827 protein-coding genes, 9 tRNA genes, 1 other RNA gene, 6 pseudogenes and 2 riboswitches (2 of these 845 only partly in view) are annotated in these 916578 nt (G+C 64.0%); of the genes and pseudogenes, 539 read left to right on the top strand and 304 right to left on the bottom strand.

The genetic code is table 11. The features are described 5' to 3' along the window. Together ACPFL9_RS17165 and ACPFL9_RS17160 are read right to left on the bottom strand one after the other, a co-directional pair. Positions 1 to 742 carry the 5' portion of an MFS transporter gene (locus ACPFL9_RS17165; protein ID WP_426004076.1) on the bottom strand. 608 nt of this gene lie to the left of the window's left edge, so only the first 742 of its 1350 coding nucleotides appear in the window; its start codon is at positions 740 to 742; its stop codon lies off the left edge, out of view. A gap of 48 nt (positions 743 to 790) precedes the next feature. Then, positions 791 to 1423 (bottom strand): RraA family protein, encoded by a 633-nt coding sequence (locus ACPFL9_RS17160; RefSeq protein ID WP_426004075.1) that lies wholly within the window; start codon positions 1421 to 1423, stop codon positions 791 to 793. A 315-nt stretch (positions 1424 to 1738) separates the two neighbouring features. Between ACPFL9_RS17160 and ACPFL9_RS17155 the strand changes: the two genes are divergently transcribed. Genes ACPFL9_RS17155 through ACPFL9_RS17135 form a run of 5 tightly spaced genes read left to right on the top strand, consistent with a single transcriptional unit; the run spans position 1739 to position 7787 of the window. Beyond that, the gene (locus tag ACPFL9_RS17155) at positions 1739 to 3322 is read left to right on the top strand and encodes an ABC transporter substrate-binding protein (RefSeq protein ID WP_426004074.1); all 1584 of its coding nucleotides are present in this window, start codon (positions 1739 to 1741) and stop codon (positions 3320 to 3322) included. A gap of 14 nt (positions 3323 to 3336) precedes the next feature. Next, complete coding sequence (locus ACPFL9_RS17150; protein WP_426004073.1) at positions 3337 to 4380, top strand: ABC transporter permease; 1044 nt, start codon at positions 3337 to 3339, stop codon at positions 4378 to 4380. Beyond that, positions 4373 to 6148, top strand: coding sequence for a dipeptide/oligopeptide/nickel ABC transporter permease/ATP-binding protein (locus tag ACPFL9_RS17145; RefSeq protein ID WP_426004072.1), 1776 nt, complete (start codon positions 4373 to 4375; stop codon positions 6146 to 6148). The genes ACPFL9_RS17150 and ACPFL9_RS17145 overlap by 8 nt, the downstream gene beginning before the upstream one ends. After that, positions 6145 to 6945, top strand: a complete 801-nt coding sequence (locus ACPFL9_RS17140) for an ATP-binding cassette domain-containing protein (RefSeq protein WP_426004070.1) — start codon at positions 6145 to 6147, stop codon at positions 6943 to 6945. The genes ACPFL9_RS17145 and ACPFL9_RS17140 overlap by 4 nt, the downstream gene beginning before the upstream one ends. Positions 6946 to 6989: 44 nt before the next feature. After that, positions 6990 to 7787, top strand: a complete 798-nt coding sequence (locus ACPFL9_RS17135) for an alpha/beta fold hydrolase (protein WP_426004069.1) — start codon at positions 6990 to 6992, stop codon at positions 7785 to 7787. On the opposite strand, the gene ACPFL9_RS17130 is transcribed toward ACPFL9_RS17135, so the two are convergent. From ACPFL9_RS17130 to ACPFL9_RS17120, 3 genes are all read right to left on the bottom strand, one after another. Then, entirely contained in the window at positions 7767 to 8051 is a 285-nt protein-coding gene (locus ACPFL9_RS17130; RefSeq protein WP_426004068.1) for a hypothetical protein, read from the bottom strand. The two genes, ACPFL9_RS17135 and ACPFL9_RS17130, sit on opposite strands and share 21 nt — an antisense overlap. Continuing rightward, the gene (locus tag ACPFL9_RS17125) at positions 8032 to 8562 is read right to left on the bottom strand and encodes a hypothetical protein (protein ID WP_426004067.1); all 531 of its coding nucleotides are present in this window, start codon (positions 8560 to 8562) and stop codon (positions 8032 to 8034) included. The genes ACPFL9_RS17130 and ACPFL9_RS17125 overlap by 20 nt, the downstream gene beginning before the upstream one ends. 238 nt (positions 8563 to 8800) lie before the next feature. Then, positions 8801 to 9274, bottom strand: coding sequence for an NUDIX domain-containing protein (locus ACPFL9_RS17120; protein ID WP_426007604.1), 474 nt, complete (start codon positions 9272 to 9274; stop codon positions 8801 to 8803). Between the two features lie 282 nt (positions 9275 to 9556). On the opposite strand from ACPFL9_RS17120, the gene ACPFL9_RS17115 reads away from it, so the two are divergent. Then, positions 9557 to 10882: a hypothetical protein gene (locus ACPFL9_RS17115; protein WP_426004066.1), complete on the top strand. Its 1326-nt coding sequence runs from the start codon at positions 9557 to 9559 to the stop codon at positions 10880 to 10882. A gap of 95 nt (positions 10883 to 10977) precedes the next feature. On the opposite strand, the gene ACPFL9_RS17110 is transcribed toward ACPFL9_RS17115, so the two are convergent. The 7 genes from ACPFL9_RS17110 to ACPFL9_RS17080 all read right to left on the bottom strand — a co-directional run bounded on the left by ACPFL9_RS17110 (position 10978) and on the right by ACPFL9_RS17080 (position 16785). After that, positions 10978 to 11154: a hypothetical protein gene (locus ACPFL9_RS17110; RefSeq protein ID WP_426004065.1), complete on the bottom strand. Its 177-nt coding sequence runs from the start codon at positions 11152 to 11154 to the stop codon at positions 10978 to 10980. Positions 11155 to 11161: 7 nt separating this feature from the next. Beyond that, the gene (locus ACPFL9_RS17105) at positions 11162 to 12292 is read right to left on the bottom strand and encodes a glycosyltransferase family 2 protein (RefSeq protein WP_426004064.1); all 1131 of its coding nucleotides are present in this window, start codon (positions 12290 to 12292) and stop codon (positions 11162 to 11164) included. A 310-nt stretch (positions 12293 to 12602) separates the two neighbouring features. Then, positions 12603 to 12773, bottom strand: coding sequence for a hypothetical protein (locus ACPFL9_RS17100; protein WP_426004062.1), 171 nt, complete (start codon positions 12771 to 12773; stop codon positions 12603 to 12605). 180 nt (positions 12774 to 12953) lie between these two features. Then, positions 12954 to 13784 carry an oxidoreductase gene (locus tag ACPFL9_RS17095; protein ID WP_426004061.1) on the bottom strand — a complete coding sequence of 277 codons (831 nt, stop codon included), beginning with the start codon at positions 13782 to 13784 and terminating at the stop codon, positions 12954 to 12956. A 96-nt stretch (positions 13785 to 13880) separates the two neighbouring features. Then, complete coding sequence (locus ACPFL9_RS17090) at positions 13881 to 14414, bottom strand: GNAT family N-acetyltransferase (protein ID WP_426004060.1); 534 nt, start codon at positions 14412 to 14414, stop codon at positions 13881 to 13883. A 38-nt stretch (positions 14415 to 14452) separates the two neighbouring features. After that, on the bottom strand, positions 14453 to 15829 hold the full coding sequence (locus ACPFL9_RS17085) for an LLM class flavin-dependent oxidoreductase (protein ID WP_426004058.1): 1377 nt from the start codon (positions 15827 to 15829) through the stop codon (positions 14453 to 14455). 71 nt (positions 15830 to 15900) lie between these two features. Further along, complete coding sequence (locus ACPFL9_RS17080) at positions 15901 to 16785, bottom strand: MetQ/NlpA family ABC transporter substrate-binding protein (protein ID WP_426004057.1); 885 nt, start codon at positions 16783 to 16785, stop codon at positions 15901 to 15903. A 231-nt stretch (positions 16786 to 17016) separates the two neighbouring features. Here ACPFL9_RS17080 and ACPFL9_RS17075 point away from each other — a divergent pair, with 231 nt between their 5' ends. From ACPFL9_RS17075 to ACPFL9_RS17060, 4 genes are all read left to right on the top strand, one after another. Continuing rightward, positions 17017 to 18132 carry a methionine ABC transporter ATP-binding protein gene (locus tag ACPFL9_RS17075; RefSeq protein ID WP_426004056.1) on the top strand — a complete coding sequence of 372 codons (1116 nt, stop codon included), beginning with the start codon at positions 17017 to 17019 and terminating at the stop codon, positions 18130 to 18132. After that, a complete protein-coding gene (locus ACPFL9_RS17070) occupies positions 18129 to 18791 on the top strand; it encodes a methionine ABC transporter permease (RefSeq protein ID WP_426004054.1) in 663 nt (220 codons plus the stop codon). The genes ACPFL9_RS17075 and ACPFL9_RS17070 overlap by 4 nt, the downstream gene beginning before the upstream one ends. 20 nt (positions 18792 to 18811) lie before the next feature. Beyond that, complete coding sequence (locus tag ACPFL9_RS17065) at positions 18812 to 19987, top strand: LLM class flavin-dependent oxidoreductase (protein ID WP_426004052.1); 1176 nt, start codon at positions 18812 to 18814, stop codon at positions 19985 to 19987. A gap of 321 nt (positions 19988 to 20308) precedes the next feature. Next, on the top strand, positions 20309 to 21850 hold the full coding sequence (locus tag ACPFL9_RS17060; RefSeq protein WP_426004050.1) for an MFS transporter: 1542 nt from the start codon (positions 20309 to 20311) through the stop codon (positions 21848 to 21850). Here ACPFL9_RS17060 and ACPFL9_RS17055 read toward each other — a convergent pair. The 3 genes from ACPFL9_RS17055 to ACPFL9_RS17045 all read right to left on the bottom strand — a co-directional run bounded on the left by ACPFL9_RS17055 (position 21847) and on the right by ACPFL9_RS17045 (position 24294). Continuing rightward, positions 21847 to 22242, bottom strand: a complete 396-nt coding sequence (locus tag ACPFL9_RS17055; protein ID WP_426004048.1) for a rhodanese-like domain-containing protein — start codon at positions 22240 to 22242, stop codon at positions 21847 to 21849. The genes ACPFL9_RS17060 and ACPFL9_RS17055 overlap by 4 nt on opposite strands. Before the next feature lie 28 nt (positions 22243 to 22270). Continuing rightward, positions 22271 to 23413: an LLM class flavin-dependent oxidoreductase gene (locus ACPFL9_RS17050; RefSeq protein ID WP_426004047.1), complete on the bottom strand. Its 1143-nt coding sequence runs from the start codon at positions 23411 to 23413 to the stop codon at positions 22271 to 22273. A gap of 125 nt (positions 23414 to 23538) precedes the next feature. Continuing rightward, on the bottom strand, positions 23539 to 24294 hold the full coding sequence (locus tag ACPFL9_RS17045; protein ID WP_426007603.1) for an SRPBCC family protein: 756 nt from the start codon (positions 24292 to 24294) through the stop codon (positions 23539 to 23541). 151 nt (positions 24295 to 24445) lie between these two features. Here ACPFL9_RS17045 and ACPFL9_RS17040 point away from each other — a divergent pair, with 151 nt between their 5' ends. The 4 genes from ACPFL9_RS17040 to merB all read left to right on the top strand — a co-directional run bounded on the left by ACPFL9_RS17040 (position 24446) and on the right by merB (position 26771). Beyond that, positions 24446 to 24799 carry an ArsR/SmtB family transcription factor gene (locus ACPFL9_RS17040; protein ID WP_426004046.1) on the top strand — a complete coding sequence of 118 codons (354 nt, stop codon included), beginning with the start codon at positions 24446 to 24448 and terminating at the stop codon, positions 24797 to 24799. Next, a complete protein-coding gene (locus ACPFL9_RS17035) occupies positions 24796 to 25293 on the top strand; it encodes an SRPBCC family protein (RefSeq protein WP_426004045.1) in 498 nt (165 codons plus the stop codon). Before ACPFL9_RS17040 ends, ACPFL9_RS17035 begins: the two co-directional genes overlap by 4 nt. Positions 25294 to 25412: 119 nt before the next feature. Next, positions 25413 to 26006 (top strand): adenylate kinase, encoded by a 594-nt coding sequence (locus tag ACPFL9_RS17030; RefSeq protein WP_426004044.1) that lies wholly within the window; start codon positions 25413 to 25415, stop codon positions 26004 to 26006. A gap of 84 nt (positions 26007 to 26090) precedes the next feature. Continuing rightward, positions 26091 to 26771, top strand: a complete 681-nt coding sequence (merB, locus tag ACPFL9_RS17025) for an organomercurial lyase (protein WP_426004043.1) — start codon at positions 26091 to 26093, stop codon at positions 26769 to 26771. A 3-nt stretch (positions 26772 to 26774) separates the two neighbouring features. On the opposite strand, the gene ACPFL9_RS17020 is transcribed toward merB, so the two are convergent. From ACPFL9_RS17020 to ACPFL9_RS17010, 3 genes are read right to left on the bottom strand one after another with little or no spacing between them, the layout of a single operon-like run. Then, positions 26775 to 27512, bottom strand: coding sequence for a glycosyltransferase (locus tag ACPFL9_RS17020; RefSeq protein WP_426004042.1), 738 nt, complete (start codon positions 27510 to 27512; stop codon positions 26775 to 26777). Further along, positions 27509 to 28873, bottom strand: coding sequence for a PIG-L family deacetylase (locus tag ACPFL9_RS17015; protein ID WP_426004041.1), 1365 nt, complete (start codon positions 28871 to 28873; stop codon positions 27509 to 27511). The genes ACPFL9_RS17020 and ACPFL9_RS17015 overlap by 4 nt, the downstream gene beginning before the upstream one ends. Continuing rightward, complete coding sequence (locus ACPFL9_RS17010) at positions 28867 to 29934, bottom strand: acyl-CoA dehydrogenase family protein (RefSeq protein WP_426004040.1); 1068 nt, start codon at positions 29932 to 29934, stop codon at positions 28867 to 28869. The genes ACPFL9_RS17015 and ACPFL9_RS17010 overlap by 7 nt, the downstream gene beginning before the upstream one ends. Before the next feature lie 303 nt (positions 29935 to 30237). Here ACPFL9_RS17010 and ACPFL9_RS17005 point away from each other — a divergent pair, with 303 nt between their 5' ends. Together ACPFL9_RS17005 and ACPFL9_RS17000 are read left to right on the top strand one after the other, a co-directional pair. Then, positions 30238 to 32511 (top strand): SulP family inorganic anion transporter, encoded by a 2274-nt coding sequence (locus ACPFL9_RS17005; RefSeq protein WP_426004039.1) that lies wholly within the window; start codon positions 30238 to 30240, stop codon positions 32509 to 32511. Positions 32512 to 32720: 209 nt separating this feature from the next. Continuing rightward, positions 32721 to 33323, top strand: a complete 603-nt coding sequence (locus ACPFL9_RS17000; protein WP_426004038.1) for a DUF1992 domain-containing protein — start codon at positions 32721 to 32723, stop codon at positions 33321 to 33323. Between the two features lie 64 nt (positions 33324 to 33387). On the opposite strand, the gene ACPFL9_RS16995 is transcribed toward ACPFL9_RS17000, so the two are convergent. Further along, complete coding sequence (locus ACPFL9_RS16995; RefSeq protein WP_426004037.1) at positions 33388 to 34668, bottom strand: ammonium transporter; 1281 nt, start codon at positions 34666 to 34668, stop codon at positions 33388 to 33390. 171 nt (positions 34669 to 34839) lie between these two features. Further along, positions 34840 to 36078: an MFS transporter gene (locus ACPFL9_RS16990; protein WP_426004036.1), complete on the bottom strand. Its 1239-nt coding sequence runs from the start codon at positions 36076 to 36078 to the stop codon at positions 34840 to 34842. A 154-nt stretch (positions 36079 to 36232) separates the two neighbouring features. Here ACPFL9_RS16990 and ACPFL9_RS16985 point away from each other — a divergent pair, with 154 nt between their 5' ends. After that, complete coding sequence (locus ACPFL9_RS16985; protein ID WP_426004035.1) at positions 36233 to 36967, top strand: glutamine amidotransferase; 735 nt, start codon at positions 36233 to 36235, stop codon at positions 36965 to 36967. Between the two features lie 24 nt (positions 36968 to 36991). Here ACPFL9_RS16985 and ACPFL9_RS16980 read toward each other — a convergent pair whose 3' ends face one another. From ACPFL9_RS16980 to ACPFL9_RS16925, 12 genes are all read right to left on the bottom strand, one after another. Then, positions 36992 to 37876 (bottom strand): helix-turn-helix transcriptional regulator, encoded by an 885-nt coding sequence (locus ACPFL9_RS16980; RefSeq protein WP_426004034.1) that lies wholly within the window; start codon positions 37874 to 37876, stop codon positions 36992 to 36994. Positions 37877 to 38022: 146 nt separating this feature from the next. Then, positions 38023 to 40218: a transglycosylase domain-containing protein gene (locus tag ACPFL9_RS16975; protein ID WP_426004033.1), complete on the bottom strand. Its 2196-nt coding sequence runs from the start codon at positions 40216 to 40218 to the stop codon at positions 38023 to 38025. A gap of 108 nt (positions 40219 to 40326) precedes the next feature. Then, the gene (locus tag ACPFL9_RS16970; RefSeq protein WP_426004032.1) at positions 40327 to 40800 is read right to left on the bottom strand and encodes a sensor histidine kinase; all 474 of its coding nucleotides are present in this window, start codon (positions 40798 to 40800) and stop codon (positions 40327 to 40329) included. Between the two features lie 200 nt (positions 40801 to 41000). Then, the gene (locus ACPFL9_RS16965; RefSeq protein ID WP_426004031.1) at positions 41001 to 41699 is read right to left on the bottom strand and encodes an aspartate/glutamate racemase family protein; all 699 of its coding nucleotides are present in this window, start codon (positions 41697 to 41699) and stop codon (positions 41001 to 41003) included. Next, positions 41689 to 43128 carry an MFS transporter gene (locus ACPFL9_RS16960; RefSeq protein ID WP_426004030.1) on the bottom strand — a complete coding sequence of 480 codons (1440 nt, stop codon included), beginning with the start codon at positions 43126 to 43128 and terminating at the stop codon, positions 41689 to 41691. The genes ACPFL9_RS16965 and ACPFL9_RS16960 overlap by 11 nt, the downstream gene beginning before the upstream one ends. A 198-nt stretch (positions 43129 to 43326) precedes the next feature. Further along, entirely contained in the window at positions 43327 to 44910 is a 1584-nt protein-coding gene (locus ACPFL9_RS16955; RefSeq protein WP_426004029.1) for a carbohydrate-binding domain-containing protein, read from the bottom strand. A 26-nt stretch (positions 44911 to 44936) separates the two neighbouring features. Continuing rightward, positions 44937 to 45725: a polyphosphate polymerase domain-containing protein gene (locus ACPFL9_RS16950; protein ID WP_426004028.1), complete on the bottom strand. Its 789-nt coding sequence runs from the start codon at positions 45723 to 45725 to the stop codon at positions 44937 to 44939. Beyond that, positions 45722 to 46384, bottom strand: a complete 663-nt coding sequence (locus tag ACPFL9_RS16945; RefSeq protein WP_426004027.1) for a DUF4956 domain-containing protein — start codon at positions 46382 to 46384, stop codon at positions 45722 to 45724. Before ACPFL9_RS16945 ends, ACPFL9_RS16950 begins: the two co-directional genes overlap by 4 nt. Beyond that, on the bottom strand, positions 46381 to 47547 hold the full coding sequence (locus ACPFL9_RS16940) for a GtrA family protein (protein ID WP_426004026.1): 1167 nt from the start codon (positions 47545 to 47547) through the stop codon (positions 46381 to 46383). Before ACPFL9_RS16940 ends, ACPFL9_RS16945 begins: the two co-directional genes overlap by 4 nt. A gap of 2 nt (positions 47548 to 47549) precedes the next feature. Beyond that, on the bottom strand, positions 47550 to 48512 hold the full coding sequence (locus tag ACPFL9_RS16935; RefSeq protein WP_426004025.1) for a phosphodiester glycosidase family protein: 963 nt from the start codon (positions 48510 to 48512) through the stop codon (positions 47550 to 47552). 65 nt (positions 48513 to 48577) lie between these two features. After that, positions 48578 to 49165 (bottom strand): DinB family protein, encoded by a 588-nt coding sequence (locus ACPFL9_RS16930; RefSeq protein ID WP_426004024.1) that lies wholly within the window; start codon positions 49163 to 49165, stop codon positions 48578 to 48580. 105 nt (positions 49166 to 49270) lie between these two features. Beyond that, the gene (locus ACPFL9_RS16925; protein ID WP_426004023.1) at positions 49271 to 49630 is read right to left on the bottom strand and encodes a VOC family protein; all 360 of its coding nucleotides are present in this window, start codon (positions 49628 to 49630) and stop codon (positions 49271 to 49273) included. 52 nt (positions 49631 to 49682) lie between these two features. Here ACPFL9_RS16925 and ACPFL9_RS16920 point away from each other — a divergent pair, with 52 nt between their 5' ends. Together ACPFL9_RS16920 and ACPFL9_RS16915 are read left to right on the top strand one after the other, a co-directional pair. After that, positions 49683 to 49988, top strand: coding sequence for an MmcQ/YjbR family DNA-binding protein (locus ACPFL9_RS16920; RefSeq protein WP_426004021.1), 306 nt, complete (start codon positions 49683 to 49685; stop codon positions 49986 to 49988). A 109-nt stretch (positions 49989 to 50097) separates the two neighbouring features. Next, positions 50098 to 50394, top strand: a complete 297-nt coding sequence (locus ACPFL9_RS16915) for a hypothetical protein (RefSeq protein WP_426004020.1) — start codon at positions 50098 to 50100, stop codon at positions 50392 to 50394. A 95-nt stretch (positions 50395 to 50489) separates the two neighbouring features. On the opposite strand, the gene ACPFL9_RS16910 is transcribed toward ACPFL9_RS16915, so the two are convergent. The 4 genes from ACPFL9_RS16910 to ACPFL9_RS16895 are packed head-to-tail and all read right to left on the bottom strand — an operon-like array spanning position 50490 to position 55608. Continuing rightward, positions 50490 to 51302 (bottom strand): bifunctional allantoicase/(S)-ureidoglycine aminohydrolase, encoded by an 813-nt coding sequence (locus ACPFL9_RS16910; protein WP_426004019.1) that lies wholly within the window; start codon positions 51300 to 51302, stop codon positions 50490 to 50492. A 14-nt stretch (positions 51303 to 51316) separates the two neighbouring features. Continuing rightward, positions 51317 to 52579: a DUF6986 family protein gene (locus ACPFL9_RS16905; protein WP_426004018.1), complete on the bottom strand. Its 1263-nt coding sequence runs from the start codon at positions 52577 to 52579 to the stop codon at positions 51317 to 51319. 1 nt (position 52580) lies between these two features. Next, positions 52581 to 54179 (bottom strand): malate synthase A, encoded by a 1599-nt coding sequence (aceB, locus tag ACPFL9_RS16900; protein ID WP_426004017.1) that lies wholly within the window; start codon positions 54177 to 54179, stop codon positions 52581 to 52583. Positions 54180 to 54213: 34 nt separating this feature from the next. Continuing rightward, positions 54214 to 55608, bottom strand: a complete 1395-nt coding sequence (locus tag ACPFL9_RS16895; protein ID WP_426004016.1) for an NAD-dependent malic enzyme — start codon at positions 55606 to 55608, stop codon at positions 54214 to 54216. Between the two features lie 220 nt (positions 55609 to 55828). On the opposite strand from ACPFL9_RS16895, the gene ACPFL9_RS16890 reads away from it, so the two are divergent. Continuing rightward, entirely contained in the window at positions 55829 to 56584 is a 756-nt protein-coding gene (locus tag ACPFL9_RS16890) for an IclR family transcriptional regulator (protein WP_426004014.1), read from the top strand. Between the two features lie 179 nt (positions 56585 to 56763). Here the strand turns inward: ACPFL9_RS16890 and ACPFL9_RS16885 are convergent, their stop codons facing one another. Continuing rightward, positions 56764 to 58263, bottom strand: coding sequence for a nucleobase:cation symporter-2 family protein (locus ACPFL9_RS16885; RefSeq protein WP_426004013.1), 1500 nt, complete (start codon positions 58261 to 58263; stop codon positions 56764 to 56766). A gap of 201 nt (positions 58264 to 58464) precedes the next feature. Beyond that, complete coding sequence (gene pucL / locus ACPFL9_RS16880; RefSeq protein ID WP_426004011.1) at positions 58465 to 59379, bottom strand: factor-independent urate hydroxylase; 915 nt, start codon at positions 59377 to 59379, stop codon at positions 58465 to 58467. A gap of 383 nt (positions 59380 to 59762) precedes the next feature. Between pucL and ACPFL9_RS16875 the strand changes: the two genes are divergently transcribed. Both ACPFL9_RS16875 and ACPFL9_RS16870 read left to right on the top strand, forming a co-directional pair. Further along, positions 59763 to 59939 carry a hypothetical protein gene (locus tag ACPFL9_RS16875; protein ID WP_400268482.1) on the top strand — a complete coding sequence of 59 codons (177 nt, stop codon included), beginning with the start codon at positions 59763 to 59765 and terminating at the stop codon, positions 59937 to 59939. Positions 59940 to 60443: 504 nt separating this feature from the next. After that, entirely contained in the window at positions 60444 to 61871 is a 1428-nt protein-coding gene (locus ACPFL9_RS16870; RefSeq protein WP_426004009.1) for a hypothetical protein, read from the top strand. 126 nt (positions 61872 to 61997) lie between these two features. On the opposite strand, the gene ACPFL9_RS16865 is transcribed toward ACPFL9_RS16870, so the two are convergent. Continuing rightward, entirely contained in the window at positions 61998 to 63338 is a 1341-nt protein-coding gene (locus ACPFL9_RS16865) for an 8-oxoguanine deaminase (RefSeq protein ID WP_426004008.1), read from the bottom strand. Between the two features lie 422 nt (positions 63339 to 63760). On the opposite strand from ACPFL9_RS16865, the gene ACPFL9_RS16860 reads away from it, so the two are divergent. The 5 genes from ACPFL9_RS16860 (at position 63761) to ACPFL9_RS16840 (ending at position 71206) form a co-directional block, all read left to right on the top strand. Further along, complete coding sequence (locus ACPFL9_RS16860) at positions 63761 to 64255, top strand: nucleoside deaminase (protein WP_426004007.1); 495 nt, start codon at positions 63761 to 63763, stop codon at positions 64253 to 64255. 6 nt (positions 64256 to 64261) lie between these two features. Then, positions 64262 to 65833, top strand: a complete 1572-nt coding sequence (locus ACPFL9_RS16855) for an NCS2 family permease (RefSeq protein WP_426004006.1) — start codon at positions 64262 to 64264, stop codon at positions 65831 to 65833. A gap of 333 nt (positions 65834 to 66166) precedes the next feature. Next, the gene (locus ACPFL9_RS16850; protein WP_426004005.1) at positions 66167 to 67423 is read left to right on the top strand and encodes an XdhC family protein; all 1257 of its coding nucleotides are present in this window, start codon (positions 66167 to 66169) and stop codon (positions 67421 to 67423) included. Then, positions 67414 to 68355, top strand: coding sequence for an FAD binding domain-containing protein (locus ACPFL9_RS16845; protein ID WP_426004004.1), 942 nt, complete (start codon positions 67414 to 67416; stop codon positions 68353 to 68355). Before ACPFL9_RS16850 ends, ACPFL9_RS16845 begins: the two co-directional genes overlap by 10 nt. Beyond that, complete coding sequence (locus ACPFL9_RS16840; RefSeq protein WP_426004003.1) at positions 68345 to 71206, top strand: molybdopterin-dependent oxidoreductase; 2862 nt, start codon at positions 68345 to 68347, stop codon at positions 71204 to 71206. The genes ACPFL9_RS16845 and ACPFL9_RS16840 overlap by 11 nt, the downstream gene beginning before the upstream one ends. Positions 71207 to 71287: 81 nt before the next feature. Here the strand turns inward: ACPFL9_RS16840 and ACPFL9_RS16835 are convergent, their stop codons facing one another. Both ACPFL9_RS16835 and nboR read right to left on the bottom strand, forming a co-directional pair. Next, positions 71288 to 71758 carry a GNAT family N-acetyltransferase gene (locus ACPFL9_RS16835; protein ID WP_426004002.1) on the bottom strand — a complete coding sequence of 157 codons (471 nt, stop codon included), beginning with the start codon at positions 71756 to 71758 and terminating at the stop codon, positions 71288 to 71290. 10 nt (positions 71759 to 71768) lie between these two features. Further along, complete coding sequence (gene nboR, locus ACPFL9_RS16830) at positions 71769 to 72380, bottom strand: nicotine blue oxidoreductase (RefSeq protein WP_426004001.1); 612 nt, start codon at positions 72378 to 72380, stop codon at positions 71769 to 71771. Positions 72381 to 72564: 184 nt separating this feature from the next. On the opposite strand from nboR, the gene ACPFL9_RS16825 reads away from it, so the two are divergent. Continuing rightward, positions 72565 to 72756, top strand: coding sequence for a YegP family protein (locus ACPFL9_RS16825; protein ID WP_426003999.1), 192 nt, complete (start codon positions 72565 to 72567; stop codon positions 72754 to 72756). A gap of 74 nt (positions 72757 to 72830) precedes the next feature. Here the strand turns inward: ACPFL9_RS16825 and aceE are convergent, their stop codons facing one another. Next, entirely contained in the window at positions 72831 to 75602 is a 2772-nt protein-coding gene (aceE, locus tag ACPFL9_RS16820; protein ID WP_426003998.1) for a pyruvate dehydrogenase (acetyl-transferring), homodimeric type, read from the bottom strand. 303 nt (positions 75603 to 75905) lie between these two features. Here aceE and ACPFL9_RS16815 point away from each other — a divergent pair, with 303 nt between their 5' ends. From ACPFL9_RS16815 to ACPFL9_RS16800, 4 genes are all read left to right on the top strand, one after another. After that, entirely contained in the window at positions 75906 to 77471 is a 1566-nt protein-coding gene (locus tag ACPFL9_RS16815) for an NCS1 family nucleobase:cation symporter-1 (RefSeq protein ID WP_426003997.1), read from the top strand. Positions 77472 to 77547: 76 nt separating this feature from the next. Further along, complete coding sequence (locus ACPFL9_RS16810) at positions 77548 to 78291, top strand: aspartate/glutamate racemase family protein (RefSeq protein WP_426003996.1); 744 nt, start codon at positions 77548 to 77550, stop codon at positions 78289 to 78291. A 24-nt stretch (positions 78292 to 78315) separates the two neighbouring features. Beyond that, a complete protein-coding gene (locus ACPFL9_RS16805; protein ID WP_426003995.1) occupies positions 78316 to 79083 on the top strand; it encodes an SDR family oxidoreductase in 768 nt (255 codons plus the stop codon). A gap of 289 nt (positions 79084 to 79372) precedes the next feature. Then, positions 79373 to 80860, top strand: a complete 1488-nt coding sequence (locus ACPFL9_RS16800; RefSeq protein ID WP_426003994.1) for a cation:dicarboxylate symporter family transporter — start codon at positions 79373 to 79375, stop codon at positions 80858 to 80860. A gap of 61 nt (positions 80861 to 80921) precedes the next feature. On the opposite strand, the gene ACPFL9_RS16795 is transcribed toward ACPFL9_RS16800, so the two are convergent. Further along, positions 80922 to 81317, bottom strand: coding sequence for a sterol carrier family protein (locus tag ACPFL9_RS16795; protein ID WP_426003993.1), 396 nt, complete (start codon positions 81315 to 81317; stop codon positions 80922 to 80924). Between the two features lie 26 nt (positions 81318 to 81343). Then, positions 81344 to 82360 (bottom strand): asparaginase, encoded by a 1017-nt coding sequence (locus ACPFL9_RS16790; protein ID WP_426003992.1) that lies wholly within the window; start codon positions 82358 to 82360, stop codon positions 81344 to 81346. A gap of 114 nt (positions 82361 to 82474) precedes the next feature. Here ACPFL9_RS16790 and purD point away from each other — a divergent pair, with 114 nt between their 5' ends. Together purD and ACPFL9_RS16780 are read left to right on the top strand one after the other, a co-directional pair. After that, positions 82475 to 83785, top strand: coding sequence for a phosphoribosylamine--glycine ligase (gene purD / locus ACPFL9_RS16785; protein ID WP_426007602.1), 1311 nt, complete (start codon positions 82475 to 82477; stop codon positions 83783 to 83785). A gap of 2 nt (positions 83786 to 83787) precedes the next feature. Further along, the gene (locus ACPFL9_RS16780; RefSeq protein WP_426003991.1) at positions 83788 to 84726 is read left to right on the top strand and encodes a phosphoribosylaminoimidazolesuccinocarboxamide synthase; all 939 of its coding nucleotides are present in this window, start codon (positions 83788 to 83790) and stop codon (positions 84724 to 84726) included. A 72-nt stretch (positions 84727 to 84798) separates the two neighbouring features. Here the strand turns inward: ACPFL9_RS16780 and ACPFL9_RS16775 are convergent, their stop codons facing one another. Next, positions 84799 to 86076: a helix-turn-helix domain-containing protein gene (locus tag ACPFL9_RS16775; protein ID WP_426003990.1), complete on the bottom strand. Its 1278-nt coding sequence runs from the start codon at positions 86074 to 86076 to the stop codon at positions 84799 to 84801. 124 nt (positions 86077 to 86200) lie between these two features. Here ACPFL9_RS16775 and ACPFL9_RS16770 point away from each other — a divergent pair, with 124 nt between their 5' ends. Continuing rightward, positions 86201 to 86425, top strand: a complete 225-nt coding sequence (locus ACPFL9_RS16770; protein ID WP_426003989.1) for a hypothetical protein — start codon at positions 86201 to 86203, stop codon at positions 86423 to 86425. Positions 86426 to 86621: 196 nt separating this feature from the next. Here the strand turns inward: ACPFL9_RS16770 and ACPFL9_RS16765 are convergent. From ACPFL9_RS16765 to ACPFL9_RS16745, 5 genes are all read right to left on the bottom strand, one after another. Continuing rightward, a tRNA-Pro gene (locus ACPFL9_RS16765) sits at positions 86622 to 86698 on the bottom strand. 104 nt (positions 86699 to 86802) lie between these two features. Beyond that, entirely contained in the window at positions 86803 to 88635 is a 1833-nt protein-coding gene (locus ACPFL9_RS16760; RefSeq protein WP_426003987.1) for an ABC transporter ATP-binding protein, read from the bottom strand. Continuing rightward, positions 88632 to 90431 carry an ABC transporter ATP-binding protein gene (locus ACPFL9_RS16755; RefSeq protein ID WP_426003986.1) on the bottom strand — a complete coding sequence of 600 codons (1800 nt, stop codon included), beginning with the start codon at positions 90429 to 90431 and terminating at the stop codon, positions 88632 to 88634. Before ACPFL9_RS16755 ends, ACPFL9_RS16760 begins: the two co-directional genes overlap by 4 nt. 151 nt (positions 90432 to 90582) lie before the next feature. Further along, positions 90583 to 91530, bottom strand: coding sequence for a metallophosphoesterase (locus tag ACPFL9_RS16750; protein ID WP_426003985.1), 948 nt, complete (start codon positions 91528 to 91530; stop codon positions 90583 to 90585). Positions 91531 to 91536: 6 nt separating this feature from the next. After that, complete coding sequence (locus tag ACPFL9_RS16745; protein ID WP_426003984.1) at positions 91537 to 93855, bottom strand: transglycosylase domain-containing protein; 2319 nt, start codon at positions 93853 to 93855, stop codon at positions 91537 to 91539. 37 nt (positions 93856 to 93892) lie between these two features. Here ACPFL9_RS16745 and ACPFL9_RS16740 point away from each other — a divergent pair, with 37 nt between their 5' ends. The 3 genes from ACPFL9_RS16740 to ACPFL9_RS16730 are packed head-to-tail and all read left to right on the top strand — an operon-like array spanning position 93893 to position 95516. Continuing rightward, a complete protein-coding gene (locus ACPFL9_RS16740) occupies positions 93893 to 94048 on the top strand; it encodes a DUF4177 domain-containing protein (RefSeq protein ID WP_011775990.1) in 156 nt (51 codons plus the stop codon). 2 nt (positions 94049 to 94050) lie between these two features. Next, entirely contained in the window at positions 94051 to 94587 is a 537-nt protein-coding gene (locus ACPFL9_RS16735) for a RidA family protein (protein ID WP_426003982.1), read from the top strand. A 17-nt stretch (positions 94588 to 94604) separates the two neighbouring features. Continuing rightward, complete coding sequence (locus ACPFL9_RS16730) at positions 94605 to 95516, top strand: NUDIX hydrolase (protein WP_426003981.1); 912 nt, start codon at positions 94605 to 94607, stop codon at positions 95514 to 95516. A gap of 110 nt (positions 95517 to 95626) precedes the next feature. On the opposite strand, the gene ACPFL9_RS16725 is transcribed toward ACPFL9_RS16730, so the two are convergent. After that, entirely contained in the window at positions 95627 to 96304 is a 678-nt protein-coding gene (locus ACPFL9_RS16725; protein ID WP_003797871.1) for a Crp/Fnr family transcriptional regulator, read from the bottom strand. Positions 96305 to 96527: 223 nt separating this feature from the next. Between ACPFL9_RS16725 and ACPFL9_RS16720 the strand changes: the two genes are divergently transcribed. Next, the gene (locus ACPFL9_RS16720; RefSeq protein ID WP_426003980.1) at positions 96528 to 97712 is read left to right on the top strand and encodes a MarP family serine protease; all 1185 of its coding nucleotides are present in this window, start codon (positions 96528 to 96530) and stop codon (positions 97710 to 97712) included. Positions 97713 to 97829: 117 nt separating this feature from the next. Then, the gene (gene aroQ, locus ACPFL9_RS16715) at positions 97830 to 98285 is read left to right on the top strand and encodes a type II 3-dehydroquinate dehydratase (RefSeq protein WP_426003979.1); all 456 of its coding nucleotides are present in this window, start codon (positions 97830 to 97832) and stop codon (positions 98283 to 98285) included. A gap of 120 nt (positions 98286 to 98405) precedes the next feature. Here the strand turns inward: aroQ and ACPFL9_RS16710 are convergent, their stop codons facing one another. From ACPFL9_RS16710 to ACPFL9_RS16695, 4 genes are all read right to left on the bottom strand, one after another. Further along, positions 98406 to 100577: an alpha-galactosidase gene (locus ACPFL9_RS16710; RefSeq protein WP_426003977.1), complete on the bottom strand. Its 2172-nt coding sequence runs from the start codon at positions 100575 to 100577 to the stop codon at positions 98406 to 98408. An 85-nt stretch (positions 100578 to 100662) separates the two neighbouring features. Further along, positions 100663 to 102003 carry an ABC transporter substrate-binding protein gene (locus ACPFL9_RS16705; RefSeq protein ID WP_426003976.1) on the bottom strand — a complete coding sequence of 447 codons (1341 nt, stop codon included), beginning with the start codon at positions 102001 to 102003 and terminating at the stop codon, positions 100663 to 100665. Positions 102004 to 102033: 30 nt separating this feature from the next. After that, entirely contained in the window at positions 102034 to 102948 is a 915-nt protein-coding gene (locus tag ACPFL9_RS16700) for a carbohydrate ABC transporter permease (protein WP_426003975.1), read from the bottom strand. Between the two features lie 28 nt (positions 102949 to 102976). After that, entirely contained in the window at positions 102977 to 103939 is a 963-nt protein-coding gene (locus ACPFL9_RS16695) for a carbohydrate ABC transporter permease (protein WP_426003974.1), read from the bottom strand. A 200-nt stretch (positions 103940 to 104139) separates the two neighbouring features. Here ACPFL9_RS16695 and ACPFL9_RS16690 point away from each other — a divergent pair, with 200 nt between their 5' ends. The 3 genes and pseudogenes from ACPFL9_RS16690 (at position 104140) to ACPFL9_RS16680 (ending at position 107889) form a co-directional block, all read left to right on the top strand. Beyond that, entirely contained in the window at positions 104140 to 105339 is a 1200-nt protein-coding gene (locus ACPFL9_RS16690; RefSeq protein WP_426003973.1) for a Gfo/Idh/MocA family protein, read from the top strand. 14 nt (positions 105340 to 105353) lie between these two features. Further along, positions 105354 to 106373: a LacI family DNA-binding transcriptional regulator gene (locus ACPFL9_RS16685; protein ID WP_426003971.1), complete on the top strand. Its 1020-nt coding sequence runs from the start codon at positions 105354 to 105356 to the stop codon at positions 106371 to 106373. Between the two features lie 251 nt (positions 106374 to 106624). Next, positions 106625 to 107889 (top strand): annotated as a pseudogene (locus ACPFL9_RS16680) (IS110 family transposase). Positions 107890 to 108080: 191 nt separating this feature from the next. Here the strand turns inward: ACPFL9_RS16680 and ACPFL9_RS16675 are convergent. The 4 genes from ACPFL9_RS16675 to acs form a co-directional block, all read right to left on the bottom strand. Further along, on the bottom strand, positions 108081 to 109445 hold the full coding sequence (locus ACPFL9_RS16675; RefSeq protein ID WP_426003970.1) for an FtsX-like permease family protein: 1365 nt from the start codon (positions 109443 to 109445) through the stop codon (positions 108081 to 108083). Next, positions 109438 to 110178 carry an ABC transporter ATP-binding protein gene (locus tag ACPFL9_RS16670; RefSeq protein ID WP_426003969.1) on the bottom strand — a complete coding sequence of 247 codons (741 nt, stop codon included), beginning with the start codon at positions 110176 to 110178 and terminating at the stop codon, positions 109438 to 109440. Before ACPFL9_RS16670 ends, ACPFL9_RS16675 begins: the two co-directional genes overlap by 8 nt. A gap of 142 nt (positions 110179 to 110320) precedes the next feature. Continuing rightward, a complete protein-coding gene (locus tag ACPFL9_RS16665) occupies positions 110321 to 111112 on the bottom strand; it encodes a DeoR/GlpR family DNA-binding transcription regulator (protein ID WP_426003968.1) in 792 nt (263 codons plus the stop codon). Positions 111113 to 111247: 135 nt separating this feature from the next. Beyond that, on the bottom strand, positions 111248 to 113290 hold the full coding sequence (gene acs, locus ACPFL9_RS16660; protein WP_426007601.1) for an acetate--CoA ligase: 2043 nt from the start codon (positions 113288 to 113290) through the stop codon (positions 111248 to 111250). Between the two features lie 469 nt (positions 113291 to 113759). On the opposite strand from acs, the gene ACPFL9_RS16655 reads away from it, so the two are divergent. The 3 genes from ACPFL9_RS16655 to ACPFL9_RS16645 are packed head-to-tail and all read left to right on the top strand — an operon-like array spanning position 113760 to position 116615. Continuing rightward, a complete protein-coding gene (locus ACPFL9_RS16655) occupies positions 113760 to 115136 on the top strand; it encodes a hypothetical protein (protein WP_426003967.1) in 1377 nt (458 codons plus the stop codon). A gap of 10 nt (positions 115137 to 115146) precedes the next feature. After that, positions 115147 to 115941, top strand: coding sequence for an endonuclease III (gene nth / locus ACPFL9_RS16650; protein ID WP_426003966.1), 795 nt, complete (start codon positions 115147 to 115149; stop codon positions 115939 to 115941). Further along, entirely contained in the window at positions 115938 to 116615 is a 678-nt protein-coding gene (locus ACPFL9_RS16645) for an NUDIX hydrolase (RefSeq protein WP_426003964.1), read from the top strand. Before nth ends, ACPFL9_RS16645 begins: the two co-directional genes overlap by 4 nt. Before the next feature lie 2 nt (positions 116616 to 116617). Here ACPFL9_RS16645 and ACPFL9_RS16640 read toward each other — a convergent pair whose 3' ends face one another. After that, positions 116618 to 117511 (bottom strand): CHAD domain-containing protein, encoded by an 894-nt coding sequence (locus tag ACPFL9_RS16640; RefSeq protein WP_426003963.1) that lies wholly within the window; start codon positions 117509 to 117511, stop codon positions 116618 to 116620. 54 nt (positions 117512 to 117565) lie between these two features. Continuing rightward, on the bottom strand, positions 117566 to 119254 hold the full coding sequence (locus tag ACPFL9_RS16635) for a bifunctional 3'-5' exonuclease/DNA polymerase (RefSeq protein WP_426003962.1): 1689 nt from the start codon (positions 119252 to 119254) through the stop codon (positions 117566 to 117568). A gap of 131 nt (positions 119255 to 119385) precedes the next feature. On the opposite strand from ACPFL9_RS16635, the gene ssd reads away from it, so the two are divergent. The 7 genes and pseudogenes from ssd (at position 119386) to ACPFL9_RS16600 (ending at position 124399) form a co-directional block, all read left to right on the top strand. After that, positions 119386 to 120504: a septum site-determining protein Ssd gene (ssd, locus tag ACPFL9_RS16630; protein WP_426003961.1), complete on the top strand. Its 1119-nt coding sequence runs from the start codon at positions 119386 to 119388 to the stop codon at positions 120502 to 120504. After that, positions 120501 to 121796, top strand: a complete 1296-nt coding sequence (locus ACPFL9_RS16625) for a TadA family conjugal transfer-associated ATPase (protein WP_426003960.1) — start codon at positions 120501 to 120503, stop codon at positions 121794 to 121796. Before ssd ends, ACPFL9_RS16625 begins: the two co-directional genes overlap by 4 nt. A 5-nt stretch (positions 121797 to 121801) precedes the next feature. Beyond that, on the top strand, positions 121802 to 122566 hold the full coding sequence (locus ACPFL9_RS16620; RefSeq protein ID WP_426007600.1) for a type II secretion system F family protein: 765 nt from the start codon (positions 121802 to 121804) through the stop codon (positions 122564 to 122566). After that, the gene (locus ACPFL9_RS16615; RefSeq protein ID WP_426003959.1) at positions 122563 to 123180 is read left to right on the top strand and encodes a type II secretion system F family protein; all 618 of its coding nucleotides are present in this window, start codon (positions 122563 to 122565) and stop codon (positions 123178 to 123180) included. Before ACPFL9_RS16620 ends, ACPFL9_RS16615 begins: the two co-directional genes overlap by 4 nt. Positions 123181 to 123444: 264 nt before the next feature. Continuing rightward, a pseudogene (locus ACPFL9_RS16610) lies at positions 123445 to 123594 on the top strand (DUF4244 domain-containing protein); the annotation flags it as partial. Beyond that, positions 123591 to 123989: a TadE family type IV pilus minor pilin gene (locus ACPFL9_RS16605; protein WP_426003958.1), complete on the top strand. Its 399-nt coding sequence runs from the start codon at positions 123591 to 123593 to the stop codon at positions 123987 to 123989. The pseudogene ACPFL9_RS16610 and the gene ACPFL9_RS16605, both read left to right, overlap by 4 nt. Further along, the gene (locus tag ACPFL9_RS16600) at positions 123986 to 124399 is read left to right on the top strand and encodes an Rv3654c family TadE-like protein (RefSeq protein WP_426003957.1); all 414 of its coding nucleotides are present in this window, start codon (positions 123986 to 123988) and stop codon (positions 124397 to 124399) included. The genes ACPFL9_RS16605 and ACPFL9_RS16600 overlap by 4 nt, the downstream gene beginning before the upstream one ends. Before the next feature lie 70 nt (positions 124400 to 124469). Here ACPFL9_RS16600 and ACPFL9_RS16595 read toward each other — a convergent pair whose 3' ends face one another. Both ACPFL9_RS16595 and ACPFL9_RS16590 read right to left on the bottom strand, forming a co-directional pair. Then, on the bottom strand, positions 124470 to 126812 hold the full coding sequence (locus ACPFL9_RS16595; RefSeq protein ID WP_426003956.1) for a DEAD/DEAH box helicase: 2343 nt from the start codon (positions 126810 to 126812) through the stop codon (positions 124470 to 124472). Positions 126813 to 126891: 79 nt separating this feature from the next. Continuing rightward, positions 126892 to 127587: a GNAT family N-acetyltransferase gene (locus ACPFL9_RS16590; RefSeq protein WP_426003955.1), complete on the bottom strand. Its 696-nt coding sequence runs from the start codon at positions 127585 to 127587 to the stop codon at positions 126892 to 126894. 149 nt (positions 127588 to 127736) lie between these two features. Here ACPFL9_RS16590 and ACPFL9_RS16585 point away from each other — a divergent pair, with 149 nt between their 5' ends. Continuing rightward, the gene (locus tag ACPFL9_RS16585; protein ID WP_426003954.1) at positions 127737 to 128633 is read left to right on the top strand and encodes a rhodanese-related sulfurtransferase; all 897 of its coding nucleotides are present in this window, start codon (positions 127737 to 127739) and stop codon (positions 128631 to 128633) included. Between the two features lie 57 nt (positions 128634 to 128690). Here ACPFL9_RS16585 and ACPFL9_RS16580 read toward each other — a convergent pair whose 3' ends face one another. After that, positions 128691 to 129224, bottom strand: coding sequence for a hypothetical protein (locus ACPFL9_RS16580; protein WP_426003953.1), 534 nt, complete (start codon positions 129222 to 129224; stop codon positions 128691 to 128693). A 44-nt stretch (positions 129225 to 129268) separates the two neighbouring features. Further along, a complete protein-coding gene (locus ACPFL9_RS16575) occupies positions 129269 to 129715 on the bottom strand; it encodes a hypothetical protein (RefSeq protein WP_426003952.1) in 447 nt (148 codons plus the stop codon). A 91-nt stretch (positions 129716 to 129806) separates the two neighbouring features. Here ACPFL9_RS16575 and ACPFL9_RS16570 point away from each other — a divergent pair, with 91 nt between their 5' ends. The 7 genes from ACPFL9_RS16570 (at position 129807) to proC (ending at position 138700) form a co-directional block, all read left to right on the top strand. Next, positions 129807 to 131453 carry a DUF7059 domain-containing protein gene (locus tag ACPFL9_RS16570; protein WP_426003951.1) on the top strand — a complete coding sequence of 549 codons (1647 nt, stop codon included), beginning with the start codon at positions 129807 to 129809 and terminating at the stop codon, positions 131451 to 131453. 68 nt (positions 131454 to 131521) lie between these two features. Then, complete coding sequence (locus ACPFL9_RS16565; protein ID WP_426003950.1) at positions 131522 to 132160, top strand: ArsR/SmtB family transcription factor; 639 nt, start codon at positions 131522 to 131524, stop codon at positions 132158 to 132160. A 99-nt stretch (positions 132161 to 132259) separates the two neighbouring features. Then, the gene (topA, locus tag ACPFL9_RS16560; RefSeq protein WP_426003949.1) at positions 132260 to 134983 is read left to right on the top strand and encodes a type I DNA topoisomerase; all 2724 of its coding nucleotides are present in this window, start codon (positions 132260 to 132262) and stop codon (positions 134981 to 134983) included. 86 nt (positions 134984 to 135069) lie between these two features. Further along, a complete protein-coding gene (locus tag ACPFL9_RS16555) occupies positions 135070 to 135504 on the top strand; it encodes an SseB family protein (protein WP_426003948.1) in 435 nt (144 codons plus the stop codon). Between the two features lie 89 nt (positions 135505 to 135593). Then, positions 135594 to 136736, top strand: coding sequence for a Ppx/GppA phosphatase family protein (locus tag ACPFL9_RS16550; RefSeq protein ID WP_426003947.1), 1143 nt, complete (start codon positions 135594 to 135596; stop codon positions 136734 to 136736). Between the two features lies 1 nt (position 136737). Beyond that, positions 136738 to 137571 carry a sugar phosphate isomerase/epimerase family protein gene (locus tag ACPFL9_RS16545; RefSeq protein WP_426003946.1) on the top strand — a complete coding sequence of 278 codons (834 nt, stop codon included), beginning with the start codon at positions 136738 to 136740 and terminating at the stop codon, positions 137569 to 137571. Between the two features lie 298 nt (positions 137572 to 137869). Next, a complete protein-coding gene (gene proC, locus ACPFL9_RS16540) occupies positions 137870 to 138700 on the top strand; it encodes a pyrroline-5-carboxylate reductase (RefSeq protein WP_426003945.1) in 831 nt (276 codons plus the stop codon). 12 nt (positions 138701 to 138712) lie between these two features. Here the strand turns inward: proC and ACPFL9_RS16535 are convergent, their stop codons facing one another. Genes ACPFL9_RS16535 through ACPFL9_RS16525 form a run of 3 tightly spaced genes read right to left on the bottom strand, consistent with a single transcriptional unit; the run spans position 138713 to position 141010 of the window. Then, positions 138713 to 139351: a potassium channel family protein gene (locus ACPFL9_RS16535; protein ID WP_364164415.1), complete on the bottom strand. Its 639-nt coding sequence runs from the start codon at positions 139349 to 139351 to the stop codon at positions 138713 to 138715. 43 nt (positions 139352 to 139394) lie between these two features. Continuing rightward, complete coding sequence (locus ACPFL9_RS16530; RefSeq protein WP_426003944.1) at positions 139395 to 140828, bottom strand: TrkH family potassium uptake protein; 1434 nt, start codon at positions 140826 to 140828, stop codon at positions 139395 to 139397. Positions 140829 to 140872: 44 nt separating this feature from the next. Continuing rightward, positions 140873 to 141010, bottom strand: coding sequence for a hypothetical protein (locus ACPFL9_RS16525; RefSeq protein ID WP_426007640.1), 138 nt, complete (start codon positions 141008 to 141010; stop codon positions 140873 to 140875). Here ACPFL9_RS16525 and ACPFL9_RS16520 point away from each other — a divergent pair. Continuing rightward, a complete protein-coding gene (locus ACPFL9_RS16520) occupies positions 140949 to 142157 on the top strand; it encodes an acetoin utilization protein AcuC (protein ID WP_426007599.1) in 1209 nt (402 codons plus the stop codon). The genes ACPFL9_RS16525 and ACPFL9_RS16520 overlap by 62 nt on opposite strands. A gap of 4 nt (positions 142158 to 142161) precedes the next feature. Here ACPFL9_RS16520 and ACPFL9_RS16515 read toward each other — a convergent pair whose 3' ends face one another. Continuing rightward, entirely contained in the window at positions 142162 to 142632 is a 471-nt protein-coding gene (locus ACPFL9_RS16515; RefSeq protein ID WP_426003943.1) for a hypothetical protein, read from the bottom strand. A 158-nt stretch (positions 142633 to 142790) separates the two neighbouring features. Between ACPFL9_RS16515 and ACPFL9_RS16510 the strand changes: the two genes are divergently transcribed. After that, entirely contained in the window at positions 142791 to 143339 is a 549-nt protein-coding gene (locus ACPFL9_RS16510) for an ArsR/SmtB family transcription factor (RefSeq protein WP_426003942.1), read from the top strand. Between the two features lie 203 nt (positions 143340 to 143542). Beyond that, positions 143543 to 144880 carry an NADP-specific glutamate dehydrogenase gene (gdhA, locus tag ACPFL9_RS16505; protein ID WP_426003941.1) on the top strand — a complete coding sequence of 446 codons (1338 nt, stop codon included), beginning with the start codon at positions 143543 to 143545 and terminating at the stop codon, positions 144878 to 144880. A 77-nt stretch (positions 144881 to 144957) separates the two neighbouring features. Here the strand turns inward: gdhA and ACPFL9_RS16500 are convergent, their stop codons facing one another. Further along, positions 144958 to 146289, bottom strand: coding sequence for an alpha-hydroxy acid oxidase (locus tag ACPFL9_RS16500; RefSeq protein ID WP_426003940.1), 1332 nt, complete (start codon positions 146287 to 146289; stop codon positions 144958 to 144960). 77 nt (positions 146290 to 146366) lie between these two features. Between ACPFL9_RS16500 and ACPFL9_RS16495 the strand changes: the two genes are divergently transcribed. Beyond that, complete coding sequence (locus tag ACPFL9_RS16495) at positions 146367 to 147065, top strand: FadR/GntR family transcriptional regulator (RefSeq protein ID WP_426003938.1); 699 nt, start codon at positions 146367 to 146369, stop codon at positions 147063 to 147065. A 55-nt stretch (positions 147066 to 147120) separates the two neighbouring features. Here ACPFL9_RS16495 and ACPFL9_RS16490 read toward each other — a convergent pair whose 3' ends face one another. Further along, a complete protein-coding gene (locus tag ACPFL9_RS16490; RefSeq protein WP_426003936.1) occupies positions 147121 to 148149 on the bottom strand; it encodes a LacI family DNA-binding transcriptional regulator in 1029 nt (342 codons plus the stop codon). Positions 148150 to 148329: 180 nt separating this feature from the next. Here ACPFL9_RS16490 and ACPFL9_RS16485 point away from each other — a divergent pair, with 180 nt between their 5' ends. From ACPFL9_RS16485 to ACPFL9_RS16465, 5 genes are read left to right on the top strand one after another with little or no spacing between them, the layout of a single operon-like run. After that, positions 148330 to 149739, top strand: coding sequence for a Gfo/Idh/MocA family protein (locus ACPFL9_RS16485; RefSeq protein WP_426003935.1), 1410 nt, complete (start codon positions 148330 to 148332; stop codon positions 149737 to 149739). Positions 149740 to 149768: 29 nt separating this feature from the next. After that, positions 149769 to 150755, top strand: coding sequence for an NAD-dependent epimerase/dehydratase family protein (locus tag ACPFL9_RS16480; protein ID WP_426003934.1), 987 nt, complete (start codon positions 149769 to 149771; stop codon positions 150753 to 150755). After that, positions 150752 to 151657 carry a 5-dehydro-4-deoxyglucarate dehydratase gene (locus ACPFL9_RS16475; protein ID WP_426003932.1) on the top strand — a complete coding sequence of 302 codons (906 nt, stop codon included), beginning with the start codon at positions 150752 to 150754 and terminating at the stop codon, positions 151655 to 151657. Before ACPFL9_RS16480 ends, ACPFL9_RS16475 begins: the two co-directional genes overlap by 4 nt. Further along, entirely contained in the window at positions 151657 to 152775 is a 1119-nt protein-coding gene (locus tag ACPFL9_RS16470) for a mandelate racemase/muconate lactonizing enzyme family protein (RefSeq protein ID WP_426003931.1), read from the top strand. Before ACPFL9_RS16475 ends, ACPFL9_RS16470 begins: the two co-directional genes overlap by 1 nt. After that, entirely contained in the window at positions 152756 to 154207 is a 1452-nt protein-coding gene (locus ACPFL9_RS16465) for an aldehyde dehydrogenase (NADP(+)) (RefSeq protein ID WP_426003930.1), read from the top strand. Before ACPFL9_RS16470 ends, ACPFL9_RS16465 begins: the two co-directional genes overlap by 20 nt. A gap of 150 nt (positions 154208 to 154357) precedes the next feature. On the opposite strand, the gene ACPFL9_RS16460 is transcribed toward ACPFL9_RS16465, so the two are convergent. Genes ACPFL9_RS16460 through ACPFL9_RS16450 form a run of 3 tightly spaced genes read right to left on the bottom strand, consistent with a single transcriptional unit; the run spans position 154358 to position 158717 of the window. Then, positions 154358 to 155473, bottom strand: coding sequence for a M24 family metallopeptidase (locus ACPFL9_RS16460; RefSeq protein WP_426003929.1), 1116 nt, complete (start codon positions 155471 to 155473; stop codon positions 154358 to 154360). Next, a complete protein-coding gene (locus ACPFL9_RS16455) occupies positions 155470 to 157500 on the bottom strand; it encodes a DUF6807 family protein (protein ID WP_426003928.1) in 2031 nt (676 codons plus the stop codon). Before ACPFL9_RS16455 ends, ACPFL9_RS16460 begins: the two co-directional genes overlap by 4 nt. Beyond that, positions 157497 to 158717 (bottom strand): acetylxylan esterase, encoded by a 1221-nt coding sequence (locus ACPFL9_RS16450; RefSeq protein ID WP_426003927.1) that lies wholly within the window; start codon positions 158715 to 158717, stop codon positions 157497 to 157499. The genes ACPFL9_RS16455 and ACPFL9_RS16450 overlap by 4 nt, the downstream gene beginning before the upstream one ends. A 349-nt stretch (positions 158718 to 159066) precedes the next feature. On the opposite strand from ACPFL9_RS16450, the gene ACPFL9_RS16445 reads away from it, so the two are divergent. The 3 genes from ACPFL9_RS16445 to ACPFL9_RS16435 all read left to right on the top strand — a co-directional run bounded on the left by ACPFL9_RS16445 (position 159067) and on the right by ACPFL9_RS16435 (position 162507). After that, positions 159067 to 160011 carry a carbohydrate ABC transporter permease gene (locus tag ACPFL9_RS16445; protein WP_426003926.1) on the top strand — a complete coding sequence of 315 codons (945 nt, stop codon included), beginning with the start codon at positions 159067 to 159069 and terminating at the stop codon, positions 160009 to 160011. Beyond that, positions 160004 to 160936 carry a carbohydrate ABC transporter permease gene (locus tag ACPFL9_RS16440; protein WP_426003925.1) on the top strand — a complete coding sequence of 311 codons (933 nt, stop codon included), beginning with the start codon at positions 160004 to 160006 and terminating at the stop codon, positions 160934 to 160936. Before ACPFL9_RS16445 ends, ACPFL9_RS16440 begins: the two co-directional genes overlap by 8 nt. A gap of 197 nt (positions 160937 to 161133) precedes the next feature. Continuing rightward, entirely contained in the window at positions 161134 to 162507 is a 1374-nt protein-coding gene (locus ACPFL9_RS16435) for an ABC transporter substrate-binding protein (protein WP_426003924.1), read from the top strand. A gap of 176 nt (positions 162508 to 162683) precedes the next feature. On the opposite strand, the gene ACPFL9_RS16430 is transcribed toward ACPFL9_RS16435, so the two are convergent. Beyond that, entirely contained in the window at positions 162684 to 164708 is a 2025-nt protein-coding gene (locus tag ACPFL9_RS16430; RefSeq protein WP_426003923.1) for a beta-galactosidase, read from the bottom strand. 206 nt (positions 164709 to 164914) lie between these two features. Here ACPFL9_RS16430 and ACPFL9_RS16425 point away from each other — a divergent pair, with 206 nt between their 5' ends. The 5 genes from ACPFL9_RS16425 to ACPFL9_RS16405 are packed head-to-tail and all read left to right on the top strand — an operon-like array spanning position 164915 to position 170097. Then, on the top strand, positions 164915 to 166201 hold the full coding sequence (locus ACPFL9_RS16425; protein WP_426003922.1) for an ABC transporter substrate-binding protein: 1287 nt from the start codon (positions 164915 to 164917) through the stop codon (positions 166199 to 166201). Between the two features lie 31 nt (positions 166202 to 166232). Continuing rightward, positions 166233 to 167186, top strand: coding sequence for a carbohydrate ABC transporter permease (locus tag ACPFL9_RS16420; protein WP_426003921.1), 954 nt, complete (start codon positions 166233 to 166235; stop codon positions 167184 to 167186). Further along, complete coding sequence (locus ACPFL9_RS16415) at positions 167183 to 168103, top strand: carbohydrate ABC transporter permease (protein ID WP_426003920.1); 921 nt, start codon at positions 167183 to 167185, stop codon at positions 168101 to 168103. The genes ACPFL9_RS16420 and ACPFL9_RS16415 overlap by 4 nt, the downstream gene beginning before the upstream one ends. 13 nt (positions 168104 to 168116) lie before the next feature. After that, on the top strand, positions 168117 to 168797 hold the full coding sequence (locus ACPFL9_RS16410; protein WP_426003919.1) for a Poxvirus protein I5: 681 nt from the start codon (positions 168117 to 168119) through the stop codon (positions 168795 to 168797). 13 nt (positions 168798 to 168810) lie between these two features. After that, complete coding sequence (locus tag ACPFL9_RS16405; RefSeq protein WP_426003918.1) at positions 168811 to 170097, top strand: MFS transporter; 1287 nt, start codon at positions 168811 to 168813, stop codon at positions 170095 to 170097. Between the two features lie 10 nt (positions 170098 to 170107). On the opposite strand, the gene ACPFL9_RS16400 is transcribed toward ACPFL9_RS16405, so the two are convergent. Further along, on the bottom strand, positions 170108 to 172225 hold the full coding sequence (locus ACPFL9_RS16400; protein WP_426003917.1) for a DUF6807 family protein: 2118 nt from the start codon (positions 172223 to 172225) through the stop codon (positions 170108 to 170110). A gap of 244 nt (positions 172226 to 172469) precedes the next feature. Here ACPFL9_RS16400 and ACPFL9_RS16395 point away from each other — a divergent pair, with 244 nt between their 5' ends. The 4 genes from ACPFL9_RS16395 (at position 172470) to ACPFL9_RS16380 (ending at position 175465) form a co-directional block, all read left to right on the top strand. Continuing rightward, the gene (locus tag ACPFL9_RS16395; protein WP_426003916.1) at positions 172470 to 173477 is read left to right on the top strand and encodes an acetylxylan esterase; all 1008 of its coding nucleotides are present in this window, start codon (positions 172470 to 172472) and stop codon (positions 173475 to 173477) included. A 220-nt stretch (positions 173478 to 173697) separates the two neighbouring features. After that, the gene (locus ACPFL9_RS16390; protein WP_426003914.1) at positions 173698 to 174828 is read left to right on the top strand and encodes a 3-deoxy-7-phosphoheptulonate synthase; all 1131 of its coding nucleotides are present in this window, start codon (positions 173698 to 173700) and stop codon (positions 174826 to 174828) included. A 152-nt stretch (positions 174829 to 174980) separates the two neighbouring features. Continuing rightward, on the top strand, positions 174981 to 175193 hold the full coding sequence (locus tag ACPFL9_RS16385) for a helix-turn-helix domain-containing protein (protein WP_426003913.1): 213 nt from the start codon (positions 174981 to 174983) through the stop codon (positions 175191 to 175193). A 173-nt stretch (positions 175194 to 175366) separates the two neighbouring features. Then, a complete protein-coding gene (locus tag ACPFL9_RS16380; protein ID WP_003792170.1) occupies positions 175367 to 175465 on the top strand; it encodes a 30S ribosomal protein bS22 in 99 nt (32 codons plus the stop codon). Positions 175466 to 175632: 167 nt separating this feature from the next. Here the strand turns inward: ACPFL9_RS16380 and ACPFL9_RS16375 are convergent, their stop codons facing one another. The 3 genes and pseudogenes from ACPFL9_RS16375 to ACPFL9_RS16365 form a co-directional block, all read right to left on the bottom strand. Further along, a complete protein-coding gene (locus tag ACPFL9_RS16375) occupies positions 175633 to 176610 on the bottom strand; it encodes a DUF559 domain-containing protein (protein ID WP_426003911.1) in 978 nt (325 codons plus the stop codon). Positions 176611 to 176771: 161 nt separating this feature from the next. Next, positions 176772 to 178036, bottom strand: a pseudogene (locus ACPFL9_RS16370) (IS110 family transposase). A gap of 217 nt (positions 178037 to 178253) precedes the next feature. Then, a complete protein-coding gene (locus tag ACPFL9_RS16365) occupies positions 178254 to 179069 on the bottom strand; it encodes an HAD family hydrolase (protein WP_426003910.1) in 816 nt (271 codons plus the stop codon). Between the two features lie 100 nt (positions 179070 to 179169). Between ACPFL9_RS16365 and ACPFL9_RS16360 the strand changes: the two genes are divergently transcribed. Together ACPFL9_RS16360 and ACPFL9_RS16355 are read left to right on the top strand one after the other, a co-directional pair. Beyond that, entirely contained in the window at positions 179170 to 179424 is a 255-nt protein-coding gene (locus ACPFL9_RS16360) for a glutaredoxin family protein (protein ID WP_426003909.1), read from the top strand. A 73-nt stretch (positions 179425 to 179497) separates the two neighbouring features. Further along, positions 179498 to 180205, top strand: a complete 708-nt coding sequence (locus tag ACPFL9_RS16355; RefSeq protein ID WP_426003908.1) for a redox-sensing transcriptional repressor Rex — start codon at positions 179498 to 179500, stop codon at positions 180203 to 180205. 32 nt (positions 180206 to 180237) lie between these two features. On the opposite strand, the gene ACPFL9_RS16350 is transcribed toward ACPFL9_RS16355, so the two are convergent. The 3 genes from ACPFL9_RS16350 to ACPFL9_RS16340 all read right to left on the bottom strand — a co-directional run bounded on the left by ACPFL9_RS16350 (position 180238) and on the right by ACPFL9_RS16340 (position 182780). Beyond that, the gene (locus ACPFL9_RS16350) at positions 180238 to 181050 is read right to left on the bottom strand and encodes a hypothetical protein (protein ID WP_426003907.1); all 813 of its coding nucleotides are present in this window, start codon (positions 181048 to 181050) and stop codon (positions 180238 to 180240) included. A gap of 284 nt (positions 181051 to 181334) precedes the next feature. Next, positions 181335 to 182048: a hypothetical protein gene (locus ACPFL9_RS16345; RefSeq protein ID WP_426003906.1), complete on the bottom strand. Its 714-nt coding sequence runs from the start codon at positions 182046 to 182048 to the stop codon at positions 181335 to 181337. Positions 182049 to 182228: 180 nt separating this feature from the next. After that, entirely contained in the window at positions 182229 to 182780 is a 552-nt protein-coding gene (locus ACPFL9_RS16340; RefSeq protein WP_426007598.1) for a YceI family protein, read from the bottom strand. Positions 182781 to 182979: 199 nt separating this feature from the next. Between ACPFL9_RS16340 and ACPFL9_RS16335 the strand changes: the two genes are divergently transcribed. The 10 genes from ACPFL9_RS16335 (at position 182980) to ACPFL9_RS16290 (ending at position 197059) form a co-directional block, all read left to right on the top strand. Further along, positions 182980 to 183645, top strand: coding sequence for a histidine phosphatase family protein (locus ACPFL9_RS16335; RefSeq protein WP_426003905.1), 666 nt, complete (start codon positions 182980 to 182982; stop codon positions 183643 to 183645). Between the two features lie 9 nt (positions 183646 to 183654). Next, the gene (locus tag ACPFL9_RS16330) at positions 183655 to 184260 is read left to right on the top strand and encodes a TlpA family protein disulfide reductase (protein WP_426003904.1); all 606 of its coding nucleotides are present in this window, start codon (positions 183655 to 183657) and stop codon (positions 184258 to 184260) included. A gap of 6 nt (positions 184261 to 184266) precedes the next feature. Continuing rightward, positions 184267 to 185022, top strand: a complete 756-nt coding sequence (locus tag ACPFL9_RS16325; protein WP_426003903.1) for a cytochrome c biogenesis CcdA family protein — start codon at positions 184267 to 184269, stop codon at positions 185020 to 185022. Continuing rightward, positions 185022 to 186731, top strand: a complete 1710-nt coding sequence (gene resB, locus ACPFL9_RS16320) for a cytochrome c biogenesis protein ResB (protein ID WP_426003902.1) — start codon at positions 185022 to 185024, stop codon at positions 186729 to 186731. The genes ACPFL9_RS16325 and resB overlap by 1 nt, the downstream gene beginning before the upstream one ends. Next, positions 186731 to 187798, top strand: a complete 1068-nt coding sequence (gene ccsB / locus ACPFL9_RS16315) for a c-type cytochrome biogenesis protein CcsB (RefSeq protein WP_426003901.1) — start codon at positions 186731 to 186733, stop codon at positions 187796 to 187798. Before resB ends, ccsB begins: the two co-directional genes overlap by 1 nt. A 157-nt stretch (positions 187799 to 187955) precedes the next feature. Beyond that, positions 187956 to 190085 (top strand): Hsp70 family protein, encoded by a 2130-nt coding sequence (locus ACPFL9_RS16310; protein WP_426003899.1) that lies wholly within the window; start codon positions 187956 to 187958, stop codon positions 190083 to 190085. Positions 190086 to 190087: 2 nt separating this feature from the next. Beyond that, positions 190088 to 192142 (top strand): LuxR C-terminal-related transcriptional regulator, encoded by a 2055-nt coding sequence (locus ACPFL9_RS16305; protein ID WP_426003897.1) that lies wholly within the window; start codon positions 190088 to 190090, stop codon positions 192140 to 192142. Between the two features lie 126 nt (positions 192143 to 192268). Continuing rightward, complete coding sequence (locus ACPFL9_RS16300) at positions 192269 to 193555, top strand: IniB N-terminal domain-containing protein (RefSeq protein ID WP_426003896.1); 1287 nt, start codon at positions 192269 to 192271, stop codon at positions 193553 to 193555. A gap of 148 nt (positions 193556 to 193703) precedes the next feature. Beyond that, the gene (locus ACPFL9_RS16295; protein ID WP_426007597.1) at positions 193704 to 195563 is read left to right on the top strand and encodes a dynamin family protein; all 1860 of its coding nucleotides are present in this window, start codon (positions 193704 to 193706) and stop codon (positions 195561 to 195563) included. Continuing rightward, entirely contained in the window at positions 195560 to 197059 is a 1500-nt protein-coding gene (locus ACPFL9_RS16290) for a dynamin family protein (protein ID WP_426003894.1), read from the top strand. Before ACPFL9_RS16295 ends, ACPFL9_RS16290 begins: the two co-directional genes overlap by 4 nt. A gap of 94 nt (positions 197060 to 197153) precedes the next feature. Here the strand turns inward: ACPFL9_RS16290 and ACPFL9_RS16285 are convergent, their stop codons facing one another. Together ACPFL9_RS16285 and ACPFL9_RS16280 are read right to left on the bottom strand one after the other, a co-directional pair. Further along, entirely contained in the window at positions 197154 to 197594 is a 441-nt protein-coding gene (locus ACPFL9_RS16285) for a hypothetical protein (protein ID WP_426003893.1), read from the bottom strand. A 168-nt stretch (positions 197595 to 197762) separates the two neighbouring features. Beyond that, positions 197763 to 198209 carry a PLD nuclease N-terminal domain-containing protein gene (locus tag ACPFL9_RS16280; RefSeq protein ID WP_426003892.1) on the bottom strand — a complete coding sequence of 149 codons (447 nt, stop codon included), beginning with the start codon at positions 198207 to 198209 and terminating at the stop codon, positions 197763 to 197765. An 87-nt stretch (positions 198210 to 198296) separates the two neighbouring features. Here ACPFL9_RS16280 and ACPFL9_RS16275 point away from each other — a divergent pair, with 87 nt between their 5' ends. Then, on the top strand, positions 198297 to 198608 hold the full coding sequence (locus tag ACPFL9_RS16275) for a DUF4229 domain-containing protein (RefSeq protein ID WP_426003891.1): 312 nt from the start codon (positions 198297 to 198299) through the stop codon (positions 198606 to 198608). Between the two features lie 29 nt (positions 198609 to 198637). On the opposite strand, the gene ACPFL9_RS16270 is transcribed toward ACPFL9_RS16275, so the two are convergent. The 5 genes from ACPFL9_RS16270 to ACPFL9_RS16250 form a co-directional block, all read right to left on the bottom strand. After that, entirely contained in the window at positions 198638 to 199519 is an 882-nt protein-coding gene (locus tag ACPFL9_RS16270; protein ID WP_426003889.1) for a 1,4-dihydroxy-2-naphthoate polyprenyltransferase, read from the bottom strand. 60 nt (positions 199520 to 199579) lie between these two features. Beyond that, positions 199580 to 200719, bottom strand: coding sequence for an AMP-binding protein (locus tag ACPFL9_RS16265; protein ID WP_426003887.1), 1140 nt, complete (start codon positions 200717 to 200719; stop codon positions 199580 to 199582). A 7-nt stretch (positions 200720 to 200726) separates the two neighbouring features. Beyond that, positions 200727 to 201686: a 1,4-dihydroxy-2-naphthoyl-CoA synthase gene (locus tag ACPFL9_RS16260; RefSeq protein WP_426003886.1), complete on the bottom strand. Its 960-nt coding sequence runs from the start codon at positions 201684 to 201686 to the stop codon at positions 200727 to 200729. A 21-nt stretch (positions 201687 to 201707) separates the two neighbouring features. Then, positions 201708 to 202145, bottom strand: coding sequence for a VOC family protein (locus tag ACPFL9_RS16255; RefSeq protein ID WP_426003885.1), 438 nt, complete (start codon positions 202143 to 202145; stop codon positions 201708 to 201710). Positions 202146 to 202268: 123 nt separating this feature from the next. Next, positions 202269 to 202997, bottom strand: a complete 729-nt coding sequence (locus ACPFL9_RS16250; RefSeq protein ID WP_426003884.1) for a CPBP family intramembrane glutamic endopeptidase — start codon at positions 202995 to 202997, stop codon at positions 202269 to 202271. A gap of 53 nt (positions 202998 to 203050) precedes the next feature. Between ACPFL9_RS16250 and ACPFL9_RS16245 the strand changes: the two genes are divergently transcribed. From ACPFL9_RS16245 to ACPFL9_RS16225, 5 genes are all read left to right on the top strand, one after another. Then, on the top strand, positions 203051 to 203995 hold the full coding sequence (locus ACPFL9_RS16245; RefSeq protein ID WP_426003883.1) for a metal ABC transporter substrate-binding protein: 945 nt from the start codon (positions 203051 to 203053) through the stop codon (positions 203993 to 203995). Next, on the top strand, positions 203992 to 204726 hold the full coding sequence (locus tag ACPFL9_RS16240; protein WP_426003882.1) for a metal ABC transporter ATP-binding protein: 735 nt from the start codon (positions 203992 to 203994) through the stop codon (positions 204724 to 204726). The genes ACPFL9_RS16245 and ACPFL9_RS16240 overlap by 4 nt, the downstream gene beginning before the upstream one ends. Position 204727: 1 nt before the next feature. Next, the gene (locus ACPFL9_RS16235) at positions 204728 to 205594 is read left to right on the top strand and encodes a metal ABC transporter permease (RefSeq protein ID WP_426003880.1); all 867 of its coding nucleotides are present in this window, start codon (positions 204728 to 204730) and stop codon (positions 205592 to 205594) included. Positions 205595 to 205717: 123 nt separating this feature from the next. After that, entirely contained in the window at positions 205718 to 207367 is a 1650-nt protein-coding gene (locus ACPFL9_RS16230) for an ABC-F family ATP-binding cassette domain-containing protein (protein ID WP_426003878.1), read from the top strand. 200 nt (positions 207368 to 207567) lie between these two features. Then, entirely contained in the window at positions 207568 to 209031 is a 1464-nt protein-coding gene (locus ACPFL9_RS16225) for an amino acid permease (RefSeq protein ID WP_426003877.1), read from the top strand. 56 nt (positions 209032 to 209087) lie between these two features. On the opposite strand, the gene ACPFL9_RS16220 is transcribed toward ACPFL9_RS16225, so the two are convergent. Beyond that, a complete protein-coding gene (locus ACPFL9_RS16220; RefSeq protein WP_426003875.1) occupies positions 209088 to 210065 on the bottom strand; it encodes an endonuclease domain-containing protein in 978 nt (325 codons plus the stop codon). 114 nt (positions 210066 to 210179) lie between these two features. Here ACPFL9_RS16220 and ACPFL9_RS16215 point away from each other — a divergent pair, with 114 nt between their 5' ends. The 11 genes from ACPFL9_RS16215 (at position 210180) to paaZ (ending at position 220627) form a co-directional block, all read left to right on the top strand. Beyond that, the gene (locus ACPFL9_RS16215; RefSeq protein WP_426003874.1) at positions 210180 to 210638 is read left to right on the top strand and encodes an SRPBCC family protein; all 459 of its coding nucleotides are present in this window, start codon (positions 210180 to 210182) and stop codon (positions 210636 to 210638) included. Next, positions 210638 to 211294, top strand: a complete 657-nt coding sequence (locus ACPFL9_RS16210; RefSeq protein ID WP_426003873.1) for a pentapeptide repeat-containing protein — start codon at positions 210638 to 210640, stop codon at positions 211292 to 211294. Before ACPFL9_RS16215 ends, ACPFL9_RS16210 begins: the two co-directional genes overlap by 1 nt. A 120-nt stretch (positions 211295 to 211414) precedes the next feature. Then, positions 211415 to 212641, top strand: coding sequence for a thiolase family protein (locus tag ACPFL9_RS16205; RefSeq protein WP_426003872.1), 1227 nt, complete (start codon positions 211415 to 211417; stop codon positions 212639 to 212641). Beyond that, entirely contained in the window at positions 212642 to 213448 is an 807-nt protein-coding gene (locus tag ACPFL9_RS16200) for an enoyl-CoA hydratase/isomerase family protein (protein WP_426003871.1), read from the top strand. Continuing rightward, on the top strand, positions 213445 to 214308 hold the full coding sequence (locus tag ACPFL9_RS16195; protein WP_426003870.1) for a 3-hydroxyacyl-CoA dehydrogenase family protein: 864 nt from the start codon (positions 213445 to 213447) through the stop codon (positions 214306 to 214308). The genes ACPFL9_RS16200 and ACPFL9_RS16195 overlap by 4 nt, the downstream gene beginning before the upstream one ends. 93 nt (positions 214309 to 214401) lie before the next feature. Further along, a complete protein-coding gene (locus ACPFL9_RS16190) occupies positions 214402 to 214998 on the top strand; it encodes a GNAT family N-acetyltransferase (RefSeq protein ID WP_426003869.1) in 597 nt (198 codons plus the stop codon). 1 nt (position 214999) lies between these two features. Further along, a complete protein-coding gene (locus ACPFL9_RS16185; protein ID WP_426003868.1) occupies positions 215000 to 215431 on the top strand; it encodes a hypothetical protein in 432 nt (143 codons plus the stop codon). A 161-nt stretch (positions 215432 to 215592) separates the two neighbouring features. Beyond that, on the top strand, positions 215593 to 216507 hold the full coding sequence (locus ACPFL9_RS16180) for an SGNH/GDSL hydrolase family protein (RefSeq protein WP_426003867.1): 915 nt from the start codon (positions 215593 to 215595) through the stop codon (positions 216505 to 216507). A 90-nt stretch (positions 216508 to 216597) separates the two neighbouring features. Further along, complete coding sequence (locus tag ACPFL9_RS16175; RefSeq protein ID WP_426003866.1) at positions 216598 to 217335, top strand: tyrosine-protein phosphatase; 738 nt, start codon at positions 216598 to 216600, stop codon at positions 217333 to 217335. Beyond that, complete coding sequence (locus ACPFL9_RS16170; RefSeq protein WP_426003865.1) at positions 217332 to 218348, top strand: glycosyltransferase family 2 protein; 1017 nt, start codon at positions 217332 to 217334, stop codon at positions 218346 to 218348. The genes ACPFL9_RS16175 and ACPFL9_RS16170 overlap by 4 nt, the downstream gene beginning before the upstream one ends. Positions 218349 to 218527: 179 nt before the next feature. Continuing rightward, positions 218528 to 220627, top strand: a complete 2100-nt coding sequence (gene paaZ, locus ACPFL9_RS16165) for a phenylacetic acid degradation bifunctional protein PaaZ (RefSeq protein ID WP_426003864.1) — start codon at positions 218528 to 218530, stop codon at positions 220625 to 220627. 189 nt (positions 220628 to 220816) lie between these two features. Here paaZ and ACPFL9_RS16160 read toward each other — a convergent pair whose 3' ends face one another. The 4 genes from ACPFL9_RS16160 to ACPFL9_RS16145 form a co-directional block, all read right to left on the bottom strand. After that, a complete protein-coding gene (locus ACPFL9_RS16160) occupies positions 220817 to 221032 on the bottom strand; it encodes a hypothetical protein (RefSeq protein WP_426003863.1) in 216 nt (71 codons plus the stop codon). Positions 221033 to 221183: 151 nt separating this feature from the next. After that, a complete protein-coding gene (locus ACPFL9_RS16155) occupies positions 221184 to 221786 on the bottom strand; it encodes a TetR/AcrR family transcriptional regulator (RefSeq protein WP_426003862.1) in 603 nt (200 codons plus the stop codon). 108 nt (positions 221787 to 221894) lie between these two features. Continuing rightward, complete coding sequence (gene paaK / locus ACPFL9_RS16150; RefSeq protein ID WP_426003861.1) at positions 221895 to 223226, bottom strand: phenylacetate--CoA ligase PaaK; 1332 nt, start codon at positions 223224 to 223226, stop codon at positions 221895 to 221897. Between the two features lie 7 nt (positions 223227 to 223233). Next, positions 223234 to 223695, bottom strand: coding sequence for a hotdog fold thioesterase (locus tag ACPFL9_RS16145; RefSeq protein ID WP_426003860.1), 462 nt, complete (start codon positions 223693 to 223695; stop codon positions 223234 to 223236). A gap of 108 nt (positions 223696 to 223803) precedes the next feature. Between ACPFL9_RS16145 and ACPFL9_RS16140 the strand changes: the two genes are divergently transcribed. After that, positions 223804 to 224367 carry a GNAT family N-acetyltransferase gene (locus ACPFL9_RS16140; protein ID WP_426003859.1) on the top strand — a complete coding sequence of 188 codons (564 nt, stop codon included), beginning with the start codon at positions 223804 to 223806 and terminating at the stop codon, positions 224365 to 224367. Here the strand turns inward: ACPFL9_RS16140 and ACPFL9_RS16135 are convergent. Continuing rightward, positions 224360 to 225913 (bottom strand): putative bifunctional diguanylate cyclase/phosphodiesterase, encoded by a 1554-nt coding sequence (locus ACPFL9_RS16135; RefSeq protein WP_426003858.1) that lies wholly within the window; start codon positions 225911 to 225913, stop codon positions 224360 to 224362. The genes ACPFL9_RS16140 and ACPFL9_RS16135 overlap by 8 nt on opposite strands. Positions 225914 to 225984: 71 nt before the next feature. Further along, entirely contained in the window at positions 225985 to 227049 is a 1065-nt protein-coding gene (locus ACPFL9_RS16130; RefSeq protein ID WP_426003857.1) for a hypothetical protein, read from the bottom strand. Positions 227050 to 227155: 106 nt separating this feature from the next. On the opposite strand from ACPFL9_RS16130, the gene ACPFL9_RS16125 reads away from it, so the two are divergent. Next, the gene (locus tag ACPFL9_RS16125; RefSeq protein ID WP_426003856.1) at positions 227156 to 227323 is read left to right on the top strand and encodes a hypothetical protein; all 168 of its coding nucleotides are present in this window, start codon (positions 227156 to 227158) and stop codon (positions 227321 to 227323) included. A gap of 149 nt (positions 227324 to 227472) precedes the next feature. Here the strand turns inward: ACPFL9_RS16125 and ACPFL9_RS16120 are convergent, their stop codons facing one another. Then, positions 227473 to 229116: an ATP-binding protein gene (locus tag ACPFL9_RS16120; RefSeq protein ID WP_426003855.1), complete on the bottom strand. Its 1644-nt coding sequence runs from the start codon at positions 229114 to 229116 to the stop codon at positions 227473 to 227475. Positions 229117 to 229330: 214 nt separating this feature from the next. On the opposite strand from ACPFL9_RS16120, the gene ACPFL9_RS16115 reads away from it, so the two are divergent. Together ACPFL9_RS16115 and ACPFL9_RS16110 are read left to right on the top strand one after the other, a co-directional pair. After that, complete coding sequence (locus ACPFL9_RS16115; protein WP_426003854.1) at positions 229331 to 229714, top strand: STAS/SEC14 domain-containing protein; 384 nt, start codon at positions 229331 to 229333, stop codon at positions 229712 to 229714. 19 nt (positions 229715 to 229733) lie between these two features. Then, the gene (locus tag ACPFL9_RS16110; RefSeq protein ID WP_426003853.1) at positions 229734 to 230537 is read left to right on the top strand and encodes a class I SAM-dependent methyltransferase; all 804 of its coding nucleotides are present in this window, start codon (positions 229734 to 229736) and stop codon (positions 230535 to 230537) included. Between the two features lie 77 nt (positions 230538 to 230614). Here the strand turns inward: ACPFL9_RS16110 and ACPFL9_RS16105 are convergent, their stop codons facing one another. From ACPFL9_RS16105 to ACPFL9_RS16090, 4 genes are all read right to left on the bottom strand, one after another. Further along, positions 230615 to 232834: a S9 family peptidase gene (locus tag ACPFL9_RS16105; RefSeq protein WP_426003852.1), complete on the bottom strand. Its 2220-nt coding sequence runs from the start codon at positions 232832 to 232834 to the stop codon at positions 230615 to 230617. Between the two features lie 72 nt (positions 232835 to 232906). Then, positions 232907 to 233827 (bottom strand): GGDEF domain-containing response regulator, encoded by a 921-nt coding sequence (locus ACPFL9_RS16100; protein ID WP_426003851.1) that lies wholly within the window; start codon positions 233825 to 233827, stop codon positions 232907 to 232909. Then, positions 233824 to 236949 (bottom strand): response regulator, encoded by a 3126-nt coding sequence (locus ACPFL9_RS16095; protein ID WP_426003850.1) that lies wholly within the window; start codon positions 236947 to 236949, stop codon positions 233824 to 233826. The genes ACPFL9_RS16100 and ACPFL9_RS16095 overlap by 4 nt, the downstream gene beginning before the upstream one ends. Positions 236950 to 237105: 156 nt before the next feature. Next, positions 237106 to 238770 (bottom strand): alkaline phosphatase D family protein, encoded by a 1665-nt coding sequence (locus ACPFL9_RS16090; RefSeq protein ID WP_426003849.1) that lies wholly within the window; start codon positions 238768 to 238770, stop codon positions 237106 to 237108. Positions 238771 to 238892: 122 nt separating this feature from the next. Between ACPFL9_RS16090 and paaA the strand changes: the two genes are divergently transcribed. From paaA to ACPFL9_RS16010, 16 genes are all read left to right on the top strand, one after another. Then, positions 238893 to 239888 carry a 1,2-phenylacetyl-CoA epoxidase subunit PaaA gene (paaA, locus tag ACPFL9_RS16085; protein WP_426003848.1) on the top strand — a complete coding sequence of 332 codons (996 nt, stop codon included), beginning with the start codon at positions 238893 to 238895 and terminating at the stop codon, positions 239886 to 239888. Beyond that, positions 239888 to 240316, top strand: coding sequence for a 1,2-phenylacetyl-CoA epoxidase subunit PaaB (paaB, locus tag ACPFL9_RS16080; protein ID WP_426003847.1), 429 nt, complete (start codon positions 239888 to 239890; stop codon positions 240314 to 240316). The genes paaA and paaB overlap by 1 nt, the downstream gene beginning before the upstream one ends. Further along, entirely contained in the window at positions 240313 to 241236 is a 924-nt protein-coding gene (gene paaC, locus ACPFL9_RS16075) for a 1,2-phenylacetyl-CoA epoxidase subunit PaaC (RefSeq protein WP_426003846.1), read from the top strand. Before paaB ends, paaC begins: the two co-directional genes overlap by 4 nt. 5 nt (positions 241237 to 241241) lie before the next feature. Beyond that, on the top strand, positions 241242 to 241787 hold the full coding sequence (paaD, locus tag ACPFL9_RS16070) for a 1,2-phenylacetyl-CoA epoxidase subunit PaaD (RefSeq protein ID WP_426003845.1): 546 nt from the start codon (positions 241242 to 241244) through the stop codon (positions 241785 to 241787). Between the two features lie 8 nt (positions 241788 to 241795). Next, positions 241796 to 243001 carry a 1,2-phenylacetyl-CoA epoxidase subunit PaaE gene (paaE, locus tag ACPFL9_RS16065; protein WP_426003844.1) on the top strand — a complete coding sequence of 402 codons (1206 nt, stop codon included), beginning with the start codon at positions 241796 to 241798 and terminating at the stop codon, positions 242999 to 243001. Between the two features lie 8 nt (positions 243002 to 243009). Further along, entirely contained in the window at positions 243010 to 243789 is a 780-nt protein-coding gene (locus ACPFL9_RS16060; RefSeq protein ID WP_426003843.1) for an enoyl-CoA hydratase/isomerase family protein, read from the top strand. Between the two features lie 230 nt (positions 243790 to 244019). Next, positions 244020 to 244418, top strand: a complete 399-nt coding sequence (locus ACPFL9_RS16055; protein ID WP_426003842.1) for a hypothetical protein — start codon at positions 244020 to 244022, stop codon at positions 244416 to 244418. 254 nt (positions 244419 to 244672) lie between these two features. Next, positions 244673 to 244918 carry a Flp family type IVb pilin gene (locus tag ACPFL9_RS16050; protein ID WP_426003841.1) on the top strand — a complete coding sequence of 82 codons (246 nt, stop codon included), beginning with the start codon at positions 244673 to 244675 and terminating at the stop codon, positions 244916 to 244918. Positions 244919 to 245014: 96 nt separating this feature from the next. Continuing rightward, on the top strand, positions 245015 to 245389 hold the full coding sequence (locus tag ACPFL9_RS16045; RefSeq protein ID WP_426003840.1) for a TadE/TadG family type IV pilus assembly protein: 375 nt from the start codon (positions 245015 to 245017) through the stop codon (positions 245387 to 245389). Then, positions 245377 to 246405, top strand: a complete 1029-nt coding sequence (locus ACPFL9_RS16040) for a pilus assembly protein TadG-related protein (protein WP_426003839.1) — start codon at positions 245377 to 245379, stop codon at positions 246403 to 246405. The genes ACPFL9_RS16045 and ACPFL9_RS16040 overlap by 13 nt, the downstream gene beginning before the upstream one ends. Before the next feature lie 31 nt (positions 246406 to 246436). Next, positions 246437 to 247207: a Flp pilus assembly protein CpaB gene (gene cpaB, locus ACPFL9_RS16035; protein ID WP_426003838.1), complete on the top strand. Its 771-nt coding sequence runs from the start codon at positions 246437 to 246439 to the stop codon at positions 247205 to 247207. Continuing rightward, the gene (locus ACPFL9_RS16030; protein ID WP_426003837.1) at positions 247204 to 248400 is read left to right on the top strand and encodes an AAA family ATPase; all 1197 of its coding nucleotides are present in this window, start codon (positions 247204 to 247206) and stop codon (positions 248398 to 248400) included. Before cpaB (ACPFL9_RS16035) ends, ACPFL9_RS16030 begins: the two co-directional genes overlap by 4 nt. A gap of 218 nt (positions 248401 to 248618) precedes the next feature. Next, complete coding sequence (locus ACPFL9_RS16025) at positions 248619 to 249908, top strand: CpaF family protein (protein WP_426007595.1); 1290 nt, start codon at positions 248619 to 248621, stop codon at positions 249906 to 249908. A 7-nt stretch (positions 249909 to 249915) separates the two neighbouring features. After that, a complete protein-coding gene (locus ACPFL9_RS16020; RefSeq protein ID WP_426003836.1) occupies positions 249916 to 250848 on the top strand; it encodes a type II secretion system F family protein in 933 nt (310 codons plus the stop codon). 8 nt (positions 250849 to 250856) lie between these two features. After that, positions 250857 to 251741, top strand: coding sequence for a type II secretion system F family protein (locus tag ACPFL9_RS16015; protein WP_426003835.1), 885 nt, complete (start codon positions 250857 to 250859; stop codon positions 251739 to 251741). Between the two features lie 117 nt (positions 251742 to 251858). Then, a complete protein-coding gene (locus ACPFL9_RS16010; protein ID WP_426003834.1) occupies positions 251859 to 252338 on the top strand; it encodes an Hpt domain-containing protein in 480 nt (159 codons plus the stop codon). On the opposite strand, the gene ACPFL9_RS16005 is transcribed toward ACPFL9_RS16010, so the two are convergent. Then, complete coding sequence (locus ACPFL9_RS16005; RefSeq protein ID WP_426003833.1) at positions 252335 to 253114, bottom strand: response regulator transcription factor; 780 nt, start codon at positions 253112 to 253114, stop codon at positions 252335 to 252337. The two genes, ACPFL9_RS16010 and ACPFL9_RS16005, sit on opposite strands and share 4 nt — an antisense overlap. Positions 253115 to 253345: 231 nt before the next feature. Here ACPFL9_RS16005 and ACPFL9_RS16000 point away from each other — a divergent pair, with 231 nt between their 5' ends. Both ACPFL9_RS16000 and ACPFL9_RS15995 read left to right on the top strand, forming a co-directional pair. After that, a complete protein-coding gene (locus ACPFL9_RS16000; RefSeq protein WP_426003832.1) occupies positions 253346 to 255019 on the top strand; it encodes an ATP-binding protein in 1674 nt (557 codons plus the stop codon). A 65-nt stretch (positions 255020 to 255084) separates the two neighbouring features. Further along, complete coding sequence (locus ACPFL9_RS15995; RefSeq protein WP_426003831.1) at positions 255085 to 256029, top strand: lipid kinase; 945 nt, start codon at positions 255085 to 255087, stop codon at positions 256027 to 256029. Positions 256030 to 256089: 60 nt separating this feature from the next. Here the strand turns inward: ACPFL9_RS15995 and ACPFL9_RS15990 are convergent, their stop codons facing one another. Continuing rightward, positions 256090 to 257898: an FG-GAP-like repeat-containing protein gene (locus ACPFL9_RS15990; protein WP_426003830.1), complete on the bottom strand. Its 1809-nt coding sequence runs from the start codon at positions 257896 to 257898 to the stop codon at positions 256090 to 256092. A 227-nt stretch (positions 257899 to 258125) separates the two neighbouring features. Here ACPFL9_RS15990 and ACPFL9_RS15985 point away from each other — a divergent pair, with 227 nt between their 5' ends. After that, complete coding sequence (locus ACPFL9_RS15985; RefSeq protein WP_426003829.1) at positions 258126 to 258575, top strand: VanZ family protein; 450 nt, start codon at positions 258126 to 258128, stop codon at positions 258573 to 258575. 28 nt (positions 258576 to 258603) lie between these two features. Next, entirely contained in the window at positions 258604 to 259557 is a 954-nt protein-coding gene (locus tag ACPFL9_RS15980) for an alpha/beta fold hydrolase (RefSeq protein ID WP_426003828.1), read from the top strand. A gap of 347 nt (positions 259558 to 259904) precedes the next feature. Here ACPFL9_RS15980 and ACPFL9_RS15975 read toward each other — a convergent pair whose 3' ends face one another. Further along, positions 259905 to 260984: an LCP family protein gene (locus ACPFL9_RS15975; protein ID WP_426003827.1), complete on the bottom strand. Its 1080-nt coding sequence runs from the start codon at positions 260982 to 260984 to the stop codon at positions 259905 to 259907. Between the two features lie 80 nt (positions 260985 to 261064). After that, positions 261065 to 262639, bottom strand: a complete 1575-nt coding sequence (locus tag ACPFL9_RS15970) for a DUF4434 domain-containing protein (RefSeq protein ID WP_426003826.1) — start codon at positions 262637 to 262639, stop codon at positions 261065 to 261067. A gap of 709 nt (positions 262640 to 263348) precedes the next feature. Here ACPFL9_RS15970 and ACPFL9_RS15965 point away from each other — a divergent pair. The 7 genes from ACPFL9_RS15965 (at position 263349) to wecC (ending at position 271653) form a co-directional block, all read left to right on the top strand. Continuing rightward, positions 263349 to 263648 (top strand): hypothetical protein, encoded by a 300-nt coding sequence (locus tag ACPFL9_RS15965; RefSeq protein WP_426003825.1) that lies wholly within the window; start codon positions 263349 to 263351, stop codon positions 263646 to 263648. A gap of 66 nt (positions 263649 to 263714) precedes the next feature. After that, positions 263715 to 264932: a glycosyltransferase family 4 protein gene (locus ACPFL9_RS15960; RefSeq protein ID WP_426003824.1), complete on the top strand. Its 1218-nt coding sequence runs from the start codon at positions 263715 to 263717 to the stop codon at positions 264930 to 264932. Positions 264933 to 265468: 536 nt separating this feature from the next. Then, complete coding sequence (locus ACPFL9_RS15955) at positions 265469 to 266680, top strand: glycosyltransferase family 4 protein (protein WP_426003823.1); 1212 nt, start codon at positions 265469 to 265471, stop codon at positions 266678 to 266680. Continuing rightward, complete coding sequence (locus tag ACPFL9_RS15950) at positions 266680 to 267567, top strand: ABC transporter permease (RefSeq protein WP_426003822.1); 888 nt, start codon at positions 266680 to 266682, stop codon at positions 267565 to 267567. Before ACPFL9_RS15955 ends, ACPFL9_RS15950 begins: the two co-directional genes overlap by 1 nt. Continuing rightward, a complete protein-coding gene (locus tag ACPFL9_RS15945; RefSeq protein WP_426003821.1) occupies positions 267554 to 268447 on the top strand; it encodes an ABC transporter ATP-binding protein in 894 nt (297 codons plus the stop codon). The genes ACPFL9_RS15950 and ACPFL9_RS15945 overlap by 14 nt, the downstream gene beginning before the upstream one ends. Before the next feature lie 217 nt (positions 268448 to 268664). Further along, positions 268665 to 270341: a glycosyltransferase family protein gene (locus ACPFL9_RS15940; protein ID WP_426003820.1), complete on the top strand. Its 1677-nt coding sequence runs from the start codon at positions 268665 to 268667 to the stop codon at positions 270339 to 270341. A 16-nt stretch (positions 270342 to 270357) separates the two neighbouring features. Continuing rightward, positions 270358 to 271653: a UDP-N-acetyl-D-mannosamine dehydrogenase gene (wecC, locus tag ACPFL9_RS15935; RefSeq protein WP_426003819.1), complete on the top strand. Its 1296-nt coding sequence runs from the start codon at positions 270358 to 270360 to the stop codon at positions 271651 to 271653. A gap of 45 nt (positions 271654 to 271698) precedes the next feature. On the opposite strand, the gene ACPFL9_RS15930 is transcribed toward wecC, so the two are convergent. After that, complete coding sequence (locus ACPFL9_RS15930; RefSeq protein WP_426003818.1) at positions 271699 to 271998, bottom strand: hypothetical protein; 300 nt, start codon at positions 271996 to 271998, stop codon at positions 271699 to 271701. 74 nt (positions 271999 to 272072) lie between these two features. Between ACPFL9_RS15930 and ACPFL9_RS15925 the strand changes: the two genes are divergently transcribed. Together ACPFL9_RS15925 and ACPFL9_RS15920 are read left to right on the top strand one after the other, a co-directional pair. After that, entirely contained in the window at positions 272073 to 274760 is a 2688-nt protein-coding gene (locus tag ACPFL9_RS15925) for a glycosyltransferase (protein ID WP_426003817.1), read from the top strand. Next, entirely contained in the window at positions 274757 to 277546 is a 2790-nt protein-coding gene (locus tag ACPFL9_RS15920) for a heparinase II/III domain-containing protein (protein WP_426003816.1), read from the top strand. The genes ACPFL9_RS15925 and ACPFL9_RS15920 overlap by 4 nt, the downstream gene beginning before the upstream one ends. A 180-nt stretch (positions 277547 to 277726) precedes the next feature. Here the strand turns inward: ACPFL9_RS15920 and ACPFL9_RS15915 are convergent, their stop codons facing one another. The 5 genes from ACPFL9_RS15915 to ACPFL9_RS15895 all read right to left on the bottom strand — a co-directional run bounded on the left by ACPFL9_RS15915 (position 277727) and on the right by ACPFL9_RS15895 (position 283872). Continuing rightward, positions 277727 to 279019, bottom strand: coding sequence for an ISL3 family transposase (locus ACPFL9_RS15915; protein WP_426003815.1), 1293 nt, complete (start codon positions 279017 to 279019; stop codon positions 277727 to 277729). Positions 279020 to 279154: 135 nt separating this feature from the next. Next, positions 279155 to 280294 carry a non-hydrolyzing UDP-N-acetylglucosamine 2-epimerase gene (gene wecB / locus ACPFL9_RS15910; RefSeq protein ID WP_426003814.1) on the bottom strand — a complete coding sequence of 380 codons (1140 nt, stop codon included), beginning with the start codon at positions 280292 to 280294 and terminating at the stop codon, positions 279155 to 279157. Between the two features lie 607 nt (positions 280295 to 280901). Further along, a complete protein-coding gene (locus ACPFL9_RS15905; RefSeq protein WP_426003813.1) occupies positions 280902 to 282548 on the bottom strand; it encodes a hypothetical protein in 1647 nt (548 codons plus the stop codon). Positions 282549 to 282778: 230 nt separating this feature from the next. Beyond that, positions 282779 to 283348 carry a YdcF family protein gene (locus ACPFL9_RS15900; protein ID WP_426003812.1) on the bottom strand — a complete coding sequence of 190 codons (570 nt, stop codon included), beginning with the start codon at positions 283346 to 283348 and terminating at the stop codon, positions 282779 to 282781. Positions 283349 to 283407: 59 nt separating this feature from the next. Next, positions 283408 to 283872, bottom strand: a complete 465-nt coding sequence (locus tag ACPFL9_RS15895) for an Lrp/AsnC family transcriptional regulator (RefSeq protein ID WP_426003811.1) — start codon at positions 283870 to 283872, stop codon at positions 283408 to 283410. A gap of 172 nt (positions 283873 to 284044) precedes the next feature. Here ACPFL9_RS15895 and pdhA point away from each other — a divergent pair, with 172 nt between their 5' ends. The 10 genes from pdhA (at position 284045) to ACPFL9_RS15845 (ending at position 299567) form a co-directional block, all read left to right on the top strand. Next, entirely contained in the window at positions 284045 to 285238 is a 1194-nt protein-coding gene (gene pdhA, locus ACPFL9_RS15890) for a pyruvate dehydrogenase (acetyl-transferring) E1 component subunit alpha (protein ID WP_426003810.1), read from the top strand. Continuing rightward, a complete protein-coding gene (locus ACPFL9_RS15885) occupies positions 285235 to 286323 on the top strand; it encodes an alpha-ketoacid dehydrogenase subunit beta (RefSeq protein ID WP_426003809.1) in 1089 nt (362 codons plus the stop codon). Before pdhA ends, ACPFL9_RS15885 begins: the two co-directional genes overlap by 4 nt. A gap of 2 nt (positions 286324 to 286325) precedes the next feature. Further along, on the top strand, positions 286326 to 287768 hold the full coding sequence (locus ACPFL9_RS15880; protein WP_426003808.1) for a dihydrolipoamide acetyltransferase family protein: 1443 nt from the start codon (positions 286326 to 286328) through the stop codon (positions 287766 to 287768). A 196-nt stretch (positions 287769 to 287964) separates the two neighbouring features. Then, positions 287965 to 290391: a S8 family serine peptidase gene (locus ACPFL9_RS15875; RefSeq protein WP_426003807.1), complete on the top strand. Its 2427-nt coding sequence runs from the start codon at positions 287965 to 287967 to the stop codon at positions 290389 to 290391. Positions 290392 to 291639: 1248 nt separating this feature from the next. Next, positions 291640 to 292332 carry a hypothetical protein gene (locus ACPFL9_RS15870; protein WP_426003806.1) on the top strand — a complete coding sequence of 231 codons (693 nt, stop codon included), beginning with the start codon at positions 291640 to 291642 and terminating at the stop codon, positions 292330 to 292332. Between the two features lie 791 nt (positions 292333 to 293123). Further along, entirely contained in the window at positions 293124 to 294011 is an 888-nt protein-coding gene (locus ACPFL9_RS15865; RefSeq protein WP_426003805.1) for an MBL fold metallo-hydrolase, read from the top strand. Positions 294012 to 294124: 113 nt separating this feature from the next. Next, positions 294125 to 295345, top strand: coding sequence for a hypothetical protein (locus ACPFL9_RS15860; protein WP_426003804.1), 1221 nt, complete (start codon positions 294125 to 294127; stop codon positions 295343 to 295345). Positions 295346 to 295443: 98 nt separating this feature from the next. Then, complete coding sequence (locus ACPFL9_RS15855) at positions 295444 to 297279, top strand: cell wall anchor protein (RefSeq protein WP_426003803.1); 1836 nt, start codon at positions 295444 to 295446, stop codon at positions 297277 to 297279. Positions 297280 to 297372: 93 nt separating this feature from the next. Continuing rightward, complete coding sequence (locus ACPFL9_RS15850) at positions 297373 to 298590, top strand: MFS transporter (RefSeq protein ID WP_426003802.1); 1218 nt, start codon at positions 297373 to 297375, stop codon at positions 298588 to 298590. A 50-nt stretch (positions 298591 to 298640) separates the two neighbouring features. Further along, a complete protein-coding gene (locus tag ACPFL9_RS15845; RefSeq protein WP_426003801.1) occupies positions 298641 to 299567 on the top strand; it encodes a YqiA/YcfP family alpha/beta fold hydrolase in 927 nt (308 codons plus the stop codon). A gap of 127 nt (positions 299568 to 299694) precedes the next feature. Here ACPFL9_RS15845 and ACPFL9_RS15840 read toward each other — a convergent pair whose 3' ends face one another. The 3 genes from ACPFL9_RS15840 to ACPFL9_RS15830 all read right to left on the bottom strand — a co-directional run bounded on the left by ACPFL9_RS15840 (position 299695) and on the right by ACPFL9_RS15830 (position 303759). Further along, positions 299695 to 301176 (bottom strand): M28 family peptidase, encoded by a 1482-nt coding sequence (locus tag ACPFL9_RS15840; protein WP_426003800.1) that lies wholly within the window; start codon positions 301174 to 301176, stop codon positions 299695 to 299697. A gap of 126 nt (positions 301177 to 301302) precedes the next feature. Further along, on the bottom strand, positions 301303 to 302637 hold the full coding sequence (locus ACPFL9_RS15835; RefSeq protein WP_426003799.1) for an acyltransferase family protein: 1335 nt from the start codon (positions 302635 to 302637) through the stop codon (positions 301303 to 301305). Positions 302638 to 302847: 210 nt separating this feature from the next. Next, positions 302848 to 303759 carry a phosphatase PAP2 family protein gene (locus ACPFL9_RS15830; RefSeq protein ID WP_426003798.1) on the bottom strand — a complete coding sequence of 304 codons (912 nt, stop codon included), beginning with the start codon at positions 303757 to 303759 and terminating at the stop codon, positions 302848 to 302850. Positions 303760 to 303913: 154 nt separating this feature from the next. Here ACPFL9_RS15830 and ACPFL9_RS15825 point away from each other — a divergent pair, with 154 nt between their 5' ends. Genes ACPFL9_RS15825 through ACPFL9_RS15810 form a run of 4 tightly spaced genes read left to right on the top strand, consistent with a single transcriptional unit; the run spans position 303914 to position 308571 of the window. Beyond that, the gene (locus ACPFL9_RS15825) at positions 303914 to 305332 is read left to right on the top strand and encodes an extracellular solute-binding protein (RefSeq protein WP_426003797.1); all 1419 of its coding nucleotides are present in this window, start codon (positions 303914 to 303916) and stop codon (positions 305330 to 305332) included. Continuing rightward, the gene (locus tag ACPFL9_RS15820; RefSeq protein ID WP_426003796.1) at positions 305329 to 306288 is read left to right on the top strand and encodes a carbohydrate ABC transporter permease; all 960 of its coding nucleotides are present in this window, start codon (positions 305329 to 305331) and stop codon (positions 306286 to 306288) included. The genes ACPFL9_RS15825 and ACPFL9_RS15820 overlap by 4 nt, the downstream gene beginning before the upstream one ends. An 8-nt stretch (positions 306289 to 306296) precedes the next feature. Then, positions 306297 to 307169 (top strand): carbohydrate ABC transporter permease, encoded by an 873-nt coding sequence (locus ACPFL9_RS15815; RefSeq protein WP_426003795.1) that lies wholly within the window; start codon positions 306297 to 306299, stop codon positions 307167 to 307169. A gap of 25 nt (positions 307170 to 307194) precedes the next feature. Then, positions 307195 to 308571 (top strand): glycoside hydrolase family 32 protein, encoded by a 1377-nt coding sequence (locus ACPFL9_RS15810; RefSeq protein ID WP_426003794.1) that lies wholly within the window; start codon positions 307195 to 307197, stop codon positions 308569 to 308571. An 82-nt stretch (positions 308572 to 308653) separates the two neighbouring features. Here the strand turns inward: ACPFL9_RS15810 and ACPFL9_RS15805 are convergent, their stop codons facing one another. Both ACPFL9_RS15805 and ACPFL9_RS15800 read right to left on the bottom strand, forming a co-directional pair. Then, on the bottom strand, positions 308654 to 309703 hold the full coding sequence (locus tag ACPFL9_RS15805; protein ID WP_426003793.1) for a LacI family DNA-binding transcriptional regulator: 1050 nt from the start codon (positions 309701 to 309703) through the stop codon (positions 308654 to 308656). Between the two features lie 70 nt (positions 309704 to 309773). Beyond that, complete coding sequence (locus ACPFL9_RS15800; protein ID WP_426003792.1) at positions 309774 to 310406, bottom strand: DUF2510 domain-containing protein; 633 nt, start codon at positions 310404 to 310406, stop codon at positions 309774 to 309776. 91 nt (positions 310407 to 310497) lie between these two features. Between ACPFL9_RS15800 and ACPFL9_RS15795 the strand changes: the two genes are divergently transcribed. The 4 genes from ACPFL9_RS15795 (at position 310498) to menD (ending at position 316207) form a co-directional block, all read left to right on the top strand. Further along, positions 310498 to 311097 carry a hypothetical protein gene (locus ACPFL9_RS15795; protein WP_426003791.1) on the top strand — a complete coding sequence of 200 codons (600 nt, stop codon included), beginning with the start codon at positions 310498 to 310500 and terminating at the stop codon, positions 311095 to 311097. Positions 311098 to 311158: 61 nt separating this feature from the next. Beyond that, positions 311159 to 312178 (top strand): o-succinylbenzoate synthase, encoded by a 1020-nt coding sequence (locus tag ACPFL9_RS15790; protein WP_426003790.1) that lies wholly within the window; start codon positions 311159 to 311161, stop codon positions 312176 to 312178. Positions 312179 to 312253: 75 nt separating this feature from the next. Beyond that, positions 312254 to 314344: a PhoX family protein gene (locus tag ACPFL9_RS15785; RefSeq protein ID WP_426003789.1), complete on the top strand. Its 2091-nt coding sequence runs from the start codon at positions 312254 to 312256 to the stop codon at positions 314342 to 314344. 159 nt (positions 314345 to 314503) lie between these two features. Further along, complete coding sequence (menD, locus tag ACPFL9_RS15780; RefSeq protein WP_426003788.1) at positions 314504 to 316207, top strand: 2-succinyl-5-enolpyruvyl-6-hydroxy-3-cyclohexene-1-carboxylic-acid synthase; 1704 nt, start codon at positions 314504 to 314506, stop codon at positions 316205 to 316207. Positions 316208 to 316270: 63 nt separating this feature from the next. On the opposite strand, the gene ACPFL9_RS15775 is transcribed toward menD, so the two are convergent. The 4 genes from ACPFL9_RS15775 to ACPFL9_RS15760 all read right to left on the bottom strand — a co-directional run bounded on the left by ACPFL9_RS15775 (position 316271) and on the right by ACPFL9_RS15760 (position 320275). Next, a complete protein-coding gene (locus tag ACPFL9_RS15775) occupies positions 316271 to 317053 on the bottom strand; it encodes an amino acid ABC transporter ATP-binding protein (protein WP_426003787.1) in 783 nt (260 codons plus the stop codon). Between the two features lie 11 nt (positions 317054 to 317064). After that, a complete protein-coding gene (locus tag ACPFL9_RS15770; protein WP_426003786.1) occupies positions 317065 to 317856 on the bottom strand; it encodes an amino acid ABC transporter permease in 792 nt (263 codons plus the stop codon). A gap of 107 nt (positions 317857 to 317963) precedes the next feature. Continuing rightward, on the bottom strand, positions 317964 to 318761 hold the full coding sequence (locus ACPFL9_RS15765; RefSeq protein ID WP_426003785.1) for an ABC transporter substrate-binding protein: 798 nt from the start codon (positions 318759 to 318761) through the stop codon (positions 317964 to 317966). A gap of 158 nt (positions 318762 to 318919) precedes the next feature. Continuing rightward, the gene (locus ACPFL9_RS15760; RefSeq protein ID WP_426003784.1) at positions 318920 to 320275 is read right to left on the bottom strand and encodes an isochorismate synthase; all 1356 of its coding nucleotides are present in this window, start codon (positions 320273 to 320275) and stop codon (positions 318920 to 318922) included. A gap of 90 nt (positions 320276 to 320365) precedes the next feature. Here ACPFL9_RS15760 and ACPFL9_RS15755 point away from each other — a divergent pair, with 90 nt between their 5' ends. The 4 genes from ACPFL9_RS15755 (at position 320366) to ACPFL9_RS15740 (ending at position 325057) form a co-directional block, all read left to right on the top strand. Next, positions 320366 to 321136 (top strand): demethylmenaquinone methyltransferase, encoded by a 771-nt coding sequence (locus ACPFL9_RS15755; protein ID WP_426003783.1) that lies wholly within the window; start codon positions 320366 to 320368, stop codon positions 321134 to 321136. Between the two features lie 11 nt (positions 321137 to 321147). Beyond that, positions 321148 to 322491, top strand: coding sequence for a geranylgeranyl reductase family protein (locus ACPFL9_RS15750; RefSeq protein WP_426003782.1), 1344 nt, complete (start codon positions 321148 to 321150; stop codon positions 322489 to 322491). A 9-nt stretch (positions 322492 to 322500) separates the two neighbouring features. Continuing rightward, on the top strand, positions 322501 to 323604 hold the full coding sequence (locus tag ACPFL9_RS15745) for a polyprenyl synthetase family protein (RefSeq protein ID WP_426003781.1): 1104 nt from the start codon (positions 322501 to 322503) through the stop codon (positions 323602 to 323604). A 586-nt stretch (positions 323605 to 324190) separates the two neighbouring features. After that, positions 324191 to 325057 carry a type IV toxin-antitoxin system AbiEi family antitoxin domain-containing protein gene (locus ACPFL9_RS15740; RefSeq protein ID WP_426003780.1) on the top strand — a complete coding sequence of 289 codons (867 nt, stop codon included), beginning with the start codon at positions 324191 to 324193 and terminating at the stop codon, positions 325055 to 325057. 193 nt (positions 325058 to 325250) lie between these two features. Here the strand turns inward: ACPFL9_RS15740 and ACPFL9_RS15735 are convergent, their stop codons facing one another. Beyond that, entirely contained in the window at positions 325251 to 325673 is a 423-nt protein-coding gene (locus tag ACPFL9_RS15735; protein WP_426003779.1) for a hypothetical protein, read from the bottom strand. 13 nt (positions 325674 to 325686) lie between these two features. Beyond that, complete coding sequence (locus ACPFL9_RS15730; RefSeq protein WP_426003778.1) at positions 325687 to 326346, bottom strand: trimeric intracellular cation channel family protein; 660 nt, start codon at positions 326344 to 326346, stop codon at positions 325687 to 325689. A gap of 62 nt (positions 326347 to 326408) precedes the next feature. On the opposite strand from ACPFL9_RS15730, the gene ACPFL9_RS15725 reads away from it, so the two are divergent. The 9 genes and pseudogenes from ACPFL9_RS15725 to ACPFL9_RS15685 all read left to right on the top strand — a co-directional run bounded on the left by ACPFL9_RS15725 (position 326409) and on the right by ACPFL9_RS15685 (position 336192). Continuing rightward, on the top strand, positions 326409 to 327107 hold the full coding sequence (locus ACPFL9_RS15725) for a sirohydrochlorin chelatase (protein WP_426003777.1): 699 nt from the start codon (positions 326409 to 326411) through the stop codon (positions 327105 to 327107). A 151-nt stretch (positions 327108 to 327258) separates the two neighbouring features. Further along, positions 327259 to 329001, top strand: a complete 1743-nt coding sequence (locus ACPFL9_RS15720) for a nitrite/sulfite reductase (RefSeq protein WP_426003776.1) — start codon at positions 327259 to 327261, stop codon at positions 328999 to 329001. Next, a complete protein-coding gene (locus ACPFL9_RS15715; protein ID WP_426003775.1) occupies positions 328998 to 329711 on the top strand; it encodes a phosphoadenylyl-sulfate reductase in 714 nt (237 codons plus the stop codon). The genes ACPFL9_RS15720 and ACPFL9_RS15715 overlap by 4 nt, the downstream gene beginning before the upstream one ends. Then, entirely contained in the window at positions 329708 to 330667 is a 960-nt protein-coding gene (gene cysD / locus ACPFL9_RS15710; protein WP_426003774.1) for a sulfate adenylyltransferase subunit CysD, read from the top strand. Before ACPFL9_RS15715 ends, cysD begins: the two co-directional genes overlap by 4 nt. A 1-nt stretch (position 330668) precedes the next feature. Beyond that, complete coding sequence (locus tag ACPFL9_RS15705) at positions 330669 to 332090, top strand: sulfate adenylyltransferase subunit 1 (protein ID WP_426003773.1); 1422 nt, start codon at positions 330669 to 330671, stop codon at positions 332088 to 332090. Between the two features lie 99 nt (positions 332091 to 332189). Then, a pseudogene (mmuM, locus tag ACPFL9_RS15700) lies at positions 332190 to 333142 on the top strand (homocysteine S-methyltransferase). Between the two features lie 152 nt (positions 333143 to 333294). Beyond that, positions 333295 to 334446 carry an aliphatic sulfonate ABC transporter substrate-binding protein gene (locus ACPFL9_RS15695; RefSeq protein ID WP_426003772.1) on the top strand — a complete coding sequence of 384 codons (1152 nt, stop codon included), beginning with the start codon at positions 333295 to 333297 and terminating at the stop codon, positions 334444 to 334446. A gap of 86 nt (positions 334447 to 334532) precedes the next feature. Next, positions 334533 to 335264: an ABC transporter ATP-binding protein gene (locus ACPFL9_RS15690; RefSeq protein WP_426003771.1), complete on the top strand. Its 732-nt coding sequence runs from the start codon at positions 334533 to 334535 to the stop codon at positions 335262 to 335264. Further along, positions 335254 to 336192 (top strand): ABC transporter permease, encoded by a 939-nt coding sequence (locus ACPFL9_RS15685; RefSeq protein WP_426003770.1) that lies wholly within the window; start codon positions 335254 to 335256, stop codon positions 336190 to 336192. Before ACPFL9_RS15690 ends, ACPFL9_RS15685 begins: the two co-directional genes overlap by 11 nt. Positions 336193 to 336603: 411 nt before the next feature. On the opposite strand, the gene ACPFL9_RS15680 is transcribed toward ACPFL9_RS15685, so the two are convergent. Beyond that, a complete protein-coding gene (locus ACPFL9_RS15680; RefSeq protein WP_426003769.1) occupies positions 336604 to 337161 on the bottom strand; it encodes a dihydrofolate reductase family protein in 558 nt (185 codons plus the stop codon). A 119-nt stretch (positions 337162 to 337280) separates the two neighbouring features. Here ACPFL9_RS15680 and ACPFL9_RS15675 point away from each other — a divergent pair, with 119 nt between their 5' ends. The 5 genes from ACPFL9_RS15675 to ACPFL9_RS15655 all read left to right on the top strand — a co-directional run bounded on the left by ACPFL9_RS15675 (position 337281) and on the right by ACPFL9_RS15655 (position 343801). Next, entirely contained in the window at positions 337281 to 338324 is a 1044-nt protein-coding gene (locus ACPFL9_RS15675; RefSeq protein WP_426007593.1) for an LLM class flavin-dependent oxidoreductase, read from the top strand. Between the two features lie 177 nt (positions 338325 to 338501). Further along, on the top strand, positions 338502 to 339413 hold the full coding sequence (locus ACPFL9_RS15670) for a glutaminase (protein WP_426003768.1): 912 nt from the start codon (positions 338502 to 338504) through the stop codon (positions 339411 to 339413). Between the two features lie 103 nt (positions 339414 to 339516). After that, positions 339517 to 340794, top strand: a complete 1278-nt coding sequence (cobA, locus tag ACPFL9_RS15665) for a uroporphyrinogen-III C-methyltransferase (protein WP_426003767.1) — start codon at positions 339517 to 339519, stop codon at positions 340792 to 340794. Positions 340795 to 340895: 101 nt separating this feature from the next. After that, positions 340896 to 342362, top strand: a complete 1467-nt coding sequence (locus ACPFL9_RS15660) for an FAD-dependent oxidoreductase (protein ID WP_426003766.1) — start codon at positions 340896 to 340898, stop codon at positions 342360 to 342362. Positions 342363 to 342424: 62 nt separating this feature from the next. Continuing rightward, entirely contained in the window at positions 342425 to 343801 is a 1377-nt protein-coding gene (locus ACPFL9_RS15655; protein WP_426003765.1) for an MBL fold metallo-hydrolase, read from the top strand. Between the two features lie 4 nt (positions 343802 to 343805). On the opposite strand, the gene ACPFL9_RS15650 is transcribed toward ACPFL9_RS15655, so the two are convergent. The 3 genes from ACPFL9_RS15650 to ACPFL9_RS15640 form a co-directional block, all read right to left on the bottom strand. Continuing rightward, positions 343806 to 344492 (bottom strand): FadR/GntR family transcriptional regulator, encoded by a 687-nt coding sequence (locus ACPFL9_RS15650; protein ID WP_426003764.1) that lies wholly within the window; start codon positions 344490 to 344492, stop codon positions 343806 to 343808. Next, the gene (locus ACPFL9_RS15645; RefSeq protein WP_426003763.1) at positions 344489 to 345757 is read right to left on the bottom strand and encodes an MFS transporter; all 1269 of its coding nucleotides are present in this window, start codon (positions 345755 to 345757) and stop codon (positions 344489 to 344491) included. Before ACPFL9_RS15645 ends, ACPFL9_RS15650 begins: the two co-directional genes overlap by 4 nt. Positions 345758 to 345853: 96 nt before the next feature. Then, on the bottom strand, positions 345854 to 347296 hold the full coding sequence (locus tag ACPFL9_RS15640; protein WP_426003762.1) for a PucR family transcriptional regulator: 1443 nt from the start codon (positions 347294 to 347296) through the stop codon (positions 345854 to 345856). Between the two features lie 144 nt (positions 347297 to 347440). On the opposite strand from ACPFL9_RS15640, the gene ACPFL9_RS15635 reads away from it, so the two are divergent. Continuing rightward, positions 347441 to 348871, top strand: coding sequence for an aminobutyraldehyde dehydrogenase (locus tag ACPFL9_RS15635; protein WP_426003761.1), 1431 nt, complete (start codon positions 347441 to 347443; stop codon positions 348869 to 348871). 47 nt (positions 348872 to 348918) lie between these two features. Then, positions 348919 to 350274: a 4-aminobutyrate--2-oxoglutarate transaminase gene (gene gabT / locus ACPFL9_RS15630; protein ID WP_426003760.1), complete on the top strand. Its 1356-nt coding sequence runs from the start codon at positions 348919 to 348921 to the stop codon at positions 350272 to 350274. A 184-nt stretch (positions 350275 to 350458) separates the two neighbouring features. Here gabT and ACPFL9_RS15625 read toward each other — a convergent pair whose 3' ends face one another. Further along, on the bottom strand, positions 350459 to 352867 hold the full coding sequence (locus tag ACPFL9_RS15625; RefSeq protein WP_426003759.1) for a polysaccharide lyase 8 family protein: 2409 nt from the start codon (positions 352865 to 352867) through the stop codon (positions 350459 to 350461). A gap of 305 nt (positions 352868 to 353172) precedes the next feature. Beyond that, a complete protein-coding gene (gene rarD / locus ACPFL9_RS15620; RefSeq protein ID WP_426003758.1) occupies positions 353173 to 354249 on the bottom strand; it encodes an EamA family transporter RarD in 1077 nt (358 codons plus the stop codon). Between the two features lie 129 nt (positions 354250 to 354378). On the opposite strand from rarD, the gene ACPFL9_RS15615 reads away from it, so the two are divergent. The 6 genes from ACPFL9_RS15615 to ACPFL9_RS15590 all read left to right on the top strand — a co-directional run bounded on the left by ACPFL9_RS15615 (position 354379) and on the right by ACPFL9_RS15590 (position 362251). Then, entirely contained in the window at positions 354379 to 355812 is a 1434-nt protein-coding gene (locus tag ACPFL9_RS15615; protein ID WP_426003757.1) for an FAD-dependent oxidoreductase, read from the top strand. A gap of 130 nt (positions 355813 to 355942) precedes the next feature. Further along, the gene (locus tag ACPFL9_RS15610) at positions 355943 to 357295 is read left to right on the top strand and encodes a GAF domain-containing protein (RefSeq protein ID WP_426003756.1); all 1353 of its coding nucleotides are present in this window, start codon (positions 355943 to 355945) and stop codon (positions 357293 to 357295) included. Between the two features lie 99 nt (positions 357296 to 357394). After that, the gene (gene exaC / locus ACPFL9_RS15605) at positions 357395 to 358918 is read left to right on the top strand and encodes an acetaldehyde dehydrogenase ExaC (protein ID WP_426003755.1); all 1524 of its coding nucleotides are present in this window, start codon (positions 357395 to 357397) and stop codon (positions 358916 to 358918) included. A 93-nt stretch (positions 358919 to 359011) separates the two neighbouring features. After that, positions 359012 to 360034, top strand: coding sequence for an alcohol dehydrogenase AdhP (gene adhP, locus ACPFL9_RS15600; RefSeq protein ID WP_426003754.1), 1023 nt, complete (start codon positions 359012 to 359014; stop codon positions 360032 to 360034). Next, positions 360034 to 360489 carry a DUF779 domain-containing protein gene (locus ACPFL9_RS15595; protein WP_426003753.1) on the top strand — a complete coding sequence of 152 codons (456 nt, stop codon included), beginning with the start codon at positions 360034 to 360036 and terminating at the stop codon, positions 360487 to 360489. The genes adhP and ACPFL9_RS15595 overlap by 1 nt, the downstream gene beginning before the upstream one ends. Positions 360490 to 360718: 229 nt before the next feature. Beyond that, positions 360719 to 362251, top strand: coding sequence for an amino acid permease (locus ACPFL9_RS15590; RefSeq protein ID WP_426003752.1), 1533 nt, complete (start codon positions 360719 to 360721; stop codon positions 362249 to 362251). A gap of 128 nt (positions 362252 to 362379) precedes the next feature. Here ACPFL9_RS15590 and ACPFL9_RS15585 read toward each other — a convergent pair whose 3' ends face one another. The 4 genes from ACPFL9_RS15585 to ACPFL9_RS15570 form a co-directional block, all read right to left on the bottom strand. Then, positions 362380 to 363015 (bottom strand): DUF2461 domain-containing protein, encoded by a 636-nt coding sequence (locus ACPFL9_RS15585; RefSeq protein ID WP_426003751.1) that lies wholly within the window; start codon positions 363013 to 363015, stop codon positions 362380 to 362382. A gap of 119 nt (positions 363016 to 363134) precedes the next feature. Beyond that, positions 363135 to 364616: a catalase gene (locus ACPFL9_RS15580; protein WP_426003750.1), complete on the bottom strand. Its 1482-nt coding sequence runs from the start codon at positions 364614 to 364616 to the stop codon at positions 363135 to 363137. Between the two features lie 7 nt (positions 364617 to 364623). Beyond that, positions 364624 to 365100, bottom strand: coding sequence for a Fur family transcriptional regulator (locus tag ACPFL9_RS15575; protein WP_426003749.1), 477 nt, complete (start codon positions 365098 to 365100; stop codon positions 364624 to 364626). A 30-nt stretch (positions 365101 to 365130) separates the two neighbouring features. Further along, positions 365131 to 365922, bottom strand: a complete 792-nt coding sequence (locus tag ACPFL9_RS15570; protein WP_426003748.1) for a hypothetical protein — start codon at positions 365920 to 365922, stop codon at positions 365131 to 365133. Between the two features lie 96 nt (positions 365923 to 366018). On the opposite strand from ACPFL9_RS15570, the gene ACPFL9_RS15565 reads away from it, so the two are divergent. Continuing rightward, entirely contained in the window at positions 366019 to 367290 is a 1272-nt protein-coding gene (locus ACPFL9_RS15565) for an MFS transporter (protein ID WP_426003747.1), read from the top strand. Positions 367291 to 367391: 101 nt separating this feature from the next. Beyond that, positions 367392 to 368261: a zinc metalloprotease HtpX gene (gene htpX, locus ACPFL9_RS15560; protein ID WP_426003746.1), complete on the top strand. Its 870-nt coding sequence runs from the start codon at positions 367392 to 367394 to the stop codon at positions 368259 to 368261. Positions 368262 to 368369: 108 nt separating this feature from the next. On the opposite strand, the gene ACPFL9_RS15555 is transcribed toward htpX, so the two are convergent. Beyond that, a complete protein-coding gene (locus ACPFL9_RS15555) occupies positions 368370 to 368861 on the bottom strand; it encodes a YajQ family cyclic di-GMP-binding protein (protein ID WP_426003745.1) in 492 nt (163 codons plus the stop codon). Positions 368862 to 369041: 180 nt separating this feature from the next. On the opposite strand from ACPFL9_RS15555, the gene ACPFL9_RS15550 reads away from it, so the two are divergent. Together ACPFL9_RS15550 and ACPFL9_RS15545 are read left to right on the top strand one after the other, a co-directional pair. Beyond that, the gene (locus tag ACPFL9_RS15550) at positions 369042 to 369308 is read left to right on the top strand and encodes a hypothetical protein (protein ID WP_426003744.1); all 267 of its coding nucleotides are present in this window, start codon (positions 369042 to 369044) and stop codon (positions 369306 to 369308) included. 129 nt (positions 369309 to 369437) lie between these two features. Continuing rightward, positions 369438 to 369522, top strand: a tRNA-Tyr gene (locus ACPFL9_RS15545). 100 nt (positions 369523 to 369622) lie between these two features. On the opposite strand, the gene ACPFL9_RS15540 is transcribed toward ACPFL9_RS15545, so the two are convergent. Then, entirely contained in the window at positions 369623 to 370390 is a 768-nt protein-coding gene (locus ACPFL9_RS15540; protein ID WP_426003743.1) for a potassium channel family protein, read from the bottom strand. 46 nt (positions 370391 to 370436) lie between these two features. Further along, positions 370437 to 370658, bottom strand: a complete 222-nt coding sequence (locus ACPFL9_RS15535; protein WP_426003742.1) for a hypothetical protein — start codon at positions 370656 to 370658, stop codon at positions 370437 to 370439. Positions 370659 to 370831: 173 nt separating this feature from the next. Between ACPFL9_RS15535 and ACPFL9_RS15530 the strand changes: the two genes are divergently transcribed. Further along, entirely contained in the window at positions 370832 to 371377 is a 546-nt protein-coding gene (locus ACPFL9_RS15530; protein WP_426003741.1) for an acyl-CoA thioesterase, read from the top strand. On the opposite strand, the gene ACPFL9_RS15525 is transcribed toward ACPFL9_RS15530, so the two are convergent. Next, on the bottom strand, positions 371374 to 371790 hold the full coding sequence (locus tag ACPFL9_RS15525) for a hypothetical protein (protein WP_426003740.1): 417 nt from the start codon (positions 371788 to 371790) through the stop codon (positions 371374 to 371376). The genes ACPFL9_RS15530 and ACPFL9_RS15525 overlap by 4 nt on opposite strands. 174 nt (positions 371791 to 371964) lie before the next feature. Between ACPFL9_RS15525 and ACPFL9_RS15520 the strand changes: the two genes are divergently transcribed. Next, complete coding sequence (locus tag ACPFL9_RS15520; RefSeq protein ID WP_426003739.1) at positions 371965 to 373830, top strand: GDSL-type esterase/lipase family protein; 1866 nt, start codon at positions 371965 to 371967, stop codon at positions 373828 to 373830. Between the two features lie 98 nt (positions 373831 to 373928). Further along, entirely contained in the window at positions 373929 to 374306 is a 378-nt protein-coding gene (gene trxA / locus ACPFL9_RS15515) for a thioredoxin (protein WP_426003738.1), read from the top strand. 95 nt (positions 374307 to 374401) lie between these two features. Here the strand turns inward: trxA and ACPFL9_RS15510 are convergent, their stop codons facing one another. The 4 genes from ACPFL9_RS15510 to ACPFL9_RS15495 form a co-directional block, all read right to left on the bottom strand. Continuing rightward, a complete protein-coding gene (locus tag ACPFL9_RS15510; protein WP_426003737.1) occupies positions 374402 to 374680 on the bottom strand; it encodes a putative quinol monooxygenase in 279 nt (92 codons plus the stop codon). Between the two features lie 91 nt (positions 374681 to 374771). After that, a complete protein-coding gene (locus tag ACPFL9_RS15505) occupies positions 374772 to 375587 on the bottom strand; it encodes an ABC transporter permease (RefSeq protein WP_426003736.1) in 816 nt (271 codons plus the stop codon). Beyond that, the gene (locus ACPFL9_RS15500) at positions 375587 to 376555 is read right to left on the bottom strand and encodes an ATP-binding cassette domain-containing protein (RefSeq protein WP_426003735.1); all 969 of its coding nucleotides are present in this window, start codon (positions 376553 to 376555) and stop codon (positions 375587 to 375589) included. Before ACPFL9_RS15500 ends, ACPFL9_RS15505 begins: the two co-directional genes overlap by 1 nt. A 118-nt stretch (positions 376556 to 376673) precedes the next feature. Further along, on the bottom strand, positions 376674 to 377648 hold the full coding sequence (locus ACPFL9_RS15495) for a DNA-3-methyladenine glycosylase family protein (RefSeq protein WP_426003734.1): 975 nt from the start codon (positions 377646 to 377648) through the stop codon (positions 376674 to 376676). A 131-nt stretch (positions 377649 to 377779) separates the two neighbouring features. Between ACPFL9_RS15495 and ACPFL9_RS15490 the strand changes: the two genes are divergently transcribed. From ACPFL9_RS15490 to ACPFL9_RS15475, 4 genes are read left to right on the top strand one after another with little or no spacing between them, the layout of a single operon-like run. Next, positions 377780 to 378172 (top strand): VOC family protein, encoded by a 393-nt coding sequence (locus tag ACPFL9_RS15490; RefSeq protein WP_426003733.1) that lies wholly within the window; start codon positions 377780 to 377782, stop codon positions 378170 to 378172. A 59-nt stretch (positions 378173 to 378231) separates the two neighbouring features. Next, a complete protein-coding gene (locus ACPFL9_RS15485; protein WP_426003732.1) occupies positions 378232 to 379617 on the top strand; it encodes a cystathionine beta-synthase in 1386 nt (461 codons plus the stop codon). 13 nt (positions 379618 to 379630) lie between these two features. After that, complete coding sequence (locus tag ACPFL9_RS15480) at positions 379631 to 380800, top strand: cystathionine gamma-synthase (protein ID WP_426003731.1); 1170 nt, start codon at positions 379631 to 379633, stop codon at positions 380798 to 380800. Between the two features lie 4 nt (positions 380801 to 380804). Continuing rightward, complete coding sequence (locus ACPFL9_RS15475) at positions 380805 to 382154, top strand: glycosyltransferase 87 family protein (protein WP_426003730.1); 1350 nt, start codon at positions 380805 to 380807, stop codon at positions 382152 to 382154. Here the strand turns inward: ACPFL9_RS15475 and ACPFL9_RS15470 are convergent. Further along, complete coding sequence (locus ACPFL9_RS15470) at positions 382151 to 384286, bottom strand: phosphocholine-specific phospholipase C (RefSeq protein WP_426003729.1); 2136 nt, start codon at positions 384284 to 384286, stop codon at positions 382151 to 382153. The two genes, ACPFL9_RS15475 and ACPFL9_RS15470, sit on opposite strands and share 4 nt — an antisense overlap. 147 nt (positions 384287 to 384433) lie before the next feature. Here ACPFL9_RS15470 and ACPFL9_RS15465 point away from each other — a divergent pair, with 147 nt between their 5' ends. Beyond that, the gene (locus ACPFL9_RS15465; RefSeq protein ID WP_426003728.1) at positions 384434 to 384964 is read left to right on the top strand and encodes a winged helix-turn-helix transcriptional regulator; all 531 of its coding nucleotides are present in this window, start codon (positions 384434 to 384436) and stop codon (positions 384962 to 384964) included. Continuing rightward, positions 384961 to 386307, top strand: a complete 1347-nt coding sequence (locus ACPFL9_RS15460) for an MFS transporter (protein ID WP_426003727.1) — start codon at positions 384961 to 384963, stop codon at positions 386305 to 386307. Before ACPFL9_RS15465 ends, ACPFL9_RS15460 begins: the two co-directional genes overlap by 4 nt. Positions 386308 to 386379: 72 nt before the next feature. Here ACPFL9_RS15460 and ACPFL9_RS15455 read toward each other — a convergent pair whose 3' ends face one another. From ACPFL9_RS15455 to ACPFL9_RS15440, 4 genes are read right to left on the bottom strand one after another with little or no spacing between them, the layout of a single operon-like run. Next, a complete protein-coding gene (locus ACPFL9_RS15455; RefSeq protein WP_426003726.1) occupies positions 386380 to 389478 on the bottom strand; it encodes a glycoside hydrolase family 2 TIM barrel-domain containing protein in 3099 nt (1032 codons plus the stop codon). Then, positions 389478 to 390398 carry a carbohydrate ABC transporter permease gene (locus ACPFL9_RS15450; RefSeq protein ID WP_426003725.1) on the bottom strand — a complete coding sequence of 307 codons (921 nt, stop codon included), beginning with the start codon at positions 390396 to 390398 and terminating at the stop codon, positions 389478 to 389480. The genes ACPFL9_RS15455 and ACPFL9_RS15450 overlap by 1 nt, the downstream gene beginning before the upstream one ends. Then, on the bottom strand, positions 390395 to 391342 hold the full coding sequence (locus ACPFL9_RS15445; RefSeq protein WP_426003724.1) for a carbohydrate ABC transporter permease: 948 nt from the start codon (positions 391340 to 391342) through the stop codon (positions 390395 to 390397). Before ACPFL9_RS15445 ends, ACPFL9_RS15450 begins: the two co-directional genes overlap by 4 nt. After that, on the bottom strand, positions 391339 to 392673 hold the full coding sequence (locus ACPFL9_RS15440) for an ABC transporter substrate-binding protein (protein WP_426003723.1): 1335 nt from the start codon (positions 392671 to 392673) through the stop codon (positions 391339 to 391341). The genes ACPFL9_RS15445 and ACPFL9_RS15440 overlap by 4 nt, the downstream gene beginning before the upstream one ends. Positions 392674 to 392815: 142 nt before the next feature. Between ACPFL9_RS15440 and ACPFL9_RS15435 the strand changes: the two genes are divergently transcribed. Continuing rightward, positions 392816 to 393424, top strand: a complete 609-nt coding sequence (locus ACPFL9_RS15435) for a TetR/AcrR family transcriptional regulator (RefSeq protein ID WP_426003722.1) — start codon at positions 392816 to 392818, stop codon at positions 393422 to 393424. Between the two features lie 76 nt (positions 393425 to 393500). Here ACPFL9_RS15435 and ACPFL9_RS15430 read toward each other — a convergent pair whose 3' ends face one another. From ACPFL9_RS15430 to ACPFL9_RS15415, 4 genes are read right to left on the bottom strand one after another with little or no spacing between them, the layout of a single operon-like run. Further along, positions 393501 to 394664 carry an acyl-CoA dehydrogenase family protein gene (locus tag ACPFL9_RS15430; RefSeq protein WP_426003721.1) on the bottom strand — a complete coding sequence of 388 codons (1164 nt, stop codon included), beginning with the start codon at positions 394662 to 394664 and terminating at the stop codon, positions 393501 to 393503. Between the two features lie 27 nt (positions 394665 to 394691). Beyond that, positions 394692 to 396212 (bottom strand): APC family permease, encoded by a 1521-nt coding sequence (locus ACPFL9_RS15425; RefSeq protein WP_426003720.1) that lies wholly within the window; start codon positions 396210 to 396212, stop codon positions 394692 to 394694. Further along, complete coding sequence (locus tag ACPFL9_RS15420) at positions 396209 to 397417, bottom strand: glutathionylspermidine synthase family protein (protein ID WP_426003719.1); 1209 nt, start codon at positions 397415 to 397417, stop codon at positions 396209 to 396211. The genes ACPFL9_RS15425 and ACPFL9_RS15420 overlap by 4 nt, the downstream gene beginning before the upstream one ends. A 2-nt stretch (positions 397418 to 397419) precedes the next feature. Then, positions 397420 to 398124, bottom strand: coding sequence for a Tat pathway signal protein (locus ACPFL9_RS15415; protein WP_426003718.1), 705 nt, complete (start codon positions 398122 to 398124; stop codon positions 397420 to 397422). Positions 398125 to 398276: 152 nt separating this feature from the next. On the opposite strand from ACPFL9_RS15415, the gene ACPFL9_RS15410 reads away from it, so the two are divergent. The 8 genes from ACPFL9_RS15410 to ACPFL9_RS15375 all read left to right on the top strand — a co-directional run bounded on the left by ACPFL9_RS15410 (position 398277) and on the right by ACPFL9_RS15375 (position 405586). Beyond that, a complete protein-coding gene (locus tag ACPFL9_RS15410; RefSeq protein WP_426003717.1) occupies positions 398277 to 399785 on the top strand; it encodes a sensor histidine kinase in 1509 nt (502 codons plus the stop codon). Then, a complete protein-coding gene (locus ACPFL9_RS15405; protein WP_426003716.1) occupies positions 399782 to 400456 on the top strand; it encodes a response regulator in 675 nt (224 codons plus the stop codon). The genes ACPFL9_RS15410 and ACPFL9_RS15405 overlap by 4 nt, the downstream gene beginning before the upstream one ends. Positions 400457 to 400840: 384 nt before the next feature. Further along, complete coding sequence (locus ACPFL9_RS15400) at positions 400841 to 401497, top strand: MOSC domain-containing protein (protein ID WP_426003715.1); 657 nt, start codon at positions 400841 to 400843, stop codon at positions 401495 to 401497. 425 nt (positions 401498 to 401922) lie between these two features. Further along, positions 401923 to 403980, top strand: a complete 2058-nt coding sequence (locus ACPFL9_RS15395) for a DEAD/DEAH box helicase (RefSeq protein ID WP_426003714.1) — start codon at positions 401923 to 401925, stop codon at positions 403978 to 403980. Between the two features lie 117 nt (positions 403981 to 404097). Beyond that, the gene (locus ACPFL9_RS15390) at positions 404098 to 404523 is read left to right on the top strand and encodes a LysM peptidoglycan-binding domain-containing protein (protein ID WP_426003713.1); all 426 of its coding nucleotides are present in this window, start codon (positions 404098 to 404100) and stop codon (positions 404521 to 404523) included. Positions 404524 to 404641: 118 nt separating this feature from the next. Beyond that, positions 404642 to 404713: transfer RNA gene (locus tag ACPFL9_RS15385), tRNA-Thr, on the top strand. A 60-nt stretch (positions 404714 to 404773) separates the two neighbouring features. Then, positions 404774 to 404847: transfer RNA gene (locus tag ACPFL9_RS15380), tRNA-Met, on the top strand. Between the two features lie 82 nt (positions 404848 to 404929). Then, entirely contained in the window at positions 404930 to 405586 is a 657-nt protein-coding gene (locus tag ACPFL9_RS15375) for an NAD(P)-binding oxidoreductase (protein ID WP_426003712.1), read from the top strand. Here ACPFL9_RS15375 and aqpZ read toward each other — a convergent pair. Together aqpZ and ACPFL9_RS15365 are read right to left on the bottom strand one after the other, a co-directional pair. Further along, positions 405540 to 406343 (bottom strand): aquaporin Z, encoded by an 804-nt coding sequence (aqpZ, locus tag ACPFL9_RS15370; protein ID WP_426003711.1) that lies wholly within the window; start codon positions 406341 to 406343, stop codon positions 405540 to 405542. The two genes, ACPFL9_RS15375 and aqpZ, sit on opposite strands and share 47 nt — an antisense overlap. Positions 406344 to 406400: 57 nt before the next feature. Then, the gene (locus tag ACPFL9_RS15365; RefSeq protein WP_426003710.1) at positions 406401 to 406628 is read right to left on the bottom strand and encodes an antitoxin; all 228 of its coding nucleotides are present in this window, start codon (positions 406626 to 406628) and stop codon (positions 406401 to 406403) included. A gap of 215 nt (positions 406629 to 406843) precedes the next feature. On the opposite strand from ACPFL9_RS15365, the gene ACPFL9_RS15360 reads away from it, so the two are divergent. After that, a complete protein-coding gene (locus ACPFL9_RS15360) occupies positions 406844 to 408415 on the top strand; it encodes a Na+/H+ antiporter (protein ID WP_426003709.1) in 1572 nt (523 codons plus the stop codon). An 8-nt stretch (positions 408416 to 408423) separates the two neighbouring features. On the opposite strand, the gene ACPFL9_RS15355 is transcribed toward ACPFL9_RS15360, so the two are convergent. Further along, positions 408424 to 409647: an ROK family protein gene (locus ACPFL9_RS15355; protein ID WP_426003708.1), complete on the bottom strand. Its 1224-nt coding sequence runs from the start codon at positions 409645 to 409647 to the stop codon at positions 408424 to 408426. Positions 409648 to 409883: 236 nt separating this feature from the next. Here ACPFL9_RS15355 and ACPFL9_RS15350 point away from each other — a divergent pair, with 236 nt between their 5' ends. The 5 genes from ACPFL9_RS15350 to ACPFL9_RS15330 all read left to right on the top strand — a co-directional run bounded on the left by ACPFL9_RS15350 (position 409884) and on the right by ACPFL9_RS15330 (position 415838). Next, positions 409884 to 411155 carry an ABC transporter substrate-binding protein gene (locus tag ACPFL9_RS15350; protein ID WP_426003707.1) on the top strand — a complete coding sequence of 424 codons (1272 nt, stop codon included), beginning with the start codon at positions 409884 to 409886 and terminating at the stop codon, positions 411153 to 411155. Between the two features lie 21 nt (positions 411156 to 411176). Continuing rightward, complete coding sequence (locus tag ACPFL9_RS15345) at positions 411177 to 412091, top strand: carbohydrate ABC transporter permease (RefSeq protein ID WP_426003706.1); 915 nt, start codon at positions 411177 to 411179, stop codon at positions 412089 to 412091. Further along, positions 412091 to 412999: a carbohydrate ABC transporter permease gene (locus ACPFL9_RS15340; protein ID WP_426003705.1), complete on the top strand. Its 909-nt coding sequence runs from the start codon at positions 412091 to 412093 to the stop codon at positions 412997 to 412999. The genes ACPFL9_RS15345 and ACPFL9_RS15340 overlap by 1 nt, the downstream gene beginning before the upstream one ends. A 103-nt stretch (positions 413000 to 413102) precedes the next feature. Then, on the top strand, positions 413103 to 414857 hold the full coding sequence (locus ACPFL9_RS15335; protein ID WP_426003704.1) for a glycoside hydrolase family 13 protein: 1755 nt from the start codon (positions 413103 to 413105) through the stop codon (positions 414855 to 414857). 21 nt (positions 414858 to 414878) lie between these two features. Next, positions 414879 to 415838 (top strand): aldo/keto reductase, encoded by a 960-nt coding sequence (locus tag ACPFL9_RS15330; RefSeq protein WP_426003703.1) that lies wholly within the window; start codon positions 414879 to 414881, stop codon positions 415836 to 415838. A gap of 75 nt (positions 415839 to 415913) precedes the next feature. On the opposite strand, the gene ACPFL9_RS15325 is transcribed toward ACPFL9_RS15330, so the two are convergent. Genes ACPFL9_RS15325 through ACPFL9_RS15310 form a run of 4 tightly spaced genes read right to left on the bottom strand, consistent with a single transcriptional unit; the run spans position 415914 to position 419739 of the window. Next, positions 415914 to 416837 carry a TauD/TfdA dioxygenase family protein gene (locus ACPFL9_RS15325; protein ID WP_426003702.1) on the bottom strand — a complete coding sequence of 308 codons (924 nt, stop codon included), beginning with the start codon at positions 416835 to 416837 and terminating at the stop codon, positions 415914 to 415916. A 42-nt stretch (positions 416838 to 416879) separates the two neighbouring features. Further along, positions 416880 to 417803 carry an ABC transporter permease gene (locus ACPFL9_RS15320; RefSeq protein WP_426003701.1) on the bottom strand — a complete coding sequence of 308 codons (924 nt, stop codon included), beginning with the start codon at positions 417801 to 417803 and terminating at the stop codon, positions 416880 to 416882. Further along, entirely contained in the window at positions 417803 to 418699 is an 897-nt protein-coding gene (locus ACPFL9_RS15315) for an ABC transporter ATP-binding protein (RefSeq protein ID WP_426003700.1), read from the bottom strand. Before ACPFL9_RS15315 ends, ACPFL9_RS15320 begins: the two co-directional genes overlap by 1 nt. Positions 418700 to 418701: 2 nt before the next feature. After that, positions 418702 to 419739: an ABC transporter substrate-binding protein gene (locus tag ACPFL9_RS15310; protein WP_426003699.1), complete on the bottom strand. Its 1038-nt coding sequence runs from the start codon at positions 419737 to 419739 to the stop codon at positions 418702 to 418704. A 362-nt stretch (positions 419740 to 420101) separates the two neighbouring features. On the opposite strand from ACPFL9_RS15310, the gene ACPFL9_RS15305 reads away from it, so the two are divergent. The 6 genes from ACPFL9_RS15305 (at position 420102) to ACPFL9_RS15280 (ending at position 424283) form a co-directional block, all read left to right on the top strand. After that, positions 420102 to 420965 (top strand): HpcH/HpaI aldolase/citrate lyase family protein, encoded by an 864-nt coding sequence (locus ACPFL9_RS15305; protein WP_426003698.1) that lies wholly within the window; start codon positions 420102 to 420104, stop codon positions 420963 to 420965. Continuing rightward, positions 420965 to 421885: a DUF2797 domain-containing protein gene (locus ACPFL9_RS15300; RefSeq protein WP_426003697.1), complete on the top strand. Its 921-nt coding sequence runs from the start codon at positions 420965 to 420967 to the stop codon at positions 421883 to 421885. The genes ACPFL9_RS15305 and ACPFL9_RS15300 overlap by 1 nt, the downstream gene beginning before the upstream one ends. A gap of 36 nt (positions 421886 to 421921) precedes the next feature. Beyond that, positions 421922 to 422152 (top strand): DUF3188 domain-containing protein, encoded by a 231-nt coding sequence (locus ACPFL9_RS15295; RefSeq protein WP_426003696.1) that lies wholly within the window; start codon positions 421922 to 421924, stop codon positions 422150 to 422152. A 45-nt stretch (positions 422153 to 422197) separates the two neighbouring features. Beyond that, positions 422198 to 422659, top strand: a complete 462-nt coding sequence (locus tag ACPFL9_RS15290) for an FAS1-like dehydratase domain-containing protein (protein ID WP_426003695.1) — start codon at positions 422198 to 422200, stop codon at positions 422657 to 422659. After that, positions 422659 to 423093 carry a MaoC family dehydratase gene (locus ACPFL9_RS15285; RefSeq protein ID WP_426003694.1) on the top strand — a complete coding sequence of 145 codons (435 nt, stop codon included), beginning with the start codon at positions 422659 to 422661 and terminating at the stop codon, positions 423091 to 423093. The genes ACPFL9_RS15290 and ACPFL9_RS15285 overlap by 1 nt, the downstream gene beginning before the upstream one ends. Before the next feature lie 122 nt (positions 423094 to 423215). After that, positions 423216 to 424283: a UDP-N-acetylmuramate dehydrogenase gene (locus ACPFL9_RS15280; RefSeq protein ID WP_426003693.1), complete on the top strand. Its 1068-nt coding sequence runs from the start codon at positions 423216 to 423218 to the stop codon at positions 424281 to 424283. An 11-nt stretch (positions 424284 to 424294) separates the two neighbouring features. Here ACPFL9_RS15280 and ACPFL9_RS15275 read toward each other — a convergent pair whose 3' ends face one another. Continuing rightward, complete coding sequence (locus tag ACPFL9_RS15275) at positions 424295 to 424774, bottom strand: hypothetical protein (protein WP_426003692.1); 480 nt, start codon at positions 424772 to 424774, stop codon at positions 424295 to 424297. A gap of 102 nt (positions 424775 to 424876) precedes the next feature. Between ACPFL9_RS15275 and ACPFL9_RS15270 the strand changes: the two genes are divergently transcribed. After that, positions 424877 to 425980 carry a winged helix DNA-binding domain-containing protein gene (locus tag ACPFL9_RS15270; protein WP_426003691.1) on the top strand — a complete coding sequence of 368 codons (1104 nt, stop codon included), beginning with the start codon at positions 424877 to 424879 and terminating at the stop codon, positions 425978 to 425980. A gap of 84 nt (positions 425981 to 426064) precedes the next feature. Here ACPFL9_RS15270 and asd read toward each other — a convergent pair whose 3' ends face one another. From asd to ACPFL9_RS15220, 10 genes are all read right to left on the bottom strand, one after another. Then, positions 426065 to 427219, bottom strand: coding sequence for an aspartate-semialdehyde dehydrogenase (gene asd, locus ACPFL9_RS15265; protein ID WP_426003690.1), 1155 nt, complete (start codon positions 427217 to 427219; stop codon positions 426065 to 426067). 105 nt (positions 427220 to 427324) lie between these two features. After that, positions 427325 to 427546 (bottom strand): NF038396 family protein, encoded by a 222-nt coding sequence (locus ACPFL9_RS15260; RefSeq protein WP_426003689.1) that lies wholly within the window; start codon positions 427544 to 427546, stop codon positions 427325 to 427327. Positions 427547 to 427566: 20 nt separating this feature from the next. After that, positions 427567 to 428166: a dihydrofolate reductase gene (locus ACPFL9_RS15255; RefSeq protein ID WP_426003688.1), complete on the bottom strand. Its 600-nt coding sequence runs from the start codon at positions 428164 to 428166 to the stop codon at positions 427567 to 427569. Further along, positions 428163 to 428966 (bottom strand): thymidylate synthase, encoded by an 804-nt coding sequence (locus tag ACPFL9_RS15250; protein WP_426003687.1) that lies wholly within the window; start codon positions 428964 to 428966, stop codon positions 428163 to 428165. The genes ACPFL9_RS15255 and ACPFL9_RS15250 overlap by 4 nt, the downstream gene beginning before the upstream one ends. Continuing rightward, a complete protein-coding gene (locus ACPFL9_RS15245) occupies positions 428963 to 429355 on the bottom strand; it encodes a GntR family transcriptional regulator (RefSeq protein ID WP_426003686.1) in 393 nt (130 codons plus the stop codon). The genes ACPFL9_RS15250 and ACPFL9_RS15245 overlap by 4 nt, the downstream gene beginning before the upstream one ends. Continuing rightward, a complete protein-coding gene (locus ACPFL9_RS15240; RefSeq protein WP_426003685.1) occupies positions 429352 to 430995 on the bottom strand; it encodes a hypothetical protein in 1644 nt (547 codons plus the stop codon). Before ACPFL9_RS15240 ends, ACPFL9_RS15245 begins: the two co-directional genes overlap by 4 nt. 73 nt (positions 430996 to 431068) lie before the next feature. Further along, positions 431069 to 432037, bottom strand: a complete 969-nt coding sequence (locus tag ACPFL9_RS15235) for an NUDIX hydrolase (protein WP_426003684.1) — start codon at positions 432035 to 432037, stop codon at positions 431069 to 431071. 9 nt (positions 432038 to 432046) lie between these two features. Beyond that, a complete protein-coding gene (locus ACPFL9_RS15230; RefSeq protein WP_426003683.1) occupies positions 432047 to 434296 on the bottom strand; it encodes an RNA degradosome polyphosphate kinase in 2250 nt (749 codons plus the stop codon). Between the two features lie 104 nt (positions 434297 to 434400). Further along, complete coding sequence (gene mshD / locus ACPFL9_RS15225) at positions 434401 to 435381, bottom strand: mycothiol synthase (RefSeq protein WP_426003682.1); 981 nt, start codon at positions 435379 to 435381, stop codon at positions 434401 to 434403. A gap of 221 nt (positions 435382 to 435602) precedes the next feature. Beyond that, on the bottom strand, positions 435603 to 436301 hold the full coding sequence (locus ACPFL9_RS15220; RefSeq protein WP_021472377.1) for a winged helix-turn-helix transcriptional regulator: 699 nt from the start codon (positions 436299 to 436301) through the stop codon (positions 435603 to 435605). Between the two features lie 263 nt (positions 436302 to 436564). On the opposite strand from ACPFL9_RS15220, the gene ACPFL9_RS15215 reads away from it, so the two are divergent. From ACPFL9_RS15215 to ACPFL9_RS15185, 7 genes are all read left to right on the top strand, one after another. Beyond that, positions 436565 to 437299 carry a permease gene (locus ACPFL9_RS15215; protein WP_426003681.1) on the top strand — a complete coding sequence of 245 codons (735 nt, stop codon included), beginning with the start codon at positions 436565 to 436567 and terminating at the stop codon, positions 437297 to 437299. Positions 437300 to 437464: 165 nt separating this feature from the next. Then, positions 437465 to 438064 (top strand): FABP family protein, encoded by a 600-nt coding sequence (locus ACPFL9_RS15210; RefSeq protein ID WP_426003680.1) that lies wholly within the window; start codon positions 437465 to 437467, stop codon positions 438062 to 438064. 69 nt (positions 438065 to 438133) lie between these two features. After that, positions 438134 to 438856, top strand: coding sequence for a flavodoxin family protein (locus tag ACPFL9_RS15205; protein ID WP_426003679.1), 723 nt, complete (start codon positions 438134 to 438136; stop codon positions 438854 to 438856). 52 nt (positions 438857 to 438908) lie between these two features. Continuing rightward, the gene (locus ACPFL9_RS15200) at positions 438909 to 439994 is read left to right on the top strand and encodes a YgfZ/GcvT domain-containing protein (RefSeq protein WP_426003678.1); all 1086 of its coding nucleotides are present in this window, start codon (positions 438909 to 438911) and stop codon (positions 439992 to 439994) included. Then, positions 439991 to 440401, top strand: a complete 411-nt coding sequence (locus tag ACPFL9_RS15195) for an ankyrin repeat domain-containing protein (RefSeq protein WP_426003677.1) — start codon at positions 439991 to 439993, stop codon at positions 440399 to 440401. Before ACPFL9_RS15200 ends, ACPFL9_RS15195 begins: the two co-directional genes overlap by 4 nt. A 119-nt stretch (positions 440402 to 440520) precedes the next feature. Further along, entirely contained in the window at positions 440521 to 441144 is a 624-nt protein-coding gene (locus ACPFL9_RS15190) for a PadR family transcriptional regulator (RefSeq protein ID WP_426003676.1), read from the top strand. Then, entirely contained in the window at positions 441128 to 442636 is a 1509-nt protein-coding gene (locus tag ACPFL9_RS15185; RefSeq protein WP_426003674.1) for a DHA2 family efflux MFS transporter permease subunit, read from the top strand. The genes ACPFL9_RS15190 and ACPFL9_RS15185 overlap by 17 nt, the downstream gene beginning before the upstream one ends. 4 nt (positions 442637 to 442640) lie before the next feature. On the opposite strand, the gene ACPFL9_RS15180 is transcribed toward ACPFL9_RS15185, so the two are convergent. The 5 genes from ACPFL9_RS15180 to ACPFL9_RS15160 form a co-directional block, all read right to left on the bottom strand. After that, complete coding sequence (locus ACPFL9_RS15180; RefSeq protein WP_426003672.1) at positions 442641 to 443390, bottom strand: GNAT family N-acetyltransferase; 750 nt, start codon at positions 443388 to 443390, stop codon at positions 442641 to 442643. A 17-nt stretch (positions 443391 to 443407) separates the two neighbouring features. Continuing rightward, a complete protein-coding gene (locus ACPFL9_RS15175) occupies positions 443408 to 444433 on the bottom strand; it encodes a 6-phosphofructokinase (RefSeq protein WP_426003671.1) in 1026 nt (341 codons plus the stop codon). Positions 444434 to 444645: 212 nt separating this feature from the next. Next, positions 444646 to 444894 (bottom strand): PspC domain-containing protein, encoded by a 249-nt coding sequence (locus tag ACPFL9_RS15170; RefSeq protein WP_426003670.1) that lies wholly within the window; start codon positions 444892 to 444894, stop codon positions 444646 to 444648. 31 nt (positions 444895 to 444925) lie between these two features. Beyond that, positions 444926 to 445300, bottom strand: a complete 375-nt coding sequence (locus ACPFL9_RS15165; RefSeq protein WP_426003668.1) for a hypothetical protein — start codon at positions 445298 to 445300, stop codon at positions 444926 to 444928. Position 445301: 1 nt separating this feature from the next. Then, complete coding sequence (locus ACPFL9_RS15160) at positions 445302 to 446879, bottom strand: PspC domain-containing protein (RefSeq protein ID WP_426003666.1); 1578 nt, start codon at positions 446877 to 446879, stop codon at positions 445302 to 445304. A gap of 125 nt (positions 446880 to 447004) precedes the next feature. Here ACPFL9_RS15160 and ACPFL9_RS15155 point away from each other — a divergent pair, with 125 nt between their 5' ends. After that, a complete protein-coding gene (locus tag ACPFL9_RS15155; protein ID WP_426003664.1) occupies positions 447005 to 448453 on the top strand; it encodes a PspC domain-containing protein in 1449 nt (482 codons plus the stop codon). Then, the gene (locus ACPFL9_RS15150; RefSeq protein WP_426003663.1) at positions 448453 to 449127 is read left to right on the top strand and encodes a LuxR C-terminal-related transcriptional regulator; all 675 of its coding nucleotides are present in this window, start codon (positions 448453 to 448455) and stop codon (positions 449125 to 449127) included. The genes ACPFL9_RS15155 and ACPFL9_RS15150 overlap by 1 nt, the downstream gene beginning before the upstream one ends. Before the next feature lie 118 nt (positions 449128 to 449245). Here the strand turns inward: ACPFL9_RS15150 and ACPFL9_RS15145 are convergent, their stop codons facing one another. Next, positions 449246 to 450475 (bottom strand): pyridoxal phosphate-dependent aminotransferase, encoded by a 1230-nt coding sequence (locus ACPFL9_RS15145; RefSeq protein ID WP_426003662.1) that lies wholly within the window; start codon positions 450473 to 450475, stop codon positions 449246 to 449248. A 255-nt stretch (positions 450476 to 450730) separates the two neighbouring features. Between ACPFL9_RS15145 and ACPFL9_RS15140 the strand changes: the two genes are divergently transcribed. From ACPFL9_RS15140 to rplL, 9 genes are all read left to right on the top strand, one after another. Further along, positions 450731 to 450803, top strand: a tRNA-Trp gene (locus ACPFL9_RS15140). A gap of 80 nt (positions 450804 to 450883) precedes the next feature. After that, positions 450884 to 451168: a preprotein translocase subunit SecE gene (secE, locus tag ACPFL9_RS15135; RefSeq protein ID WP_426003661.1), complete on the top strand. Its 285-nt coding sequence runs from the start codon at positions 450884 to 450886 to the stop codon at positions 451166 to 451168. Between the two features lie 114 nt (positions 451169 to 451282). Further along, positions 451283 to 452122 (top strand): transcription termination/antitermination protein NusG, encoded by an 840-nt coding sequence (gene nusG / locus ACPFL9_RS15130; protein ID WP_426003659.1) that lies wholly within the window; start codon positions 451283 to 451285, stop codon positions 452120 to 452122. Between the two features lie 129 nt (positions 452123 to 452251). Further along, positions 452252 to 452683: a 50S ribosomal protein L11 gene (gene rplK, locus ACPFL9_RS15125; protein ID WP_144659403.1), complete on the top strand. Its 432-nt coding sequence runs from the start codon at positions 452252 to 452254 to the stop codon at positions 452681 to 452683. A gap of 130 nt (positions 452684 to 452813) precedes the next feature. Then, positions 452814 to 453521, top strand: a complete 708-nt coding sequence (gene rplA / locus ACPFL9_RS15120) for a 50S ribosomal protein L1 (protein WP_347108088.1) — start codon at positions 452814 to 452816, stop codon at positions 453519 to 453521. A 112-nt stretch (positions 453522 to 453633) separates the two neighbouring features. Then, complete coding sequence (locus ACPFL9_RS15115; protein WP_426003658.1) at positions 453634 to 454746, top strand: GNAT family N-acetyltransferase; 1113 nt, start codon at positions 453634 to 453636, stop codon at positions 454744 to 454746. Beyond that, on the top strand, positions 454725 to 455897 hold the full coding sequence (locus ACPFL9_RS15110) for a GNAT family N-acetyltransferase (RefSeq protein WP_426003657.1): 1173 nt from the start codon (positions 454725 to 454727) through the stop codon (positions 455895 to 455897). Before ACPFL9_RS15115 ends, ACPFL9_RS15110 begins: the two co-directional genes overlap by 22 nt. 308 nt (positions 455898 to 456205) lie before the next feature. Further along, entirely contained in the window at positions 456206 to 456805 is a 600-nt protein-coding gene (rplJ, locus tag ACPFL9_RS15105; protein WP_426003656.1) for a 50S ribosomal protein L10, read from the top strand. A 76-nt stretch (positions 456806 to 456881) separates the two neighbouring features. Continuing rightward, positions 456882 to 457262 carry a 50S ribosomal protein L7/L12 gene (gene rplL / locus ACPFL9_RS15100; protein ID WP_426003655.1) on the top strand — a complete coding sequence of 127 codons (381 nt, stop codon included), beginning with the start codon at positions 456882 to 456884 and terminating at the stop codon, positions 457260 to 457262. Between the two features lie 117 nt (positions 457263 to 457379). Here rplL and ACPFL9_RS15095 read toward each other — a convergent pair whose 3' ends face one another. Both ACPFL9_RS15095 and ACPFL9_RS15090 read right to left on the bottom strand, forming a co-directional pair. Continuing rightward, positions 457380 to 457862 (bottom strand): aminoacyl-tRNA deacylase, encoded by a 483-nt coding sequence (locus tag ACPFL9_RS15095; protein ID WP_426003654.1) that lies wholly within the window; start codon positions 457860 to 457862, stop codon positions 457380 to 457382. A gap of 14 nt (positions 457863 to 457876) precedes the next feature. Further along, the gene (locus ACPFL9_RS15090; RefSeq protein WP_426003653.1) at positions 457877 to 459076 is read right to left on the bottom strand and encodes an acetyl-CoA C-acetyltransferase; all 1200 of its coding nucleotides are present in this window, start codon (positions 459074 to 459076) and stop codon (positions 457877 to 457879) included. A 392-nt stretch (positions 459077 to 459468) separates the two neighbouring features. On the opposite strand from ACPFL9_RS15090, the gene rpoB reads away from it, so the two are divergent. From rpoB to ACPFL9_RS15050, 8 genes are all read left to right on the top strand, one after another. After that, positions 459469 to 462975: a DNA-directed RNA polymerase subunit beta gene (rpoB, locus tag ACPFL9_RS15085; protein WP_426003651.1), complete on the top strand. Its 3507-nt coding sequence runs from the start codon at positions 459469 to 459471 to the stop codon at positions 462973 to 462975. A gap of 104 nt (positions 462976 to 463079) precedes the next feature. Further along, positions 463080 to 466979, top strand: coding sequence for a DNA-directed RNA polymerase subunit beta' (locus tag ACPFL9_RS15080; protein ID WP_426003649.1), 3900 nt, complete (start codon positions 463080 to 463082; stop codon positions 466977 to 466979). A 424-nt stretch (positions 466980 to 467403) separates the two neighbouring features. Next, positions 467404 to 467778, top strand: a complete 375-nt coding sequence (rpsL, locus tag ACPFL9_RS15075; protein ID WP_009358312.1) for a 30S ribosomal protein S12 — start codon at positions 467404 to 467406, stop codon at positions 467776 to 467778. Position 467779: 1 nt separating this feature from the next. Beyond that, positions 467780 to 468250: a 30S ribosomal protein S7 gene (gene rpsG / locus ACPFL9_RS15070; RefSeq protein ID WP_021472399.1), complete on the top strand. Its 471-nt coding sequence runs from the start codon at positions 467780 to 467782 to the stop codon at positions 468248 to 468250. Between the two features lie 69 nt (positions 468251 to 468319). Continuing rightward, positions 468320 to 470434, top strand: coding sequence for an elongation factor G (gene fusA, locus ACPFL9_RS15065; protein ID WP_166183604.1), 2115 nt, complete (start codon positions 468320 to 468322; stop codon positions 470432 to 470434). 231 nt (positions 470435 to 470665) lie between these two features. Beyond that, positions 470666 to 471856: an elongation factor Tu gene (tuf, locus tag ACPFL9_RS15060; protein WP_021472401.1), complete on the top strand. Its 1191-nt coding sequence runs from the start codon at positions 470666 to 470668 to the stop codon at positions 471854 to 471856. A 156-nt stretch (positions 471857 to 472012) separates the two neighbouring features. Further along, on the top strand, positions 472013 to 476254 hold the full coding sequence (locus ACPFL9_RS15055) for a hypothetical protein (protein ID WP_426003646.1): 4242 nt from the start codon (positions 472013 to 472015) through the stop codon (positions 476252 to 476254). A gap of 24 nt (positions 476255 to 476278) precedes the next feature. Continuing rightward, positions 476279 to 476404 (top strand): hypothetical protein, encoded by a 126-nt coding sequence (locus tag ACPFL9_RS15050; RefSeq protein ID WP_426003644.1) that lies wholly within the window; start codon positions 476279 to 476281, stop codon positions 476402 to 476404. A 24-nt stretch (positions 476405 to 476428) separates the two neighbouring features. Here ACPFL9_RS15050 and ACPFL9_RS15045 read toward each other — a convergent pair whose 3' ends face one another. After that, on the bottom strand, positions 476429 to 477862 hold the full coding sequence (locus tag ACPFL9_RS15045) for a GH1 family beta-glucosidase (RefSeq protein WP_426003643.1): 1434 nt from the start codon (positions 477860 to 477862) through the stop codon (positions 476429 to 476431). Positions 477863 to 478245: 383 nt separating this feature from the next. Here ACPFL9_RS15045 and rpsJ point away from each other — a divergent pair, with 383 nt between their 5' ends. The 28 genes from rpsJ to map all read left to right on the top strand — a co-directional run bounded on the left by rpsJ (position 478246) and on the right by map (position 496788). Beyond that, positions 478246 to 478554, top strand: a complete 309-nt coding sequence (gene rpsJ / locus ACPFL9_RS15040) for a 30S ribosomal protein S10 (RefSeq protein ID WP_003803825.1) — start codon at positions 478246 to 478248, stop codon at positions 478552 to 478554. A 17-nt stretch (positions 478555 to 478571) separates the two neighbouring features. Then, complete coding sequence (gene rplC, locus ACPFL9_RS15035) at positions 478572 to 479222, top strand: 50S ribosomal protein L3 (protein ID WP_426003641.1); 651 nt, start codon at positions 478572 to 478574, stop codon at positions 479220 to 479222. Between the two features lie 4 nt (positions 479223 to 479226). Then, the gene (gene rplD / locus ACPFL9_RS15030; protein ID WP_426003640.1) at positions 479227 to 479844 is read left to right on the top strand and encodes a 50S ribosomal protein L4; all 618 of its coding nucleotides are present in this window, start codon (positions 479227 to 479229) and stop codon (positions 479842 to 479844) included. After that, positions 479841 to 480146, top strand: a complete 306-nt coding sequence (gene rplW / locus ACPFL9_RS15025) for a 50S ribosomal protein L23 (protein ID WP_021472408.1) — start codon at positions 479841 to 479843, stop codon at positions 480144 to 480146. Before rplD ends, rplW begins: the two co-directional genes overlap by 4 nt. 29 nt (positions 480147 to 480175) lie before the next feature. Next, complete coding sequence (gene rplB / locus ACPFL9_RS15020; RefSeq protein WP_021472409.1) at positions 480176 to 481015, top strand: 50S ribosomal protein L2; 840 nt, start codon at positions 480176 to 480178, stop codon at positions 481013 to 481015. A gap of 12 nt (positions 481016 to 481027) precedes the next feature. Next, entirely contained in the window at positions 481028 to 481309 is a 282-nt protein-coding gene (gene rpsS / locus ACPFL9_RS15015; RefSeq protein WP_003803803.1) for a 30S ribosomal protein S19, read from the top strand. A 38-nt stretch (positions 481310 to 481347) separates the two neighbouring features. Further along, complete coding sequence (rplV, locus tag ACPFL9_RS15010) at positions 481348 to 481713, top strand: 50S ribosomal protein L22 (RefSeq protein WP_426003639.1); 366 nt, start codon at positions 481348 to 481350, stop codon at positions 481711 to 481713. Then, positions 481714 to 482535 (top strand): 30S ribosomal protein S3, encoded by an 822-nt coding sequence (rpsC, locus tag ACPFL9_RS15005; RefSeq protein ID WP_387435059.1) that lies wholly within the window; start codon positions 481714 to 481716, stop codon positions 482533 to 482535. After that, positions 482536 to 482952 (top strand): 50S ribosomal protein L16, encoded by a 417-nt coding sequence (rplP, locus tag ACPFL9_RS15000; RefSeq protein ID WP_021472412.1) that lies wholly within the window; start codon positions 482536 to 482538, stop codon positions 482950 to 482952. It begins immediately after the preceding gene. A gap of 2 nt (positions 482953 to 482954) precedes the next feature. Further along, complete coding sequence (gene rpmC / locus ACPFL9_RS14995; protein ID WP_021472413.1) at positions 482955 to 483275, top strand: 50S ribosomal protein L29; 321 nt, start codon at positions 482955 to 482957, stop codon at positions 483273 to 483275. Further along, positions 483272 to 483568, top strand: coding sequence for a 30S ribosomal protein S17 (gene rpsQ, locus ACPFL9_RS14990; protein WP_144659419.1), 297 nt, complete (start codon positions 483272 to 483274; stop codon positions 483566 to 483568). The genes rpmC and rpsQ overlap by 4 nt, the downstream gene beginning before the upstream one ends. Before the next feature lie 352 nt (positions 483569 to 483920). Continuing rightward, positions 483921 to 484289, top strand: coding sequence for a 50S ribosomal protein L14 (rplN, locus tag ACPFL9_RS14985; protein ID WP_003803789.1), 369 nt, complete (start codon positions 483921 to 483923; stop codon positions 484287 to 484289). Positions 484290 to 484292: 3 nt separating this feature from the next. After that, positions 484293 to 484652 (top strand): 50S ribosomal protein L24, encoded by a 360-nt coding sequence (gene rplX / locus ACPFL9_RS14980; protein WP_347108073.1) that lies wholly within the window; start codon positions 484293 to 484295, stop codon positions 484650 to 484652. After that, positions 484652 to 485230, top strand: coding sequence for a 50S ribosomal protein L5 (rplE, locus tag ACPFL9_RS14975; protein WP_426003637.1), 579 nt, complete (start codon positions 484652 to 484654; stop codon positions 485228 to 485230). Before rplX ends, rplE begins: the two co-directional genes overlap by 1 nt. Before the next feature lie 78 nt (positions 485231 to 485308). Next, a complete protein-coding gene (gene rpsH, locus ACPFL9_RS14970; protein WP_426003636.1) occupies positions 485309 to 485707 on the top strand; it encodes a 30S ribosomal protein S8 in 399 nt (132 codons plus the stop codon). 18 nt (positions 485708 to 485725) lie between these two features. Next, positions 485726 to 486262 carry a 50S ribosomal protein L6 gene (gene rplF / locus ACPFL9_RS14965; protein ID WP_426003635.1) on the top strand — a complete coding sequence of 179 codons (537 nt, stop codon included), beginning with the start codon at positions 485726 to 485728 and terminating at the stop codon, positions 486260 to 486262. 3 nt (positions 486263 to 486265) lie between these two features. After that, a complete protein-coding gene (rplR, locus tag ACPFL9_RS14960) occupies positions 486266 to 486649 on the top strand; it encodes a 50S ribosomal protein L18 (RefSeq protein WP_397325847.1) in 384 nt (127 codons plus the stop codon). Between the two features lie 29 nt (positions 486650 to 486678). Continuing rightward, positions 486679 to 487350 (top strand): 30S ribosomal protein S5, encoded by a 672-nt coding sequence (rpsE, locus tag ACPFL9_RS14955; RefSeq protein ID WP_426003633.1) that lies wholly within the window; start codon positions 486679 to 486681, stop codon positions 487348 to 487350. 2 nt (positions 487351 to 487352) lie between these two features. Next, the gene (gene rpmD / locus ACPFL9_RS14950) at positions 487353 to 487559 is read left to right on the top strand and encodes a 50S ribosomal protein L30 (RefSeq protein ID WP_115790334.1); all 207 of its coding nucleotides are present in this window, start codon (positions 487353 to 487355) and stop codon (positions 487557 to 487559) included. Beyond that, positions 487559 to 488029, top strand: coding sequence for a 50S ribosomal protein L15 (gene rplO, locus ACPFL9_RS14945; RefSeq protein ID WP_426003632.1), 471 nt, complete (start codon positions 487559 to 487561; stop codon positions 488027 to 488029). Before rpmD ends, rplO begins: the two co-directional genes overlap by 1 nt. 186 nt (positions 488030 to 488215) lie before the next feature. Further along, complete coding sequence (secY, locus tag ACPFL9_RS14940; RefSeq protein WP_426003631.1) at positions 488216 to 489526, top strand: preprotein translocase subunit SecY; 1311 nt, start codon at positions 488216 to 488218, stop codon at positions 489524 to 489526. Positions 489527 to 489531: 5 nt separating this feature from the next. Continuing rightward, entirely contained in the window at positions 489532 to 490101 is a 570-nt protein-coding gene (locus tag ACPFL9_RS14935; protein ID WP_426007591.1) for an adenylate kinase, read from the top strand. A 107-nt stretch (positions 490102 to 490208) separates the two neighbouring features. After that, positions 490209 to 491261: a 3-oxoacyl-ACP synthase III family protein gene (locus ACPFL9_RS14930; RefSeq protein ID WP_426003630.1), complete on the top strand. Its 1053-nt coding sequence runs from the start codon at positions 490209 to 490211 to the stop codon at positions 491259 to 491261. Continuing rightward, positions 491258 to 492055: a glycosyltransferase gene (locus ACPFL9_RS14925; protein WP_426003628.1), complete on the top strand. Its 798-nt coding sequence runs from the start codon at positions 491258 to 491260 to the stop codon at positions 492053 to 492055. The genes ACPFL9_RS14930 and ACPFL9_RS14925 overlap by 4 nt, the downstream gene beginning before the upstream one ends. Continuing rightward, entirely contained in the window at positions 492052 to 493227 is a 1176-nt protein-coding gene (locus tag ACPFL9_RS14920; protein ID WP_426003627.1) for a cytochrome P450, read from the top strand. Before ACPFL9_RS14925 ends, ACPFL9_RS14920 begins: the two co-directional genes overlap by 4 nt. Continuing rightward, on the top strand, positions 493217 to 495022 hold the full coding sequence (locus ACPFL9_RS14915; protein ID WP_426003625.1) for a class I adenylate-forming enzyme family protein: 1806 nt from the start codon (positions 493217 to 493219) through the stop codon (positions 495020 to 495022). The genes ACPFL9_RS14920 and ACPFL9_RS14915 overlap by 11 nt, the downstream gene beginning before the upstream one ends. After that, a complete protein-coding gene (locus ACPFL9_RS14910; protein ID WP_426003623.1) occupies positions 495019 to 495930 on the top strand; it encodes an NAD-dependent epimerase/dehydratase family protein in 912 nt (303 codons plus the stop codon). Before ACPFL9_RS14915 ends, ACPFL9_RS14910 begins: the two co-directional genes overlap by 4 nt. A 30-nt stretch (positions 495931 to 495960) precedes the next feature. Continuing rightward, positions 495961 to 496788: a type I methionyl aminopeptidase gene (gene map, locus ACPFL9_RS14905; RefSeq protein ID WP_426003622.1), complete on the top strand. Its 828-nt coding sequence runs from the start codon at positions 495961 to 495963 to the stop codon at positions 496786 to 496788. A gap of 78 nt (positions 496789 to 496866) precedes the next feature. On the opposite strand, the gene ACPFL9_RS14900 is transcribed toward map, so the two are convergent. From ACPFL9_RS14900 to ACPFL9_RS14890, 3 genes are read right to left on the bottom strand one after another with little or no spacing between them, the layout of a single operon-like run. Continuing rightward, positions 496867 to 498213 (bottom strand): ABC transporter substrate-binding protein, encoded by a 1347-nt coding sequence (locus ACPFL9_RS14900; protein ID WP_426003621.1) that lies wholly within the window; start codon positions 498211 to 498213, stop codon positions 496867 to 496869. Positions 498214 to 498267: 54 nt separating this feature from the next. Continuing rightward, positions 498268 to 499176 carry a carbohydrate ABC transporter permease gene (locus tag ACPFL9_RS14895; RefSeq protein WP_426003619.1) on the bottom strand — a complete coding sequence of 303 codons (909 nt, stop codon included), beginning with the start codon at positions 499174 to 499176 and terminating at the stop codon, positions 498268 to 498270. Then, the gene (locus ACPFL9_RS14890) at positions 499173 to 500150 is read right to left on the bottom strand and encodes a carbohydrate ABC transporter permease (protein ID WP_426003618.1); all 978 of its coding nucleotides are present in this window, start codon (positions 500148 to 500150) and stop codon (positions 499173 to 499175) included. The genes ACPFL9_RS14895 and ACPFL9_RS14890 overlap by 4 nt, the downstream gene beginning before the upstream one ends. A gap of 236 nt (positions 500151 to 500386) precedes the next feature. Between ACPFL9_RS14890 and ACPFL9_RS14885 the strand changes: the two genes are divergently transcribed. The 8 genes from ACPFL9_RS14885 (at position 500387) to ACPFL9_RS14850 (ending at position 505742) form a co-directional block, all read left to right on the top strand. Further along, a complete protein-coding gene (locus tag ACPFL9_RS14885) occupies positions 500387 to 501424 on the top strand; it encodes a P1 family peptidase (RefSeq protein WP_426003616.1) in 1038 nt (345 codons plus the stop codon). Between the two features lie 194 nt (positions 501425 to 501618). Next, complete coding sequence (gene infA, locus ACPFL9_RS14880; protein WP_009358723.1) at positions 501619 to 501840, top strand: translation initiation factor IF-1; 222 nt, start codon at positions 501619 to 501621, stop codon at positions 501838 to 501840. A gap of 69 nt (positions 501841 to 501909) precedes the next feature. Continuing rightward, positions 501910 to 502023: a 50S ribosomal protein L36 gene (gene rpmJ / locus ACPFL9_RS14875; protein WP_011775570.1), complete on the top strand. Its 114-nt coding sequence runs from the start codon at positions 501910 to 501912 to the stop codon at positions 502021 to 502023. 196 nt (positions 502024 to 502219) lie between these two features. Continuing rightward, positions 502220 to 502597: a 30S ribosomal protein S13 gene (gene rpsM, locus ACPFL9_RS14870; RefSeq protein WP_021472434.1), complete on the top strand. Its 378-nt coding sequence runs from the start codon at positions 502220 to 502222 to the stop codon at positions 502595 to 502597. A gap of 52 nt (positions 502598 to 502649) precedes the next feature. Further along, positions 502650 to 503051, top strand: coding sequence for a 30S ribosomal protein S11 (gene rpsK / locus ACPFL9_RS14865; RefSeq protein ID WP_021472435.1), 402 nt, complete (start codon positions 502650 to 502652; stop codon positions 503049 to 503051). Between the two features lie 147 nt (positions 503052 to 503198). Beyond that, positions 503199 to 504209, top strand: a complete 1011-nt coding sequence (locus ACPFL9_RS14860) for a DNA-directed RNA polymerase subunit alpha (protein WP_347108054.1) — start codon at positions 503199 to 503201, stop codon at positions 504207 to 504209. A 66-nt stretch (positions 504210 to 504275) separates the two neighbouring features. Further along, positions 504276 to 504833 (top strand): 50S ribosomal protein L17, encoded by a 558-nt coding sequence (gene rplQ / locus ACPFL9_RS14855; protein ID WP_426003613.1) that lies wholly within the window; start codon positions 504276 to 504278, stop codon positions 504831 to 504833. An 18-nt stretch (positions 504834 to 504851) separates the two neighbouring features. Then, positions 504852 to 505742, top strand: a complete 891-nt coding sequence (locus ACPFL9_RS14850; RefSeq protein ID WP_426003612.1) for a tRNA pseudouridine synthase A — start codon at positions 504852 to 504854, stop codon at positions 505740 to 505742. Between the two features lie 142 nt (positions 505743 to 505884). Here the strand turns inward: ACPFL9_RS14850 and ACPFL9_RS14845 are convergent, their stop codons facing one another. The 9 genes from ACPFL9_RS14845 to ACPFL9_RS14805 all read right to left on the bottom strand — a co-directional run bounded on the left by ACPFL9_RS14845 (position 505885) and on the right by ACPFL9_RS14805 (position 513884). Then, a complete protein-coding gene (locus ACPFL9_RS14845; RefSeq protein WP_426003610.1) occupies positions 505885 to 506763 on the bottom strand; it encodes a type II secretion system F family protein in 879 nt (292 codons plus the stop codon). A gap of 9 nt (positions 506764 to 506772) precedes the next feature. Next, entirely contained in the window at positions 506773 to 507714 is a 942-nt protein-coding gene (locus ACPFL9_RS14840; protein WP_426003609.1) for a type II secretion system F family protein, read from the bottom strand. A gap of 2 nt (positions 507715 to 507716) precedes the next feature. Next, the gene (locus tag ACPFL9_RS14835; RefSeq protein WP_426007589.1) at positions 507717 to 509036 is read right to left on the bottom strand and encodes a CpaF family protein; all 1320 of its coding nucleotides are present in this window, start codon (positions 509034 to 509036) and stop codon (positions 507717 to 507719) included. Between the two features lie 128 nt (positions 509037 to 509164). Continuing rightward, the gene (locus ACPFL9_RS14830; protein WP_426003607.1) at positions 509165 to 510364 is read right to left on the bottom strand and encodes an AAA family ATPase; all 1200 of its coding nucleotides are present in this window, start codon (positions 510362 to 510364) and stop codon (positions 509165 to 509167) included. Continuing rightward, positions 510361 to 511128, bottom strand: a complete 768-nt coding sequence (gene cpaB, locus ACPFL9_RS14825) for a Flp pilus assembly protein CpaB (RefSeq protein ID WP_426003605.1) — start codon at positions 511126 to 511128, stop codon at positions 510361 to 510363. Before cpaB (ACPFL9_RS14825) ends, ACPFL9_RS14830 begins: the two co-directional genes overlap by 4 nt. A gap of 49 nt (positions 511129 to 511177) precedes the next feature. Beyond that, complete coding sequence (locus tag ACPFL9_RS14820) at positions 511178 to 512218, bottom strand: pilus assembly protein TadG-related protein (RefSeq protein ID WP_426003604.1); 1041 nt, start codon at positions 512216 to 512218, stop codon at positions 511178 to 511180. Further along, on the bottom strand, positions 512206 to 512613 hold the full coding sequence (locus ACPFL9_RS14815; RefSeq protein WP_426003602.1) for a TadE/TadG family type IV pilus assembly protein: 408 nt from the start codon (positions 512611 to 512613) through the stop codon (positions 512206 to 512208). The genes ACPFL9_RS14820 and ACPFL9_RS14815 overlap by 13 nt, the downstream gene beginning before the upstream one ends. Positions 512614 to 512717: 104 nt before the next feature. Next, positions 512718 to 512912, bottom strand: coding sequence for a Flp family type IVb pilin (locus ACPFL9_RS14810; RefSeq protein ID WP_426003601.1), 195 nt, complete (start codon positions 512910 to 512912; stop codon positions 512718 to 512720). 327 nt (positions 512913 to 513239) lie between these two features. Further along, complete coding sequence (locus ACPFL9_RS14805; RefSeq protein WP_426003599.1) at positions 513240 to 513884, bottom strand: prepilin peptidase; 645 nt, start codon at positions 513882 to 513884, stop codon at positions 513240 to 513242. 285 nt (positions 513885 to 514169) lie between these two features. On the opposite strand from ACPFL9_RS14805, the gene rplM reads away from it, so the two are divergent. The 3 genes from rplM (at position 514170) to glmM (ending at position 516647) form a co-directional block, all read left to right on the top strand. Continuing rightward, positions 514170 to 514613 carry a 50S ribosomal protein L13 gene (rplM, locus tag ACPFL9_RS14800; protein ID WP_426003598.1) on the top strand — a complete coding sequence of 148 codons (444 nt, stop codon included), beginning with the start codon at positions 514170 to 514172 and terminating at the stop codon, positions 514611 to 514613. A gap of 37 nt (positions 514614 to 514650) precedes the next feature. After that, the gene (gene rpsI, locus ACPFL9_RS14795) at positions 514651 to 515157 is read left to right on the top strand and encodes a 30S ribosomal protein S9 (protein WP_021472449.1); all 507 of its coding nucleotides are present in this window, start codon (positions 514651 to 514653) and stop codon (positions 515155 to 515157) included. A 125-nt stretch (positions 515158 to 515282) separates the two neighbouring features. Continuing rightward, the gene (gene glmM, locus ACPFL9_RS14790) at positions 515283 to 516647 is read left to right on the top strand and encodes a phosphoglucosamine mutase (RefSeq protein ID WP_426003597.1); all 1365 of its coding nucleotides are present in this window, start codon (positions 515283 to 515285) and stop codon (positions 516645 to 516647) included. A gap of 64 nt (positions 516648 to 516711) precedes the next feature. Here glmM and ACPFL9_RS14785 read toward each other — a convergent pair whose 3' ends face one another. Together ACPFL9_RS14785 and coaA are read right to left on the bottom strand one after the other, a co-directional pair. Next, positions 516712 to 517548, bottom strand: a complete 837-nt coding sequence (locus tag ACPFL9_RS14785) for a M15 family metallopeptidase (protein ID WP_426003596.1) — start codon at positions 517546 to 517548, stop codon at positions 516712 to 516714. A gap of 4 nt (positions 517549 to 517552) precedes the next feature. After that, positions 517553 to 518518: a type I pantothenate kinase gene (coaA, locus tag ACPFL9_RS14780; RefSeq protein ID WP_426003595.1), complete on the bottom strand. Its 966-nt coding sequence runs from the start codon at positions 518516 to 518518 to the stop codon at positions 517553 to 517555. 145 nt (positions 518519 to 518663) lie between these two features. Here coaA and glmS point away from each other — a divergent pair, with 145 nt between their 5' ends. From glmS to ACPFL9_RS14740, 8 genes are all read left to right on the top strand, one after another. Continuing rightward, positions 518664 to 520547: a glutamine--fructose-6-phosphate transaminase (isomerizing) gene (gene glmS, locus ACPFL9_RS14775; protein ID WP_426003594.1), complete on the top strand. Its 1884-nt coding sequence runs from the start codon at positions 518664 to 518666 to the stop codon at positions 520545 to 520547. A gap of 4 nt (positions 520548 to 520551) precedes the next feature. Next, the gene (locus ACPFL9_RS14770; protein WP_018776647.1) at positions 520552 to 520899 is read left to right on the top strand and encodes a holo-ACP synthase; all 348 of its coding nucleotides are present in this window, start codon (positions 520552 to 520554) and stop codon (positions 520897 to 520899) included. Positions 520900 to 520917: 18 nt separating this feature from the next. After that, on the top strand, positions 520918 to 522495 hold the full coding sequence (locus ACPFL9_RS14765; protein WP_426003591.1) for an NAD(P)H-hydrate dehydratase: 1578 nt from the start codon (positions 520918 to 520920) through the stop codon (positions 522493 to 522495). Between the two features lie 70 nt (positions 522496 to 522565). Continuing rightward, positions 522566 to 524908, top strand: a complete 2343-nt coding sequence (glgX, locus tag ACPFL9_RS14760) for a glycogen debranching protein GlgX (RefSeq protein WP_426003590.1) — start codon at positions 522566 to 522568, stop codon at positions 524906 to 524908. Then, entirely contained in the window at positions 524905 to 527217 is a 2313-nt protein-coding gene (gene treY, locus ACPFL9_RS14755; protein ID WP_426003589.1) for a malto-oligosyltrehalose synthase, read from the top strand. Before glgX ends, treY begins: the two co-directional genes overlap by 4 nt. Positions 527218 to 527268: 51 nt before the next feature. Beyond that, positions 527269 to 529038, top strand: a complete 1770-nt coding sequence (gene treZ, locus ACPFL9_RS14750; protein ID WP_426003587.1) for a malto-oligosyltrehalose trehalohydrolase — start codon at positions 527269 to 527271, stop codon at positions 529036 to 529038. Between the two features lie 75 nt (positions 529039 to 529113). Next, positions 529114 to 530151: an L-glyceraldehyde 3-phosphate reductase gene (mgrA, locus tag ACPFL9_RS14745; RefSeq protein WP_426003586.1), complete on the top strand. Its 1038-nt coding sequence runs from the start codon at positions 529114 to 529116 to the stop codon at positions 530149 to 530151. A gap of 213 nt (positions 530152 to 530364) precedes the next feature. Next, positions 530365 to 531450, top strand: coding sequence for an inositol-3-phosphate synthase (locus ACPFL9_RS14740; protein ID WP_426003585.1), 1086 nt, complete (start codon positions 530365 to 530367; stop codon positions 531448 to 531450). A 171-nt stretch (positions 531451 to 531621) separates the two neighbouring features. On the opposite strand, the gene ACPFL9_RS14735 is transcribed toward ACPFL9_RS14740, so the two are convergent. Beyond that, positions 531622 to 533310, bottom strand: a complete 1689-nt coding sequence (locus ACPFL9_RS14735) for a formate--tetrahydrofolate ligase (protein WP_426003583.1) — start codon at positions 533308 to 533310, stop codon at positions 531622 to 531624. Positions 533311 to 533425: 115 nt separating this feature from the next. Next, positions 533426 to 534670, bottom strand: a complete 1245-nt coding sequence (gene mshA, locus ACPFL9_RS14730; protein WP_426003582.1) for a D-inositol-3-phosphate glycosyltransferase — start codon at positions 534668 to 534670, stop codon at positions 533426 to 533428. 104 nt (positions 534671 to 534774) lie between these two features. Between mshA and ACPFL9_RS14725 the strand changes: the two genes are divergently transcribed. Continuing rightward, complete coding sequence (locus tag ACPFL9_RS14725; protein ID WP_426003581.1) at positions 534775 to 535287, top strand: GNAT family N-acetyltransferase; 513 nt, start codon at positions 534775 to 534777, stop codon at positions 535285 to 535287. A 10-nt stretch (positions 535288 to 535297) separates the two neighbouring features. Here the strand turns inward: ACPFL9_RS14725 and ACPFL9_RS14720 are convergent, their stop codons facing one another. Next, positions 535298 to 536671 carry a 6-phospho-beta-glucosidase gene (locus tag ACPFL9_RS14720; RefSeq protein WP_426003580.1) on the bottom strand — a complete coding sequence of 458 codons (1374 nt, stop codon included), beginning with the start codon at positions 536669 to 536671 and terminating at the stop codon, positions 535298 to 535300. 46 nt (positions 536672 to 536717) lie between these two features. Between ACPFL9_RS14720 and ACPFL9_RS14715 the strand changes: the two genes are divergently transcribed. From ACPFL9_RS14715 to tsaD, 6 genes are read left to right on the top strand one after another with little or no spacing between them, the layout of a single operon-like run. After that, the gene (locus ACPFL9_RS14715) at positions 536718 to 537812 is read left to right on the top strand and encodes a carbohydrate kinase family protein (protein WP_426003579.1); all 1095 of its coding nucleotides are present in this window, start codon (positions 536718 to 536720) and stop codon (positions 537810 to 537812) included. Between the two features lie 58 nt (positions 537813 to 537870). Next, positions 537871 to 539112, top strand: coding sequence for an alanine racemase (alr, locus tag ACPFL9_RS14710; protein ID WP_426003577.1), 1242 nt, complete (start codon positions 537871 to 537873; stop codon positions 539110 to 539112). Then, positions 539109 to 539687, top strand: coding sequence for a tRNA (adenosine(37)-N6)-threonylcarbamoyltransferase complex ATPase subunit type 1 TsaE (gene tsaE, locus ACPFL9_RS14705; protein WP_426003576.1), 579 nt, complete (start codon positions 539109 to 539111; stop codon positions 539685 to 539687). Before alr ends, tsaE begins: the two co-directional genes overlap by 4 nt. After that, positions 539687 to 540358, top strand: a complete 672-nt coding sequence (gene tsaB, locus ACPFL9_RS14700) for a tRNA (adenosine(37)-N6)-threonylcarbamoyltransferase complex dimerization subunit type 1 TsaB (RefSeq protein WP_426003575.1) — start codon at positions 539687 to 539689, stop codon at positions 540356 to 540358. Before tsaE ends, tsaB begins: the two co-directional genes overlap by 1 nt. 10 nt (positions 540359 to 540368) lie before the next feature. Beyond that, complete coding sequence (gene rimI / locus ACPFL9_RS14695; RefSeq protein WP_426003574.1) at positions 540369 to 540872, top strand: ribosomal protein S18-alanine N-acetyltransferase; 504 nt, start codon at positions 540369 to 540371, stop codon at positions 540870 to 540872. Then, the gene (tsaD, locus tag ACPFL9_RS14690; RefSeq protein ID WP_426003572.1) at positions 540869 to 541987 is read left to right on the top strand and encodes a tRNA (adenosine(37)-N6)-threonylcarbamoyltransferase complex transferase subunit TsaD; all 1119 of its coding nucleotides are present in this window, start codon (positions 540869 to 540871) and stop codon (positions 541985 to 541987) included. Before rimI ends, tsaD begins: the two co-directional genes overlap by 4 nt. A 39-nt stretch (positions 541988 to 542026) precedes the next feature. On the opposite strand, the gene ACPFL9_RS14685 is transcribed toward tsaD, so the two are convergent. Further along, complete coding sequence (locus ACPFL9_RS14685; RefSeq protein WP_426003570.1) at positions 542027 to 543178, bottom strand: glutamate--cysteine ligase; 1152 nt, start codon at positions 543176 to 543178, stop codon at positions 542027 to 542029. Positions 543179 to 543353: 175 nt separating this feature from the next. Between ACPFL9_RS14685 and ACPFL9_RS14680 the strand changes: the two genes are divergently transcribed. Genes ACPFL9_RS14680 through ACPFL9_RS14670 form a run of 3 tightly spaced genes read left to right on the top strand, consistent with a single transcriptional unit; the run spans position 543354 to position 545520 of the window. Next, the gene (locus ACPFL9_RS14680; RefSeq protein ID WP_426003568.1) at positions 543354 to 544517 is read left to right on the top strand and encodes a GTP-binding protein; all 1164 of its coding nucleotides are present in this window, start codon (positions 543354 to 543356) and stop codon (positions 544515 to 544517) included. A gap of 25 nt (positions 544518 to 544542) precedes the next feature. Continuing rightward, positions 544543 to 544665, top strand: a complete 123-nt coding sequence (ykgO, locus tag ACPFL9_RS14675; RefSeq protein ID WP_011693081.1) for a type B 50S ribosomal protein L36 — start codon at positions 544543 to 544545, stop codon at positions 544663 to 544665. Positions 544666 to 544707: 42 nt separating this feature from the next. Continuing rightward, positions 544708 to 545520: a shikimate 5-dehydrogenase gene (locus tag ACPFL9_RS14670; protein WP_426003567.1), complete on the top strand. Its 813-nt coding sequence runs from the start codon at positions 544708 to 544710 to the stop codon at positions 545518 to 545520. On the opposite strand, the gene ACPFL9_RS14665 is transcribed toward ACPFL9_RS14670, so the two are convergent. Continuing rightward, the gene (locus ACPFL9_RS14665; protein ID WP_426003566.1) at positions 545517 to 546764 is read right to left on the bottom strand and encodes a THUMP-like domain-containing protein; all 1248 of its coding nucleotides are present in this window, start codon (positions 546762 to 546764) and stop codon (positions 545517 to 545519) included. The genes ACPFL9_RS14670 and ACPFL9_RS14665 overlap by 4 nt on opposite strands. Positions 546765 to 546832: 68 nt before the next feature. Here ACPFL9_RS14665 and ACPFL9_RS14660 point away from each other — a divergent pair, with 68 nt between their 5' ends. The 17 genes from ACPFL9_RS14660 (at position 546833) to ACPFL9_RS14580 (ending at position 572214) form a co-directional block, all read left to right on the top strand. Next, on the top strand, positions 546833 to 547255 hold the full coding sequence (locus tag ACPFL9_RS14660) for a hypothetical protein (protein ID WP_426003564.1): 423 nt from the start codon (positions 546833 to 546835) through the stop codon (positions 547253 to 547255). 193 nt (positions 547256 to 547448) lie between these two features. Continuing rightward, the gene (gene groES, locus ACPFL9_RS14655) at positions 547449 to 547745 is read left to right on the top strand and encodes a co-chaperone GroES (RefSeq protein WP_018776625.1); all 297 of its coding nucleotides are present in this window, start codon (positions 547449 to 547451) and stop codon (positions 547743 to 547745) included. Positions 547746 to 547829: 84 nt separating this feature from the next. Beyond that, the gene (gene groL / locus ACPFL9_RS14650; protein WP_426003562.1) at positions 547830 to 549443 is read left to right on the top strand and encodes a chaperonin GroEL; all 1614 of its coding nucleotides are present in this window, start codon (positions 547830 to 547832) and stop codon (positions 549441 to 549443) included. Between the two features lie 168 nt (positions 549444 to 549611). Further along, entirely contained in the window at positions 549612 to 551249 is a 1638-nt protein-coding gene (locus ACPFL9_RS14645) for a LuxR C-terminal-related transcriptional regulator (RefSeq protein ID WP_426003560.1), read from the top strand. Positions 551250 to 551351: 102 nt separating this feature from the next. Further along, positions 551352 to 551741 (top strand): hypothetical protein, encoded by a 390-nt coding sequence (locus ACPFL9_RS14640; protein WP_426003559.1) that lies wholly within the window; start codon positions 551352 to 551354, stop codon positions 551739 to 551741. Beyond that, entirely contained in the window at positions 551660 to 552793 is a 1134-nt protein-coding gene (locus ACPFL9_RS14635; RefSeq protein WP_426003558.1) for a flavin-containing monooxygenase, read from the top strand. The genes ACPFL9_RS14640 and ACPFL9_RS14635 overlap by 82 nt, the downstream gene beginning before the upstream one ends. Positions 552794 to 553109: 316 nt before the next feature. After that, positions 553110 to 555170: an acyltransferase family protein gene (locus tag ACPFL9_RS14630; RefSeq protein WP_426007587.1), complete on the top strand. Its 2061-nt coding sequence runs from the start codon at positions 553110 to 553112 to the stop codon at positions 555168 to 555170. Next, on the top strand, positions 555167 to 557200 hold the full coding sequence (locus tag ACPFL9_RS14625; RefSeq protein WP_426003557.1) for an acyltransferase family protein: 2034 nt from the start codon (positions 555167 to 555169) through the stop codon (positions 557198 to 557200). Before ACPFL9_RS14630 ends, ACPFL9_RS14625 begins: the two co-directional genes overlap by 4 nt. A gap of 222 nt (positions 557201 to 557422) precedes the next feature. Beyond that, a complete protein-coding gene (gene guaB / locus ACPFL9_RS14620; RefSeq protein ID WP_426003556.1) occupies positions 557423 to 558934 on the top strand; it encodes an IMP dehydrogenase in 1512 nt (503 codons plus the stop codon). A 114-nt stretch (positions 558935 to 559048) separates the two neighbouring features. After that, positions 559049 to 560926 carry an ABC transporter ATP-binding protein gene (locus tag ACPFL9_RS14615; RefSeq protein WP_426003555.1) on the top strand — a complete coding sequence of 626 codons (1878 nt, stop codon included), beginning with the start codon at positions 559049 to 559051 and terminating at the stop codon, positions 560924 to 560926. A 51-nt stretch (positions 560927 to 560977) separates the two neighbouring features. Beyond that, positions 560978 to 562114 (top strand): GuaB3 family IMP dehydrogenase-related protein, encoded by a 1137-nt coding sequence (locus tag ACPFL9_RS14610; protein WP_426003554.1) that lies wholly within the window; start codon positions 560978 to 560980, stop codon positions 562112 to 562114. A gap of 290 nt (positions 562115 to 562404) precedes the next feature. After that, positions 562405 to 564159 (top strand): glycerol-3-phosphate dehydrogenase/oxidase, encoded by a 1755-nt coding sequence (locus ACPFL9_RS14605; RefSeq protein ID WP_426003553.1) that lies wholly within the window; start codon positions 562405 to 562407, stop codon positions 564157 to 564159. 70 nt (positions 564160 to 564229) lie between these two features. Continuing rightward, a complete protein-coding gene (locus ACPFL9_RS14600; protein ID WP_426003551.1) occupies positions 564230 to 564718 on the top strand; it encodes a PTS sugar transporter subunit IIA in 489 nt (162 codons plus the stop codon). A 70-nt stretch (positions 564719 to 564788) separates the two neighbouring features. After that, a complete protein-coding gene (locus tag ACPFL9_RS14595) occupies positions 564789 to 565637 on the top strand; it encodes an SURF1 family protein (RefSeq protein ID WP_426003550.1) in 849 nt (282 codons plus the stop codon). Then, positions 565634 to 566134, top strand: coding sequence for a DUF3817 domain-containing protein (locus ACPFL9_RS14590; protein WP_426003549.1), 501 nt, complete (start codon positions 565634 to 565636; stop codon positions 566132 to 566134). The genes ACPFL9_RS14595 and ACPFL9_RS14590 overlap by 4 nt, the downstream gene beginning before the upstream one ends. Before the next feature lie 121 nt (positions 566135 to 566255). Then, a complete protein-coding gene (guaA, locus tag ACPFL9_RS14585) occupies positions 566256 to 567845 on the top strand; it encodes a glutamine-hydrolyzing GMP synthase (protein ID WP_426003548.1) in 1590 nt (529 codons plus the stop codon). Between the two features lie 127 nt (positions 567846 to 567972). Beyond that, entirely contained in the window at positions 567973 to 572214 is a 4242-nt protein-coding gene (locus ACPFL9_RS14580) for a DUF4011 domain-containing protein (protein ID WP_426003546.1), read from the top strand. 22 nt (positions 572215 to 572236) lie between these two features. On the opposite strand, the gene cpaB (ACPFL9_RS14575) is transcribed toward ACPFL9_RS14580, so the two are convergent. From cpaB (ACPFL9_RS14575) to ACPFL9_RS14565, 3 genes are all read right to left on the bottom strand, one after another. Continuing rightward, positions 572237 to 572989 (bottom strand): Flp pilus assembly protein CpaB, encoded by a 753-nt coding sequence (gene cpaB, locus ACPFL9_RS14575; protein ID WP_426003544.1) that lies wholly within the window; start codon positions 572987 to 572989, stop codon positions 572237 to 572239. Positions 572990 to 573055: 66 nt separating this feature from the next. Then, a complete protein-coding gene (locus tag ACPFL9_RS14570; protein WP_426003543.1) occupies positions 573056 to 573331 on the bottom strand; it encodes an FmdB family zinc ribbon protein in 276 nt (91 codons plus the stop codon). 133 nt (positions 573332 to 573464) lie between these two features. Beyond that, on the bottom strand, positions 573465 to 574079 hold the full coding sequence (locus ACPFL9_RS14565) for a 5-formyltetrahydrofolate cyclo-ligase (RefSeq protein ID WP_426003542.1): 615 nt from the start codon (positions 574077 to 574079) through the stop codon (positions 573465 to 573467). A 123-nt stretch (positions 574080 to 574202) separates the two neighbouring features. On the opposite strand from ACPFL9_RS14565, the gene galU reads away from it, so the two are divergent. The 12 genes from galU (at position 574203) to ACPFL9_RS14505 (ending at position 582545) form a co-directional block, all read left to right on the top strand. Further along, positions 574203 to 575108, top strand: a complete 906-nt coding sequence (gene galU, locus ACPFL9_RS14560) for a UTP--glucose-1-phosphate uridylyltransferase GalU (protein WP_426003540.1) — start codon at positions 574203 to 574205, stop codon at positions 575106 to 575108. A 6-nt stretch (positions 575109 to 575114) separates the two neighbouring features. Then, positions 575115 to 575741, top strand: a complete 627-nt coding sequence (locus ACPFL9_RS14555) for a GNAT family N-acetyltransferase (RefSeq protein WP_426003539.1) — start codon at positions 575115 to 575117, stop codon at positions 575739 to 575741. Positions 575742 to 575872: 131 nt separating this feature from the next. Continuing rightward, complete coding sequence (locus ACPFL9_RS14550; RefSeq protein WP_426007585.1) at positions 575873 to 576772, top strand: hypothetical protein; 900 nt, start codon at positions 575873 to 575875, stop codon at positions 576770 to 576772. A 1-nt stretch (position 576773) separates the two neighbouring features. Beyond that, the gene (locus ACPFL9_RS14545) at positions 576774 to 577574 is read left to right on the top strand and encodes an SDR family oxidoreductase (RefSeq protein ID WP_426003538.1); all 801 of its coding nucleotides are present in this window, start codon (positions 576774 to 576776) and stop codon (positions 577572 to 577574) included. A 37-nt stretch (positions 577575 to 577611) separates the two neighbouring features. Beyond that, positions 577612 to 577684: transfer RNA gene (locus ACPFL9_RS14540), tRNA-Ala, on the top strand. A gap of 105 nt (positions 577685 to 577789) precedes the next feature. Next, on the top strand, positions 577790 to 578230 hold the full coding sequence (locus ACPFL9_RS14535) for a VOC family protein (RefSeq protein WP_426003537.1): 441 nt from the start codon (positions 577790 to 577792) through the stop codon (positions 578228 to 578230). Positions 578231 to 578323: 93 nt separating this feature from the next. Beyond that, positions 578324 to 578860: a PadR family transcriptional regulator gene (locus ACPFL9_RS14530; protein ID WP_426003535.1), complete on the top strand. Its 537-nt coding sequence runs from the start codon at positions 578324 to 578326 to the stop codon at positions 578858 to 578860. Positions 578861 to 578864: 4 nt separating this feature from the next. Beyond that, a complete protein-coding gene (locus tag ACPFL9_RS14525; protein WP_426003533.1) occupies positions 578865 to 580571 on the top strand; it encodes an ABC1 kinase family protein in 1707 nt (568 codons plus the stop codon). Positions 580572 to 580599: 28 nt separating this feature from the next. Continuing rightward, positions 580600 to 581121 (top strand): universal stress protein, encoded by a 522-nt coding sequence (locus ACPFL9_RS14520; protein ID WP_426003532.1) that lies wholly within the window; start codon positions 580600 to 580602, stop codon positions 581119 to 581121. Further along, a complete protein-coding gene (locus ACPFL9_RS14515) occupies positions 581108 to 581581 on the top strand; it encodes a fluoride efflux transporter FluC (protein ID WP_426003530.1) in 474 nt (157 codons plus the stop codon). Before ACPFL9_RS14520 ends, ACPFL9_RS14515 begins: the two co-directional genes overlap by 14 nt. Beyond that, positions 581578 to 581949 carry a fluoride efflux transporter CrcB gene (crcB, locus tag ACPFL9_RS14510; protein WP_426003528.1) on the top strand — a complete coding sequence of 124 codons (372 nt, stop codon included), beginning with the start codon at positions 581578 to 581580 and terminating at the stop codon, positions 581947 to 581949. The genes ACPFL9_RS14515 and crcB overlap by 4 nt, the downstream gene beginning before the upstream one ends. A gap of 65 nt (positions 581950 to 582014) precedes the next feature. Further along, complete coding sequence (locus ACPFL9_RS14505; RefSeq protein WP_426003526.1) at positions 582015 to 582545, top strand: ferritin; 531 nt, start codon at positions 582015 to 582017, stop codon at positions 582543 to 582545. A 242-nt stretch (positions 582546 to 582787) separates the two neighbouring features. Here the strand turns inward: ACPFL9_RS14505 and ACPFL9_RS14500 are convergent, their stop codons facing one another. Next, the gene (locus ACPFL9_RS14500) at positions 582788 to 582964 is read right to left on the bottom strand and encodes a hypothetical protein (protein ID WP_426003525.1); all 177 of its coding nucleotides are present in this window, start codon (positions 582962 to 582964) and stop codon (positions 582788 to 582790) included. Continuing rightward, positions 582961 to 583065 (bottom strand): annotated as a pseudogene (locus ACPFL9_RS14495) (transcriptional regulator); the annotation flags it as partial. The pseudogene ACPFL9_RS14495 and the gene ACPFL9_RS14500, both read right to left, overlap by 4 nt. A gap of 110 nt (positions 583066 to 583175) precedes the next feature. Between ACPFL9_RS14495 and ACPFL9_RS14490 the strand changes: the two are divergent. From ACPFL9_RS14490 to ACPFL9_RS14465, 6 genes are all read left to right on the top strand, one after another. Then, positions 583176 to 584195: an extracellular solute-binding protein gene (locus tag ACPFL9_RS14490; protein WP_426003524.1), complete on the top strand. Its 1020-nt coding sequence runs from the start codon at positions 583176 to 583178 to the stop codon at positions 584193 to 584195. Positions 584196 to 584275: 80 nt separating this feature from the next. Next, complete coding sequence (locus tag ACPFL9_RS14485; protein WP_426003523.1) at positions 584276 to 585889, top strand: ABC transporter permease; 1614 nt, start codon at positions 584276 to 584278, stop codon at positions 585887 to 585889. After that, entirely contained in the window at positions 585886 to 587025 is a 1140-nt protein-coding gene (locus ACPFL9_RS14480) for an ABC transporter ATP-binding protein (protein ID WP_426003521.1), read from the top strand. The genes ACPFL9_RS14485 and ACPFL9_RS14480 overlap by 4 nt, the downstream gene beginning before the upstream one ends. Before the next feature lie 52 nt (positions 587026 to 587077). Then, a complete protein-coding gene (locus ACPFL9_RS14475) occupies positions 587078 to 589648 on the top strand; it encodes an AMP-binding protein (RefSeq protein ID WP_426003519.1) in 2571 nt (856 codons plus the stop codon). A gap of 235 nt (positions 589649 to 589883) precedes the next feature. Then, positions 589884 to 591116 carry a glycoside hydrolase family 26 protein gene (locus ACPFL9_RS14470; RefSeq protein WP_426003518.1) on the top strand — a complete coding sequence of 411 codons (1233 nt, stop codon included), beginning with the start codon at positions 589884 to 589886 and terminating at the stop codon, positions 591114 to 591116. A 136-nt stretch (positions 591117 to 591252) separates the two neighbouring features. After that, a complete protein-coding gene (locus tag ACPFL9_RS14465; RefSeq protein WP_426003516.1) occupies positions 591253 to 591720 on the top strand; it encodes an SRPBCC domain-containing protein in 468 nt (155 codons plus the stop codon). 32 nt (positions 591721 to 591752) lie between these two features. Here ACPFL9_RS14465 and corA read toward each other — a convergent pair whose 3' ends face one another. The 3 genes from corA to ACPFL9_RS14450 are packed head-to-tail and all read right to left on the bottom strand — an operon-like array spanning position 591753 to position 593721. Further along, complete coding sequence (corA, locus tag ACPFL9_RS14460; RefSeq protein WP_426003515.1) at positions 591753 to 592748, bottom strand: magnesium/cobalt transporter CorA; 996 nt, start codon at positions 592746 to 592748, stop codon at positions 591753 to 591755. Between the two features lie 9 nt (positions 592749 to 592757). Beyond that, complete coding sequence (locus ACPFL9_RS14455; protein ID WP_426003514.1) at positions 592758 to 593183, bottom strand: DUF1761 domain-containing protein; 426 nt, start codon at positions 593181 to 593183, stop codon at positions 592758 to 592760. 49 nt (positions 593184 to 593232) lie between these two features. Continuing rightward, positions 593233 to 593721 carry an Lrp/AsnC family transcriptional regulator gene (locus ACPFL9_RS14450; RefSeq protein ID WP_426003513.1) on the bottom strand — a complete coding sequence of 163 codons (489 nt, stop codon included), beginning with the start codon at positions 593719 to 593721 and terminating at the stop codon, positions 593233 to 593235. A 174-nt stretch (positions 593722 to 593895) separates the two neighbouring features. On the opposite strand from ACPFL9_RS14450, the gene ACPFL9_RS14445 reads away from it, so the two are divergent. Further along, on the top strand, positions 593896 to 595131 hold the full coding sequence (locus tag ACPFL9_RS14445; RefSeq protein ID WP_426003512.1) for an MFS transporter: 1236 nt from the start codon (positions 593896 to 593898) through the stop codon (positions 595129 to 595131). 22 nt (positions 595132 to 595153) lie between these two features. Here the strand turns inward: ACPFL9_RS14445 and ACPFL9_RS14440 are convergent, their stop codons facing one another. The 3 genes from ACPFL9_RS14440 to ACPFL9_RS14430 all read right to left on the bottom strand — a co-directional run bounded on the left by ACPFL9_RS14440 (position 595154) and on the right by ACPFL9_RS14430 (position 597658). Further along, positions 595154 to 595660: an Lrp/AsnC family transcriptional regulator gene (locus tag ACPFL9_RS14440; RefSeq protein WP_426003511.1), complete on the bottom strand. Its 507-nt coding sequence runs from the start codon at positions 595658 to 595660 to the stop codon at positions 595154 to 595156. A gap of 65 nt (positions 595661 to 595725) precedes the next feature. Then, positions 595726 to 596355, bottom strand: a complete 630-nt coding sequence (locus tag ACPFL9_RS14435) for a TMEM175 family protein (protein ID WP_426003510.1) — start codon at positions 596353 to 596355, stop codon at positions 595726 to 595728. A gap of 31 nt (positions 596356 to 596386) precedes the next feature. Further along, positions 596387 to 597658, bottom strand: a complete 1272-nt coding sequence (locus tag ACPFL9_RS14430; RefSeq protein ID WP_426003508.1) for an MFS transporter — start codon at positions 597656 to 597658, stop codon at positions 596387 to 596389. 57 nt (positions 597659 to 597715) lie between these two features. Here ACPFL9_RS14430 and ACPFL9_RS14425 point away from each other — a divergent pair, with 57 nt between their 5' ends. Further along, a complete protein-coding gene (locus ACPFL9_RS14425; RefSeq protein ID WP_426007584.1) occupies positions 597716 to 598690 on the top strand; it encodes a LysR substrate-binding domain-containing protein in 975 nt (324 codons plus the stop codon). Here the strand turns inward: ACPFL9_RS14425 and ACPFL9_RS14420 are convergent. Then, positions 598665 to 599705: a nitronate monooxygenase gene (locus ACPFL9_RS14420; protein WP_426003506.1), complete on the bottom strand. Its 1041-nt coding sequence runs from the start codon at positions 599703 to 599705 to the stop codon at positions 598665 to 598667. The genes ACPFL9_RS14425 and ACPFL9_RS14420 overlap by 26 nt on opposite strands. Positions 599706 to 599744: 39 nt before the next feature. On the opposite strand from ACPFL9_RS14420, the gene ACPFL9_RS14415 reads away from it, so the two are divergent. After that, positions 599745 to 600677: an N-acetylglucosamine kinase gene (locus ACPFL9_RS14415; protein ID WP_426003505.1), complete on the top strand. Its 933-nt coding sequence runs from the start codon at positions 599745 to 599747 to the stop codon at positions 600675 to 600677. Between the two features lies 1 nt (position 600678). On the opposite strand, the gene ACPFL9_RS14410 is transcribed toward ACPFL9_RS14415, so the two are convergent. Continuing rightward, the gene (locus tag ACPFL9_RS14410; protein ID WP_426003503.1) at positions 600679 to 601707 is read right to left on the bottom strand and encodes a pirin family protein; all 1029 of its coding nucleotides are present in this window, start codon (positions 601705 to 601707) and stop codon (positions 600679 to 600681) included. A 50-nt stretch (positions 601708 to 601757) separates the two neighbouring features. Here ACPFL9_RS14410 and ACPFL9_RS14405 point away from each other — a divergent pair, with 50 nt between their 5' ends. From ACPFL9_RS14405 to ACPFL9_RS14365, 9 genes are all read left to right on the top strand, one after another. Continuing rightward, complete coding sequence (locus ACPFL9_RS14405) at positions 601758 to 603554, top strand: glycoside hydrolase family 35 protein (protein WP_426003502.1); 1797 nt, start codon at positions 601758 to 601760, stop codon at positions 603552 to 603554. Between the two features lie 46 nt (positions 603555 to 603600). Further along, positions 603601 to 604065: an NUDIX hydrolase gene (locus ACPFL9_RS14400; RefSeq protein WP_426003501.1), complete on the top strand. Its 465-nt coding sequence runs from the start codon at positions 603601 to 603603 to the stop codon at positions 604063 to 604065. 210 nt (positions 604066 to 604275) lie between these two features. After that, a complete protein-coding gene (gene rsgA, locus ACPFL9_RS14395; RefSeq protein WP_426003500.1) occupies positions 604276 to 605433 on the top strand; it encodes a ribosome small subunit-dependent GTPase A in 1158 nt (385 codons plus the stop codon). Between the two features lie 170 nt (positions 605434 to 605603). Continuing rightward, complete coding sequence (locus tag ACPFL9_RS14390; protein ID WP_426003499.1) at positions 605604 to 606698, top strand: ABC transporter ATP-binding protein; 1095 nt, start codon at positions 605604 to 605606, stop codon at positions 606696 to 606698. Next, on the top strand, positions 606698 to 607441 hold the full coding sequence (locus tag ACPFL9_RS14385) for an ABC transporter permease (protein ID WP_426003498.1): 744 nt from the start codon (positions 606698 to 606700) through the stop codon (positions 607439 to 607441). Before ACPFL9_RS14390 ends, ACPFL9_RS14385 begins: the two co-directional genes overlap by 1 nt. Further along, positions 607438 to 608184, top strand: a complete 747-nt coding sequence (locus ACPFL9_RS14380; RefSeq protein WP_426003497.1) for an ABC transporter permease — start codon at positions 607438 to 607440, stop codon at positions 608182 to 608184. The genes ACPFL9_RS14385 and ACPFL9_RS14380 overlap by 4 nt, the downstream gene beginning before the upstream one ends. Beyond that, positions 608181 to 609140, top strand: coding sequence for an ABC transporter substrate-binding protein (locus tag ACPFL9_RS14375; protein ID WP_426003495.1), 960 nt, complete (start codon positions 608181 to 608183; stop codon positions 609138 to 609140). Before ACPFL9_RS14380 ends, ACPFL9_RS14375 begins: the two co-directional genes overlap by 4 nt. Before the next feature lie 120 nt (positions 609141 to 609260). Beyond that, complete coding sequence (locus ACPFL9_RS14370; RefSeq protein ID WP_426003494.1) at positions 609261 to 610481, top strand: pyridoxal phosphate-dependent aminotransferase; 1221 nt, start codon at positions 609261 to 609263, stop codon at positions 610479 to 610481. A gap of 51 nt (positions 610482 to 610532) precedes the next feature. Further along, positions 610533 to 611387, top strand: a complete 855-nt coding sequence (locus ACPFL9_RS14365) for a polyphosphate kinase 2 family protein (RefSeq protein ID WP_426003493.1) — start codon at positions 610533 to 610535, stop codon at positions 611385 to 611387. Positions 611388 to 611399: 12 nt separating this feature from the next. Here the strand turns inward: ACPFL9_RS14365 and ACPFL9_RS14360 are convergent, their stop codons facing one another. Continuing rightward, a complete protein-coding gene (locus ACPFL9_RS14360; protein ID WP_426003491.1) occupies positions 611400 to 611642 on the bottom strand; it encodes an exodeoxyribonuclease VII small subunit in 243 nt (80 codons plus the stop codon). 34 nt (positions 611643 to 611676) lie between these two features. After that, on the bottom strand, positions 611677 to 612954 hold the full coding sequence (xseA, locus tag ACPFL9_RS14355; RefSeq protein ID WP_426003490.1) for an exodeoxyribonuclease VII large subunit: 1278 nt from the start codon (positions 612952 to 612954) through the stop codon (positions 611677 to 611679). Positions 612955 to 613123: 169 nt separating this feature from the next. Here xseA and ACPFL9_RS14350 point away from each other — a divergent pair, with 169 nt between their 5' ends. Together ACPFL9_RS14350 and ACPFL9_RS14345 are read left to right on the top strand one after the other, a co-directional pair. Continuing rightward, entirely contained in the window at positions 613124 to 613996 is an 873-nt protein-coding gene (locus ACPFL9_RS14350; RefSeq protein WP_426003488.1) for a hypothetical protein, read from the top strand. A gap of 9 nt (positions 613997 to 614005) precedes the next feature. Continuing rightward, positions 614006 to 615091, top strand: a complete 1086-nt coding sequence (locus tag ACPFL9_RS14345) for a 4-hydroxy-3-methylbut-2-enyl diphosphate reductase (RefSeq protein ID WP_426003487.1) — start codon at positions 614006 to 614008, stop codon at positions 615089 to 615091. Between the two features lie 92 nt (positions 615092 to 615183). On the opposite strand, the gene ACPFL9_RS14340 is transcribed toward ACPFL9_RS14345, so the two are convergent. Then, positions 615184 to 616449 carry a DNA recombination protein RmuC gene (locus ACPFL9_RS14340; protein ID WP_426003486.1) on the bottom strand — a complete coding sequence of 422 codons (1266 nt, stop codon included), beginning with the start codon at positions 616447 to 616449 and terminating at the stop codon, positions 615184 to 615186. Between the two features lie 112 nt (positions 616450 to 616561). Between ACPFL9_RS14340 and ychF the strand changes: the two genes are divergently transcribed. Next, complete coding sequence (gene ychF, locus ACPFL9_RS14335) at positions 616562 to 617647, top strand: redox-regulated ATPase YchF (RefSeq protein WP_426003485.1); 1086 nt, start codon at positions 616562 to 616564, stop codon at positions 617645 to 617647. A gap of 118 nt (positions 617648 to 617765) precedes the next feature. On the opposite strand, the gene ACPFL9_RS14330 is transcribed toward ychF, so the two are convergent. Continuing rightward, on the bottom strand, positions 617766 to 617894 hold the full coding sequence (locus ACPFL9_RS14330; protein ID WP_426003484.1) for a hypothetical protein: 129 nt from the start codon (positions 617892 to 617894) through the stop codon (positions 617766 to 617768). A gap of 108 nt (positions 617895 to 618002) precedes the next feature. On the opposite strand from ACPFL9_RS14330, the gene ACPFL9_RS14325 reads away from it, so the two are divergent. The 8 genes from ACPFL9_RS14325 to ACPFL9_RS14290 all read left to right on the top strand — a co-directional run bounded on the left by ACPFL9_RS14325 (position 618003) and on the right by ACPFL9_RS14290 (position 625028). Further along, the gene (locus ACPFL9_RS14325; protein WP_426003482.1) at positions 618003 to 618515 is read left to right on the top strand and encodes a DUF1877 family protein; all 513 of its coding nucleotides are present in this window, start codon (positions 618003 to 618005) and stop codon (positions 618513 to 618515) included. 56 nt (positions 618516 to 618571) lie between these two features. Then, complete coding sequence (locus ACPFL9_RS14320) at positions 618572 to 618685, top strand: helix-turn-helix transcriptional regulator (protein ID WP_426003481.1); 114 nt, start codon at positions 618572 to 618574, stop codon at positions 618683 to 618685. Positions 618686 to 618700: 15 nt separating this feature from the next. Next, on the top strand, positions 618701 to 619015 hold the full coding sequence (locus tag ACPFL9_RS14315) for a nucleotidyltransferase family protein (RefSeq protein ID WP_426003479.1): 315 nt from the start codon (positions 618701 to 618703) through the stop codon (positions 619013 to 619015). A gap of 86 nt (positions 619016 to 619101) precedes the next feature. Next, positions 619102 to 619461, top strand: a complete 360-nt coding sequence (locus tag ACPFL9_RS14310; protein WP_426003477.1) for a DUF86 domain-containing protein — start codon at positions 619102 to 619104, stop codon at positions 619459 to 619461. A 172-nt stretch (positions 619462 to 619633) separates the two neighbouring features. Beyond that, a complete protein-coding gene (locus ACPFL9_RS14305; protein WP_426003476.1) occupies positions 619634 to 621316 on the top strand; it encodes a peptide ABC transporter substrate-binding protein in 1683 nt (560 codons plus the stop codon). A gap of 126 nt (positions 621317 to 621442) precedes the next feature. After that, positions 621443 to 622372 (top strand): ABC transporter permease, encoded by a 930-nt coding sequence (locus tag ACPFL9_RS14300; RefSeq protein ID WP_426003474.1) that lies wholly within the window; start codon positions 621443 to 621445, stop codon positions 622370 to 622372. Then, entirely contained in the window at positions 622362 to 623306 is a 945-nt protein-coding gene (locus tag ACPFL9_RS14295; protein WP_426003472.1) for an ABC transporter permease, read from the top strand. The genes ACPFL9_RS14300 and ACPFL9_RS14295 overlap by 11 nt, the downstream gene beginning before the upstream one ends. Positions 623307 to 623318: 12 nt before the next feature. Next, positions 623319 to 625028, top strand: a complete 1710-nt coding sequence (locus ACPFL9_RS14290; RefSeq protein ID WP_426003471.1) for a dipeptide ABC transporter ATP-binding protein — start codon at positions 623319 to 623321, stop codon at positions 625026 to 625028. Positions 625029 to 625174: 146 nt separating this feature from the next. Here the strand turns inward: ACPFL9_RS14290 and ACPFL9_RS14285 are convergent, their stop codons facing one another. Continuing rightward, positions 625175 to 626026, bottom strand: coding sequence for an SGNH/GDSL hydrolase family protein (locus tag ACPFL9_RS14285; RefSeq protein WP_426003469.1), 852 nt, complete (start codon positions 626024 to 626026; stop codon positions 625175 to 625177). A gap of 283 nt (positions 626027 to 626309) precedes the next feature. Here ACPFL9_RS14285 and typA point away from each other — a divergent pair, with 283 nt between their 5' ends. Both typA and ACPFL9_RS14275 read left to right on the top strand, forming a co-directional pair. Next, complete coding sequence (gene typA / locus ACPFL9_RS14280) at positions 626310 to 628226, top strand: translational GTPase TypA (RefSeq protein WP_426003467.1); 1917 nt, start codon at positions 626310 to 626312, stop codon at positions 628224 to 628226. 25 nt (positions 628227 to 628251) lie between these two features. Next, the gene (locus ACPFL9_RS14275) at positions 628252 to 628632 is read left to right on the top strand and encodes a hypothetical protein (RefSeq protein ID WP_426003466.1); all 381 of its coding nucleotides are present in this window, start codon (positions 628252 to 628254) and stop codon (positions 628630 to 628632) included. Here ACPFL9_RS14275 and ACPFL9_RS14270 read toward each other — a convergent pair. Next, positions 628629 to 628886, bottom strand: coding sequence for a hypothetical protein (locus tag ACPFL9_RS14270; protein ID WP_426003465.1), 258 nt, complete (start codon positions 628884 to 628886; stop codon positions 628629 to 628631). The two genes, ACPFL9_RS14275 and ACPFL9_RS14270, sit on opposite strands and share 4 nt — an antisense overlap. 134 nt (positions 628887 to 629020) lie before the next feature. Here ACPFL9_RS14270 and fdxA point away from each other — a divergent pair, with 134 nt between their 5' ends. The 3 genes from fdxA (at position 629021) to ACPFL9_RS14255 (ending at position 632025) form a co-directional block, all read left to right on the top strand. After that, positions 629021 to 629347 (top strand): ferredoxin, encoded by a 327-nt coding sequence (gene fdxA / locus ACPFL9_RS14265; RefSeq protein WP_018776555.1) that lies wholly within the window; start codon positions 629021 to 629023, stop codon positions 629345 to 629347. A 14-nt stretch (positions 629348 to 629361) separates the two neighbouring features. Then, positions 629362 to 630510 carry a succinyldiaminopimelate transaminase gene (gene dapC / locus ACPFL9_RS14260; protein ID WP_426003464.1) on the top strand — a complete coding sequence of 383 codons (1149 nt, stop codon included), beginning with the start codon at positions 629362 to 629364 and terminating at the stop codon, positions 630508 to 630510. A 231-nt stretch (positions 630511 to 630741) separates the two neighbouring features. Beyond that, the gene (locus ACPFL9_RS14255; RefSeq protein ID WP_426003462.1) at positions 630742 to 632025 is read left to right on the top strand and encodes a citrate synthase; all 1284 of its coding nucleotides are present in this window, start codon (positions 630742 to 630744) and stop codon (positions 632023 to 632025) included. Here the strand turns inward: ACPFL9_RS14255 and galE are convergent. Further along, positions 631946 to 632920, bottom strand: coding sequence for a UDP-glucose 4-epimerase GalE (galE, locus tag ACPFL9_RS14250; protein WP_426003460.1), 975 nt, complete (start codon positions 632918 to 632920; stop codon positions 631946 to 631948). The genes ACPFL9_RS14255 and galE overlap by 80 nt on opposite strands. A 79-nt stretch (positions 632921 to 632999) precedes the next feature. On the opposite strand from galE, the gene ACPFL9_RS14245 reads away from it, so the two are divergent. Both ACPFL9_RS14245 and ACPFL9_RS14240 read left to right on the top strand, forming a co-directional pair. Beyond that, positions 633000 to 633620, top strand: a complete 621-nt coding sequence (locus ACPFL9_RS14245; protein ID WP_426003459.1) for a TetR/AcrR family transcriptional regulator — start codon at positions 633000 to 633002, stop codon at positions 633618 to 633620. Between the two features lie 89 nt (positions 633621 to 633709). Then, positions 633710 to 634321 carry a hypothetical protein gene (locus ACPFL9_RS14240; RefSeq protein ID WP_426003458.1) on the top strand — a complete coding sequence of 204 codons (612 nt, stop codon included), beginning with the start codon at positions 633710 to 633712 and terminating at the stop codon, positions 634319 to 634321. A gap of 10 nt (positions 634322 to 634331) precedes the next feature. Here ACPFL9_RS14240 and ACPFL9_RS14235 read toward each other — a convergent pair whose 3' ends face one another. Together ACPFL9_RS14235 and dapD are read right to left on the bottom strand one after the other, a co-directional pair. Next, positions 634332 to 635174, bottom strand: coding sequence for a hypothetical protein (locus ACPFL9_RS14235; protein ID WP_426003456.1), 843 nt, complete (start codon positions 635172 to 635174; stop codon positions 634332 to 634334). A gap of 13 nt (positions 635175 to 635187) precedes the next feature. Then, a complete protein-coding gene (gene dapD, locus ACPFL9_RS14230; protein WP_426003454.1) occupies positions 635188 to 636213 on the bottom strand; it encodes a 2,3,4,5-tetrahydropyridine-2,6-dicarboxylate N-succinyltransferase in 1026 nt (341 codons plus the stop codon). Positions 636214 to 636318: 105 nt separating this feature from the next. On the opposite strand from dapD, the gene dapE reads away from it, so the two are divergent. Next, a complete protein-coding gene (dapE, locus tag ACPFL9_RS14225) occupies positions 636319 to 637443 on the top strand; it encodes a succinyl-diaminopimelate desuccinylase (RefSeq protein WP_426003452.1) in 1125 nt (374 codons plus the stop codon). 72 nt (positions 637444 to 637515) lie between these two features. Here the strand turns inward: dapE and ACPFL9_RS14220 are convergent, their stop codons facing one another. The 4 genes from ACPFL9_RS14220 to ACPFL9_RS14205 form a co-directional block, all read right to left on the bottom strand. After that, positions 637516 to 638409, bottom strand: a complete 894-nt coding sequence (locus ACPFL9_RS14220; RefSeq protein WP_426003450.1) for an amino acid ABC transporter permease — start codon at positions 638407 to 638409, stop codon at positions 637516 to 637518. Further along, positions 638406 to 639056, bottom strand: a complete 651-nt coding sequence (locus ACPFL9_RS14215; RefSeq protein WP_426003449.1) for an amino acid ABC transporter permease — start codon at positions 639054 to 639056, stop codon at positions 638406 to 638408. Before ACPFL9_RS14215 ends, ACPFL9_RS14220 begins: the two co-directional genes overlap by 4 nt. Positions 639057 to 639154: 98 nt before the next feature. Beyond that, the gene (locus ACPFL9_RS14210) at positions 639155 to 640033 is read right to left on the bottom strand and encodes a glutamate ABC transporter substrate-binding protein (protein WP_426003448.1); all 879 of its coding nucleotides are present in this window, start codon (positions 640031 to 640033) and stop codon (positions 639155 to 639157) included. Positions 640034 to 640127: 94 nt separating this feature from the next. Further along, positions 640128 to 640883, bottom strand: coding sequence for an amino acid ABC transporter ATP-binding protein (locus tag ACPFL9_RS14205; RefSeq protein ID WP_426003446.1), 756 nt, complete (start codon positions 640881 to 640883; stop codon positions 640128 to 640130). A 164-nt stretch (positions 640884 to 641047) separates the two neighbouring features. Here ACPFL9_RS14205 and ACPFL9_RS14200 point away from each other — a divergent pair, with 164 nt between their 5' ends. From ACPFL9_RS14200 to ACPFL9_RS14185, 4 genes are all read left to right on the top strand, one after another. Beyond that, positions 641048 to 641881, top strand: coding sequence for a TIGR00730 family Rossman fold protein (locus tag ACPFL9_RS14200; RefSeq protein ID WP_426003444.1), 834 nt, complete (start codon positions 641048 to 641050; stop codon positions 641879 to 641881). Between the two features lie 18 nt (positions 641882 to 641899). Continuing rightward, positions 641900 to 642259: a DivIVA domain-containing protein gene (locus ACPFL9_RS14195; RefSeq protein ID WP_426003443.1), complete on the top strand. Its 360-nt coding sequence runs from the start codon at positions 641900 to 641902 to the stop codon at positions 642257 to 642259. 80 nt (positions 642260 to 642339) lie between these two features. Further along, entirely contained in the window at positions 642340 to 643530 is a 1191-nt protein-coding gene (locus ACPFL9_RS14190; RefSeq protein ID WP_426007582.1) for a hypothetical protein, read from the top strand. Positions 643531 to 643727: 197 nt separating this feature from the next. Beyond that, positions 643728 to 643895 carry a DUF3117 domain-containing protein gene (locus tag ACPFL9_RS14185; protein WP_364159638.1) on the top strand — a complete coding sequence of 56 codons (168 nt, stop codon included), beginning with the start codon at positions 643728 to 643730 and terminating at the stop codon, positions 643893 to 643895. Between the two features lie 112 nt (positions 643896 to 644007). Here ACPFL9_RS14185 and ACPFL9_RS14180 read toward each other — a convergent pair whose 3' ends face one another. Next, positions 644008 to 644640, bottom strand: a complete 633-nt coding sequence (locus ACPFL9_RS14180) for an O-methyltransferase (protein ID WP_426003442.1) — start codon at positions 644638 to 644640, stop codon at positions 644008 to 644010. Between the two features lie 251 nt (positions 644641 to 644891). On the opposite strand from ACPFL9_RS14180, the gene sigE reads away from it, so the two are divergent. The 3 genes from sigE to ACPFL9_RS14165 are packed head-to-tail and all read left to right on the top strand — an operon-like array spanning position 644892 to position 646858. Continuing rightward, a complete protein-coding gene (gene sigE / locus ACPFL9_RS14175) occupies positions 644892 to 645515 on the top strand; it encodes an RNA polymerase sigma factor SigE (protein WP_426003440.1) in 624 nt (207 codons plus the stop codon). Positions 645516 to 645522: 7 nt separating this feature from the next. After that, the gene (locus ACPFL9_RS14170) at positions 645523 to 646428 is read left to right on the top strand and encodes a hypothetical protein (RefSeq protein ID WP_426003439.1); all 906 of its coding nucleotides are present in this window, start codon (positions 645523 to 645525) and stop codon (positions 646426 to 646428) included. Positions 646429 to 646459: 31 nt separating this feature from the next. Continuing rightward, positions 646460 to 646858, top strand: a complete 399-nt coding sequence (locus ACPFL9_RS14165; RefSeq protein ID WP_426003438.1) for a Sec-independent protein translocase TatB — start codon at positions 646460 to 646462, stop codon at positions 646856 to 646858. Between the two features lie 71 nt (positions 646859 to 646929). Here ACPFL9_RS14165 and ACPFL9_RS14160 read toward each other — a convergent pair whose 3' ends face one another. From ACPFL9_RS14160 to ACPFL9_RS14150, 3 genes are read right to left on the bottom strand one after another with little or no spacing between them, the layout of a single operon-like run. Then, positions 646930 to 648072: an Mrp/NBP35 family ATP-binding protein gene (locus ACPFL9_RS14160; RefSeq protein WP_426003437.1), complete on the bottom strand. Its 1143-nt coding sequence runs from the start codon at positions 648070 to 648072 to the stop codon at positions 646930 to 646932. A gap of 4 nt (positions 648073 to 648076) precedes the next feature. Further along, positions 648077 to 648796: a DUF1003 domain-containing protein gene (locus tag ACPFL9_RS14155; RefSeq protein WP_426003435.1), complete on the bottom strand. Its 720-nt coding sequence runs from the start codon at positions 648794 to 648796 to the stop codon at positions 648077 to 648079. Further along, positions 648789 to 650072 carry a magnesium transporter gene (locus ACPFL9_RS14150; protein WP_426003434.1) on the bottom strand — a complete coding sequence of 428 codons (1284 nt, stop codon included), beginning with the start codon at positions 650070 to 650072 and terminating at the stop codon, positions 648789 to 648791. The genes ACPFL9_RS14155 and ACPFL9_RS14150 overlap by 8 nt, the downstream gene beginning before the upstream one ends. A gap of 76 nt (positions 650073 to 650148) precedes the next feature. Between ACPFL9_RS14150 and ACPFL9_RS14145 the strand changes: the two genes are divergently transcribed. Further along, positions 650149 to 651003 (top strand): general stress protein, encoded by an 855-nt coding sequence (locus ACPFL9_RS14145; protein ID WP_426003433.1) that lies wholly within the window; start codon positions 650149 to 650151, stop codon positions 651001 to 651003. A 106-nt stretch (positions 651004 to 651109) separates the two neighbouring features. Here the strand turns inward: ACPFL9_RS14145 and ACPFL9_RS14140 are convergent, their stop codons facing one another. After that, positions 651110 to 652693: an aminopeptidase P family protein gene (locus tag ACPFL9_RS14140; protein WP_426007580.1), complete on the bottom strand. Its 1584-nt coding sequence runs from the start codon at positions 652691 to 652693 to the stop codon at positions 651110 to 651112. A gap of 80 nt (positions 652694 to 652773) precedes the next feature. On the opposite strand from ACPFL9_RS14140, the gene ACPFL9_RS14135 reads away from it, so the two are divergent. Beyond that, entirely contained in the window at positions 652774 to 653619 is an 846-nt protein-coding gene (locus ACPFL9_RS14135) for a PHP domain-containing protein (protein WP_426003431.1), read from the top strand. On the opposite strand, the gene ACPFL9_RS14130 is transcribed toward ACPFL9_RS14135, so the two are convergent. The 3 genes from ACPFL9_RS14130 to ACPFL9_RS14120 form a co-directional block, all read right to left on the bottom strand. Continuing rightward, the gene (locus tag ACPFL9_RS14130; protein WP_426003430.1) at positions 653616 to 654515 is read right to left on the bottom strand and encodes a DNA-methyltransferase; all 900 of its coding nucleotides are present in this window, start codon (positions 654513 to 654515) and stop codon (positions 653616 to 653618) included. The genes ACPFL9_RS14135 and ACPFL9_RS14130 overlap by 4 nt on opposite strands. Before the next feature lie 8 nt (positions 654516 to 654523). Continuing rightward, positions 654524 to 656194 carry a DEAD/DEAH box helicase gene (locus tag ACPFL9_RS14125; protein WP_426003429.1) on the bottom strand — a complete coding sequence of 557 codons (1671 nt, stop codon included), beginning with the start codon at positions 656192 to 656194 and terminating at the stop codon, positions 654524 to 654526. 291 nt (positions 656195 to 656485) lie between these two features. Further along, the gene (locus ACPFL9_RS14120) at positions 656486 to 657955 is read right to left on the bottom strand and encodes an RNB domain-containing ribonuclease (protein WP_426003427.1); all 1470 of its coding nucleotides are present in this window, start codon (positions 657953 to 657955) and stop codon (positions 656486 to 656488) included. Positions 657956 to 657996: 41 nt separating this feature from the next. Here ACPFL9_RS14120 and ACPFL9_RS14115 point away from each other — a divergent pair, with 41 nt between their 5' ends. Continuing rightward, positions 657997 to 658665 (top strand): ferritin-like fold-containing protein, encoded by a 669-nt coding sequence (locus tag ACPFL9_RS14115; RefSeq protein WP_426003425.1) that lies wholly within the window; start codon positions 657997 to 657999, stop codon positions 658663 to 658665. A 3-nt stretch (positions 658666 to 658668) separates the two neighbouring features. Here the strand turns inward: ACPFL9_RS14115 and thiE are convergent, their stop codons facing one another. Then, entirely contained in the window at positions 658669 to 659352 is a 684-nt protein-coding gene (thiE, locus tag ACPFL9_RS14110; RefSeq protein WP_426003422.1) for a thiamine phosphate synthase, read from the bottom strand. A 27-nt stretch (positions 659353 to 659379) separates the two neighbouring features. Further along, positions 659380 to 659497, top strand: a riboswitch (TPP riboswitch). Here thiE and thiO point away from each other — a divergent pair. From thiO to ACPFL9_RS14095, 3 genes are all read left to right on the top strand, one after another. Then, positions 659491 to 660768, top strand: coding sequence for a glycine oxidase ThiO (gene thiO, locus ACPFL9_RS14105; protein ID WP_426003421.1), 1278 nt, complete (start codon positions 659491 to 659493; stop codon positions 660766 to 660768). (Overlaps the previous riboswitch by 7 nt.) Beyond that, positions 660765 to 661001: a sulfur carrier protein ThiS gene (gene thiS / locus ACPFL9_RS14100; RefSeq protein WP_426003419.1), complete on the top strand. Its 237-nt coding sequence runs from the start codon at positions 660765 to 660767 to the stop codon at positions 660999 to 661001. Before thiO ends, thiS begins: the two co-directional genes overlap by 4 nt. Positions 661002 to 661005: 4 nt before the next feature. Beyond that, positions 661006 to 661818 (top strand): thiazole synthase, encoded by an 813-nt coding sequence (locus ACPFL9_RS14095; protein WP_426003417.1) that lies wholly within the window; start codon positions 661006 to 661008, stop codon positions 661816 to 661818. Between the two features lie 85 nt (positions 661819 to 661903). On the opposite strand, the gene ACPFL9_RS14090 is transcribed toward ACPFL9_RS14095, so the two are convergent. From ACPFL9_RS14090 to ACPFL9_RS14080, 3 genes are read right to left on the bottom strand one after another with little or no spacing between them, the layout of a single operon-like run. Next, positions 661904 to 662206, bottom strand: coding sequence for a hypothetical protein (locus tag ACPFL9_RS14090; RefSeq protein WP_426003416.1), 303 nt, complete (start codon positions 662204 to 662206; stop codon positions 661904 to 661906). Positions 662207 to 662241: 35 nt separating this feature from the next. Continuing rightward, the gene (locus ACPFL9_RS14085) at positions 662242 to 662466 is read right to left on the bottom strand and encodes a DUF3107 domain-containing protein (RefSeq protein WP_426003415.1); all 225 of its coding nucleotides are present in this window, start codon (positions 662464 to 662466) and stop codon (positions 662242 to 662244) included. A gap of 50 nt (positions 662467 to 662516) precedes the next feature. Continuing rightward, positions 662517 to 663251: a TetR/AcrR family transcriptional regulator gene (locus tag ACPFL9_RS14080; protein ID WP_426003413.1), complete on the bottom strand. Its 735-nt coding sequence runs from the start codon at positions 663249 to 663251 to the stop codon at positions 662517 to 662519. A 6-nt stretch (positions 663252 to 663257) separates the two neighbouring features. Between ACPFL9_RS14080 and moeB the strand changes: the two genes are divergently transcribed. Further along, positions 663258 to 664457: a molybdopterin-synthase adenylyltransferase MoeB gene (moeB, locus tag ACPFL9_RS14075; protein WP_426003411.1), complete on the top strand. Its 1200-nt coding sequence runs from the start codon at positions 663258 to 663260 to the stop codon at positions 664455 to 664457. Positions 664458 to 664550: 93 nt separating this feature from the next. Here the strand turns inward: moeB and ACPFL9_RS14070 are convergent, their stop codons facing one another. After that, complete coding sequence (locus tag ACPFL9_RS14070; RefSeq protein WP_426003410.1) at positions 664551 to 665873, bottom strand: glutamyl-tRNA reductase; 1323 nt, start codon at positions 665871 to 665873, stop codon at positions 664551 to 664553. Between the two features lie 159 nt (positions 665874 to 666032). Between ACPFL9_RS14070 and hemE the strand changes: the two genes are divergently transcribed. The 10 genes from hemE to ACPFL9_RS14020 all read left to right on the top strand — a co-directional run bounded on the left by hemE (position 666033) and on the right by ACPFL9_RS14020 (position 677284). Then, the gene (gene hemE, locus ACPFL9_RS14065; protein WP_426003409.1) at positions 666033 to 667148 is read left to right on the top strand and encodes a uroporphyrinogen decarboxylase; all 1116 of its coding nucleotides are present in this window, start codon (positions 666033 to 666035) and stop codon (positions 667146 to 667148) included. 5 nt (positions 667149 to 667153) lie between these two features. After that, on the top strand, positions 667154 to 668611 hold the full coding sequence (gene hemG / locus ACPFL9_RS14060) for a protoporphyrinogen oxidase (RefSeq protein WP_426003407.1): 1458 nt from the start codon (positions 667154 to 667156) through the stop codon (positions 668609 to 668611). 72 nt (positions 668612 to 668683) lie between these two features. Then, a complete protein-coding gene (gene hemQ / locus ACPFL9_RS14055; protein WP_426003405.1) occupies positions 668684 to 669385 on the top strand; it encodes a hydrogen peroxide-dependent heme synthase in 702 nt (233 codons plus the stop codon). Continuing rightward, positions 669382 to 670605, top strand: coding sequence for a ferrochelatase (locus ACPFL9_RS14050; RefSeq protein WP_426003404.1), 1224 nt, complete (start codon positions 669382 to 669384; stop codon positions 670603 to 670605). The genes hemQ and ACPFL9_RS14050 overlap by 4 nt, the downstream gene beginning before the upstream one ends. Then, positions 670602 to 671600 (top strand): hydroxymethylbilane synthase, encoded by a 999-nt coding sequence (gene hemC, locus ACPFL9_RS14045; RefSeq protein WP_426003403.1) that lies wholly within the window; start codon positions 670602 to 670604, stop codon positions 671598 to 671600. Before ACPFL9_RS14050 ends, hemC begins: the two co-directional genes overlap by 4 nt. Next, positions 671587 to 672474 (top strand): uroporphyrinogen-III synthase, encoded by an 888-nt coding sequence (locus ACPFL9_RS14040; protein WP_426003401.1) that lies wholly within the window; start codon positions 671587 to 671589, stop codon positions 672472 to 672474. The genes hemC and ACPFL9_RS14040 overlap by 14 nt, the downstream gene beginning before the upstream one ends. Continuing rightward, on the top strand, positions 672471 to 673451 hold the full coding sequence (hemB, locus tag ACPFL9_RS14035) for a porphobilinogen synthase (protein WP_426003400.1): 981 nt from the start codon (positions 672471 to 672473) through the stop codon (positions 673449 to 673451). The genes ACPFL9_RS14040 and hemB overlap by 4 nt, the downstream gene beginning before the upstream one ends. After that, positions 673451 to 674530 carry an LLM class flavin-dependent oxidoreductase gene (locus ACPFL9_RS14030; protein ID WP_426003398.1) on the top strand — a complete coding sequence of 360 codons (1080 nt, stop codon included), beginning with the start codon at positions 673451 to 673453 and terminating at the stop codon, positions 674528 to 674530. Before hemB ends, ACPFL9_RS14030 begins: the two co-directional genes overlap by 1 nt. A 61-nt stretch (positions 674531 to 674591) precedes the next feature. Beyond that, on the top strand, positions 674592 to 675911 hold the full coding sequence (gene hemL / locus ACPFL9_RS14025; protein ID WP_426003396.1) for a glutamate-1-semialdehyde 2,1-aminomutase: 1320 nt from the start codon (positions 674592 to 674594) through the stop codon (positions 675909 to 675911). A 107-nt stretch (positions 675912 to 676018) separates the two neighbouring features. After that, positions 676019 to 677284: a glycoside hydrolase family 3 N-terminal domain-containing protein gene (locus ACPFL9_RS14020; RefSeq protein ID WP_426003395.1), complete on the top strand. Its 1266-nt coding sequence runs from the start codon at positions 676019 to 676021 to the stop codon at positions 677282 to 677284. A gap of 87 nt (positions 677285 to 677371) precedes the next feature. On the opposite strand, the gene ACPFL9_RS14015 is transcribed toward ACPFL9_RS14020, so the two are convergent. From ACPFL9_RS14015 to ACPFL9_RS14000, 4 genes are all read right to left on the bottom strand, one after another. Next, positions 677372 to 678109 (bottom strand): amino acid ABC transporter ATP-binding protein, encoded by a 738-nt coding sequence (locus ACPFL9_RS14015; protein ID WP_426003394.1) that lies wholly within the window; start codon positions 678107 to 678109, stop codon positions 677372 to 677374. Continuing rightward, on the bottom strand, positions 678106 to 678870 hold the full coding sequence (locus tag ACPFL9_RS14010; RefSeq protein ID WP_426003392.1) for an amino acid ABC transporter permease: 765 nt from the start codon (positions 678868 to 678870) through the stop codon (positions 678106 to 678108). The genes ACPFL9_RS14015 and ACPFL9_RS14010 overlap by 4 nt, the downstream gene beginning before the upstream one ends. Positions 678871 to 678882: 12 nt before the next feature. Beyond that, complete coding sequence (locus ACPFL9_RS14005; RefSeq protein WP_426003390.1) at positions 678883 to 679833, bottom strand: ABC transporter substrate-binding protein; 951 nt, start codon at positions 679831 to 679833, stop codon at positions 678883 to 678885. Positions 679834 to 680150: 317 nt separating this feature from the next. Beyond that, positions 680151 to 680861 carry a 3'-5' exonuclease gene (locus ACPFL9_RS14000; RefSeq protein WP_426003389.1) on the bottom strand — a complete coding sequence of 237 codons (711 nt, stop codon included), beginning with the start codon at positions 680859 to 680861 and terminating at the stop codon, positions 680151 to 680153. 65 nt (positions 680862 to 680926) lie between these two features. Between ACPFL9_RS14000 and ACPFL9_RS13995 the strand changes: the two genes are divergently transcribed. Genes ACPFL9_RS13995 through ACPFL9_RS13985 form a run of 3 tightly spaced genes read left to right on the top strand, consistent with a single transcriptional unit; the run spans position 680927 to position 688286 of the window. Then, positions 680927 to 681343, top strand: coding sequence for an MGMT family protein (locus ACPFL9_RS13995; protein WP_426003387.1), 417 nt, complete (start codon positions 680927 to 680929; stop codon positions 681341 to 681343). Then, positions 681340 to 684744: an ATP-dependent helicase gene (locus ACPFL9_RS13990; protein ID WP_426003386.1), complete on the top strand. Its 3405-nt coding sequence runs from the start codon at positions 681340 to 681342 to the stop codon at positions 684742 to 684744. Before ACPFL9_RS13995 ends, ACPFL9_RS13990 begins: the two co-directional genes overlap by 4 nt. Beyond that, complete coding sequence (locus ACPFL9_RS13985) at positions 684741 to 688286, top strand: ATP-dependent helicase (RefSeq protein ID WP_426003384.1); 3546 nt, start codon at positions 684741 to 684743, stop codon at positions 688284 to 688286. Before ACPFL9_RS13990 ends, ACPFL9_RS13985 begins: the two co-directional genes overlap by 4 nt. Positions 688287 to 688292: 6 nt before the next feature. Here the strand turns inward: ACPFL9_RS13985 and ACPFL9_RS13980 are convergent, their stop codons facing one another. After that, a complete protein-coding gene (locus ACPFL9_RS13980) occupies positions 688293 to 689606 on the bottom strand; it encodes a phosphotransferase (RefSeq protein WP_426003382.1) in 1314 nt (437 codons plus the stop codon). Positions 689607 to 689777: 171 nt separating this feature from the next. Here ACPFL9_RS13980 and nudC point away from each other — a divergent pair, with 171 nt between their 5' ends. Genes nudC through ACPFL9_RS13965 form a run of 3 tightly spaced genes read left to right on the top strand, consistent with a single transcriptional unit; the run spans position 689778 to position 693525 of the window. Continuing rightward, positions 689778 to 690761, top strand: coding sequence for an NAD(+) diphosphatase (gene nudC, locus ACPFL9_RS13975; protein WP_426003381.1), 984 nt, complete (start codon positions 689778 to 689780; stop codon positions 690759 to 690761). Then, a complete protein-coding gene (locus tag ACPFL9_RS13970; protein WP_426003380.1) occupies positions 690758 to 692908 on the top strand; it encodes an ATP-dependent DNA helicase UvrD2 in 2151 nt (716 codons plus the stop codon). The genes nudC and ACPFL9_RS13970 overlap by 4 nt, the downstream gene beginning before the upstream one ends. After that, positions 692908 to 693525 (top strand): YgjP-like metallopeptidase domain-containing protein, encoded by a 618-nt coding sequence (locus tag ACPFL9_RS13965; RefSeq protein ID WP_426003379.1) that lies wholly within the window; start codon positions 692908 to 692910, stop codon positions 693523 to 693525. The genes ACPFL9_RS13970 and ACPFL9_RS13965 overlap by 1 nt, the downstream gene beginning before the upstream one ends. A 31-nt stretch (positions 693526 to 693556) precedes the next feature. Here ACPFL9_RS13965 and ACPFL9_RS13960 read toward each other — a convergent pair whose 3' ends face one another. Then, positions 693557 to 695002: a zinc-dependent metalloprotease gene (locus ACPFL9_RS13960; protein WP_426003378.1), complete on the bottom strand. Its 1446-nt coding sequence runs from the start codon at positions 695000 to 695002 to the stop codon at positions 693557 to 693559. A gap of 211 nt (positions 695003 to 695213) precedes the next feature. Here ACPFL9_RS13960 and ACPFL9_RS13955 point away from each other — a divergent pair, with 211 nt between their 5' ends. The 5 genes from ACPFL9_RS13955 to ACPFL9_RS13935 all read left to right on the top strand — a co-directional run bounded on the left by ACPFL9_RS13955 (position 695214) and on the right by ACPFL9_RS13935 (position 700851). After that, positions 695214 to 696350: a YlbL family protein gene (locus ACPFL9_RS13955; protein WP_426003377.1), complete on the top strand. Its 1137-nt coding sequence runs from the start codon at positions 695214 to 695216 to the stop codon at positions 696348 to 696350. A 129-nt stretch (positions 696351 to 696479) separates the two neighbouring features. Next, on the top strand, positions 696480 to 699464 hold the full coding sequence (locus tag ACPFL9_RS13950) for a UPF0182 family protein (RefSeq protein ID WP_426003376.1): 2985 nt from the start codon (positions 696480 to 696482) through the stop codon (positions 699462 to 699464). 132 nt (positions 699465 to 699596) lie between these two features. Beyond that, positions 699597 to 699670: transfer RNA gene (locus tag ACPFL9_RS13945), tRNA-Met, on the top strand. Positions 699671 to 699860: 190 nt separating this feature from the next. Next, positions 699861 to 699934, top strand: a tRNA-Met gene (locus tag ACPFL9_RS13940). 119 nt (positions 699935 to 700053) lie between these two features. Continuing rightward, on the top strand, positions 700054 to 700851 hold the full coding sequence (locus ACPFL9_RS13935) for a GntR family transcriptional regulator (RefSeq protein ID WP_426003374.1): 798 nt from the start codon (positions 700054 to 700056) through the stop codon (positions 700849 to 700851). A gap of 87 nt (positions 700852 to 700938) precedes the next feature. On the opposite strand, the gene ACPFL9_RS13930 is transcribed toward ACPFL9_RS13935, so the two are convergent. Beyond that, positions 700939 to 701727 (bottom strand): PspA/IM30 family protein, encoded by a 789-nt coding sequence (locus ACPFL9_RS13930; RefSeq protein ID WP_426003372.1) that lies wholly within the window; start codon positions 701725 to 701727, stop codon positions 700939 to 700941. 99 nt (positions 701728 to 701826) lie between these two features. After that, complete coding sequence (locus ACPFL9_RS13925) at positions 701827 to 703872, bottom strand: TPM domain-containing protein (protein ID WP_426003371.1); 2046 nt, start codon at positions 703870 to 703872, stop codon at positions 701827 to 701829. Between the two features lie 320 nt (positions 703873 to 704192). Between ACPFL9_RS13925 and ACPFL9_RS13920 the strand changes: the two genes are divergently transcribed. From ACPFL9_RS13920 to ACPFL9_RS13900, 5 genes are all read left to right on the top strand, one after another. Next, the gene (locus ACPFL9_RS13920; protein WP_426003369.1) at positions 704193 to 705884 is read left to right on the top strand and encodes a trypsin-like peptidase domain-containing protein; all 1692 of its coding nucleotides are present in this window, start codon (positions 704193 to 704195) and stop codon (positions 705882 to 705884) included. Positions 705885 to 706130: 246 nt separating this feature from the next. Next, positions 706131 to 706934, top strand: coding sequence for an electron transfer flavoprotein subunit beta/FixA family protein (locus ACPFL9_RS13915; RefSeq protein WP_426003368.1), 804 nt, complete (start codon positions 706131 to 706133; stop codon positions 706932 to 706934). A gap of 14 nt (positions 706935 to 706948) precedes the next feature. After that, positions 706949 to 707902: an electron transfer flavoprotein subunit alpha/FixB family protein gene (locus ACPFL9_RS13910; RefSeq protein ID WP_426003366.1), complete on the top strand. Its 954-nt coding sequence runs from the start codon at positions 706949 to 706951 to the stop codon at positions 707900 to 707902. Positions 707903 to 707906: 4 nt separating this feature from the next. Beyond that, entirely contained in the window at positions 707907 to 708686 is a 780-nt protein-coding gene (locus ACPFL9_RS13905) for a PIG-L deacetylase family protein (RefSeq protein WP_426003365.1), read from the top strand. A 73-nt stretch (positions 708687 to 708759) separates the two neighbouring features. After that, on the top strand, positions 708760 to 709305 hold the full coding sequence (locus ACPFL9_RS13900) for a gluconokinase (protein ID WP_426003364.1): 546 nt from the start codon (positions 708760 to 708762) through the stop codon (positions 709303 to 709305). A 95-nt stretch (positions 709306 to 709400) separates the two neighbouring features. On the opposite strand, the gene ACPFL9_RS13895 is transcribed toward ACPFL9_RS13900, so the two are convergent. The 4 genes from ACPFL9_RS13895 to ACPFL9_RS13880 form a co-directional block, all read right to left on the bottom strand. Next, positions 709401 to 710231 (bottom strand): anti-sigma factor domain-containing protein, encoded by an 831-nt coding sequence (locus ACPFL9_RS13895; protein WP_426003363.1) that lies wholly within the window; start codon positions 710229 to 710231, stop codon positions 709401 to 709403. Between the two features lie 37 nt (positions 710232 to 710268). After that, the gene (gene sigK, locus ACPFL9_RS13890) at positions 710269 to 710874 is read right to left on the bottom strand and encodes an ECF RNA polymerase sigma factor SigK (RefSeq protein WP_426007578.1); all 606 of its coding nucleotides are present in this window, start codon (positions 710872 to 710874) and stop codon (positions 710269 to 710271) included. 188 nt (positions 710875 to 711062) lie between these two features. Beyond that, on the bottom strand, positions 711063 to 711530 hold the full coding sequence (locus ACPFL9_RS13885; protein ID WP_426003361.1) for a tRNA (cytidine(34)-2'-O)-methyltransferase: 468 nt from the start codon (positions 711528 to 711530) through the stop codon (positions 711063 to 711065). Positions 711531 to 711574: 44 nt separating this feature from the next. After that, entirely contained in the window at positions 711575 to 712513 is a 939-nt protein-coding gene (locus tag ACPFL9_RS13880) for a J domain-containing protein (protein WP_426003360.1), read from the bottom strand. Between the two features lie 207 nt (positions 712514 to 712720). On the opposite strand from ACPFL9_RS13880, the gene ACPFL9_RS13875 reads away from it, so the two are divergent. Genes ACPFL9_RS13875 through ACPFL9_RS13865 form a run of 3 tightly spaced genes read left to right on the top strand, consistent with a single transcriptional unit; the run spans position 712721 to position 715421 of the window. Next, entirely contained in the window at positions 712721 to 713395 is a 675-nt protein-coding gene (locus ACPFL9_RS13875) for a hypothetical protein (protein ID WP_426003359.1), read from the top strand. Positions 713396 to 713446: 51 nt separating this feature from the next. After that, entirely contained in the window at positions 713447 to 714157 is a 711-nt protein-coding gene (locus ACPFL9_RS13870; protein ID WP_426003358.1) for a helix-turn-helix transcriptional regulator, read from the top strand. 31 nt (positions 714158 to 714188) lie between these two features. After that, positions 714189 to 715421, top strand: coding sequence for a cysteine desulfurase family protein (locus tag ACPFL9_RS13865; protein WP_426003357.1), 1233 nt, complete (start codon positions 714189 to 714191; stop codon positions 715419 to 715421). 14 nt (positions 715422 to 715435) lie between these two features. Here ACPFL9_RS13865 and ACPFL9_RS13860 read toward each other — a convergent pair whose 3' ends face one another. Continuing rightward, the gene (locus ACPFL9_RS13860) at positions 715436 to 716689 is read right to left on the bottom strand and encodes an NAD(P)/FAD-dependent oxidoreductase (RefSeq protein WP_426003356.1); all 1254 of its coding nucleotides are present in this window, start codon (positions 716687 to 716689) and stop codon (positions 715436 to 715438) included. A 194-nt stretch (positions 716690 to 716883) separates the two neighbouring features. On the opposite strand from ACPFL9_RS13860, the gene mnmA reads away from it, so the two are divergent. Next, positions 716884 to 718008: a tRNA 2-thiouridine(34) synthase MnmA gene (gene mnmA / locus ACPFL9_RS13855; protein ID WP_426007577.1), complete on the top strand. Its 1125-nt coding sequence runs from the start codon at positions 716884 to 716886 to the stop codon at positions 718006 to 718008. Between the two features lie 91 nt (positions 718009 to 718099). Continuing rightward, entirely contained in the window at positions 718100 to 719725 is a 1626-nt protein-coding gene (locus ACPFL9_RS13850; protein WP_426003355.1) for a hypothetical protein, read from the top strand. A gap of 57 nt (positions 719726 to 719782) precedes the next feature. On the opposite strand, the gene ACPFL9_RS13845 is transcribed toward ACPFL9_RS13850, so the two are convergent. Continuing rightward, positions 719783 to 720610 carry a caspase family protein gene (locus tag ACPFL9_RS13845; protein WP_426003354.1) on the bottom strand — a complete coding sequence of 276 codons (828 nt, stop codon included), beginning with the start codon at positions 720608 to 720610 and terminating at the stop codon, positions 719783 to 719785. A 217-nt stretch (positions 720611 to 720827) separates the two neighbouring features. On the opposite strand from ACPFL9_RS13845, the gene ACPFL9_RS13840 reads away from it, so the two are divergent. The 6 genes from ACPFL9_RS13840 (at position 720828) to ACPFL9_RS13815 (ending at position 727900) form a co-directional block, all read left to right on the top strand. Continuing rightward, positions 720828 to 722456: an ABC transporter substrate-binding protein gene (locus ACPFL9_RS13840; protein WP_426003353.1), complete on the top strand. Its 1629-nt coding sequence runs from the start codon at positions 720828 to 720830 to the stop codon at positions 722454 to 722456. Between the two features lie 114 nt (positions 722457 to 722570). Beyond that, complete coding sequence (locus tag ACPFL9_RS13835) at positions 722571 to 723662, top strand: ABC transporter permease (protein WP_426003351.1); 1092 nt, start codon at positions 722571 to 722573, stop codon at positions 723660 to 723662. Between the two features lie 2 nt (positions 723663 to 723664). Continuing rightward, complete coding sequence (locus ACPFL9_RS13830) at positions 723665 to 724642, top strand: ABC transporter permease (protein WP_426003350.1); 978 nt, start codon at positions 723665 to 723667, stop codon at positions 724640 to 724642. Further along, positions 724639 to 726342, top strand: a complete 1704-nt coding sequence (locus ACPFL9_RS13825) for a dipeptide ABC transporter ATP-binding protein (protein WP_426003349.1) — start codon at positions 724639 to 724641, stop codon at positions 726340 to 726342. The genes ACPFL9_RS13830 and ACPFL9_RS13825 overlap by 4 nt, the downstream gene beginning before the upstream one ends. Positions 726343 to 726451: 109 nt before the next feature. Further along, a complete protein-coding gene (locus ACPFL9_RS13820; RefSeq protein WP_426003347.1) occupies positions 726452 to 726841 on the top strand; it encodes a chorismate mutase in 390 nt (129 codons plus the stop codon). A 3-nt stretch (positions 726842 to 726844) separates the two neighbouring features. Continuing rightward, positions 726845 to 727900 (top strand): hypothetical protein, encoded by a 1056-nt coding sequence (locus ACPFL9_RS13815; protein WP_426003346.1) that lies wholly within the window; start codon positions 726845 to 726847, stop codon positions 727898 to 727900. Here ACPFL9_RS13815 and ACPFL9_RS13810 read toward each other — a convergent pair. The 6 genes from ACPFL9_RS13810 to ACPFL9_RS13785 are packed head-to-tail and all read right to left on the bottom strand — an operon-like array spanning position 727897 to position 734245. Beyond that, the gene (locus tag ACPFL9_RS13810) at positions 727897 to 728610 is read right to left on the bottom strand and encodes a DUF4166 domain-containing protein (RefSeq protein WP_426003344.1); all 714 of its coding nucleotides are present in this window, start codon (positions 728608 to 728610) and stop codon (positions 727897 to 727899) included. The two genes, ACPFL9_RS13815 and ACPFL9_RS13810, sit on opposite strands and share 4 nt — an antisense overlap. Positions 728611 to 728621: 11 nt before the next feature. Then, the gene (locus ACPFL9_RS13805; RefSeq protein WP_426003343.1) at positions 728622 to 729914 is read right to left on the bottom strand and encodes a DUF58 domain-containing protein; all 1293 of its coding nucleotides are present in this window, start codon (positions 729912 to 729914) and stop codon (positions 728622 to 728624) included. A gap of 35 nt (positions 729915 to 729949) precedes the next feature. Beyond that, on the bottom strand, positions 729950 to 731023 hold the full coding sequence (locus ACPFL9_RS13800) for an AAA family ATPase (RefSeq protein ID WP_426003342.1): 1074 nt from the start codon (positions 731021 to 731023) through the stop codon (positions 729950 to 729952). Next, a complete protein-coding gene (locus tag ACPFL9_RS13795; RefSeq protein ID WP_426003340.1) occupies positions 731020 to 732213 on the bottom strand; it encodes a DUF4350 domain-containing protein in 1194 nt (397 codons plus the stop codon). The genes ACPFL9_RS13800 and ACPFL9_RS13795 overlap by 4 nt, the downstream gene beginning before the upstream one ends. Beyond that, complete coding sequence (locus tag ACPFL9_RS13790; RefSeq protein WP_426003339.1) at positions 732210 to 732899, bottom strand: DUF4129 domain-containing protein; 690 nt, start codon at positions 732897 to 732899, stop codon at positions 732210 to 732212. The genes ACPFL9_RS13795 and ACPFL9_RS13790 overlap by 4 nt, the downstream gene beginning before the upstream one ends. Continuing rightward, a complete protein-coding gene (locus ACPFL9_RS13785) occupies positions 732896 to 734245 on the bottom strand; it encodes a hypothetical protein (protein ID WP_426003337.1) in 1350 nt (449 codons plus the stop codon). Before ACPFL9_RS13785 ends, ACPFL9_RS13790 begins: the two co-directional genes overlap by 4 nt. 257 nt (positions 734246 to 734502) lie before the next feature. Between ACPFL9_RS13785 and mtrA the strand changes: the two genes are divergently transcribed. The 7 genes from mtrA (at position 734503) to secA (ending at position 744846) form a co-directional block, all read left to right on the top strand. Then, positions 734503 to 735177, top strand: coding sequence for an MtrAB system response regulator MtrA (gene mtrA, locus ACPFL9_RS13780; protein ID WP_426003336.1), 675 nt, complete (start codon positions 734503 to 734505; stop codon positions 735175 to 735177). A 148-nt stretch (positions 735178 to 735325) separates the two neighbouring features. Further along, positions 735326 to 737107, top strand: coding sequence for an MtrAB system histidine kinase MtrB (gene mtrB / locus ACPFL9_RS13775; RefSeq protein WP_426007575.1), 1782 nt, complete (start codon positions 735326 to 735328; stop codon positions 737105 to 737107). Continuing rightward, positions 737104 to 738813: an LpqB family beta-propeller domain-containing protein gene (locus ACPFL9_RS13770; RefSeq protein WP_426003335.1), complete on the top strand. Its 1710-nt coding sequence runs from the start codon at positions 737104 to 737106 to the stop codon at positions 738811 to 738813. The genes mtrB and ACPFL9_RS13770 overlap by 4 nt, the downstream gene beginning before the upstream one ends. A 71-nt stretch (positions 738814 to 738884) precedes the next feature. Beyond that, positions 738885 to 739871, top strand: coding sequence for a ComF family protein (locus tag ACPFL9_RS13765; protein WP_426003334.1), 987 nt, complete (start codon positions 738885 to 738887; stop codon positions 739869 to 739871). A 143-nt stretch (positions 739872 to 740014) separates the two neighbouring features. Beyond that, the gene (gene hpf / locus ACPFL9_RS13760; protein ID WP_426003332.1) at positions 740015 to 740743 is read left to right on the top strand and encodes a ribosome hibernation-promoting factor, HPF/YfiA family; all 729 of its coding nucleotides are present in this window, start codon (positions 740015 to 740017) and stop codon (positions 740741 to 740743) included. Positions 740744 to 740772: 29 nt separating this feature from the next. Continuing rightward, positions 740773 to 742062 (top strand): winged helix-turn-helix domain-containing protein, encoded by a 1290-nt coding sequence (locus tag ACPFL9_RS13755; RefSeq protein ID WP_426003330.1) that lies wholly within the window; start codon positions 740773 to 740775, stop codon positions 742060 to 742062. 42 nt (positions 742063 to 742104) lie between these two features. Then, a complete protein-coding gene (secA, locus tag ACPFL9_RS13750) occupies positions 742105 to 744846 on the top strand; it encodes a preprotein translocase subunit SecA (RefSeq protein WP_426003329.1) in 2742 nt (913 codons plus the stop codon). Between the two features lie 56 nt (positions 744847 to 744902). Here the strand turns inward: secA and ACPFL9_RS13745 are convergent, their stop codons facing one another. Together ACPFL9_RS13745 and ACPFL9_RS13740 are read right to left on the bottom strand one after the other, a co-directional pair. Further along, positions 744903 to 745325, bottom strand: a complete 423-nt coding sequence (locus ACPFL9_RS13745; RefSeq protein ID WP_426003328.1) for an Rv3235 family protein — start codon at positions 745323 to 745325, stop codon at positions 744903 to 744905. Positions 745326 to 745477: 152 nt separating this feature from the next. After that, complete coding sequence (locus tag ACPFL9_RS13740; protein WP_426003326.1) at positions 745478 to 746251, bottom strand: LysM peptidoglycan-binding domain-containing protein; 774 nt, start codon at positions 746249 to 746251, stop codon at positions 745478 to 745480. Between the two features lie 140 nt (positions 746252 to 746391). Between ACPFL9_RS13740 and ACPFL9_RS13735 the strand changes: the two genes are divergently transcribed. Beyond that, entirely contained in the window at positions 746392 to 746952 is a 561-nt protein-coding gene (locus ACPFL9_RS13735; protein ID WP_426003325.1) for a hypothetical protein, read from the top strand. A gap of 10 nt (positions 746953 to 746962) precedes the next feature. On the opposite strand, the gene ACPFL9_RS13730 is transcribed toward ACPFL9_RS13735, so the two are convergent. Beyond that, entirely contained in the window at positions 746963 to 747190 is a 228-nt protein-coding gene (locus ACPFL9_RS13730; RefSeq protein ID WP_426003324.1) for a helix-turn-helix domain-containing protein, read from the bottom strand. Positions 747191 to 747331: 141 nt separating this feature from the next. Here ACPFL9_RS13730 and ACPFL9_RS13725 point away from each other — a divergent pair, with 141 nt between their 5' ends. Genes ACPFL9_RS13725 through ACPFL9_RS13710 form a run of 4 tightly spaced genes read left to right on the top strand, consistent with a single transcriptional unit; the run spans position 747332 to position 755704 of the window. Continuing rightward, entirely contained in the window at positions 747332 to 747976 is a 645-nt protein-coding gene (locus tag ACPFL9_RS13725; protein ID WP_426003323.1) for an SAF domain-containing protein, read from the top strand. Then, positions 747973 to 749289 (top strand): AAA family ATPase, encoded by a 1317-nt coding sequence (locus tag ACPFL9_RS13720; protein WP_426003322.1) that lies wholly within the window; start codon positions 747973 to 747975, stop codon positions 749287 to 749289. Before ACPFL9_RS13725 ends, ACPFL9_RS13720 begins: the two co-directional genes overlap by 4 nt. Before the next feature lie 58 nt (positions 749290 to 749347). Continuing rightward, positions 749348 to 754204 carry an NAD-glutamate dehydrogenase gene (locus tag ACPFL9_RS13715; RefSeq protein WP_426003321.1) on the top strand — a complete coding sequence of 1619 codons (4857 nt, stop codon included), beginning with the start codon at positions 749348 to 749350 and terminating at the stop codon, positions 754202 to 754204. A gap of 30 nt (positions 754205 to 754234) precedes the next feature. After that, positions 754235 to 755704, top strand: a complete 1470-nt coding sequence (locus ACPFL9_RS13710; protein ID WP_426003320.1) for a sensor histidine kinase — start codon at positions 754235 to 754237, stop codon at positions 755702 to 755704. Between the two features lie 82 nt (positions 755705 to 755786). Here ACPFL9_RS13710 and ACPFL9_RS13705 read toward each other — a convergent pair whose 3' ends face one another. Then, complete coding sequence (locus ACPFL9_RS13705) at positions 755787 to 756035, bottom strand: WhiB family transcriptional regulator (RefSeq protein ID WP_003804966.1); 249 nt, start codon at positions 756033 to 756035, stop codon at positions 755787 to 755789. Between the two features lie 239 nt (positions 756036 to 756274). Here ACPFL9_RS13705 and ACPFL9_RS13700 point away from each other — a divergent pair, with 239 nt between their 5' ends. Further along, positions 756275 to 756778 carry a hypothetical protein gene (locus tag ACPFL9_RS13700; RefSeq protein ID WP_426003319.1) on the top strand — a complete coding sequence of 168 codons (504 nt, stop codon included), beginning with the start codon at positions 756275 to 756277 and terminating at the stop codon, positions 756776 to 756778. A gap of 45 nt (positions 756779 to 756823) precedes the next feature. Here ACPFL9_RS13700 and ACPFL9_RS13695 read toward each other — a convergent pair whose 3' ends face one another. Then, positions 756824 to 761083, bottom strand: coding sequence for an FtsK/SpoIIIE domain-containing protein (locus tag ACPFL9_RS13695; protein WP_426003318.1), 4260 nt, complete (start codon positions 761081 to 761083; stop codon positions 756824 to 756826). Positions 761084 to 761245: 162 nt separating this feature from the next. Here ACPFL9_RS13695 and ACPFL9_RS13690 point away from each other — a divergent pair, with 162 nt between their 5' ends. The 10 genes from ACPFL9_RS13690 to ACPFL9_RS13645 all read left to right on the top strand — a co-directional run bounded on the left by ACPFL9_RS13690 (position 761246) and on the right by ACPFL9_RS13645 (position 772538). Beyond that, positions 761246 to 761863: an acyltransferase gene (locus ACPFL9_RS13690; protein ID WP_426003316.1), complete on the top strand. Its 618-nt coding sequence runs from the start codon at positions 761246 to 761248 to the stop codon at positions 761861 to 761863. After that, positions 761860 to 762951 (top strand): DegT/DnrJ/EryC1/StrS family aminotransferase, encoded by a 1092-nt coding sequence (locus ACPFL9_RS13685; protein WP_426003315.1) that lies wholly within the window; start codon positions 761860 to 761862, stop codon positions 762949 to 762951. The genes ACPFL9_RS13690 and ACPFL9_RS13685 overlap by 4 nt, the downstream gene beginning before the upstream one ends. Continuing rightward, positions 762951 to 763937 (top strand): Gfo/Idh/MocA family oxidoreductase, encoded by a 987-nt coding sequence (locus ACPFL9_RS13680; RefSeq protein ID WP_426003314.1) that lies wholly within the window; start codon positions 762951 to 762953, stop codon positions 763935 to 763937. The genes ACPFL9_RS13685 and ACPFL9_RS13680 overlap by 1 nt, the downstream gene beginning before the upstream one ends. 188 nt (positions 763938 to 764125) lie before the next feature. Next, positions 764126 to 765310 carry a UDP-galactopyranose mutase gene (glf, locus tag ACPFL9_RS13675; protein WP_426003313.1) on the top strand — a complete coding sequence of 395 codons (1185 nt, stop codon included), beginning with the start codon at positions 764126 to 764128 and terminating at the stop codon, positions 765308 to 765310. Further along, a complete protein-coding gene (locus ACPFL9_RS13670; protein ID WP_426003312.1) occupies positions 765307 to 767319 on the top strand; it encodes a glycosyltransferase in 2013 nt (670 codons plus the stop codon). The genes glf and ACPFL9_RS13670 overlap by 4 nt, the downstream gene beginning before the upstream one ends. 2 nt (positions 767320 to 767321) lie before the next feature. Beyond that, positions 767322 to 768179, top strand: coding sequence for an ABC transporter permease (locus ACPFL9_RS13665; RefSeq protein ID WP_426003311.1), 858 nt, complete (start codon positions 767322 to 767324; stop codon positions 768177 to 768179). After that, on the top strand, positions 768180 to 768911 hold the full coding sequence (locus tag ACPFL9_RS13660) for an ABC transporter ATP-binding protein (protein WP_426003309.1): 732 nt from the start codon (positions 768180 to 768182) through the stop codon (positions 768909 to 768911). Positions 768912 to 768981: 70 nt separating this feature from the next. Then, positions 768982 to 771090 (top strand): DUF6541 family protein, encoded by a 2109-nt coding sequence (locus tag ACPFL9_RS13655; RefSeq protein ID WP_426003308.1) that lies wholly within the window; start codon positions 768982 to 768984, stop codon positions 771088 to 771090. A gap of 2 nt (positions 771091 to 771092) precedes the next feature. Beyond that, positions 771093 to 771578, top strand: coding sequence for a GtrA family protein (locus ACPFL9_RS13650; RefSeq protein ID WP_426003306.1), 486 nt, complete (start codon positions 771093 to 771095; stop codon positions 771576 to 771578). Positions 771579 to 771581: 3 nt separating this feature from the next. Further along, on the top strand, positions 771582 to 772538 hold the full coding sequence (locus tag ACPFL9_RS13645) for a glycosyltransferase family 2 protein (protein WP_426003305.1): 957 nt from the start codon (positions 771582 to 771584) through the stop codon (positions 772536 to 772538). An 88-nt stretch (positions 772539 to 772626) separates the two neighbouring features. Here the strand turns inward: ACPFL9_RS13645 and ACPFL9_RS13640 are convergent, their stop codons facing one another. Continuing rightward, a complete protein-coding gene (locus ACPFL9_RS13640) occupies positions 772627 to 775956 on the bottom strand; it encodes a chitobiase/beta-hexosaminidase C-terminal domain-containing protein (RefSeq protein ID WP_426003304.1) in 3330 nt (1109 codons plus the stop codon). 318 nt (positions 775957 to 776274) lie between these two features. On the opposite strand from ACPFL9_RS13640, the gene ACPFL9_RS13635 reads away from it, so the two are divergent. Further along, positions 776275 to 777069: a hypothetical protein gene (locus ACPFL9_RS13635; protein ID WP_426003303.1), complete on the top strand. Its 795-nt coding sequence runs from the start codon at positions 776275 to 776277 to the stop codon at positions 777067 to 777069. A gap of 86 nt (positions 777070 to 777155) precedes the next feature. Further along, complete coding sequence (locus ACPFL9_RS13630) at positions 777156 to 777686, top strand: hypothetical protein (RefSeq protein ID WP_426003302.1); 531 nt, start codon at positions 777156 to 777158, stop codon at positions 777684 to 777686. 50 nt (positions 777687 to 777736) lie between these two features. Here the strand turns inward: ACPFL9_RS13630 and ACPFL9_RS13625 are convergent, their stop codons facing one another. Next, positions 777737 to 779083 carry a hypothetical protein gene (locus ACPFL9_RS13625; RefSeq protein WP_426003300.1) on the bottom strand — a complete coding sequence of 449 codons (1347 nt, stop codon included), beginning with the start codon at positions 779081 to 779083 and terminating at the stop codon, positions 777737 to 777739. A 237-nt stretch (positions 779084 to 779320) separates the two neighbouring features. Beyond that, complete coding sequence (locus ACPFL9_RS13620) at positions 779321 to 782059, bottom strand: GH25 family lysozyme (RefSeq protein ID WP_426003299.1); 2739 nt, start codon at positions 782057 to 782059, stop codon at positions 779321 to 779323. 286 nt (positions 782060 to 782345) lie between these two features. Here ACPFL9_RS13620 and ACPFL9_RS13615 point away from each other — a divergent pair, with 286 nt between their 5' ends. The 14 genes and pseudogenes from ACPFL9_RS13615 to ACPFL9_RS13550 all read left to right on the top strand — a co-directional run bounded on the left by ACPFL9_RS13615 (position 782346) and on the right by ACPFL9_RS13550 (position 793861). Beyond that, positions 782346 to 783569 (top strand): CpaF family protein, encoded by a 1224-nt coding sequence (locus ACPFL9_RS13615; RefSeq protein ID WP_426003297.1) that lies wholly within the window; start codon positions 782346 to 782348, stop codon positions 783567 to 783569. Then, positions 783569 to 784423: a type II secretion system F family protein gene (locus ACPFL9_RS13610; protein WP_426003295.1), complete on the top strand. Its 855-nt coding sequence runs from the start codon at positions 783569 to 783571 to the stop codon at positions 784421 to 784423. The genes ACPFL9_RS13615 and ACPFL9_RS13610 overlap by 1 nt, the downstream gene beginning before the upstream one ends. After that, entirely contained in the window at positions 784420 to 785364 is a 945-nt protein-coding gene (locus ACPFL9_RS13605) for a type II secretion system F family protein (protein ID WP_426003294.1), read from the top strand. The genes ACPFL9_RS13610 and ACPFL9_RS13605 overlap by 4 nt, the downstream gene beginning before the upstream one ends. A gap of 199 nt (positions 785365 to 785563) precedes the next feature. Next, positions 785564 to 785797, top strand: coding sequence for a hypothetical protein (locus ACPFL9_RS13600; RefSeq protein ID WP_426007639.1), 234 nt, complete (start codon positions 785564 to 785566; stop codon positions 785795 to 785797). Positions 785798 to 785910: 113 nt separating this feature from the next. Then, on the top strand, positions 785911 to 786258 hold the full coding sequence (locus tag ACPFL9_RS13595; RefSeq protein WP_426003292.1) for a TadE/TadG family type IV pilus assembly protein: 348 nt from the start codon (positions 785911 to 785913) through the stop codon (positions 786256 to 786258). Between the two features lie 43 nt (positions 786259 to 786301). Next, positions 786302 to 786694 carry a hypothetical protein gene (locus ACPFL9_RS13590; RefSeq protein WP_426003291.1) on the top strand — a complete coding sequence of 131 codons (393 nt, stop codon included), beginning with the start codon at positions 786302 to 786304 and terminating at the stop codon, positions 786692 to 786694. Then, positions 786691 to 787203, top strand: coding sequence for a pilus assembly protein TadG-related protein (locus tag ACPFL9_RS13585; RefSeq protein ID WP_426003289.1), 513 nt, complete (start codon positions 786691 to 786693; stop codon positions 787201 to 787203). Before ACPFL9_RS13590 ends, ACPFL9_RS13585 begins: the two co-directional genes overlap by 4 nt. Before the next feature lie 48 nt (positions 787204 to 787251). Then, positions 787252 to 788367 carry a peptide chain release factor 2 gene (gene prfB / locus ACPFL9_RS13580; RefSeq protein WP_426003287.1) on the top strand — a complete coding sequence of 372 codons (1116 nt, stop codon included), beginning with the start codon at positions 787252 to 787254 and terminating at the stop codon, positions 788365 to 788367. 155 nt (positions 788368 to 788522) lie between these two features. After that, entirely contained in the window at positions 788523 to 789287 is a 765-nt protein-coding gene (gene ftsE / locus ACPFL9_RS13575; RefSeq protein ID WP_426003286.1) for a cell division ATP-binding protein FtsE, read from the top strand. After that, on the top strand, positions 789284 to 790198 hold the full coding sequence (gene ftsX / locus ACPFL9_RS13570) for a permease-like cell division protein FtsX (protein ID WP_426003284.1): 915 nt from the start codon (positions 789284 to 789286) through the stop codon (positions 790196 to 790198). The genes ftsE and ftsX overlap by 4 nt, the downstream gene beginning before the upstream one ends. Positions 790199 to 790247: 49 nt before the next feature. Then, on the top strand, positions 790248 to 791660 hold the full coding sequence (locus ACPFL9_RS13565) for a peptidoglycan DD-metalloendopeptidase family protein (RefSeq protein WP_426007573.1): 1413 nt from the start codon (positions 790248 to 790250) through the stop codon (positions 791658 to 791660). A 76-nt stretch (positions 791661 to 791736) separates the two neighbouring features. Next, positions 791737 to 792207 (top strand): SsrA-binding protein SmpB, encoded by a 471-nt coding sequence (gene smpB, locus ACPFL9_RS13560; protein ID WP_426003282.1) that lies wholly within the window; start codon positions 791737 to 791739, stop codon positions 792205 to 792207. A 106-nt stretch (positions 792208 to 792313) separates the two neighbouring features. After that, positions 792314 to 792682, top strand: a transfer-messenger RNA (tmRNA) gene (ssrA, locus tag ACPFL9_RS13555). 160 nt (positions 792683 to 792842) lie between these two features. Continuing rightward, positions 792843 to 793861 (top strand): annotated as a pseudogene (locus ACPFL9_RS13550) (S1C family serine protease). Positions 793862 to 793871: 10 nt separating this feature from the next. Here the strand turns inward: ACPFL9_RS13550 and ACPFL9_RS13545 are convergent. Beyond that, on the bottom strand, positions 793872 to 794201 hold the full coding sequence (locus tag ACPFL9_RS13545) for a hypothetical protein (RefSeq protein WP_426007571.1): 330 nt from the start codon (positions 794199 to 794201) through the stop codon (positions 793872 to 793874). 75 nt (positions 794202 to 794276) lie between these two features. Between ACPFL9_RS13545 and ACPFL9_RS13540 the strand changes: the two genes are divergently transcribed. Then, positions 794277 to 795719, top strand: coding sequence for an MFS transporter (locus tag ACPFL9_RS13540; RefSeq protein ID WP_426003281.1), 1443 nt, complete (start codon positions 794277 to 794279; stop codon positions 795717 to 795719). 18 nt (positions 795720 to 795737) lie between these two features. Here the strand turns inward: ACPFL9_RS13540 and ACPFL9_RS13535 are convergent, their stop codons facing one another. The 7 genes from ACPFL9_RS13535 to ACPFL9_RS13505 all read right to left on the bottom strand — a co-directional run bounded on the left by ACPFL9_RS13535 (position 795738) and on the right by ACPFL9_RS13505 (position 803041). Then, complete coding sequence (locus ACPFL9_RS13535; protein ID WP_426003280.1) at positions 795738 to 796451, bottom strand: metal-dependent transcriptional regulator; 714 nt, start codon at positions 796449 to 796451, stop codon at positions 795738 to 795740. A gap of 9 nt (positions 796452 to 796460) precedes the next feature. Next, positions 796461 to 797264, bottom strand: coding sequence for a class I SAM-dependent methyltransferase (locus ACPFL9_RS13530; protein ID WP_426003278.1), 804 nt, complete (start codon positions 797262 to 797264; stop codon positions 796461 to 796463). Between the two features lie 174 nt (positions 797265 to 797438). Continuing rightward, positions 797439 to 798833 carry an aminotransferase class V-fold PLP-dependent enzyme gene (locus ACPFL9_RS13525; protein ID WP_426003277.1) on the bottom strand — a complete coding sequence of 465 codons (1395 nt, stop codon included), beginning with the start codon at positions 798831 to 798833 and terminating at the stop codon, positions 797439 to 797441. A gap of 30 nt (positions 798834 to 798863) precedes the next feature. Continuing rightward, positions 798864 to 798977, bottom strand: a riboswitch (SAM riboswitch). 183 nt (positions 798978 to 799160) lie between these two features. Continuing rightward, positions 799161 to 799973, bottom strand: a complete 813-nt coding sequence (gene hisN, locus ACPFL9_RS13520; protein WP_426003276.1) for a histidinol-phosphatase — start codon at positions 799971 to 799973, stop codon at positions 799161 to 799163. 54 nt (positions 799974 to 800027) lie between these two features. Then, positions 800028 to 801143 carry a ribosome small subunit-dependent GTPase A gene (rsgA, locus tag ACPFL9_RS13515; RefSeq protein WP_426003274.1) on the bottom strand — a complete coding sequence of 372 codons (1116 nt, stop codon included), beginning with the start codon at positions 801141 to 801143 and terminating at the stop codon, positions 800028 to 800030. A 2-nt stretch (positions 801144 to 801145) separates the two neighbouring features. Continuing rightward, on the bottom strand, positions 801146 to 802519 hold the full coding sequence (gene aroA, locus ACPFL9_RS13510) for a 3-phosphoshikimate 1-carboxyvinyltransferase (protein WP_426003272.1): 1374 nt from the start codon (positions 802517 to 802519) through the stop codon (positions 801146 to 801148). A gap of 6 nt (positions 802520 to 802525) precedes the next feature. Next, positions 802526 to 803041, bottom strand: coding sequence for a DoxX family protein (locus ACPFL9_RS13505; protein WP_426003271.1), 516 nt, complete (start codon positions 803039 to 803041; stop codon positions 802526 to 802528). Between the two features lie 164 nt (positions 803042 to 803205). On the opposite strand from ACPFL9_RS13505, the gene ACPFL9_RS13500 reads away from it, so the two are divergent. Beyond that, on the top strand, positions 803206 to 804003 hold the full coding sequence (locus ACPFL9_RS13500) for a sigma-70 family RNA polymerase sigma factor (RefSeq protein ID WP_426003270.1): 798 nt from the start codon (positions 803206 to 803208) through the stop codon (positions 804001 to 804003). Next, positions 804000 to 804260, top strand: coding sequence for a mycothiol system anti-sigma-R factor (gene rsrA, locus ACPFL9_RS13495; protein ID WP_426003269.1), 261 nt, complete (start codon positions 804000 to 804002; stop codon positions 804258 to 804260). Before ACPFL9_RS13500 ends, rsrA begins: the two co-directional genes overlap by 4 nt. An 82-nt stretch (positions 804261 to 804342) precedes the next feature. On the opposite strand, the gene ACPFL9_RS13490 is transcribed toward rsrA, so the two are convergent. The 5 genes from ACPFL9_RS13490 to ACPFL9_RS13470 form a co-directional block, all read right to left on the bottom strand. Continuing rightward, positions 804343 to 804417 (bottom strand): 50S ribosomal protein bL37, encoded by a 75-nt coding sequence (locus ACPFL9_RS13490; protein ID WP_369299106.1) that lies wholly within the window; start codon positions 804415 to 804417, stop codon positions 804343 to 804345. 101 nt (positions 804418 to 804518) lie between these two features. Further along, complete coding sequence (locus ACPFL9_RS13485; protein ID WP_426003267.1) at positions 804519 to 805133, bottom strand: PadR family transcriptional regulator; 615 nt, start codon at positions 805131 to 805133, stop codon at positions 804519 to 804521. Next, positions 805133 to 805984, bottom strand: a complete 852-nt coding sequence (locus ACPFL9_RS13480) for a DUF4097 family beta strand repeat-containing protein (protein ID WP_426003266.1) — start codon at positions 805982 to 805984, stop codon at positions 805133 to 805135. The genes ACPFL9_RS13485 and ACPFL9_RS13480 overlap by 1 nt, the downstream gene beginning before the upstream one ends. A 103-nt stretch (positions 805985 to 806087) precedes the next feature. Further along, positions 806088 to 806687 (bottom strand): GDSL-type esterase/lipase family protein, encoded by a 600-nt coding sequence (locus ACPFL9_RS13475; RefSeq protein ID WP_426003265.1) that lies wholly within the window; start codon positions 806685 to 806687, stop codon positions 806088 to 806090. A 138-nt stretch (positions 806688 to 806825) separates the two neighbouring features. Continuing rightward, complete coding sequence (locus ACPFL9_RS13470; protein WP_426003264.1) at positions 806826 to 810620, bottom strand: multifunctional oxoglutarate decarboxylase/oxoglutarate dehydrogenase thiamine pyrophosphate-binding subunit/dihydrolipoyllysine-residue succinyltransferase subunit; 3795 nt, start codon at positions 810618 to 810620, stop codon at positions 806826 to 806828. Positions 810621 to 811124: 504 nt separating this feature from the next. Here ACPFL9_RS13470 and ACPFL9_RS13465 point away from each other — a divergent pair. The 5 genes from ACPFL9_RS13465 to ACPFL9_RS13445 all read left to right on the top strand — a co-directional run bounded on the left by ACPFL9_RS13465 (position 811125) and on the right by ACPFL9_RS13445 (position 816594). Continuing rightward, positions 811125 to 812477, top strand: coding sequence for a hemolysin family protein (locus tag ACPFL9_RS13465; protein ID WP_426003263.1), 1353 nt, complete (start codon positions 811125 to 811127; stop codon positions 812475 to 812477). After that, the gene (locus ACPFL9_RS13460) at positions 812474 to 813544 is read left to right on the top strand and encodes a hemolysin family protein (RefSeq protein ID WP_426003262.1); all 1071 of its coding nucleotides are present in this window, start codon (positions 812474 to 812476) and stop codon (positions 813542 to 813544) included. The genes ACPFL9_RS13465 and ACPFL9_RS13460 overlap by 4 nt, the downstream gene beginning before the upstream one ends. Positions 813545 to 813683: 139 nt before the next feature. Next, entirely contained in the window at positions 813684 to 814694 is a 1011-nt protein-coding gene (locus tag ACPFL9_RS13455; protein ID WP_426003261.1) for a metal ABC transporter solute-binding protein, Zn/Mn family, read from the top strand. Positions 814695 to 814887: 193 nt separating this feature from the next. After that, positions 814888 to 815703, top strand: coding sequence for a metal ABC transporter ATP-binding protein (locus ACPFL9_RS13450; RefSeq protein ID WP_426003260.1), 816 nt, complete (start codon positions 814888 to 814890; stop codon positions 815701 to 815703). Continuing rightward, entirely contained in the window at positions 815704 to 816594 is an 891-nt protein-coding gene (locus ACPFL9_RS13445) for a metal ABC transporter permease (RefSeq protein ID WP_426003259.1), read from the top strand. A 22-nt stretch (positions 816595 to 816616) separates the two neighbouring features. Here ACPFL9_RS13445 and ACPFL9_RS13440 read toward each other — a convergent pair whose 3' ends face one another. Next, positions 816617 to 817084, bottom strand: a complete 468-nt coding sequence (locus ACPFL9_RS13440; protein WP_426003258.1) for a Fur family transcriptional regulator — start codon at positions 817082 to 817084, stop codon at positions 816617 to 816619. A gap of 94 nt (positions 817085 to 817178) precedes the next feature. On the opposite strand from ACPFL9_RS13440, the gene ACPFL9_RS13435 reads away from it, so the two are divergent. Then, entirely contained in the window at positions 817179 to 817859 is a 681-nt protein-coding gene (locus ACPFL9_RS13435) for an MBL fold metallo-hydrolase (RefSeq protein ID WP_426003257.1), read from the top strand. On the opposite strand, the gene ACPFL9_RS13430 is transcribed toward ACPFL9_RS13435, so the two are convergent. After that, the gene (locus tag ACPFL9_RS13430) at positions 817856 to 818947 is read right to left on the bottom strand and encodes a PLP-dependent cysteine synthase family protein (RefSeq protein ID WP_426003255.1); all 1092 of its coding nucleotides are present in this window, start codon (positions 818945 to 818947) and stop codon (positions 817856 to 817858) included. The two genes, ACPFL9_RS13435 and ACPFL9_RS13430, sit on opposite strands and share 4 nt — an antisense overlap. Before the next feature lie 135 nt (positions 818948 to 819082). Here ACPFL9_RS13430 and ACPFL9_RS13425 point away from each other — a divergent pair, with 135 nt between their 5' ends. From ACPFL9_RS13425 to ACPFL9_RS13415, 3 genes are read left to right on the top strand one after another with little or no spacing between them, the layout of a single operon-like run. After that, positions 819083 to 820000: a sulfurtransferase gene (locus ACPFL9_RS13425; RefSeq protein WP_426003253.1), complete on the top strand. Its 918-nt coding sequence runs from the start codon at positions 819083 to 819085 to the stop codon at positions 819998 to 820000. Continuing rightward, positions 819997 to 821145 carry an NAD(P)-dependent alcohol dehydrogenase gene (locus tag ACPFL9_RS13420; RefSeq protein WP_426003251.1) on the top strand — a complete coding sequence of 383 codons (1149 nt, stop codon included), beginning with the start codon at positions 819997 to 819999 and terminating at the stop codon, positions 821143 to 821145. Before ACPFL9_RS13425 ends, ACPFL9_RS13420 begins: the two co-directional genes overlap by 4 nt. Further along, positions 821142 to 821570: an HIT family protein gene (locus ACPFL9_RS13415; RefSeq protein ID WP_426003249.1), complete on the top strand. Its 429-nt coding sequence runs from the start codon at positions 821142 to 821144 to the stop codon at positions 821568 to 821570. Before ACPFL9_RS13420 ends, ACPFL9_RS13415 begins: the two co-directional genes overlap by 4 nt. Before the next feature lie 70 nt (positions 821571 to 821640). Here ACPFL9_RS13415 and hrpA read toward each other — a convergent pair whose 3' ends face one another. From hrpA to ACPFL9_RS13400, 3 genes are all read right to left on the bottom strand, one after another. Then, the gene (hrpA, locus tag ACPFL9_RS13410) at positions 821641 to 825657 is read right to left on the bottom strand and encodes an ATP-dependent RNA helicase HrpA (protein WP_426003247.1); all 4017 of its coding nucleotides are present in this window, start codon (positions 825655 to 825657) and stop codon (positions 821641 to 821643) included. Further along, complete coding sequence (locus tag ACPFL9_RS13405) at positions 825654 to 826655, bottom strand: helix-turn-helix transcriptional regulator (RefSeq protein WP_426003246.1); 1002 nt, start codon at positions 826653 to 826655, stop codon at positions 825654 to 825656. The genes hrpA and ACPFL9_RS13405 overlap by 4 nt, the downstream gene beginning before the upstream one ends. A gap of 72 nt (positions 826656 to 826727) precedes the next feature. Further along, the gene (locus ACPFL9_RS13400; protein WP_426003244.1) at positions 826728 to 826898 is read right to left on the bottom strand and encodes a hypothetical protein; all 171 of its coding nucleotides are present in this window, start codon (positions 826896 to 826898) and stop codon (positions 826728 to 826730) included. 81 nt (positions 826899 to 826979) lie between these two features. Here ACPFL9_RS13400 and ACPFL9_RS13395 point away from each other — a divergent pair, with 81 nt between their 5' ends. Then, positions 826980 to 827948, top strand: a complete 969-nt coding sequence (locus ACPFL9_RS13395; RefSeq protein ID WP_426003243.1) for a GlxA family transcriptional regulator — start codon at positions 826980 to 826982, stop codon at positions 827946 to 827948. Between the two features lie 52 nt (positions 827949 to 828000). On the opposite strand, the gene ACPFL9_RS13390 is transcribed toward ACPFL9_RS13395, so the two are convergent. From ACPFL9_RS13390 to ACPFL9_RS13365, 6 genes are all read right to left on the bottom strand, one after another. Beyond that, a complete protein-coding gene (locus ACPFL9_RS13390) occupies positions 828001 to 828303 on the bottom strand; it encodes a protealysin inhibitor emfourin (protein WP_426003241.1) in 303 nt (100 codons plus the stop codon). Between the two features lie 71 nt (positions 828304 to 828374). Next, positions 828375 to 829418 (bottom strand): M4 family metallopeptidase, encoded by a 1044-nt coding sequence (locus ACPFL9_RS13385; protein ID WP_426003240.1) that lies wholly within the window; start codon positions 829416 to 829418, stop codon positions 828375 to 828377. 185 nt (positions 829419 to 829603) lie between these two features. Then, positions 829604 to 829676 (bottom strand) — tRNA-Arg (locus ACPFL9_RS13380). A gap of 112 nt (positions 829677 to 829788) precedes the next feature. Next, positions 829789 to 831291 carry an FAD-dependent oxidoreductase gene (locus tag ACPFL9_RS13375; protein ID WP_426003239.1) on the bottom strand — a complete coding sequence of 501 codons (1503 nt, stop codon included), beginning with the start codon at positions 831289 to 831291 and terminating at the stop codon, positions 829789 to 829791. Next, on the bottom strand, positions 831288 to 832160 hold the full coding sequence (locus tag ACPFL9_RS13370) for an FAD:protein FMN transferase (RefSeq protein ID WP_426003238.1): 873 nt from the start codon (positions 832158 to 832160) through the stop codon (positions 831288 to 831290). Before ACPFL9_RS13370 ends, ACPFL9_RS13375 begins: the two co-directional genes overlap by 4 nt. A gap of 4 nt (positions 832161 to 832164) precedes the next feature. Next, complete coding sequence (locus ACPFL9_RS13365; RefSeq protein WP_426003237.1) at positions 832165 to 832647, bottom strand: FMN-binding protein; 483 nt, start codon at positions 832645 to 832647, stop codon at positions 832165 to 832167. Positions 832648 to 832878: 231 nt separating this feature from the next. Between ACPFL9_RS13365 and argS the strand changes: the two genes are divergently transcribed. The 25 genes from argS (at position 832879) to ACPFL9_RS13240 (ending at position 860301) form a co-directional block, all read left to right on the top strand. Beyond that, positions 832879 to 834543, top strand: coding sequence for an arginine--tRNA ligase (gene argS / locus ACPFL9_RS13360; protein ID WP_426003236.1), 1665 nt, complete (start codon positions 832879 to 832881; stop codon positions 834541 to 834543). Between the two features lie 2 nt (positions 834544 to 834545). Beyond that, positions 834546 to 836009, top strand: a complete 1464-nt coding sequence (gene lysA, locus ACPFL9_RS13355; protein WP_426003235.1) for a diaminopimelate decarboxylase — start codon at positions 834546 to 834548, stop codon at positions 836007 to 836009. Further along, positions 836002 to 837315 (top strand): homoserine dehydrogenase, encoded by a 1314-nt coding sequence (locus tag ACPFL9_RS13350; RefSeq protein ID WP_426003234.1) that lies wholly within the window; start codon positions 836002 to 836004, stop codon positions 837313 to 837315. The genes lysA and ACPFL9_RS13350 overlap by 8 nt, the downstream gene beginning before the upstream one ends. Next, positions 837316 to 838419 (top strand): threonine synthase, encoded by a 1104-nt coding sequence (thrC, locus tag ACPFL9_RS13345; protein ID WP_426003233.1) that lies wholly within the window; start codon positions 837316 to 837318, stop codon positions 838417 to 838419. It begins immediately after the preceding gene. 2 nt (positions 838420 to 838421) lie between these two features. Next, positions 838422 to 839396: a homoserine kinase gene (gene thrB, locus ACPFL9_RS13340; protein WP_426003232.1), complete on the top strand. Its 975-nt coding sequence runs from the start codon at positions 838422 to 838424 to the stop codon at positions 839394 to 839396. A gap of 306 nt (positions 839397 to 839702) precedes the next feature. Continuing rightward, complete coding sequence (rho, locus tag ACPFL9_RS13335; protein WP_426003230.1) at positions 839703 to 841826, top strand: transcription termination factor Rho; 2124 nt, start codon at positions 839703 to 839705, stop codon at positions 841824 to 841826. A 274-nt stretch (positions 841827 to 842100) separates the two neighbouring features. Further along, complete coding sequence (gene prfA / locus ACPFL9_RS13330; protein WP_426003228.1) at positions 842101 to 843174, top strand: peptide chain release factor 1; 1074 nt, start codon at positions 842101 to 842103, stop codon at positions 843172 to 843174. 19 nt (positions 843175 to 843193) lie between these two features. Continuing rightward, positions 843194 to 844066 carry a peptide chain release factor N(5)-glutamine methyltransferase gene (prmC, locus tag ACPFL9_RS13325; protein ID WP_426003227.1) on the top strand — a complete coding sequence of 291 codons (873 nt, stop codon included), beginning with the start codon at positions 843194 to 843196 and terminating at the stop codon, positions 844064 to 844066. Positions 844067 to 844078: 12 nt separating this feature from the next. Next, positions 844079 to 844870 carry an L-threonylcarbamoyladenylate synthase gene (locus ACPFL9_RS13320; RefSeq protein WP_426003226.1) on the top strand — a complete coding sequence of 264 codons (792 nt, stop codon included), beginning with the start codon at positions 844079 to 844081 and terminating at the stop codon, positions 844868 to 844870. Further along, on the top strand, positions 844867 to 845655 hold the full coding sequence (locus tag ACPFL9_RS13315; RefSeq protein WP_426003225.1) for a WecB/TagA/CpsF family glycosyltransferase: 789 nt from the start codon (positions 844867 to 844869) through the stop codon (positions 845653 to 845655). Before ACPFL9_RS13320 ends, ACPFL9_RS13315 begins: the two co-directional genes overlap by 4 nt. Next, a complete protein-coding gene (locus ACPFL9_RS13310) occupies positions 845652 to 846614 on the top strand; it encodes a glycosyltransferase (RefSeq protein WP_426003223.1) in 963 nt (320 codons plus the stop codon). Before ACPFL9_RS13315 ends, ACPFL9_RS13310 begins: the two co-directional genes overlap by 4 nt. 276 nt (positions 846615 to 846890) lie before the next feature. Further along, complete coding sequence (locus ACPFL9_RS13305; protein ID WP_426003221.1) at positions 846891 to 848003, top strand: MraY family glycosyltransferase; 1113 nt, start codon at positions 846891 to 846893, stop codon at positions 848001 to 848003. Positions 848004 to 848124: 121 nt separating this feature from the next. Further along, positions 848125 to 848616: a hypothetical protein gene (locus ACPFL9_RS13300; protein ID WP_426003220.1), complete on the top strand. Its 492-nt coding sequence runs from the start codon at positions 848125 to 848127 to the stop codon at positions 848614 to 848616. Then, positions 848603 to 848938: a hypothetical protein gene (locus tag ACPFL9_RS13295; protein WP_426003219.1), complete on the top strand. Its 336-nt coding sequence runs from the start codon at positions 848603 to 848605 to the stop codon at positions 848936 to 848938. The genes ACPFL9_RS13300 and ACPFL9_RS13295 overlap by 14 nt, the downstream gene beginning before the upstream one ends. 81 nt (positions 848939 to 849019) lie before the next feature. Then, the gene (gene atpB / locus ACPFL9_RS13290) at positions 849020 to 849820 is read left to right on the top strand and encodes a F0F1 ATP synthase subunit A (protein WP_426003217.1); all 801 of its coding nucleotides are present in this window, start codon (positions 849020 to 849022) and stop codon (positions 849818 to 849820) included. A gap of 83 nt (positions 849821 to 849903) precedes the next feature. Next, positions 849904 to 850122 (top strand): ATP synthase F0 subunit C, encoded by a 219-nt coding sequence (gene atpE, locus ACPFL9_RS13285; RefSeq protein ID WP_011775261.1) that lies wholly within the window; start codon positions 849904 to 849906, stop codon positions 850120 to 850122. Between the two features lie 50 nt (positions 850123 to 850172). Beyond that, complete coding sequence (locus tag ACPFL9_RS13280) at positions 850173 to 850727, top strand: F0F1 ATP synthase subunit B (RefSeq protein WP_426003216.1); 555 nt, start codon at positions 850173 to 850175, stop codon at positions 850725 to 850727. Then, a complete protein-coding gene (locus tag ACPFL9_RS13275; protein ID WP_426003215.1) occupies positions 850727 to 851554 on the top strand; it encodes a F0F1 ATP synthase subunit delta in 828 nt (275 codons plus the stop codon). Before ACPFL9_RS13280 ends, ACPFL9_RS13275 begins: the two co-directional genes overlap by 1 nt. 83 nt (positions 851555 to 851637) lie before the next feature. Beyond that, complete coding sequence (atpA, locus tag ACPFL9_RS13270) at positions 851638 to 853275, top strand: F0F1 ATP synthase subunit alpha (RefSeq protein ID WP_426007570.1); 1638 nt, start codon at positions 851638 to 851640, stop codon at positions 853273 to 853275. A 76-nt stretch (positions 853276 to 853351) separates the two neighbouring features. Next, positions 853352 to 854242 carry a F0F1 ATP synthase subunit gamma gene (locus tag ACPFL9_RS13265; protein WP_426003213.1) on the top strand — a complete coding sequence of 297 codons (891 nt, stop codon included), beginning with the start codon at positions 853352 to 853354 and terminating at the stop codon, positions 854240 to 854242. A gap of 77 nt (positions 854243 to 854319) precedes the next feature. After that, positions 854320 to 855771 carry a F0F1 ATP synthase subunit beta gene (atpD, locus tag ACPFL9_RS13260; RefSeq protein ID WP_426003212.1) on the top strand — a complete coding sequence of 484 codons (1452 nt, stop codon included), beginning with the start codon at positions 854320 to 854322 and terminating at the stop codon, positions 855769 to 855771. 1 nt (position 855772) lies between these two features. Continuing rightward, positions 855773 to 856057 carry a F0F1 ATP synthase subunit epsilon gene (locus ACPFL9_RS13255; RefSeq protein ID WP_364158459.1) on the top strand — a complete coding sequence of 95 codons (285 nt, stop codon included), beginning with the start codon at positions 855773 to 855775 and terminating at the stop codon, positions 856055 to 856057. Positions 856058 to 856067: 10 nt separating this feature from the next. After that, positions 856068 to 856499 carry a DUF2550 domain-containing protein gene (locus ACPFL9_RS13250; RefSeq protein ID WP_426003211.1) on the top strand — a complete coding sequence of 144 codons (432 nt, stop codon included), beginning with the start codon at positions 856068 to 856070 and terminating at the stop codon, positions 856497 to 856499. A gap of 5 nt (positions 856500 to 856504) precedes the next feature. After that, positions 856505 to 857803: an alpha/beta hydrolase gene (locus ACPFL9_RS13245; protein ID WP_426003209.1), complete on the top strand. Its 1299-nt coding sequence runs from the start codon at positions 856505 to 856507 to the stop codon at positions 857801 to 857803. Between the two features lie 32 nt (positions 857804 to 857835). Continuing rightward, the gene (locus ACPFL9_RS13240; RefSeq protein ID WP_426007569.1) at positions 857836 to 860301 is read left to right on the top strand and encodes a phosphatidylglycerol lysyltransferase domain-containing protein; all 2466 of its coding nucleotides are present in this window, start codon (positions 857836 to 857838) and stop codon (positions 860299 to 860301) included. 168 nt (positions 860302 to 860469) lie between these two features. Here the strand turns inward: ACPFL9_RS13240 and ACPFL9_RS13235 are convergent, their stop codons facing one another. From ACPFL9_RS13235 to nucS, 3 genes are all read right to left on the bottom strand, one after another. Beyond that, complete coding sequence (locus ACPFL9_RS13235) at positions 860470 to 860673, bottom strand: cold-shock protein (RefSeq protein ID WP_018776337.1); 204 nt, start codon at positions 860671 to 860673, stop codon at positions 860470 to 860472. Positions 860674 to 860942: 269 nt separating this feature from the next. Beyond that, positions 860943 to 862199 (bottom strand): N-acetylglucosamine-6-phosphate deacetylase, encoded by a 1257-nt coding sequence (locus ACPFL9_RS13230; RefSeq protein WP_426003207.1) that lies wholly within the window; start codon positions 862197 to 862199, stop codon positions 860943 to 860945. A 45-nt stretch (positions 862200 to 862244) separates the two neighbouring features. Then, positions 862245 to 862940 carry an endonuclease NucS gene (nucS, locus tag ACPFL9_RS13225; RefSeq protein ID WP_426003205.1) on the bottom strand — a complete coding sequence of 232 codons (696 nt, stop codon included), beginning with the start codon at positions 862938 to 862940 and terminating at the stop codon, positions 862245 to 862247. A gap of 49 nt (positions 862941 to 862989) precedes the next feature. Here nucS and ACPFL9_RS13220 point away from each other — a divergent pair, with 49 nt between their 5' ends. Both ACPFL9_RS13220 and ACPFL9_RS13215 read left to right on the top strand, forming a co-directional pair. Further along, positions 862990 to 863334 (top strand): ATP/GTP-binding protein, encoded by a 345-nt coding sequence (locus ACPFL9_RS13220; RefSeq protein WP_426003204.1) that lies wholly within the window; start codon positions 862990 to 862992, stop codon positions 863332 to 863334. Positions 863335 to 863353: 19 nt separating this feature from the next. Next, the gene (locus tag ACPFL9_RS13215; protein WP_426003203.1) at positions 863354 to 864148 is read left to right on the top strand and encodes an alpha/beta hydrolase; all 795 of its coding nucleotides are present in this window, start codon (positions 863354 to 863356) and stop codon (positions 864146 to 864148) included. On the opposite strand, the gene ACPFL9_RS13210 is transcribed toward ACPFL9_RS13215, so the two are convergent. Then, positions 864145 to 865437 (bottom strand): AI-2E family transporter, encoded by a 1293-nt coding sequence (locus tag ACPFL9_RS13210; RefSeq protein WP_426003202.1) that lies wholly within the window; start codon positions 865435 to 865437, stop codon positions 864145 to 864147. The genes ACPFL9_RS13215 and ACPFL9_RS13210 overlap by 4 nt on opposite strands. Before the next feature lie 201 nt (positions 865438 to 865638). Between ACPFL9_RS13210 and ACPFL9_RS13205 the strand changes: the two genes are divergently transcribed. From ACPFL9_RS13205 to ACPFL9_RS13170, 8 genes are all read left to right on the top strand, one after another. Next, positions 865639 to 867378 carry a hypothetical protein gene (locus ACPFL9_RS13205; RefSeq protein ID WP_426003200.1) on the top strand — a complete coding sequence of 580 codons (1740 nt, stop codon included), beginning with the start codon at positions 865639 to 865641 and terminating at the stop codon, positions 867376 to 867378. 38 nt (positions 867379 to 867416) lie between these two features. Next, the gene (locus ACPFL9_RS13200) at positions 867417 to 868400 is read left to right on the top strand and encodes a tetratricopeptide repeat protein (protein WP_426003198.1); all 984 of its coding nucleotides are present in this window, start codon (positions 867417 to 867419) and stop codon (positions 868398 to 868400) included. Then, positions 868400 to 869500 (top strand): NADH:flavin oxidoreductase/NADH oxidase, encoded by a 1101-nt coding sequence (locus ACPFL9_RS13195; protein ID WP_426003197.1) that lies wholly within the window; start codon positions 868400 to 868402, stop codon positions 869498 to 869500. The genes ACPFL9_RS13200 and ACPFL9_RS13195 overlap by 1 nt, the downstream gene beginning before the upstream one ends. 40 nt (positions 869501 to 869540) lie before the next feature. Beyond that, the gene (locus ACPFL9_RS13190) at positions 869541 to 870380 is read left to right on the top strand and encodes an ABC transporter ATP-binding protein (protein ID WP_426003195.1); all 840 of its coding nucleotides are present in this window, start codon (positions 869541 to 869543) and stop codon (positions 870378 to 870380) included. Further along, positions 870362 to 871933: a transporter gene (locus ACPFL9_RS13185; RefSeq protein WP_426003194.1), complete on the top strand. Its 1572-nt coding sequence runs from the start codon at positions 870362 to 870364 to the stop codon at positions 871931 to 871933. Before ACPFL9_RS13190 ends, ACPFL9_RS13185 begins: the two co-directional genes overlap by 19 nt. A gap of 77 nt (positions 871934 to 872010) precedes the next feature. Continuing rightward, positions 872011 to 872793: a glucosamine-6-phosphate deaminase gene (gene nagB, locus ACPFL9_RS13180; protein ID WP_426003192.1), complete on the top strand. Its 783-nt coding sequence runs from the start codon at positions 872011 to 872013 to the stop codon at positions 872791 to 872793. Positions 872794 to 872801: 8 nt separating this feature from the next. Further along, positions 872802 to 873137, top strand: coding sequence for a DUF3039 domain-containing protein (locus ACPFL9_RS13175; protein ID WP_426003190.1), 336 nt, complete (start codon positions 872802 to 872804; stop codon positions 873135 to 873137). A 112-nt stretch (positions 873138 to 873249) separates the two neighbouring features. After that, the gene (locus tag ACPFL9_RS13170) at positions 873250 to 875022 is read left to right on the top strand and encodes a DEAD/DEAH box helicase (protein ID WP_426003189.1); all 1773 of its coding nucleotides are present in this window, start codon (positions 873250 to 873252) and stop codon (positions 875020 to 875022) included. A gap of 66 nt (positions 875023 to 875088) precedes the next feature. Here the strand turns inward: ACPFL9_RS13170 and ACPFL9_RS13165 are convergent, their stop codons facing one another. Together ACPFL9_RS13165 and ACPFL9_RS13160 are read right to left on the bottom strand one after the other, a co-directional pair. Next, the gene (locus tag ACPFL9_RS13165) at positions 875089 to 875715 is read right to left on the bottom strand and encodes an isochorismatase family protein (RefSeq protein WP_426003187.1); all 627 of its coding nucleotides are present in this window, start codon (positions 875713 to 875715) and stop codon (positions 875089 to 875091) included. Continuing rightward, on the bottom strand, positions 875715 to 876977 hold the full coding sequence (locus ACPFL9_RS13160) for a nicotinate phosphoribosyltransferase (RefSeq protein WP_426007567.1): 1263 nt from the start codon (positions 876975 to 876977) through the stop codon (positions 875715 to 875717). The genes ACPFL9_RS13165 and ACPFL9_RS13160 overlap by 1 nt, the downstream gene beginning before the upstream one ends. Before the next feature lie 104 nt (positions 876978 to 877081). On the opposite strand from ACPFL9_RS13160, the gene clpS reads away from it, so the two are divergent. From clpS to rdgB, 6 genes are all read left to right on the top strand, one after another. Beyond that, complete coding sequence (clpS, locus tag ACPFL9_RS13155) at positions 877082 to 877444, top strand: ATP-dependent Clp protease adapter ClpS (RefSeq protein ID WP_426003185.1); 363 nt, start codon at positions 877082 to 877084, stop codon at positions 877442 to 877444. After that, positions 877437 to 878003: a DUF2017 domain-containing protein gene (locus ACPFL9_RS13150; protein WP_426003184.1), complete on the top strand. Its 567-nt coding sequence runs from the start codon at positions 877437 to 877439 to the stop codon at positions 878001 to 878003. The genes clpS and ACPFL9_RS13150 overlap by 8 nt, the downstream gene beginning before the upstream one ends. 212 nt (positions 878004 to 878215) lie before the next feature. Beyond that, entirely contained in the window at positions 878216 to 879169 is a 954-nt protein-coding gene (gene murI, locus ACPFL9_RS13145) for a glutamate racemase (protein ID WP_426007566.1), read from the top strand. Then, on the top strand, positions 879166 to 879963 hold the full coding sequence (locus ACPFL9_RS13140; protein ID WP_426003182.1) for an MBL fold metallo-hydrolase: 798 nt from the start codon (positions 879166 to 879168) through the stop codon (positions 879961 to 879963). The genes murI and ACPFL9_RS13140 overlap by 4 nt, the downstream gene beginning before the upstream one ends. 96 nt (positions 879964 to 880059) lie before the next feature. After that, complete coding sequence (rph, locus tag ACPFL9_RS13135) at positions 880060 to 880818, top strand: ribonuclease PH (protein WP_426003181.1); 759 nt, start codon at positions 880060 to 880062, stop codon at positions 880816 to 880818. Then, positions 880815 to 881477, top strand: a complete 663-nt coding sequence (rdgB, locus tag ACPFL9_RS13130) for an RdgB/HAM1 family non-canonical purine NTP pyrophosphatase (RefSeq protein ID WP_426003179.1) — start codon at positions 880815 to 880817, stop codon at positions 881475 to 881477. Before rph ends, rdgB begins: the two co-directional genes overlap by 4 nt. A 72-nt stretch (positions 881478 to 881549) precedes the next feature. Here rdgB and ACPFL9_RS13125 read toward each other — a convergent pair whose 3' ends face one another. Further along, on the bottom strand, positions 881550 to 882314 hold the full coding sequence (locus tag ACPFL9_RS13125) for a VTT domain-containing protein (protein WP_426007565.1): 765 nt from the start codon (positions 882312 to 882314) through the stop codon (positions 881550 to 881552). A gap of 142 nt (positions 882315 to 882456) precedes the next feature. Here ACPFL9_RS13125 and ACPFL9_RS13120 point away from each other — a divergent pair, with 142 nt between their 5' ends. The 5 genes from ACPFL9_RS13120 (at position 882457) to ACPFL9_RS13100 (ending at position 886214) form a co-directional block, all read left to right on the top strand. Further along, positions 882457 to 882855 carry a GntR family transcriptional regulator gene (locus tag ACPFL9_RS13120; protein ID WP_426007564.1) on the top strand — a complete coding sequence of 133 codons (399 nt, stop codon included), beginning with the start codon at positions 882457 to 882459 and terminating at the stop codon, positions 882853 to 882855. After that, on the top strand, positions 882852 to 883784 hold the full coding sequence (locus tag ACPFL9_RS13115; protein ID WP_426003178.1) for an ABC transporter ATP-binding protein: 933 nt from the start codon (positions 882852 to 882854) through the stop codon (positions 883782 to 883784). Before ACPFL9_RS13120 ends, ACPFL9_RS13115 begins: the two co-directional genes overlap by 4 nt. After that, a complete protein-coding gene (locus ACPFL9_RS13110; RefSeq protein ID WP_426003177.1) occupies positions 883781 to 884467 on the top strand; it encodes a hypothetical protein in 687 nt (228 codons plus the stop codon). The genes ACPFL9_RS13115 and ACPFL9_RS13110 overlap by 4 nt, the downstream gene beginning before the upstream one ends. 97 nt (positions 884468 to 884564) lie before the next feature. Further along, complete coding sequence (locus ACPFL9_RS13105; RefSeq protein WP_426003175.1) at positions 884565 to 885602, top strand: exonuclease domain-containing protein; 1038 nt, start codon at positions 884565 to 884567, stop codon at positions 885600 to 885602. A 66-nt stretch (positions 885603 to 885668) separates the two neighbouring features. Next, a complete protein-coding gene (locus ACPFL9_RS13100) occupies positions 885669 to 886214 on the top strand; it encodes a DUF4395 domain-containing protein (RefSeq protein WP_426003173.1) in 546 nt (181 codons plus the stop codon). 6 nt (positions 886215 to 886220) lie between these two features. On the opposite strand, the gene ACPFL9_RS13095 is transcribed toward ACPFL9_RS13100, so the two are convergent. Continuing rightward, positions 886221 to 887291: an ADP-ribosylglycohydrolase family protein gene (locus ACPFL9_RS13095; RefSeq protein ID WP_426003171.1), complete on the bottom strand. Its 1071-nt coding sequence runs from the start codon at positions 887289 to 887291 to the stop codon at positions 886221 to 886223. Between the two features lie 97 nt (positions 887292 to 887388). On the opposite strand from ACPFL9_RS13095, the gene ACPFL9_RS13090 reads away from it, so the two are divergent. From ACPFL9_RS13090 to ACPFL9_RS13065, 6 genes are all read left to right on the top strand, one after another. Continuing rightward, on the top strand, positions 887389 to 887745 hold the full coding sequence (locus ACPFL9_RS13090; RefSeq protein ID WP_426003169.1) for a YidH family protein: 357 nt from the start codon (positions 887389 to 887391) through the stop codon (positions 887743 to 887745). A gap of 2 nt (positions 887746 to 887747) precedes the next feature. After that, entirely contained in the window at positions 887748 to 888095 is a 348-nt protein-coding gene (locus ACPFL9_RS13085) for a DUF202 domain-containing protein (protein ID WP_426003167.1), read from the top strand. 100 nt (positions 888096 to 888195) lie between these two features. Further along, the gene (locus tag ACPFL9_RS13080; RefSeq protein WP_426003166.1) at positions 888196 to 889128 is read left to right on the top strand and encodes an MIP/aquaporin family protein; all 933 of its coding nucleotides are present in this window, start codon (positions 888196 to 888198) and stop codon (positions 889126 to 889128) included. Between the two features lie 72 nt (positions 889129 to 889200). Beyond that, complete coding sequence (locus tag ACPFL9_RS13075) at positions 889201 to 890370, top strand: metallophosphoesterase family protein (RefSeq protein ID WP_426003164.1); 1170 nt, start codon at positions 889201 to 889203, stop codon at positions 890368 to 890370. Further along, entirely contained in the window at positions 890367 to 893369 is a 3003-nt protein-coding gene (locus ACPFL9_RS13070; protein WP_426003163.1) for an AAA family ATPase, read from the top strand. The genes ACPFL9_RS13075 and ACPFL9_RS13070 overlap by 4 nt, the downstream gene beginning before the upstream one ends. A gap of 86 nt (positions 893370 to 893455) precedes the next feature. Next, on the top strand, positions 893456 to 894868 hold the full coding sequence (locus ACPFL9_RS13065; RefSeq protein WP_426003161.1) for an MFS transporter: 1413 nt from the start codon (positions 893456 to 893458) through the stop codon (positions 894866 to 894868). Between the two features lies 1 nt (position 894869). Here ACPFL9_RS13065 and ACPFL9_RS13060 read toward each other — a convergent pair whose 3' ends face one another. After that, positions 894870 to 895514 carry a TetR/AcrR family transcriptional regulator gene (locus ACPFL9_RS13060; RefSeq protein WP_426003160.1) on the bottom strand — a complete coding sequence of 215 codons (645 nt, stop codon included), beginning with the start codon at positions 895512 to 895514 and terminating at the stop codon, positions 894870 to 894872. 187 nt (positions 895515 to 895701) lie between these two features. On the opposite strand from ACPFL9_RS13060, the gene ACPFL9_RS13055 reads away from it, so the two are divergent. From ACPFL9_RS13055 to ACPFL9_RS13030, 6 genes are read left to right on the top strand one after another with little or no spacing between them, the layout of a single operon-like run. Then, on the top strand, positions 895702 to 897411 hold the full coding sequence (locus ACPFL9_RS13055; protein WP_426003158.1) for an amidohydrolase: 1710 nt from the start codon (positions 895702 to 895704) through the stop codon (positions 897409 to 897411). A 16-nt stretch (positions 897412 to 897427) separates the two neighbouring features. Next, positions 897428 to 898420 (top strand): ABC transporter substrate-binding protein, encoded by a 993-nt coding sequence (locus tag ACPFL9_RS13050; protein WP_426003157.1) that lies wholly within the window; start codon positions 897428 to 897430, stop codon positions 898418 to 898420. Between the two features lie 27 nt (positions 898421 to 898447). Further along, positions 898448 to 899221, top strand: coding sequence for an ABC transporter permease (locus tag ACPFL9_RS13045; protein ID WP_426003156.1), 774 nt, complete (start codon positions 898448 to 898450; stop codon positions 899219 to 899221). Next, positions 899221 to 900000, top strand: coding sequence for an ABC transporter permease (locus ACPFL9_RS13040; RefSeq protein ID WP_426003155.1), 780 nt, complete (start codon positions 899221 to 899223; stop codon positions 899998 to 900000). The genes ACPFL9_RS13045 and ACPFL9_RS13040 overlap by 1 nt, the downstream gene beginning before the upstream one ends. After that, positions 899997 to 900872, top strand: coding sequence for an ABC transporter ATP-binding protein (locus tag ACPFL9_RS13035; protein ID WP_426003153.1), 876 nt, complete (start codon positions 899997 to 899999; stop codon positions 900870 to 900872). The genes ACPFL9_RS13040 and ACPFL9_RS13035 overlap by 4 nt, the downstream gene beginning before the upstream one ends. Beyond that, the gene (locus ACPFL9_RS13030) at positions 900869 to 902476 is read left to right on the top strand and encodes a sulfatase family protein (RefSeq protein WP_426003151.1); all 1608 of its coding nucleotides are present in this window, start codon (positions 900869 to 900871) and stop codon (positions 902474 to 902476) included. The genes ACPFL9_RS13035 and ACPFL9_RS13030 overlap by 4 nt, the downstream gene beginning before the upstream one ends. Before the next feature lie 55 nt (positions 902477 to 902531). Here the strand turns inward: ACPFL9_RS13030 and ACPFL9_RS13025 are convergent, their stop codons facing one another. Then, positions 902532 to 903491 carry a helix-turn-helix domain-containing protein gene (locus ACPFL9_RS13025; RefSeq protein WP_426003150.1) on the bottom strand — a complete coding sequence of 320 codons (960 nt, stop codon included), beginning with the start codon at positions 903489 to 903491 and terminating at the stop codon, positions 902532 to 902534. Positions 903492 to 903748: 257 nt separating this feature from the next. Between ACPFL9_RS13025 and ACPFL9_RS13020 the strand changes: the two genes are divergently transcribed. Continuing rightward, complete coding sequence (locus ACPFL9_RS13020) at positions 903749 to 905221, top strand: APC family permease (RefSeq protein WP_426003148.1); 1473 nt, start codon at positions 903749 to 903751, stop codon at positions 905219 to 905221. A 63-nt stretch (positions 905222 to 905284) separates the two neighbouring features. Here ACPFL9_RS13020 and ACPFL9_RS13015 read toward each other — a convergent pair whose 3' ends face one another. Next, on the bottom strand, positions 905285 to 906079 hold the full coding sequence (locus ACPFL9_RS13015; RefSeq protein WP_426003147.1) for a MoaF C-terminal domain-containing protein: 795 nt from the start codon (positions 906077 to 906079) through the stop codon (positions 905285 to 905287). Between the two features lie 138 nt (positions 906080 to 906217). Then, entirely contained in the window at positions 906218 to 906964 is a 747-nt protein-coding gene (locus ACPFL9_RS13010) for an IclR family transcriptional regulator (protein WP_426003146.1), read from the bottom strand. A gap of 175 nt (positions 906965 to 907139) precedes the next feature. Here ACPFL9_RS13010 and ACPFL9_RS13005 point away from each other — a divergent pair, with 175 nt between their 5' ends. Further along, a complete protein-coding gene (locus tag ACPFL9_RS13005; protein WP_426003144.1) occupies positions 907140 to 908474 on the top strand; it encodes an MFS transporter in 1335 nt (444 codons plus the stop codon). Positions 908475 to 908519: 45 nt separating this feature from the next. On the opposite strand, the gene ACPFL9_RS13000 is transcribed toward ACPFL9_RS13005, so the two are convergent. Next, positions 908520 to 909170, bottom strand: a complete 651-nt coding sequence (locus tag ACPFL9_RS13000; RefSeq protein ID WP_426003142.1) for a phosphoribosyltransferase — start codon at positions 909168 to 909170, stop codon at positions 908520 to 908522. Positions 909171 to 909256: 86 nt separating this feature from the next. Between ACPFL9_RS13000 and ACPFL9_RS12995 the strand changes: the two genes are divergently transcribed. Beyond that, positions 909257 to 909670: a MarR family transcriptional regulator gene (locus ACPFL9_RS12995; protein WP_426003140.1), complete on the top strand. Its 414-nt coding sequence runs from the start codon at positions 909257 to 909259 to the stop codon at positions 909668 to 909670. Between the two features lie 23 nt (positions 909671 to 909693). On the opposite strand, the gene ACPFL9_RS12990 is transcribed toward ACPFL9_RS12995, so the two are convergent. The 5 genes from ACPFL9_RS12990 to ACPFL9_RS12970 all read right to left on the bottom strand — a co-directional run bounded on the left by ACPFL9_RS12990 (position 909694) and on the right by ACPFL9_RS12970 (position 914484). Beyond that, entirely contained in the window at positions 909694 to 910521 is an 828-nt protein-coding gene (locus tag ACPFL9_RS12990) for an alpha/beta fold hydrolase (RefSeq protein ID WP_426003138.1), read from the bottom strand. Position 910522: 1 nt separating this feature from the next. Further along, on the bottom strand, positions 910523 to 910852 hold the full coding sequence (locus ACPFL9_RS12985; RefSeq protein ID WP_426003137.1) for a biotin/lipoyl-containing protein: 330 nt from the start codon (positions 910850 to 910852) through the stop codon (positions 910523 to 910525). Next, complete coding sequence (locus ACPFL9_RS12980) at positions 910845 to 911915, bottom strand: alpha-ketoacid dehydrogenase subunit beta (RefSeq protein WP_426007563.1); 1071 nt, start codon at positions 911913 to 911915, stop codon at positions 910845 to 910847. Before ACPFL9_RS12980 ends, ACPFL9_RS12985 begins: the two co-directional genes overlap by 8 nt. Positions 911916 to 911919: 4 nt before the next feature. Continuing rightward, a complete protein-coding gene (locus ACPFL9_RS12975; protein WP_426003136.1) occupies positions 911920 to 912960 on the bottom strand; it encodes a thiamine pyrophosphate-dependent dehydrogenase E1 component subunit alpha in 1041 nt (346 codons plus the stop codon). 138 nt (positions 912961 to 913098) lie between these two features. Then, complete coding sequence (locus ACPFL9_RS12970) at positions 913099 to 914484, bottom strand: amino acid permease (RefSeq protein ID WP_426003134.1); 1386 nt, start codon at positions 914482 to 914484, stop codon at positions 913099 to 913101. Positions 914485 to 914661: 177 nt separating this feature from the next. On the opposite strand from ACPFL9_RS12970, the gene ACPFL9_RS12965 reads away from it, so the two are divergent. From ACPFL9_RS12965 to nadA, 3 genes are all read left to right on the top strand, one after another. Beyond that, positions 914662 to 915135, top strand: a complete 474-nt coding sequence (locus ACPFL9_RS12965) for an Lrp/AsnC family transcriptional regulator (protein ID WP_426003133.1) — start codon at positions 914662 to 914664, stop codon at positions 915133 to 915135. Between the two features lie 102 nt (positions 915136 to 915237). Beyond that, a complete protein-coding gene (locus tag ACPFL9_RS12960; protein ID WP_426003132.1) occupies positions 915238 to 915957 on the top strand; it encodes an NUDIX hydrolase in 720 nt (239 codons plus the stop codon). Then, positions 915954 to 916578 carry the beginning of a quinolinate synthase NadA gene (nadA, locus tag ACPFL9_RS12955; RefSeq protein WP_426003131.1) on the top strand. Its footprint extends 683 nt past the window's final position, so 625 of the gene's 1308 nt are visible here — the first part of the coding sequence; it begins with the start codon at positions 915954 to 915956; its stop codon lies off the right edge, out of view. The genes ACPFL9_RS12960 and nadA overlap by 4 nt, the downstream gene beginning before the upstream one ends.

Here is a 916578-nt window from a genome sequence, read left to right as displayed (position 1 = left end):
TGAAGACTGCGCACAGCGGGTTACGCTCCACCTCGTTCCGTTCACGCAGGGCCTCGAAGTGCGGGGTGTCTTCCATCTTGGAACGGATGTAGTAGCCCACGTAGCCCAGCGGCACGGCGAACAGGAACGGAATGCGCCATGCCCATGATTCCATGGTGGCGTCGCCCAGCGTGGTGATCAGGACCGCGGAGAAGGCGCTGCCGAAGAGCAGTGCGCAGAAGGAACCCACGGCGATGAAGCTCATGGACCAGTTGCGGTGCTTGTTGTGTGCGTACTCGCCTACGAACGCCATGGCACCGGCAACCTCGCCGCCGGCGGAGAAGCCCTGCAGGATGCGGAGCAGGATGAGCAGGGCCGGAGCGGCCCAGCCAATCACGGAGGAACTCGGGATGAGGCCGATGCATGCTGTGGCGCCGGAGATGAGGAGCAGGAGCATGGAGAGCAGGTTCTTGCGGCCCAGCTTGTCGCCCAGGTAGCCGCAGATGACACTGCCGAACGGGCGGGCCAGGAAGCTGACAAGGAAGCCTACGTTGGTCAGCAGCAGGGACCCGACGTCCTTGGAACCCATGATGTTAATGGCAAGGTACGTGGTCAGGAGCCCGTAGATGCCATAGTCGTACCACTCCACGAAGGAGCCCATGGTGCCGGCAATAGTAGCCTTGCGCACCATCTTGCCGTCAGCTGTGACGACCTTTACCTGTGCGGTGTTCAGATCCACTGATTCCGTCGATGAAGTAGACATTGGTGGTTCTCTCAGTTTAGGTCCCGCTGTTGGGGAGGGGAGAAGGGGTTAGCTGTATTCGCTGGTAATCTCGGCGGTCATTTCGGCCTCGTGGACCGCGACAGCCTTGACCAGCTCCAGGATTTCCGCGGCGCGGGCCTGGGGGATGATGACGACGCCGTCATCGTCTGCGGCGACGATGTCACCGGAGGAGCACACAATGCCGCCGATGGCTACCGGCTCGCCGATGACGCCCGGACCGTTCTTGAACGGGCCGGCGGGGGTGGTGCCACGTGCGAAGACCGGGAACTTGATCTCGGTGATGGTGGCGCGGTCACGGATGTAGCCGTCGATGATCGCCCCGGTTGCACCGGCGGCCTCGAAGCGCTGGGAGAGCTGCTCGCCGACGAGTGCGCGGTGCTCGTGGCCGAAGCCGTTGATCACCACAACATCGCCGGGCTCGATGTAGTTGAGGGACTCGATGACGGCTGCGTTGTCGCCTGCTGCACCCAGGACGGTGAGGGCTGATCCGACGCACTTGGCGCCGGTCCACACAGGGTTGATGTTGCCATCGACCAGGCCGAGGCGTTCCATGGCGTCGCCGATGTTGGCCACGGGGAAGGCTTCGAAGGCGCGGACCAGATCCCGCGGCGGACGGGTCCACTGTGCCTTGCGGACTGTGAGCTCAAGAGTCGTTGCCATGTGTTCCACCTTTGGGTTGGTCCGGGAGTCGGATGAGACGGCGATGCTGAGACGCCAATCACATATGAGAAAAGTTTCGCGTTTTTTTCCGAGTCCGTCAAGCCCTCGATGTTTCCGGCCTGTAAAACCTCGGCGTGGCGCACGTCTCCTGTGGGGGAACTCACAAGAAACCGTTGACTTCACCCGGTCAATGTGTGAATCTCTTCTCATTCGCGAAAGTTATCGCACTTCAAATCCTTTGGGAAGCAGCCGGCTGGGTTCGTTCGCATCCGCCCCGCCATGGTCTCCCGAAGGCGACCAGGAGGTTCACCCCTTATGCAAGGACGTTCCACGTTCATGGCCACTGCGGCCGCAATAACTGCCGCCGCGTTCCTCTTGACCGGTTGCACCACCGGAGGCCAGGGATCGGCGGGTGCAAGCACAGGCGGTGCCATGTCCACGGACACCATCCGGACCGCCCTCAACGCAGATCCCACTACTTTCAATGCTGCCAAGGCCAACGCCAAGGACGACTACGAGGTTGCCCGTTTCCTGTTTGACACCGTGGTCCGACGGGATGCCGACGGTAAGTTCATTGGCGGGCTCGCCAGCGAGTGGAAGTCCACTGCCACCGATGCCACGCTGACCATCCGTAAAGACGCGACGTGTGCGGACGGCACCCCCATCACTCCCACCATCGTGGCCAAGTCCCTCAGCTACTTCGCGGACCCTGCCACCAAGAACAACTTCGGCAAGCTGGTCTTTGGCCCGGGACAGCCCACCATTACCGGCGACGACGCAGCAGGCACGGTGGACATCAAACTCGCCCAGCCATGGTCCGAGCTCATCGGCGGCCTGACCCTCGCCCAGACCGGCATCATCTGCCCAGCCGGTCTTGCCGACCTGGAGGGCCTCGCGAAGGGCGCCGTCAAGGGTGCCTTTTCCGGTCCTTACACCCTGACCAAGGCAAGCCACGGCGTCAGCTACGACATGACGCTTCGCGAGGACTACAAGGCGTGGCCGCAGTACTCCAAGGCCTTGGAAGGTGTACCGGCCAAGACCGTCCGTTTCTTCCCCGGAGTCAACAAGACCACCGTGGCCAATCAACTCCTCACCGGCGAAATGGACGTCTCGGACATCGCCCCGGCCGATGTCCAGCGTTTCGAAGGCAACAAGGACTACACCGTCACATCTGTGCCCTTTGCCGGTATCTTCCTCTTGTTCAACCAGCGTGAAGGCAGCCCCTTCACCGACCCCGCACTCCGCAAGGCAGTTGCCCAGCTGATGAACCAGCAGGCGTTCAACTCAGCTGCCTACGCAGGCAAGGGCATCACCTACAACTCGATCGTGGCGCCGACCGTGCCATGCGTCCTCCCGGATAACTCCAGCCTCACCAAGGAAGACGCTGCCGCGGCCAAGGCAGTACTTTCGGGGAAGACCTTCAAGATGGTGGGAACCACCAGCATCGGTCCGAACGGCGCAGGCAGCACCTATGTCCAGGAAGCCCTCCGCGCTGCAGGGGCAACGGTGGAACTGCAGCTGGTAGACAACGGCACCTGGGCCACCATGACCCAGACCAAGCCCGAGACGTGGGACCTGACCGTACAGGGCGACGCCAACTTCGTTGGCACCGTGGCAGCCTCATTGACCCGTATTGCCGGTGTTCCCACGGAAAAGGGTGGCCGCAACATCGGTGGCGGCGAAAACGCCGACATCCTCGCAGAGATCGCCACCGCCCAGTCCGCCACTGATGAATCAGCCCGTTGCGACGCCTACACCAAGGCCCAGAAGAGCATCCTCAGCGACAACGACATTGTTCCGTTCGTCGGTGAACCGCAGATCGTCGCCCAGCGTTCCGGATTCTCCATCCAGGCTCCGTCCGGGATCGTCGACTACGCCACCATGCGCATCACCAAGTAGGCAAAGGCTCCACGATGACTGAACCAACCATGCTCTCCAAGGAAGTACAGATCCTCGAGAGCCAAACCCCGGGGGCCACAGGCCCCCGGGGCCGGGCCCTGAGCCTCTCACCCTGGGCCGATTATGCCCTTCGCCGCGCCGGCGGTGTCCTTCTCTCCGTCGCCCTGCTCGTCGTCGTGACCTTCTTCATGGTTCCGCTCATCCCGGGCGACCCGGCAGTGGCAGTGGCAGGAGCGGACGCCACCACCGAACAGATCGAAGCCATCCGCAACAGCCTTGGCCTCAACGATCCCCTCTACATCCAGTTCATCAACTACGTCGGCGGCCTCTTCACCGGCGATCTCGGTGAATCGTTCGCTTACAGCACGTCGGTGTCACAGATCATCGCCACCAAGCTGCCCTTCACCGCGGAGATCGCACTCTTGGGCATCATTCTGGTGCTGCTGGTCTCCGTGCCGGCCGGCATGATCGTGGGCATCCTGACCCGGGGTGGCCGGAAGAAGTGGCTGGACGTGTCCTTCGGGATGCTGACCGGTTTCTTCCAGGCCGTCCCGCAGTATGTTGTCTCCACCATGCTGGTGGTGGTCTTCGCCATCATCCTCAAGGTCCTCCCCGCAGCCGGAGCGGCATCACTGAGCTCGCTGATCCTGCCGGTGATCGGTCTCTCCATCGCGCCCATCTGCTCGATCGCCCGCGTGGTCCGTCGGGAGACTTCCACCGTGCTGGAACAGGACTACTTGCGCACCGGCCGCGGTTGGCGCCTGCCGGCACTGCGCCTCTATGCCCGCCACGCCCTGCCCAACCTGCTGACCACCGCACTCACCCTGGCCGGACTCATCCTGGCCGGCATGCTGGGCGGCGCGATCATCGTGGAAAACGTCTTCAACTGGCCGGGCCTGGGCCGCGAGATCGTCACTGCCATCGTGAACAAGGACTACCCGGTGATCCAAGGCATCATCCTGGTTCTTGGCTTCCTGGCCATCGTGCTCAACCTGCTGGTCGATGTCATCCTCGGCCTCATCGATCCCCGTACGCTCGGAGGAAAATCCAATGGCTGAGACAGCCCGTCCCCGCCGCCGGTTCCGTTGGACCACCGGCCTGATCGTCGGCATCGTTTTGATGTCTATCATGGTCCTCACAGCACTCATCGCGCCGATGTTCCTCACCGACGCTGCGGAGAAGCTCACTCCAAACGCCTCTCAGGGACCCAGCCCTGAGCACTGGCTCGGCACAGACGACTTCGGCCGGGACGTCCTTGCACGTTCCCTGGTCGCCGCTCGACTGACGTTGCTGATGACCGCGGCAACCACGGTGATCGCCGTCGTCGCCGGTATTGCCGTTGGTACTGCCGTATGGCTGGCACCGCGACGCATCCGTACGGCAGTGCTGCGGGTCATCGAAGCCGCAGTGGCCTACCCAAGCCTCATCTTCTCGCTGCTGATCGCGGCGATCCTGGGCCAGGGCACGTGGTCTGCCGTGCTTGCGATTTCCATCGCAAGCATTCCTGCCTTTGCGAGGTTGACGGCGAACATGGCTGCGTCGATCTCGCAGCGGAACTACGTTTCCACGGCCCGGCTGCTGGGCGTTCCCGGCCCGCACATCATCACCCGGCACCTGCTGCCGAACATGGCCGAACCTCTCCTGGTCCTCACGGCCACGGTGTTTGCCACCACCCTGATCGACCTCTCCAGCCTGTCCTTCATCGGCCTTGGCGTGCAGAACCCCGAGTATGACTTCGGCCGGCTCCTCAACGAGGCCCTGGTCAACATCTACTCGCAACCCCTGCAGGCCGTGATGCCGTCCATCATGATCACCATCACCGGGCTGTCCGCGATGCTCATCGGCGACGGACTCGCTGCCGCAACCGACCCCCGGGGTGGACGAAAGTTCGGCAGCCTCCGGAAGGCATCGGAGGTTCCTGCCTCTTTGCGTGCAGACGCCGAAGCGCTCGTTGAGGTGGACAACCTCACCGTCACCACGCCGTCGGGACTTCCCTTGGTGAAAGGAGTCTCGCTCAGCATCCATGCGGGCGAAGTGGTAGGGCTTGTGGGGGAGTCCGGGTCGGGGAAGTCGCTGACTGCCATGTCCATTGCCGGTCTCTTGCCCGAAGAACTCGGAGTGAACGCCAGGACCATGCGCCTGGGAGAGATGGACCTGCTCAAGAAGAACAACCCGCGCGAACTGGCAACCTCGATCGGGCTCGTGTACCAGGACCCCGGGACCAGCTTCAATCCGGCCCTGCGCATCGGCTCGCAGCTGACGGAAGTCAGCCGGGTCCACCTGGGTCAATCCGGCAAGACCGCGTTCGGCCGTATGGTCAAGGCCCTTGCCGATATCCGGATCACCCAACCGGAGAAGCGCATGAAACAGCACCCGCACGAGCTGTCCGGTGGCATGCTCCAGAGGGCAATGATCGCCTCCACTTTGGTCACGGATCCGCGCCTGATCATCGCGGACGAACCAACCACCGCCTTGGATGTAACTGTCCAGGCCGACGTGCTCCGGCAGTTCCGCACCATCAACCGCGAGATGGGCACCGCCATGCTGTTCATCTCGCATGACATTGGTGTGGTCCAGGCGCTGTGCGACAAGGTCATCGTCATGAACGGCGGCAAGATCCTCGAACGCCTTACGGGTGAGGAACTGGCTGCCGGGAAGGTCAAGCACCCGTACACCAAGGCACTCCTGGCAGCGACACCGTCCATTGCTGAGCGGCGGGCTGAGCTGGTCACGGTGCAGGCTTCGGACTTTTCCATGGATGAAGTTTTTGACGACGATTCGGCCGCCGACCGCGGTACGACCAAGACCGAGGAGACCGCGAAGTGACTGCCGTTCTTGAAGTGAACGATGTCCGTGTGACGTTTGGCTCCGGTCGATCCGCAGCCACCGTCCTGAAGGGCGTCAATGCGAGCATCCAGGCCGGGAAGACCTTGGGGATCGTGGGGGAGTCCGGGTCGGGGAAATCCACCATGGCCAAAGCCATCGTCGGCCTGGTCAAGCCCAGCAGCGGTGTGATTTCGTTTGAAGGCCGGGATGTCATGAAGATGTCCGGAGCCGAGCGCCGCCGCATGCGACGTCTCGTCCAGATGGTTCCGCAGGACCCGTATTCTTCATTGAATCCGCGGCGCACGATCGGCCAGACGCTCGCTGAGGCCATCGATCCCTCGCGGGCCAACCCCAGGGAACACCGGGAGAAGATCTCCTACTGGCTTTCGACCATCCGCCTGGACCCGGACGTTGCCGAGCGCTACCCGCACGAATTCTCCGGGGGGCAGCGGCAACGCATCGCCATCGCGCGTGCCCTGGCCGTCGAGCCGAAGCTCATCATCGCCGACGAGATCACCTCCGCCTTGGATCTCTCTGTCCAAGCGGAGATCCTTAACCTGATTGGCAGGCTGCGCAAGGAACTGGACTTGACCATGGCCTTCATTTCCCACGACCTCGACGTTGTGCACCACGTCAGCGATAACATCCTGGTGCTGTTCCATGGTGAGGTTGTTGAATCCGGAGACGTCGACGCCGTCTACGGCAACCCACAACACCCCTACACCCGTCGCCTGATTGACTCCGTCCCAGGTGGTCCCGGCTTCGACATCGGACCTCGGAGGGCAGTGCCGGTGTGACGCCTCTTTGCAGGACGGGGCTGCGGCGCAGGTACAGTGGCACGGTGAACTTTGCTGTGGCCCCGGACGGCACCGAACTGGCCTGGGTTGCCCAGGGAGCCGGCGAACCGCTGCTGCTCATCGCCGGGCAGGCCACGGCCATGGACGGTTGGGGCCCGACGGCGGAACTGCTGGCCCGCTTTTACCGCGTCATCCGCTTCGATCACCGGGGGATCGGCAGCAGTGGCCGGGGCCAGGCCAATCGCTACACGACGCGTCTACTGGCCGCAGACGCTGTTGCTGTCCTGGATGCCGCCGGTGTTTCCTCGGCTCACGTGTACGGGCATTCCATGGGCGGGCGGATTGGACAGTGGTTGGCGGTCGATTTTCCGGAAAAGGTCCGCACCCTGGTTCTGGCCGCGACAAGCGGTGGACGCTGCGACGACCCCGGGACGCACGCTGACGCGGCTGCGCTCGAAGCGCTGGTCAGCGGAGACTTGGAGCGCTTGATCCCGCTGTTCTTTGAGGAGGAGTGGGCGCGCCGCAATCCGGATGCCGTCCACACATTCTTCACGTCCCGTGCCTCGGCCTGGGCCAAGGCCCGGCACTTCCAGGCCAGCCGCGAGCATGATTCCTGGAGTGAACTCAGCTCCATCAAGGCCCCCACCCTGATTTTGCACGGTACGGACGATCCCCTGACACCGCTCCGGAACGGCATACTGCTTCGGCAGCACATTCCGGGCTCGGTACTGGTGCGGGTTCCCGGCGCGGGCCACGGCCTGCATCTGGACCGTCCGGAGACGATCGACTGGATCCGGGAGTTTATTGCGAGGAAGCGGCGCTTAGCTGGCCAGATGTCGTGAAGGCTTGGATTGCGTCTTCGCCGAGTAGTGGACCTTTCCGCTGGTGCGGGGCCTGCCAGCTTTGGTTGCGCCCACCCCGGGGACGTCAACGGGCCTGATGATGGCGGGCAGCTTCATCTCGGATAGTTTTTTGACGGTTGGCGACGTCGGGCGCTTCAGCTGCTCGTCAAGTGTCACCTTGAGTCGGGCAGCAAGGATTTCGCGTCGCAGTTTCCTGAACACCTGGTCCTTGTGTGCCTTGTCGCTAAACTTCTGCTGGTCCATCTGCCCCCTCCCGCTCGATCTTGGCTCCATTGTCTCCTGCTACAGGGTGCCCGTCCATGATGTAGAAACTGCGGACGACCCCTTCTTCTTCCTTGTCGAGGCCTCCAAGGTTGGCTGCCTCTTTGAGGAGTTCTTCAATGTTATCGTCTTGCATCCCGGTGTCCGTGACTTCCCACACAGCGTCGAGAAGTTCCTTATCTTTCACGTCGGCAAGTTCGCTCCTGGCCAACAGGTCAAGCATTCCGGCTCCGTATGAATTCAGTACATCGTTAGCGGAAGCAGTCGCTTCCAAGGCCCATTGTGTGCGGCGCCACCACTCGGCGCGCGCGTCTGCCTCGCGCTTCTGCTTGATGGTCCACCAGCCGATGAAAAATGCGACCACTGCGGCCGCCAGTGTTGCATATGAACCGAAGGCTCCCCAGACCTGCCAAGCCTGTGCTTCATGAGGTTTGAGGTCCTGCACTGCCTCAATGACCCTGCTCAGTAATTCCTGAAACTGCTGCTCATCCATGGGGCCGGCTAAGGGTTGTTTGCTTGCGGGTGGACCCGTGCGGGGCGTGGGTGACTGACATCAGTGGCTATCTCAGACCGAAGATCATTGTCGGTCACCTTTGCATCAACTCCGTAGTTTTAAACACGTAGGTGAAGGCTCACGCGCATCAAGGTGACACTAGCATCTGCCTTTACGCTTGCTTACGTGCGTCATGCCGTTATCCACAAGTACGGGGAACCACGACACCGGAACCTGGTCATCCGGCGCGCAAGTACCCCACCAACGCGTCAACAATGGACAGCTGCCCCTTCACGAGCTTGGTGCGGGCAACGGCTTCCGGGAACCAGCGCGCGTCGTCGATCTCCGGGAACTCCTGAATGGACCCTGAACCCTTGGGCCACTCCATGGGGAACGTGTTGCTCACCACCTGGGCAGGCTGGAATGTGCCGGCCTCTGCGGCGTAGGCCGTGATGAGCTTCCCGGAAGGCTGCCGGAACACGCCCAGCGGGTGGTACTCCACGTCGGGCGGTGGTGTGCCCATCTCTTCGGTGAATTCACGCTTGGCGGCGGCCAGGGGGTCCTCGTCCTCAAGATACTCACCCTTGGGGATGGACCAGGCGTGCAGGTCTTTCCGCGCCCAGAATGGCCCGCCCATGTGGGCAATCCACAGGTCAAGATCCCCGGAGGATTCCCGTCTGTAAAGGAGAATCCCTGCGCTGCGGATGGCGATGGTGACTCCTCGTGGCGGGTGACGCATGAACGTGGCTGACAAGGAACAGGCTACTCCCCGATGCGTCATCGTTATCCAATTGATGGCGGAACGTGCGAATTACATGCATGTTTTGGCTTCCGACAGCCTGCTGTCTATCTCATAATCAAGGAGTTGCAGGTTCCCTGTGGGGATGGGACCTGTTGCGGTCCCCGGTGTGCGCCGGGGACGTCTCTGGGCGCATCAAATGGAGGTACAGCTATGTCGTGGTCAAGGAGGCACCTTCCACACGGAAGAAGAATCATGGGGCTCGCCGTCGTCCTGGCGGTGGGCCTCTCAATGTTTGCAGGGGTAGGGCCGTCACAAGCGGCCAAGAAAGCGGCCGTGCTTGAAGATCCCGGACCCGTGGGAAGTTTTTTCTGGGAAGGGTTCAACTGGCAGAAGCGGTTTTGGGGCGGAGCCCCCATGTACAACGGCACGTGGGACCCCAATAACGTCAGTGGTCCGGACGCCAACGGCTACGTGAAGCTGTCCATCAGCAATCCCACCGGTTCAGCTCCCGTAGGGGCAGAGTTCCAGTCGACGCGTGAGGGCTTCGGCTACGGAACCTACAGCACCACGGTGGAGAAGGACGTCAGTGCACTCCAGAAGGAAGTGGTGTGGGGCTGCCTGTTCACCTACGACCCCAACGCCTACCCGGGATACACGGAGATCGATCTCTGTGAAGCGTCCGCCTGGGGTGGAGGAGCTGCCTACGGTGAGGACTGGCCGGTGGTGCAGGGCCACGGTTACTGGTTCGACGCCACCAAACCTCCGGGGCAGGGGAACAACACCATCAACTTCGACACCACCAATGCGCCGATCCTGACCCACCGTATGGTGTGGGAGCCCGGCAAGATCACGTTCGAAACATTTGCCGGGGTTAATGCAACGGGAACGCTGCTCAAACGAACGGTCCTGCAGGGGTCAACAGTGCCCGTGCCGGCCAAGGAGCAGATCCACTTCAACCTCTGGGTTACCGGCGGTGGCGGCGGAGATCCAGCCCATGTTGCTCCTGAATCGGTGACGATCCGCGACTTCTCCTTCGTTCCGGGAATCCCGCTGACCGCCCCCACACCGACCGTGACGGGCACAGCCGCTGTCGGTTCCACGTTGACGGCCAACCCGGGAACCTGGACCAGCGGAACGTCCTTGACGTACCAGTGGTTCCGGAACGGCGCCGCTATTGCGGGGGCAACAGCCTCCAAGTACGTCCTGGCAGCAGCTGACCAAGGCACACAGATCACGGTGAAGGTCACGGGAACCAAGAGCGGCTACGCCACAACCACCAAGGAATCGGCACCCACGGCAACGGTCGTGGCCGGCACTTTGGCAGGACCCACACCTACGGTCTCGGGAACCTTGGCTGTCGGCTCGGTCCTGACTGCCAACCCCGGTACCTGGACCTCCGGCACCACGTTGAGCTACCAGTGGTACCGTTCGGGCGTGGCGATCACCGCGGCAACGGCCAAAACGTACACCATAGTGGCCTTGGACCAGGGTGACACCCTGCGTGTCCGCGTGACGGGAACCAAGCCCGGCTACACCACCTTGGCCAAATTCTCGGCCAACACGGCGATAGTTCCCTAGGAACTGAAGAACAAACAACAGGCCCGCGGTGCGTCGCGTTGGGGGATGGTTTGACGCAACCGCGGGCCTGTTGGGCTTTGTGACCGGACCGTGGATCAGTCTTTCTGCGCCCGGACGGGTACGATCCGCTTGACGGCCATACCGAGGGCAAGCATTGCGAACGCTGCCAGCGCGAACCAGAAGAGGTCACCAGCTCCCGTCATGGCGAGGGCTCCGGAACCTGTGGCTCCTGCGAAAGCTCCGGCGGCGGGTGCTGCTGGGTTGTTGTACACGGGTGCTTTACCAAACTTTCTTTCGATTGAATGCTGCATCCAGGTAGGCCTTTGCATGAACGGCCTGCAGGAAGACGTCGATGACGGTTTCGTACATGGTGGCGGCCAGAAGCATGTACCTCCAGCCCCGGTAACGCACAGTAACGATGCGTTCCACAATGAAGATGCCGGTTACGGCGACCCAGAAGGGCTGCAGGTGCAGGCCCGTTCCGGAGGTGATGGAGTAGATGATCGAGCCGAGGTAGGCAACGGTTACCAGCACACCGATCATGGACAGGAACTGCCGTCCCCAATAGGCCCTGGTGACGCTGGTCCAGCCGTACTGCACGCAGTTTTCCACGGCACCGCGCTTCCAGCGGAGACGCTGCGCCCAGAGTTCACGCCACGTGGGCATGACCTCCGTGACCAGGGTGCAGTTGGCCGGGGAAGCGATGCGGTAGCCAAGAGTGAGCAGCGCGAAGGACAACTCGTTGTCTTCGGTCAGGACAGAGGTGTCATAGACGCCGCCGTTGCCGTTGCCGGGAGGCAGGGTTCCTTCCAAGCGGGCCGCTACGACATCGCGAAGCGTCTTCGCCCGGAACAGGGCCGCGGTGCCGGTAACCACCAGGCACCTCCCGTGGAGGCGCTTCACATCGCGGGCATAGCGGGCGTATTCGTTGCGTTGGAGGTGTCCAACGAATCCGCCGCCGGGACCGCCACTGAACACGCCGCCCACTGCCCCGAGCATGTCGTCCTTGAGCAGGTTGGCCGTTGCGTTCTCGATGAAGTCCAGGGCCAGCTGGGAGTCGGCGTCCTGAACCAGGATCAGGTCTTCGGGATCGGCATCCGGCAGGAGCGCGCTGAGCGCGAAGTTCAGCGCGCCTGCCTTCTTGTCCTTGTTCCCAACGGTCCGGATCACCTCGGCGCCCTGGGCAAGCGCGAGGATCTCCGTATCGTCGGTGCAGTTGTCAGCGACAACGATCACGCGGTCCGGCCGGCGGGTCTGGTTGTTGAGGGAAACCAGGGTGTCGGTGATACCTGCGGATTCGTTGTGTGCGGGTACCAGGACAGTGACCACTCCGCCGGCAGCCCGGTGGGCGGCGCGGCGGGTCTTGACGGAGGTGTCCGCTGCTGGTGGCTGCAGGGTTTGCGTGCTCATGGCGGTCCTTTCCGTGGTTGTCCCGGTGAGCTGACACGCTTAGATTTCCAAGGCCAACACAAGAAACGACCGCGCAAAGGATCAAGAAATCCTCAAGCTTTCCCGCAATTTTTCCCATTCCACGTCATGTTTTTTGGAAGCGGAACAATAGTGCCTCGCTGCGCCTTTAAACGTTCGACACGCCAGATTCCCATCGGATAACCCGCACCCTGATCCGGCGCCCCGGACCTCCGGTGATGGGCACTTAAAACAAGAGGACGACGCCGGGTGGTACCGGCGTCGTCCTCTTGTTGTGTTTGGTCCGGGCTGCTTAGCGGCTCAGGCTGACGGTGAAGGTTTTCGGTCCGCTCATGGTCACGGCGATTCCGCAGTTTTCTGCAGTTGCGCGGGGTGTGAGGTCACGGATGGCGGCATCGATGGTGTGGTCGATGGACGCCTGGTCCCAGATCTTCAGCGTGATGGAGTCAGTATGTGTCGTCATTGTCAGTACTTTCACTCAGGCTGTTTGACAGCCCCAAGCCTCTTCGCCCGGGGCCGCATCCTCGTCGGTGAGGTTGCTGATTCAGCTTGTATGGGAACGGATTCCCTCATTCATGGTTCATGCTGACAGCCCCGGATGACAAGCGAATCGGCGCAAGTGTGACCGATTACACGCTGCTCTTTACTCCGTGTAACCTGTGGCGGTGCTGATGCCCCGCCAACGGTCAACTTCAGACCGCACAGCTTGGTCCACCGCCTCGTACGCCCTGACGGCATCCGCTCCCAGGAGCAGGAATGACGGAGTGTCCGGGGCTTCGACGGCCTGGATGATCGCCTGGGCTGCCTTGCGGGGGTCACCTGGCTGGGTGCCGTGGACCGTGTCGTTCTCCTTGCGGCGTTTACCGGCCGTGTCCGCGTAATCGTCAATGGCTTGGGCTGACTGGGTCAGCGACCTTCCCGCGAAGTCGGTCCGGAAACCACCGGGTTCCACGGCAGTGACGGTGATCCCCAGCGGGGCCAGTTCCTTCTGCAACGACCCGGAGATGCCTTCCAGTGCAGCCTTGGTGGCCGAGTAATACCCCGAGCCTGGTGGGCAGATGCGGGCCCCGATCGAGGAGATGTTCACAATGGCGCCCGAGCGGCGGGAACGCATGCCGGGAAGGGCGGCCTTGATCAGGGCAACGGGACCAAACACGTTGGTGTCGAACAGTGCGCGGATGTCGGCGTCGTCGCCCTCCTCAATGGCGGCGCGGTAGCCGTAACCGGCATTGTTCACCAGCACATCCACGCCACCGAACCGTTCTTCGGCCTGCCTCACCGCATTCTCCACCTGGGCCGGTTCCGTGACGTCGAGCGCTAGGGCGAGTGCCGTCGTCGGGAATTCAGCGGTCAGGTCCTGCAAACTGCCGGTGTTGCGGGCGGTCACGACCGCGTTATGGCCCCTGCCGAGGACAGCCTGCGCCAGCGCGCGGCCAAGTCCGGTGGAGCAGCCAGTGATGAGCCAAGTGGTCATGATGTTCCTTTCATGGTTTGTCCCTTCAACTGAACGCTACCCGGCGGCGGAACGGGAGGGACCGCCTTTACAGGTACCGGCAGTGCTCCCCAACGCCTATCCGAGGTCCAGGGTATAGACCACCAGCTGCACCTTCGGTGCAGGGCGCGGCTTCTCCCGCTCGGGCCGCCGGACATAACCGAGCCGCCGGTACAGGCGCTGCGACGGTTCATTGTCGACGGCGGTGTCCAGCACCACGCGTTTGGCACCCTGGGCGGTGGCGATCCTCGCGGCTTCGTCCATCAACCGCTGGCCAAGGCCGGTGCGGCGGGTTTCGGGCAGGACTGCGAGGAGCCTGAGTTCCGCTTCGCCTTCTTCCGCCTGCCGGCTCAGGGAGGAACCGTAGGGCAACAGGCTGGCGGTACCCACCAGACGGCCGGTGTGCACATCCTCGGCAACCAGCAGCAGGCCTTCGTTGGCACGGGCCGCCGCGTCGAGCAGCAGGTTCAGGCGCTCGCCGTCGGGCTGATGGGCGCCGGGCAGGTGGTGGCCGAAGCCTTCGTACGTCAGCCGCCCCACGGCGTCGTACTCTTCGTGGCGGGCCTCGCGGATCAGGTAGGTGCCGGTGGCGGCGGTTGCTTGGGTGGTCATCTTGGTCCTTTCGACGACGGCGGTCCGCACGACGGCGGTCACCGCACCTCCGCTGGGACGCGGCTGGGCAGTGGTTCCAGGCCGAGGTGGGATTTGAGGGTGGTGCCGGCGTATTCGGTGCGGGCGAGGCCGCGTTCCTGGAGGATCGGAATGACACTCTTTGCGAAGCGTTCAAGGTCCTGGGGGAGGAGGGAAAACATCAGGTTGAAGCCGTCGGCAGCTCCCGCGGCATGCCATCTTTCCAAGGACTCCGCAACGTGCTCCGGAGTGCCGATGAAGTCGTTGTTCCGTTTATCGCCGGTGAGGATCGAGTAGAGGTCCTTGAGGGTCACCTCGTCCTCGCGGCCCCGGATTTGTTCGCCGGCAGAACGGAAATCCGAGCGGGGGTTGGTGATGCGGGGGATACCGGCCTGGGCCACCGTGGCATCCGCGCCCAGACGGGTGAAGTCGACCGTGCCTTCCTGGACGGGGGCCGCGAAATACTCCTGCAGGAAGTCCAGCACCTGCTGGTCGGTGATCAGGCCGTCCAGTTCGCGGATGCGCTCCAGGGCTTCCTCTTGGCTGTCCGCGACCACGGGGGAGATGGCCTGGTAGACGTACAGTTCGTCCGGGTTCCGGCCGAATGCCGCTGCCTGTGCCCTGACGGAGTCGCGGTATCGACGGGCCTGCGGGATGTCCGGGTGGCTGGCAAAGAGGGCGTTGGCAAACCGGGCGCCGAGCTGCTGGCCCGGACCTGATGTGCCGGCCTGTGCCAGCAAGGGGGAGTGCTGCGGTGAAGGAGCAATGTTCAGCGGTCCGGCGACTTGGAAGAATTCGCCGTCATGGTTGAGCCGGTTGAGTTTGTGGCGGTCGAAGAACGTCCCCTGTGCCTTGTCATAGACGAACGCGGTCTGGTCCCAGGAGTTCCAGAGCCCCTGGGTCACTGTGACGAATTCCTCGGCCCGCCGGTATCGCAGGCTGTGGTCGAGGTGCTCCTGCGCACCGTAGTTTCCCGCGGTGCTGTTGGTCAGGTCGCGGGTGGTGACGATGTTCCAGCCAACCCGCCCGCCGCTGATATGGTCCGCGGTGAGGGCAGCCCTCGCAAAGTTGTAGGGCTGGTCATAGGACGTTGAGGACGTCGCGATCAGGCCGATCCTGTCCGTCACCGCACCCAGGGCCGTGACCAGTCCGATGGGGTCGAAACGGTTGAGGATGCCCGGATTGCTGGTTTGGTCAATGGCCAGGGAATCGCCCAGGAAGATGGCATCGAACTTGGCATCCTCGGCAGTCCTGGCCAATTTCACTTGGTGGGCGAAATCGATGCTGGCCTGCGGGAACGCCGAATCGTGGCGCCACGACGCCAGATGGATGCCCGTCCCTACGAGGTAGGCGAAGAAATGGATCTGCCGGCGTTCGCGCGCGAGGTGCTGGTTCATTGGTGTTCCCGGGTGTTATGGAATGGCCGGGGGCGGTTGGCTGTGTGGCGCAGCGGACCGCCCCCAGACAGCTACTTGGTCTTCTTGATGGCTGCTTCTTCGGCAGTCAGGACTTCCTGCAGCTTGGCTGCCGTCCAGTCCGCCTTGAACTGCAGGTTGCCGTCGTTGAGCTTGGTCACCGAAGCTTCGACTTCCGGCGTGTGGTAGGCGTCCACGATCTTCTTCCAGGTGGGATCGTCCTTGCGGTCCGCCTTCACCACGAAGCCGTTGATGTACGGAGCCAGGGACTCCGAGTTCAGGTCTTCCTTGAAGATGATCTTGTCGTCGCCAAGTCCGCCCTTCTGGGCCTGGGTGTTGTTGACGACGGCGGCTTCCGTGGTGCCCTTGAGCGCGTTGACGGTCTGGTTGCTGTCCACGGGGACCACCTTGATCTTGCTGGAGGTGATTTCCGCCGGGGTGGAGAGCGAGTTGCCGCCATCCTTGAGCTCCAGCAGGCCGGCCGTCTGCAGGTTCAGGAGTGCCCGTGCCTGGTTGGTGGGGTTGTTGGGGATGGCTACCTCGGCGTCGGCGGGAAGTTCGCTCACGGACTTGTACTTTTCCGAGTAGAGCGCCAGCGGGTAGACCGCGGTGGCGCCAACGGGAACCAGCGTGCCGTTGCTGTTGACGTTGAACTGGGACAGGTACTTCAGGTGCTGGAACAGGTTGATGTCCACCTGGCCCTGCTGGGTGGCCGTGTTGATCTGTGCGCCGTCGGTGAAGTTCTTCACCTCCAGGTCGATGCCCTGGTCCTTGAGTTTGTTCTTCACGATGGTCCAGTGCTCCTCGGCACCGTCGTCCACACCGATCACCACCTTGGTGTTCCCTGAGTTTGAAGAGCCTCCCGCAGCACCCCCGCACGCTGACAAGGACAGGGCGGCGATAAGGCCGACGGCGGCAACTAACAGGCGGTTCTTCATGATGCTTCTCCGTACAAAGGTGTTGATGCGAATGACAGGTACGGGGTATCCCCCACGCCTCACGCTAGGCATCCCACGCGGTGAGGACGAACGCGTCCGCAACACTCCGAAACCCTCCGTCAAGGAACGAAACCCCAGGTCACAAGGGGTCATTGGGTTCGATCCGAGAGTGGTGCCGCTGTTGAAATGGGCACTCCGCAAAGCATCTACAACACCCCGAAGGAGGCTCCGGTGAGCGCCATCGTCTCCCTGCGCGGCGTCAGTAAGCAGTACCCCGTCCCAGGGCGCAGAAGTCCAGCCGCGGGCACGCAGCCGGTGCGCGCCGTCGACTCCGTCACCCTCGATATTGAGGAGGGAACCGTGGTGGGCATCGTGGGCTACTCCGGAGCAGGCAAATCCACTCTGGTCCGCCTGCTCAACGGCCTGGAACGTCCCACCGAGGGACAAGTGTTCGTCAAAGGACAGGACATCTCATCTCTGCCTGAGAGCCAGCTGCGCAAGGTCCGGTCCGGAATCGGCATGATCTTCCAGCAGTTCAACTTGCTGAAGTCCCGCACTGTGTTCGGCAACGTCGCCTACCCGTTGAAGGTTGCGGGATGGCCCAAGGAGAAGATCAAGCCCCGTGTCGAGGAGTTGCTCGAGTTCGTGGGAATCGCGGACAAAGCAGGTTCCTACCCGCGGCGGCTCTCGGGCGGGCAGCAGCAGCGCGTCGGAATCGCCCGTGCTTTGGCCAACGCGCCCGACATCCTGCTCGCTGATGAAGCCACCAGCGCCCTTGACCCGGAAACTACCCGGGACGTCCTCCGCCTGCTCCGACGCATCAACAAGGAACTCGGCACCACCGTGGTGGTCATTACCCACGAAATGAACGTAGTCCGGGAAATCTGCGACACCGTGGTGATGATGGAATCCGGGCGTGTGGTGGAAACCGGCCCCACATACTCGGTCTTCGCTGATCCCCGGACCAGCTCCACCCAGCGCTTTGTGTCCACCGCGGTCCACGGCACTCCTGAGCCGGATACCGTCAGCCGGCTCTCCGCCGCGCACCCGGGGCTGTTGGTGTCAATTGGAATCTCCGAAACCGCGCCCACGCCTTTGGTCGCAGCTGTCTTCGAACGCCACGGTGTCTCTTCCAGCGTCGTCTTCGGCGGGGTCACCGAAATCCAGAACCGTATCCTCGGCACGCTCACCTATGAGCTCACCGGTAGCGACGCATCCATTGACGCCGCGCTCGCCGAATTGGGCGACGTCACCGCCGTCGAACGCCAAACGGCCGGCGTCGAGCAACAGACCGCACCCGCCGAAAGTGCCGTGCCGAACCTGGCCACTCTTGGAGAGAAACCATGACCACCGACTGGACCACCCTCCTGCCCGTCCTGGGCGAATCGTTCCAGCAGACCATCTACATGGTGGTCATCACCGTGCTGCTCAGCGGCTTGGCCGGTTTGGCGCTGGGCGTCACGCTGTATGCCACGCGGCCCGGGAACCTGTTTGCCAACAAGGCCTTGTTCTCCGTGCTGAACTTCCTGGTGAACATCATCCGGCCCATCCCGTTCATCATCTTCATTACCGCCATTGCGCCGCTGACGTTGATCATCATGGGCACAACGATCGGGACCACCGCGGCGATCCTGCCCATGGCGCTGATGGCCGGCGTCGTGATCGGGCGGGTGGTGGAGCAGAACCTTGTGGCCTCCGACCCCGGCGTGGTGGAAGCTGCCCGGGCCATGGGCGACAGCCGATTGCACATCCTGTGGGCCGTGGTGATTCCCGAGTCCCTGGCGCCACTGATCCTCGGCTACACGTTCATGATCATCGCGATTGTGGACATGTCCGCCATGGCCGGTTACATCGGCGGCGGCGGGCTGGGCAACTTCGCGATCATGTACGGCTACCAGCAGTTCAACTGGGAGGTCACGCTGGTCACGGTGCTCATCATCATCGTGATGGTTCAGGCCGCGCAGTTGCTCGGCAACTTCCTGGCCCAGCGCATCCTCCGCCGCTAACGCCTTCTGGAGATTTTCTTATGCCTATCGAATTCCTCGGCATGGGCGCCGGCAACGATTCCACGGAGACCTCGCCGGCCACCACGCCCTTCTTCGACCCTTCCTATGCTGTGAAGATTGCGCGGATCCACGAGGACAACAACTGGGACCATGTGCTGTTTGCCTACAACTCGGCAACCCAGGACCCAGCCGTCCACGCCACGTGGGTTGCGGCCAACACGGAACGGATTCAGCTGCGGTTGGCACACCGGCCCAACGTTTCGCATCCCACCTTCGCGGCCCGGTCCTTCCTGACCCTCGACCACATTGCGCAGGGGCGCTTGACGGTGCACTTCATCACGGGCGGAAGCCAGGCGGACCAGGCACGGGAAGGTGATTTCCTGGTGAAGGATGCCCGCTATGGCCGGACGCAGGAGTACCTGCAGATTGTCCGACGGGCCTGGTCGGGCGATACCTTCAGCTGGGACGGACCGCATTACCGGTTCGAAGGGTTTGCCTCCGGGCTGGGCCCATTTGCCGGGAAGCGTCCTGGTATTTCCTTTGGCGGGTCATCCGAGGCCGCGTGGTCGGTGGGCGCCGCGGAGGCCGACATCTACGCACTGTTCGGAGAACCGTTGGCAGATGCGGCCTCGCAGCAGCAGCAGATACTTGCGCGGGCCGAAGCTTTGGGGCGCACGGAGCCGCTCCGGTGGCAAATCGCCTTCCGCCCCATCGTGGCCCCGACGGATGAGTTGGCGTGGGAGAAGGCGCGGTCCATTCTTGCTACGTTTGAATCGCGCCGGTCCGCCGGCGAAGTCATCGATCCTGTCCGGCACTACGCCGTGAAGCCGGAGGCTGCGGGAACCCAGCGGCTTCTTGCCGCTGCCGAACGCGGGGACCTTCACGACCGCGCTTTGTGGACGGCCCTCGCCAAAGCGGCTGGTGGCGGAGGAGGAAGCGCGACGGCGTTGGTCGGCAGCTACGACACCGTCACCCAGGCGATCCTCGACTACCACGACCTCGGCTTTGAGATCTTCGGCCTGCGTGGCTACGACTTTGTCCCGGACGCCATCGAGTTCGGCCGGCACGTGATCCCGCAGCTGAAGCAGGAGGTGGCGCACAGGGAGCGCGGTGTGGCTCCCGCAGCTCTCCGCGCCGCGCAGGCCGCCGCCCGCACCCGCCTGGCCCCCGCCCCCTCCGGATCCTCTCTCACCTAATGACGGTTTTTGCCGGTTCCTCTCTCACCTATCTACCGTTCCTACCGGTTCCTCTCTCACCTAATGACGGTTTTTGCCGGTTCCTCTCTCACCTAATGACGGTTTTTGCCGGTTCCTTCGACAGGAGGCGAACCTCCAAGCCGTCATGTCCAGCTCCCGCCAATGCTTCACTAAGAGAGGATGCGGCGGGAGGGGTGGTTTTGTGAGAGAGGATGCGGCCGGGAGTCACAGCAGGTCAACGTAAGTAACCCTGATTCACGCCCCTTAACCGGGTGACCCATGATGTCCGGCCGCCCACCACCTGAGCCTAGAGTCACCAGCATGGGTACAAACGCCAAACGGTCCGCACTGTGGCTTTGCCTGGGCGCCGGATTCATCACACTGTTGGATCAATCGGTGTTTGTCCTCGCAGTCCCGGCCATGTCCAGCTCACTCAATGCCGATTCGGGATCGGTCCAATGGATCCTCGCCGCCTACTCTCTGGCCTTCGGAGTGGCGTTGGTCCCGGCGGGCAGGCTCGGGGATATCGTCGGCCGCCGTACCCTCTTCATTGCCGGAATTTCCGTGTTCGGAGCATCGAGCCTGCTCGGCGGGCTTGCCACGGAACCATCCTGGGTCATCGTGGCCCGGCTGCTCCAAGGACTGGGAGCCGGAACGCTGAACCCCCAGGTCCTCGGGTTGCTGCAGGACGTGTACTCCGGGCACGAGCGCGCCAAGGCACTGGGTGCCTATGCTGCCGCAGGTGGTTCGGCAGCGGTCTGCGGCCCGCTCATCGGCGGACTGGTTCTTTCGCTGGGGGATCCGTCCATCGCGTGGCGCATCCTGTTCCTGGCCAACGTTCCGCTGGTCCTGGTCCTGGTGCCGCTTGCCTTCGCGCTGCTGCCGCGCCCCACAGCCCGCCAGGAACCCGGGAAAACGTCCGTAGACATCCTCGGCGCACTGCTCCTGGGCAGTGTGGTGGTGGCGTCCCTCATCCCTACGATCTATGGAGCAGGAATAGTGGCGGCGACTTCGCTGACCGTCGGCGCAGCCGCCCTCCTGGCGTTCGCGGGTTGGGAGGTGCTCTACCACCGCCGCGGCAAAACACCCTTGCTCAGCTCCGCCCTTGCTACGTCCAAGGGATACGCACTCGGAACCGTGGTTGCCCTATGCCAGTTCGGCGTCGGCGCGGGCATGGCGGCCGTGACCTCCTTCTATTTCCTTTCCGGCACGGGAATGGCACCCCTCGCGGCTGCAGCGATTCTCGCCCCACAGGCTGCCGGCATGCTCCTGGCATCCACCTTCAGCTGGCGGTACCTTGCCCGCTACAAACGCGCCGGAATCGTCGTCGCCCTTCTTGCGAGCCTGGCCACCCTGGCAGCCAAGGACCTGTTCGTCCAACACTTCGACGCCGCCACCGCGGCACTGGCGGTCGCCGCCGTCGGGCTCCTCCAAGGGATTGCGACAGGTCTGGTGGTGGCTCCCAACCAGACGCTGACTCTGGGTCACGCGCCCGCCGGAGCTGCCGGCGTGGCCGCCGGTTTCTACCAGCTCAGCCAGCGTTTTGCTGCCGCGCTCTGTTCAGCTGCGGCTGCAGGCATGTTCCTTCAGGCCCACGGAGCCGTCACCGGCCAAGCAGCCAAGGAAGCCTTCCATCAGGGCATTGTCCTGTGCTGCATCCTGTTGGGCGCCGCGTTGGTGGCCGGCGGACTCGACTGGCTCCGCGAGGCGCGCAGCCCCGGCAACGCAAGTGCCGCCGTCGTGGTTTCCATAACGGAAGTCACGACGGCGGCACTGGCACCTGCTGCGGTGGAACCGGTGGCAGAGGGCCCGACGGCGGGAGGAACCCGCCGCTCGGACGTCACCGAACCCGCGGACGCCTAGGCAGATTCAGCCGGAGGCGCGGTGGGTCCGGTGGTGGGGACGCCTGCGTCGCGGAGGGCCGGGAAGCCGCCGTCGACATGCACGGCGTTGCCGTAGCCCAGCGCCTTGAGCTTCTCCGCGACAGGCCGGGATCCGTTCACGGAACCGCAGAAGACCACGATCTTCTGATCGGTGCCGGTGACCTGTGCAAGGCGGTGCGGCGAGTGCGGCGCGAAGTCCTCTTCCACATGCTCGCGGTTTACTACTACGGCGCCGGGGACTGCGCCTGTGCTGGCACGGCCGCCTTCGCTGCGGACGTCGATCAACAGGACGCCGTCCTCGATCAGCGCAGCGGCTTCCTCTGCGGTGATGAGCTGGGCGTCTTCCTGGGTTTCCGTGCTTTGTACAGTCATGGTGCTCCTTGTTTGGCGATTGACAGGTTCAGAGGCCCCAGGCCTCGGCGAGCAGCTGGTAGGAGTTCTCGCGGTCGGCAGGGTCGTGGGCAATGGTGGTGATGAGCAGTTCCTGGGCCCCGGTGGCGCGCTGGAGGGTGCGTAATCCGTCGCTGACCTGATGCGGGTCGCCCACGAACCGGGTGTCCGGGCGGTCCTTGACCAAGTCGGCTGCTTCCGGGTCCAGTGCGAAGTCAGCGGCGTCCTCCGGTGCGGGGTAGGGGATGGCGCCCTGTCCGCTGCGGATGCCGTGGACCCATTGGGCATACCCGCGGCCAATGCGGCGGGCACTGTATTCGTCGGGCGCAACCAGGACATCGGCGGAGACAATCACGTGCGGTTCCTGCAGCGATTCCGAGGGTTTGAAGTGGGCGCGGTACTCGGCGATGGAGTCCAGCACCGTCGCGGGAGCCACGTGGTAGTTGGCACCGAACGGCAGGCCCAACTTCCCTGCGAGCCTCGCGCTGGGACCTGCCGTGGAGCCGTGGACCCAAAACTGCGGGGACTGGCCCAGGGCAGGGGTGGCGGTGACTTCCTCGCCGTGCCTGGTCCGATAGTCGCCCGTGAAGAAGCCGATGATGTCCTGGACGTCGTTCTCGAAATTGTCCGTGTCTCCGGGAAACCGGCCCAGGAGTTCACTTTGCAGCCGGAACTTCCGGGGAAGGACGGCGCCAAAGATCGGGCGGGGAGCGGGGACCACCAGCCCCTCCACGACGCGTTCCTCCGGCTCCTGGTCTACAGAAGGTGAGGGTTGGCCCGGGGCCGGTTCGCCCGGGGATTTGGGCGGCCCGGAACGGCCAAAGCCAAGATCCAGGCGGTCAGGGAACACCGCTGCCAGGGTGCCGATGCTCTCCGCGATCTGCAGTGGCCGGTAGTTGCCCAGGAGCGTGGCTGCCGTGCCAACCCGGATGGTCTTCGTTGCCGACGCCACGAGTCCTGCCAGCACATGCGGCGCCGATCCTGCCACACCGTCGTTGAGGTGGTGTTCGGCGAGCCAGTACCGCGAATAGCCCGCTGCCTCGGAGGCGACAGCCAAGGCGAGAGTGCTGCGCAGGGCATCGCCGGAGCTCTGGTTGGCGGAGACCGGGCTGAGGTCGAGGACTGACAAGGGGATCACGGGAGGCTTCGGCATGCCATGACACTACGGAGCGGCACGGCGGGGCCAAAGCCGGTTTGTCACCCGGCTCAACTGGACTCAACGCGGCTCAACCCGGCGCAACGGATCGTCACACGGTCGCGGCGTTCCCTTATGCGCGTCTAGGCCTGGCCGGGCAGGCCTCCGCTCATGGGCGGGATGTATCCGGGGCGGCCCTTTTCTTCTTCTTCGGTTCTTTCAGCCGCGCTGTGGGAGTCACTGGCTGCGGTTTCGTCCGAGTCGCCCTCCACATCCACCAGCCCGTTGGTCTGGTCGAACGGGTGGGTGACCGGATCCAGGGTGTCCTCGCTGGCGGCTCCTCCGCCCCCGGTCCCGCTGCCTCCGGTCGCGCCGGTTCCGGATGCCGCCGCTCCCGCCATTCCACCTGCCGCAGTACCCGCGACGGTGCCGTCGGCGTCCGTGATGCGTGCCGCCGTCGTGCCGTCCGCCGGGGTGGCTGTGCCATGCTTTTCCACGTATTCCTTAAACTTCTTCAAGTCCGACTCCGCCTGCCTTTCAACTACATGCAGTTTGTCGCCCAGGAATTCCAGAACCCCATGGGGTTCGTATTCCAGGGTCAGGTGCAGGGATGTCTGTCCGGGTCCGGCTTCCTTGAAGTCCACCCAGCCGGCGTTCTTGGCGCCTTCCACGGCAGCCCATGCCACGGCCCGGTCCAGATCCTGCTGCACGATTTTGGCTTCCCAGCGGCGGTGGACGCCGGCGATTTCCGCCACCCACTCGAGACGGTCGCTGCCGAGCCGCGTGACGCGTTCCACGCCGCCCATGAACTGGGGGAAGTCCTCGAACTGCGTCCAGTGCCTATAGGCCGTGCTCACCGGAACGTTGACCAGGATCGTCTTGTTTACCTTGGTGGTCACCATGTCCTCCTCTGACTCGCGACGGAATTGTCAGCATACTTACAGTATCGATCTTTCCGTGGCGGAGCCAGAGGTCCGGGTGTCGGAAGGCGCCTCGCTCGCCGTCGAAAGGTCTTGACGCTCCGGCAGGCCGGGAGTATCGTACAACCAAATGGTTGTAGATCAGCTCAGTAAAGACGCCGAATTGAACCGCTTGTTCCAGGCGTTGGCCGATGCCACCAGAAGGGACATCGTGGCGCGGGTGACGGCCGGGGAGTACTCGGTGTCCGGCTTGGCTGCCCTCTACGCCATGAGTTTCGCGGCCGTACAGAAACATGTTGCGGTCCTGGAACGTGCCTCCCTGGTGACCAAGGAGAAGCGTGGGAGGGAGCAGATCGTGCGGGGAAACCATGATGGACTGCAAAAAGCCCGGCATCTGTTGGATCAATTCGAAATGATCTGGCGGCAACGCGCCGACCGGATCGCGGACCTGCTCGCTGAAGATGATGAAAGGGATCTGCCATGACTGTAGTCAGTGTGGACAAGGATGTTGAGGCCCTGAGCCTCACTGTTGTCGCCGAGTTTGATGCCGACGTCAAGCGCGTCTGGAGAATCTGGGAGGACCCGCGGCAGCTCGAACGCTGGTGGGGGCCGCCTACCTGGCCGGCCACCTTCGAAGCCCACGATTTCACGCCCGGTGGCAAGGCTGCCTACTACATGACCGGCCCGGACGGCACCAAAGCCCGCGGCTGGTGGAAGTTCACGGAAGTCAACGCCCCCGACCACCTGGAGTTCGACGACGGCTTCGCCGATGAAAACGGCGACCCCGCCGACGAGTACGGCGTCACGCACGCCACCGTTCGCCTGGAGCCAGTGGGCGACCGCACCAGAATGACCATCGTCTCCAGCTTCGAATCCGCGGAGCAGCTTCAGCAGATGGTGGAGATGGGCATGGAGGAAGGCCTCCAGGAGGCCATTGGCCAGATCGACCAGCTCTTGGCGGAGCCGGCCAACGCCTAGCGGCGCATGTTCCGGCTTTAGGTGCCGGGCACCCAGGAATCAGCCGACGACGGCGGGACGTCCCGCCGTCGTCGGCGTATGGTTTAAGTCCCGGCCGCCTTTTGAAACGGACGTGAGCCATGGCGCGACTGATCATCATGGGGCCGCCAGGCTCCGGCAAAGGAACCCAGGCTGAGTTCCTGGCGCGGCATTTCGCGGTCCCGGCGATCTCCACGGGTGACCTTTTCCGGGCCCACGTGAGGGACGGAACCGCTTTGGGAACCGAGGCCGGCAGGTACATGGACCACGGCGAGTTCGTCCCGGACCACGTCACCACCGCCATGCTGCGCGAACGCTTGGAAGCCGACGATGCAGGAGCGGGCTTCCTGTTGGATGGCTACCCGCGTACCGTCGCGCAGATCCAGGCCCTGGATGACGTCCTGGGTTCACGGAACCAGGCAGTGGAGGTGGTCCTGGCGCTTGCGGTGTCCGACGACGAACTGTTGGAACGCATGCTGCAGCGGGCCCGTGAGCAGGGGCGCAGTGACGACACGGCACCTGTCATCCAGCGCCGCCTCGAGTTGTACCGGGAGCAGACGCAGCCGGTGATTGCGGCCTACACGCAGCGCGGGATTCTCCTGCGGATCGATGGTTCGGGCGATAAGGATGCCATTACTGCTACTGCGATCGCGGCCGTGGAGGAGGCCCTGGGCCGGCCGGCCCGCGGTGGCTGACAGGCTGCGGCCCCAACGATCCATTGCCCGCCGCAGCCTCCACGCCGACAATAGGTTGTGAGGGGCAGTAGAAGGAACAGGGCCATGAACACTCCTGAGTCCCGCCGGCTTCGGGACCTTGTCTACCAAACGCTGGCCGCGGAAGGGAGGGCGCCATCAGTCCGTGAGCTGGCCCGACAGACGGGCCGCCCGGTGGATGAAGTTCAGCGCGACCTGCACTTTTTGGCAGACCAGCACGCACTGGTCCTTACCCACGATGGCGACGCTGTGCGCATGGCACATCCGTTCTCGGCCGCGCCCATGGCCTTCGTGGTGACGCCGCAGGACGGCCGGGATGACCGGCGGTGGTGGGGCGGCTGCGCGTGGGATTCCTTTGGCATCAGTGCTGCCCTGCACTTGGACGTCCGGGTGGATACCGGTTGTCCCGAATGCGGGGCCCACGTGAGCTTCGACTGCGGGCCGGCCTCACCGCCGCCTTCCGGGCTGGCAGTCAGGTTCCAGCGGCCCGCAAGGGAGTGGTGGGACGACGTCGTTAAAACCTGCACCAACATCCGGATGTTCTGCGACCCAGGGCACGCAGAACAGTGGACGGAGGAGAACGCGCCGGGTTCGGGCTACATCACGGCCGCATCCACGGTCTGGGAGCTGGCGGCACCCTGGTATGGAGATCGACTGGCGCCGGACTTCCAGCCCCATTCCCGGGAGTACAACCAGCAACTCCTGGAAGAGTGCGGCCTGACCGGGGATTTCTGGCGATTGCCCTGATCCCTACAAAGCGGACGCCGCAGGCAGCTCCTGGCTCAGGGCATGCAGATACGCAGCGAATCCCTGGGGTGCCCGTGCATGCGTGCGTCCCGAGGTGATGATCCGCAGGGTGTCAGTGGCCCTGACCCGGTGGCCTTCCCTTCGGAGCAGCTCCGCCAGGACCCGGTCCTCGTGGGCGCGGAGACGGGGGAATCCTCCCACCGCCAGGTACGAGGACGCCCTGACGCCAAAGTTGGCTCCGTGAATGTGGGGATGGTCCTCGTGGAAGGGGTGCAGTTCCAGCCAACGGTGCAGGAGGGCAGGCTCCAGGTCCTGCGCGTTTGGTTCCACGGAGCCCAGAATGGCATCCACCCCGGAATCTGCCATCCTGACGTGCCCCACCAGCCAGTCTTCCGGAACGATCGAGTCCGCATCGGTGTTGGCCAGCCACACGGCAGCCCTTTCATGCCGCAGCGTTTCCAAAGCTGCCCCTATGCCTGCCGCGCGGCTTTCCCCGGTGCTGCGGACATCGACGGCAACCATCCCAAGCCGTGGGTCTGCCGCGGCGAATGCGGCTGCTATGGCCGCCGAGCCGTCAGTGCAACTGTCCAGGACGACGGTGATGGAGACGGTAACGTCCGGGCAGTGGTGAGGCAGCGCATCTGCTGCCCGTTGCAGGGCGGTGAGTGCCGGACCGAGGTGTTGTTCCTCATTGTGTGCCGGCAGCACCACGGCCGCATGCTCGATCGCACGCCCGGTCATGCCGGACCGCCGGGGGCCGTGAACACTTCCAGGATGAAGTCCTTCTCGCGATAGGTGCCATGTACTGGCCAACCAAGGTGGCCGCGCGCCATGGTGTGGACCGCTTCCCCGTCCAACTGCCATCCGACAATAGGGTGCCGCCAATGGCAAAGCAGCAAGGTGCCGCCCGGATCAAGGGATTCGCTGATCCTGTGGAACAGCCTGCCCAGTTCATCGGGTGCCAGGTAATAGCCGACCTCGGATACCACAACAAGGTCGAATGCTCCTTCCGGCCACTCTGCGGGGACGGTCATCTGCCTGGCTTCGGCTCCGTCCACAGCAGCAAGCCGATTCCTTGCCCGGGTTGCGGCGGTGCTGCTCGCATCCACGGCAGTCAGTTCCCGGCAGCGGCCGGTGAGTTCGACGCTGAGCGTCCCAATGGAGCAGCCGACCTCGAGCCCGCGCACGTACTCCTCACGGGGAAGCGCGGCGAGCGTCAGGGTGCGTTTGCGCCGCTCGTACCAGGAGGTGGTGCAGTTCCATGGATCGTCCGCCCGGGCATGGACTTCGTCGAAAATCCGCTCGGCGTCTGCTGCGGCATTGGTACCGGTCACCGGCGGGTGCCAGGCGAAGGTCTCCCACGGCCGGGAAAAGTGCTCCAGGAAGGTTGCGGACAGCAAGGTCCCGTCACCGGGTTCGGGTGACAGGGGGTGTGTTTGTGACACGTGGGCGCGCATGGCCTTGGCCTTGGCGGCTTGTTCGTCTTCCGTCAAGGGAACGCGCACCCAGGAGCACCAGGTACTGTCTTCCGGCGGTGCCCACAGCCAGTACCAGATGGGGTATTCGAGCAGCCCGTGCCCTCCCGCAGCGGCCACCTGTGCGGCTATGGATCCGAGCGCGTCATGGTCAGTGTGCCCGTCGGAACGGTACGGCGCCACGATCACCACATTCCCTGCAGGGGCTCCGGATTCGGTGATGGTCTCCTGCAAAGCCTTGGTCATCCGTTCACGGGACGCAGCCAGCCGCCCGTCGGGCAGTTCAAGGAACCGCCACGCCGCGCCGGGTGCCAACCCGGACACAGCCGTGTGGAACTCACTGAGCCGGACGGCGGCAAGCCGTTCCGGCGTCGTGGTTCTTGACTCAGGGTGCGATGCTTCGCCGGCGGTGCACAGCAGGAAGTGGACGGTCGCCCCGGCTGACTGGACCTTGGCCACCAAGCCGCCTGCGCCCAGCGATTCGTCGTCGGGGTGCGCGGCCAGCACCACGAACGTCATCGAGGCGAGTTCGTTGGCATCGAGGGGCAGTTCGGGAAGGGACGGCACGCCGGAGGCAGCCCACGCCGACTCCGGTGTGCCGGTGTCCGTGTGCGAAAACGTCACCACTCCCTGTCCCCTTTGAACGTCAGGGCGCCCAGCTGGGAGTCGTCGCGCATGCCATGGTGCTGGCGGATGTACAGGGACAGGTCCGCCATGCGCTTGCCGTAGGTATCGTTGAACGCCAGCGGGGCCGGGCCGAGGTTTTGGGTCACCACGGTTTGGATGCGCTCGACGGCGGCCGCCACAGTTCCGCGGACGCGCAGGGCTTCGCTCCAATGGCTGGAACCTGCCGGCTCGTCGGAATCCCAGGCGTCGATCCGCTCGGCGGCCCGGGCGAGGGTGGAGGCCACGGCGCCGATGAGCCGGTCCACTTCGCCCAGGTGGGCCAAGGCAAGCTGGTCAGGCTCACGGCCCCTCTCCGCAGCGGTTGTCAGTGAATCCGCGAAATCGCGGGCCAACGCCACCGCTCCGCCAAACCAGCAGGCAGCAACTCCCATGCCACCCCACGCAAAACCGGGTCGTTGGTGGTACCAGCCGGCGCTTTGTAATGGCGTTGCTGGAACCTGGTGGAAGTGGACCGTTCCGCTGGGGATTTCCTTGAGGCCCCGGCTGGTCCAGTCCGGGTCTTCGCAGGAAACGCCCGGGTGTTTGAGGTCGACGGCGAAAGCAGCCCTTCCCTGGCCGTCGGGGAGGTGGGCCGTCACCACGGCGCCGTCCAACACCGCCGCAAGTGAACACCATGGCTTGGAGCCGTCCAGGACAACGCCGTGGCCGGCCTCGGCGGCCAACTGCATTCCGGGTCCTTCAGCGGCGAAAACGCCCCAGGTCCCCGTGGGTGCCGGGAGGCCCGCCTGCGCATGGATGTGCAGGGCATCCAGGTGCGGCTCGAGGATCCGCGCCGCCGCCACATCAACCGCCGCCACGGATGCCAGGACTTCCCACAGTTGGGCAGTGTTGCCTTGCCCCGGGTGGGGTGCCGTGGATCCAACGTCCCCGGCGATGGCCAGCAAAGCCGGGACGTCGTCTACCGCATCCTGCACTCTCTGCAGCAGGGGATGGAGGGCCTGCAGTTGGGCGGGTTCGGAACTGATGCGTACTGCATGGACCTCGGCGACGGGTTTGCCCATGTACTGCCTCCAAACTGTGGATCGGTTTGGCACCAACCTACCCTAAGGAACCTTATCGTCGGGTTGCCTGAGGCACGCGAACGACGGCGGGTGGCCGCCCGCCGTCGTTCGGTTTCTGTTGGGGGGGCTGCCACTCATGGATGTGGGCCCACAACGCTCCGCACCCTCGCGAAAGTTCCCACTTGTCGTTCTGTGAAGCCGGATCTTCACAACTTTTGTCAAGCGTGTCACATCTTCTTGTCACCACGTATGACAAGTTTTCTAGGCTTGGGGGTGTCCACCTTCCCGAGCCAAGGAAACTCCATGCCGCAACCATCCAAGACCGACGCCCACAGCCCGCCCCGCACCGAAAAAACCAAGAGACCCAGCTTCCTGGGCAACCTCGGTGCCGACCTTCCGGCCTCTTTGGTCGTCTTCCTCGTGGCCCTGCCCCTCTCCCTCGGCATCGCCGCAGCATCGGGTGCCCCCGTCATGGCCGGGCTCATTGCCGCCGCCGTGGGCGGGATCGTTGCCGGAGCTCTGGGCGGTTCCGCGCTCCAGGTGAGCGGCCCCGCCGCCGGACTGACCGTCGTCGTCGCCGGTTTGGTAGCCGAGTTCGGCTGGCAGGTGACATGCGCGATTACGGCAGCGGCCGGCGTCGTGCAAGTGCTCCTTGGCCTGGGCCGCGCGGGACGGGCCGCCCTCGCAGTGTCGCCCGTAGTGGTCAAGGCCATGCTTGCCGGGATCGGCATCACCATCATCCTGCAGCAGCTCCACGTACTGCTGGGCGGGCAGGCGGCAGGTTCCGCCGTCGAGAACCTGACCGCGCTGCCGGCGGCCATCACCAACGTAGAGCTGCACTCCGCGCTGTTGGGCCTGGCCGTGGTCGCCATTCTGCTGGGTTGGAAATACCTGCCGGCCGCTGTCCGGAAAATTCCCGGTCCGCTGGCCGCCGTGGTTGCCGTAACCGCTCTGGCCGTCGCGGTCGCACCCGGAGTGGAACGCATCAGCTTCACCGGGTCGATCTTCGACGCTGTTGCCCTGCCCAGCCTGCCGGAGGGCAACTGGCGTGCCGCCGCCATGGCCGTCATCACCGTGGCCTTGATCGCGAGCATCGAATCGCTGCTCTCCGCCGTTGCCGTGGACAAGATGCACGGCGGCTCCAGGACCAACCTCAACCGTGAACTTGTGGGGCAAGGCTCCGCCAACATGGTCTCCGGCATGATCGGCGGCCTGCCTGTGACCGGCGTGATTGTCCGCAGCGCCACCAACGTCGAAGCCGGGGCCAAAAGCCGCACCTCCGCCATCCTGCACGGCGTATGGGTGCTGGTCTTCTCCGCCCTGTTTGCCGGCCTGATCCAGCTGATTCCTATGTCCGTGCTCGCAGGCCTGCTGCTGGTGATCGGCGCCAAGCTCATCAAGGTTGCCGACATCAAGACAAGCCTCCGTACCGGCGACCTCCTGGTCTACGCCGTCACGCTGCTGTGCGTCGTGTTCCTCAACCTGCTCGAAGGCGTCATCATCGGGCTGGCGCTCGCGGCCCTGTGCGTGCTGTGGCGTGTCCTCCGCGCCCGCATCAACGCGCACGCCCCGGTGGGTGACGGGCAGCCGTGGCGCGTGACCATCGAGGGTTCCTGCAGCTTCTTCGCCCTGCCGCGCCTGAACCGGGTGCTCCACACAGTTCCCGAAGGCAGCGACGCCGTGGTGGAACTCAACGCGGACTACCTGGACCACGCCTTCCGCGAAGCGCTGGTCGCGTGGCAAACGCAGCACCACAACACCGGTGGCACGGCCACCATCGAGGAACACGGAACCACGGTCTTCCGCGACGCCGCAGACAACACACCGCAACGGCAGGACCCGCGGGAATTCCCGCTGCCGCCGAGGACGTCCTGGCAGCCTGCGGAGCCAGCCGGCCAGGCAGAGGACGACGACGGCGGGCAGCCACCGCTGCGGTCAATCCTCCTGGGCATCGACAAATACCATAGGCGCCACGCAGACAAGGTCCGGCCCCTGGTCCAGGACCTCACGGACGGACAGAACCCGGACACACTGTTCGTGGCCTGCGTCGATTCGCGGGTGAACCCGAACCTCATCACCAGCAGCGGCCCCGGAGACCTGCTGACCCTGCGCAACATCGGCAACGTGGTCTGCAGCGATGACCATGATGCGTCCATCGACTCCGCCCTGACGTTTGCGGTGAAGGCGTTGTCCGTGGAGTCCATCGTGGTCTGCGGGCACTCCAACTGCGGAGCGATGAAGGCCGTGATGGCCGATGCCGAAGGCGCAGCACCAGCGTTGGGATCCGGGTTTGATGCCTGGCTGGACCATGCCCGGCCGAGCTACCGGTCCCTGGTGGAAGGCCATCCGGTAGCGCAGGCCGCTGCTGCCGAGGGATACAGCAGGCTGGACCAGTTGAGCATGGTCAATGTGGCCGTGCAGCTGCAGAAGCTGGCCGAACACCCCGTTACCGGGCCGGCACTTTCTTCCGGGCGCGTGCAGGCGACGGGTTTGTTCTACGACATCTGCACCGCGCGGGTGGTCCTGGTGACACCTGAGGGGATCGAACAGCTGGATCCGAGCATGGCTGTTCGATAGCCCGGACCGCCACCACCCACTTTGAGGGCGTGCCGCCACCACCCACTTTCACCACAGGAGCGCCCCGACACGCCGGCCCACACGGCGTGCCGGGGCTCTCGTCCATTCAAAGTGGGTGGTGGCGGCACACCTGTTTGGGCCTCCCGGCTTTGGGGAATACTGGAAAGAGACCCACGATTCCCCAAAACCCGGGAAAGGCGGTGCGGACCGTGGTCAATGAGGGCAATGCCAGACGTCGGTTGGAACGGGCTGCGGAGCTCAGGGCCGGCCGCACTGCGGGTGGCCAGGATGCGCGCGAGCGAGCCGAACTCGATGCCGATGACGCCCTGCGTGAGAAGCGCCGGAAGGTCAATGAAGCCGCCCGCGCCGACTACCTCGTGCGCGAAGCCATGTCCCAGGGAAAATTCGACAATCTCAAGTACGCGGGCAAGCCCATCCCCGGCCTCGGCAAGGGCTACGATCCCGACTGGTGGGTCAAGGGCCTCATCCAGCGCGAACAGATCAGCGGCCTCGGACCACCCGCCATCCTTCTTCGCACTGAGGATGCAGAGCTGGACGCCAAGCTCGATACATTCCTCATGGAGACGCAGGTCCGGGAAACCGTGGAGGATTTCAACAAGCGCGTGATCGAGGCCCGACGCCAGCTGCAGGGTGGTCCTCCGGTCATCACCAAGCTGCGTGACGTGGACCAAGAGGTTGCCCGGTGGAAGGAACGCCGGGCTGCAGCGGCCCCACCGGAACCGGAACCCGGACCGCCGTCGAAACGCACGTGGTGGCACCGCCTCTGGAACGGCCCGGACCCAACTAAGTAGCAGCAGATGCCGTTTTGAGCGTCCAAAACGGCATCTGCTGCGACCCAGTTGGGTTTGAGCCGGGCTATTGCTTGATGAGCGAGGCGAGGTGTTCCTGCTGCTGGCGGACGTGGCCGTTGGACACCAGGCCGAACTGGTAGGCGGACTCGGCGTGCTGGGTCAGGTCCACACCCGTTACCTCGTGCTCGTGGGCCACGCGGAAGCCGATGGTCTTGTGGATGGCCCGGCCAATCACCAGGGTGCCCAGGCCGGAGACCAGGATCGTGACCAGGACTGCGACGGTTTGGGCAATGAGCTGCTGCGGGCCGCCGCCGTAAAGGAGGCCACCGCCGACGCCGTCCACGGGCAAGGCGATGAAGCCCAGGGACATGGTGCCGATCACGCCGGCACCGAAGTGCACGCCCACTACGTCCAGGGAGTCGTCGAAGCCGAACTTGTACTTGAGGTCAACGAAGACCGCACACGCGGCACCAGCGACCAGGCCCAGGCCGACGGCGGCGAGCGGGCTGATGTTGGCGCACGACGGCGTGATGGCCACCAGGCCGGCGACGACACCGGATGCCGCACCCAGCGAGGTGGGGTGGCCGTGGCGGATCTTCTCTGTGACCAGCCAGCTGAGCATGGCAGCAGCGGGAGTCACCAAGGTGTTGATCCAGATGAGGCCGGCCTGCTCGGCAGTGGTTGCCGCGCCGCCGTTGAACCCGAACCAGCCGAACCACAGGATGGCGGCACCGATCATGATGAACGGAACGTTGTGCGGGCGGTGGTTGGGATCCTTGGCGAAGCCGTGACGCTTTCCCACGATCAGTGCGAGGACGAAAGCTGCGGTTCCCGAGCTGACCTCCACCACGGCACCCCCGGCGAAGTCGATCACCTGCCCGAAGATGTTGGTCAGGGCGCCGCCCGCGCTCATGAGGCCGCCGCCCCAGATCATGTAGGCAAGGGGGCAGTACACCACGGTCACCCAGATGGGCACGAAGACCGCCCAGGCTCCGAACTTGGCGCGGTCGGCGATGGCGCCGCTGATGAGTGCAACCGTGATGATCGCGAAGGTCGCGGCGAAGCCCACCTTGATCAGGTCGGCCGATCCCATGAGGTCCTGCAGGCCGAAGTGGGCGAAAGGGTTGCCGAACAGGCCCAGGAAGCCGTCACCGGTGGTCATGGAGTAGCCCCACAGGACCCACACGACGCCGACGATCCCCGCGGAGATGAAGCTCATCATGATCATGTTCAGGGCTGCCTTGGCGCGGGTCATGCCGCCATAGAACAGGCCGAGGCCCGGAGTCATGAATAGCACCATCGCCGATGACAACATCAGCCAGACGTGTTGCGCAGAGATCTCCATCTGCGTTCCCTTCTGAAAACCTGTCCGAAACGGGCCGTGGTAGTCCGGCCCTCACTAACCCCCGATCAATAGTCGGTGAGCTATGTTTCAGACTCAGAAGAGCCAAGTTGCGGAGAAGTTACAGAAAACGCGCTGACGTGAAGATCACGTGACTGTGATGTTTCGGGGATGTTACCGGCGCTTCTCCCGCGGTCCTGCGGGATAGCCTCCGCGCCGGGCAGCAACGATGATCGCCAGGGCTACCGCGGTGGGCAAGGCTGCCGCCAGCGGCACCAGTTGGGCACCGGCCGTGGTGAGGGCCAGGGCGCCATATCCAGCGCCCACCGCGATGCCCAGCTGGATGGTCACCACGGTGAGTCCGTTGGCGGCGTCCTTGTGCTCGCCCCCTGCCTGGAGGATCGCGGCCTGGTTGTAGATACCGATCGCCCCGAAGGCGATGCCCCACACTGTCATCAGCGCGAACGCGCCCACCCAGGTGCCGCCCAGCAGCGGCAGGAGGGCGAAAGCGAGCAGGAGGAGCCCGACGGCGGCAATCACCGAAAGCCTCGGCCGGGAGTCTGCCGTCAGACCCGCGATCCAGATGCCCACGAGGCTGGACACACCAACCACCGAGAGGGACAAACCTGTTGCCGCTTCGGGCAGCCCGGACGCCAGGAGGAACGGCGCAATGTAGGTAAACAGTGTGAAGTGAGCCAGCAACAGCAGCGGCCAGGCAGTGGCCACGGCGATGACGCCCGGTAGCTTGAGTGCCGCCCGCAGTGATGATGCTTTGCTGCTGGTGCCATCGGTGGCCGGAGGCAGCAGCCAGAAAGCCAGCAGGGCAAGGAGTGCGCTGACGCCGGCAAGGATCACAAAGGAAGCCCGCCAGGTCATGAAGGTGCCCATGAGCGTGCCGATCGGCGCCCCGACTGCCAAGGCAATGCTGTTGCCGCTGAAAACCACGGCCATGGACTTGCCCACCGAATGGGCTGGAACGATGCGCGCTACATAGGGTGGCATGCTGGACCACAGCATGCCGTGGGCAATGCCGCCCAGGAGCCGGGCTGCCACGGCAATTTCAAGGGTGGGGCTCAGTGCCAGCAGCACGTTGCTGAGGGCGAAGCTGAGCACGGTGGCCACGAGCAGGGTCTTGCGTGGGAACCGGCCCGCCAGGAAGCGCGAGAGCGGCAAGGCCGTGAAGACGATGACGGCTGCGTAGGCTGCGGTCAGCGAACCCACCGCCGACTCCTGCACACCAAGGTCGCGGCTGATCTGGGGGAGCAGGCCTGAGGGCAGGAGCTCCGTGGTCACAGCGGTGAAACCGGCGGCAGCCAGGACCAGGAGGCCCGGCCACGGGATCTTGGCGGGGTGGCGGGTTGCGCCGGAGTGCTGGGTCACGGAAGTTTCGACCACGGCAGGGTCCTGCTTCAAAAGAGCTCCTTTGGGGGTTTTGCCACACTGGGACGTTAGCGTGAACAATTCCTACGCTACGCAATAAGTGCCCTGTGGTGGGAGTGTCTGTCAGACACCCCCACCCCAGGCAACAAACGTGGACACGTTGCGCTTCCTCACGCACACTGGGCCTGTGAAACCCTTCCTGTTGCTGGCCACCCGCGCCGAGGACGCCGCAGCCGATGACGAATACCAGGCCTACTTGCGCTACTGCGGGCTGCGACCGGAGGAACTGGTGCGGGTCAGGCTGGAAGCAGGCCCCATGCCGGCAATCACCTTGGACGACTACTCAGGGGTGATCGTGGGTGGAAGTCCCTTCACCTCAAGCGATCCCATGGAAGAGAAGAGCCAGGCGCAGCGCCGCGTGGAGGCTGAGCTGTCAGTGCTCCTGGACAGGATTGTCGAAGAGGACTTCCCGTTCCTTGGCGCCTGTTACGGCGTGGGAACACTGGGTGTGCACCAGGGCGCCGTGATCGACCGCAGGTTCGGCGAACCCGTGGGCCCTACGGAAATCAGGCTGACACCCGACGGCGAACAGGACCCCCTGCTGAAAGGGGTGCCCTCCACGTTCGAGGCTTTCGTGGGTCACAAGGAAGCATGCAGCAAGCTGCCCGGCCACGCCGTACTGCTGGCCAGCTCGGCAGCCTGCCCGGTGCACATGTTCAGGATCAAGAACAACCTCTACGCCACACAGTTCCATCCGGAGCTGGACGTGGACGGCCTGGTCACCCGGATCGGCATCTATAAGGATGCCGGCTACTTCCCGCCGCACGCGGCAGACGAACTGATCGGGACGGCCCGCCGGTCTTCGGTGACGGAGCCCATGCGGGTGCTCAGGAACTTCGCGCAAAGGTACGCGCGCCGGTAGCGGACCGCCCACCGCAAGCCGTAGTCACTGGGCGCTCCCGGTCTGTGCGCTCTCCACGATGTTCTCCGTCGCGGCCCAGGAGGCCAGGAGTTTCAAGGCGTCCTCGGTGGGGCTGCCGGGAACTGCGGGGTAGACGGTCAGGGTGTAGCCGGGATCTTCTTCCAGGTCCAGCACCTGGTAGTTGAGCTCCAGCAGCCCCACCACCGGGTGCCTGAAAGTCTTGGCCCCCGTGTAGTGCCGCCGGACATTGTGGGCAGCCCAGCGGATGCGGAACTCCTCACTGCGCATGGACAGTTCACCCACCAGCCCGGCAATCCCCTTGTCGTGTGGGGCACGGCCGGCGTCCCGCCGAAGAATGGCGACGTTGCTGCTGGCCGCCCGTTCCCAATCCGTATAGAAGTCGTGTGACCGCGGATCCAGGAAGATGAACCGGGAATGGTTGGCCGGCCGCGCCGTGGTGCCCCGGTACATGTCGGAGTACAGGGCATATCCCAGCGTGTTTGCCGCCACGATGTCCATCCGGTTGTTGCCGATGAATGCCGGTGCCCCCGTGATGGCGTCGAGCAGGTGCTGCAGTACGGGACGGGCGGTCGCAGCCGATCCGGTGGCCCGCTTGCGTCCGGACTTGTTTGCCGCCCGGGCGAGGTCGTACAGGTGGTCGTGCTCGGCCCGGTCAAGGTTAAGGGCACCGGCAATCGCGTCCAGGACAGAGTCCGAGACGCCGTTCAGGTTCCCGCGTTCCAACCGGGTGTAGTAGTCCACGCTCACCCCGGCCAGGCGTGCCACTTCCTCGCGGCGCAGCCCGGTGACGCGGCGGCGGCCCCCATAGGTGTCAAGGCCCGCCTGTTCGGGGGTGATGCGTCCCCGGCGTGATGAGAGGAACTCCCGTACCTCGGTTCTGTTATCCATACCAGTACCGTACGTGGGAACAGGGCCACGGTGAGAGGGTCTGTCAGGGCCACCGTTGCATCGTCACGATGGGGGCAGAAGCGATCCGCTACGTTGACGTACGACGGCGGCAGTCGCCGTCGTACGTCATGTCACCTAAGGCGGGGCTACCGGAAAGTGAGCCGCTGCGACCCGGACGGGGACGGTGCCGGAGCCGGGGCGGGCGGGGCCGGCGGGGGAGTGAAGGCGCCGCTGGGGTAGAGGGCCGTGGCCTCCATCATGAAGTTGGCCCACTGGGGGCCGGCGATCATGTAGCCATCCAACGACTTATAGAACTTGCCGTTGATGTTCACGTTCTGCCCGGCCCGCTGCTGGCCCGCGGTAGTGTCCCCGAAGAACGACGCCGTAGCCAATGTGGTGGTGTACCCCGCAATCCAGGTGGCACCGTTGTTGTTGGACGTGCCTGTCTTGGCCGCCACCGGCACCCGGCTCTGCACTTTGGGCTCGATGTACACGCCGGAACCCACCTTGAGGACGTCCTGCAGGACAGCGTTGACTCCACGGGCTACCTCGGGCTTGACCGCGGCCCGGCACTCGGGAGTCTGGGCATCGTACTTCCGGCCCTGGGAATCGCTGATGTCCGTGATCGCGATCGGTTTGCAGTAGGTGCCGTCATTGGCGAACGTGGCGTAAGCGCTCGCCAGCACAACGGGGGCAACGCCGATGGAACCCAGGAGGTTGCCGATCTGGTGCATGTTCACGGGCGCGTTATCCAGTCCGCTGTGCAGGCCCACGGCATCCACCATTTTCTGGATGCCGCAGAAATCCAATTGGGCCGCCGTGGCGAACGTGGCGGTGTTGATCGAGTTATAGAGCCCATAGTTGATGGGCATCGGCCGGTAGTAACCCTCGTCGTTGTTCTGGAGGTCATCGTCCGCGCCCAGGTTCTGGGCTTTTTGGGCGGAGCTGTATCCGCCAAGGACCTTCCCGCAGCTTGAACGCCACGCGAAGCCCACCGGATAGACCCTCCGTGAGGCGTCAACCACAGCCGTGGGGGATTTGCCCTGGTTGAGCCACTCGGCAAAGATGAACGGTTTCATGGTGGACCCGGGTTGGAAGCCACCGGCCCCATTCAGGTCGTAGCCGTTCTCATCCTTCGCGTCCACGTTGAAATTCAGCTGCGTATCGAATTTTCCAGGGGTCGGGACGAACACAGTGTTCTGGGCCATGGCCAGGATCTTGCCGGTGCCGGGCTGGACCGTGGTCAGGGCGGCACCCCATTTGTCCGGATTCTCACCCGCCGATGCGTCCACCTGCGCCTGCGCGACGGCCTGAAGACGGCTGTCCAGGGTGGTGGTGATGGTGAGGCCACCCCGGTACAGGAGGCGCTCGCGGTCGTTGAGGGTGGCTCCGTAGGCCTCATTGTTAAGGATCAGGTGGGAAACGTAATCGCAGAAGTACGTGGCGATCGCGGCCCCGGCACAGCCCTGCATGGAGGGAGTGATCTTCAGCTCAACGGGTGAGGCCACGGCCGCGTCGTGGTCCACCTGCGTGATGTAGCCCTGCCCCAGCATCCTGTCCAGCACCAGGTTGCGGCGGTTGAACGCAGCGTTGGGGTCGGCGGTGGGGTCGTAGATGCTGGGACCGTTCACCAGGCCCGCCAGCAACGCCGCCTGCGGCAGGGACAGGTCCCTGGCCGTGGTGCTGAAGAAGTAGCGGGAGGCCGCTTCAATGCCGTAGGCATTGCGGTTGAAGAACACAATGTTCAGGTAGCCCTCAAGGATCTGGTCCTTGGTAAAGCGCTTCTCCAGCTCCAGGGCCAGTTTGATTTCGCGGAGTTTGTCGCCCATGGTCTTCTGGCCGCTGAGGACCACCTCCTCGGGCTTGCCCTCGGACAGCCGGGACTCATTGAGGACGTTGGTGACGTATTGCTGCGTCAGCGTCGACGCGCCTTGACGGGTTCCCTTGGTCAGGTTGGACGTCAGGGCGCGCATGATGCCTTGGGCATCCACGCCTGGGTGATCACGGAAACGGCTGTCTTCGATGGCCACAATGGCCTGCCGGATAAAGGGCGACATCTGGTCCAACGGAACCTTCACCCGGTTTTCGGCATAGAACGTGGCAATGTGCGCTCCGTCGGCGCTGACCACCGTGCTGCTGAGGGAAGGGGAGTCCACATTCAGCTGGCTGGGCAGGCTCTGGTAAAAACCGACCGAGCCCTTCACTGTGGTGTTGGTGAAGGCGATCACAGGTGCCAGGAACCCGCAGATCAACACACCGCACAGTGTGCTCACCAGGAAGAACCCGAAGATCCTCAGCAGGACCTTGCCCAAACCCAACCGTGGACCACTGCTCCGCGCCATTTTTCGTGCCATTCATTCGGGGATGCCGGCTGAAAAGTAGCTACAGAATACGTCTGCGGTGACCCTTGATCCATGGGTTGGGTGGCCGAAAAAGGTTCCAAATCGGACTCAATCCAGCGGCAGCGTGACCCTCACGGTCGTCCCCTGTCCGGGCTCCGATTCAATCTCAACTGTCCCGCCGGCGTCGTGTACTGCGATGGACATCAGCAGCAGCCCGAAGCCGTGCCGGCGGCCACTGGGAGCGGCGTGGATCTCGAATCCGTTGCCGTCATCGCTGATGGTCAATTGGATGCCGTGGTAGACGGCGTTCAACCGGACCGTGAGCTGACTGGCTTCGGCATAGTTCAGGGTGTTGCTGAACGTCTCCTGCGCCACGTGGTACAGCAGGCCCGCAGACTTGGAGGGTATCTCGATGCCGTGATGCGGCGTGTGCCATTGGACGGTCACGCCGGACCGGCGAAGCGGCGCCGAAAGCCTGTCGATGCATCCGGCCACCCCCAAAGCATAAAAATCCACAGGGAGTTGGTCCTGGATGATGCCCTTGACGGCGATCACCTCGGTTGCTGCTGGTGCCTGATCCATTTCTGATCCCCACATCGTTGTGCTTGCTGGATATTCGACGCCGCAACCCCTGTGTATTGGTGCTTCGCCTGGTTCCAGCGTGGCCCCGCAAAATCAAGGATCCTGTTCGTTTGCATCAATTTCGGCTCAAGTTTGGGGGCATGCAGACAGGGCCCGACGGCGGCAGGTGGGGACCGCCGTCGGGCCCTGTCAGCGTAGGGTCAAGCCGGTTGCGGCAGCCGTGCAAGCAGCAGGCGGCAGGCGCTGGGAATGGGCTGGATGATGTCGACGGCGGTCGCCTCGGCCAGTCGTCGGGCGGTGGCGCTGAGCGGCCCTCCGGCGATGATGACAGCCTGGGCACCGTCCGTTCCGGTGGCTGCCTGGACGGCGTCGGCCAACTCAAGGAATTGGCGTTCAGGATCCGCTGCCAGGTCCAGGGGCCCGGACCGGGTGAGCCGGACTCCGGTGAATTGGTCCAAGAACCCGTGGGCGGCCACCAGTCCGGCGAGGGCGTCCACCAGGAGCGGGGTGCTGGTGGCCATGGCGAACCTCCTGGGGCTGCCGTCCGAAGCGTAGGCCGCGGCGTAGATGGACCCCTGGCCGATGCCCACCACCGGAATGTCCAGCTCGTCGGCCAACTGCCTGCGCCCGGGATCACCAATCGCGGCCACCATCACGCCCGCAACCGTGCCGCCGTCGGGACCTGCAAGGAAGCGGTGAACCGCCTCCCTGACGTGTACCGCCGACGTTGCCAGGGCGTCCGGATCGATGATCATCGGCGGTCCGGCAGGTGCCGTAATCCCCACGACGTGGAGTCCGGCAGGATCCAGGGCTTCCTTGGCGAGTTCCACCATCATGGCGGTGGTGTTGTGGTTGGTGTTGGGATTTACCAGCAGGATCGTGCGGGCGTTAGTGGCCATGGATCGCAGCCTCCTGGTCGTCTCCGGCCTCCCCGTCTTCCTCCAGCGGCTTGCCGAACGTTTCCGGCGGGAACTGGACTGCGATGGCGAGAATGCAGAACAGCACGGCCAGGGTGGTGAACATGCCCGGCAGCCCGGCGGCATCGAACACTGCGCCGGAGATCAACGGGAAGAGTCCGCCGGAGAGCGAACCCGCAGCCAGGATGATGGACGTTCCAAAGCCACGTGTCCTTGTGGGGTAGAGCTCCGGCGCGAACAGCCAGATGGTGGTGTTCAGGATGATGACGGAGAAGTTGAACAGGACGCCGAAGATCACGATGAAGACGATGTCGTTGGCGAGGAAGGCCATGGACAGTCCGGACAGGCAGCCCAGGACTGCTGCTGCGGTCAGGACCTTCTTGCGGGGCAAACGGCTGGCGAGGTACGCCGCCGTAGCTGCACCCAGCAGGGAACCCGATTGCATGATGAGGGTGAACCACAGGCTGGTATTCACCGCGTAGCCGCGCGAGACCAGAATGGTGGGCATCAGGGTCAGCATGGAAATTTGGGCGGCGTAGGACATGCAGACCGCAATGCACAGCAGGACCGTCCGCTTGAGGAGTTTGCCGCGAAGGGCATCCTTCCAGTGGCCCGTGGATTGTGCCGGGCCCTGGTCCGGAACGGCCGTGATGTAGGTTTCCGGATCGGTGACCGGTCCTGACAACTTGTTGCGCGCCAGGCGGGTGATCACCAGGTTGGCCTGGTCGATCTTGCCCTGCGAAGCCAGGAAGCGCGGAGTTTCCGGCACGAACCGCCGGAAGAACATCACCAGGATGGCGGGGATGAACAGCAGGCCAAAAACCCAGCGCCATTTGTCCGGGCCGTCAAAGAGTGTGAAAACCAGGATGCCGAAGGCGGGGGCCAGCATGTTGCCGAGTCCCGCCGCAGTGACGTTGATGAGGCCGACGGCCGTGCCGCGGTGTTTGGCTGCGAAGAATTCGGCCATCATGATCACGGCTACGGCGATTTCGCCGCCCAGGCCGAAGCCCACAGTGAATCGTCCGGCCGCCAGGATGGGGTAGTTCGGGGCCACTGCACAGAGCAGGGAACCACCGGCGAAGATGATGAGGTTGATGACCAGCATGTGGCGTCGGCCGTATTTGTCAACGATCAGGCCTGTAGCAAGTCGGCCGAGCGCCGTTGCCGTGAACGTCATGGTGTTGAGCAGGCCGATTTCGGTGCCGCCCAGCCCCCAGGCTTCACGCAGGACCGGGCCGGTGATGCCGACGGCGTTTTGTTCGAGGGCGTCGAAGAAGACACCCAACAGGATCATGAAGACGATCTGGCGGTGTGCGCCGGTCACCCCGATCCGTTGGTATGCGCCTTCGATTTGTTGGGCCAGGGATCCGGTCCGCGTCGTTGCGGCCTCCCGGGCAAGATCTTTATCCACAGTGCGCTCCTATCCGAGCTCTGAAGGTTCATTCATTGCCACCTGAATGGTTTTCCGTTGTGTGGAAAGGTGATTCCACAGGAAGGAATGTGATCAATATTACACTTTGGAATACCAGATGGCCATTGATTGGTCATCTGACGGTTTGTGACCCTACTTTGGGATACCAGAACGCGGAAAGGGCGGTGGCCCGGGCCGCTACCGTCGGCCGCCCGGGCCCTGCGCCTGGGTGTACCCCCCGGCCGTGACGGTTCCCACCTGGTCTGCGCCGTCGATTGATCCCGTGGTGATCCCGGCCGCGGCATCGGCGCTGCCGCCCGTATAGACGGTGTACGTCCCGCCTTCGGTGATTGCGGCGGATGAGAAGACCAGCGAGGCGCTGGACTTGGTCGTGACGAACGTAGCCGCCACGGCGCCGGAAGCGTCAACGATGTGAATCGGTGTGCCTGCCGCAACCGCCGAGTTGAATGACACTTGGACCCCTGACTGCGTCGAGGAGGTGCCCGGCGTGACCACCATTCCGGCGCTGCCGGCTGCTGCAACGGTTCCGCCCGTGACAGCCAGTTCACCGTTCACATCCAGGGCACCGTTCCCGTTACTGGTAGGCCCGTTCACCACCACGGTGCCGCCGGAGATGGTGGCGCTTCCGTTGGAGTCCAGCCCATCACCCCCGGCGTTGATGGTCAGGGTTCCACCGGACACATCCACGCTGTAGTCACCGGCCGCCATTTCACCGCCACCCATTCCGCCACCCATGCCCCCACCCGGACCGCCCATGCCGGTATCACCGGAAGTGGAGGACGACCCGCCCGAGGCGTTCACGCCGTCGTCGTTGGACGTTACGGTGACATCACCGCCGGAAACCGAGATGTGCTGCGCCTCCAACCCCTCCTCGGACTGTGCCACTGTGATGTTTCCGCCCGAGACGGACAGCGTGTTGTAAGCCTTCACGCCGTCGTCGCCGGCGTTGACCGTGAGGGTGCCTCCGCTGACCAGGAGCCAGCCGCGGCCTTCGTCCGCGTCGTTGTCCGCCTTCACACCGTCCCCGCCTGCTGCCACCTGGTAGGCGCCGTCCAGGAGCACGGTGTAGTCCTTGCCGCGGATTCCATCGTCCTCGGCTTCCACCGTGACGCTGCCGGACGCCAACACCAGACCGTCCTTGGAAACGATGCCATCGTTGAACCTGCCGTTGACCGCCAGGCTTCCGGGTCCGGCAATCGTCAGGTCGGCCATCGAATACAGGGCTGCGTTGGGCGCGTCCTCGCCTTGATCCGCGTAGGTGGTTGCGTCGGTGAGGCTGTTGGTGCTGCCCTCTTCCAGGTAGATGATGGCCTCGTCGGCGCTTTGCACCACCACAGGAGAACCGGTCAAGTTCTCCAACTCCACGCCGTCCAGAATGATCCGCACTGTGTCCGACTCTCCGGCGGCAACAACAAGCCGGCCGTCACCCAGCGACCCCGTCAACCGGTACGTTCCGGCGGCGGTGATGGTCACCGTGCTGCCGTCCAGCGTGACACCCGCAGAGGACGACGACGTGACCTGGCTGCCGCCGTCGAACAGGCTGATTGCCACTTCGGACGCGCTGTCCCATGTGAGGTCGTCACTGTCGTAGTGGGTGTCTTCTTCGATGGTCGCTGCGGTGACCACCTGCTGCGTGGAGGAGACGGATGCGGACCCGGTGGAGGTGACGGATGCGGACCCGGTGGGCGAGGCCGAGCATCCTGCGAGGGAGAGGGCCAAGGCAGCAGCGGCCAGTGAAAGGGAGGTGCGGTAAGACGGCATGGTGTTTAGTTCCTTCGGTGTGGGGGTTAGCAGGCAGGGCGCAGGGGCATCCGGTGCCGCAGGGTCTGGTTCCATCGGTTGGCGGGAAGTCCGGGGTGGAGGGCGGCCATGCCCGTGGCGAACTTGGAGATACGGCAGGGGCGGACACCGTTGGCCCAGAGATGCCTGTCCAGCGGTCCGGGCGCGGATCCGGATTTGGTTTCCAGCACCACCGCTTCATCCAGCAGCCAGGGCCGGCCGCCGGGACGTTGCCAGGTGACATCGGTGTCGATGGTCGCCCGGCTGCCTGACCGGGGAAGGTACAGCGTGGTGCGGTTGTAGCGGGTGGACAGTACGGGTTCCAGTGGACCGTATTCTGCGTCGCCGATCGCTGCCGCGAGGGTCTCGTTGACGTAGGCGAGTCCTTCGTCGGTCAGCCTGTCGCGGTCGCCCGGCTCGTAGGGAATGCGTTCCTTGACGGTGGCTTCCCGTGCCCCCTCGGTCTTGACTTCAAGGAAGCTCACATTGCTGTCCACGTAGGTGCGGGTCCGGATTTTGAACCGCCTGCGCCTGCCATGGGCTGCCAGCATGTAGCTGTCCAGTGCGGGGGTGTCGAAGTAGACGGAGTCGTAGTTGAACATCCGTGTCCCGTCCATATCCAGCACCCGCGCTTCTGCGTGGAAAGTGCCCAGGAGCAGCCGTGCCGTGGCAGAGGGCACCAGGTACTTGCGGTCAACGCGTGTCAGCAGCGCGGCTTCTTGGGTGAGCTCGTCAAGCCCGACGGCGGGCAGTTGGTCAAGGTTCGGAATGATCGGGTCCTGCCCGGGGCGGTTCATGCGGCACCAGCTGTGGTGGTGGAGGAGTGCCGGGCACCGAGCAGTTCCTGAGGTGCCGGGGTGAGCGCGCCGGCCGGTTGGTCGAAACCGAGGGCTGTCCGGGGGAGCTCCGGAATCCTGCGCACTGCGTACCGGACATCCACGATTGTTTTGTCGTTGACGAGGTCCAGTTCCTGAACGGTTGCTGCATGGACGGTTCCGTTGAGGACTTCTTCAAGGCGGGCGGTGAGTTCCTGTTCGTCGCTGATGGCCCGGTCCAGGACTACGGTCTGGTGGCGGTAGGCCGGAAGGACCTTGGGGTTGTCTCCCACGAACATCACCAGCAGCACCAGGGCCATGAGCGACAACGTCAGCCACAGGGGTTCCACGCCGATGCCGGCGATCAGGCCCAGGGCCAGGGCGGAGAAGTAGTACGCCACCTCGTGCTGGGCCAGTTCCGTGGACCGGAGGCGAATGATCGACAAGACCCCGAACAGCCCCAGGCCGAGTCCCAGACCGGCAGCGGATCCGGACAGTGCGGTGGCAACTGCGAGGACTCCTGCGTTCATGCCGAGGTAGGACACCACCAGGTCGCGGCGGCGGTGCCTGCGGAGGTAAAGGGCGAGGGTCAGGACGGTGATGGCGGCCAGGTCGGCTGCAATAAGAATGATGGTGTTCATCGGAATCTCCGGAATCTGTTGGTCGGCTGGTTTCCACGATTCCCGGCCCGGCTGTGCTGAAACTGTGCCGGGGCCAAGGCTGGGATATGACTTTCGACGGCGGCCGGTTCAGTAACGTCCTTTGCGGCGGCCTCCACCGTGCGGGACCTGCCCGCAAAAAGGAACCGCTGCTGGACGGCGTAGCTCACGCCGAGGAGGGCCAACTCGGTGACGAGCTTGGCCGGCAGGTCCGGAACGGCCAAGGAGGTCAGGGACCACATGCTGGCGTAATTGGCAGTCAGAAGGACCAGCACCAGCGCCACGTAGCCGCTGGCAGCCGAGCGAAGTGACTTTTCCTTGCCATGCCCGAACACCAGGTTCCGGTTCACCATGAAATTCACGGCCGCGCTGATGGCTCTGGCACCAACCACCGCCAGCAGCAGGGAATCCGTGAGCGACGTCAGCACCAGGAACGCCACGGTGTCCACCAGGAACGCTGAGAGCGATGATCCCAGGAACTTCAGCAAGGGCGCGTAGATCCTGATCGAGTCCGCCACGGGCCTGAAATGTGATCCCGAGTTGTGGTCCAGGTACACGGTTGCGATCTCTACAGTGTCTATGCCGTAACCCGCATGTTTGGCTTCGAGCAGCAGGTTGAGCTCGTACTCGTAGCGTTGGCCGGGGACGGTCAGCAGCCACGGAATCATGTCCGCGCGGTAGCCACGAAGGCCGGTCTGCGTGTCCGGGAGTCCCTGTCCCGTTGCGAGCCTGAACAGCCAACGCGTCACAGTGTTGCCGAACCTGCTCCTCGCGGGGACATCACCGGTGAACGTCCGGCAACCCAGGACCATGGACGCGGTGACTCCGCGGAGCCGGCTTCCAACGGCAAGGATGTCGGCAACGGCGTGCTGGCCGTCGCTGTCGGCGCACACCACGTCATGGCCGGGGAACCGCTCAAGGATGAAGGAAAGTCCGCTCTTGAGGGCGTGGCCCTTCCCGCTGTTCACGGCGTAACTGAGCACATGGCACCCGAGCCGGGTGACGCCGTCGAACACGTCCTGGAAGGCGGGGCCGGAACCGTCGTCGACCACAATGATGGTGATCCACGGATCGGCGTCCCGGAGGTTGCGGACAAGGGAAATGAGCTCTTGGCCCGGCTCGTATGCCGGTATCAGGATGATCATGGCTACTGGGCGATGTAGAGGATGTCCGAAGTACCGCGCTCTTTGTTCCCGCCGAGCGGGTTGTTCACCAGTGATCCGTTGAAGTACATGGTGGACGAGCCGCCGCCGTCGATGTTGTACGCGGTGGTAGCGCCGAGGCCTTGCATGATTTCCGCCAGCTCCGTCATGGTGACGCCTGCGGAGTAGCCGGGGCTCCGGCCATCCACCACCACGAACACCAAGTGGTTTTGGTCGATCACCCCGACTGCCGTGCGCGGCTGCTCACCCTGGATGGAGTGGTTGCCGAAGTTCGTGTCCACTTCCACGTCTTCGATGCCCGAGGCGATCCAACCGTTCTCCAGCAGGGATGGTCCGAAGGAGAGCGTGTTCCAGACTCCGTCGGCGATGAGTTGGTCGGCCGTCGTGGTGGTCTCGTCATAGACCTTGACCGTGCCGTCTTTGTAGAAGGCGATACCCTGGCGCGCGCCCTCATCGCGGTACACCACTCCATTGCGGATCACGATGCCCGTGTCCCGGAAGCCGTAGTAGTCGCCGTTGATCGCGAAGATCGCGTTGTGGTCTTCGGCAATCGCGGAGGTTGTTTCCGTGATGTTCTCGCCGTAAGTGTCTTCGGCAAAGGCGGATTTCAGCGTGGTGGCGTCATTGAGGACGACGTCGGCGACGTAGTAGGTGACGGTGCTGTCACCGCTGCCGGTGGTCACCGTGGAAATGGTGACGCCGGTGTCGCCCTGGGTGTAGCTGGTGTCCGTGACGGTGGCGCTCGCCGAAGTGTTCGCCGTCGTGGTGGTTCCGGCCTGGTTTGCCTCATATTCAGTGACATTGGTGATCTGGGCATGCGGGATGACGAAGCGGTCCAAAGCCCATGCTGCGGCACCTCCCGCGGAGAGGCTGACCGCCAGGACGGCGGAAACGACGGCGCGCCGGGTCCGGCTGCCCTTACGGTGGTCTGTTGTTGGGGGAGTCATGCCTCATTTGTACGGAGGCAGGCTACGCCGGAGGTTTGCTGGACTTATGCGTGGGCTGTGAAGGTTTATGGGCGCAGGCGTTCGGCTTCCCGGGCCGCTTGCTCCAAGCGGTAGCGGTGGGCAGCCAACTCCTCGGAGTTCCGTACGGGGATGTTGGGATCGTTGGGCCGCTGCCCCGCTTGGCCGTCGATGAGCTCCCGGATGATGTCCGCGTGGCCTGCGTGCCGGGCTGTTTCGACGCACATGTGAACCAGGATTTGGTGCAGGGTCACGTGCTTCTTTTCCTCGGACCACCACGGCACCACACCGGGTGCGTCCAGCGGGAGTGCCTCGATGGTTTCGTCGCTGTGCTTCGCGGAGAAGTGGTGCAGTTCCATAATTTCCTCGCGGCTCTCGGTGGCCGGAACCCACATGTCCGCATCCGGCTCCGCTGTAAGTTCATACCAGGGCAAAGCGCGATCGCTTGGCCGCCCGAAGGTCTCCCCGAAATAGCCCAACTCCACACTGGCAACGTGTTTCACCAACCCCAGCAGGTTGGTTCCCGTGGGCGTCATGGGCCGGCGGGCATCGTATTCGCTGAGGCCCTCTACTTTCCCGAGCAGGTCCGCCCGGCGGGTCCGGAGATAGTTGAGCAACGTCGCTTTGTCATCCATGGGTGCACTCTACCGATTCACGCCTCCCAACTGGGTCGCATTTGTGCGCGTTATGAACGCTCAAAACGCGCACAAATGCTACGTAGTTGGGGCACGACGGCGGTGCTACCGCGGGCTTTTGTCGATGACGCAGAAGCGGTTGCCGTCCGGGTCTTCCAGAACCACGAAGTCCGGTTTTTCCGGGTACAGGTCCCAATCCACATGCGCTGCGCCGAGGCCGATGAGCCGCTCGATCTCGGCAGCCTGGTTGTCCGCGTAGAGGTCCAGGTGGATCCGGGGGTGTTCCTGGACCGGGGTTTCGCTGAACGACAAAGCGAGCTGGGCCCCCGGACCGGAGGCCGGAACAAGAATCACCCACGTGTCATCACCGGGTTCACGGGGCACATAGCCCAAGGCGGACTGCCAGAATTCCGTAGCGCGAGCGAGGTCGTTCACGCCCAGGACAATGCTGCCGATGCTCAACATGTGCCCAGCGTAGTCCCTTGTTGCGGCAGCGGACCGGGTGCAACAGTGGACCATGGCCACCGAAGAGGACGTTAGAAGGATCTGTCTGGGCCTGCCCGGCGTGACCGAACGCCTGAGCTGGGAGCAACCGGCCTGGTTCGCCAAGACCCTCATGGCCCGGATGTGGGAGGACGGGGTTGTCACCGTCAAGACCGATGAACGCGAGGCGCTCGCGGGTACTGAACCGGACACGTACTTCTGGACCCCGCACCACGATCGCTCCCCGAACCTGGTCCTCATCCGCCTGGACAGGATCGAAGTGGGAGAACTCGACGAGCTGCTCCAGGAGTCGTACCGCATCGCCGGAGCTCTCAAGTAGGCGTACGGCCCGCGTACCCCACCCAACTAAGTAGCAGCAGAGCGCGTTTTGAGCCCTCAAAACGCGCACAAATGCGACCCAGTTGGGTGCTCGGGCTAGACTCGGCCGCATGGGGGACAACGACACACTTGGGGAACACAACACACCGCAGCCTGCACGGAAACTGACCGCCGTCGTCGTGCCTTTATTGGGGCTGGTCGCTGTGCTGGTGGGGGTGGTGGTGGCGTGGACCAGCCTGAACGCGGAGGTGGGGTGGTTCGCCTACGCGCCCCTCAGCAATGAGGTGTTCGTGGGGAATAACGGGTCATTCCTGAGCAAGGAAACACAACTGGGCGTGGCCATATCAGTAGTTGGCCTGATCGTCCTCGCGTTTTGGGCCGGGCTCGCCGTGGGCCGTCGCCGGTAAGCGCCTCCGCCAAACCGCCGACTTCGCCGGAAAACGACGAAATCGCCGGAACGTTCCCTGCGAAAGGGCAGCGTTCCGGCGATTTCGCGCGAGAATCAGGTGAGCTTCACCTGGCGGTTCATGTCCTTGTACAGCAGGTACCGGAACTCGCCCGGCCCACCCGCGTAGCAAGCCTGCGGGCAGAACGCGCGCAACCACATGAAGTCGCCGGCCTCCACCTCAACCCAGTCGTTGTTGAGCAAGTACATGGCCTTGCCCTCCAGAACGTACAGGCCGTGCTCCATGACGTGGGTTTCCGGGAAGGGGATCACGCCACCGGGCTGGAATGTGACGATGTTGACCTGCATGTCGTGGGCGAGGTCGCTGGAGTCCGTGAACCGCGTGGTCTTCCAGACGTCGTTGGTGTCCGGCATGGACGTAGGCTCGATGTCCTTTTCGTTTGTCACGAAGGACTTTGCCTCGTAGCCCTCAAGCCGCTCGTAGGCCTTGCGGATCCAGTGGTAGGAGACGATGTCGTTGGAGACGTTCTCCACGCCCCACTCCGCACCGGCGGCGAGGTACGCGTAGCCGCCCTCTTCGAGGTGGTGCAGTTCGCCGTCGAGGGTCAGGTTGAGCTGGCCCTTGGTCACGAAGACAACGCCTTCGACGCCCGGCTCGAACTCCGCTTTTGGAGCACCGCCGCCCGGAGCGATCTCCACGATCAGCTGCGAGAACGTGGTGGCGAAGCCGGAGATCGGCCGCGCGATGATCCAGGAACGGGTGTTGGTGAAGCCCGGGAGGTTGCTGGTCACGATGTCCGTGAGGACGCCCTTGGGGATCACGGTGTAGGCCTCGGTAACGATGGCCCGCTCAGTGGTCAGGTGGGTCTGCGGCGGCAAGCCACCGGTCGGGTAGTAGTAGTTGCCCATCAAGGTGCTCCTAATCAGTGCGAAGTTGGTTGTGCGAGCCGCGGGTGCGCCAGTGCGGTCAGCTGTGAAAGTTCGACGCCGGCAAGCGCCTTGACCTCGTCGGTCCCCACTGCGCCGCACTGGACGCCGCGCAGGACGAATCCGGCCAAAGCGCGTGCGGTGGCGGGTTCGTCCATGACGCCGCCTTCGGTGCGTTCGACGTAGTTGCGCAGGCGCAGCGCCGCTGCCGGGAGGCCTTCGCGGTAGAAAGCGTACGACGCCGAGAAACGGCTGGGGAGCTGGGCGGCGTGGAGATCCCAGCCTTGGTAGTAGCCGTTCTCCAGGGAGCGGCGGACCAGTCGGCCGTGCAGCTTCCAGGCGTCTTCCACGGCGTCACCGACGGGGATGATGTTGGTGGAACCGTCGGAGAGGCGGATGCCCGTACCGGCAACGGCGAGCTGCATGACTTCCTTGGCGAAGTCGGCCACGGGGTGTTCCATGGACTGGTATTCCGCGGAGATGCCGAGGGAGGCGCTGTAGTCGTAGGTGCCGTAGTGCAGTGCGCTGATCCGGCCGGGCACCACGTGCGGCAGCTGTGCCACGGGAGAGGTTCCGTCCGCACCGAGGATGAGCTGCGGGGTTTCCACCTGCACCTCGAAGCGGAGCCGTCCGGCAGGGAGTCCGAGTACTTCCTCGAGGCGGGACACTGCGTAATCCATGGCCTGGACCTGGGCCACCGTGGTGACCTTGGGCAGGGTAAGGATCAATCCAGCGGGAAGCTCCCCGGCCTCAGCCAGTGTGGACACGAACAGGTCCAGGGTCTTCAGGCCACGGGCCCGGGTGGGGGCTTCGAAGCACTTGAATCGGATGCCGATGAAGGGCGGAGACGTTCCGGCCGCAACTGCAGCGGCAACGGCCTTGGCGGCAGCAACGACGTCGGCATCTTCTGCCTCGTCGCCCCGGTCGCCGTAACCGTCCTCGAAGTCCAAACGCAGGTCCTCGATGGGCTCGGAAGCGAGCTTGGCAGCAACCCGGGCCGCGACAGCGGCTGCGAGGTCGGGCTCCTGGCCCAGCAGCTGTCCCAGCTTTTCCAGGCCACCGTGAGCCTCCGCCGTCGCGAGTGCCTGGGCGCCCCAATCAGCCACAAAGGTGGGCGTAAAGCGGTCGGCCGGCACGTAGACGGTGTGGATTGGCTGGCGTGAGCCGTCGTCGCCGGGGTAGTTGCGGTCAAGCAGCTGGTCCGTGGCGGCGAGCTGTTTCTCGATGTGGGCCAGATCGGAAGGGGAGAAGGAACTCATCTCAGCCCACCAGCTCATACGCGGGCGTGGTGAGGAAGTCCGTGTACTCGTCGGAGAGGCAGATTTCCTCGATCAGCTTGGAAGCCGGCTCGTAGTACTTGGTGAAGTTCTCGTCGCCGAACTCGATGCGCAGGCGTTCGGTCTCTTCGCCGAGGATCCGGGTCACGAGTTCGCGGGTCACGGTGTTGCCCGTGTCCGCCAGGATGGACTTGTTGCGCAGCTGCTGCCACACCTGCGAGCGGGAGATTTCCGCCGTCGCAGCGTCCTCCATGAGGTTGTGGATGGCCACGGCGCCGCTGCCTGAGATCCAGACGCCGGTGTAGGCGACGGCGACGTAGAGGTTCAGGCGAAGCCCGGCCTCAGTGACGGTACCGCCGGCGGAGGCGACGTCGATCAACTGCTCGGCGGTGACGTTCACCTCGGGACGCTGCTTGTCGATCTGGTTCGGGCGGTCGCCGAGCACGGAGTCGAACACTTCGCGACAGGTGGAAACCAGGTCCGGGTGGGCAACCCAGGAACCGTCGAAGCCGTCGTTTGCTTCGCGGGTCTTGTCGGCGCGGACCTTGTCGAAAGCTGCGGCGGTGACGTCCGGCTGCTTGCGGTTGGGGATCACTGCGGCCATGCCACCCATGGCGAAGGCGCCGCGCTTGTGGCAGGTCTTGACCAGGAGCTCGGTGTAGGCGCGCATGAACGGGGCTGTCATGGCGACGGTGGCGCGGTCCGGGAGGACGAACTCCTCGCCCGCATCACGGAAGTACTTGATGATGCTGAACAGGTAGTCCCAGCGGCCGGCGTTGAGGCCTGAGGCGTGGTCGCGGAGTTCGTAGAGGATCTCGTCCATCTCAAAGGCGGCTGGAATGGTCTCGATCAGGACTGTGGCGCGGATGCTGCCTTGCGGGATACCGAGGTAGTCCTGGGCGAAGACGAACACGTCGTTCCAGAGCCGGGCCTCGAGGTGGCTCTCCATCTTCGGCAAGTAGTAGTACGGACCGTGGCCGTTGAGCAGGAGCTGCTTGGCGATGTGGAAGAAGTGCAGGCCGAAGTCCACCAGGCCGCCGACGGTGGGTTCGCCGTCGATCAGCAGGTGGCTCTCCTCCATGTGCCAGCCACGCGGGCGGGCCACAACAACGGCCAGGGGAGCATCCGTGCGGAGGCGGTATTCCTTGCCCTCGGGGGAGGTGTAGCTCAGGGTTCCCTGGGCTGCGTCGCGGAGGTTGAGGATGGCGTCGATGACGTTGGGCCATGTGGGGGTGGAGGCGTCTTCAAGGTCGGCGAGCCAGACTTTGGCGCCGGAGTTCAGGGCGTTGATGGCCATCTTGGCAGGGGTGGCCGGGCCGGTCATTTCCACGCGGCGGTCCTGCAAAGCTGCCGGTGCCTCGGCAACCTTCCAGTCGCCGTCGCGGATCTCCTGGGTTTCCGGGAGGAAGTCCAGGCGGCTGGTCTCGGCAACCTTCTGGCGCTTGGCCTTGCGGGCTTGGAGCAATTCGTTGCGGGTGCCGGCGAAGCGCTTATGCAGTTCCTCGATAAAGGCCAGGGCTTTGGGGGAGAGGATTTCCTCGGCGCGTTCGATCGGCCGGGGATCTGTGACTGTAATAGCCATGGGAGCGGATTCCTTTGTCTATAGTGCGCTGGTGCTAGCGAGCTGCGTTTGCGTGGGCGGCTGCAGCGACGGCGGCAGCTACCTCGGCGGCAACATGGGGATCGAAGACGCTGGGGATAATGTAGCTCGCGTTGAGCTCATCGTCAGCCACGCGGTTGGCGATTGCTTCGGCAGCTGCGACCAGCATGTTCGGAGTAATGTCCGATGCTCCGGCGTCCAGCAGGCCCCGGAAGAAGCCCGGGAAGGCCAGCACGTTGTTGATCTGGTTCGGGAAGTCGCTGCGTCCCGTTGCCACCACGGCTGCGTGCTTGGACGCGATGGTCGGGTCGATTTCCGGCGTTGGGTTGGCCATGGCGAACACAATGGCGTTCTCGGCCATGGAGGCAACCTGCTCTTCGCCGATCACGTGCGGCGCGCTGACGCCGATGAACACGTCCGCGCCCTTGAGTGCGTCGTGGAGGCTGCCGGAGAAGCCTTGCTCGTTGGTGTTCGCGGCAATCCAGATGCGGTGTTCGTCGTCGTACTTCTCGCCCGAGTGGATGGCGCCCGAGCGGCCGGCGGCGACGATGTGCTGCGCGCCCTGGGCCTTCAGGAGCTGGATGATGGCGGAGCCGGCAGCGCCGACGCCGGAGACCACGATCTTGACCTCGGACAGCTTCTTGTCCACCACGCGCAGCGCGTTGACCAAGGCTGCGAGCGTAACGATCGCGGTGCCGTGCTGGTCGTCGTGGAAGACCGGAATATCGAGTTCTTCGCGGAGGCGGTTCTCGATCTCGAAGCAGCGCGGGGCGGCGATGTCTTCGAGGTTGATGCCGCCGTACACGGGGGCCATGGCCTTGGCGATCTTGATGATCTCCTCGGTGTCCTGGGTGTCCAGGCAGACCGGCCAGGCGTCCACGTTGGCGAACTGCTTGAACAGCGCGGCCTTGCCCTCCATGACCGGAAGCGCTGCGGCGGGGCCGATGTTGCCCAGGCCCAGGACGGCGGAACCGTCGGTGAGGACGGCGATCGTGTTGCGCTTGACCGTCAGGTTGCGGGCAGCGGCCGGGTCTTCAGCGATCGCCAGGCAAACACGTGCGACGCCGGGAGTGTAGGCGCGCGAAAGATCGTCGCGGTTACGCAGGGCTACTTTGGGGACGACCTCGAGCTTGCCACCGAGGTGCATCAGGAAGGTGCGGTCGGAGACGTGCTGGACCGTCACGCCGTCGAGGGCGTTCAGGGCGTCCTTGACGCGGCCGGCATGGGCGTCGTCGGTGGTGTTGCAGGTGACGTCCACGACGATGGTCTCGTGGTGGGATTCCGTGACGTCCAGGGCGGTGATTGCGGCACCCGCCGCGCCAACGGCAGCTGCCAGTTCGCTGGTGGCAGTGAAGCTCGACGGCGCGGAGACGCGCAGGGTGATCGAGTTACCGGGGCTCGGATTCGCCATTGAAATTCCTCCTGTTAGGCCCGTTCCCGGGCCGCCGTTACAACCGAATGTTTTCGTATTATGGATATTATTATCTACAAAGTGGAAACACAACCCCTCGACCGGTCATGTTCGGTGTCGTCGCGGGCAGGCCGCGCGTGCTGTATCTTGGGTGTTCTAAGCAATTCTTTTCACGATGCGGATAAGAGTTGTCGGAATCTGAGTCATTGGAGACAAGGACATGGCTGAAAAAGCCTCCGGAGGCGTGCAGTCCGTTGAGCGCGTCTTTGAGCTGTTGGAACTGATCACGGAAGCAGGCGGAGACGTCACGCTGAGTGAACTGTCATCCTCTACGGACCTGCCCCTGCCCACCATCCACCGTCTGCTGCGGACCCTCGTGGCGCTCGGCTACATCCGCCAGTTGCCCAACCGCCGCTACGCCTTGGGCCCCCGGCTCATCCGGCTCGGGGAAGGCGCCAGCAAGCAACTTGGTGCCGTGGCGCGCCCGCAGCTGAAGACCCTCGTGGAACGGCTCGGCGAGACGTCCAACATGGCCGTACTCGACTCCGACATGGTCATCTACGTGGCCCAGGTCCCGTCCATGCACTCCATGCGCATGTTCACGGAGGTGGGCCGCCGCGCCCATACGCACGACACCGGCGTAGGAAAGGCCATCCTGGCCCAGCTCGACGACGAGCAGGTCCGCGGCATCGTGGCCCGTACCGGCATGCCCACCCCCACGGCCAAGAGCATCGGCGACATCGACTCCCTGCTCGCTGACCTCAAGGTGATCCGGGAACGCGGCTACTCCATCGACGAAGAAGAGCAGGAGCTTGGCGTCCGCTGCTTTGCCATGGCCGTGCCCAACGCCCCTACACCCACGGCAATCTCGGTTTCCGGGCCGATCACTCGTGTGGACAGCAGCTTCGGAGACCGGGCCGTACCCCTCCTCCGCGAAGCGGCCCAGGCGATCTCCGCCGAGCTCAACCAGAACTGATCCACGCCCTCCACCGCCAGCCCCGCCGAGATGGCACTTAATGACAGTGTTTACCGCAAACATTGTCATTAAGTGCCAACTCGACGGGGCTTTTTGGCGCATGCTGACCGGTCCCTTAAGCCGGCGAAAGACGGCAGTGCCCCCAAGGAAACACTGCCGTCTTGCTTGGTCGCCGTGAGTCAGTGCTCGGACGCCGAGGTGCTCTTGAGCGGGACCTCGTTACCGTCGGCGTCGATCAACTTGCCGTTCTCAAAGCGGTCACCGTGCTCCAGGCACTTGATGTCCTCGGACGTGACCACACGCTCCGTGCCGGCGACAAACACCGACTGGTTGTCCGAATTCCCGGCCTTGAAGTGGTTGAAGATGATGTTCAGGATGATCGCCATGACCGCCGCCGAGCTGATGCCCGAGTGGAAGATCGTGGAGAACCAGGAGGGGAACTGGTCGTAGAACTTGGGTGCCGCGATCGGGATCATGCCGAAGCCGATCGAGGCAGCCACGATGATCAGGTTCATGTTGTTCTTGTATTCGACCTTGGCGAGGGTGCGGATGCCGCTGGCGGCAACCGTGCCGAAAAGTACGACGCCGGCACCACCCAGGACGGGCGTCGGAACCGCTGCGACCACGCGGCCGAGGATCGGCAGGAGGCCCAGGACCACCAGGATCACGCCGCCGGCGCTGACCACGAAGCGGCTCTTGATGCCGGTGATGGCCACGAGTCCAACGTTCTGCGCAAAGGCGCTCTGCGTGAAGGAGTTGAACAGCGGGGAGATGGCGCTGGAAAGCATGTCTGCGCGGAGGCCGTCACCGATGCGGCGGGAGTCCACCTTGGTGTCCACGATCTCGCCCACAGCGATGATGTCCGCGGAGGTTTCTGTCAGTGTCACCAGGATGACGATCAGCATGGAGATGATGGCGGCGATTTCAAACGTCGGTGCACCGAAAGCGAACGGGGTGGGGAAGGCAACGATGTCGCCCTGGCCAACCTTGGAGAAGTCCGTCATGCCCGCGACGAAAGCGATGATGGTACCGATCACCATGGCCAGCAGGATGGACAGCCGGGAGATGGCTGCGTTGCCCACCTTGCTCAGGAGCAGCACGACACCCATGGTTGCGGCTGCGAGTCCGATGTTGGCCATGCTGCCGTAGTTCTCAGCCTTGGCGTTGCCACCCATGGCCCAGTTGGCGGCCACGGGCATCAACGTCAGGCCAATGGTGGTGATGACAGTGCCCGTCACCACCGGCGGGAAGAATTTGATGATCTTGGAGAACAGGGGAGTGATGGCCAGGCCGATCAGCGAGGCCACGATCACTGAGCCGAACACCGCCTGGATTCCGCCTCCGCCCTGCACGATCGCCACCATGGTGGACACGCCGGCGAAGGACACGCCCTGGACCAGGGGAAGCTGGGAACCGAAGAACCGGATGCCCACGGTCTGCAGGATGGTGGCGAGGCCGCCGACGAAAAGGCACGCGGCGATCAGGAGCCCGATGTCCTGGGACGACATGCCCGCGGCTGCGCCGATGATCAGGGGTGGAGCGATGATGCCGCCGTACATGGTGAGAACGTGCTGGAAGCCGTAGGCGAACGTGCTTCCGATCGAGAGCCGTTGGTCCTCGGGACGCTGTGGTTTCTGCACGCCCTGATTGGCGGGGCGGGACTTCTTCTTGGTGTTCATGGCAGACTTTCTGGGTTCATGGCAGACGTCTTCGTCTGGCTAACTGTGTCTGGCTAACAAAAGTGTGTAGTTTTTGGGGTCGGGTTTGTGTGCAGGTCCCGCTGTTGCGGGGCGGCCCTGGGGTGTCCTTGGGCGGAACCTGCACACAAACCCGGTGGCTTGGCGCGCGGCTTTGGTAGCGCGGCTTAAGCCCGGTGGTGCTTAGCAGAAGCCGGCGATGCCCATCCAGGCAAGCGGCGCGGCCGTGGTGTTGTCGCGCTGGACGGTTGCTTCAATGAGGCCGTACGGGCGGTCGGCGGCGTAGAAGACCTCGTTGGGGTTGTCCAGGCCGAACGGGCCAAGATCAACCAGGAAGTGGTGCTTGTTGGGCATGGAGAACTTGATCTCAGTGACTTCGCTGTGTGCCTCAAGGACCTTCTTGCCCATGTCGAAGAGGGTCTGCTGCAGTGCGTGCGAGTAGTTCTCCGTGAAGCCCTCGAGGAGGAGGGCCTTGATGTCCTCGTAGCTCTTGTTGAAGTCCGTGGCTGCTGCGTCCAGGTTGGTGTTGTAGCGCCAGCGGGCGGAGACATCCGTAGCCAGGATGCGGTCCGTGGTTTCCGGCAGGGTGGTGTACTTGTCGCGCGGGTAGCCGACGAAGCCGGACTGCGTGGTCTTCAGGACGGTCAGGTCCTTGAGGCCGGAGACGATGTGGGTGGTTGCGCCATCGCGGACGACGACGGCGGTACGCACCTCTTGTCCGTTGCGGACGAAGCTGTGGTCGTGTCCCTGGCCGTGTGCCTGGATGCGTTCCCAGGCGTAGGACTCAGCTTCCCAGCGGCCACCGGTAACCCAGGAGAACTCCCCGGTGAAGTGGTCCGCGAGGCGCAGCAGGAAGGCCTCAGGAGAGCCGACGCCTTCACGGGCGAACGCGTAGACGGTGTTCTTCTGGGTGTCGGTGGCTACCACGTGGCCGTTGTCGCCCTGGAGGTGGGCTGCCTCGAAATCGCCCCGGAGCTGCGAGGTGACGTTCAGGTCTTCGATCTGGTGGCGGTCGGTATCCCGGGTGACCTTGACGACGCGGACTTCTGCTTTGCCGTACTGGTTTTCGCCGAGGACGATGTTGTTGCTCATGGTCATATCCCAACTTCTGTGAGGTGGAACCTACGTTCCATCAATGAAATTAAGCGAGTGTTTCCACTGCGTTTCCGGTGGAGCCGACCCCAACAAAAAAGAGCCGGCATCCATGGATGCCAGCTCATTACGACCCTGCCTGCTGCTCTCAGGTTACGTGACCTACGCCACGAACTCATTCGAGAGTAGCTTACGAATTCGGCATGTGTATACGGGTTCGGGGTGATCGTTATGAACTATCCGAATGTGACCGGGGCAACTCAGTCACCCTCGAAGGGGGTCTTGACGCCCGCTTTCCCGTTCTCCTAGACTTTCCACATATCAATAAAAAGTTTCCGAATTACGGAACTCTTGAATTGGCAAACGAGCGCATGAAAGAGGAGGAACAGATGGACTCGAAGGATACGAACAACGTCGTGGAATTCCCGGCACCGGGCCAGGAGCTGTACCTGCCCTTTGGTGCGACAGATCCCGACTTTTACATTCCGGCCGACTGCGACCGCAAGGCCACCGGGTTCTCCCGCTGGCTGCGCGCACTCCCTGTCTTCGGCCGGCAGCGCCCCTGACCTGCAACAGGGGCGCGGACTCTGCGCAACAGAGCCAACGAGGCGGGCGGCACCTGGGGAGGTGCCGCCCGCTTTGCTGTGCCCGGCGCTCGAAGTCGCGGGAAGGCTGCCAAGACGCCGTAACCTTCCGCGCGAAATGGGCATCTTCCAGCTTTTTCGCGCGAGTGCAGGGCGGCGAGCAGGCCGGATTTGCGTCGCGTCACATTCGCGCGGGGTGTGGCGCGGATCACGTAAGCTGGGCAAACGGCCACCCTGTGGGTCTTGAAGGTCGTCGTGGCCCCCTTGTTTGGGCCGCACTTGCTGGCTCGATGGCATGCGGACAAATGTCCGTACGCGTCGCACTGCAGCAGGCCGAGCAATGGCTGGTGCTCGTCATCGAGCTGTGCCGGGACACTGATGCCCGGCTGATAATCCCTGCCTGGCAGGTGACAGAAAGAGCCGGAGCTGGGGGTCTGGCGCCGCAGCAGCATCATTCAGGCTGCTTCCCCAAAGGAATACAAAGTCATGAAACGCACCTTCGTCACGCTGGGGGCGGTGATCGTTGTGGCCCTTTCGGGTTGCACGGATCCCGGTACGCCGCCGCCTACAGAGAGCCCGAGTGCAACGTCGACGGCGGAACCGACGTCGACCCCCACGGATTCGACGGGATCTCCAACCGGCACACCCGAACCGACAGCTACGTCGACCGCCAGCCCCAGTCCGACGGCCAGCGAGGAGCCGACGCCGACAGCGTCACCAACCACGACGCCGACACCAACGCCCACCACGCCTCCGGGCCCGGGTAGCCTCGCCAACCTGGCCCGGATTCCGTGGGACGGCGGACCCGCCTATTGGGCCAAGTTTCCCGGCGCGGCGCAGCTCAATGATCCGAATCTGTTCCCCGTTGCCGTGTTCTTCGGTAAGCCCGGACACGCCGCAGCGTTGAAGGACATTGGCGTGAACGTGTTCCAGGATGCCGAACATGACGGATCGCCGATATCAACCATCACCAGCACGGGCATGCTTGTCATGGCCGGGCAGGAATGGACGCGGGCGGAGGTAGGAAACGACCCCAACGTGGTCGGCTGGACCACGTACGACGAGTGCGACATGGGACTCGGTTGCGGCGGTGCCAATACCGAAGAGAACCTGGCACGCATGCAGGCTCTGGTGGACAGGATCCGGAGCTACAACGACGGACGGTTCACGTTCGCGAATTACTCAAAAGGCATTCTTGGCACATGGTGGGCGTCGGGAACCATGGACGACTTCCTGGCCGTTGTGGACGCCGCGAGCGTTGACAACTACGCCTACACATCCCCGCCTGTTGGTGACGCCATCAGGCAGTCGCCGCATTGGCCGGCAGGCGCCAATCCAATGACGGCTGCAGCATATGGCTGGCAGATCGACCGCGCCCGGTCCTACCAGGCAACACCAGGGGTCCACCCCAACTGGATCTTCGTTGAGTCCGCCAGGCCTTATCTGTCGGAGTCCAACGCCAGGACCATCACTCCCGAGCAGATGGAAGGCGCCATGTGGTCCGGTATCATTCACGAGGCACGGGGAATTTCCATTTTTCAACACAACAACGATCCCCAGTTCGGGAATTACAGCCTGGTTGACATCCCTGCTGACCGGAAGGCCAGCATCAAGGCCGCACTGGCCAAAATCCAATCGCTGGCTCCGGTGTTGAACACGCAGAGTTATGCCTGGAATGCCGGCGCCACGGGTACCGACACCATGTTGAAGGCCAAGGATGGCAGCGCCTACCTGTTTGCCGGCATCGGCCTCAATGGCAACACGGGTTCCAAGACGTTTACCCTCCCCGCTGGAATTACGGGAACCCAGGTGGAGGTGGTGGGAGAGAACCGCACCATCCCCATCCAAAACGGCAAGTTCACGGACTCTTTCGCAAACGAGTACACGCACCACATCTACAAGGTCACGATCTAGCAGAGCCGCGTCGACGCTGGAGATTGACGCGACAGTGCAAGCAGCGAGACCGCCGGAAGCATGCGAAATCGCCGGAACGTTCCCCACGAAAGGGACGCGTTCCGGCGATTTCGTGCGTGCCGGACCCTATCCCGCCACGAGCTTCCGCGCCGCCGCAGAGTGCTCGGCGATCAACTGAGCAACGTCCAGATCGGGAAGTTCACCGTCAACCACGCGCCACGAACCGCCGACCATCACCCGGTCTGCCCGGTCTGCGCCGCACAGCAACAAAGCAGCAACGGGATCGTGGCTTCCCGAGAAGCGCAGGGAATCGAGCTTGAACAGTGCCAGGTCGGCCTGCAAGCCCGGAGCCAACTGCCCAATGTCGGAACGCCCAAGAACCGCAGCGGACCCACGTGTTGCCCAGCCCAGTGCGCGGGATACGGGAACCGAAGCGCCGTAACGCAGCCGCTGCAGGTACAGGGCCTGGCGTGCTTCGAGGATCATGTTGGACGCATCGTTGGACGCGGAGCCATCAACGCCGAGGCCCACAGGAACGCCGGCATCCTCAAGTTCCAGCACGCGTGCGGTACCGGAGGCCAGCCTCATGTTGGACGTTGGGCAATGCGCGACGGCGGTGCGCGCGGCTCCCAGCCTGGCGATCTCCTCGTCGTTGAAGTGGATGCCGTGGCCCAGCCAGGTCCGGGATCCGAGCCAGCCAACTGATTCCAGGTAGTCCACGGTCCGGAGGCCGAACATGGAACGGCAGAAGTCTTCCTCGTCGATGGTTTCGGCAAGGTGGGTGTGGAGCCGGACGTCGTATCGCTCTGCCATGACCGCGGATTCGGCCATGATTTCCTTGGTCACCGAGAAGGGCGAACAAGGAGCCAGCGCGATCTGCACAACAGCCCCCGGACCTGTCTCGTGATACTGGCGAATCAGCCGTTCGCTGTCCGCAAGAATCGCCTCGGGTGACTGGACCGTGGTCCGGGGCGGCAGCCCGCCGTCGTCCTCTCCGAGCGTCATGGACCCGCGCGTCAATGTTGCCCGCATGCCCATGGCGCGGACGGCGGCGACTTCAATGTCGATGGCGTCTTCCATGCCGTCCGGAAACAGATAGTGGTGGTCGGCGGCCGTGGTGCAGCCGGACAGCAGGAGTTCGGCCAGGGCAACCTGTACGGCGAGTTCCAGGCTTCGTGGGGTGAGCCGCGCCCACACGGGGTAAAGGTTCTGCAGCCAGGGGAAGAGGGGCACATTCGCCACTGGTCCCCAGGCGCGGGTGAGCGTTTGGTAGAAGTGGTGATGGGTGTTGATGAGACCGGGCAGAACCACGTGGGACGAAGCGTCGAACTCGGTGCAGGGCACGGAAGGTCGACCGCCGGAAGGCACGAGTTCAACGATCGTGCCGTCGTCGGAAATTACCAGTCCGTTGCGGGCGTCGAGTTCGTTTGCGGTGAAGATACCCAGGGGGTTTTTGATCCAAAGCATGGAGGGTTCCTTGTCTGGTCGGCATGTATGCGTTCCAGCTCAGTTCGGCCCTGTCTGCTGATCCAGGAACCGGCCGCCCAGAGAGGGGCCGGTCCAGAAAAGCGTAGAAGGCCCGACGGCGGCAGTCAACGCCCGCAGTAAGGCTCGCCGGTCACATTGGCGAATCAGGCGGCGACGGGGCACGCTGGAGAAGTAATTTCGCATGACGAAATTAAACTTTCAAAAAACTATGGCGCGGCTCACAAACGTGGTGCTACGCTCTTACTGCCAAAGGCGGGCACCCGGACCTCGGGAAGCTATCTACCAGGCGCAACTTAACCTTCATCGCACATGCTGAAGCCTGGTAACCAAGCAACTGGAGCTCCTCTTTGCGGCGCCCCCAACAGGTCACCCGGCTTCCAAGCACTAAAGGAAGTCGCAACATGAGTACAACCGTCACGGCCGAGCAATTCCTGGCCACCTCCATTGAGCTGGCAACGGCCAATGTCCTCAACAGCGGAGGGCCGTTCGGCGCCGTCGTTGTTACCGCGGACGGACAAGCCTTCCAAGGCGTCAACCGCGTTACCGCCTCGAACGATCCCACCGCCCACGCAGAAGTCACGGCCATCCGCAACGCCTGCCGCGAACTGGGAACCTTCGATTTGAGCGGTGCCACCCTCTACACCAGCTGCGAACCATGCCCCATGTGCCTGGCGTCCGCACTCTGGGCCCGCATCGACCGCGTGTTCTTCGCCGCGGACCGCCACGACGCCGCCTCGGTGGGCTTCGACGATGCTGTCTTCTACGAATACTTCGAGAACGACAACCGGGACGACCTGATGCCGGTAGCCAAGCTGGAACTGGGCGACCCCCAGGCCCCGCCGGTCATCCAGCCGTTCACCACGTGGAACACGCTTGATTCCAGGATTGATTACTAGGGCCCGGTGGCTGACATGGAAATCCTGGATACCGCAGAAATGCAAAAAGCAGCTGAGAAGCAGGCTGCGCTCTTCCCCAACGGAGGCGCAGAGCCCACAGCTGCAAACGTGAAACGCGCTGCAGGAGCGGCCGGCAACGGCAAGAAGCCCCCGAACTTCCTGGACAAGTTCTTCCAGATCACCCAGCGCGGCTCCACCTTGGCCCGCGAATTCCGCGGCGGCCTGGTGACGTTCTTCACCATGGCGTACATCGTCATCCTCAACCCGCTCATCCTCGGAGGCTTCTCGGCCGACAACGCCCCCACGGACGTTGCCGGCGGATGGCTCTCCGCAGCACAGGTTGGTGCCGTCACCGGCCTGACCGCTGGCGTCATGACCATCGTCTTCGGTTTGGTCGCCAACCTTCCCTTCGGGCTCGCGGCTGGCCTGGGCATCAATTCCTTCCTGGCAGTCGCCGTGATCCAGGAAGTCACCTGGCCTGAGGCCATGGGCCTGGTGGTCATCAACGGCATCCTGATCGTCATCTTCGGCGCCACGGGTGCCCGGACCGCGATCTTTAAGGCGGTACCCAAGGAACTCAAGGCTGCCATTACCGTTGGCATCGGCCTGTTCATCGCTTTTATTGGCTTCGTCGACTCCGGATTCGTCCGCCCCACCACGGGTGGTCCTCCGGTCCAGCTCGGCAATGGTGGATCCATCACCTCCATCCCCACCCTCGTTTTCATTGTCGGATTGCTGGTCATGGGTATCCTCGTGGCACGCAGGATCCAGGGCGGCCTGCTCATCGGCATCGTCGCTACGACCGTCCTCGCCGCTGTTGCCGAGGCCGTGTTCCGGATCGGTCCCGGCTCCGCAGACAACCCCGGTGGCTGGCACCTCAACACCCCGGTGCTTTCCGGCCAGCTGGTTTCCGTCCCGGACCTGAGCCTGGTGGGCCAGTTCGATCTCTTCGGTTCGTTCGCCAGGATCGGCGGGCTCGCTGCCACCATGCTGGTCTTTACCCTGGTGTTCACCAACTTCTTCGACGCCATGGGCACCATGACCGGCCTGGCCAAGAGTGCAGGCGTGGCCCACAAGGACGGTACGTTCCCCAAGCTCAAGTCGGCTTTCATTGTTGAAGGCATGGGCGCAGTGGTGGGTGGCGCAACCTCGGGTTCGTCCAACACTGTTTATATCGACTCGGCCGCAGGCATCGGCGAAGGCGCCCGCACCGGCCTGGCCTCCGTGGTCACCGGTGCCCTGTTCCTCGGATCGATGTTCTTCACCCCGCTGACCTCCGTGGTCCCGCTCGAGGTCGCAGCTGCGGCTTTGGTCGTGGTCGGCGCGATGATGATGGCCCAGATCCGCGAGATCAAGTTCACCAAGTTCGCGATCGCCCTCCCGGCCTTCCTGACCATCGTGACCATGCCGCTGACGTACTCCATCGCCAACGGGATCGGCGTCGGGTTCATCTCCTTCGCCGTGGTCAACGCGGCGTCTGGCAAGGCCAAAAAGGTCCACCCGCTCATGTGGGCGGTCACGGCGGGGTTCATCATCTACTTCGCCCGCGGTCCGATCAACGCCCTGATGGGTATCTAGCCGGAGCCGCACAACCCGGGCCGGCGGGTTCTCCGGCACTCCGATCGGCGGTCCTGACGGGACCCCACCGCACGAATAGGCGTCCGCCGTCGTGGTCCCCTGACAGAGGGGACGACGGCGGGCGGCGGCGGGGAGCCCAAAGGTTCCGCTTGGAGCGGACGCTCCAGGGAGCAGGGCAGGGAGATGAAGCCCTGCCCTGCTCCTCATAAACCCTCGAACTTACGCAGCGCGCACTACCCCTCAACAGCTTCACGGAATGAGAATATGAGGCAAGACAGCGCGCTGCACCGGCCGGGCCCCCGGCCGGGACACCTGGAAAAAGGACGTGTTGCCATGCTGGATCTGTTGCCTTCGCTGGGGAGCTGGCGGCCTGCGGTCTCAGGCCAACGATGCGCTGTGGCCACGATTGTGGGGACCGGCGGTTCGGTGCCGCGGCCCACAGGGACCTCCATGATGGTCTCCGAAACCGGCGAAATCCTGGGCAGCCTTTCAGGCGGCTGCGTGGAAGGCGCCGTGGTTGAAGCGGCCCTGGAAGCAATGCGCGACGGCGGCCCCCGCCTTGAGTCGTTCGGCTTCAGTGCCGAGGACGCTTTCGCGGCCGGGCTCACCTGTGGCGGGGAACTCGAAGTGCACATCCAGCCGCTCGGCGGGCCGGCTGAACTTGGGCTCCTGGCCAGCCAGCCGGAGGGCGCCACTGCCTTGGCACTGATCCGACGGCTGGACGCGGGAGGAGGTGCCGTCGTCGTCCATGATCCTGTGCGGTTCCGTGCCATGGAGTCGCAGGAACTGGCCGAGCTGGTGGGGGACCACCCCGCGACGCTCTTCGCGGCAGCTGCCCAAGTGGAGCCCCTGCTGCAGGGTGGCCGCACCGGACTGGTGAGGCTCGCGCCGCCGGAAGGTTGCATCGATGGTTGGGTCACCTTGGACCGGTGGGAAAATCCTCGTGAGGAACCTGAACCGCAGCCCATCACCCTGTTCGTCGAGAGCCGTTTGCCGGCCGCGCGCATGCTCATTTTCGGTGCCAATGATTTTGGTGCCGCGCTGCTCCCTGCCGGGCAGCTCCTGGGCTACGATGTCACGCTCTGCGACGCCAGGCCCGCCTTTGCCCAACAAGGGCGCTTCGCCGGGGCGGACCAAGTGGTCACGCAATGGCCGCACCAGTACCTGGAAGCCGAAGCCGCCGCAGGACGGATCGACCCCCGCACCGTGGTGTGCGTACTGACCCACGACCCTAAGTTCGATATTCCGCTGCTGGAAACGGCTCTCCGGCTCAAACTGGCCTACGTCGGTGCCATGGGCTCGCGCCGAAGCCATCGCCAACGGATCACGGCTCTGCTGGATACGGGCATGCCGGTGGGGATGCTGGAGCAACTGCACTCGCCGATCGGCCTTGATCTGGGAGCGGTGACCCCTGCGGAAGTTGCGGTATCCATCACGGCGGAGATCGTGGCAGGCCGGGGCACCCGGACCGCAGGCAGTACAGGATTTCCTTCACTCAAAGACACGTCCGGGCCGATCCACGCATCGCCCGCAGAAGCTGTGCCGGCCGGTCCGGCACCCCATTCCCTCCAGGAGGACCCATGGACATGAACACCATCGAGGCGGTGGTTCCTACCACCGACCCGTCGCAATGGCGCGAAGGGGATGCGTGGCTGGCAGGTGGGACCGTCCTGTTCTCCTACGGCAGCACCGTACTGAAGCGCCTTCTTGACCTGGGCGCCGCGGGGTGGCCTGCCATCACGGCCTCCGACCGCGGGATCGACCTCGCCGCCACGTGCACTGTGGCGGAGCTCTACGACCTCCCCGATTCTGCAGAAGCGGCGCACCGGGAATGGCCTGCCCTGGCGTTGGTGCGTCCCAGCTGCGATTCCTTTGTGGCGTCCTTCAAGATCTGGAACATGTCCACCGTGGGCGGCAACATCTGCACGTCGTTGCCGGCAGGACCCATGATCTCGCTGTGCGCGGGGTTGGACGGAATTGCCACCATCCTCAGTCCGGATGGCAGCAGCCGCGAGGTGCCGGTTGCCGACTTTGTCACCGGCGACATGGACAACGTGCTCTCACCCGGCGAACTGCTGCGGAGCATCCACCTTCCCGCCGAAGCCCTTTCAGCCCGCGTGGCCTTCCGCCGCTTGTCCTTGAGCAATCTCGGCCGCTCCGGTGTGCTGCTGATTGGCAGGCTGGACCCCGTCTTCGGCCTGGTCATCACGGTGACCGCCTCCACCAAGCGACCGGTTCAACTCAGGTTCGCCGCCGATCAGGTTCCTGACGCCGCCGGACTGGCTGCCGCCGTCGACGATTCCATTCCCTGGACGCTCTACCACGATGACATCCACGGACTTCGGGCGTGGCGCCGGGACATGACCCTCCGGCTCGCGGAGGAAATCCGGGCAGAGCTGCTGGATGAGGGGATGCGGGTCTCTGGTGATTTCTGGCCGCCGCACGACACCTCGCCCCAGCCGTCCACGCAACCCTCCAGCACCCCCGGCGACCCCCAGAAGGAGGCCACCCATGGCAATTGAGATCAACGGCGCTGCTTCGCAGGCCGCACCCCGTCCTGGCCAGTGCCTTCGCACTTTCCTGCGGGAACAGGGCAACTTCGGCGTCAAGAAGGGCTGCGACGGCGGCGACTGCGGAGCCTGCACCGTCCACGTCGACGGCACGCCGGTCCACAGCTGCATCTATCCGGCGGTCCGTGCCGAGGGCAAAGCAGTCACCACCATCGAAGGCCTCGCCACTGCCGAGGGCCTCCACCCTGTGCAGGAACAGTTCCTCGAAGCCCAGGGCTTCCAATGCGGCTTCTGCACCGCCGGCATGATGATGACCGCGGCCACGTTCGACGACGAACAACGCGCCAACCTGCCGCGGAACCTCAAAGGCAACCTGTGCCGCTGCACCGGCTACCGGTCCATTGCGGACGCGGTCTGCGGGGACTCCGGCCACGCGCACGCGCACGGGCCCGACGCCGGGGCGGGCGTTTCCGTGGCGCACGACGCCGGAACGCCCGACGCCGGAGCGGGCGTTTCCGGGGCGCAGGCACCGACCGCCGTTGAGGCCAAGAGCGGCCAGCTCGGTGACAACGTCCCCGCGCCCGCCGGCCAGGCTGTGGTCACGGGCACCGCCCGGTACACCCTGGATGTCCCGGCCGAACAGCTTCCCGGCTTGCTGCACCTGAAGCTCCTCCGTTCCCCGCACGCCCACGCGCGGATCGTGTCCATCGACAAGGCAGCAGCGTTGGCAGTTCCGGGTGTGGTGGCGGTGTTCACCCATGAGGACGCCCCGCAGCAGCTCTTCTCCACCGCCCAGCACGAGCAGTACACCGACGATCCCGATGACACCAGGGTGCTGGACAACGTGGTGAGGTTCATCGGGCAGCGGGTTGCCGCCGTCGTGGCCGAATCCGTTGGCGCAGCGGAGGCCGGCGCGCGGGCCTTGGAGGTGGAGTATGAGCTCCTGGAAGCTGTCTTCACTCCGCGGGACGCCATCCTCCCCGGCGCCCCGGCCATTCACGGCGAAAAGGACGCCGTCTCCACCCGGATTGCGCGGCCCATGGACAATGTGGTGGCCGAAGTGCACGCGGAACTGGGTAGTGTTGCCGACGGGTTCGCCGCCGCCGATTTTGTCCACGAACACACCTACCAGACCCAGCGCGTGCAGCACGTTGCCATGGAAACCCACTCGTCCATTGCGTGGGTGGACGAGGAAGGACGGCTGATGGTCCGTTCCTCCACCCAGGTTCCCTTCCTGGTCAAGCGGACCCTGGTCCGCCTGTTCAACCTGCCGCAGGAGTCCGTCCGGGTGGTTGCCGGACGGGTCGGTGGTGGCTTTGGTGGCAAGCAGGAAGTGCTCACCGAGGACCTGGTGGCGTTGGCAGCCCTTGCGTTGAAGCGGCCCGTGCAAGTGGAGTTCACCCGGACGGAGCAGTTCACGTCAACCACCACCAGGCACCCGTTCACGATCAAGCTCAAGGCAGGGGCCAACCGCGACGGCTACCTGACCGCCCTGCAACTGGATGTCCTCACCAATACCGGCGCTTACGGCAACCACGCGCCAGGTGTGATGTTCCACGGCTGCGGCGAATCCCTGGCGGTGTACAAATGCGCCAACAAGAAGGTGGATGCCCACGCCGTGTATACCAACACGGTTCCTGCCGGCGCCTTCCGCGGCTACGGCCTGAGCCAGATGATCTTTGCGATCGAATCGGCCATTGATGAGCTGGCTGTCGGGATCGGCATGGACCCGCTGGAGTTCCGGCTCAAGAACATGGTCCGGCCCGGTGACCACATGCTTTCCACTACGCCCGAACCCGAGGAAGACGTCCACTACGGCAGCTACGGCCTGGATCAGTGCGTGGCCTTGGTTCGCGACGCCTTGGACCGGGGCAAGGAACGGTACCGTGCCGCGGGCCTGGATGACCTCGGACCGGAGTGGGTCACCGGCGAAGGCGCGGCACTGTCCATGATCGACACCGTCCCGCCGCGTGGCCACTTCGCCCACACCCGGGTGAGCCTGGAAGCGGACGGCCGGTACGCCGTCGATGTCGGAACTGCGGAATTCGGGAACGGCACCACCACCGTCCATGCGCAGCTGGCTGCCACGGCTCTCAGCACTACCGCCTACAACATCCAGGTGCGGCAGTCCGACACGGACCTCGTGGAGCACGATACCGGCGCGTTCGGCTCAGCCGGAACAGTGGTGGCGGGCAAGGCGACGCTCGCTGCTGCGCTGGAGTTGGCTACCCGCATCCAGACGGTCGCTGCTTCGCTGACCGGTGTCCCCTTGGCGGATTGCCGTCTGGTGGACGGAGCGGTGGAGTGCGGCGACCGGACGGTGCCGTTGAAGGACATCTACGACGCCGGTACGCTGCAGGGCGTCCGTCTCGCCACTGACGGGAACTGGGGTGGTACGCCACGCTCGGTGGCGTTCAACGTCCATGGGTTCCGCGTTGCCGTGAACACCGGAACGGGGGAGTTGCGGATCCTGCAGAGCGTGCAGGCTGCCGATGCAGGTGTTGTGGTCAACCCCCGGCAATGCCGTGGTCAGATCGAGGGCGGCATTGCGCAGGCCTTGGGTGCCACGTTGTATGAGGAAGTGAAGGTGGACGGGGAAGGCCGGGTCACCACGGATATCCTGCGGCAGTACCACATCCCTTCCTTCGCGGATGTGCCCCGGAGCGAGGTCTACTTCGCTACGACCAACGATTCCACCGGCCCGTTGGGAGCCAAGTCCATGAGCGAGAGTCCGTTCAACCCCGTGGCACCTGCCCTGGCCAACGCGATCCGGAACGCAACGGGGGTCCGCTTCGGCGAGCTCCCCATCGCGCGGGACAAGATCTACCTGGCGTTAAGGGACCGCACCCTGATCCCGAACTAGCCGCACCCTGTTCCCCACCCCTCACCCAACTAGGTCGCATTTGTGCGCGTTTTGACCCGGCAAAACGCGCACAACTGCGACCTAGTTGGGTTCCAGGGGGAGTTCCATGAAGACGCTGTTCGGATCCAGGCTGTAACCGGCGAAGGGAGCGCATTCGGTGAAGCCGTGCTTGGCATACAGACTGCGGGCCGGAGCGAAGTACTCCTCGGTCCCCGTTTCCAAGGCCACCCGGTGGTAACCCCGGTTCCGTGCCTCGGCCAGAATGTGCTTCAACAGCAGCGTCGCCACGCCCCGGCCGCGTGCCTCCCCGGCAGTCCGCATGGACTTGAGTTCCGCCTGTCCGGGCACGCCCAGCACCTTCAGCGCTCCGCAGCCCAGGAGCACTCCATCCTCGCGGGCGGTCCAGAACGTGATCGATTCGTGGGACAACGCGGAATGATCCAGGGCATGCACGCTTTCCGCAGGGGACGTGGCGAACATGTCGGCCAGGTGCTCACTCAGGAGTGCGTGGACATCAGGGCGCGCGGGATCGTCAATGTCGATACGGATCATGCGGTCAAATCTACCCGTCCAGCAGATGCAGTTGGTCCTTGGTATCCAGGTCTTCACCGGAGCAGAGATCACTGCAATCCACCAGGTCGACCAAACCCGGGTGGGCTTTGAGGAACGAGCGCGCGCCCGTGTCACCGTGCGCTGCTTCCGCCGCTTGGGCGCGGAGCCCGACGTCGAAAATCACCGGGTGCCGACGCTTCAGGTGGCCGAACCCGTCAGGATAGGCGGCTGCAGTGACCCGGCCGGGACGGTGGCTGCCCAGCAACCTGCTGACCGCCGTCGGGGTTAATCCGGGCTGGTCCACCAGCGCCACCATGATGCTGTTCCCCGGCTCCGCCGCTCCGATGCCCAGACGGAAGGAACCCGACATCCCCTTGGCCCAGTGATCGTTCGCAACCACCCTGTACCGCGAGAGTTCCGTGGAACTGCGCACCCGGTCAGCCTCGGCTCCGAGGACCACCACCACCTCGCGGCAGCCACCGTCGAACAAGGTGTCGGCCAGGACTTCCACCAGGGTCCGGCCCCGGTAGGGGAGCAGGGCTTTGGGGCCGCGGCCCAATCGTGTCCCGGCGCCGGCGGCAAGCAGGACGCCCGTGGTGGGCGCCGTGCCGGATGCAGTCATATCCTCACCATACGCGCGGGGCCCTTTCCGGTCTGTAGCTCCTGCGTTGCTTTCCATGACATCTACCAATATCGGTTTCAAACTACTCCTCGGTAGGGCTGTTAGTGGCCACCGACGCCGATTATTCTCGGTAGGGAATTGTTCAAATCAGCTCTGATGCAATGACGCGTGGAGGTAGGGGAAGATGGCGGGCAGTTTCGAAATTCTCAGGGCGGGAAGCAACACTTTCCGGTTCCGGCTGACAGCCGATGACGGAACAGTGGTGGCCGTATCACCGCAGTTTCCCAGCCTGAAGGCAGTGGTGGCCGGCATCAACGCGGTCCGGGAAAACGCAGCCACAGGGTTCGTGGTGGACCGGAGGAACCTGGGGACGTAGATTCATTGCACTCTTAACGCAAGGGTGGCGGCGGTGTTCATGAACACCGCCGCCACCTTTTTTAGTGCAGTTTCCTAGGCGTCGCCGCCGGCGCCACCTGTGGTGCCTGCGTTGACGTCCAGCAGCTTGTACCGGTCAATCGCGTACGACGGCGCGCCCTCCTCGACCTCGCCCCTCGCCGCCAGCATCTGCAGGGTTTTGGTGACGATGGAGTGGGTGTCGTTTTTGAAGTAGCGGCGGGCGGCGGCGCGGGTGTCGGAGAAGCCGAAGCCGTCGGCGCCGAGGGTGGCGAAGTCGTTGGGGATGAATTGGCGGATTTGGTCGGGGATGGCTTTCATGTAGTCGGTGACGGCGATGACGGGTCCGGTGTGGCCGGCGAGTTGTTCGGTGATGAATGGTGTGGGTGCTGGTTGGCCGGGGTTGAGGAAGGCGTGTTCTTCGGCGGCGAGTCCGTCGCGTCGGAGTTCGTTCCAGGAGGTCACGGACCAGATGGTGGCGGCGACGTTCCAGTCTTCGGCGAGGATCCGTTGGGCTTCGAGGGCCCAGGGGACGGAGACGCCGGAGGCGAGGATGTTCGCGGTGGGCCGGTTGGGGTCGCCTTCGGGGGCGTCGGCGAGTTTGTAGATGCCTTTGAGGAGCCCGTTGATGTCGAGGTTTTCGGGTTCGGCGGGTTGGGTGATGGGTTCGTTGTAGACGGTGAGGTAGAACATTGTGTTCTTATCCGACGCTGTTCTTGTTCCTTGCGCGTCAGCGTCGCCGTACATGGTTTCGAGGCCGTGGCGGATGATGTGGCCGATTTCGTAGCCGTAGGCGGGGTCGTAGGTGCGCACGGCGGGGTTGGTGGAGGCGAGCAGGGGTGAGTGTCCGTCGGCGTGTTGGAGGCCTTCGCCGGTGAGGGTGGTTCGTCCTGCGGTGGCGCCGATGATGAAGCCGCGGGTCATTTGGTCGGCTGCGGCCCAGAAGGAATCGCCGGTGCGTTGGAAGCCGAACATGGAGTAGAACACGTAGATCGGGACCAGGGGTTCGCCGTGGGTGGCGTAGGAGGTTCCGGCGGCGGTGAACGCTGCGACGGCTCCGGCTTCGTTGATGCCGGGGTGGATCAGTTGCCCGGCGGGGGATTCTTTGTAGGCCAGGACGAGGTCGCGGTCCACGGAGAGGTAGTTCTGGCCTTTGGGGTTGTAGATTTTCGCGGTCGGGAAGAACGCGTCCATGCCGAAGGTGCGGGATTCGTCCGGGACGACCGGGACGAGGCGGTGGCCGAAGTTCTTGTCCCGCATGAGGTCCTTGAGCAAACGCACGAAGGCCATGGTGGTCGCGGCTTGTTGTTTCCCGGACCCGCGTTTGGCGACGTCGTAGGACTTGGCCTCGGGCAGGGTTACGGGGGTGTGGGTGCTGCGGCGTTCGGGTACGAACCCGCCCAGGGCGGCGCGGCGTTCCATGAGGTACTGGATTTCCGGGGCGTCCATGCCGGGGTGGTAGTACGGGGGCCGGTAGAGGTCCGCGTCGAGTTGTTCGTCCGTGATGGGGATGCGCAGGTGGTCACGGAAGGCTTTGAGGTCTTCCATGGTGAGTTTTTTCATCTGGTGGGTGGCGTTGCGGCCCTCGAAGTGCGGGCCCAGGCCGTAGCCCTTGACGGTTTTGGCCAGGATGACGGTGGGTTTGCCCTTGAACTCGGTGGCTGCCTTGTACGCGGCGTAGACCTTGCGGTAGTCATGGCCGCCGCGTTTGAGGTTCCAGATCTGCTCATCGCTCAGGTCCGCGACCATGTCCTTGGTCTGCGGGGACTTGCCGAAGAAGTGTTCCCGGACGAACCCGCCGGATTCGGCCTTGTAGGTCTGGTAATCGCCATCGGGGGTTTCGTTCATGATTTTCACCAACGCCCCGTCCTGGTCCGCTTCGAGCAGCGAGTCCCATTCCCGGCCCCAGACGACCTTGATCACGTTCCAGCCCGCGCCGCGGAAGAACGCCTCGAGTTCCTGCATGATCTTGCCGTTGCCGCGCACCGGCCCGTCCAGGCGCTGGAGGTTGCAGTTGATCACGAAGTTCAGGTTGTCCAGGTTCTCGTTCGCGGCCAGCTGCAACAGGCCACGGGACTCGGGCTCGTCCATTTCCCCGTCACCGAGGAACGCCCAGACCTGCTGATCACTGGTGTCCTTGATCCCGCGGTGGTGCAGGTACCGGTTGGACTGGGCCTGGTAGATCGCGTTCATCGGGCCGATACCCATCGACACGGTCGGGAACTCCCAGAACCCCGGCATCAGGCGCGGATGCGGATAGGACGAGAGGGCATGGCCTTCCCGGGACTTCTCCTGCCGGAACCCGTCCAAATCCTCCTCGGACAGGCGCCCTTCCATGAACGCCCGCGCGTACATGCCCGGAGACGCGTGGCCCTGGAAGAACACCTGGTCCCCGCCCGAAGGATGGTCCTTGCCACGGAAGAAATGATTGAACCCGACCTCGTACAACGTCGCCGCGCCCGCGTAGGTGGAAATATGCCCGCCCACCCCAATATCGGACCGCTGCGCACGATGAACCATCACCGCCGCGTTCCACCGCATATACGCCCGGTACCGGCGCTCGAACTCCTCGTTCCCCGGGAACTCAGCTTCCTGGTCCACCGGGATCGTGTTCACATAATCAGTGGTCGTCACCATCGGAACACCCACGCTCCGGGCACCGGCACGCTGCAACAACGAACGCATAATGAACTGCGCCCGCTCCGTACCCTGCTCCGCGATCAACGCATCCAGGGACTCAATCCACTCCGCCGTCTCTTCCGGATCACGATCAGGCAACTGGGCAGTCAACCCACTAAGGATGTGTGAGGTCTCTTCTCCTGCAGCCACGTCCAACCTCTCTTCATTGAATGTCTGGGCGCTTGCTCTGTGGGGGCGCTCAAGGGAATTTCGTATTGTGAGAATAAAATTCTGCTATTCGAGATTACGCACGCCGATCAGGCAGCGTCAACACGGAATGCGGGTTCAATACAGTCAACTCCCCGGCTTCGGTCCAAGCAACCAATTGTGACCCGTCCTACACCGGCGCCAGCCAAGCAACCCTTGACGCTCAGTGATCCACGTCATAAAGTGTTTTCACTATTCAATAACTTGTTTTCATAATATGGAAACAGTGCGAAGTGGAGATCCACGATGCAGACGACTTCATCAGTCGGCGTCACTGGGACTCCGGAAGACGCAGAATCCCACGGCTCTACTCCCGTGGCGGTAGGCAACACAGCCCTGTGCGACATCGCTTCCGAAGCCTCAGGCCGTACCATCAGCCCCAGCCTCTACAACATCGACCTCGCTCCCACCAAGGCCAAGGGCCGCAAGTGGACCAGCTACAGCATTTTCACCCTCTGGGCCAACGACGTCCACAGCCTGGGTAACTATGCCTTTGCGATTGGTCTGTTCTCCCTCGGGCTCGGCGGCTGGCAGATCCTGGTAGCCCTGGGCATTGGAGCAGTGCTGCTCTTCGCCCTTCTGAATTTCTCCGGGTTCATGGGACAGAAGACCGGCGTCCCGTTCCCCGTCATGAGCCGGATCAGCTTCGGCATCCGTGGTGCCCAAATCGCGAGCCTGGTCCGTGGCGCCGTAGCCATTGCCTGGTTCGGCATCCAGACCTACCTGGCATCCGTGGTCCTCAGGGTCATGCTGGTTGCCATGGCCCCGGGCCTGAAGGACCTGGACAGCAACTCGATCCTGGGCCTGTCCACCCTTGGCTGGATTGCGTTCGTCGGCCTCTGGATTGTCCAGTTGGTCATCGTGAGCTTCGGCATGGAGATGATCCGTAAATATGAGGCCTTCGCGGGTCCCGTGATCCTGGTGACCATGGCTGCCATTGCCGTGTGGGTCTTCGTCGAAGCCGGCGGCGCCATCCAGTGGTCGGGCATCAAGGGCCTTGAAGGTACGGAAATGTGGCTGACGATCTTCGCCGGCGGCGCCCTGTGGGTGTCGATTTACGGAACGTTCGTCCTGAACTTCTGCGACTTCACCCGCTCGTCCACCTCCAAGAAGTCGATCGTCCGCGGCAACTTCTGGGGCATCCCCATCAACATGCTCGTGTTCGGCGCCATCGTGGTGGTCATGGCCGGCGGGCAGTACAAGATCAACGGCACGGTCATCGAGAGCCCCTCGGACATTGTCCAGAGCATTCCCAACACCCTCCTGCTGGTCCTTGCCTGCCTGGCACTGCTGATCCTGACCATCGCCGTGAACCTGATGGCCAACTTCGTGGCCCCCGTCTATGCGCTGACCAACCTGCTCCCCAAGCACCTGAACTTCCGCCGGGCTGCATGGGTCAGCGGCACGATCGGCCTGGTCATCCTGCCGTGGAACCTCTACAACAACCCCATCGTCATTGTGTACTTCCTGGGCGGCCTGGGTGCCTTGCTCGGTCCGCTCTTCGGTGTGGTCATGGCTGACTACTGGCTGGTCCGCCGCGGCAAGGTCAACGTTCCTGAGCTCTACACGGAAGATCCCAAGGGCGCGTACTTCTACAAGCGCGGCGTCAACCCCAGGGCCATCATCGCGATGATCCCGGCCGCGGCACTGGCGATCGCCATCGCCTTCATTCCCGGCCTTGCGGCCGCTGCCCCGTTCGCTTGGTTTATCGGGGCGGGCGTCGCTGCCCTGACGTACTTTGCAGTAGCCGACAAGAAGCAGGCCTTCGACGACGTCTCCGGCGAACCCATCGCGGTTGCCAGCACCCACTAGAGCATTGCAGTAAGGCATGGCCCGTCCTCCCGGTCGTCAAACCGCAGGGCGGGCATTGCCATTGAAAGGAAAAACCATGCGCATCCTTGTCGCAAACGTGAACACCACCCAGTCCATGACCGATTCCATTGCCGCCCAAGCACGCGCGGCCGCAGCTCCCGGAACGGAAATCATCGGCATCACCCCACGGTTCGGTGCCGACTCCTGCGAGGGAAACTTCGAAAGCTACCTTGCGGCCATCGCAGTCATGGATGCCGTGGTGAACTATCCCGAGCCGTTCGACGCCGTGATCCAGGCAGGGTACGGTGAGCACGGCCGCGAGGGCCTGCAGGAACTCCTTGATGTTCCCGTGGTGGACATTACCGAGGCTGCCGCCAGCACGGCGATGTTCCTTGGCCACAAGTACTCCGTGGTCACCACGCTGGACCGTGCTGTGCCGCTGATCGAAGACCGCCTCAAGCTTGCCGGGCTTGACGCACGGTGCGCCTCGGTCCGGGCCAGCGGCATGGCCGTCCTGGAATTGGAGGAGCACCCCGACCGCGCTGTGGAAGCCATCGTGGGCCAGGCCCAAGAGGCTGTCACCCGCGATCACGCCGAAGTGATTGTGTTGGGGTGCGGCGGCATGGCGGGGCTGGACGACCGGATCCGGGAGCGCACCGGCGTGCCGGTAGTGGACGGGGTGGCCGCGGCCGTGACCATCGCCGAGTCCCTGGTGCGCCTGGGCCTCTCCACGTCCAAGGTCCGTACCTACGCCGCGCCCCGGCCCAAGACTGTCATAGGCTGGCCGATAACTGCCGCAGCCCAGACCGCTGCACGCTAGGCAACCCCGTCGAAAGGCAACCACATGAATGACTCACGCCCGCCCGCAGACCGGAGGGTCGCCGTCGTGACCGGGGCAGGTTCCGGTATCGGGAGGGCTGTCGCCCGGCTGATGCTGGCCGAGGGCTACCGCGTTGCGCTGGCCGGGCGCCGTGAGGCGCAGCTGCTGGAGACGGCGGATGGGCATCCGGAGTCCCTTGCGGTGCCGTGCGACGTGACAGTGCCCGACGACGTCACGCACCTTTTCGCGGAGGTGCGGCGGCGCTGGGGCCGGGTGGATGTGCTGTTCAACAATGCCGGAATTTTCGGGCCCGCGGGCGACGTGGGAGACATCGACATTGCGGAGTGGGAGGCCACCCTGCGCGTCAACGTGACCGGTTCAATGCTGTGTGCGGCGGAGGCTGTCCGGACCATGAAGGCCCAGGAACCCCAGGGCGGGCGCATCATCAACAACGGCTCCATTGCCGCGCACTCGCCCCGGCCGAGGTCTGTTGCTTACGCAGTCACCAAGCACGCCATGACCGGCCTCACCAAGAGCATTGAGCTGGACGGGCGCGGCTTCGGCATCACGTGCGGCCAGATTGATATTGGCAATACCCGCACCGAGATCATGGACACCATCGGTGTGGGCTCAGGCGCCCTGCAGGCCGATGGTTCCCGCAAGGTGGAGCCCATGTTCCCGGTGGAGGACGCAGCCAGGGCTGTGCTGATGATGGCCAACATGCCGGCGTCGGCCAGTGTGGGTTCCGTGGTTGTGACTGCCGCGGGCATGCCGTTCATCGGCCGGGGTTAGGACTTCCCAGCCCTCAGAACTGCTCTCCCCGGAGCCTGCCCGACCAAGGCCCGTACCGCCACCACCCACTTTCACGCAGCCCAGCCCGCGGCGCGCCCCTTTTCACGGCGTGTCGCGGGCTTTTTGGTGCCAAAGAAGGTGGTGGCGGTACGCAGGCGTGGCATACCAAACACATTATGACTTCCATAATATGGAAAAGGATTCTCCCCTTGCGGAATGGTGTGACCGGGATTACATTGAAGAAACCCCCTGAAAATCGGGGCTGATCCCAACTGATTGGTTCAGAACAATGAAAATCCCAGACTCTTCGGCGCTGAAGGCGAGTTCGGCGCCGCTGAAGAAGAAGCCCCTGTACAGGTCGCTCTTTTTTCAGATCCTGATCGCTGTCGTCGCAGGTGTACTCATCGGCCACTTCTGGCCGACCATCGGGTCCACCCTCCGGCCCTTGGGCGATGGATTCATTCAACTCATCAAGATGATCATCGCCCCGCTGATCTTCCTCGTGATTGTCACGGGAATCTCAGCAGTCGGCGACGTCAAAGCGGTCGGAAGGGTCGGGGTCAAAGCACTCGTCTACTTCACGGCAGCAACACTTTTCGCCTTGGTCTTCGGACTCATCGTGGGCAACATCGTCCAGCCAGGCGCCGGCCTGAACATCGATCCGGCAACACTGTCCCAGGAAGCACTTAACGCCAAGACCGGGAACGCGCCGCCCAAAGATGCTGCGGCGTTCATCCTGGATGTCATCCCCACCAGTGTGATCGGGGCCTTCGCCAACAACAGCCTGCTTCAGGTGCTCTTCTTCTCCGTCTTCTTCGGCGCAGCGATCGTGGTCATCGGCCGCGAACGGTGCATGCCGGTCATCAGCCTCATGGAAACCGTCCTGGAACTGATCTTCAAGATCATGTCCTGGATCATGAAGGTAGCCCCGATCGGCGCGTTCGGTGCCATGGCTTTCATCATCGGCCAGTACGGACTGGGCACGTTGGGAACGTACGCGCTGCTGATTGCCGCCTGCTACGGCGCCGCCATTGTCTTCATCGCGCTCCTGTTCCTGGTGGCCTGGGGCTTCGCACGGGTCCCGCTGTGGCACTTCCTCAAGTACACCCGCGAGGAATTCCTGCTGGCGCTGGGCACGGCCTCCACCGAGGCCGTCATGCCCCGCATCATGACCAAGCTGACCAACGCCGGTTGCTCCCGTGCAACCACCGGCCTGGTGGTCCCGACCGGATACTCCTTCAACCTGGACGGCGCTGCGATCTACCTGTCCATCTCGTTGCTGTTCCTGGCGCAGGCGTTCGGGCACAACCTGGACCTCGGACAGCAGCTGGCAGCCCTGGGCGTGCTGCTCCTGACCTCCAAGGGCATGGCAGGCGTGCCGGGCTCATCGTTCCTGGCCCTGTCGGCAACCGCCGCAGCCCTGGGGATCTTCCCGGTGGCCGGCGTCGCACTCCTCCTGGGGGCCGACCGCCTCATGGACTCCATGCGCGTGGTGGTGAACCTGCTCGGCAACTGCGTGGCCACGTTCGTCGTCGCCAAATGGGAGGGCCAGTTTGACCGCAGCGTGATGGTCCGCGCCTTCAAGGGCGAGATCACCAACGAGGACTCGGCCATCATGCTCGGCAAGGAAGACGTCTACGAGGAGCAGGAGCTCGAGCGCATCAGCGACGGGCAGACCCCGTCTCCCAAATTCCGTGGTGGCCCCACGGCGGACAACATTCCCCAGTTCGAAATGAGCAAGAAGGGGCAGGCAAGCAACCCGGTCTGCCCTGACTGAGCGGGCGGTTCCGTAACCGCTGATGCCTCCAGGACCCGCGTCCCGGGGGCATCAGCGGCACTTAAAGCGGAAGCAGGTGGGAAAGATCCGCGCGCAGCCCGGATGCTGCCACCCGGCCTGCCGCCACCGCATCCGCCCACGAAATCCGGCCGGTCACCATCTCAAGCCAGGTGCCGCCGTCGGTCTCTATGACGTTCGGGGGAGTCCCGCGCGTGTGCCGCGGCCCCTCCACACACTGGGTCACGCCGAACGGCGGCACCCGCACCTCCACGGAATTGCCGGGGGCGCGGGCGGTTACCTCCTCCAGGGAGTAGCGGACCGCCGTCGCGATCAAGGAGCGCGACGGCGGCGTCCCGGCTCCGGCGGTTTCGGTATCGGGATGCCCGACGGCGGTTTGCCAGGCCTCCAGCGCGACGCGGCCTTCCTGGATGTCTACGCGGCGACGTGCAACTGCCATGGTGTTGTTTCTCCTGTTAAGACGAACTAGCCGAGCATGGCGGACACTGCGTGGCCCAGGCGGATCCTGCCCACCTGGCGGCCTCCGCCGAGGACCGGCTCCACCACCCGTTCCAGCACGTTGGACACGGCGGGAACATCCACCGCACCGCTGACGGCCAGCAGGGTCAAGCCCACCAGGGTGGTGGCGCGCAGGTTCCCGTCCAGCATCTTGACGGCCACCGTGGCGCCGGTGGCAGTGGCAAGGACCAGCACGCCTTCGGCGCCGATCTTGGCCAGGATGTCCAGCTCTTCCATCACGATCGTATTGGACTCGCCCCGGCCCTGGACCGCCCAAGGGTAGTCCAGCATGGACGTGGCGATGGTTGCCGCGCGGGCGTTGGAGGTGGAGTCGCCGGGCGACTTGGCAAGGCGGGAGAATGCCCGGGCCAGTCCGGTGAGGGAAACGGCTGCCACGGGTGCGCCGCAACCGTCGATACCCAGGTGCGAGATGGCTTCGCCGCTGTACTCCTCGATGACGGAACGCACGCGTTGCTGCAGGGGGTGGTTTGGTTCAAGGTAGCTGCGCAGGTCCCAGCTGTTTTCGGAGCATGCCCAGAGGAACGCCGCGTGCTTGCCGGAGCAGTTGAAGGCGAGCCGGGACCGGCCCTTCTCCGCGCGGACCAACCAGTTGCGGGCCGTTTCATCCTCTGGCCACGTGGCGGGACACTGCAGGTGGTCTTCCTTCAGGCCTGCTGCCTTGAGCATGCCCGCCACCACGTCCATGTGATCCAGGGATCCGGTATGGCTTCCGCAGGCCACAGCCACCTGGGCGCCGCGGAGGGGCACTCCGGACTGCATGGCTGCCAGGGCCTGGAATGGTTTGAGGGTGGAACGGGCCATGACCGGCGCATCGATATCACCCAGGCGGGTGACTACCGAACCGTCTCCCGAGAGGACCACGGCGGCCCCGATGTGCCGGGACTCGATGAAGCCACTGCGTTCGATCACGGCCAGTTCGACGGCGGACTCAACGTTGAACGTTTCATGGGAACTCAGTGGCATGAGGCAAGTCTAGGTTGCCCGGACGCAGGGACGGGTCACGTTGCCCTGTCACGCTGAACGCTGTCGCCGCAACAGCTTAGGCCCCTCGCCGCACACAAAGTACCCTTGAAGACTGTGAAGGTACTCGTCATTGGCCCAGGCGGCCGCGAACACGCCATTGTCCGCTCTCTGCTTGAAGATCCCAACGTGTCCGAGGTCCACGCGGCTCCGGGCAACGCCGGCATCAGCAAACTCGTTCCCACCCACGCGATTGACGGGAACAACCCGGAAGCCGTGTCCGCCCTCGCCACCAAGCTGGGCGTGGACCTGGTTGTCGTCGGCCCGGAAGCTCCGCTCGCCGCGGGTGTCTCCGACGCTGTGCGTGAAGCCGGTATCCCCGTCTTCGGCCCTTCCAAGGAAGCTGCACAACTGGAAGCCTCCAAGGCCTTCGCCAAGCAGATCATGGCCGAAGCCGGTGTGCCCACCGCCATGGCACGGGTCGCTGAGAACGCCGAAGAAGCCGCAGACGCGCTGGACACCTTCGGTGCTCCCTACGTCGTCAAGGACGATGGCCTCGCCGCCGGCAAGGGCGTTGTGGTCACCCGTAACCGGGACGAGGCCCTGGCCCACGCCCAGGCATGCTTCGACGCCGGTGGAACCGTGGTGATCGAGGAGTTCCTGGACGGTCCCGAGGTTTCCCTGTTCGTCCTCTGCGACGGCCACACCACCGTGCCGCTGTCCCCGGCCCAGGACTTCAAGCGCATCTTCGACAACGACGAAGGCCCCAACACGGGCGGCATGGGCGCCTACACGCCGCTCGAGTGGGCCCCTGAAGGGCTCGTGCAGGAAGTCATCGACCGTGTGGCCCAGCCGACCGTGGACGAGATGGCCCGCCGCGGTACTCCTTTCGTCGGTGTGCTCTACTGCGGCCTGGCACTCACCTCCCGCGGAACGCGGGTCATCGAGTTCAACGCACGCTTCGGCGACCCCGAAACCCAGGCCGTCCTCGCCCGTCTCAAGACCCCGCTCGGCGCGCTGCTGCTGGCAGCTGCCAAGGGCGAACTGGACACGGCAGAAGAGCTGCGCTGGTCCAAGGACACGGCAGTCGCCGTCGTCGTTGCCGCCGAAAACTACCCGGACACGCCCCGTACCGGCGACCGCATCCGCGGCCTCAAGAAGGTTGACGAACTGGACGGCGTCCACGTCATCCACGCCGGCACCAAGCTGGACGAAGACGGCAAGGTTGTCTCTGCCGGTGGCCGCGTCCTTGCGGTGGTGGCGCTCGGTTCCGATCTGGTGGACGCGCGCGAAAAAGCGTACGACGGCGTGGAGCTGGTTCAGCTTGAAGGCTCCCAGTACCGTACGGATATCGCAGGCAAGGCAGCGCGCGGCGAAATCAAGGTTCCTTACGGCGCCACCGGCAGCATCCCGAAAGTGCAGGCGTGACCATGACCGATTCCTTGCCCTCCGGCGGGCTTGAAACCAACGCACTGCAGCTGCCCGGCTGGACGCACGTCTACTCCGGCAAAGTCCGCGACCTGTATGTCCCGGCCGACGAATCCATCACGGAGAAGGTCGGCCAGGAGTGCGTCCTGGTGGTGGCCAGTGACCGTATCAGCGCCTACGACCACGTCCTGAGCAGCGAGATCCCGGACAAAGGCCGCGTCCTGACCCAGCTGAGCCTGTGGTGGTTCGAGCAGCTGGATGTCGAGCACCATGTGCTGGCCTCCACGGTCGAGGGCGGTGTCCCCGCCGAGGTCGAAGGCCGGGCCATGATTTGCAAGAAGCTGGACATGTTCCCGGTGGAATGCATCGCCCGCGGCTACCTCACCGGATCAGGCCTGGCTGAATACAAGGAATCCGGTACGGTGTGCAGCATCCCGCTGCCCGGGGGCCTGGTGGATGGTTCCCGCCTGGAGAAGGCCCTGTTCACCCCCTCCGCCAAGGCCGAGGTGGGCGAGCACGACGAGAACATCACCTACGACGACGTCGTGGCGCTGGTGGGCGATGACATCGCGGCCCGGCTCAGCGAGCTGACTCTGAAGATCTACACCCGCGCCGAGGAGATCGCCCGCTCACGCGGCATCATCCTGGCCGACACCAAGGTGGAGTTCGGCATCGACGCAGGCACCGGCATCATCACGCTGGGCGACGAAGTCCTGACCCCGGACTCCTCGCGCTTCTGGGATGCGTCCACGTATGCACCGGGCAAGTCGCAGCCGTCCTACGACAAACAGTACGTCCGCGACTGGCTGACGTCGGATGAGTCGGGGTGGGACAAGTCCTCCGACACTCCGCCGCCGGCCCTCCCGACAGAGGTAGTGGAGCGCACTCGTGCCCGCTACGTCGAGGCGTACGAGAAACTGACGGGCCGCACCTTCGCCTAGCCCTCACCCAACTGGGTCGCAGTAGAGCGCGTTTTGAGCCGTCAAAACGCGCTCTACTGCTACTTAGATGGGCTAGCTGGCTTCTGAATGTGCTTCTGGGTGGGCGGCGGCGCGGCGTTCGGCCAGCCGGATCTCCAGCACCGCATCCATGGCCTGCTGGACCCTGTCCGAGGCTCCGGCGGCGCTGAAGTCGTGTTGCGCCTCTTCGAGGAAATGCAGGGCGTCGGAGGTTTCACCGGCGGCCTTGAGGGATTTGCCCAGCAACAACGACACTTCGCCGGCCGTGTGGCGGGCCAGGACTTTCCGGTCCTGGTAAATTTCACGGAGCTTCTGGACGGCGGCAGGAATGTCACCGGTCAAGTACAGCCAGCGGGCGCGGATGAAGGCGACCTCCAGCTGGTCCGTCTTGTTGCCGCCCACGATGGACAGTGCCAGTTCAGCCCGTTCAATGGCGGACAAAGTCTCAGGCTCCACGATGCCCGAGGACAGCCTCACCGCAGCGGAGGCCTTGTTGAACCGTGCCCACAGCTCGATGTCATTGGCAGGGGAGAGGAGCGAGGCAGCACGCTCGTGGTGCTTGATGCCTTCCGTGTAGTCGTGCCGCATGAACGCAACGTTGCCCACCACCCATGCGACCTCGCCGGCGAGCTGCGACATGGAGTGCTCATCCATGTGCTCGATCATCGCGAGGCAATACTCCCACGCCTCATCCAGTTTGCCGCTCTCCGCCAGCGCACCAATCAACGCGCGGTGCGCGCCAATGATCAGTGTGGATCCCTTGGGCAGCTCACCGCACAGCTCAACAGCCTTTTTGGCATGCTCGACGGCGGTGGCCAGCTGCCCTTGTCCGTGGCAGACAGCGGCAAGCATCTGCCAGGCACGAACACCGAGTCCGGCGGATTCGGTGGCCATGGGGTGCTCCAGCAGGTGCTCCACGATTTGCTGGCATTCCTTCAGCTGGCCCTGCTTCATGACGCATTCGGCCTGCATGTAGGTCATGTTCCACCAGGCGCTGTTGTTTTTCGCTTCCAACGCAATCTGGGCTGCGGTTGCAGCGTGGCTCGCAGCAAGCTGGTAGTCCCTGAGATCCCACGCCTGCCGGGCGTAGAGGCCGGCCAGGACGTATTCTGCGTCGCTGACGGACACAGGCTGGCTCCAGGCCTCCAGTGCTTTGGGGGCGAGTTCGAGCCGGCGGGCCAGTTCCTCGATCACTTCAGCCGTCGGTTCCCGGCGGCCGGTCTCCAGCAAGGAGATGTAGCTGGGGGAGTACAGGTTCTTGCCCAGCTCTGCCTGCGTCAACCCGCGTTCGAGCCGTTCGGCACGTAGCTTCTCGCCGAATCCGTTTCCCACGGGGCCCTCCTACACGTGTGATCGCACCAAAACCTTGACAGTCTCTGTGGAAAACATTTTACAATGTATGTCAACAGGGACCGCGCAATTTCCGTAACGAATCCGACTCGCATTGGGGAACATAATGTTCAAAAAACTCGCCGCTTCTGCGGCATTGGCAGGCGCTCTCGCTTTCACGGTTGCGGGCCCCGCAGTCGTCTCTGCAGCTCCCGCTGCGGACTCCAGCTCAACTGTCAGCGCCATTGGCAACTGGCCGGATCCGATGCGTGCATCGGTATCCGCCCCCACCAAGACGACAGAGACCACGTACAGCACGTCGTCCATTGGCAACTGGCCTGATCCGATGTAAACAGCACTTCCGAAGAAACCCCGGAGCATCACGAGCTGCTCCGGGGTTTCTTATTGCCTTCGTTGCTGGAGCCGCTCTGCGTTGGCAAAGCTTGGCCAGGGGCGCAAAGCGGGCCCGGCAATGCGAGGTCGCACAAAAGCAGTGTGATTCGAACAAACAAAAATGGCGCCGATTTCTCGACGCCATTTTCGTTTCTTGGTCGGGATGACAGGATTTGAACCTGCGACCTCTTCGTCCCGAACGAAGCGCGCTACCAAGCTGCGCTACATCCCGATCCGCTGCGAAAGCAACTGTTCAAGGATAGCTGAATCGGTGCAGGATGCGAAATCGAGGAGGCGGTGTCCCTGCTCACAAAGGCAGCCCAGCGGCGCATCATGTCAGACCAGCGAATCCTTCCATGCACCATGCAGGCGGGCGAACCGTCCGCCACCGGAAATCAACCCAGCAGGGGAGCCGTCCTCAACGATCCGCCCATCGTGCACCACCAGCACCCGGTCCGCCGTCTCCACCGTGGAAAGCCGATGGGCAATGATGATCGCAGTCCGCGGCGCGGCTCCGCCGGCGACGCCCTCCAGGAGATTGGCCAGCCCCTCCTGCACCATTCGCTCCGACGGGATGTCCAAGGAGGACGTTGCTTCGTCGAGAATCAGCACCGCGGGTGCTGCCAGGAACGCCCGGGCAAATCCGATGAGTTGTCGTTGACCGGAAGAGACCCGCCCGCCACGCTTATTGACGTCTGTGTCATAGCCGTCGGGCAGTCCGGCGATGAACTCGTGCGCGCCCACGGCCTTGGCAGCAGCTTCGATCTCCGCGCGCGAAGCTTCCGGCCGGCCCAGCGCGATGTTGTCGGCCACCGAGCCGCTGAACAGGAACGCCTCCTGGGTCACCATCACCACAGATCGGCGAAGATCGGTGGTGGAGAGGTCCCGCAGGTCAATGCCATCCAGGGTGATGGACCCAGAGGTGACGTCATAGAAACGGGCAATGAGCTTGGCCAGCGTTGATTTACCGGCACCTGTCTGTCCCACCAGGGCCACTGTCTGCCCCGCCGGAATGTGCAGATCGAGCGAAGGGACAACAGTCTTGCCTTCGCCGTATCCGAACTCCACGCCGTTGAAGTCGATTGCACCCCGTGGATTCTTCAACGCCACGGGATTTTTAGGTGGCCGGACCGTGGGAACCTCTTCCAGGAGCCCGGATACCTTTTCCAGGGCCGCCTGCGCGCTTTGGAAGGAGTTGTAGAACATGGCCATCTGGTCCACGGGCTGGAAGAACCGCTTCGTGGACAAGATCAGGGCCAGCAGGACACCAACTTCCAGGTCTCCGCCCAACACCCGGAAACCTCCGACCAACAAGACTACGGCTACGCACACGTTCCCGATCAGCACCAGGCCAGGCTGCAGCACCCCGTTGAGGAAGATCGATCGGACTGTGTTCTTCCGGTAAGCCTCGGCAACCTCGCCGTAGGTCCGGGCGTTTTCGCGTTCCTTGCGGAAGGCCTTGACGGCCCGGATACCGGTCATGGTCTCCACGAAGTGCACAATGAGCCGGGCAGAAACAACCCTGGACTCGCGGAAGGCGATCTGCGAGTGCTTCTGGTACCAGCGGGCCAGGAGGAACATGGGCACGCCGGCACCCAGCATGATCAAGCCGCTCCGCCAATCCAGGGCGAACACGGTAATGGCCGTAAAAACCATGAACAGCAGGCCGGAAGCCAAGGAGCTGACGCCCGAGTCCAAGAGTTCGCGGAGCGCCTCCAAGTCTGAAGTTTGCCGGGCAATGATGCGGCCGGACGTGTACTTCTCGTGGAACTCAAGGCTCAGCCGCTGGGTATGCCGGAAGACGCGTACCCGCAGGTCCAGCAACATGGCCTGGCTGAGCTTTGCCGTGGACGTGACGTAGAGCGACGTCAGCCCGGCCGTGGCGATGGCTGCGCCCAAGTAGAGGACTCCCACCAGCACCAGCGGCCCGTTGTTCCCGGCCTGCAGCGCGGGAAGCGCGTTGTCGATGCCGAAAGCTATCAGGGCGGGTCCCGCCACCCGGGCGAGCTGTGAAACAACCACCACCACGATCGTCAGCCAGAAACGCAAGCGAACGGGCCGGATCAGCGACCCAAGCAAGGTGAGCGACCGGCGTCGTACGGCTTTGCTGTCCGCTTTGCTGAGGTGGGTGTTGTCCTCGTTGGCCGTTCCAAAGGTTGTGGCGCTCACCGGCGGGCCTCCTCGGCTTCTTCGAGCTCGTCCAGTTCGGAGTCCAGGTCCTTCGGACCAGTGTCCAGGCTCGCGATGACGTAGCGGTAGTGGGCGTTGCCGGCCAGCAGTTCCGAATGGGTCCCGACGGCGGTGATGGTTCCGTTTTCGAGCAGGGCAACCCGGTCCGCCAATGCCACAGTGGACGGACGGTGGGCCACGATCAGCGTGGTGGTGTCGTGGAGAACATCACGCAGCCGCGCCTCCACCCGCTCTTCCGTGTTCACGTCCAGGGCAGAGAGGGGATCGTCCAGCACCAGGATTTTCGGCTTGGCGGCTATGGCCCGGGCCAAAGCGATTCTTTGCCTCTGACCGCCGGAGAGGCTCAGGCCTTCCTCACCGATCAGGGTGTCCACGCCATCCGGGAGCGAGTAGGCGAACTGCGCCTGGGCAACATCCAGGGCCTCGTCCAGGGCGGCGTCCGTTGGCTCAGGTGCTCCCAGCAACACGTTGTCCCGCACGGAGCTGGAGAACAGCGTGGTGTCCTCGAAGGCAACGGCCACGACCCGGCGAAGATCCTCCAGGTCCATGTCCCGGACATCCACACCATCGATCGTCACGGACCCCTCCGTTACCTCGTAGAGACGGGGGACCAACTGGAGGAGTGCGCTCTTGCCGCTGCCGGTGATGCCCACCAGGGCCATCGTCTCGCCGGGACGAATCTCCAGATTGATATCGCGCAGGAGGGTGCCGCCGTCGTCGTACCCGAAGCCCGCTTGCTCGAAGCGCAAGGCACCCTTGACAGCCGACGGTGTGGCGGGCTTGTCCGGCGAGGTGATGGTGTTGGGCGTATCCATGACCTCAAAATGGCGGTCCAACGCCGTCTTGGCGGTCAGGGCCATGGCCAGGAGCATGCCGGAGAATTCCACCGGCGTGGCAACCACGGCGGCCGTTGCGAAGAATGCCACCAGCGAGCCGATGCTCAGCTGGCCCGACGCCGCCAGCATGATTCCTACCACCAGTCCAACCCCCAGCGCGAGCTCCGGCAGGAGCGTCACCACCAGCGTGAAACCGGCCTGTTGCTTGGCTTTCGCGATTTCCGTCTGCCGCAGTTCCTCCGCCTGGCCATTGAAGTTCTCCAACGCTTCGCGGCTTCGTCCGAAGGCCTTCAGGACGCGGATGCCGTGGACGGACTCCTCCACGGTGGTGGCGAGGTCGCCGGCCTGGTCCTGGCTAAGCCTGGTGACCAGGCTGAAGCGCCGTCGGAAGCGGAACGAGTTGATCATGATGGGCACGGCGGCGGCGAGGAAAATCAGCGCCAGTTGCCAGCTCATGGTGAACATGACGCCCACGCCGATAATCACCGTCAGGGTGGTGACCACCAGCATAATCGCGCCGAACGCCATCCAGCGGCGCAGGAAGCTCAGGTCCGTCATGGCACGCGACAGCAACTGCCCGGAACCCCAACGATCGTGGAAAGAAACCGTCAGTTGCTGCAGGTGCCCGTACAGTGACACCCGCATCCTGGTCTCGACTGTCGTGGCCGGGTTGATGACGAACTGGCGTCGCAGCGCCACCAATCCTGCTTCCGCCACGCCCAACGCAAGGATGACGACGGCGGCAGTCCAGACAGCGCCCGGGTCACCGCCGGGTTGGAGCGAATTATTGACCAGGACCCGCAGGACCTGGGGGATGGACAGCGCCACGATGCTGGCCAGCAGGGCACAGAGCAGGCCCATGAACAACCGGGGAAGGATAGGCCGCACATGGGGGTACAGGCGGCCGACGGAGGTAAAGAATGACGTTTGCTTGGACATGCCCGCTTCTCAACAGCTGGATCTTCAGGTGGTGCGGAGGTAGTTTCCCGTAGCAACCACCCTATGCCATGCCGTGACTCGGTTCACAGGTCAGCGTGGGCGCGGTGAAATGTTTGACCAGTTATTGGAGTTTGTAATGCTGCCCTTGGTTTTAGTTGCGGGACGTCAGCGTCAGCAGCACCGCTTCCGGGCGGCAGGCGATGCGGACCGGAGCAAAGCGGGACGTGCCGATGCCGCCGGAGACGTTGACCGGCGTCGTGTAAATATCGTTCTGCCAATCGTGCAGGCCTTTGGCGCGCCACGTGGGGAGGTCGCAGTTGGAGACGAGCGCGCCGTAGCCGGGAATGCAGATCTGGCCGCCGTGGGTATGTCCGGCGAGAATCAGGTCCGCCTCGGCTTCCGTGAAATGGTCCAAAACACGTTGGTAGGGAGCATGGATGACCGCCACGCGGAGGTGTGGCCTGGCATCCTGGTTTACGGTGCCGCGGGGCCAACCTGCGTAGCGTTCGCGTTTGAGGTGCGGATCATCAACGCCGGAGAAATCGAAGCGTAAGCCGTTGAGGACGAGCGATTGCGCACGATTGGTCAGGTCTACCCAGCCCGCCATCCCGAAGGCGGAGCGCAGCCTGGGCCAGTCGAGTTTTACCGGGTCTGCCTTGTGCTTTGAGGGCCCTCGGAAGTAGCCCGCCGGGTTCTTGAGCCGGGGGGCGTAATAGTCGTTGGACCCCGGGACGAAAACACCCGGGAACTGCATCAGGGGCCTGAGTGCCTCGATGAGGGGATCAATGGCCTTGGCATGACTGAGGTTGTCGCCGGTATTGACCACGAGGTCCGGCTTGAGATCGGCCAGGGATTGCAGCCATTGTGCCTTTTTATCCTGACCTGGAACGAAGTGGATGTCGCTCAGGTGCAGTACCCGCAGCGGGCCAAAACCCTCCGGGAGAATGGGGAGGGTTTCGTTCCTGATACCGAATTGATCCTTCTCCCACCAACCGTAGGCAGCAGTTGCCGCCCCCGCGGTAGCCCCAAGAACTGTCGTAACGGCGAAACCGCGCCCAAGGGTGCGGACGCGGTTTGCCAGGGATTCAGGAAAAGGCACTATTGGTCAGTCCTTATCGTCGTTGCCATTACCGTTGCCGTTGCCATTTCCGTTATTGCCGCTGTTCCCGCCGGTATTGCCGCCGTTGGACGGGGCGTTGTTGTTCGGCGTGGAAGGCGCAGGGGTGGTGTTGCGCTGCGGTGCTCCGCCGCCAAGGAGGTTCGACGGAGGTGCAGGGAAAGGATTGGTTCCATACGCCGGAGCGACCGACAGCATGTAGTTGGTGAACTGCGGACCAGCGATCATGTAACCGTCGATCGCTTGGTAGTACTTGCCGTTGACGGTCATATTCCGACCGGGCCGGGATTGGTCGCCCAGCGGATCGCCGAACCAGGAAGCCGTTGCAAGGCCGCTGGTGTAACCCACCACCCAGGTGGAGCCGTTGGTGTCGTTGGTACCGGTCTTGGCTGCGACAGGGAAGTTGTTTCTTGTGGACAGAGACGGCCTGATCAGGGAGCCGGAACCAGCATTGAGGACTTCCTGCATAGCATAGGCCACACCACGGGCCACGTCCGGCTTGACGGCGTCCTTGCAGTTGGATGCCTGGGCGGGAAGCTCAGCACCCGCCTGGTCCTTGACCGAGGTGATGGCGATCGGCTCGCAGTACTTGCCGTCGGCAGCGAACGTGGCAAACGCAGCTGCCATGGTCAGGGGTGCGGTCTGGGTGGCACCGATCAGGTTCGAGAGCCGGGTCATCGGAACCTGCGGGTTGGGGTCCGTGATCTTGCCTTCCTTGTCGCGCATGGGGAGGCCGCCGTGGATACCTGTTGCGTCAACAATCTTCTGAATGCCACACAAATCCACCTGGGCTGCGGAAGCGAACGTTGCCGTGTTGATGGAGTTCATGAGGCCATACAGGACGGTCATGTTGCGGTAGTAACCCTGATCGGAGTTCTGCAAGTCGAAGCTGCCCGGAACGGTTGCGTCATAGAAACCATCCGTCGGGGTTGGGCAGGTGTTGCGCCAAGGGAAATTCACCCCATACCTACGCACCGACGCATTGACGTTCTGGTTCATCGACTTGCCCTCGTTCAGCCACTCGGCGAACGTAAACGGCTTCATCGTTGAGCCGGGCTGGAAGCCACCGATGCCGTTCAGGTCATTGCCGTTGGCGTCCAGGACGTCCACGTTGAAGTTCTGGGTCTGATCGAACTTGCCTTCTTGCGGCAGCCAAACAGTGTTCTGGGCCATGCTGACAATCTGGCCTGTGCCGGGCTGGACGGAGACGAGCGAGGCGCCCCACTTGTCCGGGTTGGCACCGGCAGTCGCATCCACCTGCTGCTGGGCAACTGTCTGGGCCGTCGGGTCCAGGGTGGTCTGGATGGTCAGGCCACCGCGCATGACACGCTTTTCGCGGTCATCCTGCGTTTCGCCGTAAGCGGGGTTGTTCAGGAGGAGGTGAAGCACGTAGTCGCAGAAGTACGGTGCCATGGTGGCGTAGGCACAACCTTGGCGTGCGGGAGTGACCTTGGTAGTCACGGGGGTGGCCACGGCCTCGTCGTATTCGGCCTGGGTGATCTTGTTCTGGTTGACCATGGCGGCCAGTACCAGGTCCCGGCGCTTCTTGGCGTTGTCCGGGTTGGCAATGGGATCAAAAGCGGACGGGCTGTTCACCAAGCCGGCCAGAAGGGCAGCCTGGGGAAGGGTCAGGTCCTTCGCCGAGGTGCTGAAGAAGAACTTGGATGCAGCTTCAATGCCGTAAGCATCACGGTTGAAGAACACGATGTTCAAGTAGCCCTCAAGGATCTGCTCCTTGGAGAACTTCTTCTCCAGAGCGATCGCCAGCTTCATTTCGCGGAGCTTGTCGCCCACGCCCTTGTTGTAGCCGTTGAGCTTGACGTCGTCTTCCTTGCCGGACGCCACCAGTGACTCGTTGATGACGTTGTTCACGTACTGCTGGGTGATGGTGGAAGCACCCTGCTTGTTGCCGCGGGCGGTGCTGACAAGGGCACGCATGATACCCGTGGTGTCGATACCGCCGTGGTCATAAAATCGGCTGTCCTCGATGGCTATGACAGCGTCCTTGATGAACGGGCTCATTTGGTCCAGCGGAACCTTGGTACGGTTCTCTGCGTAGATGGACGCAATGGGTGTACCGTCCTTGGCCAGGATCGTGGTGTTCTGGCTGGGCGGGTCGACCTGCAGTTCCGCGGGCAGCGTGTCAAAGAACTGGATGGAACCACTTGCGGCACTGCCTGAGACTGCGGCCGCGGGAACCAGAAGTCCAGCTACCAGCACGCCACAGATCGCACTCACGCCAAGGAAACCGAGAATCTTTCCGAGGGTGGTGGCAGTGTCGAATATGGGGTTCTTGCGAGTCACCATGTTTTCCACTTTACCGGCAAGGGCTAGGCTTTCTGTCATGACCAAATGGGAGTACGCCACGATTCCGCTCATTATCCATGCCACAAAGCAGATCCTGGACCAGTGGGGCGAGGACGGCTGGGAGCTTGTTCAGGTCGTCGGTGGACCCGATGGCAAAGGCCTTGTCGCATACCTTAAGAGGGAGAAGCAGTAACCATGACAACCCCCGCAGACACCACTACTCCCGCGGAATCCGGCACCCCCACATCCGCTGTGGAACAGCGACTGGCCGAGCTTGGCCTGACCCTTCCGGAGGTCGCCGCGCCGGTTGCCGCCTACGTGCCGGCCGTTGTGTCCGGCAACTACGTCTACACCTCGGGACAGTTGCCCTTTATTAACGGCAAACTCGAAGCTACGGGCAAGGTGTCCACCGGCGAACTCGGCGCTTCGGATGAGTCCACGGTGGATCCCCAGGACGCAAAGCGCTACGCAGGTGTATGCGCGATCAACGCCCTGGCAGCCGTCAAGAGCGTCATCGGCGACCTCGACCGGGTGACCCGCATCGTGAAGGTTGTGGGATTCGTCTCCTCCGACCCGAGCTTCACCGGCCAGCCCGGCGTCATTAACGGTGCGTCCGAACTCCTGGGCCAGGTCTTCGGTGACGCAGGCGTGCACGCACGTTCCGCCGTCGGCGTTTCTGTTCTGCCGCTCGACTCTCCGGTTGAGGTCGAGCTCATTGCTGAATTCAGCTAAGGAGCCGGTTCACTCAAGTGCCGCAACTTGCCCGACGCTCGTTCGTACTGCCTCCGGAACTTGAAGGCGCAGCACGCAACTGGCTTGAACTTGGCGAGCGGACACCCCGTGCCGCGCGCTATGCATCATCCGTTGTCCTTTTGCGGGACTCGCCCAACGGGTTGGAGACCTGGCTTGGTTACAGGCCAGGCTCTTCGCCGTTGGGCGTTGTCGCGTTCCCCGGCGGCTCGCTTCAACCCAGCGACGACGACCCCGTCGGTTGGGTTGGTCCCTCGCCCCAGTATTGGGCCGAGCAGATGGGAACGGACGACGTCGGACTCGCCCGCCGTCACGTGGTGGGAGCCATCCGTGAGCTCTTCGAAGAAACCGGCGTCCTGCTCGCAGGGCCGGATGCCTCGTCCACGATTGAAGCGAACTCGACCGCTGAGTGGATGAAGACCCGCGAAGCCGTGGCTTCCCAGGAGAAGTCCTTCACGGAGATGCTGACCAAGCGCGGCCTCTCCCTCCGGACGGACCTCTTGAAACCCTTGGTCAACTGGCTCAGTCCTGACTTTGCCCACACCCGTTTCAATACCCGGTACTTCGCGGCCACTGTCCCCGTGAACCAGCAGCCCGGCATTCTGGGCAGCAAGGGTGTGTGGGGCCGATGGGTCAGCGCTTCCGAAGCCATTGCCCTGCGCGACACCACGGCCTTGGGCGACGAAGTGGGCCAGGACAACACTGTCGGTCTTACTCTGGGGCAGCTCATGGTTCCGGGTTCAGAGATCATGCTGGAGAAAATGGCCCACGCCAACGGCTGTATCGCCTACCTGAGCTACAAGCGCAAGGCACATGTGTACCAGCCCAAACTTGTGGACGAGGGCGGGCAGCTGATGCTCGAAGTCGAAGCCGCCAGGACCTCCCCCGGAGACTCCCAGCGCGACCGCTGACCCCACCCCCGGATGCTCTCTCGCATCCCGGCGGTTTTCCGGCGTTCCTCCCGCACCAACAAAAAAGGCCGCCCCGGTTCCACGAACCGGTGCGGCCTTTCCCAACGCGTTTAGCGGGAGCGCTGGCGCAGTCGCTGCATGTCAAGAATGACCACCGCGCGGGCTTCCAAGCGAAGCCAACCGCGCTGGACGAACTCGGCCAGGGCCTTGTTGACGGTTTCGCGGGAAGCGCCCACCAGCTGGGCCAGTTCTTCCTGCGTGAGCTCGTGCGCCACCAGGACACCATCCGTGGCGGGACGGCCGAAGCGGTCGGCCAGGTCCAGGAGGGCCTTGGCGACACGGCCTGGTACGTCCGAGAAGACGAGGTCGGACAGCGAGTCGTTGGTGCGGCGCAGGCGGCGGGCAAGGGCCTGGAGCAGCTGGGCGGAAACCTCGGGGCGGGTCCGGAGCAACGAGTTGAGGCTCTCGTTCTTCAGGCCTGCCAGTCGCGTTTCGGACACAGCCGTTGCCGTTGCGGTACGGGGGCTCGGGTCGAAGAGAGCCATCTCGCCGAAGAGTTCGCCCGGGCCAAGGATGGCCAGGAGGGACTCACGTCCGTCGGGGGAAGTGCGGCCGAGCTTAACCTTGCCGGAAACGATGAAGTACAGCTGGTCACCCTGGTCGCCTTCGCGGAACACCGACGCTCCGCGGGAAAGGTCCACCTCGGTGAGCTCGTCCGTCAGCAGGCGGAAAGCGTCGTCGTCAAGGGTGGCGAAGAGGGGTGCGCGGCGCAATACCTCGATGTCCATGAAATCTCCTGAGTATAAGTTTCGGTCGTGGCGCTCCAGCCATTGTTTCAGAATTTTTGTGCTCTTGTGACGTACTTGGCACGCGAAACGCTGAAACGACGCGGTTTTCAGGCAGGCAGCCCCGGAAGTGACGGCGGGAAAGGTCCCGGATCGTGACCGGACTAACGGTTTCCTGTCAGGGTCCACCTCTAGAATTGGCGCTACCCGGCTGCAAGGAGCATTGGTGTTTGGCTTGACGATACTGGATCTGGCATTGATTCTGATGCTGCTTTCCTACCTGATCTATGGCCTGCGCAACGGGTTCCTGGTGACGCTCGGCGGTATTGCCGGCTTTATCGTCGGCGCCATCGCGGCGTTCATGGCGGTACCGCTGGTCAGTAACTGGGTGGGCGACAGCTCCTGGAGGCTGACCGCCACGGTGGGGGCCGCCGTCGTACTTATTGCGCTGGGGCATGGGCTGGGAACCATGATCGGGCGCAAGGTCCGCCACGCGGTCCGCATCAAACCGTTGCATGCAGCTGACCGGTTGATCGGCGGCGTGGTCAGTGTGGTGGTTGCGGCGTTGGTCATGTCCATGCTGGCCTTCAGCATCAGTTCCCTGGGCGTGCCGTTCGTGTCACAGCAACTGGCCCAGTCCCGTGTTATCCGGTACATCGATTCCCTGACGCCGAATCCCGTCAAAGCCACCATGGCCAAGCTGCGGTCAACCGTGATCGGCGACGGCATACCCAAGCTCATTGAAGGCATCGGCCCGGCCACGCCGGTGACCATTCCCAACGAGTCCACGGATACGCCCGCCCTCAACCGGGCAGCGGAATCGGTCTTGAGGATCGCGGGTACGGCTTTCGAATGCGGCCAGAACCAAACAGGTTCAGGATTCGTGGTGTCGCCCGGGCGTGTTGTCACCAACGCGCACGTGGTGGCCGGGGTGCCGCAACCTGTAGTGGAAGTGCCCGACGGCGGTGCGTTGCCGGGTCGGGTGGTCTACTTCGACTCCCAGCGGGATATAGCTGTTGTGGCCGTTGACGGACTGTCCGCCGAGCCGCTTCCCTTGAGCGCTGACCTTCCGCCCGGCAGCTCTGCGGCGTTTGCCGGGTACCCGCACGGTGGTCCGTTCCAGTCGAAGCCAGCCACGGTCCAGGGGATCTCGACCATTCTTGTGCCGGATATTTACGGCAACAACCCCTCGCCCGAGCTGGTCTACAAGTTGGCCGGCGATGTTCAACCGGGTAACTCCGGTGGACCGCTGCTGACCGTGCAGGGACAGGTTGCCGGATTGATCTTCGCCAAGACCACCACGGATGCTGCGCTGGGCTTTGCGTTGACCATGGCAGATGTCGAGCCGGTTGCTGCCCAGGCCCCGGCCCTCAGCCAACCCGTCTCGCCGGGGCAGTGCACCCGAAAGTAGGGTGACCCTGGTCGCGATTTCCGATCCACTCTCACATCATGAGCGTTTTCCGGCGATCCTCGCTCACGTTCCGGGCACAATTCACGGACGCTGACTCACGGCTATAGATTTGAAGCCATGAGTGAAGCCAACGACGCTGCCCGTGGAACCATCCTTGTCATCAATGGACCCAACCTGAACCTTCTGGGCACCCGTGAGCCGGAGAAATACGGGACGTCCACTTTGGCCGACGTTGAGCAGTTGGCGCTGTCTGCCGCTGAGTCACACGGCTTCACGGTGGACTGCGTCCAGTCGAACCACGAGGGCGACCTCCTGGACGCGATCCACGCAGCGCGAGGCACCGCCGTCGGTATCGTCATCAACGCCGGTGCCTTCACGCATACGTCCGTGGCACTCCGGGATGCCCTTGCAGCGGTCCAGCTTCCCGCCGTCGAGGTCCATATCACCAACGTCCACCAGCGCGAGGAGTTCCGCCACCACTCCTACCTGTCGGGGGTGTGCCAGGCGATCATCGTGGGCGCAGGAGTGCTGGGCTACAAGCTGGCTATTGATTACCTCGCGGACGCGCTCTGACGCTTGGCGTTTGGTGAGAGAGCGTCCGCCTAAAGCGTGCTTTTGGTGAGAGAGCGTCCGCCTAAAGCGTGCTTTTGGTGAGAGAGCGTCCGCCTAAAGCGTGCTTTTGGTGAGAGAGCGTCAGAGGGCTGTGACGCGGAGCAGGATGGCGTGTTCGGGCTGGAGGACAGGCATCGGCAGGCCGACCTCACCGAGGAACCGCCCGGACGCCCGGGCGCCGGAAGCCAGCCACGTCGCGGGCTGTGCTTCCATGAACGCGTGCCCGTAATCAGCATCCGCGGGACGGGGGAACAGCAACTCCACCCTGTAGTTCCGGCCAGCCTCGAGCCCGGGGATTGCCACCCTGCCCGGCATCTCCGCGAACCCCGTCCGGGTCCTGACCACAGCGAACAGCGCCGCCGTGGCACTATCCGCGGCACCGCCGTCGTGGTCTGCGGCAACGACGCCGTGCACCATCAGGGACTCATCGGGGACATCGGCCCGGACCATCCGTCCACTGTGGATGAGTTCCCGGTGTTCCTTGTACAGGGCAATGAAACGCTTGAGTTCCTGCCGTTCCGCCCCGGTTACCGTGCGGACATCCCACTCCATCCCGAAGTGCCCGAACAACGCAGTGATCGCCCGGAAGGACAGGTCATGGGTGCGGGCCGTGGTGTGGGACGTCGACGGACCGATGTGCGCGCCCACCAGCTCCGGAGGCACCACCATGCCCGTCCACCGCTGGATGGTCTGCCGTTCCAGGGCGTCGTTGCAGTCCGAGGCCCAGATGCGGTCCGTTCGTTGAAGGATGCCCAGGTCCACGCGGGCGCCGCCGGAGGAGCAGCTTTCAATTTCCACGGAGGGGTGGGCAGCCCGTAGCGCGTCGAACAGACGATAGGCGGCCAGGGTTTGCTGATGCACCGACGCGCGGCCGGCGTGGCCGTGCTCCAGCAGGTCCCTGTTTTGGTCCCACTTGAGGTAGCTGATGTTGTTGTCGCGGAGCAAAGCGTCCATACGGTCGAACACGTATTGCCAGGCGGCGGGGTTCACCAGATCGAGCACATGCTGGTGCCGCCACTCCAGGGGCAGCCGTCCGCCATCCTTGGGGGACCGGGCCGCGGGGCGCACGATCCATTCGGGGTGCTCCCGGGCGATGTCCGAGTCGAGGTTCACCATCTCCGGTTCCACCCACAGGCCAAACTCCATGCCGCGGGACGTTACCGCTTCGATGAGCGGAGTCAGGCCCCCAGGCCATAGTGTCCCGTCCACATACCAGTCACCCAGCCCGGCGTGGTCGTCACGTCGCCCGCGGAACCAGCCGTCGTCGAGCACGAAACGCTCAACCCCAAGATCCGCAGCGGACTCGGCCAGTTCGACCAACGTTTCCAGGTTGTGGTCGAAGTACACGGCTTCCCAGGTATTGAGGACCACCGGGCGGGGTCCGGAGACGTGATGAGGGCGGGAACGGAACCAGCTGTAGAACGCCTCGCTGATTCCGTCCAGTCCCCGGTCCGAGTAAGCGGCGAACAACGTGGGAGTCTGGTACGTTTCCCCGGGCTGCAGCACCACTTCCGCAGGACCCAGGAGCTCCGAACCGCCGAGCACGGTCCTGCCGTCGGCCAGTCGGTCGGCGAACTGCTCATGGTTTCCGCTCCAGGCCAGATGGGTCGCCCAGACCTTGCCGTGCCGGTTGCCGAAACCCGCAGTACCGGCGGCCAGCAACAGGGACGAATCGTGCCCCGTGCGGCCGTGACGCCCGGTGCGTACCCATGTTCCCTGCTGGATCGCCCGCCGCTGGGGGTGGCGCTCACGGCACCAGCGCCCGGTCAGGTCCAGGAGTTCGACCGCGTCCGGCGCCACCGGAAGCATGGTCGCCAACTCATCCACGTGGAAAGGCGACGTGCCGTGGTTGGTGAGTTCATGGCGCAGTTCCAGCAGCCCGCCGGGATGCAAGGTGAGGTTGCTCGCGACGGTGATACCGGCGTCGGGATCCGTTTGAATCACGACGGCGGTGCGTCCGTCCGCGTCAGCGCTCACCGCGCTCAGGCGGACAGAGAAGTCGAGGCCTGCCACACCGTCGGTGATCCGGTGCCCGCGAAGCCCGGGCCGCCCCTGCCATGCCGATGATGCCTGGGGGAGGAGCCCGGTGGGGACGTTGGCGTCGATCGAGGACGGCGGGATGGGCTCGTTCAGGAGGGACAGGTCCGGGAGGGTATCGCCCAGGTCGGCTCCCCAGTGGACAATCTCAGCCTCTCCACGGTGGGTGCTGATGACCAGGCTGGTGCCGGCGGAACGGAGGTGGAGCGGGTTCATGCGTGAAGTCTCATTTCCAAAAGTTGTGGGGCCCGCTCTCCGCGCACAGCGAGCGAAATAACGCGCAGAGCGGGCCCCGCAAGGATTACTTGAAGAGGTTGTTGACCTGGTTGTTGGCTTCCGTCAGCGAGGACGCGGGCTTCTTGCCGGAGAGCACGGCATCCATGGCCGGCTTCATGATGCCGTCAACCTTGGCGGCCTTGTCCGCGATCGGGAAGAGGAACGTGGTGCCGTCCTTCACGTGGGTGGTGAAGGCGGAGACGTCGGTGCCCTTGGCCTTGAACGCTTCTGCTGCCTTGTCGGATGAGGAACTGATGGCAGGGAAGACTACGGCCTTGCCGGCCACTACGTCCTGGCAGGCCGTGGAGCCCAGGTACTCAACCCATTTCACACTGGCGGCAGGATTCTTGGTACCGGCCCAGACGGAGTCGGCCAGGCCGTTGAACATGGACGCACGTTTGCCGTTGGGACCCTTGGGCGTGGGGGCGATTCCCGTGGTGATGCCCTGGTAGGTCTGGTACTGCCCAATCAGCCAGTCGCCGTTGGAGTTGATGGCGGACTTGCCGGCACCGAAGTTGTCCGTCACGCTCGCGCCGACCGTGGTCTCGAGCTTGGGCATGTAGCCCTTGTCGATCAGCCCGGCCCACCACGCGATGGTTTCCTGGAACCGGGGATCGTCGTAGTTGAACCTGCTGCCCCACGGGTTCTTGTCCGTGGCAGTCCAGCCGGTGGTCGCGGTGAGGAAGCTCCACTCAGTCTGGCCCTGGCCCGAACCGCTGCCGGAGAGGCCCAGCCCGTAGGTGGCGACGTTGTTCTTGTCGAAGCCGGGCTCGTCGCCGCGCTTGCCGTTCTTGTCTACCGTCAGCTTGGCAATGACCTTTTCATAGCTGCCGCCGTCCTGGGGGTTCCAGTCCAGGTTGGCCATCTGTTCGGCCGTGATTCCTGCGGCATCGGTCATCGCCTTGTTGTAGAACAGTCCAACGGTGTCCCAGTCCTTCGGGAGACCGTAGCGCTTGCCGTCCTGGCCCACCCAGAGCTCCGGGAGGCCCTTGGTGTACTGATCGAGCTTGATGCCGTCCTTCTCCACGGCCTCATCGAGGGGCAGCAGCTGCTTCTTGGCAGCGAACTCCGGGTACTTGGAGAGGTGGTTGGTGAAGACATCCGGAGCTGTTCCGGCGACAAACCCGTTGGTGAGGGTGGTCCAGTAGTCGTCCCAACCGCGTTGGGTGATCTTGACCTTGATGTCCGGGTTGGCTTTGGTGAAATCGTCGGCACACTGCTGGTACGCGGGGAGCTGGTTGGCGTCCCACAGCCAGTAGTTGATCTCGCCTTTGGCGTCGGAGGAACCCGCGCTGGACCCGCCGCAGGCGGACAGGGATAGTGCTATGGCCGCGGCAGCAGCGGCGACGCCGAGGGTTTTCTTCATGACGGACCTTTCAGTGTTCATACGGGGGAGTTATTTGATTCCGGAGAATCCGATGGAGTTCACAACCTTCTTGCCGAAGGCGATGAAGAGGATGAAGATCGGCAGCGCGGCCACCAGGGTTCCGGCCATGAGGCCCGACCAGTCGAGCGCGCCTTGCGGTGACTGGGATTTGAAGACACTCAAACCGACGGTGAGCACACGGACGCTCTCGTCCTGCCCCACCAGCAGAGGCCAGAAGTATTCGTTCCACTGACCGATAAAGGTGAGCAGCGCCAGCGTGGCGATGGGGGCTGCGGCGTTGGGAAGCACAATCTGGAAGAAGATCCTGAGGTGCTTGGCGCCGTCGAGCATTGCCGCTTCCTCCACCTCGCGGGACATGCCCAGGAAAAACTGCCGCAGGAAGAAGATGGCGAACGGGGTCATGAACAGGAACGGAAGCGTCATGCCGGCCATGGTGTTGAGGAGGCCCAGGTTCTTGATCATGAGGAAGTTGGGCAGCGCGGTGAAGATCGGCGGGACCATCATGGTGGTCAGGAACAGCCCGAAGACTTTGTTTCGCCCCGGCCAGCGCAGCCGTGCGAAGGCGTAGGCAGCCATCGCGCTGAAGAACACCTGGCCGGCCGTGGTGATGGTGGCGAAGATGACGGAGTTGCGAAGGTACAGCCAGAAATTGATCGCAGCACCGGATCCGCCTTCTGCAATGGCTTCTTCCGTGGTCTGCAGGCCGAGGACCCGCTTGAAGGCACCCCAGCTGAAGTCGGCGGGGAGAAGGTTGGCTGAGTTGGACGCCAGGGCGCCGTTGCTGGACAGTGCCGTACGCAGCATCCAGTAGAAGGGGGCAATGGTCACGGCGAGGGCGACGGCGACAATCACCCAGGCGCCGATGCGGCGCCAGTTGAGGGGCTTCCTGCGGGACGTTTCGCGGGGCAGGGTTGTAGTAGTCATGGTGGGGTTCCTTTGCTCCGGGTCCTTGCTAGTCCAGGTCCGATTCGTTGCCCTTGAGGAACTTCATCTGAAGGAAGGCGACCAAGGCGAGGATGACGAACAGGATCACGGACAGGGCGGAGGCGTAGCCGAAATCGGACTCGCCGAAGGCTTTCTGGTAGATGTACATCTGGATCACGCGTGATGCGTTGACGGGGCCGCCGTTGGTGGTGACGGCTACGGTGTCGAAGACCTGGAAGGAACCTATGACGGTAACCACCAGGACCAGGACCAGCACCGGGCGGAGCAGCGGCATGGTGACGCTCCAGAACGTCCTGGTGGGGGACGCGCCGTCGAGGTTTGCCACTTCGTAAAGGTTGTTCGGGATGGCTTGGAGACCGGCGAAGATCAGCAGGGCTGTGTATCCCATGTGGCGCCAGACGTTGACGAAAGCGATGGTGGGGATGGCCCATTGTTCGCTGCCGAAGAAGGCCACGCGGGGCAGCCCGATCCAGCTCATGACCTCGTTCACGATGCCCAGCTGGTAGTCCAGCATCCAAAACCAGACCAGGGCGACGATCACGTTTGCCACCAGGAAAGGAAGAAGCAGCGCGCCACGGATGAAGGTGGACTTGGCAACCCGGTGCATCAGGAGGGCCAGCCCAAGGGCGATCACTGTCTGGAAGCCGATGTTCAGTGCTACGTACTGGAGGGTGACGCCCATGGCGTTCCAGAACAGCTCGTCGCCGAAGATCGCGGTGTAGTTCTTGATCCCGATCCATGTGGGTTCGCCGAGGATGCTGTATTCGGTGAAGCTCAGGTAGATGCCGCGGATAGTGGGAATCAGGAAGAACGCCACGAAGCCGACGACGGCCGGGAGGATGAAGAGGATGGCGATCCTCAGGTCTCCCAGGCGGCTGGCCAGGCTGCGTTTGGCGGGTGCGCTGTTGGGCCCGTGGCTTCGCCGTGAGCGCTCTGATGCGCTGCCCGGCTGCTTGGTTAGCGTGGTCATCGTCGACTCTTTTCTTGCTGTGATGTGAATTACAACGAGCACGAATCTACACGAGTAGATTTCTGTTTGGCAAGACTTGCTGTTGGGAAATGTTCGGAATTGGTCTCTTTGTTGACTCGTGTAGATTCCGGTGCGAGACTTCCTTTGCACGTGGGAACCATCACAACCAAGCCGCGTGGGCGGCATCAGAAAGGTAAACAATGACGTTTTCGATTGGCGTGTTGGGCGCCGGACAGTTCGGCAGCCAGTTCGCGCATCTGTTCAAGCTGCACCCGGGCGTGAGTGAGGTTTACGCCGTCGACGAGCTGCCCGAACGCGCGGCGGCGGCGCAGGAGCGCTGGGGCCTGGACGGGGTGATGGCCGGCTTTGACGAACTCCTGGAGTCCGACGTCGATGCTGTCGCCATCTTCACGCAGCGGTGGACCCACGGTCCCCTGGTGGAACGCGCCCTCAGGGCAGGCAAGCACGTCTACTCGGCCGTGCCCATGGCCATCTCAGAGGAAGAAATTGCCCGCATCATCGAGGCCGTCAGGGAGACCAAACTCGTCTACATGATGGGCGAAACAAGCTACTACAACCCCGCCACCGTGTTTGCGCGCAAGCAGCAGGAAGCCGGTAAGTTCGGCCGCGTCTTCTACACCGAGGGCGACTATGTCCACGACATGGACCTCGGGTTCTACGACGCTTACCAGTACAGCGGGGGAGAGCGCTGGAAGGAAACCGCGAGCTACCCGCCCATGCTGTATCCGACCCATGCCATCGGTGGTGTCCTGGGAGCAGTTCCCGGCCACGCTGTCAGCGTCAGCTGCATCGGCGTCAAGGACCAGCGCAATGACGGCGTCTTCGACAAGAAGGTCAGCATGTTCGGCAACGACTTCTCGAATGCAACGGCACTGTTCGAAATGAACGACGGCGGTGCGATGCGCACCAATGAGATGCGCCGCGTGGGGTACCCCTCACATATCCGCGAATCACGCTTCCGCTTCTTCGGAACTGAGGCCAGCTTCGAGCAACTCGCCACCACCACCGTGTGGCAGGACAAGTCTTCTGTGCAGGACGTGTCAGGGCAGGTGGAAACCAAACCGACCATGTCGGCTGATGATCCCTCGTTGGCCGACGTTGCTCCGGAACTTCGTGATGCCTTCATCTCCGGGCTTGCCCCGGTTCACGACCAGGCACGGCTGCCGCAGGAATTCCTTGGAGCTCCCAACGGCCACGAGGGCAGTCACCAGTTCCTGGTGGACGACTTTGTCACCGCCGTCAACAAGAACTCACTCCCGCCGGTAAATGCCTGGGTTGCTGCCCGCTACACCCTCCCGGGGATCATCGCCCACGAATCGGCCCTCCGCGGCGGCGAACGCCTGCCCATCCGCGACTTCGGCGATGCCCCTGCGATGTAGCTAGCATTTACCCCATGACCACATCAGCTGTACAAACCCCGCGCGGACCGGTGACCCGAAAAGACGTGGCCCGGTACGCCGGGGTGAGTACCGCCGTCGTGAGTTATGTGGTGAACGGTGGGCCGAAGAACGTTGCCCCGGCGACGGAAGCCAAAGTGCGCGATGCCATCCGCATCCTCGGGTACCGTCCGAATGCTGCAGCCCGGGCCTTGAAACTGGGCTCCAGCGAAACGGTTGGCGTCATAGTCCCGGACAACACCAACCCCTTCTTCACCCAGTTGGCCCACGCCGTTGAGGATGCTGCCGCAGAACTGGGATACGGCACGGTCCTTGCCAACTCCGACGGAAGCCTCAGCAAGGAACGCCAAAACATCCGGAACCTGGCGGCACGGCAAGTGGACGGGGTGTTCCTGGCGAGTTGTGTGTTCGATCCCGATCTTGGTGATCTGGAAGCCTCGGAGATCCCGTCGGTGCTGTTGAACAACGCCGGATCCCCACCGGGCTTCACGAGCGTCGGGGTGGACCTGGAAGCCGGAGGGCGCGCAGCGGTGGAGCACCTGATTGGGCATGGGCACACCAACATTGGCCTGGCCATTGGAACCAACACCGGGAACCAGTTGGACGGCCGCGAAGTGGGCTGGCTCGGGGCCCTGCGCGATGCCGGACTGCCGGACGGACCCATGCTGCACAGCCCGTTCAGCCGTCCCGGCGGTTATGAGCTGGGCAAACGGTTCCTCGCCATGGCCAACCGGCCAACGGCGATCTTCGCTTCCAACGATATGCAGGCCATTGGCATCCTTCGTGCCCTCCACGAAGCCGGCGTGACGGTGCCCGAGGACATTGCCCTGGTGTCCTTTGACGGCTCGATCGATTCCGAGTACAGCTGGCCCGCACTGACCACGGTGGCCCAGCCGGTGAACGCCATGGCCGAGGCCGCTGTGCGTGCCCTGGTGGGGGAGGGTCGAGGGGGAGACCGCGAGCACCGCATCCTGCCCACGGAACTGATCATCCGTCAATCCTGCGGCTGCCCCTAGGACCCTCTCTCACCTATCGCCCATTTCTGCCGGATCCTCTCTCCCCTATCGCCCGTTTCTGCCGGATCCTCGTTACCTTTTTCGTAGCCCGTTTCCTGGTGCAGGATGTGGGTGTGCTGGCCTGCTGGTCCCGGCATGATTTCAATCCTCTGTCGATCGATGATCTTGAGAGTGTTGTCACCGGGATTGGCAGGTGCCGGGGAGATCGCTAATAGGGGCAGGACAGTTCGGGAACGTCGTGCGTAACGTGGATGCCGGGCCCTGACACCGCGGACAGGCCAGCACAGGCAGCTGACTACGACCGGAGGTGCCGAGGGTGATCGAGAATCATGAAATTGCTGACGTGTTCGTCGGGCTGGATGTTGGCAAAGGCGTCCATCACGCCGTTGCGTTGGACCAGGCCGGGAAGAAACTGCTGGATAAGGCCCTGCCCAATGACGAAGCAAAGATCCGGGAAATCCTTGCCGGGTTGGAGGGCAAGGGACGGGTCCTGTTGGTGGTGGACCAGCCCGCAACGATCGGGGCGTTGCCGGTAGCGGTTGCCCAGGCTGCCGGTGTCCTGATCGGGTATCTGCCGGGGCTGGCAATGCGGCGGATCGCGGACCTGCATCCCGGAGAAGCGAAGACCGACGCGCGGGACGCGTTCATTATCGCTGAGGCGGCCAGGACCATGCCTCACGCCCTGCGCTCGGTCCGGTTGGCCGATGAACAACTCGCGGAATTGAGCATGCTCTGCGGCTTCGATGATGATCTGGCCAAGCAGGCTACGGCTACTTCGAACCGGATCCGCGGGTTGTTGAACCAGATCCACCCTGCTCTGGAACGGGTGTTGGGACCCTACATGGCCCATCCTGCAGTGCTGGACCTGCTGCGGATCTGGCCGACCCCTGAAGCGCTCCGTCACGCCGGCCGGCGCCGGATCGGGAACCGGCTGACCAAACTCGCCCCACGGCTGGGCGAACGCCTGGCAGATGAGATCATCGATGCCCTGGACCAGCAAACAGTTGTTGTCGTGGGCACGAACGCTGCGACCATCGTCCTGCCGCAGCTCGCGGCGATGCTCTCCGGGCTTCATAAATCCCGGATGACCGTCTACGCCCAGGTTGAAGCCCTTGTGGAGGCCCACCCTCTTCACCGGGTCCTGATGTCGCTGCCGGCCGTGGGCATCAGGACCGCTGCACGAATCCTCACCGAAGTCGCCGGGAAAGATTTCCCTACCGCCGCGCACCTGGCCTCATACGCCGGTCTGGCACCGGTGACCTGGCGCTCGGGATCCTCCATCCGGGGCGAGCACGCTTCCAGAAAAGGCAACAAAGTCCTCAAACGCACTCTGTTCCTCTCCGCCTTCGCCGCCCTCCACGACCCATCCTCCCGGGCCTACTACGAACGCAAACGCGCCGAAGGCAAACGCCACAACCAGGCCATCATCGCCCTCGCACGACGACGCTGCGACACCCTCTACGCCATGCTCCGCGACAGCACCCTCTACCAACCAAAACACCCATCAACAGCTTGACGAAAAACATAGGGGCACTCTCACCTATCGCCCGTTTCTGCTGGATACTCTCTCCCTCTCCTCAGGAAAGTGAGAGAGCGTCGGAAAAATCGTGCGGTTACGTGAGAGAGCGTTGGAAAAATCGTGCCATTACGTGAGAGAGCGTTGGGGGAACAGGGGGTGGAAGTGAGCGAGCATCCGGGGTTGGCGGATCAGGAGTCCATGCCCGCGCAGCGTTCGGGGCGGGCCAGCACCTGACCGATCTGGCCTGTGCCTGCTGCGACCGCCAGCCGGACCAGTGCGAACCCGGCCGCAAAGACGCCGCCAATTGTCAGGAAGACAACCGGCTGCGTCAGGAGCACGGCGCCCGCGAGCGGCAGGACCAGCAGGGCCGCAGCAGCGGCGGAGATGCCCGCCACCAGGAACAGGGGCGACATCACAGCCCGCACACGGGCGGCGACCATAAGTTCGCGGGGCATGCCCATCCGGTCCAGGGCCACCAGCATGGATGCCCGGTCCAGAACTGCGGCCGCCTGGTTCACACCCGCCGAGCACGCCACCATCAGGAACGAGCCCAGCAACGTGATCATGACGCCGGTATTGATGTCGCGCACCAGCAGGGCGGTCTCATGGGCAGCATCGCCGCCCATGGTGTCCGCCACGGCCATGCCCACCCCCACAAAGACCCCCACAAAGCTGGTCATCGCAACGCCCCCTACCTGTCGCCACGACTCCTTCGGACTTTCGAGCACGGTCCGCGCGGCGAGCAATTGCTCGGGTCGCTTGGCTCGTTTCAGCTGCGACGACGCCCGCAACCGCAGGACCCACGGACCCATGAGGTTCAGTGCCAGCAGCGCCAACCCGAAGCAGCCTCCCAGCACGGAGAGGATCACAATAAACGTACCGAAACTGCTGAGCATGCCCATGGCTGCTACTCCGGCGAGCACCACCACCACTGCCACCAGCCCGCGGACCCAATGGGCGCCGTCGGGGGTCTGCCGGGTCCGCACCCCCAGCGGCGTCACCACCACTTTCCGCAGTCCCAGCGCCGCGCTGACAGCGGCCAGCGCGCAGACACCGGCGATGCACGCCGCCATGGCTGGCAAGGACAGCCAGGCATATGATCCGATCGCCTGTCCGCGGAACTGGATCAGGCCAAGGAATGGCGCGGCGCACGCGTAGAGGGCGGCGCCCGCAATGGCACCGATGGCTGCGAGGATTGTCGATTCAATGACTGTCAGCCAGACGACCGTTGCGCTGTTGGCACCCAGCAACCGCAGGGACGCCAACCGGGCATCACGACGGCGGGCGGCCAGCTGTGCGGCCGAGGCGCCAAGGGTCAACAAGGGAACGATGAGCAGGACGACGGCGACGACCGCCAGCGCCTGGTAAGTTCCGGCGATGTCGTCGGACCATGACCAAAAGACCTGGGAACCGCCGGCAACAGTAAGAAGCAGTGCGGTGACGGTGCCGAAGGCCACGATCGGCAGCCCGGCATCCTTGAGGCCGGATTCGCGGAGGCTTCGGCCCTTGGCGAGATAGGGAGTGAGACGGACGGCCGTGACCAGACTAGACATTGAACGCGCCTTTGAAGTTGTGGACAGGCTGGGGTGCCACAGGGACCGGCCCACCGCTGTCGGCCACAATCCGGCCGTCCCGCAGTTCCACCACCCGCCGGCAGCGGGTGGCGACGTTGGGGTCGTGGGTCACCACCAGCAGTGTCCTGCCGTTGGCCGACGCGGAACCCAGCAACACGTCGAGCACCTCCGAGGACGTCGCCGAGTCCAGGGCACCGGTTGGTTCGTCGGCGAAAACCACCCGGGCGCCGGTTACCTGGGCGCGGGCGATGGCCACCCGCTGGACCTGCCCGCCGGACAGCTCACCCAATCGTCGCTTTTCCATGCCTGCCAGCCCCAGAGCGGCCAGCCACTCGGCGGACCGGGACTCGGCGGTGCGGCGGTCGGTACCGTTGAGCATGAGGGCCAGGGCCACGTTTTCAAGGGCGGTGAGTTCGGGCAGGAGCATGCCTTGCTGGAAGACAAAGCCGAATTCCTCGCGGCGTAGACGGGAGAGGGCAGCGTCCGTCATGGCACCAAGGTTCAGAGGCCCGGCCGCCGAACCCAAGGTGACCGTACCGGCGTCGGGCTTCAAAATCCCGGCGAGGCAGTGCAGAAGGGTGGTTTTACCGGAACCTGACGGACCGATGATGGCGACCGATTCGCCGGCGTTCACGGCGAAGTCCACGTGGTCCAGTGCGACGCTGCCGGGGTAGTGCTTGGAAAGCTGCTGGGCTTGAAGAATGGCGTTCATATACCCAGCATCCCCGGACCCCGGGTGCCGGGGCGTCAGTCCGGTGGCTGAAGTCTGCGGCCCGGCCTCCACCCGCGGTATGAGACCCAACTGGGTGACATTTGTGCGCGTTTTGAGCCCTCAAAACGCGCACAAATGCGACTTAGTTGGGTATTTTGGCGGTCCTGAGCTTCGCGACGTTCTCTTCAAGCAGCCGCCGGGCATCGTCGCCCAACAGTGAATCCGTGATGAGTTCGTCGGCTTCCTCCAGCGGCGCGATCGAGGCGATTCCCACGACCCCCCATTTGCTGTGGTCCGCCAACACCACGGTGCTGCGGGCCGATGCCATGAACGCCCTGTCCGTTTCGGCCTCCAGCAGGTTGGGCGTGGTGAAGCCGGCCCGGGCGTCCATGCCGTGGACACCGAGGAACAGCGCGTCCAGATGAAGCTGCTTCAGGGACGATGTCGCAATAGGACCGACCAGGGCATCGGATGGGGTGCGTTCGCCGCCAATCAGGATCACCGTGGACCCGAAACGTCCGGGCCCGGATGATGCTCCATGGAACAGTTCGGCAATCCGCACAGAGTTGGTGACCACCGTGATTCGGGGACCGTTGACCAATTCCTTGGCCAGGGCCCAGGTGGTGGTTCCCGCGCTCAGCCCGATCGCCATGCCCTCCTGTACCAGCGAGGCCGCCTCCACGGCGATTGCGTGCTTCTCGGCGGTCAACTGGGTGGACTTGAGCTCGAACCCGGGTTCGTGGGTGCCTGCGTCGCCGGGCAGCTTGGCTCCGCCGTGGATGCGTTCAACCCGCCCGGCTTCCTCCAAGGCCTCGATATCCCTGCGGACGGTCATGGGGGAGACTCCCAGCAGCAGGGCAAGGTCCGAGACGCGGACAACCCGTTCGCGCTGGACGGCATCAATGATGGCGGTGTGGCGTGCAGCCTGGAGCATCGGGGCCTTTCGGGGAGCCTCGTCGGGTCTGAGTCTGGCTACAGTCTAGGCTCCCGGCGGCTGTATTAAACCCCGACGGCGCCGCTCACCTCGTGTGGTGGGCGGCGCCGTCGCGTTCCAGGAAAGGCCGGGACGCTACTTCCGCAGCGATTCGGCGATCTGCGTCATGATGGACGGGTCGGCCAGGGTGGTGGCGTCGCCGGTGTCACGGCCTTCTGCAATGTCCTTGAGGAGGCGGCGGACGATCTTGCCTGATCGTGTTTTGGGCAGTTCCGGAACGATCAGCAGTTGCTTGGGCTTGGCGATCGGGCCGATTTCCTTGCCTACGTGATTGCGCAGTTCCAGCACGGTTTCGTCACCGTTGTTTACGGCGTCGCCACGGAGGATCACGAACGCCACGACGGCCTGGCCGGTGGTCTCGTCCGCGGCGCCGACCACTGCCGCTTCGGCCACTGCCGGGTGGGAGACGAGGGCGGATTCGATTTCCGTGGTGGAGAGGCGGTGGCCGGAGACGTTCATGACGTCATCCACGCGGCCCAGGAGCCAGACGTCGCCGTCTTCGTCCTTCTTGGCCCCGTCGCCGGCGAAATACATGGCCTCGAAACGGGACCAGTAGGTGTCCTTGAACCGCTCCGGGTCGCCCCAGATGCCGCGCAGCATGGAGGGCCAGGGTTCGCGGACCACGAGGTAGCCGCCTTCACCGTTGGCCACGGACGCGCCGTTCTCGTCCACCACGTCCACGGCGATGCCGGGCAGCGGAACCTGCGCCGAGCCGGGCTTGGTAGCCGTGACGCCGGGCAGCGGGGCGATCATCTGGGCGCCGGTTTCGGTCTGCCACCAGGTGTCCACGATCGGGGCCGGATTGGTCTTCTTGCCTCCGTTGCCGCCGATGACCTCCCGGTACCACATCCACGCTTCGGGGTTGATGGGTTCGCCCACGGACCCGAGCACGCGGATCGAGGAGAGATCGTACTTGCCAGGGATCTCCCGGCCCCACTTCATGAAGGTACGGATCGCGGTGGGGGCGGTGTAGAGGATGGAGACCTTGTATTTCTCCACGATTTCCCACCAGCGGCCCTGGTGCGGGGAGTCCGGCGTGCCCTCGTACATGACCTGGGTGGCGCCGTTGATGAGCGGGGCGTAGGTGACGTAGGAGTGGCCGGTGACCCACCCGACGTCGGCGGTGCACCAGTACACGTCCGTTTCCGGGTGGAGGTCGAACACGGCCTTGTGCGTGTACGCGGCCTGGGTGAGGTAGCCGCCGGTGGTGTGCAGGATGCCCTTGGGCTTGCCGGTGGTGCCGGAGGTGTAAAGGATGAACAGCGGGTGCTCGGAATCATGCCCGACGGCGGTGTGTTCAGTCCCAGCCGCGCCTACAGTGTCGTCCCACCACAGGTCGCGGCCCTCGACCCAGTTGACGTCCTCGCCGTTGCGCTTGACCACGACCACGTTGTTGACTGAGTGGCCCTCGCCGTTTTCCATAGCAGAGAGGGCCTCATCCACCGCAGGCTTCAAAGCGCTGGGCTTGCCGCGGCGGTACGTGCCATCGGCGGTTACCACGAGCTTGGCTTCTGCGTCCTCGATCCGGGACCGCAGGGCGTCGGCGGAGAACCCGCCGAACACCACCGAGTGCACGGCACCGATCCGGGCGCAGGCCAGCAGGGTGATGACGGCTTCGGGGATCATCGGCAGGTACACGGCCACGCGGTCGCCCTTGGCCACGCCCAAGGCCTCGAACGCGTTCGCTGCCTTCTTCACTTCCTGGGTGAGTTCGGCGTAGGTGTAAGTGCGGGTGTCGCCGGGTTCGCCCTCGAAGTAGATCGCGACCCGGTCACCGAGTCCGTTCTCCACGTGGCGGTCCAAGGCGTTGTACGCCGCGTTAACCTCTCCACCAACAAACCACTTGGCAAAGGGCGGGTTGGACCAATCCAGTGCCTCAGTGAAGTCCTTGTCCCAGCTCAGCAGCTCACGGGCCTGCTTGGCCCAGAAAGCGGGCCGATCGGCTTCTGCCTTGGCGTACTCGTCAGCGCCCACAACAGCGTCCGCCGCGAAGTCAGCCGACGGCGCAAACTTGCGGTTCTCATGCAGAAGGTTTTCAAGTGCCTCGGTGTGCGCGGCCCCACCCTGGGCCGTTGTAGCAGCAGCGGTGGCAGTGGATCCGGTGGTGTCCTGGGACATGGTGAACCTCATCATTCATCGATCTTTGCTGCGCGGACGCCGCCGGAGGACCCGCGCCGCCGCCGGGGCTCGACGTCGGGCGATCCAGCGGAGGTTCCGCAGAGTGCTGTCCGCCACCCACCCTATCGCTTCACAAGGTCCTACGTGTGCCTGGTCACAAATGTGCCAGCAAGCGGTACGGATTTGGCGACGAATGGCACCAGGGGAGGTGGGGAACCGCTTACATGACGACGACGGCGGGAGGCGCCGCTGCTGCTGGCGGAGCTGAACCAGTGCCTGCAACTGCGAGGGAGCTTGGAGTTTGCTGTGGGCGAAGTCGTAAGGGCCCTTTCAGCTAGAACACTGTCAGTGGCGTGGCATAGGCTGAACAAGTCCCGGGACGCATCAGAGGCGTGTCCGGTGTGCCGCGGAACAGTGCGGTTCAACCGGTCCGGACTGCCCGGGACACCGCCGTACGAAGGAGAAACAGATGAACCAGCTGAGCCCGGGCCCACACGACGCACATCAGGCGGGACAGGACACGAAAGCTGGAAAAGCCACCAACGGCAGCACGTCCAACCCAACTGCGGCACCGGCGGCCAACCCCGGTAAATACGACGCCGTTGCCGGCCCCTTCACAGTCCGGGACCTCACGGTGTTTGGCTCCGCGCTGCTCATGTTCGTAGCCTCGCTCCTGCCGATGTTCGGCGGCCGGTTCAACCTCTGGAATGTGGGCAACCTTTTCTTCCTGCTGCTGGGCATCCTCCTGCCGTTGACCGTGGTGGCACTGTTTGCAGCACGGCGGCTCCAGCCCAAGACCCACGTTCGGATCGGCTCCCTGTCCGTTGACCAGTTTGCGTCGGTCACGGCTGCGTTCGCGTTCCTCCTGTTCTTCCTCACGACGGCGGTGTCCTTCAATGGCAGCGTCCTGCTGGGCCTGGTGGGATCAGTGGGGCTCCTGGCAGCAACTGTTCTTGGCCCACACCTGCCTTTCCTTTCTGCCGACTTCAAAGGCCGTGCCGATGAACCCGCCCACGTGGTGGCGCGGCAGGCCGTCCAGCCCACCCGCAAGCCCCCCGCTCCCAAGACTCCCAAGCCCGCAGCCGGCAAGGTGGGCGAAAATGCCGCTCCCGTTTCCACCGGCCCTGGTGTTTCCGCTGGATTCGGTACCCCCGCCGGTGCCGCTGCTCCGGCTGGGACCGGGGCGCCCGCCGTCGTGCATTCTGCTGACGCCATCAGCGCATCGCCGCAGGAAGCTGACGCTCGCCAAGGAGCTCCGGCCACTCCAACGCCTCAGCCGGCAGCCCCGGCGGGAGCCGGCGGAAGCGCCGGGAATATCGGAACCGCCGCGAACCCGCCCGTAGCGCAGGAACCCCGGGCGCCACAGCCGGTTGCAGAACAAGCACCTCACGCGGGTGCATCTCCCGCGGCGGCGGGTGCAACCCAGGCCGCCGCGTCCCGAAATGCGTCAGGCACGCCACGCGAGGAGGCTCCCGCTGCTGCGGATGCTGCAACCACCCAGCACGCCCAGCAGCCCGCTCAGCAAGGCACCGAACGTCCGTGGGCAGCAACCATGGCTACCCCGATCGTCCACGGTGGACCCCGCTCCCATGAGTCCATCGGGGCCACGGTCGACCCAGCCAGCCGCCCCGACGACTCCAGCCCTGCCCCGGCCTACGAGGCTTTCTGGTTCGCTGTAGCCCAGCCGCGCACGGCCTATGACGAACGCACCGGTGCACCGGCCTTCGTCATCGAGCCCGGTGGCTGGGTCCTGGCACTGGAAGACCGCGGACATGAGTTCCTGGTCCAGGACACCGACGGCAAGATCGGCGTCCTGCGGGAACTGAGCAACATCGAACGCGGCTAGGCAGCGCGCTGTGGCCATCGCTGAAGCTGGTTCGCCGCTGGCGCTCAAACGCCGGGCACGCAAAATCAACAGGGTGCTTGCCGAAAAGTATCCGTACGCCCACGCAGAGCTGGACTTCCGCAACCCCTTCGAACTCGTGGTGGCCACTGTCCTCTCCGCGCAGACCACGGACGTACTGGTCAACCAGGTCACCAGGATTTTGTTCGCCCGCTACCCGGACGCCCGGGCCATGGCCGAGGCAGATCCCGTGGAGCTGGAAACCATCCTCCAACCCACCGGGTTCTTCAGGGCGAAAGCCCGGAACGTCCTGGCCTTGAGCAACAAGGTGGTGGATGACTTCGACGGTGAGGTTCCCGGCAGGTTGGAGGACCTGGTCACCTTGCCGGGCGTGGGACGCAAGACGGCCAACGTGGTGCTGGGAAATGCCTTCGGTGTTCCCGGCATCACGGTGGACACGCACTTTGGGCGCCTGGCGCGCCGGTTCGGTTGGACCGTGTCGGATGATCCGGTGAAGATCGAGTTCGACGTCGCTGAACTGTTCGAGCCACGGGACTGGACCATGCTGTCGCACCGCGTGGTGTTCCATGGGAGGCGGGTGTGCCATGCGCGGAAGCCGGCCTGCGGTGCCTGCCCGGTGGCTAGCCTTTGCCCCAGCTATGGGGAAGGGGAGACCGATCCTGTCAAAGCCGCCAAGCTGCTGAAGTACGAGCTCGCACCCGGAAACGAGGAACTTCTGGAGAAGCTTCTGGCCGAGACCCATCGGGCGGCCGAGATCCGGATGGAATCCCAAAGGAGGCCCGGATGACGGCGCTTGATGACCTGAAGGCGCTGGTGGAGCGTCTTGCATCGGGCGGGCAGAGGCATTCAGCCTATTGGTCCCAGCTGCCTGTCAGTGCCGAAACCACCAGGCGCGCGGCCGTCCTCATGCTCTTTGGGGTCCTGGACGACGTCCCCGCAGAATCGGACCGGCCCACTGCTCCCGCAGACCTCGACGTCCTGTTGCTGGAACGGGCCCACACGCTGGACGACCACCCCGGCCAGGTTGCCTTTCCGGGAGGCAGCGTGGATCCGGAGGACGAGTCCGTGGTTGCAGCGGCCCTTCGCGAAGCTGTGGAAGAGACCGGCCTGGACGCCGCGGGGGTCCGGGTGCTTGGACTGATTCCCGAACTCGGGCTGATCCGGAGTAACTTTCGGGTGACCCCGGTCCTGGCGTGGTGGGACGCCCCGTCTCCCGTGAGGGTGGTGGACTACGCGGAGTCCGCGCAGGTGTTCCGCGTGCCGGTGCGGGACCTCCTGGATCCTGCCAACAGGGTCACGGCCGCCATCAGCCGGTTCGGCCGCACCTACACCAGTCCAGGATTTACCGTCAATGGGGTCCTGGTGTGGGGCTTCACGGGGATGGTTCTCAGCGGGTTGTTCGACGAACTGGGCTGGACTGTTCCCTGGGACGAAACCCGGCTCCACCACATCGACCTCTAGCTCTACACTGCGGGTGCCGGAGCGTCCGCCAGCGGCACGTGGGGAGACAGGACGTCAACCGGGGCGGGAATCGGGGCATCCCGCAGCAGCCGGTGCAGGCCCGCCTGGGCTTCACCGAGCCGCCGCGATTCCATGGCGCGGAGCTGTTCGATGTCCGCCGGGTTGATGGTGGGGGTGAGTCCGGCCAGCCAGGCAAGTCCGGCAACGCTGTCGTGGTGTTCCCCCAGGATGCGCTGTAACGCCATGGCCGGCTGGACGATGGCTGCGGCCCGGGGTCCCAGCGCTTCCGCGACAGCTTCGGCAGCGTAGCGCAGTCCTTTGACGTCTTTGCGCGCTGCATGCAGGAGTTCATGGTGTTCTTCGGTGTTGACCTTCGTGGACATTGCGGCGCCCAACCGCTCCTGGACTTTTCTCCATTGCTGCTGCAGCAAGCGCGTCGCATCCTCCGGGCCGGGCTGCGGTTTGGTCGAGGGCAAGGGAAGCAAGGCAGCGCGGGCAGCAGCCAGCAGGTCGTCGTTCCGTGCGTCCCGGCCGACCGTTGCAGCCATCGTGTTGCTGGACGCCACCAGTTCCGCCAGCGCTTGGTGCAATGCCGCGCCGCTGAGCCAGTCGGCGTACGCGTCCAACCATAAGGTGAACCGCTGGGCAAGGACATAGGCGTCGCGGGCCTCGCCCAGGGCCCGGGCCAAGGACCGGATTCCGTCCCTCAAACCACGGGGGACATCGGGCAGGAGCGGCTGGTAGCAGGACATCACCGAGCGCAGGCGCCGAAGGGCAAGGCGGGCCGAGTGGACGGCTTCCTGGTCCGCGGCCGCGATCAGGGACATGCCCGCCTCCAGCTCCGACAGTTGAAAACCAACGTAGGAAGCCACCGCATCACGGATCTCCGACCCCACGAGCCAAGTGTCCTCCCGCCCGGGGCGGCGGACAAGGCACAAGCGGGTCCGTGCCTACTTCGCCTTGTCGTAGGAATCGACGACGGCGACACTCACCGGAAATTCCACCGGTATCCGGCCGAACAAGAGTTCCTTGGCAGCATGCGCCGCTTCCTCGATGGCCGCGATACAGGCTTCCACTGCGTTGTCGGGGGCGTGCACCATCACCTCGTCGTGGAGGAAGAAAACGAGTTCACCGGAGGGTGACCCCTCCGCGCGCAAGGTGCGCAGCCGCCGTCGTAATTCAGCCAGCCAGCATGCCGCCCACTCAGCCGCGGAACCTTGGACCACGAAGTTTCGGGTGAACCGTCCACGGGAGCGGGCCAGGTTGTCTGCGCGTCGCTGTTCTTCCGCAGTGGTGGACTGCTGGCTTCGCAGCCACCCGGGGGAGGGAGGTGGACTGCTGCGGCCCAGCCGGGTGGTTACGGTGAGCCCCGCTTCGCCGTCCCGGGCAGCCTGCTCCACGTACCCAACCGCCCGCGGGTAGGTTCGGGCGAGCTGGGGCATGAGCCTGCCTGATTCGCCTGTCGTGGCTCCATAGATGGCCCCGAGCAAGGCCACTTTTGCCTTGGACCGGTCACCGCCGAACCCTTGGGCGGCGATGCCTGCGTAGAGGTCCTTGTCACGGGCAGCGGCGGCCATTTTGGTGTCCTGGGCCAACGCCACCAGGACACGCGGCTCGAGTTGGGAAGCGTCGGCAACAATGAGTTTGTGGCCTGGATCGGCGTGGACTGCCGCGCGGATGTTCCGTGGAATCTGCAACGCCCCGCCACCGCGCGAAGCCCAGCGGCCGGACACCACCCCACCCACCACGTATTCGGGGTGGAACCTCCCGCTGTGTACCCAGGCGTCAAGCCAGGCCCAGCCGTTGGCGGTGTGGAGCCGTGACAGTTTCTTATAGGCCAGCAGGGGCGGAATGGCGGGGTGCCGCGATTCCTTGAGCTCCCACTGGCGGGTGCTTTTGACCTCGATCCCGTTCCGGTGCAGCGCACGCATCAGGTCCTGGGGAGAATCGGGGTTCAACGCCGGAGAATCCAGGATGCTGCGCAATTCCCTGCACAGGGTTTCCAGCGCGGGAGGTCGCTGGCCCAGGGGCGGGCGGGGTCCCAGCACCTCGTTGAGAATCTGTTCGTGGAGATCTTCCCGCCACGGGACACCCGCGTGCTGCATCTCCGCGGCCACGATCGCAGCCGCGGACTCGGCAGCCAGCAGCAACTGAAGCCGCTGCCTGCAGCGGTCATCCCCGGTGACGAGCGAAACCGCTTCCTGCTGTGCCGCAAACTCAGCGCGTAGATCGTCCAGGCCCATGCCCTTGGGTTGGGGCAGCTCCTCGAAGAGGGCATCCTGCAAGGCCGGCACCGGAGGCGGCTGGAGTGCACGCGGAGGAACGGTGTCGTCGTCGTGGGTGATCTTCGCCGCGCTGCGGGCGTACTGCTTGTCTGCTGTGAAGCTGGAGTGCGCCAGAATTGCTCCACACAGGGTGAGGTCATGGCAGCGCTCCACCTCGACGCCCTGTTTCAGCAGACCCGGGTACCAGTCCTGGGTGCGTTCCCAGACCCAGCGGGGCCGCTGGCTTTCCAAGTCAAGAACGACGGCGGCCAGCTCACTTCCGGTGACCACGCGGGCATCCGCTGTGGCCTTCCCGGCAGGAGAGACCCGTTGTATGGCTGCACCGTCCTGGTGGGGGGCGAGCAGCAGATACATGTCCTCCATTCTGCCTTGTTCCCGGAGCATGGCAGGTCGACTGCTCCCCAACAGCCGCTCCGGCCGCAGTCTTATCCACATGAGGGGATTCGGGCCTGTCCTCAGCCGTGTCCGGCCATGAGAGTGGCTTCATGAACAAGCGACATCGTCGGCAAAAGCACGGCCCCAACCAAACAGAGGAAATCCAGCACCCAGGGAACTGGACGCCGTCCGGTGGCGCCGACATCCTGCTGGTCACCGGCAACCCCCATCTGGAGGAGGAAGCCACCAGGATTGTCGCAGCAGCCGGCGGGAATTTGCGTGCAGTACCGGACATCGGAGACGCAATGCACGGGTGGGACCATGCCGATGCTGTGCTGATCGGCAGCGATATCCGGGAGATCCCGCCCCGCAGGCAAGTCCCGGCGATCCTCCTGGGCACGGCCGCCGAGGGGGACGGACTATGGAAACTGGCCGCCGCAGTGGGGGCTGACAGGGTAGCTGTCCTGCCCGAAGCCGCCGGCTGGCTGGCCGAGCACCTGAGCCTGTCGGGGTCCCCGGAGCCCGGCGGAAGCGTGCTCGGGCTCATAGGCGGCAGCGGCGGGGCCGGAGCCACCACTGCCGCAGTGTGGCTGGCGCAAGCGGCAGCAAGCCACGGTATCAGGACGTTGCTCATCGATGGCGACCCGTGGGGCGGTGGCCTGGAATTGGCCGTCACTGCAGACGAGCCGCCGGGCCTGCGGTGGCCCGACTTCACGGGCACCCGAGGCAGCATCGATCCCTCCCAGTTCCACGACTCTTTGCCGGTGGCCGGAGGGTTCGCGTTCCTGTCCTGGCCGGGGACGAGGGCACCTGTGGTGACACCCGAACCCGCTGCCGTGGCTGCCGTGATGGACGCCGCCCGCAGAAGCTTCGAAGCAGTGGTGGTGGACATCGGGCGGTCCGGGGACGCTCTCCGTACCCTGGCGTGGGATTGCGACCGGATGCTGCTTCTCACCTTGGCGCACCTCAAGCCTGCGGTTGCCGCCTCAAGAATCCTTGCGGAACTGCCGCCGGTGGATACCGCGCTCCTCGTCCGCGACGGCAGGCCGGCCGCCATGGATGCCGATGTCATCGCGGGATCCCTCGGCCTGCCCATGCTGGGCACTGTCCCGGGGATCCGCGGCGTGGCAGCAGCAACCGAGCAGGGGCGGCTGCTGGAACTGGGGCGGAGGAAACCGGTGCTTGCCTTTGCCGGAGAGGTCCTTGAACTGAACGGGCTCCTTCCATGAACCGGCCACTGAACGCCGGGGGCTGGCCGGCGGGTCGTGTTCCGGAAGGGTACCGCCGTCCGCAGAACCGCAGGCCGGATGCCATCCTGCTGGAAGCAGTGCGTGAATCCGTCCTTGCCGGCAACGGACCAGTGACGCCTTCTACTGTGGCGGCAGCAGTCCAAGCCAGCGGACGGCTTCTGGGGACTGCGGGAGCCCTTGAGGCTGCAGAATCCATCAACGCCGAGTTGAACGGTCTGGGACCGCTGCAGGGCCTCGCCAAGGATCCTTCCGTCACGGACATCTTCGTCAACGGGCCTGACTCCGTGTGGCTGGACAGGGGACGGGGGATCGAACAATCCAACGTACGGTTCGAGTCGGAACAGCAGGTCAGATCCCTGGCTACCAGGCTCGTCTGCGCCGGAGGACGGCGGCTGGACGACGGCTCGCCCTGCGTCGATGTCAGGCTCGACGGCGGTTATCGCGTCCACGCCGTGTTGTCGCCGATCTCAACCGCGGGAACCCTGTTGTCCATCCGCATCCGGCGGGAGGACACGTTCAGCATGGCAGAGCTGCGGGAGGGCGGCATGTTCGGCCCGGACGTGGAACACATACTCCGAGCCATCATGGAGCGTCGGCTCAGCTTCCTCATCAGCGGTGCCACGGGTTCGGGCAAGACGACGTTGCTCTCCACCATGCTGGGGCTTAGCCACCCATCGGAGCGCCTCGTGGTGATTGAGGACGCCTCGGAGCTGAACCCGGTCCATCCTCATGTGGTGTCGCTCGAATCCCGCCACGGCAACCTGGAGGGCGGGGGCGCCGTGGACCTCGGCGAACTGGTCCGGCAAGCGCTGCGCATGCGTCCTGATCGCTTGATTGTGGGGGAGTGCCGCGGACCGGAAGTGCGCGAACTCCTGACGGCACTCAACACCGGACACACGGGCGGGGGAGGAACCATCCACGCCAATACGGCACAGGACGTACCCGCCCGGCTGGTTGCCCTGGGCGCACTCGCCGGCCTTGGTGCCGAGGCTGTGCGGCTGCAGGTCTCCAGTGCCCTGGACGTTGTGATTCACGTGGAGAGAACCCCTCATGGCCGGCGGGTCGGTTCCATCGGAGTTTTGGTGGAGACTCCGCATGGCCAAACTGTGGAAACGGCTGTCCGGGTTTCGGCGTCCGGTGTTTCCTGGGAAGCCGCGTGGCCCTGCCTGGCTGACCGGCTCGGTCTCCACGGTCGGGGGCCGGGCGGTGCAGCACGAACAGTTGAGGGGTCCAATGATGCCAACAGCGCGGATCTGGCGCGGTACACGTGAGCATCATGCTGCTCCTGGTCCTTTCCCTGGCGGCGTGGCTGCACGTGAGCGGCTCCGGAACTTCACGCCGGCGCATGCAGGCGGTGTTGGACGCCTCTACCGAACCCGGCACCGGATCCTGGCGCTGGTCCCTGACCCGTCCAAAACCGCTGTTCCGGAGGCCGCCTGACAACGGTTCCGTGCCCCTGGTGGTCCTCGTTCAACAGCTTGCAGCGCTTCTTCGCGGTGGCCGTACTCCATCACGCTTATGGGAGGAAATATGGCAGGTACACCAGCTGCGCCCGGAGGTCGGCGGCGGCCACCGGATTTCCGGCAACTCCTTGAAAATTCTGGGTGCGGCCAAGGCAGCATCTGTCGTCGGGAACTCCCCGGCGCAGGCCATCCGAAGCAGGGCGGCCGGGGTGTACCCACGCCAGGGCAATGCCGAGCGGCGAATCTGGATGGAGCTGGCAGCATGCCTGGAAGTGGCCGAAACCAGCGGCTGTCCCTTGGCTGACCTGCTGACACGGTTCGCAGCGCAACTGGAAGCCGAGGAGGATGCCGAGGCCGCCCGGCAAACTGCGCTGGCTGGTCCCAAAGCCACCGTGCGGCTCTTGTCCTGGCTACCGGTGTTCGGGCTGGTCCTGGGCACGGCCTTGGGCGTTGATCCTGTGGGAATCCTGCTGGAGAACATTTTTGGAATCGCCACCTTGGGTACAGGGCTCCTGCTGACAGTAGCCGGGAGGGTATGGTCCTCACGGCTTGTAACTGCTGCGGCCGGACCAACGTGATACCCGAATACCCGGTGGTGTGCCTGGTGGTTGTCCTTGGTGCTGCGGCCTTCCTGGCCTTCCACCCAGGAGGCATGACGGCCTCGGTCCGGCGACGTCTGAAATCGTCGTTGGCTTCCCGCCGCCACGCGGTTGAGGCCGTTCACCACGCCGGCCAGGACCTCCCTGAGGCTCCCGGCGACGGTCTCCGCGATCCTGCCATGATGCTGGAACTGGTGGCCTCCATGCTGGACGCAGGTGCGGGTCTTGGACGCGCATTGGAGCTGGTCGCCCGCAGCGGAACTCCCGAGGTCGCCAGTTCCCTGCGGCCTGTGGTGGCCGCCCTGGCCATCGGGACCGACTGGCAGACGGCATGGGGAAGTTCCGTAAAGCCCGCGCCCGAAGTCGTCCGGCTCAGGAATGCGCTGGCTTTCGCCGCCATGACCGGTGCGCCTTCGGCGGCCATTCTCTACGCACAGGCAGCAAGGGAACGGCGGGAACAGTTCCGGGCAGCAGAAAAGCGGGCGGCTGCCCTCGGCGTCAAGCTCGTCGTGCCTTTGGGTCTCTGTTCCCTTCCGGCGTTCATCTGCCTGGGCATTGTCCCCGTGCTGATCGCGATGATGCCCGCAGGATGATGCAGCACCATGACGCCCGGCCTGCCCCACTGTTCCTCCACACACAGCATGGGCGGACGGTTTATCCACTTCACCCAAGCAACCCCTACAGGACCCGGTGAAGACCCGGAAGAGTCAATGATGCCGGACGATTCACCGGTATTCCCTCTGGAAGGACAGACAATGACAACAGCCAATTCCAACTCCGCCCTTTCCGTACGGCCCTGCCAGGGGCGGTGCTTTGCGGCGATGACCAGGCGGCTTCGATCCAGGTTCGGGAGCGCAGGGTCCGAAGCCGGGATGGCCACGGCGGAATACGCCATCGCAACGCTTGCTGCTGTTGGACTGGCGGGCCTGCTGGTGGTCATCCTTCGCAGCGAGGAAGTCCGCGGTTTCCTGCTCACCCTGATCCGCACTGCGCTGTCGCTGCCATGACCCCTGCGTCGAACGGCCCCCTCAACCAGGACGGTGCCGTGACGGCCGAATTCGCCGTCGCGTTGCCGGCCGCGGTCCTCCTCCTGGCATTCCTTCTCACGGGCGGTGCCGCGGGTATCACCCAGTTCCGACTGGAGGAAGCGGCACGAGCTGGTGCCCGTGCCCTGGCCCGCGGCGACAGCACAGACCAAGCCCAGGCCATCGTCCGGCAACTCGCAGGTGACACAGCAACCGCGGTGGTCGGGGTAAGCGACGGCTGGGTCACGGTGACAGCATCGGCAGCGCCCGGCGGTGCGTTGGGCCACATGATTCCGTGGACCCTGACGGCAACGGCTACGGCCCTGACCGAGAACGCCCCGGAACCGGCGGGTTCAGGAGATGTGGCCGGTCCATGAAACGGGCGTGGAGGGTTATCCACCGGCGGTGGCGGGGGCCGGGCGGCCGGACCAAGGAAATATATAGCCCTGCGCTGGAGCGCGGGGCGGGAACACTCCTGGCCCTGGCGCTCGCGGTGGTGGTCATGGCACTGGCTGCCGGACTGTTGCTTCTGGTGAGGGCCGGCATTCTGGCATCGCAGGCTGCAACGGCGGCGGACCTGTCAGCGTTGGCGGCGGCCGACGCTGCGCGGGGCCTTGCCGAAGGCGATCCGTGCACGGTCGCAGCTGCCGTCGCGGCCAGGCACGGAGCGGGGCTGACCGGGTGCACGGTGACGGGCGGGGAAGTTGTGGAAGTCTCCACTGAGTTGGAGGCTGCCTTCTCCCTGGGAGCAGCCACAGGGCGCTCGCGGGCAGGACCGCCACCATAAACGCGAGTGCACGCCTGCCGCCGTAGAGGCTCAGGGGAACCGACGTAACAGTTCCGGCATCAGGAAGAAGCTAAACGGCTTCCTTCAGCAAGACGTCGAGGAGCGTGATGGCGGCTGCCTTGTCCAGCGGGTTGTTCTTGTTTCCGCACTTCGGAGACTGCACACAGGACGGGCAGCCGGCATCGCACTCGCAGGCCTTGATGGCCTCACGGGTGGCCGTGAGCCAGACCTTGGCTTTCCCGAACCCCCGCTCGGCAAAGCCTGCACCACCGGGATGGCCGTCGTACACAAAGATGGTGGGGACTCCGGTGTCCGCGTGAAGGGCGGTGGATACGCCCCCGATGTCCCAGCGGTCACTGGATGCCACCAGCGGAAGGAGCCCAATGGCAGCATGCTCTGCGGCGTGCAACGCTCCCGGAAACTGTGCCTCGACCAGGCCGGCGCCGTGAAGGGAGCGGTTGTCCACCACGAACCACACGGCCTTGGTGAACAAGTCACGTGCCCCGAGGTCCAAGGGTTCCTCACCCAGGATTTCGTTGGAGATCAAGGCCTTGCGCTGGAAGGAGACAACTTGGGTGGTTACCTTGACATCGCCGAAATGGACGGTGATGTCTCCCCACTGCATGGACTTCGATGTCTCCAGGACTTCGATCTGGGTGACGTCCCGTGCAGTCGTGTAGAAATCGGGGTTGACGCGCTTCACCATGACGCAATGGTCGGTTTCGTTCAGTTCCTCCACCAGATAGCTCTCGCCCTGGTGGACGTAGATCGCTCCGGTGTGCGCCTGGTAGTGGGTTTGGGGGGAATCCATGGTGCCCAGCAGCGACCCCGTTTCGGTGTCCACAATGCTCACCGGGCCACCGCCGTCGGCGCGGAGGTTGACCATGCCGGCGGCGCTCTCCGGATGGGTCCAGAACCACCCGGCGGGCCGCTTCCGGAGGTACCCCTGGATGACCAGCTTGTCGAGGAGGCCCGCTGCTGTGGGGCCGAAGAGTTCCAGCTCTGCTGGCCCGATGGGCAGCTCCGCTGCAGCAGCACACAGGTGCGGGCCCAGCACATACGGGTTGCCGGGATCAAAGACGGTGGCCTCAACAGAGACGTCGAAGATGGCCTGGGGGTGGTTCACCAGATAGGTATCCAGGGGATCGTCGCTTGCCACGAATGCGGCGATGGCATCCTGGCCTGCCCGTCCTGCCCGCCCTATCTGTTGGAAGAGCGAGGCGCGCGTGCCCGGCCACCCGGCCACGATCACTGCATCCAGCCCGGAGATGTCGATGCCCAGCTCCAATGCAGAGGTACTGGAAACGCCAAGGAGTTGGCCGGAGCGCAGGGCTTGCTCCACGGCCCTGCGCTCTTCCGGCAGGTAACCGGAACGATACGCTGCCACGCGCCCGGGCAGGCTTGGATCCACGTCATTCAGCAGCCGCTTGGTGATGGAGGAGATGGACTCAGCGCCACGGCGGGATTTGATGAAGGCTATCGTCCTGACCCGTGCAGATACCAGGTTTGCCAGGATGTCGGCGGTTTCGGCCACTGCGGTCCTGCGCTGCTTGGCGCCGTTCTCCCCTTTGACGTCCGTCAACGAAGGCTCCCACAGCGCAACCGTGGTGGACCCGTGGGGGGACGAATCTTCGGCGACCTCACGCACCGGAGCGCCAATGAGCCGGCCAAAGGAAAGGCCGGGGTCGGAAGCAGTGGCGGAGGCGGCAATGAACACGGGCTCGGGGAAGGAATTACCCGCCCCGTAATAGGCGCAGATCCGTCGCAGCCGCCTCATCAGGTTGGCAACGTGGGATCCGAAAACACCGCGGTAGCTGTGGGCTTCATCCACAATCACGTAGCGGAGCCGGCGGAAGAAGCCAGCCCACCAGGCGTGGTTGGGAAGGATGCCAAAATGCAGCATGTCGGGGTTGGCAAGGATGAAGTTGGCGTGCCCACGGATCCACCGGCGCGACGCCATGTCGGTATCGCCGTCGTAGGTTTCCGCGCGTACGGTAGGAAGCCTGAGCGAGCGGACCGCCGCCAATTGGTCAGCAGCCAAAGCCTTGGTGGGGGAGAGATACAAGGTGACGGCGCCGTCGTCGTGGATTTTCCCCGGTTCTGCCTGGATCCGCAGCTCGGAGCGGTGGATGGCGTCCAGAGCAGGCAGCTGGTACGCCAACGACTTTCCCGAGGCCGTGCCGGTGGCGATCACCACATGCTGTCCGGAGTGGGCAAGGTCGGCGGCCTGGACCTGGTGGCGGTACGGTTCCCGGACACCCAGGGAGCCGTAGGCCTCCACAATGTCGGGGTGCACCCATGCCGGCCAGGGCTCGTTGATTGCTTTGCGGGCAGGGATCGTGTGGACGTGGCGCAGCTGCTCGGGGTCCGGCGTCCGGCCCAGCAGGTTGATCGGGGAAGTTGTTGCAGCCACCTGATCATTGTTTCATTCCGCCGGGCATGCCATCTTCGGCCGGGCGCGAGCCACAGGGGGCGCGGTCCGCGGCACGTGGCTAGGCGACGGAGAGATCCGCGCTGTCGTTGGGGCTCGCGGACATCATCAGTACGTGGCACACCACGTCCCAGCCCAGGTGCGAATACAGTTTTTGGCCGTCCAGCGACGCCAGGAGCAAACCGTTCTGCACGTCGTGTTCGAATGCTTTGGCAGCCAGCGCCTTCATGATGAAGCTGCCAAGGCCCCGGCGCTGGAACGCCGGCTCCGTTACGATCTTGTCGAAAACCGCAGTCCCGTCCACAACGTAGACCCGGCCGCTCGCAGCGACCTGTTCGCCGGAGTGCACCACGGCGTGGTGCACGCCGTTGGATTCCGAGGTTGCCAGTTCCAGGTCGTCGTCGGGAAGCCATGGATCCTCGGAGTCCTGTGTCTCCATATCCACCACCATCATGGTCTGGGAGGCGGAATTGACCGCCAGGCCATGCTGCTCTGCGAGGTATTTGTAGTGCTGGACGTCGTTGGTCAGGATCGTCAGGATGCGGGTCTCCGCTTCCTTTGTTTTCGCGGCCAGGTCAGCGAACTCCTGGTCGGACGGGTCATGGGCGAAATACTCCCAGTCACCCGTCTTGTCGGCGCGCAACGCAGCGGGGAAGCGCCCCTCCTGGCGGGCTTCATAGCCCCGGCAGCCGGTCCAGCCGGCCACCCAGACTTCAAGGAGATGCGCGATGTCTTCAACCAAGGCGTCTGGACTCATGTAGAGAGAGTATGCCAGCGCACCATGAAGCAACAGGGGCCGGTGACCGCAGCAATGGGTGCTTATGGAATTGTGACTTCCCGTACCAGGCTGCCGGGTACCGCGGCGGGCAATCCGGAGGATTTTACTGCACCCAGTACCCTTTAACAGTGGCTTTGAACCGAATTGTGCTTTTCTATGGCTTTACCCCCATCTCCGATCCCGAGGCGGTCCGGCTCTGGCAGCGCGCCTTGTGCGAGAAGCTGGGCCTGACCGGACGCATCCTGATCTCCAAGGACGGTATTAACGCCACGGTCGGCGGCGAACTGAACAACATGAAGCAGTACGTCAAGACCACTCGTGAGTACAAAGGGTTCCGGGACATCGACTTCAAGTGGTCCGAAGGCGGTGCCGACGATTTCCCCCGGCTCAGCGTCAAGGTCCGCGACGAAATCGTCTCTTTCGGCGCCCCGGGCGAACTGAAGGTGGATGACAACGGCGTGGTGGGAGGCGGCAAGCACCTCCAGCCTGAGGAACTTCACGCCCTGCTCGACCAGAAGAAGGCAGGAGGCGAGGACGTTGTCTTCTTCGATGGCCGGAACGCCTTCGAAGCGCAGATCGGCAGGTTCAAGGACGCGGTCGTTCCGGATGTGGCTACCACCCACGACTTCATCAAGGAACTCGATTCCGGGAAGTACGACTCCCTCAAGGACAAGCCGGTCGTTACTTATTGCACCGGCGGGATCCGCTGCGAAGTGTTGTCCAGCCTCATGGTGAACCGCGGGTTCAAGGAGGTGTACCAGTTGGACGGCGGAATCGTCCGGTACGGCGAAACGTTCAAGGACCAGGGGCTCTGGGAAGGCTCCCTGTATGTCTTCGACAAGCGCATGCACGTCGAGTTCAGTGACCAGGCCAAGACGATCGGACAGTGCGTGCGGTGCGAAGCTCCCACCAACAAGTTCGAGAACTGCTCAAATCCGAGTTGCCGCACCCTGACGCTCTACTGCGCCGAATGCGCTGCCAGCCCTGAAACCCTGCGGTGCCCGGAGGGATGCGACGCAGCCTGACACCCTGCAGCCTGGCACTGCCCCTGCAGCCTGGCACCCTGCAGCCTGGCACTGCCCCTACAGGCGGCTGACCCGGTAGGCGAAGTTGGCGTCCGACCTTGCCCCCACGGTGATCTCCAAGGCACCGTCGACGTCCAGCTGCACCACGCTGACGCGGGCATTTGCGCACCCCAGCGTCAGGTCAACCAGATCATTGCCCGCGAGTTTCACGGCAAAGGACATCCGCCGGGTGCCGCGGCATGCCAACGTCACGGCATAGGTTCCGACCGGCAACTGCATCGTCTGCTCGGTTTTGGACTCGCCCGGGTTGAGGTAGCCGGTACTTGAATAAAACGACTGTCCCTGCGACTGCGGCAAGGCAGCCGTTGCCCATTCCTCCAGTTCCTCGCCGCTGACAGTTTCTTCCAAAGCCGGGTCCGGTGGAAGGACGACGTTGTTGCCCGCTGTCGCGGAGGGACTGGAGCCGGCGCGCGCGCCGTCGTCGTAGGTGTATTCGCAACCTGCCAGAGTGCAGCCCGCTACCAGATAAAGCACGACGGCGGTCCTCACCGGCCGCCGTGGCCTCACCGAGCCAGCCGCTGTGCCGCCCATGATCCGACTTTACGCCGGTGCGGCGGCCGCCAATAGGGGGTCGGTCAGTTCCCTGCTGCGGCGAGGTGGTAGGCGTACATCAAGGGGGCGTCCACGCTGCTGGTGGAGATGCTCACCGGGCCCGGAACCGGGACGTTGATCTTCACCACGTCGCGGTTCCCGTTGCATGCGGCAGCAGCATCCGCGAGGTTCTTCCCGGCCGACGAAACCGCAAAGTAGGCCTTGCCTCCGCCATCACAGACCATGGTGAGCGTGTACGTACCGGCTGCCACCGGCGCCGCGTCCTTGACCAGGGGGTCGCGGTTCAGGATTTTGCCCGAGTCTTCCAAGGCAACGTCGCCTTGGGCCACGGGAAGTACTGAGTCCCTCCACGTCGGCACGTCGGCGTCCTCGATGTTGACCGGTGCCTGGCAAGCTGCGGCTGTGACAAGCACCAGCGCAGCTGCGGCCAGGGAGCACGCACGGCGTCCTGTGAAGGTTGAGTAGAGCATGGTTCCACGCTACCGGTTCCGTCGCGGCTGCTTTTCCACATACGAGGATCCGCGATCGGTGCACCGGAAGCAGCGCCCCTAGACTTGCAGGGTGACTCAGACCGCTACAGACTTCACCACCGGCAATGTCCCTGATGCTCCCCGCAGCGACCTCCCGGAGCTCCTCCTGGCCTTGTCCCGGGATCTGCGCGCCATTTCCTACACCGTGGACGGCGTCGCTGAAGCCCTGGGTCCGTCAGCGCATGCCGCCCTGGGCAGGGACCAGCTGATCCCGGCCCTGTTGGTCAGCGGGAGGTTGGCCGGATCGGATGACACATCAGTCCGGGCCCTGGCGGCAGTCGTCCAGTTGTGGTTGTTGGCTGTACCGCAAAGCGTCGATGCCATCGATGCCGCGTTGCCGCATGTCCGGACCCAGGGCCTGGCCGATCTGGGGCTCGTGGCGGTGGAATCCGGCATGGTGTCGGCCAAGGTGGATCTCCGCCCCTATGGCTGGGATCCCAACCTGGACGGCAGCGGAGGGGCTGAACTGTGGGTCGCCAGTGATCTCGCCGCCCACCAGGCCCCGGGAGTCCTGCGGCACGATCACGTCCTGGGTATTGGCCAGGCTTCCACAACCTTGGTGCAGGTGACGGTTCGCAAGCACAGCCGCCGGGCGTTGGACCTCGGTACCGGCTGCGGTATCCAGACTTTCCACTTGCTGCACCACTGCGAGCATGTCACCGCTACGGACATTTCCGAGCGGGCCTTGGCTTTCACCCGTTTCAACTTGTTGCTCAATGCGCCCCAACTCAACCTGGACCCCGCTAACCTGGAGGACCGGGTCAGCCTCCGCCTGGGATCGCTGCTGGAACCTGTGGCGGGCCAGCGCTTCGACCTTGTCGTGTCCAACCCGCCGTTCGTCATTACGCCCCGTACCAGTGGAGAAACCCCGTCCGGGCAGTTCACCTACCGCGATGGCGGACTGCCCGGCGATGAAATCGTGGCGTCCCTGGTCCGGACAATGTCCGGCGTCCTTGAGCCCGGGGGCACAGCGCAAATGCTGGGAAACTGGGAAGTTGTCTCCGGCTCGGAATGGCACGACCGTCCAGCAGCCTGGCTTGAGGGCCAGGACGTCGACTCCTGGTTCATCCAGCGGGAACAGGTGGGGCCGGAGCAATATGCGGAAACGTGGTTGCAGGACGCCTCGGAAAACAGGGACCGCGCCCACTACCGGGAGTCCTATGCTGCCTACCTGGACGACTTCGCGTCCAGGGATGTGGGGGGCATTGGTTTCGGCATGATCTGGATGCGCCGCAGGGACGCGGCGCAGGCCGCCATCAAACGCTTCGAAGAGATCACCTACCCCATCGAACAGCCCATCGGACCGCATCTGGGAGCCGCTGTCGACCGTGCTGACTGGCTGGTGGGAGCCAGCCTTCCGGACACGCGGCTCGTGGTTGCCGGTGATGTCACTGAAGAACGCCACCAAAGGCCCGGAGCGCTGCATCCAGGAGTGATCCTTCTGCGGCAGGGAGCCGGACTCCGCCGCACCAACCTCCTGAGCACCGAACTGGCCGGCTTCGTCTCTGCATGCGATGGTGAGCTGACTGTCCGCCAACTCGCCGGTGCCCTGGAGGCCATCCTCGGAAATGCCGAAGACATCGATCCCGCCACGTTCCGTGCAGGGTTGCTGGCAGGAGTGGAGAATCTCGTCCTTGACGGTTTCCTCATCCCGGCCCAGGAAAAGGAGACGCCGTGACTGCCCTGTACCCGCCGCGCCCCCTTCATGCAGGCCTCCGGCCAAGTGACGCTGATTACACTGAGGAAATGACTGCGAACAACGCGCCTTCCCCTTCGGCTGACGGCACCCCACGGCGCAAGCGGGCGGAAAAGACGGTGGTCATCACCGATCCCAAGGCCATCCGCGCCCTGGCACACTCTGCCCGGCTCGAAGTCATTTCGGAGCTCTATGCCACCCAGGTCAGCCACACGGCAACGGAACTGGCCGCGCGAACGGGCCTTACCCCCAGCGCCATGAGCTACCACCTGCGTGCCCTCCAGAAATGGGGGATCGTGGCCCCCGCAGAGAACGCCGGGGACGCTCGGGAACGCCGGTGGAAAGCCGCCGGCACCGACTTCACCATCTCCGGCGGCACTGTGGCAAGCCCGGAGATCGCGGTGGTGGATCTTGAACTCGATGCTTTCAGGCGGCGGGCCTCTGCCTTTGCCAGGGCCAGGGGAGAACGGCGCCAACGCGGCGAAACAGCGGAGGAACCGGCATCGGTGGTTCTGGCCAGTAACCTGTTGTACCTGACCAACCAGCAACGCAAGGAGCTTTCCGACCGGATCCGGGAGGTCCTGCGCGAGTACGAGCTCGAGGACCCCACCCGGATACCGCCCGGAGCCGAGCGGGTTGCTACCCTGTGGTCGATGATTCCTGACGACCGCCAGGCGCCCGGGCAGTAAGGTTCCCGCTGACCCGGCAGAACGCAGGATTCTGCAATCTATGGTGAACTAAGCCAAGATGGGCACAAGCCCAATACACATTTTTTCTGTAGGAGCACCGTGCCCAGCAAGGCAAAAACCGGCAAGAAACTCGTGATCGTGGAGTCTCCGGCCAAGAGCAAGACCATCGCCAAGTACCTTGGCGAGGGCTTCATCGTCGAGGCATCCATCGGCCACATCCGTGACCTCCCGCAGCCGTCAGACCTCCCTGCAGAACTGAAGAAGACGTCGCTGGGCAAGTTCGCTGTCGATATCGAGAACGACTTCAAGCCGTACTACGTGGTTTCGCCGGATAAGAAGAAAAAGGTTGCCGAACTCAAAGCCCAGCTGAAAGACGCTGATGCGCTTTACCTCGCAACCGATGGGGACCGCGAAGGCGAGGCCATCGCGTGGCACCTCCTGGAGGTCCTGAAGCCCAAAGTCCCCGTGTACCGGATGACCTTTGGCGAAATCACCAAAGAGGCCATTCACCGCGCCATGGACAATCTGCGCGACGTCGACACCGCACTGGTCGATGCCCAGGAGACCCGTCGTATCCTTGACCGTCTCTACGGCTATGAAATTTCCCCTGTCCTGTGGCGAAAGGTGGCCAGGGGCCTTTCGGCAGGCCGTGTGCAGTCCGTGGTGACCCGCATGGTGGTGGACCGTGAGCGCGAACGCATGGCGTTCCGTGCCGCTTCCTACTGGGACCTGACGGGCCAGTTCGGCGCGGATGCCGGATCCTTCAAGGCAAAGCTGGCCGCCGTGGACGGTGCCAAGGTTGCCAGCGGCAGGGACTTCAACGACAACGGCCAGCTCACCTCCTCCAACGTGGTGCATCTCAATGAGGAACTGGCCACCTCGCTCGCGGCAAACCTGGAGAAGTCGGACTTCCGGGTCCGGTCCGTCGACACCAAACCGTACACGCGGCGGCCGGCTGCGCCGTTCACCACCTCCACGCTGCAGCAGGAGGCCGGACGAAAGCTGCGCTTCTCGTCCAAGAGCACCATGCAGGTAGCGCAGCGCCTCTACGAAAACGGCTACATCACGTATATGCGTACCGACTCGTCCGCCCTGAGCGACGAGGCAGTCACGGCTGCCCGGCGCCAGGCGGCAGAGCTGTACGGCCCGGAATACGTTCCGCAGAGCCCCCGCATCTACGCCAACAAGTCGGCCAATGCCCAGGAAGCCCACGAGGCCATCAGGCCTGCAGGAGACTCCTTCCGCACTCCGGCCCAGGTGGCGCAGCAGTTGAGCGGAGATGAGTTCCGGTTGTACGAGCTCATTTGGAAGCGGACCGTGGCCTCCCAGATGGCCGATGCCAAGGGTTCCACGGCTACCATCCGGCTTGGCGCGGTCTCCGCAGATGGCCGGGACGCGGAATTCTCCGCTTCGGGTACCGTTATCACCTTCCCCGGCTTCCTCGCTGCCTACGAAGAAGGCAAGGACGAGAGCCGCGGCGACGATGATTCCGATGAAGCCCGCCGCCTGCCCAACGTAGCCAAGGATGATCAACTGTCGGCCTCGGAAATTGTTGCAGTAGGCCACGAGACATCGCCGCCCCCGCGGTACACGGAAGCCTCCCTGACGGCAGAGCTGGAAAAGAAGGGCATTGGACGCCCGTCCACCTACGCGTCCACGATTTCCACTATCCAGGACCGCGGCTACGTGAGGAAGCAGGGCTCTGCCCTGGTCCCCAGTTGGATCGCGTTCTCGGTGATCCGCCTGCTCGAGCAGCACTTCACCGATTATGTCGATTACGAATTCACGGCCGACATGGAAGGTGACCTGGACAAGATTGCCAACGGCCAGGAGGCCGGTGCAGCGTGGTTGCGCCACTTCTACTACGGCGAGGACGCCGACCCTGGCTTGCTGAGCATCGTGAACAACCTCGGCGAGATTGATGCCCGCGAGATCAACTCCGTGCCGATCGCAGAGGGCATCACGCTCCGCGTGGGCAAGTTCGGTCCCTACCTTGAAAGCAGCATCCCCACGGTTGATGAGAAGACCGGCGAGGTGGTCGAGTCGGCACGTGCCAACGTCCCCGAGGAACTGGCACCCGATGAACTGACGGCCGCCAAGGCTATTGAGCTCATGGAAACTGCGGCCCCGGAGGAACGCGTCCTCGGCACCGATCCGCACACGGGCCACACCATTGTGGCCAAGAACGGCCGCTACGGCGCCTACGTCACCGAGATCATCCCCGAGATGACCGAGGAACAACTGGCTGCGCAGCCGGTGGAGTACTACAAGAACGGCAAGCCCAAACCCCCCAAGAAGCCCGTCAAGGCAAAGCCGCGCACGGGTTCCCTCTTCAAGTCCATGTCCGTGGACACCGTGACCCTGGACGAAGCCCTGCAGTTGATGAGCCTGCCCCGGGTTCTGGGCGAAGACGCCGAGGGCACACCGATCACCGTCCAGAACGGCCGCTTCGGTCCGTACCTGAAGAAGGGCACGGACTCCCGGTCCATCGGGTCGGAGGAGGAAATCTTCACCATCACCCTGGACCAGGCCTTGGAGATCTACTCACAGCCCAAGCAGCGCGGTGCCCGTGCCGCCGTTCCGCCGTTGGCTGAGTTCGGACCGGATCCCGTCTCCGAGAAGAACATCGTGGTCAAGGAGGGCCGCTTCGGTCCGTACATCACCGACGGCATCACCAACATCACGGTCCCGCGCTCGACGTCACTGGAGGAACTCACCCGGGAACGCGCCGTCGAGCTTCTTGCCGAGAAGCGGGCCAAGGGACCGGTGAAGCGGACCACCACGCGGAAGGCGCCTGCCAGGAAGGCCGCTGCCAAGAAGTAGCACGCCGGCTGTCCGGACCCGGCATTCGTGCCGGGACGCGATTCCGGTGAATTGCGTCCCGGCCGGCATCATGGTCGAGTAGAAGCATGACTGAACAGACGGCTACGCCGGACAACCAGCCCCTGAACGACCTCGAGGCCAAGCTCGCTTTGGCTGACAACCCCGACGCCAATCCGGTGGACGTTATCCTCGCCTTCCTGAACAACGAGGTTTACCTGGTCAGCCCGGAAGCAGTAGAGGGACCCGATTCCTCCGTGGAGCCTCTGGTGCTTTCCAACGCCGACGGCAACCCCGTCCTTGCAGTCTTCAGCCACCCGAGCCGGGTGGACGCCCGTTTCCTGGAAGCGGCCCCGAACGTGCTCGGCACCATGGGCTCGGCCATCCTGGGCAACATCGGGGACGAACTGGGCCTGGTCATCAATCCGGGCAGCGAATACGGCTTCGAAATCGACCCCGAGGGCATCGCCAACATCCGACGCGATTTCAAGCGTGCGGACGAGGTCGGGGAGTCCGGGGAATAACCGGAACGCAGGCGGAGCGACATGCGCAACAGCGCGAAACGTCCAGGCCAAGTTGCTTCGCAGGCTTCGAATCGGTGAATAATGGCAGAATGCGTCTTGGCGTTCTAGACATCGGTTCCAACACCGTCCATCTGCTGCTTGTGGATGCGCATCCCGGCGCGCGCCCTGTGGCGTTCGCCTCGCACAAGAGGCCCCTGTCCCTGGTCCAGTACCTCGACGGCGACGGCAATATCAACGATGCCGGACAAAACGAACTCATCGAATTCGTCCTTGAGGCGTGGGAGTTTGCCGCCCGCCACAAAGCCGAAGACCTGCTGGCGTTCTGTACCTCGGCCATCAGGGAAGCGACCAACGGTGCCGAGGTCCTGGCGAGGGTCAAGCACGAAACCACCGTGACCTTGCAGGAACTGACGGGCAGCGAGGAGGCGTCCATGACGTTCTTCGCAGTGCGTCGTTGGTACGGCTGGGGTGCGGGTCCCATCCTGGACCTGGACATCGGCGGCGGGTCGTTTGAAATGGCTTTTGGAACGGACGAACTGCCGGAAATTGCCACGTCAGTTCCCTTGGGTGCCAGCCGCCTGACCAGGGACTGGCTGCACGACGATCCGCCAACGGCGAAAAGCGTCAAGGAACTCCGCCGCTACATCCGATCCACGCTGAAGCCCGTGGTTCCGACGTTCCACCAGCTGGGCCGGGCCAACCTGGTGGCGGGTACTTCCAAGACATTCCGGTCGCTGGCCCGTATCGCTGGGGCAGCACCCAGTGCCGCCGGCCCTTACGTGAAGCGGGAACTGCACGCCGCCGACCTTGGCCTCTGGGCGCAGCGCATCTCGGCCATGACGGTGGAGGACCGGCTGTACCTCCCGGGGGTTTCCGACGCCCGGGCCCGCCAACTGCTGGCCGGCGCCCTAGTGGCCGAGGCCGCCCTGGAGCTCTTCGAGTTCCCCAAGATGGAGATCTGCCCGTGGGCGCTCCGGGAGGGGCTGATCCTGCGACGACTGGATCAATTGGTCTTCGAGGAAGCACTCGACCCGGCGCCGCACGTCGGTAAACGCAAGAAGGACAAGGCGAAAAAGAAAGCAGGCAAGCACACGGACACGCCAGCCATGGAGGAGAACCCGGTGCCGGTGAATACTCCGGCCCCCACGCCCATTCCGGTCCCGGTGAACAATGCCGCGGTGGATACCACCGCCGTTGATGCCACCCCGGTGGCAGGCGGGGTGGCCTCCTGAGATGAGTGCCGACGTCGAGCCCCAAGCAAACGGCCACCGCATCCCTGTGGCGCTGTCCAGCGCGTCCGTCTACCCGTTGAGCGTCCATGACGCCTTCGCCGTCGCGCAGGACCTCGGCTATGACGGCGTGGAGGTCATGGTCACCAACAATGCCGTGAGCCAGAATCCTGACGCGCTGGTGCAGTTGAGCCATCGGTACAAGCAACCGATCGTTTCCATCCACGCGCCCACCCTCCTGCTGACCCAGCAGGTGTGGGGCTCGGCCTGGAACAAGATCGAAAGGTCATGCCAGATGGCCACGGAGGTAGGTTGTGACACCGTGGTGGTTCACCCGCCGTTCCGCTGGCAGTCCAATTACGCAGAGAACTTTGCCCAGGGCGTCCGCGATATTGCTGCCACCTACCAGGTGCATATCGCAGTGGAGAACATGTACCCCTGGCGGGTCCGGGGACGGGAGGCAGTGGCTTACCTTCCGCACTGGGACCCCTTGGACCAGGACTACGACGCCGTCACGTGGGATTTCTCGCACGCCGCCACTGCGGGGGCCAACAGTTTGGAAGCAGTCCAGGCGCTGGGCAGCAAGCTGCGGCACGTCCACCTGACGGACGGCTCAGGCTCCGGCAAGGATGAACACCTGGTTCCCGGAACAGGAACGCAGCAGTGCGCCGATGTCCTGCAGCACTTGGCTTCGAACGGGTTCAATGGCGCCGTGGTGGCTGAGATTTCCACCCGGAAAGCCAAGGTGACAGGGGAGCGTGAAGAGATGCTCGCGGAAACCTTGCGGTTTGCGCGCCAGCATCTGAGCGTTCCGCTGGTGCGCAGCTTGGACAGCTAAGGGCAGTTGGCCTTCAGACGGGCCCCATCGCCTTCAGGGTTGCGGGGTCCGTCCGGGCTGTCCATTAAAAGCGAAAGCACCGGCGGCCGGATCGGGAAATGGGGGAAAACCCGCCCCGGCCACCGGTGCTGCTGGCGGACATCCCCATGCCCGCCTCATCACTCGCACCCTCAATGAGGTACTTACCAAGTTACAAAGCAAGGTTGGGTGCCGCCTGCAATAATCTTGGGAACTGGCTGGGAATCCGTCATCCGGAAGGCGTTAGACCCGCCCAACGGCCAACTGCAATGATGGATCCATGACCAACCGAATCGCATTCCTTGGCTGTGGATCCATGAACGAGGCAATTCTGGGCGGCCTGGTGGCCGCCGGAACGGACCCGTCCGACATCGTTGCCACCGTCCGCCGCGCAGAGCGGGCGGACGAACTCGCCCAGCGGCACGGCGTGATGGCGATCGCCGGCGAAGAAGATCCGGACAACAACAAGCTCGCTGCCAAAGGCTCCAGCCTGGTCATCCTGGGAGTGAAGCCGGTAGGCATCGCTGATCTTGCGCGCGAAATCAGCCCGGCCCTGTCCAAGGACACAATCGTGGTCAGCGTCGCCGCTGCCGTCTCCATCGCCCAGCTCGAAGCAGCGCTTCCGGAAGGGCAGCCGGTGATCCGCACCATGCCGAACACACCCGCAAAGCTGGGCCGCGGCGTCGTATCCGTCACGCCTGGTTCGTCCTGCACTCCGGAGCAGCTGGAGAAGGCCAAGGCCGTCCTGGCCGGTGCCGGAAAGGTGGTGGAGGTTCCCGAGGACCAGGTTGATGCATTGTCCGCGATCAGCGGTTCCGGTCCGGCGTACGCGTTCTACCTGGCCGAGGCCATGGCCGCGGCCGGCGTCGAGCTCGGCCTGGACGCTGAACTGTCCGTGATGCTCGCCCGCGAGACCGTTGCCGGTGCAGGCTTCATGCTCGCCGAGCCTGGAGCAGACCCCACCTCGCTGCGTGTCGCCGTCACCAGCCCCAACGGCACCACTGAGCGCGCCATCGCCACTTTCGACGACGGCGGGATCCCCAGGATCATCGCCGACGGCGCCCGCGCCGCAGCCGCCCGGGCAGCCGAAATCACCAAGCAGCTCGGCTAGCCAGGCACCACGTCAGGGGCGTGCGGCGAAGCGCTCCAGCAGGTCCACGTGTCCGGACACGATCAGCATGTCGTGCCCGGACACTTTGGTTTCCGGACGGGCATAGGTGAAGTCCTCACCCGGGGTCTTCACGCCCACGATCGTCACGCCGTACTTGGACCGCACCTTGGATTCCTCCAGCGTGAAGCCGACCGTCTCCTTGGGCGGATACATTTTGACGATCGCGTAGTCGTCGTCGAACTCGATGAAGTCCAGCATGCGCCCGGACACCAGGTGCGCCGCACGGACTCCGGCATCGGCCTCGGGGTAGATCACGTGGTTGGCGCCGATGCGGCTGAGGATCTTGCCGTGGGAGGGCGTAATGGCCTTGACCCACAGGTGCTGGATACCCAGGTCCACCAGATTGACCGTAATGAGCACGGAGGATTCGATCGACGTGCCGACACCCACCACAGCCGAGCTGAACTCCTGCGCGCCCAGCTGCCGCAGGGCATCGATGTTGGTGGCGTCAGCTTCCACCACGTGGGTCAGCACGGGTGCCCACTTCTGGACCAGCGACCTGTCCCGTTCGATCGCGAGGACTTCCCGGCCCTGCTTGACCAGCTGCTCGGCCGTTGCCGACCCGAAACGGCCCAGGCCGATCACCAGCACTGGCGCATTGTGGGCTGGCCGGTTGGGGGCAGCCCCTGTGTTACTAGCCAATGATTGGCCTCTCTTCCGGGTAGTGGTACAGCTGGCTGCGTTGGTGCAGGGCCAGGCCTGCGGCCAGGGTGACGGTGCCCAGGCGGCCGGCGAACATGAGTGCGGTCAGGACGTAAACGCCCGACGGCGGCAGCTCGGCACTGAGGTTGGTGCTCAGTCCCACGGTTGCAAAGGCGGAGATGGTCTCGAAGAGCACCCGGTCCAGTGAGGCGCCGCTGATGGACAGGAGCAGGAAAGCGGCGACGGAAACCAACGTGGCTCCGGCGACGATGACCGAGATGGCCACCCGCATGGTGCCCTGTGGGATGGTGCGGCCATAGACCTTGACGTCGGCGTCGCCGCGGGCTTCGGCCACGATGGCGAGGAACATGACGGCGATGGTGGTCACCTTGATTCCGCCGGCGGTCGACGCCGAGCCGCCGCCGGCAAACATCAGGGCATCGGTCAGCAGCATGGTGGTTGATTCCATGTGGTTCTGGTCCACCAGGTTGAAACCGCCGGAGCGGGTCATGACCGATGCGAAAAGGGAGTGGATGATCTTGTCGCCCAGGCTCATATGCCCGATGGTCCGCAGGTTGTCCCACTCCATGAGCCCCCACAGGACTGTTCCCGCCACCAGCAGGATGAACGAGACCTGGATGGTGAGCTTGGTGTGGAGGTTCCACTTCTTCCAGTTCAGGCCGTTCTGCTGCAGGACCATGACCACGGGAAAGCCCAGGCTGCCCAGGAAGACTCCGAGCATCAAGGGGACCAGGATCCACAGGTCGGTCTCGTACGGCACGATACCGTCCGAATGCGGGGTGAACCCTGCGTTGTTGAAGGCCGAAATCGAATAGAAGACTCCGTGCCACACCGCCTGCCAGAAAGGTTCGCCCAGGACCATGAACCGTGGAATGAGGGCAAGGGCCAGGGCGGCTTCGATGACCACCGAGGTGATGATCACGATCCTCAGCAGGGTACCGACTTCGCCGAGCCTGCCGGCGTTGTTCATGGCTTCCTGCGCGATGAGCTTGCCCCGGACACCCAGCCGTTTGCTCACCATGAGGGCCAGCAGCGAGGCCAGGGTCAGTGTGCCAAGGCCGCCCACGAAGATGCCCACCAGGATCACCAGCTGCCCAAAGAAGGACCAGTGCGTGGCCGTTGACACCACGGTCAGCCCCGTGACGCACACACTGGATACGGCGGTGAACATGGATTGGTGCAGGGGGGTTGTTTCACCCGATGCCGCCGAGGCGGGGAGGGACAGAAGCCCGGTGAAGAGCAGGATGACCATGGAGAAGGCCACCAGCGCCAGGCGTGCAGGGGAGGAATTGGCGATGTTGTCGATGAAGTCCCGGGCGCGGGTGAAGATCCACAGACCCTCACGCTCGGGCTGGCCGGGTTGCCAGTTGGCCGGGGTCCGGGACCGCGACTGGCTTTGGGACATGGCGATCTTCCTCGGTTGAACATACTTTCCTACGTAGTAAACCACTATTCGCCCGGCGTAACCCGGCGCTGGGGCCGCACGGGCTCGGGTAGCCTGTTCAGGGTGAACTCCAGGCCTGGGATGACTGCTTCCAGCATTACCCGTTCCGCACTGCCAACGACGGTGGTGTGGGATCCGGCCATGACTGCCTACAATTTCGGTCCAGGGCACCCCATGGCTCCGCAACGGCTGGAGCTGACGGCCCGCCTGGCCGGGTCCCTGGGACTCTTCGACCACAGCCATGTGGCGGTCGAGGCACCCAGGGTGGCTTCCGACGTCGAGCTTTTCACTGTCCACAGCCGCGCCTATGTGGAGGCTGTGCGCCGTGTCAGCGATGATCCGCTGGAACCTGAAGAGGACCGCGGACTGGGGACCGAGGACGATCCCGCGTTCGCGGGCATGCATGAAGCCAGCGCGCGGTTGGCCGGCGGCTCGCTGGTGGCGGCCGAGTCGATCCTGGACGGCACGGCCGTGCGGGCCGTCAACTTTGGCGGCGGAATGCACCATGCGTCGCGGGAGCGGGCCAGCGGCTTCTGCGTCTACAACGACGTCGCGCTTGCGATCCAGCGATTGCTCGACGGCGGTGTGCAGCGGATCGTCAGCATCGACGTCGACGCTCATCACGGCGACGGGACACAAAGCATTTTCTGGAACGATCCCCGGGTCATGACCATATCGCTGCACGAATCCGGGCTCACCCTCTTCCCCGGGACGGGCTTCGCCAACGAAACCGGCGGCCCCGATGCGCCGGGAACGGCGGTCAACGTGGCACTTCCGGCGTTCACCGGTGACGCTGCGTGGCTGCGGGCTTTCCACGCGGTGGTGCCACAGCTCGTGTCGGCGTTCGCTCCGGAAGTGATCGTCAGCCAGCACGGCTGCGATTCACACCGTCTTGATCCCCTGACGCACCTCAACCTGAGTGTTGACGGACAGCGGGAGGCGGCTGCCGCCGTCGGGGGCTTGGCCGCAAAGCACTGCGATAACCGGTGGATCGCCACCGGCGGCGGTGGCTACGACATCACGGGAGTCGTCCCCAGGGCGTGGACCCACCTGATAGGTATGGTGACGCAGCGTCCGGTTCCCCTGAAGACACCGGTTCCACAGGCCTGGCGCGACTACGTCCGGGAAACCTACGGCGCCCAGGCCCCGGAGCTGATGGGTGACGACGTGGACATCTGGTGGCGTTCCTGGGAAGTCGGCTATGACCCGGCGGACCAGGTTGACCGGACCGTGATGGCCACGCGCAAGGAAGTCTTCCCGCTGTACGGGCTGGACCCCTGGTTCGACTGAGCGCCTAACTTTCCTCGGTCTGGAACACCACCCCGGCTGCGCCCACCAGCCAGCCCAGGAGCGAGAGGGCGAACGCCCCGATCAGGTCGGTCGATGCTTGTCCCTTGAAAAGCCACACCACCAGCACGAGCATCCCCATGGTCATGTAGACCATGATGGCGAAGATCACCCTGCCTGAAAGCCGGGTTGCCACGGCGCCCGGACTGACCAGCTGGTTCGGCTCGCCGGCCGCGGCGCTGTCCCTTTTGACTTCCGAGATCGTGAAGCCCAGTGCCGACGCCGTCAGCGAACTCAGGGATGTCGACAGGACCCCCGCTGCCGTGACCAGGGCGCCGTTCAGTTCCGGCCGTTCTGCGCCACCGGAAGGCACCCAGGTGCCCACACGGATCAGGACGGTGGCCCACACCAGGACAAACAGGGCCAGGAACACTGCGGCGATGATGTTGAAGATGTGGCGCCGGAACAAGTCAGTCATTGCCATGCACCCCGTGCGTTGGGCGGCCGGGGCCTGGGAGCCCGGACAGACCGTGTTTTCGTTGTAGCACCGGCCGGGGGAGTGGTCAACGATCCTTTGCTTCGTCGCCGACGGAAACAGTGATGCCTTTTGGCGTATATGTCGCTAGGGTGGGAGGCATGGTGACTGACGACGTATTTGCCGTCATTGCTGAGGCAACCAGGCGCGAGATCCTGGTCTCCCTCCGCTCTGGGGACAAAGCAGTAGGCGAACTGGTGGCGGAACTGGAGGCCAGCCAGCCCACGATCTCCAAGCACCTCAAAGTGCTTCGCGAGGCCGACCTCGTGAGCATGCGGGCCCAGGGCCAGAAGCGCTACTACGCGTTGAATCCCAAGCCCCTTGCCGGCGTCGCCTCCTGGCTGGAAACGTTCGACGTCGGACCCAAGCCTCCCGCCGCCGTCGCGCCTGTTGCAGGGGCTGCTTCCGATGTGCAGCCGGCAGCTCCGGCGCTTGCGAACCAACCGTCGGCCCAAGCTGCCGACGTTCGTCCGGAAGCGTTGAGCCAGGCTGTCGTAGCGCAGGCCGGTGAGACCCCCGTTTCCGTGGAACTGCAGTCGGACGACACTGTGCCGCAGCAGATCGGACGCACGGTAGGCCGGGCAGCCACCAAGGCCGCGGACCTGCTGGCCAACCTTCCCAACCTCCCCAAGTTTGGACGGAAGCGATAGCGATCTAACGTGATCCTCACCACATTGTGAGGTTTTGTTAACTTCCTGTTTCCTTGTGTTTCCGGGGTTCTTGGACAGTTGTGTTAACTCCCCGGGCCGGGGTCACAAAGCCATCGGATGGAGATCCTACCTTCGTTGGTGCAACCATGAGCGGGACTGGATCGTCTCGCCGCGGGTCGGCGCACTAGTGGATAGGAAAAGTCATGGATTCGAGGCTGGAAGCCGTCCGGGACACCGTATTGGCGCGGAACCCGGGCGAAAAGGAATTCCACCAGGCCGTCACCGAGGTCTTCGAAAGCCTGGGGCCGGTCCATGACCGCCATCCCGAGTTCCTGGAGGGCGCGGTCCTGGAGCGCCTGTGCGAGCCGGAGCGCCAGATCATCTTCCGCGTCCCGTGGACCGACGACGCCGGACGTGTCCACGTCAACCGCGGTTTCCGTGTGGAGTTCAATTCCGCGCTCGGGCCGTACAAGGGCGGGCTGCGGTTCCACCCGTCCGTCTACCTGGGCATCGTCAAGTTCCTCGGCTTTGAGCAGATCTTCAAGAACGCTTTGACCGGCATGCCGATCGGCGGGGGCAAGGGTGGTTCCGACTTCGATCCCCGTAGCCGTTCGGACGCGGAAATCATGCGGTTCTGCCAGTCGTTCATGACTGAGCTGTACCGTCACATCGGCGAATACACCGACGTTCCTGCCGGTGACATCGGGGTGGGCGGCCGCGAGATCGGCTACTTGTTCGGCCAGTACAAGCGCATCACCAACCGGTACGAATCCGGTGTCCTCACGGGCAAGGGAATTTCCTGGGGCGGTTCGCTGGTCCGGCCCGAGGCAACCGGCTACGGCACAGTGATCTTCGCCCAGGAAATGCTCAAGACCCGTGGGACGTCTTTCGATGGCCAGCGCGTGGTGGTTTCCGGCTCCGGCAACGTGGCCATCCACGCCATCGCCAAGGCACAGTCGCTCGGGGCAACCGTGGTGGCCTGCTCCGACTCGGCCGGCTACATCGTGGACGAGGCGGGGATCGACGTCGGGCTCTTGAGTCAGGTCAAGGAAGTTGAGCGCGCCCGCCTGACCGAGTACGCCGCCCGACGCCAGGGGTCCAGCTACGTCGCCGGTGGTTCCGTCTGGGACGTCAACGGCACCGTTGCGCTCCCTTGCGCGACGCAGAACGAGCTCGACGGCGATGCTGCCGCCAAGCTGGTCAGCAACGGGCTGATCGCCGTGGCCGAAGGCGCGAACATGCCTTCGACACAGAAGGCCGTGTCGATCTTCCAGGACGCAGGCATCCTGTTCGGGCCGGGCAAAGCCGCCAACGCGGGCGGCGTTGCGACCTCCGCGTTGGAGATGCAGCAGAACGCCAGCCGTGATTCCTGGACCTTTGAACACACTGAGCAGCGGCTCACCGAGATCATGGTGGGCATCCACGACCGTTGCGCAGAGACGGCCGAAGAATATGGTGCCCCTGGCAACTACGTGGTGGGTGCCAACATCGGTGGCTTCGTGAAGGTTGCCGACGCGATGCTGGCGCAGGGCCTCATCTAACGCTCCTGGCACCCAACTGAGTCGCAGTTAAGCGCGTTTAGAGCCGTCTAAACGCGCTTAACTGCGACCTGGTTGGGCTAGCGCTGGAGCAGGCGGACGTGATCCGGGGTAAGGTCCGCTACCTTGCTGACTCCGAGCAGTGCCATGGTCCGCGTCATGTCTTTTTCGAGGATCTGGATGGTCCGGTCCACACCCTCACGCCCGCCGGCCATGAGCCCGTAAAGATAGGCCCGGCCGATCAGGGCGAAGTCCGCGCCCAAGGCCAGGGCTGCCACGATATCGGCGCCGCTCATGATGCCTGTGTCCAGCATGACCGCGGCCTTGCTGTTGTCCGCCTTCAGCGCAGCCGAGACCTCGGGCAGCAGGTGGAACGGAATGGGGGCGCGGTCCAACTGACGGCCACCGTGGTTGGACAGCACGATCCCGTCCGCGCCGTGGTCCACCACCTTCCGCGCATCCTCGACGGTCTGGATGCCCTTGACCACGAGCTTGCCCTTCCAGGTTTCGCGCAGCCAGTCGAGGTCTTCATAGGTCAGGGTGGGGTCGAACATGGAGTTGATCAGGTCGGCCACGGTGCCCGTGTAACGCGACAGCGAAGCAAAGGTCAGGGGTTCGTGGGTCAGGAAGTTGAACCACCAGGCCGGCCGGTAGGACGCATCCAGCACGGTCTTCAGCGTCAGCGCCGGCGGGATGGTCATGCCGTTGCGGACATCGCGCAGGCGGGCACCGGCCACTGCCGTATCCACGGTGACCATCAAGGTGTCGTTGCCCGCTTTAGCGGCCCGCTCGATCAATTCCAGGGAGCGGTCCCGGTCCGTCCACAGGTAGAGCTGGAACCAATTGCGGCCATTCGGTGCCGCCGCGGCGACGTCTTCGATCGAGGCCGTGCCCATGGTGGACAGGGTGTAGGGAATGCCGGCAGCCTCGGCGGCCTGCGAGCCTGCGTACTCACCTTCGGACTGCATCATGCGCGTGAACCCGGTGGGTGCGATGCCGAACGGGAGTTTGGATTCCTGACCGAGGATCTCCGTGCGGAGGTCGATCCTGGAAACGTTGCGCAGGATTCCCGGCCGGAATTCGATGTCCTGGAAAGCCTGGCGTGCCCGGCGCAGGGTGATTTCCTCTTCCGCTGCACCGTCAGTGTAGTCGAAGGGCGCTTGCGGGGTCCTGCGCTTTGCCATATCCCGCAGGTCCCAGATGGTGCTCGCCCGCTTGAGCCGCGCAGTCTTGCTGAATTCGGGCTTCTTGAACTGCATCAAGGGCGCCAGGTCAGAGACTTTGGGTACGCGCCGCTTCAGGGCCGGAGGCTGTACGACGGCGGGACCCGGCTGCGGCGCGCGGCTGACGTTCTGGTCGCTGCCGGCGTCGGCGGGGGCTGCGGTGATTTTGGGATCGAGGGTGTCGGTCATGCGGTTCTCCCTTGAATTCGTGTGGTCTAACCACACTGTAGGACATGTGGTCTGACCACATCAACTACTATTTCGGTATGCGTACGCACGAACTTGTCCTCGAATGGATCGAGAAGCAGCTGTCCAGCGGCGAACTGGCCCTCGGAGGGCGCTTGCCCGGCGAAAGGACCATGGCCGAACAGTTGCAGGTTTCCCGGACCTCGGTCCGCGAGGCCGTCCGGATCCTTGAGGCGATGGGTGTGGTCCGGGCTGGGGTGGGCTCGGGAAAGGACGCAGGCACCATCGTTATTGCCGAACCGGGGTCGGCCCTGGGGTCCACGCTCCGACTGCACGTGGCCACCAGGCACTTCCCGGTCGCAGACATCGTGGAAACCCGCGTCCTCCTGGAATCGTGGGCTGCCGAACGTGCGCAGGCCGGCGGGCCCGCGCTGGACGAGGCTGCGGACATGCTGGCGCAGATGGAGGAGGCTTCGGACATTGAGTCGTTCCTGGCCCTCGATGCGCGGTTCCATGTGGCCCTGGCCCGGGCGGCAGGCAATGCGGTGGTCAGTGCCATGATGGCCTCCCTGCGCGGGGCCATTGAGAACTATGCCGGGGAACTCACGGGCAACCTGCCGGACTGGAGCGCCACGTCAGGAAGGCTTCGGGCTGAGCACCGCGCCATCCTCGCTGCCGTCAACGCAAACGATGGCAGCAAGGCAGCGGAGCTTGTGGCCGCCCACATCCGGGGCTTCTACACGGAGGCCGGAGTGGATGCCAATCCCTCGCCGAGATGACACTTGATGACAATGTTCCACGTGGGCATTGCCATTAAGTGCCAACTCGCTGGGTTCAAACTGACTTCAATGCCGGGGCGGCAGTGCTCTTGCGGATTTCCATCCGGGGAGCGAACTCATCCTGCTGGAGGGCGGGAGTTTCGCCGCCCTGCTGGATCTGTTCCCGCATCCTGCGCCAAGCCAGGCTGCCGAGCTCGTTGATGGGGACCGCTGCCGTGGTGAGCGGGGGAGTGGTGTATTTGGCGAACGGGATATCGTCAAAGCCCGTGACGGAGATGTCCTCCGGCACCCTGATGCCACGCTCATGCAGGCCGCTGAGGAGGCCCATGGCCACCAGGTCGTTGAATGCCAGGATGCCTGTGGCGCCGCTGGCGATGATGGCTTCCGTGGAGTCGTGGCCTGAATCGAAGTTCGAGCCGCCATGCAGCATCTGGAGCTCAATGTCCGGATGGTCCGTGCGGAACTGCGCCAGCCCCACCAGCCGCTGGCGGTTGGAGGCGCTGTGTTCCGGGCCTGACAGGTATGCCAGCCGTTGGTGGCCCAGGGATACCAGGTGTTGGGCGAGTTCCTGGATGCCTTGCCCATAATCGACGCTCAGGCTCGGGGTGGTGGTGTTGATGGTGGTCCGGTTGATCAGGACCAGCGGGTGGAGCGTGGGTGCCAGTTCTTCAAGTTCGGCATCGGGCATGCGGGGTGCGCAGAGCACCACGCCGTCACAGCGCCGCCGGGCCTCTCCCGCCAGGATCGCTTCTTCGCTTGTCACTTCGGAGGAGTCTGCGATCAGTACGCGGTAGCCGTCCTGCGCGGCAGCGATGCTCAAGCCGCGCAGAATGGCCTGGAAGGTGGGATTGGCCAGGTCCGGCACCACAATGCCGATGGTGTCCGTCTTGCCCAGCGCCAAACTGCGGCCCACAGGATTGGGCTGGTACTTCAACTCGGCGGCAGCTGCCCGCACGCGCTCGGCAATGCCGGGGTCCACCGCGGCGTTGCCGTTCATGACGCGCGACACGGTGGCGTGCGACACGCCCGCCTTCTCCGCGACGTCGGCGATGCCAACGCGCCTGTTGGTATTCCTGCGTGCCATCCTGCCCCTTCCAATTGGCTTGTCCCGTGCTGCCCCGCCCTTGGGGTGATGGTTGACGCGACCGCCAGAGTCTTGATACAAAGCTTATAACGCTCTGAGAAAACGCTTTCTCATGATTCTTCCCAGAACAAGCCGGGCCGTCAAGCGGTTCACTCCTGCCTTTGGAAAGGGGCATCCTCCATGGTCAACGTCGACACCGCCGAGACCCACCCAACCGCCACCACAGCCACCCCTGGGACCGCCGGCCAGCGAACAAGGATTGCGCTTATCGGCACCGGCGGACGTTCGGAAATGTACATCCGGGCCATCTTCGGCCAGCACGCCGACGTCGCCGAACTCATCGCCTTGTCCGACGTCAATCCGGGCCGTGTGGAGTTCTACCAGGGACTCATCCAGGAACTCGGCGCACCGGGCCCTGTGGCCACCTTTGAGCCGGCCAAGCTGACAGAGTTCATCCAGGACAACGGCATCGAGCGGGTCATCGTGACCACTCCTGACTACACGCATGCGGACTACATCGTTGAAGCGCTCGAGGCCGGTGCCGACGTCGTGGTTGAAAAGCCGCTGACCATCGACGTTGAAGGTTGCCGCCGCATCACCGCAGCCGTGGCCGAAACCGGCCGCAACGTGGTGGTCACGTTCAACTACCGCTATTCGCCGCGTAACTCGGCCCTCAAGGAGGTCATCCAGAACGGTGTGATCGGCAAGGTGACCTCCATCGACTTCAGTTGGGTGCTGGATACGGTCCATGGAGCCGACTACTTCCGCCGCTGGCACCGCGACAAGAAAAACTCAGGCGGCCTGCTCATCCACAAGGCGTCCCATCACTTCGACCTGGTCAACTGGTGGATCAACGACGTTCCGGAGCGCGTTTTCGCCTCGGGCGGGTTACGGTTCTACGGCGACAAGAACGCCAGCGAACGCGGCCTGGGCGCACGCCCTGAGCGCGGCACCGTGGACGGCCTGGAACGGGATCCGTTCCGCTTGGACCTGCGCGACGACGAACGCTTGAAAGCCTTGTACTACGACAACGAGAAGTTCGACGGATACCGCCGTGACCAGGACGTCTTCACCGAGGGAATCACCATTGAAGACAATCTGGCCCTCGTGGTGGATTACCAGGGTGGCCCCACGCTGAGCTACTCGCTGAACGCCCACAGCCCGTGGGAGGGCTACCGCGTCACCGTGAACGGAACGGAGGGCCGCGCCGAACTCGAGGTGGTGGAGCGCGCCGCCGTCGAATTCAGTACGGACAAGAAGACGGTCGTTGACCCCAGCGCCACTCCCATCGAGGAAGAAGACGCCGTGCGCCGCAACGGTGAGCGGCTCGTGGTGCAGCGCCACTGGGAAGCAGCCTACGAGGTACCGATCATCAACGGGGAGGGTGGACACGGCGGCGGCGACAACCTGCTGCTTTCGGACCTCTTCAATGGCCCCGGTGTCGACCCACTGGGCCGTCCCTCCGGCTACATCGACGGGCTCCGTTCCGTCTCGGTGGGCATCGCCGGAAACCAGTCCCTGGAATCAGACGTGCCGGTCCGCATCAGCGGACTGGGACTCGGCGTCGACCGCGGCCGCGGCCAGGCATAGCCGCAGTCCCGTAGACGAAGGAACATCATATGAGCACGATTTTTGTCACCGGCGGGTCCGGACGGCTCGGCCGCAGTGTGGTGGCCGGCCTGGCCGCCGCAGGACACGGAGTGATCTCCGTGGACCGCGACGCCATCCCCGCAGACCAGCTGCCGGCCGGCGCCACACAGCGGACCGCAGACCTGCTGGCGCCGGGCGAGGCGGCGCGGCTGATCCAGGAAACAACCCCCGACGCCGTCATCCACCTCGCTGCTATCGCGGTACCCTTCAGCGCGCCGGAGGATGTCATCTTCAGCACGAACACACGGCTCGCCTATGCGGTGATCAGTGCTGCCACCGACGCCGGGGTCCCGAAGATCGTGACGGCAAGCAGCCCCACCGCCCTCGGTTACGGCTCACCGGCAGGTTGGCTGCCGCCGTCGTTCCCTTTGGACGAGCAGACGCCGCCCAAGCCGTGGAACGCCTACGCACTGTCCAAGCTCATCGCGGAGCAGACGGTCCAAATGTTTGCCGCCGCGCAAGGGGACAGGATCCGGTACGCGGCCTTCCGTCCCTGCTACGTGATCTCGCCCGAGGAATGGGAGGGTGCGCCGACCCAGCAGGGCCACACGGTCCGCGAACGCCTGGACGATCCCGCGCTGTCCGCCCCGGCGTTGTTCAACTACGTGGATGCCCGGGACGTTGCGGAATTCCTGGACGTGCTCCTGGCCAAGATGGACACCATTCCCAACGGGCAGACCTTTTTCGTCGGCGCCAAGGACGCCTTGGCTACCGCACCGCTGGCCGAATTGTTCCCGCGGTTCCTGCCGGGCAGCGGTCCTCTGACGGAACACCTCACGGGCACCAGCCCTGCCTTCTCCGTGGACAAGGCGCGCGAACTCCTGGGCTGGGAACCGAAGCGCAGTTGGCGCACCGAGCTTACCCCGGCCTATGAGGGCGAAGACACAGCATTACTCAATGACGAGACCCACCGCGGCCTGGTGCCTGCGGGAGCAACCAGCAAGGAGACAGCATGAATTTCGACGGCGTACTTTTCTTCCCCGTCACACCCTTCGCCGAGGACGGCTCCGTGGATGTCGCCCTCCTGAAGGAGCACATCGCATCGCGCCTGCCGTTCGGTCCGGGCGGGGTGTTCCCGGCCTGTGGAACGGGTGAGTTCCACGCCCTGTCCCTCGACGAGATCCGCACCGTGGTGACTGCCGCCGTCGAGGTCGTTGCAGGTGCCGTCCCGGTCGTTGCCGGCGCCGGTGGCCCCTTGGGCCACGCGCTTGCCGCCGCCAAGGTTGCCGAGGAAGCGGGCGCCGATGCCCTTCTGGTCCTTCCTCCGTATCTCGTCACCGGGCCCACCGACGGCGTAGTCGCCTATGTTGAAGCCGTCGCCGCAGCCAGCAGCCTGCCCGTGATCGTGTACCACCGCGGCACGGCCAAGTTCACGGCCGCTGCCATGACCCGCCTGACGGCCAACCCCAAGGTGGTGGGCTTCAAGGACGGAATCGGCGACGTCGGCCTTGCCCAGGAAATCGTCTCCGCCATCAACGCAAGCGGACGCACGGATTTCGCACTGTTCAACGGCCTCCTGACCGCCGAACTGACGCAGGGCGCCTACCGTGGCCTGGGCATCCCGCTGTACTCCTCGGCAGCGTTCGCCATGGCTCCCGAGATCGCGAAGGCCTACTACGACGCCTACGTTTCCGGTGATGAGGAACGCCGCAACGCCCTGCTTGAGGGTTTCTACGGACCGCTGGTCAGGCTCCGCGACCAAACACCCGGCTTCGGCGTCTCGCTCATCAAGGCGGGTCTGCGGCTGTCGGGACTGCCCGTTGGCTCCGTGCGTCCGCCGCTGGTGGACCCCACCGAGGAACAGCTGCTGGAGCTCAAGGCAATCCTCGCCAAGGGCCACGAGCTGGCCGGCAACTGATGACCAGCCGAATCACCGGGCTCTCCACGCGCCTCATCACGGTCCCGCTGCTACGCAGTTGGGGTGTGGAGGCGCCGGAGAACCACGTGATTGTCACCGAACTGACTACCGACGACGGCGGTACCGGCCACGGTTTCTCCTGGACGCCTACCATTGGCCCCCAGGCGGTACAGGCCCTCCTGGACCACGACATCGCCCCTTTCATTGCCGGACTCGAAGCCAACCCGGAGATCGTGTGGGACGAATTGTGGAAGCGCCTGCATGAGGCCGGCGGGGGAGGGCTGACCACCATCGCGATGGCCGGCGTGGACCTGGCCTTATGGGACCTCAAAGCCCGACAGGCCGGCACGTCCGTCACAGGGCTCCTGGGGCAGCGGCAGGAATCCGTTGAAGTCTACGGTTCCGGCGTGAACCTTCATTACTCCTTGGACGAACTCGTGGAGCAAGCCCGGCGGTGGGTTGCGGCAGGACACCGGGCTGTGAAGATCAAGGTGGGCAAGCCGGAACTCCGCGAGGACGCCGAACGCGTGGCCGCCGTCCGCGAGGTCATTGGACCGGACAGGCTGCTCATGATCGACGCCAACCAGCGCTGGGACCTTGCACATACTTTCCGTGCACTGGACGTCCTGTCCGGCTACGGGCTGGAGTGGCTGGAAGAACCGATCCGTGCGGACGATCTATGGGCCTACCGGAGGCTCCGCAAGCACTCACCGGTGCCCATTGCATTGGGGGAGAACGTCCACACCATCTACCGGTTCCGCGACTTCATCGAGGCAGAAGCCGTGGACATCATCCAGCCCAACATCGTCCGGGTCGGCGGCATTACCCCGTTCCGGCGGATTGTTGAGCTGGCCAGGGCCAACAGCATCAGGGTCGCTCCGCACCTCCTTCCCGAGCTGTCCGGGCAGCTGGCTCTGACCTTGGCCGAGGCCGTCAGCGTGGAAGACGTGGAGGACGCCTCCTTCCAGGCACTCGGCATTCTTGACGGCCCATCACCGATCAGGATCCGCAACAGCCGCCTCAGCAGTACCGGACGCCCGGGCCTGGGCTTCGAATTCTCTGCCGGCCGTCCGGCACCCACGACCGAAGGACACCACATTGAGTACAGCAACTCTTGACCTGACGGCAGTAACTGCTGCCGCGGCGGCCGCCGCCAAAGTCACCGCAGCAGCGTCCGACGCCGATCGCGCAGCCTGGCTGACCGCCGTCGCGGACGGCTTGGACGCCAACGTGACGGAGCTCGTTGCCATTGCAGACTCCGAGACCAACCTGGGGACGGTCAGGCTCACCGGCGAAGTTGCACGGACCAGCGGCCAGCTGCGTTTGTTCGCGCGCGTCATCACCGAAGGTTCGTACCTCGAAGCCGTGATCGACCACGCCGATCCCCAAGCCACCCCGCCCAAGCCCGACCTGCGCCGCATCCTCAGGCCCGTTGGCCCCGTAGCTGTGTTCTCGGCGTCGAACTTTCCGTTCGCGTTCTCGGTGGCCGGCGGCGATACCGCCTCCGCGCTCGCTGTCGGATGCCCGGTAATCGTCAAGGCCCATTCGGGGCACCTTCGTCTGTCCGAGCGAACGGCGGAAATCGTCAGCGAGGCCTTGGCCGAGGCGGGCGCCCCGGAGGGCATTTTTGCTTTGGTGAGCGGTCGCGAGGCAGGTACGGCGCTGGTCCAGGACCCGGCCATCAAGGCGGTAGGCTTCACCGGTTCCATTCCCGGCGGACGCGCCCTGTTCGATCTTGCGGTCTCACGGCCCGAGCCCATCCCGTTCTACGGCGAGCTTGGCAGCCTGAACCCCGTGGTCATCACGGCTGCGGCCCTGGCGGAACGTGGACGGGAACTCGCCGCGGGGCTCGCAGCTTCTTTCACCATGGGCGCGGGACAGTTCTGCACCAAGCCCGGCCTCATCTTCATCCCCGCCGGGACGGACTTCGCTGTGGACCTGGCCGAGGCGGGCAAGGACAAGCCAGCGGCTGCCATGCTCACCGAACGCATCGCCGAGGCCTACCCCCATGGGCTCCGCAACGTTGCCGGCCAGCCCGGTGTCACCGTGGTCAGCGGCACGTCGGACCAGGACGCCTTGGCCGATGGCGCAGCGCCGGTGGTCTTTTCCACCACTGCGGCCAACGTGCTGGAGCGGCCTGAAGAGCTCTTGGAGGAGTGCTTCGGCCCGACGACGCTGCTCATTGAGTACGCCGACCAAGCTGAGTTGTCCCAGGCCCTTGCGAAGGTCCCGGGAAGCCTGACTGCGACCATCCATGCCCAGCCCGGCGAGGACATCGGGGCGCTTGTTGAGCAGCTCAGCGGCCTGGCCGGACGCGTGCTGTTCGCCGGCTGGCCGACCGGCGTCGCAGTGAACTGGGCCCAGCAGCACGGCGGTCCGTACCCGGCCACGACCTCGCTTTTCACATCGGTGGGAGCGACGGCGGTCCGCAGGTTCCAACGCCCCGTGGCGTACCAGGACGCGCCTGAAAGCATCCTGCACCCGGCACTGCAGGAAGCCAACCCGCTGGGTATCCCACGCCGCGTCGACGGCACGCTAACCCTCCCCTGACCCACACCGGCGGCTACCCAACTGGGTCGCAGTTAAGCGCGTTTTGAGCCGTCAAAACGCGCTTAACTGCGACCTACTTGGGTGGGGGGACGCGAAAGGGGCGGGTCACCGTGAAGGTGACCCGCCCCTTTCGTTTGTTCGGGATGAGGGCTACGGACGCAGCGTCAGAGGACGACGGCGGCCGTCCACTTCCGCTGCAGGCCACCGATCGTCAAGGCTGAGGACCTGAATGCCGCCCTCCGTGAGCAGCACAGTGTCCTCGATCTTCACGCCCGGCCCGGAGGGGTTCCATGTGAAGGGTTGGTTGAGGACGATCGTGTCTGTCACGTCGGCGGTGACCCGGGGATCCCGTCCCGCATAACCCGCAGGGCCGCCCTGGTGGTGCTGCTTCCATTGGTCGGCGCCGAAGCCGTGCCGTTCGTAGGCTGTCTGGATCTCTGCGAAGACATCGTTGAGCCGTGCACCCGGCACAGTGGCCCGGAAGATGTCCGCCTCCACTGCAGCGATGCGGGCCTCAGCGTCCAGTTCCTGGCGGGTGCCGGCGTCGAACGCCACCCAACGGGTCACGTTGGCAACCAGGCCGTCGCGCCGGGCGCAGACCACGGCCATGGCCCGGCGGCCAAGGGGAGCATGCGTTGCCAACGGGTGGCGGAAGTCGCTGCGCCCTGAGCCGTTGCAGAGCAGGACCAGGGGCTCGGCCCCGACCGACACGATCCGGGCAGCAAGCCCGGCAACCAGCTCAAACTCGGTGGTCTCCGGTGTTGCCCCATAAAGGACATCCGTCATGGCCGCAGCTGCATCTGCGGACAGCTGCGCGTACCGGGCTGCCTCCGCAGGGAGCAGTTGCTGCCGGGCTGCACGGAGTTCGGCTGTCACCGCGGATTCGAACAGGGGGTTGCCGTCGCCTGCCAAGGCTGCCGCAGTGGCGTGCAAAGGACCGTGCCAGGGAACCGTGTGGAGGCTGACTCCTTGGGGCAGTTCCTCGGCGGCAATCCGGCCGGCCTCATTGTTGAAGGTCACAAGGTGGTCGCCTTCCCGGTCCACGAGCAAAGCCGCAATGGGATCGCCTGCCAGGCTGATGTGGACGCGGCTGCCATCAAGGTACCAGGTGAGCGCCGTGTGCGTGGTCAGCAGCAGCGAATCACGTCCTGCGGCATCGAGGATGTCCAGCACCCGCCGGCGTTTTACCTCGCGGTCGGCGGCGTTGCCGGGCGCGGTCCGCGGTGCGGCGCCGGACACGGTTGTGGACTGAGCTGGAGCGGTCATGCCGATTCCCCCATGTGAGTGATGAGCTGTTCTATGTCTTGTGTTGCCAGGAAGCCGTCAGCGATGAGGACGGTGACCGTGCGGCGGATGGGATTGCCGGGTTCGGCCTGGACCGGTTTGTCCCATGCCAGGGCCAGTCCGACCCCCGGATAGCCCGAATGCCGCACGAACCATGGGTCAGGGGCCTGCGGCGCAGCAAGGAAAACGAGCGTTGCGGGGTGGCCAAGGTGCCCACTGCCGGCGTCGAACGTTCCCGACCATGCCAGCCACGGCGCGACGCTCCCATGCACGGCGTCCTCACCGCGGGCGTCTACGGTCCAGATGGTGGCGTCGGCGACCTTCGGCAGCCGCCAGAAGAAGCCGCCGTAGCCGCCCTGCGGCCTGCCGTTCGAACCGGGGCTGCCGAGCAGCACCGTCCGGTTTACGGCCGGTTCGAGGCTGAAGTCCAAGGTCAGCGTCCACGCGGAATGCCCGACGGCGGACCACCGCCACTCGCGCTGTTCGCTGAGTATCCGGGTGCCGTCCGGACCGATCCAGCCGAGCTGTTCCACCCTTCTCCCGGCCAGGTGTTCGGCGGCTTCCGTCACGATGCGTCCGTGGTCCTTGCGCCAGACGTAGGCCCCGGCGTCGCGGGTGTAGGTGCGGCCACCCCAGAAGTTGATGCCATCAACGTCCTGCAACGCGACGCCGGCGCCCAAGTGCCATACGTGGTCCTCGGGAACGTGATCGGTGACCACGGTTCCGGCCAAGGTGCGGATGGGGTGCAGGTAGGGTCGTGGGGATGATGTGGGCCTGATCTCGGATCCATCCCGGACAGTGGCGACCGTGGTTCCGCCCAGGCCCATGACCGGGGTTTCCGGACCGGAAGTCCACGGTGCTCCCAGTTCCTGGAATGTGGCCTGGCCCAGGGCTGCCCGTTGGATCCACGATTCGATGCCGTGCACCACCGCGTGTGCCTGGTCCCCTTCGCCCACCCAGCTCACGTGGCCGGCGCCGATGGGCTTAGGGTCCTCGGCCGTGCGGATCGCCTCGAGCACCGAAACGTAGGCGCCCGCGCTGCAGAGCGGGCTCAGGAGATCCTCTTTGGACTGCGCGGTGAGGAGATTCTCCAGAAGATCTGTCCTGGCGAAACTTTCGCTCCTGGTGCCCGCTGGGGTGGTGATGTCCAAACGGTCTTCGGTGTAGGAGAAAGTGACCTGGCCCAAGGTGCCGTAGACCGTGACAAGCGGGGCAGTCTGCACGGGGGCGCACAGCGTCAGGGCACACGTCAGGACCGTTCCATTGGTTGTACGCACCCGGACCACCGAGGTGTCGTCGCTTTCGGTGCTGTTGGCACGGTAAAGGTCCGTGTCCACCTGCTCCACATCGGCCACGGTCCTGGCGCCCGCAAGGCACAGGCCGGTTGCGACGGCGTGGGCCAAGGCATTGGTTGCGACGCCGTCAACCACGTCCGTCCCGTTCAGGCTCCGTTTTCCGGCCCATCGGGATCGTGTGAAGTACCCCCGCGTGCGAAGCCACTGTCCTGTTGCACTGATCCCGCGGACCTCGCCGATCCCGCCGGAATCCACGATGTCCTGGATCGCCGGGATGGCGTGTGAACCCAGGCTCTGGAATCCGAGCTGCACCAGCTTGCCGGCTTGTGTCGCCGCGGCCAGGACGTCCTCGTACTGCGCCATGGAGGCTACCGGCGGTTTCTCCAGGTACACGTTGGCCCCGGCGGCAAGTGCTGCGAGGGCCAGCGGTGCGTGCGTCTGGATCGGCGTGGAGATGATGACCACGTCCGGGGTCTCTCCGGCTGCCAACAGATCGTCGAGGGAACCAAATACGGCAACATCTGCCGGGAGTTGGCCCTCTGCCGGCGGTACGGGATCCGCTACGGCCACGAGGTGCAGCTTTCCTGCCGTGCCCAGGCGTCGGAGGTTCTCCAGATGGCGTTCCCCGAAGCCATGCACGCCAACCAGAGCCACCGTGGGAAGGGCCGAGCGTTCGGCTGCGGTCAGTGTTTGCGTTGTTGCAAGATGGGTCATGAGGCGGTCCTAGCTGAAGCTGTTGAGGGTTGTTCTGCCATGAGATGCGAGGCGAGAAAGGCCGCCGCTTCTTCCTGCATGGCCGGCGTGAAAACGTGCCCTTCGTTCCAGAAGCTGCCGCTGTACCGGCCCGGCGCTGCGGCCAGAAGGCGCGCATCGGCGTCGCGCATTCCGTCTTCGGGGAACAGCTCATCAAGCAGGCCGTACTGCAGCAGGAAGGCATCGGCCGTGGACCGCGCCGCGAGGTCCGGCAACCCGCCCAGGCGGGGGAGTCCGGACGAGTGAAGCAGCCACGAATGGGCGTCCACGTATGCGGGAAGGAGCGATTCGAAGGTGGTCATCATGCACGCCACCACGTAGCTGCGGATCTGTGGGCTGAGCGCGGCGAGCACCATGGCCCGGCCACCGCCACCGGAGAACCCGATGCAACCAAGACGCCCCGCGTCCACTCCGGGCAGGGAAGCCAGGACGCCCAAGGCAGTGAGATCATCGTGCGCCACCGTGCCGGCGATCGTCGAGCCAAGCAGGGTGGCGGCCTTCGCCACGGTTTCTTCGTGTGCTGCCGCTGCTGCGTTGTACCTCTCCGCCGGAGAAGGTACGACGCCGGCCTCCCGCCACAGTGCCTCCTGGCCATCCAGCCAGTGGGCAGTCCGGTAGGGCAGGGGGTCCAGGTGGAATCTCCGGCTTCCCCACATGAAGGCATCGTGGGCCAGTACGGCAAATCCTTGCCGGGCCAACCAGGTAGCCAGGGGCCGCCCACCGTAGAGTTTTGCCTGCAGGCCGGGAGGAAGTGGACCGAGCCCGGGCCGGGAGGTTGTACCGCCGTCGTGCCTCGGTGCCTCAGCAGGGATCCCGACCAAGCGCTCTGCGCCGTGTGACTTGATGCCGCCATGGCAGTGCAGGGCCAGCAGGCCGGGGAGCGGCCCGGCGATGCTGGTTGGCCGGAGGAGCCAGGCCGACGTCCCGGGACCGAAACCCGTTTGCCAGGAAAGGCGGGACGTCACCACATTGTTGTCTTCGACTTCCCAGTCCACCGTGATTGCAGTACCGGGCGTAACGGCCGGAACACCGAGAGCGCCGGCGAGCAGCCTCGCGTCTTTGGAAGCGGGCCTGTACGGGTTGTCGGCGGCGTAGCCGGGCCAATCCTCGTAGCCGGCAATCGCGCTGGGGCGTCGCTGCCTCCCGGCGATGCCAGCCGTCGTGGCTGTCTGTGGCAACAATGAGTCCTGCTTTGCTGGGGCGGATGGGTGTGCAGGACCGCACGCCGGACTTCTTCAGCGTGGGCTCGATCTGCAGTTGCGCGTTCTTAAGAAAACGCTTTCTCAAAAATTAGCAAAAGGCTGTACATGGGTCAAGAAAACGTTTACTTTGGTACGGAGCCGCTGAACGCCGGGACCCTGATCCTGGAGAATCAGGTGGTAGCGCCGGAGTACCCGGCGGTCCCGGACGGCAGCATTTCCCAGCAAGAATTCCGTGGAAGGCCACGATGACCAAAGGAGACCACATGGCCGCACAGCATCACCCCGCAACGCCGCAGGGCGTCCGGGGTCACGCAGGGAGGACGCAATGAGCGCTATTGGCGAACTCTCCACCATGACCCGCCGCAAGGGGCCCATGAGCAAGGAGGAGAAGAAGGCCAACGGCCGCGATAACAAGGCCGCCTACATCTTCCTTCTTCCGTGGCTGATTGGCCTGCTGGTCATCACCGTGGGACCCATGCTGATGTCGTTGTACTTGTCCTTCACGGATTACAACCTCCTGCAGCCGCCGGCCTGGGTGGGACTGGACAACTTTGTCCGGATGTTCAGTGATGCCCGTCTGCACAATTCGCTGGGCGTGACCTTCACCTACGTGCTGGTGGGTGTTCCGTTGCAGCTGGCCGTGGCGCTCCTGATCGCGTTGGTCCTGGACAAGGGCCTGCGCGGGTTGCCGTTCTACCGGTCCATCTTCTACTTGCCGTCGCTGCTGGGCGGCTCCGTTGCCGTCGCCATCCTCTGGAAGCAGATCTTCGGCACCACGGGCCTGGTCAACCAGGTCCTGGCCATGATCGGTATCCAGGGGCCGGGCTGGATTTCCGATCCCAACACGGCTTTGGGCTCCATCATCCTTTTGCACGTGTGGACCTTCGGCAGCCCCATGATCATCTTCCTGGCGGGCCTGCGCCAGATCCCGCACATGTACTACGAGGCGGCCAAGGTTGACGGTGCCACCACGCTGCAGCAGTTCTGGCGGATCACGCTGCCGATGCTGAGCCCCATCATCTTCTTCAACCTGGTGCTCCAGATCATCGGATCGTTCCAGTCGTTCACGCAGGCGTTTATTGTCTCGGGCGGCAACGGCGGGCCTTCAGACTCCACCATGTTCTTCACGCTGTACCTGTACCAGAAGGGCTTCGGCCAGTTCGACATGGGTTATGCGTCAGCGATGGCCTGGTTCCTGTTGGTCATCATCGGTGCCTTTACGGCCATCAACTTCATCGCTTCAAAGTATTGGGTGTTCTACGATGACTAAAACTCAGACCCTGCCCGCCGCCTCCGGTTCTTCTTCCGACAAGCCGGGCAAGAGCCCCCGCCGCCGCGAATCACCGGGAAACCTCGCTTTCAGCCGCAGCGCCCGCATCAAGGGACTCATCAAGCACGCCATCCTGATCATTGTGGGCGGCGTCATGATCTACCCGCTCCTGTGGATGGTCGTCTCATCGCTGCGCCCGAACGACCTCATCTTCCGTGAACCCGGCCTCTGGCTCCAGAACCTCGAGATGAGCAACTACACCGACGGCTGGTCCGCCTTGACCCATCCGTTCGGGCACTACATGATCAACTCCGCGATCGTGGTCCTCGGATCCATCCTGGGAAACCTGATCTCCTGCTCCATGGCCGCCTACGCCTTCGCGCGGCTCCAGTTCACGGGCAAGAAGCTCTTCTTCGGCATCATGCTGTTGACCATCATGCTGCCGTTCCACGTGGTGATCGTGCCGCAGTACATCCTGTTCTCCCAGATCGGCTGGGTGAATACTTTCTGGCCGTTGATCGTGCCCAAGCTCCTGGCTACCGACGCGTTCTTCGTCTTCCTCATGGTCCAGTTCATCCGCGGCATTCCGAAAGACCTGGATGAGGCCGCCCGCATTGACGGTGCAGGCCACCCGCGGATCTTCCTCCGCGTCATTCTTCCCCTGATGGTGCCGGCCCTGGCCACCACCACCATCTTCACCTTCATCTGGACCTGGAACGACTTCTTCAGCGCGCTCATCTACCTCACCGACCCGGACATGTTCACGGTCCCGGTGGCACTGCGCGCCTTCGTTGACTCACAGTCGGCCACCAGTTGGGGATCGCTGTTCGCGATGTCCATCGTGTCCTTGCTGCCCGTGTTCCTGGTCTTCCTGTTCGGCCAGCGATTCCTCATCAAGGGCATTGCTACCACCGGCATCAAATAGGCAATACGGGCGTTCCGGTGGGGTCGGTCCATTCCGACCCCGCCGGCCGGTCGTGACGAGCGCCAAAGTGCGGGCTCGTCTCAAACCAACAACTAGTACAAGCAAAGGTCTTGTCACACAAGATTGTGACTTGTACCATCAATCCAATGAGAAAACGCTTTCTCACACATCAGGATCAAAGAAGATCGGAGACAACAGTGCCGGTAATTCCCAAGGGTGAAGCCACCGCCCCGGCAGGAGCAGCAGCTCCCGCGATGGAACCCAAGGCCAAGCGAACCAGGCGCAAGCTGCGGGCTTCCGCCATCATAGCTGCCACGGCCGCAGCCGTTCTGGCCCTCAGCGCCTGCGGCGGAGGGTCCGAGGCCAAGAGCGCCGACGGTAAGGTCGAGCTTCGCTTCTCCTGGTGGGGTGGCGACAAACGGGCCCAGCTGACGCAGGAAGCCATCAAGGCCTTCGAAGCTGAAAATCCCAACATCACCATCAAGGCCGAGTACGGCGACTGGTCAGGTTATTGGGACAAGCTGGCTACGCAGGTCGCCGCAAACGATGCTCCGGATATCATCCAGATGGACGAGAAGTACATCACGGAGTATTCCACGCGTGGTGCCCTGCTGGACCTGTCCAAGTACCAGATCGATACGTCCAAGCTGGACGAAGCTGCCTTGAATGCAGGCAAGGGCGCCAAGGGCCTCACCGGCATTCCGGCAGGCATCAATGCCGCAACCATCCTTGCCAACCCGGCGGTCTTCCAGGCAGCAGGTGTTCCGTTGCCGGATGACAAGACCTGGACGTGGGATGACTTTGAGCGGATTGCCCGCGAGGTCACGGAGAAGTCGCCCAAGGGCACTTACGGCGCCGCCGCCTACGGAACGGACGAGGCATCTTTGGGTGTCTGGCTCCGCCAGAATGGGAAGTCCCTGTACACGGAGGACGGCAAGCTTGGCTTTGAGCCCAACGACATCAAGGGCTACTGGGAGTTCCTGAAGCAGCTCAGCGAGAACAAGGCTGTTCCCACGGCCTCGGAGATCGTGGAAGCGGAAGCCGCGCCGTTGGACCAGAGTGGCCTGGCGACGGGAAAGAACGGCATGGCCTTCTGGTGGTCCAACCAGCTTCCGGCCCTGGAGAAGGCGGCCGGCGGAGAGTTGCAGATCCTGCGCTTCCCGTCCAAGACGGGCAAGGCCGCTGACTCGCAGCTCTGGTACAAGGCCTCGCAGTTCTGGTCCGCCTCGTCCCGGACCAAGCACCCTGAAGAGACGGCGAAGTTCATCAACTTCCTCACCAATAATGTGAAGGCCGGCGAGATCCTCCTGGCTGACCGTGGTGTCTACCCGAACTCCGAGGTCCGCGAAGCCATCGCTTCCAAGCTGGCACCTGCCGACACCAAGGTTGTGACCTTCATCGACCAGATCAAGGAGGAGCTCGGCGAAGCTCCCGCAGCTCCGCCCAAGGGCGCGGGGGCCATCCAGGAGATCATCAAGCGGTACACCTCCGAGGTCCTGTTCAACAGGCTCACCGCGGAGGAAGCAGGCAAGAAGGCTGTGGATGAAATGAAGTCGGCCATCGGGGCCTAGCCTCGGTCGAAACCCAAGCGCCCCGGGCGAACCACAAGGTTCGTCCGGGGCGCTTTTTCGCGCCTAACTCCCTCCCTGCCGCGGCACCACTCTCCCGACGCGGCACCACTCTCCCGGCACCCAACTGGGTAGCATTTGTGCGCGTTTTGAGCGCTCAAAACGCGCACAAATGCGACTTAGTTGGGGTGGTCTTCCGCGATCACGGCCACTCCTCCGGCGGGGACGATGCCGCTGAAGCGCAGCCCGCTGAGGAGTTCGTCGCCGTCGGACTTGACCGTGACGTCTTCCCTGCTGTGGTTGATGGCGAACAGGAAGCTGCTGCCGTCGGCGGTGCGGCGCCGGGTCAGTTCGACGCCGGGAGCCGCCTCGGCAGCGGACGTCACCTTGGCTTCGGCCAGGAGCCGTTCGGTGAGTGCTTCAATGCCGTCGGCGTCGGGAAGCGTGGCGAGGTACCAAGCGGATCCTGCGCCCACGGAGCGGCGCGTGACGGCGGGGACGCCGTCCAGCGGGTAGCCGGTAAAGGTGGAGACGACTTGGGCGTCGGTCGCGTGGACATGTTCACTCCATCGCGTGCCCGTTGTTCCGTCGCTGAGGGTGACGGTGGTGCCCGGAAAGAGGGGATGGAATTCCTCGCTGCGGATGCCAAGCAGTTCGCGGAAAGCGCCGGGATAGCCGCCCAGCCGTACGTGGTCGCGTTCGTCCACGATCCCGCTGAAGTAGCTGATGAGCACGGTGGCTCCGGCTTCGGCAGCAGCTGCGATGGAGGCGGCATCCTGGTCGGTCACGGCGTACAGCGTGCACACGAGGACCAGGCTGTAACCGGAGAGGTCCGCCGACGGATGGACGAAGTCGGCGGTGACACCCTGGAGGTACAGCGCGCGGTGGAAGGCCCGCATCGTCTCGAGGTACTTCAGGCTCTGGCTCGGGTGGGAGTCCAGTTCGGAGGCCCACCACGACTCATAGTCGAACACGATGGCCACGCGGGATTCCACGCGTGAACCCTTCACCGGCGCGAGTTTGCCCAGGGCTTCCCCGAGTTCCACGACGTTCCGCCACACCTGGGTGTCGCGCCCACCGTGCGGAACCATGGCGGAGTGGAACTTTTCCGATCCTGCCTTGCTTTGGCGCCACTGGAAGAACATCACGGCGTCAGCGCCCCTGGCTACGTGTCCCAGGGAATTACGGAGCATCTCGCCGGGCATCTTGGGCTGGTTGTGGGGTTGCCAGTTGACCGCCGAGGTTGAGTGTTCCATGAGGATCCAGGGCCGGCCGCCGGCGACGCCGCGGGTGAGGTCTGCGCTGAAGGCGAGTTCAATTTCCCGTTCGGGGTCGGCGGCTACAAGGTAGTGGTCGTTGGCGATGACGTCCATGTCCTTGGACCAGTCAAAATAGTCCAGGTTCTTGGTGGCACTGGAGACCATGAAGTTGGTGGTGGCAGGGACGTCGGGGGTGACCTCGCGGATGACGGCCAGGAGCATGCGGTAGTAGTCGATGAACGCCCACGAGTTGAACCGGGCAAAGTCCAGTTGCTGGCCCGGGTTGAGCGTGGTGGGCGAGGCGCCGGGCGGAATGATTTCGTCGAACGACGCATAGTGCTGGGACCAGAATGCCGTTCCCCAGGCGTCGTTCAATTCCTCGATGGAACCATAGCGGCGCTCCAGCCAAGCGCGGAAGGCCTGGGCGTCTTCCTCTCCGTGGAACTCGCCCACATGGCACCCGAGTTCGTTGTCCACGTGCCAGAGCGCCAGTGCGGGGTGGTCCTTATAGCGTTCGGCCAGGGCCCGCGTCATGCCGGCGGCATAGCGGCGGTAAACAGCGGACGACGGCGTGTAGTGGCGTCGTGAGCCGCGCTCCAGTCTGATGCCTTCCGCAGTGACGGGGAGGATTTCGGGGTATTTGCGGGCGAGCCAGGCGGGAGGCGATGCTGTTGCGGTCGCGAGAGCAACTTTGATCCCGGCGCCGTGGAGGTTGTCCATGACCTCGTCCAGCCACGCGAAGTCGTACTGTCCTTCCACGGGTTCCAAAAGCCCCCACGAGAAGATCGCCACACTCAGCAGGTTGACCCCCGCCTCCTTCATCAGCCCGATGTCTTCGAGCCGGATGTCGCGGGGCCATTGTTCGGGGTTGTAATCACCTCCGTAGCCCAGTCCGTTGATGGCCTTCCATGTGGCTGCGTGGTGCTGGTTTTCGGGGGAGGACAAGGGAACTCCTTCGTAGTGCGGGCAGAGGTGCAGACGGATGGTAGCCGGGGTGGTGCGTCCGCAATGTGAGAAAACGCGTTCTTGGAAAACGCTTGCCCACATGTGGGATTAGAGCTATTGTATCGATTCAGAACGAGTGTAAGCGAGATCACTGCCACGTTGTAGAGGCGCTGAAGAAGCTGCACCAACCGAGCAAGGAGGCTCTCATGATCAATCGAAGGAATTTCCTTACCACGCTGGCTCTCGGCACCGCATCGGCCGCGTTCCTCTCAGCGTGCGGCCAATCGTCGTCCTCGGGACAGACGGGTTCCGCGGAGAACCCGGTGACCATCACCTATACCTGGTGGGGCAACGACGACCGTGCCGAACGCACCCGGAAAGCAATTGCCCTTTTCGAATCCAAAAACCCTGACATCAAGGTCAACGGGAACTTCACCGACTTCGCCGGATACTGGCAGAAGCGTGCCACCGAAGCAGCCGGCGGTGGCCTCCCGGATGTCATGCAATGGGACCTTTCCTACCTCCGGGACTACGGCCAGCGAAACCAGCTCCTTGACCTCGGCACCGTGAAAATCAATACGGAAGCTTTCGACAAGTCGCTGCTGCCGTCCGGCCAGGTGCGCGGCAAGACGTACGGCATTCCTACAAGCACCAATGCCTTTGCCATCTACTATGACCCCGCCAAACTTGCTTCCATGGGCATCGCCGAGCCGGACGGAACCTGGAACTACAAGGAATACAACGCGTTCCTTGCCGAGGTGGGACAGAAAGGCAATGGCGCCGTCTTCGGTGGCACTGACTACACGGGCGTGTGGTGGATGTTCAACATCTGGCTGCGCCAGAACAACATCGAGGCCTTCACCGACGAAGGCAAGCTGGGCTTCTCCAAGGACGACATGAAGAAGTGGTGGAACCTCACGTCGGATCTTCGCGGCACAGGTGCGATCGTCCCGGAGGACAAGGTCACGCAGTTGCTGCCCAAATCGCCGTTCGGGTCCAACGTCACCGCTACGGAAGCCACGTGGGACAACTTCATGGCCGGCTACCTCGGAGACAGCGGCGCCAAGGAACTCAAGCTTGTCCCCGTCCCCTCGGACGATCCCGACAACCTTGGCCTGTTCCTCAAGCCGTCCATGCTGATGGTCGCCAGCGCCAAGACCAAGTACAAGGATGCAGCTGCCAGGTTCATCGACTTCATGGTCAACGACCCCGAGGTCGGCCAGATCTTCAAGACCTCCCGCGGCGTTCCGGCGTCGAAGACCCAGCGGGACGGAACCACCTTCGAAGGTACGGACAAAGTGGTGGTCGATTACGAAAAGTCGATCGAGAAGTACCTCAAGGATGCCCCGGAACCGCCCATCGTCGGCTTCGGCACGCTTGAATCGTCATTCAAGCGCATCAGCTCGGAACTGAACTACGGCAAGCTGACGGTGGACGCCGCGGCGGACGCCTGGTTCAAGGAAGCCGAAGACCTCATCAAGCAGAACGCCTGATACAGGCTTTCCCGACCGACGGAATGATCCCGTGACTCAAAGCCCAACCCTGAGCAGGCGTCCCCGGACGTCCCCGGCCCCGCTGTCGCGCAAGCCGCGGCAGCAAGGTGCGGACGCACGCGCCGGCTACACCTTCCTGTTGCCTTGGCTGTTGGGGTTCATTGCCCTGACGGTAGGGCCAATGATCTCCTCGCTGTACCTGTCCTTTACCAACTACAACCTGTTCGATCCACCCAAGTGGATCGGCCTGGACAACTACGTGTCACTGTTCCAGGACGAACGCTTCCTGCAGTCGGTGGGCGTGACCTTGAACTACGTGATCCTGGGGACGCCGTTGAAGCTTGCGGCCGCCTTGGCCGTGGCCATGCTGCTCAACAGCAAGCGCAAGGGCCAGGGTTTCTACCGCTCGGCGTTCTACGCCCCCTCGCTGATCGGGGCCTCCGTTTCCATCGCCATTGTCTGGAAGGCGATGTTCGGCGACTCCGGTCCCGTGGACCAAGGGTTGTCCTTCTTCGGCATCAACCTTGGCGGTTGGGTTGGCAACCCATCCATGACCATGCCCATGTTCATCCTGCTGACCGTGTGGCAGTTCGGCGCTCCGATGGTGATCTTCCTGGCCGGTTTGAAGCAGATTCCGGCTGACCTGTACGAGGCTGCATCGATGGACGGGGCCGGTCCGGTGCGGAAGTTCTTCAACATCACCTGGCCCATGTTGTCGCCGGTGATTTTCTTCAACCTCCTCATGGAGACCATCCACGCTTTCCAGATCTTCAACTCCGCTTACATCATCTCCAACGGTGAAGGCGGCCCGGCCGGCTCCACGCTCTTCTACACCCTCTACCTCTACCTGCGCGGTTTCAGCGACTTCCGGATGGGCTACGCCTCGGCGATGGCCTGGCTCCTGCTGATCGTGGTGGGCATCCTGACCCTGGTCATCTTCCGGACGTCCAAGTCCTGGGTCCACTACAGCGGTGATTCGAAATGACAACCATGGCACCTTCAACCCAGCCCGCGCCGGCGCAGGTCCAGGCCCCGGAGTACAACCCGAAGTCTGAATCCGCGGTGGCGAAACGGGCCAAGAGCATCATCTTCCACGCCGCGGCGCTGGTCCTCACCGGAATCGTGCTGTACCCGGCCCTTTGGATGATCGCGTCGTCGTTCAAGCCGAATTCCGAGATCGGCGGGGCCAACACCTCGCTGTGGTCCGACAACTTCAGCTTCGACAACTTCGTCACCGCCATGGATGGTATCGGCGGGGTCTCAACCCTGACGTTCTTTACCAACTCCCTGATTCTTGCCGTGGGCGCCGTGGTGGGAACCGTGCTCTCTGCGTCGGTTTCGGCCTACGCTTTCGCCAGGATCAAGTTCCCCGGCCGCAGCCTGTTCTTCGGCATGATGATCGCCACCTTGCTGCTGCCCTTCCACGTGGTGATCATTCCGCAGTACATCGTGTTCCAGCAGCTCGGGCTGGTGGACACCTACATCCCGCTGTTGATCGGGAAGTTCCTGGCAGCGGACGCGTTCTTCGTGTTCCTCATGGTCCAGTTCATGCGTGGCCTCCCGGCCGAACTGGACGAGGCCGCCCGCATCGACGGCGCCGGACACGTCCGGATCTTCGGGTCCATCATGCTCCCGTTGATGAAACCGGCCCTGATCTCCACGTCGATCTTCTCCTTCATCTGGAGCTGGAACGATTTCCTGGGCCCGCTCCTTTACCTCAACACCCCGGAAAAGTACCCGCTTCCGCTGGCGCTGCGCCTCTTCGTGGACCAGACCCAGTCCTCCGATTACGGCGCCATGATCGCCATGTCCGTCCTGGCACTGCTGCCGGTGCTGGTCTTCTTCCTCGTCTTCCAGCGCTACATCGTCGAAGGCGTCTCCACGCAGGGCCTCAAGGGCTAGAAGGGTACGGACAATGAGCATCCTGGACACCACGGGAGAGTCCGCGGGAAAACCGGGCCTTCCGGTCAGCCGCTTCGCCCTGTTTTCCGAGACGATCCTGGCCGGCGTCATCGTGATGTTGTTGTCACTGCCCCTGGTGACGGCGCCGGCTGCCTACGCGGCCGGCGTCGAGCACCTCGACAGGCACCTCAGCGGCAGGGATGATTCCCTGCGAAGCCTGTGGGGCACTTTCCGCCGTGCGCTGCCGGGCAGCTGGCGTACGGGAATCACGACGGCGGTCGCCGCCGTCGTGATTGTCCTGAACCTGCTGCTCGCTATCGTGGGGCAGCTTCCCGGGCGGGAAGTGGTCCTTCCTGCCACGCTCCTGCTCGCGGGCGCGGGTGCAGTGCTCTTCCTGCGCGTCGCCGGAAGCTGGGGCGGAGAGGCCAATGCGCTGCCGGGGCGCCAGCGGTGGCAGGCGGCATGGGCACGAGGTAAGGATGATGCCTTGCGTGACTGGAGCGGGACACTGCTCCTGCTGGCCGCGGTGTTCATGGCCGTGGTGTTTGTGTGGATGCTGCAGGCACTGTTCGTGATCGTTCCCGGCACCCTTGTCCTTGCCGTCGCCGCCGTCAAGGTGCGGGACGCTTCACGCCGCACCGACGGCCAGCCACGCTCATCGGAAACCCAGCCCGTCAAAAACCCCTCGAAATGAGCTGACCGCCCCCGTGTCACCGCGCCCGCAGTCCCAGCGATCCACGCAGAACACCCCGGGCACACCCCGGACCCCCTCAACAGACACCTGGCACTACCCTCTGCGGCATCACAACTACCGCATGTTCGTGGTGCTGTCGCTGGTGGGGAGCGGGGGAGTATGGATGCAGCGCCTGGCCCAGGACTGGTTGGTACTGCAGTTGACCGGCAGTCCGGCGGCCGTGGGTCTTGCCGTTGCCCTGCAATTCCTGCCGATGCTGGTGGTGGGTCCCGTGGCAGGGGTGTTGGTGGACCTGTTCCCGAAGCGGCGGATCCTCCTGCTGTGCCAGTCGGTCGCTGTTGTTCTGGCGGCCGGGTTGGCCGCGTGGAATGCCGCGGGCGGAACGGATGTGTGGGTGGTCTACGCATCCTGCGTCGCTTTGGGAATCACCAGCGCCATCGATGGCCCCGCCCGCCAGGTGTTCGTCAACGAAGTGGTGGGCGACGCCGGACTTCCCGCAGCGATCGGGCTTAACAGCGCGATCGGGCAACTGGGTGCCATGGCCGGTCCGGCTTTGGCCGGCGTAGTCATTGCCCAGGCTGGTGCTGCAGCAGCATTTGCCGCCAACTCGGTGATCGGGGTGGCGGTGATCCTGATGATCATCGCGATCCGGCCCGGCGAACTCCATCACCCACCGGAACAGATCCTTACGGAACGACGTGGGCGGATCCTGGCCGGTTTCCACTTTGTGAGGGCCCGCCCGCCCCTTGCGCTCATCATGCTTCTGGCCGGCCTGCTGGGAGCCTTTGGGATGAACGGTCCCGTGGTCCTGGCGGCTTTTGCGGACCGGGTCTGGCACAGCGGCCCCGCGGGGTTTGGCCCGTTCAACACCGTGAGCGCCCTGGGTGCATTGGCCGGTGCCTTGCTGGCGCCGCGGATCAAGCGTTCTGGCCGGAAGGGGATCGTGGCGAGCGCCGGGCTTTTTGGGCTCAGCCAATTGGTGGCCGCCCTGATGCCCCACCAGGAACTGTTCACCGTGATGCTGGTGGTGGTGGGTTTCATGACCCGGATGTTCCTGACCAGCGCAGCAACCGCCGTGCAGCTGGAAGCAGGGGCAGCCGTACGCGGGAGGGTCCTGGCCTTGTACTTCCCGTTGCTTCTGGGCGGCCACGCTCTGGGTGGCCTGCTGGCCGGTTGGCTCACGGAGGACTTTGGCGTGAGGGCCGGGCTGGTGGTCACCGGCGCGCTGGGGATGACGTCCGCCGTCATCATCGGCCTGCTGCTGTGGCGCCATTCGCGGCGGCCGCGTCACACGATCTGAGACCCGGTGGTTATGTCCCGGACACCAGGTTTTCCACCTCTGCGGCGGTAAGGATGCCGTCGCTGATCCACACGGTGTTGCTGCGGGAGAGTGAAGCGCCACGGGCCAGCGACACCGGCTCGTCCCAGGCGAGCGCGGACCCGACTGCCGGGTAGCCCTCACACCGGACAAACCACGGGTCGGCAGACTCGGACGGTGCGGCGAACACCAAAGTGGCAGGGCCGCCGTCGAACTCTCCTGTCCAGGCCAGCCACTGCGCAACGGAACCGTGCACGTCTGGTTCGCCCTCAGCCGTGGAGGAGAAGACGCGCGGGGACCCATGGGCGGGAAGCCGCCAGAAGAACCCGCCGTAACCGCTCCCGGCGGCGCCATGGGAGCCGGGGCTGCCCAGGGAGACATCCACGACGGCGGTCAGTTGCGTCCGGAAGCCAAGTCGCCAGGTGCGGGTATCAAGGAGGGTCCGCTCGTAGCTGCGCTGTTCATGCATCAGCGGCTCGCCATCGGCTGTGAGCCATTCGAGGTGAAGGGTGGTGCTGTTGCTTCCACGGTGCACGTGACGGACTTCGATGCGGCCGTGGTCATCAAGATCCACATATTTGCCAGCAGTCCTGCGGTAACTGCGGCCACCCCAGAAATTCCAGCCGTTCACATCCTGGAGGGCGAAACCTGCGCCAAGATGCCACACATGGTCTGTCGGGAGGTGGTCTGTCACCGTGATACCGCCGGGCGTCCGCGCCGGGTGCACGTACGGCCTGGGGGAGAGGCCCTTCTCCAATGTCGCGCCGGTGCGCAGTACTGCTTCCGCGGCGGCGTGCGCGCCGGCCGCGGTGGTGTCAGCGCCCGCCGGGGCGGCGTGCGCGCCGGCCGCGGTGGTGTCCGCGCCCGCCGGGGCGGCGTGCGCGCCGGGGGAGAAGAGATCCTGGGAGCCGTCAACGGCGGGGCGGGCCCAAGGCAGCCCGAGCCCGGAGAACGTGGCATGCGCCGATGTTGCGCGCTGGAGGGCGTCCTCGATCCCACGGATCACTGCGCGCGCCTGGTCTCCCGAACCGACCCACTCAATGTACCGGGGGTCAATGGGGGCGGGATCTTCTGCTGTGCGGATCGCCTCCAGGACCTGCATGAATGCGCCGCTGTCCTCCAGGGGACTGAGCAGCGGCGTACCGTCCTTCAGGTGCTGCAGGAGGTTCTCCGTCAGGTCCTCGCGCCCGAAGTCGTGGGTGGTTTCGCCGGCCTCCGTGGTCACCGTGACGCGGTCCCCGGTGTAATGGAAAACTGCAGTTCCTTCCGTTCCCTGCAACGTGACGTAGGGCTCCACGGACTCCGACGCGCACAAGGTCAGTGCGCAGGTGATGGGCAGTCCGGCCGCTGTGCGGAGCTTGATGACTGAGGTGTCGTCCGATTCAATGTCGTTGGCGCGGTAGAGATCCGTTTCAACCGACGCGAGGTCATCTACGCTGCGGGCACCGGCAATCCGCAGGGCAGTGGCAATGGCGTGTGCCAGCGGATTCGTGGCCACTCCGTCCACGACGTCCACGCCGTCGAGGCTCCGCTTGCCTGCCCAACGCGATCTCTTGTAATAGGCGCGGTCCCGTACCCAGCGGCCGGTGGCGGAAATCCCCTTGAGTGTTCCGATGGCCGGAAGTTCCTCCGATGCACGGCCTTGGGCCAGGTGCGCCAGTGCGGCCAGGGCTTTTGATCCGAGGCTTTGAAAACCGACCTGGACGCTTCGGCCGGAGACCGCGGCTGCCTGTTGGAGTCGTTCGAAGTCCGCCATGGAGGCTACGGGTGGCTTTTCCAGGTAAAGATGGGCCGAAGATGCCAGGACGTCGAGGGCCAAAGGGGCGTGGGTCTGGATGGGGGTGGCCACAATAATGATGTCCGGGCGGTGGTTACCGCGCAGCAGGCCGCGAAGGTCCTGATGGATGGCAGTGGTCTCCGGCAGGCTGCCCGGCGCCGGCGGGTTGGGGTCGGCGACGGCAACCAGGTCCACTGTGCCGTGGGCGCTGAGCCGTTCCAGGTTGCCCAGGTGGTGGGCGCCGAAGCCATGGACCCCCACCAAAGCAATCCGTACCGGCACCACGGGGTCGGGGGCCGGCTGGTGTGCGGACTCTGTGGAAGCGGTCTCCATGGGTCTCTCCTCTGGGGCGGGCAGGCGAGGCGGGCGGTTGGCACTTCCTTGGGCAAGCGCTTTCCGCGTTTCAGTGACAGTGTAGCGCGGACGGTCCGGAATGTAACGATTCAAGTCGAGCCTGGTTCCGCCCGCGCCGCGTTGTCCTTAGATTAAGGGTCTGTGACAAGCGCCACTCCTTTATGACATAGGATGTCCTCAAGCTCCGCCTATCGTCACACCTCTTCTCTCCCTGGAACGGACCATGCCACTCTTCGACCTTCCCTTGGAACAGCTCCGCAATTACACCTCCAGTGCGGTCCCGCCCGCTGACCTCGACACCTTTTGGGACCGGACCATCGCCGAAGCGCGCGACATCCCGCTCGACGCCGTTTTCGAACCGGTGGAGAACTACCTCAGCGTCATCGATACCTTCGATGTCACCTTCTCCGGCTTCGGCGGCGACCGGATCAAGGGATGGTTGCACGTGCCGGCACACCTTGAGGCCGGGGAGCGCCTTCCGGTAGTGGTGGAGTACATCGGCTACTCCGGTGGCCGCGGGCTGGTGAACCAGAACACCCGCTGGGCGCAGGCCGGCTATGCGCACTTCATCATGGACACCCGCGGCCAGGGATACGGTGGCGTGTCCGGTGATACTCCGGATCCGCACCCGTCCGCCGGGGGCGTCAACTATGCCGGGCTCATGACCCGCGGGTCCGCCCACCAGGATGAGTACTACTACCGACGCGTCTATACCGACGCCTTCCGTGCGGTGGAAGCGGCACAGCACCATCCCGCCGTCGACCCTTCCAAAGTGGTCCTGACCGGCGTCAGCCAGGGCGGCGGCATCACCGTGGCCGCTGCCGGGCTGGCGGCCGGAAGGCTCGACGGCGTGATCGCCGCCCTGCCCGACGTCCCCTTCCTGCAGGACTTCCCGCGGGCGATCGACATCGCACCCCGCGGGCCCTACCCGGAAATCGCCTCGTTCCTCGGGCGGCACCGGGACCGGTACGAGTCCACGCTGGCCGTGCTGAACTACTTTGACGGGGTGCACCTTGGGCGTTTGGCCACTGTCCCGGCGCTGTTCTCCGCCGCCCAGATGGACGATATCTGCCCGCCTTCTACCGTGTTTGCCAGCTACAACAACTACGGTGCTTCGGGCGGATCCCCTGGGAAGGACATTGAGGTGTACCGCTTCAACAACCACGAGGGCGGCCAGGAACACCACTGGATCGCGCAGCTGCAGTTCCTGCGCAAAATATTGTCATCCTGACGGACACGATTTGGCGGGTGTGAACCTGCGCGGTTATGGTGTGGCTATGACTAAGCGTTGGTATGCGTATTTTTCGTTGGCTCTGGAGGGGCCCGCGTCTAACTGACACGCATCCAACTTTCCTTCAGAGCCAACAGGGCAGAGATGATTCTCTGCCCTTCGCCATATCCGGCGGGTTCTGAAAAGGGGCCCGCTCCGTTTCCCGGACAGGACCCAGAACATGACCAGCATCGCCCCTGAATCTTCGTTGACCTCGGACAACGCCCAGCCCGCAACCTCCAATCTCCGCGTCGCCCGGTTCGAGCCGCTTCCGGCACCCCAGGACCTCATCGCTGAGTTGCCGCTGGACGCCCGCTCAGCAGCCGTCGTCGACCGTGGCCGTGATCAGGTCCGCGCCATCATGGACGGCGTGGACGACCGCCTCCTGGTGATCGTGGGTCCGTGCTCCATCCACGATCCCAAGGCCGGCCTGGAATACGCCCGCCGCTTGGTCAGCCAGGCCGAGAAGCACAAGCAAGACCTGCTCATCGTCATGCGGACGTACTTCGAAAAGCCGCGCACCACGGTTGGCTGGAAGGGCCTCATCAACGATCCGCACCTGGACGGCAGCCACGACATCGCCGCCGGACTGCGCGCGGCCCGCGGCTTCCTCAAGCAGGTCACCGCCCTGGGGTTGCCCACCGCCACGGAGTTCCTGGAACCCATCAGCCCGCAGTACATGGCGGACCTCGTCTCCTGGGGAGCGATCGGCGCCCGCACCACCGAGAGCCAGATCCACCGCCAGCTCGCCTCGGGCCTGTCCATGCCCATCGGCTTCAAGAACGGAACCGATGGCGACCTGCAGGTGGCCATTGATGCGTGCGGCGCCTCTGCCGCTGAGCAGGCCTTCCTGGGAATCGACGACGACGGCCGGGCGGCTTTGGTGGCCACCGCCGGCAACCCGGATACCCACGTGATCCTCCGCGGCGGACGCAAGGGGCCGAACTACTCTGCCGCTGACGTGGCGGCGGCCTCATCCAAGCTCGCCGCGAAGGGACTCAATCCGCGCCTGATCGTGGATGCCAGCCACGCCAACAGCGGAAAGAGCCACCACCGCCAGGCGGAAGTTGCACTGGAGATCGGCGCGCAGCTCGAAGCCGGGGCGTCCTCTCCCATTGCCGGTGTGATGCTGGAGAGCTTCTTGGTGGGCGGTGCCCAAAACCTGGATGTGGCAAAGCAGCTCGCGGGGGAGCAGGAACTGGTGTACGGGCAGAGTGTTACGGACGCCTGCATGGAGTGGGACGTCACGGCTTCCGTCCTGGAGCAGTTGGCTGCCTCGGCCCGGAAACGTCGGTTGGCAGTCGGGGAATAAGCGGGGAGTGCGGTCCCACTTTCCTGGAAGTGCTTTCACATTGGCCCCATCAGCCACTAGAGTATCCAGCACATGGTTGTTTGATGGCTCAGCATCGGCACACCGTTCTTTCTGGGGGTGTCTTACTGTCTGAGAGCAAAGGAATATGGGAAATGTCCGCAGAGACTAACTTCTCGAAGGCACGTTTCATGACGGTGGCTGAAGTGGCCGACGTCTTGCGTGTTTCCAAAATGACCGTGTACCGCCTGGTCCACTCAGGGGAAATGCCCGCCGTCAGGTTTGGCCGTTCCTTCCGGGTTCCGGAAGAGGCCGTGGCCCAGTACCTCAAAGGTGCCGTGGTGGACGGGCAGACGGAGACCGCCTGAGGCCTCCCATGGCCCGCTCCGTGGGCCGTGGTCACAGGGTGCCTCTTTGAAGCGGTACCCTGTTAAGGAACGTTTTACGTCATTGTAAGAATCTGTCAGTTGTACTGTCTGCTGCTTAGTCCGCGGATCCGTTCCAACAGACAGGACCTTCATCTAGTTTGTAAGGAACTTTCGTGGGTTCAGTTATCAAGAAGCGCCGCAAGCGTATGGCCAAGAAGAAGCACCGTAAGCTGCTTCGCAAGACCCGCCACCAGCGCCGCAATAAGAAGTAGAGATACTTCGCCAAGCGTGAATGCCCGTTGCCTGTCCAGGCGGCGGGCATTTTTGCACCCGGGACGCTCTCTCACCGATCGTCCGGTTTGTCGGGACGCTCTCTCACCGATCGTGCGGTTTGTCGGGACGCTCTCTCACCGATGGTGCGGTTTGTCGAGACGCTCTCTCACCGATCGTCGCGGAATCCCGACGCGACGGCTGGGTCGATCCAGCTGTTCCTCAGGGCCTTCTTGATTTTCGAGATTGCCTTTGCAAACCCATCTGCCAGATCCTCTTTTCCAAAGATGAGAACCGTCCAACCGGCCGCCGCAAAGGCTTTGTCCCGCCGTCGATCGCTGAAGTACTGTTCCTCCTCGAGGTGATGGCCGCCGTCGTACTGAATTGCCAGGCGCCGGGCACGGAAGCCAAGGTCCGCTGACGGAGAGAAAGGGTCGTCATCGCGGAGGCGTATCTGCAACTCGGGTTCGGCAAGTCCGGCGTCGAGCATGGCGAGACGGAGCATGGCGAGACGGAGCATGGACTCCGGCGCCGAGTCGGCACCGACGCGCAGAAGGTTCAACGCTTCCCGCGCGCGGACCACTCCCTGGAGATTCTTGTGCCGGGACACCATGGTTCGTAATTCGGGGATTGAGGCGAAGGGGACGCTCCGGCCCTCAAATTCCGGTCGTGGGACCCGAATGAGCTGATCGCCGATGCAGACAAGGTCCTTCAACGGCAGTTGGCGTGCCAAGTCCAGCCATGTCCTGGAGCGGGTGCTCATCCACATGCCCTGCGTGAACTCGATCTCGGACTTGTCCAGGACCAGCGTGTGTCCGATGATGCCACGTCTTCGGACGGACGGCAGACTTCGCGGCTTGCTGAGGTGCAGTTCATTGGAATCGGCAAGCCAAGGAGGAAGCCAGAGGCCATGAAGTCGGGCAGCAGTTACATGGGATATCCAAGCACCAGGACTCGCGGCAGAGAGCGACCGTGCCGCAGCCGCCAGGTTGAAGTCCCAGTCGGCGGGACGATAGATCCCTTGACTGACACCCTCGATAGTGGCCTCTTTCCTGAGCTGCCTTTGTTCCAGGCCCGCAGCTCGCGCCTCTTTGAGGGTGAAGGGAGCAGAAGTCAGCAGGGTAGGAAGGGGCGACGGTTTTTGCATACCGGCATTGTTTCCCAGGAAGGCCGATGCGTGCAGAAGTTATCCACAGGCTGCTGCCGCCAACCATGAAGGGGTGAGAGAGGGGCGGCGCTGGTGGGGGTTTTGGTGAGAGAGGGTCGGCGCTGGTGGGGGTTTTGGTGAGAGTGCCCCTATGTTTTTCGTCAAGCTGTTGATGGGTGTTTTGGTTGGTAGAGGGTGCTGTCGCGGAGCATGGCGTAGAGGGTGTCGCAGCGTCGTCGTGCGAGGGCGATGATGGCCTGGTTGTGGCGTTTGCCTTCGGCGCGTTTGCGTTCGTAGTAGGCCCGGGAGGGTGGGTCGTGGAGGGCGGCGAAGGCGGAGAGGAACAGAGTGCGTTTGAGGACTTTGTTGCCTTTTCTGGAAGCGTGCTCGCCCCGGATGGAGGATCCCGAGCGCCAGGTCACCGGTGCCAGACCGGCGTATGAGGCCAGGTGCGCGGCGGTAGGGAAATCTTTCCCGGCGACTTCGGTGAGGATTCGTGCAGCGGTCCTGATGCCCACGGCCGGCAGCGACATCAGGACCCGGTGAAGAGGGTGGGCCTCCACAAGGGCTTCAACCTGGGCGTAGACGGTCATCCGGGATTTATGAAGCCCGGAGAGCATCGCCGCGAGCTGCGGCAGGACGATGGTCGCAGCGTTCGTGCCCACGACAACAACTGTTTGCTGGTCCAGGGCATCGATGATCTCATCTGCCAGGCGTTCGCCCAGCCGTGGGGCGAGTTTGGTCAGCCGGTTCCCGATCCGGCGCCGGCCGGCGTGACGGAGCGCTTCAGGGGTCGGCCAGATCCGCAGCAGGTCCAGCACTGCAGGATGGGCCATGTAGGGTCCCAACACCCGTTCCAGAGCAGGGTGGATCTGGTTCAACAACCCGCGGATCCGGTTCGAAGTAGCCGTAGCCTGCTTGGCCAGATCATCATCGAAGCCGCAGAGCATGCTCAATTCCGCGAGTTGTTCATCGGCCAACCGGACCGAGCGCAGGGCGTGAGGCATGGTCCTGGCCGCCTCAGCGATAATGAACGCGTCCCGCGCGTCGGTCTTCGCTTCTCCGGGATGCAGGTCCGCGATCCGCCGCATTGCCAGCCCCGGCAGATACCCGATCAGGACACCGGCAGCCTGGGCAACCGCTACCGGCAACGCCCCGATCGTTGCGGGCTGGTCCACCACCAACAGGACCCGTCCCTTGCCCTCCAACCCGGCAAGGATTTCCCGGATCTTTGCTTCGTCATTGGGCAGGGCCTTATCCAGCAGTTTCTTCCCGGCCTGGTCCAACGCAACGGCGTGATGGACGCCTTTGCCAACATCCAGCCCGACGAACACGTCAGCAATTTCATGATTCTCGATCACCCTCGGCACCTCCGGTCGTAGTCAGCTGCCTGTGCTGGCCTGTCCGCGGTGTCAGGGCCCGGCATCCACGTTACGCACGACGTTCCCGAACTGTCCTGCCCCTATTAGCGATCTCCCCGGCACCTGCCAATCCCGGTGACAACACTCTCAAGATCATCGATCGACAGAGGATTGAAATCATGCCGGGACCAGCAGGCCAGCACACCCACATCCTGCACCAGGAAACGGGCTACGAAAAAGGTAACGAGGGTTGGGGTGGGTGGGGGTTTTGGTGAGAGAGGGTCAGCGCGGGGTGCGGAAGCGGCTGAATCCCCGCCATAAGCCGTAGATGGCCCCGCCGACTGTAGCGGCCTTGAGGCCGAGGGTTGCCGCCCGGCGACCTGAACGGAAGTCATACACAGGCCAGTTGTTCTCCCGGGCGTGCCTGCGCAGGCGTGAGTCGGGGTTAATGACGACGGGGTGGCCCACCATGGTGAGGAGGGGGATGTCGTTGGCGGAGTCGCTGTAAGCCCAGCAGTGGTCCAGATCCAGACCTTCCTGCTCAGCCACCAGTTGGACCGCGACGGCTTTGGCGGGGCCGTGCAGGATGTCGCCGACGAGCCGCCCGGTGTACATGCCACCTTCGATCTCGCCCACCGTTCCCAGAGCGCCGGTCAAACCCAGCCTGGTGGAGATGACCGTGGCAACTTCGATGGGCGTTGCCGTCACCAGCCATACCGGCCGGCCCACCCGAAGATGTTGCTCCGCCAAGGCTTTGGTGCCCGGCCAAATCCTGGACTCGATCATCTCGTCGTAGACCTCTTCGCCAAGGGCCTTGATGTCATCGACCGTGATCCCTGCCGCGAGCGTCAAGGCGGAATCGCGAACCGCGTGGACATCGTCCATGTTCTCGCCCCGCAGGACAAACTTGAATTGCTTCCAGGCAAACCCCGCCGCCTGTGACAGCGTGAAAGCCTTGCGTTCGTACATTTTGCGCGCAACGTGGAAGAGGCTGGCGCCCTTCATCAACGTATTGTCGACGTCGAAGAAGGCAGCTTCGCCGGTGTGCAACTGTGCTCGGGCAGTCGCGGCGACAGCGGCGTTCTTCTCCTCGGGCATGCCTCGAGTCTAGTCAATTGCCGGTGTCCTGCGCTGAGGGCACACAGAAGGCGATACCGGGGGTGGGATGTGAGAGAGGAGACGGGGTTAATGTGGAGTCATGGCTGCTCCCGACATCGTTCTCCTCACCAAAGCTGACTGCCACCTGTGCACTGAGGCGCGTGCCGCCGTCGGGCGTGTTACGGCCGCCTTGGGGATCGAATGGACCGAGCGCGGGATCGACGGCGACCCCGACCTCCGGGACCGGTTCGCCGAGGAGATCCCGGTGGTTTTGGTCAACGGCGTGCAGCGCGACTTCTGGAAGATCGACGAGCAACGGTTGGAGCGCACCATCAGGAAAGTCATGGAAGCCTGAGCCTGCTAGGTTGCATGCGGCCGCTTTGGTTGAGCCCGGCAATGAGCCATAGAGTGGAACAACAAGCGACGCAATGGAGAACACCGTGACTGCGCTGGAACCGTCCCCGGGAGCTACAACCGGAGACAACGAACCTGCGGCAAAGCAGATCCCGCCCGCGGCCGTGGCCCGGATGACCCTCTATTTGCGCGCGCTCAATTCGTTGCTGGCCGAGGGCGTGGAGCGTGTCTCCTCGGAGGCGCTGGCCGAGGCATCCGGCGTCAGTTCATCGACGCTCAGGAAGGACCTCTCCTACGTGGGCTCCTACGGGACCCGGGGCGTGGGCTATGAGGTCCAATACCTGAGCCGCCATATTGCCGCCGCGCTCGGACTGACCCATGACTGGAAAGTGGCGATCGTCGGCGCCGGAAACCTGGGCAAGGCGCTGGCGCGGTACGGGGGGTTCGAATCCCGTGGCTTTGACGTTGTTGCAATCTTTGACGCCGACCCCATGGTGATCGGCAACGAGGTAGGGTGGCTGCGCGTGAGCGACTCCGCTGAACTGGAACGCGTCCTGGAACGCACCCATACCAACATGGTGGTCCTGGCACTGCCGGCCACGGTGGCGCAGGAAGTATGCGACCGGGTCATCGCTGCCGGCATCCGCAGCATCCTCAGTTTCGCCCCGGTCCTCCTCCAGGTTCCGCCCCACGTGAATCTCCGCAAGGTGGATATGGCCACCGAACTCCAGATCCTGGCTTACCACGCACAAAGGGCGCAGACACCGGGCCAAGCTGTGTAGCTTTACCGGGTCCGCGCCCTGTGCGTGATTCTTTAGCGGCCGTAGGGGTTCTGGTACGGGTTGCCGAACGCTTGCTGCTTCCGGAAGTACGGAGCCGACGCCGGCAGGTACAGCAGGACAATGGCCGCAACTCCCAGCAGGATCACCACCAGCTGGAGGAAGCCGTAGGTGGGACCGAGGGTAAACACGCTGGTCAGGCCGAAGACGGAAATCGCAGCGAAGACGGTGCCCAGGATGCGGGCCCAGTTCTTGCCCTTGCGGACCGGGAAGGCGACCAGTGCGTAAAGACCCAGGGAGATGATGGCTCCGATGACGCCGCTGACGGCAAAGAGGCCCTGCATGCCCTCGAAGGCCTCCGGCGGGAATTCCTGTCCCTGCCGTTCGGCCTCGGCAACCATCAGGTCAATCATCGGCTGCGCGCCGGAGAAGGCCAGGACCAAGGAGCTGATGGCGGAGAGGACGCCGGCGGCAATGATCATCCAGAAAGCGGTGTTGACCAACTGGGGAACACTGCTGGGCCCGGGCTGCTGGCTGGGCCAGTTGGTGTCCTGGCCGTACTGGGGCGCCTGCTGGCCGTAGGGGGAGGACTGCTGGCCATACGGCGATTGCTGTCCGTACTGCGGAGCCTGTTGCCCGTACTGGGGCGATTGCTGTCCGTACTGCGGGGCCTGTTGCCCATACTGGGGCGCCTGCTGCCCGTACTGGGGAGCCGAAGGCTGTCCGGACTGCGGTGCCTGCTGTCCGTACTGGGGCGTCTGTCCATACTGGGGAGTGGACGGCTGGGAGCCCTGCTGCTCAGGCTGGGAATCGCCGGGGTTGGACGGCGGGTATGGAGGGTTGCTCATGGCATTCCTTTGCTTGGGTGGACTGCTGGTACCTCTGCCGGGAAAAGCAAAACCCTGCCCCCAGCGTGGTTCTGGTTCCACCGTACCTCCACGGTCCGGCGCGGGGGAGAATCACACGCTGGATTTCGCCCCTGAGCACCGCAAATCATCACGCGGGCGTACTCCTTGATGATGAAAGCCGCGGCCGGTCCAGTGGACCAGCCGCGGCTCCCGGCACTGTTTCGGTGCGAACCACGCATGCGGATGAATGCACGACGGCGGCAGCGCACCTGCCGTCGAATAGTTCAGGCGGTGCCCTTGACCGCCTTGAACCACAGCTGCGAGTTGGGCAGCCACATGAGGACGACGGCCACGGCGCTGACGAGGAAGCCGAACAGGTTGCTGCCCAGTCCGGAGCCTGCTGCGCCGAGGTTGGCCGCACCGAAGATGGCAAGGAGCAGGGAGATTCCTGCGATGACGGTCAGGGCCAAACGGGCCCATTCCTTTCCTTCCTTCATTTTCATGGCCAGGATTACCTGCGCCACAGCCACGGCGAGGCTGATGAGGAGCAGGACCAGGCCGATTGCGGCGAGCCCTGGCGCGAAGGCGAAGGCAGCAATGAGGGCGAAGAATCCGATCAACCCGAACAACAGGCCGAGAAGCCCCGAGATCACCCAGATGAAGTAGGAGACCTTCAGTTCCGTGGGAAGTCCCTGGGTCTTGAAGAGCCCGGAGAAGCCTCCCTGCGGCAGGACATCGTTGAAGTTCCTGGGACCGTCCGTGGGCATTTCAAAATGGAAGCCGCCGGACTGGCCAGGTTGCTGGTACCCGCCACCCTGCTGGCCGGGCTGGTTGTAGGCACCCGGTTGCTGGTGCTGGCCGGGCGGGGACGGGGGCTGGTAGCCCTGGGGCGGTTGGTAGCCTTGCGGGGGCTGGTAACCCGCAGGCGGAACATTGCCGGGCTGCGGAGGCTGGGCGCCGGGCTGCTGTGGCTGTGGTGTTTCATCCGGGGTACTCATGGCATCACTTTAGACCGCAGGGTGCAGTAAACATAGGCAATCCGGCGGGTACTGGAGGCAACTTGCGCGGGGCCGGACCGGTGCACCCGGGAGAGCCGCCAGCCAAAGCCGGCTTAAAGCAGAACGGCGCCCCGGGCCGAAGCCAAAAGGGGCGCCGTTCAGGCAGGGGTTGCCGGGAACTCAGGCAGCAGCCGGTGCGATGAAGGCGAGTTCGAGATTGATGACAACCTTGTCGCTGACCAGCACGCCGCCGGCCTCGAGGACGGCGTTCCAGGTAAGGCCGAACTCCTTGCGGCTAATGGTGGTTTCGCCGGAGACGCCGGCGCGGGTGTTGCCGAAGGGGTCCACGGCCACGCCATTGAATTCGGTCTCGATGGCAACTTCCTTGGTGACACCCTTGATGGTGAGATCGCCCACAAGGTCGAAGCCGTCGCCGTTTGCCTTGACGTGGCGGGAGACGAAGGTGATCTCCGGGAACTTCTCCACGTCGAAGAAGTCCTCGCCCTTGACGTGGCCGTCACGGTTGGCGTCTCCGGAGTCGAAGCTGGCGGTCTGGATGGAGGCGGTGACCTTGGAGTCGGTGAGGGTCTCGCCGACCTCGAGGGTTGCCTCGGCTTCCTTGAACTGGCCACGGACCTTGCTGATGCCGGCGTGGCGCACGGTGAAGGCGATTTCGCTGTGCGAGTTGTCCAGGGTCCAGGTGCCGGTGGTGACGTTGGCGGGAAGGGTCATCATGCTTGTTGCTCCTCTTAGTGGAAGGTTCCGGTGCTACCCCGGGTGATTACTTGAAGCGTCAACCGAGGTTCGTATCCAGTATAAACATGCATATGCATCTTTTATTCCAACGTGACGGAACTTTTTGGGAAATCTTTGAGTTCTACTCTCGGTAGAAGATTTCAGATCGCTACGTATCTTTGAGAAACTGGTAAACATGCCCCAAGCAACTGTCCATCTGCTTCGCCATGGCGAGGTTCATAATCCCGATGGCGTCCTGTATGGCCGGCTGCCCGAGTTCCACCTCTCCGAGCGGGGTCGGGAGATGGCCCGCATGCTCGCCAACCACTTCGCCGAACGAGCCCGCCAAGGGTCCAATATCGTCCATCTCGTGGCGTCGCCCCTGACGCGCGCGCAGGAAACCGCTATGCCTACGGCCGAAGCCCTGGGGCTTGAAATCCACACCGAGCCCCGCATCATCGAGGCCGAGAACCACTTCGAGGGGCTGCACCCCACCCGCAGTGAATTCCTGAAGCCCAAGCACTGGTTCTACTTCCGGAACCCCATGCGGCCATCGTGGGGAGAAGCCTACAAAGACCAGGCCGCGCGAATGCTGGCCGCGGTGGAGGATGCCAGGCTCGCAGCGATCGAAGCAGGGGGAGACGGGGCCGAGGCCATCATGGTCAGCCACCAGTTGCCCATCTGGACCACGCGCCTCACGGCCGAGGGGCGCAGGCTTGCGCATGATCCCCGCAAACGCGAGTGCACCCTGACGTCCTTGACGTCACTGGTCCTGGATGATCGCGGCAGGATCGTCCGCGTCGACTACAGCGAGCCGGCTGCCGTCCTGCTTCCCGGTGCCGCCAGCACCCCCGGAGCGTGAAAGCGAATCATGGATAACAACCCCTCCCGCCGCGGTGTCCTGTCTGCCGGCGGAGTACTCCTTGCAGGGCTCACCATGGGTCTGTCCGCCTGTGCCCAAAAGGACTCCCTGGCCGACCAGGCACGCGCCGGCGACAACAAGAACTACGTGGCCGGCGATGGCTCCGTGACCGAGTTCGCCAAGGCCGACCGCAGCGCCCCCGTGCAGCTCCAAGGCACCCTGTTCAACGGCTCCTCCGTCAAGCCGGAAGACATCGTCGGCAAAGTCACCGTGCTGAATTTCTGGTTCGCCGCGTGTGCGCCCTGCCGTGTCGAAGCCCCTCAGCTGGAGGCCCTCCACCAGGAGTTCAAGGACCAGGGCGTGCAGTTCTTCGGCGTGAACCTCCGGGACGAGAAAGCCACGGCAGAAGCTTTCGACAAGACCTTCAACATCACCTACCCCAGCTTCAATGACCAGGACGGAGCCGTGTTGCTCTCCGTGTCCGGGATCGTGCCTCCAGGCGCCGTGCCCACCACGCTGGTCCTGGACAAGGAGGGCAGGGTGGCATCCCGCGTGCTCGGCGAGATCGAGAAGAGCACTTTGAAAGCGCTCATCACCACCGCGGCAGCCGAGTAGCCAACCATGAACAGTCCCTTCGCCGAGACGATCCTCAACGGGTCCTTGCTCCTGGCCGTGCCCGTGGCGCTGCTGGCCGGGCTTGTCTCGTTCCTGTCGCCCTGTGTGCTGCCGCTCGTCCCGGGCTACCTGGGCTACGTGACAGGACTGACCGGCGTCGACCTCCAGCGCCAGCGGCGCGGCCGCATGCTGGCCGGAATCGGCCTGTTCGTCCTGGGCTTCTCGGTGATCTTTGTCCTGCTGGGCGGCGCGTTCGGCCAGCTGGGGACACTCGTGACCGGCCGCCAGAACGCGTGGATCACCCAGATTCTGGGCCTCTTGGTGATTCTGATGGGCGTGGTGTTCATGGGTGGGTTCTCGTGGTTGCAGCGCGATGCGAAGATCCACGCGAAGCCGCCGGCCGGCCTGTGGGGTGCGCCCCTGCTGGGGCTGACGTTCGGGCTCGGCTGGGCGCCCTGCATCGGTCCCACCTACTCCGCCGTGCAGCTGCTCAGCCTCTCCGGCGGTTCGTCGGCGGCCAAAGGCGCCCTGCTGGCGTTCATCTACAGCCTTGGCCTGGGCATCCCGTTCCTGCTGATCGCCTTGGCGGTCCGCCGCGGCATGGGTGTGATGGCCTTCTTCCGGAAGCACCGCCTGGCAATCCAGCGGACCGGCGGAGGCATTTTGGTTTTGCTCGGCATCCTGATGGCCACCGGTGTGTGGGGCATGTGGGTGACCGAGTTGCAGTACTGGTTCCAAACCGACGTGAAGTTGCCGATCTGATGAGCGAGTCCGTGAAAGCCAAGAAGAAATCGCCAACCGCCGGCGAAGCCCCGTCCGAGGGTGGGGACAAGCTCCAGCAGGCCAAGTCCGACGCCGCCCTGCCCGCGCTCGGTGTCAAGGGCATGATCCGCTGGGCCTGGACGCAGCTGACCAGCATGCGCACTGCGCTGTTCCTGCTGCTTCTCCTTGCCATCGCTGCGGTCCCCGGTTCGCTCTTCCCGCAGCGGCCTGCCAACCCGTCGGTGGTGACGCAGTACATCAAGGACAATCCGTCTTACGGCGAACTCCTGGATGCGCTCCAGTTGTACGACGTCTATTCTTCGGCGTGGTTCTCGGCCATCTACCTCCTGCTGTTCATCTCGCTGATCGGCTGTGTCACGCCGCGTGCGATCGCCCACTACAAGGCGATGAAGTCGCAGCCGCCCCGCACGCCCAAGCGCCTGTCCCGGCTTCCGGAGTACGGCACCCTGGTGCTGCCCGCCGACGCCGGGATCCCGGCGTCGAAGGCCATCCATGACGCCGCCGGGCTGCTCAGGAAGCGCGGCTACCGCGTTGAGGTAAGGGACGCCGACGGCGACCTGCCGAACCTGGGTGCCGAGCGGGGATTCATGAAGGAAGTTGGAAACCTGGTCTTCCACACCTCCCTGATCGGCGTGCTGGTCTCCGTGGCCATTGGCGGCCTCTTCGGCTACAGCGGCCAGCGCATCCTGGTTGAGGGCGACACGTTCGTCAATACCCTGGTGGGCTACGACCAATTCACTCCAGGCACCAACTTCCAGAGCAGCTGGCTGCAGCCCTACTCCATCCGGCTGGATAAGTTCGAGGCACAGTTCGACCGCGAATCGGCGGGCAAGATCGGCCAGCCCATCGACTTCACCGCTGATGTGACCACCAAGGATTCCCCGGACGCACCGGAGCAGAAGGAAGTCCTCAAGGTCAACGAGCCCGTGAGCCTGGGCGGTACCAGTGTCTACCTGACCGGTAATGGCTACGCCCCCGTGGTGACGGTCCGTGACGGCAGCGGAAACGTTGCCTTCCAGGGCCCGGTGGTTGCCAAGCTGCAGGGCGACAACTACTACTCGTCCGTGGTGATCAAGGTTCCGGACGGCCGGCCCGAGCAGCTGGGCTTTGTGGGCTTCTTCCTTCCCACGGCCTATGTCACGGACGACGGCGTGTCCTTCAGCGCGAGCCCGGAATTGTTCAACCCGCAGCTAAGCCTGAACTCCTACTACGGGGATCTGGGCCTGGACAAGGGTGTGCCGCAGAACGTCTTCGAACTCGATGTCTCCGATCTCCAGCAACTCAACGGGCGGGACCTGGAAGCCGGGGGCATTACGCTGGCACCGGGCATGACCAAAGACCTGCCCGACGGCAAGGGAAGCATCACCTTTGACGGGGTCAAGAAGTACGTGGGCGTGGACATCCACCACAACCCGGGCCAGCTTTATGCCCTGATTTTCGGCCTGCTTGCAGTGGCCGGCCTGGTGACTTCGCTCTACATCGGCCGCCGCCGCGTCTGGGTCCGCACCGGAACCCACCAGGACGGCCGCACCATGGTGGAGTACGGCCTCCTGGCGCGCGGTGAAGACCACCGCCTCACCGGTGAAGCCGCAGCACTGCGTGAGCTCTTTGCCCGTGAGTGGCAGGTTTCCACCGATACCACCAATGCCTCCAATACAGTCTCTTCCACAACCTCGAAGGACCAGTAATGCCCGTCATCAACGAAACCCTGGGCCAGTACAGCGAGCTGTTCATGCTGCTCGCGGCCGGAACGTACACCGTGGCCTTCATCGCCTTTGCGTGGGACCTGGCCAGGAGCAGCAAGACCCTGCGGGCAGTGGACCTGAAGGCGGCCGCCTCGTCGGCTGCCACGAAGGTGGCCGTGGCGGCCGGCAGCGCCGGTGCAACAGCCGGAACTCACGACGACGGCGGGCCGGCTGACCGGGCCGGGCGTCCGGCGTCGGGCATCTCCTTGGAGGAATCCACGGCGGCAGGCGACATGAAGTACGCGGCCGAGCGCCGCGTGCCTGCCCGCGTGGGTGTGGCGCTGACTGTCCTGGGCGTGCTGATCCATGGCGCCGGCGTGGTGACCCGTGCCCTGGGCGCCGGCCGCGTGCCCTGGGGCAACATGTACGAGTTCCTCACCACGGGCGCCTTTGTGGCTGTGGCAGTGTTCCTGATCGCCTTGATCCGCCGCGACCTGCGATTCCTGGGCACGTTCATCGTTGGCTTGGCCATCATCATGCTGGTGGCCGCCTCGGTGGCGTTCTGGACCCCCGTGGGCCATCTGGTTCCTGCGCTCCAGAGCTACTGGCTCATCATCCACGTCTCGATCGCTGTCCTGGCTTCGGCGCTGTTCACGCTGACGTTCGCCATGTCCGCGCTGCAGCTTGTGCAGTCCTACCGGCAGAAGAACCTGGCCGCCGGCCGCGCCGACACCCTGGGCTTCATGCGGCTCGTGCCCAGCGCGCTCAGCCTGGAGAACCTCTCCTACCGGATCAACACGGTGGCGTTCGTCGGTTGGACCTTTACGCTGATGTTCGGCGCCATCTGGGCAGAGAAAGCCTGGGGCCGTTTCTGGGGCTGGGACCCCAAGGAAGTGTGGACGTTCGTGATCTGGGTGGTCTACGCCGGCTACCTCCACGCCCGCGCCACCCGTGGTTGGACCGGAACCCGTGCGGCATGGCTGTCCATTGTGGGCTACGCCTGCGTCATCATCAACTTCACGCTGGTGAACACGGTCTTCAACGGACTGCACTCCTACTCCGGCCTCTGAGCCGCGCATCCCGGCCCTGAACAGGGCTTCTGTCCGGACCGGGCCAGGCTGGCCCGTCATGCCGCCCTGACCGGCGTCGGCCGATTCAGTAATTGAGCCTTTTGCGCGCCCAAGGCAAGTGCTAACTTGTTGGGAACCCGCTTGTGATGAAGACCGCATGCGCTATGCCGTGTTCTTTTTCGAGGTAACCATGAGCTACGTTCTCGCCATTGACGTCGGGACAAGTTTCACCGCAGCAGCCTTGATGAAGCCCGTTGAACGGGTTGGACCAACGGAGCCCTCCGCCTCAGGTGCCGCTCCAAGGCCCGCCATCCTGCCCTTGGGACTGCACAGCAATGCCGTGCCCTCGGTAGTGTATTTCGCAGAGGACGGTCGGGTCCTGGTGGGCGAGGCCGCCGAGCGCCGGGGCCTTGATGACCCCGCACGGATGGTGCGCGAGTTCAAGCGCCGCATCGGCGACTCCGTACCCATCGCGGCAGGGGATTCGTGGCTGGCTCCGGAAGAGGTTTTCGCCCACATGGCCCGCTGGGTGGTGAACCGGGCGGAGGAGCGCGAGGGTGGTCCGGCGTCCGCCCTCGTCCTGACCCATCCTGCGTCCTGGGGCGGACACCGCACCGCCGTGGTGCGCGAGGCCCTTGCGCAAGCCGGCCTCCCGGAAGTCACCCTGATCAGCGAACCCGAGGCCGCCGCCCTGCACTACGCTTCCCAGACGCGTGTGGAGGACGGCAGCACGATCGCGGTCTACGACCTGGGCGGCGGGACGTTCGACACCGCGATCCTTCGCAAGGTGGCGGCCGGCGATTTCCGGCTTCTTGGCGATCCGGACGGCATCGAAACCCTGGGCGGCGCCGACTTCGACGCCGCCGTTGTGCGTCATGTGGTTGATTACCTGGGCGGGACAGTGGCCGCGCTTGACCCCGAAGCGCCGGAAACATTGGCCGGGTTGTCCAGGCTGCGCCGTGAATGCCGTGAGGCCAAGGAAGCGCTCTCCGCAGACAATGAAGCAACCATCTCAGTGTCTCTGCCGGGGACGCAGCAGTCCATCCGTATTGTGCGGTCCGAGTTCGAGGACCTGATCGAGGCACCGGTCCGCAGCACCGTGGAGGCCCTTGAGGGAAGCCTGGAGCGCATGGGGCTGGCACCTGAGGACCTGAGTGCCGTGCTGTTGATCGGCGGCTCCTCGCGCATCCCGCTCGTGGCGGAACTGATCTCGGCAGGGCTGGGCCGGCCGATCGCCGTCGACGCCGATCCCAAGTCTTCCATCTGCCTCGGTGCCGCGGCAGCGGTGGCCGGCGCCCTGGGCCTTGGTGCCGCCTCCAGTCAGGAGGAAAGCCCGACGGCGGCTGGTCCGGTCGCTGCGGCTGTACAGGCCCGCGGAACACAGGAAACAAAGCGATCGGAGTTCCCGGTAGGGGGCACCGCGCAGCACCTTTTTGCCCGGGCGCACGCCCCGGGCCACCGGACCCACCCGGCTGCCGGACGGCACGCGCCGCGGTCACGGGTGAAGATGACGGCCGCGGCTGCGGCGGCCGCCACGGTCCTGACGGTGGCCACTGCCACGGCCGCGCAGAGCCCGGACGGAAGCGGCTTGCTGGCGTCGGTGTTCGGGGCGCAGGCTGCGGATGTCATTCGCGACGGCGGCACTCCTGCAGGCGGCCAGCAAGCCGCCCAAGCACCCGCCGGTGGGACGGACTCTGTCCCGGCGACCGGACGGCCGGCGTCGGGATTGGAGGCCAGCGCGCGCAGCGGAGCGGCGCGGACGGGCGCCACCCGGCCCCAAACCCCTACCCGGCAAGGTACCTCAGGTTCCGGGGCGGGGTCCGCGGGCTCCGGTACAGGTACGGCTGCCGGCGCCGGAAGCGCAGCGGGACCTGCTGGAACCACCACCGGCAGCGGAACAGGGACCGGTACGGGCGCCGGAACGGGCGCGGGCACCGGAGGAACAGCGACGGACGGAACGGGCGGAACCACCCCGGGCACGGGGACGCCGGCGCCGGATCCCGGGACCACTCCCACAACGCCAGGCGGAGCCGCAAGCGGTCCTACTCCGGACCCGACCACCCCGACCGTGCCCACCACGCCTCCCGTGGTCAACGACCCCACCACGCCACCTGTGGTCACGGACCCTGTGACCCCGCCGCCCACCGGGCCAACCACACCGCCGGCAACAGAACCACCAGCGCCCGCCCCTGAACCGCCGGCCACCCAGGACCCCGTGCCGGACCCCGCTCCCACCATCACTGAAAGCAGTCCCGGTCCGGATCCCGCGCTGACCCCCGGAGCGTAGGCATGGGCAGGGCGCACGCCGGAGCCGATTCCACCGCGGCCGGAGCCCAGCCGGACCTCCAGATGCTGGCGGCCGGGTTGAGCGGCACCACGGCATCTGTCAGGGAACTGTTGCTGGCACTGTCAGCCGGGTTTACGCTGCCGGGGCCACTGCCGGCCACCCTCGAATCGAGGAAGGACCTGGGCGTCATCATCGAAACGGCGAAGGAGAGCGGGCTCCTTTCCGAGGACGGCAGGGTGGTGGGCACGGTTCAGCACGCTCTCCTGACCGGCACACCGGACGCCCATCTGCACGCCCTTCAACGGGAGCTGGTGGACAAAGTACTGTCCGCCGGACTGCCGTTCACTGATCTGGCCCGGGAACTGGCCCGCGGTGGTTTGCACGACGCCAGGGTGGCGGCCGAACTCGAGCGGGCTGCCGCCGTCGTGGTTGATACGGACCCGCGGCTGGCAGCTGACCTGTTTGCCGAGGCCCTCCTTGCCGGGGCCGATGAATTGGACAAGGCCGCACAGCGCGCCCAGGCCGCGGCGGCGATCGGCGAGCTGGACACCGCAGGCCGGCTGGTGGACCGGCTGCTGGCCATGCCGGATCCGCCCGGGCTGCTGCTGGGCGTAGACGTGGCCGCGTCCGTATGGTCGCAGCGCGGGATGCTGGCCCGGGGCGCCGACACCTACAGCTGGCTGGGCAAAGAACGTCTTGGTTCCTCGGCTCCATTGGCTGCCGTTGCGCTGGCCGGCTCCGGCGACCTGGCCATGGCCGAAGCCGTCCTTGACGCCAACCGGATGTCCGGCTCACCGACCCTGCTGGCGGTCTCCTTGTCGCTGACGGGGCAGGGGCTGCGGCAAACACTAGGCCCCGAACCTCAACTGGGTTTGCCGGACCTCATCCGCGCCTCGGACATGATGAATGCGGCCGGGACCGTGATTCCCATGCCGGAGACCCCTGCCGCCCTCGCTGCGTTGTGCGCGCTGCACGGCGGCGAGCCCGCGCTTGCTGAAACCATCCTGAGATCGGCGTTGACGGCCGGGCAAGGCGGCGACCCGGCAAGACCCCGGCACTTCCTGCTCCTGGCCTGGTCCCTGATGCACCGCGACAACGCCGACGAAGCACGGCTGGCAATCAACGAGGCCCTCAAAGCGAACCCGTGGAACCTCCCGCCCAGGGACGCGTTCCTGCATGCTGCCCTGGACGTGGGGCTGGCCCGTCGTGGCGGTGACGTCCACGAACTGGTGGTGGCCTGGGACCGCGCACGCGAGGCGATGATGCACGTGTCCGTGGACCTGTTCAATCTGTTGCCGTGGGGTGAACTGATGATCTCGGCGGCGCGCCTGCGGGAGACGCCCAAAGCTGCGCACTACCTGTCCGCTGTCCCGGAACTCCTGGAACGCCTTGGCAACCCGCCGCTGTGGGCCGTGCCGGTGCACTGGGCAGGGGTGGAAGCGGCGTTGCTGGCGGAAGACCCGGCCGGACTCGCGCCCCACGCGGCAGCCCTGGTGCGTGCATCGGAGCACAGCCACTTGGCTTCAGTGCTCGCCAGGGGCGGCCGGGCCTGGGTATCCGTGCTGGCCGGGCGCTTCGAAGCCTCCGATGTCGAGGCAGCGGCCCGTGGTCTTGCCGCCGTGGGGATGCCCTGGGAGGGTGCCCGGCTGGCAGGCCACGCCGCCGCGCACGCCGACGAGCGGCGCGACATGGTCAAGCTGCTCGCCTGTGCCCGGGACATCCACCCGCCGGCTTCCGGCGGCAACGCACCGGGAATACCGCAACAGGTAGCGGCAACGGACCCGCCCCCGGAGACCCGGGCCGACGCTGCTGGGCTCAGCGCCCGGGAGCGGGAGGTTGCCCGGCTGCTGCTGGAGGGCAAGACCTACCGGGAAATCGGGGAGGCGATCTACATTTCCCACCGCACCGCTGAGCACCATGTGGCCCGGATGCGGCGGCGACTGGGGGCAGAAAGCCGTTCCGAACTGCTCTCCAGGCTCCGGATTGCCCTTGCGGAGGGGTACCCGGACCGGGAACATCCCCCTGAACCCCCTCTTGGTCCCCCGCGAATCCCCTAACGCCCGGGGTGCGGGTAGGGGGACCACACCCGATGCCCCGCCCACCCCCACCTCAATACGTTGGTTCCAAGCCCGGCAAAGGCGCCGGGCGGCAACCACCAACCACAGAATTTGAGGGAGCATCCAATGCCTACACTCGCACAACAGCTCGTGCAGTTCCTGATGAGCCTGTTCAACGATCCCGAAGCCGCCGAGGAATTCGTCCGGGACCCGGAAGCCGCCTTGGCTGCCGCAGGGCTCCGGGACGTCTCCTCCGCTGACGTGGACGCAGTCCGGCCGGTCGTGCTGGACTACGCGCCCATCAATGCCCGTTCCTCGTTCGACCGCGAATACAACACCGGCGGAAACCACGGTTCCACCGGTGGTTGGGGCGGCCGTGACAATGACGACGACGGCGGTTACGGCGGCGGCGGCCACGGCGGCGGCGGTTGGGACGGCCACGACGACCACGATGACGATCATGATGGTGGCCACGGCGGCGGTTGGGGGGACCATGATGACGATCACGACGGCGGTCACGGCGGCGGCGGTTGGGACGGCCACGACGACCACGATGACGATCATGACGGTGGCCATGGCGGCGGTCACGGCGGCGGCGACTGGGACGACCACGCCCATGCAGTCCAGCAGCTGGTGCACGTGGTCAACAACTACTCGTACACCACCACCATTGACGACCGGGACACGATCACCGACCAATCCGTGAACCAGAACATCTGGGCCGACGGAGACGTGACCCAGTTCTTCAACCAGGATGCCGTGGTCGCCTCCGGTGACGGCGCAGTAGCTGCCGGCGACGACGCCGATGTCAGGGATTCGAACAATACCGACAACTCGGTGGACAACTCCGAGGACAACTCGGTCACGGTGGACGCCCGCGGCAACAACGACATCTCCATTGGAAACACGTACGAGGACAACTCGGTCACCAAGGACTCCTACAACACCGATGTGGACCTTGACCTGGACGTGGACATCGAGGATTCGTTCAACGACGACCACTCGACGCACACGGACAACTCGCACACGAACATCCACAACACGGACTCCTACAACGAGGACTCGTACAACGACGACCACTCCAACAACCTGGAAGTTGGCGACGTGGACGTGGAGTACACCAACATCGAGGACTCCACGATCATCAAGGACAACGAGGTCACGGTCGATTACCGGGACGACCACTCCACCAACGTGGAAGTGGACGACGTCCAGGTCATCAACGACTCCATCGTGGTCCAGGACAACGAACTCGAGTACAAGGAAGACAACTCGGTCACGATCGACGACATCGACGTGGAATACACCAACGTGGAGGACAACGTGGTGGTGGCCGACAACGAACTCGACGTCGAATACAACGACATCGACCATTCAAACGTCATCGCCAAGAACGAGGTGGAGATCGACTAACAGCGCAGTTCCATCAGGCGCAGCGCCCTCTAAACGCTAAGGCCCCGGGAGTGCCCGGCAGGTGATCCATCCCCTGCCGGGCACTTCGTGGCCCCCACCACCCGGACAGGCAGGAAGGCAAGGACAGAGCGTGGCGGAAAAGACAAGCATGGCCATCTTGGTGGAACAAGGCATGGCGCTGGTAGGGGACCGGAGCGACCTGCGCCGCAGACTGGAGAACACCCTCGCCCGCCTGGCCGATCCCAGCGTCCGCGTGATCGTGGTGGGGGAGTTCAAGCAAGGCAAGAGCCAGCTCATCAACGCCCTTGTCAATGCACCGGTCTGCCCTGTGGACGACGACGTAGCCACCACCGTGCCGACGGTGGTACGGCAGGGGGATCCGGCGTCGGCGTTAGTCCTGGTGGCCGAAGGCAACCGCAACCGTGAAGCGGAGGACGAGGGTGGCGAACGCCGCCTGGAACGCCGGGTGGTCAGGCTGGAGGAACTGGCCGACTACGTGTCCGAAAAGGGAAATCCCGGCAACGCACGGAACATCGTGGCGGCGGAAGTGGCGCTGCCCCGGAAGCTTCTCACCGGAGGGCTGACCATGGTCGATTCCCCGGGAGTCGGGGGCCTGGGATCCAGTCATACCCTGACCACCCTGACAGCCCTGCCATCAGCCCACGCCATGGTGTTCGTGTCCGACGCCTCCCAGGAGTACACCGAACCCGAGCTTCGCTTCCTGCGCCAGGCCATGCGTGTCAGCCCCAACGTGCTGTGCGTCCTGACCAAAACGGACCTGTACCCCAGCTGGCGGCACATCGAGGACCTGGACCGCCGGCACCTGGCCGGCGTTGGACCCGACATCCCCCTGTTCCCCGTGTCCTCCGAGCTCCGCCTGCAGGCCGCACGCCTGCAGGACCAGGAGCTCAACGACGAATCCGGATTCCCTGCCCTGGTGTCCTGCCTGCGGAACGACATCGTGGGACAAGCCACCGCACTCCGGCGCAAATCCGTGGGCCACGATCTGGTCTCCGTTACCGACCACCTCCGGCTGGCCCTCCAGTCGGAGCTGGAAGCCCTGGAAAACCCCGCCGGTACCCCGCACATGATCGCCGGCCTGCAAGCAGCAAAGGAAGACGCAGACTCCCTCCGCAAAAAATCGGCGCGGTGGCAGATCACCCTCAATGACGGCATCACCGATCTCATAGCGGACATGGAATACGATTTGCGCGACAGGATGCGACGCATCCAACGTGAAGCCGAGACCGCGATTGACCAAGGCGATCCCGGGCCCGCCTGGGACCAGTTCGCCAGGTGGCTTGAGCAAAGCACGGCCGCAGCCGTGTCGGACACCTTCGTCTGGACCAGCGAAAGGGCCCAATGGCTGGCCGGGCAGGTAGCGGAGCACTTCTCCGAAGACGAAGTTGCCCTCCCCGCCCTCCAGGTTTCGGACACCGGTGGTGTGCTGGACCCGGTCGCGGACATCCAGGGCCTGGACGACGGAAAGCTGGGACCGTTGCAGAAGGTCCTCATCGGGATGCGGGGTTCCTACGGCGGGGTCCTCATGTTCGGTCTGCTGACCGGAATCTTCGGCATGGCCCTGATCAACCCACTGTCCGTGGGTGCCGGGCTCATGCTGGGCCGCAAGGCATACCGGGAAGACAAGGCAGCCCGGCTCAAACAGCGGCAGACCGAGGCCAAGATCCTGGTCCGGAAACAGGTTGACGACGTCATCTTCCAGGTGGGCAAGCAACTCAAGGACCGGCTGCGCCTGGTACAACGGGCCACCCGGGACCATTTCACCGACATTGCGGAGGAACACGCCCGCTCCCTGTCCGAATCCGTGGCAGCGGCACAGAAGGCAGCGGCCACCTACGCCGCCGAACGGGATTCCAGGATCAAGGACATCCGTACCAGGCTCCGCGCCGTGGATTCCCTGCACGCCGCCTCGCGCCGGTTGATGGACGCGCCCGGATCCGTGACGGCACAACAGCACATCCGTCCAGCCGCCGTGCCGGCCGAATGACCGACTCCGGAATACCCGACCTCCTCCGGCAGGCGCGGGAGGTGTTCGGTCATGACGCAGCGGCGCTCGCCGTGGTGGACGAGCTCCGGCAGCGTTGGGAAGGGCCACTCCGCATAGCGGTCGCAGGGATGGTCAAGGCCGGGAAGTCCACCCTGCTCAACGCCATCATCGGCGAGGAGATCGCTCCGACGGACGCCGGAGAATGCACCCGGATCGTCACGTGGTACCGCTACGGCGCGACGCCCCGGGTGACGCTGCACCCGTTGGCCGGAGGCTCGTTGGCCGGAGGCCCCAGGAACGTACCTGTGACGCGCGAGGATGGACGCCTTGTCTTTCCGCTGGATGGTACGCCGGCTGAGGACGTGGAGCGCTTGGTGGTGGAGTGGCCGGCGCCGGGCCTGAAGGACCTGACGCTCATTGACACCCCGGGCATCGCTTCCCTTTCCACGGATGTTTCCGGCAGGTCCACCGCCTTCCTCCTCCCACAGGACGCGCCGTCCGCAGCAGACGCGGTGATCTATCTGATGCGCCACATGCATGCAGCGGACCTGGGGTTCCTGGAATCCTTCCGGGACACCGCCGCCGGGCAGTCCGGAACAGTCAACGCGCTGGCTGTCCTGTCCAGGGCCGACGAAGTGGGTGCCGGCAGGATCGACTCCTTGATCTCCGCAGCTGTCATTTCAGAACGGTACAGCCAGGACCCGGACGTGAAATCCCTGGCACTGGGAGTTGTTCCTGTCGCGGGCCTCCTGGCCCAGAGTGCCCGGACCATGCGGCAGGCAGACTTCGATGCCCTGCTCGCTGTGGCCACCATGGACAGGGACCAGCGCGAACGCCTCCTGCTGTCCGCCGACCGCTTCATCCGGGGGACGGGAACCGCAGGCTCCGATGGCGCCGGGCAGCTGGACACGGCGACCCGGGAATCGCTGGTCAACCGCTTCGGACTCTTCGGCATCCGGCTCGGCGCGGCACTGATCCGGGGCGGCATCGACGCGCCCACCCCCTTGGCACACGAACTCGCCCGGCGCAGCGGGCTGGGACACCTGCTGGACAGCGTGGACCATCTCTTCCAGAGCCGGGCCGGGGCGCTCAAGGCGCGTGCCGCCGTCGTGGGTTTGGAAGCATTGCTCCGCACCGCACCTGCCGGGAGCGCAGAGCCGCTGGCGACCGCACTCGAACGGGTCCGGTCCGGCGCCCACGAATTCCGCGAACTGAAGCTCCTGGCCGCACTCCGGACCGGCAGCGTGCCCCTGGACCTTCGGCAGAGCGAGGAGGCAGAGCGTGTGGTGGGTGGTCACGGCGACCTGCCCGCGGTCAGGCTGGGATTGCCCCCGGACAGCAGTCTTGAGGAGATCAGCGATGCTGCACGTTCCTGCCTGAACAGGTGGCGTGCCCTGGCGGACAATCCCCTGATGCAACCGGCCGCCGTCGAAGCCTGCCGCGTGGTTCAGCGCAGCTGTGAGGGGATGTTGGCGGGCATCCCGGCCGGCCGCTGACCGACCCGCACCTATCCGCCCTCCCTGGCCCCCCGGACCCAACCAGGTCGCACTTGTGCGCGTTTTGAGCGCTCAAAACGCGCACAGCTGCGACCTACTTGGGGGTGAGCCACTGCGTGGTGGAGGGAAAGAAGAGCAGGACCAGTCCCGCGGCGGCCAGGATGTACTGGGCAGCCAGCAGGATAATGGCGAGGGCCCCGTCCCCGCCCGGCGCCACCAGCCAGTCCGCGGTCATGACCACCACTACGGCATGGAAGAGGACCACGGGGGCCAGGACCCAGCGCGCCCAGCTGCGCTGCTTGAAGGCTACGGCCACCAGCACGGCCTCCATGGCGGTCACCAAGGCGAGAAGGGCCAGGCTGCCAAGGAATACGACGGCGGTGGCGCCCTCGACTGCCTGGGCATCGCCATCCGGGACCATGCCGGCGATGACGCCTTTCAGGCGTTCGAACTGCGAGTCACGGGCCAGGAACCCGGTGACGAGGACCGCTGCTCCTGCCACGAAGCTGGCGATCCATAAGGCTTTGGAAGCCAAGGCAGGAACCGGAGGCCGCACCGCCGCCGGAATGGGTGGCGGTACCGGGAGCGAGATGCCCGGGCGTGCAGGGGGCGATGGTGGACCTGACGGGGGCCCGCTGGCTGATGATGCGGTGACAAAACTTTGGGAGGACCGTGATTCATCAGCTTGCTGGGCCATGGTTGCCTACTTCAGCTCGTCCGTGTCATGGGGATCCGGCTCGCCGCGCTTGGCCTCGCCGGAGGGGAATCCCGGGGCACGGTCCGTGGTGGCGTCGCCGGAGGTGCCATCGGATTCGTTGAGCTTCCGCTCCTTGGCCTCGAGCTCAGCCCTGAGCTTTTTGAGGCGCGCTTCTTCCGCCTGGTTGCGGCGGCGGACTTCCAGGTTGCGGAGGAACTCGGGATCGTCGTCCGGTGCGGTGGGATGCCGGCGTACCTGCGGAGCCGAGGGCTTGCCGTAAGGCCTGCCAAAGATGAACCACAGGATGGCGCCCAACAGCGGCAGGAGGATCATGACCACGATCCACGCCGGTTTGGAGATGCCGCGCGTGAGGCGCCCGTCGGTACGGATCACGTCCACGAGGGCGTAGACGAAGATGACAAGGACGACGACGACGCCAACAACCCGGAGCATGCACCAAGTCTAATCGCCGGAAGCCGTTCGCTGGATGCCTTGTTGGGGCCGTGATCAGAGTGCAACCATCACGGCGGCTAAACTTGGATGGTGGCTTTCCTGAAGTATTCCCTGATCCGTTTGGCGCTGTTTGTGCCCTTGTTCGTGCTTTTCCTGTTTTTGGGGACGGGAGTGTTCCTGGCAGTGCTCTTTGCCGGGCTGATTGCCTTTGCCATCAGCTACCTGTTTTTCCAGAAGCAGCGGGACCAAGCCACCGCTGCCATGCGCGAGCGTTTCTCCGGCCGGGCCAAGCCCATCCGCACAGCCGGTGAGGTGGAAGACGCCGCGGCTGAGGACGGCCTCGTGGAGAAGAACCCGGACGTTGCCATCGACAACGACAAGCGCCGCCCCCAGGCATAATCCCTTCGCCGCCCCGGCGTAGTCCGGACCTAGAACCCGGTGCTGAGCACCAGGCCCAGTGAGAACAGCAGGCTGTAGCCGAGGTTGATCAGGCCGGTCTGCTTGAGGACCGGGATGAGGCTCTTGCGCTTCTTTCCGTTGACCATGAGCCACGCCGGCATGAGGCAGGCCGGGATCAGCAACAGCACGATCAGCATCCACGGCTTGGTGGGCGCCAGGATGATGACCAGCAGAATGGCAACGCCCAGCATCAGCACGTAGCTTTCGCGGGCGTGCCGGTCGCCCAGCCGTACGGCCAGTGTCCGTTTGCCGGCCGCTGCGTCCGTGGGGATGTCGCGGACGTTGTTGGCCATCAGCAGGGCGCACGCGATCAGGCCCGTGCCGATCGCGCCCACCACGGCGGCCAGGCTCACTTGTCCGGCCTGGGTGTAGGTGGTGCCCAGGGTGGCAACCAGCCCGAAGAACACGAAGACGAAGACATCGCCCAGACCCAGGTAACCGTAGGGGTTCTTGCCGCCGGTGTAACCCCATGCCGCCAGGACACAGCCCACACCCACCAGGATCAGCCACCACGTCTGCGTGATGATCACCAGGATCAGACCACACAGCATCGCCAGCCCAAAGAGGCCGAAGGCCGCCCACTTGACCTGCTCCGGCTTGGCCGCTCCCGAGCCCACCAGTCGCAGGGGACCAACGCGGTCTTCGTCCGTGCCGCGGATTCCGTCCGAGTAGTCGTTGGCGTAGTTCACGCCCACCTGCAGCAGGAGGGCCACCAAGGCGGCGAGGATAGCGTTGGGCAGCCGGAATGCATGGAGTTCAAACGCCGCCGCCGAGCCGATCAGGACAGGGGCAATCGCCGCGGGCAGAGTGCGGAGCCGGGCTCCTTGGATCCATTGTGCAGCTGTCGCCACGTGCAGTACCTCGTGTGTTTCGCGTCGATCTTCAGTCAGGTTCGTTAGGGGAGAACCTGTCTATTGTCCCTGATGCAGCTGTTCCAGCTGTTCGATCATGGCCAGCCTGTCCGGTTTTCCGTTCGGGAGCATAATCAGTTCCTTCTCCACGAGCACCGTCTTGGGCGCCAAAATGCCCAATGCGGTTTCGCGTCGGGCAGTAAAACCCTTGATTCCACCGGGCGTGGGGTTCGCCATTGCCACGTAGGCCGCTACCGCCTGGCCCCACTCGCGTGAGGCGACGCCGGCCACGAAAGCCGCCGTGACGCCGTCGAGCTCCTCCAGCTTGCTTTGGATGTAAGCGGCGGAGGCCTTGACGCCGCCGGTGATGATGACGTCGTCAGCGCGGCCCAACACGGTGAGCCTGCCGTCGGCGCTGAGCTCGCCCAGGTCACCGGTGACGTACCAGCGGACGTCGTCCTCCTCGAAGAAGACGTCAGTGGAAGCGCGCGCGCTGTCCAGGTAACCAGCCGCAACGGTCTCGCCGCCCAGCAGGATCCGGCCTTCCAGGTCGCCCCCGCCGATGCGGACTTCGACGCCGTCCAGCGGCTCGCCGTCGTACACGCACCCGCCGCACGTCTCGGCTGAGCCGTACGTGGTGACCACGTTGAGTCCCGCTGCCTGCGCGGCCGCGAGCAGTTCGGAAGGTGCCGGTGCGCCGCCCAGCAGGATCGCGTTGAAACGGCGCAGCGCGGCCAGGGTTCCGGGGGCGGGGGAGTCCAGCAGCCGCTGGAGCTGCGTGGGGACCAGCGATGTGAAGCGGATCCGGTCCGTCAATTCTTCGGCAGCGGCCGTGAACGCCTCGGGAGTGAAGCCGTTGGACTGGTCCATGACCCAAGGCCGGGTTCCGGCGTAGAGGGAGCGGACCAGGACCTGCACGCCGGCCACGTACTGCAGCGGCAGTGCCAGGAGCCACTGGCCCTCGCCGCGGAGTGCGATGGCCGTGCCCACGGACGAAGCCGCCAGCGCATCGATGGTGAGGACCGTTGCCTTGGGCGTTCCCGTGGAACCGGAGGTCCGGACCACCACGGCAGCGTCCTCGACGCCGGTCTCCACTGGAACAGCAGTCGGCTGCCCGGTGGCGTCAGTGACGATTTCGACGGCGGGACCCTCGCCATGGAGGGCAGCGGACAGGGCCTTGAGGATGGGATCGATGTCCACGGTGGTCCTAGAAGTAGTAGGGGAACGGGGACCAGTCGGGGTCGCGTTTTTGCAGGAACGCTTCCTTGCCTTCCACCGCCTCATCCGTCATGTAGGCAAGGCGCGTTGCTTCACCGGCGAAGACCTGCTGGCCGGCAAGTCCGTCATCTGCGAGGTTGAACGCGAACTTGAGCATGCGGATCGCCTGCGGCGACTGCCGGGCGATGTCTGCGGCGTACTCCAGGGCGACCTCTTCCAGCCGCTCGTGGTCCACGGCCTCGTTGACGGCGCCCATGCGGACCATCTCGTCGGCCGTGTATTCACGGGCCAGGAAGAAGATTTCCCGCGCGGCTTTCTGCCCGATCTGGCGGGCCAGCAGCGCCGAGCCGTATCCGGCGTCGAAGCTTCCCACCGTGGCGTCAGTCTGCTTGAACTTGCCGTGCTGGCGGGAGGCGATGGTGAGGTCGCTGACCACGTGGAGCGAGTGCCCGCCGCCAGCCGCCCAGCCGTTGACGACGGCGATGACCACCTTGGGCATGGTCCGCATGAGGCGCTGGACTTCGAGGATGTGGAGGCGACCGGCGCGGGCGGGGTCGATGAACTCAGCAGTATCTCCCCCTGCGCCCTCTACCTGGTACCGGTAGCCGTCCCGCCCACGGATGCGCTGGTCGCCACCGGAGCAGAAGGAGTGCCCGCCATCCTTTGCGGAAGGGCCGTTGCCCGTGAGCAGGACTGTGGCGACATCCGGGGTCATGCGGGCGTGGTCCATGGCACGGTAGAGCTCGTCCACCGTGCCTGGACGGAATGCGTTGCGGACCTCGGGCCTGTTGAAGGCGATCCGGACGGTGGGGAGATCCCTGACTCCGGCTTCCGTGCGCTCAACCTGCCGGTGGTACGTCATGTCCTTGAAGTCGTCAAAGCCGGAGACTGTGCGCCAGCGCGAGGGGTCAAAGACGTCGGAAACCTTGGCGGGGAGATCGTTGTTCACAGTCCGAGTCTAGTAATGGCCTCAGCTGATGCAGAACTCGTTGCCCTCCGGGTCGGCCATGGTGTGCCATACGTGCGGCCCCTGGTTGGCGGTCCACAGGTGCCTGGCCCCGCGGGCTTCCAGTTCTTTGCGGACCACGTCCTTGTCCCGTCCGTCCAGCCTGACATCCCAGTGCACGCGGTTTTTCACGGTCTTCGGGTTGGGGTCTGTCTGGAAGAGGATGCGGCGGCCGGTCTTGGGATCGGTGTCCTCGGCGGGAACGATGGCGCAGCCCTCCGCCCAGACCAGTTTGCCGTTGTGGGTGATGGTCTGGTCCTCGGTGGCGTATCCCTGGTCGATCATGGACCGGATGAAGTCCTCGTCCTGTGGCTCCACCGCCCATTCGAGGGTCTCCGCCCACCAGTCCGCGAGCTCGTGGGGCTTTTTACAGTCGACGACTACCTGGATGTTGAGTGTCATGTGCTCCAAGCTAATCCGGCGGTGGGTGGCCGGGTAGGCCTATGCGGTCACTTCCCGTCCGCATCACCCAACTGGGTCGCATTTGTGCGCGTTTTGACGGCTCAAAACGCGCACAAATGCGACCTAGTTGGGGAGGAGGTCGGCGGGGACTGCGTAGATCAGGAGTACGGCCAGCAGGTTCTTCGCGGCGTGGACCAAGTAGGAGAACATGAGGTTCTTGCCCGTCCACACGTAGACCGCCACCAGCACTACCGCCATGCCCAGATACGGAGCCAGGGCCTGCAGGACGAGGCCCTCGCGCCCGACGACGTGGATCGAAGCAAAGACCACCACGGAAATCCCGCAGCAGATCCACAGGTTCACATACTGGGAGAGCTTGCCGATCAACAGGTGCCGGAAGAGGTATTCCTCAACGAACGGCCCAAGCACCACCAGCAGCGGGACCATCAGCCACGCAGGGACCTGCTGCAACATGCCCTGGATGCCCAGTTGGTTTTGGGAGCTTTGCGCACCGCCCAGCACTCCCAGCAGGATCGCGGTGACGATCAGCATGACCACCACCGCCAGCGGCACCATGCCCAGCGTGAACCACGGGCGGGTGCCCAGGATGCCCAGGTCCCGGCGCGCCACGCGCCAGGCGGAGGCAAGGGCGAAAATCCCGACGGCGGCATAAAAGATTGCGTTGATGGCATAGGACGCTGTGGCCGGGTCGCGGAAAACCTCAAGCATGAGCCTTTGGACGGATCCGCCTGCGAAGACAAAGAGGAGCGTGAGGCCGGTGTAGGCGGCAACAGCCACGGCATCCAGCGCGTTGTAGCGATAGAGCTTCGGCCGCAGTGACATGGTGCCCATGCAACCAGCCTAATCTTTGCCGCGTCCTGCATGCGGCGGCTACACTTTTCGGTATGCCTAACTTTTCGTTTCGGCGCGCCAAAGATGTCCGCCGTTTCGCTGCTGTCCTGGTCACCCTGGCCGTTGCCCTATGCCTCTCTGCCTGCGGGGGGAGTTCCCCTGCCGGAAACGGGGACAAGCCCATGGTCCTCACCACCTTCACTGTCCTGGCCGACATTGCCCGGAACGTGGCCGGTGACAAACTCCAGGTGGAATCGATCACCAAAGCCGGGGCGGAAATCCATGGCTACGAGCCCACCCCCGGGGATATCCGTAAAGCTGCCCAGGCGGACCTCATCCTGGACAACGGCCTGAACCTTGAAGCATGGTTCGACCAGTTCGTCGAGGATCTCGACGTGCCCCACGCCGTAGTGAGTGAAGGCGTCGATGTCATGGAGATCGGCGAAGACAGCTACCAGGGCAAGCCGAACCCGCATGCGTGGATGTCGCCGGACAACGTCCAGATCTATGCCAACAACATGGCCAAGGCGTTTGCCAGGCTGGCGCCGGAGCATGCCTCGGAATTCGAGGCCAACGCCAAGTCCTACAACACCCAACTGCAGACGGTTAAGGACGAGATGGTCAGCAAGCTCGCGGTCCTGCCCGAAGCGCACCGTGCGTTGGTCACCTGTGAGGGGGCTTTCTCCTACCTGGCGCGGGACGCCGGCCTCAAAGAGGTGTACATCTGGGCCGTCAACGCCGAGCAACAGGCCACGCCGCAGCAGATCGCCCGGGCTATCGGGTTCGTCAAGGACAACCAGGTGCCGGCCGTGTTCTGCGAGTCGACGGTGTCGGACGCGCCCATGCAACAGGTGGTGGGTGCCACCGGAGCCAAATTCGGCGGAGTCCTGTACGTGGATTCCCTGTCCGAAGCCGACGGCCCCGTTCCGACCTACCTGGACCTTATCCGGCACGATGCCAAGACCATCACGGAGGCACTCACAGGAGGTGCGCAGTGAGCAGCCCGGCGATCGCCGTCCAGGACGTCACCGTCCACTACGGCGAAGTGCTCGCCCTGGACTCGGCCTCTTTCACCCTGGACCACTCACGGATTTGTGGTTTGGTGGGGATGAACGGTTCGGGAAAATCCACGCTGTTCAAAACCATCATGGGCATGGTCAAGCCGGATTCCGGCCGGGTCCTCATCAACGGCCACACACCGGCCAGGATCCGCAGGGAAGCAGGGATCGGCTACGTTCCCCAGAGCGAAGATGTTGACTGGGCCTTCCCGCTGTCCGTCCGCGACGTGGTGATGATGGGCCGCTACGGGCACCTGGGTTTCACCCGCCGCCCCCGCAAGGCGGACCGGGACGCCGTCGAGCATGCTTTGGAACGCGTGGAACTGGCTGACTTTGCCGACCGCCAGATCGGCCAGCTGTCCGGCGGCCAGAAGAAGCGGGCCTTCGTGGCCCGCGGCATCGCCCAAGGAGCAACCATGATGCTCCTCGATGAACCCTTCGCAGGTGTCGACAAGAGGTCCGAGGCGACCATCACCAGGCTGCTCCGTGAACTCGCCACGGACGGCGCCACCATCCTGGTCTCCACCCACGATCTCCATGCCCTCCCGCAGTTGTGCGACGAGGCCGTGCTCCTTATGCGCAAAGTCCTCATGCACGGCAGTCCCGATGTGGTCCTCCAACCAGAAAACCTGGCCATGGCTTTCGGCCTCGACGTCATGAACAGGGGCTGAGATGGAATTCCTCCTCGAACCGCTCAGCTATGACTTCATGGTCCGGGCATTGGCCACCACAGCCATCGCAGCAGTCGTGTGCGCGGTCCTGAGCTGCTGGCTCGTCCTGATCGGTTGGTCCCTCATGGGTGACGCCGTCTCGCACGCGGTGCTGCCCGGCGTCGTCCTGGCCTACATCGTGGGGGCGCCGTTTGCCCTGGGCGCGCTGGTCTTTGCCCTGATCGCAGTGACGTTGATCGGGGTGGTGCGCAATACCAGCAGGGTCAAGGAAGACGCTGCGATCGGCATTGTGTTTACGTCCCTCTTTGCCTTCGGGTTGGTCCTGATCTCAGTGACACCCAGCCAAACCGACCTGAACCACATCATCTTCGGCAACCTTCTGGGCGTCAGTATGGCGGACCTCATCCAGGTGGTGGTCCTGGGGGCGGTGGCCTTCGCCATCCTGATCCTCAAACGCCGCGACCTCACCCTGTACGCCTTCGACCCCACACACGCCCACGCCATAGGACTGTCCCCGCGCATGCTCGGCGCACTGCTGCTGGGTCTGCTGGCGCTGACGTCGGTGGTGGCCCTGCAGACCGTGGGAGTGGTGCTGGTGGTGGCCATGCTCATCATCCCCGGATCCACCGCGTACCTGCTCACGGACCGCTTCAACCGGATGCTCGTCATCGCGCCCGTGATCTCCGTGCTGTGCTCCGTCACCGGCATCTATCTGAGCTACTACCTGGATACGGCATCGGGTGCCATGGTGGTGGTCACGCAAGGTGCGGTCTTCGCCGTCGTCTATCTGTTCAGCCCGCGGCAGGGCCTGATCGGGACCCGGCTGGCGAAGGCCCGGCGGAAGAGGACCCTGGCCGCCGCGGCTTGACGCGGCTGCCTCCGTCCGGGCAGTCTGGACCGATGAAGTCTTGAGCGCAGCCCCCACTTTCCGGCTGCATCCCCAGTGCCCGAGCGGCGTTCCGCTGCTTCCTGCGTACCTGCGAGGATCCTCTTGACGAACCATCTTCACCTTTCCGGCGTGTCCCACGGCTATGGGGACCGCACACTTCTTGACGCCGCCCACCTGGTGATCGGCCACGGTGAACATGTGGCGGTTGTCGGCGAAAACGGGGTCGGCAAATCCACCGTCCTGCGGCTGCTCGCCGGCGTTGAAACGCCCGACGCCGGTAGCGCGGGTGTGGCGGGCGGGCCCGGCTACCGGGTGGGGTACCTCGCCCAATCAAAAGGCCTCCCCGGGTCGTTGACCGTGGAGGATGCCATCGATGCTTCCCTGGCAGCCCTGCGAACGCTGGAAGCGCGCATCGCGGAGCTGGAACGCGGCCTCGAAGAGGCCGACGCTGAAACCCTCGACCACTATGGAAGCCTGCAGACCGAGTACCAACTCCGGGAAGGCTACGGCGCCGAATCGCGGGTTGAAGCAGCGCTCGACAAGCTGAGGCTGGGAGGCCTTGACCGGCGTCGTACGCTGTCAACCCTGTCCGGTGGCGAGCAGGAACGGGTAGCGCTCGCCTGCCTGCTGGCCGATCCGGCAGATGCCCTGCTGCTGGACGAACCCACCAACCATCTGGATGCTTCGGGCGTGGACTGGCTCGAGCGCCGCCTGGCAGCACACCGCGGGACCGTGGTGGTGGTGTCCCATGACCGGATGCTCCTGCGCAAGGTCGCGGGCACCGTCATTGAGGTGGATGGGGACCGCCGCCGCGTCAACCGCTACGGAATGGGCTACGACGGCTACCTGCGCGAAAAGGCTGCCCAACGCGCCCGCTGGGTCCAGGAATACGCGACGTGGATCGACGCCATGGCGGCCGAGCGCCTGCAGGCCGCGACGGTGGCGGACGGGATGGGCTATGGCCGGCGGCGCGACAACGACAAAATGGCTTTCGGCGTCAAGACGGGCACCTGGGAGCGGGCAGCGGCCAGCAAGGTCCGCAATGCACGGGAACGCCTCCAGCGCTTGGAGGCGAACCCCGTGGACCGGCCGCCCGTGCCGCTGAAACTGGATGCCTCCTTGGACGGCGCTGTGCAGGACAGCGCCGGACCCGCGATCGAAGCACGCGGCATTGCTGTTCCTGGTCGGCTGGTGCCCACGGACCTCCGGGTGGAGGCCGGCGAAAAAGTGCTCATCACAGGCCCGAATGGTGCCGGTAAGTCAACCCTGGTATCGGTTCTCGCTGGAATGCTGCAGCCGGCCGCCGGGACGGTGACGGTGTGCGGCGCCGTGGGATACCTCCGCCAGGAACTGGAGGTGCCGAAGCGGCCAGGACTCAGGCTCCTGCCGGCGTTTGCGGCCGGACTCACCGGCAGCATGGAAGAACACGCCGAGGCGCTCCTGCGCCTGGGGCTGTTCAGGCCCGCGGAGTTCCACGTCCCGGTAGGAAGCCTGTCCGCAGGGCAGCAGCGGCGCCTCGCCTTGGCACGGCTGCTGCTGGGCAACCATCAGACGATGATCCTGGACGAACCCACCAACCACTTGGCTCCCGTGCTCGTGGAACAGCTGGAAGAGGCGCTCGCGGAGTTCGCGGGGACGGTGGTTATCGTGAGCCACGACCGGGCGCTAGGGGAGTGGTTCGATGCTTGTGCCGGTCATGCGAAAGCGGGGAACTGGGTGCGCTACGGCATGCAGGATGGGGAGTTGCTGTAGGCCGCTTGTTGCCTGCGTCACGGGTCCTCCGTCACATGGCGTAAGATAGACGGGTTGCGCGAACCTTCGGCGTTCTGCGGTCTGCGTCACACAACGGGATCCTCAAAGGGAAATCCATCGAATTTTGTGTGGCAAAGCCGCCCGTGTTCCGGCACTGGCGCGACCCCCTACAGCAACACCCCGACCCACAAGGAACAGCTGTGCCGCAAAGTACCCCCACAGAAGTCCATAACCCCACGGCTCCATCCACCGCCGTCGGGAGCACCCTCAGCGCCGAGGGTTACCAGAAGACCCTGAGCCGTCGCCACGTCACCATGATCGCCATGGGCGGCGCAATCGGCGTCGGCCTCTTCATGGGCGCCGGTGGCCGCCTGGCCTCCACCGGCCCCGCCCTGATTTTCTCCTACGCCATTGCCGGCGTCATCGCGTACCTGCTCATGCGCGCCTTGGGCGAACTCATCATGTACCGCCAAACCTCGGGCTCGTTCGTGAGCTACGCCGGCGAAATGTTCGGCAAGAAGGGCGCCTACCTTTCCGGGTGGATGTACTTCATCAACTGGGCCATGACCGGAATCGCCGAGCTGATCGCGATCGGCCTGTACTTCCAGTTCTTCTTCCCCAATGTCCCGGTGGAGTTGTCCGCAATCGCAGCGCTGGTGCTGTTGGTGGCCGTGAACCTCTTCAGCGTGAAGGCGTTCGGCGAGTTCGAATTCTGGGCTTCCTGCCTGAAGGTTGCGGCAATCGTGATCTTCCTGGCCGTGGGCACCTTCATGGTGGTCACCAACGCCAAGGTCGGCGAAGGCAACGCTTCGGTGGCCAACCTCTTCCATGACGACGGCGGTATGTTCCCCAAGGGCGCACTGGTGATGATCCTTGTGCTGAATGCCGTGATCTTCGCGTACAACGCGATCGAACTGGTGGGCATCACCGCCGGTGAGATGGAGAACCCGGAACGTGAAGTACCCAAGGCGATCCGCGCCGTCGTCCTCCGCATCGTGGTGTTCTACGTAGGTTCCGTGACGCTGCTGGCCATGCTCCTGCCGTCGGACCAGTACAAGGCCGGCACCTCGCCGTTCGTCACCGTGTTCGGCCAGATGGGCCTCGGCTGGATGGGCGATGTCATGAACATGATCGTCATCACCGCCGCCCTGTCCTCCTGCAATTCGGGCCTGTACTCGATCGGCCGAATCTTCCGCACCATGGCCAACAACGGGCACGCTCCGCAGTGGTTGACCAGGATGTCCACCCGCCATGTCCCTTACGCTGCCATCCTTGCGATCGGCGCGGTGTACCTCGTGGGCATCCTCCTGAACATCTGGCTGGGCGGCTCCTACGCCTTCGACCTCGCCTTGAACACCGCGTCCATCGGCGTGATCTTCACTTGGGGTTCAATTTTCGCCAGCCAGATCGCCCTGCGGAAAAAGCGCGGCAAGGTGTCCAGCCTGCCGATGCCGGGTTCGCCGTGGACCAGCTGGCTGGGCTTGTTCGCCCTGCTGGCCATCACCGTGCTGATCGGTTTTGACACCATGACCAACAAGGAAACGGGCGAGGTCTTCCTGCTGGGCCTCTGGACCCTGGCGACCATCCCGTTCTTTGCCCTGGTCCTGTGGCTCGGCTGGCAGAAGGTCAAGCACCGCGAACCGAAGAGCGAGCTGTTCTCTTAAGCAACTGACTGGCATTAGGGGTTGTTCTGACGCCTCAGAGCAACCCCTAATGCCAGCTACTTGGGTGTCCAGCCTTGACCAATGAGCGCGTTCCTTACCTTGGACACGGCCCGGTGGGCATCGATTCCCATGTGGCGCTTTGAAATGCGGACAAGTCTCCAGCCCGCGCGGCTGTAGTCCTCCTCGCGTTCAATGTCCCGGACAATTTGGGCGGGCTCTGAGTGCCCCTCGCCTTCGTACTCCACGGCGACGCGCTGCTCACGGAAGCCAAGGTCGGGTTCACGCACGACGCCGGAACCCAGTTCCGTGGGCCGGTTGAGTTCCGGTTCGGGCAAGCCGGCCCGTTCGAGTGCCAGTCGAAGTCGCGTTTCCGGCGCGGAATCGGCACCGATCCGCGCCTGATCCAATGCCAGCCGCGCTTTCCGGATGCCGGGCGTCCCCTTGTGCCGATCCAACATCTGTTCCAGCTCTTCGCGGGTGCAAAACGGCTCGCTTCGCCCCTCAAAGACAGCCCGCGGCCTCCTCAGCAGGTGATCCGCGACGACTGTGATTTCATCGATCGTCATCCGGCGGGCGCAGTCGAGCCACGTGCGGGGCCTTGTGGTGATGAGCAAGCCGTTCAGATTGGTGATTTCGTCGTCGAAGAACTGGCCCACATGCCCTTTGACCCCTTTGCGGCGCGGTATGGCCATCGTGTCCGGACGCGAGAGGTGGATCGTGGACTCGTGACTGCCTGGCAGGAAGCCCGGAAACTCCCACAAGAGAAACGCCGTGGCGTGCGAAGCGGCTGAAAAGGCAGTCACCACCGTATAGGGGCGCACGATCTGCGGTAGCTCAAGTTTGCCGGTCGAGGGAGACCGAATTCCCCTGCTTGGTGCCCCCAACGCGCGGTGCCTCCAACGCTGACGCGAGACGCCGGCGTCGAGCGCTTCCTGCCAGGTGAACGGCGCTGACTTGAGGGGATCCGGCAACGGTTGTGGGAGTCGCATCTCCACATGCTGGCAAACCTGCCCGGCGCGCGGGACGTTATCCACAGCTCCCGTGGACTCCACCCCAACTGACTGGCATTAGGGGTTGCTCTGACGCCTCAGAACAACCCCTAATGCCAGGCAGTTGGGAGTGTCGGTGGCCGGGTCTAGGCTCGATGTATGGAGCACACCACCACCCTGACCCAGCACGTCAATGCCAGCCCGGAGAAAGTGTGGGCCGTCATCTCGGACATTCCAGGCTCGGCCGGCACCATCTCGGGCATCGATTCGATCCAGATGCTCAGCGAAGGCCCGTACGGCGAAGGGACCCGCTGGAAGGAAACGCGGACCATGATGGGCCGGCAGGAGACCGTGGAAATGTGGGTGTCGCAAACGGACCCGCCGCGCAGTACCACGGTCAAGGCCCTCCAGGGCGGCGCTGACTACACCAGCCGTTTCTCCCTCCACGAACGCGACGGCGGTACGGACCTCAGCCTGACGTTCGGCGCGGAGGTCCTCAAGCCCACGCTGATGAGAAAGATAACCATGGCTCTGTTCGGGAAGATCGGCATGAGTTTCACGCGAAAAGCGCTGGCGAAGGATCTCGCCGAGATCGCGGCCAAAGCGGAATCCCTCTGATGGTGGCAGCGAAAGTTGCTGCGCCCAGGATTTCTCCGGTGCGGCTGGATGTACTGCGCGACGACGACGCCCCGGACTTCCAGCGTGGCGAACGGTACGACGGTATGAGGTTCACCCGTGTATCCGCGGACGGTGAAGAACTGAGCGGCGCCGATTTCATCGAGTGCGAGTTCAATGCGGTCTCCTTCAATGAGGCCCAGTTAAGGGGCGCCACGTTCCGTGAATGCACGCTCGCGGAGCCTTTCGCTCCGGTGTTGATGGCAGCCCGGACATCGTGGCAGGACGTGGACATCAGCAAGCCCCGGTGGGGTTCGGCCGAACTTTATGAAGGAACCTGGCGCTCTGTCCGAATAGACGGCGGCAAGCTGGATTACGTTAATCTGCGCGGTTCAAAGCTGACGGATGTGCAGATTTCCGATTGCATCATCAACGAGTTGGACCTTGGCGGCGTTGCGGGAACCCGGGTCGCGCTGAAGAACTGCACCATCGGCACCTTGGACGTCACCGGCGCCAAGCTCAAGGATGTGGATTTGCGCAGTTCGGAGTTCCGTGGAATCAACGGGCTTGCGGGGCTGTCCGGCGTGGTGATCGACGACTACCAGTTGAGCCTGCTCGCGCCGCTTCTTGCCGGGCACTTGGGCATCCGCGTGGTGTGAGGCGTCTGCGCATGACGCGACTCGCCTGTTGACCGGCCCGCACCACCGTGTAATCTTTATAGAACGAACGGTCGGTATATTATTCCGGGCCGGCCCTTTCACTTCGCGAAGGATGTTCTCATGGTCGAGGCTTTTCTTGTTGGCGGCGCACGGACGCCGGTAGGTCGCTATGGCGGGGCATTGTCCTCGGTCCGCCCCGACGACCTCGCCGCCTTGGTGGTCCGGGAAGCTGTGGCGCGTGCCGGCGTCGACCCTGACGCAATAGACGAGGTCATCCTCGGCAACGCCAACGGCGCAGGCGAGGAAAACCGCAACGTGGCCCGCATGGCCACCATCCTTGCCGGACTTCCCCTCCACATCCCCGGGATCACGGTCAACCGGCTTTGCGCTTCAGGTCTGAGCGCCATTATCATGGCCAGCCAGATGATCAAGTCCGGAGCCGCGGACATCGTGGTGGCCGGTGGCGTGGAGTCCATGAGCCGCGCGCCGTGGGTGCAGGAGAAGCCCACCACCGCGTTCGCAAAGCCCGGAGAGATTTTCGATACCTCCATCGGCTGGCGCTTTGCCAATCCCCGCTTCACCAAGGGCGAGCTGTCCCGCGACGGCAAGATGACCTACTCCATGCCGGAAACGGCCGAGGAAGTAGGCCGGGTAGACAACATTTCGCGGGAGGATGCCGATGCTTTCGCGGTCCGATCCCACGAACGCGCGCTGGCGGCCATCGCAGGTGGGCGGTTCAAGGACGAGATCGTCCCCGTCACGGTCAAGACCCGCAAGTCCGAGACCGTGGTGGACACGGACGAAGGACCGCGCGAGGGAACCACCATGGACGTCCTGGCCGGCCTGCGGCCAGTGGTTCCCGGCGGTTCCGTGGTGACGGCAGGGAACTCCTCAAGCCTGAACGACGGCGCCTCCGCCATCATCGTCGCCTCCGAGACTGCCATCAACAAGTTCGGCCTGACGCCGCGCGCCCGCATCATTGACGGCGCGTCAGCCGGATGTGAACCGGAAATCATGGGCATCGGTCCCGTCCCTGCCACGCAGAAAGTCCTGGGCCGCACCGGCCTCAGCGTGGAGCAGCTCGGCGCCGTGGAACTTAACGAAGCCTTCGCCACCCAGTCACTGGCCACCATCCGCCGTTTGGGGCTGAACCCGGAGATTGTGAACAACGACGGCGGCGCCATCAGTCTGGGGCACCCGCTCGGTTCCAGCGGCTCGAGGATTGCGATTACGCTGCTGGGCCGCATGGAGCGCGAACTCGCCTCCCACACCGGCCCGAAGCTTGGGCTGGCTACCATGTGCATTGGTGTCGGCCAAGGTACGGCCATGCTTCTGGAAGGCGTCTAAATGGGACTGAAACCCGAAGACTTCACAACCCTCCTCCTCGAGGAACGCGATGACCGGCTGATCGTGCTGCTCAACCGGCCCGAAGTCCGGAACGCCATCGACCAGAAGATGGTGGATGAGCTCCACACGGTCTGTGCTGAGCTGGAGAAAAATCCCAAGGTCCTTATCATTGCGGGCACCGACGGTGTGTTCGCCTCAGGTGCGGACATCGGCCAGTTGCGTGAACGCCGCCGAGACGACGCACTGCAAGGCATCAACTCCACCATCTTCGCGAGGATCGCCAAGCTTCCCATGCCCGTCATCGCCGCCTTGGACGGTTACTGCCTGGGTGGCGGTGCGGAACTGGCCTATGCTGCCGACTTCCGTATCGGAACGCCCAGTGTTCGGATCGGCAACCCGGAAACCGGGCTGGGCATCATGGCGGCCGCGGGTGCCACCTGGCGGCTCAAGGAACTGGTGGGAGAGCCCAAGGCCAAGGAAATCCTCCTGGCAGGTGCCGTGCTCCGTGCCGAGGAAGCCCTGCGGATCAACCTGATGACCGAGATCCACGAGGCTCCCGAGCTCATGGAAGCGGCGAACAACCTTGCGGACCGCATCGGCCGCCAGGACCCCCTGGCTGTCCGGATTACCAAGTCGGTGTTCCACGCGCCGGCCGAGGCCCACCCGCTGATCGACACCCTGGCCCAAGGGATCCTCTTTGAGTCGCAGGCCAAGTTCGACCGCATGCAGGCGTTCCTGGACAAGAAGTCCGCCAAGGAAACCACAGGATCAGCCCAGGACAACACCACGGACAGGAAGCAGCCATGACAACCAGCCCTGAAATTCCGCATGTAGTTGGCGTCCTCGGTGGTGGCCGCATGGGCGCTGGAATTGCCCACGCTTTCCTCACCAAGGGAGCCACGGTCATCGTGGTGGAGCGCGATCACGAGGCCGCAGCCGGAGCCCAGTCCCGTGTTGCCGACGCAGTAGCCAAGTCCGCCGAGCGAGGCACGTTGACCGGCACGCCGGAGGAAACCATGGCCCGCTTCAGCACGTCCACGGATTACTCGTCGTTCATACACTGCGGACTGGTTGTCGAGGCAGTGCCCGAAGATTTCCAGCTCAAGGTCAACGCGCTGAAAGCCGTGGAGGACCACCTCTCCGCCGAGGCGTTCCTTGCCTCAAACACCTCGTCCCTGTCCGTCACGGAACTGGCCGGCGAGCTCCGCCGCCCGGCCAACTTCCTGGGCCTGCACTTCTTCAACCCGGTCCCGGCGTCCACCCTCATCGAGGTTGTCCTGGCCAAGGAGACCTCGCCCGGCCTTGCTGCCGCGGCCAAAAGCTGGACCGAGGCACTCGGCAAGACCGCCGTCGTCGTCAATGACGCTCCCGGCTTTGCCTCCTCGAGGCTGGGCGTCGCCATTGCCCTGGAGGCGATGCGCATGGTGGAGGAGGGCGTGGCGTCTGCGGAAGACATCGACGCTGCGATGGTCCTGGGCTACAAGCACCCCACCGGCCCGCTGAAAACCACGGACATCGTGGGCTTGGATGTGCGGCTGGGTATCGCCGAGTACCTGCACTCCACACTGGGTGACCGCTTCGCCCCGCCCCGGATCCTCCGCGAGAAAGTCGCCCGGGGGGAACTGGGCCGAAAGACGGGCAAGGGCTTCTTCGACTGGAAGGACTAACCCACCGTCCCCCAACTGGGTCGCATTTGTGCGCGTTTTGAGCGCTCAAAACGTGCACAAATGCGACCCTGTCGGGTCAGCTAGGCTTGCCGGGTGACTGCGATTGAACCCCTGACCCTGAACGGCGCCTTTGTAACGCTTGAACCCCTCAGCCGTGAGCATCACGACGGGCTGGTGGAAGCGGCCAGGGATGGAGAGCTGTGGAAGCTCTGGTACACCTCGGTTCCGTCTCCGGAAAGGATGTCCGCCGAAATAGACCGGCGGCTGGCTTTGCAGGAGTCGGGGTCCATGGTTCCCTTTGCCACGCGCCTGAACAGCAACGGCAAGCTCATCGGAATGACCACCTACATGAACATCGACACGGCTACACCCCGGGTCGAGATCGGCTCAACCTGGAATGCCGCATCTGTGCATGGCACGGGCACCAACCCCGACTCAAAGCTGTTGCTCCTCCGGCACGCCTTCGAGACCTTGGGGTGTCCCGCCGTCGAATTCCGCACCCACTGGCTGAACCATCAGTCCCGCGACGCGATTGCCCGCCTCGGCGCCAAGCAGGACGGCGTGCTGCGCAACCACAGCCGGACCTCCGACGGCGTTCTGCGCGACACCGTGGTGTTCTCCATCCTGGAGCACGAGTGGCCTGCCGTGCGCACCGGGCTGGAGTTCCGTCTGGCTAAATACACGCCCTGAGATGGTGGCACCGGAACAAGGCCCGCGCATCAGCGTTCGAGCGGCCATCATCATGGTCATTGTGGGCGGGTTGTGGCTGCTGATCTTCAACTTTGCGCCGCCGCCCCCGGGCATGGTCCATGGACAAGGGACCGTTGTCGACCAGGAAATCAGTTCCAAGGGACTGTGCGAACCGATCGCCGAGGTGGTCATAGACGGCACAACGTATCGGACGCCGCCGGGGACCAGCGATGAGCCCTGTGCCTATGAACTGGGAGAGTCCATAGCCGTCACGTATTACCCGGACGATATCCCGGAGACCCTGGAGATTCCGTTGGAAGGTTCGTCGAAAAAAGCTGTCGCCCTGCTTCCGTGGGTTGGCATTGCCTTGGTGGCGGGGGGCGTCTTCCCGTTGGTGGGTCATGTGGTTCGCCGGCGGGCTTCCCGGTCCTGAAAATCCGTCAAAAGGTCTTTGCGGCACGCCCCACCAGGCGTAATCTAGCCAACACATTGCCCCGGTAGCGGCCGGTTGGTGGGCGAGCCGCGGCTTCCGCGAGCAGCATTACCGCTGCGGGTGGAGGCGCCGGAGCCCCATCACCACAAAGGGGAGTAGTCATGGCAAAGAATCGCGTACGACGCCGGATCACGGCTTTGGCGGGCAGCCTCGCCATGGTGGCGCTGACCTTGGGTTTCGCCACCGGCCCAGCCGCCGCAGCACCGCCGCCGCCTGTTAACTATGTGGCGTTGGGGGACTCGTATACCGCCGGGACAGGGGCGGGCGGCTCGGTGCGTACCGCGGTCTGCTGGCAAAGCGACGGCGGATACGTGGACCTGGTTGATGCTTCACAGCGAGTGGACCTGGTGGCCAATGCCGCCTGCCACGGGGCGATCCTGGCTTTCGATCCCCTCAACCCGAGTCCGTTCTACAACGGCGCACCGACAGTTGCGGAGCAGATTGCCGCGTTGGCCCTCAGCCGCGACCTGTCGGGTGAGACTGATCTGGTCAGCATCACCGCTGGCGCCATTGACGCCGGCAGCCTCCTCGCGCTTCAGGCTTGCTCCACCCCCAACACCCAGTTGTGCGCGGCAACCGTGGCGGGAATCATCCAGAACCTCGGCAGTCTTGAGGCCGCCTTGGAACTGACGTACCAGTCGATCCAGGCTGCGGCTCCGAACGCCACTATCGTCGTCATGGGATATCCCCGCCTGTTTGACCCGTCCCAGGGGGATATCGTGATCGGCGGGGTTACCGTTGTCCCGGTGGAGAACCAAATTGCCGTGAATACGGCCGTGGACGCCCTCAATGCCACCATCGCGAAGGCCGTGGCGGAGAGCGGCACCAACGCCGTGTTCGTTGACGTGACCAAGCGCTTCCTGGGCCATGCCGTGAACTCGGACAATCCATGGATCGTGCTGGACCTGACACATCCCTTGGCTGACTCGAACTTCCATCCGAACGACGCCGGCCACCAGGCCTACGCATCGGCACTGCTGTCCGCGGTCAAGCCTGCCAAGCTGGTCAAGCAGTAACCGCGTTGCCGACCCGCTGCCAGGGTGCAGCCCTGCAACCTGGCAGCGGGTCTGCGACTGGAAAGCCCGGGTGTGCTTAGCATGGCTTCCATGAACGGAACGGGATCGCACCTTCGCATGGATTGGGACGGCGCCGTGAACGCCTGGCAGATCGCCGGGGACGTGTACAGGATGGGACGCCATGAGTGGGTCACCGAATCCGGGTGGCAGCAAATGTACGACGACGGCGTCCGCACGGTCATCGATCTTCGCGCCTCGCGCGAGCGGCGGCAACGCGACACAGATCCCGAGGTGCCTGACGCCGTCAAGGCGCGCATCGACGTCGTACATTGCCCCACGGAAGATCCGGACCATAGCGACTACAACGATCTCTTCGGTCCCTATCTGAAAGACCCTTCACAGTACGGTGACTACCTCCGGCTTTTCCCGGACAAGATCGCAGCGGTGTTCAGGGCCATTGCGGCGTCGTCCGGCAAGGTAGTGGTCCACTGTTCGGCTGGCCGGGACCGCAGCGGAGTGATCGCCCTGATGCTGCAGCGTTTGGGTGGTCTGGCCGACCAGGAGATCGTGGACGGCTACGAGCTCGCCGCCCGGGGGATCAACGAGCGCCACCGCACCCATGGCGCGCCGCACGACCATGACCCGTACCTGCCCGAGGACGACCTGGAACGGATGCTGCGGGGCCGGCGGAGCGGCCTGAAGGAGTTCATGGACGGGCTCGACGTCGTGGCTTTCCTGGTTGCCAACGGCGTCACGGAAGAGGAGATTGCGGCGGTTCGCGCGAAGCTGGGTCCCACGGCTTCCACCGCTGCTACCATGCAGGATTGATCACACTTCCCAAATGGAACGGACAAGCCATGACAGCCGGTGCCCGCGTCACGATTGTGACCCGAACCAAGAACCGCCCCATCTTCCTGGCCCGCGCACTGGAGGACATCTTTGGGCAAACGTTCCAGGATTTCGAGCTCGTGATAGTGAACGACGGCGGCGACCCGGCTGCCGTTGACCGGCTCACCTCCCGGCGACCTGACGGGGAGCGGGAACGGATCATTACGCTGCACCACCCGGAATCGGTCGGCATGGAAGCTGCTTCCAACGCCGGCATCAAGGCGGGCAGCGGCGAGTTCCTCGTGATCCACGACGACGACGATTTCTGGGCGCCCACGTTCCTGGAGCAGACCGTTGCCTACCTGGATGATCCGGCCCACGCATCCGAGAGCGGCGTGATGGTCCGTACGGAGATCGTGATCGAGGAGGTGGATGGCGAGGAGATCCGGCCTGTCCGTCGCGAGATCTTCTGGGCCGACCTGCGCCAGATCACGCTGGCCGACATGCTCAAGATCAACCGCGCCGTTCCGATCTCGTTCCTGTACCGGCGCAGCCTCCACGACGCCGTGGGGTACTTCGACGAGAGCCTGCCGGTAGTGGGGGACTGGGAGTTCCACCTCCGCGTCCTGAGCCACTCCCGGGTGGGCTTCCTGGACGGGGAACCTCTCGCTTTCTGGTCACAGAGGCCCGAATCGCAAGGCCATGACGGTAACAGCATCTTTGCCCAGGCCACCGACCACACCCAGTACGATGCCCTGGTGCGCGATGGACATCTTCGCGATGAGGTTGCCAAGGGCGGGCTGGGGTCGTTGCTGTACCTGACCCGCGTGCTGGCCGAGCAGGAGGAGCTGATCCGTGCCCAGCAACGCCGGCTGGACGAGTCGGCCGCCAAGCTGGACCACGTGCTGGAACGCCTGGACGCCCTGAACCACACCATCATCACCCGGACCAGCGTGGGCGAATTCCTGAAGAAGCCCGTCAAGCTCGCCCGGAAGCTGAGTGGCCGGGCCTAACGCTCTCTCACGTACCGGCCGTCCTGACCGGTTGCTCTCTCAGGCATGCCCAAAATTCCGCTGTGCTGGCCCGCGCCCTTCATGTACCCTGTATATATTACCGAACGGCCGGTCAGTAATGTTGGGTCTTCCAGCAATGGCCGTGCCGATTCCATGTGCCTCGGAAGGACCCGTCGACGATGACCACAACTGCAGTCGCCCCGGAAACCACAGCCGTTACCACCGTCCCCAGCTACGTTCAGGATGCCTGGTGGACTCCGGCACCTGATGCCAGGACCGTCCCGGTCCGGGATGCCAGCACCGGAGAAGTGCTGGCCAACGTGAGCACCGACGGACTGGACCTTGCCGCCGTCGTACATCACGGACGCACCACGGGCCAAACGGAACTTGGCAAGCTGACTTTCCACCAGCGGGCGCTGAAGCTCAAGGAACTGGCCATGTACCTCAACGGCCGGCGCGAGGAGCTGTACGCTTCCTCCTCGCAGAGCGGTGCCACCAAGATCGACAACATGATCGACATCGACGGCGGCATCGGGGTCCTCTTCACGTTTGGCTCCAAGGGGCGTCGCGAACTGCCCAACTCGCAGGTCATTGTGGACGGTCCCATGGAGGTCCTGTCCAAAGACGGTTCGTTCGCGGGCGAGCACATCTACACCCGCATTCCCGGTGTTGCCGTACAGATCAACGCGTTCAACTTCCCGGTCTGGGGCATGCTGGAGAAGTTTGCTCCCGCATTCCTGGCCGGTGTGCCAACCATCGTCAAGCCGGCCACGCCCACGGGCTACGTCGCCGCTGACGCCGTCCGGGCGATCATTGAATCCGGCATCCTTCCCGCAGGTTCGCTCCAGCTGATCTCCGGCTCGGCCCGCACGCTCCTGGACGAACTCGACTACCGCGACCTCGTGTCCTTCACTGGCTCTGCGTCAACCGCGACTTCGCTCAAGTCGCACCCCAACGTGGTCCAGGGCGGCGTTCGTTTCACTTCCGAGACGGACTCCCTGAACGCAGCCATCCTCGGCCCCGATGCCGTTCCCGGCACGCCCGAGTTCGATGCCTTCGTCAAGGCCGTCGTGACCGAGATGACCGTCAAGGCCGGCCAGAAGTGCACCGCCATCCGTCGCGTGATTGTTCCTGCTGAATTGACGTCGGAGGTCGCCGCTGCCATTGGCGCCCGCATCAACGAGCGCGTCGTGGTCGGCGACCCGCGCGCCGAAGGCGTCACCATGGGCGCGCTCGCCTCGCTGGAGCAGCTCGCCGACGTCCGCGCGGCCGTCCAGTCAATGCTCGACGCCGGAGGCGAGCTTGCGTACGGCAGCCTCGATTCGCCGTCGGTCACCTCGGTCGGCGGAACCGTTGGCGTAGTGGAAGACGGCGCTTTCATGGCGCCGGTCCTTCTCAGCTGGGCCGACGCGGAAGCCGAAGAGGTCCACTCCGTGGAGGCCTTTGGTCCGGTGTCTTCGGTGATCGGCTACTCCGATCTGGCCGATGCAATCCGGTTGGCCGCCCGGGGTTCGGGTTCGCTGGTGGCCTCCGTGTGCACCAACGACCCGTCCGTGGCGCGCGAGCTGGTCGCGGGAATCGCGGCGCATCACGGGCGCGTTCACATGCTCAACCGCGAGGACGCACGCTCGTCCACCGGTCACGGCTCGCCCGTTCCACACTTGGTGCACGGCGGTCCCGGCCGCGCAGGCGGCGGCGAGGAACTGGGCGGCATCCGCTCCGTGCTGCACCACATGCAGCGCACTGCCATCCAGGGTTCGCCGAACATGCTCACCGCTGTTACCGGCCAGTGGCACACCGGCGCTGACCGCAACTTCACTGTGGAGACCGAGGGTGAGCACCCGTTCCGCAAGTCCTTGGCGACGTTGCGGATCGGCGACGCCGTCCGTTCGGAGCTGCGCCAGGTCTCGCTGGATGACATCACTGCTTTTGCGAACTCCACGGGCGATACCTTCTATGCCCACACTAACCAGGAAGCAGCCGAAGCCAACCCGTTCTTCCCCGGCATCGTGGCGCACGGATACCTGCTGCTGAGCTGGGCTGCCGGCCTGTTCGTGGAGCCTGCTCCGGGTCCTGTGCTGGCCAACTACGGCTTGGAGAACCTGCGCTTCATCACTCCTGTGGCCGCGGGGGATTCCATCCGCGTGACGTTGACCGCCAAGAAGATCACCCCCCGCGAGACCGATGAATATGGCGAGGTTGCCTGGGACGCCGTCCTGACCAACCAGAACGACGAAATCGTAGCCACGTACGACGTCCTCACCCTCGTAGAAAAGTAACCCTCTCTCACCGATCGCCGGTTTTTGGTTGACGCTCTCTCACCGATCGCCGGTTTTTGGTTGACGCTCTCTCACCGATCGCCGGTTTTTGGTTGACGCTGTCACCTAACTACGAAGCGCTTCCCGGAAGGGAAGCGTTTCGTAGTTCGGCTTGATCAGGGTTGATACTCGGCCTGCTGGCCGAGTGTTTCATGGATGCAGAGGATGTTGTTCTCGCTGTCCATGAACCAGGCGCACTTTTCTGCTTCGGTTGTACAGATGTGGTTTTTGCGTCTTGAGGTCGGGCAGGTAGTAGTCCTGGAACGCGACGCCCCTGGCTTTCATCTCGGCAACCAGTTGCTCGATGTCGTGGACCTCAAAACCGAGTGCGGTATGGCTGGAGGAGGGCTGGATGCATTGTGCCACCTCCCACGCAAGAAGTCCTCGCTGGCCGCGACGCGGGAGACCTTACCAATTCGTGTCTGGTCTCGGGCCGACGTCGGTGAGAGAGGGTTGCGCCCAGTGGTGACTTTGGTGAGAGAGGGTTGCGCCCAGAGGTGACTTTGGTGAGAGAGGGTCAGGCGGCGGCGTGGAGGCCGTCGAAGGCCATGGTGATGACGTCGTCGGCGAGCTTCTCCGGGGACAGCGATCCTCCGGGCTTGTACCACTCGACGATGGAGTTGATGGTGCCGAACAGCAACCGGGTGACGGTACGCGGATCGATGTCCTGACGCAGGGAACCGTCCTCGCGGGCAGCAGAGATGAGCGCGGCCACCCGGTGGTCGAAGTTGCGGCGGCGTTCCAGGGCGTCCCGTTCGATGTCCGTGTTGCCCCGCAACCGCAGCAAAAGCGTGACGAACGGAAGCCGGTCCACCAGCACGGCAATGGTCTGCCGCAACACGAATTCAAGCCGGGCGTCGGCCGGGCCGGTCAGTGCGGCAGGTTGCTCAAGGATCGCCTCAAGTCCCCCCAGCGCATGATCCAGTGCGAGCTTCAGCAGGTCGCCCTTGGACGGCACATGGTGGTAGATGGCTGACTTCGAGATCCCGAGGTTCTCGGCCAGGATGCCCATGGACGTTGCGTCGTAGCCGTGGCGGTTGAAGACGTCGACGGCGATGCGGAGCACCGACTGCTGGTCGTAGCCGGGCCGTCCGCGCTTGGCTGTGGTCTCAGAAGGCATGGTGGCATTTTCTCACGATCTCTTGGCGGTCCGCCGTTCGGCGTCGCGGCATGTCAGGAGATTGCGGCGCCGCGTGCCCTGTAGGACACGCGGCGCCGCGTCAACAATTCAGCCCTTCGGCCGAAGGTCGTAGATCCGACGGAGCTTGCCGTTGGAGCGTTCCAGTGAGCCCGGTTCAACGACGTCAACGACGCAAGACGACCCGACATGGATCTTGATCTGCTCACGCAAGGTGTGGGCCGCCGTCGTACCTGCCTCAACCGGAACAGACTCGCGGCGCTCAATCCTGACCGTCAGCGAATCCATGCGCTTGCCCTCCGGGCGGGTGATTTCCAGCTGGAAATGTGGGCTGAGCTCCGGGATACGCAACGCGATTTCCTCGATCTGCGACGGGAAGAGGTTCACGCCGCGGAGGATGATCATGTCGTCGCTGCGTCCGGTGATGCGGCCCATGCGGCGGTGTGCCGGGCGGGCGGTGCCGGGGAGCAGGCGGGTGAGGTCCTTGGTGCGGTACCGGATGATCGGCAAGGCTTCCTTGGTCAGTGACGTAAAGACCAACTCGCCCGGTTCCCCATCGCCAAGGACCGTGGAGTGGTCGAACGGATCGATGATCTCAGGGCGGAAGTGGTCCTCCCAGATGTGGCAGCCGTCCTGGGTTTCAACGGCTTCGCCGGCGACGCCCGGCCCCATGACTTCGGAGAGCCCGTAGATGTCCGAGGCCTTGATGTTCATGGTGGTTTCGAGTTCGTGGCGCATCTCCTCGGTCCAGGGCTCCGCGCCGAGAACGGCGTACTTGAGCGAGGTGGACGTGGGGTCGATGCCCATGTGCGCCATGGCATCGGCGATGGTCAGCAGGTACGTGGGCGTCGCCAGGATGGCATCCGGCTGGAAGTCCTGGATGAGCTGTATCTGGCGTTCGGTCTGGCCGCCGGACATCGGGATGACCGTGCAGCCGAGGGCCTCCGCGCCGGCGTGCGCTCCGAGTCCGCCGGTGAACAGGCCGTAGCCGTACGCGTTGTGGACCTTCATGCCGGGCCGCACGCCGGACGCGCGGAGCGAACGGGCCACCAGCGTGCCCCAGTTGGCGAGGTCGTTCTTGGTATAGCCCACCACGGTGGGCCGTCCGGTGGTGCCCGAGCTGGCGTGGATCCGGGCAACCTCGTTCTGCGGCACGGCGAACATGCCGAACGGGTACTCCAGGCGCAGATCCTCCTTGGTGGTGAAGGGGAACTTGCCGAGGTCGCTGAGTTCGCGGAGATCTGTGGGATGCACCCCGGCTTCGTCAAACTTGCGCTTGTACAGGGGCACGCGGTCGTAGGCGTACGCGACAGTGTGCTGGAGCCGGTTGAGCTGCAGTGCCTCCAGTTCGTCCCGGGACATGGTTTCCTCGCGGTCCAGCAAGGGCGCGTCGGCAGGTGCGGCGACGGTGTTCTGGGTCATGGTGTTCCTACTTCTTGGAGATGGTGCGGCTGCGGCCACGGAACTCTGCAATGAGCTCGCCCGGCGCGTCGGTGGTGGGGTTGGCCGCTGCGTCGGCGGCGTAGAGCTGAATGTCGTACAGGCCGCTGCGGCCGGTACTCGCCCGGCGGTTCGCGACGGCGGTGATCACCTGGCCTTCGAAGGCCGGCTTGATGAAGTTAATATCGACGCCGGATGCAACCGTGATGTTGGCGGCTTCCTCGCGCGTTGGGTTGGCCGGGTTGCAGGCCAGTGCGAAGGCGGTGTCGCCGAAGGCGAAGATCATTCCGCCGTGGGCCATGCCGAAACCGTTGAGCATTTCCTGCCGGAGGGTCATGCGGATGGTGGCGTGGCCGTCGTCGAGCTTGAGTACCTCGATGCCCATCCATTCGGACGCGTAATCGTTGGTCAGGATGTGGTGCTGGGCACCGGAGAGGGTAGTTTCCACCATGCGTCATTGCCTCCAGCTTTATTTACCGAATGTTCATTAGGTAATCCCAGATCGGCCCAATAGTCAAGACTGCATACGGAACGGCGCGCGCCTAGTAGCCTCAAAGGCATGCCGGATATTGCGCTTCCCATCCTGACCGAACGGCTCATCCTCCGCCGGTTCGAGGCCGAGGACCTTGACCGCTTCCACGGCTACCAATCCCTGCCCGAAACGGCCCGGTTCCTGCTCCGGCCGGAACTGAGCAGGACAAAGTCCATGGAAGTGCTGGGCCGGTACGCCAACTTCGAATTCAAGCAGGAAGGGGACTGGGTCTGCCTTGCGATTGAACGCCAGGACAGACCCGGCTTGTTGGGCGAGGTGGTGCTCAAATGGCTGGAGGGGCCGGGCCAGGCGGAGGTCGGCTGGATCCTCCACCCGGATGCGCGGGGGCAGGGCATCGCCACGGAAGCGGCCGAGGCTGTCCTGGACCTGGCCTTCGGCCTCCTCGCCTTCCATCGGGTGGACGCAAAGCTCGACTCGCGGAACACAGGTTCTGCCGCGATCTGCAAGCGGATCGGCATGCGGCTGGAAGCCTCGTTGGTGGACATCTGGCACTACCGGGGACAGTGGGCCACGGAGGACATTTATGCCATCCTCGATTCCGAGTGGAGGGAGCGCCGCTCCGTCAGCTGATGGGCCACGTCTTGTGGTGTTTCAGCTGCTCCGTGAGGTCCGCCGCCGGCAGGGGACGGCTGAAGAAGTACCCCTGTCCGCTGGTGCAGCCGATGCTGAGCAGGTAATCAGCCTGCTCCTCGGTCTCGATGCCCTCCCACACAGCATTAAGGCCGCAAGCGCGGATCAACTGCAGGACCGCCGCCAGAAGGGCCGGCTGTGAGGGATCGCTGCCCAACGCGGCCAGCAGCGTGCGGTCCACCTTGACCGCGTCCACGGGCAGCCGGCGGAGGTAACTGATGGACGAATAGCCGGTCCCGAAGTCATCGATTTCCAGCCCGACGCCCAGGCGGCGCAGGCTGTTCAGGGTGTAACGATCGAGGTCGTTGCCCTGGATCACCGCGCTTTCCGTCAGTTCCAGGACCAGCAACGACGGGTCCAGCCCGGCCTCCGCCAGGGCGTCCCGGACGTCCTCCACGAACTCCAGCCGCTGCAGGTCGGCTGCGGAAACGTTGATGCGCATGGTGAAGTTATGGCTCGCCGTGAGGGGGTCGCTGCGCCATTGCTGCAACTGCCCGACGGCGGTGCGCAGCACCCAGCCGCCCAGATCGGAAATCATTCCGGTCTCCTCGGCGATGGGAATGAACTCGTCCGGCATGATGATTCCGCGCGTGGGATGTTTCCAGCGCACCAACGCCTCCACGCCTTCGATTCCGCGGGTGTCGAGGCGGATGATCGGCTGGTAGTTGAGAATCAGCTGGGATCCGGCAATTGCTTCCTTGAGGTCGCCAACCAGCTGGTTGCGAAGCTGCCGGGCATGCAGCATGGCGGGCTGGAAGATCTTGAGCTTGCCCTTGCCGTCCGTCTTGGACTCGTACATGGCGATATCGGCTTCCATCATGAGGTTCTGCGCGCTCTGGCCGGCTTCGGCCATGCGCAAACCCATGCTGGCGCCGCAACGGAGATGCTCGCCGTCGATCTCCATGGGACTGTCCAAGGCGGCAAGGACGCGGTTGCCGATGGACGTGGCCATGGAGGGAGTGACGTTGTGCAGGAGGATAGCGAACTCATCCCCGCCCATGCGGGCCACCATGTCCTGTTCCCGGACGGCGCCGCTGATGCGTCGCGCCACGGTTTCCAGCACGATGTCCCCGATGGTGTGGCCCAGTGAGTCGTTGATCGCCTTGAAGCCGTTCATGTCCAGCAGGAGGATGGCCGGGCGCTGGCTGCCGTTGTGGCCGGTCTCCTGGGCATCGGACAGTGCGTCGGCAAAGGCGGAGCGGTTGCTGAGGCCAGTGAGGGGATCGGTCATGGCCATCAGCTGCATCTCGCGGTGGGCGTCATGGAGCTGCTGGGTCCGGGCCGCCACCCGCTGTTCCAACTCGGCGTAGATAATCTGGAGATCCTCTGCCAGGAGGTTGGTGCCCATGATCACGGCGTCGATCTCATCGCGGGCGTCGGATACTTCGATCCTGGCGTTGAGGTCCCCCGCGGCCAGTTTGACGATGCCGTCCAGGAGCAAGCCCAGGCGCGGATCATTGCCTGAGTAGGTGTTGCTCTCGGACATGTTCACCCCCGTGTGCCAAGCCTAGCTTTCCACACATCCCGTTCAACAGGCCCGTGCGGCAGGCTGGCTCCTCAGTCGTCCCGGGCAGGGAGATCCCCGGCACTGTCCCCGGCCCCCACAGCGTCCCGAAGGTAGTCACGGACGGCTGCGCTGCGTTCGGGAAGAGCGGCCTGGTCAAAAAGCTTCACGGTCTGGTCGAACGTGGCCACCGCTTCATCCAATCGCCCCAGCCCCACCAGCGTGCGGGCCAACAGGAAGTGCGCTTCCGCGGAGGTCTGGGTGGCCAGGATGGAGGAGCGGGCGCACAGCGGCTCGAGGATGTCCAGGGCAGCTTGGTACAGCTTGTTGAGATAGTTCCAGTGGGCCCGCACCAGGGACATTTCCAGGTGGTCGCGCTCCGAACCGCCAACAATGTCCGTGGCGAGCTCCGCCCGTTCGATGCAGCGCAGGGTGGCAGCGTCGCTGAGCTTGGCCTGGAGGCGCATTTCGGCAGATGCCCGGTTGAACCTTGCCCACAGGTCCACGTCCTTGGAAGGCGAGAGCCGTTCAGCTGCGAGATCGTGGTACAGGCCGCCGTCGGAAACCCGTTCGGCGAGGAAAGCGACATTGCCGATCACCCAGTAGCCCTTACCCGCGGTGTCCTCGTCGACGTCGGTGAGCAGGTTCTCCAGTTCCAGGCATTCCCGCCAGGCATCATCCAGCAGGCGGCTTTCGGCGAGTGCCGCGATCAGTGCCCGCTGGGCGAGGATCTGGACATACAGGAGATCCGGGTCGCGGGCGGCCAGTTTTGCGGCCTCCGACGCTGTCACGGCCGCCTCAGCGAGCCGCCCGAGTCCTTGCAGACCGACGGCGACCATGGTGCCCGCCTTCGCGCCGAGTTCGGGTGAAGCAGCCGTCAGTGGATGTCCGTTCAGTTCACTGGCAAGGCTGAGGTATTCCTCGATCCTGCCCTGGTCCCGGCGGCATTCAGCCCGCAGGTACTGCATGTCCCACCACGATTGGTCGTCTCCTGCGGCGCTGGCCAGGTCGCTGGCTTCTCCCGCCAAACGGAAAGCTTCGTCGAAGTCCCGCTCCTTCCACTTCGCGCGTGCAGTGAGTCCTGCTGCGAGGTGGGGCGAAAGATTGGGACTCTGCATGAGCCCATTATCCATGTCATTGCAGAAGAAAAGCTCGTATAGTTTGCCCCGTGACTTTATTCAAGTCACACACGGAAATTCGCATCAGAACGAAAGGGCACAGCGGATGAAGAAATTTGCGGCAACACTGCTCATGGCAGCAGTCCTGGCAGTCACCGGACTCGCTGCTCCGGCTAATGCCGAGCCTTCGCAGGACAGCACGGCAATCGGCTGGTGGCCGAACAGCACTACCACCAAGACGAACACCACCAGCATTGGTTGGTGGCCGAACTAAATCTGGGGGAGCGCCTTTTAGGCCACATGACTCAAACTGATGCCCTGGGCTTGCGAGCCCGGGGCATCAGTTTTATTTCGTTGAATGTCGAAGATTAGTGACCGTGTCCGTCAGGGCAGACCGTGCTGCATGACAGTCTTGTCAAAGGCCTACGGGCCGCCAACGGGCAATTCCACTGACACCGTGGTGCCGGCCCCGAGGGTCGAGTCGAGGTCCAGCCGTCCCATGTGGCGGCTGACGATATCGTGGGCGATCGCCAGGCCAAGTCCGCTGCCGGGTACGGCGGCAGCCGTGGCGTTGGATGCCCGGAAGAAGCGCGTAAAAATATGCGGGAGGTCGTGCTCGGGTATGCCGAGCCCTGTGTCGGCGACCCGCACCAGTGCTGCCCGTCCGCCGTCTTCGGACGCCGACAGCAGGCTCGTGATTCCGACCCTTCCGCCTTCGGGTGTGAACTTGATGGCGTTGGCCACGATGTTGGTGAAGACCTGTTCCAGCTTCGCTTCGTCGGCAGTGACCTCAATGTCCTCCGCTGCCTCCGTGAAGGAAACAGAGACGTGCCGCGACTCGGCCAGCGGACGAAGCGTCGCCACCACCACCTGGAGCAGTTTGTCGATGTCCACCGGCTTGAGGTCCAGGTTGCTGCCGTCCTGCATCGAAACCGTGAGCATGTCTTCGATGAGCCGGCGCAGGCGGTCCGAGTTCCGTGCGATGACTTCCAGCATCTTGTTGATGCCCTCAGGGACGGGACCGCCGGAGCCGTCACGGATCATGTCCAGGTAAGCGGTGATGGAAGTGAGGGGGGTGCGGAGTTCGTGGTTGACCGTGGCAAGGAAGTCGGTCTTTGCCTTGTCCAGCTGCCGGAGCTGGTGGAGGACCCGCTGCTGGGCGCTGATGAGGTGGCCCTGGATAAGCCCGTGGGCCACATTTCCGGCCACGTGCTGCATGAGGGCGATTTCGGGTCGGGTCCAGTCGTGCCGGCGTTCTTCCGTGGCCAGGAGAATGATGCCCAGCGCAGTGGCACCTTCGCCTACCGGGAGGATCACGGACGACACGGGGTTGAGCTCAGGGGACCAGTCCTTGATCGCCCTGGTGACTTTCGCTTCGGGCTCCGCGCGGTGGTCGCTGACGGCAAGGACGTCAGCTTCGGTCCATAGCCTGTTGGTGGCTTCCACGATGATGCCTTCATTACCGCCCAGCCGCGACGGGAACTGGGTGACGCCGTCGCGGTTCCATTGGGCGCGGATGGTGGGGACCCGCTCGTCACGGAACGTCGCAAACCACACGTGGTCCATGTCCAGCGCTTCACCAAAGCCGCGGACCACATGGTCGGCGATGAGTTGGGGATCGTTGGTTTCCCGGATCGCCGAGGAGACGTTGCGCAGGCTTTCACGGAGGGCTTCGATTTCGCCCCGTGACCGGGACCGCTCCTTGGACCGCCCGATCAGCGTGTTGACCCGGTGTACCAGCTCGTCCGGGCGGACGGGGTTGATCACGTAGTCCACCACGCGCCAGGCTTCGGCTTCTTCGAGGTCCACGGAGTCGCCGGCGTCCAACAACAGGAGGACCGGAATGCCGGGGCTCCTGAGTCCGTGCCCCAGCGCATTTTCCAGGATCAGCACGTCGGCCACGTTGTGGTCCAGCTGCACTACCAAGGACTCCGCATTCGATGCCGGGAAGATATCGAAGCCGGCGGCACTGAGGGTGGCCGTAATGAAGGCCATGCGTTCGGCATCGGAATCCGCCACCACCGCGGAGCGGGAAACGTGCTGCACTTCGGCCCCGTTCGTCTCCACTGAGCCCCTTCCGCCACAACTGTCGTTCCACGGTAAATCCAGATTTGGCAACACACTATCAGCGCAATTGGGGCGAGCGGACGTGTCACGCCAAAACGCGGTTTATTGCGTGGTGCGGGCCTGCCTTTACTTTGCCGCATGGATTGGCGAGCCTAGGAAGTGCCAACAAGGGGAGGCCCCCGCTGCCCCTTTCCACCACGCGATGAGGAGCCCAGTGGATCAGCCCGGAACACCCCAGGACCACCAGCAGGTGGAATTCGATCTGGTCCTTGAAGAGTCGGGCGTGCTCCGGTTGACATGGCCACGAGGTGCCCGCATCAAGGAAGATGACGCGCAGCGGGCCATGGACCGGGTAAACGAACTCTGCGGCACTGACAGGCACCCCATGATCGTGGACATGGCCACCACCGACGATGTCACCCGAGGCGCCCGTTCCGTCTTCGCCAAGCCGTGCCAGGCTTCCAGCATTGCTTTGTGGGGCGCGTCCCCGGTGGACAGGGTCATCGCCAACTTTTTCCTGGGCATCATGAAACCGCCGTGCCCCACCCGCTTTTTCACTGACGAAACAGAAGCGCTGGCGTGGCTGAAAGAGCAATAGCGGCACATATATTGGGAGGATGCTCGCAGCCCTGAAGAAGTACCTGCTGATTCCCCGGCTCATCAAGCTTTCTTCCGCAGCTCCGAAAGATCCGCGTACGGCCTGGGACAAGTACTGGGGCGATGTCCGGACCACGGGGGCCACGGGGGATGTCCTGTGGGATTCGGGCAGTTCCCACGAGCTGGAGGGCTACCTGCCCACGTTGGCACAGCTGGATCCGTCCTTGCCGGTGGTGGACGTAGGTTGTGGCCACGGAAGCTACACCCGGCTCCTGTCCAAACACTTCCCCCACGCTCTGGGACTCGACTACGCCGCCAACGCTGTGGACCGGGCACGCCGGGAGTCCACGGATTTCCCGGCGACGTCCTACGCTGTGTGCGACATGACAGCGCCTGACGCTGCACGAATCGTCGCGGACGCCCTTGCGGAGGCAGGCACCGGAGGCGACGCCAACGTCTTCATCCGGGGAGTCCTCCACGTGCTGGACCCCAAGGGCAGGGCGGCGTTGGCAGCGAACCTGCTGCCCGTCGTCGGGAAACGCGGCAGCGTCTTCCTCGCCGAGACCAACTTCCGCGGCACCCCGGTGGATTACGTCACGCACCTGGGCGCCACGCGCCATTCCATTCCCGCTCCGCTTGAGTGGGCCATCAGGGGCTTGCCCATGCCGGGCCGTTTTGGTGCGGCGCAGCGGGCCAAAGCATTCCCGGCGCCGGACTGGACCGTTGTGGAGGATGGCTCGGCGAACATCGAGACCCGCCCGCTGAGCAACCCTTCCTCCCCGGACGTGATCCCCGGTTACTACGCCGTCCTCCGCCCCCGTTAAACCAACTGGGTCGCATTTGTGCGCGTTTTGACCGCTCAAACGCGCACAAATGCGACCCAGTTGGGTGAGGGGGGAGGTTACTTGAGGCCGGCGCCGGGGAGCAGTCCGTTGGCGCCGAGGGAGTCCGCTACGAACGCGTAATCCCAGGCCCGCTCGCGCCATTGCACGTACCGGCCGGAAGCTCCGCCGTGGCCACCGTCCATCTCGATCTTCATGACAATCGGCTCGGAACCCGTGGACACGGCCCGCAGTGCCTGCACCCACTTGGCCGGTTCCACGTACAGCACCCGGGTGTCGTTGAAGGACGTAACAGCGGCGATCTTCGGGTAGGCCACGGAACGCACGTTCTCGTACGGGGTGTAGGACTTCATGTATGCGTACGCTTCCGGGTCGGTGATGGGGTTGCCCCACTCCTCCCACTCCAGGGCGGACAGCGGAAGCTCCGGGTCCAGGATCGTCGTCAGGGCGTCAACGAACGGCACCTGGGCCACCACGGCTGCGTACTTCTCCGGTGCCATATTGGCCACGGCGCCCATCAGCAAGCCACCGGCGGAGCCACCCATCGCAGCAATGCGGGACGGATCCACCCACCCCGAGGAAGCCAGCCAGTCGGTAGCAGCGATGAAGTCGGTGAACGTGTTCTTCTTGGTGAGCTTCTTGCCGTCCTCGTACCAGTGCCGGCCGAGCTCGCCGCCACCACGGATGTGCGCAATGACCATCACGATTCCGCGGTCCAGCAGGGACAACCGGGCCACTCCGAAACCGGGATCCATGCTCATCTCATACGAGCCATACCCGTACACCAGGCCGGCGGCTGTGCCATCCTGCTTGACCGAGACGTGCCTCAGCACGGACAGCGGAACCCGGGTGCCGTCGTCGGCGGTTGCCCATTCACGGGTGGCGACGTAATCGCTGGGAGAGTAGCCGCCCAGCACGGGGCTCTCCTTGCGGAGCAGCAACTCACCAGCGGGCTTGTCCGGCGTGGGCAACACGAAGTCGTACACCCGCGACGGCGTGAAGTAGGACGTGTAGCCCATGCGGATCACCGGAGCTTCATAGTCCGAACCGGATACGCCTGCCGTGTAGAGCTCTTCGTCGAAAGCCGGCTCCACGGGCGATGCCTGCCCTGCCGTACCGAGACCGGCGAGCGGCAGTACCTGGACGCGTTCGATGGTGTCCTTGCGGATGGACAGCACCAGGTGGGTGGACGTGACGCCCGCGCCGTTGACGCGCACTTGGTCGGAATGCCCGACGACGGTACGCCAGTTTTGCTCCGACAGCGGCTTGGCCAGTTCTTCCGGATCAACCAGGCTCACCATGGAATTGATAGCGTCCTTGTTGTGGGTGACCAGGAGGGTCTCGCGGCTGTCCAGGAGGAAGGGCTCGGCCTCGTAAAGGAGGCGTTCGTCGCGGGAGATGACCGTGGCCAGGCCGGCGTCGTAGTCGTCGAAGCGCAGCAGGCGGGTCTCGCTGAACTCGGAGCACCCGATGCTGAGCACCAGGTGACGCCGGTCGGAGGCGAGGTCGAAGCCCAGCCACATGGCGACGTCGTCTTCCTGGTACAGCACCTCATCATCGGCGACCGGGGTGCCCAGGACGTGCGACTTCACCTGGTACGGACGCCATGAATCATCCACCACCGTGTAAAACAGGCGTGTGCCGTCGGGGGAGAAGGCCACACCGTAGAAGATGTTCTCGATGACGTCCGGCAGGAGTTCGCCGGTGCGGAGGTCCTTGATGCGCAGCGTGAAGCGCTCGTCCCCGGAGTTGTCCACCGCGTAGGCGTAAAGGTTGCCGTCGATCGTGACCGCGGCGCCGCCGACGCTGAAGAAGGGTTGGCCCTCGGCCTCCACGTTGCCGTCCAGGAGGACCTGCTCACCTTCGATGGAGATTCCCGGCTCCACCACGGGCGGCGTCCAATCGGCCACACGGTCGCCGGTGTCCTGCGCGCGGACGCGGCACTGGATGCTGTATTCCTTGCCTTCCACCGAGCGGCTGTAGTACCACCAGCCGTCCTTGCGGTTGGGCACCGACAGATCCGTCTCCTGGGTGCGGCCCTTGATTTCCTGGAACATTGCCTCGCGGAGCTGTTCCTGGTGCGCGGTGACGGCTTCCTGGTAGGCGTTCTCTGCCTTGAGGTGCTCTATGACCTCGTCCGATTCCTTGTCCCGCAGCCATTCGTAGTGGTCGATGAACACGTCGCCGTGGTGTTCGCGACGGGCAGGGACGCGTTTGGCGACAGGGGGCTGGACGGAGGAACCCGGGGCAGGAGCAGGCGCGGAGGAAGTGTGGCTCATGGGGCCACTCTATCGCCCAACTGACTGGCATCAGGGGTTGTTCCCAGCGCTCAGAACAACCCCTGATGCCAGTCAGTTGGGGGAGGAGCCCTGAGTGGACACGGCCACCCGGTTCCGTCCCGACGCCTTGGCTGCGTACAGGGCAAGGTCGGCCTCCTTGAGGAGCTGCTCCGTTCCAGCCCGGTGCCCTTCGGTGTACGCTGCGACCCCGGCGCTGATGGTCAGCACCCCGTCCGGATCCCCTGAATGCTCGATCTGCAGCGCATGCACCGCGGACCGGACCCGCTCCAGGACCACCTCGGCCCCCGAGGACGTCTGATCCCGCAGGACCAACAGGAACTCCTCGCCCCCGAACCGGTACACCGCGTCCGAGGCCCGGACTTCCGCCGCCAGCGTCGAGGCGATCGTGGCCAGCGCAGCATCACCGGCCTGGTGACCGTAGAGATCGTTGTAGCTCTTGAAGTTGTCCACGTCCACCATGGCCAAGCAGTAGTCACCCGGCCGGGCCGAGGTATGCAGCCCGGCCAGGTCCTCCGTCAGCTTGAGCCGGTTGTGCAGCTTGGTCAGCGGATCCGTCCGGGCCTGCTCGGTCAGCGCCGAACGGTACCGGGCCAGATCGGCATGCAGCGAAGTAATCCGTTGCGCGGCCAGCAGGCGGATATGCAGGTTGAAGGGGTCCAACGGTTTGGTGACGTAATCATCCGCGCCGGCGTCCATGCCTGCCAGGACGTCTTCGCGGGAGCCATGGGACGTCACCAGGATCACGTAGGTGTAGCTCTCGTCCTCGGCGGACCGGATCGCCCGGCACAGGTCCAGTCCGTTCATGCCCGGCATCATCAGGTCGGTCACCACGGCCTCCGGACTGTGGACCTGGAACAGTTCCCATGCGGAGTCACCGTCCACTGCCACGATGCACTCGTGGCCCGACTGCTCCACCGCGGCCTTGGTGATCATCCGGGAGATCAGTTCGTCATCAGCGATCAGGACTTTCATGAAGCTCCCAACACCACACGCGCAAGCGCCTGGTCCACACGGTCCAGTTCATGGTGGAGTTCCTGGAGCAGCGGGGCTCCGGCAGTCTCCAACCCGGGCTCGGCTGCCCGGCCCAGGGCCTCCAGTTCCTTCGCCAGCCCGGCAGCGCCCACGGCGCCGATATTGCCCGCCGCTCCGGACAACTTGTGCGCCGCGGACTGCAGCGCCCTGGCGTCGTTCCCGGCCAACGCGGCGGCCAGGTTCTCCAAGGACGCACTGGATTCTGTCCGGAAGGCCGTGATCGCGTCCGGCAGCAAACCCGGACCCAGCGACCGCAGCAGCTCCAGGCGGTCCTGATCCAGCACCGCGTCGTCGCCTGCCGCTGTCACGCCAGTGCCCGACGCCGGTGCTGCCGCCGGCTGCGGCGCGGCACCACCTGCCGCTGTCACGCCAGTGCCCGACGCCGGTGCTGCCGCCGGCTGAGGCTCGGCACCACCCGCCGCGGCACCCGCCGCAGCGTCACCCGCGACCGGGCCGTCCGGCGTCGTACTTTCCGCGGAGTTGGGCGAAGCAGCAGTCGGCTGCGGCACCCACGTGGCCAGGATTTCGCCGAGTTTGTCCACGTCCACGGGTTTGCTGATGTAGTCGTCCATTCCGGCGGCGAAGCAGCGCTCGCGGTCTTCGTTGAGGGCTCCGGCCGTCATGGCAATGATGGGGATGCGTGGGCGGCCGGCGTCCCGGGCGCGGATGGTGCGGGTGGCTTGGAACCCGTCCATGACCGGCATGTGGCAGTCCATCAGGACTGCGGCGTAATCCCCGGTGAGGGTGGCCTCCACTGCCTGCGCGCCGTCGTTGACGATGTCCACTTCGTATCCCAGCCGCTGGGCCATGCCACGGGCCACCAGTTGGTTGACCTCGTTGTCTTCCGCCACCAGGAGCCTGCCGTGGAGCTGCGCGGGGCGTTCGAAGACAGGGGCGTGGGCGACGGCGCGTGGCGCTGTCTTGGTGGCAACGAGCCGGAGCAGCCGGTTGTAGAACTCGGAACTGCGGACCGGCTTGGTGAGGTATTCGCGGATTCCGGCGGAGGTGAGGTCAGCCTTCTCCACGGCCATGGTGGAGGTCAGGAGGATGATGCCGGGCGCTGGGTTGCCGTTGCTTTCCGCCTTGATCAGGCGAGCCAGTTCCAAGCCGTCTGTGTCGGGCATGCACATGTCCACCACGGCGAGGTCGTAGGGAGCTCTGGCCGTGGCTGCCGCGTGGTATTCCTCCAAAGCGGCGTTCGCATCGGGTACTGCCACGGGGACCATGCCCCAACTGGCCAACTGCGTTTCCAGGACCAGCCGGTTGGTGGCGTTGTCATCCACCACCAGGACTTTCCGGCCTGCCAGCGTCGCGGGCAGGGCAGTTGTTTCTGTTGGTGCCGGGCCCACGGGCAGTTCCAGGACGAACCAGAACTTGCTGCCCTTGCCGACCTCGCTGTCCAGGCCGATCTGCCCGCCCATGACTTCGGTGAGCCGGCGTGAGATGGCCAGTCCCAGGCCGGTACCGCCGTAGCGGCGGGTGGTGGAGGCGTCGGCCTGGGCGAACGATTCGAAAAGCCGGTGGTGGTCCTCAGGGCTGATGCCGATGCCGGTGTCCCGGACCTCGAACCGCAACCGGGCGTCCTTTCCCTCCTGTTCCAGCACGGAGACCTGGATTTCCACTTCCCCGGAGGGGGTGAACTTGACCGCGTTGGAGGACAGGTTCAGCAGGATCTGCCGGATGCGCCCGGGGTCGCCCATGAGCCGTTCCGGCACGTCCGGGTGGCAGTAGGAGATCAGCTCCAGGTCCTTGCTTTGCGCGGCCTCCGCCACCAGCCCGGCAACTTCTTCCACGAGCTCCCGCGGATCGAAGGCGGTAACGTCCAGGTCCACCTTGCCGGCTTCCAGCTTTGAGAAGTCCAGGATGTCGTTGATGAGTGTCAGCAGGACCTCGCCGGCACCCTTCACGCCCCGTGCGTACTGGCGTTGGGCTTCGCTGAGCTCGGTGTCCATCATGAGCGAGGTCAAGCCGATCACGGCGTTGAGCGGTGTGCGGATTTCGTGGCTCATGGTGGCAAGGAACTCGGACTTGAGGCGGCTTGCCTCCAGGGCGTCCTCGCGGGCGTCGAGCAGTTCGGCGGTGCGCTCGGTGACCTTGGACTCCAGCTCGCTGGTGAGCGTGACGTTTTCGACGACGATCAGCACCTGCCGCACGACGACGAACGCCACCATCAGCAGGCCCGTGACTATGAGGATGGGATCGTTTCCGACGGCACGTCCGGGGATGAAGAACACCGCGCTGAACACGGGAAGGTACGGGAGCAGCTCCAGCATCGCGGCGTACGCGCGGCCATCCTTCCTCGCGGTACCTGTCTCCCGGACCAGGGGACTGAGGCCCACCAGCAGGAAGGCGAGGACCCAGCCCAGCGTGAGGGGTGAACCCGTGACACCGGTGATGCCCTCGATTGTGAACCGTACGTAAATGAGGTCCGTGATGGCCAGGATCCAGAATCCCACCCCCAGGCAAAGCCAGGGGAGCCGCCGCCCGCGGGCTGCCCGCATGGTCAGGACGATCACCACGGACACCATGAGAACGTCGGCGATCGGGTAGGCCATCTGCGTGGCCTGCGCCAGCGGATCCTGGTCCGTCCCGCCGGCGATCGGGCCCAGGAGCGAGGTCCAGACGATGAAGAACATGGAGCTTGCCACCACCCCCGCATCCAGGATGGTGCGCCGGACAGGGAGCCTGAGTCCTTGCCCACGCAGCAGCAGGACCAGACCGATCGCCGTGGGCAGCGCGTACCAGACGAAACCTACATCCGCGAACGAAGGGAAAGGGTATTGGTGGTCGAGGGTGATTCCGTTCAGGGTCCAGATGGCTTGGCCGGCACTCCACACGGCGAGGCCGGCCACCACGAACCAGCGGGCCATCACGGTGTTGTGGACCACCGGGCCGCGCTTGACCTCCGCATGGTGCTTGAACGCCGCCCGTGCGTGGACCACAAGGGCGGTCAACACCGCGGTGAGGATGGCGAGGTCGCCGGTCAGTTGCGCAGTGGCCGTCCCGATACCGCTGGCGAACATGATGGTCAGCAGAACGGCACACACGCCGGCGGCCGTCATGAACAGTGGCAGGCCTTTCCCTGCCGGGCGCGCTGAAGGAACCCCGTGCTTCACTCCTGCCACTGAACCCCCGCTTCCAAGAGTGGCCCACCAAAAGCGAACGACGCGTCTATCCCTTGCGCTGAGGAGAGCATACGCCAGCGGCCATGCCCCCGCCTACCGCTCCGGGGTCAGGACCTTCGTAAAGATCACCGTGCCGTTGGCATTCCGCAGGCTCACTGTGAAGGTGCCGTCATCGGAAAGGTCCACGTGCCCGAAGTACTGGTTCTCGCCGTCCCGCGGTGATTCGCCCGGGAACCGTCCGGCACGGGAGAACACCACCTCGGGTCCGAACGTCCCGTCCATGTCGTTCGGGCCGAAGGACCCTGCGTTGATGGGGCCGGCCACGAATTCCCAGAACGGGTCGAAGTCCGTGAACGACGCCCGTTCCGGGGAGTAGTGGTGGGCCGCGCAGTAGTGCACGTCAGCGGTCAGCCAGACGATGTTCTTCACTCCGGACTTCTTGAACGCCGACAGCACGGCCGCGATTTCCAACTCACGGCCCAGCGGCGCTCCCGGATCCCGGTTGGCCAGGCTCTCCTGGTTCACGGCGCCGTCGGGAACGATGATGCCCAACGGCAGGTCCGCGGCGATCACCTTCCACGTGGCCTTGGACTGCCGGACTTCCTTGATCAGCCAGTCAACTTGTTCCTGGCCGAGGATGCTGGTGGCGTAGGGTTCCTTGCCGTCCGTGTTGGGGGACTTGAAGGTCCGCATGTCCAGGCTGAAGATGTCCAGCTGCGGGCCGCGGGGAATCTTCCGGTAGATGCGCGCGGGTTGGTACTGCCCGCCGTCGAACGTTCCAGGGCGCCACAGCGCCGCGGAGTCCGCGATCGGCATGTTCTCCTGCCATGCCTGGCGGCCGCGTGCGGCGAGCACATTGACGTTGCGTTCGGTGTAGCGGGGGTCGTCCAGGATTTCGCCGGGGTACCAGTTGTTGGTGGTTTCGTGGTCATCCCACTGGGCGATCACAGGGACATCGGCGAACATGGCGCGCATGTTGGCATCGAGTGAGTTGTAGCGGTGGCGTCCGCGGTATTCCTTGAGGGTTTCGGCGACTTTGGAGACTTCCTCGGTGACGATATTCCGCCACACCTGGCCGTCCTTCTCGGTGACGGTGGCGGCGATGGGGCCGTCGGCGTAGACGGTGTCGCCGGAGTGGATGAAGAAGTCCGGGTTGGTGCGGTGCATGGCCGCGTAGCCGCGCATGCCGCCGAGTTCCTCGTTGATGCCCCAGCCCTGGCCGGCGGTGTCGCCGGTCCAGACGAACGATTGGGAGCCCGACGCCGGCCTGCCGCCTTCGCGCCCGCCGTCCGTGCCGCCGTCGTGCTTTCCGTGAGTGGCTCCGGGTGCGGTGCTGAAGGTCCCGTGCACGGCTTCTCCTGCGCCGTTGTCGTCTTCGAAGTTCAGCTCAAGCTTGAAACGGGTGCCCGCGGGGAGTCCCTTGGCATGGATCTTGGCGGTGAAGTCGCTGGCCTCGGTGGCCAGGGGGCCGCGGATGGTGCGGCTGAATCCGTAGCGCCCGCGGAGGATTTCTCCGGCGCTGTCGATCGCCTGGAGCTTGGCGGTCATCCTGCCCGGACCGGAGGCGCGGGACCAGAGAACGGCGGAGTCCGTGGTGACGTCACCGGTGGCGATGCCCGTGGGGAGGGTGAGCCGCTTGCGGACCAGCGGGATTGCCGTGGGGGCAGCGGAGGCCTGGGCGGTTCCGGCGGCGAGCCCGGCCATGGTGAGACCGGCGAGAGACGTTTTGACGAGGGTGCGGCGTGAGAAGTCAGTCATGCCGTCTACTTTTGCCAGCCGCCGTGAACAGAGGGTGAGCCTGAGGTGAAGCCAAAAGGTTGACTGAAAACACCCGCTCCGCATATTCTGAACGAACGGTCGGTAATTTATTAGGAGCAACCATGGCATCGCAGAATCTGCAGTCAGTGCCCGCTGAGCTGTCCCCGGAGGAACAGGAGCGGGAGGCAGCCGGTCAGGCGTACTTTGATCGCATCATTTCGGAAGACTCGCGCATCGAACCCCGCGACTGGATGCCGACGGCTTACCGCAAGACTTTGCTGCGCCAGATCTCGCAGCACGCGCACTCTGAAATCATCGGCATGCAGCCGGAAGCCAACTGGATCACCAGGGCACCGAGCCTGAAGCGCAAGTCCATCCTCATGGCCAAGGTCCAGGACGAGGCAGGCCACGGCCTGTACCTGTACTCGGCGGCCGAGACCCTGGGCCAGACCCGGGACAAGATGATGGAAGACCTCATCGCCGGGAAGGCCCGGTACTCGTCCATCTTCAACTACCCCACGATTTCCTGGGCGGACATGGGAGCCATCGGCTGGCTTGTTGATGGCGCGGCCATCTGCAACCAGGTGCCTCTCTGCCGTGCGTCCTACGGTCCTTACGGCCGCGCAATGGTGCGCATCTGCAAGGAAGAGTCCTTCCACCAGCGCCAGGGTTTCGAGATCCTGCTGGAACTGTCCAACGGCACGCCTGCGCAGAAGCAGATGGCCCAGGATGCCGTGAACCGCTGGTACGCGCCGTCGCTGATGATGTTCGGCCCGCCGGATGACGATTCCCCCAACTCCAAGCAGTCCATGGCCTGGAACATCAAGCGCTTCAGCAACGACGAGCTGCGCAGCCGGTTCGTGGGAATGATGGTGGAGCAGGTCAAGGTCCTGGGCCTGACCCTGCCCGACAAGGACATCCGTTTCAACGAAGAAACCAAGAAGTGGGAGCACGGACCCCTGGACTGGAACGAGTTCAAGGAAGTCCTGGCCGGCCGCGGTCCCTGCAACTCGCAGCGCATCGAGCGCCGCCGCGAGGCACACGAGGATGGTGCCTGGGTCCGGGAAGCAGCGGCAGCCTACGCCCGCAAGCAAGCACAGAAAGCGAACGCAGCATAATGGCTCCCCACGGAAACCCTGAAGCCCCGGCCAGCGCCGCCGGCGAAGTCAACAACGAGGCACCCAAGGTTGCTGCCACCACGGCAGAAAGCACGACGCCGGCACCCGCCTCTGCGCCTTCGGTCGCCACCGGTGCGGCTCACCAAGAGACGCCCTGGTCCCTGTGGGAGGTCTTTGTCCGCTCCAGCCGTGGCCTCTCGCACGTCCACGCAGGTTCGCTGCACGCCCCGGATGCCGCCATGGCCCTCCGGAACGCCCGCGATCTCTACACCCGCCGCAACGAGGGCGTCTCCATCTGGGTGGTTCCGGCCGAGGCTATTGCCTCCAGCGATCCTGACTCCAAGGGTGCCTTCTTCGAGTCGCCGCAGGGCAAGGACTACCGGCATGCCACGTACTACACCAAGAGCGAAGGCGTGAAGCACCTGTGACTTCCCACGAAACCAACACTGACTTCGCGATCGACGGCCACGGCGACATCTCCGTCGGCGTCCACGGTGCCGGTGCGTCCGGCGACGGTTCGGCCAGCGCCACGCGCATCACGCCGGGCAACGCGCTGCGCCCCGAAGACATTGCCCTTGAGGTCCGCCGCGGGCAGGTCAAGCCGGGCGAGGACGTGGCAGAGTACGCGCTGCGGATCGGCGACGACGGCCTGATCCTCGCCCAGCGCCTGGGCCACTGGATCTCCCGTGCGCCCGAGCTTGAGGAAGACATAGCCCTCGGCAACATTGCCCTGGACCAGTTGGGCCACGCCCGGTCCTTCCTGACCTACGCCGGGGCAGCCTGGGACAAGTCCGAGGACGACCTCGCGTATTTCCGCCGCGAGCACGAATTCCGCTCAGCACACCTGTTCGAGCAGCCCAACGGCGACTTCGCGGTCACGATTGCACGGCAGTTCATTGTGAGCTTCTACCAGTTCGAGCTCTACACAGCGCTCACTGCGTCCACGGATCCCACCCTCGCTGCCATCGCCGCGAAGGCCGTGAAGGAAGTGGACTACCACCGCGACCACAGTGCCCAGTGGGTGCTGCGCCTCGCCGGAGGAACCGATGAGTCCCGTGCCCGGATGATCCAGGGCTTCAAGCTGGTGTGGCCGTACGTGGACGAACTTTTCGAGGACGACGAGCTCACCACCCGCCTGGCCGAAGCCGGTGTCACGGTCCAGCCGTCCAGCCTGCGCGAGGCCTTCGATCGCCTGACCGGTGAGATTTTCGCCGAAGCGGAACTGACCGCCCCTGACGTTCCCCAGTCCTTGGGTGGCGGACGCCGTGGCAAGCACTCCGAACACCTGGGCTACGTCCTGGCCGAAATGCAGGTCCTGGCCCGCGAACACCCGGGCGCGAGCTGGTGATGGTGATGGCAACGGTCACCACTGCTGAACAGCAGGCCTGGGACATCGCCTCCACGGTCTGCGATCCGGAGATCCCGGTCCTCACCATCGAGGACCTGGGCATCCTGCGCGGTGTCCGGGTTACGGAAGTACCCCGGCCCGAAGGAAACCACGACGGCGGCCCGGCAAGTACCGCCGTCGAGGTCACCATCACGCCCACCTACTCGGGCTGCCCCGCGATGGACGCCATCGGTGACGACCTGCGGGCTGCCTTCCGCAACGCCGGATACGCAGCTGTTGAGGTGAACCTGGTGCTTTCCCCGGCCTGGACCACGGACTGGATGACAGAATCCGGCAAAGCCAAGCTGGAGGAATACGGCATTGCGCCTCCCACCGGGCGCGCCGCCGCTGGTGGCCATTCGGGTCCGGTGCGGTTGAGCCTGGCTGTGAAATGCCCGCAGTGTTCGTCGCTGAACACCAAGGAACTCACCCGCTTCGGTTCCACCTCCTGCAAGGCGCTGTTCGTCTGCCAGGACTGCAAGGAACCGTTCGACTACTTCAAAGTCCTGTAAGGAATTCCATGACCACCGAAACCCAGACGGCCAGCCGCCGTCGTGCGTCTTTCCATCACCTGACCGTCTCGGAAGTCCGGCGCCTGACGGACGACGCCATTGAGGTGACGTTCGCTGTTCCCGTGGAGCTGGCCGGGCAGTACGACTACCTACCCGGACAGTACGTGGCCCTCCGCACCACGTTGCCGGATGAGAACGGTGAGCCGCACGAGGTCCGCCGCAGCTACTCGATCTGCGCAGAGCCGCGCACGTTCGACGATGGCAGCAGCGAAATCCGCGTGGCGATCAAGAAAGACCTGGGCGGTATTTTCTCCACCTGGGCCAACGCCGAACTGAAGGCCGGCGATGCCTTGGACGTCATGAGCCCGCAGGGTGCCTTCATCTCGCGGCACGGCAAGGACGGCTCGGACGTCCAGCACAACGTGATGAACTCGATGAACCACCCCGAGGAGCTCGCGGGGGAGCCGGGCAGTTTCGTGGCCATCGCCGCAGGTTCCGGCATCACGCCGGTCATCGCGATCGCGCGGACGCTGCTGGCTGCAAATCCCGACACCAGGTTCGACCTGATCTACGCCAACAAGGCCGCCATGGACGTGATGTTCCTGGAGGAACTGGCCGACCTGAAGGACAAGTACCCCTCGCGCCTGGCGTTGCACCACGTCCTGTCCCGCGAGCAGCGGATCGCGCCGCTCATGACCGGCCGCATCGATGCGGAGAAGCTGCAGTCCCTGCTGTCGTCGGCGATCCACGCCGAGGACGTGGATGAATGGTTCCTGTGCGGGCCGTTTGAGCTGGTCCAGCTGTGCCGGGACACCCTTGCCTCCCGTGGCGTGAAGCCGGAGCACGTCCGGTTTGAGCTGTTCACCACCGGGCGCCCGGACCGTCCCGAGGGCCACGCAGGCCGTCCCGTGGTGGAGGACGAGTCGCAGGAGACGTACAAGATCACGTTCAAGCTGGACGGCCTCACCGGCGATGTCGCCAGCCCGACGCATGCCCGCGAGTCTATCCTGAACGCTGCCCTGCGCGTCCGTCCCGATGTTCCGTTCGCTTGTGCCGGCGGCGTGTGCGGCACCTGCCGCGCCAAGCTGGTCACCGGTACCGTGTCCATGGATGAGAACTACGCCCTTGAGCAGGACGAGCTGGACAAGGGCTACGTCCTCACCTGCCAGGCCCACCCCACCAGCGAAGAACTGACCGTCGACTTCGACGTCTAAGGAGTCCCATGATCGAGCTCTCCCTTGAAAACGGCATTGCCGAAATTGTCCTCAACGCCCCGGAAAAGCTGAACTCGCTCAACGAGGACGCGCTGCTTGAGTTGGGCAGAGCGTACGACGACGCTGCTGCCGCCGCCTCGCGTGGTGAAGTGCGGGCGCTGCTGCTGCGGGGAGAGGGGCGCGCTTTCTGCGCCGGCCGCGACATTGCCGGGGTGACCCCTGAAACCGACGACGCCCAGGCGTATTTGGGCGGGTTGGTTGAGCCGCTGCTGAAGAAGATGGCGGCATTCCCGGCGCCGACGTTCGCTGCTGCGCATGGTGCCTGCCTGGGGGTTGGGCTCGGGCTGCTGCTGGCCACGGACGTGGTGTACGTGGCGGAGAACGCCAAGTTCGGGTCTCCTTTTGCGAAGCTTGGGGCAACGCTGGACTCGGGCGGGCACTGGTACTTCACCGAACGCCTGGGCATGCACCGCACGCTGGACCTGATCTACACGGCCGACCTGATCTCCGGTAGCGAGGCTGTGGCACAGGGTATGTTCAGCCGGGCCATGCCGGCTGAGTCCCTGCTGGATGAAACGCGGGCGATTGTTACCCGCGTTGCTGCAGGTGCCACCCAGGCGTTCGTCGCTTCCAAGGAACTGGTGGCCCACATCCGCGACCAGCGCCTTGGCCTGTGGGCTTCCATGGCCGAGGAAAACACCGAGCAGGCGCGCCTGTGCAAGACCGACGATTACGCCGAAGGCTTCAGGGCCTTCCAGGAGAAGCGGGCGCCGGTTTTCAAGGGGTAGGGCAGGGTCGCCCTGAACGCCCTGAACAGCGGCACGCAGGGCTTGGACCGAGTACACGCGTGCCAACCAAGTAGATCCCGCCCACGTATTCGAGTACTGACTACTCGTGACCACCCTTCCGCGTGCAGGATTCAATGGAGACCATCGGTTTTCAACGGGTTTCTGGTCTGGGGAGTAGTTCAAATGCGTGAATTCAGCGATCGCGGCACAGCGGCAATGGAGGGTCTCCGATGAGCGCCGGCATGGAATCGGCGGCCATGTTCGCGGGCTCGCTGCCCGGGCTCATCCTGATGTCGTTGGGCCAGATCATGGTGGTGGTTTGCCTCTGCTTCGACATGGTGCGTGCCCTGTCCGTGCCCCGCTCGCACCGCCGTTACGTGGCGAGCACCATCTTCAGGACTTTGGCGGTGCCGTCGGTCATGGTCATGGGAGTCAGTACCTTGGCCGAAGCCGTCATGTCGTCCTGGTTGAACGTGGTCATGAGCGTAGCTGTCCTGGTGGTGATCATCTTCCGTTTACACCACGACAAAGACGAAGACAACTGGTGGAAGGGCAAAGGCAAGAAGCTGGCCCGCTGGGCACGGAAGCAATTCTCGTTGCCGCCGGCCACGGCCACCGCAATGGGCTGAGCCGTCCGCCGAAGTTACCTACAAAAAATAGAGGCCGTGCCATGGTGGCGCGGCCTTTATTTGCATGGATACCAGCAGCTTTTTCCGAGGATTTCCGCAGGACCAGTACAGGACCAGCGCAGCGCCAGCGCAGGAACCAGAGCCTTTCCGCAGGATGTCCCCAAGACTCCGCTTGGGGGTATTTTTCGTTGCTACGTTGTGAGGGAGCTGGTATCGGGCCAGCCCAAATCCCCAACTCGCTCAGGAGTTTCACAATGCTTGTCTACCTCAACAACATCGCTTCCCGTGGCCGTCGTGACGAGACCGGCGCCACCGCCGTCGAATACGGCATCATGGTTGCCCTCATCGCCGTGGTCATCATCGTGGCCGTCAGCCTCCTCGGTGGCAACCTCGTCGAGACCTTCAACAGCTCCGCATGTGCCGTCAAGGGCGGCACGTGGACTGCCTCCGCTCCGGCGTCCGGTTCCACGGCCGCTGTCGTTGGCAGCTGCTCCAAGTAAAACGGCCCGCTGTGCCGGGTGGGTGGGGCAGGGGCCACCCACCCGGCATTCTTCCTTCCACAACCACCCCTGACCGGCAACCGAAAGGGCAGTTCCATGGACAGGGCTTCAGAACGGGGTGCTGTAGCAGTCGAATTCGCGCTGCTGGCACCGGTCCTGGTGCTCCTCGTGCTCGGAATCATGGAATTCGGAAGGGCCTACAACGCACAGGTTTCACTCTCGAACGCAGCCCGCGAGGGCGTGCGGGTGATGGCAATTTCGAACGACGTGACGGCTGCGCGGACGGCCGCCAAGAACGCGGCCGTTTCCCTGAACCCCAAGTTGCTTGACACGAACTTCACCTTCAGCGCACCAAGCTGCGCCTCCGGCATGCAAATGTCGGTGACCATCAAGTACACGCTCAGCACCCTCACCGGGATCGCAGGACCGTTTCCCATGGAGGGTGTAGGAGCCATGCAATGCGGCGGATAAGAGCCTGCGGGAACGGCGAACAGGGAGCTGTGGCCGTCTTCGTCGCCCTGATCCTGGTGGTGCTGCTCGCGTTTGCTGCGCTCGCCGTGGATGCGGGAATGCTCTACTCGGAAAGGGCACAGGTACAGAACGGATCCGATGCTGCAGCGCTGGCAGTTGCTCAGAAATGCGCTGTCAGCATCAGTGACCCCAACTGTTCGGTTACGCCGCAGATTGCCAAGGACCTGGCCAACAAGAACTCGATAGACAGCCGGGGCAACATCAACTCAGTCAACCTGGACCTCACCAACCGAACGGTGACGGTGTCTGCCGGTTCCCAACAGGCCGGTGGCGGGGCGAACTCGGTCTCACTGGTCTTCGCGCGTGCCCTCGGCATCAACACAGCCGAGGTCCTGACCTCGTCCACGGTCCAGTGGGGCAGCCCTTTGACCGGCACCACGCCTTTCCCGCTCACGTTCTCGGTCTGCCAGGTGCAGGGACAGGTCGGGGGGAACCCGCAGCTTCTCCAGGCACACGGCAGTGGCGCAAACCCCGGCTGCAACTACGGGCCTTCGGGTGCTGCAGTAGAAGGTGGATTCGGATGGACCGTCCAGAATCCAGGTTCCTGCGGTGGCTACATCGACCTTGCACTCAGCGAGGGCGGGAGCGCGCCGGGTAACAGTATCCCCACCAACTGCGCCGGCACACTCAACAAGTGGGCTGACACCATCAACGCCGGCAAGGACGTCATTGTTCTGCTTCCTGTCTTCAACGCCGTAACGGGCACGGGAAGCGGGGCCATCTACCACCTGGTGTCGTTCGCTGCCTTCAAAGTCATCGGCTGGAAGTTCAGCGGCAACTCCAGCCTGCCGGACACCTTCCGCAACGCGAGTCCGTACGTGTCCTCCGCACTTTCCTGTAGCGGAAACTGCCGCGGAATCGTCGGGACTTTCGTCAAATACGTATCCCTGGCCGACGGTTACACACTGGGCCCAGTCAGTGCCCACGGGGCCACCATCGTCCGCCTGACCAAGTAACACCTTTCCTTTCATCAGCACAGGAGCAGCAGTGAAATCACGCCTAGTGGCAGGATCGGCCGCGGCCTTGCTGGCCATCGTCGGGGTGATCCTCGTCTTTGCCTATGCCCAGGGCGCCGATCAAAGGGCCGTTCAAAACCTGGCCCCCGTGGATGTCCTCATGGTCAAGGCCCCGATTCCGGCCGGCACACCCGTGGAAGCCATGACGGGTTCAGTGACGGCCGAGCAGCTCCCGGCTGCGGCCGTCCCCGCCACGGCGATCAAGGCCCTGGGTGATTCCACGGGCAAGGTCGCTGCTGTGGACCTGGTCCCGGGGGAGCCTTTGGTCGCCGAACGCCTGATCGTCCCGGAGGCCTTGAAAGCCAGCGGCGAGGTGGACGTGCCGGACGGACTGCAGGAGGTCTCCTTCCAACTCGAGCCCCAAAGGGTGGTGGGTGGTCGCTTGGTGCCCGGTGACCATGTGGGGATCTTCATCTCCATGGAAGGTGGCGGAATCGAGGCAAAGCCGGAGAAGGAAACAACCCAGCTGACCATCCACAAGGTCCTGGTGACCGCTGTCCAGCGTGCTCCGGAGCCATCGGCGGCCCAGCCGACTCCGAGCCCCACCCAGGGGTCCGCCGCCGATCCCAAGGACACGGCTCTCCCCACTGGATCACTGCTCCTGACGGTGGCGGTGAGTGACGTCGACGCGTCCAAGATCGTCTTCGCCTCGGAGTTCGCCAAGATCTGGCTGAGCAAGGAGCCCCTGGACGCCCAGGAGAACGGTCCCCGGATTATCCAGAGGAGTGAGATTTACAAATGAGCCGATTCGTCCTCATTACTCCGAGCGCCGATTTTGATCAGCGGCTGCGGCAGGCAGTTGCCGGCGGACTCCCCGGAAGCGTGCAGACCTTCTTCACCAACGTCCTCCCCGTTGACCCGGCCGAACTCTTCGGCGCCCTCAACCAGGAACCCATGGAGGTGCTCATCCTGGGCCCCGACGTGCCCGTGGAGGAAGCCCTCCGCTTGACCACGGTGCTCACCGTGCAATTGCCGGAACTGAGCGTGCTGCTGGTCACCGAACCCGACCCTGACTTCATCCTCCAAGCCATGCGCTCCGGGATCCGCGACATCATGCGGCCCACGGCAGAGGTGGCTGAGATCCGGGTAACCCTTGAACGAGCGTGCCAGTCATTTGCGACCCGCCACCGGACAGCGGAACCGCAACCATCGGGCGCACCCAAGGGCACGGTCATCGGAGTCTTCTCTCCCAAGGGCGGTGTGGGCAAAACGACCATCGCCACCAACATCGCGGTGGGACTGGGCAAGATCGCCCCCATGGGCGTGGTGATCGTGGACCTGGACCTGCAGTTCGGCGACGTTGCCTCCGGGCTGTACCTCAATCCGGAACACACGGTGACAGACGCCGTGACTCCAACCGCCAGCCAGGACTCGCTGGTGCTCAAGGCTTTCCTGACTGTCCACCCGGCGGGCATCTATGCCTTGTGCGCCCCCAAGAACCCGGTTGAAGCTGACGGGATTACCCCGGAGCAGGTGGCCCGGCTGCTGGACCAGCTGGCTGAACAGTTCCAGTACGTCATCGTTGATACTGCTCCCGGCCTTCCTGAGATCGGACTTGCCGCCCTGGAACACTGCACGGATGCTGTCTGGGTGACCGGCATGGATGTGCCCGGCGTGCGCGGCCTCCGGTCGGGGCTGGACATACTTCGCAGGCTCGACCTCATCCCGGAAGGCCGTCACGTGGTGCTCAACATGGCCGACTCCAAAGCCGGGTTGTCGGTCCAGGATGTCGAATCGACCGTAGGCGCCCCGGTTGATGTGAGCATCCCCCGTTCCAAAGCCGTAGCCCTTTCCACCAACCGGGGAATTCCCGTGCTCCAGGAGGCAATGAAGGACCCGGCAGTGAAGGGCCTCAACCAGTTGGTGCAGCGCTTCAACCCCGCATGGCGGAACACAACCCAAAGGAAACTCCACAGAAGGGTGGTCGTCCAGTGAAGCTTTCCGAACGCCTGCATGACGCCGAGGACGTGGCGTCGCTTCCGGGGGCAGAGCATAGACGCGAAACCGCCCACCCGGCAGCAGGCAAACCCACTTTTGCCCAGGCCGTCCAGCAAGGCAAGCCCGGTCTCCAAGTGAAGGCCTCCGGTACAGCAAACCCCCACGCCACAACAGCCGACTTTACTGATGCACCCAAACCCAGGACCCAACAACCGGTGGACGCCTTTGCCGCGCTCAAGAGGCGTGCAGCGACGGCATTGTTCGAGCGCTTGGGCGCACGGTTCAATGATTCCTCGCTCAGTGAACTGGAGTTGCGGAGCACGGCCCGTGACGAGCTGATCCGGATCATCGACGCCGAGCAGGTGCCGCTTTCTGCGGAGGAGCGCAGCCGGCTGGTTGCGGACGTGGCGGATGACGTCCTGGGCTATGGGCCACTGCAGCGCCTGCTTGACGACCCGGACATCACCGAAATCATGGTCAACAGGATGGACCAGATTTACGTCGAACGGCGGGGCAAACTGGCCCTCACCGAATCGGTTTTCAGCTCGGAGGACCATCTTCGGAGAGTCATCGAACGCATCGTTTCCAGGGTGGGTCGCCGGATCGATGAATCATCACCCCTGGTGGATGCGCGCTTGGAAGACGGCTCGCGCGTCAATGCCGTGATCCCGCCCCTGGCTGTCGGCGGGTCCTCCTTGACGATCCGCAAGTTCAGCAAAGTGCCGTTGACGGTCAGGAACCTGATCGACTTTGGGACGCTCACGCCCCAGATGGCCGAGCTCCTGGACGCTTGCGTCAAAGCAAAGCTGAACATCATCGTTTCCGGTGGCACCGGAACCGGCAAGACCACGCTGCTGAATGTCTTGTCCTCCTTCATTCCGGAGGACAACCGGATTGTCACCATCGAGGACGCAGTGGAACTGCAGATCCAGCAGCAACACGTCGTCAGGCTCGAAAGCCGGCCGCCCAATACCGAGGGCAAGGGTGAGGTCACCATCCGGGAGTTGCTCAGGAACTCCCTGCGCATGCGTCCGGACAGGATCGTCGTCGGCGAGGTCCGTGGGGGAGAGTCGCTGGACATGCTGCAGGCCATGAACACCGGCCATGACGGTTCGCTTTCCACGGTGCACTCGAATTCTCCGAGGGACGCCGTGGCCCGGCTGGAGACCCTGGTCCTCATGGCCGGGATGGACCTGCCACTGCGGGCAATCCGTGAGCAGATAGCGTCAGCGGTGAACCTCATCATCCAGATATCCCGCCTTCGCGACGGAACACGCCGCATCACGCACGTTACCGAGGTCCAAGGCATGGAAGGCGACGTGGTCACCCTCCAGGACGCTTTCGTCTTCGACTATTCGGCGGGCGTTGATGATCACGGCAGGTTCCTCGGCCGCCCGGTACCAACCGGCATCCGCCCACGTTTCATCGATCGCTTCGAAGACGTAGGAATACGGGTTCCGGCAGAGCTGTTTGCGGCCCCTTTGACAACCACCGTGAGGACTTGAGCACGCCATGATGCTGTTTGCCGGGTTGGCCCTTATGCTGTCAGCCATCGTCGCCTTCGGCATTGCCGTGATTCTTCCGAAAACCCCTGAGGTTCCCTTGGAACGCCGGCGGCCCTACCAGCTCGGCTCAGGCTCGGGACTGACCAAACTGACCGGCTCCACCACGGAGGCCCTTCATGGGTTCCTGACGCGGCGCAACGTCCGGCTGTTCAATCGCGAGACCCTTGATCATGCCGGAGTGCGGATGAGCCAGGCCGACTTTGTTGTCCTGGTTATTGCCGGTGCATTTGTTGGCGCGCTGATCGGGCTTGTCGCCGGTGGCGTCCTCATTGCCGTTCTCCTGGGCCTTGCGGCACCCTTGATAGCCCATCTGGTCCTGAAATTCCGGGCCGGAAAAAGGCGCAGCACCTTTGATGACCAACTGGGCGATACCCTGCAGCTTCTTTCCGGAGGCCTGCGGGCCGGCCACAGCATCCTCCGGGCCATCGATGCAGCTGCTGCTGAATCGGCAAGCCCCACGGCCGAGGAAATGCGACGCATCATCACGGAGACGAGCCTTGGCCGCGACGTGCACGCGTCCCTGAGCGATACCGCAGAAAGAATGCGGAGCGAGGATTTCGTGTGGATTGCCCAGGCGATCCAGATCAACCGGGAGGTGGGCGGAAATCTTGCCGAGGTACTCGACCAGGTCAATGAGACCATCCGCGAACGCAGCGAAATCAAGGGACACATCAAGTCCTTGGCTGCCGAAGGAAAATTCTCGGCCTACATCCTCATGGCGCTTCCTTTCGGCATCGTTCTGCTGCTTATGGTGGTCAACCCGGGCTACATGAACGTGATGTTCACGCATCCCCTTGGTTGGGGCCTGATCGCGTTGTCAGCCATTCTGATGACGATCGGTGGCTTGTGGATGCGCAAAATCATCGACCTGAAATTCTGAGGTGAACCGTGCACCCCTTCCTGTATATGTCGCTGTTGCTGGTACCCCTGCCGGGGGCCTACCTGGCCTGGTCCCTGCTTTCCGTTGACCGCAAGACCCCACGGGCCGTCAAGGAACTACTCACCCGGGGCTACGTTGGAACCGACGCCGGGGAACAGAGGCGGATCGGGCTGCTGGAGCGCATCGGTTACAAACTCACTCCGGCAAGCTACGTCCAGAAGCTTGACCGATTGCTGTCACTGGCCGGCCGTCCGCAGTCGCTTCCCTTGGGACGGGTCCTGGCTGCCAAACCTGCCCTTGGACTCTGCGGGGCCCTTTTCGGACTGCTCATCACCACGAACAGTTCGAGCGGGCTTATCCGGCTTGTGGGCATATTCGTTGTCCTGCTGGGGTACTTCATCCCGGACCTGATGCTGTACAGCAAGGGGCAGGAACGGCAAAAGACCATCCAACTGGAACTGGCCAACACCATGGATCAGATGTTGATCTCCGTGGAGGCAGGTCTCGGTTTCGAAGGGGCCATGGCCCGGGCCGGGGAAAACGGCAAGGGGCCGTTGGCGGAAGAAATTGTGCGCACGCTCCAGGACATGCAGGTGGGACGAAGCCGCCGGGAGGCCTACCTGGCGTTGGCCCAACGGACCAACGTTCCCGAACTGCGGAGCTTTGTCCAGGCGGTCATCCAGGCGGACACGTACGGTATTGCCATCAGCCGGGTCCTGAGGGTCCAGGCGAAGGTCATGAGGGTCAAGCGACGTCAACGGGCCGAAGAGAAGGCAATGAAACTCCCGGTCATGATCCTCTTCCCGTTGTTGTTCTTCATCTTCCCCGTCTTGTTCATTGCCATCCTGGGGCCCGCGGCCATCAACGCAATAGTGACCCTTGGCGGCAGCTGAGCAAATTCAACAGGAGAAGTAACAAATAGGAACTGCCAGAATCAGGAGGTCGTTAGGATTTGCTCAAGATCAGCACAAGATCGGTTTAAGCCCAAATTCAGGAAGTACCATCGAGTTATGTCCAGTTCAGATTTCCGTGAAGCCAACGTGGAGGGTGTCCCCGGCGCAGCCGGCGGGGGCCACTTCGCCGGGTTGCCCCACGGCAGCCATGTTTCGGCTGATCCGATCCTGGACCTCGCAGAATTCCAACTGCTTGAAGACCAACTGGATAACCCTCGGATCGCACGTGATTTTGCGCGCGACTTCGTGAGGCTTTGGGAGGCAAGGCACCAAACTCTGCGCACCGCCGTCGAACATGGTGACGTGCCCGCCGCACTGGACGCCATCCTCAGCCTTCGGACTTCTTCGGCCATGGTGGGTGGAGTCCGCCTCGCAGGTCTTGCGGGGCGAATGGAAGAACACATCAACAACGGAGATTTGGTCCAGGCCCGGCCGCTCCTGCATGAGCTTGCCGAATGCGGTGAAAGCACAATCCAGGAGCTCAAAGAAAGCTATGTCCTGAGGAATTCGACTCCGGAACCGGATCCAACCGGTTAGTCTGTCTTTTTGGGAACGAGCATATAGCCGACCCCTCGAACCGTCTGCAAAAAGCGCGGAGCTTGCGAATCTTCACGCAGCTTCCGGCGCAGATTGCCGATGTGTGTCTCAACGGCACGCTCGTCAGCTTCGCTGATGTAGGCGTCGTCGTCGTAATAATCACCACGGGCGGCCCGCACAAGATCAGCCCTGGTCCGCACTTCCCCCGGGTTGCGCAGCAGATCGAGGAGCAGGTCGAACTCGCTTCTGGTCAGGGCCACAGGCTTGCCATCCAGGACAACAGTGCGGGCCTTGTAGTTCAGGGTCAGGCCGTTGTGCTCAATGGAAGCATGATTGGCCGTAGCCTGGCGGATCGGACTTCCCATCGGAGTGGCCTGGGCCTCCGGCACGGATTGCGCGGACACCACTCGAGGCCGCCGCATCATGGCCGTGACCCTGGCCCTGAGCTCGCGGGGCAGAAATGGTTTCTTGACGTAGTCGTCCGCGCCGGTCAGGAAGGCTGTCAGGGTGTCTGGCTCGTCGCGCCGGGCCGTGAGCATCACCACGTACGCGTCACTGAACTGCCTGATCCGCCTCAGTACCTCATGGCCGTCCATATCCGGAAGGCCAACATCCAGCGTCACGGCTACGGCTTGATGGTCCCGGACGACCTCGACGCCTTCGCGTCCGGTCGCGGCAGAGTGCACCACAAAGCCGGCCTCCTTCAGGATGGCGCCCACCAGGTTCCGGACGTCTTCATCATCCTCAATGACTACAGCAACCCCAGGCTCGTTCATTGAAATATCCTCGAGTCGGTACGCACCACCGCAAGCCCAGCGCAATACGGAAAGCGTCACCTCAATACGTACGATACAAGCAATCAAGTTATATGGCACCTAATATGTGCAATATGTGCCGATCCCAACATCAGAGCCCATTTCGCCTGATCTGCTCCGTTCTGTGCCATTGCCAGCGGGAAACGGCTCCTGATAGTAATTGGTCCGTGCCTCCCTCCAACGAGTCCTGCCTTGACTGAGCAGCCCTTTCTACGGACCGCCGTCCGCGTTTTCAGGAAACTGACGCCGCGGGCCAAAGTTGCGGTCTGTGAATTGCCTTTGACACTGGTTGTCACGGGATTGATCGTTGCCTCGAGCGGAGTTTGGCCAACCCTCTTCCAGAACTGGATGCTGGTTGTCGGGCTGCTCCTCCATGGCACGTTGTTCCTGGCCTGCTTCCTGGTGCCCTGGGAGCGGCTGCCTTCGAACGCAAGCCTCATCATTCCCATCCTGGATTTTGTGGCCCTGGCGTTTACCCGCAGTGGATCGTATGGTGTGCTGCCAGGGTTGGCCGTCCTGGCTCTCTTCCCCGTGATCTGGCTGTCCGCTTCCGGACTGCGCGCCAAGACGAGCCTGTCCATCAGCTTTGCCGGCCCTTTGGTGATCTCCCTCCCGGCATTCATCTCCCACCTGCCCCAACCCACCGCTGCCGACATTTTCTCTGTGGCAGTCCTGCCGTTGCTGCTTTTGGCCGTGTCGATCACTATCCGGCTATCGGGGTCCAATGCCCGGATCCAGCAACGGCGCGTTAGTGAGCGGGATCAAGCCCTCAGACAATTGCTCGCTGCGAGCAAGGACCGGGAAATGCTGCTGGAGACCATTCTGGACACGATCGACGTCGGTATTGTCGCGGTCGACTCAAAAGGAAAAACCGTCCTGACGAACAACCAACAAAGGGAGTTTCTGCGGCTGGCCAAAACCGGAGCGTCCACCGATGACGATGAAAGCTTCATCCATGGCCTGGACAAGCAGACGCCCTTGCCGCCCGGCAAGCGCCCTATTGAGCGGGCGATCCAGGGAGAGACGTTTTCCGATTACCTTGTCTGGTTTGGCTCCGGCCCGGAGCAGCGGGCTATCTCAACGGCTGCACGCAGCATGAAACGCCCGGCTGACGACGGTTTCGGGGGAGCGGTGATCGTGTTCCGCGACGTCACCGATGTGGTTGAAGCCCTCGCAGCCAAGGATGAACTGGTGGCCAATGTCTCCCACGAATTCGGGTCCCCGTTGACATCGATCCTGGGCAACATGGACCTTGCACTCCACGGGGATGAGGAGATTCCCGCCGCACCACGGCGCCGCTTGGAAGTGGTGGAGCGGAACGCTGAGCGGCTCCATGCTTTGGTGCAGGACCTGCTGTTGTCTTCCGCCGCCGTCGAGAGCGTCTACTTGCGGAGGACAGATGTGTCGGGTCTGGTGGAGAACAGCCTGGTGTCGGCCCATGCGCAGGCAGACGCCGCCAATGTTGGCCTGGTTGCCGACGTGCCGTCCCCGCTGTGGGCGGAGGCGGATCCGTTGCGGCTGGGCCAGGCGCTGGACAATCTCATATCCAACGCCATCAAGTATTCGCCCGGTGGCGGCCAGGTCAACGTGAAGGCGGCCCGCAACGACGGCTGGATCCACCTGGAGGTGTGCGACACCGGAATAGGCATGACCAGTGATGAAACCGCCAAGATCTTTACCCGGTTCTTCCGCACAGACAGCGCCCGGCAGGCGGCAATTCCCGGCGTCGGCCTGGGGCTTTCCATTACCAAGTCGATCGTGGAACGCCACGGGGGCACCATCACGTGCAGCAGCATGCCCGGGAAGGGCAGCACTTTCACCGTGGTGCTTCCGGCAGAGCACGACGACGCTGCTGCCGCCAGCTGACGCTGCCGGGTTCCTGCGGGCCTCTCGCAGGTTTTTCCAAGGTGGATCCGCCTACGATGGTCCCCATGAAGTCCCTACGTGAGGTGCGCTCGGCCGCCGTCGTGATTAACGCCGCCTCGCGTCGGGGTGCCGCGGTGAGCGACCAAGCTATCAACACCCTTAAAGGGGCCGGTGTCCCTGTAGCCGCTGTGCACTTGCTCAGGTCAGGGGCGGACCTTGCACCTGCCCTCGGCGGGGTTATGGCGGAGGGGCACGACCTTGTTGTTGTTGGTGGCGGGGACGGCACGGTGAGCCACGCCGCCGGGATACTGGCCGGCACAGACATTGTTCTTGGTGTGCTGCCGCTGGGCACTGCCAACGACCTCGCCCGCACGCTCGAGATACCTGATGATCTGGCGGCGGCCTGCGCCGTGGTAGCCAGTGGGAAAGTGGTTGACATCGACCTTGGCCGGGCGAATGGCCAGCCATTCCTCAACGTCGCGTCCGCCGGCCTTTCCGTGGGTGTCACCCAAGCCCTCAGCCACCGCCTCAAACGGTACATCGGTCCGCTGGCCTACGGCGTTGCCACGGTGAAGGCCTACGCAAGGCACCGCCCGTTTGCGGCACGGCTGGAGTTCCCGGACGGAGACCTGGAGACGCAGGAATTTGACGACCTGATCCAGATCGCGGTGGGCAACGGCCGGCACTACGGGGGCGGCAACACGGTCTCACCCACGGCAGGGATCGATGATCACACCCTGGACATCTACGCGATTTCCAAGGCACCCCTCCCGGAGCTCGTGAAAATCGCCAGGCTCCTCAAAGACGGAAGCTTTGTGAAGCACGATCGCGTGTTCCACTGCGAGACCCGGCGCGTCCGTTTGGTCACCGATCAGCCGCAGCCGGTGAACCTCGACGGCGAGATCGCCACAGAGTCGCCCACCGAATTTGTTGTGGAGCGCAACGCCGTCCATGTGGTGGTGCCGCAGGGGAGCACGAGTGCGGCGTTCGACGGGGTGCGGGGGAGCTGAGGGGTCACGGTTTAGGCACCCGCACGCCCATTCTCCCTGCTTTGGTTCGGCTGCCGCAGATTAGAGGATCTCGGTCATCACGTTCCAGCCGGTTCCTACCTTGATAGCGGAGGGCCAGGTACGCACGCCGTTGTTGGAATAGAGCCAGAGATTTCCCGCCGCGTCGCGCGCAAGAATGTCTGCCTTACCGTCGCCATTGAAATCGCCTGGACCAACCAGTGAGTTCATGGCGTTCCAGCCTTGGCCGATCTGCTGCTTGGGGAGCCAACTGCCAAAACCGGTCGCCCCGTGGAGCCACAGTACGCCGGCACTGTCCCTGGCAACCATGTCACCGAGCCCGTCGGCGTTAAAATCCTCCACGCCCGTCAGCTCAGTCAATCCGGCTGCGCTGTATAAGCCACCACCGGCCCAGCCGGGATGCAGGAAGCGGCTCTTCCCATCGGCAACGTATTGCTGCAATGAGCCGGAAGTGGTGCGGGCGATGAGATCCAGGTATCCGTCGCCGTAGTAGTCGAGTGCAAGCAGGGAGTTCATGGTCTGCCAGTCGTGTCCAACCTGGACGCGCGGTTTCCAGCCTCCGGCGCCGTTGCCCGGGTAGAACCACAGCAGGCCCCCGCCATCGCGGCCCAACAGATCGGCGTGACCGTCCGCGTTGAAATCACCGGGAGTGACCATGGCGGTCATGACGTTCCATCCCTGGCCTACCTGGACCCGGGGCAACCACCCTCCGGTGCCATTGCCGGGGTAGAGCCAGAGAAGCCCCGAAGCGTCCCGAGCCAGGACGTCGGCCTTTCCATCCCCATTGAAATCGTTCTTGGCCGGCTTCTTTGCGTTACCGTCAATAACAGCCACTGTGAACTGCTTCACCTGAAATCCGGATTTAGCAGTGTTGACTACGTAAACCTTGTTGTTGCGCGGGTTCACGGCCGCCTTTCCGGGATCCCATCCTGTATAGAGGACGGTGCTTGAGTTATCCCGGCCATCGATAATGGTGGCTCCACGAACAGCCATGGTGGCGTAAACCTTGTTGTTCGTTGGATTGACCACAATGGTGTTAGCTGGCGTTGCGATAGGGACAATGGCGGACTCGGTCATGGTGGGGCCGTCGACCACCTTGATGGAGCTGTTGGCGTCGTTGCCTGAACCGATGTAAACCTTGTCGGTTACAGGATTGACGGCAAGCGCACCGAGCGGGTCATTTGAAGCTACGGTGCCCGTGATGGTGTTGCTGGCACCATCGATGACCTTCAAACTTGAGCCGTATTGCGGCGCCGTAGTGACGTATAGCTTGTTGCTGGTCGGATTGAGGGCCATGGCAAGAAAGCCCCCCGCCCCTATGGAGACAGTCGAAGTGATTTTGCCGAGCGAATCGATGACCTTTACTGCTCCTGAGGAGAGAGCGTAAGCCGTATTGGTGACGGTGTTGACCACGATTTCCCTGGTTGAGGTGGCGCCTGGGACTGGAGTGACCGCATTCGTCCTGCCGTCGATGACGACAAGACCGGTCGTGGTGCCGACATATACCTTGTTCGTCTTTTCATTCACTGCAATTGCTGTCGGGGTGGCATCGAGGGCTATCTCCGTGCTCGCTCCCGTGGCATCATCAAAAGCCACGACCGCACCGTACGAATTGTTGATATACAGCTTGTTCGTCACTGAATTAACGGCAAGCCGAATACGTTCTCCGACCTCTGGGTAGATTTTCTTCGTACCGCCCGCTCCATGGCGGATTACGCCTTCGATACCGGAGGCGACGAAAACCGTGTCGGTGACAGGATTCACCGCTATGTCGGTGATCCACTGCGGGATGGGAAAGCGATCCACCACCACATCCGCATGCGCAGGAGCCGAAGTTGTCCCCAGCGCCAAAGCCAGGGCGAGTCCAACGGCGACCGTTCCCGCCGCTGCTGAGCTCCGGCGTCGTGATCCAACCAAGCCGAGTGCGCGCGAAACGGACGTGGAAGCCATAAGTGAGTCCCCCCAAAGACGAAGCCGACCAACCGTCGGATAGTCGGATCATACAGCGGGTGGGACAGTGCCCGCTCGCCGTCGCGGCGAATGACCCACAAAGGCTGGGCCCCACTTAGGCTAATCGAATGACTACCGCCAAAAGCCCCGTACTGGAAATCAAACGGCGGTGGCTCCTCGGACTGTTCGCTGGCTACTTGGTGGCGCTGGCATTGGTTGTCTTCCTGCCTTCCAAGGAAGCAGAGAAAGTCACAGGGTTCGTCGGAGTCATGGCAGGCTGGCTTACGGTCGTTGGGGTGCCGATCGATACGGCAGCCATCGTCATTGAGTTCGTTGCGAACATCGTTATGTTCATCCCGCTTGGTTGCCTGACCTTGGCCCTGTGGCCACAGACGTGGACCATGCGGAGCATGGTGCTGCTCGGTGCTGTTGCCTCGACATTCATTGAGTTGATGCAGCTTTTGATACCTGGAAGGGTGACGGCGGTTTCCGATGTCATCGCCAACACAGCGGGAGCTCTGTTGGGTGTCTTCTTGGCGCGTAAGCTTGGCTTGCGGGCTGCCCGGTCCCATGGGTGAGGACCCGGGCGGGGAGTAATCTGGGCAGATGGAGTCCGAAGTCAGGACTGTTGTCCTGAAGACAGGGATACGTCTTCGGTGCTTTATCCAAGGGTCGCCCGACAACGTGCACGACGGCGGCACGCCCTTGGTTCTGCTGCACGCCTGGACTGAGTCCTGGGGAAGTTTCGAGCGGCTGATAGCCGCGCTCCCGGACAGAGCCCTTGTGGTACCCGATCTGCGTGGCCACGGTGGGTCCGACAAACCCTCCGAAGGCTATTCGCTGGAGACCATGGCCGGCGATGTTGCTTCACTTTTGACATGCCTCGGAGTCACGAAGGCACATGTCCTTGGATCATCCAGCGGCGGGTACGTAGCCCAGCAACTGGCAGTGATGCATCCGGAGCTGCTGGCCTCGTTGATCTTGGTCGGGGCACCCTTGAGCTTGCAGGGCAGGCCACCCTTTGCCGATGAGGTTGCGCAATTGAAGGACCCGATTCCAGAGGGATGGGTCCGGGAGTCATTGTCGTGGTTCAAACTTCTGCACGTCGTTCCGAGTGCATACATTGAAGACAGGGTTCGGGATGGATTGGCGGTCCCGGCTGCGCTTTGGAATGCGTCGTTGAAAGGATTGTACGAGGCGGTTCCACCGACAGAGGCCGGAAGAATTTGGGCGCCCACGCTCATTCTGTGGGGATCCCATGACCACCTCTTGCCGAGGCATCACCAGGATGCCCTCGTTGGGCGAATCCCGGACGCACAGTTGAAGATCTATCAGGGAACCGGCCACCTGGTGCTGTGGGAATGCCCTGAACGGGTGGCGGAGGATGTTCGTCTCTTTCTTCAGAAACACGGGGAATTAAGAAGGTGGTCCGCTGTTTGTAACAGCGGACCACCTTCTCCTAATGCTTTGACGGATAACAGCCCGACGCTTGACACCGTCAGCACGTTCAGCCCGCGGCTGTATTGCTGGAAGTCCGCCCTGTGGCACCCGTGCAACTAACGCTTGAGCTGGCTGTAGGGCCGGATGTTAAAGTCCTGTCCGCATTGAAAATATAGGACCCATAAGCGGAACCAGTGAAGCCGGTGGTGACCTGCGACGGCGTGATGGCGGCGAACGCCGGGACAGCAGAGCCTGTCAGTGCAAGTGTCACGGCACCAGCTAATGCAACCAAAGTGCGTTTCATGTATTTCTCTCCCCAGAAGTTGTACACGAATCTCGTGGTGGTGCTCACGGTACAGTCCGCTATTGGAGCTGAACAATAGAATTGCCGGTAAACACTGTGAAAAGAACACGAAAAAAGCCCCTGGCTGAAGAATGGTCTTCAGCCAGGGGCGGGTCGTTTGGTGTCAGTTGCCCTTTTCCAAGGCGTGTGCCGTTACATAGGCGCCAAGTTGGTCCTTGCCCAGGGCGTCAGCTATCTCTGAGATGGCGGCGGTGTCGGCAACCACGATCGATTGGCCATCCACTGAAGTGCCGGTACCGAGGGTGGGGAGGGTAAACATGACGGTGTCACTGGCCCGCAGGTCCCTAAGCCCAACTGCAAGATTGCCGATCGCTGCAGCATCGAAGCTCTTATCCACGCTGATGTAGGGCGAAACGGCTGAGACCATACTGTTCACAGTGACCGGGTTGGTCAGAGTCTCCCGGGCAATCGTCTTGCTGATGATCGCCTTCATGTAGGTCTGCTGGTTGCGGACGCGCTGGTAATCCCCATCGCTGAAGGACTTGCGCTCACGGACGTATGCCAACGCCTCGTCACCGTTCAGGGTTTGTTTTCCGGCAGGGTAATAATGCCCCTTCATCGGCCCGGACGCGGGCGCGAACGGTATTTTGACGTCAACTTCAACCCCACCCAAGGCATCGGTAAGACCCTTGAATCCTTCGAAGTCAACCATGGCTACATGGTCGATCCTCTGCTGGAACAGCGACTCAACTGTCTGAACCATCAGAGGGACACCTCCGAGGGCCAGCGCACTGTTGATTTTGGATTCGCCTTTTCCAGGGATGTTGACCCACAGGTCACGCATGAGGGAAACGGCATAGACGTTTTTGCGGTCTGCAGGAATGTGCACCAGCATCAGCGTGTCGGCACGCTGGTCTGATGATGCCGCAGTATCGACGTCCAACTCGGCCGATCCTCGCGTGTCGCTGCCCATGACGAGGATGTTCATGGGGGCGGCGGCGCCATTGGTCGGCTCAGTTTTTTGTGGCCTCAGGGACTCTTCCGGGAATGCAGAATCAATCTTCGTTGTCCCGGAATTGAATGTCTGTGCCAGATTGTAGATGTACGCACCGCCAATGATGCCCGCGATGAGTACAACGGCTGCAAATCCAAGAAGCACGTTTCTCGCAGTTTTCTTGGGGTTCTTCTGACGCCGAGGTCGCGACTGTGGCTCGGCATTTTCGGTTTCTGTCGGGAGCGTCATATGTTCCTTGGTGTCGGCATCAGCAGTGATGATTCTACCAAGACGCGCTCGAAAGCCTGGCCGGAGCCGCAGTTGGGCTTTTAGTCGCCTTGAGGCGAGGCTGTGCCGCGCGGCAGTTCCGGGCTTTTCCCGATGCCAACATTGTAGGAGCGGCTTGCCCGCAGGCTTGTGGGCCCGACGTCCAGGGTTACCGTCTCAAGACGTGGATTGGCATCCATGCTTCTGTCCGAATTTTCTTCGGGGTTTGCTTTCTCGACATGATGCTGTTGTTTTGAGCCGTCCTTCAGTGTCCATTCGACGTGTAAGCCGTGCCCGGCGAGATTAAACCCGGATACGCGGACTACTCCTGCTTCTGCATCAAACACCGTGTCGGTAATAAGGGATGTGTGAAATCCATCAGCAAGCTGGTCCTTCAGTGGGGCGTTCTGGCCTTCACAGGTGAAATAGGGGTCCCACATGTAGGAGACGATCTTCCTGGCTTTACCCAGTTGCTGAAGCTGGCTGTCGATCCTGGGCAAGGTGGTTTGACCCCGCAGGCTGCCATCACAGTCGTTGGAAGCAATAGCCGGGGCCATGCCTTCCAGATTTGCCCACAGAATAGCGCCCGTGCCGCGTATGCCGGCCGCGGCTGCGTCAAAGTAGTCCTTATTTGGGGCGACGTATCTCTGTTTCCAGGTTCCCTTGCCCACGATGCTGGCAGCGTATTCGTCCACCGGCGCCGCAGCATCAGTCTCAAGGAAGGCCGCACCCTTGCCTGTGCCCATGCCGTCCTGGATGGCGATGTTGAGCTCCAGCCTGCTGGCTGTGGCGGCAATCTTTCGAATTCCTGCCCGTGCGTTCTGCGGGGTGATGCTGGCTGAATCGCGTCGTGCTTCTATATAGGGGCTAATGAGGGCTGACCGTGTGGGAAGGATCCGGTGTATCGCCTCGTTCTGCATCGTATACACGGACAGGATCGGCTCGAAGAAGGGGTTGTCACTCACGGGCATCTCCAGATGGTGATAGAAGCCAGCCAGCCCCGGGACATCGTTCTTAGCAGCCTGATACTCGAGGAAGCGTTCAGTGAAGCGCTGCAAAGTGCTGCTGTAACTGAGATCGGGCAGGTACTCAATGTCATTCCGTTTAGCAGGAGCCGGCATCCCCGCAAAGAACTTCATGTTCAGCTCGGAAGCCGCGTGGGCAAGGGAAACGGTGGGATCTTTGGCAGTAGTTCGGCTACCCCCTGCGACTACGACGTCGTAAGTGTTGGTGGGGGAGCGGCAACCTTCGCCTTCCGTTGGAAAAGCCAGGATGGTGTAGGTCTTTCCCCTGCTGTCAACGCTCCGGTCCTGCGGACACTTCAGGGCCGTCTCTCCCCACTGGCCCCCGTCCGAGAAGGTGAAGAACTTATTGATTTTCATGGTGGAACTCAGGGCGCCGGCGCAGCTGTCGCCATTAACTATGCAGTCTGCCGGGAGTGACTCTGCCGGAGTGGGCACCAATGAGTTGCCGAAGGTGATGACGGTGTCGCCCCCAACCGCCTTGACGTCCCTTAACTTCTGAAAATTCCTGGCGTCGTCGGAAGTCGACGAGATGAAGTATCCGCTGATGGGATACGGCGCCGGCCGTGGCGTCTCCTTCGGAGAAGGCTTGGAATCGAAATCGACTGCGTTCAACCCAATAACCAGAAGAACTGCGGCAACCAGGGGAACAACTGCGTACCAAACCCAAACATGTCCCGGGCGCTGTCTCTTGGGTACTCCGGATACTCTCGGCAGCGTCATGACTTCCTAGGTGGGGTTATCGGCAAGACGACGATATCAGCAGGCCTCCACCATCCTCGCCGGGAACTGCCTCAAGTGGTCAGGCATGGAGCGGCCCGGAACGACGTGACTCCGTCCATACGATAAACTAATCCGGGCCGCCCTCGCGTGATGGACGGCTCCCTGCCGTCCTGACTCTGGCGGTTGGCTTGCCGACGAGGCCGGAACATGCCTCGAACTAGTAGTAACAGGGGGGAAGTTGGGTACCGGAATCAAGCGTGTTCAGACCGCAGTGTTGGTCTTGATGCTGGGGATTCTCGGGTTTCTGGGAGCTCAACCCGCGGTGGCCACAGAGACCGGTCCGGCACCGGATACAACTGCATCCCCGACTCCGGAACCGCAGCCCAGTCTTCCCGGAGTGGTCCTGCCGCCAGTCGTTCAGCCCGCCCCCGACCCAACACCGTTGGAGCCTGCACCCTCACAACCTCCTGGCCAGCCTCCGGTTGAACAGCCAGCGCCCGCACCGGCTCCTGTTGCTCCCCCAGTGGTTGAGCCCACGGTGCCTGCGGTAGAAGTTCCTCCCGCGCCAAGCCCGTCTTCAGCGCCTGTGCCTGTCGTTCCAATGGAACAGCCTGTTGAGACCTACGCGGTTGTCCCGGACGTTGCCGCGGAATCCGCTTCAGCAGTACCTGCGGAGCCAACTGTGACTCCTACATCGACACCAACGCAGACACGAACAGCTGCCGTTCCCCTTGCCAACGCAGACATCACTGGGCCATTGAAGGTCGCCTTGGCACCAGTGGCCGAGAATAACCCCATCGTGCAGGGCCTCACAGTCCTGGTTCTGGTTTTGCTGGGCCTGGCATACTTCCGCGCCTTGCGTTCCAAGGGTATGCGCGGCTCCCGTCTCAACGGCAAGTAGCTTATGAAAAGTTCCCTCAAAAGGGAGAACGCTGAGACTGCCCCTGATGCACGTCCATTGCGACTCATGCTCCTCACCCATTCATACTGGCCCGAACATAGTCCGCCGCAGCGCCGGTGGTCTTCACTGTCCCGGGAATTCCTCAAGGCAGGGTGGGACGTGGATGTCGTCACTCCGGTGGCGCACTATCCCAATGGACGCCGGAATCTTCCCCGCCGCGAAGCCGGGATTGCGTTCTCGCACCAGAAAGGACCGCACGGCGAAATCATCCGGCGTGTTCCTTATCTGCGCCACCTTGGAACCTCAACAGTTGCACGACTTCTGGACCAGACATTTTCCGCGGTGATGTCCGTCCCGCTTGGATTGGGTCGGAACAAGCCCGACGCCATCGTGGCTACAGCTCCGAGCCTGCCCACTCTCGCAGCCGGCTACGTACTCTCACGGCTGCATGGAGTGCCGTTCATCGTTGAGATGCGGGACGCCTGGCCGGATCTGGCCAGGGACGCCCGCCTCGTCCAGGGCAGTGTCAAGAGTGTGGTGGAGCGGGCAGTGGAATTCGTCCAGCATCGCGCCGACTTGATTGTGACCGTCACTCAGGGCTTCGCCGAGACCCTGCGGACACGAGGCCTCCGCAACGTGGAGACGGTCAGTAATGGTTTGGACCTTGAAGCAATACCCTTTCTCGAACCCCCGGCCATGGACCGGGAAATCTTCCACGCTCTGTACTTGGGAAACCACGGCAAGAGCCAGCGTCTTGAAGTCTTAATCCGTGCCAGCGCATTGCTTGGTGAGGGCTTCCACTTGACGCTGGTGGGGCATGGAACAAACCGTCCCCAACTGGTGAAGCTGGCCCGTGAGCTGGATGCTCCTGTGAGCTTTTACCCCTCCCTGCACGGGACGGCGGTTGTGGACAAGTACCGTGAAGCGGACACGTGCATCGTTTCTTTGCGGGATGACTGGAAATCCTTCGAAACCACCGTTCCTTCTAAGACCTACGAGGTGTTGGCGATAGGGCGACACGTGACCGCGATTGTCAAGGGTGAAGCTGAGCGCATCATTCTGGATGCCGGGGGAGGTGACGTGGTTGCGTCAAATCCGGAAGCTGTGGCCCAGTTGTGGCGGGAGCTGGCCCTCGACCGCTCACGTTTAGCAGCGGGCAAGAGCGGCCGGGAGTGGGTACGGAACAATGCCGATTACGCTCAGTTGGCGCTCAACTACATGGATATGATCTCTTCGTTGGTGCGCAGGAATGCTCCGGCGCCGACCAAGAGGAAGGCCGCATGAGGCAGTTCATCCGGAACATGTCGATGGCGGCGGCCACTGTTTCCGACCACTTGACGGAGGCGCCCTTCGTTCTTGGACTCCAGGTCAGCCGAAGGCTCCCTTCCCGGTTGGTGCGCCCAATTGCCAGGCTGATATCGGATTCGGCTCCCCGGTCCACGCATCCGCTGCTGGTTCTGGCCAGCCACGCGGCCGGAGACTCTGCGGCGGTGTCACGGCGGTTGCACCTTACGTTGGACCAGGAAGTATCGGCAGGGAGGGCCCGAAGGGCTGCGGAAGCGGCGCTGGCTGCTGGTCAGCCTGAGCTGGCCGATTCTTTGCTGCCGCTTGCGGCAAACAGCAGCCGAGCGGCCGCTACCGTGGCGCGCCGTAAGTGGTACGACGGAGATATGACAGGCGCTGTGGGCGCTTTGGAAAGCCGTGGCGGCGATATGGCCAAGCAGAAGCGTCGCCTCGAATCCGAGCTCCGTGTCTTTCAGGGGTGGCGACCCACCCTGCCAAAGGAACCAGCCACGCCAGGCCATCGCAGAGTCTTGCACTTGCTGACCAACTCGGTTCCCCACACGGCAAGCGGGTACGCGCGCCGCACTCATTCGATTTTAACGGCCCAGCACGACGCCGGCTGGGACACCTTGGCTGTTACCCGCGTAGGTTATCCGGTCCAGGTCGGTGTCCTTACCGCCCAGGCAAGTGACGTCGTCGACGGCGTTCGTTATCAACGGCTGTTGCCACAGCGTCTGGCAAAGTCGATGGACGGACGATTGCAGCAGCAAGCAGAACTGCTCTTGGGGATAGCCCGCGACTTTCGGCCAGGCATCATCCATACCACGACGCACTTCGTCAATGGCCTGGTTGCCCGTGAAGTTGCTGACTCTATCAATGTGCCGTGGGTATATGAAGTCAGGGGACAGCTGGCCGATACGTGGGCTTCCAGCAGGGGTCCCGGTGCAAGGACCAGTGAACGGTACAAGCTTTTTCTTGACCGTGAAGCGGAAACCATGGCAGCAGCGGATCTTGTATTTACCCTGGGCCAGTCCATGAAGCAAAACATTATGGACGCTGGGATACCGGAAGCGAAAATCCACATCAGCCCGAACGCAGTGGGCGGGGCATACCTTCAGGAGCCTCTGCAACACGCGGAAGCGCGGCTGGCTTTGGGGCTCGAACCTCATCGAAAGTACATCGGCACAGTAAGCAGCCTGGTAGATTACGAGGGCCTGGATGACCTCGTCACAGCATTTGCATTGCTTGCGCCGCGGCTGCCAGAGTTGACGTTGGTCTTGGTAGGGGAGGGCGCTGCCGCTCCGGCCCTGCAAGACCAGGTAAGACGCCTGGGACTGGTCGAAAGGACCATCTTCACAGGACGTGTCAAGCCGGAAACCGCCCGGATGTACCACATGGCTTTGGATGTTTTTGTAGTGCCCCGCAAAGACCTTCCCGTCACGCGATCTGTGACACCCCTCAAGCCTGTCGAAGCCTTGGCCTGCGCGCGTCCGGTGGTCGCCAGCCGCTTGGAAGCTTTGAGCGAGATAGTGCATGACGGAGTCCACGGACGGCTGGTGGATGCGGAGAATCCAGACGAACTGGCTGAAACCTTGCGGGAACTGCTTGAGGACGAGGAGCAGCGCGAGCGTTTGGGTGCTGCCGGCAGGCAGTTCGTGTTGGCGACGCGGACATGGAGCGCAAACGCCGCGGCCTACGGCAGTGCATATGAATTTTTGGCATCGAAGAACGTAAGGAAGGCAGGCTGATGTCGGCGAGAAAGGCCAAGCTTCCGCCGCCGGCGGCTATTCAGCCGATGTCGGTGGACATTCGAAAGCTCTCCCGGGTTGGGTCCCGGCCGGGATTCCTGGACTACTTGGTTCAACTGTGGGACTACCGCCAGTTCATCTTCTACGATGCCCGGGCCAGGGTTCAGAGCGGTACCCGCAAGGACCGCCTTGGCAGTGCTTGGTTGCTGCTAAATCCGGTCTTTAATGGGCTGACCTATTACGTGATTTTTGGCCTCCTGCTTCAGACCAGCCGTGGAATTGAAAACTTCGTCGGCTATCTGGTGGTGGGCGTCTTCCTCTTTCAGTTCAGCGCCGGAGCCATTACTTCCGGCGCGCGCTCCATACGTAACGGGAAGTCGGTCGTCCAGGCGTTCAACTTTCCCCGGGCAGCCCTGCCTTTGGGTGCCAACATCCGCGAGTTGTTGTCGTCAGTACCCCTGATACTTGGCATGTTGCTGCTGGTCGTCGTTATTCCCCCTGCGGAAACCATCAGCTTGATGTGGCTTCTCATCATTCCTGCAGTTTTCCTGCAGGGCGTCTTCAACCTCGGACTGGGGATGATCCTTGCGAGAATCATCTCGCGGCTGCATGACGTCACCCACTTGCTTCCATTCATGATCAGGGCATGGATGTACGGTTCGGCCGTCTTCTATTCATACGAACGTTTCGTAAGCGACCCCACGTTGCTGGCAATCATGAAGTTCAACCCCCTGTTCAACGTCATCGACATCGTGCGCAGTTGCGTTCTCTACAACCGTTTGCCCGCCTGGGAGTCGTGGGCCAGCCTTGGCGTTGTTGCCCTGGGAGTGCTTTTGGTCGGTTTCGTCTTCTTCTGGAAGGGGGAGGAAACGTATGGTCGCGATTGATCAAGCGGTCTTCCTGGACGGCCCACCCTGCGTCGTCATCGACAAAGTGAGGATGACGTACAGAGTTCCATCCTCCGAGGGCAGGACAATGCCCAAGGGAAAAGGTTTAAGGAACAGGATCAAGAGGGTCCTGGAGCGTCCGAATCTTGTGACCGTCAGTGCGCTTAAGGAAATCTCCTTGGTTGTGGAGCGCGGCGAATCGGTGGGCATCATCGGCCGCAACGGCTCCGGCAAGAGCACTATCATGAAGCTCATCAGTGGCCAGGTTGCGCCAACGCATGGTGCCGTTTATGCCTCGAGCACCCCTGTCCTCCTGGGCGTGAATGCGGCCCTGGTTCCGGAATTGTCAGGTGATCAGAACGTGGTACTGGGCTGCCTGGCCATGGGTATGAGCATGGAGCAGATAGACGCCCAGTTTGACAGTATCGTTGCCGTTTCCGGCTTGGATTCGGCCATCTACCTTCCGATGAAGTCCTATTCATCCGGTATGGCCTCAAGATTGCGGTTCGCGATCGCCGCGTCGGTTAATCCGGAGATCCTTTTGGTTGACGAGGCTCTCAACACCGGCGACGCCCAGTTCAATAACCGAAGCAAGGCCCGGATGGACGAGCTTCGTGCACAGGCGGGCTGCGTCTTCATCGTCAGTCACGGGCTGGACACCATCCGGGACATGTGCAGCCGTGTGATTTGGTTGGACAAGGGGGAGCTCATCATGGATGGCCTGCCGGATGAAACCACAGGAATTTACCGGGATTTCTCATCGAATTTGTCAAGGGGCAATAACCTGACCGCAGCCAGGATCAGGGAAGAAGCACGGGCAAATCTTGTAGCTACGCGGGTGTTGGAACGGGCCAGTGGGCGCCGCATGGAAGGGCGTTGAGATTCTTTTGATCAGTGATATTCGGAAGGCCGTGTGGCATTTCAGGCAGGGCGGCCCCACTCAAGTCCTGGAGTGGCGGAGACGGCAAAAAATTGAGAAGCGCATAAACGGTGCCAAGGGGGCTGCGACACAGCCCCGCACGGAGGGAAGCGTCCCCACATTTGCGCCCCACCGGGTTCCGGACCGGGGTCCTAGGCGGGACGACCTGACTGTAGGCGTGATCTTGGACGACTTCTCCATCGCAGCCTTCTCTTTTGAATGGAACCTGGTCCAGTTAAAAAAGGACTCGTGGCGCCAGCAACTCAAAGAGACCAGAATCGACTTCCTTTTCGTGGAGTCCGCGTGGAACGGGAACCAAGGTTCCTGGAAGTACCAGCTCATGGGTACCTCCGGACCCAAGCAGGACTTTCTTGACCTGATGGCGTGGTGCCGCAGCCACGGTATCCCCACGGTGTTCTGGAACAAAGAAGACCCGCCGCATTACGCCGACTTCCTCCCGGCTGCCCGGGAGTTTGATGCTGTTTTCACCAGCGACTCGGACCGCATTCCGTCATACCGGGCGGACTTGGGCCACGACCGTGTGGCTGTGCTTCCGTTTGCTGCACAACCGGCGATCCATAATCCCGTGCGTGTGGGCCAAACCCATCATGCCCGTGGAGTTGCCTTCGCCGGAATGTATTTCGCGCACAAGTATCCGGAACGCCGGCAGCAGATGGACATCCTGCTGCATGCCGCGCGGGATGCCTCTGCCCGATCTGGACCGAAGCTCGAAATCTTCTCGCGCCAGTTGGGTGGCGACTCAAATTACCAATTCCCGGTTCCGTTTAACGAACACGTTGTTGGCAGTCTTGACTATGCCAAGATGTTGAGTGCCTACCGGGCCTACAAGGTGTTCCTCAACGTGAACTCAGTTGTTGATTCTCCGAGCATGTGTGCCCGGAGGATCTTCGAGATCACAGCCTCCGGGACGCCCGTTGTATCAACGCCCAGCGCGGCAATCCCACACTTCTTTGACGCCGATCAGGTCTATGTAGCGGGGTCCCGCGAACAGGCTGAGAGCCAAATCCGCATGCTCGCCCGCAGTTCCGAGCTTAATGACCGGGTCGTTCATCGGGGACAGAGGCGTATCTGGAGCGAACATACCTACGCACACCGTGCTGAGACTGTGGTTGCCTCGGTCCTTCCCGGGCGGGTCCGGAGGGTTGACCTTCCCACAGTCAGTGCCTTGGTACCCACCATCCGGCCGCACCAGCTGGAGCACGTCTTTTCAACTGTCGCCAGCCAGACAGATGTGGACGTCGAGTTGGTTCTCCTGACGCACGGGTTTGAGGTGCCGGAGAGCCAGGTACAGGAACTTGCGCATAAGCACGGAGTGAGCCGGTTCACGTTGTTGACGGCCACAAGGGACGTCACGCTCGGTGAGTGTCTTAACCGCTGCGTAGCCGCATCAACGGGTCAGGTACTGACCAAAATGGACGACGACGACTACTACGGCCCCCGGTACTTGGTGGATCTCCTGCACGCACTCGATTATTCGAAGGCAGACGTGGTGGGCAAGCAGGCGCATTACATGTACTTCGCTTCGACCAACGCCACTATGCTGAGGATCCCCCATATGGAACACCGCCAGACGCGGTTCGTCATGGGGCCCACCATTACCGCCCGCCGCGAGGTCTTCGAAGCCCATCCTTTTGAACCGCTGAACAGGGGAGAGGACACTGCTTTCCTGAAGGCCGTCACAACAGCCGGTGGCTCCATATACTCCGCTGACCGCTTCAACTTCTGCCAATACCGAAAAGGTGACGGGCACACGTGGGATATCTCGGATGAAGAACTTGCCGCTTCCGGCGAAATAAAATTCTTTGGTGCCCCCAAAGAACACATCACTGTTTAACTAAAAGGGGAAAATAATGACAAACATCAAGACAGTGGCCGTTATTGGCCTTGGATACATTGGTCTGCCTACCGCGGCCATCCTGGCAACCAACGGCATCAACGTCGTGGGTGTGGACGTAAACCAGAACACGGTGGACGCCGTGAACCGCGGAGAGGTTCCTTTCGTTGAACCTGACCTGGGCGTTCACGTTGCCGGTGCTGTTAGCCAGGGACACCTGCGCGCCACCACCGAGACTCCGGCCGCCGAGGCTTACATCGTTGCCGTCCCCACCCCGTTCCGCGCAGACCACTCTGCAGACCTCAGCTACATCGAGGCCGCTGCACGCGGAATCGCTCCGCAGCTAAAGGGCGATGAACTGGTCATTCTGGAGTCCACCTCCCCTCCGCGTGCAACCCGCCACCTGGCCGACTACATTCTGGCGCTCCGCCCGGACCTGTCCGTCGACGGAGCCAACGGTGCTCCCGTGATCCACTTCGCCCACTGCCCCGAGCGTGTTCTTCCGGGCCGCGTGATGATCGAACTGGTCACGAACGACCGCATTGTTGGTGGCGTTACCCCCGTAGCAGCCGAACTTGCCAAGGACCTCTACGCTGTCTTCTGTCAAGGTGAAATCCTGGTCACCGACGATGTCACGGCCGAAATGGCCAAACTCGTGGAAAACTCCTACCGTGACGTGAACATCGCGTTCGCCAACGAGCTCTCCATCATCAGCGACAAGCTGGGCATTGACGTTTGGGAGCTGATCCGACTCGCCAATCACCACCCCCGTGTCAACATCCTTCAGCCAGGTCCGGGCGTGGGCGGCCACTGCATCGCCGTGGATCCGTGGTTCATCGTTGCCGCCGCTCCCGAGGAAGCCCAGCTCATTCGCCAAGCCCGAGTCACCAACGACTCCAAGCCGGAATGGGTAGTAGCAAAGGCCCGCAAGGCCGCTGAAGAAGCCGGTGCCGCACCGGTCATCGCAACGCTTGGCCTGGCCTTCAAAGCCAACATCGATGACCTGCGCGAGTCGCCGTCCATCGGCATTGCTGCTGATTTGGCTGAACAGCTTCCCGCCGCCAAGCTCCTTGTTGTGGAGCCTCACGTCGACTCGCTGCCGGCCGCCCTGAAAGAGCGCGCCAACGTGGAACTCGTAGCCACCGAGGCGGCCATCGCCCAGGCTGACGTCATTGTGGTCCTGGTGGACCACGACGAATTCAAGTCCATCTCTCCTGCCGCTTACGCGGGGAAGACGGTCATAGATTCCCGCGGTATCTGGAATGCTTCTTTGCAAGCTACGGCTCTGGCCGCTTCCGACGCGACAATCTGACCTTATGTTTGGCTATCGGAATGGAAAGGGGCAACAACAGTGACTTCAGAGCGCGTAGATATCGCGATTCTTCGGCGCGGTATTAGCCAAGCGGCTCTCGCCCACAACGCCAAGCTGGATGAGCTGCAAGTAGAGTTGGCCGAGGCGTATAAGAGAGAGCTTGAAGCAGCCGTTGCGATAGCCGAACGCAAGCACTTCAGCCAGGAGTTGTACACGACCAGAAAGAAACTGGATGCTGTCAAGAATAAGCTGGAAGTGACCGAACGGAAGTTGGCCTTCACACAGCGCACTCTTGCAGAGCGCGAAAAGGAGAGCTCCCGTCAGATATCCGAGCTTGATGAGCAACTCAATGCAGTGTCGCGTGGTTTGGATAACGTTCAACGTCGGTGGACTGCTTTGTCCGAGTCACGGCTTGGCAGTTGGCAACTGAGATATTGGCGGTGGCGGAATGGGAAAAAACGTACATGAGTGCAGCTAACAAAAGTACCGAGGCCAGGGGAGCGCTCGTCAAGAGACGACTTAAGGAACTTGAGTACTCAAAATCAGCCTCAGATCTTCGGCAGCAGTTCTTCGGATCGAATCAATACATCAGTTCCGTTCTTTCATCTGAACCGATCATGCCTTCGTACAGTGCTCGAGAATACCTGCACAAACGTAGCACGTCACCTCTGCTGAACTATGCTGAACAGATTCGTCCTGTTCTGGATAGTATCCCTACAACATTGGGAACTCGGAGTCTTAAGCCCCACTCGGCTCATGTCGGTATAATTGCTGATGAATTTCTGTATAAGAGCTTCGATTCCACAGCAAAGCTAACTTATGTCACTCCTGACAACTACGTCAGTGCCGCCGAAGAGGTAGAGATTCTTCTAATAGCCAGCACATGGCGAGGCTTGAGCGGTGAATGGATCAATCTTGCGACCCCTCATTCGAACATGCGCTCTTTCCTTTTAGAGGAAGTGCTTCCCTACTACCGCGGCAAGGACTTGCCGATTGTGTTCTACTCCAAGGAGGATCCTCCGAACTATCAACAGTTTCTAAGTATTGCCCAGGCGGCCGATTATGTATTCACTTGCGCGGCCGAGGTGGTTAGTGATTACGAACGCGATTGTCCAAATGTTCGTTCCGTCAACCCCTTGAGCTTTGGTGTAAATCCGCTACATCATTCACCCGTCTATTCAAGGCGACATCGCGTCAGTGATGTTCTTTTCGCCGGGTCCTGGCACGCGCATAAGTATCCAGAACGGCGTGCCGCGGCGCACGCAATCTTCGAGGGCGTTGCGGCGTCATCCAGAAATTTGGTCATTTTTGATCGAAACTGGGGGCTGGAAAGTGAGCGCTATTTCTTTCCGGAGGAGTACATAGCGAACTTGGCGCCAAGTATTGGTCATAATCTGCTTCTGAAGCTACAAAGGCTGGCGGATTTCAATATAAATCTAAACTCGGTCATCGGTAGTGAAACGATGTATGCTAACCGGGTTGTTGAACTGCAGGCCATGGGTTCTATGGTGATATCCAACTACAATGTCGGTGTCAATAATCGCTTCCCAAACGTACTGACCTGCGAAAGCAGCGTTGATGTCCGGGACACACTGGATCAGATGTCTGCTGCCGAACTTTACGAAGTTCAGATGGAAGGTCTCCGCCGAGCATATAGCGATCACTTGTCGCATGATCGGATGGGCGACATTCTCCGAATAGTTGGCAATGACCATGTAAGCGCTAAGACAAAGGTGTGTGTGGTCGTTGACGAATCGACCGACTACCTGCGCTCTGTAGTGGACGCTCAAACCCTTACTGGGCTGACTGTGCTTAACGCAGACGAACTTGCTTCAGGTCGGCAGGACTTCGACGTCGTAGTACCGCTCTCTACCGAGTTTGAATACGCACCGACGTATATGGAAGACCTCGTCAATGCTTTCAAATATGCCGATGTGGATTTTGTCACCAAGGCTATTGATCCTGGCGTGGCGGACCATGAGATCACGTCCCGCTTGTCAAACGGGGCGACGGGCGCTATTTGGGCCGCTTCCCCAGCAGGGGATAAACTCAGGCGAGGTGATGCCATTGAGGGATACGGATACGCGCTCGATTCCATGGGTATTGTCCGTAGACAAGATTCGATTGAGCTAAGTGAGACGTCCGCTCGTACTGACGATTTCTTGGTGTCCGTAATCATCCCCGTCTACAACAATGGTCCTTTCCTTCTCAATAAATGCATTCGATCTCTGAGTCGATCTTCTATTTTTGACAAGATGCAGATCTTGATGGTTGATGACGGTTCGACGGATCTCCGGACGCAGCAAATTATCAATGAGATCGATTCCAAGTACGAGCAAGTATCAGTTTTCAAGTTTGAACAGGGTGGATCGGGAAGTGCTTCACGCGCTCGAAACAAGGGTCTGGGGATGGCTTCTGCTCCGTGGATTACCTATTTGGATCCAGATAATGAAGCCGTAGGCGATGGCTACGCCCGGCTAATCGAACTTGCCGCTGAAAAGTCATTGGACCTAGCCATCGGAGACATGCTGCGTTACGCAGAGAAGACTCTGAACTTTAAGAACTCGAAAAAACTCAAGCCGCATCTAATAGCGGACTCTGAGGGTGGATCAACGCCTGATCCGGAGATCTTGAGCAAGATGGAATTTTACCCAATGAGTAACCAAGCCATGGTCATCAATGCACAATGGCTCAAGGGCCTTGGAATTGAGCAACCAGTCGGTGCATTAGGTCAGGACTCCTTCTTCTTCCAGCAGATGGTGTACTACGCCCGGAAGATCGGTGTTCTTGAACACCCTATTCATATCTACTACGGCTCAGTGAGTAAGTCCGTCGTAAACACTATTGGTCCTAATTTCTTCAAGAAGTATATTCCTCTTGAGGCCGCCAGGTCCGCGTGGTTGCGTGAAATCGGTCTTATTCAGAAATATAATGAGACGCGCGGTCAATCATTCATGAAACTTTGGTTCCTCCGGAAACTTGAGCTGGTCCATGAATCGGATAGGTCCGAATGTGTAGACATCATTCGTGAGTTGGGCAGTTTCTACGAACCTGTAATCTGGGAAGATCCGGACGTGGCGGAGCTTATGGCCGGTGACCGCACATGAAATTTCATCGGGATGTAGTTGAACGACAAGCTTTCGGTGCGCGATTTGAGGAGACGCAGCAAGACGCTGCAATGGCGCAAAGGTTGAAGGATGGACGTCTAACGATGTCCCCTCATAAGGAATGGCAGCTGCCGGAGTTGCCGACTTGGGTTGAGGATCCATTTGCGGATAGTAACTGGCAATTTCAGTATCATTCACTTCGTTGGCTGGACCCTCTTCGACGGGTTGCTCTACGCGGAGACGATGAGGCCAAGGCGCTCTGGGAGCGTTACGTGAAGTCCTGGCTTGTAGCGAACCCGCCTGGTACTTCGCCAACCAAATGGGCGTGGATCGATATGGGCGACGCTCTTCGCACTTTCGAGCTTGCCTTTGCTTTGCCGCTATTCGTTGACGATGACGCATGGATTGTAGATGCTTTGCGTGAGCACGCGGACTGGATCGCAGATGAAACTCATCTTGGCCATGGAAACCACGAATTTCACCAGCACCAGGCGCTTTTCGTTGCTGGGTGTGCTTTAGGTTTGCCTGTCTATCGAGACTTGGCTGTCAACCGGCTTGAGAAGTTGCTCCGTTCTAGTTATGACTCCGAGGGCGTCAACGAAGAAGGGAGCATTGGCTACCAGGAGCAGAATTATCACTGGTGGCAAGAAGCGCTCAAGCGGCTTGAGCTGGAAGGTATTCCGCGGCCTTCAGGATATGAGCGTCTCGCCCTGGCCCCTCTTTCGCTCGCACACGCGACTCAGCCCAATGGTGAGTATGTCCGTCTGGGGGATCTGGATACCGGTGGACCAGCCCGTATCGATTCACCGGAAGCTCAGTATGTTGCATCTTCTGGGAAGCTCGGCAGCCCACCAGAAGATCTCATCAGGGTTTTTGAGCAAGGATACGTCTACGGACGAAGCGGTTGGGGGGAGACCGAGCGGGACTTTGAGCATGAGACGTTCTTCTCGCTTAGTTTTGGCAGGCAGAATAAGATTCATGGCCATCAAGACGGTTGCTCATTGACCTATTATGCCAACGGACATCCTTGGCTTATTGATACGGGAAAGTACACCTATGGCACGCACCCCATGCGGCGCTATGTAGTGAATCGCTCAGGACACAACCTGCTGGTTCTGAAGGGCCGAGCATATGATCGTACGACAGAGGTCGAATTGATTCGTCGAGTTGAAACTGGGCGAGTTTTCGATGTCACTTTGAGGGACACTGGCTACGAAGGAGCCCTGCTTTCGAGGCGTGTAATCTACTCCAAGACTGGGGAATACCTCATCGTATTGGATCGTGTTTCTTCAACCTCGTCGGTCGAAGTAGAGCAGCGATGGCATTTGTCGCCGGAAACCTCGTCGACAATTAAGGGAGCCGCTGCTCACCTCGAAAGTAGGAATACAACCAGCAGAATTCAATGGTTGGGTTCCCCAGGCAAGTTGAGTCATGTTAGGGGGAGCACTGAGCCTTTTGAGGGCTGGACGTCCACTGGATGGAGGCAAAACGCACCGACAACTCTCCTCAAAGCATCGCGAACCGGTACTCAGGTGCTTTTTAACACAGTTGTTGGTGCCACTGAAAGCCATGCTGGCATAGAGTCGGCGATGCGACGGCTGGGCGATGGCGGAATTGAATTTACTGTGCCGACTGCAAAGGGTGTCGAGTACGTTTTAGTAGATAAATCGTCGGCGAGCATTTCCGATGTTCCCTTCAACGAAAATGCTGAGAGCGCATCGATCTCTTTAGGGGCGGCGGATAGTGTGTTGCATGCTGTGGGAGGCAGAGCCTTTGGCAGTATCGCCGGCGAGTCGGTCTCCTCCAAGCGAGCAAGTGCCCTGAGCCCGGACTCGGAGCTGATGAAATTGCTTGTGAACCCAGCCAACCGACGAGCAGGTCTGTTGGCCACGGCGATCGACATAGCTGGCGACGATCTAGAGTTGCCCTCGTTCCTTAGTGGGTCCACGTCACGTCGTCGTCCAATGATTGCTTGGCCTGATATTGAGCTGCTCGAAGACCCTTTCGGTACGGTCAAGAGCTACGAAACTGTAAAGGCCGCGGGTCAAGACGTCGTGGGGGCCGTTCAGTCGGTGCGACTAGGTCCGATGACCCTCTCCGCGCACTCCTCCTTGGGGAGCGGCGACACTCTGATGGTTGGCTTTCATGGGGCATTGGATAGGGGTAAGTACTCGCTTCCCCGGTTCGAACGCCTCCAAGGGTTTTCTTCCCTGAATCGACCTCACTTGTTATTTTCGGATCCGACCTTGGACCTTGATCCTCAGCTGACCCTTGGTTGGTACCTTGGGACTCAGCAGTACGATATTCAGGGTTCCATTGCTAACTTCGTGCAAGAACGGATGACGGCCGGCGGATACAAGCGTGTAATTATGTCAGGGAGCTCAGGCGGAGGCTACGCTGCTCTTCAGGTCGCGGCGCTGGTCCCAGACAGCACGGCAGTTGTCTTCAACCCGCAGACCCGCATCCGACAGTACTTTCCGAGATTTGCTAACTTGGCATTGGACACTGCGTTTGGGCAACGAACTTTGAGTGCCGAGGACGAATTGCGTGTGGATGTGCTGGCGAGGTACAAGCAGCTTCAGCCTTCTACTCAGATATATTTTGTGCAGAACATCGGGGATGAACACCACGAAGTGCGCCATCGGGTTCCATTGGTCGATGCCCTCTACGATGTTCCGGACACGAAGTTGCATACAGTATTCGAAGACTGGGGCCGCGGGCACAAAACCGCCAACAACGACGCGTACCTAAAGCATCTCCTGTTGGCTCAAGACTTCAACTGGTAGTGCTGTTCGGCTACAACTCGGTGAGCTAGCAAGCCATGCTACTAAGGAACGCCTAGTGCCACTTCAGGACAACAGAGAAACATAGACATGGGGGCCGCCTTGGAACAATTCCAAGGCGGCCCCCAGCCTGCTTTATTGGCTCTTCACGGTTCGTAGTGAATGTTCTGCCGTGGCGGATGTTCATGCCGCTGTTCTAACGGCACTGCGCAACAGGATACGCGTTTTGTAGTTCCGTGCGTTGGTGAATCCCCGACCTGTCCTTTTGATGTGTTTTATGGCGGTGTTGTTGGCTTCGACTTTCGCTGTTGTCGCGCCGGTGACAATGAGGACTTCAATCTCTTTCCACCAGCGGCAGACCGTGCGCCAGAGCCGGTTCGTTTCCGGTTGTGTGGCCTTCTCGACCAGGGATTGCAAACGGTCTTTCGCGGCAGCAGCGTCGGCGAGGGACCCGGTCGCGAGGAGGGTTCGGAGCTGTTCTTTGACCAACCATGCGGCCTGCAGTTTCCCGGTGGCGTCGTCGGTCGCGAAAACGGTGCTGAGCCTGTCTCGTGCCCGGTCCGAGAGTGTGTCGCCGGCTCGCAGCAGCAGACGCCGGTTGGCCCAGACCGGGTCGATGGAGCGTCCTCTGCGGCCGTGGACTTGCTGGGTGAGGCGTTGCCGGACTTCGGTGAGCATGTCGTTGCCGAGCTTGACCAGGTGAAACGCATCAACTGACACGGCGGTGCGTGGCAGCCACATCCGCAGGGCCTTGCGGAACGCTGCAGAGGGGTCGATCGCGACGACCTGCACGCCCAACCGCCATTCAAGCGGGCGGGCGAAGAGCCAGTCGCCGACGCCATCACTGTCGCGGCCGTCCACGATGCCTAGAACTTGACCGGTGTCCAGATCGACGATTGTGGTCATCCATGGTTCGTAGCGTTTCCAGGCTTTGGTGGCGGGATCGCGGAAGAACCGGACCGACCGGTAGCGGTGTTCATCAATCCCAAGCATCCGCGGTGCCATTGCATCAACGTCGGGCAGCGTCAGCGCGGCCGCCGAGTCCAGGGCCCGCTGGACCAGCCACCACGACACCCCGAAGGATGAGGCTGCTTCCATTGCTGCCCGTCCGGACCCGACCACGGCAGCTACGAGCGCGTCGCGAAGGCGGCGGGTGGACCGTGCCCGGCGGGGAACCTGGCTTGTTTCCTCGGTGAACGTCTGCTGAGGGCACAAGTACTCATCGCAGAAGAACCTCCGCTTGGCCCAGACCACTTCGACTGGCCCGGCGATGGGGATGTCACGCAGCCGTTGTGGCCGGCGGGAATGAACCCGGGCGCTGATCACGCCGCAGGACGGGCAGCCGGCCTCTGCGGTGGCTTCGACACTGACCCGCCGCTGCCCGAAGCCCAGGATCTCGGTGCCGGTGACGCGGTAGTCGGGCAGGTTGAAGATGGCGGTGGCAGCATCAGGGTGCGGGGAAGTAGGCTCGATCAAGGCTCGTAGCTCCTGACTTGATGAATGCGTAGAGAACATCCATCACAGCAGGGCTACGAGCCTTTCAGCTCTCAAGACACGAAACCCGATTCACCATCTACCGTGAAGAGCCGCTTTATTGCCTGCCTGATCTTTCTAGGCGAAGCTAGCGATACGAGCACCCACGCCCAAGAGTTCGGCTACGGCAGCTACGGTTCGAGCAGCTGCTTTGCCGTCACCGTATGGATTTACCGCGTTGGCCATGGCATCAAATGCGTCCTGCTGGTTTAGGAGCCGATCTACTTCCTTGACGATCGTTTCCTCGTCCGTGCCGATCAACGAAACCGTTCCGGCGGTCACGGCCTCTGGACGTTCGGTGTTGTCCCGCATTACCAGGACGGGCTTGCCGAGGCTCGGGGCCTCTTCCTGGACTCCGCCGGAGTCGGTGAGCACGATGTGCGCCAAGGACAGCATGCGGGTGAACTCGCCGTAGGCCAGAGGTTCGGTGACCACCACGTTGGGCTTGCCTTCGAGGGCGGGCAGAACGGCTTCGCGGACAACCGGGTTCTTGTGGGCCGGAAGTACGATGACCAGGTCCGGTTCAGCCTCCGCGATGCGGGCCAGGGCGCGGCCCACGCCGCGCATGGCGTCACCTTGATTTTCACGGCGGTGCGTGGTGACCAGCAGGATCCTGCGGCCGCTGGACGCGAGCTCTTCCAGCTGCGGATCACTGAACGGCAGCTGCTTGTCCACAGTGGTCAGAAGGGCGTCGATCACGGAGTTCCCGGTGACCACGATGTCGTCTTCATCGATGCCTTCGGCAAGGAGGTTGGCCTTGCTGGTGCTTGTGGGTGCCAGGTGGAGGCTCGCGATCTGGCTCGTGATCTTGCGGTTGGCTTCTTCGGGGAAGGGGGAGAAGAGGTCGCCGCTCCGCAGGCCCGCTTCCACGTGTACTACGGGAATGCCGTGGTAGAAAGCTGCGATTGCGCCGGCGGTGGAGGTTGTGGTGTCACCTTGGACGATGACAGCATCCGGTTTCTTTTCGGCGAACAGCTTGTCGAGTCCGTCGATGGTCCGGGTCATGATGGCAGAGAGGGATTGGCGCTGCTGCAGGATGTTCAGGTCGTGATCCGGCTCAATGCCGAAGAGCTCGTTTACCTGGTCCAGCATCTCGCGGTGCTGGCCGGTAACAGTCACGATGCAGTCAAAATCGTCTGATTCTTGGAAGGCGCTTACGATTGGAGCCATCTTGATGGCTTCCGGGCGGGTGCCAAAAATTGGCATGACGCTGGGCATGGATTTCCCCCGTGAGTGGCGTTGAGTGACTCCTCGATGCTATCGCACGACTAATCGACGTCCTCAATTGTGTGAACTCTGGGGTATAGCCTCAGCGGGCAAAGATCAAGGTCAGTGCCAGAACGGGAATGCTGATGGAGACCAGGATCACAGAAAGCAGGGCTATGAGGCGTTTCTGTCGAAGGCTTGCCTTCCGGGAGCCAGGACTGCTGACCTTCAGCGGACTTGACGGCCTCGGCTGAGCGGGAGGATCCTCGGCCCGCGGAGGAGCGGCATCCGCAATGCTGAGCGTACCAAGTTCTCTGGGACGCTCGTATCCGGCAACTGAGGCAGTTGGTATTTCAGCCCTGAAGCGTCGCCTACGCATGTGGCGCGGGGAAGGCGAAAGCGGCGCTGTTTGGCGAACGGTATCCGTCACTCCATCACTCCTCACGTGCGTTGAAATGAAGCAGGGTCACGTTCAATTCTTGCACTTGGAGCCACAGGTGGCACATCCAGCCATTTGAAAGGTGTCGGCAATCGGCGTCATTAAAGGCGAAAGGGTTGCTGAAGACAGCCAGTTGGCGGCCGCGCATCCTGTGGTTGCGCGGCCGCCCGCTGCGGTGTCCTATCCTCGATCGGAATAGAGAGCGTCGTTCTTAACTCCAGAGCCGTTTGTTACGTTGATGAAGTAGTTCTTGCCGGAGCCCAGGGACGTGCTGCCAAGCTTTGCAGTGACTGACTCCAGCAGTGGATTGATGCCGGCTTGCTTGCCGTAAGAGGCGTTGTAATAGGACGCTGTAACCGTCTTATCGAAGACGCGTCCATAAGCATCGGTCCACTTAACCTGCACGGTTCCGCCACTTAGGTTGTGGCCAGTCACCAGGACGTCGCCGTTCCCGTAAAAGATCGAGTCAGTGATTACCGGAGTAGTGCTGGTTGCCTTGAGCCTGTCCAGCATGGGTGCCCAGGTCCCAGTGCAGGTGAAGTAGGGATCCCACATGAAGGAGATGACTTTCCTGGGGGTATTCCCCAGCTGCTGCAACTGCTTGTTGATCCTGGTCTTGGTCGTTTGACCGCGAAGGCTGTTCTGGCAGGGGTTCTGGGAGGTGGCTGGTGCCATTCCTTCGAGGTTGGCCCAGAGTTCCGCACCAGTACCTTCCACTCCCTGGGCCAGTGCCCAGAAGTAGTCCCGGGTGGGTGCCAGGTACTTGCTGCCCCAGGTCCCGCTTCCTACGATCGCAGCTGCATACTGGTCGACGTTTGTGCCGGCCTCGCTCTGGAAGAAAGATCCACCCTTGCCGGTGCCCATTCCATCCTGAACCGCAATGGCCAAATCGACACCGCCGGCCGTCCTTGCAATGTTGTTGATCCCAATTCGGGCTTGGTCCAAAGTAACCCGCCCACCAAACGCGCTCCTGGAATCGATGTAGGGACTGACAATAGCCGAGCGTTCTGGTTGGTACTGTGCGATGCGTGAGTTCTGGATCCTGTAAACCGTGAGGACAGAATCCCATACGGCCCCGTTGCTGAGAGGCATCTCAGTGTGGTGGTAAAAGCCTGCCAGCCCCGGAACGTCGTTGACCTTGGCCTGGTAAATCAGGAACCGTGCCGTGAACAGAGAAAATGTTGCCTGGTAGGAGAGATCGGGAAGATAGGTTATGTCGGTTCTCTTCACCGGCGACGGAAGGCCGGCGTAGTACTTCATCCCCAGGCTGGTTGCTGTCTTTCCCAATGAAATGGAAATGGAGGACGGTCCACCTGTGATGACCACCACGTCGTACCTTCCGGACGGGGACGTACAACCGCTTCCTTCGGCGGGCAGGACCAGGATCGTGTAGATCGAGCCCCCGTTGGTGACGGTCTTGTCCCGGGCGCAAAGGAGAGCGGGTCCACCCCAGGAACTGTTGTCTGAGTAGGTAAAGTAACGGTTCACGGTGACACCGGAAGCAGCCGCCTTGGCACAATTGACGCCCGAAATGACGCAGCCGGTGGGAATTGTTGCCAGTGTGGCAGGCTTCAGCAGTGAGCCGAAAGTAATGACGGTGTCTCCGCCTACGGATTTGATGTCGGTCAGCTTCTTCATGTTGGCAGCATCACTGGTGCTGCCGTAGATGAAATAGCCGCTGATGGGGTAGACGGGTGACGCTGCTGCTTGAGCCGGCGATGCATGCAGGAAGCCCAGAAGCAGGGAAAGTGCAGCGATAAAACTTAGGGCTAAGTGGCGCGCAGGGAAGCGGATAAGGGCGAGCGTCTCGGCTCTGAAAATGGCCACAACGGATCCTTGGGCTCGTAGGGCTGAGACCTTGGACCTATGGGAAAAGGATGAAGGGCGGGCCAGACAAACTCAATGGCTTGACGAAATCCTTCACGCATCGGCTGAAACGGTGTTGGACGTGTCAAAACGGCTAAAGGCGCGTTGCAGGGATTGTGGTCCCATGACAAAGTCAGTCAGGATCATTCGGGTGCCCGTCCGGGGATAGCCTCGCCTCCAGGCCGGCCGGTCTACACTCTGCACTCGGGCTGCAGCCACACGTCAATCAGCCCACCAGTCTCAACCACAAACCGGTCCAGCCAGGCCCCGGCAGACAGGTCCGGATCAGACCCGACCATCTGCACTTCTGCCGGCGTGCATTGATGCATTAAGGTGCCGGCGCGCAGCAGGTGGTAGTCGGACGTCACCACTGTCACCGACTGCCAGCCGTGCTTGGCCACCAGTTCGCCTACGGCATCGGCTTCCCCTCGCGTGTTCAAGGGCTCGGGACGGAAGCAGATGAGGTCAGGATCGTCCGCGCCGGCATCGCACAGTTCATCGCCCTCTACGTTGCCGGCGAGGCCGGTCGTGGAGACCACCAGAATCGGGATGTTCAGATTGCGTTGCAGGTCCTCGGCTACTGGAAGCCGCTCCCTGCTCATGCCACCCAGGACGATGATGGCATCCGTGCGGTGCGGGGTGATCTGCGGTGGGTTGTAGAAAAACTGAAGTGCAGCGAGGACCCACACTACAAACGCTGCCAAAAGCACCAGGAGCGTCCGCAGCAGGACGCGGGGTACGGAGGCGGTTTTGGTGGGCACGGGGACAGTTTAGGGTTCAAAACTGGGTGTTCCTGACAGTCTGTATTCAGGAAGGAAAGCTACCGCGTATCAACATCTTCAAAGACAAGGAAAGTCTGGGTATCCAGCACACCCTCCATCGACTGCAATTGGTCGAAGATCACACGGCGCAGGTGGATATTGTCGGTTGCCCGGACCAGAAGAATCACATCAAAATCTCCGCCTACCAGCGCGATGTGGTGCACTTCGGGTATCGCGCGCAAGTGCTCTTTTAGTTCCCGCCAGGAGTGTTGCTGCACTTTCAGGGTCACATAGGCCGACGAGCGCAACCCGGCCTTGATTGGATCTACAAGCGCGGTGAACTTGGTCAGCACTCCCTCGCCCGTAAGCCGTGCCAACCGGGAGTACGCATGCGCCCGGCTGATATGCACGTTCTCGGCTACTTGCGTGATGGACATGCGTCCGTCGGTTGTGAGTTCACGGATGATGTCCAGGTCAACGCTATCCAGGGGGACAGCGGTTTGTTCGGCTTCCGTCTCACTCACGGCAGGCTCCAATTCGTCTACAACACAGGGCAGTTACCCAGCTCACATTGACAATTCGTCTTCCAGACTAGCCCCAATGCCAAAGCTCTTCCATGATTTATGGCAAAGCTGGATACGAAACATGCGCCGGGAAGATACTGGAAGCACATAGTGGCTAGAGAAGGACGGACCAATGACGATCCATGCAGACCACTCTGCGCCCGAGACGGCGGCGGAGGACCAGGCTGCTGACGTCCGGAGAAAATTCGGCATCAGCGTTGAGGACTACATGCTGCCCGCCCGGCACCAGATTCAGATGGTCAATCCGGACGGTACCTTGCGGTCCAAGGAAGACCAAGGCACAGAACCCGGACACGAGTACCCCACTCCCGGCGACGACGAACTGCTGGCAGCGTACGAGCGCCTGGTCATCGGACGGCGCGTCAACGACCAGAACTCCGCCCTGGTCCGGCAGGGCCGCATGGCCGTGTACCCGTCGAGCCATGGCCAGGAAGCCTGCCAGGTGGCAGCTGCCATGTGCCTGGGCGACGGCGACTGGCTTTTCCCCACCTACCGAGACGCCGTCGCCGTCATGACACGCGGTGTGGACCCGGTAGAGGTGATGACCATTTTCCGCGGCGACTGGCACGGTGGCTACGACCCCAAGGAACACAACGTGGGCATCCAGTGCACGCCGCTGACCACCCAGCTGCTCCACGCCGTCGGCGTCGCCCACGCTGCAAAGCTGCGCGGTGAGAACACGGTAGTGATGGCGATGTGCGGCGACGGTGCCACCAGTGAGGGCGACTTCCACGAGGCCCTCAACTTCGCTGCCGTCTTCCACCTGCCCGTCATCTTCTTCGTGCAGAACAACAAGTACGCCATTTCCGTCCCGCTGAGCCACCAGTCTGTGGCGCCGTCGCTGGCGCACAAGGCAGTCGGCTACGGCATGGCCGGCGAACGCGTGGATGGCAACGACCTCGTCGCCCTGCTCGCCGTCATGGACCGTGCCGTGAAGCTCGCCCGCGAAGGCTCAGGCCCACTGCTCATCGAAGCCCACACCTACCGCATGCAGGCCCACACCAACGCCGACGACGCCACCCGCTACCGCCCGGACAGCGAAGTGGCCGAGTGGCAGGCCAAAGATCCCCTGACGCGAATGAAGGCCTATCTCACGGACAAAGGGCTTCTGAATGAGGACGCCAACCAAAGGATCGCTGAGCACGCTGAAGCCGTCGCCACCCAGCTCCGTGAAGGCCTCGGCGAGGACGTCCCGGTACAGCCGCTGGATCTCTTCAAATACGTCTTCGACAAGCAAACCCCGCAGCTGAAGGAACAGGCGGAACTCCTGGCTGATGAACTCGCACGTGAGGAGAGCGGAAAATGACCGTCACCGGCACCACCACGGCCAATGTCAGTGCCGCAACAGCCAGCGCAGCCGCATCGGCTGCAGCCACCGCGGAAGCCACAGGACCGCAGTCCATCACCATGGCCAAAGCGCTCAACACGGCCATGGCAGACGCCATGCGTGCTGATACTTCGGTACTCGTGTTCGGTGAGGACGTGGGCATGCTTGGCGGCGTCTTCCGCATCACCGACGGCCTCATGGCAGAATTCGGCGAACAGCGCTGCTTTGACACCCCGCTGGCAGAGTCCGGCATTGTCGGCATGGCGGTGGGCATGGCCATCAACGGCATGCGTCCCGTCATCGAGATGCAGTTCGACGCCTTCGCCTACCCGGCTTTCGAGCAGATCGTCAGTCACGTTGCCAAGATGCACAACCGCACCAAGGGCAAGCTCAAGATGCCCATGGTCATCCGCGTTCCGTACGCCGGCGGCATCGGGGGAGTGGAGCACCACTGCGACTCCTCCGAGTCCTACTACGCCCACACCGCCGGGCTGAAGGTCTACACGCCCGCTACCGTCGCAGACGGGTACCGCATGCTGCGCGAAGCCATCGACTCCGATGACCCCGTGATGTTCATGGAGCCGAAGAAGCTCTACTGGTCCAAGGACCAAGTGGACTTGGGTGCGTTGCGCGCAGAGCACGACGCCGGTACCTCCACCGAGGGCCGCGCCGCCGTCGCGCGTCCCGGCACAGATGCGACGCTCATCGCCTACGGCCCGTCCGTCCCTACCGCGCTCGCCGCTGCTGCGGCCGCTGCGGAAGAAGGTCGGTCCCTGGAGGTCATCGACATCCGCTCCATCGTCCCGTTTGATGACGAGACCGTTTGCGCATCCGTACGCAAGACGGGACGCGCGGTCGTGATCGCCGAAGCGCACGGCTTCGCGTCCGTGTCTTCCGAGATTGTGGCCCGCGTCCAGGAACGTGCGTTCCATTACCTGGCCGCACCGATCCGCCGCGTGACCGGTTTCGACGTTCCGTTCCCGTCTCCCAAGTTGGAGCACTACTACCTGCCCGGCGTCGACCGAATCCTCGACGCCGTCGACGACCTTCAGTGGGAGGAGTAACCATGAGTTCAGAGATGCAAGTGTTCCGCCTCCCGGACCTCGGCGAAGGCCTCACCGAAGCGGAGCTCGTGAACTGGCTGGTCGCCGTTGGCGATGAAATCAAAGTTGACCAGCCCATCGCCGAGGTGGAGACCGCCAAGTCCATGGTTGAGGTGCCCTCGCCTTACGCCGGCACAGTTGCCGAACTGCACGGCCAGGCGGGCGAAACGCTCGACGTCGGCAAGCCGTTGATCTCGATCGCCCGCGCAGGTGCCGCTCCAGTTTCGCCGGAAGCTCCTGCCGCCGCTGAAGATCCTGTGTCCACTGGAGTGCCGGCCTCGCCGGAGGTGTCGGCTGCGGCTGAGACGTACAGGACCGAGGAAAAGGCAGGCTCCGGGAACGTCCTGATCGGATATGGCACTCCCGGTGGTGCGACCGGCGGCCGCACACGCCCGCGCAAGGCGAGTGCCGCCGTCGTCGATGCTGCTCCTGCTGTTGTTCCTGAGGTTCCGCGGGAACCGGCCGTTGCAGGGACGCGCATCCCCGGGAAGCTCAGTGCCGTCATCTCGCCGCTGGTCCGCAAGATGGCCCGTGACCACGGTGTCTCCCTTGACTCCATTGAGGGCTCGGGCGCCAGCGGGCTGATCATGCGCAAGGACGTCGAGGCTGCGATCTCTGCACCCGCGGAACCGGCTGAACCGGCATCGGCTCCTGCTTCTGCTTCAACGGTTGAGGGCGGGCTGGATACCCGCACCGGCCTAGCCGTCTCTGCCCGTACCCCGGTTCGCGGAGTACGCAAGGCCGTGGCTGCGAACATGGCCAAGAGCCGTTCGGAGATCCCGGAGGCCACTGTCTGGGTTGACGTTGACGCCACGGCATTGCTGGAGATGAGGGCGGAGCTCAAAAAGCGGTCGCCGCACGATACCCCCGGTCTCCTGGCTTTCATCGCCCGTTTTGTCACGGCTGGGTTAAAAAAGTATCCGGATCTCAACACCCGCTTTGAAACCGCTGCTGATGGCTCGCAGGAGATCGTTGGCTTCCAGGGAATCAACCTCGGCTTTGCCGCGCAGACCGATCGTGGCCTGGTGGTACCGTCCGTTCGGAACGCGCACCAGATGAGTGCCCGCGAACTGGACGCAGAGATCCGCCGCCTGACCGCCGTCGCGCGTGAAGGCAAGGCGACCCCCACCGAACTTGGGTCCGGCACCTTCACGCTGAACAACTATGGCGTGTTCGGGGTGGACGGCTCGGCAGCGATCATCAACTATCCCGAGGTGGCGATGCTGGGCGTTGGCCGCATCATCGACAAGCCATGGGTTGTGAACGGGGAGCTGGCCGTCCGGAAGGTCACCGAGCTGACGCTCGCCTTCGACCACCGGGTGTGCGACGGCGAAACGGCCGCAGGCTTCCTTCGGTATGTTGCAGACTGCATCGAGAACCCGGGCGGTGCGTTGGCGGATATGTAGATACGCCCTTTAACGGAAGGACCCCGAGCCGGTTGGCCGGGGTCCTTTCGTGTCATTCCAACGAGATGTCGTACGACCTCCCATATGGCGCCCGGGATGGAGTCTGCCTACAATCGCGTGGGGGTCAGCTGGTGGTCTCCAGTTGCCCGCGACAGGCCTTCCTGGTCTGACGCCATTTCCTGAGGATGCCCACATCATGGTGAGAAAATTCCGGACGCAATCGTTGAGAGCCGTAGCGGTGCTGGCAGGCGCGCTCTTGGTTGCCGGGGGACTTGCAGCACAGCCGGCCGCCGCAGACGGAGACGATGTCCTTCCCGGCGCTCCGCAGGTCCTGCAGCCAGCAACTGAATCGGGCACCGACCAGTTCATTGTCGGAATCAAAGACAGCTCCGTCCAGAACGTCACTGACGCCGTGGAAGAGGCGACAGGCCAGGCCGGGTTGAAACTTGGAGTAGCGGCGAAAAGCCTTCGTGAGAATGCCACCGGCGGCCATGTAGTAAAGCTTTCCGAGGCTCTCTCCGCCATTGAGGCGGAACAATTCGTGCACAACCTGCGCCTGGACCCGGACGTCGCCTACGCAGATCCGGACACGGTCATGCACGCTGCCGTTGCACCGAACGACCCTTACTTCAACGAGCAGTGGGATCTGTGGGAGAACCCGGGTGGCATGCGCACCCCAGGAGCTTGGGACTACACCCATGGGGAGGGAGTAGTGGTTGCCGTTGTGGATTCAGGGATCACCCGGCATCCGGATCTCGACGCCAACATCCTTCCCGGCTACGACATGATCGCAGACGCTGCCGATGCCCGGGACGGGGATGGCAGGGATCCCAACCCCACCGACATGGGAGATTGGGCCGCAGCGAACTTCTGCGAATCAGGCAGCCCGGCGGAAAACTCGTCCTGGCATGGGACACACGTCGCCGGCACTATCGCGGCTGTCGGAAACAACAGCAGGGGGATCAGCGGTGTGGCTCCCAAAGCAAAGATCCTGCCTGTCCGGGCCATGAGCGTCTGCGGTGGCTACACGTCTGACATCGCGGATTCCATTGTTTGGGCTGCGGGCGGCGTCGTGAGCGGTGTTCCCACAAATCCCAACCCTGCCAAGGTCATCAATTTGAGCCTTGGCGCCACCAGGGCGTGCTCAGCCACCTACCAAAATGCGATCGACTTTGCGCACAACGCAGGCGCCGCCGTCGTGGTATCTGCCGGAAACTCAAACCGGCCGGCAGCCGATGCCAGCCCTGCGAACTGCCAAAATGTCATCACTGTCGCGGCGAGCAGCAGGGCGGGTGGCAGGGCGTCCTACTCCAACTACGGAAGCACCGTGGATGTCACTGCTCCCGGTGGCGACATGAGTGCCAATTTCCTGAACGGGATTTTGTCCACCTATAACGCGGGAACCACTGTTCAGGCTGAGACCGGATATGCGTTCATGCAGGGAACGTCCATGGCCGCCCCGCATGTTTCGGGCTTGGCGGCCCTCTTGTTCTCGGCTGAGGGAAGCTCGTTGACTCCCGCTGCCCTGGAGCAGCAGTTGAAGGACACCTCGCGTCCCCTCCCCGCAGGCTGTGTCCCGGGCTGTGGCGCCGGCCTCGTCGATGCCACTGCTGCCCTTATTGCGTACGGTGGCAACCTTCCCGTCGCCCCTTCCCCTGTGGTTTTCCGGGACCTCGACGGTTCTGCAAAGGACACTTTCACCGTCCCCGCCGTGAAGGGCGTTGAGTATTTGCTGGGGGGAGTAGTAGTGACTGCCGGGACTTACCCCGCCATCGGAACCGTGACGGTCACAGCACGGGCAGCCAAAGACTATGTGCTTGCCTCAGGCGCCACTACCAAGTGGACGTTCGTCTTCAAGGCCACGCGGATCAAGATCACGGATTTCAACGGCGATGGCAAGTCCGATGTGCTCGCGCGGGACACCAACGGTGTTTTGTGGCTGTACCCGGGTAACGGTTCCGGTGGTTGGCTGCCGGCGAAGCAGGTCGGGTCCGGGTGGAATGTCATGACGGCAATCGAGGCGTCCGGTGATTTCAATGGCGACGGTAAAGCGGACGTCATTGCCCGGGACAGCAAGGGCGTTCTGTGGTTGTACCCCGGTAACGGTTCCGGTGGTTGGCTGTCGGCCAAGCAAGTCGGTTCGGGCTGGAACGTGATGACGGCTATCGACGCTCCGGGCGACTTCAACGGGGACGGCAAAGCAGATGTCCTGGCCCGGGACGGCAATGGTGTCTTGTGGTTGTACCCCGGCAATGGAACTGGTGGCTGGTTGACTGCCAAGCAGATCGGATCGGGATGGAACGGCATGACCGCGATCGATGGTCCCGGAGACTTTAACGCTGACGGCAAGGCTGATGTGCTGGCCCGTAACGCGGCGGGCGAACTGTTCCTTTACCCAGGCAATGGCTCCGGCGGGTGGCTGGCTGCCAGCCAAATTGGTTGGGGATGGCAGGCCATGAACGCCATTGAAGGTCCGGGTGACTTTAGCGGGGATGGACAAAATGACGTCCTGGCCCGCAACGGCTCTGGTGCTTTGTTGCTCTATCCGGGCAACGGGGCAGGCGGGTTCCTTCCGTCCCGTCAGGTGGGGTCAGGATGGAATGTGATGAGCATCATTTTGTAGCCACACGAAAGACCCGATTAATAGTCGGGGCGCCTTCTCCCTTGAGGGCCACGATCTGTCTGATCGTGGCCCTTTTTGGTTTTCCAATGACTTACACCACATTCAGTTGGTTTTGCATCAGGATCCTTCGGCTTGCTCTACCTCTTCCACGGTTGAGCCATCCAAGACGGCGGTTCAGCTGCGCGTGCACGTCGCCGAACATCTCACTGAGATGCGAGCGCGAGAGTTGCAACTCATCAAACTGAAGGAAACCATGATCAGAAGATACGTCGCGGCCTTTGCAGCGACCACCGTTTTGGCGGCGGGGGTGTTTGCGGCCCAACTGGCTGTACCCTCGGCGGCACGGGCGGAAGCCCCGCCGACCGCAGCCACTACCTTTGATGCGCCGCTATGCCCGGGTACGACTGTTGAAGTAGCCAACCCGATAACCACCGTGGACGGCGCGAATCTCGATAATTACAACCAAGGGCTCGTTGTTCCCTTGTACAACGTTTTCGGTGACCCGGCCGGTGGCACAGATTTGCCCCCGTTATGCGGTGTCCGCTATTCAACAGAGGCTGAAGGCGGACCAATAGGCGGTGGCCCCGTGAGCGCATGGATGTTCTGCACGGACCGCGACTTGGAAACTTGCCATGATGGCCGTCCCCTCGACGAAGATTTCGAGAAGAACGCCGACATGACGGATACTCAACGCCGTCAGTTTGCTTACATCGTGCAGCACGGCTTCCAATACGTGGCGGGGGATGGCACGGTGGACGAATTCGTTACGTCCGACACGACGAGCATAGAACGCCAGCGGTTGCAGGCACTGGCGTGGTGCGTGGCCGATTTTGCCAAACTGACCCCCCAGCAGCAGGCAACCTGTGTGGCCAGTAAGCTCGGCCCGGATGACATCGACGAAACGCTCGGCTTCCTGGCCCAGACCTATACGCCTGAGCTGACTATTGATCCCGCAACTTCGGGCCCTTACGACGTTGGAGCGGAAGCCAAAGTCACTCTGAACACAAATGTCGTGAAGACTCCGATCGAGCTGAGCAGCAGCAACGGCACCCTTCAGCTCTGTGACGGCGAGACTGATGGCACGTTGAGTGGTGGGACGTTGACGGTCAACGAACCCTCAGCGGTCGGAGACACTGTCGCGGTTGATCTCTGCATCACGGCCACGACCGCTGGCACGGTCACATTGAACGCCTCAGTGCTTCCTACGACCGATGCCACTCTCAACTGGTTCCACAACGGGGATGACAATTGCCAGGTTTACGCGGTGTTCACTCGGGTCGAGTCCCACGTAGTCACCGATGCGGCCGAGATTTCGTTCCAAGAGCCTGCGCCGACGCCGACGCCGACGCCTACGCCGACTCCTTCGGAGACGCCGACGGAAACCCCGACGTCGACGCCGACGCCTACGCCGACTCCTTCGGAGACGCCGACGGAAACCCCGACGCCGACGCCGACTCCGACTCCTTCGGAGACGCCGACCGAGACGCCGACGCCGACGCCGACGCCGACTCCTTCGGAGACGCCGACGGAAACCCCGACGCCGACGCCGACCGAGACGCCGACGCCGACGCCTACGCCGACTCCTTCGGAGACGCCGACGGAAACCCCGACGCCGACGCCGACTCCGACTCCATCGGAGACGCCGACCGAGACGCCGACGGAAACCCCGACGCCGACGCCGACCGAGACGCCGACTCCGACTCCGACTCCTTCGGAGGAGACGCCGACTCCGACTCCGACTCCTTCGGAGGAGCCGACCGAGACGCCGACGCCGACGCCTACGCCGACTCCTTCGGAGGAGCCGACGGAAACCCCGACGCCGACTCCGACTCCGACTCCTTCAGAGGAGCCGACCGAGACGCCTACGCCTACGCCGACTCCTTCGGAGACGCCGACCGAAACCCCGACGCCGACGCCGACTCCTTCGGAGGAGCCGTCTGAGACGCCGACGCCGACTCCTTCGGAGGAGCCGTCTGAGACGCCGACGCCGACTCCTTCGGAGGAGCCGTCTGAGACGCCGACGCCGACTCCTTCGGAGGAGCCGTCTGAGACGCCGACGCCGACTCCTTCGGAGGAGCCGTCTGAGACGCCGACGCCGACTCCTTCGGAGGAGCCGACCGAAACGCCGACGCCTACGCCTACGCCGACTCCTTCGGAGACGCCGACTGAGACCCCGACGCCGACTCCTTCGGAGACGCCGACAGAAACCCCGACGCCGACTCCTTCGGAGACGACGCCCAGTGTCTGTGAGGAATCCCCTGGTGACGGGACTGAGGTTCCTGGCGGCGGTTCTGAAGTTCCGGGTTGCGAGGAGGTGCCTTCGCAGTGCGAGGAATCCCCTGGTGACGGGACTGAGGTTCCCGGTGACGGGACTGAGGTTCCTGGCGAGGGTTCTGAAGGTCCGGGTTGCGAGGAGGTGCCCGGAGATGGCTTAGCCAACACGGGCCTTCAGCTGGCCCCGTACGTCTCGGGTGCCGCTGCCCTTCTCATCATCGGCCTGGTTCTCATGCTGGTGACCCGACGAAAGGAAGCCTCGCGTCAGATCTAGTCGATCAACCGTGTTGAACTGACCTCGTAAGTATGGCCCGGAAGCTTGCTGGCTTCCGGGCCATACCCGTAGATGAGGGACGTCCGGGCCCGCTGCCGACGGCCCGGTTCCGCGTTCTCCCAGCCGCACGTGGGTAGAATCGAGGCCTGAACACCGCCGGATTGCAGTGGATACGGAGAACGCATTGTCAGCTTGGCTGGAACTTGGACCGGATAACTACGTGCTGGAGACAGAGGGGGCATCCCTCAACACCGGACTCGTGGTGGGCAAGGAACTTGCCATGGTTATCGACACTGGCTGCGGCCCCCGGCAGGCCCGGGAAATCCTGGCCGCTGTCCGGGAGAAGACGGAGCTCCCGCTGGTTGTGGTGAACACCCACGCGCACTACGACCACTTCTTTGGCAACGCGGTTTTCGCCGATGCAGGAGTAACCGAGTTCTGGGCGCATGAGAATTGCGCTGCAGCCATTGAACGCGATGCTGACAGCCAACGGCCCTCGGTTGCGGAGAACGAGCCGGAGATGGCGGCAGGAGAGGGCGACGCCGTCGAGGTTGTGGTGCCCAACGCAATTGTCCGCGACCAGCCCGTCCTGGTGGATCTGGGTGGCATCACTGCGACGCTCTTCTACCTTGGACGTGCACACACAGATGGCGACCTGTTGGTCGGAACCAACTCGACCCTGTTCGTGGGCGACCTTGTTGAGCAGGGTGCACATCCTTCGTTTGAAGACTCATATCCCGAGGAGTGGGCTGACGTGCTGCGCCACATCTCAGCCCTGCGTCATCGCTATGAACACTTGGTTCCGGGGCACGGCAAGCCGGCCAGCGACCAGTTCGTCAAGACGATGGCCAACACCATGAGTACTGCAGTGCGGCAGGCCACCCAGTCCATCCGCGACATGCCTGCGGACGCGACCAAGGCCATTCCGGTCCTTCCCTACGGACCGGAGCAGTCGCGCTGGTTCATTAAGCGCCTGCAGGAAACGAACGCCCAGCACGGTCGGCCGGCCGGAGGATCATTGGCTACTCCCGACTTCGGGCCTGAGAAAACAGGGTTCTACCCTTCCTCTTAGCAAGGTTCCTTATAAATTTTTCATCTTGACCCCCTAAAAGCGTGGACTAACGGCTTACTCCGGTTTTAGGATGAAGTCGACCATCGGTTCGCGGCTACCTGGGGGGTGTCGAGATGAAGGCCATAAGCGCAATTCCGCGTGCCAAGCAGATTCTCCGCTCCGTCATGGTCGCTGGCGCCGGAACGGCCATCTGGATGGCTCTCTCTGCAACGGCTGCCACCGCAGATTCAGGAACCGGTGATGGAGGCGCACTGCTTGCGGATGCGAAGTCCTCTGTCGCTTCCACGCTTTCCCCCGCAACGGGTGCAACGGGCAATATCACCACCAAGGTCACGCACACGACGGTCGCCACTACTAAAGCCGTGTCAGAGGTGAGCACTTCTGTAAGCAAAACGGCCGCGCCGACTTCAACTGGAACGGCTGTAACCGTGCCCCTGCCTTCGGTGCCTCTTCCCGAAGCGGTCAAAGCAGTGGTTCCAGCGCAGCCGGTCAGGGTCCCTGTGCCAGCTGTGACTCCGGTGGTCACCCAGGTGGCAGCATCGACTGATGACATCGTTGCCAGTGTCCCGGTGGTTTCCCAAATTCTTCCTGCGGACAGCGTCAGCGCCGTTGTGGATGCAACCGTGGTTCCGATTACTGGTGCTGTGGATGCAAAAGTCGATACCGCGGTGCCACCAGTCAACGATGTTCTGGCGCCAGTCGCTCTTGAGCCGGTCACCAATGTTGTCGATCCCGTGGTTCAGACAGTCGTGGACGTTGTTGATACAGTTCTTCCTCCGGCATTAGGCAGCGTTCCGCCGCTCGATGGTACGCTGCCGCCAGTCGGCGGAATCCTGCCCCCTCTGACGGCTCCGGGAGCCTCGGCTCCGCCAGCATCGGGTAGTGGTCCCGAGGTGCAGCCTGCCGCCCCAAACGTAGCCGCACAGCTGCCACCCGCCGTCGGGACCGCCGGTGACGGAACCCAAACGGCAACCATTACAGCCGTTGACGAACCGGCCAAAACCAACGTCGCACCCACTACCGGGACGATGGCAATGCTGCTCCGCGCATGGTTCGGGGAGCAGTCGACCGTGGCGGACATCGGGCAAACAGGCGTCGGCCTTGCAGCAGACGGTGAGCAGCCTGACCGGCTTCCGAGCGGTCAACCAGAAGCTCCTCTTGGCGCGGTTGGTGCGGGCTCCGGCTCCTCGAATAACGGAACCTCCGGGGCGGCTGCTGCGTTCCTGCAGCACGCGCTGATTATCCCGGCGGACGCACTTGCTGGCATGGGTCCTGCCAGCGACGAAAACCATCCCAAGCCGGTCTCCTTCGATCCCGGCTCCTCTCCTGACTAGTTTCCCAGCCGTGCCGCTGCTCCGTCCGCGGCAAACGGTCATGATGACGATCCTCGTGAGGACGTCTCTGGGAACAAGAACTTCAGGAGAAGATCACAATGAACTCGACTTTACGCAGGTGCCTCGTGGGCACATGCTTTGCCGGCGGCCTCGTGGCTCTCGGCGCGACCGCGGCACAAGCAGCCGGCACAACAACCAACGGCGAGGATGGACTCCTTTCCGGAACCCAGGTGGTTGCCCCCGTCACGGCACCAATCAACCTTGGGGCTACGTCTCTGGGTATAGCCGGAGACTCAGCAGCAACGACCAAAGCGCCAGCGGCAGCCCCCGCTTCCAGCGCTGCGCCGAACGCCGGAACGAACGGGTCCAACGCCATTGGCTCTGGAACCCAAGTAGTCGCTCCGGTTACGGCGCCCATAAACCTGGGCTCGTCATCAGTGGGTCTGCTGGGGGGCTCCACTGCGGCGGGTCCGGCCACGTCAGCAACTCCGTCCGGCTCGGGCGCTCCCGCGTCGACCGCTTCCACCAGCGGATCGAACGGAGTTGCTTCAGGAACACAGGTAGTAGCTCCGGTGACGGTCCCCGTGACCGTGGGGTCCATGTCGGTGGGTGCGTTGGGAGACTCATCGGCCACCTCAACACCAGCAGCAACATCTTCTGCGCCGGCACAAGCGCCGGCGCAGGCAACAACGTCGGGGGGAGAAAGTATCGCATCCGGCGCTCAGGTAGTGGCTCCGATTTCGGTCCCTGTTAACATCGGAGCCACTGCCGCGGGAGTTGGCGGGGATGCAACCGCCTCCTCGACAGCGCCAGCGATTTCCGGCGGTGACGCTGCTGCTTCCGGAGCTACTACCAGTGGTCATGATGGCGTTGCTTCGGGGACGCAGGTTGTTGCGCCGGTGACGGCTCCGGTGACTGTCGGTTCGACGGCGGTTGGTGTCCTGGGTGATTCGGCGGCTACGACCGGAGGTTCTTCAGCCGGGACGGCTGGTGGTGGTTCCACTGCCGGTTCCAGTACTGATGGGTCTGATGGCGTTGCTTCGGGGACGCAGGTTGTTGCGCCGGTGACGGCTCCGGTGACTGTTGGTTCGACGGCGGTTGGTGTCCTGGGTGATTCGGGGGCTACGAGTGGTGGTTCTTCAGCCGGTGCGGCTGGTGGTGGTTCCACTGCCGGTTCCAGTACTGATGGGTCTGATGGCGTTGCTTCGGGGACGCAGGTTGTTGCGCCGGTGACGGCTAATGTCACTGTCGGTTCTGTTTCCGCTGGAGTGTTGGGTGAATCCGTTGCCACCGCTTCAGGTACTTCGACGGGGACCGGCACCAACGGAACCTCTGCCGGTGGCACCACGACCGGCGAAGGTGGGGTCCTTTCCGGCACTCAACTCATTGTCCCCATCACGGCTCCCGTGACTGTCGGTTCGACCTCTCTGGGTATCGGCGGCGGCTCCGTAGGTACGGTGAACCCGCCGGTCGTGAATCCGCCAGTCGTGAACCCTCCGGTAGCTGAGCCTCCAGTAGTGAATCCTCCGATCGTTGAACCGCCAGTGGTGAACCCGCCGGTGGTGAACCCTCCGGTCGTTGAACCGCCAGTGGTGAACCCGCCAGTGGTGAACCCGCCAGTGGTGAACCCTCCGACCAGCGGCGGAGCCAGCACGGGTGGCGTCGATGCCGGGGTCAGTAGCCCGGGAATGGGCGCCGGAAACACCGGCATCTCCGCCGGGACAGGAGCGGCTCAGACGTCCACCATGGACGAAGCCGTCAGCGGCACCCGGGCCGCATCTGCCGCTGGGGCGGGTGCCGCCGTCGGAAGTTCCGCATCCCTGGCCAGTACGGGCCTCAACCAGAGCTTCCTTCTCTGGGCGGCCGCACTGCTCCTGATGGGCGTGGCTCTGGCAGTTGGCAGTCGCCGGGAGGCTGCTGCCACCCGGCAATAGCCGGTCGGGCCACTCGTTTGTTGTTGCGGTTCCGGCCTCCGGAACCGCAACAACAAACGAGGTAAACGCGCCGTCAGTCCTAGGATGAAGGGGATGACGCCTCCCAAAACAGTCCAAAACTTCAGCCTTCGCAGCATAGCTATCCCGGCTTTCGGACCGGCGCTCTTGTTCTGTATGGGCGAGGGGGCCGTGCTCCCGGTCATTGCCTTGTCTGCACGTGACCTTGGCGCATCTGTCGCAGTGTCAGCGTTGATTGTGACCCTGATCGGCCTGGGTTCGTGGCTGTTCAACATTCCGGCGTCGATCATCACCATCAGGTTCGGCGAACGATGGGCAATAGTCGGGGCCGGTGCTGCGGGTGCTTTGGCCCTGGGGGCAGCGGCCTTTGCTCCCCGCCTGGATCACGGGATTTGGTTACTGGCCGCCGCGATGACCGTGGTGGGCATGAGTTCGAGCGTCTTCAACCTGGCCCGGCAGAAGTACCTCACCGAGGCAGTTCCAGTGATGTTCAGGGCCCGTGCCCTCTCAACCTTGGGCGGCGTCACCAGGATCGGTATCTTCATTGGACCGTTCATCGGTGCAGGTGCGATGCAGTTTGCAGGTATCAGCGGCGCCTATTGGGTTGGCTTCGCGGGGATGATGGCTGCTGCGGCGTTGTCCCTCACCATCCCGGACTTGAAGGCACCGGAAAGGTCCGACGGCGGTGCGGTGCCTCCTGCTTCGACGCTCCGGGAGGTGGCTGCCTCCCACGCGGGAGTGTTCCTCTCCGTGGGATTCGGGATCCTGCTGCTCAGCGCTCTTCGGGCATCACGACAAGTGGTGATCCCGCTTTGGGCCGACCATTTGGGGATGGATGCAACGCAGGCTTCCCTGATCTATGGTCTCTCCGGCGGCGTTGACATGTTGGTGTTCTATCCGGCAGGCAAACTGATGGACCGAAAGGGACGGCAGTGGGTGGCCGTGCCATCCACTGTGATCATGAGCCTGGCCTTGGTGATCATCCCGTTCACCGGTGGTTTTACGCCCCTGCTCTTGGCAGCACTGCTGATTGGCTTCGGCAACGGCATCAGTTCGGGCCTGATCATGACCTTGGGCGCCGATTTCTCGCCCGACAATGGCCGAAGCCATTTCCTGGGGATTTGGCGCTTCATCGCCGACTCGGGCGCCACAGGGGGACCGGTTCTGCTGTCGGGGTTGACCGCTGCCGTTTCCCTCGCTGCCGGGGTTTGGGCAACGGCTGCGCTGGGGTTCGCGGCCGCACTGGTGTTTGCCATTTCCATTCCGCGGTTGAAGCACCGGCGGAATTACTAGTCCCTGTTACCAGTTCGAACGTTGTGTATTGGCGCGGCTAGACTACCGGGGTGCCAGAAAACCCAGCTGATGAAACCGCCGAGCCCTCGTCCTTCGCGGATCTTCATGGATTCCTGAACGCAGGCAGCATTCCCGCGGGGTTGATTGAGATCCAGCACCACGGCCTGCCGATCGAAATCCTGAACCTTCCCGCTGAATCGGACATCACCTTGGTCTGCTTCCACGGAGCCGCTGAAGCTGACGTTCGGCTCCCGTGGTTCCTGGGGCAGGGTGTAACTGCCGGGTTGCCCGTCAGCAGGATTTTCATCTCCGACCCGAGTCTTCGGATCTCGCACGACTTCAACCTGGCGTGGTACGCGGGATCAAGGTTTCAGCCAGACCTGCAGGAGACCTTGGCGGTAGTTGTCAGGCGCATTGTCGAAGAAACCGGAGGGCATAACGTGGTCTTCTTCGGCAGCTCCGCCGGAGGTTATGCCAGCCTTGCGCTGTCCCGCTTCTTTCCGATCTCCCTTGCGCTGGCCGTCAACCCACAAATCTCGATTTCCCGGTTCTACTCTGGCGCGGTGGAACGCTACCTCACCCATGCCTGGGGTGTGGAGGGCAAGGAGATGGACGGACTGCCGGCCAGCGTGACGCATGACCTGGTTCCTGCCTATTCTGCGGGGTTCGACCACACAGTGGCACTGATCCAGAACGCGAAAGACTGGTTCCATATCCAGAATCATCAGCTGCCGTTCGTTGACGCAGTAGGGGAGTCCGACAGTCTGTTCATGCTCATGGACCGCTGGGGTCCCGACTCCGGCGATGGGCACATTCCCCCGCCGAAGGAACTGCTGCGGGCCTGCTTCGAAGTCCTGGCAACCTGCAATGGCGACTGGAGCAAGGCACTGGTTGAGTTCGGCTTCCAAGCTGAAACGACACGACGCCACGTCAAGCAGCGCGTTATGGACACCGCGCCAGCAGCGACGGCAAGCTGAGCGGCCTGTCTGACAATGGAGCGCGTCCGGCGGACTTCTTCCATCAAAATTATGACTCCGGGACAGTAATAACCGCAGGCCACCACCCCCGGGTGACCTGCGGCCGTCGCTCACATAAAGGAAACAGCTACCGAACTGCCTGATGACCCTTGAATTCGAGGTTCAGGTTGCCGGAGCCGGAGCCCTTGGCGGTGCCGTTGACTGCGGACTGGGTCATGGCGAACGTCAGGGTGGCGTGGGCTATCGCATCGGCCATCTGTTCAAGGACCGCCGCGTCGATGTTGTCGATGTCGTCGCAGGCCTGGTGGTAGCAGGGGTCGTACGCAACGCCGGCCATGCCTCCATAAATGGCTGCCTGCTCAGCGGTCTTGATGTCCTCGGCGCCGGTGAAAAGGCCACCCGCCGGAATGCCGTTCTCAATGAAGCCGAAGTAGTCCGAACGCCCGTCGAATTCCGTAGGCTCCGTGGCCAGGCCCTGCGAAGCGAAGTAGTCCAGGAAGACCTTTTCGATCTGGCCTGAACCGTTGGGGCCGGAGGTGCCCAGTTGCTTGCCGTCGCCGTCGTACACGAAGCGCACGGGGTTAGGGGAGGCCACCATGTCAAAGTTCAGGTTCAGGGCGTGGTTCTTGAGCTCTGTCTTGCTCAGTTGGGCCACATAGTAGTCGGAGCCGATCAGGCCGTCCTCCTCGCCGCTCCACCAAGCAAAGCGAACGCGGTTCTCCGGAGTGACACCCAACTCGGCCATTTGCAGTGCTGTCTCCAGGATGGCAGCGGAGCCTGATCCGTTGTCATTGATGCCTGGACCTTCGGCCACGGAATCCAGGTGTGCGCCCACCACAACGGTCCTGTCAGCCCGGCCAGCGGTGTCTGCCAAGACATTGAACGTCTCGATGGGCTGCGTGTTGCCCTGGACGTCAATGCGGACAGTGGCCCCCGGGAGTCCTGCGAGTTCTTCGCCTACGGCGAAGCTGGCACCAACGGTAGGAATGGTGACCTCTGGATTGTCGGGGGCAGGAGCACCGAGAGTGCCATCCACCCGGGCAAGCCGGTCATCGCCGTCGCCCTGGTTGAAGATGATGACGCCAACGGCACCGGCGGCCTCGGCGTTGACGGCCTTGGTGTTGAACGGACACGTTCCGCGTTGGATCAAAGCGATGGTACCGGCAGGGAATCCGGTGAAGTCGGTGGCCTCGCAGCCGCTGGTGGAAGCACGGTCTCCCACGAGGTTTATATCCACGGGGGTCACAGCAGCAGTGACTTCCCCAAACCCGGAATACGTCATGGCCGCAAAATCATCGGCTGTATAGGTGAGCGGCGTCGGCGTGAGGCGTTGGAAAGCTTCACTCTCAAGGTTGAACTTCAGGTACTCAAAATACTGGCGCTCCGGTGTGTAGCCGGCTGCCTTCAGTTGGTTCTCGATGTATACGGCGGAAGCTACGTGGCCGGATGTTCCGGCTGAGCGGGTGCCGCCGTTGGCATCTGCGATCGCCTGAAATTCCTCGAGGTGGTCAATGATGGCTCCTGCGGTGACAGCGTCGCGCAGTGCTTGCGTGTCCGTCCCCTTGTCGGCGACGGCGGGCGGGGTGAAAGCAAATGCGAGAACAGCCATGGTGGCTACTCCCGCAGCAAGGGCAGAGGTTGGTTTTCCTGATTGCGGTTTGTGCTTGGTATGCATGTGGTGCATCTCCCTGATACGGACCCGGCATCTGGTTGGCCGGGCGCGGTAGCGAGAAACTTACTCCACAGTAGCCTTCCGGAGAAGCCTTGAATTTTGGCGGCCGTTGACCAAGACAACGGCGAGGACCAGCAGAATCAATCCCCAGGTCGCATTCCAGGCGTCCAGTGCAGTCCGCATCACCACGAACGGCGGAATAACTGCCAGTGCCGTAGCCGTCAGGACGCTCCACAGGCCAGGGCGGGATGCGCCGGGTGCCAAAGCTGTGCTGGCGAGTTCCAGACGGACAAGAGGGGTGGATGCCAGCAAGACCAATGCCCACGCTGCGACGTAGAACAACGGCCTTGTCAGCCACCATTCGGCGCTCGCCGGTTCCGGGAAAGGCAGGTGCAGGACCAAGGCAATGCCGAACAGCGCAATGATCAGAGGCAGGTGCCACAAATAGATGGTCATGGCGCGGCTGCCCACCACTAACATGACCTTCCGGACCCATTCCAACCTCACAAACCGTTGCAACCAGGGGTAGGCAGCCTTCACCAGCAGGACATGGGCCAGTCCCACCAGCACCAGTGGGAACATGGGTGGGTTCTGGCTGGTCAGCATGTCCACTGGATAGGGCCCTGCATCGGTCAGGGGCACCATGAGCAGGTAGGAAGCGACGGCAGCGATCACCAGCTTCCATCGCGCAATCCTGTCGAAGATACCGTCCGCATAAAAGAAGCCCAGCTGCTGCAGGAGCCCCCAAACAAACACCATGTTCAGCAGCCCGATCGGGTTGGAGTCGAAGCCCCACGGATTGCGCTCCAAGCCCAAGCGAAGAACATCGACGACGGCGGCGCCCGCGGCCAGCCCGGCCACAGTCCGGTAAGGAGCTGCTTCGTGGAACCGTGCCATCACCGGCACCATGGTCTGGCAGATGAGGTAAGCGGCAAGGAACCACAGCTGGACTCCGGCGCCGGCAGCGATGACCGACAGCAGGTCGCCCGGGACACCAGCCGCCGTCGCACTCCACAACGCAATCGTGAGGAATGCATAGAGGGCAACCGTGGGCCTGACGAGCCGCAGCACCCTGTTGCGCAGGTAGTCCGCCGCGTTGCCTCCTTTGCGCTGGAGGCTGCGCCACGATGTCAGGGAAGCGAAGCCGCCCACCACAAAGAACAAAGGCATGACTTGCCCGAACCACGTGCCTTGGGCGAACCAGGACAGGGAGGTCAAGGGGTTCTCCACGCCTATGCCTCCCGGACCAACGCTGATTCCCATCATGAGCAGGTGAACTGCCACAACGGCGAACATGCAGGCTACCCGGATGAGGTCGACCACCAGGTCACGGGATGCCGGTACTAGCGGCCGCGTGGTGGTAATCCTGCCGAAGCGGGTCGATTCAGAGGTAGGCATAAGGGCTCCTGGCGAATTTACTCTAACGTTTTGATTAATTGTAGAGTGCGTCGGCACGCCTTGCCATGGGGAGTGCTCCACCTGCGGTGCCTTACTGGCCGCCCAAGGTTCCCAAGACCCTCACGTCCAAAAATAAGCCGTGAGGCGAGCGAGCAGTTGCGGAGTGGTTCGGTGAGCTCGGCAGACCAAGCCGCCACCCGCCGTCGTGCGTTAGCGCTTCCTTGCCGCCAGCCCGAACAGCCACGTACCGCCCAGGGCGGAGAGGTATCCGGCGATGACTATGAAGGCGGTGCCTGCCCAGAAGTAGTCCACGGTGCTGTCGGTGCTCAGGCCAGGCATGACCTGCAGCACCGAGTAGCCTGCAACTGCAGAGGCGACCAGCAGGGCGAGGACGGTGAGCCACACCCAAAGGCGCGAGGCCGCCCAGTGCTCGCCATAACCGCGCCACACGTTCCAGCCGCCACCGGTCCGGACAATCAGCCATCCGGCCGGAAGCATCACTGCGCCAACTACAAGGAATGCGGCTACGACGTCGGCGGGACGGTGCCACTGGTTGATCAGGGTCGAAATTCCCGTGGCCACCGCGAAGGTGCTGCCCAGGAAGCCGGCCAAGGGGCGCCAGCGGGGGGACACCATCAGGAACACGGCTGCTGCGGCAGAGGCTGCCAGGGTGGTGTGACCGGAGGGGAGCGAGTTCAGTTCCAGGGTCTGCACGCCGCGGTCGGGGCGGTCCGGGATGAGGAACTTGAGGACCTGGGTAGCCAGGTTGGCCGCAACACATGCGGCGATGGCGATGCCGGCGGCCTTCCAGCGGCGCCGCGCGACCGTCACAAAGAGCACCACCACGGTAGCGATTGCCAGGGAAATCATGGGCAGTGCATCCAGGAACCTGGTGGAAGCCCTGCCTGCCGTGCCGCTCAGTTCGGTGGCCTCAACCAGCGCTGATTCGTCGATGAACTGGCCCGTGGTGGTGCGGACAAAGAAGTAGTACGTGGCCGCCACCCCCACCAGGCTCGCAATGGTGGCCAGGCAGAAAAGAAGGGCGACGCCTGCGCTTGCAGCGGGCTCCTGTGACGGCCGTTTGCTCGACCTCCCGCTGACGCGGAACTGCTGGGAACTCATTTTCTCTACACTGCCACAATTCGCTGGATGCCTCGTGTGAACACTCCAGGCGTCGGAAGCCCGTGGTGAGACCTGCGCAACATTCTTGTGACGCTTGACACGTGTTAGGTGGCAGGAATAGGCTTCCTCACACGTGTTAGGGAAGGAAATCTACATGCCGGGAACCAATGGGGCTTTGCGACAATTCACACGCAGAACCGCCCTCACCGCCCTCGGCGCCGGAATCGTGGGAGCAACAGCGGCGTCGTGGCCGCGGCTCACAGGTGCGGACATTCCGGGCCGGGGAGACAACAGCCTCAGCATCGCCATCATGGGTACGGCAACAGACGCTGCCGCCCGCCAGAAAGTCATCGACGCATTCGTCAAAGTCCACCCGGACATCAAGGTCAAGGTCCAGGCCATCCAGGCTGTGGACTGGAAGGACTTCTTCACCAAGATCCTCACCATGGTGGCTGCCGGGACTCCGCCGGATGTTGTGTACGTGGCTACCGAAGGCGCGCAGCTCTTTGCAGAGAAACTCGCGCACCCTCTGGATGATTACCTGCGCCGCGACGCCGCAGACATGAAGGAGTACTTCCAGGACGTCCACCCCAGCCTGGTGGAAGCCTTCATGTACAAGGGCAGCCTGTTCCAGCTCCCCATCGACTGGAACGCGGCCAACATGTACTACAACACTGCGTCCCTTCGTGCAGCAGGCCTGGACCGTCCTGCTGACGACTGGACGCACACGGACTTCCGGGCCACGCTGGCGGCGATGAAAAAGGCCAAACCCACCGATTTCACCCCCTATTACTGGACCAACAGGCTCTTTGGCGGTGTGGTCCCGTGGCTCTACGCCAACGAGACCAGCTTCCTGAAGGAGACCAAGTCCGGCGGCGGCGAATGGCTGTGGGACAGCTTCTACGCCGATGATCCCTCGCGCGACCTCCGCTCCGGTGGCTACCAATGGCTGGAGCCCAATGCCGACGATCCCCGCGTCTTTGAGTCCTTCGACTACCTCCGCGGACTCGTGAAGGACGGCTTGGGCGTCCGCCCCGAAGAAGGCGGCGGCAGCTCACTGATCGGCCTCTTCGCCTCCAACCGGATAGGTACGACGCCGGCAGGCGGCTATTGGGTACAAGGCCTCCACGACGCGGGGATGACGGAGGACGGGTTCGACGTCCAGTTCTTCCCCAAATGGCGGTCCCAGCGCCACCAATTCGGCACGGCCGGCTACGCGATCATGAAAACCGCCAAGGACAAGGACGCCGCCTGGGAATGGGTGAAGTTCAGCGCCAGTCTGGAAGCCATGCAGATCGTGTTCCCCACGCCCAATACCACCCCCGCGCGCCGGTCCATGGTCAACCAACAGCTGTACGCAGGCACCGGTCCGCGGAACTGGAAGGTCTTTTACGACACCCTGGACAGGTTCCCCACCACGGGTCCCATTCCGGCACCTCCCCAGCAGGCCGCCGTCGAGACCGCCCTCATGAAAAACGTATCCCTGGCCGTGAGCGGGGACGAGCGCCAGCTCAAGCAGGCCCTCGAATCCATGCAGCGAGACCTTGAACTGGCCCTGAGGAGGCAGCCATGAGCACCGCAACCAGCGTGCCCGCCGGGACCGGCAGCACCCCGCGCCAGCAACCGGCCCGGAAACACGCAACCCCAAAGCGCGGGCTCATTCAGCAACGATGGCTGCCGTGGGCGTTCCTCGCTCCCACCATCGTGGGCATGGGAATCTTCACGCTGCTGCCGATCGTAGCCTCCGTGGCCCTGGCATTCTTCCGGTGGGACATCATTTCCGCGCCGACGTTCGTGGGCTTCGACAACTTCGCCGAGGTAGTCCAGGACCCCACCGTCCGGGTCTCCTTCCTCAACACCATCGTGTTCGTGGTGCTGGCCGTGGCGTTGCAGCTCGGACTCGCCCTGGGGCTGGCCATCATGGTGCAGGAGAAGCTGCCCGCGTGGCTGCGCGTGTTCTTCCGGTCAGCGTTCTTCTTCCCGCTGATCCTCTCCGCGGCCTCCGTGTCCATCTTCATGCGCTACCTCTTCAACGAACAGTTCGGCGTCGTGAACTGGCTGCTGTCCCTGGTGGGCATCCCCGCGGTGCCGTGGCTGACGACGCCAACCGGGTCTGCCGCCGTCGTGATTCTTGTGTATGTGTGGCAGAACTTCGGGTTCTCGTTCCTGCTGTTCATTGGCGGGCTCGCCTCGATCCCTGTTGAAACCTATGAGGCCGCGTCCATTGACGGAGCTACCGGCTGGCGCAAGCACTGGTACGTCACGCTGCCGCTGCTCAGCCCCACCACTCTGGTTGCCTCGGTCATGGCGATCATCAACGCACTCCAGGTCTTCGACCAGCCCTATGTGCTCACCCGCGGCGGGCCCGGCGACTCAACGCGAACGGCTGTCATGGTCATCTTCGAGTCAGCCTTCCAACGGCTCGAATTCGGCCAGGCCTCAGCGATCGGCGTGATCCTCACGCTCATCATCATGGGCATCACGGCCCTGCAGTTCCGGCTTAGCAAACGATTCGTCTTCTACCAGTAAGGCCCGCCATGACCACCATTTCAGAACGTGCTGAAACCACGGCACCCGCACTCACGCGGAAGAAGCGGGACTGGTCCGTAGCCTGGCGCGTCGTCGCCCTGCTGATCGCGTCCGTCTTCATCCTGGGCCCCGTTCTCTGGACGCTGTCCACCTCGCTGCGACCGCCGTCGGAATCCTTCAAACTGCCGCCGGCCCTCCTGCCGTTGGACCCGGACTTCGCCTCCTACGAGCAAGTGTTCAAGCAGATCAACATTGTGGGCCTGGTCCTGAACAGTGCGCTGGTGACCGGGCTGATCGCCATAGGGCAGATGATCACCGCTGCGCTTGCCGGCTACGCCTTCGCCCACCTGCGTTTCCGCGGACGCGGGGCACTGTTCTCCATTGTGCTGGCCACCATGATGGTGCCGGCGCAGGTGACGATCGTGCCCGTGTTCATGCTGATCCGCGGCGTTGGACTCTCCGACACGCTGCTCGCGCTGATCCTCCCGGCCATCCCGACGGCGTTCGGCACCTTCCTGATGCGGCAGTACTTCATGGGGCTCCCGGCTGAGCTCGCTGAAGCGGCCGCGATCGACGGCGCCTCGCCGTGGCGGACCTTCCGCTCCGTGTACGCGCCGCTGGCGATGCCCGGCCTGGCGATCGTGGGCATCCTGGCGTTCAACTTCCACTGGAACGAGTTCTTCAGGCCACTCATCATGACCATCTCCGAGCAGAACTTCACCCTGCCCTTGGGCTTGGTGTCCTTGCAGGGCAACCTGGGGACCGGAAGCATCTCGGTGGTCCTGGCCGGCGTTGTCCTCTCCATGATTCCCGCACTGGTGGTGTTCATGTTCGGCCAGCGTGCGCTGCAGGATGGACTCACCGCCGGCACGGGCAAATAATCTTTCTACCTTTGAAAGGGTTCCAATGACGGATCTCGCAGTTGTTTCCTCCCTCGCCCGCGCCGCTGTGCACCCGGACCCGGCGTTCCCACGGTTCCACCCACGGCCGGCGCAAGGGTGGATCAACGATCCCAACGGCATCACCTACATCAACGGCCGCTACCACGTGTTCTTCCAGTACAACCCGTTGTCCGCCCGGCACCACCAGATCCAGTGGGGCCATGTGAGCTCCCCGGACCTGGTCCGCTGGGAAGAACACCCGGTGGCACTTGTTCCCCAGGCAGGCGGGCCGGACTCTGCCGGGTGCTGGACGGGCGTGGTGACGCTGGACGGCGATGTGCCCACGGCCGCCTACTCCGGCGTGCAGGACCACGGCGGCCACTCGCAGGTCGTGATCGCCAGGGGGTCCTCCGACCTCGTGACGTGGGAGCAGAACGGACACGTCGCCGCTTCCATGCCCTCCGATCCTCTGGTTACCGCTGTGCGCGATCCCTTCATCTTCCACTTCAACGGATCCCGCTACGCCATGCAGGGTGCCGGACTGGCCGACGGGCGCGCCGCCTTGCTGCTGTACACGGTGGATTCCCTGGACGATTGGAAGTACCAGGGGATCTGGCTCACCACGGCCAACCCTGTCGCAGCCGAGCACACGCCGGCCGAGATTTGGGAATGCCCGCAACTGGTTCAGGTTCCGGTAGCCTCCGGCGGCTCCCAGTGGGTCATGATGTTCTCCCTGTGGCTCTCCGGCGACGACCACGAGCACGCCAATGGTGTGGGGCACCTGATCGGTTCCATGTCCTCGCATCCCGAGACCGGGCTGCCGGTGTTTACTCCTGAAAGTGGCGGAAAGTCGGACTTTGGCCGCGACTTCTATGCACCGCAGATGGTGCAGCTCTCCTCCGGGTCTTCACCTTCGGCCTTGCTCTTCGGTTGGGCCAACGAAGGTCCCGGACGTGACGGTCGCCGGGGCCGCACCCAGGCTGAAATCGACGACGCCGGGTGGTCGGGTGTGTTGACGCATCCCCGGGTTCTGTCGGTGGTCGACGGGGCGCTGGTTGTTGCTCCTGTGCCGGAGGTCTCCGCGTACCGTGGCGCGTCGGTGGCTTCCGGGGCGTCCGGTTCGGTGGCTGTACCGGAGTTCGCGGAGGTGCTGGTGGCCGGCGCTGCCGGTCCAGTTGAGCTGGTCCTTGGCTCCGGGAGGGACCGTCAGGTGGTCTACAGGGGAGAGCTCGCGGCAGGGGAGGAACTCCGGATCTTCCTGGATGCCTCATTGGTGGAGGTGTACGCGTCCAACTCCGTGGCGACAACCCTCCGTGCCTACCCCGCGCCCGGCGAATACTGGACTCTTGATGTTCCTCCGGGAGCGACGGCCGATGTGTGGGAGTTGGCCCTGCCCGCCTGAGTGCCCCGCAGGACACTCGGCGACGTCTGAAGCTTGCCCAGGTCGGGGCCTCCCTCCGGGGAGGCCTGCCTGGCAGGGCGGGTCAGCGCGGTGCTGGACCCGTCGACTCACGCAAGACCAAGCGGCAGGGGACCATCGTCTCCGCGGCGGGCGCCGCCGTCGTACTTGTGCCGTCCTCGATGGAATCCAGCAGCGACGTCATCGCCGCACGGCCAATGTCCCTCAGCGGCAGGGCCATTGTGGTGAGGGCGGGGACCATGGTGTCGGCGATGCGGGCTTCGTCGTCGTAGCCCATCACGGACAGGTCGGCCGGGATGCTCAAGCCCAAGCGCGCGGCGGCAAGTGCCACGCCCACCGCCAGGCGGTCGTTGGCACACATAATGGCCGTTGGACGCTCTGCCGGGGACACGCCGTCGAGCAATTTCATGGCGCCGTGGAAGCCGGCATCGATGTCCCAGCCGGCATTGGTGATCCGGTCCTCGCTGATCGGGACCGAAGCTGCTGTCAGCGCATCACGGTAGCCCTGCACGCGCAGGGGCGCCGCCGGTGAGTCCGCCGAACCGGCCAGGAGCGCGATGTCCCGGTGTCCAAGCTGTAGCAGGTGCCGGGTTGCCTCACGGCCGCCGCCCACCTCATCCGGAATTACGTGGTGAAGCCGCGGCTGGATGTGGCTGTCGTAGCAGTTGGCCAGGACGGACGGAACCCGCAGCATCCCCTGCGGAACATCCAGCGGCTTCAAGCCCACCGTCACGTACATGAGGCCGTCCACTTGGCGGTCCAGCAGAGTTTCAATGGCGCTCGCATCCCGGGCGGCGTCGAGTTCGGTATCCATGACCACGGTCACGAACCCCCGGCTGCGGGCGATGTCGTCAGCGCCGCCGATGATGTTGCCGTCGAACGGGCTGACCACTACCTCGTCGGATACGATGCCGATCACACGCGAGCGCTGGTTCCGCAGGCTCAGTGCAATCGCGTTGGGCGTGTAGTTCAACTCCTGCGCGGCCTGCCGGATGCGTTCCTGGCTGTCCTTGGCCACATTCCCGTCCCCGCGCCCATTGAGCACCAGCGAGACCGCACTCCTGGAAACGCCCGCCCTCTTGGCGACGTCCAGGGCAGTGGCCTTGCGGTTCATGGGAGCGTCCTTTCAGCGGAATTAGTCAGCAGTCTACCTAACGCGTGTGAGGGTTGTGCGGTTCCAGGCGTTACGCGCTGACCGAGTAACCGATCTGCGAGTAGATCTGCGACATGAAGTTGGTCATCCAGACGCCCGTCACGATGAAGGACACAACCACGACTCCGATCATCGCCCATATGGGCGCAAGTCCCCGGTCCGGGGCCACCTTACGGACGACCACGGTCCGGCCAATGATGTAGACCATGGGGCTCAGGAAACACCAGGCCCAATGGAAGGGGCGGATCACCCCTGAACGGGTGAGCCGCTGATGGTCCATATAGGCGCACAGGATGCCCACGGCCCACACCAAAAAGCCGGAGATCTGCAAGGCGATGTACCCGCCTGAGTAGATGGATAGCGGGTCCAGGGTGGTGGCGCCCTGCGGCGTGGTGATGAGGCGGAACTCGGGCTGCCACGTCAAAAGCAACAGGACCGGAACCAGTGGCAGCAATGTCAAGGCCCAAATGAAGGGGTTGTACACCGGCGTCTGGTTACTGATGGGCACACGCGGTACCTGCAGTGACTGTCCCATGAACTGGCCCGCGAACGGTGCCAGGTGCGGAGTCCATTGCACACCGTCCCACCAGCGCAGCTGCTGCGGGAAGGCGGGATCCGGGTACCAGCCCGGAGGTGTGGCGGAGCCGTGTGGTGCGTAAGTCATGATTCCCCTGAATTGAGTCGTGGTTTTGAGAATAGCGCGGATGTTTATGCGCAGCCCTCCCGGAAGAACCGTGGCGGTGCAAGGATGAATCATGACCTTCTTCGACGACCTCCCCGAGCCTCCCGCCCGGCCGCGTCAGCCACAGCCCATCCGGCCCGGCTGGGCGGGGCCGCCGTCGGACGAGCTCCCCGGGGTGGCCCACATCGGTGAGTTCATCCACTCCAGTCAACGGGCGGTCGTGGCCTTGAAATCCGTGGAGGTCTATTCCACCGGCTGCGTCCTGGAGCTGATGGGGGTTGTGCGCCGGGGGCAAGAGACGGACCGCGAGTGGCGCGATGTCATGGAGCAGGTCTTCCAGCGACCCGGTGCCTCTGACGGGGCCGGCTTCCTGATCGGTGTCGCCTACCCGGATGGCCGCAGGGCTGTCGCGTCGCAGCCTATGCCTCCGATGTTCGAGGATGCTGATATAGCTGGGCCCGTGTTGGTCCCGATTGGGGGCGGCGGGGCTAACGGCGGCGACCACTCGGTGGAGGTCAAGGCACGGTACTGGCTGTGGCCGCTCCCGGTCGATGGTGACTGCCAGGTGGTGGCCAAATGGGACACCGTGGGTGTGGACGAGAGCTCCGTGGTGCTGGCCAGTGAGGTGCTTGGAAGCGGCCTGGCACGGATCCGGAAGTTCTGGGCGGGGTAGTTGTCCACATAGCCACATTGGCCCGGAAATGAGCTGATTGGCCGCCGGTACAGTTGGGGCTATGGTGCTTGCGCTTCCCCCACTTGAAGACCTGCTGGACTCCGCCCACGTGGTGCGGCTCCCCATGCGGGTGAAGTTCCGCGGCATCTTGGAACGCGAAACACTCCTGCTCAAGGGCCCTGTTGGGTGGGGTGAGTTCTGTCCGTTCCCGGAGTACCGCGATGCGGAGGCCTCCCGCTGGTTGGCGTCGGCCGTGGAAGCGGGATGGCAGGGATTCCCGGCCGCCCTTCGTGATCTCATCCCCGTCAACGCCACGGTGCCTGCGGTAACGGCAGATCGCGTCCCGGAGGTTCTCTCCCGGTTCGGGCGGGTGGACGCCGTCAAGGTGAAGGTAGCGGAGAAAGGACAGGATCTAGCTGACGATCTCGCCCGCGTCCACGCCGTGCGGGAAGCCTTGCCCGAGGCCGCAGTCCGGGTTGACGCTAACGGGGGCTGGGACATTCCGCAAGCCGTGCATGCACTGGGAAAGCTCTCCGCCGTGGGCCTGGAATACGCCGAACAGCCCGTTCCGGAGATAGAAGGACTCGCTGAGGTCAGGCGGCACCTGGCTGCGGCAGGCACCCCGGTGTTGATCGCCGCCGACGAGAGCGTCCGCAGGGAGGACGACCCCCTGCGCGTCGCCAGGGCCGGGGCTGCGGACCTGATCGTGGTCAAAGTCGCGCCCCTCGGGGGAGTGGCACGGGCTCTGGACATCGTCGCCCAAGCCGGCCTTCCCGCCGTCGTGAGTTCCGCACTGGACACGTCCATCGGCATCAGGGCCGGGCTGGCGCTCGCAGCCGCCCTGCCGGAACTGCCCTACGCCTGCGGTCTGGGCACCGTGTCGCTGTTTGCGTCGGACATCACGCGGGACCCCCTCACAGCACACGACGGCGGCATCCGGCTCCGTGAGGCCGTTGCCGATCAGGGGCTGCTTGAGCAGTTTGCCGCGCCGGGGGAACGTCGCCGCTGGTGGCTGGAACGCCTTCGCAGGGTCCACACGGTCCTGGCATCTTCCGGGCAAGGTTTGTTCACCAACTCTTAACCAGAGGGCCCTCTCGGATTCGGTTTCCGCTGCAAAGCTCGGCGTGAAACGTTTATACCCCCTGGAAGGTCACCCATGTCTGAAACCACCGGCCGCACGTTCCCGCTGCTGCCCATGCTCGGTCACACCAAGGGCAAGCGCAGCGCCGTCACCTGCGCCCTGAAGTGCGACAACGCCTGCGCTGGAGACGTCTGCAACACCAGCGCCAACGGTTACTTCCGGGACATTGCATCCACCGCCATGTCCCGCCGAGCCGCTTTGGGGCTCGGCGCCGCCGGTGCCCTGGCAATCGTCCTTGGCGGTGCGGTGACCGGATCCGAAACTGCTGTGGCCGACGGCGGCCAGGGCCTCTCCAACGCCGCAAAGACGGGCTTCGCGAAGTCCAAGCTCCAGTTCACGGCCATCAAGCCGGTAGACGCATCCGTGGATGCTTTCACTGTTCCGGAAGGCTTCGACTGGAAGCCGGTGATCCGCTGGGGTGATCCGCTGTTCGCCGACTCACCGGCATTCGACCTGAACAACCAGACCGCCGCCGCACAGGCACGCCAGTTCGGGTACAACAATGACTACACGGACATCCTCCCCATCCCGGGTTCCAAGGACCGTCGTGCAGTGCTCTTCGCCAACCACGAGTACACCAACGAGAACATCATGCTGCCGAAGGACTTCGATGCCGCGGAGGCACGGGCCATCGGACGCGCAGGCCACGGTCTGGCTGTAGTGGAACTCGAGCGCAAGAACAAGAACAAGCCGTGGAGCTACGTCCAGGGAGCACCCCTTAACCGCCGCTTCCTCACGGACACCGTCTACGAGCTGACCGGTCCCGCCGCCGGCAGCAACCTGGTCAAGACCATTGACGATCCTGCCGGCCGCTGGATCAAGGGCACGCTGGGTAACTGCGCCGGCGGCACCACCCCGTGGGGCACCATCCTCTCCGGTGAGGAAAACTTCAACGGCTACTTCACCGCCGCCGGTACGAGCGCCGCCGACAAGCGTTATGGCCTCACGGACAAGGCCACCAGCCGTCAGTGGGAACTGGACGAAGACCGCTTCAACACCCGCAACTCCGGCTACGCCAACGAGGCCAACCGGTTCGGCTGGATCGTGGAAGTGGATCCCTTCGACCCCACGTCCACTCCCAAGAAGCACTCCGCCATGGGCCGTTTCAAGCACGAAGGTGCCAACGTGATCGTCGCTCCGAACGGCCGCGTTGTGGCCTATATGGGCGACGACGAGCGCTTCGACTACCTCTACAAGTTCGTCTCCAAGGGCACGTACCAGCCGGGTGACTCGGCGGAAGCCCGCAAGAACAACATGAGCCTGCTCTCCGAGGGCGATCTCTACGTGGCACGCTTCACCGGCGACTCCCCGCAGGCCGAGATCGATGGCACCGGCAAACTGCCCGCCGACGGCGCTTTCGACGGCACGGGCGAATGGCTGCCGCTGGTAGTGAACGGCGAGTCTGCTGTTTCCGGTATGTCCGTGGCTGATGTGCTGGTCTACACCCGCCTCGCTGCCGACCAGGTCGGCCCCACCAAGATGGACCGTTGCGAAGACGTTGAGCCGAACCCGCACACCGGCAAGGTCTATGTTGCCTGCACCAACAACTCGGACCGTGGCAAGACCGGTAAGGAAGGCGCCACGGAGGTCAACCCCCGCACGCTCAACCGCGACGGACACATCGTGGAGATCACCGAGGGACCGGACCAGGTAGGGACAAAGTTCAACTGGACCCTCCTGCTGGTGGCCGGTGATCCCGCCAAGAACACCTCCACCTACTTCTCCGGGTTCCCCGCCGACAAGGTTTCCCCGATTTCCTGCCCGGACAACGTCGCTTTCGACTCCGTGGGCAACCTGTGGATCTCCACCGACGGCGCACCCTCCTCCATCGGATACGCTGACGGCCTCTTCAAGGTCACCCTCGACGGCCCCGAGCGCGGCAAGGTGGAGCAGTTCCTGGCGGTTCCGCGCGATGCCGAAACCTGTGGGCCGATCATCCACGATGAAGAGCGCACTGTATTCGTGGCAGTCCAGCACCCGGGGGAGGACGGCTCCTTCGCTGCCCAGAACTCCTACTTCCCGGACTACGTGCTGCCCGGCCAGACCGCGGCCCCGGGAACAGCCAGTGCACCGCGTCCTTCGGTGGTCCAGGTGTTCCGCAAGTAGATTTGTCCCGAAACGCTCTTCCTTTCCCCGGGGGTGGAAGGGCGTTTCGCTTTAAGGGGCCTTAGGTAAGAGAGGGACGGACGCTCTCTCACCTATGACCCTCTTCACGCGGACGCTCTCTCACCTTTTGCGGCCCTTCGGCGCCAATAGACTTGGACGGTGACTTCCCAGGACTCTTTGACATCCATCGGCGCCGCCCGGGTAGCGGTCGCAGCCCTCCTCGATGGGGGTGTCCGGCATGTGGTGGTCGCGCCAGGTTCCCGGTCCGCGCCCCTGGCCTACGCACTGGCGGAAGCCGAAGCCGCCGGCAAGGTCCTCCTCCACGTCCGGATCGACGAACGCGATGCAGGATTCACCGCGTTGGGCCTTGCCTTGGCGACCGAAGCGCCGGCAGCGGTCGTGACCACCTCGGGTACCGCCGTCGGGAACCTGCTGCCCGCCGTGATGGAAGCCAATCATGCCGCTGTGCCGCTGATCGTCGTGTCGGCTGACCGGCCGGAGGAGCTTCACGGAACCGGCGCCAACCAAACCACCACCCAACTGGACCTTTTCGGCGAGCACGTGCGGTTCGCCGTCGATGTCGCCGCCGGTGACAGTCCCCAGCGGGCCACCGCTACCGCACTGTACGCCGCAACCGGCGCCCTGGAGGACACCCCGCCAGGGCCTGTCCAGGTGAACCTCGCCTTCCGCGACCCGCTGGTGCCCGAACACGGGGACACGCTTCCCGCCGCTTCCGGCCACAGCGTTTTCCATTACGACGCCGGACCCCAGGCACTGGATCTGGCTCCGGCGCCGACCAGCCTCCCGGAGCGCCGCACGGTAGTTTTGGCAGGGCACGACGCCGGTCCTGTGGCCGAGGCTTTCGCCCGGGCGCATGGGCTGCCGCTGCTCGCTGAACCGTCCTCCAACGCACGGTTCGGGCCCAACGCGGTGGGCCCGTACCGCATTTTGCTGGAGCACTTTGGTCCGGAATCGGCCACCCCCATCGAGCGCGTGGTGCTGTTTGGCCGACCCACATTGTCACGCCCCGTTTCGGCGCTCCTGGCCCGCGAAACAGTGGAAACCGCCATCTACGAGCCCGTGCCTGTGGCGTGGTACCAGGCAGGCCGGCGCCGCGAGCAACCCATGGACACCCTGCCCGGGCTGGCCGCTTTTTCAGGGCGTGGTTCCTCCGAATGGCTGGACTCCTGGCTGCTGGCGGGGGCCGCCGCGCAACACGCACTGGATGGAATCCTGGCCGGGGAGCCGGCCGTGGGCCCGTCTGTTGGAGCGACGGTGTGGGAGCACGCGCGCGGCAAGCTGGTGCTGGGTTCTTCGAACGGTATCCGCGACGTGGACCTCGCCGGCCAGCCGCACCCGGATCCCATCGCCACCGTCTATGCAAACCGCGGCCTGGCCGGAATCGACGGCACCCTCGCCACGGCCACGGGAATCGCCCTCGGCAGCGGACGCGAAACCACCGTTCTGGTGGGAGACGTGACCTTCCTCCATGACGCCGGCGGGCTCCTGCTCGGCCACGGCGAACCCGTTCCGGACCTGCGGATCGTGGTGCTCAATGACTCAGGAGGGGCGATCTTCGGCCTTCTCGAACACGGCGCTGTCCACGAATCGGGGGCCTACGGCACCGCCGTCGAGCGCCTCTTCGGTACCCCGCACTCTGTGGACCTTTCGGCACTCGCGGCGGCTTACGGCGTCGGGCACCAGGTGGTAAGTACGACGGCGGAACTTGCCGCCGCGCTGAAGGCACCGCTCAAGGGGCGCACCATCGTGGAGGTGCGCGTGGACCGCGTGGGCCTGCGCGGACTGCACGCCCGGATCAGGTCTGCCGTCTCCGCCGCGGTCGGCCAGGTGCTCACGGCCTGAAACGCCACGAACGCGTCGGGATGTGGGAGAGCATCCGGGGATCGGATGCCCTCCCACATCACATCAGTCCTCTACGACGTCGATGTGGGTCGGATCCAGGACGCGGCGCAGGAACTCCTTGGTGCGCGGCTGGGTGGGCGCACTGATGACCTGCTCGGCCGCGCCCTCCTCCACCACCACGCCGCCGTCCATGAAGACCACGCGATCGGCGACCTCGCGGGCAAAGCCCATCTCGTGCGTGACCACGAGCATGGTCATGCCCTCCTGGGCCAGCTTGCGCATGACAGCAAGCACGTCACCCACGGTCTCAGGGTCCAGCGCGGACGTGGGCTCGTCGAACAGCATGAGCTGGGGATCCATGGACAGTGCACGGGCGATCGCCACGCGCTGCTGCTGCCCACCGGAAAGCTGGTCCGGGTAGCGCTCGGCCAGATGGCCCAGGCCCACGCGTTCCAGGTTGCGGCGGGCAACATCGGAGGCCTCGGCCTTGGAACGCTTGAGGACCTTCACCTGGGAAATGGTGCAGTTGTCCAGCACGCTCAAATGCGGGAACAGGTTGAAGTGCTGGAACACCATCCCCACGCTCTGGCGCATGCGGTTGAGGTCAACGTCGGGATCGGTGGCCTCGAAGTTGCCCACCTTGATGACGCCCGCGTTGGGCTGCTCCAGGAGGTTCACGCAGCGCAGGAGCGTGGACTTGCCGGAACCGGAAGGACCGATCAGGCACACCACCTGGCCGGGTTCCACCGACAGGGAGATGCCCTTGAGGACCTCGTTGCTGCCGTAGGACTTGCGGAGGTCCTTGATGTCCACGCCCGCGGCGTGGACCGTAGCCGAGTTGTTCATGACAGTCCTGCCTATCGCTTGGTCCGCGCGGAGCGGCTTTCGAACTTCCGTGCCAAAAGGCTCAACGGGATGGTGATGATCAGGTAGAAGGCACCTGCCACCAGGAGCGGGGTCAACCCGGCGCCCAGGCTGGAGATGCCGTCGCGGCCGAACTTGGTGAGTTCGTACTGCGAGGCGGTGAGGCCCAGGACGTAGATCAGCGAGGAATCCTTGGTCAGCAGGATGATCTCGTTGGTCAGCGGCGGGAGGACGATCTTGAAAGCCTGCGGGATCACGATCGAGATCATGGCCCGCCAATGCGGCATGCCCAGGGAGCGGGCGGCTTCCATCTGGCCCTTGGGCACAGCCTGCAGGCCGGCGCGGAGGGTTTCAGCGATGTAGGCGGCGGCCACCATGCCCAGGGAAACCATCACGATCACGTTGACGTCCCACTGGATCCCGAAGGCCAGCGGCACGCCGTAGCCGAACGCGATGAAGACCAGCAGCGCGGGAACGCCGCGGAAGAACTCGATGTAGCCCGTGGCAATCCACCGGTACAAGGGGAAGGACGAGAGCTTCATCAGGGCGAGCAGCAGGCCGCCGGACAGTCCCACGATGAAACCGAGGGCGGTATAGATGAGGGTGTTCTTGAGGCCGACCAGGAAGATACCCGGGAACATGGGCCCGATCTTGGCGAAGTTGAAGACGCTGTTCCCTACGGTCGTCCAATCCACGGCGAGGATTACGGCGGCCAGGGCCACAACGAAGATCCCGGCCTGGACGTACAGACTGACTTTGGCGCGTTGACGTGCAGTCATTGCCATGGTGTTCTCACATTCATGTTGCGCAGTTGGGGCCCCGTACGAACTGTCCATCAGAACATATCGTTACGGGGCCCCTCCTGCGTGGATCTTGGGAGCCGGGCTCCGGGCTACTTGGCGGCCTCGCCGAACCAGGTGGTCTTGAACTTCTCCAGGGTGCCGTCGTCCGTGATGCGCTTCAGCGTGGCGTTCACCGAGTCGGCCATGGCGGTGTTGCCCTTCTTGATGGCGATGCCCAGCTTCTCACCGGTGGCGTAGTCTTCCACGCGCTTGAGGTTGGAGTCGTCCTTGATGGCGTAGCCGAGGACGGAGCCGTTGCCGACAGCGGCGTCGATGGTACCGGCCTTGAGGGCCTGGACCAGGAGACCGGAGTCTTCGAACTGCTGCGCTTCGATGCCCTTGTCCTTGGCGTACTGGGCCCCGGTGGTGGCCTGCTGGACACCCACCTTCTTGCCCTTGGCACCGTCCAGGTTGCTGATGCCGGAAGAGGACGTGGCAACGAGGGTCAGGTCGTCATCCATGTAGGGGGTGGAGAAGTCCATGACGTTCTTGCGCACGTCCGTGATGGAGATCGAGGAGATGGAGACGTCGCAGCCGGTCAGTGCCGTGCCGGTCTCGATTGCTTCGAAGGAGCTGTCCACCACGTTGAGCTCGGCCTTGAGGTCCTTGGCGACCTCGGCTGCGATGTCCATGTCGAAGCCGACGTTCTTGCCATCCTTCTGGAACTCGAACGGCTCGTAAGGGATGTCCGAGCACACGGTCAGCTTGCCGGCGTTGATGAGCTGCGGGCCCGAACCCGAGGACGCTGCCGGGGTGGAGGAGCCACCACAGGCGGTCAGGGCGAGGGCGCCGGCGGCGAGCACGGCGGCCATCTTGGTACCGGACAGAACCGAACGGGAGATCTGCATGTTTTTTACCTTTTGTTGCAGTGGATGCTGAACTGAGTCGGTTTTAGTGTAGCGCCGAACGTGAGATGTGCATCACAGGAAACGAAGTTTCACTATTGGATAACTACTGTACCGAACATGCAAGGGCCCTTACGGAGTCTCTGTCTGGGATCCCGGATTCAGCGCCGGATGCCCAGGGCCTCCAACATCGGCCGGAATTTGGCCCACGTTTCCGCGAGCTCCGCCTCCGGCTGCGAGCCCTCCACGATCCCGCAGCCCGCATAAAGCCGAACCGTGTTGGCGTCCTCGATCACCGCGCCGCGCAGGGCTATGCCCCACTCGCCATTGCCGGCGGCATCCAGCCAACCGACCGGTCCGGCATAGGGCCCGCGGTCCAGGTGCTCCAGTTTCCGGATCAGGGCCCCCGCCACCAAGGTCGGGGTTCCGCACACGGCGGCGGTAGGGTGCAGCGCATTGATCAGGGCAAGGCACGTGGGTACGTGGCCCTCGATATCAGCCAGCTCGGCTTTGACGTCCGAGGCCAGGTGCCACACGTTGGGCAACTCCAGGATGAAGGGTTCGCTGTGCGAGTTCATGGCCTCGGAGAACGGGGCCAGCTGCCGGGTCAGCGAGTCGATTGCGATCTCGTGCTCATGACGCTGCTTCTCCGATCCCGCCAAGACCCGTTCGGCGTACTCCATGGGGGAGCCGTCCACGCCCTCGGCATCGCGCCGGTCCAGCGTCCCGGCAAGCACCCGCGCCTGTGCGGTGCGGCCCTCAACCTGGATCAGCATCTCCGGCGTGGCACCCACCAGCCCGTCCACCCCGTAGGTCCAGCATTCCCGGTACCGGGCGGCGAGCTGCCGCAGGACCTCGGCCGCGTTGACGCCCTCAGGGAGGGTAGCCACCACATCCCGGGCGAGCACCAGTTTTTCCAGTTTCCCGGCCCGGATCTCCTCCACGCCGTTGGCAACAGCTTCCATCCACGCTGCCTCGCTCAGCGAGCCGCTGCTGAGGCGACCGGCGGAACCGTCAAGCGCGGCAAGCCCAGGTGACATCCCGACGTCGGGACCTCCTGCCGCCTGCTCCCCACCGTCCGCGTCGCCGGGCTTAAGCCAGTGCCCGACGGCGGCCAGGACGCCTTCTTCGGTAAGGTCGCCGTCGTCGAAGGTCAACCGGGTAGCCCAGGCGCGGCCGTCCCGGATGCCGATGACCAGCTCCGGCAGGATCAGCCGCGAAATGTGCGGGGAGGTCTTGGAAAAGGCGAACGAGCCGAAGGCGACGGGGCCGGTGCCGGGAAGTTCGACGTGGTCCGTGATGTCAGCCTCGAGAATCAGGTGCCGCCACCAGATATCGGCTTCCAGGAACCGCTCCGGACCCGTGGCGCTGAACCGGGTCAACTCTCCGTAACCCACCAGGCCGGCCTCGCGGCGGGACCAGCAGAGAACGTCATCACGCACCAGAAACGACGGCAGCCCCCCGGAGGATGAATCAACATCGAGGGGGACTGTCAAGGTGCGGAGCGTGCTGGTCATGATGCAACTACAGTACTCCCGGTGCCGCCGGAACCCGCCCCGACTTCTACAGGGAAGCAAACTCGGGGGAATGTCTGAGACAATTGCAGGGTGAACCGAGCATCCTTGGAAAAGCGTCCTGACGAAGTTGCGACGATGTTTGACGATGTCGCCCCGAAATACGACGTCGTGAACGATGTCCTCTCCATGGGGCAGACGCGCCGCTGGCGCCGGATCGTGGTCGATGCCATGGATGTGAAGCCGGGTCAGCGCGTGCTGGACCTCGCTGCCGGAACGGGCACCTCCAGCGAACCCTACGCCGACGCCGGTGTGGATGTTGTGGCATGCGACTTCTCGCTCGGCATGCTCAAGGTGGGCAAGCGCCGCCGTCCGGACATCGACTTCATTGCCGGCGACGCCACCAACCTGCCCTTCGCGGACAACAGCTTTGACGCGAGCACCATTTCCTTCGGGCTGCGCAACGTCAACGAACCCCGCAAGGCCCTCGAGGAGATGCTCCGTGTCACCAAGCCGGGCGGCCGCCTGGTCATTGCCGAATTCTCCCAGCCCGTGGTTCCGCTGTGGCGCACCATGTACACCGAGTACCTGATGCGTGCCCTGCCCGCCATCGCCACCAAGGTCTCCTCCAACCCGGATGCCTACGTCTACCTGGCCGAGTCCATCCGTGCCTGGCCGGACCAGGACCACCTGGCCCAGTGGCTGGCCGATGCCGGCTGGACAGACGTCACCTACCGCAACCTGAGCGGCGGCATCGTGGCGGTCCACCGTGCGCAGAAGCCTGCCGAGCACCGCGAAAGTGTTCCTGTGGCCAAGCTGCGCCGCCAGATCAAGCCGCGCCGGACGGGCGCACAGTCAGGCTGACTTAGGACACCGTGAAAGTACTGATAGTTGGCGCGGGCCCGGCGGGGTCCACTGCTGCGTATTACCTCGCCCAGGCCGGTATCGATGTGACGGTGCTGGAGAAGACGTCGTTCCCGCGCGAGAAAGTGTGCGGTGACGGGCTCACTCCCCGGGCCGTCCGTGAAATCCAGAAGCTGGGCCTGCCGCATTCCCGGGATGAGGGCTGGCGACGGAACAAGGGACTCCGACTGATTGCCGGTGGCCGCACCATCGAATTGCCATGGCCGGAAGTCTCCGACTTTCCCACGTACGGACTGATCCGCACCCGCCTCGGCTTTGACGAATCGTTGGCCCGCCACGCGGAGGCAGCGGGCGCCGTCGTGCTTGAACGCCACAGTGTCACCAGCGCCCTGCAGGACGACGACGGCCGCGTTATCGGCGCACGCGCCGCCATCCTGGACGAGTCCGGACGCAAGACGGGCGAACAGCGGGACTTCCATGCCGACGTCGTACTCGCCGCGGACGGCAATTCGACGCGGACTGCCGTATCGCTGGGGATGCACAAGCGCGACGACCGCCCGCTGGGTGTTGCCGTGCGCACCTACTTCACCTCGCCGCGGCATGACGACGACTGGATGGAAGGCTGGCTTGAACTGCCCGGCAAGTCCGGCAAGCCGCTGCCCGGTTACGGCTGGGTGTTCGGCGTCGGCGACGGCACGTCCAACGTGGGCCTGGGCATCCTGAACTCCTCCAAGGAATTCGGCAAGCTCGACTACAAGCAGGTCCTGCGCGAATGGACCGCCGGCATGCCCGCCGATTGGGGCTTCACGCCGGAGAACCAGGTGGGGGAGATCCGTGGAGCCGCGCTGCCGATGGGCTTCAACCGCACACCGCACTACTCGCCTGGGCTGCTGCTTCTTGGCGATGCCGGCGGCATGGTCTCCCCGTTCAACGGTGAGGGCATTTCCTACGCCATGGAGTCGGCCCGGTTTGCTGCGGAGTTTATTGTCGATGCCGCCTCCCGTTCAGCTTCGGCCGGTTGGGCCACGCACGACGCCGATGCCCACCTTGCGCGGTACGCGGACTACGTGCGGGACCAGTGGGGTTCGCATTTCACGCTGGGCAGGGCGTTTGCCTTCCTGATCGGCAAGCCCGCCGTGATGAAGCTGGCGCTGCGCACGGGTATGCCCGTTCCTGTGCTGATGCGCTTTGTGGTCCGCATGCTGGCAAACCTCACGGACTCCTCCGCCAAGGGTTTTGAAGACCGCGTGATCAGGGTCCTTGAAATGCTTGTCCCGCCCACGTCAAATACTTCCTCTGCCCGCTCTGTGACGGCGGCAGGGGCCGAGACCGCGGTTTCCGCACCAACTAGTTAGGGTTAACCCGTGACGAACTCTGCCGAACACAGCTGGACCCACGCCGGTCACGGCCTGCCGGACTCCAACGAGCCCGCCCCCAACACCACCGCAATCGCGACGGGCCTCCAGCTGCCCGCCGGATTTGCCGCAATTGCCGGCGATCCCGAGCTCGGCCCAGCCATCACCACCAACCTTGCACGGGTGGAAAAGAAGCTTCGCGAGGCCATCTCCAACTCCGACCCTTTGGCTGACGCTACGTCCCGTCACTTGGTGGAAGCCGGTGGCAAGCGTATCCGTCCCCTTCTGACGCTGCTGTGCGCGCACCTTGGTGATGCTTCACGTCCCGAGGTTGTCCAGGCCGCTGTTGTCGTGGAGCTGACCCACCTCGCCACGCTCTACCACGATGACGTGATGGACTCCGCACCCTTCCGCCGTGGTGCTCCTACAGCCCATGAGGTCTGGGGTAACTCCGTGGCCATCCTGACCGGTGACCTCATCTTTGCCCGCGCATCCATCCTGGTGTCCGAGCTCGGTTCGCGTGCCCTGGGGATCCAGGCCCGGACCTTCGAGCGCTTGTGCCTTGGCCAGTTGCACGAAACCGTGGGTCCCCGCGAAGACGAAGACGCCGTGGAGCATTACCTCTCCGTCATCGCTGATAAGACCGGATCCCTGGTTGCAGCATCCGGGCAGCTCGGTGCAATCTTTGCCGGCGCTGCCCCGGAGTTCGAAGACGTGCTCGTGGAGTACGGCGAAAAGGTTGGCGTGGCCTTCCAGCTGGCCGACGACGTCATCGATGTCACCGGCGTGAAGGTCAAGTCCGGCAAGTCTCCTGGCACAGACCTCCGCGAAGGCGTGCCCACCTTGCCCGTGCTCCTGCTCCGCCGTGACGCCGCCGCAGGGGATGCCTCGGCTGCTTCGTTGCTTGAACTGGTGGATGGCGACCTGTCCTCCGACTCCGCCCTGGCTGAGGCTGTCGCGGGCCTGCGCGAGCACCCCGTCACGGCCGAGTCCTGGAAGATCGCCCGCGACTGGTCGGACCAGGCCATAGCAGCGCTCGCCCCGCTGCCGGAGGGTGTTGTGAAGGCGTCCCTGACCAACTTCGCCCACGCAGTGGTGGACCGCAGCAGCTAGTTCTCTTTGCTCCAGGCAGGCACTCGACCTTGAGGGTTGGGTGCCTGCTTTTTTGTGGGCCCTGGGCTGCTGCTTTTGTGCTCCGGGTGTGCCGCTGCCACCAACTTTGGGCATGGACAGGGGCGGGAAGCCCGGTTTTTGCGGCGGGTTCCCACCTGGTGGCTTCAAACTGGGTGGTGGCGGCACGTGGGCTACCGCGCGCTGGGCTTGTCATGGGTGCTTAAAAGGAATGGCCCCGGCTCGCTGCAACGTTACGAGTCATACGCTGCACCGAACCGGGACCACAATCTCCGTTCGCATCAGATCCACCGGAGGCATTTAGTGGATCCGTGAATAGCTTATGACAACCCTGTCACATTTGCAACACTGATCGTCAACGGCTTTTTCCCTGGTGTGCAGCGATTTACAAATTTGGCGCCGTGCCGCATCCACCCACTTTGCCCCGCCGGATCGGGCGACACGCCGAAAAAGGGGTCTGAAGTCATGGTCGCCCCCCCTCAAAGTGGGTGGTGGGGGCCGAGGAAGTTTTCCACATAACCCATTTGGTGTGACCGGCCGGGCCTTCCGGGGCCAACATGATGTCGGAATGAGCATCAACAACTTCCTTCGCAGCCGCCACGGAGCAGCCACCACCACATCCCTCTACGCCGCAGGGTTCAGTCGGCGGAGCCTGGCCAAAGCCGTCAGGTCCGGCCGGATCAGTCGACTCCATCGTGGTGTGTACGTGTCCAAGGCAGCCGATCCGGATATCGTGGCCGCGTTCAGAGCCAACGGGAAGCTGACGTGCGTTTCGGCGGCGCGCTTCTACGGGCTCTGGACCCTTCACGATGTCAAGGACCTGCACCTCAGTTGCACCACGGGGTTGGCCCGGCGTCGGATCGTCCACCACGGCCAGTGCATCCACCCGGATCATCCCTACCTTCCGGTGGCTGGAGTTGCTGACGTTCTGCTCCATGCCATGAGATGCCTCCCCGAGTTGGAAGCATTGGTCATGGTGCAGAGTGCCGTTAGCCAGGCATTGCTGACCACCAAGTTCCTGGACAGCAAGATGAAGGGCAACCGGAACGGAAAGCTCCGCGCTCTAGTGAATTTGGTCCTGCCAAGGGCCGACTCGCTCTTGGAGGTGCTCGCCCACACCCACTTCCGCCGGGCAGGCCTGCGGGTCCAGATGCACGCGGATGTCCCCGGGGTAGGGGAGGTGGATTGCTTGATCGAGGACTGGCTGATTGTGGAACTCGACGGCAGTACCCACTTTGAGCCAAAGCAGGTGAAAAAGGACCATTACCGGAACAACGCTTCCATCCGGGGCGGACGCCTGAGCCTGCACTACTACTACGCGGACGTCGTGTACCACCCGCAGCGGATGGTGGACGAGGTCCTGCAGGTCCTGGAAAACAGGGAGGCTGGTCTCTTCGGACCCTACCGCTACATAGCCGGCCCGCCGCCGTCGTAATTTTTCGCGAAGCCTGTACCGCCACCACCAACTTTGAGGGCAAAAGGTGGCCGGGAGGCCCGTAGAACGGCGTGTCCCGCCCGCATCCCATTCAAAGTGGGTGGTGGCGGCACGCTTGCACCAGAATCAGCGCCCGCCAACAAAACAGCCCCGCCAACCCAAGGGCTGCGCGGGGGCTGTGAACCAGGAAAACCTAGTCTTCGTCGTTGAACGCCCAGTCGAACATGTCGAAGACGAACTCGGAGAACGTTCCTTCCTCGCTCTTCCACTGGCCGCGGGCGTTGTTGCGGCGGTAGACGATGGGATCCGGGATGCTGAGGTCGGCTACACGGAAGCCCCAGGTGAACTGTTCGTCCTCGTCCTCGAGGAACATGAGGAAGCCTTCGTCATCGACTTCGAGTTCCTCGGGGTCCCAGAAGTAGTGGTAGGCCTCCATGAGGTCCTCGCATCCACCGAGTGCGAGATAAAACTCGCGGAGCACCAGGGGGATGGTGAAGGAGTGCTCGGACAGGGCGTCATCGAGTTCCTCCGGCGTCAGGCCGTCTTCTTCCTGCCATTCATCCTCGAGATACTTTGGGACCAGCGCGCGGAACTTCTCGAGGAACATGTCAGTCATGCTCCCATCCTAGCTAATCGCGGACCCCCGGATTCGCCCCGGCGCGGTGCCATCCACGCACTGCCAGGGGGACGTACCAACCGCGCCGCCACGCCGTGACGCGGAAAGTAAAGACCACCCCAGCGATCAGGCAGGCGGTCAGCCCGCTGAAGAGCCCCAGGTCCCATAAAAGCGTGGTCAGCCCGGCCCCGACAAAGGCGGGCAGGGCGTAGATGTCACGGTTGTTGAAAAGGGTGGGAATCTCGTTGGCGGTGATGTCCCTCAGGAGACCGCCGCCCACGGCCGTTGTGACACCCAACAGGATGCAGGTGACAGGGTTCATCCCCGCGGTCAGGGCTTTCAGGGTCCCGGTGATACAGAACAAAGCCAGCCCGCCGGCGTCGAACAGTGTCAAAAGTGAGGTAAAGCGCTGGACCGATGAAAACAGGTAGTAGACCAGCATGGCGGCCAGCAACGGTGGGGCCAGGTAGGCGGGGTTGGTGAAGGCCACGGGGGGCGCGGTATTGAGGATGATGTCGCGAATCACCCCACCGCCCAAGGCCGCGATTGAGGCGAGCAGGATGGAACCGAGCACGTCGAACTGTTTCCGGGCAGCCAACAGGGAGCCGGAGACGGCGAAGAAGAACACGCCGATGAGGTCGAGCCACAAAAGAACGATGTCAAGGGAAATCAAGTGGACGGTTCTTTCTTTACGTGCTTCTCAACTGGTGCTGGCTCAACGTTACGCTAGCTCCCATGAACAGCCCCGTCTTGATCGCCTGTGCCCACGGAACCCGCAACACCGAGGGCCAGGCTGCCATCCGCCAGGTCATGGCCGACATCGAGGAACTCCGGCCTGGGCTACAGGTCCTTGAGGCCTACGTCGACGTCCAGGAACCGGAATTGTCCGGCGTGGTGGAGGGCCTGCCGCAGGGGACCCCGGCCGTGGTGGTGCCGCTCCTGCTCAGCACCGGTTTCCATATCAAGGTGGACGTGCCCAAGGCGATCAAGAGCCGGCCCGAGGTAGTTGCCGCCAAACCGATCGGCCCCGACCCGCGCCTGGCAGAGCTGCTCGCCGCGCGCTTGCGGGCCGCCGGACTGCAGGATCACGACGGCGTGCTGCTGGCTGCCGCGGGTTCGTCCCTTCCGGACGGCTCGGTGGACTCCGAAGAGCAGGCGCGCCTTCTCGCCGAACTGCTGCCGAACACGGTCCGGGTCGCCTATGGTGCCAGCGCCCAGCCGAACGTGCCCGACGGCGTCGCCTCCTTGCGTGCCGAACTCGGCGCGGAGGGTGGCCGGGTTTTCGTCGCGTCCTACCTGCTGGCGACCGGGTATTTCCATGGCCAGCTGTTCAAGGCCGGAGCCGATGTGGTGACGGATCCGTTGCTGCCGTCGAAGGTCCTGGCAGCGATTGCACTGGAGAGATATGACGCAATCAAGGGCAGCCTTTCCTAAGCCATATTTCGCCGAAATGACGCGGATTCGGACTGCATAGAAACCGGGCGGGAACAAGGCCGGCGTGCTGTTCGTGACGAAATGTTTCCCTAGGTGACTCAACATTTCCGGACCTTTGCTGGCTAAATCTGGCCCCACCTACCCTCGATGTATGACAGATACAGCTGTAGCCGGTGCGCCCGCGGACACCGAAGTCTCCAAGCGTCCCGCACGCACCCGCCCGGCCGCCAAGCCCCACGGTCAGTGGAAGGTTGACGGCACCACACCCCTCAACGCCAACGAAACCTGGAAACAGGAAGACAACGGGCTGAACGTCCGTGAGCGTATTGAGTCTGTCTACTCAAAAGAAGGTTTCGACTCGATCGACGGAACGGACCTGCACGGCCGTTTCCGCTGGTGGGGCCTCTACACGCAGCGCAAGCCCGGGATCGACGGCGGCAAGACGGCGACGTTGGAACCGCACGAGCTCGAAGACAAGTACTTCATGCTGCGCGTGCGCATCGACGGCGGTGCGCTGACCACCGAGCAGCTTCGCGTGATCGGCCAGATCTCCGTGGATTTCGCCCGCGGCTCGGCTGACCTCACGGACCGCCAGAACATCCAGCTCCACTGGATCCGCGTGGAAGACGTCCCGGAAATCTGGCGCCGCTTGGAGGCTGTGGACCTGTCCACCACAGAGGCCTGCGGCGACGTCCCCCGCGTCATCCTCGGTTCGCCGGTCGCAGGAATCGCCAAGGACGAGATCATCGATCCCACGCCGCTGATCCACGAACTGTCCGAGCGCTTCATCGGTGACCCGGAACTGGCCAACCTGCCGCGCAAGTACAAGACGGCGATCACGGGCCACCCCTCACAGGACGTCGTCCACGAGATCAACGACTTCGCCCTGATAGGCGTGGTCCACCCCGAACTCGGCGCCGGTTACGACCTCTGGGTCGGCGGCGGCCTTTCCACCAACCCGCGCCTTGCCGAGCGCCTGGGCGTGTTCGTCTCCGCCGACGTCGCTGCCGAGGTGTGGCTGGGCGTCACCAGCATCTTCCGCGACTACGGCTACCGCCGCATGCGTACCAAGGCCCGCTTGAAGTTCCTCATGAACGACTGGGGTCCGGCCAAGTTCCGCCAGATCCTGGAAGACGAATACCTCGGTTTCAAACTTCCGGACGGTCCGGCCGCTCCCAAGCCCAACGCTCCCGGCGACCACATCGGCGTCCACGAGCAGAAGGACGGCAAGTTCTTCATCGGTGTTGCCCCCACGGTCGGCCGCACCTCGGGCCAGGCACTCGTGAAGCTTGCCGACACCCTCGAGCAGCACGGCACTTATCGCCTGCGCACCACCCCGCACCAGAAGCTCGTCATCCTGGACGTTGCCAAGGAGCAGGTGGAACCGCTGATCGCCGAACTGGACACTCTGGGCCTGTCAGCCCGCCCGTCCGTGTTCCGCCGCGGCACCATCGCCTGCACAGGCATCGAGTTCTGCAAGCTCGCCATCGTCGAAACCAAGGTCACCGCGGCCACTGCGATCGCCGAACTGGAACGCCGTTTGGCCGACCTCGTGGAAACCAAGCAGCTGCCGCAGGCACTGTCCCTGCACATCAACGGCTGCCCCAACTCGTGCGCCCGTATCCAGACGGCCGATATCGGCCTGAAGGGCATGATGCTGCCAACGCCCGACGGCGACCCCACCCCGGGTTTCCAGGTCCACCTTGGTGGCGGGCTGGCCAACAACGAGCGCGAGGAAGCCGGTTTGGGACGTACCGTCCGCGGCCTCAAGGTCACGGTCGAAGACCTGCCTGACTACGTGGAACGTGTGGTCCGCAAGTTCGTCGAAGTTGGCGCCGAGGGCCAGACCTTTGCCGAGTGGGCACACTCCGCAGATGAAGGAGACCTCCAGTGACACTAGCCCTCAAGCGGTCCAACGACGAGCTCAAGGCACTGGCAGAGGCCGGCGCCGCCGAGCTCGGCTGGAACGCCTCCGCCACCGACGTGATCGCCTGGGTTGCCCGCAACTTCGAGCTGCCCGCCATCACCGTGGCCTGCTCCATGGCCGACGCCGTCCTTCCGGCCCTGGTCGCGGACCAGATTCCCGGCGTCGACGTCTTGTTCCTGGAAACCGGATACCACTTCAAGGAGACCTACCAGACCCGCGATGAGGTCGCGGCCAACCTGCGGGTCAACGTGGTGGACGTCCTTCCGGAACACACGGTGGAGCAGCAGGACAGCCTGCTGGGCAAGGACCTGTTTGCCCGCGACCCCGGCCAGTGCTGCGCGCTGCGCAAAGTGGCACCCCTCCGCCGCTCCCTTGCCGGCTACGAGGTGTGGTTCACCGGTGTCCGCCGCGACGAGGGCCCCACCCGGACCAATACTCCCGTGGTCACCTGGGATGAGAGCTTCGGCCTGGTCAAGGTGAACCCCATGGTGGACTGGTCCTTTGACCAGTTGGTGGAGTACTCCGAGGACAACATCCTTCCCGTCAACCCCCTCCTGAGCCAGGGCTACCCCTCCATCGGTTGCCAGCCCTGCACCCGCAAAGTGGCCCCGGGCGAAGACCCCCGGGCCGGTCGCTGGGCAGGATCCGACAAGACAGAATGCGGGTTACACACATGAGCACTTACACAACTGAGGAGTCCACGGTGGAACTGGAAGCCAACGTCGCCGCCCCGACTGTCGAGCGCCTCAGCTCACTGGACACCCTCGAGTCCGAAGCCATCCACATCATTCGTGAAGTCGTGGCTGAGTTCGAGAAGCCTGCGCTGCTGTTCTCCGGCGGCAAGGACTCTGTGGTGATGCTGCACCTGGCCACCAAGGCTTTCTGGCCGGGCAAGGTTCCGTTCCCGGTGCTGCACGTGGACACGGGCCACAACTTCCCCGAGGTCCTGGACTTCCGTGACCGCACGGTCGAGCGCCTTGGCCTGAAGCTGGTTGTCGGCTCGGTGCAGGAATTCATTGACCGCGGCGAACTCGCCGAGCGTGCCGATGGAACCCGCAACCCGCTGCAGACCGTACCGCTGCTTGATGCGATCCAGAAGAACAAGTTCGACGCCGTGTTCGGCGGCGGCCGCCGGGACGAAGACAAGGCCCGGGCCAAGGAACGCATCCTGAGCCTGCGCGACGAGTTCGGCCAGTGGGATCCGCGCAACCAGCGCCCCGAATTGTGGAACCTGTACAACGGCCGCCACACCGTGGGCCAGCACGTCCGTGCCTTCCCCATCAGCAACTGGACCGAGCTGGACATCTGGCGCTACATCGAGCGCGAGAACATCGAGCTGCCCAGCCTGTACTACGCCCACGAGCGCGAGGTCTTCGCCCGCGACGGCATGTGGCGCGCAGTGGGCGAGGTCTCCCAGCCGCTCCCGCATGAGGACGTCATCACCAAGACGGTCCGCTACCGCACAGTGGGCGACATGTCCTGCACCGGGGCCGTCGAATCCGACGCGTTCACCGTGGCCGACGTCGTTGTTGAAGTCGCTGCCTCCACCCTGACCGAACGTGGCGCCACCCGCGCAGATGACCGCATCTCCGAGGCAGCCATGGAAGACCGCAAGAAGGACGGCTACTTCTAAAATGAGCACCGACACCGCATCCCTCATCGCCGGCACTGACGGCCTGGACTCCGCTCCGCTGCCATCCACGCTGTTCCGTTTCGCTACTGCCGGATCGGTCGACGACGGCAAGTCCACTTTGGTGGGCCGCCTCCTTCACGACTCCAAGGCGATCCTCGCCGACCAGCTCGACGCTGTTGCCCGGACCTCCGCGGACCGCGGCTTCGGCGGCGACAAGGGCGGCATCGACCTGGCCCTCCTCACGGACGGCCTGCGGGCCGAGCGCGAACAGGGCATCACCATCGACGTGGCCTACCGCTACTTCGCCACGGACCGCCGCAGCTTCATCCTGGCGGACTGCCCCGGCCACGTTCAGTACACCAAGAACACGGTGACCGGCGCCTCCACAGCGGATGCCGTCGTCGTACTTATCGATGCACGCAAGGGCGTCCTGGAGCAGACGCGCCGCCACCTGTCCGTGCTGCAGTTGCTGCGCGTGGCCCACGTGATTGTGGCCGTGAACAAGATCGACCTGGTGGACTTCAGCGAGCAGGTGTTCCGCGACATCGAGGCGGACGTCCGCAAGGTGGCGCAGGAGCTTGGCCTGGGTTCCGACGGTGTTTCCGATCTGCTGGTGGTGCCGGTTTCGGCGCTTGACGGCGACAACGTGGTGGACCGCTCCGAGCGCACCCCCTGGTACACGGGCCCGGCACTGCTGGAGGTCCTGGAGACCCTCCCGGCGGCAGACGAGCTCGAAGCCGGGCTGGAGAGTTTCCGGTTCCCCGTGCAGCTGGTCATCCGCCCGCAGGGCGCGCTGGCTCCGGATGCCGTTGCCGGCGGCCTGGACGTGGAGGCATACCGTGACTACCGCGCCTATGCCGGCCAGGTCACCGAAGGGTCAGTGAAGCTCGGTGACGAGGTCACCGTCCTCAGCCCGGGCCACGAACCGCGCATCACCACGGTGGTGGGCATCGACTTCGCCGGACGCTCCCTGGAAGAGGCCGCAGCTCCGCAGTCCGTGGCCATCCGCCTGGCTGACGAGATCGACATCGCCCGCGGTGACACCATCGCAGCGGCCGGCACGGTCCGGGAAAGCTCCGCCGACCTCTATGCCTCCTTGTGCTGGCTGTCACCCAAGCCGCTCCGCGAAGGCCAGAAGGTCCTGGTGAAGCACGGCACGCGTACCGTCCAGGCGCTGGTCCGCAACGTCAACGGCAAGCTGGATCTCGCCACGTTCAAGGTGGAGCCGTCGTCCACGCTGGAGCTCAACGACATCGGGCACGCCCAGTTGCGCCTGGCCGCACCGTTGCCGTTGGAGAACTACCTGCACCACCGCCGCACCGGCGCTTTCCTGGTGATCGACCCGATCGACGGCAATACCCTTGCTGCCGGTCTGGTCAAGGACCACCCGGGCGACCACGAAGACGAACGTTACGTCATCTAGGGTCACAGACGGACACAAAGACCGCAGCTTGTTTGATCATCCCCACGCTGCACGGCGGGAATGTCGAACAGGCTGCGGTCTTTCTGCAGAACGGACACCATGCCCCGGAATAACTCCCTCAGTACGCTCCTGCACGCCGGCCACACCCTGGTGCTGGATGGTGCCCTGGCCACGGAACTCGAAGCCCATGGCTGCGACCTTGAAGATCCCTTGTGGTCCGCCAAGGTCCTTATGGAGCAACCGCACCTGATCAAGCAGGTCCACAGGGACTATTACGAAGCCGGTGCCTCCGTGGCGATCACCGCCAGCTACCAGGCCACTCCGCAGGGTTTTGCCCGGCGCGGGTTGTCCCTGGAGGAGTCGCTTGAGCTGGTCGCACGCAGCGTCCGGCTGGCCGACGAGGCACGGAAGGAACACGCGGCGACCACCCCGGGTTCCGGGCCCCTGTTGATCGCCGGGTCCGTGGGTCCCTACGGCGCGTACCTGGCTGACGGTTCCGAATACCGCGGCGATTACACGCTTTCTGCCTCGGAATTCCGGGACTTCCACCGCCCGCGTATTGCCGCGCTGGTGGACGCCGGAGCCGATTTCCTGGCCTGCGAGACGCTGCCTTCCTACGCCGAAGCGGCCGCGCTGGTAGAGCTCGTGGCGGAGTTCGACGTCGAATCCTGGTTCACGTTCACGCTTCGGGACGGCAGCCACATCAGTGACGGAACGCCCCTTGCGGACGTGGCTGCGCTGCTTCGCGTGGAACCGCGCGTGACCGCCGTCGGGGTTAATTGTGTGCCGCTGGAACTGGTGTCGCCCGCCCTTGGTGAACTCCAGGCCGCGGGCGATGTTCCGCTGGTTGCCTACCCGAATTCGGGGGAGACCTACGACGCCGTGACCAAGACCTGGGGGCCTGCCGGCGGGGTTGCGGACTCGGGTACGCTGGCCGGAAATGTTGCCGACTGGCTCGCCTTGGGGGCGCGGCTGGTGGGTGGCTGCTCCGGACGACCCCTCGGGACATTGAAGGCCTCGCGGGGAATGTGACGCCAAGTGACCCTTCATGAACCTTGGTTTCTGCGGGATTGAAGCCGAAATATGACAGTCCCTACTGTGAACTCATGACCTCTCCGGAATGGTCCTTCCTTGCCCAACCAGGGCGATGTTGCGGGGCCTGATCTTCGCCCCAGCTCGCATCCCACTTCCATAAGGACCCCCCATGGCAAACAACTCCGAGTCACAAAAACCCGAGTCAGGAACCACCCGCATCGTTGCAGGTGAGTCGACCAAGCCCAAGCGCCGCCGCACGGTGGAAATCGCCGTGGCAGTCGGCCTTGTCCTGCTGATCGGCGCCGGCGCAGCAGTAGCTTCGGTGGTTTCCAACAGCAACAACCAGGCCGCCCCGGCACCCACCACGTCGCCCGCGGCCGAACTCAAGCTCGGCTACTTCAGCAACGTCACGCACGGCCCGGCGCTGGTCGGCACCAGCCAGGGCATCATCGCCAAGGAACTTGGCAGCACCAAGCTCAGCACGCAGATCTTCAACGCCGGCCCCGCCGCGATCGAGGCCCTCAACGCCGGTGCGATCGACGCCACCTACATCGGCCCGAACCCGGCCATCAACTCCTTCGTCAAGAGCAACGGCGAGTCCATCAGCATCATCGCCGGTGCAGCAGCAGGCGGCGCGCAGTTGGTGGTCAAGCCGGAGATCAACTCCGCGGCAGACCTCAAGGGCAAGGTCCTCAGCTCCCCGCAGCTCGGTGGCACCCAGGACGTCGCACTCCGGGCGTGGCTCGGCGACCAGGGCTACAAGACCAACGTGGACGGCAGCGGTGATGTGAACATCAACCCCACCGAAAACGCGCAGTCCCTGAAGCTCTTCACAGACGGAAAGCTCGACGGCGCGTGGTTGCCTGAGCCGTGGGCCTCCCGTTTGGTCCTCGAAGCAGGCGCCAAGGTCCTGGTTGACGAGAAGGACCTGTGGGAGAACGGTGAATTCACCACCACCATCCTGATCGTGAACAAGAAGTTCGCCGCAGAACACCCCGAGACTGTCCAGGCGCTCCTCAAGGGCCACGTCGAGTCGGTCAACTGGCTGAACAACGCCTCACCCGCGGACAAGGCAAGCACCATCAACGCCGTCCTCAAGGACACCGCCGGCAAGCCGCTTCCCGCCAACGTGATCGAGCGTGCACTGCAGAACATCAAGTTCACCACCGACCCGCTGGCCGGAACGTACAAGAAGCTCCTGGAAGACGGCGTCAAGGCCGGCACCACCAAGGAAGCTGACATCAACGGCATCTTCGACCTCCGCGCCCTGAACGAGGTTGAAGGCAAGAAGACCTCGGCTGCAGGACTCGGCCAGGACTAACACCACCGGCCGGCCCGCTTCATCACCGGAGCGGGCCGGCTTTGGGCGTATCAACAGCAAGACCAATCAACACGAAGGACGGGACCATGCCAGTCGTACTCGAGAACCTGGGGAAGCGCTTCGGCGACGGCGCCCCGGTGCTGGACGACGTCAACGCCACCATCGCACAAGGCGAGTTTGTCGCCCTCCTTGGTGCGTCCGGCTGCGGCAAGTCCACCCTGCTGAACATCATCGCGGGACTGGAGCATCCGACGTCGGGCGCTTTGGAGGTGCCCAGCGACGGCGCGGCCTTCATGTTCCAGGATGCGTCCCTGTTCCCGTGGTTGACCGCCCGCGGCAACATCGAACTGGCCCTGCAGCTGGCTGACAAGTCCGGCACCAAGGCAAGCCGCCGGGCCCGCGCCACCGAACTCCTTGAGCTGGTGCACCTGGGCGGGGCGGGGGACAAGCGTCCGCATGAGCTGTCCGGCGGCATGCGGCAGCGCGTGGCACTCGCGCGGTCTTTGGCCCAGGACCGGCAGGTGTTGCTCATGGACGAGCCGTTCGCTGCGCTCGACGCCATCACCCGCGACCTTCTGCACGATGAACTTGAGCGCATCTGGAAGGAAACCGGCCGCACCATCATCTTCGTGACGCACAACGTGCGTGAGGCGGTGCGTTTGGGCCAGCGTGTGCTGCTGTTGTCCTCGCGTCCCGGCCGGGTAGTGGCCGAATGGAACGTTACCGAGGAACACCGCACCGACGCCGGCCGTGCAGGGGAGCTCACCGGCGTCATTACCCGACGACTTCGCGAGGAGATCCGCCGCCATGCCAAGTAACCAGACCACTGAAGAGCGGACCCTCCCCGTGACTGATTCCCACCACATCACCTCACCGTCGCTGAAAGGCAACGCTTCCGAGCTCCGGGACCTGGAAGCCGGCCTGGACAACCTCCAGCTGGACACTGGCCGCAAGGGCGGTATCGAGTGGAAGCGCGTGCTGTTGCCCGTGCTGGCATTGGTTGTCCTCATCCTCGCCTGGCAGTTCTATGTCTCGCTGGAGCTCAAACGGCGTGACCTCGTCCCCGGGCCTGTTGATGTCTTCAAGCAGTTCCTCACGCTGTGGGGCGAGGGCAAGCTCCAGGAGGCAGTGTGGACCTCGTTGCAGCGTGGCGTGGTTGGCTTCCTTATTTCCGTGGTGATTGCCACCCCGATCGGGCTGATCCTGGCCCAGGTCGCTCCGCTGCGCCGCGCCTTTGGCCCGCTCATTTCCGGCTTGCAAGTCCTGCCGTCCGTGGCTTGGGTTCCTGCGGCCATCATCTGGTTCGGCCTGACCGACGCTACCGTCTACTTCGTGGTGTTCATGGGTGCTATTCCGTCCATCATCAACGGACTGATCTCCGGAGTGGACCAGATCCCGCCGCAGTACCGCAGCGTGGGCACCGTCCTGGGTGCCAACCGGCTCCAAATGGCCCTTCAGATCGTCCTGCCCGCAGCTCTGCCCGGGTATATCGGTGGTTTGAAGCAAGGGTGGGCATTTTCCTGGCGCTCCCTCATGGCCGCTGAAATCATCGCCGTTGGTGGCACCATTGGTTTCGGGCTGGGATCGTTGCTGGACCAAGGCCGTCTGTTGTCCGACATGACAATCGTGATGTCCGCGATCCTGCTGATCCTGTTCGTGGGCATTCTGATTGAGCTCCTGGTGTTCGGCCCTATCGAGAAGCGGCTCCTGCAGCGCCGTGGCCTGTTGGCGGGCAGCAGCCGCTAGCCCGGATCTGACGCAACGCAAAAGCCCGACGCAACGCAAAAGCCCGACGCAACGCAAAAGCCCGACGGTGACCTCCCGCCGTCGGGCTTTCGCACAAGGACGCTCTCTCACCGAACACCCCTTTCCCAGGGACGCTCTCTCACCGAACGCCCCTTTCCCAGGGACGCTCTCTCACCGAACACCCCTTTCCCAAGGACGCTCTCTCACCGAACACCCCTTTCCCAAGGACGCTCTCTCACGTCCCGCCGGGAGGGCGCGCGCCCTTTCGCGCCGAATGCACCTCTTCTTCGTGGGCTGCGCATTCTTATCCGCCTGGCGCACCTTAAATTACGGGTGCGGATGGCGGAAAGGGGTGCGGCTCCAGCGGCGAACCAACCGCGGGGGACGTCCAACCGCCGTCGTGCGTAAACCCTAAGCAGCCCGACGGTAGTGCACGGAAACAACTCCGTTGCTGAGGGGTGACGTCGAGATCAGTTCGAGGCGGCGGGTGCTGGGGAGCCCGCCCTGGAAGAGGGTCGGGCCGTGGCCGGTGATCACGGGGTGGACCAGGAACTTGTACTCGTCGATCAAGTCCAAGCGGTCGAGCTCCGTGGCGAGTTTGCCGCTGCCGACCAGCACTCCTTCTGGAATGCGGTCCTTGATTTCCTGCACGGCCGCGCGGACCTCGCCGGTCAGGTGGTGGCTGTTGGTCCATGGGAAGTTGGTGCGCGTTGACGAGAAGACGTACTTTGGCATTTCTTCCAGCGTGAGAGCCCACTCGCGGAGCGCAGGCGGCGCTTCCACCTCGCCCCGTGCGACCGCGGGCCAATAGGCCTCCATCATTTCGTACGTGGTTCGGCCCCAGAGCATGGCCCCGTTCTCCTCCAGGAGCCGGGTGTAGTAGGCATGCGTTTCGTCATCCGCGATGCCCTCCCGGTGGTCGACGCAGCCGTCCAAGGTGACATTGATGCTGAAGGTCAGGAGCCCCATTGGCTGATTCTAGCCCCGACCAATGCCGACGCTCTTGCACATACGGACGCTTTAGGTGGTCCGCACCATAGAAGGGGCCCGGGCGGAATGACCGGCGGTGGATCTGCGTTGTGACGGGCATGCACAAGAAACGGATCGGATTCCTGTCCTTCGGCCACTGGGCCCGCGTTCCCGGTTCACTGGTTCCCACGGCCGGTGAGGCCCTCAAACAGGGGATCGAACTCACTGTCGCGGCCGAGGAACTTGGTATTGATGGTGCCTTTTTCCGCGTGCACCACTTTGCCCGTCAGCAGGCCTCGCCCTTCCCCTTGCTGAGCGCCATTGCGGCCAGAACCAGCCGTATCGAAATGGGTACCGGCGTGATCGACATGCGGTACGAGAACCCCCTCTATATGGCCGAGGAAGCAGCAGCCACTGACCTGATCAGCGATGGAAGGCTGCAGCTCGGTGTGAGCCGTGGTTCACCCGAGCCCGCCCTGAACGGTGCCGCTAACTTTGGCTATGTTCCGGCGGAGGGCGAGGACGGCGGTGACATGGCCCGCCGTCATACGGCCCTGTTCCGCAAGGCGATCGCGGGCCACGGGGTAGCCCAGGCTGATCCGCACTACGCCGGAGGGGCCACCGGGCTTCTCCCGATCCAACCTCTCTCGAAAGGCCTGCCCAATCGGATCTGGTGGGGCGCCGGAACCCGCAAGACGGCTGTGTGGGCAGCTGAGCAGGGCATGAACCTCATGAGCTCCACCCTGCTGACCGAAGATACCGGCGTACCCTTCGACCAGCTCCAAGCCGAGCAGATCCAGATGTTCCGCGACGCCTGGGCTGCCGCTGGGCACGACTTCGAGCCCCGGGTTTCGGTGAGCCGCAGCATCATCCCGATCGTCGACGCCGAGGACAACCACTACTTTGGCCTTCGCGCCCAAGCCGACAGCCAGGACCAGGTAGGGATCCTCGACGGCGCCCTGTCGCGTTTCGGGAAGAGCTACATCGGCTCGCCCGAGCAACTCGCCGAGGAACTCTCGCAGGATGCTGCGGTCCAGTCTGCTGACACGGTCTTGCTGACGGTCCCGAACCAGCTCGGCGTCGAGTACAACGCGAAGCTGCTGGGGAACGTGGCAAAGCACGTCGCGCCTGCCTTCGGTTGGGAGGCTGCCCGGGCCGGCTAAAACGCCCGGGCCGGCTAAAACGCCCGGGCCGGCTAAAACGCCCGGGCCGGCTAAAACGCCCGGGCGCCGGGCATCGAGTAGTGTTTTTGGCTGTGCGCATGCACCACAGACACTGAAACACGTGCCCGGCCTCCCTTCAAGGACGAAGGGTGACCCGGCTGAGACAGAGGCCCATCCATGGATATCCAAAACCTCCTCGAAGATATAACAGGAGCTGTTCAACCCCAGATAGGCCAAGGACAAGTGGCCGGTTACATTCCACAGCTCGGTGCTGTTGACCCCCACCAGTTCGGGATATCCCTGGTCACCAAGGACGGTGAGGTGTTCTCAGCCGGTGATGCGCACGTTGAGTTCTCCATCCAGAGCATCTCCAAGGTCTTCGCCTTGGCGTTGGTGCTCTCCAGCGATGGCGACGGAATCTGGAAGCGGGTGTTCCGCGAACCTTCGGGCAACCCGTTCAATTCGCTCGTCCAGCTGGAAAGCGAAGACGGGATACCCCGGAATCCGTTCATCAACGCCGGGGCGATCGTCGTGACGGACAGGCTGTTGAGTCTGACGGGAGATGCCGCCGGAGCCGTCCGTGCCTTGATGAGGCGGGAATCGGGAAACGCCCTGGTGGACACGGACCATAGGGTGGCCACCTCGGAACTGGAGAGCGGGCACCGCAATGCCTCGCTGGCGCACTTCCTGGCCAGCTGCGGCAACCTGGAGAATCCCGTGGATGAGGTCCTGGAGTCCTACGCGCAGCAGTGCGCCTTGGCCATGACGTGCCAGGACCTTGCCCTGGCCGCCCGGTTCCTCGCATCCAATGGGCTGGGAGCCGAGGGGGAGTTGGTGCTCTCGCCCGCCCAGACAAAGCGGATCAACGCGGTCATGCTGACGTGCGGTACGTACGATGCCGCGGGTGAGTTCGCTTACAGGGTGGGCCTCCCCGGGAAGAGCGGCGTCGGAGGCGGGATCGTTGCAGTTGTTCCCGGCAAATGCGCCATCAGCGTCTGGAGCCCTGGTTTGGGCCGTTCCGGCAACTCGGTGGCGGGTGTGGCTGCCTTGGATGAGTTCACCACCAGGACTGGCTGGTCGGTCTTTTAGCAAGCCTGCGGATTTGAAACTGTTTGTGACGCTGCATTACCCAGCGTTACCGGGTGTGTCCGGGCCTTTGAAGCATATTACGGCCCCGCCCTACAGTTTTTTCATGGCAATACAGGACATTTACCCCACCGCGCTGCGGCTTCTTGGCCGCCCGGTGCTGGTGGTGGGCGGCGGCCCCGTCGCGGCACGCCGCGCCAAAGGGCTGCTCGACGCCGGCGCGAAAGTTACGGTGGTCGCTCCCGTTGCCTCTGACAAACTTCGCGCTTTGGTCGATTCGGGCCTGCTCGCTTGGGAGTCCCGCGAATACCGGGCGGAAGACCTCGACGGCGTCTGGTTCGTCCAGACGGCAACCGGCGCTGCCGCCGTGGACACCCAGGTGGCGGCCGACGCCGAAGCGCAGCGCATCTGGTGCGTCAATGCCTCCGACCATGAAGCATCGGCTGCCTGGACCCCCGCGGTGGCCGAGGTGGACGATGTCAAGATCGCCATCAACGCCGGGGGAGATCCGCGCCGCGCCATGGCTCTGCGTGACGCCGTGGCTACGGCGCTCGAATCCGGCGATCTTCCCCTTCGCCGCCACCGCAAGGCATCGGCCGCCGGTCATGGAAGCATCGGATCCGTGGCACTCGTTGGCGGTGGGCCGGGGGATACCGGCCTGATCACTGTGCGCGGCCGCCGCCTGCTGGGCCAGGCCGACGTCGTAGTTGCTGACCGTCTTGGACCGCGCGGGCTGCTGAAGGAGCTGGCCCCGGACGTGCGCATCATCGAGGTCGGCAAAACGCCTGGCCATCACCCGGTTCCGCAATTGGAGATCAACCGCATCCTCGTCGAGGAAGCCCTCAAGGGCAACCGTGTGGTCCGCCTCAAAGGCGGCGACCCCTACGTCCTGGGGCGCGGCGGTGAGGAAGCAGAATTCTGCCGGCAGAACGGCGTCGAGGTTGAAGTGGTGTCCGGCGTGACCTCCGCGATCTCCGTTCCTGCCGCCGCCGGCATCCCCGTAACGCACCGTGGGCTGGCCAAGGGTTTCAGCGTGGTGACCGGCCACGAAGAGCTTTCGGAAGTCCCCGCACGCCCCGACCACACTGTGGTGTTGCTCATGGGAGTGGCCCAATTGCGCGAGTCTGCGGCTGCCCTGGCCGCCTCGGGTCTGCCTTTGGACACTCCAGTAGGTATCGTAGAAAACGGGTATTTGCCGGAGCAACGCGTCACGATCGGCACGTTGGAGACCATCGCGGACCAGGCGGAAGCCGTTGGCGTGGCCAACCCAGCAGTCATTGTGATCGGCGATGTTGTCCGCGTCAGCCCCTTTGCACCCCAGCACTTCAAGACCGCTGACTACAGCACCATTACCCCCAACCGTCCCCGCGTCCGCACCAACTAGCCCCCGGCCCAACTAAGTAGCAGCAGAGCACGTTTTGAGCCCTCAAAACGCGCACAACTGCGACTCAGTTGGGAGGCCCGAAAAGAAGAAGGAACACAGCCGTGTCAACTAGCACCACCGTAGGTTCTGCGGACCGTCCGCTTCGCGTCGCCGTCATCGGCTCCGGCCCGGCCGGCGTGTACGCAGCCGACATCCTGACCAAGAGCGAAGCCGTCAAGAGCGGCGAACTCAACGTCAGCATCGACCTGTTCGACCGCTACCCGGCACCTTACGGCCTGATCCGTTACGGCGTCGCTCCGGACCACCCCCGCATCAAGGGCATCGTGAACGCCCTCCACAAGGTCCTGGACCGCGGCGATATCCGTTTCTTCGGCAACGTGGACTACGGCACGGACCTGTCCATCGAAGACCTCCGCAAGCACTACGACGCCGTGATCTTCGCCACCGGCGCCATCAAGGATGCCGACCTGAACATCCCCGGCATCGAGCTGGAGGGCTCCTTCGGCGGCGCCGACTTCGTCTCCTGGTACGACGGACACCCGGACGTTCCGCGCGAATGGCCGCTGGACGCCAAGGAAATCGCCGTGCTTGGCAACGGCAACGTGGCGCTGGACGTCGCCCGCGTCCTGTCCAAGCACGCTGATGACCTCCTGGTCACCGAAATCCCGGACAACGTCTACGCCGGCCTGAAGAACTCCCCGGTCACCGACGTTCACGTGTTCGGCCGCCGCGGCCCTGCACAGGTGAAGTTCACGCCGCTGGAACTGCGCGAACTCTCGCACTCCAAGGACGTGGACATCATCCTCTACGCCGAGGACTTCGAGTTCGACGAAGAGTCCGACCGCCAGGTCCAGACCAACAACCAGACCAAGACCATGGTCGGCACACTCACCAACTGGATTGCCGAGCAGCCGGAGGACCTCTCCGAGCTCAAGGCTTCCCGCCGCCTGCACCTGCACTTCCTGCACAGCCCGGTGGAGATCGTCGATTCTCCGGAGACCCCGGGCAAGGTTGCCGGCATCAAGTTCGAGCGCACCGAACTGGACGGCACGGGCAACGCCCGCGGCACCGGCGAGTTCATCGACTACCCCGTCCAGGCCGTGTACCGCGCCATCGGCTACTTCGGTTCTGCCCTGCCGGACGTCGAGTTCGACCACAAGAAGGGCGTTGTGACCAACGACGGCGGCCGCGTCCTGGACGCCGACGGCCAGCACGTTCCCGGCCTCTACGCAACGGGTTGGATCAAGCGTGGTCCGGTTGGCCTCATCGGCCACACCAAGGGCGACGCCCTGGAGACCGTCACCTACCTGCTTGAGGACCGCGAAAACCTGCCGTTCGCCGAGGTTCCTTCGGCTGATGCAGTGGTGGAACTCCTCGACAGCCGCGGCGTGCAGTTCACCAGCTGGGAAGGCTGGCTGGCGCTGGACGCCCACGAACTCGCCCTTGGCGCAGCGGCAACCGAGGCCGGCGGCTCGCACGGTGTTGAGGTCACCCGTGAGCGCATCAAGGTGGTTCCGCGCGAGGACATGGTCAACATCTCCCGCGACGGTGTAGCCGCGCAGGTCTAGTTCTTCATTTTTCATCAACGCGGGGCCACTGCTGGTGGCCCCGCGTTGTTTTAATCTGGGGTATGGACGTCGTGGTGATCGAGACACCCCAGCTGGGGGACCGCAGCTACCTGGTCCATGACGGTTCAGTGGCGCTGGTGATCGATCCGCAGCGGGACATTGACCGGGTGGAATCAGCGGCTCTTGCTGCGGGCGTCCGCATCACGCACGTGGCCGAAACCCACCTGCACAACGACTACGTCACCGGGGGCTTGATCCTTGCGGAGAAACACGGCGCCGCCTATCTGGTGAACGGGGCAGATCCCGTCTCCTTTGCACGGACCGCCGTGGCGGACGGGGATGTCTTCTCCGTGGGCAAACTGTCCGTGCGGGTGGTCGCCACGCCAGGCCACACCCACACCCACCTCGCGTATGTGGTGCGTGAGGTAACGGACGACGGCGGCACGGAAGCTGTGTTTTCCGGCGGCAGCTTGCTCTACGGCTCGGTGGGGCGGACGGACCTGGTGTCACCCGGGCAGACCGCGGCGTTGGCCCACGCGCAGTATTCTTCTGTCCGTCGACTGGCGGACTCGGCGCACCCGGAGGCCGCGCTCTATCCCACCCACGGTTTTGGATCCTTCTGCTCCATTGGCCCGGCGAGCCACCAGGATTCGTCTACGTTGGCCGAGCAGGCAGCACACAACCACGCCCTCACCGATCCGAGTGAAGAGCACTTCGTGGCCGAACTCCTGTCGAACATCACGGCCTATCCCGCCTACTACGCGCACATGAGCCCGCTCAATGCAGCCGGTCCGGCACCGGCGGACCTGGGCATTCCGGACTCCGTTGAACCCGGGGAGCTGCGACGCCGGCTCTTGGCCGGAGAGTGGGTGGTGGACCTCCGGCACCGGATTGCTTTCGCGGAGGATCATCTGCAGGGCAGCGTGGCCTTTGAGTACGGACACGGCTCCAACTTCACCAGCTACCTTGGTTGGGTGATCCCGTGGAACCAGCCACTCACGCTCCTGGGCTCACACGAGGACGTGGGGAAGGCGATCCGCGACCTGGCGAGGATCGGCATCGACAGTCCGGATGCCGCCGTCGGACCTTCCGGCGGAGCTGCCTTGGAAGTCCTGGCGCCGGGCACGCCGCGGTCCGGCTACCCCCACGGTGACTGGAGCCTGCTGCTGAAGGAGCGCGCTCAGGATGATGTGGTCCTGGATGTCCGGCGTCCCGAGGAGTTCGCAGCCTCGCATGTGCAGGATGCCGTGAATGTACCCGTGTATGAACTCCTTGCCCGGATGACCGAACTGCCGGAAGCCAGGGTGTGGGTGCACTGCGCCACCGGGTACCGGGCGAGCGTGGCAGCGAGTTTGCTGGATAGGGCTGGCCGGGACGTGGTGCTCATCAACGCCCGGTTCAGGGAAGCGGCCGGCGCGGGGATCCGGCTGGTGCCCTAGGCCGTCAGAACTGGACGGGGGTCTTGTCGGCGCAGAAGTCCAGGTTCCGGTAGACGCTGGAGACGGCGGCCTCGGGGTCGTGGGCTTCGAGGGCATCCACCAGCTCGTCATGGCCCTCACGGGGGATTCCGTTGAAGCCGTCCGTGCGCTGCTGGCGGAGGAGGTCGTTGTGGAACACCCCGCCAAAGGACACGTAGAGCTGGTGCAGCAGGGGATTGCCGGATGCCAGCGCAACCCGTTCGTGGAACTCCCAATCGGCGGAGGCCCAGGTGGGGTAGTCCTCGGCGAGCCAGGCATCGTGCCGGAGGGACAGCAAGCGGCGCATCTCGGCGATGTCCTCAACCGTGGCGTGCTTGGTGGCCAGCCGGGCAGCTTGGGTATCCAGTCCGAGGCGGACCTCCACAATGTGTTCCTGGGTGTGCTCCTGGTACATGCGCTGGGCTGCTCCGGAGATCTCGCTGTTGGCCCGCACATACGTGCCGTCGCCGCGGCGCACTTCCAGCATCCCTGAGTGCGCCAACGCCTTGATGGCCTCGCGCAGGGTGCCCCGCGAAACCCCCAGCGTTGCCATAAGCTCAGGCTCTGCAGGAATGCGCTCCTGCAGCGGCCACTCGCCGGTCTTGATCATGTCCCGCAGCTTGGCCGTGATCTCCTCGGCGAGGGCCGGGCGGTGCGAAGGGGTCAGGGTCATGCTGTCCTCGGTTGGGTCTTGGATTCAGTGCGCTTGCTGGTGAGAAGGTGGCACGTGACCATGAGCGCCACGGCCACGATGGACAGCAGGCTCAGCGGCAACACCCAGCCCCCGGTGGCGCTGTGGAGCAGCCCCATGCCAAAGGGGCCGATGGCCGCAATCAAGTATCCCAGCGATTGGGCGATGGTGGAGAGTGCGGTGGTTTCCGCCGTCGACTTTCCGCTGCGGCTGATGATCACCAGGACCAGCGGGAAGATGCCCAGGCCGAAGCCAAACAGGACGGCGGGAATGACAGCCAACGAGGTGGGGAGCCACAGCATGGTGCCGATGGCCGCCAGGGTGGAGCTGCTCGCCAGATACAAAGCCGGGCGCAGCATGCCGGGACGGGAGCCGACCGCGAGCAGGACCATGCCTGCGGCAACGGAGACCAGCTGCATGACGCCGAACTGCAGGCCGCTTTCCGAGGCGCTCAGGCCCTGCGAGGTGAGGATGTAGGCGAACCAGCTCATCACGGCGTAGGCCAGGAACGCCTGGAAGGTGAAGATCGCTGTGATGAGGATGCCGAGGCGGGTGCGGAGCAGCGGCCACATGGAGACGGTGGGGCGCTGGCCCTTGGGAGTGTTGCGGTGGGTGTGCAGGACCACGGGCAGGAACCCCAGGAGCGCGGCAACACCCAGGAACCCCCACGCGGCCAGGCCCATGGACGGCGAACCCAACTGTTGCGCCAGCGGAACGCTCACGGCCGCGGCGAAGGTGGCCCCGCCAGACATGGTGAACGTGTAAAGGCCGGTCATCATGGACATCCGGTCTGCATGGTGCTCCCGGATGAAGGACGGCATGGCCACGTTGCACACAGCAAGCCCGGACATGGCCAGGACGGTGCCGGCCAGGAGGGCTCCGGTGGCGGGAACCGCACGGACCAGCAGACCACCCGCCAGCAGGGCCATGGCGATGAAGATCGCCTTCTCGACGCCCACCCGGCGCGTCAGCCAGGAGGTCGCAAGGCCGGCAACGGCGAAGCACAGCAGCGGAATCGACGGCAGGATGGAGGCCACGAGCGCGCCGTATCCCAGCACCTGCTGCAGGTCATGGAACAGTGCGGCGGCGCTGGTGATCCCGGCGCGAAGGTTCAGCCCGATGAGCACCACGGCAACCACACCGACGACGGCGACCGTCCGCGTTTTGGGGGCGCGGGTGGTTGCTGCTCCTGCTGGAGAGATCGTGGGGATGTTTCCTGTGGTGGGTTCTACTGAAGTCGCGGCCATGGTTTAAAGGTTAGACGTTTGACGTCTAATGTCTACACTTCTGTGGCGAATCTCTCCGGCCGGGCAGGCACTTACGTGAGTCCCGCCGTCGAGCGCCTACCGCGGGTTGCGGGAGCCCAGCCGCTGGACCGCCAAAGCCAGCCACAGTTGCACACGGTCCTGCGTCTGCGAAGGGTCGTACCCCGTGAGTTCGGTGATCTGGGCCAGCCGGTAGCGGACGGTGTTGCGGTGCAGGGTCAAGGCCTCGGCCACCGCAGCCACGGAGCCGTTGTGGTTCAGGTAACTTTCCAGGGTGGTGACGAGTTCGGCGCCATGGGCTGCGTCGAACTTCCGCAGCGGGGTGAGGGATTCACTGGCCATGTCCGCCAGCGGCACGTCCTCGCTCGCCAGGAGCAGGGAGGTCAGGCTGAGCCGCTCGGGTTCGTTCACCGGCAAGCCATGCGCCACGGCGTCGCGGGCCTCGAAGTAGCTCCACCGGAGCCCGTTGGGCTTGGTATAGGCGCCGCCGATTCCGATGACCGCGTGGATGCCCGCCTCCTGCAGGTGGTCGCTGAGGTTTTTTGCGAGGGCGGTTGCGGAACTGCCGTCGTCGGCGACCGCCACCACCAGGTCCTTCCCGACGACGGCGCTGACGCCGGCCTCCAGCGACTGCGGCAAGGAGATGCTGACCAACTGCTTGTGGTGTGCCGTGGATTCCGCCACGAGGACCACGTTCTTGCGGGTGCTGTTGATGCCCACGCCTGCCAGGCGCCGGGCCGCCTCGATGGTCTCCAGGGTTCCGTGGATGACGTCGTCCAGCACCTGTCCGGCCATGGCGCGCTGGGCCTGCCGCTGTTTGACCATGTTGTTCAGCTCCACGCTGATGAGGTTCTGTGCGTAGCTGACGATGCCGGAGTCCACGAAAGGCTGCCGCAACCACAGTGTGCAGGCGTCCCTGCGGCCGGTAGGGATCGGGTACGAAGCCCAGCCATCCGCCGTCGGGGCCGGTTTGCCGGGGACGCTGTTGTACAACTGCGCGCTGAACTGGGTGAGCACCACGTCGGTACGCAGCATGCTGCCCAGTTGCTTGAGGAGCTCGGACAGGCCGCCGCCGGTGAGGAGTGCGCGGGCCAGGATCTGGTGTCCGGCCAGGAGCCGTTCGAGGTTGGAGTAGTGATCCGCCGAATGGGATTCGGCCACCAGCTTGCCGATGGCGATGAACGGGATCTCGTACGGGACTTCCACCAGCGGCAGTCCCCAGCGGTTGGCCTCGGCGGTCAGGGCATCCGGGACCGACTCGTGCGTGAGCCCGATACCGAAACCAATGCCGACGGCGCCTGCGCGCTGGACTTGCCGGACAAAGCGTCGCTGGTCGGCGGCGCTCTTGAGGCGCAGGCCGGTGGTGAGGACCAACTCTCCGCCGCTGAGGAACCGCTGCGGATCCTCCAGTTCCGTCACCGCAACCCAACTGATGTCCTGGTTCCAGGTGGTCTCGGCGAGGCCGGTTTTCCGGAGCTTCAGGGAGGGGACAGCGACGAGCGAAGCGAGGGACATTGCCATGCTTCCAAGCTTAACCTGCCACTGGGCAAGCGCACTAAGCGCAGTGTTCTTGTGTGTGCAGCTGACTATTCCTTGCGTCACGTTGCTGGCATAGGCTCTGAAAAGCTAAACCCATGCCCAGACACCGAAAGAGGGTTGCACACCGTGGTTCAAACCTTGCAGAACTTCATCAACGGCGAGTTCGTTACGCCGTCAGGTACGGGTCTCCTGGATGTGGTGAATCCCACCAACGGGGAGATCGTGGCCAAGTCGCCCATTTCGGTGCAGGCGGACGTCGATGCTGCCATGGCCGCCGCGAGCGAGGCTTTCAAGACCTGGAAGCACGTCACGCCGGGCCAGCGCCAGCTCATGCTTCTCAAGCTCGCCGATGCGGTGGAAGCCAACAGCGACGAACTCGTTGAAGCCCAGCACCGCAACACCGGCCAGGTCCGTTCCCTGATCGCCTCCGAGGAAGTTGCCGCCGGCGCCGACCAGCTCCGCTTCTTCGCAGGAGCCGCGCGTCTGCTCGAAGGCAAGTCCGCCGGCGAGTACTTCGAGGGCCACACCTCCTACGTGCGCCGCGAACCGATCGGCGTCGTGGCCCAGGTCGCTCCGTGGAACTACCCGTTCCTCATGGCCATCTGGAAGATCGGCCCCGCCCTGGCTGCCGGCAACACCGTGGTGCTCAAGCCCTCGGACACCACCCCTGAATCCACGCTGGTACTGGCACGGCTGGCAGGCGAGATCTTCCCGGCCGGTGTCCTCAACGTGGTCCTGGGTACCGGCGAGACCGGATCGCTCATGGTCGAACACAAGGTTCCCGGCCTGGTGTCCATCACCGGTTCCGTCCGCGCAGGCATCGCCGTTGCCAGCGGCGCAGCCAAGGGCCTCAAGCGTGCCCACCTGGAACTCGGTGGCAAGGCTCCCGCGATCGTGTTCAAGGACGCCGATATCAAGAAGAGCGCCGCGGCCATCGCCGAGTTCGCCTTCTTCAACGCAGGCCAGGACTGCACCGCGATCACCCGCGTACTCATCGAGGACTCTGTCCACGATGACGTTGTGGCCGCAATGGTGGAGCACACCAAGACCCTGCAGACCGGTTCGCAGAACGACGAAGACAACTACTTCGGCCCGCTGAACAACGTCAACCACTTCAACGCAGTGACCTCCGTGGTGGAGAGCCTGCCGGCGAACTGCAAGATCGTCACTGGTGGACACCGTGCGGGCGAGAAGGGCTTCTTCTTCGAGCCCACCATCATCACCGGCGCCAAGCAGAGCGACGACGTCGTCCAGAAGGAAACGTTCGGACCCGTCATCACCGTCCAGAAGTTCAGCACCGAGGCCGAAGCGCTCGAGCTGGCCAATGACGTCGAATACGCCCTGGCGTCCAGCGTCTGGACCACGGACCACGGTACGGCCATGCGCATGAGCCGCGACCTGGACTTCGGCGCCGTCTGGATCAACACCCACATCCTGCTGACCGCAGAGATGCCCCACGGTGGCTTCAAGCAGTCCGGCTACGGCAAGGACCTCTCCATGTACGGCGTCGAGGACTACACGCGCATCAAGCACGTGATGTCCGCACTGGATGCATAGCGCTGTCGCGTAAGAATTTCCCCGTTTTTTAGAAAGGCAACCCCCTCATGACCACCACCGCGAACGAGCTCTCGTACCGCATCGAGCAGAAGCGCAACATCAACGGCGCTTTCCCCGGCCCCAAGTCGCAGGCACTGGCTGAGCGCCGCTCCGCCGTCGTTGCTGCCGGTGTCGCCTCCGGCGTCCCCGTCTACGTCGAAGACGCCGACGGCGGCATCATCCGCGACGTCGACGGCAACTCCTTTATCGACCTCGGCTCCGGCATCGCAGTGACCAGCGTCGGCGCATCGGATCCGGCCGTCGTCGCCGCCGTCCAGGAAGCCGCCGCGCACTTCACCCACACCTGCTTCATGGTGACCCCGTACGAGGGCTACGTCGCCGTGGCCGAGCAGCTCAACCGCCTCACCCCGGGCGACCACGCCAAGCGCACGGTGCTGTTCAACTCCGGCGCCGAAGCCGTGGAAAACGCCGTCAAGGTTGCCCGCCTGGCTACCGGCCGCGACGCCGTCGTAGCTTTCGACCACGCCTACCACGGCCGCACCAACCTGACCATGGCACTGACCGCCAAGGCCATGCCGTACAAGACCAACTTCGGCCCGTTCGCGCCCGAGGTCTACCGCATGCCCATGAGCTACCCGTTCCGTGAAGAGAACCCGGAAATCACCGGTGCCGAGGCTGCCAAGCGTGCCATCACCATGATCGAGAAGCAGATCGGCGGCGACCAGGTAGCCGCGATCATCATCGAACCCATCCAGGGTGAAGGTGGCTTCATTGTCCCGGCCGAAGGCTTCCTTCCGGCACTGTCCGCATGGGCCAAGGAAAAGGGCATCGTGTTCATCGCCGACGAGGTCCAGTCCGGCTTCTGCCGTACGGGCGAATGGTTCGCCGTGGACCACGAAGGTGTTGTTCCGGACATCATCACCATGGCCAAGGGCATCGCCGGCGGTATGCCGCTCTCCGCGATCACCGGCCGCGCCGACCTGCTCGACGCCGTCCACCCGGGTGGGCTCGGCGGCACCTACGGTGGAAACCCGGTGGCCTGTGCAGCAGCGCTTGCCGCGATCGACACCATGGAGCAGCACGACCTCAACGGCCGCGCACGCCACATCGAGGAACTCGCCCTGGGCAAGCTCCGCGAACTGGCGTCTGAAGTTTCCGTGGTTGGCGACGTCCGTGGCCGCGGCGCAATGCTTGCCATCGAACTGGTTCAGGCCGGTTCCAAGGAGCCGAACGCAGAGCTCACCAAGGCTGTCGCAGCCGCTTGCCTCCAGGAAGGTGTCGTCATCCTGACCTGCGGTACCTACGGCAACGTCATCCGCCTGCTGCCGCCGCTGGTCATCAGCGACGAACTGCTGCTGGACGGACTCGACGTCCTGGCCAAGGCCATCAAGGCCAACGCGTAGGTTTCCAGCGAAAGAGGCGGGCCGAGGGTTCAATTCCCCCGTCCCGCCTCTTTTGCGTTAGTCGCCGAGTTCGCGGGAACCCGGCCATTTCGTGGGAGCTTTGCCTGCGATCTCGCACCCCTCCCGCGAACTCGGCCTCGGGCGGGGGCTTCGGTTCCAGTGAACGCCCGACGCCGGCGCTTGCCTAGGTGCCGAGCGTCAGGTTTTTCTGGTGGCCGTGTCCGTCGAGTTGGACCTCGATGGTGCTGCTGCCCACCAAGGCGGCCCCCTCGTCGGCCTGCACCACGGTGTTCCACGAGCCGGGAAGCGAGATCCGGACAGTCGCTTGGGTCCTGGACGGATCGGCGATCGAGATGCTGAGCTTACCGTCCACTTGATGGGTGGCGACGGTGCAAGGTCCCGACGCCGTGAAGCCCTCCGCGCTGCTTGCTGCGTAGAAGTTGGCCAGCACAATGCCTTCCTTGTCGACGGCGATCATCTGGACGTCCGCCGAGTTGGCGAGGACCTTCACGTCCGGATGGGCGGATTGGGCAAATGTGGCATCGTGGGCGGCAGCGGGCAAAACCATGTACGCATAGCCTGAGCCGGACGGATCCTTGCCGTGGCGGTGGGTCAGGGTTACATAATCCCGGGTTACAGGGTCTTTGCTCCCGCCGGTGTCCGCCCCGGAGTTGATGTCGTACCAGCTACCCGTCCTGCGGATGACGGCCAATTCGGCAGTGCCGGTCACGCCCGGAGCATCCAGGAGCACGTACCCGCTGTGGCCCTCAATGTGGAGCGAGCGCGTGATCCGGACGGCCGGATCACCCGGGAGGAGGGTGCGGTTCCGTGCATCGGTTCGCAGCACCGGAACGTTTCCGGCCTCGAAGGACCGGTTCTCCAGCGTCGTCCGGACCGACGCCCCGCCTGTTCCCGTAATTCCTGCACCGAGGCACACCAGGGCGTCGTCAAGGAAGAACCACGACTTCCGGCCGGACAGCGACTTGTTGTGGTTGAGATGGTCCATGCCCACCACGCCCCACCGGCCGTTGACTGTCAGCCCACCGGCGAAGGCCTGGTAGGCGCGCGGGATTCCGGTACCGGCACTTCCGGCGCCACTGGTGCGCTGCTGGTCGTTGACCGTGGTTCCGGGGAGTGCATAAGGATCCACTGTCGGCCAGAATCCGGCGCTGAACTGGGCAGGGTCCTGCCGGGTGTAGATGAAGGTCATGCCGTCGCCCTGGTACCAGCCCAGGTTGTTCTCGCTGTTGCCCCACTCATACCGGCCGATGCGGTTGGAAGACAGGTTGACCGTGCAGCCCCATTGCGGTCGATGATGCACCAACCGGTCCTGGTCGGCAAACATGCGGCTGTAGACCGGGGCAGGGGTTGCCGTGACGGCAGCATCGGACAGCACCGCGAGGGACAACAGGGACTTCGCCAGGCTTTGCGTCGGGTGGCCCACCAGTTTCTGGTCGGCGCACCGTTCCAGCCAACCCTTGGCCAGGGAAAGGAACCGGGACCTGTAGGGCTCTTCGCACCCTGGTGCCAGGAGAAGGACTGCGGAGATCAAACCGAAGCCGCTGACGTAGTCCGGTTCCCTTTGCCTCGAAACAGCCCGGCCGCGGATGGTGTCCATGATTCGTCCGTCCCAAACGAAGGGGGCGAAAGTGTTTTCCACGGCATCAAGGAGCACGGTTTGCTTGGGGTCGTTCACAGCCCAGGTGCTGCCGCCCAGCATGGCGATGATCTCCGCGATGCCGGCCAACGCCACCACCCCGTACGTTCCGGCATAGGGAAGGTAGCTGTGCTGGACGAAGGAGCCGTCCGTGTAAAAGCCGTCCCCCTTGCTGACGTACGTGAAGACGCTGTTCTTCCCTCCGCGCATCGTGTCACTCAGGGCATCCCGGCCCAGGGCGATTTCCTCGGGCTTGTTGTCCAGGATGCCCCGCATGCAGCAAGCCAGGGACTTGTCCACCCGGTTGGCTCCGGTCTCGGCCAGCGTTGTGGCGCGCCCCCGCCAATTGGGATCGGGGGCAAACCAGCGGACGGCGGCCAGCAGGGATGTCCTCAGGTTTTCAGGGACCTCTGCGTGAAGGAGGGTCAGGATGTCCACCGTTTTGCGCGGCACTCCGATTTCCCAGAACCACCAGTTGCCTGCGGCCCGGATCGTGGAGTTGTACGCGGTGTCGCTGAGCAATTGCAGTCCGGTCACGATGTCTGCCGCCAGCTCGGAGTTGCCCGCGTAGGGGCTCCCCGGAACCGCGTATCCCAAAGCCATGTCATAGAGCCGGTTGAAGTGGAGGCCCAGATTGCCCGTAGCAGTGGCGGATTGGCCGATTCCGGTCAGGGGAATGTCATTCCAGAGGGACGTCCGGACTGGCGCCTTGTCCATGGAGCTCCACCATTTTTCAGCGGTTTGCCCCATGCCCGCCAGTTGTCCGGCCAGCTCCGGGACGCCCTCTGCGCTTCGGCTGCCCGTGAGGACCAAACGGCGGCGATCGACGAGTTCGGTGAGCCCGGCGGGCGCGGCCGGGGCGGGGCCTGCCTGGGAAAGCAAGGCTCCGGCGAGTGCTGCTGCGCCCACGGTACGGAAGAGGGTCCTGCGGCTCATGGGGTGTCCTGTTGAGTTCACAACTGCTCCGTTTCGAGAGGGTCGGCGTAACTGACTGGCAGTAGTGGTTGTTCCCGGCCCTGGGAACAACCACTACTGCGAGCTACGTGGGAAAAGTTTCCGCAACCCTATGCCCGGTCCACGTGCACCTCAACAGAAGTGAACAAAAGTGCTCAGGACAACTTCCTCCGTAACGAGCAGATAGCGCCGAAGGATCGTCCACGGGCTCGCTGGAAAGTTGCGCCTACGTGGGGAAACTTCCCGCGAAGGCGCAGGCTTCCAGCGAGCTCGGCGAGCCAGCCGACTCAGGCCGCGGCCAGCCGGGCTTTCTTCTTCAAAACGGAGTTCTTGCGCGCGGTCCGGAGCATGTCGACGGTCAACAAAAGCAGGGCCAGCCACACCACGAAGAAGCCGATCCAGCGGGCTGTGGTCATGGTCTCGTTGAAGATGGTCAGCGCCACGACGAACTGGAGCACGGGTGCAAAGTACTGCAGCAGGCCGATGGTGGTCATGGGCAAACGCCTCGCGGAAGCACCGAAGAAGAGAAGTGGCACGGCGGTTATGACGCCGGAGGCCAGGATCAGCCAGAAGTGCGCCGGGCCCTGGGTTGTCAGGGTGGCTGCGCCGGTAGTGCCCAGCACCACCATGGTCACGGCGGCGAACGGAGCCAGGACCACGGTCTCTACGGACAAGCTGGTGATGGCGTCCACCTTGGGCCCTACACGCTTCTTCACGAAGCCGTAGAGGCCAAAACTGAAAGCCAGCATCAAGGCGATCCACGGCAACTGCCCGTAGGAGTAGGTAAGGACACCCACGGCTACAAAACCGATGCCAACCGCCGTCCACTGGAGCGGCCGCAGCTTCTCTTTGAGGACGAAAACGCCCAGCAGCACGGAAACCAGAGGGTTGATGAAGTAGCCAAGGGATGTTTCCACGGCATGGCCCGTGGTGACGCCAAAAGTGTAGGTCAGCCAGTTAATGGCGATCAGGACTGCCGCCAGGGCGAGCGGACCCATCATGGTCCGGTCCCTCATGGCCCGCCCGAGGACCTTCCACGTCCGTGTGACGGTGATCAGCAATGCACAGAAGAGCAGCGACCACACCACACGGTTGGCAACGATCTCGACGGCCCCGGCCGGCTGCAGCACGAAGAAGTAGATGGGGAGCAGGCCCCACAATCCGTAGGCTCCGATGCCGAACAGGATTCCGGTGGTGGTTTCGCTGCGCACGGGCTTGCCGCCCGAGGTACTCCCGACGCCCGTTCCCTTGCCGCCGCCCCCGCCTGCCGCCGTCGTGGGCTGTGCTGCGGATGATGCGGGAAGGATCTGCTCAGGTGTCGACACAAAGGCGCCAACACCGCGACCCGGCGCAATATTCCGCAATGTTCGGCTTGTTTTTAGGATTCTTTGTGACTCGTGCCATATGGGCGGTGGGCCCGGGGGTGCGTGTCTAGAATTGGAATCTGCGCGCCCCGACCACGGGCGTGGCTCACTGCTTCGGAAGGGCTTTCGGTGTCCAACTCAGCCACCTCTCCCCAACGTCCGCTTCGCGTTGCCATTGTGGGCGCGGGTCCCGCAGGTGTGTACGCGGCGGACATCCTCACCAAGTCCAACGAAGTCAAGGGCGGCGACGTTGAGGTCAGCATCGACCTCTTCGAGGCCTACCCGGCACCCTACGGCCTGATCCGGTACGGCGTGGCCCCGGACCATCCGCGCATCAAGGGAATCGTCAACGCGCTCCACAAGGTCCTGGACCGTGGCGATATCCGGTTCCTGGGCAACGTCACGTATGGGCGCGACCTGACCCTCCACGACTTCCGTTCCTTCTACGACGCCGTGATTTTCTCCACCGGTGCCATCAAGGACGCTGACCTGAACATCCCCGGGATCGAGCTGCAGGGTTCGTTTGGCGGCGCCGATTTCGTGTCCTGGTACGACGGCCATCCGGACGTTCCGCGTGACTGGCCGTTGGAAGCCAGGGAGATCGCGGTCATTGGCAACGGAAACGTGGCGCTGGATGTTGCCCGCATGTTGGCCAAGCATCCCGAGGAACTGTTGGTTACCGAGATTCCGGACAACGTGTACCAGGGCCTGAAGAAGTCGCCCGTCACGGATGTCCACGTCTTTGGCCGCCGTGGCCCCGCCCAGGTCAAGTTCACGCCGCTGGAACTTCGGGAACTTTCGCACTGCAAGGACGTGGACATTGTCCTGTACCCCGAAGACTTCGAGTTCGACGAGGCCTCGGATGAGGCCATCCGCACCAACAACCAGACCAAGACCATGGTCAACACCTTGACCAACTGGCTGGTGGAAGAACACGCCGAGTCGGAGCAGCCGTCCTCGCGCCGCCTGCACCTCCACTTCCTGCACAGTCCGGTGGAGATCCTCGATTCCCCCGAAACTCCCGGCAAAGTTTCCGCGATCAAGTTCGAGCGGATGGAACTCGACGGCACGGGCAACGCGAAAGGGACGGGGGAGATCCTGGAGTACCCGGTCCAGGCCGTGTACCGCGCCATCGGGTATCACGGTTCGCCGCTGGATGAGCTGCCGTATGACGCCCGCCGCGGCGTCATTCCGAACGACGGCGGCCGCGTCCTGGACGCCGATGGCCAACCGGTCCCGGGCATCTACGCCACGGGCTGGATCAAGCGCGGCCCCGTCGGCTTGATCGGTCACACCAAGGGCGATGCCCTGGAGACCATTGGCTGCCTGCTGGAGGATCGGCTCAACCTGCCACCGGCCACCAACCCGGATCCGCAGGCCATCATCGATCTCCTGGAGGAACGCGGCATCGAGTACACCACGTGGGAGGGCTGGAACCGTCTGGACGCCCACGAACTCGCACTTGGTTCGGCCTGGTCAGACGCTCCTGAAGCCGACGGCGTGGTGCGCGAACGCATCAAGGTGGTTCCCCGCGAGGAGATGATCCGGATTTCCCGCGGCTGAAACACAGCTGGCGGACGGCCCACGCCCACCCGGTCCGGTAAGCCGGCAGCGGTACACAAAGTGTGCGGCCGGAATTAGACTGACCCGTACCGTCTGCCGTCAGCACACCTTTTTGCCGCCAGGGAGTTCGATGAAGAGCCCGATCCACCCGCCTGTTCCGGGCAATGATGCCCCGGAGCTGTTGCAGCGGCGTGCCCTGTCCGGCCATGAGCAGCTCGGAACCCTGTCCGCAGATGAGGTCATTCCCGGCCTCCGCAGCCTGGTCCGTGAGTCCTGGCAGCGTTCTGCCGGTTTCAAGGCCAACCCGGATGTCGCAGAGGCTCCGCTGGCCATGGACCGTGACGAGCTGGAGGATTACCGCCGTCAGCACCCGCTGGCCACGATCATGCCCGTCATCCGGAAGTTGCTGGTCCAGCCCAGCCACGACAGTGGCCTGTTGGTGGCGGTCGGCGACGACGTCGGACGCTTGCTGTGGGTGGACGGGGATCCCGTCATGCAGCGCCGTGCGGAGAGCATGATGTTCGTCGCCGGCGCTGATTGGTCCGAGGCGTCCGTGGGGACCAGCGCCCCGGGCACGGCCTTGGCGGTGAACCGGAGCATCCAGATCGCCGGTGCGGAGCATTTCAAGCGCTCGGTCCATCCGTGGAGTTGCACGGCGGTTCCTTTCCATGACCCGGACAGCGGTGCAGTGCTGGGCGTCGTGGACATCACCGGAACGGAGACCGCCGTCGCCCCGCACACTGTTTCCCTGGTGGAGGCTACCGTTGCCGCGGCCCAGGCGCAGTTGCGGATCGAGCGGCTTCAGCTCGCCGCTTCGGCACGCGAGAAACCACGACGCCGGCACTCGCCGTCCGCGCGCGGGGGCGATGAGCGCCGGAACACGCTCTACCGCAACAGCCTGCAGTTGCTGGGGCGGGACCAGGCCCTGCTGAGCATCGGCGGACGTACCGTAGCGTTGTCGGCCCGCCACAGCGAGATCCTGGCGATTTTGGGCAGCCACCCTGCCGGGCTCAGCGCGGAGGAGTTGTGCGCCCGGTTGTACCCCGGCGACGGATCAGCCGTTACGCTCCGGGCCGAGATGGTGCGGCTCCGCAAAGTCATCCAGGAGCTCAGCCCCGAGGCCGTTCCTGAGTCGCGCCCGTACCGGCTGCCGGTGGAGTTGCTGCCGGACGCCGGACAGGTGCTGACCTGCCTGCAACGTGGCGCCCACCGTATCGCCTTGGAAATCTACAAAGGTGCGGTTTTGCCGCGTTCGGAGGCGCCCGGCGTCGTGCAGTTGCGTGAGCGCGTGTCGCACCTGCTGCGCGAAGCGCTGCTGAGCGATGGCAGTGTGGACTCGCTGCTGAAGTACGCGCAGTTGCCTGAGGCGAAGTACGACGCCGACCTCCGCCTTGCCGTCCTTAAGCTCCTTCCGCCGCGGTCGCCCAAGCGCGCCGCCGTGGTGGCCGACCTTGAACGGCTCGAAAGCGAAATGACTGCATAGTGATCTGATTCACACGGTTGCAACGTTGCTGCAACCTTCCCGCTCCTAGGCTCACATCAACGGCGACAGCCACCGTTATTTGCAGCAAAGGAGCCAGCAATGACTGTTTACGCACAGCCCGGTGCGGAGGGATCAAAGGTCACGTTCAAGGACCGGTACGAGAACTGGATCGGTGGGGAATGGGTTGCCCCGGTCAAGGGCGGCTACTTCGAGAACATCACGCCGGTGACGGGCAAGGCCTTCTGTGAGGTTGCCCGCGGAACGGCAGAGGACATTGAACTTGCGCTCGACGCAGCCCACAAAGCGGCACCCTCCTGGGGAAAGACCTCCGCGGCCGAGCGTGCGGCCATCCTGAACAAGATCGCGGACCGCATTGACGAGAACGTGGAACTGCTCGCGGTGGCCGAAACCTGGGACAACGGCAAGCCGGTTCGCGAAACCCTCAACGCCGACATCCCGCTGGCCGCTGACCACTTCCGCTATTTCGCCTCGGCGGTCCGCGCCCAGGAAGGCGGACTCTCCCAACTGGATGAGGACACCACGGCTTACCACTTCAAGGAGCCGCTGGGCGTTGTCGGCCAGATCATCCCCTGGAACTTCCCCATCCTCATGGCCGTCTGGAAGCTGGCACCGGCACTCGCGGCCGGAAACGCGGTTGTCCTCAAGCCCGCCGAACAGACGCCGACGTCCATCCTGGTCCTCATGGAACTGATCAGTGATCTCCTGCCGGCCGGCGTCGTCAACGTGGTCAACGGCTTTGGCGTGGAGGCGGGCAAGCCGCTGGCGTCCAGCCCGCGCATCCGGAAGATCGCGTTCACCGGGGAGACCACTACTGGCCGCCTGATCAGCCAGTACGCGTCCAACAACCTGATTCCGGTCACGCTGGAGCTGGGCGGCAAGAGTCCCAATATCTTCTTCGACGACGTCGCAGCCCAGAACGACGCCTTCTACGACAAAGCCCAGGAAGGCTTCACACTCTTCGCGTTCAACCAGGGCGAAGTCTGCACCTGCCCGTCCCGTGCCCTGGTTCAGGAAGGCATCTACGACTCTTTCATGAGCGACGTCGTAGCCCGCACCAACAAGATCATCCAGGGCAACCCACTGGACACGGACACCCAAATCGGCGCCCAGGCCTCCAACGACCAACTGGAGAAAATCCTTTCCTACATCGACGTTGGAAAGCAGGAGGGTGCCAAGGTCCTGACCGGTGGTGCCCGGGCCGAGCTCTCCGGTGATCTGGCCGGCGGCTACTACGTCCAACCCACCATCTTCGAGGGACACAACAGGATGCGGATCTTCCAGGAGGAGATCTTCGGCCCGGTAGTGTCCGTCACCAGATTCAGCGACTACAACGACGCCATCGGCATCGCCAACGACACCCTCTACGGACTTGGTGCCGGCGTCTGGTCGCGCAACGGAAATGTCGCCTACCGCGCAGGCCGCGAAATCCAGGCCGGCCGGGTCTGGGTCAACAACTACCACGCGTATCCGGCAGGGGCTGCCTTCGGCGGATACAAGTCATCAGGCATCGGCCGTGAGAACCACGCCATGATGCTGGACCACTACCAGCAGACCAAGAACCTGCTGGTCAGCTACAACGAGAACAAACTCGGCTTCTTCTAAAAGCTTGTGCACGGCAGCCGCCCTCCGCTGGTCCCTGTGGGCGGCTGCCGTGCACAACTGTCCTGTTGTCCAAATGAAAAAGGGAGATCGTCAATGTCGACGACCATGCAAGCAGCAGTAGTTACCGAATTTGGAACCGACCTGAAGGTCATGGAGGTTGAACGTCCGACGCCGGGTCCCGGCCAGGCGCTGGTTCGCCTCCTGACGTCCGGGGTTTGTCATACCGACCTGCACGCCGCCGAGGGCGACTGGCCCATCAAACCGACACCTCCGTTCGTCCCGGGACACGAGGGCGTCGGCGAAGTGGTGGAGGTCGGTGATGGCGTCACGGACGTTGCTGTCGGTGACCTGGTGGGCAACGCGTGGCTGTGGTCCGCGTGCGGTGACTGCCAGTATTGCCGCACCGGATGGGAAACCTTGTGCGAGGCCCAGAAAAACGGAGGCTACAGCGTCAACGGATCTTTCGGTCAATACATGCTGGTGGACACACGCTTCGCTGCCCGCATCCCCGCCGGCTCCGATCCTGTGGAAGTTGCCCCCGTCCTGTGTGCGGGCGTCACTGTCTACAAGGGCCTGAAGATGACCGAGGCAAAGCCGGGTCAATGGGTGACGGTCTCCGGAATCGGCGGCCTGGGGCACATCGCAGTCCAGTACGCCGTGGCCATGGGGTTCCGCGTTGCGGCGGTGGACATCGCTGATGACAAGCTGGCGCTGGCGCGCCAACACGGTGCAGAGGTGACCGTCAATGCCTTGCATGAAGACCCGGCCGAGGTGATCCAGCGGGAAACCGGCGGCTCCCACGGCGTGCTGGTGACGGCGGTGCATCCCTCAGCTTTCGGCCAGGCGATCGGCATGGCCCGGCGGGGTGGAACGATCGTCTTCAACGGCTTGCCTCCCGGAGACTTCCCGGCACCGATCTTCGACATTGTCCTCAAAGGTCTCACGGTCCGCGGGTCGATCGTGGGTACCCGCCAGGATCTTGAGGAAGCTCTGGACTTCTATGCCCAGGGCAAGATCAAGCCAACCGTCTCCACCCGTGAACTTTCCGAGGTCAACGCGGTCCTGGACGAGATGAAGCATGCCAAGATCGACGGCCGCGTGGTGCTGACGTTCTGATGGACAGGATCCAGCCGCAGGAGGACATCAGTGCGCAGCCTGTTCTTGAAGCCTCGGTGACGCTGCCCGGCGAGGACTTTTCCCGGGTAGCCCTCACCGGTGACGCTGTGGACCTGCTGCGCAAGCTCTGGGACCAGCATGGACCCTTGATGTTCCACCAGTCCGGCGGTTGCTGTGATGGTTCGGCGCCGATGTGCTACCCGGCCGGTGATTTCCTGACCGGGGATTCGGATGTCCTGCTGGGCAGGTTCGACATCGGCACGGCAGGAGATGCCAAGCCACTGGGGTTCTGGATGGCCAGGGAGCAATTTGCGTACTGGTCGCACACCCACATCACGGTGGACGTAGTGGCCGGCCGGGGGAGTGGATTCTCCGTGGAGTCTCCGGAAGGAAAGAGGTTCCTGATCCGTTCCACGCTGATGGACTGGGACGTTCCTGATGTCAGACAGGACTGATCGTCATTTCTGATAACGCGGCGGCGCGAAAGGGCCCCGGTTTGCCGATCTACCGGCAATCCGGGGCCTTTATGCGGGCTGGGACCAAACAATCTGGGAGTCACATCTGCACCACCAGCCACAGGAGAACGTGCTTCGTCTCACTATTCGGGACAAATATGGTCGTCCATCGGCTGGACACTATCCTTGATGAGTCCTATATCATCCCCATCCAGAATGTGGCATCTTTATGAACATTTTCAGGACCAAGTCGATCGAGCAGTCGATCGCTGACGCCGACGAACCCGGCCGTACCCTCAAGCGCAGCCTCAGCACCTGGGATCTCATGATCATGGGTGTCGCCGTTGCCGTGGGAGCCGGTATCTTCTCCGTGGGCGCCAAGGCTGCTGCGAATTTCGCCGGCCCTGCGGTGACCATCTCCTTTGCCATTGCTGCCGTCACCTGCGCCCTGGCCATCATGTGCTACGCGGAATTCGCCACCGCAATCCCCGTGGCGGGCTCGGCATACGTCTTCACCTATGCCACCATGGGCGAGGTCCTGGCCTGGATCATCGGCTGGAACCTCATTCTTGAACTCTTCACTGCCGCGGCTGTGATCGCCAAGTACTGGGGCATCTACCTCAGTACGGTCTTTGGCCTGATGGGTGTAGACCTGCCGCCGTCCATCAGCCTGGGCGGTGTGGACCTCTACTGGGGCGCGTTCCTCATCGTGGCGATCTTCACCGTGCTGCTGGTGCTGGGGACGAAGCTGTCCGCCCGCGTCGGCAACATCTTCACGCTGATCAAGATCGGCGTGGTGCTCTTCGTGATCGTGGTCGGCTTCAGCTACGTGAAGTTCTCCAACTACAGCCCGTTCGTTCCGGACTCCGTGCCCACCGAAAGCACTGGCGTGGCGGACGTCATGAAGCAGTCCTTCTTCGGTTTCCTTACCGGCGCGGCACCGGCCCAGTACGGCACCCTCGGTATCTTCGCGGGTGCGGCCCTGGTGTTCTTCGCGTTCATTGGCTTCGATGTGGTGGCCACGTCCGCCGAAGAAGTGAAGAATCCGCAAAAGACCCTGCCCCGCGGTATCTTCGGCGGCCTGGCGTTGGTGACCCTGCTGTACATTCTTGTGTCTCTTGCCCTGACCGGCATGGTGTCCTACACCCAGCTGGCGGAAGTGAAGAACCCGACGCTGACCACGGCATTCGAGGCCGTTGGAAACACCGATGCCGCCAAGGTCATTGCCTTCGGGTCCCTCATCGGCCTGACCACCGTGATCATGGTCCTCCTGATGGGCCTGGCCCGTGTTGTCCTGGCCATGAGCCGCGACGGTCTGCTCCCGCGGGCATTGTCCCGGACCAGTGACAAGCACGCCACTCCTGCCCGCCTGCAGATCATCTGCGGTGCTGCGGTGGCCCTGGTGGCCGGCCTGACCAACGTGGATCTCCTGGAGGAAATGATCAACATCGGAACGCTCTCCGCGTTCGTGATGGTCAGCCTGGGCATCCTGGTGCTGCGCAAGAAGCGCCCGGACCTGAAGCCCGCCTTCCGGGTGCCTTTCGGCAAGGTCCTCCCCGTGGTCTCAGCACTCCTGTGCCTGTACCTGATGACCAACCTCGCGGTGGAAACCTGGATCTTCTTCGCAATCTGGCTGGTCATCGGCATGGCGATCTACTTCGCCTACGGACAGCGCCACTCCCGCCTCAACGAGAAGTTCGCTGCGGCCAAGGCGTCCGTGGATTCCAAGCCTGGTGACGAAGACACCTTTACCACGGTCTGATCCACGCCGCACATAAAGCCAGGACGCCCGGGAACTGCTGTTCCCGGGCGTCTTCGCGTCCCGCCCCGGGGGACACGCTTCGGGGTCTGCCCTTTGGACAGATGCTTTCGGGCTGGTTTGATCAGCGACTAGGGCGCCGCGTGCAGGCTGATCCAGTCAACCAAAGGCCTCAGGGTCTCCCAGCGGGAAGCAACCTCGGCTTGTGCTGCCGGGGTTGAAACCCAGGAGGGTTGCCCCACCTCCATGCCGGCGGACAGGTACCGGTGCTTGAGCAGCCGGCCACGGGCGTGCTCCGGATCGAAGCCCCGGGGAACGGTCTTCAGTTGCTCACCCTCGATAAAGAACCCGGCCGCTGACAAGGAATCGACGATCTCCTGAAGTTGCCCTCCGGAGTCCGGGGCATCCACTGCACCCCGGTAGCGGGCCAGCTGGGCCGGGGTGTGGGAATGGTAGCCACCGCCGATCAGGAGGCCGTCGGCATTGACCTGCACGTAGAATCCCACGCCCTCCAGGCGCGAGGCGAAAGCGCCCTGAGCCGTCTTGTACGGTGACTTGTCCTGGGAGAACCTGATGTCCCGGTTGGGCCTGAAGATCTTGGCCGGCCCGAACTCCGGTTCGAGGTCCGCAAGGAGGGCGGACAGCGGCGCCCTGACATCGGCGTCGTACCTGCTTTTGTTCTCCAGCCACCACTCGCGGTTGTTGTTCTCTTCAAGCTCCGCGTAGAAGCGGAATGCTGCAGCGGGGATGCCTTCAAATGTGCTCATGCAAGGATCCTAGGTAGCGCCGCGCGGGCGCAGCCATAGCTGGATTCAGCTATGTGGAAAACGAAGAACACCCCGCTGCGGAATGGATCCGCAGCGGGGTGTTCCCGTAGCAAAAACGCTTAGAGCTTGTTGGCAGCTTCTGCGTCGGAGGAGCCTTCGCCGGCGCCGAGGTTGGCGCGCAGCTTGGCACCGAGTTCGGCGTCAACGTTGGTCCAGTACTGGATGGCGCGTTCCTTGATGTCGGCGCTCTTCACGCCGCCAACGGCACCGGTGATGGTCTCGAGGAAGCGTGCCTTGGCAGCCTCGTCGTAGACCTCGCGGTACAGGGTGCCGGCCTGGCCGAAGTCGTCGTCCTCGGCGTGCAGGGAGTGGGCGGAGAGGGTGAGCTCGCCGTCGTTCTCCCAGCCGCCTGCCGGGGAGGCAGGCTCAACAGCAGCCGGGCCACCAACGGTGTTCGGTGCGTAGACCGGGGTGCTCGGGGAGTTGAACAGGTAGCGTCCCTGTCCATCCTGGCTGTAGTTGTGGACCGGGCTCTTGGGCTGGTTCACGGGGATCTGGGCGTGGTTGGTGCCAACGCGGTACCGGTGTGCGTCAGCGTAGGAGAAGATGCGGGCCTGCAGCATCTTGTCCGGGGAAGCAGCAATGCCCGGCACGAAGTTCGACGGCGCGAAGGTGGCCTGCTCGATCTGCGCGAAGTAGTTCTCCGGGTTCTTGTTCAGCTCCATGGTGCCCACGTGGATCAGCGGGTAGTCAGCGTGCGGCCACACCTTGGTGAGGTCGAACGGGTTGAAGCGGTAGGTCTTGGCGTCCTCGTAAGGCATGACCTGGACGTGCAGTTCCCAGGAGGGGAAGTTGCCGGCTTTGATGTTCTCGTGGAGGTCGCGGATGTAGAAGTCCGCATCTGAACCGGCCAGCGCCTCGGCCTCTTCGCTGGTGATGGAGTTGACGCCCTGGTTGGACTTGAAGTGGTACTTGACCCAGAAGCGCTCGCCGGCGGCGTTGATCCACTGGTAGGTGTGCGAGCCGTAGCCCTGCATCTCGCGCCAGTTGGCCGGGAGGCCGCGGTCACCCATGAGCCAGGTGACCTGGTGGGCGGACTCGGGGGAGAGGGTCCAGAAGTCCCACTGCATGTCAGCGTCACGCAGGTGGGTGCCCGGGAGGCGCTTCTGCGAGTGGATGAAGTCCGGGAACTTGATGCCGTCGCGGATGAAGAACACCGGGGTGTTGTTGCCCACGAGGTCGTAGTTGCCCTCGGAGGTGTAGAACTTCACGGCGAAACCGCGGGGGTCGCGCCAGGTGTCCGGGGAGCCGTTCTCGCCTGCAACCGAGGAGAAACGGATGAGCATGTCGGTCTCGACGCCGGGCTGCAGGAATGCTGCCTTGGTGTACTTGGAAACGTCGGACGTGGTCTTGAACGTACCGAAAGCGCCGCCGCCCTTGGCGTGCACAACGCGCTCCGGGACCCGCTCGCGGTTGAACTGGGCGAGCTTTTCCACCAGGTAGTGGTCGGTCAGGATGATGGCTCCATCGGCGCCGACGGACTTGGAGTGCGCGTCAGACGTAACGGGGGCACCAGACTGAGTTGTGGAAATGGCAGTCATCGTTCTCCTATTTCTTGGTAACTGGTAGTACGGGAAGCTGTTGTTTGGCCTGGCAGTCCTGGCAGATGCCCTGGTAGAGGACGTCTGCAATCTGGATGGTCATTGGCTTGGAGTTTTCGTCCCAGTGCGGCGTAAGGCATGGTGCGTGCCCCACGGCGCAGTCAACGTCCTCCACCTTGCCGCAGCTGATGCAGACGGCGTGGTGGTGGTTGTCGCCCACCCTGGTCTCATAGAGTGCCGGGGAGTGCGGTGGTTCGAAGCGCCGCAGCATCTGCAAATCCGTGAGGTCGCTGAGCACCACATAAACAGACTGCGCCGTCAGTTCAGGTAGTTCCTCCCGGGCGGCAGCGAGAATGCCCTCTGCCGGGGAATGCGGATGATGCTGGACCGCGGCCAATACTGCCAGCCGCTGTTTGGTCACGCGCCGTCCGTGGGACCGCAGGGCAGCGGCCCATGCGTCCTGGTCGGCTGTGTGATCGATCATGCATCCATTGAAGCACTTATTTTGATAAGTTCACAATAAGGCGAGGCTAACTTCCGGCAAACGGAAGACATCAAGCATTGGGCTTGCCTCCTCGGCCGCGGAGCGGCCCACAGCATGCACCCGCAACGACCCGCCGGGATCCGGCGCTTCGACGGCCACGCAGCTGTACCCACTGCTCCGGGAAGACAGGGGAAGGGACCCCAGCGCCGCACCCAAGGCAACAAGCTCACCGGGAAGGACATCCGCGATGCCCGGCGCGCCGCTTGCAGGTTCAAATACCAAATGGTTGCGGCCCGCATCGACGGTCGCCACGAGCGGCGCGTGCTGCGCGTCAGGTACGACGCCGGCACCCGGCTCCGCGCCGCCGCCCGGTCCCGGCAGGGGAGCCTGAAGGCCGGAAGCCGCAGCGCGGACGGACTCCCGGAGCCGGTGGTCTACGAGGTCCAGGTCCTCCTCCGGCTCGGCCACCCGGCGGTAGGCCGGAAGCGCAAGCTGGCGGCCCGGCGTCGTGGTTTCTCCGTGCCAGCGCGCAAACAAATGGAACGTCGGAGTAGACGACTCGGCCACGGGTTCCCCCACCGCGTCCCCCAGCGGGTGCCACAGGTGGGCGAACATCACGGAGCAGCGCGAAGCGCCCAGGACTTCACGCAGGGCGGTGCGTGCCAGGCCATGGCAGTACAACCAGTCGGCGGCGGAAGATTCCGTGAACTCCACGGACGGGTCGGACAGCCGGAGCACAACGTGGCCGGCGGTCAGCGGATGACGCGGACGGGCAAGCTCCCAGAACGCGGAGCGGAACAGCAAGCGTCGTGACAAGACCATTGCACCTCCCTCCCCGGGGTGAGCCTACCAACCAAGCCGTGACAGCGGGAGAAGGGCGAGTCACGGGGCGTATCGCCGGCTCGCTAGGGTAGCAAGGTGGCAAAACTACTGGCTGACATCACCCCCCTGAAAGAGAGCCCGGCTTTTCGACGGCTGTGGATCGGCGGGTCGGTGGCAGCAATAGGCACCCAACTCACCCTCGTGGCTGTCAGTCTGGAGGTTTACCGCCTGACCCGGGAAAGCTTTTACGTGGGCCTCCTTGGCATCTTCGCGTTGGTTCCCTTGGTGGTGGCCGGGCTCTATGGCGGGTCCGTTTCCGACGCGTACGACCGGCGCAAAGTGGCGATCGTAGCCTCGATAGTGCTGTGGGCCACCACAGTGTGCCTTGCGCTGCAGGCGTGGCTGGAGGTGGGGAATGTGTGGCTGCTCTACGTGCTGGTGGCCATCCAGAGCGGGGCCCAGGGCATCAACGGGCCAGCGCGCAGTGCCATCATTCCGCTGCTGGTCCGCAAGGACCTCCTGCCCGCAGCGAACGCCCTGAACATGCTCACGTTCGGCCTTTCCATGACCGCCGGCCCGCTGCTGGCCGGCGTCCTCGTGGCTACCATCGGTTTTGGCTGGACCTACACGATCGACGTCGTTAGTTTCACCTTCGCCCTATGGGGACTGTTCACCCTGCCCCCGTTGCCTCCGTCCGACGATGCGGTCCGGCCGGGCCTGCGCTCCGTGGTGGAAGGCTTCAGGTTCCTGGGAACCCGGCCCAACGTCCGCATGACCTTCATCATCGACCTCATCGCCATGATCTGCGCCCAGCCCCGCGCCCTCATGCCGGCCATCGGGGCCGTCATGATCGGGGGCGGCGAAACCACTGTGGGTGTGCTGCTCGCCTCCACGGCCGTGGGCGCTTTCCTGGCGGGGCTGTTCTCCGGACCGCTGGGCCGTGTCCGGCGGCAAGGCAGTGCCGTGGTGTGGGCAGTGGTTGGCTGGGGTGCGTCCATCGGCGGCTTCGGCCTGGTGGTGCTGCTCGCCGGAGACGCCGGGCGCGGGGGAGTCACCCCATGGCTGATACCGGCCGCAGCGTGCTGCGCGCTCGCAGGCATTTCAGACTCCGTCAGCGCCGTCTTCCGCACCACGATCCTTCAGTCCGCCACGCCGGACCATCTGCGCGGCCGGCTGCAGGGCGTGTTCATCGTGGTGGTTGCCGGCGGTCCGCGGGTAGGAGACATGCTGGCCGGGGGAGTCACGCAGTTCCTCAGCGAAGGGGGAGTGCTGCTGCTGGGCGGCATCCTTTGCATCGTCCTGGCCTGGCTGGCCTCCCGGCTGCAACCCGGTTTTGTGGCGTACGATGCCAAGCACCCCACGCCCTGAGCCGAAGCCTTTCACCGCCCCGGGGGCCGGGCCCGCGGAACATGCCGCCCGCCGTCGGCGTTAATCCGGACAAAACAACCGACGAAAGCGATTGGACCACCGTGCACAGACACAACAATGGACTCAAGACCGCAGCGCTCTTTGGCGTGTTGTGGGCGGTGCTGTTGGGTTTGGGCGCCCTCATCGGCGCCGGTACGCGCAGCTCTGCCCCTATCTGGATCATGGCACTGATCGGCGTGGCAACCACGGCCTACGGGTACTGGAACAGCGACAAGATCGCCATCCGTTCCATGTCTGCCTACCCTGTCTCCGAGGCCCAGGCTCCCCAGCTGTACCAGATTGTCCGGGAGTTGTCCGTACGGGCCAACAAGCCGATGCCCCGGATCTACCTCTCGCCCACCATGACGCCCAACGCCTTCGCCACCGGCCGCAACCCCAAGAACGCCGCAGTGTGCTGCACCGAAGGGATCCTGCACCTGCTCGATGCCCGTGAACTCCGGGGGGTGCTGGGCCACGAACTGATGCACGTGTACAACCGGGACATCCTGACGTCGTCAGTGGCCGCCGCCGTGGCCGGCGTCATCACGTCCGTGGGGCAGATGTTGCTGTTCTTCGGCGGCGGGGACCGGCGGAATGCCAACCCGATCGCCATGATCGCCATGGCCCTGCTGGCGCCGTTCGCGGCCTCGCTAATCCAGATGGCCATATCCCGCACGCGGGAATACGACGCCGACGAGGACGGTGCCCAACTTACCGGGGACCCGCTGGCGCTGGCTTCGGCGCTGCGGAAGATCGAGTCCGGAGTTTCCCAGCTTCCGCTGCCGCAGGACCAGCGACTCGTCAACGCCTCGCATCTGATGATCGCCAACCCGTTCCGGGGCGGTGGAATGCGCCGGTTGTTCTCCACGCACCCTCCCATGGGAGACCGCATTGCCCGGTTGGAGCGGATGGCAGGGCGGCCGTTGTCCTAGCCGCGCGGGGTTCGTTGAGGTCGCCGGGCGGCCACTGAGTCAAGTGCGAACCCCCGGAAAGGCAAAAAGCCGGGGTGCGGCACACCCCGGCTTTTCCTGGTGCAGAACCTAGCTGCGGAAGTTCACGAACTGCAGGTCGGCTTCCTCGAAGTTCTTGAGGATGGCCATGGTGGCCTGCAGGTCGTCGCGGGACTTGGACGTGACGCGGAGTTCGTCGCCCTGGATCTGGGACTTGACGGACTTGGGGGCTTCGTCGCGGATGATCTTGTTGATCTTCTTGGCGATGTCCTGGGCGATGCCTTCCTTGATGGTGCACTCCAGGCGGAATTCCTTGCCCGAGGGGTAAGGCTCGCCCTGGTCCAGGGACTTCAAGGAGATGCCGCGCTTGATGAGCTTGGACTGGAAGACATCCAGGACAGCCATGACGCGGTCCTCGGAGTTGGCCTTCATGAGGATCTTCTCGCCGCTGAAGTCGATCTCGGCGCCGACTCCCTTGAAGTCGTACCGCTGAGCGATTTCCTTCTGTGACTGGTTGAGCGCGTTGGCGACCTCTTGCTTGTCCACCTTGCTGACGACGTCGAACGTTGATTCGCCTGCCATGACTCTCCTTGGGTTTGGGGCCCGGTAAGGGCGGTTTGTCTGGCATCAAGCCTAGTACGGAAGGGCAGCATTGGGTCCGTGGATCCCTTTCACAGTTCGCTCACAGCACACGCAGGGTTGGAACGAAGGCTGTGGACCGAGAGTTGTACCTGTTGGAAGAGCACACCGCCGGAGGTAAGCATGAGCAGCAAGGCCGTCCAGTATGTCAGCAAGTCCGCGTCCGTGGCGGCCGGAACCTTGGGCACGGCGGCGGTTGCCGCAGCCGGCGCGGTGGCAGCGGCAGCGGTGGCGGCCTCGATTGTCCTCAGCCCGGTACCCGATGCGGCTGCACGCATGGACGGTGTCCACGCAGACCTGCAGCGGGCCGTGGAGCTCAACCAGATCACCGCCGAACAGGCCGCGAAGTTCGAGGCGAAACTGGCCGGACGGATCCTCGGAGAGGCCTGATTCCCGGGCGATTCCGGGCCGTGCGCTCCCGATTAGATTCTTGGACGGAAGTTCTGTAAGGTTGTCTCTGCCTTCGGTTACCGGCTCGAAAAGAAACGGTCTTCCGGAAGTGATCTTCTTTTGAAGTTCGGCAGATTACCCGAGCGGCCAAAGGGGGCTGACTGTAAATCAGCTGGCACTGCCTACGGGGGTTCGAATCCCTCATCTGCCACCAACGGGAAATCCCCGGAACCATCTGGTTCCGGGGATTTTTTTTGTTCGTCCCGGTTGCATCCCGGGTTGCCTACCGGCCACATGGCAGCGGCCGGGCGGTCTTACGCTTCGCTGCGCCGGGCGGTGTGCTCCCGGAGTTCTGCAATCTCTTTGCGCAACGCGGCGATTTCGGCCACGAGTCCGGCCATCTCGGCACGGACAGGTGCCTCTGCCGCCGTCGTTTTCTCTTCCATGGCGGAGGCGACGTCCTCAGCGTTCTCCTCGATCCGCTGCACCAGCCAGGAGGCGATGGACGCGGTGACGATACCCAGCACGGCAATGCCGCTCATCATGAGCGCGGCGGCCACAAGCCTGCCGATGGGCGTGACGGGGTAAAGGTCGCCGTAGCCCACCGTGGTGATGGTGGTGATGGCCCACCAGGCAGCGTCGCCGAAGCTCACGATCTTGGCGTCGGGGGCATTCTGTTCCACATCGAGGACGGCCAGCGCCCCGACCAGGATCAGCATGGCTGCCGAACCGGCGACATAGGTGGCGATCCGCCCCCGCAGGGTTTCGCCCACGGTCCGGTGCAGGACCGACAGCAGTGTGACGAGGCGAAGGAGGCGCAGTGGCCGGAAGAAAGGGAGTACCACGATGAGGAGCTCGTGGAGGTTCCAGAGAAACCATCGTCCGCGCTCTTCGGCCAGCCACAGATTGATGAAATAGTCCAGGGCGAAGATGCCCCAGGTGATCCACAGGACGATTTCGAAGGGCAGGGCGGCAGGACCTTCCACGCGCCCAATGACCTGCCAGGCGTACGCAGTGAGGAAGATCAGGGCCGTGGCCATCAGGGGCCACTCCACAAGGTCCCGGTAGCGCGCTTGAGTCATACGGGAATACTAGCCACAGCCAACGCCCGAATCCGGCCGAAAGCAGCTAGGCGGCGGGAGTTTCCAGCCAGTAGCCGTCCATGTGGTGGACCAGCTGCCGGCCCAGGCCGCCCTTGAGCTGGACCCAAAGCGTGCTGCGGTCATCCGTCATGCCGTCGATGGTGCCTTCGATGCGGTTGCCGCGGGCGTCCTGGAGGACGACTTCCTGGTGCCGGTCCAGGGTGGGCCATACGTCACCGGGGATTGGGGTGGTCAGCAGTTCGCTCACAGGGTTCTCCTTGAATCTTCACGACGTTTCGGGGTTCCAGATATTGTGCACGGGATTCATGAACCGGCGGTAAACGTTTGTGCAAACGTTGGACATAAGTTGGACATAAATCAGGGGCTGCACCAGGCAATTCCTTGGTGACGCAAAATGTTACCCGCGGGTAACATGGTGGAATGCACCTCCTACTGCGAACCCTGTTGCTGCTGTTCACCTCGTCCAGGCGTCCCCCTCTGAAAGCCTGGGACACGTCATCCTTGCCGCTGCGGGTCCTGCCCACCGACATCGACATCGCCCTGCACGTCAACAACGGCATGTACTTTTCCCTGATGGACCTGGGCCGGTTCGACCTCATGGTGCGCAGCGGGATCTGGCGGAAGATGCGCAAACGTGGTTGGAGCCCGGTCGCTTCCGGTGAGACCATCGCGTTCCGGAAATCGCTCCAGCTGTGGCAGCAATACACGATCGAAACCCGGATCATCGGGCTGGACACCAAGGCCATCTACTTTGAGCAGCGCATGGTGGTGGACGGCGAAATCTACGCCCGTGCACACATCGCCACGCGCCTTGTAGCCAAGGGCAGGCCGGTGACCCAGGAGGAGATCATCGCAGAGTTCGGCGCTCCGCCTGCGGACATGGAATTGCCCGGATGGATCCACGAGTGGCGGGAAAACAACGCCCTCCCCGGGGCGCGCCGTCCGGCTCCCCACGTGTGGAGCTAAGAGCCGACGTCCCGCCGCTGCAGCCCTACCGCAGCGGCCACCACGAGAATCGCCGAGATACCCCACAGGGCGGCCGCGGCACCCGCATTGGCCCCGTTGGTGACCGGCGAATTGCCGTAGGCCCAGTGGTAGGGCGAGAAATCCAAGAGCCACTCGAGGTCGGGTGCCTGCCGCCCCACGGCATTGGAAACGTAGCCGAGCACCGCCACGCCCGCCCCGGCAGCCAGCCCATGGACCTTGCGGCCCGTCAGCGCCCCGGCGCACAGCGCCACGGTTCCGCTCAGCAGCGCCAGTCCGGCGAAGACCGAGCCGCGTTCCACCCCAAAGTCGAGCCCGTGCAGCACTTCCCGCTGCCCGAAGGTCTTCCGTAACCCCGCAACCCGGATTGCGGGGCCAGGCACAATTCCCGGCATGCCCATACGCCAGGCCCGTGCCCGCCTCCCCACAAGGTGCCCGCATCATAACGATGTGGCACCAAAGGCCGCGTCGGGAGGCAACCATATGCCGGCGTCGAACATACTTGCTTCACTGTTTCCGGTGCGGAAGCAGCGGCAGGGCTTCCGCCCGGGTTTTCATGGGGTAGCAGTATGAGGTTCGCAGCGTCAGCGACCACGCGGTCAGTCCGCAGGATCCACAGAACAGCCACGGCGCTTTTGCTGGCAGGGGTCGTGCTTGCATGCACGGCGGCGGCCGCGCCCACGGCCACCGCACAGCCTGCTGCTTCGGCGCCCGCCAGGGTGGTGACCGAGACGGCCACGCCGCCCGTGACGGGCGCCATCGGACACCTCTACACCACCAGTACGTGGGCGCGCAGCGTGCTGCTCAAACCGACTGCCGCAGAAGAGTGTTCGGCTTCGGGCTGCGTGCAGCGGTTCGTCGGAGGCGACATCGCCTGGTCCCCGCGCACCGGCGCCCGCGTGGTGGTCAACGGCCCGGTGCGCACTTCCTGGTGGGACGCAGACGGTCCGGCCGGTTTCCACGGCTATCCCGTGACTGATACCACCAGCGGCCTTCGCAACGGCGGAACAAAGCAGGTGTTCGAACGCGGCGCCATTACCCACTCGCCGGCCACGGGTGCGCAGCGGACCGGCGGTTCAATCCACCTCGCGTGGGGACGTTCGGGTTTCGAAAGCGGCTACCTCGGGTACCCGGCCAGCGGTGAGCGGACAGGACTGCGCGACGGCGGTGTGTACCAGGTCTTTGAACGGGGCTTTGTGGTGTGGTCGCCGGCGTCGGGGGCGCATCCCTCCATGGGGGCGATCCGTGAACGGTGGCGGCTGTCCGGCATGGAGAACGGCGAGCTTGGCTACCCCACCACGGATGAGTACCGTGGCCTGCGCAGCGGTGGATCAGCGCAGCACTATCAGTGGGGCACCATTGTCTGGTCTCCCGGTACGGGAGCAAAGGCACTGGCCGGGGCCATCCGCGGCTACTGGAATGCAACGGGCGGGCAGAACGGTGCCTTGGGCTATCCGGTCAGTGAGGAGTACCGCCAGGCCTCTTTCGCCTACCAGCAGTTCCAAGGCGGCACGGTCTACTGGTCTGCCGCCACGGGCGCCCACTCCACCACCCACGGCGACATCCACAACCGCTACGTGTCCCTGGGCGGAGCCGCCGGGCAGTTGGGGCTGCCGCTGACGGACAAACTCCCCAGGGCCGGCGGGTTGGTCCAGCAGTTCGTCAACGGCTGGCTCGTCTGGGGACCCTCCACGGGAACACGGATCGTCGGCCACCCTACCTACAAGGTATGGTCCATCAACCCGGGGGAGTTCGGGTGGCCGCTGAAGGACTCCTGGACTGACGCACGCGGGGCCCATGTGGCCTTCCAGAAGCTGGAAACAATCTGGAACGAGACCACGCAGGAACTCTACTCAGCCGAACCGGTGGACGCTGCCACGGTGGTGTTCCTTGGGGACTCGCAACTCGACCTGGATTCCTGGGGCGAACAGGGCGCCCGGGCAGCGGGCTATCCGCGCCAGGTGGTCCGCAGCATCGGCGGACTCGGCTACGTGTCCGGCAGTCCCGCCGTCGGAGGTGGTTCGGCCACCGATGCCATGCTGGCGGACCGGATCCTGCTGCCCCAGGGCAACCCGGGGCTGGTAGTGGTGAACCTGGGCGGCAATGACGCAAGGATCGGTGCCACGGATGCTGCCATCCTGTCCCAGGCGAACCGGCTCTGGGACGAACTGCGCCGGAAATATCCGCGGAGCACCATCCTGGTCAATGGCGTGCTGTCACGCTACGACGCCGGGCATGCGCAGCGCCGCTGGGTGGACGGGCTCGTGACCCGGGAAGCGGCCGTGAGGGGCTGGCCTAGGATTTCCATGGCGGGCACTGCCACGATCGCCGGGGCAAACGGCAACTATCTCGACGACGTCCACCTCACCCAAGCGGGCCACAACAAGGTCGCGCCGTTGTATGCCTCGGCACTGCGCTACGTCCTCGGTAAATAGCTACATCCGGCGCGCCGCCATTTATTCCCGGTGACGCGGGAAGCGAACAGCGGCGCTATCCACGGGACTTGACGGGCGGGGTCGCGTACCGTGGAAGCATGGCTACAGTTGACATCACTGGAGAACAGTTCGCATCGACCGTTGAGGACAACGACATCGTCCTGGTGGATTTCTGGGCTGCCTGGTGCGGCCCGTGCCGCCAGTTCGCGCCCACTTACGAGGCTGCCTCCGACAAGCACTCGGATGTCGTCTTTGCAAAGGTGGACACCGAGGCCGAGCAGCAGCTTGCAGCCGAAGCCGGAATCTCTTCCATTCCCACGCTGATGGCTTTCCGCGAGAAAGTCCTGGTCTTCTCGCAGCCGGGTGCGCTCAACGGCCCTCAGCTTGAGCAGGTCATCGAGGCCGTGAAGGGCCTGGACATGGACGAGGTGCACGCCCACGTTGCCAAGCAGCGTGCCGAAGCCCAGGAAAACTAGACCAACCCGCGTCCAGCGCGGAAAAAACACGAGGTCGCCGGAAACTTCCGGCGACCTCGTCCTGTTTCCGGCAGTTTCTGCCGGGACAGCTGGTCTTAGAGGCGTTCCAGCTTGACCGGTTCGGCAAGCAGGGCGCTCAACGACTCGTTCAGGTCCTGCACGGCAACTCCCTTGGAGTGCTTGTCCAGGAGTTCCTCGGATTCCCAGCGCTCAGTGAGCACCAGCTTTTCCTCGGTGGCTTCCGTCAGTTCGTAACGGATGCAGCCGGGCTCGTTGACCACCTCATCGATCGCAATTTCCAGGGCAAGCTTCACGCGGTAGAACTCGCCTTCGTTGGGGATGAACGTGGCCTTCAGGTCAATGGGTTCACTCATGGCCCCAACACTACCGGCAGGACAGGGCGGGTTTTGCTGTGGTTACGGCTCTGTTGCGCCAGGCAACGGTGTGGCAGAAGCCAGGCGGACACTACTTGGTGCTGCGGGCAATCGTGCGGATCCCCACCACCAGCCCGACGGCGGCAGTCACCACGGCGGCCACGAGTCCCCACAGCGTGTGGTTGCCGACCGTTCCGGCGAAGAGCTCACGCTCTGCATTGACGAGGTACGTCAGCGGGTTGAACAAGCTGGCCACTTTCATCCAGTCCGGTCCCACCTCGATCGGCAGCATGATGCCGGACAAAATCATCAGCGGGAACAGCAGGGTTTGCTGCACGCCCCAGAAAATCCACTCCTTGTTCCGGGACACCAGCGCCAACGCGTAGGACAAAGCGCCCAGCCCGATGCCGAAGATACCCAGGATCACCAGGCCCAGCAGGACGTGCGCCGGATGGAACACGAAGCCGAACGGGATGCAGACCACGGAGATCAGCAGGCCCTGGACCACCAGCGGAGCCCACTCCTTCAGCGCCCTGCCGACCATCAAAGAGGAACGGGACAGGGGAGTGGCAAGAATCCTTTCGTAGGAGCCCGTCATGAGCTCGTACTGCAGGTTGGAGCCGGTCATGGACGTGCCGAAGAGGGCGATCATGACCACCACGCCCGGCAGGAACCACTGCAGCGTGGACTGTCCGCCAAAGACCGGAGCACCCACCGACGCACTGAGCAGTGGACCAAACAACCCCAAAAACACCAAGGGTTGGATCAGGGAGAAGATCAGCGAGAACGGGTCCCGCAGCGGCAGGAGCATCTCCCGCCAAAATACGAACCAGGTGTCGGACACAACGCGGGAAACCCCAGGCCTGTGCAGGCCGGTCCCCACCTTCACCGCGGCTTCTGCGGCCATCAAACCTCAGCTCCTTCCCGCAAACTGCGGCCCGTGAGTTCCAGGAAAACGTCGTCGAGCGTGGGTGGTTTCAGCTCCATTGACTGGGCGGGAGCACCGGCGTCGTGCATGTCCTTCAGGAGGCCGGGCGCAAGGCGCGCTCCCTCCGCCAGCCGCAACCGGAAGCGGACCACGCCGTCGTAGGCGGCCTCTTCAAGCTGGCCTTCTGCGGCGGCCCGGCCCAGCAGGCCCCGGACCTCGGGAGCGGCCCCCGCCGCAACCTCCACCGCCAGGAGATCGCCGGCGAGGTTCGCTTTCAACCTGGCGGCGGTGTCGTCGGCGATGATCGAGCCGTGGTCGATCACGATCACGCGCTCGGACATGGAATCGGCCTCGTCCATGTAGTGCGTGGTGAGCACGATCGTGGTGCCGAGTTCAGCACGCATCCGCATGATGTGTTCCCACAGGTTGGCCCGGTTCTGCGGATCCATTCCGGTGGAGGGCTCGTCGAGGAACAGCAGTTGCGGGGAGTGCATGAGTCCCAGGGCTACGTCCATGCGGCGGCGCTGGCCGCCGGACAACTTGATGACGGTGCGCTTGGCGAGGTCGCCCAGGTCCAGGGATGCCATGAGCGTCTCGGCCCGCGCCTTGGCGTCCGCGGTGTTCATGCCGTAGAAGCGGCCCTGCATGATGAGTTCGTCAATGACGCGGTAGCTATGCCCGCCGCCGTTGCCCTGGCCGATGTAGCCGATGCGTGCCCGGACACCGGCCGGGTCCTCGCCGACATCCACCCCCGCCACCGTGGCGGTGCCGGAGGTAGGTTTCAGCAGCGTGGTGAGCATGCGCAGGGTGGTGGATTTGCCGGCACCGTTCGGCCCCAGGAAGGCCACCAACTCACCCGGTGCGACGTCGATGTCCACCCCCTTGACGGCCTCCACCGTTTCTTTTTTCGCAGTAAACGTTTTGGTGAGCTTGTTCGTGTGGATCACGGGCACTCCAGGGCGGGTAGCTGCAGGGCTGGGATTAGCTGACTCCAGGCGCCACGCTATACCCGGCAGCGGGCACGGTAAATACTTCCGCGGACACCTTCCGTCCGCATGGGGAGGGTCAGTGTGCGCGGTGGTCCTGGACCGTCATCCGCGGTCCGAAGGTGGGCTTGCGGAACCCGCTCAGGTACAGCATCCGCACCAGCCGCTGGCGTTGCCCCCGCCAGGGTTCGAGGAGTTCGATCATGCCGGGGTCGTCCGTCTTCCGGCCCGTCAGCGCATACCCAACGTACGACGCAAGGTGGTAGTCGCCCACGGAAATTGAGTCGGGGCAGCCGTGGGTCCGTTGCACCACCTCCGCCGCCGTCCACACGCCAATGCCGGGAATGGACTGCAGTTTTGCTCCGGCCTCGGCCGCGCTTACCGCGCCCAGGCGTTCAAGTGCGACGGCGGACTGCAGCGCGCGCATGACCGTGGCCGAACGCTGCGGCCCAACTCCTGCCTTGTGCCATTCCCACGACGGAACGGAAAGCCACTGCCGGGCAGTGGGCGGCACGAGCAGTCCTCGCGGAGCAGCCGGGCCGGGAGCGTCGGTTCCGTAGCGGTACATCAGGTACCGGTAACCACGCCGGGCCTCCAGGGTGGTGACCTTCTGCTCCAGGATGGTGGGCACCAGGGAGTCAACCACCCGGCCGGTGGAAGGCAGCCGCACAGCCAGGTTCCGGCGTCGTGCTTCCCGCACCAGCCGCGGGAGGGTGTGGTGGAAAGCGGGCTCGTCAAAGGCGGACCAATCGTCAGCCGCGCCCAAAAGCCGGGGCACCCCTGCCACGGCGTCCCCTGCGCCGGGACCCCAGGCCTGGGCATCCACGAAGGAAACGTTGCCGGCACCACCACCGGAGAGCCGCAAGGTGGCGGGCCCCGCGGGCGTGGTGAACGCCAGCCAAAAGCCGTTTGGGTGGGCAGCGAACGACGGATCGCCGTTGCCGCGCATCAAGGGAAAGAGGGTCTGGTCCAGCCGGAACGCTGCGCCGGGATGCCACCGCACAGAAGCATCTGCCGCGGCCGCAACAAGGGGCGGGGCTTCTGCGATGGTCATGTACTTAATGGTCCCACGCACCACCGACAATCCGAGCCAGCCAACCCTTACGGAATAAATTGCGCGGGTCTAGACTCCCAGATGTGGCGCGGGTGGGCCGCGCCCCAAACCAAAACCAGGAGCGCGGAACCATGGCTGGAATTGTGCACTTTGAAATCCCCACCGAGGACACCGACCGGGCCAACAGCTTCTACAAGAGCGTCTTCGACTGGAACCTCAGCCCGATGCAGGGCATGGACTATACGATCGCCATCACCACTGATTCCGATGAACAAACAGGCGCACCCAAACAGCCAGGAGCCATCAACGGCGCGTTGTTCCCCCGTACGGACAACCTGAAAACGCCGATCCTCACGCTGGACGTGGAGGACGTCGACGCTGCCCTGGCCCAGGTTGAATCGGCCGGTGGATCGGTAGTGCAGGGCAAGGATGCCGTACCGGGCATGGGCTGGTACGCGTACTTCAAGGACACCGAAGGCAACATCCTGGGCGTGTGGCAGACAGACTCTTCCGCGGGAAGCTGAGGTTGACTCCCGGTGACCGCCGGTCCGGGGAGCAGCAGGCAGGCGGTAACTTTGTACCTATGAAGTACGCCCAGTCCGTGTTGGACCTCATAGGCAATACGCCGCTCATCAAGCTCAACCACGTTACTGCAGGCATCAAGGCCACCGTCCTGGTCAAGCTCGAATACGTGAACCCCGGCGGCTCCATCAAGGACCGCATCGCCGTGAAAATGATCGAAGCGGCCGAGAAGGACGGGCGGCTCAAGCCGGGCGGAACCATCGTGGAGCCTACCTCCGGCAACACGGGTGTTGGCCTGGCGCTCGTGGCGCAGCAGAAGGGCTACAAGTGCGTATTCGTGGTGCCGGACAAGGTGGGCGAAGACAAGCGCGCCGTCCTGGAAGCCTACGGAGCGGAAGTCGTGGTGACCCCCACCGCCGTGGCACCGGACAGCCCGCACAGCTACTATGGCGTGTCCGACCGCCTGGTCAAGGAGATTCCGGGCGCCTTCAAACCGGACCAGTTCTCCAACCCGGCCGCACCGGGCAGCCACTTTGAGTCAACCGGGCCGGAGATCTGGCGCGACACGGACGGCAAGGTGACCCATGTGGTGATCGGTGCCGGAACCGGCGGCACCATCACCGGCACGGGCCGCTTCCTGAAGCAGGTCTCGGCGGAGCGTCCCGAGTCCGACGGCGGACGGGTCAAGGTCATTGGTGCCGACCCGGAAGGCTCGGTCTACTCCGGCGGCACCGGGCGTCCCTACTTTGTGGAGGGCGTCGGCGAGGACATGTGGCCCGCCAACTACGATCCCACGGTGGCAGACCACGTCATTGCCGTTTCGGACGCCGACTCCTTCGCCATGACGCGCCGCCTTGCCCGCGAGGAAGGCCTCCTGGTGGGTGGTTCGTCCGGCATGGCAGTGGTCGCTGCGCTGAAGGCCGCGCAGGAGCTGGATGAGTCAGCCGTCGTGGTGGTGATCCTGCCCGATTCCGGCCGGGGCTACCTGGCCAAGATCTTCAACGACCAATGGATGCGTTCCTACGGCTTCCTCTCAGGAGGGGAAGAAGTGTCCGTGGGCGAGGTCCTCAAGTCCAAGACCGGTGAGCTTCCAGACCTGGTCCACATCCACCCGAACGAGTCCGTGCGCGACGTCATCAACATCATGAACGAGTTCGGCGTCTCCCACATCCCCGTTTTGTCGCAGGAACCGCCGGTGGTGATGGGTGAGGTCCTTGGTGCAGTGGACGAGCGCAGCCTGACCAGCAAGCTGTTCCGGGGCGAAGCCAAGCTCACGGACAAGATCGCCGAGCACATGGGGGACAAGCTCCCCGTGATCGGATCGCTGGAGACCATATCCGCTGCCCGCGAGCTGTTGTCCGACGTCGATACCGTCATGGTCACGTTCGTTGGTGCCCCCGTGGGCATCCTGACGCGGCATGACCTTCTTGCCTACCTGAGCAACTGACAAAGGAGCTTCCATGTCTGCACGCAACAACGCCGGTTTCAACACCCGGGCCGTCCATGCCGGCCAGGCCTTCGAGCCACGGACCGGCGCGGTCGTTCCGCCCCTGCACTTCAGCACCACCTACGCCCAGGACGGCATCGGCGGCCTCCGCTCCGGCTACGAGTACGGCCGCGGCGGCAACCCCACCCGCGATTCGCTGCAGGAACAGCTTGCCGCGCTGGAAGGTGGCACCGCCGCGTTTTCCTTTGGCTCCGGCCTCGCCGCCGAGGACTCCCTGATCCGTGCGGTGGCCCGCCCGGGAGACCACATCGTCCTCGGCAACGATGCCTACGGCGGAACATACCGCCTGATCAACCGTGTCCTGGGTGACTGGGGCGTAGGAAACACGCCGGTGGACATGGCCGACCTTGACGCCGTGGCACGTGCTGTTGCCGCCAACAACACGCGCATCGTGTGGGTAGAGACGCCCTCCAACCCGCTGATGAAGATCACCGACATCGCGGCGCTCGCCCAGGTAGCCCACGACGCCGGTGCCCTCCTGGTGGTCGACAATACCTTTGCGTCCCCCTACCTGCAGACCCCGCTCACCCTGGGTGCCGATGTGGTGGTCCACTCGACCACCAAGTACATCGGTGGACACTCCGACGTGGTGGGGGGAGCGATCGTGGTCAAGGATGCTGAACTGGCCGAAAAGATCGGCTTTATCCAGTTCGCCGTTGGCGCTGTGTCCGGGCCCATGGACGCCTTCCTGACCACGCGTGGCCTCAAGACCCTGGGCGTACGCATGGACCGTCACAGCGAGAACGGCCAGGCGGTTGCCGAGTGGCTGCTGCAGCGCCCGGAAGTGGAAGCTGTCCTGTACCCGGGACTTCCCGACCACCCGGGCCATGACCTGGCTGCCCGGCAGATGAAGAAGTTCGGCGGCATGGTGTCTGTACAGTTCAAGGGCGGTGAGGCAGCGGCACGCACGGTTGCCGAGTCGACCTCCGTCTTTACGCTGGCAGAGTCCCTGGGCGGGATCGAATCCCTCATGAACTACCCGTCCGAGATGACCCATGCCTCCGTGAAGGGCACGGAGCTGGCGGTTCCGGAGAACCTGCTGCGGCTGTCCTGCGGCATCGAGGATGCCGAGGACCTGATTGCCGACCTCGAACAGGCCTTCGCCAAGATCAGCAACGGCTGACACCGTGTCTTCTCCTGTACAAACGGCAGCGTCCACCGCCAAGCGCGGCTGGACGCTGACCCTTGCTGCCCTGTTCACCCTCGCCGTCGCGGTCTGGTTCCTCTACACGGATTACCAGCCGGCCCTGTATGACTACGAGGTCTACCACTACGGTGGGACCAGGATCCTGGAAGGCGGCGACCTTTACGCGGTCCGCGACGGCTTGCCGTTCACGTATCCGCCGTTCGCAGCCCTGCTTTTCTCAGGCCTCGCCGCGTTGGGCTTCTTCGCGGGCAGCCTGGTCTTCATCATCGCTGCCCTGGTGGGAGCTGCCGTGGTCGCTGCCTGGCTGGCCAGGCACTACTTCGGCCATGTGGAATGGCGGGCGGCGTTTGCCGACTACCGTTTCAGGACCACTGCGTTACTGGGCACCGGTGCCATCCTGTTGCTGGGCCCATGGCGTGACACCTTCGTCTTTGGACAGATCAACATCATCCTGATGGGCGTGATCCTGGCCGACTTCGCGCTCTACGGCAAAGTGCGGGCAGGACAGATCCGCTGGCCCGCCGGACTCCTGATCGGCCTGGCTGCAGGCATCAAGCTCACGCCCCTGGCCTTCGGGCTCTATTTCCTGGTGCGCAAGGACTTCAAAGCGCTCGCATGGATGGCAGCAGGGTTCTTCGGCTCCATTGCCGCGGCCTGGGCAGCGCTGCCCCAAACGTCGCTCATGTTCTGGACCCGGATCCTTCCGGACACTGGACGGATCGGTGGGCCGGCCTACGTTGACAACCTCTCGCTGAAGGGTTTGCTGCTGCACTTCGGAATGCCCGATTCGACGATCACCAACCTCGTCTGGCTCGCAGGCTCAGTGGGACTGGCCGTCCTGACCGCCCTGATCATCAAGTGGGCGGTCAATGCCGAGGAGAACTTCGTTGCCGTGTCCGCAACGGCGATCCTCATGCTGCTGATCAGCCCGGTTTCGTGGTCGCACCACTGGGTGTGGGTGGCTGTTGCCCTGCCGAGCATGGCCTTCGCCATGCACCGCGTTCCCACCCGCAGCGGACGCATGCGTCTGGCTGGCTGGATCATTGTGGTGGCCTCCACCATTGCGTTCTACATGACCCCCAAGAACCTGGCCGTCTGGGCGGGAGCTGCCGAATGGGGCAAGGATCCGCAGACCCAGTGGCAGCTGATGGTGTCCAGCCTTGGCGTGGTGTGCGCGTTGGCCATGCTGGCTTACTGGGCGCTTGCCTATCGGCCGTCACGGGCCGTGCTGAGGCAGGGTGCGGCGGCCCGGTCCAGCGACCCCGGGGAGGGCCGGACCAGCCCCGGAGCCGCACCTGGCGCAGACGCCGCACCCCGCACTACGGCCTAGCCTGAAATACCCTCCCGGCCATCTTCTTCACGGCCGGTCAGGCGCCGCCGGAAGGATGCGTCGTCAGGGCTCGTGACCTCCACGTCGTACCAGCCCTGGATGGTCTCCCAGCCGATCTTCCTGACTTGGCCCGGCTTGAGCCGCACGGATTCGGAACGGTCCCCGTACTGCAGCGCTTCCAGGCGCACGGTGACGGTTGCCGTGCCGGTGTTGCGGACTTCCAGCTCCACGGCCTTGCCGCCGCGGAAGCCGTTAAGGCGAACGTCGACGCCGGACGCGGCACCCGCCGTCGAGCCCTTCAGCTCGTACTGGTAGCGGTTGGGGCCTGTGACCACCACGTCAAAGCCGCCGCCGGGAGCGGGCAGGTCCACGCTGTGGGTGCCGAGGACATCCACGTGGCGGGGTTCGGTGACTTCGCCCGCGTAGCCGTAGACAGTGAAGTGCGTGGAGCGCCGGCCGTCATTGGCCAACGCCAGCGTGATCCCCGCAGGCCGGACCGCGGCGGACACCCTGGGACGGTAGGGAAGCGGCCGCGCCGGCCGGCTCCCCGCCTCCTGGATCGGAGCCACCGGGACGGCTGGTGGATTGGGTCGCCAGCGGCTGATCTTGGCCGGTACCGGGCCGGGCTGGTCAAGCACGGGAGGAGTGCCGGGGGACTGGAAGTTGAACACCCCCGTCAAATCCCCGCAGACCTCACGGCGCCACGGCGAGATGTTGGGTTCCTCCACTCCGGTCCAGCGCTCCAAAAAGCGCAGCACGGACGTGTGGTCGAACACCTCGGAGCTCACGTAGCCACCGATCGTCCACGGTGAAACCACGGTCATGGGCACGCGGGGCCCCAGGCCGATGGGCTGGCCCGTGGTCCATTCGGTGTCCTCACCGGAGGCGGGCCGCGGCTGGACAGGCGGGGGAACGTGGTCGAAGTAGCCGTCGTTCTCATCGAAGTTCAGGAAGATCGCGGTGCTGTCCCACGTCTCCTGGTTGCTGGCCACGGTGTCCAGCAGCCGGTAGACGAAGTTGGCGCTGCCCACTGGTGTGGAGGCGCCGGGGTGTTCCGAGTCGGCCGCGGAGGGAACCAGCCAGCTGACGCGGGGAAGAGTGCCGTCGGCGATGTCGGCACTGAGGCGTTCCAACAAGGTGTCAGGGCGCCCGCGCCACATCGCTTTGTCGAAGAGTGCCTTCTCTGCTTCGCTCAGCGTCGCCCGGCCTTCGTGCAGTTGGGCCAGCAGGCGGTCCTGCTCTGCGGCGGTCCTGCCGGCGAGCTTGTCGTAGAACTCTTCGGTGGTCCGCAGGTTTCCTTCCACGGACGCCAGTATCTTGCGGCCGATCGCCTTGAATGTCTGGAAGTATTCCACGGCGTTGTCCGTGAAGTTGTCCCAGTCCTGGTAGATCCTCCAGGGAATGCCGGCTTGTTCAAGGCGTTCGGGGTAGGTGGTCCAGTCATAGCCGCCGTGGGTGTAACCGTAGGCCGCGTTGGTGACGGCACGTTTGGTGCTGCCCGGTTCGGTTCCGGTGGTGCCGCTCCAGAGGTAATTCCGGTTGGGGTTGGTGGAACCGTTGACCGAGCAGTGGTACGCGTCGCAGATGGTGAAGGTGTCGGCGAGTTCGTACTGCAGGGGGATGTCGGCCCGCTCGTAGAACGTCATGGTGGACGCGCTCTTGGCCGGAATCCACCGGTCGCACCATCCGTTGTTCCAGGCTGCCGTTGTTCCGGAGAACGAATGGTCGAGGTCACCCAGGTATTGAATGTCCGAGCCGGGACGGCCGGCCAGTTCGGCTGCCTTCCGCAGCGAGAAAGGCAGCACCGTGCCGCCCGTGGCCCGGGGCTGCTCGAACATGGAGGTCCCACCCGGCAGCCGGGTTACAGCTTTGTCCCCGTAGCCCCGGACGCCGCGCAGGGAGCCGAAATAGTGGTCGAAGGACCGGTTTTCCTGCATGAGGATGATCACGTGCTTGATGGACTGGAGGTCTCCCGGCGGTACCGGCTTGGCCATCGCTGCCTGGACCGAAGGAGGCAGCAGGGAGCCGGTGGCCGCCAGGGCGGTGGCCGCGGCGGCGGTGCCGAGGAAGCCGCGCCGGGAAAGCGAGCCGTCGGTTGAACGATTAACCAGATCAGGGAACTTCAAGGACATTAACTAACGCCTTTCGTGGTCAGAGTTGACCAAGCCAGCGTAGGAGAGCCTGGTGAACCACGAGTGAAACCGGGGCAAACCAAGGGGGTGTGTCGCGCCCGCGGGGGCGCTCTGGCTTTCTTCAAAGAAGTCAGGTACGTTCACATCATGCCTTTGCGTTCGGACTGGTCTGCCAGGACCTGCAGCCTTGCCCGTGGCCTTGATGTCCTTGGTGATCCCTGGGGCAGCCTGGTCCTCCGGGAAATCTTCTTCGGGAATGGCCGCTATGACACCATCAAGAAGCGGCTCGATGTGGCCGACAACGTCTTAAGCAAGCGGCTCGGCTGGCTCGTGGAGGCTGGGCTGCTGGCCAAGCGTCCCTACCAGGATGGCGGCAGGACCCGGCACGAATACGTACTGACCCGCAAGGGTGAAGACGCGCTCCCCGTGCTCAATGCCATCATCATCTGGGCCGAGAAGCACCTGGATGCACCCAACGACGTTTCCCATATGCGCGTCATCCACACCGACTGCGGACAGCCAACGTCATCCGCCGATACCTGCACGCACTGCGGGACACCCCTTACGGCAGCCAATACCAGCTGGCACAGCCTCAGGAGCGGGCACCCCATCCAACTGGCGGTCGCACCACCAGGCGGACCGGCCACCACATCACAGCAAACGGAGATGCCCGCATGACCGCGTCAAAGACAACCCGCACCTCCGACGCCGGGGCCACTCCGGACGGGAAGAAGCCCGCACGCCGCCTCCACCCCGCATGGATCGTAGCCGCCGTCGCATTCCTGGCCCTGGTGGGAGCAGCGGGATTCCGTGCCGCTCCGGGGGTGCTGATGGTCCCGCTGCGCGAGGAATTCGGATGGTCAACCACCGTCCTGTCACTGGCGGTCAGCATCAACCTGGTGCTCTTCGGACTGACGGCTCCCTTCGCGGCGGCCCTCATGGAGCGGTTCGGGATCCGGAAGGTCACGGCACTGGCGCTGTGCCTGATCGGGCTGGGCTCCGCACTCACCGTCTTCGTAAACCAGTCCTGGCAGATCCTGTTCACCTGGGGCCTGCTCATTGGACTGGGAACGGGATCCATGGCGCTGGTGTTTGCCGCTACCATCGCCAACACCTGGTTCGCCAAGAGCCGCGGCCTGGTGATCGGCATCCTCACCGCCGGAAGCGCAGCAGGGCAGCTCGTCTTCCTGCCCTTCATCGCGGCGCTCGCCGAAAACCCCGGTTGGCGGGGTGCATCACTCCTCATCGCCGCCGGCGCGCTTGCCGTTGTTCCGCTGGTGCTGCGCTGGTTGCGCAACTCACCTGCCGACGTCGGGGTCCTTCCATACGGTGCCGAAGCGCCAACGGAGGTGGCCGCCCCGGAGGAAAGCACGACGCCGGGCGGCAAGCCGGTCAACGCTGCGGTGCGGGCACTCCAGGTCCTGAAAAGGGCCAGCAGGGTACGGACGTTCTGGGGGCTCGCCGCCGGTTTCGCAATCTGCGGTGCTACCACCAACGGACTGATCGGAACGCACTTCATACCGTCGGCGCACGATCATGGCATGCCGGAAACTACTGCTGCCGGGCTGCTGGCCGTGGTGGGGATCTTCGATATCGTGGGCACCATCGCCTCCGGTTGGCTAACGGACCGGTTCAACCCGAAGGTGCTGCTGGCCATCTACTACCAATTCCGTGGCATCGGGCTGCTGGTGCTGCCCTTGCTGCTGGGCTCCACGGTGGAGCCAAGCATGATCATCTTCGTGGTGGTCTATGGCCTGGACTGGGTTGCCACCGTCCCGCCCACGGCGGCCATCTGCCGCTCCGTCTTCGGTGCAGATGGTTCCGTGGTGTTTGGTTGGGTGTTCGCGGCCCACCAGCTCGGAGCAGCCGTGGCGGCTCTCCTGGCCGGATTCATCCGCGACGCCACGGGGCACTACAACTACGCCTGGCTTGGTGCGGCAGCCATGTGCACCGTGGCCGCCGTCATCAGTGCCACCATCCGCAAGGACGCCGCACGCAAGGAGCCGGTGGCTGTTCCCTGACCGTGTTGTGGGGCCCGTTCTGCGCGCTATTCCGGCCTGGAAACGCGCAGAGCAGGCCCCACAACGGGTGTACTAGCCCACGTCCGTGATCTTGAACGTCAGATTCCTGGCCTCGGGCCGCAACGCAAAGTCAGGCCAGACATCCGGCCCGCAGGCCCTCGAACCCAGTCCATGCTGAGCGGCGTCGAGGTACAGGTAGCTGCCTTGGCTTGCCGGCAGTTCGTGGGGGTGATCCGCGCCGGCCATTTCCTGGGCTGTGTGCCCTGCCAGGGTAAATCCCGGCAGGCGCCCACGGGAATCAGGGACAGCGTCGAACCGCAACCAAGGATGGCCGGAGTTTTGCAGGTCCAGTGACCGTACATCGCTCCGGTGTCCGGTCTCCTGGGGTTTGGAGTAAGGAACGGACAACTCCTCAATTCCTGCCGAGTACCGGCCTACCAGGGCGGAACGGCGGCTGTCCGGGTAGGACTCGCGCGGTCCCGTACCAAACCACGAGACCCCGTCAACCGAACCGGGCAAGTCCAAACGGATGCCCACCCTGGGCCAGACCATGTCCCAGCGGGATCCGGGGATGACGTCAACGCGCAGCCAGAGCTCGCCGCCGGATACTTGCCACTCTTCGGTCACGGAGACCCAGTGCGAGCTGTTCGCGGCGGCATAGCGCGTACGGACACGCAGGCCGTCACCGCTGGAAACGACGTCCTCTACACGCGCAGTCAAGCGGTCGAGTCCAGCTTGGCGCCATTGCTCTGCCAGGGCCGGGGCAGGCACCCCGTTCCCGTTGTTCAGCCATGGATCGGCGGTGTCGTAGCTGCCCCTCCCTGCACCGGCGTCGTTGTCGGTCGGTGCCCGCCACAGTTCGAGGCGCGGCCCGGTCACCGGCAAGCCGGCCAGCGAGACCAGACGGCCGTCCTGGAAAGCCGCGGGTCCCAAGGTCAACGTTGTCGGCGCCCCGCCATCAGGCCGCGAAGGCAGAACAAGAGGGCGGGGTATTGCCTGGCGCGGACCTGTCTCGGTCAGCTCCAATTGCGCGGCGCTGATAACGTGCCCGGCTTCTGCCCACGCTGTGTCCTTTCGGAGGACGGCCTCCACCGTCAGCCAGTATTCGGCAGAGGCCACGGGCGCGAACGCCGGCATCGCGATCCGCGCCGCATCGCCGGCAGCCAGCGGCGTTCCCGCTTCCGTGAGCACGTCCAGTTCGCCGGAAGCGTTTACCACCCCGTCCACCTCGGTACGCCAGCGCAGCACAATATCCGATGCATCCGCCGTGTGCCGCAGGTTGGCGACGGACACGAACCGGCCCGTGCCGCCGTCGGGCGTTTCCGGTCCAAAACCCAAACGGAACGGCGAGACAACCTGCTTGTACTCAAAGAGTCCAGGGCTTGGTGTGGAGTCGGACAGGACCATGCCGTCCATCACGAAGTTCCCGTCGTGCACCACCTCGCCAAAGTCGCCGCCATAGGCGAAGAACTCCGTGCCATCCAAGGTGGTGGTACGGATGCCGTGATCCCGCCACTCCCAAACGAACCCACCGTGCAGGCGGGGGTAGCGGTCCACGAGGTCCTCGTACTGGTCGATGGCGCCCGGACCGTTGCCCATGGCGTGGATGTATTCGCACAGGATGAACGGCTTGGTCCGCTGGCGGGCCGACTCCGCGGCGGAGCAACCCAGCAGGAGTGAGCCGGAGTCGTCGCGGCCAATCGATTCGGTCTCCGGGACGGAGGAGTACATGCGCGAATACACATCGGTATAGGCGCCCGTGTAGTCGCCTTCGTAATGGACCGGTCGCCCGGAGTCACGGGCATGCGTCCAGGCGGACATGGCAGCAAGGTTTGATCCTGTTCCGGACTCGTTGCCCAGGGACCACATGACGATCGACGGGTGGTTCTTGTCCCGTTCCACCGTCCGTTCCATCCGATCCAGCAGGGCCTCACGCCAAGCGGGATCGTCGCTGGGATTGCCAACCCAGCCGTGCGCCTCGAAACCATGGGTTTCGAGGTCGCATTCCAGAATCACCCAGAAGCCCAGCTCATCGGCGATGTCCAGCAAGCGTGGGTGGGGCGGGTAGTGGCTGGTTCGGATGGCGTTGACGTTGAACTGCTTCATCAAGGCCAGGTCCTCGCGTGCAAAGTCTTCGTTGAACACGCGGCCCCGGTCCGGGTGGGTCTCATGCCGGTTAACTCCGTGGAACACTACGCGCCGGCCGTTCACCAGGAACTGGTCTCCCCGGATCTCCACGCTGCGGAAACCGAGGCGCAGCGATATGGTCTCGCTTTCGCTGGCCACAGTGGCGTTGTACAGGCGCGGAACTTCTGCGGACCAAGGTTCGACGGCGGTGATCGCCACAGGGGCGACGTCGGCAGGCGAGTTCCAGACGACGTCGACGTCCAGTTCCGGCACGCTGAGCCTGATGGGGAAGGCGGCGGGGGAGGCCACGATCTCAGGATCGATGGTTCCTGCTCCTGCATTGGTGAATGCGGTGCGGAGCCAGACGTCGTCAATTCCGCCGAGGGGCCTGGCCAAAAGGGTGACGTCCCGGAAAATGCCCGGCATCCACCACTGGTCCTGATCCTCCACATAGCTGGACGCGGACCATTGGTGGACCCTGACGGCAATCAGGTTCCTGCCGGGCCGTACGGCTTCGGTGACATCGAATTCCTGGGCGAGGCGGCTTCCCGTGCCAACGCCGATCAGGCTCCCGTTGAGCCACACCTTGTACCGGGATTCCACGCCGTCAAAGCGCAGAAGGATTTTCCCGGCTTCACTCCACTCCGCCGGTACCTCGAAAGTCCGGCGGTAGTCGCCGGTCGGATTGTGGTCCGGGACGTGCGGCGCATCAAGAGGGAAAGGGAACTGGACATTGGTGTAGATCGGGCGTCCATAACGGCCACGGCCCTCCAGGACCCAGTGGGCGGGAACCGGCATCTGGTCCCATCCTGAGTCATCCAGGGCTTCCTCCGAGACTCCTTCGATTGCTTCTCCCGCGGGAAGGACTCCACGTCCGCCCGCCGTGCCGGGACCACCCGGCAGAAGCCTGAAACGCCACTCACCATTAAGGGAGAGTGCCGGGGCATCACTGTGCAGCCACGAGCGCGCGGGCATCCTGTTTCCGGATCCGGGGCCGGGATCCGTGAGGTAGGAAACGTGCTGGTGTTCTGGGGACAAAGGCATTACTTAACGGCTCCTTCTGTCAGTCCGCCGCGCCAGAAGCGTTGCAGGACGACCATTGCGATACTGAGCGGAATGATGGACAGCAACACTCCGCCGGTGGTGAGTTCATAGAATTCGGGCAAGCGGTCAACCTGGCTAAGCCAGTTGTTGAGACCGAGTGTGATGGGGTAGAGCTCGGAGTCGGACAACATGACCAGCGGCAGGAAGTAGTTGTTCCAGATGCCTACAAGTTGGAAGAGAAAGACCGTGACGAGGGCAGGCGTGAGTACCTTAAGCCCGATGGTGTGGAAGATCCTGAGTTCCCCTGCGCCGTCGATCCGTGCCGCCTCGATCAGGGCTGTATCCACGGTGGCTTCCGCGTAGATCCTGCAGAGGAACAGGCCGAAAGGCGAGACAAGGGATGAAAGCAGGACGCTCCAGTAGGTGTTGGCGAGTCCCATCTGGCTGAACAGGAGGAACAGGGGCAGCGCCGTGGCCGTGCCGGGAACCAGGACTCCGCCGAGGATGGTGCCGAACACCAGGTTCCGTCCGCGGAACCGGTACTTGGCCAGCGCGTACCCGCCGGCCGCGGCGAAGTATGTGGCGAGCAGTGCGCCAACGCCCGCGTAGATGGCCGAGTTCAGGAACCAGCGGCCAAAGATCCCATTGTCGTAGCTGACCACCTTGGCGATGTTCTCGCCCAAGGAAAACGTGGATGCGAACCAGAAACCGTTGGTAGAGAAGAGATCCGCGGTGGACTTTGTTGAGGCGACGAAGACCCAGTACACGGGAATCAGGAAGTACAGTGCCACGATCACCAGGATCGCGGTGACGATGATGGTGGATGAGCGGCGCCGCCCTGCCGCGCGGTCCGCTCCCATGGCGGGCTTGCCGGCTGGTGACGGGATGTTCGACGTCGGTTTGGTGGCTGTTGTGGTCATGAGGACTTCCTGTTCGTGAATGCGAGGAAGGCGAAGGACAAAACAAATGCCGCGACGGCGATGATGACCGACTGGGCAGCGGCGACGTTGTAATCGTTGTAGGCAAAGGCCGTGGTGTAGGCGCTGAGGTTCGGGGTGTACTGGCTGTCGATGGCAGGAGCTACCGTTTTCAACACCTGGGCTTCGGCGAACAGTTGGAGCGTGCCGATGATCGAGAAAACCGTGGTGAGGACCAACGCGGGACGAATCAGGGGAAGCTGGATGCTCCGGGCAACCCGCCACGTCGAGGCGCCGTCCACTTTCGCGGCCTCGTAGAGTTCCCCCGGAATGGCCTTCAACTGGGCGACGATAATCAGCATGTTGTAGCCGGTGTAGCTCCACGTCACGATGTTGGCCACTGACCAGAGCACGCTGTTGGCACCCAGGAAGTCAGGAGTCAGGCCCACGATCTTGGCTACATCGAACAAGGGGCTGAGTCCGGGCACATAGAGGAAGGACCAGAGGATGGTGGCGATCACACCTGGCACCCCGTAGGGAAGGAAATAGGCGGCGCGGAAGAACCCCGGCCATCGTGCCGAAGCTGATTCCAGGAGCAAGGCCAGGACGGTGCAGAAAATGATCATCACAGGAACCTGAACGACGCCAAAGAGCAGCATGCGTCCTATGGAGGCCACAAAACCTCCGTCGCCCAGTGCCAATGCGTAGTTGCCGAATCCCGCGAATTCGCTGGTAACGCCGGCTTCGCCGAAGAGGCCTTGGCGGGTGACCTTGGTGAAGCTGGAACCAACGGCGGCGATGATGGGCAGGATAAACGTAAGGGCGAACAATGCCAGGAACGGCGCAAGCAGAAGCCAGGGTGCCCGGGTGGTGGCTCCGGTTCGCTTACTGCGGGATGGTGGTGGTCCGGAGCGTTGGCTGACTGGAACGGTGCGGACGGTGGTCATGACGTTTCCTTCCGGATGCTCAGGCCTTTGTTCTTGAAGACCTCCATGATCTGCTGCTCGGACTTCACCACTGAGTCCACCAAGCTGGTCCCGAATGCCTTCTTCCGGAAACCGTCACTGAGGATGTTGAACGACTGCTGGGTGACCGGCCACCAGGACCAGTCCGTGTTTTGTTGGCCCGTGGCTGGAACAAACACTTCCTCGTTGTAGCGTTGGCCACTGAAGAAGGTGGACGGTTGCTTCCGCTCAGTGCCGATGAAACCGGGGTTGGGCGACCAGCCGATGCCGCTGTGCTTGATCTCGGCATCGATCCCTTCCGTGGAGGTGGTGAGCCAGACGGCGAACTCGAGTGCCTCTTTGGGGTGCTTGCTGTTGGCCAGCACTGCGGCGGTGGAACCTCCCAGATAGCTGGACCCGAACCCGCTGCCGTCCCACGTGGGCATGGGAGCAACGCGCCATTTGCCTTCGGAGCCGCTGACACCCTGGACCAGGGCGTCACCCCAACTGCCCGTGATGGTGGAGGCAATGCCACCCTTGGCTGCGGCGGCAAACCATGCGGGGGAAAAGGCTCCGTAGGCAGTATTGACGATGTCCTGGTTGATGGCTTGATCGAAAAACCGGGCCGTGTTGAGCGTGGCGTCGTCGGTCATGTTGATGACCCAGCCGTCGGATTCCGGGCGTAGCCACACCGCGCCTGCCTGGGATGCATAGGAAGCAAACGGTGAGGCATCGCTGATGGGGAAGCAGTCCAAGTAGACATCCCTGGAGCGGAGTTCCTTGCCCAGGCCGGCCCACTCGTCCCACGTGGCGGGGGTCGTCCCGCCCACTGATTCGAGGACCGCGGGTTGGTAGAACATCCCCATCGGGCCTGAATCCTGCGGAATGCCGTAGACGCCTCCGGCGTAGCTGACCTGCTTCCACAGTGTCTCGTCATAGAGATGGGCGTGGTCATTGGCCCCGTAGCGGGACAGGTCCACCAGTCCGTTGACGAGGAGGAACTCGGGGATGGAACGCATTTCCACTTGCGCGAGGTCGGGGCCGCCCCCGGCAGCCAGGGCCGAGTAGAGCTTCTGGTATCCGCCGGAGTTGCCGCCTGGAATCCACACTACGTCGACCTGGATATCAGGGTGCTGTGCATTCCAAAGGTCGGCGACATTCTGGAAGTCCTTGAGCCAGGCCCAGTAGGTAAGCCTCACGGGGCCCTGTGCAGGAGCAAGAGTGGGGGCCGCGTTGACTGACTGGGTGCCCGGCGTGGCGCACCCTGAAAGGACGCCCATTGCGGCGGTACCCAATCCAGCACCAAGGAGTTGTCTTCGCGTGAGAGCGGTCATGTGCCTTCACCTCGTTGTGTCGGTTGCAGAGGCCACTGACGAACGTCCGCCGGCGGCCGAATGTGATCACGGTAACATAAAATTCGAGTGACTACTCGAATTTTATGTGATGCCGCGAACTCCGCCTGTACACTGGCTAGCCATGACCACAAAGGACAGTGCGCGCTCCGGGAAGCGTGGTCCCTACGCCAAGTCCGAGGAGCGGCGACGCACCATTTTGGATGCTGCCCACGCGGTTTTTGCTGCCCGGGGCTACCGTGGAGGTTCACTTCAGGACGTCGCCGACCACGCCGGCATGAGCCAAACCAGCCTCCTGCACTATTTCCCCTCCAAGAGCGAGCTCCTGATGGCAGTGCTTGCCCGGCGTGACGAAATTACCGAGGCCGCCAACCCGGCCGATATGGCGGAGGGCTTTGCCGAGGTGGTCTTTGGAACCGCCGAGTACAACGAGAACATCCCCGGGGTGATTGAGCTGTACACGGTGCTGTGCGCTGAGTCCCTGACCGAAGGGCACCCTGGCAGGGAGTACTTCACCGACCGTTTCGCCCGGCTTCGGCGGAGCTACACGAGGCGGTTCAAGGAGCTCCAGGCCGAGGGAAGGCTCCGCCCCGGAGTGGATCCGGCACAGGCTGCCACCTCCTTGGTGGGTCTGTGGGATGGTGTCCAGACACAATGGCTCCTGGCCCCGGACGACGTGAACGTTGCGCAAAGCCTGCGCGCTTTCTTCGACTTGGTGGTGGTCCCGCGCTAGCTGACTGCGTTGTCAGGCCCGCTTTGCGCGGACACGCCATCGAATAGCCCGCACAGTGGACCCCGCAACGGGAAACTTAGCCGCGGAAGGCCGGGATGCCCGTAATGTGGTGCCCCAGGATCAGGGTGTGCACTTCATCGGTGCCTTCGTACGTCCGCACGGATTCCAGGTTGTTGGCGTGCCGCAGGGGTGAATGTTCCAGGGTTACCCCATTGCCACCCAGGATGGTCCGGGCTTCGCGGGCGATCTTGATGGCCTCGCGCACGTTGTTCAGCTTGGCCAGGGAAATCTGTTCGGGCCGCAGCTTGCCGGCGTCCTTCAATCTGCCCAGGTGGAGGGCCAGCATGGTGCCCTTTTGCAGTTCCACCAGCATGTTCACCAACTTTTCCTGCGTCAGTTGGTACCCGGCCAGCGGGCGGTCGAACTGTATGCGGCCACCGGCGTAGTCCAAGGCAGCCTCGTAGGAGTCGCGGGCTGCTCCCATGGCACCCCAGGCAATGCCGTAGCGGGCCTCGTTAAGGCACGTGAACGGCCCGCGGAGTCCGTTGGCACCCGGGAGGACGGACTCCGGACCCAGCCGAACGGCGTCGAACGTTACCTCGCATTGGATGGAAGCGCGCATGGAGAGCTTCGGTTCGATGGGGGTGGCAGTGACCCCGGCTGTCCCGGCCGGGACCAGGAAGCCGCGGATGCCCTCGGCTGTTTTCGCCCACACCACCATGACGTCTGCCATCGACGCCAACCCGATCCACCGCTTGGCACCGTCCAGAACCCAGCCCCCGTCCGACTCGCGGGCGAACGTGGTCATGGACGAAGGATCGGACCCCGCAGCGGGCTCTGTCAGGGCGAAGCAGCCGATCAGCTCACCCGCGGCCATCCGGGGCAGCCAGCGCTCCTTCTGTTCCTCCGAGCCCCAGGAATGGATCGCGGTCATGGCCAGGGAACCCTGCACCGACACAAAGGTGCGGATGCCGGAGTCGCCGGCTTCCAGTTCCATGGCGGCCAGGCCATATTCGACGGCGGTCCGGCCCGGGCAGCCATAACCCTCCAGCTGCATGCCGAGGACACCCAGCTCACCCAGTTCCTGTGCGATCTCCCGGGGGAAGACGGCGTCCTCGTACCAGCGGGCAATGTTGGGCCTGATCCGTTGGGTGGTGAAATCGCGGATCCGCTCCCTGGTGTCCAGTTCTTCGGTGCTCAAAAGGGAGTCGAGGGCAAGGACATCGGAAGGATCGCTCATGCCAGCATCCTAGGCGCAGGAGCGACCCTAGCCCCGGACCACCCCGGCCTCTGCGCGCTTACCGGTGAAGTAGTCCCTGGTTGAGGGGGCGAAGCGGCACACAACGGCCAGCACCGCGCCCAGGGCCAGCAGCAGGACACCACTGACAAAGGCCCCGCCGATGCCGAAGATCTGCGTGTCGCCGTAAGCCGGGTCCCACATTTCCACGGCGGAGATGAAGAACGCGACCGTAAGGCTCAGCGCACCAAGGAAAGGAAGGATGCCGCGGAACCAGAGGTTGCGGGCGGATTCGCGGAGTGTGGCACGGAAGTACCAGACGCAGGAGAAGCCGGTCAGTGCGTAGTAGAAGGCGATGAACAAGCTGATGGCACTGATGGAGTCGGCCAGCAGGTTTTCGCTGAGGAAGCTCATGGCCACGTAGTACACCACTGCAACGGCGCCCATCACCTGCGTGGAGAACCCGGGAGTCATGTAACGCTCGTGGACCTTGCCGAACCGGGGCGGAAGGGCTCCATGCACTCCCATGGACAGCGTGCCCCTGGCCGTCGGGAGGATGGTGGTCTGCGTTGAGGACAGGACGGAAGCCAGCACGGCCACCACGATCAGCCAGCCCCAAGGCCCCAGCACGACGTCCTTCATGGCCAGGAAGACATCGTCCTGGTTGGCCTCATTGCCGAGGCCGATGCCGTCGGTGCCGATCGTTGCGTACATCATCACCAGGAGGGCAACAGACACGTAGATCGCTACCAGGACGAACGCCGAGATCACGGCCCCGCGGCCCGGGGTCTTGGCCGGGTTCTCAGTCTCTTCATTCAGGGCCAGGCAGGTGTCCCAACCCCAGTAGATGAACAGCGCCAGCAGCACGCCGTGGACCACGGCACTGGGGTCCGCGAAAGCGCCCACCGGGTTGAACCACTCAAAGTCGAAGGCCTGTCCCTCCGGAGCACCGCCCGCGATGCGGATGATGATCGCCAGTGCGAAGATTCCCAGCGAGATGTACTGGATGTAGGTCAGGGTCCGCTGTACATGCTCGCCCAGCCTGATCCCGCGATGATTCACATAGGTCATGAAGGCGATGAACAGTACACCGGTGGCAGTGACCAGCCAGGTGTTCTCCGCCAGGGAGCCGTCGCCGACCAGCAGCCAAAGGTACTTGCCGGCGATCTGTGCCAGGTTGGCGAGCACCACGATCCCTGCCAGGGCGACGCCCCAGCCGCCGAGCCAGCCGGCCCAGGGACCGAAGGCCTTCCTGGCCCATATGAACGTGGTGCCGCAGTCCGGCAAGGCGCTGTTGAGTTCCCGGAAGGCGTAGGCAATGAAGAGGACCGGGATGAAGCCCAGGATGAGGATCAGGGGAGTGTAGTTGCCGTTGACGGCAACAATGAGGCCCAGCGTGGCAGCCAGGGAATAGACAGGCGCCGTTGACGCCAGGCCCAGCATGACGGAGTCGCCAAGGTCCAGGATTCCGGCGTGGAGGCCTTTGGAAGGAACGACGGCGGTTCCGTCGCCGCCCGGGGAACCACCCGGCGTCGAAATTTCAGTGCTCATAGTACGGCTCCAAAAGGTGAGGTCGAAGTGGGTTGTGCCGGCGCCGGAGCGTCGATCGTGTTGGGCACGAAGCGGCAGAAGTAGTCCGTGATGGGCCCGTCTGATTCGCGGATGCCGCAGCCGACGGACTCGCCGTCCACCACCCACAGCCCCAGGACGGGATGGTTGCCGTCGTAGTCCGGCAGGGAGTGGTACTGCTGGTAGCACCAGCCCTCCCGGCCATAGCCGCCAGGTTGCGAGATGTCGATTCCCGGGGCGTGGATGCGGATATTGTCGCCCTCGCGGCCATGGAGCGGCTTGGCCACCCATTCCTTCAGCGGACCGGGGTCGCCCAGATAGGCGGGCAGAAGGTTTTCATGGCCGGGGTAAAGGTGCCACAGGGCGGCCAGGAGGGCCTTGTTGGAGAGCAGCATCTTCCAGGCCGGCTCCACCCAGCGCGGATTGTGCGCGCGGGTCAGGAGCCGGTGCCCGAAGGGCTCCTTCATCATCAGTTCCCACGGGTAGAGCTTGAACATGGTGCTGATCATGAAATTGTCCAGGTCCACGAACCTGTTCAGGTTGGGGTCCCAGCCGATATCGGACATGTTGATGCCAATGGTGGTCCATCCGCCCTGGCTGGCGACGTCGCGCATGTAGGCGGCGGTCATCCAGTCCTCGCCGGATTCTTCCGCCTCGGAGTGGGCGACGTGCAGCGTGCTCATGCCCGTGCGGAACTGGAGCTTCTGCCACTGGCGGATCAGGGCTTCGTGGATCCCGTTCCACTGGTCCTTATCAGGGAACACGTCCTGCAGCCAGAACCATTGTGCGACCGAGGCTTCGATCAGGCCGGTAGGGGTGTCGGCGTTGTACTCCAGCATCTTGGCCGGCCCGCCCTTGCCGTCGTAGATGAAGTCGAAGCGGCCGTAGACATCCATGTCGCCGGCCTGCAGCGACTCCGCAGCGAGCTCCAGGGCCTGCCGTCCGATGCCGATGTCGCCCATGGCGCCGGTGGCCAGGTACTTGGCGGCCTCCAGGCACATGAGATGCATGTCCTCGGCAGTCTTCTCGAGGGTCTCCACCTCGTCCATGGTGAATTCGTAGTAGGCCGATTCGTTCCAGTATTCGATTTTGCGGCCGTCGGGCATGGTGGTGGTGGAGAAAACCAGGCCCTGTTCTTCGATCTTCTGTTTCCAGTCCGGCCTGGGCGCGGAGGTCAATCGCCGCACGCCTACCCTCCCGAGCTTCCGCCGCTTTTCGAACTGCTGCCGAATCCGCCGCGGCTTACCGTGCCGCCCTTGCTGCTGTAGCCCGTGGACGTCTTGGCACCCTGCGGGACCGTCTTGGTGTAGCTGGGGTAGGAGCTTCGGTTCTGGCCCACAGCAGGCACACTGGCACCGCGGGAGTAGAAGTACCACGCGTACACGCCGGAACTGCGGCCGGCAGAACTGCTGTTGTTGCACTGGGAATCGTCAACGCGTTCCCCGGTTTCCTCGTTGAAACACACCTGGGCGTAATCGGCTTCAGCTTCGTTGCTGGCCACCACTGCGGTGATGGTGCCGGCCAACAGTGCCGTGACACCCAGGCCTACGACGACGGTGCGGCGCCGCGAGCGCTTCTTTCGGGCCTCCGCGTGGGCTGCCTCGCGTTCCCGTTCCTTGGCGAACGGGTCCACCACCGGAAGCGGTTTCCCTGGTTCGGGCTGGTGTGGGGCGGCGTTGGCCGTGGCTCCGCGCTTGCCTTTGCCTTTGCCTTCCGGAGCCTGTGGCACGGGGCCAGAGCCGGCCATATCGGGCCGCAGCTCCGGCTTGGGGACCTGCCACGGCGGTGGCTTGGGCGTGTTGCTGCCGGTGCTGCCGGCGTCCCAGCCGCTGTTGTCCCGGCCGTTGTTGTCCGGGCCGCCGGCAGGGTTGCCAGCGCCGTCTTTCGGGTCCATTCGTTTCCCCCTGGATAGACCGTTGGAGTGTCCGGCGCCCTGGCCGGATGAGGATGCTGAAAGCAAGCCTAGTCCTTGCGCGCCGCACAGGCACCGGTGTCGCGCCGGAGTGGGGAGAACTGCCCACACGGGCCACGTGCAAGGATAAAGCCATGCCAGCACCGGAAGCCCTTCCCGACGACGCCCACGGACTCCTGCTGCGGCTCCCCACGGTGCGTGGCATCGGGCGTGGCCGGATCATGGCGGGCCTCGTGCTGGCGCTGGTGCTGCCGGCCGCCGTCGAAATCCTGGTCACCGTCACCGGGTTCCGGAACTTCGCCGTGACCATGCTTTTCCAGCTGGCAGCCGCCGTGGCAGTTGCCGCGATAGGTGGCCTGTGGCCTGCGGTGGTGGCCGCCGTGCTGGGCAGCTTCCTGCTGAACTACTTTTCGGCCGAACCCGTGGGCTCCCTGTCCATCGCCGATCCGACCACCCTGTTCACCCTGGTGGTCTTCCTGGCAGTGGCGTGTGGCGTGGCGCTCGCAGTGGGGCTTGCGACGCGCCGGGCCCAGGAAGCGGCGCAGTCCGGTGCTGAGGCCACCGCGCTGAGCGGACTTGCACTGCGCATCCTGAGTTCCGATGACACCTTGGAATCATTCCTCGAAAAGGTCCGGGTCACGTTGGGGGTGGAGGCCGTGACGCTTCTGGGGGCTACCGGCGAGCGCCTTCCGGGTGCACAGCGCGGTTGGCAGGTCCTGGCCGGGGCCGGGGTCCAACCGCCGGTGACACATGCCGCCGCCGACCATGCCGCCGTCGTTGATCCCCACTACACGCTGCTGCTGCGCGGTGGTCCGCTGACGCCGCAACAGCAGCGGCTGCTGGCCGCGTTCGGCGCTTTGGTGGTGGCCGTGCGGGAACGGCAGCAGCTGGCCAGGAGCCGCAGGGACAACCAACGCCTGGCCGAAGGGAACAAGATGCGCACCTCCATCCTGCGCGCTGTGTCGCACGACCTCCGCACTCCGCTGGCCGGCATCAAGCTGGCGGTCGGCAGCCTGCGGCAGGAGGACGTCACGTTCCCTCCCGAAGTCCAGCGTGAACTCCTGGAAACCATCGAAAACTATGCCGACCGCTTGGACCACCTGGTAGGCAACCTGCTGGACATGTCCCGGATCACCGCGGATGCGGTCAACCCCTTGCTGACCGGTGTCGGGTGGGCGCAGGTGTTGCCGGAGGCACTGCGGGGCGTCCCCGTCGGCAGGCTCAGGAATGAACTTCCGCCCAACCTTCCGCCGGTACAGGCCGACGCCGGGATGCTGGAACGGGTGGTCGCCAATATCGCGGAGAACGCCGTGAAGTACGCTCCGGATTCGGACGTCGTCATCACCGCGCGCACGGGTGCCGGCATCAGGGTGGGGGACCGGCCGGCCGGCGAGCTGCGGGTCATCGACCACGGGTCTGGAGTAGGGCACGCCGAAGTGCTGGAGATGTTTCGGCCCTTTCAGCGGCTTGGCGACTCACCCTCGCCGGGCGGCGGGGGCGGGATCGGACTGGGCCTTGCCGTCGCGAAGGGTTTCACCGAGGCCATGGGTGGAACCCTGGTTGCCGAAGCCACACCGGGCGGCGGGCTGACCATGGTGGTGACCTTGCCTTTGTGGACCGGGCACGGCGGGAACGCGGCATGACCCGGGTCTTGATCGTGGAGGACGAGGCGCAGATCGCCCGGGCCATGCAGATCACGCTCCAAGCCAACGGTTACCAGGCCATCACCGTGGGAACCGGTGCCGACGCCCTGACCGCGGTCAGCCGAAACGGCGTTGACCTGGTGGTCCTGGACCTCGGTTTGCCGGATATGGATGGTGTGGAGGTGATCCGCCGCATCCGTGGGTGGAGCGCCATGCCGATCGTGGTGTTGTCGGCCCGGCACGCGTCGGAAGACAAAGTGGAAGCGCTCGACGCCGGTGCGGACGACTATGTCACCAAGCCCTTCGGTTTGGATGAGCTGCTTGCGCGCCTGCGGGTCGCCTCCCGCCGGCTGGTCACCGAGCCGGAGCAGCCGATGTTGGCGACGCCCGACTTCCTGGTGGACCTGGCCGGCAAGAAGATCACCAAGGACGGTGCGGAGATCCGGTTGACGCCCACCGAGTGGAACATCCTGGAGTTGTTGGTCCGCAACAAGGGCAAGCTGGTCAGCCAGCAGCAGATCCTCACCCAGGTGTGGGGCCAGGCTTATTCAAAGGAGACGCAGTACCTCCGGGTGTATATCGCCCAACTGCGCCGGAAGCTTGAGCGTGATCCGGCGGCCCCCAGGCACCTTCATACAGAGGCGGGGATGGGATACCGGTTCGATCCGTAGTTGGCATGAATCGGTCTGGCGGTGCGTGGGATGGCGTGCCTCCCTTCGTGTCAGCCCGGCATTCGAATTCGTGGTGAAAGAGGTCATGCCCCGCGACTGACGTGGCACCCGGTTGCCCCGCCGACGCACCCAGCCAGCCCGCCGTCGTCGTTGATTCCCCGGTCTTGTACCCCCACCACCCACTTTGAGAGCACAGGGTGGCAGGAAGTGCTGTGGACCGGCGAGTCGCGGAGAATACTCCTTCAAAGTGGGTGGCGGCGGTACGCCGGCAGGGCGCAACTCCAATCACTTCGGAGGTGAAGGGGCGGTTTAGTGAGAGAGCGTTGGCCGGAAGGGGGTGTTTGGTGAGAGAGCATCCGTGGGGCGCTTCCGTAGACTAGGCGCATGAACACCGCATCCGTCCTTGCCGTCTGCCGGGTCCATCAATTGCTGCCGGACCCGGAGGGAAGCGTGGGCGTAACGGCCATCGACAAACGGCCGGTTGAAGGTCCCGTCAAGGTCCACAAGCTGGGCCTGCACGGTGATGTGCAGGCCAGCCGCAAGGATCACGGGGGAGAGGACCAGGCGCTGTACGCCTACTCCCAGGATGACGCCGACTTCTGGTCTTCCGAACTCCAGCGGGAGCTGCCGCCGGGGATCTTTGGTGAGAACCTTCGGGTTGCCGGCATCGACGCCACCGGGGCCGTGATCGGCGAACGGTGGAAGATCGGCCTGGACCTGGAAGTGGAGGTGACATCGCCGCGGGTTCCCTGTGCCACGTTCCAACGGGTGCTGGGGGAACCGCAGTGGGTCAAGCGGTTTACGGCCGAGGGCCGCGTGGGAACCTACCTGCGCGTCATCAAGACCGGGAGCATCTCTGCCGACGACCACATCCACCGCCTGTTCGTACCCAAGCACGGCATTACGGTGGGGCAATGGTTCAGCGGAGCCACCCCGGACATGGTGCAGACACTGCTGGACGCGGAAGCGGACGGCGAGATCCGGTTGCAGGACGACTACCACCCGATGTTCGAAAAAGTCATGCGGCGCCACGGGCTGTAGCCCCTGATCGGCCCGGATCACGTGCCTCGCTGCCGGGCAAGGCGCGGGCTCCGCCTGCAGTGTGTGCGCAAGCTCTCACCGCCGTTGGTACACCGTGGGTCGCGGCCTGACGGCACCGTACCTTACACTGGATATATCCCCCACTCCGGAATTCCCTTTATCCTGCCCAATTTTTGAGGCAGGACTGGTAAGTGTTGGGGCCCGCAAACTGTGTGCGGGCATTTTCATAGGGAGCGCCGGCTAAAGAAAACGCTGTACAGACTGCTGGGATAGCAGCCAAGAGATGCAGCGCGAAGTCCTGCCATGGGATTGCGACAGCGCCGGACTTCTGCGAGAGCAAGGCACCCTTGCCGGGCTTTCGCGTGTAATGCGGCCAAGCCCAACCGGGCCGCGCCGACGCCCCATGGAAGAGGAATTTCCCCCTGATGTCAGAAACTCTCAACGAGAACCTCGACGCCACCACTGCCGACGCAGCCGAAGGTGAAGGTGCCGCAGCCCCGGCAACCGCACCGGCCGCCGTCGAGACCTCCGCTCCCGCGACTGCAGGCGACGCGGAAGACGAAGGCGTACGCTTCACCGACCTCGGACTGGATGGCCGAGTCCTGGCCGCCCTGCAGGATGTCGGCTACGAAAAGCCGTCCCCCATCCAGGCAGCCACCATTCCCCTGCTGCTCGAAGGCCGCGACGTCGTTGGCCTGGCCCAGACGGGTACCGGCAAGACCGCCGCTTTCGCTGTTCCGGCGCTTTCCCGCCTGGCCGAACTGCATGACCTGAACGGGCCCTCCCGCAAGACCCAGGCCCTGGTCCTGGCACCGACCCGTGAGCTCGCGCTGCAGGTTGCCGAGGCATTCACGTCCTACGCCAAGCACATGGAGGACTTCACTGTCCTTCCGGTCTACGGTGGCTCGGCCTACGGCCCGCAGCTGGCCGGGCTCCGCCGTGGCGCCCAGGTGGTAGTGGGTACGCCCGGCCGCGTGATCGACCACATCGCCAAGGGTTCCCTGGACCTCTCCGAACTCCAGTACCTGGTGCTGGATGAGGCCGACGAGATGCTCCGCATGGGCTTTGCCGACGACGTTGAGCAGATCTTCCAGGAGACCCCGGAAACCCGCCAGGTGGCACTGTTCTCCGCCACCATGCCGGGCCAGATCCGCCGCATGTCCAAGCAGTACCTGAACGACCCTGCGGAAATCTCGGTGAAGTCCAAGACCTCCACCGGTTCCAACATCCGCCAGCGTTACGTCCAGGTCATGGGCCCCCACAAGCTGGACGCCATGACCCGCATCCTCGAGGTGGAAGAGTTCGACGGCGTAATCGCCTTCGTCCGCACCAAGATGGCTACGGAGGATCTCGCCGAGAAGCTGAAGGCCCGGGGTTTCCAGGCAGCAGCCATCAACGGTGACATCCCGCAGCAACAGCGTGAGCGCACGGTCGACGCCCTGCGCGAGGGACGCATCGACATCCTGGTGGCAACGGATGTTGCCGCACGTGGCCTCGACGTGGAGCGCATCAGCCACGTGGTCAACTACGACATCCCGCACGACACTGAGTCCTACGTCCACCGGATTGGCCGTACCGGCCGTGCGGGCCGCAGCGGCGATGCGATCCTCTTCATGACACCACGCGAGAAGTACTTGCTGCGTGCCATTGAGAAGGCCACCCGCCAGTCCGTGGAACAGATGCACCTGCCCACCGCTGAGACGGTCAACTCCCTGCGCCTGGGCAAGTTCGCCGAGCGCATTACCGAAACCCTCGAGTCCGAGGACGTCTCGCTGTTCCGCGACCTGATCGCCTCCTACGAGGAAGAGCACAAGGTTCCGGCAGCCGAGATCGCCGCAGCCTTGGCAGTCATGGCCCAGGGCGGCCAGCCACTGCTGGTGAAGGACCTGCCTGCAGCTCCCGAGTTCCAGAAGCGCGAGCGTTCCAAGGACGGCTTCGGTTCCCGTGGCCCGTCCCGCCCCCTCACCGAGGGCAACGCCACCTACCGCATTGCGGTCGGTCGTCGCCAGCGCGTCATGCCCGGCTCGATTGTCGGCGCCATTGCCAACGAGGGTGGCATTTCGTCCGCCCAGATCGGTGGGATCGACATCCGCTCGGACCACTCCCTGGTGGAGCTTCCCGCGGACCTCAGCCCCGAGCAGTTGCGTGCCCTGTCCCGGACCCGCATTGGCGGCGAGCTGATCCACCTTGAGCTGGACACGGGCCGCAAGCCCGGCCGCGACGGCGATCGCGGCGGCTACCAGGGTGGCCGTGGCGGCAACTTCAAGGGAAACGGCGGCTTCAAGAAGGACTTCCGCCGCAACGACGGCGAGCGTTCCTCGGCTGACCGCGGCGGACGTTCCTACAGCGAGCGGACTTCCGGCAGCTACGGCGACCGCGACCGCGGCCAGGCCAGTGGTTCCCGCTTTGGCGGACACGGCGACGGTGCCCGCAAGCCCCGTGGCGGCGGCGAGCGTGACTTCAACCGCAAGGGAAAGTGGTAAACACTGCGAAATACCCTGACAGGGGCCGGCTTTCGAGCCGGCCCCTGTTTGTTTAACCAGCGTCACACCGCAGTCCCGGGGTTCCCCGCCGCGTAGGCTCCACGTACCATCGGACCCATGGGACAGGACGACGAGGCCACAGAAGACCAGAGCGCGGCGCGCCAGGCAGCAGAGGACGCAGCCGCCGTCGGGGTTTCTTCCGCCGATACTGCCGCGGCCGAGTCCGCAGCAGCCCAAGCCACTGAACAGCAGCACGCTGCAAACGCAGCAGCCGCCCAGGAGGCCGCCCGGGTGGGCCTGAACCCGGACGACCCCGAGGTTCGCGGGGCAACCCGGGAGGCTGCCTCTGAGGCCGCCGCAGCTGCCGGGCAGCGTGGACCGGTGGCGCCGCCGGTGCAGGAGGTAGTCGTGGAGGCCGGGGACACCATGGGCGGCATCGCCAGGCAGTTCGGTGTGGACCTCGCGGCGTTGATCGCGGCCAACACGGATACCGTCCCCAATCCTGACCGGATCTTCCCCGGGCAGGTGCTCCGGCTTCCCTGAAAATCGAGGCTCCGAGATCAAGTTTTGAGCGTCTTCGCAAATTGTGTCGACGCCACTCCGGGCTGTCATTTCGCCGATTTGGAGCTTCGGAAAACCTCCGGTAGAGTATTTACTCGTTGCCCCCCTAGCTCAGTGGTAGAGCGCGTTCTTGGTAAGAACGAGGTCACCGGATCGATTCCGGTGGGGGGCTCTGGATGAGGGCCTGCGTCAAGGCGGTTTGACCGGCTTGACGCAGGTTTTTCTCATTCGTGGCGGTGTAGCTCAGTTGGTTAGAGCGCACGACTCATAATCGTGAGGTCGGGAGATCGAGCCTCCCCACCGCTACAGAGCAAGACCCCGCAGGATTTGTCTGCGGGGTCTTTTTGTTGCTCCAACATGTTTGGCACATCTAGGACAGAATGGGTCCATGAGCCGAATCGCAATCATTGGCGGCCACGGCAAGGTGGCCCGGCATTTGTCCCGCATTCTTAGTGGGGAAGGTCACGATGTCACCTCCATCGTGCGCAATCCCGACCATGTGGCGGAAGTCATGGAAACCGGCGCTGCTGCCGAAGTGCTGGACGTGGAACATTCGACGACGGCGGAAATCGCCCAGGCGCTGAGCGGACATGACGCTGTGGTCTGGTCTGCCGGCGCCGGGGGCGGCAACCCGGCCCGGACCTATGCCGTGGACCGCGACGCGGCCATCCGCTCCATGGATGCTGCCTCGGCGGCGGGTGTGCGGCGGTACGTGATGGTTTCCTACCTGGGTGCGGCGACGAACCATACGGTCCCCGAAGACCACCCCTTCTTCCCCTACGCGGAGTCCAAGGCAGCCGCCGACGACTACCTGCGGAACACCGGCTTGGACTGGACCGTCCTCGGCCCCGGTTCCTTGACCGAGGATGCGGCTACGGGACTGATCGAGGTGGATCCAGCCGATCCCGGCAACGGTACGCAGACCTCCCGGGCCAACGTGGCCTTGGTGGCGGCCGCGGTCCTTGAGCTCCCGCAGACGGTCGGCCGGACCATTCCGTTTACGGACGGGACCGTGGACGTGGTGGACGCCCTGACCGCGGAATGAGCAGGCGGTAAAGAACTGCCCCTGCCAGAGCACCGGCGATGGGCGCGATGATGAATACCCAGAGCTGGCTGAGCGCCCACGGGTCGGCGTATAGGGCCGTGGCGATCGAACGTGCGGGGTTTACCGAGGTGTTGGTGACCGGGATGCTGACCAGATGAATCAACGTGAGGCTGAACCCAATGGCAAGCGGCCCGAATCCGGGAGTTGCACGCCGGTCGGTGACGCCAAGGATGACCACAAGGAAGACCATGGTCAGGGCACCTTCGATCACCAGCGCCGACAGGAGCCCGAACCCGCCAGGGGAGTGCTCACCAAAGCCGTTGGATGCGAACCCGCCGTTCCGCGCGGCAGCAAAGAACCCGCTGGGACCGCCCGCTGCGATCGCGGCCAGCACGCTCGAGGCTGCCGCGCCACCCACGACCTGGGCCACCACGTAGGCTGCAACGTCCTTGGCCGGAAAACGCCCGGCAACGGCCAGTCCGATCGTCACAGCCGGATTGAAGTGGCCACCTGATATGTGGCCCACAGCGTAGGCACCCGCGACGACCGTCAACCCGAAGGCCAGCGATACGCCAAGGAGTCCCACGCCCAGGGTGTTGGCGGCATTGGGGAAGCTCGCTGCGAACAAGGCAGTGCCCACACCACCGAACACCAGAACAAAGGTGCCGAGGGCTTCGGCGCCGAGTTTGGAAGCCAGGGCCGGGCCGGCATCAGGATCCGCTGCATGCGCGGAGGTTTGGGTATCTCGGGTGACCATGCTGGGCCTTTCAAAGACGGGTAGAGGTTTGCCGGGGATGTGCGAGGTGTCGGAAAGCTACGGCTGGGTACCCTCCTCCGCCATCGGAGCCTGACCGGATTCACCGTCGATGTTCGCCACGTAGTCCGAGGCCGCATCCTGGACGAGGTCGACCTGCCCGGCGAACTGGCCGCCGGTCTTTTCGTCGATGAGGTCCCCGACCTTTTCGATGGCGTCCTGAACGGCTTCTTCGTTGCCCTGGATGAGGTCCTGTGCTTTGCCCTGCAGATTCTCGAAAAGTCCCATCGATGCCACTTCCTGTGTTGGTTTTTTGTGGAGCTGTTGTCCTGGAGCCGGTTGGCTCTACCAGGTTCGTCTGCCGGCAGCGGCGTTCGTGACGCGGATCCACACCCTTTTTGGGCTTGGTCAGGAAGAGCCGCTGCCCCCTCCGATATGTTTGACGGGGAGCTTTTGCGGCAGTGCCGTTGAAAGCGGGCATAAGCAACTGGGGAAGCGGGAACATGGATCAACTGGCGCTCATTATCGGATTGCTGCTTGCGACGGTGGTGGCGGTGGGCCTGGGGGACCGGCTGCGCCTTCCCTATCCCGTCCTGATGCTCCTGCTCGCAGTCGCCCTGACGTTCATTCCAGGCTTTCCGGAATTCGAGATCGAGCCTGAACTGATCCTTCCGATTTTCCTGCCGCCCCTGCTGTTTGCCACGGCACAAAAGAGCTCGTGGGCGGTCTTCCGGGTCCGCTGGCGGACACTGCTGCTCATGGCGGTTGCCCTCGTAGTGGTATCCACCGCCGTCGTGGCAGGTGCGGCCTGGCTTATGATCCCGGGGATCGGCATACCGGCCGCGATTGCCCTGGGCGCCATGGTGGCACCTCCCGATCCCGTGGCGGTGGAATCGGTGGCCGGCCGGGTCCACATGCCGCGCCGGCTCATCACTGTCCTCCAGAGCGAAGGCCTCTTCAACGACGCTGCAGCAATCGTCATTTTCCAGGCAGCAGTCGCCGCTACCTTGTCCGGCAGCGAGGTGGGTCCTGACGTGGTGGTGCAGTTCGTTATCGGCGCTGCCCTGGCCGTGGTGATCGGCATCGCCATGGGATGGCTGACCAAGGTGATCACCAAGCTGGTGGCTTCCATGGTGGCGCGCAGTGCCGTGACCCTCGTGGTGCCGTTCGCGGCCTACATCCTGGCGGAGGAGCTGCACGCCTCAGGTGTGGTGGCCGTCGTCGTGACCGCCTTGGAACTGCAGCGGCACGCCAGGCCGCAGGACGCCGCCGAGCGGGTCACCCGCACGGCTTTCTGGGACGTGGTGGAACTCCTGGCCACCGGGCTGGCCTTCGGGCTGGTGGGGCTTGAGATCCGCCAAGTGATCCGCGATGAGGGCACGGCCATTTTCGGGATGATCGGTATGGCCGTGGTGGTCTGCGTCCTGGTGTTCCTGGTCCGGTTCCTGTGGCTCGGGCTGCTGGCCGCGTCAGCGCGACGGCGCCGCAATATCCTTCAGCCCACGTCGCCCAAGGAGGTCCTCATCCTGACCTGGTGCGGTATGCGGGGCCTGGCCACCTTGGCGCTCGCGCTGGCTCTGCCCTTGACCCTGCCGGACGGCAGCGATTTCCCCGCGCGCCACGAAATCCTGGTGATCGCCTGTGCTGTCCTGCTGGCCACCCTCGTGCTTCCGGGATTGACGTTGCCCTGGCTCATGCGGGTCCTCAACGCCACCGAGGACGGCTCGCATGAACAGCAGGCTGCGCGGGAGCTGGCCAAGCGCGCCCAAGCGGCGGCCATGGCCGCCCTGAAGGAACACGAGCTCATGAAGGAACTTCCAGCTGACAAAGTGTCGCTGGTGAAGGAAAAAATGCATCGCCTCCACGCTGAGCTGCTGGACGGCTCCCTGCGGAACGAGTCAGCCGAAGAGAAGAGGAAGCGCGGGCGCGAACTCGCCATCGCCGTCCAGACCATAGCGTTGGACGCTGCCCGACAGGAAGTGGTTGAGGCCCGAAAGGAACCCGGTACGGACCCCGAGGTGGCCGACCGCGTGCTGCGGCAGTTGGACCTCCGGACCATGTCGATGCCCGAGTAGGGCAGGCGCTAGGAAGCTCCCGCCCCTTTTCGCAGGGTAGCGGGGGAGAGGTCCAACGCATGCTCCTCGACGTAATCCAGGGCGTGCCGGATCGCACCGAGGGACACGACGCCATCGCCCAGCGCTGACGTTGCCAGCCTCGGGGGAGTGAAAGTGAAGTCCAGCAACTGCCGGGTGATTGCCGGGATGAGGAGCTCCGCGGAGGCTGCCACGGCTCCGGCGATGACCACCAGTTCGGGGTTGACCAGGGTGCTGATCGAGCCGATGGCACGGGCCATGCGATGGGCCAGCCGGTTGAGGGCCTCCCCGGCAGCGGTGTCACCGTCTGCGGCAGCCTTGAACACCATTTCCGCCGTGAGGGCCGCTGGATCGCCCCCGCACAGGACCCGCAGCTTGCTGTCCGGGTGGGACTCCATGATTTCCCGCCCCCACAATGCGGCGTAGTGCGCAATGCCGTAGGTGTCACCGACGCCGTCCACGTTGTTCAAGTAGCCCAGCTCCCCGAACCCGCCCAGCTGGCCGTGGAGTAGCCGGCCGGACTCGAGGACGCCCGAGCCCAAACGGTCGCCGGCGAGCATGACCACGAGGTTGTCGACTCCCTGAGCAGCGCCCTGCCAGCGTTCGGCCAAGGCTGCGAGGTTGGCGTCGTTTTCCAGGAGTACCCGCCAGCCATGGCGCTCGGACACGATCCGGGAGACGTCGAACGACTTCCAGAATTCCTGGACGGTCAGGACTTCCCCGTTCCTGCCGACAGGGGCAGCGACTCCAACAGACACGGCGAGCACGGACGCGGCCGGGACTCCCGCCCTATCCAGCGCATCCGCGGCGATGCGGTCCAGGACGTCGGCACGCTCTCCCGCCGAAACGTTGTACGTGCGGAACGGCATGGTGACCCGGGACAGGGGTTTGCCCGCCATGTCGGCAACGATCGTGGTGATCTTGTTGGCGCCGATGTCGATTCCCAGGACGCTGGCGGCACCGTCATCGAAGACGAAGCGGCGTGCCGGCCTGCCCTTCACGTAGTCGCCGGCGCCGCGCTGGTTTTCCAGCTCCTGGAGCCAGCCGAGGTGGACCAGCTCATCGCAGATCGAAATGACGGTGGCCCGGGAGAGCCCGGTGGCAGCCATGAGTTCGGTACCGGTAACGATGCCGGCACCCCGCATGGCCTTCAGCATCGCGCTGGCGTTGACGCGGCGGACCAGCTGCGTGGACGGTGCAGTGCCTGTCAGCATGCAGTGCTCCCAACTTTCTCGGCCGCCTGCGGAATGAGAGGACGGTCTCTCTAAATTTAGTACATAAATTTAGATCCCGTCACATTTGCCGGAACGGCTTGACGGTGTGGTGCTGCTCACATGATACTGGCGATAGGTAATAAATTTATCTCCTATATCAACTCCTGCGTGGGGTCGCATGCTGCCACCCCACGATCGCAACGCGGCGCTGGGGTCCGCAAGACGAAAGGACTACGGTGTCTTTCCAACTGACGCGCATTAAACGCATGGCTGCCATGGGTGCAGGGCTGGCCCTGCTGGCCGGCCTCCTGTCGGGGTGTTCCGGCGAGGGGGATAAGGAAACGATCCGCTTCACCTTCAGCAAGCGGGAAGCCATCGGCTTCATGACCAAGCTCGTGGCCGACTACAACGCTTCCCAGGATGACACCGAAGTGGTGCTCGATACGTCCGGCGTTGACGTCGTTTCCGCCAGCTTCGTCCGCGGAAACCCGCCGGACATCGCGTTGGCCAACTACAACATGGAGACCTCGAGGTTCGTGCAGCGGGGTGCCTTGAGTGATGTCTCCGGCACCGAAGCTGCCACCCGCATCCGTGAGGACCTGCAGCCGCTGATGGACCAGTATGGCTCCTATCCGGGCAGGACCAGTGCCCTCCCGTACTCGATCATGGCGTCGTCGGTGATCTACAACAAGGAAATCTTCGCCGCGAACAACGTTGAAGTACCCACCACGTGGAGCGAACTGGTTGCCGTCTGCGAGAAGTTGAAAGCCGCGGGCGTTACGCCTTTCTATGCCACCTTCAAGGACGACTGGACCATTGCCCAGGGTTGGTTCGACTATTCGGTGGGTGGCCAGCTCGACACCCTTGATTTCTTCGGAAAACTCGATGCCGAAGGGACGGAGGTGGGACCCGGATCGTCCGTGTCCTTCCAGAAGGACTTTGACCAGCCCGTGGCCAAAATGATGGAGCTCGCCACCAAATATGTGAACAAGGATGCTGCCAGCCGGGCGTACGGAGACGGAAACCTCGCCTTTTCGCAGGGCAAGGCGGCCATGTACCTTCAAGGGCCGTGGGCGTTCAGCGAGATTGCCAAGACCGCTCCGGACCTGGCGCTGGGAACTTTCCCGCTGCCCATGACCGAGAATCCCGAGGACCTCCGCGTCCGCGTGAACGTTGACCTTGCCGCATGGATCCCGGAGGCGTCCAAGCACAAGGATGCCGCGCGCGAATTCCTTGAGTACCTGTACCGGCCCGAAGTAATTGAGGCCTACAACAAGTCGCAGCTGGGCTTTACCCCCACCAAGGATGCTGCCGCCACTCCGGATCCCCGGATCGAAGGGATGGTGCAGTACTACGACGACGCGAAGGTCTACCAGGGCCCATCGGTGCTGGTGCCCAAAACCATTCCAATCATGAACTACACGCAGGCGCTGATCTTTGGCGAAGATCCTGCATCCACCCTCAGCACACTCGACGCAGATTGGGCGCGCCTGGCTTTCCGCCAGTAGCGAAGAACCAGGGAGTCAGCCATGTCCATCATCACCACCCCACCGACACCCGGGAAGAGCCGCCCGGCTCCGCGCAGCAAGCGGAAGGTCGAGCCGATCTTCTACCTTTTCCTGCTGCCCAGCCTGGTCCTGTTCACCCTGGCCATCACGGTTCCGGGAATCGTCGGCATCTTCTTCAGTTTCACTGACTCGATCGGAATCGGTGACTGGGAGTTTGTCGGACTGACCAACTACATCGCCATTTTCAGCGATCCCGCGATCCTCAAGAGCTACCTGTTCACCTTCGGGTTCTCGATCGTCACGGTCGTCGCCGTCAACATCGTGGCGTTCCTCCTGGCCGTGGGACTCACCTCACGGATCCGCATGAAGACGGCGCTGAGGACCATCTTCGTCATCCCCATGGTCGTCTCGGGCATCATCATCGCGTATGTGTTCAACTTCCTGTTCTCCAACTCGCTGCCCGCGGCGGGCACGGCGCTGGGGATTCCCTGGCTGGAGAGCAGCCTGCTGGCCAATCCGGACCTTGCGTGGATCGCGATCGTCCTGGTCACTGCATGGCAGGCCGTCCCCGGATCGCTCCTGATTTACATCGCCGGCCTGGTGGCCGTGCCAAGTGACGTCTACGAGGCTGCGGAGATCGACGGCGCAAGCAAGCTCCAGCAACTGCTGAAGATCACGGTTCCCCTGGTTGCAGGGTACGTCGTGATCAACGTCATCCTGGGCTTCAAGGGCTTCCTGAATGCCTACGACATCATCGTCGGCCTGACCAACGGTGGCCCTGGAACCTCAACCCGAAGCATTGCGATGACTGTCATAGCCGGCTTCAACGGCGGCGACTATGCCTACCAGATGGCCAACGCGACGATCTTCTTCGTGGTCGCCATCCTCATCTCTCTCGTACAGCTTTCGCTGACCCGCGGACGGAATGCACTCTGATGAACAAACAAGCCACCCTCGACCTTGACGCCGCCCGCCCTGCGTCAGCTGCGCCCGGAACCGGCAGCCGCCCGGCCAGGGCGAAAGCCGAGCGCGTCAACTGGTCCGGAACCACTATCCTCATCCTCTGCGCAGTGACCGTGCTGCTGCCGCTGTACGTCACGATTTCCATGGCGTTCAAGACCCAGGGGCAAGCCGTGGACGGCAACGCCTTCTCCTTTCCCGCGCCGTTCAGCATGGAAGGGTTCGTCCAAGCGTGGACGCTGACCAATTTCCCTGTGGGAGCTGCCATGTCACTGCTGGTTACCGCAGGCACGGTGGTTGCCACGATCATCCTCGCCGCATTCGCCTCCTACGCGATCGTGCGCAATTGGGAACGGAGGTTGTTCCGCTACTCCTTCTTCTACCTGCTCGCGGCCATGTTCATTCCTTTCCCGGTGGTTGCCCTGCCCCAGATCCAGCTCACGGGCCGGTTGGGGCTGGATAATCCGTTCGGTGTCATCCTGCTGGCCACCATGTTCCAGCTCAGCTTCAGCGTCCTGCTGTTCACTGCGTTCCTGCGTTCCATCCCCATGGAACTGGAAGAGAGTGCGAGGATGGACGGCGCCTCCACGTGGCAAACCTTCTGGAAGTTGATCTTCCCGCTCCTGGCGCCGATGAGTGCCACGGTGGGCATCTTTGCCTTCCTGTATGCGTGGAACGACTTCATGATGCCCTCGCTGATTATTTCCGATCCTGCACTGCAGACCCTTCCCGTGCGCCAGAACCTGTTCCAGACCCAGTTCAGCAACAACTACCACGTGTCCTTCGCGTCCTACCTGATGGCGATGGCGCCGGCAATCGTCGCCTACTTGTTCACCCAGCGGTGGGTCATGGCGGGTGTGACCCAGGGTGCCGTCAAGGGCTGACCGATCTTCTCCCGACCCGCACAACTGCGTTGTTGACCAACGGCGCCAACCGTCACATACTGGTTCGGGATACTAAATTTAGAAGCTAAATCAAAGGAGTTTCGTGAGCACCTCCGCCACAACGGCAAACCTCTCCCAGTCAGACCGCATGGCCGACCCCAATTGGTGGCGCCAAGCGGCTGTCTACCAGATCTATCCGCGCAGCTTCGCCGACTCCAACGGCGATGGCATCGGCGACCTCAAGGGCATTACGTCCAAGGTTCCCTACCTGAAGGAACTGGGCGTTGACGCGGTGTGGTTGAGCCCCTTCTACCCGTCGGCGCTCGCAGATGGCGGCTACGACGTGGATGACTACCGGAACGTGGACCCCAAGCTGGGGACACTGGAGGACTTCGACGAGATGGCCGCCGCTCTCCACAACGCCGGGATCAAGATCGTGGTGGACATCGTCCCCAACCACTCCTCCGACCGCCACGAATGGTTCAAGGAAGCCCTTGCTTCGCCCAAGGGTTCGGCCGCCCGCAACCGCTACATTTTCCGTGACGGACGTGGTGAGAACGGCGAGTTGCCGCCGTCGGACTGGGACTCGGTCTTCGGCGGTCCCATCTGGGACCGCATTACGGAACCGGACGGAACGCCGGGTCAGTGGTACATGCACATCTTTGCCAAGGAACAGCCTGACTTCAACTGGGAGAACCCGGAGATCCGCGAGGACTTCCTCAAGACCCTGCGCTTCTGGTCGGACCGCGGCGTGGACGGCTTCCGGATCGACGTGGCGCACGGCATGGCCAAGGACCTTTCCGAGCCCATGCCCATGAAGGCGGACCTGCTGGCCCGGGCCCACGGCACGGACGGTTTTACTGACGGTACCCACCCTTTCTGGGACCGGGACGAGGTCCACGAGGTCTACGCCGAGTGGCGCAAGCTGTTCAACGAATACAACCCTCCCCGCACTGCCGTAGCTGAAGCCTGGGTGCATGAGTCACGTCGTGCCCGGTACGCCAGCCCCGAAGGACTCGGACAGGCGTTCAACTTCGACCTCCTGCAGTCCGACTTCGATGCAGCGTCCTTCCGGCAGATCATCACGGACAACCTGGTGGCTGCCAAGGAGTCCGGTGCCTCGTCCACCTGGGTTTTCTCCAACCACGACGTCGTCCGGCACGCCACCCGGTACGGGCTGCCCAAGGGCGGTTCCGCAGCGCAAGGTACCAATGCCGCACAGGACGTCACCGGCGCCAAGCCCAAGGGCCAGGACGGCAAGGGCTGGCTGCTGGCCGGCGCTCCGGCGGAGGAACTGGATATCGAGCTCGGCCTTCGCCGCGCACGCGCAGCCTCCCTCCTGCTGCTGGCCCTTCCTGGCTCGGCCTACCTCTACCAGGGCGAAGAGCTCGGCCTGCGTGAGGTGACCGAAATCGCCGATGGAGAACGCCAGGACCCGTCGTTCTTCCGTAACCCCGGCGTTGAAATCGGACGCGATGGTTGCCGTGTGCCGCTGCCCTGGACTCCCGAAGGGCCGTCCTTCGGCTTCGGTGGAGGCAAGGCCCACCTGCCCCAGCCTGCATGGTTCGCGGACTATGCCGTTTCCACCCAGGACGGTGTAGATGGATCCACGTTGGAGCTCTACCGCACGGCACTGCGCCTCCGCCGGGAACTTCAGGCTGCCGAGGACCTCGAATGGCTTGAAACCGGCAACGCCGATGTCCTGCACTTCAGCCGCCCCGGAGGGTGGGAAACGGTGACCAACTTCGGTACCGGGCCCGTGGAACTCCCGGCCGGTACGGTGGTGGTCAGCAGTGGTCCGCTGGAAGGCGGCAAGCTTCCTTCCGACACCACCGCGTGGATCGTCCGCACCGCCTAGGCGCCGGACGCCTGAAACAGTATGACCAACGCGAACGGGCGGGGACGCCTCATCTACGGCTGCATGGGACTCGGCGGTCCCTGGGAAGGCACCTCCTACGGTGCCGGCGAGATTGACCAGGCAGCCGCCGTCATTGATGCGGCAAGGCAGATCGGGATCGACCTCTTCGATCATGCCGACATCTACCGCAACGGCAAGTCCGAGGCGGTCTTCGGGGAAGTCCTCGCCCGTTCGCAGGGTCTGCGTGGGCAGATCCTGCTGCAGACCAAATGCGGCATCCGGCTGCAGGAACAAGGGCTGAACAACCACTATGACCTGAGCCGTGAGGCCATCCTCGACCGTGTCAACGGAAGCCTGAAAAGGCTGCAAACCGACTACGTGGACATCCTCCTGCTGCACCGCCCCGATCCCTTGATGGACGTACGCGAGGCGGCTGCCGCCGTCGGGCAGTTGCTGGACGAAGGCAAGGTGCGGCAGTTGGGTGTGTCCAACATGTCCGGCGCCCAGATCGCGTACCTCCAGGACCGACTGGAAACGCCTGTGGTCGCCAACCAACTGGAGATGAGCCTGCTCCGCCGGGATTGGCTGGAAAGCACCGTCCTGGTCAATCATCCGGAAGCCGCCACCTGCAGCTTTCCCCACGGCACGATCGAGTACTGCATGGAGAAGGGTGTGGAGTTGCAGGCGTACGGGTCGCTGGCCCAAGGCCGGTACACCGGCGCCCGAAGCAGTGACCTCTCTCCCGCCGAATCGGCGACGGCTGCCATGCTGCAGGAACTGGCGGAACAGAAAGACGCCGCACCGGAGTCCGTGCTCCTGGGGTGGCTGATGAAGCACCCCGCGAAGATTTCCCCGGTGGTTGGCACCACGAACCCGGGCAGGATCGGCGCCTGCGCGGATGCAGCAGCGGCAGCGGAAACCATGACCCGCGCTGAATGGTACGGACTCTGGGTGGCGGCCCGGGGGACCAACCTCCCCTAAACCCAACTGAGTCGCAGTAGTGCGCGTTATGAGAGCTCTAAACGCGCTTAACTGCGACTCAGTTGGGTTAAAAACCTAGGAAATCGGTGCCACGACGGAGTACGTGCTGGAATCACCCTGCAGGGCCTGGCTTGGCTTGCCTTCGATGCCCACGGGAATGTCGCCGGCAATCGTCACCCGGTTGAGCTTGCGCGGCTGGCCATCGTAGTTGTCCGGAGCGTAGTGCTGCGTGATCCGGTTATCGAACAACACCACCTGGTTGGGCTCCCAGTTCACGCGCACAACGTTCTCCGGGCGGGTCACGTAGGCCTGCAGCAAGCGGATGATGTCCTTGGACTCGGTATTGGACAGACCCACGATCCGCAGGCGTTGCGCAAAGCCGCCGATGAACAGTCCGCGCTCGCCGGTCAAGGGATGGACCCGGACCACCGGGTGGGCGGTCTCGAACTTCAGCCGGGTGAACTCCTTGCGCCGTTCCTCGGCGTTGACGTGCTCCAGGTTCTTGGGAACGGAGTAGTCGTAGTCGTTGGTGTGGATGGCCCACATGGTGTCCGCGAAGTTCCGCAACTCCTCCGGAAGGTCCTGGTAGGCGCCGGCCGACGAAGCAATCAAGGTCTCGCCACCGTAAGCAGGCAGGTCGATGCTGCGCAGAGTGGAAGCCTGGGGCGGGTTCACCACGAACGTGACGTCCGTGTGCCAGTTGTTGGCCGAGCCGTTTTCGCTGTCCACGGGAAGGACGTTCTCCTCACCCTCCGCGGATGCAACAGTGGGGTGTGCCTTGGTCAGGGGTCCGAAGTGCGAGGCGAACTTCACCTGGGCTTCGTCCGTGAGGATGTTCGCCTCACGGAACACCAGCGCCTTGTGCTCGTTCAGTGCTGAGCGGATCTGCGCCACCGTTTCGGCACTGAGGTCCCCGCTGACGTCCAGGCCACGGATCTCGGCGCCGATACGGGCACCCAGCTTCTTGAACTCGAGCTTGGTTTCGGTAATGACGGTCATGGGTTTGTCCTAACTGTTGATTGGTTTGGTTCAGGAGGTGGTTCAGGAAGCGTCGGCGCCGACGGCGGTCCGCCAGCGGGAGAAGTGGCGCTCAAGGGCCACGAGCAGGAAGTTCACGCCCAGCCCCAACAGCGAGACGGTGAGGATGCCCGCGTACATGTCCGGGATAAGGAAGCTGCTCTGGGCATTCACGATCAGGTAGCCCAGGCCAGCCTTGGCACCAACCATCTCCGCTGCGATCAGCACCAGGATGGAGGCCGTCCCGGCCATGCGGATGCCCGTGAAGATGGTCGGCACCGCTGAGGGGAGGATGACCTTCTGGAAAAGCCGGAAACTGTTGAGTCCCAGCGACCTGGCAGCGCGGATCAGCAGGGGGTCCACGGTCTTGACGCCGGCGATGGTGTTGAGCAGCACAGGGAAGAAAGCAGCGTACGCAACGATGCTGATCTTGGACTCCTCGCCAATGCCCAGCAGCAGCGTGAAGACCGGCAGCAGCGCCAATGCGGCGGTGTTGCGGAAAAGCTCCAGGAGCGGGTTCAGGACTGAATTGAGCTTTCCGTACCAGGCGATCAGCAGGCCCAGGGAAACACCGGCGGCCAGCGCCGCGCCGAAGCCGGCAACCGACCGGGTCAGGCTGGCTGCGATATGGCTTTGGATGGTCCCGGCCTCGAACAGCTTGCCCCAGGCCAGGAGGACCTCATGCAGCGGCGGCAGGAACACCCGCGTGGAAGGGCTCGCCAGGTAGATCGGTCCCAGTTCCCAGAGGGCCAGGAAAGCCAGGATCGCTGCGGACTTCCACACGGCGGAACCGGCAAACGAGGCGACCCGGCGGCCTGCGGCGAGGACCGGCGTCGTGCGTTGTGCCTCCTGGGGAACGGAACGTACGACGGCGTCGCGCGGCACGGTGCCGGTGGCACCTTGGGTTGTACTCGGTTCTGCGGCGGCCTGGGTGAGGGTGGTGGTCATCAGGCGGCGTTCCTTTCGGGGGTGGTGGCTGGTTCATCCGGGGCCGTGCCGTCGGGCAGGATCTTGCGGTGCCCGGCGTCCTGGGCACGCCGTACCTCGTCGTGGAGCAGGGTCCACACCTGGTGGCGGTGTTCCACGAAAGCCGGGTTGGAACGGATATCGTCGTCGCCGTCACGATCGGGGATGTCGATGTCCACGATTTCCTTGAGCCGGCCGGGCCGGGCGCTCAGCACGGCGACGCGCTGCCCCAGGTACACGGCCTCGTCGATGCCGTGGGTGATGAAGACGATCGTCTTTCCGGTGGCTTTCCAGATCCGCAGCAACTCGTCCTGCAGTTGCTCGCGGGTCTGGGCGTCAAGGGCCGCGAAGGGTTCGTCCATGAGCAATACATCGGGCTCGTAGGCCAGGCTGCGGGCAATGGCTACCCTCTGCTTCATGCCGCCGGACAACTCGTGCGGGTAGCGGTCCTCGAAGCCGGCAAGGCCCACCAGTGCCAGGTAGTCCCTGGCAGTGGCTGCCCGTTCGCGGCGGTTCAACTTCTTCCCGTCCGGGCCCACGCCTTCGAGTCCGATGGACACGTTGGCCGATGCGGTGCGCCACGGGAAGAGCGCGTACTGCTGGAAGACCACGGCCCGGTCCTTGCCCGGACCGGTCACGGGCTTTCCATCCACCAGGACTTCGCCGGAGGTGGGGGTGGACAGCCCCGCCAGCAGGTCCAGGAGGGTTGTCTTTCCGGAGCCGCTGGGACCCACGAGGGTCAGGAATTCGCCGTCGCGTACCTCGAGGTTGAGGGCATCGATGGCGGTCAGGCGGGTCGGGGCAGTGGATTTGGCGCCCCGTGCCGGGCGGACGGTGAATTCCTTGGTGACGTTGCGGAGGCTGATCTTGGCTGTCATGGTCATCCCTTCTTCCCGGTGGCGGAAGCGGCGAGCTCGTTGAACTCGTTGGTGTAGTACTTGGACGGGGTGAGCTGGCCCTTGACGATGCCTGCCGAGTTCAACCAGGCCTCCCAGCGGGTGAAGTCCTCGTCCTTGATCACACCGTTGTCCGGAACCCCGGTGCTCTTCCAGTACTTGAGGTTGGCCGTGCTTTCATTCCGGCCGCGGTTTTCGATGATCTTGGTGTAGCGGGCAATGACTTCCTCGCGGGGAGTCTCCGTGGCCCACTTGATGGCCTTGGCGATCGCGGTGGTAAAAGCGCGGGCGGTGGTGGGGTTCTTCTCGATGAAGTCGTTCCGGAGCACGATCTGGCCACCGGCGAAGGTTCCGAACAGCTCATAGTCGTTGAAGAGGGAGCGGAGCCCGCCTGCCTCGATGGCCCGGTCCTGCAGCACGCCGCCCAGCGTGCCCGCATCGACCTGGCCACGGCGGATGGCTTCCTCGGTGTCGTTCGGTGCCAGCGGAACAAGCTGGACCTGCTTGATCTCATCCGGGCTGAGGCCGTTCTTGGTGAGGTAGGTGTTGATGACCGCCTCGTGGTGGGCGCCCAGGGTGTTGACGGCAATCTTCTTGCCGATCAGGTCGCGTGGTCCCTTGATGGGGCTGTCCGCTTTCACGTAGTAGCCGCTGAACGTTTTCTGGTCGGCGCCGTAGTAATTGATGACGCCCTTGACCGGTGCGCCGGCCTCGATCAGCTTGGTGACCGCGCCGGTGAACGCGCCGCCGAAGTCGGTTTGGTTGGTGGCAGCCGACTGGATGTCCTGCGGTCCGCTGGTGGTGTTGCCTACCCACTTCAGCTCGATGTCGCCCAGGTACCCCAGGTCGTCGGCGAGTTCGGGGAAGGTGACCTGGTTGGACCAGCCCTGGTAGCGGAGCTCCTTGACTTCGGTTCCGGCCTGGTTGGCTTGTCCGACCGTGGCTGCACCGCCGCAGCCGCTCACCGTCAGCGCTAGTACGACGGCGGCCGCGACGCTCAGGAGGGGACGATGCAGTTTCATGGGGGGCTCTTTCCGATGGAGGATTTGTGTGATGGGGAAAACCGGCAGGTGCGCTGGCTTGGGAACGATGTAAGCCCACGGCGACGGTGCCTGGGAAGTCTTCCGGTAACGCCCGGAAACGCTGTGAAACAGCGTGAAATGCGACGAAACGGAGGGCCACGGAAGGCAACCCGCGGACACAAGTCGTGGTGTTGAGCCCGGTGACGAAGAGCGTCCGGTGAGCGGCCTTTGACTGGCCGGTAACGCCGTCGGGAAGTCATACTCCGCGCGGAGCGGGGTCATATGGGCTTTAGTTCGTATTGATCCTCACAACCGGCGGGATTTCTTCGCCTCGTGGGGCACAGGGCGGATACGGTAGATACATGACCTCTAGCATCGCCGCCGAGTCCGTTCGGCCTACCCGCAACATTCCTGCTGATATCGCCCGTTCCTGGCTCCTTGTCAACGCCATGAAGACGGAGCTTTTCGACGAGTCGGCGGGTTCGCGGGCAGATGCCATCATCCTTGACATCGAGGACGCGGTTGACCCGTCCCAGAAGGACGCCGCACGTGAAAACGTGGTGAACTGGCTCGCCGCCGGCGGCCAGGCCTGGGTCCGCATCAACGACGCCACCAGCAAGTTCTGGGCGGACGACCTCGCAGGCCTCCGCGGCACCCCCGGCCTTCTGGGCGTCATGCTCGCCAAGACCGAATCCGCGGACCAGGTCACCGAGTCTTACCACCGCATGGACGGCAAGACCCCCGTGATCCCGCTGGTCGAGTCTGCGCTCGGCATCGAGGAAGCCAACCACATCGCCCGTGCGCAGGGCGCATTCCGCCTTGCCTTCGGTTCCGGCGACTTCCGCCGCGACACCGGCATGGCCGCCACCCCGGAGGCCATGGCCTACCCGCGGGCCAAGCTCGTCGTGGCCAGCCGCGTTGGCAACCTGCCGGGCCCGATCGACGGCCCCACCGTAGGCACCAACCACCCGATCCTCCGCGAACAGACCGGTATCACCGTCACCATGGGCATGACCGGCAAGCTCTGCCTGGCCATTGACCAGACAACCGTCATCAACGAGGTCATCAGCCCCACGCCGTCGGATGTCGCTTGGGCCACCGACTTCATGAACGACTTCGAAGCCAACGGACGCGTGATCCGCGACGGCTCCGACCTCCCGCGCCTCGGCCGTGCGGAGAAGATCATGAAGCTCGCCGTAGCTTTCGGTGTCCAGCCTTCGCTGTAATGCTCGTCCACGGCGTCGCGTGGGACTCTCCGGCGTCGCCCGTGCTGCGGCTGCGCGCGCCGGGGGAGTCCACTGACATCGCGTTGGCCCAGGGTTCCACCCTGGGCCTTCGTGTCCTGCCGGGGCTCTGGTGCCTTGGGCACACCAAAGTGCATGGACCCCGCGACCGGACGCACGTTGACTGCGGCAACGGATCACCGGCGGAACGGGGAACCCAGTGCGGGGCCTGCTTTGCGCGCGATGATTCCCGGCTCATGCATGACTTTCATCGGGGCGGATCCGTGCCCGCCGGCCTTCGTGCTTACCTGATGCAGCCGCACTGGCTCTATGTAGCCACCTTCGCCAACGGAACCACCAAAGTGGGCACGGCTTCCGCGCCCAGGAAATGGAACCGGCTGGCCGAACAGGGCGCCGTGCACGCCTCCTATGTGGCACAGGCTGACGACGGCCGGACCGTCCGCGTGCTGGAAGATCTCGTCACCAGCGAACTCGGCCTGGTCCAGCAGGTGCGCTCCGCGGCCAAGGTGGCCTCGCTGGTGCAGCCGCGTGCCGCCGTCGAACTTGCAGCCATCAACCGGAGCCACGCCGCCAAGGTGCGCAGGCCGCTGGGTGGCTTGGCGATGACAGGCTTTGGGGTGGTGGACGAAGAGTGGGACCGGCCGGGGCTGGCCAATGACCTCTGTTCCGTGGGGTCGTCGCCCGACGTCCGGCACGCCTATCCAGTAGAGTTCGACGGCGGCGGGCACGGGCTGCGGGTCCGCTCACTGTCCGGGGCCATCGCCTTGGCGACGCTTCCCGATGCTGCCGGTGGCGAGGTGGACGGAAGCTTCATCGTGGACCTTGGGTCCTTGAAGGGACGGCGGGTTGAGCCCGGCCACCACGTCACAGAGCTCCCCGCCCTGCAGGATGCCCTGTTCTGACACCGGTCCCGCCGGCGCGGCCGGTAGACTTGGACGGTGCTGAACGAATTCTGGGCCACCGCTTCCACCGCCTACAAGGTGCTGGTTTTCAGCGCCATGGGGCTCATCGCGGTGGGCCTGATCCTGTCCATCGCAGGCAACACCTCCGGGAACCCGGGCCTCGCCATGGCGTCACTGCCGGTCATCGGAGTGGGCCTGCTGCTGCACGTGGGTGGCATCGTGGTCCGCGGCCAGCAGATCCGCAAGGGCTACAAGAAGCAGCAGTAGCCGTCGGGACAGCGCCCGGCCGGTCCGGGCCGATAGGGTTGGACCATGAGTATCAATCCGGACTTGCAGGGCCGCAGTTACCCTGCCGCAGAGGTATATGACGTCGGCCGCGAGAAAATCCGCGAGTTTGCCAAGGCAGTAAAGGCCGGCAACCAGGCGCACTTCGATGTCGAGACAGCACGGGCCCTTGGCCACAAGGATCTGGTTGCGCCGCCGACGTTCGCCATCATCGTGGCCCAGCGCGCCGATGCGCAGCTCGTCGAAGACCCGGACGCGGGCATTGATTTTTCCCGTGTGGTCCACGCAGACCAGCGCTTCACCCACCACCGGCCCATCGTGGCCGGCGACCGCCTGGTAGCAGAACTCCACGTTGATGGCGTCAGGGCCATGGGCGGCGGTGCCATGATCACCACCCGCTCCGAAATCTATGCCCTTACCGGGGAAGACGGCCGCGAGAAAGTGGCCACCACGACTTCGTCCATTCTGGTCCGCGGAGAGGGACAGTAATGCCAAAGCTTGAAGAACTGACGGTGGGCCAGGAAATCGGTACCCGCAGCATCCAGGTCACCCGCCAGGACCTGGTGAAATACGCCGGCGCATCCGGCGACTTCAACCCGATCCACTGGAACGAAGCCTTTGCCACGGCCGTTGAGCTCCCCGGCGTCATCGCCCACGGCATGTTCACCATGGGGGCGGCCGTGCAGTTGGTGAGCGACTGGGCAGGCGACCCCGCCGCAGTCGTCGATTACCAGACCCGCTTCAGCAAGCCCGTGCTGGTGGCTGACACCACCGGAACGGAGGAAGCCGGCGCCGTCATCGATGTCACCGGGATCGTAGGTGCACTGGACCCGGAAGCCGGAACGGCCCGGATCGACCTCACGGTGGTAGCTGCCGGCCAGAAGGTCCTCATGAAGGCACAAGCGGTCGTCAAGGTTCCGTAGCCTTCCGCTGGAGCCGCGGCGCACCCCCTCGTCCCAGGGACCACCGGGTGCGCCGCTGCCTTTGCGCCGCTGCCTTCCGGGGTGCGGATGAGGGTATCCCCGATCCCGGCTAGGCTTGATGGGTGACCCAGACGCTGCTTTCCGAACTGACCACGTCCGCCGTCGGCGGCCCGGCCCGCGCCTACGTCGAGGCCCGCACCGAAGCGGAAATCATCGACGCCGTCCGCTCAGCCGACGCCGCAGGGGAGAAGCTGCTCATCATCGGCGGTGGTTCCAACCTTCTGATCTCGGACGAGGGTTATCCCGGGACGGTCCTCAAGATCTCCTCCGAGGGTTTCACCGTCAATGCGGAGGACAGCTGCGGCGGCGTGTCCGTGGTGGTCCAGGCCGGACACAATTGGGACGCCCTGGTGGAACATGCCGTGCTGCACGCCTGGTCCGGGGTGGAAGCGTTGTCCGGCATTCCCGGAGCCACTGGTGCCACGCCGGTCCAGAACGTCGGGGCCTACGGGGCCGATGTCTCCCAGACCATCGCCGCTGTGCGGACCTGGGACCGCCAGCGTAATGCTGTGCAGACCTTTACCAATTCCGAGCTCGCCTTCGGTTACCGGGATTCGATCCTCAAGCAGACCACGGTGGAAGGCTCCCCGCGCTACGTCGTGCTGACTGTGGAGTTTCAGTTGGCGCTGGGCCGGATGAGTGCCCCCATCCGCTACGCCGAGCTCGCCCGGGTCCTGGGCGTCGAGGTCGGGAAGCGTGCGTACTCCACTGATGTCCGGCGGGAGGTGCTGCGGCTCAGGGCGTCCAAGGGCATGGTCCTGGATGCTGCGGACAGGGACACTTACTCCACGGGTTCGTTCTTCACCAACCCCATCGTCCCTGCCGGGCAGGCAGCGGAGTTGCCGGAGGACGCCCCCAGGTACCCCGCCGGAGGCGACGGCCTGGTCAAGCTGTCCGCTGCCTGGCTGATCGACCACGCCGGCTTTGGCAAGGGCTTCGGGCTGGACGCGTCCAGCGTTTCAGGCGGCAGGGCATCCCTGTCCACCAAGCACACCCTGGCGGTAACCAACCGCGGCTCGGCCTCGGCGGAGGACATGGCGGCCGTCGCGCGTGAGGTGCGTGCCGGCGTCGTGAGCCGCTTTGGGATCGAACTTCACCCGGAACCGCTGCTGATCGGCGTCTCGCTGTAGCCGGACCGCTGTCAGCGCGTACGGCGTTCGGCCAGGGGAAGAACCTTGTTGAGCAGGAGGAACGTCAGCCCGCAGCTGACCGAACCCTGCAGGAAAATCTGGCTGAAGGCGACGCTCTGGGGTGACGGGCCGCTGGGCATGAAGAGGCCCGCCGCGGCAAAGCCCACCAGGCCCAGGAGCATCACAAGGGCTCCCACCAGGAAGCTGCGGACCTGGGCGGCAGCGGCCGGGTAGAACCAGGGTTCGGGAGCGTCGTCGTCCCGGTCGCCCACGGGTTGGACAATGGCAGCGGCACCGATCAGCGAGGCTGCCGCAGCGGTGGCGATGAGCCCCGCCCGCTGGATCCCCTCCATGGAAGGGGACAAGCTCACTCCCGTACCAACAGCCACGATCAGCCCGGCGCCCAGCCCAAGACCGGTGCACCACCAGCCGGCAGCTGCCAGCCACCGGCTCAACGGCCGCACCAACGGAGCGAGATCACCAAAAAGCATGCATCCATCCTAGGAAATCCTGCTGGAAGACGGCTGGGAGCCGGTGCAACGTTCCCTGTGCCGCCCGTTCCTTCCCGGCCGCCAAGGCTTCTAGGATGAAGCATGCTTGCTCCTAAAACCATCGGTCGGTTACGGCTGGCGAGCCAAGGGCTCCTTACCGGTTTCGGATCAGTTCCCGAGGCTGTGCGGTGGATGACTGCCATGCAGGCGCAGGACCTGGGCTCAGCGCTGTGGGCGGTCGGTCAGCGCGTGCCGGGATCAACGGCCGCCGACGTGCGCCAGGCCTTGGACGCCGGGACGATCGTCCGGTCGTGGCCCATGCGGGGAACCCTGCACCTCCTGGCACCCGAGGACCTCCGCTGGATCCTCGGCATCACCAGTCCCCGTTTGATGAGGGCCGTGGAGGGCAGGCACCGTGAACTGGGTATCACCCCCGATGACATCAGCCACTGCCGCGATCTTGCCCTCAAGACCCTCCATGACCTGGGCGGCCAGGGTGCCAGCCGGGAGCAACTGTTTACCGCTTTTGAGGATGCCGGGCAGCCCGCCAGGGCCCAGCGGGGAATCCACATTCTGGGCAGCCTGTGCCAGGAAGCCACGTTGGTGCAGGGGCCCGTGGCGGTCTCCAACGGCAAGGCCGGTTTGCAGCAGCTGTTCGTTCCGTTCGACCAGTGGATCACCGGTTCAAGGGAACGTGACCGGGAGGAAGGAATCGCCGAGCTCCTGGTCCGGTATGTGGGCAGCCATGGCCCGGCGACGATCAGGGACTTCGCCTGGTGGACGCAGATCCCTTTGACGGAGGTGCGGAGGGCACTGGAAGCCGTACAGGACCAGCTGGTGGAACTGGCTTTTGACGGGATCAGCTACTGGGTTTCGAAGGACAGTGCGGAACTGCTCGACGGCGGTGTCCCCGGCTCCCGCTCACTGCTGGCACTTCCCGGGTTCGACGAGTTTTTGCTCGGGTACCAGGACCGGAGCATGGTGCTGGCGCCTGAGGCCGCCGGGTTGGTGGTTCCGGGCGGGAACGGTGTGTTCAAACGCATCATCGTGGCCGGGGGAGAAGTGGTGGGAACGTGGGCCAGGACCGGCGCGGGGAAGAGCCTGGGCGTGGTCGCTGAGCCGTTTGAAGGAGGGCTTGGGCCGGCTGCGCAGAGATCGTTCCAGGTGCAGGGCAGGGCCTATCTGAAGTTCATGGCCAGCTGGTAGCTGCGCACGCCCGGGACGGCAAAACCCGCTGTTTCATTGCCGGGCGGCAACGAAACAGCGGGTTTCGGCAGTGCAGGACGTAGCTTAGAGCTTGCCCGTCGCAATGTTCAGCATGCGGCGCAGCGGCTCGGCTGCACCCCACAGGAGCTGGTCTCCCACGGTGAAGGCGCTGATGTACTCCGGGCCCATTTCGAGCTTGCGGATACGGCCAACCGGGATGTCCAGGGTGCCGGAAGCCGCCACGGGGGTCAGGTCCGCCATGGAGGCTTCCTTGGTGTTGGGCACCACCTTGGCCCACTCGTTGTCCTTGGCCAGAAGGTTCTCGATTTCCGTGACGGACAGGTCCTCGCGAAGCTTCAGGGTCAGTGCCTGCGAGTGCGAACGCATGGCGCCGATGCGGACACACAGTCCGTCCATTGCGATGTGTTCCTTGCCCGCAGCGCCCTTGGACGTGCCGAGGATCTTGTTGGTCTCGACTCCGGCCTTCCACTCTTCCTTGGACTGGCCGTTGCCGAGGTCGGCATCGATCCACGGAATCAGGGAGCCGGCCAGCGGAACGCCGAACTGGGTGGCGTCAACGCCGGTGCGCTGGGTGGCGAGGACCTTGCGGTCGATCTCCAGGATGGCCGACGCGGGATCCTCGAGTTCACTGCTGACCTCGTTGTTGAGCGTGCCGAACTGGTTCAGCAGTTCGCGCATGTGGCGCGCCCCGCCGCCGGAAGCAGCCTGGTACGTCATGGACGTACCCCACTCCACGAGGTTGTTCTTGAACAGGCCGCCGAGGCCCATCAGCATGCAGGAAACCGTACAGTTTCCGCCGATGAAGTCCTTCACGCCGCCGGAGAGCCCGGCATCGATGACGTCGCGGTTGATGGGGTCCAGCACGATGATCGAATCGTCGTTCATGCGCAGGGTGGAAGCGGCGTCGATCCAAAGGCCGTCCCAGCCACGGCTGCGGAGTTCGCCGTGGACCTGCTTGGTGTAGTCGCCGCCCTGGGCGGTGACAATAATCGGCAGCTTGGCAAGCGTCTCAATATCGAACGCGTCCTCGAGCTTGCCGGGATCACCCGCGGTAGAGCTCAGGAAGGACGGGGCGGCACCTCCTGCGTTCGAGGTGGAGAAAAATACCGGGTTGATGTTGGCGAAGTCGTTCTCTTCCTGCATGCGGTGCATCAGGACGGAGCCGACCATGCCACGCCAACCGACCAGTCCAACGGACGGATTAGCTGCTGTAGTCATTCACCCAGTCTAAACTTTCGGACCTTGGTACCGCTGTTGGTTACGTCACCCGCACCACGTACGACGACGGCCCGCACCGCAGCGTCCGGCGAGCCGGAAACGGGACTACTGTCCGGCGTCGTGCTCCTGTACCAGGGCGGCCTTCCGGGCCCGCAGTGCGAAGAAGGCACCAAAGGCGAAAACCTGCGTGATCACCACGAGCACGATGATGCCCAGGATTTTGTTGCCGCCCAGGATCATGGTGAGCCCCACGATCGCGGAGAGCAGCGCGAACAGCGGCAGCAGCATGTAGCCCAGCACGAAGAGGGTTTCGGGTTTCTTGAGCATTGCCTGTACGTCCTTGGTTCCTAGCTTTCGGTCCGGCGCCATGAGGTGAACCGGTAATTCGTGCCGTTGGCGGCAGTGAGCCAGCCGTCGGCCGGTGCCATGGTGTCGAAGGTCCAATCGTCGCCGAGTTCCGGGGCGAAGGTATCGCCGTCTGTCTCGAGGTCGATGATGGTGATAACGGCGAGGTTGGCTATGCCCATGGATTGTTCAAAGATCTCTCCGCCACCGACGATCCACACCTTCTGGCCGCCGGGCGAGAACTGGGACTCGAGCAGGGCAGCATCCAGGGAATCCACTACTACTGCGCCTTCAGCATCGGCCGTGGATGCCCATTCCCGGTTGCGGGTGATGACGATATTGGTGCGTCCAGGCAGCGGACGGTACTTCTCGGGGAAGGATTCCCAGGTCTTGCGGCCCATGATCACCGGATGGCCTGTGGTGAGCCGGCTGAAATGCTTCAGGTCCTCCGGCAGGTGCCACGGCATGCCACCGTCCTTGCCAATGACGCCGTTCTTGGTCTGCGCCCAGATCATCCCGATGCCCGTCATCTTCGCAGCGGTTTCCTGCGTGAAGATGACGCCGGGAAGCTGCACGTTCGTCTCTTCTGATGGCGTGCTCATACGGCGATCGGTGCCTTGATGGTGGGGTGGTGGCGGTAGCCGACCACCTCGAAGTCGTCCAGCGTGTAGTCGAAGATCGAGTCCGGCTTCCGCAGGATGTTCAGCGTCGGGTACTCATAGGGATCCCGGCTGAGCTGTTCTGTTACCTGCTCCACGTGGTTGTCGTAGATGTGGACGTCGCCACCCGTCCAGACGAATTCACCTGGTTCAAGTCCCAGTTGCTGGGCCACCATGAGCGTGAGCAGCGCGTAGGAGGCAATGTTGAAGGGCACGCCCAGGAAGGTGTCCGCGGAGCGCTGGTACAGCTGGCAGGACAGCTTGCCGTCAGCTACGTAGAACTGGAAGAACGCGTGGCACGGCGGCAGTGCCATGTCCTTGAGCTCGGAGACGTTCCATGCCGACACGATGTGCCGCCGCGAGTCCGGGGTGGCTTCCAGGCCCTTCATGAGTTCGGAGATCTGGTCGATGTGACCGCCGTCGGGGGTTGGCCAGCTGCGCCACTGGACGCCGTACACCGGGCCCAGTTCGCCATCGGCATCCGCCCATTCATCCCAGATGGAGACGCCTTGGTCCTGCATCCACTTCACGTTGGAGTCGCCGCGCAGGAACCACAGGAGCTCGACTGCCACGGACTTGAAATGCACGCGCTTGGTGGTGATGAGCGGAAAGCTCTTGGCAAGATCGAACCTCAGCTGACGGCCAAAAACGCTGCGCGTTCCAGTCCCGGTGCGGTCCGACTTGTGCGTGCCATTCGCCATGACGTCACGCAGCAGGTCTTCGTAAGGGGTGGGGATGCTCACGAGTCCAGCTTACTGGCCAGCCGCCCGCGAAGCAGATCAATGAGCGATTCGTCACTGACGCCCGCGTCGCGCGCCGCGCGGATCAATCCGTCGACGGCGGCCAAGACCGCGGTATTTCGGTCCACCTGGGCGTGGGGGGCCTCCGGCGGCCCGACGACGACAGTTCCGTTCCGCCGTCGTGTTTCAATCAGTCCGGACTGCTCAAGTTCCTTGTAAGCGCGCGCGACCGTCCCGGCTGCGATGCCGAGGTCGGCCGCGAGGCTTCGGACGGTGGGCAGGCGGTCTCCGGGTTGGAGGGCCCCTGCGCTGACCAGCGTGCTCAGTTGCCGGCGGATCTGCTCATACGGCGGCACGGGGTCGGTGAGGTCGATCGTGATGCCGGCCGTCATGGCGATGGTTGGTTCTGCTTGGTGGCGCGGTCCCGGGGGATAGCGCGGAACAGGCTGCGGACAGGTGTGACGGCGGCGACTACGGACAGCGCGAGAAGGACGGCGCCGATCATGGTTGACGGGCTCGGGGCGATGCTTTGGAACGGCGGGAAGAGTGCTCCCCAGGCTTCCACGTTGACCAGCAACAACAATCCGGCGTTTGCCAGGAGGTAGGCGGCCAGCGTCCGGACGATCCGGAACACAGTGATGGCTCGGAGCGCGGCGTCCAGGCCGCGTTCGGCGTGACCCTCCGGAACAGCACGACGACGACGGGCGGCCAGGATTGCGGTGGCACCTATCAGCCCCACACCGCAGGTCATCAGCAGGCAAGCAGGCCACGACGGCGTACCCACCAGCAGCGCCTGCCCGGCTCCGGTCAGGGCCATGGTCACTGCGAACACCGTTGCCGAGGCGATGGCGAAGGCGAGGAGTCCCCTGGACACTGCCCGCCGCGGCCAGTGCAAGGGTTCTTCCGGGTCACCATGGTTGTGGGCGATCAGGAGTTCTCCAGCGATGATCACCAGCAGGATCAGGGTGGCCATGACTGTCACCACAACAAGGGGCGCCAGGGACCCTTGCCCCTCGACAGGGATGAAACTGAACCACAACACCAGCGTCAGGAGCGGCAACGCCCCCACGAGGCCCAGTGCCGCGCCCAGGGAGATGCTGAGCTTCGCCGCGGCGTGCGTCCGCGGATCGGCCCTCAGGGCGTTGCTGCTCATCGGCTGCCGTAACTCCTGGAGCGAAGGAAGCTTCGGCACCTTCCACCACCACATGACCAGCAGGACCGCCATGTTGACCAGGCCAGGAATGTTGAACCATGACGATTGCCAGGTCGCGCCGGGTGCCGGGAGGGATGCGAAGTTGCCTGCGATGGTGGCAAGGCCGGCCGCGATCGTGGAGACCGTTCGAAGGAGCCGGTTGGTGGCAATGGTTCGAAGGACCCTGTTGTCGTCACTGCCCAGGTTTTCCAACTGGCGTCGGCGGGCAATGAGCACCAGAACCAGCCACGTCGCTGCTGCCAGGACCGCCAGGGCACCACCGAGCCACCAAGCCAGCTCCGATCCTGCGATCCTGCCGTCCTGCCCCTGGCCCGGGTAGATGGTGGTCCCTTCCGCCGACGGGGGAGCGGGGCTGGGAAGTACGGCAGCGTAGGCCGGCTGCGTGGCGATCGTGGCTATGGCGATGGCCGCGTAGGCAAAGATCGCGGCCGTTGTCCACGCGAGTTTCCGCGGCAGGAAGTCGCGGATCCTGCGCACGCTTATTTCGGCATACCTGCGGGGTGCTTTCGGGGCGGGGTAGCTCAGCTGCCCCAGGATATGGACCGCCAGAGTCGCGGCGATTGGCCATGCCAGCGCCGTAACGATGTCCTCCGCGGTGTGGGGCGCATTCGACGCCGTGGAGTGTGCCCGGATGACGCCTGTGCTCATGGCTCCCTGGAGGGAACTGGCCATCCAGCCGATGATTCCCACCCAGAGGCCGTGCGATTCCACGGATTTGGCATCGGCCGTGGACCATACCTGCACCCTGAGGAAGAGGTAAACGAGGATTGCTCCGAGCGCAGGCCCCAGCAACAGCAGAGGCGGCAGATCAATGGACACGGTCAAGACCCCCCAAGTCTTCGAATGTTTGTATCAAGTATTTGATACAAACGCCTCGGGGGTCAAGCCGCAGCTAATCGTCGAACGGCTTGACCTGTTCGACGGACACAACCTTCCTGTCTCCTCCCCTGGCCACCTGGCATACGACCACTTCGCCCGGCGACAGGTAGGGGTCGGACTGCGGCAACCGGCTGCGCAAGGCTGAGGTCATGTGCTGGCCCAACTGCTTGAGCACCGTAGGCAGGGCCGGACGGTGGGTGCATACCGCCACGGCAACCTGCTTGTCGAAGAGCGCTTCAACGGCGGCGGCGGTCTTCTTGGGCGAACGCCCGTGGTTGTGCTCCGTCAACGCTTCCACCAGTTTTACCTTGGCTCCGCTGGACTTGGCATAAGGCGCAATGGTTGCGACGCATCGTGTCCAGGGGCTGGTCACGATCCGCTGAGGCTTCCACGCATCCAGCAGCCTTTGAACGGCTATGGCTTGGCGCTGCCCCGTAGCTGCCAGGGGGCGGTCGCCTTCGGCCTTGGTCCAGGAGGACCGCGGTTTGGCCTTGGCGTGCCGGATCAATACCAGTGGCCACGTGTCCAGTTCACCCCGAGTGTGGGCCTTTTCAAGGTACTCGAGCGGCTCCACGTCCGACGGGTTGCTGAGGAAGGAGGCGGCCCTGTCGGGGCTGCACCACATGACACTGTCCACTTCCTTGCCGTCCGGCCGGAGTTGGCTTCCGTTCACCCGCATGGCCCAGTAGTGGACCACCTTCAGTCCAGCGCTGACGTGGTAGTGGATGGGCGGCAGCGGAATGCCAAGTGTTCCGTCCAGTCCAATTTCTTCCCGGACTTCGCGGACGGCGCACTCGGGAACGGTTTCTCCGTCGTCAAGCTTGCCTTTTGGCCACGACCAATCGTCGTAGCGGGGGCGGTGGATCAGGAGTACCTCCAGGGCGCCGCGCTGGATCCGCCACGGGATCGCGCCGGCCGCCAGCACGGCCACCGCCTCTCCGGGGTGGTCCGTCTGATCCGCCACGGGGGAATCGCTTTTCAATACTTTCCTTTACCTTCGGGCGGCTGCACGCTGGCGGGAGCGGGATGCCAAAAGCCAGGACTGCATATCCAGGAGCGGTTTGCCGTCTCCATCGAGGTGATGGCGGGTCCAGTGGCCTTGGTTGTCCAAGTGCCAGCTGGACGTCTCATCGTCAACGTAGCGGCGCATCAGGTCCAGGACCGTGGCGATGTCGTCCTTGCCCGCGAGCTGGACCAGTGCCTCCACACGGCGGTCGAGGTTGCGGTGCATCATGTCTGCGGAGCCGATGTACACCACAGGCTCGCCTCCGTTGGCGAAGGCAAAGACCCGCGAGTGCTCCAGGAAGCGGCCCAGGACGGAGCGGACAGTAATGTTCTCGCTGAGCCCGGGGACCCCGGGCCGCAGGGAGCAGATCCCGCGGACCACGACGTCCACCTTCACCCCGGCCTGGGAAGCACGGTAGAGGGCGTCGATGATCGCTTCATCCACCATGGAGTTGACCTTGATCTGCACCCGCCCGGGGATGCCTGCGGCGGCGTTGCGGATTTCCCCTTCGATCCTGTCGATCAGGCCTGAGCGCACGGACCGGGGGGCAACGAGCAGCCGCTTGAAGGTTGACTTCGGGGCGTATCCGGACAACTGGTTGAAGAGCTTGGAGAGGTCTTCGCCCACCTGGTCGTTCGAGGTCAGCAGGCCCAGGTCCTCGTAATAGCGGGCAGTGCGCGGGTGATAGTTTCCCGTGCCGATGTGGCAATACCGGCGGAGGCCGTCCACTTCCTGCCGCACAACGAGCGAGAGTTTGCAGTGGGTCTTCAGTCCGACAATGCCATAAACAACATGGACGCCTGCCTGCTCCAGTTTCCGGGCCCAGGAGATGTTGGCCTGCTCGTCGAACCGGGCCTTGATTTCCACCAGCGCCAGGACCTGCTTGCCGGCCTCGGCAGCGTCGATCAGGGCATCAACGATCGGGGAATCGCCGGATGTCCGGTAGAGGGTCTGTTTGATGGCCTGGACCTTGGGGTCCGCGGCCGCCTGCTCCAGGAACGCCTGGACGGAGGTGGAGAAGGAATCGTACGGGTGGTGCAGCAGGATGTCCCGCCGGCGCATGGCCGCAAACACGTTGGCCGCCTTGGACGTCTCGGATTCATTGAGGTACCGGGACGTGTGGGGGACATGCTTGGGGTAGTGGAGGTCTGCGCGGTCGATTCCGGCGATGACCGACAAGCCCCGGAGGTCCAGGGGTGCAGGCACCGAATAGACCTCTGACTCTTCCACCCCCAGTTCGCGCACCAGCAGGGCACGGATGTTGGGGTTGATGTCCGTGGTGACTTCCAGCCGGACCGGAGGGCCGAAGCGCCGGCGCAGGAGTTCCTTCTCCAGGGCTTGCAGGAGGTTCTCGGCGTCGTCCTCTTCCACCTCCACGTCCTCATTACGGGTGACGCGGAAGGTGTGGTGCTCCAGGACCTCCATGCCCGGGAACAGCTTGTCCAGGTGGACGGCGATGACTTCTTCCAGCGCGATGAAGCGGGCCACGCGACCAGGCACGGCTCCTGCGCGTGGACCATCCACGGAGATGAGGCGCGGGAGTTGGTCCGGCACCTTGACGCGGGCGAAAAGCTCCTTGTCGCTGACCGGGTTGCTCACGATCACGGCAAGGTTCAGGGACAGACCGGAAATGTAGGGGAACGGGTGCGCCGGGTCCACCGCCAGCGGGGTGAGGATGGGGAAGACCTTCTCCTGGAACATGGTGGTCAGCCGGTGGCGGGCTTCCTCGTCCAGTTCATTCCAGTGCATGATGTGGATGTGCTCGTAGGCGAGCTCGGGACGGATCTGCTCGGCGAACACCCGGGCGTGGCGCTCCTGCAGCTTATGGGCTTCCTCGCTGATCTGTTCGAGGACCTCGATGGGGCTCAGGCCGGCAGGGGAAGGAACAGCCAGTCCCGTGGCGATGCGGCGCTTCAGCCCGGCCACCCGGACCATGAAGAACTCGTCCAGGTTGGAGGCGAAGATGGAGAGGAAGTTGACGCGCTCCAACAGGAAAAGGTCCGGATCCTCGGCAAGTTCAAGGACGCGCGAATTAAAAGCCAGCCAGCTGAGCTCCCGGTCCAGGAAACGGTCGGGGGAGATGTCGCCCGCCGGTTCGAGACTGGGTGCGAACTCAGGGATGTCGATGCGGTCCTGGGTGGCCCGTGACGCGGGAACTTCGGATGACCCGAAGCGTGCGGGAAGCGTGGCGCCCTTTGAGGTGGATCCGGCGGTGCCGACGGGGTCCGGCTGCATGGGGTTCTCCTAAGCTCGGGACGGGGTTTGTCTCCCACATTACAAGCATTTGCCCCGCCCTCAGCCAAGATGTCCGCGGCTTTCGGATCCGGACGCCGCGGAGGCTACTTTTCGCTCAACAGGCCGTACATGACGTCCGTGTCCCAGCGCACGAAACCCAGCTTTTGGTACAGCGTCACAGCGGCCTGGTTGTCCGCGTCAACATACAGCATCACCGCCTGCAGGTCCTTCTCCTGCAGGTGCCGGATCCCGGCCACCGTCAGGGCCTTGCCCAGCCCCAGTCCTTGCGCAGCCGGGGTCACCCCGACGACGTACACCTCGCCGATCGGCGGGTGCGATCCCTGCCGCGGGTGCACCTTGGTCCAGTGGAACCCCAGCAACTGGTCGCCGGCGTCCACGGCCAGCAGGAAACCGGCCGGGTCGAACCACTCCTCAGCCATGCGGGCGTCCAGGTCTGCGCGGGTCAGCGAACCTTGCTCCGGGTGGTGGGCGAAGGCGGCCCTGTTGGCAGCCAGCCACTTCGCCTCATCACGGCCCGGCTCGAAGGGGCGGATGGAGACCCCGTCCGGGAGAGCGGCGTCGGGCAGTGCGGCAGTGGAGGACATCAGCCGCATCTTCCACAGCTCCCGGACCGGACCGTAGCCGAACCGCGCGGCGAGTTCCGCAGCGGCCTCGTGGTTGCCGTGGGACCACGCAGCCAGACCGGCAAAGCCGCGCTGCTCCTGAAGGGCAGCCAGCAGCCGACCGGCCACTCCGCGGTTGCGGTAGCTCGGGTGGACCGCCAGCTCCAGCACACCTTCGGGTTCGGCCTGGCCCAGCGGTTCAACGACGACGGCGATACCCGCCAGGTCCTCGCCGGTGGCCGGATCGGAGTCCTCGTCCGGGGCGTAGAGGGCAAGTGCCATCACGGTGTGGTCCCCGGCATCGGCCCCGCGGAGCATCACCAGGGTCTGCTCGGACAGGGGAGGGTTCCCGTCGGATTCCTCCGCTGCTGCAGCCAGGGTCCGGAAGTCCTTCAGGAGTTCGGGGTCCAGGGCGCCGGTGACGTGCAGGACGGGCCAGTTTTCCGGGTGCGCGTGACTCATGATGCAAGGCTATACGCCCGGGTGCGGCTGCGTAATTTGATGTGTGGGCATAACGGCGGTAATCTCGTTATCTCGTTCGGCTTTGAACCTGGGTTCAGGTCATCAGCCGGGCATTGGGGGGATCCACCAGTGGGGTGGCCTCGATACGTTCGACCCGTATGTCCTCCACCACAACAAAGAGGCCAGGATTCACCGGAATCCTGGCCTCTTTGTCTTGCTGCCTACGCTTCGGAGAGTTCGTCGTCCGGCAGCCGGACGAGCGTCAACCGGTAGCCCACGTTGCGGACCGTGCTGATGAGGTTCTCGTGGTCAACGCCCAGCTTGGCGCGCAGGCGCCGGATGTGGACGTCCACCGTCCGGGTGCCGCCGTAGTAGTCGTAACCCCACACTTCGGTCAGCAATTGCTGGCGGGTGAAAACCCTGCCGGGATGCTGGGCCAGGTACTTGAGGAGCTCGAATTCCTTGAAGGTCAGGTTGAGCGGCTGGCCGCCCACGCGTGCCGTGTAGCTGGCTTCGTCAATCACGACGCCGGCGGCCCGGATCTCCGTTTGGGTTTCCTCTTCGCCCGGTACAGCCCGGGCCATGGCCAGCCGGATGCGGGCTTCCACCTCTGCCGGGCCTGCCGAGTCGAGCACGATGTCGTCAACCGACCAGGCCGAGGAAACGGCAGCCATGCCACCCTCGGTCAGGATCAGCATGAGTGGTGCGCTGAGTCCGGTGGCTTTGAGCAGCTGCGTGAGGGAACGGGCACCCACCAGATCCTTGCGGGCGTCAAGGAACACGATGTCCGTGGGGTCGGTCTCGAGCAAGGCGGTTGGCTCTGCCGGAAGGATGTGCACGCGGTGGTTGAGCAATTCCAGGGCAGGCAGGATGTCCACCGAAGAGCCGGTGCTGTTCGTCAGGAGCAGGATGTGCGACATAGTTCCTCCAATGGGCGGTACGCGCATCATCGGGCGTCGAAACCGGAGTCTCACCGGCCGGTCACGGCTGCGTGCCGGCTCCCTGCCCGTTGTAACGGGATGAGGGCGTAAAACAGCGCGCCGTTGAAGTTTGAGTATACCCACCCGGCCCCGCGCCGTCAGGGATTCGTGACGGTCAGGACCGGCAATTGCGACATATTTGTGCGCCATGAGGCAGGATTGACGAGAGGTCGTAAGGCGCATCGAATTGAGGTCGGCACGCAGTGAAGTCTTGGAGCATCGGGGTATTCGGACTCGTGGCACTCGCAGCCATCGTGGCCAGCACCTTCGTTTCCCGGGAAGCCATGGTTGGCGTCGGCATTGCCGCCTCGGCCGTCGTGGGCATCGGCTGGCCCCATTTCCTCGCCATTCCCGCCAAGAAGACCCTGGCTTCCGTCATTGCCCTGGCCGGTGCCGGATCAGCGGTCTCTGCCGCTTACATGACGGCGCCTGGATTCCTTGACGGGACACCTGCCTGTATTGCCCTGGGCGTCATGGCCGTCTTCGTGATCCAGTTGGTCCGTGGCACGGGCCAGGCCCAACGCCTTGAATCGACGCTCGGCTGCTGCGCCGGCGTCCTGTTGAACTGCCTTGGTGCCGGATGGATTGCCGGAGCCCGGTTCAACGGCGTGAAGGAAATGGTGCTGGTGGCAGGACTGAGTGCCGCCGCCGCATTGCTGGTGGGCATCATCCGGTGGCCGGACCGGATCGTTGCACCCATCGGCGTGGTCGCGGCCGGGCTCATGGCTCCTTTGGCCGGACTGGTTTTTTCCGACATCGCCGTGGTGCCGGCAGCCCTGGTGGGTGTCGTGGTGGGCTCCGTCCTGGTCTGCTTCCGCCGCATGGCGACGCTGAGGCGGGGCCGCCTGAACGCGTTGGCCTCCGCCGGAATGGGTGTTGCTCCCGTCTGGGCGGTGGGGGCCATCGCGTACTTCATAGACAAACTACTCATCTACTAACGGTTAGGATGGCTCTATGTCTGTTCTCGCATTTGAAATCTTCTTCCTTGTCCTCCTTGGCCTGGCGAGCATCGCCATGGCCTGGTTCGCAGGTTTCGTCGTCTACCGTCTGTTCAAGGGCCAGAAGTAAGCTTCTGACCCGGCAGTCCACCAGAGGTTGTTGTTGTGCCTATTGAGATCCCCACGGACCTGACTCCCGAGCTCGTCCCGCTTTCCTGGCTCATTGGTGAGTGGGAAGGCCGCGGCCGCCTTGGTACCGGTGACGAGGGTTCCGAGCATTTTGTCCAGCACGTCTCCTTCACCCACAACGGACTGCCCTACCTGCAGTACCGTGCCGAAACCTGGCTCAGCGACGACGCCGGCGCAAAGTTGCGTCCGCTCAGCGTCGAGTTGGGTTTCTGGGCGCTGGAGCGCAGGCAGCAGGAGGGCGACGGCGGCCCCGGCCTCGTGCCCGCGGACATCGTTCCGGTGCTCAAGACGGCAGATGAGGTTGAGGAACGCCGCAATAAGGACGGCGGCTTCGATCTGTCGGTGTCCATCGCACACCCCGGCGGTATCACCGAGCTCTATTACGGCCAGATCAAGGGCCCGCAGATCCACTTGAGCACGGATATGGTGATGCGCGGCAGCCACTCCAAGGAATACACCGCAGCCACCCGGATCTTCGGGCTGGTTGACGGCAACCTCCTGTGGCGGTGGGATGTCGCCGCCAGCGGCAAGGCACTGGAAGCCCACGCTTCGGCATTCCTGCACAAGGTGTCCTGACCCGTCCACGGCCCTGCTGGCACGGGGGGCTCACTGAAGTTCCACCTGAAAACAGCAAGGGAGCAGCACGTGAACCAGAGTCTCAAACCCGGTGGATACGAAGGCCTCAAAGCCGTGTTCTTCAACGGCACCCTGAAGCCCTCGCCGCAGCTGAGCAACACGGACGGCCTGATCCGGATCAGCCGGGACATCATGGAAAAGCAAGGGGTCAGCACCACCCTGATCCGTACGGTGGACCATGACATCGCCAGCGGCGTCTATCCGGACATGCGGGAGCACGGGTGGCAGAAGGACGAGTGGCCCGCGATCTACCCCACGGTTGCCGAGGCCGACATCGTAGTGGTGGCGGGGCCCATCTGGCTGGGTGACAACTCCTCGCAGACCAAGAAGCTCATCGAGCGCCTGTATGCCCATTCCGGTGAATTGAACAGCAAGGGCCAGTGGGCGTTTTATCCGAAGGTGGGCGGCTGCTTGATCACCGGCAATGAGGACGGCATCAAGCACTGTTCCATGAATGTGCTGTACAGCCTCCAGCACATCGGGTTCACCATCCCGCCCCAAGCCGACGCCGGCTGGATCGGCCCCGTGGGTCCCGGACCCAGCTATCTGGATGAAGGATCGGGCGGGCCGGAGAGCGACTTCACCAACAGGAACACCACGTTCATGACGTGGAACCTGCTCCACATGGCCCGGCTCCTGAAGGAAGCCGATGGCATTCCGGCTTATGGCAACCTGCCGGAGGAATGGAAAGCCGGCACCCGCTTCGACTTTGAAAACCCCGAATACCGCTGAACCCTGCCCATCCGCAGGGAATACCCCGCAGCCTCAAGGACTTCTACTACATATGACCCACAAGAGCCCTCTGTTGTCGCGCCCTGGCGCAGTTGAGGACACCGGCCTGGATGCCGGCGTCGCAGCCCACTACGGGGAGCCGTTGCGTGAGCAGCGCGCCCTGGCGGGCGGGACCGCCGTCGTGGATTTGTCCCACCGCGGCGTGGTGACGGTCAGCGGCCCGGACAGGCTCAGCTGGCTCAACACCCTGTCCTCCCAACAGGTCACCAACCTGCAGCCCAACGTGGCCAGCGAACTGCTGCTGCTCAGTGTCCAGGGCCGGATCGAGTTCGATGCCCGTGTGATCGACGACGGCGCCACCACCTGGTTGATCGTGGAAGCAGCCGAGGCGGCACCCTTGGCCGAATGGCTGAACAAGATGAAGTTCATGCTCCGCGTGGAGATCGAGGATGCATCGGGCCAATGGGCGGTCGTGGGCGCAACCAAGCCCGTGGAACAGTTCGCCGGTCGCCTGGTGTGGGAGGATCCCTGGCCGCACGTGGGTCCGGGAGGCTATTCCTACAGTTCGGTCCCCGAGGAGGACCACCCCGGCCGGGAGCGCCCTTGGTTCGAGTACCTCCTTCCGGCTGCGGAGTTGGAAAGCTCCGTTGAAGGTCTGCCCCTGGCCGGAGCCATGGCTGCCGACGCCCTGCGCATCGCCGCCTGGCGTCCGCGGCTCGGAGCCGAAACGGATGACAAGACCATTCCCCACGAGCTCGACCTCATCCGCACGTCCGTGCACCTGAACAAGGGATGCTACAAGGGCCAGGAAACCATTGCCCGCGTCCACAACCTCGGTCATCCGCCCCGGCGGCTGGTGTTCCTCCAGCTGGACGGTTCGCAGCACACGCTCCCGGCGGTCGGAAGTGTCGTATTTGCCGGTGAACGCAAGGTAGGTACCCTGACATCTGTGGCGCAGCACTTCGAGATGGGGCCGGTGGCCCTCGCGGTCATCAAGCGTTCCGTTCCGGCAGGGGAGACCCTCACGGTGATGGACGGCGAAGAACCTTATGTCGCGGCCCAGGAAGTGATTGTTGCCCCCGACGCCGGCCAGGTGGTCGGACGCCAGACCGGATTCCTGAAGGGACCACATCGATGAACCACTCCACAGGCCCCGCCGCAGGCAATGAAGCCGACGACGAGACCCTGGCCCTTGCCCACGCTCTCTTCGATGCCGCCCGGGAGGGCAATACGGAGCTGTTGCGGAGCTACCTCAACGCCGGCGCCCCGGCCACGCTGACCAACGCGTCCGGGGACTCCCTCCTGATGTTGGCTGCCTACCACGGGCACGAGGAAACGGTGCAGCTGATGGTGCACCACGGTGCCGACGTCAACGCGGCCAACGACCGCGGGCAGACGCCCCTTGCCGGGGCGGTCTTCAAGGGATACACGTCAGTTGCGCGGGTGCTGCTGGACGCCGGAGCGGACCCCGACGCCGGTACGCCCACCGCGCGCGATGCTGCGGCCATGTTTGCCCGTTCCGAGATCCTGGCCCTGCTGGGATAGGCGGACCGCTGAAGCCCGGTTGTTGTGGAGATGGTCACAACAGCCGGGCTTTTCTTGTCCCCTGATATTCCACGTGGAATAGTTGTTGTGGAATATTCGTATCCGAGGACGTTCGTGACATGGCCCCATCAACTGACCTCACACCCCTGGGTGTGGCGTCATTGGCCCTCCTTGCAGAAGGGCCAATGCACCCCTATGAGATGTACCAACTGCTGATGGCCCGGCATGAGGACCGCTTGGTCAAGGTCCGGCCCGGCACGCTCTACCACGCGGTGGGGCGGCTGGAGGAGCAGGCACTGGTGGAAGCAGTGGGCACCGGACGTGAAGGCAACCGACCGGAACGGACCACGTACCGGATCACGGCCGCCGGCCATGAGGCCCTCGACGCCCGGCTGAAGGCGATGCTGTCCACGCCCGCCAACGAGTACCCGGTGTTTCCCCATGCCATCGCCGAAGCCCACCACCTGCCGGCAGGGATGGTGGCCGGATTGCTCGAAGAGCGACTGGCCGCACTGCAGGCGGACCTGGATTTCCTGGTGCACGCGGAATCCGAGGCCACAGCCAAAGGCGTGGAGCGCAAATACTGGCTGGACCTGGGCTATCAACAAGCACTACGCCGGACCGAGATCGCGTGGATCCGCGGCCTCCTGGCGGACTTGCGCAGCGGAGAGCTGCCCTGGGGCGATCCGCTGCCTCCCAAACCATCACTTGAGCCAAAGGAACCCGTTGGAAAAAGTAGCTAAGCCGTGGCCCGCACTGTGGTCGCTTGTCATCGGGTTCTTCATGATCCTGATCGACACCACCATCGTGTCGGTGGCAAATCCCCGGATCATGGAGGGACTGGACACGGACATCAACGCCGTCATCTGGGTGACCAGCGCCTACCTGCTGGCCTACGCCGTGCCGCTGCTCATCACCGGCAGGCTGGGTGACCGTTTCGGCCCCAAGAACCTTTACCTGATCGGCCTGGTGGTCTTCACGCTGGCGTCCCTGTGGTGCGGACTCTCCGGTGACGTGGGCATGCTGATCGCGGCCAGGGCTGTGCAGGGCCTGGGAGCAGCCATGATGACCCCGCAGACCATGGCCGTCATCACCCGGATCTTCCCGCCGGACCGCCGCGGGGCCGCCATGGGGCTTTGGGGTGCCACGGCGGGCATGGCAGTCCTCGTGGGCCCGATCCTCGGCGGCGTGCTGGTGGACGGCCTGGGCTGGGAATGGATCTTCTTCGTCAACGTTCCCATCGGAATCGTCGCCTTCATCATGGTGAGCAGGTTCGTTCCCAGGCTCGAAACCCACAACCACAGGTTCGACGTGCCGGGCGTGGTGCTTTCCGCCGTCGGGATGTTCCTCCTGGTGTTCGGCATCCAGGAGGGCCAGACCTATCAGTGGGGGACGGTCACCGGGCCCGTTACGGTGTGGGGCCTGATCATCGCCGGACTGGTGGTCCTGGTGGGCTTCGTCGCCTGGCAGTGGCTGCTGGAGCGCCGCGGCGGGGAACCACTGCTCCCGCTGGGACTCTTCAAGGACCGCAATTTCTCCCTGGGCAACACCACCATCATGACCGTGGGTCTCACCGTCACGGCCTTCCCTTTGCCCACGATCTTCTACTACCAGGTGGTGCGTGGGCTGACACCTACCCAGTCGGCCCTGCTGATGATCCCCATGGCCGTCATCTCCGGCGGGCTGGCTCCGTTCGTGGGGAAGCTGATCGACCGGGCCAACCCGCGATGGTTCGCCTCCTTCGGCCTGGTCTGCCTTGCCGCGGCCCTCCTCTGGACCGCAACGTTGCTCCAGCCCGACACCCCGATCTGGATGTTCCTCCTGCCCAGCGCCCTGCAAGGCGTTGCCAATGCCTTCATCTGGGGGCCCGTGTCCAACGCGACCACGCGCAACCTGGCTCCGCGCCAGGCAGGCGCCGGTTCCGGGGTGTTCAACACCACCCGCCAGATTGGAGCGGTGCTGGGATCGGCAGCCATCGCCGCCCTGATCCAGGCCCGTCTCGCAGCTGAACTGCCGGCAGCAGCCGGCAGCGGGCCCGTGGGGGAAGCGTCCATGACCGGTTCCTTGCCGGAGGCGCTGCACGCAGGGTTCTCGACGGCGATGGCCCAGTCAATCTTCCTGCCCGCCTGCACGATCCTGCTGGGCGCAGCCGTGGCGTTGTTCTTTGCCAAGCCGAAGTCCGTGGAGGGCTGGAGCTCGAAGCCGGCGCCGGAGGACGCCGAAGTCAGCAGCTAAGGATTCAACCCAGCAGTACGCTTGCGTGCAGCCCGCCCGTGGCAAAGCCAAGGCTGCGGGCCATCGCGAGCGCGCTGCTGTTGCTGACATCCGCTTTCCACTGCAGGGTCAAACCTGTGGCCAGGGCTTCATGGGCGGCGATGGATGCAGCGAGGGTGCCAAGGCCACGCCGGCGCCAGGGTGGTGCCACCAGGACCCCCATGGTGGCCAGCAGGTTTTCCCACTCGGCGTAGGCGCCGCACGCGACGGGCGTGGCCTGCTGTTCCTCCGGATGCATGATGGTGAACCGGTGGTCCAGGTGCTGCAATCCCACTTCATTGACGTCGTCCGGCGGGCAGAGGGATTCGAGCCCGATGACCTCAGGGTTGCCGCGCGAGACCGTGAGGTCTTCGGCGGGCTGTTTCAGCGGCAGGTCATCGGCGAAGAACAGTGCTGAGGACCCCAGCCCGTGCCCACCGTGGGAGCGGGTGAGGGTCAGCAGGGTGACATGCTGGGCCAGTTCCGTGTCCGGAAGGCCGGCCGCAGCATCCAGGGCCCACTGCGGGCCAACCAACACAGAGACCCCAAAGAGCCGGAGGAAGACCACGGCCCGCGCCGATTCGTCGGCGTGGGTGATCCTGTGGACGGGGTCGCCCGGATCCGCCGCGGAGGCGGCGATCCGCGCAGCAGCGGTGGCGAAAGCGTCGTCGTCGAGCCCTAGATGACGAGCCCACGCCAGCTGGACGATGGCAGCGGACGTGGGCTCGAGAGTCATGGATTCAGCCTAGCCGACTAGCCGAACAACACCGCCGCTTCGTCGTACCGGTGCTGCGGCACTGTCTTGAGCTTGCCCAGGGCCTCCTCGAATCCGACGTGAGAGATGTCGGTACCCTTCAGGGCCACCATGGTGCCCCAGCGGCCGTCCACCACGGAGTCGATGGCAGCCATGCCGAGCCGCGTGGCCAGGACGCGGTCGTAGGCGGTAGGCACGCCGCCGCGTTGGATGTGTCCGAGGATGGTGGCACGGGTTTCGATACCCGTTCGGGCTTCGATTTCAGGAGCGAGCTGGTCTGCGATGCCGCCCAGGCGCGGACGTCCGAACGTATCCAGCCCGCGTTCGGAATGGGGCGACTCCATGTGCTCCGGCACGAAGCCTTCGGCCACTACCACCAAGGGAGCACGGCCACGGTCATGGGCTTCCTGGACCCATTCGGCGATCTGCTCGATGCTGACCTTCTGTTCCGGAATCAGGATGGCGTGGGCGCCCGAGGCCATGCCGGAGTGGAGGGCGATCCAGCCGACGTGGCGGCCCATGACCTCGGCAATCATGCAGCGGTGGTGTGATTCGCCGGTGGTCCGGAGCCGGTCGATGGCTTCGGTGGCAATTTCCACCGCGGTATCGAAGCCGAAGGTGTAGTCCGTCGCATCAAGGTCGTTGTCCACGGTCTTGGGAACTCCGACGATCTTCAGGCCGGCGTCGGTGAGGCGCTTGGCAGCGGCCAGGGTGCCTTCGCCGCCGATCGCGATGATGGCATCAATGCCCAGCCGGTCCATGTGTGCCTTGATGGCCTCCGGTCCTCCGCCGTTTTCAAAGGGGTTGGTCCGGGAGGTGCCCAGGATGGTGCCGCCCTGCTTCGCGATGCCTCGAACCATGGTGCGGGGGATGTCGATCACATCACCTTCAACCACACCCCGCCAGCCATCGCGGAAGCCCACGAAATTCTGGCCGTGGATGGCGATGCCTTTGAGGACTGCTCCGCGGATGACAGCGTTGAGGCCGGGGCAGTCGCCGCCGCTGGTAAGAATGCCAATTTTCATGTTTGCTCACTCATGGCTTGGAGGAATACGTGCAGAGCGCCACGCTGAGCTCCCAACGATTGTAGACGTGGATGTGGGGTGGGACACAAATAGTTACCGGTGGTCCACGGGTGCGGTAGTGGAAACGTCGCCGAAAAACAAAGGACAACGCTCCGCAGTGCTGCGGAGCGTTGTCCTCGACCTTGCCAGGGGCAGGTTCTGTGCGTTGCGTCCTAGCGGGAGCGCTGCCGGATGAACGATTCCAAGGGGATCCTGTTGCCTTGGTCCGGCAGGATCAGCCAGGCCAGGATGTAGAACACGACGGCGGGTCCCGGCAGGAGGCAGAAGAGCAGGAAAGCTACCCGGACATAGGCGACATCAACCTTGAGCTTCGCGGCAATGCCGCCGCATACGCCGCCCAGCCAACGTTGCGGTCCACGCTTCAGGCCGAGGCCCCTGACGATGTTGAAGAACTTGTCCATGGCTACACACTTCCTTGTTGAGGTTGCTTTGTCACTTGGTGCGCGGGGTTTTCCTGGAACTTCGGCCGGCGGCCAGCAGGCCGCCCACCACCAGGGCGGCCCCGGCGCCGATCATGAGGCCGATCAGGACATACGTTCCGTCCAGGACCACCCAGCCGAGCGTCGAGATGACCAAAAGTGCCGCAAGGGCGACCACGATCAAGCCCCACACCACCGTGCCGATCCGGGCCTGCCGGGGTTCGTCGTCCGGGTCGGCCTGGCTGGGTGCTGCTTCCGCTACGCTGCGCTCCAGATGGGGCGTCAGGGGAATCTGCTGGAGCCGGGGCTTGGACAACGGTTCGGTCGGGCTGGCGCCTGCCGGGATGGACTCCGTGGGGTTGGTTTCCTTGGGGTCGGTGGTGCTCATGTCAGTTTCCTTCCTGGATGGTCACGTTGCTGAACGTTCCATCGATATCCACCACGAGGTTGGCACCTGGCTTGTCCGCGTTGTACATGGTCCGTTCATCATGGAGGCGGCCGCCGCGGTCCGAGCCGCGTTCATTGAGGTTGCCGAACGTCATGTCCGCACGGACCTCCACCGGCACGTTGTCAGGAATGACCACCGTGACGTTGCTGGCGGTGGCGTCCACGGGAATGACTACTTCCGTGGTCAGCGGCGGAGTGATGTTGATGTCGGTGAGGTCCACACGACCCTGCGCACCTGTTACGTCGATGCCCTGGCGGGCCTGTTCGATGCTCACCGGCGTCCAGTTCACGTCGTCGAAAGTGAAGCGGTCACCGTTGCGGGGCACTACGTTGAAGATGCCGCCGATGACCAGGGCCACGATGGCCAGGAAACCGAGGAACCCCGAGGTCCGTCCACGCAGGCCGGCGATCAGGATGCCCACGCCGAGGACTGCAGCGCCTGTCGCCCAGACCACTGCATTGGTCGAGTTGCCGAGGTCGATCACGTTTCCTGCATCAAGCAGCTTCACGGTTCCGCCGGCCAGCAGGGCCGCACCGGCGGTCACTGCCACCGTTGCCGGACCGGGGCCCTTGCGCTTTGCCCCGGGAGCTTTGGCCTGGCCATACGGGGGTGTCGGACCCATGGGTGGGGTGGGACCCTGCGGTGGGCGGGGTCCGGAAGGGCCGTAGGGACCTGGCCCGGACGCGCCGGGACCGTACGAGCCGGGGCCGTAGGAACCGGATGCGCCGTAGGAACCGGATGCGCCTGTTGCGCCGCGACCGGAGGTGTCGCCGTACACCGGGACGCCCGCGTTGGTGCCGGAAGCGGTGGTGTTCGCTGCCATGGGGTCGCCGTAGACGGCAGGGCCTCCCGCGGGAGCCGCATAGTGCTGTTGGTTCATGGGTGGGACACCCTTCCGGGTTTTGTTGCGCTGAACAAGGTAGTAGATGAGGTAGCTGATGCCACCGACCCAGAAGAGGGTCCAGAACAGACCGGGCAGGCCGTCCCAGCCCCAGCCCCAGAAACCGCGGCCCAGGCTCGGAAGCCCGATGATCGAGGTGATCAGTGCTCCCGTCATGCCGCCCGACCACCGGCCCGCGGCGGCTTCCTGCACGTGGATACGGCCATCGGGTTCCGGGAGCAAGGCCCAGGCGATGCCGTAGAGGAGGACGCCGACGCCTGCAAACAGGGCCAGGACAATGAAGATGCCCCGGACTATCAGCGGATCAATGCCGAAGCGATGTGCCACGCCACTGGCGACACCGCCTATCCACCGGTCCGGTCCCCGGCGGACTCCTTGGCTGCGGATCCAGTCGTAGAAGTTCTGCTGGGTGGCCGGACCGGCCTGCTGCCACGAGCTGCTGCCGGTTTCGCCGGTGGCACCGGCGGAAGAAGTGCCGGACGTTCCGGCCGAGGGGCCGGTGGAAGCACTGCCGGCGGAGGGGCCGGTGGAAGCACTGCCGGCGGAGGCGCTGCTGGCTGAGGGACCGGCCTGGCCGGCCGCCCCGGAGTCCTCGGGATTCATGCTGTTCGCGTTCATACCTCGATCCTGCCGCTGGTGCGCACCTGCGCTCTACTGGGGGATACCCTGAACGACCCCTGAGCGAACCCCCAAGAAGACCCGAACCCGCTCCGGGCACCCCTGATCCGTGCTTGGATTGGTACATGACTACCGCTCTGCTGCGCCCGCCGCTGGTCCGCAGCAGCGACCGCATGATTGCCGGCGTCTGCAGCGGACTGGCGGCCCACCTGAACCTGCCTGTCAAAAACGTGCGGGTGGCCATGGTCCTTGCGTGCCTTGCCGGTGGCGCAGGTGTGGCCTTCTACGCGTGGCTGTGGACCATGGTTCCCACCGCGGATGAAGACGCGCGGCGCAAAGCCCGGCGTCCGGCGTCGCCCATTGCTCCCGCAGTGAGCTTCCCGGCTGCGGCGGGAACAACAGCTCCCGACGCCGGACCCTCACCTGCGGGTACCCGCGCACCGGCGGTTGGTGCCGTCGTGGGGCCGGGGCCCTTCCAGTCCGGCGGCGCTCCAGGAGCTGCGGGGGTAACCGGCATGAACGGCTCCGACCAGCCTTCAACCGGCGGGACGGGACCGGGTGCTGCATGGTTCAGCTTCCGGAAGATCCAGTACGGCAAGGAAATCCTGCTCGGCGCGGGGTTGTTGCTCGTCGCCGCCATTTTGATCGCCCGCCAACTGGGGGCCGATGTTCCGCTGGGCACGCTGATTCCCGCGGCGGCGATCCTGGGTGGGGCAGCCATTGCGTGGATGCAGCTGGACGAGACCCGCAGGGCGGGCCTCGTGGACAAAACCAAAGCGGACCAGGCCGGGGGTTGGGTACGGCTGGCAGCCGGCCTGGCACTCGTCGTGGCGGGAGTGCTGGTCATGGTGTCCGGATCGGGTTCCTGGGAACAGACGTGGCTGGCGCTGCTGGCTTCCGTGGCCGTGCTCGGCGGTGTCGCACTGGTCCTGCTGCCGTGGGGCCTGAAGTTCTGGAAAGACCTCGAAACGGAACGCGCAGGCAGGATCAGGGAAACGGAACGGGCGGAGATCGCTGCGCATCTTCACGACTCCGTGCTGCAGACGTTGGCGTTGATCCAGCGCCGTGCCGGTTCGGAGCAGGACGTTGTCCGCCTGGCCAGGGCACAGGAACGCGAGCTGCGGTCCTGGCTCTTCAGCGACAACGCCAAGGAATCCGGCCTGTTGGGGGACCGTATCAAGGCGGTGGCCGCTGAGGTGGAGGACGACCACGGGCATGCCGTGGAGGTGGTGTCAGTCGGGGAGGCCGCCATGACGGAACGGCACGAAGCCCTGGTGCAGGCGGCCAGGGAGGCCATGCTGAACGCGGCCCGGCATGCCGGCGGAACCGTCTCCGTATATGTGGAAAGCACAGCGGCGGGAACGGACGTCTTCATCAAGGACCGGGGGCCGGGATTCGATCCGGAGGCTGTCCCCGATGACCGCTTGGGGGTCAAGGAATCCATTATCGGCCGCATGAAACGCCACGGCGGAACCGCGGTGATCAACAGCAGCAGCGACGGCACGGAAGTCCGGCTGGCACTGCCGGCAAGCGATGCCGAACCCGCCGAAGTCCGGAACGGAGAAACCAGGTAATGAACAACACCACCGCCCCCACCACGTCACGACGCGTCCGGGTGGTGATCGTGGATGACCACACGATCTTCCGCTCCGGGCTCAAAGCCGACCTCGACGCGAGGATGGACGTAGTGGGGGAGGCCGGGACAGTGGAACAGGCCATTGCGGTCATCGCCCAAACCCGACCGGAAGTTGTCCTCCTGGATGTCCACCTGCCCGGGGGCCTCGGTGGAGGAGGCCGCGAAGTCATCGGAGGTTCCGCCGCGCTGCTGGGTACCACCAGCTTCCTGGCCCTGAGCGTCTCGGATGCCGCCGAGGACGTAGTGGCCGTGATCCGTGCCGGCGCCCGGGGGTATGTGACCAAGACCATTTCCGGCGCCGAAATCTCCGACGCGGTCATCCGTGTTGCCGACGGCGACGCCGTGTTCTCGCCACGGCTCGCGGGATTCGTGCTGGACGCCTTCGGGACGGCGCCGGCCGACATCGCGGACGACGAGCTGGACAAGCTCTCCGCCCGGGAACTCGAAGTCATGCGGCTCATCGCCCGCGGCTACAGCTACAAGGAAGTGGCCAAGGAACTCTTTATTTCCATCAAGACCGTGGAAACCCATGTGTCCGCGGTCCTCCGCAAGCTCCAGCTCTCCAGCCGCCACGAACTCACCAAGTGGGCCGCCGAACGCCGCCTCCTCTAACCCCTTCCGACGCTCTCTCACCGATAGCCCCCTCTCCGGCGTCCCTCTCTCACCGATAGCCCTTAAAACAGAAACGCTCTCTCACCAAGCGGTGAAAGAGCGTTTCTCTGGCGACGGGCTACTTGGCCTTGCCGAGGAACTCCTGGATGCGGCGGACGCCTTCGGCGAGGTCGTCATCGCCCAACGCGTAGGAAAGGCGGACGTAGCCGGAGGGGCCGAACGCCTCGCCGGGAACAACGGCCACCTCAACCTCGTCGAGGATGAGGGCGGCCAGTTCCGCCGACGTCGACGGTCGAACCGGGCCGTTGGCGGTCTCGAATTCCTTCCCCAGCAGTCCGCGGACGTCCGCGTACACGTAGAAGGCGCCGGTCGGCGTCGGGCATTCCACGCCCTCAATGGCGTTAAGTCCGGCGACAATCGCCTTCCTGCGGCGGTCGAAAGCCACCTTCATCTCGTCGACGGCGGTCAGCGGGCCCGTGAGGGCGGCGGCAGCGGCCACCTGCATGATGTTGGAGACGTTGGAGGTGGCGTGCGACTGGAGGTTGGTGGCGGCCTTGATGACGTCGGCCGGGCCGATCATCCAGCCCACGCGCCAGCCGGTCATGGCGTAGGTCTTGGCGACACCGTTGAGGATGACCACCTTGTCGCCGAGTTCCGGCGCGGCCGTGGCGATCGAGGTGAACTCGACACCGTCGTAGGTGAGGTGCTCGTAGATTTCGTCCGTGACCACCCACAGGCCCTTGGACGCGGCCCACTTGCCGATCTCGGCAACCTGTTCCGGGCTGTAGACAGCGCCCGTTGGGTTGGACGGCGAGACGAACAGCAGGATCTTGGTCTTGTCCGTCACTGCAGCCTCAAGCTGCTCCACGGTCACCAGGTAGCCCTGCTCCGGCCCGGCGAAGACCTCTACGGGAACGCCGCCGGCCAAGCGGATGGCCTCAGGGTAGGTGGTCCAGAACGGCGTGGGGATGATGACCTCATCGCCTGGATCGACCAGCGTGGCAAAGGTGTTGTAGACGGCCTGCTTGCCGCCGTTGGTCACCAGTACCTGCGACGGATCGACCTTGTAGCCGGAGTCCCGCAGGGTCTTTTCCGCGATGGCTTTCTTCAGCTCAGGGAGGCCGCCGGCGGGGGAGTAGCGGTGATACTTGGGCTGGCCGGCTGCCTCGATGGCCGCCTTGACAATGTAGTCGGGGGTCGGGAAGTCGGGCTCGCCGGCACCGAAACCAATCACGGGGCGCCCCGCGGCCTTCAGTGCCTTGGCCTTGGCGTCAACGGCAAGGGTGGCGGATTCGGCAATTGCGGAAATTCGTTGTGAAATGCGGGCGGCAGGTGTTCCGGCAGACATCTAAATACCGTTCTTCGCAGGCAGCTCGTGGGCTGGATGATGGGATTCGACGTAAACTACCTTATGCTGTTCTGCGGAGCTCCCGGGCGCCCGCTGGATATTGTGACTGATGTTGCTGCTCACATGTTTCCGGGAGCGGCCGGAAGGTCCGGAATCGGGCCGGTTCGACTATCGCAGGATTCTTGCGTAGACTGGTTCACCGGTGTTGAAAAGCACCGCAGGCTGAGTGCGGCCTGAAACATGGATTCGATCCATAGGGTAGTGGCGCAATTGGTAGCGCAGCGGTCTCCAAAACCGCAGGTTGCAGGTTCGAGTCCTGTCTGCCCTGCGCAAGCTGTTCCGGTGGAAACACCGGGACCAGCGCAGCAACCATGGCTCTGATCAGGGCCGGGCACACGACTTTGCAAGGTGAGTGAGGACCAGGTGACGGAAACAGCTGCCAGCAGCTCCAAGGGCCGTCGTCCCGCCAGGAAAGCCGATGCCGGCTTCTTTGCCCGTATCGCCCTTTTTGTCCGCCAGGTCATCGGCGAACTGAAGAAGGTCGTCGCTCCCACGCGCAAGGAACTGATCAACTACACGCTGGTGGTCCTGGTGTTCGTAGCCATCATGATGCTCATCGTCACGTTGCTGGACCTCGCTTTCGGCTCGGCGGTCAACGCGATCTTCGGTGGTACGGGCGTTACGGACAACTAAGCGGAGCTGTCCGCAGACTGCGCGGAAATCCTTGGAATCTGAGGGATTTTGCGGGGTTTGCGGAATTGAGCCATTTAAATAGGCATGTTAGGCAATGAGGAAGCAGGAGACCAAGTGTCTGAGCAGGAGCTCGAGGTAAACGAGGCTGAGCTGGAAGAAGCCAAGGACTCTGCAGCTGAGGCTGCGGAGGAGTCCGGGTTCGATTCTGCTGCGCCCGAATCTGCCGACGTCGACGCCGAGGATGACTTCGAGTCCGACGTAGACGCCGAGTCTGATGATGAGTCCGGCTCTGATGACGCGTCAGGCGACGACGAAACCGACGCCTTGGCTGCTGCCGCCGCCGCGGCTCCGGTTGACCCTGCCGAGGAATTCAAGGCAAAGCTGCGCCGCCAGGAAGGTGACTGGTACGTCATCCACTCCTACGCCGGCTACGAAAACCGTGTCAAGGCAAACCTCGAGACCCGCATCCAGACCCTGGACATGGAAGATTACATCTTCGAAATCCAGGTGCCCATGGAAGAGGTCGTCGAGATCAAGAACGCGCAGCGCAAGGTCATCAACCGCGTGCGCATCCCCGGTTACGTGCTGGTCCGCATGGACCTGACCGACGCTTCCTGGGGCGCGGTCCGCCACACCCCGGGTGTCACCGGCTTCGTGGGCAACGCCCACAATCCCGTGCCGCTGCGCCTGGATGAAGTCTTCTCCATGCTCGCCCCGGCCTTCGAAGAAGAGCAGACGGAGAAGGGCAAGCCCGTCAACAAGCAGGCCCAGGCTCCCGTGGCCGTGGACTTCGAAGTCGGCGAGTCCGTCATCGTCAAGGAAGGCCCGTTCGAGACCCTTCCTGCCACCATCTCCGAGATCAAGCCGGAGTCCCAGACCCTGGTTGTCCTGGTCTCGATCTTCGAGCGCGAAACTCCGGTTACGCTCGCTTTCAACCAGGTCACCAAGATCTAGTTGATTCCAAGATTTCGCTCCCGGCCGCCTGCTTAGCGGTCCGGAAGCGGCCGGCCGCCTTGCCATGGCGGCCACCAACCTGGGACGCGCTCCGGTGTTCCAGGAAGCTATTGAGAGAAGGACCCTACATTGGCTCCCAAGAAGAAGGTCACCGGCCTCATCAAGCTGCAGATCCAGGCAGGTGCCGCCAACCCGGCCCCGCCGATCGGTCCTGCGCTTGGCCAGCACGGTGTCAACATCATGGAATTCTGCAAGGCGTACAACGCTGCAACGGAATCCCAGCGCGGAAACGTTATCCCGGTGGAAATCACGGTCTACGAAGACCGCTCCTTCACCTTCATCACCAAGACCCCGCCGGCTGCAGAGCTCATCAAGAAGGCCGCAGGCGTTGCCAAGGGTTCGGCTACCCCGCACACCGTCAAGGTTGCCAAGCTGACCCAGGCACAGGTTGAGGAAATCGCCACCACCAAGATGGAAGACCTCAACGCCAACGATGTCGCGGCAGCTGCCAAGATCATCGCCGGCACCGCCCGCTCCATGGGCATCACCGTAGAGGGCTAATACAGCTTTCACCCGCCGGGCAACCGGCAACTGAAACATTGAAATGTCGCAGGATCCTTGCCGGATCCACGACTGTGGCAGGGCCCAGCGCGGTCCGCAGACCACAACTGCACAAGGAGAAACAAGCAGCATGGCAAAGCGCAGCAAAGCATATGAGGCAGCCGTAGCCAAGATCGAGGCAGACAAGGTCTACGCCCCGTTCGAGGCCATCAGCCTGGCAAAGGAAATCAACCCGTCCAAGTTCGACGCAACGGTTGAGGTCGCTTTCCGCCTCGGCGTTGACCCCCGCAAGGCTGACCAGATGGTCCGTGGCACGGTCAACCTCCCCCACGGCACGGGCAAGACCGCCCGCGTCCTGGTTTTCGCAACCGGTGACAAGGCTGAAGCAGCAATCGCAGCCGGCGCCGACTTCGTTGGTTCCGACGACCTGATCGAAAAGATCGCCGGCGGCTGGACCGACTTCGACGCCGCCGTTGCCACCCCTGACCTCATGGGCAAGGTTGGCCGCCTCGGTAAGGTCCTCGGCCCGCGTAACCTCATGCCGAACCCGAAGACCGGTACGGTTACCCCGGATGTCACCAAGGCTGTCAACGACATCAAGGGCGGCAAGATCGACTTCCGCGTCGACAAGCACTCGAACCTGCACTTCATCATCGGCAAGGTTTCCTTCGACGCCGTCAAGCTGGCTGAGAACTACGCAGCAGCTCTGGAAGAGGTTCTTCGCCTCAAGCCGTCCGCTTCCAAGGGCCGCTACATCCAGAAGGCCACCGTTGCCACCACGTTCGGCCCGGGCATCACCGTTGACCCGAACGTCACCAAGGTTCTCACCGAGGCGTAAGCTTCGCGGGCATTGGCTCTGAAAGGACCGTCCGGCCATGCCGGGCGGTCCTTTTTGCTGCCCCGGACGGGTTCCTTGTCCCGCCGCAAGGGTGCGCCTTAGGCTGTGAGGCGTGGAACCGGCGTCGAACTTTCCCGTATCCAAGGGGCTGACCGTGGAACGGATCGCTGTCCCCCAAAGTCCGCAGGAGTCGCAGCACTCCGACTTCCGTGCTTTCCATGACCTGGACGTTGCGAACCAGTTGGCGCTCTGGGGAGATACCGAGCGTTGTGCAACGTTCCCGGAGGCCGTGGTGTTTTGGCAGGGCAACGAGTACGAGGAACGGCAGGTATTCCTGGCCAGGCTCGGCCACACAGTGGTGGGCAGCGGTTCGCTGACCCTTCCGCTCAGCGAGAATACGACGACGGCGGGCCTGGACGTGCAGGTCGACGCCGCCTACCGGCGCCGTGGGATTGGGACGGCCATCCTGGAGACGCTGGAGCGGACGGCGCGGGACCGCAACCGGGTCTCGTTCGACGGTTTCTGCGGAGAGCCCATAGGTCCCGTATTGGCGGGCGCGCCGCTGTTGGACGCGAAATCGGGCACCGGCGGCGTCCCGCGCTACGCTGCGTCCACCCAGTTCGCAGTCCATCACGGCTATTCGCTGGAACAGGTGGAGACCAGCAGTTCCTTGCACATGCCCGTGCCTGCGGACGTCCTTGACGGGCTCGAGGCCGCTGCCGTGGCTAAGTCGGCGGGCTACAGCGTGGTGGGATGGGAGCAAAGCTGTCCCGCGGAGTTCGTGGATGGTTTCGCGCGGCTCAAAAGCCTGATGAGCACCGAGGTTCCGATCGCCGGCCTGGGCTGGGAGGGCGAGGTTTGGGACGCCGCCCGGGTGAGGCAGGAGGAGGCCACCTGGGAAGCGGGCGGGATCAAGCAGATTGTGGCCGCTGCCCGGCATGAGGCCAGTGGCAGGCTGGCCGGGTATACGGTCCTGACACACCGGGACGGCCTGCCCGGCGTGATCAACCAGGAGGACACCTTGGTGGATCCGGCGCACCGCGGGCACAGCCTCGGCATGCTCCTGAAGGTGGCCAACCTCCGCCGCGCGGGGTTGCTGTGGCCTGAAGCCATGTCCGTCATGACATGGAACGCGAGCGAGAACCAGCATATGCTGGCCATAAATATCGCCCTTGGATTCAAGCCTTCCGGTTTTGAAGGCGAATGGCAGAAACGGCTGGGATGACAGTAGACGAGGGGAAGACTGTTCACATCGAACAGCTGTGGGTACCTGACAACCTGGAGAGTCCGAAGGCCCGCGATTTTTTGGACGCCGTGGAAGTCGGGCGCCGGGTCAGGATGGAGACGTGGGGGAGTGACGACCTCGCGTACACGCCCTTGGAAAAGCTGCTGGAATTCTCCGATCCGTACGAGCGGCAGATCATCCTGGTGGCCAAGATCGACGGTGCGATCGTGGGCACCGTGGATATTGCCTTGCCTTTGGCGGACAACTTGGACCTGGCTGAATTCACGCTGGACATCCTGCCGGAGTACCAGCGCCAGGGCGTGGGCAGGCAACTCCTTGACGCCGCCGAGCAACTGGCCCGCGCCGAGGGGCGCACCATGGTCCTGGTGGACACCAACCATCCCGCCACGTCCCTGACAGAGATTCCCGAGGACCAGTTGATTCCAGGCAGTGGCCCAGGGTTCCTGCCGGTCAGCAGCAGGGAAGTGGACTTCGCCCAGCGGGCCGGCTACACCCTGCAGCATATTGAGCAGTTCAGTTCGTGCATCCTGCCCCTGGACTCCAAGCTCGTCGCCGACCTCCAGGCCGAAGCCGGGGAAGCGAACGGGGGCCGGTACGCCCTGCACCATTGGACGGACCGCTGCCCTGAACCATGGCTGGAGGCCGTAGCGGAACTGGAGAATGCCGCGGGTGAGGTGGTCCACGGCCAGGACGACGACGAGGAACCGGCCGGCGTTGAACCCGCTGACATGGTCTTCGACGCCGTGGTTCTTCGCGAGACTGAAGACGCCGCTTTGGCGCAGGGGCGGCGGACGGTGGTGACCGCCGTCGAGCACGTAGCCAGCGGGCGGCTGGTGGGCCTGACCACCATCAGCGTGCTGGCCCATCGCCAGGACGTCGTGTTCCAGGACGACACCCTGGTCCTGCAGGAACACCGCGGCAACAAACTGGGCCTGCTCATCAAGGTTGCCAACATGGAACGCCTGAGCGAGCAGTTCCCGGATGCCAGGGTCATCTACACCTGGAATGCCCCCGAAAACCGGTACCTTTTGACCGTCAACAAGCAGCTGGGATTTACGACGGCGGGCGTCACCGGGCTCTGGCAGAAGGAACTTCCGCAGCGGTCGGCCGGGGCGACATCGTCGGATTAGGGGTGCTGCAACGGCGCCGATTTGGTGATGTCCAGGACTCTCCCGTAACCTTGAAGTACCAAAGACCGTCGGTTGATGGGAATCCACCCTTTCGAGCGCAGCTCAACTCTGCAGCCACGCCCGTGAGAACCAGGTGAATTCCTTGACGAAGGACCCTGACATAGGGCGGCCAACGCAGGTGAACGAGTTGAGTCTCCACAGCCAAGCTGTGTTGAGCCAAGCCCCGTGCATCTGCGCGGGGCGTTTTTAGTTTTAGCTCTCATGAGCGGGGACCCGGAAGACCGGCTTTATTCCCCGGAAGGAGGGTTATGACAACGCCTAGCAAGGTCTCCGCAGTTGCTGAGATCACCAACGATTTCAAGGAATCGACCGCGGCTGTCCTGACCGAATACCGTGGGCTCTCTGTTGCGCAGCTCAAGGAACTCCGTGTTGCTCTCGGCCAGGACACCAAGTTCTCGGTCGTCAAGAACACCCTGAGCGCCATCGCAGCCAAGGAAGCTGGTGTCGATGCATTCGACGGTCAGCTCTCCGGCCCCACTGCGATCGCCTTCATCAAGGGCGACGCCGTTGCTGCTGCCAAGAGCCTGACGGACTTTGCCAAGGCCAACAAGCAGCTGGTCATCAAGACCGGTCTGTTCGAAGGCAAGGCACTTGACTCCGAGGGTGTGGCCGCACTGGCTGCCCTCGAGTCCCGCGAGTTCCAGCTTGCACGTGTTGCCGGTGTCCTCAAGGCTCCTGCATCCGCTGCTGCACGCATCATTGATGCCCTGCGCCTCAAGCTTGAAGAAGAGGGCGGCGCACCTGCACCGGCCGCTGAAGAAGCACCGGCAGAAGAGGCTGCAACCGAGGAAGCTCCGGCTGCTGAAGAAGCACCGGCCGCTGCCGACGCTGCAACCGAAGAGAACTAAGTTCTCCCCCCAATCAAAACTCCGGTGCGAGGAACGGTCCGTCCGGATCCGCACCACCTAATGGAAGGACGCCACCATGGCGAAGCTCAGCAACGAAGAGCTCATTGAAGCTTTCAAGGAACTGACCATCATCGAGCTCTCCGAGTTCGTCAAGCTCTTCGAAGAGACCTTCGAAGTTACGGCTGCTGCTGTTGCAGTTGCCGGCCCGGCCGCCGGTGGCGCCGGTGCTGAAGCTGCTGAAGAGAAGACCGAATTCGACGTCATCCTCGAAGCCGCTGGCGACAAGAAGATCGCAGTGATCAAGGAAGTCCGCGCCATCACCTCCCTCGGCCTCAAGGAAGCCAAGGACCTGGTTGACGGTGCACCGAAGGCTGTTCTCGAAGGCGCCAACAAGGAAGCCGCAGAGAAGGCAAAGGCTCAGCTCGAAGAAGCTGGCGCAACGGTTACCATCAAGTAACTCGTTTTGCTGGGGAAGCCCCGTCCGGTTCGCCGGGCGGGGCTTCCTGCTGTTTAAGCACCCAACTGGGTCGCATTTCTGCACGTTTTGACCGCTGAAAACGCGCACAAATGCGACCTAGTTGGGTTCGCTGATGTCTGCCACGGTGGCGTTCAGGGCGGAGGTGAGGGCGTCTGCGTCCACGAAGGCGCTGCGGCCGTGCGCACCTGCTCCCATGGAGATGCGCCGTCCGGTGATGCTGGCGTCTGCGTACACAGGCCAGGCGGTGGTGCTGCCCAGGGGCGTGATGGTGCCGCGCTCATAGCCGGTCGCTGCAAGGGCGACGTCGGCGTGGGGGAGGGACAGTTTGTTGACGCCCACCAGTGCCCGCAGCTTGGGCCAGGAGATCTGCCGGTCCCCGGGAATGAGGGCGAAGAGGAAGCTCCCGTCCCGGTGCTTGACCACCAGCGACTTCACGATGTCCCCGGGCTCGATGCCCAGGATGCCGGCCGCCTCTTCAAGGCTGCGCGCAGCGGGACGTTCGACGACGTCCACGTCCAGTCCGCGGGCGGCGGCATCCTCAAGGAACCGCTGGGCGCCGTTCATTTCGCTGTTGTCCATGTCAGTGAATCCTGTCAGTCGCGGTAGAGCAGGAGGGCTTCACCCTGGCCGCCTCCGCCGCACAGGGAAACAGCAGCCTTGCCTGTTCCCCGGCGCTTGAGTTCATGGGCGGCGTGCAGTGCGAGGCGGGCCCCGGAAGCACCGATGGGATGGCCCAAGGCAATGGCGCCGCCGTGGATGTTGCACTTTTCCAGCGGATAACCGAGGTCCTTGAGGGACTGGACGGCTACCGATCCGAATGCCTCGTTGATCTCGATGAAGTCCAGGTCCTCGGCGGTCCATCCGGCCTTCTTCAAGGCCTGGGTGATTGCATTGGAGGGCTGTGAATGCAGGGAGTTGTCAGGTCCGGCCACCTGGCCGGGCTTTCCCACCACTGCCAGGTACTCCAGACCGTTGTCCCGGGCGAACCGGCGGCTCGTCAGGACGAGTGCGGAGGCGCCGTCGGACAGGGGAGAGGAGTTGCCGGCCGTAATGGTGCCGTCCGTGGCAAACGCCGCCTTGAGCGGGGCCAGGGTTTCGATCGTGGTGTTCGGGCGGACACCCTCGTCCGTCGTGACCACCACGGGATCACCCTTGCGCTGCTTGACGCTCAGGGGAGCGATTTCGGCGTCGAACGTTCCATTCCCCATGGCGGCAGCGGCGCGTTGGTGGGATGCCGCTGCCACTTCGTCCTGGGCCCTGCGGTCGATGCCGAGCGTTACGTTCTTGCTTTCGGTGGACAAGCCCATGGACTGGCCATCAAAAGCGTCGGTCAAGCCGTCGTGGGCGGCCACGTCCAAGGCCTGGATGGCGCCATACGTCCAGCCTTGCCGGGAACCGGGCAGCAGGTGTGGAGCACGCGTCATGGATTCCTGGCCGCCGGCCACCACTACCGTAGCGTCGCCGCTGCGGATCATGCGTGCGCCGTCGATGACCGCAGTGAGTCCCGACAGGCAGACTTTGTTGATGGTCACGGCCGGGATGTTCCATCCGACGCCGGCCGCGATAGCGCTCTGCCGGGCCGGGTTCTGCCCTGCGCCCGCCTGCAGGACCTGGCCCATGATCACCGCATCGACCTGCTCGGCTTTGACGCCGCTGGCCGCCAGTGCGGCGCTGATGGCATGGGCGCCAAGCTCGACGGCGGTGAAGGCCGCCAATTGCCCGTTGAGGCGTCCCTGCGGGGTGCGGGATGCAGCAAGGATGACAACGTCATTGTCGTCAACAGAGTAGGTCATGGTCCCTCTTCCGGTCCGGTGGTGGTGTAGCCAAGGCTATCGCGGGGCGCGCTCCACCCTGTCCTTTCCAACCAAAGTCGGGGGCGCTGCATTCCTTCGCTTGGATGCCTGCGGCAACGGTGCTTGCATTCACAGACGATCTGGGGTAGACAGGAAGGCTGCTTTGCCGTATCGTAGATATTTGCGTCTTCCCTGTTAACCTTCAGCCTTCATATAGCGGTGGGCTTTAAATCTCAGCTGCGCCATTGACGTGCCGTGGATAACGTGCAGTCGTCATGGACTGGCTGGGTCCGGGTCATATAGCGGAACCGGATAAGTATGCCGCGGATAACTCCGCGGGATGCAAACGGGGGAGATCTGAAAACGCCTGAAGGTCTGTGGAAGGATCCCTCTTGGTCGCCTCGAGCACCTCTAATAACGAAACCGCTAATACGGCAAGCACCGATGGTGCCACCCGCCGCCTCTCATTCGCAAAGATTCACGAACCCCTGGATGTTCCGAATCTTCTCGCCCTGCAGACGGACAGCTTTGACTGGCTGGTCGGAAACGAACGCTGGCAGGCACGCGTAGCGAAGGCCGTGGAGGAGGGTGACCTCAGCGTCGCCACCACCTCCGGACTTGCCGACATCTTCGAAGAGATCTCCCCGATCGAGGACTTCCAGGGCACCATGTCCCTGAGCTTCTCCGAGCCGGAGTTCGCTGATCCGAAGTACACCATGGCCGAATGCAAAGACCGTGACGCCACCTACTCGGCTCCCTTGTACGTCAAGGCCGAGTTCATGAACAACAACACGGGCGAAATCAAGCAGCAGACCGTGTTCATGGGCGACTTCCCCCTCATGACTGAAAAGGGAACGTTCGTCGTTAACGGCACCGAGCGTGTCGTCGTCTCCCAGCTGGTCCGTTCGCCGGGCGCCTACTTCGAGCGCGCTGCGGACAAGACCAGTGACAAGGACATCTTCACCGCGAAGATCATCCCGTCCCGTGGCGCCTGGTTCGAGCTCGAGATCGACAAGCGCGACCAGGTCGGCGTTCGCCTCGACCGCAAGCGCAAGCAGTCCGTCACCGTGCTGCTGAAGGCACTCGGCTGGACCGAAGGCCAGATCCTGGAAGAGTTCGGCCAGTACGACTCCATGCGCGCAACGCTGGAGAAGGACGCCACCGAAACCCGCGAAGACGCGCTTCTGGACATCTACCGCAAGCTGCGTCCGGGCGAGCCACCCACAGTCGAGGCTGCCCAGTCCCTGCTGGACAACCTGTACTTCAACCCCAAGCGCTACGATCTGGCCAAGGTTGGCCGCTACAAGATCAACCGCAAGCTGGGCATCGACCGCTCCCTTGGCGACAAGGAAGCCTCGGTCCTGCACGTTGAAGACATCGTTGCCATGATCAAGTTCCTCGTCGCGCTGCACGCCGGCGAGAAGACCATCATGGGCAAGCGCGATGGCGAAGACCACGAGCTCCGCGTCGAGATCGACGATATCGACCACTTCGGCAACCGCCGTATCCGCGCTGTCGGCGAGCTGATCGAGAACCAGGTCCGTACGGGTCTTTCCCGCATGGAGCGTGTGGTCCGCGAACGCATGACCACGCAGGACGTCGAGGCCATCACGCCGCAAACCCTGATCAACATCCGCCCGGTTGTCGCTGCCATCAAGGAGTTCTTCGGAACCTCCCAGCTGTCGCAGTTCATGGACCAGAACAACCCGCTCTCGGGTCTTACCCACAAGCGCCGTCTTTCGGCCCTTGGCCCGGGTGGTCTGTCCCGCGACCGCGCCGGCATGGAAGTTCGAGACGTCCACCCGTCCCACTACGGACGTATGTGCCCGATCGAAACCCCTGAAGGCCCGAACATCGGTCTGATTGGTTCGCTGGCTTCCTACGGCCGCATCAACCCCTTCGGCTTCATCGAGACCCCGTACCGCAAGGTGTCCAACGGTGTTGTTTCCGACGACGTCGAGTACCTCACCGCTGATGACGAGGCCGAGGTCCTGATTGCCCAGGCCAACGCGCCGCTGGACTCCGACAAGCGCTTCTCCGAAGAGACTGTCCTTGTCCGTGCCCGTGGTGGTGGAGGCGAGCCCGTCCTGGTTCCCGCCGAGGACGTCCAGTACATGGACGTTTCCCCGCGCCAGATGGTGTCCGTGGCAACGGCCCTGATCCCGTTCCTCGAGCACGACGACGCCAACCGTGCACTCATGGGTGCCAACATGCAGCGCCAGGCTGTGCCGCTGGTCCGTTCCGAGGCCCCGTTCGTGGGTACCGGCATGGAGCGCGCTGCAGCAGTCGACGCCGGTGACGTTGTCATCGCCAAGAAGGCCGGTGTGGTTACCGAGGTTTCCGCCGAGCTGGTTGTCATGCTCAATGACGACGGCACCGAGACCAACTACCGCATCAACAAGTTCGCCCGCTCCAACCAGGGCAACTGCTACAACCACCGCGTCCTGGTGAACGAAGGCCAGCGCCTGGAAGTTGGCGGCATCATCGCCGACGGCCCGGCAACGGACCAGGGTGAGCTCGCCCTCGGCAAGAACCTCCTCGTGGCATTCATGTCCTGGGAAGGCCACAACTTCGAGGACGCCATCATCCTGTCCCAGCGCATCGTCGCCGAGGACGTCCTTTCCTCCATCCACATCGAGGAGCACGAGATCGACGCCCGCGACACCAAGCTTGGTGCCGAGGAAATCACCCGTGACATCCCGAACGTGTCCGAGGAAGTCCTCGCAGGACTGGACGAGCGTGGCATCATCCACATCGGTGCCGAGGTTGAAGCCGGCGACATCCTGGTCGGAAAGGTCACCCCGAAGGGTGAAACCGAACTGACCCCGGAGGAGCGCCTGCTCCGCGCCATCTTCGGTGAGAAGTCCCGCGAAGTCCGCGACACCTCCCTGAAGGTGCCCCACGGCGAGTCGGGCACGGTCATCGGCGTGCGCGTCTTCGACCGCGACAACGACGACGAACTGCCCCCGGGCGTGAACCAGCTGGTCCGCGTCTACGTGGCAGCCAAGCGCAAGATCACCGACGGCGACAAGCTCGCCGGCCGCCACGGCAACAAGGGTGTTATCTCCAAGATCCTTCCGGTCGAGGACATGCCCTTCCTTGCAGACGGCACCCCGGTGGACATCGTCCTGAACCCGCTTGGTGTTCCGGGTCGTATGAACGTTGGCCAGGTCCTGGAAACCCACCTCGGCTGGGTTGCCAAGACCGGCTGGAAGATCGAAGGCGAGCCGGAGTGGGTCAAGAACCTCCCGAACCTGCCTCGTGAAACCGGCCAGACCACCGTTGCCACCCCGGTGTTCGACGGCGCCCGCGAAGAAGAAATCACGGGCCTGCTTGACTCCACCAACGTGACCCGCGACGGTGACCGCCTGATCGACTCCTCCGGCAAGACCCGTCTGTTCGACGGCCGCTCCGGCGAGCCGTTCCCGGACCCGATCTCCGTCGGTTACATGTACATCCTGAAGCTCCACCACCTGGTGGACGACAAGATCCACGCACGCTCCACCGGTCCGTACTCCATGATCACGCAGCAGCCGCTGGGTGGTAAGGCACAGTTCGGTGGCCAGCGCTTCGGTGAAATGGAAGTGTGGGCGCTCGAAGCTTACGGCGCCGCCTACACCCTTCAGGAACTGCTCACGATCAAGTCCGATGACATCCATGGTCGTGTGAAGGTCTACGAAGCAATCGTCAAGGGCGAGAACATCCCCGAACCTGGCGTTCCGGAGTCCTTCAAGGTCTTGATCAAGGAAATGCAGTCGCTGTGCCTGAACGTGGAAGTTCTTTCCACTGACGGAACCACCATCGAGATGCGTGACTCTGATGACGCAGTCTTCACGGCTGCGGAAGAACTGGGAATCGATCTGTCCCGCGCAGAGCCCAGTTCCGTAGAAGAGGTCTAGCAGCCGTTCCGGCGGGCCGCAGTTGAACGCTGCCCGCCGGAGCAGCTCCCTCTTTCCGTAACCAAGACTTCAGAATTTAGAGAACAAGAGAGAACAGGGACCACATGTCCAGCGAATCCTCCTTCGGCCTCATGCAGATCGGCCTCGCCACCGCGGAAGACATCCGTGGCTGGTCATACGGTGAGGTCAAGAAGCCGGAAACCATCAACTACCGCACTCTCAAGCCCGAGAAGGACGGTCTTTTCTGCGAGAAGATCTTCGGACCTTCCCGTGACTGGGAATGCTACTGCGGCAAGTACAAGCGCGTCCGCTTCAAGGGCATCATCTGTGAGCGCTGTGGCGTCGAAGTCACCCGCGCCAAGGTACGCCGTGAGCGCATGGGCCACATCGAGCTCGCCGCTCCCGTTACCCACATCTGGTACTTCAAGGGTGTTCCGTCGCGCCTTGGCTACCTCCTGGACCTGGCACCGAAGGACCTCGAAAAGGTCATCTACTTCGCTGCCTACATGATCACCAGCGTTGACGAGGAAAACCGCCACGCTGAGCTGCCCAACCTCCAGGTCGAGCACGATCTCGAGAAGAAGCAGCTCGTGGACAACCGCGACAGCGACATCGCCCAGATCGCCCGCGACCTTGAAGACGAGCTTGCCCGTCTTGAAGGCGAAGGTGCCAAGGGTGCCGACAAGAAGAAGGCCCGCGACTCCGCCGACCGCCAGATGGCGAACGTCCGCAAGCGTGCCGACGCCGACATCGAGCGCCTGGAGCAGGTCTGGGACCGCTTCAAGAACCTCAAGGTCGCAGACCTCGAAGGTGACGAAGGCCTGTACCGCGAACTGCGTGACCGCTACGGCATGTACTTCGAAGGTTCCATGGGTGCCGAGGCCATCAAGAAGCGCCTTGAGACCTTCGACATGCAGGCTGAAGCCGAGGCACTGCGCGACGTCATCCAGAACGGCAAGGGCCAGCGCAAGACCCGTGCCCTCAAGCGCCTCAAGGTCGTCAACGCGTTCCTGACCACCAACAACAGCCCGCTCGGCATGGTTCTCGACGCCGTCCCGGTGATCCCGCCGGAACTGCGCCCGATGGTCCAGCTGGACGGTGGCCGCTTCGCGACCTCCGACCTCAACGACCTCTACCGCCGTGTGATCAACCGCAACAACCGACTCAAGCGCCTGCTTGACCTTGGTGCTCCGGAGATCATCGTCAACAACGAGAAGCGCATGCTTCAGGAAGCTGTTGACAGCCTCTTCGACAACGGCCGCCGTGGCCGTCCGGTCACCGGTCCGGGCAACCGTCCGCTGAAGTCCCTGAGCGACATGCTCAAGGGCAAGCAGGGCCGTTTCCGCCAGAACCTGCTCGGCAAACGCGTCGACTACTCCGGCCGTTCGGTGATTGTTGTCGGCCCGCAGCTGAAGCTGCACCAGTGTGGCCTGCCCAAGCAGATGGCACTGGAGCTCTTCAAGCCGTTCGTGATGAAGCGCCTGGTTGACCTCAACCACGCGCAGAACATCAAGTCGGCAAAGCGCATGGTCGAGCGCTACCGCCCGCAGGTCTGGGATGTGCTCGAAGAGATCATCACCGAACACCCGGTGCTGCTCAACCGTGCACCTACCCTGCACCGCCTCGGCATCCAGGCCTTCGAACCGCAGCTTGTTGAAGGCAAGGCAATCCAGCTTCACCCGCTGGTATGTGGCGCCTTCAACGCTGACTTCGACGGCGACCAGATGGCAGTCCACCTGCCGCTGAGCCCCGAAGCCCAGGCCGAAGCCCGCATCCTGATGCTGTCCTCGAACAACATCCTGAAGCCCTCCGATGGCCGTCCGGTGACCCTGCCTTCGCAGGATATGATCATCGGCCTGTACCACCTGACCACCAAGCGCGTCGGCTCCGCCGGCGAAGGCCGCGTGTTCTCCTCTGTGTCGGAAGCCATCATGGCCTACGACGCCCGCGAACTGCACCTGAACTCCCAGGTGAAGATCCGCTTGGAGAACTTCGTTCCTTACGCAGGTTGGGAAGCTCCGGAAGGTTGGGAGCCCGGCCAGCCGGCGCTCGTTGAAACCTCCCTGGGCCAGGTCATCTTCAACCAGACCCTGCCCGAGGACTACCCGTGGGTTGAGGCTGTTGCGGACAAGGGTGAGCTGTCCCGGATCGTCAACGACCTCGCCGAGCGTTACCCGAAGGTCGTCACGGCTGCAACGCTGGACAACCTGAAGGATGCCGGTTTCTACTGGGCAACCCGTTCGGGTGTCACTGTGGCAATCTCCGACATCGAGGTTCCGGACACCAAGCCGGGCATCCTCGCCGGTTACGAGAACATGGCTGCCAAGATCCAGGGCCAGTACGACAAGGGCCTGATCGACGACGACGAGCGTCGCCAGGAACTGATCGAGATCTGGAACAAGGCAACCAACGAGATCGCCCAGGCAATGCGTGACAGCCTGTCCCCGATGAACACCATTAACCGCATGGTGTCCTCCGGTGCCCGTGGTAACTGGATGCAGGTCCGCCAGATTGCGGGTATCCGTGGTCTTGTGGCCAACCCGAAGGGTGAGATCATCCCGCGTCCGATCAAGTCCTCCTACCGTGAGGGCCTGTCGGTGCTGGAATACTTCATCGCCACGCACGGTGCCCGTAAGGGTCTGGCCGACACCGCCCTGCGTACCGCCAACTCGGGTTACCTGACCCGTCGTCTGGTGGACGTTTCGCAGGACGTCATCGTCCGTGAAGAGGACTGTGGCACCGAGCGCGGTCTGGTCACCCCGATCGCCGTGCCGGATTCCAACGGTGAGCTCGTCCTGGACGAGAACGTCGAGAACAGCGCCTACGCACGTACGCTGGCTGTCGACGTCGTGGATGCCCAGGGCAACGTCCTGGCTCCGGCCGGCACCGACTGCGGCGACGTCGTGATCGGCCAGCTGCTGGCGGCAGGCATCACCGAGGTCAAGGTCCGCTCCGTACTCACCTGTGAGTCCAAGGTTGGTACCTGTGCACTCTGCTACGGCCGTTCGCTGGCCACCGGCAAGACCGTGGACATCGGCGAGGCCGTGGGCATCATTGCCGCACAGTCCATCGGTGAGCCCGGTACCCAGCTGACCATGCGTACGTTCCACACCGGTGGTGCTGTTTCCGCCGGTGGTGGCGATGACATCACCCAGGGTCTGCCCCGTATCCAGGAACTGTTCGAAGCCCGTACTCCGAAGGGTGTGGCCCCGATTGCGGAAGCAGCCGGCCGTATCACCATCGAAGAGTCCGAGCGCCAGATGCGCCTGGTGATCACTCCGGACGATGGCTCCGAAGAGATTGCCTACCCGGTACTGCGCCGTTCCCGCCTCCTCATCGAGGACGGCGAGCACGTCAGTGTCGGCCAGAAGCTGATCAACGGTCCGGTGGACCCGAAGCAGGTTCTGCGCATCATGGGTCCGCGTGCGGCACAGAAGTTCCTCGTGGACGAAGTGCAGGGCGTTTACCGCAGCCAGGGTATTGGTATCCACGACAAGCACGTCGAGGTCATCGTCCGCCAGATGCTGCGCCGAGTGACCGTCATCGAGTCCGGCGACTCCGAGCTGCTCCCCGGTGAGCTGGCAGAGCGCGCCCGCTTCGAGGACGAGAACCGCCGCGTTGTGTCCGAGGGCAAGGCACCGGCTTCCGGCCGTCCGGAACTCATGGGTATCACCAAGGCCTCCTTGGCGACCGAGTCCTGGCTGTCCGCAGCATCGTTCCAGGAGACCACCCGCGTCCTGACGCAGGCGGCCATGGAAGGCAAGAGCGATCCGTTGCTCGGCCTCAAGGAGAACGTCATCATCGGTAAGCTCATCCCGGCCGGTACGGGCCTGCCCCGCTACACCCAGGTCACGGTGGAGCCGACGGAGGAAGCAAAGGCAAGCCTGTTCACGGGCCCCAGCGCTTTCACCGACTTCTCCTATGACGCCCTGGGCGGCGACGGTGCTCCCGAGTTCCACGCCATCCCGCTGGATGACTACGATCTCGGCAACGACTTCCGCTGACATCGGCGGCAGTAGCCAATGATTGAAGGCCGGGTCCCGCACTCTTCGGAGTGCGGGGCCCGGTCCGTTAAGCGTGCCGTTGCGGCCGGTGACCCGGGGGAGTGGAGGCCCGACGGCGGTACCTGGCTGCCGCCGTCGGGCCTCCATACACCCGATTAAGGCGGCAGATCAAGCCGTGCTAGACTATTCGTAATTGTTCTGTGTGGCAGTGGATGAAGGCCGCCGCAACATCATTTTGGTTTTGTTCTCATGGTGTTGGGTGTGGAGCCTGTTTCCGGGTTGCGGGCAACTTGCGCAACGAATGCCGCACTTTTGCACGCCTACCGGTAGATTCGCTGGCTGCATGAGCAACGCCAAAGTTCCCACTGAGCACCGGCTGGCGCCTGTGTGTGGGGGCAGAGATCAAACAACGGAGAACACGAAAGTGCCTACGATTAACCAGCTGGTCCGCAAGGGCCGCACGCCGAAGGTCTCCAAGACCAAGGCTCCCGCGCTGAAGGGCAGCCCGATGCGCCGCGGTGTTTGCACCCGCGTTTACACCACCACTCCGAAGAAGCCGAACTCGGCTCTTCGTAAGGTTGCACGTGTGCGCCTTAACGGTGGCGTTGAAGTTACCGCCTACATCCCCGGTGTTGGCCACAACCTGCAGGAGCACTCCATCGTGCTTGTCCGTGGTGGTCGTGTGAAGGACCTCCCGGGTGTCCGCTACAAGATCGTCCGCGGTGCCCTCGACACCCAGGGTGTCAAGAACCGCAAGCAGGCCCGCAGCCGCTACGGCGCAAAGATGGAGAAGAAGTAATATGCCTCGCAAGGGTCCGGCCCCCAAGCGGCCGCTCGTTTCAGATCCCGTCTACGGCTCCCCGTTGGTCACGCAGCTGATCAACAAGGTCCTGATCGACGGCAAGAAGTCCACCGCAGAGCGCATCGTTTACGGTGCCCTTGAAGGTGCCCGTGCCAAGACGGGCGGCGACCCCGTCGCAGCCCTGAAGAAGGCCATGGACAACGTCAAGCCTTCCCTCGAGGTGCGTTCCCGCCGTGTTGGTGGCGCCACCTACCAGGTTCCGGTTGAGGTCAAGCCGGGTCGCTCCACCGCCCTCGCACTGCGTTGGCTCGTGGGCTACTCCAAGGCCCGCCGTGAAAAGACGATGACCGAGCGTCTCCAGAACGAAATCCTGGATGCATCGAACGGTCTCGGTGCCGCTGTGAAGCGTCGCGAAGACACCCACAAGATGGCCGAGTCCAACAAGGCCTTCGCACACTACCGCTGGTAAAAACTTCCCGGACGCCGCCGGCTCAATGAGCCGGCGGCGAACGTGTAGCCCATCCGAAAGGGAGACCCCGTGGCACAGGACGTGCTTACCGACCTTAACAAGGTCCGCAACATCGGCATCATGGCCCACATCGATGCCGGCAAGACCACTACTACCGAGCGCATTCTGTTCTACACAGGCGTGAACCACAAGATCGGCGAGACACACGACGGTGCTTCGACGACCGACTGGATGGAACAGGAAAAGGAACGCGGCATCACCATCACGTCCGCGGCCGTGACCTGCTTCTGGAACAAGAACCAGATCAACATCATCGACACCCCGGGCCACGTGGACTTCACGGTTGAGGTTGAGCGCTCCCTGCGCGTCCTCGACGGTGCAGTTGCTGTGTTCGACGGCAAGGAAGGCGTGGAGCCGCAGTCCGAGACTGTTTGGCGCCAGGCTGACAAGTACAACGTCCCGCGTATCTGCTTCGTCAACAAGATGGACAAGCTGGGCGCTGACTTCTACTTCACCGTGGACACCATCATCTCCCGCCTCGGCGCCAAGCCGCTGGTCATGCAGCTGCCGATCGGTGCCGAGAACGACTTCGTCGGCGTCGTCGACCTCCTTGAAATGCGCGCGCTGGTTTGGCCTGGCGACGCCAAGGGCGACGTCACCATGGGTGCTTCCTACGAGGTCCAGGAAATTCCTGCCGACCTCAAGGAAAAGGCCGAGGAATACCGCGCACAGCTCGTTGAGACTGTTGCCGAGGCATCCGAGGAACTCATGGAGAAGTACCTCGAAGGTGAAGAACTCACCCTCGAAGAGCTCAAGGCCGGCATCCGCAAGATGACCATCAACTCCGAGCTCTACCCGGTCTTCTGTGGTTCTGCCTTCAAGAACCGCGGTGTCCAGCCGATGCTTGACGCTGTTGTGGACTTCCTGCCGAACCCGCTGGACGTTCCCGCGATGATCGGCCACGATCCCCGCGACGAAGAGAAGGAACTGACCCGTAAGCCCTCCGCTGACGAGCCGTTCTCCGCTCTTGCGTTCAAGATCGCCGCACACCCCTTCTTCGGCCAGCTCACCTTCATCCGCGTGTACTCCGGTCACGTTGATTCCGGTGCGCAGGTGGTCAACTCCACCAAGGGCAAGAAGGAGCGCATCGGCAAGCTCTTCCAGATGCACGCCAACAAGGAAATGCCTGTCGAGGGCGCTACCGCCGGCCACATCTACGCTGCGATCGGCCTGAAGGACACCACCACCGGTGACACCCTGTGCGATCCCGCCAACCAGATCGTCCTCGAGTCCATGAGCTTCCCGGAGCCCGTGATCTCGGTTGCGATCGAGCCGAACACCAAGGGTGACCAGGAGAAGCTCTCCACGGCTATCCAGAAGCTCTCCGCCGAGGACCCCACCTTCCAGGTGTCCCTCAACGAAGAGACCGGCCAGACCGTTATCGCAGGTATGGGTGAACTTCACCTGGACATCCTCGTTGACCGTATGCGCCGTGAATTCAAGGTCGAGGCAAACGTCGGCAAGCCGCAGGTTGCCTACCGCGAAACCATCAAGCGCGCTGTGGAGAAGGTCGACTTCACCCACAAGAAGCAGACCGGTGGCTCGGGCCAGTTCGCAAAGGTCCAGGTCTCCTTCGAGCCGCTGGAAACCACGGACGGCACGTTCTACGAGTTCGAGAACAAGGTCACCGGTGGCCGTATTCCGCGTGAATACATCCCCTCCGTTGACGCTGGTATCCAGGACGCCATGCAGTTCGGTATCCTGGCCGGTTACCCGATGGTGGGCGTCAAGGCGATCCTGCTCGACGGTGCCTACCACGATGTCGACTCCTCCGAAATGGCGTTCAAGATCGCCGGTTCCCAGGTGTTCAAGGAAGGCGCCCGCAAGGCGAACCCTGTCCTGCTCGAACCCCTGATGGCCGTCGAGGTCCGTACCCCTGAGGAATACATGGGTGACGTGATCGGTGACCTCAACTCCCGCCGTGGCATGATCCAGTCCATGGAAGATGCTGCCGGCGTGAAGGTGGTCCGTGCGAACGTGCCGCTGTCCGAAATGTTCGGCTACATCGGTGACCTGCGGTCCAAGACCCAGGGTCGCGCTGTGTACTCGATGACGTTCGACAGCTACGCGGAGGTCCCGAAGGCTGTTGCCGACGAGATCATCCAGAAGACCCGCGGCGAGTAATCACCCGGATCGGATGCAGTTCCGGTTCCGGGAAGGCATCACAGTGCAGTAGGCGGGGCCGCGGTGGAAACCGCGGCCCGGCCCCCTGCGCGAACAGGCTCTAGGAACTACCATTGGTTCCTGAATCTGCAATTTCACCAAAACCAAGCCCCCAAGTAGACTTGCTAGAGTTTCTGCCGCGAAAAGCGCGGCCGAGGAGCACGTCACTTGAAATCGTTCTAGGAGGAACCTGTGGCAAAGGCAAAGTTCGAGCGGACTAAGCCGCACGTCAACATCGGCACCATTGGTCACGTTGACCACGGTAAGACGACGCTGACTGCCGCCATTTCCAAGGTGCTGTACGACCAGTACCCGGATCTCAACGAGCAGCGCGACTTCGCGTCCATCGACTCTGCTCCGGAAGAGCGCCAGCGCGGTATTACCATCAACATCTCCCACGTGGAGTACCAGACCGAGAAGCGTCACTACGCACACGTTGACGCCCCCGGTCACGCTGACTACATCAAGAACATGATCACCGGTGCTGCCCAGATGGACGGCGCAATCCTCGTGGTTGCCGCTACCGATGGTCCGATGGCCCAGACCCGTGAGCACGTTCTGCTCGCCCGCCAGGTTGGTGTTCCCTACCTGCTGGTCGCACTGAACAAGTCCGACATGGTTGAGGACGAGGAACTCCTCGACCTCGTTGAAATGGAAGTTCGTGAGCTCCTGAGCTCGCAGGGCTTCGACGGTGACGACGCTCCCGTCGTTCGCGTTTCCGGTCTGAAGGCACTGGAAGGCGACCCGGTTTGGGTCAAGTCCGTCCAGGACCTGATGGCAGCTGTCGACGAGTCTGTTCCGGACCCCGTTCGTGACCGCGACAAGCCGTTCCTGATGCCGATCGAAGACGTCTTCACCATCACCGGCCGTGGCACCGTTGTTACGGGCCGCGCCGAGCGTGGTACCCTCGCCATCAACTCCGAGGTCGAGATCGTCGGCATCCGCCCGATCCAGAAGACCACGGTTACCGGTATCGAGATGTTCCACAAGCAGCTCGACGAAGCATGGGCCGGCGAGAACTGTGGCCTCCTGCTCCGTGGCCTCAAGCGCGACGATGTCGAGCGTGGCCAGGTTGTCGTCAAGCCGGGTTCCATCACCCCGCACACCGACTTCGAGGCCAACGTCTACATCCTTTCCAAGGACGAAGGCGGACGTCACAACCCGTTCTACTCGAACTACCGCCCGCAGTTCTACTTCCGTACGACGGACGTTACCGGCGTTATCACCCTGCCCGAAGGCACGGAAATGGTTATGCCCGGCGACAACACTGAGATGACCGTTGAGCTCATCCAGCCGATCGCAATGGAAGAGGGCCTCGGCTTCGCTATCCGTGAAGGTGGCCGCACCGTTGGTTCGGGACGTGTTACCAAGATCATCAAGTAGTTTCTGCTTGTAGATCGGGCAGGTTCCGGTCAGCCGGAAGTTACCCACAGAAGAACCCCACCGCATCGCCGGTGGGGTTCTTCTTTGTTATGATTTATCTATCGATTGGATAAACGCCGGTTCCTTGTTGTGTCCGGTGCTTTGAAAGGGTCTGCCATGACTGCACTGCTGGTTCTGATGCTGGTTGCCGTAGTGGGCTCCATTGGGTTCGCCTGGGGGTCCCATGTGGGCCGCACGGCCAAGCTGCGGAGCGCCCCGGCAACGAAAGTGGAGCAGGAATCCGCGTATCAGGCGGGATACCTGGCTGGACACCTCGCGGGCTGGCGTGATGCAGTGACGGCCGCAGGCCGCCACCAGGCAGGGGGAGTGCACCAGGTCCAGTCAGCCGCTCCAGCCGACCTTCCGGCATTGCCGCTTCCTGGCAGCGGTGGGTTGCCGCTGCCGGCTCCACAGTCACCTCTCCCCATGCCGACCGCGGCAGCTCCTGCCGGGCAATTGCCGCCTCCGGCGACGCCTGTGCCGCAGCCGGCCCACGGCCTCGCGCCTGCCCCGAAGCTTGCTCCGTCCACGCCGGCTGTTGTGAGCCCCGCGCCAGCCCGACCCGTGCCACCCCATCCCGCTCCGTTCACGCCCGTGCAGGAAACACCGGAGGAGGCTGCCGCCCGCAAGGCGCGACGCGACCAGCAAAACATCAATGTCACCCTGTATGTTGCCAGCCTGCTGCTGGTTGCCGCAGGCGCGTTGTTCGTCGGCACCAGCCTCCCTGTGCCGCTTCGCTTTGCCGGCATTTGCGGCATCACAGCCCTCTTCTACGGAGCCGGTCTGGTCATCCACCGCCGGGTTCCCAGACTGAAACCCGCGGCAGTGGCCTTCGTGGGCACGGGCCTTGCGTTGGTGCCCATCCTGGGGCTCGCCATGTACAACTTTGCCTTCCATCATGGCCCGGCTGCCTGGCTGATCACCTCTTTGGTTGGTACGGGAGCGTATGTCTATGCCGCGCTCCGGTTGGACAGCAAGGTGCTGGCTTTCCTGTCGCTCACCTTCATGGTTTCCACCGCCTGGTCGGGTGTCTCGATCCTGGGCGGGGCACTCGTGTGGTACTTCACCGCACTCATTGGTGTCGCCATCATCTCCACGGTCGTGGCACTGGTTCAGCCTCGCTGGATACCTCCGCTCTTCCTGCAGCCGTTGGCACAGTTGCACCCTTTCGTGGTGCCGCTTGCCGCGGTTGCCGTAACGTGCATGCCGCATTTGCTGGGCAAGGGGGAGTACCCGCTGGTGATGGCAATGTGCGGGGCCTACTTCGCCGTGATGGTGGCCGTCCCAGGCGTTCGATACCGCATCCAGCATTTCCATGCTGCGCGTATCGCCTTGACCTTGGCGCTTCTCGGCCTGGTGTGGGATCTCTCGGAGGACGCCACCTATGTCATGCTGGCGGCCGTCATCGCGCTGGGTGGACAGGCCGTAGGTGTCAGCTTGGCTGGGCGCCGGATCATCCCGGGGTCTTGGTGGAACGACGCCGTCTCCTGCCTGGGCCTGCAGAGCGTCATCGCTGCCGTCCTTGCGGTGGTTCTTGCCCTTCAAGGTTCCGGTATCCCCACCTATCTTCCCTTCGTCGTCTGCATGGTGACTGCCATGGCCTGTGGTTGGAAGCTGGGCCACGGTGCAGAGTTTGCTCCCGGCGGTGTCCTCGCAGTCATCGTGCCCTTTGTCCCCGTGCTGGATGCCTGGTCCGTGGCGGCCTTTGCAGGGTCGGCTGCCGTTTACTGGTTTGCCCGCGCCGCCATATCGGCACCGTACCGGAAGCCCTTGGTCCTTGCGGCGCGGGTGGCCTTGACCTTCTCGGTTCCCGCCGTCGTCGCGGGTGCCCTGGACGGTTCTCCCGACAGGAGTGCATACGTCGTCCTGGCCGCGGTGCTCGCCTCCGCAGCGCAGCAGGTGGTGGGTGCCGTCCTGGAACACCGCGGGGTCAGGTTGGCCGGGCCGCAGGCCTCTGCTGCCTCCTTCGGTGGTGCCGCACTGGTCGGGTTGCCGGTTCTTTCCTGGCTGGACGGGGCTGCCGGGAAGCCCTTGGTGGTTGCGGGCGTTTCCACCGTGGTAGCAGCGGGATTGCTGGCCGGGTTGTGCCTCGTTCTGCGGCCTCGGATTTCCGGGGAGGAGCCAGCTGGAAGCAGGCCTTCACCCCCTCGGCCAACCATTGCGGAGTTGCTCGGACCTGTCACGGCGGCAGTGGGTGGTGTCATTGGCTTCGTGACGGTCTCGCTCACGCTGGGCAACGCCGTCCTCCTGGCGTTGACCGGATACCTGGTCCTGTTGGCGCTTCGCCTCCCCGACTCCAGCCGACGCCGGAACTACTGGTGGTTTGCCCGAGGGGCAGCCACTGTCCTCGCGGTGTCGGCGTACGCTGATGCCGTCCGGCATGGATGGAGCCCCCGGATCGCGGGCGAAATTCCTTCGGCGGCCTTGGTGCTGGTGCTGCTTGCGGCGGGCCAGCTCCTTCTGCCACTCCTTCCAGCCACCCGCCGCCGGTCACCGGACGCCGCCCGTCTCGACGCCGGATTGCTCCTGCTGGTCATGGGTGCGGCGGCATCGTTCCTCACGGCAGCCGGTGTTTGGAGCGCACCCCTGTTCCGACACAGCTGGCAGCCGGGGGTTGCGGCCCTGGTAACAGCCGCGGCTGCGGTGACTACGGGATTCTTTCTGCGGAGGGTGCCCGCCACGTGGGTCATGGCACCCGCTGCCCTGGCACTTCTCCTGCTGCTCAGGTCCGGCGACGTCGGGGATGTCGAGGCCCTGCTGGGCGTGTTCTCCCTCTACGGCATCGTCATGGTGTTTGCTGTGCAGCCCGGGAGGGTACAGGGGGCGTACCTTGTTGCTGCGCGCGTCCTGACCGCTGCTTTGGTCACCGTCCTGGCCGCGGATCTGACGGATTCTCCGGCAGCGGCTTCCCTTGCTTTGGCAACCGTACTGGTGCTGCAACCGACTTTGGTCCTGCTCTTCCGTGGCCGCCTTCGGGACCTCCCTTACCAGCGTGGGGCTGCGTGGGCTGTCCTGGCTGCCCAGCTTGCCGTGCCGCTGGCGTACCTTGCGATAGGGAATCACGACGCCGGTGGCCGTTGGGTGGTCCTCCTCGAGTTGGCACTGGTCCCGGCTTCAGCAGCGATCATGCGGCGTGTCCAGGAGTTGGGCGGTGCCATGTACTTCGGCGTGGCCTCCGTAGCAGCCCTGGTTGTGGCCGCCGGTCCTGCTGTGGCCTTCCCGGCAAATACGTGGCTGTCCGAACCCATCCTTGACCGATACCAAGGGCCTCTGGTCTTCCTGGGACTGGCAGTGGCCGTTGCGGGGGCCCAGGTCCTTCTGCAACGCCGCAAGCGGACCGCCTCGCGTTCGGTGGTCCCGGCAGAACGGTGGTTGTGGTTGGTTGCCGCTCTCTTGTTCACGCTCCTGGGCGGACTCCTGACCCTTGATGTGTCCTACTCATTGACCGGTCTGGCGGTTTTGGTGCTGGCCCTCGTGCTGTTCGTTGCATCCCACCTTTTGGATATGCCGTCGCTTTATGCTGCGGCAGCGCCGTCGGCGCTGGTGGGTGCAGTACCTGCAGCCGAAGGTTTGCTGGGTCCCGGGAATGGAGCCTGGGCTGTTTTCATGCCTTGGCTCGTGGGCGGTGTTGGCCTTGCCGCACTCCTGTATCCGGTTCGCTGGTTCGGAGGAGCAGGCATCACGGATCAACCCTGGCGCCGGAATGGGCTTGCCGGTACTGCGGTGGGCGCATTGGCAGCTTCTGCCGCCATTGGGCTTGCGAGCGATCCCACTGCCCTCACGGCCGCTGGCCTCGTTATGGTTGCGGGGGTCATCGTGGTCATCGAAGTGCCACACGGCAGGTGGCTTGCTGGAGAGGTCGCGGGATTGGTCTCGCTCGCCGCCGTGCAACGGGCGGTCCTCTTTGTGGGAGTTGGTTCCCCGGAGTGGTTCTGGGCCGCGCAATGGTATGTGGTGGCCGGAGCTGTTCTGGCAGGACTGCGCTATTTCAAGGGCCAGCGGCACGAAGCGCGCTGGCGTTTGGGTGTGACGGCGGGCGTTTTGGCACTGACCTCTTTGGGAACTGTCCTGGGTGGCACGCCGTCACAACAGGTGTATGTCCTCGCGGCCCATGTGCTCCTGCTGGTGGCGGGCCTTCTGCTGGCCGAACGGATGTTTGTGTGGTGGGGTGCCGCAGGGGTGGCTCTCAGCATCATGTGGGCCTTGCGGTCCTACGCGTTCGCCATGCTGGCACTGGTTGCGCTGGCCCTGATCGTTGTAGCTGTGTGGCGGTTGAACCGGAAGCCACCCGCTGCGCCGGACGGGGCCCAGGAGTCCCCGGGCTATCACGTGGAGTCGCGCCCCGACCGCATCCGCTAAGGTTGCTGACAGGAGAGGAGCATCATGGAATTCCTGATCGTCTTGGCAGTCATTGCCGGAATTGGCGCAGCCGTGCTGTGGGGCCGGAAGTATTTCCGCAACGAGATCGACCGCGCAAAACGGATCAATCGAGCCAACAAGAACAGGTAGAACGCCTGTTTTAACCCGGCCGGGCTAGGGCTGGTGCCGGCGTGCGCGTCCCAAGGATCTATACCAGTAATAAGACTCCTTGGGCGTGCGCTCCAGGGTTTCGAAGTCAACATGGACAAGCCCGAACCGTTGGGAGTACCCGGCGGCCCACTCAAAGTTGTCCATGAGCGTCCATACGTAATATCCCCGAAGATCCATGCCCTCGGCGGGACCGCCCGGCCCCGTTGCCGTCAATGCATGGCCAAGGTGCTCTGCCAGGTAGCTGATCCGATCGGTGTCCTGCACCGGTCCGTCCACATGCGAAGGCTCCGGGAAGCTTGCGCCGCCCTCCGTGATGTACACGGGAGGCAAGGCATCGCCGTAACGCTCGGTCATTTCCTGCAGCAGTATCGCCAGCTGTTCCGGTGCCTCCGGCCAGCCGAATCCTGTGGTCTCATATTCCTGATAAGCCGCCAGATGGAAGGGGACGTTGACCATCTCCTCGGCCTGGCCGGTGGGAATCTCCGCGGGACCGCGGCCGGAAGCAACCTTGATGGGGTAGTAATAGTTCAAGCCGTAGAAGTCCAAGGGCTGGCTGATTGTTTCCAGGTCGCCGTCCAGCACCGGGCCCAGTGATCGGAACCAGGGCCACAGCGGAAGCGACGGTTTGGGGTATTGCCCAAGGAGTACCGCATCGGCATAGATCCGGTTCAGGATCAGGTCCAGGGCTTCGGCCATGAGGCGGTCCGAAAGCCGGTTGCCGGCCGGTCGGACGGGGGAGTGCATATTGGACAGTCCGATCCGGCCCTTGACCCCGGCAGCCCTGAGGGCCTGCACTGCCAGGCCGTGCCCCAGGAGTTGGTGGTGGGCGGCGGGAAGGCAGTCGAAGAGCAACCGGAGCCCGGGGGCATGGGCACCCAGCGCGTAGCCCTGCAGGGTGACGGAGACCGGCTCGTTGACCGTGACCCAGGAATCCACCCGGTCGCCGAAATGCTCCGCTGCCACGGCGGCGTAGGCGGCAAGTCGCTCAGCTGTATCCCGGTTCATCCACCCGCCCGCATGTTCCAGCGGCAAGGGAGTATCCCAGTGGTAGAGAGTCACCATGGGGGAGATGCCGGCGGCAAGGAGTTTATCCAGCAGGCGGTCGTAGAAGTCCAGCCCGCGTTGATTGACGGCGCCTTGCCCGTCCGGTTGGATCCGGGGCCAGGATAATGAGAAGCGGTAGGAGTCGACACCTAGTTCCTGCATCAGGGCAATGTCCTCATCGGCCCTGTTGTAGTGGTCGCACGCAATGGCGGGGGATCCGCCGTCGATGATTGTTCCGGGCTTTTCCGCGAACGCGTCCCAACCCGAAGGGCCCCGTCCGTCGGCCGTCAGTGCACCTTCGATCTGAAACGCGGCCGAAGCGACGCCAAGGGTGAATCCCGGGCGGAGCCGGGCGGCCAGATCTTCCACCGAACCCGTATCCTGGACTGTCATGCTCCATCATCCACAGCCGGTGGCGGGGCTGGCAATGGCTCCGGCAGCCCCGATTGGCCTTTGCTTGATAATTCCGGCATACTGGATGAGTTGTTCAAGCGCTTCTTCGCGTCCCGATCCGGATAATGCCGGGTGCCAGGGTCCAGGCTGAAGCCCAAACATAACCCTGAACCCCATGGATTGCGGTCGAGTTTGCGTGAAAATCGCGACACGCCCGACCGCGGGGGTCGGTGCGCCGGCAGGTTGAGGAACCCGGAGTATTCCGGATTCAGCTTGTGCGGCGAGTGGTGGTATTACCTCAAACGCTTCGGCGGCCACACAACAGGTAAGTAAACAGAGCAGCCCTAACTAGAGCAGCACTAGCTGAAAGAGAGTCAGGCGACATGGCGGGACAAAAAATCCGCATCCGGCTGAAGTCATATGACCACGAGGTCATTGATGTTTCAGCGCGGAAGATCGTTGAGACGGTCACGCGCGCAGGCGCAACGGTAGTCGGCCCGGTGCCGCTGCCCACGGAGAAGAACGTTTACTGCGTTATCCGCTCTCCGCACAAGTACAAGGACAGCCGTGAGCACTTCGAAATGCGTACTCACAAGCGTCTGATCGACATCATCGACCCCACGCCGAAGGCTGTTGACTCGCTCATGCGTCTCGACCTGCCGGCTGACGTGAACATCGAAATCAAGCTCTAGGGAGGTGCTGAGAGACTATGACCGCAACCCGTAACGTAAAGGGCCTGTTGGGCACGAAGCTCGGCATGACCCAGGTCTGGGACGAGAACAACAAGCTCATCCCGGTAACTGTCGTCCAGGCTGACTCCAACGTCATCACCCAGCTCCGCAATGCGGAGTCTGATGGCTACGTCGCCGTCCAGATCGGCTACGGCCAGATCGACCCCCGCAAGGTCACCAAGCCGCTGGCTGGTCACTTTGAGAAGGCCGGTGTAACTCCTCGCCGCCACGTGGTCGAACTGCGTACCGCAGACGCCGCATCCTACGAGCTGGGCCAGGAGCTCTCTGTTGAGATCTTCGAAGCCGGCCAGAAGATCGACGTCGTTGGCACCACCAAGGGTAAGGGCTTTGCCGGTGTTATGAAGCGTCACGGCTTCTCCGGCGTTGGCGCCTCCCACGGTGCCCACAAGAACCACCGTAAGCCTGGCTCCATCGGTGGCGCATCCACCCCGAGCCGCGTCTTCAAGGGTCTGAAAATGGCCGGCCGCATGGGCGCCGTTCGTCACACCACGCTGAACCTCACGGTTCACGCTGTTGACGTTGAGAAGTCGCTGCTCCTTATCAAGGGTGCCGTCCCCGGTGCCCGCGGCCAGGTCGTACTCGTACGTTCCGCCGTGAAGGGAGCCTAGTTCAATGACTAGCACTGTCAAGGTAGACCTGCCTGCAGAGATCTTCGACGTCCAGACCAACGTGCCGCTGCTGCACCAGGTCGTCGTCGCCCAGCTCGCTGCTGCCCGCCAGGGTACCCACAAGACCAAGACCCGCGCCGAAGTTTCCGGTGCCGGCCGCAAGCCGTTCAAGCAGAAGGGCACGGGCCGCGCCCGCCAGGGCTCCATCCGTGCACCGCACATGACCGGCGGTGGCATTGTCCACGGTCCGACCCCGCGCGACTACACGCAGCGCACCCCCAAGAAGATGAAGGCTGCTGCACTCCGCGGCGCCCTGTCTGACCGCGCCCGCAACGGCCGCATCCACGTCCTCGAGTCCCTGGTTGCCGGCACCAAGCCGTCCTCCAAGGAAGCCCTGGCGTCGCTGCGCGCAGTTTCCGAGCGCAAGAACCTGCTCGTTGTTATCGAGCGCGCCAACGACGTTGCTGCACTGTCCGTGCGCAACCTCGCAGATGTTCACGTTCTGTACGCAGACCAGCTGAACACCTACGACGTGCTGATCTCCGACGACGTGGTCTTCACCAAGGCTGCTTTCGATGCGTTCGTCGCTGACAAGGCAAAGAACGAGGAGGCCTCCAAGTGAGCGTAACCACCATCAAGGATCCGCGCGACGTCGTGCTTGCACCCGTCGTTTCGGAAAAGAGCTACGGTCTGATCGACGAAGGCAAGTACACCTTCCTGGTGGATCCTCGCTCGAACAAGACCGAGATCAAGCTGGCCGTGGAGAAGATCTTCTCCGTCAAGGTCGAATCGATCAACACCATCAACCGTGCCGGTAAGCGCAAGCGCACCAAATTCGGCTGGGGACAGCGCAAGAGCACCAAGCGTGCGATTGTCACCCTCAAAGAAGGCACTATCGACATCTTCGGCGGTCCGCTCGCGTAGCGGAGACCACTTTAACGAGGAAATAAATTATGGGAATCCGTAAATACAAGCCGACTACCCCGGGCCGTCGCGGCTCGAGCGTAGCCGACTTCGCTGAAATCACGCGGTCGACTCCGGAAAAGTCGTTGCTGCGTCCGCTGCACAAGACCGGCGGCCGTAACAACACCGGTAAGATCACCACCCGCCACAAGGGTGGTGGACACAAGCGCCAGTACCGTCTGATCGACTTCCGTCGTCACGACAAGGACGGCATCAACGCCCGCGTTGCCGAAATCGAGTACGACCCGAACCGTACGGCTCGCATCGCCCTCCTGCACTACGTTGATGGCACCAAGCGTTACATCATCGCTCCGAACAAGCTGTCCCAGGGTGACTTCGTCGAGGCCGGTCCCGACGCTGACATCAAGCCGGGCAACAACCTGCCGCTGCGCAACATCCCCGTCGGTACCGTGATCCACGCAGTTGAACTGCGTCCGGGTGGCGGCGCCAAGATGGCCCGCTCCGCAGGTGCTTCGGTCCAGCTCGTCGCCAAGGAAGGCCGCTTTGCACAGCTGCGCCTGCCCTCCGGCGAAATCCGCAACGTTGACGTGCGCTGCCGCGCAACCGTCGGCGAGGTCGGCAACGCCGAGCAGTCGAACATCAACTGGGGCAAGGCCGGCCGTATGCGCTGGAAGGGCGTCCGCCCGACCGTCCGTGGTGTAGCCATGAACCCGGTTGACCACCCGCACGGTGGTGGTGAAGGCAAGACCTCCGGTGGCCGTCACCCCGTCAACCCCAACGGCAAGCCCGAGGGCCGCACCCGCCGTCCGAACAAAGAGAGCGACAAGCTTATTGTTCGTCGCCGCCGTACTGGCAAGAACAAGCGATAGGAGCCTGGACACATGCCACGCAGCCTGAAAAAAGGTCCTTTCGTTGACCAGCACCTCTTTGTGAAGGTCGCACGGGAAAACGAGAAGGGCACCAAGAACGTCATCAAGACCTGGTCCCGCCGTTCGATGATCATCCCCGACATGCTCGGACACACGATCGCCGTACACGACGGACGCAAGCACATTCCGGTGTTTGTCACTGAGTCGATGGTCGGGCACAAGCTCGGCGAATTCGCTCCGACGCGGACATTCCGCGGCCATGTTAAGGACGACCGTAAGGGCAAGCGCCGCTAGGCGCCTGGCTTTACGTCTTAGACGAGAGAAGGAAAGCAATGGAAGCCAAGGCAATTGCGCGTCACATCCGCGTAACGCCTATGAAGGCCCGGCGCGTCGTCAACCTTGTTCGTGGCAAGCAAGCGAATGAGGCTCTGGCAATTCTGAAGTTTGCCCCGCAGGCAGCTTCGGAGCCGGTCTTCAAGGTACTTCAGTCGGCAATGGCCAACGCACGCGTCCTCGCGGACCGCGACGGCGTTGCATTCGACGAGACCGACCTCTTCATCAGCGAAGCATTCGTTGATGAGGGCCCCACCATGAAGCGGTTCCAGCCGCGTGCCCAGGGCCGCGCATACCGCATCAAGAAGCGGACCAGCCACATCACCGTGGTCGTCGCAACCCCGGAGAAAGAGGAGGCTCGCTAAGTGGGACAGAAAGTAAACCCGCACGGGTTCCGACTCGGCATCACCAGCGACCACGTTTCGCACTGGTTCGCTGACAGCAACAAGCCGGGCCAGCGCTACAAGGACTTTGTCCGCGAGGACATCAAGATCCGTCAGCTCATGTCCACGGGCATGGAGCGCGCAGGCATCGCCAAGGTTGAGATCGAGCGCACCCGCGACCGCGTCCGCGTGGACATCCACACGGCACGTCCGGGCATCGTTATCGGCCGCCGCGGCGCCGAGGCAGACCGCATCCGCGGCGAGCTCGAAAAGCTCACCGGCAAGCAGGTACAGCTGAACATCCTCGAGGTCAAGAACCCCGAGATCGAAGCACAGCTGGTTGCCCAGGGCATCGCTGAGCAGCTGACTTCCCGCGTGGCTTTCCGCCGTGCGATGAAGAAGGCCATGCAGTCCGCACAGCGTGCGGGTGCCAAGGGTATCCGTGTTGCTTGCTCGGGCCGTCTGGGCGGGGCAGAAATGTCCCGTTCGGAGTTCTACCGCGAAGGCCGTGTGCCCCTGCACACCCTCCGCGCGAACATCGATTACGGCTTCTACGAAGCCAAGACCACCTTCGGCCGCATCGGTGTGAAGGTTTGGATCTACAAGGGTGACGTCACCGCCAAGGAACTGGCCCAGCAGGCAGCTGCTGCCCCGTCCCGTGGCCGTGGTGGAGACCGTCCGGGCCGCCCGGGTGGCGACCGCCGTCGTCGTAACGACCGTCCGGCAGCTGAGGCAGCACCTGCTGCCGTTGAAGCACCGGCCGCTGAAGCTGCTGCTCCTGCAGCAGAAGGAGGACAGGCTTAAATGCTTATCCCACGTCGAGTCAAGCACCGTAAGCAGCACCACCCGGGTCGTTCCGGGGCTGCTACGGGCGGCACCAAGGTCACCTTCGGTGAGTACGGTATCCAGGCACTGAGCCCGGCATACGTTACCAACCGTCAGATCGAATCCGCCCGTATCGCGATGACCCGCCACATCAAGCGTGGCGGTAAGGTCTGGATCAACATCTACCCGGACCGTCCGCTGACCAAGAAGCCTGCTGAAACCCGTATGGGTTCCGGTAAGGGTTCCCCGGAGTGGTGGGTCGCAAACGTCAAGCCGGGCCGGGTTCTGTTCGAACTCTCCGGTGTCAATGAAGAGGTAGCTCGCGAGGCACTGCGCCTGGCAATCCACAAGCTCCCGTTGAAGGCACGCATTGTGCGTCGCGAAGGTGGTGAATAGAAATGGCAGTAGGGTCGAAGGATCTCGCACCCGCACAGCTGGACGGTTTCGACAACGAGCGTCTCGTTGAAGAACTCCGCAAGTCCAAGGAAGAGCTGTTCAACCTGCGTTTCCAGTCCGCCACCGGCCAGCTGGAGAACCACGGTCGTCTGCGCGCGGTAAAGAAGGACATCGCACGCATCTACACCGTGCTTCGTGAGCGCGAGCTGGGCATTCGTGCCGAGGTTGCCGCACCGGTTGTGGAAGCCAAGGAAGAAAAGAAGTCCAAGAAGGCTGCCAAGGCTGAAACTGCCGAGGTTGAAGCTGGAGAGGACGCCAAGTGAGCGAGAAGGAAAACGTGACGGAAGCAGCAGCCAGCGCTGAACAGCGCGGTTACCGTAAGACGCGTCGCGGCTACGTAGTCTCCGACAAGATGGAAAAGACCATCGTTGTCGAGGTTGAAGACCGCGTGAAGCACGCTCTGTACGGCAAGGTTATTCGCCGCACTTCGAAGATCAAGGCTCACGACGAGCAGAACACCGCCGGCATCGGCGACCTCGTTCTGATCGCCGAGACCCGCCCGCTGTCCGCTACCAAGCGGTTCCGCCTGGTGGAGATCCTCGAAAAGGCCAAGTAAATCCCGCGCCGGGCATGCCCGGCAGGTTTACTGGAAGGGCCCGCGTTCCGTATGGAGCGCGGGCCCTTCCGCTTTCCCGGCCGGTTATGGTATGGCCCGAAAGCATGCTAAGATTTTGAGTTTGTATGGCGCCATTTGTGTGCCATCGACTACCTCGTAAACAATCGTGCCACTGCATACTGCCCCGCGCAGGGTTTTCCTGCAAGGGAAGCTGATGCTCGTGGCACGGGCGTTTAGGCCTGTTCTGGCAAAATCCAGGCAGGTCCAGAGACACCCCGATCAACCGTTCCGCAAGGCTCATTCCGTATGCATGTTTTCGGTCTGAGAACCAGCGCGACGCAAGGAGTAAAAATTGATTCAGCAGGAGTCGCGACTGAAGGTCGCCGACAACACGGGTGCTAAGGAAATCCTTACCATTCGCGTTCTCGGTGGATCCGGCCGTCGCTACGCAGGCATTGGCGACGTCATCGTCGCAACCGTCAAGGACGCTATCCCTGGCGGCAACGTAAAGAAGGGTGACGTCGTCAAGGCCGTCATCGTTCGTACCAAGAAGGAACGCCGCCGTGCGGATGGTTCCTACATCAAGTTTGACGAGAACGCAGCTGTGATCCTGAAGAACGACGGTGACCCCCGCGGTACCCGTATCTTCGGCCCGGTTGGTCGTGAACTTCGCGACAAGAAGTTCATGAAGATCGTTTCGCTGGCCCCGGAGGTGCTCTAGTCCATGGCTAAGATCAAGAAGGGTGACCTCGTTCAGGTCATCACCGGCGCCAAGCAGGAACGCGGCGGCGACCGCGGCAAGCAGGGCAAGGTCCTGCGCGTATTCCCCGCCACCAACCGCGTGCTGGTAGAAGGAATCAACCGCGTCACCAAGCACACCAAGGTTGGTCAGTCCCAGCGCGGCACCAAGACCGGCGGCATCGAGGTTGTTGAAGCCCCGATCCACGTGTCCAACGTTGCCCTGGTTGACCCGTCGACCAAGAAGCCGACCCGCGTTGGTTTCCGTCTCGACACCGTTGAGAAGGACGGCCGCACCAAGACCGTTCGTATCCGCGTGTCCAAGGCCACCGGGAAGGACATCTGATGACTGAGACTCTCGAGACTCCAGTGAAGATCGTTCCTCGTCTGAAGACGAAGTACGCAGAGACCATCAAGAAGTCCCTGCAGGACGAGTTCAACTACGCGAACGTGAACCAGGTTCCCCGCCTGGTGAAGGTCGTTGTGAACATGGGTGTTGGAGATGCCGCCAAGGACTCCAAGCTGATCGACGGCGCTGTCCGCGACCTCACCCTGATCACCGGCCAGAAGCCGCAGGTAACCAAGGCCCGCAAGTCGATCGCACAGTTCAAGCTGCGCGAAGGCATGCCGATCGGTGCACACGCAACCCTGCGTGGAGACCGCATGTGGGAATTCGTGGACCGTCTGGTATCGCTGGCCCTGCCGCGTATCCGTGACTTCCGCGGCCTCAACGGCAAGCAGTTCGATGGCAACGGCAACTACACCTTCGGTCTGACCGAGCAGGTTATGTTCCACGAAATCGACCAGGACTCCATCGACCGCGTCCGCGGTATGGACATCACGGTCGTCACCACTGCCAAGACCGACGACGAAGGCCGCGCGCTGCTCAAGGCGCTTGGTTTCCCGTTCAAGACTGAAGACTAACTACGTAACAGGTCCGGCCGTGCCAGCTCCTAAGAGCCGGCACCGCGGAAACCGTTACGAGGAAGGGCTATAGCCCAAATGACTATGACAGATCCTGTCGCAGACATGCTTACGCGTCTGCGCAACGCAAACTCGGCATACCACGACTCCGTCACCATGCCGTACAGCAAGCTGAAGGCACGCGTCGCCGACATCCTGAAGGCAGAAGGCTTCATCGCCGACTGGAAGGAAGAGGACGCAGAGGTTGGCAAGAAGCTGACCATCAGCCTGAAGTTCGGTCCGAACCGCGAGCGTTCGATCGCTGGTGTCCGCCGCATCTCCAAGCCCGGTCTCCGCGTTTACGCGAAGTCCACCAACCTGCCTCACGTGCTGGGTGGCCTGGGTATCGCAATCCTGTCCACCTCTTCCGGCCTCCTGACTGACAAGCAGGCCGGCAAGAAGGGCGTGGGCGGCGAAGTCCTCGCGTACGTCTGGTAACGGGAGAGGAAGAGAATAATGTCACGTATTGGACGTCTCCCCATCACCGTTCCCGCCGGCGTTGAAGTCAAGCTTGATGGCTCCGTCATCAGCGTCAAGGGTGCCAAGGGCGAGCTGAGCCACACTGTGGCCAGCCCGATCGAGGTTTCCCTGGAAGAGAACACCCTGACGGTCACCCGCCCGAACGACGAGCGCAACTCGCGTTCGCTGCACGGCCTGACCCGCACCCTGATCTCCAACATGATCGTGGGTGTCACCGAGGGCTACGAGAAGAAGCTTGAAATCGTCGGTACCGGTTACCGTGTTCAGGCCAAGGGTGCTGACCTGGAGTTCGCTCTGGGCTACAGCCACCCGGTGAACGTCTCTGCTCCGGAAGGCATCACTTTCGCGGTAGAGGGCCCCACCAAGCTCTCCGTTTCGGGTATCAACAAGCAGCAAGTTGGCGAAGTTGCTGCCAACATCCGCAAGCTGCGCAAGCCCGATCCCTACAAGGGCAAGGGTGTCCGTTACGCCGGCGAGGTCATCCGCCGCAAGGTCGGAAAGGCTGGTAAGTAAACCATGGCCATCGCAATTAACAAGAAGCGTTCGAACAAGAGCAAGTCTGCTGCCCGCAGCCGTCGCCAGCTTCGTATCCGCAAGCGCATCACGGGTACCGCTGTTCGTCCCCGCCTGATCGTCAACCGCTCGGCACGTCACGTGTTCGTTCAGGTTGTCGACGACAGCAAGGGCGTTACCGTGGCTTCGGCTTCCACCCTGGAAGCTGACCTGCGCGCATTCGACGGAGACAAGACTGCCAAGGCCAAGCGCGTCGGCGAGCTCGTTGCCGAGCGTGCCAAGGCTGCCGGTATCGAAGCTGTTGTCTTCGACCGTGGCGGTAACAAGTACCACGGCCGCATCGCCGCCGTCGCTGACGGTGCACGTGAAGGTGGGCTGGCACTGTGACCGCTGAAAACAACGAAAAGGACATTCAGGTGACTGAAGCTGTAGCTGCTGAAGCAACTGAGACCGCTGCCGCTACCGAGGACCGCCGCGGCGGCCGTCGTGGCGAGCGCGGCGAGCGTGGCCAGGGCCGCGGCGATCGTGGTGGCCGTGGTGGCCGCGACGGCGGTCGCGAGGCCGAGAAGAGCCAGTTCGTAGAGCGCGTTGTAACCATCAACCGTGTTGCCAAGGTCGTCAAGGGTGGTCGTCGCTTCAGCTTCACCGCCCTGGTGGTCGTCGGTGACGGCAACGGTCTGGTCGGCGTCGGCTACGGCAAGGCCAAGGAAGTTCCCGCTGCTATCGCCAAGGGCGTTGAAGAGGCCAAGAAGTCCTTCTTCCGCGTTCCGCGCGTTGGCAACACCATCCCGCACCGCGTGCAGGGTGAGGCTGCTGCAGGCGTTGTCCTGCTGCGTCCGGCTTCCGCCGGTACCGGTGTTATCGCCGGTGGTCCGGTCCGTGCGGTATTGGAGTGCGTGGGTATCCACGACATCCTCTCCAAGTCGCTCGGTTCCTCCAACGCGATCAACATCGTTCACGCGACCGTTGACGCCCTGAAGCAGCTCGAAGAGCCCGCTTCCGTGGCTGCCCGCCGTGGCCTGCCGCTGGACGAGGTCGCTCCGGTTGCCCTGGTGCGTGCGCTCCAGAACCAGAAGGCAGGTGTCTAGTCATGGCTAAGAACCTGACTCCCTCCGACGCCAAGTTGGAGATCACCCAGATCAAGGGCGTCATTGGCGCCAAGCAGAACCAGCGCGAAACCCTTCGGTCGCTCGGCCTGAAGCGCATCGGACACACCGTTGTCCGTACCGCTGACGCCGTGACTGTTGGCATGCTCAACACGGTTCCGCACCTCGTGAATGTAGAGGAGGCGAAGTAATGGCAGAGAACGAGACCGCTGAGAAGCAGAACGCTCTGAAGGTCCACCACCTGCGTCCCGCCCCGGGTGCCAAGACCGCCAAGACCCGTGTGGGTCGTGGTGAAGGCTCCAAGGGTAAGACCGCTGGTCGCGGTACCAAGGGTACGAAGGCCCGCTACCAGGTAAAGGCTGGCTTTGCCGGCGGCCAGCTGCCGCTGCACATGCGCCTGCCGAAGCTGCGCGGCTTCAAGAACCCGTTCAAGGTTGAATTCCAGGTTGTTAACCTGGACAAGCTGAACGAGCTCTTCCCCGAAGGTGGCGCTGTCACCGTCGAGTCCCTGGTTGAGAAGGGCGCCGTTCGCAAGAACCAGCCCGTCAAGGTGCTGGGCACCGGCGACATCACCGTCAAGGTTGACGTCACCGCCCACGCTTTCTCTTCCAGCGCTGCTGAAAAGATCGCTGCTGCAGGCGGAAGCACCACGGCTCTCTAAGAGTCTGTGGGGCGTTTGCCCACAGTAATAAAGATCCCGGCATGCGGGGCCACAGGCCCTGTATGCCGGGATTTTTTTGCTGGTTGTGGACTCTCGATTATTACGACGGCGTCACAAGCAGCTAGACTCGGTTGTTGGGTTTCAATGAGCCCACTCACATCCTTGTACTTAAACTCAGGAGGACGCTTGCTCAGCGCATTCGGACGGGCGTTTCGGACGCCCGATTTGCGACGCAAGTTGTTGTTCACGCTGGGAATCATCACAATCTTCCGCTTGGGAGCTTTCATCCCCTCGCCTGGTGTGAACTACCAGAATGTCCAGCAATGCTTGATCAACGGTGATACCTCGCAGGGCATCTACCAGCTGGTGAACCTGTTCAGCGGCGGTGCGTTGCTGCAGGTGTCGGTTTTTGCCTTGGGCATCATGCCCTACATTACGGCGAGCATCATCGTGCAGTTGCTCCGCGTGGTCATTCCGCGGTTCCAGCAGCTGTATGAGGAAGGCTCCTCCGGTCAGTCCAAGCTGACGCAGTACACCCGGTACCTGACCATCGCCCTGGGCCTCCTGAATGCCACCACCCTGGTGTCGTTGGCGCGTTCGGGCCAGCTGCTGCCGGGGTGCAACCTGCCGATCATTCCGGATGAAAGCATCATCGCCACCATCCTGATCATCATCACGCTGACCGCCGGTACGGGCCTCATCATGTGGATGGGCGAGCTTGTCACGGAAAAGGGCGTGGGCAACGGCATGTCCCTGCTCATCTTCACGTCCATTGCGGCGAGCTTCCCGGGTTCGCTCGGTTCCATCTGGGAGTCCAAGGGACCGGGTACCTTCTTCACGGTGCTGGCGGTCGGTCTCCTGACAGTCGCCCTAGTGGTCTTCGTGGAGCAGTCGCAGCGTCGTGTTCCCGTTCAATATGCCAAGCGCATGATCGGGCGACGCACCGTTGGGGGCACCAGCACCTACATCCCCATCAAGGTGAACATGGCCGGCGTCGTGCCCGTCATCTTTGCCTCCTCCATGCTGTACCTGCCGGGCCTGATTGCACAGTTCAACCAGCCGCAGGCAGGGGAGCCGATCGCTCCGTGGGTTGAATGGATCAACAACAACCTCACCCGCGGCGACCATCCCATCTACATGGCGCTCTACTTCGCCATGATTGTTTTCTTCACCTACTTCTACGTGGCCATCACCTTCAACCCTGAAGAAGTGTCGGACAACATGAAGAAGTACGGCGGGTTCATTCCGGGCATCCGGGCGGGTAAACCGACCGCGGACTACCTGCAGTACGTGCTTTCCAGGATCACTTTGCCTGGAGCCCTCTACCTGGGCTTCGTGGCGTTGATTCCGCTGGTCGCACTCGTCCTGATCAACGCCAACCAGAACTTCCCGTTCGGTGGCACCTCAATCCTGATCATGGTGGGCGTCGGCCTGGAAACCGTCAAGCAGATTGATGCGCAGCTACAACAACGTCACTACGAAGGGCTTTTGCGATGACGAGAATGCTGATCATTGGACCTCCGGGTTCGGGTAAGGGTACGCAGGCTGAGCGGATTTCCGAGCGGCTGGGCGTGGTGGCCATCTCCACCGGCGACATCTTCCGTGCCAACGTCAAGGGCGAGACCCCGCTGGGTATCGAAGCCAAGAAGTACATGGACGCCGGGGACTTTGTTCCGGACAGCGTGACCAACAAGATGGTCCGGGACCGCCTCAGCGAAAGCGATGTGGAGAACGGCTTCCTTCTGGACGGATACCCCCGTACCACCGCCCAAGTGGACTACCTGGACCAGATCCTCGCCGAGGGCCAGCAGGAGCTCGACGTCGTGCTCCAGCTGACCGCCGACGACGAAGAACTGGTAAGCCGCCTCCTTGGCCGTGCCAAGGAAACCGGACGCTCAGACGACAACGAGGCCGTCATCCGCCACCGGTTGGACCTTTACCACGAGCAGACCGAGGCCGTTGTTGCCAAGTACGCCGAGCGTGGCATCCTCACGCAGGTGGACGGTATCGGCGGGATCGACGAGGTCACGGACCGCGTCCTGACCGCAATCGAATCCGCCAAGGCCGTCTAGGCAGCTTTTCCACATAGCCGGTCAGCCGACGCTGGAGCAGAGGGTGTGTCCCGTACCATGGGTGCGGGACACACCCTTTTCGTTGGCGGCATACAGTGGGGGACCGCATGCAGGAAGCTCTTTCCGGACGCAGCAGGATGGCAGGTTTGGAGGTCTATCTTCCTCCAGCGCGCCTGGACACTTCCGCCGTCGAACAACGCATCGCGGAGTCGAGTCCAGGGTTCCGCGTTCCCAGGGGCCTGATCCACCGGGTCACCGGGATCAGGACCCGCAGTGTCATGGCGGACACAGAGCAGGCCTCGGACCTGGCGGCGCATGCCGCTGCCAAGCTGCTGGCCCAATGCGGGCTGCAGGCTACGGACATCGGGCTCCTCATTTTCGCCTCCGCCAGCCAGGACATGGTGGAACCGGCCACGGCCCATATGGCGGCAGCCAAGCTGGGGTTGTCCTGCCCGGTGATGGACGTCAAGAATGCCTGCAACAGCTTCCTCAACGGACTGGAAGTGGCAGACGCCCTGATTGCGTCGGGCCGCTACAGCCGGGTCATGGTGGTTACAGGGGAAGCCCCGTCACGGGCTGTCCGGTGGGCGGTTCCTGACTTCGCGACTTTTACGTCGAGCTTCCCCGGCTACACCATGAGCGACGGCGGGGCTGCCTTGCTGCTGGAAGCCGTACCACCTGCCGGGGAGCAGGGTGATGCTGCAGCAGGTCCGGAGGGTGTCCTCGCCACCGCTTTCACCGCCAAGAGCAGCCATTGGTCCGTGGGGACCCTCGCCGCAGGTGGCTCGGCATATCCCAGGGATCCTGAGGCCAGCTACTTCAGCATGGATGGGGAAAAGCTCAAGGATGCGTTCCTTGACCTGGGATGCGGGATCCTCGATGACACCCTCGACCGGATGGGATTGCAGTGGAGCGACTTCGCGGTGGTGTGTGTGCATCAGGTGAGCGCCCCCTACCGTGAGATCTTCGCAGCGCGTGCCGGGGTCGCCCCCGAACTCCTGGTGCCCACCGTGGAAGAGTTCGGCAACCTGGCCTCGGCCAGTCTTCCCCTGCAGTTGAAAGTGGCCATGGACACTGGACGTTGCGCACCCGGTGATCTGGTGGCCCTGGTTGGTCTTGCCGGCGGGGTGAGCCTGGGCATGGCCGTGGTGCGGCTGTGACACTTTCGGCACGGAACCCGCAGTTGGACAGCACGGCACCAGTCCAGCGTCTGTGCATTGCAGTTCCCATGCTTAACGAGGAGAAACTGGTACTGCAGACGCTGGAAGCTTTGGCGGCCCAGGAGTACCGGGCCTTCAGCGTGGTGGTGGTGGACAACGGATCCACCGACGACAGTTGTGGGATTGTGGCCCGTTTTGCCGCGGCGCATCCGTGGCTGGATGTGCGGCTGGTTCACGATCCCGAGAAAGGCACCGGCGCGGCAGCAGACACCGGCATGCGTTTCGGTGTGGATCACGGAGCGCAATGGCTGGCGCGCACCGATGCGGATTGCCTGCCCGAGCCCACGTGGACGGCACGGATCGTCCAGGCCTTTGGCGACGGGCTGGAACTGATTGCGGGCCAACTGATTCCGCGTGACGATGAGGGCATCACCGCGTGGGAGCGCCGCACGATGCTCCTGGCCGTGGAGGTGGCATCTTTCTTTGGCCGCATCCGGCCTGGTAACAAGGGGGAGGGCTACCTGGGGCCGTACCAGATGCTGCCGGGTTGCAACATGGCAATCACCGCGGAGATGTACACCCGGTCAGGAGGCTTTCCCCGGTCCCGGATCGAGGACCTCCACGAGGACCGGGCCTTATCCAACAGAGTCCGCAAGCTGACCCGCAACTATGCCCTTCGCCGTGACGTGGTGGTCCATGGTTCCTCACGCAGGGTGAAAGCCTGGGGGTTGAAGAACACCCTCGCCTGGTACGCGGACCACAGGTACCGGCCCGACCACGTGGATATCCGATGATCGAGGCCGGGCACTGGGAACAGAAGGTGCACCTTGCTGCCCATCCTGTCCTCTACCCGCTGATTCGCGGTTTGGGCAGTCTCCGGCCGGTGATGCGGCTTCCTGGGCTGGGGGTGTTGGTCAGTGACGCCGCGCTGATCCGCCAGGTGCTGATGGACGGGGAGCGTTTCGTCAAGAACGGCCCGTCAGGATCAGGAGCGCTCTGGACGCCCGTGGTTGGACCCCGGGCGCTAGTCAACATGGACGGACCGGAGCATCGCGAACTGCGGCGGAAGCTGGCCGATTTGTTCACTCCGGGGCAGGTGTCCGGGATCGTGGAACCTGCTGGCCAGGCACTGCGCTCCAGGGTCGATCGTGAGCTGGATGCCGGTGCCCGGGCGGACCTGGTGGACTGCGTCAAGGAGCTTGCCGGGGGAGTCATCTCCCGCCTCCTCGGGATTCCGGAAGATGCTCCCGGGCGCCTGCCGGACAGGGAACTGTACAACCTCGGCTCGTCCATTTCTTCGCTCGTTCGTCTGGGGCGTCCCACCCTGACCGCACGCCAAGCCGCCAAGGGCAGGGCCGCCGTCGAGGTGCTGGCGGGGCCGGCGAAGGCCGCCTACCGTGACAGCGATCCCGGCAGCTTCCCTGGCCGGCTGCGCAGCCTGGGCATGTCGGAGGAGGAGGCCATGGGGATCATCAGCGCTTTTGTCATGGTGGGCACGGAAACACTGGTGTCCTTTGTGCCGAGGCTGATTGCCTTGCTGGCTGACAGCGGACGGCTGGAGGGCCTGGTGAAAAACCGGGACGGGCTTCCGGCTGCTGTCACGGAAGCGCTGCGCTACACCGTTCCCTCGCCCATGATGCTCCGCGACTCCACGGCGGCCTCCAGGCTTGGTGGCATAACCGTCCGCCAGGGCGACAGGATCCTGCTGTCCACCATCCATGCGTCCAAAAGCCTCGGCGGTTTTGATCCCGGACAGCCGGTGCCCGGTGCAGCGCGCCAACTCTGGTTTGGTGCCGGTCCACATTTTTGCATCGGCATGCCGCTGGCCATGGCGGAGATCAACGCGGTGCTGCAGGTTCTGCTGGACCGCCACGCCCAGCGACCTTGGGTGATTGCGTCCCGGCGGGTAAGCAGGCGAGTGTTGATTCCCGGCTACAGCAGCTTGGAGGTGGCCAATGCCCGGTGATGTGACGTCGGCCCCGACGGCGACAACGGCCACCACACCAGGGACGCAGACCGCCGTGGACCTCATCGCAGCGGTCTATGCCGCCGCGGAAAGGAACCCGGACAGCCCTGCCATCACGGCGCCGGGCAGGGCAGTCCCTCGCCTTGGGCGGAAGCCGGGCAGGACGAGGCCCGGGTCCACCATGACCTACAGGGAACTGGTGGACGGGATCGAAGCGACAGCGCGAAGCCTGGCGGCAGACGGTTTCGGCGCTGGGGAGCGGATGCTCTTTTCGGTCCGTCCCAGCCCGGCCGCTTTTACCCTGGCCCTCGGGGCAGTCCGGGCCGGTGGTTCCGTGGTCTTCATTGATCCGGGTATTGGCCCCTCACTGTTCCATGACCGCGCCGAACTGGCGGCGCCGCGCTGGGCAGCGGCAGAGTCGCTCCTGTATGCGCTCAGCACCAAGAGCCCGCTCCGTCCGTTGGCCCGCCGAAGGGGCCTGCTGTTGCCGGACTACGGTGCCATGAAAGTCCGGCACTACTACTCGGGCCCGTGGCTGCCGGGGGTTCCGGCACGGGCGACACCCGTCAGGCGCCTGGCCCGGGAACACAGCGACCACGGTTCGCTTCAGTGGGATGCGGAGAAGGATGCCGGCCAGGAGGCGGTCATCATCTTCACTTCCGGCACCACGGGCGCTCCGAAAGGTGTGGTGCACACCCGGGGTTCACTGGCGGCGGGTTTCGACCAGCTGTCCCGGAAGTGCATTTTCGGACCTGGTGACCGCATCCACTCCGAACAGTTGATGATGGGATTGCCGGCGCTCATTGCAGGTGCACACTGGACCATGCCCGGGTACGGGTTCTCGTCCCACATCGACCCCCTTCGCCTGGCCGCTGAGCTTGGTCCTGTGGCCGGGGCGGCAGGCCCTTACGACGCCGCCACTCACCTGTTCCTTGTGCCATCCCAGTTGGCTCCGATCCTGGACGCGGTAGAGGAGGGCACGGTGGTGCTCCCAGGCTCGCTCAAGACCGTGATGCTGGGGGCCGCTCCGGTGCTGGCGCCGTTCCTCAAACGGGCCATGGGACTGCTTCCAGGGGTCGACTTCAAGCTCATCTACGGAATGACCGAGCTCCTTCCCATCGCAATCGCCGACGGGCGGGAGAAGCTGGCCTTCGCCAGCGGAACCGATGCCGGGTTCACGGCCCCCGATGGAAGCGGCGAAGGTGACTTCCTGGGTGAGCCGCTGCCCGCCGTCGTAATCCGCGTGGGAGAAGACCACGAGTTGTACGCGAGCGGTCCCAACATGTGCCGCGGGTATCTTGGCGGGGAACCGATGGTGGAACACGCCACCGGTGACCTGGTGCGGCTCGACTACGGACCCGCCGGAAGCGGCCCGGGAAACACAGCGGGTGACGGGACAGACGACGGCGGCACGAGACCGCCACGGTTGGTGATGATCGGGCGCAAGAAGGACATGATCATCCGGGGAAAGACCAACATCTACCCCGCGCTGTATGAGCCGCTCATCCTCTCGATCCCGGGCGTCCGTGCGGCCGCCATGGTGGGGGTCGCGGATGCCATAGGAGACGAAGCCGTAGTTCTGGCAGTGGTGCCCGCCCCGGACGTGTCCGCGAAAACGCTGCTCGCAAGGCTTGGGAAGGAACTTCCACGGCTGATCGACGAGTCTGCCCTGCCGGACCGCATCGAACAGGTCAGCTCCATCCCCGTGAGCGGCCGGCACAGGAAACCTGACCGGCAGGCACTGAGGTCGCTCGTCGCGGGAAGACCCGCGGGCGGGGACAGGGGCACGCCATGAGGATCGCCGTGACGGGAGCCACGGGGTTCATAGGGGGAGCGGTCGCTTCAGCCGCCGAAGCCCGGGGCTGGGAGGTGGTGCGCTTTGCGCGTCGTCGCGGACCCTCGCTGACGTACTGGGACCTCGCCGGGGTGCCACCGGCGCACCTGCCTGCGGTAGACGCCGTCGTTCATGCAGCGGCGCATGTGGCCGACTGGGGTGACCCGGGAATCTTTCACCGGGCGAATGTCCACGGCACCCGCGCAGTGGCGGAGGCGTACGCGGGGACCCGCCTGGTCCACGTCTCGAGCTCCAGTGTCTATCCGTGGTGGACGCCGTGTTCCAACCGGGCGGAAGAAGAAGTAGCTTCCCGGCACCTCGGCGCGTATGGACGCAGCAAGGCGCTCGCAGATGTTGAAGCACGCCGCCACGCGAACTCAGTGGTCCTGCGCCCACACGGCGTCTACGGTCCAGGGGACCGGACCCTCCTGCCCCGGCTCGTCGCCAACATCCGCGGAAACCACCTTATGACCGTCGGCCATGAGGATGTGAGCCACCAGCTGACACACATCGACAACCTGGTCCGCGCCGTGCTGGCAGCGTGCTGCGCCGGAATCCGCGGGGCAGTGAATGTGGCTGACGCAGCCCCGGTGGAGCTGGGGGGCGTGCTGCGCCAGGTCCTCGACGCCACCGGCCACCAGCACGTGGGTATCCGGTACGTTCCCTACTCCGTGGCCATGGCTCTTGCTGTTGGCTCAGAAGCTGCAGCCGCCGCCACGGGCAAGGCTCCCCGCCTGACCCGCTATGCCGTGAGCCAGCTCGGGATGGAGCGGACCTACCGTCTTGACCGGCTGCGCGGGGACCTGGGAATCGAGCCAATTTCGACCACGCTCCTTGATGCGGGAAAATGGTTGGAGCGTGGGGCCTGACCGGCTCCACAGGAATCTTTAGAGGAGAACATGGCGTTCGGTCAGCCCCGCATCGAATACAAGACGAACGAGCAAATGCGGAAAATGCAGGAAGCCGGGTTGGTCCTCAGCCGGGCACTCGATGCTGCTGTCGCAGCTGCCAAGGCAGGAGTCACCACCAAGGACCTGGACGACGTCTTTGCGGCGGTCCTCAATGATGCCGGAGCAAAGTCCAATTTCCTGGGCTATCACGGCTTCCCTGCCACCATCTGCACCTCCGTGAACGAGGAAGTGGTGCATGGGATCCCCGGAGGCCGGGTCCTCGAAGACGGTGACATCATTTCCATCGACGGTGGCTGCATCGTGGACGGGTGGCACTCGGACTCTGCCCGCACCGTGATCGTGGGCACGGCGGACCCCGAAGACCAGCGTCTTTCCGACGTGACGGAAGCTGCCCTGTGGAGGGGCATCGCGGCCCTGGCCAAGGGCAAGTTCGTGGGCGACATCGGCAATGCCGTTGATGACTACGTTTCCTCGGTGCCGGGCAAGCCGCTGGGAATCCTGGAGGACTACGTCGGCCACGGCATCGGCTCCGAAATGCACATGGCGCCCGACGTCCTGAACTACCGGACAAACCACCGGGGACCGAAGATCCGCCCGGGACTGTGCCTGGCGATCGAGCCGATGCTTGTACGCGGAGGCATTGAGACCGCCACCCTGGATGACGACTGGACCGTGGTGACTACCGACGGCAAGCGCTCCTGCCAGTGGGAGCACTCCGTAGCCGTCCATGAGAAGGGTATCTGGGTCCTGTCCGCACCTGATGGCGGGGCAGAAAAGTTGGCGCCGCTCGGCGTCGTGCCCGTTCCGATCCCTTAGCAACAACAGGACAGGCGCGGGGCTGCCGTGGTTATTGGACCACTGGCAGCCCCGCGCTTCCTTGCTTTGTCAGAAGGGCTACGCCTTCAACTTCGGCTTCACATCCTTGGTGTAGATGCCCTCAAGGGTTTTCTTGAGCTCCGTCATGGTCGCCTTGACGTCGCCCTGTTGGGTGAGGATCTTTGCGGCGGCCTTGGCCATCTCCTGGTCGGCGCCGGGCAGGAACACGCGTGCGTTGTCCTGGACGCGGGTGACGGCCAGCTGGTCCATCGCGGTCTTGATCTGCGGCGTGGCAGCAAGCACGGCGGACATGTCGGCCGACAGACGCGTGGGCATGTACCCGGTAGCGGCCGAGAAAGCCGCCGTGTTGTCCGGTTCCGTCATGAACTTCAGGAACGTGGCGGCCGCAAGTTGCTCCTCCTTGCTGATGCCGCTCGGAATGCCCAGTCCTGCACCGCCGGTGGGGCAGACGCCCGAGGTGACCTCAGGGCCGCCGGGGAGGAAGCCGACGCCAACGTTGAACTTGGCCGCCTTGAGCACGCCCAGCAGAGAGCCCGTGGACGAAATGGTGGCGGAGGTGATGCCGGCGGCGAAGTCGTCGGCAGCCTCCTTGGAAGAAACGCCGGCCCAACCATCCTTGTAGATGGAGTCCTGCGCCCACTGCAGCGCGGCAACGGCCTTCTCTGAATCGCAGGTGATGTCCCAGTCCTTGGACCAGCTGCCGCCCCAGCCCCACAGGTTGTTCTGCAGCGTCCACCCGGCGTAACCGGCCAGTGCAGGGTAGATGTAGGCGTACTGGGCGCCCGAGGTTGCCTTGAGCTTTGGCGCCCATTCGGCGAATTCCTGCCACGTTGCCGGCGCCCGGTCCGGCAGGCCTGCCGCCTTGAAGTGGTCCTTGTTGTAGTAGAACAAGGGGGTGGACCGGCCATACGGAAGGGCCCACTGCTGGTTGTCGTACTGGTAGTCGTCAACCAGGGACTTCTGGAAGTCGTCCAGCTTGATGTCGAGCTGCTTCACCAACCCGTCAAGGGGAATGATGCTGCCATTGGAGAAGTACCGGAACCACCAAACGTCGGAGAGGACCACCAGGCCGGGCAGTCCGGTCTTTGCCGCCTGGGAGGTCTGGAACTTCTGGGCGATCTCCTCGTAGTTGGCACCTGCGGTGACAAGGTTCACCTTGATGTCGGGGAACTTCGCGTGGAATTTATCGATGATGGACTTCTCCACGTCCTGGGACTTGCCGGGGTGGTTGGTCCAGAAATCGATGGAGGCGGCGGGCTTGACGCCGCTGAAGTCGATGGCAGCCGTTTCGACGGCGGTTCCGGGACCCGCCGTCGACGGCCCACCGCAGGCTGCCAGGGCTGCTGTTCCGGCGCCGAAGCCTGCAAGGCCAAGGAAATGCCGACGGTCAAGATTCGTGCGCATGGTGCTTCCTCTCAAATGACGTGCGTAGATGCGAAATAGTGCGGGTGGAGAGTGTTAGCCGGTGACGCTGCCTTGCGTCAGTCCGGCGACGATGTAGCGCTGCAGCGCGGCGAAGACCAACAGGATGGGCACGATCACCAGGACAGCACCCGCCATGAGGATGCCCCAGCCTGCCCCGTTGCCCTCGGAGTTCTGGAGCAGGGTCAGGCCGACCGGCAGCGTCATGGTTTCGGGTCGGTCGGTGATGATGAGCGGCCAGATGTAGTCGTTCCATTCGCTGACCACCGTCACCAAGGCCACGGTGGCCACCGATGGCAGGGAGACGGGGACAATGATCTGCCACAATCGCCGCCAATGCCCGGCGCCGTCGATCTCGGCGGCTTCCAGGATGGAGGGCGGCAGGGTCAGGAAATGCTGCCGGAGCAGGAAGGTGCCGAATGCCGTGCCAAGACCGGGGAGGATGATGCCCCACAGCGTGTTCTTCCCGCCCATGCCCGCGATCAGGATGTAGTTGGGCAGGATGGAGACCTGCGCCGGCACCATGAGCGCCACCAGGATCAGCACGAAAATCACGTTCTTGAAGGGGAACCGGACGAACACCAGCGCGTAGGCGGTGAGGATTGCCAGGACCACCTTGATGGATGACCCAACCGCCGTGACGATCAGACTGTTGGTGAAAAACTGCGCGAACGGCACCGTGGTCATGGCCGTGGCGTAGTTCTCAAGGTTGAGCGACTCCGGCAGGATCTTCAGGTCCGTGGTCACGATCTCGCCGGGCTGTTTGAAGGAACTGAGCACCATCCAGAGCAGGGGGAGGAATACCACCAACGTGGCAATGATGAGCGGGATGTAGCCGGTTGCCAGGGTTTTGACCAGGTTGGCTGCGGACAGCGGCCTGGCGCGCGGCGGCTCTTGGTGTGGTTCGAGGGGAGGAACGACGGCGGCGGGAGACTGCGCGCTCATGAGTAGTGGACCTTTCGCTCAACAAAGCGCAGTTGGAGGACAGTGATGACCAGCAGGATTGCGAAGAGGGTCACCGAGATGGCGGCCGAGTAGCCTGCCCTGTTGTAGGCGCCGAACGCCTGGAGGTAGGCCTCGTAGATCAGTGTGCTGGTACCGTTCCCGAGCGGCGTCATGATGCGGATGAGGTCGAATGCCTGCAGGGAACTGAGCATGGTGGTGATCAGCAGGAAGAACGTGGTGGGGGAGAGCAGCGGCACCGAGATGTTGAAGAAGCGCCGGATGCTGTTGGCCCCGTCCAGTGCTGCGGCCTCCATGACGTCGCGCGGCAGCGACTGCAGGCCGGCGAGGTACACCACGGCGCAGTACCCGAGGTTCTTCCAGACGTAGACAATGATGACCATCGCCAGTGAAAGCTGGGGGTCGTTGATCCACTGGGGGCTCTGCTGTCCGAGCCCACGGAGGATCCATGCGAGCACGCCGTAACCGGGATCGAAGATGAACAGCCACACCAGGCCGACGCCCACCCCGGACAGGACATAGGGTGCGAATACCGCCGAACGGGCAAACGTGGTGCCGCGGACGTTCGAATTAAGTGCCAGTGCCACGAGCAAGCCCAGCACCATGGAACCGCCGACGGTAACCACTGTGAAGACTGCCGTGGTTCCAAGGACCTTGGAGGCATCCTCGCTGGCGAAGAACGTGACGTAGTTTTGCAGGCCCACCACTGTTGCCGAAGCCGAACCCAACGTCCAGTCCAGCGTGGAGTAGTAGATGTTGTTGATCAGCGGCCAGTATGTGAAGGTAGCGATCAGGGCCAGGTTTGGCAGGGCCATGGCCAGGAAGACGAGGAAATCCTTGCGGCTGCGGCCGGACCAGCGTTTGGCGGCGCGGACAGGTGCAGGCCTGAGTTCAGGCGGCACGGTGCCCGGTGCGGCCCCAGTTCCAGCGCGGCGGTAAACGAGTCGGGTAGTCATGGATCACTTACGTTGTGAGGCGAACTTTTAGGTGCCGGCCCGGATCGGGGCGGCGGGAGACAGCCCTAGCTCACCACAGCGCAAGGCCCTGGGCGGGCCAAAACCGGCCACAGTACCGATAGTTGGCTGACACTTCCGGACCCGTTTACTCGCCGTTACTCCGGAGTTGGGATTCGAGGCTTGGCTCCCACTTCCACCGGCCTTGGCCGCGAAGCCAGCCAGTGGAGAATGGAGCCATGAAGGCGATCACCGATGTTCCCGGAATAAGGGTTGGACACTCGCAAAAGGCTGGCGGGGGGTGGCTCAGTGGCGTGACCGTCGTGCTTCCGCCGCCTGGAACCGTGGGATCGGTGGATGTCCGGGGTGGGGGCCCGGGGACGCATGAGACTGACGCGTTGGATCCAACGACGCTCGTATCCACAGTGGATGCCGTGGTCCTCACCGGTGGGAGCGCCTTCGGCCTGGTAACCGCCCATGGGGCCCAGCGATGGTGCGAGGAGCAAGGGAGGGGTTTCGCCGTTCCCGGGACCGTGGTTCCGATAGTCCCGGCGGCGGCCATCTTCGACCTCGGACGCGGTGGCGACGTGCGCGCCCGACCCGACGAGGACATGGGCTACCAGGCAGCCGCCGCAGCCTTTGCCTCAGGCGACCATGCCGCCGTCGTGCGTGGAAACGTTGGTGCGGGAACCGGTGCCGTTGTTGCCCGAGGGCAGTTCAAGGGCGGAATAGGTACATCCTCGATCACGCTTGACCGTGGCGTCATTGTAGGTGCGCTGGCGGTGGTTAACGCGCTCGGGATGCCAGTGGGGCTGGGACCCGCCAGCGCGCGTCTAAGGTGGGGCCACGACGGCGGGGTTCCCTGGCCGAGCTTGCGAGGCGAGGGGGCCGTTGGGGAGGAACGACCGAGCGCGCAGAGGGTCGCAGACCCGCTGGCCCCACCTCAGGGACTCAACACCACGCTTGTCGTCATCGCTACGAATGCAATTCTGGATGTAGCGGAGTGCAGGCGGACTGCTTCGTCGGGCCACGCGGGGCTGGCCCGGGCGCTTGATCCTTCCCACACCCTCGCCGACGGTGACACCGTGTTCGCGTTGGCGACTGGCGCCGTCGGGCTTGACCGCAGCAGTGAGCAGGCGCGGCAGGTCTCACTCATCACGCTCCAAAGCGCCGCGGCAGAAGCCGTCCGGCTGGCGATTCTGGACGGCGTCACGTCGGCTGAAAGCATCACGACGGCGGCCGGCAGCTTCCCTGCCTACCGGCACGCGGGGGAGTGACGGGGCGGAAAAGGTGCGCTACCATGAACGGATTTAACTTTCACGCTTCAGTGGCGTAAAGTTGTCTGTTGGTTGTCTGTACAGCCACGCCCTTTTTGGTGTGGTGGTTCCAAGAGGGCCAAGCAAACAAAAAACGTCCGCTGGATCGCCGGTGCCTACCGGAGGACTGCGGCAAACAACAGTTAGCGGAGGATATGGCCAAGAAGGACGGGGTCATTGAGATCGAGGGCGTTGTGACTGAGGCGCTGCCCAACGCGATGTTTCGTGTTGAGCTGACCAACAAGCACATCGTGCTCGCACACATCTCTGGGAAGATGCGTCAGCACTACATTCGAATCCTCCCCGAGGACCGCGTAGTGGTGGAGCTGAGCCCATACGACCTCACACGTGGTCGTATCGTCTACCGCTACAAGTAAATTGCTGGGCGGCAGGGCATGTCCCGCGCCGCTCCAGCAGATCAACTGCAAAACACGCAAAGGAACGCCATGAAGGTCAAGCCGAGCGTCAAGCAGATCTGCGACAAGTGCAAAGTGATCCGCCGTAACGGCCGGGTCATGGTGATCTGCGAGAACCCGCGCCACAAGCAGCGCCAGGGCTAATTCCCCGCAAGGGAATCAGCGCCCGCAAGGGCAAACCTGGGTTGCTAACCCACGCAAGTAAATAAAGGCAGCACAAGCTGAGCTGGGACAGAAGTACAGAGCCCGGACAGCGTACCCCCGGTCGGAGGCTGGGGCCGCACTGACAGTGCGGGTGTACTGCCTACGACCTCCGGTTTATTCAAGGAGTACCGCCACTATGGCTCGTCTCGCTGGCGTAGACATTCCCCGCGAAAAGCGGTTGGAAATTGCGCTTACTTACATCTACGGCGTGGGCAAGACCCGTGCACACGAAACCCTGGCTGCCACCGGCATCAGCCCTGACGTTCGCGTCAAGGACCTGACTGACGCCGAGCTGGTCCAGCTGCGTGACTACATTGAAGGCAACTACAAGGTTGAGGGTGACCTTCGCCGCGAGGTAGCCGCTGATATCCGCCGCAAGGTTGAGATCGGCAGCTACGAAGGCCTGCGCCACCGCAAGGGCCTGCCCGTACGCGGTCAGCGTACGAAGACCAACGCTCGTACCCGCAAGGGCCCGAAGCGCACCGTCGCCGGCAAGAAGAAGGCCGGACGTTAATCCCAAAGGGATTGACCTGGTTTTCCCCCGATAACTTTCTGTAGGAGAAACAATGCCCCCGAAGACTCGTGGAGCGGTCCGTAAGCCGCGTCGCAAGGATAAGAAGAATATTGCGCTTGGACAGGCGCACATCAAGAGCACCTTTAACAACACCATCGTGTCCATCACGGACCCGACTGGCGCTGTGATCTCCTGGGCTTCCGCCGGTGAGGTTGGCTTCAAGGGCTCCCGTAAGTCCACCCCGTTCGCTGCCCAGATGGCTGCTGAGGCTGCTGCAAAGCGCGCCCAGGAGCACGGTCTGCGCAAGGTTGACGTTTTCGTCAAGGGCCCGGGTTCGGGACGCGAAACCGCAATCCGTTCGCTTCAGGCTGCCGGCCTCGAGGTTGGCTCCATTCAGGACGTCACCCCCAGCGCCCACAACGGTTGCCGCCCGCCGAAGCGCCGCCGCGTCTAATTAGGTTCTACCTGCCTGACGGCCGGGCCTGCTTGTGAAGGGTTGTCCTTTCGCAAGCATGGTCCGGCTGGTCAGGCTGGAAACCGAAGCCGATTTCCACCACCTGTGTTGCGTCATATAGCGGATGCTCGCTGAAAGGAAACCTAAGTGCTCATTGCACAGCGCCCCACCCTGTCTGAAGAAGTTGTAGCCGAGAACCGCTCCCGTTTCATCATTGAACCGCTGGAGCCGGGCTTCGGTTACACCCTCGGAAACTCCCTCCGCCGTACCCTGCTCTCCTCCATCCCCGGTGCCGCTGTTACCAGCATCCGGATCGATGGCGTGCTGCACGAGTTCACCACGGTTCCGGGTGTCAAGGAAGATGTCACCGAGATCATCCTGAACATCAAGAACCTTTCGGTTTCCTCCGAGCACGATGAGCCGGTTGTTGCGTACCTGCGCAAGCAGGGCCCCGGAGTCGTCACCGCCGCGGACATCGCTCCGCCGGCCGGCGTCGAATTCCACAACCCGGATCTGCACATTGCCACCCTGAACTCGAAGGGCAAGTTCGAACTCGAACTGACCATCGAGCGCGGCCGTGGCTACGTTTCGGCAGCTCAGAACAAGTCCGGCGACTCCGAGATCGGCCGTATCCCGGTCGACTCGATCTACTCGCCGGTCATGAAGGTAACTTTCCGCGTGGAAGCTACCCGTGTTGAGCAGCGCACCGACTTCGACAAGCTCATTGTCGACGTCGAGACCAAGCAGGCTATCGCTCCGCGCGACGCTGTTGCTTCTGCAGGCACCACCCTGGTGGAACTGTTCGGTCTGGCCCGTGAGCTGAACACCGCAGCTGAAGGTATCGAGATCGGCCCGTCGCCCACAGACGCTGCCCTGGCAGCTGACATGGCTCTGCCGATCGAGGATCTGGACCTGACGGTCCGTTCCTACAACTGCCTCAAGCGTGAGGGCATCCACACCGTGGGTGAACTCGTTGCCCGCTCCGAGGCTGACCTGATGGACATCCGCAACTTCGGTGCGAAGTCCATCGACGAGGTCAAGGCAAAGCTCGTGGAACTGGGTCTGTCCCTGAAGGACTCCCCTCCCGGTTTCGATCTCGCAGCCCGCGCCGCAGCCATCGAAGAGGACGACGCCGCGTTCAGCGACGACGAGCTCTAACAAGCAGATCTTGGTCGACGGGTCCAGTGATGGACCCGGCCGGCTTACACAACAGGAGAAATAACTATGCCTACCCCCACTAAGGGTCCGCGCCTCGGAGGCGGCCCGGCTCACGAGCGCCTGATGCTCGCGAACCTGGCAGCTTCGCTCTTCGAGCACAAGCGCATCACCACCACGGTTACCAAGGCCAAGCGCCTCAAGCCGTACGCAGAGCGTCTGGTCACCTTCGCCAAGCGTGGCGACCTTGCTTCCCGCCGCCGCGTTCTCGGCCTGATCAGCAACAAGGGCATCGTCCACGAGCTGTTCACCGACATCGCCAGCGCCGTTGAGAACCGCGATGGTGGCTACACCCGTATCACCAAGATCGGCAACCGCAAGGGCGACAACGCTCCCATGGCTGTCATCGAACTCGTTCTCGAGCCCGTTTCCCCCAAGCAGGCTGTAGTTGCTGAAGCTTCTGCCGCTGCTGCCCAGGCTGCTCCGGCTGCCGAAGCTCCTGCTGAGGAAGAGGTTGTAGAGACCGAAGCTGCTGAGGCTCCTGAAGCTGAAGCTGCCGAGGCCCCCGAAGCCGAGACTGAAGAAGCTCAGACCGAAGAGGCTCCGGCCGAAGAGGACAAGAAGTAATTCAGTAGACTTGGGTCTATGAATCAACAAAAACCCGCTGCCCCCGTTTCGGAGGGCGGCGGGTTTTTGCGTATCCGGATGGACCTCTCTTACGACGGTGGTCCGTTCAGTGGCTGGGCCGTGCAACCGGGACTTCTGACTGTCCAGGGTGCGCTCGAGGACGCACTTGAGTTGTTGGTGCGGCGGCCCGTGCGGGTCACGGTCGCGGGGCGCACGGACGCTGGCGTCCACGCCCGCGGGCAGGTTGTCCACGTCGACTTCACCTCCGCGGAGTGGTTCGGTCTGACGCGGGGGCACGACGTCGATCCTTCCGTTTCGCTGCTGCGTCGCCTTCGCGGCGCGTTGAGCCGGGTTCTTGGCGACCTCACTGGTTCCATCGAAGTGCACGACGCCGGTCTGGCGCCTGCCGGATTCGACGCCCGCTTCTCAGCCCTGTGGCGTCGTTACAGCTACCGGATTGCCGACGGCACCGAGCGTTGGGACCCGGTGCTTCGTGGGATCACGCTGTGGCATAAGGTCCCATTGGACGTGGCCTTGATGAACGCCGGGGCATCACTGCTGCTTGGCCTGCAGGACTTCCGTTCCTACTGCAAGCCCCGCGAAGGTGCGACCACCATCCGCGAGTTGCAGCGCTTCTCCTTTGACCGCGGTCCGGACGGAATCATCGTTGCCACGGTGCAGGCCGATGCCTTCTGCCACAACATGGTGCGCTCCCTTGTGGGCTCCACCTTGCGGGTGGGGGAGGGCCTGGAACCTCCGGCCTGGTTGCACGAGCGGTTGCTGGCCCGCGCCCGGGATCCGAAGTCCTTGCTGGCGGCCCCGCACCCGTTGGTCCTGGAAGAAGTGGCCTACCCATCCAATGACGAGTTGCTGGCCCGGGCGGAGTTGACGCGGGCCAAGCGGGAGTAGTCCGCTGTCTACGGTCGGGTCCGGGTGGCTGGGCCCGGACATTGGAGGACCCCCTCCCGGCTCTGGGTACCGGAAGGGGGCCGTTGTGGCCGTCCGCGGTCTGGGATCCGCGGAGGGCCGGTCTATTTCCCGCTGGCCAGGCTCAGCTGAAAGCCTCGAAGATTTTGATGACAGCCGGTCCGAGAAGGACGATGAAGAGCACCGGAAAGATGGAGAAGAGAAGCGGGAAAAGTACCTTGACGGGCAGTTTCATGGCTTTCTCTTCCGCAACTTGTCGCCGTTTAACGCGAGCCTGCTTGGCTTGGGCCCTAAGCACGTTGGCAATGCCGATGCCGTATTTGTCTGCCTGGATGACAGCCAGCACAAAGCTACGGATATCGGCTGCCACACAGCGCTCTGCTAAAGCTTCGTAGGCCTCCTGTCTGGGCCGGCCCACCTGAATGTCCTGCAGGGTGCGCATCAGTTCATGCGCCAACGGTCCTGCCCCGTAGGTTGAGGCCCGTTCAATTGCCGCTTCGAAGCCGAGGCCGGCTTCGACGGAGATCAGCATCTGGTCGAGGGTATTGGCGAATTCCAGTTGGATTGCTTCCTGACGCTTAATGCCCGTGTTGTAGACCAGCAGGTCCGGCAAAAAATACAGCAACGCCGTCAGGAACAGCGTAAATCCGATGCTCAGGGGGCTTGGCCCGGCGAGAATCAGCAAAATGCCGAACACAGCGCCGGCAAGAGCCAGGGTGGGCTTAAGCGCTATGACCTTTGTCAATGGCATGGATTTTGGTCGTCCGGCCAGAGCAAGCCAGTGATCGATCTTGGCTTCGTAACTGCCCGGGGTTAGTTTGCGGGCCACCCCGAGCATTAGCGGTGTGCGCTGAATACTGACTCCGGCACCTTGGGCGAAGCCCGACCCCAGATTCGTGTGAATGGCTACGACGCCCTTGCGGTCTATGGCCGACAAGGACCACACGAAGTAGGCGACAGGAAGAACGATGGTAGCGATGATCAGCCATGCGATGGGACTCATGACGTACTCCTAGAATTTGATCTTCACAGTGCGGCTCATCCAGAAGCCGCCAATGACGAACAAGATGGCGCTGACGACGAGCATCCCGATGCCCCAAATATTCGTGACGAAGATGGACATGTACTTTGGATTCATAACCGTCAGGATCAGGCCAACGCCGACCGGCAGGGCCATGAGGATGTAGGCAGAGATTTTGCCTTCAGCGCTGAGCGCTTTGACATGCGCCTTGATTTCACTTCGTTCACGAATCGTGCCACTGACTTGGTCGAGAACTTCTGCCAAGTCACCGCCCACTTCCCTGTTGATCTGGATGGCTTGCCCAATCCAGCGGAAGTCGTCACTGTCCATGCGATCGGCACAGTCCTCAAGGGCTTGGCGGGGATCTTTTCCGATCCGCACTTCGTTGACGATCCTGCTGAGTTCCTCGGATGTGGGGGCCTGGGCCTCTTGGGCCGCAGCTTCAAGGGAGCGCATGATGCTGTGCCCGACTCGAAGGCCACCGATCAACATCTGGATGGTGTCGGTCATTTGGGAATCAAAGACGCTGCGTCGTTTCCCGGTCTTGAGGGCCAGGACCAACTTGGCAATGAAGGGCGTTGCGATGGCAAGCAGGATTCCCACCAACAGGTTCAGCAGCAGGGAAGCCAAGACCCCGACGATGACCGTAGCTAAAGCGACCATGACAGTGAAATCGGCAGGGGCCTGCTTGACGCCCGCCATGTACAGAACCTCCCTGTTGAAGGGCCCGCCGGACCGTCCCATTGCTGTGTCGACGAACTGAACAGCTGATTGGGAAACCCGGCCAACGGTAGAACTGTCCGGAACGACACCTTCACGCCGCCGTTCCAGGGGTATCCGTCCATTGCGGGGTTTCAGTACAAAGATGAACACCACAAGCAGGGCCGCAAAGCACAAAGCAATCGACGAGACAAAAAGGATTGGCGAGTCCATTCTCATCGCCTCCCGACCGGGACGGGACCTACGCCAAAGACAGACGGAGACACGTGGATGCCCAACTCAGAAAACCTGTCGAGAAACCGTGGGCGTATACCGGTTGGAAGAGCACGCCCAAGGAAACGCCCTTGAGCATCAAGTCCGGCCGAATAGTCGAATAAGAAGGAGTCCTGAAGCGTTACGACATCTCCTTCCATGCCCTGGACCTCAGTAACGTGTGTCACCCGCCGCGTGCCGTCACGAAGCCTCGTCACCTGCACGATGAGATCCACGGCAGAAGACACTTGCTCTCTGATGGCACGCAGGGGCAGGTCCATCCCAGCCATCAAGACCAGCGTCTCCAGACGCGCTATGGCATCCCGGGGCGAGTTGGCATGGACAGTGGACAGCGAGCCATCGTGACCGGTGTTCATGGCTTGGAGCATGTCCAACGACTCCCCGCCACGGACTTCGCCGACAATGATCCGGTCGGGCCGCATGCGCAGCGAGTTGCGAACCAGATCGCGAATGGTGACAGCGCCTTTGCCTTCGATGTTTGGCGGTCGGCTCTCCAGTCGCACAACGTGCTGTTGTTGCAATTGGAGTTCAACGGCATCCTCGATGGTCACAATCCTGTCCGACTCCGGGATGAAGGAGGAGAGAACATTGAGGAGTGTGGTCTTACCGGTGCCCGTACCTCCGGACACTATGATGTTCAGCCGTGCGAGCACACAGGCACTGAGCAACTCCGCCATTTCGTGACTCATGGAACCCCACTCGATGAGATTGCGCACTGTGAGCGGAACATGGCTGAACTTCCTGATGGTGAGCGACGGACCGTTCACAGCCAGCGGAGGGATGATCGCGTTGACGCGCGAGCCATCCTCCAGCCGGGCATCCACCAGCGGAGAAGACTCATCGATTCGACGGCCGACTTTGGAGACGATTCTCTCGATGACTTTGCGCAGGTGTTCGTCGGAACTGAACTGTAGATCGGTCAAGGCCAAGTGTCCGTGGCGTTCAACGTAGATCTGATCGAAGCGGTTGACCATGACTTCCGTGACAGAAGGATCCTCCAGCAATCGTTGGAGTGGGCCATAGCCCATTACCTCGTCCGAGATTTCCCGTATCAGCCGTCGACGTTCCTCGGGTGACAGGGGCACCTGCTCATCGTCGATGAACGCCGAAAGTTCATCAACAGCAAAGGACCTGAGCTCCTCTTCGGATGCTGATGCGTCGCTGCTTCGTGTGCCCATTCGTTCAAACAGCGCCGACGCAGCCCGCTGCTTCAGGCCTGCCAGGGCATCAACGGCCGGTGCCGAGAGTTGCCCGCCGAGCATCGGTGCCGCCGGGGTCGAGAGCGGCAAAGCGGAGGCTGCTTCCATGCTCGCGTTACCCGGCTCAGGCGACCCCGAAGCGACCTCCACTGCGGTCAATGGATTGTTCTTGGTCAGTCTCTCTGAGAGTTTCATGACACCACTACCCTTCGGTGCAGCTTGTTCTGAGGGGTTGCCGCCAATCGGGGATCGAACCGCTCCACGAGCTTCTTCAGGCCCTTGAAGGCGGCGTCCCTTGTGGTTCCTTGAAGGACGGGCACCCCGCGGTTCGTTGAGAAGGGAAGATTTCTGGACCGAGGGATCACGGTGTCAATCGGAACACCGATAGTAGCCTCGACATCCTGGACGGAAATGCCGCTCTTCCTGTCGGCGAAATTGAGGACGGTATGGCGTCCCTGCGGTAGAAGCTGCAGCTCTTTGAGCACGCTGAAGGACTTCCGCAGTCCACGGATGCTTGGAACGTCCATCCCACATACCCAGACACCGTCTGTTGCCAATTCCAACGTGGCCAGACAGTGTTCACCGAGGCCAGGAGCGGTATCAACCACCACGTATTTGAACTCAGTAGCCAGCTGGTTGAGCAGCCGTGAGACATGTTCGGCGGTGATGTAATCCGATTCGGACGGCTTGCGGGGTGCACAGAGCGCATAGATCCCGGTTGGATGGACGGTAAGGAAGGCCTTGAGCACCATCGAGTCCTGCGCGGCAGGGCCATGCACGGCCTCGGTGATGGAGTGTTCAGGCTCGAGCAAAAGACCAGACGCTACATCTCCAAACTGAAGGTCCAGATCGACGATGACTACTCCCATCGGGGCCACAGCACCAAGACCAACGGCAAGGTTGGTGGCCACGGTAGTCTTACCCACGCCTCCCTTGGGCGACATGACTGCGATGACCCTGCCGCGATCCTGGCCGGGCTCAGCCGCGGGTTGCATGCCGCGCCGGCGGCTGGCAGCAGCCAGACAGGCCCGTTCAAGCAGCACACGTAGCTCGTGAACCTCGATTTCCGGAGAAACAATATCGCGGACTCCGGCATGCATCGCCCGCAGGACAAGGTCAGGTTCGGGGACAGACACCAGTAGCAGACTGATCTCCGGGTACTGGAGATCGAACACAGTGGCGAGTTTGAGGGCATCAGTTGGGTTCACGCCTGGACCAAGGATCATGACCTCAGGCGGGGCCCCTGTCAGCTGTTTGAAGACATCGTCGGTTCCACCCTGGAGTACGTCAGGGGACAGCGTTTGAAGGTCGCCATGCATTGCGCCGGAGATGGCTTGACGCACCCGCCCTTCAAAATCGCGGACGGCGGTGATAGCTACGAAGCGGCTCATTGGACCAGCCCTCCGAAGGTAGTTGTCGGGGGATCGCTCTTAACCGTCTTGTCTGTCTGCTTGGACAGCCAGAGTGAGCCGAATTCGGCACCAAAGACCATCTTGGCGGCGTTTGCGTCACTGACAGCAACAGTCACGTAGGCAGAGCCGTTCGGAAGCGCAACGCCCTTGTCTGTGCCGGCAGATTTCTCAGCCTCCGGAGCAGCCTGCTGAACAGCAGTGACGACCACGTCGTGGTAAAGCAGTTCGGTGAAGTCCTTCCACCCGGTCAGCTGGGCGGGCAGGCCGGAACCGGCAGGTACAGCCTCATCCAGCTTGAACGACGCATAGACCGTGACGGTGTCACCGGCTTCAATGCGGCCACCCAGGATGCGCTCCGGTGCGAGGACGAAGGTCGTTTCCTGTAGCCCTTCGGGGACGGGGACGGTCCCAGGGACGAGCTCGTTGGGGTTGACCAGCTTTACGCCGAGCAATTGCTCACCCGGTTGCAGATCGACGCTCGTCACCTTCCCTTTTTGATCGCTGAGGGCGCTGACTGTCCCTTGCGCGACTGCCGACTGCGGCAGGGTTTCAGATTTGACCTTGTTTCCGAGATCCTCGACCTTGGTGCCGGCGGGGACCTTTTCCTTGATAACGAGAACACTGACGGGTTCCAGCCCTTGCTGCGCCCGCTTGTCGGCTCCCTGAACATAGGTAACCAGCAAGACGGTACCGATGACTGCCAACAGCAGTGCTGCAATGCCTCCCAGTAGGCGTGCTTTCACTTTCGACTCCTTCGAGTTTTTTTGTGTAGAGGAGTAGCCCTTCCAGCGGCTACTCGGTGAGCGAGACGACCGAGGCGCCGTAATTCGGAACGCCTGTGGTTGCCTGCATGCCCTCTTCGAGGGACACGAAACGGGTGAAGTACCCCTGGAGCCCACGGCAATTTCCGTTGCAACTGGGAGCAAGGGGATCGACAACGGCCCCAGAGCCGCTGAACTTGTAGCCGGTTACCTGGAATGCTGCGAAGCCGATCAAGGTGTATTTCGCGTTGCTTCCATTGCCGGTAGCTGTGCTGAAAAGGGGGATGAGTTTCGGTTCATCCAGGAGGCTGGTGAGAACCGAATTGCAGGCGGCGTTGTTTGGGTAGTGATTGCCCGTTTGGCCGTTGACTGTAGAGTCCAGCGAGATATCCGTGGAACATCCTGTGTCCGTCACCAGCCAACCGAAGCCTCCAGGCTGGTAACCGTTCTGCGCGGCACACCCTGGGACGGTTGGTGCATTTTCGTCGTAACGGAGCAACAGGTGTGTAGGCGTGGGGTCACCCGTAAAGGTGCCAGTGGAGTTCAGCGACGCGAGCTGGGTTGGAGAAAGATACTTCTTGAAGACACACTCGCTCACCGTCCAAGGTAAGGTGGTCGCGGACGAAGGAGCACCCCAGGATGCTTCAGCCTCAGCGTCCACCTGCGTGGTCTCGAACCCCAGAACGCGTGCAAAGAATAGCGAGAAGCTGTTTTCCCCTGCCGAGTCCCGCGCGTTGGTGACGACGCGAACCGTCGTTGCGGCCGGGAAGCTGACCGTCGCCCCGCTGGTGTTGTCGTTGGAGTTGTTGTTGGCGAACTGGTTTCCGGTAGCGGTGCTGTCGCCGCAACTTCCGCCGGCGCAGTCCGTAGCGATCGCCAAGGCTGCGGCGTCAGCTCCGTTCTGGAGCTGAGCCTTTTCTGCGTAAAGAGCACCGACATCGACGGCCAAGGCTGCGAATCCCAGCAAAGCAACCATCATGGCAGCGACGAGCACGGTGGCTGCGCCACGCTCCTTGGAGTCCTGGTCCGACGTCTCTGGATTTGGAGCCGCCACCCTTTTCAGCCACCGCATCGCATTACTCCTACGCCTGTCATGTTGAGTGGAAAAATTCCCGGAGCGCCAAAGAAGCCAGCGTCCAGGAACCCTGACATCGATGGCAGAGAGACGCTGGTTGTTACCGTGACGTTTGACCCGGGAGCGCAACTGGATGCGTTGTCGCTGACGGACACGCCGAGACCGTCGAGAGATGGCGCGGAACCAAGCGCGGTGCCAGTGACATCCAAAGTGCCATCCTGATAGTGGACCGCGGCGTGACGGGCGCCTTCCCGGGCTGCCTGTGTCAGTGACACCTGGACGTTGAGCGCGCGTCCAAACTCAACAATTCCAACCAGAATCAGCAGTAGAACAGGTAAAAGAATTGCCATTTCCACGGCTACTGCGCCGCGCTCGTTGCTTTTCGGTTTCATGACCGTCTCCCAGACCCAGAATGACGAGCAGCAATGTGCCCTTAAAGAAAAGGTTGGCCGCGGCGGCGACGGGAGTCGCCATCGCAGCCAACCGTCCGTGCGCTTTACAGGTTGCCGGCGACGCCGATGAAGAGGTCGCGGATTGCCGGGCCAAGGATGATCAAACCGGCGATGACGACAATGGCGATCAGGGAGACCATCAGGCCGTATTCCACCATCGTCGCGCCCTTCTCTTCCTTGGTGAAACGGTCCTTGACGCCGGCGATGTACGAGGTAATGGTGAACATGAGAGCAGACATTGGAAAATCCTTCCCAGAATGAATTTTGGTGAGTTGGTTTGTTCAGATATAGGTCCGCAAATTATATGAATTTGCTACGTCCTCCGAACTACCCCCGTGTTGTCTTAGCGGTTCGGATTTCGATAAATCAAGAATTCACCCTGGGCCTGCAGCTGAACAATGCGTAGCCGTACTCGAATTGCCGAAACGGGCATTACCCGGCCACCCGGAAGCGGGCAGGGGAGTACTCAGTTTTCGCGGGAATGAAGCCGTCGGACTACTTGGTTTTGACAGTAGCCTTACGGAAAAGGGCCCAAAAGGAGTCCGGTCCGGGTACCTGCCAACTGTCTACTGGAGTACCAAAATGACGCCCAGGGTGGCCAGGAACATGGCCGGTCCGTGGGCGGTTTCCACCGCTTTTTCCTTGCGGCCAAGGCGTAACATCAGCACCGTGAGCACCCCGCCCACCACGAATCCCAGTAGTCCGCCGTAGAGTACTTGCTGCCAACCCAAGTACCCCAAGTACAGTCCAATGGGTGCTGCGAGCTTCACATCGCCCATTCCAAGGCTCCCCGGCGAAATAAGTCCCAGAATCAGGTAGCCGGCGAACAGGATTGCGCTCCCCGCGAGGGCGCGCAGAAGGTCCGGCCAACCCGGAGCGAGTGCCGCGGATCCCGCAAGCAGCAGCAAACCGCCTCCTAAAAGGAGCAGCACCAGGGGATTGGGCAGCAAATGCAGGCTGAAATCAATGCGGGAAAGCTGCACGCCCAGGACTGCCAGTAAAAGAAATGCCGGCAGTTCGGCGGAAAATCCAAAACGCCACGTCAGTAAAGCGAACAGCAGTGAGGTGACGGCCGCCGTCGTGATCCGTACCTTCAGTGAGGGAAGTCCGCCGAGCCGCGGCAGCCACAGTGCAATGAGCCACTCGGCAACGGGACTCAGGGCGAGTCCGGCGAGGGTGGCGAGGAGCAGGAGGGCGGGCCCGTCGGTCATCTTGTCTCCATCACGCGGCGAACGTCCCCGGGGGGGCGGATACCCCATTTTGACCCGGGGTGCCGCCTGACGGTATTGTTTATAGTCGTTGTGCGTGTCCTATCTCGATCACACATGCCCATTGGGGATCCAGTTGCAGGGTCAGTAACTCAAGAAGCATTTCGAGGTTCCGGGATGACTGGTCTAAAGAGCCCTCACCTCTGCTCCGGTAACGCATACATAGTAGGTGCGCGCTGATGCGTGACGCCTAAAACATGAACGCCAGAACAAGAACGAGGCAAAACCGTGCGTACGTACACCCCGAAGCCCGGCGATATCAACCGCCAGTGGCACGTCATTGACGCCACCGATGTTGTCCTTGGTCGTCTTGCCAGCCAGACCGCAACACTGCTGCGCGGAAAGCACAAGCCGACCTATGCGTCCCACATGGACATGGGCGACTTCGTCATCATCATCAACGCTGAAAAGGTCGCCCTTACCGGTGCCAAGCTGGAGCAGAAGCGCGCATACCGCCACTCCGGCTACCCGGGCGGTCTGACCTCCGTCAACTACGCAGAACTGCTGGAAAAGAACCCGGTTCGCGCTGTTGAGAAGGCCATCAAGGGCATGCTCCCCAAGAACTCCCTGGCCGCACAGCAGCTGGGCAAGCTCAAGGTCTACGCAGGCCCGGAGCACCCGCACGCTGCACAGCAGCCGAAGACTTTCGAAATCACCCAGGTCGCCCAGTAGTCCTGGCCACCAAACAACTTTTTATTCAAGGAGAATCGTGGCTCAGAACGAAGAACTGACCGCCGAAGCCGTCGAGGCTGAGGAAAACCTCACCAGCTACACCTCTGAAAGCGCTCCAGCCGAGGACGCGCCCAAGAAGGAGCGCCCGGCACTGACCGTTGCCGGTGCAGCTGTTGGCCGCCGCAAGGAAGCCGTTGCACGCGTTCGCGTTGTTCCGGGTTCCGGCAAGTGGACCATCAACGGCCGCGAGCTGGCCAACTACTTCCCGAACAAGCTGCACCAGCAGGATGTCAACGAGCCGTTCCGCGTTCTTGACCTCGAAGGTGCATACGACGTCATCGCCCGCATCCACGGTGGTGGCCCCTCCGGCCAGGCTGGCGCACTGCGTCTCGGCATCGCTCGTTCCCTGAACGAGATCGACGTCGAGAACAACCGCCCCACCCTCAAGAAGGCTGGCTTCCTCACCCGTGACGCCCGCGTCATCGAGCGTAAGAAGGCCGGTCTCAAGAAGGCACGCAAGGCCCAGCAGTACTCCAAGCGTTAATCCGCTTCACCGGAAGCCCGTCCCGCCATATGGTGGGGCGGGCTTCCGCCGTTTAAGCGACGCTTGTGACGCTCCCGGACGCGCCGTGGCCGGGCGCTGCGCCGCCGTCGTCTAAACTTGAGCCGATGTCTAGATTATTTGGAACAGATGGCGTGCGCGGTCTCGCGAACGGATTGCTCACCGCGGAGCTGGCTATGCAGCTCGCCCAGGCCGCCGCCGTCGTACTTGGCCATGACCGCACAACCGATGGCAAGCGGCCACGCGCCGTCGTCGCCAGGGACCCCCGCGCCAGTGGGGAGTTCCTCGCCGCTGCCGTTGAGGCGGGGCTGTCCAGCTCCGGCGTCGACGTCTACGACGCCGGCGTGCTGCCAACCCCTGCTGCCGCTTACCTGGTGGCGGACCTCGACGCCGATTTCGGCGTCATGCTGTCGGCCTCCCACAACCCCGCCCCGGATAACGGGATCAAGTTCTTTGCCCGTGGCGGCCAAAAGCTTCCCGACGACGTCGAAGACGCCATCGAAGCGCAGCTTGGCAAGGAACCGCAGCGGCCGGTGGGCGGTGACGTTGGACGCATCCAGCGCTTCTCCGACGCCGAAGACCGCTACATCGTGCACCTGCTCCAGACGCTCCCCAAGCGGCTCGACGGCCTCAAGGTTGTCCTGGACTGCGCCCATGGCGCTGCAAGTGGTTGTTCACCGCAGGTGTTCAAGGACGCCGGCGCCGATGTCGTGGTGATCGGCGCGGAGCCGGACGGCCTCAACATCAACGAAGGCGTTGGCTCCACCCATTTGGGACCGCTGAAGGAAGCCGTGGTCAAGCACGGCGCGGACCTCGGGATCGCCCACGACGGCGACGCCGACCGCTGCCTGGCCGTGGACCATGAAGGCAACGAGGTAGACGGCGACCAGATCATGGCGATCCTGGCGCTGGCCCTCAACAAGGCCGGCAAACTCAAGGACAACATCCTGGTGGCCACGGTCATGAGCAACCTCGGCCTGAAGATCGCCCTGCGCGAGGCCGGCATCACCATCCGCGAAACCGCGGTGGGTGACCGCTACGTGTTGGAGGAAATGCGCGACGGCGGGTACAACCTTGGCGGGGAGCAGTCCGGCCACGTGATCTTCTCCGACTACGCCACCACGGGCGACGGCGTCCTCACCGGCCTGCAGTTGGCATCCCAGGTGGCGCTCACCGGCCGCAGCCTCCAGGAACTGGCCACGGCCATGCATAAGCTGCCGCAGCTCATGATCAACGTCAAGGGCGTGGACAAGGCCCGTGCTGCCACGGACGAAGGCGTGGCGGCGGCTGTGGCCGCAGCCGAGGAAGAACTTGGCGAGACCGGCCGTGTGCTGCTCCGCCCGTCCGGCACCGAAGCCCTGGTCCGCGTCATGGTGGAAGCGGCAGACATGGAGACCGCTGAGCGGATCTGCAAGGGTCTCGCTGCCGTGGTCAAGGAGCGACTCGGCGCCAACAGCCAGCTCTCCGTCTAGGACAACCACACGGCCCGTTTCCCTACGTACCAGGGAAACGGGCCGTGTGCCTTTTAAACGCAGCTCACAGGTAGTCCGGTGCGGCTTCCAGCCCGAAGTACTGTTCCAGCGTGGAAATGCCCCGGGTGGCCATGTCGGTCGCGGCATCGACGCCGATGTACCGCAGGTGCCAGGACTCGTAGAAATAGCCCGTGGTGTCATGGAACATCCAGGGATACCGGACAACAAAGCCGTACTTGTGAGCGTTGGCCTTGGCCCAAATCGCCGCAGGCTGGTCCGCGAAGCACGGTTGGAAGCTGCAGGCGCCGCCGCCGTCGGCAATGTCGAACGCCCAGCCGGTCTGGTGTTCGGAGAAGCCCGGGCGGGCCGAAGCGCGGTCCGCGGCGGCCTGGCCGCTGCCCGCCACATGGCCGTTGTACGTGGCGATCTGCGTTGTGTAGGAACGGTAGCCGGAGGCCAGGGTCATGACGACGCCCTCCGCTGCGGCAGCGCCAAACATCTTTTCTGCGGCAGACGCCGTCGTACTGTTCACCATGCTGGCCTCGCCGCTGACGGCGAGCCGTACTGCGGGCTGGACCAGGTCCGCCGGCACGTAGTTCGGGGGATTGAGGGGGCGGTGCTTGTTGACCACCACCCACGGGCTGACGGGATCGGTGAGGGAGAAACCTGTCGCGGCAGCGCTCGACGGCGGCGGGCTGGCCGGGGTGCTGGATGCGGCGGCCGCGGGGGTCACCGCGGCAGGCTCGGACGCCATCGCGGCGCTGGGAGACGGGGTGGCCGTGGACACCTCCGCAGAGGCGGTGGAGCTTTCCGGAGTGCAGGCTGTGAGGACGGCCAGGCCGGCCCCGGCGGTGAGGAAGCCGGCAAAGGCCCGCCGTGAAGGCAGGGGACGGGACTGCACGGTGTCAGACCTTCCTGAGAAGCATGCGGCGGATGGAGTGGTCGGCGTCCTTGGTGAGCACCAGTTGCGCCCGGCCGCGGGTGGGCAGGACGTTCTCCTCCAGGTTGGGCTCATTGATGCGCTTCCAGATGCCACGCGCCGTAGATTCGGCATCGTCGTCGGACAGGGTGGCGTACCGGTGGAAGTAGGACTCCGGCTGCGCGAACGCCGTGGAGCGGAGCTTCCGGAACCTGTCGACGTACCATTCCTCGATGTAGGAGGTCTTGGCGTCCACATAGATGGAGAAGTCGAAGAAGTCGCTCAATGCGAGGCCCTGCTTGCCGTCAATGCGGGGACGCGCGGGCGCCAGCACGTTGAGGCCTTCGACAATGAGGACATCGGGACGGCGGACCACCACTTCCTTGCCGGGGACGATGTCATAGGTCACGTGCGAGTACCAGGGGGCACGGACTTCCTCGGCGCCGCCTTTGACTTCGGACACAAAACGCAACAGGGCGCGGCGGTCATAGGACTCGGGAAAACCCTTGCGTTCCAGCAGATGGCGGCGCTTCAGTTCGGCCAGCGGATAAAGGAAGCCATCGGTGGTGATGAGTTCCACATTCGGCGTGCCCGGCCAACGGCGCAGCATCTCGCGCAGCACGCGGGCGATGGTGGACTTGCCCACGGCCACCGAGCCGGCAACGCCGATGACGAACGGTGTGCGCTGGGTCTGTTCGCCCAGGAAGGTGGTGGTGGCGGCGTGAAGCTGGTGTGAGGCCTCCACATAAAGGTGCAGGAGGCGGGAAAGCGGGAGATAGACCTCCCGGACTTCCTTCATGTCAAGGGGGTCACCGAGGCCGCGGAGACGGAAAATGTCCTCCTCATTGAGGGGCTGCTCCATCTGGGCTGCGAGCCTGGACCAGGTCTGCCGGTCCAACTCAACAAAGGGGGAAGCGCCGTCGCCGTTTGCTTCGGTGCGTTGCAAAGTCACGCTCTCGATTCTGCCCTTAGCGCGGCGTAACAGGAAATGCGCGACGACCGGCAGATGAATTGTGGGTGATGCACGCCTCATGCTTGCGGCGGTGAGGGAGGACGTCCCACATCAGTTGTTTGCACCAGCCGCTAGGATTGTGCCCATGTGTGGAATCGTAGGCTATGTAGGCAATTCGTCTCGTCAGGGAGCTGGCCACAGCGCCCTTGACGTCGTTGTGGAGGGGTTGCGTCGTCTTGAGTACCGCGGCTACGACTCCGCGGGCGTCGCAGTGGTGGCTGACGGGACCATCTCCTCCCGGAAGAAGTCCGGCAAGCTGAGCAACCTGGTCAGCGAACTCGAAGCAAACCCGGTCCCGGAATCCCTGACCGGCATCGGCCACACTCGTTGGGCCACCCACGGCGGTCCCACCGACCGCAACGCCCACCCGCACCTGTCCGATGGTGGCCGCTTGGCGCTGATCCACAACGGCATCATCGAAAACTTCGCAGAGCTCAAGCAGGAGCTCATCGCCAAGGGCGTCACCTTCGAGTCCGAGACGGACACCGAAGTTGCTGCCGCCCTGCTGGGTGACATCTTCCGCAACCAGCTCAACGGCGACGCCGGCAACCTCACCCAGGCGATGCGCCTGGCCTGCCAGCGCCTGGAAGGTGCCTTCACCCTCCTGGCTGTCCACGCCGACCAGCCGGATGTCGTGGTTGCTGCCCGCCGCAACTCCCCGCTGGTTGTTGGTTTGGGCGAGGGCGAAAACTTCCTCGGCTCCGACGTCTCCGGCTTCATCGACTACACGCGCCGCGCCGTCGAACTGGGCCAGGACCAGATCGTCACCATCACCGCCGACTCCGTGGAAATCACCGACTTCTTCGGCGCCCCCGCCGAGGGCAAGGAATACCACGTCGACTGGGATCCGGCTTCCGCCGAAAAGGGCGGCTTCAACTCCTTCATGGAGAAGGAAATCCACGACCAGCCCGACGCGGTCGCGCAGACCCTCCTGGGCCGCTCGGACCTGAACGGCAAGCTCACCCTGGACGAGCTCCGCATCGATCCGGAGCTGCTCAAGCAGGTGGACAAGATCATCGTCCTGGCCTGTGGCACCGCCGCTTACGCCGGCCTCGTTGCCAAGTACGCCATTGAGAACTGGTGCCGCATCCCCACCGAGGTGGAGCTCGCCCACGAGTTCCGTTACCGCGACCCGATCGTGGACGCCAAGACGCTGGTTGTTTCCATCAGCCAGTCCGGCGAGACCATGGATACCCTGATGGCTGTCCGCTACGCCCGCGAACAGGGCGCCAAGACGATTTCCATCTGCAACACCAACGGCTCCACCATCCCGCGCGAATCGGACGCCGTCCTCTACACGCATGCGGGTCCGGAAATTGCCGTTGCCTCCACCAAGGCCTTCCTTGCGCAGATCACCGCTGCCTACCTCCTGGGCCTCTACCTGGCACAGTTGCGCGGCAACATCTTCTCCGGCCAGATCAAGGATGTCCTCGCGGACCTGAACAAGATCCCGGCCAAGATCCAGACCATCCTGGACGAGTCCGGCCCGCTGCGCGAACTCGCCCGCAGCATGAAGGACGAGAAATCCGTGCTGTTCCTTGGCCGCCACGTGGGCTACCCCGTAGCGCTGGAAGGTGCCCTGAAGCTCAAGGAAATCGCGTACATCCACGCTGAAGGCTTCGCTGCCGGCGAGCTCAAGCACGGCCCGATCGCCCTGATCGACGAAGGCCAGCCGGTCTTCGTAGTGGTTCCGTCCCCGCGCGGCCGTGACTCCCTGCATTCCAAGGTGGTCAGCAACATCCAGGAAGTCCGCGCCCGTGGTGCCCGTACCCTGGTGATCGCCGAGGAAGGTGACGAGTCCGTCAAGGCCTACGCCGAGCACGTGTTCTACGTTCCCGAGACGCCCACCCTGCTCATGCCGCTCCTCACCACGGTTCCGCTGCAGATCTTTGCCGCTGAACTGGCCGGGGCCAAGGGTTACGACGTGGACCAGCCGCGTAACCTGGCCAAGAGCGTGACCGTAGAATAACCCCATGATTGTTGGCATTGGCGTAGACGTCGTAGACATCGAGCGGTTCGGTCGGCAACTGGAACGGACCCCCGGCTTGCGGGACCGTCTGTTTGTTCCTGCTGAACGGGAACTCAACACACGGTCCCTGGCCGCCCGTTTTGCTGCCAAGGAAGCCGTCGCCAAAGTCCTGGGAGCCCCCGCGGGCATGAACTGGCAGGACTGCTGGATCGGACTCGACCAGAACGGCCCCACCATCCAGGTCAAGGGAACAGTGCTTGCTGTCGCCGAGGCCAAGGGCGTCAAGCGGTGGCACCTGTCCATGAGCCACGACGGCGGCATCGCCACGGCGACTGTCCTCGCCGAGGGATAGAACGGACACAACAGAATAATGATCAGCGCCTTCACCGGACAACAGATCAGGGATGCGGAAAAACCGTTCCTGGACGCCGGTGGGGGCGCTGTTCTCATGCAGCGGGCTGCCTACGGGTTGGCCCAGGCTGTGGTCCGGGAAGTGGGCAGGCGCCGAAAGCTGGCCGGGGCCGCCCTCACGGTCCTGGTGGGCAAGGGGAACAACGGCGGGGACGGCCTCTTCGCCGCCGCCATGTTGGCCCGCCGCGGGATGCGTACGACGGCGGTGCTCGCCTCACCGGAGGCGCACCCGGACGGTCTGGCTGCTTTTTTGGCCGCGGGTGGCCGGGTGTTGCACCTGCAGGGTGGCAATGCCGAGGAACTTGCCGTCGCAAGCGCCGGGGATGACGTTGTCATCGATGCCCTGCTGGGAACGGGGGCCCGGGGTGGCCTCCGCGGTGCGTCCGCTGAGCTCGTGGCGGCCCTGCAGGAACTGCGGCCCCGGTGCGTTGTGGCCTGTGATGTTCCCAGCGGATTGGATTCCAGTACAGGCGAAGTCCATTGGCCGGTGCTGCAGGCGGACCTCACCGTGACCTTCGGCGGGATCAAAGCGGGCCTCCTGACAGACCCCGGTGAGGGAAGCGCCGGGCGGACCGTGCTGGTGGAGATCGGCATCGAGGACGCTTTGGCATCCCAGGCGCCGGAGCTGCGCCGGCTCACAGCGCCGGATGCGGGTGCCCTCCTGCCGCATCCGCAACGCCGGTCACACAAGTATTCCCGGGGAGTGCTCGGTGTCGTCGCCGGGTCACCACGATTTGCCGGTGCCGCTGTGTTGAGCGTCCATGCCGCAGCCGTGGCCGGAGCCGGCATGGTCCGCTATGTAGGGCCTGAGGCGGCCGCACGGCAGGTCCTGGCCAGGACTCCCGAGGCCCTTTGGGAAGAGGGGACCTCCGGCAGGGTCCAGGCCTGGCTCCTGGGCCCGGGCGTTGACGGCCCCGGGCAGGAGGACCACGCCCGGACCGCTGCCCAGGCTGCCTTGGACGCCGGGCTGCCGGTCGTCGTCGATGCCGGTGCGCTGAAGCTCCTTCCGCAACGGTGCCCGCCGCAGTGGATCCTGACTCCCCATGCGGGCGAACTGGCCGTTTTGCTTGCCTCGCTCCCCTCCACGGGAGAGGTTGCCGTGACACGGGAGGACGTCGAGTCGCGGCCGCTCCACTTTGTACGGCAGGCCGCCCAACAAACGGGGGCCACCGTGTTACTGAAGGGCGCCACCACACTGGTGGCATCGCCGTCGGGCGTTGCCTTCAGCCAGTCCGACGGCACCCCCTGGATGGCCACCGCCGGAAGTGGCGACGTGCTGGCCGGGGTCCTGGGCGCCTTGCTGGCGCAGTCCACGGACGCCCTGATGGACGACGACGGAGCTTACGCCGCCTTGGGCCTGAAGCCCGAAGACCGCTGGGCTGCTGTTGCTGCGGCAGCGGCGGGGATCCATGGCCGGGCGGGCCGGGCGGCGTCGGAGGATTTTGTTGGAGGACCCCTTACAGCTTCGGCGATCATGGCTGCGGTACCCCGCGTCATTGGTTCGCTGATCGCGGAATGCGACCACGGAAAACCGTAAGGTTACTGTCCGTGTCGGGGGTCATGAGTAGGCTTGCAGCAGTTGTTCGCATCACCTAAGAGGAGAACGCATGGAAGTCTGGCCTGGATCGGCTTATCCGCTTGGCGCCACATTCGATGGCACCGGCACCAACTTTGCCCTGTTCAGTGAAAGGGCTGAACGGGTGGAACTGTGTCTCTTCGACGACGATGGCAGCGAAGTCCGCGTGGATGTCAAGGAAGTGGATGGGTACGTCTGGCACTGCTACCTGCCGCAGGTGCAGCCCGGGCAGAAGTATGGCTACCGCGTTCACGGGCCCTACGACCCTGACGCAGGCCAGCGGTTCAACCCCAACAAGCTGCTGCTTGACCCTTACGCCAAGGCAGTGCACCGGCAGATCGACTGGGATCCGTCCCTTTTCTCGTACAACCTGGGAGACCCGGACTCCCGCAATGATGAAGATTCCGCACCCCACATGATGCTGGGCGTGGTCATCAACCCGTTCTTCGACTGGGACGGGGACAAGCTCCTCCGCATCCCGTACCACAAGTCCGTGATTTACGAGGCCCACGTCAAGGGCCTTACCATGCTGCACCCGGAAGTGCCGGAAGAGCAGCGCGGTACCTATGCGGGCGTGGCGCATCCGGCCGTGATCTCCCACCTCCAGAAGCTCGGCGTCACCGCCATTGAACTCATGCCGGTGCACCAGTTCGTCAACGACGGCATCCTGCAGGACAAGGGCCTGAGCAACTACTGGGGTTACAACACCATCGGGTTCTTCGCCCCGCACAACAGCTACAGCTCAAAGGGCGATACCGGTCAGCAGGTCCAGGACTTCAAGGCCATGGTCCGTTCGCTGCACAACGCCGGTATCGAGGTCATCCTGGACGTGGTGTACAACCACACCGCTGAAGGCAACCACCTCGGTCCCACGCTGTCCTTCAAAGGCATCGATAACTCGGCCTACTACCGACTGGTGGAGGACGACCAGAAGTACTACATGGACTACACCGGCACCGGCAACTCGCTGAATGTCCGCAGCCCGCACTCCCTGCAGCTGCTTATGGACTCGCTGCGGTACTGGGTGACGGAAATGCACGTGGACGGATTCCGGTTCGACCTCGCTTCCACGCTGGCCCGTGAGTTCTACGACGTCGACAAGCTCTCAACTTTCTTCGAACTCATCCAGCAGGACCCGGTGGTGTCCCAGGTCAAGCTCATCGCCGAGCCGTGGGACGTCGGCCCCGGCGGCTACCAGGTGGGCAACTTCCCGCCGCAGTGGACCGAATGGAACGGCAAATACCGCGACACCGTCCGTGACTTCTGGCGCGGCGAACCGTCAACGCTGGGTGAGTTCGCCTCCCGCCTGACAGGATCGGCCGACCTCTACGAGCACTCAGGCCGCCGTCCTTTCGCGTCCATCAACTTCGTCACGGCGCACGACGGCTTCACTCTCATGGACCTGGTGTCCTACAACGAGAAGCACAACGAGGCCAACGGTGAGGACAACAACGACGGCGAATCCCACAACCGCTCCTGGAACTGCGGTGTTGAAGGGCCCACGGACGATCCCACGGTGCTCGGCCTGAGGGCGCGGCAGCAAAGGAACTTCATCGCGTCCCTTTTCCTGTCCCAGGGCGTGCCCATGCTGCTCCACGGGGACGAACTCGGACGGACCCAGCAGGGCAACAACAACGGCTACTGCCAGGACTCCGAACTTACGTGGATCAACTGGGACTCCGTGGACCAGCCGTTGATCGAGTTCACGGCCGCCGTCAGCGCCCTGCGCGCCAAGCATCCCACGCTTCGCCGCAGCCGGTTCTTCGATGGCCGCCCCGCTGTCCGTGGTGAGGGTGAGCGGCTTCCGGACATCGTGTGGCTGGACAAGGACGCAAGCACCATGACACCCGGGGACTGGGACACCGCCCTGGGCCGTTCGGTAGGTGTATTCCTCAACGGTGACGGCATCCGTGGGCTGGACCATCAGGGGCGCCGGATCACCGACGTGAACTTCCTGCTCTACTTTAACGCCGACGTCGACGAAGTCGGATTCCGGATCCCCTCGGACGAATACGCCGCAGCCTGGGACGTCATGATCGACACCGGGGGAGAAGGTGCGGAGGCCGACATCGTCAAGGCCGACCAGATCCTCATGGTGGCGGGCAAGTCCCTGGTGGTGCTCCGGGCACACAGCACTCCCGAGGTGGAACCGGATCACTCCGTGGCCGCTTCGCTGGCGGCGCTGACCCAGACCAGCACTCCGGAAACCGCCTCCATGACGGCGCCTGTAGTCACGTCGATTGCGTTGGGGTACAAAGACGACGAAGGCGCCGGAACCGGGGATACTGCCGGGGAGGAACCGGGTGGCGCGGACGCTGCCGGCGCGGAGGCGGAAGCCGACTCTGAGGCAGACCAGAAGAAGGCGGACTCATGAGGACTCCAGTCTCCACATACAGGCTGCAGATCCGTCCTAGCTTCACCTTGCAGGACGCAGCGGAACTGACGGGCTACCTCAAGGACCTGGGTGTCGACTGGGTCTACGTCTCACCCATCCTGACCGCCGAGGAAGGGTCCGATCACGGCTACGACGTCACCGATCCTTCCACGGTGGACCCGTCCCGCGGTGGGCCGGAAGGCCTGGAAGCCCTGTCCAAGGCAGCGCGGAAGGAAGGGCTGGGAGTCCTCGCGGACATCGTCCCCAACCACATGGGAGTAGCATCACCTGGTCAGAACGCCTGGTGGTGGCAGTTACTGAAGGAAGGGCGGTCGTCCAAGTACGCGGAAGCGTTCGACGTCGACTGGGACTTCGGCGGCGGCCGGATCCGCATCCCTGTGTTGGGCGGAGACGATGACCTTGACCAGCTCAGGATCGTCGACGGCGAATTGCACTTCTACGACCACCGCTTCCCTTTGGCCGACGGCACCTGGACCGAAGGGGACTCACCGCAGGACGTCCACGACCGGCAGCACTATGAGCTGGTCGGATGGCGCCGGGCCGACGCGGAACTGAACTACCGCCGGTTCTTTGCCGTCAACACCCTGGCCGGGGTGCGGGTGGAAGTACCGTGGGTCTTCGACGAAGCGCACCAGGAGATCATCCGCTGGTTCCGTGAGGAACTGGTGGATGGACTGAGGATCGACCACCCGGACGGCCTGGCCGATCCCGAGGGCTACCTGGCCCGGCTGAAGGAGGCCACAGGTGGCGCGTACTTACTGGTGGAGAAGATCCTGGAACCCGGGGAGAAGCTGCCGGAAACCTTCCAGTGCGAAGGCACCACCGGATACGACGCCCTGGCAGATGTGGATCGGCTCTTCGTCGACCCCGCCGCTGAAGAGTTCCTCGACGACCTCGACGCTCGGCTCCGGGACGAAGCCGAGCCTGCCAACTACCAGGTCATGATCCACGGCACCAAGCGGCGCATCGCCGACGGCATCCTCCGCTCGGAAATCCTGCGCCTGTCCCGCCTGGTGCAGGAAACCAGTGCGCTGCCGCGCTTGGACGTAGCCGATGCCCTCGCCGAGATCATCTGCTGGTTCCCCGTCTACCGGACCTACCTGCCGTACGGCCAGGAAATCCTGGAAGAATCGATCGAGCACGCGGCCAAGCACCGGCCGGAGCTGGCCGGAGTCCTGGAGGGACTTCGTCCGCTGCTGCTGGACACCACCGGCGAGCTTGCCCGGCGGTTCCAGCAGACCTCGGGCATGGTCATGGCCAAAGGCGTGGAGGACACGGCGTTCTTCCGCTACACCCGGCTCGGTACGCTCACGGAGGTGGGTGCCGATCCCACGGAGTTCGCCGTTTCTCCCGGGGAATTCCACCAGAGGATGGCCCGTCGCCAGGCGGAATTGCCGCTCTCCATGACCACGCTCAGTACCCACGACACCAAGCGCAGCGAGGACGCCAGGGCCAGGATTTCCGTGATCTCCGAGTCGGTCCCCGAGTGGGAACTCTTCCTCGGCACGGTCCAGGACCTGGCGCCGATTCCTGACGGTCCGTTGTCCGCCTTGATCTGGCAGGCGATCGCCGGTGCCTGGCCGGCGGACCGCAGCCGTCTTCAGGCTTACGCCCTCAAGGCTGCCCGCGAGGCCGGCAACTCCACCAACTGGACCGACCCCAACCTGGAGTTCGAGCGGCACCTGGCTGCCGCCGTCGACTCCGTTTTCGATGTTCCGGAGGTCGGGGCCGCGTTGGAGAACTTCGTCGCGGAACTTGAGCCGTACGGTACGTCCAACTCCTTGTCCGCCAAGCTGGTGCAGCTGACCATGCCCGGCGTGCCCGACGTCTACCAGGGCACGGAATTCCGGGATGGTTCCCTGACGGACCCTGACAACAGGCGGCCTGTGGACTTCCAGGCACGGATTGATGCGCTCGCGGAACTCGATGGCGGCGCACGCCCGGCCAGGACGAACGAGGCCGCCAAACTCCTGGTGGTGTCCAGGGCCTTGCGGCTGCGGCGGGATCGTCCGGAGCTGTTCGGCGGGTACCAGCCGGTGGCTGCCACCGGCGCAGCGGCCGCCCACGTGGTGGCGTTCAGCCGTGGCGCGGACGCCCCGGGCGCAGTGACCGTTGCCACCAGGCTTCCCAAAGCCCTGGAGCGCAATGGCGGCTGGCGGGACACCGCTGTGGACCTTCCAGCCAAGAGCCGCGACGAACTGACGGGAACCACTTTCGACGCCGGTCCTGTCCCGCTGGCTACGCTGCTGGAGCACTACCCGGTGGCGCTGCTGGTCCCGGTTGACTGAAGCGCCGCGCCACACCGTTACTGCACACGCTTGAATGTATAGGGGAGCTTGATGGAGCACGCTGCTGGAAAAGAGCTTTTTGATGTGTGGGCACCGGACGCACGTTCGGTAAAGCTGCTCGCGGACGGCCGCGAGTACAGCATGGAGCAAAACAACGACGGCGGCGCGCAGGGTTGGTGGCGCGCCCCCGCCGGGGTGGCGGCCGGCGAGGCCGTCCCTTACGGCTACATCGTGGACGGCGAAGGGCCGTTCCCGGATCCCCGATCACGGCGGCAGCCCGACGGCGTTCATGGGTTGTCAGCGACTTTCGATCCCTCCGCCCACCAGTGGAAGGACCACAACTGGAAGGGCCGCAGCCTCAAGGGTGCTGTTATTTACGAGCTGCACCTTGGGACCTTTACACCGGAAGGCACCCTGGAAGCAGCCATCGGGAAGCTCGATTACCTGGTGGACCTGGGCGTGGACTTCATCGAACTGCTGCCGGTGAACGCCTTCAACGGCGTCCATAACTGGGGCTACGACGGCGTCCTCTGGTACGCCGTGCATGAGGCCTACGGCGGACCGGCGGCCTATCAGCGGTTTGTGGATGCGGCCCACGCGGCCGGGCTGGGAGTGATCCAGGACGTCGTTTACAACCATCTCGGACCCAGCGGCAACTACCTGCCCAAGTTTGGCCCGTACCTGAAGTCCGGTGAGGGGAACACCTGGGGCGACTCGGTGAATCTGGACGGTCCCGGCTCGGACGACGTTCGGCGCTACATTCTGGAAAACGCCGCCATGTGGCTCCGGGATTACCACGTGGATGGTTTGCGGCTGGATGCAGTTCATGCGCTCCGGGATGAGCGCGCCGTGCACATCCTGGAAGAATTTGGCGCACTCGGTGATGCCGTCGAAGCGGAAACCGGCATCCCGCGGACCATGATTGCCGAGTCGGACCTCAACAACCCGCGGCTGATCTACCCCCGCAGGGACAACGGGTATGGGCTCGAAGGCCAGTGGAGCGATGACTTCCACCATGCCCTCCACGTCAACCTCAGTGGCGAGACCACCGGCTACTACGGCGACTTCGATTCCCTGGCTGTTCTGGCCAAGGTCCTGGAACACGGCTTCCTGCACGATGGCAGCTACTCAAGCTTCCGCGGACGTCACCACGGCCGGCCCATCCGGCGGGACCTGGCACACCCCTCGGCGTTGGTGGTCTGCCTGCAGAACCATGACCAGATCGGCAACCGTGCGATTGGCGACCGCCTGACGGCATCGCTGTCCTACGGCCAGTTGGCCATCGGTGCCGTGGTCACCATGACGTCGCCGTTCACGCCCATGCTGTTCATGGGCGAGGAGTTCGGGGCTTCAACCCCCTGGCAGTTTTTCACCTCCCATCCGGAACCGGACTTGGGGGAAGCCACGGCGAAGGGCCGGATCAAGGAATTCGAGCGGATGGGATGGGACCCGGACGTGGTTCCCGATCCGCAGGACCCGGAGACGTTCCGCCGCTCAAAACTCAACTGGGAGGAAGCATCCGACGGCCACCACGCCAAGTTGCTGGCACTGTACCGCGATTTAGCACAGCTGCGCCGAAACAATCCTGTCCTGGCAGACGGTGGGTTCGCGGACACCTCCGTGGAATACGACGATGAGGAGCACTGGCTCGAAATGACCCGCGGAGACCTTCGCGTGGTGTGCAACTTCGGGTCGGAAACGCTCGATACCCCGGTGGAAGGGGCGATGCTGCTGGCAACGGACGCACAAGCAGCCCTGGATAACGGCACGTTGACGCTTCCCGGCGCCAGCGCCGCCGTCGTGCGCGTCAACCAAGGCTAGCTGCTCCAAAGGTGACGGCGCCCACATGACGGACGGCGCCGTCACCCGGAGCGACACGGTGGCAGGATGGTACGTATGACTTATTCGGCCGCGGAAAACCGCTACGAAACCATGCCCTACCGCCGCGTCGGACGCAGTGGACTGAAGCTTCCCGCGATCTCGCTGGGGCTTTGGCACAACTTCGGCGATGACAAGCGGTTCGACGAACAGCGCGCCATCCTGCGCCGTGCGTTCGACCTCGGCGTCAACCACTTTGACCTCGCCAACAACTACGGACCCCCGGACGGCTCGGCCGAGACCAACTTTGGCCGGCATCTGAAGGAAGACTTCAAGCCCTACCGCGATGAACTGGTCATCTCCACCAAGGCCGGCTACTACATGTGGCCCGGCCCGTACGGTGAGTGGGGTTCCCGGAAGTACCTCATTTCCAGCCTGGACCAGTCGCTGGAGCGCATGGGCCTGGACTACGTGGATATTTTCTACAGCCACCGGCCTGATCCTGAGACTCCGCTGGAGGAGACCATGGGCGCGCTCGATTACGCTGTTCGGTCCGGCAAGGCGCTGTATGCAGGCATCTCCTCCTACACTCCTGAGCAGACACTGGAGGCAGCCCGGATCCTGAAGGAACTCGGCACGCCATTGCTCATCCACCAACCCAGCTATTCCATGCTCAACCGCTGGACTGAGAACGGCAGCCCCAACCTTTATGAGGCCCTGGACCAGGTGGGCGCCGGGTCCATTGCCTTCTCGCCGCTGGCCCAGGGAATGTTGACGGACCGGTACCTCAACGGTGTGCCTGCGGATTCCCGTGCAGCCAAGGAAAGGTTCCTGTCGGAATCGGCTCTGACAGAAGACAAACTCGACCGGGTCCGCGGGCTGAACGCCATCGCGCAGGGACGAGGTCAGACGCTCGCGCAGATGGCGGTGGCCTGGATCCTGCGGGACCAGCCGAAGGGGTCGCCCGTCACTTCTGCGCTGATCGGCGCCTCCAGTGTCCGCCAGCTCGAGGACACGCTCAGCGCCATCAACAACCTGGACTTCACCGATGAGGAGCTGACGGCGATCGATGAATTCGCCGTCGAGTCCGACATCAACCTGTGGGCCCAGAAGTAACCAGCCCCACCCATCCACTCTCACGTCCCGCCGGGTGCCGTCGATTGGGTTTAAGCTGCTGACATATTGCGAGGGGCCAGCCGGGAATAACGGCGGCCCCTCGTGTGTTGGTTAGAATGCAAAAGTGTGCGCCGAATGGCGCCGTGCCAATCTGCCGCTCTCCGGGCTCAGCCGGGGCATCGCGTGGCACTGAGGTTTTCCCAAAGGAGTTCCGTGTCTTCACATCCGATTCGTGTTGCCATTGTCGGCGTAGGAAACTGCGCCGCATCGTTGGTCCAAGGTGTCGAGTACTACCGCGACGCTGACCCGAAGTCCACGATTCCCGGTCTGATGCACGTTGAGTTCGGCCAGTACCACGTCAACGACGTCGAGTTCGTTGCCGCTTTCGATGTCGACAGCAAGAAGGTTGGCCTGGACCTCGCCGACGCCATCGGGGCCAGCGAGAACAATACGATCAAGATCGCCGACGTTCCGGCCACCGGTGTGAAGGTTCAGCGCGGTCACACCCTCGACGGACTGGGCCGCTACTACCGCGAGACAATCGTCGAGGCTCCGGAAGAAGCCGTTGATGTCGTAGCAGCGTTGCGGGAAGCCAAAGCTGACGTCATGGTCTGCTACCTGCCTGTTGGCTCGGACCAGGCTGCCAAGTTCTACGCCCAGTGCGCCATCGACGCCGGCGTCGCCTTTGTCAACGCACTTCCTGTCTTCATTGCCGGCACCAAGGAATGGGCCGACAAGTTCACCGAGGCCGGCATCCCCATTGTTGGCGACGACATCAAGAGCCAGATCGGTGCAACCATCACGCACCGCGTCATGGCCAAGCTGTTCGAAGACCGCGGCGTCACGCTGGACCGGACCTACCAGTTGAACGTTGGCGGCAACATGGACTTCAAGAACATGCTTGAGCGCGACCGCCTGGAGTCCAAGAAGATCTCCAAGACCCAGGCCGTGACCTCCAACGTCGAGGCCGAATTGCACGCTGATGACGTCCACATCGGCCCGTCCGACTACGTGGCCTGGCTCGACGACCGCAAGTGGGCCTTTGTCCGTTTGGAAGGCCGCAACTTCGGCGATGCCCCCGTTTCGCTTGAGTACAAGCTCGAGGTCTGGGACTCCCCGAACTCCGCAGGCGTGATCATTGACGCCATCCGCGCCGCCAAGATCGGCCTGGACCGCGGCATTGGCGGTCCGCTGCTCTCCGCATCCAGCTACTTCATGAAGTCCCCGCCGGAGCAGTTCAACGACGACATCGCCCGCGAGAAGGTTGAAGCCTTCATCCGCGGCGACATCGAGCGCTAAACCGCCAAAGCGACGAGCGGCCCTCCTGGTAACCAACCACCGGGAGGGCCGCTCACCTTTTAAGCGCCCCCACCTTCCCCGACGCTCTCTCACCTTTTACCCCCTTTTGGCGATCCCTCTCGCACCCGGTGAGAGAGGGATTGCCAAAAGGGGGATTTTGGTGAGAGAGGATCAGAAGAGGCCGGTGGGTTTGCCGGAAGCGTCCACGTCCATCCGCATGGCCGCCGGCTCCTTGGGCAGGCCGGGCATGGTCATCACAGCGCCGGTCAACGCCACGATGAAGCCCGCCCCCGTCTTGGGAATGAGCTCGCGGACGTGCACCTTGAACCCTTTGGGAGCACCCAGCCTGGAGGCGTCGTCGGTGAACGAGTATTGCGTCTTGGCCATGCAGACCGGAAAGCCGGACCAACCGTTCCGCTCGATCTCGGCGAGCCGCTTCTCCGCGGGGACGGAAAACTCCACGGTATCTGCGCCGTAGATTTCCTGGGCGATGGTCCGGATCTTGTCCTCCACCGGCATCCCGAGCGGGTACAGGTGGCGGAAGCTGGACGGGCCCTGGAGCGCGGCGGCCACCTTGGCAGCGAGCTCGTCGCCGCCGTCGCCTCCACCACCGCGTCCCCAGACATCGGCGACGGCGGCCTCCACGCCTTCCGCTGCGCACCAGGCGAGCAGCCATTCGAGTTCTTCCGGGGTGTCCGTGGCGAACCTGTTGATGGCCACCACCGGTGTGACGCCGAACCTCGCCACGTTCTGCACGTGCCGTTTGAGGTTTTCAACCCCGGCGGCAACAGCCTCCACGTCGGGGCCGGCCAGGTCCTCCTTGGGAACACCGCCGTGCATCTTCAGCGCGCGGATGGTGGCAACCACCACGACGGCGGAAGGCGCCACGTCTGCGAAGCGAGCCTTGATGTCCATGTACTTTTCGGCCCCGAGGTCCGCGCCGAAGCCGGCCTCGGTCACCACGATGTCCGCCAGTTCCTGCGCCGTCCGGGTGGCGATGATCGAGTTGCAGCCGTGGGCAATGTTGGCGAAGGGGCCGCCGTGGACGAGCGCCGGCGTTCCGGCGATGGTTTGGACCAGGTTCGGCTTTATGGCGTCCTTCAGGAGCAGGGTCAGTGCCCCCTGGACGCCAAGGTCGGCGACGGTCACCGGCCGCCGGTCGTGGGTGTAGCCGAAGGTGATCCTGCCCAGCCGGGTGCGGAGGTCTTCCAGATCCGATGCCAGACAGAAGATTGCCATGATCTCCGAGGCCACGGTAATGTCGAAGCCGTCCTGCCGGGGGACACCCTGTGCGGGACCGCCCAGGCCGATCACCACTTCCCGGAGCGCCCTGTCGTTCATGTCCAGGACGCGTTTGAACGTCATGCGGCGCGGGTCGATTCCCAGCTGGTTTCCCTGGAAGATGTGGTTGTCCACCAACGCCATGAGGGCATTGTTGGCCGAGGTGATGGCGTGGAAGTCTCCGGTGAAGTGCAGGTTGATGTCGTCCATGGGCAGCACCTGCGAGTACCCGCCGCCCGTGGCACCGCCTTTCATGCCGAGGATGGGCCCCAAGGACGGTTCCCGGAGGGCAATCATCACTTCGTGCCCGGCACGGGCCAGGGAATCGGCGAGTCCCACGGTGGTGGTGGACTTGCCCTCGCCGGCGGGAGTGGGGGACATGGCGGAGACCAGGACCACCTGTCCTGCAGGCTTCCCCGGTTCAGGGAGCAGCCGGGCGGGATCGACCTTCGCCTTGTACCGCCCGTACAGTTCCAGCGCATCCCGGGGAATCCCGGCCCGCTCAGCGACCTGTTCGATCGGGAGCAGCGTGGCCTGCTGGGCTATTTCAAGATCGGTCAGGACCTTGTTCTCAGACATCGTTGTCCTTCGGCTCGGTGGTGGTTCGGTGCGTGCCCGGGATGTGGGCCTGCGCCGTGCGCGCCAATCTACCAGCCGGGGCCGGGCATGCAGCGGAAGCCCTGCCGCCAAGACATCACCTGCCAGGTACCAGCAGGCCTGACACCGACTCCTTGTAGCTCTCCAAGGTGATGGCGGCGGTCCGCTGCCATCCGAACGACTCGGCGTGTGTTGCCGCAGCCCTGCCCATGTCTTCGCGCGTGCGGACGTCGTCGTACAGGTCCTCCAGGGCATCGGCCCAATCCGAAGGATCGTGCCCCTCCACCAGTATTCCGGTCCTGCCATCGGAGACGGCACGGGTCAGGCCGCCAACCTTGGTCGCGACCACAGGTGTGCCGCACGCCTGTGCTTCCAACGCCACGAGCCCGAACGACTCGCTGAAGGAAGGCATGACCACCACGTCCGCGGACCGGAACCAGCCGGCAAGTTCCGGAGCCACTACCGGTGGGCGGTGCGTGACGATGTCGCTGAGCCCTGCGTCCTGGATGACCTGCTGCAGGTTGAAGTCCTTGGCACCGCTCAACGAGCCGAGGATGGTCATTTCAAGGTCGATGTCCGGACGGCGCTTGCGGAGGATTCCCGCCGCCTTGACGAATACCTGCGGTCCCTTGAGCCGTTGGATACGCCCGGCAAAAACAATGTGGAAGCTCTCAGGCCGGACACCCCGCTCCCTGCGGGCCTTCCGCCGGAACGATGGCGTGAATACGTTCAGGTCAACGCCGGGCGGTGCGACATCGATCCGGTCCGGGTCGGCGCCGTAGTGCGAGACCAGTTCTTCGGCCTCAGCGGGGGTGTTGGCAATCAGGCGGGACGCGCCGTCGACGATTCTTTGTTCCCCTTCTTCCCGCCGACGGGGCTCGGGGCGCTCGCCGGACTCCAGGACCAGGTTCTTGACCTTCGCCATGGTGTGCATGGTGTGGACCAGCGGCACGTTCCACAGCTCCGCCAGTTCAAGGCCCGCCACGCCCGACACCCAGTAGTGCGAGTGGATGGCGTCGTACCGTCCGTGCGGCTGGCTGTGGCGGATGGCATCGATCTGCTCCACCATTTGGTGGAGGAGGGCGGGGAGTTCTTCTTTGGGCAGCTTCCGGCGGGGACCGGCCATGACGTTGTGGACGCAGACTCCGGGGCCGGGATGTTCGACGGCGGGTTGCCCGGCTTTGGTGGAACGGGTGAAGATCTCCACCTCCACGCCATTCTCTGCCAGCGCCATGGCCAGCGCACGGACGTAGACGTTCATCCCGCCGGCATCCCCGGCACCGGGTTGCTCCATGGGCGAGGTATGCAGGGACAGGAGCGCCACACGGCGAATCAACGGCACAGCGTTCCTCCTGCCTTAATCCCACACAGCTTTGCCTGCAGAAAACACTACTCCTGCCTTGGGCGTGGCGTGATCCCGGTGCCGGGGCTGCTAGCGTTTCCGCTGTGAGCCGCGACAAGAATTTCCACATCCGCCCCGCCACCCCCGATGACTGGCCCGGCATCTGGGCCGTCATGGAGCCCGTCATCCGCGAGGGTGAGACCTTCACCTGGGACCGTGACACCGCTGAAGACGCAGCACGGGCCAAATGGACCAAGGATGCCCCGGGCCAGACCTTCGTGGCTGTGGCTGACGATGGCGAGGTCCTGGGTACCGGGGAATTCCACGCCAACCAGGCCGGCGGCGGCAGCCATGTTGCCAACGCCGGCTACATGGTGGGGTCCAGGCATTCCGGCAGGGGCATCGCCCGCGCCTTGTGCGAGTACTCCCTGAAGGAGGCCAAAACCGCAGGGTTCCGTGCCATGCAGTTCAACGCCGTGGTGGAAAGCAATGTCCGGGCTGTGTGGTTGTGGCAGTCCATGGGGTTCCGGATCCTGGCCACCGTTCCCGAGGCCTTCAATCATCCCGAGATTGGTTTCGTAGGACTGCACGTCATGTACCAGGAGCTCAGGAAATAACCCGGCGACGTCACTTCCACAGCCCCCGGACTTCGGGAAAGGCCTGTTCGTAGCCTTCCACCAACCGCTGGCCGAGGTCCTCCGAACCCACCAGCGGGTGGGCGGCGAAGGCCCGGACCGCTGCGTCGCGGGAGCCGTCCCGGACGGCCTGGATGGTGAGCCGTTCAGCGTCCTTGACGTGGCGCATCAGTGTGAGGAAGCGCCCGCCGGGGCGGTCCTGCGGAAGCGGCAACGCGCCGTCGGGCGTCACAGAACAGGGAACCTCGACGACGGCGTCACCCGGCAACCCGGGCACGGCAACTAATGCGGGACCCGCCCCGGTGACGGCAACGGGGGAGTTGGGCACGTTGAGGATCAGCTCGGCCGGCCCGCCGCCAAACAGCGCCCGGATCACGGCCAGTGCCACCCGCTCGTAGCCACCGCCGGCGAGGTCTTCCTCGTCCCGCTGTCCGCCGTCGGTGCGTGCCTCGGCGAGGTAGCCTTCTTCCCGCGACCGCCTGGCTGCGTCCCAGCGGGCATAGGCGCCGGACGCGCCGGCGAGCTCCGGATACAGTGAGCGCTGCTGCTCGTGGATGGACGCGCCGCGGGTCTCCGTCTGGTCGCGGATCGCACCGGTCGCGTTTTCTGTGTCGTAGTAGTAATAGAGGTATTCGTTGGGCAAGGCCCGCACCCGCTGCAGGGTGTGCAGGGAAAACAGCCTGCCCTCCTCAAAAGAACGGAGCGCAGCTTCATCCGCCAGCAGTCCGGGCAGCAGGTCCCTCCCGCGCGGTGCCAGGCGGTAGAGCCAGCCGAGGTGGTTCAGCCCGAAGTAGCCCACGCCGTCGAGCTTTCCGTCCGGAAGGGGTGCACCCGCGGCCGCCGCGGCGCGCTTGACCAGGCCCCCGGCAGAGTCGCAGATGCCGATCACGCGGCGTCCCAAAACAGGAACCAATGCCTCGGTGACCATACCTGCCGGGTTGGTGAAATTGATGAGCCAGGCATCGGGACAGAGGCGGCGCATTGCGTGGGCCAGGCGCAGCATCTCCGGAATGGACCTCAATGCATAGGAGATTCCGCCCGCACCCGTGGTCTCCTGCCCCAGCAGCCCGAGGTCCAGGGCAACCCGTTCATCCACCACGCGCCCGGCCGTCCCACCGGGCCGGATCGCGGCAAAGACGGCATCGACGCCGGCCAGCGCCCGTTCCAGGTCAGTGGAAACAGTGACCTGCGGGGCCGGTCCGCCACCTGGCATGTCGCGCAGGACGGCCTCGATTCCGGCAAGCCGGGAAGCGTCCACGTCATACAGAACCAGTTCATCCACCAGCCCCGCGAAGGGACCCGAACGCAGGGCGCGGTAGACAAGGGGAACCCGGAATCCGCCGCCTCCGGCGATCATGAGCCGCATGCCTTGAGTCTATGCAGCCCAAGGCCTGCGGCGTAGTCTGCCGTGCATGGACGCCATGCCCCAGCGACGCTTCGACCCCCTTGCCTCCGTCCGGTCCGACGGCAGCAACCAGTGCGACCTCCTGCTCACCGGAACCGTCTTCCAGGACATCATCTTCACGGGACTGCCCCATTCGCCCGAACCCGGAACCGAAGTCTGGAGCGAAGGCATGGGAAGTTGCCCCGGGGGCGTGGCCAACCAGGCGATCGCCGCAGCCAGGTTGGGGCTCCGGACCAACCTGGCCGCCACTTTCGGCGACGACGGCTACGGCGACTACAACTGGCAGATCCTCGAAACCCAGGAGCACGTTGACCTGTCCTTGTCCCGCAGGGTTCCGGGATGGCATTCGCCGGTGACCGTTTCCCTGTGCGTGAACCAGGACCGCTCCATGATCACCCACGGGCATCCGGCACCGGTCAACACCTCGGAGTTGATCGGGAAGCCGCCCAGGGCGCTCGCCGCCGTCGCGGACCTGGGGGAGGAACTGGAGCCATGGGCTCTTGCGGCAAAAGAGTCCGGGACCAAGCTGTTCGGCGTGGTGGGCTGGGATCCCAGCGGTGAATGGTCCCAAAAACGGCTTGAGCAGCTGGAACATTTCCACGCCTTCATCCCCAACGCCCCTGAAGCCATGGCATTCACTGGGAAATCCGATCCGTGGGCTGCGTTGTATTCGTTGGCGGACCGGGTACCGGTAGCCGTGGTGACGTTGGGAGCCCAGGGGGCCATGGCCGTGGATTCGGACACGGGCGAGGAAGAATGGGTTCCTTCCCTGCCGGTGTCTGCCTCTGATCCCACCGGCGCAGGCGACTGCTTTGACGCAGCCTTCATCGTCGGAAGCCTGGCGGGGTGGAAGCTGGGGGACCGCCTCAGGTTCGCGAACCTGTGTGCCTCGCTGGCCGTTCAGCAGGTGGGTGGATCGCTGGCGGCACCCGGATGGGGCGACATCGCGGATTGGTGGCAGCGCGCCAACGCCAGGAAGGAACGCCAGTCCAGCCAATGGCTGCGCCGCTTCGCCTTCCTGGAGCCGATCGTGAAGGATATTCCGGCCGAAGCCCAACGGCGTGCCCGCGCCACCATTGCCCACCTGTCAGACGCGCACTGACCTGCGCAGTGCCCCCTCCAGTTAACCGGCCCTCACCGGCGCTACTAGAATCTCTTAGGTGACTTACGAAGCAGCGGCAGACATTGGGATCGGTTCCAGGCCCTCCATAGCAAAATCGGCAGTACTGGAACGATCTGCCGTGATCGACCTCGAAGCTATCCGGCACAACGTCCGGCAGTTCGTCGCCATCGCCTCTCCGGCCGCCGTCATGGCCGTGGTCAAAGCCGATGCCTACGGCCACGGTGCCGTGCAGGTAGCCCGTGCCGCCCTGGAGGCCGGAGCCCGCTGGCTTGGCGTGGCGCACATTTCTGAGGCCCTGGCCCTCCGCGCTGCCGGTATCGATGCCCCGTTGCTCGCCTGGCTGCACACCCGCGAAAGCAACTTCCAGGCGGCAGTGGCCGCCGGCGTCGACGTCGGAATTTCCGGGTGGGAGCTGGATGCTGTTGTGGCTGCGGCCCGCGAGCAGGAACGCCCCGCCCGGGTCCACCTCAAGGTGGACACCGGCCTGGGCCGCAATGGCTGCACCATGGCCGACTGGGACCAACTAGTGGGACAGGCCATGGAATACCAGGATGAGGGCCTGCTGCGCGTAGTGGGGATCTTCTCGCACCTGGCAGTGGCGGACGAGCCGCAACGGCCGGAGACCGACCAGCAGTTGCAGGTGTTCCGTGAAGCACTGGCCATCGCCGAAGACGCCGGCGTGGACACCGAAGTCAGGCACATCGCCAACACGCCCGCAGCACTGTCCAGGCCGGATTCGCATTTCGACCTCATCCGCGTGGGGCTCGGGATCTACGGATTGTCGCCTTTCGCCGGCGCCACCTCCACCGAACTCGGCCTGCACCCCGCCATGACCGTGCGGACCTTGCTGTCCAACTGCAAGAAAGTCCCCGAAGGCCAGGGGGTGTCCTACGGTCTCCACTACCACACCAGCGAAGAGAGCACGCTGGGCCTGGTACCGCTGGGCTACGCTGACGGGGTACCGCGCGTGGCTACCGGCGGACCGGTCCGCGTCAACGGCGTCAACTACCCGGTGGTGGGCCGGATCGCCATGGACCAGATGGTGATCGACCTGGGCCCCCTGACGGCTGAGCAAACAGCTCAACTCAAGGGCAGCGAAGCCGTGATGTTCGGTGATGGCGCCGACGGCGGACCCACCGCAGACGACTGGGCGGCGGCCGCGGGAACCATCAACTACGAGATCGTCACCCGCATCAGCCCCAGGGTACCGCGCAGTTACGTCAATGAAGCTCCCTCCGGCGCCGATGCCCAGGTGGAACCGGAAGCGGCGGCGCTGTGAGCGGGCCCCAGTGGGAGCGCACCCTGAGAGTTACGACGGCGGAGCAGACCCACGCCGTCGCGGCGGCACTGGGCGGTGTCCTTGAGGCGGGCGACCTCTTGGTGCTCAGCGGCGAACTGGGTGCCGGGAAGACGACCTTCACGCAAGGACTCGGCGAGGGACTCGGTGTGCGTGCCGGGATCATCTCGCCCACTTTCGTCCTGGTGCGGATCCACCCGAACCTTCCGGACGGTCCGCGGCCAGGCGGGCCGGACCTGGTCCATGTGGATGCCTACAGGCTGGAATCGTCCGCGGAGATCGACGACATCGACCTGGAAAACACCATGGACACGGCCGTGACCGTGGTGGAGTGGGGCCGTGACCGGGTGGAGCACCTTTCCGCCAGCAGGCTCGACGTGGAACTGCACAGGGCTGTGGGCGGGGGTGCCCCCGGTGCAGGTGCCACCACCGACGCCGTGCTGGACTTCGATACCGAAGACGACGACGAGCCACGCACCATCATTTTCCGCGGCTTTGGTCCCCGCTGGGCCGAGGCCCCGCCCATGCTCGAAACAAGCCAGGAAGGAGACCGCTGATGCTGATCCTCGCCATCGACACCTCCGCCGTGGCCAGCGCTGCCCTGATCTCCGATGCCGCCATGGAATCGGTGGTGGATTCCTTCGCCACGGAGGACACCCGAAGCCATGCCGAGGTCCTGGCGCCGGGCATCGACAAGCTCCTGGCCGGTGCGGGCGTCACCGGTGCGGACATCGATGCGATCGTGACCGGCGTGGGACCGGGACCCTTCACCGGACTTCGGTCCGGGATCGCCACCGCGCGCACCTTGGCGTTTGTCTGGAACAAGCCCTTGTACGGCCTGATGAGTCTGGACGCGATCGCGCTGGAAGTCGCTGAGTCCACGGCCGCTGTCCCGGAATTCCTGGTCGCCACGGATGCACGGCGCAAGGAGGTCTACTGGGCCCGCTACACGCTCCCGGAAGGGCAGCTGCCGCAGCTGGCCGACGGCCCGCATGTGGGCTTCGCGTCCGGCTTGCCGGACCTTCCGGTCTTTGGTGCCGGTGCCGGGCTTTACGCTGACGATCTCAATGCCGTGGAAGATTTTGCGCTGGCGCAGCCGGACGCTGCGTCCCTGGGCCAGTTCGCCCTGGCGAAGCTGGCGGCGGGGGAGCAGCTCCTGGACTCCACGCCTTTGTACCTGAGGGAATCCGATGCCCAGGTTCCCGGGCCCCGCAAGCGGGCGTTGTGAGGTGGCAGGCGTGAAGCTCTCTCCCAGGCTTGAAAGCGCGGGGATCTCCCTGCGGGACATGACCGAGGCCGATATCCCGGCCGTGGAGGCACTGGAGCGCCGGTTGTTTCCGGTTGACGCATGGCCGGTGCAGATGTTTTTCGACGAGTTGTCCCAGCCCGAAACCCGCCGCTACGTGGTGGCGGAGGCAGCCGGCCGGATCGTGGCGTATGCGGGCTTGATGTGCATCGAGCCCATAGCGGATGTCCAGACGATCGCCGTCGATCCTGAATACGAAGGCAAAGGGATCGGCTCCGCGGTCCTGACCGAACTTATCGAGGAAGCCCGGCGCCGCCGCGCGGCAGACGTCCTGCTGGAGGTCCGGGCTGACAATCCGCGGGCCCAGCAGCTGTACCTGCGTTTTGGGTTTGAACAGATCCATGTCAGGCCCCGGTACTACCGCGACGGCACCGACGCCTTGATCATGCGTCTTCCCCTCACCGATCTACACCCCACAGAAGGAACCGAAGCGTGAGCGTTTCCTCCCCGCAGCATCCGTTGGTCCTGGGCATCGAGTCCTCCTGCGACGAGACCGGCGTCGGGATCGTGCGCGGAACCACGTTGCTGACCAACACGGTGTCTTCCTCCATGGATGAGCACGTCCGCTTTGGCGGTGTGATCCCCGAGATCGCCTCCCGGGCCCACCTGGACGCTTTCGTGCCCACGCTGCGGGAGTCGTTGCAGGAGGCCGGCGTAACCCTGGACGAGATCGACGCGATCGCAGTCACCTCCGGGCCGGGTCTGGCGGGAGCGCTCATGGTGGGCGTGTGCGCAGCCAAGGCGCTCGCGGTGGCCACGGGCAAACCGCTGTACGCCATCAACCATCTGGTGGCCCACGTGGGTGTGGGGCTGCTGGACAAGGCGCCCGACGCCGGTGCTGCCGCCGGCCTGGGTGCCGGCGACCTGCCGGAGAACCTTGGAGCACTCCTGGTGTCCGGGGGCCATACGGAGATCCTGCGCATCCGGAGCATCACTGACGATGTTGAGTTGCTGGGTTCGACCATTGATGACGCCGCAGGCGAAGCGTACGACAAGGTCGCCCGCATCCTAGGACTCGGTTACCCGGGCGGTCCCGCGATCGACAAAATGGCCCGGCAGGGAAACCCGAAGTCCATCCGCTTCCCGCGTGGATTGACGCAGCCCAAGTACATGGGAACGGCCGGGGAGCATGGCCCGCACCGGTATGACTGGTCCTTCAGCGGCTTGAAGACCGCTGTGGCACGGTGCGTGGAGCAGTTTGAAGCCCGGGGCGAAGAGATCCCCGTGGCTGACATCGCAGCGGCTTTCCAGGAAGCCGTGGTGGACGTCATCAGCTACAAGGCCGTGCTCGCGTGCAAGGAGAACGGGATCACCGATGTCCTGCTCGGGGGCGGCGTTGCGGCCAACTCGAGGCTCCGGGAGCTGACTGGCCAGCGCTGCGCTTCTGCGGGCATCAAACTGCACGTGCCGCCGCTGGGCTTGTGCACGGACAACGGTGCCATGGTCGCGGCACTGGGCGCCCAGCTGATCATGGCAGGGATCGGACCCAGCGGCCTTTCCTTCGCCCCGGATTCATCGCTGCCCGTCACCACGGTGTCAGTACCTGCCTGATCCGGACGTGGGCGTGCTGCCCATGTCCGGTTGGCCGGATCAGGCGTCGGGACCTTTGCGCATCTGCTGGACCAGGTCCATCACCACTGCCTGGAGATCGCCGTTGTGTTCGGCGGCTACGCGGCGCTGGCGCTGGTAGCTGGCGCCCCGCTCGATGATCCTGGTGACGTCGGCCAGTTCCTCGGAGCACCCGAGCTTTGCTGCCACGGGTTCCAGCCTCTTGATGGTTTCGGCCAGGTGGTCGGTGACCAGCTGTTCGTTCCCGGCGGCGTCGAGGATGATGATGGCTTCCATCCCGTAGCGGGCGGCGCGCCACTTGTTTTCCTGGACGTGCCATGGCGGCATGGTGGGGATGGTTCCGCCGGCGTCCAGGATGGAGGAGAACTCGTCCACCAGGCACTGGGTGAGCGCCGCGATGGCGCCGACTTCCTCCAGCGTGGCCAGGCCGTCACAGATCCGCATTTCAATGGTTCCCAGTGCCGCGACCGGGCGGATGTCCCAGCGGATCTCTGAAATGGCATCGATCACGCCGGTGGTGAACATGTCCTGGACGTAGGACTCGTAGGCTTCCCACGTATCGAACTGGAAGGGCAGGCCCGCCGTGGGGAGCTGCTGGAACATCAGTGCGCGCTGGGATGCGTAGCCGGTCTCTTCCCCCGCCCAGAAGGGGCTGGAAGCGGACAGGGCCTGGAAATGCGGGAAGTAGTTCACCAGGCCGTCCAGGATGGGAAGGACTTTGTCCCGGCGGTCAATGCCCACGTGGACGTGGACGCCGTAGATCACCATCTGCCGGCCCCACCACTGGGTGCGCTCGATCAGCTTGGCGTAGCGTTCCTTGTCGGTGACCGGCTGGAGCAGGGGAGGGCTGAACGGGTGGCTGCCTGCGCAGAAGACCTCCACGCCCAAAGAGTCGGTGACCGAGCGGACGGCGGAGAGTGACCGGTTGAGGTCCTCCTTGGCCTCCTTGACCGTGGTGCAGACGCCGGTGACGAGTTCCACCGTGTTCAGCAGAAGTTCGCGCTTGATGTGCGGGTGTTCGTCGTCCTCGTTGAGGCCTGGGTGGTTGGCGGCGACGCCCTTGAGGACCTCGTTGGCTACAGAGACCAGTTCCCCCGTTTGTGCATTGACCAGCGCCAATTCCCATTCCACACCCAGTGTCGACTGCCTGGATGGCGCAAACTCAATCTGCACGTAGTCCCCTCGTTGTGTCTTCAGACCGGTGGAGTCCCGGCCCGGCGTTGCCCCGCTGCGGGGCCGCCAGCGGTCGGCACAAGTCTAGTGCAGCGGAGCGGCCTGGCATGCGGCGGCGCCGGACATTAAGTCCGGTTGAATTGATAATGCGAATGATTCGCAATAGACTGTCTGCATGCACCTCACCATCGTCAGCTCCCTCGACAGCCAATGCCGTGAAGCCGCCGCTGCGCGGCTGGGAAACACGCATGCGAACTCCGCCGTCGTCCTCCATGACCTCCTCGATGGTTCCCTGGTCCTGCGCCGCGTCTACAGGGACGGCAAGCTCTTCGAGCGTGAAACCACGGTGCTGGAACACGGCTGCCTCAGCTGTACTGTGCGCCTGGACGTGGTTCCTACGGCAGAACGCCTGGCCTCCTGCGGCTTCGACCACGTAGTCCTGGGCCTCCCGCCCGGAGTGGCTTCCGGGATGGCTGTGACCGAGTTGCGGCAAGGACTCAGCAGGCCTGCTGTGATCGACAATGCCGTCCTGTCCCTCGATCCCGCGGACCTGGACGACCACATCTGGGACCGCCACACCCTGTTCGAGTCAGGCTTTACGTCCATGCAGCAGGACGACCGGACCAGCGGCGAGTTCCTGATCGGTGAGTTCGGGCAAGTGGATACCGTCATGATGCATGCAGGCCTCGGTGCCGAGCTGACAGGACATGCCGGCAGCGGATCCGATGCCTGGCGCAGCGGCATGGAACTGCTGGGACAACTGGCACCGCACGCCGCCGCCGTGGGAACCGGCGACGACTTCCTGCCAGGATGCTTCGATGACGCAGAGGCCCAGGCAAGAACCAGGCCCGGAACCGTGCGCCTGCCGTTGACCGATGCCGTGGGTTCCTACCGCACCGTGCTGCACAAAGCCCCCAGGCCGCTGCACCCCGGTCGCTTCCGTGACGCCCTGCCCAAGCTGGCGGCGGGAAGCCACTGGATGCGGGGACGACTGTGGATCGCCTCGGCAGCCACTACGCGCATCGCCGTCCAAGGCATCGGCCCCCGTGTTTGGCTGGAGAGCACCGGCACCTGGCTGGCCGACGCCCAGGCCACAAGCTCAAAGGCGGGTCGCACCGCACTGGTGCCGCCCGGCGTCGAACCCGTCCTGGACTGGCATCCCGAGTACGGCGACCGTGGCACCGTACTGGCGGTGACCGGACGCTCGGAGGATGTCGATCCCGCGGAAATCGGGCGCCTGCTGGAAGGCTGCCAGCTCAGCGACGCCGAGATGGCACGCGACGGCGCGGTCTGGGAGGACCCGCTGGACCTCAGCGACGCCCTCCAAAGCCCCCACTGATGGAACCAAAGAAAAGGAGCACCACATGAAGGTCCGGAACTCGCTGCGAGCCCTGAAGAAGATCCCCGGCGCCCAGATTGTCCGCCGCCGCGGCCGCACGTTCGTCATCAACAAGAAGAACCCCCGGATGAAGGCCCGCCAGGGCTGACCGTTGCGGGCCGGGCACTGCCGGACGCTGTTTAATGGGTTCATGCCCATCCTGAACAAAGACATGTCCCTGTGCATATCGCTGGCGGCCCGGCCCAGCAACATCGGAACCCGGTTCCACAACTACCTCTACGATTTGCTGGGCCTGAACTTTGTTTACAAGGCATTCGCCCCCGCAGACATCACCATGGCAGTGGCCGGCATCCGTGGCCTGCCTATCCGCGGCGCAGCTGTTTCCATGCCGTACAAGGAAGCCGTGATCCCGCTGGTGGACGTCATGGACCCCTCGGCGCTGGCCATCGACTCCGTCAACACCATCGTCAACGACCACGGCGTGCTGACCGCCTACAACACGGACTACATCGCCATTGCCCGGCTCCTGGCGGACCACCAGGTCCCCTCAACGCACTCGGTGCTCCTCCGTGGAGCCGGCGGCATGGCCAAGGCCGTCGCCGCGGCGCTCCGGGATGCCGGTTTCACCACGGTGACCATCGTGGCCCGCAACGAAGCCAAGGGCAGGGCGCTCGCGGATCTCTACGGTTTCGGCTGGCAGGACGATGTCAACGGTTCCACGGCGGACCTCATCATCAATGTGACACCCCTGGGAATGGCCGGCGCCGACGAGACCGCCCAGTCCTTCAACGACGCGACCATCGCCGCGGCCCAGGTGGTGTTCGACGTCGTGGCCCTGCCCGCTGAGACTCCGCTGATTTCGGCTGCGCGGTCGGCAGGCAAGCCGGTCATCACTGGCGCGGAAGTGATCGCCATCCAGGCAGAGGAACAGTTCGTCCTGTACACAGGCGTCCGTCCCACGGCGGAACAGGTACGCGAGGCATCGGAGTTTTCCCGGCGCTAGCCTGCCTGCTGTGCGTGCGTTGCCGGTTCCACCACGATTGCCACTCTGTCCTCGCCGATCCGGGTGAGGACCAGGGTGGCTGTTTTGCCGGCCTTGGACTTTGCGGCGGGCTTGCCGGGCAGCAACTGCTTCCTCAGTTCCTCCGGGGTGACTGCTGTTCCCCGCTTCTTGATGTCCAGCACGGTGATGCCATTCGCTTTTACCCAGGCCTTCAGCGCCTTGACGTTGTACGGCATGGTCTCGATGACTTTGTAGGCGCGGGCGAACGGTGAGTCGTGCAGCTCCGGGGCGAAGATGTAGGCGATGTGTTCATCCGCCAGGTGCCCGCCCAGCCGTTCGGCGACGTCGGCCACCAGTCCTGCGCGGATCACCGCACCGTCCGGTTCGTACAGGTAACCTTCAACAGGCCCGACGGCGGCTGCCGGACCGCCGTCGAAATCCTCGCCGCTGGTGATCTCCGCGGCGCCCTGCGGCCCGATGACGAGGGCGGCCCGGCGTACTCCGGGGCGGGCGACGGCGTTGAACCACAGGGTCACCTCCGTGACGTCACCGCTTACCGAAACCCACTGGGCCTCGCAGCCCTCAGGGACCGAATCATGCGGCATGCCCGGGCCCATCTTGACTCCCACGGATCGTCCGGTGGAGGCAAGGTGTTCCACGAACGACAGTGGGGGAGAGAAGGCCTCAGGGTCCCAGATCCTGGTGGTGCCGGACGTGGAGGTGGTGCGCCGGGCGGGATCCAGCCAGATACCGTCCACGCCATCCAGCTCAACGGAGGCAGCGTCGGCGTGCACCACCACTGCGTGGGGGAACGGCATGAGGTTGATGGTGGCACAGGCGGCCGTGGTTTCATCCATCTCCACGGCGGTAACTGAGATATCCATCGACGCCAGGGCCAGGGAATCGGCTCCGAGCCCGCAGCCCAGGTCGGCAACATGGGTGACACCGGCCTTGGCGAAGCGCTCGGCGTGGCGCGCGGCGACATTGAGGCGCGTAGCCTGTTCCAGGCCCGCCTGGGTGAAGAGCATCCGGTGGGCGAACTCGCCGAACTTCGCCTCGGCCTTGGTACGCAGGCGGGACTGGGTCAGGACGGCCGCCACGAGTTCGGGGGAGTGCCCGGCCTTGCGCAGATCCGCGTTCAGGGCCAGGGCGTCGGCTTCCCGGTACGGCCCGAGCGACGCGAGGAGCTCCCATCCTTCGGTAGTCAGCAAAGGTGCAAGGTGTTCCTGGGGAGCGTTGGGCATGGCATCCAGCCTAACGTTTTCCCCTCCCGGACCGGGACGATGGTGATCAGCCCGATAGGGTTGATTTCATGGAAGACACCGCAGCTCCGCAGCCCTCCGACACCAACAACACCGGCGGAAACCAATCCGTCCGGCCCGGAGCCGATGGACATTCCGCCGGCCGGTCCCTTTCCACTTATGCCCGTCCTGCCCTGATCGCCGGCGTGGTGATCGCGGTGATCTGCATCGGCCTGCTCATCGTCATTTTTGCCTTGGATTCCTTCAATGCCGCCGCCTACTCGGTGACGGGCAAGAGCGTCAACGATGCCACCGACGAGGCCCGTGACATCCGGGAGTTGTATACGGGTGCCCGCACGGGCGGGACCATCGGCCTGGTGGTTTCCGGCGTCGTGGCAGTTGCGTCGGGGATTGCGCTGTACCTCAACCGCGGGGCTGCGGCGGCGGACGGCGATGACGAGGATTACGATCTGGACGATCTCCGGGACCAGTAGCGGGTTCACCCATGACGAAATGCTGGCACTCGCCTTGACCGAGTGCTAACGGCTTACATAGAGTCTGTGTTAGCACTCTCCCCGTGAGGCTGCTAACCACGCCAGGTAAGCTGCCGGCACCGCGACGACGGTTGCACGCCTCGGCACCCTTGTTCTTAGTCCATGAATCAGCTCATGAAAAGGAGAGATCCGAGTGTCGGTCTCGATTAAGCCTCTTGAGGATCGTATTGTTGTTCGCCCGCTCGAAGCAGAGCAGACCACGGCTTCCGGCCTGGTCATTCCGGACTCCGCACAGGAGAAGCCGCAGGAAGGCGAAGTTGTTGCAATCGGCCCCGGCCGCTTCGATGACAACGGCAACCGCGTTCCGGTTGACGTAGCTGTTGGCGACGTCGTCATCTACTCCAAGTACGGCGGAACCGAAGTCAAGACCGGTGGCAGCGAGTACCTCGTTCTGTCCGCCCGCGACGTCCTCGCGATCGTCGTTAAGTAACTTCCTGGATTCCCGCACCGCAGGCACTTTGGAAACACTCCGAGCCGCCGCGGTGCGGGTTTTCCGTCTTGAAAGGACACAACCATGGCAAAGCAGCTTGCATTCAACGATGCTGCCCGCCGGTCTCTTGAGGCCGGTATCGACAAGCTCGCCAACACTGTCAAGGTGACGCTGGGCCCGCGCGGCCGCAACGTCGTACTGGACAAGAAGTGGGGCGCGCCCACGATCACCAATGACGGCGTGACCATCGCCCGTGAGGTGGAGCTTGACGACCCGTACGAGAACCTTGGCGCACAGCTGGCCAAGGAAGTAGCCACCAAGACCAACGATGTCGCCGGTGACGGCACCACCACGGCCACCGTCCTGGCCCAGGCCCTGGTCAAGGAAGGCCTCCGCAACGTCGCAGCCGGCGCAGCTCCGGGCGAGATCAAGCGCGGCATCGAGGTTTCCGTGGAAGCCATCGCCGCCCGCCTCCTGGAGAACGCCCGCGAAGTAGAAGGCACCCAGGTCGCCAACGTTGCCGCCATCTCCGCGCAGAGCGATGAGGTTGGAGAGCTCCTTGCAGAAGCTTTCGGCAAGGTGGGCAAGGATGGCGTCATCACCATCGAAGAGTCCTCCACCACCCAGACCGAACTGGTCCTCACCGAGGGCATGCAGTTCGACAAGGGCTACCTGTCGCCGTACTTCGTCACGGACGCAGAGCGCCAGGAAGCCGTCCTCGAAGACGCGCTGATCCTGATCAACCAGGGCAAGATCTCCTCCCTGCAGGAATTCCTGCCGCTGCTGGAGAAGGCCCTCCAGGCTTCCAAGCCGCTCTTCATCATCGCCGAGGACATTGAAGGCGAAGCCCTGTCCACGCTGATCGTCAACCGTATCCGCGGAACGCTCAACGTTGTGGCCGTCAAGGCACCGGGCTTCGGTGACCGCCGCAAGGCCATGCTCCAGGACATCGCCACCCTCACCGGTGCGCAGGTTGTCTCCCCGGACCTGGGCCTCAGCCTGGACACCGTTGGCCTTGAGGTGCTGGGTACTGCCCGCCGCATCACGGTTACCAAGGACAACACCACCATCGTTGACGGCGCCGGCACGGAGCAGGACGTGGCCGACCGCGTTGCACAGCTCCGCGCAGAGCTCGCCCGCACCGACTCCGACTGGGACCGCGAGAAGCTGCAGGAACGCCTGGCCAAGCTGGCCGGCGGCATCGGCGTGATCAAGGTTGGCGCAGCCACCGAGGTTGAGCTCAAGGAAAAGAAGCACCGCATCGAGGACGCTGTGTCCTCCACGCGTGCTGCCCTCGAAGAAGGCATCGTCTCCGGTGGCGGCTCCGCCCTCGTCCACGCCCTGAAGGCACTGGATGAGTCCCCGGAGGTCAAGGCACTGGAAGGTGACGCAGCTGCCGCTGTCGGCATCGTGCGCCGCGCTCTGGTCCAGCCCCTTCGCTGGATCGCCCAGAACGCCGGCTTCGACGGTTTCGTGGTTGTTTCCCGCGTGTCCGACCTTGAGGCCAACCACGGCTTCAACGCCAAGTCCGGCGAGTACGAGGACCTGATCGCCGCAGGCGTGATCGACCCCGTCAAGGTCACCCGCTCCGCACTCCGCAACGCCGCTTCCATTGCAGCCCTGGTCCTCACCACCGAGACCCTGGTTGCCGAGAAGCCGGCCGAGGAAGAAGACGCACACGCAGGTCACCAGCACTAAGCTGACTGCATCAAAGAGCCCCGGTCACGTGCGCGTGGCCGGGGCTTCTTGCTGCCTTCACCCGGGTGCGCTGCCGCTATTGTGAGCGTCCGACGGCGGCGGTACCCTGACGCTTATACGGCGGCTTGGGCGGGCCAACCCCGGCTGCTTGAGGCCGCGGGGTGAGTCATGTCAGTACCGGCCACAGCCTTGGACCAGGGCCGCTCAGCGTATTCGGAACACCGCTGGAGCGAGGCCTTGGAGTGCCTCGCCCGGGCGGACGCAGAGGGCGGCCTTCCTGCCGAGGACCTCGAAACGTTGGCATCGGTGGCCATGCTGCTGGGCAAGGACTCCCAGGGGGAGGAATACCTGACCCGGGCACATGATGACTTCCTGGCCATGGGGGATGTACCGGGGGCCGCGAGATGCGCCGCCTGGATGGTCCTCTACCTGATGGACATCGGCGAGAGTTCCCACGGTTCAGCGTGGATGTCCAGGGCCACGCAACTGGTCGAGTCAATGAACGGTGCCGGCCCGGCGGAGGGTTACCTCCTGATTCCGTCGGCGCTCGGGGCGCTCTACCACGGGAGCCCGGCGAAGAGCGAGGAACTCTTTACCCGCGCCTTGGGTATTGGACGGCGTTTCCAGGACCGGGACCTCATGGCCTTGGGGCAGCTTGGCCTGGGCACGGCCCGGTTGACGCTGGGTTTTCCCGACGAGGGGCTGCAGCTCCTGGATGGGGTGATGTTGTCTGTCACCGCGGGCGGGATATCCCCGATTCCCACCGGGATCATTTACTGTGCAGTGATCGGCAGTTGCCGGCTTGCCTACGATGTGCGCCGGGCCCGGGAATGGACCACGTCGCTGGAGCGCTGGTGCGGGGACCGCCCGGATATGGTGATGTTCAGTGGCCAATGCCAGAACCACCGGGCTGAGCTGTTCATCCTCCACGGTGCATGGGACGACGCCCTTGATGCCGCCCGCATCGCGCAGGACCGCTCGCGCCGGGGAGATCCTGAAGCCCTCTACGGGGCGTGGTACCAGCAAGGCGAGGTGCTTCGGCTCAGGGGAGATTGGGAAGCAGCCGAAGCAGCGTACGCAAAAGCCGGGGAAACAGGGTTTGAACCGCTGCCGGGCTTGGCGCTGATGCGGGTTGCCCAGGGCAGGATTTCCCAGGCGCAGGCCATGATGCGCCGCGCGGTTGCCGCAGCCGATCCAGCCAACAGGTACCGCCTGCTGCCGGCGCTGGTGGAAGTGGAACTCGCTGCGAAGGACGCCGGAGCGGCAAGGGAAGCCGCCGATGAGTTCTCAACCCGGGCGGGGGAGTCCGTCAGGCCGTTGGAGCACGCCTTGGCAGCGCAGGCGGAGGCCGGGGTGTTCCTGGCCGAAAGCCGCCCGCTCGAGACGTTGGCGGCGGCACGGAAAGCCTGGCGGATCTGGTACGGCCTGGAGGCGCCCTTCGATGCCGCCCGTTGCCGCGTCTTGGTAGGACGCGCCTGCGCCGGGCTTGGCGACCAGGATTCAGCGGCGATGGAGTTCGAGGCAGCCAAGGCCGAATTCTCCGGGCTGGGCGCTCATCCTTCCCTCCGCGACGTCCTGGAGGTCAGCGCATCTCCGGCTGGCTCCGGCACCTCGCCGCTGAGCGCCAGGGAGTTGGAAGTCCTGCGGCTCGTTGCCGGGGGCAATCCCAACAAGGCCATCGCCCGTTCGCTCTACCTGAGCGAAAAGACCGTGGCTCATCACGTCAGCAACATCCTGACCAAGTTGTCCGTGCCGTCCCGTGCGGCGGCCACCAGTTACGCCTACGAGCACCGGTTGCTGGACTGACGCCCCAATACCGGGCTATGGGCATAAGTACCCATGCCCTGACGGGAAGGATGGGTCATGCTCCCGAGGCGGTGTCCCGGGCTGGAACCATAGCGTGGCTGTATGAACATTCCACTGCTGGCCGGGACCGTCTCCACGGTGCTCTTCGCAGCCAGCATGCTCCCCATGCTGGCCAAGGCCGTCCGCACCAAGGACCTGGCCTCCTACAGCCTGGGCAATATTGCCCTGACCAACGTCGCGAACGCCGTTCACTCTCTGTACGTCTTCGATCTGCCGGCTGGACCGGTATGGCTGTTGCACTCCTTCTATGTGGTTGCTTCGGCGCTGATGCTGGCCTGGTGCTTGCGGTACCGGAAATCAACACGTGAAGCGAAAGGGACCAGACGATGGAACCGGAAAATAGCAAAACTGTGGAAACGATCATCGTGGGAGGCGGGCAGTCAGGGCTTGCGCTGGGCTACTGGCTGGCGCGGTCAGGCCACGACTTCCTGATCCTTGACGAGCACGCCAGGAGCGGTGACGCCTGGCGGCAGAGGTGGGATTCCTTGCGCCTCTTTACCCCGGCCAAGTATGACGGCCTGCCCGGGGCACCCTTCCCCGGGGACCGGGTGGCCTTCCCTTCCAAGGACGAGCTGGCGGACTACCTCGAAAAGTACGCCCGGACCTTCAATCTTCCCGTTGAGCACCGCACCCGGGTAGAGGGGATTGAAAAGATGGAAAACCCTGCGGGGACCGGGCCGCACGGGTCCCGTTTCACGGTGCGCTCGGGTAGCCGTACGTGGCATGCCCGGAACGTGGTGATTGCCACCGGCGGGTACGGGATCCCCCGGCGTCCGGAGTTCGCGGACGCCCTCCACAAGGGAATCCGCCACTTCCATTCGGTCGATTACAGGAACCCGGGACAACTCCAGCCGGGTGGGGTGCTGGTGGTGGGGCTCGGAAATTCCGGGGCGGAAATTGCCCTGGAGGCAAGCCGTACGCACCCCACGTCGGCGGCAGGGAAGCCCGGCGGTGAGATTCCGGTGCGTCACGGACGGTTCGCTGCCCGCACCGTGCTGCCTGTCATACGGTTCCTGGGGATGTACGTCCTGACCGTGGATAATCCCGTTGGCAGGAAGGCCGCTGCAGCCTTCCACTCCATGGCCACGCCCTTGATCCGGACCCGAACCAAGGAACTTCGTGCAGCCGGCGTCAACGTCTTGCCCCGTGTAGCGGGGACACACCATGGGCGGCCGGTGCTGGCGGACGGGCGCGTCCTGGACATCGCCAACGTCATCTGGTGCACCGGCTACCGGGAGGACTACTCATGGGTCAAGCTGCCCCGGGGCGTGCAGCTTGAAGGCCTGATCGGTCCACGGGGAGTGGTTGACCCGGTCCCGGGTCTTTACGTCCTCGGCCGGGAGTTCCAGTTTGCTGCTGCATCAGCCACGCTGCCCGGCATCGGGCGGGACGCACGGTACACGGCGGAGCATCTCTTGAGGGCCCAACACGATTACTCCCGCAGTGTGATGCCTCACACCGAGTCCATGGGGGCGGCCGGCTGAACGGGCCACTCCCGGAGCGGGCCCAGGTACTCCAGGCAGCCCATCGGAGCACCGACGGCGGTTGCGCGCTTAATCGCCCTGTGGCCTGCAGGGACGTAACGTGGCGACGCACATCTGAACAGGGGAGGGGACGTCCCGCGACAGGCGCCCGGCCACAGCCCGCACACAGGTCCGCGCAGGGAAATTCACAACCCGGTATGGGCTGATTGAACCCTGGACAGCGGCGAAAACGGTACTTTTGACTGGGTCGCATGCTCGAAACCGCATATGATGGATGCTTTGTAATGAGCCTTATGAGGAACCGCCTAACGTGACTATGCCAACGATCCCCACGCCCGCCCGGCCAACCAGGCGGGCTTCAGGACCCGTTGCCAAGTCAAAGTTCCGCCCCGAAATCCAGGGTTTGCGGTCGCTTGCCGTGCTCATGGTGGTCACTTACCACGTCTGGATCGGGCGGGTGTCCGGGGGCGTGGACGTTTTCCTCCTGATCTCCGCATTCCTCATGACCCTGCAGTTCACCGGACGCTATAAGCAACGGCGCTCCATGGACCTGCTGCGGCACTGGCTGCATCTGTTCAGGCGCTTGCTGCCAGGGGTAGTGGTGGTCCTTCTTGGGACCATGGCGGCAACTTTTGCCTTCCTTCCTCCCACCCGGTGGGTGGAAGTGGTCCACCAGGCCTGGGCGTCCCTGTTCTACTTTGAAAACTGGCTCCTCCAGACGCTGGCGGTCAATTACTACGCCACGGACCACAGCCTCGCCAGCCCCCTCCAGCACTTCTGGTCGTTGTCCATCCAAGGCCAGGTGTTCATCCTTTGGCCTGTGATCTTTGCCGTCATGGCAGTGGTCTGCCGGAAATTCGATCTACGGTACCGGGCTTCCCTCGCCTACGTCTTCGCCCTGATTTTTGTGGCGTCGCTGGCGTATTCCGTCATTTTCACGGCAACCAACCAGGCTGTGGCGTACTTCGATACATTCGCCCGGCTCTGGGAATTCGCGTTGGGCTCCTTGGTGGCCCTGATTCTCCCTGCGCTGAACTTCTCAAGGCCCGTTCGCGTGGTGATGGGCTGGGTGGGCGTCGTGGCCATGCTGAGCTGCGGCATCCTCCTCCAGGTCCAGACCGCCTTTCCGGGATTCGTTGCACTGTGGCCGACCCTGGCGGCCGTTGCCGTCATCGCCGCCGGGCAGACCGGCAGCCGCTTCGGCGTGGACCGCATCCTGAGCTCCCGGTTCCTGGTCCGCCTGGGCGACAACTCCTACGCGCTCTATCTCTGGCACTGGCCGATCCTGGTCATTGCCCTGGCTTGGAGCGGCAAGGACCACGCCGGTTGGTTGTCCGGAACAGTGATCATTGCACTGTCCCTGGTTCTGGCCTTCCTGACCACCAAGTATGTGGAGAAGCCGTTCCGCGAGTGGGCGTGGCCTGAAGTGAAGCGCCGCCGTGCCGCCGTCGCCATTGCCGTATGCCTGGCCGTGGCGTGCACACCCCTCCTTGGCTTCCAGTACAAGCAGTATCTGGACCAGAAAGCGGCCGCCACCCAGGCTTTCAACGACAACCCCGGCGCCCACGCCCTCCTGCCCGGGTACGTGGATCTTGTCAGCGCTGACGCCAAGACCCTGCCCACGGCCGAACAGCTCCCCGAAGACTGGGCCCGGCTTTCGGGCCCGTGCGAGGCAGACGCCAGGCCCGACGAGAAGATCCTGCAGGAGAATTGCCAGCAGAACAGCGTTCCGGACGAAGAATCGGTCAAGGACATCGTGGTGCTGGGCGACTCCCACTCACAGCAGTGGCTCGCCGCGCTGGGACCCCTCGCCGAGGCCCAGCGCTGGAAAGTGACCGCCCTCCTTTTGGGCGGATGCCATTTCATGCCGGACAACGCCGACGCCGACGAGGGCTGCAACGATTTCAATGCGGAGGCCGCCAAGTACGTTTCCGCCCAAAGCCCGGATGCCGTGTTCATGGTCGGCACCCAGGCATCGCCGTCGTCGCCCGATGAACAGCTGGTCTACGGCTTCGAACAAACCGTGACCAACTTCAATGACCTCGGCATCCAGGTGGTGGCCATCCGGGACAATCCGCGGTATGACTACAACGTCACCGAATGCGCCTTGGCCAAGGGCGTGGACAGCGCCGACTGCAAGTCGGACCAGCAGGATGTGCTGGCAGCAGAAAGCCCGTTCGCAGCGGTGCAGGGCATGTTCGGGAACGCAGCATTCCTGGACATGACGGACCTGCTCTGCAACGGCGTCCAGTGCCCCAGCGTCGTGGGCAACATGTTCGTCTACCTGGACGACAACCACCTGTCCCGGACTTACGTCACCAGCATGGGGGACATGTTTGCCGAGAGGTGGTTTGCCGCGACGGGGTGGGCCCGATGAAGCCCGCACGCAGTTTCCGTCCCGAGGTGCAGGGCCTGCGGGCCCTGGCAGTGCTCATGGTGGCGGCCTACCACATCTGGCTCGGCCGGGTTTCCGGGGGAGTGGATGTCTTCCTGCTGATCTCGGCCTTCCTGCTGACGCTCTCCTTCACGCGGAAGCTCGAAGACGGCAAACCGCTCAAACTGTTGCGGCACTGGCTGCACGTTTTCAAGCGGCTGCTGCCCGCCGTCGTCGTGGTCCTCCTGGCGGTCCTGACCGCCACGTGGGCCTTCATCCCGCAGAGCCGGTGGCCCGACGTTCTGGCCGAGGCGTGGGCGTCGCTGTTCTACCGGCAGAACTGGCAGTTGGCGGAGTCGGCCGTGGATTACTACGCGCAGGACCATTCGGGGGCCAGCCCCTTGCAGCACTTCTGGTCGCTGTCCGTCCAAGGGCAGGTGTTCATCCTGTGGCCGTTGGTGTTCGCCGCGGTGGCAGCGCTCCAGCCGTTGCTGCGGCGGTGGTTCCCCCGCAGCCGGGCTGTCAGCCACCGTGCAATGCTCACAGCGGTTTTCGCGCTGGTTTTTGTGGTCTCCCTGGCCTATTCGATTGAACAAACGGCCAGCAACCAGGAGTTCGCCTACTTCGACACCCGCACGCGGCTGTGGGAGTTTGCGCTCGGTTCCCTCCTGGCGCTGGTGCTGCCCTACCTCAGGCCGGGCCGTATCCTCCGCGTCGTCCTCGGCTGGACAGGCATTGCCGCCATGCTCGCCTGCGGACTGCTGCTCACCGTGGACCGCTCGTTCCCTGGCTTCGTGGCGCTGTGGCCAACCCTTGCCGCCGCGGCTGTGATCGTCGCCGGACAGAGCGGCAGCAGGTTCGGCGTCGACCGCCTGTTGGGCTCCAGGCCGCTGGTTGCCGTGGGAAACAACTCCTACGCGCTCTACCTGTGGCACTGGCCTGTCCTGGTGTTCTTCCTCCTGGTGACGGAGACCAGTGCTCCGAACCTCCTCCAGGGCCTCGGCATCATGGCGGTGTCCCTGGCGCTGGCCGTCGCCACTACCCGCTTCGTCGAACAGCCGCTGCGCCGCTGGGAGTGGCCGGACGTCCGGTCCTGGCGTGCCGCCGTCGTGATTGCTTCCTGCGGCGCGCTGCTGGCTCTGCCGGTCACCGCCTGGCAGGGCGCCATTGCGGCCGAAGGTGCGGCGATTGCCGAACAGCCGCGGGAGCTGACCCCGGGTGCTGCAGCGTTGGCACCGGAATACGCGGGCCAGCCCACCCCGGAAGCCATGATCATTCCCGCGCCCGCTGCGATGAACGATGAGTGGGCTGACATCGACGGCCTGTGTACCGGCGACAACGTACCGACCGATCCTTTGCTGCAGGGCTGCCTGCAGAACGAGGAGCCTGAGACGGTCACCAAGGAGATCGTGGTCCTGGGGGATTCGCACGCCCAGCAGTACATGGCGGCCCTGGGGCCGATTGCCAAGGCACACGGCTGGGAAGTGGTGACCCTGCTCAAGGGCAGCTGCCGCTTTGGTGCGGAGTCTGCCGAACGCAATGACGAATGCAACGAATTCAACAAGGCAAGTGCCGCGTACGTCATGGAGCATAAACCCGATGCCGTCTTTACGGTCGCGTCCCTGACGCATGTTTCGGCGCCCTTTGAGACCGAGGTTCCCGGCTACCTGGAAGGCATCAAACCCTTCACGGACGCCGGAATCGACGTGGTAGGCATCCGGGACAACCCCCGCTTCACCATCAACATGCCTGAATGCGTCCAGAAGAAGGGCGCCGAATCGCCCGACTGCAACGCCCCGCTGGAAGAATCCCTCGCGGCTTCATCACCGCTTGACGATTACGTGGGCAAGGTTGACCGCCTGCACCTGATGGACATGAGCGACTTTATCTGCGGGCAGGGAACCTGCCCCGCAGTAGTGGGCAACGTCTATGTCTACAAGGACGACAACCACCTCACCAAGACGTACGTGCAGAGCATGATTCCCATGTTTGAGGAGCGGCTGCTGGCAGCCACCGGCTGGGCCGGCCGCTAGGAGGCGGCACCTTCCGGACGGGCGGCCCGGGTACGTGAGGTACGACGGCGGCCTGCCGCCAGTGCTGTTGCTCACACTCAGGGGGCGCGGAATATGGCGACGGGCGTGAAGGTTCTAGTATTTATCCAACACCTGCACAGGCCAGTCCCGTAATGACGGGCTGGTCATCAGTTGCAACCCCTACCAGCTACAGCCCGCAAAACCCAGGTAAGAGGCGCACTCATGACCCAGCCCGAACACGATCCCTTTGGCTTCGTAGGCCTGACCTACGACGACGTCCTGCTGCTTCCCGGCCACACGGACGTTATTCCGTCGGAAGCCGACACTTCTTCCCGCATCTCCAAGCGCATCACGGTCCAGACCCCGCTGCTGTCCGCGGCCATGGATACCGTCACCGAGTCCCGCATGGCCATCGCCATGGCACGACAGGGTGGCTTGGGCGTGGTGCACCGCAACCTTTCCATTGACGACCAGGCCGAGCACGTGGACCGCGTCAAGCGCAGCGAATCGGGCATGATCACCAACCCGCTGACGATCAACCCGGAAGCCACGCTGCAGGAACTCGACGAGCTGTGTTCCCGCTACCGCGTATCCGGGCTTCCTGTGGTGGATCCCGATGGCCGCCTGCTGGGTATCGTCACCAACCGCGACACCCGCTTCATTCCGGAGTCGGAGTTCCCAACCCGCCGGGTCAGCGATGCCATGACCAAAATGCCGCTGGTTACCGGCCACGTGGGCATCAGCCGCGAAGAAGCCTCGCACAAGCTGGCCACCAACAAGATCGAGAAGCTCCCGCTGGTGGATGACCAGGGCCGCCTCAAGGGCCTGATCACCACCAAGGACTTCACCAAGGCTGAGCAGTACCCGCTGGCCACCAAGGACGAGGAAGGCCGCCTGCGCGTCGGTGCTGCCATCGGCTTCTTCGGTGACGGCTGGGAACGCGCCATGAAGCTGATCGACGCCGGCGTGGATGCCCTGTTCGTCGACACCGCCAACGGCCACTCGCAGGGTGTGCTGGACATGATCTCCCGCCTTAAGTCCGATCCCGTGGCTGCCCACGTGGACATCATCGGCGGCCAGGCCGCCACCCGCGAGGGTGCACAGGCGTTGATCGACGCCGGCGCCGACGGCATCAAGGTGGGCGTCGGACCTGGTTCCATCTGCACCACCCGCGTGGTGGCCGGTGTGGGCGTTCCGCAGATCACGGCCATCTACGAATCCGCCAAGGCTGCCATTCCGGCCGGCGTCCCGCTGATCGCCGACGGCGGCCTGCAGTACTCGGGCGACATCGGCAAGGCGCTGGTGGCAGGCGCGGATACCGTGATGCTTGGCTCCCTGCTGGCAGGTTGCGAAGAATCCCCGGGCGACCTGATCTTCGTCAACGGCAAACAGTTCAAGAGCTACCGCGGCATGGGATCCCTGGGCGCCATGCAGTCCCGTGGCAAGAACACGTCCTATTCCAAGGACCGTTACTTCCAGGCCGACGTGTCCGGTGATGACAAGCTCATCCCCGAGGGCATCGAAGGCCGGGTGGCCTACCGCGGCCCGCTGGCCTCCGTGGCCTACCAGCTGGTGGGCGGCCTCCGCCAGACCATGTTCTACACGGGCGCACCCACCATCGGTGAGCTCAAGGCACGCGGCAAGTTCGTCCGCATCACCCCGGCCGGGCTCAAGGAATCGCATCCGCACGACATCCAGATGACGGTCGAAGCGCCCAACTACAACTCGCGCTGACGTTTTCCGGCAGACGGTCCGTGGCATGTCCACGGGCCGTCTGCTTTTTTCTGCGCCCCGCACTCCTCAACCTGCGCAGGCCATAATGTCGGTGCCGGGGAATAGGCTGGGGACATGTCCGAAAAGCCAGCCCAGCCGCGGCACCCCGAGTCAGCCCGGGTGACCAAGGCACCGCCCCGCAAGCTGGCGCTCCGCCCGTATGCACGCGCCGTCGGGCAGGTCCTCAAGGTGAGTTTCAAGGCCTCGCCCGCGGCAGTCATCATGAAGGTGGCCGGTTCCCTGATTTCGGCCACCCTTCCGCTGGTGACCACCTACTTTGCGGCCCTGACCACCACGGAACTTGCCGCCGGCTACGCGGGAGACCCAGGGGCCGGTCCCCGCGCCATCCTGTACGTGGTCATCACGGCCGCTTTAGGGCTCTTTTGGGGTGGGTTTACCAGCGTGGACCGCTACATCCAGCAGCTCATGAGCTTCAAAGTCGGCGCGATCGTGGGCGACATGATGTACCAGAGGTTCCTGGCCCTGGAGTTCTGGCGCTATGACGACAAGGAAACGGTGGACCTCTACGACCGCGCCAAGCGGTTTTCCGACTCCTACGCCCGGGTCCTGGACCGGATCGCCGCCATCTTCACGCAACTCGTCTCGGTCGTCCTCGCCGTGGGTGCACTGCTGTTGGTCAGCTGGTGGATCGCGGTCATTGTGCTCATTGCGATTGTCCCCAGCGTCTACCTGCAGTTCAAGCTTTCCAGGGAACAGATCGCCCACTGGAACACGCAGGTGGATTCGCGCCGCCAACGGCGGATGATCGAGCAGAACCTCCTCCGCCCCCAACACATCGCCGAGATGCGCCTCTACGGAATCGTCGGCTACCTCATGGACCTGCGCTCCCGGCTCCGGGATGCCGATGAACGGCGGCGGCTTGACTTCCAAAAGCGCTACATTCCCAAGCAACTAGCAGCAGACGCCCTGCAATACGGCGCCGAGGTAGTATCGCTGATCTGGGTCGTGGGCCAGATCATTGCGCGGGCCCAGCCCGTAGGCCAGTTCCTATACGTCCAGCAGATCGTCAGCAGGGCGTTGTCCACCGCCAACAACCTCGTGTCCTCCCTCAGCTCCATTGACGAGGACCTCGCCAACCTCAAGGACTACGAGCTGTTCATGGCGCTTCCGGTGCCCACAGGCCATGAACCGCCCCTGGCCAAGGCTCCGTCAACGGTTGAACTGCGGAACATCCGCTTCAGCTACACCGGCAGCGACATCGAGGTCATCAAGGGCATCTCGATGACCATCACCGCGGGACAACACATCGCGATCGTGGGCGAGAACGGGGCCGGCAAATCCACGTTGATCCGCATCCTCGCCGGACTGTACCGGCCGGATTCGGGCCAGGTGTTGCTGGATGGCGCAGACCTCGCAGGGATCGATGTCACCAGCTGGCACCGGCACCTCGCTGTGCTGAGCCAGGAATTCCTCAAGTACGAGTTCGCCACAGCCGCGGAGAACATCTACCTGGGTGACGTGGCCCAGGAGCGGGACGACGCCCGGGTCCGGCGCGCAGCGGCCGATGCCGAGGCCATGGAGTTCATCAACAAGCTGCCCAACGGCTTGGAAAACCATGTCAGCAACTGGATGGAAGACCCGCGCGGCCGGAAGGGAAGCGGGCTGTCCGGAGGCCAATGGCAGCGGCTGGCCATGGCCCGGAACTTCTACCGCGATGCTTCGTTCATGGTCATGGACGAGCCCACCTCGGCCATCGACGCCCTGGCCGAGCACCGCATCTTCACCCGTCTCTTCGCTGACCGGAGCAGCACGATCATCGCCATCAGCCACCGCCTGGCAACCATCGAGAAAGCGGACATCATCTACATGCTGGAGGATGGGCGGATCGCCGAGCAGGGCACCCACAAGGAGCTGGTCGCACTCCGGGGCCGTTATTACCGGATGTTCGAATCCCAGCTGGGCGCGGAGGAGACCTCGCGGAACGCCCCGTAGCACGGCCGAGGACAGACCGGGAGGGTGGTGCCGGTGGGATAAACTCAAGCAGTGACTTACGAGATTGAGATTGGCCGTGGCAAGCGTGGGCGTCGTGCCTACTCCCTGGATGACATCGCGATCGTTCCGAATCGCCGGACGCGTGACCCGAAGGACGTCTCTGTCTCTTGGCAGATCGACGCGTACAAGTTCGATATGCCTGTCATTGCGGCTCCCATGGACTCGGTGATGTCTCCGGATACCGCGATTGCCCTGGGCCGCTTGGGCGGTCTTGGCGTGCTTGATCTCGAGGGCCTCTGGACCCGGTACGAGAACCCGCAAAAGGTCCTGGACGAGATCGCCGGACTGGAAGACGAAACCAGCAGTCCCGCCGTCACCCGCCGGATGCAGGACCTGTACCAGGCACCCATCCAGCCGGAACTGATCAGCTCCCGCCTGGCCGAGATCCGCGCCGCAGGCGTGACCGTGGCAGGTTCCCTTACCCCGCAGCGCACCCAGGAACACTACAAGACCGTGGTGGCTGCCGGCGTCGATATCTTTGTCATCCGCGGCACAACAGTCTCCGCCGAGCACGTCTCCAAGAACCACGAGCCACTCAACCTCAAGCAGTTCATCTACGAGCTCGATGTTCCCGTCATCGTCGGTGGCGCGGCCGGATACACCCCCGCCCTGCACCTGATGCGGACCGGCGCGGCCGGCGTCCTGGTCGGCTTCGGCGGCGGCGCCACGACCACCACCCGCCGCGCCCTGGGCATCCACTCGCCCATGGCATCCGCTATCTCGGATGTCGCCGCCGCGCGCCGCGACTACATGGATGAATCCGGCGGACGCTACGTCCATGTCATTGCCGACGGCGGCATGGGCAGCTCGGGCGACATCGTCAAAGCGATCGCCATGGGTGCAGACGCCGTCATGCTCGGCAGTGCCCTGGCCCGGGCAGAAGAAGCTCCCGGCCGTGGCTGGCACTGGGGTCCCGAGGCGCACCACCTCGAGTCACCCCGCGGCGACCGCGTCAACGTGGGCACCGTTGGGCCACTGGAGGAGGTCCTTCATGGCCCGGGCCACCACACCGACGGAACGTCCAACCTCATCGGCGCCCTCCGCCGTTCGATGGCCACTACCGGCTACTCGGACCTCAAGGAGTTCCAGCGCGTGGATGTCGTGGTTTCGCCCTACGAAGGCAACTGAATCCTTGGCCCAAGACGCCCCTGCTGTCCCGGATCTTTTCCGGTCCGGCAGGGGCGTTTTCCACTTGCCCGGGAAGTTCTCCCCATCGCTACGCCTCGGGACGGATCCTCGATTGCGCGGATACCTGGAGCACTTGGCCCTGATGTGGAGGACAGCAAGGGCGGCAAGGCGTTCGGTCCTCTCTGACGATCCGCGGATCTGTGGGGCTGGAGGAAAACGGGCACTGCCGCGGGCGGCGACCAGCCAGTAGGGTAGTGGACTACCAGCTGTTGCGTTTGAGGAGGAGTCCGATGAGCAATATCGCAGGCGGTTCGCAGGTGAATCCTGCGGGAGCCCTAAGCCCCGAGTCCCGTGCCGCATCCATTGAGGCGCTGAAAGCCACTGCCCAGGCAGGCAAGGAACTGGACATCCTGATTGTCGGTGGGGGCGTCGTAGGCGCCGGTGCCGCTCTTGATGCCGTGACCCGCGGCTTGACGGTGGGCATCGTCGAGGCCCGCGACTGGGCGTCGGGGACATCGTCGCGATCCTCCAAACTCATCCACGGTGGCCTGCGCTACCTGGAGATGCTGGACTTCGGCCTTGTCCAGGAAGCGCTGCAGGAACGCGGACTCCTGATCCAGACCATCGCACCGCATCTGGTCAGGCCCGTGCCGTTCCTGTACCCGCTGACCCGCAGGATCTGGGAACGGCCCTACGTAGGCGCCGGCATCATGCTGTACGACACGCTGGGCATCACGTCCGGGCACAGCCGGGGCGTGCCCATGCACAAACACCTCTTCAAACGCGGAACCCTGCGCGCCGCACCGAGCCTGAAGGACGATGCGTTCGTCGGCTCCATCCGGTACTACGACGCCCAGGTGGATGACGCCAGGTTGGTGGTCAACGTCGTCAGGACAGCCGCCCACTACGGCGCCCATGCGGCAAACCGCGTGCGGGTTGTAGATTTCCTCCGCGAGGGTGAGCGTGTGGTGGGGGCCAAGCTGGAAAACCAGGAGGACGGCAGCGTCTTTGAGGTCCGCGCCAAGCAGGTGGTCAACGCCACGGGCGTCTGGACCGATGAAACCCAGGCCATGGTGACGGACCGCGGACAGCTCAAAGTCCGGGCGTCAAAAGGCATCCACCTGGTAGTGCCCCGGGACCGTTTCCAGTCCACGGTCGGGCTGATCCTCCGCACGGAGAAGTCCGTGCTGTTCGTCATTCCGTGGGGCCGGCACTGGATCATCGGAACCACGGATACCGACTGGAAGCTGGACAAGGCCCACCCTGCGGCGTCCAGCAAGGACATCGACTACGTCCTTGAACACGTCAACCGGGTCCTCAAGCGCCCCCTGACCCGTGAGGACGTGGAAGGCGTCTACGCCGGACTCCGCCCCCTCCTGGCCGGGGACAATGACTCCACGGCCAAACTGTCCCGGGAACACGTGGTGGCTCACCCCGTGCCTGGGCTGGTAGTGGTGGCCGGCGGTAAGTACACCACGTACCGGGTGATGGCCAAGGACGCTGTGGATGAGGCTACCCGCGCCATGGACGAGCGGGTGCCGCCCAGCTGCACCGAAACCATTCCGCTGCTCGGGGCCGAGGGTTTCAAGGCGGCCTGGAACCGTCGAGCCCGGTCGGCGGAGGAGGCCGGGGTCCACGTGGCGAGGGTGGAGCATCTGCTCAACCGCTTCGGATCCATGGCCTCGGAAGTCCTGGACCTCATCAAAGAACGCCCTGAGCTCGCCGAACCCCTGCCCGGTGCGGACGACTACCTGGCAGCCGAGGTGGTTTATGCCACCACACACGAGGGCGCACGCCACGTCCATGACGTACTGACCCGGCGTACCCGGATTTCCATCGAGGCATGGGACCGGGGTGTGTCGGCGGTGCCCGTAGTAGCTAAGCTGATGGGTGGGATCCTTGGCTGGAGCGAGACCCAAAGGGAAAGCGAAGTACGGCACTACCTGGCGAGGGTGGAAGCTGAACGGCTAAGCCAGCAACAGCCCGACGACGAGTCGGCAGACGCCGCGCGCATGGGAGTAGATGACATCATGCCCCTTCGCTGAGCTTCACGAGGCCTTCTTCGCAAGCACTACAGGAACCGTGCGCCGGAAGGCCGCACTGGAGGGACAACACGTGGCTGAACCACTTGACCGGTATGACGCGGAACTGACCACGCCGGACATGGTCATTCTGGAACTCGAGGCCGGGGACAAGATCGACGCTGCGGCGCAACTGGCCGGACGGCTCCACGCCGCGGGGCGTATCTCCAACCTGGAGGGCTTCCTGGAACAGGTCCACTCACGCGAGCACCAATTGGCCACCGGCCTGCCCGGTGGGATTGGCCTGCCCCATGCGCGCAGTGAATACGTGGACCGGATTTCGATCGCCGTGGGAGTGACCAAGTTCGGCCATGCCCTGGACTTCGGAGCCAGCGACGGACCGGCCACGGTCATCCTGCTCATCGCAACCCCGGCAAGTTCCTTTTCGGACCACCTGGAAGTCCTTGCGACCCTGGCCCGGTCGCTGTCCAAGGAGTCGTTCAGGGAATCTCTGCGCCGTGCCCACGACCCGGAAGTCATCTCGGAGCTCATCAACTCCAGCCTGGTTTTCTTCGACCACTGATTGCCCGCCGGTGGCCGGCAATCCGGCCCCCGGTTCGTTGTTCTACAGCCGGACGAAGTACGGTTAACAGGTGCTGAAAACCGCGTTGAAACCCCGCTGGATCGCAGGACTTGTCTTTGCGCTGGTCCTGTCCGGGGTGTTTGTGCTGCTCAGCCAGTGGCAACTCAGCCGGTCCACCCAGCATGAGCCTCCCGCGCCCTCCAGCCTCGAAGAAGTCAAGCCGCTGGTGGACGTACTCCAGCCCGGCCAGTTCTTTCCCGGGTCTGTTTCGGACCAGATGGTCAGCGCGACCGGCAGTTATGACCCGGCCAAGCAGGTCCTCGTCGAAGGCCGCCTGCACGACGGCCACAAGGGCTACTGGATCGTTTCCGCCTTTGCGGTCGAGAACGCGCCCACCATCACCGGTGCTGCAGCGTCGCCGCAAACCTGGATCCCCGTGGCACGGGGCTGGGTCGCCGAACCCGCCCAAGCCGGCCCGCCGCCGTCGGGCACCCTTACGGTGACCGGTCGACTGCTGCCGTCCGAAGCGCCCCTGCCCAACGTCGACGCCGGTGAAGGCCGCGCGTCGGCCGTGGCCGTTGCCGAACTGATCAACAAGTGGGAAGTTTCCAGCTACCCCGGCTTCATCGCCGCGACCTCCGAAGCGGCCGGCGGCGCCACTGTACCGCTCGACGACGCGGTGAAGCCCCTCAATGTCCCCGCCCAACCGCCCGCGCAGCAAATCAACTGGTTGAACCTCTTCTACTCGGTGGAGTGGGTTGTCTTTGCAGGCTTCGCGCTCTACATCTGGTGGCGGATGGTGGCCGACGACCACCGCCGGGACCTCGAAGAGGATGACGACGAGTACGACGACGACGTCCACCCTGACACTCCTGAAAACCCAGCAAGCCCTGAGCCAGAACAAAAGGTGCAGCAATGATTGAGCCCAAACCGGCCATCCAGCCCGAACAGTCCGGACCCAAGCCAAAGAAGCGCAGGTTCGGGGGGACCGAAGCCCAGATCCGTTCGGCGTTGAAGTTCTACAAGGTCATGGCCTACCTGACCGGTGCCATGCTCCTGCTCCTGTGCGCTGAACTTATTGCCCGCTACGGCTTTGGTGTTTCCCTGTTTGCAGGGGGAACCAACGCTGCCACCGGCCAGCCGTTCGGTTTCGGGTTCGCCTCTTCCGAGCCCAAGGGCGTGATTGGCGGATTCAACATCTCCACCACCGTGCTGATCGTGCATGGCTGGATGTACGTGGTGTACCTGGTCTCCAACTTCCGCCTGTGGTCCCTGATGCGCTGGCCCTTCTCCAAGCTCGTCCTGCTGGCCCTGGGCGGTGTTGTTCCGCTCCTGTCCTTCATTGTGGAGAAGAAATTCCACGCACAGGTTGAGGCAGAACTGGCGGCCAACCCCCAGGCATCCAAGCGCTACTGACACCTGACCGGCCGGCCCAGGAGTCCATTGGATGTGAGATGCCTAACGGCGGGCCCCGAAATGGCCATGGACCGCCTCCGCCAACGTGCACCGGGGTGGTCCGGCCAAGTAGTCTTGTCTGGTGACTACTCCCACCGCACCCCAAACTTCCCAGAAGCCGGTGCTGGTTGTTGACTACGGTGCCCAGTACGCGCAGCTGATTGCACGCCGCGTCCGCGAAGCCAATGTGTATTCGGAAATTGTTCCGCACACCTTCACCACCGAGCAGCTTCTGGCCAAGAACCCGGCAGCCATCATCCTTTCCGGCGGACCCTCCAGCGTTTACGCTGACGGTGCCCCCAACGTCGGAGCGGACCTCTTCGAAGCCGGTGTGCCGGTGTTCGGCATCTGCTATGGCTTCCAGGCCATGGCCAATGCGCTGGGCGGCAAGGTAGCCCGGACCGGCCTGCGGGAGTACGGGGCAACCGAAGCACTCCTGGTAGGCGACGCCCGCTCCATCCTGGATGGCGTCCCCGCCACCCAGAACACGTGGATGAGCCACGGCGACTCCGTGCACGAGGCACCTGAAGGCTTCGAAGTACTGGCCACCACGGCAGGTGCGCCGGTCGCAGCTTTCGCCAACGAAGAAAAGCGCCTTTACGGTGTGCAGTGGCACCCCGAGGTCAAGCACTCCGTCCTCGGGCAGCACGTGCTGGAAAACTTCCTGTTCAAGGGTGCGGGCCTGAGCCCCAACTGGACCACGGGCAACATCCTCGAAGAGCAGGTGGAACGCATCCGCCAGCAGATCGGCGATTCCCGGGTCATCTGCGGCCTCTCGGGCGGCGTTGATTCGGCCGTGGCAGCTGCACTGGTGCAGCGGGCCGTGGGCGACCAGCTGACCTGTGTCTTCGTTGATCACGGGCTCCTCCGTGAAGGTGAAGCAGAGCAGGTGGAACGGGACTTCGTAGCCGCCACCGGCGTGAACCTGTACGTCGCGAACGAGCAGGAGCGCTTCCTTTCCGCCTTGGCCGGTGTCTCCGACCCCGAGACCAAGCGCAAGATCATTGGACGCGAATTCATCCGTGCCTTCGAGGAAGCCGAACGGGCCATCATCGCCCAGGCAGCGGCCGAAGGGGAGAAGATCAAGTTCCTGGTCCAGGGAACCCTTTACCCGGACGTCGTCGAGTCCGGCGGTGGCGAAGGCGCAGCCAACATCAAGAGCCACCACAACGTCGGCGGTCTTCCCGAGGACCTGCAGTTCGAACTCGTCGAGCCGCTCCGAGCGTTGTTCAAGGATGAGGTCCGCGCAGTAGGCGCGCAGCTTGGCCTGCCGCAGGAGATCGTGGGCCGCCAGCCGTTCCCTGGCCCTGGCCTGGGTATCCGCATCGTCGGCGAAGTCACCAAGGACCGCCTGGACCTGCTCCGCAAGGCCGACGCCATTGCCCGTGCTGAACTCACCGCCGCCGGCCTGGACAACGATGTGTGGCAGATGCCCGTGGTCCTGCTCGCGGATGTGCGCAGCGTTGGTGTCCAAGGTGATGGCCGCACCTACGGCCACCCGATCGTCCTGCGTCCGGTGTCTTCCGAGGACGCCATGACGGCGGACTGGTCACGTTTGCCGTATGACCTCCTGGCCCGGATTTCCAACCGGATCACCAACGAGGTGGACGGTGTGAACCGCGTGGTACTGGACGTCACCAGCAAGCCGCCGGGAACCATCGAGTGGGAATAGCAGTGTGAGTGGCCGGTCTCCTTCGGGAGGTCGGCCACTGTGCGTTTGACCGGAAATGGCGGCTAATTTCGCCTCGGCGCAGTGTTGCGGAGCGGGGAGCACGGGTATTCCAGCTACCCTCGAAAGTATGCCGGTATGGTCCAAGGCGTCTAAAGCTAGTACAGAAAAGAAGGCAGCAGTTGTGTCAGTAGGTCAAAGCCAGGAAGAGGGCTCGGAAGAGCTGCGGAAATGGCTCGCCGGTCTCAAGCCCGTCACTGGTGCGGACACGATGCTGCGTTTCGTCAAGACGCCCGAAGGCGCCATTGATCTCAGCAATGCGCACCCGTCCGGGTTGGCGCAGTTGCTCGCGGGACGCAGGACGCGCCTGTCGACGCTCATCAGGGACCGCCAACAGTACCTCGTAGCTGCCCGTGCCGCCCGGAATATCCGCTCCAAAATTTTCGAGCTCAGCAATGACCGGGGCATCGATGCCGGTTATCTGACCGCTGGCACCGTAGTGTGGACGTCGGCTGTTGGCGGCAAGCCGCAGCGGGTTTCCGCCCCTGTGATGTTGACGTCCATTGCCTTGACTGTCCGCCCGGGTGAGGACGACTTTGAGCTGCAGCTCACCGAGCAGGCCCGGATCAACCCGGCCCTTGTACGGCACCTGAAGACGGTGCACGGGATCGTCTTCGACGTCAACGCAGTTGCCCGCATGGCCTACAACACGGCCCGCCTGGATCCCCAGCCCGTCCTCGACCGCCTTGCTACGCTCGTCCAGCCCATCCATGGCGCCGAGGTTGAGTTCAACCTGCTGGTTACCACGCTGGCAGACCTTTCCGGCAACCTCGATGATCCGTGGATCAACGCGAACAACAAGATTGTGTCCGCCTTGGCCACGGCGGCAACCGGCGGCGATATTGAGCCTGACTCCATCAAGGCCGGCCGCTTTCCCGGCCTGGACGAACGCGACCCCGCCGACGAACTCCTGCTGCTGGACGCCGACACCGACCAGCAGTATGTAGTGGATGCCGTGCGTGCCGGCGACTCGCTGGTTGTCAGCACCCCGCCGGGCAGCGGCCAGACCCAGACAGCCATCAATGCCATTGGCACGCTGGTGAACGAGGGCAAGTCTGTTTTGGTGGTGGGGGAGCGCCAATCAAGCCTGGCCGGGCTCTCAGCCCATCTGGAGACCCTCGGCCTTGACTCCATGCTCTTCCGCCCGGGGAACGGTACAACACCGCAGCAGCTGAAGGGCCAGTTGGTCCGCGCCATCATGCGCAATGAGAAAGCCCTCGAGCCGCAACTGGGTAATCTCCACCAAACACTCACCGGCCACCGCCATGCCCTGATGGACCATGTGGCGTCGCTGCACAACGTCCGCGAACGCTGGGGGTGCTCGCCCTACCAGGCCATGCAGTCGCTGGCGGAACTGACCTCCATCCATCCTGCGCCTGCCACCACCGTGCGCCTGAAGCGCAGTGTCCTGGACAACATCAAGGACCGCGAGGAATTGGCAGGCAGGCTCCGTCGCGCTGCCGAGCTGGGCAGTTTCAGCAGGGCATCCACGTCCAGTCCCTGGTACGGAGCCCGTTTGGTCAACCGCAAGGAGACCGAGGAAGCCCAGGAGCTGGCCCGGCTGGCTGAGAAGAAGGTCCCCGAACTCCGCGAGCGGATGAAGCAGTTGTCGGACCATGCGGAGATCCGTCTGGGCGGGACGTTCAGGGAGTGGGGTGCACAGCTTGAACTGCTGATCGCCGTGCGCGAAAGCCTGGACAAGTTCACTCCCGATATCTTCGATCGTCCCGTGCACGACCTCATTTCCGCGACGGCCAGTTCTGCGTGGCGGCGGGAGCGCAACTTGGAGATGCCGTCCATGCAGCGCTCCAGGCTTCGCCGCGTTGCCAAGGAATACGTGCGGCCCGGCGTTCACATTGCCGACCTCCACAGCTCGCTGGTGCTGGTCCAGGAACAGCGTGCCTTGTGGGCGGAGTACGCCACCACGCAGAGGCACCCGGCTGTTCCCTCCGGGCTGGCGGACCTGGGCGCCCTGTACCGGGAAATAGACGGCGAGCTGCACCGGCTCGGCGAAGCCCTCAAACACACCGCTGCCGGTGGTGACCTGCACGCGACGCCGTATCAGGAATTGATGGAGCGGCTCGAGCGCCTTGTGGCAGACACCGCGACCCTTGAGACCCTTCCCGAGCGCACGCTCCTCATCGAGGAAATGCGGGAGCACGGACTCGGGGAGTTGCTGGCCGACCTTGCGGCGAGGGAAGTGCCAGCGGGATCCGTCGCGGCAGAACTCGACCTGGCGTGGTGGCAGTCGGCCCTGGAAGCCATGATCAGTGGCGATGACTACCTCGCCATGTCCGACGGCGACTCCCTGCGGCGACTGGAGGCTGAATTCCGCCTTGCCGACCAAGCACACATTGCCAGCGGTGCTGCGCGCCTGCGGTGGCAGCTGGCCGGCAAATGGCGCCAAGGGATCGTGCAGCACCCCCGCCAGGCGGAACTGCTCCGTGCCCTCCTCAAGGACGGACGCGTCACGCTTCCGGCACTGAGTGCCCAGGCTCCTGACCTGGTTCCGCTGCTGGTGCCCGTATGGTCTGTCAGTCCTTACCTCCTCACCGGTGTGCTGCCGGCGGAGCAGAAGTTCGATGCCGTTGTCATCATCGACGCAGAATCGACATCCCTGCAGGCGGTGCTGCCGGCCATTGCACGGGCAAGCCAGGTGGTGGCGTTTGGCGACGCCAGGATCGCCAGTGCGCGGACGTTCAGCGTCGCAGTGGAGCCGCCCGTAGCAGGAGTGTCCGGTCACGAGACAGTGGACAGTGCCTTCAACGCCTTGGCCCGTGTCCTGCCTACTTGGCAGTTGAACTGGGTCTACCGGGCGGTGGATGAGGACCTCATCCTGCAGCTCAGCAAGAACTATTACGACGGCGGACTGCGCCGGTTGCCCGATGGCAGCTCCGTGACGGGGCTGGACCGCTCGATCCTGGTGGAGTACATTCCTGACGGTACCGGCTTGCCCGGCGCCGACCACGAGGGCGTGGAATCGGTCACCGCAGAAGTGAACCGCGTGGTGGACCTGGTCTTCGAACATGCGAGGCTGCGGCCCCGCACGTCCCTGGCCGTGGTCACTGCCAGCCTCCGCCATGCAGCGCGCATCGGGGAGGCCATCCGGCTTCAACTGCCCAACCATCCCACGCTGTCCGGATTCTTTGGAGCCGGCCCCGAGTCGTTCCGGGTAGTGGACCTGGAGCGCGCCCAGGGCCTGGTTCGGGACCACGTGATTTTCTCGCTCGGCTACGGCCGGACGCCCCACGGCCGGGCGCTGCATTCGTTCGGGCCATTGTCGGTGGAGGGCGGACGCAACCGCTTCGCGTTGGCCATGACCAGGGCCCGGCGCTCCATGCACGTGCTCAGCTGCTTCCGGCCCGAGGATCTTGACCTGGACCGTTTGTCCCACGGCGCAGTGGACTTCTACGAACTGCTTGACCGTGAGTTGTCCGGAAACAGCAACCTGGGAACCCCGGCGTCCCGCGCCGTAGCCAGCGAGCAGGCGTTGGGCGAGGACCCCCTGGTTGCTGACCTGGGCGAACGGCTCCGGGCGAGGGGAGCCCGCGTGTGGCACCTCTACGATGGCGTGCTGGACATTGCTGCCGCTGCCGACCCTGTCCATACCATTGGCCGGGAAGGCGCTGAGGTCCCCACTCCAGTGGCCATCGAATCCGACGGCACCGAACGGTATCGGCGGATGAGTGTCCGTGAACGCAGCAGGTTGCGTCCCCAGCTCCTGGAGCGCATGGGCTGGCGCTACATGTCCCTCTGGACCATTGAGGTCTTCACCGATCCGTCGTCCTGCGCGGACCGTATCGGCTCGTACCTTGGCCTTGAGAACCATGTGGCGCACCCGGGAGCGTCCAGCCACACTGGCTTCTTGGACATGGACGTTGAACAATTGGGCGCGGACGGCAGTTCGGCTTATGGCCGCAGTGCCGCTCCCACCCGCGGTCAGCAGGCTGCGGAGGACGTGTCGACGCCCCGGCCCGGCATCGGGGAAGACAGGAAAGAACCAAGCATGACCAATCAGGAAACCGGCGGCGAAGACGTAGCCCGGGCGGAACATGCCCAGGGAAACGGTCCTGCAGGGGATCCGACGCAGGGGGACAGTGAACCGGCGGAGCAGGCGGCGGATGCAGCAGCCGAGGTGGAAACCGGATCCGGAGCAGCTGAAGAGGCTATACCCGAAAAGTCGGCACGGGCATCCTCCGGGGGCATCCTTCCAAACAAGGCTTCCGAAGACGATCCCCGGCGCTGGAACGACGACGAAGGCTACGATCACGACCAGTGGCTGAAGGAGCAGAAGCCCCCTCATTGGGGCTGACCCTTCCCGGGAACGCCGCCCTTCATGACGGGTTCACCAGCACAAAGAAAAGCTTGCCTTGCGTAGACGCGCCGGCAAGCTTTTCTGCTTGCACCGGGTCCGCGGCGACAACAACCAAACCCTCGGTTTCGCTGGTCCCAAGCCACTGCCCGGACGTGCCTCCTTGGGCGGAAGTCCAGAGCACCGGGACGGACACTGCCAGTATGCGGTTGTCCCTGGATTCGTCATACGATCCCGCAGCGGTGAGGACAACGTTGACCAGTTGGCCGGGGGAGAGCAGTTGGATGGATGAAGGATCCGCCATGCGGAGCGGTACGGCGGCCGTTCCCGGGGGCGCTCCTGTCAGGAGGCCGGGGCCCAGAAGGTTTGCTTCGGTGGGCAGTTGGCCCTTGGACAAGGGTGATGCCAGCTGGCGTCCGGCCACGGATGCGGGGTCCCGGAGCGTTCCGTCCAGGGCGAGGTCGGGCGGGACGCCGACAGAAGTGAAGTCTGCTTCCGTGAGGGTGGCTCCTGCCGGGAGGTCGCGGGCCGCTGCCAGAATGCTGACGCGCTGTTCCGATGCCGGGGTGAGCTGTTGGACGGCGATCCCGGTGGCCAGGCAGAGCAGCAGTGCAACAGTGAGGCGGCGGTTCCTTGCAACCAGGGATCCAAGTCTGAGCCGGCGGGCAGGGTTGCGACTGGTGTACCGGGAAGGCCGGGGGGAAGGAACGGAGGCTCCGCCGACGTTCGGTGTTGCACGTCGGACTATCAGGGATCCGGATGTTTTTGGTGGCATACAGCCACGTTAAACACCGGAACCGGCCGCTAAACAGCGGCCGGTTGCCTTATGTGGATAATGCGGTCAGCTTGCCGCTGCGGCGGGTGCCGGGGTGGCGGCAGGCGCCGGAGCAGCGGCCGGTGCTGCAGCTGATGGAGCGGCAGAGACCGTACTTCCCTTGGAGTCGCGTGAGTCGGTGCGGTAGAAGCCTGAACCCTTGAAGACAACGCCTACGCTGTTGAACTTCTTGCGCAGCGAGCCCTGGCATTCCGGGCACTCCGTCAGGGAGCTGTCAGAAAAGGACTGGACGATGTCGAACGCGTGGTCGCAGTCTTTGCAGGCGTACGCATATGTGGGCACTGAATTCCTCCTTCAGAACAAAGTACAGGTCCTGATGGATGCTCTGCGGAAAAACCCGCATTAGCAGTCACAGGGCCTGAGTGCCAATTCTAGCATCTGAAGGGGCGCAGCCCGCCATGGAATGTGCAGGACCTCACACACCGCCGCCCAAGGCGCCCAAGGTGTGTATGCCGGACGGTGTCAGTGCTTCCGGGACCGGCTGGTCGAATTCTTCGGCGGGGATTGCACCGGAAGGCAACAGGTCGTCGTCGTACACCACCGCAATGGTGGGCGGACGCCCGCCCGAAGCGTCGAATCCCTGCAGGAGGCGGTCGTAGTAGCCGCCACCCTGTCCAATGCGGTTTCCGTCCCTGTCCACCGCGGTGGCCGGCATGAAGATGCCGGCCACGCCCGCTGCCACGCTGCTGTCCAGGCGCTCGCCTTCGGGTTCGTCGATTGGTGCGAAGTCGGACCGCACGAAGGCGGTGTCCGGAGTCCAGTAGACCCAGCTCAGCCGCCGTCCCGCCTCGCAGACGGGCAGCAGCACCCGGTGGCCGGCGTCGTACAGGGAAGCAATGAGCGGCAGCGTTGGTGGCTCGTGGGCCACCCCGACATAGATGGCAAAAGAAGCCTCCGTGCCGTTGGACCGCTTCTCCGCCCACGCCATGCCATGCCCGGCTATCGAAGCGCCGGCGGCGGCCATCTGTTCCGGTGTGAGCGTGCGCCGGTGAAGCCGGCGGCTTCGGCGGATGTCTTCCTTCGTTGCCATCTCAATCCCGTCCGGGCCCCGGTCAACGCAGCAACATCGGCGCTGATGGGGTCCCTGCATTTTGTTCGACCCGCTCGGCGGGGGGTTTACCCGTTGGTGTGCTCCTTCCGTTACATTAGTCCGGTGACTCTCGATAACAATGCTGTCCGTAAGGCCGTCATCCCTGCAGCGGGTCTTGGTACCAGGTTCCTGCCCGCCACAAAGGCGATGCCCAAGGAAATGCTGCCCGTGGTTGACAAGCCCGCCATCCAGTACGTCGTCGAGGAAGCGGTCAAGGTTGGCCTGCACGACGTCCTGATGATCACCGGTCGCAGCAAGCGCGCGCTGGAGGACCACTTCGACCGCGTGCCCGCGCTGGAAGCCACCCTCGCGGAGAAGGGGGATACGTCCAAGCTGGAGGCCATCCAGAAGGCAACCAACCTCGGCGACATCCACTACGTCCGCCAGGGCGACCCCAACGGCCTTGGCCACGCGGTGCTGCGTGCCAAGCAGCATGTGGGACGTGAACCGTTTGCGGTCCTGCTGGGTGACGACCTGATCGACCCCAAGGACGATCTGCTTAGCGACATGATCGCCGTCCAGCAGAAGACCGGCGGATCCGTAGTGGCCCTCATCGAGGTGGAGCCGTCCAAGATCAGCGCCTACGGTTGCGCCGATGTCGAGGAAAACGGCGAGGACGGCTACGTCCGCATCAAGCAGCTGGTGGAGAAGCCTTCCCCGGAAGAAGCCCCGTCCAACCTTGCCGTGATTGGCCGCTACGTCCTTCACCCGGCCGTGTTCGACGTCCTGGAAAAGACGGCGCCGGGCCGAGGGGGAGAGATCCAGCTGACGGACGCCCTTGAAGTCCTGGCAGCCGGTGAAGGCGAAGGCTACGGCGTGTACGGTGTCGTGTTCCGTGGGCGCCGCTTCGATACCGGAGACAAGCTCAGCTACCTCAAGGCCTGCATCGAGCTGGCGAGCGAACGTGAAGATCTCGGCCCTGAGCTCCGCGAGTGGCTGCCGACTTTCACGGCCGACCTGCCTAAGTAATTCAGGATGTACGGCTCTGCGATCTGGCCGGTAACGCTGGAAAGCGGAGACCTTGTACTTCGGCCGATCCGTTACCGCGACAAGCGGGAATGGACTGAAGTCCGTTCGCGGAACAGCGAATGGCTGGCTCCCTGGGAGGCGTCCAACCCTGCACCGGGTGGGCGCCTGCCCAGTTACCGGCAAATGGTTGCGTCCCTGAACGCCCAGGCCCGGCAGTCGACCGCGTTGCCCTTCCTCATTACTGAATGGACACCCGGGTTTCCTCAGCCACGCATCGTTGGGCAGCTCACGGTGTCCTCCATTTTGTGGGGTTCGGCCATGATGGCCACCCTTGGGTACTGGGTGGACAAGGAGCGGGCAGGGTTGGGTATTGCCCCCACCGCCGTGGCGCTGGCCACGGACCATTGCTTCCGGGCCCTTGGACTGCACCGCATGGAGATCAACATCCGACCGGAGAACGGTCCCAGCCTGCGGGTTGTGGAAAAGCTTGGCTTCCGGGACGAGGGTTATCGGGAGCGCTACCTTCACATCAACGGTGAGTGGGCGGACCACCGCTCTTTCGCCCTCACGGCGGAGGAAGTTCCGCATGGCCTCCTGGAGGGCTGGCTGAGGGGACGAACGGGCAGGTCATAGGCCCTTTGTGGTCATAACTCCAATCATTTTGGGACTCGCCCACGACACACCGCAGGCAATGCCGCTGCACCTGATGATTTGCTTCTACGGTTTTGAATGTGGACTTCCCTCTCAGCAGCTCAGTGATCCTTGTGGTCACTGTCGCGCTCTGGATGGTGTGGGTGGCTCCCTATGTTCTTCGGAGCAAGCGCCAGCAAGTCCAAACGGCCACCGGGCCGGCAGACCACTTCGACGACGAACCAGACGAAACGCAGGCAGGGGTGCTCCTCACGGTGGCGCCGCGGCAGGAGAAACCGATGGAGACCATGCACAGCAAAGCACCGGCGTCCACCTTCGAATCCCGCATGCCTGGACCCTCCGTGGTCACGCCCGCTCCTACCCCCTTCACCATCCGCTACGCCAGGCTGACCTTGGCCTTGTCCGGGCTGGCCTTGCTGCTGACCGCGGTGGTGTCCGCCATCCTGCTCGTATTCCGGGTCGGCTCCTTCTGGCTTCCGCTGGTGTCCTTCATTGGAGCAGCCGTGGCCGTGGTCACTCTGCGGCGGCTTGCGCTGCGCGACCTGCGCGAGCGGCGGGCACGCCGCGAGGCGCGGTTGGCGCCCATCCCTACGCCGGCCCGCTACCTGCCGAAGCAGCAGCCCGTCGAGGCGAAAGAAACCAGCGTCTTTGATGCCGAAGCAAGCAGCCGTGAAGCCGCCCGTCTTTCTGCGGTGGAGCTCAGGCAGGCGGCTTTAGCTGTGGCCCTCGCTGCCGGTGATACTTCTGCCGAATCTCCACAAGATGCCAAGGGCAGCAGCTGGGAGCCTGTGGAGCTTCCCAAGCCGACCTACGTAGCTGCGCCCAAGGCCAACCGCCCTGCTCCCGAACCCCTCGACCTCCCTGAAGCTCCCAAGCCGGTCGGCAAACCGGTGCTCAAGCAGGGCATCGAGCAAGTCGAAGCCGCGGCCGCCGCACAGGCACGCGTGGCAGGGGCCAAGGGCCAAAGCGCCCTCAGCAATCTCGACGACGTCCTACAGCGCCGCCGCGCCTAGCATGGCAAACCTCTGTGTCGCCGGGGGAACCGGCCAGGTAGGCCGTGACGTCGTCCGCCTGGCGCTCGACGCCGGCCATACCGTTAGCGTCCTCAGCCGCCACGCGCCGCAGGCCGGTTCCGAAAAGCATCACGACGGCGCCACCTACTTTGCGGGCGACGTCACCACAGGCGCCGGTCTGGAAGCCGCAGTGGCGGGTGCCGACGTCGTGATCGACTGCCTGGAGGGTCAGTTCGGCAAGGCCCGGAAGAGATTCGCCGACGGCGGGGTGCGGCTTCTGGAGGCAGCTGACCGGGCAGGCGTGCGCAAGGCCGTGGTGCTGTCGATCATCAACTGCGACCGGAGCACTGCGGCCTACTACGCTTCCAAATCCGCCAAGGAGCGCGTTTACCAGGAGTCGCCGCTGGAAACCGTAGCGGTCCGTGCGACCCAGTTCCACAGCCTGCCGGTGGCAGTGTTCCAAGCCGGTGCCGGAGTGGGTCTGATCCCGGTCTTCAAAGGTGCCCGTTTCCAGCCGATCTCGCCGTTGGATGCGGCGGCCGCTGTACTCGAGGCCGCCCTGGAACCCGGCTCTTCGGAGGACCACCGTATTCGCACTGTGGGTGGCCCGGAGGTGCTGGGCATGCGGGAGATGGCAGTGATGTGGAAATCCGTGACCGGTGCGCGGGGCAGGGTGGTGGAGCTGCCCTTGCCGGGCGCCATGGGCCGTTACCTCCGCGCCGGCCTCAACCTCGCACCCGGCCACGCGTGGGGCCGCGAGACGTTCGTGTCCTGGTTGGAAAAGCGGCGGGAAACTTTATAGCCTAGGGACACCGGCCACGGATCCAATGAGTGGCCCGGGGGCTATAGCTCAGTTGGTAGAGCGCTTCGTTCGCATCGAAGAGGTCAGGAGTTCGAATCTCCTTAGCTCCACATTTGGCTCCATTGCCCCTTCAGCACGGCGATGGCCCCTTCTTTCTGTCCCCCTCAGAAGCCTTACCGGCCTGGACAGCGTTAACAGGAACAGGAGACTGCGGCATGTCCTTCGTTAAGCACTTTGACCACGTCGGCATCACTGTTGCCGGCCTGGACAACGCCATCAGCTTCTTCCAAAGCCTGGGGCTGGAACTCGAGGGCAGGATGCAGATGGAGGGGGAGTTCGTTGACACGGTCATCGGTATTCCCGGGTCCCGCAGTGAAATCGCCACCCTGCGGCCCCCGGACGGCGGCACCGGCGTTGAGCTCTCATCGTTTACGTACCCGGAACACCGGCAGGGTACGGCCGCTCCGATGTCCAATGACCTGGGAATCCGCAATGTTGCCTTCGAGGTGAATGACCTGGAAGGAGTCCTGGCCCGTCTCGCCCAGGACGGATACGGCACCATCGGTGGAGTGGGCCAGTACGAGGACCTGTGGCGGATGACCTATGTGCGGGGACCCGAGGGGATCATCGTCGCCCTGGCGCAGCGGCTCGGCTAGTCCAGTGGCCGCGGCCATTGTCCGCCACCTCTGCCAGGTATATCGTTGGGCTATCGTTCAGTATCGTTCGCGATCTTTTGCGAGGTGGGCACAATGCGTGATTCATTCCCTGCAGGCGGATTCATGGGGAACAGCTTTGACGGTATGTGGCAGGCGATGGAGGACTTCCGGTCGCGGTTCGAGAAACGGACGGGCACCCGGGCCGGCCGCGGCGAACTGCGGACAGCCATCCTCGCCCTCCTGGCCGAGCGGCCCATGCACGGCTACCAGATCATCCGGGAGATAGAGGAACGCAGCGGCGGCGACTGGAAACCGAGTGCAGGTTCTGTCTACCCGACGCTCCAGTTGCTCGCAGATGAGGGATTCGTCACCTCGGAGGAAGCCAACGGCCGGAAGATCTACTCGTTGACCGAGGCTGGCCGCGAGGACGTTGCCGGTGCCGAAACCTCCAACCTGTGGGCCTCGGCCGGCTCCGGGCATGGCTTCGCGGCGTTGCCCAAGGCGGGGATCGAGTTGGCCCAAGCGGCCGCGCAGGTTGGCCGGACCGGGACACCCAAACAAGTGCAGGAGGCAGTGACGGTCCTGGAAGAAGCCCGTCGCCGGATTTACGCCATCCTCGCCCAGGACTGACCGGTTGGCGTCCGGACTGCACGGCCTCACCAAGACGAAACGCCGGTCAGGGGACACCCGTGCCCGGTATCGCCGGATCCTCCGGTTCGCCGCCTGGCACCTCGCGGTGACGTGGTGGTATGAGCTGATACTGCCCCGGGTGGGCCTGCGCGGTCTTGCCGAGCGGACCAGGGCTCGGAGGATGCGGCATTTCGCACGCCGCTTCCACTCCCTGGCGGTGGAACTGGGTGGACTGATGATCAAGGTGGGCCAGTTCATGTCCTCACGGCTGGATGTCCTGCCGCCCGAAATCACTGCCGAACTTGAAGGACTGCAGGACGAAGTGCCTCCGGTGGCCTTTTCGGCCATTCGCGAACTCGCCGAGCAGGAACTCGGGGCACCCCTGGAGGCGGTGTTTGCCTCCATCGACCAAACACCCATTGCTGCCGCATCCCTGGGCCAGGCACACAGGGCGCAGTTGTTGCCGGGAATCGCGGAGGACACCGGCCTGGGCAGCGTCGTGTTCAAGGTACAGCGGCCCGGGATCGACAGGATCGTGGACGTCGACCTGGCTGCCTTGCGGCGGGTGGGTGGCTGGCTTCGCCGCATCAGGATCGTCTCGGCGCGCGCGGACGTACCTGCCCTCATCAAGGAGTTCTCCCAGACAAGCCTGGAAGAGATCGATTACCTTAATGAGGCCGCCAACTCAGAACGGTTTGCTGCGGACTTTGCCGATGACGCAAGGGTGGCCGTGCCCGCGGTCGTCTGGGAGCGGACCACCCGCCGGGTCCTGACGCTCGAGGATGTAACCGCAATCAAGATCACGGATGCGGCAAAGTTGGCGGCCGCGGGGATCGATCCGGTGCAGGTGGCGCCCGTGTTTGCCTCGGTAATGTTCGACCAGCTGTTCACCCATGGCTTCTTCCACGCAGACCCGCACCCCGGAAACATCTTCGTCACCCCTGCCCCGGATTCCGGGCAGGGTCACCCGTGGAAGCTGACGTTCATTGACTTTGGCATGATGGGCGAGGTCCCGGTGAAGACGCGCAGCGGGCTCCGGAAGCTGTTGATCGCGGCAGCAGCCCGCGACGGCAGGGGGTTGGTGGCTGCGATCAGCGATATCGGAGTGCTGGTCCCCTCCGCTGACAGTGTGAAGCTGGAGCAGGCCATGACGCAGCTGTTCGCGCGCTTCGGCGGAATGGGGTTCGCCGAGTTGAAGGAAGTGGACCCGCGGGAGTTCCGCGACTTTGCGATGGAGTTCGGCGACGTCGTCCGGTCGCTGCCCTTCCAATTGCCGGAGAACTTCCTGCTCATCATCCGCGCCATGTCCTTGACGTCCGGGGTCTGCAGTTCCCTGGACGCCAGGTTCAACCTGTGGGATTCGGTGGAGCCCTACGCCGCCCGGTTGTTGCGGGACGAGCGCGGCAATGTGGTGAGGGACGCGGCCTCGCAGGCCTGGGAGATAGCCGCCGCGGCGGTGGCCATGCCCAGGCGCTTGGATGCCTTGATCCGGAAAGTTGATGAGGGATCCCTCGAAGTTGCCAACCCGCGGCTGGAGCGCCACATGGCAAAGCTCGTCCGCTTGGGGCAGCGGGTTGTGGCGGCATTGATCTTCGGCGCCCTGCTGATTGCAGGTGCCTTGGTCCGTCCCGAGGATCACGTGTTAAGCAATGTCCTGATGATCTGCTCCGTGCTTCCTTTGCTTTTCGGCCTGCGGCCGCCGCGCAGCTAAGCGCACAACCGCGTCGTAAACTGGCCGTGTGACTGACACTCCGCACCGCCTTGAACAACCCGCCCGGATGTCCGGACCCGTTCTGGTGGGTGTCGTCCAAGGCCAGCGCCCCGTTGTGGTGGAGCAAGCAGCCAAGCTGGCGGCCGCCGCCGGACTGCCGCTGGTGTGTGCGCACGTCGATGTCACCGTATACCCGGTGGATGGGACCACCGGGGGAGCTGCGGCTCCGATCGACCCTGACAGCGGAGACGCTGATGTGCAGGACATCCCCGAACAGCTGAGGAAAGACCTCGAAGCCCGGCTGTCCGGCCTGGACGTGGAGTGGTCGGCGGTTTTCCTTGCCGGCGAACCCGCCAAGGCCCTTGCCCGCGAGGCAAACCATTCGGGTGCAAGCATGATCGTGGTGGGCAGCAGGGACCACAAGCTGGGTTCCGTGATCAAGGAACTGACGGGCGGATCGATCGCCAGGCACCTGGTGCACCATCAGGACCGTCCGGTACTCGTGGTGCCGGTGGATCCGCGTCTTCCGGACGACGATGACGAGGACTGACACCGCGCGCCCTGTGCACCTTCAGTGGAAATTCGTTGGGTTGGTGGCCGCGGGCGGTGTTGCCGGTGCGCTCGCGCGCTATGTCCTGTCGCTGGTTATTCCAGCGCCCCATGATTTTCCGCTGCCCACCTTGGTCATCAACCTCTCCGGGGCCCTTGCGCTCGGCGCACTGCTTGAGGCGCTCGCCCGCAAAGGGCCCGACGCCGGTACACGCCGGAGCGTGCGGCTGGCCGTGGGGACGGGTTTCCTTGGGGCCTACACCACCTACAGCACGCTGGCGCTGGACGCTGTCCACCTGCTTGGAGCCGGTGCCTTCCCCGCCGCAGCGTGGTACCTGGGATTGTCCCTGGCCGGGGGTGCGGCCGCCACCGTCGCGGGAATCGGGCTCGGTGCCTTGATCCACAGGCGTACCCAGGGCAGGCCGGCCTTGGCCGAAGGCAAGGGACGGCAGGACGCATGATGGTCTTACTGCTGGCCCTCGCCGGTGGAGCGGGCGCTGCAGCCAGGTTCGTAGTGGACGGTGCTGTCCGCAGCCGTGTGAAGACCGCGCTGCCGTGGGCCACCATCCTGATCAATGTGTCGGGTTCGCTGGCGCTGGGCCTGATTGCAGGATTGGTGATGAGGGGCCACGCGCCGGAGTCGCTGCAGTTGGTCCTGGGTACGGGGTTCCTGGGCGGTTACACCACCTTCAGTACTGCCAGCCTGGAAACCATCCGGCTGCTCCAGAGCGGCCGGACGGTGCTGGCGGTGGTCAACGGCGTTGGCTCGATGGCGGTTTCTGTGGCCGCAGCCGGCGCCGGCGTTTGGTGTGCCCAGACAGTGCTGTAAAGGCCTGGGACGGTGGTGACCAATCCCACCGATGAGCGTCGGCGTACGGCGGTAGGATCAGTGCCATGGCTAAGAAGACATTCAACCAGTTGTTGTCCGAGCAGGTCGCCAATGAGTTTGCGGCCTCCCAGCAATACATCGCCGTCGCGGTCTATTTTGACGGCGAAGATCTGCCCCAGTTGGCCCGGCACTTCTACCGCCAGTCCCTGGAAGAGCGCAACCACGCCATGATGATGGTCCAGTACATGCTGGACCGGAATGTCCACGTGGAAATCCCCGGCATCGCACCCGTCCGCAACAACTTCACCAACGCCAAGGAACCCATTGCCTTGGCCTTGGAGCAGGAGAAGGAAGTCACCCGGAACATTGAGGAGATGTTCCGGGCTGCCCGTGCCGAGGGCGATGCCTTGGGCGAGCAGTTCATGCTCTGGTTCCTCAAGGAGCAGGTGGAGGAAGTGGCTTCCATGACCACGCTCCTCAACATCACCGAACGCGCCGAGAACCTCTTCGACATCGAAAACTACGTGGCCCGCGAAACCGTGGGCGACGGCGGACACGATGCCGGTGCGCCGGCCGCTGCAGGCGGGGCCATCTGACCAAGGCTCCACTTTCCGAGAGGCCGGCGGGATCAGCTCCCGCCGGCCGGTTGTGAGGGCTTGCCTGGCGGTGCAGGCGGCTGATCAAGGCTTCCCAGGCGTTGATGCCTTCCTGGACGGCGATGCCTGCGATGGCGAGCGCGGCGCCGGCATCAGCCCACCACCAGCCCAGGGTGAGGTGCTCGCGCCGCACCGGGTCTTTGGCCGGGAACTGCCGGGGCAACGCAAGGGCCGACGCTATTTCATGACCGAATCCAGTCCGAAGCGATCAGTGCGGAGGAGTCAGCGACACCGCCCGCCCAAAGTGCTGCAACCGCTTCGATGAAGATATAGGTAATGGTCGCGGCGGCGAACAGCCGCATGCGGCGGGGCAGGACTGCCTGGCGACCCGAGGTGGGCGCAGGAGCCAGCGTCGTCATGCGATGCACTCTCCGTCCGGAGCACACCAGGCCGGATCCACGGCGAGGACCACCCCGGTCAGCTCTTTGATGGCAAGGCCAAGGCGGGCGTCCCCCAAGTCCGGGGGGAGATGGTGGCTTCATATTTCACGCGGCGTGGCGGAATTAAGTTAGCCTATCCTTCCCCACTAGAATGCGGCCGACCCGCCGCCATGTCCTGAAATGAGCCCCGGTGATCCGTCGTTCGTTCGCTGCCGCCGCGCTTCTCACTGTTCTGGCCGTTGCCACGTCAGGGTGCGGAGCAGTTGGTGCCAAGCCCGCAGACCTGCAGATCTATTCGGCCCGTCACTATGATCTGGAAGGTGCCTTCGGGCAGTTTACGAAGGAAACGGGCATCACCGTTGAGTTCGTCAGCGGAGGCGATGCGGAACTACTCGAACGACTCAAGGCCGAGGGCGACGATACCCCTGCTGATGTCTTCATGACCGTGGATGCTGGCAATCTTTGGAATGCTGCCCGGCAGGACGAACTCGCCGCCTTGGACTCGCCGGTGCTCAACGAAGCCGTGCCCCAGGACCTTCGGGATCCGCAAGGCAGGTGGTATGGCCTTGCCATGCGGGCCAGGACCATCACCTACAACCCAACGAAGGTGGATCCCGCACAGTTCAATGCTGCGGAGACCTACGCTGGCCTGGCGGATCCGAAGTGGAAGGGCAAGCTGTGCATGCGCGATGCCACCTCCGCCTATACCCAGTCCCTGGTCGCAAGCCTGATCGATCTCTACGGCCGGGAAAAGGCCTTGGAAGTGGTGAAGGGGTGGGTGGCCAACGACGTTCAGATCATGAGCAATGATGTCCTGCTTTTGGATGCCCTGAATGTCGGAACCTGTCAGGTCGGAATCAACAATCACTATTACCTGGCGCGCAAGCTCAAGGAAAAGCCCGACTTCAATGTGAGGCTCTTCTGGGCGAGCCAGGATGGGGCGGGAACGCATGTCAATATTTCAGGCGCAGGAATCGTAGCTGGTTCTGACAACGCCGAGGACGCCCGGCGTCTGATCGAATGGCTGTCAACCACGGGGCAAAACGCATTTGTCGACGGCAACCATGAACTTCCCGTCAATCCCTCGGTAAGGCCGGAAGCGGTGATCGCCGGCTTCGGAGGGTTTAATCGGATGACTTTGAATGCTGAAGCCTACGGCGACCTCAACGGCGAAGCCGTCGACCTGCTTGCAGAGGCCGGCTACAAGTGACTGTGGTTGAGGCGGCAGGGCCAGCGGAACGGCGGTTCCGGGTAAAACCCGGGGGCCGCCGGTCGTGGTCACTTGCGGTGATGGTCATCGCTGCCGCCGTGGGAGCACCGATACTCGCCGTGGTGGTGGATGGGATCGGGAACGTGGGACACGCGGCGGCTCTCCCTCGAACACTTCCCGAGATGGTGATGACTACGGCCGTGTTGTTGCTCGGGGTCGCTGCTGGTTCTCTCTCGCTGGGGGTTGGGCTGGCATGGCTCGTGACCGCTTACCGGTTCCCGCTCCGGCGCATCTTTTCCTGGCTGCTGGTGCTTCCGCTGGCGATCCCCGCTTACGTGCTGGGCTTCATCTTTTTGTCGGTCTTTGACGTCGCCGGCCCTGTCCAGGAGTTGCTGCGGGCGGTGTTCGGCGCGGATGTGTGGGTTCCGGAGGTCAGGTCCCTGCCCGGGGTGGTGCTGGTGATGTCCTTGTCCTTGTACCCTTATGTATTTCTGCTGGCCCGGGCCGCGCTGCTTGAGCACACCGCTGGGGCCTACGATGCGTCCCGCGTCCTCGGTGCCGGCCGCGGACGGGCCCTGCAGCGGGTTTTGCTGCCACTGGCGCGTCCTTGGCTGGCGGCGGGTACCGCATTGGTAATGATGGAGACCCTGACCGACTTCGCCACCGTTCAGTACTTCAACGTCCAAACTGTCTCCGTGGGGGTGTATCTGGTCTGGAAGGGCACGTTCAACTTCCACGCGGCAACGCAACTGGCGATTCTGGTGTTGCTGTTCGCGGTAGCCGTTCTCGCCGGGGAACGTGCATTGCGGGGCAGGGCGCGCTTCCACGTACACGCTGGCCGCGGCCTGGGACTGGCGCCCAAGGTTCTTCACGGGGCCAGGGCCTGGGCCGCAACTGGCACATGCATCGCTGCGCTCAGCGTCGGCTTCGTGATCCCCGTGTTCCAACTCTTGCTCTGGGCCGGTGGCGAGGCTTTCAGGAATTCCGGGTTCCTGGCCGACCCGCGCTTCGGTCAGTACCTTGTCAACACGCTGCTTGTAGCCTCGATCACCGCCGCGGCCTGCGTGCTGTTGGCAATCATAGTTGGCCATGGCGTGCGCCTGGGGGGAGGGCGGTTCACCATGCTGTGCGCGCAACTGACCTCGATTGGGTACGCGGTGCCCGGCGCAGTTGTCGGCATCGGTGTATTGCTGGCCTTCGCGGCACTGGATGACGTCCTTGAGGGCGTTGGGGTACCTGGAGGCACCGGATTGCTGGTCACCGGCTCTGTCCTGGGAATCTTCTATGCATATGTGGTCCGCTTCCTGGCCCCGGCGTATCAGTCGGTGGACGCAGGCTTCGCCCGGATTTCACCGACCTTGACATATTCAGCGCTGAGCCTGGGCGCAGCTCCCGGTCGGGTCCTGGCACGGGTGCATGTTCCGCTGGCCAGATCAGGAATCGCGGTGGCGCTGATGCTCGTAGCCATCGATGCCGTCAAAGAGTTGCCCATCGTGCTGCTGTTGAGGCCTTTCGGATTCACCACGGCCTCCGTCTGGGTGTATGAACTGGCCCGCGAAAACTTCTGGGAAAAAGCTTCGCTTCCGGCCTTGGTGATCGTCGCCGCCGCAGTACTTCCCGTGTTGATCATCATTCGGCACTCCCGCCGGGCGGAGGCCCACACGGACCACATCCCTCGAAAGGCCCATGCATGAGCACTCGCCTGGCAGCCGTCACAGCCCAGCATCCCACGGTCCGGCCCGTGGGATCCGCTCTGGCTTTCGAGGGTGTGAGCAAGCACTACGGCTCCGTGACCGGCGTGACCGGCCTTGGCTTGGAAATCCCTGCCGGTGAACTGGTCACCTTGATCGGGCCGTCGGGCTGCGGAAAATCAACTACTCTTCGCCTTGCCGCCGGACTGGAGAGGCCGGATGAAGGTATGATCCGGGTTGCCGGGAAAACCGTTGCCGGCAACGGTTGTTTCGTCGAGCCCGAGAAGCGCGAAGTGGGGCTCGTGTTCCAGGACTATGCGTTGTTTCCGCACATGAGCGTTGCGAAGAACGTGGAATTCGGACTGGACCGGCTGCCCCGGGGGGAGCGCCGCAGACGGGCCGGAGAGACTCTTGACCTCGTGCGCCTTGGCCATCTGGCGCGCCGCTACCCGCACGAACTATCGGGCGGAGAACAGCAACGGGTTGCCTTGGCGCGGGCGCTGGCACCGCGGCCGGCGGTTGTGCTCCTCGATGAGCCGTTTTCGGGTCTGGACGAGTCCCTCAGGGCCAAGGTCCGGCGGGACACCGTAGCGACCCTCCGGGAGGCGGGAACTACCGCTGTCCTCGTCACGCACGACCAGAACGAAGCACTGTCCCTGGGCACCCGCGTGGTGGTCATGCGCGGAGGTGTCATCGAACAGTCCGACACCCCGGAGAGGGTCTTTGAGAACCCGGCCACCCGCTTCGTCGCATCCTTCATGGGTGACGCGGACTTCCTTCCCGCCACCGTGCACCGGGGCGTCCTGGGTTGCGAAATCGGCGTGGTTTCTTACAGCACCGGCTGGACGGAGAGCAAAGAACTGGACATCGTCCTGCGACCCCACGAGGTCTCGCTGACACCGGAGGCCGGATCCTCTGCCGAGGTCTACGCCGTCGAATACCACGGGGCGTTCGTGCTGCATTACGTCCGGCTCGCTTCGGGCCGGTCGTTGCGGTCCTGGCAGCCCCACACAGTCCGGCTGCCGGTGGGCACGCCGGTGGCGGTCACCGTCACTGCCGGAACCACGCCCACCGTCCTGCTTGGTGACAGGGCCGTGACGGGACCGGCGGCCTCTTCACAGGCCCCGCCCGGGCCATAGCTCCTTCCATCCAAAGGCCCCTGTCCATGCACGCATACTTCACGGACCTCCCGTGGTAACCGCCTTTCCTGGCCTCGCCCCCGCCTGGTTCACCGACCTTGCACGCTTCGGCCAGAATCCCGCTGTGCTCACCTCCAACGGAACGCTCACTTACGTGGAGTTGGCCTCACGGGTTCAACAGTTCGCTGCCATGCTGGGCCCCGGACGCCGTCTGGTAGCCCTCCCGGCAGCCAACGACCTGGGCTCCCTGGTCGGTTACCTGGCGGCCCTCACCGCCGGTCACCCTGTCCTGCTCGCACCTGCGGACAAACCAGAGGCTCTCTCCAACCTCATCCGCGCCTACGACCCGGACGTGGTACTTGGTTCGGGCACCGGCGACGGCATGCCCGATCTCACCGAACGGCGCCCAGGTTCGGTCCACGCGTTCCACCCGGAGCTGGCCCTGCTGCTGAGTACCTCCGGATCCACCGGCTCACCCAAACTGGTCCGCCTGTCCTACTCCAACCTCATGTCCAACGCCGAGGCCATTGCCGACTACCTGCATATCGGCGTCGGCGACCGTGCAGCGACGACTCTGCCGCTGAATTACTGCTACGGCCTCTCCGTCGTCAACAGCCACCTGATCCGTGGCGCCGGGCTGGTGCTGACGGACCTTTCGGTAGTGGACCCCTGCTTCTGGGAACTGTTCCGGCAGCAGGAGGCAACATCGTTCGCAGCGGTGCCTTATACCTTCGACCTCCTGGAACGCTCAGGATTTGTCCAGATGGATCTTCCGCATCTGCGTTACGTCACCCAGGCGGGTGGCAGGCTTGCACCTGAGAAGGTCCGGTCCTGGGCTGAGACCGGCCAGAGGGGCGGGTGGGAACTCTTCGTCATGTACGGGGCCACTGAAGCCACAGCCCGCATGGGTTACCTCCCACCTGAATTGGCATCGGAGTACCCCGGAACCATTGGGATACCCGTGCCCGGCGGGGAGTTCCGCATCGACCCTGTCGACGGTCTGGACGACGGCGAACTGGTCTACAGCGGACCGAACGTGATGCTCGGATACGCCGAGAAACCCGCCGACCTGGCATTGGGCCGGGAAATCGACGAACTGCGCACCGGCGACCTCGCCCGCCAGCACCCCAACGGGCTATATGAGATCGTCGGCAGGCGCAGCCGCTTCGTAAAAATCGTCGGTCTCCGGATCGACCTCGGGGAGGTCGAACGCCTCCATACCGACATAGGCATCACGGCGGCCGCCGCCGGATCGGACGACCGCCTCGTTGTCGCCGTCGAAGGTGACCACGATCCGGCCCTGCTCGCCAAGATGCTCTCCGGAACCATTGGCCTGCCACGCACCGCGATCACAGTACGCAGCGTCGGGTCCCTGCCCCGGCTGGAAAACGGCAAAGTGGACTACCCGGCCATCAATGCCATGGCGGGAGCCAGCAGTGACAGGCCCCTGTCCGGACCGTTCCCTGCTCCCTGCTCTGCAGATGATGCCGGCCCAGATCTCCGGCGCATCTATGCTGATGCACTCGACCGCGCCGACGTCCGAGGGGAAGACACGTTCGTGTCCTTGGATGGAGATTCACTGTCTTACGTGGCTGTCTCCATAGGGCTCGAACGTGCGCTGGGCCAACTGCCCCCGGGCTGGCACCTCATGACCATCAACGAACTCGAGCGCCGCGGAGCACCCCGGAAACGGCGGGCCGTATCATTCCTGGAGACCTCCATCGTGGTCCGGGCACTGGCGATCGTTTGCGTTGTGGCCACTCACGTGGAACTCGTCACCCTCCAAACGGCGCACCTGCTCTTCGCGGTCGCCGGCTACAACTTCGCGCGGTTCCACCTCACCGGCGCCCCCAATTCGCGGCTGCGACGGCAAATCCGCAGCGTGGCCCGGATCGCCGTTCCGGCCATGGCCTTCATCACGGTGGCGTACCTGCTTACTGACGACTACACCGTGGCCAACGTCTTCCTGCTCAACGCCATGGTGGGTCCGCAGGAAGTGACCACACAATGGCACTTTTGGTTCGTGGAAATGCTCGTGTACATCCTGGTTGCGCTGACCGCGCTGCTGGCCATCCCCTGGCTGGGCCGGCTCGAGCGGCGCTGGCCCTACGGAACCGCGCTGGCGTTCCTCGCGGTCGCGCTGCTGAGCCGGTACGACATCATTGACCCTGGCCTGCCAAAGCCAGCGCCGGTCTTCTGGCTCTTCGTGCTCGGCTGGGCCCTCGCACAGTCACGAACTACTCTCCAACGACTTACCGTCTCCCTCATCACGCTCGCAACCGTACCGGGATACTTTCTGAACACCCCGCGCGAGATTACGGTCGCCGCCGGAATACTTCTGATCGCATGGATACCCGCGCTGCCTGTCCCGGCCCTCCTCCGACGCCTCACGGGCTGGCTTGCCGCAGCCTCCCTGTACATCTACCTCACGCACTGGCTCATCTACCCGGCGTTGCTTCCCACCAGCCCCATCCTGGCAATCGCAGGGTCACTGACCTTCGGCATCGCCTACTGGGCCCTCTGCCGCTGGCTTCCCTCGCTCACTGCTGACAGCGCAAAGGGACAACGTCTTCCTGGTTTGGTCCGGAATCCCCGACGCATAAGGAAGGCATGGCGGCCATAGGACACGGTGGCTGGGGAGCCTTTTTGACCCCAGGGCTTCCCCGCTACGACCGCAGGTCAGGCGGTGGTGTCTGCTAGCGCCATCCGATGCAGCGGGTAACGGCATCTCCCGGCAAGGTCGCAGAATCGCCGACCGACACCCGCGTGCTGGTTGCCTCCTTGGAACCGGCTCTATCTAGGATGGGACTGACATGCCAGCCGGAAAGACAGGGTGTTTGTAGTTGGGGGAGTCATCCATGAAGCGCCGTGGGTCCACTCAGGAAAGCCGGGCGGAACTGCGCAGGGCTTTCATCCTGCCCGTCGTCATCGGACTCGCCCTGCTCGGGGTAGCCGGTGTGGGCTTCGCCAACGACCTCGCGCAGAAGCAAGCCCAAACAACACCGGCCATGCCCACCTGCGAGGTAACCCCCCGGGCTTCCCTGCCGCCGGCTGATGGAGCTTTGTTCGGGGTGAACCTGGATTGGCACAACAAACCCTTGGCCACGTTTACCCAGGACCTCGGCCATAAACCCGCGGTCAGCGTGTCCTTTACGGGGTTCCCGTTGACACCCAAGGATGAGGAAGACCTGGAACAGGCTGTGGAGCAGATCCGTGCCGCCGGGCACATGATGCTGCTGACCATCGAACCCCACGGTGGCCTGGACACCATCACAGACACAACTGCCGAAGCCCTGGCCAAAGACCTGGACAGTTTCAACCGGGAGGGCGTGCCGGTGATCGTGCGTTTCGCGCACGAGATGAACGGATCCTGGTACGCCTGGTCCCAACAGCCCCGGAAGTACATCGCCGCGTTCCAAACCATCGCTACAGCCGTGCACACCCACGCGCCGGGTTCGGCGATGATGTGGGCGCCGAACTACGGCGGCGGGTACCCGTTCGCCGGCGGCACCTACGAAGCAAAACCCGGCACTGCCGAGTTCACAGCCCTGGACACGAATTCCGACGGGATCCTGACCATGCTGGACGACGCCTACGGCCCCTACTATCCCGGGGATGACGCCGTGGACTGGGTCGGGATGTCCCTTTACCACTGGGGCTCGAAGTACCCCTGGGGCGAGAACGAGCTCCCGGAGGCGGACAAGTTCGCCCAGCAGCTCACCGGCACCTACAACGCGGCCAACGGCGACGACAGTCTCCTCCCCGACTTCTACACCATTTACGGCGTCGACCACGGCAAACCTGTGGCTATCCCCGAAACAGCCGCCTTGTTCGCCCCTGGAGTTGGCGGTGAGGAGGAACTGGCCATCAAGGAGGCCTGGTGGAGTCAGCTTTTCGATCCGGCTATCCATAAGAAGTTCCCGCAGCTGAAAATGATCAACTGGTTCGAGTGGGACAAGACCGAAGTAGAAGTCAAAGGCCGGGTCGACTGGACCATCTCCAACACTCCCGCCATTCGGGAGGCATTCACCACCGCCCTGCCGGGGTGGTTCCGATACGGACCCGACCACCGGTGCCAACCGCGGCAGTAATGCGACCGAGCCCCCGCCTGATGGTGCCGGTCGCGCATACACCATTCCATCCCGGGCGTCACTGTGTCAGGATTCAGCCAAACTTGGAAGCGGAATCGGGGCGGTAATCCCAGCCACCGGCGAAAGGGCGGACGCTATGCCGAAGGACGGACAGGCAATCACCGAAAAGAAGACCTTCAGCCGGACCACCACCGTGGCAACATCAATCCAGGCACCACCGGCCACAGTCTGGGGCATCCTGACAGATGGGCGACGCTACCCGCTGTGGAACTCAACCATCGTCTCCCTCACAGGAAGCATTTGTCCCGGTTCGCGGATCGAACTCGTATCCACACTCGACCGCTCCCGGACTTTCAAACTCAAGGTCAAAGAGTTTGATCCACCGGGTCGCCTGACGTGGGGAGACGCCCTGGGCCAGCGCACCTACACTCTCACCCCAATCAGCGCAGGGCAAACCAGGTTCGAAATGACCGAACGCATTGGCGGACCCGTCTTTCCGCTGTTCGCAGCCAGGATTCCTTCCTTCGATTCGAGCTTCGAGCAGTTCGCCGCCGACCTGAAATCAGCCGCCGAGGCTCCGCAGGACTCTCAGCGCGAGGCATAGGCTCCCGCCGGCCTTTCATGGGACGCGGGGAGTCACAACCAGCCTTTGCGTTTGAAGATGACATACATCAGCAAGGCCGCGCCGAACATGAGTCCCACGGCCAGCGGATAGCCGAACTGCCAGTGGAGTTCGGGCATGTGGTCAAAGTTCATGCCATACACGCCGGCCACGAATGATGGCGCAAACAGGATGGCCGCCCACGACGAAATCTTCTTCACCTGCTCGTTCTGCGCTGCGCTGGCTTCGTTCTGGCGGTTGGCGGTGAGCGTGCCGTCAAGGGTCAGTGCGTTCTGCAGCAGGTCGCGGAAGGAGTTGGCCCGGGAGATGACCCGCTGGACGTGGTCCTCTACGTCCCGCAGGGAGCGTTGCAGCTCAATGTCCACACCGTACTTCTCGAACCCCTTTTCCAGCAACGCGATCATGTCCGGCAGAGGGTGGATGGCCCGCTGGAATTGGATGACCTCTCGCGCCAGTTCATAGATGCGGCGGGAGACCGCAGTATCGCCGCTGAAGAGTTGGTCCTCAATCTCATCGATGTCGTTCTCGAGTCCGGCCACCACCGGAGCGTAGTCGTCCACCACTTGGTCCAGAAGCGCGTACAGTACGGCCTCCGGGCCGTGTTTCATGAGGTCCGGGCGTTTCTCCAACCGCTGACGTACCCGGGCAACGCCGCCCGTTTCCGCGTGCCGGACGGTGACCACGAAGTTGGGTCCGGTGAAGATATGGAGTTCGCCGAACTCGACTGTTTCCTGGTCGTCCAGGTATCGGGCTGGCCTGAGGACCGTGAACAGGTTGTGGTCGTAGCGCTCAAGCTTGGGCCGCTGGTGGGCGGAAACGGCATCTTCCACGGCCAGTTCATGGAGTTCGAACTCCTGGGCAACGGCTGCCATCTCTTCCCGGGTTGGCCGGTAGAGCCCGATCCAGGCCATGCCGCCGTGCTCCGCCAGCGTTTCAAAGGTTTGTTCCAGGCTGTGCGGGGTTGCCGTACGGACACCGTCAACGTAGACGGCGTTATCGATAATGGTCACGGATGAACGCTACTGCATGGCCCCGATAATGGCTCCCGCAACCGTCATGGCCACGATGTCATGCCCGGAGTCGATCACGGTGACGGCCGACGGGCGTCCGGCGAAGCCGTTGTGGATGACGTGCCCTCCTGCGCGGAAGACCAGTGCCACGATCAGTGCGAAGAAGGCGCCGGCGAAGAAGGTATTGAGGTTCAGGGCACTGATCAGGACTGCCAGGAGAATGCTGGTAATTGCTGCGGCCAGCATCATGGGACCCCAGATCCCCGCGCCGCCTTCAATGTTCTTCAGGTCTTCTTCCGTCTTGCCGATGGCCTCCATCCACCGGCGTCCAAGCACGGCAGGCATGTACCAAACGAACCCGATCACCATGCTAGCCACGAAGGCGATCAGTACTGCGAGCCAGTTGATGTCAGTGATGTGTGAAAGCCATTCCATGGTGACGATCCTAGTGCCGCGAACAGGAAGCTGAGTCAACGCGCAGGTGTCATGCCGGCCGCGTGTTGGCTGCCCGTGCGAGGCGCTCCATCAATGGTTCGGTGCGGTAGGGGATGTGCGTGTGCAGGGCCAGCACCGTTTCAGTCCGGATGACGCCTTTGGTCCGCAGGACGGACCTCAGCGCCGCCTGCAGATTGTGGGTGTCCGTGGCTACCACCCGGCACCACAAATCCCCGCGTCCGGAGATTTCATGGACCTCCAGCACCTGGGGGATGAGCCGCAAGGCGCCTATGACGCCGTCGAGTTCCCGGTGGGTGACCTCGATGGTGACGAAGGCGACGACGTCGTAACCCACCTTTTCCAGGTCCACCTCGCGGCCGGAAGCCTGGAGCACGCCGTTTCGCAACAGCCTTTTAAGCCGGCTTTGCGCCGTGTTGCGGGCGATTCCCAGGGACTCGCTGAGTTCGGCTATCTGGATCCGTGGGTCCTTGATGAGTTCGAGCAGGATCTTCAGGTCCAAGGGGTCGAGGGTGTTCAAATGGTCACTCCGCATCAATCTGGCTGAATGGCTTTGACTGTTTTGCTCAATCATCCCAGCTTGTGGAGCCCATTAGCCCAAACACGTTGCATCCTGTTGCCACCGAATTCTTTTGCGGTTCGCGCCGTGCCCACAAGGCGGGGCGGGGACCTTGAGGCGAAGGCACACCACACCATGACTGTCTTGAGCGAACTCCGCATGCGTCCAGCCACAGCGGGGCACTGGGGTTGGGACGCGTCCACAACGTCGCGGCTGGTGCTGGCCGGCGTCGTGATTTTCGCCCTGCTGGTGGGCGCCAATCTGGCCACGCCTCTCTATCCCTTGCTGCAGGACCAGTGGGCGTTGTCTTCCCTGGACGTCACCATCGCCTTCTCCAGTTATGTCCTCGCCCTGGTCACCGTTCTCATGGTTGCCGGCCACTGGTCGGACCACATCGGACGGCGTGCGGCCTTGGTGCTCGCTGTCCTGGTGGGACTGTTGGGCGGGTTGATCTTTGCCCAGGCAAACGGGCTTGGCATGCTCAGCGCCGGCCGCGCCCTGCAGGGTGTGGCCGTGGGCCTGGCTACCGGTGCAAGCTCCGCGGCATTGCGGGAGCTGCTGCCCCAGCGCCCGGATTGGGCTTCCCGTTTTACGCTGTTGTCATCGGCCGGCGGAGTCGCGGCCGGTCCCGCGATCGGGGGACTGTTGTCCTTGCTGCCTGACCCGACGCGGGCGCCCTACTACATCCACTCGGCCGTGCTGGTTGCGGCACTGGTCCCGCTGTGGCTGCTCAAAGCCCGGCCCGCCATAGCCCCGGCCCTGGGCAGGCCTGCCTTCGCCGTCCTCGCGCCGCGGAAACCGGCTGTTTCGCAACACGCGCGGGGAGCGTTCTGGCTGGCGTCGTCGGTGGGTTTCCTGAGTTTTGCGGTGTTCGGTTTCTGCTTGTCCCTGGCGCCCGGCGTTTTCGCCTCAATGCTGCAGGTGGACTCGCGTCCCCTCCTGGGCGTGCTGGCGGGGATCACGCTGGGCGCTTCCGCGCTGAGCCAGCTCCTGGAGGTCCGGGGCCGGTTTGTTGTGCCGCTGAGCCTGGCCGTGCTGGGTGTCTCCGTGGTGTTGATCGGAGTGGCTTCCGGGCTGTCCAGCCCCTTGCTGCTCGTGGCGGCCAGCGTCGCAGCCGGTATTGGGCAGGGCATTGCTTTCCGCCATGTTTTCAACAACGTGGCCGGCAAGGTTGAGCCGTCCCGGCACGCGCAGGTCATCAGCACGGTCTATGTCATCACGTACCTGGGCAGCGCCGTTCCGGTGATTGGGCTGGGACTGGCGGTTTCAGCTCTGGGCCAGCAGACCGCCGTCGTGGGTTTTACCGCTGCGTGCGGCGCGGCGGCGCTGGTCCCGGCCGCCGTCTCCGTTCGCTCCGGACGCCGCGGCTGAGGGGACGCCGCGGCAAAGGCTTCTACTCCGGCAGCGGACCGCGGTTGCCCGGGATGTGCTGGAACACCATGGTGGTCTCGGTGTGGCCCACCACGGGATCGGTGGCCAGGTTGTCCAGGAGCCAATTGCGGAGATCGTCGGTATTCGCGACGGCGATGTGCAGCAGGTAGTCAACGGAACCAGTGGTGTGGAACGTGGAGATGACAGCCGGGAGCTTGGGAACGCGTGCAGTGAACCGGTCGATCTGGTCCCGGTCGTGGGCGCGGAGGCGGACCGCGATCAGGGCCTGGACCGAACGTCCGATGGCGGGCAGGCTCAGGACTGCCTCGAACCCCTCGATGATTCCGCGCTCGGACAGTGCGCGGGTGCGCATCAGGGCTGTTGAGGGTGCGATCCCCACCAACTCGGCCAGTTGCTTGTTGGAAATCCTGGCGTCGTCCACCAGAGCTGCCAGGATTTTCCCGTCGATGGCATCGAGCGGCTCTGCACCACCGGTTATGTGCCGAACATTCTTCGCCTGGCTGCTCAATGATCCTCCTGAAATTGCCCTGCAACCATCATAGGCGTTGGATTTCGAGCGCCAGGCAGGGACTTTCAGGCCCTTTTGTACAGTCTCCGGTCAAGTCGCTGCAGGGGTTCGCTCAGGATCATGAGGAGCAAGGGCAGATTGCCGAGATCCGGAACGGCAAAGGCGATGACCAAGGCAACCAGGAACAGACCGGCCACGATTGCGCTTGCCCTGATGCCTGATACCTCCGCGGTGTCCTTTAGATCATGAAGATCAGGATGGGACCGCAAGTACAGGCGGGCCAACAGGAGGAGGAAGCTGGCAGCGAACAACGTGCCGATGTACACCAAAGGTTGGGCCCAGTCGCCCTGCAATTGCGTGGACAACGCGGTGGCTACCGGCATCCACACAATGGTGAGCATCCACGCGATGGTGAGCCAGAGCAGTCCCGGATCCACCTTCCGAACGTTGCTGAACAACCGGTGGTGATGGACCCAGAACACGGCGATCAGCAGGAAACTGAGGGCAAATCCCAACAGTGGATACCGTTCTTCCACCAACCATCCGGCCGTGGTGCCGTGATGGTCGGACAGTTCACCCACGCTTTCCATCAGGGGCAGGATCAGCAGGGTCAGGGCGATGGCCACGACCGCATCGGTAAAAGCCTGCAACCGTTCAGGCGACGACAATTCCCTCGGCTGGGAGGCCCTCTTCATGCCTCTGATTCTAGGTTGCGGTATTCCGGCGTCAACGGTCCCGGCGCTCTGGTGGCCGATGCACAGCGGCGGTGACTGCCGCCGTCGTGATGGCCAGGACGATGACGCCCACGGCCAGTGCCGTCCAACCGAAGGACTGGAAGGCCAGGCCGCCCGCCCAGCCAATAACGCTGGAACCAAGATAGTAGGAGAGGTTGTAAAGCGACGCCGCCTGGGCGCGTCCCGTGGTGGCAATCGCTCCCGTCCATCCGGACCCCACGCTGTGGGCTGCAAAGAAGCCGCCGGTGAACACCACCAGTCCTGCCAGCGTGGCCGCAAGATTGTCCAGCAGCGTCAGGGCGAGACCTGCCGACATCACAGCGATGCCGCCGAGCAGGACCCGGCGGCGTCCGAAACGGGTGGTGAGCCCGGCCGCCCACCGGGAACTGACGGTGCCGGACAGATAGGCCAGGAAGATCAGGCTGACGACGCTGGCGGGAAGGTTGAACGGCCCTGCATGCAGCCGGAATCCCAGGTAGTTGTACACGGCCACAAAACCGCCCATCAGCAGGAAGGCCTGCAGGTAAAGGGCCAGCAGTTTGGGGTTGGCTGCATGGGTTGCCAACGTCCGGAGGGCTCCGCGCAAGCCTGTGGCTGCGGACGGAGTGAAGCGCCGCTGTTTGGGTATGAGCACCAGAAAGAGCACAGCCGAGACCGTTGCGAGCAGGGAAACAGCCAACGCGGCGGCGCGCCAGCCCCACACTTCCCCGACAGGTCCGGCCACCAAACGCCCGGCAAGTCCACCCAGTGTGGTCCCGGCGACATAGCTGCCGGCGGCCAGGGCTGTGTGGATCCTGGTGACTTCCTCGTTCAGGTACGCAATGGCAATTGCTGGAATGCCTCCCAGCGCCATCCCCTCCAAAGTCCGCAGGCCAAGCAGCAGCGGCACCGTGGGAGCCAGTGGCACCACCAGTCCCAGCACGGTGGCTGCTGCAATACCGATTCCCATGGCCCGCACGCGTCCGATCCTGTCCGCCACGAATGACCACGGAAGGACGGTGACGGCCAGGCCGATCGTGGCCAGCGAGATGCTGAGCGCGGCTTCCGCGGCGGAAATCCACAGGTCGTGGGCCATCAGGGGGAGTACAGCCTGGGTGGAGTAGAGCTGAGCAAAGGTGGCAACTCCCGCCAGGGCCAGGGCGGCCAGCACGCGTCGGTAGCCCCGGGACCCGCGGACGTGGCCCTCCCACGGGGCGGCGGTGGCAGTGGCAGCTTCATTCACCGGCCCAGAGTAGGCCTCCCGGAGCTTGATGATCCAATGCATAATTTGATGACAACCGATGCATTTGTGCATGAATCAAGGAAGCCGGAGGAAGCCCGGATGGAACCCGACCACCACCAACTGGTCCAGCTTCTGCCCCTCCTGCCTGTCCTGGCCGAGCTCGGACGTACCGAGCACATGACCGAGACAGCACACATCCTTGGCGTGCCCCAGTCGACGGTCAGCCGGGCGGTGGCCAGGGCAAGCGCAATCGTAGGAATGGACCTCCTGGTCCGTGACGGGCGGGGAATTCGCCTGACACCGGCGGCCAGGACGCTCCTGCCTTATGTCGAGGCCGCGTTGGAAGACTTCCAGGCCGGACTGGACCGCGTCCGGGACGAGTCCAACATTGTCCGCGGGCGGATTGGCGTGTCGTTCCAGCACACGTTCGGGGAGGCAACCCTGCCCCTGCTCATCGGCGCTTTCCGATCCAGGCACCGCAATATCGTGTTTGACCTCCGACAGGGTCCGCGGGATGGCTGCCTGGACGAACTTTCGCGCGGAGACACGGACTTTGCCTTGACAGCGCCCATCGCACCGGCGGGCAGGGGCATCACGTCCCACGCCCTCTACCGCGAACCGCTTCGGGCAGTGCTGCACTACCGGCACCCCCTTGCCCGGCGCAGCAGCGTGCACCTCGCGGAACTGCGAAACGATCCCTACGTGACGCTTCCCGAAGGCGTCGGCCTCCGTGCCCTGGGCGAAGCCCTGCTCCGGGAAGCCGGCTTCCGGCCCCGCACGGCGTTCGAGGTCCAGGAGTCCACCACCGTGCGCGGACTGGTGTCGGCCGGTCTTGGCTACAGCATCCTTCCACCGGCCGGCCCCGGCTCGGGAACAGGCCAATTCCTTCCGGAAACGGAGCTGGGACTCGTAGAGATCCCCATCGAATCAGGGCTGGCGTTCCGCCAGATCGGCATCGCGTGGCGGGAGCGCACCTTCGAACCCGACGCTGTCCGGCTCTTCCGCGAAATGGTGGTGGGGCGGGGTGAAGCGCTGCTTGCTGAACTGGTCAGAGCCCGCTCAGGAACGTCTTGACCACTTCCCGGGCCGGGCCACTCCGGGCTGCCTGCCAGCCTGTGCCGGCCCACAGGTTCAACCGCTCCGGGTCGCCTGCCGCCGAGGCCGCGGCACGGAGGGGTGCCGTCAGGTGGTGGATGGCAGGGTAACCCTCCGGAGCGTCCTGATGGTCCATGACAAACTCGTTGACCAAGGACCTGGCCCAGCGGCCCGTGAACGCCCGGGTCATGGCTGTGCCGGTGTACCGGGGATCACCGAGCGCATCCTTGTGCGGCTGCCGTGCACCGCTTTCGTCGGTACGCACCAGCGCCGTACCCACCTGTGCGGCTACCGCCCCTGCCGCCAGAACCTGCCGGAGGCTTCCCGCATCCATCACGGCACCGGCCGCTACCAGGGGAAGTCCGACGGCGGCACGCACCTGGGCGACCAGGTCCGCCGTCGTGCTGGCCGGGACGGTTCCCGAGGTCACGCCGGAGGTCAGGAAGGCGGCCGTGTGGCCGCCGGCGGAGCTGTGCTGGACGGCGATGGCGTCCGGACCTTCCGCGGCAGCTGCCAGTGCTTCGGGCACGCTGGTGACGCTTGAGATGACTGTCGTTCCTGCGTGCTGCAGGGCCTTGACCACGGACGAGCCCGGAAGTCCAAAGGCGAAACTCACGTACTCCACCGGTTCGGCCAACAGGAGGTCGATTTTGCCCTGCCAGGCGTCGTCGTCATCCAGGCGCAACGCCGGGACTGTGGCCCCGTACCGGGCGGCTTCTGCTTCCAGATCCGACGCGTAGGCCTCCAGGCGCGCCCGTTCCTTGCTGCCACGCAGTGCGGCCAACTGCTCCCTGTTTGGCACGAAGAGGTTCATGCCAAAGGGAACTCCGGCGGCGCGTGCAGCGGCAATCTCCGCCGCCATGGCGTCGGGGCTTTTGTACCCGGCGGCCAGGAAGCCCAGTCCGCCCCCATCGTGCACAGCCTGGACCAGTGCGGGCGTCGACGTACCGCCGGCCATGGGAGCAGCAATGAAGGGTGTGGTGAACAGGGGCATGTGGTTTCTCCTCCGGACGCTCCAAGCTAGTCTTTCACGGTGAACAATCTTGACTCTGCCGCGCATTCCTCCGCGTCCCCGGCCATCACCGGCACCGTGATCGGACTCGACATCGGGGGGACCAAGACCCGTGGGGTCCGGTTCGAGGACGGTGTTCCCGTGCGCGATGAAAACGCCGGCAGTTCCAACGTCCAGAACGTTACCGTTGAGCAGGCAATGGCCAATCTTGCGGAGTTGTTCGGAAAGATCGGCGGCGGCACCGTTGACCAGGTGTACGCCGGTGCGGGGGGAATCGATACCGACGAGGACGCCAGGGCGCTCGCGGACCTCATCGCGCCGCATGTGCCCGGTGCGCGCATTACCGTGGTCCACGACTCCAGGCTGCTGCTGGCTGCCGGTGGTGCAAGCACCGGCGTTGCGGTCATAGCCGGAACGGGATCCGCAGCGTGGGGGCGGAACCAGGCCGGCCAAGAGGCCCGGGCAGGTGGCTGGGGGTACCTCCTGGGTGATGAAGGCAGCGGCTACTGGCTGGGCCGGGAAGCCGTGCGCCACAGTCTCCGGCGGATGAACCAGGGCCTGGAGCCGGACCGCCTCAGCCGTGCCCTGCTTGAGGCCTGCGGCGTGGACGAGCCCGGCAAGCTGATCGCGTTGTTCCACTCGCCGGATACGGGCCGCCGATACTGGGCGCAGCAGGCCCGCCTGGTGGTGGAAGCAGCCGATGCCGGTGACGAGGTGGGCATCGGCTTGGTCGAGCAGGCCGGGCGGGACCTTGCGGACCTCGCGGCGCAAGCCGTCCGGCAGCTGGGCCTGGCGGGTCCCGTGATCCTTGGCAGCGGCTTGGGCATGAACGTTTTACGGCTGCAGGAATCGTTCAAGGCCAGGCTCGCCGAGGGCGGGATCACGGACGTGAGGATCCTGCAGCAGGATCCCGTCTTCGGCGTGCCCCGGCTGGTGGCCGAACAGCCGGCCTGAGCTACCCGCGGGTTCGTGGCCGAAGCTTGACGCCGGGCAGCGGTGGTGCGGGAATCCGGCCGGCCTCGGCACCGGCCGCGGGTCCGTGTCCGTGGACGTGGCCGAAGCGCGAGGCGGCGGCAGCGTCGTCGTCGAGCAGGCCTTCGGCCTCCCATTCTTCCCGGGCCTTCTCCACTTCCTCGTGGGTGCGTCCCACGAAGTTCCACCACATCAGCAGGTCCTCGCCGAACGGCTCCCCGCCCAGCAGCATGAACCGGGTGTCCGGCCGGGCTTCCACGGCCAGCGAGGACCTGCCGGCACCGAGGTAGGCCAACGGTCCGGGGCCGATACTTTCGCCGTCGATGGTGACGTGGCCGTCGAGGACGAGCACGGCGTGTTCGAAGTCGTCGCGCAGGGGCAGGTGCAGAAGCCCGGAGCCTACGATGTCCGCCCCTACGATCGGGCTGAACATGGTTGCGGGCGACTGCTGCCCGGCGAACTCACCCACCATGACTGTGGCCGTGTAGCCATCGCCCACGGCCACGGGAAGTTCCCGGTGCTGCTCGAAGGACGGCTCGCGGTGCCTGTGCTCATCAGGAAGCGCTACCCACAGCTGCAGTCCGCGGGACATCGGGATTTCATCCGCGGCGAGGGTCCGGCCGTCCTGCGGCGTGGGAAGAACGGAGAACTCCGAGTGGGAAATGCCGTGGCCTGCCGTCATGATGTTCAGCTCGCCCGGATTGACCACCACGTCGCTGCCCACACTGTCGCGGTGGCGGACTGCACCTTCCAACGGCCACGTCACGGTCTGCAGGCCGCAGTGCGGGTGGGGGAGGACACTCATGGCAACCCGGTCAGGCCCGAAGCTGTCCAGGAAACACCATGCACCAACGGTCGGCAACCCGCGCTGCGGAAGCGTGCGGTAGACGTTCATGGCACGGACGCCGCCCAGTGGTACTTCCCGTTCAGGCCACAACTGGACGCACGGGCCCTGTCCTTCGGGAGCGGCCGGGCATACCTGCTCCGCTGGTGCGGTATCCAAGTTGGTCATGTGTTAATCACCTGTGCATAAATGTTGGAATCTGAGCTAATCTGTTCCGTGTGAACAACGCCCTTTTGAGCTACCACGACGCCGTCCTTCACCGTTCGGGTGAACCGTACCGCATCCTCGCCGGCGCCATCCACTACTTCCGTGTGCACCCGGAATTGTGGAGGGATCGCCTGCGCCGCCTCAAGGCAATGGGCGCCAACACCGTGGACACCTACGTGGCATGGAACTTCCACCAGCCTAAGCGCGACGAGGCGCCGGACTTTACCGGATGGCGGGATTTGGGAGCCTTTATCGACACCGCTGCCGAAGAAGGCCTGGAGGTCATCGTCCGCCCGGGACCCTATATCTGCGCGGAATGGGACAATGGTGGCTTTCCCGCGTGGCTGACAGGAATTCCGGGCATCGGGCTCCGGTGCATGGATGCCCGGTTCACGTCGGCGATCGAGGAGTGGTTCGACCACCTCCTCCCCATCATCGCTTCCCGTCAGTCGTCGGCCGGTGGTCCCGTGGTCGCCGTGCAGATCGAGAACGAGTACGGAAGCTATGGTGACGACCACGACTACATCAGGTGGAACCGGAGGGTCCTGGAAGAGCGGGGCATCACCGAACTGCTGTTCACCGCGGACGGCGGCAATGACTACTTCCTCGACGGCGGTTCGGTAGAGGGCACGTGGGCGACGGCAACGCTGGGGAGCCGCGGCGATGAAGCCATCCAGACGTGGAAGCGCCGCCGCCCTGATGAGCCGTTCTTCAACGTCGAGTTCTGGGGCGGCTGGTTCGACCATTGGGGTGAGCACCACCATCGGCGCGACGCCGAAGACGCCGCTGCGGAAGCCCGCAAGATGCTGGACCTTGGCGGGTCGCTCTGTGTGTACATGGCACACGGCGGGACAAACTTCGGTCTGGGATCCGGCAGCAACCACGACGGCACCATGCTCCAGCCAACGGTCACCAGTTATGACTCAGATGCACCCATCGCCGAAAACGGCCAGCTGACGCCCAAGTTCCATGCCCTCCGCCGGGAGTTCCACCGCGCCAGTGGAATCACCGAACTGCCCCAGTTGCCGGCTGACCTGCTGGCCGTGCCGCCAGTGCTGCCGGCCGCCACCTTGCCGTTGTCCGAGCCGGGGGATCTCCTGGAGTTCCTGCGGGAAAGCGGCAAGCCGGTCACCAGCGTCAAGCCGCTCACCTTTGAGCAGTTGGGACTCGACGGCGGCATGGTGCTGTATACGTCGGAGGCCATCCTGCCGGGACTCCCGGAGACCCCAACGGAGTGCCGGATCAGGATCAGCGGCCTGGCAGACCGCGCCTACATCTGGGTTGATGGATCCTTTGCCGGTGTCCTGGATGACGTAACGGGTCCGGAGGGGCTGTCTGTTACAGGTCAGGGTGTGGCGGCCAGGCTGGACATCCTGGTGGAAAACCTGGGGCGGATCAATTATGGTCCGTTGACCGGACAGTCCAAAGGAATCCTGGGCGGCGTCCTCATCAACCAGCGGTACACCTTCCACTGGACCCAGGCGCCGGTGGCCCTGGCCGACTGGGACGCGGAGCAGGTGGAGAAACTGCCCGGCGCGGATTTCCACGCCGAAGAAGCGGCGGACACCTATATTGCGCTCCCGGACTCCGGCAAGGGATTCCTTTGGTTGAACGGATTCCTGCTGGGCCGCTACTGGGCCAAGGGTCCGCAAGTGACGTTGTACGCCCCTGCGCCCTTGGTGAACGCAGGCCGCAACAGCATCAAGGTGCTGGAACTCGAGAAGCCCGGAACCGCCGTCGAACTCCGGCAAGTACCTGACCTGGGACCGGAAGAAGCCGGTCCCATTGCCGCAGCCGAGCTGCCCTGAGGCCTCCCTGACGCACCTCCGGGCTGCAGCAGCCTAAGCTGGCACCATGAGCCTGGAGTTTGACACCCGCCCCGCCGCCTATGCCGTCATCGTCCAGGACGGCAGGATCCTGCTGGCCTATTGGAAGCAGGACGGCAAGGAAGGGTGGACGCTGCCGGGTGGCGGACTGGACCTCGCGGAGCATCCCGTGGACGGCTGCCGGCGCGAGGTGTTCGAGGAAACCGGCTACGAGGCCCACATTGACGGCATGCTCGGCATCGATGTCGGACACTGGCCGCGGGACGTCCAGCCGGACGGCGCGGTTCGTGATTTCCAGGCCCTCCGGCTGGTCTACGAGGCCAGCATCACGGGCGGCGAACTGACCCACGAGGTTGACGGAAGCACCACTCACGCCGCGTGGATACCGTTGGAAGACGTCCCTGGGCTCAACCGCGTTTCCTTGGTTGACGTTGCTCTGCGGTTGCATCGGGAACGCCCTGCGGATGGAAAGCTCACCGACCACGCCGGCTGACTCTGGCGCGGAGGCGCCGGTACCGCTACGCTGAAGAACGCTGCCGGCCGATCAACGGCCGGCCCGGATGCCAAGGAGGTGGATTTTGATAACTGCCACGGTCCTGCGCGCCCTGCACACCAGTGCCCTGCGCGTCCAGCACATCACCATCCCTGTCCCGGCGTCCGCCGTCCACAGCTAGGCGGCCCGGGCCTCACCAGAGGCCAACCATTGAATACTTCCGCTTTTTCAAGCAACCCCTCAAGCAATCCCATCTCCGGCCCGGCCGATTACGGTTACACGCCATCCATCGCCGCCCTCTTTCTGGCCCATCCCGTACCTGCCGCCTTGTCAGGCCCCGATGACCGTCCCGGCCGCATCGTCAGGCTGGACCGCAACCGGATCCTGGTCGCGTCGGCTGCCGGGCTCCTGCACTTGCCCTACCCCGGGCAAGGACCCGTTCCCGCCACCGGTGACTGGGTATGGCTCGGCACCAACGGCGCGGGGGAGCCGGCCGTCGTCGACGTTCTTCCCCGCCGTTCGGCACTGAGCCGGAAGCGCGCCTTCGAGGCGTCCTCAGAGGAACAGATTCTCGGCAGCAACATCGACATCGTGGCCGTGGTGGTGCCCATGGACCGGCCCCTGACGCACAACCGGCTGGAACGGACACTGGTTGCGGCCTGGGACTCGGGCGCCACTCCGCTGGTAGTGATCACCAAAGCGGACCTGGCCAACCTGGCGGACGATGTCGTGGGACAGGTCATCCTCCAGGCGGCCGGAGTGGAAGTGGTCACCACCTCGGCCGAGCACGGCGACGGGCTGGACGAGCTCAGGCAGCACATTCCGGCCGGCTCCACTCTGGTCCTCCTGGGACCGTCGGGTGCTGGAAAGTCCACGCTCATCAACGCGCTCGCCGGCAGGAACATCCAGCAAACGGGGTCCGTGCGTACAGGGGACGGGAAAGGACGGCATACCACCACTTCCCGGGAACTTATCCCTTTGGCGGGGGGCGCGGTCCTGATGGACACCCCCGGCGTCCGGGGCTTTGGCCTGTTCGACGCCGAGGACGGCATGGAGGAAATGTTCGGCGACCTGGAAACGCTGTTGTCCGCGTGCCGTTTTGCGGACTGCTCCCACCAGGCCGAACCCGACTGTGCCGTCCAGGCAGCTTTGGCCGACGGGTCCCTCGATCCACGGCGGTGGGCGAGCTACCTCAAACTCCAGCGTGAGCTCGCAGCCCTGAACCGCAAGCACGATGCCGCCGCACGCCGCGCCTACCAGCGGGAGTGGCACCAGAAGGTCATGTCCGCCGACCGCGGCCAGCGCGCCGCCGAGCGGTACCGGCATGACCGTGCGGAAGAAAGGAGCGGTAAGCGGCGCAAACGGTGAACATTGCCGATTCATTACGGAATCCGTGGCGTCGCTGACATCACCATGGAGGCTGGCTACTCTGGGTGAAGATCGGCTTTGCAGCCTCTAAATAAGCATGCTTATGATCATGTGGCTCTACCGACCGATGTACCGCCCGATGCCGCGACCACAGATAGGCAAGTCCAGGTATGGCCCCAGCCATGATTGAGTTCCAGAGCGTCACCAAGCGGTACCAAGGCGGACAGCCGGCGGTGGAGGACCTCTCCATGTCCATTGACAAGGGAGCCATCACGGTTTTTGTCGGGCCGTCCGGGTGCGGCAAAACTACCTCGCTGCGCATGATCAACCGCATGGTCGAGCCGTCATCGGGCACCATCACTGTTGACGGAAAGGACGTTTCGCAGGTTCCGGCCCCGGAACTGCGCCGGTCCATGGGCTATGTCATGCAGTCCTCGGGCCTGTTGCCGCACCGCACCGTCCTGGACAACATCGCGACAGTTCCGCGGCTCAACGGTGTGTCCAAATCCGACGCACGCAGGCGGGCCGCGGAACTGCTCGACGTCGTGGGGCTGGCCTCCGCCCTTGGCAAGCGGTATCCGTCGCAACTGTCGGGCGGCCAGCAACAGCGCGTGGGAGTTGCGCGGGCCCTGGCCGCCGACCCTCCGGTCCTGCTCATGGACGAACCCTTCAGTGCGGTGGATCCTGTGGTGCGGGACGAATTGCAGCAGGAACTTCTCAGGCTTCAACGGGAACTGGCCAAGACCATCGTCTTCGTGACCCACGACATCGATGAAGCCACCGTGCTGGGGGACAAAGTCGCGGTCTTCGCAGTGGGCGGAAAACTGGCCCAGTACGCAGCGCCGGAGGAGATCCTGCGGGCACCGGCCAGCGACTTCGTTGCCTCCTTCGTGGGGCGCGACCGCGGTTTCCGGCACCTTGCTTTCAACGTCGCCGATTCCGTCAGGCTCCACCCGGTGACCATGGTTGGCGCGTCTGACGGACATGAGGCGGGCCGCAGGAACGGGGAATGGGCGCTGGTGATTGACGATGACTCCCGGCCCCTTGGTTGGTCGTCACCCCGCGACGGTGCCGGCCTGATCCCTGGTGGCTCGCTGTTCCGCAAGGGGGACACCCTGCGCCGCGCCCTGGATGCGGCGCTCTCCTCGCCGTCCGGCCTGGGTGTTGCAGTGGACGACGACGGGCGGGTCGCCGGTGTCCTGAAAGCTCCCGAAGTCCTGGCCTTGATCGAGGAAACCCGCCGGCACAGGGAGGACGCCACCTGATGGAGTGGTTCCTGGCCAACAGCGGCATGGTCTTCGGCCTGGCAGGGCAGCACCTGGTGCTCGCTGTCATTCCGATGCTCCTTGGGCTGCTGATTTCGATACCGCTGGCGCAGCTCGCACGGCGCAACAGCACCTTGCGCTCCGTGGTGGCCACCGCAACCTCGCTGCTCTACACCATTCCGTCCCTTGCCCTCTTCATCATCCTGCCCACCATCCTTGGTACCCGGATCCTGGACCCGCTCAACGTGGTGGTCGCCCTGACGATCTACGCCGTGGCCCTGTTGGTCCGGGCAGCCATGGATGCCTTTGACTCCGTGGACAACGACCTCCGCAACGCGGCCGTAGCCATGGGATTCAAACCCCTGGCCCGTTTCTTCCAAGTAGACCTTCCATTGTCACTGCCCGTGCTTTTCGCCGGTCTGCGCGTGGTGTCCGTCAGCAACATCTCCCTGGTGAGCGTGGCGGCACTGCTGGGCGTGGGGAACCTGGGAATCCTGTTCACCGACGGCCTCCAGCGCACGTTCGTGACCGAAGTCGTCGTCGGAATCATCGCCATCCTTGTCCTGGCCCTGGTCATGGACGCCGTGCTCGTGGTCCTTGAACGGATCCTCACTCCGTGGACCCGGGCGGCGGGCGGCTCCCGGGGCGGCCGGACCGACGGCACGGAACTGCTGACCGAACCCAAGCAGGGTCCGGCTCCTGCCAAAGCCGCACTTCGGACCGATCCGGGGGCCTCAGCATGAACAACGTCTTTACTGACACTCTTGCGTGGCTGACCGATCCCACGCACTGGACCGGAAGCGGCGGCATTCCCGCCCGGCTGGCCGAGCACCTCCAGTACAGCGGCCTGGTCCTCGCCATCGCAGCACTCATCGCCGTACCCGTCGGGCTTTTCATCGGTCACACCGGCCGGGGCAGGGTGGTGGCCGTTGCCCTGGCAGGAGCGCTTCGCGCGCTGCCCACCCTTGGCCTGCTGGTCCTCTTCGCGCTCCTGGCCGGAAGTGGCCTCATGCCGCCCGTTTGGGCGCTGGTGATCCTGACCGTCCCGCCACTGCTTGCCGGAACCTACGCCGGGATCTCGAGCGTCGACGCTGCGGTGGTGGACGGTGCACGGGCGGTGGGCATGACGGAGTTGCAGATCCTTTTCCGGGTGGAGCTTCCCAACGGCCTGCAGGTCATGTTCGGCGGCATCCGCACGGCCGTGCTGCAGGTCATCGCCACAGTATCCGTGGTCGCATACCTTCCTTTGGGCGGCCTGGGGCGCTACCTGTTCGACGGGCTGGTCCTCCAGGACTTCCCCCGGATGCTGGGCGGATCCCTGCTCATCGCCGCCCTGGCCATCGCCGTGGACCTCGTCCTGGCAGCCATCCAAAGGCTGGTGTTGTCGCCCGGCCTCAGACCAGACCCACGCGGACGCCGCACGGCTGCCGATCATCAGAAAGCCACAGCTCTCCCAGGGGCTGCCGTTCAAGGAGGTACACCATGAATAAATCCGTCCCCATGACCATTACGCGCCGTGGCCTCGGCGGCCTGGCAGCCGGACTCGGTGTGGCGCTCGCTTTGAGCGCATGCGGCGGGAGCCCGTTGGCTACGCCGTCCACGTCGGCGGCTTCGGGCCCGGCTGGTGCAGGCGGCTCGCTGGTGGTTGGATCCGCCGACTTCCCCGAGAGCCAGGTCATCGCCGAGATCTACGCCGGAGCGCTCACCGCAGCAGGAGTCACCGCCAGCACCAAGCCCAATATCGGTTCGCGGGAAATTTACTTCAAGGCTGTCCAGGACGGATCCGTGGACCTCGTCCCGGATTACTCCGGCAACCTGCTCTCCTACGTGGACACGGAAGCCACGGAGGTCTCCGCGGAGGACGTCTACAAGGCACTGCCGGGCAAGCTTCCGGATGGCCTGGCCGTCCTTGAGCCCGCCAAGGCTGAATCCAAGGATGCCATGGTGGTCACCAAGGCAACCGCCGAAAAGTACCAGCTGAAATCGATTGAGGATCTGGCCAAGGTCTGCAAGGACTTCACCATGGCCGCTCCGGCCACGTTCGAGACCCGCGCCTACGGCTTCCCGGGCTTGAAGAAGAACTACAACTGCGAGCTCAAGGGCCTGCAACCGTTCAACGACGGCGGCGGCAACCTGACGCTTCAGGCACTCCTGGAAGACAAGGTGCAGGTGGCCGACATCTACACCACCACGCCCTCCATCGCTGACAACGACCTCGTGGTCCTGGAAGACCCGAAGAACAACTTCAAGGCCCAGCAGGTCCTGCCCCTCTACAACGAGGCCAAGATGACGGACAAAGCCAAGGAAGCGCTTAACAACGTCTCCAAAATCCTGACCACCGATGACCTCATCAACCTCAACCGCTCGGTCAGCGGCGACCAGAAGCAGAGCCCCAAGGACGCTGCTGCCGCATGGCTTAAGGAAAAGGGCATCGCCAAGTAGCGCTTGGCGCAAACCGCGTACGACGGCGGTGACGGACCCGCGCGGGTCCGTCACCGCCGTCGTTGGTTATGTGAGTGAGGTCTCAACGGAAGTCCATGGCCCCTGTGGCATATTTGAGGGATGGCGAATTTCAAGCAGTCCACCAAGCTTCATAATGTCCTCTACGACATCCGTGGACCGATTCTTCAGGCCGCCCAGCAGATGGAGGCGGAGGGTCACCGGATCCTCAAACTGAACATCGGAAACCCGGCCCCGTTCGGGTTCGAAGCGCCTGACGCCATTCTGGTGGACATGATCCGGCACCTGCCCAATGCCCAGGGCTACAGCGACTCGCGCGGCATCTTTTCTGCCCGGACTGCTGTGTCGCAGTATTACCAGACCCGTGGCATCCAGAACATCCACGTCGATGACATCTACCTTGGCAACGGCGTCAGCGAACTCATCACCATGTCGCTCATGGCCCTGTTGGAAGACGGCGACGAAGTCCTGATTCCAACCCCTGACTACCCGCTCTGGACCGCCTCAGTAGCTTTGGCCGGCGGCCGCCCGGTGCACTATCTCAGCGATGAAGAATCGGGCTGGCAGCCGGACCTGGAAGACATGGAAGCCAAGATCACGCCCCGCACCAAGGGCATCGTGGTCATCAACCCCAACAATCCCACCGGAGCGGTCTACCCTGAAGAGACCCTCAGGAAAATCGTTGCGCTGGCAGAGAAGCACGGCCTGGTGCTGTTCGCTGACGAGATCTACGAGAAGATCCTGTACGAAGACGCCGTGCACGTAAACCTGGCCGGCCTGACCGGGGACGACGTCCTCTGCCTCACCTTCAGCGGCCTGTCCAAGGCGTACCGGGTCTGCGGCTACCGTGCCGGTTGGATGGCCATTTCCGGGCCCAAGAAGGATGCCGCGGATTACCTTGAAGGCATCAACCTGCTCGCCAACATGCGCCTGTGCGCCAACGTACCGGCCCAGCACGCCATCCAGACTGCACTGGGCGGCTACCAAAGCATCAACGACCTCATCCTTCCCGGGGGACGGCTCCTGGAACAGCGGAACAAGGCCTACGAATTGCTCAACGCAATACCGGGCGTCAGCACCCAGCAGGCCAAAGGTGCGCTGTACCTTTTTCCGAAGCTTGACCCGGAGGTCTACCACATCAGGGATGACGAGAAGTTCGTCCTTGACCTGCTGAAGGAACAAAAGATCCTGGTCTCGCACGGGCGCGCGTTCAACTGGGTCCGCCCGGACCACTTCCGCATGGTTACCCTGCCCAACGTCAAGGACATCGAAGAAGCAATCGGCCGCATGGCGGACTTCCTGTCGAGGTATCCCGGCAACTAGCCTGTGATCCATGGCCTTGCCAGGCGGCAGGTCCCGGCAGAAAGGAAATCCATGGCACATCCCGTCGAGTTCGCCAAGAGTCCGGCCGAAGTTTTGAAGATCAAGCAGGGCTTCACGCTCGAGAGCCTGGACCCGGAGTCGACCCCTGGCTACACCGGGTTGAAAGCCGATGGCCAGGCCTTGCTGTCTGCGCAGGACGACCGGCTCGCCGAACTGCAGGAGAAACTCTTTGCCTCAGGCAGGTTCGGCAGTGAGAAGCGGCTGCTGCTGATTCTCCAGGCCATGGACACCGCCGGCAAAGGCGGGATCGTGAGCCATGTGGTGGGGGCCATGGATCCGCAGGGAGTGCAGTTGCACGCCTTCAAGGCGCCCACGGACGAAGAAAAGGCCCACGACTTCCTGTGGCGGATCGAGAAGGAAGTGCCGGCCGCCGGCATGGTGGGCGTCTTCGACCGATCCCACTACGAGGACGTCCTCATCCACCGCGTCCATGGATGGGCGGACGACGACGAACTGGAGCGTCGCTATGCGGCCATCAACGATTTTGAGGCCAGGCTCGCTGCCCAGGGAACCACGATCGTCAAGGTCATGCTCAACATCGGCAAGGATGAGCAAAAGAAGCGCTTGATCGCACGGTTGGATGACCCTGCCAAACACTGGAAGTACAGCAAGGGCGACCTTGCTGAGCGCGCCCACTGGGATGATTACATGAAGGCCTACAACACGGCGTTCCAGAAAACGTCCACGGAGCTCGCCCCGTGGCACGTTGTACCGGCCAACAAGAAGTGGTACGCGCGTATCGCCGTGCAGCAGCTGTTGCTGGATGCCTTGGAGAGGATGTCGCTGGAGTGGCCGAAGGCTGACTTCGACGTCGCCGCAGAGCGGGCACTTGTCGCGGAATCCTGAGCGCTGGTCCTGTCAGCCGGCGGCTTCGGGCCCGTTGCCTGCCTCCCGTGCGGACGCCAGGCGCTTGCGGGCACCCTCCAGCCAGTCCTCGCAGCGCTTGGCGAGGGCCTCGCCGCGTTCCCAGAGTGCCAGTGATTCCTCCAGGCTGGCACCGCCGGCTTCCAGTCGGCTGACGACAGCCACCAGCTGCTCCCGTGCTTCCTCGTAGCTCATGGCGTCCAGTGATTCTGCGCCGGTGGGGTTGGTCTCAGTCATGGTGTCCTTTGGTTCGTTGTGTAGAAAGGATGGGTCAGCGGTCCGCGTGCTGGCCGTGACCACTGGATACGGCCCTGAAGCGGCCTTCTGCCACGCGGATTGACAGGGCAGCTCCATCCGGCGCCTGGTCCGGGTTGCTGACCACTGTGTGGCCCTGCTGGTCCTCTCCCACGATCTGGACTACGGCGTAGCCGCGGTCCAGGGTCTTCTGGGGGGACAAAGCACGGACTTGGGCGCGCAAGTGGTTCACCTGGTCCAGGGCCCTGACGATTGCTGTATTCACTGCCGCGTGGGAGCGCTGCTGAAGCCGGCCGATGTCCTCCCCACGGGCCTCGATCATGGTCCCGGGATTGGCAAGGACCGGCCTGGAACGCAGGGCATGCAGTCTGTCCGTCTCCCTGTCCACCAGGCGGCCGATGCTGCGGCGCAAGTGGTCCCTGGCTTGCCGCACCACGGCCAGTTCCTCGGCGACGTCCGGCACGATCCGCTTGGCAGCGTCGGTGGGCGTTGAAGCCCTGAGGTCGGCAACATCGTCAAGGATCGGCCGGTCGGCCTCGTGCCCGATTGCACTGACAATTGGCGTGGTTGCTGCGGCCACAGCGCGGATAAGGTCCTCGTTGCTGAAAGGGAGCAGGTCTTCCAGCGCACCGCCGCCGCGGGCAAGGACGATCACGTCCACGTGCGGGTCTTCATCGAGTTTCCTCAGGGCTGCGATGATTTGCCCGACTGCGGTGTTGCCCTGGACGGCTACTTCCCGGACATCGAACTCCACGGCAGGCCACCGCAGCGCCGCGTTGCGGAGGACGTCCTTTTTGGCGTCGGAGTCGCGGCCCGTGATGAGCCCGATCCGGTGGGGCAGCAGCGGCAGCTTGCGCTTGCGCGAGTCGGCGAACAAGCCCTCCGCCGCCAGTGCCTGCCGAAGCCGTTCGATACGTGCCAGGAGGTCGCCCAGACCAACGGGCCGGATGTCCTTCACGGACATGTTCATGCGCCCGGTCTTGATCCAAAACTCGGCCTTGACCAGGGCCACAACCCGTGAGCCGCGCTCCAGGGGCGTCCTTTGCCGGTCCAGCACCGTGGACCAGACGGAGGCCGGGAGCGAGATCTCCGCGTCCACGTCCCGCAGCGTGAGGAAGGCATTCCCGCCACGGCGGTTCATCTCAATGACCTGCCCCTCAATCCACGCAGCAGGGGCGCGTTCGATGTGGGCCTTCAGCTTCCGGGACAGCAGCTGCAAGGGCCAGGGATTGTCCGGGCTGGTCTCGGCGGCGGTCGCAGGCAGCGTCGACTCCGGCATTGCGTCAGCTGCCATGGGCGGTCCGTGCTTCAACCTGCATGCGTGTGTCCTTGCTCGTGGAACCGGGAGATGTCCCGCCCGGCCTTCCAACTCTATCCATAGCAATACCGGCGGGGCCCGACATTTTTTCCTTGTTGTGGACAGTCTTAGGATGGGTGCAACGACCCCGACACCAAGGATCATTGTGCGTACCTTCGTTTCAGCCGTGGCCGTCCTCCTGGCGCTCGTCCTGACCGCCATCGCTGTTCCAGCCGCGTGGGTGGACCGGAACGTGGTGGATGAAAACGGCTTCGCACGGATCTCGGGGGAGCTTGGCACGGAGCCCGGATTCCAGGAGCGGCTTGCCGGGGCCGTTGCCGGCAGCTTCCAGGCCTCGGTTGACTTGCCGGAGCCCATCAAGTCCCTGGCGGGGGACGCCTTGGAGGAAGCCGCGGCCGGAATGCAGTCATGGCCGGATTATCCGGCGGCGTGGGAGGAAACGGCCAGGAACAGCCACAGGCTCAATTTTGGAACCGCCGGGCAATCGGAGGAAGCAGCAACTGCCACCGCATTGCAACTGGACATCGCTCCGTTGGTCAGGCTTATTCGGGACCATCTGGCCTCGGGCACGGGCATCAGGATCGACGTACCTGACCACAACGTCGTCACCTTGGGGGAGGCCTCGCACCGTGAACTCGTGGAACGGGCAGCAGCCTTTGCGCCCTTGTGGTGGATGGCAGCCCTGGGGGCTGCAGTGGCTGTCCTGCTCGCCCTGGCAGCCGCCCGGCGCCGGTCGATTGTGATGGTTTTCCTTGGCATAGGCGGTCTGGGCCTGGCTTTGTTGTGGACGTCGACGGCGGACCTCGCCGGATCGATGCTGGGCACCGTCGCCAGCGCCAACAGTGTGGCGGAGCTTTTCAAACAGGAGTTCTTCAATGCCGCCCGCGCCGATTTCGGGCAGTGGATCATGGCCGCGGCATGGGTCAGCGCTGCAGTGCTGGCCGTTGGCCTGGTGCTCTTGCTGCTCTCCGGGAGACGACGGTCACCTTTTGCTCCGGGACAAAGGACTGCCCGGTAACATTGAGGGATGACCTCCACAGCCATTTCCATCCCGATGCCCACTGTGCCCCGGAGACGGCGATCGCCGGAAGAGGTACTGGCGGCAGCCCCGGTGACCGGGCCCAAGAAAGTTTTGCTGGCGGCTCCCCGTGGTTACTGCGCGGGCGTGGACCGGGCAGTTATCGCCGTGGAGAAAGCCCTGGAGCACTACGGTCCGCCCGTCTACGTGCGGAAGCAGATCGTCCATAACGTCCATGTGGTCACCTCGCTTGAGGAGAAGGGCGCCATCTTCGTCGACGAAACGGACGAGGTACCTGAGGGCGCCTTGGTCATTTTCTCGGCCCATGGTGTGTCACCGGCTGTGGTGCAGTCGGCCGAAGACCGTGGCCTGCGTACCATCGACGCCACGTGCCCCCTGGTCACCAAGGTCCATCGTGAGGCTGTCCGCTTCGCCAAGGAAGACTACGACATCCTGCTGATCGGCCACGATGGCCACGAGGAAGTCGAGGGAACCGCCGGCGAGGCACCCGATCACATCCAGATCATCAACGGACCCCATGAGGTTGACAAGGTCTCGGTCCGCGATCCGGAAAAGACCATCTGGCTGTCCCAGACCACCCTGAGCGTGGATGAGACCATGGAGACCGTCCGCCTGCTCAAGGAACGCTTCCCCACATTGCAGGATCCGCCCAGCGATGACATCTGCTATGCCACCACCAACCGCCAGGTAGCCATCAAGAAGATTGCGCCGCAGGCCGATTTGGTGATTGTGGTGGGTTCGGCCAACTCGTCCAACTCGGTCCGGCTGGTTGAGGTTGCCCTGGAATACGGTGCCAAGACGTCGTACCGCGTGGACTTCGCCAACGAGGTTGATGAGGCCTGGTTTGAAGGCGTGGCCACAGTCGGCGTGACCTCCGGGGCTTCCGTTCCCGAGGTTCTCGTCCAGGATGTCCTCCGGCTGCTTGCAGACTATGGCTATGGCGAAGTCCAGGAAGTGGTGACGGCTGAAGAGGACCTGTTGTTCTCACTGCCCAAGGAACTGCGCGCTACGCTCAAGCAGGCGGGCGACGTCAGCCGGGCCCTCGGCGGCCGCGGCAACCGTCCCACCTCCTGACAATCACCAAGAGCTGACAACGGCCCGTGATGGGCTGCCTCCACGGTCGTGGTTGGCAGGCCATCCCGGGCCGTTTTGTTGGTCAGGCGTTGTCAGGCCGCGGACTCACGGTCCTGCGGCCCGCCATGGCCGTGCCCTTCCGGTGTGCTGTCTACGGCGAGGAGCTCGGGTGCGGCCAGGGCGCGGGGGACTGCTTCCACGGCAGGGGGAGCAGCGAGTCCGGCTTCATCCATGGTGTTGAGTTTGCGCGCCGTGGGAAGAACCCGGGCCTCCAAGGTGCCCACCAAGGCGTTATAGCGGTCTACTGAGGTCTTCAGCGACGAGCCCAGCTTTCCGACGTTATCCCCCAAGGTGCCCATACGTTCGTACAACTGCTTGGCCAGTTCGAACAGTTCCCGGGCACTGTCCGTGAGGACATCCTGGCGCCAGGTGAAGGCGACCGACTTCAGAACGGCCAAGAGAGTGCCCGGTGATGCCAGCACCACGTTGCGGGAGAGCGCGTGCTCCAGCAAGGAGGGGTCGGCTTCGAGCGCCGCGGCCAGGATGGATTCGGCCGGAAGGAAGCAGATCACCAGCTCGGGGGAGTTCCCGGGGATGTCCCAGTACTTCTTGCCGGCCAGCGCATCAATGTGGGCCTTCAGCGCTTTCCCGTGCTGGGCCAGCAGTGTCTTGGAATCCTGGTAGCTTCCGGGAACGACGGACTCGCCGAGGGTGCCATCGCCGTGAAGTTGTTCCTGCGCTGCCAAGTAGGACGTCAGCGGTACTTTCGCATCCACTACCAGTTGCTTGCCACCGGGAAGCTGGACCACCAGGTCAGGGCGCAGGGTGGTGTCGGTCCGCCCGGAGTGGACCTGCTCCTGGAAATCAACGTGCCGCAGCATTCCCGCGGCCTCAACGATGCGACGCAGCTGGACCTCGCCCCACTGGCCCCGGGCACTGTTGGAGCGCAGGGCGGATGCCAGGGCGTGGGTGGAGCGCAACAGCTGCTGGTCGGAAAGCCGGGCGTCCTGGAGCTGCTGTGCCAATTGACCGTACTGTTCCACCCGGTCCCGCTCCAGCAGTGCCACTTGCTGCTGCACCGCGGTGAGTTTCTCCGCCACCGGAGCCAAGGCGCGCAGGACGCTCCCGTCCGAGTTGCGTGCTTCACTCAGCTCCCGGTTCTGTGCGAACAAAAGGCGACGCTCGGCGTCGGCGGCTGCCAGCTGCGCGTTGGCCTCCGAAAGCCGCGCCGACACGGCGTCGAAGTCCTCTTCCAGGCCGGCGTTCCGGCGCCGGAAAGCGACATAGGAAACGCCAATCCCGAGCCCAGCACCAATGAGCAGCATCAGCAAGGCCAAAACCAATCCAAATCCATCCATGAAGCAACCCAATCACAGGGGTCCGACAGTTTTAGTACGGCCCGCCCCCTTGGCACGTCAGGTCCGGTTCCGGCAAGCAGGCAAACCACCGTTCCGGGTAGAATCAATGCTCGTGGCTCTTACTATTGGCATCGTCGGACTGCCCAACGTCGGCAAATCAACCCTTTTCAACGCACTGACCCGTAACCAGGTGCTTGCTGCGAACTATCCCTTCGCAACCATCGAACCGAACGTCGGCGTCGTGAACCTTCCGGACCCGCGCCTGGCGAAGCTGGCCGAGATCTTCGGCTCCCAGCGTCTGCTGCCGGCACCCGTGTCGTTCGTGGACATCGCCGGAATCGTCAAGGGCGCCTCGGAGGGCGAAGGCCTGGGCAACAAGTTCCTTGCCAACATCCGTGAAGCAGAAGCCATCGCACAGGTCGTCCGCGTGTTCGACGACCCCGATGTTGTCCACGTGGATGGCAAGGTGGACCCGCGCTCGGACATGGAGACCATCAACACGGAGCTGATCCTGGCCGATCTCCAGACCATCGAAAACGCCATTCCGCGCATCGAAAAAGAAGTCAAGATCAAAAAGCGCGAGGCGGCGGAACTCGCCGCCATCAAGGCAGCCCAGGCTGTGCTCGAACGCGGCGACACCATCTTCTCGTCCATCAAGAGCGACAAGCTGGAGATGGGACACCTCAAGGAGCTCGGGCTCCTGACCGCCAAGCCCTTCATCTATGTCTTCAACGCCGACGAAGGCATCCTTGGCGATCCTGCCAAGCAGGACGAATTGCGTGGGCTTGTTGCTCCCGCAGATGCGGTGTTCCTCGACGCCAAGCTCGAGGCCGACCTCGTTGAACTGGACGAGGAAGAAGCCAGGGAAATGCTGGAAATGAACGGGCAGACGGAGTCCGGACTGGACCAGCTGGCGCGCGTTGGTTTCCACACCCTGGGTCTCCAGACCTACCTCACCGCAGGTCCCAAGGAAACCCGCGCCTGGACCATCCGCCAGGGTGACACCGCGCCGCAGGCCGCCGGTGTGATCCACTCCGACTTCCAGCGCGGCTTCATCAAGGCCGAGGTTGTCTCCTTCGACGACCTCATCGAGGCAGGGTCCATGGCCGAAGCCAAGTCCCGCGGCAAGGTCCGGATCGAAGGCAAGGAATACGTCATGGCCGACGGCGACGTGGTGGAGTTCCGCTTCAACGTCTAGCCAGGACCGGGGCCATTTGGGCGCCGACAACTCAGCAGGCCGCAGGTCAAGGAGTCTCACCACTCTAAGGCCTGCGGCCTTTGCTGTCGGGTCGAGCCGACGCCGACAGACGTGTCTCCTAGGAGTTCTTGGGTTTTTCCTCGGAGGTTGTTTTCGCGTCAGGCTCGGGAATGTCGTGGACCTTTTTCGGGATCTTTCCCTCGACGTCGGCAGGAACCGGGGGATCTTTTTCTTCGTCTGCGGACATGTGCCAAGCATAGTGGGGTCGGTTCGGGAGAGGCCGCTCAGGTGAGAGTTATTCACATACGCCTTTTGGCCTGTTCCTTTGCACTATCCGGCTTTGCACACTTGGCATATGGGAATCAGATACTACGCATATGCCTTCGACGGCGATGTTACCGACCTTGCGCTTGCCGATCCGAGACGTTTTCTATCGTCGGATCCATTAGCCGACGCTTGGGGCCTTGAGAGTGCGGACGGGGTCACTATCGCCACGTTCAAACAGTCCGTGCCTGAGTGCGACATGCTCTATTTGGATAAGGCGTGGCGGCAGCTACAAGCATGCACAGCGCCTCTCGCACCTGGAATGGAGGCGAGACCTGCATTTCGCATGTTCGAAGGCCAAGTAACAATGCATTACGACGGATGGGACTCATGGTTGCGCGTTCTCACGCCGGGGGAAATGGAGGCGGTGTCCCAGGACCTGAATCGCATCTCTGAGAACGATCTGAGGCAGCGGCTACCCGCTGTATCGCGCGCTGACCAAGAATCTGAGGTGAGCTATGCAGCTCATTACCTGCAGCAGGCGAAGAGCTTTGTCTCGAACCTTGTTACGAGCGGGCGCGGGATGGTGTATCTGATCGGATGAGCGAGAACTTGGCTTCCGTCATGCCGGTTGAACATATCACGCGATATCATTTTGGAGTGACCAATGTCGTGCGGGAACTTCGGGAAGCGGCAGGACTCAACCAGGCAGAGCTGGCATCCCGATCCGGCGTGGCCCAGCCCAACATTGCACCCTACGAAGCTGGTCGGTGAAGGGCGTCAGCGCAGATGGTTGAGTGTCTGGGAGCCGCTGCGCGCCCCTTCCCGCATGAAGCCCTCGACGCCCACCGCCGAGAATTGATTAACCTGGCCGGCTGCTTCGGACTCAGCAATCCGCGTGTCTTCGGCTCAGTCATTCGGGGCACCGACCGTCCAGGCAGCGACATCGACATCCTCGTCACACGATCGCCCGGGGTCGGATTGTTGACTGTCGCGGCGTTTGCCGCGGAAGCAAGTGAATTGCTGGGGGTGGAAGTTGACGTCGTCACCGATGGCGGATTGCGTGAAGATCACGAAATCCTGACTACCGCCGTCGCCCTATGAATTAAAGGGACGCAGCCGCACTTGGGGAGATCGTTCGTTTGTGTGTCGTCGCGGGTGCCCTCGCCAGGTGTGGCCGCGCCTGGTACATGGGCGATGCTGACAATGTGCCGGGACTGGCGGCTGAATCGTTGATTATCAAAATCGGCGAAAACGTCGCACGTTTGAGTGTTTACACGACCAATTCATACCCCGAGGTTCCGTGGTCGCTGATCAAGCGGATGCGGGATCGCCTCGCACATCACTACGAGGGCACGGATGGGACACCCTTGTCGCCGACCTCTGCCAACGATCCAGAATCTCATCCGCTCGATTACCTAGTTCCGGGCCAGTCGAATCTCATGGGTCCGAAACCGGGTTCAATCTTGCCCAAAATCTTTGTTGTCCTGCTGTCAGACAGCGAATGTTACCACCGGGTAAGGTTTGACTTGAAATTCCCGGCAATTTAGGCATCTGGAGGTTGCGGAACGGTTACAGTTTGGCCAGCATGTTCCAACATCCGGACGCAATGTGGGTAGGCTTACACTCACATGTAGGCAACGTCACAGTAGGAATCTGTGCCCTGCCTGGGGGACATCACGAATTTCCCCTGTCCAACTCCACGACTCCATAGGAGGCGGAATGCGTTTCTCGCGCACTTCCAAAGCTCTAGGCGTAGCGGCGATCATCGCCCTCGCAGCGACCGGTTGCGGCGGCGGCTCCGGCAGCAACACGAACACCTCAGCCGCAGGAGACCCCAACAAGGTCATCACCGCATACAGCAATGAACCCCAGAACCCGCTGCTTCCGGCCAACACCAACGAGGTGTACGGTGGCCGCGTCGTAGAACTGCTGTTCGAAGGCCTACGCGCGTACGACGCAGACGGCAAGCCGGTCAACGCCCTGGCGGAATCCATCGAAACCACGGATTCCCAGACCTGGACCATCAAGGTCAAGGAAGGTGCCAAGTTCACCAACGGCGAGGCAATTACTGCCAAGACCTTTGTTGACTCCTGGAACTTCGCTGCCCTGAGCACCAACCTCCAGAACAACGGCTTCTTCTTCGAATCGATCGAAGGCTACGCAGACGTCAGCGCCACCACCGAAACCACCGGTGCCGACGGCAAGAAGACCTCCACTCCGGCGCCGACGGCCCAGACCATGTCCGGCCTGACCGCTACCGACGACCAGACGATCTCTGTCAAGCTGACGCAGCCGGAAGCAGACTGGTCCCTTCGCCTGGGCTACTCGGCTTTCTACCCGCTTCCGTCGGAGGCCATCAAGGACCCGAAGAAGTTCGGCGAAAACCCGGTGGGCAACGGCCCGTACAAGTTCGAAAAGGAAGGTGCCTGGGTCCACGACCAGTCCATCTCCCTGGTCAAGAACGCTGACTACAACGGCCCCCGCGCTCCCAAGAACGGTGGCGTGACCTTCAAGTTCTACACCGATCCGGGCCCGGCCTACACCGACCTGCAGGCTGACAACCTGGACGTCACCGACGTCCTGCCGTCGAACGCCCTGAAGACCTACACCACGGACTTCCAGGACCGTAACTCCACCAAGCCGGTGGCCAACAACTCCACCCTGAACATTCCGGGCTACAACCCGAACTTCCAGGGTGAAGCCGGTCTCCTGCGCCGCCAGGCGCTGTCCCACGCCATCAACCGCGACGAGATCACCAAGGTCATCTTCAACGGCACCCGTACCCCGGCCACCGAGTTCACGGCTCCCGTGCTGGACGGCTACAAGAACGACATCCCGGGCAGCGACGTCCTGAAGTTCGACGTCCAGAAGGCCAAGGACCTGTGGGCCCAGGCTGAGAAGATCAAGCCTTACGACGGCTCCAAGCCGCTCCAGATTGCTTCCAACACCGACGGTGGCAACAAGGAATGGATCGACGCCGTAGCCAACGGTTTCAAGAACAACCTCGGCATCGACGCTGAAATCCAGCCGTTCGCCAAGTTCGCTGAAGTCCTGGACCTGCGCAAGTCGCAGTCCCTCCCCGGCCTGACCCGCGCAGGCTGGCAGGGTGACTACCCGTCGCTCTACAACTTCCTCGGCCCGGTCTGGGCAACCAACGCCTCCTCCAACTACGAGAAGTACTCGAACCCTGAGTTCGACAAGCTCCTCAAGGAGGGTCTGGCAGCCAAGACCCCTGAAGATGCAAACGCCAAGTTCAACCAGGCACAGGAGATCCTCTTCAAGGACCTCCCCGGCCTGCCGCTGTGGTACCAGAACCGCCCGATCGTGTGGAGCAACAACGTTGTCTCAGCTGAAACCGGCTGGAATGGCGGCATCCTCTACTACAACATCGCGGCCAAGTAATCCCCAGGATCTGAACTTGCCGTAAGGCATTGGGGGCCCGGCCTGGCGCCGGGCCCCCAATTGCTTGCCCCGGCAGGAAGGCAAACATGACACACCAACACCCGTCCAGAGAAAGGGGGGTGAACCGTGGTCCGCTACATTCTGCGTAGGCTCCTCCAGGTGATTCCCGTCTTCCTGGGAACCACCCTCCTCGTTTACTACATGGTATTCGCCCTGCCCGGCGACCCTATCGCGGCCCTCTTTGGCGAACGCCAGCCGCCGCAGAGCGTCATTGACGCGCTCCGCGCCCAGTACAACCTGGACCAGCCCTTCTGGGTCCAGTACGGAATCTTCCTGAAGAACGTTTTCACCTTCAACCTCGGCGTGGACTTCACCCAACAGCCCATTGCCGACGCGCTGGCACGTGCCTTCCCGGTCACGGCCATGCTCGCCATCGAGGCTTTGATCATCCAGGCGGTGTTCGGAATCGCTTTCGGTGTTTTCGCCGGACTCCGCAAGGGCAAGCTGTTCGACTCCACAGTGCTGATCGTTTCCCTCGTGGTCATCGCCGTCCCCACCTTCGTCCTTGGCTTCGTCTTCCAGTTGGTCTTCGGTGTCCAGCTCGGCTGGGCCAAGCCAACGGTTGGTGCGAACGCGGACTGGGGCAACCTGATCCTGCCGGCGGTGGTCCTTGGCCTCGTGTCCTTCGCCTATGTACTCCGCCTCACCCGCGCCTCCGTGGGTGAGAACATGAACGCCGACTACGTCCGCACGGCCACGGCCAAGGGGCTCTCCCGTCCGCGCGTCGTCATGGCCCACATCCTGCGGAACTCGTTGATTCCGGTGGTGACCTACCTCGGAGCCAACCTGGGTGGCCTCATGGGTGGAGCCATTGTCACCGAAGGCATCTTCAATGTTCCCGGAGTGGGCAACAAGCTCTTCCAGGCCATCCAGCGCAGCGAAGGACCCACCATCGTGGCAATCGTGAGCGTCCTGGTCCTCGTCTTCGTTGTGACCAACCTCCTGGTTGACCTCCTGTACGCCTGGCTTGACCCGAGGATCCGCTATGACCAGTAATACTGAACACTACGTTGCCCCCATCGACGAGACGCCGCTCCAGGCCACGGATTCCGTCAAGACGGACCATGCGCCCTTGAGCCTGTGGGCAGATGCGTGGCGCAAGCTCCGCCGTCGCCCGATGTTCATCGTCTCGTCGTTGTTGATCCTGCTGTTGACCACCATTGCCATCTTCCCGGGGCTGTTCACCAGCGTCGCTCCGAATAACGATTGCCAGCTGGCAAATTCGGAGGCGGGTCCCACCGAGGGACATCCGTTCGGGTTCACCCTCCAGGGCTGCGACGTCTACTCGCGGGTTATCCACGGTACCCAGGCTTCCCTGGCGGTTGGTGTCCTGTCCGTGCTCTGCGTGGTCATCATCGGCGTCACGCTGGGTGCACTGGCCGGCTACTACGGCGGTTGGCTTGACGCCGTCCTGGCCCGACTCGGTGACATTTTCTTCGCATTGCCGATCATCCTCGGTGCCCTGGTGGTGACCCAGCTGCCCTTCTTCCGGGAGAACCGGGGCGTCTGGACAGTGGTGATCACCATATCCCTGTTGGCGTGGCCGCAGATGGCCCGCATCACGCGTGGTGCGGTGATTGAGGTCAGGAATGCCGACTTCGTCACGGCGGCCCGTTCGTTGGGCGTTTCGAAGTTCGGTGCCCTGCTCAAGCATGCGCTGCCCAACGCGTTGGCTCCCGTGATCGTCCTTGCCACCTTGGAACTCGGTGTCTTCATTGTCCTTGAAGCAACGCTGTCCTTCCTGGGCGTGGGGCTGCCCCTCAGCGTCATGTCGTGGGGCAATGACATCTCTGCGGCCAACGCCTCGATCCGCACCAATCCGGGCATCCTTCTTTACCCGGCCGCCGCACTGTCCATCACCGTCCTGAGCTTCATCATGCTTGGCGACGCCGTCCGCGATGCTCTTGATCCCAAGAGCCGTCAGCGCTAAAGGAGGCGAACAATGACATCAGCCAACATCAGCATTGATGAAGCAACTGCGCAGGTACGGCCCATCCTGGAAATCAAGGACCTCGCCATTACGTTCAAGACCGGCACGGGAGACGTGCAGGCGGTCAAGAACGCCCACCTGACCATCATGCCGGGTGAGACCGTCGCCATTGTGGGGGAGTCCGGTTCAGGCAAATCGACGACGGCGCTCGCCGCCATCGGCCTGCTGCCGAACAATGGCCGGGTCTCGGGAGGGCAGATCCTGCTCGACGGCGAGGACATCGCCAACGCACCGGAGAAGCGGATGATCGAGCTCCGTGGCAGCCACATCGGCATGGTTCCGCAGGACCCCATGTCCAACCTCAATCCCGTGTGGAAGATCGGCTACCAGGTGCGGGAGACCTTGCGGGCCAATGGTCGTCCGGACGGCCCCGAGGATGTTGCCCGCGTCCTGGCCGAAGCGGGCCTGCCCGACGCCGCGCGTCGTGCCAAGCAGTACCCGCATGAGTTCTCCGGTGGTATGCGCCAGCGTGCCCTGATCGCCATTGGCTTGAGCTGCCAGCCCAAGCTGTTGATTGCCGATGAACCCACGTCCGCGCTGGATGTGACAGTCCAGCGCAGGATCCTGGACCACTTGGACACCATGACCACCGAGCTGGGTACTTCCGTCCTGCTCATCACGCACGACCTCGGCCTTGCGGCCGAACGTGCTGACAAGGTGGTGGTGATGTACCGGGGCAACGTGGTGGAAGCAGGTCCCTCACTGGAACTGCTGCGCAACCCCCAGCACCCCTACACCAAGCGCCTGGTGGAGTCCGCTCCGTCGTTGGCGTCCCGCCGCATCCAGGTGGCCAAGGAGCAGGGGGTGGAGGCCGAAGACCTCCTTGCGCCCGTGGAGGCAGCGGAGCAGGCGGCTGCGGACGATGTCCTGCAGATCCGGAACCTGCGCAAGATCTACAAGCTGCGCCAGGGACTGGGCCAGTCGGCCGACTTTGCGGCGGTGGACGACGTCAGCTTCAACGTCAGGCGTGGCACCACCACCGCGATCGTGGGCGAGTCCGGTTCCGGTAAGTCCACCGTGGCCAAAATGGTGCTCCAGCTGGAAAAACCAACAGAGGGGTCCATCGTCTTCGACGGCGTGGACACTGCTGGTCTGAAGGGCAAGGAGCTTTTCAAGTTCCGGCGGCGGGTCCAACCGATCTTCCAGGACCCGTACGGTTCGCTGGACCCGATGTACAACATCTTCCGGACCATCGAGGAACCCTTGCGGATCCACAAGATCGGCAACAAGGCCAGCCGTGAAAAGAAGGTCCGTGAGCTGCTGGACCAGGTGGCCCTGCCGCAGTCAATGATGCAGAGGTATCCGAACGAACTCTCCGGAGGCCAGCGGCAGCGTATTGCCATTGCCAGGGCCCTGGCTTTGGATCCCGAAGTCATCATCTGCGATGAAGCCGTGTCTGCGCTGGACGTCCTGGTCCAGGCGCAGGTCCTCAACCTGCTGGCGGAACTCCAGGACAACCTGGGACTGACGTACCTGTTCATTACCCACGACCTCGCAGTGGTCCGGCAGATCGCCGACCACGTGTGCGTCATGGAGAAGGGCAAGCTCGTGGAAACGGGCACCACGGACGATGTCTTCGACAATCCGCGCCAGGCCTACACGGAGGCACTGCTGGATGCCATCCCCGGTGGTTCCCTGCTGCTTCCCCCGGCGGTGGCCTGACCGGCGTCGTACTTCACGGACGCCGCATCACAGCGAAGAGCCGGTGGTCCCCGAAAGGGAACCACCGGCTCTGGCATTTAAGTGTTGCGGGGCCCGCACTACGCGGGTCGACGACGACAAAGCCCGCAGAGCACGCCCAACAACGGCTACTGGCCGGCCGCCGGGGCGTCGGTTTCGGGCCGCGGCGACAGGCCCAATGAAGCCAGTTGGCCGGCAAGGACCTTGCCAAGCTTTTCGTGCCCCGAGGGTTTCATGTGCACGGCGTCCTGGAGGTCCGCGACGGCGTCGTACCGGGTCAGCCAGTCACCGGCGCTGACGAACGGAATGGAATGCTTCGCTGCGATCCTGCCCAGCAGCGCATCTACCTCGGTACGGCGCCCGCCACCGTTGGCCGCACCGCGGGCGAGTGTCCCGATCATGGCCATCCGCGCGCCGGGGTAACGCTTCTTGAGCGCGGCAATGAGCCGCTCGGCGTTGCTGGTGACCTGGGCGTCCGTTGCCTTTTGGGAGGCGTCGTTGCCGCCACCCTGCAGGACGATCAGCGGCGGGTTGCCGTAAGGCAGCAGCCAGTCGCCGCGCTGGAGGGCGTCGATGTAATTGCCGGTCTTGCCGTTGGAGGCCACGAAACCGGTGCCGCCCATGCCCACAACGTGCAGCTTGTAGCCGAGCGCCGCAACGCCCCGCTGCGGCCACGAGTCCTGGGGCATGGCCTGCGAGTCGCCGATCAGCACTGCCGTGTGTTCCACATCGGCCAGGACAATCTCGTTCCGGTTGTTGGCGGGGTTCTTGTACAAGCTGCCCACGGGCAGTTCACTTGCTGCAGGGCTGCTGGGGCTCGTTACGGGTTTGCCCGCGGCAGCAGTGGCGGCCGCGGCCGGCACAGCCGAACGGGTGGGGGAAGGCGGGGTAGTGGCCGGGTTCGATCCGCAGCCGACCAACAGGACGCCGGCGGCGACCAGGGGTGCGAGCGTGCGGAACGCGGCCGAAGCTTGTCGCATCGATGGTCTCCGTGTGGCACTGGTTTCTGCAGCCATCATGGGGCAACGGACCGGAAAAATCCAGTATCTGGACTTTGGGGTTACCAAAGAGTAACGGGTAGTGAGCGGGACCACATTTAACAGCGGTTTCCCTTGCTTTTTAGGCTGATAAATGCAGGTGCGTTTAGAATTGCATCAGGTGCCCTGTGTCCCGGGGTCTTTTCGTTGTGTGTTCCGATCAGGTGATCAGGTATGCGCGCGGATCAAAACAGCTGACTTCACCACTGAAACGAGTCATAAACGCATGTCTGAAACTACCGTTAACACTGCGTCGCGGAGCGATCTGCGCAACGTCGCGATCGTCGCACACGTTGACCACGGCAAGACCACCCTGGTCGATGCCATGCTCAAGCAGACCAACTCCTTCGCCGCCCACGGCGAAGTTGAGGACCGCGTGATGGACTCCGGTGACCTGGAGCGCGAAAAAGGCATCACCATCCTCGCCAAGAACACCACGGTCGCCTACAACGGCCCGTCGTCCAACGGCGAGACCATCACCATTAACGTCATCGACACCCCCGGCCACGCCGACTTCGGTGGCGAGGTGGAGCGCGGCTTGTCCATGGTTGATGGCGTCGTGCTGCTGGTGGACTCCTCCGAGGGTCCCCTCCCGCAGACCCGCTTCGTGCTGCGCAAGGCCCTTGCCGCGCACCTGCCGGTGATCCTCCTGGTCAACAAGACCGACCGTCCCGACGCCCGCATCGACGAGGTCGTCCACGAGTCCATGGACCTCCTCCTCGGGCTGGCTTCCGACCTCGCCGACGAAGTTCCGGACCTGGACCTGGACAAGGTGCTGGAAGTTCCCGTGGTCTACGCTGCTGCCAAGGTTGGCCGCGCTTCCCTGGACCAGCCGGCCAACGGCTCCGCTCCCGAGAACGAGGACCTCGAGCCGCTGTTCAAGACCATCATCGAGCACATCCCGGCTCCGACCTACAACCCGGACGGCGTGCTGCAGGCGCACGTGACCAACCTGGACGCCTCGCCGTTCCTTGGCCGCCTCGCCCTGCTCCGTATCTACAACGGCACCCTCCGCAAGGGCCAGCAGGTTGCCTGGGCCCGCCAGAACGGAGAACTGAAGACCGTCAAGATCACCGAACTCCTGGCCACCAAGGCCCTGGAGCGTGTTCCCGCTGAGTCCGCAGGTCCGGGTGAGATCGTCGCCGTCGCCGGCATCGAGGACATCACCATCGGTGAAACCCTCACGGACGTGGAGAACCCCGAGCCGCTGCCGCTGATCACCGTGGACGACCCCGCGATCTCCATGACCATCGGTATCAACACCTCTCCGCTGGCCGGCAAGGTCAAGGGCGCCAAGGTCACCGCCCGCCAGGTGAAGGACCGCCTGGACAAGGAACTGATCGGTAACGTCTCCATCAAGGTCCTTCCCACCGAGCGTCCTGACGCCTGGGAGGTCCAGGGCCGTGGCGAGCTCGCGCTCGCCATCCTGGTTGAGCAGATGCGCCGCGAAGGCTTCGAGCTGACGGTCGGCAAGCCGCAGGTAGTCACCAAGATGGTCGACGGCAAGCTGCACGAGCCTATGGAACACATGACCATCGACGTGCCCGAGGAATACCTCGGCGCAGTCACCCAGCTCATGGCTGCCCGCAAGGGCCGCATGACCAACATGGCCAACCACGGCACCGGCTGGTGCCGCATGGAATTCATCGTTCCTGCCCGTGGCCTGATCGGTTTCCGCACCCGGTTCCTCACGGACACCCGCGGTGCCGGCATCGCAGCGTCCATCTCCGAAGGCTACGAGCCGTGGGCCGGTCCGATCGAATACCGCACCAACGGTTCGATGGTTGCCGACCGCGCCGGCGTTGTCACTCCGTTCGCCATGATCAACCTGCAGGAACGCGGCTCCTTCTTCGTGAAGCCCACCTCCGAGGTCTACGAGGGCATGATCGTGGGCGAGAACTCCCGCGCCGATGACATGGACGTCAACATCACCAAGGAAAAGAAGCTCACCAACATGCGCGCCGCTTCCTCGGATTCCTTCGAAAACCTGACCCCGCCGCGTGAGCTCACGCTGGAGGAGTCCCTGGAATTCGCCCGTGAGGACGAGTGCGTCGAGGTCACGCCGGAGGACATCCGTATCCGCAAGGTCATCCTGGACGCCAACGAGCGCGCCAAGGCCAACCGCGCCCGCGCCAAGGCCTGACGGCCGGCTGCCAAGGGATTACTGCATGAAGAGGAGGGTCGTCAGCGCCCGCGGCATCGCCGTGGCCGCGCTGGCGGCCCTTTTCGTTGCCGTAGCGGGGACTGCCCTGCACCGGCAGACGGTCCTGCTGGCCGGCGTCGATGTTCCCTGGGGTGTTGGGGCGGCACTGCTGCTGCTTGCCTCGGTGGAGCTATGGCTGGCAGCGTGGTCACGTTCGGTGATCCCGACGGCGGTAGCCGGCCTGGGCACGTACGCGGCGGTTGGCGTGGTCTCGTCTTCCGGCCCTGCCAAGCAGTTGGTGCTGGGCGACGTGGCGGGGAACAGTTGGGTGTTCGGGATAGCCGTGGTGACTTTGGCCATGCTGGTGGTCGCCAGCCGGCTCCGCCGCCGGGCCGCCGGAAACTAGCGGCCGCCGCGGCTGCGCTGGAGTGGTTCGCGGCGGGCAGGCGGAGGTGGTACCTCCTTGGCGGCGATGACAGCCGGCAGCGGAATGACGACGTCGGCAGCCCGGGTCCGCACGGTGACACTGCTTTCCGTCGTGGCCACCACATACCCCAGCGCATCGGTGAGGCCGTCTTCGACGCGGTAGCGGACCACCACGCGGATGCCCGGCTCTGCGGTAAGCAGGAACTGTCTGGGTGGCAAATGCGGGGGAGTCACCGTTTCATACTAAGTCGCCGGCTAGGTTGGCGTCACAGGCCTGTTGGATAATAGGGTCGGAAGTTGAATGCCCGGCATGCTGCCGGCAGTATTACCCGGCCGTCGCCGGGACAAACCGTTGAGAGGTCTGGGACGTGACGTACGTAATCGCGCAGCCGTGTGTGGATGTCAAGGACAAGGCATGTATTGAAGAATGCCCTGTCGACTGCATTTACGAAGGTGAGCGTTCCCTCTACATCCACCCCGATGAGTGCGTTGACTGTGGCGCCTGCGAGCCTGTGTGCCCCGTGGAAGCCATTTACTACGAGGACGACACCCCGGAAGAGTGGGCTGACTACTACAAGGCCAACGTCGAGTTCTTCGATGACCTGGGCTCGCCGGGCGGTGCAGCAAAGATTGGCAACACCGGCAAGGACCACCCGTTCATTGCCGCTTTGCCGCCGCAGAACCAAGACCACTAAGGGCGGTTGCATCCTTGATCTCCGCGGCACCCGCCTTCGGCCTTAACCTGCCCGACTACCCGTGGGAGGCCATGGCGCCTTACGTTGCCACGGCGTCCAAGCACCCCGGTGGCGCAGTGAACCTGTCCATCGGTACGCCGGTGGACCCCACTCCCGGACTCATCCGGGACGCCCTCGCAGCAGCATCGGATGCCCACGGATACCCGACCGTGCACGGCACCGAACCCATGCGGCAAGCCGTGGTGGACTGGTTTGCGGCCCGCCGCGGCGTTCCCGGCCTGGATCCCCGCGATGTCATGCCCACGGTTGGTTCCAAGGAGCTGGTCGCATGGCTGCCGTTCCTCCTGGGACTGGGATCCGGTGATGTGGTGGTCAGGCCAACAGTCGCCTATCCGACCTACGACATCGGAGCGATGCTGGCCGGTGCCACCGCTGTTGCGGCAGACAGCCTGGATGAACTCGATGCCGCCACCCGGGCCAAAGTGCGGCTGGTATGGATCAACTCGCCTGGCAACCCCACGGGCAGCGTCCGTGATGCCGCGTCCTTGCGGGAGATTGTTGCCCAAGCACGTGAAGTGGGCGCTGTGGTGGCGTCGGACGAATGCTATGCGGAGCTTGGCTGGGGGGAATGGGATGCGCAGCGCGGGGGAGACGCCGTCCCCAGCATCCTCGACCCCCGTGTTTCCGGTGGTTCCACCGACGGACTCCTGTGTGTCTACTCCTTGAGTAAGCAGTCCAACCTTGCCGGCTATAGGGCCGCTTTCGTAGCCGGTGACTCCGCGATCATGGCCAATCTGGTCAACAGCCGCAAGCACGCCGGCATGATTGTGCCTTTCCCTGTCCAGGAAGCCATGCGTGTCGCCCTGGGCGACGCCGCTCATGTACTGGCCCAAAAGGACCTGTACCGGGGCCGTCGTGAGCGGATCGTGCCCGCATTGGAGAAATTCGGGCTGACCATCCACCAGTCCAAAGCGGGGCTGTACCTGTGGTCCACGGCCGGTGAGGCAACGTGGGACACGGTTGCCCGGTTTGCCGATCTGGGCATCGTGGTGGGGCCCGGGGTTTTCTATGGTGATGCCGGGAACGGGTTCATCAGGGTTGCCCTCACAGGAACCGATGAGCGCATCGACGCCGCCGTGGAGAGGTTGAACGCAGCCTCATAACAATGCTGTGACTTGTGACACAAAGGGCGCCATTCCGCCAGTAACCGGACAGAACGGATTAGTTCCGCAGGGTTACTGGCGGTAGCTTTTTAACTGACTATCAATGGTGGCCTTCAATAAGAAAGCACTCCGGCCGTTGGAGCCCTGCAACAGCGGGGCCGAATGCGGCGTCACCAGAAGTTTGGTTGGACAAGTTCTATAGAGGCCCAGAGGCCTCATGAAGGGGACTCCATGACTGAGACCACCAGCGCGACACTGCGCCATGCCGGCGGCGAACTCGAACTGCCGCGCATCAAGGTTGTAGAAGGAAACGAAGGCTACGACGTTTCCAAGCTGCTGAAGCAGACGGGCGCCGTTGCCTATGACCCCGGCTTCATGAACACCGCGGCCACCACCTCGGCCATCACCTACATCGACGGCGACGCAGGCATCCTGCGCTACCGCGGTTACCCGATCGAGCAGCTCGCCCAGCATTCGAGCTTCCTCGAAGTTTCCTACCTGCTGATCTACGGCAACCTGCCCACCCCCACGGAACTTGAAGAGTTCGACCAGCGCATCCGCCGCCACACCCTGCTCCACGAGGAACTGAAGGGCTTCTTCGGAGGCTTCCCGCGGGACGCACACCCGATGCCCGTGCTGTCCTCGGCTGTCTCGGCGCTGTCCACGTTCTACCAGGACTCGCTGGATCCGTTCAACGCCGAGCACGTTGAAGTTTCCACCATCCGCCTCATGGCCAAGCTGCCGGTCATTGCGGCCTACGCACACAAGAAGTCCATCGGACAGCCCATGCTGTACCCGGACAACTCCATGAACCTGGTGGAGAACTTCCTGCGCCTGAGCTTCGGCCTCCCGGCAGAGCAATACGAGCTTGACCCGGTAGTGGTCAAGGCACTCGACCTGCTGCTGATCCTGCACGCAGACCACGAGCAGAACTGTTCCACGTCCACTGTGCGCCTGGTGGGTTCGTCCAACGCGAACCTGTTCGCCTCGGTGTCCGCCGGCATCAACGCGCTTTTTGGCCCCGCACACGGTGGCGCCAACGAGGCCGTGCTGAAGATGCTGCGCCAGATCCAGGCCGAAGGCATCAAGCCCGAGGACTACATGGAGAAGGTCAAGAACAAGGAAGACGGCGTCCGCCTCATGGGCTTCGGACACCGCGTCTACAAGAACTACGACCCCCGCGCCAAGATCATCAAGGCTACTGCCCACGAGGTCCTTGGCAAGCTCGGCGGCAATGACGAACTGCTGGACATCGCCATGCGCCTCGAAGAGAAGGCGTTGGCGGACGACTACTTCATCCAGCGCAAGCTGTACCCGAACGTCGACTTCTACACCGGCCTGATCTACAAGGCCATGGGCTTCCCGGAGAAGATGTTCACTGTGCTCTTCGCCATTGGCCGCCTCCCGGGCTGGATTGCCCAGTGGCGCGAAATGATCAACGACCCCCAGACCAAGATCGGCCGTCCGCGGCAGCTCTACACGGGGGAGCCGGAGCGCAACTACCCGGCCAACTGATGCGGCAACAGCGTAAATAACGACGGCGGCCGGTGATCTCGTAGGGGATGGGCTGGCCCACGGCCTTTTCGAAGGACCGCAGGACTTCCAGCACGGACGAACCCTTGCCGGAACCGAGGTTCCAGCGCCGGACACCTGGGCGGGTGGCGATGAAGTTCAAGGCCGCGACGTGGCCTTCGGCAAGGTCCACCACGTGGATGTAATCGCGCTGCGCCGTACCGTCAGGGGTGTCATAATCGCCGCCGAAGACCATGAGCTTCTCGCGACGGCCAACAGCCACCTGGGCGATGAACGGAACCAGGTTGTTCGGGATGCCCTGGGGATCCTCGCCGATGCGGCCCGATGGGTGTGCGCCCACCGGGTTGAAGTAGCGCAGGAGTGCTATATGCCAGCGGTCGTCGGCGTTGCCAAGGTCGGAGAGGATGTCCTCGATCTGTTCCTTGGTGCGGCCATACGGGTTGTTGGCACCGATCTCCATCTTCTCGATGTAGGGGATCGGGTTGTGCTCGCCGTACACGGTGGCGGAGGAGCTGAAGACGATGGAGCGGACGTCGTGCTTGTCCATGGCCCGGAGCAGGTTCAGGGTACCCACGATGTTGTTGTAGTAGTACGCCAGCGGCTTCCGGACCGATTCGCCCACGGCCTTGAGCCCTGCAAAGTGGATGACGGCGTCGATCTGGTGCTGGTCGAACACTGCCTCGACGGCGGGCTCGTCCACCAGGTCCACATTGTGGAACGCCGCGGTCCGGCCGGTGAGTTCGGAGACCCTGCGCAGGGATTCCTCGCTCGAGTTCGCGAGGTTGTCGAGGACGACAACGTCGTGGCCGGCTTCCTGGAGGGACAGTACGGTGTGCGAGCCGATATAGCCGGTGCCACCCGTGACGAGAATTTTCATGGTCTCTACGCTATCCGAAAGTGGGGGCTCGCCGCTCAGTGTGAGCGGTATTGAAGCACGTTCGTGCTAGAAAATACTGGTGCCCAAAATTGTTGATGCCGAAGCCCGGCGCCAGGAAGTTGTCCACGCCGTGTTTCGCATCATTGCCAGCGACGGCCTGGAGCGGGCATCCCTCCGGGAAGTGGCCGACGAAGCCGGCCTGGCCGTGGGCTCGGTGCGGCACTACTTCTCCAGCAGCGACGAGCTCCTGGTCTTTTCCTTCGCAGCGGTCATCGACCGGATCGCCGCACGCCTCGAGGAGGCACTGCAGGCAGTGGTGCACCAGCGGCCCGGAAGCCCTGACCATGACGCGGCCGTCCTGAACATGCTGGGGCAGCTTCTTCCGTTGGACGAGGAACTCGCGGTTGATGCCTGTGTGTGGATGGCGTTCCGGAACGCTGCCCGCATCAAGCCGGTGCTGTCGGAGGAGTCCGAACGGAGCCACAGGACCGTTGCGGCCCTGGTGGGACGACTGGTGGTGGAGTTGAGTCCCGGTCAGGCGACCGACCAGCAGGTCCTGGTGACTGAAGCCGAACGGCTCCTGGCGACCCTGGACGGACTGTGCATGCATGCGTTGCTTCACCCTGAATGGATGACGGCGCAGATGTGCAGCGACGTCCTGACAGCCCATCTCAAAGCCTTCGAGGCCCTTCCGGCCTGACGTTCCGAAGAGTGCCCTGCGCCGTTAACGTCGCGACGCTTCCGGAATAGACTGGGAGATGTCGGGAACCTGCCAGGGGAGGACTTCGGATGCATAAGTCAGGCGGCCCGGGGTGGCGCATCACCATGGACACCTCCGGGCCGATGCTCATTGCGCTGTATCTGCGTGATGTTGCAGGACTCGACGGAGCCGGAAAACCCCAACTGTCCCATGCTTCGCCCAAGGTGCGGCATGCGGACCACAGCCACCTGACCTCCGATGTCGGGGGACTCAGTGCCTTGAAAACCGAGTGGGAGGCTTGGTGGGAAAAGCTGGTGAAGTCCTATCCGGACCCCGCGATCGATTTGTCGCCACCGAGTTTCAAGGCCTTCGGGAACTCCCCGGCCCTTCAGCGGGTGTTGCAGGCCCACTTCGGTGCTGCCCTGGGATGGGCTACGGACAGGATTGACGAATATGCCGACCTGGAAGCCGCGCGTGAAGCCAACGGGCTGACCAGCGTCCTCAACGAGATGGTGGAGGACCGGCTGATGGAAGTCGGGCGGGGCTCCCGCGATTTCGATCTCACCATCATCGAATTGCCCCTCAACGAACCGCGGGCCTGGTACCTGGAGCCCAATACGATGATCATGAGCCACCGGCTGCTGTCCCAGCCGGACGTGTTCCGGAGCTACGTCCAGCCCGTGGTGGAACTCCTCGCCTGATTCCCGCTGCTCACGTGGCGGGGGCGGCCACCGTGATGGTGACCGCGTCGGCCGGTGCTGCCGACCCGGCCCATCCGTTGCGCTTCTCCCGGTTCCACGTTTGGCCCGCCACGTCCACTTGGGTGATGGCAAGGGCCTTGGCGTTGGCCACGGCCCAGTGGCCTATGGCCCACGCCTGGGTACCGCTGAGTTCCAGCCGCACCGAGCGGCCCTGGACGGTGGGAGCCTGGGTGCCGAACGCCGTCGTCAGTTCATCAACGACGGCGGCAGGGTCGCCTGCAGCGTCCGGCATGCGCAGTTCGCACGTCAGGGAAGCCTCAGAGTGTCCGGTGAGGGCGGAAGCGAACGCCCGGCCCATGTCCTCGTGCTGTGCATAGGCGCGGGGAAAGGCAGACCGTTGGACAGCCTGTGCAGCCTGGGTGATCTCCATGGTTTCGTAGCCCTGCACTTTGATCAGGCCGTCGTAGAAAGCGTTGCTTGCGTAGACGGGGTCCATGACCTGGGCTTCGGTGCCCCAGCCCTGCGAGGGCCGTTGCTGGAAGAGCCCACGGGAATCGGGTCCGGCCTGGTCCCCGTAGTTGATGTTCCGCAGGCGTGACTCCTGCATGGCGGTGGCCAGGGCGATGCTGGCTGCCCGGGGCGGCATTCCCCGACGCACGGAGATGGCTGAGATCAGGGAAGCGTTGGCGGCCTGGTCCGTGGCGAGTTCATGGCTGCCGGCGCCGGCAACAGCGACGCAGCGCTCCGGGACCAGGGTCTCGGAGCGCTGCAGTACGGCAACCACCGCATAGATGGCGCCGGCCACGAGGGCCAAGGCCAGTACCGCGACAACCGCGCGACGGAACCGGCGCATGGGTTTTCTCCAGCTAGTTGGCGTGCAGGGCCTCGTTGAGTTCAACGGTCTGGCCCTGGCGGGGCAGCACTTCCACGCCACCGGTGGTGGAGTTGCGGCGGAACAGGAGGTTCGGCACGCCCGAGAGTTCAACGGCCTTGACGATCCTGGTGGTGTCTTCGCCGTTCTCGTCCTTGGGGCCGGGAACGCGGACACGGGTTCCTGCCGTCACGTACAGGCCGGCCTCAACCACGGAGTCATCGCCGATGCTGATGCCAACGCCGGAGTTGGCGCCTAGCAGCACCCGCCGTCCCAGGGAGATCTTTTCCTTGCCGCCGCCGGACAGGGTGCCCATGATCGAAGCACCGCCACCAACGTCGGTGCCATCGCCTGCCACGACGCCGGCAGAGATGCGGCCTTCCACCATGGAGGTGCCGAGGGTGCCGGCGTTGAAGTTGACGAAGCCTTCGTGCATGACCGTGGTGCCCTCGGCGAGGTGGGCACCCAGGCGGACGCGGTCGGCGTCGGCAATCCGCACGCCGGTGGGGACCACGTAGTCCACCATGCGGGGGAACTTGTCCACTCCGTACACCACCACGTTGCCGCGCTTGCGCAGGCGTGCACGGGTGAGTTCGAAGCCCTCCACCGCGGCGGGGCCGAAGTTGGTCCACACGACGTTGGGGAGCTTGCCGAAGATGCCGTCCAGGTTGATGCTGTTCGGCGTGACCAGCCGGTGTGACAGGAGGTGCAGGCGCAGGTAGGCGTCGGCGGTGTCCGCCGGGGCAGCGTCGAGGTCGATCTGGGCGAAGACTACCTTCTGCTCGGTTCCGCGGTCCGCATCCTTGCCTTCTTCGGCGAGGGCCGTCAGCGCAGGGTCGGCGTTCTCAACGTCGCGGAGAGACCCGGCGGCGGCACCCAGCGACGGTGCGGGATACCAGACGTCAAGTACGGTTGCTTCCCCGGAGGCGGAGGTGGCGATGGTGGCGAGGCCGAATCCGTAGGCCGTTCGGTCGTTTACGGTGGCGTTTGCGGGCACAGCAGAGGAAGCAGTTTCAGTCATGCGCCCAGTGTATCCAGCGCCTGCTGCCCGGCTGAAACCCGTTCCATAACGTGGAGGTCGCATTCCCGGCGGACGTCCGGGCGCCGCGGCAGTTAAGGTGGAGGGGTGACCCTGAATCCAGCACCCCTGCTCCTTGACCTGCGCCAGGACGTCGCGCAGCTGACTGCCGCGCTCATTGACATCAACTCTGTGTCCGGCAAAGAGACCGTGCTCGCCGACGCCGTCGAAGCGGCACTGCGGGCCGTACCCCAGTACACGGTGGTCCGCGATGGCGACGCGATCATCGCACGGACGGAGCTTGGCCTGCCGGAGCGTGTCATCCTGGCCGGCCACCTGGATACCGTGCCCTTGCCCACCGTTGAAGGGTCGCTCGGGACTGTGCCGGCAACCTGGGAATCGGGCGTTCCCGGTGAGGGCGTCCTCTACGGGCGCGGGACCACGGACATGAAGGGCGGCGTCGCCGTGCAGCTGGCACTGGCGGCAACACTGTTCGACGGCGGAACCCCGCCGGACAAGGACGTCACCTTCGTCTTCTACGACCACGAGGAAGTGGAAGCGGTGAAGAGCGGGCTGGGCCGTCTGGTCCGCAACCACAGGGAACTCCTGGACGGCGACTTCGCCATCCTCCTCGAACCCACCCACGGCACAGTGGAAGGTGGCTGCAACGGCACCAGCCGGTTCGAGGCCACCACCATCGGGGAAACCGCCCACTCAGCCCGGGCATGGATGGGTGTCAACGCAATCCATGCCGCGGCGCCGATCCTTGCCCGGCTGGCTGCCTATGAGCCACAGACAGTAAACGTGGACGGCCTGGACTACCGCGAGAGCCTCAACGCCGTGAAGATCAAGGGCGGAACAGCGGGCAACGTCATACCGGACCGGTGCGTGGTGGAGATCAACTACCGGTTCGCCCCGGACAAGACACCCGACCAGGCAGAGGCACATGTCCGCGGTCTTCTTGAGGGTTTCGACGTAGTGCGCACCGACTCAGCAGCCGGCGCGCGTCCGGGACTGAACCACCCTGCTGCCGCGTCCTTCGTAGCCGCCGTGGGTGCCGAGCCCAAGCCCAAATACGGTTGGACCGACGTCGCGCGCTTCAGCGAACTGGGCATCCCGGCGGTGAACTTCGGACCCGGCGATCCTCTGCTGGCGCACAAGGACAATGAACACGTCGACGCCGATGCCATCCGTGAGTGCCTTCGTGCACTCCGGACGTGGCTGGGGCGGTAGGCCCTCCCCGAACACCAAGAAGGTCCGCAGCCGGTTGGCTGCGGACCTTCTTTATGGGTTTGTTGGTGCTGACTACTTCTTGTCAGGATTCTGGATGTTCTTGTTGTCGGCCCCGGCTGGAGCGTTCACGTCGAGATCAACCGTTTTGACGGCGGACGCCACACCGCCGGCGGCCTTCTTCGAGCCGCGGCGTTCGATCCAGATGGCAATCCGGGAAACGGACAGGTTGATCAGGATGTAGATCGCGGCACCGACGAAGAATGCCGGGAAGAGGAAATCCGGGCCCAGGAAGTCGGCCATGATCTGGATCTTCCGCAGGAGTTCCTCGTAGCCCACGATATAGCCGAGCGACGTGTCCTTGAGCAGCACCACCAGCTGTGCCACCAGGGATGGGAGCATTCGGCGGACAGCCTGCGGGAACTCGATGATCATGCGTGACTGGAAGCTCCGCAGGCCGATCGCAAGGCCGGCCTCGCGCTGGCCCTTGGGCAGGGACTGGATGCCTGCCCGGAGGATCTCGGCGAAGATGGCAGCGTTGTAGAGCACCAGGCCGGCCACGACGGCGGTGAACTGCCCGGTGGCGAAAACCAGCAGCACGAACAGCATCATGAGGACCACGGGCATGCCGCGGAGGAACTCAAGGACCACCTGCGTGGGCACCCGGATCCATGCGATGAGGGAAATCCGGAGGAGGCAGAGGGCGATACCGAGCGGGAAGGCGATGATCGCGGCAACCGCTGCTGCAGCCAGCGTGGACAGAATTCCCTGCCCGATCAGGCTCCACACGTCCGGTGCCATGGAACCGTAGAAGATCTCCCAGCGGTCGGCGTCGAAGATGCCCTGCTGGGCCAGCGTCAGCACCGCAATGGCCAGGACGGCCACGATGATGATGATGCCGGCGACGGAACCGAGGAGCGAGTACAGGCGGGCCTTGGGCCCGGGGACGTCGTACAGGACCGAAGTCATCGGGCAATCGCCACCTTTCGTTCGACAAAGTGCGCCAGCAGGCCCAAGGGCACCGTGATCAGCAGGTAGAAGAACGCAACGCCCAGCAGGACCCAGAGCACTTTGTCTCCGTAGTCGTTGGACAGCTGCCGGCCGTAGCCGAAGAGTTCGAGCACGAAGAATGCGCCTGCAACGGACGAGTTCTTGACCAGGGCGATCACGATGTTGATCAGCGGCGGTACAACCGTCCGGAGTGCCTGGGGAAGAACAATGAAGCCCAGGACCTGGGTGAAGGTCATGCCGATGCTTCGTGCGGCTTCCGCCTGGCCAACCGGGACGCTGTTGACGCCGGAGCGGACTGCCTCGGCGACAAACGCAGCGGTGTAGCTGCTCAGGGCGATGATCGCGGCGACTTCAAATTGGTCAAACTTCACGCCAAGCCGGGGAAGGACCACGGCGGAGAAGAAGAAGATGATGGTGAGGGGCGTGTTTCGGGCGACTTCCACATAAAACATGCTGAAGCCGCGGAGGGCAGCGACGGGAGACACCCGCATGGCCGCCAGGAGGGTCCCGAGGATCAGGGCAATGAGCCCCGAAATCAGGGAGAGGTACAGGGTACGGAGAAATCCGTCCCAATATTGGGGGAGGCTTTCAATGACGGCGTCCATGGCTTCCTTCGGCTGCAGCTAATCAAGGAACAGGGTCCTGGGTCCGGAAACTGCCGCCGACCGGTCTTCCCGGACGGCGGCAGCAACAGGATTGGCGACTAGTAACGGTCGATGGTGGGGAGCTCGGGAGCGGTCTTGATGACCTTTCCAGCAGTAGCTTCCCAGGCCTTCTTGTAGGTGTCGTCCTTGGCGAAAGCTTCCAGCTGGTCGTTGATCCAGTTACGGAAGACGGTGTCGTCCTTCTTGAGACCGATACCGTAGGGCTCCTTGGTGAAGGTTTCGTCCGAAGCGAGCTTGAAGGCGTCCGGTTCCTTGTCCACGTAACCGGCGAGGATCACGTTGTCAGTGGTCACGGCAACAACCTGCTTGTTGCGCAGCGGCTCCAGGCAAGCGGTGTAGTTGGCGGCGGGAACAAGCTCGGCGCCGTACTTCTCAACAATCGTCTTGGCCGGGGTGGAGCCGGTGACGGAGCAGACCTTCTTGCCCTGGACGTCCTCGGGCTTGGTGATGGAGTTGTCGTCCTTGTTCACCAGCAATGCCTGGCCGGCTTCGTAGTACGGTCCTGCGAAGGAGACTTTTTCCTTGCGGGCGTCGTTGATGGTGTACGTAGCGATCACGATGTCCACGCGGCTCTGCTCGATGAACGGTTCGCGGTTCTGTGAGACCGTCTCAACCCACTCGATCTTGTCCGCCGGGATACCCAGCTTGGCGGCGATGGCCTTGCCGATTTCAACGTCGAAACCGACCGGCTTGCCGTCCAGGCCCTTCTGGCCGAAGAGCGGCTGGTCGAACTTGGTGCCGATGGTGATCTTCTGGGCCTTGCTCAGCTTTTCCATGGTGGTGCCGGCTTCGAACGTCGGCGTCGCAACAGGGGGAGTGGTTGAGCTGCCTCCGCCACCGCAGGCGCTCAGGGAGAGAGCGAGGGCTGCGGTTGCGGCAACCAGGAGAGACTTCCTCCGGGTGATAAAAGCCTTCATGACATTCCTTTCATTGATGGGCCGCTTTACGGCCTGGGTGCGGTCCTTGCGGCCTGGGTGCCGGCCTGGGGGCCTGGATGTGGGCCTGGGAGGACTAGTGGGTCAGAAGCTTGGACAGGAAGTCCTTGGCACGGTTGCTCCGGGGGTTCGTGAAGAACTCCTCGGGAGCGGCATCTTCGACGATCTGGCCGTCGGCCATGAACACCACGCGGTCGGCTGCCTTGCGGGCAAAACCCATCTCGTGGGTGACCACGATCATGGTCATGCCTTCCTTGGCCAGTTGGATCATGACGTCCAGGACCTCATTGATCATTTCCGGGTCCAGTGCCGAGGTCGGCTCATCGAACAGCATGACCTTGGGCTTCATGGCCAGCGCCCGGGCGATCGCAACACGCTGCTGCTGTCCGCCCGAGAGCTGCGCGGGGAGCTTGGGAGCCTGGTGGCCAACGCCTACGCGTTCCAGGAGGGCCATGGCCTCGCGTTCAGCAGTTCCCTTGGCAACGCCTTTGACCTTGATCGGCCCCAGGGTGACGTTCTCCAGGATCGTCTTGTGGGCGAACAGGTTGAAGGACTGGAAGACCATCCCGACATCGGCGCGTAGGTGCGCGAGTTCCTTGCCTTCCTCGGGGAGCTTCTTCCCATCGATCGCGATCTCGCCGTCGTCGATCGTTTCAAGACGGTTGATCGCACGGCACAGGGTGGACTTGCCGGAACCCGAGGGTCCGATGACCACCACGACTTCGCCCTTCTTGACCTGAAGGTTGATGTCTTTGAGGACGTGCAATTGACCGTAGTGTTTGTTGACGCCATTCAGGGAGACGAGAGCATCGCCGGACACATGAGTAGTCATACGACGAATCTAGCGAACAAAGATGCAATTATGACCACGGTCACGGCAAGTTCTCCAAGATCGTGACTGAACAGAAACCTGCTTCCCGGACCCGTACCGCAACTGCAATGCAAGAACCGGGTCGCTGGGGCAGCGTACGCGCCCATGCACGCTAGCCTTGGGCAATGAGCATCAGCCAGCACCCAGTTCCCCATCCGGATGCCAATGGAAGGTCAGGCGGCACTGTGCCCCTTCCGTCGGACATTGCACCGGCCAAGCACAAAGGCCCCTTGGAGCTTCGGCGCAAACAGGCGGATGCGGGAATGTCGGACCAGCATTTGCTCGATTCAAAGGGCGCCGGCCAATTCATCCACACCGACCCCTGGCGCGTCCTGCGGATCCAAAGCGAGTTCGTGGAGGGCTTTGGTGCGTTGGCGGACCTGGGCCCTGCGGTGAGCGTGTTCGGTTCCGCCCGGACGCGGCCCGGTACGGAGTACTACGACATGGCCGTCGATGTGGGACGCAAGCTCGCAGAAGCCGGTGTCGCCGTCATTACCGGTGGCGGGCCGGGCTCCATGGAGGCTGCCAACAAGGGCGCTGTGGAGGGCAACGGCGTGTCCGTGGGACTTGGCATTGAGTTGCCGTTCGAACAGGGCCTGAACCCGTGGGTGGACCTGGGCATCAACTTCCGGTACTTCTTCGCCCGGAAGACCATGTTCGTCAAGTACGCCCAGGGCTTCGTGGTCCTCCCCGGCGGGCTGGGTACCCTTGACGAGCTGTTCGAGGCCATGGTCCTGGTGCAGACACGCAAGGTCACGTCGTTCCCGATCGTCCTGTTGGGCGTCCGTTTCTGGGGACCCATGATCGAATGGATCCGCGACACCCTGGTGGCCGAGGGAATGGTTTCCGAGAAAGACCTCGACCTCATCCAGTTGGTGGACGACCCCGCCGACGCCGTCCACCGCGTGCTGCATGGAGCGCCCCTTCCGAGCCCGACCGGGGAGCAGCGGCCGGAATAGGGCCGGCTATCTGGCACGATGGTGGCTGTGAGCTTTTTCCTCGTTTTCCTCGCGGTCGTCCTCATTGGAGCTGCCCTGTATCTGGGTGCGGGACTCGTGCGCGGAGGCAGGATGGGCGCAGGCCTTGATGAGCCCGTCCCCAACCTGCCTCCCGTCCTCCTGCCGGCTGACGCGACGGCAGCCGACGTCGATGCCTTGAGGTTCGGTTTGGGCCTGCGGGGTTACCGGATGGACCAGGTGGACCAGGTCCTCGACGAGCTCAAGGACCAGCTGGAAGCGAAGGACCGCGAAATCCAACGTCTTTCCGCCCACCCACGCTCCGGTTCACAGCCATCCTCCCGGGCCGGGGAAAGCGACGCCGGCCACTTGGCACCGTGACCGCGCCGGTCCCTGCCGCGCCATCCACCGAAGGCCCGGTGCCCCTGATCACCGGCGCGTTGTCGCGGGCGGCCGCACGCATGGGACAGTGGCCGTGGTGGCTGCAGGTTTCAGCGGTCTTCGTCGCCGCCCGGCTCGTCAGTGCCTGCATCTTCATGGCGGCTGCGGTGCACCAAGGCACCAATCCCTGGTTCCCGCCTGCTCCCGACTACTGGAGCTTCATCACGATCTGGGATGGCCGCTGGTACCAGCAGGCAGCAGAGTCCGGCTACCCCAGTGAGCTTCCCGTTGACCAAAACGGAGTAGTCAAGGAAAACGCGTGGGCTTTCTATGCGCTCTTCCCCTTCCTTGGCCGCGGGCTCAGTGCCATGACAGGGTGGGGAACCCTCCCGTCGTTGACTGTGATCGCGATGGTGGCCGGACTTGCGGCAGCGCTGGTCGTGTACAAGCTGTTCCGCGAAGCCGGCAGCCGGAAGGCAGCACTGTGGGGCGTGGTCTTCATGTCCACCTTCCCGGTATCTCCCATTTTGCAGGTGCCCTACGCCGAGTCCCTCAACCTGTTCCTCCTGGCGTCCTCGCTGCTGCTCGTGGTGCGCCGGCACTACCTTGCCGCCATTCCGGTGGTGATCCTCATGTGCCTGTCCCGGCCCACGGGGGTGCCCTTTGCCGCGATGCTGGGACTGCTCCTGGTATGGCGGCTGTGGCAGCGTTTCGGTCCGAACGCTCCCGGCGGGTCCCGGGACGGAACCACGACGTCGACTCCCGACCTCGTCCGCCTTGCCGTCCTGGTGCTGGTGGCAGGGACGGGAGCCTTGGCATGGCCGGCCATCGCCTGGGCGGTCACCGGAGACCCCACGGCATATACACGGACCGAGACGGCGTGGCGAGGGCACGACCTGGTGCCCTTCAAGCCCTGGTTCGATACCGGGCGGATGCTGTTCGGTCCGTTCCTGGGCGTGCTCGCTCCCTTCGTCTTTGCCGGGTTGTTTGTCCTCATGATGATGTCCAGGCCGGTCCGCGCCCTGGGAACTGAGTTGCGGCTTTGGTGCGCCTGCTACATGGGGTACCTGATCACCTTTCTCCACCCGCAGACCAGTACGTTCCGCATGCTTTTGCCGTTGTTCCCGCTGGCCCTGGCCGCGGTGCTGCTGTCGAAGTCCAAGGCTTACCGGGGCACTGTCGTGGTGATGTTTTTCCTGCTCCAGATCGTTTGGGTGGTCTGGCTGTGGGCATGGGCTCCCTTGCCCGGTGGCGGCGACTATCCACCGTGAATCTGTGCCCGTCATTAATCCATTGATTCGCTACGGATGGGTAAGTACGGGATAATGGAAAACGAGCAAGGACAAAAGCACGTAAAAGTGCCCGGCCAAGGCGGCCTCCAAAGCGTTGCCGCCGGCTGCAATTGCTAACGCTGATCCAGCCCGGCCGGGTTGGGCGTGACTTGGGACAAATGGAGGGGATTTTCCTAATGGCGGCTATGAAACCACGTACCGGCGACGGCCCTATGGAAGTGACCAAGGAGGGCCGCAGCCTGATCATGCGTGTGCCGCTCGAAGGCGGAGGGCGGCTTGTGGTAGAGCTCAATGCCACCGAGGCGGAGAACCTCAAGGAATGCCTTGTAGGCGTGACCGAATAGAGCGCATGGAAGATTCACTGGCAGGGCACGGCATGAAGCCGTTGCCCTGCTTTTGTTTAATCCCCGGCAGTTTTTACGGAATGCCGGAGCAAAGCCCGCAACGAATTCGCGGCTATTTCTTCACGGCCACCAGAAGGCCATCGCCGGTAGGCAGCATTGCCGAGGCAAGGCGCTCGTCGTCCCTGATCGATTTGCCCACCTGGCGCAGGACCACAGTGGTTGAATCCCGCGCCGCCGGGTTTGAAACCCGGTCCTTGTCCAAGGCGTCGTTAATGACCAGCGTGCCGCCGCGCTTGAGCAGCCGGATCGCCTGCTCAACATAGTTGGGGAAATTGGGTTTGTCCGCGTCGATGAAGACGAGGTCGTAGGCGGAGTCCGTGAGCCGCGGAAGGACATCCGCGGCGCGTCCGGAGATGGTCCGCGTGCGGTTGGCGGGGCTTCCCGACTCCAGGAAGGCCTCCCGGGCGGCCTTGAGGTGTTCGACGTCCACGTCGATCGTGGTGAGCACGGCCTGGGGACCAAGTCCACGCAGGAGGCAGACGCCGGAGACTCCCGCGCCCGAACCCACTTCCACCGCGGTCTGGGCCTTGGATGCTGCGGCGAGGACGGTCAGTACAGCGCCCACGCCCGGACTGACCGGGGTGACGCCCAGCTCGAAGGACCGTTCCCTGGCGCGCAACAAGACGTCGTCCTCGGCAGGCAGATCTTCTGCGTAGGACCAGCTGGTTGACTTGTCGGCACTCATGAAGTGATCGCTTTCGGCGGGTAATGGGGGTGTCACTACCAGACTACTGGGTGGGAGGCTTTCCTTCGGGCGTTGAGGGCGGAGCGGAAGTGTGTCCGAAGGCCTCGCTGCCTCCTCTGGAAGTTGTCCGGAAAATGCGCCTTTAGTCAGGAAACTCCCAGACAAACTTGACATGATAATGCTCCGGCCATCCAGCGGGGTGACCGGCACCGAATAACGTACGGTGAACCACAGTGTGAGGGGAGTGGACGATGCCGGCATCGCATGCTGCGCCTGTCCAAACATCAGCAAGCCTTGAGGCGGCAAGCGACTGGGTCATGCCCAGCTGGGAAGAAGTGGTGTCCAACCACTCTGCCAAGGTCTACCGCCTTGCCTACCGCCTGACCGGCAACAAGTTCGACGCCGAGGACCTCACCCAGGAGGTCTTCGTCCGTGTCTTCAGGTCGCTGGAGAACTTCAAGCCCGGCACTCTCGATGGCTGGCTGCACCGGATCACCACCAACCTCTTCCTCGACCAGGCCCGCCGCAAGAGCCGCATCCGCTTCGATGCCCTCGCCGAGGATGCTGAGTCCCGCCTGCCCGGGCGCGAGCCCGGACCGGAGCAGAGCTTCGAGCACAACAACCTGGATCTCGACGTCCAGCGCGCCCTGGAGGAATTGCCGCCGGACTTCCGTGCCGCCGTCGTACTGTGCGACCTCGAAGGCTTGTCCTACGACGAAGTCGCCGAGGCGCTGGGAGTCAAGCTCGGCACCGTAAGGTCGCGCATCCACCGTGGCCGGACCATGTTGCGGGAAAAGCTCGCCCACCGGGATCCCCGGGCGGCCGGTGCCCGCAAACCCCGGCTTAAGATGCCCCGCATCGCCGGCATCCTTTAGGCAGTCGATGGTTCGACGCACTGAGCGTCCGGGTCCTTTGGCCCGGCACCATCTGGCTGCCCTGCGCCATTCGCGGAATCCGGCGCACCTTGAACGGTGCACGGAGTGCCGCGCAGCCCTGAAGCGCGAGCGGGAGTACCTGGAACGGCTGCGTGGTGCCGCAGTCCCGGAGGCCAGCCATGAGCTCACCGCCCGGCTTCTGCTGCACACCCAGCGGCTTGCGAGCGAGCAAACCCCTGCTTCACCCGCGCCCCGCTCCGGTGCCGGACGGACGCTGCGGGCGGCGGGCATCGGTGTGGCTTCGCTGGTGATCAGTGTGGGAGCCTTGGGCGTTGCCGCCTACACGGTGGCTGGCGACGGCGCGCCCGCAGCCTCCCTTGCCGCCGGTTCCGGCAGTTCCCCGCTGAGCGCCGCCGTGACGGGCGATGGAGGCGGTCCCGTGGCGCACCAGGAGTTCAGCCCGGGCAATTCCGTGGCTCTGACCGCAGGGCAACTGGATGCCTTGCGTGACCAGGGGTGGGCCTGTCCTGAACTCGAGTCACTCGGTTTCACGGTGGTCGGTGCCAAGGCCACGCTCCACAACGGCCATCCCGCTGTTGAACTGCGGCTTGAAAGCAACGGCCATTACGCCACCGTCACCGAGGAACACCTGGAGCCTTCCTTCTCCGGAGGGACGTCATCAGCACGGCTGACGGTCACGCAAGGGCAGCCGTGGGAGGCTGTTTACAGGACGTCGACGGCGGTTATCAGCTACGCGTCGGACCTGCCGGCAGACCTGGCGGACGACGCCGTTCCGGAACTTGTCCGTGCAGGTGACTCGATGACCGCGCGGACGGATGCTGAAACCGGCGAAGAATGGCCCGGACGGTTGCTTCGGGGCCTTCAAACACTCCTGCGCACTGCCGGTTTATGAGGGTTCCCACAGACAAGGTAATCTTCGTAGCGTGCTTGGAATCAACGGCCCGGAGTTCATACTCCTACTGATCATCGGCGTACTCGTGATCGGTCCCAGCCGTTTGCCCGAATACACCCAGAAGCTCGCCAACCTGGTGCGCGAGGTCCGCCGTATGGCCTCCGGCGCCCGCGAGCAGATCAAGGAAGAAGTCGGCATCGACATCGATGAAGTCGACTGGAAGAAGTACGATCCCCGGCAGTATGATCCCCGCCGCATCATTAAGGATGCGTTGCTGGACGACGATTCCGCTCCAGTGAATGCGGGGGCCCCGGCGGCCGCCGCAACAGTCGCGGCAGCAACGGCCGACACCAAGCCCAAGGCTCCTGCCCGCATGATCGAACGGCTGGCCGAAGGCGAAGCCGCACCGTTCGACACTGAGGCTACCTGAGCTGTGCAGAACAACACCTGGTAGTCCCATAGGCGGACCGCCCCTCCCTGCGTGGCGGTCCGGCGGCGACGTTATCTGGGCTGGATCCCCAACGGCATGCCCGCCAAGCCCCGTGGACGTGAGGCGAGCTTCCCGGCAATGGCGGTCAAGGCAGTAGCCGCAGCGGCGCCCTGTGAGGATTCGCCGTTCGTGGCCAGGACCACCGGCTTTCCTGTATCGCCGCCCTCGCGGAGCCTGATATCCAGGGGGATCTGCCCCAGAAGGGGCACTTCGGTTCCCACGGCGGCGCTCAGCCTCTCAGCCAGGGTGGCACCACCGCCACTTCCGAACACTTCCATCCTGCCGCCGTCGGGCATTTCCAGGAAAGACATGTTCTCGATGACGCCGGCCACCTTCTGTCCTGTTTGGGTGGCGATGGTTCCGGCCCGCTCGGCGACGTCCGCCGCTGCCGCCTGGGGAGTCGTAACCACCAGGATTTCGGCGTTGGGGAGAAGCTGCGCCACGGAGATGGCGATGTCTCCGGTTCCGGGCGGAAGGTCCAGGAAGAGGGCGTCCAAGTCTCCGAAGTAGACATCGGTCAGGAACTGCTCCAGGGCACGGTGCAGCATGGGGCCACGCCACGCAACGGGCTGGTTGCCGGCAACGAACATGCCGATCGAGATGACTTTCACGCCGTAGGCAACCGGTGGCAGGATCATGTCGTCCACCTGCGTGGGCTTCTGGGTGATTCCCATCAGGGCCGGAACGGAAAAACCGTGGACGTCGGCATCCACGATCCCCACCCGCAGTCCCTGCGCTGCCAAGGCACACGCCAGGTTAACAGTCACCGAGGACTTGCCCACGCCGCCTTTGCCGCTTGCTACGGCGTAAACCTTGGTGAGTGACCCGGGCTGTGTGAACGGGATGCCGCGCTGGCCTCCTGGCCCCCGGAGTTTTTCCTTGAGGGCTTCGCGCTGATCCTGCGTCATGACCTGGAGGTCCACCTCCACGCCTGTCACCCCGGCAACGGCCGAGAGCGCCCGGGTGGCATCGCCCACAATAGTGTCGCGGAGCGGGCAGCCTGCAATGGTCAGCAGGACGGTCACGCGGACCATGCCGTCAGGATCAGCCTCTACGGAATCCACCATGCCGAGTTCGGTAATGGGACGCCGGAGTTCGGGGTCGATGACGGTTGCCAGGGCAGCATGCAGTGCCTCGGCGGTTGCGGTGCTCATGGAGTCAGGCTCGGCTTTCGGGGTTTTCGGGTGTGGCCGGCTTGGTGCCGGAGGAGTCGGGCCGTGCGCGCGGCGGCCTGACTTTGGGGATCTGCTGCGTACGGGGTCCCCGTGATTTGTCGCGCTTGTCCTTCAGCCGTTCCTTGACTTTGTCCGCGGTGGATTCCTGGCCCTCGGTCGTGGATTCGCCGTCCCGCAGTTCTTCCTGGGCCTCGATGATGTCCTCCAGGAGGCTCCGGAGTTCGGCCCGGACGTAGTCTCGGGTTGCGACTTCGCGGAGGGCGATGCGGAGGGACGCGAGTTCGCGGGTGAGGTATTCGGTATCGGACAGGTTGCGCTCCGCGCGCTGGCGGTCCTGCTGCAGGGACACACGGTCGCGGTCGTCCTGGCGGTTCTGGGCCAACAGCAGCAGCGGAGCAGCGTAGGAGGCCTGGAGGGACAGCATGAGCGTCAGGAGGGTGAAACCGAGCTCCACCCGGTCGAACTGCCAGTCTGTAGGCGCGAAGGTGTTCCACGCCAGCCAGAACACGCAGAAGATCGTCATGTACAGCAGGAACTGCGGCGTTCCCATGAACCGGGCAAAGCCCTCGGTCGCGATGCCAAAGGCGTCCGGGTTCGGCGAGAACTTGGGCAGGATGCGTTTGCGTCCGCTCAGCGGAGTGTCAAGGCTGCTGGTGGAGCGGCCCGGGGCTTTGGGGGAACGGGGGGCGTTGTTCTCAGCCAATGCGGCCTCCGAGTTTCCTTACAGGGGCGTCGTCCTCGTGGGCGCGCCAGTCATCCGGCAACAGGTGATCCAGCACGTCATCAACAGTCACCGCCCCCACAAGACGGCCGTCATCGTCGACGACGGGCAGCGAGTTGAGGTTGTACGTGGCCAGGGTCCGGGCTACTTCGCTGATGTGTGCCTGGTCCGACACCGGTTCCAGGTTCTTGTCCACGAGGTTGCCCAGCGGTTCAGGGGGTGGAAACCGCAGGAGCTGCTGGATGTGGACCACGCCCAGGAACCGCCCGGTGGGAGTCTCCAGCGGTGGGCGGGTAATAAAGATGGAGGAAGCGAGGGCGGGGGAGAGTTCCTCGCGCCGGACGTGGGCGAGGGCTTCGGCAACCGTGGCTTCCGGAGGAAGGATGACCGGCACCGGGGTCATCAGGCCACCGGCGGTGTCTTCGTCGTACTCCAGGAGCCTGCGGACATCCTCGGCTTCCTGCGGTTCCATGAGCTGGAGGAGTTCCTCAGCCTGCGCAGAGGGCAGTTCGGCCAGGAGGTCGGCGGCGTCGTCGGGGTCCATCTCTTCCAGCACGTCCGCAGCGCGCTCCACGTCCAGGGCGGAGAGGATTTCCACCTGGTCATCTTCAGGGAGTTCCTGGAGGACGTCGGCAAGGCGCTCGTCCTGCAGTTCGCTGGCTACTTCGAAGCGGCGTTTGTCGCTCATTTCCTGCAGGGCTTCAGCGAAGTCGGCGGGCTTGAGGTCCTCATGGGTTGCCACGAACTGTGTGGCGGCCTGGGGCTCGTTGCGGGCACCCGTTTGGGCATCGGCCCAGTCGATGATCAGGGTTTCGTTGCGCCTGAGCCGGCTGAGGGCGGAGAAGGAATGGCCCCGGCGGACGAAGAGTTTGCTGACGAACCAGTCCTTGGAGCGGTGCTGGTCCATGGCGATGTCTTCGATCGTGGCGTCACCGCTGCCATCGGCCAGGGTCACCCGGCGGTCGAACATCTCGGCCACCACCAGGGTTTCGGCGCCGCGCTGTTCAAAGCGTCGCAGGTTGACCAGTCCGGTGCAGATGATCTGGGTCTGGTCGATGGACGTAATGCGGGTCATCGGCACGAACACGCGTTTCTTGCCGGGCACTTCCACCACGATGCCCACCACATGCGGCGCTCCGCGGGTCCCTCTTGAAAGCACCACGACGTCGCGCAGGCGGCCAAGACGATCGCCCAAGGGGTCGAAGACGTCCAGGCCGAGCAGGCGCGCGACAAAGACGCGGGAGGGATGTGTGCTCATGTTTACAATCTACCGAGTCTGCTCTCTTTTAGCTGAATTCCAGCCGCTTCACATGTCCATGCGACAGAATGGGGCTATGTCGAACATTTTTGGTGCCCCCAAAGCAGTTGAGGAATCCCGCAGCGTCCCCCAAGGAGACACGGTAGGCTCGTACACCTCCTATTTGGATGCCCAGAAGGCGGTGGACTACCTGGCGGACCAGCAGTTCCCGGTGCAGATGGTGTCGATCGTTGGAAACGACCTCAAAATGGTGGAGCGGGTCACGGGCCGCCTGAGCTACCCGCGGGTTGCCTTGTCCGGCGCATTGAGCGGCATGTGGTTCGGCTTGTTCGTGGGCGTTATGTTGTCCTTCTTCGCCCCGTCCGGTGGTCCCTTCTCCATCATCACTTCGGTCCTGATGGGTGCTGCTTTCTTCATGCTGTTCGGCATCGTCACCTACGCCACCCAGCGCGGTAAGAGGGATTTCACGTCCACCAGCCAGGTGGTGGCCACCAACTACGACGTCATTGTTTCCTTTGAGGCAGCGCACGAGGCCCGGCGCCTTCTCCAGCAACTGCCCATGAACCCGTCCCAGGCGGCGGCCGGACAGGCCCACCACTACAACCCGCAGAACTTCCAGCAGCCCGGGCAGGCACCGGAGCGTCCCTCGACCTGGAACGATCCTTACGGCCAGCGCGGCCAGGACCAGCACGGCCAGGACCAGCGCGGGCAGGACCAGCAGGGCCAAGGAGCAGGAAACACCGCCCCGCAGCCTTCAGGTTCCAGCGCCGTGAACGGGCAGGCAACCCCGGCTCCGTCCTCCATGCGTTATCCGGACTTGCCGGACGGCCGTCCGCAGTACGGTGTACGGGTCACGGAGGGCCAGAACCCCCCGTCGCAGGATAGCGGCCAGGAGTCCGGCGACGGCGAGTCTCCCCGGCACCAGGCTTAACAGTAGGCACCAGGCTTGGCCACCAGGCACCAGGCTTAACAGCAAAGGCCACCGGATATCCGGTGGCCTTTGCTGTTGCCGCATGATGCGGCGGAGATGAAGGAACTCAGCCCTGGGCTTCGTGGTAGATGCCGGCCATCCACGACTCGACGTCGTCGGCCTTGCGCGGCAGCGCGGCGCTGAGGTTGACCGGTCCGTTCGCGGTCATCAGGATGTCGTCTTCGATGCGGACACCGATGCCACGGTATTCCTCGGGGATGGCGAGGTCTTCGGCCTTGAAGTAGAGACCGGGCTCGATGGTGAAGACCATGCCCTCGGTGAGGATGCCGTCCAGGTAGAGCTCCCGTTTGGCCTGCGCACAGTCGTGGACATCCAGGCCCAGGTGGTGGCTGGTACCGTGCGGCATCCACCGGCGGTGCTGCTGGCCTTCGGGGCTGATGGCTTCTTCCACGGACACGGGCAACAGGCCCCATTCGGCCAGGCGCTCGGCGAGCACAGTGGTGGCCGCCGTGTGGATGTCCCGGAAGCGGACGCCTGGCCGGGCTGCGGCGAATCCGGCGTCGGCGGCATCCAGGACAGCCTCGTAGACCTTGCGCTGGATATCCGTGAAGGAGCCGTTGGCGGGCAGCGTCCGGGTGACATCGGCGGTGTAGAGGGAGTCGGCTTCCACCCCGGCGTCCAGGAGCAGGAGCTCCCCGGCATTGACCGTGCCGGTATTCCTGTTCCAGTGCAACACAGTGGCGTTGTTGCCGCATGCTGCGATGGTGTCGTAGCCGAGTTCGTTGCCTTCTTCACGGGCACGGGCAAAGAACGCACCTTCCACCACGCGTTCGCCACGCTTGTGCGTGAGGGCGCGGGGCAGTGCCCGGACCACGTCGGCGAAGCCCTCCACGGTTGCCGCAACGGCGGTCTTCATCTGCTCGATCTCCCACTCGTCCTTGATCAGGCGGAGTTCGGAGAGTGCTTCGGAGAGCTTTTCGTCCAGGGCATCGAGTTCACCCAGGTCCAGGTTCTCGGGATCCTTGGCCGTGTTGTAACGCGCAGTGTCCACCAGGGCGTCGATGTTTTCATCCACCTTGCGGACCAGGCGGATGGAGATGCCCCCGATTTCAGGCGCGCCGACGTTCTTGGTGATGGCCACCTCAAGTTCGGAAATATGGGCCGTGGGCAGGCCGAGGCGGGCCTCGAACTCGGCGAGCGTGGGGCGTGGGCCGATCCAGAACTCACCCGCACGGGAGTCGGCGTAGAACTGTTCGGTGTCCCGGCCGGCCAGCGGACGGAAGTACAGGGTGGCCGTGTGGTGGCCGCCGTCGTCGCCCTTGCCCTCAGCCACGGGCTCGAGGATCAGGACAGCGTCGGGTTCGTGGTCCAGTCCCAGGCCGGTGAGGTGCGCGAATCCGGAATGCGGGCGGAAACGGTAGTCGCAGTCGTTGGAGCGGACCTTCAGGGGACCGGCGGGGATGACGAGCCGTTCGCCCTTGAACAGTTCGGAGATGGAACGACGGCGGCGGGCGGCGTGGTCCGCAACGGCGTCGCGCGCAGGGGTCACCTGCGGAGCGGGCGCCCAGTTGCTGGCCATGAATGCCTTGAAGGCATCTGACGTGGGCCGCTGGGAACGGTTGTTGACGCGTTCCTGCAGGGGCTGGGAATTTGTGGAGTCCATGTTTTGGGTGTTTTCGGCAACATTCACCGTTACATCGTCCCACCAGTTCAGGAAGGAGGCCAACGGCGCTGCGCTCCTTGCCGGTCCGCATCCCCTAGGCTGGGGAAGTGAGGATTGACCTGCATGCGCACTCCAATGTTTCCGACGGAACCGAAGCCCCGGCCGGTGTCATCGCCTCGGCGGCCTCCGCCGGCCTTGACGTGGTGGCCTTGACCGACCACGACTCCACGGACGGGTGGAACGAAGCAGCCGCGGCGGCGGGCAGGCACGGAGTGGTGTTCGTCCCCGGAATGGAGATTTCCTGCCGCACGGAACAGGGAATCAGCGTCCATCTGCTCAGCTACCTGCACGATCCCGACCACCCCGGACTGCTGGAAGAAATCACCAAATCAAAGGACGCACGGCTGACGCGCGCAGAGCGGATGGTCACCCTGCTGTCGGAAGACTATCCGCTCACGTGGGATGACGTAATCCACCACGTTGCCCCGGGTGCCACTGTGGGGCGCCCGCACATCGCCGACGCCTTGGTCGCCGCAGGCGTGGTCTCCGACCGTTCGGAAGCCTTTGCCACGATCCTCACGTCCCACTCGCGGTACTTCGTACAGCATTACGCTCCTGACCCGGCCCTCGCCGTCGGGCTTGTCCGCGCCGCAGGCGGAGTTCCGGTCTTCGCCCATCCGGTGGCTTCGTCCAGGGGACGCATCGTGGGGGAGAAGACGTACAAAGAGATGATCGACGCCGGGCTCATGGGCCTGGAGATCGAGCACCGGGACAATCCGGAGGAAGGCCGGCTGTTCCTCCGGAAGCTGGCCGCCGAGCACGACCTCCTGGTCACCGGTTCGTCGGACTACCACGGGGCGGGAAAACCGAACCTGTTGGGGGAGAACCTGACCTCGCCGGACGCGCTCGCCCGCATCGAGGAGTTGGCCACCGGCAGCCGGGTGGTCCGCTAGGAAGTAGCGCCCAACTGGTCCTGGGCTGTTGCGGACGGGGAGTGGAACAGGGCCTTGCTTCCCAGCCGCTTGCGCATGACGTCGATCGCCTGCTCGTTCTGATCGACGCAGACGAAGTTCCTGCCCAGTTTCGCAGCGACAGCCCCCAGGGTTCCGGAGCCCGCGAAGAAGTCCAGGCACCAGTCGCCCTTGCGGCTTGAGGCCGAGACGATCCGCCGGACGAGGCCTTCGGGCTTCTGGGTGGGGTAGCCGGTTTTTTCACGCCCGGTAGGGGAGACGATGGTGTGCCACCATACGTCGGTGGGAAGCTTGCCGAGTTCGCGCTTGGCAGGCGTCACCAGTCCCGGTGCCATGTAGGGTTCACGGTCGACTTCGGAGTTGTCGAAGTGGTACTTGGCCGGGTTCTTGACGTACACCAGGATGTTGTCGTGCTTGGTGGGCCAACGGTTTTTTGCCCGCGCCCCGTAATCGTAGGCCCAGATGATTTCATTCAGGAAGCACTCGCGGCCGAAGATCGCATCCAGCATCACTTTGGCATAGTGGACTTCCCGGTAGTCCAGGTGCAGGTACAGGGTGCCGTCTTCGGACAGCAGGCGCCAGGCCTCTACGAGCTTCGGCTCCAAAAAGGACCAGTAGTCGCTGAAGGCGTCATCGTAGCTGTGGAGTGCGCCCTTGATGGTGTCGTAGGAGCGGCCCTTGAAGCCGACCCTGTCGCCGTCGCCGTCCGCGTTACGGACCATGCGCGTCTCCTGGCGGCGCTGGACCCTTCCTGTGTTGAAGGGAGGGTCCACGTAGATGAGTGTGAAGGCGCCGTCCGGCAGCGTGGGGAGGAAGTCCGCGTTGTCTGCGTGTACCACCAGGTTGCCGCCGTCCGGCGCCCAAACAGTGTCAGTCATTGAAGGCTTTAGGCCTCGCCGTTGCCGGACGCCGTGCTCTTCTGCTCGCCGGAGACAACCTCGCCGTTGCGGCGGCGGGTGCGGGGACGGCGAGTGCGGGCGGGCTTGGTTTCCGCAGCGGCAGCCGATGCCTCGGAAGGACCGGCAGCCGGGGCTGCTTCGGCATCGGACGTACGACGGCGGCGCGTGCGGTTGCGACCGCCCTCGCCCTGGGTTTCGCTGCGGTTTTCGTCAGACCGGCTACGGCTGCGGCCCCGGGTTCCGCCGCGGCCCGAACCACCGGAACGGGAGTTCTTCTTGCCGGTCTCGCCGAGGTCCTCGAGGACTTCGGCGTCAACGCCGGCCAGGGTGCGCCGGCTGCGCGGCAGGCGTCCCTTGGTGCCTTCGGGAATGTTGAGGTCCGTGTACAGGTGCGGCGAGGACGAGTAGGTTTCCACCGGCTCCGGAACGTTGAGTCCAAGGGCCTTGTTGATCAGTGCCCAGCGGGGCACGTCATCCCAGTCCACGAACGTGACGGCAGTTCCCTTGTTGCCTGCGCGGCCGGTGCGGCCTACGCGGTGGAGGTAGATCTTCTCGTCCTCCACGCACTGGTAGTTGATGACGTGGGTGACGTCCTCGACGTCGATGCCGCGGGCTGCGACGTCGGTAGCCACCAGCACGTCCACCTTGTTGTTCCGGAACGCGCGCAGTGCTTGCTCGCGGGCGCCCTGCCCCAGGTCTCCGTGGATGGCGGCAGCAGCGAAGCCGCGATCCACCAGTTCCTCGGCGACCTTCGCGGCAGTGCGCTTGGTCTTGGTGAAGATAACGGTCCGGCCGCGCCCCTTAGCCTGCAGGATGCGGGCCACGACCTCGGTCTTGTCAAGGTTGTGCGCGCGGTAGATAAGCTGGCGGATGTCGCGCTTGGTCATGCCTTCGTCGTTGGGATCAGCGGCCCGGATGTGGGTGGGCTGGGTCATGTAACGGCGGGCCATGGCAATCACGGGCCCGGGCATGGTGGCGGAGAACAGCAGCGTCTGGCGGACTGCGGGCGTTCCGGCGATGAGGGTTTCAACATCGGGAAGGAAGCCCAGGTCCAGCATTTCGTCGGCTTCGTCGAGGACCACGATCTTGACGTTCTTGAGGCTGAGATGGCGCTGCTTGTAAAGGTCGATCAAACGGCCGGGCGTGCCCACCACCACCTCGACGCCCTTCTGCAAGGCCTCGATCTGGGGCTCGTAGGCCCTGCCACCGTAGATCGTGGCGATGCGGGCGTTGCGCTTGCGGGACGCTGTCTGGAGGTCGTTGGCTACCTGCACGGCCAATTCGCGTGTCGGAACGATCACCAGGGCCTGTGGCGCTCCCGGCACGGCGAGCTTGTCATAACCGGCGTCGTCGCGTCCCAGGACCCCCTGCAGCGCGGGAATGCCGAAGCCGAGGGTCTTGCCCGTTCCGGTTTTTGCCTGGCCGATGATGTCGTGTCCGCTGAGTGCAACGGGCAGGGTCATGGCCTGGATGGGGAAGGGATGGGTGATGCCGGCGTCGGCCAGGGACTCGACGATGTCGGCGCGGACGTTGTAGTCCGCGAACGACTTTTCTTCGAGCTCGTGGGGAGCTTCGTCCGAGGTGATGGTTTCCTCGGGCTCGATCGACTCGGTGCCGGTGGCGTCCGTCAGGACTTCATGGGTGTGCAATTCACTCACAGGGAGTTTCCTTATTCATTTGGGCATTGGCGCTGCACGCTCAACGGCGGCCGCAAAGCCGTACCGGAGCACGGACGGGCGCACAAGCAATTCCAGTGGAAGCCGATCGCGGGCTATCTAAGTACTGGCACTGGGGACCAGTTGGTACATCTCAAGATCGCGTAGGGGCGGGCTTGTTGATTTCAAGAAAAGGACTGAATCAACGACCGGGCATCCATTACTACAGGCCCAGTCTATCCTCTGCGGACCCCAAACCCCGGATCATAAGCGTATTCCCGCCGCGGAACTGCCTCAGGGCAGGAGTTCGAAACGGATTTCCCGTGCCGCGATGTCTGCCTTCACCAGCCGGACCCGGACCTTGGTGCCCGACTCAAGTTCGCCGTCGCACTTTGCCGTCACGGCAGGTTCCGCGATCTGGATGGTGCCGAAAGGGCCGTTGCCGTTCCCGTTGTTGCCGTTCCCGTTGGACGGCTTTGACCCCGAGATCACCACGGCGTCGAATTCGTCCCCGATCCGGTTGGCCACCAGGGCCGCTTCCACCGTATCCAGGGCCAGGCGCTCCAACCGTCCAGCGAGCTGGTCTGAGGCTGCCATGATCTCCGGCAAGGTAGGCAACGCCTCGCGTGCCCAGTCCGGGATGTCGTGGCCGTTGCTGAGGGCCTCGCAGATCACCAGCACAAAGCGGTCTATCAGGCGGCGCAGCGGGGCAGTCGTATGCGCGTACGGAGCGCCGATGGCCGCCTGGACGACGTCGTCAGGGACATCGCCGTCGAAGGGCGTGTAGCCGGCGCCGCGGAACAGCGTGCCCGCCGAGTGCAGGATTGCCAGCTGGCGCGGATCGGACGCGTCCAGCGTGCGGAGGTATTCACCATAGGTGATGCCGCCGTCCCACGGCTTTCCCAAGGCCTGCGTCTGGCGCTTGAAGTGCAGCAATGAGCGCTCATCCGGGGCGGGCATGGTCCGCAGGATGCCTACCTTGCCCTCCAGCATCAACTGCGCTGCCGCCATGCCCGTCATCAGGGAGATCTGGGCGTTCCAGTCTTCCACCGGCAGCGAAGGTGCGGCTGCAATCCGGTAGCCACCTCCGCCTGTTGCCTGGACAATCTCCTGCTCGGGCATGTTGAGGCTGGCGCCGCCACGCCGGCGTTCGAGCTCGACGCGCTTAAGTCCCACTTCTTTCAGGAGCCGAAGCACCTCAGGCGCCGTGCCGGCGTCGAGCTGCTCCTGGGCGCCCTTGTAGCTCAACTTGGCGCGGCTGCGGACGGCGGCCCGTGCCACGGACATGCCGGCTACCTCGCCGTTCGGGTCCAGCGTGAAGTCCCAGACGAAAGCACTGCAGTCCTGGTCCGCCAGGAGGCTGCCGGCGTTCTCGCTGATCACCTCCGGGTGCAGCGGGATCCGGCCATCGGGCGCATAGAACGTCTGGCCGCGCTGCCGGGTCTCCGCGTCCAACGCACCGCCAGGGGCAACAAAGGACGGCACGTCGGCTATGGCATACAGGACCTTGTAGCCGTCGCCGTCGCGCTCGATGAAGAGGGCCTGGTCAAGGTCCGTGGAGCTGGCAGGATCGATCGTCACGAACGGAACGTGCCGCAGATCGTGGTCCGGCAAGCGGTGCTCTTCCACCGCGCGCCGGGCCTCCTCCACAGCCGGTGCCGGGTACTCCCGCGGAAGATCCAGCTCCGTCCTCAAGGCAGCCAGGGCATCGGCAAGCTGGTCCGTGGAGTCGTCGACGTTGGGAGCTATCCGATGATGTGACACGAAAGTCACATTAGCCCGAAAACCGCCGATAGTCTTGAAGCATGGGCACTTCCCAGGACAGCAATGCTCCAGTTGGCACCCTGGCGATCGAGCTCCTTGGGGCCATGGCCTACGGGGAGTTGTCGGCCTTCGGGAGGCTGTCCGCGGACTCCCGGCATGCTCCCACCCTGCGGGACCGGGCCATGCTGGGCAAGATTGCCGTGGGAGCCTACGGAAACTTCGCCATGATCAGCGACCACCTCGCCGGGTTGGGCGTTGATCCCGAGGATGCCATGCTGCCATTCCAACGGTCCTTCGACCACTTCCATGAGCGCACCCGGCCGGGCGACTGGTACGAGTCGGTCATGAAGGCCTACGTCATCGATACGGTCTCGGCTGACTTCTACCGTACCGTCGCAGGATTCCTCGACGCCCGAACACAGGTGGTCGTGCACCAGGTCGCTTCTGCCGACCATGCCACGGAGGCACTCCGCATGCTGCTGCGGAAGGCGCTCGCCGACGATCCCAGGCTCGCGTCACGACTCGCGCTGTGGGCACGGAGGCTCGTGGGGGAAGCGCTGACGCAGGCACAGCGGGTGGGACTGGAACATCCCTGGCTGGGCCCCGTGCTCAAGGCCGGCGGGGAGGCGCGGGAAGCGGTGGGCCGCTTGACTGCGGACCTGGCAGCGGGGCACGGACAGAGGATGTCGGGCCTGGGGCTGGCCCCCTGACCGTCAGCGGCCGGCGTCGAGGGCCTCGAGCAGCGACCTTGCCGCCGCCGTCGGATCGTCCGCCTCCGTGATGGCACGGACCACCACGATCCTTGCGGCACCTGCGGCCACTACGTTCTCGACGTTGCCGAGGTCGATCCCGCCGATGGCGAACCAGGGCAGATCAGCGCCCGCGGCGTCGTTCCCGCGGGCCCGTTCCACTGCTTCTGCGGCAAATGTGACCAGCTCCAGTCCAACGGCCGCGCGACCGGGTTTTGTGGGAGTGGCCCATACGGGTCCGACACAGAAATAGTCCAGCCCGCCCGGCACCTGCGACGCCGCAATGGCGGCATCGGCCTGTTCCGGAGTGTGGGTGGAGAGGCCGATCGCAGCACCGGGCAGGAGCTGCCGGGCGGCCGGAAGCGGAAGGTCCTTCTGGCCGATGTGGAAGACCGGAGCCCCGGAAACACTGGCAACATCGGCCCGGTCGTTGACCGCCCACAACTTTCCGTGGCGTGCAGCGGCCTTGCCGAGGACCTCCAGGAGCTCCAGCTCCCGGCCGGCCTCCAGGGACTTGTCCCGGAGCTGGATGATGTCCACGCCACCGGCGAAGGCGGCGTCCACAAAGTCCGCAAAGTCCTCCTTCTCCTGGCGTGCGTCGGTGCACAGGTAGAGGCGGGCAGAAGCAATGGCGTTGGGCTGGGTCATGGAAACCAGAGTAGTTCCTCTAAACTGGGCTCGTACTGCGGGAGCCGTGGCAGCGTCATATGACTGCCCGGCTGAGAGGGCTTCAGCGCCGACCGCTTGACCTGATCCGGGTAATACCGGCGTAGGGAAGGGAAAAACATGGTCGTACCCCGGCCCGTTCCGGAAACAGCACCGGACCTTGAAGCAGATGTGATCGTCATCGGTGGCGGGATCATCGGATTGGGCATCGCGCACGAGGCCCGGGCGGCCGGCCGTTCGGTGGTGGTGGTCGATCCCGCACCTGCCACGGGGGCCACTTTCGCAGCAGCAGGCATGCTCGCCCCCGTCAGCGAACTCCATTACCAGGAGGAAGACCTCCTGGAACTCATGCTGGAATCAGCCCGGTTGTGGCCGGCTTTCGCGGCGGACCTCTCCGGACGTGGAACAGCCATCGGTTACTGCACGACGCCGACACTTGGCGTGGGTGCCGACGCTGCCGACCGCCGTGCCTTGACCGATCTGCGGTCGGCCCAGGTTGCGGCCGGATTGGCCGTGGCGCCCCTGGCCCTGCGGGAAGCGCGGGAGCGCGAACCGCTTTTGAGCCCGCAAATTTCCTGTGCTTTCGATATCCCCGCCGACCACCAGGTGGACCCGCGGAGGCTGGCCGCCGGCCTGATGTCGGTCCTGGCCTCCCATTCTCCGGAAGACCGGACCTGGGTCGCCGGCGCCGCCGACGGTTTCCTGGTGACGGAGTCCGCAACCCGGTTGCTCCGCGAGGAGGACCGGGTGCTGGGTGTGGGGCTGGAGTCCGGCATCAAAGTCCGGGCTGCGGAGACGGTGGTGGCCAACGGACTCGGCGCCGGCAAGCTCGAAGGACTCCCTGATGGGCTGTCCCTTCCCGTTCGTCCCGTCTACGGGGATATCCTGCGGCTTCGCGTACCGGAGCACCTGCGCCCGCTCGTGACAGCCACGGTCCGGGGAATGGTGCGCGGGGTCCCGGTCTACATCGTCCCGCGTGACGACGGGACTGTGGTCATCGGGGCAACGCAGCGCGAAGACAACCTTTCTGCCACGTCCAACGCAGTCTCAGCCGGAGGTGTCTACCAGCTCCTTCGCGATGCCCAGGTCCTGGTGCCCGCCGTCGCCGAACTCGAGTTGCTCGAGGCCACGGCACGTGCACGGCCAGGCACACCGGACAACGCACCCCTGCTGGGACGGGTGACCGGCGGCAGTGGGGAGGTTCCCGGACTGGTCATCGCCACCGGCTTCTTCCGCCACGGCGTCCTCCTCACCCCGGTCGCGGCAAAGATCGTGGGCGGGCTGCTGGGCGGCTCCAGCGACCCGCGCTGGTCGCGGTTCGCACCGGACCGTTTTGCGCCAACTGCACAGCATGAACTTCCTCCCGCACCACGCACGTCGATCAAGGAACCCGCATGAACATCAAACTCAATGGCACTGCCCGTTCAGTGCCGGACGACGCATCCGTCAGCACCCTCGTCAGCGACGTCACCGGCCGCGCCCTGGACCACCGCGGTCAGGCGGCCGACGGCGGCAAGCTGGGTGTCGCCGTCGCCCGCAACTCCGAAGTAGTCCCGCGGAGCCAATGGGCCGCGACGGCCCTGGCCGACGGCGATGAACTCGAACTCGTTACTGCGGTCCAGGGAGGCTGAGAGCATGACCATCACCAGCACAGGCAACACGCGGCAGACCGGGACCGACGACGCCCTGGTCATAGACGGAGTCGGATTCTCGTCCCGCCTCATCATGGGAACCGGAGGGGCGCCGAGCCTGGACGGACTTGGTGCGGCGCTCCTGGCCTCGGGCACCGAGCTCACCACCGTGGCCATGCGCCGGTACTCGCCGGCAGAGACGGGCTCGCTTTTCCAGCTCCTGGTGGACAACGGCATCCGCGTACTGCCCAACACGGCCGGATGCTTCACTGCCAAAGACGCGGTGATGACGGCCGAACTGGCCCGTGAAGCCCTGGAAACCGATTGGGTCAAGCTGGAGGTCATCGCTGACGAGCACACTCTCCTCCCGGACGCAGTGGAGCTGGTGGATGCCACGGAGCAACTGGTGAACCGGGGTTTCAAGGTGTTCGCCTATACCAACGATGATCCTGTCCTTGCCCTGCGCCTGGAGAACCTCGGAGCCACGGCCGTCATGCCTTTGGGATCGCCCATTGGGACAGGACTGGGCATCCTGAATCCGCACAACATCGAACTGATCGTGTCCCGTGCCTCCGTTCCCGTGGTGCTGGATGCGGGCATTGGCACGGCATCGGATGCGGCGCTGGCCATGGAACTCGGCTGCGACGCCGTCCTGCTGGCTACCGCGGTGACCAGGGCGCAAAACCCTGCGCAGATGGGCGAGGCGTTTAAACATGCGGTTGCGGCCGGCCGGCTCGCCCGGCGTGCCGGCCGGATACCGCGGCGCGAGCACGCTTTGGCGTCCTCTGCCATGGAAGGCCGTGCCGAGTTCCTGTGACCGGCGCTGCCTTCCCTGCAGCGGCGGGGACTTAAACGGCTGTGGCCACCACCCGAGGGGTGGTGGCCACAGCCGTTGCCGGAACCTAGAGTCGGAGGGCCTTGGTCAGGGCCGCAGTGTCGTGCGCTGTGCGCTGCCGGCCCAGGAAGACCGCTACGCCCGCAGCTGCCGCCGTGCCCAGCACAATCGGGAGGACCCACGGGATCCACGTCAGGCCGGGCTGGTAGCCCAGGCCGAACGCGATGAAGATGATCCAGGCAACCGTACCTGCAGCCGCAGCGACGCCCGCCGGCACCGCGATGCCGTACTTGCTGTGGCGCTTGTCATTGGCCCACACAATAAAGCCGGTGGCAACGGTGGCAAGCACCACGACGACGAGTGACAGCATCGGTTCTCCTTGCGGCTGGCTATGAAACGGTGGCTCTAGAGGGCGCCAAAGCCCACGCGGCGGACTTCCTCGGCGCCGATCTCCACATATCCCAGGACGCTGCCCGGAACGATCACCTGGCGGCCTTTCTCGTCCGTGAGACGCAGGTCAGACCCCTTGGAGATAGCTTCCCCTACGATCTTGGCGACGGCCTCGGCATCGAGGGCGGATTCGAGCACGATTTCGCGGCCAACATTCTGAATGCCGATTTTTACTTCCACAGCAAGGCCTCCAAGCCAGTCAAGAGTTTAGTCAGTCCTCTATTTGTAGCTTAGGACTCTTTGGGGAATCGACTGATTCCGCGCCAAGCTAAACGATAGATCAGATCGCTGGCGACATCGAGGTCGAGGTTCCCGTCCGTTTCCAGCCAGTAACGCGCGCTGACCTGCGCCATTCCCGCCAGGCCCCGGCCCAGGAGCTGGGCCTCCAGAGGGGGCAGTTTGGTGTCTTCCGCGATCACGCGGGCCACGGCGTCGGCAAAGGTCTTGTTGAACGTTTCCAGTCGGGAGCTTACGTCGGGATCGTTGATGAGGTCCGATTCGAACACCAGGCGGTGCGCCTGGTCGTCGTCGGCGATGAACTTGTAGTACGCACGCATCACGGCCTTGACGCGTTCCTTGTTGTCAGTGGTGGAGTTCAAGGCGGTGAGCATCAGTTCCGTCAACGCGGCCAGGTGGCTGTCCAGGAGTGCCATGTAAAGCTCGCGCTTGGAGGGAAAGTGTTGGTACAGGACGGGCTTGCTCACGTGGGCGGTCTCGGCGATTTCATCCATGGCAGCACCATGGAACCCATTGGAAACGAACACTTCCAAGGCAGCATTGAGCAGCTGCGCGCGGCGTTCATCCCGCGGCAACCTCGCTGAACGCGTGGTGCCGCTCCGTTCCTGCTTAGCCGGTGATCCGTCGCTTGCCCGTGTGCCGTCAGCCACAGTCTGCCGCCTTTCCCTTGCAGTTATGACCACTGTACCCGTGGGTAATATGACCGGGCGGCATCGGCAGGCATACATTGGGGTATGGCCTCAATTCCTGCTGCCCGCACCGCGCCCGCCGTCCTGCCGCCCCTTGTTGAACCGGCCGACGCTCTGACGCCGGCCGAGGTGGAGCGTTACTCCCGGCATCTCATCATTCCGGAAATCGGCGCGCTGGGCCAACGGAGGCTTAAGAATGCGAAAGTCCTCGTCATAGGGGCAGGCGGCCTGGGTTCACCGGCACTGCTGTACCTGGCTGCAGCCGGCGTGGGGACCCTCGGGATCGTGGACGACGACGTCGTGGATTTGAGCAACCTCCAGCGCCAGGTGATCCACGGGGTCAAGGATGTGGGTTCGCCCAAAATTGAGTCAGCACGGAACGCGATCGCGGAGCTGAACCCCTTGGTCACCGTGGTTCTGCACGATCTCAGGCTTGACGCGTCCAACGCCCTGGACCTTTTTGCCCAGTACGACCTCATCCTGGACGGCGCGGACAACTTCGCCACGCGGTACCTGGTCAATGACGCCGCTGCCATCCTGGGCAAGCCCTACGTATGGGGTTCCATCTTCCGGTTTGACGGCCAGGTCAGTGTCTTCTGGGCGGAGCACGGCCCCACCTACCGCGACCTCTATCCCGAGGCGCCGCCCGCCGGCTCAGTGCCGTCCTGCGGGGAAGGGGGAGTGTTCGGCATGCTGTGCGCGGCCGTGGGGTCCCTCATGGTGACCGAGGCGGTCAAGCTGATCACCGGCGTCGGACGTTCCTTGCTGGGGCGCGTGGCGCTCTTTGATGCCCTGGGTGGAAGCTGGCGCGAAATCAAGGTTTCCAAGGACCCTGAAGCCGCGCCCATCACCGAACTGACCGACTATGAGGCTTTCTGTGGCATCACTCCCGCAGCAGAAACGGACCGGGAGCACACCGTCTCCGCGGAGGAGCTGTCACGGATGCTGAAGGAGCGTGCTGAGGGGGAGCGGGACTTCGACCTCGTGGATGTCCGGGAGTCGGGGGAACACAGCATCGTCAACATCGAAGGTTCCGTGCTCATCCCGCAGGGCAGGATCCTCGCGGGCGAAGCGTGGGTGGATCTGCGGCAGGACCGGGACATCGTCTTCCACTGCAAGGCGGGCACGCGTTCGGCTGCCGTGCTGGAGGCCGCCAGGACGGCGGGCTACACCAGGGTCAGCCATCTCGACGGCGGTATCCTCGCCTGGGTGCGCGACGTGGAGCCGTACAAGCCGGTCTACTAGGCACCGCCGGTGTATCATGCAGCCAGGCGCAGCAGCAACGCAGTAGCAACGCGCAGCAGCAAGGCGCAGCGATTCAGCGCCTGGCGCTGATTCTCAGGCGCTTTCGGAGCGCAGCTGTTCGTGGTCTACCGGGCATTCGGCGGCAGGCGCGGCAACCTGGGGCTGCTCGACCTGGATGCCGTAGAGTGCCTCGAGGGCTGCCACATAGTCGTCCTGCTGGCCCTTGGCGGCAAGCTCCCTGGCCCGCACGGTGGGAACATGGAGGAGCTGCTTGACCATGCGGCGGAGGGCGAACTCCACTTCTTCGGCAGCAGCCGTGCAGCCGTGGCGGGCGCGCACTTTTTCCATCTCGGAATCCAGTACGTTCATGGTGTGGCGGCGCAGGGCCACGATCGCCGAATCCACCGAGCGCGATTCACGCTCCGATTCGAAAGCCTGGGCGGCGGTGTTGACGATCGTGCTCGCCTGGGACAGGGACTCGGCCTGCTCCTGGGGCGCTGCGAGGCGCACGGATTCCAGGGTGAGGAGTTCAACTCCGTCCAGTTCCCCCACGGCGGGGTCGAAGTCGTGGGTGAGGGCGAGGTCGATCGCGATCAACGGCTTGCCGGAGTTGGCGCGGACCCGCTCCAGGTCTGCCGCTTCGACGCGGGTATCAGATCCGCTGCAGCCGATCATGACATCCGCCGCAGCCACGGCAACGGGCAGGGTGTCGGCATCCAGGGCCGTGCCGCCGCGGGTGGCCACGAAGCCCTCGGCGCGGCCGGAGGAGGAGTAGACCGAGATGTCCGTACAGCCGCGTTCACGCAGCAGGGACATGGTGGCGCCGGCGTAGGCGCCCGTACCGAAGACGACCACTTTCTTGGTGGACCAATCCGCGGAGTCCGACAAATCCGTTGCGAGGTCCAGGGCCACGGACACGATGGACAGGCCGCGTGAGCCCAGGGCAGTCTGCGCCCCGACGTCCTTGGCGGTCTTGGATGCCGCTTGGAAGAGCCGCACCAGCCCGGAGCTGGCGGTACCCTCCTGCTGCGCGGTGATCAGGGCACGGCGTACCTGGCCGGCGATTTCACGCTCTCCCACCACAGCCGAATCAAGGCCGGCGCTCACGGCGAAGAGGTGGCGGGTGACGTCTGGCCCCGTGTTGGTGCTGAAGGAGCGGGAGACGAGTTGCTCGTTGAGTCCGCTGAGCTCGCTGATCTGGGAAACGAGGGCCGAGCGCGCGGCTTCAAGGTCCGCGCCATTGGCCGTTTCGCCATAAATTTCGTAGCGGTTGCAGGTGGCCAGGACCACCGTTCCGGAGACCACCGGAGACCCGGACAGGGCCGAAGTGGCAAGCCCGGAAGAACCGTTGCTCAGTTGAGCGACGGTTTCGAGATCGATGTCGGCGTGTGTAGCCACCAATGAGAAAAGAACCACAGCAACCCCATCATAGCTTTTTCGTAGCTCGGTAGAACAATGCCCGGCAGTGGGAATCGACACCGGGCAGGGTGATCCGCGCCACTCCGGTGCCCGACAGGTCTGTACATGACAGCCTGTCGTTATCTTTTAGCCCGGATTTTCGGCACAATCGAAGGCATGACTTCAAGCGCGGCAGCTTCCAACAATACGGCCATCAATGCCCCGGCGGGGATCCTCGGCGCCGACCATCCGCTGGTGGACGGCCGTACTTCGGACTCTCCGCTGATCACCGCCTACCGCGGTGGAACGCCCTCCCGCAGGCCGGTGTGGTTCATGCGCCAGGCAGGCCGCTCCCTGCCCGAATACCTCAAGGTCCGCGAGGGTGTCGCCATGCTTGACTCCTGCCTGCGACCGGAACTCGCAGCGGAAATCACCCTGCAGCCGGTCCGTCGGCACGACGTCGATGCCGCAATCTTCTTCTCGGACATTGTCATTCCGCTGAAGCTGGCAGGCGTGGGAGTGGACATCGTGCCGGGCGTGGGGCCGGTCCTGGACAAGCCGGTGCGTACTGCAGAGGACGTTGCGGCTCTTCCGCAGCTGACCTGGGAAGCGCTTGAACCTATCCGGGAGGCTGTCCGACTGACCGTTGCCCAGCTGGGCAAGACGCCGCTGATCGGATTTGCCGGTGCTCCCTTCACGCTGGCTGCCTACATGGTGGAGGGCCGGCCTTCACGAGACCACCTGGGACCGCGGACCATGATGCACGCCGACCCGGAAACCTGGGCAGCGCTGGCCGCCTGGGCTGCGGACGCATCGGGTTTGTTCCTGCAGGCACAGCTGGAAGCGGGTGCCTCCGCCGGACAGCTCTTCGATTCCTGGGCCGGTTCGCTGGGCCTTGGAGACTACACCAAGTATGTGGCCCCGGCTTCGGCGCGGGCCCTGGAACACGTCCGCGGGCTGGGCGCACCCTTGGTGCACTTCGGTACGGGAACCTCCGAACTCCTGGTAGCCATGCGCGATGTCGGCGTGGACGTCGTGGGGGTGGACTACCGGCTTCCGCTCGATGAGGCGAACCGCCGCCTGGGTGGCGCGGTTCCCTTGCAGGGCAACATCGATCCCGCCCTTTTGTCCGCTCCGTGGGAGGTGCTGGAGGCCCACGTCCGCGAGGTGATCGCGGCCGGTTCCGAGGCGCCCGGCCATGTCCTGAACCTGGGACACGGCGTACCGCCGGAGACCGACCCCACCGTGCTGACCCGCGTGGTGGAACTCATCCACTCCATCCCGGCCAAGTAGGACTGATGCGCGGGGGACACGCACCTTCCCGTCCTGCTGCCATCGTGGTAGGCGGTGGAGTCTCCGGCCTGGTGGCTGCCCGGGAGCTGGCGCTGGCCGGACATGCCGTGACGGTCCTCGAAGCGACGGAGGCGTGGGGCGGATGTGTCGGCCGGCACGAGGTGGCCGGCCTGGCCCTGGACAGCGGGGCGGAGTCTTTTGCGACGCGCTCGTCTGCGGTTGCGGATCTGGCCGCCGCCCTGGGGTTGCAGGACAACATCGTCGCTCCGCACCCTGGCGGCGCGTGGGTGCAATTGCCCGATGGACCCCGCGAACTCCCCAAGACGGGGGTGCTGGGTATCCCGGCGAATCCCTGGGATCCGGAAGTGCGGAGGTCCCTCGGCTGGGCCGGGGCCTTGCGGGCCTCCCTGGACCGGTGGCTTCCGGCGTCCGTTGGCAGTTCACAAGATGTGACCAGCGTTGCTTCCCTGGTCCGGCAGCGTATGGGCCGGAGGGTCCTCGAACGACTGGTGGCTCCGGTTGTTGGTGGTGTCCACTCCGCCGATCCCGCCGTGCTGGATGTCGACATGGTGGCGCCGGGCCTGCGCACGGGCCTTCGCGTCCACGGCTCCCTGGCGGCGGCCGTGGCGGCGCAACGCAAAGCTGCGTCCGCGTCGGCGCCGGCACCCGCCAAGGCCGGTTCCGCCGTCGCCGGCTTGAAAGGCGGCATGAATACCTTGGTGGAGGCGCTCGTCAAAGATGCGCGGGACCGGGGCGTGTCGCTGTTGAGCGGACGGCGCGTGGACGGCATTGCCAAAACAGCCACGGGCTGGCGGGTCACCGCGGGTGAATCCACGTACGACGCCGGCAGGCTCGTCGTGGCGCTCGACGGTCCCGCCGCCGTCGGGCTTCTTGGGAAGGCCCTGCCGGAACTGACCGGCTTGCGCCCGGCGGCAGGGCCGCTGGTCAGCCTGGTCACGATCGTGGTGGACCTTCCCCAACTCGACGGCCGCCCGCGCGGTACCGGAATCCTGGTAGCGCCCCAAACGCCGGGAATCACTGCGAAGGCTTTGACCCACGCCACCGCCAAATGGGACTGGTTGGCAGAAGAGGCCGGTCCGGGAACGCACGTGCTGCGGCTTTCATACGGGCGGCGGGAAGAAGCCGGGGGAGAAGCGGTGGACCTGGTCCTGTCCGACGACGAACTCCTGGCAGCGGCCCTTGCCGATGCCTCGGCCCTGCTGACGGTGCCGGTCACCGGTGCCGACGTCCTGGACTGGGACGTGGTGCGGTGGGATGGAGCGTTGCCTTTTGCCGCCGTCGGTCACAAACAGCGGGTTGCCGAGGTGCGGAGAGTGTGCGCTGCAGCCAACGGCTTGACCGTGGTCGGCGGGTGGTTGGCAGGCAACGGCCTGGCCGCCGTGGTGTCCGACACCCAGGCCCAGCTGGCGGACACGGTGGACCCGAAACCCTCCAGAGTGTGATTTGCATCACTTCTACGTGCTGTAGAACTATTCCGTTTCGACTTAGGGGCCGGCACGGGGCAAACTTGAACCATGAGCCACACTTCTGCCGAATCTGTCACTAAAACTGCTGGAACCGAGGAACAGTTCTACACGCTGTGGACGGTCTTCAAGCGCTCGGCCGACGTCCTGCGCAGCGACGACGCTGTCGAGGAATTCGAGACCCTGGTCGGGAAGCTCGCTGCGAACGGCGTGATCCTCCGGGGCAGCTACGACGTCTCGGCCATGCGCTCGGACGCCGACGTCATGGTGTGGCTCCACGGCGCCAAGCCGGAAGACCTGCAGTCCGCAGTGCGGGACATCCGCCGCAGCGCACTTTTTGCGGGCACTGGGATCGTATGGTCCGCCATGGGTGTGCACCGCGAGGCCGAATTCGCCAAGAGCCACGTCCCCGCCTACGCACGCGGTGTGGAACCCAGCACCTGGCTTTGCGTCTACCCGTTCGTCCGCTCCTACGAGTGGTACCTCCTGCCGTCCGAGGAACGCGGCAAGATGCTGCGGGACCACGGGCTCCTGGGCCGTGAATTTCCCCAGGTCATCTCCAACACCGTCTCATCCTTCGCCCTGGGTGACTGGGAATGGATCCTTGGCCTTGAAGCACCTGAGCTGGTGGACCTCGTTGACCTGATGCGCCACCTCCGTGCCACCGAGGCCCGCCACCACGTCCGTGAAGAAATTCCCTTCTACACCGGCCGCCGCATCTCGGCCGCCGAGATCGCCGAGGTCCTGGCATGAGCGAACTCCTTGTCTCCACCGAGCCCAACGCCGTGACGGAGCGTGGGCGCCAGGAGCCGCAGAACTATGACGCCGTCCTCCTGGCCTCCTTCGGCGGTCCCGAGGGCCAGGAAGACGTCATCCCCTTCCTGCGCAACGTCATCCGCGGCCGTGGAATCCCGGACGAGCGGCTCGAAGAGGTCTCCCACCACTACCGGGCGTTCGGCGGCATCAGCCCCATCAACCAGCAAAACCGCGAGCTCAAGGCCGCCATCGAGGCCGAACTCGCCAAGCGCGGCATCGGGCTGCCGGTGCTGTGGGGAAACCGGAACTGGGACCCCTATATCGCTCCGGTCCTGCAGGATGCTTACGACGCCGGCCACCGCCGGATCCTGATGCTCACCACCAGCATCTACTCCTGTTACTCCAGCTGCCGCCAATACCGCGAGGACATCGGCGTCGCGCTGACGGAAACGGGCCTCGACGGCAAGCTCCAGGTGGACAAGATCCGCCAGTACTTCGACCACCCCGGCGTGGTGCAGCCGTTCCTTGAGGGCACGGCTGCGGGCCTGGAAGAGATCCGCACCAAGCTCGCCGCTGCCGGGGAAGCCGATCCGGATTCGGTCATCCGCGTGCTTTTTGCCACCCACTCCATCCCCACGCGGGATGCCGAAGCTGCCGGCAGGTCCGACGACGAACCGCGGGACTTTGCCGAGGGCTCCGCCTACGCGGCCCAGCACCTTGCCAACGCCCAGGCCATCATGGATGCCGTGGCACCGAACGTGGCCTGGGACCTTGTGTACCAGTCGCGCTCGGGCGCACCGCACATTCCGTGGCTTGAGCCAGACATCAACGACCACCTCGAGGAGATCGCCCCCACCGGCGTCAAAGGCGTCGTCATCGTGCCGCTCGGCTTTGTCAGCGACCACATGGAAGTTGCCTGGGACCTGGACACCGAAGCCCTGGAAACCTGCAGCAACCTCGGCATCGAGGCCACCCGCGTTCCCACGCCGGGAACCCACGCTGCCTTTGTGTCCGGCCTGGTGGACCTGATCTGCGAACGCACGGTGGAGAACAACATCGCCGACCGCCCGCACGTGACGGGACTGGGGCCCTGGTACGACGTCTGCCGGCCCAACTGCTGCGAAAACTTCCGTGGGGCCAAGCCCGTCATTTCGGAGGTTGGTTCCACCACCGGAACCTCGCACGACCCCTACCCTGCCGCGGAGGCCACCAAGTGACCGTAAGGATCGGCACGCGGGCCAGCAAGCTCGCGCTGACCCAGACCCAGCAGACAGCCGACCGGTTGGCCGCTGTGGGTGGCTTCCCCGTGGAACTGGTCCACATCCGCACCGAGGGCGATGTGAAGACGGGATCGCTGTCCCAGATGGGTGGCACAGGAGTCTTCGTGGCTGCGCTGCGGGATGCCCTGCTGGTGGAAAACTGCGACGTCGCCGTGCATTCCCTCAAGGACCTGCCCACCGGGCCTGCCCTTGGCCTGAGCATCGCCGCCACGCCTCAGCGCGTGGATGTGCGGGACGTCCTTTGCGCGCGCGACGGGCTGACGTTGGCCGAACTGCCCGGTGGCGCAAAGGTAGGCACAGGCTCGCCCCGACGCGCGGCCCAGCTGCGTGCAGCGCGTCCGGACATTGAAGTATTGGATATCCGCGGAAACGTGGACACCCGCCTCAACAGGGTCCCGGGCCTGCCTGGCAACACCGTGGCCGATGTCGTGGAAGGCAAGTCCAACGACCTCGACGCCGTGGTGCTCGCCGCCGCAGGGCTGGAACGCATGGACCGCCTGGACACCGTCACGGAATTCTTTGACACCTCGGTGATGCTGCCGGCTCCCGGACAGGGTGCGCTGGCCATTGAATGCCGTACCGCCGATGCCCCGCAGCGCGAGGACTCGGCCGACGGCGGCAACATCGTGCTGGCGCAGGCCTTGGCCGCACTCAACGACGACGACACCCGGCTTGCGGTCACCGCCGAGCGGGCAGTTCTGGCAAGGCTGGAAGCCGGCTGCGCTGCCCCCGTAGGCGCCTACGCCTACCGTAAGGGAAGCATGCTCCATCTCGAAGCCGTGGTATGCGCAGTTGACGGCACAAAAACAGTCCGGGAAAAGAAGGCAACCGACGGCTTGACCGAGGTAGGCGCCACCCTGCTGGGCATCGAGGTCGCAGAACTCCTCCTCGCTGCCGGTGCGGCGGAGATTGCCGATCTTGCAGCGTCCTGAGCTGCCGCAGCATGCAGGCCTGGCCGGCCGGCGTATCCTGATTACCAGGAGTGCCGACCGCGCCAGGCCGCTTGCTTCCCTCCTGGCCGGCCTTGGCGCGGAACCCTGGATCCTTCCCCTCATCGACTTTGAGCGCGCCCGGGACCAAGCACCCCTCGACCTGGCCTTGGACAAGCTGGCCCATGGCGATTTTGACTGGATGGTGATCACCAGCATCACCACCATCCGCGCCCTGCTGGGGAAGGCAGCTGAACGTGGGGTTGAGCCCGCCGCGTTGGTTCCTTCCGGAACCCGCATCGCCGTGGTGGGTGCGGCATCGCGCCATGCCCTTGAAGCGCTGGGCCTCACGGTCGCACTGGCTCCGTCGGGTTCCCAGTCCGCAGAAGGACTCCTGGCAGAGTGGGCTGCTGCAGAGCAACCTGCAGGACGTGTCTTCCTGCCCCAGGCTGATATCGCCGCTCCTGCGCTTCGGGACGGGCTGACGGTCCTTGGCGCAAGCGTCACCGCCGTGATGGCTTACCACACGGTCGATTACCCGGCCCGGCCGGAACTGCGGGTCGACGCCCCGCCGGGGTCCGCCGTCGTGGGTTCCGCTGACGCGCCCATCACCGAGCCAAGCCCGGAAGACGTCCGCGCCGCGCTGGCGGACCAGGCACTGGATGCCGTGGTTGCCGCCTCGCCGAGCGCCGCCCGACGGATAGCTGCGACCCTGCTGCCATTGGGCACCTGCCGTTTCGTAGCGATCGGGCGCCCGACGGCGGAAGAAGCCGCCGCGCTGGGGATCGCCGTTGCTGCGGTCGCCCGGGAGCCGACTCCAGAGGGCATCGCAGACGCCCTCGCATCAGTTCTAGCCAATGAAGGGAACCCAGCATGAGCTTTCCACACCACCGGCCCCGCCGCCTTCGCACTACACCGGCCCTGCGCAAGCTCACCGCAGAGAACCGCCTTGCCCCGGCCGACCTGATCCTTCCGGCCTTCATCCGGGAAGGACTGACGGAGCCAAGCCCCATCACTTCCATGCCGGGTGTGGTGCAGCACACCACCGACACCCTCAAACGTGCTGCCGCTGAAGCAGTGGAACTTGGCGTCGGCGGCATCATGCTGTTCGGTGTGCCCCAGGTCCGGGACGCCCGCGGTACGGCTTCCCTGGACCCTGACGGGGTCCTGAACAAAGCGATCCGCGATGTCCGGTCCGAGGTGGGCGACGCCCTGGTGGTCATGAGCGACGTATGCCTGGACGAGTTCACCGACCACGGCCATTGCGGCGTGCTTGATGCCGACGGGTACGTGGACAATGACGCCACGCTGGAAATCTACGCCCGGATGGCTGTGGCCCAGGCGGACGCCGGCGCGCATGTGCTCGGACCCTCGGGAATGATGGATGGCCAGATCGCCGTGATCCGGCAGGCGCTGGAGGATGCCGGTCACAAGAACACCGCCGTCCTGGCCTATGCGGCCAAGTACGCGTCGGCGTTCTACGGACCGTTCCGGGAGGCTGTTGACTCCCAGCTCAAAGGCGACCGCCGTACCTACCAGATGGACGCCGCCAATCGCCGGGAAGCCATCCTGGAAGTGGAGCTGGACCTCGAAGAAGGCGCAGACATGGTCATGGTCAAACCTGCCATGAGCTACCTGGATATTCTTGCGGACGTAGCGGCCATGAGCCCGGTGCCGGTTTCGGCCTACCAAATCTCCGGGGAATACGCCATGATCGAAGCTGCCGCCGCCAACGGGTGGATCGACCGGCGCGGTGCCATCACCGAGTCAGTCCTCGGCATCAAGCGTGCCGGTGCTGACAACATCCTCACCTACTGGGCCTCCGAGCTGGCAGGCTGGCTGAAGGAGTCCTGATGAACCCCGTCCCCGCCGACCCCACCGCCCCCGTGCCGGGCGACCGCATCCTGCTTGGACTCAACACGTTCGGTGATGCCGGCGTGGACGCCGACGGCAATCCGAAGGACCATGCCCGGGTCCTGCGTGAGCTGCTGGAGGAAGCAAAGCTGGCTGACGCCGTCGGAATCCATGCATTCGGCGTGGGGGAGCACCACCGCCGCGATTTCGCCGTGTCTGCCCCCGAGGTGTTCCTGGCGGCCGCCGCGGCGGTGACATCCCGGATCCGCTTGGGCTCTGCCGTTACTGTCCTCAGCTCGGACGATCCCATCCGTGTCTTCCAGCGGTTCGCCACAGTGGATGCCATAGCCAATGGCCGCGCCGAAGTCATGCTGGGCCGTGGTTCGTTCATCGAGTCCTTTCCCTTGTTCGGGCTGGACCTCGCGGACTACGAGGTCCTGTTTGAAGAGAAGCTCGCACTCTTCGACCAGGCACGCGCCCAGAAACCCATCCACTGGGAAGGCAGGACCCGGCCGGGCATCAACGGCCTGCAGGTGTACCCGCACCTGCAGCACCACCTGCTGCCCGCCTGGATTGGCGTGGGCGGAACGCCCGAGTCCGTGCTGCGGTGCGCGGAGTACGGCTACCCCATCATTTTCGCGATCATCGGTGGCGAACCCCGGCGTTTTGGCCCGCTCGTCAAGCTGTACCGGGACGCCATGACCAAATACGGGCATCCCATGCAGCAGATTGCCACGCATTCGCCGGGGTACATCGCGGACACGGACGAGGCCGCCCGCGAGGAACTCTTCCCGCACTGGCTCGAACAGCGTAACCGGATCGGTGCCGAACGTGGCTGGGGGCCGGGCAACCGGAGCGAGTTTGACGCCATGTGCGGCCCCGAAGGCGCGCTCTATGTGGGATCTCCGGAAACGGTTGCCCGGAAGATCGTGCTGCTCAAACGCAACCTCGGCGTCGACCGCTTCGACCTCAAATACAGCAATGGAACCCTGCCGCACGGCTCCATGATGCGTTGCATCGAACTGTACGGAACCGAAGTGGCACCCCGGGTTGCGCAACTGCTGGCCGAGGCCCCGTAAGCCCTGCGCACCCCTGGCGCTTCCCCGGAAGCTGCCGCCAAAGACTGAGAGAATAGGAACCATGACTTCAAACACCCCTGTGTCCGACCAGCTGTTCGACCGCGCCAGGTCCCTGATGCCCGGCGGCGTGAACTCCCCGGTGCGCGCCTTCGGTTCAGTGGGCGGAAACCCCAAGTTCATGGTCTCGGCCAAGGGGGCCTACCTCACCGATGCCGATGGCCGGGAATACGTGGACCTCGTGTGCTCCTGGGGTCCCGCGCTTCTTGGACATGCCCACCCGGCAGTACTGGATGCAGTCCACGCCGCAGTGGACCGCGGCCTGTCCTTCGGTGCTTCCACTCCGGACGAAGCCAACCTTGCCGCGATCGTCAAGGAGCGGGTTTCAGCCGTGGAGCGCCTCCGCATGGTGTCCACGGGCACGGAAGCAACCATGACCGCCGTACGCCTCGCCCGCGGCTTCACAGGACGCAACCTCATCATCAAGTTTGCGGGCTGCTACCACGGACACCTGGACGGACTGCTGGCATCTGCCGGGTCCGGCGTGGCAACGCTGGCCCTTCCAGGATCGGCGGGCGTCACTGAAGCCACCGCTGCGGAAACCCTGGTTCTTCCCTACAACGACCTCGCTGCCGTCGAGGAAGCCTTCGCAGCCCACGGCAGCAACATCGCAGCAGTGATCACGGAGGCAGCCCCTGCCAACATGGGCGTGGTGACCCCCAAGGATGGCTTCAACGCCGGGTTGTCCCGGATCACCAAAGAGCACGGCTCCTTGTTGATCGTGGACGAAGTCCTGACCGGGTTCCGCACCGGCTACGCCGGCTACTGGGGCCTCACCGGGCAGCACGAGGGGTGGGTGCCGGACCTGCTCACCTTCGGCAAGGTCATCGGAGGCGGAATGCCGACGGCGGCACTGGGTGGCCGGGCGGATGTCATGGATTACCTTGCTCCGGTGGGACCCGTCTACCAGGCGGGGACGCTGTCCGGAAACCCGGTGGCCATGGCAGCAGGTGTGGCCACGCTGACGCACGCCACGCCGGAGGTCTACGCCCACGTGGACGCGCGTTCACTGGAGCTCTCCTCCGCGCTGTCCGCAGCCCTGGACGCAGAAGGAGTGGACCACTCCATCCAGCGGGCAGGCAACCTGTTCTCAATGGCGTTCGGCACGTCGGCCAACGGCGTCAACAACTATGCGGACGCCCAAGGACAGGAAGCCTTCCGGTACGCCCCGTTCTTCCACTCAATGCTCGACTCCGGCGTCTACCTTCCGCCGTCCGTGTTCGAAGCGTGGTTCCTCTCGGCAGCACATGATGACGCTGCCATGGGCCGCATTATCGATGCCTTGCCGGCCGCAGCGAAGGCGGCAGCAGCTGCAAGCGCATGATTCGTCCGGCAGCGGCAGGCTCGTGAGTTACCCCGGAGAGGAATACGACCGGATTCTTGGGTAGGCTCGTACATGGAAACCCACCCCCAACGAATTCACGGTTTGCCATGCGCACGTCCCAGCCAGCAGCATTCTCCCGTCTGAAGTTGGTGGCCGCCGGAGCCCTTGTCCTGATGGTCGGGGGTTGTTCCGGCGGCACTGGCGCACCGGGTCCGACGCCCTCCGGAAACGCCACGTCAACGCCGACGGCCGCCACCGTTACGCCCCCGCCCCCGGCCACCCCGCAAGCCGGGACAGGATCTCCGCCAGCGGCCTCCACGGTCCCGCCTGCTGCCGCGACGCCGGCGGAGGAACAGTTGGCCAGGCTCAGCCTCGAACAACGTGTGGGGCAACTCTTCATGGTCGCAGCGAAGGCCACCGGCGCCGAGCCTGGCACCCTGGAGGCGTTGAAGAGCTATCACGCGGGCAACGTGTACCTCAGCGGTCGAAGCAAGGCCGGGGCGGCAGCTACCGCCGACGTTGTTGCCTCCCTGACCGCTACGGTCTCGCCGGAGACCACCGGCGGACTTCCGCTCTTCGTGGCCACCGACCAGGAGGGTGGCTATGTGCAGGTCCTGTCGGGTCCCGGGTTTTCAACCATCCCTACGGCCGTGGAGCAGGCCCAGGCCGGTCCTGCCAAGCTCAGGGCGAATGCCGCACTATGGGGCAAGGAGCTCGTGTCTGCCGGAATCAACGTCAACCTTGCACCCGTCCTGGATACGGTGCCCAGTCCCGACTTTGCACCCTCGAATGCACCCATCGGCCGGTTCCAGCGCGAATATGGCTACACCCCGGCCCAGGTCTCTTCCCTGGGCAACGCCTTTGCCCAGGGAATGCAGGACGCCGGCGTGGATCCGGTGGTCAAACACTACCCGGGGCTTGGCAAGGTAGTCCCCAACACGGACGTCAGCAGGGATGTCCGGGACACTGCCACCACCCGCAACGATCCTGCGCTGGAACCCTTCAACGCAGCCATCAGGAACGGGGCGGATTGGGTCATGGTTTCGAATGCCTATTACGACAAGATCGACCCCGCAGCCATTGCGCCCTTCTCGCCGGTCGTCATGGAATCCATGCTCCGGCAGGACGCCGGCTTTACGGGCATTATTCTGTCCGACGACGTCTGCAGTGCCGCGCAACTGGAGCCGTGGACCGACGCTGACCGCGCGCTTAACTTCTTCGGCGCGGGTGGCACCATGCTGGTGTGCGCCGATCCCACCAGCATTCCGGCCATGTACGGGGCGGTCCTGGACAGGGCCGGGAAGGACCCGGCCTTCCGCGCCAGAATCGATGCCGCGGCGCTGACTGTCATCAGGGTGAAAACCGGGCAATAGCCGGCAGGACCAGACAGAAAAACCCCGCCTCCATCCCTTGCGGTCATGGAAGCGGGGTCTGCTGGTTCAGTGCTGGAGAACGTCCGGCTAGAGAACGTCCGAAAGGAATCCCTGAAGACGTTCCGTCTGCGGGTTGGTGAACAGTTGTTCGGGTGGTCCCGACTCAACAACCACCCCGGCATCCATGAACGTGACTTTGTCGGAAACGTTCCTGGAGAAGCCCATCTCGTGCGTCACCACCACCATGGTCATGCCGCCCCTGGCCAGGTCTGCCATGAGGGCAAGAACGCCCTTGACCAACTCCGGATCCAGTGCGGAGGTTGCCTCGTCAAAGAACATGACCTCCGGCTTCATGGCCAGGGCACGGGCAATGGCCACACGCTGCTGTTGACCGCCGGACAGGTTGGCCGGACGGGAATCGGCCTTGTGCTTCAGGCCCACGAGGTCCAACTGATCCAAGGCTTCCGCGCGGGCCTCATCCTTGGACATGCCGCGGAGCTTGCGCAAGGCCAGGGTGATGTTCTCCGCCACCGTTTTGTGCGGGAACAGGTTGAACTGCTGGAACACCATGCCGATCCGGCGGCGGAGCTCATCCGGATTGTCCTTCAGCACCGACCGGCCGTCCAGCAGGATGTCACCCTGGTCAGGTTCGATCAGGCGGTTCATCACGCGCAGCAGGGTGGACTTACCGGAACCGGAAGGACCGATAACCGAGGCCGTGGTGCCTTTTTCCACGTGCAGATCAATACCGCGCAGCACATGGTTGCTGCCAAAGGACAGGTGGATGTTCCTGGCTGTCAGCGTTCCGGATGCGAACTCGGTCATGCTTGGGCTCCCTTTCCTACGACCGCGGCGGCGTCGTCAGGCTCTTTCTTCTCGGGCCGGCCTGAACGGAGGCGTGCGTCGATCCAGTTGACGAAGTGGGTGAGCGGGATCGTCAGGACAAGGTAGAACACAGCTGCGGCCACATAGGGAGACAGGTTGCCCGTGTTGGCTGCAGCGTCCTTGCCGATCTGGAAGATCTCGCGTTCCGTCGCCAGGAGGCCCAGGAGGAACACCAGCGACGACTCCTTGATGAGCGCGATGAACTGGTTAACCAGCGCCGGCAGCACCCTTCGGACACCCTGGGGAACAACCACCAGGCGCATGGATGCGCCGTAGCCGAACCCCAGGGCCCGGGAGGCTTCCAGCTGGCCCTTGTCCACGCTCTGGATGCCGGACCGGAAAATTTCGCCGATGTAGGCACCCGACATCAGGGACAGCGCGGCAATGGCCATGGGATACGGGCTGGTGGAGCCCGTCAGTTCCCGGATGATCGGGCCGAAACCGAACCCGATCACCAGGATGGTCAGTACCGGGGGAAGGCCGCGGAGGATGTCCGTGTAAACACGGGCAATCCACCGCGCCACAGGGTTCCGGGAGATCCCCATCAGGGCGAGGGCCATGCCCAGCAGTGTCCCGATGATGCCCGAAATGACCGCGAGCACGATCGTGTTCGGCAGGCCCACGGCGAACATCTTGGGAATGACTTCGCCCATCGCCTCCCAGTCAAGGAAGGTGTCTGCGAGTTGCTTGAGGATATCCATGGAACCCCCGGATTACTTGGCCGGGAGCTGGACGGCCTTGCTGCCCGGCTTCCAGCCCTGCGGGGTCTGCTCGGCAGCGGTCGGACGGTCCTTGTACCACTCGCTGGTCAGCTTGGTCCATGTGCCGTCCGCGATGACGGCGTCCAGGCCGGCGTTCAGCGCGTCAATGAGGGCCTGGTTGTCCTTGTTCACGGCGTAGGCGGTGAAGTTCTGGGTGTTGACGACCTTTTCGGCGATCTTGGTGTTGTCGCCTTCCTTGACCTGGCCGTCGGCCTGCTGGGACGGAGCTACCCAGGCGTCGATCTGGCCGTTCTTCACGTTGCCGTAGACCGTGTTGTAGTCCGGGAAGCGGACCGGTTCGAGGCCCAGGGTGTTGGTGACGTAGTCGTCCTGCACGGTGCCCTGGACGACGCCGATGCGGACGCCCTCCTTGAGGTCGGCGAAGCCGGCGACCTTGGCGTCGGTCTTGGTGACCACTGCCATGTAGCCAAAGTCGTAGCCGTTGGTGAAGCCGACCGTCTTGCGGCGCGCGTCCGTGGTGGAGATCGAGGAAGATCCGACGTCGAACTGCTTGTTTGCAACCTGGGAGAGCAAAGCGGAGAAGTCGGTGGAAGCGAACTCGACCTTGAGGCCCAGCTTGTCGCCGATGGCGCGCAGGAGCTCGTTGTCGTAGCCGGTGAACTTGCCGGACGGATCGATGAAGATGTTCGGCGGGGCATCGGAGAGGGTTCCAACACGCAGCGTGCCGTCAGTGATCAGGCCAAGCTTGGACTTGTCGATCTGGTCCAGGGCGGCGACATCCGCGGTGGTGTACTTGTCCAGCGTCTGCTGGTCGCTGCCTGCAAGCGCGTCGGTGGGCGAGCTGCCGGGCTCCGGGCTTCCACCGCCGCACGCGGCCAGGGAGATAACCAGGGCTGCGGCTACCGGAGCGGCAGCAAGCCACTTGGGGGCTTTGAATTTCATGAAGAAATCACTTTCATCGAGGGTCACGTCAGACGTATGCGGTGGGCGGGGAAAACAGGGCAGCAAGCAAAGGCTTCAGCCGCCGTAGCAGACTTCGACCCGCCAAACTTAATTATGTCACCAGCGTTGCAGGCCGGGTCGAATCGAAGAAATGAGTGCTCAAACTCAATTTGATCGAATTTATGGACTGTGTTGTGGCCTCAGTGGCCGAGAGTGTTCCGCTTCACGAGTCCAGTCATGAATCCCCACACGGCTCGGGGCCGCGCAGTAGATGCCGGAAAAGTTGTGACTTGCGTCGCAATAGGTAGTACTGGCGTCTAGAAACCGCCCCGGCTGGCGTCTTCCGGAGGCAGTACAGGCCATTCTCCCTCAATGACGGCAGTGGGCTTGCTTCGCCTCAGGTACTGCTGGAAGTCGGCTGCCTGCGTGGCTGCCCAGTCCACCTGCAATCCGTGCAGCGTGGAAGCCGGCATGTGGAGTTTGGGGAACTTGCCCGCCATGGCATCGAGGACACGCAGCGTTGCCAGGGCGTCCGCCGCAGACGTATGGGCGTTGTCCAGGGTTATCCCATACTCTTCGCAAAGTGCCGTGAGCGTGCGCTTGCCCTTGCGGTACCTGTCCACCTGCTTGTTCATGACGTATGGATCCAGGACCGGGAACCGGCTCAACTGGGGGACACCATGGCGTGCCGATTCGGCGGCAAGGACAGTGAAGTCGTAACTGGCGTTGAACGCGATGACTGGAGTGCCGTCGTCGAACAGGGCCTGAAGCACGCCCGCGACCTCGCGGGTGACCTCCGCCGCAGGCCGGCCTTCGGCCCGCGCTTTTTCCGTGGTGATGCCGTGGACTTCGCTGGCTTCGGCGGGAATCTCGACCCCGGGATCTGCCAGCCATTCATGCTCGCGGACGAGTTCACCGTGGGCGTCGACCACAGTGATGGAAGCCGTGACGATGCGTGCTGAGCGGGAATTCTTCCCCGTGGTTTCAAGGTCGAAAGCGGCGCGGGGGAGGGTGTTCCAGGAGCTCATGTTTTCAAGCTACCGGCTGGCCCCGACACTATGGGGCACGACACTCCTGCAGCTACGCTGAAGTCATGCGGATGGAATATGTGACGGCTGTCCTGGCCGTCGTGGATCTCGTTCCATCCGGTGCGGCCCTCTCCTATGGGGACGTCGCGGAGCTCCTGGGATCCGGCGGGCCCCGGCAGGTCGGGTCGGTCATGAGCCACTACGGCAGTTCGGCAGCGTGGTGGCGCGTCCTCAAAGCCAGCGGTGAAGCGCCGCCCGGGCATGAAGCCGAGGCGCTGCGGCATTACCTGCAGGAATCAACGCCCCTGCATGGCGCCTACGAGGCATTCCAGCGGACGGGCGAGGGGCGTTGGCGGGTGGACCTCGCCGCAGCCCGATGGGCTCCCACTGAGGCGGATTTCGACCGGTTGGATGTGATCTCGGACCACTTGGAGCGTCAGCTCCATGTTTTGTCGGTGCCCGATGATGAAATGACTGTGTGACCGCAACATCAGCAAGAATCCGCCAGGCATCTGCAGCCCTCCGCCTGCTTCCGCCACGCGAAACCCACTACGCGGCGCCCCGGCTCTCGCAGGACCAGCTCGCCGTCGTGTCGGCCGTACAGGGGAGCGGGCCGCTCCTTGTGCCTGGCGCTCCCGGCACCGGAAAGTCCACGGTCCTCGTCGAATCCGCAGTCAGGCGGGTCCGCGAGGACGGAGTCGACCCCGAGCGGATCCTGATCCTGGCCCCCGGCAGGCATGCCGCTGCGGCGCTGCGGGATACTTTCACGGGGCGGCTGGACAGAAGCTTAAGTACGACGCCGGCCCGCACCTGGGCGTCGTACGCTTTCGATCTCATCAGGCGGGCCAAAGCGGAAGGCATCCTGCCGCTGCCGCGGCCCCCGAAGCTCCTCTCCGGCCCGGAACAGGACCTCATCATCAAGGAGTTGCTGGAGGGCCACGCCCGTCCGGGCGCCGGTCTTCCGTGGCCCGAGGACTTTTCGGCGGCGCTGTCCACCCGGGGATTCAGGCACGAAATCCGTCTCCTGTTCGACCGCATCATCGAGTCCGGGCGGACCGCGGAAGACCTGGCCGCCCTGGCCCGTGAGTGCGGACGCCCGGACTGGGTGGCCGCTGCCCGGCTCTACACGGAGTACAGGGACGTCCTGGACCTGCGGATGCCGGAGGCCTTCGACCCCGCGGGCATTATCACGGCCGCCCGGCAGATTTTCCAGGAGGCTCCGGGTTTCCTCGCGGCCGAGCGCGAGCGGCTCCAGCTGATCCTGGTCGATGATGCCCAGGAGTCCAACCCGGCGGTGTTTGAACTCCTGGCGGACATTGCAGAGGCCAAGGATGCGATCGTGACGTATTCGCCGGACACTGTGGTGCAGGGCTTCCGCGGAGCCCGCCCGGACCTCGTTTCCGAGCTCCCCGTTTTGCTGGGCGGGGTCAACGGCCGCGTCACGGAGGTTCCGCTGAGCTTCACGCACCGGCACTTGCCCGGCATTGCTGACGCTTGGATCCGTGTTGCGGCCCGCATCTCGCAGCGTTCGGGCGGGCAGCTTGCCCGCCGCCTGGATCAGCCTGGGCCGGAAGCCCGTCCGGGCCCCGGAGTGCAGCCCGGAGGAGAGGGACGGCAGGAACCGGGAAAGATTGCGCCCCCTGGTGCCGGAGAGCCCTCCAGGGATGGGCAGGTCGAAGGCCACGTGCTGCCATCGGCTGTCCACGAGATGCGCTACATCGCCCAGCGGATCCTGGAGGCACAGCTGCGGGATGGCCGCACCCTGGGAGACATTGCCGTGATTGTCCGCAACGGTGGAATGATTTCGCGGTTGCAGCGTTACCTGAGCGGCCAGGGTATTCCGGTCAGGGTCCCGGTGGCTGATGCCGCTGTGCGGGACGAGGTCGCCGTCCGTCCTTTGCTCCAGGTTTTCGAAGTGGTCCTGGACCAGGAGAAGCTCACCCCGGAGGCAGCGGTTTCATTGCTGACCTCCCGGATCGGTGGGGCTTCCGCCATCGAGCTGCGCCGCCTCCGCCAGTCCCTCCGGAGGGAAGAACTGCTGGGCGGGGGTGGACGGTCCAGCGACGCGCTGCTGGTGGAAGCGCTTCTCCACCCCGGGGCATTGGCCACAGTGGGAATTGAAGGCAGCTCCGCGCGTCGTCTCTCGCGCATGATCGCCGCCGGCACCGCTGCCGTGGCCAAACCGGGCGCCAACGCCGAGTCGGTGCTGTGGGCGCTGTGGGACGCGACGGGACTCTCCTCACGCTGGGCGGAAGCTGCCGTGGATGGCGGGAACGCCGGGGCACGTGCTGACCGGGATCTCGATGCCATGATGGCCCTGTTCCATACGGCTGAGCGTTTTGTGGACCAGTTGCCGGGGTCCGGCCCCGAACAATTCCTGGACTACCTGTTGAACCAGGAACTGCCCATGGACACCCTGGCTGCCCGCGCGCAGCTGGAGGAATGCGTCGAGCTCATGACGCCCGCCAGTGCTGCCGGCAGGGAATGGCCCGTGGTGATCGTCGCCGGCCTGCAGGAAGGTGTCTGGCCCAACACCCGGCTGCGGGGTGAGCTCCTTGGCAGCACCTTGTTCGCAGATGCAGTGGAACACGGAGTCGATGACGCGCTGGGGCGGGGGCCTCTGAGTCTGTTGCGTGACATCCGGTATGACGAACTCAGGAGCTTCTCCACGGCGGTCTCGCGCGCCCGTGAAGTCCTGGTCTGCACGGCCGTTTCATCCGAGGATGAGCAGCCGTCGGCCTTTCTGGACTATGTCGCCCCCCTCGCTGCCGGAGCCATCAGGCGTGAGTACACGCCAGTGGACAGGCCCATGACGCTCCGCGCACTGGTGGCCGAACTCCGGCAGCACGTGCAGGAGGAAGACCCGCAGTCCGGACGGCCTACAGATGCTGCGCTCGAGGCAGCACGTATCCTGGCACGTCTGGCACAAGCCGGGCCCCCCGTCCCGGGGGCCCATCCGGATACGTGGTGGGGCCTTGCACCGCTCAGTTCCACGGAGCCGGTGATTCCCGCGGGAGGCGTGGTTCCGGTTTCGCCCTCCAAGGTCGAAGCCGTCCATAAGTCACCGCTCGACTGGTTCGTTCAGGCTGCCGGAGGTGAGGCTGCAACGGACTTCGCCCGAAGCCTGGGAACCTTGGTGCACGGCATCGCGCAGGAAATGCCGGAGGCATCGGGGGCGGAGTATGTCGCTGAGCTGGCCCGGCGGTGGCCTTCCCTGGGCATGAAGGACAATTGGGAAGGAAAACTCGACTTCCAACGTGCCGAACAAATGGTCCGCAAGTTGGCCCGGTACGTCCTGATCATGCGAAGCGAAGGCCGTAGCCTGCTGGCTGTGGAACACGACTTCCAAGTGGACTTACCGGACGTTGAGTTGCCTCCTGCAGGGGAGCACACGGGCGTTACGAGCCGCCGTGCCGTCCTTCGCGGCCAGGTGGACCGCCTGGAAATTGACGCCGAGGGGCGTTTGGTGATCGTCGATCTCAAAACAGGGAAAAGCCAGCCGGGTAAAGCCGAGATGGAACGGCATCCGCAATTGGGGGCCTACCAGGCCGCAGTGCTTGAAGGAGCTTTCGAGGACGCCGTCGTTACGGATACACCAGCGCCCGGCGCCGGCCCCACAGCCGGTGGTTCCGGGCGTTCACCTGGTGGCGCTGTCCTTGCCCAGCTCGGCACCAAGGCCAAGAGCCCGGCGGTCCAGCAGCAGGACCCGCTGGATGGGAAGGACAATTGGGCGGCAGAACTGGTCAACCAAGCGGCCGTCTTGATGGCCGGTGCGGCGTTCGAGGCGCGGCACGACCCCGCTAAGGGCGGACACGGGGGGCATGGGTGCCGCCTGCCTGATGTGTGTCCGCTGTGTGCAAGAGGAAAGCAGGTTACGGAATGACGATCGATCTCCTGGAGGGAGCAGACCTCAACGGAGCTTTGGCACCGGAACCCGGACCAGACCTGCCGAAACCCCGGTTCTCCCCGGCAGGACTGGCCGCGATCCTTGGTGAAAAGAACAGTCCCACCGACGAGCAATCGGGCATCATCGCTTCTCCGCTCACACCGCGCCTGGTCATCGCCGGTGCCGGTTCCGGCAAGACAGCCACCATGGCGGACCGTGTGGTGTGGCTCGTGGCCAATGGATGGGTCCGTCCCGAGGAAGTCCTGGGCGTGACCTTCACTCGCAAGGCCGCGGGGGAACTCGCTACCCGTATCAGGTCCAAGCTCGCCACGCTCCAGCGAATCGCCGCTGAAGATGATGGATCCATCGGATTCCCGGAGGGAATTTCAAGTGCCACGGACCTTGAGCCCAAAGTATCCACCTACCATTCCTACGCCAGCGGCATCGTCGCCGATTATGGTTTGCGTCTCGGGGTGGAAAAGGATGTCGTCCTGTTGGGTCAGGCCCAGTCCTGGCAACTGGCCAGCGAGGTAGTTGAAGCCTACGACGGCGATTTCGAACATTTCCGTGCCGCCAAGTCCACCTTGGTCAATGCGGTCATGCAACTCGCCGGAGAGTGCGCCGAACATTTGCAGGATCCCGGCGCGGTCCGGGATTGGGTGCTTGACCGCGTTGCCACCTTCGAACAGTTGCCGTATCTCGCCACCGCCAAGAAGAACCCTACGCAAGGTGCACTTGATCTCGCGGGCTTGCTGCGGACACGTGCCAGCGTCGCCGACATGGTGGTTCGCTACCAGCAAGCCAAACGCCAGCGTGGCGTCCTGGATTTCGGTGACCTCGTGGCCCTGGCCGCCCGTATTGCCAGTGAGATCCCTGTTGCGGCCGCAGCCGAACGCGCGCGCTACAAAGTTGTGCTCCTGGATGAGTTCCAGGACACGTCCCACGCCCAATTGGTGCTGTTCTCGCGGCTCTTCGGCCAGGGCCATGCCGTGACAGCGGTGGGGGACCCCAACCAGTCCATCTATGGGTTCCGGGGTGCTTCCGCCGGCCAGCTCTTCCATTTCGTGCAGGAGTTTCCGGTCAAGACTGCCAACCCCACCACGGGGACAGTGTCCTACGGCGTCGCTCCGACGTCCTATCTGACCACTGCATGGCGGAACGGGAGGAACATCCTGGCGGCAGCCAACATGATTGCTGCGCCTTTGAACCGGGCAGTCGCAACCACGTCCGGCCCGGGAAGTCCCGCCGGTTCAGGTCCTCATGGTGGCGGGGTGCCAGCTCTCGTGCCCAGCCCTGCCGCAACGGACGGCGTGGTATCCATGGGTCGCTTTGTCACCGACGAAGACGAAGCCTCCGCCATAGCCCGGGATGTGCAGCGTTATCAACGAACCGTGTTCGAAGAGGAGAAGGACGGAACCCCGGTTAGGCCGACCCTGGCTGTGCTGTGCCGAAGGCGTGCCCAGATGGAAAGCCTCCGCCGCGAGTTCGAACTCCAGGGAATCGCCTACGAAATCGTGGGTTTGGGGGGACTCCTCGATACTCCGGAAGTCGTGGACCTGGTGGCAACACTGAGGGTCCTGGCCGACCCCGGACGTTCAGATTCCTTGATGCGGCTCCTTGCGGGTGCCCGCTGGAGGATCGGCCCGGCGGACCTGATGGCCTTTCATGATTGGTCCAGGTTCCTCGCGCGCAGGCGCGAAACCCACGCCGATGATTCCCCAGCCGACCAACCCGAGGACGCAGCAGTCGTGGTGGAGAGCGACATCACGGACGCGTCCAGCCTGGTAGAAGCCTTGGACTTCCTTCCCAAGCCGGGGTGGACGTCAGCGCAGGGCAGGACCCTGGGGCCGATCGCCCTGGCGCGGTTGCAGTCCTTGGCTGCCGAGCTTCGGACGCTGCGAACATTTGTCGGTGACGACCTCACGACGCTCCTCAATGAGGTCGAACGTTCCATGCTGCTGGACATTGAAGTCGCTGCCAAGCCGGGTGTCAGCATCCACCAGGCGCGCCGGAACCTGGATGCGTTCCAGGATGCGGCTGCCGGGTTCCTCCAGACGTCCCAACGGATCGATCTCCTGGCATTCCTGTCCTGGCTGGAAGCTGCAGCGTCCGAAGAAGGCGGGTTGGACGTGGCGCCGGCGGAGACCAACCGCGAAGCCGTCCAGTTGCTGACCGTCCATGCCTCCAAAGGCCTGGAATGGGATGTTGTCTTCGTGCCGGGGCTCAATGACGGCTCCTTTCCCAGCAACAGGGACTCCCGCTGGACCAGCGGGGCGGCCGCCTTGCCGTGGCCTCTCCGGGGTGACCGGGCTGATCTTCCCCAGTGGGACACTGACCAGCCGGACCAAAAGGGCTGGTTGGATGCGGAGAAGGTTTTCAAAGCCGATGTCCAGGCGCACGGTGAAGCCGAGGAGAGACGTCTTGCATATGTGGCCTACACCCGGGCCAAATTCGTGCTGTGGGTTTCCAGCGCGGCGTGGAACGGTTCACGTGCCGGCATCGCCGGGATGTCCCCGTTCCTCGCTGAACTGGCACCCCTGGCCGGTGTCGGGGAGACCGCGGAACGCCCGTCCGGGATGGCGGGATCAGCAGCTGTGGTGCATCCGCAGTCAGTCGCAGAGGACTTCCTCCCCGGCAGCAGCCCGCTAACCAGCGTCCTGGAAGTCGCGGAATTCCCCTACGACCCCTTGGAAGGCCCCATCGACCCACGGACCGGTCACCGCTTGAGGCTTGTTCCGGGCCGACGCGCCGCCATGGACCGTGCCGCTGGTCTGGTGAGGGAGTTCATGGAACAGCCCGGGAACGGTGCGGCATCAACAGATCTCCCGGGAATTGCGGGCAAGTGGTCCGCGGAAGCCGACTTGTTGCTTGACCGCCAGCGGGGACGGAACCTTGGCCAGGACGTACATCTGCCGAGCCATATCTCTGCCTCGCTCTTCGTGGACCTGGGCGCGGACCCGTCCGGCGTGCTCGCACGGTTGCGCCGACCCGTTCCACGGGAGCCGGGGATGTCGGCGCGTCAAGGTACCGCGTTCCATGCCTGGGTGGAAGAGTATTTCGGCACCGCGGGAATGCTGGACCTTGACGAGGCCCCGGGCTCGGACGCCCATATCGATGAGGCCTATGGCCTCGACCAGATGGTGGCCGCGTTCAAAAAGTCGGAGTGGGCCCACCGTGAACCCGCCTTTATCGAGGTTCCCGTCGAAACGAGGATCGGCGACGTCGTTGTCCGCGGCCGCATCGACGCCGTGTTCCAGGATGCGGACGGCCAGTGGCAATTGATCGACTGGAAGACGGGACGACGCCCCACGGGCCAACAACTGGCCATCCGGTCAGTCCAGTTGGCTGTGTACAGGCTTGCATGGGCGAGGCTGAAAGGCGTGCCGCTGGAGGAAGTCAGCGCGGCGTTTTATTACGTCGCCGAGGACGCCGTGGTCCGGCCGCACGATCTTGGCACGGCGGAGGATCTCGAGCGGATCATCGTCGGCGCCCTCAGCAGGCAGCGTTCTGCGGAGACCGTTGAGCGAGTGACGCCTTGACCGTGGTCAGGGCACCGCTTTGACCACGGTCAAGGCGGTGGTCGAGGTATCGTCAACCGCACTAAATGCCGGCGCCTGTTCCTGCTTTTCCTGCGTGGCGTCCGGGCCGTCGTTCTCAACGCTCTGATCGCTGGTGCGTGCGTCGGACGCCGGCCCCGTGGGAGTGTCATGCGCCTCCCCGGGGGCGTCCTGGGCGGGCGGGACAGCGTCCGCGCGTGGTTCCGGCGCTGTTTGCACAGCGGGACGTATGGACGAGACCGACACCGGTGCGGCGCCGTCGGGCATGGCGCTGTCGGGGATGGCGGCGACGGTGACCGCAGCCGACTGCGGCGCAACCTGCGGCACCCCGGTGGCGGCGGTTTCCGGGTCGGCGTCACCGGGGTGACCTGCCTGGGCGTCCTGTTCCTCCTGGGCCTCGATGTCCTCAGCCAGCGTCTTGAGCATGGATTCGGCTTCCGCTGTCATGTCCTCATGCCCCACAGCCATGGCTTTGACCAGGTACTGCGCCAAAGCGAATTCCGCCAGGAGCGCAGCACGCCGAAGGAGGTGCGCGTCAGGGGATTCCCGACGTGCCTTGGTGTACTGGTGCAGGACAGCTTCCACGAACGCCGCCTCGTTCGACGCCACCAGCCAGGCGAAGTCGTCTGCAGGATCACCGATCCGGAGGTCGGTCCAGCCCGTGACGGCGGTCACGGCGTTGTGGTGGATCATCAGGTTGTCTTCATGAAGATCTCCATGAACCACCGACGTGTTGAAGCGCCACAAGGCGACGTCTTCCAATGCGTGTTCCCACCGGCGCAGCAGCGACGCCGGGATCTTTCCGGTAGTGGCCGCCTGATCCAGCTCATTGAGTTTGCGCTGGCGGAACTCGTTGGCTGAGTAGCTTGGAAGGTCGGCGTTCGTGACCAGTGCCAAGGGAAGGTCATGGATCGCAGCCAGTGCTGTACCGACCTCCCGCGCCAAGGCAGGGCTTGCCGACGACAATTCCTCGATGGAAAGAGTGGAGCCTTGCAGGTGGGCGTAGACGAACGTCGTGAGGGCACCCTGGCGGACGGTGCCTGCGACCGTCGGTACGTGGAAAGGGAGTTCGGCCCTGATGGCAGGCGCAAAGGCGCGCAGGACCATGAGCTCTGTTTCCAGGCGCGTACTCGCCTCGGGATGCCGCGGGGAACGGACGCGCCAGCGCTTGCCTTCCGCGTCGAGCAGCAACGCTGAATCGAAGTCGGCGTCGTCGTCGGGGGAAAAGGCTGTAGCCGTCGGTGCCAGGCCGGGCACCGCCGCAGTTGCTACAGCGGCCAGTTCGAGCGGTGTTCTTCTCACGCTTCAACGGTAGATTGACTGGAGCGTCTGGCCATGATGCAGTGCGGCGAGTCTTCACATCCGCCTGAAAACAAGGGCCCTTTCTACCTTTGCTGCGCCTGTCCCGGTGATGTCCACAACGCCCAGGCGGTCCAAATGTTTTTTGTCGGTGGGAATCAGTACGGTAGGTACATGAGTTATGCGGAGTCTCCGGCGCTTGCCAACCACCTGATGGATACTGTTCTTCCAGTTCGTCCTGCGCTGGTGGACCGCGGCTCAGTGGAACGCATGAAGCCCGGCATGGTCCAGCAGTTGGTGGATTCAGGCACGGCCAAAGCCATGGTGATTTCGCAGCGCAAAGCGTTGGTCACCCCGGACGGGCTGTGGTTCGGCGACGCTTCACCGTTGTGGGCGGCCCTGGAAGCATCCGGTACGGCTTCGGCCATCTATCTGGGCGCCACGCTGGGACCGTCGTCCCTGCCCCAGGGAACACCTGTATTGCTCTTTACTGTCGCGGATGCCCCGGAGCCGGGCACGCTCGCCATTCCCGCCAATGCGGAATGGTCGGGTTTCCGGGAGGTCGCCGGCAGCCTGGATCCCAGTGACACCGCACTGTTCATCGAGGCCAGTGCCATCTCGAACTGGCATGCCACCCACACCCACTGCCCCCAGTGCGGGGCGCCCACGGACATTGAGGCCGGTGGATGGGTACGTCGGTGCCCCGAGGACAACTCGGAGCATTACCCCCGCACTGATCCGGCCATCATCGTCACGGTCGTGGGGCCGGACGGCCGGGTTCTCCTGGGCGGAGGTGGCCCGGCGGACGCCCGGAATTACTCCACGTTCGCTGGATTCGTGGAACCGGGGGAGTCCTTGGAACAGGCCGTGGTAAGGGAGATCGGCGAGGAAGTCGGGATCCGCGTCACTGCCTGCCAGTATCTGGGTTCCCAGTCGTGGCCGTTCCCGGCCTCCCTCATGTTGGGCTTCACTGCTGTCACTGAAGACTCTGTCGCGCGACCAGACGGTGTCGAAGTCACCCGCGCCCGCTGGTTCAGCCGCGAGGAACTCCAGAAGGCGGTGTTGGAGGGTGAGATCACGATTTCCACGCGTCTCTCCATCGCACGTTCCCTGATTGAGCATTGGTACGGCGGCATTATCGAAGACCTCCAACCGTGACGCTGGGCATTTTCGACACCGCCGGTTCCTTGGAGGACAGGGTCCTCGGGGGACTGGACGAGGAACAGCGCGAAGTTGCAAGCACCCTGAGCGGTCCTTTGTGCGTTCTTGCCGGTGCAGGCACCGGCAAGACGCGTGCCATTACGCACCGCATTGCCTACGGGGTGCATTCCGGGATTTATTCGCCCCAGCGCCTGCTGGCGGTTACCTTCACCGCACGGGCCGCGGCAGAGATGCGAAGCCGTCTGCGGGATCTCGGTGTAGCCAACGTCCAGGCCCGGACCTTCCATGCAGCGGCCCTGCGCCAGTTGCAGTTCTTCTGGCCGCAGGCCATCGGTGGTACGTTGCCCAGTCTCCTGGACCACAAGGCCACCATGATTGCCGAGGCTTCCCGCCGCCTGCGCCTCAGCACGGACCGGGCCTCCATCAGGGACCTCGCCGCGGAGATCGAGTGGGCCAAGGTCTCCATGCTCACCCCGGCAAACTACCTTGAAAACGCCAAGGGCCGGGGTTCGCCCGGCGGGTTCGATCTCACCACCGTCTCCCGGGTATTCCAGGCCTACGAGGATTTGAAGACGGACCGCAATGTCATCGACTTCGAGGACGTCCTGCTGATAACCGTGGGGATCCTTCAGGAGGACCCGAAAGTTGCAGCCACGGTGCGGGAACAGTACAGGCATTTCGTCGTCGACGAATACCAGGACGTTTCGCCACTGCAGCAGCGGCTCCTTGACCTGTGGCTGGGTGGCCGGGAAGAGCTGTGCGTCGTTGGGGATGCCAGCCAGACCATTTATTCCTTCACGGGAGCTTCGCCTGAACATCTCCTGAACTTCAAAGCCCGGTATCCAGGCGCCACCGTGGTCAAGCTCGTCCGTGACTACCGTTCAACCCCGCAGGTGGTAAAGCTGGCCAACGATCTCCTGGGCAACCGGCGCAGCGGTGGTCCTGCAGCCGACGCGGCGTGGGCTCCACCGCTCCGGCTTGTGGCCCAACGGCCTTCCGGTCCGGAGCCGCGCTTCATGGAATGCCCTGACGACGAAGCCGAAGCCGCTGTGGTGGCCGGCAGGATCCAGGAGTTGCTGGACGCCGGGGTAAAGGCCAGCGAAATTGCCATCCTTTTCCGCACGAACGGCCAGTCCGAAGCTTATGAGCAGGCGCTGGCGTCTGCGGGTATCGGTTACCAGCTCAGGGGAGGCGAGAGGTTCTTCGCCCGCAAAGAGGTCCGCGACGCCATTCTTCAGTTGCGTGCTGCTACCCGTGCGGTCGCCGAGGAAGGGCAGCAGTCCCTGGGGCAGGTCGTGCGGGACATCGTGTCGTCCCTGGGCTATACGGATTCAGCTCCGCACAGCGGCGGGGCGCTTCGTGAGCGGTGGGAGTCCCTTGCTGCCTTGGTGGCGCTGGCCGACGAGCTGGCTGCCAGCCGCGGAGAGTCGTATGCCCTGGGCGACTTCGTCAATGAACTGCAGGAGCGTTCCGTGGCGCAGCATGCTCCGACCGTCCAGGGTGTCACCTTGGCCTCCCTTCATGCCGCCAAGGGCCTCGAGTGGGACGCCGTATTCCTTGTGGGCTTGAGCGAGGGCCTGATGCCCATTTCCTTCGCTGATTCACCGGAGGACGTGGACGAAGAACGTCGCCTGCTCTACGTGGGCATCACGCGTGCCAGGGAACATCTCACTCTGTCATGGTCCACGGCCCGGACCCCGGGAGGGAGGGCCAACCGCAAGCCGTCGCGCTTCCTGGAGGGGCTGCGCCCGGAAACCGCCGGCGCCGCGGGTGCCCGCAGCCGGACAACCACCCAGAAGCGGAAGGCAGCCGCGCCGGCCTCGTGCCGGGTTTGCGGGAGCATGCTGGCTACTGGCGCGGAGCGTAAGGTCGGCCGGTGCAACCAGTGTCCTCCCGGGTATGAGGAACAGACCTTTGAGGCGTTGCGGCAATGGCGCAGGACTGAGGCCCAGTCCGCGGACGTTCCGGCGTATGTTGTCTTTACGGATGCCACCTTGACGGCCATCGCCGAAGCCAGGCCTTCCTCGTTGGAAGAACTCTCCGCGTTGGCAGGGGTGGGCCCTTCAAAGCTTGAGCGCTATGGAGAGGCCGTGTTGGCGGTGCTGGCCGGGACTTCGCATCCCACGGAAGGTGAGGAGGCGTGATGATGCGCAGCCATTCCAGGGACGCCAACAACGCCGGGGTGCCTTTGACGACTGAAGAGGGCGCCCCTGTAGTGGTCCGGCGCTCTGCGCGGCGCAAGCGGACGGTGGCGGCTTTTTGGGAAGACGGAAATGCCGTGGTGGCCATTCCGGCGACCTTCAGCAAGGCCCAGGAACGTGAATGGGTCCGAAGAATGCTGGCCAAGCTGAAGAAGCAGGGGGAGCGTTCCGGGGCCAAGGGGAGGCGGCCGCCTGCCAACGATGAGGCCCTTGCCCGGCACGCCGGAACCCTTTCCCGGACCTATCTGGGCGGAAGGGCCGTGCCCACGTCCGTCCGCTGGGTCACCAACCAAAACTCGCGGTGGGGTTCGGCTACACCCGCCGACGGCACCATCCGGTTGTCCCACAAGCTGAAGGCCATGCCGCAATGGGTGATCGACTACGTTCTGCTCCATGAACTTGCGCATCTGTTGGTCGCTGGACACGATGCCTCGTTCTGGCGTCTTCTGGAGAGCTATCCGGAAACGGAGCGGGCCAAGGGCTTCCTGGAGGGCGTGGCCTTCGCCACCTCCCGGGGCTTGCCCGGGAACCCCGGGCCAGCGGCGGAAGAGCAGGACTGACGCCCGGCTGTCCTGCCGCCCGCCGCGCCCGTTACCTGACGGGCGGTTGGGGATCGCCGTCCCGGCCCTCTGCGTCGTCGTCCTTCGCTGCCTCACCGGGGGAGCTGTCCCCTTCGTCGGCGTCGGCCGGAGCGTCGTAGCCGCCACTGAGCAGCTTCTGCAGGGCGTCGTCCACTTCGCTGTCGCTGGCCTCCGCCAACTTCCGGCGCGATGAGAAGCCCTGGGGATCGTCCAGGTCCTCGCCCGTCGGCAGGAGATCCGGGTGATGCCAGATGGCGTCACGGCCTGCTATCCCGCGTTCCTCCTTGAGGGTGGCCCACAGGGTGGCAGCTTCCCGGAGTCGGCGGGGACGCAGTTCCAGCCCCACAAGTGACGAGAACGCGTGCTCGGCGGGACCGCCCGTAGCGCGGCGCCGGCGGACAGTTTCCCGCAGTGCGGTGGCCGAGGGAAGTACGTTGGCCGTGGCTTCGGCCGTCAGCTCATCCACCCAGCCCTCCACCAACGCCAGTGCAGTTTCGAGTTTCTCCAGCGCAGCCGTTTGGACGGGGGTCCGCTCCGGCGTGAAGACGCCTTGGGAGAGGGCTTCCTGGATGCCTTCGGGGTTGCTGGGATCCAGGTCGCGGGCGAGGTCTTCTATGCGCGACATGTCGATGTGGATGCCCCGGGCGTAGGCTTCGATGGCGCCAAGCAGGTGGCCGCGGAGCCACGGCACCTGAACGAACAACCGGGCATGCGCGGCCTCCCTGACCGCGAGGAACAGCCTGACATCGTTTTCCGGAAGGCTCAGGCCTTCACCGAATTTGGCCACATTGGCCGGCAGCAGGGCCATTTCCAGATCTGCCAGCGGCACGCCAATGTCCGTGGAGCTGACCACTTCCGCGGACAGGGCACCGATTGCCTGGCCCAACTGCATCCCGAAGATTGCACCGCCCATGTTCTGCAGCATGGAGGAGGCACCGCCCATCATGGACTTCATCTCCTCCGGCATCTGCTGGGTCAGCGCATTGGACAGCGCGTTCGCGATGCTGTTGGCCACCGGTTCGGTCAGCCGCTTCCAGGTTCCGAGCGTGGCCTCCACCCATTCCGCGCGCGACCACGCGTGGCCAATCAACCCTGTTGCCGGGAGGTCGGTGACGGGGTCGAGCCACAGCTCAGCCAAACGGAGGGCTTCGTCTACCCCGCGGGACTGCTGGGTGTTCACGGACGGATCACCGCCCGCAGCTGCCACACGTCGGGCGTTGTCGTGGGCCAGTTTCCAGTTCACGGGCCCCTCGGAGGTGGAGCTCATCATCGCCTGGACCTGGGCGAACATCTGCTGCAGCAGCTGGGGATCGTTGGGCAGCCCGGCTGCCTTGGCCAGTTCAGCGGGGTCGATGTTGCCCATCCCCTGGCCACCCATCAGGTTTTGCAGCATTTCTGCCAGCGGATCCTTGGGTGCGTCGTCGTCGTTGGACGGATTGTTGGGGTTGGAAGTCATGGTGCCGCCGATCGTCGAACCTACCTGGTGATCACTTTCACCGTACCCCGAGGGGCAGGGGCTGTCTGCCTGTTCGCGGCGTAGTTCGCTGTAGGCAAAGCAGCCCGGCAACCCGGGACCGCGTAGTGTGGATGTTTGGTATATATCGCCGCCGCTTCGCGCTGGCGGACCCAATGTGCCGCGCACGAACCACCGGCAAGAGAGGCCCTCAATGCTTACTTCGCCCAGCCCTGGGGGCTCGGTTGACCCGCGTCAAATGCCCGACGCCGATCCCTCCTCCGTGCCTGCGGAGCCTTCCGGTGGAAGCCGCTACATGCTGATGGTGGTGTCGGGGCTGCTGGCCTTGGGGCTGGGCCTGGGGGCGGCAGCGCTGCCCGTGCCCTATGTTGTCGAATCGGCCGGTCCGACCTTCAACACCCTCGGGCAGGACGGCGACAAGCCTGTCATCAGCATTTCCGGCCGGGAGTCCTTTCCGGCCCAGGGCAACCTGGACCTGACGACCGTCGTCATGACCGGTGGCCCCAAATCTCCGGCAACAATCTTCGACGTCTTTGGCGGATGGGTGGACCCCTCCAAAGCCGTCTACCCGGAGGAACTGATCTACCCCAAGGGCACCACGGCCGAGGAAACCGTCAAACAGAGCGAAGTGGCCATGGAGTCCTCCCAGGAGAACGCCGTCGCCGCCGCGCTCAGGGAGCTGGACATCCCCTTTGAGCAGAAGCTCACTGTCGCGGGACTTTCGGAGGAGTCCCCGTCGGAAGGCAAAATCCAGGAAGGCGATGTCCTCACTTCCATCAACGGTAAACCGGTGTCGTCCATGGCGGTGATCCAGGAGGAGCTGTCCGCCGGGGCAGGCGCTGCCGCGGCCGTCGTCGTGGACCGCAACGGAAGCTCCGTGACGGAGTCGGTGACTCCCGTGAAGAATCAGGCCGGCAGGTACGTCCTGGGTGTCCTTCTGGCCAGCGACTTCACCTTCCCCTTTGATGTGAAGATTTCCCTTGAGAATGTTGGCGGGCCCAGTGCCGGCATGATGTTCGCGCTGGGCATCGTGGACAACCTGGAACCGGGGGACCTCACCGGCGGGAAGCATGTGGCCGGCACTGGCACCATTTCCGCCGACGGGGCCGTGGGGCCAATCGGCGGCATTGCCCAGAAGATGATCGGGGCGCGGCAGCATGGCGCCACCATGTTCCTTGCGCCGGCGGCAAACTGCGCGGATGTCGTGGGACATGTGCCGGACGGTTTGCAGGTAGTCAAGGTAGAGACTCTTGCCGATGCCCGGGCCGCAGTGGAACGCCTTGGTAACGGCCAGGACACCAAAGGCCTTCCCACCTGCACGAACAATTAGACTGGCGGTGGAACTTAGCTCCACTGCCACTCGTGGCATATATGACAGCTCCCGCCACCCCAGTGTCGGGAATTGTCACATCACACGCATACCGACTGTTAACTGACGACCACCAATGAGGTACAGAGTTTGTCCCGTCCCGCCAGCTCCAGCCCGCCCGGAAGATCGCCGCTGAGACGAGGTGCCCTGACTCCGACGCTCATTGTCGTCGCAGTGGTGGTCGTCGGCTTCATTTTCTTCGCCAATGTGTGGACAGATGTCCTGTGGTACCAGCAGCTTGGCTTCTTTGAGGTCTACCTGCGTGAGAACCTCGCCCGGATCCTGACCTTCCTGGTCGGGTTCGCCATGATGTTCGCTGCTGTCTTTTTTGCCATCAGGATCGCCTACCGCTCGCGGCCCGTCTACGCCCCCGACGCCGAGTCACGGGACAACCTGAACCGCTACCAGGCGCAGCTTGAGCCTGTTCGCCGCGTGGTGATGATCGGCCTGCCGATCCTGTTCGGCCTGTTCGCCGGCAGCGCTGCGGCCAGCCAGTGGCAGAAAGTACTGCTGTTCTTCAACCAGGAGCCGTTTGGACAGAGTGATCCTCTGTTCAACCTGGACATCAGCTTCTACCTCATGTCCCTGCCCTTTCTGGGGTTCGTCACCGGTTTCCTGATCAGCATCGCTGTCGTGGCCGGCATTGCGGGCATCCTCACGCACTACCTGTACGGCAGCATCCGGCTCATGGAGCGCGGGATCTTCACAAGCCGCGCCGCCCAGATCCACATCGCCGTGACCGGCGCGTTCTTCCTGCTTCTGCTGGGTGTGAACTTCTGGCTCGACCGGTACACCACGGTGCAGAGCTCGGCCGGACGCTGGGCGGGTGCCTTGTACACGGACGTCAACGCGGTGGTTCCCACCAAGGCCATCCTGGCCGTGGCAGCGGGCCTGGTCGCGATCCTGTTCATTGTGGCCGCTGTGATCGCCCGCTGGCGCTTGCCCGTCATCGGCACGGCGATGCTCATCATCACTGCCATCCTGGCCGGCGGCGTCTACCCCTGGGTGATCCAGCAGTTCCAGGTACGCCCGTCGGAGAACACCCTGGAAAGGGAGTTCATCAACCGCAACATCACCATGACCCGTGCTGCTTACGGGTTGGACAAGATCGAGGTGTCCGCGTACAACGCCACCACCACGGCCACAAGCGGTGCCCTGGCCGATGATGCGCAGACGGCAGCAAACATCCGCCTGTTGGATCCGAACCTTATTTCCTCGGCGTTCTCGCAGCTGGAACAGTACCGTCCGTACTACCAGTTCCCGCAGACGCTGAACGTGGACCGCTACACCGTTGACGGCAAGGTCCAGGACACCGTGATCGCGGTTCGGGAGCTGAATCCGGATGGACTTAGCGCCAGCCAGCAGACCTGGGTCAACCGGCACATCGTGTACACCCACGGCTATGGCGTGGTTGCCGCCAAGGGCAACAAGTTCACCGCGGACGGCAAGCCGGAGTTCCTCCAGTCCGGCATTCCCACCAACGGTGTCCTCGGCAACGACACCACCTACCAGCCCCGTATCTACTTCGGCGAGAACTCGCCGGAATACTCCATTGTGGGTGCTCCGGACGGCGCCCCCAACCGGGAACAGGACCGTCCCGCCGGGCGTGAAGGCAGTGGCGAAACGCAGTACACCTTCACCGGCAACGGCGGGCCCAACGTCGGCAACTGGTTGAACCGCATTCTGTACTCCATCAAGTTCCAGTCCTCGGACCTCTTGCTGTCGGACGGCGTAAATGTGGAGTCGCAGATTCTGTATGACCGGAATCCGCGCGAACGCGTCGAGAAACTTGCCCCTTACCTGACCGTTGACGGCAACGCCTACCCGGCCGTGGTGGATGGCCGGGTGAAGTGGATCGTGGATGGTTACACCACCAGCCAGTACTTCCCGTACTCCCAGCCCCAGCAGCTGCAGAACGCCACTGTCGATTCCCAGACAAGCGCCGGCCGGACCGTTGCCTTGCCCAACAGCTCGGTCAACTACATCCGGAACTCGGTCAAGGCCACTGTCGACGCCTACGACGGATCGGTCACTTTGTACGCCTGGGATGACCAGGACCCGCTGCTGAAGGCCTGGCAGAAGGTCTTCCCGACTGTCATCAAGCCGTACTCCGATATGTCGGGCGACCTCATGAGCCACGTCCGTTACCCGGAGGACCTGTTCAAGGTCCAGCGTGAACTCCTGGGCCGCTACCACGTGACGGACCCGGACAGCTTCTACCAGAACAACGATGCTTGGAGCGTTCCGAACGACCCAACGGTCTCCGAAGCCGTCAAGCAGCCGCCGTTCTACATGTCCCTGCAGATGCCGGACCAGGAGAAGCCTGCCTTCCAGCTGACCTCCTCCTTCATTCCGCAGACGGTCAATGGCAATGCGCGTAACGTCTTGTACGGGTTCCTGGCCGCGGACTCCGACGCGGGCAACGTCAAGGGCGAGAAAGCGGACAGTTACGGCAAGCTGCGGCTTCTGCAACTGCCCACTGACACCCAGGTCCCCGGGCCGGGCCAGGCCCAGAACAAGTTCAACTCCGACCCCACGGTGTCGCAGGCACTCAACCTGCTTCGCCAAGGCGCCTCGGACGTGCTGAACGGCAACCTGTTGACCCTCCCTGTGGGTGGTGGCCTGCTGTACGTCCAGCCTGTCTACCTCAAGTCCACGGGTGAGACGTCCTACCCGACCCTCCAACGCGTCCTGGTGGCCTTTGGCGACAAGATCGGCTTTGCTGCCACCCTCGATGAGGCCCTGAACCAGTTGTTTGGCGGTAACTCCGGAGCGGAGGCAGGTGACTCTGAGAACAACGGCCAAACACCGGCTACGCCGCCCGGCACCACGACTCCGCCGGCCGGACCCGTTGATGCGAAGGCAGAACTCAAGGCCGCCCTGGATGAAGCCAACCAGGCGATCCGGGACGGACAGGCCGCCTTGGCCAAGGGTGATTTCGCAGGTTACGGCCAGCAGCAGGCCAGGCTGTCCGAAGCCTTGCAGAAGGCTTTGGACGCAGAAGCCAAGCTTGGTGTGACTTCTGCTCCAGCGGCGACGCCGAGTGCCACGCCGTCGCCTACCCCCAGCAGCTAGGGGATAGCCGGGGTTCACCTTGGAAGGCCGGTATCCGTGAGACTGCGGATGCCGGCCTTCCTGTGTGGAGACGCAGATCACTGCCCCTCGATTTGGTCCGCAGTTCACCGGACGGTAATGTTGTTCTTGCGACGCGGGGTGGAGCAGTTCGGTAGCTCGCTGGGCTCATAACCCAGAGGTCACAGGTTCAAATCCTGTCCCCGCAACTGGGAAAAGACCCGGATCAGAAAAACTGGTCCGGGTCTTTTGTTGTTCGTGCCTGTTTCTGCCTGCCGCATGCAACCTCACTGATTTGCGGAGATGCCAATCGGGCCACCTTCGCCAATGTGATCTCCGGCACCAAGCACCCCGAATGGCAAAAAGCGCCTTTCACATGGGGTATTGTTGATCAAGCGACGCGGGGTGGAGCAGTTCGGTAGCTCGCTGGGCTCATAACCCAGAGGTCACAGGTTCAAATCCTGTCCCCGCAACTGGAAGATGAAAGAAGTCCGGACCGGTGAAAACCGGTCCGGACTTTTTTCATACCCGGGGGTTCGCCTGGCTGGTGTAGCATCAGTCCGGCACTGGGCAACCACGGCGGAAAGGTGACATGGTCGACGAAGACAACGCGAAGGGCCCACACCGGCCGGTCCTGGAGAGGGACAGCCCCGTTGCCGTTTACCAGCAGGTTGCGGACGTCCTGACCGAACTGGTGGGCAGCCTGGAACCTGGTTCGCGGATCCCCACGGAAGAGTCGTTGATGGCGGACTACGGCATCAGCCGCACCACGGTCCGAAAAGCGATCGAGACCCTGGTGGTCAAAGGCCTGCTGGTGCGCCGGCAAGGCAAGGGGACCTTCGTCAGGGCGCAGAGCCCCGTCCGCATGCTCAACCGACTTGCACCGTTCATGGAGACCTTTACCGCCGCCGGCATGAAAACGGTCAAGGGCCTCATCGAATACAAATGGATGGAGAAAGACAGATCGGTGCCAGCCAAGCTGGTTTCCGACGACAACCTCGTCCTGGTCATCCGCCGTTCTTACTCCAGCGCCGGCTGGCCCTACGCCATTGCCGAAATCTTTATCCCGTCCCACATAGGCCGCCACATCAGCCTCGCCGACGCCGAGAAGAACTCCATCTACCAGGTCATCCAGGACCGGACCCTGAAACCCTTGCACCGGGCAGAGATCACTGTGACCATGCACGCACCTCCGGATCACCTGGCAGACGCCCTGAACGTCAGGGAGTTCCCGGTAGTACCGCGCCTGGAGCGCACCACATTGGGGCCCCATGGCGAAGTCCTGGAATGCACTGTGACCTACTTCCACCCCAAAGGTTTTGAAATCCGGGCAGAAGTAGCCACGGATGCCAGCCCGGGGGAGGAAGCGCCGGGCTCCGCCGCGCCGTAAGGCCTCCCGGATGCACTAACGGCCGGATCCCTGTGGAATCCGGCCGTTACGGCTGCACAGTTGTCGAGGCCGTGGCCCCGGTGGTGCCTAGAGCTTGTCGAAGTCGGCTTCGTCGATGGTCGCATTGGTGGTGGAGGGGGCGCCCGCACCGATCGCCGGCTTGCTGCCGCCGGACTTCAAGGCCGCGAGGCGAGCCTCGATCTCCGTCTGCTCACCGAGGTCCTCAAGCTGGTTGAACTGCGCGTCCAGGCTGGAGGCTGCGAGTTCCTGTTGGCCCAGGACCTTGGCTTCCTCGCGGCGGATCTTCTCTTCGAAACGGCCGACCTCGCTGGTGGGGTCCATGATGTCGATGCTCTTGAGGGCGTCGTGCACCTGGGACTGGGCAGCAGCCGTCTTGGAACGGGCAACAAGCTCGTTGCGCTTTGCAGTGAGCTGGTTGAGCTTGTTCTTCATCTGGTCCAAGCCACTCTTGAGCTTGTCCACGACTTCGGTCTGCGATGCAATGCTCGGTTCGGCAGCCCTGGCTTCGGACTCGGCGGCCATCTGGCGTTGAATTGCCACCTTGGCCAGGTTGTCGAACTTCTCAGCATCGACGCTGTCACCGGACGCACGGTACTCGTCTGCCTTGCGGGAAGCCGCCAGGGCCTTGTTGCCCCAGTCCTGTGCGTTCTTGATGTCCTCGTTGTAGTCCGCCTGCAGCATGCGAAGGTTGCCGATGGTCTGGGCCACAGCGGACTCGGCTTCGGCAATGTTGTTCGTGTAGTCGCGGACCATCTGGTCCAGCATCTTCTGCGGGTCCTCAGCCTGATCCAGCAAAGCGTTGATGTTTGCCTTGGCGAGCTGTGCGATCCGACCGAAAATGGACTGCTTAACCATGGTGTTGCCTTTCGTCCTGCTCAGTGGGAACCACTGAAATCAGTGATCAGTTGTTGTACCGCTTCTACGTGGGCGTATGCCCCACCTAGTCTGTCCGGGCTAGAAGTCGCCGCCGCCACCGCCGTCGCCGCCCCAGCCGCCGGCGTCAAAGCCGCCGCCCGAGTCGCCACCGCCGAAGAAGCCTCCGTCGCCGCCGTCATTGTGGCCGCCGCCCCAACCGCCCCCGCCTCCGTTGAGGATGGAGTTGATGAGGATGCCGCCCAGGATGGCCCCGCCGAGGCCGCCACCTCCGCCGCCACCGAACATGCCGCCACGGCCGTCGCCCTGGTTGGCATAGCCGAACTGGTCAACATCGGACTGGGCAAGCTGCGCTGCCTGGGCCGCGAGCGAGTGGGCCTGCTGTGCATAGGTCAACGCAGTCACGGGATCATTGCGTGAAATGGACAGGGCATAGTCCAGGTTGCGCTGGGCCTCGGCCAGCCTGGTGCGGGCCTCGGTTCCCACGCCTCCGCGGCGGGCCGTGATGTAGTCCGAGGTTGCGCTGATCTGAGCCTGGGCAGCCATGATGGTCTGCTGCAGGGAGGCCTGTGCACGGCGGGCCTGCTCCTGCTGGTCCCGGATGCCGGACAGCGACTGATCCAGCGCCTGGTGGGCAGTCTCCACGCGGTTCAAGGTGGCGATGGGGTCGATCTTGCCGCCCTGGATTTCGTTCTTGACCTGCGCCAGAGCAGACTCGACGCCCGCCACCGGGCCCGCCAGCTCAGGATGCTGTCCGGACTGGATCATGGCGCGTGCCTGGGCAAGGTCCTGGCTGGTTTCCGCCACGGCGCTTTCCAGCGAGGTCCGGGCCTCGTCCAGGCTTCCGGCGGTTTTGGAGATGGCGTCGATAAGGACGTTCGTCTGGTGCAGGCTCTCTTCCGCTGCCCGTACTGCTACGGCGGCCATGCTGTTGTCGCCGGCTGTGAGCTTCTCCTGGGCGGTTGCGACGGCGTTCTGGACGAATGCCAGCCGTTCCTTGGCCTGCAGGATGTTATCGGAGACCTGCGCCAGGGCAGAGTCGGCGTACTTGGCACGAAGGCCGTCCAGGGACTGCTCGGCGCTGGAGATCCGGGCATCGGCTTCACGGGCGCCCGCGCTGACCGTTGCCAGCGCCTGCGGGGCATTTTTCTCCAGTTCGCGAAGCGAGTCGAAATCGGCCTTTTGGTCGCGAAGGGAGGCGAGTGCTGCCTCCGAGCGGCGGATAATCTCTCCCAGCCAACTCCGCTGCTGCTCTTCAGTGTCCGGGATGTGGTCGTCCAGTTGCTGTTGCAGCTTGAACGACTCGGTCATGTGGCCCTTGGCTTCCTGGAGGGCCTTGGTGAAGTTCCCGATGGCGGCATCGCCATACTGTGCCTGGGCGAACCCGAGTTCCTGCTCGCTGGACTTGATGGCGTCATCTGCTTCGATCAGCAGGGAACCGCTTTTCTGGCGAAGCTCAGCAATGGTGAGCCCGGCCAAAGGATCGAGCTGCTCACCTTGCGGGCCAAAGCCGGGCGAGGAGGCCTGGCCGGACTTCTTCCGGCGATTGCGCAAGTACAGGTAGGTGCCTACGCCGCCGGCAGCAACGACGCCGGCTCCCACCAGCACTCCCACGCCTGCGTTGCCGTTGGGTACGTTGCCGCTGCCGCCTCCGGCTGCGTCACCAATGGCGGCAGCGGCATCGATGACAGCCTGGGCATAATTTCCGGCGCGCAGCTGTGGATCAATGGCCTTGCTGGTGATGTTGTCACGCTGCGCGTTGGTGATTTTGCTGTTGCTGGGCTTGCCCAGCTGGTATTGGCGGGTGTCCGTTGCTACGGCAAGGACCAGGGCGTTGGGTCCGAGGTTGGCTTTCTCTGCTACGTCTGCAACCCATTCGACCCGATCGGCCGGGTTCTCGAAGCGCTTCACGAAAACGGCGTGCAGTGTCATGGCGTGTTCCGACCCGAGCTTCTGGATGGCTTCCTGCACCTTGGCTTTATCACCGCCCAGGACGCCGGCGGAATCCACGATTTTGGTGGCGGGATCAAGCGTGACCGGATCTTCGGCCCACGCTGCGCCGGCCGGTAGGGCCAACATTCCAGCCACGCCAATCACGGCGAGTACACGTTTCACTATTGACCGCATGTGCAACCCTTCAGCACGTCTGCGACTGGAACAGGGCGAACCAATCGTCACAGAATGCTCAGCGCCCCCACGCATGGTGTAAAGCCGCAGGTCGCTGTGGCAATTCCTCTTGATTCTATGGTGCACCCCACACCCCGTCCAAGGCAGTGAATATGCCACCAGCGAAATGGTGGAGAACAGCGTTCAGGCCGCGCGTTGAAGCCCTTCAGGGGGCAGTTGCAACTCTTCGCGTTCCTCGTTCAGGAAGCTCTCAGCAAACGTCCGAATTTGTTCCAGTAATAGGGTTCATAGTTAGGGGAGACAAGGACGAAAGGAAGACCATGACGGAGAACCCAGCCCAGGGCGCCGGACCAGAGAACCGCGAGCCGTCCCAGCCGCGCCAGGCTCCCGGGGTGGCCCCGAACGCCGAGGCTGCGGAGCAGGCGGCGCAAGGACAGGACCAGCCCAGCCATGATCAGGGCAACCAGCCATCCGCCCCGGGGGGCGCAGAGCCTGTCCGCGACGTGCCGGGACCCGATGCCAACGCCACCGCTCCGCTTCCAGCCTTCCATTCGCCCGGTGCTGAACCCGGCCCCTCCCAGCATCCGCAGCCTTCACAGGACCAGTTCCGTCCCAGTTACCCGCAGCGGCAGCCGTTCCATGGCGCCGGCCCGGCCCAGCCCCACCAGGGGCAAGGGGGCAGCCAGGCCAACCCGACTGCCCCCTATGGCGCGCACCAAGGCCCCTACTTCGCGGGATCACCGGGCAACGCCGGCCACCCTTACGCACAGGGCCCCCAGCACACCCAGGGCGGCCAGGCCCCCGCGGCGACCAGGAAGAAGCCTGCCTTCGGAGTGGGGACGCTGGTGGCGAGCATCCTGGCGGCGGGCCTGGTTGGCGGCGGCGTCGTGGCCGGCAGCAACGCACTGTGGGACGAGCCCGCGCCCGCGTCCTCGACGGGCGGCCAGTCGAGCACCGTGATCGTCAACAACAAGGACGATGTCAACGTCATCACCGCGGCTGCGGCCAAGGCCTCTCCCAGTGTGGTCACGATCAAGGCAACCAGCGGCGGCGAAGGCGGAACGGGCTCGGGCATCATCATCGACGACCAAGGCCACATCCTGACCAACACCCACGTGGTGACCCTTGATGGTGCGACTGCCAACGCCGCCATCGAGGTGCGGACCCATGATGGGAAGGTCCTGAAAGCCACGGTCGTGGGCACCGACCCGTTGTCCGACCTTGCAGTGATCAAGGTCAGCGACGCTTCAGGCCTTGTTCCGGCCACGTTGGGCGACTCGTCCAAGATCAACGTGGGGGACACCGCCGTCGCGATCGGTTCGCCCCTGGGGCTGACCGGCACGGTGACCGACGGCATCGTCTCCACCTTGAACCGCACCATCAGCGTGGCGTCTTCGGCTGTGCCCGAAGACGGTCCGGACGACAGCCAGGGCGACGACGAGGGCTTCCAGTTCGCGCCTCCGAACGGCGGGCAAAGCCAGCGGTCGGCCAACGAGGGGTCGATCTCCATCAATGTCATCCAGACTGATGCCGCCATCAACCCCGGCAATTCCGGTGGTGCGCTGGTCAACAGCAAGGGCGAAATCATCGGCGTCAACGTAGCAATCGCTTCGGCAGGAAGCGGCACGTCCGAATCGTCGTCCGGCAACATCGGCGTTGGCTTCAGCGTTCCCATCAACCACGCCAAGCGGGTGGCGCAGGAAATCATCGACAACGGCAAGGCAAGCCACGGGCAGTTTGGTGTGTCCGTACGGTCCAAGTCGTCCACCGGCAGCGATTCCGGTTTCTCGGTCGGCGCGGAAGTCGCGGCAGTAACCGCTGACTCGGCGGCAGCGAAGGCCGGCATCAAGGTGGGGGATGTCGTCACCAAGTTCGGCGATTACTCCATCAGCGACCCCAACCAACTCACCGCCGCTGTCCGTGAACAGCCGGCAGGAGCCAAGGTCAAGGTCACTATCCAGCGCAGCGGCCAGTCGCAGGAGATCGAGGTCACCTTGGACGCGGCCCAGTAAAGCCGATAACGCACGACGGCGGCACGCACCCGGGGCGGCATGCGCACCTTGGCGCGTGCCGCCGTCGGGCTTTGGCGGTTTATCAGCGGGGTGCCAGGGACGAAACAGGGGTTAACGCCGCTGCGGATTTCCGGGCGCAATATGCTTAGCTAGGGTAGGCCCGTACGCTGGGCACTTCACGGCCACGCTGCTGCGGTTGGCCGTCCACAAGCATGGAAGGCTGCTTCGAAGACAGTGGAAGAGACATTGAAGATTGTCGTTCTGGTCAAGCACGTCCCGGACGCGCAGTTTGACAGGCACATCACCGGACCGGGCAACACCACGGACCGCGACGAGAGCATCTTGTCGGAACTGGACGAGTACGCCCTCGAGGCAGCATTGCAGCTGGCTGAGGAACGCGGCGGCGCCAAGGCCGGCAACGAGGTCATCGCGCTGAGCATGGGGCCGTCGGGCGCGGTCAATGCGGTCAAGAAGTCCCTCCAGATCGGCGCGTATTCGGGGGTCCACCTCAGCGATGACGCTTTGGCCGGTTCCGATGCCGCAGCCACCTCACTGGCACTTGCGGCGGCGATCAGGCACATCTCCTCCGATGGCCGGCCGGTGGACCTGGTCCTGACCGGCATGGCGTCCACGGACGGCGAGACGTCATTGATCCCGGCGCAGCTTGCCGAGCGTTTGTCCCTTCCGCAGGTGACCTTCGCATCCACCCTGGACGTCAACGGGCGTACAGTGGTTGCCCGCCGTGATGCCGGCACCCATTCGGAGACCGTGGAGGCGCAGTTGCCCGCGCTGGTCTCGGTCACGGACCAGATCAATGAGCCGCGCTACCCCAACTTCAAGGGCATCCTGGCCGCCAAGAAGAAGAAGATTGCGTCGCTGACCCTGGCCGATCTTGGAATCGATCCTTCGCAGGTGGGCCTTGCCGGTTCATGGACCGTCGTGGAAACTGCCGAGGCCCGCCCGCCGCGGACCGCCGGCACCATCATCACCGACGAAGGCGATGCCGGCATCAAGCTGGCCGACTTCCTGGCCGCACAGAAGCTGCTCTAAGAGGACTGCACACCATGGCTAACGCACTCGTTTTCATCGACAACCCCGGAGCCGCGCTCAAGAAGAGCAGCCTGGAGCTCCTGACCATTGCCCGGCAGCTGGGGGAGACCGCCGTTGCCGTCAACGGTGACCTGGGTGACGACACCGTCGCCACGCTCGGCACGTACGGGGTCACCACGGTCTACCAGCCCTCCGCGGACGACCTCGGCGACTACCTGGTGGCCCCCAAGGCCGCCTACCTTGCGGCCGCAGTGGCAGCCTCTGGCGCTACCAGGGTCCTGCTGGAGAACTCTCCTGAAGGCAAAGAGATCGCAGGCCGGCTGGGGATCAAGCTGAATGCCGGCGTGATCACCGACGTCGTTGGCGTGGAAGCGGACGGATCTGCGCACAAGTCGGTGCTGGCAGGTTCCTACAACACCACCTGCAAGGCCACCACTGCGGTGGCGGTCCTGACGGTGAAGGCCAACCTCGTGGAGCCTGAACCCGCGGCATCGGCCAGCTCGCCGGAGACAGCCAAAGTGGAGATTCCCGCAGACGCGGCATCAACAGCTGCCCGCATCGCCTCACGTGCGGCCAAGCCTGCCAGTGGCCGCCCGGACCTCAGCGAAGCCCGGATCGTCGTGGCCGGTGGCCGCGGCGTCGACGGCGACTTTGGGCCCCTGGAAGATCTTGCCGATGTCCTGGGGGCTGCCGTGGGTGCTTCGCGTGCGGCCACGGACGCAGGCTGGATCGGCCATGACGCGCAGGTGGGCCAGACCGGCGTGACCGTTTCGCCCCAGCTGTACATCTCGGCGGGCATCTCCGGCGCGATCCAGCAGAAGGCCGGCATGCAGACATCCAAGGTAATCGTTGCCATTAACAAGGATGCCGAGTCGCCGGTCTTCGAGATCGCCGACTTCGGCATCATTGGTGACCTTTTCAAGGTCATCCCGCAGGCAACCGAAGAGATCAAGAAGCGGAAAGGCTGATCCTTTGAGTTCTGGCGTTTCGTCAGCAAAGAGCCCGTTCAATGCCTCCACGGAGCGTGTTGAACGGGTGCTTTGTTTTACCGCCCATCCGGACGACATCGACTTCGGCGCCGCCGGAACCATTGCGGCCTGGACTGCAGCCGGTGTCGAGGTGACGTACTGCATCATGACCGATGGTGACGCGGGCGGCTTCGATCCGGTGGACCGCCAGCGGATCATCGAGCTGCGGGCGGAGGAGCAGCAGCGCGCGGCCTCGATCGTGGGCGTGGAGGATATCCGCTACCTGCACGAACGCGATGGCTACCTGGAGCCGACGCACCATGTCATCAAGCAGGTGGTCCAGCTCATCCGCGAGATCCGTCCTGACATTGTGCTGACCATGCATCCCGAACGGAACTGGGACCGCATCCAGAAGAGCCATCCTGACCACCTGGCCGCTGGAGAGGCGGTGACCCGCGCCGTATATCCGGCGGTGGAGAACCCTTTCGCCTACCCGGAGCTTGCCGAGGCCGGCCTGGAGGCCTACAAACTTCCCTGGCTGTGGTTCATTGCCGGGCCGGAAAACCGCGAGAACCACTTCGTGGATGTATCGGACCACGTTGAGGCCAAGGTGGAGGCGATCCGCGTCCACGCCAGCCAGCACCCGGACATCGGGGCGATGGAGCGGGTGGTGCGGGGCATGATGCTCGCCAATGCCGAACGGGCGGGGCTTCCCGCCGGGATCAGTGCGGAGGCTTTCCACGTTGTGTCGGTGAATGGATCCAGCACAATCGCCGGCTTCTGATATTGCCGATGGTTCTCCCTTCCCCTAAGCTGGACCTCAGTTAAATCATATTTATTGAGGAAGGCAGGCTTTGATGACGAAGACTGCACAGCAGCCGGTGTTGGTGATCATGGGAGTCTCCGGCTCGGGAAAGTCCACCGTTGCCGGTGTCCTGGCCGGAAAACTCGGGTGGGACCTGGCCGAGGGAGACGACCTCCACCCCGCCGCCAATGTTGCCAAGATGCAGGCGGGCCAAGCGTTGGACGACGCCGACCGCTGGCCGTGGCTGGACACGATCGCAGTGTGGATCAGGAACCACACAGCAGCCGGAACCCCGGCCATCATCACGTGCTCGGCCTTGAAGAAGAAGTACCGTGATGTACTGCGTGGAGACCACGTAGTGTTCGTCTTCCTCCAAGGCAGCCAGGACAGGATCTCGGACCGGCTGGCATCACGGCACGGCCACTTCATGCCTCCATCGCTGCTGGAATCCCAGTTTGAGGCCCTGGAAGAGCCCACCGAAGACGAGAACCACATTTCCCTCTGCGTCTCGGCGTCACCGGCAGAGGAAGCCGATGAGGTCATCGAGCGGCTCGGCCTGGTGCCGGCAGCTGCGGACACCGGAGTGGTCGCACCCTAGTGCTTGCGAAACAATGACCGACGGCGGCCGTTCCCACATCTGGTGGGGCGGCCGCCGTCGTCATAAGCACCTGCGTGATCGGCGCGGGCGTGGCGTCAGGCAGCCAACGGGACCACAAGCACCAGCGGAAGGGTGGGTGAGCTCGAACCGCCGGTCGGTTCCACGGTGATCGCCACGGAGGATGCCGACGAGAGTCCCTTCACGACCGCAGGCTTGGACAGCGTCCGGGCATCCATGGTGCCCTGCGGTACCGGCGCTGAGCCGTCCTTGGGCAGCGTCCACAACTGGTAGACCTTGCCCTCCGGGGCGGGGGCGACGTCGTCCATGAGCACCACGAAGGAATCCTTGGCCGACGAGGCCGAGATGGTGGCCGTTCCTCCACCGGGGACCGGAGCGGTCTGCTTCTGGACGTCCTGGGCTTGCAGGATCTGGTTCACTGGATCGTTTTGCGCAGCAACATAGGCGCCAACCCCAACACCTCCCAAGGCAACCACGGCTGCCGCTGCCACACCCACCAGCCACGCACGGGCTCCGGTGAGGCGGCTGCGCCCGCTGCGCCTGGCCCTGGCCGCGGAGAGTTCGTCGATGCCTGCAGCGCCGCCGGCCGGGCTGGCGTCGACCGCCGTTGAACCGGCAGTGTTGTGGACCGGACCTGCGGCTGCGCCGGACGTGGGGGACCCCGCAATCCGGTCAAGGATGCTGTCGAAAAGCCCCGGCGGCGGCTCTTCCTCGGCCGTGAAGCTGACGGTCAGCGCCTCGCGGGCCTGCCGGACACGCTCGTGGAACTCCGGTGCCTCCGGGGCATCCTTGAGGTAGTCATCCACCATGGCCCGTTCAGCATCGCTGAGGGCATCCAAAGCGTATATTTCAGCCAGTTCGAGGACGCGGCCCTCGGACAGGTCGGTTGCAATATCATTGGCGAACATTCTGCGGACAAATCCTCCACCGGTATTTTCGCTCACGTCAGACCACCCCCAGGCAGGTCTTCAAACGCAGAAGGCCATCCCGGATGCGGGACTTGATGGTGGGCACCGCCGCGCCGAGGTGCTCTGCGACTTCGCGGTAGGTCAGTCCGCCATAGTAGGCAAGGCGCACAGATTCCCGCTGTGTTTCGGTGAGGGTGCCCAGGCAACGGCTCACGGCCTCGGCTTCAAGGTTGGTATCGGCTTCTTCGGCCACGACGTCGCGGTCCGGATCCTGGCTGGCAGCGCCATACTTCGCTTCACGGTCCGTGGCGGATTGCACTGCGCGGACGCGGTCGATCGCCCTGCGGTGGGCTATGGTCATCAGCCATGCAAGCGGGCTTCCGGCTGACCGGTCGAACCTGGCCGCGCCTTGCCAGACCTGGATGAAGACTTCCTGGGTGGCGTCTTCGCTGAGTTCGGGGTCGATCAGCACGCGTCTGGCCATGCCAAATACCCGGCGGGAGGTCAACTGGTAGAACTCGGCAAATGCCTGCTGGTCGCCGCTGGCAATGAGGTCCAGCAGGCCGGCCAGCCGGGCATTCAGATCAGTTGCCGTGCCGGAAGCTTCGAAGACCGGGGGGCCTGGGTTGTTCGGGATGTCCATCACTTTCCAGCATAGGTCGTCGTGTTTGAAAGCGGCAGCGCGCCCCGGCTGTGTTGCGGGAGAGGCGGCACGCCGGCTGGCCAGGGCCGTCCTTGTCTCCATCGCACTCACGGCTGCTCCTCACTCGAATATCCAGGGCAGGGACGTTCCCTGCATATGTCATTCGGTGCCGGAGCCCGCGCGGATGGCTACAGCTTTGCCCCGGCGAACCCGTTTTGCCGCCATGCCTCGAAGACTGCGATCGAGGCCGCATTGGCAAGGTTCAAGGAGCGCAGGGTGGGCAGCATCGGGAGCCGGACGCGGGCCGTGACGTGGGGGTCGTCCTTCAGCCACTGGGGAAGTCCAACCGATTCCGGCCCAAACATCAGGACGTCGCCTTCCCTGTAGCTGACATCGGTGTAGGACGTGTCGCCGTCGGAGGTGAAGGCGAAGACGCGCTCCGGCTGCAAAGCCGACCACGCGGCGTCGATGTCTTTATGGACCGTCACCACAGCGAGATCGTGGTAGTCCAGCCCGGCGCGCCGGAGCTTGGCGTCGGAGAAGTCGAAGCCCAACGGCTCCACAAGGTGCAGCTCGGCGCCGGTGATGGCAGCCAGGCGGATGGCATTGCCCGTGTTGCCGGGAATTTCCGGGGTGTGAAAGAGGATGCGGAACACCGTTACATCCTAGCCAGCATTGGTGTGCTTCCCGGACCGGCAGTTCAGTGCATGCCCCGCAGCAGGCGCGCCAGGACCGGGACCACCACGGTATTTGGTGCCGGCCCGGATGACAGGAAGTGTTTCAGGCCGCGGACCAAACCAGCCCCGTTGACCACTTCCACAGCAGATTGGCTCGACTTTCCCCGGCCGTATTGGTCGATCACGGGCTCGTGCAGGTTGCCGTCCGGGCCGTGGAGCACTACCCAGCCCGTGACGTTGAGTTCGGGGAAGATGTCCTGCATGTGGCGCACGATGTGGCCCAGCTGCGGGGGAGCAACGGAACGGCCCCCGTGGCGCAGGGTCTGCCCGTCCCAGGCGTAGGCTCCTTTGGGCAACAGCATGGACCCGACCAGTGCGAGCCTGTAGCCGGACAGCACGGCGTGGTCGATGTGGTTGTTGTCCGACGGTGAGCGGAGCCCGTTGATGAGCCGGGCTGCGGGAATCCCCGGCAGGACTTGCCGGCTGATGAGGTTCACGGTTCGAAGCTCGCGTTGGATGCGCGCCTCGGCCCCGAATATGCCGCGCTTGCGGGGCAGCCCGTGGACCTGCCGGGCAGCCTCGGAACGGGAGAGCAGCGGCACCTCGTTAGGGTCGTCGAAAGACGGTACGTAGACGGCAGGGTCACCCGCGGTGTTGCGCTGCGGCTGGGTCCGCTTCGCTGCGGTTGACGCAGCGTAGGCCGGTTGCTGTGTTCCGGTGTAGTCGCCGGGCCTGGGTTGCCCGGCGCGGCCGCTGGCGTAACGGCGGTCGTACTCAGCCCGCCGCCGGGGGTCGATCAGGGTTTCATAGGCCAGGGTGACGCGTCGGAACATTTCGGCCTCGCCGCCGTGATCCGGGTGGGCCTTGCGGGCAGCCTTGCGGTAGGCAACCTTGATTTCCTTCTCAGACGCCGTCACCGGCACACGGAGAACCTGGTAATGCGACTTGCTGCCCTCGGCCAAGCACTGGCCCTTCCCTTGGATGGCGACCCCGCCCCGGTATGGGGCGTTGGGGCCAGTTTATCCAGCCCACTCAATGAACGACGCCGGGAGGGTCCAGGGTTCCCGGCCGGCTGCCCAAACGGTCCTGCGGACGTGCGTGCCCGGGAGGGAAGCTAGACTCTGTGGGGCAACGGACACGTTAGACCGCACACTTCAGGGGGCCAGGCAATGCGCAGAGTTCGACGGCGGGTGGCGGCCTTGGGTGCCGCAGGAACCGTGGGCGTGTTGCTGGCCGCGTGCAGTGTCAGCGTTCCGGACCCGGCTGCGCCGACGCCCGCCGTTTCGGAGCCGGCCCTGGCAACGCCCACCATCACCCCCGGCCATGATGCCGCGGCTGTTGCGGCCAAGGATCTTCCGCTCGACGCCGGCGGCACCCTGGCCGCGGGGGACCCGGTGACGGTGGGCAACCGCCTGGAGGAGGTGCCTGGGTGGTCCGTGGTGCACTCCGGCCTGCAAGGGGAGAACAAATACAAAAAGACGGACGGCTGTATGGCAGTGGCAAGGGTCGCCGTGAACCAGGGACCCTTGGTGGTACCAGACGATGACGCTGCCTCCACCAAGGCACTGTTCGCCTACCTGGACGCCGGAACCGCTGCGGAAAACCTGAAGCCGGTCAAGCTGCCGTGGGGGCAGGATACTGACGGGCCGCAGCGCCAGGTGGAGTTCCTTGCCCTGGAGTCTCCGGGCACATCCGGTGGACAGGCCATGCTGGTGTGGGCGCGGCTGTTCAGCAAGCCTGCCTCCTCGGTGTACGTTTCGCTTGCCTGTCCTGACGCGGACACGCTTGCCACCTCCAAGGCCGAGCTCGCCGGGCATGTTGCGGTGATTCCTCCCGGCCAGTGATATTCGCCGTTCTTTAGCAATTCATCTTGTTTTTAGAGATACCCTTAACCCATGACAGGCCTTCCTTGGCTGCGGCGCATTTCAGCTGTTGCATCGCTTGACGACGCCGGCAGGCGCTCCCTTTACGGCTACGTCCGCAGCTCCGCCCATGCCGTGGGCCGGGACGAAGCTGCGCAGGCATTGGGCATGCCACGCAGTACCGTGTCTTTCCACTTGGACAGGATGGTCCGTGACGGTCTGCTGGCGGTCGAGTTCCGGAAATCTTCCGACCGGACGGGCCCAGGATCCGGCCGACCGGCCAAGATGTACCGGGCCGCGGTGGACGAGGTGTCCGCGTCCGTTCCCCAGCGGCGCTATGATCTCGCGGCTGATCTCCTCGCGGCTGCGGTTGAGCAATCCCTGTCCGCGGATGTCAGGGTTCAGGATGCCCTACGGGAAGCAGCGGAACGCACGGGTGTGCGTTTGGGGTCTGCGGACCTCCATGACTCCCTTGGGCAGCTTGGCTACGAACCGCGGGCTGATGCGGACGGCGGCACGAGCCTGACCAGTTGTCCCTTCCATCGGCTCGCCCTGGAGCACCGGGACCTGGTGTGCACCATGAACGGAGCCCTGCTTGCCGGCGCGGCAACGGCGGCCGGTCTCCCCGCGGACAGCGTCCAAGCGGACAACCGGCCGGGTTATTGCTGCGCCAGGATCGTTGCTTCCGGGACCGCTCCCGGCAACGTTCCTGGCCCTGCGGCGGAGGTGGCACCCCAGGGGTAACCTGCAGTTCCCTGCTCGATAGAATGGCAAGGTGCCTGTATACCTTGACCACGCCGCCACCACCCCCATGTCGGCCGAGGCCCTTGCCACCATGACCCGGGAGCTGGCCCGCACCGGAAACCCGTCCTCCCTGCACAGTGCAGGCCGCCGTGCCCGCCGGACGGTGGAAGACGCACGCGAGACGCTGGCTGCTGCCGCCGGCGCCCATCCCTCCGAGGTCATCTTCACCTCCGGAGGGACGGAAGCGGACAATCTGGCGGTCAAAGGCCTCTATTGGTCCCGTCGCGCCGAGGACCCGGCACGTACCCGGATCCTGTGCTCCGCCGTCGAGCACCACGCGGTCATGGATACGGTGGAGTGGCTTGAGCAGCACGAACATGCCGAGGTCGTCTGGTTGCCGGTCGATTCAACGGGTGCTGTGGAGCTTGACGCCGTCCGTGCTGAGATCGAGCGGGATGCGGACTCGATCGCCCTAATCACCGTGATGTGGGCCAACAATGAAGTCGGCACCCTGCAACCCATCCCCGGGATCGTGGAACTGGCCTCACTTCATGGAATCCCGGTGCATTCGGACGCAGTTCAGGCCTTTGGTTCCGTCCCCGTCGATTTCCGTGCGTCGGGACTGGCCGCGATGTCCGTTTCCGGGCACAAACTCGGCGGTCCCGTGGGTGTCGGGGCGCTGTTCCTGGGCCGGGCGGTCAAGCTCACGCCAGTCCAGCACGGTGGTGGCCAGGAACGCGATGTCCGGTCCGGAACCCTGGACACGCCGGCCATTGCCGCTTTTGCTGCCGCCACAGAGCGGGCGTCAATGGATCTTGACGGGGAGGGAAAAAGGCTGGCTGCCCTGCGGGACAGGCTCATCGCGGGAGTCAGGGAGGCCGTGCCGGACGCCGTGCTGCGCGGGGCAGAGGGCAGCGGGAGGCTCCCTGGTAATGCCCACTTCACCTTCCCCGGCTGTGAAGGCGACTCCCTGCTCTTCCTGCTCGATCTTGCGGGTGTGGAATCGTCCACGGGCTCGGCTTGCACGGCGGGGGTGCCGCGGCCGTCGCACGTCCTGCTGGCCATGGGACTGGACGAAGAGACTGCCCGGGGAGCCCAGCGCTTCAGCCTGGGCCACAGCTCCGTTGACGCAGATGTTGATGCCCTGCTCAAAGCACTTCCGGATGCCTGCCAGCGGGCACGCCAAGCGGGCATGGCGGGCCACGAGTCAAGCATCCAGACAGCGGGCACCGTGGCCAGGCGGGCCGCAGCCGGACCAGCCTGACCCCATACCGGCTGCTAGGCCGAAGGCAGCAGTTCCTGCAGGGGAACCCCGGGGTCGGTCAGTTGGGCCGGGTCGAGTTCGACCTTCCCTGCAATCAGTGACTTGATGGTTTTGTGAACGCGGGGCACATTGACGCTGAGGCCGGCTACCAGCCGGCTGGATCCATTCCTTCCCCCGCGGAGCCAGAAGGCGAGGAAACCCTCGTCATCAAGGGAGCCGCGGAGCACAGGTGCGGTTCCGGTGGATAGTGATGGGTAGCCGGAGTATTCCATGCCCACGCTGAACTGGTCCGTATAGAAGTACGGCACCATATCCAGGACGGCATCCTGGCCGAGCATTGACTTCGCCGCCACTTTGCCTCCATTGAGCGCGTTGGACCAATGCTCGCTGCGGTGGTGCCGGCCCGTGAAGGGATGCAGGGCGTTGGCGACATCCCCGGCCGCGAAGATATCCGGAGCACTGGTGCGCAATCCCGGGTCCACCAGGATGCCGTTCTCCAGGCGGAGTCCCGCCGTGGCAGCCAGGGCCGTATCAGGAACGACTCCCACGGCAATGACCACGATCTCTGCCGGCAGTACTTCGCCGGTGTCAGTGACGACAGCGGACGCATGCCCACCGTTGCCTTGGATGGCTTTCGCGCTCGCCGGAAGAAGGAAACGCGTGCCCTGCCCTTCATGGACCCGCTTGAAGAAATTCCCCAGTTCCGGACCCACCGCTGCGCTGAGCGGTACGTCTTCGAGTCCGATCAGAGTCACCTGGTTGCCATAAGTTCGTGCTGCAGCGGCCAATTCCATGCCGATCCACCCGGAGCCAACCATGACCACACGGCGGCCGCCGTCCCTCAACTGGTCGCGAAGCTTGAGGCTGTCGTCGAAGGTCCGGAAGGTCATGACGCCGTCCAGCTCGCTGCCCGGAAGGGGGATGCTGCGCGGTTTCGCCCCTGTTGCCAGCAACAGCTTCGAGTATTGGATGGTCCGGCCATCCGTGAGTTCCACCTCATGGTCCCTTGGCCGGACCCCGGCGGCCGGGGTGCCGGTGAAAAGTTCGACGTCGTTCGCGCCGTACCACTCCGCGGGAACAACGGGGACCGCATCCTCCTCCGCTTTCCCGAGGAGGAAGTCCTTGGACAGCGGTGGACGGAGGTAGGGTATCCGCTCCTCGGCTGCCAGGAGGGTGATCGGGCCCGCGAAGCCCTCGGCCCGAAGGGTCTTGGCGGCTGTAGCCCCTGCAAGGCCGCCACCTGCGATGAGCATCTGTCCGGTGTCCATGATCCGCTCGATTCCTAGCCGGTGATTCTAAAAGCAGTACTTTTGATTTTAGAGCGGCGGAGCTGGGGGGTCAACGGTTTTAGGGCCCGTAGAGCACAGCGCGCTAGAATGGATGGGCGTTCCGGCTGCTCCCTGCCGGCCCGTTCTCCCACCATCCAGCAACCATGGAAGCCAGCATGCGAGTTCTTGCAGCAATGAGCGGCGGAGTCGATTCCGCCGTAGCCGCCGCCCGCGCCGTCGAGGCCGGACACGACGTCGTGGGTGTCCACCTGGCGTTGTCGCGCATGCCCGGAACACTGCGGACCGGCAGCCGGGGCTGCTGCACCATCGAGGACTCCCGTGATGCGTGGCGCGCATGCGATGTCCTGGGCATCCCGTACTACGTGTGGGACTTCTCCGAGCGGTTCAAGGAAGACGTCGTCCAGGACTTCATTGATGAGTATGCCGCGGGCCGTACCCCCAACCCCTGCATGCGCTGCAATGAGCGCATCAAGTTCGCCGCCCTGCTGGAGAAGGCCATTGCCCTGGGTTTCGACGCGGTGTGCACCGGCCATTACGCCAAGGTCATCGAAGATGCCGACGGAAACCGCGAACTGCACCGTGCGGCGGACTGGGCCAAGGACCAGAGCTATGTTCTGGGTGTCCTGACGCACGAGCAACTCAAGCACTCCATGTTCCCGCTGGCCGATACCCCATCCAAGGCTGAGGTCCGCGCCGAGGCCGAGAGGCGCGGCTTGTCCGTGGCCAACAAGCCGGACAGCCACGATATCTGCTTTATCCCCGACGGCGACACTCGCGGCTGGTTGGCCGAGAAGATCGACATGACTACGGGGGACATCGTGGACGAGACCGGCACCAAGGTGGGTGAACACTCCGGCGCCAATGCTTTCACCGTGGGCCAGCGCCGGGGCTTGAAGCTCGGCACGCCCGCCGCTGATGGAAAGCCGCGCTTCGTGCTGGAGATCCGCCCCAAGGACAACAAGGTGGTGGTGGGCCCTGAATCCCTCCTGGCCATCGACGAAATCCGGGGCATCAAGGTTTCCTGGGCAGGGCTGCCCATTGCTGAGGTAACTACCGGTGAAGAGTTTGATTGCCACGCCCAGGTCCGCGCCCACGGCGACCCCGTGCCTGCCCGCGCCCGCGTGGAGGCGGTCACGGGCGACGACGGCCAGGATCGGCCCGGGCTTGTGGTGACGCTGGAGGACCCCCTGCGTGGCGTGGCTCCCGGCCAGACTGTTGTCCTGTACCAAGGAAGCCGTGTGCTGGGCCAGGCGACCATTGACGCGGCCCGTTCCCTGCAGAGAGCTGTCCTCCAGTAGTCATTGCCTCCAGCCTGACCCCACCCCATACTTGCCCTAAGCAGCGCAACCGCTGCGGCTGGGGTGGTCCGCGATCGGGATGGCGATGGCTGTGGCATTTCCTAAGAAGAGCCCGGGAGACATCAAAGCCGGTCAGATGGTCTCCGTCACGGTCCTGGCGGAAGGGCCGATCGGCAGCGGTGGCCAGCCGCCGTTGACCGCACAGGTACGCATTCCTGTGGAGCGGCTGCGCAGGGGTCCGACGGGCCATCGCTACGCCATCCACATCCGCAAATGGCGCGGCACCAACGTCTCGCCGGTGACCTTGACGCGGCAGGGAGACCCCTGGCAATTGGTGTCCCTGCCGCCACCGGAGGAACTGCGGGAACTCCTGGATGACACCCGCTTCCTTGCCCAGCACGTGTACGCCGTAGCGATGAACACACTGGACATTTTTGAAACAACTCTGGGACGCCGGATGCCGTGGGTGCCCGAAGGCAGGGTTGTGCTCAAGGCCCGGGACCGTGTCACGGCGACGGACACCGGATACGAACGCGGCACCAACATCATCCGCTTCGGTTCAGTCGACAGGATGGGCTACAAGGTCCCAACCGCTCTTTACCGGGATATCGTTGCCCACGAAGTGACACACGCAATCCTTGACGGTTTCCGCCCGGCATGGGCGGACCACCTGGCAACCATGGAACAACTGGCCATGCATGAGGCGCTGGCGGACCTGGTGGCCATCCTGTCCGTCTTCTCCTCACGGGAGGTGGTCTACCGGCAGCTTGAGGCGGCCGCCGGTACAGGCGGGGGACAACGCGGCGTCGGCGACGACGAGCTGATGCGTTCACTGTTCGACTTTGCCCGCGACCTCTTTGCCCGGGGTCCCCTGCGGGAACCGCTGCTTGGACCGGTGCCCGAAAACTGGCAGGACCTGGTGGAACCCCACGCCCGGGGGTCCGTGGTGGTGGGGGCGGTTCTCCGGGCCGTCCGGCACCTTTGGTCGGAGCGGAATGCACGCATGGGTGGGCCCCCAAGCCTCCAGCAGAAAGCAGAGTCAGGATCAATCGTTGCCATGCGGGTGCTGCGCATGGTGATCCGGGGACTCTCCTATATGCCACCGGTGGATGTGGGCTGGCGCGACCTGCTGCGGGGGATCATCGCAGCCGACCTGGACATGGTGCCCGAGGACGCATACGGGTACAGGGACGCTCTGCAGAATGAATTTTCGGCGATCGGCATCCGCCGGGTTTCCCTGCATAACATCAGCGGCGTGGACAACTACCAAGGGCTGCGATATCCGATCCGCTTGTCTGCCCTCGGCTCAGATCCGCAGGAAGTGCAGCGGTTCGTGTGGGAAAACCCCAGGCTGCTGGACGCGGCCAGGCTGGAGCGGCGCACTCCCTTGAGTTCCACCCGGGTGCGGACCTCCGAACGGGTCTCCCCGGACGGGTTCATTATTTCGGAAATCGGTGCGTCGTTCATCCAAACAGTGCGTATGAGCCGGAAAGAAGCCTATGTGCGCCTTGGCCTCAAAACCCGCAGGGAGTACGTGGACGTCCGGGGCGGCGGGCTGCTCCGCTTCGACGCAGGGGGCCGTTTGGTGTACGCGGCGCTCAAACCGGTCATGGACAGGGAGCGCCAGGGACTTCTTTTCGGGTCGGACCAACATCATGACGCGGAGGAAGCCGCGTCATCGGGGGTCCGGGACAAGTTCCACGGCACGGGGGAGTAATGCCCGGCAACGGCTGCAGTTCCAAGTGATTTCAAGCAGTAGCGGCCACCGCCGCCGTCAGCTTCCCCACGCGGCCTTGCGTGCCGCCGTCGTGCCTTCCAACTGCGCCACCTGGTCAAAACCGCCGGCCTTCAAGCCCTTGCTGACCAGTTTCAGGATCTCTGCCCGGGGGGACGACCCGTCGCTCGCCAACGACTTCAACAAATGGTAGGTAAAGGCTCCGTTGTAGCGGCCATCGATGGGAGCATCGGCCGCAGTCTGGTCCGCCCGGCAGGCCGCCATGAGCACAGGCCGGGATGAAACCGATGCCTTGACCAGGTCACGGAGGGTGCGGGTGTCACTGAACTCGCTGGCTGCCACAGCCCGGGGCGTAGGAGCCGGGAGGAAACGCGGGCGGCGGCCCGGGAGCAGATCCAATGACTTCAGTCCTGTCCCGCTGTGGCATGTGTCCAGGACCACCTCCATGAGCACGCCTTCCGGAACGCGGGTAAAAAGCGATGCCAGTTCATCGTCCGTGATGACGGTCGCAGGATCCCAGGCGTCTCCTGCGTTGTTGATGTCATAGCAGGCAAAGGCCTCATCCAGGCGGTCGGCTTCGTCGCCGCTGGTATCCGGGACCTGCGTGCCATGGCTTGAGAAAGTAAACACCAAGTGGCGGGACCCGCCCTCGACAGCGCTGTCCACAAGCTCGTTCAACGCGGCCAGCACATTCTTCCTGGTCGCCTTGGCATCCCGCAGCACGGTGATGCCGGCTTCCGGAAAACCGTACGTGGCCTCAAGGACGGAGGCCAGGTCTTCAGCGTCATTGACGCATCCCTGCAGCCAGCTCGATGAGGGGAGGTACTTGAATTTGTTGATCCCTACACAGAGGGCTGACTTGGTCATGGGCCCGTCCTTTCGCAACCAAGATATTCCTGCACCCGCTGCCGGGCAATGGCCTTGGGCGGTGGGCAGGAAGCTACTGACAGGTAAAGTTTGTGTCTCGAATCACAAAATGAATGCTTCACGATGGCGGAAGTCTGGTTGAATCGGGAGGTCAAGAGTGTGCCGCCCATCACATTGCAGGGGCGCACCGAAACCATCGAACAGAAGGTTCACCCAGATGGCACTGAACAAGAAGGCCCTGAACAGCGTTATCGCGCTCGCGGGCATCTCCGCGCTCGCCTTGACCGCCTGCACAGGGCCCTCGGGCGGAGGATCCTCGTCCGCTCCGGCAGCCGAAGGACCCATCGCCTACGGCACCACCGACAAAGTCACTGCGCTGGACCCTGCCGGGTCCTACGACAACGGTTCATTCATGGTGATGAACCAGATCTACTCCTTCCTCCTCAACTCAAAGCCCGGCGGTGCCGAACCGGTGCCCGACCTGGCGGAATCGTCCTCCTTCACGGCGCCCACCGAGTACACCGTCAAACTCAAGCCCAACCTCAAATGGGCCAACGGCCACACCCTGGACTCCAAGGACGTCAAGTTCTCCTTCGACCGCCAGGTGGCCATTAACGATCCAGCCGGTCCCGCCACCCTGCTGACCAACATCGAGAGCGTCACTGCCCCCGATGCCAACACGGTGGTCTTCAAACTGAAGCTCGCGAACGACCAGACTTTTGCCCAGATCCTCAGCAGCCCGGCTGCTCCGATCGTGGACGACGAAGTGTTCCCGGCGGACAAGCTCCTGGCTGACGATGACATCATCAAGGCCAATGCCTTCCACGGCCAGTACACCATCGACAGCTACAAGAAGAACGAGCTCGTCAGCTTCAAGGCCTTCCCCGACTACCAGGGGGTCCTCGGCAAGCCGGCCAATGACGAAGCGACCATCAAGTACTACGCCAGCCCCACCAACCTGAAGCTGGACATCCAGCAAGGCAACATCGACGTTGCCTTCCGCAGCCTCAGCGCCACGGATGTGGACGACCTCAAGAAGGACTCCAAGGTCAAGGTCCTGACCGGTCCCGGCGGCGAAATCCGCTATATCACCTTCAACTTCGACACCATGCCCTTTGGCAACAAAGCCGAAGGGGCCGATCCTGCCAAAGCACTGGCCGTTCGCCAGGCAGTGGCCCATCTCGTGGACCGGCAGGCGATCGCCGACCAGGTCTACAAGGGCACGTACCTGCCGCTGTGGTCCAACGTTCCCAATGGCTTCCTCGGAGCCAACGAGTCCTTCAAGGACGCCTACGGCGACAGCGGCAAGCCCAGCCTGGACAAAGCCAAGAAAGTGCTGTCGGACGCGGGAGTCACCGGACCCGTGGCCCTGAACCTGCAGTACAACCCGGACCACTACGGCGGATCCTCCGGTGACGAGTACGCGATGATCAAGGAACAGCTCGAAAAGTCCGGACTCTTCACGGTGAACCTGCAGTCCACCGAATGGGTGACCTACAGCAAGGCCAGCCGTGCCGATGAGTACCCGCTGTTCCAGTTCGGGTGGTTCCCGGACTTCAGCGATGCCGACAACTATCTCACCCCATTCTTCCCGGAGGGCGGCTTCCTGAAGAACCACTACAACAACGCCACGGTGAACGAACTCATCAGCAAGCAGCTCACCGAAGCAGACAAGTCAGCCCGCGAAACCGCGATCAAGGACGTACAGAACGCCTTGGCCAAGGACATCTCTACGCTGCCGTTGCTGCAGGGGGCGCAGGTTGCCATTGCAGGCAGCGGAGTCAATGGCGTGGAAAACACGCTGGACGCCTCCTTCAAGTTCCGCCTCGGAACCATATCCAAGTAGCTGCGCCAGGGGGAGGCGGGACACTGACCAGGTGTCCCGCCTCCTGTGCTGACCACCATCGTCGGCAGCCAGCAGCAACCCCGCGCAACCCACGGGCAGGAGCCATAGGCAACAATGACAACACTCGTAGACGTACCCGATGCCGAACCCGGCGTCGTGGCCCCCAAAAGCAAATCCAGGCCCGGTGGAGGACTGGGCAGATACATCGTGGTCAGGTTCTTCCTGATCATCCCCACGGTCTTCATATTGGTGACCCTGGTCTTCTTCCTGATGAGGGTCATCGGCGACCCCATCACCGCTGCCCAGGGCGGACGGTTGCCCCCGGACGTCCTTGCACAGAGGATCCATGAGGCCGGGTACGACAGGCCCATCCTGGTCCAGTACTTCGAATACCTGGGCCAGCTGCTGACAGGCAACTTCGGCACCACCATCACGGACCGCCGTCCGGTGGTCGAAGTCCTGTTCACCTTCGGCGCTGCCACACTGGAACTGAGCATCAATGCCCTGATCGTCGCGCTTGCCGTGGGAATTCCTTTCGGGCTCATTGCCGCCCAGCACCGGGACAAGGCTTCCGACGCAGTCCTCAGGATCTTTGCCATCCTTTGCTATGCGACACCAGTGTTCTTCTCCGGGCTCCTCCTCAAACTGACCTTCTCGGTGTGGCTGGGGTGGTTTCCGGTGGCCGGGAGGGCGTCCACGCGGACTGAACTGGTCATGAGCAATCTTGCCGCGCCCTCCGGGATCTACTGGCTGGATGCCCTGCGCAGCGGCAACTTCACCGCTTTTGGTGACATCGCCTCGCACGCAGTCCTTCCCGCTGCTGCCCTGGGGCTGCTGACGGCCGGCGTCTTCCTGCGCCTGGTCCGCACCAATGTGATCGGAACGCTGGGCAAGGACTATGTGGAGGCCGGTCGCTCCCGTGGCGTCAGCGAGTACAGGCTGCTGACGAAGCATGCGTACAAGCCGGCGCTGATCCCCATCATCACCGTCATGGGCCTGCAGATCGCCCTCATGCTGGGAGGAGCCATCCTGACCGAAACCACCTTTGAGTGGAAGGGCCTGGGCTACCAGTTGGTGCAGTACCTCAACGCCAGGGACTTCGTCGCCGTGCAGGGCATCGTGGTGCTGCTTGCCGTGATCGTCGCCGTCACCAACTTCATCGTGGACATCATCGCCGCGCTGATCGACCCGCGAGTGAGGTACTGACCATGGAAACCCTGCAACTCACTGCTCCCAAGCGGTCCCTTGGATCGCGGCTCCCGGTGGTGTCCCATCTCCGCAAGAGTGTGGGACTCCAACGCGGCATGCTGGTGGCAGGTGTCATCCTCACGGGACTTTTCCTCCTGACCAGCATCCTCGCCCCACTGCTTGCGCCCTACGGCTATTCCCAGCTCAGCGACAGCTCGGGATCGTTCCCCACGCAGCAGGCGCCGGGACCCAAGCACCTGCTCGGAACCACCGTTGGCGGCTACGACGTCCTGTCCCGCGTCCTGTGGGGTTCGCAGACAGCCGTCACGGTGATCGCCGTATCCGTGGCCATGTCGCTCTTCCTTGGCGTGGCCCTGGGCCTGTTCAGCGGCTACTTCGGCGGCTGGCTGGACCGGATCCTGGTGGTGGTATCGGATGCCATCTACGCCTTCCCCACACTGCTGCTGGCGATCGTCATTTCCATTGTGGTCAGCCGCGGACAGTCGAGCTTCTGGGGCGGGATCTTCTCCTGTGCCTTTTCCATCACCGTGGTGTTCGTGCCCCAGTACTTCAGGGTGATCCGGGCTGAGACCATCCGCCTCAAGGCCGAGCCGTTCGTGGAATCCGCCAAGGTTTTGGGCGCATCAAGCGTCCGGATCATCGGCCGCCACATCTTCAAGAACGCCACCCGGACCCTGCCCCTGATGTTCACCCTCAACGCTTCGGAGGCCATCCTCACGTTGGCGGGGCTTGGCTTCCTGGGCTTCGGCATCGAACCCACCTCCGCCGCCGAATGGGGCTTCGACCTGAACAAAGCGTTGGCCGACACGTCCTCGGGCATCTGGTGGACAGGAGTTTTCCCGGGCCTGGCCATAGTGCTGGCCGTGCTGGGGCTGACGCTGGTGGGCGAAAGCATCAACGATCTCAACGATCCACGGATCCGGGGACGCAAACGGGCCGGTTCCACGGCACCCACTGCACAGGAAGGCACAGCATGAGCGTCGATCCCGTCATCGTGCCGGACCGCGGGGCTGCCCCCGCCGTCCTGGACATCCAACACCTCAAGGTCACTTTTGCCACGGACGGTGGTGACGTCCACGCCGTGAAGGACGTCAGCCTGGATGTCAAAGCCGGAGAAGTCGTGGCGATCGTGGGCGAGTCCGGTTCCGGCAAGACCGTCACGGCCAAAACCATCCTCGGTCTCCTCCCCGAAACGGCCGTCAGCTCAGGCGCCGTGGTGATCAATGGGAGCAACGTCATCAGCGTCGGACCCTCCACGCTGCGGAAAATCCGTGGCCGGGATGTGGCTATGGTGTTCCAGGAACCGTCCACCGCCCTGAACCCTGTGTTTACTGTCGGGTGGCAGATCGCTGAAGGCATCCGCGCCCATGCGGCAGACGGCCACCGGGTCTCGGCAAAGGAAGCCAGGAAGCGCGCAACGGAGGCGCTGCGGAAGGTCGGCATTCCCGATCCCGAAACCCGGGTCGACTACTACCCGCACCAGTTCTCCGGCGGACAGAAGCAGCGGGTAGTCATTGCCGCGGCGCTGGCGCTCAACCCGGGATTGATCGTGGCAGACGAGCCGACCACGGCGCTGGACGTCACCGTCCAGGCCGGGATCCTGCAACTGCTGAGGGACCTGCGGGATGACTACGGGACATCCATTGTGCTGATCACCCACAACATGGGCGTGGTGGCCGACCTCGCCGACCGGGTGGTGGTCATGTACCAGGGAGACGTCGTTGAGGAAGCAACCTCCCGCGTGCTGTTTGCCGAACCCCGGCAGGAGTACACCAGGAATCTCCTGGCAGCCGTCCCGCACCTGGGCCGGAACTCGGCGTCAGAAGGAGCCCGTACCCGGCTCCATCAGGACGGAGAGGTGTTGGTCGAGGCAAAGAACCTGACCATCGAATATCCGGCCCGGTTCGGACGCCACGGCTTCAAAGCCGTGGACAACGTTGATTTCACGATCTCTGCCAATGAGGTTTACGGCCTGGTGGGGGAGTCCGGTTCTGGTAAGTCGACGCTCGGGAGGGCGATCGCCGGGCTGACCCGCGTGACAGGCGGCAGCCTGAAGGTCCTGGGCTACGAAATGTTGGATTTCCGGGAGCGTACCTTCCGACCGCTGCGCAAGGATATCGGCTTCGTTTTCCAGGACCCCGCCGCGTCCTTCAACCCGCACCTGACCATCGGGGAATGCATTGCAGAGCCGCTGCTCATCCATACCCGGCCGCGTCCTGAGGAGGCGCGGAAGGCGGTCGGCCGGCTGCTCGAATCAGTCCAGTTGCCGGCGTCGTTCGCCCAACGCTACCCGCATGAACTGTCCGGAGGTCAGCGGCAGCGTGCGTCCCTGGCCAGGTCCCTGGCCCTGAATCCGCGCCTCCTGATCGCCGACGAGCCCACCTCCGCGCTGGACGTGTCAGTCCAGGCGAAAGTCCTGGACCTTTTCAAGGACATCCAGGAGGAATTCGGGTTCGCGGCACTGTTCATCAGCCACGACCTCGCAGTGGTGGACATGCTCTCGCATTGGGTTGGCGTGCTGTACAAGGGACGTTTGGTGGAGCAGGGAATCGGAAACCACGTCATGGGGTCGCCGCAACACGACTACACCAAGCGGCTGATCGCCTCACTGCCGGTTCCGGACCCGGAACAACAAGCACGACGGCGGGAGGCCCACCGCGCGCTGTTGGGCGGCTGACACCTGGCCCGTCCGGCGGTCCGTTCCTGTCATGGGGCGGACTGCCGGCACCCGGTGGGCTGCAGGTAACACCCGCGCCTGTGTGCGCCCAGACCCTAGACTGGGACTCATGACCGAGCAGAACAATGCCCTCCCGGATGACGTCCCTTCCTTCAACCCGGCAGCAAGCTCCCTGGCCGGCCAGGTGGACAGCGCCATCATGGATGAGCTCCTGTCCATCCGGTCCAGTATCGACAACATTGACGCCACGCTTGTTTTCCTGTTGGCCGAGCGCTTCAAAGCGACCCAGAAAGTGGGGATCCTGAAGGCTACCCACAAACTCCCGGCAGGAGACCCCGGGCGCGAAGCCGCCCAGATTGCGCGGCTGCGGCGCCTCGCCGAGGATGCGCACCTTGATCCGGCTTTCGCCGAGAAATTCCTGAACTTCATCATCAGCGAAGTGATCCGCCACCACGAGGCCATTGCCGAGGATCACCAGATTTCCAGCCAGCAGGCGTAGCCCGTGGCGGAGCAGACAAACCCGTCCAGCGGAATTCCCGTGCCCGCTCCCGAGCGCGCGTCCGCTACGGCGCCGGGCACCTGGCCCGGCACCGACCATGCCGAAGCTGTCCGGACAGTCCGGGGCGAGCTCGGCGATCCTCATCTGCCGTTCCTTCCTGAGCTTCCGGACCGCGGGGTGGGTGCCGACGCTGTCGGCCGGACGAGTGCCCTGCTGGTGGACCTTGCCGTCGATGTGCAGCCGCACGGATGGCGGCTGGTGGACCGCCCGGGAAAGGACGAACAACGTGCCCGCTCCCTCCTGGCGTCCGACATCAACGTCCTGGCCGACATCGCGGGGGCCGAGGACGCCCAGGCCACCACACTGAAGGTCCAGTTCGTTGGTCCGCTGACACTGGCGGCCAACCTTTACCTGCACAATGGCGAGCGCTCCCTCCTCGACTACGGTGCACGGCGGGACATCGCGGAGTCGCTCGCCGCCGGCGTCGGCAGCCACCTCCAGCGCCTTGCGGCGGCTGTGCCTGATGCGCGCATCGTGGTGCAGGTGGATGAACCGGACATAGCGGCCGTCATGGCCGGCACCATCCCGACGGCGAGTGGTTACCGGACGCTGCGGTCCATTGCCGGGGAGGAAGTCACCGGAGCATGGCGGTTGGTGGTGGAGGCACTCAAGTCAGCCGGCGCCGTCGAAACCGTTATTTCCGTCCCTAAGATCGAGGCTCCGATCGAGCGGATCCTGTCGGCCGGCGCCGACGGAGTCGCCGTTCCCCTCAAGGCCCTGACCACCCGGCAGTGGGAACAGCTCGCAGCAGCCGCGGAAGCGGGAAAACGGGTGTGGGCAGGCGCAATGGCGACGGACGGCCCCTTGCCGCGCACTGCGGATATCGTCAACACCATCTGGCGCCCGTGGCGTCAGCTCGGCCTCCCGGCATCCTTGCTCAGCGGGCTCCGCGTCACTCCAGCCACAGGGTTGGCACACCTGCCGCCGTCGACCGCCAAAGAGGTCCTCGTCCGGCTCACACAGGTCGCCGACGGCCTCGACCAGCTGGCCCAGGGCTAGACGCGCTGCTCCCATCGGTCAGGTTCTGCGTAGCGGGGAAGCGAGTTCCCTGGCGCCGACCCCGGGAGGTAGGGGACCAACCGGTAATCAAAGCGGCCGGCGTAAACCAGCACCAGACCGATCTGGGGCTGGATGACCTTGACCTGGATACGGTGCTTCCCTTCTTCGCGGTCGTACCATTGCTCTGCGTAGGCCCGGGCATCAAGGAGTTCCGGAAGGGCTATCCGCAGTGGACCAAGGAACAGCCGGCTGGCCTTTGACACGCCCCGCAGCCTGCCTTCCGGAGTGACGCTGACCTCAAGGTCGGTGGCCAGGCGCCGGTAGCGGCCCAGATGGTCCACCAGCCGGGCCCGGTCGTCAGGTGGGCTTCCGGTGATGGCGCTGGTTGTATCGTGGAAGAGGCGCGTGCCGGACGGAAAATAAATCTCGCGGCGGGCAGTCAGGGCAGGCCTGCCGAAGGGATCCACATGGGCGTGGTTTTCGATCCGGAAGGGGATGTGCTCGCCGTACTCCGGAAAGAACGCTTCCTCGTGGCCGGTCAAGGCCAGCAGTGGCCGCAACCACCGTTGCCTGCATCCCACGACGTCGAAGACACCCTCACCGATGCCATAGCTTCCCGAACCTGCAGCCAACGAGAAATACTCCTGCAGCTCAGGAGCGAGGTCGTCGAACCCGCTGCCCAGGGCAAGCCGGTAAATGGGGGTACTCATATCCGTCCTTCCTACAATCGTCCGGCGGCCTTCAGCCGGATGTACGTGTCTGCCAGCAAGGGTGGAACGTCCAACGGATCGGCGTCCACTACTTCCGCGCCAAGCTGCCGCAACTGGGCGGTGACAGCAGCCCGTTCCAGCAGGGTCCGCTCGGCAGCGGCTGCCCGGAAAACCTGGCTGGCCGTGGCGCGTTCTTCCTTCATGGCCGTCAGCAGGGGATCCCGGACCGAAGCAACCACCACTACGTGCTGCTGGACCAAGCGTGCCACCACGGGGAGGAGCCCGTCGGCAGGGTCGCCGCCGTCGAGTGCCGTCAAGAGCACCACCAGGGAGCGGTGGGCGGAAACCGCCCGGACCTGTCCCGGAATCTGCTGCCAGTCCAGTTCGATCAGTTCGGCTTCCAACGGGGCCATGGCCTGGACCAGTTGCCCGAGCAGATTGCCTTTGGCGGCTGACTCCACCCTGGCCCGAAGCATCCTGTCATAGGCCAGGAAATCCACCCGGTCCCCGCCCCGTTCAGCAAGGACTGCCAGCAGCAAGGCTGCCTCGATCCCGGTGTCCAGGCGTGGTTCGTCGTCGATCCGCGCCGCTGCGGTGCGGGAGGTATCGAGGACGATCACAACGCGCCTGTCCCGCTCCGGGCGCCAGGTGCGGACCACCACGGAGGTGCGTCGTGCCGTGGCCCGCCAGTCGATGGACCGTACGTCGTCGCCGCGGACGTAGTCGCGCAAGGAATCGAACTCGGTACCGGCACCCCGGATCTGGACGGCGGCCTTGCCGTCCAGCTCGCGCAGCTTACGCAGCTTGGAGGGCAGGTGGCGCTTGGAATGAAACGGCGGGAGGACACGGAGCCGCCCCGGCAGCGGCCGCGTACGCTGGCGTGCCGCCAGGTGCAGGGGCCCATGGGAGCGGATGGTGACGTGGGGGGACTCGAGGTCTCCCCGACGGCGGGGCACCAGAGTCACGGACATCCGGCGGCGTTCACCGGGCGGAATGACAAGGCGGTGGGTGGATGCCCGGGCCCCGGCGGAGGGCTGCCAGGCATCCCTGACGACGGCCCGCAGCGTGCGGCCCGAGGCATTGGTGATGGTCACCACGGAGTCCACCTGGTGCTCCAGGGTGACACTCTCCAAGGGTTGTCGCGTAAGGCCAACCTTGGCCGGCGATGCCGCGAGCAACAGGTCAATGACCACCACCAGCAGCAGCACGCCGACGATCATCAGCACGGTGGTCCACGAAGGGAACAGCACCAAGGGCGCCAGCCCCAACAGGGCAAGCAGGACGAATCTGCCCGTGATGGCCACTCAAATCACCTCCGTCTCCGCCTGTTCACCAAGCCTCAACGCGGGACCGGTACGGATGAGAGGATGCTGCCCAGGACGTCGTCCACCCGGATGCCGTCCATCTGGGCCTCCGGGCGAAGGCCCACCCGGTGCCGAAGGCAGGGCAGGGACAGTGCTTTGACGTCGTCGGGGGTCACGAACGTCCGCCCCGACAGCCAGGCCCAGGCCTTGGACGTGTTCAGGAGGGCCGTGGCACCGCGGGGGGAGACGCCCAACTGGAACGACGGGGCGGCCCGGGTGGCGCGAACGATATCGACGATGTAGGCCAGAACTTCGGGGGCCACTGATACGTCCGCCACTGCTGCGCGGGCCTCGGCAAGTTCGCCGGCACCGGCCACCGGCCGCACACCCGCGGCGGCAAGATCCCGCGGGTCGAAGCCGGCAGCATGGCGCCGTATCACTTCGATTTCGTCGTTTCGGCCGGGGAGGGGCATGGTCAATTTCAAAAGGAACCGGTCCAGCTGCGCTTCGGGCAAGGGGTATGTTCCCTCGTACTCCACGGGATTCTGGGTTGCGGCCACGATGAAAGGCGCTGGAAGCGGCCGGGACACGCCATCCACGGAGACCTGGTGTTCCTCCATGGCCTCCAGCAGGGAGGCCTGGGTCTTGGGCGGAGTCCTGTTGATTTCATCGGCCAGCAGGATGTTGGTAAACACCGGCCCCTCCCGGAAGGAGAACTCCGACGTATGGGAGTCGTACACCAGGGAACCGGTGACATCGCCGGGCATCAGGTCCGGGGTGAACTGGACGCGTTTGGTCTCGAGGCTCAGGGCGGTGGACAAAGCCCTGACCAGCAGGGTCTTGGCGACTCCCGGGACTCCTTCCAGCAGGACATGGCCACCGCACAGGAGGGCGATCAGCAGGCCCGTGACCGTCGGATCCTGTCCTACAACGGCCTTGCCCACTTCCTCGCGGACCTTCAGGAGCGATGTCCGCGCAGGACTAACGGCTTGACTGCTTCCCTGTGGACCGGGGTTTCGCGGTTGGTCTGGCTGTGCGTCACTTGGCACCCGGGAAGAGCCCTGGTACCCGTACGTATCCTCCGTGAAGTTGCTCGGCTGGCTGCTCATCGGGCCGTCGCCTCCTGTTCGATGTGTTCGATCTGTTGTGCCCACTGGACCAGTTGTCCTTCTGTTTGCGGCCTGAAGTCGACCAGAATGGAGCGAAGTTCCGGTGCCGGCCTGCCCACAGCGACCGCCACTGCGTCCACCACCGACCCTGCGGTTGCCGCCGGCCCCAGGTTGAAGTGCTTGGCCAAGCGGGAAAGCAGGCCCGCCCGGAGATTATCGGCCGCACGGTCAAGGGCCCTCGAGTCCTGGTACAAACGGGCACGTCCCTCCGCCGTTTCGGCTGCCTTGACCACCACGGGAAGGGGCTCGAAAACCAACGGCCCCAGGCGGCGGCCACGCCACAGGATCGCCAGGACTGCCACCACTCCAAGCCACGGCCCAAGGAAAGCCAGCCAGGGCGGCGCCAACTCGCTGAGGGTCGGCGCCGATCGGTCAGTGGACATGTCCGAGGGCCCCGGCAGGTACCACACCAGCTCTGGGCCGCTGCCCAGGGTGCGCAGCGCCAGGGCCGCATTGCCTTCCAGCGCCAAGTGCCCGTTGTCAACCAGTCCGGAGCTGCCTAGCACCACGATGCTGCCGTCCGTGGATGTGGCGTACAGTCCGGCTGCGCCCGGCCGGATGGAGTAGCACACCACGGGCCCCGTATAGACAGGACCCTGGGCTGACACCGGGCCGGCCGCTGCCGGATCATCCTCGCGGCACCGCGGCTCAAGAACAGTCACCGCATCAGGAACAACGCCGCCGGGCCCGAACGCCGGATCGAGCCCGGCCAGGGTGCGGAGCCTGGGGCCGACCACTACGATCTTTTCGGCCGCGGCACGCAACTCCTCGAGTTGGGACCGATCCAGGAATCCCCGGGGATCGTAAAGGAACAGAACCGGATCTTCCTTCTGAGACAGCTGAGCCAAGGTATCGGGCAATGTGTCCGTCGGTGTGACCCGCACACCCTGCCGGCCCAGGATCTCGGCGACCGCCATGCCGCCATCCGGCGCAGGATTACGCACTGAAAGCGGACGCGCATCATCCGGGGCAGACAACTGCCCAACGGCGAGGTACGTCACCAGGGCCAGAAAGACCAATCCGATAGCGATCCAGGCCGCCCTTTTGCGCGCCCACCCGCGGAACCCGGACGCCTCGGACGTGGCGGGTTTTTGCGCCCGGCCTGCTTGCTGTTGGTCTACTGCCGTCATCGTGGCACCGCGAATCCGTGGCGGTCCTGTTCGGAGAAGTCAGGAACCATGGCGCCGAGGTCCTCGTCGAGCCGGCGGAGGGAGTCGAAGTCGCCCCGCACGGCAGGCTGGTCCCCGTACCGGACGGCGTCGAACAGGCCGGCGGCCGAGTCCAGCCTTTCCTGGACCGTGCCAAAAACCTGGCCGAGCTGCCACGCTGCCTCATCAGCCGTGCGACCCGGGCGCGGTTCGATGATGTCGCGTTCTTCCGCTGACCTGACCACAGCGCGGAACTGCTCAACGACGGCGGCCGACCAGTCGCCGTCGTCCGCTGCAGCCAGTGCACGGCGGCGGTAGGCAGCGGCGTCAACGGCCGGATCGTCACCATACAGGCCGGTCGCCGTCGGCCTCTTCCGCGCGTTAAGGCGCGGCCTGACCGCAAGGACCGCCACCACAATCAGGACTACGGCGACGGCAATCATGATCGGCACGGCAGGATTGCCGCCGCTGCCGGTTTCAAACTCCAAGGAATTGAGCCAGTCCAGGAAGTCGCGCCACATCTGCTGCAGCCACGTGGGCTGGGCTGCTGGATACTGCGGTTTGGACAGTTCCTCTTCCGCCCAGCGGCGGGCTTCTTCACGGTCAGGAGTAACCGGCGGCTCCAGCGGAATCATTCGGAGGAGGCCGCAGGGAACTGGAACCGTCATGCCGAAGGCCGTGGCCCGAACGGGTGGCCTACGGCAGGCCCCCCCAGGGAGGACGTGGGGCTGCCCGGAATGCCGTCGGGGTCGGCGCCTGTCTCCATCAGCCGCAACAATTCAACGTCCAGACCGTCGCGGCGCATGCGGAGGTCCATGTAGATCAAGGCGGAAACGGAGGTTTGGAAGGCAAAGGTCACTGAACCCACCAACGCGCCAACGACCGTTGAGATCAGCGTGGTGATGATCATTGCCGAGGTCAGGGTCTCCATGTCCGGATGAGGAGAAACCACCGAGCCGATGCCGCCGGCGGCGAGGGACACAGGAATCTGGACGACCTGGGCAACGAGGCCCACCATCAAAGCCACCAGGAGCGTGATGCCAAAAATACGCCACCAGTTGTTCCGCGTCAGCTGCCAGGAACGGAGCAGGCCGGCATAGACGCCAAGACGCTCTACGACGATGGCCGCGGGGGCAAACATCAGCTTCAAAGCGATCCAGAGAAACAGGATGAACACCCCCAGTCCCAGGGGGAAGACAACCAGCATGCCGGCAGGACCCATGCCGGTGAACAACAGGATGGCGATTCCAACGAATGCAGCGGCCACCAGGAGACCGCCAAACACCAGGAGCGCGGCCACGCCCAGCAGCGGGCCGATGCGCTTTCCGGCCAGCTTCCACATCTGCTTGAAGCCAGTGCGCCGGTTGAGGACCGACCTGGCCACCGGAACCGCCAGAACCCCTTGCAGCGCGGCGCCCAGGAAACCGACCAGGATCGAGATGCCTGAGAAAGCGGCCATCATGGCAAGGAAGGGGCCCATGGCCTCCTCAAGATCAGCGTTGCTCTCGACGGCCTCCAGTGTTCCCACTAACTGCAGCATGCCGACAGTGACAACACCCGCCAGCACGGCTGCCAGGGCCTGGACCAGCAGGGCCGAACCGAACATTGCCGCAGCGTTGCGGCGGATGGTCTGGAAGGAACCGTCCAGGATCTCGCCCAATTGCAAAGGCCGCAAAGGGATGATGCCGGGCTTGGGCGGGGCCACATAGAGTGGCTGGCCGTAGGGGACGCCACCTTGCCAGCCTCCACCCGGCTGGCCTCCACCTTGCCAGCCTCCGCGGGGCTGGCCATATCCGAAGGGTCCCGGCTGGGGAGCGCCCGGTCCGGGCTGTCCCGGCTGCCAAGCGCCCGGTCCGGGCTGTCCCGGCTGCCAAGCGCCCGGCGGGGGAGTCCCGGCCTGCGGGCCCCACGGCGGAGGGGCTTGCCAGGCGGGCGGCGTCCCCCACTGCGGCTGCTGGTCCCACCCCGGCTGGCCACCGGGATGTGGCTGGCGGCCGTGCTCTGGTTCTGACACGCTTTCCTCCCCATCGGACGCGGTCCGTTGACATCCGGGGTCCCCCATACGGACCTTGGCCCCAGCCTATAGTCCCGGCGTCATCGCTCATAGTCCCGTGCGCTGGTGTCATCAAAAGCCGGCATCCAGGTCCCGGACAGGGTGCCAAACACGCCTCCACGGGCACGTGCAGTACGGTGGAAGTGCCCCGGGGAGGACGCCATGCCGTGCGCACTGCCCAACAGGACAAAGGCTTGGCGATAAGGGAACATATAACTATGAAGGCACGCATTCTGGTAGTAGACGACGACGAAGCCCTGGCAGAGATGATTGGCATCGTCCTGCGCAATGATGGCTTCGAGCCGGTGTTCTGCGCAGACGGCGGCCAGGCGTTGGAGGTCTTCCGTTCCAGCAAGCCGGACCTGGTGCTTCTTGACCTTATGCTTCCCGGATCGGACGGCATCGAAGTGTGCCGGCAGATCCGTGGCGAGTCCGATGTGCCGATCGTCATGCTCACCGCAAAGTCCGACACGTCGGATGTCGTCAGGGGCCTCGAATCGGGCGCCGACGACTACGTACCCAAGCCGTTCAAACCGGCCGAATTGGTGGCCCGCGTCCGTGCAAGGCTGAGGCCGGGAGAGCAGAAGGCTCCTGAAACGCTCCGTATCGCCGATGTCACCATCGATGTCGCAGGGCACATGGTGACGCGCGGCGGCGAACGCATCTCGCTGACGCCCCTGGAGTTCGATCTCCTGGTGGCCCTGGCTCGCAAGCCGTGGCAGGTGTTCACCCGCGAACTTCTCCTTGAACAGGTCTGGGGCTACCGCCACGCCGCGGACACCCGCCTGGTGAACGTCCATGTCCAGCGTTTGCGCTCCAAGATTGAACGCGATCCGGAAGCGCCCGAAGTCGTCTTGACGGTGCGCGGTGTCGGGTACAAAGCAGGTTCCTGAGTCTGCAGCCGGCCACTCGACCGGCGATGAAGCGGACAGCGTTTCCGGGCGTCCTGCGGGCAGCGGAACGACTCCTGCGACGCCGGAACGCCCGACGCCGGAGCACTCGCCTTCGGGAGGCGGCAACGGCAAGCACAACGTCGCATGGTTGCTGACCCGGACCAGGATCTGGACGCGCCGTGGCCTGATCCTGTTCCTGCGGGTCTCGCGCCTCGTCGGGACCGGTGTACGGCACATCAGGCCGGGCCTGCGCCTCCTGTGGCGTTCACTCCTCAAGCGCTGGCGTCGGTCGCTGGAATTCAGGACGGTCCTGACTACCCTCCTGCTCGCAGTTACCTCATTCGCGATCGTGGGTGCCTACCTTTCGAACCAGATCGCCAACAACCTCTTCCAGGAACGCCTGGCACAGGCCGAGTCGGAGTCCCGTTTTAACGTCAAGCAGGTGCAGGACACGTTCGACGGCGCCCAGGTCACCGACCAGTCCAGCGTCATTACGTTGGTGTACGACACCCTGACTGCCGTGGAGGGCCGGGGGTCGGTCATCCAGCGCCGCTACGTGTTCGAAGCAGTGCCGGAACAGACGAAGCCCCGCAACCGTTGGGTCGAATCGCGTGCTTCCGACCAGCTGACCGTGCGTGTCATCCCGCCTGAACTGCGGAAGGCCGTCCAGGAAGGCGGCAAGCAGCAGTTCTGGGCTTCGATGGAATTCCCCGTGGGCAATGAGGACCGGCCCGGCATCGCGGTGGGCAACAAGGTCACGTTCAACGGCACGATGTACGAGCTTTACCTGATCTACGACCTCAACACTGCCCAGAAAACACTGGATGAGATCCAGAACGTTTTGTGGGCCGGTGGTGCGGCGCTGGTGCTGATGATCGGGGCCATTGCCTGGTACGTCACCAGGAACGTCGTGAGTCCCGTCAGCCATGCGGCCGTGGTCTCGGAGAAACTCGCGGCCGGCCAGCTCCAGGAACGCATGGTGGTCAAGGGTGAAGATGAAGTCGCCCGGCTAGGTGCCTCCTTCAACCACATGGCCGCAAGCCTTCAGGAGCAGATTACGCAGCTGGCGACCCTGTCCCAGATGCAGCAGCGCTTTGTCTCCGACGTTTCCCATGAGCTCCGTACGCCGCTGACCACGGTACGGATGGCAGCCGAAGTGCTCTTCGACGCCAGGGAAGAGTTCGACCCGATGAACAAGAGGTCCGCCGAGCTCCTTTACCATCAGGTGGAACGATTCCAGTCGTTGCTGTCGGATCTGCTGGAAATTTCCCGGTTCGATGCCGGGGCTGCCGTGTTGGACGCCGAGCCGCAGGACATTTTCCAGGTCATTTCCCATGTCATGGAAGGCGCGGCTCCAGTTGCTGCCGAGTATGGCTCGGAGGTGCGGTTGAACGCGCGGGAGAAGAGCATCGTCGTCGAAATGGACTCCCGGCGCATCGACCGCATCCTGCGTAACCTGTTGCTCAACGCGCTGGAACACGGGGAGGGCAAGCCTGTGCATATTTCCGTTGCCGCCAACCAGGAAGCCGTTGCCGTAGCGGTGCGCGACCACGGTATCGGCATGACCCCCGCTGAGGCGGCGCGGGTGTTCGACCGCTTCTGGCGCGCAGACCCGGCGCGGGCAAGGACTACCGGCGGCAGTGGCCTAGGTCTGTCGATTGCGGCCGAGGACACCAAGCTGCATAACGGCTGGTTGCAGGCGTGGGGGCGAAAGGGGGCCGGCTCCAATTTCCGGCTCACGCTGCCGCTGCGCCAGGGCGGGACCATCCAGAAGTCTCCATTGCAGCTTGAGCCGGCCGATATCGAACTGCCGGGGTCAGCCGGTGAACGGCAGATGCTGGTCCTCGGCGCCGATGTTGCACGGCCGGAGGCCAAGGTTGATCGCGGGCGTCCCGCTGCGGGCAGCGAAGAAGGTGGCGGCGCACTATGAGGACCCTTGCCCGTCCTGTCTTGGCCGCTGTGGTGGCCGTGTTGATGTTGCTGCTCGCGGCCTGCGCCCAGATACCCCGTTCCGGGCCAGTAGGCAAGAGCCAGGACGAGGGCGCCGGCAATGCCAACGCCCCCGTGTTCTTTCCTGCGGCACCGCGACCGGGTGCCAGCCCGGAATCGGTCATAGAGGACTTCTACATGGCTGGAAGCGGATACGAAGACGATTACCCCGTGGCACGCCAGTACCTGACCCAGGCCCAGTCCGTGACCTGGAAACCCGACGAGCGGGCCATCGTCTTCCGGGAAGCCCAAGTGGTCAAGACAGCCATTGAAAACGAGTACCTCTACGAATTGGACCTTGCCTACTCGGTGGACGCCGACGGTGTGGCCACGCAGTACCCGGCAGGCACCAAGGAGACCATTCCCGTCACCCTGGAACAGGTGGATGGTGAATGGCGGATATCGAAGCTTCCCAACGGAACCGCCATACCCGAGGAGACCTTCAAGGTGATCTACGGGCCGTTCCCGATCTACTTCTACGACCCGACCTTCACCTACGCTGTGCCCGACTACCGCTGGTTCATCAAGAAGAACACCGTCAAATCAATGACGAGTGCCCTGCTGGCCGGTCCGGCCCCCTATCTTCGCGGTGCCGTCGTGAGCGCCTTTCCCTCCGGCATGAAACTGACCCGTGAATCTGTCCCGGTGGTGTCAGGCTCCGCCCAGGTCGATCTGTCGGCGCGGGAACTGTTCAACGCATCCGCCGAAGACCGGCAACGGATGCAGAACCAGCTGGCCCTTACGTTCAGGAGCCAGCCGGATGTGATCAGCGTGGAACTGCGGGCCGACCAGGACCTGGTCCGGGTCGAGGACAACGGCTCCGTCCTGCCACCGGTAGTGGACAAGACGGTCCCCGCCCGGCAGGTGGCCGTGAACAACGGGGACCTCGTCCGCTATGAGAACAACCGGGTGTCGCCACTGCCGGATATCCAGTCCGTGGCCGCACTGGGTCCCCGTACCCCTGCCGAATCGCCCGTGTCCCAGACCATTGCGTTCCTCAACGGTGAGAAGAACGCGTTGTACTCCATTGAACCGGGACAACCTCCCCGCCAATTGACCACGGGAAGCACACTGACCGGTCCGTCGTTCAGCCCGCATGATTGGATCTGGACGGCTCGTCCGGCTGCCGGAGGCGGCAGCGAACTGGTGGCATTCAAGCCCACCGGGGTTGCGCCCGGTATGGCCGTACCGACTGTCACCATGGCGCCGGCTTGGTTGTCCGGACGGACGGTGAAAGACCTTCGTGTCTCCCGGGAAGGTGCCCGGGCGTTGGTCATATCCGAAGTGAACGGCAAGACACTGGTACAGGTGACCGGCATCGTGCGGAATTCAGACGGCACACCAAAGGATCTCACCGGCCCGCTGACCCTCTTCAGTTCCTCATCTCCGGATCAAGGTGTCTGGGTCAATGGTTCAACGGTCGCGGTGATGGCAGGCTCCGCCTCGGGGACGGTCGTTCCGGAACTGTTGTCGCTGGCGTCCGGAGAGCCTCAACAGCTGGCCCCCTGGGATGGGCTTACCTACCTCAGCGCAGGCAACGGGTCGGAACAAATCTACGGACAGTCGGCCGACGGTGTCTTCCAGCGCGTCGGCAACGGTTGGGAACTGCAGCTGAAGGGTCCTTCTGAACCAGCGTTCCCGGGGTAGCCTGGGTCCCGTTGTCCACATAGCGCACCTGGTGGCTTCTGCGGGGCCGGGCCACCGGCGATGCTTGGACAATGCCAACCTTGCCTGCCGGATTGCCGGCACTGCCACTCCGTCCGCCGGATCCGGACCTTACGGCGGCTGATCCGCGGGCCCCACGGCGCCGGGCCGTGGCCAGGGCCGGTCCGGGGCGGATGCTCCACGGGTTCCTCAAAGCCTGGGCCGAGGTGGCGGCACTGCTGTTTCCCGTGGACTGCATATGTTGCGGCGTTGAAGACACCGTTCTCTGTGCCGCATGTGCCCGCCGCATAAGGTTGCTGTGCAAGTCTCCGTTCAGGGCAGAACAGCAGGCTCCCGCCCTGGTGGAAACGGATGGCTCAGTCAAGCTCGGCGTCGTGGCTGCCGGTGCATACCGCGACGAATTGGCCCAGGCGATTCTTTCCTTCAAGCGCTCAGGGCAGTGGCGGCTTGCAGGCGTTCTCGCGGTGTGCCTCGGCAACGCCCTGCGTACTGCCATCGGATCCGGGCATGGACTCCTGCTGGTACCGGTTCCCAGCAGCGGCCCTGCCTTCCGGCGCCGCGGATTCAGTCCGGTCCATGTCCTCCTGGGCAGCTTGCGGCGCCGGAGAATGCTGACCAACCTTGGCATTGCCGACGTCCTGGAGAAGCCGGCCGGGGCGTTGCCCGCACTTGCTATCGACTTCTTGCGAAACCGGGCGGGGGTCTTGCGCAAAGGCGGCGCACCGGCAATGCACGCGGAGGGGCAAAAAGGCCTGGCCCGGGGGGAGCGGGCGCGGAAGGTCCGTGGATCCATGCGCGTGAGGCGCCGCAGCCGGGGCAGGATCAGTGGGCGCAGATGCCTGGTGGTGGACGACGTCCTGACCACAGGGGCCACACTTGCTGAAGCTGCCCGGGCGGTCTCGGAAGCCGGAGGTATCGTCTGCGGAGCCGTGGTGTTGGCGGCCACGAGGCCACCAGCCTACGCCTCCCAGGGCAACCCGGTCGATACCGAAACGGTGGTTAAGACTCAATCAAAAAATAAGTTGCTAAAGGGTGAATAACTCGTGCCGATGAACTAACGTCGGTTGTGGGTACCAAGAAAAGTTGTACCTGTCGATAGCGGCTCGGAAAGGGGCTCGACTGTCTGTCAGACCGGCCCCCAACAGCGTCGTTGTCGTGTCACCTGAGTTATTTGGAGGGCACCATGGAGTTCATGATCAGCGGACGAAATCTGACAGTTTCTGACCGCTTTCGCGAATACGCCGGCGAAAAAATCTCAAAGATTGAATCGCTGGGGGACAAAGTTCAGCGAGTAGACGCCAAGGTTTCCAAGGAGACCAATCCCCGGCAAACCCCGGGCCAGCTCACCGTTGAAGTAACTGTTCTGGGCCGCGGCCCCGTTATCCGTGCAGAGGCCACCGCCGCTGACAAATTTGCTGCCTTCGATCTCGCGTACAACAAGCTGCTGGAGAGGCTTCGCCGCGCGAAGGACCGGAAGAAGGTGCACCACGGGCGCCACACGCCCAAAGCCGTTCGGGAAGCAACGGCATCCCTTGAACCCGCAAGTACCAGTGAGCCCATTTACGCGGAATCCTCCAATCACCAGGAACCGCAGGCCCTGGCGGACGAGCGGTCCCCGTATGACATTGAAAATGACATCCCGGCGGGTGACTCGCCGGTTCTGATCCGGCGTAAGGTTTTCCCGGCTGCATCGCTGACGCTGGATGACGCCGTGGACAACATGGAATTGGTGGGCCACAACTTCTACCTCTTCCTCGATAAGGAAACCAACGCCCCCTCCGTGGTGTACCGGCGAAGCGGCTGGACCTACGGAGTGATCACTCTCGATTCAACGTGCGAGCCCGGAGTCGAAGCCGTGGAGGAGAAAATCCACGCCTACCGCTCTGACGACCAGGCAGCCAGCGCAAAATAGGAGAATGCCAACCGAGTGAAAGGACCCCCATGACCGCTTCGCTGAGCCTCCAGCAGGCACGGCGGATCGCATTGGCAGCCCAAGGACTCGCAACAGCCCGGCCCACCGGCCCCGTGACCCCGCGGGCGGTGGGCCGGACTTTTGCCCGGCTCAACCTTGTGCAGATCGACTCCGTCAATGTGTTGGCAAGAAGCCATTACCTGCCCTTCTTCTCAAGGCTGGGCAACTATGACACCGCCATTCTCCAAGCAATGGCCGGCCGCAAGCCGCGGAGGATGATCGAATACTGGGCGCACGAGGCAAGTTTTATCTTGCCGGAACACTTCCACGACCTCCTGCAGTGGCAGCGCCGCTCGTGGGTCGGTGCCCACCGGATGGACCCAGCGGTGCGCCTGGATATGGAAGAGCAGATCCTGGCAACCCTCGCGGCCAGCCGTCCCCTGACGGCCTCGGAACTGACGGCAAGGCTTGGGCATGAAGAAGTCGGGACCCGGGATAATTGGGGCTGGAACTGGAATATCGTCAAACGCGTCCTTGAGCATTTGTTCGAGGAAGGGCGCGTGTCGGCTGCGTCCCGCACTCCACAATTCGAACGCCGGTATACCCTCGCTTCGCGGGTGGTCCAGGTAGAACGTACCCGCCATTGCACGGACGACCAATCGCTTGACCGTCTCATTGAAGCGGCCGCCCGGGCCCATGGGATTGGTACTGTGCGCTGTTTCGCCGACTACTTCCGCACGCCCTTGAAAGCCTCCGCGGATTCTGTGCGGCGGCTGCTCGACGCAGGGCGCTTGGAACGGGTGGAGGTGAAGGGCTGGGATCGTGAGGTTTTCCGGCACTGCTTGTCGCGGCTCCCGCGAAAAGCGCAGGCGCGGGCCCTCCTCAGCCCCTTTGACTCCCTGGTTTTCGAGAGACGGCGGCTGGAGGAACTGTTCGGCTTCCACTTCCGGATCGAGATCTATACACCGGCAGCCAAGCGGCGCTTTGGTTACTACGTCCTGCCCTTCCTGCTGCGGGACAGCATCGTTGCCAGGGTCGATCTCAAAGCCGACCGCAGCGCAGGCCGTCTCCTGGTCCGTTCCGCCCACGGTGAGCCAACAGCCCCGGCGGATACCGCCGTCGAACTTTCCGCCGAGCTTTGGCTCATGGCCGCATGGCTGGGACTGAAGGACGTTGAGGTTTGGCCCGTGGGCGATCTCTCTGCGGCCCTCGCGGAGGAGGTGGCGTGGCGGAGCGTCAGCCCTGGGGATGATCTGGAACTCCGCAGTCCGCTGTCAGGGAAACCGGACAACGTGGCGTTGGTCTCTCCCGTAGACTGAAACAGCCAGAATTCGGCAGCATGAGACTGGGAGCAATTTCACGTGGCATCACTAATCGAAAAACTTCTCCGCACGGGTGACAAAAAAACACTCAAGCAACTGCGGAACTATGCCGATTCCATTAATGCCCTGGAAGACTCCTTCACGACGTTCTCCGACGCCGAACTCCGTGAAGAGACGGACCGGCTCCGCAGCCGCCACCAGGACGGTGAAAGCCTGGACAGTTTGCTGCCGGAAGCTTTTGCCGCCGTCCGTGAGGCATCGTCGCGAACACTCGGCATGCGCCACTTCGACGTCCAGCTCATGGGTGGTGCGGCACTGCATCTGGGCAACATCGCCGAAATGAAGACCGGTGAAGGCAAGACCCTGGTGGCCACGGCCCCCGCATACCTTAACGCCCTCACAGGCAAGGGTGTGCACGTGGTCACGGTGAACGACTACCTCGCCGAATACCAGTCCGAGCTGATGGGTCGCGTCTACCGGTTCCTGGGCCTCACGAGTGGCTGCATCCTCGCAAACCAGGACCCCGCAGTCCGGCGCCAGCAGTATGCCGCTGATATCACTTATGGCACCAACAACGAGTTCGGCTTCGATTACCTCCGCGACAACATGGCATGGGATGCCAGCGAACTTGTGCAGCGCGGCCACCACTTCGCCATCGTGGACGAAGTCGACTCCATCCTGATCGACGAAGCCCGTACGCCGCTCATCATCTCCGGCCCTGCCCAGGGAGACACCAACCGGTGGTACAGCGAATTCGCCAAGGTGGTTCAGCGGCTGGAACCCAAGGTCGATTACGAGGTCGACGAAAAGAAGCGCACGGTCGGTGTCCTCGAAGCCGGCATCGAAAAGGTGGAAGACTACCTCGGCATCCAGAACCTCTACGAGTCCGCCAATACGCCCCTGATTGGCTTCCTTAACAACGCCATCAAGGCCAAGGAACTCTTCAAACGGGACAAGGACTACGTGATCCTTGACGGTGAAGTCCTGATTGTCGACGAGCACACCGGCCGTATCCTTGCCGGTCGCCGCTACAACGAAGGCATGCACCAGGCCATTGAGGCCAAGGAAAACGTCGAAATCAAGCCCGAGAACCAAACACTGGCCACCGTGACGCTGCAGAACTACTTCCGCATGTACAGCAAGCTGTCCGGAATGACCGGTACGGCGGAAACTGAAGCCGCCGAGTTCATGAGTACGTACAAACTTGGCGTTGTTCCGATCCCGACCAACCGCGACATGCAGCGCATCGACCAGCCGGACCTTGTGTACAAGAACGAGGTCGTGAAGTTCGACGCCGTGGTCCAGGACATTGCCGAACGGCACGAAAAGGGACAGCCGGTCCTGGTGGGCACTACCAGTGTCGAGAAGAGCGAGTATCTTTCCAAGCTTCTTGCCAAGGAAGGGATCCGCCACGAGGTACTCAACGCCAAGAACCACGCGCGTGAAGCATCGATCGTGGCGCAGGCTGGCCGAAAGGGCGCCGTCACCGTGGCCACCAACATGGCAGGCCGCGGTACCGACATCATGCTCGGCGGCAACGCGGAGTTCACGGCCATCGCCGAACTGGCCAAACGCGGTCTGGACCCCGAGGAAAACTCCGAGGAATACGAGGCCGCCTGGCCTGGTGCGCTGGCCGAGGCCAAGCAAGCGGTCAAGGACGAGCACGAGGAAGTCCTCAACCTTGGCGGTCTCTACGTCCTCGGAACCGAACGCCACGAGTCCCGGCGGATCGACAACCAGTTGCGTGGCCGCTCCGGCCGTCAGGGCGACCCAGGCGAATCCCGGTTCTACCTGTCGTTGACGGATGACCTCATGCGCCTGTTCAACTCGGGCGCGGCAGAACGGCTGATGAATAGCTCCGTTCCGGACGATGTCGCACTTGAATCGAAGCTTGTTTCGCGTGCGATTGCCTCCGCACAGGGCCAGGTGGAGGGCCGCAACGCGGAGCAACGGAAGAACGTCCTCAAGTACGATGACGTCCTTAACCGCCAGCGTGAAGCCATCTACGGCGACCGTCGGCGGATCCTCGAAGGTGATGACCTCCATGAGAAGGTCCAGTACTTCCTGGAAGACACCATCAACTCCCTGATCGACGCCGCTACGGCCGAGGGTACCGGCGACGACTGGGACTTCAACCAGTTGTGGGCCAACCTGAAGACTCTCTACCCGGCCACCATCACGGCCCAGGACATCATTGACGAAGCCGGCGGCAGGTCCAAGGTCACCGCCGAATTCCTCAGGGACGAAATCCTCTCCGACGCGAAGCTTGTCTACCAGGCACGCGAGGAGGCGATCGGTTCTGAAAGTATGCGCGAGCTTGAGCGCCGGGTCGTCCTGTCCGTGCTCGGCCGGAAGTGGCAGGAACATCTCTATGAGATGGATTACCTCAAGGAAGGCATCGGCCTGCGGGCCATGGCACAACGTGATCCACTGGTGGAGTACCAGCGCGAAGGCTTTGTGATGTTCCAGAGCATGATGGAAGCCATCCGTGAGGAAAGCATCGGCTTCCTGTACAACCTTGAGGTCGAGGTGACCCCGGCCGAAGACGTGGTTGTGACGGACGACAGTCCTGCCGGCATCCATACCGAACACCACGACCCGCAGATCCGGGCAGCAGGACTGGAAGCCCCCGAGAGGCCCGCGCAATTGCAGTACACCGCGCCCGGGGAAGATGGAGCAACGCAAACGCGCATTGAAGGCCGGAGCGCAGGCCGATCAGGCAATCCTGCCAAGGCAGCGGCCCAGGACCAACGGAAACAAACAAAGAAGAAGCGCCGCTGACCTGAACCATGGAGCAGGCCCGGCACCGAACACTCGGTGCCGGGCCTGTTCTGTTCCTAGCCAATTTCCAGGGCAGTGACCTGCCACATGCCTTCCTGATGCTCCAACCTCATGGCAATCGCCCTGGACCGTTGTTCTTCTGACACGACGACTGCGGCCTCGTGGATGGTCTCCGAGATGCTGCAGACGCGCACAGAGCGAACCATCGGGCTCTGGTGAATTTGGCAGGAAGTGCGGTTGCGGGCCATGTGTTCCCGTGTGAGCGCTGCCCGCTGCTGCAACGACAGAAAACATTCCGCATTCATGGATCTGGCCAACTGCTGAATCGGGCGGGTCCCTGCCAAAACCTCCACCGCCGCCTGGGCAATGCTCCTGGCCACCAGCCTGATATCTATCCCGGGGGCGGGCGAACCGTGATGAGTAGGAGGCCTTTTGGGCCTCGTGCGGCTGGTAGTGCGGCTGGCTGTTCCAACGGTCATGGTCGATCCTCATGCGTTCGCAGTGTGAACCGTGGCGTGGGCGACGCCGGTTCTGATGGCTACGTCTGGGATGACTCTGGTTGGTTTTGTGGGGGCAAGACACTGCCCCTGAGTGGGCGGTGTCCGGTACGGAACGGAGTCTGGAGGGTCGCCTAGGAGAGCGACGGAGGCTGCAGAACCTGGCCCGGCAGAAGCTTCGTGGGATCGTCTCCGATGATTGACCGGTTGGCCGCAAACCACTTGGGCCAGTGAAGGGCAACTTCTGCATCGGTGGCCAGGGGCCCGAGATGCGCAGAGGCCAGGGTCCACAGCGAATCGCCCTCCCGGACTACAACTCCGGACCGGCCGACGGTACCCGGTTCTGCAGCCCGTGAACCCGTACGGCTGAGCAGACCTGTTTCTTCGACGATCCGATCCGGTTTCCATCCCGGCAACGGCACCGTGGGTAAGGACTGCCGGGCATCGTCCTGATTCAACGGGGACGTGGAGGTTGCCTCTGGGCCGATGCCGGGTTGCCATGCCACGGATGCCGAGGTGTGGGGCTGCGGATGCCATGCAGGTTCCGGTGCTGTCGCAGCGATGGCCGCCGCCGGGGGACCCGCCAGGTTCAAACCAACCAAGGCCACAGCCAGCCGGAGCATGAACGCGGGGCTGAATTTCGCCGCGGCTGTGCCTGCACGGCCCTTTCGATGCAGCAGTGCCGCGACCAAGGCAAGGGTGAACGACAGCAGCCACCACACCACGATGATGACTCCCGTCAGGCTGGCGACCACGCCCAGAAGTTGATCAAAGGGAATGTCGTTGCGGTGTTCCATCATTCCCGACCGGCCCAGGAGCATCCGGCCGGCAGCAGCGAGCAGTATGCCCAACAGGAGGACTGTCCCGGCCATGGCAGCATCGCGGTGGACGGGCATTGCTCGGCGCATACGGGAGCCTCTCTGTGGTCATTTGATGTCATTTAGTACTCTTGGCTCATTCTGACCACAGATGTTTGGAATTGTCCAATCATGACAAGTCTTGTGTGCAATGAGTTGGTTTTGGTGTTGACGGCACTTAGGCTATCAAGATGAGATGGGACTCTCTCTTTGAGGATTTTGAATCCCAGATGGCCGCGCTGCAGATGCGCGGGCTCGAGTCCGAGATATCCGGGCGCGCGCACGTGGAGATTGCGGCTGTTGGGTTGACGGACCGGCTTCGCGCAGCCACCCATAACGTGATGGGGCTGGTGCTTGAGGGCGGCCTGCGGCTGCACGGCGAACTTCGGTACGTGGGACGTGAGTCGCTGGTGCTCGCCGATGGTCCCCGTCAATGGCTGGTGCCACACGCGGCCGTCACGTACGTGATGGATCTGGGGCGGAGAGTGGAACAGTCCACCCGCCCGGGAAATCTGGGGTTGGCAAGCGGCCTGCGGGCACTGGCCCGTGACAGGGTACATGTCAATGCCCACCTCAGCGGGAGCGGCAGCGAAGGACGCGTTGTAACCGGTGTGATTGACCGGGTCGGCAGGGACCATTTCGATCTCACCGTGAGTCGCGGCGAGGTCCGGCGGGAACACGATGTGAGGGCCGTCGTAACGATTCCCTTCGGTTCGCTGCTTGCCCTTTCATCGAGAGAGCTTCATGCCTGATGGGCGAGGTCTATCGGGAAGGCTGGTGCGACTTGGCCTTGGCTTCCTCGATCATGCGGCTCGCCTCCGCATAGCGGTTCTCGATGTACTGTTCCAGCATTTTTTCTTCGATGCGCCACTGGCCGCGTCCACCGACCTGGATGGCCTTGAGTTCGCCACTGCGAACCAGGGCGTAGGCCTGGGGGGAATTGATTTGTAGCTGTTCGGCGACGTCCGCCAGAGTCAAAAAACGGGGCATGGAACTATTTTGCCACCGGTTGTCCCTGTTTGGTGCAGTTATCCACATTTGCGCGTCCTTTGCTTTGGTTTGCATCATCTCGCCGAGCAGAATGGGACGCGGTGCAGGGGTTGTGCTGTAAACCTACCGGGGGAGTGGATCATGAAACAGGGAGCGGCTGTCGAGGCAGTAAGGCTCAGGAAGCCGTCCTGGAAAGACCCCCGCCTATTAATCGGGGTGCTGCTGGTTCTTCTCTCCGTTTCCGGCGTGGTTGCGGTTACATCTTCTGCTGACAAGACCATCCCGGTCTACGCTGCGCGGGAGGACATCGCCGTCGGCCAAACCGTCACGGCTGAAGACCTGGCAGTGGTCAATGTCCGGCTCGATGACGTGGAGCCCGCCTATGTCACGGTCGGCGGTGGACTTGCCGACGGCCAGGTAGCCCTGCAGCGGGTGGCCAGGAGTGAACTGCTACCCCGGCAGAGCCTGGGGCGGCCCGACGACCTGAACCGAAAGCCGGTCGCGGTTTCCGTCAAGGAAATGCTGCCGCCACAGGCTGTTCCCGGCGCAAGGCTGGACGTATGGGTCGCCATGCCTGGCCCGGGGGGTTCTTTTGGCGATCCCCAATTGCTGCTCCCCGGCGCGGAGATCGCCCACATCACGCCCGGATCCACTGGCCTGGGCTCGGCAAAGGAGACGGTGGTCCTCGTGCTGGTCACCGATGAGCAGATGCCGAAGTTGCTGGCCGCCCTGGCCAATGAAGCTGCCGTTTCTGTGGTCTGGAACCCTGCCGGGGTGGCCAAGTGAGCATTCCCGTCGTCACTGTCGGGCCAGGGCAGGAAGATATCGTCAGCGGGTTGGAGCGGCTGCGTGGCCCCGTCACGGTTGTCCGCCGCTGCTCGGAGCTCGCGGAGTTGCTCGCCGCCTGTCAAAGCGGACTTGCTGCCGCAGCAGTTGTTGCCGAAGGCAGCGGCGAGTTGACGGGTACTCTCGTGGAGCGGATGCAGGCTGCCGGTGTCTCGATAGTTGCCCTGACGGATGATCCGCTGGAGGCCTCCCGTCTCCGCTCCATTGGCGTCGTGCCGGCTCCGCCGGCGATTGATGCCCGCTCGCTGGCCTCCAGCATCACTGACGCCGTTGACAGCGTGCAGGACCGATTTTCTGTGCAGACGGTCCTCCATGCGGGATTCTCTGATGCGGTGTCACGGGCGCCTGTGCGGGCAGCCGCGACCGCCTCGGTGACCACGGCAGCAGCATCCGGGGCAGGGCGCATACTTGCCGTGTGGGGGCCGGCGGGCTCGCCGGGCCGCACCTTGCTGGCCGTGAACATTGCCGCTGAGCTTGCGGCCACGGGGAAATCTGTCGTCCTGGTTGACGCGGATACCTACGGTGCCAGTGTGTCGGTCCTGCTGGGGCTCCTGGATGAGTCGGCCGGACTCGCACAAGCGTGCAGGATGGCCGACCAAGGGGTCCTGGACGATGCCGCCCTGGATAGGGCGAGTCTTGAGGTGTTCACAAAGAGCGGTTCTTTCCGTGTGCTCACAGGTACCACAAGGGCGGACCGCTGGATTGAGCTTCGGGCTTCGGCGTTGTCGAAGGTTCTCGAACGGGCAAGGGAGAAGGCTGACACGGTCGTGGTCGATACGGGCTTCTGCCTCGAAGCGGACGAGGAACTCAGTTTTGATTCCATGGCCCCGCGGCGCAACGCGGCAACCCTCAGGAGCCTTGAGGTCGCAGATGAGGTCATTGCGGTCGGGGCGGCCGACGCAATCGGTATGCCGCGCCTCGTCAGGGGTTTGGCCGAGCTGGCTCAAGCCGTTCCGGACGCCGCCCCAAGGGTAGTGCTGAACAAGGTCCGGCGTTCATCGGTGGGGCGCTCGCCCCGAAAGCAACTGGGGGAGGCCTGGCAGCGTTTTGGTCCGACGGGGGATATCGAGGCCTTCCTGCCTGCCGACTCCGAGGCTTGTGATGCCGCGCTGCTGAGCGGGTCAGTCCTTCTGGAATGCGCCCCGGATTCAGCCCTCCGTCTCGCCATCGCCCGGCTCGTCTGTGCAGACTTCCAGCAGAATCGCACATCTGCTGGACGATCTACCAGAGCCATGCGCCTCCTAACGCGCTAGGCTCACGGTGTGGGCTGCAGAGTCGCAGCAATCAACATGTGATGGAGGCGTTTACAACATGTCGTCAGGATCCAGCGTGGAGGATCGGTCGGGTACAGCAGTAGTCCGGGAGGGGTTTTTCGGCGACTACTACGAGCACCTGGCTGAAGAGGATTCCCGAAGCTACTCACCGGAGACGCTCACTTCACGGGCAACCAGGCACAGGGAAATCGCTCAGTCCCGGCGCCCGGGCAATGCCCTCGTGGAGATCGTTAGCGAGCCCGAACGTAACGTCGTCTATATCGTCACAGACGACATGCCTTTCCTGGTGGACTCCGTCAATGCCGAACTCGTCCGGCAGAACTGTGCCATCCGCCTCGTGATGCACCCGTTGTTCGTCGTTACGCGCAACCGTGTGACAGGCGAACTCAGCCAGGTCTCGAGGGTCCCTTCCAATATCGGGATCTCCAGCGGTGACACTGCCGCGTTGCCCAGCGTCGCCCATCTGCTCGGCGATGGCGACAACGCCTCCCACATGGAGTCGTGGATCGCCGTCGAAATCGACCGTGTCAGCGAAGAAGCCCGTGCTGAATTGGTAGCCGGGCTGCAGAGAGTCCTCGGCGACGTTCGTGCCGCCGTTGAGGACTGGCCCAAGATGCGGAGCAAGGCCTTGGAGCTTGCCGAGGCGCTCGGGAGCGTAACCCATCCCGAACAAATCGCGGAACTGCGCCAGGCCCAGGACTTGCTGCGTTGGCTGGATAACGGCAATTTCACGTTCCTCGGATACCGCGAGTATGACCTCGTGAACGAAGACGGGGAAGATGTCCTGCAGCTTCGTGAAGACAGCGGGCTGGGTTTGCTCCGTGCCGGCGACCACACCCGCCAGGTTCAACATCTGACGGACGCAGGCAGAAAACGTGCCCGCGAGAAGCGCGCACTGGTCATCACCAAGGCAAACTCCCGCTCCACGGTTCACCGCCCGGCCTACCTTGATTACATCGGCGTCAAGAGCTTTGATGCCGCAGGCAATGTCAATGGGGAGCGGCGCTTCATTGGCCTGTTCGCCACCAGCGCCTACACAGGTTCCGTGCGCAGCATTCCGATCGTGCGGGACAAAGTCGATGCTGTCCTCCGTAACGCCGGGTTCCCCATTGACTCCCACTCGGGCAAGGACCTGTTGGGTATCCTCGAAACCTACCCTCGTGATGAGCTGTTCCAGATTGAAGTGCCGGACCTTGCCGCCACAGCCACCGGGATCCAGAGGCTCCAGGAACGGCGCCGCACCAAGCTGTTCCTGCGCCCGGACATCTACGGCCGGTTCATGTCGGCCGTGGTGTATCTCCCGCGCGACCGCTACACCACCAGTGTGCGGCTCCGCATTGAACAGGAACTGCGGGAAACGTTCCAGGCCGAAAGCATCGATTACGAGGCACGCATCACGGAATCGGCCCTCGCCCGCGTCTTCTTCCGGATCAGGTTGCCCCGCAACGTTGAACTGGCTGAGGTGGATGCCGCAGACCTCGAACACCGCCTCATGCGAGCTTCCCGGTCGTGGAGTGAAGGGATCGCGGAAGTCCTCCGCGACAACCGTCCGTCTGAGGACGCCGACATGCTCTCAGCACTGTGGGCCGAGGCTTTTCCTGCCGGTTACCGGGTGGACTATGAAGTAGAGGACGCCCTCGAGGACATCGAACGCTTCGAGAAGTACGGCGCCGAGGCGGAACGAACGGGTGGTGTCCCCAAGGACCTGCGACCCGGTGTCCACGTATACCTGCCCGAAGGTGCGGGGGAGTCCCTTGAGGAAGACGCCCGCGTCAAGCTGTACTTGATGGAGCCTAAGAGCCTCAGCCAAATTTTGCCCTACTTCCACAACCTGGGCCTGGAAGTGCTGGATGAGCGTCCCTTCGAGATTGAAACGGCTGACCACCGGGACTTCTTCCTCTATGATCTGGGTCTCAAGTACCCCGCCGGCATCGATCCCCTCACCACAGGTGAACTCCTGGCTGATTCCTTCGGTGCTGCCGTCACGGGAGCGGTGGAATCTGACAACTTTGATCGCCTGGTCCTGCGCGAAGGGATGCACTGGCGCCAGGTAACGGTCCTGCGGGCCTACGCGAAGTACATGCGGCAGATGGGCAACACGAATTCCTTCGGTTTCATTGCCGATACCTTGCTGTCCAATCCTGACGTTGTCCGCGGCCTCATCGTCCTCTTCAATGCGCGGTTCGATCCCGCCGTGGATGCGGACCAGCGCCCGCAACGGCAGGCGGTGGCGCGTACAGCGCTTGCCGAAGCCATCGAACAGGTAGCCACGCTCGATGCGGACCGTGTGCTGCGCACCTTCGTGAACCTCATCGAATCCACACTCCGCACCAACTACTTCCAGAACAAGGGCTACTTGAGCTTCAAGCTCGACCCGACGTCCATTGACGGCCTGCCTTTCCCGCGGCCCATGTACGAAATCTGGGTTTACTCGCCCCGTGTCGAAGGCGTGCACCTGCGCTTTGGCAAGGTGGCCCGCGGTGGCCTGCGCTGGTCCGACCGCCGTGAAGACTTCCGCACGGAGATCCTTGGCCTGGTCAAGGCGCAGACGGTGAAGAACGCCGTCATCGTTCCCACCGGGGCCAAAGGTGGGTTCTTTGCCAAGAAGCTGCCAAACCCTGCAGAGGACAGGGCCGCCTGGATGGCTGAGGGTATCGAGAGCTACAAGACGTTCATCCGGGGCCTGTTGGACATCACGGACAACCTCGTCACCAGTGCCGACGGCGAAAGCCTGGTGCCGCCGTCGGACGTTGTCCGCCACGACGGCGACGACTCCTACCTGGTGGTGGCCGCGGACAAGGGCACCGCGACGTTCTCCGACACCGCGAACGGTCTCGCCGCGGACTATGGTTTCTGGCTGGGAGACGCCTTCGCCTCCGGAGGCTCCGTCGGGTATGACCACAAAGCGATGGGCATCACTGCGCGTGGAGCGTGGGAGTCTGTCAAACGGCACTTCAGCGAGCTTGACCTCGACACCCAGACGGAAGAATTTACCGTGGTGGGCGTGGGTGACATGTCCGGTGATGTCTTCGGCAACGGCATGCTCCTGTCACGCCACATCCGTTTGGTGGCCGCGTTCGACCACCGGCACATTTTCCTCGATCCCGAGCCTGACGCAGCGACGTCCTTCGAAGAAAGGAAGCGGCTTTTCGAACTGCCACGCTCCTCGTGGGACGACTACGACCGGAACTTGATCAGCGAAGGCGGGGGCGTCTACCCGCGCCAGGCGAAGACCATCCCGGTTTCCGAACAGTCACGCAAGGCACTCGGGCTTCCGGAAGGGACAACCCAGTTGAGCCCGCCCGAGCTCCTGAAAGCCATCCTCCTCGCTCCTGCCGACCTCCTTTATAACGGCGGCATCGGCACCTACGTCAAAGCGAGCACGGAGAGCAACGCCGCTGTTGGAGACAAAGCCAACGATCCGATCAGGGTCGACGGCCGGGATCTTCGCGTGAAGGTTGTCGGGGAGGGTGGAAACCTGGGTCTTACGCAGCGTGGCCGGATTGAAGCGGCACTCCAGGGAGTCATCCTCAACACCGACGCCATCGACAACTCCGCCGGCGTGGACTGCTCCGACCACGAGGTCAACATCAAGATCTTCGTCGACAGGATGGTCGCCGCCGGGAAGCTGGAGGCCGCAGAGCGCTCGGCCTTCCTCGCCGACATGACCGAGGAAGTGGGACGCCTGGTCCTCCAGGACAACATCGACCAGAACATCCTGCTCCTGAATGACCGCACGCGCGTTGCCGACTGGAGCCCGAGCTACGAACGGCTCATGGATTGGCTGGAAAAGTCTGCCGACCTGAAGCGCGACCTCGAGGCGCTGCCGACAACCGACTCCTTGCGGCAGCGGCTGGAGCAGGGGCAGGGCCTGACATCGCCCGAACTGTCGGTCCTGGCCGCCTACGCCAAGATCGAACTCACCGCTGCGCTCCGGGACAGCAACCTCGCGGACGATCCTTGGTTCAAGGAGACGATCCGTTCCTACTTCCCGCAGCAGTTGCGGGAACGGTTCGACGCGGAACTGGATACCCATCCGCTGCGGCGTGAGATTGTTGCAACGGTGGTGGCCAACGACATCATTAACCTGGGAGGCATCACCTTTGCCTTCCGCGCCATCGAGGAAACCTCGGCCTCCGAGGTTGCAGTCGCCAAGGCATTCGTAGCCCTGCGTGAAATCTACGACCTCGACCCCATGATCGCTGAGCTGAACGCCCTCCCGGCGTCCTTCCCCACGGAGCATTGGAGTGAAGTCCACCTGGACATCCGGCGACTTCTCGACCGCGCAGTCCGCTGGATTCTTGGCCAGGGCATCGCTTCGCAGCCGATCGCCGACGTCGTGGATTCCTTCAAGCCAATGATGGCGCCCCTGCGGGCCAGGCTCCTGGATTACTTGCGCGGTGATGACAAGGAGCGCGTCACCGAATGGCTGGACAAGGCCCGGGGATGGCAGTTGCCTGACCATCTGGCCCACCGCTGGGCGGAACTCTTTGAGAGCTACGCTTTACTGGACATCGCCAGGATCGCCCAGGCCGGCAGCATCAGCGTCGAGGACGTTGCCCACGTTTACTACACCGTCTTTAACCGGTTCCACGTCGACTCACTGCTGGAGCGGATCAGTTCCCTGCCACGCGATGACCGCTGGCAGGCGCTTGCCCGCGCAGCGCTGCGGGATGACCTGTACTCAACGGTGGCGGATATTACGACGTCGGTCCTTGAGGCGAGCGAGCCAGGTACCCCTGCCGCGGATCGCCTCAAGGGTTGGGAAACGCTGAATGCCGAGCAATTGGGTCGCGCGAAGACGATGTTCGATGAGGTCAATGCCCTCGAGGCCGACGACATGGCCTCCCTGTCGGTAGCATTAAGGCTCTTGAGGTCAATCGTCCGACGCTAGGGCAGGTCCCGCGTCGAAACTGGAGGTGCAGTGGCAATCTTTACGGACCCCATCAGGGAACACGCTGATTTCGGGCCTGGAGATGCCGAATGGCTGCACCTCCTGGTCGGCGACTGGCAAATGGTCGCCGACCTCGCGTTTGCCGACCTTGCCCTGTGGTTCCCGCACCCGGAGCTTGGATACATCGCCCTCGCCCACGTCCGTCCCTCGACATCGCATACGGTGTTTCATGCGGACTTCGTGGGCGAGGGCATCCGTTCCGATCTGCGGCCGCTGGTTGAGAAAGCCTGGAACAGCCGTTCCATAGAGCGTTCCAGCGAGACAAGCTGGAGCAGCGATATGGCACTGCGCGTCGAGGCGGTGCCCATGGTGCGCAACGGCAGGACGCTGGCAGTGGTCACCTCGCACATGGACCTCTCCAGTTCCCGCATGCCCTCACGTCTCGAGCTGACTTACAGGCAGTGCGCCTACGACCTTCTCCGCATGGGGACCTTGGGCCTGTGGCCGGACTTCGCATCACCCACTGGGTCGCGTCGTGGCGCACCGCGCGTGGGCGACGGCCTGATACGGCTTGATGCCGATGGCGTAGTCCAGTACGCCAGTCCGAACGGAGTGTCAGCCTTCCGCCGGCTTGGCGAGGTGGAATCACTGGAAGGCAGGTCCCTGGCTGAGGTGACAGCAGGCCTGCTCAAGGACCGCCGGATGGTTGATGAAACACTGCCGTTGGTGGTCACAGGCCGTATGCCGTGGCGCAGCGAAATTGAATCCAGGGGAGTCAGTCTTTCCTTGCGGGCCATTCCCTTGCGCGATGAACAGCATCGGTTCGGGGCGCTCGTCCTGTGCCGTGATGTTTCGGAGCTGCGGCGGCGCGAAATGGAACTGGTCACCAAGGATGCCACCATCCGCGAGATCCATCACCGGGTCAAGAACAACCTGCAGACAGTGGCAGCACTCCTCCGGATGCAGTCGCGCCGCATGGTGAGCGACGAGGCAAAGCAAGGTCTGGAGCAGGCCATGCGGCGGGTGGCGACCATCGCCCTGGTCCACGAGACCCTGTCCCAGGGCCTGACGCAGAGTGTCGACTTCGATGAACTCATTGGTCGGCAGTTCCGGTTGTCGGCCGAGGTAGCGTCGCCGTCGCAGCATGTTCGCACCGAGCGATCAGGCTTGTTCGGCGAACTGCCGAGCGATTTCGCAACACCTCTGGCCTTGGTCATCAATGAGTTGGTTACCAATGCCGTTGAGCACGGGCTTGAGGGCCGGACCGGTACGGTCTGGCTGCTGGCCGACCGTGCGCCAGGAGATGGGAACGATGAATTCCTCACAGTCACCGTGGCCGATGACGGCGTTGGGCTGCCTGACGGGCAGTATGCCGAGGGCCTAGGGTTGCAGATTGTGCGCACACTGGTCACCAGTGAGCTGGGCGGAACCATCCAGTGGCGTGCCCGCGAAGGCGGGGGAACCGCCGTCGATATCGTTCTGAACCTTGCGCGGGCTTAAGGTCGGCAAGACGCAGGATGCCGTTGTTAAATGACTAAGGCTGCGGACCATGGTCCGCAGCCTTAGTTTCTGGTGTGCCTGCCTAGGAAGCGCGACGGGCGCGTGCTGCACGCCGCTTGAGGGCGCGCCGTTCGTCTTCGCTCATGCCACCCCAGACGCCTGCGTCCTGACCGGACTCAAGGGCCCACTGCAGGCAGGTGTCAACGACGGGGCAGCGGCGGCAAACGCTCTTGGCTTCCTCAATCTGCAGAAGTGCTGGTCCCGTGTTGCCGACTGGGAAGAAGAGCTCCGGGTCCTTGTCGAGGCAGGCTGCGCGGTTACGCCAATCCATGCTGATCAGTCACTCCATTCGTGAGAACTAGGGGAGCCGTCTTGTGAAAACATTCACGAGAGGCTTCAAAGGAAAGGGGCCCGCATGGGCCCCCTTGGTCGTCTGAGTCAAGCGTTTCATGTTAACGCCTTGTAAACAAGGGGTATTAGTCGTTGAAATGCCCGGAATCCGTGAGCGATGCATCACATCAGCCGCCACTGCCCTCACCGCTAGATGACTATGTCCGGTAGTGTGCCAGTGTGTCAAGACCTCCTGAAAACCCTGCTCAACCGGACCATGGACCGGATCCAAGCGATGGCGCCATCGGGCGCTCCGACAGGGGCGGTTCGTCCGGTGCAGCGGGCAGCGCCCGACCTCCCGGAGTTGTTGTCATCTCCGTTGTTGTCTTGCTGGAGGCCCTGGCGTTGCTCGGTGCTGCGGCATGGTACGCGTTCGAACTTATCTCCGGGGCCCCGGTGCTCACCTTCTGGGGTGCCGTCTTCACACTGGGTCTCTTGTTGGTTTTCGCGGCCTGGTTGTTCGCTGTTGGACACTTCCTGTTCAGGGGGTACCGATGGACCCGCGCGGCTGCTTTGGTGGCCCAGCTTTTTGTCCTGACCATCGGTTTTCCGACGATGACCGGCGGACTGGTCCTTCCCGGGTTGGCCATGATCGTTCCCGCCCTTGCAGCGCTCGTTTTCCTGTTCACCAAGGACGTCATTGCCTATGCTTCCAAGGTGGGGGGAAGCACCGCTGCCTTGTAGGCCACCCCCGTGGACCAGGTTCTGCAGCCCGTGGGTGGTGCCGGGTCAAACGGTATACGCCGCTTGGAATGGCTGCAGCCGTCCGTGCTGCACGATGTATCCCCTTCCCGCGCCAGCTCCGGGGTCGGCTTCCAGCCGGATGTTGAAAAAGTCGCCGTCCAGGGGCGAACGCGGCATAAGGACCGCACCTGCACCCGATGATTGCGCCTCAACTGCCAGGGGGAGCCGCTGGACGAGCGTTGGCCCGGATGTTGCGGTCAGCACTAGCCCACGCACCTTGTCTTTGAGAAAGGCCAAAATACGGCGTCCGTCTGCACCCAGCTGATCAGCGTCGTCCAGTTGAAGAACGCTGGAGCTATCCAGGGTTCCGGCCTCGGCCGCGGCGGCCGCGGCCGCAAGGAAGGCTTCGGGGGAGCGGGGGTCGTTGGAGGCGATCCATGGAACGCCGGGATTCAGCTCCCGGAGGGCCGCCAGCAGGGAGCTCTTGCCGGAAAGCCGGCCGCCGAGCACGGTACATATACCGCCGGGCGGTAGGGGCAACGCAATGGGCACGGCGTCGTCACCTCCCAACCCAACCCATAGATCCAGTGGGCCTGTCGAGGTTCCTGAGGGGGTGACCATCCGGGGGACGGGGGCCACATCAGGGTTCTGTGGTGCTCCGAAGGTGTTGGCCATGGCGGCGTGGAACTGTTGACGGGTCACCGTGCCGGGCAGGGGCCGGACCCGGAAGGGCAGACTGGTTGCTGGTGCGAGGCGCCTGAAAGGCCAGGTTCCCAAGACAGGTGGAGAACGGAACTGGGCGGCCGCAGCGGAGCCCCCCACGAAGCTACCCATGGTCCATGCCCTGCCGGGAACGGGATCTAGGTCCGGAATGCGTGGCCAATGGAACCGTGATTCTTCCGTGGAATCTGCTGGGAAAAAGGCGCGGTTGGGTATCGACCCGAAAAAGCGGGCGCTCACAAGTTCCCTTTCTCCGGACACGAGCACCGTGACGCCCACTGCGGCACCGTCGCGGACGATATCCCTGAAGAGGTCTTCGGCCCAGGCCGACCGGCACTCGCGGAATGCTGACGCCCAGGAACACCAACCGGTGACTACCAGAAGCAGCGCCGGGGGTTTCTGGTGCGAACCCGCGGCAGCCCGGCGACGGGCCATTTCGTCCGCAAGGCGTTGGAGTACCTTAAGCGCGAGGGAAACCTGGTGAAGTCCCACCAGGGCCCCGATGGAGTCAGGAATCCCCGCGGTTGTCGAGGTGGCGTTCACTGTGTCCGGATTCTCAGTGCCCGAATGCTGGCTGTCCGGATGCTGGGTGCCGGGATGCTGAGTGCCCGGACCCTGAGTATCCGGATGCTGGGTGCCGGGATGGAAAACGTCGGGGAACATTCCGTGCGCGTCCAGGATGTAAAGGTGGGGTTCTGTCCCTTGTGCTGCTGCCAGTGCAGCGGCTGCCCTGAAGGCCTCAGGCATTCCGCTGGAGATGCTCCCGATCATGGCGAGATGCCCCTGGTGGCAACACCAGGCCAAGACCTCCAGTGCCTGTTGTTCGGGCCGGTCCAGGACACCCAGTACGCATCCCCGCCCGGGATCCCGTGCCTCGCCGAGGACGGCCTGAATGTCCTGGTCCCAGGGAACAGAAGAAGGAAGCGGTTCTGCCATGGGTGGAGGGGGGAGTTCCCTTTCCAGGCCACGCCAGGCAATCGTTGTTCCGGCGATGATCGTGTCTGCCCCTGCCCGGGTTGCAGTTGGATCCTGGCTGGCCGTTGCAGGCCGGGTGCCCCCTGCCACCTGGAGCAATGCCTCCGCGGCCGATCGAACAACCACGGTTCGTTGCGTCCGGCCCGGAACCCCCGGGGATGCAAAGGGTGACCGGCATCCGCTCCCACTGCGATCCGTCGTGTCCAAGGTGGCTGCTTGGAATTCCTCCGGCTGACCCGCAGCTCTTGCGAGGAATGATCGCCCTGGAAGAGTAATCGGGATCGATGCTGCAGATTTTGACCTGATGATGTCCATCGATTCAGCGTCGGACTGGACACGGAGTGCGATGCTGGACGTCACGTTGGCGCGGATGTCCGCCGTCACTGCGCCCTGGGGCCGCTGGGTAGCCATGACCAGATGAATGCCCAGCGACCGCCCGATCGTGGCGATCCGCATAAGCTCAGCCAGGACCGCTGGCGCGTCATCAACAAGCATCCTGAATTCGTCGATAACGATCACCAAGGAGGCGATGACCGGGTCAGAGGGAACCCTTCCTTGCCGGTATTCCACCAGCGCGGATACGCGGGCTTCAGTAAAGATTGTCTCGCGCCGACGGATCTCACCACGCAGTGACGCCAGGACACGGCCCAACGCCTGCCCGCCGATATCGGTCACCATTCCCACGCAGTGTGGAAGACCACCCAGGAGTCCCAGCCCGGAGCCTCCCTTGAAATCAACGAACAGGAACTGCAGGACATCCGGTGGATATCTCAGGGCCATGGACGCCACCAGGGTTCTCAGCAGTTCAGACTTGCCCGAACCCGTGGTTCCCCCGATGAGGAGGTGCGGGCCGTCCGTGTGGAAATCGAATTCCACCTCACCCTGGGCATCCACACCCAGAACAGCGCGGAGGCCGATGTCCGCGTCCGATTTGGTCCAGCGCCGCTGGATACTGCGGGCACCCGCTGGCAGGAGGGTTGGCAAGGGGCAATACGTGGGGACGCCCGCGACGGGCAGCTTTCCATCGGAACCTGCCCGGCCGATACCGCGGGCAAACCGATTAAAGGCCTGTGCCGGCACCAGGTCGGGAACAAACTCATGCCGTGTCGTGCCGTCAACCATCAGCGCCGAAGTCCCGGCCGTTCCCAGTTCCAGGACGACATCGGCTTTCCAGGGGTATTCGGATCCCATCGGGGCGTGAAGTACGACGCGCCAGGACATCGCCAAGGCGGTTTCGACAAGCGACCCCGGCTCTCCCGGTTCCCCGAGAACCGATGGGTCAAGGATGACCAGCATCCCGCTGCCCTTTCCCCGGAAGGAGTTCAGCGCGGACAGGGCGGCAGATCCATTCGCCGCCAGACTCCCTGCGGGCAGGAACCTGGCTGCGGAGGGCAGTCTTTCGTGGTGCCCGGCCACAATCAACGGAGACCCGGGCGCGTAGAAGGCCATCTGCATCAGGATGAATCTCACCAAGGCGTCGACGTGTCCGTTGCTCCCGCGGAGAGCCACTGCCTTGTGGCGAGGGTCCAGCGTGACTGGAACAGTCCCGATGGAAGGTGGCACGAACCTGGGATCGTCGGGAACGACCGCGATATTGGCCCGGGCATCGGAGAGGCCGAGCCGCAGCCACACATCGCGCGGTCCCGCACGGTGATCCTGACGGTCCTCCTCCGGCTGAAGGGCGGCAAGGGGCCTTATGGCAGCGCCCGGGCGGCTGTTGCCGCCCGGGCTTGAGTGGAAGGATGCAGCCAGCACAAGATCGGCCGCCGACGGCGAGCCGCGCTCCCGGCGTCGTTTGTCCCGGGCAGCAGCTTCGGCCACGTCCTGCGCGAACTCCCGGCGTGCCCTGCGGGTAGCCAGTGCCGGCACAAGAAGGCTGACGGCTGACATCACCGTGAAACCCAGGAACATCCACATGCCCGTAGCCATGGCAAGCCCGACACCTGCCAGCAGCGGCAAGCCGGCAGTTGCTGCCAAAGCCCATCGGTTTCCGGCGGGGCGGACCCTGCGGACTTCCATAGCGGATGCCACCGAGCGTCCCGCTTCAGCAGCTATGTCCGGGCCACAAGGAGTACAGGTGTAGGCGGTAAAGGTGGAGTGGCCTGCCTTGATGAGTGATTGCGAAGTGACGGTGGTGGCCTCGGTCATGACGCCATCCACGAAGACCGGGTTACAGCGTCCTGTGGCTGCTAGCTCGAGGGCAGTGCCGGACATGCGGAGTACCGCGTGGTGCCGGGACATTCCAGGGTCGGAGACAGCGATGTCTGCGTCACCGCGTCCGATGCGGTAGGTCCCGCGGACAAGGGGAAAAACGGAACCCGCAGCCGGCCCCGAGTGCGCGAGCAACAGAAGCCGTGCCGTGCTGGTCTGTTCTGCCCGCGGTTCTGCCCCGTTGACCAGGACCGCGCCTGCCACCAACGGAGGATTCCCCACCGTGAGCCGGGAAAGCTCCTGGCCGTCGACAAACAGGGTGCCCACTCCGCGGGCATCCTCAAGGGCAACCTGCAGCGCTTCCCCGGAGGTGCCCGGGGCAACTTCAAGGGACAGTTCCTCCACTGCTCCGGGGTTTGCGGCGGCAGGGCCGTGTACGAGCGTGCACTCCAGCGTCACGGGTGTCCCTTCAGGTAGGTGGATTGTTCCATCAGGCTATGAATGACGGCAGCGGGGTGCTGTTAGGCTGTTGCGCTATGTGGAAAACTTCCGCAACTCCGTGCCCCGCGGCCTTGACGCGAGGGCATTGCGTCTCGGCTAAGATGAGACTCGTTGTCGCGTGTGCTCAATGAGGAAGGACCTTCACCGGTGATAGTGGTTGCAGAGAGCGCCGATGTTTCGGACGAGGCGCAAATTGGTGAGGGATCCAAGATCTGGCATCTGGCCCAAGTCCGTGAGAAGGCGGAGTTGGGAGCCAACTGCATCGTAGGACGGGGTGCCTACATCGGTACCGGCGTCAAGATGGGTGATAACTGCAAGGTCCAGAATTACGCGCTGGTCTACGAACCTGCGGAACTGGAAGCAGGGGTCTTTATCGGACCTGCGGTGGTCCTTACCAACGATACTTATCCGCGGGCGGTCGGCCCCGACGGCAGCCTGAAAAGCGCCCATGACTGGGAACCCGTCGGCGTTACCATCCGCGAGGGTGCCTCCATCGGAGCCCGCGCTGTCTGTGTTGCACCCGTAACGATCGGCCGTTGGGCCACGGTTGCCGCAGGAGCGGTCGTCGCAAAAGACGTACCTGACTTCGCCTTGATGGTTGGTGTCCCCGCCAAGCGGCACGGATGGGTCGGAAAAGCGGGATTCCCGCTGCAGCGCAGCGGTGATGCCTGGGTTTGCCCTGAGACCGGCGCCAAATATGTTGAAGAAAACGAAACCCTTCGAGAGGTAGAGGCATGAGCCCCGAATTCATTCCCCCCGCCAAACCCATCATTGGCGACGAAGAGCGTAAAGCCGTGGAGGTTGTCCTTGCCTCGGGACAGCTCGCGCAGGGCTCGGAGGTTGCGTCCTTCGAGCAGGAGTTCTCCCAGGTCCTCCTGGATGGCCGGGCGGCCGTCGCCGTTAACTCCGGTACCTCGGGCCTCCACCTCGGCCTCCTCGCCGCAGGCATTGGTGCGGGCGACGAAGTCATCGTTCCGTCCTTCACTTTCGCAGCAACCGCCAACTCCGTGGCATTGACAGGCGCTACTCCCGTATTTGCCGACGTCGATCCGGTCCACTACACGCTTGACCCGGCCTCCGTGGAGTCGAAGATCACCGACCGCACGGCGGCGATCATGCCGGTGCACCTCTACGGCCACCCTTTTAACGTAGACGCCATTGGGGCCCTCGCCGCCAAGCATGGAGTCAAGGTGTTTGAGGACGCGGCACAGGCGCATGGTGCTTCGGTCAACGGGCGCAAGGTGGGTACCTTCGGTGACTTTGCCATGTTCAGCCTCTATCCCACCAAGAACATGACATCGGGGGAGGGCGGCATGGTCAGCACCGGGCTGGCTGACGTCGAGCGCCGCCTCCGCCTTCTGCGCAACCAGGGCATGGAGCGCCAGTACGAAAACGAGCTGGTGGGCTTCAACGCCCGCATGACCAACATCCATGCAGCGATCGGCCGCGTTCAGCTGACCAAGGTTGAAGCCTGGACCAAGACCCGCCAGGCAAACGCTGCTTTCTTCGACGCCAACATCGAAGGTGTTGTCACGCCCAAGGTCGCCGAGGGCTACGAACACGTCTACCACCAGTACACCGTCCGGGTAGAAGAGGACCGCGACGGCTTCGCCAAAGCCCTCCGCGAGGAATACAACGTCGGATCGGGTGTTTACTACCCCATTCCAAACCACAGGCTGGCCCCCTTCCAGACTTCCGACGACCTTCCTGCCACGGAGGAAGCAGCAGCCAGCGTGTTGTCGCTGCCGGTACACCCGTCCCTCAGCCAGGATGACCTGGAGCGTATTGTCGAGGCCGTTAACGCCGTCGCAAAGGCAGGCAGCTAGTGGCGAACCTCCGCGCAGGGCTCATCGGGTTGGGCATGATGGGACGCCACCATGCCCGGGTCATTCGTGAACTTGACGGCGTTGACTTGGTCGCCGTCGCGGATTCGTATGGCGACCCGCACAATGTAGCCGACGGTTTGACGGTTTACGGCTCGGTCGAAGAGCTCATCGCCCAAGGGATCGATATGGCGGTTGCCGCCGTGCCCACGATCCTGCACGAGGAAGTAGCCCTTCAGCTCGCTGAAGCCGGTGTCCACTGCCTGGTGGAAAAGCCCATTGCGAACGACTCCGAGTCCGGACGCCGCATCGCCGAGGCCTTCGAAGCCAAGGGCCTCGTGGGCGCGGTAGGGCACATCGAGCGCTTCAACCCCTCATTGCAGAGCCTGCGGGACCGTCTTGGCAATGGCGACCTCGGTGAGGTCTACCAGATCAGCACACGGCGACAGGGGCCGTTCCCGGCCCGCATCGCGGACGTCGGAGTGGTCAAGGACCTGGCCACGCACGACATCGACCTCACGGCATGGCTGGCCCAGAGCAACTTCGTCAACGTTGTTGCCCACACGACCTCCCGCAGCGGCCGTGAGCACGAAGACATGGTCACGGCAATCGGCCACCTCAAGAGCGGTGTGGTCACCAACCACATCGTCAACTGGTTGTCACCCATGAAGGAACGCACCACGGTGGTCCTTGGCGAACGTGGTGCCTTCATCGCCGACACGATTTCGGCCGATCTGACGTTCGTTGAAAATGGCACCTTCCAGACCGACTGGGACTCCGTGGCAGCTTTCCGTGGCGTTTCAGAGGGCTCTTCCACCCGGTTTGCCCTTGCCAAGCGCGAACCGTTGAAGATGGAGCACGAGGCCTTCCGGGACGCTGTCCTTGGCAAGTCCATGAACATTGTCACCATGGCCGAAGGCCTGGAGACCCTGCGCGTTGCTGAAGCCGTCCTGGATTCGGCCAAGTCAGGTGCTGTGATAGCACTCTGAAACGGCAGGCCAGCCATGGTTTGCGATGGGGGAGGTTGGCTGTGGGCCAGCCTCCCCTCGCCGTTTCCGGGGGCTGATGACCAGTGCCCGGCACTGGTGCCGAATCGGGGAACCCGCGGCACGTCGGGTAGCCTTGACCAGTAGACGTGGGCACTTCTGTGCCCGCACGCCAATACACAGGAGAGTTTGTGAACGCTGATCTCGTCGTCGTCGGCTCGGGTTTCTTTGGCCTGACCATTGCAGAACGCGCCGCTACCGAGTTGGGGCTGAAGGTTGCGGTTCTGGATCGCCGCCACCATATTGGAGGAAACGCCTACAGCGAGAATGAGGAGAAGACCGGAATCGAGGTGCACCGTTACGGGGCACACCTCTTCCACACCTCCAATGAGCGTGTCTGGGATTACGTGAACAACTTCACCAAGTTCACCAACTACCAGCACAAGGTCTACACCAGCCACAAGGGCGAGGTGTACCCGATGCCCATCAACCTGGGCACCATCAACCAGTTCTTCCGTTCGGCCATGAGTCCGTCCGAAGCCCGCGCACTGATCGCGGAGCAGGCGGGCGAGCTGGCGGGCACGGATCCGCAGAACCTGAATGACAAGGGCATCCAGCTGATTGGCCGCCCGCTCTACGAAGCATTCATCAAGCACTACACCGGCAAGCAGTGGCAGACTGATCCCAAGGATCTGCCGGCGGAGATCATTTCCCGCCTCCCTGTCCGGTACAACTACGACAACCGCTACTTCAACGACACGTACGAAGGCCTTCCGGTTGACGGCTATACCGCGTGGATCGAACGCATGGCGGATCACCCGAACATCGAGGTCATCCTCAACACTGACTTTTTCGAGGACGGCGAATTTGGCCGGTCCTCGGTCCTTGGCCAGGTCCCCGTCATCTACACGGGCCCGGTGGACCGGTACTTCGACTATGCCGAGGGCGACCTGTCATGGCGCACCATCGATCTTGAAGAAGAAGTCCTTCCCATCGAGGACTTCCAAGGCTGCGCTGTCATGAACTATCCCGACGCTGAAGCGGCATATACCCGCATCCACGAGTTCCGGCACTTCCACCCCGAGCGCGACTACACCAAGGACGCGACCGTCATCATGCGTGAGTTCTCGCGTTTCGCGGAGAAGGGCGATGAGCCTTACTACCCCGTGAACACCGCCGAAGACCGCACCAAGCTGCTGGCCTACCGCGATCTTGCGCGGGGGGAAAAGTCGGTACTGTTCGGCGGCCGCCTTGGCACCTACAAGTACCTTGACATGCACATGGCCATTGGATCCGCCCTGTCCATGTTCGACAACAAGATCAAGCCGCATTTTACCGGCGGCGCCAAGCTTGAAAGCGGCGGAGTCGACGCATGACCGCCACGAAGAACGAAAGCCAGGAGACTGCCATGACGGCCACCACTGCTGCTGAAGCTCCGGCCTCCACCAAGGATGGCCTGAGGATTGTCCAGCGGGTTGTCTTCCCGGCCAACCGGGACCTCGACACCCTTCCCCTGTATGTCGATCCGGACACCAACAAGGTCCGCAAGCAGGACGACAACGGCGGCACAGTGGTCCAGGCCGTGGGAATGGCCCGGAAGCTGCATCCCGAGGACATCCTGGACCGCGGGTCCGTCCAGGTCCGGCGCGGCGAGCGTCTTTCCTTCGGTTCCTATTTCAACGCGTTCCCGGCCAGCTACTGGCGCAAGTGGACCATCGCCACAAAGACCGTTCTCCACATTGAGACCGAAGGTGAAGGCACGGTCATCGTGTACAGGTCGAACGCACGCGGTGCTGCCCAGCGCGTCGACTCCATCCTCGTCGAAGGCAACGCTTCCAATGATTTCGAACTGACGCTCGCGCCATTCGGCGACGGCGGCTGGTACTGGTTCGACCTCATCGCAGGCGGCGAGGGCATGACGCTGCGCAGTGCGCATTGGGCCGTACCGGATGAGGGCCGTCCGCAGGGCAAAGTGACGCTTGGCGTCACCACGTTCAACCGCGCTGACTACTGCCTGGAGACGATCAAATCGATCGACGCCGATGCCGGCTTGCGCGGGATCCTCGCCGAACTGATCATCGTGGACCAGGGCAACAAGAAGGTGGCAGACGAGGACGGATTCGACGCTGTAGCCGCCTCCATGGGGGACCAGCTCCGCATCATCAACCAAGGCAACCTTGGCGGCTCTGGCGGTTTCGCCCGGAACATGTATGAAATGCTCGTCTCGGACAAGAGCGACTACGTCATGCTGCTGGACGATGACATCGAACTGGAAACGGAAGGCGTCCGGCGTGCAGTGGCATTCGCGGACCTCTGCCGCAAACCCACCATCGTGGGCGGTCACATGTTCGACATGTACAACAAGTCAGTCCTGCACGCCTACGCCGAGGTAGTGAACTTCTACCGCTTCCTGTGGGGCCCCGTTGAAGGCCTGGGCAACCACGATTTCTCCGCGGAGGGCCTGCGGTCCACCCAGTTGCTCCACCGCCGCTGGGATGCCGACTACAACGGCTGGTGGATGTGCCTGATTCCCAAGACGGTGGTCGAGACGATTGGCTTGTCCCTCCCCGTTTTCATCAAGTGGGATGACGCGGAGTACTCGCTTCGTGGACGTGCAAACGGATTCCCGACTGTGACGCTTCCCGGTGCGGCCGTATGGCACGTCTCCTGGGCGGACAAGGACGACTCCGTGGACTGGCAGGCGTACTACCATGAGCGGAACCGGTTGATCGCCACCTTGCTTCATTCGCCGTTCCCCAAGGGCGGCCGCATCTTCCGTGAAAGCCTGAACACCGACATCAAGCACCTTGTTTCCATGCAGTATTACCCTGAGCAGGCCCGCATCATGGCGCTGCGGGACGTGCTGGAAGGGCCGGGCAAGCTTCACGAGCAGCTTCCGAGCACCATGCCGAAGCTCCGCGCCATGCGCGATGATTTTGTCGATTCGCAAGTGAAGACCGATCCCGGGGCATTCCCGGAGGTTTTCCGGAAGCGTCCGCCGAAGAAGCCGCAGACCTACAAGCAGCCGGGCGCACTGGGCCTGCTTCCCTGGGCTGTCAAAACTGTACTCAAGCAAACACTGGCACCGGTCCGCGATGCTGCCAGGACCAACCCGGAAGCCCATGTGGCACACCAGGATGGCAAGTGGTGGAGCCTTGCGCACTTGGACAGTGCGGTGGTCTCCAACGCCGATGGCACGGGCGCTTCGTGGTACCAGCGTGATCCCAAGTTGGCCCGCCGCCTGCTCGCCGAGACCGCCCAGTTGCATGCTCAGCTCTTCTCCAACTGGGAAACTCTGCGTGCCCAGTACCGCGCTGCCCTTCCCGAGATCACCTCCATGGATTCCTGGCGGGAGACGTTTGACGCTTCGGAGCCCACAGACTAGCGATGTCTAATTCCACTGATACATACGCAGTACCCGGGGTTGGCGCCGGACTGCTGGACGTCTTCCGGCGTCGGTACCTGCTCAAGCTGATCGTCCGCAAGGAGCTCAGGGTCCGTTACCGGGGATCGGTCCTGGGCCTGGCATGGTCATATGTAAAGCCGCTGGTCCAGTACATCGTGCTGTTCCTTGCCCTCGGCATTGTCCTGCGGGTGGGCGACCAGATCCCCAACTATGCGTTGTACATGTTCTCCGGCGTCATCGTGGTCAACTTCTTCACGGAAGCCTTTTCCAATGCCACGCGCTCGATCGTGTGGAATGCCGCCCTGGTCAAGAAGATCTACCTGCCGCGCGAGCTTTTCCCGGTCGCTTCGGTGTGGGTGGCGGCGGTCCATTTCCTGCCCCAACTGGTGGTGCTGCTGGCTGCGGCCCTCCTGAACGGATGGCGTCCTGATGCCATGCAGTTGCTGGGAGCGGCCCTTGGCTTCGTGATAGTAGCCATAACTGCCACAGGCCTGGGCTTGCTGGCAGGCGCGATCAACGTCTTCTTCCGGGACGCCGAAAACATCGTGGACATGCTGATGATGGTGGTCACGTGGACATCGCCGGTGCTTTACGACTGGACCATGATCCGTCGTCTCGCCCCGGACTGGGCGTTGACGATCTATCAGTTGAACCCGGTCACAGTGGCTGTGGAGCTTTTCCACTGGGCCTTTTGGTATCCCACGGTGGACCGGCCCGTTGAACTGCCGCCGCACTTGCTGATGACCGGTTTCGCCGGCCTGGGCATGGCTGTCCTGTTCCTCATCATCGGCCAGCTGGTGTTCCGCCGGCTCGAAGGCCACTTCGCGCAGGAGGTCTGAATGGGCGCCGCAATTATCGTCAAGAACCTCAAGAAGACCTTCAACCTTCGGCACTCGCACTCCCTCAAGGAGACGCTGGTGTGGCTGGCCAAGGGACGCAAAGGCGACCTTTCCAGGAAGTTCGACGCCCTCCATGATGTGAGCTTCGAAATCCAGCCGGGTGAAACGGTGGCCTTGCTCGGATTCAACGGTTCGGGAAAGTCCACGCTGTTGAAGCTTATTTCCGGGGTGATTCTTCCCGACAAGGGAACGGTCCGCACCAAGGGAAGGGTTGCCGGCCTTATTGAGGTAGGTGCAGGCTTCCACCCGGACCTCTCCGGCCGCGAGAACGTCTTCCTGAACGCCGCCATCCTGGGCATGACGGAAGACGAGATCAATGAGAAATTCGACGAAATCGTCGCCTTCTCGGAGATTGAACAGTTCATCGATACTGAAGTGAAGTTCTATTCTTCCGGCATGTTCCTGCGCCTGGCATTTGCCGTGGCCGTTCATACCCAGCCGGATATCTTCCTGGTCGATGAGATCCTTGCTGTGGGCGACGAACCTTTCCAGCGCAAATGTCTGGCCAAGATCAAGCAGCTTTCCGACGAGGGGCGGACGTTGGTTGTTGTCAGCCACGATCTCGACATGATTTCGCGCATTTGCGACAGGGGAGTTGTGCTGTCCTCGGGGACTGTCCAGTTCGAAGGGCCCGCAGACCAAGCTGTGGCCTGGTTGCGGGAACGCAACTAGCAGGCATCAATGCCCACGTCGTCTATCTGAGGATGGCCGGCAAGAGCATCTAAGAAAGGCGATCGTAGGAATGGGTATCGGCCCACTGCTGTTGTGTGTACTCCTGATCGTAGTGTTGTGGTGGGGACCCGGTTGGCTCCTCGGCGAGGCGCTTGGGGTACGCAGGACTCTCCTGCCTGTTGTGGCACCCTTGCTCGGCATGGGGGTCCTGACGGTCATCGGCGTCACTGGAAACTCCCTGGGCATGAGCTGGGATCTGCTTCCGGTAACGGCGGTCCTGCTGGTTTTGGCAGGCCTCCTCTTCGCGGTCCGTCTGGTGCTGCGGCGCCGGTTTCCCGACAAGTTCGGCCACGGAGTCCGCGAAACGCCAAGCATTTTTGGCAAGCACCGGTTTGCAGGTTCGTGGTGGATCATGCTCGCCGGCCTGGTCGCCGGTGGAGCAGTCGCAGCGGTCTCGTGGATAGTCGGCACTGAAGGCCTCCTGGGCATCAACCAGGACTGGGACATCCCGTGGCACGCCAACATGATCCGGCTGATCTCCGTGAACCATGAATGGGATCCTTCCATTGCGGGCAACTTCGCCTACTACGACACCACCATTCCGGAGGCTCCGATCCGGAGCTATCCAATTGCGTTCCATGCGGTTCTTTCCCTTTTCTGGCCGCTGAGCAATGTCAGCATTCCGGTGTTTTTGAACGTTTTTGTCCTGGTGATGATGGCCATCCAGTTGCCGCTCAGCACCATGGCCCTGACGATGCTGGTGACCCGCCGTCCCATCGCCGTTGCTGCAGCGGCGGCCGTTTCCGGCTGGTTCACGGTGTATCCCTACGACCTCCTGTGGCGCGGACCGTTGATTCCGTTCTTTGCAGGGATGCTGCTGGTGGGCCCGTTCGCATTCCTGGCGGTGAAAGGTGCGCTGGAGGGGCAGAAGTTCTGGATCATCGGCATCGCTTTTGGTGCCGTCGGCGTCATTGCGGTCCACCCCTCGCTTGCTTTCGTTGTCCTTCCCATCCTGGTCTTCTGGTTCCTCTCCGCGCTGATCCGCCGCAAGGGCAGGGTACTGGGCATCACTGTCTACCTCGCTGTGTCAGGTGTCCTTGCCGCAATCCTGGGACTGCCGATCATTGCGCAGATGCTCAAGGAATCGGCACGTGTCTCAAAGCAGGTCTGGGCTGCGGATACCGACCGGAACGGTGCAATCCAGAACATCATTTTCCTCAATCACGGTTCCATGGCCATGCCCATCCTTACCGCACTGGTGGCCCTGGGATGCCTCGCAGTGGTTCTGCGGATCCGCATGTGGTGGTACTTCGGTCCTGTGTTGGCCTTTGCCTTCCTTTCCGTCTACACCATGGGTACCGACAATCCCCGTTTCATGACTCTGACGGCCCCCTTCTACGATGACCAGTGGCGGATTTTCGGCATCCTGGTGATGCTTCTTGTCCCGCTGGCAGGACTGGGCGTCGCCCAAGCCGGGGAGGCCGTTGAGTGGCTGGTCAGGAAGCTTCGTCGTTCCCCGGCTGCTGAAACCGGCACCCGAACGAAGCGCCGACCCAACCACATCATCACGGCGGCTGCGTCCGCCGTCGTACTGTTGGCCTGTGGTGTGGCAGCCATCCCGTACTTCAAGCAGAATGCCCAGAGGATCAACATCAACACCAAGGTGGATGGTGCCACACTGAGTGCGTCAGAGGTAGGCCTGCTCAGCAAGATCGACCAGTACGTGCCGCAGGATGCAACTGTGCTCAACGACTCCTGCGACGGATCAGTATGGATGTACGCCTTGGGCGACAGAATGCCCATGATCCGGCACTTTGAAATTCTTCCGACCAACCGCCAGTTGCTGGTCCTGCAGAAGTTGCCGGAGCTCGCCACCGATTCCGAGGCCCGGGCCGCGGCAGCAGAACTCGGCATCGAGTGGGTCTACGTGGCAGATGGCCGGATCCGGGCCTGGGATGAGCCGAAGCCTGGCCTGACCCAGCCGGACTCCATCCCGTTCCTGGAGCTCGTGGTGCGCGAGGGCAACGCTGCCCTGTACCGGCTCGACTGGTCGCAGCTCCCGGGTGGAAAAGCGGAGTTCGACGCCGCAGCGAAGGACCGCGTGCAGCTCGACGGCGTTTCCGGAATCCTTGAGAACAAGAACCCCGATGGCATCGCCCCGCTTGGAAGGATCTGCTGACCATGAAGGCACTCATCGCCAAGGTACTGGCTTCCAGCCTGTTCCGTTTCCTGGTTGTCGGCGGACTGAGCTTCCTGGTGGACCTCGGCCTCCTGGCTCTGTGTTTCCAGGTCTTTGGCTGGCCCTTGTGGCTGGCAGCAGGAGCCGGATTCTGGGGCAGCTTTTTCTTCAACTACTTCCTCCAGCGCCATTTTGCCTTTGGCGGGGGAGGAACGGCTCTTGGCGGCGTGCTGAGGTACTCCGGTCTGCTCGCCTTCAACACGGTAGCCGTGATGGGCATTGTTGAGTTCTTTGAATTCATCGGCGCCGGATATGTCGTCGGTAAAGTGGTGTCGACGATCGTGACCATGGGATGGAACTACTTCATCTACAAGCACTGGATCTTCCCGCAGAAAAAGCACCCGGAGAACACCAGCCCCATTCCAGAAGGCGGGCCGGACACCGGCGCGCCTGCCCAAAAACTCACCCCTAACAGCAGCGAAGGATAATCGATGTATCGAGGCGTGCGAATAGCCGCGGTAGTGCCGGCGTACAAGGAAGAAAACCACATCGCGACGGTTATCAAGACGATGCCCGACTTTGTGGACCACATCGTGATTGTCGATGACTGCAGCCCCGACGACACGTCGGGCGCTGCGCGCCGCGCCGACGACGGCAGGGTCACCCTCATCCGCCATGAGGTGAACCAGGGCGTGGGCGGTGCGGTCCTGACCGCGCACAAGGCAGCCATGGAACTCGGCTCCGACATCAACGTGGTCATGGCCGGTGACGCCCAGATGGATCCGGAGTACCTGCCGCAACTGCTGGACCCCGTGGTCGAAGGGTATGGCTTTGCTAAGGCAAACCGGTTCTTCTCCGGCGAGTCCTTTGCAGGCATGCCCGGCTACCGTATTTTCGGCAACATCGTATTGTCCTTCATGACCAAGCTGGCGTCCGGCTACTGGCACATCTTCGATCCGCAGAACGGCTACACGGCCATCCGCACGGAGGTCCTGCGTCGACTTCCGCTGAACAAGGTCGCTGCACGTTACAGCTTCGAGAATGACCTCCTGATCCACCTGAACATCCTGGATGTGCCGATTGTGGACGTGCCGATTCCGGCGGTCTATGGCAACGAGGTGTCCAGCATCAAGCTGCGTAAGGTCATCCCTGAACTTTTGGCGATGCTCTTTGGAGGCTTCTGGCGCCGCGTGTGGTGGAAGTACATGGTGTGGTCGTTCTCCGCGGTGGCTCTGCTCCTGATTGCCGGACTGGCCCTGATCGTCATGGGCCTCGGTGTGGGTGCCTGGGTCCTCGCCGCAAGTGTGGGGTCCCCGACGGCAGGCTCGGTGATGCTGGCCGTTGTGCCCTTTGTCCTGGGTGTCCAGATGCTGCTGGTTTCGCTGCAATTGGACATACAGGCAAGCCCGGACAGACCCACAATGCACCCCATGAAGGAACGTGCCTAGCGTTTTTCGTCAAGGGGCACGTTCTTCACCAAGGCGCAGGGCCCGGACGCGACGCGTCCGGGCCCTGCGCCTTTAATGCAGGCTCTCCCTAGGGGAGGGACGTAAAGCCACCCCAGCCCCAACCGACCTGGCTGCGTGAGAGCCATCCGGAGGTGCCGTTGCCCGGGTAGAGGAACAGGTTGCCTCCCGAGTCACGGGCCAGGACGTCATTTTTGCCGTCCCCGTTGAAGTCGCCCGGCCCGACGATGGCAGTCATTCCGCTCCAGCCGCTGCCTACCTGGACGCGGGCAAGCCAACCACCGGTTCCATTGCCCGGGTACAGCCAGAGGATTCCGTTGGTATCCCGGGCCAGTACGTCCGTCCGGGTATCCCCGTTGAAGTCGCCAGTGCTGAGGATGGCTGTCATGGTGTTCCATCCCGTACCGACCTGGGCACTTGAGGCGAATCCGCCGGTTCCGTTGCCAACGTACAGGATCAAGGCTCCGGTGGAGTTCCTGGCGAGGACATCTGCTTTTCCGTCACCGTTGAAGTCACCCGGTGCCAGTATCAGGGTCATCCCGGACCATGCGGTTCCTGCCTGAGTGCGCGTTCCCAGGCCACCTGCACCATTGCCCGGGTAGAGCCACAGGACGCCGTTGGTGTCGCGGGCCAGGATATCGCTGCGGCCGTCTCCGTTGAAGTCCTTGGTAGGCACGATGGCGTTGAGTGAGTTCCAGCCTGTTCCGATTGACCGTTGCGTCAGCCAACCGCCGGTGCCGTTGCCCGGGTACAACCACAGCGTGCCGCCATTGTCGCGGGCCACGACGTCGTTCTTCGCATCGCCCGTGTAGTCCTTCCAGGTATTAACCGGCGGTGCCGTGACGGTGTAGGTCTGGGTGACGATTGCGGAACTGTTGTTGGCCGTGTCCACAGCGAAGTATTTCAGCGTCATCGCCGCGGTGAGCGTGATGGGAGCAGCGTACTTGTTGGCCGCAGTAGCCGTCGGGTTGGTGCCGTTGGTGGTGAAGTAGATGCTCGCACCGGTTTCGTTGACGGAGAGGGTGATCTGCTGGTTGGCAGGGTAGCTGCCGCCGGCAGGCGATACGGAAACCACAGGAGCAGTGGTGTCCAGGACGGTGTATGCCCTGGTGGCCACGGCCGAGGCGTTTCCGTAGGCATCGACTGCGACCGCTTTCACCGTGGTGTTTGCAGTGAGGGTGAACGGTGCCGTGTATGCCTTGGTGGATCCGGTGGCAGAGGTCGCGGGCGTGGTTCCGTCGACCGTGTAGAAAACGGCACCGGGTTCACTGGATGACAAGGTGACCAACTGACCGGACGGATAAGCGCCGGCTGCAGGGGAAACCGTCAGCACGGGTGGCGTGGCGTCCACGATGTACGTCTGGCTACCTCCTGTTGATGCGTTGCCTGCCGTGTCCCGGGCGAAGTATTTCAGGGTCATGGACGCCATGGGGATCGGGCCGGAATACACCGTGCTGCTCGCGGTGGGAGTGCTGCCGTCCGTTGTGTAGTAGATGGTGGCTGCCTCATTGACCGATAGCGTCACCGTCCTGTTTGGGCCATAGGTACCGCCTGCGGGATCGACCGATACTACGGGAGCCGCGGTGTCGGGGGCGAAGACCGTCACGGTCCTGCTGGCGGTGGCGGTGTTGCCGGCGTTGTCAGTGGCCTCCACCGTGAAGGTTACGGGGCCGCTGGGCAGGTTGGTGTAGGACTTGGGCGAGGTGCAGGCCGTGAAGGCGTTCGACCCGGTCCTGCACCTGAAGCCTGCGACATCGGTTGAGGTCGATGCGAAAGCGAACGACGGCGAGATGCCCACTGTAGCGCCTTCTGCCGGTGAGCTGATGGCCACCTGGGGTGGGGTCAGGTCAGCGGTGACTGTCACCGACGCCACGGCACTGATGTTGCCGGCCTTGTCCGAAGCCCTGACCCGGAGGATGTGCTGCCCGGAGGTACCGAGGTTGAAGACGTGGCCATTGCTGCATGCCGTGAAGGTTGTCGTGGAGTCGACGGAGCAGGAAAGCGTGGTGTCAGATTCGGAGGTCACGCCCAGTACCGGCGACCCGCTGACAGTCGCACCGGAAGCCGGTGAGGTGATCACCGGTGCCGCAGGTACCGTCAGGTCCACAGTGAATGACCGTGAGACGGGCAGTCCGGAAGGTGCGGCCCTGACCGAGAAGGTGTAGGCCCCGTTGGCCAGGGAGTTGGCCGGAGTGAAGGATCCACCGGAGCAAACCTGCCATACAGGTGTGGCCGTGCTCAGCTGGAGGCTGCATTCAAGGGCTCCGCCAGGAGGGGTCGAGGCCACCGTAAACGTCGGCGTTGGGTCATTGGTGAAAGCGGGGTCGGGAGCCTGCGCTCCGTTGGCCGCCGTCGGGCCGCTGACAATCGAAGGAACCACGCCGCCCAGGGTGAGCAGCCTGCCCTGTTGCGCCGGCTTGGCCGGATCCAACTGGCCCGGATCTTCCAGGACCAGCAGCTTGCCGTCGCGCATGGAGAGCCCGCCGATCTTGCTGAACCCAAGGGCCCACTGGTTATCAACAGTGTCTGTGCTCAGATCGATACGGGAAATGGTGTCCTTGCCGGCATCTGCAGTGGTTGTGCCGCCGCCTGTTCCCGTGTAAAGCACCAGCGGAGAGTGCCAGTCATAGTAGATGGCGGTGGGCTTCCCCACGTTGTACAGGGGCGAAGGGACGTAGTTGGTGAGCACACCATCGTCCGGTGCTGTGAAGACCGTCAGCCCCGATGTTTCGGCGACGTAAACCACCACGTTCCCGGCGCTGTTCCGATGTGTTGCTGCCAGGCCCAGGGAACTGGAATTGACACTGGCGATGGATTCGATGCTGGGGTGCAGTGCGGTGGGGTGGACGATCTTGACAATGGAGCGCGCGTTGGCGAACGAAAGATAGATGTTGCCGTCCGGTCCATCGCTGACAGCGTTGGGACGGAGGTCGCCGTCGAAGATGGTCAGTTCGCCGTCGTAGACGAAGACTCCTCCGCCCGGGTTCCAGTAAGCGCGGACAACGTCGGAACTTCCGACGGCGGCATCCGGGATGAACGCGAATTCGTCGCCGCTGCCGTGGTTTGCGGGAGTTGGGTCGATGATTGCCGGGGCTCCGGCCAAAGCCGGGCCGTTCTTGTGCCCGGGGAGCGTTCCGCCCAGGCAGGTTGCGGCTTCGAGGCCGCCGGGTGTGGTTCCGGAGGCCTCGGTGACCCGGCAGAAACCGGCGCGGGCGTCTGAAACCCACAGCCGGCCGTTCGGGTCAACCAGCGTTCCCGCAGCCTTCGTCAGACCGGTCGCCACCGTCTGGCGGGCCTGGTCAGCTACGGCGGAAGCAGGCGTCAGTACACCGACCAGCGCGGCCAATGCCATGCTGGCAGCGGCGAGGAAGGCCGTGGCTTGGTGCCTTGGCCTGCCCACCGTGCGGCCTTGGATTGACGACCGGAATTTTCCCTTGGTTCTAAAGCGACCGGCGAGGGCAACACATGCCAAACCATGCTGAAGAACACTGCGATTGCGCGTGTCCACCGAGGAATCCCCACTTCATTCGGATGCTCCCCAGCTCCGCATGCATTGGTTATTCGCCCCACGCCGTTTCCGGCTGCGTCTACGTACATCTTCCACCAATTTTCACATTTGTCACTAGGGCGCAGAAATTTCCCGCCTCGCTGACGGTCGTTGGCGGGGTATCCCTTGACCCGGCAACCGGCCGATCGCACGATGGACGTGGAGGTCATCATGCGCAGACTTTTTCCCTTGGCCGTCCCCCTGGCGCTGCTGCTGGCCGCCTGCACCGTACCCACGACGCCCCCCGGCCCTGGCTCCACCGGCTCCCAGGCAACCAGTCCCGCCTCAACAGCAGGACCCAGCCGTCCGCCGTCGTCCGTTCCACCAAGCCGGGACGGTACGGCAGGAGAGGTTCCGCAGCCGGCAGAGGATGATCCCGGGCGCTTCATCTACGCCTGCACGAGCCTTGACGCTGCCCCGGAGGTTCGGTTGTCGAGCCTGGCCGAAGTGTGGGCAGCGCCAAACTACACGCGGTTCGAGTCCTGCGAGGTGTCCTTCGAAGGGGACGGAAGTTTCGACCCGAGCAACCGCGAGGCCCAAGCGATCGATGCTGCCGCGCCAGGTGGAACGGACGATCCCCAAGCCGTGATCGAGGAGGTCCTGCGCCTTTGCACGAGGATCAGCGATGAAACCGGTCCAGGCGGATTCGCCGAAGCCGGACGGGAGACGTTGTTGGCGGCGGCGGCCATGTGCCCCGATGCTCCGCAGGCAGGGATCATCAATGGCTGGGCCGACGGCACGCGCACAGGTGACGGTTCCGTGGTCGCCGGGGAGTCCCTGCAGCCCGGTTCGTACCAGGTAGTCAAGCAGGGCCCCGCGCCGGGGGAGTGCTCCTGGACGGTGGCTGATCCAGGGGGTGGAACCGTGGGGCGGGGCGGCATGCAGGAAGCCCTTGCGGGCGTCCCGGTTGACGAAGGCCAGAAATTCACTAGTGACAAATGCGGAATTTGGTGGAAGATGTACTAAGACGCAGCCGGAAACGGCTTGGGGCGAATAACCAATGCATGCGGAGCTGGGGAGCATCCGAATGAAGTGGGGATCCCTCGGTGGACATGCGCAGGCGCAGTGTTCTTCAGCTCGGTGTGGCAACCATTGCCCTGGCCGGTTGCTCAGGAACCAACGTAAATTCTTCCCAACCCTCCGGGCTCGAGGCCGCGCCAGTGGACGCGACCGACAAAGTACCCGAGGAACGCCCGGAGCCGTTAATCCGGTACCAGTTCACCTGTACGGCCCAGGACGGCACCATGATCGGCAAGTTCTCAAGTCTGGATGAAGTGTGGGCCTCTACCCGCTACATGCACATCACGGATTGCCAGGTAGCCTACGTTGGCAGCAGCCCGCATGTCCTGACCGCGGAAGAAACCGCGGCGGTCAACACCGCCATCGCCGCGGGTGCTGCCCCGGGGCAGGCATCGGAGCTGTGCCTTCGCATCATCAGGGCCAGTACGCGCACAGATCCGCGGAACCTGGCCGCGGCCTTGTCCGCCTACGGTGTTCCCGTGGTGAAGGGTGCCTTGACGCTGGCACCGCTGGCTCCCCAGGCAGCCCTGCTGACCAGATGGCTGAAAACCGCTGCCACTTAAAGAAAAGGCGCGGATCCCTTGGCGGGATCCGCGCCTTGTGAATTTTCGATTCAGGCCAGCAGTGAATTCATGGCATTGATGAGGGTGGTTTCCACCCCATTGGTGCCACCTTTGAAATGTGCCAGATGGCCATACACCGTCATGGATCCACCGGCAATTCCCGGGAAATCAGGTTCCCAACCACCCTCGTAGCTTCCCAGCGGCATATAAGGGGGGAAGAATTCATTGCTGGGAATGTAACAGCATGATTCATTGGCATATCCGCCGACGATTATGCCGTTGTTTCCACCGTTTCTGCTGCGGAAATATGCAGCGTAGCCGCTGACGAGTTCACCGCCGATCATGGCGATCTTCAGCTGCGGACTGCCGTTGAATTTCCACACCTGGAACGGTGACGGCACGGAGGTTTCGTAGCTGTTGCTGTCTATGCGGCCGATCATCACCTGCGCATGCCTTTGGTACCACTGGGGCTGGCCGTTGGGGTTGCCCAGCCGCGCCACGTAGGCCGCGCGGACAGCTGCCAGGTTGCCGGCGGTAGGAGTGATGTCCAAGGGGAGCTGGACTTCCTGGTACCTGGTCACCATGGGGCCACTCAAGGCACGGCCTGCGGATTGCATATTGTTGTGGACAGTTGCACCCAGGGCGTCGCCGTGCTGGTCCCGCAGCGTCCAGCTGCGTACACCGCCCGGGTCCTGGTCGCCTGCGGGGCCCTGGATGAACATGGCAAAGCAGTTCGGATTGCGGTTCTCGATGTAATTGCAGGCACCGGAGGCGAAATCGCCGTCGAAGAGGGTCCGCAGGCCCGCACTGATCGGATGGCAGCCGTAGCTGAAGATCACTGCCGCAGGGGTGCCGTTTCCCCGGCGCGCCACCAGGATCGGAACTGCGGTCTCCGTATAGGGCAGGCCGACCCGGTTGGCGCTGAAGTTCTGGGACGACACCTTGTAATCGAAGGTCACCGGCGTTTCGTCTGCGTCCAGTGCGGCCTGGGCAAGATCGACGATGGTGTCCTCAAGATCAGCGCTGTAGGAGCGGATGAGGCCAAGGTCCGACACACCATAGGCCATGTAGGGATGCAGGGTATCGATCAGGGCAGGACCGTTGTGCGTGTGCGTCGCCTGGATCAGGATGTCGCTGCTGGACCAGTTGGCCAGCCCGATGATCCTGTCACGTACCCGTTGGTGCATGGCCCGTGGCAGGGCAAGGACATCCAGGCTGATGATGATATGGGGGTGGGCGTCCTCCCAGATAAGAATGGCCCGAGCATACAGGGGCTCGAACGGAGAACTGCTGGTGGCCTCCCGTCCGCCGTCGGTTGATCCATATCCGGCCATGTACGGATTGGTGCTCAGCGACGGCGTTATGTCGGTGATAGCAGTTCCAACTCTAAACGCCATAAAGATCACTCCTTGATTGCGCGCAATGGGTGATCTTGCTTGCCCCCAAACAAAGTCCGTTTCCCGAATGCGCCGAACAGCCAAAACGTGAGACCACCTTCATTAGACCATGTGATCGACAAATTTAGGACGGTCGGGCGGAACTATTTATCTGCATTGATGCACGAAGCAGGAAGGGCCTGTCCGCGGGGGGAAATTCCCGTGGACAGACCCTGCAAGCTGGCTCGGCGCGTTGTGTCAGCGGGCCGCCGGTGCCAGGATGTTCAGGCCGTTCCAGCCCGTACCGATCCTGGCGACGGTGCCCCACGTCCTGTTGGAGCCGACGGGGTAGTACTTCAACTCGCCGGAGGTGGTCCGGGCGATGATCCCCGTGGAACCCGCGCCGGCGAACCCGCGGACGGATCCGTAGGAAGAGATGACATTCCAGCCCGTTCCCACGACCGCGGGGGCCTCTTGGATGAAGTTGCCCAAGCCGTTGGAACGGTAGAGCTTCAACTCGCCTGTGCCGGTCTTCACCAGGAGATCGGCGTTGGAGTCTTTGTCGAAGTCCATGTGGACGATGGCCAGTCCCGTCCAGCCTGCCCCGATGGCTACGCCGGTGGAGACGGTCCTGCCACTGGGGTTGTTGAAGTAGTACAACCGGCCGGAACCGTCATAACCGACGATGCCGGGATGGGCATCGGCTTTCTTCCACGTGCCAACTGTCAGTGTCCAGTCCCTCCAGTTGCTGCCCAAGGCGATGGGGGCACCGAATCCGCTGCCGGTCCGTCCCGGGTAGACGTTCAGCCGGCCGTCGGACCACTGCGCCACGATGTCCAGGGCACCGTCCCCATTCCAATCCGTGACAAAGCCGGCCTTGAGGCCCGCCCAGCCCGTACCGATGAGGTCTTCGGGAAGGAGTGCAGTGGTTCCCGTGCCCGGGTAGCGGTAAAGGTTGGCATCCGGGCGGACGGCGAGGACATCTTCCTGGTCGATCCCGAGGGTGGACTCGACATCGAGGGGCGCCCCGCTGATGAGGTTCGCGTCATTCCAGCCCAGGCCGATGAGGCTGCGGTTGCCCCAGTTGCCGCTAGCGGCCGGGTAGTAGAACAGGTCACCGTTGGTTGCCCTGGCGTGGAGCCCCTGGGATGCCGGACCACTGAAGTTCGTGGCCGAGCTGACTGCCGTCATGGAACCCCAGCCGGAACCAATGACCCGGGCCGGTTCGCCCACGAAGCTGCCTGTGCCGTTTGACCGGTACAGGCGAAGTGTTCCGTCCGCAGTCCGGGAAACGATGTCCTGGTTACCGTCACCATCAAAGTCGATCTGGTTGAGTTGGTGTCCGCTGAAGCCGGTACCGATGAGGATTCCGTTGCCAAGTCCACCGCCGCTGGCGTTCGGATATCTGTACAGGTTGCCGCGGTAGTCCTGGCCAATCACGCCCGGATAGGGGTCTTTGGCATTCCACCACCCTGCGGTCAGCGACATTTCCTGCCACCCCGAACCCACCTGGATGGGTGCGTAGAAACTCCCGCCGGGGGCGCCGCGGAAGACCTTCAGCGTTCCATCCGGCCACTGGGAGAGGATGTCCTGGACACCATCCTGGTTCCAGTCGATGACGAACAAGGATTTGGCCCCGCTCCAGCCGGACCCGATGGACACCGGTCCCGTGATGCGCCCGCTGCCGTTCGCCGTGAAGGCGTCCAACCGCCCGGACGATGTGGTGGCCAGAATGTCTGCGCCGGACTTGATGGACGGGTTGGAAGCGTAGGAGACTCCACGGGCAAAGGTCCGCAGCTGGTCGTAGCTTCCGTTGAAGATGTTGGAGTCGCCCTGGAACGGTCCAGTGCTGCTGTACTGCCACATGGTGTAGTTGCCCCAGCTCACCGGCATGGAGCCCGGGGAGTTGGTGGGGTTGGACCAGTAGGAGGCGATCCACAAGGGGTAGGCACCGAACGTGGTGTTGCCGACGCAGGTGTTCCACCAATCGGTGGTGCTGTAGATCACGGGGTAGCGGCCGGTCAGTGCCTTGACGGTGTTGCCGAAGTCGGCGGCCCACTGGCCCAGCTGTGCCTTGGACATGTCATAGCAGGTGTTGCCGAAGTAGAAACCGTTGATGGTCCGCCCGGCGTAGGGGTTGTACTCGATGTCCAGCACAGGAGGGAGCGTGTAGCCGTCCGCGGTCCAGCCGCCGCCGTTTGCCACGAAGTACCTCGCCTGGTCAGCACCCGAGGACCAGTTGGGGATGGCGAAATGGTATGCGCCCCGGACCATGCCGACATTCCGTGAGCCGTTGTACTGCTGGGTGTAGTTTTCGTTGAGGTAGTAGTTGCCCTCCGAGGCCTTGACATAGGCCCACCGGGATCCCTGGTTCCACTGGCTCTGCCAGTTGACGTTGCCTTGGTGGGCGCTGACGTCCTGCCCATGGACTCCGATGGTTGGGCGCCAGTGCCCCGGATCGGCCGCCATGGACACCACTTGGCCGACACCCCGGGATGCCGCGGGCCCCGAACCGCCCGGGTTGTTCTTGTCCGCCAGGACCCTCGGCGAGCGCTGGCCCATCTCCGCACCACCGGCGGGGATGGCGGCGCGCATGGCTTCCTTGATGGATTCAGCGTTGGGAGCTTCGCCTGGCATGGCCTTGGCTGCGGACGTTGCGTCGGCCGGGGTTGCGTCGGGCGCCGGTCCTGCCGCAGGTACGGGCCCGCTTTCCGGTGACTGTACGACGCCGGTCCCTGCGGCGGGCGGTTGACCCGCCGCAGCTGCCCCTGAGGCAGGAGCCGGCGGCTGGGCCTGTCCGGGGGTAATGGCCGGATATTGCGGCGACCCGGAGACCGCTTCCTGGGTGGCATCAGGCGGGGCGGGCCTGGGCCCGGACGTCTCCGCCCAGGCGGGCGCTCCGAGGAAGCAGCCCGCAACAAGCGCCAGGGAAAGGGCAATCCCGGACTGGGCGAAGGGGACGCGGCGGCTAAGCGACCTGCCTGGGGTACGTGTCATATCGTTTTCCGGCCCTGTGCCGCGGCTCAGCGGCGCATGGGTGGCTTGCGGACAAGCTTCCGGGGCGGGCGCTTGCGCATGGGACCAAAGGCCAGCTCCTAACGGGCATTACCCTAACATCCTGAAACTGGAGTGACTAGTGGGACGTGCGATACAGGCGTGGCCATCTGGTACGGGTTATCCACATGCAGGCACCAAGGGCTTTATTCACCGGATGCCGCTGACCTAGCGTGGAGATGCGAGATTCGCCTCTCGCTTCACGGACATGCTGCAGGTTGGGGGAAATATGGATGCGCTGAAGATCGTCGAGGGTGAGGTCCGTGAGTTGATCCGCCGGCAAGGTTTGGATCCGCTGGAGCAGGCTTCGGATGTACGGCGCCTCGTGGACGCTGCGGTCAGTGACTACGACGAACGGGCCCTCCTTGGGCCGCTGCCGCCGCTGGGCCAGCTCGAAGCAGCCCGACGGTACGTCTATGACGCCGTGGCCGGATTCGGTCCGCTGCAGCCGTTTCTGGATGACCCCTCCATCGAGGAGATCTGGATCAATGCTCCGCAGGAAATCTACGTAGCCAGGAACGGCGAGTCGGAACTGACCACTGTTTCACTCAGCACCCACAATGTGCGCGACCTTGTTGAAAGGATGCTCAAGAGTTCAGGACGGCGCCTCGACCTGTCCTCGCCGTTTGTCGATGCGTCGTTGCCCGACGGCTCCCGGCTGCACGCGGCTATTCCTGATGTGACCAGGAAGCACTGGGCCGTGAACATCAGGAAGTTCATTGCCAGGGCCAGCCGGCTGGAGCATCTGGTTGAACTGGGCAGCCTCACTCCGCAGGCGGCCAGGTTCCTGGGCGCCGCAGTCGCAAGCGGATTGAATATCCTGGTCTCCGGCGCCACGCAGGCTGGCAAAACCACCCTGTTGAATTGCTTGGCGGCAAGTATCGGCCCGCGGGAGAGGGTCATCACGGTCGAGGAAATCTTCGAACTCCAGCTGCCGCTGCGCGACGTTGTGGGCCTTCAGTGCCGCCAGCCGAATCTTGAAGGGCAGGGGGAGATACCGCTCCGGCGGCTTGTCAAGGAAGCCCTCCGCATGAGGCCGGACCGCCTGGTAGTGGGGGAGGTCCGGGAAGCCGAAAGCCTGGACATGTTGATCGCGTTGAATTCAGGCCTTCCCGGTATGTGCACGGTCCATGCCAACTCGGCGCACGATGCTGTCACCAAGATCTGCACACTGCCCCTTCTGGCGGGGGCCAACATCTCCAGTGCCTTCGTGGTGCCCACGGTCGCAGCCTGCATCGACATTGTTGTGCATTGCAGCCGCCATTCCACCGGCCAGCGGCAGGTGACAGAAATCCTGTCGCTGGGAAAACGTGTTGAGAACGGCATTATTGAGTCCTCGGCGGTCTTTAGGTTGGTGGACGGGCAGCTCCAGCCCCACGCGAATTCGATGCCTGCCATCGACAAGTTCGCCCGCGCCGGCTTCGACGTTTCCGCCTTGCTGGAGTTGAACTGATGGGACCGTTCCTGGGCATCGTTGCCGGTGCCGGGGTGTTTCTGATCTGGTGGTCCACCTGGGAGACCCCGCCAGAGCCGGCAGGTAAGCGCCGGTCCAGCGCTGTGCAACAACTCCTGTTGACGGCGGGAATCGAAAAGGTCACGGGTACCGGCCTGTTGCTGACCTGTGCAGGCACCGGGCTGGTGGTCTTCCTGCTGTTCCTGGTGTTCACGGCGTCGGCGCCCCTCGCACTGTGTTTCGCCACGTTCGGGGCGTGGTCTCCCTTCGCCCTTGTTCTGCGACGGGCACGCAAACGCCGGGCAGTCCTGCGCCGGCTCTGGCCGGACGTCGTGGATCACCTGCGTTCTGCCATCCGGGCAGGGTTGTCCCTGCCCGAGGCACTCATGCAGCTGGGCCATAAAGGGCCCGATGAACTCCGTGGGATGTTCCTCGACTTTGGGGCGGACTACCGATCCGGCGGCCACTTCGAAACAGCCCTGGACACCTTGAAGGCCAGGCTTGCGGACCCGGTAGCAGACCGGATCCTTGAGGCACTGCGCATGACACGGGAGGTCGGCGGCTCTGATCTGGGCAGCATGCTCGGGACACTTGCCATGTTCCTGCGCGAGAGCACCAGGATGCGCAACGAACTGGAAGCCCGGCAGTCGTGGACGGTCAACGGCGCACGCCTGGCCGTAGCCGCTCCGTGGATAGTGCTCATGGTGATGTCGGGACGTCCGGAAGCGGCGGCAGCGTATAACTCCGGAACCGGAGCGGTAGTCCTCCTGGGTGGCCTGGTGATATCGGCCGTCAGCTATTCAGTGATGCTTCGCATCGGAGCGCTGCCCGAGGACAGGAGGGTCCTGGCATGAATCCACAAGCGGCGACAGCCGTGCTGTTGGGTCTCCTGCTCGGAGCCGGGGCCTGGCTTATCATCGTCCGTCTTCCCTTCATGCGGGCAACCACGTTCGCTGAGCGCATCGAACCGCAGCTGAAATCCCATAACCTCGAATCCAGGCTGTTGACGGAACCGATGCACAACATTACGCCGTTCGGCCCACTGGAGTTGATACTTCGACCCGTCGCAGCGGATGCATTCGCCTTCCTTGCGCGCTACAACCACGGGAGTTCGGCCCTCGCCAGGCGCCTCGCGCAGGCCGGCTCGGGGAAATCGGTTCTCGACTTCCGCGCCGAACAGATGCTGTGGGCGGTCGGCGGGTTCCTGGCGGCTCTGGCAGCGGCCGTTTTTGGCGCCCTGATTGGCCGGCTGAATCCCGCGTTCCTTGTCCTGGCTGTGGCGGGAAGCGCGCTAGGTGGCTATATGCTGCGGGACTTTGTCCTCGGCCGGCGGATCAAGAAGCGGGAAGCCAGGATACTCGCCGAGTTTCCCAGCCTTGCTGAGCTGATGGCGCTCGCCGTGGCCGCGGGAGAGAGTGCTCCCAATGCCATGGACCGGGTCTGCCGGAGCAGCCCGCACGGGGAGCTCGCCCGGGAGTTTGCCGCCGTTCTTGCCGACACCCGCGCAGGCAAGCCCTTGGCGGAAGCACTGCAGGCGTTCTCCGCCCGTACGTCGCTCCAACCGCTGGCCCGGTTTGTCGACGGGCTCGTTGTTGCCGTTGAACGCGGGACACCGCTCGCAGACGTCCTCAAGGCCCAGGCCGCGGACGTCCGGGACGCTGCCAAGCGGGAGCTCATGGAATCGGCAGGCCGCAAGGAGATCGGCATGATGGTGCCGCTTGTCTTTGGCGTCCTTCCGCTGACAGTCGTCTTTGCAGCTTTCCCCGCGTTGGGAGCGCTCCAGATGAGTCTTTGACCCACGAAGGGCCGAAGCGCCTGCTCCACGGCACCTGCGGCAACAACCAGCCTGTTCGGCACCGCACCGGCTTTTCCCGGCCCAGTCTTCACCTTGGCCCAACGACCGGGACCACATCATTTTCCGGGCCACGTCTTCTTTCCGCACCAATTTCCGCACCAATTCTGTCCAGCAACCAACACACCCTATGGGGGATACCTTGAGCATCTGCACCGACCGACCGTCCTCAGCAGCCACTGCCGGCAAAAGCGCAGCAAACCGGCTCACCCACCGCATGGTGTCCGGTCTCCAGGAAAGCCCGGAGCGGGGAGACGTGCCCGGGTGGGTCATGATCACCTTGATGTCCGCGATCCTCGTCGCAGGCCTCCTCGCCATCGCATCCCCTGCTTTGGCTGACCTTTTCAACCAGGCCATGGCCAAGGTGGGCAACTAGGCGTGTGCAACCGTCCGAACGGCCCGCCAGCGACGCAGCGGGCAGGCAATCCAGCGAGCCCCCGGCGGGTACTACCCCCGTCGGCTACCTGGCTAGGAGAACGTGGATCGGCTGTGGTGGACTTCGTCCTCGTCGGAGCGCTGCTGACTCTGTTCTTTGTATCGGTCGTTCAGCTCACCTTGGCGTTGCATGTCCGGAATACGCTCATTGATGCTGCATCCTCCGGTGCCCGCTACGGTGCCTTGGCCGATCGGTCGCCGGAGGATGCCAGGAGCAGGACCATTGATCTGATCACCATGGCGCTGAACGGCGATTACGCGGCAGACGTTGTGGCTGTCGAGGAAACGCGCGACGGGTACGGCACGCTGGAGGTCATTGTGCGGGCGCCTCTTCCGGTGGTGGGCCTCGCAGGTCCGGCCAGCATCCAGGAAGTGAGGGGCCATGCGCCGCGCCCGGACTAGCCCCGGCACGGCCGCAGGGATTGCAGGCGAGAGGGGCAGCGCCGTGGTGGAGTTCACCTTCCTTGCGCTGTTGCTCATGCTCCCCGTGGTGTACTTCGTGGTGACCATGGCGCAGCTTCAGGGAGGCTCCTTCGCTGTGGTGGGAGCGGCGGACCAGGCCGCGAAGGTTTACGTTTCCGAAGGGCCTTTGGAGGACCGGACGACGGCGGCCGGGCAGGCGGTGGCCGCGGCCTTGCAGGACTATGGTTTCGCCCCCGGGCAAGCCACCATGGATGTGGTGTGTATTCCGGACGATTGTGCCGCCGGAGGTACAGCCGTGACGGTTACCGTGCATCTGGCCGTGCCATTGCCGTTGGTCCCCTTCGGCGATGCCTTGAGGCTCGAGGCAGCCAGTTTGAGCTCTTCGGCCACCCAGATTGCCGGACGGTTCCCATGACGCCACAGGAACCAACGGACGCGCCGGCTGCTGCAGGAAACCAATGTCCGGCCGGCTGCAGCCGCCTGTATCGCGGCGGCAGCAACGAAGACGGGCAGATCAGCGTCCTGATCGTGGGTTATCTGGTGCTGGTTCTTTTGGTTGCTGCCGTGGTCATGGCTGTTTCTGCCGTCTACCTTGAACACAAGAAGCTGTTGTCTTTGGCTGATGGGGCAGCCCTTGCCGCGGCCGACACGTACGGGCCCGAAGCCCTGCAGGCCGCCGGCGCTCCAGCGCTTTCCTTGACCGGGGACAAGGTCCGGCATGCTGTGCAGCGCTACCTGGAGGCCAGCCAGGCCGTTCCGCTGCACGACCGGCTGGAAATCGCCCCGGGAACCGGAAGCTCGTCAGGGGGGACCGCCGTCGTGGTCCTGACATCGGTGGCGCATCCACCATTGGTGAGTTTGCTGCTGCCCGAAGGAATCGTGGTCGAGGCGAAGTCCTCGGCCCGGTCCCGCCTGACACAATGAGGACCTGCCGCAGGGACACTACGGCGGATAGCGTAGGCTGGAATGACCATGGCTGACATTGATTTTCCCGCAGAAATCCGCGCGCTGCGCGCTACTTACAGCTCCATCGAGAACGTCACAGATGTTGATGCCTTGAAGGTCGAGATCGCAGAACTGAGCGAACAGGCCGGCGCCCCTGACCTTTGGGACGATCCCGCATCCGCCCAGGTCGTAACGTCCAGGTTGTCCCACAAGCAGGCAGAAGTTGAGCGCCTCACCAAACTTGCGGCCCGTATCGACGATCTCGAAGTACTCGTGGAATTGGGCCAGGACGAAGGCGATGATGCCTCGATGGCGGAAGCGGCCAACGAACTCGAATCGATCCGCCAGGCGCTGGCGGAACTTGAAGTGGTCACGCTTCTGTCCGGCGAATATGACGAACGTGAAGCCGTGGTCACCATCAGGGCCGGAGCCGGTGGTGTGGATGCGGCCGACTTCGCGGAGATGCTCTTGCGGATGTACCTGCGATGGGCAGAACGCCACGGGTATCCGACCACCGTGATGGATACCTCCTATGCGGAAGAAGCAGGCCTCAAGTCCGCCACGTTTGAGGTCAAGGCACCCTACGCTTTCGGCACCCTGAGCGTCGAGGCCGGAACGCACCGCCTTGTCCGCATCAGCCCCTTCGACAACCAGGGCCGGCGCCAGACATCCTTCGCAGCTGTTGAGGTGATCCCGCTCATCGAGCAAACGGACTCCATCGAGATCCCGGACAACGAGATCCGGGTGGATGTCTTCCGGTCTTCGGGCCCCGGTGGGCAGTCGGTGAACACGACGGACTCGGCGGTGCGTTTGACCCACATTCCCACGGGCATCGTCGTGTCCATGCAGAACGAGAAATCCCAGCTGCAAAACCGCGCGGCGGCCATGCGGGTCCTGCAGTCCCGCTTGCTGCTGCTCAAGAAAGAGCAGCAGGACGCCGAAAAGAAGGCACTGGCCGGTGACGTCAAGGCATCCTGGGGCGACCAGATGCGGTCGTACGTCCTGAACCCCTACCAAATGGTCAAGGACCTGCGGACCGAACACGAAGTCGGAAACACCTCTGCCGTTCTGGATGGCGACATCGACGACTTCATCGACGCCGGCATCCGTTGGAGGACCGGCAACCGCAACGCCGACGCCTGACCGGATTCTGCGACACGCCCTCCAAAGCCCCGTGATCACGGTCCCCGCCTGCGTATAGTCAAAAGGCCGGTGCTCTCACTTCCCCCACCGAAAGCCCGCGCGCCGGCTGTTGGACTGGGCCACAATGTCATGTCCGGCGGGGTTCCAAAAGGGCCATGATCAGATTTGAGAATGTCACCAAGGTCTATGAGCAGAATGCCCGGCCGGCGCTCGATTCTGTCAGCCTTGAGATCAACCGTGGCGAGTTCACCTTCCTCGTAGGTGCCTCGGGTTCGGGCAAGTCCACGTTCCTGCGTTTGATCCTGAAAGAAGACAAGGCCTCATCAGGCTCGGTCTATGTCGCGGGCCAGAATGTTGCCAACATCTCCAGTTGGCGTGTGCCCAAGCTCCGTCGGGGCATCGGCGTGGTTTTCCAGGACTTCCGCCTGCTGCCGCAGAAGAATGTCTTCCAGAACGTCGCCTTCGCGATGCAGGTGATCGGAAAGAGCCGGTCAATCATCCGCGAGACAGTGCCGGAGGTGCTGAAGACGGTGGGCCTTGAGGGCAAGGAACGCCGTATGCCGCACGAGCTTTCGGGCGGTGAGCAGCAGCGCGTGGCCATCGCCAGGGCCGTAGTGAACCGTCCCGGCATCCTCCTGGCCGATGAGCCCACCGGAAACCTGGATCCGATCACGTCCATGGGGATCATGGGTGTCCTGGACAAGATCAACCAGAACGGCACCACGGTGGTCATGGCCACCCACGACGACGACATCGTCAATGAGATGCGCCGCCGCGTGGTGGAGCTGGAGAACGGCAAGGTCATCCGTGATGAAGCCAAGGCTTTGTACACGTCGATGATTCCGGTGGTGGGAGAGTCGCGTCGACTTCGCGATGCCAGCGGAGAAGAGATCACCCGGGCACAGGGGGCAAAGCTGTGAGGCTTCTCTTCATTCTTGGCGAGATCGGCAGCGGCCTTCGCCGCAATCTTTCCATGGTGGTTTCCGTGGTGCTGGTTACCTTTGTCTCTCTGACCTTTGTCGGTGCAGCAGGGATGCTGCAGATGCAGATCAACCAGATGAAAGGTTACTGGTACGACAAAGTCCAGGTTGCCGTCTTCCTCTGCAATGACAGCTCGACGGCGGTGGGCTGCGCGTCCGGCGCGGTCACCAAGGAGCAGCAGGAGAACCTGCAGGCGATGCTTGAATCCCCGGCCGTGAAGCAGTACATCAACGACTTCCAGTTCGAGTCCCAGACTGAGGCCTACAAGCACTTCAAGGAGCAGTTCTCCAATTCCCCGATCGTCGATTCGGTGTCCGAGGACCAGTTGCCGGCGTCGTTCCGGATCAACATGAAGAATCCGGAGAAATACCAGATCATCAGCGAGACGTTCTCCTCCCAGCCGGGCGTTGAAACCGTCAGCGACCAGCGCCAGGTGCTGGAGAGGATCTTCTCGTGGATGAACGGGGCATCCGTCGCAGCGGTCGGTGTCGCCGCCGTGATGATTTTCTGTGCGGTGCTGCTGATCACCACCACCATCCGGTTGTCAGCATTCAGCCGCCGCAGGGAGACCGGGATCATGCGCCTGGTGGGAGCCTCCAAGACGGTGATCCAGTTGCCCTTCATCCTTGAAGGCGTCATCGCTGCCGTGGTCGGTGCTGTCCTTGCTTCCGTGACGCTCTGGCTCATGGCGCATTTCTGGCTCAACGGTGACCTTTCCCGGCAGTTCCTGAACACACCCTTCATCTCATCCACGCAGGTTTTGGTGATCGCACCGGTCCTCATTGCACTCGGTGGCGGCCTGGCCGGGATATCCTCCTTGTTGACCCTCCGGCGCTACTTGAAGGTTTAGCGGTGGGTGCGCGCCAACGAACAAGACTGACAAGCGAAAAGGACTCATGATGACCACCTTGGACCAGAACTCCCTGCGCCGGCGCCTGGCGTCGGGGCATGCCCGGATTCTGGGTGCCGTGTTGGCCGTCGGCCTTGCCGCGGGTCTGCTGTCGGGTGTTCCAGCGGCACACGCTGACCAACTCGATGACCAGCAGGCTGCCCTTGAAGCGGAAGCGGCACGGGTTCAGGCGTCCCTGGAGTTCGTTGATTCCAAGATTGCGAAGGCGGCCAGCGACCTGGTGATTTATCAGGGGCGGCTGCCAGGTGCCCAGCAGGCCCTCTTGGAAGCGCAAGGCCGTGTGGCCAGTGCGGTCAAGGAAGTTGAAGCCCTGGCTGCCAGGGTGGAACTTGCCCAGCAGAATAAAGCCAAAATCACCGAGCAGCTTGAAAGCGACAAGCAGAAGATCAGCGACACCAAGAAGCTGATCGGCCAGATTGCCTCCCAGGCGTACAAGTCCGGAGGTGTGCCCACCAACATTGCGCTCCTGTTCGGTTCCAATGAATCCGGCAGCTTGACGGAGTCGATGGACCTGGCTGACCAGGCGATGCGCAGCCAGAACGCCGCCATGACCAAGCTGACGCAGCAGAACGCCACCAACGTCAACTCCCAGGCCCGGCTTGCCGCCGTCGAAGCGGAAATCCAGGACCTGAAAGCTAAAGCCGATGCTGCCTTGGAACGCGAGAAGGCGGCCAGGGACGAGGCCGCGGCGAAGAAGGCCGAGGTGGACCAGTTGATCGAGGACACCACCCGGTTGAACGGTCAGCTGCAGGCAGCCAAACCAGGAATCGAAGCAGACCTTGCCCGCGTCAAGGCCGAGCAGGACTCGGTTGCCGCAGAGATCGTGGAGCGCGATCGCAAGCTGCGGGAAGCATGGGAAGCAGAACAACGGCGCCTGGCGGCAGAAGCAGCCGCCGCCGCAGCCGCCGCTGCTGCGGCCCAGGGCCGTCCGGCGCCACCGGAAACTCCCTTCGTCCCGCCCGTGGGTTCGCCCTCGTCCTTTGGCCTGAGGCACCCGTTCGCCAGCTATGTGCCGATCACTTCCGGCTTCGGGTGGCGTGCGACCCCGCCGGGCACGATCGACTTCTACGGCACCGGCGGGTACATGCACACAGGCATCGACTTCGGTGCGGCCTGTGGCACTCCGGTTTACGCGGCCGCTGCCGGAGAGGTGTTCAACTCCGGTTGGAACTCAGCCGACGGCGGTGGCTGGCGGGTTAAGCTTTCGCATGGAGTGGTTCAGGGCAACTCCCTGACCACCATTTACTACCACAACAGCAGCATCGTTGTGGCCAACGGCCAGCGGGTTTCGGCCGGCCAGCTCATTGCCTACTCGGGCAGCACCGGTAACTCCACGGGTTGCCATGCGCACTTCGAGACCTGGCTCAACGGCGCCGCGGTCGATCCCATGAGGTTGCTGTAGGAAAGAGCAGGCTGCCGCTGACGTACACTGAATGGGATCTGCACCTGCTGATCCACCTAAGACAAGGAGTTCTACCGTGCCCAAGGAAAGTGGCCGTAAGGTAGTGGCCACCAATCGGAAGGCCCGGCATAACTACCATGTCCTGGACACCTACGAGGCCGGCATCGCCCTCATGGGTACCGAAGTGAAATCCCTTCGCGAGGGCCACGCCTCCATGGTGGACGGGTTCTGCACCTTCTACAACGACGAGTTGTGGATGGAAGGCATCCACATCCCCGAGTACAACCAAGGGAGCTGGACCAACCACGCCGCGCGCCGCCGTCGTAAGCTGTTGCTCCATCGCGAGGAGCTCGACAAAATCTCGCACAAGATCCGCGAGTCGGGTTTTACAGTTGTCCCGTTGCAGCTGTACTTCCTCGATGGCCGTGCGAAGGTGGAAATCGCCGTTGCCCGGGGCAAGAAGGATTACGACAAGCGCCAGACCCTCCGCGAGCAGCAGGACAAGCGTGAATCATTGCGGGAACTTCGGGAGCGCAACCGTCGCTGACAAATGCCGTGTCGCGGGAATGCCGGCAGCTTTGCGTGCGTTATGATTGATAGTCCGGATGGGGTTCGAAGCTTTCGACCCGCCGTCCGGGTTGGTAACAAAATACGGGGATGATCGGTTTCGACGATGTTAGTCGCGACAGGTGAAGCGGGCCGAGGATGCAGAATTATCTCGTAAACGCTGTCTGCAAACCAATAAGTGCCGAATCTAAGCGCACTGACTTCGCTCTTGCTGCCTAAGCAGTAAGACAGTCCGTCAGCCCGGGGTTGCTATCGCCCCGGTTCCTGGCGTCATTTAGATAGCCACTGCTGTTTGCCTTCGTCATTGGGGTAAACGGGACTTTTAGATGACTGGGCCCGGATCAGCCACCTGTTTGCAGGATGGCTGGGGCCGAGAAAATCCGACGCAAACTGCGCCCGGAGAAGCCCTGACAACACGACATCGGACGGGGGTTCAATTCCCCCCATCTCCACGGACTTGCCCCCGGATCATCACGATCCGGGGGCAATTTCCCTTTAAGGCCCCTTTTTCGTTCACCCACGGCGTAGCCCATCAGGGACTACCCACTGGCCCGCCGTGCGTTGACTCCGGTAGGACCAACAGTCCCGTCAGCAGTGCGCAGCGCAACGAGAGGCATGACCATGGGCACCGCACCGGAGTTTGAATGGCCGGACGAGCCGGCCGGGGGAGAGGACAGTCAGTTCCGGCAGGGAAGCGAGGAACTGGACGCCTATTCGCAGACCGTGATCCGCGTTGCGGCGACGGTTACCCCGCATGTAGCAGCAATTGAGATGACCAGCAGGGGGCGTCATGGCCGCAGCCGGGTGGGCAGCGGGTCAGCGGTGGTTTTCACCGCTGACGGTTACATGCTCACCAACGCGCACGTCGTGTCCGGCATCCAAGCCGGCCGGGCTGTCTTTGCCGACGGCAAACAGACAGACGTTGAATTGGTGGGTGCCGATCCGCTCTCGGACCTGGCCGTGGTGCGGGGACTCCGGGCAACCCCGCCGCCCGCCAGCCTGGGTAACGCCGAAGGCCTGCACGTGGGACAACTGGTCATCGCTGTTGGGAATCCGCTGGGTTTGGCCGGGTCGGTCACCGCGGGAGTTGTCAGCGGCCTGGGCAGGTCCATTCCCGTCCGTGCCGGGGAACACCGGCGCGTCATTGAGGATGTCATCCAGACAGACGCTGCGCTGAATCCAGGAAATTCCGGGGGCGCACTGGCCGATTCCCGGGGCCGGATCGTGGGTATCAACACGGCGGTGGCCGGCTTGGGCCTTGGCTTGGCCGTGCCCATCAACAGGACGACACAAAGGATTATCGCGGCGTTGCTCAAGGACGGCAGGGTACGCCGTGCCTATCTGGGCCTGGTCAGTACCCCGATCCCGCTGGATGCCAGTGCCGTTGTGCGGACCGGACAGCGCGAGGGACTGCGGGTCGTGGAGGTCCTTCCGGGATCACCAGCAGCAGCGGCCGGGCTGGAACCTGGGGACTTGGTGCTGCGGGCCATGGGCCGGCCGGTCTCCAGCGCCGAGAGCCTCCAGAAGCTGCTGTTCACCGAGGCCATGGTGAGCCGTTTCCCCTGACGGTGTTGCGTGAGGGGAAGACTCTGCAGTTGGTCGCGGTGCCGTCGGAGATGGTCACCCCGGGATAGCGGGCACCGGCTAGCGGTCTTCAGGCTGGACATCGACCACACCGATGAAGCGGCTGCCGATGCCTTCGTACTCGGTGCGGACATCGCCCGGGAAAGCTACGGGCAGTTCCTTGCCGTGGTGGTGCCCGCACACAACGAATGAGAACTCCGGCCACCACTTCTTGGGCCTTGCGGCCTCCGAGTAGCCGCAGACCGCACATTCCAAATGAACCCAGACGGGACGCTTACCGGTACGGTTGGCGCGGGATTGCACCAGCCAGGGCGGCGGATTGTCCTGCAGTTCCCGCAATTGCGCTTCGGAAAGCCTGGACGGGATGCCGTGCCGTTGGGCCATTTCCATGGAGATATCGAGGGCCAAAGCTGCATCACGTCTGCTGATCACCACTCAACGATACGGCAAGCGTAGGCTGTGCAGATGACCGAACAAGCGGCACCAAGCCCACCACTCCAGCGCCGCGTGCTGGTGGTGGCCATTGTTGCTTCTTTCATGGCCATCCTTGACGGTTTTGTGGTGAATCTCGCACTTCCGGCGATCGGCAGGGAACTCGGCGGCGGCTTGGTGATTCAGCAGTGGGTGGTGGATGCATACCTCCTGACACTCGGCGCGCTGATCCTGGTTGCGGGATCGTTGTCGGACCATTTTGGCCGTGCCCGCATCCTGGAATGGGGTCTGGCCGGGTTTGCAGCCACGTCCGTGATGTGCGGCCTTGCTTGGAACGGTGAGGTCCTTGTGGTGTCGCGGGCGCTGCAGGGCGTGGCGGGTGCTTTGCTGGTGCCAAGTTCGCTGGCCATGATCATTTCCGCATTCTCCGGACCGGCCCAGTCGAAGGCGATCGGGCAATGGTCCGGCTGGACGAGCGCGGCCGCCATCGCCGGTCCACTGATCGGTGGCCTGTCCGTCGACCTGTGGTCCTGGCGGGTCATCTTTTTTATCAACGTCGTTCCTGCCGTAGCGATCTGGCCTGTGTTGGCAGGCCTGCGCGCCTCCGACGCAGCCCGTGACAGGAGCAAGCGCATAGACTATCGGGGCGCGGTCCTGGCGATGATTGGCCTGGGCGGTCCCGTCTTTGCGTTCATCGAACAGGGACGGATGGGCTGGGGCAGCCCGCAGGTGTGGGTTCCGCTGCTGGCAGGCGCGGCAGCGCTGACACTGTTCCTCGTCCACGAAGCGCGCACACCGGAACCCATGCTCCCGCTGCGGCTTTTCTCGATCCGCAACTTCGGGTGGGGAAACCTGGCCACACTGGCCATCTACGGTGCCATATCCCTGGGGTTCTTTGTCCTCGGCATCTACCTCCAGCAACTTGGCGGCATGGGGGCCACGGTTGCCGGTATCGCCCTGCTGCCGGGTACCGTCATCCTGATGCTGGCGGCCTCCTGGTTCGGTGGGTTGGCAGGCAAGTACGGGCCGCGGTGGTTCATGACGGTCGGACCAATGCTGTGCGCGGTGGGATTCCTCATGTCCTTGTCGATCCAGGAGCCGCTGGATTACTGGACGCAGGTATTCCCGGGGCAGATTGTGTTCGGGCTGGGCCTGGCGACGCTGGTCGCTCCGCTGACGGCGGCGATCCTGGGTGCCGTGCCTCCGGAGGAAGCCGGAATTGGTTCGGCCGTTAACAACGCGGTGGCACGCATTGCCGGGTTGGTGTGCATCGCCTTCGCAGGCTTGATCGTAGGTCCCGTCTTCACACGGGAGGGTCTCTACAACGCCTTGGTGGTCACGGCGGTCCTGTTCGTGGCCGGGGCGCTGGCGTCCGCCGTCGGGATCCGGAACGGGGTTCCTGAACCGGCCGGTTCAGCCGGCAACCCCAGGGGGCGCACAGCCGACGACGGCAGCAGCCCGGAAGTGCCAACCTGACCTTTCGCGTCGCTCCAGTCAGCGGGCGGGCAGGACGCAGCCTTCGTGGACGCCGGCGCTTTGCACCCAGAGGGCCGAGGAGACTTCATCGGCGAGATCGAATACGCGGCGCTGGCTCCCGCTGCCGATCCGGACCACCAAGGCGCCGCCGAACGGTTTCCGCCCTATCACTTCCACCTGTGCATCCAGAGTGATCGCCTCTGCGGCGAGATAGCGCAGGAGATCAGGGTTTTCGTCGCTGATGCGGGTAATGCGCCCCGAATGCCCTTGGTCGAGTTCGATCATGCGGTACGCGTGCGGAAGTTCCACCGAGCCGTCGGAAGAGGGAATTGGATCGCCGTGGGGGTCGCGGAGCGGATGGCCGAGCTTGGCGGACATGCGGTCGATGAAGGTGTCCGAGACGGCGTGCTCCAGCATTTCGGCTTCGTCGTGGACTTCATCCCAGCTGTATCCCAGTTCTTCGACCAGGTAGGTCTCAATCAGGCGGTGCCGCCGGACCATGGCCAACGCCAGGCGCATACCTTCATCCGTGAGTCGGATAGCGGAGTACGGTTGGTGGTCCACCAGGCCCTGGTCCTTGAGCTTGCGGACCATCTCGGATACGGAGGAGTTGGCCACGCCCAGCCTCTGGGCCAGCTGCGAGGAGGTGATGGGCTTGTCCTGCCACTCCGTATAGGAGTAGATGACCTTGACGTAGTCCTCGATCGAGGAGGAGGGCGTACTGGTCTTCACACCACTAGCCTACCGTGGCGGCGCAGATCGGGCCTTTCGCGCCCGCCAGGTCTGCGTCACGTACGGCAGCCCGACGGTCTCTCCCGGCGCGTGGCCGAGGTGCTCATACAAGTACCATTCGAGGTTGCCGGTGACTTTCGTCCGGGTGGCCTGGTTGGCGCGCAGGTAGTAGCTGCGCGACTTGGCCAGCTCGATGATGTCGGCAGGGGTGAGGGTCTCCTGCCACGCCGTCAGGTGGCTTTCAAGGTCCACGAACTCCGGTCCGACGACCGGCCGGAAGTCCGGTTTGTGGACGTCGCCCGCATGCATAATGCGCGACAAGCGGTGTACCCAGGGAACGGACGTGTCGAGCTGGTTCCAGATCAGTCCCAGGACCCCGTCAGGCCTGAGGATCCTGGCGATTTCCGTACTCGCTTTGAGGGGTTCGCACCAATGCCATGCCTGGGCGACGCTGACGACGTCGAATGCTGAGTCCGCCAGCCCTGTTGCCTCTGCCGTGCCCTCCAGCGCGTTCACCTGCGGCCAGGTTTTCCGCAGTTGCTCCAGCATGTCCCGGGAAGGGTCGACGGCGGCCACTTCCAGTCCGCGGTCGAAGAGCAGCCCCGTGAATTTTCCCGTACCGGCACCAACGTCCGCAGCGAACCTGGTTCCCGCCGGCAGGAGCCAGTCAAGCGAGTCCGCGGGGTAACCGGGGCGCACCCGGTGGTAGTGTTCGCCGCCGTCCTGGAAGCTCTGTCCCAGTTCCTGCCGTCGTTCATGATGCAGCCTGGGACCGCTGGCGCCACCGGATACACGATGTGGACTGATGGCCACGCAAGGACTCCTTCGGAAGCTTGAGACCGGGGTACCTTACGAATTTACCGCAAGAGCGGTGCGATTCAGTGGCCGCCCGCCTCACCCAACTAGGTCGCAGTTGTGCGCGTTTTGAGGGGTCAAAACGCGCTCTGCTGCTACTTAGTTGGGTCGGGAGTCGTTCCAGGGCGCAGGCTAGTCCACGGTGCAGGGTGCGGCGCCTGCGGTACCCGGGGTGTTCGGGGCCCATTCCGGGTAGGTGCGGTGGTCGTTGGCCGGTACCCAGCGGCCTTCATCCACCACGTAGTCCCAGCCCAGGCCGGTGCGCTTGAGTTCTTCGATGCCGCGCAGCAGGCGCCCGGCGTCCTCCAGCCTGGAACCTACGCCGAAGCTGGCGCGCAGCGAACCCGAGGGCAAGCCCAGGCGCTTGAGCAGCGGGTGGGCGCAGAAGCGGCCGTCGCGGAGGCCCACACCGTGCTCTGCAGCGAGGTAGGCGGCCACCAGTCCGGCGTCGAATCCTTCCACCGAGAAGTTGACCACACCGATGGTATCGGTCGAATCGCTGAAGATCCGGTGGACGCTCACGCCGTCAATGGCCTGCAGGCCTTCCACCAGGTAGGCCCGGATGGCGGCCTCGTGGTTGTGCCATGCCTGCGGATCGAGTCCGGAAAGTACCTGGGCAGCGCGGGCGAGGGTTGCTGCACCAAGCACGTTGGGGGAGCCGCCTTCGTGGCGGGCAGGGCCGGTTGCCCAGCTGACGGAGTCCAGGCGTGCCTCGCGCACCGCTCCGCCGCCGGCAAGGTGCGGGGTTCCGGCGTCGAGCCAGTCCGGGCGTCCCACCACCACACCCGCGCCGAAAGGTGCATAGAGCTTGTGGCCGGAAAACACGACATAGTCGACGTCGGCCGCGGCGATGTTGATGGGGCGGTGGGGTGCCAACTGTGCGGCGTCAACAACGATCCGGGCACCGTATTCGTGGGCCAGGGCTGCGAGTTCCTTGATGGGCAGGATTTCGCCGGTCACGTTGGAGGCGCCGGTAACAGCCAGCAGGGAGACGCCACCCTGGCTGAGTTCTCCGCGGATTTTCGCGATGGTGCCGGCAAGGGTGGTATCAGCCACCACGCTGCGGTGGGGAACTCCTTGCCACGGAAGCAGGTTGGCATGGTGTTCGATGTCCAGGTACAGGACTTCACCGGTGTGCTTGCCATCGATCTGTGGCAGGCAGCCTGCCAGCAGGTTCAGCGAGTCGGTGGTGTTACGGGTGAAGATCACGGAATCGTCAGGACGGCCGCCTACGAACCCGCGAACGATGTTGCGCGAGTTTTCGTACACCGAGGTGCTGATCTGCGAGGCATAACCGGCGCCCCGGTGCACGCTGGCGTAGTAGGGGAGGACCTCGTTCAAGTAGGCTGACACGATGGTCAGGGCCGGTGCCGATGCTCCGTAGTCAAGGTTGGCGTACCGGACGTGACCGCCCTGGATCAGTGGTGCCTGCAGCTCGGCGCCGGTGACGGCGGCCAGTGGCCTGCCGGCGGCAAGCTCCTGCCCGGGGGACGGCTGGATCGTGGAACTGAACGTAGCTGTGCTCATGTGACCTCACTCAAGAGGGACCCCGCAGGGGATCCGCGCTTGCCGTATCCGTTCCGGACCGGCCTGGTCGTCACCCGGGGCACCCCACCGCGAATGGAGGGTTGCCGGCCAGCAAACCGGGGTTTTGCGCTGGCACTCGTGACCTGTAAATGAGGTTAGGGCACGCCCGCCGCCCGTTTCAAAGCCGCCCGGATTGTTAAGCGCTTTATTACGCCGGTTGAAATTTGGCCGATTTGCCGAACAAACAGACGGCGGATGCCCCCGAAAGGTGGCATCCGCCGTCGAAAATTCTGCTTGGCTGCCAGGTGGCAACCGTGGCATTAGCTGCTAGAGGAGGTCGTCAACCTCGGGGTTCAAGCGCTTGAGGACTTCGGAATGGAGGATCGAATTGGTCGCCAGGGCGTTGCCACCGAAGGGGCCATCCTCACCTTCAAGGGAGGTGAACCGGCCACCGGCCTCGGTGACGATGGGGACCAGGGCCGCCATGTCGTAAAGGTTGAGCTCCGGTTCGCAGGCGATGTCCACCGCGCCCTCGGCAACAAGGCAGTATGACCAGAAGTCCCCGTACGCGCGGGTGCGCCACACGTCTTCCGTCAAGCCCAGGAACTCCTCCAGGTTTCCGCGGTCCTTCCAACCCGACAGGCTCGAGAAGGACAGGGAGGCATCGGCCAGGTGCGAGACGTTGGAAACCTTGAGCCGTGTGGCCGACGCCAGGGAACGGCCGGTGTAGGCTCCCATCCCTTTTGCAGCCCACCAACGTTTGCCCAGGGCGGGAGCGCTGACGACCCCCACCACTGGCTCCCCCTCGTCAACCAAGGCAATCAGTGTGGCCCAGACGGGAACTCCGCGGACAAAGTTCTTAGTGCCGTCGATCGGATCGATGATCCAGCGCCGCGAGCCGTGACCCGTGCTGCCGAATTCCTCACCCAGCACAGCATCCCGCGGCCGGGAACGGGACAACTGGCCGCGGATTGCTTCTTCGGCGGCCTTGTCGGCATCTGTGACCGGAGTGAGGTCTGGCTTGGTTTCGACCTGCAGGTCCAGGGCCTTGAAGCGGTCCATGGTCTGGGCATCCACTGAATCCGCCAGGACATGGGCAAGGCGAAGGTCGTCGTTGTAGCTGGAAACGGGTTGGGTCATGCCACCAAACTTATCGTGAAACGTTCCCCCGCAGCGGGACGTGAAGCCCGCTGGCTAGTTGACGGTTCCCAGTTCCTTGGCTTCCTTGGCCTCCAGCCTGGGGTCTGCGCCAAGGAGTCGTCGCAGTGATGCCAGCCGGGCCGGACCGGAGGGACCCGCGTGGCCCTCGTTGACCCACGCATCGAGGCCGCAGTTGACCGCCCCGGCGTCGTGCTTGCAACCGCGGTCGCAGGCGTCGGTGCCGGGCTCCAGGTCCGGGAACGAATGCAGGATGCGGTCCGGATCCACCAGGGCCAGGCCGAAGGACCGGATGCCGGGAGTATCAATAATCCAGCTGCCGGACGGGGCATCGGCGAGCTTGAGCGCCAGGGCCGAGGACGAGGTGTGGCGCCCGCGGCCCGTGACGGCGTTGACGCCGCCTGTGGCGCGTTCGGCACCGGTCAAGGCGTTGACCATGGTGGATTTGCCGACGCCGGAGTGACCCAGCATGACCGTGACTTTGCCGTCCAAATGGCTGCGCAGACTTGCCACGGCTTCGCTGTCCAGGCGGGCTGACAGGCCGTCATCCGACCGGGCATCGATGCCGGATGCGGCTGCGTCCGCCGTACGGCTGATGATCACGGGGAAGTCCAGGCTCACGTAATTGGCCAGCAGCTCAGACGGATCCTTGACGTCAGCCTTGGTGACGAGCAGCAGTGGTTCAATACCTGCGTCGTATGCGGCCACCAGGGCCCGGTCAATGAAACCGGTCCGGGGTTCGGGATTGGCCGCGGCCACTACAACCACCAGCTGGTCGGCGTTTGCCACCACCACCCGTTCAATGGGGTCGGTGTCATCGGCGCTGCGCCGCAGGACCGTGCTGCGCTCCTCTACGCGGACCAGCCGGGCGAGCGTGTCCGGCCCGCCGGAGACGTCGCCGACCAGGGCCACGAAGTCACCGGGGACCACAGGGGACCGGCGAAGTTCGCGGGCCCTGGCGGCGATGACCGTCCGTTCCTGCGGGGTGTCTTCGGCCACCACGGCCGTATAGCGGCCACGGTCGACCGTGATGATCCGGCCGATCACGGCGTCGTCGTGGCTGGGGCGGTCCTTGGTGCGGGGCCGGGAACCTTTTTTGTTGGGCCGGATCCGGACGTCGGACTCGTCCCAGGAGCGTGCGTCGCGGGCCATGGTCAGGCGCTGGCTCCGTTGGTGCCCTCGCCCTGCTGCAGCATGGCCTCCCACATCAGCGGAAAGTCGGGCATGGTCTTGGACGTGGTGGCGATGTCTTCCACCTGGACGCCCGGGACGGCGAGGCCCAGGATGGCTCCTGCGGTGGCCATTCTGTGATCCGCGTAGCTGTGGACCACCCCGCCATGAAGCGGGGCAGGGCGGATGACCAAGCCGTCCGCTGTTTCTTCGGCGTCACCGCCCAGGCGGTTGATTTCCGCGACGAGGGCAGCCAGCCGGTCGGTTTCATGGCCCCGCAGATGGGCAATACCCGTCAGGCGGGATGGTCCCGACGCCAAAGCGCACAGGGCGGCCACCGTTGGTGCGAGTTCGCTGGTCTCGTCGAAATCGCCCCCCTTGATGTCCGGACCGCCGGTCACGGTCAGCGTGCCGTGGTCCAAGGTGACCTGCGCACCCATCGACGCAAGGATGCTCCGCCAGAGATCGCCCACCTGGGTTGTTTCGGATGGCCAGTTGGGAATCCGCACGGTTCCGCGGGTCGCCAGTGCTGCCGCCAGGAACGGGCCGGCGTTCGAAAGGTCCTGCTCGATTCTTTGGTCGAAGGCCCGGATGGGTCCGGGCTCGACGCGCCAATGGTTGGGAACGGAATCATCGACCCTGGCACCGACGCTCCGGAGCACAGCAACCGTCATGGCGATGTGGTCGAGACTTGGTACGGGTTTGCCCACATGTTCCAGGTGCAGGCCTTCAGTGAAACGTGCCCCCGCAAGCAGCAGGGCGGACACGAACTGGGAAGAGGCACTCGCGTCGATCACCAGGTGGCCCCCGCGCACCTCTCCGGTGCCTGCCACAGTAAAGGGAAGGGCCGACGGCGTCCTGCCGCCTTCCGTGCCCACCGGCACCCCGAGCGCTGAGAGGGCTTCGATGATGGTTCCCATAGGCCGCTTGCGGGCGTGGGGATCACCGTCGAAGAGGGTCGTGCCCTTCCGCAGGGCGGCCAGCGGAGGGACGAATCGCATGACGGTTCCGGCGAGTCCGCAGTCGATGGCTGTGTCTGTGCCCGACGCCGCCTGGTCCATGGGCGTGATCTCGAGATCAGGTCCGTAGTCGCCGTCGCCGGGTACTTCAGTGACTGTGGCACCCAATTGCCTGAGCGCCTGGATCATGAGCACCGAATCACGCGAATGCAATGGTGCCCGGAGCCTGGAAGGGCCGTCGGCCAGGGCCGCGAGAACCAGGAAACGGTTGGTCAGGGACTTGGACCCCGGTACCGTGACGGTGGCGTCCACGGGTGCCTGTGCAAACGGAGCCGCCCAAAGCGGCAATGCAGGGGCGGAGCCTGCCGGCCCCGGGTGTGCTGCGGTGGTACCTGTCATGCTTCCTTATGCTCCAACTGCGTTATCGACGGCTTTGCGTACGGCTTTGTCTGCCCGCTTGATCTGCTTGCCGGTGACCTTCCGGGCGTCCGCCGCCAGGTGCTCTGCCCGCCAGGCAAGACTGGGCCGTCCCGCGGTGTCGACGGCGGCCAACAGCACGCCTCCGGTCAGGGATATGTTCTTGAGCAGCTGTGCTTTGCGTGCGGTACGGCCTTCCTTGGTGCTGATGTCCGCCGAACGCCACTCCACGAAAGTGTTCAGCGCCGATGTCACGGCCAGGACGGTGGCCGCAAAGCGGGACAGCTTGCCCAGGCCCAACAGGGCGCCGGCGCCCAACTGTGCTCCGCCGATGACCCGGGCCAGCACCTTCTCGTCCGCGGGGAAGGGCAAGGACTCGGAGGCGCGCCGCAGGACAGGGGAGAGTTGCCGGGCAGTGTCGTCAGCGTGCTTGAGCTTGTCCAAACCTGCCACGACAAAGCTGGTTGCGAGCATGGGGCGGGCGAGGAACCGGATAACTGACATGTCTTGCCTCCTGGATGGGTTGCCACAAGTGTCACGGGGTGCAGTCTGGTCTAGTCTTGCACCTTTGCGGAATATTTACCCAGCGGCCGCCGTTGTGAACAACAGGCGCGGTGGAGGCCGGGCTGCGGCAGCGTGATGCCGCTTCGCTGAACGGAGTTGGTTTTTTGACCTTGGTGAAGGACCGGGCAGGCCTACTGGAGTCCGGCGGGACCAGACAGCCTGATTCCCCGCGGCTGACAGTAGACTTGGCTTCGATGAGCACCATTGAACCGGCCGCAGCGGCCATGTACCAGGCAGCCGAAGCGGACGACGACGTCGCGGTGGCTTCCGACGTCGATCCTGCTACCGAAACTGTTGAACAGCGGCGGGAGCGCTTCGAGCGGGACGCCATGCAGTATGTCGACCAGTTGTACTCTGCGGCGATGCGGATGGCCCGGAACCCCTCCGACGCGGAAGACCTCGTGCAGGAGGCCTACACCAAGGCATTTTCGGCCTTCCACCAGTACAAGCCGGGGACCAACCTCAAGGCATGGCTGTACCGCATCCTGACCAATACGTACATCAACCTCTACCGGAAACGGCAGCGGGAACCCCTGCAGTCCAACTCGGACACCATCGAGGACTGGCAGTTGGCCAAGGCGGAGTCCCACACGTCGTCCGGATTGCGGTCGGCCGAAGCCGAGGCCTTGGACCACCTGCCTGACTCCGACGTCAAGAACGCGCTGCAGGCCATCCCGGAGGAGTTCCGCCTGGCGGTCTACTTCGCGGACGTCGAAGGATATGCGTACAAGCAAATTTCAGAGATCATGAATACCCCGATCGGTACCGTCATGTCGCGTCTGCACCGCGGCAGGAAGATGCTTCGGGATATGTTGGCGGACTACGCCGCAGAACGGGGCTTCAGCGCCCACACAGAAGACCAGGCTGCGGCCGGGAGCAAAAATCAGGAGAAAGAGCAATGAGCGACTGCCAGGGATTGGGCGATTGCGACGACACGCGGATGCAGCGCATCTACGAATACCTGGACGGGGCACTGACCCGCGAGGACCTGAAAGACATCAAGGAGCACCTGGACTCCTGCGAAGAGTGCACCGAGCAGTATGACCTCGAATGCCTGATCCGCACCATGGTCAAGCGCTCCTGCACCGAGTCTGCCCCGGAAAACCTCAAGAACTCCATCCTGGACAGGATCCACTCCATCAAGACCGTGGACGCCTGAGCTGCCGGTTGGACGCCAAAGGCCCCGGAAACCTGCTGGTTTCCGGGGCCTTTGCTTTAAGCCTTGACGCTAAGCCGTTGGCTTAGGTGTTGGGACGCTTGCCGTGGTTCGCGCCGCCACGCTTACGGTCACGACGCTTACGTGCACGCTTGCTCATAGCTGGCCTCCTTAAATGTTTTGATACTCAATAGAGCTGCCCTCCAGTTTCGCACATCAGCACGTTCGCAGGCGAACCGGCCCCCGGCCGGGTCTTCCGGCCTAGCTGCGCAGTGAACTCCTGATGGAAATGCGGGCCTGGTCCAGAACGGCCCTGATGGTCTCCAGGACCAGGGGCGTGAGTTCCTGCCCGGCGCTGTGTTGGCGTAGCTCCACACGCATGTCGTCACGGAAGGACTGCACCATGAGTTCGGCTTCCTTGAGCATCTGTTGGCCTTCGGCTGAATAACTCCGGGTCCTGGCCTGGAAGGAAACGGGTCCGGGCTGGGTCCTTGCCGCTTCTGCCGTGGCGGCGAGGTCGGCACGCAGTCCGCGCATATTAGCGCGGATATCCTCGCGAAGGGTATCCGCCAGACGACGGACAGAGGCAGAGATGGTGTCCTCGACGCCGGCCAGTTCCTCCCTCCGCCGGTCAAGCTCCGCCAGGCCTGCTTCGGTAATGAGGTACTTGGTCCGCCGGCCTTCCGACTCCGTAGCTACAAGCCCTTCTTCTTCCAGCTTGCCCAGACGCGGATAGATGGTTCCGGCGCTGGGCGAATAGGTGCCCCCGAACCTGTCGCCGAGCGCCTTGATGAGCTCGTACCCATGCCGTGGGCCCGACTCGAGAAGGGCCAGGAGGTACAAGCGCAACGCACCGTGCGCGAAGACGGGAGGCATCAGAGGCCTGCTTCGCCGGGGACCGGATACCCTGGCTCCCCCGGGGCAGGTGCCAGCGCATGCATGATGTGGGTTTTGCCGGACACTGTGTTGGTCCGGACCAGCATCAGTTTCCCGTCGGGCCCCACGATCGTGTTCACGTTGCCTCCCGGCTGGTTGTACACCTGGTTGTCAATGACAACGGCGCCGCTTGCCGACTTGGCGGAGATATCCAGTCCCACATCATGGGGGAGGCGGACGGTGAGGTCCCCGGACACCGAATTGGCGCCAAAGTCGTGGGTGAAGTCCTGGAGGTCAAAGGTGAGGTCGCCGCTGACGGTGTTGGCGCGGATGTTCGAAAACGTGCCCGACGCCGTCACTTCGCCGGAGACGCTCTTGGCGGTCAGGACGCCGTCGTGGTTTCTGACGATGACTTCGCCGCTGACGGTGTTGACGTGCAGTTCGCCGCTCGTGTGGTCGGACATCACGGAGCCTGCGACGGTGCTGAGCCGGATGTTGCCGGTGAGGCCGGACACCATTCCGTCGCCGCTGACCGTTCCCGCCTCCACAACGACGCCGGGCGGCAGGGCGATCCCGACCACCGCGGTGTTGGTGCTGGAGTTGTTGACGGTCCCCATGAGGTTCTTGAACCACCCCTGCGGTCCCTGCAGTTGGTGCCGGACTTCGAGGCGGCCGTTGACCAACGTCACGGTCAGGGGGTCGCCGGTGACGTCGCTGACTTCGATCCTCACGAAGGGTTGGTCGTGCGTTACGACGTCGAACCGGCCTTTGACGATTCCGAGTTTGAGTGAGCGGACGTTCTCCACATCGATGGTTTGCGGGCCCGTCACAGTCCATAGCTCGTCTGACATGATCCCTCCAGGTTGCGATATATCGCGTTGATGTAAACACGATATATCGCGATGGCACCGATGGCAATGGACGGCGCTGACCAGGGTAGGGCGCGGTTGGCTGCTACTCCGGCTGGGCGATGTTAAGCCACTGGAACCAGCCGCGGTGCAGGACCAGCCACGCAATCAATCCGTAACCGGCCTGTCCCGGTGTGCCGCCATTGGCTGCGAGGTCAGTCCTCCACTGCTCATGGTTGAGCAGTGGAGAGAACGTGTCAACGTAGTGGTGGTTCCTCCTGGTCGTGACATCGGCAAAGGCTGTGTTCAGTTCGGCCAGGCGCTTATTGCGGGCCGGGTCCAGGGTGGGTGGCGGGCCGACGACGAAGACCTCGACACCGCTGTGCGAGGCGCCGTCCAGGATGTTGGCGAGATTGAGGCGGCTGCGGGCGGTGGACAGGCCGAACTCGACGTCGCGCCCTGAGAGACCTATGACCAGCCGGTTTTCGTGGGTGTCGCTGAAGCGCCGGCCGGCTTCGTCCTGCCACCGTGTCGCCAGGCCCTCCGTGCCTTCCATGGGGCAGGGGAGGGAGAAGCTTTCCACCACGACTGAATCCTGGGGTGTCCGTGCCAGGACCCTTCCAAGCCAACCAAGCGCCCGGGGATCTCCCAGCCCTGCCAGCAGTTCATCTCCAACAGCTGCAATGCGCAGCTTCCTGTCTTCCACGGTTACCTCTTCACACTCGTTACGGTCCTTGCACGGCATCAGGATCAGCGCCTGTTCTTGAACCGGGTTTCTGTCCCATTAAACAGAACTGCCCGGCTGCAGGTGCGGAACCGCACCCCAGCCGGGCAGTTTTTGGTGTTACTTGCGCTCGAACGCCTGCTTGATCAGGATGTCCTGCTCGGCAGCGTGTCGCTTCATGGAGCCTGCTGCCGTGGACGCCGACGCCGGGCGCGACACCAGGCGGACCTTCCGGTCCAGCTGCGGAGCCAGGTTCAGGCCCATGAACGGCCACGGACCCTGGTTGGCGGGCTCGTCCTGGGCCCACACGATGTCTGCGTTCGGGTACTTCGCCAGTTCGGCTTCGATCTCGGCCTTGGGGAGCGGGTAGAGCTGCTCCACACGGACGATCGCCGTGGACGTGTCGCCCGACTTTTGCCGGTTGGACAGGAGATCGTAGTACAGACGGCCGGAAACCAGGATGACGCGATCCACCGTGCCGGGCTCGAGCTCGTGCTCGCCAATGACCGGCTTGAAGCCGCCGGTGGTGAAGTCCTCCACGGCAGAGGCTGCGCCCTTCAACCGGAGCAACTGCTTCGGCGTGAAAATGATCAGCGGCTTGCGCGGCCGGCTGTAGGCCTGCCGGCGGAGCAGGTGGAAGTGCGACGCCGCGGTGGTGGGGTTGGCCACGATCATGTTGTCCTCGGCGCACAGCTGGAGGAAACGCTCGATGCGTGCGGAGGAGTGGTCCGGTCCCTGGCCCTCGTAACCGTGCGGGAGCATGAGCACCAGCGATGAACGCTGGCCCCACTTCTGCTCGGCCGAGGAAATGAATTCATCGATGATGGTCTGGGCGCCGTTGACGAAGTCGCCGAACTGGGCCTCCCAGAGGACCAGAGCGTCCGGCCGTTCCACGGAATAGCCGTATTCGAAGCCCATGGCTGCGTACTCGGACAGCAGGGAGTCGTAGATCCACAGCTTGGCCTGGTTGTCCGAAAGGTTGCCCAAGGGCAGCCATTCATTGCCGTTGGCACGGTCGTGGAAGACGGCGTGACGCTGGACGAAGGTTCCGCGGCGGGAGTCCTGGCCTGCCAGGCGTACGGGAACGCCTTCCATGATCAGCGAACCAAAGGCAGCGATCTCGCCAAAGCCCCAGTCGATGCCGCCTTCACGGGACATCTGTTCGCGCTTCTCCAGCAGCTGCTTGAGCTTGGAGTGGACGGTGAAGCCTTCCGGGATCTCCAGGTGGGCCTTGCCGATGCGTGCCAGCGTCTCTGCCGAGATGGCGGTGGACGTGGGGGAGTTGGTTCCGAAATCGGACTGCTGGGCAATGGGCCGCTCGATATCCGACACGGCAGCGGAGTCCGCGGTGATGATCGGGATCGGAGAGGTCTGCGCGGCGTGTGTCTCGGCGAAGACCCGCTCCAGGCGCTCCTGGTAGTCGCGCAGCAGCTGCTCGGCTTCTTCCTCGGTGATGTCTCCACGGCCGATGAGCGATTCCGTGTACAGCTTGCGCACCGAGCGCTTGGCCTCGATCAGGTTGTACATCAGCGGCTGGGTCATCGAGGGGTCGTCGCCCTCGTTGTGGCCACGGCGGCGGTAGCACACCATGTCGATGACAACGTCCTTGTGGAACCGCTGGCGGAACTGGTAAGCGAGCTGGGCCACGCGGACCACGGCTTCGGGATCGTCACCGTTGACGTGGAACACCGGAGCCTGGATCATCTTGGCGACGTCCGTGGAGTAGGTGGACGAACGCGAAGAGGACGGAGCGGTGGTGAAGCCGACCTGGTTGTTCACGATGACGTGGATGGTGCCGCCGGTGCGGTAGCCACGCAGCTGGGAGAGGTTGAGGGTTTCCGCCACAACTCCCTGGCCCGCGAAGGCGGCGTCGCCGTGCACCATGATGGGCAGGACGGGGAAGGACTCACCCTGGTCCAGGCGGTCCTGCTTGGCGCGGACGATGCCTTCGAGGACCGGGTCCACGGCTTCGAGGTGGGACGGGTTGGCAGCGAGGTAGACCTTGGTCTGCTTCCCGTTGTCCGAGGTGAACGTGCCCTCGGTGCCCAGGTGGTACTTCACGTCGCCCGAGCCCTGGACGGAGCGCGGGTCCTGGGTGCCTTCGAACTCCCGGAAGACCTGGGCGTAGGTCTTGCCGGCAATGTTCGTGAGAACGTTCAGGCGGCCGCGGTGGGCCATACCGATCGCGACCTCGTCCAGTCCGTCGTCGGCCGCGTCGGAAATGACGGCGTCGAGCAGCGGGATCAGCGACTCTCCACCTTCAAGGGAGAAGCGCTTCTGGCCGACGAACTTGGTCTGCAGGAAGGTTTCGAAAGCCTCGGCCGCATTGAGCTTGGAGACGATGCGGAGCTGCTCTTCGCGGCTCGGCTTGGAGTAGGGGTGCTCCAGCTCGTCCTGGAACCACTTGCGCTCGGCGGGTTCCTGGATGTGCATGTACTCGATGCCGGTGGTGCGGCAGTAAGCATCGCGGAGGACGCCGAGGATGTCGCGGAATTTCAGCTGCGGCTTGCCGCCGAAGCCACCCGTGGGCCATTCGCGGTCGAGGTCCCACAGCGTCAGGCCGTAGGTGAGGACGTCAAGGTCCGGGTGCTTGCGCTGGACGTATTCCAGGGGATCGGTGTCGGCCATGAGGTGGCCACGGACCCGGTAGGAGTGGATCAGTTGCTGGATCCGTGCCACCTTGTTGATCTCGTCGGCCGGGTCCACCTGGAGGTCGGGGCTCCAGCGGACGGGCTCGTACGGAATGCGCAGGGCTTCGAAGATTTCGTCGTAGAAGTTCTGCGCGCCCAGCAGGAGCTGGTGGACTAGCTTCAGGAATTCGCCGCTGCCTGCGCCCTGGATGACGCGGTGGTCATAGGTGGAGGTCAGTGTCAGGATCTTGCTGATGGCGTTCTGGGCGATGATCTTTTCGCTCGCGCCCTGGAACTCGGCCGGGTAATCAAGGGCGCCGACGCCGATGATGGCTGCCTGTCCCTTGGAGAGGCGGGGCACCGAGTGCACGGTGCCGATGCCGCCCGGGTTGGTCAGCGAAACCGTGGTACCGGCGTGGTCGTCAGCAGTCAGCTTGCCGTTGCGGGCACGCTTGATGAGGTCCTCATAGGTGTGCCAGAACTCAGCGAAGTCCATGGTCTCGGCCTTCTTGATGTTGGGAACCATCAGGAGGCGGGTGCCATCGGGCTTCGGCATGTCAATGGCGATGCCGAAGTTGACGTGCGCGGGCTGGACTGCGCTGGGCTTGCCGTCGATTTCGTCGTAGTAGACGTTCATGGACGGGAACTGGGAGAGCGCACGGACCACGGCGTAGCCGATGAGGTGGGTGAAGGACACCTTGCCGCCGCGGGCGCGGGCAAGGTTGGAGTTGATGACCACCCGGTTGTCGATCAGCAGCTTGGCCGGAACGGCCCGGACGCTGGTGGCCGTGGGTACTTCCAGGCTGGTGACCATGTTGGAAGCGATCGCCTTGGCGGGGCCGCGCAGGACGGACACGACATCCTCTTCAGGCGCGGTTGGTGCTTTGGTGCTCCGGGGAAGCTGGGCGGGGATCGGCTGTGCGGCATTACCGCCGACGGGCTTCTTTGCTCCGTCCTTGGCTACCGTGGCAGGTGCTTTCTTCGCTGCGGCCGGGGCCGCCGGCGCGGCAGCGGGAGGTGCCGCAGGGGCTGCCGGCGCCGGTGCCGGAGCCGCGGGCGCCGGGGCTACCACGGGAAGTACTTGGGTGGGTGGATTGGCAGCGGCAGGGGCTGCGGAGGTTCCGTTGGAAGAAGTGCCGTCACCGGTGTCAAAGGATTCGAAGAGCGGCCACCACTTGGCGTCGACCGAATTCTTGTCCTGCTGATACCGCTCGTACAGTTCGTCAACGAGCCACTCGTTTCCGCCAAATTCCTCTGGTAGACGGTGGCTGGGCTGCTCTGGCACTTGAAATACGCCTCTTCCATGAGTGTTGATTTCCCGCTGGCCAAGGTTGCTTTTCCGCAACGATGCACCAGGGTCCGGGTCCCGCGAACTCAGACCTTTGCCAGTCTAGTTAGGATCGTCGGTTAACTGCCAATAGTGGTGACCTAAATCATGTTGCCCGGTTCTCAAAGGGGAAAACCCTTGATTCCGGGCCGCGGCGGCACGTCAAAAACCGTCCTGTCCCCACGCCTGGACGCACAGGCGTGGCCTGTAGACTGAAATCCTTATGGACAGTAAATCTAGGTGCCGGCCTGGGTACTGCAAGGGGAACCGCATTGCGATTCCCACGGAACGTACCCCCCGAGCCGGCAACACCCGTTCACATGCCCATCACCCGCCTGCCCTCCAGGCCGGTGGTCCCGCGGACCACGCGTCCACGGGGCCCGACCAGCCTCCGCCGGGCAATCGTCCCGCGGTGGAGGCGCCCCGTTCCTGGCATGCTCCGGTTTCCGGAGTGATGTTCTGATGGAATGGATTCTCCTGATAGCCGGTTTCGCCCTCATTCTGGGAACCGGCTTTTTCGTAGCAGTTGAGTTTTCCCTGGTGGCCCTGGACCAATCAAGCGTCCAGCGGGCCATCGACGACGGCGACCACGCGGCGGTACCGCTGCTGAAATGCCTGAAGTCCCTGTCCACCCAGCTTTCGAGTTGCCAGCTGGGCATCACCCTCACCACGTTGCTCACGGGTTTCGTCATGGAACCGTCCGTGGGGCAGCTCCTTTCAGGGCCCCTGGGCCTGTTGGGCCTGGCGCCCGAGGTAGCGCATTCGGTGGCCTTGGTGGTGGCGATGGTCCTTGCAACCCTGCTGTCGATGCTCATCGGCGAACTGGTACCCAAGAACATGGCCATAGCCCTGGCCTTCCCGCTGGGCAAGGCGCTTGCCCGGCCACAACTGATCTTCACCGCTGTGTTCAAGCCGGCCATTGTGGTGCTGAACGGTTTCTCCAACAAGGTCCTGAATCTGTTCGGGCTCGAGGCCAAGGAAGAGATTTCCGGCGCGCGGACGCCGGCCGAACTGGCGTCCCTGGTGCGGCGGTCGGCTGAACTCGGCACGCTTGACGCCGGAACCGCAAATTTCGTGGCGCGGACCCTGAGCTTCTCCGGCAGGACGGCCGCGGATGTCATGACACCCCGCATCCGCATGGAAACGATTGATGCGGGCCAGCCCGTTTCCGATATTCTCGACGCCGCGCGCCGGACCGGATATTCGCGGTTCCCGGTGATTGGTGACTCGGCGGATGACATCCGGGGAGTCGTGCATGTCAAGAAAGCGGTGGCGGTCCCTGCCGACCGCCGGGGCAAGCTTGAGGCCGGAGCCATCATGACCGATGTGCTCCGGGTGCCGGAGACCATCCACCTGGATGCCCTGCTGTCCGAACTCCGTGAGGGCAACCTTCAGTTGGCGGTGGTCCTGGATGAATACGGAGGAACCGCGGGCATCGCAACCCTGGAGGACCTGGTGGAGGAAATCGTGGGAGAGGTCTCCGATGAGCACGACAAAGTGCGCCCGGGCCTGCTCCAGAGCGCGTCCGGTGACTGGTATTTCCCGGGCCTCCTCCGGCCCGACGAGGTATCGGAACAAATTCCCCACCTGAAGGTCCCGGACGAGTCCGCCTACGAAACCGTAGGGGGCTACGTCATGAGCAAACTGGGCCGGATCGCCAGGGTCGGTGATGTTGTTGACGCCGGCGGCGGCACGTTGACTGTCACGCGCATGGACGGCCGGCGGATCGACCGGATCAGTTTCCACCACGTGGCCGAACCTGACGACGCAGCTGCAGGGGCCGGGGACAACCACCATGAGGCAGGTGCCGTATGAGTGACTGGGCCGGAATTATCTGGTTGGTTGTCCTGCTGATCGGCAACGCCTTCTTTGTTGGCGCCGAGTTCGCAGTCATGTCGGCCCGCCGAAGCCAGATCGAACCGCTGGCGGAGGCAGGGTCAAAGAGGGCACAAACCACGCTGCGGGCCATGGAAAATGTCTCCCTCATGCTGGCGTGTGCCCAGTTGGGCATTACGGTCTGTTCCCTGCTGATCCTGCAGGTAGCCGAGCCTGCGATCCACCATCTGCTGGCGGCTCCGCTGGAGATGATAGGGATTCCTGTTGAACTGGCTGATGTGATCGCCTTTGCGATCGCGCTGCTGTTCGTCACCTTCCTGCACGTGACGTTCGGTGAGATGGTCCCCAAGAACATCTCTGTTTCCGTGGCGGACAAGGCTGCGCTGCTGTTGGCTCCGCCGCTGATGTTCATCGCCCGCGTGGTGAACCCGGTGATCTGGACGCTGAACTGGCTGGCCAACCACATCCTGAAGCTGATGAGGATCGAGCCAAAGGATGAGGTGTCGTCCTCCTTTACCTTGGAGGAAGTCCAGTCGATTGTCCAGGAGTCCACGCGGCACGGCCTGGTGGACGATGAAGCCGGGCTGTTGAGCGGCGCCCTGGAGTTCTCCGAACACACGGCGGCCAACATCATGGTCCCGCTGGAGCATTTGGTGGTCCTGAAGTCCGCTTCAACTCCCCGGGAGTTGGAGAAGGCGGTCAGCCGGACGGGCTTCTCGCGGTTCCCGATAGTGGACGACGACGGCGAACTCGCCGGATACGTGCACGTCAAGGACATCCTGTCCATCCCCGATGAAGGGCGCGGCCACCCCATTGCCGAAGGCCGGATACGCTCACTGGCCAATCTCGCTCCCGAAGATGAAATCGAAGAGGCGATGTCCGTCATGCAGAGGACCGGCTCGCATCTGGCCCGGGTAGTGGGTCCGGGGGGAGCTACGCAGGGAGTCTTGTTCCTCGAGGACGTGATTGAGCAATTGGTGGGCGAGATCAGGGATGCCACGCAGGCCACGGGAATACGTCGCCTGGGCGGCGCGCAGGCCCAGTAGTCACGTGCCCCGCCAGGAGTTCGTCGCCAACGGCACCGGCCGCCCGGCCGGTGCCGTAGCTCCCCCTGAACGTTGACGTGGAGCGCTAAATAGGAATCATTCCTATTTAGCGCTACACTGGGCATGCCAGTTATTGTGTTTGATTCTCATTTTGAGTAGATCCGAGGTCTTTGTGCGTCGTCCAGCCGCCCGCCTGTCCATGGCCGCTTCCGCCGGTCTTGCTGCCCTGTTGCTCTCTTCCTGCGCCGGAACTGCAGGAGCGGGTGATTCTTCCCCGGCGTCGTCCTCGGGCGCCATCGAGGTTGTCACGTCCACCAACGTCTACGGTGACATCGTCAAGGCGGTGGGTGGAGACAAGGTCAACGTCAGCTCGATCATCACCAAGACCAGCCAGGACCCGCACTCATACGAGGCAAGCGCCCAGGACAAGCTGGTGATCTCCAAGGCAAAGCTGGTGGTGGAGAACGGCGGCGGCTACGACGAATTCCTCCATAAGATCGCAGACGAGACCAAGGTCGGCCACGACAACATGATCAGCGCCGTGGACGTTTCCGGGCTGGCACCGGAGGGCGAGAGCCACACGGAGGAGTCCCACTCCGGGGAAGGTCACACGCACGACCACGGAGAGTTCAATGAGCATGTCTGGTACAGCCTGGACACCATGGGCAAGCTTGCCGACGCGATCGCCGGCAAGCTAGGTTCACTGGACGCCGCATCCGCCTCCACCTACACGGCCAACGCCGATGCGTTCAAGGCCAAGCTGGGAGAATTGACCGGGAAGCTTGACGCCCTGAAGGCCGCACACCAGGCTTCTCCGGTGGCGATCACGGAACCTGTGCCGCTGTACCTTCTGGAGGCTGCCGGTCTTGAAAACAAGACCCCCGAAGCTTACAGTGCCGCCATCGAAGAGGGCACTGACGTTCCCGCGGCCGTCCTCAAGGAGACTACGGACCTCGTTTCCGCCAAGAGCGTCAAGCTCCTCGCCTACAACGAGCAGACCGAGGGGCCGCAGACAGAATCCGTCAAGCGTGCCGCCGAGGCTGCGGGCGTGCCCGTGGTCAACTTCACCGAGACCCTCCCGGATGGCAAGGACTATCTGCAGTGGATGGGCGGGAACGTGGAGTCCCTGTCGGCCGCTTTGGCACAATAGGCACGCAGTTCCGCAAAGTATGCCCGCACTTATGCGGTGAAGGCCCCGCTGGAGTCCTAAGATATTGGGGATGGCCGCGGGGCCTTTTCCTGCCCCACCTTCTTGCCCCAACCACAGGGTGGGCCATCACTGAACGCGAACACCATCGCACCAACAACGGCGCACCAACGGGCGCTTGGATCGAGGACAACTTTTGACACCCGTAGTGAGCCTCCGCGGAGCCAGCCTGCAGTTCGGCAGGAGGACGCTGTGGAGGGACCTGGACCTCGATATCCATCCCGGGGAGTTCTTCGCCGTCCTCGGGCCCAACGGCAGTGGCAAGACAAGTTTCCTCAAAGTCCTGCTGGGCCTCCAGGAGCTCCATTCCGGCAGCGTAACGCTGGCGGGACATCCCGCGGAACGCGGAAGCAAGCGCATCGGCTACATCCCGCAACAGAAGTCTTTTGCTCCGGACACGCCGCTGCGGGCACGGGACCTCGTTGCCCTGGGTATCGACGGTCATCGGTGGGGCATGCGCCTCGGCTCCGGCACGGTAAACCGGCGCGTTGATGAACTCCTTGACCTCGTGGGTGCCTCGGATTACGCCAAGGTTCCGCTGGGGCAGTTGTCCGGTGGCGAACAGCAGCGCCTCAGGGTTGCCCAGGCCCTCGCCACCGAGCCCCAGGTCCTGCTGTGCGACGAGCCGTTGCTGTCCTTGGACCTTCACCACCAGCAGGGCGTCAGCGCGCTCATCAACGAACAATGCCACGCGCGGAACAGCGCCGTGGTGTTTGTGACCCACGAGATCAATCCGGTCATCGACTACGTGGACCGGGTGCTGTATCTCGCGGGGGGCCAGTTCCGGCTTGGTGCTCCTGAGGATGTCATGACCACGGAAGTGTTGTCGGAGCTGTACAACAGCCACGTGGAGGTCATCCACGCGAACGGAAGGATCGTCGTCGTCGGCCTTCCCGACGCAACCACGCACTTCCATGACGATGCCCACGCAACTGCCGGGGAGGAGTTCTAAATGGACCTCGGTGAGATCCTCCGGACCATCTTCACTTTCGACAACTACGCCGAGCTCCTGGTCCTGGTCCAGAACTCGATCTGGGCCGGCGCGGTGCTCGGGCTGCTCGGCGGCCTGGTGGGAACCTTCGTCATGAAGCGGGACCTCGCCTTTGCCGTCCATGGCATTTCGGAGTTGTCCTTTGCCGGTGCCGCGTTCGCACTGCTGGTGGGGGCCGACATCATCTTTGGTTCCCTTGTCGGCTCCGTTGCCGCCGCCGTGCTGCTGGGCTTCATGGGCGTCCGCGCCCGGGACAAGAATTCGATCATTGGCGTGATCATGCCCTTCGGCCTGGGCCTGGGCATCCTGTTCCTAGCCCTCTATGAAGGGCGCGCGGCCAACAAGTTCGGTTTGCTGACAGGGCAGATCGTGTCAGTGGACACGGTGCAGCTCACGGCCCTGGCCGGCACGGCCGTGGTAGTGATGATTGCCTTGGCCGCCATCTGGCGTCCGCTGGACTTTGCGAGCGTCGACCCTGAGATGGCCGAGGCGCGGGGCGTCCCCGTCCGGGGACTGGCCATCGGCTTCATGGTGTTGCTGGGTGTCAGTGTGGCGCTGTCCATCCAGATCGTAGGGGCCTTGCTGGTGCTGGCCCTGCTGATCACTCCTGCCGCCGCGGCCTTAAAGGTCACCACCTCGCCGCGCCTGGTGGTGTTGCTGAGCGTCGTCTTCGCCATGACCGCCACAGTGGGCGGAATTCTCCTGGCCCTCGGCAGCCGGATCCCGATCAGCCCCTACGTCACCACGTTGTCGTTCGTCATCTACGTGGCCTGCAGGATCATCGGACGAGTGCGGGCGAACCGTGGCCTGAACGGGCGGGTGTCCCGCGGTCAGCCGGCGGGAGCACTCTAAGCCCCCGGAGCCTGCAGGCGGCCTAAAGCCCGCCGGCCGCCTTCCGGGCCGTGCAGTCGGGACAAAGACCAAAGATTTCCACGGTGTGGGCCACCTCGGTAAAGCCGTGTTCGGTGGCGGTACGGGCAGCCCAGGTCTCGACGGCGGGGGCCTCCACCTCAACGGCCTTGCCGCAGTTGCGGCACAGCAAATGGTGGTGGTGACCCGTAACGGCGCACCTGCGGTACACGGCCTCGCCCTCGCCGTTCCTCAGGACATCGATCAGGCCGTCGTCTGCCAGCGACTGGAGGATACGGTACGCCGTGGCCAGGGAGACCGACGTGCCTTTGTTCTGCAGCAACCGGTACAGTTCCTGGGTGCTGACGAAGTCATCCAATTCGTCCAGGGCAGCGCTGACAGCGAGACGTTGCTTGGTGACGCGCTGCTCCCTGGCGCCGCCCGTGGCCGGCGCCGAAGGGCCGGTGGTCGCGGAATTGGTGCCTTGTGGCATTGAAGAACTCACTTCCCTGGTGACGCTGGCAAACCCCAATTTTACCAGCAGGGGATGGTTGGAAACTGTCAGGGGCCGACCCTAGGCTGTCATCATGAAGCTCACCAAGTACACCCATGCCTGTGTCCGGCTTGAAAAGCAGGGAAACGTCCTGGTGATTGATCCCGGGACGTTCTCGGAGGCCGGTGAGGCTTTGGCGGGAGCCCAGGCGGTCCTCATCACCCACCAGCACGACGACCATATTGACCGGGCGGCGGTCCTGGCAGCGTTGCGTAGGGATGAAGACCTGGAAGTGCACGCTCCGCAGGCCGTGGTCAACGCCCTGCTGGATGCAGCGGGTCAAGACGCCGGGGAGGGGGCAGGTTCCCTGGCCGGCCGCATTCATGCAGCGGCTCCGGAATCCACCCTTGACGTTGCCGGTTTCCGGGTGCAGACCTATGGCGGACAGCATGCGTTGATCCACCCCCAGATCCCAGTGGTGGCTAACATCGGCTACCTTGTGGACGGCAACGTGTTCCACCCCGGCGACTCGTTCGTGGTTCCCGATTCCATGGAGGTCAAGACCCTGCTGGTTCCGATCCACGCACCGTGGTCCAAGGTGGGGGAAGTAGTGGACTTCGTCATCTCGGTCCGGGCGCCGCAGGCATTCCCGGTCCACGATGCTCTGCTCAACGAACTCGGCAGGGGAATCGTGGAGGGCCACGTCACCCGGATCGGTGCCAAATACGGCACGCGCTACAGGCGGCTCGCTCCCGGGGAGTCCGTGGAAGTCTAGGCGCGGGGGCCGTTCCAGATCCCGGTGTCGTGGAACCTCTCCAGCGTGGCTTCGTGGGGCGTGGGATCCAACCCCTTTCCGGCGAGCCAGCCGTCGTCGTAATAGCTGCCGGTGTACCGGTCACCGCCGTCGCACATGAGCGAAACGATACTGCCGGTGCGGCCCTGGGACACCATGTCGGCCACGAGTTGCCACACACCCCACAGGTTGGTGCCGGTGGAGGGGCCGGCGTGCAGTCCGGTCAGTTTGCGCAGATGCCGCATGGCGGCCACGGAGGCAGCATCCGGGACCTGGATCATGTGGTCGATGACGGCCGGGATGAAGCTCGGTTCCACCCGGGGACGCCCGATGCCTTCGATGCGGGAGGGTTGCCCGGTGGGTGATGCGTCCTGTCCGTCGCGCCAGGCCGGATAGAAGGCGGAGTTCTCCGGGTCCACCACGGCAAGCCGGGTGCGGTGCCGGTTGTAGCGAAGGTAGCGTCCAATGGTGGCGCTGGTTCCGCCGGTGCCGGCGCCCACCACGATCCACTCGGGAACCGGATGTTCTTCCAGGGCCAACTGCTCAAAGATGGACTCGGCGATGTTGTTGTTGCCGCGCCAGTCAGTGGCGCGTTCGGCATAGGTGAACTGGTCCATGTAGTAGCCGCCGGAGGTCCGTGCGGTTTCTTCGGCGACGGCGTAAACCTCCGATGCATGGTCCACCAGCAGGCATGCACCGCCGAATTCCTCGATCAAGGCGATCTTCTCCGGGCTGGTGGTCCTGGTCATGACAGCAATGAACGGCAGCCCGATGAGCCGTGCAAAGTAGGCTTCCGACACGGCCGTGCTGCCGCTCGAGGCTTCCACGATGGTGGTGCCTTCGGTAATCCAGCCATTGACCAGCCCGTACAGGAACAGCGACCTCGCCAAGCGGTGCTTGAGGCTTCCGGAACGGTGGGTGGACTCGTCCTTCAGGTAAAGCTGGACCCCCCAATGCGCGGGGAGCGGAACCGCATAAAGGTGCGTGTCCGCCGAACGGTTGTTTTCGGCCTCGATCTTCCGGATGGCTTCGTCTGCCCAGCGACGGTCCTGAATACACGATGTGCTCACCGCTAAAGCCTACCGGCGGCACGCAGGTGCGCCGGTGTCACACCCCGCGCGGCCGGCTGCTGACAGGACTAGGCTGGGACGCGGATACCCTGTGAGCAGTACGTGAAGAAACGCCAACGACCGCAAGGAGTTTGAATGCCACCGCTGATTGACGCTGCCGGGCTGCATGGCCGGCTCGCGGCAGGGGAGCGCATTGTGCTTCTCGATGTCCGCTGGGTCCTGGGCCGGACCGATGGCCGTGAACGCTACCTGGAGGGCCACCTTCCCGGGGCGGTGTTTGTGGACCTGCCCACGGAACTCGCCGACCACGCGCAGCCCGCACTGGGGAGGCACCCGCTGCCGTCCACGGACCGCTTCCAGGAAGCAGCCCGCCGGTGGGGCATAAATGAGGGCGACACCGTGGTCGCGTACGACGACAGCGGCAGCATGGCTGCCGCCCGCGTGTGGTGGATGCTCCGCAACGCCGGGGTTGCGTCGGTTTACCTGCTCGACGGCGGCCTGTCCGCCTGGCGCGCGGAAGGCCACCTGCTGGAAACAGGCGAGGTAAGTCCCGGCGTCGGGAATCTCACGCTGGCTGAAGGCAGGATGCCGGTGATCAGCGGGCACGAGGCTGCCCACTGGCACGGTGACCGTGTTCTGCTCGATGCCAGGGCGGGGGAGCGCTACCGCGGGGAAGTGGAACCGGTTGATCCGCGTGCGGGGCATATTCCCGGTGCCTTCAGTGCACCGACCACCGACAACATCTCCGCGGCCGGGACCTTCCTGCCCGCGGAGGAACTGCGGGCCCGCTTCGCCGGGCTCGGCGTCACGGACGAGACTCCCGTAGCGGTTTATTGCGGATCCGGCGTGACGGCCGCCCACCAGATCGTGGCCCTCGAACTGGCGGGGTTCAAGGCCGCACTTTTCCCCGGGTCCTTCTCGCAGTGGTCCAACGACGCCGGCAACCCTGTGGCCACAGGGCCGGAACCATTCGAGGGCGAGCCGGCGATCGCCGGAACGGGACGTCCGCAAACTGGCACAGCCACAGGCGCCGGAGGTAGCGTCGAACCATGACGCCAGGACGCCCCGTACCACCGCCGCTTGCCAAACCCATCACGGTCGAACACCCGCCCTCCGTGGCGACCAACCTCGCAGCCGCCTACGGCGCCACCTCCCCTGGGAGCGGCCTGGTGCCCCTGACCGTCTTGAGGCGGGAACCCAAGGACGACGACGTGGAAATCGGGATCGAATTCTGCGGCCTCTGCCATTCGGACGTGCACGCCACCCGCGGGGAATGGCGCATCCCGCCCTATCCGCTGGTGCCTGGCCATGAGATCGTCGGCAAGGTGACGCGCGTTGGCGCTGCCGTGACGGAATTCGCGCCCGGCGACCGGGTGGGAGTGGGCTGCATGGTGGACTCCTGCAGGGAATGCGACAGTTGCCTGGACGGCCTGGAACAGTACTGCGAACGGGGCAACGTGGGGACGTACGGCGCCCCCGATCCCCGCAATGGAGATGCCATCACCCAGGGCGGCTACTCCACCTCCGTGGTGGTTGACCGCAGGTTCGTCCTGCGCATACCGGATGCCTTGGACCCGGCGGCCGCCGCACCGCTGCTGTGCGCAGGAATTACCACTTACTCGCCGCTGCGGTACTTCGAGGTGGAAGAGGGGGATGCGGTTGGCGTTGTGGGTTTGGGCGGACTGGGCCATATGGCGGTCAAGATCGCCAAGGCCATGGGCGCCGAGGTCACCGTGTTCACCACGTCCGAGACCAAATTCCAGGCCGCCCGTGAGCTCGGCGCGGACCACGTAGTCCTGTCAACGGACCCGGAAGCCATGGACGCTGCCGGCCGCAGCATCGATGTCATCATCGATACCGTGGCTGCTCCGCACGATCTCAACCCCTACTTCCGGACCCTGCGGCTCGAGGGTGCTTTGTTCCAGCTGGGCCTTCCCGCGGAGGACATGCCGCCGGTCAGCCCCGGGCTCCTCATCCGCCGCCGCCTGGCTTATGCGGGGTCCCTCATCGGCGGCATCCAGGAGACCCAGGAGATGTTGGATTTCTGTGCCGGGCATGGCGTTGCCAGTGATATCGAAGTAGTGGACGCCTCCCGGCTGAACGAGGCCTACGACCGCATGGTTGCCGGGGACGTGAAGTACCGATTCGTGCTGGACACCGCAACACTCCACCAACCGTCAGAAAGGGCAGACGCATGAGCACGCTGTTCACCAAGATCATCAACGGCGATATCCCGGGCCGCTTTGTATGGAAGGACGAGGACGTGGTGGCCTTCCTGACCATTGCGCCCATCACGTCCGGCCACACCCTGGTGGTGCCGCGCACGGAGGTGGACTCCTGGACCCATGCCAGCCCGGAACTGCTGGGGAAGGTCATGGATGTGGCACAGCGCATCGCGCAGGTGCAGGAGAAGCTGTTCGACGCCAAACGCGTGGGTGTGCTCGTGGAAGGCTTCGAAGTGGAACACCTGCACGTCCACATCTGGCCGGCCTATTCCACGGCTGACTTCGAAGTCCATAACGTCGACCACAACCCTGATCCAGCGGTGATGGACGCGACCGCGGTCAAGTTGCGCGCCGCCTTGCGGGCGGCCGGCCACGAAGAGTTCGTCCCCGAAGACTGAGCGCAGTTTTAACCCGGTGGTGCTCGATGAGGCACCACCGGGTTGGCGGATATGGCGCGGACGTGGCGCCTCAGGCGGGCGCCAGCGCCTGGTTGAGGGCCGTGCGGATCCGCTTTTCCGACACGGAATAGGCTGTGCCCAGTTCCACGGCGAAGAGGCTGACCCTGAGCTCTTCGATCATCCAGCGCACGCGTGTTAACTCGTTGCCGGCGCGCCGTCCGGGCAACAGTGCTGCCACGGCGTCGTCATACCCGTCTTCCAGGGACTGGACCACGGCCATATTCAGGCCGTCCCGTTGCACGTTGGACGGCAGCTTCTCGAGACGCTTCTCCATGGCTTGGAGGTACCGCGGAAGCTGGCTCAGCTGCGCGTAGCCCGTCTGTGCCACAAAACCCGGGTAGACCAACTGCTCCAGTTGGCTCTTCATGTCGTTCAGGGCGCTGATGAGTGACAGGCTGGTGGCCGCCTTCAGCTGTTTCTGGATCCTGCGCGTGCTCGCGAGGATGCGCTCGACGACGGCGGTTACCGTGAACACGGTGTCGATCAGTTCCGCACGGACTGCCTCGTACAAGGCATCGAAGGCTTCCTTGTCCCAGGGGAGGTCCTGAGGCGTCAGTTTGTCGATGGCGGCCAGTGCACAATCGGCTATGAGGGCATTGACGGAGCCGTGCGGATTCTGGCTGAACGTCAGTTTCTCCGTGTTGCTCAGGTGTTCCAGAACGTACCTGTCCGGCGAGGGAACCCGAAGAGCCAGAAGCCGGATCACGCCGCCACGCATGGCCGCTTCCTGCTCCCGAACCGTCTGGAAAACCCGCAAGGCAACCGATGAACCTTCGTCGACGATCGCCGGGTAACCCGTGACGGCGTGGCCCTTGACGTTTCGGGAGACCTGCCGTTCGACCTTCCCGAAGTCCCAGGACGTGATTCCGCTGCGCTCTGCAACCGTGCCGTCTGCCGGTTTGCTTCCCGGCAACAGCGCTTCCCGGGCGCCCTTCCCGCCGGGGGCCGCGGGGCTGGTCTTCGCTGCCCGGGTGGTGGCCGGGGTGGCCCCGAGCGATTCGGCAATCGCACGCCGGGTGGCCGGTGCGAGGGTTTCCTGAAGCGCGGCAAGGTTCTTTCCTTCGCCAAGGACCTTGCCCCGGCTGTCCACCACCTTGAAGCTCACGCGCAGGTGTGGAGGAACAGCCGCCCAGTTCCACGAACCAGGGGGGATGATGTGCCCCTTCAACCTGCGCAGGACGAGTTCGAGCGAAGGCTCCAGCTCATCGGCAGCGGGATCGAACTCCGCTTCAAGGGCCGCCGTGGCCTGCCGGGCGACATCCGGGGCCGGAACAAAGTTCTTCCTGACCTGTTTCGGCAGCGACTTGATCAGTGCCGTGACGAGGTCCACCCGCTGGCCGGGGATCTGCCAACGGAACGGCGCGTCGTCCATCTGGTTCAGGAAAAGCACGGGCACTTCGACCGTGACGCCGTCAGAGGGATCGGGCGTGGAGCCTGGCGCCACAGGGTGGAACTCGTAGCTGAGCGGAAGGTCGAAGCCTTTGTGGACCCAGACCTTGGGGTACGCGGATTCATCGAGGTCTTCGGCGTCCCCGCTCATGAGGAACGATTGGTCGAAGTCCAGCAGCGTTGGGTCCGACTGGCGGGCTTCCTTCCACCATTTGTCGAAGTGGCGTTCGGACACCACATCCTGGCCCACCCGGGCGTCATAGAACTCGAAGAGCGTTTGGTCGTCCACCAGGATGTCCCGGCGCCGCATGCGGGTCTCGAGTTCCTCGACTTCCTGGAGGAGGGCGCGGTTCCGATGGAAGAACTTGTGGTGGGTACGCCACTCGCCCTCCACCAATGCGTGGCGGATGAACAGTTCGCGGGAGAGCTCCGGGTCGATGCGTCCATAGTTGACGCGGCGGTTGGGAATGATGGGGACGCCGTAGAGCGTGACTTTCTCGTGGGCCAGTACGGCACCCTGGCGAGAGGACCAGTGCGGCTCGCTGTAGGAGCGCTTCACCAGGTCAGGTGCCACCTGTTCTGCCCACAGGGGATCGAACTTTGCAGCCACCCGCGCCCACAGCCGGCTGGTCTCCACCAACTCCGCCGCCATCACAAAAGGAGGCGACTTCTTGAACAGGGCAGAGCCGGGGAAGATGGCGAACCGGCTGCCGCGTGCTCCGGCGTACTCGCGTTTGCGTTCGTCATAGATGCCGATGTGGCTCAGGAGGCCGGACAGCAGGCTGATGTGAATGCCTTCATGGTTGCCCACGGGGTCGGCTTCGCGTTTGTTGTCCAGGGTGATGCCCAGCGGCTTGGCCAATTGGCGCAGTTGGGTGAAGAGGTCCTGCCACTCACGGATGCGCAGGTAGTTGATGAACTCCGTCCGGCATAGCTTCCGGAACTGGGTGGAGGAGAGCTCACGCTGCTTTTCCTGGACGTAATTCCACAGGTTCAAATAGCCGGTGAAGTCCGAGTTTTCATCACGGAAGCGCGCGTGCTTTTCCGAAGCAAGCTGTTGCTTGTCAGTGGGCCGTTCCCTTGGGTCCTGGATGGTCAAAGCCGCAGCGAGGATCATGACCTCGCGGACACAACCGCGCTTGCCCGCCTCGACGATCATACGGCCGAGTCTCGGGTCCACGGGCAGTTGGGCAAGCTTCTGCCCGACGGCGGTCAGTCCGCTGCCGCTTCGGGCCTGGCCATTGCGGCTCCGGCCACTGCGTCCGCGGCCGTTGCGGCCCTCATCGCCGCCTCTTCGATCCGCACCCTGCCCCTCGCCGGCGTCCTGTTGCCGGGCCGCACTCAAGGCACCGAGTTCACGGAGGAGAGTGACGCCGTCGTTGATGGCGCGTGAGTCGGGTGGCTCCACGAAGGGGAAGTTTTCGACGTCCTTCGGTCCCCGTGCCACACCCATGGCGGTCATTTGCAGGATGACCGCGGCGAGGTTGGTCCGGAGGATCTCCGGATCCGTGAACTGTGGACGCGACTCGAAGTCCTCTTCGGAGTAGAGCCGGATGGCGATGCCTTCTGACACGCGTCCGCAACGGCCCGAGCGCTGGTTGGCAGAAGCCTGGGAGACGCGTTCAATGGGAAGCCTCTGGACCTTGGTGCGATGCGAGTACCGTGAGATGCGGGCCGTTCCCGTATCAATCACGTACTTGATTCCGGGGACTGTCAGGGACGTCTCGGCCACGTTGGTAGCAAGAATGATGCGCCGCTTCCCACCGGGGTTGAAGACGCGGTGCTGTTCCTGCAGGCTCAACCGGGCAAACAGCGGAAGCACCTCGGTCCCGGCGAGCCGGCGGTTGGCCTGGATCCGGCCGTTGATGGCTTCTGCGGCATCACGGATTTCGCGCTCACCCGAGAAGAACACCAGAATGTCCCCGGGTGCCTCCTTGGCGAGTTCGTCCACGGCGTCGCAGACAGCGTCGAGGGGATCGCGGTCTTCCTCGAGTTCGTCGTCTGAGGCGTCTTCATCCGGATCAGCCGGTTGGGACAGCGGACGGTACCGGATTTCCACCGGGTAGGTACGGCCGGAAACCTCAATGATGGGAGCCGGGGAATCGTCCGTGCCGAAGTGGTTGGCGAAGCGTTCGGGGTCGATGGTGGCCGAGGTGATGATGACCTTCAGGTCCGGGCGCTGGGGGAGGATCCGCTTCAGGTAGCCCAGGATGAAGTCGATGTTGAGGCTTCGCTCGTGCGCTTCATCGATGATGATGGTGCTGTATTTGCGCAGCAGCTTGTCCCGCTGGATCTCCGCGAGAAGGATGCCGTCAGTCATGAGCTTGATTTTGGTGGCCGGGCTGGTCTCGCCGGTGAAGCGGACCTGGAAACCTACCTCCTGGCCGATCTCCACGCCGAGTTCCGAAGCGATGCGTTCGGCCACTGTCCGGGCAGCGAGGCGGCGGGGCTGGGTGTGGCCGATCAGGCCGTTGTCGCCCAATCCCAGTTCCAGGCACATCTTGGGGATCTGCGTTGTTTTACCGGAGCCGGTTTCGCCGGCGATGATGGTCACCTGGTGTGCGGCGATGGCCGCCATCAAGTCCTCGCGGCGCTCGGAAACGGGGAGCTCGGCGGGGTAGGAGATATGAAGTGTCATGGCTGATGCCAGTCTACTGCCGTGTCATCGGCAGGAGCTGACGCCGGACCGGCGGCTGCCGTCAGTTTCCGGGAGAGCTGCAGGGCAAAGGCCTTGAACTCGGGCGGTTCCAGGATGTCAAAGTCCATCTCCAGCGACGCCAGATGGGCCGCGGGCGCGGCAAGGTTGTCCCAGCCTGCCCGGAGAATGGTGGCGGACCCGCCGTCCGGTGACAACGCCGCGATGGTGGAATTCACGACGGCGGCCACCTCGGCCATGGGGGCGTGCAGCCGGACCACAACGTCGTACCTGTAGGGCGACCTGGTGATGGACTGCTGCACATAGGCCGCCAGGTCGTCCGCCGGCAAAGGCCGCGGAACGTATTTGCGGCGTTCGGCGGGAAGTGAACCGATGCGGTCCGCCCGGAATGTCCGCCAGTCATCGCGGTCAAGGTCCCAGGCAACCAGGTACCAACGACGGCCGGTATCGACCAACCGGTACGGTTCCACCAACCGGCGCGCGGCGGAAGCATCGGACTTGATGTAGTCGAAGGAAACCTGCCGGTGGTCGGAGATGGCAGAGGACAGAGCCGTCAGGTGCTGCGGGTCCACTGATGCCGCGTTGCTTGGCAGCGTGGTGACGGCTGTCTTCAGCATCGCGAATTTGGGTCGCAACCGGGCGGGCAGGACCTGCTCAAGCTTGGCCAGCGCCCGGACTGACGCTTCGCCGATGCCTGCCACGGGGCCCGCGGCCACCGCATTAAGGCCGAGGGCAACAGCGAGGGCTTCGTTGTCGTCCAGGAGAAGTGGTGGAAGCTGCGCGCCTGCCCCCAACTGGTAACCGCCGGCGATCCCCGGCGAGGCGTGGATGGGATAACCAAGGTTGCGCAGCTTGTCGATATCCCGGCGGACGGTCCGCTCCGTGACGCCCATTCGTTCCGCCAAGGCCGGACCTGTCCATTCCCGGCGCACCTGCAGCAGCGACAGCAGTTGCAGGAGCCGGGCGGAAGTTTGGATCATGCTGATGAATCTAGTCCACGTGCTGCCCGGGCGGATGCACGTGGGAAAGACTCGTTGCGGGCAGGAGAGCGGTCAGTAGATGCGCGGGTTCCAGTAGGGCGAGCTGGGGGCGTCAAACGCCGTCCAGGGCTGCTTGGAATTGATGGGCGGGTTGTGTCCGCGGCCGTCCTTGAGGAGGGCGGAGACGGTGGCTGCTACAGCAGTGACGAGGACCAGAAAGAGGATGATTCCGAAGATTTCCATGCCTCCATCCTTCTCTGGAGATGGTCCAGGAAACAGTGGCAGAAATGCCCCATTTAGCAAATTTTCTGCCACACTGGATGTATGTTGACCTCAGTGGCAGTCATCGTGGTTCCCAACTTCTCCATCTTCGAGTTCGGTACGGCTTTCGAAGTCTTCGGCATCGACCGCTCCGACCGCGGCGCAGGCGTTCCTGCCTTCGATTTCCGGGTGTGCGCGCCGGAGCCGGGCGACATCAGGATGAAATCCGGGCTCTCACTGCACGTCAGCCTCGGGCTCGAGGCCGCAGCTGACGCCGACCTCGTGATCATGGCCCCCTTCGGCCGCGACCAGGATGTTCCGGAGTCCGTGCTGGACGCGTTGCGGGCAGCCCACGCCCGCGGAGCGTGGGTCATGTCCATCTGCTCGGGAGCGTACGCCCTGGCCCGGGCCGGCTTGCTGGACGGGAGGCGCTGCACCACGCACTGGCATTATTCCCAGGACCTCGCCGCCCGCTACCCGGCGGCGATCGTCGATGAGAACGTCCTCTACGTCCAGGACGGGACCATCATCACCAGCGCCGGTACAGCCGCGGGAATCGACGCCTGCCTGCACCTGGTCCGCACGGAACTTGGCGCCAACGTTGCAGCCGCCATAGCGAGGGACATGGTGGTGCCGCCGCACCGCGACGGAGGCCAGGCACAATTCATCGACCGGCCCATGCCGCAATGTGGATCCGCGCCCATGGAGCAGCTCCTGCGCTGGATGGTGGAACACCTGGAGGAGGAACACAGCGTCAACGAGCTTGCCGCCAGGGTCCATATGTCCCCGCGGACCTTCGCGCGCCGGTTCCGGGCCGAAACAGGTGCGACCCCGGCTGCCTGGCTCAACTCCCAGCGGGTGCTCCGGGCCCAGGAACTGCTGGAGACCACCGAACTGAACATTGACGAAGTAGCCCGCGAAGCAGGATTTGGACATTCCGTACTGCTGCGGCACCACTTCGCCAAAGTCCTGGACACGAGTCCACAGAGCTACCGGAGGGCGTTCAGGGGCCAACTGGCTGAAGCCATCTAAGCTTCCGGCGGTAACGGGTGGTTTATCTGCGGGCTGGTTGTTCTCCGGATGGTCAGCGCCGTGCGCCGAAGCGGCCGCGGGTTTCTGCGCCCTCCGCTTTGGCGCAATCGACCAGTTCCTGCCAAGGGCCGGTGACTTCCCGTTCCGGGAGGGTGGCGCGGCGTTGCCCGGCCCGGATCGAGTACATGAACCGGTCCGGTTGGTTGCCGGCCGGGGAGCGGTGGCTGGCCTCATCCCAAGGGCACGCCTCCACCATGGGCAGCCACCGCTCCTTGTCCTGGGCGGACACCGCCTCGACGATCCAGACGCGCGTCATGGCGGCGATGCCCCCGCTGCGCTGGACTGTGATTTTCATGGCGCCGGCCCGTCACCGCTTTCTGTACATGACCGGCCGGGCGGGAACGTCCCCGCCTGCCCGGCCGGCTCCTAAACCTTGACCTTCACAGTTTCCCACGCCTTCCTCACGGCGTCATGCTCGGCCGAACCGGCACCAAAGAGTTCTTCCGCGGTAGCAAGGGTAGTCCTGGCGAACTTGCCGAAAGTGCAGGTGGCAGGCAGGGCGCCGCTGGTGAGGGTCCCGTACCAGATCTGTCCCGGGGCTTCCCAGGCGTTGCCACCCAATTCCGAGGCCACCAGGTAGAAGGCCCTGTTCGGGATGCCTGAATTGATGTGCACTCCTCCGTTGTCCGCGCTGGTGCGGACGTAGGTGTCCATGGAATCGGGCTGGGGATCCTTTCCCAGGACGTCGTCGTCATACGCCGTGCCGGGAGCCTTCATGGACCTCAGCGCGGAGCCCTGGACGTGTTCGGTGAAGAGGCCCTCGCCAATCAGCCAGCTGGCACGGCTTGCCGGCTGCTTCCTGACGTACTGCTCCACCAGCGCACCGAAGACATCCGACATGGACTCGTTCAAGGCACCCGCCTGGTTCCGGTACGCCAGGTTGGCGGTGTACTGCGTCACGCCGTGGGCTAACTCATGGCCGATGACGCTCAAGGATTTAGTGAAGCGCTGGAAAATCTGGCCGTCGCCATCGCCGAAGACCATTTGGCTTCCATCCCAGAACGCGTTGTCATACAGCTGCCCATAATGCACCGTGGCGTCCAGGGCCAAGCCGGCGTCGTCAATGGAATTGCGCCCGAAAATGTCTGCGTAAAGCCCGTGCGTTCCGCCCAGGCCGTCATAAGCCTCATCCGCCGCAGCGTCTCCGGAAGGGGGTGCGCCTTCCTTCCGCACAATCCGCCCTGGCAGCGATTCGGACGACCCGGCGTCGAAGATGGTCCGGGAGGGCGGCCCGGGCTTGGCTTGGCGGGCACTCGGCGGGGCTGCGGGCACGGGAGTCGCCCGGGCGGCCTGCAAATCCCTGATATGCAGGAGCGATTCCTTGGCGGCCCGGGCTACGGCCCGGAGCCGGGGCTCGTGCTGAGCCGCAAGCCGGCGCAGCATGTACGGCGGGACGATCGAACACATCATGGACTACCCCTTTGGCTCTCTGCGACTGCAACTGCGACCAGCCTAGGAGCGGGGTCCGACAATTTCCGGGTGTCGCCCCGGCATGCCCCGAACTGATAGTCCGGCACCGCCTGCCGGCCGGACAGTGGCGAAAAGGGGCCGGGAACGACAAAGACCCCGCCAGGTGACTGGCGGGGTCTTCATTGTGCCCTCGATAGGATTCGAACCTACGGCCTTCTGCTCCGGAGGCAGACGCTCTATCCCCTGAGCTACGAGGGCATCCGGGGATCCCTCCGTTGCCGGTGGGACGTCCTAGAGCTTAGCAGCCACTGCGCCGCAAACGAAAACGGCACGCGACGCCACCGCATCCGGCCTGCCGTCCCCCGAACCCCTAGTAGCCTGCGAAGGAGTCGATGTGGACACGCCGGGCGCCAGCCGACCGTGCAGCGGCCCGCAGGGACTCCACGCTGGCCGGCGACCCGGAGATATAGACGTCCCGCCCTGAAACATCCGGAACCAGCTCCTTAAGGCGGGTTCCGTCGATCCGGGAGGGACCGGCGTCGTGCATGAACGCCGGGGGAGTGGAACCATCGGCGAGGCGGGCAATCACCCGGGCACGGGAGGCTTCCAGCGCATCGCAGGAAGCAAGTTCATCGCGTCCTTTGGCCAGGTACAGCACCACCACATCACGGCCGGGGCCGCTGGCAGCAAGATGGGAGAGGAAAGGCGTGATCCCGATCCCCGCAGCAATCAGCAGGACAGGCCTCCCGGCGTCGTTGGGAAGCAGGAAGTCCCCGCCCACGGAGGTTGCCGATACCTTATCGCCCGGCTGCAGGGCGCATAGCGCCTGCTTGGCACTGGACAAGGGACCGGTGGTTCCGACGCCGAAAGTCACCTCCGGTGCACCTGGTGCGCTGGTGATACTGAAGACCCGGCGGCGGCCCTTGCCGTCGGATTTCCGGTGCGGCAGGTTCAGCTCCATGTACTGCCCGGCAGCGAAGCGGACGGGACGATCAGGCTCGAAGCGGAACTCCCTGCTGCCCGGGGTCAGCGGCCGCGAACCCTTGTACGTCAGGTGGACGGCGCCGCGCTGACCAAGGAAGAACGCCAGGAGGTTGCCCAGCAGGAGCGCGAGCTCGGGGGAGTTGGCGACGAAACCGAAATTGTAGGGAACGGCAAAAACGACGCCCACCAGTGCGGCCAAGGCCAGCTGTTGCCAGCGCCGCGGCGGAAGGGTCAGGGGCTCAGACAGCATGAAACCAACGAAAAACAGGACCGGCCGCTGGGCAAGCGGCTGCCACAACGACTGCCCCGCCGTCATCCCACGGCCCATGAGCTCGACGAAGATGATGCCGGTCGATACCACCGTGAAAACAGTGGCCATGGCCATTTTCCGCGTGCGGTAGAGCACGGCCAGGACACCGGGAACCAGCAGCCACAGCATGGCAGGCGTTGCCGCCCACCAGGTGGCGATGTTCAGCCCCGTCAAACCCGTGAGGAACGCCCCCGCCGCGGCCGGATTGAAAATGTGGCGCCCGCGGAACGCCAGCGCGTACTTGGAAGCACTGGCCAGGACACATGCGAGAGCCACCCCGGCCATGTCAGTGGGGGCGAACGTTGGCCAGAAGAGGAAGTAGAGGAGCAAACCCGTAATCAGGGACGATTCCGAATGGGGCGTGGTCCGGAACAGCAGCGCGAGCAGGCGGTTCGATGCGTAGGTAACGCCGAGGCATACTGCCAGATGGACCAGCATCTGCGGAATTCCGAACGTCAGCCAGCCAAGGGCATTCAGGACCAGGCTGTAGGCTGCCAGGATGCCCAGCACCCACAGGACCAGGCGGTACATGGTGAACCTGCCAAGCCAGGTATCAAGTCGCGATTTCACTGCGTTCATGTGAACAGTTTCCCCTCAAAGTCCTTCGAACGGCTGAAGGTGCCGTCCGAGGACACCCGGAGCCAGGAAAATTCAAAACCGGACTCCAGCCGGGCCGGTTCCGCCATGAACAGCGCCGTGGCCAAGGCATCGGCCACCAATGCCGTGGATGCGCGGGTCCAGGTGGCTACCGTGGTCTGGATCGGCCGTCCGGTCCGCCCATCCAGGACGTGGTGCAGGCCATCACCCCATGCGCGACGGTTCGAAGCGGACGCGCAGAGCGCGCCGTTCTGCAGTTCGACCGTGCCGATCGCCTGCCGCGCATCATAGGGATGTTCCAAAGCGACGGTCACCGGGCGGCTGCCGGCATGGAGCATGTCGCCGCTGCCGTCCACCAGGAACTCGCGATGCCCGGCGGACCGGAGGACATCGCCGAGCAGATCCACCAGCTGCCCCTTGCCGGCCGCGCCGATGTCAAACACCAGGGGCTCCAAGGCACCCAGGTTTGTGCCCGTCCATTCCAGGACATCCTCCCACCGGGAGGCGGGCGCGGGGGCACCGTGTGGTGCCAGGGTGTAGGAGGAGTCATAACCAAGGCGTTCCAGGCTCCCGCCCACCAACGGGGTCATGGCGCCGTCGGTCAAGCGGTACAAGGACGCGTAAACGCCCTGGAGGGCCACGGCGTGGGCCGGAAGGACCACAGTGCCTGCTTCGCGGGCCAGGGCCGACACGGCAGAGTCCGCCCTGAACCGTGAGTAGGTCCGGTCATAGTCCTCCACCGTGGACAGCAGGTGTCCCTGTACCTCAGGCGTGAGGGGGTCCTGCGTCGCGATGTCCCACTGCGTGCCGATCCCTTCAAAGCTGAAACTGCTCCAGCCCGGGTGCGGCATGGTGCTACTTTGCCTGGGACTTGATCTGCTGGACGGCGTCGTTGAAGCCGCCGGAGGTCAGTGACGAGCCGGCCACCTTGGAAACATTGAGCTCATCGATGTTCTTCCCCACTACCTGGCCGGCGATCCCGCTGGCGAATTCACCCTGGAACTTCTTGGTATTGGGGTTGGAAGGGTGGACCGTGATGTTCACGGCCGACACCGTGTCTCCAGCCAGGGTCAGTTCCACCCCGACGGTTTCCTGGCCGTTGGGAGACGTATAGGTCCCGTCTGCGCTGTAGGTGCCGTCCTTGTACGTAGACGTACCCGACCCGCTGGAAGAGGAGGCTGCCGCGGACGGGCTGCTTGTGGACGCCTGTCCGCCGTTCTGCGTGGCGGGCGTCTGGGTGGAAGGTGCCTGGGTGGAGGGCGCGCACGCTGCAGCGGTTCCGATGATGGAGAGGCCGGCGATACCAACGTAAAGGCTTTTGCGAAGTGGCGTAGTCATGGTTCTGCTCGTTTCAACTGGGCTTGGGATTGGACGCGGATCCGTCAATGGACCGGTAGTGCTCGGTAATGGCCGGCAATGCCACCTCCTACGTCTTCACAACGATGAAATCAGCGTAATGGTTCACCCTGTGCCCCCGGCCAGCCGTTCCTGTGCCTCCGCTGTGTACAGGGTGTCCACGTCCACGGCCCGAATTCCGCGTCTTTGCAGGCCCCCCGGTACGCTAGATGGGTGACTCCCGAAGAACTCTCCGCTGCCATATCCGCCTGCCTCAAGGACGCTGTCTCCGCCCAGGAAATCGCCCTGACGGAAACCGACGTTCCTGAAACCGTCCGCGTGGAGCGTCCCAAGAACAGGGAGCACGGAGACTGGGCCACCAACATTGCCCTCCAGCTTGGCAGGAAAGCAGGCATGAACCCGCGCGACTTCGCGGTCATCCTCAGCAACCGGCTGCAGGAAATCCCCGGGGTTACCGGTGTTGACATCGCCGGGCCGGGGTTCCTGAACATCACCGTGGACGCAGCTGCCGCGGGCGCCCTGGCAAAAGCCATCGTGGAGGCCGGGCCTGCCTACGGCACCAACAAGGCGCTCGCCGGGCATGTAGTCAACATGGAATTCGTTTCAGCCAACCCCACCGGGCCGCTCCACATCGGCCACACCCGTTGGGCGGCACTGGGCGACGCCATCGCCAGGGTCCTGCGTGCGTCAGGCGCGGATGTCACTGCCGAGTACTACATCAACGACGCCGGCTCGCAGATGAACGTCTTCGCCAACTCCGTCCTGTCCCGCCTCCACGGACGCGATGTTCCCGAAGGTGGCTACCCCGGCGAATACATCCGGGAGTTGGGGGATGAAGTCCTCAAGGCCCACCCGGACATCCGCGAGCTCACGGACGAGGCGGCGCTGCCTGTGATCCGTGCCGCTGCCTACGAGGCCCAGATGGTGGACATCAGGAACACGCTGGCCGAATTCGGGGTCGAGTTCGATGTCTTCTTCTCCGAGAAGGAACTGCACGACGCCGGTGCCATCGAGTCCGCGGTTGCCCGCCTTCGCGAGCAGGGCCACGTCTTTGACGACGGCGGAGCCGTGTGGCTGCGTACCACCGACTTTGGCGATGACAAAGACCGCGTGATGATCCGTGCCAATGGCGAACCCACCTACTTCGCTGCCGATGCCGCGTACTACCTGTCCAAGAAGGACCGCGGATTCATCGAGAAGATTTACCTGTTGGGGGCAGACCACCACGGCTACATCAACCGGCTCAAGGCCATCGCCGCGTGCGCAGGCGATGACCCGGAGGTCAACATCGAGGTCCTGATCGGACAGCTGGTCTCGATCAACGGCGCCAAGCTCTCCAAGCGTGCCGGCAACATCATCGAGCTCAAGGACCTGATCTCCTGGCTGGGCAAGGATGCCGTGCGGTATTCCCTGGCCCGGTTCCCTGCCGACTCACCGCTGACGCTGGACCCTGAACTGCTGAAGAAAAACAGCAATGAAAACCCGGTGTTCTACGTGCAGTACGCCCACGCCCGTTCACGCGGTACCGCGCGGAACGCAGCTGAGGCCGGGGTGGAACGGCAGATTGATGGCGAGGACGCCTTCGACGCGTCCTTGCTCGACCACCCGACCGAAAACGAACTCCTGTCATACCTGGGCAGCTACCCGTCCATCGTCGCCAAGGCTGCGGAACTGCGCGAACCGCACCGGATTGCCCGGCACCTGGAAGTTATCGCGGGGGCTTACCACCGCTGGTACGATGCCTGCCGTGTGTCTCCGCAGGGTGAGGAACCTGTACAGGACGTCAACCGCACCCGCCTGTGGCTCAACGATGCCACCAGCCAGGTGCTGGCCAATGGACTCGGACTGCTGGGCGTCTCTGCGCCGGAACGGATGTAACCATGACCACCCACGAATCACCGCTGGCCCCCGAATGGCTTGCCGTTCCCGAGGACCTGAACGCCCTGCAGCCGCTCCTGTGGGCTGAAGGCGTGCAGAAGAACGACGCCGGTGAGGTCACCATTGACGGCATCGCTGCCAGCGCGCTGAAGGAGCAGTTCGGTACCCCGTTGTTCGTCATGAGCGAGACCGACTTCCGGTCCAGGGCGCGCGCTTTCAAGGATGCTTTCGATGCTGCCTTCGCGGACATCTGCGGGGGAGTGGATGTCTATTACGCGGGCAAGTCGTTCCTGTGCACCGCCGTTGCACAGTGGGTTGCCGACGAAGGCCTGCGGCTCGATACCTGTTCCGGCGGGGAACTCGCTGTGGCAGCGCACGCCGGACTTCCCGGAAGCCACCTGGGCCTCCACGGAAACAACAAATCCGATGCCGAAATCAACCGGGCCCTTGACATGAACGTAGGCCGGATCGTGGTGGACAGCCTCGATGAACTGGAACGCGTGGCCAAAATCGCGTCCAGCCGGGGCACCAGGGCAAACGTGATGTTGCGGCTGACTCCCGGGGTGCACGCACACACGCACGAGTTCATCGCAACGGCCCATGAAGACCAGAAGTTCGGACTCTCCATGGCCGGTGATACCACCGATGAGGAGGGCCTGTCGGCGGCGGAGGAAGCCGTTGCTGCTGCGGTGGCCTACGACAGCATCGAACTCCTGGGGTTGCACTGCCACATTGGCTCGCAGATCTTCGAGCCGGACGGCTTTGCCCTGGCGGCCCAAAAACTGCTGGGCTTCCAGGCTGCCATGCAGCAGAAGTACTCGATCGTGATGCCGGAGCTCGATCTTGGCGGAGGTTACGGCATCGCCTACACCCCCGTGGACACTCCGCGCCCGCCGGCGGACATTGCGCAGGCGATGGCTGCCGTGGTGCGTGCAACCTGCGCGGAGCTGGGCATCACTGCACCGCGGATCTCCATCGAACCCGGCCGTGCGATCGTCGGCAGCACCACGTTCACCCTGTATGAGACGGGCACCACAAAGACGGTACGTGTGGACGGTCCGGCTGACACGGAAGAGCCGGACAACGTTACGTACCCCCGGCGCTATGTGTCGGTGGACGGCGGAATGAGCGACAACGCCCGCCCGGTGCTGTACGACGCGGATTATTCGGCGATTTTGGCGTCCCGGAACTCCAGTGCGGCTCCGCAGCTGTCCCGCGTAGTGGGCAAACATTGCGAGAGCGGCGACATAGTTGTTAGAGATGTATATCTGCCCGCGGATGTGGCAGCCGGTGATTTGCTCGCAGTACCGGGTACCGGCGCCTACTGCTGGGCCCTCTCCAGCAACTACAACTACCTGGCACGGCCCGGTGTTGTCGCGGTGCGCGACGGCGTCGCCAGGCTCATTGTCCGCGGGGAAACCGAAGAAGATCTTTTGAACCGCGACATGGGAGTGGCGAATGTCTGAAGTGCGAAACCTGAAGGTGGCCCTGCTGGGCTGTGGCAACGTTGGGGCCCAGGTCGCGCGGATTCTGATTGACGACGCCGAGGCCCTTGCGGCCCGTAGCGGGGCACGGCTGGAACTGTCCGGTATCGCCGTGCGGAACATCGATTCACCCCGTGATGTTGAGCTGCCCCGCGAACTGTTCACCACTGACGCCGAGACGTTGGTCAAGGACGCCGACCTGGTGATCGAGCTCATGGGAGGCATCGAGCCGGCCCGTTCGCTGATCCTCACCGCCATCCAGAACGGCGCCTGCGTGGTCACGGGCAACAAGGCATTGCTCGCCCAGGACGGTCCCACCCTGTACGAGGAAGCCGACAAAGCCGGGGTGCAGCTGTCCTACGAGGCCGCAGTGGCCGGTGCCATCCCGATCCTTCGTCCGATCCGGGACAGCCTTTCCGGAGACCGCATCACACGCGTTCTGGGCATCGTGAACGGCACCACCAACTTCATCCTTGACCAGATGGACAGCACGGGCGCGCAGTTCGCCGACGCCCTGGCCGAAGCCCAGCGCCTTGGCTATGCCGAAGCCGATCCCACTGCCGATGTCGAAGGCCACGACGCCGCAGCCAAGGCGGCAATCCTTGCCTCGCTGTCGTTCCACACGCGTTTCTCCCTGGATGATGTCTACTGTGAAGGCATCACCAAGGTCAGCGCCGAGGACATCGCCTCCGCCAAGGAAGCGGGCTTTGTCATCAAGCTCCTCGCCATCGCGGAGAAGATTGACTCGGAGGACGGAAGCGGCATCTCCGTCCGCGTCCATCCCACGCTCTTGCCGCGGGAGCACCCGCTTGCAGCTGTCCGTGGAGCCTTCAACGCAGTGTTCATCGAGGCGGAAAACGCCGGCGAGCTGATGTTCTACGGCCAGGGAGCCGGCGGCACGCCCACAGCTTCGGCAGTGCTGGGCGACCTTGTCTCCGCTGCGCGGCGCCTGGTCCTGGGCGGACCCGGTCGAACCGAAACCACGACGGGCCATGTTCCGGCATTGCCGGTCGACGCCTCGAACACCAGCTACTACATCGGCTTGGATGTGGCAGACCAGGCCGGCGTGCTGGCTCGCATCGCCCACATCTTCGCGGAGAACGGCGTGTCCATTGAGATCATGCGCCAGACAATCCACCGGGATTCCGCATCCAACGTGGAATCGGCTGAGCTGAAGATCGTGACGCACCGGGCATCCGAAGCTGCACTTGCAGCAACCGTCGAGGCCGTGAAGGGCCTTGACGTCATCAATTCTGTGACATCCGTACTGCGGGTAGAAGGGGTCTAAGTGGCTCACCAATGGCGCGGAGTAATCCGCGAATACGCTGATCGTTTGCCTGTAACGGAAGCCACCAAGGTCATTACCCTCGGCGAGGGCGGCACTCCTCTTGTCCACGCGCAGAAGCTTTCCGAACTGACCGGCTCCGAGGTCTACCTCAAGGTCGAAGGCATGAACCCCACCGGTTCCTTCAAGGACCGTGGCATGACCATGGCCATGACTGCTGCCGTCGAAGCCGGTGCCAAAGCAGTTGTTTGTGCCTCGACGGGAAACACCTCCGCCTCCGCTGCTGCGTACGCTACGGCCGCCGGACTCAAATGCGCGGTCCTGGTACCCGAAGGCAAAATCTCCATGGGTAAGCTGAGCCAGGCCATTGCCCACGGCGCCACGCTGCTGCAGGTGGACGGCAACTTCGACAACTGCCTGGACATCGCCCGCAAGCTGGGCGAGTCGTACCCGGTGTTCCTGGTGAACTCCGTCAACCCTGCACGTATCCAGGGCCAGAAGACGGGTGCTTTCGAAGTTGTGGATTCCCTGGGCGACGCGCCCGACATCCACGTGCTGCCCGTGGGCAACGCAGGGAACATCAGTGCCTATTGGAAGGGTTACAAGGAGTACGCCGCTCCGTTCGAGACCGCCAACGGGACACTCCCCGCCGTGTCCACCAGGACCCCCATCATGTGGGGCTTCCAGGCTGCAGGTGCGGCTCCCTTCGTGGCCGGACACCCCATCACTGAGCCTGACACCATTGCCACCGCCATCCGGATCGGCAACCCTGCGTCGTGGGAAACCGCTGTTGCGGCCCGTGACGAGTCCGGCGGCCTCATTGAAGCCGTGACGGACGAGGAAATCCTCGCCGCACACCGTTGGCTGTCATCAAAGGAAGGCGTCTTCGTCGAACCCGGCTCGGCCGCCGGTGTCGCCGGGCTGATCAAGAAGCACGCTGCCGGCGAGGTGCCCTCCGGAAAGACCATAGTCATCACCGTCACGGGCCACGGCCTGAAGGACCCGCAGTGGGCCCTTCGCACCGAGGATGGCAGCGACGTCCAGCCCGTCAAGGTGCCCAATGACGTCGTTACCGTGGCAGCAGAACTGGGACTGGAAGAAAAGTAAGAGTGGAAACAACGCAGCCCACCGCGACTGATCGTGCACTTGTCGCGGCAGGCCAGCGGCTGACCGTCACGGTCCCCGGAACGAGTGCCAACCTGGGGCCCGGCTACGACAGCCTGGGCCTGGCCCTGTCCATCCATGACACCCTGACGGTGGAAACCCTGGAGTCCGGGGAGCTCGAGTTCGAGCTCTCCGGCGAAGGGGCGGACACCCTTCCCCGCGATGCTTCCCACCTGGTGGTGCGTGCGATCGATCTTGCCCTGGAGCGGCTCGGCTACCAGCGTGCGGGCCTCCGGATCACTGCAGACAACGTCAACCCGCATGGACGTGGGCTCGGTTCGTCGGCTGCGGCCGTGGTTGCTGCGGTCACCGCCGCCAATGCCTTGGTTCCGGAAGCAGCCCGGCAGGACCGTGACTGGATATTGCAGCTGACCAGTGAGATCGAAGGTCACCCTGACAACGTCGCACCCGCCATCTTTGGCGGATTGGCGCTGTCCTGGCAGGACAGCGAGCAGTACAGCAGTACGCGCGCCGACGTCGCGGCGTCGGTGGTTCCGGTGGTGGCAATTCCCGACTATGAACTGTCCACGGAAACTGCCCGCGGACTGCTGCCGGCCTCGGTGGGCCACCATGCGGCAGCCATGAACTCGGGGCGCGCTGCGCTGCTGATCCACGCTCTGACCAGCCAGCCCCGCTTCCTGTTGCCAGGTACCGAAGACTATTTGCACCAGAGCTACCGGGCCGAGGCAATGCGTCCCAGCGCCGACCTCATTGCATCGCTGCGGACCGCCGGGCATGCAGCCGTGGTTTCAGGTGCCGGGCCTACTGTCATGGTCCTGGCCAACGGCCAGGGTGAAGCCGCGGAGATTGTCCAAAAGATTGAGGCATTTACGGCATCCAACACACCGGATGTCGGATGGCGCGTGATGACGCTGGCTGTGGACGTCGAAGGTGCTAGAGTGGAAGTGCACCGCCGGTAAAGCCGCGGGCAGTTCCCTGATTTTGGACTACGGTGGATTCGCCGTTCCTTTCGTCAACTGCGTCAACGCCTGGTGGTGCCGTCTCCTTCCGGCCTGTTTCAGGTTCCGCAGAACTCTCTCTGTTCCCTGAATAGTCAGTCGGCTGTCCGGGCAACTGGATCCAGTGAAGACGATCAGTACCGGCCCTGTTGGCCACAATCCATCAGGCAAGGCCGAAAATACCGGCTGCAGATCTGAACTGCAGCCCAGATCAAATCATCGCGTCCGGCTCTCGCCCTGGACGCCGTCGAGGGGGAAGGATCCTTCGTGACAGAAACCACTGAGCTGGCTTCAGCTGTGGACACATCATCTTCTGCTGCCGAGTCGTCAACGGCAGCCGCCACCAAGAGCAGTGGCCTTGCAGGCCTCAAGCTCGCCCAGCTTCAGGCTCTCGCCAGCCAGCTGGGAATCTCCGGTGGTTCGCGCATGCGCAAGGGGGACCTGGTAACGGCCATCTCTGCCCACCGGGCCGGGACGTCCACCGCCAAAGCACCTGCCAGGGCAACCAAGGCAGCCAAGGCAACGGACACCGTTGCCACCCAGGCGCCCGCCGAAGCCCCGGCCCCGGCAGCAGACGCCGCAACCGCACCGGATGCCGGCGCCGAAACCCCGGCCCAGGAAGCACCCCGGGCCCGTGGACGTGGCCGCAGCCGCCGCGCCACCAGCGACGGCGTAGTAGCCGCCGCTGCCGAGGCAGCTGCTGTCGCCGCTCCGGGTGAATCCGCCCAAGCAGCCGCTCCGGAAGCTGCGCCGGCCGAAGCGCCTGCCACGCAGGACAACAGTGAAGCTGCAAGCGAACGCCGCCAGCCGCGTACCCGCAACCGCCGCCGTGGCGAGGCCGCCGCAGCTTCCGCGGAAGCAGCCGAGGCAGCCGCACCTGAGCAGCGCGAACCCCGTGCCGAGCGGGCAGAACGCACCGAGCAGCGCAGCGAACAGCGCGGCGAACGCAGCGAACAGCGTGAGCAATCCGAGGCCGGGGAGCAGCCCCAGCGCGAACGTCGTGACAACTCCCGCCGCCGGGAGGACAACGACGGCGAGGACACGGGCAACCGCCGCAACCGCCGGAACCGCCGCGACCGCAATGAGCAAAATGACCGGAGCGACCGGCGCGGTGGCCAGGACGGACGCGACGGCAACAGCCGCAGCGACCGCTTCCGCGACCGCAACGAGCGCCGCCGCGGCCGGGCCCAGGGTCCCGAGGTAGACGACATCGAGATCACTGAGGACGACGTCCTCCTGCCGGTGGCAGGCATCCTCGACGTCCTGGAAAACTACGCGTTCATCCGTACCTCCGGCTACCTCCCGGGCGCCAATGACGTCTACGTCTCGCTGGCCCAGGTCAAGAAGTACAACCTGCGCAAGGGCGACGCCGTGGTGGGTGCCATCCGTGCCCCGCGCGAAGGTGAAGACCGCAACCAGCAGTCCTCCCGCCAGAAGTTCAACGCCCTGGTCCGCGTGACCTCGGTCAATGGCAAGACGCCGGAGGAACTGAAGGACCGGGTCGAGTTCGCCAAGCTGGTTCCGCTGTACCCGTCCGAGCGCCTGCGCCTGGAAACGGACCCCAAGAAGATCGGCCCGCGTGTCATCGACCTCGTGGCTCCGATCGGCAAGGGCCAGCGTGGCTTGATCGTCTCCCCGCCGAAGGCCGGTAAGACGCTCATCCTGCAATCCATCGCGAACGCAATCACCACCAACAACCCTGAGGTCCACCTCATGATGGTGCTGGTTGACGAACGTCCCGAAGAAGTCACGGACATGCAGCGCACGGTCAAGGGCGAGGTCATCGCCTCCACCTTCGACCGTCCCGCCGACGACCACACCACAGTTGCCGAACTTTCGATCGAGCGCGCCAAGCGCCTCGTGGAAATGGGCATGGACGTCGTGGTCCTCCTCGACTCCATGACCCGCCTGGGCCGCGCGTACAACCTGGCAGCACCGGCCTCCGGCCGCATCCTGTCCGGTGGTGTGGACTCCGCTGCCCTGTACCCGCCGAAGCGCTTCTTCGGTGCCGCCCGCAACATCGAAAACGGCGGTTCACTCACCATCCTGGCAACTGCGCTCGTCGAGACGGGTTCCAAGATGGATGAGGTCATCTTCGAAGAGTTCAAGGGCACCGGCAACATGGAACTGCGCCTCTCCCGCCAGTTGGCGGACAAGCGCATCTTCCCGGCCGTGGACGTCAACGCGTCCGGCACCCGCCGCGAAGAGAACCTGCTCTCCGCTGAAGAGGTCAAGATCATGTGGAAGCTGCGCCGCGTCCTCTCGGGCCTGGAGCAGCAGCAGAGCCTTGAGCTGCTGACCAACAAGATCCGGGAAACGCAAAGCAACGTCGAGTTCCTCATGCAGGTCCAGAAGACGACGCTTGGAGCAAAGTCGGACAACGACAAATAGCTGCTCTGGTGAGCCGCTGATTCTGCTGCCCCCGCCCCTACGCGTGGTGGCAAAGTCCCTTCGGACTTTGCCACCACGCTCCGGCAGGCCCGAAGCCACTCCCGGGGCAGCAGAATCAGCGGCTCGTCCCGCTTTCGGCCCGCCTTCGCGGGTTGGCAAAATGCTCGACGTCGGCAACGGTCCCCGACAAGCGGATCAGAGTGGGCTCTCGCCCGGTGTCATTGGCCCGTCGTTGCAGTTATTAGACTTGTACGAGTCGAAAGAGGTTTGAAAAATGTTTGAGTCCGTCCAGGGATTGCTTGATGAGCATGCCGCCATCCAGGCGCAGCTGAGCGATCCTGCCGTGTATGCCGACCAGTCGCTTGCCCGTAAGCTGGGGCGGCGCTCTGCCCAGCTCCAGGGCATCGTGGAGGCGTACAACAAATGGCGCGGACTCAACGACGACCTTGAGGCTGCCAAGGAAATGGCCGCCGAGGATCCCGACTTTGCCGCCGAGGTGGAACAGCTCGAGGAGCAGATTCCCGCCGCCCAGGAGAGGCTGCGGCGCCTGCTCATCCCGCGCGATCCGGATGATGCCCGTAACGTGATCCTCGAAGTCAAGGGCGGTGAAGGCGGCGACGAGGCTGCGCTGTTCGCCGGCGACCTCCTCCGGATGTATATGCGCTATGCCGAGTCACGGGGCTGGAAGACGGAAATGATTTCCGCCACCGAGTCCGATCTCGGTGGCTACAAAGACGTTTCCGTGGCCATCAAGGGCAGTTCGAACGATCCCGCGGAGGGCGTTTTCGCCCGCCTGAAGTTCGAGGGCGGCGTGCACCGGGTGCAGCGCGTTCCCGTGACGGAATCCCAAGGGCGCATCCACACCTCCGCTGCCGGTGTCCTGGTGCTGCCGGAAGTTGATGAGCCTGAGGAAATTGAGATCAACCAGAACGATCTCAAGATCGACGTCTACCGTTCGTCCGGTCCGGGCGGTCAGTCGGTGAATACCACGGACTCCGCAGTACGCATCACGCACCTTCCCACCGGGATCGTCGTGGCCATGCAGAACGAGAAATCGCAGCTGCAGAACCGCGAAGCCGCCATGCGCGTGCTCCGTGCCCGCCTCCTGGCCCACCAGCAGGAGCAAATTGACGCAGCGAACTCGGAGCAGCGCAAGTCGCAGATCCGGACCATGGACCGTTCCGAGCGCATCCGTACGTACAACTTCCCGGAAAACCGCATTGCGGACCACCGCACCGGCTACAAGGCCTACAACCTCGACGCCGTGATGAACGGTGACCTTGAGCCCGTCATCCAGTCGGCCATCGACATGGATGAGCAGTCCCGCCTGGACGCCATCGGCGAATAGCGTCCGGCAGGTTCAGCCCATGACGTTCCATCCAGGCCAGAGCCTCGCGGAGGCTGTGCGGGCAGCCGAGTCGGTGTTGTCCGAAGCTGGTGTTCCCAGTCCGCGGGTTGATGCCGAACTGCTTGCCGACCACCTGTTGGGGGTTGGCCTCGGGCGGCTTCGGGCCATGCTCCTTGGAGACTCGCCCGCTCCGGAAGGGTACGCGGAACTTGTCGCCGAACGCGCCGGCCGGGTCCCGCTGCAGCACATCACCGGAATCGCCTATTTCCGGCACCTTGAGCTGCGCGTCGGTCCGGGAGTGTTCATCCCCAGACCTGAAACAGAATCCGTCGTCCAACTGGTCATCGACCACCTGGCCGGAACAGACCATCCCAAAATGGTGGACCTGGGCACCGGTTCAGGCGCGATCGCCGGATCCCTGGCCCACGAGATCCCCGGTTCTGAGGTCCTGGCCGTCGAGTTCAGCCCCCTTGCCTACGCTTGGGCGGCCAGGAACCTTGAACCGCTGGGCGTTTCCTTGGTCCAGGGTGACCTCCGGGATGCACTCCAGGAACATAACGGAACCTTTGACGCCGTCGTGTCCAACCCGCCCTACATCCCGGCTGAAGCCATCCCGCAGGAGCCGGAAGTCGCGCTGCACGACCCACCGGAGGCACTCTACGGCGGGGGAGCCGATGGCATGGAACTCCCGACGGCGGCAGCGGCCTCAGCTGCCCGTCTTCTGAAGCCGGGGGGCTTCTTCGTGATGGAACACGCCGAGGTCCAGTCTGCATGGATTGCCGGAATGATGCGCCGCATGGGCTGCTGGGAAGACATTTCGACCCACGTTGACCTCAACGGCAAGGAACGTGCCACGAGCGCGGTGCTGGCAAAGAAGCCAACTGATCAATGAAAGAATAGCGGTGTGACCACAACATACAACTGCACTTCCGATGACCAGCGGGCTGAGGGACTCCAGCACGCACAGCGTGCCATCAGCGACAAGAAGTGCATCGTCCTGCCGACGGACACGGTGTACGGGATCGCAGCGGATGCCTTTTCCCCGCTGGCCGTCACCCTGTTGCTGGCCTCCAAAGGCCGCAGCCGCCAGATGCCGCCGCCTGTACTGATTCCCCGCATCAACGCCCTGGACGGGCTGGCCACGGACGTCCCGGCTGATGCCCGCGCCCTGGCGCAGGCGTTCTGGCCTGGCGGGTTGACCCTGATCCTGCACGCCCAGCCCTCCCTCGATTGGGACCTGGGTGAGACCAAGGGCACCGTGGCCCTCCGCATGCCGGACGACGAGATCGCGCTGGAACTCCTGGGCCTCACCGGCCCCCTGGCCGTTTCTTCGGCCAACCGCACCGGCCAGGAAGCGGCGCAGACTGCCTCCGAGGCCCGCCTTCAACTGGCTGAATCCGTTGAGGTTTACCTCGAAGGCGGGTTCCGGCCAGTGCAGGGAACTGCGGCTGTTCCGTCCACGATCGTCGACGCCACCTCCGCGCCCTTCAAGGTGGTTCGCCAAGGGGCCATCTCCTTGGAACGTCTCCGCGAAGTTGTGCCCTCCATCCTTGGCTTCGGCGAATCGGCGGCAGCTGCCGAGGCAACTCCGGCGGACGCAGGGGCGGAACCGGCCTCCGCTGACCAGCCGGCCGCCGTCGACGATCCCCTGGAAGCCGCTGCGCCGAATGCCGCACCTGAGGCCAAGCCGGAATGATCCCGGACCGCCAGCGCGTCCCCGTCCTCGACGTCGACGCCACTCCGCTGCGCGTCAATGACCTCATCAATGCCCTGGGCGGGTTGATCGCCCGGGGTACCACCGCCACCGTGTTGGGACACAACCTGCACAGCGTGACACTGTTCCACTCATGCTCCACCTTCCGCTCCCTTTACGAGGACAGCTCCATCGTCCTCCTGGACGGTGCCCCCGTCGCCATGTTGTGGGGTCTCGCCCACAAACGACGGCTCAAGCACCTCGGGCAGGGGACCATGGCCTACCGCTTGGGTTCCACCGACTGGTTGCCTGCGTTGGGAGGCGTCGAGGGACTCGAACGGGTTGCAGTGGTAGGAGCCGGACGTGACGCGAACACCAAAGCCGTGTCACGGCTGCGTGAGCTGATCCCCGGCGCTGTGGTGGACGGCATGCCAGGCGAAGACTGGGATGATTCGCTGGAAGACGCTGTCGTCGGATGGCTGCACGGATTCCGCCCCCAGGTGGTTCTTCTCGGACTGGGCATGCCACTCCAGGAGGAGGTCCTCGTCCGCCGGCTGCAGCAGCTGCCTCCCGCTGTGTACTGCGCTGTGGGTGGCGCGATCGACCAGGTGGCGGGGGTACAGAAACTGGCACCGCGGTGGCTTGGCCGCCTTGGACTCGAGTGGGCATGGCGGCTGGTGCTCCATCCCGGGAGGGTCGCGTACCGCGTATTTGTTGAACCGTGGAAACTTGCCGGCCTGCTCATCCGCCGCCGTTTCCAACATTCCCCAAGCAAAGGCAGAAAATGACGTCCCAACCCGTCGTGGTAGCAGTTGTGGTGACCTATAACCGGCGCGAACTGCTGCAAACCACCTTGGCAGGCATCGCTGGAGGCACCATGGTTCCGGACGCCGTCGTCATTGTCGATAACGCCTCCACCGACGGCACCGCCGCCTACCTTCGCACCTACGCCGGCCCTCTAAAGACTGACGTGGTCACGCTCAACACCAACGTCGGTGGTGCCGGTGGTTTCGTGGTGGGCATGGAACGGGCTGTCCTTGACCATCATGCGGACCACGTCTGGATCATGGACGACGACACCGAACCACAGCCGGGTGCGCTGCGGGAAGCCTTGGATACGTCGGAGGCCTATGAACAGGAAACCGGCAGCGCTCCGGCGTTCGTCGCCAGCCGCGTTGTCTGGACCGACGGCCGGGACCACCCGATGAACCGCATGCGGCCCAGGATTGGCGCCGGCGAGGCAGCCCGCAGCGCTGCGGCCCGCATTGGTGCCACCCAGATCAGGAGCGCGTCGTTCGTCTCGGTGCTGCTCCGTGGCGCGGAAATCCGCAAGCACGGGCTTCCGATCGCTGACTACTTCATCTGGAATGATGACCTCGAATACACGGCCAGGGTCTCTCGGAGCGAAGCGGCGCTGGCCACCAACGCTTCGGTTGCCAACCACCACACCAAGGTGTTTGGTGATGCCGGGGCAGATCCGGGGCCGCGCTTCTACTACGAAGTCCGCAACAAAATCTGGGTGTACACCCGTTCCAAGGCCCTTGCGCCGTGGGAGAAAATTCTTTTCACGGGTGCATCGGTCCGCAACTGGACCCGGACCGTGGCCGCGTCGGGGAACCGCAAAGTACTTCTCAAGGGGCTTTTCACCGGGCTGGTCCACGGGTTCCGTCCACCACGGGCAAACGAGGACGTCCTGAGGGGGATCTACGCGCTTCGCGAGGTCCGCGGACCGGCAATGCGTCCCTGAAACCGTTCCGCCGGCTCCGTTTGGCGGGCGGCTTTGCGCTGCCTTGCGCCGGAGGTCACAGGCGTTGGCATTAGTATCGTGACTAGAGTCCACAACAATCCCGCATCATTCGGCACAGCCGGTGCAGGCATGGCGACGGAGTAGTTCCATTTATCGACAGACAGATTTCCACCCCTTGAGCTGCCCAGAACTACACGGCATTCCAGCGGCCCTCCGGCTGACCGGGATGGCCGTTGTTCGCGGTGCCGGCGCAGGCCTGCCGTCCGGAGCCGCCGCATGATCATGTATCTGCTGATGGCGCTGACGGCTGCCTTGGTCTCATACGCCGGAACCTGGGGAGCCCGGGTCCTGGGGAACAAACTCAGGCTGTACCGTCCCATCCGGAGCCGGGACATGCACTCGGTGCTGATCTCCAAGCTCGGGGGATTGGGCATATTTGCCGGCTTCTTTGTGGCGTTGGTTGTGGCAAGCAATTCCTTCTTCGTGAAGGATATTTTCCGCCACAACGACGCCCCGTGGGGCATTCTGGCCGGTGCTGTGGTCATTGTAGCCGTGGGGGTGGCGGACGACATCCTGGACATCCGGTGGTGGATCAAGCTGCTCGGGCAGGTGGCGGCAGCACTCATTGTTGCCATCTGGGGGGTGCGGATGTCCGTGGTGCCTTTCATTCCGGAGCCACTGTTCCTTGAGTCGGAGCCGGTCCAGATCCTCCTGACGGCCGGGCTGATCGTCACCACCATGAACGCGGTCAACTTCATCGATGGCCTGGACGGGCTGGCAGCGGGCGTGGCCACCATCGGCGGGGGAGCCTTCTTCCTTACTGCCTACTGGGTGCACCGGAACAACCCCTCCACGGACAATTCCGACCTTGCGACCCTTCTCATGGCCATCCTGGTGGGTGGATGCATCGGGTTCCTGCCACACAACTGGTTCCCGGCCAAGATCTTCATGGGCGATTCGGGAGCGATGCTGATCGGGCTGTTGATGGCCTCGGCCGGTGTCGTGGCCACCGGCCAAATCAGTTCGGGCCTCTACGACCGGGCCAACGGTATCCCCACCATCATCCCGATCCTGCTGCCCTTCGCCGTGCTGTCACTGCCGCTGCTCGACTTCGGCATGGCCGTGGTCCGCAGGACCGCGCGCGGACAATCCCCCTGGTCAGCTGACCGCGGGCACCTCCATCACAAGCTGGTGGACCTCGGCTACTCGCACCGCACCGCCGTCGTGATGCTCTATGTCTGGACCTGCATCCTGGCCTTCGGCGGCGTGGCCTTCGCCATCTTCCCGTGGCAGGTCGTGCTGATCGTTGACGTCGTGGCGGCCCTGGTGATGGCCGCAGTCACCGCGTGGCCCTACTTCAAACGGAATGTGGCGCAACCGGGGGAGTAGTGCATGACGCCTGGTTATCGTCACAGTTCTATCTCATGTAGAATTCTTACTGCGGACATTCACTCGCCCGTTTCCCCACTTTGAGAATATGGCACCCCTTGCCACGAGGATTGGTATCCCCATGACATCCAACGCCAACACCGGACGCCCGTCCGGCAGACGTGGTGTTGGAGTTTCCGGACCATCCTCCTCACTATGGCTGCGCCTGCTCCGGCTGAGCACGCTGGCGGCCTCTGCCGCAACCGTGGCCACCTTCGTGGTGGCAGCGGTCTTGAACGGCGGAACCGGAGCGCTCTCGGCAGCGTTCGGCTCGGCCCTGGTCATGGTCTTCTTTGCGATCAGCCTTCTGATCGGCCACTTCGTCGGCAGGAACAATCCCTCCGGTGCCGTGGGCCTCTTTGTTGCGACGTATTTCGTCAAAGTGATCGGCTTCGCGGTGGTTCTTTTCCTGACAGGTGCGCCGGAATGGCTCCACCACCGCTGGTTCCTTATCGGTGCCGTGGTGTGCGTCGTGTTCTGGCAAGCCGCAGAGATTTACGGATTCAGCAAAGCCCGCCTGCAGATCTACAACGATTCCGCAGACCAGGAGGGTAAACCCGATGCCACTGCGTAAGCGCCGCACCAGCCACTCCGCCCCGGCTCCTCAGACCCGCGAAACCAATGATTCTGCCGAGCCCGGAAACGATGGCGGCTACAACGCCGGCATCGCCGTCTTCAGCTACATCATTGGCGGGATCATTGTCTGGAGTTTGATAGGCTGGGGTCTGGATAATCTGTGGGGGACCCGCTGGATTGTGCTCCTTGGCGCTCTGCTGGGAGCCGCAGGAGGGTTCTATCTTTCCCATATGCACGGCCTCACCAAACCAAGTTCTTCGGCTGGCGGGAGCAACGCAGACAGCGGTCCGTCCACGGACGGGGACAGTAATGCCACATAATTTCACACGGAAATTGGATGCACTGCCTGTGTCCACCTTCCACCCAATGCCCAATGATGGACACAGCAGAGAGGAAACGCGTTGATCGCGCTTGCGCTCCCCGCCCAGGATTCGGGGTCATTCACCCCGCCCGGAATCGACGAAATGCACCTGCCGGCAATCCTGCCCTGGGGTGCACACGACGGCTTCTCCAAGCAAATGCTGCTGGTGATCCTTTCGGTCGTTATTATCGCCACCTTCTTTATCCTTGCCGCGCGCAAGCAGCAGCTGGTTCCCGGCAAACTGCAGTTCGCCGGCGAGATGGCCTACGGCTTTGTCCGTAACAGCATCGCCAAGGACATCATCGGCGGCAAGGACTTCATCAAGTATGTCCCTCTGCTGTTCAGCTTGTTCTTCTTCATCCTGCTGAACAACATCTACGGTGCCATCCCGCTGATCCAGCTTCCGAGCTTCTCCCACGTGGGCGGCGCCTATGTGCTTGCCGGCATCGTGTACTTCACCTGGATCATCATCGGCATCAAGAAGAACGGCCTGAAGTACTTCAAGCTGGCCACCGTACCGTCCGGCGTGCCGTGGTACATCCTCCCGATCGTCGTCCCGATCGAAATCATCTCCAACTTCCTGGTCCGCCCGGTCACGCACAGCCTCCGTTTGTTCGCGACCATGCTGGCCGGTCACTTGATCGTGATGCTCGCCGGTTCCGGCATCGAGTTCCTTGTCATGCAGGAGAACGTCCTGCTCAAGGGTGCCTCGGTCCTGGTCTTGGTTGGCGCCGTCGCCATGTACATGCTCGAAGCCCTGATCATGGCCCTGCAGGCTTACGTGTTCACGCTGCTGACAGCGATCTACATCGAAGGCGCACTGCACGCCGACAGCCACTAGGCACCCAACAAAGACTTCCCCTTGCGGGGATGAAGCAACCCAAACAACCTGCCGCACTGGCGGCATCTTGAAAGGAAGAAAAAATGGAAGGCACCATCAACGGCTCCCTCAACCTCATCGGCTACGGTCTTTCGGCCATCGGCGGTGGTATCGGTGTGGGTCTCGTGTTCGCCGCTTACATCAACGGTGTTGCACGTCAGCCGGAAGCTCAGCGCGTGCTGCAGCCGATCGCGTTCCTGGGTCTGGCACTGACTGAAGCTCTCGCCATCCTCGGCCTCGTCTTCGCTTTCGTTCTTTCCTAGTCCTTAGAACCAAGCGAATTCCAAGCACGAGTAGATAGGACGGGTGAAATATGAATCAGCTGATCATCTCAGCCGCCACTGAAGGCGAATCGGTCAGCCCCCTTATGCCCAATGTCTGGGAAATGGGTGTCGTCCTCGTCGGCTTTGCGGTCCTCATGTACATCGTGGTCAAGTTTGTTGTCCCGATGTTCGAGAAGACCTTCGCAGAGCGCGCCGAAGCCATTGAAGGTGGCATTGCCAAGGCCGAGCAGGCCCAGGCAGAAGCTTCTGCTGCACTCGAAGAGTACAAGCAGCAGCTCACGGATGCCCGTGCCGAGGCCAACCGTATCCGCGAAGAAGCACGCGCCGAAGGCGCCCAGATCCTCGCTGACCTGAAGGCCAAGGCTGCTGCCGAGTCTGCACGCATCACGGAACAGGCACACGCTGCCATCGAATCCGAGCGTCAGGCCGCAGTAGTGTCCCTCCGCTCCGAGGTTGGCACCCTGGCAACCACGCTTGCCGGCCGCATCGTTGGCGAAGCACTGACCGACGACGAGCGCGCAGCCCGCGTCGTGGACCGCTTCCTCGCCGATCTGGAGACCCAGAACGCAGGTGCAGCTAAGTAATGGCAGGTATATCGAGCGAATCGCTGACCACAGCGCTGGCCCAGTTGGAATCCAAGCTTCCCCTGGCGTCGCTGCAGTTGGCTAAGGACCTCTTCGGAATCCTGGGAACGGTGGACAGCTCGGCTGGCTTGCGCCGCGCCCTGACTGATCCTTCCCGTAGCGGAGACGAGAAGTCGGCGCTGGTCAAGCAGCTTGTTAGCGGAAAAGTCTCCGCTGATGCTGCTGAAATCGCAGGTGGATTGGCCAGCTCGCGCTGGGCCTCCGCACGCGATATCGGCGATGCACTCGAGACTCTTGCCGCCACGGTTGTCATTGCGGTAGCTGAAAACAAGTCGGCAGTTTCTGCCTCCGGTATCACGGGGCTGGAAGAGCTGGAAAACGATCTGTTTGCCTTCAACCAGGTCGTCGCTTCCAGCCACGAGGTACAGCGTGCTCTGTCTGAGCCGCAGGCATCCGCCGCGGCAAAGGTGGCACTGGCCGAGAAACTTGTTCCTGGCATCAGCGAGGAAGCAAAGGTTCTCATCAGCCAGGCCGTCACGCAGCCGCGTGGTGTCAAGCCGAGCAAGCTCGTCGAGTCCTTCGCCAAGCTTGCAGCCAGGCGTCAGCAGCGCTGGATTGCAACTGTCAGCGTTACCCGTCCGTTGACGGAAACGCAGGCCAGCCGTCTGCAGGCCGGGCTGGATGCCCTGTACGGCCGCGAACTCAAGGTCAACGTCACTGTTGACCCCACCCTGATTGGTGGAATCCGTGTCCAGGTGGGCGATGAAGTGCTCGACGCTTCGGTGATCGCCCGCCTGACCGAACTCCGCCGTCAGCTCGCTGGCTAGCCAGACCAAGCACAACACAACTGATAGAAAACCCGGTCATCGTGAGCAACGATGATCACGAAACAGGAGAGCAGGGACTGCAGATGGCCGAATTGACCATCAACGCCGACGACGTCCGTAATGCGTTGAACGAGTTCGCGGCGTCCTACGAACCCGGTAACGCAGAGCGCGTAGAGGTTGGTCGTGTGACCACCGCAAGTGACGGCATCGCCCGTGTTGAGGGTCTTCCCTCGGTCATGGCGAACGAGCTGCTTCGCTTCGAAGACGGCACCCTGGGCCTCGCCCAGAACCTCGACGTCCGCGAAATCGGTGTCATCATCCTCGGTGACTTCACCGGTATTGAAGAAGGCCAGGAAGTTCACCGTACCGGTGAGATCCTGTCCGTTCCGGTTGGCGACGCCTTCCTGGGCCGCGTTGTCGACCCCTTGGGCCAGCCGATCGACGACCTTGGCGAGATCAAGGCCGAAACCACCCGTGCGCTGGAACTGCAGGCACCCGGCGTGACGGAGCGCAAGTCCGTCCACGAGCCGATGCAGACCGGCCTCAAGGCAATCGACGCCATGATCCCGATCGGACGCGGCCAGCGCCAGCTGATCATCGGTGACCGCCAGACCGGCAAGACCGCCATCGCCGTGGACACCATCATCAACCAGAAGGCCAACTGGGCCTCGGGGGATGTCAACAAGCAGGTCCGCTGCGTGTACGTCGGTGTTGGCCAGAAGGCTTCCACCATCGCAGCCGTCCGTCAGACCCTCGAGGACCACGGCGCCCTGGAGTACACCACGATCGTGGCTTCTCCGGCATCCGACCCCGCAGGCTTCAAGTACCTTGCACCCTACGCCGGCTCGGCCATCGGCCAGCACTGGATGTACGGCGGCAAGCACGTCCTGGTGATCTTCGACGACCTGTCCAAGCAGGCCGAAGCCTACCGCGCCGTATCCCTGCTGCTGCGCCGTCCGCCGGGACGCGAAGCTTACCCGGGTGACGTCTTCTACTTGCACTCCCGCCTCCTTGAGCGTTGCGCAAAGCTCTCCGACGAGCTCGGTGCAGGTTCCATGACGGGTCTGCCGATCGTTGAGACCAAGGCAAACGACGTCTCCGCCTACATCCCGACCAACGTGATCTCCATTACCGATGGCCAGATCTTCCTCCAGTCGGACCTCTTCAACGCCAACCAGCGTCCCGCTGTTGACGTGGGTGTGTCCGTCTCCCGCGTGGGTGGTGCTGCACAGGTCAAGTCCATGAAGAAGGTCTCCGGTACCTTGAAGCTGGACCTGGCACAGTACCGCGACATGCAGGCCTTCGCGATGTTCGCCTCGGACCTTGACGCTGCTTCACGCCAGCAGCTCACCCGTGGCGCACGCCTGATGGAACTGCTCAAGCAGGGCCAGTACTCGCCGTTCCCGGTGGAGAACCAGGTTGTGTCCATCTGGGCAGGCACCAACGGTTACCTGGACGACGTTCCGGTTGAAGACATCAGCCGTTTCGAATCCGAGTTCCTTGAGCACCTCAAGCACCAGTCCTCCATCCTGACCACGCTGGCACAGACCAACGTCCTGGATGACGACACCGCCGCAGCCTTGAAGGAAGCCGTTGTCTCCTTCAAGAAGGGCTTCTTCGGTGAGGGCGACAACCGACTGGTTGGCGCCGGACACGAGGAGCACCAAGCGATCTCCGGCGGCGACGTCGACCAGGAAAAGATCGTCAAGCAGAAGCGCTAGTTTCGATGAACTGCCCTGCCGGGGTCCGGAAGGGCCCCGGCAGGGCAGTACGTCGGGAACTTAGGAAAGGATAAGTATGGGAGCCCAGATTCGGGTCTACCGTCAGAAGATCAGCTCGACGACGTCGATGCGCAAGATCTTCAAGGCGATGGAACTGATCGCTACCTCGCGCATCGGTAAGGCCCGCGCCCGCGTAGCAGCTTCACTGCCTTACGCGAACGCGATTACCCGTGCCGTTTCTGCTGTCGCAACTCAGAGCGAAATCGACCACCCGCTGACCACCGAGCCGGAGCAGATCCGCCGCGCCGCAGTCCTGATTGTCACATCGGACCGCGGCCTTGCAGGATCCTATTCTGCCAGCGTGCTCAAGCAGGCCGAAGGCCTCGTTGAGCTTCTCCACGCAGAGGGCAAGGAAGTCAAGTCGTACCTGGTCGGCCGCAAGGCACAGGCATACTTCGAGTTCCGCAACCGTGACTACACCCGCGTTTGGACCGGCGGAACGGATGCACCGGAATTCGAAACAGCCCAGGAAATCGGCGCTGCACTCCTCGAAGACTTCGCCACCAGCTACGAAGAGGGTGGCGTGGATGAGATCCACGTCGTCTACACCCGCTTCAAGTCCATGGTGACGCAGGAGCCCACGGTCATCCGTCTGCTCCCGCTGGAGGTCGTCGAAGAGGAAGCGGCTTCGGAATCCGAGCTGCTGCCGCTGTACGAGTTCGAGCCGGAAACCGAGCAGGTCCTCGACGCCCTGCTTCCGCGTTACATCGAGTCCCGCATTTTCGCAGCCATGCTGCAGGCCGCTGCTTCCGAGCTTGCTGCCCGCCAGCGGGCCATGAAGTCGGCCGGTGACAACGCTACGGAACTGATCAAGAAGTACACGCGCCTTCGCAACACGGCCCGTCAGGCCGAAATTACGCAGGAGCTTTCCGAGATCGTGGCCGGCGCCGACGCCCTCGCGTCCTAGCTGGTCAGGCGCGAAGCCGCACCTGCACCAAACAGATAAACTTAACCCCACGCCATCTACTGAGTGAAGTGAGAGAGATGACTGCCACTGCTACCGAACACGTAGCAACGGCCGGTGCCACCGGCCGCATTGCCCGTGTTATTGGTCCGGTTGTCGACGTCGAATTCCCGGCTGACGCAATCCCCGAGATTTACAACGCCCTGACCACCGAGGTAACGCTCAACGGCCAGACCAAGACCATCACGTTCGAGACCTCCCAGCACCTGGGTGACAACCTCGTCCGCGCCATCTCCCTGCAGGCTACCGACGGTCTCGTCCGCGGTACCACCGTGCAGGACTCCGGTGCCCCGATCTCCGTCCCCGTCGGTGACGGCGTCAAGGGCCACATCTTCAACGTTCTCGGCAAGCCCCTGGACGTTGCTGAATCGGAGATCAAGGCTGACGCCTACTGGCCGATCCACCGCAAGGCCCCGAGCTTTGCCTCCCTCGAGGGCTCCACGGAGATGCTCGAGACCGGTATCAAGGTTATCGACCTCCTCACCCCTTACATCAAGGGTGGAAAGATTGGTCTGTTCGGCGGCGCCGGTGTGGGCAAGACCGTTCTGATCCAGGAAATGATCACCCGTGTTGCCCGTAACTTCGGTGGTACCTCGGTATTCGCCGGCGTTGGCGAGCGTACGCGTGAAGGCAACGACCTCTGGGTCGAAATGGAAGAGGCCGGCGTTCTCAAGGACACCGCCCTTGTATTCGGCCAGATGGATGAGCCGCCGGGAACGCGTCTGCGCGTTGCCCTGTCCGCGCTCACCATGGCGGAATACTTCCGCGATGTGCAGAACCAGGACGTGCTGCTCTTCATCGACAACATCTTCCGCTTCACGCAGGCCGGTTCCGAGGTTTCCACACTGCTCGGCCGTATGCCGTCCGCAGTGGGCTACCAGCCGAACCTGGCTGACGAGATGGGTCTGCTCCAGGAGCGCATCACCTCCACCAAGGGCCACTCGATCACGTCAATGCAGGCCATTTACGTCCCTGCTGACGACTACACCGACCCGGCTCCGGCAACGACCTTCGCACACCTGGACGCCACCACGGAACTTTCCCGTGAAATCGCCTCCCGTGGTCTGTACCCGGCCGTTGACCCGCTGACGTCCACCTCCCGAATCCTGGACCCCCAGTACATCGGCAAGGACCACTACAACACGGCTGTCCGTGTGAAGCAGATCCTGCAGAAGAACAAGGAACTCCAGGACATCATCGCCATCCTTGGTGTTGACGAACTGTCCGAAGAGGACAAGATCGTCGTGTCGCGTGCACGCCGCATCCAGCAGTTCCTGTCCCAGAACACCTACACCGCCAAGCAGTTCACCGGCGTCGAAGGCTCCACCGTGTCCATCAAGGACACCGTGGAAGGCTTCACCGCCATCTGCGACGGCGAGCTGGACCACATCGCAGAGCAGGCGTTCTTCAACGTCGGTGGCCTGGATGACGTCGAGCGCAACTGGGCCAAGATCCAGGAACAGACCAAGTAATATGGCTGAGCTTGAGGTTGAGATTGTCGCAGCGGACCACTTCGTGTGGTCCGGCGCGGCCAAGATGGTGAAGGCCCGCACCAGCGATGGTGAAATCGGAATCCTGCCGGGCCACTCGCCCCTCCTGGCCATCCTGGCCGCGGGCGAGCTGGCAATCCAGCCGGTTTCCGGTGACCGTATTGCGGTAGAGGTCGACGGCGGTTTCTTCTCCGTTGACAACGATCGCGTGGTCATTGTTGCTGACAACGCCCACCTGGGCGAAGCGGCTACAGCGGGGATCCGATAGCAAGACCCAGATGGACGATTCCTTTATTCCGTTCATCGCCCTGGCAACGGCGTTTACGTTGCTGATTTTCACACTGTGCCTTTTCGGGGTGCGCCGCTTCAATCTGCGGCGCGCCCTGGGCACAGTCGACGCCTCCATTTGCACGGCTGGTCACAGCTGGCAGATGGGGGTTTGTCGTTATCAGGACAATGAACTTGAGTGGTTCCGCTTGATGTCCCTGAGCGTCATCCCCAAGCACCGGTTCAAACGCAGTTCGCTCGAATTGCTGGGTAGGCGGCAACCCACGGAAGACGAACTCGTACGGGTCCAGCCCGGTGTCGTAGTGGTCGAACTGCAGTACGAGGGCAACAAGTTCATGCTCGCCATGAACTTCGACGCTTATGCCGGCCTGTCCTCGTGGCTTGAAGCAGGGCCGGTCATCGGCGTCGGAACCTGGCGTTAGGCGCCATGGACTTCTTGTCGGACCTCAGTCTCGTAGATGGGCCGTTCCTATGGTTCAGCATCGCGTGCGGTGCAGCCGGGGCGGCCTGTTTGCTGTGGCGGCGCACGCGTTCCTGGCTGCTGGTGGTGCCGGCCTGCCTGGGTGCAGCCGTGGGCATGGTTGCGTTGGCGCATTGGCTCCTTGTTGACGTGCTCGCGGTTTTTTCGGAGAATCTTCCGTTCGAAACCCTTGTATGGTCTGTCCCTGCGGTGGCGGCCGTCCTGCTGTGTCTTGCGAAGTTTCCCCGATCCGGCTGGAAGCTCCGCTGGGCCAACGTGGCAGCCATGCTCGGCGTGGTGCTGCTCTGCGTAGTCCAGGTGAATCTGTATTTCGGGCTGAACAATACGGTTTCCGACCTCCTGGGCACGGCCGTAGCCCGAATCCAGCCGCTGGAGCCGGGCCTCCAGCGGGGGAGCGCGGCACAGGCACCGGTACCGGTTTCAACGTGGAAAACTCCTGATGCGATGCCACGCGGCGGTGTCCTTCGCAAGGCGGCCATTCCCGGCACAGTTTCCGGTTTCGCGGCACGCGAGGCCTATATTTATCTCCCGCCGGCCTATCAAACGGAACCCCGGCCCGCTTTGCCTGTACTGGTGCTCTTTTCCGGCCAGCCGGGTGGTCCGGCGGACTGGCTGACAGGAGGGCAGCTCCGGTCGCAAATGGACCGGTTTGCCGAATCGCATGGCGGCCTTGCACCGGTCACCGTGGTGGTGGACCCCAACGGTTCCGGCAGTGCCAACACCATGTGCATGGACAGCCGCATTGCCAAGGCCGGTACGTATTTGTCCCGGGATGTACCTGCTTGGATCGCAGCAACGTTGGATGTGTCCACGGACGCGGGTCAATGGAGTGTTGGCGGGTTCTCCTTCGGTGGCACGTGCGCGGTCCAGATGGGCACCAGCCATCCGGAGTTGTTTACCTCGGTGCTGGCTTTCGCCGCTGAGCAGGAGCCGGCTTTGGCTAAAGACCGGCACAAAACCATTGCCGATTCCTTCGAGGGCGATGTCGCGGCCTTTGAAGCGGGAACGCCTTTGGTTCTGATGCGGGAACGGACTTACCCGGACAGCGGCATGTACCTGACGGCAGGTGTGTCGGACACCGAGTTCACCGGGTACATGCACGTCCTTGCCGATGCCGCGAGGGACGCCGGGTTCACCGTCGAGGAGCATTCCATCCCCCACGCCGGACATTCGTGGGATGCGGTAGTGCGCAGCATGCCCGGGGCGTTGTCCTTTCTTTCCTCCAGGTGGGGACTGACCAGGTGAACCTTGCGGTGAAGGGCGTCCTGGTACCGGCGATGCGGTTGACCGCCAGGCATCTTCGGGCCACTCCGCTGACGACCGCCGTGCTGATCCTGTTTGCTGCAGTTTCGATAGTGTCCGGCAGCTTCCTCTCCGGTCCGCCGGAGGCATGGCTACCGGTGGCGGGTGTCTCCCTGTCGGGATTGCGCTCGGGTCAGTGGTGGTCGCTGTGGACCTCGCTCTTCTTCACAACCAATGCGTTGGCCTTTGCCACGGCTGTCCTGATGATCCTGTTCCTCCTGGGGATTGCCGAACGGTATCTGGGTTTCCTGCGGACAGCCGTGATGTTCTTCGGTTCGCAGTTCGCCTGCGTTGCAGCTTTCCTGACGGTTACCCAAGTGGCACGCGTCGCAGATGACGGCTGGTTGTCGAGGATGGTGGACCAGCGCCTGATCGGACCCTATGGTGCGTTGATAGCCACGGCGTTGGCGGCCAGTGCCCTGATGCCCACCCTGTGGCAGCGCCGGTTGCGGACGGTCGCCTTGTCCGTGGCCATTCTCCTTGTCCTGTACATCGGCCATGCCGAAACGGTGGTGGGGCTGTTGGGCGCCCTGATCGGGCTTGGTGCCGGCTGGTGGATGCAGAGTACCCACGGGCACCTGCACCTTCACCGCTCCACGGGCAGGGAAGTGCGCAATCTGCTGGCGCTGACCATGGCGATCTTTGCCGTGGGGCCGATCCTCACGGCCGCAGCAAAGAGTCCCTCGGGTCCCTTGGCCCTGCTGCGTGATGTCATCCTCAACCCCCTGCCAACGCTGAGCCAATTGGAAGAGAGCTGCGGCGGAACCATCGATGTGGCCTGCCTGGACCTGGGCCGGCAGGGTTACACAGGTCCCTTGGGCCTTGCCTTGGCGGTGGTCCCGGTGGTCCTCCTGCTGATCTGTGCGGACGGCATGCGGCGTGGCCGGCGCTTGGCGCTGGGCATTGCCATTGCCGTGCAGTTGGTGGTGGTCGGCCTGTCGGCGGTGTACCTGGGGCTCTTCGCCCGCATGCCGCTCCCGGTTGTCCGTCCCCATGGCAGCACGCTGGGCTCCGCAGTTGCCCACGTTATTCCGTTGGTGCTCGTACCACTGGCTTTGGCGGTGCTGTTGTTTGCCTACCGTGGTCATTTCCGTGTGCGGTCATCAGGCGCACTCACCCGCAGGGTCTTCTGGCTGGTGGGCTTAACCGGCGGCGGACTGGCGCTGTTGTACTCCGTTGCGTGGTTCGCGGCCGGCGGCATGACGCGCGACGGCGGCCTGCTGGGCCTGGGTGCCGAACTCGCCCGGCAGTACCTGCCTGTTCCACTTCCTGGGGTTTACCGCAAGGTTTTCGCTGAGCGTGGTGCCTTGGAAGTCTTTCTGTTCTCCTATTCAGGAACGTTCTTTTGGCTGGTGGCGCTGCTGGGGGTATGGATCCTCCTGCTCCGCGGGAACCATGCCGGGGGATTGGACCACGAGGGGCGGGACCACGCCCGCGCGCTGGTGAAGAAGGGCGGGGACTCCCTGTCCTGGATGGCGCTTTGGGAACCCAACAAGTACTGGTTCAACCAGCAGGGGACAGGGTGCGTTGCATACCAGCAGCACGGCCACGTGGCCTTGACGCTGGCCGGACCGCTGGGGAATCCCGCGCACCGTGCCGTGACGATCCAAGGCTTCCTCGAATACTGCTCCCAGCATGCGCTGGTGCCATGCCTCTATTCGTGCACCGACGAGTTGTGGCCCCTGCTCAAGGGACGGGGTTTCCGCCGCGTGCCCGTGGCCCAGGAGACACGGTTGATGGTCAAGGGGCTGGAATTCCGCGGCAAGGAGTGGCAAAACGTCCGGACTGCCCTCAACCGTGCAGGCAAGATGGGGATCGCTCCGGTGTGGGGCCGGTATGGTGAACTTTCGCACAGCATCCGGACACAGATTACAGAGGTGTCCGAAGAGTGGGCCGCACAGAAACGTGTCCCCGAGATGGGCTTTACCCTCGGTGGCCTGGACGAACTGGACGATCCCGATGTCCTGGTCTGCGCCGCCGTGGATGAAGAGGGACTGGTGTACGGCGTCACCAGCTGGCTGCCCGTCTACAGCAATGGCGAGGTTGTGAGCTGGACCTTGGATTTCATGCGGCGACGGGGTGACGGCTTCCCCGGGGTCATGGAATTCCTGATTGCCTCTGCGATTCTCCATCTGCGGACATCGGTGGAGGTCATTTCCCTCTCAGGCTCGCCCCTGGCCCGGGACCAGGAGGACGGCGACCAGCGGCCGGAGGGTTTGGCGGGGATTCTGGACGTCGTGGGACAGGCATTGGAACCCGTTTATGGCTTCCGGTCCCTGGCGTCCTTCAAATCACGCTTCAAGCCCGACTACCGGACCTTGTACATGTATTACCAGGATCCCCTTGACCTTCCGGCAATGGGCCGCGCATTGACCCGGGCGTACCTCCCGGGTTTGTCCGTGCGACATTCGGCCCGGCTCCTCCGGAGCTTGGTTGGTTGATTTATCAACCCATATTAAGAATGCCGATAATACGTATTTCTTCACTGTTTGTAACAGGGTTGTCGAAATATCAGACAAATCAGGCATTGCTGCTTAAAGAGTGATGGCCCGGGCGTAAGCCGGGGCCATCACTGGATGCGAAACCGGATGCGGTTTCAGCGGGTCATGCTAGACGACGGTAACGCCGGTTGCCTGGGGGCCCTTGGCACCCTGGCCGATCTCGAACTGAACACGCTGGTTCTCGTCGAGGGTCTTGAAGCCACCGGTCTGGATCTCGGAGTAGTGGACGAACACGTCCCCATCCGAGTCGTCCGGGGTGATGAAGCCGAAGCCCTTTTCAGCGTTGAACCACTTGACGGTTCCCAGTGCCATGTATTTCTCCTCATTACGAAACAGCAGTCCGATACACCTCGTACCGGCCTTGTTACTTCGCGAGAAGTTCCGGATTCCTGCCGGGGGGCGCCCGGTTGGTTTCGCAGGAGCTTCACGCTCGCAACTCGTCTTGCGAGCATGAAAACCACCTACACAAAGACTGCTACAACACTTTCATGCGGCGTGCCGCAGGTCAACGGTCTTTTAGGCAATTCGGGAAAATTTTCGGTAAAAAGAAGGTAACGTGCTGCCGGTAATTCACAAACACGCTATTGCGCCTGGTGCAGCCACTCTCCGTTGCGCATCACAGAAGTCAGGCCCAGCTCCTGGTCAGTGATGACGACGTCGGCGCGCAGCCCCCGCCGCAGGCCGCCCACCTCGTCCGAGAGGCCAAGGACAGCCGCCGGGACCGCCGTGGCGGAGCAGATGGCATCCGGGAGTGCCACCCCCGCTGCGACGGTTTTGCGGACCACCTCCAGCAGCGTTGCCGTGCCGCCCGCGATGGACCCCGTGGCATCCAGCGTTGCAACGCCATTGCTGACCGTGACGGGGGAGGGGCCGAGCATGTAGTTGCCGTCCGACAAGCCGGCTGCCGCCATGGAGTCCGTCACGAGCACGATGTTGTTGGCGCCCACCAGTTGGAAAACAGTGGCAACGGTGCTGGGATCCAGATGGGTGTCGTCGGCGATGAGTTCCACCACGGCCTTTCCTTCCTGTGCCGTGCGCAGGCAAGCCGCCACAGGCCCCGGAGCCCGATGGTGCATCGGCGGCATCCCATTGAACAGGTGCGTGACGGTCGGAAGCGAGCTCACGCCGTCGAACCCTGCAGACTCAAGGCCCTCGCGGGCTGCGGCCAGGGACGCGGCCGCAGTGGCGTCGTCGCAGTCCGTGTGGCCCAGGGACGGCGTCACTCCGTGCGACGTCATGAGGTCCACCAGGGCCGAGGCTCCGGGGAGCTCCGGTGCGTAGGTCATGGTGGCGAGCTTCCCGGCAGCAGCTGCGACAAGTTCGTTCATGAGATCGAGGTCCGGCTCGAGCAGGAAGTCGGGATTCTGTGCACCACACCTGGCATGCGAGAGGAACGGACCCTCAAGATGGATACCGGCCACCAGCCCTTCGTCCGCCAGCTTCACGAAGAGCCCGATCCCCCGCAGGAGGTCCTCGCGCGAGGCCGTGACCATGCTGGCCAGGAAGGACGTGGTTCCGGAACGGTGCAGGAAGTCCGCAGCCTTCCGCGCAGACGACTCGTCCCCGCCCGGAAAATCGCCGCCGTTTCCACCATGGCAGTGCACGTCCACCAGGCCCGGCAGGAGGTAGCTGCCGCTGGGAACACCCAGGCGGACGGCGCTGCCGAAACCTTCGAAGGCTTCGGGATCGAAGTCCCTTGCCGGGCCGGCAAAGGCGATCCGGTCACCTTCGATGGCCAGGAGGCCGTCCTCCGTCACCACCCCGTCACTGATAAGTGTTCCGGTCAGGATTTGGTGGCTGGGCGCGGAAGAGGACACAAATCGGTCTGCGGCAGTCATGACTGTGATTCTAGTGGCCTGTGGCACAACGCCCGAAGGGCGGAATCAGAACAAGCGGGACTCGCTGTCATCCACGCCCCGCATCGCGTCATAATCCAGCGTGACGCAATCGATGCCCCGGTCGTTGGCCAGCACCTTGGCCTGGGGCTTGATCTGCTGGGCCGCGAAGATCCCGCGAACGGGTGCCAGCAGGGGATCACGGTTGAGCAGCTCCAGGTACCTGGTGAGCTGTTCCACGCCGTCAATGTCGCCGCGGCGCTTGAGTTCGATCGCCACCGTGGTGCCGTGGGCGTCGCGGGCCAGGATGTCCACCGGTCCAATGGCGGTGAAGTACTCCCGGCGGATCAGGGAGTATCCGGTGCCCAGGGTCTCAATTTGCTCGGCCAGCAGACGCTGCAGGTCGGCTTCCACGCCGTCCTTGATGAGCCCGGGGTCTGTGCCGAGTTCATGGGAAGTGTCGTGCAGCGATTCGTAGATGTTGATGATGAGCCGGTCATCCGTCTTGGCGGACTGGACCGTCCACTGTTCCACCACGCCCTCTTCCACCTCTGTTTCCTCAGGGGTGGTGACGCGCAGTGTGGCGGGCGGGCTCATCCAGTTAAGCGGCTTGTATGACCCGCCGTCCGAGTGCACCAGCACCGATCCGTCCGCCTTGACCAGCAGGAGCCTGGTAGCGAGGGGCAGGTGGGCCTTGAGGCGGCCAACATAATCAACAGAACAACGGGCTATGACAAGTCGCACCCGCCCCACATTACCGCTTGGCGGTGGTGGGCTGGGGCAGAATGGAGGTATGCCCCGCTCCAACCGCCCCCGCCGCAGCCCCTCCAGCGCGCGGTCCGGCAAGTCCGCGGGCAAGTGGACGGACCCGGTTCCGGAGCTGGACCTGGAGCGTGCCAGGGCGGGGATTGCCCGGCGCGAAAGCGCGCCTGACGGGGACTGGATGGTGCGCACCATGACGGCCCGCCAGGCGGAAAAACAGTACATCTGCCCGGGTTGTTCCACTGCGATCATGCCGGGCATTGCGCATCTGGTGGTGTGGAACGACAGCCACCTGTTCGGCCAGGCTGCGGGGTTGGCAGAGCGGCGGCACTGGCACACCAACTGCTGGACGTCCCGGACCTACCGCTACCGCTGATTCGCTTAGGCTTGGGTGCATGAATTTCGACCCTGCCTCCTTTGTTTTCACCCAGCCGGATGTCCCCGCGGAGATCAGGGCATCCACCGTGCTGCCGGCACGCCGCGAAAACATCGAGTTCACCACCGAAGACGGCAAGGTCCTTGTGGGGGAGTTGGCAGTGCCTGAGTCGGGAGACATCGCGGCGACGCTGATCACCCTCCATCCGCTGCCGACCCACGGCGGCTTCATGGACTCGCATGTGTACCGCAAGGCGTCCTACCGCCTGCCTGCCCTGGCCGGGGTTGCAGTACTGAGATTCAATACGCGCGGTACCCACTCGCCCCGGGGAACCAGCCAGGGGGTGTTCGAAGAAGGCGTGGGAGAACGGTACGACGTTGAAGCGGCAGTCCGCTTCGCCGTCGACCGCGGGCTGCCCAACCGCTGGTTGGTGGGATGGTCATTCGGCACCGAACTGGCCCTCATGTACGGCGCAACGGAGCCGGTGGCGCCGGCGGTCGAAGGCGCCGTCCTGTTGTCACCGCCGCTGCACCGCGCAACCGATGTGCACCTGAAAGAGTGGGCGGCGTCAGGCAAGCCGCTCACGGTCCTGGTGCCGGAGCATGACGACTACCTGCAGCCTGCCGAAGCAGCCCGGCGTTTCAGCCTCGTACCCCAGGCCCGGCTTGTCGGCGTCGACGGCGCCAAGCATCTTTGGGTGGGCGAGAAGTACGCGGCGCGCGTCCTGGATGAGATCGTCGACGACGTCACTGAGGCGGGCGCGGGCGTGGACGGCCTGCCGCGGGTCTGGGCGGGGCCGGTAGCGGGAGCTTAGTGCCGGTCCTGCCGCGCGATGAAGACTTCCTTGATGAGCAGCATGATCGCAGCTGCCGTGGGAATGGCGATCAACGCGCCAAGCACGCCCAGCAGGCTGCCTCCTGCGATCACCGAGATCACGGCGACAGCTCCCGGCACAGCCACGGCGCGTTGCATGATGCGCGGTGAAATGAAGTAGGCCTCGAACTGGAGGTAGGCGAAGTAGGCGATCGCGTAAATGACCGCGGTCTGCCAGCCTGCGGTCAGTGCCACCAGGATGACCACGACCCCGGCGATCAAGCCGCCCACGAGCGGAATAAACGCCAGCAGTGCCACGACGAAGGCCAGCAGCACGCTGAAAGGTATGCCGAGGATGCTCATGACGATGAACGCGAAGAAAGCATTGAGCAGGGCAACGCAGGCCTGCCCGATCACATAGTTGCCAACCGAGTCCGTGATGGCCTCGGACAGGGCTTCCACCCGTGGCCGGCGTGAGCGCGGTGCCAGCCTGTACGCCCACTTCTTCATGGATGGCAGCGCGGCAAGGAAGTACAGGCTCAACACCAGGACGATCAGCGTGCCGAACAGGCCGTTGGCGACGGTGGAACCGAAACCCACCACGCCGCCGAAGATGCCGCCCATGGCTTCGGGGTCCTTGACGAATTTGTCCAGTTCAGTGGTGATGCGGTCGCGGACGCCGAACTGGGAGTCCACAGTCCGGAAGAAGTCGGAGTCGAGGAAGCTGCGGATCCAATCAGGGGCCTGCCGGACGATTTCCGAGACCTGCTCCACGATCGTGGGAATAAGCGTTGCGAAGAACCCGGCCACGGCCAGGACCAGGACTGTCAGCGAGATCAGGATGCCTGCAGGGCGGGGGAACTTCCGCGTTTCCAACCACCGGACCACGGGGTCCAGGCCCAGGGCGATGAACAAGGCGGCGACGATCCACAAGAGCAGCTGGGTGGTGTTGCTGGCGATATAGAACACCAGCAGGGCAACGCCCACCCCGGCAGTGCCCATAAAGCCCACATACAGCGGATGCTGGGAGGACATCCGCGGCCCGGGGGCTCCGAAGCCGTGGTCGTCGTCCGTGCCGATTGCCTCCAGGGAGGTGCCGGCCTCTTCTTCAGGGGGCATTTCGAAGCGGACCCTGGTCCTGGCACCGGGAATGGGTTGCCGGAGACGGCGGGCCAAGGCAGCCATGCGGCCGGTGCGGACCGGGACCGTTGCGGAGGTCCCGTCCACGGGCGCATTCTCCGCGGTTGATCCCGGCTCTTCGACGGGTTGGGACTCCATGTGGTCTTTCACGCGGTTATGCTGCCTTTTCTACGCGGATGCTTGCCGATATTGGCGGTTGCTTGCCCCGATATCATGATCATCGCCACACTATCAGGAGCCCGTAATCGCCCTCTGTCGGCGCCATTACGGGGTTTTCGGCGTGTCCGTGCTTTTCCGCCGATCTGACTCTTTGATAACAAAACGGTTACCCTTGAAGTTCAACGACCGCTGATGATAGGTGATTCTGTGCGTTTGAAGACTGCAGCCTTGCTGGTGCTGCTGGGCCTGCTGACGATGCTGGCCGGCATTGGCCAGCTGACCTTCTGGGCTCCCGCTGAGACTGTAACGGCCTCTACGCCCGGTGACACCAAGGCGTCCCCGCTGACGGTGATCGACCAGGAGCTGATTGCCCGGCATGACGGGCCGGTAAAGATCAAGATCCAGGGCGAAGGCAATTTCATTGTTGCCACCGGCCGTCCCGGTGATGTGGACGCCTGGGTAGGCAACACTGCCCACACCACCGTCAAGGGCGTGTCCGAAGACCAGAAGTCCCTGGAAGTGGAGTCTGCTGACGGTGAACCGACGGCACCGTCGCCGGTTGGCTCCGACCTTTGGGTCAACACGGAGGACGCCAGCGGCGAGCTTGACTACACATGGAACCCACCTGCCGAGGGCGAGTGGTCCCTGCTGGTGGCCAGCGACGGAACCCAGCCCGCGCCGTCGTCGATTTCCATGACGTTCCCCAACAACGCAACCACCCCCTGGGCCGTGCCCCTGATCGTGCTCGGCATCATCATCATCCTGGTAGGCGCTGCCCTTCCGTTCGTCGCCAAGGCGATCAGCAACCGCCGGCATGACGATGACACGCACGGCGGCGGCGAGGGACAGACTACGGCGCTGCCAGTGACCCCGGCCGACGACGCCGCCAAGCGCCGCGGTGCAGGTGCCGAAGGTTCCACGCTCCGGATCAGTGCCGTAGCAGCGGCGACTGTTGCGGTCCTCGTGGGCGGTACCGCGGTGGCGGCCCACGCGACCACTACCCCCAGCCCATCTGCCTCGGCGAGTGCCGGGGACGACGCTGCCCGTCCGGTCATGCTCGAATCGCAGCTGCAGCGCATCCTTGAGCAGGTGGCCAGCACCGTTGACGCCGCCGATGCCGCCAAGGACGCAGCCAAGCTTGCACCCCGCGTGGACAAGATGGAGCTTGAGGTCCGGACGCAGAACTACAAGATCCGTTCGGCTGTTTCGGCCTACGAGGCCCGCATGCCGGTACGTGCCACCAAGCTGCAGAGCAGCGTCATCAGCACCAAGACAGACTGGCCTCGCACGGTCTTCGCCCTCACGCAGGGTGACGGAAACGTCGTTCCGCAGGTTCTGACGCTGGTCCAGTTGTCGCCGCGCGAAAACTACAAGCTGTGGGGCACTGCTCCGCTGCAGCCGGGAACCAACTTCCCGTCCTTCCCGGTCCCGCGCGACGGAACCGCCCCGGTGTCGGCTGATGACAAGACCGGACTGGCCTACAGCGGCAACGAGGCACTGGGGATCCTCGGTGAAATGCTGACGACTCCCGATTCGCCCAACCGGAGCAAGCTGGCCGATGGCCAGTCGTCGCCCTACATTGCCGGTGCGCTGACTTACCAGGCAGACACGGTGAAGAACGGCACCAGCGCCAACTTCAAGTTCTCGCACACGCCCGTCAACAACCAGACAGTTGTCCTGCGCACAGCCGATGGCGGCGCCCTGGTGGTAGGACGCCTGAACTTCGCATTCGAAGGCACCCCGAAGGCCGCCGGTGACAAGCTGATCCTTGAAGACGACTCAGCGGTCTTTGCCGGTGGCAAGGAAACCACTACGGGCATGGTGCTCAACTTTGCAGAGTCGGTGGCCATCTACATTCCGCCGGCAGGTTCCAGTGATCCCATGAGGCTCGTGGCGGCCACGCGTGGACTGGTAGGGGCCAGCTTCAAGTAAGCCACGGCCTGTGCACGGCAGCGGCTAGAGTGGACGGTATGAGTTCGCCCGGATACCGACCCACTCCAGCCGCTGCCAGCCAGCTCAACCTTCGTGGCGCCGTCGACCTCTCGTCGCTGCGCCGTCCGGCCCCTGCCCAGCCGCCCACGCCGCAAGCCCCGGGTGATCCCGGCGCGCCCGCCGGCGGTGAGGCGCCAGGCGCCCCGCTCCGCGTGGATGCCACGGAAACCAACTTCCAGGACCTGGTGCAGTTGTCCGCCCAGATCCCCGTGCTGTTCCTGCTCTGGTCGCGCTACGCGGCTGAATCACCCGCCGTGCTCGATGCCGCAGAACGGGTAGTGAACAGCTATCACGGCCGGCTGGTGCTTGCGGCGGCAGATGTCGACGCTTTCCCGCAGCTCGCCCAGGCATTCCAGGTGCAGGCAGTCCCCACAGCCGTTGCAGTGGTCAAGGGCCAGCCCGTTCCGCTGTTCCAGGGCCCGGCTGACGACGAACAGATCCGCAGCCTTGTGGAAGAACTCCTGAAGGTCGCTGCCGCCAACGGCGTCACCGGAACCATCGGCGATGCTCCGCAGGAGGGCGAGGCCGGAACCGCACCGCTTCCCCCACTTCACCAGGCCGCCGTGGATGCCATCGAGGCAGGCGATTACGAGGCCGCAAAAGCCGCTTACAAGCAGGCCCTGCTTGAACAACCCGCCGATGCTGATGCCAAGGCCGGCCTGGCGCAGGTGGAGCTCATGGCCCGCCTGGAGAAGCTCACAGCACCGGAGGCGGAAAACCTGCGGACCATGGCGGCCGAGGAACCTGACAACCTCGACGCCCAGCTCATGGTGGCGGACCTTGATCTGTCCGGGGGGCACATCGAGGACGCTTTCCAGCGCATTATCTCCTTTATTGGCAGGAACTTCGGTCCCGAACGGGAGACTGCACGGGTACGGCTGCTGGAGCTTTTCGAGGTCGTGGGTACGACCGATGAAAGGGTGGCGAAGGCGCGGCAGGGGCTGGCGAGGGTCCTCTTCTAGTGCCGTCCGCCCTCTTTGCCCCGCTCCAGCTCCGTTCCCTTGCCATTGCGCACCGTGGCTGGGTTTCGCCCATGTGCCAGTACAGCTGCGGCCCGGAAACGGGAGAGGGGGTTCCCCATGACTGGCATCTCATGCATTTGGGTTCGTTCGCTGCAGGTGGTGCTGCCCTGATCCTCACCGAAGCCGCGGCGGTCAACGCCGCCGGGCGGATCAGTCCGAGGGATGCCGGGCTGTATTCGGATGCGCAGGCCGAGGCCTGGCAACGCATCGTCGGCTTCGTGCACAGCAACGGCGCCGTCGACTGCAGGATCGGTGTCCAGCTGGCGCATGCCGGCCGCAAGGCCTCCACGTACTGGCCGTTCGCCGAACGCTCCGGTTCGGTTCCGGAGTCCGACGGCGGTTGGCCCACCGTGGGTCCTTCCGCCGGGTCCTACGAGGGCTACGCAGCACCCGTGGCCATGACCGAAGCGGACATTCGTGGTGTGATCAGCGACTTTGCCGCCGCTGCCGCCCGCGCAGTGGAGGCCGGCTTCGACACCGTGGAAATCCATGGCGCCCACGGGTATCTGCTCCACCAGTTCCAGAGTCCCCTCATCAACACCCGGACGGATGACTGGGGCGGCAGTGAGGGCAACCGGAACAGGCTCATGCTGGAAGTCATTGACGCTGTCCGTGCTGCCATACCGGACTCCATGCCGCTGCTGCTGAGGATTTCGGCGTCGGACTGGGCAGAAGGGGGCGTGGACCTGGATGCCTCCGTCCGGCTCGCCAAGGAGGCCGCCGGGCGGGGCGTGGACCTGGTGGACGTATCAAGCGGAGGAGCAGTGGCCCACCAGTCGATCCGTCCCGCTCCCGGGTACCAGGCGGGCTTCGCGGAGACCGTCAAGCGTGAGGCCGGTGTTCCCACCGGGGCTGTTGGACTTCTGACTACTCCGGCGCAGGCTGAAGATATTGTGGCCAACGGCCGTGCAGATGCAGTCTTCATGGCCCGGGCAGCGTTGCGGGATCCCCATTGGTGGTTGCGGGCTGCCCACGAACTGGGACACGACATTCCCTGGGCTCCGCAGTACCAACGGGCCAAGCCACGCCATAGTTTTTAGGCCGCCCCCCGCGCGCCCGCAGCCCGGCTAGGCTGGTGCCATGACGGAACCAAGCCACGAGCCCGAGCCCGCCCAACCGCCCACCGGCCCCGCATCCTACGTCCCCCAGGACGGCTCCCTTGCCGGGCCCGCGGCTCTTTCGATCAGGGGCCTGGCCAAGAGGTTTGGGCAGAAGATCGCCGTCGATGGCGTCAGCCTCGAGGTACCGGCCGGTTCTTTCTACGGCATGGTGGGTCCCAACGGCGCAGGCAAGACCACCACGCTGTCCATGGCCACCGGCCTGCTGCGGCCCGACTTCGGAACGGCGCTGGTTCACGGTGTGGACGTCTGGCGCGAACCTCTCGCCGCCAAGAAGCTCATGGGTGTGCTGCCGGACGGCGTACGCCTGTTCGACCGGCTGACGGGCGAGCAACTCATCACGTATTCGGGGCTCCTGCGCGGCATGGAGCGCGACGTCGTCGCCTCACGGGTGGGCGAACTCCTGGCTGCCTTGGACCTTGAAGCCGATGCGGGCTCGCTGGTGGTCGACTATTCGGCGGGCATGACCAAGAAGATCGCTTTGGCCTCGGCCCTGATCCATGCGCCACGGCTCCTTGTCCTGGATGAGCCGTTCGAGTCGGTGGATCCGGTCTCTGCTGCCAACATCCGCGGCATCCTCGAGAGCTATGTGGCATCCGGTGGCACGGTCATCGTCTCAAGCCACGTCATGGACCTGGTCCAGCGCATGTGCAGCCACGTGGCCGTGGTGGCCGCCGGGCGGGTTTTGGCGGCAGGTACTGTCGAGGAGGTCCGCGGCGGTTCGACCCTGGAGGAACGCTTTGTCCAGCTGGTAGGCGGGGGACACCGGACGGAAGGACTGGAATGGTTGCGCACCTTCTGAGCCTGAAGTGGCGTCTCCTGCTGAATGGCTTCAAACGGAGCCCGTTGCAGTTGATCGGCATAGGGCTGGGCCTCCTGTATGCCCTGGGCATGCTGTCCCTTGTCATCGGCGGCCTGGTGGCACTGCGTTGGGCTGATGCCGGCGTTGCCCAGACCGTCGTGGTGCTCGGCGGTGCCGCGACTGTGCTGGGTTGGGCCATTATCCCGCTCGTCGCCTCAGCTGCGGACATGACCCTTGATCCTTCCCGTTTCACCGGGTTTGCCGTGCCGCCCCGGCAGCTCCTGGCGGGCCTGGCACTGTCCGGCTTCATCGGCGTCCCCGGAATCGCCACGTTGCTCGCAGCCTTGGGTACTGCAGGCACCTGGTGGCGAAGCGTCCCTGCCGTGGCAGGAGCATTGCTTGGCGGGCTGCTGGGTGCCCTGACATGTGTAGTCCTGTCCAAAGTCGTCACCACGGCCACTGCCGGGCTGGCTTCGTCACGGCGCTTCAAGGATGTCAGCAGCATCGTGGTATTCATCCCGCTGATGCTCATGGGACCGATCATGGTGGGGATCATTGACGGCGTGCGGGGCAGCGCCGATTACTTGCCCGTGCTCGCGCGGACAGTCGCATGGACGCCGCTTGGTGCCGCCTGGTCCCTCGGCGGCTCGCTGGATGCCGGGGATTACGCGGGCGCGGGGCTTAAGGCGCTTATTGCCGCCGGCACCATCGCGGTCCTTCTCTGGTGCTGGCACCTGCTCCTGCAGCGTGCCCTGGTCACTCCGCCCTACTCCGGAGGCTCTTCGAAGAGGGGTGGGAAACCCGGCCTCTTCGGCGTTTTGCCTGCTACTCCGGCAGGCGCGGTGGCCGCACGGGCATTGATTTATTGGCTGAAGGATCCCCGCTATGCCGGGTCCCTGGTAGTGGTCCCGCTGTTGCCGGTGATCTTTTTCTTCGCAGGATCGCAGGAAGGCAGCTACGGCACCCTGATGATCCTGGGGCCCCTGACGGCGTTCATCATGGCCTGGGCCATTTGCGCCGACGTTTCCTACGACAACACCGCTTTTGCCCTCCACCTGGCAGCCGGAGTGCGCGGTATCGATGACAGGCTGGGCAGGGCCTTGGCATGCCTGGCTATATCGTTGCCGGTTGTTGTGGTCTTCACTGTGGGCCCGCTGTTCGTCACCGGTTCCTGGGAGTGGCTGCCGAACCTGCTCGGCTTGTCACTGGGAACGCTCTTTACTGGACTGGGGTTGTCCTCGGTGCTCTCGGCACGCTACAACATAGCTGTTCCCCTGCCGGGGGACAGCCCGTTCAAGAAGCCTCCGGGGAACGTGGCCCAGACGCTGGCGGTGCAGGCCATAGGCATGGGCGTGCTGACGGTCCTGCTGATACCGGAGCTGGCTTTCGTGGCAGTGCAGCTCTTTGCCGGCAGCCCGGAAGCCGGCTGGATCAACCTGGTGGTGGGGCCGGTGCTGGGCACCGTGCTGTTCGTTGCAGGAGTTCGCCTGGGCGGAAAATGGCTGGATGCGCGTGGGCCGGAAATGTTCGCGCAGCTCAGCGTGAACCGCTGAATCCGTAACAATAGTGCATAGGTCGGACATGGGATAACCTCGCACTGAGCTCATTTTTACTAGGAAGGCCGTAGACGATGGAAGTTGTTATTCTCCCCGGTACCAAGCAGATCGGGGCCCTGGCGGCCGATGCCATCGAGGCCTTGGTCCGTCGAAAGCCCAACGCCGTGCTGGGCCTTGCCACGGGCTCTTCCCCCCTCCCCATCTACGATGAGTTGGCTCGACGGTACGAGGCCGGCGGCCTGGACTTCAGCCAGGCGCATGGCTTTGCGCTGGATGAATATGTTGGCCTGGAAACAGGGCATCCGGAGTCCTACCGTGAGGTCATTCGGCGTGAGTTCACCAACCGAGTCAACATCAAGCCGGAAAACGTCCACGGCCCCGATGGTGCAGCCGAGGATCTCGAAGCGGCATGCCAGGCGTACGAGGACGCAATAAAGGCCGTCGGCGGCGTGGACCTGCAGATTCTGGGTGTTGGTACGGACGGGCACATCGGCTTCAACGAGCCCGGTTCTTCGCTGGCATCGCGGACGCGCATCAAGACCCTGATCGAGCAGACGCGCAAGGACAACGCCCGTTTCTTCGACTCCATTGACGATGTGCCCCACCATGTCGTCACGCAGGGGCTGGGCACCATCATGGATGCCCGGCACGTGATCCTGGTAGCGACGGGAGCTCAGAAGGCCCAGGCTGTCAGGGATTTCGTCGAAGGTCCGGTCGCGGCAATCTGTGCCGCTTCCATCCTGCAGATGCACCCGCACGCGACGATTCTGGTGGACGAAGCCGCCGCATCCTCGCTCAAGCTGGCCGATTACTACCGCCACACCTACGACAACAAGCCGGAGTGGCAGGGGCTGTAGACGGTAGGATGGATGCCATGACTACGCTTCCTCCGGATCCATTCGAGAACGACCCCATGCGCGAGCTTTCCGGAGCCGGAACGTCCACCGCCACCATTGAGCGCGAAGAGACGCGCCAGGAAGTGGAGCCCGGCGACCGTGAGCGCTTTGCGCACTACGTGCGCAAGGAAAAGATCATGGAGTCGGCCATGACCGGCGAGCCTGTGATTGCGCTCTGCGGCAAGGTCTGGACCCCGGGGCGGGATCCCAAGAAATTCCCGGTCTGCCCGGAATGCAAGGAGATCTACGAAGGCCTCCGTCCCGGTGACGACGGCGGAAACAGCGGCCCGGGCAACTCCAAGTAGTGGGTGGGGAGAACAACAAGGTCCCCTCTGATTACCACCGCCCAGCGGTGCAATGCCGCGTGCCCGGGGTTCCGGGACGCGCCGGCGCTGCCATCAGGACGGGGGAGTCCGTATGACAGAAACACTTTTTGGTGGTCCATCCCTGCCCCCGGCGTACCCGGAGCGGGCAGCCTGGGGTACAGCTCCCAAGCTCCGCGCCTGGCAGCAGGAGGCCCTGGACCTTTACATGACGCGCAAGCCCAAGGACTTCCTGGCCGTTGCTACACCCGGCGCCGGAAAGACCACGTTTGCGCTGCGTATTGCCACCACGCTGCTGGATAGCGGAGTGGTCAACAGGGTCACGATCGTGGCACCCACTGACCACCTCAAGCGCCAATGGGCTGACGCGGCGGCCCGGGTTGGCATCGCCATCGACCCGAACTTCAAGAACTCGGACGGGCAGCACGGACGCGGATTTGTGGGCGTCGCCGTGACCTATGCGCAGGTGGCCAGCAAACCAATGCTGCACCGGGCCAAGACAGAGGCGGCCCGGACCCTGGTGATCCTCGATGAAATCCACCATGGCGGCGAGGCTTTGTCATGGGGCGACGGTCTTCGTGAAGCGTTCGATCCCGCCGCCAGACGGCTCGCCCTGACGGGAACGCCTTTCCGCTCGGACACCTCCCCGATCCCCTTCGTTGAATACGTCGAGGACCGGGACGGTATCCGCCGGTCCAAGGCCGATTACACCTACGGCTACGGCAACGCCCTGCGCGACCACGTGGTGAGGCCCGTGCTGTTCATGGCCTATTCGGGCCAGATGCGGTGGCGGACCAGCGCGGGCGATGAAATGGCGGCCTCGCTGGGTGAGGCAGCCGTTACGAAAGACATCACCTCCCAGGCGTGGCGCACGGCCCTGAACCCCGCGGGGGAGTGGATTCCCGCCGTCCTGGCGGCAGCCGACAAGCGCCTCAGCGAGGTCCGCCGGACCGTTCCCGACGCCGGAGGCCTGGTCATTGCCACGGACCACGAGGACGCACGCGCCTACGCCGGCCAGCTCAAGAAGATCACGGGGGAGTCCCCCACGGTCATCCTTTCCGACGACTCCAAGGCATCCAGCAAGATCGAGGAGTTCTCGGCGGGGGACAAGCGCTGGATGGTTGCCGTGCGCATGGTGTCCGAAGGGGTCGACGTTCCGCGGCTTTCGGTGGGCGTCTACGCCACGTCCACGTCCACGCCGTTGTTCTTCGCCCAGGCCGTGGGGCGTTTCGTGCGTGCGCGCAAAAGGGGAGAGACGGCGTCGGTGTTCCTGCCGTCCGTACCACCGCTCATGGTGCTGGCCAACACCATGGAGGCCGAGCGGGACCATGCGCTGGACCGTCCGGACAAGGACGACGACGGCCTCTTCAGCCCTGAGGAAAACCTCATGGCAGAGGCCAACCGGGAGGAAAAGGCCTCTGACGAACTGGCCAAGGGCAAGTTCGAAGCCCTGGACTCGCAGGCTTCGTTTGACCGGGTCCTTTTCGATGGCGGCGAGTTCGGTACGGGTGCCGATATCGGCTCGGATGACGAACTGGACTTCCTGGGCATCCCGGGGCTGCTGGATGCCGAGCAGGTGGGTACGCTGCTGCGCCAGCGCCAACGCGAGCAACAATCCCGCCGGAAGCGGCAGCCTCCTGCGTCGGAAGCGGCTCCGGCCGTTCCCGACCACCGCATGCTGATGGATTTGCGCAACGAACTGGCCAAGAACGTCTCGGCGTGGTCGGCCCGGACCGGAACGCCGCACGGGGTGGTGCACACCAAGCTGCGCGAGGTCTGTGGCGGACCTGCAGTGGCGCAGGCCAACGAAGAGCAACTGCAGGCGCGTTTGCGCAAGCTTCAGGACTGGTTCATCGGCCGCAAGTAGCAACCCGCCAACACCAACGATGAAGGGCGCCGCAACTGCGGCGCCCTTCATCGTTGTCCGGAAGTACTAGGAGCGCTCCACTTCGACGCCGGCCGCTTCCATCTCGTCAAAGGCGTCGTCAAGGTCATCGGCGATACCCGCCGTCAGCTCTGCGATGACGGTGGTGGTGTAGCCGGCCTGCACCGCATCAAGGGCTGTGGCCTTGACGCAGTAGTCCGTCGCGAGCCCTACAACCACTACTTCCTCGACGTCGTGGCTTTGCAGCCAGTCATCCAGCCCGATGGCGTCTTCATCGAGGACCTCCGCCATCGGGGCACCTGCTTTCAAGTCGCCGGACGGGACGTCGTCTTCGGGTGCCAGAACGCCCTCGAATCCGGAGTAGGCCGCGGTGTACTGGCCTTTGCGGAAGTAGGCCTGGATGTACTCGGGGTCAAGGACCTCGTGGAGTTCGGCACCCTTGGTCCGTGCGCGGCAGTGGGGCGGCCAGGAGTCCACCATGTCTGGTTCATCCGAGAAGTGGCTGCCGGGTTCGATGTGCCAGTCCTGCGTGGCTACGACGTGGTCGAAGTGCTGCTGGTTGGCGTCGAGGTATTCGCTGATGGCTCCGGCCACAGCGGCCCCGCCTTCCACGGCGAGGGTTCCGCCTTCGCAGAAATCATTCTGGACGTCGACGATGATCAGGGCCTTGGCCATCAGTTCTCCTCGTAGATGGTGGGGATGGCGGCCTCGCCGCGCTGGAGGCGGTTCACGACGGCGGGAAGTTCAGCCATGCTGGCAGCGTGCCGCTCCTTCGCCCTCACCACCCCTTCCGGGCCGGTCCAACCGGGAAGGAGTTCCCCGTTCTTGACGAACTGCTGCAGCAGGGGACGGTCATTGCCGTCGTCTTCGGGCCGGTGGCCGATGCCAACGATTTCCTGGGTGGCAATGCCCCGTTCGTTGAGCTTGCGCAACGCGTATTTGCGGCCACCGACGCTGACCTTGTTCTTGGCCGCCTTGGCCACGGAGATGAACTCGCCGTGGTCGTTGGTGCGGCTGACCAGCTTGTAGACCATGCTTGCCGTCGGCGCACCGGAGCCGGTGACCAGCGACGTACCCACACCGTAGGAATCCACCGGGGCCGACTGCAGGGCGGCGATGGCGAATTCGTCGAGGTCGGAGGTCACTACGATGCGCGTGTTGTGGTTGCCGAGGTCGTCCAGCAGTTGCCTGACCCACTGTGCCTGCGCCACGAGGTCGCCGGAGTCCAACCGGACGGCACCCAGCTTGTCACCGGCGAGTTCGACGGCGGTCCTCACCGCGGTCTCGACGTCATAAGTATCCACCAACAGGGAAGTACCCGGGCCGAAAGCAGCGATCTGCGCTTCGAATGCTTCGCGTTCGGTGTCGTGGAGGAGGGTGAAGGAGTGCGCTGCCGTGCCCACCGTCTTGATGCCGTACCGGCGTCCGGCTTCCAGGTTGGAGGTGCTGGCGAAGCCGGCAATCACCGCCGCCCGTGCTGCCGCCGTCGCCGATTCCTCCTGGGTGCGCCGGGAGCCCATCTCGATGCACGGACGGTTGCCGGCCGCCGTCGTCATCCGGGAGGCTGCAGAAGCAATGGCGCTGTCGTGGTTGAGGACGGAGAGGATGTAGGTCTCCAGGATGCAGGCTTCGGCAAAGGTGGATTCCACAATGAGGATGGGGGAGTTGGGGAAGTAGGCTTCGCCTTCGGCATAGCCCCAGATGTCGCCCGTGAACTTATAGTTGGCCAGAAAATCCAGGGTCTCCCGGTTGACCACCTTGTTGTGTTCAAGGAAGGCGAGCTCGGCATCGCCGAACCTGAAGTCGGCGATTCCCTCCAGGAGGCGGCCCGTGCCGCCCACCACGCCGTAGCGACGGCCGTCGGGCAGCCGGCGCGCGAACGCTTCGAAGACCGAACGGCGGTGCGCGGCGCCCGAATGCAGGGCGGCCTGGAGCATCGTCAGCTCGTAGTGGTCGGTGTATAAGGAAGTGGCGGGATGGTCCCATGACGTGGCTCTACTCACGAAATTCACTCTAGTGCGAGCCGCCATAGAATGGACAGATGAGCCCTAGCGTTGCGTTTGGTACGGACATCGATGAACGGACGGAAGCCGCCGAGCTGACCTCCACGGGTGTCCTGACCGCCCCGGACATCCCTTGGAACCTGGTGATCTGGAATGATCCCGTCAACCTCATGAGCTATGTCAGCTACGTGTTCCAAAGTTACTTCGGCTACTCCGAGTCCAAAGCGCACAAGCTCATGATGGAGGTCCACAAGAAAGGCCGGTCCATCGTGGCACACGGCAGCAAGGAACAAGTGGAGCAGCACGCGGTGGCCATGCACGGGTTTGGCCTGTGGGCCACCGTGGAAAAGGCGGCAAGCGGCAACGAAGCACCCGGAAAGGGCGGCCGCGGACGTGGCTAAGGCATTCAAATACGGACTCAAGGGCATCACCGGCTACCTCGAACCGGCAGAACGCGACCTCCTGCGGGGATTGGTGGCCGACGTCATCTCCATGCTGGAGGCTGATATCCGCGAGGACGAGGATCCGCTGGCGGCACTCATCGGCCTGGACATGGACGTCAAGCAGCCAACGGACCGCGCCCTCCTGCGGTTGCTGCCCAATGTCATGAAGAACGACGACGCCGCGTCCCTGGAGTTCCGTCAACTCACCGAGCGCTCCGTCAGGGAAAGCAAGATCGGCGCACTGCGCGCCACCGCCCTGGGCCTGGACAAGGACGATCTCCTCCTGACGCCTGAGGACGCCAAGCGGTGGTCCATGGCCCTCAACGATGTGCGCCTCGTGCTGGCCGAAAGGCTGGACATCCGCGACGAAGCCGACGCGGAGCACATCCACTCCATGCAGGACTGGAGCCAGGCCGAGGACGTGGAGAGCTACCTTGCCTTGGTGTACAACTTCACCACCTGGCTGCAGGAGTCGCTGGTGCAGTCGATGATGGCCGCCAGGCAGGCAAAATCCTGATCAGCGGGGCCTGCCGTGGTGCCCGGGTCTGTGACACATCAGACACGAGGCGGTGACCACAGGTAATGGCCGCAGCACAGGTGAAGCCTTATTCTCGAATAATCATGACTTCAGCATCGGGCAGTTCAGCAGGCGGCAGATCCTTCCGCCCCGCGTCTTCGGAAATCCCCGTCACGGCCGCGGCTGACGGCTTGGGCAGCGAGGACGCCCTTATGGGTTCGCGGCCGATCGGCATCTTCGATTCCGGGGTCGGTGGCCTGACGGTGGCCCGCTCCATCATCGACCAGCTTCCGAATGAGTCGATCCTGTATGTGGGCGACACCGCCCACGGCCCGTATGGCCCCCTCCCCATCGCGGAGGTCCGGGCCAACGCCCTGGGCGTGATGGACGAGCTGGTCGATTCCGGCGTCAAGCTGCTCACCATTGCCTGCAACTCGGCGTCGGCCGCCGTCCTCCGGGACGCCCGCGAGCGGTACACGGCCCGGTACGGCATTCCCGTGATCGAAGTCATCCAGCCAGCAGTCCGGCGTGCCGTCTCCGCTACCCGCTCCGGAAGGATCGGTGTCATCGGAACGTCCGCCACGGTCGGTTCGCGCGCCTACGAGGACACGTTTGCCGCAGCGCCGGACCTTGCCATTACGTCTGTGGCGTGCCCTGCGTTTGTCAGCTTCGTCGAAGCCGGCGTCACTACGGGTCCGGAACTCCTGGCCGCCGCGAACGAATATCTGGCGCCCCTGAAACAGGCCGGCGTGGACACTGTGGTGCTGGGCTGCACCCATTATCCGTTGCTGACGGGCGTGATCTCCTTCGTCATGGGTGAGGATGTCACGCTGGTGTCCAGTGCCGAGGAGACGGCCAAGGATGTCTACCGTGCCCTCGCCAACGGCGGCATTCAACGGACGGAGGGCACGCCTCCGGGCCATGAGTTCATTGCCACCGGCGACGCCGCCCAGTTCGAAACCCTCGCCCGCCGTTTCCTGGGACCGGAGGTTCTCTCCGTGAAGCATGTGGACCACGTGTCGGCGCAGTATCCCACCGGCAGCCTGGCCCGGATCACGCCGGAGATGCTGGAAGCGGCCCGATCGGGGGCCGGGCTGTCCCGCCGGTCGTATTTCGTGCACCCCGCCGATGACCTGAACCGGGGCCCGTTGGAGAGTGGCCTGTGAAACTCACCATTGTGGGCTGCACCGGATCCTTTCCCGGTCCCGGCTCGCCTGCGTCCTGCTACCTGGTAACCGCGCACGACGGTGAGCGTGAATGGAAGATCGTGATGGACCTGGGCAGCGGTGCCTTGGGGGCTATCCAGCGGTACACCGACCTCGAAGACATTGACGCGATCTTCCTGACCCACCTCCACCCTGACCACTGCATGGACCTTTGTGGCCTGCATGTGGCAGTCCGCTGGAAACCAGGGGGCTGGGGCCGGGATCGCCTTCCCGTGTGGGGGCCGGCGGCCACTGCGGACCGGATGGCCACCGCCTACGGCCTGGACCTCGATCCGGGCATGCATGAGGAATTCGACTTCACCAACTGGGCCGAACAGAAGCCCGTGACGGTAGGTCCGTTCACCGTGACCCCCTTCAGCGTGAACCATCCGGTGGAGGAAGCGTACGCCCTGCGGGTCACGGCGACCGAACCGGGCAAGGACGGAACTCCGGTGACCAAAACCCTGACGTACTCAGGCGACACCGATTCCTGCCCCGGCTTGGAAGAAGCCGCCCGTGACGCGGACCTCTTCCTGTGCGAGGCGGCGTTCGAGGAAGGCCGTGACGACGGTATCAAGGACGTCCACCTCACGGGCAAGCGAGCCGGCGAGGCAGCCACCAACGCCGGGGCGAGGCGCCTGCTCCTTACCCATATTCCGGTCTGGACCTCCCAAACCAAGGTCATGTCTGAGGCCAAGCCGGTCTTTGCCGGGGACGTGGCCGTGGCAGTCGCCGGCGTCCACTACACGGTCTAACCCAACCCAACCAGGTCGCATTTGTGCGCGTTTTCAGCCGTCAAAACGCGCACGAATGCGACCTGGTTGGGTGCCGGGCCTCGATAAGCTTGGGTCATGACTTCAGAAGCTACAGCCACGCCCGTCACCCGTGCCGACGGACGAACTCCGGACCAACTGCGCCCCATCAGCATCACCAGGGGATGGTCCAAGCAGGCCGAAGGTTCAGCATTGATCGAGTTCGGCAACACCAGGGTCCTGTGTACGGCGTCCCTGACCGAGGGCGTGCCGCGCTGGCTCAAGGGTGAAGGCCGCGGCTGGGTCACGGCCGAGTACGCCATGCTTCCCCGGGCCACCAACACCCGCTCGGACCGTGAATCCGTCAAGGGCAAGATCGGCGGGCGCACCCATGAGATTTCCCGCCTGATTGGTCGTTCGCTGCGTTCCATCATCGACACCAAAGCCCTCGGCGAGAACACAATCGTGCTGGACTGCGACGTCCTCCAAGCCGACGGTGGAACACGGACGGCGGCTATCACCGGCGCGTACGTCGCCCTGGCCGAAGCCATCCGGTTCGCCCGCGAGAACAAGCTCATTGCCCGCAACGCCGAACCGCTGGTTGATACCATCGCCGCCGTTTCCGTGGGCATCATCGACGGCGTGCCCATGCTGGACCTGCCCTACGTCGAGGACGTCCGGGCCGAAACCGACATGAACGTCGTGGTCACCGGCTCCGGCAAATTCGTGGAGGTCCAGGGCACCGCGGAGGGTGCCCCCTTCGACCGTGACGAACTCAATGCCCTCCTCGACCTTGCCCTGATCGGCACCGGCCAGCTGGCCGCCATTCAGCGTGAGACCCTGGCGGAGGCTCCGTGACCGGGCCCGGGGCGGCCTCGCCGCGTCTGGTGCTTGCCACCCACAACAAAGGAAAACTGAAGGAGCTGCGCGAGCTGTTGCGTGGCCAGGTGCCAGGGCTCGACGTCGACACCCAAGTCGTGGACGCGGCTGCGGCAGGTGCGCCGGACGTCCGCGAAACAGGCGTCACGTTCGCTGAAAACTCGCTGCTCAAGGCACGGGCGGTGGCCGAGGCCACGGGTCTTGTTGCCATCGCTGACGACTCGGGTCTTGCAGTGGATGTCCTGGGCGGTGCGCCGGGAATCTTCAGCGCCCGGTGGTCCGGCAGGCATGGAGATGACGCCGCCAACCTTAAGTTGCTGCTGGCCCAGCTCTCCGATGTGCCGGACACCCACCGCGGTGCAGCCTTTGTGTGTGCCGCTGCGCTGGCCGTTCCGGGAACGGGAGGCGTGGAACGAGAAACGGTTGAGTACGGCCAGCTTGAGGGAACGCTGCTGCGCGAACCCCGGGGCGATGGAGGCTTCGGATACGATCCCGTGCTGCAGCCGGCAGGCATGGACCGAAGCTGCGCAGAGCTGAGCCCCGAGGAAAAGAACGCCATCAGCCATCGCGGACAGGCGTTCAGGGCTTTGCTGCCGGCCATTGTCGGTGCCCTCTCCGGGCATGGCGCTGCAGGCTGACTGCTGTCCCCTGACAAAAAGGCGCCCCGCGCAGAGCTTCATCAGCTCAGCGCGGGGCGCCTTTGGCGTCTGTCAGTGGTCGCCGTGCTTGCCGCCCTCATGTTCTTCGATGAATTCCTCCACCGGGTCCGTGCCCTCGAGCGCCGCTTTGCGCTTGGCAACGAAACCGCGGCCGACCTCGATGAAGATCGGGATGACGGAGACCAGCACGATCACGATGAAGATGATGTCCAGGTTCTCCTGGACCCAGGGAACGCGGTCACCCAGGACATAGCCCAGCAGGGTGACGCCGGCGCCCCAGAGCAGCGCGCCGATTACGTTGAACAGGAAAAATTTGCGCTTGTCCATCTGGGCCACGCCCACGATAACGGGGACGAACGTGCGGATGATCGGCACGAACCGGGCCAGGATCAGCGCCTTGCCGCCATGCTTTTCAAAGAAGGCATGGGCGCTCTCCACGTTCTCCTTCTTGAACAGCCGCGAGTCGGGCTTGTTGAAGATGGCCGGTCCCGCTTTGGAGCCGATGAGGTAGCCGGTCTGGTTGCCGATGATCGCAGAAACCACGATCAGGGCGGCGAAGGCCCAGATATTGAACTTGATGGTGTCCGTAGCCACCAGCAGGCCGGCGGTGAACAGCATGGAATCGCCCGGAAGGAAGAAGCCCACCAGCAGGCCGGTCTCGGCGAAAACGATGCCGCAGACCAGCAACACCACCCAGGGTGCCAGGGCGGGATCGGCGAGGAAGATCTGGGGGTTCAGCCAGTCCGGAAGGAACGAGGCCATGGGCGGCCGCACCGGACCCGCGCCCCCAATGGTGGATACGGCAAGGTCGCTCATCGCAGAAAAGATCACCCATTAAGCCTACTTGAACGCCGTGGTCCTCTTTTCTGCCCGGTTTTCTGCCCCGTGGGGCTTGACGACTCGCTGGTTGGTTGTATGGTTAGTTACATGAGTAACGAACCAATGAGGCGGTGATGTGATGATCGATGACAGCCGACCGATCTTCATGCAGATCGCCGAACTCATCGAAAACGGCATCGTGGACGGAACCATGCCCGAGGAATCGCAGGTTCCTTCCACCAACGAGTTCGCGGCGTTCCACCGCATCAATCCGGCTACGGCCGCCAAGGGCGTCAATGTGCTGGTGGATTCAGGGATTCTTTACAAACGCAGGGGGATAGGGATGTTTGTTGCCACAGGTGCCCGCGCCCAACTGATTGCCCGCAGGACCGAAGAGTTTTTTGAGCAGTACGTCCGGCCCTTGACGGCCGAAGCCCGCAAGCTGGGAATTACTCCGGAGCAGCTGGGCAGCATGATCGAACGAAGTTCCGGATTGGATCCGGAGACGGAAACCAAGGAAAGGAGCGCGGCCCTGTGAGCGAGATCATCGTCGAGGCCCGTAACCTGAACAAACGCTACAAAGACCTCAAAGCCCTGGACAACGTCAACCTTCAATTGACGGGCGACCGGATCTACGGCCTGCTGGGCCGCAACGGCGCCGGCAAGACCACCCTGATGTCCATCCTGACCGCCCAGGCCTTCGCTTCATCCGGCGACGCGCTCGTTTTCGGGGAAAACGCCTACGAGAACGACGGCGTCCTGTCGCGCATCTGCTTCATCCGGGAGTCCCAGAAGTACCCCGATGACTTCCAGCCCCGGCATGCTTTCCGTTCGGCTGCGCTGTTCTACAGGAACTGGGACCAGAAGTTCGCGGACCGCCTGGCCGAAGACTTCCAGTTGCCGGTAAACCGCCGGATCAAGAAGCTTTCCCGCGGCCAGTTGTCCGCGGTGGGAGTGATCATCGGCCTCGCTTCACGTGCCGAGCTCACCTTCTTCGACGAGCCCTACCTTGGCCTGGACGCCGTGGCACGCCAACTTTTCTACGACCGCCTGGTGGAGGATTACGCGGAGCATCCCCGCACCATCATCCTCTCCTCCCACTTGATAGATGAGGTTTCCAACCTGCTCGAACACGTCGTGGTGATCGACCGCGGCAGCATCATCATGGATGCCGACGCCGACAGCATCCGCGGTTCGGCAGTCACCGTTTCCGGGTCCGCTGAGAAAGTGGATTCCTTCCTGGCCGGCCGAAAAATCCTGCACCGGGAGACACTCGGCTCGCTGGCCTCGGTCACCGTGGATGAGCCACTGGACGGCCGCACGAGGATGGAAGCACAGGAGCTGGGACTGGAACTCTCGCCCGTCTCCCTCCAGCAATTGGTAGTACGCAAGACGATGGCCCGTGGCATGCCGGACAGTGCCGGCGCGCAGGACTTCAGTGAAGACACGATGGAGGCACGCAGATGAGCAGGGCTGTAGCAGTTGCGCGCATGCAACTGATCAATAAATGGACTTTCCTGGGCTGGCCCGTGGTGATCCTGGCCGCTGCGTTCCTGATGTCGCTGGCCATCTTTGCCCTGATCCCCGTGGCGGAGAACAAGTATGGCGGCGGCAGCCAGGCGCCGATGTGGTACTTCATGGTGCTGGGCATCCAGAGCATGACCCTGGTGTTTCCGTTCTCCCAGGGGCTGAGCATCAGCCGCAGGGCGTTCTACCTGGGGTCGCTGGGCCTGTTCGCCGTCATAGCCCTGGGGATGACCGGGCTGTACCTCCTGGGCGGCGTCATCGAGAGGGCCACCAATGGATGGGGAGTTTCCGGCTATTTCTTCACGATCCCCTGGGTAGCCGACGGCCCGTGGTACTCAACGGCGGCGTTCTTCTTCGTCGTGATGATGTTCATGTTCATTATCGGCTTCTGGTTTGCCACCATCTTCAAGCGCTGGGGGACCACGGGAGTGCTCATCTCCACACTGGGCACCGTGGTGGTGCTGATCGGGCTGGCCGCACTCGCCACGCTGCTGGAGTGGTGGGGGTCAATCGGTGGCTGGTTTGCCGGGCAGTCTCCCTTGAGCATCAGTGGCTGGGCCGCCCTGCTGTGCATCCTCCTGGCGGCAGGCTCCTACGCCACCCTCCGCCACGCCACTCCCTGACCGGGTGATGTAGCGTTCACCACAAACGCTTTCCGAAAGGGCCGCCCCGCCGCCGAAACCGGCCGGGGTTGGCCCTTTCCGCCTGTAACCTTGTCCAGTGGCATTGGACTTTACGGCGATCGACTTCGAAACAGCCAACGGCTTCAGGGGGTCCCCGTGTTCGGTCGGACTGAGCAAAGTCCGCGGCGGTGTGGTGGTGGAAGAAGCGTCCTGGCTGATGCGCCCCCCGGAAAACCACGACCACTTCGAGTACCACAACACCCGGATCCACGGCATCAGGGCCGAGGACGTTGCCGGCCTGCCGCGGTTCGCTGAGCTGTTCCCCGAGATCGGGGCCTTCATCGGTGACGACATCCTGGCAGCACACAATGCGGCGTTCGACCTCGGAGTCATCCGCTCGGCCCTGGAGGTGTCCGGACTGGGTGGCCCGGCCTATGACTACGTCTGCACCGTCATGCTGTCGCGGCGTTGCTATTCGCTGGTCTCCAATTCACTTCCCTACGCGGCCGAGGAAGCCGGGGTGCCGCTGGTAAACCACCACGACGCCGCGGAGGACGCCCGGGCATGCGCCGGCATCCTGGTGGACATAGCACGCCGCAACAACGCCAACAGCATCGCGGAGCTCTACTTGTCTCTGGGGCTGGCTGTGCCGCAACAGCCCGCCTTCCATCCCGCCACGGGCCTGTCGAAGGCCACGGCCGCGGCGCTCGCAGCCCAAGCGGCCGGAACCGGCCCCGCCGCGGCCCCGGGAGGCGTCGTTCCCGGCGGTCCCCGGAGCGGCTGGTCCGCGTGGCCGGAGGAAGGTCCCAACCCCTTGCCGAACCCTGCGGCCGAGCCGGGACATCCGCTGTTCGGGCAGACGGTGGTGTTTACCGGCGACCTGGCCATGACGCGCCCGGAAGCCAAGGCCCGCGCAGCTGACATGGGCGCCCGCCCGGAGAGCCGGGTCACTGCCCGGACTACCGTTCTGGTTGTCGGCAGCGGCTTCGTAGCCGGTGACCTGCGGGCAGGCAGGCTGACCGGGAAAGCGAAGCGGGTGCTCGAACTCCATGCCAAGGGCCAGCAGATCGAGGTGGTCTCCGAGGGCGAGTTCCTGCAGATGGTGGGTGGCTTCCAGCAGCGGCAGGCCTCGTGATGCCGCAGCGGTCATAGAGCGCAACAATGCTTCCCGCGCACAGGCAGGCGCTCCTAGCCTTGGATCATGACCAAGGCCAATCCTGCCAGTGCCCGGAACCAAGGCGGGGACATTGCGCTCCGGGGCGTGGACTGGCGCGCGGTTTTCGCTTTCCCCAATCCCGTGAATGAGCACGCTGCCAGGATCACCGCAGGGCTGGTGGTGGTCCTTGCTGTGGCCACGCTCGCAACGGGATGGGGTTGGGGGTTGGTGGTGATTGCTGCCGGCTTCTGGTTACGGGTGCTTTTCGGCCCACGGATTTCCCCGCTGGCCCTGTTGTCAACCAAGGTACTGGCACCGCGGATCGGCCACGCCAAGCTCGTTGCCGGTCCTCCCAAGCGGTTCGCCCAAGGCATGGGGGCCGCCATGGCGAGTGCCGCCGTCGTGCTCTATTTCCTGGGGTTCCAGCCCGCAGCCTGGACCGTCCTGGCGGTGCTGATCGTGGCAGCGTCCCTTGAAGCGTTCGCAGGGTTCTGCCTGGGGTGCGCAGTCTTCGCCTTCCTGCAGCGCCGGGGGATGATTCCGGACAGCGTGTGCGAGGCCTGCAACAACATCGCGCTCCGCCGTACCTGAGAACCGTCAGCCCACGGTGACGGCCAGCAACCGCGCGGCCATGCCCTCGATGACGTCCCTGCCCTCCAGTGCGTCCAACCAGGAGGGCGGCAGGCATGCCTCGCCGTAGAGGGCGCCGAGGATGTTTCCTGCAATTGAACCGGTGGAATCGCTGTCGCCGCTGTGATTGATGGCGACCGCCACAGCGGCGCGGAAGTGTTCCTGCGGCCCGCCGCCCGCGGTGGCCAGCACAGCGTAAAGCCCGACGGCGAGTGCTTCCTCTGCGACCCAGCCTTCACCCAATGCTTCGGTCAGGTCCTCCGGTGCCAGCAATTGCCCGTCGTCGGAGAGGTCCAGCGCAGCCTGGAGGCGGGCCTGGAGCTCCGGGGCCTTGACCGGCAGGTCCATCACGAGTTCAAGTGCCTGGGCGGCAGCGGCCCTGGCGTCACTGCCTGCCACGAGGTGATGGATCAGCAGGCTGAAGGCGGCCGCGCTGATCCGGGCCGACGGGTGGCCGTGGGTCAGGGAAGCGGCGTCGGAGCTCAGCTTTGCCACCGCTTGAGGCGAAATATGGGGAATCAGGCCGAACGGAGCCGACCGCATGACCGTGCCGCAGCCCTTGGAGTCGGGGTTGACGGGCCGTGCAGCGGTTCCCATCTCGCCCGTGGCGAGGCCGCTGAGGCAGGCGTTCCCCGGCGCCCGGCGGTGTTTGAGGACCTCCTGCCGGTCGATCCAGCGCGGCTGGGGCACGGGGGCCGAGGGCGAAACAGCCACATCCTGGGTGGCCAGCCAGCGCAGGTAGGCAAGCCACAGGCACGCGGTTTCGTCGGCGGCCACTCCGTCGTTGGCCCATTCCAGTGCTTCCACCAGGCCGTCCACGGTGTACAGCGTCATCTGGGTGTCATCCGAAAAGTGGCTGACGCCGTCGAGCTGGTCAAAGGAGGTGAGGCCGGCGGCACCGTACCGCGCCCGGATCGTCTTGATGGGGTCGAATTCCACGGCGTAGCCCAGGGAATCACCCAATGCTCCGCCGAGGAGCGTGCCGCGCACACGCGACGGGAAGGACGGGGCAGCAGCGGAAGGGGAGTCAACACTCATGGCAGTAACTTACCGTGCCCGTCGAACCCCGCTGATATGGTGGGGAGGCTGCGGGGCGACAGGGGCTGCCGGGCATGGACGAACGTGGAGAGGCACCGTGCGCGAACCGGCTTGGCGAAGAACAGGCAAAACGCCTGACTACCGTTTCTCCCTTGCCAACGAACGCACTTTCCTGGCCTGGATCCGCACGTCCCTGGCTTTGCTGGCAGGTGCCGTGGCAATCGACCAGCTCGCACCGAACATCGCGCCTCAGCCGGTCAGGGTGGTCCTCTGCGTAGCCCTGTCCGTCATTGGGGCCGGACTTGCTGCCCTGTCCTACCGGCGGTGGGGGCAGATGGAGGCCGCCATGCGCAACGACCGGGCCTTGCCGTTCTCCCGTGTGATGTTGTTCATGACGATCGTGGTGGCACTTTCGGCGTTCGGATTCGCCGTCCTGATCCTCATAGCCCGGTAGACATGGACACCACCCGTGATCCTGGACTGCAGCCCGAACGGACCACCCTCGCCTGGCGCCGGACGCTGATCTCCCTGGTGGTGGTGGACCTGTTCATCTGGCGGAGCTGGCTGGTGTCCGAACCATCCACCGCCCCCCTGTACCCGGGGCTCCCCGGATTGGATTACCAAGGGCTGTGTGCCCTGGTGGCTGCCGCGGCCACGGCCGTCCTTGCCGCCGTGGTGTGGGTCCGCTCACGGCAGCTCCACGGTGGAAACTCCGCCGTCCCGGCCAAACTGGTCCTGGCCAGCACTGTGGCCGTGCTTGCTTTGGGCGCCTCTGCGATCGCGGCGATCGCCCTGGGCGGCTAAGCTCGAAAGGATGCACTGCGGGGGCCGGTCCCAGCAACTCCCCAGATTCCGCTGGCAAGATTTCCAAGGCCCCGTTCCCGACTTCAAAGGATGCCCAGCCATGACCTCTCCTGTGCAAGCACCGCCCGCGCCTAGGCCTGGACTGATTGCCCGGCTCAGCGCGGAAGCCCTCGGAACCATGTTCCTGGTGCTGGTGGCTGTCGGTGTCCAGATCTTCTCCAATCCCCAGGCAGGTCCGTTGCCGGCCACCCTTGCTGCCGGCTTGGCGGTGACGGCGGCCATGCTGGCTTTTGGTTACGTTTCGGGAGGCCACTTCAACCCGGCCATCACCCTGGGCAGCCTCATCGCCGGCCGTATCCGGCCGGTCGCTGCCCTGGCCTACGTACTGGCACAGGTGGCCGGTGCCGTGGTGGGTGCTGCGTTGGCCTTCTTCGTGGTCCTCACTGTGCCGGTCCTGACCGACGCCCGCGGGGCTTTCGGCACTGTGGCTGCCGGCTTTGGCGAGCACTCCGCAGCTCAAACCCAGCTGGCAGGCGTCCTGCTCGTTGAGGTCATCGGGTCCGCGCTCCTGGTGGCGGTGTACCTGGGGGCGACGGCCGGACGCCGCGCCATCCCGGCGTTGGCGCCCTTCGCGGTGGGCCTGGCCCTTGCTGTCCTCCTTCAACTCGGCCAGGTCCTGGGCAACCTTCCGTTCAACCCCGCCCGGGCAACAGGCCAGGCGTTCTTCAGCCCGTCCTGGGCCCTTGAAAGCCTGTGGCTGTTCTGGGTTGCTCCCTTGATGGGTGCGGCCCTGGCAGGGTTTGTCTTCCGCGGATTCAGCGACTTCTCCCCGGCTCCGGCGGGCGCCGGCGACGCCCCTGAAGAAGCCGCTGAAGAAACTGCTGAAGAAGCCGCTGACGACGACACCGACGACGACACCGCGGCGGAGGAAGCGGGTCGCGCTGATGCCGGGGCGGATGCTGCAGCCGGCAGCAGGCCGGTCAAGCCGGCCGCCAATGAGGCCCGCGACTTCTTCGACGGCAGGAAAGGCTAGGAACGGGTTAAGGATCGACGGCGGGCGGCCTGCCTTCGCTTTTTTGTCGGTGCCCACCGTTAGCTTGAAAATATGCGGTTACTTCATACCTCCGACTGGCACCTCGGCCGGTCCTTCCACGGCGTAGGGATGCTCGAGGCCCAGCGTAGCTTTGTGGATCAGGTGGTGGCTTTCACGGAAGCCAACGCAGTGGACGTCGTGCTCATTGCCGGGGATGTCTATGATCGCGCCCTGCCCGGGCTGGATGTCGTCAGGCTCCTTGACGAGGCCTTGGTCCGGCTCACCGCGGCAGGCGCAAAGGTGGTGCTGACCAGCGGCAACCACGACTCCGCGATCCGGCTCGGCTTCGCTGCCCGCTTGCTGGAACGCGGCGGCGTCCACGTGAGGACCCGCGTCGAGGACCTGAATGTTCCGGTGCTCTTTCCGTTCGATGGTGCTACCGGGGCTACGCTCGCCGTGTATGGAATTCCTTATCTGGAGCCTCGCCTGGTAGCCGGTTCCTTGGGCCTGGAGGAAGCAGGTCATTTCGAGGTCACCCGTGAGGCTGTCGACCGGATCAGTCAGGACGTTGACCGCCGGCGTGCGGACGGGCCGGTTTATCCCGTGGTTTTGGCACATACGTTCGCCAGTGGCGGCATTACCTCGGACAGTGAACGGGACTTGAGTGTCGGGGGCCTGGGCGCCGTCCCCTTGGATCTGTTCCAGGAGTTTTCCTACACGGCCCTCGGACACCTGCACGGGCGCCAGGAATTGACCCATAACGTCCGCTACTCCGGGTCTCCGCTGGCCTACTCGTTTTCAGAGGCCAAGCACCGGAAAGGCGCGTGGCTGGTGGACATTGCAGCAGATGGCAGTGTGGAGGTGCAGGACGTTTTTTGGGATGCTCCCAAGCCGCTGGCTGTCCTCCGGGGCGCGCTGGCAGAGCTGTTGGCAGCTGAAGAGCACCAGTGGGCTGAAACTGCTTACTGCCACGTCACCCTGACCGATCCGCAGCGTCCCGCGCAGGCCATGGAACAGGTCAGGACCAGGTTTGCCGGGACCCTGGTCCTTGCTTTCGATCCCCAGGGGGCGCAGGCCAAGGCTGTCACGAGTTACAGCAGCAGGCTTGCTGCCGCGGAAAACGACCTCGGGATCTGCTGCGGGTTCCTCGACCACGTGCGGGACCGCGAGCCCGTGGGGGCGGAAGAAGCGGCCCTCCGTGAGGCGCTGGAAGCGGTTCGACTGGAAGAGGCCGCACAATGAGGATCCACCGCCTGGAAATTGAAGCCTTTGGGCCGTTTGCCGAGCCGCAGGTCATCGATTTTGACCAGCTCGGAGCACAGGGCCTGTTCCTCCTCAACGGTGCCACCGGGGCAGGGAAGACCAGCATCCTGGACGCTGTCTGTTTCGCACTTTATGGTTCCGTACCGGGCGCCCGGCAGGATGGCAAGCGCCTGCGCAGCGACCACGCCGCCCCGGCCGCTGAGCCGCGTGTCGTTTGTGAATTCTCGGCCAGGGGACGCCGGTTCGAAGTCAGCCGCTCGCCGGCCTGGGAACGGCCCAGCAAAAGGGGCAGGAACGGAACCACCACCCAGCAGGCCAAGACTCTCCTGCGCGAGTGGGTCTCCGGTGAGTGGCAGGAGAAGACGTCCCGCAATGATGAGGCCGGGGCGGAACTTGCTGATGTGCTCGGCATGGACCGGGAGCAGTTCACCCGTGTGGTGATGCTTCCCCAAGGGGACTTCGCAGCCTTCCTCCGGTCCAAGGCCGCTGATCGCCTTGACCTGTTGCAGAAGCTGTTCGGCACCCAGCGCTTCGAAGCCGTGGAGCGGCAGGTCGCACGGCAGGCAGCGGAGGCGTCGGGTGCCGTGGAGGACAACGCGGCCGAGCTGAAGATGCTGCTGGACCGCGCCGCTGCCGAACAGGAACACTTGGGCGGGGAGCATGCGCCCTTCGATCCCGCGGCCGGGGAGCCGGAGGCCTGGCTGGCGTCGGTTGAAGCAGCCGTGACAGCCGAAGAGGACCGGTGCCGGACTGCGGCCCGAGCTGCCGAAACCCACGCCGCCGGGCTTTCGGCCAAGCTGCAGGAAGACCAGGACAAGGCCAGGCGCCATGCCAGGCTGGCTGCCGCGATGCAACGCCGTGTCCTCTTCGAACTGGCTGCGCCGCAAGCACTCGAGGATCGGGAGCGACTTGATGCCCACCGGCGTGCGGCGGTCCTGAAAGGCCAACTCGACGCAGTTGACGCCGCTGCGCTGAAGGTCCGGTCCGCTGTCGCCCGCAAGGACCACGCAGCGAGTCAGCTGACTGAATCAGGGCATGCTGGCCCGGAGGCAAAGGCGGCACTGGAAACGGTGAAGGCTGCCGTCGCCGTGCTGGAAGCCAGCCTGCCTGATGAACAGCGTCTTGAGGCGATCGCGCGGCGGATGGCTGACCTGCACAAAGAACGTGCTGCCAGCGCGGCCGCGGTAGAGTCGGCGGCTGCCACCCTTGTCCAGTTGCGGGCCGAAGGCGATGCCCTGGACGCGGAGATCACCTCGCTTGAGCCCTTGGCAGCCCGGCAGCCCGACCTTGACCGCGAGGCGGAAGCGGCGGCAGCTGCGGTGGACGTCGTGGCCCGGCATGCAGTGGCTGCCAAGGAAGCGGACCAGGCAACGTCACGCTGCTCCCGGGCAAGAACGATCTCGCAGGACCTCCGGCAGGCGTGGCTGGATCTGCGCGAAGAGCGGCTTGCCAACGCTGCAGGCGAACTCGCCGCTGCCCTGGTTGACGGTGAACCTTGCGGCGTATGCGGAAGCTCCGAGCATCCCCACCCGGCGCGGGCGGCCAGGACGGCGTTGTCCTTGGCACAGGAGGAGGCAGAGGCGCGGGAGGCATTCGAGGCGAGCGAAAAAGAGCTCGATCAGCTGTCCACCGAGCAAGCCGCCGCAGGACAGGCCCTCGCGGCGCTCGCTGCCCAGGGCGGAGACGCTGATCCCTTGGTGGCAAAAGAGCGTCTGGAGGAAGCCCGGCTGGCTGCGTCGCAGGCACTGGCTGCGGTGAAGAAACTTGAGGGACTGCGCGTCAGCAAGGACAAGCTCACGGCACGCGTCACGCTCCTGCAGGAGGAGCATGACGCCTCCCTCAGCAGTGAAGCGCAGGCGTCATCGGCCCTGAGGCTCCTTGCGGAACAGCACCAGGAGCTCGAAACGGAGCTTGCCGGCTTGAGGCAGGAGCACCCGAGCCTTCGCCACCGCCTGGACATTCTCCTGCGGCAATCCGAAGTGCTGCAGGCGTATGTCGCCGCGGACGACTCCGCCCGGCTGGCGCTGCAGATGGAAGCGGACGCTCATTCGGCACTGGAGCGCGCCCTGCCCGACGCCGGGTTCACCTCCGCTGATGCAGCCCGGAAACAGCTGCTGCCGGCTTCGGACGTTGTGGGGCTGGAAACTGCGGTCGCAGACTTCGATACCGAAGGTGCCCGCTTGGAGGAGTTGTTTGCCGCCGAGGAACTGGTCCTGGCCGCCAAGGAGGCTGCGCTGGGGGAGTTGCCCGTTCCGGAGCCAGAGCTTGCCGCGGCCGGGGAAGAGGTTTCCCGAGCCACCCGGACAGCCACGTCGCTAGCGGTGGCTGCGGGGGTGGCGCGCAAGGCAGTGACCGCGCTGGCCAGGATCCGCAAGGACTACACCGAACTCAATGCGGCCGGCAAGGAGCCCCGGGAACGGGCCCGCATTCTGTCCGGTCTGGCTGAAACGCTCCGGGGTGCCGGCGACAACAAGTACAAGATGAGCCTGAACACCTACGTGTTGGCGGCGCGCCTGGAGCAGGTGGCACTGGCTGCCTCGGAGCGCCTCGTGGCCATGAGCGATGGCCGCTACACGCTGCAGCACACGGACGCCAGGGCTGCCCGCGGTGCCAAGTCCGGCCTGGGCCTGGAAGTAGTGGATGAATGGACGGGCCACCGCCGGGACACTTCCACACTCTCCGGCGGCGAATCCTTCATGGCTTCCCTGTCCCTGGCACTGGGGTTGGCCGATGTGGTGCAGCACGAAGCCGGGGGAGTGGATATTGAAACCCTGTTCGTGGACGAAGGCTTCGGCAGCCTGGATGAGCAGGCACTCGAGCAGGTCATGGACGCACTGGAAGGCCTCCGCAACGGCGGCAGGGTGGTGGGGCTGGTCAGCCATGTCGCCGAGATGAAACAGCGGATCGGAAGCCAGTTGCACGTGGTCAAGGGCAGGAACGGATCCACGGTCCGCATGGCCGAGGCTGTCCCGCTCTGATGCGGATCCGATAGACTTGATCCGTTATTCCGGGTTGCGCGCATCGGGAGGAGGGACGGTGCGCACCTTTAGTGAACCCGGAAAACATGGACAATACTTCCCATCCAGTCCACCACGTGGTGGCCCCCACCTCTCCCGCCCAAAAGCAGCCCGTCCTGCAGGCTGATCCGCTGCGCCCCCAGGGCCAGCCGGTGGCCGCGGCCCGGCGAACCTCCCGTTTGCCCGGCAGGTTTGCGCGACTGCCGGAATTGGCCGGTCCGGGGTTCCTGCCCCTGGGGCTGTTCGCGCGCCTACCCCTTGCGATGCTGACCGTGGGGACCTTGACGCTCATCACCGCGGTCAGCAACTCCTACGCCATAGGCGGCATGGCAGCGGGCGCTGTAGGCATTGGTTCAGCTGTCGGTGCCCCCGTCCTGGGTTCCCTCGCGGACCGTGCCGGCCAGCGGGCTGTCCTGCTCGCGGCCGCAGTGATCAACACCCTGGCCGTGGCCGGGTTATTGGCGGCCGCCTATCTCACGCCTTCGTACGGATCGCCGGTCGACGCCCTCGCAGTGCTTGTCATGGCCTTTGTTGCCGGCGCCAGTTGCCCGCAGGTGGGTCCCATGGCCCGTGTCCGGTGGATGGCGCTCACTACCCGCAACCTGGCGTCGCCAACCACTGGACACCGAAGCGTTGCAGCCAACCGTGCGGATCTGGACACGGCCTTGTCCTATGAGGGGACGGCCGACGAAATCACGTTTGTCCTGGGACCCGCGTTGGTGGGTCTGCTCGCAAGCCTGGTGGCACCCTGGCTTCCCCTTGCGCTGGCGGCGGCCATGACCATCACCCTCGTGCCGGCCTTCGCCGTTCATCCCAGCCACCTCGCGGTGGTTCCGCACCCACGTAAGCCGCGTTCCGCCGTCGTTGGTTCCGAAACCGCCCAGCCACGACGCCGGTGGGCGATGGCTGTCGTGGCTGTCCCGGTCTTGGCCATGATCTGCATGGGCACCTTCTTCGGGGCGACGCAAAATGGATTGAGTGCCTTCGGCGCCGCGTTTGCCACTGCGGAAATTGCCGGCCTCCTGTACGCGGTGATGGGTCTCAGCTCAGCGGTGGCGGCGTTGTCGGTGGCTTTTTGGCCGCAGCGCTTCGGCCTTGCTGCCCGTTGGGTGGCCGCAGCGTTGGCGATGTCGGTGTTGACAGTCTTGTTGCTGCTGCCCGCCGGTCTCTGGTCAATGATCGTTGTCCTCTTGGTCCTCGGCATCCCGGTGGGTCCTGTGATGGTCACAGTCTTCAGCATCGGCGGCGTGGTTGCCCCGAACGGGCGCATGGCGACGGTCATGACCGCACTCGCGAGTGGAATTGTTGCCGGAACTGCGTTGGGCGCCTACCTGGGTGGCCAGTTGGCCCAAACGCAGGGATACGGTGGCGCCTTCCTGGTGTCGATGGCCGCAGCAGGTGGATTGCTGCTGCTGGGATTGGTGACGTGGTTGGTCATGCGCCGCAAGGGCAAAGCCTGACTCAGCTGTAGTCCAGCCCGGACGCCAGGGAACGGGCCATGAGCTCCACAAGCCGCAAGGAGCGGTCCTCGTCCGGGTCGGCAAGGTGCTGCATGCTGATGCCGTCAATGCCTGAGATGAAGAGCCTGGTGATGTCTTCCAGGTTGTGGGGGAGCGGCTCGCCGGAGGCTTTGGCAGCGTTGCGGAACAATTCCAGCGTGGAATTCACCCAGCCGTCGTACATTGACCGGTTCATAAGCAGGGCCTGGGGCTGGTCCACCGCCTCTACCCGGTACCTCCTGAGCAGCAGCTCGAAGGTGGTCACCTGCTCGTGGGGGTTCTCGAGCATCCTGCTCCAGATACGGCGGGCGTGGGCGCCGATCATGTGGCGCAGTCCCAGTCCGGGGTCGGCTACGGGTTCCAGCGCCTTGGCGTAGTCCCTGCTGAGGAAGTTGTAAACCTCTTCGAGAAGTTCGTCTTTGTTGCGGAAGCAATAGTGGAGAGCTGCCAAAGGGGCGTCGGCCTCGCTCGCTATCCGTCGGGTAGTAGCGGAGGCGAGCCCGTCCTGGGCAATAACCCGTGCTGCTGCTTCCACGAACTGCAATCGCCGTTCCTCGGCGGGAACCCTGGCCATCCGCGCCCCTCTCATCATGTGCTGACCGGTCATGCCGGTCCCAAACGATCCTAGGCGTTGTCCGCCCGGGTCGGCTTTCGGCGCCACCGGAGAGGCTGGAAATGACCTCCGGGAAAAATTTTATCCGAAAACCTAGTCAAGTGACCTAGTCACTTGACATACTCTTTTCAGAAACGTTGCCTGCATCACATTCATGGGTGCAGAAACCTGAGGAGACCCGATGCAGGAATTCGCTGACCTGGTGATCATCAATGCCGGGGTCCACACCATGGATCCCGGCGACCCCGGCAGGATTTCGGATGCGCTCGCCGTGAAGAACGGCCTCGTGTCAGGCCTCGGCCGCGCGCACGTGGATGCGATGACCGGCCCGGCCACGATCGTCGTGGATGCTGCAGGTGGTGCCCTCATCCCGGGCATCAATGACGCGCATCTGCACTTCGTCTCCGCGGCCATGGCCTCCTTCGGCTACGTCCGCCTGGACGCCTCAACGGCAGCCGACTGGGCCGCCGTCGTCGATGTCATCGAGACCGCGCCTGTTGGCGCGGACGGCTGGATCCGCGCCCACGGCTGGGATGAAGTCACGCTCGGACCCGCAACCGGACAGCTGCTTGACGTCCGGCCAGGCATTCCGGTGGTGGCCTTCGACCAGACTGGCCATCAGTTGCTGGCGAACCGCGAGGCGCTGCGCCTGGCGGGTGTCAGCGCGGCAACCCCGGACGCAGGGGGCGGCGTGCTGGTGCGGGCGGCGGACGGCAGTCCCACGGGTCTGCTCCAGGACGGGGCGATGGCGCTGGTTTCCAAGGTCATGCCACCGGTGCCAGAAGAGACCCTCCGCCCCGCGTTGCTCCGCATGCAGGAACAGCTGCATTCGCTTGGCATCACGTCCCTCACCGACCCGGGGCTGGGTCCCGCCAGTGCCGGACTGATGGACGGAGCAGGCTCGACGGCGGCCCTGGCCTTGCTGGGCGATCTTGCCGTAGAGGAGCTGCTCACGCTGCGGATCAATGTCCTCATGCTTTTCGCCGGAACCGGTGGCGCCACCGCACGGGCTGTCGAAGAGGGGCTTGGCAGCGGGCTTGCCGAGGCCTGCTCAAGCAAGGGAATCGACTCCCGCCAGCTGCGGATTGCCGGGGTCAAGGTTTTCGCGGACGGCATCCCGCGCAGCGGCACTGCGTGGATGAGCGAGCCGTATGGAAAGGCCTGCACCCACGGGCAGCTGGTGATCCAGGGTGACAGCGACGCCGAAAGGGTCGCCGAACTGCACAGGATCCTCCGTCTGATCGACGGCGCGGGACTCCAGGCCGGCATCCATGCTACCGGTGACGCAGCCACCGGCGCCGCGGTTGAAGCCATCCTCGCCGCCGGTGACGTAGCGGGCGATCGGCGGCACTACATCATCCACGGTGCCTTCAGCGACACCACAACGCTGTCCACCATGGCCGATCACGGCATCGGCTACAGCACGAATCCACTGATCCGTTCCGAGGCCGGCGACATCATGCGCCGCGTCCTGGGCGAGGAGCGATTTGCCCGCCACCAGCCCCTCCGCTCGGCCCTCGATGCCGGAGTGTGCTTCAACCTTGCCTCGGATGCGCCCGTCACCAGTCCTGATTGGCGCCGCACCATCGTGGCGGCCGTACGCAGGGGGACAGCATCCACACCCGGTGACCCGAACGACCCCGAGCGGATCACCGGCCTCCAGGCGCTTGCCTCCATGACCAGCAAGGCGGCCTGGCAGGACCATGCAGAACATTTCAAAGGGTCGCTGCTGCCGGGAATGGCAGCGGATCTGTGCCTGTTGTCCGATCCCTGGCCCGGGGACGGAGACATCGAAACACTCCCGGGCACAAGGATCACACTCACCGTGGCCGGTGGACGCATTGTCCATCAGGCCGCCACCGAACTCTCCGCCTTATCCAACCGTTCGTAAACCAAGGAGTACCTCCATGAAACGCACACTTCCCGTGGCTTTGGCAGCAGTCCTGGCCATGTCCCTTGCTGCGTGTGGCACCTCGTCCGGTCCGTCCGCCACGGCCGCGCCGGACGGAACAACCACCCTCAAAGTGGGCACCATCGGCATCGGTTCAGACGCCGCCATCAAGCTTGCGGCAGACAAAGGCTACTTCAAGGAACAGGGTCTCAACGTCGAGATCTCCGTCATAGCCAACCCGCCCGCCGGTATCGCAGCCGCCCAGAGCGGACAGCTGGACCTCACCTACACGCCGTCCATCCCGCTGCTCAATGCGCTAAGCCAGAACGTTCCCCTGAAGGTCGTCGCTGCAGCCGACGGCTACAAGGACGGTGCCAGCGAGGGCGCTGACCTGAACCGAGTGGACGACACCGGACTCCTGGTCCAGAAGGCTTCTGCGATCTCGCGGCCCAAGGATCTGGAAGGGAAGAACGTGAGCGTACCGGCCCGCAAGGCCCAGCTTGAGGTCACGGTCAGCAAACTCGTCAAGGACGACGGCGGTGATCCCGCCAAAGTGAACTGGATGGTCCTGGATCCGTCATCAGCACTTCAGTCCCTGAACTCGGGCCGTGTCGATGCAGCATCGCTGGTTGCGCCCTTCACCTCCAAGGCTGTCTCCGAAGGCAACCGCCTGCTGGCATCCCCGGGCGTCAAGTTCTTCGAAGAAGGTGCCATTGGCCTGTGGGTGGCCGGGGCCAACACGGTCAAGGGCAAGCAGAAAGCGTTGGAAGGCTTCCGTGCCGCCATCTACAAGGCCAACGCCTACGCCAACGGCCACACGGACGAGGCCCAGCAAGTCAGTGCCGAGATCACCAAAACCCCGTTGGATGTTGTGAAGTCCGGTGCTGTGAACTACTGGCCGGAGGACGTGCGCCTTGAGGACATCGAACGGGCCAACAAGAACCTGGCCGACCTGGGCTTCCTCAGTTCACCGGTGAAACTGCCGGGCGACCTCATTTTCGGAAAGTAGGACGTGGCTGACGATGGGAGCTTCACCATGAAACCGTCACTGCGTCCGCTCGTTTTCAGCGGGGCGGGGATAGCAGTCGCATTGATCGCCTGGCAGTTGGCCGCCACTGCCAAGGTGGCCGGCAACGCCCTGCCGCAAGCCACCACGGTCTTCACCACCTTGGCGGGAATCCTGGGATCGACCACCTTCTGGGCCGCCGTTGGATCCACCATCGGCATTGCGCTTTTCGCGTTGGGAATGTCCGCAGTTGCGGGCGTGGTTCTTGGTTTGCTGGTAGGCAGCTTCGAAACCATCCGCTACGCAACCCTTGCAGTCCTCGAATTCCTCAAGCCCGTGCCGCCCATCGTCGTGTTGCCACTGGCCGTGCTGGTCCTTGGGCCCACCGCCGAAATGTCGTTGTTCCTGGTGGTGTTCGGCTGCTTCCTGCCGATCGTCATGCAAACAGTGGACGGTGTGCAGGGAACGGATCCCGTGGCCCGCGATACGGCCCGCAGCTATGGAATGTCCAGCGCAGAGATCCTGTTCCGCGTGGTCCTGCCCAGTGCGCTGCCGTACATCGGAACGGCGATGCGCGTGGCGGCTCCTGCCGCCCTGGTGGTCACCGTCGTAGCCGGCCTGCTGGGGGGAGGGCCTGGCCTGGGCCAAAGCATTTACCAGGCCCAGGCTGCGGGCGACTACGCCACCCTCTACGCATTGGTGATCGTGTTGGGCGTCCTGGGCCTCTTGTTCCAAGGTGCCACCAGGCTCGCCGAACGCCGGGTCCTGCACTGGCATGAGTCCTACCGGGAAGTGGTGCCCTGATGAAGAATACAAAGATCCGCAACTGGTTGGTGGGTGCAGGCACCCCGGTGCTCCTGCTCGTGGCATGGTGGCTCTTGTCCGCCCGATCGATCGACCCCTTCTTCCCGCCACTGCAGGACATCCTGCTGCGGTTCCGGCAGCTCTGGCTGTTCGACCATTTCCAATCCGATGTGCTGCTGAGCCTGGGCAACCTGTTCCTCGGATTTGTCATCGCGGCCGTTGGTGGCGTTGCCCTTGGATTCGCCACGGCTCTGGTTCCCCAGGTCCGGTGGATGGTGGACCCGCTCATCCACTTCCTGCGTGGCATCCCGCCGGTTGCCTTGGTGCCGATTTTCATTTCGCTGATCGGCTTCGGGACGCAGATGCGGGTCACGAGCATTGCGTTGGCGGCACTCTTTCCCACCATGATCGCCACCGTGGACGGAATCCGGGGCGTCGGCAACGACATCATGGATGTGGCTCGCGTGTACCGGCTCACGCGGAAGGAAAGGCTGTTCAATGTCCTCCTTCCCGCAGCAGCCCCGCAGATCTTCTCGGGCCTCCAAGTGAGCCTGCAGGTTGCCTTCATCGTCATGATTGCCAGCGAGATGCTGGGCAGCTCCCAGGGCATCGGTGCCATGACGCTCCTGGCACAGCAAAGCTTCATGACGGCCGACATGTGGGCGGGGATCCTGCTCCTTGGGGTCATCGGCTTCCTGGTCAACGTGGTCTTTGCACTGATCAAGCGCAAGGTCCTGGCCTGGTACCTCGGTTCCCGTGCCCTGGCGCGTGTGGCATGAGCATCCGGCAGTCCACCAAGCTTCCCCTCCAGAACAGAAAGTCCGTCATGCCACAGCAACCAGAAACCACACGGCAACCGCAAACCACCAACGGGCCGGAAAACACGCCGCGCCTGGACGTTTCCCATCTCGCCAAGACCTACGGCAGCGGCGAGAAAGCCCGCACGGTCATCGAGGACCTCACCTTCACGGTGGATGCCGGTGAAATCGTCTGCATTGTGGGCCCCTCCGGCGTGGGGAAGACCACGCTCCTGAAGTGCCTTGCCGGCCTGCACCCGGCCAGCAGCGGCCGGGCGGCCATCGACGGCCGCACCATTAGTGGGCCACCTCCTGAAATGGCCCTGGTGTTCCAGGACTACAACCGTTCGCTCATGCCATGGCTGACGGTACGGAAGAACCTCGTCCTGCCCCTGAAGCACATGAAACTGCCGGCAGCGGAAGTGAAGGAACGCTGTGACAGCGCGCTGGCTGCCGTCGGGCTTTCCCACGCCGACAACCAGTACCCGTGGCAACTTTCCGGCGGCATGCAGCAACGTGTGGCGATCGCCCGGGCGCTGGCGTACAGGCCCGAAATCCTGATCATGGATGAGCCGTTTGCCTCGGTCGATGCGCAGACCCGCTTCGACCTGGAAGACCTGTGCCTGAAGATCCGCAAGGACTTCAACATGACCATCCTCGTGGTCACCCACGACATCGACGAGGCCGTCTACCTTGCGGACCGGGTAGTGGTCCTTGGCTCCCGCCCGGCGCGCGTGCACCGGATCGTCGAGGTCGACCTGCCCGCTCCCAGGGACCAGATCACCACGCGGTCCCTGCCGGCCTTCGCGCAACAGCGCACCGATGTTCTGTCCATGATCAAGAGGCCCGCATGACGAAGAGCAAAAAACCACGCGCCAAGCGTCCCAATGTGCTGTTCATCATCGCGGACCAGCTCCGCGCAGACCATCTGGGTTTTGGCGGCAACAGTACGGTCCGGACACCCAACCTTGACGCGCTCGCAGCGAGGAGCCTGGTCTTCAATAATGCGACCGTAGCCAACCCCACGTGCATGCCCAACCGGGCGAGCCTGATGACGGGCCGCTGGCCGTCGGCGCACGGGACCCGCTGCAACGGCATCACCTTGGACCCCTTCACGCAGACAGTTCCCGGCTCGCTGGCTTCCTCGGGTTACAGGACGGTCGGTGTGGGCAAACTGCACCACCAGAACATGGGCTGGGAGTTCGAACCGCACCAGGCGGAGGAGATCCGGTCCACGGATCCCCTGCTCCTCGACAGGACAGTGGGGGACGCACATAGCCGGAACCTGGCGCCGGGCTGGGACCAGTGGGAGAACCGTGAGGCCCACGACCAGCGCTTCATCGCACTTCCGGCCGATTACTACGGCTACCAGCACGTTGACCTGGTGATAGGCCACGGCGACCGTCCCGGCGGGCACTATGTGCATTGGGCCCGCGAACGAGGTGTGGATCCGGAGACGCTGGGCGGCCCCGCCCGCTCCTCCAGCACGTACGGCGGCTGGGACCAGGTCTACCAAACGGCAATCCCTGCCGAGGCCCATCCAACGAGCTACGTGAGCGAGAAGGCAATCGAACACCTCAAGGATGCCGCAGGCCAGGACCAACCGTTCTTCATGTTTGTCTCTTTCCCGGACCCACACCACCCGTTCTCCCCGCCGGCCGGTTACGCGGACTTGTACGAGCCCGCTTCCATGCCCCTGCCGCTTGGCTTCGAGCAGGACCACGGGGCGTCGCCGGACCATATCCGCACCATGGTGGAGCGGCGGGGCGAACCAAACCCGGATCCGACCATGACCTGGTCGGCCACGGAGGAGCAATACCGGCACGCCGCCGCGGCACAGTTTGGCCTGATCACCATGATGGATGAGCACATCGGCCGGATCCTGGATGAACTTGGGCGGCAGGGCCTGGCCGATGACACAATCATCGTGTTCACAAGCGACCACGGCGATCTGTTCGGTGACCACGGACTCATGCTGAAGCACTTCGTCCACTACCGGGCGGTGACCAACGTGCCGCTGGTTGTCCATGTCCCGGACGGCATAAAAGGTCGAAGCGATGCCCTAGTTTCCAGCGCGGACCTTGCGCCGACCTTGTTGGAACTCACCGGTTCCAGCACCTACCGCGGCATCCAGGGGCGCTCACTGGTGCCGCTGCTGCACGGCCTGGCAGGCAGCCACCGCGACGCCGTGCTCGTGGAGGAAGAACAGCCGTTCGGCCTGGAAGGGTTGCCCGGACCGGTCCGGATGCGGACGGTCATCACCGCCGAAGGTCGGCTGACCCGCTACTTCGGAACCGAGATCGCAGAACTCTACGACCACCGGTCGGACCCGGGTGAGTTGGTGAACCTGGCAGGTGATCCATCCGCGTCGGGGCTGGAGGACCGGCTGCTGCGCGCCATGGTGGAGGAGATGGCCGCCATGGCTGACGAAGGGACGGCGCCTACCGCGGCCGCGTAGCCGGCGTCAGTCGGAGGCGTTCGACGGCGGCCCTCCCCGGTGCGGGCCGGGTACCTCAGCTGCTGCTGCGGTACCCGGTGGGGGAGTTTCCGAAAGCCGCCCGGAAGATCCTGCTGAAATGGGCGGCATCGGTGAACCCCCATCGGGCAGCAATGGCCGTGACGGGCCGGTCCGCGAGGACCGGGTCCACCAGGTCCCTGCGGCAGCGTTCCAGCCGGCGCTGCCTGATGGAGGCGGCCACGGTGGTGCCAATTTCCTGGAAGAGGTCGTGCAGGTGGCGGGTGGAGATATAGTGGGCGGCCGCGATCGACCCGGGGGACAGCTCCGGATCCCCGAGGTTGGATTCGATGTAGTCGTGGATCCGCGCCAGGAGGAGGAGGTGGGGATCGCGTCCGGCCTCGATGAGCTGGTCGAGTTCGCCGTTGAAGAGAGTGGTGACCAGGTCCAGGGCGTTATGCACCAGCCGGAGGCCGTTGGTGCCGGAGAGTGCCTCGAGATTGTCAGCGAGCCGGACCAGGAAGGGACTGATCAGTTCACCGAGGCCTTGGTCGCCCGGGATCCGCAGGGCTGTCACGTGCCCCATGGCGTCGGCGGGAAGGTCCAACAGCACATGCGGAAACATCAGCACCAGGGTGCGGAAGTCGTCGTCGAACGTCAACTGGTACGGGCGGGAGGTGTCGTAAATGGAGAGGTCGCCGGGGCGGAGGACGGCCTCGCGGTCATCCTGGACCAGGCGGCCGGTGCCGGCCAGTTGGATGCTGAGCTTGAAGAACCGGCCGGTGGATCGGGCGATCAGTTCCGGTGTCCGGTGTACTGTATGGGGGCCCGCCGTCACCTCCACCACCGAAATCTGCCCCAGGACACGGGCGCGCATGGTTCCGTGGAACACCGTGTCCTTGGGCCCGGAAGCCAGCAGCGGCACGAACGACGCCGAGATGGCCCGGCTCCATTCCTGGAATGACCCGGCCACCACTGTCTGCACGGTTGAGGGGCCCGTTTCGGCCGCGACGGTCATCACTATCCCTTTCAATGGCCGGCCGTGCCATGAACATGATGCAGCAGCGCGGACGTGAGCTTGCCCACGATTCTACACCTGGGGTCCGCCCCGCCCCGGTGCTTGCGTGGACAGTCAAGAGCCCTGCGGTGTGAGACAAGTCACTCCTGCCTTGGGGGGTGGAAGATGGCGGAGTCACCCAGAAAGTGCCGCGCCATCTCCCGCGGCACCGAGACCCGCGGCTCGGATCCACGCGGTGAAGAGGCAGGAGCATACATATGAGCGTTGACAACCCGGTCCGGGGCAAGACCAGCGGAACGGCCGGCACCGGCGGCCGCCTGGGCGTGCCCGCCGTGACTTTCATGATCATCGCGGCTTCGGCTCCGCTGACGGTCCTGGCAGGCGGGGTAAGCACCACGTTCGCCGTCACCGGGGTGACGGGCGTGCCGCTGTCCTTCCTGATCCTCGGCGGCATCCTCACCCTTTTTGCGGTGGGGTACGCAGCGATGAGCCGCCATGTCACGAACGCAGGCGCGTTCTACGCCTATATCGCGCAGGGCATATCGCGTCCGGCCGGGGTGGGGGCCTCGCTGGTGGCCTTGATGGCCTACAACCTGATGCAGGTGGGCATCTACGGCCTCTTTGGATTTACCGTCTCGTCCCTGCTCTCGGCAAGGTTCGGCATCGCCGTGCCGTGGTGGATTCCCGTGGTGGCCTGCATTGCGGTTGTGGGCTGGTTGGGAGTCAACAGGGTGGATCTCTCCGCCAAGGTCCTCGGCGTCCTGGTGGCCCTCGAGTTCCTGGTGGTGATCGTCTATGACGTCATCAGCCTGGCAGCAGCACCGGAAGGCATCAGTGCCGCCACGTTCAACCCGGCCTCCCTCTTCGTGCCGGGCATCGGGGCGGTCCTCTCGTTCGGCATTGCTGCCTTCATGGGCTTTGAATCAGCAGCCATCTACGGCGAAGAATCCAAGGACCCCAAACGCACAGTCGCCCGGGCCACCTTTGCCGCCGTCGCCATCATTGCCCTCTTCTATGCCGTCTCCGCGTGGGCCATGACCGTGGGCGCCGGACCGTCGGCGGTTGTTGCTACCGCAGCAGCCAACGGGCCGGACATGGTCTTCGCCTTCCTCACCGCCCACGGAGGCGTCCTGCTCAGCGACATTGCGCAGTTGCTCTTCGTGACCAGCCTTTTCGCGGCATTGGTCAGCTTCCACAACGCAGTAGCCCGGTATTTCTTCTCGCTCGGCCGGGAGCGTGTCATCCCGGCTGCCCTCTCCGCAGTCCGCCCCAATGGCGCCCCCTATGCCGGTTCCCTGGCGCAAACGGCGATTGCCGTCGTCGTGACCCTGGCCTTTGCCGTGGGGGGAGCAGGTTCGGACCTCGGCGAACTGTACCCGGTCCTGACGATGTTCACTTGGCTGACCAACAGCGGCGCCATGGGACTTGTCCTGCTGATGACCGTGGTGTCGGTGGCGGTGATCGGCTTCTTCCGCAAGCAGCCCCACGGCGCAAGCCTTTGGGTGCGGATGGTGGCTCCGGGGCTTGGGTTTGTGCTCCTGGCCTTGGTTTTCATCCTCATCGTGACCAACTTCAACGTCCTCCTGGGGCAGTCCGAATCCACCCCCGCCACCTTCATCCTGCCACTGGTGGTGTTGCTGCCAGGAGTCGTGGGGGTTCTCTGGGCCCTGCGCCTGCGGCGTTCGCAGCCCGCCGTTTATGCGAGGATCGGGCACGGTTCCGAGGGCTGAGCAGCGCAGGAAGACGGCCCCGGCAGTCCTGGAAACCAGAACTGCCGGGGCCGTTTGCTGACATCAAGCGGCCGGGTCGAGCCCGGGGCTGTGATGGCTGACGCTGATCAGGCGCCCATGCGCTCCAAAAGTGAAATGGACGGGCAGCGTCCCGGATTCGTCCCATCCAAACAAACTGCCATGGGAGCGGATCGCGCCCACATCCCTGTGGTCGGCGATCGTCACCGAACCGCAGGGGATGACCTTCTCCCGCCACGTGAAGACGAAAATGCCCGGCCTGACCTGGAGGACCGTATTGGAATCGGTGTCCGCCAGGCCGCGTTCCGGTCCGGCCAGGCATTGCCAGGTGTACCAGGTGGGGCTGAGGTATACGTGCTCATAGGCGTGGTCCGGACTGTAAACCCATTCCACGCGCCTGCCGATCAGTCCCGTGCTTTCGCCGATGGGCCGGCCCTTCGGGGATGCGCCGTCAAGGTCGCCGGGGCGGAAGTCGTGCTGCACGGCCGTGCTGCCCGCTGTCGATCTTCCCAGCACTGCGCCGATATAGAGGGCCCGGCCGTTGGCCAGGTCAAGCACCAGCGACACAGCCAGGTCCGGTTCCACGGGACTGTGCCACTGCGCGTAGTAAAGGTCATCGGCCACCTGGAAAGCTTCGTATGCGGCGGTTCCGGAGTGCCCTGCGGCCGCCCAGTTCACTTCATCGTCGTCGAAAGTGAAGGTCATGGGTCCGCCGTCGCCACGGACCGCGAAGTGGCGGCCTGCCAGGTCCTGCACGGTCGGTGCCTTGTTGGCATCAAAGCCTGGCGCCAGGCCGTCGAGCGGCAGCCAGTTGGAGGTGTCAAGGAGGTTCAGACTCATGGGTTTCCTTCTGATCTCGGCAAAGGACAGGGCCAGGGTGGTCCTGTCCGTCCTTCGAGTATTGGGAACCCGGTGCCGCCAAGTCTTGTGTGCCAAGGCACACTGCTTGGCGTGGAAGGAATGGCTGGCGTGATGGGGTCAGGCCAGTTGGCTTTCGATGCGCGCGGCGCATTCCACCAGCGCCTTGCCCACGGCGTCGGCGTCCTGGTCCAGCCGGATGTAGACGACGGCGACCGCGGCCGGCCGTCCGCCGGGCACGTGGATCGGGGCGGCCAGGGATGACAGGCCGGCGATGACTTCATCGTGGCTGGTGGCGTAGCCGGCGCGGCGGGCTTCGCGGGCTTCAGCGCGGTAGGGGATCCCTCCGCCCACTTGGTGCCAGCGCTCTTCCGTCATGGTGGATTGGATGGCGATGCCCGGGGCTCCGGTGCCCACCGGGTGGCGCGTGCCCGGGTGCTGGGCCAGTGCCGTGCCTGAATTGCGGGGTTCCACGGTCACCAGCGTGACGCATTCCTGGTGGTCCCAGACAGCAACGAAAGCGGTCATGTGCAGCGTGTTGGCGAGTTGGGTCAGTTCGGGCAGAGCAGCTGCCTGCAGGTTCCGCGAGACGCCGCGGGCCAGGACGGCAAGTCCGGCGCCCGGCTGGACCCGCCCCGAATCGTCGCGGAAGACAAGGGAATGGTCTTCGAGCGTCCGCAGGATCCGGTAGGCAATGGACCGGTGGACTCCCAGTGCCGCGGCCAGTTCGGCTATGCTCAGCGGCCGCTCGGCTTCGGCCAGGATCTCCAGTGCCCGGATTCCACGGGAGAGCGTTTGCGACGGCGGGACCTGGGTGGCGGGAGCCTGTTGGCTTGTGGCGTCGCTGCGGGAAGTCATGCGAACCATCCTATGTCCGCTCTGCGGTGGTGGCAGTTGCCGTCGGCAGTGCGCGGGGCCGCGGGGCCAAGCATCGGCGGATGCTGTGCTTGGGATCACAATTGTAGTATTCTTCCTAACTGACCGTTCTGTCGGTTATTGCAGTGCCGCGTACCGACCAGTCACTCACCCCCATGGAGTTCCAATGACCGCAGCCTCCACAGTCGATTCCCCGTCAGGGCCCAGCAGCAAGCGCGAAGAGCGCAGGGTCCTTGCAGGGACCCTGGTGGGCACCACCATCGAGTGGTACGACTTCTTCATCTTCGCCCAGCTCACGGCAACACTGCTGTCCCCGTTGTTCCTGACGCCCCTGGAGCAAGCGAACCCAGGCGTGGCGCAGATCCTCTCCTTCGCCACGATCGGCATCAGTTTCCTTTTCCGGCCGCTGGGTGCCACCGTGGCAGGCCACCTCGGTGACCGCGTCGGCCGCAAGGCCGTCCTGGTCATGACGCTCGTGTTGATGGGCGTCGCCACGGCACTGATCGGCCTCCTGCCGACCTACGCCAGCATCGGCCTCTGGGCTCCTGTGCTGTTGATCTTCCTGCGCGTGGTGCAGGGCTTCTCTGCCGGTGGCGAATGGGGTGGCGCAGCCCTCATGGCCGTGGAACACGCGCCGCTGCACAAGCGCGGCCTCTTCGGCGCCTACCCGCAGATTGGTGTTCCCATCGGCATGATCCTCGCGACCGGGCTCCTGTTCTTCCTGCAGTCCGGCATGTCCAAGGAGGACTTCGCCGCATGGGGTTGGCGTGTTCCGTTCCTGCTCTCCGTGGTCCTGATCGTGGTGGGCTACCTGATCCGGCGCGCCGTCGGAGAAAGCCCGGTGTTCAAGGAGATCGCCCAGCGCAAGGCTGAAAGCAAGGCGCCCCTGGGCGAGCTGTTCCGCCACAACACCAAAGAGGTGGTGCTGGCGGCACTGATCTTCATTGCCAACAACGCCGCAGGTTACCTGCTGATTGCCTTCTTCATCTCCTACGCAACCCGTGCCCTCAAGATGCCGGCTCCCCAGATCCTCCTGGCCACCACCGTCGCCTCCTTCGGATGGCTGATCTTCACCATGGTCGGCGGATGGCTGTCTGACAAGATCGGGCGCGTGAAGACCTTCCTCACCGGCTACGCCCTGGTCTTCGTATGGATGGTGCCCCTGTTCGCTCTGATCGACACCAGGGACATCTGGCTCTATGGCGTGGCGCTCTTCGTGCTGACCATCGGACTGGGCCTGTCCTACGGTCCCATGTCCGCAATGTATGCCGAGATGTTCCCGCCCCAGGTCCGCTATTCCGGCATTTCGATCGGCTACGCATTGGGCGCGATCCTGGGTGGTGCCTTTGCGCCCACCATCGCCCAGGCACTGCTGGATGGCACCAAGTGGTCGGGATCCGTGGGCCTGTACATCATGGGCCTCTGCGTTATCTCGGCGGTGGGCGTCATCCTGGCCAAGGAAACCAAGGGCCGGCCCCTCGGGTACAGCGTCCACCACTAGCAACTCCGGCGGACAGCCGACGGGAAGGGGCATGGTCCGGCAGGGCTATGCCCCTTCCAGTTGCTTCATGACCTCAGCGTCCGTCAACTGTTCAAAGTGCTCATAGAACGCACCGACGGCGTTGAACTTTCCGGGGATGTGCAGTGCGTGGACGAGATCGCAAACCCGGCCAAGGGATGTTGCAGCTTCCAGGGAAGCGACCGGAACGGCAGCCACCACCGTTCGAGCCCCGGCCGAGCGCACAGCCTCCACGGCAGCCCGCATGGTAGCTCCCGTGGCCAGGCCGTCGTCCACCAGAATGGTGGTCTTGCCCCGCAGATCGTGGTCTACACCCGGATATTCCCGCGCTCGCCGGACCAGTTCGGCCCGTTCGTGAGCTTCCACGGCCTCCAGCGCAGCTTCACTGATGCCCAGTGCCTGGATGTGGTCCTTCAGCGGACGGTTGATGAGGCGGACAACGTCCCCCTGGCTCCAGGCGAGGGCTCCGAAGGCAGTTTCGGACCGGCCGGGGATGCCCAGTTTGCGGACGAGGACCGCACCGAAGGGCAGGTAGAGAGCGGAGGCGGCTGCCGCTGCGAGGGGAACGCCTCCCCGGGCCAGTCCGAGGACCACCGTATGGGGCCGTTCCCTGAACTGGGGGAGTCCATCAGCCAGGCGCTGCCCGGCCTCCGCCCGGTCCCTGAACCGCATGCCCATCTATCCCACTTCCACGTTGTCCGGCGCTGCTTCCAGCCTATCGTCCCATCCTTGCCCGGTGCGGGATCCGCTGGAAGCATGGCACTGTGGACAAGCCCATTGGTTACTGGATCAAAAAGCTGGACGCCGCACTCGAGGCGCAGTTGGACTACACGCTGGCCCGGATCAAGCTCAGCCGCGCCCAGTGGCAGGCGCTGAATGCCCTGGGCGAAGCACCCTTGCGGCCCGAGGAACTTGACGCCGTCCTGCGGCCGTACTGGACCGATGCCGCCCACCAGCGCGAACGCGACCTCGCGGCGCTGGTCGGCAGGGGCTTGCTGAGCATGATGGACGAACGCCTCGTCCTGACGGAGCGCGGACGGGAAACCTACCACCAGGCCATGCGGCTGGTGGAGGCCACCAGGCAGGATCTGTCCCTAGGCATCGGCATCGACGAATACGCCATGGCCGTCAGCGTGCTCCAGCGAATGAGCATCAACGCTGAGCGGCTGTCCCGCTAGTCCGCCGCCCCCAGGCTCCCGGGCTAAACGCCCAGGAACTCCACGGCCGCGTCCTTGAATGCCCTGCTGGTGACCACATTAGTGTGCGTCCTGCCCGGAATGACGAGCGTTTCCACCAGCGCTCCGGCTTTGCCGGCAATGGCGGCCAGCCGGGGCATGGTGAGGGCACGCTCGTCCTTGTCCCCGGCAACCAGAAGGATGGGCAGGTGCGGCGCCGCCTCGGCCGGGTCAAAGGGCTCGCCCTTGATGGCCTCGATAAGGGACAACATGGCGAACAGGTTGTTGCTGGGCAGCATCGCCGCCATCTTCAGCAAGCCCGCAGTGGACTCGTCCTCAATGGGCGTTCCGTCGGCCAGGTACTTCTGGGCGGCTGCGAGGTCGAAGGCGGCCAACGGATCCTGGGCGCTGGGGCCACCGAGCACCAGCCGGTGCACCAGGTCCGGTTGCGTGGCAGCGAACTCCCAGGCGAGCCGGGAACCCAACGAATATCCGATGATGTCCAGGCCGGTGGCAGGGTCTCCATCCCGCAGGGGGCGTGCCCCGGCGTCGATGGCGATCTGAAGCAGGTCGGCCCGGATGCGGCTGGGGGTGTAGGAGTCCAGGTCCTCCGGGGAGTGGCTTCGGCCGTGGCCCGGGAGGTCGACGGTGATCACCCGCCTTCCGGCTCCCTGGAGCGTTGCCACCCAGCCGCTGTCAACCCAGTTGAGTTTGCTGGAGGATGAAAAGCCGTGGATCAGCAGGACAGGCCGAAGCCCGGCGTCGGCGGCAGGTTGGTGGACTTCGACGAACAATCCTGGATCGGTGCCTTCGACGGTGTGCCGCTGTTCCACGGTGTGCCTGCCGGTCATCATGTCAGTCCTCATCGGGTACGGCGCTCAGGCGGACCCGGCGCTTGGGTGCTTCGTCCTTCGGAACAGTGCCCACGATCCCGGCGGTGTCATCCGGGACCTCGAACACAATCAGCGGTTCGCCGACATTGATGGTCTGACCCGGCTCGCCGTGAATACGCACCACTTTACCCGCCTGCGGGCTGGGCAATTCGAGGGCCGACTTGCTCGTTTCCAGCTCAACGAGCGGCTGGTTGCGTTCCACCTGTTGGCCCGGTTCCACGAGCCAGTCCAGCACGGTTGCTTCGATGAGGCCTTCGCCAAGGTCCGGTAGGGGAAAGGACAGTTCAGCCACGGCGATACTCCAGTACGCGTTGGATCCCATAAAGGATGCGGTCGATGTTGGGGATGTATTCGTCCTCCAGGTCGCCGGAGGGGTAGGGCACGTCGAAGCCGGTGACGCGTTCCACCGGCGCCTTCAGTGTGTCGAAGCAGTGCTGCGTGATCAGTTGGGCGACTTCGGCGCCCAGGCCTGAGGTCAACGGAGCTTCATGCACGACGACGGCGCGACGCGTCTTGGCGACGGATGTCGCCAACGCCTCTGCATCGATGGGCTTGAGCCACCGCAGGTCCAGGACTTCGACGTCGATTCCGTCCTCAGCGGCCAGTTCGGCCACTTGCAGGCACCGGGCCACCATGGCACCCCAGGCCACCAGGGTGAGGTGGCGCCCCTCCCGGACGATCCGGGCACCGGTCAGGTTCCCGCCGGGGTGCGTACCGGCGTCGTGGGTTCCGCTGTCCGGGGCCGTGGCGGTGGTGAGGTCCACCGGACCTTTCTGCCAGTACCGGGACTTTGGCTCCATGAAGATCACCGGATCCGGCCTTGTGGCTGCGTACTTAAGCAAGTGGTAGGCGTCGTGCGGCGTAGAGGGTGAGACGACTTTGAGGCCGGGAACATGCGCGAAGAGGGCTTCGAGGCTTTCGCCGTGGTGCTCGGGGGCGCGGATGCCGCCAAAGCTGGGAACGCGGAGCGTGATGGGCATGGGCAACGTTCCGCGGCTGCGGTAGTTCATCCGGGCAATCTGGCAGATGATCTGGTTGATGGCCGGGTAGGCGAAGCCGTCGAACTGGACCTCGGGAATCGGGTGGTAACCGGCCATGGCCAGCCCCACGGACATGCCGAGGATGCCGGATTCGGCCAGCGGGGTGTCGAAGACCCGGTCTTCGCCGTGCCTGGCCTGCAGGCCGTCGGTGATCCGGAAGACGCCGCCGAGCTTTCCGCAGTCTTCGCCGAAGACCACGGCCTTGGGGTTCTCCGCCAGGACGTCGTCCAGGGCGCGGTTGAGGGCTTGCTGCATGGACAGCAGTTCCACGGTGCCGGAAGCGGCGCGCGGAGCCGCGACAGTGGTGGCAGTCATTGCCTCAGGCATGGTCGGATTCCTTTCGCCACGCGGTGGCCTGGTGCTGCAGTGCGGGTGTGGGTTCCTGGAAAACCAGGCTGAACATCTCGGCCCCGGGACGCGGTCCCAGGTTCTCGATGGCCGTGCGGATCGCTTCTTCTTCCTCCCGGGCCTGGCGCCCGGCCTCCGCGAAAAATGCTTCGTCCGCCACGCCGTCGGCCAGGAGTGTCCGGCGGAACCGTTCCAGGGGGTCCTCGCCGGCGTCGAGCCGTTCTTCCTCAAGGGAGCGGTATCGCCCGGGATCGTCCGCGGTGGAGTGCGGTCCGCGGCGGTAGGTCATGGCTTCGATGACTACGGGCCCGTTGCCGGAGCGGCAGTGCGCCAAGGCCGAACGCGTGGCTTCGTACACGGCCAGGACGTCGTTGCCGTCCACCTGGATGCCCGGGACACCGTAACCGGCGGCGCGGGCTGCAACGGAACCGCCTGCTACCTGTCGTTCGGTGGGTACGGAAATGGCCCAGCCATTGTTCTGGACAAAGAAGACCACGGGCGCCTTCATCACCGCAGCAAAATTCATGGCCTCGTGGACGTCGCCCTGGGAGGAAGCGCCATCCCCAAAGTACGTGATGGCGACGCCGGACCCGCCGGACAGGGTCTGGCCGTGGGCCCAGCCGACGGCGTGCAGGACCGACCCTGCCACCACTGCCTGGATGGGAGCGAAACGGGATTCCACGGGGTTGTACATTCCGCCGTGCCACGTTGCCTTGTGGGTGGACATATAGCCCACCATGTCCACGCCCATGGCCCGGGCCACGCCCATCTCACGGTAGGTCGGAAAGACGAAGTCCCGGCTCAGGTCCACGGCGTAGCCGCTGCCGACCTGGGCCGCTTCCTGGCCGAGCTCCGGCGCGTAGCCGGGAATGATTCCCTGGCGCTGCCAGGCGACGGCGGCCGTGTCCAGGTGGCGGACGGATGCCATCAGCGTGTAAAGCTCGCGCAACTGGTGGTGCGTGAGCGGGGCCGCGTCATCCTCGACGGCGGCAATCACAGGAATGCTTGTCATGGCTGTGACAGTAATCACCAAAAGTGGCGGTGCGCAATCAGCCCAGTTTGAAGCAAACACATTGTACAAACTGAAGAGAAAAAGAGGCTCCTTGCAGAACAAACAGCAAAGAGCCTCTTGATTTCATCTGACAAGCCGCTACTTGGCGGTGCTGCCAACCTTCCCGGCCTTCGCGCGGGCGTTGAGGAAGCATCCGAGGGCGATCACAAGGATCAGAGCCGTGGTGCCGAACAGCTGTACCGCACTTTCCGGGTTCGCAAAGCCAACAGCGAAGATGATTCCCAGCAGTACCAGTCCCACGATGGTCAGGACCGGGAAGCCCTTCATCCGGAGCGGAAGTTCCGTGCCGTCGCGGTCGGCGCGGCGGCGGAGGATGAGCTGGGACACCAGTGCCGTACCCCACACCACCAGGCAGGTGGAGCCCACGAGGTTCAGGAGCGCCGGGAGCACCATTTCGGGGAACAGCAACTCCAGGACGGTTGCGGCGAACCCGAACGCCACGGAAATCCCGACGGCGGCAACCGGCACCTTGGCGCCGCTCAGCCGCGACAGGAAGCGGGGGGCTTCGCCACGTTCGGACAAGGAGAAGATCATGCGGGACGCGCCGTACAGGTTGGCGTTCAGTGCCGAAAGCAGCGCTACGACGGCCACCAGGGTGATCGCCGCGCCGGCCCCCGGGATGCCGGCCAGGTCCAGCACCCCGGCAAACGGGGACTTGAGGCCGTCGGAGCCGACGGGGAGGACCGCTGCAATGACGAACACGGAGCCGATGTAGAAGACGAGGATGCGCCACACCACCGTGCGGATGGCCTTACCGACGCTGTGGGCGGGGTTTTCCGTCTCGGCGGCGGCCACGCTGACGATCTCGGTGCCACCAAAGGCAAAGATCACCACGAACAACGCCGCAGCAATGCCGCTGAGACCGTTGGGGGCGAAATCTGCGAAGCCGGACAGGCCGGGGGATGCGACGTTGGGAAGCAGGCCAAGGAGCAGGGCTGCGCCGATCAACAGGAAGATTACGATTGCTGCCACTTTGAGGATGGCGAACCAGAACTCGAATTCACCGAAGTTCCGGACTCCCACCAGGTTGATGCCGGTGAAGACAACCATGAACACCAAGGCAAGGACCCAGACCGGAATGACGGGCCACACGGAGTACAGCAGACCGGCTGCGCCCAGGGCCTCAGCGGCAATGACCACCACCAGCTGCAGCCACCAGAGCCAGCCGATGGTGCCACCGGCCGTTTTGCCCATGGCTTTTTCCGCATAAACGGAGAAGGCGCCGCTGTTGGGGTTGGCCGCTGCCATCTCGCCCAAGGCCCACATCACCAGGATGGTCAGGGTTCCCGCCACCAGGTAGGAGATGAGGACTGCGGGACCGGCTGCCTGGACCCCCGCGCCGGAGCCCAGGAACAGCCCGGCTCCGATGGCGCTGCCAAGGCCCATCATGGTGAGCTGGCGTGGCTTGAGTGAATGGCCGAGGCCGGGCGCAGTCGCAGGAGCCGCGATGGACTTCGTTGTCATACGTGTCTACCTTCTATGGATTTCATACGTGGTTGTGCCGCGCCGGCCTCTTGGGCCGGGCAAGCGGAGCGTCGACGACGCAGCAAGAGCCGTGGAATAATTCTCGCAGTTTGTAAGATACATCACTTTTCACAGTAGCGATGTGATGGGTATGGCTCCCCGGGGACAGGAACTTTGATGCTGGTCGATGCTCTTGATGCAAAAATTGTACGTTTCTTCACGGATTCGCCGCGATCCTCCGTGCTGGAGGCATCCCGTGTGCTGAAGGTGGCACGGGCAACGGTGCAGTCCCGGATTGACCGGATGATTGAAAACGGTGTCATCGGTTCCTGGGTGCCGCAACCGGACCCTGCCAACTTCGGCTTTCCCGTGGTGGCCTTCTGTTCGGTGACCATCACGCAGGAAATCGGGCATGACGCCATCATTGAGAGCCTCAGTGCGATCCCGGAGATCATAGAAGTCCATACGGTCACGGGGAACTCGGACCTCATGGTCCGGATTGCGGCCCGCTCCAACCCGGATATGCAGAGGGTGCTCGATGCCATGATTGCCACTAAGTCGGTGGTCCGTTGTTCATCGGTGATCGTCCTCAACAGCCACATCCAGGGACGCACCCTGCCGCTCATGGAGTCGGCCGCCAAGCCTGTGTGACGAAAAGCATTTTGCGCTTGGCCTCCCGAGTCGTACCATTAGTTCTAGTCAATCTGACTTTAACTAAACCGGAACTGATGGTTCCAGCGGCGAAGAAGCGAGGTGAACGCCGTGAACGTCAACTCAGCCAACGTCGCAGAGCGGCGGCTCGCACCGCCGTCGTTGGCCATATCCACGGTCATTTTTGCCCTCAGGCCCAGCGAGAAGACCGGGCGCCCCACCCTTTGGCTGCCGCTGGTCCGCCGCATCCGTGAGCCGTACAAGGACCAATGGGCGCTCCCGGGCGGGCCGCTGTCCCACGATGAGTCCCTTCAGGACGCAGCCTCCCGGAACCTGCGGGAAACAACGGGCCTGGCTCCGAACTACCTGGAACAGCTCTATGCATTCGGCGGAGTGCACCGCTCTCCGAGCCAGCGCGTGGTGTCCATTGTGTACTGGGCGCTCGTCCAGCCCACCGAAGCAGCCCTGGCGGACGAATCCGAAAACGTGAAGTGGTTCCGCGCGGACAGGGTGGGCGAGCTCGCCTTCGACCACAACGCGATCGTGGACTACGCCCTCTGGCGGCTCCGCAACAAAATGGCCTACGGGTCCATCGCCTACCACCTGCTGGGGGAGTACTTCACGCTCGCCCAGGTCCGTGAGGTCTACGAAGCCGTCCTGGACCGGCAGTTGGACCCGGCAAACTTCCGCCGCCACATCAAAGCCACACCGGACATCGAAGAAACCGGTGAATACCTGCAGGGCGGAAAACATCGTCCGCCACGCCTCTACCGCTTCACCGGCACGCCCGGCCTCGGGCCAGACAACAGGAGTACACCATGAGCAGCGTCAACACTGCCGTTCAGCTGATCACCCGCGAGGAAGCCGAGAAGGGCCTTTCCGCTGCCGGAGCCACCTGCAGCCCCGCACTCGCGAAGGGTCCGTGGGAGTACGACCTCGCCGAGGCCCTTGCCGGAGTCCCGGCGTACGGCCCGGGTGCCTCCAGCGCCGACGTCGCCCCGCAGGCGACGCCACGCCAAGGCCAGCTCCCCGAAGAGTACAAGCTGGCTTCCGAGGCCGAGCTCGACCAGCGCATCCGCGCCGCGAAGGAAACCCTCGGCGACCGTGCCGTGATCCTGGGCCACTTCTACCAGCGTGACGAAGTGGTGCAGTACGCGGACTTCGTGGGTGACTCCTTCCAACTCGCCAATGCCGCCCTCACCAGGCCGGACGCCGAGGCCATCATCTTCTGCGGCGTGCACTTCATGGCCGAGACCGCGGACATCCTCTCCACGCCCGAACAGGCTGTCATCCTGCCCAACCTGGCCGCAGGCTGCTCCATGGCGGACATGGCGGACGAAGACTCCGTGGAAGAGTGCTGGGAACAGCTGGAGGAGATTTTCGGAACCGACGCCGATGAGCACGGCCGGGTGCCGGTCATTCCCGTCACGTACATGAACTCCT

It is taken from the genome of Paenarthrobacter sp. NyZ202, assembly GCF_049860755.1.
Lineage (GTDB): Bacteria > Actinomycetota > Actinomycetes > Actinomycetales > Micrococcaceae > Arthrobacter.
Note: the sequence above shows the minus strand (reverse complement) of the source record. Positions and strands in the feature narration are given on the sequence as shown.

Excerpts from the sequence above, each read along its gene's own strand:
- ACPFL9_RS17005 (WP_426004039.1), top strand. The coding sequence starts at position 30,238 with ATGCCGCAACCATCCAAGACCGACGCCCACAGCCCGCCCCGCACCGAA.
- ACPFL9_RS14665 (WP_426003566.1), bottom strand. The coding sequence starts at position 546,764 with ATGCCCAACGCTCCCCAGGAACACCTTGCACCTTTGCTGACTACCGAA.
- ACPFL9_RS16295 (WP_426007597.1), top strand. The coding sequence starts at position 193,704 with ATGGCCATCTTGGTGGAACAAGGCATGGCGCTGGTAGGGGACCGGAGC.
- ACPFL9_RS15165 (WP_426003668.1), bottom strand. The coding sequence starts at position 445,300 with ATGAGCACCACCGACCCCAAGGAAACCAACCCCACGGAGTCCATCCCG.
- ACPFL9_RS15450 (WP_426003725.1), bottom strand. The coding sequence starts at position 390,398 with ATGACCACAACAGCCACCAAACCGACGTCGAACATCCCGTCACCAGCC.
- ACPFL9_RS14545 (WP_426003538.1), top strand. The coding sequence starts at position 576,774 with ATGGCAAACCTCTGTGTCGCCGGGGGAACCGGCCAGGTAGGCCGTGAC.
- ACPFL9_RS15320 (WP_426003701.1), bottom strand. The coding sequence starts at position 417,803 with ATGACCACCACCCTCACCCAGGCCGCCGCAGAACCGAGTACAACCCAA.
- treZ (WP_426003587.1), top strand. The coding sequence starts at position 527,269 with ATGGAGCACGCTGCTGGAAAAGAGCTTTTTGATGTGTGGGCACCGGAC.
- ACPFL9_RS15555 (WP_426003745.1), bottom strand. The coding sequence starts at position 368,861 with ATGGCAGGCGAATCAACGTTCGACGTCGTCAGCAAGGTGGACAAGCAA.
- resB (WP_426003902.1), top strand. The coding sequence starts at position 185,022 with ATGAGCGAGTCCGTGAAAGCCAAGAAGAAATCGCCAACCGCCGGCGAA.
- ACPFL9_RS13615 (WP_426003297.1), top strand. The coding sequence starts at position 782,346 with ATGGATGCGCTGAAGATCGTCGAGGGTGAGGTCCGTGAGTTGATCCGC.
- ACPFL9_RS14915 (WP_426003625.1), top strand. The coding sequence starts at position 493,217 with ATGCCCGGTGATGTGACGTCGGCCCCGACGGCGACAACGGCCACCACA.
- ACPFL9_RS13810 (WP_426003344.1), bottom strand. The coding sequence starts at position 728,610 with ATGAGTACCCCCATTTACCGGCTTGCCCTGGGCAGCGGGTTCGACGAC.
- ACPFL9_RS13250 (WP_426003211.1), top strand. The coding sequence starts at position 856,068 with ATGGACGATTCCTTTATTCCGTTCATCGCCCTGGCAACGGCGTTTACG.
- ACPFL9_RS13065 (WP_426003161.1), top strand. The coding sequence starts at position 893,456 with ATGGACAATACTTCCCATCCAGTCCACCACGTGGTGGCCCCCACCTCT.
- ACPFL9_RS15965 (WP_426003825.1), top strand. The coding sequence starts at position 263,349 with ATGGAACAGCCTGTTGAGACCTACGCGGTTGTCCCGGACGTTGCCGCG.
- gabT (WP_426003760.1), top strand. The coding sequence starts at position 348,919 with ATGACCACCACCGCGAACGAGCTCTCGTACCGCATCGAGCAGAAGCGC.
- ACPFL9_RS13415 (WP_426003249.1), top strand. The coding sequence starts at position 821,142 with ATGAGCACGCTGTTCACCAAGATCATCAACGGCGATATCCCGGGCCGC.
- ACPFL9_RS12980 (WP_426007563.1), bottom strand. The coding sequence starts at position 911,915 with ATGACTGCCACCACTGTCGCGGCTCCGCGCGCCGCTTCCGGCACCGTG.
- ACPFL9_RS14815 (WP_426003602.1), bottom strand. The coding sequence starts at position 512,613 with ATGAAACCGAAAAGCAACGAGCGCGGCGCAGTAGCCGTGGAAATGGCA.
- ACPFL9_RS15290 (WP_426003695.1), top strand. The coding sequence starts at position 422,198 with ATGAGTATCAATCCGGACTTGCAGGGCCGCAGTTACCCTGCCGCAGAG.
- ACPFL9_RS15720 (WP_426003776.1), top strand. The coding sequence starts at position 327,259 with ATGACAGATACAGCTGTAGCCGGTGCGCCCGCGGACACCGAAGTCTCC.
- ACPFL9_RS13645 (WP_426003305.1), top strand. The coding sequence starts at position 771,582 with ATGTATCGAGGCGTGCGAATAGCCGCGGTAGTGCCGGCGTACAAGGAA.
- rpmJ (WP_011775570.1), top strand. The coding sequence starts at position 501,910 with ATGAAGGTCAAGCCGAGCGTCAAGCAGATCTGCGACAAGTGCAAAGTG.
- rpsM (WP_021472434.1), top strand. The coding sequence starts at position 502,220 with ATGGCTCGTCTCGCTGGCGTAGACATTCCCCGCGAAAAGCGGTTGGAA.
- ACPFL9_RS13825 (WP_426003349.1), top strand. The coding sequence starts at position 724,639 with ATGAGCGTCGATCCCGTCATCGTGCCGGACCGCGGGGCTGCCCCCGCC.
- ACPFL9_RS16005 (WP_426003833.1), bottom strand. The coding sequence starts at position 253,114 with ATGAACGAGCCTGGGGTTGCTGTAGTCATTGAGGATGATGAAGACGTC.
- ACPFL9_RS13840 (WP_426003353.1), top strand. The coding sequence starts at position 720,828 with ATGGCACTGAACAAGAAGGCCCTGAACAGCGTTATCGCGCTCGCGGGC.
- ACPFL9_RS14325 (WP_426003482.1), top strand. The coding sequence starts at position 618,003 with ATGGGAATCAGATACTACGCATATGCCTTCGACGGCGATGTTACCGAC.
- map (WP_426003622.1), top strand. The coding sequence starts at position 495,961 with ATGGCGTTCGGTCAGCCCCGCATCGAATACAAGACGAACGAGCAAATG.
- ACPFL9_RS16695 (WP_426003974.1), bottom strand. The coding sequence starts at position 103,939 with ATGACCACGCTAACCAAGCAGCCGGGCAGCGCATCAGAGCGCTCACGG.
- ACPFL9_RS13385 (WP_426003240.1), bottom strand. The coding sequence starts at position 829,418 with ATGATGTGTTCGATCGTCCCGCCGTACATGCTGCGCCGGCTTGCGGCT.
- ACPFL9_RS14580 (WP_426003546.1), top strand. The coding sequence starts at position 567,973 with ATGCCGGTATGGTCCAAGGCGTCTAAAGCTAGTACAGAAAAGAAGGCA.
- guaB (WP_426003556.1), top strand. The coding sequence starts at position 557,423 with ATGACCCAGCCCGAACACGATCCCTTTGGCTTCGTAGGCCTGACCTAC.
- ACPFL9_RS15520 (WP_426003739.1), top strand. The coding sequence starts at position 371,965 with ATGAGGTTCGCAGCGTCAGCGACCACGCGGTCAGTCCGCAGGATCCAC.
- ACPFL9_RS16635 (WP_426003962.1), bottom strand. The coding sequence starts at position 119,254 with ATGTATCTGCTGCTCGCCCCCCACCAGGACGGTGCAGCCATACAACGG.
- moeB (WP_426003411.1), top strand. The coding sequence starts at position 663,258 with ATGGCCTCAATTCCTGCTGCCCGCACCGCGCCCGCCGTCCTGCCGCCC.
- ACPFL9_RS14240 (WP_426003458.1), top strand. The coding sequence starts at position 633,710 with ATGCATAAGTCAGGCGGCCCGGGGTGGCGCATCACCATGGACACCTCC.
- ACPFL9_RS16620 (WP_426007600.1), top strand. The coding sequence starts at position 121,802 with ATGCTGCTCCTGGTCCTTTCCCTGGCGGCGTGGCTGCACGTGAGCGGC.
- ACPFL9_RS15050 (WP_426003644.1), top strand. The coding sequence starts at position 476,279 with ATGGAATTCCTGATCGTCTTGGCAGTCATTGCCGGAATTGGCGCAGCC.
- ACPFL9_RS15455 (WP_426003726.1), bottom strand. The coding sequence starts at position 389,478 with ATGCCTTTGTCCCCAGAACACCAGCACGTTTCCTACCTCACGGATCCC.
- ACPFL9_RS16580 (WP_426003953.1), bottom strand. The coding sequence starts at position 129,224 with ATGGGCGGCACAGCGGCTGGCTCGGTGAGGCCACGGCGGCCGGTGAGG.
- ACPFL9_RS15200 (WP_426003678.1), top strand. The coding sequence starts at position 438,909 with ATGACCCACAAGAGCCCTCTGTTGTCGCGCCCTGGCGCAGTTGAGGAC.
- ACPFL9_RS15790 (WP_426003790.1), top strand. The coding sequence starts at position 311,159 with ATGGTGCTTGCGCTTCCCCCACTTGAAGACCTGCTGGACTCCGCCCAC.
- ACPFL9_RS13435 (WP_426003257.1), top strand. The coding sequence starts at position 817,179 with ATGAAGCTCACCAAGTACACCCATGCCTGTGTCCGGCTTGAAAAGCAG.
- ACPFL9_RS12990 (WP_426003138.1), bottom strand. The coding sequence starts at position 910,521 with ATGATGACCGGCAGGCACACCGTGGAACAGCGGCACACCGTCGAAGGC.
- aceB (WP_426004017.1), bottom strand. The coding sequence starts at position 54,179 with ATGGCTATTACAGTCACAGATCCCCGGCCGATCGAACGCGCCGAGGAA.
- ACPFL9_RS14565 (WP_426003542.1), bottom strand. The coding sequence starts at position 574,079 with ATGGCAACGAAGGAAGACATCCGCCGAAGCCGCCGGCTTCACCGGCGC.
- ACPFL9_RS16455 (WP_426003928.1), bottom strand. The coding sequence starts at position 157,500 with ATGACCCATCTTGCAACAACGCAAACACTGACCGCAGCCGAACGCTCG.
- ACPFL9_RS13160 (WP_426007567.1), bottom strand. The coding sequence starts at position 876,977 with ATGCTCCAGGCCGCCCTGCATTCGGGCGCCGCGCACCGCCGTTCGGTC.
- ACPFL9_RS13120 (WP_426007564.1), top strand. The coding sequence starts at position 882,457 with ATGATCGATGACAGCCGACCGATCTTCATGCAGATCGCCGAACTCATC.
- ACPFL9_RS13040 (WP_426003155.1), top strand. The coding sequence starts at position 899,221 with ATGAAGAATACAAAGATCCGCAACTGGTTGGTGGGTGCAGGCACCCCG.
- rpsK (WP_021472435.1), top strand. The coding sequence starts at position 502,650 with ATGCCCCCGAAGACTCGTGGAGCGGTCCGTAAGCCGCGTCGCAAGGAT.
- ACPFL9_RS13370 (WP_426003238.1), bottom strand. The coding sequence starts at position 832,160 with ATGCCGCACCCGGGCTGGAGCAGTTTCAGCTTTGAAGGGATCGGCACG.
- ACPFL9_RS16795 (WP_426003993.1), bottom strand. The coding sequence starts at position 81,317 with ATGGCAGTTGCACGTCGCCGCGTAGACATCCAGGAAGGCCGCGTCGCG.
- ACPFL9_RS17065 (WP_426004052.1), top strand. The coding sequence starts at position 18,812 with ATGCCTATCGAATTCCTCGGCATGGGCGCCGGCAACGATTCCACGGAG.
- paaB (WP_426003847.1), top strand. The coding sequence starts at position 239,888 with ATGGCTCCCCACGGAAACCCTGAAGCCCCGGCCAGCGCCGCCGGCGAA.
- ACPFL9_RS13005 (WP_426003144.1), top strand. The coding sequence starts at position 907,140 with ATGACCGCAGCCTCCACAGTCGATTCCCCGTCAGGGCCCAGCAGCAAG.
- ssd (WP_426003961.1), top strand. The coding sequence starts at position 119,386 with ATGAACAAGCGACATCGTCGGCAAAAGCACGGCCCCAACCAAACAGAG.
- ACPFL9_RS16360 (WP_426003909.1), top strand. The coding sequence starts at position 179,170 with ATGGCTGCTCCCGACATCGTTCTCCTCACCAAAGCTGACTGCCACCTG.
- nudC (WP_426003381.1), top strand. The coding sequence starts at position 689,778 with ATGAGTTATGCGGAGTCTCCGGCGCTTGCCAACCACCTGATGGATACT.
- ACPFL9_RS13405 (WP_426003246.1), bottom strand. The coding sequence starts at position 826,655 with ATGATCCAAACTTCCGCCCGGCTCCTGCAACTGCTGTCGCTGCTGCAG.
- ACPFL9_RS15430 (WP_426003721.1), bottom strand. The coding sequence starts at position 394,664 with ATGAGCGATCCTTCCGATGTCCTTGCCCTCGACTCCCTTTTGAGCACC.
- ACPFL9_RS16200 (WP_426003871.1), top strand. The coding sequence starts at position 212,642 with ATGGGACTGAAACCCGAAGACTTCACAACCCTCCTCCTCGAGGAACGC.
- ACPFL9_RS15760 (WP_426003784.1), bottom strand. The coding sequence starts at position 320,275 with ATGACCAGCACGCTCCGCACCTTGACAGTCCCCCTCGATGTTGATTCA.
- thiS (WP_426003419.1), top strand. The coding sequence starts at position 660,765 with ATGAACATCAAACTCAATGGCACTGCCCGTTCAGTGCCGGACGACGCA.
- ACPFL9_RS12975 (WP_426003136.1), bottom strand. The coding sequence starts at position 912,960 with ATGACAAGCATTCCTGTGATTGCCGCCGTCGAGGATGACGCGGCCCCG.
- ACPFL9_RS16325 (WP_426003903.1), top strand. The coding sequence starts at position 184,267 with ATGAACAGTCCCTTCGCCGAGACGATCCTCAACGGGTCCTTGCTCCTG.
- typA (WP_426003467.1), top strand. The coding sequence starts at position 626,310 with ATGTCTGAAACTACCGTTAACACTGCGTCGCGGAGCGATCTGCGCAAC.
- ACPFL9_RS15375 (WP_426003712.1), top strand. The coding sequence starts at position 404,930 with ATGAGCCGAATCGCAATCATTGGCGGCCACGGCAAGGTGGCCCGGCAT.
- ACPFL9_RS16355 (WP_426003908.1), top strand. The coding sequence starts at position 179,498 with ATGGAGAACACCGTGACTGCGCTGGAACCGTCCCCGGGAGCTACAACC.
- ACPFL9_RS14810 (WP_426003601.1), bottom strand. The coding sequence starts at position 512,912 with ATGTCTGCTCTCATGTTCACCATTACCTCGTACATCGCCGGCGTCAAG.
- ACPFL9_RS16690 (WP_426003973.1), top strand. The coding sequence starts at position 104,140 with ATGACGTTTTCGATTGGCGTGTTGGGCGCCGGACAGTTCGGCAGCCAG.
- ACPFL9_RS16045 (WP_426003840.1), top strand. The coding sequence starts at position 245,015 with ATGGACAGGGCTTCAGAACGGGGTGCTGTAGCAGTCGAATTCGCGCTG.
- ACPFL9_RS13735 (WP_426003325.1), top strand. The coding sequence starts at position 746,392 with ATGAGATGGGACTCTCTCTTTGAGGATTTTGAATCCCAGATGGCCGCG.
- ACPFL9_RS16835 (WP_426004002.1), bottom strand. The coding sequence starts at position 71,758 with ATGATCCGTATCGACATTGACGATCCCGCGCGCCCTGATGTCCACGCA.
- ACPFL9_RS15795 (WP_426003791.1), top strand. The coding sequence starts at position 310,498 with ATGACCTTCTTCGACGACCTCCCCGAGCCTCCCGCCCGGCCGCGTCAG.
- rplP (WP_021472412.1), top strand. The coding sequence starts at position 482,536 with ATGCTTATCCCACGTCGAGTCAAGCACCGTAAGCAGCACCACCCGGGT.
- ACPFL9_RS12965 (WP_426003133.1), top strand. The coding sequence starts at position 914,662 with ATGCTGGTCGATGCTCTTGATGCAAAAATTGTACGTTTCTTCACGGAT.
- ACPFL9_RS13165 (WP_426003187.1), bottom strand. The coding sequence starts at position 875,715 with ATGGCCAAGGCCCTGATCATCGTCGACGTCCAGAATGATTTCTGCGAA.
- rplQ (WP_426003613.1), top strand. The coding sequence starts at position 504,276 with ATGCCTACCCCCACTAAGGGTCCGCGCCTCGGAGGCGGCCCGGCTCAC.
- ACPFL9_RS16490 (WP_426003936.1), bottom strand. The coding sequence starts at position 148,149 with ATGGCACGCAGGAATACCAACAGGCGCGTTGGCATCGCCGACGTCGCG.
- ACPFL9_RS16480 (WP_426003934.1), top strand. The coding sequence starts at position 149,769 with ATGAGCACGATTTTTGTCACCGGCGGGTCCGGACGGCTCGGCCGCAGT.
- ACPFL9_RS14605 (WP_426003553.1), top strand. The coding sequence starts at position 562,405 with ATGAGCAATATCGCAGGCGGTTCGCAGGTGAATCCTGCGGGAGCCCTA.
- prfA (WP_426003228.1), top strand. The coding sequence starts at position 842,101 with ATGTTTGAGTCCGTCCAGGGATTGCTTGATGAGCATGCCGCCATCCAG.
- ACPFL9_RS16105 (WP_426003852.1), bottom strand. The coding sequence starts at position 232,834 with ATGAGCCACACTTCCTCCGCGCCTGCTCCTGCCCCGGGTTCCTCCGTC.
- ACPFL9_RS14185 (WP_364159638.1), top strand. The coding sequence starts at position 643,728 with ATGGCGGCTATGAAACCACGTACCGGCGACGGCCCTATGGAAGTGACC.
- ACPFL9_RS16605 (WP_426003958.1), top strand. The coding sequence starts at position 123,591 with ATGACCCCTGCGTCGAACGGCCCCCTCAACCAGGACGGTGCCGTGACG.
- ACPFL9_RS15195 (WP_426003677.1), top strand. The coding sequence starts at position 439,991 with ATGAACCACTCCACAGGCCCCGCCGCAGGCAATGAAGCCGACGACGAG.
- ACPFL9_RS14420 (WP_426003506.1), bottom strand. The coding sequence starts at position 599,705 with ATGCCCCTGTTCACCACACCCTTCATTGCTGCTCCCATGGCCGGCGGT.
- ACPFL9_RS15830 (WP_426003798.1), bottom strand. The coding sequence starts at position 303,759 with ATGAGTTCCCAGCAGTTCCGCGTCAGCGGGAGGTCGAGCAAACGGCCG.
- ACPFL9_RS13920 (WP_426003369.1), top strand. The coding sequence starts at position 704,193 with ATGACGGAGAACCCAGCCCAGGGCGCCGGACCAGAGAACCGCGAGCCG.
- ACPFL9_RS14080 (WP_426003413.1), bottom strand. The coding sequence starts at position 663,251 with ATGTATGCCTGCCGATGCCGCCCGGTCATATTACCCACGGGTACAGTG.
- ACPFL9_RS15180 (WP_426003672.1), bottom strand. The coding sequence starts at position 443,390 with ATGACTCTCGAGCCCACGTCCGCTGCCATCGTCCAGCTGGCGTGGGCT.
- ACPFL9_RS16860 (WP_426004007.1), top strand. The coding sequence starts at position 63,761 with ATGAGTACAACCGTCACGGCCGAGCAATTCCTGGCCACCTCCATTGAG.
- ACPFL9_RS16955 (WP_426004029.1), bottom strand. The coding sequence starts at position 44,910 with ATGCCGTCTTACCGCACCTCCCTTTCACTGGCCGCTGCTGCCTTGGCC.
- ACPFL9_RS13425 (WP_426003253.1), top strand. The coding sequence starts at position 819,083 with ATGCCACCGCTGATTGACGCTGCCGGGCTGCATGGCCGGCTCGCGGCA.
- ACPFL9_RS15575 (WP_426003749.1), bottom strand. The coding sequence starts at position 365,100 with ATGATCGATCACACAGCCGACCAGGACGCATGGGCCGCTGCCCTGCGG.
- ACPFL9_RS16600 (WP_426003957.1), top strand. The coding sequence starts at position 123,986 with ATGAAACGGGCGTGGAGGGTTATCCACCGGCGGTGGCGGGGGCCGGGC.
- ACPFL9_RS15145 (WP_426003662.1), bottom strand. The coding sequence starts at position 450,475 with ATGTCTGCCGGAACACCTGCCGCCCGCATTTCACAACGAATTTCCGCA.
- ACPFL9_RS14285 (WP_426003469.1), bottom strand. The coding sequence starts at position 626,026 with ATGCGACAAGCTTCGGCCGCGTTCCGCACGCTCGCACCCCTGGTCGCC.
- ACPFL9_RS15525 (WP_426003740.1), bottom strand. The coding sequence starts at position 371,790 with ATGCCGGGAATTGTGCCTGGCCCCGCAATCCGGGTTGCGGGGTTACGG.
- ACPFL9_RS13770 (WP_426003335.1), top strand. The coding sequence starts at position 737,104 with ATGAGGACCCTTGCCCGTCCTGTCTTGGCCGCTGTGGTGGCCGTGTTG.
- ACPFL9_RS14590 (WP_426003549.1), top strand. The coding sequence starts at position 565,634 with ATGATTGAGCCCAAACCGGCCATCCAGCCCGAACAGTCCGGACCCAAG.
- ACPFL9_RS16935 (WP_426004025.1), bottom strand. The coding sequence starts at position 48,512 with ATGACTCCCCCAACAACAGACCACCGTAAGGGCAGCCGGACCCGGCGC.
- ACPFL9_RS15850 (WP_426003802.1), top strand. The coding sequence starts at position 297,373 with ATGACGCCTCCCAAAACAGTCCAAAACTTCAGCCTTCGCAGCATAGCT.
- ACPFL9_RS17020 (WP_426004042.1), bottom strand. The coding sequence starts at position 27,512 with ATGACCGGGCGTGCGATCGAGCATGCGGCCGTGGTGCTGCCGGCACAC.
- ACPFL9_RS15310 (WP_426003699.1), bottom strand. The coding sequence starts at position 419,739 with ATGAAACTGCATCGTCCCCTCCTGAGCGTCGCGGCCGCCGTCGTACTA.
- aqpZ (WP_426003711.1), bottom strand. The coding sequence starts at position 406,343 with ATGGTCACCCGAGATACCCAAACCTCCGCGCATGCAGCGGATCCTGAT.
- rplX (WP_347108073.1), top strand. The coding sequence starts at position 484,293 with ATGGCTAAGATCAAGAAGGGTGACCTCGTTCAGGTCATCACCGGCGCC.
- ACPFL9_RS13235 (WP_018776337.1), bottom strand. The coding sequence starts at position 860,673 with ATGGCACTGGGAACCGTCAAGTGGTTCAACGCTGAAAAGGGCTTCGGC.
- ACPFL9_RS15985 (WP_426003829.1), top strand. The coding sequence starts at position 258,126 with ATGACTACCGCCAAAAGCCCCGTACTGGAAATCAAACGGCGGTGGCTC.
- ACPFL9_RS14430 (WP_426003508.1), bottom strand. The coding sequence starts at position 597,658 with ATGCATTGGATCATCAAGCTCCGGGAGGCCTACTCTGGGCCGGTGAAT.
- ACPFL9_RS14345 (WP_426003487.1), top strand. The coding sequence starts at position 614,006 with ATGACCTCCACAGCCATTTCCATCCCGATGCCCACTGTGCCCCGGAGA.
- ACPFL9_RS15490 (WP_426003733.1), top strand. The coding sequence starts at position 377,780 with ATGGCTGGAATTGTGCACTTTGAAATCCCCACCGAGGACACCGACCGG.
- ACPFL9_RS15820 (WP_426003796.1), top strand. The coding sequence starts at position 305,329 with ATGAGCACCGCAACCAGCGTGCCCGCCGGGACCGGCAGCACCCCGCGC.
- ACPFL9_RS14680 (WP_426003568.1), top strand. The coding sequence starts at position 543,354 with ATGCACCTCACCATCGTCAGCTCCCTCGACAGCCAATGCCGTGAAGCC.
- ACPFL9_RS15530 (WP_426003741.1), top strand. The coding sequence starts at position 370,832 with ATGCACCTCCTACTGCGAACCCTGTTGCTGCTGTTCACCTCGTCCAGG.
- ACPFL9_RS17090 (WP_426004060.1), bottom strand. The coding sequence starts at position 14,414 with ATGACCACCCAAGCAACCGCCGCCACCGGCACCTACCTGATCCGCGAG.
- ACPFL9_RS15815 (WP_426003795.1), top strand. The coding sequence starts at position 306,297 with ATGACCACCATTTCAGAACGTGCTGAAACCACGGCACCCGCACTCACG.
- ACPFL9_RS14150 (WP_426003434.1), bottom strand. The coding sequence starts at position 650,072 with ATGAGCACACATCCCTCCCGCGTCTTTGTCGCGCGCCTGCTCGGCCTG.
- ACPFL9_RS14735 (WP_426003583.1), bottom strand. The coding sequence starts at position 533,310 with ATGTCTGAGAACAAGGTCCTGACCGATCTTGAAATAGCCCAGCAGGCC.
- adhP (WP_426003754.1), top strand. The coding sequence starts at position 359,012 with ATGTCGACGACCATGCAAGCAGCAGTAGTTACCGAATTTGGAACCGAC.
- ACPFL9_RS17155 (WP_426004074.1), top strand. The coding sequence starts at position 1,739 with ATGCAAGGACGTTCCACGTTCATGGCCACTGCGGCCGCAATAACTGCC.
- ACPFL9_RS13725 (WP_426003323.1), top strand. The coding sequence starts at position 747,332 with ATGAAACAGGGAGCGGCTGTCGAGGCAGTAAGGCTCAGGAAGCCGTCC.
- ACPFL9_RS16975 (WP_426004033.1), bottom strand. The coding sequence starts at position 40,218 with ATGGCGCGGAGCAGTGGTCCACGGTTGGGTTTGGGCAAGGTCCTGCTG.
- ACPFL9_RS16770 (WP_426003989.1), top strand. The coding sequence starts at position 86,201 with ATGTTCAAAAAACTCGCCGCTTCTGCGGCATTGGCAGGCGCTCTCGCT.
- ACPFL9_RS16425 (WP_426003922.1), top strand. The coding sequence starts at position 164,915 with ATGATCAATCGAAGGAATTTCCTTACCACGCTGGCTCTCGGCACCGCA.
- ACPFL9_RS14765 (WP_426003591.1), top strand. The coding sequence starts at position 520,918 with ATGATCAGCGCCTTCACCGGACAACAGATCAGGGATGCGGAAAAACCG.
- ACPFL9_RS13635 (WP_426003303.1), top strand. The coding sequence starts at position 776,275 with ATGCGCAGACTTTTTCCCTTGGCCGTCCCCCTGGCGCTGCTGCTGGCC.
- ACPFL9_RS14910 (WP_426003623.1), top strand. The coding sequence starts at position 495,019 with ATGAGGATCGCCGTGACGGGAGCCACGGGGTTCATAGGGGGAGCGGTC.
- ACPFL9_RS17145 (WP_426004072.1), top strand. The coding sequence starts at position 4,373 with ATGGCTGAGACAGCCCGTCCCCGCCGCCGGTTCCGTTGGACCACCGGC.
- rplO (WP_426003632.1), top strand. The coding sequence starts at position 487,559 with ATGGCAGAGAACGAGACCGCTGAGAAGCAGAACGCTCTGAAGGTCCAC.
- ACPFL9_RS15855 (WP_426003803.1), top strand. The coding sequence starts at position 295,444 with ATGAACTCGACTTTACGCAGGTGCCTCGTGGGCACATGCTTTGCCGGC.
- ACPFL9_RS14485 (WP_426003523.1), top strand. The coding sequence starts at position 584,276 with ATGGTCATCGCTGCCGCCGTGGGAGCACCGATACTCGCCGTGGTGGTG.
- ACPFL9_RS17010 (WP_426004040.1), bottom strand. The coding sequence starts at position 29,934 with ATGGGCAAACCCGTCGCCGAGGTCCATGCAGTACGCATCAGTTCCGAA.
- ACPFL9_RS14770 (WP_018776647.1), top strand. The coding sequence starts at position 520,552 with ATGATTGTTGGCATTGGCGTAGACGTCGTAGACATCGAGCGGTTCGGT.
- ACPFL9_RS16140 (WP_426003859.1), top strand. The coding sequence starts at position 223,804 with ATGCCGGATATTGCGCTTCCCATCCTGACCGAACGGCTCATCCTCCGC.
- ACPFL9_RS15595 (WP_426003753.1), top strand. The coding sequence starts at position 360,034 with ATGGACAGGATCCAGCCGCAGGAGGACATCAGTGCGCAGCCTGTTCTT.
- ACPFL9_RS15570 (WP_426003748.1), bottom strand. The coding sequence starts at position 365,922 with ATGGTCTTGTCACGACGCTTGCTGTTCCGCTCCGCGTTCTGGGAGCTT.
- ACPFL9_RS15995 (WP_426003831.1), top strand. The coding sequence starts at position 255,085 with ATGAAGTCCCTACGTGAGGTGCGCTCGGCCGCCGTCGTGATTAACGCC.
- ACPFL9_RS13960 (WP_426003378.1), bottom strand. The coding sequence starts at position 695,002 with ATGACTTCCAACCCCAACAATCCGTCCAACGACGACGACGCACCCAAG.
- ACPFL9_RS16705 (WP_426003976.1), bottom strand. The coding sequence starts at position 102,003 with ATGAAGAAAACCCTCGGCGTCGCCGCTGCTGCCGCGGCCATAGCACTA.
- ACPFL9_RS15950 (WP_426003822.1), top strand. The coding sequence starts at position 266,680 with ATGTCGGCGAGAAAGGCCAAGCTTCCGCCGCCGGCGGCTATTCAGCCG.
- ACPFL9_RS16510 (WP_426003942.1), top strand. The coding sequence starts at position 142,791 with ATGGTGACTGACGACGTATTTGCCGTCATTGCTGAGGCAACCAGGCGC.
- ACPFL9_RS15095 (WP_426003654.1), bottom strand. The coding sequence starts at position 457,862 with ATGGACAACAGCGAAATGAACGGCGCCCAGCGGTTCCTTGAGGATGCC.
- ACPFL9_RS16700 (WP_426003975.1), bottom strand. The coding sequence starts at position 102,948 with ATGACTACTACAACCCTGCCCCGCGAAACGTCCCGCAGGAAGCCCCTC.
- nboR (WP_426004001.1), bottom strand. The coding sequence starts at position 72,380 with ATGACTGCATCCGGCACGGCGCCCACCACGGGCGTCCTGCTTGCCGCC.
- ACPFL9_RS15445 (WP_426003724.1), bottom strand. The coding sequence starts at position 391,342 with ATGACCACCGTCCGCACCGTTCCAGTCAGCCAACGCTCCGGACCACCA.
- ACPFL9_RS16875 (WP_400268482.1), top strand. The coding sequence starts at position 59,763 with ATGGACTCGAAGGATACGAACAACGTCGTGGAATTCCCGGCACCGGGC.
- ACPFL9_RS14400 (WP_426003501.1), top strand. The coding sequence starts at position 603,601 with ATGAGCCTGGAGTTTGACACCCGCCCCGCCGCCTATGCCGTCATCGTC.
- sigE (WP_426003440.1), top strand. The coding sequence starts at position 644,892 with ATGCCGGCATCGCATGCTGCGCCTGTCCAAACATCAGCAAGCCTTGAG.
- ACPFL9_RS13050 (WP_426003157.1), top strand. The coding sequence starts at position 897,428 with ATGAAACGCACACTTCCCGTGGCTTTGGCAGCAGTCCTGGCCATGTCC.
- ACPFL9_RS15465 (WP_426003728.1), top strand. The coding sequence starts at position 384,434 with ATGCCTTTGCGTTCGGACTGGTCTGCCAGGACCTGCAGCCTTGCCCGT.
- ACPFL9_RS17055 (WP_426004048.1), bottom strand. The coding sequence starts at position 22,242 with ATGACTGTACAAAGCACGGAAACCCAGGAAGACGCCCAGCTCATCACC.
- ACPFL9_RS14290 (WP_426003471.1), top strand. The coding sequence starts at position 623,319 with ATGACATCAGCCAACATCAGCATTGATGAAGCAACTGCGCAGGTACGG.
- ACPFL9_RS16475 (WP_426003932.1), top strand. The coding sequence starts at position 150,752 with ATGAATTTCGACGGCGTACTTTTCTTCCCCGTCACACCCTTCGCCGAG.
- ACPFL9_RS16565 (WP_426003950.1), top strand. The coding sequence starts at position 131,522 with ATGACTGCGAACAACGCGCCTTCCCCTTCGGCTGACGGCACCCCACGG.
- ACPFL9_RS14330 (WP_426003484.1), bottom strand. The coding sequence starts at position 617,894 with ATGTCCGCAGACGAAGAAAAAGATCCCCCGGTTCCTGCCGACGTCGAG.
- ACPFL9_RS16310 (WP_426003899.1), top strand. The coding sequence starts at position 187,956 with ATGCGCTATGCCGTGTTCTTTTTCGAGGTAACCATGAGCTACGTTCTC.
- ACPFL9_RS14465 (WP_426003516.1), top strand. The coding sequence starts at position 591,253 with ATGCCGAAGGACGGACAGGCAATCACCGAAAAGAAGACCTTCAGCCGG.
- sigK (WP_426007578.1), bottom strand. The coding sequence starts at position 710,874 with ATGGACATCCCGAACAACCCAGGCCCCCCGGTCTTCGAAGCTTCCGGC.
- ACPFL9_RS13215 (WP_426003203.1), top strand. The coding sequence starts at position 863,354 with ATGAATTTCGACCCTGCCTCCTTTGTTTTCACCCAGCCGGATGTCCCC.
- ACPFL9_RS16790 (WP_426003992.1), bottom strand. The coding sequence starts at position 82,360 with ATGCCACTGAGTTCCCATGAAACGTTCAACGTTGAGTCCGCCGTCGAA.
- ACPFL9_RS15190 (WP_426003676.1), top strand. The coding sequence starts at position 440,521 with ATGGCCCCATCAACTGACCTCACACCCCTGGGTGTGGCGTCATTGGCC.
- ACPFL9_RS14190 (WP_426007582.1), top strand. The coding sequence starts at position 642,340 with ATGGGACAGTGGCCGTGGTGGCTGCAGGTTTCAGCGGTCTTCGTCGCC.
- mtrA (WP_426003336.1), top strand. The coding sequence starts at position 734,503 with ATGAAGGCACGCATTCTGGTAGTAGACGACGACGAAGCCCTGGCAGAG.
- ACPFL9_RS13060 (WP_426003160.1), bottom strand. The coding sequence starts at position 895,514 with ATGACCGGTCAGCACATGATGAGAGGGGCGCGGATGGCCAGGGTTCCC.
- ACPFL9_RS16895 (WP_426004016.1), bottom strand. The coding sequence starts at position 55,608 with ATGGCGAATCCGAGCCCCGGTAACTCGATCACCCTGCGCGTCTCCGCG.
- ACPFL9_RS13010 (WP_426003146.1), bottom strand. The coding sequence starts at position 906,964 with ATGGTTCGCATGACTTCCCGCAGCGACGCCACAAGCCAACAGGCTCCC.
- ACPFL9_RS15150 (WP_426003663.1), top strand. The coding sequence starts at position 448,453 with ATGAACAACACCACCGCCCCCACCACGTCACGACGCGTCCGGGTGGTG.
- ACPFL9_RS16885 (WP_426004013.1), bottom strand. The coding sequence starts at position 58,263 with ATGAACACCAAGAAGAAGTCCCGCCCCGCCAATCAGGGCGTGCAGAAA.
- ACPFL9_RS15835 (WP_426003799.1), bottom strand. The coding sequence starts at position 302,637 with ATGCCTACCTCTGAATCGACCCGCTTCGGCAGGATTACCACCACGCGG.
- ACPFL9_RS13660 (WP_426003309.1), top strand. The coding sequence starts at position 768,180 with ATGGGCGCCGCAATTATCGTCAAGAACCTCAAGAAGACCTTCAACCTT.
- ACPFL9_RS16735 (WP_426003982.1), top strand. The coding sequence starts at position 94,051 with ATGACAACCCCCGCAGACACCACTACTCCCGCGGAATCCGGCACCCCC.
- ACPFL9_RS14145 (WP_426003433.1), top strand. The coding sequence starts at position 650,149 with ATGTCGAACATTTTTGGTGCCCCCAAAGCAGTTGAGGAATCCCGCAGC.
- ACPFL9_RS14645 (WP_426003560.1), top strand. The coding sequence starts at position 549,612 with ATGTCAGTACCGGCCACAGCCTTGGACCAGGGCCGCTCAGCGTATTCG.
- ACPFL9_RS16745 (WP_426003984.1), bottom strand. The coding sequence starts at position 93,855 with ATGGTGACTCGCAAGAACCCCATATTCGACACTGCCACCACCCTCGGA.
- ACPFL9_RS15155 (WP_426003664.1), top strand. The coding sequence starts at position 447,005 with ATGACTACCGCTCTGCTGCGCCCGCCGCTGGTCCGCAGCAGCGACCGC.
- ACPFL9_RS12970 (WP_426003134.1), bottom strand. The coding sequence starts at position 914,484 with ATGACAACGAAGTCCATCGCGGCTCCTGCGACTGCGCCCGGCCTCGGC.
- ACPFL9_RS14000 (WP_426003389.1), bottom strand. The coding sequence starts at position 680,861 with ATGAGCTCCTGGAACACCCTCCCCCGCGCCGCTTTCGACCTTGAAACC.
- ACPFL9_RS16145 (WP_426003860.1), bottom strand. The coding sequence starts at position 223,695 with ATGGTGGAAACTACCCTCTCCGGTGCCCAGCACCACATCCTGACCAAC.
- ACPFL9_RS13305 (WP_426003221.1), top strand. The coding sequence starts at position 846,891 with ATGATCATGTATCTGCTGATGGCGCTGACGGCTGCCTTGGTCTCATAC.
- glmS (WP_426003594.1), top strand. The coding sequence starts at position 518,664 with ATGTGTGGAATCGTAGGCTATGTAGGCAATTCGTCTCGTCAGGGAGCT.
- ACPFL9_RS13055 (WP_426003158.1), top strand. The coding sequence starts at position 895,702 with ATGCAGGAATTCGCTGACCTGGTGATCATCAATGCCGGGGTCCACACC.
- ACPFL9_RS14515 (WP_426003530.1), top strand. The coding sequence starts at position 581,108 with ATGACGAGGACTGACACCGCGCGCCCTGTGCACCTTCAGTGGAAATTC.
- ACPFL9_RS16020 (WP_426003836.1), top strand. The coding sequence starts at position 249,916 with ATGATGCTGTTTGCCGGGTTGGCCCTTATGCTGTCAGCCATCGTCGCC.
- ACPFL9_RS15345 (WP_426003706.1), top strand. The coding sequence starts at position 411,177 with ATGTCCATCATCACCACCCCACCGACACCCGGGAAGAGCCGCCCGGCT.
- ACPFL9_RS13400 (WP_426003244.1), bottom strand. The coding sequence starts at position 826,898 with ATGGAAATCTTCGGAATCATCCTCTTTCTGGTCCTCGTCACTGCTGTA.
- ACPFL9_RS13620 (WP_426003299.1), bottom strand. The coding sequence starts at position 782,059 with ATGACACGTACCCCAGGCAGGTCGCTTAGCCGCCGCGTCCCCTTCGCC.
- ACPFL9_RS13860 (WP_426003356.1), bottom strand. The coding sequence starts at position 716,689 with ATGGACACCGGACAGATGCTCATCGCAGGTGGCGGCCTTGCAGGGGCT.
- ACPFL9_RS15175 (WP_426003671.1), bottom strand. The coding sequence starts at position 444,433 with ATGAAAATTGGCATTCTTACCAGCGGCGGCGACTGCCCCGGCCTCAAC.
- ACPFL9_RS16095 (WP_426003850.1), bottom strand. The coding sequence starts at position 236,949 with ATGACGGCCGCCGGCGTGTGTGCCGTTCTGCTGACCATCATGTTCGCC.
- ACPFL9_RS17150 (WP_426004073.1), top strand. The coding sequence starts at position 3,337 with ATGACTGAACCAACCATGCTCTCCAAGGAAGTACAGATCCTCGAGAGC.
- ACPFL9_RS16195 (WP_426003870.1), top strand. The coding sequence starts at position 213,445 with ATGACAACCAGCCCTGAAATTCCGCATGTAGTTGGCGTCCTCGGTGGT.
- ACPFL9_RS15080 (WP_426003649.1), top strand. The coding sequence starts at position 463,080 with ATGTCCAGCGAATCCTCCTTCGGCCTCATGCAGATCGGCCTCGCCACC.
- paaA (WP_426003848.1), top strand. The coding sequence starts at position 238,893 with ATGGCATCGCAGAATCTGCAGTCAGTGCCCGCTGAGCTGTCCCCGGAG.
- ACPFL9_RS14410 (WP_426003503.1), bottom strand. The coding sequence starts at position 601,707 with ATGACCAACTTGGATACCGCACCAGCGGAGCAGGTATGCCCGGCCGCT.
- ACPFL9_RS16470 (WP_426003931.1), top strand. The coding sequence starts at position 151,657 with ATGACCAGCCGAATCACCGGGCTCTCCACGCGCCTCATCACGGTCCCG.
- ACPFL9_RS14900 (WP_426003621.1), bottom strand. The coding sequence starts at position 498,213 with ATGCGCACGAATCTTGACCGTCGGCATTTCCTTGGCCTTGCAGGCTTC.
- ACPFL9_RS14840 (WP_426003609.1), bottom strand. The coding sequence starts at position 507,714 with ATGGACTCGCCAATCCTTTTTGTCTCGTCGATTGCTTTGTGCTTTGCG.
- ACPFL9_RS15945 (WP_426003821.1), top strand. The coding sequence starts at position 267,554 with ATGGTCGCGATTGATCAAGCGGTCTTCCTGGACGGCCCACCCTGCGTC.
- mnmA (WP_426007577.1), top strand. The coding sequence starts at position 716,884 with ATGAGCGGCGGAGTCGATTCCGCCGTAGCCGCCGCCCGCGCCGTCGAG.
- ACPFL9_RS15675 (WP_426007593.1), top strand. The coding sequence starts at position 337,281 with ATGCACAAGAAACGGATCGGATTCCTGTCCTTCGGCCACTGGGCCCGC.
- thiE (WP_426003422.1), bottom strand. The coding sequence starts at position 659,352 with ATGACCCAGCCCAACGCCATTGCTTCTGCCCGCCTCTACCTGTGCACC.
- ACPFL9_RS15405 (WP_426003716.1), top strand. The coding sequence starts at position 399,782 with ATGACCCGGGTCTTGATCGTGGAGGACGAGGCGCAGATCGCCCGGGCC.
- ACPFL9_RS15365 (WP_426003710.1), bottom strand. The coding sequence starts at position 406,628 with ATGGGACTTTTCGAGAATCTGCAGGGCAAAGCACAGGACCTCATCCAG.
- ccsB (WP_426003901.1), top strand. The coding sequence starts at position 186,731 with ATGCCCGTCATCAACGAAACCCTGGGCCAGTACAGCGAGCTGTTCATG.
- ACPFL9_RS13085 (WP_426003167.1), top strand. The coding sequence starts at position 887,748 with ATGGACACCACCCGTGATCCTGGACTGCAGCCCGAACGGACCACCCTC.
- ACPFL9_RS15410 (WP_426003717.1), top strand. The coding sequence starts at position 398,277 with ATGCCAGCACCGGAAGCCCTTCCCGACGACGCCCACGGACTCCTGCTG.
- ACPFL9_RS16090 (WP_426003849.1), bottom strand. The coding sequence starts at position 238,770 with ATGACTGACTTCTCACGCCGCACCCTCGTCAAAACGTCTCTCGCCGGT.
- ACPFL9_RS16845 (WP_426004004.1), top strand. The coding sequence starts at position 67,414 with ATGGACATGAACACCATCGAGGCGGTGGTTCCTACCACCGACCCGTCG.
- ACPFL9_RS15540 (WP_426003743.1), bottom strand. The coding sequence starts at position 370,390 with ATGACTCAAGCGCGCTACCGGGACCTTGTGGAGTGGCCCCTGATGGCC.
- ACPFL9_RS13365 (WP_426003237.1), bottom strand. The coding sequence starts at position 832,647 with ATGACTACGCCACTTCGCAAAAGCCTTTACGTTGGTATCGCCGGCCTC.
- ACPFL9_RS14625 (WP_426003557.1), top strand. The coding sequence starts at position 555,167 with ATGAAGCCCGCACGCAGTTTCCGTCCCGAGGTGCAGGGCCTGCGGGCC.
- ACPFL9_RS15425 (WP_426003720.1), bottom strand. The coding sequence starts at position 396,212 with ATGAGCACTGAAATTTCGACGCCGGGTGGTTCCCCGGGCGGCGACGGA.
- ACPFL9_RS16800 (WP_426003994.1), top strand. The coding sequence starts at position 79,373 with ATGAAAATCCCAGACTCTTCGGCGCTGAAGGCGAGTTCGGCGCCGCTG.
- ACPFL9_RS15495 (WP_426003734.1), bottom strand. The coding sequence starts at position 377,648 with ATGACCATCGCAGAAGCCCCGCCCCTTGTTGCGGCCGCGGCAGATGCT.
- ACPFL9_RS15480 (WP_426003731.1), top strand. The coding sequence starts at position 379,631 with ATGTCTGCACGCAACAACGCCGGTTTCAACACCCGGGCCGTCCATGCC.
- ACPFL9_RS15260 (WP_426003689.1), bottom strand. The coding sequence starts at position 427,546 with ATGCTCAAGAAACCCGAAACCCTCTTCGTGCTGGGCTACATGCTGCTG.
- ACPFL9_RS16710 (WP_426003977.1), bottom strand. The coding sequence starts at position 100,577 with ATGAACCCGCTCCACCTCCGTTCCGCCGGCACCAGCCTGGTCATCAGC.
- paaE (WP_426003844.1), top strand. The coding sequence starts at position 241,796 with ATGACCACCGAAACCCAGACGGCCAGCCGCCGTCGTGCGTCTTTCCAT.
- ACPFL9_RS16555 (WP_426003948.1), top strand. The coding sequence starts at position 135,070 with ATGACTGAACAGACGGCTACGCCGGACAACCAGCCCCTGAACGACCTC.
- ACPFL9_RS14375 (WP_426003495.1), top strand. The coding sequence starts at position 608,181 with ATGAATAAATCCGTCCCCATGACCATTACGCGCCGTGGCCTCGGCGGC.
- ACPFL9_RS16655 (WP_426003967.1), top strand. The coding sequence starts at position 113,760 with ATGAACCAGCTGAGCCCGGGCCCACACGACGCACATCAGGCGGGACAG.
- ACPFL9_RS17125 (WP_426004067.1), bottom strand. The coding sequence starts at position 8,562 with ATGGATGAGCAGCAGTTTCAGGAATTACTGAGCAGGGTCATTGAGGCA.
- ACPFL9_RS14470 (WP_426003518.1), top strand. The coding sequence starts at position 589,884 with ATGAAGCGCCGTGGGTCCACTCAGGAAAGCCGGGCGGAACTGCGCAGG.
- ACPFL9_RS15685 (WP_426003770.1), top strand. The coding sequence starts at position 335,254 with ATGCCAAGTAACCAGACCACTGAAGAGCGGACCCTCCCCGTGACTGAT.
- ACPFL9_RS13820 (WP_426003347.1), top strand. The coding sequence starts at position 726,452 with ATGACCGAGCAGAACAATGCCCTCCCGGATGACGTCCCTTCCTTCAAC.
- ACPFL9_RS16280 (WP_426003892.1), bottom strand. The coding sequence starts at position 198,209 with ATGCTCCGGGTTGTTGGCGTCGTCGTCGTCCTTGTCATCTTCGTCTAC.
- ACPFL9_RS14180 (WP_426003442.1), bottom strand. The coding sequence starts at position 644,640 with ATGAGTGCCGACAAGTCAACCAGCTGGTCCTACGCAGAAGATCTGCCT.
- ACPFL9_RS13485 (WP_426003267.1), bottom strand. The coding sequence starts at position 805,133 with ATGCCTCCCGTCTTCGCGCACGGTGCGTTGCGCTTGTACCTCCTGGCC.
- ACPFL9_RS13275 (WP_426003215.1), top strand. The coding sequence starts at position 850,727 with ATGGCAGGTATATCGAGCGAATCGCTGACCACAGCGCTGGCCCAGTTG.
- ACPFL9_RS14020 (WP_426003395.1), top strand. The coding sequence starts at position 676,019 with ATGCGCACGTCCCAGCCAGCAGCATTCTCCCGTCTGAAGTTGGTGGCC.
- ACPFL9_RS14820 (WP_426003604.1), bottom strand. The coding sequence starts at position 512,218 with ATGCGGTGGCTGAAAAGGGTGGCGGCTCCAAATCCAGAGACGTCGGAC.
- ACPFL9_RS13685 (WP_426003315.1), top strand. The coding sequence starts at position 761,860 with ATGAGCCCCGAATTCATTCCCCCCGCCAAACCCATCATTGGCGACGAA.
- ACPFL9_RS14030 (WP_426003398.1), top strand. The coding sequence starts at position 673,451 with ATGAACCCCGTCCCCGCCGACCCCACCGCCCCCGTGCCGGGCGACCGC.
- ACPFL9_RS15360 (WP_426003709.1), top strand. The coding sequence starts at position 406,844 with ATGGATCAACTGGCGCTCATTATCGGATTGCTGCTTGCGACGGTGGTG.
- rsgA (WP_426003274.1), bottom strand. The coding sequence starts at position 801,143 with ATGGCCCGCGACGCACGCTCCTGGGACGAGTCCGACGTCCGGATCCGG.
- ACPFL9_RS13705 (WP_003804966.1), bottom strand. The coding sequence starts at position 756,035 with ATGGATTGGCGTAACCGCGCAGCCTGCCTCGACAAGGACCCGGAGCTC.
- rph (WP_426003181.1), top strand. The coding sequence starts at position 880,060 with ATGACTTCAGAAGCTACAGCCACGCCCGTCACCCGTGCCGACGGACGA.
- pucL (WP_426004011.1), bottom strand. The coding sequence starts at position 59,379 with ATGACCATGAGCAACAACATCGTCCTCGGCGAAAACCAGTACGGCAAA.
- ACPFL9_RS13080 (WP_426003166.1), top strand. The coding sequence starts at position 888,196 with ATGACCTCTCCTGTGCAAGCACCGCCCGCGCCTAGGCCTGGACTGATT.
- ACPFL9_RS14205 (WP_426003446.1), bottom strand. The coding sequence starts at position 640,883 with ATGACTACTCATGTGTCCGGCGATGCTCTCGTCTCCCTGAATGGCGTC.
- ACPFL9_RS15580 (WP_426003750.1), bottom strand. The coding sequence starts at position 364,616 with ATGACTGCCATTTCCACAACTCAGTCTGGTGCCCCCGTTACGTCTGAC.
- ACPFL9_RS16740 (WP_011775990.1), top strand. The coding sequence starts at position 93,893 with ATGACCAAATGGGAGTACGCCACGATTCCGCTCATTATCCATGCCACA.
- ACPFL9_RS15160 (WP_426003666.1), bottom strand. The coding sequence starts at position 446,879 with ATGAACGCGAACAGCATGAATCCCGAGGACTCCGGGGCGGCCGGCCAG.
- ACPFL9_RS16920 (WP_426004021.1), top strand. The coding sequence starts at position 49,683 with ATGGCCACCGAAGAGGACGTTAGAAGGATCTGTCTGGGCCTGCCCGGC.
- hemB (WP_426003400.1), top strand. The coding sequence starts at position 672,471 with ATGAGCTTTCCACACCACCGGCCCCGCCGCCTTCGCACTACACCGGCC.
- ACPFL9_RS14380 (WP_426003497.1), top strand. The coding sequence starts at position 607,438 with ATGAACAACGTCTTTACTGACACTCTTGCGTGGCTGACCGATCCCACG.
- ACPFL9_RS13230 (WP_426003207.1), bottom strand. The coding sequence starts at position 862,199 with ATGACTGCCGCAGACCGATTTGTGTCCTCTTCCGCGCCCAGCCACCAA.
- infA (WP_009358723.1), top strand. The coding sequence starts at position 501,619 with ATGGCCAAGAAGGACGGGGTCATTGAGATCGAGGGCGTTGTGACTGAG.
- ACPFL9_RS15670 (WP_426003768.1), top strand. The coding sequence starts at position 338,502 with ATGGATATCCAAAACCTCCTCGAAGATATAACAGGAGCTGTTCAACCC.
- ACPFL9_RS17030 (WP_426004044.1), top strand. The coding sequence starts at position 25,413 with ATGGCGCGACTGATCATCATGGGGCCGCCAGGCTCCGGCAAAGGAACC.
- ACPFL9_RS16110 (WP_426003853.1), top strand. The coding sequence starts at position 229,734 with ATGCTCGCAGCCCTGAAGAAGTACCTGCTGATTCCCCGGCTCATCAAG.
- ACPFL9_RS16495 (WP_426003938.1), top strand. The coding sequence starts at position 146,367 with ATGCGTACGCACGAACTTGTCCTCGAATGGATCGAGAAGCAGCTGTCC.
- ACPFL9_RS16010 (WP_426003834.1), top strand. The coding sequence starts at position 251,859 with ATGTCCAGTTCAGATTTCCGTGAAGCCAACGTGGAGGGTGTCCCCGGC.
- ACPFL9_RS16980 (WP_426004034.1), bottom strand. The coding sequence starts at position 37,876 with ATGGATAACAGAACCGAGGTACGGGAGTTCCTCTCATCACGCCGGGGA.
- ACPFL9_RS13655 (WP_426003308.1), top strand. The coding sequence starts at position 768,982 with ATGGGTATCGGCCCACTGCTGTTGTGTGTACTCCTGATCGTAGTGTTG.
- tsaB (WP_426003575.1), top strand. The coding sequence starts at position 539,687 with ATGCTGATCCTCGCCATCGACACCTCCGCCGTGGCCAGCGCTGCCCTG.
- ACPFL9_RS16345 (WP_426003906.1), bottom strand. The coding sequence starts at position 182,048 with ATGAGTACCCCGGATGAAACACCACAGCCACAGCAGCCCGGCGCCCAG.
- ACPFL9_RS16545 (WP_426003946.1), top strand. The coding sequence starts at position 136,738 with ATGAGTGCCGACGTCGAGCCCCAAGCAAACGGCCACCGCATCCCTGTG.
- ACPFL9_RS13440 (WP_426003258.1), bottom strand. The coding sequence starts at position 817,084 with ATGCCACAAGGCACCAATTCCGCGACCACCGGCCCTTCGGCGCCGGCC.
- ACPFL9_RS15550 (WP_426003744.1), top strand. The coding sequence starts at position 369,042 with ATGAGCAGCAAGGCCGTCCAGTATGTCAGCAAGTCCGCGTCCGTGGCG.
- ACPFL9_RS13670 (WP_426003312.1), top strand. The coding sequence starts at position 765,307 with ATGACCGCCACGAAGAACGAAAGCCAGGAGACTGCCATGACGGCCACC.
- ACPFL9_RS13015 (WP_426003147.1), bottom strand. The coding sequence starts at position 906,079 with ATGAGTCTGAACCTCCTTGACACCTCCAACTGGCTGCCGCTCGACGGC.
- ACPFL9_RS17060 (WP_426004050.1), top strand. The coding sequence starts at position 20,309 with ATGGGTACAAACGCCAAACGGTCCGCACTGTGGCTTTGCCTGGGCGCC.
- ACPFL9_RS15400 (WP_426003715.1), top strand. The coding sequence starts at position 400,841 with ATGAACACCGCATCCGTCCTTGCCGTCTGCCGGGTCCATCAATTGCTG.
- ACPFL9_RS15735 (WP_426003779.1), bottom strand. The coding sequence starts at position 325,673 with ATGACTGACATGTTCCTCGAGAAGTTCCGCGCGCTGGTCCCAAAGTAT.
- ACPFL9_RS14090 (WP_426003416.1), bottom strand. The coding sequence starts at position 662,206 with ATGCTGTCACTCGTCGTCGTGGTGCTTGCCACCGTTGCCACCGGCTTT.
- ACPFL9_RS13350 (WP_426003234.1), top strand. The coding sequence starts at position 836,002 with ATGTCTGAAGTGCGAAACCTGAAGGTGGCCCTGCTGGGCTGTGGCAAC.
- ACPFL9_RS15170 (WP_426003670.1), bottom strand. The coding sequence starts at position 444,894 with ATGGACAAGTTCTTCAACATCGTCAGGGGCCTCGGCCTGAAGCGTGGA.
- ACPFL9_RS15255 (WP_426003688.1), bottom strand. The coding sequence starts at position 428,166 with ATGAGCACGCCATCAGAAGAGACGAACGTGCAGCTTCCCGGCGTCATC.
- ACPFL9_RS13755 (WP_426003330.1), top strand. The coding sequence starts at position 740,773 with ATGACCGCTTCGCTGAGCCTCCAGCAGGCACGGCGGATCGCATTGGCA.
- ACPFL9_RS13200 (WP_426003198.1), top strand. The coding sequence starts at position 867,417 with ATGAGTTCGCCCGGATACCGACCCACTCCAGCCGCTGCCAGCCAGCTC.
- ACPFL9_RS16050 (WP_426003841.1), top strand. The coding sequence starts at position 244,673 with ATGCTTGTCTACCTCAACAACATCGCTTCCCGTGGCCGTCGTGACGAG.
- ACPFL9_RS16665 (WP_426003968.1), bottom strand. The coding sequence starts at position 111,112 with ATGCTCCAGGCTGCACGCCACACCGCCATCATTGATGCCGTCCAGCGC.
- ACPFL9_RS13110 (WP_426003177.1), top strand. The coding sequence starts at position 883,781 with ATGAGCAGGGCTGTAGCAGTTGCGCGCATGCAACTGATCAATAAATGG.
- ACPFL9_RS15695 (WP_426003772.1), top strand. The coding sequence starts at position 333,295 with ATGGCAAACAACTCCGAGTCACAAAAACCCGAGTCAGGAACCACCCGC.
- ACPFL9_RS14555 (WP_426003539.1), top strand. The coding sequence starts at position 575,115 with ATGTACGGCTCTGCGATCTGGCCGGTAACGCTGGAAAGCGGAGACCTT.
- asd (WP_426003690.1), bottom strand. The coding sequence starts at position 427,219 with ATGACTACAGCAGCTAATCCGTCCGTTGGACTGGTCGGTTGGCGTGGC.
- ACPFL9_RS16500 (WP_426003940.1), bottom strand. The coding sequence starts at position 146,289 with ATGACCGACACCCTCGATCCCAAAATCACCGCAGCCCCCGCCGACGCC.
- ACPFL9_RS13715 (WP_426003321.1), top strand. The coding sequence starts at position 749,348 with ATGTCGTCAGGATCCAGCGTGGAGGATCGGTCGGGTACAGCAGTAGTC.
- ACPFL9_RS13395 (WP_426003243.1), top strand. The coding sequence starts at position 826,980 with ATGTTGACCTCAGTGGCAGTCATCGTGGTTCCCAACTTCTCCATCTTC.
- ACPFL9_RS13075 (WP_426003164.1), top strand. The coding sequence starts at position 889,201 with ATGCGGTTACTTCATACCTCCGACTGGCACCTCGGCCGGTCCTTCCAC.
- ACPFL9_RS16055 (WP_426003842.1), top strand. The coding sequence starts at position 244,020 with ATGAGCGCCGGCATGGAATCGGCGGCCATGTTCGCGGGCTCGCTGCCC.
- ACPFL9_RS13255 (WP_364158459.1), top strand. The coding sequence starts at position 855,773 with ATGGCTGAGCTTGAGGTTGAGATTGTCGCAGCGGACCACTTCGTGTGG.
- ACPFL9_RS14630 (WP_426007587.1), top strand. The coding sequence starts at position 553,110 with ATGCCAACGATCCCCACGCCCGCCCGGCCAACCAGGCGGGCTTCAGGA.
- ACPFL9_RS13845 (WP_426003354.1), bottom strand. The coding sequence starts at position 720,610 with ATGACCAAGTCAGCCCTCTGTGTAGGGATCAACAAATTCAAGTACCTC.
- ACPFL9_RS16255 (WP_426003885.1), bottom strand. The coding sequence starts at position 202,145 with ATGACACTCAACATCCAGGTAGTCGTCGACTGTAAAAAGCCCCACGAG.
- ACPFL9_RS15390 (WP_426003713.1), top strand. The coding sequence starts at position 404,098 with ATGGGACAGGACGACGAGGCCACAGAAGACCAGAGCGCGGCGCGCCAG.
- ACPFL9_RS15435 (WP_426003722.1), top strand. The coding sequence starts at position 392,816 with ATGACCACAAAGGACAGTGCGCGCTCCGGGAAGCGTGGTCCCTACGCC.
- ACPFL9_RS14010 (WP_426003392.1), bottom strand. The coding sequence starts at position 678,870 with ATGGATATCCTCAAGCAACTCGCAGACACCTTCCTTGACTGGGAGGCG.
- ACPFL9_RS16250 (WP_426003884.1), bottom strand. The coding sequence starts at position 202,997 with ATGGGCACCATGTCACTGCGGCCGAAGCTCTATCGCTACAACGCGCTG.
- ACPFL9_RS14170 (WP_426003439.1), top strand. The coding sequence starts at position 645,523 with ATGGTTCGACGCACTGAGCGTCCGGGTCCTTTGGCCCGGCACCATCTG.
- ACPFL9_RS16485 (WP_426003935.1), top strand. The coding sequence starts at position 148,330 with ATGGTCAACGTCGACACCGCCGAGACCCACCCAACCGCCACCACAGCC.
- ACPFL9_RS13935 (WP_426003374.1), top strand. The coding sequence starts at position 700,054 with ATGGTCGACGAAGACAACGCGAAGGGCCCACACCGGCCGGTCCTGGAG.
- ACPFL9_RS16840 (WP_426004003.1), top strand. The coding sequence starts at position 68,345 with ATGGCAATTGAGATCAACGGCGCTGCTTCGCAGGCCGCACCCCGTCCT.
- ACPFL9_RS13035 (WP_426003153.1), top strand. The coding sequence starts at position 899,997 with ATGAGCATCCGGCAGTCCACCAAGCTTCCCCTCCAGAACAGAAAGTCC.
- rpsS (WP_003803803.1), top strand. The coding sequence starts at position 481,028 with ATGCCACGCAGCCTGAAAAAAGGTCCTTTCGTTGACCAGCACCTCTTT.
- ACPFL9_RS16825 (WP_426003999.1), top strand. The coding sequence starts at position 72,565 with ATGGCGGGCAGTTTCGAAATTCTCAGGGCGGGAAGCAACACTTTCCGG.
- ACPFL9_RS17105 (WP_426004064.1), bottom strand. The coding sequence starts at position 12,292 with ATGAGCACGCAAACCCTGCAGCCACCAGCAGCGGACACCTCCGTCAAG.
- ACPFL9_RS14930 (WP_426003630.1), top strand. The coding sequence starts at position 490,209 with ATGCAGGAAGCTCTTTCCGGACGCAGCAGGATGGCAGGTTTGGAGGTC.
- ACPFL9_RS13295 (WP_426003219.1), top strand. The coding sequence starts at position 848,603 with ATGCCACTGCGTAAGCGCCGCACCAGCCACTCCGCCCCGGCTCCTCAG.
- ACPFL9_RS14895 (WP_426003619.1), bottom strand. The coding sequence starts at position 499,176 with ATGAGCGCGCAGTCTCCCGCCGCCGTCGTTCCTCCCCTCGAACCACAC.
- ACPFL9_RS15640 (WP_426003762.1), bottom strand. The coding sequence starts at position 347,296 with ATGGCAATGTCCCTCGCTTCGCTCGTCGCTGTCCCCTCCCTGAAGCTC.
- rplD (WP_426003640.1), top strand. The coding sequence starts at position 479,227 with ATGACTAGCACTGTCAAGGTAGACCTGCCTGCAGAGATCTTCGACGTC.
- rplV (WP_426003639.1), top strand. The coding sequence starts at position 481,348 with ATGGAAGCCAAGGCAATTGCGCGTCACATCCGCGTAACGCCTATGAAG.
- ACPFL9_RS16335 (WP_426003905.1), top strand. The coding sequence starts at position 182,980 with ATGCCCCAAGCAACTGTCCATCTGCTTCGCCATGGCGAGGTTCATAAT.
- ACPFL9_RS16375 (WP_426003911.1), bottom strand. The coding sequence starts at position 176,610 with ATGCAAAAACCGTCGCCCCTTCCTACCCTGCTGACTTCTGCTCCCTTC.
- ACPFL9_RS15055 (WP_426003646.1), top strand. The coding sequence starts at position 472,013 with ATGACTGCACTGCTGGTTCTGATGCTGGTTGCCGTAGTGGGCTCCATT.
- ACPFL9_RS15270 (WP_426003691.1), top strand. The coding sequence starts at position 424,877 with ATGCTTGCTCCTAAAACCATCGGTCGGTTACGGCTGGCGAGCCAAGGG.
- ACPFL9_RS14890 (WP_426003618.1), bottom strand. The coding sequence starts at position 500,150 with ATGACTACCCGACTCGTTTACCGCCGCGCTGGAACTGGGGCCGCACCG.
- ACPFL9_RS15880 (WP_426003808.1), top strand. The coding sequence starts at position 286,326 with ATGAGTTCAGAGATGCAAGTGTTCCGCCTCCCGGACCTCGGCGAAGGC.
- ACPFL9_RS15470 (WP_426003729.1), bottom strand. The coding sequence starts at position 384,286 with ATGTCCTTGAAGTTCCCTGATCTGGTTAATCGTTCAACCGACGGCTCG.
- ACPFL9_RS15980 (WP_426003828.1), top strand. The coding sequence starts at position 258,604 with ATGGAGTCCGAAGTCAGGACTGTTGTCCTGAAGACAGGGATACGTCTT.
- rplR (WP_397325847.1), top strand. The coding sequence starts at position 486,266 with ATGGCCATCGCAATTAACAAGAAGCGTTCGAACAAGAGCAAGTCTGCT.
- ACPFL9_RS13030 (WP_426003151.1), top strand. The coding sequence starts at position 900,869 with ATGACGAAGAGCAAAAAACCACGCGCCAAGCGTCCCAATGTGCTGTTC.
- ACPFL9_RS14220 (WP_426003450.1), bottom strand. The coding sequence starts at position 638,409 with ATGACTTCGGTCCTGTACGACGTCCCCGGGCCCAAGGCCCGCCTGTAC.
- ACPFL9_RS16400 (WP_426003917.1), bottom strand. The coding sequence starts at position 172,225 with ATGGAGACCGCTTCCACAGAGTCCGCACACCAGCCGGCCCCCGACCCC.
- ACPFL9_RS13875 (WP_426003359.1), top strand. The coding sequence starts at position 712,721 with ATGCGCAGAGTTCGACGGCGGGTGGCGGCCTTGGGTGCCGCAGGAACC.
- ACPFL9_RS14805 (WP_426003599.1), bottom strand. The coding sequence starts at position 513,884 with ATGACCGACGGGCCCGCCCTCCTGCTCCTCGCCACCCTCGCCGGACTC.
- ACPFL9_RS15920 (WP_426003816.1), top strand. The coding sequence starts at position 274,757 with ATGAAATTTCATCGGGATGTAGTTGAACGACAAGCTTTCGGTGCGCGA.
- ACPFL9_RS15975 (WP_426003827.1), bottom strand. The coding sequence starts at position 260,984 with ATGACGCTCCCGACAGAAACCGAAAATGCCGAGCCACAGTCGCGACCT.
- ACPFL9_RS13765 (WP_426003334.1), top strand. The coding sequence starts at position 738,885 with ATGCCAACCTTGCCTGCCGGATTGCCGGCACTGCCACTCCGTCCGCCG.
- ACPFL9_RS17035 (WP_426004045.1), top strand. The coding sequence starts at position 24,796 with ATGACTGTAGTCAGTGTGGACAAGGATGTTGAGGCCCTGAGCCTCACT.
- ACPFL9_RS14455 (WP_426003514.1), bottom strand. The coding sequence starts at position 593,183 with ATGGAATGGCTTTCACACATCACTGACATCAACTGGCTCGCAGTACTG.
- rplL (WP_426003655.1), top strand. The coding sequence starts at position 456,882 with ATGGCGAAGCTCAGCAACGAAGAGCTCATTGAAGCTTTCAAGGAACTG.
- ACPFL9_RS16995 (WP_426004037.1), bottom strand. The coding sequence starts at position 34,668 with ATGGAGATCTCTGCGCAACACGTCTGGCTGATGTTGTCATCGGCGATG.
- ACPFL9_RS14935 (WP_426007591.1), top strand. The coding sequence starts at position 489,532 with ATGCTGATCATTGGACCTCCGGGTTCGGGTAAGGGTACGCAGGCTGAG.
- thiO (WP_426003421.1), top strand. The coding sequence starts at position 659,491 with ATGGTCGTACCCCGGCCCGTTCCGGAAACAGCACCGGACCTTGAAGCA.
- ACPFL9_RS15705 (WP_426003773.1), top strand. The coding sequence starts at position 330,669 with ATGAGCACCGACACCGCATCCCTCATCGCCGGCACTGACGGCCTGGAC.
- ACPFL9_RS15645 (WP_426003763.1), bottom strand. The coding sequence starts at position 345,757 with ATGGCCGCGACTTCAGTAGAACCCACCACAGGAAACATCCCCACGATC.
- aroA (WP_426003272.1), bottom strand. The coding sequence starts at position 802,519 with ATGACAGGTACCACCGCAGCACACCCGGGGCCGGCAGGCTCCGCCCCT.
- ACPFL9_RS14295 (WP_426003472.1), top strand. The coding sequence starts at position 622,362 with ATGACCAGTAATACTGAACACTACGTTGCCCCCATCGACGAGACGCCG.
- ACPFL9_RS15800 (WP_426003792.1), bottom strand. The coding sequence starts at position 310,406 with ATGACTTACGCACCACACGGCTCCGCCACACCTCCGGGCTGGTACCCG.
- hemE (WP_426003409.1), top strand. The coding sequence starts at position 666,033 with ATGACTTCAAGCGCGGCAGCTTCCAACAATACGGCCATCAATGCCCCG.
- rplF (WP_426003635.1), top strand. The coding sequence starts at position 485,726 with ATGTCACGTATTGGACGTCTCCCCATCACCGTTCCCGCCGGCGTTGAA.
- ACPFL9_RS14305 (WP_426003476.1), top strand. The coding sequence starts at position 619,634 with ATGCGTTTCTCGCGCACTTCCAAAGCTCTAGGCGTAGCGGCGATCATC.
- ACPFL9_RS14385 (WP_426003498.1), top strand. The coding sequence starts at position 606,698 with ATGGAGTGGTTCCTGGCCAACAGCGGCATGGTCTTCGGCCTGGCAGGG.
- ACPFL9_RS14505 (WP_426003526.1), top strand. The coding sequence starts at position 582,015 with ATGGCTAAGAAGACATTCAACCAGTTGTTGTCCGAGCAGGTCGCCAAT.
- ACPFL9_RS16890 (WP_426004014.1), top strand. The coding sequence starts at position 55,829 with ATGGCTGAAAAAGCCTCCGGAGGCGTGCAGTCCGTTGAGCGCGTCTTT.
- ACPFL9_RS17115 (WP_426004066.1), top strand. The coding sequence starts at position 9,557 with ATGGGGCTCGCCGTCGTCCTGGCGGTGGGCCTCTCAATGTTTGCAGGG.
- ACPFL9_RS16180 (WP_426003867.1), top strand. The coding sequence starts at position 215,593 with ATGGCAAAGAATCGCGTACGACGCCGGATCACGGCTTTGGCGGGCAGC.
- ACPFL9_RS16670 (WP_426003969.1), bottom strand. The coding sequence starts at position 110,178 with ATGAACGCCATTCTTCAAGCCCAGCAGCTTTCCAAGCACTACCCCGGC.
- ACPFL9_RS14370 (WP_426003494.1), top strand. The coding sequence starts at position 609,261 with ATGGCGAATTTCAAGCAGTCCACCAAGCTTCATAATGTCCTCTACGAC.
- ACPFL9_RS15590 (WP_426003752.1), top strand. The coding sequence starts at position 360,719 with ATGAACATTTTCAGGACCAAGTCGATCGAGCAGTCGATCGCTGACGCC.
- ACPFL9_RS15725 (WP_426003777.1), top strand. The coding sequence starts at position 326,409 with ATGAACAGCCCCGTCTTGATCGCCTGTGCCCACGGAACCCGCAACACC.
- ACPFL9_RS14535 (WP_426003537.1), top strand. The coding sequence starts at position 577,790 with ATGTCCTTCGTTAAGCACTTTGACCACGTCGGCATCACTGTTGCCGGC.
- ACPFL9_RS17040 (WP_426004046.1), top strand. The coding sequence starts at position 24,446 with ATGGTTGTAGATCAGCTCAGTAAAGACGCCGAATTGAACCGCTTGTTC.
- ACPFL9_RS16445 (WP_426003926.1), top strand. The coding sequence starts at position 159,067 with ATGAGCGCTATTGGCGAACTCTCCACCATGACCCGCCGCAAGGGGCCC.
- ACPFL9_RS16815 (WP_426003997.1), top strand. The coding sequence starts at position 75,906 with ATGCAGACGACTTCATCAGTCGGCGTCACTGGGACTCCGGAAGACGCA.
- xseA (WP_426003490.1), bottom strand. The coding sequence starts at position 612,954 with ATGGCAGCTGACGCAATGCCGGAGTCGACGCTGCCTGCGACCGCCGCC.
- ACPFL9_RS13630 (WP_426003302.1), top strand. The coding sequence starts at position 777,156 with ATGCGCAGGCGCAGTGTTCTTCAGCTCGGTGTGGCAACCATTGCCCTG.
- ACPFL9_RS16130 (WP_426003857.1), bottom strand. The coding sequence starts at position 227,049 with ATGCAGAGTCCCAATCTTTCGCCCCACCTCGCAGCAGGACTCACTGCA.
- ACPFL9_RS15655 (WP_426003765.1), top strand. The coding sequence starts at position 342,425 with ATGGACGTCGTGGTGATCGAGACACCCCAGCTGGGGGACCGCAGCTAC.
- merB (WP_426004043.1), top strand. The coding sequence starts at position 26,091 with ATGAACACTCCTGAGTCCCGCCGGCTTCGGGACCTTGTCTACCAAACG.
- atpE (WP_011775261.1), top strand. The coding sequence starts at position 849,904 with ATGGAAGGCACCATCAACGGCTCCCTCAACCTCATCGGCTACGGTCTT.
- ACPFL9_RS16100 (WP_426003851.1), bottom strand. The coding sequence starts at position 233,827 with ATGAAAGTCCTGATCGCTGATGACGAACTGATCTCCCGGATGATCACC.
- ACPFL9_RS14210 (WP_426003448.1), bottom strand. The coding sequence starts at position 640,033 with ATGAAGGCTTTTATCACCCGGAGGAAGTCTCTCCTGGTTGCCGCAACC.
- ACPFL9_RS13610 (WP_426003295.1), top strand. The coding sequence starts at position 783,569 with ATGGGACCGTTCCTGGGCATCGTTGCCGGTGCCGGGGTGTTTCTGATC.
- ACPFL9_RS16060 (WP_426003843.1), top strand. The coding sequence starts at position 243,010 with ATGATCGAGCTCTCCCTTGAAAACGGCATTGCCGAAATTGTCCTCAAC.
- ACPFL9_RS13730 (WP_426003324.1), bottom strand. The coding sequence starts at position 747,190 with ATGCCCCGTTTTTTGACTCTGGCGGACGTCGCCGAACAGCTACAAATC.
- ACPFL9_RS17085 (WP_426004058.1), bottom strand. The coding sequence starts at position 15,829 with ATGAACCAGCACCTCGCGCGCGAACGCCGGCAGATCCATTTCTTCGCC.
- ACPFL9_RS13465 (WP_426003263.1), top strand. The coding sequence starts at position 811,125 with ATGGAATGGATTCTCCTGATAGCCGGTTTCGCCCTCATTCTGGGAACC.
- ACPFL9_RS14255 (WP_426003462.1), top strand. The coding sequence starts at position 630,742 with ATGACTGAGACCACCAGCGCGACACTGCGCCATGCCGGCGGCGAACTC.
- rpmC (WP_021472413.1), top strand. The coding sequence starts at position 482,955 with ATGGCAGTAGGGTCGAAGGATCTCGCACCCGCACAGCTGGACGGTTTC.
- hisN (WP_426003276.1), bottom strand. The coding sequence starts at position 799,973 with ATGACCCAACCCGTTTCCAGCTACAACGACGACCTTCGCCTTGCCCAT.
- ACPFL9_RS16810 (WP_426003996.1), top strand. The coding sequence starts at position 77,548 with ATGCGCATCCTTGTCGCAAACGTGAACACCACCCAGTCCATGACCGAT.
- ACPFL9_RS15510 (WP_426003737.1), bottom strand. The coding sequence starts at position 374,680 with ATGAGTGAACCCATTGACCTGAAGGCCACGTTCATCCCCAACGAAGGC.
- ACPFL9_RS16410 (WP_426003919.1), top strand. The coding sequence starts at position 168,117 with ATGAGCATCCTGGACACCACGGGAGAGTCCGCGGGAAAACCGGGCCTT.
- atpA (WP_426007570.1), top strand. The coding sequence starts at position 851,638 with ATGGCCGAATTGACCATCAACGCCGACGACGTCCGTAATGCGTTGAAC.
- ACPFL9_RS15230 (WP_426003683.1), bottom strand. The coding sequence starts at position 434,296 with ATGCAGCCGGACCCCGTCGGCACCGCCGGATCCACCTCAAAGGGCGCC.
- ACPFL9_RS16155 (WP_426003862.1), bottom strand. The coding sequence starts at position 221,786 with ATGCCTTCTGAGACCACAGCCAAGCGCGGACGGCCCGGCTACGACCAG.
- ACPFL9_RS13895 (WP_426003363.1), bottom strand. The coding sequence starts at position 710,231 with ATGTTCGCCAATGATATTGCAACCGACCTGTCCGAGGGCCGCGTCCTC.
- ACPFL9_RS16930 (WP_426004024.1), bottom strand. The coding sequence starts at position 49,165 with ATGGATGACAAAGCGACGTTGCTCAACTATCTCCGGACCCGCCGGGCG.
- exaC (WP_426003755.1), top strand. The coding sequence starts at position 357,395 with ATGACTGTTTACGCACAGCCCGGTGCGGAGGGATCAAAGGTCACGTTC.
- wecB (WP_426003814.1), bottom strand. The coding sequence starts at position 280,294 with ATGCCCAGCGTCATGCCAATTTTTGGCACCCGCCCGGAAGCCATCAAG.
- ACPFL9_RS15785 (WP_426003789.1), top strand. The coding sequence starts at position 312,254 with ATGTCTGAAACCACCGGCCGCACGTTCCCGCTGCTGCCCATGCTCGGT.
- rpsH (WP_426003636.1), top strand. The coding sequence starts at position 485,309 with ATGACTATGACAGATCCTGTCGCAGACATGCTTACGCGTCTGCGCAAC.
- ACPFL9_RS15585 (WP_426003751.1), bottom strand. The coding sequence starts at position 363,015 with ATGAGCACATTTGAAGGCATCCCCGCTGCAGCATTCCGCTTCTACGCG.
- ACPFL9_RS15355 (WP_426003708.1), bottom strand. The coding sequence starts at position 409,647 with ATGCTGACAGGCACTGCACCGTCCACGCAGCTGGTCCGCCGCGTCAAC.
- ACPFL9_RS15770 (WP_426003786.1), bottom strand. The coding sequence starts at position 317,856 with ATGGCAATGACTGCACGTCAACGCGCCAAAGTCAGTCTGTACGTCCAG.
- ACPFL9_RS13045 (WP_426003156.1), top strand. The coding sequence starts at position 898,448 with ATGAAACCGTCACTGCGTCCGCTCGTTTTCAGCGGGGCGGGGATAGCA.
- ACPFL9_RS16950 (WP_426004028.1), bottom strand. The coding sequence starts at position 45,725 with ATGAACCGCCCCGGGCAGGACCCGATCATTCCGAACCTTGACCAACTG.
- ACPFL9_RS15340 (WP_426003705.1), top strand. The coding sequence starts at position 412,091 with ATGAACAAACAAGCCACCCTCGACCTTGACGCCGCCCGCCCTGCGTCA.
- ACPFL9_RS17070 (WP_426004054.1), top strand. The coding sequence starts at position 18,129 with ATGACCACCGACTGGACCACCCTCCTGCCCGTCCTGGGCGAATCGTTC.
- rplB (WP_021472409.1), top strand. The coding sequence starts at position 480,176 with ATGGGAATCCGTAAATACAAGCCGACTACCCCGGGCCGTCGCGGCTCG.
- dapD (WP_426003454.1), bottom strand. The coding sequence starts at position 636,213 with ATGACTGAAACTGCTTCCTCTGCTGTGCCCGCAAACGCCACCGTAAAC.
- ACPFL9_RS14195 (WP_426003443.1), top strand. The coding sequence starts at position 641,900 with ATGGTGGCTGTGAGCTTTTTCCTCGTTTTCCTCGCGGTCGTCCTCATT.
- ACPFL9_RS16385 (WP_426003913.1), top strand. The coding sequence starts at position 174,981 with ATGTCCGCAGAGACTAACTTCTCGAAGGCACGTTTCATGACGGTGGCT.
- ACPFL9_RS14275 (WP_426003466.1), top strand. The coding sequence starts at position 628,252 with ATGAAGAGGAGGGTCGTCAGCGCCCGCGGCATCGCCGTGGCCGCGCTG.
- ACPFL9_RS13745 (WP_426003328.1), bottom strand. The coding sequence starts at position 745,325 with ATGACCGTTGGAACAGCCAGCCGCACTACCAGCCGCACGAGGCCCAAA.
- ACPFL9_RS13095 (WP_426003171.1), bottom strand. The coding sequence starts at position 887,291 with ATGAGTGTTGACTCCCCTTCCGCTGCTGCCCCGTCCTTCCCGTCGCGT.
- ACPFL9_RS15245 (WP_426003686.1), bottom strand. The coding sequence starts at position 429,355 with ATGACGGCCGGCATCACGATCGACCTCACCGACCCCGTGCCGCCGTAT.
- ACPFL9_RS13795 (WP_426003340.1), bottom strand. The coding sequence starts at position 732,213 with ATGACGGCAGTAGACCAACAGCAAGCAGGCCGGGCGCAAAAACCCGCC.
- ACPFL9_RS14615 (WP_426003555.1), top strand. The coding sequence starts at position 559,049 with ATGTCCGAAAAGCCAGCCCAGCCGCGGCACCCCGAGTCAGCCCGGGTG.
- rplE (WP_426003637.1), top strand. The coding sequence starts at position 484,652 with ATGACTGAGACTCTCGAGACTCCAGTGAAGATCGTTCCTCGTCTGAAG.
- ACPFL9_RS16525 (WP_426007640.1), bottom strand. The coding sequence starts at position 141,010 with ATGGCCGGATCCCACACCACCGTCGTTGGCAGTGCGGAACGGGTAATG.
- ACPFL9_RS16125 (WP_426003856.1), top strand. The coding sequence starts at position 227,156 with ATGAAGAAATTTGCGGCAACACTGCTCATGGCAGCAGTCCTGGCAGTC.
- ACPFL9_RS13390 (WP_426003241.1), bottom strand. The coding sequence starts at position 828,303 with ATGAAAATCACAGTCCAGCGCAGCGGGGGCATCGCCGCCATGACGCGC.
- ACPFL9_RS16780 (WP_426003991.1), top strand. The coding sequence starts at position 83,788 with ATGACCGATTCCTTGCCCTCCGGCGGGCTTGAAACCAACGCACTGCAG.
- atpD (WP_426003212.1), top strand. The coding sequence starts at position 854,320 with ATGACTGCCACTGCTACCGAACACGTAGCAACGGCCGGTGCCACCGGC.
- ACPFL9_RS16390 (WP_426003914.1), top strand. The coding sequence starts at position 173,698 with ATGACCAGCATCGCCCCTGAATCTTCGTTGACCTCGGACAACGCCCAG.
- ACPFL9_RS13185 (WP_426003194.1), top strand. The coding sequence starts at position 870,362 with ATGGTTGCGCACCTTCTGAGCCTGAAGTGGCGTCTCCTGCTGAATGGC.
- ACPFL9_RS13280 (WP_426003216.1), top strand. The coding sequence starts at position 850,173 with ATGAATCAGCTGATCATCTCAGCCGCCACTGAAGGCGAATCGGTCAGC.
- cysD (WP_426003774.1), top strand. The coding sequence starts at position 329,708 with ATGAGCACTTACACAACTGAGGAGTCCACGGTGGAACTGGAAGCCAAC.
- ACPFL9_RS16910 (WP_426004019.1), bottom strand. The coding sequence starts at position 51,302 with ATGGGCAACTACTACTACCCGACCGGTGGCTTGCCGCCGCAGACCCAC.
- ACPFL9_RS16040 (WP_426003839.1), top strand. The coding sequence starts at position 245,377 with ATGCGGCGGATAAGAGCCTGCGGGAACGGCGAACAGGGAGCTGTGGCC.
- ACPFL9_RS13540 (WP_426003281.1), top strand. The coding sequence starts at position 794,277 with ATGACCGAACAAGCGGCACCAAGCCCACCACTCCAGCGCCGCGTGCTG.
- ACPFL9_RS14640 (WP_426003559.1), top strand. The coding sequence starts at position 551,352 with ATGAACATTCCACTGCTGGCCGGGACCGTCTCCACGGTGCTCTTCGCA.
- ACPFL9_RS16395 (WP_426003916.1), top strand. The coding sequence starts at position 172,470 with ATGCCACTCTTCGACCTTCCCTTGGAACAGCTCCGCAATTACACCTCC.
- ACPFL9_RS16205 (WP_426003872.1), top strand. The coding sequence starts at position 211,415 with ATGGTCGAGGCTTTTCTTGTTGGCGGCGCACGGACGCCGGTAGGTCGC.
- ACPFL9_RS13265 (WP_426003213.1), top strand. The coding sequence starts at position 853,352 with ATGGGAGCCCAGATTCGGGTCTACCGTCAGAAGATCAGCTCGACGACG.
- ACPFL9_RS13585 (WP_426003289.1), top strand. The coding sequence starts at position 786,691 with ATGACGCCACAGGAACCAACGGACGCGCCGGCTGCTGCAGGAAACCAA.
- ACPFL9_RS14660 (WP_426003564.1), top strand. The coding sequence starts at position 546,833 with ATGGAAGACACCGCAGCTCCGCAGCCCTCCGACACCAACAACACCGGC.
- ACPFL9_RS14720 (WP_426003580.1), bottom strand. The coding sequence starts at position 536,671 with ATGCGGCTCATGATCGCCGGAGGCGGCGGATTCCGGGTTCCCCTTGTC.
- ACPFL9_RS15415 (WP_426003718.1), bottom strand. The coding sequence starts at position 398,124 with ATGGACCCGAAAGACGGCGCTGGCAACCCTGCCGGCGGCCCGGACAAC.
- ACPFL9_RS14115 (WP_426003425.1), top strand. The coding sequence starts at position 657,997 with ATGGGCACTTCCCAGGACAGCAATGCTCCAGTTGGCACCCTGGCGATC.
- ACPFL9_RS13650 (WP_426003306.1), top strand. The coding sequence starts at position 771,093 with ATGAAGGCACTCATCGCCAAGGTACTGGCTTCCAGCCTGTTCCGTTTC.
- aroQ (WP_426003979.1), top strand. The coding sequence starts at position 97,830 with ATGAGTGAAGCCAACGACGCTGCCCGTGGAACCATCCTTGTCATCAAT.
- ACPFL9_RS14050 (WP_426003404.1), top strand. The coding sequence starts at position 669,382 with ATGAGCGAACTCCTTGTCTCCACCGAGCCCAACGCCGTGACGGAGCGT.
- ACPFL9_RS16645 (WP_426003964.1), top strand. The coding sequence starts at position 115,938 with ATGACGGCGCTTGATGACCTGAAGGCGCTGGTGGAGCGTCTTGCATCG.
- ACPFL9_RS13175 (WP_426003190.1), top strand. The coding sequence starts at position 872,802 with ATGGATGCCATGACTACGCTTCCTCCGGATCCATTCGAGAACGACCCC.
- ACPFL9_RS14310 (WP_426003477.1), top strand. The coding sequence starts at position 619,102 with ATGGGCGATGCTGACAATGTGCCGGGACTGGCGGCTGAATCGTTGATT.
- ACPFL9_RS16965 (WP_426004031.1), bottom strand. The coding sequence starts at position 41,699 with ATGGCCACTAACGCCCGCACGATCCTGCTGGTAAATCCCAACACCAAC.
- ACPFL9_RS16330 (WP_426003904.1), top strand. The coding sequence starts at position 183,655 with ATGGATAACAACCCCTCCCGCCGCGGTGTCCTGTCTGCCGGCGGAGTA.
- hpf (WP_426003332.1), top strand. The coding sequence starts at position 740,015 with ATGGAGTTCATGATCAGCGGACGAAATCTGACAGTTTCTGACCGCTTT.
- ACPFL9_RS15395 (WP_426003714.1), top strand. The coding sequence starts at position 401,923 with ATGTCAGAAACTCTCAACGAGAACCTCGACGCCACCACTGCCGACGCA.
- ACPFL9_RS15805 (WP_426003793.1), bottom strand. The coding sequence starts at position 309,703 with ATGAACCGCAAGGCCACTGCCCTGGACGTCGCCAAGAGGGCGGGCGTT.
- ACPFL9_RS16805 (WP_426003995.1), top strand. The coding sequence starts at position 78,316 with ATGAATGACTCACGCCCGCCCGCAGACCGGAGGGTCGCCGTCGTGACC.
- prmC (WP_426003227.1), top strand. The coding sequence starts at position 843,194 with ATGACGTTCCATCCAGGCCAGAGCCTCGCGGAGGCTGTGCGGGCAGCC.
- ACPFL9_RS15885 (WP_426003809.1), top strand. The coding sequence starts at position 285,235 with ATGACCGTCACCGGCACCACCACGGCCAATGTCAGTGCCGCAACAGCC.
- ACPFL9_RS16530 (WP_426003944.1), bottom strand. The coding sequence starts at position 140,828 with ATGTCCCAAAGCCAGTCGCGGTCCCGGACCCCGGCCAACTGGCAACCC.
- ACPFL9_RS16135 (WP_426003858.1), bottom strand. The coding sequence starts at position 225,913 with ATGTCCGAGAGCAACACCTACTCAGGCAATGATCCGCGCCTGGGCTTG.
- ACPFL9_RS17050 (WP_426004047.1), bottom strand. The coding sequence starts at position 23,413 with ATGCCGAAGCCTCCCGTGATCCCCTTGTCAGTCCTCGACCTCAGCCCG.
- ACPFL9_RS15045 (WP_426003643.1), bottom strand. The coding sequence starts at position 477,862 with ATGACAGTCCAGGATACGGGTTCGGTGGAAGATCTGGCCGCCCGGCTC.
- ACPFL9_RS16290 (WP_426003894.1), top strand. The coding sequence starts at position 195,560 with ATGACCGACTCCGGAATACCCGACCTCCTCCGGCAGGCGCGGGAGGTG.
- ACPFL9_RS16550 (WP_426003947.1), top strand. The coding sequence starts at position 135,594 with ATGCGTCTTGGCGTTCTAGACATCGGTTCCAACACCGTCCATCTGCTG.
- ACPFL9_RS13605 (WP_426003294.1), top strand. The coding sequence starts at position 784,420 with ATGAATCCACAAGCGGCGACAGCCGTGCTGTTGGGTCTCCTGCTCGGA.
- ACPFL9_RS14235 (WP_426003456.1), bottom strand. The coding sequence starts at position 635,174 with ATGCGCCGGTTCCGTCGCGCGGTTGTCGCGGTACTGGCCTTGGCCCTC.
- ACPFL9_RS15740 (WP_426003780.1), top strand. The coding sequence starts at position 324,191 with ATGAGCATCAACAACTTCCTTCGCAGCCGCCACGGAGCAGCCACCACC.
- ACPFL9_RS16340 (WP_426007598.1), bottom strand. The coding sequence starts at position 182,780 with ATGACCCTTCCCGCCAACGTCACCACCGGCACCTGGACCCTGGACAAC.
- ACPFL9_RS16575 (WP_426003952.1), bottom strand. The coding sequence starts at position 129,715 with ATGCTCTACTCAACCTTCACAGGACGCCGTGCGTGCTCCCTGGCCGCA.
- prfB (WP_426003287.1), top strand. The coding sequence starts at position 787,252 with ATGGCTGACATTGATTTTCCCGCAGAAATCCGCGCGCTGCGCGCTACT.
- ACPFL9_RS16945 (WP_426004027.1), bottom strand. The coding sequence starts at position 46,384 with ATGAACACCATCATTCTTATTGCAGCCGACCTGGCCGCCATCACCGTC.
- ACPFL9_RS16350 (WP_426003907.1), bottom strand. The coding sequence starts at position 181,050 with ATGAGCAACCCTCCATACCCGCCGTCCAACCCCGGCGATTCCCAGCCT.
- ACPFL9_RS16675 (WP_426003970.1), bottom strand. The coding sequence starts at position 109,445 with ATGTCTAGTCTGGTCACGGCCGTCCGTCTCACTCCCTATCTCGCCAAG.
- ACPFL9_RS16030 (WP_426003837.1), top strand. The coding sequence starts at position 247,204 with ATGAGCCGATTCGTCCTCATTACTCCGAGCGCCGATTTTGATCAGCGG.
- ACPFL9_RS14445 (WP_426003512.1), top strand. The coding sequence starts at position 593,896 with ATGACTGTCTTGAGCGAACTCCGCATGCGTCCAGCCACAGCGGGGCAC.
- wecC (WP_426003819.1), top strand. The coding sequence starts at position 270,358 with ATGACAAACATCAAGACAGTGGCCGTTATTGGCCTTGGATACATTGGT.
- ACPFL9_RS13205 (WP_426003200.1), top strand. The coding sequence starts at position 865,639 with ATGATAGGTGATTCTGTGCGTTTGAAGACTGCAGCCTTGCTGGTGCTG.
- gdhA (WP_426003941.1), top strand. The coding sequence starts at position 143,543 with ATGGATTCGAGGCTGGAAGCCGTCCGGGACACCGTATTGGCGCGGAAC.
- ACPFL9_RS16685 (WP_426003971.1), top strand. The coding sequence starts at position 105,354 with ATGACCACATCAGCTGTACAAACCCCGCGCGGACCGGTGACCCGAAAA.
- groL (WP_426003562.1), top strand. The coding sequence starts at position 547,830 with ATGGCAAAGCAGCTTGCATTCAACGATGCTGCCCGCCGGTCTCTTGAG.
- paaD (WP_426003845.1), top strand. The coding sequence starts at position 241,242 with ATGGCAACGGTCACCACTGCTGAACAGCAGGCCTGGGACATCGCCTCC.
- ACPFL9_RS15505 (WP_426003736.1), bottom strand. The coding sequence starts at position 375,587 with ATGGCCGCAGAAGCCGCGGTGAAGGTGGGGACCGGCCTGCACAGGCCT.
- hemQ (WP_426003405.1), top strand. The coding sequence starts at position 668,684 with ATGAGCCACACTTCTGCCGAATCTGTCACTAAAACTGCTGGAACCGAG.
- lysA (WP_426003235.1), top strand. The coding sequence starts at position 834,546 with ATGACCACCCACGAATCACCGCTGGCCCCCGAATGGCTTGCCGTTCCC.
- pdhA (WP_426003810.1), top strand. The coding sequence starts at position 284,045 with ATGACGATCCATGCAGACCACTCTGCGCCCGAGACGGCGGCGGAGGAC.
- ACPFL9_RS15810 (WP_426003794.1), top strand. The coding sequence starts at position 307,195 with ATGACGGATCTCGCAGTTGTTTCCTCCCTCGCCCGCGCCGCTGTGCAC.
- ACPFL9_RS16365 (WP_426003910.1), bottom strand. The coding sequence starts at position 179,069 with ATGCCCGAGGAGAAGAACGCCGCTGTCGCCGCGACTGCCCGAGCACAG.
- ACPFL9_RS13665 (WP_426003311.1), top strand. The coding sequence starts at position 767,322 with ATGTCTAATTCCACTGATACATACGCAGTACCCGGGGTTGGCGCCGGA.
- ACPFL9_RS13985 (WP_426003384.1), top strand. The coding sequence starts at position 684,741 with ATGACGATCGATCTCCTGGAGGGAGCAGACCTCAACGGAGCTTTGGCA.
- ACPFL9_RS13420 (WP_426003251.1), top strand. The coding sequence starts at position 819,997 with ATGACGCCAGGACGCCCCGTACCACCGCCGCTTGCCAAACCCATCACG.
- cobA (WP_426003767.1), top strand. The coding sequence starts at position 339,517 with ATGGCAATACAGGACATTTACCCCACCGCGCTGCGGCTTCTTGGCCGC.
- ACPFL9_RS16175 (WP_426003866.1), top strand. The coding sequence starts at position 216,598 with ATGAACGGAACGGGATCGCACCTTCGCATGGATTGGGACGGCGCCGTG.
- trxA (WP_426003738.1), top strand. The coding sequence starts at position 373,929 with ATGGCTACAGTTGACATCACTGGAGAACAGTTCGCATCGACCGTTGAG.
- ACPFL9_RS14340 (WP_426003486.1), bottom strand. The coding sequence starts at position 616,449 with ATGGATGGATTTGGATTGGTTTTGGCCTTGCTGATGCTGCTCATTGGT.
- ACPFL9_RS13835 (WP_426003351.1), top strand. The coding sequence starts at position 722,571 with ATGACAACACTCGTAGACGTACCCGATGCCGAACCCGGCGTCGTGGCC.
- galE (WP_426003460.1), bottom strand. The coding sequence starts at position 632,920 with ATGAAAATTCTCGTCACGGGTGGCACCGGCTATATCGGCTCGCACACC.
- proC (WP_426003945.1), top strand. The coding sequence starts at position 137,870 with ATGACCAACCGAATCGCATTCCTTGGCTGTGGATCCATGAACGAGGCA.
- ACPFL9_RS14015 (WP_426003394.1), bottom strand. The coding sequence starts at position 678,109 with ATGACCGAGTTCGCATCCGGAACGCTGACAGCCAGGAACATCCACCTG.
- ACPFL9_RS14830 (WP_426003607.1), bottom strand. The coding sequence starts at position 510,364 with ATGAGCCGCTTCGTAGCTATCACCGCCGTCCGCGATTTTGAAGGGCGG.
- ACPFL9_RS15960 (WP_426003824.1), top strand. The coding sequence starts at position 263,715 with ATGCTCCTCACCCATTCATACTGGCCCGAACATAGTCCGCCGCAGCGC.
- ACPFL9_RS16300 (WP_426003896.1), top strand. The coding sequence starts at position 192,269 with ATGCCTACACTCGCACAACAGCTCGTGCAGTTCCTGATGAGCCTGTTC.
- ACPFL9_RS13445 (WP_426003259.1), top strand. The coding sequence starts at position 815,704 with ATGGACCTCGGTGAGATCCTCCGGACCATCTTCACTTTCGACAACTAC.
- ACPFL9_RS17080 (WP_426004057.1), bottom strand. The coding sequence starts at position 16,785 with ATGAAGAACCGCCTGTTAGTTGCCGCCGTCGGCCTTATCGCCGCCCTG.
- ACPFL9_RS13790 (WP_426003339.1), bottom strand. The coding sequence starts at position 732,899 with ATGACGGTTCCAGTTCCCTGCGGCCTCCTCCGAATGATTCCGCTGGAG.
- ACPFL9_RS16625 (WP_426003960.1), top strand. The coding sequence starts at position 120,501 with ATGAACCGGCCACTGAACGCCGGGGGCTGGCCGGCGGGTCGTGTTCCG.
- ACPFL9_RS16590 (WP_426003955.1), bottom strand. The coding sequence starts at position 127,587 with ATGAGTCCAGACGCCTTGGTTGAAGACATCGCGCATCTCCTTGAAGTC.
- glgX (WP_426003590.1), top strand. The coding sequence starts at position 522,566 with ATGGAAGTCTGGCCTGGATCGGCTTATCCGCTTGGCGCCACATTCGAT.
- ACPFL9_RS16970 (WP_426004032.1), bottom strand. The coding sequence starts at position 40,800 with ATGGATCAGGCACCAGCAGCAACCGAGGTGATCGCCGTCAAGGGCATC.
- ACPFL9_RS13830 (WP_426003350.1), top strand. The coding sequence starts at position 723,665 with ATGGAAACCCTGCAACTCACTGCTCCCAAGCGGTCCCTTGGATCGCGG.
- ACPFL9_RS16520 (WP_426007599.1), top strand. The coding sequence starts at position 140,949 with ATGACTGCTTCCAGCATTACCCGTTCCGCACTGCCAACGACGGTGGTG.
- ACPFL9_RS14095 (WP_426003417.1), top strand. The coding sequence starts at position 661,006 with ATGACCATCACCAGCACAGGCAACACGCGGCAGACCGGGACCGACGAC.
- ACPFL9_RS13900 (WP_426003364.1), top strand. The coding sequence starts at position 708,760 with ATGACGAAGACTGCACAGCAGCCGGTGTTGGTGATCATGGGAGTCTCC.
- ACPFL9_RS15650 (WP_426003764.1), bottom strand. The coding sequence starts at position 344,492 with ATGACCCTGACCCCTTCGCACCGCCCGGCCCTCGCCGAGGAGATCACG.
- ACPFL9_RS13930 (WP_426003372.1), bottom strand. The coding sequence starts at position 701,727 with ATGGTTAAGCAGTCCATTTTCGGTCGGATCGCACAGCTCGCCAAGGCA.
- ACPFL9_RS14200 (WP_426003444.1), top strand. The coding sequence starts at position 641,048 with ATGAGCATCAGCCAGCACCCAGTTCCCCATCCGGATGCCAATGGAAGG.
- ACPFL9_RS16940 (WP_426004026.1), bottom strand. The coding sequence starts at position 47,547 with ATGATCATCCTGATACCGGCATACGAGCCGGGCCAAGAGCTCATTTCC.
- ACPFL9_RS13480 (WP_426003266.1), bottom strand. The coding sequence starts at position 805,984 with ATGTCAGACGAGCTATGGACTGTGACGGGCCCGCAAACCATCGATGTG.
- ACPFL9_RS16725 (WP_003797871.1), bottom strand. The coding sequence starts at position 96,304 with ATGGACATCGAGGTATTGCGCCGCGCACCCCTCTTCGCCACCCTTGAC.
- ACPFL9_RS14885 (WP_426003616.1), top strand. The coding sequence starts at position 500,387 with ATGAAGGCGATCACCGATGTTCCCGGAATAAGGGTTGGACACTCGCAA.
- murI (WP_426007566.1), top strand. The coding sequence starts at position 878,216 with ATGGGTTCGCGGCCGATCGGCATCTTCGATTCCGGGGTCGGTGGCCTG.
- ACPFL9_RS14850 (WP_426003612.1), top strand. The coding sequence starts at position 504,852 with ATGAATCAACAAAAACCCGCTGCCCCCGTTTCGGAGGGCGGCGGGTTT.
- ACPFL9_RS14390 (WP_426003499.1), top strand. The coding sequence starts at position 605,604 with ATGGCCCCAGCCATGATTGAGTTCCAGAGCGTCACCAAGCGGTACCAA.
- ACPFL9_RS14130 (WP_426003430.1), bottom strand. The coding sequence starts at position 654,515 with ATGACTGACACTGTTTGGGCGCCGGACGGCGGCAACCTGGTGGTACAC.
- ACPFL9_RS15325 (WP_426003702.1), bottom strand. The coding sequence starts at position 416,837 with ATGACCGTCATTACCGAAACCAAGCTCGAGTTCAAGAAGCTGGGTGCC.
- ACPFL9_RS14845 (WP_426003610.1), bottom strand. The coding sequence starts at position 506,763 with ATGAGTCCCATCGCATGGCTGATCATCGCTACCATCGTTCTTCCTGTC.
- ACPFL9_RS14920 (WP_426003627.1), top strand. The coding sequence starts at position 492,052 with ATGATCGAGGCCGGGCACTGGGAACAGAAGGTGCACCTTGCTGCCCAT.
- ACPFL9_RS13100 (WP_426003173.1), top strand. The coding sequence starts at position 885,669 with ATGACCAAGGCCAATCCTGCCAGTGCCCGGAACCAAGGCGGGGACATT.
- ACPFL9_RS16865 (WP_426004008.1), bottom strand. The coding sequence starts at position 63,338 with ATGCTTTGGATCAAAAACCCCCTGGGTATCTTCACCGCAAACGAACTC.
- ACPFL9_RS15485 (WP_426003732.1), top strand. The coding sequence starts at position 378,232 with ATGAAGTACGCCCAGTCCGTGTTGGACCTCATAGGCAATACGCCGCTC.
- ACPFL9_RS14005 (WP_426003390.1), bottom strand. The coding sequence starts at position 679,833 with ATGAAATTCAAAGCCCCCAAGTGGCTTGCTGCCGCTCCGGTAGCCGCA.
- ACPFL9_RS13565 (WP_426007573.1), top strand. The coding sequence starts at position 790,248 with ATGACCACCTTGGACCAGAACTCCCTGCGCCGGCGCCTGGCGTCGGGG.
- ACPFL9_RS13870 (WP_426003358.1), top strand. The coding sequence starts at position 713,447 with ATGACAGGCCTTCCTTGGCTGCGGCGCATTTCAGCTGTTGCATCGCTT.
- ACPFL9_RS14435 (WP_426003510.1), bottom strand. The coding sequence starts at position 596,355 with ATGAAGAGGGCCTCCCAGCCGAGGGAATTGTCGTCGCCTGAACGGTTG.
- ACPFL9_RS13505 (WP_426003271.1), bottom strand. The coding sequence starts at position 803,041 with ATGTCAGTTATCCGGTTCCTCGCCCGCCCCATGCTCGCAACCAGCTTT.
- ACPFL9_RS13995 (WP_426003387.1), top strand. The coding sequence starts at position 680,927 with ATGCGGATGGAATATGTGACGGCTGTCCTGGCCGTCGTGGATCTCGTT.
- ACPFL9_RS13220 (WP_426003204.1), top strand. The coding sequence starts at position 862,990 with ATGCCCCGCTCCAACCGCCCCCGCCGCAGCCCCTCCAGCGCGCGGTCC.
- ACPFL9_RS13190 (WP_426003195.1), top strand. The coding sequence starts at position 869,541 with ATGACGGAACCAAGCCACGAGCCCGAGCCCGCCCAACCGCCCACCGGC.
- ACPFL9_RS16185 (WP_426003868.1), top strand. The coding sequence starts at position 215,000 with ATGGTGGCACCGGAACAAGGCCCGCGCATCAGCGTTCGAGCGGCCATC.
- rpsJ (WP_003803825.1), top strand. The coding sequence starts at position 478,246 with ATGGCGGGACAAAAAATCCGCATCCGGCTGAAGTCATATGACCACGAG.
- hemG (WP_426003407.1), top strand. The coding sequence starts at position 667,154 with ATGCGCGGGGGACACGCACCTTCCCGTCCTGCTGCCATCGTGGTAGGC.
- paaZ (WP_426003864.1), top strand. The coding sequence starts at position 218,528 with ATGACCACAACTGCAGTCGCCCCGGAAACCACAGCCGTTACCACCGTC.
- ACPFL9_RS17095 (WP_426004061.1), bottom strand. The coding sequence starts at position 13,784 with ATGACCACTTGGCTCATCACTGGCTGCTCCACCGGACTTGGCCGCGCG.
- ACPFL9_RS16905 (WP_426004018.1), bottom strand. The coding sequence starts at position 52,579 with ATGAGTTCCTTCTCCCCTTCCGATCTGGCCCACATCGAGAAACAGCTC.
- treY (WP_426003589.1), top strand. The coding sequence starts at position 524,905 with ATGAGGACTCCAGTCTCCACATACAGGCTGCAGATCCGTCCTAGCTTC.
- ACPFL9_RS13125 (WP_426007565.1), bottom strand. The coding sequence starts at position 882,314 with ATGAGCGACCTTGCCGTATCCACCATTGGGGGCGCGGGTCCGGTGCGG.
- ACPFL9_RS16870 (WP_426004009.1), top strand. The coding sequence starts at position 60,444 with ATGAAACGCACCTTCGTCACGCTGGGGGCGGTGATCGTTGTGGCCCTT.
- ACPFL9_RS13025 (WP_426003150.1), bottom strand. The coding sequence starts at position 903,491 with ATGACCGTCGCGGCCGAAACGGGCCCCTCAACCGTGCAGACAGTGGTG.
- ACPFL9_RS13315 (WP_426003225.1), top strand. The coding sequence starts at position 844,867 with ATGATCCCGGACCGCCAGCGCGTCCCCGTCCTCGACGTCGACGCCACT.
- ACPFL9_RS13310 (WP_426003223.1), top strand. The coding sequence starts at position 845,652 with ATGACGTCCCAACCCGTCGTGGTAGCAGTTGTGGTGACCTATAACCGG.
- ACPFL9_RS15775 (WP_426003787.1), bottom strand. The coding sequence starts at position 317,053 with ATGAACAACTCGGCTACGGTCCACGCCGCGGGCGTGGACATCAAGGAC.
- ACPFL9_RS15825 (WP_426003797.1), top strand. The coding sequence starts at position 303,914 with ATGCCGGGAACCAATGGGGCTTTGCGACAATTCACACGCAGAACCGCC.
- crcB (WP_426003528.1), top strand. The coding sequence starts at position 581,578 with ATGATGGTCTTACTGCTGGCCCTCGCCGGTGGAGCGGGCGCTGCAGCC.
- ACPFL9_RS16925 (WP_426004023.1), bottom strand. The coding sequence starts at position 49,630 with ATGTTGAGCATCGGCAGCATTGTCCTGGGCGTGAACGACCTCGCTCGC.
- ACPFL9_RS14835 (WP_426007589.1), bottom strand. The coding sequence starts at position 509,036 with ATGCTCGGCGGGCAACTCTCGGCACCGGCCGTTGATGCCCTGGCAGGC.
- ACPFL9_RS13300 (WP_426003220.1), top strand. The coding sequence starts at position 848,125 with ATGACATCCAACGCCAACACCGGACGCCCGTCCGGCAGACGTGGTGTT.
- ACPFL9_RS16235 (WP_426003880.1), top strand. The coding sequence starts at position 204,728 with ATGGAATTCCTCCTCGAACCGCTCAGCTATGACTTCATGGTCCGGGCA.
- ACPFL9_RS13800 (WP_426003342.1), bottom strand. The coding sequence starts at position 731,023 with ATGAGCAGCCAGCCGAGCAACTTCACGGAGGATACGTACGGGTACCAG.
- ACPFL9_RS13020 (WP_426003148.1), top strand. The coding sequence starts at position 903,749 with ATGAGCGTTGACAACCCGGTCCGGGGCAAGACCAGCGGAACGGCCGGC.
- ACPFL9_RS13170 (WP_426003189.1), top strand. The coding sequence starts at position 873,250 with ATGACAGAAACACTTTTTGGTGGTCCATCCCTGCCCCCGGCGTACCCG.
- ACPFL9_RS14315 (WP_426003479.1), top strand. The coding sequence starts at position 618,701 with ATGGTTGAGTGTCTGGGAGCCGCTGCGCGCCCCTTCCCGCATGAAGCC.
- ACPFL9_RS15220 (WP_021472377.1), bottom strand. The coding sequence starts at position 436,301 with ATGTCGCACATCCTGCTCCTGACGAACAGCACCGGCTCTTCGGTGGAC.
- nagB (WP_426003192.1), top strand. The coding sequence starts at position 872,011 with ATGGAAGTTGTTATTCTCCCCGGTACCAAGCAGATCGGGGCCCTGGCG.
- ACPFL9_RS16305 (WP_426003897.1), top strand. The coding sequence starts at position 190,088 with ATGGGCAGGGCGCACGCCGGAGCCGATTCCACCGCGGCCGGAGCCCAG.
- ACPFL9_RS16245 (WP_426003883.1), top strand. The coding sequence starts at position 203,051 with ATGCCTAACTTTTCGTTTCGGCGCGCCAAAGATGTCCGCCGTTTCGCT.
- ACPFL9_RS15680 (WP_426003769.1), bottom strand. The coding sequence starts at position 337,161 with ATGGGGCTCCTGACCTTCAGCATCAATGTCACCTTGGACGGCTGCGTC.
- ACPFL9_RS15090 (WP_426003653.1), bottom strand. The coding sequence starts at position 459,076 with ATGACCTACTCTGTTGACGACAATGACGTTGTCATCCTTGCTGCATCC.
- ACPFL9_RS14670 (WP_426003567.1), top strand. The coding sequence starts at position 544,708 with ATGCCCATCCTGAACAAAGACATGTCCCTGTGCATATCGCTGGCGGCC.
- ACPFL9_RS14365 (WP_426003493.1), top strand. The coding sequence starts at position 610,533 with ATGGCACATCCCGTCGAGTTCGCCAAGAGTCCGGCCGAAGTTTTGAAG.
- ACPFL9_RS15330 (WP_426003703.1), top strand. The coding sequence starts at position 414,879 with ATGACCAACGCGAACGGGCGGGGACGCCTCATCTACGGCTGCATGGGA.
- rpmD (WP_115790334.1), top strand. The coding sequence starts at position 487,353 with ATGGCTAAGAACCTGACTCCCTCCGACGCCAAGTTGGAGATCACCCAG.
- ACPFL9_RS15275 (WP_426003692.1), bottom strand. The coding sequence starts at position 424,774 with ATGCTTTTTGGTGATCTCGCTCCGTTGGTGCGGCCGTTGAGCCGGTGG.
- ACPFL9_RS14215 (WP_426003449.1), bottom strand. The coding sequence starts at position 639,056 with ATGGACGCCGTCATTGAAAGCCTCCCCCAATATTGGGACGGATTTCTC.
- ACPFL9_RS13740 (WP_426003326.1), bottom strand. The coding sequence starts at position 746,251 with ATGCGCCGAGCAATGCCCGTCCACCGCGATGCTGCCATGGCCGGGACA.
- ACPFL9_RS14715 (WP_426003579.1), top strand. The coding sequence starts at position 536,718 with ATGGACGCCATGCCCCAGCGACGCTTCGACCCCCTTGCCTCCGTCCGG.
- ACPFL9_RS16215 (WP_426003874.1), top strand. The coding sequence starts at position 210,180 with ATGGAGCACACCACCACCCTGACCCAGCACGTCAATGCCAGCCCGGAG.
- ACPFL9_RS17100 (WP_426004062.1), bottom strand. The coding sequence starts at position 12,773 with ATGACGACACATACTGACTCCATCACGCTGAAGATCTGGGACCAGGCG.
- glmM (WP_426003597.1), top strand. The coding sequence starts at position 515,283 with ATGTCTAGATTATTTGGAACAGATGGCGTGCGCGGTCTCGCGAACGGA.
- ACPFL9_RS17160 (WP_426004075.1), bottom strand. The coding sequence starts at position 1,423 with ATGGCAACGACTCTTGAGCTCACAGTCCGCAAGGCACAGTGGACCCGT.
- ACPFL9_RS15285 (WP_426003694.1), top strand. The coding sequence starts at position 422,659 with ATGCCAAAGCTTGAAGAACTGACGGTGGGCCAGGAAATCGGTACCCGC.
- ACPFL9_RS15440 (WP_426003723.1), bottom strand. The coding sequence starts at position 392,673 with ATGACCGCTCTCACGCGAAGACAACTCCTTGGTGCTGGATTGGGTACC.
- ACPFL9_RS13965 (WP_426003379.1), top strand. The coding sequence starts at position 692,908 with ATGATGCGCAGCCATTCCAGGGACGCCAACAACGCCGGGGTGCCTTTG.
- ACPFL9_RS13245 (WP_426003209.1), top strand. The coding sequence starts at position 856,505 with ATGGACTTCTTGTCGGACCTCAGTCTCGTAGATGGGCCGTTCCTATGG.
- hrpA (WP_426003247.1), bottom strand. The coding sequence starts at position 825,657 with ATGACACTTCATATCTCCTACCCCGCCGAGCTCCCCGTTTCCGAGCGC.
- cpaB (WP_426003544.1), bottom strand. The coding sequence starts at position 572,989 with ATGCCACCAAAAACATCCGGATCCCTGATAGTCCGACGTGCAACACCG.
- clpS (WP_426003185.1), top strand. The coding sequence starts at position 877,082 with ATGAGCCCTAGCGTTGCGTTTGGTACGGACATCGATGAACGGACGGAA.
- ACPFL9_RS16210 (WP_426003873.1), top strand. The coding sequence starts at position 210,638 with ATGGTGGCAGCGAAAGTTGCTGCGCCCAGGATTTCTCCGGTGCGGCTG.
- ACPFL9_RS13000 (WP_426003142.1), bottom strand. The coding sequence starts at position 909,170 with ATGGGCATGCGGTTCAGGGACCGGGCGGAGGCCGGGCAGCGCCTGGCT.
- rplA (WP_347108088.1), top strand. The coding sequence starts at position 452,814 with ATGGCAAAGCGCAGCAAAGCATATGAGGCAGCCGTAGCCAAGATCGAG.
- rsrA (WP_426003269.1), top strand. The coding sequence starts at position 804,000 with ATGAGCGACTGCCAGGGATTGGGCGATTGCGACGACACGCGGATGCAG.
- rpsG (WP_021472399.1), top strand. The coding sequence starts at position 467,780 with ATGCCTCGCAAGGGTCCGGCCCCCAAGCGGCCGCTCGTTTCAGATCCC.
- ACPFL9_RS13625 (WP_426003300.1), bottom strand. The coding sequence starts at position 779,083 with ATGGCGTTTAGAGTTGGAACTGCTATCACCGACATAACGCCGTCGCTG.
- ACPFL9_RS17130 (WP_426004068.1), bottom strand. The coding sequence starts at position 8,051 with ATGGACCAGCAGAAGTTTAGCGACAAGGCACACAAGGACCAGGTGTTC.
- ACPFL9_RS16850 (WP_426004005.1), top strand. The coding sequence starts at position 66,167 with ATGCTGGATCTGTTGCCTTCGCTGGGGAGCTGGCGGCCTGCGGTCTCA.
- ACPFL9_RS13925 (WP_426003371.1), bottom strand. The coding sequence starts at position 703,872 with ATGCGGTCAATAGTGAAACGTGTACTCGCCGTGATTGGCGTGGCTGGA.
- ACPFL9_RS14160 (WP_426003437.1), bottom strand. The coding sequence starts at position 648,072 with ATGAGCACCGCAACCGCCGAGGCACTGCATGCTGCCCTGGCAACCGTC.
- ACPFL9_RS15110 (WP_426003657.1), top strand. The coding sequence starts at position 454,725 with ATGGCAGAAACGGCTGGGATGACAGTAGACGAGGGGAAGACTGTTCAC.
- rplC (WP_426003641.1), top strand. The coding sequence starts at position 478,572 with ATGACCGCAACCCGTAACGTAAAGGGCCTGTTGGGCACGAAGCTCGGC.
- paaK (WP_426003861.1), bottom strand. The coding sequence starts at position 223,226 with ATGACCCAGAACACCGTCGCCGCACCTGCCGACGCGCCCTTGCTGGAC.
- ACPFL9_RS15305 (WP_426003698.1), top strand. The coding sequence starts at position 420,102 with ATGACCTCTAGCATCGCCGCCGAGTCCGTTCGGCCTACCCGCAACATT.
- ACPFL9_RS14500 (WP_426003525.1), bottom strand. The coding sequence starts at position 582,964 with ATGACGACGCTGGCTCCTGCGCCCACCTCGGGTCGCCAGGCAGTCCTG.
- ACPFL9_RS13460 (WP_426003262.1), top strand. The coding sequence starts at position 812,474 with ATGAGTGACTGGGCCGGAATTATCTGGTTGGTTGTCCTGCTGATCGGC.
- mshD (WP_426003682.1), bottom strand. The coding sequence starts at position 435,381 with ATGAGTCACGCGCACCCGGAAAACTGGCCCGTCCTGCACGTCACCGGC.
- ftsE (WP_426003286.1), top strand. The coding sequence starts at position 788,523 with ATGATCAGATTTGAGAATGTCACCAAGGTCTATGAGCAGAATGCCCGG.
- ACPFL9_RS16515 (WP_426003943.1), bottom strand. The coding sequence starts at position 142,632 with ATGACTGACTTGTTCCGGCGCCACATCTTCAACATCATCGCCGCAGTG.
- rplJ (WP_426003656.1), top strand. The coding sequence starts at position 456,206 with ATGACAACGCCTAGCAAGGTCTCCGCAGTTGCTGAGATCACCAACGAT.
- ACPFL9_RS15860 (WP_426003804.1), top strand. The coding sequence starts at position 294,125 with ATGAAGGCCATAAGCGCAATTCCGCGTGCCAAGCAGATTCTCCGCTCC.
- ACPFL9_RS14425 (WP_426007584.1), top strand. The coding sequence starts at position 597,716 with ATGGAACCCGACCACCACCAACTGGTCCAGCTTCTGCCCCTCCTGCCT.
- ykgO (WP_011693081.1), top strand. The coding sequence starts at position 544,543 with ATGAAGGTCCGGAACTCGCTGCGAGCCCTGAAGAAGATCCCCGGCGCC.
- ACPFL9_RS15460 (WP_426003727.1), top strand. The coding sequence starts at position 384,961 with ATGACCGCGTCAAAGACAACCCGCACCTCCGACGCCGGGGCCACTCCG.
- ACPFL9_RS13955 (WP_426003377.1), top strand. The coding sequence starts at position 695,214 with ATGCTTACTTCGCCCAGCCCTGGGGGCTCGGTTGACCCGCGTCAAATG.
- ACPFL9_RS13910 (WP_426003366.1), top strand. The coding sequence starts at position 706,949 with ATGGCTAACGCACTCGTTTTCATCGACAACCCCGGAGCCGCGCTCAAG.
- ACPFL9_RS15840 (WP_426003800.1), bottom strand. The coding sequence starts at position 301,176 with ATGGCTGTTCTCGCATTTGCTTTCACCCCGCCCGCCGTCGCCGACAAG.
- ACPFL9_RS15625 (WP_426003759.1), bottom strand. The coding sequence starts at position 352,867 with ATGAGCCGCAGGACCCTCTTCCGTACCGTGGGCGCAGCAGCACTCGCC.
- ACPFL9_RS14530 (WP_426003535.1), top strand. The coding sequence starts at position 578,324 with ATGCGTGATTCATTCCCTGCAGGCGGATTCATGGGGAACAGCTTTGAC.
- ACPFL9_RS13070 (WP_426003163.1), top strand. The coding sequence starts at position 890,367 with ATGAGGATCCACCGCCTGGAAATTGAAGCCTTTGGGCCGTTTGCCGAG.
- mgrA (WP_426003586.1), top strand. The coding sequence starts at position 529,114 with ATGACTTATTCGGCCGCGGAAAACCGCTACGAAACCATGCCCTACCGC.
- ACPFL9_RS15875 (WP_426003807.1), top strand. The coding sequence starts at position 287,965 with ATGGTGAGAAAATTCCGGACGCAATCGTTGAGAGCCGTAGCGGTGCTG.
- ACPFL9_RS13240 (WP_426007569.1), top strand. The coding sequence starts at position 857,836 with ATGCGGTTGACCGCCAGGCATCTTCGGGCCACTCCGCTGACGACCGCC.
- ACPFL9_RS13545 (WP_426007571.1), bottom strand. The coding sequence starts at position 794,201 with ATGGAAATGGCCCAACGGCACGGCATCCCGTCCAGGCTTTCCGAAGCG.
- ACPFL9_RS14360 (WP_426003491.1), bottom strand. The coding sequence starts at position 611,642 with ATGACTGAGACCAACCCCACCGGCGCAGAATCACTGGACGCCATGAGC.
- ACPFL9_RS15300 (WP_426003697.1), top strand. The coding sequence starts at position 420,965 with ATGCTCGTCCACGGCGTCGCGTGGGACTCTCCGGCGTCGCCCGTGCTG.
- ACPFL9_RS15765 (WP_426003785.1), bottom strand. The coding sequence starts at position 318,761 with ATGCAGATCTCCCGTTCGGTTCTGTCCGGTACCAAGATGGCCGCCGTG.
- ACPFL9_RS16460 (WP_426003929.1), bottom strand. The coding sequence starts at position 155,473 with ATGACCGCTCCAGCTCAGTCCACAACCGTGTCCGGCGCCGCACCGCGG.
- ACPFL9_RS15610 (WP_426003756.1), top strand. The coding sequence starts at position 355,943 with ATGAAGAGCCCGATCCACCCGCCTGTTCCGGGCAATGATGCCCCGGAG.
- ACPFL9_RS16440 (WP_426003925.1), top strand. The coding sequence starts at position 160,004 with ATGACTAAAACTCAGACCCTGCCCGCCGCCTCCGGTTCTTCTTCCGAC.
- ACPFL9_RS13525 (WP_426003277.1), bottom strand. The coding sequence starts at position 798,833 with ATGAGCACAGCTACGTTCAGTTCCACGATCCAGCCGTCCCCCGGGCAG.
- hemL (WP_426003396.1), top strand. The coding sequence starts at position 674,592 with ATGACTTCAAACACCCCTGTGTCCGACCAGCTGTTCGACCGCGCCAGG.
- acs (WP_426007601.1), bottom strand. The coding sequence starts at position 113,290 with ATGTCCCAGGACACCACCGGATCCACTGCCACCGCTGCTGCTACAACG.
- ACPFL9_RS16275 (WP_426003891.1), top strand. The coding sequence starts at position 198,297 with ATGGTGGCTTTCCTGAAGTATTCCCTGATCCGTTTGGCGCTGTTTGTG.
- ACPFL9_RS16915 (WP_426004020.1), top strand. The coding sequence starts at position 50,098 with ATGGGGGACAACGACACACTTGGGGAACACAACACACCGCAGCCTGCA.
- ACPFL9_RS13375 (WP_426003239.1), bottom strand. The coding sequence starts at position 831,291 with ATGAACGCAGTGAAATCGCGACTTGATACCTGGCTTGGCAGGTTCACC.
- ACPFL9_RS16415 (WP_426003920.1), top strand. The coding sequence starts at position 167,183 with ATGACAACCATGGCACCTTCAACCCAGCCCGCGCCGGCGCAGGTCCAG.
- ACPFL9_RS14480 (WP_426003521.1), top strand. The coding sequence starts at position 585,886 with ATGAGCACTCGCCTGGCAGCCGTCACAGCCCAGCATCCCACGGTCCGG.
- ACPFL9_RS15315 (WP_426003700.1), bottom strand. The coding sequence starts at position 418,699 with ATGACAGCCAAGATCAGCCTCCGCAACGTCACCAAGGAATTCACCGTC.
- ACPFL9_RS16755 (WP_426003986.1), bottom strand. The coding sequence starts at position 90,431 with ATGTCCAAGCAAACGTCATTCTTTACCTCCGTCGGCCGCCTGTACCCC.
- ACPFL9_RS15690 (WP_426003771.1), top strand. The coding sequence starts at position 334,533 with ATGCCAGTCGTACTCGAGAACCTGGGGAAGCGCTTCGGCGACGGCGCC.